Raw genomic sequence first — 922746 nt, 5'->3', positions numbered from 1 at the left:
AACTAGGGGCGGGCGGCGCGTTCCCGTCCGGGCGGCACGTTGCGCCGGTCGACGGCGTCTCGGACCCGGACCGGGTGGTCCTCGAACGCTGGCCGTCGGCAGGCGCGCTGCCGGCCTATCTGATCTTCACGTCCGGCAGCACGGGCGAGCCGAAGGGCGTCGTCGGCACGCGCGCCGGATTGAGCAACCGCATCGCGTGGCAACTGAAGCGTTATCCGCTCGAACCGGGCGATGTCTGCCTGGCGAAGACGGCGGCGAGCTTTGTCGACGTGTTCTGCGAAGTACTCGGTCCCTTGTGCGCGGGCGCGCAGCTGGTCCTGCCTGACGATGCCGAATGCCGCGATGCCGGGCGTATCGCCGATCTGTTGCAGCAGCACCGCGTCACGCATCTGGTCGTGGTGCCGACCCTGCTCGAATCCCTGCTGACGCAGTTCGAACTGCGCCCATCGCGACCCAGGCTGGCGCTGCGCCGCATTGCGGTGAGCGGCGAGCCGCTGACGCGTGGTCTCGCGCGACGCGTCCGCGCGCTGCTGCCCACGGTGCAATGCCTGAACCTGTATGGCAGCGCCGAGGTGGCGGCGGATGTCAGCGCTTTCGCACTGGATGCGTGCGCTGACTCCGACGATCCGGGACCGGGCGTTCCCGTCGGCGCGCCGCTCGACAACCTGTGCCTTCATGTCCTCGATGCGAACCTCGACCCGGTGCTGCCGGGAGGCGAGGGCGAGTTGTATGTGAGCGGCGCGGCGCTGGCGCACGGTTACCTCGGGCAGCCCGCGTTGACCGCCGAGCGCTTCATGCCGAATCCTTGGGCGCGCGAGCGCAGCGACAGCCGGCTGTTCCGCACCGGGGATCTCGCGCGGGTCGGCCCGCACGGCGTGGAGATCGTCGGCCGGCGTGACCGGCAGATCAAGGTGCGCGGCGTGCGCGTCGATCTCGACGGTGTCGAGGCATGTCTCGAACGCCTGCCGCGGGTACGGCGCGCCGCCGTGATCGAGCAGCACGGCGTGCTGATCGCTTTTCTGCAGTGTGCGCCGGAATGCGATCCCGATGCGTGGCGGCAGGCGCTGCGCGCGCAGTTGAGCGCGGAGGCGCGGCCCGCGCAGTTCTGGCGGCTCGAGCAGATGCCGCTTACGCCGACCGGCAAGATCGATCGCACGGCATTGCGCACGACGAACGCGCGCCGTCTCGAAAGCGCCGCCGCGACCTCGCTGGACGACGTGGAGGCGGCGCTGGCCGGCCTGTGGCGCGAACTGTTGCCGGACGCGGACGTCACGCGGGACAGTCGCTTCGACGAAGCCGGCGGTCATTCGCTGTTGCTGCTGCAACTGGGCGGCCTGATCGAGCGCAGGTTCGGTTGCCGGCTGAGCGTTGCGGAACTGCTGGCCGCGCCGACGTTGGCCGACGAGGCGCAACTGGTGCGCGCGCAACGAACCTCGGCGCCCGCCGCGACGCCGCTCGTCGGCAACCCGGCCGCGGAGGCTGTTCCGTTCGCGCCCACCCCGTTGCAGCAGGCGTACTGGATTGCGCGCCATCAGGCGGGATCCGATGGCGGCGGCAGCCATCTGTATCAGGAGTGGGAAATCGCGCGCCTCGACGCCGACCGGCTCACGCATGCGTGGAATCGGCTGATTGCGCGTCACGGCATGCTGCGTGCCCGGTTCGATGGCGACGGCCAGTTGTCGGTGCAGCCCGCGCGGCCGTATCGCATCGCTTGCCGGGACCTGCGCGACCTCGATCCGGCGCGCCAGGCGGCCGTGCTGCTGGAATGGCGCGAGCGGCACGCGTTTGCGCCGCTCCCGCTCGATGGCGGGCCGTTGTTTGATTTGCGCGTGTTCCGGCTCTCGGCCGAGATGGACATTCTCGTCGTCAAGGTGGACTTCCTGATCGCCGATGCGTGGAGCCTCGGCATACTCGCACGCGAATGTGCGACGCTCTATCGTGATCCGGATGCCGCACTGCCGGCGCTCGACATTTCATTCCGCGACGTACTCGAGCACCGGCGCCGGCATGCCGATCCGGCCATACGGGACGCGGCGCGACGATACTGGCGCGAACGGCTCGCGTCGTTGCCGGGAATGCCGGCATTGCCGGTGCGCAACGACGCCGATGCGCGTTTGCCGGTGGTCAGGCGGCGCGCGCTCACGCTCGATGCCGATGCGCAGCGGGCGCTTGCGGCGCTCGCCACCCGCGTCGGCGTGCCGGCGAGCAGCCTGTATCTCGCCGCTTACGTGGCGGTGCTGCAACGCTGGTCGGAGCGAAAGGCGTTTTCCATCACGCTCACCTGGTTCGACCGGCCGCCCGTTCACCCGCACGTCAATCGCGTGGCGGGGGATTTCACGTCGGTCCTGTGGCTCGAAATCGACGGCGCGTCCGCCGCGTCGTTCTTTGCGTTCGCGCGCGCGGTCCACGCGCGCCTGCTTGCGGACCTGGACCATCGCGACTATGGCGGCGTCGAAGTGGCCCGCGAAGCGCGGCACGCGTCGGCGACTCAGGACGCGATGCGCTATGTCTTTACGCATATCCCGGAACTCGACGGCGGCGCGGCGTCCTTCGCGTCGCTGGGCACGGAGCGCCACCGGATCACGCGCACGGCTGGCGTGTGGATCGACAACCAGGTGGTGGGCGAGGGCGGTCTGGTGCGCCTGCACTGGGACAGCGTCGATGAGCGGTTCGCGCCGGGCGTGATCGACGACATGTTCGCGGCCTACCGCGATCTGGTGATCGCGCTGACCGCCGCGCCGGACGAAGCGAACGCGCCGTCCGTCCGGCTGCCCGCCGCGCAACGCGCGCGCCGTCGCGCGACCGAACGCGAGAGCGAACCCGGCGAGGACTATCTGAGCCGGTTCGCGCGCCGATGCCGTGAGGCGCCCGATGCGGCGGCCGTCATTGCGTCGGACCGCACACTGACCTACGGCGCGCTGTGGACGCGCGCGACGCGGCTTGCCGCGCGCCTGACGCGCGAAGCCAACGGCACGACGTGCGTGGCGCTCCATATGGCGCCCGGCTGGCGCTATGCGGTAGCGGCGCTCGCCGTGCAACTGGCCGGTTTCGCGTACGTGCCGCTGTCGTTGCGCTGGCCGCGCGAGCGCGTGGCCAGCGTGATCGATCGGTACGGCATCCGGTATGCGTTCTCGGACGGCGCGGATCTGCCGTCGCGACCGGATCGGCCGGCGGTCCGGACGTTCCACGTTCCCGAGCGCGACGACGAGACCGATCTGGGCGAATTCCAGCCGGTCTTCGATTCCGCCGCGCTCGCGTACGTGATGTTCACGTCAGGTAGCAGCGGGGAGCCGAAGGGCGTCATGATGCGCCGCCACGCCGTGGCGAACACGCTGGACGACCTGCGCGCCCGCCTGCGCCTTGGCGCGGGCGACCGCGTGCTCGGTTTGTCCGATCCTGGCTTCGACCTGTCCGTGTTCGACCTGTTCGGCACGCTGTCGTCTGGCGCCACGCTGGTGATGCCGGATGCGTCGGCGCGCATGGATCCGGGGGCCTGGTGGGCGCTTTGCGTCGAACATCGGGTCACGATCTGGAACACCGCGCCCGCATTGTTCGAACTGCTCGTCGACTATGCGAAAGGCAAGACCGCGCGGATCGGCACGCTGCCGCTGCGCTGGGTGATGCTGAGCGGCGACTGGATCGCACTGCATCTGCCGGACGCGCTGCGCGAACTCGCGCCGGGCGCGCGCTTCCTGTCGCTCGGCGGCGCGACCGAGGCGGGCATCTGGTCGGTATCCTTTCCCGTGGCCACGGTGGCTCCCGACTGGACCCGAATCCCATACGGCATGCCGCTGCGCGGACAGCGCTGCGACATCGTGGACAGCTTTGGCCTGTCCTGTCCGGATGGCGTCGCCGGCGAATTGACGATCGCGGGCGCGAGCCTGAGCGACGGATACTGGCAGCGCGACGATCTGACCGCGCAGGCCTTCGTCGTCGACACGCCGACCGGCGAACGCCGCTACCGGACGGGCGACCTCGCGCGCTATCGGGCCGACGGCGTGATCGAACTGCTCGGACGCATCGATTCACAGGTCAAGATCGCCGGTCATCGGATCGAGTGCGCGGAGATCGAGCATGTGATCGGCGCGTGCGGCGGGGTGTCCCGCGCCGTCGTGGTGCCGGTCGCGGGCCGCGCGGGCGTGGTCGAACTGCACGCGGTATTGCAGGCCGACGACGCACTGTCGACGGAGCGCATCCGGCAGCATTGCGGCGAACGACTGCCGGCGTACATGGTGCCGCGGCATTGGCATCGCGACATGGCAATTCCGCTGAACGACAACGGCAAGCTCGATCGACGCGTCATGCGCGAACGCATCGAAGCGGCACTCATGGAGGCTGAATGACATGGCGCGATTCGCGCACGGGACGATTCATCGAACGCACGGCGCGCTGCGCCGCGCGGTGTACGCGAGCCTGCTCATCTGCGCGTCGCAGCCGGCGGTCGCGGACGATAACCGCTATCACGTGAAAGACTGCATGTCCTGTCACGACACGGCGGGCGGACACGACGGGGCGATGCCAGTCATTCTCGGGCAGAAAAAAGGCTATCTCGTCAGCCGGCTCGACGCGTTTCGCCACCCCGGCGCCGACGGCAGTCTCATGCCGCGTCTGATGCCGGCGTTCACGCCGCAAGAAATCGATCTGCTCGCGACGTATCTGGCGTCGCAGCGCTCCGGTTTGCTGCCGTCGACTGGCGCGGGTGCCGGCACCGCTGGCATCGGCTTTGCGCGTTATCAGCAGCATTGCGCCGTTTGCCATGAGCAGGCGGCCGACAGTCCGCTGCTGCGAGGGCAGGGCCGCGCGTACCTCGTTGGCGCGCTGCGCGATTTCGTCTACGGTCGCCGCGGCATGCCCGACAGGATGCGCGACAGCCTGAATGCGCTGTCGGCCGACGATCTGAATGCCGTGATCGGCTTTCTGACAACTTCTTCGAACAGGAAAAACCAGTGAAACGTCCGTCTGTTGCCTCCCGCTCGCCGCGCGCGCCGCGTCTCCTCGACTGGCTGTCGGCGCAGCGCTACCTGCAGGGTGTCGCGCTGAGCGCCGCGCTGTCCGGCGCGCCGCTTGCCGCGCTCGCCGCCGACAACCCACCGGACGGCCCCAGCCCGGCCTTCATCGGCGCGTCGACCTACGCCAAGATCATGTGCTCCGGTCTCTTCGTTGCCGGACTCGACGAACGGCAGATCCGCACGCAGGATCTGGCCGATCTGCCGCCGATCCCGGTGGAGATCGATCGCGACCGCCGCGTGGTCTCCGCGAGCCTGGGCCCGGTGAAGCGCACCGCCCGCTATCGGGACGGGCTGGGCTGCACGCTCGACAACGCGGTGTCCCCCGCGCTGACGCAGGCGGCGTCGCCGAAACCTTATCCGCAGGTGGACGAAGCCAGCGCGACCCATCCCGCGCCGCTCGCGGCCGCTCCGCTCCCGGCGCTGATCCCCGCGCTGGACCATGCGTTCGACGAGAACGATTCCGCGCTGCTGAAGAATACGCGCGCGGTGCTGGTCATGCATCGCGGCAGGATCGTCGCGGAGCGATATGCGCAGGGCGTCACGATGGATACGCCGCTGCCGGGTTATTCGATGGTGAAGGGCGTCGCCAATCTGCTGACCGGGACGCTCGTGCGGCGCGGGTGGTTGACGCTCGGGCAACAGGACCTTCGGCACGAATGGCGCGACGCGCCCGACGACGCGCGCCGTCAGATTTCCGTCGATCAACTGCTGCGCATGACGTCGGGACTCGCGTGGAGCGAAAGCTATCTCGGCACGCGCTCGGATCTGATGAAGATGCTGACCGCGGCGCACGATCCTGCGGCGTATGCGGCGGCCAAGCCGCTGGCCGCGCGCGAGGACGCCGCCGGTGCGCCGAAGCCGCTCCCGGACGCGCAGCGTTTCGAATCGGTGCTCGGCCCGGCGAAGAGTCTGACGCCCCGCGACGTTGCGCGGACGATGCTGCCCGGCGAGGCATGGCGCTACTCGGGCGGCTCGTATGAAATCCTGTCGGCCGTGCTTGCGGATTCGTTGCGCGCGCACCGGGAAGACCCGCTTGTCTATCCATATCGCGCGCTGCTTGGTCCGCTGGGCATGACGAGCGCGGTGCTGGAAGCGGCGCCGGACGGCAACTACATGCTGTCGTCGTTCATGCTCGCGACCGCCCGCGACTGGGGCCGGCTCGGCCAGTTCCTGCTCGATCAGTCGCGCAACAGCGCGCGCGCCAGCGAACTGCTGCCCGCGAATTGGCTGAAGGACAGCCTGCGCCCGACGCTTGCGCGGAACATGCCGATCGGCACGGAAGTCGGCGCCGGCTACTGGCTCAATTCCCTGGGTCCGGAGGTGCCGCACGGCGCGTTCTATCTCGGCGGCTTCCAGGGCCAGTTCGTGATCGTCGTTCCGGACCGGGATCTTGTCGTGGTGAGGTTGGGCGCGACCTCGGCGGACGGCAACTGGGTGGCCCGCAAAGTGCTGGAGGACATCGTGCCCCGCCTGGACTGATCCGGCGCATCGTCACCGATCGTATTCCGTCACCACTCGACACGTCATGAGAAAACCATGAAGACCCGCTTTGGCAACGCAATTCTGCTGCTGGCCGCGCTCGCCGGCGTTCCGGCCTGCGCACAAACCGTGATGGGCGCAGCCGGCTCAAACGCGCCCGTCGCTTCCATCGCCAGCATTTACGTGACGCCGGGCAAGCGCGCGCAATTCGAGGCACAGTACGAACAGCGCTACGCCGGCGCCATCGGGCGCACGGACGGCCTGCTCGAATCCTATCTCCTGGCGCCGCTCGCCGACGACAACGCAGCGCCCTTCAAGCACTTTACGATTTGGCGCGATCGGGCGTCCTACGACAAGTTCTTCGCGAAGGTGATGAGTGGCGAGCATCCGGTCGGTGCGAAAAGCAGCTATGGCGGCGAAGGCGACCTGTATACGCGGCGTCCGATTTACGAACTGTACGCGGTGCCCGTTCACCGCAACGCGGCGAGCACGGCGACCGCCGCCGGCGCGACGAACTGAGCGATGATGGACGCATTGCTTGCATCGCCGTCGGCCGGTTCGCCCATCGCCAGCGAAGGTTCCGATGGCGCGTCGCCGACCCTCGCGCAGATCCGGCAGATCGTCGAATCGGTGCTGGGCGTGGCCGTGCCCGACCGCGATACGAACATCATCGGCCTCGGCGCCAACTCGATGGAGCTGGTGCGCATCATCAACCGCATCGAGGACAGCACCGGCGTGCGCATCGGCTTCGACGCGCTGAATTTCTCGCCGTCCGTCGCGATGCTGGCGGCAAGCGTCGATGCGGCGCGAGGAGACGCGGTTGCGCCGCCGGCGCCTCCGGATGCGGCCGACATCGGCGGCGCGGACGAGCGGCGCGTCGGGCCGGTGATCGACGCGCTTCGCGACGACGCCGGTTGGCCGGTCGTGCGTCTCGCGGTCGATGCATCGGACAGTCCGTGCGCCGGCAGCGTCCGGACGTTTCGCGAGACGCCGTTGGAACTCGCGCGACTGGCGCGGCTGCTGGGCGTGCTCGCACAAACGGATGCGAACTCGCCGCGCCGCGCCGCCTACGCGTCGGCCGGCGCGCGCTATCCAGTGCAGGCCTATCTGTACGTCAAGGCTGGCGCCGTCGCGGGTCTGTCATGCGGCCTGTATTACTTCCATCCGACGCGCGGAGAGCTGTGGCTGCTGGCGCCCGATCTCGTGGTCGATGGCTCGCTGTACGACCCGTTGCTCAACGCGGAGATTCATCGGCAGGCCGCGTTTTCGATTCATCTGGTGTCGCGGCCGGCCGCCATCGAACCGATGTACGGCGCACGCGCGCGCGACTACAGCCTGCTCGAAGCGGGGGCGATGGCGCAGTTGCTGCGCATGCGCGCCCCGTCCTGCGGCATCGGCCTGTGCGCGATCGGCGATTTCGCGTTCGAGCCGGTGCGCGGCTGGTTCGAACTCGATGAGGGGCAGGCGTGCCTGCACACGCTGCTCGGAGGCTTGGCGCCGTGAATCACGCGCAGACGCGGGACGGCTATCCGCTTTCCGTCAACCAGCAACTGCTGTGGCGCTATCAGTCCATGTTTCCGGACGCGGCGACGTATGCGATGCTGGGCATTGCGCGTGCGCGTACGGTGCCGGACATCGCGTCGCTGCGGCGTGCGTATCGGCGCCTCGTCGAACGTCATGAGATTCTCCGGTGCCGGATCGGCGACGGAGCGAGTGGGCTCGCCGCGTATCCGCTCGACCTCGGGCGGATCGGGGACGACGATTTGTTGCCGCTCGAACCGGCGCAGGACTGGTCCAGCGAGCGCCTGGCGGCCTTCATCGACGCGCGCTTTGCACGCGCGCACGCCGTCGGCGACGTGGCGTTGTTTCGCTGCGTGGCGGTCCTTGCGTCCCGCGCGGCGGCAGACGGCCTGACGCTGAACGGCGCGCGGGTGTGCGCGCCGCTTGGCGATCCGGCGGCCGGGACAGTCGCGCTGCTCGTGTTCACCGCGCATCACGTCGTGGTGGATTTCCTGTCGTTTCCGCTGATTTTGCGAGAGCTGGACACGCACTACGCGGACGAGACCGCGGCTGCGTCGCGGACGCGGCGTGCCTTTCAGGCCGACGCGAATTTCCGGCGGCTCGCGACCTGGGAACGCGACTGGCTCGACAGCGCCGATGCGCGCGCGCGCGCCGACGCGTACGCGGTTCATCTGGTTCAGCCGGCAGAACTGCTGTCGTTCGGCGGCGCGCCCGCGGCGCGGCCCGCAAACCGAACCGAACGCGAATACCGCTTCGACTTGCCGAACACTGTCCGTGATGCGCTGACGGTCTGCGCGCGCACGCACGGCGTGACGCCATATGTGGCGATGCTGTCGGTGTTTCAACTGCTGCTGCACGTCCATTGCGCGTCGGACGACGTCAGCGTGGCCACGCCGGTTCATGGCCGAACCCGCGCATTCAGCCGGACGATCGGCTATTTCGCGAATGCGTTGCCGGTTCGCCAGCGCATCGACGCGCGCGACACCTTTGCCGATCTCCTGCTGCGCAATCGCGATGCGTTGCGCGGCGGACTGCGTGCCGCGCCGGTGCCGTTTCCCGCGCTGTGCGAACGCGCCGGTGTGCGCGAGCTGAGCCCCGGCATGACCGCATTCACGCAGGTCGGGCTGGTGTGGAATGTGATGCCGGAGCCGGATGCCGACGCATGGCTCGACACGCAGCATGTCGAACAGCATGGGACGCCATACGATCTGGCACTGACCGTCTACGTGCGGAGCGACGGGTGGACTTGCGGACTGAAGCACGACGCCGCGATGGTGCCCCGGCATTTCGTCGAACGGTGCGTCGCCGACCTGCCGCGTTTCGCGTTGCTGCTCGCCGGCGCGCCGGCGACGCCATGTGGTGAGCTTGCGTTCGTGCAGCCGCCGGACTGGCATTGCCGGGAACCGGTCGCGCCGGCGCCGCCGGCCGATTTCATCGAAGCCGCGTTGCGCGCGCATGCGCGCCGCGCGCCGGATGCGATCGCGCTGCGCGACGGCAAGCAGCGTCTGTCGCACGACGAATTGATGCGCGTCACGCATCGCATGGCCCTCGCGCTCAGGCAACTCGCGCCGGCGGGCGGTCCCGTCGGCATCCTGATGGAACGCGGCGTCGATGCCGCGCTGGCGGTGATCGCGGGATTCCGGGCCGGGATTGCCGTCGCGCCGCTGCATCCCGATCAATCCGCCGCCTGGCTGGCCCGCGCATGCCGGGATGCCGGCGTGCGCCACCTCGTGTGTTCGGCCGCGCATGCCGGACTGGCTGCGTCGATGCCGGCGCCGACGCTCGCTTATTCACGGTGGCGGACGCTGGCCGAGCAGGTCGGCGACGCCGCGCTGCCCAGCCCCGATCCGCTTGATACCGCGTATGTGATCCATACGTCGGGGTCGTCTGGCCTGCCCAAGGGCGTCGCGGTGAGCCGGAGCAGCCTGCAGCACCTGCTGGCTGCGAGCCGGTTCATGTTCGACGTCGCCGATGCGCACTGGACGCTCGCGCATCATCCGAGCTTCGATTTTTCGATGTGGGAGTTGTGGGGGCCGCTTGCTCACGGCGGCGCGCTGACCGTGCTCGGCGAGCGGGAAGCGGCCTCGCCCGATGCGCTGTACGACGCGCTCGTGCGCGACGGCATCACGCACATGGGACTGACGCCGGCCGCCTGCCGTCTGCTGCTGCCGATGCTGGAGCGGTGCGGCGTGCGGACCCTGAAGGTCGTGTGCGTCGGCGGCGCTGCGCTCGACGGTGCGCTCGTCAACCGGCTCGCGTTGCTCGGCGTCGACGCGTGGACCTTTTACGGCCCGACGGAAGCGACGGTCTGGGCCACGTGCGCGCGGCTGCGCGCCGACGACGAGGACGCGCGGATCGGTTATCCGCTCGCGGGCATGCGCGCCTATGTGCTCGACGAACGACTTCGGTGGGCGCCGGAGCATCAGACCGGCGAGCTCTATCTTGGCGGGCCGCAGCTGACGCGTTACCTGGGCGCGCCCGGCGCGACAGCCGCCGCGTTCGTGCCCGATCCGTGGCGGTCGGGCGAACGCATGTATCGCACCGGCGACCGCGTCCGCTATTCGCGCGACGGTGGATTGGTGTTCGTCGGACGGGCAGACCGGCAGGCCAAGATCAATGGCTATCGCGTCGAACTGGATGCCGTGTCGCATGCACTGTCGGCGTGTCCCGGGATCGCGCAGGTCGGCTGTGCGCATCTTCCGGATGACGGCGTTGGCGCACTGTATACGTCGTCGGATGGCCAACCGATTCCACTCGCGACGCTGGCCGGCTTCGCGCGCGAGACCTTGCCGCGTTATCTGCTGCCGATCCGTTTCGTTCATCGGCCGACGTTTCCGCTGACGCGCAACAGCAAGCCCGATCTCGATGCGATCCAGGCCGAACTGGAGTGCACGGCGGGTGCGTCGGCGTCCGATACCCCATCGCTTGACGAAGCCCGGTTGCGGGCGGATATCGTGCACGCGCTCGAAGAAGATCTGGGCCGCTCGAACGTGACCATCGACGCGAATTTTCACGAACTGGGCGCGACGTCGATCGTGCTGTCGAGGGTGTACGCGCGGCTCGCGCTGCGCGTTGCGACGCGCATCGAACTGGCCGATCTATACGCCTTTCCCACGGCCCGGCGGCTCGCGCACTGGCTCGCATCGGGCGAGCGCGACGCACCCACGCCGCAGGCGCGCGCGCCGTCCCAATGGCACACGCGGCGTTCACGGCTCGCACGGAACCGACCGGAATGATTGAGATGAACAGGAGCGGACACCATGTGCGGATTCGTCGTCGTCTGTCATCGTGAGGCGGCCGTGCCGATCGAGCGGATCGGCCACGCGCTCGACACGCTGCGCCATCGCGGTCCCGACGGTCGCGCGCTATGGTGCGCGGACGACGCGCGCAGCGCGATGGGATTCCACCGTCTCGCGCTGGTCGGGCCCGCTCACGAGATGCAGCCGTTTCACGCCGGCGACGTGCATGTCGTGGTCAACGGCGAACTGTACGGACACGCGGCGTTGCGGCGCGAGTTGACCGCGCGCGGCGCGCGGTTCTCGACGCAATCCGATTGCGAAGTGATGCTGCACGGCTACCGGCGCGACGGCATCGACTTCGTGCGGCGGCTGAACGGCGAATTCGCCGGCGTGATCTGGGACCAGCGCGCGCGGACGTTATACGCAGTGCGCGATCAATGGGGCGTGAAGCCGCTCTATTACCGCATCGACGGCGACGGCATCCGTCTCGCGTCCGAGATCAGGGCGCTGGCCGCGCTCGGCGCGTGCCTGCGCTGGAACCACGGCGCGCTGTTCCAGCATTGTTTCGCGTCGCTCGGACCGGCTCAGACCTTGTTCGACGGCATTCATCAGGTGCCGCCGGGTCATGTGCTCGAATGGGATGCGCAGGGTTGGCGCGTGACGCCCTACGAACCGGCGGCCGACGATGCGTTGCCGCGCGATCCGCGCGACCCCGTGCGCGCGCTGATGCCGGCGTTGCGCACGCGGCTCGACCATGCCGTGCGCGACCGGCTGGAGGGCGACGCACCGATTGCCTGCTATCTGAGCGGCGGCGTCGATTCCGCGACGCTTGCGGCGCTGGCGGTCCGCCACCGGCCCGACGGACTGGCGGCTTTCACCGTGGATTTCGGCACCCATGCCGACGATGCGGCCGGCGCGGCGGCGATCGCGTCGAGTCTCGGCATCCAGCATCAGGTCCTGCCGTTCGACGAACCGCAACTCGTCGCGCATTTCGAGGACGCGGTGCGGCACGCGGAGACCATCGGTTTCAATTTCATCGGGTCCGCGCGCTGGATGCTCGGCCGGGCGGTTGCCGCGAGCGGCTACAAGGCCGTGCTCGCAGGCGACGGCGCCGACGAACTGTTCGGCGGGTATGGTTTCTCCGTGATGGACGGCCTGTTCGGCGGCTCGCCGCGTCAGCGCGACCTGATTACGCACGTACTTGAGAGCGGTCGCGCGGCGCTCGCGGCGGAGCTTGGCCAGGCGCTACCGCTCTTCGGGCTGGACGTCGCGCGCCATGGCGCTATCGCGCCTTACCTCGTGACCAGTTGGAACTATCAGCGCAGCGGCATGCGCCTGCTGCTCGCGCAGCCGTTTCTCGAGCAGTTTCGCGAGTACAACCCATACGACATGCTGCTGGATGCGACGGGCGGCTTCGGCGACCCGTCGAGGTCAACCATGCGCCGGTCGCTGCAACTATGGCGCAAGTCGCTGTTTGTGAATCACATCCTGGTATCGGAGCGGCTGGACATGGCGCATGGACTCGAGACGCGCTATCCGTATCTGGACCATCGCGTCGCCGCCGTCGCGGATGCGTTGCCGGATGCGTGGCTCGCCGACGATGCGCGCGACAAGCGTTTTCTCAGGACCGCGGTCGTGTCGTTGACGCCCGAGTGCGCGCGCCGCGCGCCTAAGCGGCCGTTCGAGGCGCCGCCGATCTCGGCGCGGCGAAGCGGCGCGTTCCAGCGCTACTGGCAGGACGTGCTGCATAGCGACGTGGCGCGGCACTCATCGATCTTCGACCATCGACGGCTGCTGTGGCTGGACAGCCTGCTGCCGTCGCTGTCCAGAAAATCGCAGGAACGGGTCGACAGCTTTTTGATGATGGCGCTCAGCTTCTTCGCGTTGCAGCGCTGTTTCGGCGTGGCCGGCTGAGGGACGGACCGGGGACCGCGCAGCCGCCGCGTCGTTGTGCCATGGCGGACGGCGATCCTGGCGGGGAATACGGGCGGTGGTGCGCATCGCCCGTCGAATTGATTGGATTGGTCGCGCGCGGGCCGGGCGGGTTCGGCGCGGCCTCATTGGGGATCGATCATGAGCAATCTGGATACATTGTTGTTGTCTGCCGACCAGCGCGAACGCTACCGGGCGTTGCTCGCGGAACGACGCCTCGCGGATCCCGGCGGGCAGGGCATCGCCCCGCGCGCGCCGGGCCAGCGCATCCCCCTCACCAGCTATCAGGAACCGCTGTGGTTCATCGACCGGTACGAGGGCGGCGATACCGCGCATAACGTCGTGTATCCGATGGGCCTGCCCGAGGAAGAGATCGACGAACCGGCGCTCCTGCAGGCGATCGGCCGCATGATCGAGCGCCACGAGATCCTGCGCACGACGTTCCGGCAGGACGACGCCGGCGCCGTGCAGATCGTGCATGAAAGCTGGCCGCCCGCGCTCGAGCGCGTCGATCTGCGGCCGCTGCCGGATGCGCTGAAGGAAGCGACGGGATGGAAGCTCGTCGACAAGGAGGCGGCCCACCAGTTCGATCTCGAACAGGGCCCGCTGATCCGCTTCACGCTGCTGATCGTCGCGCCGAACAAGAATGTGCTGATCGTGTCGCTGCATCACATCGTGTGCGACACATGGTCGGTGGCGATCATCGATCGCGAGATCCGCACGCATTACGATGACATCGTGAACGGGCGTCCATGCTCGCTGCCGCCTGTGGCGGCACAGTTCGGCGACTATGCGATCTGGCAGCGCGAGCAGATCGCGCGCGGCGCGCACGCGCAGCATGTCGACTACTGGGTCGAGCGGCTCGCCGAGGCGCCGCCGCTGCAACTCGAGACCGATTTCCCCACGCCGGAGCGGCGTAGTCACCGGGCGGCCAACAGCCTCGTGCTGATCGAGCCGGATCTGCTGGAGAAAGCCAATGCGTGCGCGAGAAGCCATGGCGTCACGCTCTACATGGTCTTGCTGAGCGCGTTCAAGATCATGCTGGCGCGCCATACGGGACAGTCCGATATCGTGGTCGGCACGCCACATGCGAACCGCGAACTGGATGTGATGCGCGACGTGATCGGTTTCACGATCAATTCGCTTGCGCTGCGCACCGAACTCGATGGCAATCCGACCTTCGAGGACGCGGTGCGGCGCGTGAGCACGAGCGCGCTGCAAGCTTACGAGCATCAGGCGGCGCCGTTCCAGTCGGTGGTCGAGGCGTTGGGCGTGCGGGGCAAGGGCGAGCGGCTCAGCCGCTATTCGCTGTTGCGCGTGTTCTTTTCGGTTCAGAACATCAAGTGGGCAGATATCGGCCTGCCTCAGATCAATACCGGGAAGCTGCACGACAAGCCGCGCTTCACCGTGCCGCACCCGACCACGAAATACGACATCTATATGTACCTGCGCGAGCGCGACGGCAAGGTGCTGGGGGGCGTCGAGTACGACACGGAACTGTTCGCGCCGAGCCGTATCGAGCGGATGATCCGGCATTTCCTGCGCATTCTCGAGCAGGGCGTGACAAACCCGGGCACGGCGATTCACGCGCTTGCGATGCTCTCGGAGGACGAGGTTCGCGCGCTGTGTCCGGCGCCGCGCCCCGGTCCGCGCGACGCCGAGCCGCCGGCGGCGATCCACGCGTGGTTCGAGCGGATGGCGACGCGTTGGGCCGATCGTCCCGCACTGATCGACGGCGAGCGGGTCGTGACATACCAGGCGTTGGCGGATGCCAGCGCGAGGCTCGCCGGCGTCGCGCCGCTCGCGGGGCTGGCGCCGGAGCAGCGGGTCGGCTTGCTTGCGGACCGTTCGATCCCGATGGTCGAGACGGTGCTCGCGGTGCTGCGCGCGGGCGGCGTATGCGCGATGCTCGATCACAGCGCGCCGGCGCTCCGGATCGGGGATGCGGTGCGCGCGCACGGCATCGTTACGCTGCTGTGCGACTCGCTTCTGGAAGCCGCCGGAAACCTGCCAGGCGACGTGATCACGCTCGATGCGCTGGCCGCGCGCGCGTGCGCCGCGCCCGCGTCAGGGGCGCGCCACGTATGTGCCGAACAGACGGCCTTCGTCTTCATGACATCGGGTTCGACCGGCGTGCCGAACGCGGTCGAGTTGACGCATGCGGGCGTGTTGAATGGGCAGTTGCCGCAGACGTGCCCGCATCCGATTGGTCCCGGCGACCGGCTGCTGATGACCACGCCGACTAGCTCGGCGCGACTCGTCGGCGAATTGCTGTGGCCGCTCCTCAACGGCGCGACTGTAGTGATGTGTCGCCCGGGCGGGCATCAGGATCCCGTCTATCTGGGCGAGCTTCTGCAACAGCAGCGGATCACCCACTTCAGCGTATTGCCCCAGGTGTTGACGGCTTTGCTGGACGACCGGGTGCTGGCCCGTTGCTCCGATCTCAAGCTGGTGTACTGCGTCGGACAGTCGCTTGAGCAGCAAATGGCGGCGCGGTTTGTCGCGATGTCGGGCGCGACGCTCTACAACAGCTATGCGCAGACGGAAGCGTGCCCGGTGACGTTCCATCCGTGCGACGGCGCGGCCGACGCGGGGCTCGCGCCGGTCGGCCGCGTTGCGCCGCACACCGCGGTCTACGTGCTCGATGCGTACCTGCGGCCGGTGCCGACTGGCGTGACCGGACAGATCGCGATTGCGGGCGACCTGCTGGCGAGGGGCTATATGGGGAATCCGCGTCTCACGGCGGAAAAGTTCGTGCCCAATCCGTTCGGCGCGCCGGGCAGCCGCATGTATCGCAGCGGCGACCTCGGCTCATGGGACGAGCAAGCGCGACTCGCGTTGCGCGGGCGCAGCGACCAGCGCGTGAAAATCCGCGGCTACCGGATCGATCTCGGCGAAATCGAGCATGCGCTGATGTCGATCGACGGCGTCGACGAGGCGGCGGTCGTCGTGTCGTCCGATCTGCGCGGCGAGCCGGCGATTGCCGCTTTCATTCGCGCGCGGCCGCTGCCGGTGGAACAGCGCAAGGGGATCGCGCAACTGCTCAAGGCGCGTTTTCCGGTGCGCCGGAAAGATGTGCAGGCGCCGCTCGCCGATCAACTGCGCGCCATCCTGCAGGCCCGACTGCCGTTCTACATGGTGCCGGCGCGCATCACGCAACTCGATGCGCTGCCGCGCGGTCGGACCGGGAAGGTGGATCGCGTCGCGCTGGCCGCATACGGCGCCGGTCCGGCGGCGCCGACGAGCACGCCCGAAGGGGCGCCGCGCACGGAGCGCGAGCGCGTGCTGGTCGCGATCTGGCGCGACGTGCTCGACCTGCCCGCCGACCGGCCGTTCGGCATTTACGACAGCTTCTTCGAACTGGGCGGCCACTCGCTGAGCGCGGTGAAGATCGTGCGTCGGATCCAGTCGGAACTGAACGTGAAGCTCGACATTCGCAATGTGTTCGAAGCGGTCACGATCGCGGGGCTGGGCGACCTGATCGAGTGGACGATCGGCGCCGACAGCTTCGATGACGTCGAGCTGTGAGCGGGCGGCCGATATGCTGACGAATGTGGATCGCAACCGGACGGCGCGGCGCGTGCCGTACATTCACCGGTTCGAGGAAACGGCGCGGACGCACCCGTCGGCGATCGCTGCTGAAGACGCGGCCCGGCGCGTGACCTACGCCGAGCTGGACGGATTGGCGAATCGCTTCGCGCACGAAATGCGGCGGCTGGGCGCGGGGCGCGGGGCGATCGTCGCGATTTCGCGCGGGCGCGATGTCGTGATGCTTGCCGCGATCCTGGCGACCTTCAAGTGCGGCGCGGCCTATCTGCCGATCGATCCCGGCGCGCCCGCCCAGCGCAAGCGGTACATGCTGGCGCGTTGCGCCTGCCGCCTGATGCTGGCGGATGCGCACGCAGACCACGCGATCGATCCGGATCGCGCCGTCACGGTCGTCGATCCCGCGGCGTGGCTGGCGTCGGGGCCGCAAGCCGGCCACGCGCTGCCCGACGTGACCCTCGACGATCCCGCCTACGTGATCTTCACGTCGGGCTCGACCGGCGAGCCTAAGGGCGCGCTGCTGTCGCAGGCGAACCTGGTCAATCATCTGTGGGCGAAGATCGACGATCTCGGGCTTCATGCGGGCGACCGCATCGCGCAGACCGCACCGTGCGCGTTCGATCTGTCGGTCTGGCAGTTTCTGGCGGCGGGACTGGTCGGCGCGCGCGTGACGGTCGTGGCGCAGGACGCGGTCGCGCATCCGCCGGCGCTGCTGGATGGGCTGGCGCGCGCGAATGTGACCGTGCTGCAGGCGGTGCCGAGCTATCTGGCGACGCTGCTCGATGTCGTGGCGCGGCATCGCGCGCGCGTGCCCGACACACTGCGCATCATGGTGACGGCGGGGGAGCGCCTGCCGATCGCGGTAGCGCGTCGCTGGTTCGACGTCAGCGACGCGCCGCTCGTCAATGCATACGGCCCGACCGAGTGCGGCGTGGACGTCACGCATCACGTGATGACCTGCGCGCCGGACGGCGAAGCCGTGCCGGTCGGCCGCGCGATCCCAGGCGCCGAACTGCATGTCGTGGATGCCGACCTTGCTCCCGTAGCGGACGGCGACGCAGGTGAGCTGCTGATCGGCGGCATGGCGACGGGCGTCGGCTACATCGACGCGCCGGCACAGACGGCCACATCATTCGTCGCGGTGCCGTTCGCGCAGGGGCGCTTCTATCGGACGGGCGACCGGGTCAGGCGACGCGGCGGCGTCTATGAATTCCTGGGTCGGCTCGATCTGCAGATCAAGCTGCGCGGCCATCGGATCGAACCCGAGGAAATCGAAGCGGTGCTGCTGCGGGACCCGCACGTGCGCGCGGCTGTCGTGATGCTTTACCGCGACGGCGAGCGTGCCGAGCTGGCGGCGCTCGTCGAGCGCGCCAGGCCGGATCTGCCCGTCGACGCGCTGCGCGAAGCGTGTCGCGCGCGTCTGGCGGCGGCGCTGCCCGCGTACATGACGCCGCAACTGATTGAAATCGTGTTTGCGATACCGCTCAACGAACGCGGCAAGACGGACCGGGCCGCGGCGACGCGACTTCTGCACGCGTTGAATCCGTTTCAGTGAAAATCCACTCCATGAACCTGTTCGACCGCATCTTCCATCGCCTTGTCGAATGCGATTTCCTGTACCGGAACGTCTTGAATCGCCGTCCGACGCGCGAGTACCGCCATCACCGCGCCGTGCTGTGTGACGAGGGACGCCGGATCCTGAAAGCGTTGAACGACGACGGCGTTGCGATCTCGCACGTGAGCCGCTTCGCCGCAATGCAGCCGCTGTTCGACGCATTGCGCGAGCAGGCGTGTCGGGCCGAGTCGCAACGCCGCAAGCGCGTGCCCGCGAACTCCGATCAGGCGCGGGCCTATGCATTCATGTCGAACGTGCTGGGTTCGTACCCGCGCTTCAATCCCGATAGCGTGTACGCGCGTTTCGCGTGCCAGGCCCCGTTCCTCGAAATCATCAACGCGTACTTCGACATGTTCGTTCAGTTGAGAAAGTACGCGGTATTCCGGCATTCGGGGGGCGGGCTGTCCGAGAACGGCAAGTGGCACCGCGATGGACGGTGCGATACGTCGGTGGTGCGTCTGTTCGCCTACTTCGCCGATGTCGGCGCATGCAATGGCGCGATGCGCTACGCGCGCGGCACGCACCGCAAGGGCGCGCAGGGCAGCCGGATCGAGATTGCGCCGGCGAGCCTCGATCGGCAGGCCGTCTCGTGCGACGGCCCGGCGGGCACGCTGGTTTTCGCCGATACGCGCGGCTATCACCGCGCGGGCGATTTCACGCAGGGCGAACGCTGGGTGTTCAACGGCGTGTTCACGTCGCCCGGCTTCGGGGCCGACTATTTCACGCGTACCGGGAAGCGGCGTCCGGTACGCGGAAACCCTTTATCGTGGGCGCTGTCGAGCCCGCTCACGCTGACCGACAACTTCGCACCAGACCAATCACGATGAACGAGCGAAACAGCCCGTCTTTCGGTTCCCGCCACGCCGACGAAGCGCCCCTGTCCTGGGGGCAAAAGCAGATGTACCGCGCGATGCGGATCGATCGCGACGCGGCCCACTTCCACATGACCGATGTGCTGGCGTTGCAGGGCGACGTCGATCTGCCGCGGCTCGCGCGCAGCCTGGCCGATACGTTTGCCAACCATGCGACGCTACATCTGCGCTTCGTACCGTACGCGGACGACGACGACGGCGTCGCGCAGCGCTTCGACGACATCGCGCCGATCGCGTGCCCGGTGCACGACTGGTCCGGCCTGCCGCCCGACGAGGCGGCGGCGCAACTCGCGGCGCTGCGCGTCCGGTTCCGGGAAACGCCTTTCGATTTGGCCGCCGCTCCGCTGTTCCGCTACGCGTTGGTGCGCCTGTCGTCGCGCGACAGTTGCCTGTTGCTCACGGTGCATCATCTGCTGGCCGACGACTGGTCGATGGGACTGCTGCACCGGGAACTCGCGGCGCGCTATGCCGGACGCGATCCGGCGCGCCCCGCGCGGGACGATGGCGGCGCGCGCTATCTACGCTTCGCCCGGCGCCAGCACGCGTGGTTGCGCTCCGACGAGGGCACGCGCGCGGTCGCGTTTTGGGCCGACCGCCTTGGCGCGCTGCCCGCCCAGCTTGCGCTGCCGGTCGATCGGCAGCGCAGCGTCGCGGGCACGCCGCGCAAGCGGACCCTGACGGGCGTGCTGCCCGTCACGGCGACGCGCCAGTTGCACGCGCTCGCCCGTGCCACGCATGCGACCTTGTTTTCGATCCTGCTGGCCGCCTACGACGTGCTGTTGTGGCGCCTGTCCCGCTGCGAACGCGTGCCGGTCGCGACGCTGGTCGCGAATCGCGGCGACGGCGAATTCGAGGATACGGTCGGCCTTTTCTTCAACACGATCGTCCTCGTCTCGGACGTGCGGCCGGATCAGCCGTTCCGCGACTTCGCCGCGCGAGTGGCCGAGATCACGCTCGAAGGCATGGCGCGGCAGCAGGTTCCGTTCCAGTACCTCGTCGAACGGCTGTGCCCAGTCAGGGATCCCGCGCGGGTGCCGTTTACGCAGGCGCTGTTCGCGTTCATGAATGCGTCGGGGCCGCGTTTGCGGCTCGGCGACGTGGCGCTCGCGCAGTTGGGCGGCATCGACGCGGGATCGACCTACGACCTGAAGCTGACCGCGTATGAAAAAGACGCGGCCGTGGAGGTGGTGTTCGAATACGACGCGAGCGTCGTCGAGCCGTCGACGGCGCAGGCCTGGCTCGACGTGTATCTGCGAATGCTCATGGATGCCGCGCGGGAACCCGATACGCCGCTCACTCATCTCGGCTGGACGCGGCGCGATTCGATCGCGTCCAGGATGGCGGGCGATACGGACGTGCTGGACGACTGGGGCGTCGCGGTGCCCGCTGGTTTTGTCGGGCAGTTGTGCCGGTTCGACGATCCGTCGGCCGCGCCGGTGCGCCTGGGCGTGCCGGCGCGGCGGCTGGCGGACCTCAGTGTGCGCACGCTGGACACGCGACCGGCGCACTACGACGTCGATGGCGGCCGCATCGACATCGACGCGGTCGAACGGTGCGCGCGCGCTGTGACGGGAGTGCGTCGCGCGCTGCTGACGCACGATGTCGAACACGGGCTGGTCATGCATCTCATGGTGGACGAGGCGTCATTCGCGCTCGCCGTGCTGCGTCGCGCGCTGTTCGCGTCGTTGCCGATGCATGGCGTGCCGTCGCGATTTCGCGTCGTGCCGTGGATCGTCGAGCAGGTCGGCGGCGCGCCCGACCTGGATGAATTGTGGCGGGTCGGGCGCGATGCGGACGACGCGTCGCGCAAGCGCCCGCCGAGGGATGCGCACGAGGCGGCGGTGTTGCGCATCTGGGCGGACGCGCTACGCTTTCCCGGGCTTGGCGCGGAGGACGATTTCTTCGCTGTGGGCGGCAACTCGCTGTCCGCTGCGCTGATCGTCGCCGAGGTCAACCGGGAGTTCGGCTGCACGTCGACGCTTCAGCAGTTGTTCGAAGCACGCACGGTCGCGCGCTTTGCCGTCATGGCCGCGCAGCGCCGAGAGGACGCCGCCTGTGGCGCCTGGTACATGCAGCCGGACGCACGCAGTGACGAGTGGACCCGCATCGAAGAGGACGGCAGCCTGTCGTACCCGGTGTCCGAGGCGCAGGCGCGGATGTGGGTGCTCGACCGCCTGCCCGATGTGTCGGACCGTTACGTGATGAAGACCGCCTACCGGATCGACGGCGCGCTCGACGTGAGCGCGCTGCGCGCGTCGTTCGCGGCGCTGGTGCGGCGGCACGAACAGTTGAGGGCGGTATTTCGGGCGGTGGACGGTGAGATCCGGCAATGCCTGCTGCCGACTGGCGCGGTGCATCTTGATGAAGTGCGCTGGGAGGGCGAGACGCCTCCAGGCGATACGCCGCCCGCGCACCTGATCCAGGACCTCGATGCGGCGTTCGATCTGGGCAGCGGGCCGCTGATCCGGGCGCGGCTCGTGCATACCAACGATCCGAAGGTGCATTACCTGTACGTCGCGCTTCATCACATCGTGGCGGATGGCTGGTCGATGGGGGTGATCGTCGACGACTGGCTGCGGCTTTACTCGGGCCGCGACGCGCTTCCCGTCCTGCCCGCAGAGTATCGGGACTATTGCTGCTGGCGGCGCTCGGACGAGGCGCGGCAGGCCGTCGATGCGGACCTGCGTTACTGGCGCGACCGACTGGGCGGCGCGCGCGGCGAACTGGCGTTGCCGGCACGGACGGTGGCGCCGGGTGCCGGCCCGCGCGCCGGTCATCATTCGTTCCGCTTGCCCGCCGTGCTGTGCGAGGCGCTTGGCAGGATCGCCGCCGCGCACGGCGCGTCGATTCACGCCATCCTGCTGACCGGGTTTGCGATCGTGCTGTCGCGATACAGCGGCCAGAGCGATCTGTGCATCGGCGCGCCGGTCGCGAACCGCGATCGGGAAGGGACCGCGCCGATCGTGGGGCTGTTCGTCAATACCGTCGTGCTCCGGATGCGGATCGATGCGGGGCGCTCGCTCGCCGATCTGCTCGCGGCGACCCGGGACACGGTCATCGATGCGCTTGCGCACGCAGGCGCGCCGTTCGAGGAAGTCGTGCAGGCGCTGCAGCCGCAGCGGCATCTCGATGCGTCGCCGCTGTTCGAGGCCCTGTTCGCGTTTCAGGCGTTTGCGCCGTCGGTGTCGGCGCCGGACGGTCTGACGCTGCGAGGTATCGCGCAACGCACGCAGCAGGCGAAGTTCAAGCTGAGCGGCACGGTGACGCTCGGAGCGGGCATCGGTTACGGCGAATTCGAGTTCCGCGAGGATCTGCTTGATCCGGAAATGATCGGGCGCCTGGCGGCCGATTATGTGTCGATGCTCGAGCAATGGGCAGCGCATCCCGACGCTGGAATCCTGGCGCTGACGCCGCACACGGCGCGCGTGTCGCCGGTCGCGCCGGTTTCCGCCGATGCGGCCGGATTGGGCGGCGTGCGTGCGCTGTGCAAGATCGTCAGCCGGCAGGCGCGCCGTGTGCCGGACCAGCCGGCGCTGCGCGATCGCGCGACGACACTCTCTTATGCCGAACTCGATGCTGGTGCGAATCGCGTGGCCGCGCGGTTGCGGGCGCAACGTGTGGGCGCGGGTTCGCGCATCGGCCTGGGTGTACCGCGCTCGGCCGATGCGATCGTCTGTCTGCTCGGCATTTTGCGCGCGGGCGCGGCTTACAGCCCGATGGACATGCAGGCTTGCGCGTCGGACTGGCGTGAGCACGCAAGCGACGCTGGCCTCGACGCGATCGTGCTGGCCGGACCGGCTGGCGCGGGCCTCGACGGCGTGCGCACGATCGCGCTCGACTATCTGGTTGCGCCGATGGCCGATGGACCGGCCGCGGTGATCGCATCGGGAACGGCTCAGGCGAGCGCGGTGGTTTTTCGCACCTCGGGATCGACAGGCCGGCCGAAGTGCGTGACGGTGCCGCATCAGGGCGTGCTCGCGCTGATTGCGTGGGCGTGCGGCGCGTATGCCGCGCGCGAATATCGAAACAGCACGTTCGCGACCGCATTGACGTTCGATGTGTCGCTGTTCGAGATGTTCACGCCCTGGGCGCTGGGCGGCTGCGCAACGATGCTGGAGAGTCTGCAGGTCCTGCCAGAGTCGGACACTCAGCTGACCTGCGTGAGCGGCACGCCATCGCACGTCGCGATGCTGCTCGACCGGGGAGACTTCCCGGCCGGCGCCGTGACGCTGAATGTCGCGGGTGAGCCGCTGCCGCGCAAACTGGTCGAACGGATCTTTGCGCAGACGGACGTACAGCGCGTCGTCAATCTGTATGGTCCCACCGAATGCTCGATCTACGCGAGCGTCGAGGATATCCGGCGCGCCACATTCGACGGCGCGGTGGGCATCGGCCGTCCCCATCCGCACGCCGCGCTGTATCTCGTGGACGACGCTCTGTCGGAAACGCCCGCGGGTGTGCCGGGGGAGATCTGCATAGGCGGGAGCGGGCTCGCCCACGGTTATGCCGGACAACCCGCGCTCACGGCCGAGCACTTCATTCCCGATCCCTTTGCCGGCAAGCCGGGCGCGAGGATGTACCGCACGCGCGATCTGGGCCGGGTCGACGAGCGCGGCCATGTTGCTTATCTGGGGCGCGCCAACGGCGTCCGGAAACTGCGCGGCGTGTGGGTCAATTTCCATGATCTGACCGCGGACGTGCGCGCGTGCGACGGCGTAAGCGACGCGGTGGTGCTGCCAATCGCATCCGGCGACGACGAGGACGACGCGCGCGTGATCGCGTTCTGCGTGCCCGAAGCGGGCGCGATCCTCGATGAAACGACGCTGCAACAGGCGTTCCGGGCGCGCGTGGCGCGCACCCGCCCGCTCGCGTACGGCCGCCTCGTCAATCGCTTCGTCGTGCTCGATGCACTGCCGTTGACGCCGAACGGCAAGGTCGACGTCCACCTGCTCGCACAGTGGGAATGGCGCGCGAGACCCGAGCCACGAGTGCCGTTCGCGCCGTCGGATTCGTTCGGACACCTGCTGCGCGACGCATGGCGAAACGCGCTGAAGCGGGACGATATTGCGCAAACCGATGATTTCTTCGCGTTGGGCGGTCATTCGTTGCTCGCGCTGCGCATGCTGGCGGAACTGGAACGGGCGACGGGGCTCGTGCTGCCGCTCGGGCACGTGTTCGAATTCCCCGTGTTTGCCGAGTTCGCGGCGCAGGCGGACGCGCTCGCGCGAACCGGCGGGACGTCGCAGCCGGGACGGGACGGCATCCGCCCGATCGCGCGCGGCGGACATCTCCCCGTGACGAGCGCACAGCGGCGCATGTGGTTTCTGGATCAGATCGACCCGGGCGCGACGCACTACAACGTGTCGGTCGTCCTGCGCGTGCACGGGGTGACGGACGATGCGCGGTTTCTGTCCGCGATTCGCGCTTGCCTTCAGCGTCACGAGGTGTTCAGGACGTCATTTCATTTCGTCGATGGCGAGGTCGTCGCGCAGATCGACGATACGCATGTTCCCGATCTGGCGTGTGAGGATTGGTCGACGCTGACGGAACTCGAGCAGCGCAAGAACGAAGCCGCATGGCGTGCGATGCAGGCGTCGCATCGTTTCGATTTGCGTCGTCCTGGGCTGTTCCGGCTGCAGGTGGCGCGTCTGTCCGAGCAGACGCGGCTGCTGGCGCTGGTGCTGCATCACGTCATCACGGATGCCGATTCGATCTCGCTGCTGGTCGACGAGATCGGCCAGCAGTATGCGCAACCGGCCAGACTCGCCGCACCCGCCATTCAATACATCGACTACGCGGCATGGGCGCGTGCGCGCGGCCCCGCGCACGAGGCGCATCTGGCGTACTGGCGTGAGCAGTTGCGCGACTGTCCCGAGTTCCTGTCGCTGCCCGCCGATTACCCGCGCGACGCAACGATGCGACACGATGGCGCGACGCATGCGTTCCTGATCGGACGGGACGAGCTGGAGCAGGTGGGCGGCCTGCTGGCCCGGCTGCGCGTCTCGCGCTTTGTCGGCCTGCTCGCGTTGTTCAAGCTGGCGGTGCATCGCTACGCGGGCAGTCGCGACATCTGTATCGGCACACCCGTGACGAATCGTCAGATCGTGTCGACCCGCGCGATGCAGGGCTTCTTTGTCGATACGCTGCCGCTGCGCACGCGCTTTTCGCCGAGTGATACGCTGGCCGGCTTCATCAGGCGCGTGCATGCCGTCTGCGTCGATGCTTTCCGTCACCAGGAGCCGGGCCTCGAGGCGATTGTCACGGACCGGCAGTCCGAGCGCGTGCCGGGATATCACCCGTTGTTCCAGCTCGCGTTCGCGCATACGGATGAGACGCTCGCGACAAACGACGCGCACGGGCTGCACTGGCGTGTGTCGCAGGGCGGCCGTCACGCGACGCCGTTCGACCTCACGTGCCATTGCAACGAAACGCCGGACGGCATGTGGGTGACGCTCGAATACAAGACCGCGCTGTACGCACCGGCAAGCATCGCCGCGTTTGGCGCGCACCTGCGGCACTTGCTGAGCTGTCTGGCGACGCATCTCGACGTGCCGCTCGCCGCGTTGCCGGGCGTCGATGTCGGTGCCTCCGTGGTCGCGCCGGCCGTGCGCGATGCCCGGTTGATCGACGGATTCGCACGCCACGCGAAGGCCAATCCCGATGCGATCGCGGTCAAGACCGTCTCGGGCGAGTTCAGCTATGCGACGCTCGACGCCGAGTCGAATCGACTCGCGCGCCGCTTGCTGGCGGATGGGCTGCAACCGGGCGAGTGCGTCGCGCTCTGCGTGGAGCGCGACTATCCGCTGATCGTCGCGCTGCTGGCCGTCAGCAAGGCGGCGGGCTGCTTCGTGCCGTTCGACAGCGACGTGCCGGCGCTGCGGCTGCGCGGCATCATTGCGCAGCATCGCATCACCCGGCTCGTGTCGACCCACGCGATCGTCGCGCGCTGGTCGCTGGAAGCGACGCAGTCGATGCGCGATGTCTGCCTGTACGACGTCGGGACGCAGCGGGGTACACCCGCGCCGGGCGGCTTCGGGACAGTCGTGACCGCGCGGGACTGGGCCGACTCGCGCCCGTTGCCCGTCTCCGTCGCGCACGATGCGTCGCACGCCGCCTATGTCATTTTCACGAGCGGCTCCACCGGCACGCCGAAGGGCGTGATGATCGGACACGCGGCAGCGTGCGCCACGCTCGACTGGATCAACGAGCGGTTCCAGGTCACCGCCGGCGACCGGCTGATGTGGTGCGCGTCGCCAGGGTTTGATCTGTCCATTTACGACGTGTTCGGCGTGCTGGGGGCGGGCGCCACGGTTTGCGTGGCCGATCGCGGCATGCTGTTCGACCCGACCGTCCTGGCCGCTTATCTGACGCACTGGAACGTGTCGATGTGGGATTCCACGCCGGCCGTGCTGCAGTTCGCGCTCGCCGGCTGCGACGTGCTGGCAGACGCATTCCGCAGTGAGACGATGCGGCTCGTCATGCTGAGCGGCGACCGGATTCCGGTCACGTTGCCGGCCGACGGCAGCCGGCATTTTCCGAACGCGCACTGGTACGCGCTGGGCGGTGCGACCGAAGCGGCGATCTGGTCGAACTTCCATGACATCGGCCGGGCGGAGGCGGCGCGGGCGATGCGCTGGCGGCGCGCGGTTCCCTATGGGCGCGCATTCGGCGCAGCAGCGTATTTCGTGCTGGATGACGATCTGCGGATCTGCCCGGACGGCGTCGAAGGCGAGCTGTATATCGGCGGCGGTTGTCTCGCGGATGGCTACCTCGGTGCCCCCGCGCTGACTGCGGAGCGATTCATTCCGAATCCCTTCGCGGCGTCCGGGCGGCTTTATCGCACCGGCGACCGGGTCAGGCGCGATGCTTCAGGGACGCTATGGATACTGGGCCGGACCGATACGCAGATCAAGTTGCGCGGTTATCGAATCGAACTCGGCGAAGTCGAAAGCGCCATCCAGCGGATGCCGGAGGTGCGCGCCGCGCTGGCGCTGATGGACGCCTACCGGCAGGAGATTCGCGCCTATGTCCAACTCACTGGACCGGGCGCGCTGGACGACGCGCAGGTGCTGAGTTATCTCGGCGCGCGGCTGCCGCACTACATGGTTCCGGCGTCGGTTCATTTCGTCGACGCATGGCCGATGACGGTCAACGGCAAGGTCGACCGCGAGCGGCTTGCATCCGATCACGGCCAAGCGGCCAGCCGCAGTCCGCGAACCGCGTTCAGTACGCTGGCGGGCCGGCTCGCGACGCTATGGGAAGAAGTGCTGGGCACCCCCGTTGAAGACATGGAAAAGAGCTTCTTCCACTACGGCGGAACTTCGTTGATGGCGGTGCGGATAATCGGTCTCGTCAATGAACGGCTCGGCACGGCATTGCAGGTCTTCGACGTCTTCCGCTATCCGACGCCGAGCCGGCTCGCGATGCGGATCGCCGTGCCCGACGCGCAGCCGCCGTCCCGGCCGGCGTCGTCCGCCGACGCGGCGGTGGTCAGCGTCTGGAAGGCCGGAGACGGCCGCATGCCGATGCTGATCTTCATCGCGCCGCCTGGGACCGACGGCGCCTGCTATGCGGCGTTGATGGACGAGTTGCGGGCCTGGCCAGGCGGGCTTGGCACGGTTGCGCTCACGTTGCCGCTGTTGCGGCGGTGGCGCGATGGCGCGGAGCAGTCGGTGCGCTCGCTGTGCCGACTGATAGCGGCCGCGCTCGCGGAGGCCGGAATCGAACGCGCAATACCGTGCGGATGGTCGTTCGGCGGCATGCTGGCGGCGAATCTGCTGAGCCGGGCCGATGCGTCTCGGTTGACGTTGTCGTCGCCCGCACTGCTGATCGATGCGTTCGGCGTAATGGATACGGTCGGCGGCGCAGCCGGGCAGCCCGGCGCGGCGCGCGAGACGTCCGATGCGGTGGCGGGATTGCTGCCCGATGCGATCGACGATGCAGCCCTGGCCGAATTGCGCGAGGCATCCGTCGCACTCCTGCAGGCGGGCGCGACAGGCGGACATGAGGTAACGACGCCCTGCATCGCGCTGCTCGAAAGCGCGGGTCCGGCGCACGTCAGCGCGTCGTCGAGCTGGCCGAGGACGGCTTTATTGCACGTGCATGCGCTTGACGCGCATCACTACGCGCTGCTGCGCCGGCCCTGGGTGCAGGAGGTGGCGTCGTGGATCATGACGTCCCTCGATCACGATGCGGCACATGGGATGCCAGTGACGGAGTCGATCTGAACATGCCAGTCAGGATTCTGTTGTTGCGCCGTGAACGGGCGCTGTTTCTCGCGCTATGCGTGTTCGCCGGGCTGGCGTCGTCGGGTGCCGTCATCGTGGCGATTCGCGAGATCGCCTTTGCGTTGACGGATCGCGTCGCCGGTCAGCATTTCGCGTGGCCCGTATTCATCGCGGCGCTTGTCGTGACCGTGCTGGGCGGCCTGTGTTCGCAGGTTACGCTGAGCCACGTCGGCGCGCGGATCATGCATGATCTGCGAAGCCAGGTTGTGTCGCGCATCATGCATCTGCCGTACGAGACGCATGAGCGGCTCGGGGCGTCCCACCTGCATGCGATCTTGTCGGAGGACGTCGCCAAGGCATCCTCCGCGCTCGGAACACTGCCGTCTTTCGTCGTCTGCGCGGGCCTTGCGGCATTCGGATTCGGGTATCTGCTGCTGCTTTCGCCCGTTCATTTCGTGGGGGTGGCCACGGTTCTGCTCGTTGGGATGAGCGTCGCGCGATACGCGTCCGCGTGCCTTGACCGAACGCTTCGCGAAGCGCGGACCGACGAGGACGAGATGCAGGGGCTGTATCGCGCGCTCATTGAAGGCGCGAAGGAGTTCCGGCTCAGCGCCGGTCGTCGGCAACGCTTCATCGAGTCGACGTTCGCGCCGTTGAGTCTGCGGCTTGCTTCGCGCAAGAGGGCGAGCGGCATCCTCTGGGGGGCGACGGTGCAATGGAACAACTTCGTTTTCTTTATGCTTCTTGCCATGGCGACCGTGTTGCCGAACCAGTTGTCGCTCGGCAACGCCAGCACGTTGACGACGTATGCGCTCGTGTTGCTACTGTTGCGCGGCCCGTTGATGGCGTTGATGGAAATGGTGCCAACCCTCGTCGCGGGTAAAGTTGCCCTTGAGCGCCTCGCCCGGTTTGAACAGCCTCAATTGCCGCGCGAGCGTGCCGACGTGACTGAACCCACAGTCCGAAGTCTCGCGCTGCGGGCCCTGCGTTTTCGCTATCCCGTCGACGCGGATGAACAGCCCGTATCGATTGGCCCGATTGATTTGCAGTTGACCGCCGGAAAAATCGTATTCGTCACAGGCGGCAATGGCTCGGGCAAGACGACGCTGGCGAAATTGCTATCGGGGCTTTATGCGGCGAGCGAAGGATCTGTGCTGTTGAACGATGTCGCGCTCGGCCTGGATTCGGCCTTGATGCTGCGGCGGTGCGTCAGCGCGATCCATAGCGATTTTTTTGTCATGCCCTTTGAGACGGCCCCTTCGGCACGAAGCCCGATGTTGAGCCAATGGATTCATCTGCTTGGGCTCGAAGACAAATTGTCTGCGGCGGGCGGCTGGCAATCGGCTCCGCGCCTTTCCCAGGGGCAGCGAAAGCGGCTGGCGCTGGTCAATCTGCTGGCCGACGATAAGCCGGTTTGTATTTTCGATGAATGGGCGGCGGATCAAGACAAGAGCCGTCGGGAATTGTTCTATCGACGGTTCCTGCCCGAACTGGCGGCGATGAAGAAACTGGTCATCGTTGTGACGCATGACAGTGACTATTTCAATGTGGCCGACACAATCGTGCATATGAAAGATATGCAAATTAGCTTTGTCAAGGAGAATGAAAAATGAGTTGGGACCATGAAGATACCGAATTTAACGTCGTCGTCAATCATGAAGAGCAGTATTCGATCTGGCCGGTTTACAAGGAAGTGCCGGCCGGCTGGAAAACAGTGGGCGTGAGTGGCAAGAAAGCGGTGTGTCTCGATTACATAGAAAAGACGTGGATAGACATGCGTCCGTTGAGCCTGAGGCGCGCGCTTGAGGAAAACGCACGCGAATCGAAGTGAGCGCTGATTTGAGTCGATGCTCATCCCGATTGACCATCGTTCTCACAGGTTTAATTTGAAGCGCTTGTGCTGCGCATGCTGATCTTTGGAAATTCTGCGCGGCCAGCGCTTCATATATTTAAGAAGCCTCAATGCAAATGGAACTATTTTGCAATATAAAGTCAACTCTTTGTCAACATATCAGTCGTAATTTTTTTCCTGGATATCAAGATGGCATCGTGCAATTCATCGTATTCGATGAAGCCGAGGGAAAGTTTTATGCGGAGATTTCGGAAAGCATCAGATTTTTTGACGGTATGTGCGAAGCGCCGGACGCAGTGGTCGAAATGTCCGCCGCAGTATTTCGGATGTTGATCGAGCAGCCATACGCAGCCTTGGAAGATGCTATCAGGGTATCAGGGAATCGCGCCCTGGTTTCTCTCATCGCTCATGCTGCGCAGCCGGAAGCGGATAGCGGCCGAACCCGCTTGCGCAATCTGACTTCGCAGGCGACAAATCTGGCGTTGCCCGAAACTGAGGTGCATCGAATGGCGGCCGTTGATTCAAGACAATTAATGCAGATATTGCATATAGGGACGCCGGTGATTCTAACGACGATGCTCAAGGCCTCCGGCTGGCGGACGACATTCAACGAACTCCGACAAAGGTTTGGTGACCTGCCGCTTGCAGGACTGGATGCCGATATTCTTGGCGTCACACTAGGCCTATCAACCTTGGGGGCGCTGATCGAAGCCACTTTGGATGACGACGCGTCCGACGTCTACAGTGGTGGGTGTGCATTGCCCGGACCCATGCATGAAATATTTGAACTCCCGTTGCTGAGTCGAAAATGTTTTACCCGACCACAGTTGTGGATGGGGCGTCGGGCTTGTAACGCGTACACCCGCTTGCATCGTGATTTCTTACATGCTTTTATTGGTCAGGTAATAGGCTCAAAGAGATTTGTGCTATACCGACCGGACGACGCAGAATACCTATATCCAGGTGCCTGCTTCAATATGTTTCAGATTGCGAGATTCGATCCATTTCGGCCGGATCTGGCGAAATTTCCGCTCGCACAGCAGGCAAAATCGATCGAGTGTGAATTGCATCCCAGTGAGTTGCTCGTTTTGCCAGCGGGATGGTTCCACACGGTGAGAGGCGAGGGCGCGGTAATGTCGGTGAATCGCTTCATGCGTGAGGATGCGTGGGCAGCACTATCATCCCGCCGCGAGTTGGAGGCCCAACAGCGTTGAATTCATATAAGCATGTAGGTCTTCCGCCAAGACTTACCCGCTATGAACGGAAATGCGCGGATCGCTTCGGATGCAATCTGGGCTCAATCAGCCATTTTAGAAAGAGAATGCCTTTCGAGGCCAAGCACCACCGGGGGATGCTTTCATTGTGGCGCGTACTCGGACGCCGACGACTTCTATCAGCCAGTACACACGGAGCATCTTCAGCAAATACTGCCGATCGTCGTCAAGTATCTTCGATTGCCGGCCGGTAGGCGTTTCATCGTCGACGACCAAGAATACGAGGATGTTTAGCAGGAGCCTGCCTGGTCGCGACAGAGCAACACTGACGGCGTGCTCGGTACGCAGCTCAATTAGAGGCCCGGCCGACCCTCTTAACCAACGCAAAATCCGCTCGTGCAGCGCCGAAAGTTGATCCGCGCGCGCCGTCAGGTGATCCAGCAAGTCCCGCTGCTCCGGCGTGGTCGCTTCCGATTGGGTTCTGTCGCATTAGTGGGGGGCCAGTAGAATGGTCGACTTCGAAGAACTGAGCCCTCACCGATGCGCCTTGCTGCGAAGATACCGCGAAAGAACCTGCCCGTAGGAATCGCCAGGGTGCTCAAGCGCCTGCACTATCCGCTGGACGTGATCCTGCTGTGCGTGCGCTGGTACGTGGCCTATTCGCTGAGTCTGCGCAACCTCGAAGAAATGATGGCAGAGCGCGGCCTGGAGGTCGATCACTCCACCGTGCACCGCTGGGTCATCAAGCTGCTGCCGCTGTTCGAGAAGGCATTTCGCCGCCACAGGCGCCCGGTCGGCAAAAGCTGGCGCATGGATGAAACCTACCTCAAGGTGCGAGGCAAATGGACGTACCTCTATCGCGCGGTGGACAAGGCCGGCAACACCGTCGACTTCCTGTTGCGAGCCCGTCGTGACAAGGTTGCTACCTGGCGCTACTTCGAGAAAGCGATCGCCAGCAACGGCGCGCCCGACACCGTGACCGTCGACAAGAGCGGGGCTAACCTGGCAGCCCTGCATGCCGTGAACGCGCAGCGCGAGACGCCGATCAAGATCCGTCAGCGCAAGTATCTGAACAACATGATCGAGCAGGATCACCGGGCGATTAAACGACGAACGAGGTCCATGCTCGGGTTCCAGAGTTTTCGATGCGCACGCATCATCGTGGGTGGCATTGAGACCATGCACATGGTCGCCAAGGGACAGATGAATTTCCCCAAGGGGACTCGTTTGTCCGCAGCACAGCAATTCTATTCCCTGGTTTCATGAGCCGGGTCGGTCCACTCGCCGCCTCCAATTCTCCGTCCTTATTGCGACAGAACCAAGAAAAATGCACCGACCACGCCGATAGCGATTGTGGCTGAAGGTGCGTAGGTGTGGTCATTGGGGCAATCCAGCGAAGCGCGGGATATGCGCTGGCAGGATTGTTCCGATTTGTTTGCGTTTTGCGTAAACTGGATAACGCATTGGTCGCGGCCTGGCGGGCGGTCGCGGCAACCACCGCCCGCCAGCCCGCGGCACAGCGCAAAAATCTGGGCGACGTGACGTCAGGCGTGCCCGTGTGAGCTGGCGTTACGGTTAGAGTGAGACCGAGCGCACGAACAACGCGCGGAATCGTCGCGAAATCTGGGTCGCCGTGCTCATCAAGCGCTTTGTAGAGGCTTTCGCGCCCGCTCCCCGCGTCGCCCGCGATCTGCGTCATACCACGCGCGCGCCATGGTGCAGGTAGCTTCGTGAATGTCGGCGGAATCGCCAGTCTCGAACGAGGCCTGCAGATATTCGGCCTGCGCCTCGGGCGTGTCGAGGTATTCGGTTACATCGACGGGCGTTGTCTTGATACCCATCAATCTTCCAATGGCGCCGAAAGCGCGATGGCGCGCTCCATCGCGCCCATATTAGTTGAAACGATGTCCGCGAATCACCCGCGCTGAAGGAGCGACACCCGCCTCTCGCACTACATTCAGCACTGCGTGCAGCCTTCCAAAATAATGAGCGAGAGGACGTGCCCGGCCTCGGTAATTCGTCGAATCTGACGATCCAAGGCGGAACTGTTCTCTGCGATACTGGGCGACATTCCCAAAGGGGTAACAGGCATGGTGCTGAACGAAACGGATGCCGCTTTCCGCGACGAGGTGCGTCGCTTTTTGGCCAGCGCGCTGACAGACGATCTGCGCTCGGCGGGGCGCCGCTGTTCGGGTATCTTTGCCGACTATCCTGCGGGCATACGCTGGCACCGCATTCTCGCGGGGCGTGGCTGGAGCGTGCCGCAGTGGCCGGTGGAGCACGGCGGCACCGGCTGGACACCGCTACAGCACTACATCTTCGCCAGCGAGCTGGCCGAAGCCGATGCGCCGCCGCTCGCTCCCATGGGCACGAACATGGTCGGGCCGGTAATCATTGCCTATGGCAGCCCGCAGCAGCAGCAAGGCTGGCTGCCCGGCATCCGCTCAGGCGAGGACTATTGGGCGCAGGGCTATTCCGAGCCGCAGTCCGGTTCCGATCTGGCGTCGCTGCATTGCAAGGCGGTGCGCGACGGCGACGAGTACGTCATCAACGGAACCAAGATTTGGACCACTCACGCGCAATATGCCAACCGGATGTTCTGCCTGGTCCGCACAGCGCAGACGAGCAAGCCACAGCAGGGCATCAGCTTCCTGTGCTTCGACCTCCAGCAGCCTGGCATTACAGTGCGGCCGATCATCAGCATCTCAGGCGACCACGAACTGAATCAGGTGTTCTTCGACGATGTGCGTGTGCCGGTTTCGGGCTTAATCGGCGAGGAGAATCAGGGTTGGAGCATCGCCAAGTACTTGCTGCAGCACGAGCGCGGTAGTGCGTGGGCACCGATGCTGCGGGCGCGCTTGCGCCGGCTGCGCCGCTTCGTGGAGCAGGCCTTCGCGCAGCAGCCGTCCGCAAGCGCAGAGCGCCGTGACATCGAACTCAAGTTGGCCGACGTCCAATGCCGCATCGACGCCGTGCAAGCGTTGGAAATGCGCGCGCTGCAAGCGCATACGCGCGGCGAGCCTCCGGGCATCCGCCCTTCGGTGGGGAAGGTGCTGGGCACCGAAACACGTCAGCGCATTACCGAGCTTGGCGTGGAGATCGCAGCGCACTACGCGGGCGCTCGCGTGCCGATGGAGCTATGCGATGCGGGTGGCGCGCTGGCCATCCCTGAGGAGTCGGTGTTCAGCATGTCGGCCTATCTGAACGACCGCGCGGCTTCCATTTATGCTGGGACCAATGAAGTGCAGCGCAACCTGATCGCTGCGCGCCTGCTAGACGACTGAGCACGTTTGAGGACCCGGACGCCATGAACTGCGACAACTCAGCTTTCGAGCTTACCGAGACTCAGGCCATGCTGCGCGACAGTCTCGAGCGCTTCCTGACTGAGCAATACGATATCGAACTGCGGGCCCGCACGCTGGCCGCCGCCGAAGACCAGCCGCCGCTGTGGCGTGCATTTGCACACAAGTTGGGCTTGTTCGGCGCCTCGTTCAGTGAAGCGCAAGGCGGCTTGGGCGGCGACATGCGCGACAACCTCGTCATCATGGAGACGCTGGGCCGCCACTTGGCGGCCGAACCCTATCTTTCCACCGTCGTGATCGGCGGCGGTCTGCTCAGGCGTGTGCCGGGCGCGCAAGCGCATAGCCTGCTGGGCCGCGTAATAGACGGCGACGCAGTGATTGCCTTCGCCGCCACTGAGCCGCAGGGGCGCTACGACCTTGCGGACATCCAGACTCGGCTGAAGCCGGTCGGCGGCGGCTGGTTGCTGAGCGGCCGGAAGGCTGTCGTGCACAGCGCGCCCTGGGCCACCGAGCTGCTGATTACCGCGCGTAGCGCGGGAGCACCTTACGATCCGCTGGGCGTGTCGCTCTTGTGTCTGCCGGCCGACGTGCCCGGCATCAGCCGTCGTGTTTACCGTACACTCGACGGCGGCCGTGCCAGCGAGCTCGTATTCAACGAAGTGCCGGTGCGAGCCGACCAATTGCTGGGCGAGCCGGGCGCAGCGCTGCCTTTGCTCGAACAGGTGCTGGACGAAGCGACGCTCGCCGTGTGCGCCGAAGCGTGCGGCGTGCTGTCCCGGCTGCTCCATGACACGGTGGATTATGCGAAGCAGCGCCGTCAGTTCGGTGTGCCGATCGCAAGTTTTCAGGTGCTGCAGCATCGCATGGCCGACATGTACATGGCGCTGGAACAAGTTCGCGCGCTAACGGCGGCTTCGGTGGCGGCGCTGGACGCGCCGCCCGCCGAGCGCATGAGCGCGGTGTCGTCGGCCAAGGTCTGCGTGAACCGCGCTTGCCGCATCGTCGGACAGGGCGCTGTGCAGATCCACGGCGGCATGGGAATGACCGAGGAGCTGGCGGTAGGGCATTATTTCCGCCGTGCGACGCAGATCGAGCAGTTGTTCGGTTCGCTCGAGCATCATCTGAGGCGTGTGGACCGTGTTGCGCAAGCGTTCGACGCTTGAGTTGAGCTTGAGTTGAAGATGATCTCGACGTCAACGGGAGCAGGCCGGTCACTGAATCACCGCCCGCCGCCTTGCCGCCGCCACCGCTTGTATACGGTTGTGGACATCGAGCTTGAGATTGATGCTGCGCAGATGGGTGCGCACCGTACTGTCGGAAATGTTTAGTTTCTCGGCCATTGCACCGTTCGAATAGCCTTCGGCAAGCAGATGCAGGATACGTACCTCCTGCCGTGTGAGGTTACCGCCGCTCAGGTCGCTGTCGGTATCAGCTGCTTCATGTTGCGACGCGGAGACACCCAGACCATGCAGCAGCCGCAGCAGATAGTCGCCGAAAATCGGATCGCCACGACCCGACTGCTCCTGCAAATCCCTGTACAGACGCTGGAGCAGTGGCACTAACGCTGCTCCTTCGTCGAGCACCAGCCGCACGAAACCGTCGGTGCAGGCCTCGTGCAATACGGCTTGCCCGGTTTGCAATGCACTGGCAATGTCGGTGCAGCGATGCTGTGCCAAGGCTTGCAGCACGCGTAGCTTGAGCGCGCGCCGGCGGCGTGCCGATTGCGTGGCGGCGGCTATCTCGGCGGCCAGTTTGGGCAAAGCGGCGGCGGCGTTGCCGAAGGCGATCTCCCAGCGCAGCTGGCCAATCGCCAGATCGTCGACATCGTGCCAGGGCAGGCACAGCGTGCGCACACGTTCCCACAGGGCAGGACTGTCCGCGCGCTCCAGCGTTTCGCGGGCAGCCAGCCCATGACCTTGCATCAACAAGAGGCGCGCATGCTCCAATCGCGCGGTGATCACCAGGCGCGGCAACTCGCGTTGATGGCCCAGGCACTCGAGTTCGGCGAGCACCTGTTTCGCCCCATCGACATCGCCTTGCTGGAAGGCGATGCGCGAACGCAGCGTGTGACTGATGATGACGTGGTCGGGCAGCGCGATGTCGCGCACCAGCGGGCTGTAGACATTGAGCAGGCGTAGCGCCTGATCGAGCTGGCCGCTCTCATAGACGGTGCTGGCATACAGCACGCCAGCCCAGGCGTTGCCGTGAGCGTGATTGTAGCCCGTGCCATGGGCTTCGCCGGCGGCCATGCGAAAGCGCGCAGCGGCTTGGCGAACGCGGCCCTCGCGCAGATCGAGAATGCCTTGCATCGATTCGGTGAAGCGAGTCGTCAAGCGATCGCCTTGCGAGGCCTGGTGCGCCACATCGAGCAGCCGGTGCGACTGTGCTGGTTCATCGACTAGCGCATGGATGCAGGCCATGGTGTTGGTAAGCAGAATCGTGGCAAAACCGTGCTCATCGGCGCTGTTGCGCGCCTGCCGCAGGCTATGCCGCCCTGCTGCGAGCGCTTCGTCGAAGCGGTCCATCATGGCCAGCAGTAGTGGCCGGAGCGCCGCCGCATGGTCCTGTACAGCCGGCACGGCGCTGCGCTCGCAGGCGCTCGCCTCAAGCCGAGCCAGCGCCTGCGCAGGCCCGTGGGAGAAGCAATCGGCCCAGATGGCGGCCACCAGCAGCAGCGGTTCGTTGGCGATGAGATGGTCGGGCAAGGCGGTCAGCCAGCGGGCGAGCAAGCGTAAGCGTCCCTGCTCGATGAACGATTCGACGTGCCGCACCAGCAGCGACGTGGCGTGTGCTAGGTCGCCGCCATCGATTGCGTGATCGATGGCGTTAACCATCCGGCCTCTGGCTTCGTACCAGCCGGAGGCCGCCAGATGCAGCCTGGCGACCTGCTCCGGTTGTTCATCGGCCAGGCGGGCGCGCAGGAAGTCGTTGAACAGGCTGTGGTAGCGCCAGGCTCGATCCTTGTCTTCCAGACCCGGCAGTGGCGTGACAAACAGATTGTCGGCCTCCAGGCTTTCAAGCATGAGAAGGCTATTGCAGTCCGGCACCAGTTCGTCGCACAACGGAACCTCGAGCTTCCGCAGGATGCTCGTGCGCAGCAGGAAACGGCGCGTGGCATCGTTCTGCTGCCAGAACACGGCTTCGGCGAGATAGGTCGCAATCGGGCAATACGAACCCGAAAAGCGCTCGATGAACTCATCGGTGTGCAATTGCCGTTGCAGAGCCGTTGCTGCCAACGATAGTGCGGCCACCCAGCCTTCGGTCTTGCGATGCAACTGCTGAACTGCTTGCGAGGCAAGCTGCAGTTGCGGGTGCAACGCGAAATAGCGCTCGGTATCGGATAGTGACAGGCGTAGATCCTCGATATCGATGTCCAACAGCTGACCGTGCGCGCGCAGGCGGGAAAGGCTCAGATCAGGTTGACTGCGTGTGCCGATGACGAGGCGTCCTTCGCGGGGCAGCTGCTCGATCAACTCACGTACCAGTCCGAGGACAACCGGTTCCTGGATGCGCTCGAAGTCGTCCAGAAAGATCGCATAGGGCGCGTCGTGCGTCGACAAGCGGCGCAGCAACTCAATAGGGGCGCCATGCGGTACGTGATCGCAGGCGATCTTCGTCATCGCTGCCGCAAGGCGGGCAATGAAGCGCGATGTGTCGTTGTCGGCGGCGTCGAGCGTGAGCCAAGCGGTATCGATGCCGTTGGTTTCGAACTGCTCACGTACCTGGGCCATCGTGCTGGTCTTGCCGTATCCCGCCGGCGCGCACACGAGTATCAGCTTGACCGGCGCGGTGCGGGCGATGCGCTTGCAAATGTCGTCGCGTGCGAGCTGTGCCGCCGTGCTTGGGGGCAGGGAGGGCTTGTTCGATCGTGGCGTTGAATGGGCGTTCATGCCTCGGCATTTTGAAGAGCCCGCCGCGGCGGCGCACCGTCGAAAACGACGAATTCGGCGAATTCGGCGCGCCATCTGGAATCGTCGAAAGTGACGATGTTGTGCGTTGCCCGCGTTTCATTACATTACTGACTATCTGTTGTGGTGGATACGGCCCCAAGAGTCGTGCCGCCATCAGGACAGGTAATAGGTTCTGAGGTGTCCGTTCGGAACAGCGAACAAACAGGAGACAACATGGGCGCGACGAAGACCGCTGTGGCGTCGGCATCATGCCGCGCGGCCGGATTCTTTGTTAGGCGGCTTTCGCTCCTGTCGGCGCAGAGGTATATCACCTGGGGCAGGTTGCATGCCAGGCAGACGGACACCACCGATCTAGGAGGCGATGTCGAGGCCGTGGGCTCGTTCAACATGCTTCGCAACGATGGCCGGCGCACTCGGAACCCCGATCCCGATTCTCCCGCCGGCCGGTATGACGGCTTAACTCGCGCACTGCACTGGATCTTCGCAGCGATCATTCTGTACACGATGATCACCGGGTTCTCGCTACATTTAATCGAGAACCTGGTGATACGGCGCTTCGTCTCAACGCTGAACATGTCGCTCGCGACTTGTCTCGTCCCGCTGTTCCCCGTTCGCTATATCTGGTCGTTCTTTCGCCCGCCAGTCGCGCCAGTCACCACGATTCGACGAACGCAGCAAGCGATCGCGCGTATCGTCCATTCGCTCATTTACGCAATAACGGGTTTTGTGCTCATGAGCGGCATCCTGATGGTGCCCGACGGTTATTGGTTCTTCGGGCTTTTTCATGTTGCAACGCCGTTCTCCAAAGGCTCCGTTACCAACCACTGGTACTTCTTCCACAAGAATGCTTGCTACGGACTGTTCATACTCGTCGTGCTCCATATCGGTGCTGCGCTCAAGCATCACTTCATCGAGCGAGACGGCATTCTCAAAAGGATGCTTTGAATGTTCATGCGCGCACGGGCCGTCGGAAACGACGAATCCGATGCGCCATTTTGCGTCGAATTATCTGGTTTCGAATCGTCGAAAGTGACGATGTTGATTGCCGTATTTATTTGTAAATTATCCAACATCCGTCGGGGCGGATGCGTGTGCCGAAGGGACCGCAAAGCCAGCCACGTAAAAAGGATTTTGAGATGTCGTGCAGAACATCGAAGATACAGGGAGACAACATGAACATGTCGAAGATCGTGACGCCGCCGCTGCGTCGCACCGCGAGATTCCCGGTCGCGCGACTTTCTCGCTTGGCGGCGCTGGTATACCTCGCTTGGGGAGGGATGCATGCCGCGCATGCGGGCACCATCGACTTCGGCAACGGTATCGAGGGCCTGTGGTCGCTCACTGCGTCATACACCAGTGGCTGGCGCATGAAGAACCCCGATCCGGATCTGATCGGCATCGGTAACGGTGGGCGGGCTTCCGCGTCGACGCAATCCACCGACAACAACTTCGGCAAGGGCAACAATTTTACGGATCTGTTGCGGGTGGTGGGCGACATCGACGTGCACAAGGGGAGCACCGGCGTGGTGCTGCGCGCCAAGGTATGGGATGACTTGCGCTACAGCAGGGGGAGCGTATCCTTCGGCGCGCCCAGCAACGGCTTCACGCCCTATACGAAGCTCGACGATAGTCACTTCGACACGAATCTGTCCAAGTTCAAGGGTTTCGAACTGCTGGACGCCTATGCCTACAGCAGCTTCGACCTGGGCCAAACGGCCCAATTGAAGGTACGGGTAGGGCAGCATGCGGTTAACTTCGGCGAGAGCTTGTTTATCCCGGGCGTCAACCAATATCAAGTGTTGGACGTGACCGCGCTGCGTCAGCCCGGCACGCTCCTGAAGGAGGCGATCCTGCCGGTGCCACAGATCTCGGCCAACCTGGGGCTGGGCGGTGGCAAGTCGATCGAGGCGTTCTACCAGTTCCAGTGGCGACGTAGCGCCATCGACGGTTGTGGCACCTACTGGTCCCCGGCCACTGCGCTGAACTGCACGCCAGGTTCCATCCTCGTGGACGGCAACGGCACGTCCCCTTCGCAGCAGGCCTGGGGCGGCATACCGAACTATCAGTTCTCCAGACTGCCCGACAAGACGCCGAGCAATAGCGGCCAGTTCGGTATCGCTTTCAAGGATATGGTCGAGTCGATCGACACTGAGTTTGGCGCCTACTTTGTCAACTACGCTCCCAAAGTGCCGAATTTGTCTGCTGTGCGCCGCGCGGCGGGGCAGCCAGACGCCATCCAGCATCCGGCTGGTTCGGTCTACGGCTTGCCACCGGCGATCACGGGTCTGATGGCGCAGAACGCGTCGATTTACTGGGACTACTCGGCCAACAACATCAAGGTGCTGGGGCTAAGCGCGTCCACCGTGCTGGGCGGCTGGTCGACCAGCGCTGAGCTGTCCTTCACCAAGGGCTTCCCGGTTCAATTGAACCCGGTCGATAGCTTCCTCGGTCTGGCGCTTGACAGTGGGCCGGCGGCCGGCGTGTTTGGCGGTACCGCCGCGAAGGACATGCCCGGCTACGAACGCAAGAACAAATTGCAGATCCAGCTTTCGACGACAAAGGTGTTTTCCCACGTGCTTGGCGCCGCGAGCGCTTCCTTCGTCGCAGAAGCGGCTTACCAGCGTTGGAACGGTATCGGCGATCCCTACACCGGCCTACGCTACGGGCGAGGCTTCGAGTTCGGCGCCGCGCAGCACGCCAGCTTTGGCGGCGCCTGCCCAGCGGCGGCGACCAATGCCGGCAACTGCACGCAGGACGGCTATTTCACCAGCAACGCCTGGGGCGTGCGCGCGATGATCGAACTCGAGTATCCGAACCTGATTCCGAACGTGGTGGTCAAGCCGCGTTTGTTCATCTCGGAAGACGTGAAGGGTTGGTCGGCCGACGGCGTTTTCAGCCAAGGGCGTTATGCCATCACCCCAGGCGTGAAGTTCGAGGTAAACAAAAAATACACACTGGACCTGAGCTACACGCACTTCAATCCCAATGCCCGCTTCGACAGCTTTCATGATCGCGACTTCGTTGCGGCCGTGCTGACGGCCAGCTTCTGAGCGCTCTACACCGGAGACAGAATCCATGTACCGTATCACTACCCCCGTTCGCTTGGCCAGTGTCGCGCTGCTGGCACTGGCGGCGCAGATAGGCGCGGCCAAGACACCGGCCGACCAGATCGCTCGTCTCGGCAAAGAACTTACACCCGTGGGCGCAGAGCGAGCCGGCAACAAGGACGGCACGATTCCCGCCTGGGATGGCGGTATCGCCAAACCCCCTGCGGGGTTCGATCCAGCCAAGGGATTGACCGATCCCTTTGCCGCCGATAAGCCGCTTTACACGATTACTGCCGCGAACGCCGGCCAGTACAAGGACAAGCTCGCCCCCGGCCAGCTCGCGTTGCTCAAGCGCTATCCGAGCTACCAGATCAAGGTTTATCCGACGCGGCGCTCGGCGGCTTATCCGGAAAGTGTCTACAACGCCGTCAAGGCCGAAGCCGGCACGATTGATATCGCCAACGAAGGCAATTCAGTCACCGGCGTGGAAAGCAGCACCGTGCCTTTTCCGGTGCCGACCACTGGCGTGGAGGTGATCTGGAATCACGCCTTTCGCTATCGCGGCCGCACGATGATCCGCTATACGACGGAATTCCCGGTGGATACCAACGGTAGCTTCACGCCGGTCAGACGCCATGAGGAAACCATTTTCGGTAACGGCATGAAGGACGTGCCGAACGTGCTGTTCTACTTCCTCACCACATGGGAGGCTCCGTCGTCGATCGCGGGCGAGGCTTTGCTTGCGCACGACTTCATCGACCAGGTGAAGCAGCCACGCGCCGCATGGCTTTACAACCCTGGCTCGCGTCGCGTGCTGCGGGCGCCGGAGGTGGCCTACGACACGCCGCGTACCGGCGTTGACGGCCTGTCGACAGTGGACGACTACGACGGTTTCAACGGCTCGCCCGATCGCTTCGACTGGAAGCTGGTCGGCAAGCGCGAAATGATCGTCTCGTACAACAACAGCAAGCTTACCGACAAGAGCCTCAAGTACAAGGACATCGTTAAGCCCACCAACATCAATCCGGATCTGCTGCGCTACGAGTTGCACCGGGTATGGGTTGTCGAGGCGACGCTTAAGAAAGGCAAGAGCCATATCTACGGCAAGCGAGTGTACTACGTCGATGAGGATAGCTGGCAGATCGTGCATGCCGACCTCTACGACGGCCGTGGCGAGCTGTGGCGCGTGATGGAAGTGCATGGTGCTCAGTACTACGATGCGCCGGCTTATTTCGTGGCAGGCATCGCGGAGTACGACCTCCAGGCGCGCCGCTACGTCACCAGCAATCTCACCAACGAAGAGAAGCCGATTCAGTTCAATGTGGCACTGAAACCGTCTGCCTTCACGCCCGACGCGCTGCGTCGCGTGGGCAACTGAGGCAACCATGCGGAACTCGGAGTGCACGTTCGTGACCCGCTTTGCAGGCCGCGTAGCACAGACTGCCTTGCTTGTTGTGCTGGCGCTGTCCGGTGGTGCGTGGGCGCTCGGGCAGACGGTCACACCGACGGCGACGCCGCTCGATTTGCTGGACACACCGGCTCCAGCCACCCGCAACGGTGCCCGCAAGCTGCTCGTCGACGTGACCCAGGCCGGCAAGCGGCTGGTGGCCGTTGGTGATATGGGCCTCATTGTGCATTCCGATGACTGGGGCGTCAGTTGGGCGCAGTCGCCGTCGCCGACCTCGGTGATGCTTACCGCTGTTGCGTTTGCGGATGAGCGCAACGGCTGGGCGGTCGGCCATGACGGCGTGATTCTTGCCACGTTGGACGGTGGTGCCACTTGGCAACGCCAGTTCGACGGCAGGCAGGGAGATGCGCAGATGCTGGCCGCCGCGCGCGCGTCGCTTGAGCGGCTGCGTGCTGTACCGAATGTCGACGAGAAACGGCGCGAGCAGGCCGAGGATGCCGTCGCTTCCGCCGAGCAGTCGATTGCGGCGGGGCCGTCGCGCCCTCTGCTGGGTGTGCGGTTTTTCGATGCCGCGAACGGTTTTGCCGTCGGTGCGTTTGGCCAGTTGTTCGAAACCGGGGATGGCGGACGGCATTGGGACTATATCGGTGACCGGCTCGATAACGGCGAGGGCCTGCACCTTAACGGTATTACGCTGACCTCCGACGGCGACGTGCTGATCGCCGCAGAAGCCGGTGTTGTGTTCCGTTCGCGTGACCGGGGTCATACTTGGTCGCGCGGCCATACCGGCTACAACGGCTACCTATACGGTGTGCTTGCGCTGCCCGGCTCCGTGCTGTTGGCCTACGGCTTCAAGGGCCATGCATTCCGCTCGGTCGATGGCGGCCAGCGCTGGACGGCGGTGCGTAGCGGCACCGACAAAACTCTCGTTGCCGGTGTCGTGCGCAGCGACGGCATCCCGTTATTGGTCGACGAGGAGGGGCAACTGCTGACCAGTAGCGACCAAGCTCAAGCGTTCCGTCCTGTCGGCGCGCGCCTGTCGCAGCGTCGTCTTAGCGGCCTCGCCCTGATCGGCGCGAGTGCCAAACTATCAGCCGTGACGGTAGGACTGGGCGGGGTCCGCATCCACCCGCTAGCGTCGCAAGGAAGCCAACAATGACGACGGTGCAGCCCCCCCCAAAAAAACCCGGCTGGACTGCGCGTATCGAGGCTTTCGCGGCGCGGATGTTATTCGATCATCGGCCGTTGTGGCTGATGTTTTTTGCGCTGGCTTCGGCGGTGCTGCTGTGGCAGGCCACGTTGTTGCAGCCTGATGCGAGTTTTCGCAAGATGGTGCCGTCCCACCACCCGTTCATCTTGAACAGCCTGCGCTTCGAGAACGAACTCAGGCCACTGGGCAACACCATTCGCATCGCGGTGGAGGCGACCGACGGCGACATCTACAACTCCCGCTATCTCGAAGTTCTGCGCGAGATTACCGACGAGGTGTTCTACATCCCCGGCATCGATCGCGGCAACTTGCGCTCGCTATGGACACCGAACACGCTTTGGTTCGAGGCTGCGGAGGATGGACTACGTTCGGGTAAGGTCGTTCCGTCCGACTATGGCAGCCTGGGCGCCAAGCGCGATGCGGATATCGTACGCGAGAACGTCGCCAAGGCCGGGCTGGTCGGCAGCCTGGTGGCCAACGATCATCGGTCCAGTGTGATTGTGGCGCCGCTGCTCGAAAACGATCCGGATACTGGACAGAAGCTGGACTATCAGCGTTTCTCGCAGCGGCTCGAAAAGCAACTGCGAGCCAAGTACGAGCGCAAAGGCGTTCGCATCCATATCGTCGGCTTCGCCGAATTGGTTGGTCAACTGATCCAGGGCACCGCCTCGATCGGAATGTTTTTCCTGGTCACCGTGGTACTAACCACGTTGCTACTGTGGGCCTATTCGCGCTGCTGGCGCAGCACGCTGGCGACCATCGCTTGCTGTCTGTTAGCGGTGGTGTGGCATCTGGGTTTGATGCATGCGCTCGGGTTCGGCCTCGATCCGTATTCGATCCTCGTGCCTTTTCTTACTTTCGCGATCGGCGTGTCGCATGCGGTGCAGAACATCAATACCTTCGCGAGCGAAACCGTTCAGGGGGCCGGCAAGATGGCGGCGGCCCGTGCCACCTTCTGCCTGCTGTTCGTGCCGGGCACCGTGGCGCTGCTATGCGACGTGGTGGGTTTTTCCACCTTGCTGACAATCGATATCGGAGTGATCCGGGAACTGGCCATTAGCGCCAGTATCGGTGTGGCGGTGATCATCTTCACCAAGATGTTCCTGCTGCCGGTTGCGATGTCGTATGCCGGCATTTCGCGCGCCGGTCTGCGCGCGGCGCAGCGCCGCGCGCAGGGGCGGCATCGGCTGGCACATGCGATTTCGACGCTCGCGCAACCGCGACGTGCCTGGTTGGTCGTGGGACTGGCCGCCATGATGGCGGCGGGCGGCCTCACGCTGAGTCGTCAACTGCAGGTCGGCGATCTGGACCCCGGGGCCCCCGAGCTTCGGCCAAACTCTGTATATAACCGCGACGTCGCTTTCTTCACCCGACACTACGCTACCAGTGCCGATGTCTTCGTCGTGATGGTCACCACGCCGCCCGATGCGTGCGGCGCCTATCCGAGCGCTGCGGTGGTGTCGAGGTTGCAGTGGGCGCTCGAGGAGACGCCCGGCGTGCAAGGCACGTTGTCGCTTTTCGATTGGATGAAGCAGATCATCGCCGGCACCTATGGCGGTAACCTGAAGTGGGCCACGGTCACGCGCAACCGCTACATCTCGAATGCTGCGCATAAGGGTATTCCGGCCGCGTTCTACAACAACGACTGCTCGATGCTGCCCGTCATCGCGTACCTGGATGACCATAAGGCAACGACGTTGAAGGCGGTGGTGCGCACGGTCGAATCATTCAACGCGCGGCACCCCGACATCCATGCCAAGATCCTGTTGGCTGCAGGCAATGCCGGCATCGAGGCGGCCACCAACTCGGTGGTCGAACAAGCCTGGCGACCCATGTTGTTGCTGGTGTACGGCATCGTCGCAACGTTGTTGCTGTTGGAGTTCCGCTCGGTGCGCGTGATGTTGTGCCTGCTCATACCGCTCGTGATTACGTCGATCCTGTGCGAGGCCGTGATGACTCTGATGGGGCTCGGTGTAAAGGTGGCCACGCTGCCGGTCATCGCGTTGGGCGTGGGCATCGGCGTGGACTACGGTATTTACCTGTACAACCGGCTTGAGCTATTTCTGGCGCAGGGCCTGCCGTTACGAGAGGCCTACTTCGAGACAATGAAGACAACCGGTCTCGCGATCGCTTTTACCGGCGTCACGCTGGCGGTCGGCGTGCTGACGTGGATTTTTTCCGACATCAAGTTCCAGGCTGACATGGGGCTGCTGCTGACCTTCATGTTCTTATGGAACATGGTGGGCGCGGTGGTGCTGATTCCGGCGCTGGCGGCATTGACAGGGTTGGGACGCCGGTCGCATCAGGCAACGGCTGCGGCGCTGGTGATCGATGGCGAGCGCTGAGGCCCGGCGAACGCCTTATTGGGGATTCTTATTGGAACGGACATGAAAGTACTAGTCGCGGTCAAGCGCGTTGTCGACTTCAATGTGAAGGTTCGCGTGAAGTCGGACGGCAGCGGTGTCGATCTTTCCGGCGTCAAAATGAGCATGAACCCATTCGACGAGATCGCCGTGGAGGAGGCGGTCCGCCTTCGAGAAGCAGGCGTGGCGGACGAGGTGATCGCCGTCTCGTGCGGCGTTTCGCAGTGTCAGGAAACGTTGCGTACCGCCATGGCCATCGGCACCGATCGCGGCGTCCTGATCGAGACTGACGAGGATCTGCAACCGCTCGCCGTGGCCAGACTGCTTAGGGCACTGGTCGACAAGGAGCGGCCGCAACTGATCATCGTGGGTAAGCAGTCGATCGACGACGACGCCAATCAAACAGGCCAGATGCTGGCCGCGCTGGCGGGTTTGCCGCAAGCCACGTTTGCCTCCAAGGTGCAGATTGCCGACGGCCGGGCCTCGGTGACGCGGGAAGTGGACGGCGGTCTGGAGACGTTGTCGGTCAAGCTGCCGGCCGTGGTCACGACCGACTTGCGCCTGAACGAGCCGCGTTACGTGACGCTGCCGAACATCATGAGGGCAAAAAAGAAGCCGCTGGAAACGATCAAGCCGGAAGACTTGGGCGTGGACGTGGCGCCGCATCTGAAAACACTCAAGCTTGCCGAGCCGCTCGGGCGCGGCGTTGGCGTGAAGGTGCCGGACGTGGCCACGTTGGTGGCCAAGCTCAAGACGGAAGCCAAGGTGCTATAGGCGGTCATCCACGACACGCATATCCTCCGAAGCACACTGAACAGGCAGATCAAGATGACCGCGCTCGTTATTGCTGAACACACCCATCAAACCATCAAGGCCGGGACGCTGAGCGTCGTGACGGCTGCGCTGCAATGCGGCGGCGACGTCCATGTGCTGGTGGCCGGCGCAGATTGCGGCGCGGCGGCGCAAGCCGCTGCGCGCATCGCGGGCGTGACCAGAGTGTTGGTGGCCGATGCATCCCATTTTGCAGATGGCTTGGCCGAGAACGTTGCCGAACAGACGCTTGCCGTTGTCGGCGGCTACAGCCATATCCTGGCGCCCGCCACCGCCTATGGCAAGAATATCCTACCGCGTGTGGCCGCAAGGTTGAACGTTGCGCAAATCTCCGACATCACCAAGATCTGTAGCCCGGATACCTTCGAGCGTCCGATCTATGCCGGCAACGTGATCGCCACGGTGCAGTCGGATGACAAGGTGAAGGTGATCACCGTGCGTGGCACGGCATTCGATCCGGCCGCCGCCACCGGCGGTTCGGCCGCTATCGAGAGTCTGACGCCGGTGGCCGATGCCGGCATTTCGCAATTCGTCGCTCGTGAAGTGACCAGAAGCGATCGCCCGGAGCTGACCGCTGCAAAGACTGTCGTGTCGGGCGGTCGCGGCCTGGGTTCGGGCGAGAACTACGCCAAGGTGCTGACACCGCTTGCCGATAAGCTGGGGGCGGCGCTCGGCGCTTCGCGTGCCGCCGTGGATGCCGGTTTCGTACCAAACGACTATCAGGTTGGCCAGACCGGCAAGATCGTCGCGCCGCAACTGTACATCGCCGTGGGCATCTCGGGCGCGATCCAGCACTTGGCCGGTATGAAGGATTCCAAGGTGATCGTGGCGATCAACAAAGACCCGGAGGCGCCGATATTCCAAGTGGCGGATTATGGTTTGGTGGGCGACCTGAATATCGTGGTGCCGGAGCTGGCGGCTGCTTTGGACTGATTACAACATGCCCGCCTGATAGCCGGTCACGCATTTGCCGAGGAGTCGACATGAAGAATGAGCCGCATGAGTTCGCAACGCCCGTTTCGCTTTTGCAGGAGCAACGGGCTGCCTACCAACGGGCGCCTTACCCGGAATGGCGCGAGCGTGCCGAGCACTTGCGCCTGTTGCGCGCGATGCTGCTCGACAACCAGGACGCTATCGCCGAAGCCATTCATGCGGACTTTGGCCATCGCGCGAAGCTGGAAATCCAGATGTCAGAGTTCTGGTTGTCGAAGGAGGAGATCAACGATGCGCTCAAGCATGGCAAGCGGTGGATGAAGGCGCGCAAGCGCCCGATGAACAAATGGATGCTCCCGGCCAAGGCGTGGTTGATGCCGCAGCCGCTCGGCGTAATCGGCATCATCGCGCCGTGGAACTATCCGTTGCTGCTCGGCGTGACGCCGCTGATCGGCGCGCTTGCCGCAGGTAACAGGGTGATGCTCAAGTTGTCCGAATTGACACCGCGCTTTTCGGCACTGTTCGAGACGCTGATCGCCAAGACTTTTGCACGCGATCACGTGGCCGTGGTGAATGGCGATGCGGGCATCGGAGCAGTGTTCTCAAGCTTGCCGTTCGATCATTTGGTATTTACCGGGTCAACGAATGTGGGCTGTCATATATTGCATGCGGCGGCCGACAATCTCACGCCGGTCACACTCGAACTCGGCGGCAAGTCGCCAGCGATCATTGGCCCTGGCGCGCGATTCGACGCGGCCGTCGATTCGATCATGAGCGGCAAGCTGCTCAATGCCGGCCAGACGTGCGTTGCGCCCGACTATGTGCTGTTGCCGAATGGGCAGGAACGTGCATTCATCGAGCAAGCGAGTGCCGTCGTTGCCAGGTTGTATCCGGACTTCGCAAACAATCGTGACTTCACTTCGATCATTTCCGATCGCCATTTCGCCCGTCTTCAGCAACTCGCCAACGAGGCGCAGAATGCCGGTGCGCAACTCCATCCGCTGGCAGACGGTACGAAAACCCAGGTGCCGCGTCGCTTCACGCCGACCATCTTGACGAGTGTGCCAGATCACGCAGCCGTGATGCAGGAGGAAATATTCGGGCCGCTGCTGCCGCTCGTTCCCTATGACAGGCTGGAAGATGCGATTGCGTATGTCAATGCGCATCCGCGTCCGCTCGCACTGTACTTGTTCGACGAGTCGCAGCGCATCATTGATCGTGTGATGCGTGAAACTATTTCGGGCGGTGTGTCGGTGAACGAGACGCTGATGCATGCAGCGTGCGGGTCGCTGCCGTTCGGCGGTGTCGGGCAAAGCGGCATGGGCGCTTACCACGGTTACGACGGATTTGTGACCTTTTCAAAGATGAAGCCGATTCTGGTGCAGCCGCGTTTGAACGGCCGCCGTCTGCTTTCGCCGCCATACGGTGCGCGTTCCGCCGCGCTGGTCAAATTCATGCTCAAGGTTTGATTGAATCGGGACGCGCAAGCGTGCCGGCCGTGTTGAACAGGGCAGTGGCGGCCTGATCGGATTTCGTCGCTTTCGACGATGCCGGCGATCCCACGATAGCGCAAGATCAAGGTGCGACGCGGCACCGCGCCGTACAGGGAGAGATAAGCGATGGCAGGTCCGATCGAAGGGCTGAGAGGCGTGGGCGGCAAGATGATGGCGTGCGTGCTTCAGACATTGGAGGTGGTGCGGGGATGAAGCTGCACCTCACCCAGGCCCTTCACCGTGCGTTGCAGCAGCATTCGGACGATGAAGCCACTTGTTTCGCCGCACGGCGCCAGACTTACCGGCAACTGTATGAACGAGTCGCGCATCTGGCCGGTGTACTGCATGCGTTGGGCGTGCGTAGCGGTGAGCGTGTCGGACTGCTGGCTCTCAATAGCGATCGCTACTTCGAGCTCCTGCTCGCGATCTGGTGGGCTGGCGGCGTGGTAAACCCCGTGAACACGCGCTGGAGCGTGGCCGAGATTGTCGACTCACTGGACGATTGCGACACCCGCGTGCTGTTCGTCGACGATGCGTTCGCACCGTCGTGCGCGACGATCCGCGGCACGTCGAGCGCTCTATGCGCGTTGGTGCATTTCGGCGAGCAAAGCGTGCCGGAAGGCGCGCTGCGGCTGGACGATCTCCTGCTTGACGCGCGCCCCATGGCCGACGCGCTGCGCAACGGCGGCGATCTCGCGGGCGTGTTCTACACGGGCGGCACCACCGGGCGGCCCAAAGGCGTGATGTTGAGCCACGAGGCGCTCGTCACGAATTCACTCATCTCGCTACTGGCCGTGCCGTTTACGGGCGGCGAGTCGCTGCTGCACAGCGCGCCGTTGTTCCATCTGGCCGGATTGTCGTTCGCGCTGCGTGGGCTGATGAGCGCCTGCCGCCAGGTGTTCCTGCCCACCTTCACACCCGATGGCGTGTTGCAGGCGGTTAAGACGCAGCGCGTCAGCCATCTGATGCTGGTGCCGACCATGTTGCAAATGCTGGTCGACCATCCGAGCATTCACGCTGCCGATCTGGCCAGCGTGCGCTGGGTCGGCTACGGCGCATCTCCCATTTCGGAAGCATTGCTCGATCGCGCGTTCGCGCTGCTTCCCGAGGCCGAATTCGTGCAGGGATACGGGATGACCGAGCTGTCGGCCGGGGTGAGCTATCTCACCAGCACATATCACACGCCCGAGGGCCGCAAGCTCGGCAAGCTGACTACGGCCGGGCGAGCACTGGCCGGCGTGGACGTGCGCATCGTTGACGCGCACGGCCGCGACGTGCCGCGCGGTCAGGTCGGCGAGGTTGTCGTGCGCAGTCCCTGTGCGATGCAGGGCTACTGGAACCAGGCCGGGCTTACCGCAGAGGTGTTGCGGACGGGCTGGCTGCATACCGGCGATGCGGCGCGCATGGATGAGCAGGGCTTTATCACGATCGTCGACCGCCTCAAGGACATGATCGTCAGCGGCGGCGAGAACGTGTACTGCGCCGAAGTGGAGAATGCGCTGGCAGGGCATTGCGCAGTGGCTGCCGTGGCGGTAATCGGTGTTCCCAGTGTCGAGTGGGGGGAGGCGGTACATGCAGTGGTGGTGAGAAAACAGGATGCATGGGTGGAAGCCGCGGAACTGCAGGCGCACTGTCGTTCGGTCATCGCTGGCTACAAATGTCCGCGCAGCATCGAGTTTGTCGATGCCTTGCCTGTCTCCGGGGCCGGCAAGGTCATGAAGCACACACTACGCGAGCCGTATTGGCGAGACCATGATCGCCGGGTGGTCTGACAGATGATGCGTCGGCGCGGCGCTTTCGGCGTACCGATGGGGCGGTGTCCGGATCGCGCATGGAGGATGGAGGGGAGCCGCTTCGCGGGCGCGAGCAACCGAGTAAAGAAAAAGGGTAGGCAAGACTAGGAGGCAACAAAGATGTATCTCACCCAATCCCTGCACAAGGCGCTGCGAGAGTGCCCGGAGGCGGCCGCCGTGGTTTGCGGCGCGCAGCGCGTCACCTTTCGCCAGTTCACCGAACGTGCGACGCGGCTGGCCGCGGCATTGCGCAATCTCGGCATGCGGCCGGGTGACCGAGTGGGCATGTTGAGCCTTAACTCGGCCCGCTACGTCGAGTACTTGTATGGAGTGTGGTGGGGTGGCGGTGCCGTCAATCCGGTCAACATTCGATGGAGCGCCAAGGAGGTGGCTTACTCGCTGGACGACTGCGATACGCGAATCCTACTGGTCGACAAGTTCTTCTCGGCCCAGGCCGGTGCGTTGCGCGAGCTATCCCAATCGCTACGGACGCTGGTGTACTGCGGCGACGACGAGGTACCCGACGGCATGGTCGGTTACGAACAGATCGTGGCCGAGTCCGAACCCATGGACGACGCATCGCACGGTGGCGATGAGCTCGCGGCGGTGATGTACACCGGCGGCACCACCGGTATGCCCAAGGGCGTGATGCTCTCGCACGCCAACCTCTACATCAATGCGCTGAGTGCAGTGGCGGCGGTGCCGCGGCCAAGCGGCAAAAAGGTGGGGTTGGTGGTCGCGCCGTTCTTCCATGTCGCCGGCTGCGGGCTTTCGCTGCAGATGATGCAGCGCTTGATGACGCAGGTGGTGATACCGATGTTCGACGAGCCGACCATCCTGCAGTCTATCCAGGACGAGCGTGTCACCGAGACCTTCATGGTGCCGACGATGATCAAGCGACTCATCGAGCATGCGCGCTTTGCGGAGTTCGATTTGAGTAGCCTGCAAATGATGCTCTACGGCGCAGCGCCCATCGACGCCGCACTGCTGGCGCAGGCCATGAAGGCACTGCCCCGGGCCGAGTTCTGCCAGGCTTATGGCATGACGGAATTGGCCCCGACCATTTCGGTGCTGCTGCCCGCCGACCACCTGCCTGGTCCTGACCAGGCCAGGCGCCTGCGTTCTGCCGGCCGGCCAGTGCCGATCGCTGAGGTGCGTATCGTGGATACGGAAGGCCGCGTGCTGCCGCCCGGTGAGGTGGGCGAGATCAGCGCACGCGGGCCGATGGTGATGCAAGGTTACTGGAACAAGCCCGAGGAGACCGCGCTCGCGCTGAGGGACGGCTGGATGCATACCGGGGACGGCGGCTACATGGACGCCGAAGGGTATCTCTATGTGGTCGACCGCCTGAAGGACATGATTGTCACCGGCGGTGAGAACGTCTATTCGGCCGAGGTCGAGAATGCAATCGCACAACTGCCGCAGGTTTCGATGTGTGCCGTGATCGGCGTGCCCGACGATCAATGGGGCGAGCGCGTGCATGCGGTGATCGTGCTGCGTCCGGACGCCGAGCTCGACGAACATAGCGTGATCACGCATTGTCGCGGTCTCATTGCCAGCTACAAATGCCCGCGCAGTATCGAGTTCCGCAGCGAGCTGCCGTTGTCGCCGGCCGGCAAGCTGCAGAAGTTCATCCTGCGCGAGTCGTTCTGGGCCGGTCGCGCGAGGCGCATCAACTGAGGACATAACCGTGGATTTCCGTCGTTTGTGGGCCGATGAAGACATCGACCTTTACCGTGATTCGGTCGCTCGATTCATCGAAACCGAGATGATCCCTGCCGACGAGGCTGCGCGTCGCCACGGCAATGTCGGGCACGCGCTGTGGCGCAAGGCTGGCGAGCTGGGTTTTCTGTGCGCTGACATTCCCGAGGAGTGGGGCGGTGCCGGTGGCGATTTCCGTCATGAGGCAGTGTTCTGCGAGGAGATGGCGCGCCGCGGTCTCACGGGCATGGGGAGCTCGGTGCATAGCATCGTTGCGCACTACCTGCTCAACCACGGTACTGACGAACAAAAGCGCCGCCTGCTGCCGCGCATGGCCAGCGGCGAGCTGGTCGGCGCCATCGCGATGACCGAGCCCGGCGCTGGCTCCGACCTGCAAGCTGTGCGCACTCGCGCTGAGAGATGCGGCGACGTCTATGTCATCAACGGCTCCAAGACCTTCATTACTAACGGGTTGCTTGCCGGCGTGGTGCTGGTGGTGGCCAAAACCGATCCGGCTCAGGCCGCGCGCGGCACCTCGATTCTCATCGTCGAGACGCAAGACTGCGAGGGCTACCGTGTAGGCCGCGTGCTCGACAAGCTCGGGCTTAAGGCACAGGACACGTCGGAACTATTCTTCGACGATGTTCGGGTGCCTGTATCCAACCTGCTGGGCAGCCGGGAGGGTCAGGGCTTCTATCAACTCATGAGTGACCTGCCATACGAGCGGCTCACCATCGCGGTGCTTGCGCAGGCCGGTGCCGAAGGCGCTTTCGAGGCCGCGCTGCAGTACACGCGAGAGCGTAAAGCTTTCGGCAAGCCGATCGCCGAATTGCAGAACACGCGTTTCAAGCTCGCGGAGCTTGCAACCCAGCTCAAGGTCGGCCGGACCTTCGTCGATCGCTGTGTCGAACAATTGGTGGCCGGCACGCTGGATACCGCCACCGCTTCGATGGCCAAGCTGTGGGCCTCCGAGATGCAAGGCAGGGTGGTCGACGAATGCCTGCAATTGTTCGGCGGCTATGGCTATATGAACGAATACCTCATCGCCCGCATGTACGCCGACGCGCGGGTACAGCGCATCTACGGGGGCACCAGCGAGATCATGAAGGAAGTGATCTCGCGGGCGCTTTAACCGTTGTCATGCCGGTAGCGTCGAGAGGACCAGGGATGGATGGGGACGCGTTCGATTACATCGTGGTGGGCGGTGGCTCGGCTGGCTGCGTACTGGCGGGCCGCCTGAGTGAAGACGCCACCGTCAATGTGGTGCTGCTGGAGGCAGGCGGCCGCGGCGATGGCTGGATCATCAACACGCCGGCGGCGCTGGTGGCGATGTTGCCGACGCGGCTTTGCAACTACGCATTCAAGACCGTGCCGCAGCCCGGCCTGAACGGACGGCGTGGTTACCAGCCACGGGGCAAGGCGCTGGGCGGCAGTTCAGCCATCAACGGAATGATCTATACGCGTGGCCATCGCTCTGATTACGACCATTGGGCTTCACTGGGCAACCCTGGCTGGTCCTACGACGAGCTGCTGCCATATTTTCGGCGCAGCGAGCACAACGAACAGTTTGACGACGCTTTCCATGGTCAGGGTGGCCCGCTGAACGTAGCTCGGTTGCGTACCGACAACCCCTTTCCCCAGTACTTCCTCGAAGCGGCCGTGCAATGCGGCGTGCCGCTGAATGACGACTTCAACGGCGCTGAGCAGGAAGGGGTTGGCCCGTTTCAGGTGACGCAGAAGAACGGCGAGCGTTGCAGTGCCGCACGCGCGTATTTGCTACCCCATCTCGGCATCCGCGGCAACTTGCATGTGCGCAACGGCGCGCAGGTACTGCGCATCGTGTTCGAGGGTAGGCGAGCGGTGGGCGTGGAATGCCTGCAGAGCGGCCGGCGGTACACCCTGCGGGCGCGCCGCGAAGTGCTCCTCTGCGCGGGTGCCTTTCAGTCGCCGCAGTTGCTGATGTTGTCTGGCGTCGGTCCGGGCGAGCAATTGCGTGCGTGCGGTATTCCGGTGCTGCACGATCTGCCGGGTGTCGGCGAGAACCTGCAGGATCATCCGGATTTCATTTTCAGCTACCGCGCGCGGCGCCATCCCGACCTGATGAGTCTCATGCCCAGCGGCCTGCTGCGCATCGCACGCGGCGTGGCCCGTTATCGCCGCGAGCGGCGCGGCCCCATCACCAGCAACTATGCCGAGGCTGGAGGATTCCTCAAGACCAACCCCGACTTGGCGGCGCCCGATGTGCAATTGCACTTTCTCGTTAGCATCGGCGACGATCATGGCCGCAAGTTGCATGTGTCGCATGGCTACTCCTGCCATGTCTGCCTGCTGCGGCCCGCGAGCCGTGGGCGCGTGGGCTTGTATAGCGGCGATCCTTTGCAACCGCCCCGCATCGATCCCGCGTTTCTGTCGCACCCCGACGATCTGGACACATTGGTTGCCGCTTTCAAGCTGACGCGTCGGCTGATGGACGCACCGGCATTGGCGCAATGGCGCTGTAGCGATCTCTTTACCTCCGGAGTCGAGAGTGACGAGCAGATCCGCGCCGTGCTGCGCGAGCGCGTAGACTCGGTTTATCACCCGGCCGGCACCTGCCGCATGGGAAGCGACAAAGCCGCAGTGGTCGATTCGAGTTTGCGCGTATGTGGCTTGCACGGACTGCGGGTGGTCGATGCGTCGATCATGCCGACGCTGGTGGGTGGCAACACAAACGCACCCGTGATCGCTATTGCGGAGAAGGCGGTGGATCTGATCCGCGCGGCCGAGCGCGGAATCGACAGATAGGGGACACTTTTGCCGTACCATTTCCACTAGGCGGTGCAGCGTGCATTCTCCGGCGCCGAGCGTCGAGGGGAACTCTTCGGTGGCGGTGTCAAGGATCCAGCGGCCCGCCGACGTCAGCCGGATCACCGGATAATCGACAGCTTCCTCGCGATCGCCACCGCCTGCGTCCGGTTCTTCGCGCCAAGCTTCATGTTGATGTTGCGCAGATGTGTACGCACTGTACTGTCACAGACGAACAGCTTCTCGGCCAATGCGCTGTTGGAGTAGCCCTCGGCCAGCAATTGCAGCACACGGGTTTCCTTGTGTGTCAGCGGTTCGGCCAGCACGTCGGCGGGGAGGGCGGTTGCAACGGTTTCGGCTTCGAGAAGCGGCGTTGGGCCGGCGGCGGCAATCAGGCGCTGCAGGTAGTCGTCGAAGAGAGGGTCGCCGCCATGCGGCGCGCCGTCGTTGGCGCGCCGTGCATGCAGCCGGTGTAGCAGCAGACCGATGGCGTCGCCTTCGTCGAGGATGAGCCGCATGAAGCCTTCAGAGCAGGCTTGTCGCAGGACGGCGGCTATGCCCTGCAGCGCGCCGGAGAGATCGCCGCAGCGCTGCAAGGCCATTGCTTGCAGTACCCGCAGCTTGAGTGCACGGCGGCGGCATGCACCGGCCTCGGCCTCGGCCAGCTCATGGGCAATGTGCGGCAAGCACGCCTGCGCATCGCCGAAACGGATGTTCCAGCGCAGGTTGCCGATGGCTATATCGTCGGTCTCGTGCGCAGGCAGGCGCTGATGCGATACGCGCGCCCATAGTTCAGGGTCATTGGCGCGCTCCAATTCTTCACGCGCGTCCTGGGCATTGCCCTGCAGCATGAACATATGTGCGCGCTCGAGCCTAGCGCTGCACACGACGCGAGGCAAATGGCGATGGTGGCCCAGATACTCCAACTCTGTCAGCACACGCACGGCCGCGTCGATGTCGCCTCGAAAGAACGCAATGCGCGCCCGCATCGAGTGGCTGGCGATCATATGGTCGGGCAGACTGACGTCCCGCGCAAGCGGCAGGTAGATGTTGAGCCAGTGCTCGGCCTCCTCGAGCTGATTGGTTTCGTAGATGGCCGACGCATACAGCACACCGGCCCAAGCATTGCCGCTGTAATGCTGATAGCCGTTGCCGTGCGCATCGCTGAGCAGCACCATGCGCAAGCGTGCGGTAGCTTGGCGCAGCCGGCCTTCCTGCAGGTCGAGAAGACCTTCCATCGCCTCGGTGTAGGCGCGCACGAAGTCGCTGGTGCCGCGGCCGGCGCGCGCGGCGTCGAGCAGGCGGTGGGCTTCAGAGCTTTCTCCCATGACCGAGGCCACGCTGGCCATGGTGTTGATGAGAACGCTGTCGGCAAAGGGCTTGCAACTGGGCAGCCGGCGCATGCTGTCACGGCCGATTGCATAGGCATCCTCGTAGCGGTCCAACATGGCCAGCAGTAGCGGTCGCAGCGCGTTGAGGTGGGCATGCACGTCGGCGGAATCGCTGCGCCATTCCTCTGAGCGATCCAACTGTGCCATCGCCTTGCCTGCGCCTTGTGTGAAGCACGTCACCCATACGGCTATGACCTGTAGCAGCGGGTGTGCACGCAATGCAGCTTCCGGGATGGCCGCGAACCAGCGAGCCATCAAGCGCAAGCGGCCCTGCGAAAGAAAATTTTCGGCATGCTGTGCCAGCAGGTTCAACGCATGCGGGAGGTCGCCGCCGTCGATGGCGTGATCGATGGCCGGCACGGGCCGGCCGGCGGCCTCGTACCAGCCGGAGGCCAACAGGTGCAGCCGCGCGAATTCGTCCGGATGCTGCCTATGCAGTTGGGCTTGCAGGAAGTCCGCGAATAGACGGTGGTAACGCCAAGCCGGCTCCGTGTCGCCCGAGAAACTCTGTACCGGCGTGAGAAAGACATTGGCGACCTCCAACTCGCCGAGCACGCGTGCGCAGTTCGCGCTCGGATCGAGCGCTTGGCACAGCGGCGTGGTCAATTGGCGCAGGATGCTGGTGCGCAGCAAGAACTCGCGTACCTCGGCGCTTTGATGCGCGAGCACGTCTTCTGCCAGGTAGTCGGCGATGGCGCGGTGCGATCCGGAAAAGCGAGCGACGAAATCGCTGCTCTCGTCATCCGTCGCGTAACGCTCCAGCGCTATCGACGCTAGCCACAGCGCCGCGACCCAGCCTTCGGTCTTGTCATGCAACTGAGCCAACGCCCGCGGCGCCAGCGGCATGCCGCGACGGCAAAAGAACTCGGCGGTTTCTTCGACGCTGAAGCGCAAGTGTTTAGCATCCACCTCGACGAGTTGGCCGCGTGCGCGAAGCCGGCCCAGTCTCAGGTCGGGCAGCACGCGCGAACCGATCACGAGGAGTCCCAGGCGCGGCAGGTGGTCGATAATCTCGCGCACCAAGTCAAGCACGGCGGGTTCCTGGAGCAGTTCGAAGTCGTCGAGAAACAGCGCGAACGGTGCGGGGTAGTGCTCCAGCGCTTCCATCGCGTGAGCCGTCGCTGTGCCGAAATCATCGTCACCGGCGATACGCGCTACCGCCCGGCTCAGGCCAGCAAGAAAGCGCGGTGCATCGTTGTCGGCCCGGTCCAGCGTGAGCCAGGCAGTGCCGATTCCCTCTGCCTCGAAGCGTGCGCAGCTCTGCAGCATGGCCGTGGTTTTGCCAAATCCGGCGGGCGCATGCACCACCACCAGTTTGGCCATGCCTGCATGGCAAATGCGCTCGCATACCCGTGAGCGCAACATGTGGGTCGGTAAGGCGTTCGGCGGGCTGAGCTTGGCCCACAATGCCGAGCCGAGAGGGCTGGTAGTCGCTGACATCAATAGGCGCTTAGAACGGCCATCGCGAACGACAAAGTGGACATCACGCGGACGCACATCTCGATCGGCGGGCAGACAAAAACTCAATTAAATTGATTTATATCCTGCGACCAACGGTCTGTCTATCGGTGATTTCCGTCGCTTCCGACGATGTGCGCGGCGCCGCACGTTTTTATACTGCATCGCATGAACGACGTATATATCTACGATCATGTCCGCACGCCGCGAGGCAAAGGCCGGCCCGATGGGGCGCTGCACGAGGTAACGCCGGTGCGGCTGGCGGCCGGCGTGCTGGCTGGCCTGCGCGAGCGCAACGGCTTCGATGCAGACGCCATCGACGACGTTGGTTTTGGCATCGTGATGCCGGTGGGCGAACAGGGCGCGGACCTGACACGCTATGCGTTGCTCGCTGCGGGTTATGGCGACAGCGTGGCGGGCTATCAGCTCAACCGCTTCTGCACGTCGGCGCTCGATACGCTGAAATACGGTCATGCACTGATTGCGTCCGGCCAGGCCGAAGCGGTGATCGGTGGCGGCACGGAATCGATGTCACGCGTGGCGCTGGGCAGCGACGGTGGCGCGGCTTACACCGACCCCGAGATCGGGCGGCATCATCCTTACATTCCCAACGGCGTGGCGGCCGATCTGATGGCGGCGCTGGGCGGCCACACACGCGAGGCGCTTGACGCCTACGCAGCGCAGAGTCAGCGTCGCGCGGCCGTGGCGCAGGCGGAGGGCCGTTTCGCGCGCTCGTTGCGGCCAGTGCGCGACATGATCGGCGAACTGCTGCTGGAGCATGACGAGACCATCCGCCCGAACACCACAGCCGCTGACCTGGCGAAGCTTAAGCCGGCTTTCGCGGCAATCGGGGCCGAGGGCTTCGACGCGATCGTGTTGCGGCGCTATGCGCAACTTGCTGGATTCGAGCATGTGCATACCAGTGGTAATTCGAGCGGCATCGTCGACGGCGCTTGCGCCGTGCTGCTTGGCAGCCGCGCGTTCGGCGCTCGTTACGGCATCGCGCCGCGCGCCCGCATCGTTGGTAGTGCGAGCTGTGCTTCCGAGCCGCTACTGAGCTTGGGTGGTCCGATGCCGGCCACCCGGCGAATCCTGCAAACCGCCGGCATGACGGTGCGCGACATCGATCTGTTCGAGGTGAACGAAGCCTTTGCGGTAGTGCCGCTGGCCTACATGCGGCATTTCGATCTGGACCCCGAACAGGTCAATGTCAACGGCGGCGCCATCGCGCTGGGTCATCCGTTGGGCGCGACGGGCGCGATCCTGCTGGGCACCGTGCTTGACGAGCTGGAGCGCCGGAATCTGGCGACCGCGCTGGTGACACTCTGTGCGGCCGCGGGGCAGGCGACAGCCATGGTGATTGAAAGGGTGTGAGGCAGGCATGCAGGGCAACTTGAATTTCGAGACGGGCGCCGATGGCGTGGCCATGGTCGTGCTGTCCGTTGCGGGCCATGAGGCGAACTGCTTTACCGCGGGTCTCGCGGTCGATCTCGCAGCGGCGGTGGAGGAACTGGCCATGCGAGAGGACATCGTCGGCGCCGTGATTACGTCGGGTCGCAGCAATGGCTTCATGACGGGCGCACGCGTCGACGATCTGTTGGCCGGCTGCGATGCCGGCGTCACGGCCGCACAAGTGGCGGCGCTGGTCGCTCCAGTGAATGCCACCTTTCGGCGGATCGAGCGTTGCGGCAAGCCGGTGGCCGCAGCAATCAACGGTTTGGCGCTGGGCGCTGGCTTCGAGCTTTGCTTGGCATGCCACTACCGCGTACTGGCCGACGACGATCGCTGCGTGGTCGGACTGCCGGAGGTACAGGCGGGGCTGATTCCGGGAGGCGGCGGCACGCAGCGGCTGCCGCGCTACATCGGCATCGAGCGTGCGTTGCCGCTCATGCTGACAGGGCGCGCCGTGGTGCCCGGCGAGGCGCTGTCGCTGGGCCTGGTGGATGCGGTGGTGCCGCACGAGCAACTGGTGGAGGCGGCGCGCCGCTGGGTGCTCGCCCATCCCGGTGCGCGGCAGCCCTGGGACGTGAAGGGCTACCGCGTGCCCGGCGGCGCTGGCGCGTTGGCACCGCATGCGGCCGCCAGTTTCGGGATCGGCCTGGCACGCCTGCGCCGCGACACGCAGGACCTGGCGCCTGCGCCGCTGGCGCTGCTGTCGGCCGTGTACGAAGGCACGCAGTTGCCCATTGACAGTGCGTTGGCGCTCGAAGCCAAATTCTTCGGCCGCCTCGTCGCCGAATCCGCCGCGCGCGAGCCAGTGCGCGGTCGACCGCAAGGAAGCCAAGCATGAAGACCCGTGTGACCGAGCTGCTCGGTATCGAGTACCCCATCATCCAAGGCGGCATGATGTGGGTGGGCGTGGCGGAACTGGCTGCGGCCGTGTCCAATGCCGGCGGCCTGGGCATCCTGACAGCGTTGACGCAGCCCACGCCGGGCGACCTGCGCCGCGAGATCGAACGCACACGCTCGCTGACGAACAAGCCTTTCGGCGTCAATCTCACGATCCTGCCTTCGGTGAAGCCGCCCCCTTATGCGGAGTATGTGGACGCCATCATCGACGGCGGCGTCAAGATTGTCGAGACCGCAGGCAACAGCCCCAAGGAATTCATCGGCCGCTTTAAAGCGCACGGTATCCGGATCGTGCATAAATGCACCACGGTACGTCATGCTCAGTCCGCCGAGCGTAATGGTGTGGACATTGTCTCCATCGACGGGTTCGAATGCGCGGGTCATCCAGGCGAGGACGACGTCGGCGGCCTCGTGCTGATCCCGGTGGCGGCGCGTGCATTGAACATCCCTGTCGTCGCTTCAGGCGGCATCGCAGATGGCCGGGGCATGGCTGCCGCGCTGGCGCTGGGAGCCGAGGGAGTGAACATGGGAACGCGCTTCTGCGTGACGCGTGAGGCCCCCATTCACGACAGCATCAAGCAGGCGATGGTGCGCGGCAACGAGCGCGACACCAGGCTCGTCTTCCGCACGCTGAAGAACACCGCACGCGTGTTTCGCAACGCCATCGCTGACGAGGTGTGCGCGATCGAGGGTAGACCCGGCGGCTGTGAGTTCGAGGATATCCGGCCGCTGGTGCTCGGTTCGCGCGGCCGCGCCGCGCTGCAAAGCGGTGAGATCGACGGTGGCGTCATCACTGCGGGCCAATGCATCGGACTGATCGATGACGTGCCCAGTTGCGCCGAACTGCTGCAGCGCATGGTGACGGAGTGCCGCGAGCGGTTGCGCTTGATGTCGCTCATGGCTGGCTAGGTAAGGCTTTCTTATTTCGTCGCTTGCGACGATGGCCGGCCGGCGGTGGCCTTCTTAGACTGGCTAACTATGAAATCAGGCAGGGAGATCCTCTTGTTCCAGGGCGAAAGCATTCAATTGAAGGTGCTCGACGAAGGTTTCGTCGAGCTGTGCTTCGACCGCGACGGCGATGCCATCAATAAACTCGATGGCCGCACGGTCGACGAATTCCGTCAGGCCACCGAGATTTTGGCTGCGGCGCCCGGTGTGCGCGGCGTGCTGGTCACGAGCGCGAAGGATGTGTTCATTGTCGGCGCCGACATCACCGAATTCGGCGAGATGTTCAAGCAAAGCGCTCAAGACATCACTCGTGACGTGCTGGCCAAGAATCAGATCTTCGTCGCTTTCGAGGATCTGCCTTTTCCGAGCGTGGTGGCAATCAACGGCTTCGCATTGGGCGGGGGCCTGGAACTGGCACTCGCCGCTGCATACCGCGTCATGTCCACGACCGCCCAGATTGGCGTTCCCGAGGTCAGGCTCGGCTTATTCCCCGGCTTCGGCGGCACGGTGCGGCTGTCGCGCGTGGCAGGCGCGGCGACGGCGGTTGACTGGGTCGCAGGCGGCAAGCCGTCATCTGCCGCCGCAGCTCAAAAGGCGGGCGTCGTGGACGAAATCTGCGAACCCGAGGCTTTGCGCGACACCGCATTAAGGCTGCTGCGCAGCGCGGCTATTGGTGAGCGGGACTGGCGTGCGCAGCAGGAGCGCAAGCGTGGGCCGTTGCCGCAGCCTGAAGGCGAACTGCGCGCGTGGTTCGAGACGGCGCTTGCCGACGTCGCGCGCCGAAGCCCCAAACATCAGCCGGCCGCCGTGATGGCGGTGCGGATGATGAGTCGCGCGGTGTTATGTACTCGCGCCGATGCATTGAAGCTCGAGGCCGAGGCTTTTGGCGAGGTCGCCAAGACCCAGGCGGCCGGCGCGCTGGTGCAGGCCTTCCTGAGCGATCAGGCGCTAAAGAAGCTGTTCAGAAAGCATGCGAAGAGCGCCCGCCCGATAAAGCAGGCCGCTGTGCTGGGCGCTGGCATCATGGGCGGCGGCATCGCGTACACCAGCGCGTTGCGCGGCATCCCGGTGCGCCTGAGGGATATTGCCCAGACCCAGCTCGAATTGGGCATGAATGAGGCGACCAAGCAATTGGCCAAGCAGGTGAAAGCCGGCCGGCTGACGCAGCAGAGAGCTGACGCGCTGTTCGCCACCATTCACCCGCAGCTCGACGACAGCGGCTTCGAGACGGTGGATGTGGTGATCGAAGCCGTGGTGGAGAACCTGGACGTGAAGCGTCGGGTGTTGGCCACACTCGAAGGCGCGGTGCGTTGCGACACGGTAATCGCCTCCAACACCTCCAGCCTGCGCATCGACGATATTGCGCAGGCGATGGCACGACCCGAGAATTTCGTCGGCATGCATTTCTTCAACCCCGTGCCGGCGATGCCGCTGGTCGAAGTGATCAGAGGCGGCAAAACCAGCGAGGCCGCCGTGTCCACCGCTGTGGGCTATGCGCTGGCGATGGGCAAGACGCCCATCGTCGTGAGGGACTGCCCGGGTTTTCTGGTCAACCGCATCATTACGCCTTACGTCAGCGCGTTCCTGCAACTGGTGGCCGACGGCGCAGACTTTATCGAGGTCGACCGCGTGATGGAGGCTTTCGGCTGGCCGATGGGGCCGGCCTATCTGCAGGATGTGGTGGGCATGGACGTGGGTGCCCACGTCGGCGACGTGATCTGTGCCGGCTACCCGGACCGCATGCTGCCGGTGGCGCGCAATGCCGTCAAGCGGATGGTCGAGCATGGTCGCTACGGCCAGAAGACCAGCCTGGGCTTCTACCGGTATGAGCCCGACGCCGCCGGCAAGCTCAGCAAACGTGTTGCGCCCGATGCGCAAGCGCTGATTGCCGATTTGCAGCCGCCGGGCCCACGTCACGTCGCCGACGAGGAGGTGATCGAGCGCATGATGCTGCCGATGATGGTGGAGGCCGCGCACGCGCTTGAGGAGGCGGTGGTGGCCACGCCGGCCGAACTCGACATGGCGCTGATGCTGGGCATCGGCTTTCCAGCCTACCTGGGCGGCGCGCTCAAATATGCCGATTGGTTGGGCTTGGAGCGCGTGGTGTCACTGTGCGGCAAATACGCGAGCCTCGGCCCTGCCTACACGCCGACGCCGCGCATGCGCGAGATGGCCGCGCAGGGCTTGCGCTACTACGCATGACTGAATGCGGCATTTCACGACCATAAGGATGTTCGGTATGAAAATTGATTCCTCCGTCAGCGCCGTCATCACCGGCGGTGCTTCCGGCCTCGGAGCTGCCACGGCACGTCGTCTCGCGGCGCAAGGCGCGAAGGTTGCGTTGTTCGATCTCAATATCGAGCAGGGCGAAGCGCTTGCGCGCGAGCTCGGCGGCGTGTTCTGCAGGGTCGACGTGACTAGCGACACCGAGGTCGACGCCGCGTTCGCGAGGTCGCGCGCGGCGATCGGCCAGGAGCGCGTGCTGGTCAATTGTGCTGGCACCGGCAACGCCATCAAGACCGCCAGCCGCGACAAGACTAGTGGCGAGATCCGGCACTTCCCGCTGCCGGCCTTTGACAGGCTCATCCAGATCAATCTCGTCGGCACTTTCCGTTGTATTGCCAAGTCGGCGGCCGGCATGCTCGCTCTGGAACCGTTGGCCGATGGCGAGCGCGGCGTGATCGTCAACACGGCGTCGGTGGCAGCCGAGGATGGGCAGATGGGGCAGGCGGCCTACTCGGCCTCGAAGGCCGCCATCGTCGGCATGACGCTGACCATCGCCCGCGACCTGATGGGCGAAGGCGTGCGCGTCAACACCATCCTGCCGGGCATCTTCGACACGCCGCTGCTGCAAGGCGCGGCTGAGAATGTGAAGGCCGCATTGGCCGCCTCGGTGCCATTCCCGAAGCGGCTCGGCGATCCGGCCGAATACGCGGCGCTGGCCGAATTGATGATCACCAACGGCTATTTCAATGGCGAAAGCGTGCGACTCGACGGGGCCATCCGCATGGCGCCGCGATGAATGCCATATCGGATCGCCGATTTCCAGTCTTCGACAAGGAACTGACATGACTGAAGCCTTTATCGTAGCGGCCGTGCGCACGGCGGGTGGCCGCCGTGGCGGCCGCCTCTCCGGCTGGCACCCGGCCGATTTGGCTGCGCAGGTGCTCGACGCATTGATAGCGCGTACCGGCGCCGACCCCGCGTTAATCGACGACGTGATCATGGGCTGTGTTAGCCAGATTGGCGAGCAGGCCTCCAACGTAGCGCGCAGTGCGGTGCTCGCGTCCAGCCTGCCCGAGTCGGTGCCGGCGACCACGATAGACCGGCAGTGCGGCTCGTCCCAGCAGGCCTTGCATTTCGCTGCGCAGGCGGTGATGTCGGGCACGATGGATTGTGTCATTGCCGCTGGCGTGGAAAGCATGTCGCGCGTGCCGATGGGGTTGTCGATCGCGCTGCCGGCCAAGAATGGGTTTGGCTTCTATGTCAGCCCGGCGATGAAGCATCGTTATCCGGACGTGGAGTTCAGTCAGTTCACTGGCGCCGAGGCGATTGCGAGGAACTATGGTTTCTCCCGTGACGATCTCGACGAATACGCATACCAGAGTCACCAGCGCGCCATCGATGCGGTGAAGGCCGGCCGCTTCGAGGAGGAGATCATACCGGTGGCCGCGCGCAGCGCCGAAGCCGGGGATCTGAACGAGCCGCACCTGGTGGATGAGGGCATTCGCTTCGACGTCACGCGCGAGGGCATTGCTGGCGTGAAGCTGATTGCCGAGGGGGGGCGCGTCACTGCGGCGAGCGCCTCGCAGATCTGCGATGGCGCATCCGGCGTGATGGTGGTCAACGAGCGCGGGCTCAAGGCGCTGGGCGTCAAGCCGCTAGCGCGCGTGCATCATATGAGCGTGATGGGTCACGACCCGGTAATCATGCTGGAAGCGCCGTTGCCGGCGACGCAGCGTGCGCTCGGGAGGGCGGGTCTGACTATCGGCGACATCGACCTGTACGAAGTCAACGAGGCGTTCGCGCCGGTGCCACTGGCTTGGCTGAAGGTGCTGGGTGCGGATCCGCGGCGCCTGAACGTCAATGGCGGCGCTATCTCGCTAGGCCACCCGCTGGGCGCCTCGGGTACCAAGCTGATGACGACGTTGATCCATGCGCTGCATCAGCGCGGCGGCCGCTATGGCCTACAGACCATGTGCGAGGGCGGCGGGCTGGCCAACGTGACCATCGTCGAGCGCCTCTGACCGCGTGAATCTGGAGGAGAGTATGACGATGAGTGAGATCCGCCTTGAACGCGACGGCGATGTGGCCATCGTCCGCATCGTCAACGCCGCGCGCATGAATCCGCTGACGGTGACGATGCAGGCCGAGCTTCGCGAAAGCCTGGCCGTGCTGCGTGCTGATCCCAGCGTGCGCGCATTGCTGCTCACCGGCGAGGGCAAGGCATTCTGCGCAGGCGTGGACCTTTCCGGCATGCGCTCCGCCAACGCAAGCGACGCTGGTGACCACGATGGCCATACCTTGGGCCAGCGGACCGCCGACATCATGCATGAGCAGTCGAACCGTCTGGTGCAGGAACTGCGCGAGCTGCCCCTGCCGGTGGTATGCGCGCTCAATGGCGCCGCGGTGGGCGGGGGCATGGGTCTAGCGCTCACGGCCGATGTGGTGATCGCCGCGCGTTCGGCCTATTTTTACTTGCCTTCCCTGCCCAGGCTGGGCATCGTCCCCGATCTGGGTGCCACGTGGTTCATGAGCCGGCTGGTCAGCCGTGCACGCATGACCGGGCTCATGTTGCTGGGTGATCGCCTGTCGGCTGAGCAGGCGGAGCGGTGGGGGCTGGTGTGGGCGTGCGTTGATGACGAAGCACTGTTGACCGAGGCGCTGACGGTGGCGCGGCGCTTGGCGGCACAGCCTGTGCATGCCGTGTTGGAATCGCGCCGCGCGCAGGATGCCGCAGACAGGCACAGCCTCGCCGAGCAGTTGTGCTACGAGGCCGAACGCCAGCGCGAGTTGATTGATCGGCCCGAGTTTGCCGAGGGCGTGCGTGCGTTCATTGAGAGGCGCGAACCGGACTTCAAGGCCAGGCCGGCATGAGCCTGAGTCGCGCCGCAACCGGCCGGATGTCCGCGGTCGACGGGCGCCCATGACGGAGTCGCACCCAGATCAGCGACGTGTGGCGTCGTACCGCTGGGCGCATGCCCAGCCGATTTCCGCTAATGGCGCGCTTTTGGCCGCCGTGTCTATCGCGTCCACGGCGGTCGCATTGCCGAGTACGGCGCGCGCGCCGATGCCATGCAGGATCGCGGCCATCCGAAACAAGTTGTACGCGAGATAGAAATCCCAGTGCTCGCGCGCTTGACGGCCTGTCGCGGCTTCATATTGACCGATGTAATCCGCTTCGGCGGGAATGCCCAGTTCCGCCAGATTCAAACCGGCGATGCCGCGCCAAATACGTGGCGGAATTTGCCAGCTCATCGCGTGGTATGAGAAATCGGCGAGCGGATGGCCGAGCGTCGACAGTTCCCAGTCGAGCACGCCGAGTACGCGCGGTTCAGTTGGATGGAACACGAGATTGTCGAGCCGATAGTCGCCATGCACGAGCGTCGTCTCGTCACCGTCAGGTATTTGCTCGGGCAGCCAATCCATCAGTTTGGTCATGGCGGCGCTTACGGGTAGCGTCGACTCGCGGCACTGTTTCGACCACCGGGCGATCTGCCGCGCGAAATAGTTGCCGGTTTTACCGTAATCCTCCAGACCGACCGCCGCAACGTCAATGTGATGCAGCGCAGCGATGATGCGATTCATTTCTGCGTAAATCGCCCGCCGTTGCGCCGGCATCATGCCCGGCAGCGATTGATCAACCAGAACCCGGCCATCCAGATATTCCATGAGGAAAAAGGGCGTGCCGATAATCGATGTGTCTTCGCAATACACGAGCATCTCGGGCACCGGAACGGCGCTTTCCTGCAGTGCTTTCATCACGCGGTACTCACGGTCGATCGCGTGAGCGGATGCCACCAGGTGGCCCGTCGGCTTTTTACGAAGGACGTAGCGGCCTCGCGCGCAATCGATGCGAAAAGTCGGATTCGATTGACCACCTGATAGCGGCGTGATCACAATCGATCCCGGTCCCGCGAACCCATGATCGCGCAGATAGGCATCCATCGCTGAGAAAAGGTGCGATTGCGTCATTGCGGACTCGTCAGTCGAAGTTGTATGAAACAGCGCTCTGTTTCCTGCGAGCTGGCCTGCGGCATGATGCGACCGATGGCCCGCGATGCTTCGAAGATCGACGATTTCACGATGGCTTCCCCGCTGTGTCGACGATCTTACGCGCCATGCTCCAGCGATGTACCTCGCTCGGACCATCATAGATGCGGAATGCCCGCATATCCATAAAGATGCGCATCACCGCCGTTTCGGTAGTCACGCCCTGGCCGCCGAGAATCTGTACGCAGCGGTCGACCGTTCGCCATTGCGCCTCCGAACACACCACCTTGGCTCGGCTCGACTCGAAACTGCAGCGATGTCCCTGATCGAGCAGCCACGCGGTATGCCAGATATGCAGTCGGGCAGTCTGCAGGTCCATTTCGTTGTCTGCGAGCAGGAAGCCCACGCCTTCATGTTCGCCGAGCAGCCTGCCGAACGCTCGGCGTTTGCGCGCGTATTCCGTGGCGATGTCGTGCGCGCGGCGCGCTTGTCCGAGCCAACGCATGCAATGTGTGAGACGCGCCGGCGCGAGCCGCACCTGTGCATACAAAAAACCTTTGCCAATTTCACCCAGCACATCGGTCGCGGGAATGCGCACGCGATCGAATGTCAACACCCCATGTCCGCCGGTGAAGCAGCGGTCCATCGCCTCCATGCTGCGCTCCAGACGGATACCTTCGCGGTTCATGTCGGCCAGAAACATCGTGGCCGATCCGTCTTCCATGCGAGCCATGATAATGACGTAATCGGCGCCGCTGGCACCGGTGATGAACCACTTGCGCCCGGTGACAAGGTAGCTGTTGCCGTCCCGTATTGCCGTCGTGGTCAGCATCGCAGGATCCGCGCCCGCACCTGGCTGCGGTTCGGTCATCGCGAAACACGAGCGCGTGCGGCCTTGAACTTGCGGCCGCAACCACCGCTCCTTCTGCGCGTCGGACGCCACGGTTTCCATCAGGTGGATGTTGCCTTCGTCGGGGGCGTGAATGTTGAGCGAGGTTGGGCCGAGCCACGAGTATCCGGCTTCCTCGAACACCACGGCCTTGGCCACATGACTCAATCCCAATCCCCCCATCTCGACCGACGCGTGCGGTGTCAACAGACCTGCATGCCGGGCGCGATTGATCAGTTCATCGCGCAATGCCTCGCTTGGCCCGTGCGCGTCTTGCCGCGCATCGTTTTCCAGCGGGATAACCTGTTCGACAATGAACTTGCGCGTTCGATCACGTAGATCGATTAGTTCGGGTGAAAGCTCGAAGTTCATGATGAGGATGGAATGCCTGGGGTTCTGTTCGCACCGTATTACGAGCCTTGCATGTGTGCGGCCGAAAGATGGTTCAAACACATCTTAGGCATGGCACCGGTCGCATCCAGTCTTGCGTGCATGCGTCGACTGATCCGCTGCGGGGGGATGCCAGCGAGTATAGGGAGGAAGCGGGTCTTTTCGAATCGTCGGATTCGACGATGAACGTGATGCGTACCAGCGCATAAGAAAACCGGCTTCGCTGTTACGCAACGTCGTCGCTTCCGGCCGGACGCGGCGATCAGTCAGATGTTGGTGCTGGCGGGAATTCGACTTGGCAGCAAGTACGGATAAGGCGTGGCTCGCGTTAGATTGCGATTGTTAATCGTGGCTTCAGCCTGCTGAAGTGCTTGCTGAAATCGCTGCAGCGGGCCGCCGCTGTACGTGACCCTAGGATCAGTGATGAGCGGTAAGTACGGGAAGACATTGCTCCGATAGTCACCGAGATTGCGGTAATAGATCCCGCCGAGCAACTCATAGATCGCGACGCGTTCGATCGCGGCGATCATTGGCGGCAACATCTTGTTCCAGCTATCCTGGCTTTGTCCGTTCGTGCCGGTTGGTGCCGGTGCGGACAGCAAGGCCGAGAGCGCCGGCGCATACGTACAGAGATCGCGCTGCGGAAAGTTGATTGCTGCATGCTGCGCGCTCGCGTTGAAAATGACGAGCGTCAGCACGTCCACCAACTGCGGCTTCGACGTGATCGGTACAAAACCTTTGACATGTCCGTTGTTGGCGACATCGTTGACCCATGCGGCGAGTTCATAATCGCCGGTGACATCGCTATCGGATTGATAATAAACGTCCACATAATCCGCGGCCCACGCGGCGATCGCATTCCAGATTAGCAGGCCATCGTCCCGATAAGGGTAATCGGGCAGAAAGGCTGGATTGTCCACTTTGCGATTTGCCAGATCGGTCGGGAGCATATGTTGGTAGAAATCGAATGCCAACCGATCTGCCGCCACGCCCTGTTCGATTAGCGGGATGGTCTCGGCAAACAGCGTATTGATGAACCCGAGAGGAGCCGGCGGAAGCAGAATGAGTGACGCGCTTTCGTTGATATAGAGCGTACCTTCGAAATGGGGCGTCAGCAGGAGATAGAGCGGATGGGTATTCGCGAGATTGCGATGGGTTGCCATCGCGAAGACTTCGCTTACGAAGTGCGTGCGTGAAAGATGCACGAACATCTCATGATAATTCTCTTCGGCTCCCTGCACGACACTCTTGGCCTGCTGCCATGCCCAGTATGCCGATGCATTGCCCGGGTCCGCGGGAAGGAAAATCGGATTGACGGACGGGTCCTGATCGCACTGGATGGCGACCGGTACCAACGACGTTTCGCCCTTCGGAATCGCGAATAGTGCGATCGGCGCGTATGAATAGCCGGTCCCGGTCAAGAGTTTGGAAACGGGGCCTGACGTGGCGACCTGTCCGAGCGCGGCGTAATCCAGCAGATACAGTCGATGCTCAAGTGCCGCTGTGCCGAGGTCGTCCGACGGTCCCATGACTTGTTGGTACTGCGTATTGGTCAACGGGAACTTCGACGGAAGGCTGGAGATTCCTTGGATCAACACGGGATTCTGGCCCCCGACGCGCAGATGTGCGAATACGCTGTCTTGGTGAAACGTATTGGCAATGTCCGGTAACGGAATGGTCGCGAACAGCGCTTTATAGTTCGTTTCGTTGCGGTTGCCGTCCTGGGCTGCGTAGAGCAGATTCAACTGCGTAATGATCGATTGGATCAGGGTATGGATCGTTTGCAGCGTCGTCAGCAGTGTCGACTGGAGCGTCGAGATCTTCGCCAACGCAGCCGAATCGCCGGGATTGGCCAGCAGCGCGCTATAGCTCGATTGCACCGAGGCAATGCTGGCACTGATCGAATTCAACTGGTTCTGCCAGAGCGATACGGCGGTGCTGGGAGCCGCCGCCAGGAAGTTGGTCAGAATCTCGACTAGGGTTTCGGCTGCCAGCAGTTGCCACTCGACGGTTGGCAAATCCGCAGCCGTTATGGTTGCCGCCATCGGAATATTCGCCGAGTTGGGGAAATTTTCTGTCCAGACATAGTTCAGTTTTTGAACTTCCGTATAGGTAGCCCGTGCGAGCCGCCCTTGAGGCGTGTCATATTGAGGCAGGGTGGGCACTGAAGTTGATCCTGCCGCCGCAGCCACCGTTTGGCTGGCTACTGGACTCGACGGACTGGACACTTTGCAGGCTGCGGAACAGAGCCAGTTACTCAATCCGGAAAGCACCTCCGCCCGGACCGCAAGCGTCACTGCGGCGCTACCACCTATAACGGCCGTAGCCTTCACCATATCTCTTCGGTTCATATTTGGAATCCCATCCTGAAACTTGCGTTTGCGATTACGCCAGCCTTGTAAATTTGGATGCCTAAGTAATAAAAGCAAATTGTCTGATGCGATCCACCTTTCCCGATTAACGAGAGAATTTTCCGGAAAACAGATTCTCGAATCGATTCGGGGTTTCTAAATCCACTCGTCTGCTCGAGCACACTGCTACCGAGCGAGCGCAAATTCCAGTTGTGCGAACGTGCTGGCAATCCATCCCGATCGAGATCAGCATCAAAATCCACGAGATCATCGCATGCCACCGAACACACCTTACGATGTGGCGGCCCTGCCGGCTATTTGGGACGGGAGGCAACCGGCGCGACGTCCGCGTCCGGCGGCAGTCCGGCCAATTGGCGAACTCGCACGATGGCGCCGCGTATCTTCTGCGAGAGCGGGCTGTCCGCCGGCTCCACTTGCAGCAGCGTGTTCCAGTACTGCAACGTGCTCTTATAGTCGCTGCGGTTGAAGGCCACGGCTCCAGCGAAAGCGAGCACCTTGGGATTCTTCGGATCGATCTCGAGCGCACGGGCAATCAGTTTGGCCGGTTCTCCCTCGAGGCTGCGACCGTTCGCGATTGCGAGTGATTCGGCGTAGTCAACAAGCATTGAGGCATCGTCTGGCCGCAGCTTGGCTGCCCGTTTGTAGGCCTCCACGGCTTGAGCATGCTTGCCCAGGTTCGCGTAAGCGCGTGCAAGCATCCACCAGCCTTCGGCGTCGTTAGGTCGGTTCTTCATGCGCTCGGCCAACTGGTCGACCAGGAGTTGATCTGGCAGCGTCGAGCGGGAAGCGGTGCCATCGCCTTCCGAGGCTCGCGGGGATGAACTATTCGGGCCGAGGGGGAGGCTGGAGGGCGAGCCGATCCAGTAGTAGCCGCCGCCCGCAACGACGCAGAGCAACAGCGCCAGCGCGACGGCCAGGGCAGGCGAAGCCACGGATCGCGTCTCGCGGGCTTGCTTGCCGGACGCATTCCGCTCGGCGCGATCGAAGGGCCACCATGAAAGCCGCGTCAGTAGCGCGGCTGCCAACAGGCACATCGCAATAGCGCTCAAATAGAAGGCGGCCGTCATGACTGAGGTTCCCGCGCGGCGCCGCGCTCGTCGAGTGTGTCGGGCTCAAAGCAGTCGTCGCTCATTCGGGCGCGCCGACGCAGCACCAAGAACAGACTCGCGGCGCCGATCAGCAAAAGCGCGGCGGGGCCGAGCCACAGCAGCAAGGTGGTGGCCTTGAACGGCGGACGGTAGAGCACGAAGTCGCCATAGCGGTCGGTCATGTACTTGACGATCTGTTCGTCGCTTTCGTGCTTGCGCAACATCACGCGTACCTCTTCTCTCAAGTCTTCCGCAAGATCCGCATGCGAATCGGCAATGGTCTGGTTTTGACATACCAGGCAGCGCAGCTCGCCTGTGATGCGCAGCATATGCGCTTCTAGAGTTGGATCGTCAGCGGCCGGTGCGGCATCCTTGGCGCTGGAAACCAGGGATAGCAGGCCCAGAAGCACGGAGGCGAGAAGCCTAGCCATTGAGTTGCCTTAACAAGGGAAGGACACGCTCGTTAATGACCTGAGCCGTGAGTGGGCCAGTCTGCTTGAAGCGGATTACTCCCCGCTTATCAATGATGAAGGTCTCGGGTACCCCGTAGACGCCGAAGTCGATGCCCACGTGTCCGTCCTGGTCGAAGGCCGATGCCTCGTAAGGGTTGCCGAACCGGCTCAGCCAGCCAACGCCGTCGGCGCGCTTGTCCTTGTAATTCAGGCCGATGATGGGGACAGCCCCGGTGCGCGAGAAGGCTACCAGCGTAGGGTGCTCCTCGCGGCAGGCGACGCACCACGAGGCCCACACGTTGAGCATCCAGACTCTGCCCAACATGTCGTCGCGTCGGACGAGGACGGACGGATCATCCAGCCGCGTCAACACGAAGCGCGGCGCTGGCTTGTCGATCAGTGGCGAAGGCACCTCGTGGGGGTCTAGTCGCAGGCCGCGCCACAGGAAGCCCGCGAGGATCGCGAACACGGCGAGCGGTAAGAGGAAGCGCAGGCTCTTCATGCGTCGGCTCCCGAACTTGCGCAGGCAGTCCGACGCTGATCGGCCTTTGAGCGGGCGCGATAGCGGCGGTCGCTGGCAGCCAGGGCGCCGCCGATCGCCATCAGCAGGCAGCCTCCCCAGATCCAGTCGACAAAAGGCTTGACGTAGACGCGCACGATCCAGGTGCCGCCGCCGCGAATCGGTTCGCCCAGCGAGACATAGAGATCGCGTGTCAGACCGGGATCGATCGCCGCCTCGGTCATGGGGGTGCGCTGTACGCGGTAGATACGTTTCTCGGGCCGCAGTTGCACCACCGGACGACCATTGCGCGTGACCTCGATCAGGCCCTGCACGCCATCGTAGTTGGGCCCCTGCATGTCCTTGACGCCACGGAATGCGAAGACGTAACCGGCCAGCTCAGTGGTGTCGCCGACGTCCATCCTCACGTCGCGTTCGACTTCGAAGGTCTTGACCATGCTCACCCCAAAAGCGAAGGCGGCGACCCCGAGATGGGCAATCATCATGCCGATCATGGCGCGTGGCAACAGGCGCAGGCGGGCTGTGAGCTTCGTCTTGACACCGCCGGTGGGCCGCACGCGCTCCCATAGGTCGGTCGCGACGGAAGCCACAATCCAGTAGGCCATCAGGAAGCCCAACGTCGGTCCCAGCGAGAGGCGGCCGGCCAGCCAGCCGGTCGCGGCGGCGGCGATTACCGCCACCGCGGCGGCCCAGCGCAGGCGTTTGGCGAGATCGGGCAACTCGGTTTCTTTCCAGCGCGCCAGCGGGCCGACGCCGAGCAGGAAGACCACCGGCACCATCAACGGTACGAAGACCGTGTCAAAGTAGGGGGGGCCGACTGAAATCTTGCCCATGCCCAGCGCATCGAGCAGCAGCGGGTAGAGCGTGCCCAACAGCACTGACAACATTGCCACGATAAACAGCACGTTGTTGCCGAGCAGCATGGTCTCGCGCGACACGATGCCAAAGCGTGCGCCTAGCCCGACCTTAGGGGCGCGCCAGGCATACAGGGCCAGCGAGCTGCCGATCACGACGGCGAGGAACGTCAGGATGAAAAGGCCGCGGCGGGGATCAGTCGCGAAGGCATGCACGGAGGACAGCACCCCTGAGCGGACGAGGAAGGTGCCAAGCAGCGACAGTGAAAAGGTGATGATCGCCAGCAATACGGTCCAGGACTTGAAGGCACCGCGCTTCTCAGTCACAGCTAGCGAATGAATCAGCGCCGTGCCGGCTAGCCACGGCATGAAGGAGGCATTTTCCACCGGGTCCCAGAACCACCAGCCGCCCCAGCCCAGCACGTAATAGGCCCACATGCTGCCCAGCATGATGCCGATGGTGAGGGAGAGCCAGGCCGCCGTGGTCCAAGGGCGGGTCCAGCGCGCCCAGGTGGCGTCCAGATTGCCGCCCAGCAGCGCCGCTAGCGCAAAGGCGAAGGCTACCGAGAAGCCGACATAGCCCATGTAAAGCATGGGCGGATGAGCCACCATGCCCGGGTCCTGCAGCAGCGGATTCAGATCGTTGCCGTCTGGCGGTACGGGAGACAGGCGCGCGAAGGGGTTGGACGTGGTGAGCATGAACAGCAGAAAGCCCACGCTGATCAATCCCATCACCGCGAGGATGCGCGCCACGAGTGGCTGTGGCAAATGCCGGCTGCGCTGCGCGACGGCCAGCATCCAGATGCTGAGCATCATCAGCCATAGCAGCAACGAGCCCTCGTGTCCTCCCCAGACACCGGCGATGCGGTAGGGCAGCGGCAGGGCGCTGTTGGAATTGGATGCCACGTAGAGCACTGAGAAGTCGTTGCGTGCGAAGCAGCTCGCGAGGCACAGGAAGGCAATACCGACGAGTATGAAATGTGTCTGCGCTGCAGGGCGAGCGAGCGACATCCAGTCGACTCTTGCGCGGGCCGCACCCAGCAGAGGCAGCGTGCCCAGGATCAGGGCAACGGCAAGCGCCAGCAGCAGCGCGATTTGTCCAAGCTCAGGAATCATGGTCTGCCTGCCTCCTTGACCACCGTGGCGGCGATTTTGTCGTTGATCCGATGAGCCTGCTTCAGTGCGTCGGCCGCCTCGGGCGGCATGTAGTTCTCATCGTGCTTGGCCAATATCTCGCGAGCGACGAAGACGCCATCTCCGCTAATCTGCCCCTGGGCCACCACACCCTTGCCCTCCCTGAAGAGGTCTGGGAGGATGCCCTCATAGCGCACCGGTATGGTCCGCACGGTGTCTGTCACTAGGAAGTTCACCGTCAGGCCATCGCGCCGCACGCTGCCGTTTTCCACTAGGCCGCCCAGCCGAAAGGTGCGACCCGCCGGTGCCTCCTTGGCAAACACCTGCGATGGCGAATAGAAGAACACCAGATTGCTGCGGAAGGCATTGAGCACCAGTGTGGCGCCTACGCCCACCGCGGCGGCGATGCCCAGCGCGATAACCAAACGCATGTGGCGAGGCTTCATGGCCGTGACTCCGCTTTCCGGGCGCGCGCCGCATCCAGTAGGGCGCGCCGCCGGCGGTGCGCCGCCGCTCGAGGTTCCAGCAGCATGATCAACGCAGTCACCGAGTAAGCTCCCCAAACATAGAGACCGTAGCCGCCCATGGCCAGGAATTCGGATGCAGTGTGCCAGTTCATGCGGATCGCTTCGTGCCGAGATTCGAGGAGGATGCCGACGCCAACTCGCGCACCCAATCGGCGTGTGATTCACGCTCCAGCACGATTGCCGTGGCTCGGGTGAACACCACCGCAAAGGTGTACGCCCAGAATGCGAAGATCATCAATAACATCGCGACGAGCATGACGGTGGCCATCTTGGGCGCGGCCGTCATGCTGACGGTGGCGCCCTGGTGCAGCGTGTTCCACCAGCGCACCGAGAAATAGATGACCGGTACATTGACGGTGCCGACGATCGCTAGCAACGCACCGGCCTTATCGGCGCGCCGCACGTCGTCGATCGCCCCGGTCAGCGCGATGTAGCCGAAGAAGAGGAAGAGCAGGATCAGCTCCGACGTTAGCCTGGCATCCCACACCCACCAGGTGCCCCAAGCCGGTTTGCCCCAGAACGAGCCGGTCCAGAGTGCGATGAACGTAAACAACGCACCGGTCGGCGCCAGCGCGTGCGCCAGCATCGAGGCCATGCGCGCATTCAATATCCAGCCGACGGCGGCCCAGCCGGCCATCGCCAGATAGATCACCATTGACATCCAGGCCGCCGGCACATGGATGAAGATGATGCGGTAGGCTTCTCCCTGCTGGGCATCCGTGGGTGCGACGAACAAGCCGGTGTACAGCCCGACCAGCGCAAGCAGTACCGCCGTGGCCCATAGCCAGGGGATGAGCAAGCTGGCCAGTCTGTAGAAACGCGAAGGTGCCGAGAAAGTGAACCAGCGGATCATCGTAAGCTCCTCATTCCAGCGAGATACGCAGAGCTGCCGACGTGGCCGGCGGTGCGGTCAGTGCAGCAAAGATCAGCAGGGCGCCGAGGATCGAATAGTGCCCGCTTGGCGATTGCCCCGCTTCGGCTGCGCTGATTGCGCCGGCGCCGAAGATCAGTACCGGAAGGGACAGTGGCAGCACCAGCAGGATGATCAATACGCCGGCGCTGCGCAGACCCAGCGTGAGGGCAGCCCCCACCGAGCCAAGCAGGCTCAATATCGGCGTGCCCAGCAGCAGCGTTGTGCTCAGCACGAGCAAGGACGGCAGGCTCATACCGAGCATCAGGCCAATCACCGGCGCAGTCACGATCAGCGGCAGCCCCGTCAGCGTCCAATGTGCGGCGACCTTGGCGCACGCGATCACAATGCCGCTGTGGCCCGACAGCAGCATCTGCTCCAGCGAGCCATCGGTGAAATCGCCGGCATACAGGCCGCTCACGGACAGCATGGAGGCCAGCGACGCACAGACCCAGACCACGCCAGGCGCCATCTCGCGCAGCATCCGCGGTTCGGGCCCGACGCCTAACGGGAACAAGCTGACCGCGATAATGATGAAGGCCATCGGCAGCAGCGCTTCGATGCGTCGGCGCAAGGCCAGCCGCAGATCGCGTAGATAAAGGGCGAAAAAAGCCGCGTGCATCTCAGCAATACCGGTCCAGGTTGATTTCCTTCGGCCGTAGCATTCCGATATCCACGGCTTGGTGGCTGGTCAGCAGCGTCGTGCCGCCGCAGCTTGCATGCTTGCGCAATGTGTCGCAGAGACGCGCCACGCCATCGGTGTCGAGCGCGTCGAAAGGCTCGTCGAGAATCCATAGCGAAGGTCTATCGTCTGCCGTAAGGCGGGCCAGCGTGACACGGCGCCGCTGGCCTTGCGAGAGCGTGCGCACCATCGCGTGGTGCCGACTTTGCAGATCCCACGCTTCCAGTGCGGCATGCACCGTCAAGTTGTCGCTGGGTCGGTCGTGGATGCGCAGCAAAAACGTGAGCGCTTCACTGACCGTGAGGTCTTCCTTCAACGCGTTGCTGTGGGCAACGTAGATGAGTTGCCGTCGAAAACTGTCAGCTTGCCGCACCGGCACGCCGCCCCAGCTTATCTGCCCGGTCTCGGGGAGCGACAAGCCGGCCGCCAGCTTGAGCAGACTGGTTTTGCCGCTGCCGTTATGCCCGCGCACCCACAAGATTTCTCCTGCCCCCACACTGAGATCGAGATCCTTGAAGAGGAGTTTGTTGTCTCGTCGGCAGGCAAGCCCTACGGCGGTCAAGCGTGGCGAGACCGTTGTGGAGCAAGGACTATCGCAATGCGATTGAATCGACATGTGTTTAAAAAACCGCTTGCCGGAGGGGCCGGCAAGCGGAATTCACCACTGGAGAAGAGAGCACCACCACTACGTCACGCCGTTACAGTGTCTTCAGATACTCGATCAATGCCCAACGCTCTGCATCGGTCAGTGATTGCGTAAAGGTGTGACCGGCGTTGCTGTTGCCGTACAGATTGCTGTTGTAGATCATGCGCGACTGGATCTGCTGATCGGTGATCGGCGGCGGCGACTGGTAAGCCAGATTAAGGTACTTCGCCGCAACATTATTCCAGGCCGAGAACAGTTGATCCGGTGTTGCCTGACCATTACACGGGACATACGGACTTGTCGTCGAAGTGTTATTGCAATTGACGGCAGTGTATTTCCAGCCGAGATTTTGAAAATCATAGGATGCATAACTGTAGTCGAAGCCCTGATTCTTGCCTCCGATACCGGGGGGGCTGTAAGGACGCGTCCAGGCATTCGGGCGGTCGCTTGGCTTCAACACTCCCCAAATCGTGGGTACGCTTCCGTTGTGGAAATAAGGCGCATTCGCCCAAGCGCCATACAACGGAGGGGCGACATAGCCAATAGGCAGTGCCCATTGGTTCGGCCCGATTGGGGAATAGAGCGGGCCGATTCCGTTGTCGTAGGCAGCGCGGGGGACGCGACGCAACTGACTCGCCGTGATGTCCAGGGGATTCAACTGATTATCGCCGTAGTACGTGTACCAGCTGGGGCTGAGTTCGTTATAGGCCCACCATGACGATGCCCATGCACGCCGCTGAAAATCACTCGCCATCAGTTGCATTCTCTGTGGATCGGTTTGAATCGTCTGAATCGGCGTGACGACGCCCGCTACGCCTTTCAGGCGCGGATCGGGGAGATAGTTCGGATCGTTTACATATTTCGGCGAATACACACCATGGCAACTGGCGCAAGAGCCGTTACCCGGCGGTTTGGGAATGCCGGCGTTAGCGCCATTTGCCCACAGATTGCGTTCGTGGAAGATCACTGCGCCCTGATTGGCAAGCGTCGTGTTGATTGGCTGCGGATACGGTGCAGGCGACAACGAGAGTAGAAAATTGTTGATATCGTCAAACTCAGATTCCAAATTCCGTCGTTGTGCGGCGGTACGCGAAACGTTGGCAACGCCGAATGCCATTTCGGAATGCACGTTATCGGAGGTGAGCGCGCCATCCCAGAATTGCCGCGTCTTGAAGACGCGAGTCCACCAGGTCGGCGCCTTGGTCATCCCGGCAGCCGGGCTGTTGGCCTTATACTCGAGCGGGCTGGGGGACAGCATCAGATTGTCCATGTCGAACAGGGCCGGCAGTAGCGTGATGAGACCGATCGCATCACTCGAACCGCGTCCGACGCTCCATGGGATTGGCAGCAATACGCCGGGTGAGGTGAGAATATTCGAACGAAACAAGTCGGAAGCAAGCAGTCCGGCGTCGTTCGCACTGTTGGAATGGCCATAAGTGAATGCGGATTCATTTGTCGAACCCAAACGCGAGTCATGGCAAGCCGAACACGAGGCCGCAATCATGCCGGTCCACCTGCCGCTATCATCCTTTCCCTGAATCAAACCAAGCGGCAACTGGCCACTACCGCCATTCGTCAAATTGGGGTCCTCTCCGGGCAGCGGATACGGATTGCGGAACGGTGCCGGGTAAAAGCCGTATCGCTTGGCGACTTGATCATCGAAATCCGCCGGGCGCTGTGCGTAGCCCCATACCTGCCAGATGTTGTAGTAGCTCGACGCCAACGCCATCGGCTGGAAGTACTGACGCGTTTGCAAGTTATTCTGGCCACGCGCGACGCTTGCCCGCCATGCGCCACACGTTGTCGGCCGCGATGGTAGGCGCTTGACATAGGGTGAGGGCGGATTATGCAAATCAACGAAAAAAGCGTTGAACTGCACCGCGGCATTCGGATTGGTGTTTACTCCAGGCACGACCAAGGTGCGTGGGTCGGTTGGTACAGGTGTCGAATCAGGCTGGCCATTACAACCGGCCGCCAGTGGCGACCTGATTGCGGCCTGATCAAGCAATTGTGCCTCGGCATGGTTGCCCCACGGCAGTACCGTGCTGACGAATGCGCTTGCAATGGCGAATGGCCATTGTTTTGCTATGCTCATCATGTCTCCCCCAAATTGGTCCGGCAACCTATCCTAGCGATTCCGGATCAGCGGCGGCATCGTCTGAAACGATGAAATCCGAACCCTTGGCAACACGCGTGATAACTCGGATAGGTATAAGCCCCTGAGGACGCCTTGCGCCGTATCTGGCGCGCAAGCGCAGATCACTCACCGCGCCATCGTTGCAAATAGAAGTACAGCGGAAACGCATCGCCTTTGCGGTCCATCACCCCTAGCACCGTGTCGTCATCCAGGCGCTTGAAATAATCGATGATGGGGTGCTTGTCGTAGACCATCGCGGCCGTGGGCGCGCTTTCGCCGGGAGCCGAAATCATGCGCAGTCGCGCAGCGCCTATCGCCTCGCTAACGATCCGGTGGCCTTGTTCGTCGCGGCAAACGATAGGAGCGACATCCTCGACGCTGTTGAAGTTTTTTCCGCACCAGCGCATCTGCGCAAGCATCAGCTCGCCGGGATGGCCAGTGTTGAATACGCCGCCAGTCCAATTGCCCTGCATGAAGTCGCAGCCTGTCGGCGGTAGGCCAGCGAACCACGCTGCCAGCTCTTGCAGCGAGATGCGCTCACTGTGCCCGCGCGCCAGCATCCGTTCTAATTGCGCACTCATCGTTTGGTCTCTCCTAGCCCTCGAAGGGATCGAACACCAACACTGGCTTGATAACGCGTCCGGCTTCCATGTCGGCCACCGCCTCGTTGATCGAGTCGAAGGGGTAGGTTTTCACCAGCCGATGTAGCGGCAGCCGCCCTTGACGGAACCAATCCAGCATGCGTGGCACGAAACTGCGCGGATCGGCATCGCCTTCGATCGTGCCGCGCAGCGTGCGGCCGCTGAGCATCAACGCGTTATGGTTGAAGTTGAGCGTGGCCTCCGGGCGGCCAACGCCGGCGCAGACCAGTTGGCCGCGCGAGCGCAGCAGGTGGAGGAAGGCGTGCTCAATCAATGCAGGCTGCCCGGTGGTGTCCAGCGCATGGCTGAGTCCGCCCCAAACTGCCACAGGCTCTACGGCGGCCTCGATGTCGTGCGCCGTGGCGGTAGCGCCAAGTTCACGGGCCAGAACCAACCGCTCCTCCAGCCGATCCACGGCCAAGATGTGGCGACAACCCTGGATACGCGCTGCCATGATGGCGGCCAGGCCTACGCCGCCACAGCCGAACACGGCGACGGCGGAATCCACGTCCGGAGCCAGGATAGTGATCATGGCACTCATGCCGGTTTGCACACCGCAGGCCAGCGGCGCCATTAGTGCGGGAGGCAGATCTGGGTCGAGCGGAACCAAGTTTGCAGCAGCCACAATCGCGTGAGTCGCGAAGCTGGATTGGCCAAAGAAGTGACCGGTCAAGGGGGCGCCGTCCTGGCTGAGTGGCGAACCGCCATCAAGCCGTCGCCCCTGCAGGCAAAATCGTGCTAGATGTTGACAGTATGCTGGCGCTCGAGCCATACAGGAAAAACACTCGCCGCAGGCCCCGAAGCTGGCCAGCACACGTTGTCCGACATGGAGTTCGCTGACTTCGGGGCCGATTGCCTCTATCACGCCAACGCCCTCATGCCCGAGCACCGCTGGCAACGGAGTGCGTAAATGCTGGTCGCGTGCGGCCAGATCGGTATGACAAATGCCGCAAGCAAGCAGCCGCAACCGAACCTCGCGCCGATGTGGTTCGGCTTCGAGCGTACAGTCATCAATCGAGAAGCGATGGGTCCCGCGTCGCGCGATCGCCGCCCGGATCTTCATATGGCCAACGGCTCGAGGGCTTTCCATTGGAGGATGGCACGGTTTGCAGACAAATTACGTAATGGTGGGATTGCGAAGAAGTATCGTGATCCCGCCAGGATACCTTTGAGCCGTAAGCGCCGATCGTGAGCGCAGCAATCGTCGAGTTTCATCATGGTGATGGCAATATCGCAGTACAGCATTGGGGGCGCCATCGTCCAATCCGACGAAACATGCGGATATTCACGACGAGGAGTAGATGACCGACATAACTCATACAGGTTCTGTCGCAATAAGGACGGAGAATTGGAGGCGGCGAGTGGACTGACTGACCCTGAACTGACCCTGAACCAGAATTAGTCCCGGTCGGAAGTGGAGATTTCCGGCTTGGTTGAGTTGTCAGGCGAGGCGGATTCCCTTGCCTGACGGGCGAATTCGGCGGGTGTCATCCACTGCAATGCGGAGTGGGGACGAACCTCGTTATAGTACGTGCGCCAGTCGTCGATTTTGCTCTGCGCGTCAGCCAATGACAAGAACCAATGCGCGTTCAGACATTCCTGACGGAAGCGCCCGTTGAAGCTTTCGACCTTGGCGTTGTCAGTGGGCGTGCCCGGCCGGCTGAAATCCAGTTCAACGCCATGTTCATACGCCCACCGGTCCATTGCCTTCGAGATGAATTCGCTGCCATTGTCGACCTTGATCGTGGCGGGGTGTCCGCGCATAGCGGTGATACGCGTCAGCGCTTCGACCACATGCTCTCCCTTCAGACTTTGCCCGACCTCGATGGCCAGGCATTCCCGGGTGTAGTTGTCGACGACGGTCAGTGTCCGTAGACGTCTCCCGTCGAACAGTGCATCCGCAACGAAATCCATGCTCCAGATTTCGTTGATCGCGGTCACGATATGCTTGGGCTGTCGCAGCCGAGCCGATTTGTTACGTCGTGGCCGCTTATGCCGCAGTGAAAGGCCCTCCGCCCGATACAGCCTGTAGACGCGCTTGCAGTTATCTCGCCAGCCTTCCCGTCGCAGGACCACGTGAACGCGCCGATACCCATAGTGCACGCGCGTGGCGGTGATTTCCTTGATACGCATGAGCAGCGCCGACGAATCACGCGCAACCGACTGATACCGATACAGCGAACGAGACATGCCAAACAACGCGCAAGCGGACATTTCTATGTAGCCAAAAGCGGACATTTCAATCTAGCCACTACAACTTTTAAGTTGGATAATTTGCATTATGTAAAATAAAATAATTCGCCAGCCGAGAGCCTGGAGCAACCCCGGTATTTCTACACATTGCCGCCTTCGAAGCCCACGCGACGTGACCACCGCCATCGAAACATGCAATCAGCATGAATCAGACTTTGCACAAGCAGACATACTGGCTTATAGCACCTTCACGAGACGTACCCTGCTTTTGAAGGCGCTCAATATAAATACACAAAAAAATAGAAATCATCGAAATTTCGCGCCATCAACCCCGGCAGGCGCCCTGCCAGACGAGGTGCGTACACGCGACAAAAACATGGGGCGAATACTTGCTTTCACCAAGCCGTCTTGTTAGGATGCGGTCTCCTTTCAGTCACCAGACTTTAGCCAAAGTGAACAATTAAGCTCTCCCAAAAAAATGTCTTCGCCGCAGCCGTATGCGCATGTGGTGCGAAGGTTTTCACATTTTGGAGATGCTTATGGCTAAGTCATGCCCACCGCAGCGCTTTGTGCGCAGCCATCCGTTTCACTTCGACTCGATAGCGACAACACGTTATCCGATTCGTTCGACGCCACCCTCAAGCTCACGCCGGCCGGCGCGCTCGAACCGCGCAAAAGCGGCGAGCGGCTCACGCGCATCATGCAATCGACGTCCTGCTCTGCGGCGCCGTCACGCACGACGAATCGGCTCATCACCTCGATCCCGAACGGTTGGCACGACGAATCCATGTCATGAAGCCGCCAGCAACGCACATGATTTTCTGGCTCGCCAACATCTGATGCAACGGAACACATCTATCTATGCAAAATCCTCCTTCTAAAACGATATGGCCTCCGTCTCCGCACGCCGTCGATCCGTACATCGGCCTCGAAGCGCTGGATGATCCCATTGTCGATTCCTGGGTGCGTGCGCAGACGAACCGAACATTGAATGCGTATGGACACACGGCAAACGCCGATGCATACACCAAACGCTTCCGCGAAGCGATGACGGCCCAGAATCGTCTTGTCGTTTGTTCGCGTTGCGGCAACTGGGGTTACAACACCTGGACCGACGAAACGCATCCGCTCGGTCTGGTGCGGCGTACACCGTGGCAAGCGTGGATCGACGGCCAGCCTTCCTGGGAAACGGTATTGGACATCGATGCGCTCGATCTGAACAATCGAAGCGACGACGACACGCGCTGGGTTCTGGCCGATTTCTATCCGATTTATCCGACCTACGATCGCGCGTTGGTCCATCTTTCGCCCGGTGGCTCCGACGCCTGCATTGTGCGGGAGTTCGACATAGAGGCACGTATGTTCGTCGCGAACGGATTCGAGTTGGCCGAGCCGGGTCACCATCACGTTGCGTGGATCGACCGAGAGACGATTTATGTGAGTTGGGACGACCGCGCGACAAACCCGAATCCCGCGCTCACCTGGGCCGGCTATCCGAGACAGGTACGCAAATGGAGCCGCGGAGTGCCGGTTGCGCAGGCGCCGATCGTATTCGAATGCGAGCCCGACGACTTGTCTGTCACGCTCACCTACGATCCGATCCATGCCCGCCACACCGCCATCCGCTCCACTGCATTCTTCGTCGCGCAGCAGTTCTGGCTCGATGAGGAAACCGAAGAATGGCGTCGAGTCGACGTGCCATCCGATGCGGGACTGCTCGAGTGGAACGAATGGCTATTCGTCATGCCGCGCACTGACTGGTGTGTCGACGCGGCAACATACCTGGGCGGATCATTGCTGGCTATCCGCCGCGATGCCTTTCTCGGTGGCGCCCGCCGCTTCGCAGTACTTTTCGCGCCTTCGGATGAAGGCATTTTGTCGGGAGTGGATTGGACCCAGCATTGGTTGATCGTTTCTCATAAAAAGGAGAGCGTGACTCGAGTAACACTCTGGCAACCCCCCGTCTCGGCCGACGAAGCGTGGCAAGCACGTGCTTATGCGTTGCCGGACGACGGTGAAGCGTCTGTAACCGCCATCGATCCCACTCGCGACGATACCGTGTTGATTTATGTCGACCACTTTCTGACTCCGCCGTCGCTTTATCTTGCCGATCTCGATACCAATGCGCCGATGCGTTTGCTGGGGCGGCTTCCCGCGCGTTTCGAGGCGACCGGATTGGCCACCGAGCGTCGACATGCCACGGCCCCTGACGGCATGAGAATTCCGTATTGGGTCATTGGCCGTGAAGCCGATCTGCGCGGCAACGCACAGCCTTGCGTGCTCTACGGATACGGCGGATTCGAGGTCTCGGTCGACACGCCCGCCTATCTGGACACGATAGGCTTCTCGTGGCTGGAACAGGGCGGCGTATACGCCATCGCAAGCACTCGTGGCGGCGGCGAATTCGGCCCCGCTTGGCACCGGGCGGCTCAACGCGACAAGCGCCAGGTTGCATTTGACGACTTCATTGCTGTGGCCGAGGCGTTGATCGCCACCGGCGTCACGACGCCCGAACAGCTCGCGATCATGGGCGCAAGCAATGGCGGCTTGCTGAGCGCGGTATGCATGATTCAGCGTCCGGATCTATTCGGCGCCGTGGTATCCGACGTGCCCGTGCTCGACATGTCTCGTTTTCACCTGCTGATGCAAGGAGCCTTATGGATCGACGAGTATGGAGATCCCAACAATGCGGACGACTACCGCACGTTGATGGCCTACTCGCCCTATCACAACGTAAAGCCGGACGTATCGTATCCGCCCGTGCTGTTCACGTCGTCGTCGACGGACGATCGGGTCCATCCCGGCCATGCGCGCAAGATGGTGGCGAAAATGCAGGCGCTTGGACATCGTGAAGTTTGGTACTTGGAGCATCGCGATGGTGGGCACGGGGCCGGCATCGAACCCGAAACGATTGCTCGCGCGCAGGCAACGACACACGAATTTCTACGCTCGAAAATCGGAGCGCAGTTACGACCCATTGCATAACTCGCTTTGGAAATATCCGCCAATTTATGGAATTTCTCTGTATTTATATATGTTGATAATTGTTTTCCCAATTTCACGGCTTCAATCAATTTAGATATTGTCTTGCCAACATTGAAATGGATATCGCAATGACGAGAAAATCTCTGGCTTTGTTTGTTGCGGGCTTGCTCAGCTTGCCGATCTGTATTCCTGTCGTTGCGACATCCAGCACGCTGCCATACCCTGCCTACACGCGCTTCACGCTTCCCAATGGTCTTACCGTGGTGGTGCACGAGGATCACAAAGCGCCGATCGTGACGGTGAGCGTCTGGTATCGCGTCGGTTCCGCCGATGAACCCAAAGGTAAAACCGGTTTCGCGCATCTATTCGAGCATTTAATGTTTTCCGGCTCAGAGAACCACCGAGGCAGCTACTTCAAACCATTCGAATTGGCCGGCGCCACTGATATGAATGGCACGACCTGGTTCGATCGCACCAATTATTATGAAACGGTGCCGGTCACGGCACTGGATATGACCTTATGGATGGAATCGGATCGCATGGGACACCTGCTTGGCGCGATCGGCCAAAAAGAACTCGATACCCAGCGCGGCGTGGTGCAAAATGAAAAACGTCAAGGAGAAAACCGGCCGCATGGCCGCACGTTTCCTCATATTCTGGCCAAGGTCTTTCCACGCAATCATCCGTACCAGCACGACACGATCGGCTCGATGGCCGATCTCAACACGGCGTCGCTGACGGATGTCAAGCAGTGGTTTCACGATTACTACGGTGCCGCCAACACCACCCTGGTTTTAGCGGGCGACATCACCCTGGAAGAAGCCAGAGCCAAGACTGAGCAATATTTCGGCGATATCCCCGCTGGGCCGCCCCTGCCGCGCCAACAACCATGGATCACGCCACTGGCCCAGTCTGCGCGTGGCGTGCAGCACGACCATGTTGCGCAGCCGAGCATTTATCGAACATGGGTTGTCCCGCAATTGGGCACCGACGATGCCGTGCTGCTCGAGCTGGCTGCTTCGATACTTGGCAATGGCCATGCTTCGCGCCTTTACAGGCGTCTCGTTACCCAAGACAACTTGGCAGACAACGTTTCAGTCAGCCTCTCGCCTTTTGCATTGGCCAGTTTGTTTCAGATCCAGGTCGACGTAAAAAAAGGAGCGAATCTCGTCAAGGTCGAAGCAGCAATGCGAGATGAGTTGAAAAAAATTCTCACCGAAGGCCCCGCAGCTGATGAACTCGAGTTAGTCAAGAACGAGAGCCGCGCCAGCTTCGTGCGCGGTATGGAAGTGATCGGCGCCAAGGCGACGATTTTGGCGGAAAGTCAGATTTATCGCGGCGATCCAGGTGCTTACGAGCGGGATTTGGAGCGCGCCGATGCCGCCACTACAGCCGCTGTTAAGAAGGCGCTCAATAAATGGCTCGGCAACGGAGATTATTTGCTTACCGTGCTGCCGGCCAAACCCGGTTTCGATCCGGAAAAAGAAGATGCCAAGATCGTCACACGCGGCCCGATACCGGGCCGCCCTCCGGCCGAAATGCCGGCCAAGCGCACGTATGCCGTCACTAAGACTCAAATTGATCGTAGCAAGGGCGTACCTCAGGTCACTCAGTTTCCGGATTTGAAATTTCCCAAACTGGAGCACGGAAAGCTCAAAAACGGTATCGAGGTGATTCTTGCCCAGCGGCACACTATTCCAGTCACCAATGTGCAACTGATGTTCGATGCGGGCTATGCCGCCGATCCGCAAAGCAAGCCGGGCACAGCGTACTTTACAACTGCCATGATGAATGAAAGTACGAAAAATCTCGATACGGTGGAAATAACCCAACGCCTGCAACGCCAAGGAACGATCGTCCATGTAGGCTGCGAACTAGATTCATGTTCGGCTTCGCTCAATGCGTTGAACAGCCAGCTGCAACCTTCACTGGCGTTGTTTTCCGACATCGTTCGCAATCCGGCATTCCGTCCCGCCGAAATTGAGCGTAAGCGAGTACAAATATTGGCCGGTATCGCGCAAGAAAAAACGCAACCTGACCAGCAGGCATTGCGCATATTGCCACCCATGCTGTATGGCGCCGGTCACGCCTATGGCGCGCCATTCACGGGCCTAGGCACCAGGAAATCCATCCAGAAGATAAAGGCGTCCGACCTCAAGACGTTTTGGCGAAACTGGTTACGGCCTGACAATGCAAAAATTCTGGTTGTCGGCGATACCACGTTACAGGAGATCGTTCCAAGGCTCGACGTAGTATTTGGCGACTGGCAGGCACCCGCGAGGCCTTTGTCAAAGAAAAATATTTTCCTCGCGCCCATCCGGACTAAACCACACGTAATCCTGGTCGACAAACCCGGCGCGCCCCAGTCGTCAATCTATGTTGGCCTGCTGGCGCCGTCGAGCAACGCACGGAACGAAGTGGCCATCGATGTGGCCAATGGTGCCTTAGGCGGCGGTTTTACTTCGCGGTTGAATATGAATTTGCGAGAAGACAAACGCTGGGCTTATGGGGCATCGAGTACCTTGTATGATGCAGTGGGTCAGCGCCTGCTTTTGATGGAAGTGTCGGTGCAAACCGATAAAACGGCAGAATCTATGCTTGAGGTATTCAAGGAGGCCAATGAAGTGATCGGCGCGCGCCCACTCACCGAACAGGAAGTAGGCAAGGTAAAATTTTCCATGATCCGAGGCCTGTCAGGTAACTTCGAAAGTAACGATAGCGTATTAAATGAATTGGGAAGAATCGTAAAATACAACCATTCAGATGATTACACTCAGACACTCAAGACACGTATCGAAGCTGTACAACTACAGGCAGCAGAAAATGCAATCAAGGAAATCATCCATCCGAATGCAATGACATTTTTGGTTATCGGAGATCTGAAAAAAATCAACAAATCAATACACGCCCTCAATCTTGGAAAAATTGAAATAACCAATGATTAGGAAAATCATTTAAACGATTTGACTCGGGTTCACGAGATTTCTCACAACGCCGTGCTCATGCTGATACAGCGTAACGATGTATAACCAATGCAACCATTTCGGCGCATCAAGCATTACGATTTTGTTACGCCATATCTTAAATTCCCTCGTTGCGTACACTACCCTCGCCTATCCAAGCGGTTCGACGCTTGCCGAACCGAGGTTTTTCGACAAAATTCCTCGTGACCTTCCATTATCCTCACCAAATTATCCCGAAAAAATACCATATTTAAAAATCAAGCCGATTTTATTTATTTTCACGTCGAGATTCGTTCGCTGTCGTCGAGTACCGGCATCGCCGCCGACATAGCGCGATGGCCGTCGCGGTCGGTTCGAACTCTGTAACGATCAGCGTGAATTCGAACGACGGCTGCCGACCAAACGTGGTTTCAGTCGGCAGCGCGACACAGCAGCGGCAAATCACGAACATTGCGGCGGTGGCGGTGATGATGGCGATTCCGCATATGGATCGCGATTCGAACTTCGCGATGGGTGTTGGTACGTCAACGTTTCTCGGTTAAAAAGCGATGGCGGTCGGCATGCAGGCGCACATCGCGGAGAACCAGAAGGCGTCAGTGAATGGCGGCTCCAGTGGCAGTTAGAAGGTGATCAGCGCGGGCACGCTGTACCAATGAAATAACACGCGGTAGGCGCGTCCCGCCACCGCACCAGACTGGGGGAACGTCCTGCCCGGCCATCCTGATGCGTATCGCGTCGCCCGCGGCGACGCATTCGGGAAATACACGATCCGCACGAAAACCGCCACGCGCATCTGCGGCGATCGCCTGGCCGACACGCTCGAGACCGCTGGCGCCTACCGCGGCGGCGACCAGCGAGCCGAGCCGTCGAGCCTCACGTTCGAATGCGGCACGGTTGTGCCTGCCCCATCCATGCCGAGTCCATAAACTGTTAAGTCCCGAGTGATAACCGGTCTCAAGCACGACGGCAGGCAAAAATATAATCTGGGGATGAAACGCAAACCGAGACCGGCATGCTGTCAAAAACGGGCTGCGACATGGACGGCGCAGATCCAATAGAAATTCGATCGAAACAATATTTATAAGTGGGCAAGCATGCCAATCGTGTGTGAGCCAGATCCGATTGATCATGGCGAGACTGTTGTCTAAATATCCGTACAATCTGAGCCACAGTACCAGACACTCTTTTTTATCCACGATGCGAAATGCTCCGGCAAGTCGCGCAGTACCGGCGGTTTGACTTCATTTCACCGACGCCGATCTTGCCGTATACGTTATCCATATTCATCCCGAGCTGGCCGACTATCTTGCAATGCAGTACCCTCCTGGCCCGTCTACTTTTCCTCAGGTTACGCCATGGTTTTAAAGCCACTAAACTTTTAAGAAAATTAATAAGGAAAATTAAAATACTAATATATTTCAGTAAATGTTAAAAATGGATAAGTGGGTTGCAACAATCTTCTAATGCCGTATAGTTGTGTTGACTTTTGTTTGGCTTGCAAATCACACAACGAAATCACCTTTTCGGGGCTTATATTTCAACGCAGGAACTGGTTATTGCGTATGAATGATAAAATGTCAGCGAAGTTATTAATTTTCGAGGATGTAAATCCCACGCCTCAAGATTTAATAGACAATTTTGTCAAAAATGGATTCGAATCCAAAATTTATCGAAATGGAATGACGGCGGATCATTCCATCCAACTTCGGTCGTCGGATGCCGTGATCATTAACGTCAGCCATATGAATCGATATGGATTCGTGGAGTGCTTGAGAATTCGTGACATCTACGATGGCCCGATTATCATGCTTGCCTTTCATAAAAATGAAATGGATGAATGCTTCGGTCTATCCATCGGCGCAGACGATTATATTGTGAGCGACGCGGATCATCGTGTAATTGTAGAGCGAGTAAAGTCTTGCGTGAGGCGGGCCAGTCGAATTGGCAATGCCAATATATATCGTGGCATCTATAATTTTGGGAAATTGGTTATTGATAGTCACTCGCGTACGGTTCGCCTACCTAACGGAACGTGCCCACACTTAACCTCATCCGAGTTTGATTTGCTATTGCTGATTGCCCGGCGTGCTGGAAATGTCGTGATGCGAGAAGAAATTTCTCATGAAATATTCAAACGTTCGGCATCCTTCAATGATAGAGCAATCGACGCATTGATTTGTAAAATCCGCTACAAACTGAACGACAGTGATCCATCCAATCGAAAAATTATCGCTATAAGAAACAAGGGGTATATTTTTTCCAGTGTGCCATGGAATTAAACCTCTCTTTTAGTTGTTTATATTCGGATCGTCGGCTTGCGAGGAACCGCGCTTGACTGTGCCAAGACATGAACCAAGTAAACCAAGTTCATGGCCGAAACGACACACGCGTCAGTCGATGGCAACGCCACGCACTCGCGTACGACGAATTCAAAATTTTGCTAAACGGCTTATATGGATTGAATTTTAATCGGACAAATTTGAATGAGCAGTGTCATTCTATCCAATGCATATCGATGACAATATGGAGTCAGCACGCCTGCACCCTGAGTTTCCGTGCTTCTCAGGCTCTGTCAGGCCGGTGTGAGCAGTTACGTCATCCATTGAGTTGTTTATCTTATTCCATAAATAAAATTTATTATAAATTACCTTCGGTATCTTGGTAAATATCATCGGCCGTAATCAGAAATTTTGAGCGATCTTGATTGACAATCCAGGCTGGCGGCCGCCCCCTTCCCGACCATGTTTGCCCTGTTTTGGGGTTAATATACATTGGTAGATGTGCTCTTCTCCGGGAGCGCGTCCCTGACGCAGACGCCAACGCATCCTTCAGCTCGTTAATGGAAATGTTATAAGTCAACATTTCCTTGACTATGTCAGACAACACTTTCTTAACTTCCGATTCTCGTGCCTCAATAATTTTTTTGTGTATTTTTTGTTGCTCCTCAAGCAGTTCAAGATATCGACTCTTCATCCTCTTTCTCGTCCCACCAGGGGCCATTAATAGACATCGGATCGCCTTTCCAGATCCATTTTAACAACGCACACTCTTGCGATTGCCATCCGGCATTGCACCTCAATTTACTCAGACATGCCTCCAATACGTTAGCGATAATTTCATTCTAAAAATATTTCAATCTCAATGATTTTTTCCGGAAATTTACTTAAATAAATAAATAAAAATAAACAAAAACAAGTGGAAATATAAGTGAATTAATTAAACAAATTAAAATTTAATGATCGAATCAAATGAAATAATTGTGTATTTTCTTATCGCGCATCGTATCGATCAATGGGGTTCGCTGGAATCGCGCACGCAATCTCGCAAGGACAAGTTCATTTTTCGGTGACCTGTGAAAGTGCATACCACCATACGATCTGTCATTGCGCGGATTAATTTGCGCTCCACAATGTGTGAGGTAATTTTCGTCGCGTATCAAATTGATGCGCCGCGAAACAAGTAAAACGCAACAAAACAAAAAAATCTCAATTAGTTTTATATGAATGGGCTGCTGAATTTTATGCTTAGATATCTGAGGAGCAAGAATTGTTTTAGGTTGAGTTTCACTTGCAAAAGTGTCTAGAAAAACGTCGTAAATTGTTCACGAGAAAATGTCACCATTAATTTCACTAGCCATGCCCAATACCACTGAGCAGCTCAAAGAACTGACACACGATCACATCACGACCAGCTTGGAATTGCCTGGTTATACGATCATGCATTCACGCGGCATCGTACAGGGAGTCATTGTGCGCTCGCGCTCGGTCATCGGTTCATTTGGAGTATCAATACAAACTCTATTTGGCGGCAATATTTCACTCTATACGTCGTTGGCCGAAAAGACGCGTCGGCAGGCATTCGACAAAATGATCGCCAATGCGCGTCGGCTCGGCGCAAACGCAATTATCGGAGTGCGCTACGATTCGACCGAACTTGGCGCTGGCATAACGGAAGTAATCTGCTATGGCACGGCGGTCTTGATGATACGCTCGCAGTAGAGGCGGCTTCCCCGCCCTTCATCGAGAGGCCGGACGTCAAACGGCTTGACTGAAGACCAATCGACTCGACGACTTGGCAAGCATGACTAATTTTCCCGTGGAAGGTTGCCTGAATGAAGCGCGGCAAGCGAGACAATCTACTGCTGCGCATGGGCGCGTGGAAGAATTTGGTGTCCAGATCGATGCCGGTGAAATGGCCAGCCGCACTCAGCTTCTCGCTGTCGAGCGCCAGTTACGCCAATCAATATGCCAGCGCGAACATTTGAACAGCAGACGGGCTGCGCTTACGCCGCCCGCCACCGGAATCCGCGGTAACGCAAATGGATCGTCACATGCGCCAGCAAGGCCGCGCCGAGTCGTCGTTGCGTTGCTGTATCCCGCCGCTTCCACCTGGTCACGCACGCGCCGGTTCAGATCACCATAAGGATAGCAAAATGATTCGATGCGCCGTCCACTCCACTCCTCGAGCAAGCGTTTCGATTCCAGCACCTGCAAGCGGGCGTCCTGTTCCGATATCCGCGACAGCGCCACGTGATCGAGTGTATGCGAGCCAATCTCATGTCCGTGATCGCGCCACACGGTCATATCGTCACGTGACATCAGCGAAGACAAAGCAGTGTTGCCGTCCGCATCCCAGTCGTTACAGCCGCCGAACCGGCCTGCGACGAAATAGCAGGTCGCAGTAAACCCAAGTTCGTCCAACACGGGCATCGCGTGCGTCAGCACGTTCAGAAAGCCGTCGTCGAACGAGATGCCGAAGACCTTGCCATGCCGCAGCCCGCGAACGTAAGGCTGCAATCCAGCCATGCTCAGCCCGCGATAGCCGAGTCGCTTGAACAGCCTCATCTGGCGGCCAAACGTTGCGGGCTCGACACTCAACCCCCGCAGGCGATCGTCTTGTGGTGGCAACGGGCGGATCTGGTGGTACATAAGGATCGGGTAACGCATGGTAGACAAAGCATGAAGCGCTACGCGGCCTTACGAAAAATCCGCAAGCTCTTGAACCCGCCAACCTCCAGAAAGTCGGACTTGCCGACCCACTGCGCAATGATCAGTTCGGCCTGCCGATAAGCAGACGAACCGGTATAAAACAGGATGTGGCCATTCGGCACGGTATGCTGCGCAAACAGTTCGAGCACCTCTTCATCCGTCTTCGCACCGTAACGGCTGTTCGCTTCGTCGCGAAACTCGCAAAGATGGAAAAGAGTGACGACTTCGAACCGCGGCAGCAATCCTGAATTGCTCGTGTAGATATCACCGAAGTAAACCAGATAGTTCTTGCTCACCTCCGGGTATCGAGTCACCAGGTCGACATACGATTTGTATTCCTTTGGAGACGCAGTGATCCCAAACACCGTATTGTCCAGATGCGGCCGAGCGCATTCTTGGCCGACATAGTGATGGCCGCCCGTGCCGAAGTGATAGATACGCGCACGCTTCAGATGAATAGTTTCCAACCATTCGATGAAATGCACATCACAAGGGCATTCGCGCACGCGCAAATCCCAGTACTTCTTCCAAATATTCATCGCCATTGCATTACCCTCATAGGCATCGCCCGACGATTCCGATTTCGACGAATCGAGTTTTCGTAAACGGATAGCGTCGCGCGAGTGAATTTGTCGACGCAGAACTCCCTGCGGCTTTTCCGCCGCGCGTTGCACCCCATCGTTTCGACAAGCCCGGGATCGCTCGCGATGATGCGCAGAATCGGCTCGATCGCTTCGGGCGAGCGTGGCGGAACGATCCATCCGTCCAATCCATGCTCGACGTTCTCGGGTAAGCCGCCCACGCGCGTCACGATGGTCGGGCAGCCCATCGACATCGCTTCGCGACAGGCGTAAGACAAGCTCTCCTGGTATGACAGCACGAATGACACATCGGCGATCGCGAGCCACTCACGCGCGTTGTCAAGCCGGCCCGTGAAGACGATCCGCGACGCCATGCCATGTTTCTCCACTTGCTCGCGTTGCGCGGTCGACGGCTCCTCGCCGACGAGAAATACGTGAAAGCGCTCGCGCAGCGCATCGGGCAGCCGGCCCAATGCCACGATCAGATCCATCCAACCTTTCTGCGGCGCCGTACCCGCGGTGCTGCCCAATACAATCGCGTCCGTGCCAACCGGTCCAAAAAGCGCGGCCTTGCGGCGGCGGATTTCATCGCGGCCAAGTCGGTCCACTGTCGGCATTCGCACACCATGCTTGACGACGGTGATGTTTCCGTAAGGCGAACATTGTTTGAGCATCGCGTGCACGTAATCGCTAACCGCGATAGTACATGTGGTTGCGAATCGCGCACGCAGAAAGTTGCCGATACTGTTCGCGCGATATGTGTTGTGCTTTGTGAAAACGATTGCGGGGCGGACTTGGCAGCCGATCAACGCAAACATGATTTGTCGATGATCGGCGGCGCCATTGACGTGAATGAGGTCAAAGCGTGCCGTATCGATCAGCTTGCGCAACCGCAATATTTCCCGGAAGAATGACTTCCAGTTCGGCTTGAATTCCATATCGACGATCGAAACCGCCGGAATTGCCCTCAGTAATCTCGACAGGCGGCTTTCGGGTGGAGAAGCGACGGTTACTCGATTATTTCGGCTCATTTCGACGGCTAAATCATGAACATAGGTGTCTTGACCACCACCGAATTCTCCATGAAAATTAGTGTAAAGAATATTCATAAATATCGAAAATATTAATCCTATTATTCAAGTGAAAATTTAAAGATTAATTATTGTTCGGCATGCGACAAACTTCAAAATATGGATCTACTTTATCGGCATGCCGCCGCTCGACAAAGACATGTCAACTCCATTGCCATACTGGTAAACAAGGTTTGCGCATTTAATGCGCTCGATCATATGCTCTCATATTAAATATATGAGACCCACCATTTGTTTGAGTAAAAATGTTTATTTATATGATGATTTTTTTATATTTATGATGCCGCTCTGCATACCGGCCGCCTCCGCCGTGCGCCTCATCGCCCGCCGCAGATCGTGCGACATGGGAATCCCCGGTCGATTAATCGGATTCAGGGATGCTCATCCCGCACGTGAGATGACCGTCTTCGATGCGTATCACTCGGCGACGAAGTTTTCCATTTGCCAGTGACGGCGGCGGTATTGACTTGGTAGTTCGCCGACCTGTTCTTTAAACACCTTGCCGAACGCAGTCTCGGACTGGTAGCCCACCTCTCTGCCGATATCCCCTACGTTTCGACGTGTGTGGCGCAGCAGCTCACAAGCAATTGCCATGCGCACGCGAGTCATGAATTCAAATACTGTCATCCCGGATGCTTGGCGAAAACGCCTCGCATAATTCGCGCGCGACATCGCCGCGAGCTTGCCAAGTGCGTCAATTGTCCAATCGCGCCCAGGCTCCTTCAGAAAGCGCTGTATTGAAATACCAAGCCGGGCGTTCATCAATAGGCCCAGGATATTGGCCTCGATGGCGGGCGATTCGCCGAAGCGCCGCAACGCCATCGCAAGTAAAGTCTGGCTGAGCGCAGTCACGATGGCGAGCGCCCCGGGGCGCCGCTTCGCCGCCTCGTAACGCATCAACGCGACCAATGCCTGCAGTGACGCCGATGATTCGTCGTTCGACAAAGAAACATGCATCGGATCGGGCAACGACTTGAAGAGCAAGTCTCCTGGACCCAGTACATGCTCGAAGCGCCCGCACAGCAAATCCGCCTCCACCTCTCCCTCGCCGATACGACGCATTGGCAACATGCCGTCGTGGCTCATCGATGCAGCAGCGGGATTCGATTGCTCGCCGTCGCCTTGAATGAAATGTGCGCCGCCGCGCGGAAACAGGATGAAATCCCCTGCTTGCGCTATCAGAAGGCCGTTGTCAGTCTCAATTTGACAGCGGCCGGCCAGTACCAAATGAAATGGCGCGGTTCCTGCCGGCGCGGTTACATGCGGAATCTCATATGTGCCAGACAACTGGCAGCGCATATCGAGCTCGGCCTGCGGGCGACTCAAATGAAGAATTCGGGTCAGGGCATCCATGATACGAATTCACTAAAACTGGATACTGATAGACATTCATGCTATCTGAATCCATCCCTTACTATGTTTGTCGCAATACGCAACTGAGTCGTCGAGAGCTAAACATGCTGATGGAGCGAGCCGAATTCACGGCCCGTTGCAGTGAATCGCAGCCGTTCCGTCGATGCGATTGGTGGCCGTCCAACAACACTATCGAGCGTGGTGCGAAGAGCAGGCTTTGGGTTGCGAGTCATCGTCTATTCGGCGCACGTGCAAGATGCGATTGCCGCGCGGTCCCGCCGCAATGAATGGGTTTTTTAGAGAATCAAGAGCAACGTTCCCAGCTGCCCTTCGGAAATTACCTCATGGCGCACTATTTATCGACAGCTTAATAAACCAAAGGGAAGAAATGAGAAGAGAATATCTTGAATTACTCGAGGAACATTATCGAATACATAGAGAAATTGTCGAAACACGAGACTCTGAAGTAAAAAGGGTAATATCCGGCATAGTCAAGGAGATGCTGGCTTATGGCATTTCCCTCAACGAGCTGAAGGATGCGCTCACGGGCGTATCCGGGGTACGCAGCCGGAGACGAGCCCATCTGCCAATGTACATCAACCCTCAAACAGGGCAAACATGGTCAGGAAGAGGTCGACCGCCAACCTGGATTGCTGATCGAGATCGGTCGAAATTTCTGATTACTTCAAACAATATTTGTCGAGATATCGAGGCTCATTTACCCGTTAAAGAACGCACAGGCGAACTTGAAGAAAATGGAACCTTGTCGCAAGCACGGCAACTCGGTAGCGACCGGCTACAACTGAAAGACGAAGTTTGAAGAAACAACGGCCTTGCTCAATGCAAACGCTCTTCATCGACCGGTTGAGCCGCAGTCAATGCGATACCCATGCTTTCGCCATTCCATAGGATATGAAGTGACAAGCATTCATCTACCGCATGATCTCGTGCCTATATTCGCCGACGCGCCACGGCACCGTCTATACTTCCATCATTTCCTGCCTGATGTCAGTCACAAAACAGTCTTATGCCCATCCGCTCATTTAAATGGGCAACCGTGTCCGGTGATTTACGGGACTGCTCCAGCACGACCTTCTCTACTCAAGGCGTTAATCGGTACGCGCCTCGCGCTTCCATCCGAAACGAAACCCGTCCGATCGCACCATATCCAACAACGCGCGTCACTTCATCGACGGTTCAGCACGGCGCCAAGCCACGAAGCAATATCGTAGTGAACGAGATCCTTGTTTCTGTCGTTCAAAATTTCATGCCTATCGCCGGGATAAAATCGATATGCCAATGCAAGATGTCCTTGCTTCATATAACGCGTGATCAAGGATTGAATGGAATGAGTGCTCGCCCCGACCGGATCGCGAGTGCCTGCCACGATCAAGATCGGAAGGTCGATCGGTATTCTCGATTCATTTTGTGTAATCCACAGGTTTCGAAAACCTTCGGCCACCGAATACATCATGCTATTCGAGAACGGCTTCCCGCAAAGTTCGTCGTCGAGAAAGCGCTGGACCTCAGTTTGATCGGCCGTCATCCATTCACAGCCGGTAGGCGGCCGGCCGGCTTGCTCGAATGGCGCATTAAATGCCTTCAGGACGTCTGCCAGGATCGCCGAAGGTTGATTCGCGTCAGCTGAATGCGCCGCGGCCTTAAGCTGGCCAAGCACTTCGTCATCAATGCCCGGCAACGCCCCCATCGTGCCGCACAGCACCGCACCTGCAAGCAAATGCCCGCATGCCTGGATATGAGCCTGCGTGAGTGCAGATCCCATGCTATGACCAAACGCGATCAACGGAAGACCGCCATAGCTTTCCAACGCGAGATTCGACAACTGGGCAATGTCGCCGAGCATATCGGCCCATGCCGTGAGGCCGGCCTGCCCCAACCCGGCCTCGCCCGCCGTGCGGCCATGCCCACGCAGATCGAGTGCGGCGACGGCATAACCCCGCGCGCTCAGATAGCGGGCGAAGCGGTCGTAGCGCCCGCTATGTTCACAGATTCCATGCGTAATCTGTACGACTGCGCGCGGCCCGCTGCCCGCGGGTGGAGTCCATTCACGATAAAAAATCTGCTTTCCGTCTAGATGGGACGTGAACGACGATTCGTTGTATTTAACATCAAGTTCTGCGGTCATTTATAGCCAGCCTGGAAGATGTTTTATCGAATATCGGAACTCAGTCTCAAGAGATTGCTTTTCAAGTGGCTATGCCGGGCCGGATCTGCCGGTGATGGCTATGTTGAACGCTGCCCCTTTTGACTGCTCAACGCGTCGGCCCCTCGTCGCCCACGAACATCCAGTTCTACAGGACGGTTGCAGCCTTCGCCAGATTGATAGCGGACATGCGCAGCGTCATTTTTTGACGGTTGTGCATCACGCCGCTCGCCCTCATGGTAGCCCCGCCGGAACTACCTTGGAATTACCTTGGCCGCCCCCGTCGTCAAGACTGCACCCGCTGCGACTATTTATCACCGCATGGCCGCATCGGCCGCACGTTCGATTCGCTTACAAAGCTCGCCAAGCCACGCCATCTGCTCGGGTTTCATCAGGCAGGCCCGCAGGCACAGCACGCTGTCCTCGTCCCATATCAGGCCGGACACATGCGGTTCGACGAGCGACCTTGGCATATGAGCCAAGGCCAAGTGCAGCTGTATGGCAGCCGCCGCCTCGAACAATGCGCGCGATAGACGCGACGCGGTACTCGCGCGCCCGCTTGCCGGAAACCAAAATACGATGTCCAACTCCGGTGGAAAACACGTGACGAAGCGGCTGTCACGCTGAAGGAAGTCATACAGATGCAGCGCCGCCGCTCTCGCTTGCTCGAGGTCGTGCGCGAAACGCCCGCCTTTTTCCAAAGGCATCAGCTTTTGCGTTGCCCAAAGCGCAGCGGCGCTCGCCCCGGGACGGGAACATTCGAGACTGATTTCCCCGAGATGAAAATCGGCCGACGTGAAATACGTGTACGGCGAATCGTGCACGTATATCGCGCCGACGGCCGGATCCCGAAATATCACGCAGCCGCAACCGTAAGGCTGCAAGCCATGCTTGTGCGGATCGACCACGACCGAATCGGCCGCGCATATGCCCGCGAACGCGGCCTTTCCATGTTCGGTCAGGGTGTCGGCGAGCGCATAGTATCCGCCGTAAGCCGCATCGACATGCACGCGAAAGCCATAGCGCTTCTGCAGCGCGAGAATGCCGTCGAGCGGATCGATCGTGCCGCATGCGGTGGTGCCCAGCGTGGCCACCACGGTGCCGACTGGCCCTTCGTCGGCCAGTATCCTTTCCAGTTCGTCCAGCGACATCCGCCCGTACTCGTCGCAGCGCACCTTTGCAAATTCCACACCGAGCACGCTGCAAATGCGCTCGTGCGTGTAATGCGCGAGCGAGGACGCGACCACTTTTTCCCCGGGCCTGACGCGGCTCGCCACCCACAACGCTTCCATGTTTGCGACGGTGCCGCCGCTGCAAAGATGCCCGAGGTGATGGTCCCAGCCGAACATCCGCGCGATCTGCGCGACGCATTCTTTTTCGAGCGCGGACGTCGCCCGCCCGCCCTCGAGCGCATGATTGTTCGGATTCACATACATGCTGAGCGCATAAGCCGCGCGCGCGATCGGATGCGGCGGCTTGAGCATTTGGCCCGCATACAGCGGATGGAAATACGGATAATTGTCGTGCAGCTTCGCTGCCAGTTGCTCGAGTATCGGCGCCATTTCGTCGGCCGACGCCGAATCGGCATAGGCCGGCAGCCCGGAAAATCCCGATTGCCAGTGTTTTGCCGCGCGCCTGAGCAATTCGACGTCTCTATCGATATCCATCCCGACTCCATTCGAAAATGTTGGGTCTGCGCTGGATCTGCGTTGAAGCCGCGTTCGGCCGGTATCCGCCGGCGCGCCCCCGATCGACCTACCCGATACCAGCGTGGCGAGGCCGGTTCCCGCCGGCCCATTGTCCGCCTCCCAACGGGCAAGTATCACATGGACCACGCAAGATCAGCGTTGCTCAGATCGCATAAAATCGTGGCGGACGTGCCGATCAATCGATAAGCCGCAGCGCGTCGCCGCTACAAGCGATGCGAGGTGAGGCTGTATAGATTGCTGCGCAATCTGCGCTGACGACCGAACTCGCCGGAATCCGCAGGATTCAGCCCGCCTGTCACGGGCCATTACCACTAGAACGCCGCGCGCTCTGCCATGCCGCATCGCCGAGCCAAGGGCGCCGGCAGGTCCGGATTCGGATGTGCAAACCAGCCGCGCCCGCTCACTGCCCAATTCGTAACTGTGTGTGAACCCGCTCAAACACGCTTTCCGGGCCCCGCTCGACCGAGGTTTCAGGCGCAAACACTCCCGGCGGCATCAGGCCGGCACACGTCAAAACCCTGCCCCGCCGGCCACGCATTGACATTCGATTGCACGATCGTCAGCACACAGCCTGGAAAACCGTGGCAATCTACCGCGTATTGCCGGTTGCCCGTTCGTGCAATCGATCTGTAAGGTTTCCCTATGTTCAGGCTTCCGAAATTCGCGCGACCTGTCGCGCTTACCGTCCTTTTGCATTTGCTTTGTGTTGCGCTGCCGGCAGCCGCGGCCGATGCCGATGCCGATACGCGTGTTGCCTCCGTTGCATCCGATGCCGCGTCGCCCGCGCCCGTGCCGCCGATTTCGCTGGAAGCGGCAATGGCCGAACTCAAGCGCTTGCAGGCTGCACTGGATCGCATCAAGCAACAGGCCGCGACTGCGGCAACGAGCAAGCGGCTTAGCGAACTCAGCGCCGATACGCAGCAGCGCTCGGCCGACGTCGACAAGCTGACAGCCGAGTTGCAGCCGGAGCGCGCGCAATTGCAGGCACAGTTGGACGTGCTGGGGCCGCTCCCGCCGCCCGGCTCGCCTCCCGAAACCGCGGCGGTTGCGCAGCAGCGCGCGAGCCTGAATGCGCGCAAGGCGCAGATCGATGCGGCGTTGAAGCAAGCCGTCGACATCAAGGAGACGCTCGCGAATCTTGCGCAGCAACTCGCCAAACTGGACCGCAGCTTGATGCGCGATCAGCTCGCGCTTCGCTCCGGCAGCATTCTCGGCGCGCAGTTTTGGTCCGCGCTCTTCGATACCCCGAGCGAAGACATCCAGCGGCTCGACGACGTCAACGCGCAAATCGGCCAGGTGCTGCATGCGGCATGGGAGCCCGGCAAGCGCCTGGTCACCGCGCTGCTCGTGGCCGTCGCGCTCACGGTGTGGGCCGCGGGCCGTCGGTGGATCGTGCAAGGGCTCGAATGGCTCTGTCTCAATTGGCTACCGGAAACCCGCCTGCGGCGCAGCGCGCTCGCCACGTCGATTGCGTTGTCGAGTGTCGTGACGACGGGTATCGCGGTGCAGTTCGTCTATGCCGCGTTCACTCGCGATTACACGCTGCCCGCCCCGCTCCAGGTCTTCGCCGACCAGCTGGCGAAGCTCGCGATCGGCTGCGCGCTGATCGCCGGGCTCGGCCGTGCGCTGCTTTGCACGAGCCATCCGTCGTGGCGCCTGCCCGCACTCGCGGACGAGGTCGCGCTCGCGCTCAAGCCATTTCCGGTGATTCTCGCCGCGCTTTTGATGCTGGCCGGCACGCTCGAGCTATTGAACAAGCTGGCCGACACCAGCCTGCAGGTCACGCTGTTCGGCCGCGGCCTCGTGTCGCTTGTGGTCGTGCTGACGATCGGCGCTTCGCTGGTGCGCTCGAACCGGGTGCGCAGCGCACTCGCGGCAGCCGGCGAGCCGCCCGAGGCTAGCTCGACACTCGCGGGCCTGATCCATGCAGGCGTGACACTGACCGTGGTCACCGCGTTCGGCTCGCTCTTGATCGGCTATATCTCGTTCGCCCGCTTCCTGACCCACGAACTCGTCTGGTTCGAGATCGTACTTTGCAGCCTGTTCCTGCTGACGCGCCTGACCCAGGACATGTGGGCGAGCCTGTTCTCCGCGAACCTGCCGAGCGGCCGCCTGATCAAGCATCTGTTCGGCCTGAACGACAGCCATCTCGATCAAGCCCGCACGGTGTTTTCCGGCGTCGGCACCAGTGTGCTGCTGCTGCTCGCCGTCATCGCGTTGCTGACGGGCGGCTTCGGCACGACGCCAGGCGACTTGCTGTCGAGCGTGCTGTCGGTGTTTGGCGGCGACAAACTGCGGCGGCTCAACATCGTGCCGAACCACATCCTGAACGCGGCGATCGGGCTTGCGGTCGGCCTCTATCTGCTGCGCTCGGTACGCCGCTGGCTTGACACGGAGCTGCTGCCCGCGCTCGGCATGGACCCTGGCATGCGCGCGTCGCTCGTCACGCTGTTCAGCAATCTCGGCTACGTGCTGGTTGTGCTGGTCACGCTGTCGCTGCTGGGCGTCAAATGGGACAACCTCGCGTGGATCGTCAGCGCGCTGTCGGTCGGGATCGGTTTCGGCTTGCAGGAAATCGTGAAGAACTTCGTGTCCGGGCTGATTCTGCTGACCGAGCGCCCGGTGAAGGTCGGCGACATGATCAGCATTGCCGGCGTCGAAGGCGACATCCGCCGCATCAACGTGCGCGCGACCGAAATCCAGCTTTCCGACCGCTCGACGGTGATCGTGCCGAACTCGCAACTGATTTCGCAGAACCTGCGCAACGTGACGATGGGCAACAGCACGCAAGGCGTCGCCACGCTGATGCTGACGTTTCCGCTGAACACCGATCCCGAACAGGTTCGGGATCTGCTGCTCAGCGCGTATCTCGAACACCCTGCGATTCTCGAGAAGCCCGCGCCGTCCGTCACGTTCAGTCAGCTCACGCCCGACGGCATCACGCTCAGCGTGACGGGCTACGTCGCAAGCCCGCGCATCGCATCGTCGACAAAAAGCGATCTACTGTTCGAAATTCTGAAGCGGCTGCGCGCCGAGCACATTCCTCTGTCGAATCCACAAATGCTGATGGTGCAAAACCTGCCGCCCCCGGCCGACTGACCATGCGCTCGCCGAGCGTGATGCGCATCGCGTTTAAATCCTTTACACGCTCGGCAGGCATCCTATGATTCGGAATACGAACCACGCTCGAGGAGCCCCAGACAATGACGAGACCGATCCTGCTTGCGCTCGCCGTGAGCACGCTTTTGGCCGGGTGTATCGCGTATCCGGCGGACCCGGGCGCCGGCGTGAACGTTAGCGTCGGCTGGCACGGCGATCGTTACTGGGATGGCCGCCGCTACTGGGATCGCGAAGAATGGGAACGCGGCCGCCCACAATACCGCGAGCGCGACGACCCTCGAAATCGACACGACGATGACAACCGCCGCGACTGACGTCGCCGCACAACGCAATTGTCAAGAATCATTCGATGCAGGCAAACAGAAAGCCTCGCATGCCGCCACCGCGTTATGCTCGTCCCTCCATTACGACAGGAGCCTACCCGTGAAGCTTACGATTCTCATCGGTGCCGCGAGCGCCGCTCTTGCATTGACCTCGGCCGCCATCGCCCAAACCCAACCCGCGCAGAACTATCAGTTCGGCGAAGGCCAGGCCGCGCCGGCCGCCGGCGCGCAGCCCGCGCAAGCTGCGCCTGCACCGATGCAAAACGATGCGCCGCCGGCAAAAACGGCGCATCACCGCAAGCACCACAACAAGCATCATAAGCACCACGCGGTCGCCAAGAACCCCGAAGGCACCTATTCGCATCACTAATTTCGTTCGAGCGAATCCATCCGCCGCGCGCGGCACCGGCGCGGCGCCCTCCTTTGCGCTTCTATTGCGCGGGCGGCGTCCCGCTTGCGCCGATTGCGCCGCTGATCCGATCGATCAACGATTTCGCCACCCCAGAAGCAAGCGCGGCGTCGACTTGTGATGTCTGCCACGCGCCGTCGCCGTCCTCGGTGAACGTCAGCGTGGTGCGCAGCGATGACTGCTCGCCGTCTGGCCGCGTGTCGTGCCAAGCAATCTCCACGTTGCACGAGTACGCGCGCTCGGCCACCTTCGTGCAATCACCGACAGGCTTGACCGATGCGATATCGGCCGACACCGGCAACGGCTGTCCAAGCAGCGTGTTGAGCGGGCCGCGGTTCTCCGCGTCGAGCGCGCGGCGCACGGCGGCATCGATTTCGCGCTCGCCGGGGCCGGCGTGAAGCCAGCCGCATGCGGCAAGCATCGCCGACGACAGGCCGACAAATAACACGGTTTTGAGCTTCATCGATTCGAGCGGATTCGTAGGAGTGGACGTTCGGCGAGCCGTCATGGCGACGCTGCCATTCTGGATGACTGGCCGTCGGCGGCGCGATCCACAACGGCGCTGATGCGCGCCAGTCTGACGCCTGTGCGAGCTGCGAGCAGTATCGATTTGTAACCGCGTGTTTGCCGGCGTAGCCATTCGACGGCATCCGGCGATGGCCGCAGGTGCCAGCGGCGCCCCGTCGTGCGACGCGCGCATTGTGTCCGCGCGATCCGCCCACCTGGCCTACGCCGGCGATATACTTTCCGGCCGAGATACCGTAACCGGCCTATTCCGGCACTGCGCGAACCGCGTGGCCCTCCCCGATCATCACTGCCCGACGAGTATTCCCATGTTCTATCTGCTGATCTACGACCTGGTCGACGATTATCTCGAGCGGCGCGGCGCCTACCGCGCCGAGCATCTCGAACTCGCGCGCGCCGCGAGCGGCCGCGGCGAGCTGCTGCTCGCGGGCGCGCTCGCCGAGCCGGCCGATGAAGCGGTGCTCGTGTTCGAGGGCGCGTCCGCCGCCGTCGCCGAGGCGTTCGCGCGAGCCGATCCCTACGTGACGCACGGCCTGGTCCGGCAGTGGCGGGTGCGGCCCTGGACCGTCGTCATCGGCAAGCATGCGCCGCCCGCGTGACGAAACGCCGCCGCTTTACAGCCAACCCGCTTTCCTGAAGCGCCACCACAGGAACAAATCGGCCGCGAGCATCACGCCGATGCAGATGTAAAACCCGTAGCGCCAATGCAGTTCCGGGATGTTATTGAAATTCATCCCGTAGATCCCGGCGATCATCGTCGGGATCGCGAATAGCGCGGCGAACGAGCCGAGCCGCTTCGTCACTTCGTTTTCGGCGAGCGAAATCATGCCGAGATTCACTTGGATCGCCGTAACGAGCATCTCGCGCCGGGCTTCGATCGTTCTCACGATCCGCAGCAGATGGTCGCAGACGTCGCGGAAATAATGCTCCATGCCCGCGCAAATCTGCGGAATCCGACCGCCGACGAGCTTCGACAACGGTTCGACGAGCGGTGCGGTGTGCTGATAGAGCGCCACGAGCCGGCGCTTGAGCGAATACAGATCCTCGATCAGCGCGCGCGCCGCGGCCGTGCCCGATTTCGCGAAAATGCGGTCCTCCAGCGCCTCCAACTCGGCGCCGAGCGTCTCGAGTATTGGGAAATAGCGGTCCACCACCTCGTCCATCAGCGCATAGAGCACGAACGCCGAGCCCTCCCTCAGCAATCCGGGCTCGCGCTCGCAACGGGCGCGTACCGCCCGGAAATCCTGTTCCGAGCCGTTGCGAATCGACAGCACATAATTCGGCCCGACGAACACGTTCAGTTCGCCGAACTGGAGTTCGCCGTCCGAATCGAGTTCGGCCGTATGCAGCACCGCGAACAACGAATCGCCGTATTCCTCGATCTTCGGGCGCTGATGGCCCTTGCGCGCGTCCTCGAGCGCAAGCTCGTGCAGGCCGAACTCGTCGCCCATCCTTTCGAGTTCGGCCGGCTCCGGGTCCTTCAACGCGACCCACACGAAGCATTCCGGCTTCGCGACGTAGTCGCTGATATCGTCGATGTCGATGTCGGCCAGCTTTTGGCCATCCTGATATGCGGCGCAGTTGATCAGCATGCGGTTGCGTGATTGAAACGAATGGGCCGCTTAGTTTAGCGGCTTGCGGCCATCGCGAGCGGCCCGTGCCTTGCGCCGTCCGTCATTATTGGTCATGATCGGTGTCGCGCGCCCGTGCCGGCGTTCAACGCCGCACGCGCGCGAGCGCCGGGCGGCATGCCCCGCCCGCTCATCCATCAAGGAGACCGCAATGTGGTATTACTCATGGATTCTCGGCATAGGGGTCGCACTCGGCTTCGGCATCATCAATGTGATGTGGCTCGAAGCGAACGGCCAATTTCCGCGTGACGATGCCGACGGCGAACGCCGCGGGCGCGCCGCCCAGCAAGGGCCACGCCCGTGACCTATCTGGTGTTCGTCTGCGGCCACGCAGGCACCGGCAAGACCACGCTCGCCAAGCGTCTGATCCGGCCGCTGATGCACGCGACCGGCGACGCATTCTGCCTGCTCGACAAGGATACGCTGTACGGCCGCTATAGCGCGGCCGCAATGGGCGCGCTGACGCAGAACCCGAACGATCGCGACAGCCCGCTTTATCTACAGCACCTGCGCGATCCCGAATATCAGGGGCTGCTCGATACCGCACGCGAGAATCTGGCACTCGGCATCAGTGTGCTCGCGGTCGGGCCGCTGTCGCGCGAAATCCGTGACGCCCGGCTGTTCGATCGCGAATGGCTGGGCATCGGGCCCGATGTCGTGTTGCGCGTCATCTGGGTACACACGTCCGAAGCCATCGCGCATGCGCGAATCGTCGCTCGCGGCAATCCGAACGACGCGTACAAGCTCGCGCATTGGGACGAATACCGGCAGCGCCGCTTCTCGCCGTCCGGTGAGCAATGCGACGATCTGTTGATGTTCGACAACACCGCGCCCACCGATGCCGATTTCGACGCCCTGCTCGCGCGGATCGTGCCGCCGCCGGCGCGCACGATCTCGACGGTTCCGCCGTTACCTGCCTAAACCGGCATGAGAAAGCGCCGGGCGGGCGTCCGGCGACGGATTCGGATGCAGGCCGGCAACCGGAAAGCGGTCAGGCCGATCGGCGGAACCGGCCGCACTGCCCGCCCGTTGCCGCAGCCGGGTCACGCGAGCGCGTGCATCCGCACCAGCGACTCGCCTTCGTACAGCTTGCCGAAGCGATTCTCGAGGAATGCGGCGAGCGGCACCTGCTCCTGGCGCACGAAGCCGCTTTGCGGCAGCTTCTTTTCCCGGAACAAATCGAGCACCGCGCACATCGCGCCGGCCGTCGTGATCTGAATCGCGCTCATCGGCATCCCGCACACTTCCTTCGCGAAGATTTTGCGCGTGAACACATCCTGCACGAGCTGCCCGTGCTTGACGCCCGTCACCGTCACGAATACGAGCACGACGTCCTGCTTCGTCGACGGCACCGCGCGGCGCATGATCGATTTCAGCGTGTCGCGATCGGTCGACAGGCGCAGATCCTCGAGCAGAAATTGGATGAGCGCGCGGTGGCCCGGATAGCGTACCGACTTGTAATCGAGCGTCTCAACCTTGCCTTCGAGCGTTTCGCAAAGCGTGCCGAGGCCCCCCGACGTGTTGAACGCCTCGTACTCGGTGCCGTCGAGCGAGAAATGCTCGAGCCCTTCAAGCGGCTGCACCCACTGCCGGCGCCCTTCGCGAACCGCTTCGCACGGCTGACAGTATTCGTTGATCAGGCCGTCGACGCTCCACGTCAGGTTGTATTTGAGCGCATTCGTCGGATATTCGGGCAGCGCGCCGACACGCATTTTCACGTCACGCACTTCGCTAAAGCCGTTGACGAGTTCATGCGCGGCAATGCCGATGAACCCCGGCGCCAACCCGCATTGCGGCATGAACGCGCGGTCCGATCCCTCGGCCAGCTCGCGGATCGCATGCGTCGCGCGCACGTCCTCGGTCAAATCGAAGTAATGGACGCCCGCCGCCTTCGCCGCCGCCGCGACGTTGACCGCGAGGTAGTACGGCAGTGCGTTGATGAGCGCATCGAAACCCTTCACGGCTTCGCGAATCGCCGACGCGTCGGCCGAATCGACGCGCTGCGTCGCGATGCCCAGGCTCGACAGCTTCGCGAGCACTTCCGCATCGCGATCGAATGCGACGACTTCGTAGTCGCCGGTTTCGCGCAACAGATGCGCAATGGTGTGACCGATAAGACCAGCGCCGACGATGGCGATTTTCATGTTGAGTCTCTCCTGACGAAATGGTTGTTGTAAACGGCGCGTTGCCCTGTCGGAGAGTGTAGGGATGTGCAAAAACAGTTTATAGATTAAATTTGATGCGAAACGACGCATGTTTTCGACGAATCGTCATTCCGTTTTGACGTTTTGTTGTAAACGGCGTATCAATGCGCACGCCGCGAGGCGACGAGACGAGCGGCCTGCTTCAGGACGCGCTCCCGCGTTCGATCTTCAACGCGAGCTTTGCCGTCAACCCGTTCCCATCCCCCATCGCCTCGGGCCTGGGCAATTGCAGAGACGAATACCAGGGTGCCGCGCACGCGTATTGTTCGCAGCGCCAACCGGCGCGTCGCGCGTTGAGCAACAGATACCCAGGCTTGTTCAACGCGCCCGCCGCATGAGACAGCACGGCATGAGATGACGCGCATGGTCGTCGACCGGTCCTTCTTTTCATATTGCAATTGCACAAAAAATCAAACCGACAATTCGTGAAATTTTTTATTGCTTACAATTTCTACCATTTCATCCGGAATACTGCCGAGCATATAAAATATTTCCTCTTCTCGATTAATCGCACTATTTCTGACGGCGGACGCCAAGGTTCCGGCGGTTATTTTCCCTTCCGAAATCAATCGAGGCCCTTCATTTTTTATGATATCTTCGATAGTTCGAAAATTGCGAGGGCTTTTGTCGGCATGTATCATGAATAATTTTCCTGCCTGCCGACTGATCGCAAATTTTTTTGCCACGAATTTGTTCGCACTGAGCGAAAGCACTCTACCCATCGAGCCGCCTACCCTTGCGGAGTGTTTTATACAGTCGACCAGATAATCATCGCGAGATAATTCATCGACATGAGTCCACGGCGTGCCCAAATAATTTTTATCCACCACGGACGATTGCCCCCTAAACAATTTATCTGGAATTTTTCTCGCCGCCCTTTCATCGATCATTTTCTTTATATCAGCAGGCGACATGACGTAATCGAAGCCCCGGGCAATATTTTCATAAATTTTATCGAGCGCGGTGTTTTGAATGACAAGTTTTTTGAATAATTCGTCCATCTTTTGCAATTCGCCACCAATTATTTTAGCCATCCTGCTTTTTGGAATATTGAAGGCCGCGCGAAAAATGCTGCGCGCGGTAAAAACTGGTATCACAAAATCGGTTAATTCCCTTCCCGCTACTAATAGGAAGCTGCTGGTTTTGGAACCTTCGAGCGTAGCTCTAACGATGGCGGATGCCCTTTCGGTGGCACTCGCTAGTTTTGCAGCCCTGGCAGCTCTCACTCCCGCCCGGATAGCTTTAAAGCTGATTGTCGAACTACCGATCGTGGCAAGCGTCAGGCCCAGTTGAACAATATCCAATGCGATATCCTGGATACGAACTTGATAACGCGGATCCAATTGGGCCTTATTTATCGTTTCGTAAAATGGAATGATGAAACTGAACAATGCGTCGGTGGGTGTCTCAGTGTACATACTGTCCTTCCACGCATCTATCAGCCTGATCATGTGACGCTTAACTTTGGCTTCCATGATATCGCGTATTGAAATGGGACGATGCGGCGTGCTGTACAAACTGGAATGCAACCTAAAATCAGAAAGATCGCATAAGTCTTTCTTGTTTATATCACACAGCGTTTCCCGGTCATTGTTGGTTATATTTCGGGAAAACTCCGCTCCCAAAGCAGCTAGCGCCGGGCCTTTTTGAATTTCATCGCCCTGCACAATATCGTTTACATATGAAATTTCACCATTCGGCTTAATTAACAAATAGCGATCCCCGGGTACCGGCAAGACCAGCGCCGGCTCGCTTGTATCTTGGATGATATCCCGCGATTTCGCCACCACCACCCCAATATATCGCTCTCTCATATCATAGATTTTCAGGCTTGCGTCCGATATGACCCAAGCTTTCTCGGGACGATATTCAAGCGTCAGCCTTCCTACCTTTGCTTCATCCGCAAGAGCAAATACTTTCGCCTTAACAGTCGCATCAATATTCTGTTTGATGAATTTATCAAATTGCTTGAAATATTCGATCGAAATTTCTCGATACTGACTGACTCGCCTGACGAGAAAATCGTATTCCACAGCCAACCATTTCTGAAGTCCAGCATGAAAATACTTCGACTCGATATTATTTTCCGCGATGTAGTCCTTGGCCAATTCAGTTCTATTTTTGAATTCCGGGAGCGGTGGCGAATTCAAGGCGATAGACCATGATTCTCGAAATATTCTCATCTTGGCGTATGTATTTATTTTCAGCTCGTTGCCACCATGTGCTGCCGCCCAATACGAACATTCCTCGCCAAGCAGCGCTAGAGAAAGCGCCGCAGCGGTTTGATTGGCAGGGTGACGATATGCGTATTGATGAATGCCATTTGCCAATTCCAACAACTGCTCGTCTTCATGGTTCTTTGCCACATCGCCCAATAATTTGCGCATGCCCAATATCCGTGCGCCGATCAACGAACTGCCATCGATCTGGAGATCGCCTTGTAGCGTCTGGTCTATCGCCGGCATGGGCGGGGGGGATACATCGACGCTTCTTGCATGTCGAACATTGGCTATTCCGGCCGAAGCGACCGGCGCGCTCGATTTCAAATATCTTTGAGAATGATCGGTGACGTTCGATTCACTAGGTTGGGTTAATGGCCCGGTTTTTACGCCATGTTTATCACCAAAACGACTTTCGCTGCCAACTTTGGTTTGGTTACCGCCCACATTGACCGCAAATTGCTTCATTCCGGCACGAGGCATTGTTTCAGCGGCAAAGTGGTCTGATTGAAATAACTGATTTCGGGACGAATCGGCGAGCGGTTCGCCAATTGCTATCGCATGGTCGATAATATTCGCGGCCGGTGTGCCACTATGCCGGGGCAAGGAATATTCTTTTGCGCCAGCCGATGTGTACTGCGCCATATCTGTGCGCATACCTTCTTTCGAATCTGCGGCATGGAAGCGCCGGCGAACCTGCGTATTTCCGGCCGTTCGCATGGCAGCGCATCCGTTGACGACGTAATCGCCCGCCAATAAAAAAGTAAAAAAAAGCGCGGTTTGCGCATGACATGTCGATACCGCGCGTGGCGCGGCTTTATGGCGGCGTGGCGGCAGCAAATGGCATTGCTGCCAGGCATTATGGTCGTCGGCCATCTTCCTGCGAACATCTAACAACGGATTGTGTGTTCTTGAAATATGTCGTCTCATGGAAAATGCTCCTGGCGATCCATCGATGTATGAAATTTAATCGAAATTTTAATAATACTAAAACATACCCAATTCCTGGCGGATGTTCATATATAAATATGGCGCAACGCACGAATCGGTCGATTCTGAAAAATCAGAATATCTGCCAAAGCAGGCATTGGCGCCGCGCAAAGCAACTATTATTAATATTATTCCTACCGATGCCACACCTATGTATTTCGCCAAATTTAATGCGGCGCCCCACGCCGCCCGGAAACACATCAAGGCTTAACTAAGAGCATCCGCGCCTGAACCTGTCATTTTCAATCGATTAAACTCTGTCACCGAGTATATCTTGGCGATTATTAATGCTCGATCGACGAATTTCGCTTTACCGAGACGATTTTCGCAGCGGCCGGGTTTCCGCCGGTCCGGCCGGCCCGCCACGATAGTCCCGTCGACACGCGTTGCACGCGCGGTCCGCGAGCCATCGCGGGTTCGCGGTCTAACCGCCGATCGTTCCGCGATCGATCTTGCGCGCCAGAATGATCGACGTAGTCGTGCGCTCGACGCCCTCGAGCGTGCCGATCTGGTCGAGCAGATCGTTGAGCCGATCGGGCGAATCCGCCCTGAGCCATGCCACGTAGTCGTATTCGCCGCTTACCGCGCATAAAAGCTGGACTTCAGGCATCCGATCGAGGCGCTTCAGCACATCCTTGCCGTACTTCGGCGCGAGAATGATGCCGACGTATGCATAGATGCTCGCATCGAGCACGTCCTGGCCGAGCCGCACGCTGTAGCCTGCAATCACCTGCGTGCGCTCGAGCCGCGCAATGCGGGCCAGGACCGTCGTGCGCGCGACGCCGAGCTGCCGCGCGAGATCCGCGACGCTGGCGCGCGCGTTCGCTTGCAGCAGCGCAACGAGGTTGCGATCGAGTTCGTCGAGTTGATCGAGTCGGGGAGGACGCATGGCGCACGAATGAATGAAAGTGCCGCGATGATAGCGCCGAACGGCCGGCTGCCCAACCCGCCCAATCTCGAAGCGCCGCGAAAACAGATCCGCGCAGATCCGCGCCGTCGATTTCGATTCGTTTCGGTTGTAAGCAGATGTCGCAACGATGTCCGGTACCCCGATACCATGCTACTAATAACGCGGAACGTGCGCCGCTCCTGCCGGCGCGCCCGCGGCCCGTTACCGAACCCTGGCCGCACCACTGCTGGACCATCACTTAGGAGCCACAATGAAAAAGATCCCGCTGACTCTCGCTGCCGCCGCGCTTACGTTGTCGGCGGCGCTCTCGCACGCGCAAACGCCCCCGGCCCCGCCCGCGGCGGCCTCTGGCACGGCGGCCGCGCGCCACGAAGCGCGTGTCGAGGAGCGCATCACGTATCTGCACAATCAGCTCAAGATCACCCCGGCGCAAGAGCCGCAATGGAAAGCGTTCGCCGACACGATTCGCGAGAACAACGAATCGATGGCGCGCCTCTTCCGCGACCGGCTCAACAACAAGAACGCATCGGCGCTTGACGATATCAAGCAGTACGTCGAACTGACGCAGGCAGGTGCCGACGGCGCGAAGAAGCTCGCCGACGCGTTCACGCCGCTGTACACGAGCTTCCCGCCCGAGCAAAAGGCGCTTGCCGACACCACGTTTCGCAACTGGCTGCAGCACCCGGATGCGGGCAAGAGCCGGGCAGGGGCGAAGGAATAAGACCGCCGGTGGACGACGCGCGGCCGCGGTACGCGCCGTCCTGCCCATGTCGGTTGGTCCGGCAGTCCAGCGCAGGTGCCCCGCACCGGCGCGCGGCATTCCCGTGCGCGCCGTTTCACGTTAAAGTGTCGCGCTTTGATTGACTCCAACCGACATGATCGAACTGCAAAACGTCGACCTTCGCCACGATCCCGATGCGACGCGCGTCATCAAGGACGAGACGGTCCAGGTCGAATTCGCCGCCCGGCCCGGCGAGCTGATGAGCCTCGAAGGCCCAAACCGGTATGCGGCGGGCGACGCGCTCGTCACCGGTTCGACGGGGGATCGCTGGGTGGTATCGCGCGCGCGCTTCGACGCGAAGTACGTGCCTGCCGCCGCTCACGCGCACGGCGAACCAGGCGCGTATCGCAACCTTCCCGTCGTCGTGCTCGCGAAGCGGATGGAGGCTCCGTTTTCGATCGCACGCTCGGCAGGTGGCGACACGTTGCGCGGCAACGCGGGCGATTGGGTCATGCAGTATGCGCCCGGTGATTACGGCGTCGTCCAGGCCCAACGCTTCGCGCAGGTATATCGCGCGGCACCTTGAGCGGCCGTCGAGTGGCCCGGGCGCGGCTGCCCTGCGCTCTCAATCAAGCAAACTCGTCGCCGAGTTCGACGAGCGCCTCGCGCGGCACCGCCTCGCCGTTCGCATGCCGTTGCTCGAGCGTGCCGAGCATCGCCTCGACGTAGGCGCGCAGCACCGCATGACTGCGCGCACGCTGCATCGGCTTCAATCCGAGATAGCGCTTGAGCGCGGCCGGTGCAATGCGCACGTCGAGCGTCATCTTGCGCGGTGTCGCACCGAAGCGCATCGCCAGCCACTGGACAGCAAGAAACCGCCCGGCGTTATCGGCGCGCTCGGCAAAACGCGTTTGCTCCGGAAACAGGTCGCAGATCACGCGCGCGAGCGCCTCAAATTCCGCGCTTGCGCAGTCGTACTGATAATCGTCCATCGCGCCCTCTCCTTCAGCGTGCTGCCTGTGCCGCCAGGCGGCGGCACTGCTTGATCAATCCGAGCGCGGAACCTGCGGCCAGCAGCAGATACAGCGCGACCATCGATTCGAACGGGACCGTGCCCGCGCCATACAGAATCGACGGCAAATCGATCAATGGATGCACCACGATCAGCAGCGGCAAAATCCACCACTTGCGCGCCTGCACACCCCGCCACATCGCTATCGACAGCACGACCTGGAACAGGAACGCGGCGACGCGCTCGAGCACCGACACCGAGATCGACGAAGCCGACATCGTCGCCAGCATCACCTGGATGCGCAGCGCGAGATCGGGCGGCATCGTCGACAACTGCTCGTTGAGCGCGCCGCGGTTCGCGAGCCATGCGAGATAGGCCCATTGTGCGAGCACGACGACGCCGGCGAACCACGCCTGCGCGCCGCCGAAACCGAGCCCGTAGCCAAGCCCGCGGCCGCCGCCGGCCGACGGGCCGTAGCGTTTCGCGGCGAAGCGCAGCCCGAGATAGCGGCCGGTTTCCTCGAACAGCGCGGCGATGAGCGCGCCCGACACGGCAAACACGGCAGGCTTGGACAACCATGCCACCGTCGCCGGCTGGCTCAGCAACAGCGCATAGAGCCCGCGTTCGAGCAGCGTCGCGAACAGCGTGTAGGCGGCAATGCCGACGATCGCATCGCGCCTGTCGAGCGCGGCGCTCTTGCGGAGCAATCGATAGAGGCCGATCGGCAACAACGCCACGATCAGCGTGGCGACGACGAGCGCGGCCAACGTGACGGGAGCAACAGTCATGACAATCCTTGTTCAAAACGCGCACCGGCTCAGTGCGTGAGCCGCATGATACTCAGCTTGCGGTCGACGCGCGCACGCGCAGCTCGCCGGGCAGCAGCATCTCGCGAAACGCGCCCGTGCCGCCGTCGATCCGCTCATGCACGAATTCGACCGCACGATAGCCGATCGTGTAGGTCGGCTGGCGGATCGTCGTCACGCCGATCAATTCCGCCCAATCAGGATCGTCGATTGCGATCAGCGCGACGCGCGCCGTCCACGCATTGCCGAATCGCGCGTGCAGATGCCGCGCGAGCGCGAGCCCGACAGGCGCGTTCGCCGCGAAGAATGCCGGCCGCGTGCGATGGCCGGCGGCCGCATCGATCCGTGCGTCGAATTCGCTCAGCGCCTCGCGCATCGCGTTGGCATCTTGTAAGTCGAGCACGAGCGTCGGCGCGGGTTGACGGCCGGACGCCGCAAGCTGCGTGCGGAACGCCGCCTCGCGCAGCCGCCGCGAGCTAACGTGCGAAAACGGCTGCACAACGAAATGAATCGATTCGAAACCCTGATCGAACAGATGCCGCAGGGCCAGCTCGACCGCGGCCGTGTTGTCGAGTCCGATGATGTCGGCGTCGAAACCTTCGATGCTGCGATCGACGAGCACCGTCGGAATGCCGCCGCCGCGCAGCGATTTCAGTGCATTCTCGTCGGCGCCGAGCGCGTTGACGACCATCCCCTCGACGCGATAAGTCGTCAGCAATTGCAGATAGCGGCGTTCCATCTCAAGCTCGTTCGCCGCGTGGCAGATGAGCGGCATGTAGCCGAGTGCGTGACACGCGGCTTCGACGCCGCCCAGCACTTCGACGGTATAGGGGTTCGTCAGGTCGGCGGCGAGCAGCCCGAGCAGGCGGTTGCGGCCGCGCTTCAAGCCGCGCGCCATCTGGTTGGGGCGATAGTTCAGGCGCGCAATCGCATCTTCGATGCGCTTGCGCAAGTCGGCAGACAATACGTTCGTTTCGCCGTTCAAATAGCGTGAGACGCTGGTCTTGCCCGTGCCCGCTTCGCGGGCGACGTCGCTGATCGTCGCGGGACGCAACGAGCGGTTTCGAGAATCAGTCACTGGGTCGCCTCGCGACAAGCAGCCCGCGCCGCTGGCCAAACGAGCGGGTCATTGTTGTTCGACGGACCGGCCAACGCGCGATATCTGACGCCAGCCCGATCCGGCCACGCAAAAACGATAGGAAACGGCGCATCGACACGGCGCCTTACGTGCATCGCCGTGCATCTCGCATGGGCGATGAGCGGCGATCATAACGCAGCCCATCGGACCGTACCAAGATGTCCGACTCTAGCGGCGGCGCAAGCGCGTCGCCTCAGTAAGCGGAATGAAGGTTGCGCGGCGCGCCGGGCACGACGCCGGCCGCCGGCTCATTGACCGCCCGCGGCACGCGTCAGCACGTCGCGATTGACGATGTTGCGCGAGAGCTTGCCGTCGAGCGCGGCGATCAGGTTTTCGGCCGCGCAGCGCGCCATCGCGTGCCGCGTCTCGTGCGTGGCCGAGCCGATGTGCGGCAGCGCGACGACGTTCGGCAGTGCCAACAGCGGCGAATCGGCGGCAAGCGGCTCGCGTTCGAACACGTCGAGTCCGGCTGCGCGGATGGTGCCGGCGGCAAGCGCGGCGGCGAGCGCCGTCTCGTCGACCACGGGCCCGCGCGACGCATTCACGAGGATCGCACTACGCTTCATCATCGCCAGCTCGCGCGCGCCGATCAGGTGGCGCGTCTCGTCGGTCAGCGGCACTTGCACGCATACGAAATCGGCCTGCGCCAACAGCGTGTCGAGTTCGACGCGGCGCGCGCCGTACCGCGCCTGCGCGTCGGGATTCGCGCTGCGGTTCGTATATAACACCGGCATCTGGAAGCCGAGCGCCGCGCGCCGCGCCACCGCCGCGCCGATGCGCCCGAGCCCGATGATTCCGAGCGTCTTGCCGTGCACGTCGGTGCCGTACAGCGCTTCGCCGATGCTCTGCCGCCAATTGCCCGCCTTCACGAATTCGGCGAGTTCGACGACGCGCCGCGCGCTCGCAAGCATCAGGGCGAACACCGTATCGGCGGTCGACTCCGTCAGCACGTCCGGCGTATGCGCGAGCACAATGCCGCGCCGGGTCAGATCGTCGACGTCGAAGTTGTCGAAACCGACCGAGATCGTCGACCACGCGCGCAGGCGCGGCGCGCGCTCGAGCAACGCGGGCGTGATCTTCAGGCTCGCGCCGAGCGCGCCTTCGGCGTCGCCGAGCGCTTGCGCCAGCGCGTCGGCGCCGTCGACGATGTCCACGTGCGCGTGCTCGCGCAGATACGCGAGCACGTCGTCAGGCAGCGGCTTGTAGACGACGATACGATGCTTCATCGATTCATTTTCCTTGCAGCGGATGGGCGAGCGGCGGCGCCGTGTCCGCCTGCCGCACCGACAGCGTCAGCACGACGGCCAGCACGAGCGCGGCGCTCATGAAAGCATAGGAGGCGGCGGGCGAGCCCGTCGCGCCGTTCAGATAACCGACGACATACGAGCCGACGAACGAGCCGAGCGCGCCCATGCTGTTGATCAACGCCATCGCGCCGCCCGCGACGTTCTTCGGCAGCAGCTCCGGCACGATCGCGAAGAACGGCCCGTATGGCGCGTACATCGCCGCGCCGGCGACCACGAGCAGCCCGTAGGATATCCAGAAATGCGCGGCGCCCAGCATATACGACGCGGCGAACGCCAGCGCGCCGACGAGCAGGAACGGCCAGACGAAACGCTTGCGCGAACCGAGCTTGTCGGACGCCCACGACGCCGCGAGCATCGCGATCACCGCCGCCAGATATGGCAGCGCCGACAGCCAGCCGGTCTCGACCATGCCGAGCGACGAGCCGCTTTTCACGATCGACGGCAGCCACAGCACGAAACCATACACGCCGATACTCCAGCAAAAATACTGCGCGCACAGCCGGATCACCGCCGGCGAGCGAAACGCGTCGCGATAGTTGCGCACGGGCTTGAGCACCGCCTGCTCTGCCATGAGCGCGGCATCGAGCGCGCGCTTTTCGTCGGCGCTGAGCCAGGCCGCCTGCGCGGGCTTGTCCTGCACGATGAACCACCAGCACACCGCCCAGACGATTGCCGGCACGCCTTCGGCGACGAACATGTGACGCCAGCCGAATTCGTGCACCAGATAGCCCGAGACGACCGACATCCACAGCACAGTCACCGGGTTGCCGAGAATCAGGAACGTGTTCGCGCGTGAGCGCTCGTGCTTCGTGAACCAGTTGCTGATGAAGATCAGCATCGCGGGCATCACCGCTGCTTCGACGACGCCGAGCAGGAAACGGATCGCCATCAGCGACGGGATGTTCGTGACGATCCCCGTCGCCGTCGCGCACGCGCCCCACAGCACGAGGCTCCAGAACACGAGCTTCTTCACGCTGCGCCGTTGCGCGTAGATCGCGCCCGGAATCTGAAAGAAGAAGTAGCCGAGAAAGAACAGTGCGCCGATCAGCGACGACAGCGCCTTGCTGATGCCGAGATCTTGATTGATGCCGGCCGCGGCGGCAAATCCGTAATTCGCGCGATCGAGATAGGCGAGGCTATACGTGATGAAGACGATCGGCATGATCGTCCACCAGCGGCGAGGCGCAAGTATTGCTGGCATGAAGCGTGTCCCCAGTGTCGATGTCGATGGGAGTTGGCGCTTTAGCGCTTACTCCCATCCCATGCCACGGTTGGATGGAGTGCGTGCTTCAGCACCTGCTCCGTCCCCTTGGCGCTCGATCGGAGTGGGCGCTGAAGCGCCCACTCCGATCCCTTATCACCCGCGCGGCATACGCTGCCGGCGCGCGGCTCGCCGCGATTGCGTCCACCCGGAGCCGGCACGAACGGCCCGCCGCGCGCCCGCCCCCCGTCCGTCAATCGGCCCGGTCGGCCGCGCTTTCGATCCGATCGAGCTGCGCGCGCGTCGGCAAGCCTTCCGAATCGCCGATCACCTGGATCGCGAGCGCACCGATGCGATTGCCGCGCACCACCGCCTCGGTGATCGCGCGGCCTTCGAGCAGCGCGCTGACGACGCCGACCGCAAAGCCGTCGCCCGCACCGACGGTATCGACGACCCGTTCGACACGCTCGGCCGCCACCGTGCCCTCGTCCCCGTCGGCCGTCCGGAAGTACGCGCCTTCGGCGCCGAGCTTGATGACCACGCCGCGCGCGCCGCGCGCCAGATAGAACTCCGCTATATCGGCGGGCGCATCGCGGCCGGTGAGCTGCCGGCCTTCGGCCAGCCCCGGCAGCACCCAGTCGGCGAGCGCCGCGAGCGCGTTCAGCGTGCTCGCCATCGCGTCGGGCGACGGCCATAGCGTGGGCCGCAAATTCGGATCGAACGACACCGTCTTGCCTGCGTCGCGCATCGCGTGCGCGAGATGAAACGCGAGTTCGCGCGACGTATCGGACAATGCGGGCGCAACGCCAGTCAAATGCAGATGCCGGGCGCCCAGCACATATTCGGCGACGTAGTCATCGAGCGACAGACGGCTCGCGGCCGAGCCCTTGCGAAAATATTCGACCACCGGGTCCGCGCCGTGCATCGCACGCGACTTCAACTGAAAGCCGGTCGGATAACGCGCATCGACGCTCACACACGACGCGTCGATGTGCTCGCGCGCGAGCGTGTCGAGCACATAGCGGCCAAACGAGTCCTGGCCGATGCGGCTCACCCAGCCGACCTGGAAACCCAGCCGCGCGAAGCCAATCGCGACGTTCAGTTCGGCGCCCGCGATGCGCTTGGCGAAATGCGTCGCGCTTTCCAGCGGGCCGGGCTCGTCGGCGACGAACATCGCCATCGCTTCGCCATAGGTAATGACGTCGAGCGGGACTTGCATGATATTGAATGGCTCCTTCTTGATCGTGACAGTGGGCATCGTTGTATGCGCCGCTCGCGGCGCGGCGCCGGTGTCAAGCTTAGCCCGTTGGGGACCGGGCGGGCAGCTCCGTCATGCGGCCGCGAGCCACGCCACGCGCGCCGCCGCGTCGTCGGCGAGCCGCGCGGCGTCGAGTGCAAACTCGATGCCGCGCGGCGCGGCAGCCGGCAGCAGCGCGAGCGCGTCGGTGCAAAGCCGGTCGTGCGGCGGCGGCGCGATCGCGAAACGGCGCGCGCCCGCGCCGTCGACGGCCTTGCAATGCACGTATTCGACATGCGGCGCGAGCGCGCGCGCCGCGTCGAGCGGTGCTTCGCCCGCCCACAGCCAATTGCCGATGTCGAACGTCATGCCGACGAGCGCGGGCATTCGCTCGTCGCGCAGCGCGGCAAACAGCGACACGAACTGCGCAAGTGCGCCGCCTTGCCGCAATTGGCCGTTCTCGACGAGCACGCGCATGCGGGCGGGCGCGCGTTCGAGCAAGTCGGCAAGCTGCGCCGCCTGGGTGCGGGATGCGAAAGCGCCGAGCTGGAACTTCACGAAGCGCGCGCCGAGCGCGCCGGCCGCATCGAGCGTCGCGGCAACGGCCTGGCGGTTCAGTGTGCCGTCATCCGCGTAGAGCGTGTCGGGCGTCGAATATACGGACCACAGGCCGGCCGCGGCGATTGCGCCGCCCAGCTGCGCGAGCGCTCGCGGCGACGCGTCGTCGTCAGACGCGAACAACTCGCGCCGCACTTCGAAGCCGGCCGCGCCGGCTTCGGCCGTCGCATCGATAAACGCGCGATGCCCGTCGCGCCGCACCGCGTGCGTTCCGAATGCGCTTGCCACGATCACGATGTCGACCATGCTTCGCCTGCCCCTTTTCCATGTCGATGGATAGCGTATTTGATGGATGGAACCGGTTCCATTCATATTTGCGCTCATGGTGCGCCGAGTGTCCGACATAGACCATAGAGGAAATCCCTAGGCGAACACCCGCCGACCCGGCCGTTGCGGCGCGCCGGCGCCACGCGATCATGCGCGCGCGGCGCACAATATCGGGGATGGCCGTCTGGCGCGCCGGTGTGATCTGTATGCCGGGTTCCATACGCGCCGCGCGAAGGAAACGCGCCGCCCATTCGTCTGCCGCCGCCTCAAAGTCAAAAGGAGCCCGCCGCATGCCCGACCTTCCGCCTACCATGCTGTTTCTGCTTGCCGGCGCGTCGTTCTTCTTGATCGCCGTGCCGCTTGCCGCGCAATGGATCAAGCCCAACCGTTTTTACGGCGTCCGGCTGAGCGCTACGTTGCGCGACGAAGCCGTCTGGTATCGCTGCAACCGGATTTTCGGCGTCGCGCTGATGATCACGAGCGCCGTCTATGTCGCCGCGCTCGAATACTGCACGCTCCGCGGCATCCCCGTGCCCCGCCTTACGCTGCTGACAACGCTGGCCGTCGCCGTCGCGATCCCGACCGGGCTTTGCTTGATCGCACTCAAACCGCCTGGCGGCCGTCAACGCGGCGCGCGCCGCTAAGCGCCGCGCTTCGCACCGGACGCCCGTCAACCGCAACCGGCACACGCGCCATGCACAGCTCGAGAAACCGCGCGGCCGCGCGTGACGGCGTCGCGCCATGCGGCACGAGGATCGAGAAATGCCGTTTGAGCGGTTGCGGCGCGATCGATAGCATCGCGAGCGCCGCATCGTCGTGCCTGAGCGACATCGCCGACACGAAACCGATTCCCATCCCCGCCCGCACCGCCTCCTTCACCGCCTCGACGCCCGCAATCTCGAAGGCGACCGACAGCGGTGCCGCGGCAAGCGCGAACGCACGCTCGACAAGCTGCCGCACGCCCGAGCCCGCCTCGCGCAGCACCAGCGGATAGGCGGCCAGTTCAGTGAGCGTCGCGCCCGGCCGCTTGCCAGCGCGCACGCGCGCGGCGAGCGGATGGGCAGCCGGCACGATCGCGACGATCTCGTCGTCGCACCATTGACGAACCGTCGTGCCCACCGGCAGCGGGTCGCCGGGGGGGCCTTCGATCAGCGCGACGTCGAGCGCCGCGAGCGATGCAACGACCTCGGCCGTATTGCCGCTCATGGTCTGAATCACGACCTCGGGCGCGAGCGGCTGAAATTCGGCGAGCAGATACGGCAGCAGATAGCTGGCGGGCGTCGTGCTCGCGCCGACTCGCAGCGTGCCGCGCTCGAGCCCGCGCACCGCGTCGCGGTACGCGCGCGCTTGGGCGAACGTATCGCGCAACTGCGCGGCATGCCGCGCAAGCGCCTCGCCGACGGGGGTCAATCGCACACCGCGCCCGTCGCGCAGATACAGCGGCTCGCCGAATTCGTCCTGCAACTGGCGCAACTGGCCCGACACGGCCGGCTGCGACAAATGCAGCGCGAGCGCCGCTCGGCTGATGTTCCGATGCTCGGCGACGGCGGCGAATGTTATCAGTTGGTCCGGGGTCATCTCATAAAAATATCAAGTTTTCCGATATTTTACGTCACAAATCACAATTTTTCATATTCATATATTCAAAATAGGATTAGGACCGTTACCATTCCAACCATATTGAAACCACGCCATGTCCACGGTCCCTTCTCCTCATCTGAGCGCCGCGGCGCCGTCGGTGCGCGGCAAGCTCAACGGCATCCTGTTCGTTGCGCTGTTCGCGCTCGCCGTCACGAGCATCGCGCAGACGCCCGCCGTCGCACACTTCGGCCTGAGCCCGTTAATCGTCGGCATTGTCGCGGGCGCGCTGTACGGCAACCTGCTGCGCGACGGCATGCCCGCGAGCTGGGCGGCCGGCGTCGATTTCTCCGCGCGCAAGCTGCTGCGGATCGCCGTCGCGTTTTTCGGGTTGCGCGTGAGCCTGCAGGAGATCGCGCAAGTCGGGCTGCCGGGGCTCGCGGTATCGGCGCTCGTGGTCGTCAGCACGCTCGCCGTCGGCACCTGGGCCGGCATCAAGCTGATGAAGCTGGACCGTGATTCGGCGCTGCTCACCGCCGCGGGCAGCGCGATCTGCGGCGCGGCCGCGGTGCTCGCGTTCGAATCGACGCTGCGCTCGAAACCGCATCAGAGCGCGATGGCGGTCGGCAGCGTCGTGCTGTTCGGCACGCTGTCGATGTTTGCCTACCCGTTCGCGTATCGCGCCGGTTGGCTGCCGCTCGACGCGACGGGCCTCGGCCTTTTCTTCGGCGGCACGATCCACGAGGTTGCGCAAGTGGTCGGCGCGGCCAGCGACGTGAGCCCCGAAGTCGCGCGGGTGGCAACGATCGTCAAGATGACGCGCGTGATGCTGCTCGTGCCGGTGCTGCTCGTGCTCGGCGCTTGGCTCGCCCGCTCGGCCAAGCATACGGCGGCCGGGCACGGAGCGCGCAAGCTCGCGGTGCCGTGGTTCGCGCTCGGCTTTCTCGGCTTCGTCGTCGTGAATTCGCTGCAGATGCTGCCCGCCAACATGACGAGCGCGCTCAACGCACTCGACACGTTCGCGCTGACGATGGCGATGACCGCGCTCGGCATCGAGACCCGGATGTCGCAGATCCGCGCCGCCGGCCCGCGCGCGCTCGTCACCGGTCTGATCCTTTATGTGTGGTTGACGGTCGGCGGCTATGCGATCGTCTGGGCGACGCAGCGCTGGCTTGGTTAAACGCTCGCCGCTCTTTTTCGCCGCCGCGCCGCGTCGGCCGGGTCCACGCAACGGATTCGGCCGGCACGGCGCGGTGCTATTCTTCCGCTCGATTTCATTCGCCGAAGCGCTTCAGCCGTGCTCTCGTTCCTGCTAAAGCTGCGCACCCGCGCGCAAACCCTGTTCCGCCTGTCCGATGCGCACACGATGCTCGTCTGGTCCGTCATCGTCGGTATTGGCGGCGCGCTCGCGACGGTCGCGTTTCGCGAAGGCATCGAGCTGATCCAGCGCCTGCTGAGCGGATCGAGCGGCAGCTTCACCGAGATGGCGCGGCGCGTGCCGCCGCTCGCCCGTATCGCGCTACCCGCCGCAGGCGGCTTCGTCGCCGGGTGCGTGCTGCTGATCGCGCAGCGCGGCGCGCCGCCGGACGGCAAATCCGACTATATGGAGGCCGTCGCGCTCGGCGACGGCGTCGTGCCCGTGCGGCAAAGCCTCTGGCGCAGCGCGTCGTCGCTCCTGACGATCGGCAGCGGCGGCTCGATCGGCCGCGAAGGGCCGATGGTTCAACTGGCCGCGCTGGTCGCGTCGCTCGTCGGCCGCTTTGCGCACTTCGATCCGTCGCGGCTGCGCCTGCTCGTCGCGTGCGGCGCCGCGGCGGGCATCACCGCCGCGTACAACGCGCCGATCGCGGGCGCGTTCTTCGTCTGCGAGATCGTGCTCGGTTCGATCGCGATGGAAAGCTTCGGGCCGATCGTCGTCTCGTCGGTCGTCTCGAACATCGTGATGCGCGAATTCGCCGGCTACCGGCCGCCCTACGAGATGCCCGTGTTCCCGCCCGTCACCGGCTGGGAAGTGCTGCTCTTCGTCGCGCTCGGCCTCATTTGCGGCGCCGCCGCGCCGCAGTTCCTGCATCTTCTCGACGCGTCGAAAGCGCAGTTCCGCCGCCTGCCCGTGCCGCTGCCCGTGCGGCTCGCGGTGGGCGGCCTGGTCGTCGGCGTGATCTCGGTATGGGTGCCCGACGTCTGGGGCAACGGCTACAGCGTGGTCAACGCGATCCTGCATTCGCCGTGGACCTGGCAGGCGCTCGTCACGGTGCTCGTCTGCAAGCTGATCGCGACCGCGGCGACCGCGGGCTCGGGCGCGGTCGGCGGGATCTTCACGCCGACGCTTTTCACGGGCGCCGTGTTCGGCTCGCTGTTCGGCATCGCGCTGCATGCGTTGATGCCCGCGCACGTATCTGCGTGGTACGCGTATGCGATGGTCGGCATGGGCGCATTCCTCGCGGGCGCGACACAGGCGCCGCTGATGGCGATCCTGATGATCTTTGAGATGACGCTCAGCTATCAGGTCGTGCTGCCGCTGATGGTGTCGTGCGTCGTCGCGTATTTTGCCGCGCGCGCGCTCGGCAAGACGTCGATGTACGAAATCACACTGCGCCGCCATCGCGACGACGAGGCGCGCATGCGGCTGCGCGCCGCGCAAATGCGCGATCTGATCCAACCCGCGGCAACCGTCGTGCCGCTGACGGCGAGCGTGGCCGACATGACGCGCGTGTTCCTCGAATACCCGGTCAAATACCTGTACGTGACCGACGAGGCCGGACGCTTTCGCGGCGCGGTCGCGCTCAAGGACATCACGTCGGATCTGCTCGAAAAGCGCGACACCACGCACAAGAGCGCCGCGAACTACCTGCACACGCCGTTTCCGCTGCTCACGCCGGACATGCCGATCGCCACCGCGCTCGAGCATTTCATGCGGTTCCAGGGCGAGCGGCTGCCGGTGATCGAATGCGCCGACAAGCCGACGCTCGCGGGGGTGGTCTACAAGACTGCGCTGCTCGACGCTTACCGGCGGATGAACGCCGATCTCGGGCGCTGAGCGCGCCCGAGCGGCCCCGCCCTCGCGCGCCGCGCCGGCCCGTCAGTCCGGCGCGCGGCCAAGCACCACGCGCGAGAAGAAACCGGCCAACACCGTTTGCGTGGTATCGGCCGTCACGCACCGCGGATCGGCGAGATGGTACGACTGCACGCCGTCGCATAAGCCCATCAGGCCGAGCGCGAGCACGTCGGCCGGCAGCAGCAGCGGCGTGCCCACTCGCTCGCTGAACGTGCGGATGTAGTGCGCCAGGTAATCGAGCTTTTCCTTGACGAATTCGTTGTACTGCGCGCGGAACTTCGCGTCGCGCATCGCCTGTAGCTTCGCCTCGCCCCAGAGCACGAGCGTCGGATCGTCGCGAAAGAGCCGGCTATACAGGCGTAGCGCGTTCGCCTCCATTTGCTCGCGCGTGCCGCCGGCATCGAAAATCTCCTCGAGTTCGCGCTCCGCCCTTTCGTGGTCGCGCTTGAGCAGTTCGATCAACAGTTCCGCCTTGCTGCGGAAATTCGAATAGAACGCGCCGCGCGTAAAGCCTGCCGCCGACGCGATGTCCTCCACGCTGGTCGCGCCGTACCCCTTTTTTGCGAAAGTGGCATGCGCGGCGTTGAGCAGACGCTCGCGCGTCAGATCCTTGCTTTGTTCTCGAGTCAGGCGGGTCGGCTTCATGACGCGCAAGTCTAGCACTTTCCGAACAATCAAAACACCTTTGCATTCAAATACAACCCTGTATTAGAATGCATTCCGGTTTTTCAGTAAGCAAAAAGGTCGCCGATCTTGCGATTACTGCCGCCTTCGACTTACCGGCACGTGCCGCCGGTCTGTCGCGCTCTTTCCGCTTTCCTCCAGCCGAGGAGTTACCGTCGTGAATCGTTCCGGTTTTCGCATTGCGCTGTCGATCGGGGCCGCGCTTGCCGTCACCGCGTGCCATCGCCCTGAAGCGGCACCGCCCGCCCTGCGCCCGGTAGTCGCGGTGCCCGTTCAGGCGGACGGCGCCGCCGCTGCCGCGTCGCTGCCCGGCGAAATCCAGCCGCGCTACGCGACGCCGCTGTCGTTCCGGATCGCCGGCAAGATCGTCGAGCGCAAGGTGCGCCTGGGCGACACCGTGCAAAAGGGGCAAGTCGTCGCGCTGCTCGATACCTCCGACGTCGCGAAAAACGCCGCCAGCGCGCAAGCGCAGCTCGATGCCGCCACGCATGCGCTGACCTACGCGCAACAACAGCTCGAACGAGACCGTGCGCAAGCGCGCGAAAACCTGATCGCGCCCGCGCAGCTCGAGCAGACCGAAAACGCTTATGCATCGGCGCGCGCGCAGCGCGATCAGGCCGCGCAGCAGCTCGCGCTCGCGAAAAACCAGCTCCAGTACGCGACGCTCGTTGCCGATCACGCGGGCTACATCACCGCCGAGCAGGCGGACACCGGGCAAAACGTGTCGGCCGGTCAGGCCGTCTATCAGCTCGCGTGGTCCGGCGACGTCGACGTCGTCACCGACGCGCCGGAAAGCACGCTGTCGCTCGTGAGCGTGGGTCACGCGGCACGCGTGACGCTGCCGTCGCTGCCCGGCCGCGCGTTCGATGCACGCGTGCGCGAAATCGCGCCTGCCGCCGATACGCAAAGCCGCACGTACCGCGTGAAGCTCACGCTCGAAAAGCCCGACCCCGCGGTACGGCTCGGGATGACCGCGAACGTCTCGTTCGCTGCCGCACCGGGCAACGCGCCCGCCGCCGGCGTGCAACGCTTCACGCTGCCGTCGACCGCGCTCTTTCATTCGGGCAACGCGCCGGCAGTGTGGGTGGTGCGCACCCGTGACGATACGCTGGAGCTGCGCCGCGTCGACATCGTGCGCTACAACGACAGCACCGTGACCGTCGCAAACGGCATCGCGCCGGGCGAGCGCGTCGTGCTGCAAGGCGTCCATACGGTCAGCGCCGGCGAAAAAGTGCGCGCCGTGCCGCCGCTCCATTCGGAGGACGTCGCGTCATGACGGCCGGCCGTGAAGAAAGCACCCGCTTCAACCTGTCCGCATGGGCGTTGCGTCATCAGGTGCTCGTCATCTACCTGATCGCGCTCGCGACGGTTGCGGGCATCCTCGCGTACACGCGCCTCGCGCAATCGGAAGATCCGCCATTCACGTTCCGCGTGATGGTGATCAGCACGTTCTGGCCCGGCGCGACCGCACGCCAAGTGCAGGAACAGATCACCGACCGGATCGGCCGCAAGTTGCAGGAAACGCCCGCCATCGACAACCTGCGCAGCTACTCGCGCCCCGGCGAATCGCTGGTCTTCTTCGAGATGAAGGAATCGGCGCCGGTGAAGGACGTGCCGCAAACCTGGTATCAGATACGCAAGAAAGTCGGCGACATTGCCGCGACGCTGCCGCCCGGCGTTCAAGGGCCGTTCTTCAACGACGAATTCGGCGACGTCTACACCAACATCTACACGCTCGAAGGCGACGGCTTCTCGCCCGCGCAACTGCATGATTACGCGGACCAGTTGCGCACCGTGCTGCTGCGCGTGCCGGGCGTGGCGAAGGTCGACTATTTCGGCGACCCCAATCAGCGGATCTTCATCGAACTGGACAATGCACGCGTGACGCGGCTCGGCATTTCGCCGCAGCAGATCGCGCAAGCGATCAACGCGCAAAACGACGTCGCCTCGTCCGGCGTGCTGACGGCGACGCACGACCGCGTGTTCATCCGCCCGACGGGCCAGTACGGCAGCGTGGCCGACATTGCCGATACGCTGATCCGGGTCAACGGCCGCTCGTTCCGGCTCGGCGATCTCGCGACCATCCGGCGCGGCTACGACGATCCGCCCGTCACGCAGATGCGCGCGCTCGGCGCGGGCAAAGGCGCTCCGGGCGCGGGCGATCGCCACGCGGCCGGCCGCGCGGTGCTCGGCATCGGCCTCACGATGCAGCCGGGCGGCGACGTGATCCGGCTCGGCCAGGCGCTCGATGCAAAGGCAAAGGAATTGCAGGCCCAGCTTCCCGCCGGCCTCACGCTGACCGAGGTGTCGAGCATGCCGCACACGGTTTCGCGCTCGGTCGACGATTTTCTCGAGGCGGTCGCCGAGGCGGTGGTGATCGTGCTGCTCGTCAGCCTCGTGTCGCTCGGCCTGCGCACCGGGATGATCGTCGTGATCTCGATTCCCGTCGTGCTTGCCGTCACCGCGCTCGTCATGTATCTGTTCGACATCGGGCTGCACAAGGTTTCGCTCGGTACGCTCGTGCTCGCGCTCGGCCTGCTCGTCGACGACGCGATCATCGCGGTGGAAATGATGGCCGTGAAACTCGAACAGGGCTTCAGCCGCGCGCGCGCCGCCGCGTTCGCGTACACCAGCACCGCGTTTCCGATGTTGACGGGCACGCTCGTCACCGTGTCGGGCTTCCTGCCGATCGCGCTCGCGAAATCGAGCACCGGCGAATACACGCGGTCGATCTTCGAGGTATCGGCGATCGCGCTGATCGCGTCATGGTTTGCCGCCGTCGTGCTGATCCCGCTGCTCGGCTATCACATACTGCCCGAGCGCAAACGCGAACCGAACGCCGCCGGCGCGCAAGGCCGCGAGACGGAGCACGGACATGAGCATGAGCACGATATCTACGACACCCGCTTCTATACGCGGCTGCGCGTCTGGGTTCAGTGGTGCATCAAGCGGCGCTTCGTCGTGCTCGCGATCACGGGCGCGCTTTTCGTCGCCGCGCTCGCGGGCTTCACGCTCGTGCCGCAGCAATTCTTCCCGAACTCCGATCGCCCCGAGCTGCTCGTCGATTTGCGGCTGCCCGAGGGCGCGTCGTTCGATGCAACGCTCAAACAGGCCGAACGCCTCGAAAAGCTGCTCGACAAGCGGCCCGAGATCGACCACGCGGTGAGCTTCGTCGGCTCCGGCGCGCCACGCTTCTACCTGCCGCTCGATCAGCAGCTCCAATTGCCGAACTTCGCGCAATTCGTGATCACCGCGAAATCGGTCGACGCGCGCGAGCAGCTCGCCGCGTGGCTCCAGCCGGCGCTGCACGAGCAGTTTCCCGCCGCGCGCACGCGGATCTCGCGCCTCGAAAACGGGCCGCCCGTCGGTTATCCGGTGCAGTTTCGCGTAAGCGGCGACAGCATCGCGACCGTGCGCGCGATCGCCGAGAAAGTCGCGGCGACGGTGCGCGCCGACGCGCACGCCGTCAACGTCCAGTTCGACTGGGACGAGCCGGCCGAACGCTCGGTGCGCTTCGAGCTTGACCAGCAGAAGGCACGCGAGCTGAACGTGACGTCACAGGACGTCGCGGGCTTTCTCGCGCTGACGCTATCCGGCACGACGGTCACGCAATACCGCGAGCGCGACAAGCTGATCGCGGTGGATTTGCGCGCGCCGCGCACGGAGCGTGTCGATCCGGCGAACCTCGCGAGCCTGGCCATGCCGACGCCAAGCGGGCCGGTGCCCCTCGGCTCGCTCGGGCGCTTCACCGACACGCTCGAATACGGCGTGATCTGGGAGCGCAACCGCCAGCCGACGATCACCGTGCAATCCGACGTGACGGCGGGCGCGCAAGGCATCGACGTCACGCATGCGATCGACGCAAAGCTGAACGCCCTGCGCGCGCAGCTGCCCGTCGGCTATCAGATCGAGATCGGCGGCTCGGTCGAGCAAAGCGAGAAAGGCCAAAGCTCGATCAACGCGCAGATGCCGCTGATGGCGATCGCGGTGTTCACGTTGCTGATGATTCAGTTGCAGAGTTTCTCGCGCGTGCTGATGGTCGTGCTGACCGCGCCGCTCGGGATGATCGGTGTCGTCGGCACGCTGCTGCTGTTCGGCAAGCCGTTCGGCTTCGTCGCGATGCTCGGCGTGATCGCGATGTTCGGCATCATCATGCGCAACTCGGTGATTCTCGTCGATCAGATCGAACAGGATATCGCCGCCGGTCATGGCCGCTTCGATGCGATCATCGGCGCGACCGTGCGGCGCTTCCGGCCGATCACGCTGACGGCGGCCGCCGCCGTGCTCGCGCTGATCCCGCTGCTGCGCTCGAACTTCTTCGGCCCGATGGCGACCGCGTTGATGGGCGGCATCACGAGCGCCACCGTGCTCACGCTGTTCTATCTGCCGGCGCTCTATGCCGCGTGGTTCCGCGTCAAGCCGCACGAGCGCGACGCGCAGCCGCCCGCCACGACCACGGGAGCCTGACCATGGGTCCGACGATTCTGCTTTCGCATCGCTTGGCGGCCGCCGCCCGGCACCGCGCGGCCCGGAACGTGGCAGCCGAGCCCGCGGCGCAAGCCGCCGCAATCCGCTCACACGCCGTGCGCACAGAAACGCACGCGGCGGCGCGCGCTTTCGCGTTGCGCCATGCGCATGAATTCCGCCGCGCCGGCGCCGCCGGGCGCGCACACCCGGCCGCCGTGCGCACCGCCGCCGTGGCCGTCGCGACCGCCTTCGCACTCGCCGGCTGCTCGCTGTTCGCACCCAGCGGCGCACCGCCCGCGATGCCGTCGCCCGCGCATTACGGCGCGTTGCCGCTACCCGAGCAGACGGCCGCCGCGCAGGGCGTCGCGCAGCGCTTCGACGTCGGCGCGCAGCCCGTGCCCGACTGGTGGAAACAATACCGGTCGCCCGCGCTCGAAGCGCTCGTCGACGAAGGCTTGCGCAACAGTCCGACGCTGGCCGCAGTCGACAAGAACCTGAACGCGGCGCGCGAGCAATTGCGCGCCCAGGTCGCCAACTCGATGCTGCCGTCGATCGACGCGGGCGGCCAGGCGACGCGTCAGCGTGCGCTCAGCGTTCCGGCATTCGGCCCGCCAACCGTGCTCTATAACGTGTTCGCCGGCCAGCTCCGCGCCAGCTACACGCTCGACTTATTCGGCGCCGCGCGTTTCGCGAACCGCGCGCTCGGCAAGCGCGTCGACATGAGCGCGTATCAGCTCGAATCCGCTCGGCGCTCGCTCGCCGCGAACATCGTCTCGGCGGCGATCACCGCGTCCGCGCTCGACGAACAAGTGACGACTGCCGAGCGGCTCGTCGCGCTCGCGCGCGAGCAGGCAAACGACACGGCGGCCCGCTACCGGCTTGGCGCGGTGTCGCACGCGGACATGCTGAACGCACAGCAAAACGCGGCGTCGCTCGAAGCCAGCCTGCCCCCGCTGCGCCAGCAAGCGCTGAGCACGCGCCACGCGCTCGCCGTGCTGCTCGGCCGCAGGCCGGATCAGGCGCCCGCCGCGCTGCCGCTTGCCGATTTGCATCTGCCGGAAAACGTGCCGGTCGTCGTGCCGTCGACGCTGCTCAAGGCGCGGCCCGACGTGCGCGTGGCCGAAGCGGCGCTGCAGGCGGCCGCGGCCGAAGTGGGCGTCGCAACCGCGCAGTTGTTTCCGCAGCTGTCACTGTCGGCGTCGATGGGTCAGGCCGGCTTCAATTGGCCCGCGATGCTCTCCGGCGCGGGCGCGATCTGGAGCATCGGCGCGTCGCTCACGCAGCCGCTGTTTCACGGCGGCGCGCTGCTCGCGCAACGCCGCGCGGCGCGCGCGACTTATGAAGCGGCTGTCGAGCAGTACAAATCGACCGTGCTCGGCGCATTCCAGAACGTCGCCGATTCGCTCGCCGCGCTCGAGCACGATGCGAGCGCGCTCGACGCGTCGAATCGCGCGGCCGTCGCCGCACGCGGCGCGTTCGACGACACAGCGGCGCGCGTGCGTCTCGGCGCGCTGCCGCCTGCTGCTGCGCGCGCCAGCGAGCAGCAATGGCGCAACGCGCGGCTCGACGAAATCCGTGCCACCAGCGCGCGGCTCGTCGATACGGCGCGGCTGTTCGATGCGATGGGCACGCCGCCCGCGGACGATGATGCCGGTACGAACGCACACGCGCAGCAAGCCAAGGGATGATGCCGCGCATGGCGAGCGGCAGCGGCAACGGGGCCGTTCCGCTGCGGTTTTAGCACAGGCGGGACGAGCGCAAAAAAGCCCTGCAACCATTCAAAGTAATAAGAAAGTTGCAGGGCTTCGTCCCCAACCATATCGCAGGCCAGGCCTGAATCCGGTATGCACCTGCGCAGAGTATTTTTATAGTTCGTCGTGTGGAATGGTTCCATTACAGCTACTCGAACAGCTGGGCTGCTGGCCGCGATTGACGGCCCGCACTGCCTCCCCTTCCGCCTGGCTAATGGCGACATCGTTGCGCGTCAGCGGCCGAGGGTTGCCTTCGTTGTGACGGACCACCATGAAATTCGCCAATATCTGGTTGTCCACGCGAGCCATGATCTCAGCCTGGACAGGGGCATCGGCGATCCGAATGAAAGGCTCGTTTCTATCAGTCGGGTGTGCAAGGCCCATGACATGGCCCAGTTCGTGTTTCGCCACCATCTTCAGCACATAATCCAGCAAACCGGCGCCGCCTCCCGCCACGAGCGGCATGCCGCTCGGAAGATTGAATGCCGGATTCCTGGTGTACATATTATTCGGGGTATCGAATCTATAGGCCGGGTTATTGAAAAAATTTTGAATCCTGTCATGCAGAAAAGCTATTCTGGTAGGTGAATTCAGGCTTATAGTGCCTCTGCTATATAAAAAGTCATACCTCGTATTGGCAATCGCCAAGGGATCGGTATCATCGGTCGCTACGGAATTCCTCCATTCGAAAATCAGATTCGCCCGACTTATATCCGCAGCCGGCTCTAAAACAATATTTGTTCCCGTTAGCTGTACCCGCCACTCTTGAATGGCCTCCAAAATCACCGGCACCAAATCACGGCTATACGTCACTCCGTCGATGTTAATCGTGGCGATCGTCCCGCCCGGAGCAAAAAACCACCGAATCGTTCTTCCATATGCAATTCCCGGATTAAGCGCCACGTTACCTACGCCCAGCAGCGGAACATTGAAATCCAATTGAGCCCGCGCTTGGCCTAAAAATACGAGTGTGAAAAATAACGCAATGATTGACTTTTTCATGCTTATCTCCGATGAATAGTAGGGCCTCTAGAGGAGAAGCTTAAAAACAGCATTCCTTAAAAAAGAACGTGAACATATCTTTAAAATTATTTATCGATGCATTTAGTTAAATCGTTCGCCACCCGCCAAACGGACTATGATCCGAGCGCAGCCTTCTTTTCAATATGGAAACACCCGAATAAAATAAATCATTCAAACCACATTACTTTCACATCACCCCCATAGATATCGTTTTATACGGCTCACATGGATTTTTCACGGAAAATATCAAATTCATCGCGATAAAACACCATCCTTTCTCAAACCTAAAAATCGTCATGGATTGTGCAATTCCGAACCGTCCCGAGAGTCGTGGAGGCAAGTTGATTTAATTCAACGCCGGGCGCGGCGGCGGCATGACTGAGTTGTCGATCGCGGTTTGATTTTGCATCTGCGGGGTTGGATATCGCCAAGTGGTTCCGTCGGCCGATGAGGGTGGAGCGACGCTCTCCCTTCCATCCAAAGTTGCCAACGCACGGAATTCATCCGTTTTCCATGACGTCGGACGATGAATCAGCTTCACGTTCGTATATAAACCGTTGATCATTTCAGTCAGCGCGTTGCCATAGCCGCTCCCCCGGCCGGCGAACGCCCCGCGCCGGTTCAATGGTATCCGGAACGAAATCCTGGTATTCGGTCTGATAATCAGTCTGGTCATCAGTCACGCCGATCATTGCGCGATTCTTGTTCCACAACGCTTGACCCTCACGCGACGTCAGGCTTCAACCTTCAGTTGCGCACGAAATGGAGGCCCGGATATGCTGCTCAAAATCGGAGAACTGGCAAAACGCAGCGGACTGACCGTCCGCACGCTGCACCACTACGACGCGATCGGCCTATTGAAACCTTCAGCGCGCGCCGACAACGGCTATCGGCTGTACAACCGCGACGACGTCGCCCGGCTCCATCAGATCCAGGCGCTACGCCGTTTCGGCCTGACGCTCGCCGACGTCGGCACTCACCTGTCCCAGCCCGGCACGCCGCTCACATCGATCGTCGAGCGCCAGATCGCGATGCTCGATCGGCAGATCGCGCAAGCGGCGCGGCTGCGCGAACGCCTCGCGCAACTGCATTGCGCGCTCGCCGACGGCCGGCAGCCGGAACTGGCCGATTGGCTCAACACCCTGGAATTGATGACCGTGTACGACAAATACTTTTCTGAAGACGAACTCGCACGCCTGCCGATGTACCAAAACAGCCAGACGCCCGACCCGGAGTGGGTCGCGCTCGTTGCCGACGTGCGCGGGCTAATGGAAAGCGGCGTGCCGCCCGAGGACGAGCGAGCGCGCGTGCTCGCGGATCGCTGGATGACGATGCTCGTGCGCGACACGAACGGCGATCCGCGCCTGCTCGCGAAGCTGAACCTGATGCACGACCAGGAGCCGTCGATGCAGGCGCACATCGGTATCTCGACCGAACTGCGCGACTATGTGCTGCGCGCGTTCTCCGAAACGAAGATGCGGATCTACGAGAAATACCTGTCGCCCCGCGAGATTCGCTTCATGCGCGCGCACTACGGCGAAAGCGCGATGGCATGGCCGCAATTGATGGGCGACGTGCGCGATGCGCTCGACGCCGGCGTGCTGCCTGCGTCGCCGGAAGGCCAAGCGCTCGCGCGGCGCTGGATTGCGCTGTTTAGCAGCTACGCCGGCGACGATCCCGCCACGCAACTCAAGTTCCGCCAGGCGCTCGCGAACGAGCCCGCGCTGATGACGGGTACTTGGGTCAACGATACGCTGCTCGATTTCGTGCGTGACGCCGTCGCGCACCTGACGCCGTCGCGCTGATCTCGCCGGGCGCCGCCGCGCTTGACGAACGCGCGGCGGCGCCCGCAACGCCCGCAGCGGACTGCGATGCGATAATCCCGTCATCCGTTCACGTCATCCGTTCGAAGGAGCCCATTCGTGACCACCGCGTCCGCGATTGCCGTCGAAGGTTTTTTCGATCCGGCGACCAGCACCGTCAGTTACCTGCTGCTCGACACCACCCGCAACGAATGCGCGTTGATCGACAGCGTGCTCGACTTCGACCCGAAGTCCGGCCGCACGCGCACCGCGAGCGCGGACAAGCTGCTCGAGCGCGTGCGGGCGCTCGGCGCGCGCGTGCGCTGGCTGCTCGAGACGCATGTGCATGCCGATCATCTGTCGGCCGCGCCTTATCTGAAGAGGCAAGTGGGCGGCGAGATCGCGATCGGCGCGGCCGTGGTTCGCGTCCAACGGGTGTTCGGCACGCTGTTCAATGCCGATACGAGCTTCGCGCGCGACGGCAGCCAGTTCGACCGTCTGCTCGAGGACGGCGACACGCTGCCGCTCGGCACGCTGACCATCCGCGCGCTGCACACACCGGGCCATACGCCCGCCTGCATGACCTATGTGATCGACGACGGCGGCACCCTCGCCGCGTTCGTCGGCGATACGCTGTTCATGCCGGACTACGGCACCGCCCGCTGCGATTTCCCCGGCGGCGACGCGCGCGTGCTGTACCGGTCGATCCGCAAGGTGCTGAGCCTGCCCGCCGACACGCGCCTTTATCTGTGCCACGACTATCAGCCAGGCGGGCGCGCGGTGCAATACGTCAGCACGGTGGCCGAGCAGTTGCGCGCGAACGTGCACGTGCGCGACGGCGTGTCCGAGGACGAATTCGTCTCGATGCGCACCGCGCGCGACGCGACACTCGATATGCCGATGCTGATGCTGCCGTCGGTGCAGGTCAACATGCGCGCCGGGCACCTGCCCGAACCCGAGGACAACGGGCTGCGCTATCTGAAAATCCCGCTCAATGCGCTTTGACGCACCGGCGCGCCGGCGACGGGCGCGCATTGACACGCCACGACAAGCCCGACGATAAAAAAAGCCCGTGCGGCACACGCACGGGCTTTTTCCCGATACTTCCCTCGTCGGCGGATCAAGCGACAGGCCGCACGGCATCCGGTATCGCCGCACCCGCCGAACGCGCTATCGCCGGCAACCGCGTCAAGCCACCGCCGCCGTCCTTTTCCGCTCCTGACGCTGCATCACGAAATTCGCGCCGATGACGCCGATCGTCACCGCGACGATGAAAAGCGTCGCGAGCGCGTTCATTTCCGGATTCAGGCCCAGCCGCACGCGCGAGAACACCACGAGCGGCAACGTCGTCGAGCCGGGGCCGGACAGGAACGCGGACAGCACGAGATCGTCGATCGACAGCGTAAACGACAGCAGCCACCCCGACACGAGCGCCTGCGAAATCAGCGGCAGCGTGACGGCAAAGAACACCTTGAGCGGCGTCGCGCCGAGATCGAGCGCGGCTTCTTCGAGCGACGGATTCAGTTCGCGCACGCGCGACTGCACGATGATCGCGACATACGAGATGCACAGCATCACGTGGCCGAGCCAGATCGTGAACACTCCGCGGCCCGCCGGCCAGCCGAACCATTTGCCGAGTTCGATAAACAGCAGCAACAGCGAGATCCCCTGAATCACCTCGGGGATCACGAGCGGCGCGTTGATCATCCCGCTGTACAGCGCGAAACCGCGAAAACGGCCCATCCGCGCAAGCACGAAGCCCGCCCACGTGCCGATGGCGACCGATGCGAACGCCGTCATCACGGCGATCTTCAGCGACAGCCACGCAGCGGCGATCAGCTCGTCGTCCTCGATCAGCGCCGCATACCAGCGCGTCGAAAAACCGGACCAGACCGTGACGAGCTTCGATTCGTTGAACGAATAAACGACGAGGCTCACAATCGGGATATACAGGAATCCGAAGCCGATCGCGAGCATCAGCACCTGCAGGAAGCGATTCGGTTTCATCGACGCCGCCCCTCCTGCTCCTTCGCCTGGAAGTGCTGGAACATCGCCATCGGCACGAGCAGCAGCAACACCATCGCGCAAGTCACGGCTGACGCCATCGGCCAGTCGGCATTATTGAAGAACTCATTCCACATCACGCGACCGATCATCAGCGTGTTCGCACCGCCGAGCAGCTCGGGAATCACGTACTCGCCGACGGCCGGGATGAACACCAGCAGGCAGCCGGCGATGATGCCGTTCCGCGACAACGGCAGCGTGATCTGCACGAACGCCTTCCACGGCTTCGCGCCGAGGTCGTATGCGGCTTCCAGCAGGCGCAGGTCCATCTTCACGAGATGCGCGTACAGCGGCATCACGAGGAACGGCAGATATGAGTACACCATCCCGATATAAACGCCGGCATTGGTGCGATACAGCTCGATCGGCGCGCTGATGAGGCCCGTCCACATCAGAAAGTTGTTCAGCAGACCGTTGTTCTTCAGGATGCCGATCCAGGCATACACGCGGATCAGGAACGACGTCCAAAACGGCAGCATCACCGCCATCATCAGCAGGTTGCGCGTGCCCGGATTGGAGCGCGCGATGTAATACGCCATCGGATAGCCGAGCAGCAGGCACAACAGCGTCGTGACCGCCGCGACGACGACCGAGTTCACATAGGTCGCGAAATACAGGCTGTCGCTGAACAGGAATGCGTAGTGCTTCAGGTTCAGCGCGATGTGCAGCACGCCGTCCTGAATCGACGTGAGTTCCGTGTAAGGCGGAATGCCGAGCTGCAATTCGGCAAAGCTGATCTTGACGACCAGCACGAACGGCACGAGGAAAAACAGCACGAGCCAGAAGAACGGGCCCGCGACAACCGCCGTGCGCCCGGTCAGACCGAACCGCTTCACCGGCCATGCGAACAGAGACGAAAGCGCGCTCATGACGTCAGCACCACGCCGGCCGATGCGCTCCAGCGCACGTAGATTTCGTCGCCCCAACCAGGCGAATCGAGTTCGGCGATCGCGAGGCTCGACACGTTCGCGATCACCGTCTTGCCGGATTCGAGCTTCACGTGGTACAGCGAATAGCCGCCCATGTACGCGACATTCGAGATGACGCCGCGCCCCCAGTTATATGCGCCGTCGGCGGGCTTGCGCGTCAACGCGATCCGCTCGGGGCGCACCGACACCGTGACCGGCATCCCGAGCGGCCCCGTGATCCCGTGGTTCACGTACAACTGGCTCGGCAGATCCGCGGATTCGATGAACACGTGATCGGGCTCGTCCTCGACGGTCGTGCCCTCGAACAGGTTCGTCGAACCGATGAATTCGGCCGAGAAGCGGCAGTTCGGATATTCGTAGACTTCGTTCGGCGTGCCGATCTGCACGATCTGGCCTTCGCTCATCACCGCGAGGCGGCTCGCCATCGTCATCGCCTCTTCCTGGTCGTGCGTGACCATGATGCAGGTGACGCCCACCTTGTCGAGAATGTTGACGAGTTCGATTTGCGTGCGCTGGCGGATCTGCTTGTCGAGCGCGGACATCGGCTCGTCGAGCAGCAGCAGCTTCGGCCGCTTGACGAGCGAGCGCGCGAGCGCCACACGCTGCTGCTGGCCGCCCGACAGCTGATGCGGCTTGCGGCTCGCGTAGCGGCTCATTTGCACGAGTTCGAGCGCGGCGTGCACGCGCTCCTTCAGCTCGGCCTTCGGCACGCCTTCCTGCTTCAGGCCGAACGCGACGTTCGCCTCGACCGTCATGTGCGGGAACAGCGCATACGACTGGAACATCATGTTCACCGGCCGCTTGTAAGGCGGCATCTGCGCGAGATCCTCGCCGTCGATCAGGATCTTGCCCGACGTCACCGTCTCGAGGCCGGCAAGCATTCTGAGCAGCGTCGACTTCCCGCACCCGGAACTGCCGAGAAGCGCGAACAGCTCGCCCTTGTGCACGTTCAGGTCGACGTTGCGCACCGCGACGGTCTCGCCGAACTTCTTGACGACGTCGACGATCTGGACAAAATTTTCGGCGCGCGTATCCGCGCCCGCCGCGCCTGCCGCAGGCGCGCCCGACTGACTATTCATGATCTGCTGTTTTGCTCCTACGTTTGACGAACAAAGCCCCCGGGAGCACCAGGGGCTTCAGAAGGCTGTCATGCTGCCGCGCGTGGCGTCAGCGTCCCGATTTCAACTCGGTCCAAAGGCGCGTCTGCAGCCGCTGAATCTCGGGCGGCAGCGGCTTCAGCAGGAACAGCGTCTTCAGCACGTCCGGATGCGGATAGACAGCCGGATCGTTCGCGACGTCCGCACGCACGTACTTGCGCGCCTCGGCGTTCGCACTCGGGTAATAAACCGCGTTCGTGATCGCCGCGTGAACCTTCGGATCCTCGATGTAGTTGATCCATTGCAGCGCGGCATCCTTGTTCTTCGCGTCCTTCGGAATCGCCATCACGTCGAACCAGACCGGCGCGCCGCCCTTCGGAATGTAGTACTCGACCTTATACGGCTTCTTCGCCTCGAGCGTGCGGTGCTTCGCGATCACGACGTCGCCCGACCAGCCGAAAGCAAAGCAGATGTCGCCGCCGACCATGTCGTTGATGTAGCCCGACGAGTTGAACTGCGTGATGTACGGGCGGATCTTCTTGAGCACCTGCATCGCGGCCTGATAGTCAGCCGGGTTCGTGCTTGCCGGGTCCTTGCCGATGTAGTGCAGCGTCGCCGCGAACATCTGGTCCGGCGCATCAAGCACCGACACGCCGCAGCTCTTGAGCTTCGAGATGTTCTCGGGCTTGAACAGGATGTCCCAATTGTCGAGCGGCACGTCGCCGAGCAGCTTCTTCGCCTTGTCGATGTTATAGCCGAGGCCCGTCGTCCCATATGCCCACGGCACCACATATTTATTGCCCGGATCGGCGCCCGCGACGAGCGACATCAGCTGGGGGTCGAGATACTTGAGGTTCGGCAGCTTCGATTTATCGAGCGGCGCGAAAATGCCGGCCGCGATCTGCTTGCCCGCGTAATTGCTGGTCGGCACGACGATGTCGTAGCCCGAATTGCCGGTCAGCAGCTTGGCCTGCAGCGTGTCGTCGCTGTCGTAATTGTCATAGCGGACCTTGACGCCCGTTTGCTTTTCGAAATTCGGGATCGTGTCCTTCGCAATGTAGTCCGACCAGTTATAGACGTTGAGCTGCGTATCCTTCGCCGCCGCCACCGACGCGCCCGCGCACAATACCAGCGCCGCCAACCGGCCCGCCACCTTTGCCTTCATCCCGTTCTCCCAGATCGAACCGATTCGATCGCCATGAGCCTCGTCATCGCGGCGCATTGTTGCGCGCCGCCCCATGAAAACCCCGAAAGCTACCATTAATCCGGGGCCTCCACAAAAATTTCCCACCTTTGTCGCACAAACGGAACACATTCGGTCTGCCAGTTGCGCCAATCCGGTGCAACAACGCGCTGCTATGCAATGGGTGCGCGCAATTTTATCGGGTTCTGACCGTGGGATCATCCGGAAAAACGGTCGGCTGGCGCCCTATCCGGCGGCTGGAATTCGGGATGCCGACGGCTGGCATTCAGTCGGCATTCAATGGTGACGGCGAGATGGGAAGCGGCGGGCATTGGCGGCCTGCGGCTGCCGGTGCGGTGCCTCGGTGTTTTGGTGTTTGACGGAACGCCGCGGCGGCGCGCCGCCCGCCGCTCGTGCGCGCAGCCCTGGCAAGCGCGCGCATCGCGCCCGCCTACGCGGCATGCGTTAACATAACGGCTTGCCGTTCACGCCCGGCTCCGCCGAACTCGATACTCAATGACCTCGAATCTTCACGACAAACCCGACAGCCCATGCATCGGCGTCTGCTCGACGCTCTTCGACGAAATCTGCAAAGGCTGCGGGCGCACGGCGGTCGAAGTCGCGAACTGGGTGTTCATGACCGATGCCGAAAAACAGGCGGTGTGGGCGCGCATCACGCGGGAAGGCACCGCCATGCGCTTCAAATACGACAAGCCATGAGCAGCATGGGCCGCTGCATCCGCGGCGCGCCCGAGTAGACGCAAAAAAAGACGGCACGCGTACAGCCATGCCGCCAACCCCAACACTTGTTCGATGCTGCCAGGCGTCAGAACTTCATCCCAAGACCAACGCCGACGACGAGCGGATCGATGTTCAGCCGGCCGATCGGCTTACCGCCGAGCGTCGCATCGGTGTGCATCCAGATTTTCTTCAGATCGACGTTGACGAACAGCTTTTTCGTCACCTGCACGTCGACGCCGAATTGCAGCGCCGGGCCGAAGCTATGATTGCTGATGCCGACGCCCTCTCCGCCCACGCGCAAACCGTTGTTGTAGAACAGCGTGTAGTTGATGCCCGCGCCGACATACGGGCGCACGCTGCCGGCATGATTGAAGTGGTATTGCAGCAGCAGCGTCGGCGGCAATACGCCGACGCCGCCCAGATTGCCGAGCGACGAAGCGACCTGGTGCCGTGACGTGCCGAGAATCAGCTCGACGCCCAGGTAATCGCGAATCATGTACGTGAAGTCCAGTTCGGGGACGATCGCGTTGTTCACGCCGACATTCAGCGCTCCCAGCGTATCGCTTGCACGGTCCTGCGGCACGATGCTGATCGCGCGAACGCGCGCGATGATGTCGCCTTGATGGATGCCTTCGCCGGGTGAGGCCGCGTGCGACAGCGAAGGAACCATCGCAAGGACAGCCGCGCAGGCGATGGCGTGAATGCGGATATGAGCGGTTTGACAACGCATGATGATTAAGCTCCCTAGGAACAGCCCCCATTTTCCCGGGAGGGGTTCCCGCTTGCCTTGATGCGTATCAAGCTTCAAGCGAGCGAGAACGATGGACGTTTTGCCGCAGGCTCAGGCGCGACGCCCGTCAGCAGCAATTCGAGCAGATCGCGCACGCTGCGGATCGCGTGCCCGAACGGCAGCGCTTCACGGCCGCGGAAGAAAAGTCCGTTCGCGACGTCGCCGCGCAGCGCGGCGGCCAACCGCGTATCGATGCAGAAATGGCCGAAACGCTCGACGCCGTCCCGCCATCCGCACACGCTCAGGCATTCGAGCGCGGATGGACAACGCTGCTTGAGCGCGCCGAGCTTCGCGCGGATACGCGTCTCATGCCGCAGATAGCGCTCGAGCCACGGCGTTTTCACCGCGCGCGCGGGCAGTCCCGTGACGCTGATAAACTCTACGATATCGTCGGGCGTCGCGTTCGCGAGCACATGCTTGAAATTGGGATGCGCGTCGCCTTCCTCGGTGACGGCGAACGGCGTGCCCACCTGCACGCCGTTCGCGCCGGCGGCGAGCGCGTCGCGCACCGCGCGGTGGCTGTTGATGCCGCCCGCGACGATGAGCGCAATGCGCTCGCGTTCGATTCCGAGCGTGGCGAACGTCTGCGCGGTTTCATCGAGCACGCGCGCGAATTCGAAGCGCGGATCGCTGATGTCATCGACGCTCGCCACGCCCAGATGGCCGCCCGCGTGCGCCGGATGTTCGATTACGATCGCATCGGGCAAGCGGCCTTTCTTCATCCATTTCTTCAGCACCAGCGCGATCCCGCGGCTGTCCGACAGAATCGGAATCAGCGCGATGTCGTATCCATCGGTGAGTTCCGGCAGATCGAGCGGCAGCCCCGCGCCCATCACGATCGCGTCCGCGCCGAATTCGCACGCGACGCGCACGTAGTCCGCATGCGAGCGCACCGCTTTCATCACGTTGACGGCAATCATGCCGCGGCCCTCGCTCCAGGTCTTCGCGAGGCTGATCTCGCGCGCGAGCGCTTCGAGGTTCGCCGCCTCCAGCGTCTCGCGAACGGGTTCGCGCCGGCAGCGCTCGAGCAGATCCGCGTGGTGGTGGCGCAAATCGATGCTCGCGATCGTGCCGAGCGCACCTTCGCGCGCCACGCTGCCCGCCAGCCGGTGTGCGGAAATACCCACGCCCATCCCTCCCTGTACGACGGGCAGCAACGCACGGCCGCGAATCATCAACGGCGGAAAAGAAAGGGAAGCGATCATCGAAGCCTCGTCAAAACGGCAGAAAAGATTCGATGATCAGCGATTGCCGCCGCCGCATATTGACCGCCATCAAAGAAAAACGGCATGCCGCGCAAGCAGGCGGCATGCCGTCCAAGACCGGCCGGAACGGACGTGCAGCCGCGTTCAGACCGTTTTTTTGACGCGTAGCTGCATCGATTTGTATTCCAAATATTCGTCGAGCCCGTACACGCCGTTTTCGCGGCCGATTCCCGACTGCTTGAAGCCGCCGAACGGCGCGGCCACGTTCCATCCGCCGCCGTTGATATCGACCTGCCCGGTGCGGATGCGCCGTGCGACGCGCAGCGCGCGTTCGTCGCTGCCCGCCCACACCGCGCCGCCTAGGCCGTATGGCGAATCGTTCGCGATCCGTACCGCGTCGTCTTCGTCGCGATACGTGATGATCGACAGCACCGGGCCGAAGATCTCCTCCTGCGCGATCGTCGCATCCGGCCTCACGCGGCCGAATACCGTCGGTTTCGCGAAAAACCCGCGCGACAGCCCGTCCGGCATGCCGGGGCCGCCCGCGATAAGTTCCGCGCCCTCGTCGAGGCCGCGCCGGATATAGTCCTGCACCCGCTTCTGCTGGGCAGCCGACGCAAGCGCGCCGAGCCGCGTCGCTTCATCGCGCGGATCGCCCGGGACAAAGCTCGCCGCCGCCGCCTTCGCCAGTTCGCGCACCTCGTCGTAGCGCGACTCCGGCACGAGCATGCGCGTGTGCGCCGAACACGTCTGGCCGGCATTCAGATAGCACGAGGACACCGTGCCCTTCACCGCCGCGGCGAAATCCGCATCGTCGAGAATCACCGACGCCGATTTGCCGCCCAGTTCGAGCGCGACGCGCTTCACGCCCGCCGCGGCAAGCTCGGCCACGCGCTTGCCCGCGCGCGTCGAGCCGGTGAACGACACCATGTCGACCTGCGGCGCGCTGGCAAGCGCCTCGCCGACGACCGATCCGTACCCGCACACGAGGTTGAAGACGCCGGCAGGCAATGCGGCGTCATGAATCGCTTCGGCAAGGATGAACGCGTTGAGCGGCGCGATTTCGGAAGGCTTGAGCACGACAGTGCAACCCGCCGCGAGCGCAGCCGCGATCTTCAGCGTGATCTGATGCAACGGGTAGTTCCACGGCGTGATCGCCGCGACGACGCCGACCGGCTCGCGCACGACGAGCGAATTGCCGACTTGCTCCTCGAACGCATGGGTTTCGGCAAGCTTCGCATACGCGCCCCAGTTGTATATCGGCCCGCTCACCTGGATGGCGCGCGACAGCTTGATCGGCATGCCGACCTCGCCCGTGATCGACTGCGCGAGTTCCTCGCTGCGCGCCTTCAGGTTGTCGGCGATCCGGCGCAGGTAACCGGCGCGCTCGGCGGGCGGCGTCGCGGCCCAACCGTCGAACGCGGCGCGCGCCGCCGCGACCGCCGCCAGCGCATCATCGGCGATGCCTTCGGGAATGCGGCCGATCGCCGCCTCGGTGGCGGAATCGATTACGTCGATCGTGCCGACGCCGGCGCTCGGACGCCATGCCCCGCCGATATAGAACTGATCGTAGATTTTCATCGTCTCGCTCCTGGGTCGACGCAAACGAGCATTGTACTCAGCGCAGATGACGTGTGCGCGAGCAGCGCGACGCGTGCGGATACCTTGCGCGCGCGAAAATTCTGATGCTTGCCGCCGAAACCGACGAGTAAGCCACCAGCAAATACGGAAGGCGCTCCGCGCTATTCAATAGCGCAGCCAAGCGGCCAAAGCAAAGTCATTTCCGAAGCGCCGTTGACACTTACGCAATCTCTACTACTATCTTTGTCATTCGCATCAAAAAGCACGTTGCTTTACCGCCGAGCCGCGAGCGGATTAAATATATTATTCCGCGCATAATCGCTTCGATTTTCAATCAACAATATCAGGAGTATTTTATCGATCGATCAATCAACCGCCAACCACCAATTCAAGTCATTCCCGCCACTGAAGGAAATCATCGATGAAACGCGTTACCTCAATACTGACGCCCTCGTTAATCACACTCGCCCTCGCAAGCACCGTTACTTTGGCCCAGCAAACATCCCCGGCATCTGCCGACAAGCCGATCCATCACGATATTTTCATTACGCTTAAAGACAAGAGCCCCGCCGCCGTTCAAAAACAACTCGAACTCGGCAGAAAATACCTTACCAATCACCCCGGCGAACTGTCGTTCTCCGCGACGGTCCTGGCGCAGAATTTAACGCGTCACCAGCAGGTATCCTATCTCTTCAACGAAGACAACTTCGACGTGGCTTTTCATTTAGTATTTTCCGGCCGAAGCGCGCATGACAAATACCAAGTCTCCGATGCGCACGTCAAGCACTTCATCCCGCAGAGCAATCCGAACTGGGTAAAGATCCGCGTCTTCGATTCCGTCGAGCCTTAACACCTGTGACCATTCGGAAGAGGCAGACACGCCTCGGTACGTATCTCACCTTATCGGCTCGACTTTGATACTGCCACTGCGACGCGCCTCGGACACATGCCGGAGACGTTGCGCCTTTTCCGTTCGGCGAGATAATACGTCATATGTGCCGATTTTTATAAATCGTTTTTTTAACGAATATCTTATCTGCAATTTTTCTTAATTTCTTATTGATCCGTGATCCACCAGGGATAAAGCGCCTGCCGCCGAACCCAAAGCGCTTCATCCCCGGTTGAAACAATAATGAATGATCGGATGCTTCTACAGGCAGATTTTCATGCCCTCAAGGACACGATTTACTGAATACCTTTACTTGCCAGAAAATCCTCGTAATTGCCGCCGAAGTCGACCAGCGTGCCGTCCGTGCGCACTTCGATGATCCGGTTCGCGAGGCCGCTGACGAACTCGCGGTCGTGCGACACGAAGATCAGCGTGCCTTCGAATTTCTCGAGCGCGATTTGCAGCGACTCGATCGACTCCATGTCCATATGGTTGGTCGGCTCGTCCATCAGCAGCACGTTGTGGCGGCCGAGCATCAGCTTGCCCCAGATCATCCGGCCCTTCTCGCCGCCCGACAGCACCTTCACCGATTTCTTGATGTCGTCCGCCGAGAACAGCAGGCGGCCGAGCGTGCCGCGCACCATCGTCTCGTCGTCGCCGTCCTTGCGGTACTGGTCGATCCAGTCCATCAGCGTGATGTCGTTCGGGAATTCCTCATAGGTGTCCTGCGGCATATAGCCGACGTTCGCGTTCTCGGCCCACTTCACCGTGCCGTGATCGAGCGTCAGGTTGCCGTACAGCGCGCGCAACAGCGTCGTCTTGCCCGCGCCGTTCTCGCCGATGATCGCGATGCGCTCGCCCGGCTGCACCGACAGATTGAAGTTCTGGAAAATCGTGCGCTCGTACTGCTTCGTGATGCCTTCGGCCACCACCGCGATGTTGTGCAGCTTCTTGTCGAACTCGAAGCGGATGAACGGATTCTGCCGCGACGACGGCTTGAATTCCTCGATCTTGATCTTGTCGATCTGCTTGGCGCGGCTCGTTGCCTGACGCGCCTTCGATTTATTCGCCGAGAAACGGCGCACGAAGTCCTGCAGTTCGGCCACGCGTTCCTTCGCGCGCGCGTTCGCCGCGGCCTGGCGCTCGCGCGCCTGGGCAGACGCGAGCATGTAGTCGTCGTAGTTGCCCGGCCAGACCTTCAGCGTGCCGTAGTCCATATCGGCCATGTGCGTGCACACCGAGTTCAGGAAGTGACGATCATGCGAAATGATGATCATCGTCGAGTTGTAGTTGTTCAGCGTGTCCTCGAGCCAGCGGATCGAGTTGATGTCGAGGTTGTTGGTCGGCTCGTCGAGCAGCAGCACGTCCGGATTCGAGAACAGCGCCTGCGCGAGCAGCACGCGCAGTTTCCAGCCGGGCGCGACTTCGCTCATCGTGCCGTTATGGAATTTCTCGTCGATGCCGATGCCGAGCAACAGCGCGCCCGCGCGTGCCTCGGCATCGTAGCCGCCGTATTCGGCGAATTTGGCTTCGAGTTCGGCGGCGTGCATGTAGTCGTCGTCGGTCGCGTCGGGATTCGCGTAAATCGCGTCGCGCTCGGTCATCGCGGCCCACATTTCGGTGTGGCCCATCATCACGACATCGAGCACGCGCACGTCTTCATACGCGAACTGATCCTGGCGCAGCTTGCCGAGGCGCACATTCGGCTCGAGCGCGACGTTGCCCGCGCTCGGCTCGAGATCGCCGCCGAGGATTTTCATGAAGGTCGACTTGCCGCAGCCGTTCGCCCCGATGAGGCCGTAGCGGTTGCCCTCCCCGAACTTGACCGAGATGTTCTCGAACAAGGGCTTGGGCCCGAATTGCATCGTGATGTTGGCGGTAGAAAGCACAGCGTTGCCCCGTTAAGAGGTATGGATCGACGGAAAACCGGATATTTTAGCAGGAGTCGATGAAGCCCACGCCCTGGATATGCACAGGCGCTCCGGTAATCGGGGATGCATCGGCCTATCGCCCCCGGCCGGCCTGGCCGAATGGGCCGGTGCGACATGGCAGCGTATCGCGCGAATAGCCGGCTCGAGCGAACCGTATCAGCCGGCGCCGTGCGCAACCCGGCGATCCTGGCGATACGGGCGGGCCATGTCGATCCGCGCGGCTATTCGCCCCACCGACTCGACCGCCGGCCGACAGACGGTGCGCGACCCGCTGCGTGCGCGCGGCCCACGCCGCGGGCATCCTGTCCCGGCCGGACTATTTCGCCGCCGCGGCCTTGCCCGGCGCCGCCGCTTTCGGCGGCGTCCTGAGTTGCGTGAACATCTGCGCGCACGGCACGTCCTGATTATTGCTCGGCGCGATCAGCGGAATCAGCGCGGCGAATGGATTCAACAGGCCGAGCCCGACCATCGCGCCCGCCCGTAACGCGAGCGCAGTCACGTTCACGCCGACATCCGGCTTCGAAAACGTGCCCTTCACATAGAACGGCGAGCGTAGCGAAAAGATCCGGAACCCCTTCGTCTGCGGATGGATGACCAAATTCAGCGACTCGTCGCGCAGGCTGACGGTGCCGTCGACGCGAATCACCGCGTCGTCGGTATCGAGCGCGAACACCTTCGAATCGAGAATGCCGTTCGTCGCGACGAAATCGATGGCCGCGCAATTGATCCTGACGTCCCGCGCGCCAAACAATTTCTCGTAAACGACGTTCGCGACGTTGAGCCCGGCGGCCTCCATCAGCAGCCGGCTGATCGCGCCGTTCGTGACGAGCGCCTTCATCTCGCCATTGGAGGTCGCCGCGAGCGCGGCGGGTGAATTGCCGGTCGCGGACAATGCGGCGTCGCCGTTGATCTCGCCCAGCGCCGATTGCATCACCTTTTGCGTCGGAAACAGCTGCTTGAGCTTCAAGTGCCTCGCCGCGATCGTGAACCGGCCCTTGAGCGGCGCGCTGCTGCCGTCGAGCCGCGCATCGGTCGCGAGCGTTCCGCCCGCGACGCCGAACTTGAGCGGCACGAGCGACAGTACGCCATCCTGCATCACGATATGCGTGTACAGATCGGTGATCGGCAAATCGCTGCGCTTGACGAGCTTCTTGCCGGTGAATTTCACGTCGACGTCGAGCGCGCGCCAGCGGTCGGTGCGGAACGTTTCGACCGGCAGCACGCGACCGGCCGGCTGCTTCGTCGTATCGCCGCGCTTCGCTTTGCTCGCGGCGGTATCGGCGCCGATGATCGGCGCGAGATCCGAGAATTGCAGCAGATTCGACACGAGCTCGCCCGACAGCAGCGCCCGTGGCTCGCGCTGCGCATACGTGAGCGTGCCGCGCAGATCGCTGCCCCCGACGCGGCCGTTGAAGTTCTCGTAGCGGAACGTGCTCGCATGGCGTTTGAAATTGCCGACGAGACGCCCTTCGGTCGCGTAAGGCGGCGTGTCTGGCAGCGTGATGCCGGCAAGCGGATACAGATGGGACATACTCGCGCCCTGCAGCCACAAGCGCAGGTCGAGCGCCGCGAGATGCGTGGGATCGGTGAGCGTGCCGACGATCGCCAGGCGCGTATCGCCGGCTTTCACGTCGGCTTGCAGCGGAAACGGCCTCGATGCGTCCTGCAACGCGAGCACGCCGCCGAGCTTGCCGGTGCCGTCGATCGGCACGCCCTTGTAGCGACCCTTGACGCTCAGGCCGAACGCGTAGGTGGGGCCGGCCAGCTTCGCCGGCGCGCCCGCGGAGGCAGCCGAAGCGCCGCTTGCGCCGGAGGCGGCGGCAGCGTTGGCGCCGGCGAGCTTGCCGGCTGCCGCGCCGCTCGCGCCGGACGAAACTGCGCCGGGCGCCGCCGAAGCCGCCGTCAGCGCTGAAACCGGCTGCGAAGACGCCGGCGATGTTCCGGACGGCGTCCCGCCCCCCGCCCGGGCCGACGCGGCCCGAGCGCCGCCATTTGCCGCGCCGGCCGCGGGCGCCACCGCGCTCCCACCGGCGCCCGCGGCGGAAACCGACGCCGGAGAAGCCGACGCCGCCCGCGCGGCCGAAGCCTGCGCCGCCATCTGCGCCTTCGCCTTCGCGCTCAGTTGCGCGGCGCCTTTCTTGCCGACGCGCTGCGCCGACGCCGCACGCGAGGTCTGCTCCTGCTGCGCGAGCACGTCGCCCAGTGCAATGGGCTGGCCGAGCGTATCGATCGCCACGGTCAGATCAGCCTTCGTGATCGCATCGCGATACGTGACCCAGCCTTTCGCAAAGCCGAAATTGTGCAATTGCACCTTCCAACGCGAAGGCTGCGCCGATTTCTTGAACTCGAAGGTCCAGTTGTTCCGGCCATCCGCCAGGCGTTCGATGTCGACGGCGGGATTGACGAGTTCGATCGCCGGGATCACGACCTCGTGCGCTAGCAGCGGCAGCACGGCCACCGTGAAATGCGCGCCGCCGAGCGTTGCAAATTGGGGCGCCTTGGCCCAATCCGGATTGCCGACGACAATGTCCGAGGCCGAGAACGTCGGCCACGGCACCCATGCGCGCCAGCCGGTTTCTGTGTCGGGGCGCCGCCAGCCGACCGAAAGATCGCCCCGGATCTCGAACGGCCGGCCGATCGACTCGCTCACCTGTTCGTTGATCCAAGGCTTCGCGCGGTTCCAGTCGAACGCGACGAGGAACACGCCGAGCGCCGCGGCCAGCACCACGATGACGCCGACGATCCACGCCACCGTTTTGCCGAGGGTTCGGGATAGCGTCATGCCAGATTCCGTCGTTGTTGTTCCTGTCTGATCCGGCAGCGCAAACGACATCGCCACCAGCGGACCAGTATTATGACGCACGGTATCCGGTCACCCGCCCCCATTAACCCTTTTTTGCTTTTTTTGCATTTCCTTATGCCAGCCGACGTCCTGATCGAAACGCAGCAGCTTGCCCGCCGCGACGCGGCAAGTGGCAAGACGCTCCTCGCGCCGACCGATTTCGCGCTCAGACCGGGCGAGCGGATCGCGCTCACCGGTCCGTCCGGCGCCGGCAAAAGCGTGTTCCTGCGCGCACTCGCGCTGCTCGATCCGGTCGACGGCGGCACGCTGCTCTGGCGCGGCCAGCGCGTCGCGCGTGCGGCGATTCCGCGTTACCGGCGCAGCGTCGCCTATGTGCGGCAGCGCCCGGCCACCGCGGACGGCACGGTCGAAGCGCTGCTGCGCTACCCATACTCGCTGGCCGTCTACCGCGATGTGCGCTTCGATCGGGCACGCGCGGCGCGCCTCGCCGCGCAAGCCGGACGCGGCGACGATTTTCTCGACAAGGCGGCAAGCGAGCTGTCCGGCGGCGAAGCGCAGATCGCCGCGCTGCTGCGCGTGCTGCAACTCGATCCCGACGTGCTGCTGCTCGACGAGCCCACGTCCGCACTCGACCCGGACTCGGCGCGCGCGATCGAAGCGCTCGTTGCCGCATGGTACGACGCCGCGCCCGGCGCGCGCGCGTATCTGTGGATCTCGCACGATCCCGCGCAGGCCGGGCGGATCGGCCACCGGCGCCTGGCAATGCGCGCCGGCACGCTCGACGACGCAGCGACGCAGGCCAGCCGATGAACGCACCGCTGCAAAACCTGAGCCTCGTCGACGTCGGCATCGCCGCGCTGCTCGTCGCGGTCAACGGCGCGCTGTCGGCCGCGCTGTCGCTCGGCCTCGGCCGCAAGCTCGCATGGGCCGCCGCGCGCACCGTCGTCCAATTGCTCGCGATCGGCTACGTGCTCGGCTGGGTGTTCGGCCATCCGCATTGGTACGTCGTGCTGCCGCTCGTCGCGCTGATGACGCTCATCGCCGGCCTCGCGGGCGCCGCGCGCGGCAAGCGCACCTACGCCGGCCAGCGCATCGACAGCATCGTGTCGATCTGGGCGAGCTGCTGGCTCGTCGCGGCGGTCGGGCTGTTCGGCGTGATTCGCATCCATCCGTGGTACGCGCCGCAATACGCGATTCCGATCGTCGGCATGATTCTCGGCAACACGCTGACGGGCGTGTCGCTCGGCATCGAGCGGATGATGGAGGAACTGACCGCGCGGCGCGATCGCGTCGAAACCGCGCTCGCGCTCGGCGCGACGCGCTGGGAGGCCGCGCGGGACGCCGCGCGGCAAGCCGTGCGCGCGGGCATGCTGCCGACGCTCAACCAGATGGCCGTGGTCGGCGTCGTGAGCCTGCCGGGCATGATGACGGGCCAGGTGCTCGCCGGGCAATCGCCGCTACAGGCGGTCCGCTATCAAATCGTCATCATGTTTCTGATCGCGGCGGCATCGGCGCTCGGCACCGTCGGCGCGGTACTGTCGACCTATCGGCGGCTTTTTTCCGCCGAGCACCGTTTTCTGGCGCAGCGGCTCGTCGAACGGGGCGCGGCGAACGGCGGCGGCTGACGCCCACGCCAGCCAACGCAGCGCCGGCCGCCGCCGGCTCGGTCGCCTACCGCTTGACCGACACCGTGACCTTCGTGCCGTCGCTCAACGTCATCGACTTCGAGCCGCCCGCGGTCGGAATCGATATCCACTTGACCTGGCTCACGGTTACGACGTTCGGGCATTGCAGCGCCTTGCCGCCGGCCGTGACGGCTTTCGCGCCGCTCGGCGCGCTCGCCTGGAAGCTGATCTGCACGTTCGCGATTCCCTTGTCGTCGACCGACGGCGCAAGCCGCACCTGGGTTTGGCGCACCATCGCGCCGTTCGCGTCGCGCGGCAGCGCAGCCGCGTTCGGACACGCGTCGGGCATCGGCGCCGCGCCCCCAGGCGGCACCGACTTCCAGTTGAAGTCGTCGGTTTCGCCGGAGCGGATCTTGCGCGTTTCCTGCATCGTGCCGAACTGCTTCGATTCGACCTTGACCGTATAGCGAAGCTGGCCGTCGTTGCCGCCGAGTATGCTCGCCTTGATGGGCGGCGCGGCATGCGCGGCGGATATCGACAGCAGCGCGGCCGCGCACGGCGCGACGAGCGCCGCCGAAATGCGTTGACTCATGCTGACCCTCCTTGGACGGCGACGGGCTGCGCGAATCGCCGGTTATCAATGCATGACGCTTCTGCCGGTACGCATCGGCACGCCGGGCCGCACCCAGCGTGCCGGCCGGCAAAGCCCCGCGCGAGCGGCGCCGGCGCGGGCCTTGGAGCTTGTTTCGTATCAGTCTACCGCCTGAGGCTCGCCGCGCATCGGGTGTTACCCCTGCTTGCGCATCGCGGCAAACCGGTGTGCGCGCACGGGCGCCGCGTGCGCCGCCGCCCGTGCGCGGGCCGTCCGGCGCGACCGGCTACAATGCCGGTTCGCCGGATCGAGCATCGCGGCGTTCGTCATTGGCTCCACCGTGTCCCATTCATGACCACGAATCTTGTCATCCAAAGCCCCGCGCCGCTATCCGACGCGCACCACAAACCGCTCACCGCGCTCGCGCGCGGCGCGCGCGCCGTCCCGCTCGATGCTCACGCGCTGCGCATCGAGCATGCGGACCCCGCGCAACGGGCCGACATCGCCGTGTATTGCGGCACGCATGCGCTCGACTACGCGTTCGTCGACGCGAACAAACGGCTCGCCGATTTCGGCCTCGTTGCGATGGATATGGACTCGACGCTGATCACGATCGAATGCATCGACGAAATCGCGGATTTCTGCGGACTGAAGGCGGAAGTCGCCGCGATCACCGAAGCGTCGATGCGCGGCGAGATCGCGGATTTCAACGAAAGCGTGACGCGCCGCGTCGCGCTGCTGGCCGGGCTCGACGCGAGCGCGCTCGAGCGGGTGTACGACGAACGGCTGCGCCTGTCGCCGGGCGCCGAGGCGATGCTCGCCGGCGTGAAGGCCGCCGGCCTGAAGACGCTGCTCGTCTCGGGCGGCTTCACCTATTTCACCGAACGGCTGAAGGCGCGGCTCAACCTCGACTATGCGTATTCGAACACGCTGGAGATCGTCGACGGCAAGCTGACGGGCCGGATCGTCGGCGAGATCGTCAATGCGCACGTGAAGGCGCGCAAGCTGCGCGAAACCTGCGCGGCGCTCGGCATCGAGCCCGAGCGCGCGATCGCGATGGGCGACGGCTCGAACGATCTGGCGATGATGGCGAGCGCGGGCCTGTCGGTCGCGTTTCGCGCGAAGCCCGTCGTGCGCGACGCGGCGAGCGTCGCATTCGATCACGTCGGCCTCGATGGGCTGTTGCGTTTGTTCTGAGTTCTGAGTTCCGACGTCGCGCCGCCGCGGCCGCACGCGGCAGCCGCCGGCGGCGCGACCGGGATCACGCGAGCGTATCGGCGAGCGCGCGCTCGATATCCGCGCGCAGATCAGCCTCGTCCTCGAGGCCGATATAGAAGCGCACCAGCGTGCCGCGATGCGGCCACGGCGTGGTGCGCATCGATTGAATGTCGTAAGGCACCGCAAGGCTGCGCGAGCCGCCCCAGCTCCAGCCGATCGCGAACAGCTCCAGCGCCTCGACGAAGCGATCGATCTGCTCGGCGGAATAACGCGCGTCGAACACCACCGAAAACAGCCCGCCCGCGCCGCTGAAATCGCGAACGAACTCAGCGTGGCCCGGACAGTCGGGAAGCTGCGGATGCAGCACCGCGGCGATCTCCGGGCGCGCCTTCAGCCACCGCGCAAGCGATAGCGCGCTCTTGCCGTGCGCCTCGAAACGCACCCGCATGCTCGGCAGGCTGCGCAGCACGAGCGCGCAATCGTCGGCCGACACGTTGAAGCCGAGCCGCATCCGCGCGAGCTTGAGCTTCGCGTGCAGATTCGCATCGGCGGTGATGGTCGCGCCCATCAACACGTCGCTGCCGCCCGATTGATATTTCGTCAACGCCTGCACCGAGATGTCGACGCCATGCTCGAACGGCTTGAACGCGAGGCCGGCCGAATAGGTGTTGTCGATCGCGGTGACGATGCCGCGCTCGCGCGCGAGCGCGGTGATCGCCGGCACGTCGGGCACTTCCATCGTCACCGAGCCGGGCGCCTCGAGCCATAGCAGCCGCGTGTTCGGCCGGATCAGCCCGGCAACGCCCGCCGCGCCGGCAAGCGGATCGTAAAAGCGCACGGTCACGCCGAAATCCTTCGCGAGCCATTGGCCGAGATCGCCATTCGGGCCATACGCGTTGGCCGGAATCAGCACGTCGTCGCCCGCCTTGACGAGGCCGAAATACACATTCACGATCGACGCGAGCCCCGACGGCTGCAACAGCGCGTGCTCGCCGCCCTCGATCCGCGCGAGCTGCTGCGCAAGCGCGAACGACGTGGGCGTCGCATGCATGCCGTAGCGCCATTGATCGTCGCGACGCCAGTCGATGCTGCGCATCGCCGCGAGATCCGGGAAAACCACCGTCGACGCCCGTTCGAGCGGCGCGACGAACGATTCGAATCCGGCGGGAATACGGTCATCCGGCTGGACGATGCGAGTTTGCAAAGCGCGTTTGGACTGGGATGCGGTCATGACTGAAAAGGCTCGGTGCAACGCGAACCTGGTGATGGCAATCCGGGTAGCTTACCGGATTCCCGCGGCGCGATCTGCACTGCCCGAAGCTGCCCGACGTCGCTCGCAGCCGGCCGAAGCCCGCTGTAAGCCGCCCGTTCATTGCGCACACCGATGATCTATAGTGGAGCCGGCACGCCCACTCGATGTCGATGCCCGGTGCGGCACGGCGGCAGCGCACGAGCCACATGTCGATTACGCCAGCCCGACCTCATGAAACGAACCCCGAACTCCATCCATTACGCGCCATGAATCCAACGGAATGCATCGACCGCCTGATTGCGGAAATCACGGACTGGCGCGGCGAAACGCTCGCCGGCGTTCGCAAGTGCATCCTCGCGGCCGATCCGGCAATCGTCGAGGAATGGAAGTGGATGGGCAGCCCGGTGTGGTCCCGCGACGGCATTATCGCGGTCGCCAACGCGCATAAGAACAAGGTGAAGCTGACCTTCATGTACGGCGCGAGTCTGCCCGACCCCGCCCGGCTCTTCAATGCGGGATTGGAAGGCAACGCGAGGCGGGCAATCGATTTTTTCGAGGGCGACGAGATCGACGGCCGCGCGCTGCAGCAACTCGTGCGCGCCGCCATTGAATACAATCAGACCAAAACGAAAAGGAAAGCGCCTACGGGCACCCGCTCGCGGAGCGCGCCCGGAAACGCCAAAAAGAACGCGTGAAGCCGCCACACTGGCTTTGACTCCACGATATGACCCCGGCCGCCCCGCCTGCGGCGCCCGCGCGGATCAGTCGGCCGTCGTCAGATTGCTCACGCCGCCGACGCTGCGCCCCGCCCCTCGCTCGGCCGAGCCGCTCGCCGCCGACGGCATAGCCGCCGCGCGCGGCTTGGCCGCCGCGCCGCCGCCCGCCGGATGCAACTCGACCGGCACCGGGTCCGATTGGTCCGCCTTCATCCGGTCGGCCGCCAGATTGCCCGACGCATCGAAACGGCCGATCCACACGCCGGTAATGTTCGTGCCGTCGTCCGATTCCTCGATTTCGAGCGTGTCGCCGTCGCGATCGCCCGCGAGCAGGACGACCGCGCCGGTATCGACATACTGGCACTCGCCGTGCACGCCCGGCTCGTCCGTCTTCGGCCCAAGCCGCACGACGATCGGCCGGCCACCCAGCGTTCCTTCGTAGCGAGGCAGGCGCGCATACGCAGGGTTCGGCTTGAGCGGTACGGCAGGCGGCGGCACGTCGGCCGGCGCCGCAGTCGAGGCCGCGTCCGACGCGCCGGCGACAGCCGCCGCCGCGGGTTGAGGTTGAGGCTGCGCGAACGCAAACGCCGCCGCCGTCGCAAGCGCGACGCACGCCGCCCCGCGCATCCCGTCCATCCGCTTCACCCGCATATGCGCTCCCTCGTCACAGACGCTCGAATACTGCCGCAATACCTTGGCCGCCGCCGATGCACATGGTCACGAGCGCATAGCGTCCGCCGATGCGTTGCAGCTCGTACAACGCCTTCACGGTGATCAGCGAGCCGGTAGCGCCGATCGGGTGACCGAGCGAGATGCCCGAACCATTCGGATTGACCTTTGCCGGATCGAAACCCAGCTCGTTCGATACCGCGCAAGCCTGCGCGGCAAACGCCTCGTTCGCTTCGATCACGTCGAGATCCGCGACCGTGATGCCCGCGCGCTCGAGCGCGCGCTTCGTCGCCGGCACCGGACCGATCCCCATATAGGCCGGATCGACGCCCGCGTGGCCATACGATACGAGACGCGCGAGCGGCTTCGCGCCGCGCTTTTCCGCCTCGCCGCGCTCCATCAGCACGAGCGCGGCGGCCGCATCGTTGATGCCCGACGCGTTGCCCGCCGTCACCGTGCCGTTCTCCTTGACGAAGACGGGCTTGAGCTTGGCGAAATCCTCGATGGCCGCGTCGTGACGCACATGCTCGTCGGTATCGAAGACGATCGCGCCCTTCTTCGATGCGATCTCGATCGGCAGAATCTGCTCTTTGAAATAACCCGCCTTCGTCGCCTGCGACGCACGCCGGTGCGATTCGAGCGCGAGCGCATCTTGCGCGTCGCGGCTGATGCCATACTTCGCGGCGACGTTCTCGGCCGTCACGCCCATATGGAACGATTCGAACGGATCGCTGAGCGCGCCGATCATCATATCGACGAGACGCGTATCGCCCATCCGCTGGCCGAAGCGCGCGGCGGGCACCGAAAACGGCGAGCGCGTCATGTTCTCCGCGCCGCCCGCGACCGCGATATCCGCATCGCCGAGCAGCACGCTTTGCGCAGCCGACAGGATCGCCTGAAGGCCCGAGCCGCACAGACGATTGAGCGTCAGCGCGGGCGTATGCTGCGCGATGCCGCCGTTGATCGCCGCGACCCGCGCGAGATACATATCCTTCGGCTCGGTATGCACGACATTGCCGAACACCACATGGCCCACCTCGTCGCCCGACACCTGCGCGCGCGACAGCGCCTCGCGCACGACCCGCGCACCCAACTCGGTCGGCGCGAAATCCTTCAGACTGCCGCCGAAACTGCCGATCGCGGTGCGCACACCGCTTACCACCACCACTTCGCGTTGCATCGTTGCCTCCCTCTCTTCTCTCGATGAAATTCAATCGGGCGCGCGATCTTTGCCGCGCGCGTGATGCATTCGTCGCCTGCCTCGGCAAGCCGCCGAGGGACTTGCGTCAGCCGTCGCCGCCCGCGTTGGCGGCCTGCCTTCGCTGCGTGCCTTGGGTGCCCGCCGCCCGCATTTGCGAATCGTCCCGCTGCCCGCGCGCGGGCGGCTGCCGCCCCGGCGCCCCGCATACAGCGCCGAATGGCGTCAGACTTCGCCCCAGAGATCGTGCCCGTCGGCGCCGATGATCTTTACCGACACGAAATCGCCGACCTTGTAGCGCTTAGACGCCTTCGTCGCCGGCTCGACATAAACGACGCCGTCGATCTCCGGCGCGTCCGCCGCGGTGCGTCCGATCCCGCCTTCGTCGTTGACTTCGTCGATCAACACCTTCAGCGTCTTGCCCACCTTGCGCGCGATGCGCGCGGCCGATACCTCTTCGGCAACCTCCATGAAACGCGCGCGGCGAGCCTCGCGCACCTCGTCGGGCAGCGCGCCGTCGAGATCGTTCGCGGTTGCCCCCTCGACGGGCGAATAAGCGAAGCAGCCGACCCGATCGAGTTCCGCCTCGCGGATGAAATCGAGCAGCGTCTCGAACTGCGCATCGGTCTCGCCCGGGAAACCCGCGATGAACGTGCTGCGGATCGTCAGGTCCGGGCAAATCTCGCGCCACGCCCGCACGCGCTCGAGCACCTTTTCGGCGTTCGCCGGACGCTTCATGCGCTTGAGCACGTCCGGATGCGCGTGCTGGAACGGCACATCGAGATACGGCAGCAGATGTCCCTTGAACGGGCCGTCGGCCATCATCGGAATGATCTCGTCGACGTGCGGATATGGATACACGTAATGCAGCCGCACCCATGCGCCGTACTGTGCGGCAAGCTCGCCGAGCGCGCCGACGAGTTCGGTCATCCGAGTCTTGACCGGCTTGCCGTTCCAGAACCCCATCCGGTATTTGACGTCGACGCCGTATGCGCTCGTGTCTTGCGAAATCACGAGCAGCTCCTTCACGCCAGCCTTGAACAGGTTCTCCGCTTCGAGCATCACGTCGGCGACGGGACGCGACACGAGATCGCCGCGCATCGACGGAATGATGCAGAACGTGCAGCGGTGATTGCAGCCCTCGGAGATCTTCAGGTATGCGTAATGACGCGGCGTGAGCTTGATTCCGGCGGCGGGCACGAGATCGACGAACGGATCGTGCGGCTTCGGCAAGTGGTCATGCACGGCCTGCATCACTTCGCCGAGCGCATGCGGACCGGTGACGGCGAGCACCTTCGGATGCACCTCCTCGATGAGTCCGGAGCCGCTCGCGCTCTTTTTCGCACCGAGGCAGCCCGTGACAATCACCTTGCCGTTCTCGGCAAGCGCCTCGCCGATCGCATCGAGGCTTTCCTGAACGGCTTCGTCGATGAAGCCGCAGGTGTTGACGACGACGAGATCCGCGCCGTCGTAGGTGCCGGAGATCTCATAGCCTTCGGCGCGCAGTTGCGTGATGATCTGCTCGGAATCGACGAGGGCTTTGGGGCAGCCGAGCGACACCATCCCGATTTTGGGCGCAGAACCTGCGTTGACTTTTGATTCCTGATGACTTTTCACCGATGCTTCCGTATTTGTGAGGGACGTAGCGCCCTGCGCCACTAAATCGGTATTTTACCTTGCGCCCCCGCCTTCCCAAGATTTCCCCGGTCCCGATTTCGACCGGATGCGCCGGCCGGACCGGGCCGCCGCGCGCGCTTGCCGCGATCCGCTCGGCGCCGCCGAGCGCGGCAAGCGCCCCAACGGACGACGAACCGCTGCCGGCCATTCGCGTCATGACGACGAAGGCGCAGCAAAACTTCCAGGAATCCGCCGAGCAGAGCCGCGAAAGTCGGCGGGCAACATGAGCGGCGAAGCGCCGGATTCGACCGGCCGCGCGTTATGGAATGTTCGCGCACTGAAATGCGCGTCGCGCAGTGAATGTCCGCGCCGAAGGCCGTCACGCGTCGCAAACCGCTTGCGGCGCATGGGTGAAAACGATGGTTGTGGCGGGCGCCGCGCCAAGCGCGGAGCCCGCTGGCAACGCTGCCCGCTGCCCGCGGCGCGATGCGCCTCAAACACGGAATCACGCGAACGCGGCAGCGCAGCGGGTCATGAGCGCCGTTCCCGCCCTGCCATGCCCCGGCCCCTTAACTGCGTGCGGAAAACGGGCTCCCGAAACCGGCGACGGCCCGCCACGACCGATCGTGCGGGCTCGCCAATGCGTGACTGCTTATTTCTTGTCCGGCTCCGAAGACGTCACCGGCTTGAACGGAAATGAGCTGAACATCGTCTTCGCCTGATTCTGCATTTGCTCCTGCATTTGTACGAACATGTTCTTCGACTGCTCGATGTAGCTCGTCATCATTCCTTGCATCATCGGCGCCTGCATATTCATGAACTGCGACCAGACTTCAGGATTCATCGCATTGTTCTCATACAGGTTCTTCGATTGCTCGGCGAGTTTGCCCTGAATGTCGATGAACGCCTGGATGTTCTTCTCGAGATAGGTGCCCATCATCCCCTGCATCGCATGCCCGTAGAAACGGATGATCTGCGACAGCATCGATGACGAGAACATCGGCACGCCGCCGCTTTCCTCTTCGAGAATGATCTGCAACAGAATGCTGCGCGTCAGATCCTCGTTGCTCTTCGCGTCGATGACCTTGAAGTCCTCCTGCTCCAGCACGAGCTGCTTCACATCGGTCAGCGTAATGTAGGTGCTCGTCTCCGTATCGTACAAACGGCGGTTCGGATACTTCTTGATCAGCCGTTCGCTAGTTTTCTTTGTAGTCGTCATGTAACGCCCTTGAGCGCCTGATGCGCGTAATGACAACGCGGGCGCCGCGCCTGATCGCGCAACGCCCGGCGTCCCCGGAACCCCGATCCATGCGGCCGGCCGGCATACACCGGCCGGCAGCGCACGGCTCAGCCCATATGCAAGCCGCCGTTCAGCGAGAAGTCGGCGCCCGTCGCGAAACCGGATTCCTCTGATGCCAGCCACGCGACGATCGAGCCGATCTCGTCGGGCGAGCCCAACCGGCGCACCGGGATCGTCGCGACGATCTTCTCGAGCACGTCCGGGCGGATCGCCTTCACCATATCGGTGCCGATGTAGCCGGGCGACACCGTATTGACCGTCACGCCCTTCGTCGCGACTTCCTGTGCAAGCGACATCGTGAAGCCGTGAATGCCCGCTTTCGCAGTCGAATAATTGGTTTGGCCGAACTGACCTTTCTGGCCGTTCACCGACGAGATATTGATGATCCGCCCCCAGCCGCGCTCGACCATCCCGTCGATCACCTGCTTCGTCACGTTGAAGAGGCTCGTCAGATTCGTGTCGATCACGGCCGTCCAGTCTTCGCGCGTCATCTTGCGGAACACGACGTCGCGCGTGATGCCCGCATTGTTGACGAGCACATCCACCTCGCCGATCTCGGCCTTCACCTTGTCGAACGCCTGCTTCGTCGAATCCCAATCGCCGACATTGCCTTCGGACGCATAGAAATCGAAGCCGAGCGCCTTCTGATCGTCGAGCCATTTCACGCGGCGCGGCGAATTCGGGCCGCAGCCCGCGATCACCTTGAAGCCGTCCTTGTGCAGGCGCTGGCAGATGCTCGTGCCGATACCACCCATTCCGCCGGTTACGTAAGCAATTCGCTGTGACATAGACATCACTCCCTTATCATTTTGAGAGGCGCCGGGCGGCGGCCTCTCTGCCTCTTTGCCGTCAGTCGGAGCGCGCGCGACGGTGTGGCCCGGCCGGCGCGCGCATGCATCACGTCACGGGCGCTCGAGCGCGAGCGCGACGCCCATTCCGCCGCCGATGCACAGCGACGCCAAGCCCCGCTTCGCATCGCGTTTCTGCATTTCGTGCAGCAGCGTGACGAGGATCCGGCAACCCGATGCGCCAATCGGATGACCGATCGCGATCGCACCGCCGTTCACGTTGATCTTCGACGTGTCCCAGCCCATCTGCTTGTTCACCGCGAGCGCCTGCGCGGCGAACGCTTCGTTGATTTCCATCAGATCGAGATCGCCCACCGACCAGCCGGCGCGCTCGAGACAACGGCGCGACGCCGGCACCGGGCCGATCCCCATCACGCTCGGATCGACGCCCGCGTTCGCGTAAGCCTTGATCCGCGCAAGCGGCTTCAGGCCAAGCGCGTCGGCCTTCTGCGCCGACATCACGAGCACCGCGGCCGCGCCGTCGTTGATGCCGGACGCGTTCGCGGCCGTCACCGTGCCGTCCTTCGCGAACGCGGGCTTCAGGCCCGCGAGCGATTCGGCCGTCACGCCGTGGCGCACGAACTCGTCGGTCGCAAAGCGCAGCGGCTCGCCCTTCTTTTGCGGGATCTCGATCGGCACGATCTCGTCGTCGAAACGCCCGGCCTTCTGCGCCGCTTCCGCCTTGTTCTGCGACAGCGCGGCGAACTTGTCCTGCTCTTCGCGCGTGATGCCGTGCTCCTTCGCGACGTTTTCCGCGGTGATGCCCATGTGGTACTGGTTGTAGACATCCCACAGGCCGTCGACGATCATGGTGTCGACCAGCTTCGCATCGCCCATCCTGAAACCGTCGCGCGAGCCCGGCAGCACATGCGGCGCGGCGCTCATGTTCTCCTGGCCGCCCGCGACGACGATTTCCGCGTCACCCGCCACGATCGCGTTCGCCGCCAGCATCACGGCCTTCAGGCCCGAGCCGCATACCTTGTTGATCGTCATGCCCGGCACCGCGTTCGGCAATCCCGCCGCGATCAGCGCCTGGCGTGCCGGATTCTGGCCCGAGCCCGCGGTCAACACCTGGCCCATGATCACTTCGCTGACCAGCTCGGGTTTCACGCCGGCCCGCTCGAGCACCGCGCGAATCACGGTTGCGCCGAGCTTGGGCGCGGCAATCTTCGCGAGCGAACCACCGAACTTGCCGACCGCGGTGCGCGCGGCCGATACGATCACTACGTCTGTCATCTCACTGTCCTCCGGGCAAACTTGGCGTCGCGCGCCAGGGCCGCCCTGTCAAAAAAACGGTCGCGTCGGAAAGCGTGCGCCGCCTTCCGCCGTTCGTCAATCGCGTTGCATCACATACCGGCCGGGCGCGGGCTCGATCACCGGAAAACTTGCCGAGCCAAGCGCGCGCGGCTTCACCTTGCGACCGCCGTATTGGTCGAGCCACGCGGTCCATTCGGGCCACCAGCTTCCCGGATGCTCGGTCGCCGCATCGAACCAGTCGTCCCCCGATTCGGGCAGCGCCTTGGCCGGAACGTCGTAGGTCCAGTAGCTGCGTTTATTCTTCGCCGGCGGATTGATGACGCCAGCGACGTGACCCGATGCGCCGAGCACGAACGTCAGCGGGCCGGTGAGCAGCGACGTCGACGCATACGCGGTTCGCCACGGCACGATGTGGTCTTCGCGCGAGCCGTAGATGAAGGTCGGCACGTCGATTCTCGACAGATCGACGCTCTCGCCGCATACCGTCAGCGCATCGGGTTCACGCAGCTTGTTCTCGAGATAGGTATGGCGCAGATACCACGCATACATCGGCCCAGGCAGATTCGTCGAATCGCTGTTCCAGTACAGCAGATCGAACGGCGCGGGCGTGCGGCCCTTCAGATAGTTGTCGACGACGTAGTTCCAGAACAGATCGTTGGGCCGCAGGAACGAGAACGTATTGGCGAATTCGATACCGCGCATCAGGCCCGGCTGTCCGCCATTCTTGCCGCCGATCGTCTGCTCGCGCAGTTGCACGTGTGCTTCGTCGACGAACACGTCGAGAATGCCCGTGTCGGAAAAATCGAGCATCGCGGTAAGCAGCGTCATCGACGCGGCCGGATGCTCGCCGCGCGCAGCGAGCACGGCGAGCGCCGTTGCCAGCAGCGTGCCGCCGACGCAAAAGCCGAGCGTGTTGATCTGCTCGCGTCCGCTTACCTGCTGGACCACGTCGATCGCGGCAAGCAGTCCTTCGTCGATGTAATCGTCCCAGGTCTTGTGCGCGATCGACGCATCCGCGTTGCGCCACGAAATCAAATAGACCGGATGGCCGCTCGCGAGCGCATGCTCGACGAGCGAACTCTGCGGCCGCAGATCGAGGATGTAGAACTTGTTGATACACGGCGGCACGATGAGCAGCGGCCGCTCGAACACGGTCGCCGTCAATGGCTTGTACTGGATGAGCTGAATCAGGTCGTTCTCGTAAATCACCGCGCCTGGCGTCACGGCGAGATCCTTGCCGACGACGAACTGCGATTCGTCCGTCTGCGAGACCTTGCCGCGCTGCAGGTCCGAGAACAGGTTCATCATGCCGAGCAGCAGGCTCTCGCCCTGCGTATCGATCACATTCTTCTGAGCATCCGGATTGAGCGCGAGGAAATTGCTCGGCGCCGCGGCCGCCGTCCATTGCTCGACCGCGAAGCGGATGCGCTCGCGCGTTTTCGGATCGGTTTCGAGCGATTCGGCCAGCGCCTGCAGGTAGCGCGCATTCAGCAGATACCACGCAGCAGCGAACGTGTGTGCCGGCGAGCCCTTCCACGCCTCCGAGCTGAAGCGCCGGTCCTTCAGTTCGGGTAGCGCCGGGGTCGCGGCCGTTGCCTGCTGAAGCAGCGCCAGGCAATCGCGCGAATAATCGGCTTGCAACTGTTGCAGCCGCGCGGGCGGCACCGACGCGAGCGGCGCGAGACCGGCAATGGCCGCGGGAAACGGCGCGGCCGCGCCGGACCAGTTCGGCATCGGCGGCATCGCGAACGGCAACGGAAACGGCTGATTCGGCCAGGTCCACGCCGGCTGAGCGCCGCCGGCAGCCGCGCGGGCCGGCTCGGCGAAGCCGCGCCACGCATTCAGCCATGCGTCGACCATCTGTTGCATGGGCCGGGCCGCGTCGAACCACGCGGTATCAGGTCGAGCCGCCGATCCGGTTGACTCGTGGGTTTGCTCAGTATCCGTGTGAGTGGATGTCGACGTTTGTTTCGGTGCTGTCATACCTGCCTTAACGGTGTTTCCTCGATATTCCTGCGAGACCCCGGGAATCCTGCTCGAGCCGCTCGATGTCGACCATCCTATTATCACGTGCCATCGAGTCGGACGATCGTCTCGTGACACATGGCTTCAGATTCTGCCGCAGTGCGGTAGTTTTATCATTATCGTTTTCCCCATGTAACGCGTCACCTCCGATAACGTGCGCGTCAAAATACTTCGCAAACCGGAACAAATCGTTGCAAAAATCGCGCGCGGCCTGTAACGACAAGCAATGACGACCGATCGGAGTTTAAACAAATTCAATGATAATAATCGCGCGAAGCACCGCAGCAATATATCCCATCAAGCATGAAAATATTCTTTCGGCGCTGCGCGGAAATCATCGCGGTATGCCGCGCGCGGCCGTCATTCGGTCAGCCAGATCATCGCGGCCATCCGGCCAGTCACGCGATCGCGCCGGTAAGAGTAGAACCGCTCGCGTTCGCTCAGCGTGCATGCGCCGCCGCCGCTCACGCGCATGACGCCTGCGCGCGCCAGGCGCAGGCGCGCAAGCGCATAGAGATCCGCCCAATACTTGCCGGGAGCCGCCGCTTGCGGGACGAACGCGCGATCGGTTGCCGCATAATCGGCGAGCTGCGCCGCGGCCAGGAAAGCCGCGCGCACATCCGCGCCGACTTCGAACGCCGCCGGCCCGATCGCGGGGCCGAGGTACGCGAGCAATCCGCCGGCATCGCACCCCGCCAACTGCGCGACGCGCTCAGCCGTCTTCTCGACGATCCCCGCCGCGAGCCCGCGCCAGCCCGCATGCGCGGCGCCGACGGCCCGGCCCGCGCCGTCGCATAACAACACCGGCAGACAATCGGCGACCATCACGACGCAAACGGCGCCCGGCATCGCGGTCACGCTCGCGTCGGCCCGCACGACGCGCGCGCTGCCGTCGGCCGCGCCGGCGAGCGCGCCGTCCGCGCGCACGACGTCCGTGCCGTGAACCTGTTCGAGCCACGCGGCGTGCGGCTGGCCGGTCAGCGCGAGCAGGCGCGCGCGGTTCGCGGCGACGTGCGCCGGATCGTCGCCGGTATGAAAGCCTAGGTTCATCCCGCCCGCGACTTCGCGTGCGTCGCGCCAGCCGCCATACGGCGGCGCGCTCACGCCGCCGTTACGGGTCGACACCAGCGCATGCACGCGCGGCGGCGCGCCCCAGTCGGGTTGCACGCAATCGGCGAGAGTCAGCGGGCGCGGCATCGTCATCGGCAATCAATCCTCATCGTCGTCGGCATAGGGCATGCCGTCATCGTAACCGTCGTCATAGACCGCGCCGTCGTCACCGAATTCCCCGTCGTCCGCGCCGAAACCGAGTGCGTCGACGAGCGCCGCGAGATCGTCCGGCAGCGGCGCGCGCCACTGCATCGCGCGGCCCGTTGCCGGATGCACGAGACCGAGCCGCCACGCATGCAGCGCCTGCCGCGCGAAGCCGCCCGGCAATGCCGCGACTGAGCGCTTGCCGCGCGCGCGGCCATATACCGGATCGCCCAGCAGCGGATGCCCGGCGTGCGCGCAATGCACGCGGATCTGATGCGTGCGGCCGGTTTCGAGATCGCAATGGATCGCCGATACCGGCTGATGCTCCCACAGCGTCGTGTCGATGGTCCGGAAGTGCGTGCGCGCGGGCTTGCCCGCCGCGCCCGTCACGACCGCCATGCGCGTGCGCTCACGCGGATCGCGGCCGATCGGCGCATCGATCGTACCCTCGTCGGGCATGCGCCCCCACGCGAGCGCGAAATAGCGGCGCTTTACCGTGCGCGCCTGCAACTGGCGCACCAGATCGGTTTGCGCGGCAAGCGTGCGCGCGACGACCATCAGCCCCGACGTTTCCTTGTCGAGGCGATGCACGATGCCTGCGCGCGGCAGCCCGGCCGCCGCGTCGCCGTAGCGATGCAACAGGCCGTTGAGCAGCGTGCCGCCCCAGTTGCCCGCGGCGGGATGGACGACGAGCCCGGCCGGCTTGTCGATCACGACGAGCGTATCGTCCTCGTAGACGATCGCGAGCGGCACCGGCTCCGGCGCGAACGCGAGCTGCTCGGGCAGCAGCTCCGGGATAAGCTCGATGGTCGCGCCAAGCGGCACCGGCTGACGGATTTTCGCGGGCGCGCCGTCGATGCGCACGCGTGACGATTCGATCCACTGCTGCAGGCGGCTGCGCGAAAACTCGGGAAAAAGCTGGGCGAGCGCTTTGTCGAGCCGTTCGCCGGCGAGCGCGGGCGGCACCTCGACCGTGCGCGGCGCGTTACCGCCCGTGCCGGCGCCGGCGGACGCGCCGAACGCGTCGCTCGCCAAATCGTCGTCGAGCGAATCGCCGGCAGATGCGTCGGCGGGATTGTCGCTTGGGCTATAATCGTCGCCGTTTGACTTGCCCTCATGGGCATGCAACGAACTTGAACGGGTCATTTAGACTGGGTCATTTGAGACTTAAAGCTAGGACAATGCGAGCCCTATTCACCATGATGCATTCGACCAAACGCGTCGCGAAACCCGCGGCCGCCTGGGCCGCGCTGGCCGCCGCCGCCGCGCTCGTCGCGGGCTGCCATGGCCTGCCGCAAAAGAGCGACGAGACGGTAACCTGGTCGAACAACAAATTATACTCAGAGGCTCAGGATGCATTGACGGGCGGCGACTGGGGCAAGTGCTCGAAGTACTTCGAGGCGTTGCAGGGTCGCGACCCGTTCGGCCATTTCGCGCAGCAAGCGCAAATCAACGTCGCATACTGCAACTGGAAGGACAACGAGCAGGCCGCAGCCGACCAGGCTGTCGACCGCTTCATCCAGCTCCATCCGGATCACCCCGATATCGCATACGCGTACTATCTGAAGGGAATGATCCATTTCAACGACGATCTGGGCCTGTTCGGCCGCTTCTCCGGTCAGGACATGAGCGAGCGCGATCCGCAGGCGCTGCGCGAATCGTATGACGCGTTCAAGGTCGTCGTCGACCGCTACCCGAAGAGCAAGTATGCGCCGGACGCGGCCGCGCGGATGCGCTACATCGTCAACGCGCTCGCCTCGCACGAAGTGCACGCGGCGGATTATTACTATCGGCGCGGCGCCTACGTCGCGGCGATCAACCGCGCGCAGCTCGCGTTGAAGGAATACAAGAATGCGCCCGCGATCGAGGATGCGCTGCACATCATGATGCTGTCCTACACGAAGCTGAATCAGCCCCAGCTCGCCGACGACACGAAGCGCGTACTCGCGTCGACATTCCCGGACAGCCCGTACATCACGGGCCATTCGCGCTCGGGCAAGAAAAAGTCGTGGTGGCAGTTCTGAGCCGACACACCCGAGCTGACAGGCAGCCGCCTGCACGGCGCCGCAAAAGAAAACCCGGCCTGCGCGCCGGGTTTTCTTTTGCGCGCGGCAAGCGGCCGGGCGGACAAACTCACGGCCCGCCGCCCGCGCGCGGCCACTCGCCGCGCCTACGCTTGCTCGGCCTCGCGCCGCTCGGCGAAAAACTCGCGCACGACGTCGATTTCACGCGTGCGCTTGAACGGCGGCAGGCTCTGCCAGATGCGCCGACCATATGGCTTGTCGACGAGGCGCGTGTCGCAGATCATCAGCACGCCGCGATCCGTCTCCGCGCGAATCAGCCGCCCCGCGCCCTGCTTCAGCGTAATCACGGCCTGCGGCAATTGATGAACGGCGAACGGGCTCAACCCCTTCTTCGCGAGCGCATCGAGCCGCGCGGCGAGCACCGGATCGTCGGGCGGCGCGAACGGCAGCTTGTCGATCACCACGAGCGACAGCGCGTCGCCGCGCACATCGACGCCTTCCCAGAAACTCTGGCTGCCGACCAGGATCGCATTGCCATACGCACGGAAGCGATCGAGCAGCTCGGTACGGCTCGCGTCGCCCTGCACGAGCAGCGGTGTGCGCCAGCCGTGCGCGTCGATCGTCTCGCGCAGCTTCGCCGCGATCCGGTCGACCGCGCGCAGCGTCGTGCACAGCACGAACACGCCGCCGCCCGAAGCCTCGATCGCCGGCAATGCGGCGTCGAATACCGCATCGGTGAACGTGGGCGACGACGGCTGCGGCAAATTCCGCGGCACATATAAAAGCCCCTGCGCCGGATAGTCGAACGGGCTTGGCAGCGTCATCGAGCGGCGCGCGTCGAGCCCCATCTGCGCCGCATAGTGCGTGAAGTCGCCGCGCACCGACAGCGTCGCCGACGTGAAGATCCACGCACGCGGCACGCCCGCACGTTGTTTCGCGAAAATCGGCGCGACCGACAATGGCGTTTCGTGCAGTTGAACCGTGTTCGAAAACACCTCGATCCAACGTACCTTTTCGTTGCCGCCCGCCTCGTCCGGCACCGGCGGCTCGGCCTGCGGCGCGACCCAACCCGCCAGCAGATCCTGTAGCTCGCGCGCCCGGCGATGGCACGCGCCAATCGATTCAGCACGCTCGGCCTGCGCCGCGAGCGCACTCGACAGCGCGTCAAGCGCCGCGTCGAGCGCATCGAGCGCGCCGAACAGCGGGTGATCGTCGTCGAGTTGCGCGAGCGACACGCGCAGCGTGCCGCCGTCGCCAAACGCAAGGCGCACGTCGCGCGCGGCGCGTTCGAGCGCACCGCCGAGCTTCACCCACTCGACCGCGTCGCGCGCGTGCCCCAGCCCCTCGGCGACGCAATCGCGCGCAAGCTCAAGCAACTGCGTCGTCGACAGCGTCTCGCCGAAGAACAGCGTCGCGGTTTCCGGAAGCTGGTGCGCTTCGTCGAAGATAATCGTGTTCGCGCTCGGCAGCAGTTCGGCCATGCCGGTATCGCGCAGCATGATGTCCGCGAAGAACAGGTGGTGATTGACCACGACGATATCCGCCTGCTGCGCGTCGCGGCGCGCCTGCATCACGAAACATTCCTTGTAATGCGGGCATTCCTGGCCCAGGCAGTTGTCGCGCGTCGACGTCACCATCGGCCATACGGGCGATGTTTCCGGCACGCTCGCAAGCTCGGCCTTGTCGCCGCTTTTCGTGATTTTCGCGAAACGGACGATTTCCTGCAGATGCGCGGTGTCCTGCCGCGACGGCAGCCGGCCGTTGTCTGCGGTGCGCTGCAGATAGTAATGGCACAGGTAGTTCGCGCGCCCCTTGAGCATCGCAACCGTCACGGGCACCGCGAGCGCATCGCGCACGGTCGGAATGTCGCGTAGAAAAAGCTGGTCCTGCAAGTGCTTGGTGCCCGTCGACACGATTACCTTGCCGCCCCACAGCATCGCCGGCACAAGGTAAGCATAGGTCTTGCCGGTACCGGTGCCCGCTTCGACGATCAGCGTATTGTCGGCGCTTGCGGCGGTTTCGTCGGCACTCGCGGTGGCCGCGTCGGTCGCGCTTGCGCCGTCTTGCAAACGCCGCGCCGGGCGCTTGCGCGTGTCGAAAATCTCCGGTTCGGGCATCAGTTTGCCCGACGCCTCCATTGCTGCCGCGACAGCACGCGCCATCTCGATTTGCGACGCGCGCGGGCGATAGCCGTCGAGCGCCCGCGCAAGCAGGCCGCTCGCGCCGAAAATAGCGTCGAGTTCGTTGGCGCGCTTCACGCTGGGCGTGTACGCGCCGGCCTCGGGCGCACGCGGGCCCGCGGCGGACGAAGCGTCGCGCCGCGCATCAGAATGGGCATCAAGCGGTGAATTCAAGGCAAGCGGTTCCCAGGTATCCCGGCTCCGGCGCTTGCCGCGGCGCCGGCGCTTGCCAGGCCGCGCTAAGCGCGCTTATCCGGTTCGAGCTGCGACTGCAGCATAATGATCTTGTCTTTGGCCAGCAGCTTTTCCTTCTTCAGCCGGTGCAGCGTCAGATCGTCGATGTCCGAGCGGCCTTCCTTCTGTTCGATCTCGCGAGCAAGCTGTTTGTGCAGCTCTTGCAGAGATACCAGCCGGTTGTACAGCTCCTGTTGCGTATCCGCCAAACGGGTTTGCATACTCGCCTCCTCACTGAACTGGCATACCGGCCGAACGGCCCGCGTGCCCGAGATTGCCTTGCAAATCGCCCCACCCAACGTACTGCTCGCCGACCCTCTCTTATTTATTGTGGCTACTGCTTTTGCTGCGCCTTCTCGGCAGCCCGCCGCTGACGCTCGTCCACCTCGGCTTTGTGCTGCGCCGCATCACGCTGCTTTTCCTCGTAGCGCTGCGCGTTCTGCGCACGCTGCTGCGCATCCTGTGCGGCCTTCGCGTGCGCTTCGTCTAGCTTGCGCTGAAACGCGGCCTGCTTATCGTCATACGCCTTCTGGCTCGCCGCGCGCTGCGGCGCCTGAGCGTCGCGCTCGGCGCGCTTGAGCGCATTTTGCTGCTGCTTGCTTTCGTATGCGGCGGCATTCGCCGCGTCGCTGGCCGCACGTTGCGGCGCCTGCGCCTGCCGCTGCGCGTCTTTCAGCGCGATCTGACGATCGCGCTCCTGCGCGCGCACTGCCCGTTGTTCGTCATTGAGCGCCTGTTGCTCCTGGTTGATGCTCGCGCGCTCCGCGCGCATCGTTTCCCGCGCGCCGTCCAGGCAATGGTTGACGAAAAACTTGCTGTAGCAATTGTGCTGGGCTACCGCATAACGATAGTCGTTTTCCGCTGTGCGTTGATCGAGCACTTTTTGACGTGCGTCGAAATTGGCTTGCGCGGCAAACGTGGTCACATCGGAGGCGGCGGCATCAGGCGTCGAAGCCGCCGGCGCAAGCGCCTGCGCGAGCGCGCCGGCGCAGCACAACGCCGATGCAAGCGCCACGGCGGGCGTGGCGAACGTGACAACGGAAAATCGGAAGGTAGGCAACGTCGTAGGAAAGCTGCGGATCATGGGCCAAATTCTAGCACCCCGAAGTCGGGTGCTTTCGCATTTATGGCAAAATGCCCCGCTCCATTCACCCGCCAGCCCGGTGCGAGGGCCAGCCGGCCGGCACGGGCGATTTCAGCACGCAGCAGACGCATATCACGACATGACGGAAACCGTAGCACTCAAGATCGTACAGCGCATCGCCGACGAATTGGCGGTCCAGCCCCGGCAGGTCGCCGCGGCCGTGCAACTCCTCGACGAAGGCTCCACCGTTCCGTTTATCGCCCGCTACCGCAAGGAAGTCACGGACAATCTCGACGACACGCAATTGCGCCAACTCGAAGAGCGCCTGCTGTATCTGCGCGAACTGGAAGAACGCCGCGCGACGATCGTCGCGAGCATCGACGAGCAAGGCAAGCTGACGGACGAATTGCGCGCGGCGATCGAAGCGGCCGACAGCAAGCAAACGCTCGAGGATCTGTACCTGCCGTATAAGCCGAAGCGTCGCACGCGCGCTCAGATCGCCCGCGAAGCCGGGCTCGAGCCGCTCGCGCACGCGCTGCTCGCGAATCCGCTTCTCGACCCGCAAACGCAAGCCGCCGCCTACGTGAGCGCGGACAAGGGCGTCGCCGACGTGAAAGCCGCGCTCGACGGCGCGCGCGACATCCTGTCCGAGCAATTCGGCGAGACGGCCGAACTGCTCGGTAAGCTGCGCGACTATTTGTTCGAGCGCGGCGTGGTGTCGTCGGCGGTCGTCGACGGCAAGCAAGGCGACGAGGGCGAAAAATTCCGCGATTACTACGACTATGCCGAGACGCTCAAAACGGTGCCGTCGCACCGCGCGCTCGCGCTCTTTCGCGGCCGCAACGCGGGCGTGCTGAGCGTGAAGCTCGGCCTGGGCGAGGAACTCGACGCGCAGGTGCCGCATCCGGGCGAAGCGATGATCGCCCGCCATTTCGGCATCGCCAATCAAGGCCGGCCGGCCGACAAATGGCTCGCCGACGTGTGCCGCTGGTGCTGGCGCGTGAAGGTGCAACCGCACCTCGAAACCGAATTGCTCACGCAGCTGCGCGAGACGGCCGAGCATGAAGCGATCCGCGTATTCGCGCGCAATCTGAAGGATTTGCTACTCGCCGCGCCCGCCGGCCCGAAGGCCGTGATTGGTCTCGATCCGGGCTTGCGCACCGGCGTGAAGGTCGCCGTCGTCGATCGCACCGGCAAGCTGCTCGCCACCGACACGATTTATCCGCACGAACCGCGCCGCGACTGGGACGGCTCGCTTGCCAAGCTCGCGCGCATCGCGCGCGAAACGCAGGCCGAGCTGATCAGCATCGGCAACGGCACCGCGTCGCGCGAAACCGACAAGCTCGCGGGCGAATTGATCGCAAAGCATCCGGAACTCCGGCTGCAGAAGATCGTTGTGTCCGAAGCAGGCGCGTCCGTCTATTCGGCCTCCGAGCTTGCCGCCAAGGAATTCCCGGATCTGGACGTGTCGTTGCGCGGCGCGGTGTCGATCGCACGCCGGCTGCAGGACCCGCTTGCCGAACTCGTGAAGATCGAGCCGAAGGCGATCGGCGTGGGCCAGTATCAGCATGACGTCAATCAGCGCGAGCTTGCGCGTTCGCTCGACGCGGTCGTCGAGGATTGCGTCAACGCCGTGGGCGTCGACGCGAACACCGCGTCGGCCGCGCTGCTCGCGCGCGTCTCGGGGCTCAACGCGACGCTTGCGCGCAACATCGTCGATTATCGCGACGCGAACGGGCCGTTCCCGTCGCGCGAGCATCTGCGCCGTGTACCGCGCCTGGGCGACAAAACCTTCGAGCAGGCAGCGGGCTTCTTGCGGATCAATGGCGGCGAGAATCCGCTCGACCGCTCGTCGGTGCACCCGGAGGCATATCCCGTCGTCGAGCGGATTCTCGCGAAAATCAGCAAACGGATCGACGACGTGCTCGGCAACCGCGACGCGCTAGCCGGGCTGTCGCCCACCGAATTCGTCGACGAGCGCTTCGGGTTGCCGACGGTGCGCGATATCCTCGGCGAGCTTGAAAAACCGGGCCGCGACCCGCGCCCCGAATTCAAGACCGCGACGTTCCGCGAAGGCGTGGAGAAAGTGTCGGACCTCGCGCCCGGCATGGTGCTCGAGGGCGTCGTGACGAACGTCGCGGCATTCGGCGCGTTTGTCGACATCGGCGTCCATCAGGACGGGCTCGTGCACGTGTCGGCAATGTCGACGAAATTCGTCAAGGACCCGCACGAGGTCGTGAAAGCCGGCCAGGTGGTCAAGGTGAAGGTGCTCGACGTCGACGTGAAGCGTCAGCGCATTTCGCTGACCATGCGTCTGGACGACGACTTCGCGCCGAATGCCGCCGCAGGCGGACGCGGCGGCAGCACCGAGCGCGGCGGGATGCGCGGCGGTGGCGGCAATCGCCCTGCCCGTTCGTCGCGCGAGCCGGAGCCGGCGGGCGCAATGGCCGCGGCGTTTGCCAAACTCAAGCAATCGCGCTGAACCGACGCCAGGCGGCTGCCGAGCGGCCGCCTGGCGTCGATTGATGCGTCGCGCGCCGGCGCCGAGCGGCTTTGGACGCATCCTGACCAGACCATGCGGCCGACAAGCGGGCATCGGACGCGCCGTCACTCACCCTTGAATGCCGGCCTGCGTTTCTCGAGAAATGCCGTCACGCCTTCGCGATAATCCGCGCTGTCGTAAACCTTCTGCCGCATCGCCTCGATTTTCTCGAACGCCTGAGCGGGAACGGCGTGATAGTCGGTCAGCACGCGCAATTGCTCCTTCACCACCGCAATCGCCAATGGCGCTTTCGATGCCATGCCCGTTGCGAGGGCCATCGTCCGCGCCTCCAGTTCGACGCTCGGCATCAGGCGATTGACGATCCCCCATTGCAAGGCCCGCTGCGCATCCAACGGCTCGGCAGTGAAAAACATCTCCCTGACGAGATTCAAAGGCAACCGGCCCAGAAAGTGCAGCAAGCCCGTCGTGTTGTAAGGCAATCCGATGTTGGCCGGCGTGATCGCGAATGTCGCGGACTCGTCGGCGACGATCATGTCGCAGCTCAATACCAGATCAAACGCGCCGCCCCACACCGAGCCTCGCACCATCGCCACCACCGGCACCGGCAGTGCGCGTATCGCACGCAGCGTCCGCTCCAACGGATCGAAATAACCCAGCGGGTCCGTGCCGCCTCGCGGCAGCTCCCGAATATCGTGGCCCGCCGACCATACGCTCATCCCGGGCGCCGCGCGCAGAATCACCACGCGCGCCCCCCGCTCGACGACGCCGTCCAGCGCACTCATCAATGCGCCGAGCAACTGCGCGCTCAACGCATTGCGCTTGGCCGGATGATCGAGCGTGATCACGCCAACGCCGTCACGCACATCCGCGCGGACTAGTTCGCCCCCCGCAACCACGCCGCTCATCGCCCGCTCCCGACAAATTCGGCGACGATCGCCGCACGGTCGGCGTCGAGTTCGGGCGCCGGCCGCATCGTTCGCGGCTCCGGCATACCCGCAACCTTGACAGGATTTCCCGTGACGCTCAGCTCGCCCGCAACCGGATCGGTCACGCGCACGATCATATTGCGCGCGACAATCTGCGGCTCGGCCATCATGTGCGCGATATCGTTGATCGGCGCGCATGGTACGCCTTTCGCGGTCAACGCATCCAGCCAATACGACACGCAGCGGGTCACCGACACGCTTTCGATCTCCGCCTGCAATGCATCCACGTTCCGATGACGCAGTTCATTGGTGACGAAACGGGGATCGCGCGCAAGTTCAGGCCGCCCGAGCACGTCGGCGGCAAGCGAGAACAGATGATCGTTGCCCGCGGCGATGATGATATTGCCGTCGGCGGCGGCATAGGCCTGAAACGGCGCCACCGTCGGATGCCGAGTGCCCAACGGGCCGGGAACTTCACCGGTCTTTGCATACACGGTCACGGCGTCCTCCATGATCGCCGCCTGGCAATCGAGCATCGCGATATCGAGCTTGCATCCCACCCCGGCCAACGAGCGCCGATACAGCGCGGCATTGATGCCCAGCGCCAAATACAACCCAGCCGTGATATCGCCGATCGACACGCCGACGCGTGCGGGCGCGCCGCCCGGATGCCCCGTCACGCTCATGATGCCGCCCATTCCCTGCACGACCATGTCATACGCGGCGAGACTGGAGCGCGGCCCCGTATCGCCGAATCCGGATACCGCGCCGTAGATGAGCTGAGGAAATCGGTCGTGCAGCACGTCCCATCCATAACCGAGCTTCTCCATCGTGCCGGGCCGATAATTTTCGACCAGCACATCCGCTTTCGAGACTAATTTTTCGAATATCGAACGGTCTTCGCCGCGCTTCAAATTGAGGGCGATGCTTTCTTTGTTGCAATTAATAGCCGAGAAATATAATGATTTTCCATTGGCGAACGGACCGAAAGCGCGCGCGTCGTCGCCGACCACCGGCATCTCGACTTTTATCACGCGCGCGCCCAGGTTCGCCAGGGTCATGGTAGCAAAGGGGCCGGCCAGCACGCGGGAAAGATCCACGATTTTTACGTCGGCAAGCAGGGATTTCAACGCATTTTGATGCATGAGAAACCTCTCGAGGTGATCAACCCTGATGGCAGAAAAATCGATTTATTATTGATATTTTATTTTTAATCGTTAATCACCGAATACGTGACGCGAAGCCATACCAATATACCAACACGCGCTTATTCGGAATCGGATGACACGAAAATTGTCGCCGCGATACGAATCGGGCGATTCAGCCGTTATCGGATATCGCCATCGAGCATAGCACAGCGATTATCATGCATTAGAACCCGCGGCTTGCGCTGTTTGACAACGCATGCTTATCGCTCAGGATCCAATGACCATGCAGCCTCTTCTTATCGATCTCGAAGAGCGGCTCGACACCGAACGGCTGATTCTTCGCTGCGTCAAGCCAGGCGACGGCCCCAAGATCAACGAAGCGCTATGCGACTCGCTCCACGCGCTGCGGCAGTTTCCGGCCTCGTTGCCTTGGGCACTCGAGGAACCGTCGCTCGAACGTTCGGAAATCTATTGCCGGGAGGGTTTCGCGAACTTCATCGCCAGACGCGATTTTCGTTTCCTCATCCTGCTGCGCGACACGGAAATGCTCGCGGGATGCTGCGGACTACATCAGCCGAATTGGAGCGTGCCAAGCATCGAGATCGGCTGGTGGGGCAACACGCGTCATCAAGGACACGGCTATATCAGCGAGGCAGTGGCCGCACTCGTACAGTTCGCCTTTGCGCGGCTGGGAATGCGCCGCGTGTCGGCGTTTGTCGATGACCTCAATCTCAAAAGCGCGCGTGTATGCGAACGCGCGGGCTTGACGCTCGAAGGCGTGCTGCGCAATGAGCGCGCCGATCCGGACGGCACGTTGCGTAACACGCGCGTCTATGCGGCGATAAGCGGGTAATAAACGAGCGATAAGCGAATGCAAGCGCCCTAACGAGCGTCGAGTGTCGTGCATCCGGGCGCTGGCCCATTCGACGGGGGCGCGTCCGTCTGGCATGCGCCCAACTCCGGCCGGCGCGCGCAGCTTGCATGATGCATGCCCGGCCGCCCGCATCCGACGCGTTCGCGCCGGACAGCGCGCTCAGATCTCGATCTTGGTTCCCAGCTCGACGACGCGATTGGCCGGAATCGCGAAGAAATCCGTCGGTTTCGCGGCGTTCTGGTGCATCCATGCGAACACCCGCTCACGCCAGATCGACATGCCCGGCAAATGAGTCGGCACAACCGTCTCGCGTGCGATGAAGAACGACGTATCCATCAGCTCGAACGTGGTGCCGCGCTGACGCGCCACCTCTTCGAGCACGGCCTTCACATCCGGCGTCTCGTTGAAACCGTACTCCGCCTTGACGATGTAAAGTCCTTCGCCCGCATCGCGGATCGTCACGCGCTCGTCGTCCTTCACATACGGAATATCACGCGTGACGAACGTGAGGAAAATGGTCCGCTCGTGAAGAACTTTGTTGTGCTTGAGATTGTGCAGCAAACTCACCGGCACGAGCTTGCCGCTGCCGGTCAGATAGATCGCCGTGCCCGATACGCGATGCGGCGGATGCGCGAGCAGCCCTTGGAGGAACGGCTCGAGCGGAATGCCATCGGCCACCGTGCGCTCCTTGACGAGATGGCGCCCCTTGTACCATGTGGTCAGCAAGAAGAACAACAGCGCTCCGATGCCGAGCGGCAGCCAGCCGCCCTGCTCGACCTTCAGCAGATTCGCACCGAAGAACCCGAGATCGATCACGAGGAACACGCCGATGATCAACGCGACGAGCAGCCTGTTCCAGTTCCATACCTTCACCATCACGACCGCGGCTAGGATCGTCGTGATCACCATCGTCGCCGTTACCGCAATGCCGTATGCGGCCGCGAGATTGTCCGAACTCTTGAAGCCGATCACGATGCATAGGATCACGAACAACAGCAGCCAGTTGACGACCGGCACGTAGATCTGCCCGATCGCAAGTTCGGACGTATGCAGAATCTTCATCCGCGGCACATAGCCGAGCTGGATCGCCTGGCTCGTCAGCGAATAGGCGCCCGATATCACGGCCTGCGACGCGATCACCGTCGCGACCGTCGACAGCACGACGAGCGGCAGCGTTCCCCATTGCGGCGCGAGCAGGAAGAACGGGTTCGAGATCGCCTTCGGATTGACGAGCAGCAGCGCGCCCTGGCCGAAATAGTTGAGCACGAGCGACGGCATCACGAGCACGTATGCGGCAAGCCGGATCGGCTTCGCGCCGAAGTGGCCCATGTCCGCATAAAGCGCCTCCGCGCCCGTCAGCACCAGCACGACCGAGCCGAGCACCACATAGGCAAGCAGCACGTGGTCGGCCATGAACGAAAATGCGTAGTACGGATTGATCGCCGAGATGATCTGCGGCGCTTGCGCGATGTGATACACGCCGAGAATCGCCAGCACGATGAACCAGACGACCATGATCGGGCCGAACAGCTTGCCGACCGTTGCCGTGCCGTGCCGCTGAATCCAGAACAGCGCGATCAGGATCGCGATCGTGATCGGCATGACGAGATGGGTGAGTTGCGGCGCCGCGACCTGCAACCCTTCGACCGCCGACATCACCGAAATCGCCGGCGTGATGACCGCATCGCCATAGAACATACACGCGCCGAAGATGCCAAGGCCCATCATCAGCCCCGCCACCCGCGACTTCGGCGTCAATGGCCGCAGCGACAACGCCATCAGCGCAAGCACGCCGCCTTCGCCGTTGTTATCGGCGCGCATCACGAACAAAACGTACTTGACGCCGACCACGAGGATAATCGCCCAGAACAACAGCGAGATCACGCCCAGAATCGAGCTTTGCGTGAGAGGAATGCCGTGCTCCGGGCTGAACGCCTCCTTGAGCGAGTACAACGGGCTCGTGCCGATGTCGCCAAAAACTACGCCGATAGCGGCAATCGCGAGTGACTGCAGCGAATGCTGGCGCGTGGACGAGTGATTCGTGTCGGTCATAAAAGCGGGATAAATCCGTGCTGGGGTCGGAAAAACGAGCGCTATTCTAACTGGCCACGCAAAAATGCCGCCGCGCCGTGTTGTGAGCGCACCACTTGAAGCGGCGCGCCCAGTGTAGCATGGGGTCGTGACGCTTTCGGACGCGGCAACGCGCCGGGAACCGCGCCGCGCGGCGGCATGGCAATCTGAGCCACGTTGCGCGATGCGCTGTAAGGAGAACATAAAAAACGGCGCTTCATAGAGCGCCGTTTCGATGCCGCCGCGCGGAAACCGCATGCGTTGCCTGCAACGGAAGGCCCGCGCAAAGCTCATGCAGCGAGCGGATTACGCGAGTGCCGCGTCGTCGTCGCGCTGCGCGTTACCGCGTTTGATCCACGCGCCGAGATTGTGCGGACGCACCGTGTCCCACTCCTCGAACGGCTGATGAATCCACGGGTTCGTCGGCAAGTATTGGACGTGATAATCAGGCTTCACTTTCGAGCAACCCTTGTACCAAAGCACCGCGGAACGCACTGCCGTCACGGCCGGATAACGCTCCTTCAAATGCTGCTGGACGCGCGCGAGCGTCACGCCCGAATCGACCAGATCGTCGACGAGCAGCACGTTGCCGGATAAATCGCCACGCGTCATCGTGATGTACTGCGCGATGTCGAGTTCGCCCTGCTCGCGGCCCGCCGCCTCGCGATACGAACTCGTCGCGAGAATCGCGAGCGGCAGATCGTAGATTCGCGACAACTGATCGCCGACGCGCAAGCCGCCGCGCGCGAGGCACAGAATCTTGTCGAATTTCCACCCCGATTCGTGCACCGCGAGCGCAAGCAGCTCGATCAGCCGGTGATATTCGTCCCAGCCGACCCACAGGTTCTTTTCGTCGTTGCGCGGATCGGACATTTTGATCGTCATCGTCATGTTTTGCGTCATCGTCGCTTACACCTTGAACGGATGGCGCAACAGGATCGTCTCGTCGCGGTCGGGGCCGGTCGATACCATGTCGATCGGCACGCCCGCCACTTCCTGCACACGCGACAGGTACGCGCGTGCATTCGCCGGCAGCGCGTCCCACGAATCGATGCCGACCGTGCTTTCCTTCCAGCCGCTGAACGTCTCGTAGACAGGCTCGCAGCGCGCGACCTCGGCAGCGCCGCGCGGCAGCAGATCGAAATCCTCGCCGTCGATCTTGTAACCGACGCACAGCTTGACTTCGTCGAGGCCGTCGAGCACGTCGAGCTTCGTCATGCATAGGCCCGACACACCGTTGATCTGGATCGAGCGACGCAGCGCGGCCGCATCAAGCCAGCCGGTGCGGCGCGGACGGCCCGTGACCGAGCCGAATTCCTTGCCGACGTTCGCGAGCGTCAACCCGACCTGGTCCTGGCGGCTCGGGTTGTCCGCGTCGTACAGTTCGCTCGGGAACGGTCCCGCGCCGACGCGCGTGCAATACGCCTTCGTGATGCCGAGGATGTAGTTGAGCTTCTGCGGGCCGACACCCGCGCCCGCCGCCGCCGCGCCCGCCACGCAATTGCTCGACGTGACGAACGGATAGGTGCCGTGATCGATGTCGAGCAGCGTGCCTTGCGCGCCTTCGAACAGCAGGTTGCGGCCCGCGTGATTTTCTTCGTACAGCCGGCGCGACACGTCGGTCACCATCGGCTTCAAGCGATCCGCGTAGCCGAGCATCGTATCGAGCGTCGCCTGGAAATCGACCGCCGCGCCGCCCAAATATTGGGTTAGCACGAAGTTGTGGAAATCGAGATTTTCGCGCAAGCGGTCGGCAAACGTTCTCGCATCGAACAGATCCTGCACGCGCAGCGCGCGGCGGCCAACCTTGTCCTCATAGGCCGGGCCGATGCCGCGGCCCGTCGTGCCGATCTTGTCCGCGCCGCGGCGCGCTTCGCGTGCCTGGTCGATCGCGACGTGGTACGGCAGAATCAGCGTCGTCGCCTCGGAAATGAACAGGCGCTCGCACACGGAAACGCCCGCCTCCTCCAACTCGCCGATTTCCTTGAAGAGCGCCTCGGGCGACAGCACGACGCCGTTGCCGATGTAGCACGCGACGCGTTCACGCATGATGCCCGACGGAATGAGGCGCAAGATCGTCTTCTTGCCGCCGATGATGAGGGTGTGGCCGGCGTTGTGGCCGCCCTGGAAACGCACGACGCCGTGAGCGTGGTCCGTCAGCCAGTCGACTACCTTGCCCTTGCCTTCATCACCCCATTGAGTCCCCACGACGACGACGTTGCGCCCGGGAGTCACGTTCACTGCGCTGACAGACATGTTGATTCGTTGGCTGGTTAAAAACGTATTCTACCTAGGTTCGCCGCCAGCTCCGAATTTTTCCGTTTCACTTCAACGATATGGCACGCTGAAAGCGGCTCGGAAACCGGCCGGCGGAGCCTCGCGCGGGCGGCATCGCGCGGCGATGCGCGCGCCGTCAGCGGCGCTCGACGACCCACGCGCCGTCCCGCTCGACGAGCATGCGGTCGCACGCGAATTCGTCGAGCCCGCCGTCGTGGCCCGGCAACGCCTCGATCACCACCTCGCCCGCATCGCGCAGCGCAGCAACGGTTGCCCGCAGCGCAGCATCCTGGTTCCACGGCGCGAGAATCGCGGCGCCGCGCGCCTCCACCGGCGAAATCCGCGCGATTTCGCGCAGATCGAGCGAGAAACCCGTCGCCGGACGCGCGCGCCCGTATGCCTGGCCGACGTGATCGTAACGTCCGCCGCGCGCCACCGCATTCGGCACGCCGTCGACATACGCGGAAAACATCGCGCCGCTGTGGTACGCGTAACCGCGCAAATCGGCGAGATCGATCGTCACTTCGGCATTCGTCACTCGCGCGGCAAGCTCGCTCAGATCGTCGAGCGCGCGGTCGATTTCGGGCAGCGCGGGCAGCTCGCGCCGCGCCTCGTCGAGCACCGACGGATCGCCGTACAGATGCGGCAACGCACGCAGCGCGGCGCGCGTATCCGGGCCGAGGTCATCGGTCAATTCGTGCAGCAGCGGCACGTCCTTGCCCGCAAGCGCGTCGTACAGCGCCTCGCCGCGGGCGGCCGCGGCCGTGTCGCGTGAGAACAACGCAGCCAGCACGCCGGCATGGCACAAGTCGAGCCGGATTTTCGTCAGACCAGACAGATGCAGCGCATCGAGCATCAGTTGCTGGATCTCCTGATCGGCCTCCAGGCCCGCATGCCCGTAAATTTCCGCGCCGATCTGGATTTGCTCGCGCGTCGCATGCAGACCGCGCGGTCGCGTATGCAGCACGTGGCCGGCATAACAAAGGCGCGTGACGCCTTGGCGGTTCAGCAGATGCGCATCGATGCGCGCGACTTGCGGCGTGATATCCGCGCGTAGGCCGAGCGTGCGGCCCGACAACTGATCGACGAGCTTGAACGTGCGCAGATTCAGATCGTTGCCGCCGCCCGTGAGCAGCGATTCGAGATATTCGAGAAGCGGCGGCATCACCATTTCGTAGCCATACGAGCGAAAACGGTCGAGCAGCCTGCGGCGCAGCTCCTCGATCTTGCGCGCCTCCGACGGCAGTACGTCGGCAATATTCTCGGGAAGTAACCAGGTCGACATCGTGGCGATCCTACGACAGGAAACACGGCGCGCGCACGCGCCTCGGATTGAAATCGGGTGCGACGCCCGGCTTGGGCCGAACGTCTGCGGCATGCGGGCGCCGGCTGGCGCCCACGCGCGGCGACAGGTCAGGTCACGAGCAGCAGCAGCGCGAGCCCGAGCGCCATCACGACGAATCCGCCGATCCGGATATGGTGCGGTGGCCGCTCCGCCATTCTACGGAACGTGTCGCGCCACGCGCTCGGGAACACGAACGGAAACGCGCCCTCGACGATGAGCATCAGCGCGACAGCAAGCAGTAACGAGCCAGCGAGATTCATGTGAGCGGCCAAGCGCGCCGGCGCGTCAACGTTTGTGGGGAGCCGCGCCTGCCGCCGGCGCGCCGCCCGTCGGGCTGCGCATGAAGCGGAAGAACTCGCTGTCGGGATCGACGACGATGATGTCGTTCGGCTTGAAGCTGTTCCGGTACGCCTGCAGGCTCGCGTAGAACTGATAGAACTGCGGGTCGCGGCCGAACGCGTCGGCCGCGATCGACGCCGCCTGCGCGTCGCCGTCGCCCTTGATCGATTGCGCAGTCTTGTACGCATCGGCCAGGACGGCCTGCTGCTGGCGGCTCGCATCCGCGCGGATCTGCTCGGCCTGCGCGGCGCCTTGCGCGCGTTCGCGCTGCGCCTGCTGCTGCAGGTCGGCCGTTATCCGGCGATACGCATCGTCCGCTTGCGCGGCCGGCAGATCGACACGGGTGAGTTGCACGTCGACGATATCGATGCCAAGCGGCGCCGCGGCCGCGCCGAGCGCCTGCTTCACCTCTTGCGCGATCGCGCGTTGCTCGCCGAGTGCCGCATCGCGCGCGCGCTTGGCAAACGCATCGTCAAGCGCGCGCTTGATAGCCGCCGAAAGACGGTCGACCTCGCCGCGCGCCGCGCCGCCCGTCTGCTGGTAATACTTGAGCGCATCGGCAATCCGGTATCTGACGACGGGACTCACGAGCAGATCGCGGCCGTCCTGCGTGGTCAAGCTTTGCGGATCGGCCAGGTCGAACGACTGGATGCGAATGTCGACGAGCGTCGCCGCCTGCAGCGGCTGCGGCAGTTTGAAATGCAGGCCGGGGCCGGCAAGCGTCGGCGCGGCGCCGTCGCGCGACGACAATATGGCCGCATGGCGCGGGTCGACGACGAACACCGTCGACGACGCCGCCAACACGGCGATGGCGATCGCTACGACGAGCGCGATGATTCGATTCATGTTGCAGCCCTCGTTACTGCAGATCGTCGGTGCGCGAACGGCTGCGGAAAGCCTCGCGGGAACGCAGCGAATCGCTGGCGGATGCCGGGCTGGCGGCAGCCGGCGGCGGCACGCCTGCGGCGCTTGCCGCCGCCGCGGGCGCCTGCGACGATGCGGCCGGCGCCTGTGACGATGCAGCGGGCGCTGCCGCCCGCGCTTGCGCATCGCTCGCGGGTGCGGCGCCGCTTGTGCCGCTGGCCGCCGCATCGGCCGCGCGCGCGCGGCCCGCTTCGACGATCTTGTCCAGCGGCAGGTACAGCATGCTGTTGCCCGCCTTGTTGCCGACGTACACCTTCGTCGTGTTCGAGTAGATCTCCTGCATCGTCTCGAGATACATCCGCTCGCGAATCACCGCGGGCGCCTTCGAATACTGCGCATAGACCTCCTTGAAGCGATCGGCATCGCCTTGCGCCTGCGTGACAACGCGCTGTGCGTAAGCCTTCGCATCGTCGATCATTTTCGCGGCGTCCCCCTGCGCGCGCGGCAGCAATTCGCTCGCATACGTTTGAGCAGCGCTCTTCGCGGCCTCGCTGTCCTGCCGCGCTTTCGCAATGTCGTCAACGGCCGCCTGCGCCTGCTCGGGCGGCGCCACGCTCTGCACGGTCACGCCCGTCACGACGAGCCCCGTCTTGTAGTGGTCGAGATCGCGCTGGATCGCCTTCGAAAGCGCATCGCGCAGTGCATCGCGATCGCCGGCGAGCACGTCGTCCGCGGACCGGCTGCCGACCATCTCGCGCACCGCCGACTGCGCGGCCTGCGCGACGCTGCGCTCCGGATCGGCCGTGCGGAACAGATAATCGGTGGCAGACCCGATCCGATATTGAACGACGAACCGCACATCGACGATATCGGCATCGCGCGTGAGCATCGATGCGTCCTTCACGTTCGCGAGCCGCACGACATTATTGCGGCCGATCTCGACGGAGCGCACCTGCGCGGTATCGACGATCTCGTGCGACTCGAACGGGGACGGCAGACGCCAGTGCGCGCCTTCGCCGACCGTGCCCTTGTATTCGCCCAGGCGCAGCACCACGCCCGTCTGCCCGTCCTGCACGACAAAGATGCCGCTGCCGAAATAGATGGCGATCAGCGCGCCCGCGACGATGCCGACGCCTACCCGTGCCGCACGCCCGTTGTCGGGGCGCAAGCCATTGTTGCCGGAGCCCTTGCGGCCGAGCCAGCCGGATAGGCGGCGATTGAAATTCCGCCACATCTCGTCGAGATCCGGGGGGCCTTCGTCGCGCCCGTCCGGGCGCTTCGACCCGTTCGCGCGCGGCGGCTCGCCGTTGCCGCCCCGCCCCCAGCGGGGGTCATTGATCGACGGCAATGCGTGCATCGGCCGCTGGGTACTCCGCTCGTTGTAGTCGTTCACCTGTGTTTGTTCACCAGATTGGAGCAGCATGACCGACCGCAGTCGTCAGTGCCCGTGTTCGGAAACCGGGTGGTCTTCGTGTGGTTGCGCCGGCGCGCCGATAAGCGGCATGGCGCCGGCGAGATGTTCCGCGGTAGCGATCTCGGCGATGGCGGCGCGCAACGCGTCGAGTCCTTGACCTGTTCGCGCGCTTAAAAAGACGCGCGAAATATTACCATACTCGTCCCGCTCGACCGCACCGCCGCGGGCCGCCAGCTCCGGCACCGCATCGATCTTGTTGAACACCAGAATCTGGCGGATCGAATCCGCGCCGATCTCATGCAACACGCCGTTGACCTGCTCGATCTGCTCGAGCCGCACCACGCTCGACGCATCGACGACGTGCAGCAGCAGATCCGCATGAATCGTCTCCTCGAGCGTCGCGCGAAACGCGGCGACGAGCTGGTGCGGCAGCTCGCGAATGAATCCGACCGTGTCGGACACGACGATCTGCCCCACGTCGTCGCCGAGATAGACGCGCCGCGACGTCGTATCGAGCGTCGCGAACAGCTGGTCCGCCGCATACGCCTGCGCTTTCGTCAGCGCATTGAACAGCGTCGACTTGCCCGCGTTCGTATAGCCGACGAGCGACACCGACATCGTCCGGTTGCGCTCGCGCTGGCGGCGCTGCGTGTGGTGCTGACGGCGCAGTTTCTCGAGCCGAGATTTCAGCATTTTGATGCGCTCGCCGATCAATCGCCGGTCGGTTTCGAGCTGGGTTTCGCCGGGACCGCGCAGGCCGATACCGCCCTTTTGCCGTTCGAGGTGGGTCCAGGCACGAATCAGCCGGGTGGCGAGATATTGAAGCTGCGCGAGTTCGACCTGCAATTTGCCTTCGTGGCTGCGCGCGCGCTGCGCGAAGATGTCGAGAATCAGGCTGGTGCGATCGACGACGCGCCGATTGAGCATCCGCTCCAGATTGCGTTGCTGCGCGGGTGCGAGCGCATGGTTGAAGATGACGATTTCGACGTCGTTCGCCTCGCATGCGAGCCGCAATTCTTCGGCTTTACCACTGCCGACGAACATCGCGGCATCGGGGCTCGCGCGGCGGCCCGTCAGCGTGACGGCGGGATGGGCGCCCGCGCTGGCGGCGAGCAGACTGAGTTCTTCGAGACTGGCTTCGAAATCGGTTTTGCCGAAATCGATGCCGACTAACGCTGCGTTGATCAAATTGTCGGATATCAAGATAAGGCGGCTGACATCAATTGCCGACGGCCATGCGAGCCAGCCGCGGCATAGGTTAGGACGCTGCTTCCGCGTCCGGGTGGAAATTCACCGGGCGGGCAGGCACGACCGTCGAAATGGCGTGCTTGTATACCATCTGGGTAACCGTGTTCCGGAGCAACACGACGTACTGGTCGAACGATTCGATGTTCCCTTGAAGCTTGATGCCGTTAACGAGATAGATCGAAACCGGCACATGCTCCTTACGCAGTGCGTTCAAAAACGGGTCTTGTAACAATTGCCCTTTGTTGCTCATGGCGTGCTCCATCTTTTTTGCAGGTTGATCTAGATTGGGGCGAAGAAAAAGAGATCCGCCGCCAATCGCTACACTATAGCCGATTTTGTCTGCGCCCCGCCTCTGCCATCAGGCCAGGCGCGCATGATATTGACCGATTATTCCTTGTCGGCATATGGATTCGTCGACGAACGGAACTCTATGCGCAATGGAGTGCCCGTCAACGAGAAAGTTTCTCGAAAACGATTCTCGAGATAACGTTTATACGTGTCGGTAACGGCGTCGAGCGCGTTGCCGTGAATCACGATGATGGGCGGATTCTGTCCGCCCTGGTGCGCATAGCGCAGTTTCGGCCGCACGGGGCCGCGGCGTCGCGGCTGCTGGAACTCGACCGCCTCGATCAACGCGCGCGTGAGCTTGGGCGTCGGCAGTTTCTTCATCGCGGCCGCATAGGCATCGTCGACCGAGCGCATGAGCGGGCCGATACCCGTTTTCTCCGCGGCCGAAATGAAATGGAATTTCGCGAAATCGAGAAACTTGAGCTTGCGCGCGAGATCGGCCTTGGTGCGCTCGCGCACATGCGGATCGAGTCCGTCCCACTTGTTCACGCCGACGACGAGCGCGCGCCCCTGCTCGACCACGAAGCCCGCGATGTGCGCATCTTGGTCGGAGATGTCCTGACGCGCATCCAGCAGCAGAATCACGACGTTCGCATCGGCGATCGACTGCAGCGTCTTCACCACCGAGAACTTCTCGATCGCCTCGAACACCTTGCCGCGCCGGCGCAACCCCGCGGTATCGATCAGCGTGTACTGCCTGCCGTTGCGCTCGAAATCGACGTAAATCGAATCGCGCGTCGTGCCCGGCATGTCGAACGCGATCACGCGCTCCTCGCCGATCAGCGTGTTCACGAGTGTCGATTTGCCGACGTTCGGCCGCCCGACGATCGCGATCTTGGTGCCGCGCGCGGCAGCGTTCTCGTCGCTCTCCTCCGGCTGGCCCGCATAGGCGACGTCGAGCGCCTCGTTGATCATGTCGGTCACGCCGTCGCCGTGCGCGGCCGAGATCGCGCGCGGATCGCCCAGGCCAAGTTCGTAGAAATCGGCGGCGACCGCCGTGTACTTCATCCCTTCGGCCTTGTTGACGACGAGGAAGATCGGCCGCCCGGTTTTTCTGAGATAGTCGGCGATCGATTTATCCTGCGGCGCGAGGCCGTTGCGGCCGTCGACGATGAACACGACGACGTCGGCCTCCTCGACCGCCTGCCGCGTTTGCCGCGCCATCTCGTGCAGGATGCCGTCCTTCGCGACCGGCTCGAAGCCGCCCGTGTCGACGACGAGATACGGCCGCGCGCCGATCCGCCCCTCGCCATAATGGCGATCGCGCGTGAGGCCGGGCAAATCGGCGACCAGCGCATCGCGCGAACGCGTGAGCCGGTTGAACAGCGTGGATTTCCCCACATTGGGGCGCCCAACAAGGGCAATGACCGGTTTCATCTGATGATGTCGTCTACGTGAAGCGCAAGCGGCGGAAGGCTCGCTGGCCGCGAGCGGCTGCGCTTGATGGAAATTAGCACGAATTCGCGCCGAACCGGCGCGCACGCGGCTGCATCGGCGCCGCGATACTTTTATTGATCAACCTGCCCCTGCGCTGCCGCAAGCCGCGCACGACGCGCGGCAGACCGCCTTCGGCAGACTGCGCAAGACCCGCTACAGCGGGCCGGCGCACAACCCTTCATCCTCTCTTCTATCGCGGCCGGCGTGCGAACCCGCCGCGTGCCGCGCGATGTTCAGCGCGGACGGAAACCGTATACGCCGCCGTCCTGCGTTTGCACGACGAGCGTGTTGCCCGCGAGCACGGGCGCCGCGTTGATCGCGCTGCCGTCCGTCTTCATCCGGGCGACGAATGCGCCGTCGTCACGCGACAGGAAATGCACGAAGCCCTTGTAATCGCCGAGCACCACGGCGCGGCCGAGCAGATACGGCACGCCGACGTCGCGGCTCTTGAGCTTGTCGTTGCGCCAAAGCTCCTTGCCCGTCGCGACGTCATACGCGGCGACGACGGACCAGTCGTCGCCGCCCACGACCACCGTATCGTCCTGCGCGATGCCGCTGCGGCTGGAGAACGGTTTTTCCCACTGTGGGCGGCCGGAATTCGCGTCGAAGCAGCCGAGCTGCCCCTGGAACGTCACCGCGCAGGTTTCGGCGCCGACGAGCGTGGGCGCGCCCGTCACGTCATTGATCCGCTCGACCTCGGTCACGCCCTTCGGGAACGACACCGGCGTTTGCCAGAACGGCTCGCCGGTCTGCAGGTTCAGCGCGATGAGACCGCCGCCCGGAAAGCCCGCGAGCACCGCGGCATCGCCCGCGAACGTCATGCCGGCCGACACGCGCAGGTTGAGCGGCACCGCCCGGTTGCGGTAGCTCCACTTCTGCTCGCCCGTCTGCGCGGAGAATGCGATCACCTGGCCGTCGATCGTGCGCACGATCACAAAACCGTTGCCGACGAGCGGCGGCGAGAAGATCTCGCCTTGCACGGACGTCTTCCACAGCAGTTTGCCATCCGGACCAAGCACGAAGAGGCCGCCCTTCAGCGCGCCGACCGCAGTCAGATTGCCGTCGCTGCCGACGCCGGCGGACAGGTCGGAACCCACCTTCGTGCGCCACACCTCCTGGCCCGTCTTCGCATCGATCTTCTCGACCGAGCCGTTTGCGCCGGCGACATAGACCGCATCGCCCACCGCGACCGGCGAGAACGAATAGCGGCCGCCCTTGCCGACGCTCGCCTTCCACACCTGCTGCACGTCGAGCGCGGGTTTGAACTCGGTGAGCGGCGTCGGCACGCGGCGTGCGTCCTTCGATGACGAACAGGCCGCGAGAACCAGGACGGCCGCCGCACAGGCAACAGGAGCAGCGTAACGTTTCAGCAGATTCATCGATGAGCGAAGCAAAGTTAGGTTGAGAACAAAAGCGCGCGCTTAGCCGCCGAGCGCATCCAGCTTGAATTGCACGAGTTGGCGCGAGGACGAATCATCCTTCGGCAGCGCGTCGAGCGCGAGCTTGTATGCGGCGCGCGCATCGTCGCTCTTGCCTTGCGCGGCAAGCAGGTCGCCACGGCGATCCGCGACGGGCCCCTTGAACGCATCGGGCGGCGTGCCCGCGAGCAGCGCGAGCCCCGCGTCGTACGCCTTTTCGTCGAGCAGCAGCGACGCAAGACGCAACTTCGCGATCTGCTTGTACTCGTCGTCCTTCGCGTGATCGACCGTCCATTGGAGCTGCGCCTTGGCGAGCGCCGCGTCGCCCGCGCCGTAGAGCGCCTTCGCGGCTTCGAGCGCCGTCATCTGCGCATAGGCGGTGCCGCCGAACTTGTCTTCCATGTCAGCGGCGACGCGTGAAATCTTCGTCTTGTCGTTCGACGCGACGGCCTGTTGCACCTGCTCATACAGCACCGCCGCCTGCGCGGCCTGACGCCGCTGCCAGTAATTCCAGCCGTTCCATGCCGCCGCGACCGCGAGCACGGCAATGGCGATCCAGGTCGTCAGATTGCCCCACCGGGTCCACCATGCCTTCAGGTTTTCAATCGATTCTTGTTCGTCGTGGTAGCTCATCGCCTAGCGATTCCTTCCTGTACACGCTTTCTGGTCGAGGACACGCCGCGATCAGTCGTCGCCGTCTTCGGCGGATGCAACCATCGCATTGATTAGAAATTCGGTCAAGTTTTCGACCGGCACCGACTGCTGAGCCTGCTTTTCGCCCGCCACGCCCGCATCGCGCAAAGGTTTCACGCTCGCCGTGCCGTTCGCTACTTCGTCCTCGCCGAAAATCACCGCGAATGCCGCGCCGCTCGCGTCCGCGCGCTTCATTTGCGATTTGAAGCTCGCGCCCGCGCCGTCGGCGCTGCAATGGAAAATCACGTCGAGGCCCGTGTCGCGCAGCCGCTCGGCGACGACGAATGCCTGTTCGCGCGCCGCATCGCCCTGATGGACCACGTAGACATCGACGCCGTCCTGCTCCGGCACGAGATCGTCTTCCTTCAGCAGTTCGAGAATCCGCTCGATACCCATCCCCCAGCCGCACGCGGGCGCGGGCTTGCCGCCCAATTGCTCGATCAGCGCGTCGTAGCGGCCGCCGGCCGCCACCGTGCCCTGCGCGCCGAGCTTGTCGGTCACCCACTCGAACACGGTCAGGTTGTAGTAGTCGAGGCCGCGCACGAGACGCGGATTGATCTTGAACGGCACGTTGTTGGCCTTCAGCAGGCGCTGCAACCCTTCGAAATGCGCGCGCGACTCATCGCCGAGGAAATCGATCAGCTTCGGCGCATTCTCGACGATCGCCTGCAGCGCGGGATTCTTCGTATCCAGCACGCGCAGCGGGTTCGTATATAGACGGCGCTGCGCATCGGCGTCGAGCTGGTCGACGTGCTGCTCGAGATACTTGATCAACTCGACGCGGTGCGCGGCGCGCTCTTCGGCGAGACCGAGCGAATTGATCTCGAGCCGGATGCCCATGAGGCCGAGATCGTCCCACAGCCGCTGGCACATCATGATGATTTCCGCGTCGGCGTCCGGGCCCGCGAAGCCGAGCGCCTCGACGCCGACTTGATGGAACTGCCGATAGCGGCCGCGCTGCGGGCGCTCGTGGCGAAACATCGGGCCGATGTAGAAGAGCCGCTTCGGTCCGTCGTACAGCAGGTTATGTTCGATCGACGCCCGCACGACGGCCGCGGTGCCTTCCGGGCGCAGCGCGAGTTCGTCGCCGTTCAGCGAATCGGTGAAGTTGTACAGTTCCTTCTCGACGATGTCGGTCACTTCGCCGATGCCGCGCGTGAAAAGCTGCGTGTGCTCGACGATCGGCGTGCGGATGCCCTGATAGCCATACGCGCGCAACAGCGATTTCGCGGTCGATTCGAAGAATTCCCACAGCGCGGCATCCTGCGGCAGGATGTCGTTCATGCCCTTCACGCCCGTCAGTTTGTCGAGCTTTCGCTTTTGTTCTGTCATCTGGTTACGGTTGACGAATTAATTCTGGAGCGCTTCGGCACGGCCTTGAGCGGCTGCGCCGTAGGTACGCGCAACGTAGTCGCTCACGATCTGCTGGAATTCCTGCGCGATGTGTTCGCCGCGCAGCGTTTTCACTTTCTGGCCGTCGATGAAGACAGGCGCAGCCGGATTCTCGCCCGAACCCGGCAGGCTGATGCCGATGTTCGCGTGCTTCGACTCGCCCGGGCCATTGACGATGCAGCCCATCACCGCGACGTTCATCTTCTCGACGCCCGGATATTCATTGCGCCACACCGGCATCTGCTCGCGCAGATAGTTCTGGATCTGCAGCGCGAGTTCCTGGAACAGCGTGCTGGTCGTGCGGCCGCAGCCGGGGCACGCGACGACCATCGGCGCGAACGAGCGCAGCCCCATCGTCTGCAAGATCTCCTGACCGACGACCACCTCACCCGTGCGCGACGCGCCCGGCTCCGGCGTCAGCGAAATCCGGATCGTGTCGCCGATCCCTTCCTGCAGCAGCACGCCGAGCGCGGCTGTCGACGCGACGATCCCCTTCGAGCCCATGCCCGCCTCGGTAAGCCCGAGATGCAGCGCGAAGCCGCAGCGGCGCGCCAGCTCCCGGTACACCGCGATCAAGTCCTGCACCCCGCTCACCTTGCACGACAGCACGATCTTGTCGCGCCCAAGGCCGAGTTCGACCGCACGCTCGGCCGAGCCGATCGCCGATTGGATCAGCGCTTCGTACATCACGCTCTGCGCGTCCCACGGCGTCGCGCGCGCGGCGTTCTCGTCCATCATCCGCGCAAGCAGATCCTGATCGAGGCTGCCCCAGTTCACGCCGATTCGCACTGGTTTGTCGTACTTGATCGCGGCTTCGATCATCTGCGCAAACTGCGTATCGCGCTTCGCGCCCTGGCCGACGTTGCCCGGATTGATCCGGTACTTCGACAGTGCCTGCGCGCAGTCCGGATAGTCGCGCAACAGCAGATGTCCGTTGTAATGGAAATCGCCGACGAGCGGCACCGCAATGCCCATCCGATCGAGCTGCTCGCGAATCGCGGGCACCGCGGCGGCCGCCTCGGGCGTATTCACGGTGATGCGAACGATTTCGGAACCCGCATTCGCGAGTTCCTTCACCTGGATCGCCGTGCCGATCGCGTCGGCCGTGTCGGTGTTCGTCATCGACTGCACACGAACCGGCGCATCGCCGCCGATCGTCACGAGATTGCCGCCCCAGCGGACATCGACGCCATGCGACACGCGCCGCGGCGCATGCCCGCCGAACACCGGCTCGGTTGAACAGATTTGGCTGTCTCGAGGAAGTCGAGCGTCGGTAGATCGAGCTTCAGGGGATTGAGCTTCGGATTGCATCGTTGGATCCAAATTTACGCATGGCGCGCCGCCCGTCGGCTGCGCGCGAATGGGAAAAGCGTCGCGGCCGCCTGCGGTCACGACGCTGGCCGTCAGGGCAACGCGAAACGCGCGACGTTACCCCGAGCCGCCGAGTATTTTGCCGGATCGACAGGCTTGCCGTCGAAAGCGATCGACTCGAGCCCGGCCTTGTTGCCGATCGTCACCTTGAGCGGCGCGTCGCCCGCCACCTGCTTGGTCTCGCCCGCCCGCACGAGCGCCGAGAACAGTTCCTTGCCGTGCTTATCGCGCACGCTGAACCAGCAGTCCTGCGCGACCTTCAACGTCACCACCGACTGGCCGGGCGCGACAGTCGCCGCCTCGCTTGCCGATGCCGATGCCGATGGCTGCGGCTGTGCCGCGGCCGCAACCGATGCCGCGGCCGGGCCAGCGGCGGTGGACTGCGCCGATGATGCCGCCGAAGCGGGCGATTCGCCAGCGACGCTCGCGACCAACGCCGGTCCGGCGACCTGCGCCGGCGCGAGCGCCGCGCTGCCCGGCACCGTTTGCGTTGCGGTTTGCTCGGCGGCGCCGGACGCGCCCCGCGCCTGCGTCACCGAACCCGACACTGCCGCGCTCGCCGGCAGCTCGGACGCGGCGCTCTCCGGCTGCTGGTCATGCACCGCTGCCGCGCCGTTATCCGCGCCGCCCGTCTTGAAGCGCGCGAGCCAATTCGTCGATTCGCCGCCCGTGCGCCACATCATCACGGCGACAAGCGCGACGACGGCCGCCGCGATCGCCCATAGCCACGGCCGGCTGCGCGACGAATCGCCGAGATGGATCGACACGCGCCCGCGCGGCAGATCGGCGCCCGACGACGCGGGCAACGACAAGTCCACCGCCGGCACGCCTTTCTCTCGGCGCAGCGCTTGCGCGAACGGTTCCGGATCGACGCCCAGCATCTTTGCGTAGCTGCGCACGACGCCAAGCGCGAACGTCGTGCCTGGGAACTGGCTCGTGTCGCCCGCCTCGAGCGCCTGCAGCTTCGGTGCGGCGATCTTCAGCCGCGCGGACACGTCGTCGACGGACCAGCCTTTCGCACGACGCAACTCCGCGAGCCGCTCGCCGACGGCCGCGACCGATGCAAGCCCGGCCGCCGCCGGGTGCTCGCCTGCGTTCGTCTCTGGGCTCTTTGACGGCTGCGCTTCGCTCATCCTCATCCTCGCGTCGATTCTTCTTTCATGCGCGCCCGCGCCGGCTCCGGCCGCACACGCACCTATCGTTGTCACACAGCACGGCGCGCCGCGCCATCCCCGATCGCTTTCGCGTTTATTGCACTACCCGCCCAGGCACTCCCAACGGCATCCCCGTCAAACCGCCCGGACCTCGATCACCTTCGCCCCCGTGCGCTGCGCGAGACGCGTGCGATCCTTGACCGCGCCCGCGAGCTGGCCGCACGCGGCGTCGATATCGTCGCCGCGCGTCTTACGCACCGTCGTCACTATGCCGGCGTCGATCAGAATCTGCGCGAAGCGCTTGATCTGCTCCGGCTTCGAGCGCACGAGCCCCGATTCCGGAAACGGATTGAACGGAATCAGGTTGAATTTGCACGGCACGTCGCGCGTAAGCGCGAGGAGTTCGCGCGCATGCGCTTCGGAATCGTTGACGCCGTCGAGCATGCAATATTCGAACGTGATGAAGTCGCGCGGCGCGACCTTCAGATAACGCTCGCAAGCCGCCATCAGCTCACGCAGCGGATGTTTCTTGTTGAGCGGCACGAGCATGTCGCGCAGCGCGTCGTTCGGCGCATGCAGCGACACCGCGAGCGCGACCGGCAGCTCGGCGCCGAGCCGGTCCATCATCGGCACGACGCCCGACGTCGACAGCGTGACGCGCCTGCGCGACAAGCCATACGCGTTGTCGTCGAGCATCAGCCGCATCGCGGGCACGACCGCCGCGTAATTGAGAAGCGGCTCGCCCATGCCCATCATCACGACGTTCGTGACGACGCGCTCCGCGCGCCCGTTCGGACCGGGCGCGCGCCCAAGCGACGCCCGCAGCGCGAACTCCGCCATCCGCAACTGGCCGACGATCTCGCCCGTCGACAGATTGCGGGAAAAACCCTGCTTGCCCGTCGAGCAGAACCGGCAATTGACCGCGCACCCCGCCTGCGACGACACGCAAAGCGTGCCGCGCGTCTCCTCGGGGATGAACACCGTTTCGACCGCGTTGCCGTTGCCGACGTTGATGAGCCACTTGCGCGTGCCGTCCGCCGACACGTGATCGCTCAGGATGTCGGGCGCGCCGATCACGGCCCGCCCTTTCAGCTTTTCGCGCAGCGATTTCGCGAGATCGGTCATCCCGTCGAAATCGGTCGCATTGTACTGATGGATCCAGCGCTGCAACTGCTTCGCGCGAAACGCCTTCTCGCCGAGGCTGCCGCAATACGCGACGAGGCCGTCGGCATCGAAATCGAGTAGATCGACGGGAGATTCGTTCGCCATGGTGTCCTGCCTTGCCGCTACGCGCTGGATCTTGCCCGCGTCAACGCGAGTAGACGTTCATTTCCGGGAAGAAGAACGCGATTTCGACGCGCGCCGTTTCCGCCGCGTCCGAGCCGTGCACGGCGTTCGCGTCGATGCTGTCCGCGAAATCCGCGCGGATCGTGCCCTTTTCGGCCTTCTTCGGGTCCGTCGCGCCCATCAGCTCGCGATTCTTCAGAATCGCGTTCTCGCCCTCGAGAACCTGGATCATCACCGGGCCCGAGATCATGAAGTCGACGAGATCCTTGAAGAACGGGCGCTCGGCGTGAACGGCGTAGAACTTCTCCGCATCGGCGCGCGACAGGTGCGCCATGCGCGACGCAACGATCTTCAAACCGGCGTTTTCGAAACGGCTGTAGATCTGGCCGATCACGTTCTTCGCCACCGCATCCGGCTTGATGATCGACAGGGTGCGCTCGATTGCCATAAAAACTCCAAAAAATTAAGAGGTTACAGTTTCAAATGAATCCGCTATTGTAACACGTTCCCGTGTATCATTGCGATTGAACCCTTACACGACCGAAAGGTCGAATCAGCCATGTTTCGCGGGCGGCTCAATGTTGAAACCTCTCGCCTCGAAACCTATCTTAGGGGTAGCGGCGTCATGGCCTGCCGCGGCGCAACAAACATGCCGCCCGCTCGCGATGCCGCCACGTTCCATGTTAGGAGAAACCATGAACGATTATCCGTATAACTTCGGCCGCGGCGGCGCGATCAGTACCGCCGAGACCCGCAACCGCGTGCTGCGCAACACCTACTGGCTCCTCGCCCTGTCGATGGTGCCGACCGTGCTCGGCGCCTGGATCGGCGTCGCGACCGGTTTCTCGCTGTTTGCCGCGACGAGCCCGATGATGAGCTTCCTCGCGTTCCTCGCGATCGCGTTCGGCTTCATGTTCGCGATCGAGCGCACGAAGAACAGCGCGGCCGGCGTGTTCGTGCTGCTCGGCTTCACGTTCTTCATGGGCCTGATGCTGTCGCGCCTGTTGAGCTTCATCCTCGGCTTCTCGAACGGCCCCGCGCTCATCATGCTGGCGTTCGGCGGCACCGGCGTGATCTTTGCCGTGATGGCCACGGTCGCCACCGTCAGCAAGCGCGATTTCTCCGGCCTCGGCAAATGGCTGTTCGTCGGCGTGATCGTACTGCTGCTTGCGTCGTTCGCGAACGTGTTTCTGCACCTGCCGGCGCTGATGCTGACCGTATCGGTGCTTGCGATCGCGATCTTCTCCGCGTATATGCTGTTCGACGTCCAACGCGTCGTCAATGGCGGCGAAACCAACTACATCAGCGCGACGCTCGCGATCTACCTCGATCTGTACAACGTGTTCACGAACCTGCTCGCACTGCTCGGCATCTTCGGCGGCAATCGCAACTGAGCCTGAACCGCATCACCGAAGACCGGCCCGCATGGGCCGGTTTTTTTTTCGCCGCCATCTCGCAGCGAAGGTCCGCCGCGGAGTGCGCGAACGGTCATCGGAGCGGCCGGCGCGAAGCGCCGCGCGGCCGCGTCGCGCCGGCGGCCAACCCTACGCCCGCTCGAACAGCGCAATCGATTCGACGTGCGAAGTATGCGGAAACATATTCACCACGCCCGCGCCCTTGAGCCGGTAGCCGGCTTCGTGAACGAGCAATCCCGCGTCGCGCGCGAGCGTCGACGGATTGCACGACACGTAGACGATTCGCGCCGGCAAAGGCCCGCTGCCGCTCTGCGCGATCTCGGCCAGCGCCTTCGACACCGCGAGCGCGCCCTCGCGAGGCGGATCGATCAGGAATTTGTCGAACGCACCGAGCGCGCGGATATCGTCGGCCGTCACGTCGAACAGATTGCGGCAGGCAAACGACGTATGGCCGTCGACACCATTCGCCTTCGCATTCGCGAGCGCGCGCGTCGTCAGCGCTTCGCTGCCCTCGATGCCGACCACGTCGCGCGCGAGCCGCGCGAGCGGCAGCGTGAAATTGCCGATACCGCAAAACAGATCGAGCACGCGATCGCCGCGCGCCGGCGCGAGCAGCCGCAGCGCGCGCCCCACCAGCACGCGGTTGATCTGATGGTTGACCTGCGTGAAATCGGTCGGCTTGAACGGCATCCGGATGCCGAATTCGGGCAGCGTGTAGTCCAGCTCGACATCGAGCGGATAAAACGGCGCAACCGTATCCGGCCCCTTCGGCTGCAGCCAGAACTGCACGCGATGCGTATCGGCGAATTCGCGCAACAGCGCTTCGTCGGCCACGTTGATCGGCTCGAGCACGCGCAGCACCAGCGCCGTCACGCTCGAGCCGACCGCCAGCTCGATCTGCGGCATCCGGTCACGGATCGACAATCCCTCGACGAGCCGCCTGAGCGGCACGAGCAGCGCCGACACATGCGGCGGCAGAACCTCGCAGCTCGTCATGTCGGCCACGTAGCTGCTCTTGCGCTCGTGAAAACCGACGAGCACGCCGCCTTTTTTCGCGACATGGCGCACCGTGAGCCGCGCGCGATACCGGTAGCCCCACGACGGGCCGTGAATCGGCGAGAACATCGTCTCCGAGCGCAGTTTCGCGAGATGCCACAGGTTGTCCTCGAGCACGCGCTGTTTGATCGCGACTTGTGCGCGCATGTCGAGATGCTGCATCGAGCAGCCGCCGCAAGTACCGAAAAACGCGCATTTCGGCTGCGCACGCATCACGCTCGCGCGCACAATATCGACGACCTGTGCCTGCTCATAGGACGGCTTGCGGCGAAAGCTCGAATACGTGACGCGCTCGCCGGGCAACGCGCCTTCGACGAAGATCACTTTGCCGGGCTCGCCGTTTTCGTCGACGACGCGGCCGACGCCGCGCGCTTCCATGTCGAGCGAATCGATATCGAGAACCGGGGCGCGATCGGGCACGGCAGACGCGCGGCGCGCGGAAAGGGGGGCGGCTTCTGACACCAGCTATTCCTGACGAACGATTGTGAGCAAAGGCGAGATTGTAGACGAACGGCACGCCGAAGGGCGTGCCCGAGCGTCTCCAAACGGCCGGCCCGGCGCCTCGGGCCATCGCTGAACGATAACGGAGCGTCAACGATGCGACTCATTAGTTGGAACATCCAATGGGGACGGGATGCGAGCGGCACGGTCGATCTCGCGCGCACGATCGACGCCGCGCGCCGGCTCGGAGACTTCGACGTGCTATGCCTGCAGGAAGTCACGCGCGGCTTTCCGGCGCTGCCGGGCGGCCCATCCGACGATCAGTATGCCGAATTAGCCGCACTGCTGCCCGGCTACGACGTATTCGAGGCAATCGGCGTCGATCTGCCGCCGCGCGCGCCAGGCGCGCCGCGACGGCAATTCGGCAACGCGCTCGCGACCCGGCTGCCCGCCGAGCGCGTGCTGCGCCATGCGCTGCCGTGGCCCGCGAGTGCCGACGCGCCGTCGATGCCGCGCTGCGCGCTTGAAGTCACGCTGCGCGCGCGGTTTGGCGCGGTGCGCGTCGTCGTCACGCATCTCGAGTATTACTCGTCGGCGCAACGGCTCGCGCAAATCGACGCACTCAGGCGCCTGCATCGCGAAGCCGTCGCGCATGCGCGCGACAGCGCGCCTGCCGAAACGCTCGACGGCCCTTTCGCGGCGTCGGCGCGCGCCGCCGATGCAATCGTTTGCGGCGATTTCAACAGCGCATACGCGAGCGCCGCGTATCGGCGTTTCGTCGCGCCGTTTCCGGACGCGCCGCGTTTTGTCGATGCATGGCTCGCCCGCCATCCGGGAAAAGCGCCGCCGCCGACAGCAGGCGTCTACGACACCGCGCAATGGGCCGACGGGCCGCTCACATGCGATTTCGTATTCGTGACCGAAACGCTCGCTGAACGCATCACGCGCTGCGAAATCGACAGCGCGACACACGCGTCCGATCACCAGCCGATCGTGCTCGAACTGAACGACGCCTGAACGTCAATCGGAGAATGGGAAAACAGAAAAACGCCCTGCACCGGTCAGCGCAAACGGACGCATTGCCCATGCGCGAACCATGGGCGATCACGCGCCGAACGCAGCCAGATATTCGGCCCAGTGCGGCGCCGGCTCTTGCAACAGCGCATTTTTCACGAGCACGACCTCGTCCGCATATTCGGTTGGCGTCAAACCGCCCCGCATCTGCTGAAATCGGCAATACAGCAGGTACGTGTTCACGACGTCGGTTTCACAGTAATTGCGGATTTCGTCGAGCCGCCCTTGCTGGAATGCTGCCCAAACTTGGCTGCCATCCATCCCGAGCTTGCCTGGAAAGCCGCACAGCTTCGCAAGCGCGTCGAGCGGCGCGTTCGCGCGCGGCTGGTAGAGCGCGAGCAGATCCATCAGATCGGTGTGGCGCGTGTGATAACGGGACAGATAGTTGTTCCACTTGAATTCGCGATCGTCCTCGCCCATGTCCCAATAGCGCGGCGCGGCGACGCCGTGCACGAGCGCGCGGTAATGCAGCACCGGCAAATCGAAGCCGCCGCCGTTCCATGACACGAGCTGCGGCGTGTATTTCTCGATCACACGATAAAACGATTGGATCAGCACGGCCTCCGGATCGCCGGGCGCGCCGAGCGAGCGCACGCGAAAGCCCGTGTTGTCGCGAAACACGCACGAGATTGCGGCAATCCTCTGCAGATGGTGCGGCAAGAAATCACTGCCCGTCTTCTCGCGGCGCGCGGTGAACGCATGCTCGGCGACCTCGGCGTCGGTGAGCGCGGCGGGCAAATCCTCAAGACGGCGGATGCCGTCGACATCGGGAATCGTCTCGATGTCAAAAACCAGAATCGGGGTCATCAATCAGTTACAAAACGGCGTCTTTGCGCACGCCATTGGATGCAAAAAACCGCTTGAGCCGCACGAGCGCCTCTTGCTGGATCTGCCGCACGCGCTCGCGCGTCAGGCCCATCTCGTCGGCCAGCTCCTCGAGCGTCGCGGGTTCGATGTGGTTCAGCCCGAAGCGTCGCTCGATCACATGCCGGTGCTTGTCGGACAGGCGCGACAGCCACGCGCGCGTCAGCGTCTCCAATTCGCGGTGCTGAACTTCCGCGTCCGGCGATTGGCTTTGGTCGTCCGGCAGCAGATCGAGCAGGCTGCTCGCCGGATCGAGATCGAGCGGCGCGTCGAGCGACGCGGTGTGCTCGTTCAGCGCGAGGATGTCGGTGACCTCTTCCGCGGTCTTGCCGGTCAGGTACGCGATGTCGTCGATGCTCGCTTCGCGACGCTCGGCCGCTTCGCCGGTCGACAACGAATTTTTTTCCAAATGGCGCTTTGCGCGCAGCACCTGATTCAGTTCGCGGATCACGTGCACGGGCAGGCGCACCGTGCGTGCCTGGTTCATGATCGCGCGTTCGATACTTTGGCGGATCCACCAGGTCGCATAGGTCGAAAAGCGGAAGCCGCGCGTCGGATCGAACTTCTCGATCGCATGCATGAGCCCGAGATTGCCTTCCTCGATCAGATCGAGCAGCGGCACGCCGCGATTCAAATAGCCTTTCGCAATGCTGACGACGAGGCGCAGATTACGCTCGATCATCACCTGCCGCGCATCGAACTCGCCCGCCTTCGCCAGACGCGAGTAGCGCTGCTCCTCCTCGACCGTCAGCAGCGGTTTCACGCTGATCCGATTCAGGTAGTGCTGGATCGTGTCGGCGGTAAGCTCGGCTTGCAACAGCGCGCGGAAATCGTCGATATCGGGCGGGGCGTCGGCGGCTTCCCGCTCGTCGGCCGCGTCATCGGCATCGGCCGCCTCGGCATCGTGAGGCTCGTAATCATGCTCGTTACCGGCGACATCGTCGTCGCCCGTCGAAGCGCCAGTTCGCCCCGCCGAGGATTGCGTGGCACGACTGATCTTCTCAGGTTCGGCATGCAGCGGGTGGCGCTTCGATTTCGGCATGGTCGTCTCGTTTATTGAGGCGGCAAATACTTCAGCGGATCGACAGGTTTACCCTGCCGGCGAACCTCGAAATGCAACATCACGCGGTCGGAATCGCTATTGCCCATTTCTGCAATCTTCTGCCCCTTCGTCACCGCGTCCCCCTCTTTTACCATCAAAGCGCGGTTGTGTGCATACGCAGTGAGATAAGTCGCATCGTGCTTGATGATAATAAGATTGCCGTAGCCGCGCAGCCCGTTGCCGGCATAGACCACCCGGCCCTCCGCAGCAGCTTTCACGGCTTCGCCCGCGGTGCCGCCGATGTTGATTCCCTTGTTCTTCGAATCGTCGAACGTATTCAGGAGCGCGCCGCGCACGGGCCATGCAAACGACACGTTGCTCGCGGCAGGCGCGGCCGCTTCGGTGGATGCCGCAGCCGGCGCCGAACTCGAGCTGGAACCGGAGCCATAGATCGGCGGCACGGCCGGGCCGCTCGACAGCGGCGGCGTCGTCGCCGCGCCGCCCGCGGCAGGCGCGGCGGTAGTCACGCCGCCTGCGGGCGGCGCGACGCGCAGCAACTGGTCGACTTCGATCTGGTTCGGGTTCGTGAGATTGTTCCACGCCGCGATATCGCGATAGTTCTGGCCATTCTCGAGCGCGATCCGATAAAGCGTATCGCCCGGTTTCACCCGGTAGAAGCCAGGGGGCGCAGGCGGCAGCGGCGCTGCGGGCTGGGTGGCGGCCGTCGTGCCGAGCGAACCTGAACGGTCGACGACGGGCGCCTGGTCGAGCCGCGTCGCGCAAGCGGCGAGCAGCATGAAAGCGGCCATGCAAATCGCGCGCTGAGCGAGCGAGAGCGGAACCTTCGAACGATTGTTTTGCATCGCGCGCAACATACTCATCGGTATCAAATCACTCCGGATTTTAAAGGGACAAAGAAAACGCGATCAAGCCGCGATTCGCGCCACTGCGCGGGCGCGACACGCTCGACGAGCGTCAATACCTGCTCGCCTTCCTGCCCGCCGACAGGCGCGACGAGCCGGCCGCCGATCGCCAGTTGTTCCAACAGCGTGCGCGGCACGTCGAGCCCCGCCGCGGCGATCACGATCGCGTCGAACGGCGCGGCGGCGGGCAGCCCGACACATCCGTCGCCGTAATGCAGGCGGATATTCGGCACGCGCAACGGCCGCAAATTCAATTTTGCCCGCTCATAGAGCGGCTTCACGCGTTCGATCGAATAGACGTCGCGTGCGATGCGGCTCAGCACCGCGGCCTGGTAACCGCAGCCGGTGCCGATTTCGAGCACGCGCTCGAGCGCCCGGCCGGCCGCGGCGAGTTCGATCATGCGCGCGACGACGGACGGCTTCGAAATCGTCTGCTGATGCCCGATCGGCAGCGCCGCATCTTCGTATGCCTGCGCAGCCAGCCCGGGATCGACGAACATATGGCGCGGCACAGCGGCCATCGCGGCAAGCACGCGCGAATCGGTCACACCGTTGGCTTGCAGCCTTTCGACCATCCGCTCGCGCACCCGTTCCGAGGTCAATGCGAGCGCGCCCGCCAACGCGACATTCGGCGCGGCGCTCTTGTCGCCGCCACGCCGGGCAGCGCCGCCCTGGCTCGCCGCATGGGCCGCGCCTGCGGCCAGCTTCGTCGCGCGGGCCGCCTTCGGCGCAGGCGCTGCCTTCGGACCGGGCGCCGGTTTCGGCGCGGATGCGCTCGTCAACGGCGACGCGCCGCCGCTCTGCCCCGCGCGCCAATTCTGCGCGGCCGCCGGCGCCCCGGCGGGCGCGATCACCGCCGTCGCGACGCGCTGACGCGCGGCATCGCTCGCGCTGCGTTCGGCCGCGCGCATATCGGCCTTGCGCGGCTCGCGCTTCAGATCTTCGAGCGCGAGCGGAAACCGCTTCGCGCGCTCGCCGCTCATGAAGCGCCGCTCCGCGCGCGCGCCCACTCGCGGGTGGCTGACAGCATCTGGGTATGGGTGAGATCGAGCTGCAACGGCGTGATCGACACGAAACCCTCGGCGACCGCGTGAAAATCCGTGCCGTCGCTCGCATCGCGCGCCTCGCCGGACGGCCCGATCCAGTAGATCGGCTCGCCGCGAGGATTGGTTTGGCGGATCACGGGCTGCGACGGATGCCGCTTGCCGAGCCGCGTCACCCGCCAGCCCTTGAGCGCATCGTAGCTGCGGTTCGGAATGTTCACGTTCAACAGCGGCTGCCCGGCGAGCGGGTGCGCGAGATAGTGGCGCACGATCTCGGCCGCGACGCGCGCCGCATCGGCCAGATGCGCCCAGTCCTTGTCGACGAGCGAGAACGCGATCGCCGGCACGCCGAACATGATGCCTTCCGTCGCGGCGGCGACCGTGCCCGAATACAGCGTGTCGTCGCCCATGTTCTGGCCGTTATTGATCCCCGAGACAACGAGGTCGGGCTTCGCGTCAAACAACCCGGTCAACGCGACGTGCACCGAGTCGGTCGGCGTGCCGTTCACGTAGTAGAAACCCGAGGTCGCCGAGCGCGACACCGACAACGGCCGCGACAACGTCAGCGAGTTCGAGGCTCCGCTGCAATTCTGTTCGGGCGCCATCACCGTGACGTCGGCGAACGGGCACAGCGCTTCATAAAGCGCGGCGATACCGGGCGCGAGATAGCCGTCGTCGTTACTGAGTAGGATTCGCATCCGGCGATTGTAACCGAGGAAAGATTGCGCGAGAGCGACAGCCAGGGTGCCCGACCTGCGCCGACGGCGACGCGGCGCCAGCCGTGGCTCGCGCCCGCGTGCAGGCGGACGAGCGAGCCGGCGGGCGCGCGAAGCGCCGGCGTCCGGGGCCGGCGCGCCGCGCTCAGATCGCCCGCTTGTCGCGCAGCGCGGCGATCGCCGGCGCGTCGTAGCCCAGCTCGCGCAGCACTTCGTCCGTGTGCTCGCCAAGCTCGGGGCCGAGCCAACGCGTCTCGCCCGGCGTGCCGGACAGTTTCGGCGTGATGTTCGGCAACGCAATCTCGTTGTCGCCGGCCCATTTGAAACGCTGGATCATCTCGCGTGCGGCGAACTGCGGATCGGTGAACATGTCGGCCACGCTATAGATCCGCGATGCCGGCACGTCGGCCGCGTTCAGCACCGTGAGCGCGTCATCGATCGGGCGCGGCGCGAGCCACGCGGCGATCGCCGCATCGATTTCGTCGGTGCGCGGCACGCGTCCGTCGTTGCGCGCGAGCGCCGGATCGTCGGCGAGATCGTCACGCCCGATCGCCTTCATCAGGCGCTTGAAAATCGGATCGCTGTTGCCGCCGATCACGATACTGCCGTCGCGGCACGCATAGGTGTTCGACGGCACGATGCCCGGCAGCGACGCGCCCGTGCGCTCGCGCACCAGCCCGTAGACGCCGTACTCCGGCACGACGCTTTCCATCATGTTGAAAACGGCTTCGTAAAGCGCGACGTCGACCACCTGCCCCGCGCCGCCGTTCACGTGACGATGATGAAGCGCCATCAGCGCGCCGATCACGCCGTGCAGCGCGGCGATCGAATCGCCGATCGAAATGCCGATACGCGGCGGCGGACGGTCCGGATAGCCGGTGATATGGCGCAGCCCGCCCATCGATTCGGCAATCGAGCCGAAACCGGGACGGTCGCGGTACGGCCCCGTCTGCCCGTACCCGGACAGGCGCACCATCACGAGACCGGGGTTTTCCGCGGCGAGCACGTCATAGCCGAGACCGAGCTTTTCAAGCAGGCCCGGCCGAAAATTCTCGATCACGACGTCGGCGTCGCGCGCGAGACGGCGCACGATTTCCTTGCCGTCGTCCGACTTGAGGTTGACCGTCACCGATTTCTTGTTACGCGCCTGCACCGCCCACCACAGCGACGTACCGCCCGCCTCCGGATACAGCTTGCGCCACTTGCGCAGCGGGTCGCCGCCGTCCGGGTCCTCGATCTTGATGACCTGCGCGCCGAATTCGGCGAACAGACGCGCAGCGAATGGCCCCGCGATCAGCGTGCCGAGTTCGAGCACCTTGACACCCGCGAGCGGGCCGTGGGTTGCGCTCATATCACTCTTCCTTGGATTGGACTGGGGAATCGCACCGGTTGACCCGGCGCATCGTGCGCAAGCGCGATACGGGCGCTGCGCGCATCCGTCGCGATCGGGCGGCGATGAAGCGGCGCGATCGCGCAAGCGCGCCGCGCGCGCGTAATGCGCAGGCGACGCCGCTAGAGCGTGCGCCTGTCGAGCATCGCGCGCGCGATCGTGCCTGCATCGACATACTCGAGTTCGCCGCCCACCGGCACGCCGCGCGCGAGCCGCGTGACGGCCAGGCCGCGCGCCTTCAGCGTCTGCCCGAGATAATGCGCGGTCGCCTCGCCTTCGTTCGTGAAGTTGGTCGCCAATACGACCTCCTTCACGACGCCGTCCGACGCGCGCCGCACGAGCCGGTCGAAATGAATTTCCTTCGGGCCAATTCCGTCGAGCGGGCTCAGACGCCCCATCAGCACGAAATACAGCCCGCGATAGGTCATCGTCTGCTCGAGCATGATCTGGTCGGCGGGCGTCTCGACGACGCAAAGCAGCGTCGGATCGCGCTCCGAATCGCTGCAAACCTCGCAGATCTGCGCCTCGGTGAACGTATTGCACTTCTCGCAATGCCGCAGGTGCTCGGTCGCGAACAGCAACGAGCGGCCAAGCCGCGCGGCGCCATCCCGGTCATGCTGCATCAGGTGATACGCGATGCGCTGCGCGGATTTCGGCCCGACGCCCGGCAGCGCGCGCAGCGCTTCGACGAGTTCGGACAGCGCGGAAGGCGGCTTGATGCTCATGCGCAATCGATGAAAATCGAACGGCCGCGCATCAGAACGGCAGCTTGAAGCCCGGCGGCAGCGGCAGGCCGGCGGTCATCCCGCTCATCTTTTCCTGCGACGTCGCCTCGGCCTTGCGCACTGCGTCGTTGAACGCGGCGGCGACCAGGTCCTCGAGCATGTCCTTGTCGTCGGCAAGCAGGCTTGGATCGATCGACACGCGGCGCACTTCGTTGCGGCAGGTCATCGTCACCTTGACGAGCCCGGCGCCGGATTGGCCTTCCACCTCGACCAGCGCCAGTTGCTCCTGCATCTTCTTCATGTTTTCCTGCATCTGCTGGGCCTGCTTCATCAGCCCGGCGAGTTGACCCTTCATCATGGACGTGCTCCTTCGTAATCGGTTGTTGCGAACGGGCGCGATCTTAGCGCCCGCTGAGAAATATGGGAATGGCAAACCGGGCGTGCTCCGCGGCGGCGCCCGTGCGGCGTCAATGCAGCGTCGGCGCGGCGCCGTCCGCCGCACCCGCGTCCGGCCCGACAGGACGAATCGAACCCTCGACGATGCTTGCACCGAATTCGCGCAGCAATTGTTGGATGAACGGATCGGCGCGCATCTCCTCTTCGGCTTCGCGCTGCCGCCGCGCACGTTCGGCGGCGGCGAGCGCGGCCGCGGTCCGGCGCGCCGGCCCCACCTCGACCACGACGTCGACCGGCTTACCGAGCGTCTCGGCCAATGCGGCCTTCAGTTTCGCGACCTGCGCGGCATCCGCGTATTGCGGAACAGGCACGGCGAGCTTCAGCACACCGACGTCGACCGATTTCAACTCGCTGCTAAACGCAAGCTGATAGGCAACGCCCGTAAGCGGCAGACTCGCGGCGAGCGCCGGCCACTCGCCGTCGTAGCCGATCGCATCGAGCGGAATCGGCTCAGGCAGCGGCCGCGTGTCGACCGGTTGCGCCGGCGCGCACGCGGCGGACGGCGGCGTCAACCGCGCGTCGGCGGAACCGCTGTCGAATACCGGGACGAAGCCGTCGTCCGGCGGCGCATAACCGTCGTCGATCGACAGCGGCACGTAATCGTCCGGCGGAATGTCCTCCCACGGCGGCGGCATGTCGTGACGCGCGTCGCGAGACGCAGATCTCGCGTCGGCCCGTGATGCGGTGTTCGCCGTGGCGTCGCCTTGCGCCGCGCGCGCGCGCGGCGTCGGCACCGTCACTTGCACCCGCGGCGCGGGCTTTGCGGCTGGCGGGTGCGCCGGCTCGGCAGAGCGCGCGGCGCCCGCTGCGCGGCCGCGATCCGACGATACGCGCATGCCGGCATTGCGCAACACGTCGAGCGCGGCGGCAGCGCCCGTCGCGCGAGACTCGGGCGCCCGGGCGGCGGGCGCCGATGACGCCGTATCGACCACGCCCGCATCCGCATCGCGCGCGGACGATGTCGGCTCGCTCGCGGAAGACGTTTGCGCCTCAGCCAACGAAGCCTTCGCGGCGGCATCGCCGGATGCCGATTCCATCTCGAAGCCGGCAGCCGCGGATGCTTGTGCGGCATCGACAGTCCCATCCGCGCGCGCGCTCGATCCGGCGCTCGGCGCTACTGCCGCCCGGCTCTTTGGCAGATCGGACTGAAGGTTCGACGCTACGGCAGAGGCGAACGCTCGCGGCCCGCCGTCGGTCTGCGCACCGGCTGACGCAACGTCGGTCCACACGTGCGCCTCCTGCGGCTCAGCGCGGAGCGCGACCGATTCGCTTCGCGTGCCGCGCGCGGCGGCACGCTCATCCGCCCTATCCGTATCCGGTGCAACAGCGTCAACCGGCGACCGTACCGGCGCCGTATCGGGGCGCGCGTCACGCGCGGCGGCGCCCCCCGGCGTCGACACGGATGCCACAACGGGCGCTGCGGCAGCCTTCACCGCCAACGCGCGCGCATTCTCGCCCGGCTTCGCCGCCGCGTCGCCCGCCGGCATCGCGCGACCGCCTCCGGGCCCGCCGCCCGCCGCCGCCGGCTCGAACGCGAGCATGCGCAGCAGCGTCATCGTGAAACCGGCATATTCGTCCGGCGCCAAGCCGAGTTCACTGCGCCCGATCGTCGCGATCTGGTAATAAAGCTGCACCTGCTCCGGGCTCAACCCTTGCGCGAAGCGACGCAAATCGGCCGCCTCCGGCCATTCGTCGAGCACCGAGGCCGGCGCGAATTGCGCCCACGCAATCCGGTGCAGAAGGCTCGCAAGATCTTGCAGCGCGGCCGAAAACGACAAACTGCGCAACGCCATCTCGTCGGCGATCGCGAGAATTTGCGGACCGTCGGCCGCAGCCAGCGCATCGAGAAGCCGCACCATGTAGGTCGAGTCGAGCGCGCCGAGCATGCCGGATACGGCCGCCTCGGTCACCTCGTTCGCCGAATATGCGATCGCCTGGTCGGTCAACGACAGTGCGTCGCGCATGCTGCCCTGCGCGGCGCGCGCCAGCAGGCGCAGCGCCTGCGGTTCGAACATGATTTGCTCGTCGCCGAGAATCCGCTCGAGATGCGACACGATATGCCCGGCCGGCATTTGCTTCAGATTGAATTGCAGACAGCGCGACAGCACCGTGACGGGAATTTTCTGCGGGTCGGTGGTCGCGAGAATGAATTTGACGTGCGGCGGCGGCTCCTCAAGCGTCTTCAGCATCGCGTTGAATGCGTGGTTCGTCAGCATGTGCACTTCGTCGATCATATAGACCTTGAAGCGCGCATCGACCGGCGCGTAAACCGCGCGCTCGAGCAGCGCGGCCATTTCGTCGACGCCGCGATTGCTCGCCGCATCCATTTCGACGTAGTCGACGAAACGCCCTTCATCGATTTCGCGGCATGCGCGACATACGCCACATGGTTTGGACGTAACGCCCGTCTCGCAATTGAGCGCTTTGGCAAAAATTCGCGAAAGCGTCGTTTTGCCGACGCCGCGCGTGCCCGTGAAAAGATAGGCGTGATGCAAACGCCCGCCGTCGAGCGCGTGCGTAAGCGCCCTGACGACGTGCTCCTGGCCGACGAGCGAAGCGAAATCCTTCGGACGCCATTTGCGTGCGAGAACTTGATAGGTCATCGGGAAATTGTATCAGCAACGCCGCGCCGCGCCGACAAGCCCGACACCCCGAACGAACGAGACAAAACGCTGCCGGACACGCGCGACGCTGATACGCAGCCGACGTGCAATGCGAAGATCAACAGGAGAGAAAAAGACGAGAAGACGGGGAAGGAAGCGGAAGGTGACGAGCCCGACCCTCGGCACTGGCGGAAAACGGCTGTGGCTGCTTCGTTCCCGACCTGACCAGGTTGACCGCCCCACCATGCGAGGAGGCCCGTCACGGCGCATTCTAACACCGCTTCATGCGCAACGCGACCGTTATTCGCATCGCACCCGCCGGCGCGGCGCCGCTTGCGCCCGCCCCGGCATACTCGGCGCGCGCCGGCCAAAGCATTGACGCCCGGGTTCGACACCTGCCCGCTGCCCCGCGCCTCTTGCAATCCGAACGGCCGCTCCCATATAGCCATCGCACGGACGCCGAAGCCGGGGCATGCAGTACGCCCCTATTCACGTGACGGCTACTATCGCCGTCAACAACGGATAGCAATTTAGGCTAATATGACGCCCGAATGACCCGCGAACCGCGGCATGCAGCGCTCACGCCCTTCTTTTCGCAAGAGCGGAGCCTCCCGCCCCGGCAACCGGCAAAGCCCTCGGGCGGCCGGCGCAGGCGGTCCCCGAAACGAAAGAGGTACTAACACAATGAGCGAACAGATCAAACATATCAGCGACGCATCGTTCGAACAGGACGTCGTCAAGTCCGACAAGCCCGTGCTCCTGGACTTCTGGGCCGAATGGTGCGGCCCGTGCAAGATGATCGCGCCGATCCTCGACGAAGTCGCGAAAGATTACGGCGAAAAGCTGCAAATCGCGAAAATCAACGTCGACGACAACCAAGGCACGCCCGCGAAATTCGGCGTGCGCGGCATTCCGACGCTGATTCTGTTCAAAAACGGCGCCGTGGCCGCGCAGAAGGTCGGCGCACTGTCGAAATCGCAATTGACCGCATTCCTCGACAGCCATCTCTAATCGGCCGAATCGCGCGCACGTGTTGTCAGCCGGCAACACGTGCGCCGAGAAATCCGCCAGCCGGGCGCTCAAGCCCGAATTGGCGTGTGCTAGAATCAAAAGCGTCGTTAAGACGACTATAAATCTCTGAGCGCTTCCGCTCGCCCTCCTCCCTATTTCTTTTCGTCGCATCTCCTCCCTGGCGGGATCTCCGTATGCATTTATCCGAGCTCAAGTCTCTGCACGTGTCCGAATTGATCGAAATGGCCAACGGCCTGGAGATCGAAAACGCGAACCGCCTGCGCAAGCAGGAGCTGATGTTCGCCATTCTTAAAAAGCGCGCCAAGACGGGGGAAACGATCTTCGGCGACGGCACGCTCGAAGTGCTGCCCGACGGCTTCGGCTTTCTGCGTTCGCCGGAAATGTCGTACCTCGCAAGTACGGACGATATCTACATCAGTCCGTCGCAGATCCGCCGCTTCAACCTGCACACCGGCGACACGATCGAAGGCGAAGTCCGCACGCCGAAGGACGGCGAGCGCTATTTCGCGCTGGTGAAGGTCGACAAAGTCAACGGGCAGCCGCCCGAGGCCTCGAAACACAAGATCATGTTCGAGAACCTCACGCCGCTGCACCCGAACAAGCCGCTCTTGCTCGAGCGCGACATGCGCGGCGAAGAAAACGTCACGGGCCGCATCATCGACATGATCGCGCCGATCGGCAAGGGCCAGCGCGGGTTGCTCGTCGCGTCGCCGAAGTCGGGCAAGACCGTGATGCTTCAGCACATCGCGCACGCGATCAAGCAGAACCATCCGGACGTGATCCTGTTCGTGCTGCTGATCGACGAGCGCCCCGAAGAAGTGACCGAAATGCAGCGCTCGGTCGCGGGCGAAGTGATCGCGTCGACGTTCGACGAACCGGCCACGCGTCACGTGCAGGTCGCCGAAATGGTGATCGAGAAGGCCAAGCGCCTCGTCGAGATGAAGCACGACGTCGTGATTCTGCTCGATTCGATCACGCGTCTCGCGCGCGCGTACAACACCGTGATCCCGGCGTCGGGCAAGGTGCTGACAGGCGGCGTGGATGCGAACGCGCTGCAGCGCCCGAAGCGCTTCTTCGGCGCGGCGCGCAACATCGAGGAAGGCGGCTCGCTGACGATCATCGGCACCGCACTGATTGAAACCGGCAGCCGCATGGACGACGTGATCTACGAAGAGTTCAAGGGCACCGGCAATATGGAAGTGCACCTCGAGCGCCGTCTCGCGGAAAAGCGCGTGTATCCGTCGATCAATCTGAACAAGTCCGGCACGCGCCGCGAGGAAATGCTGATCAAGCCGGACATCCTCCAGAAGATTTGGGTACTGCGCAAGTTCATCCACGACATGGACGAAGTCGAGGCGATGGAATTCCTGCTCGACAAGATCCGCCAGACGAAGGGCAACGGCGAATTCTTCGACCTGATGCGCCGCGGCGGCTGACAGACCTTGCGTGGCGCCGCGCATGAAAAACCGCCCGCCGGGGCGGTTTTTTTACGCACGAACCTGTACGTGAACGTACACGTTGATCTATAATCGCCGTCATCTGTCCTTCGTCACCCCCGGAATTCCACACGATGAGCGACTCCCCGCCCACTCTGCTGCTGACCGTGCGCGACGCCGCCGAGCGGCTCGGCGTGACGCCGCGCACACTGAAGTATTACGAGGAGCGCGGGCTCGTCACGCCGTCGCGCAGCGAAGGCCGCTATCGGCTGTACGACGCCGACGATCTCGAGCGCTTTGCGCGCATCCTGCGTCTGCGGGCGCTGGGTTTTTCGCTGCACGGCATCACCGAGATGCTCAAGCGCCCGCTCGAGCCGGCGGCCGACGGACGGCGGCGCTATTCGGACGCGTCGCTGCGCGAGATTCACGCGGATCTCACGCACCAGATCGCGACGCTCGATGCGCGTATCGCCGCCGCGCAGCGCGAGTTGAACGAAGTACGCGCGCTGAAGAAGGAATTGCAGCACGATATCGATTACGTCGAGCGCCGGCTTGCCGGCGAAAGCGCCGACGACTTGATCGCGCGCCGCCAAGCCGCCGCGCAGGGCCGCCGCCGCGCGCGCGCAAGCGTCAAATGAGCGCGCCGCCCAGCCGGCCGCCGCTCTGGAGCGCCGCGAATCTGCGCGGTGATTTCTTTCCTTGGGTGCTCGCGGTCGTCACCGGGCTCGATTACTTCGACAACGCCATCTTCTCGTTTTTCGCGAGCTACATCGCGGGGGGCATCAATGCGTCGCCGGACGAACTCGTGTGGGCGTCGAGCGCCTATGCGGTGACCGCCGTGCTCGGCATCCTGCAGCAGCAATGGTGGATCGACCGGCTCGGACATCGCCGCTACGTCGCCGGATGCATGCTGATGTTCTCGCTGGGCGCGGCCGCCGCGGCGCTCACCGACACATCGATCGAACTCGCATTCGCGCGCGGCTTCCAGGGCTATTTCATCGGCCCGATGATGGGCGCGTGCCGGATTCTGATTCAAATCAGCTTCGCGCCCCAGGCCCGTGCGCGCGCGACGCGCGCGTTCCTCATCATGCTGCTGCTCGGCAGCGCGCTCGCGCCGATTGCGGGCGGCCTCCTCGTCGCGCATTTCACGTGGCGCGCGCTGTTCGCCTGCTCGATACCAGCGGGCATCGGTTTCGCGGCGCTCGCGTTTGCCGCCCTCCCCGACTCCGGCTATGCGCCGCCCGACGAGCGCGACAACGGCCATTTCTGGCCATATGTGATTTTCGCGCTCGCGCAAGGCGCGCTGCAGATCGTCATGCAGCAGGTGCGCTTTCAGCTTTTCACCGGATCGCCGACGCTCGTGCTGCTGGCGGCGGCCGGGCTCGCCGCGCTCGCCTGGTTCGGCTATCACCAATGGCATCACCCGGCGCCGCTCGTGCGGCTGCAGCCGTTTCGCAAACGCACGTTCCAGGTCGGGCTGCTGCTCTACATGTTCTATTACTACGAGACGACGGGCTTCAGCTATTTGATTTCGCGCTTTCTCGAAAGCGGGCTCGGCTATCCGGTCGAAAACGCCGGGCGCCTGGTGGGCGCGACATCGCTGATCTCCGCGACCGCGCTGTTCGTTTATCTGCGCTACGCGAAACTCGTCACGCACAAGAAATGGATCATCGTGCCCGGCTTCGCGATCGCCGCGGCAGCCGCGCTATGGATGTCGCGCATGCCGCCCGACGTCGACGAGGCCGCACTCATCGCGCCGCTGCTGCTGCGCGGGCTACTGCTGCTGTTCATCGTGCTGCCGGTCGCGAATTTGACGTTCCGCGTGTTCGAGATCGACGAGTACACGCACAGCTACCGGCTGAAGAACATCGTGCGCCAATTGACGATCTCGTTTGCGACGGCCTCCGTGATCATCGTCGAACAACATCGGCTCGCGGTACACCAGACGCGGCTCGTCGAGCAGGCAAACGTCTACAACCCGATCTTTCAGCAAACCTTCGCCATGCTGACGCGCAGCTTCGAGGCGGCCGGCCACGCATTGAACGAAGCCCACGCGCTCGCGCTTGCGCAGGTGAGCCGGGCCATTGCGCAGCAGGCGTCGTTTCTGTCCTCGCTCGACGGGTTTCACTTCCTGATCGGCGTCGCCGTGTGCGGCTGCCTGTTCGCCGCCTGGCAAAAAGAGATCGATTGAGGTACGTTTAGCGCCTGTCGCCTCACCCCACCGTTTCGATGCTCACCAAACTCACCCGATGGTTCGATACGCGCCGCCGCGACCGCGCGCTGCGCACCCACCCGATCCCGGAGCCGCTCTGGCAACAAACGCTCGAGCGCCTGCCGTTCGTCACGTACCTGTCGGCAGGCGACTTGCAGCGCCTGCGTGAGATGACGAGCCTGTTTCTCGCGCAAAAATCATTTTCGACCGCGCACGAACTGGAACTCACCGATGCGATCGCGGTGGGTATCGCCGTGCAGGCGTGCCTGCCCGTGCTGAATCTCGGGCTCGAACTGTACCGGGGCTGGATCGGGGTCGTCGTCTATCCCGGCGAGTTCGTGATCCGCAAGACGGTCGAGGACGAGGACGGCGTCGTCCACGAAATCGAGCACGATGCGAGCGGCGAAGCGTGGGAAGGCGGCCCCGTGATCCTGTCGTGGGAGGACGTGCAGATGACGGACGGACGGGACGCGTACAACGTCGTGATCCATGAGTTCGCACATAAGATCGACATGATCAGCGGCGCGGCGGACGGCCATCCGCCCCTGTTCCGGCGCTGGCACGCGCCCGAGCTCGACAGTGCGCGCTGGGCGGACGTCTTCGACCACGCATACGATCGCTTCTGCGACCGCGTCGACGCAGTGCCGGAGCGCGCGTGGCCGCGCTTCGAGCAAGACTCGCTGATCGATCCGTATGCGGCCGACCATCCGTCGGAGTTCTTCGCGATCTGCAGCGAGGCACTGTTTGTCAAGCCGCGGCCGTTCGAGGCCGAATTTCCCGAGCTGTATGCACTGCTCGCCCGCTACTACCGGCAGGACCCCGCGCAAACGGGCATCCTCAAGGGCGCGCCCGCGCATTTGACAAAAAATTCGCCAAGCATCTGATTTTCTGGCATAATCGCGAGCTTTCGACCTCAGGCAAGTGGCTCGCGCCGGGCTTTGGCGGCTGCGTAACGAACTGGTGAGAACTGGCGAACTGGCTGACTCAAACCAGACGGAACACCACCGCGGGCGACGTTAACGGCGTTCGCGGCATCGCAAAAAGCGGCGGGCTGGCTACCGTTTTTACTCAGGAAAAACCATGAAACAAGGCATTCATCCGGATTACCGCGAAGTCGTTTTCCAAGACATGTCGAACGGCTTCAAGTTCGTGACGCGTTCGACGATCCAAACGCGCGAAACGATCGAACTCGACGGCAAGACCTATCCGCTCGCGAAGATCGAAGTGTCGTCGGAATCGCACTCGTTCTACACCGGCCAGCAGAAGATCATGGACACGGCCGGCCGTGTCGAGAAGTTCAAGAACAAGTTCGGCGCACGCGCAAGCGGCAAGGCCGCGAAGTAAGCGTCGCGTGCTTACCGGCCCTCGCGTCGCGCTCGGCCGGTTCCGCAGAAAAAGGCAGCCCAGGCTGCCTTTTTTTGTCTGCGCTCAACCCGTGCCGCCGCCTGCCCGCGCGCGGCCGGACCGGCTTCCGACGCGTGTGGCGCCGTGCGTCTACAATGCCGGATGCTCAAAACGGCCCGCCGCTCACCCGGCGGGCGCTTCGCTCATCCTCTGCCTTCCATCTGCATGAAGCCTGTCGTCCGCCTCACCGCTTCCGCCACTCGCGCGCTACCGCGCTGGCTGCTGCTCACGCTTTGCATCGTCTATGCGGCGTTCGGGCTGTTCGGCCGGGATCCGTGGAAGAACGAGGACGCCGCGGGCTTCGGCGTGATGTGGACGATGGCGCAAGGCGGGCTGCAGGACTGGCTGTTGCCGAACCTTGTCGGCAAATTCGTCACGTCCGACGCGCCGCTCGGCTATTGGCTCGGCAGCCTCGCGATCCGCGCGCTGCCGTGGGTCGATGCGAGCAATGCGTCGCGCGTCTATGCCGGCGTGCTGTTCTGCGTCGCGGCCGCATTTGTTTGGTATGCCGCGTATCTGCTCGGCCGGCGCGCCGAAGTGCAGCCGTTCAAGTACGCGTTCGGCGGCGAGCCCGAGCCGCGCGATTACGGCCGCACGCTCGCCGACGGCGCGCTCCTCGTGCTGCTCGCGTGCTTCGGCCTTGCCGAACGCGGTCATGAAACCACGCCGCAGCTCGCTCAGTTTGCGTGGATCGCGATGCTCGTCTACGGACTGGTGCGCGCGATCGACAAGCCCACGCAAGGCGCGCTGTGGTGGGGCCTCGCGCTCGGCCTCGTCGCGCTGTCGGGCAATCCCGTGGTGGTTACCGCGCTTGCGCTCGGCACGTTCGCGCTGTATCTCGTCACTCCCGAGATCCGCTGCGTGCAGGTGCCGGCGATCGGTCTGCCGCTCGCCGCCGCGATCTTCGCGCTCTGGCCGATCGCCACGCTCGTCGCGTTTGCGGACGACGCGCGCTGGTTTCTCGATCAATGGCTGCACGGCAGCCTGATGCGCTTCTCCGGCCCGCCGACAGCCGTGCTGGCCTACGCGGCAAAGAACCTGCCGCTCTTCACGTGGCCCGCATGGCCGCTCGCGATCTGGGCATGGGTGAGCTGGGCCGGTCTGCGCCGCCGGCCGCATATAGCGATTCCGCTCGCGGTCGTCGTGCCGCTCGTCGCGCTCGTGATCCTGCAAAGTCAGCAGACCAACCGGATGTACATGCTGCTGCTGCCGCCGCTTGCCGTCCTCGCGAGCTTCGCGCTGCCCACGCTCAAGCGCGGCGCGATCAACGCGATCGACTGGTTCGCCGTGTTGAGTTTCACGATCCTCGGCACGTTCGTGTGGCTCGTGTGGCTCGCGTCGATGACCGGCTTCCCGCATCCGCTCGCACGCAACCTCGCACGCCTCGTGCCAGGCTACGAGCCGCACTTCAAGGTGCTGTCGTTCGTCTGCGCGGTCGCGGCGACGGTATGCTGGCTGCTGCTCGTGCGCTGGCGTATCTCGCGCCAGCCCAAGGTGCTGTGGCGCAGCGTCGTGCTCTCGAGCGCCGGCACGACGCTGATGTGGGTGCTGCTGATGACGCTGTGGCTGCCGATCGTCAACTACAGCCGGACCTACCGCGACGTCGCGCAGCAAATCGCCGCGCACCTGCCGTCCGACTACGAATGCATCTCGCCCGTGCGCCTGGGCGACGCGCAGATCGCGACGTTCGCGTACTTCGGCGGCATGCATTTCTCGTTCGACGGCGACTGCGACGTGATCCTGCGCCAGGATCGCTCGGATTTCGGCGAACCCAGCTCGATGTCGCAATACGTATGGCGTCTCGTCTGGGAAGGCCGGCGCGCGGCCGACCGGGACGAACGCTTCCGTCTGTACGAACGGATCGAGCGGCCGAAAACGCCTGTCAAGCGCCGCCCGACACGCCCGGCGCGCCGCTGACCCATGCTTGGGGACATCCGCCGGATCGCCGGGCTCGCGTGGCCCGTGCTGATCGGCCAGCTTGCGATCATCGCGTTCGGCGTGATCGACACCGCCATGGTGGGCCGTTTCTCCGCGCTCGACCTCGCGGCGCTCGGGCTCGGCGCGTCGATCTACGTGTCGATCTATATCGGATTGACCGGTATTCTGTCGGCGCTGCAGCCCATTGCGGGGCAACTGTACGGCGCGCGGCGCTATGCGCAGATCGGCGAGGAGGCGCGCCAGGCGATGTGGCTCGCCGCATTGCTCGCGATCCCGGGCTTTCTGCTGCTGCATTTTCCCGAGCCGCTGCTGCGGATCGCGCATACTCCCGCCGAGCTGCACGCGCGCACGCTCACCTATCTGCGCATCCTGTCATACGGCCTGCCCGCGAGCCTGCTGTTCCGGATTTACAACGCATTGACGAACGCAGCCGGCAAGCCGCGGCTCGCGATGATCCTGCAAGTCGGCGCGCTCGTCGTGAAGGTGCCGCTGAACATCTGGTTCATCTTCGGCGGCCTCGGGCTGCCTGCGCTCGGCGGCCCCGGCTGCGGCCTCGCGAGCACGCTGATCAACTGGATTCTCGCGTGCGTCGGCTTCACGCTGCTCGCGAAGCTCGATGTGTTCGCGCCGCTCGCGATCTTCTCGCGCCTCACGCCGCCGGTCTGGCAGCGCCAAAAGGCGCTGCTCACGCTCGGCCTGCCGATGGGGCTGTCATATCTGATCGAGGTCACGTCATATACGTTCATGGCGCTGTTCATCGCGCAATTCGGCACGACCACGCTCGCCGGCCATCAGATCGCGGGCAATATCGGCGCGGTGCTGTATATGACGCCGCTGTCGATCGGCATTGCCGCGTCGACGCTCGTCGCGCGCGCCATCGGCGCCAACGAGATGAACGACGCGCGCACGCTCGGCCGGCACGCAATCGTGTTCGCCTGCATGATCGCGTGCGCCTATGGCGCCGTCGTGCTCGCACTGCGCGCGGCAATCGTTTCGGCGTACACGCCGAATCCGGCCGTCGCCGCGGCGGCGCTGCCGCTAGTCGCGATCGTCGCGGTCTATCACTTCTTCGACGCGCTCCAGATCACCACCGCCTTCGTGCTGCGCGCGCACAAGATCGCTGTCGTGCCGACCGCAATCTATGCGCTCGCGTTATGGGGCATCGGGCTGGGTGGCGGCTATCTGCTCGGCTTTGACGTGCTCGGCTTCACGCCCGCTTCGCTGACCGGCGCGCGCGGCTTCTGGATCGCCAATGCCGCGAGCCTCGCGCTTGCGGGCGGCGGGCTCGCCGTCTATCTGCGCCGTGTGAGTCGGCGCCGGCCTGGGCCGGACGCCGCGCAGCAGGCGCGGCATGCTCATTGACGCGTCCGCCAAGCGGCATGCGCGCCAGCGGACGGCGTCGCGCTGCGGCAATGCGGGCGGACTATCCGGGCGGACTATCCGGGCGGACTATCCGGGCGGACTATCCGGGCGGACTATCCGGGCGGACTATCCGGGCGGACTATCCGGGCGGACTATCCGGGCGGTGCGGCGGCTCATCAGCCGCCGCACCGCCGATCCCCGTGGCCGTATCGCAACGTCAGTCGATGAACGGGCCGTCCGGATTTTCCGCGCTTCCTGCGCCCGCCCGCTTTTGCGCATCGCGCTGCTCGAACACGTCCCGCGCGGCGAAAAGCGCGTTGAGCGCAGCCGGAAAACCGGCATACACGGCCATCTGCATGAATACCTCGATGATCTCGCTGCGCGTGACGCCGACGTTCAGCGCCGCGCCGATATGCACCTTCAACTGGGGTTGCGCCGTCCCAAGCGTGGCGAGCGACGCGAGCGTGGCGATCTCGCGCGAACGCAGATCGAGCCCGGGCCGGCCGTAGATGTCGCCGAACGCGAATTCGACGAGCAGCCGCCCGAACTCCGGCGCCGTCGCCGCGAGTGATGCGACGACTTGCTCGCCGGCCTCGCCGTCGATCTCCTTCAGGTTGTTCCAGCCCCGCGCGTAGCGGTCTTCGGTGTAGGGTTGCATCGTTCGTCCTGGTCAGCATTTGGATCATGATCCGGTTGGGATCGCTGCGCCTGTCGAATCGCGTCGCGCTCGGCATGCTCGTAGTAAGCGATCTTGTCGGCGATCGCCTCGAGATTGGCCTGCAACGCATCGATCTGCGCACGCACTGCGTCGCGATGCGCGACGAGCAGCGCACGCCGCTGGCCGAGCGTCGCGTCGCCACGCGCGCGCAGCTCCGCGAACGCCTGCATCGCGGCGATCGGCATGCCGGTCGCCCGCAGCCGCATCACGAAACGCAGCCAATCGAGATCGGCCGGCGCGTACAGCCGGTGCCCGGCGTGCGTGCGCGCGATCGATCGCAACAAGCCGGCTTGCTCGTAATAGCGCAAAGTATGCGTGGACACACCGATCAATACGGCAACCTGCCCGATCGTCAATGCACTTGGCGATGTTTGCTTTGAAGCGTTCGACATGGCACGCTCAAGGTTAGGACTTAGAGCGCACTCTAAGTCAAGCGCCGCGCCCTCGCCAGTCCCTGCCGCCGCCCACGGCGCCTATTTCCGTCAAAGATCGTAAAAGCCGGCCGCGCAAGCTGTCACAGCCTTTACAGTGCAACCTGCGATAAGCGACACTGCCGCGCTGTCTTAAAAAGGGCATGCATTTATCCTATGCTTGAACGCAGCACCCGGCTCGCGCCGCGCGCGCGTTCGCTACGACAACCGTTCATCCGTTCCATCACAAGGGAGCCTTTCGCCATGCTGAAAAAGCTGCTGATGCTGGTCGTCGCATTGTCGCTTTCGCTGTCCGCGGCGCTTGCCGCGGCTGTCGAGGTCAACACCGCCGACCAGGCGGCGCTCGAATCCGTGAAAGGCATCGGCCCGGTGAAATCGAAGGCGATTCTCGATGAGCGCGCGAAAAACGGCCCGTTCAAGGATGCCGACGATCTCGCGAGCCGCGTGAAGGGCCTCGGCGCGAAATCGGTCGCGAATCTCGAAGCGGCCGGGCTGACGATCGGCGGCTCATCGGCACCGCCGAGCGGCACGAAGGCCAAGACTCATGCGGCAAAGCCGGCCACCACGGCCCCCGCTGCAACCACGCCGGCCCCCGCGCCTGCCGCGCCCGCCACCGCGTCGCCCGCGCCGGCCGCGAGCGCGCCGACGGCAGCGGCAAGCGCGCCGGCCGCAAAGAAGACACGCGCGTCGAAAAAGAAAGAGAAAGCCGCCGCCGAAGCCAGCGCCGCAACCGACGCGAATGCGCCGGCCGCGGCATCGTCGCCGAAGGCCAAAAGCTCGAAGAAAGGCAAGAAGAGCAAAGCGGCGGCAGCATCCGCCGCATCGGGAGTCTGAATCCGGCGTCGCGCATCGCGCGGCGCTTTCGTTCCACCGGCGCCCTCTAGGCGCCGCATCAACCTAGCAGGTGAATCATGGGTCTACTCGATATCGTTGGCGGTCTGATCGGCGGTCAAGGCGGCAATCAGAACGCGCTCATCAGCGCCGCGCTGGAGCTCATCAATAATCAGCCCGGCGGCCTCAACGGCCTCATCGACAAATTCAAGGCCGGCGGCGCGGGCGACATCATCGGCTCGTGGGTCGGCAACGGCGCGAACCAGCAGATCTCGCCCGACCTGCTGCAAAGCGTGCTCGGCTCCGAAGCGATCGGCTCGCTCGCCAGCAAGGTCGGCATCGATCCGCAGCAGGCGTCCGGCATCCTCGCGCAAGTGCTGCCGCACGTGGTCAACGGTGCGACGCCGAACGGCGAAGTGCCAGCGGGCGGTCAACTCGACGCGTCGAACGTAATCGGCACGCTGTCGCAGCTCGCCGGCCTGTTCGGCGGCAATAAGCAGGCGTAAAACCGGACGCAGGCGCCGCACGGCGCGCGCCTCGCAACCGGCTCGCCAATAAGCAAACACCCCGCTTACGCGGGGTGTTTGCATTTGCCGGCCCAGTGCGCGTGTCGGGCCGGAACCGCGCAGGCGCAGCGCGAGCGACGCTGCCGCTCAATGCACGACGCGATCGAACACGAACTCGCCGTCCTGCACGTCGACCGGAATCACGTCCTTCGGACCGAAGCGGCCCGCAAGGATCAGCTTCGCGACCGGATTCTCGATCTCCTGCTGAATCGCGCGCTTCAACGGACGCGCGCCGAACAGCGGATCGTAACCGACCTTGCCGATCTGCTCGAGCGCGGCCTCCGACACGTCGAGCGCCATATCGAGCTTCGCGAGCCGGTCGTGCAGGCGCGCGAGCTGGATCTTCGCGATCGACTGGATGTTGCTGCGATCGAGCCCGTGGAATACGACGACGTCGTCGATCCGGTTCAGGAATTCCGGGCGGAAGTGCTGCTTCACCTCGACCCAAACGGCATCCTTGATCTCATCCTGCGGCGCGCCCGCCATCGACTGGATCACTTGCGAACCCAGATTGGACGTCATCACGATCACCGTGTTCTTGAAGTCGACGGTGCGCCCCTGCCCGTCGGTCATCCGGCCGTCGTCGAGCACTTGCAGCAGCACGTTGAACACATCCGGATGCGCCTTTTCGATCTCGTCGAGCAGAATCACGCTGTACGGCTTGCGACGCACCGCTTCCGTCAGATAGCCGCCCTCCTCGTAGCCGACATAGCCGGGCGGCGCGCCGATCAGCCGCGCGACGCTGTGCTTCTCCATGAACTCGCTCATGTCGATGCGGATCAGATGCTCTTCCGAATCGAACAGGAACGCCGCGAGCGCCTTGCACAGCTCGGTCTTGCCCACGCCAGTCGGGCCGAGGAACAGGAACGAGCCATACGGACGATTCGGATCGGCAAGCCCCGCGCGCGAGCGGCGGATCGCATCGGCGACCGCGCTGATCGCCTCGTTCTGGCCAACCACGCGCTCGTGCAGCTTTTCCTCGATATGCAGCAGCTTCTCGCGCTCGCCCTGCATCATCCGCGATACCGGAATGCCCGTCGCGCGCGATACGACTTCCGCGATCTCTTCGGCGCCGACCTGCGTGCGCAGCAAACGCGGGCGCGACGGATTATGCTGCTCGCTCTCCTCGGCCTGCGTGACCTGCTTCAGTTGCGCCTCGAGTTGCGGCAGCTTGCCGTACTGCAGCTCGGCGACCTTCTCGAGCTTGCCCTCGCGCTGCAGCCGCGCGATGTCGGCACGCACCTTCTCGATCTCTTCCTTGAGCTGCGCGCTGCCCTGCACGGCGGCCTTCTCGGCAGTCCAAATCTCCTCGAGATCCGCGTATTCACGCCCGAGCCGCTCGATCTCCTCCTCGATCAGCGCCAGGCGCTTTTGCGACGCCTCGTCCTGCTCCTTCTTCACCGCCTCGCGCTCGATCTTCAGTTGAATCAGCCGGCGATCGAGCTTGTCCATCTCTTCGGGCTTCGAATCGATTTCCATCTTGATCTTCGATGCGGCCTCGTCGACCAGGTCGATCGCCTTGTCCGGCAGGAAGCGGTCCGTGATGTAGCGGTGCGACAGCTCGGCCGCGGCGACGATCGCCGGATCGGTGATCTCGACGCCGTGGTGCAATTCGTATTTCTCCTGCAAGCCGCGCAAAATCGCGATCGTCGCCTCGACGCTCGGCTCGTCGACGAGCACCTTCTGGAAGCGGCGCTCGAGCGCGGCATCCTTTTCGATGTACTTACGGTATTCGTCGAGCGTGGTCGCGCCGATGCAATGCAATTCACCGCGCGACAGCGCGGGCTTGAGCATGTTGCCCGCATCCATCGCGCCCTCGGCCTTGCCCGCGCCGACCATCGTATGAATCTCGTCGATGAAGACGATCGTCTGACCTTCGTCCTTCGCGATGTCGTTGAGCACCGCCTTCAGGCGCTCCTCGAACTCGCCGCGATACTTCGCGCCCGCGAGCAGCGCCGCCATGTCGAGCGACAGCACGCGCTTGCCCTTGAGCGTCTCCGGCACCTCGCCGTTGACGATCCGCTGCGCAAGCCCTTCGACGATCGCGGTCTTGCCCACGCCCGGCTCGCCGATCAGCACCGGGTTGTTCTTGGTGCGGCGCTGCAGAATCTGGATCGAGCGGCGGATCTCGTCGTCGCGGCCGATCACCGGATCGAGCTTGCCCGCGCGCGCGCGCTCGGTCAGATCGACGGTGTACTTCTTCAGCGCCTCGCGCTGGCTTTCGGCATCCGCGCTATGGACCTGCGAGCCGCCGCGCACCGCCGCGATCGCCGTTTCGAGCGCCTTCCTCGTCAAACCGTGCTGACGCGCGAGCCGCCCGGCTTCGCCCTTGTCGTCGGCTACGGCGAGCAGGAACATCTCGCTCGCGATAAAGCTGTCGTTGAGCTTCTGCGCTTCCTTGTCGGCCTGATTCAGCAAACCGGCAAGCTCACGGCCGACCTGCACGTCGCCGCCCGTGCCCGTGACTTGCGGCAGGCGTGCGATTGCGTCGTTCAGCGCGCTTTGCAGTGCCTGCACGTGAACGCCTGCGCGCGACAACAGCGAGCGCGCGGAGCCGTCCTGCTGCGCGACGAGCGCCGCGAGCACGTGAACGGGTTCGATGTATTGATTGTCGCGCCCGGCCGCGAGACTTTGCGCGTCCGCGAGCGCTTCCTGGAACTTGGTGGTGAGCTTGTCGATTCTCATGAATGAGACCTCCAATAGACGAATACCATCCAAATGAGGATGGTTATTCGCCTTTCAAGCCGGAATTCACTTGACGTGCGACAAACCAGGTCCGCCGGCGCACGGCAGACGCGCGAGCGCGCGAAACCTGCTCGCGCGCCCCGCGGACGAACGAGCGCGCGTCACGCCCAAGTCAGTGGAAAGTCAATCGGAAACCGGCAACGGCGGCGCATGAGAAACGCTCGCCGCGACAACCGGCACCGGCACCGGCCGCAACCCGAGCAGCGCGGCGAGCTGCGGCGCGGGCGCGGACAACTCGCCGATCGTGTGTTTGTCGAGTTCGGCGAAGAATGCGTCGAGCGCCGACGCGAACATGCCGCGCAGCAGGCACTGCGACTGAATCACGCAACTGCGATGCGACTCGGCCTCGCCCGAGAAGCAACCGACGAGCAGGTAATCGTTTTCGGTGGCCCGCACGACTTCGCCGATCGTCAACGACGACGACTGCGCGTTCAGGCGCAGGCCGCCATTGCGGCCGCGCACCGTCTCGATCCAGCCAAGCTCGCCGAGCTGCTGCACCACTTTCATCAAATGGTTCTTGGAGATACCGTACGCGTCCGAAATTTCCTGAATCGTCGACAAACCTTCGCCTCGGACCGCTAGGAATAGCATGACGCGCAAAGAGTAATCGGTGTAGTCGGTCAGTCTCATTGTGTGAAATGGACGCTGTGTCAGTGCGATCGGCGATTCCACGCGGGATAAAACGCGTGCCTGCCATTGCCGATCCGACGGCCGCATCATAAGATGCGCGACGTCAGCACTTTTTATTGAAGGAGTGGCCGTTTACTATTGTGCGACAAAATTGGCGGCCCGTGCTCCTTCGTTATCCTGCCCTTTTTAATGACCGATTTTTCCGCCGATCCGGCCAATGCTCCGAATGACGCGCCGGCGCGCGTCGCCGAGCCGACGCCGGCCAATATCCGCGCGCTGGTCGACGCATTCTACGAACGCGTGCGGGACGACGCGCTGCTTGGCCCCGTGTTCGAGCACGCACTCGCTGGCCGCTGGGACGAACATTTGCCCAAAATGGCGCAGTTCTGGGCGAGCCTGGTACTGGCCGACAAAAGCTACCGCGGCAACGTGCAGGCCGCGCATCAGCCGCTGAAAGGGATCGAACCCGCGCATTTCAGCCGCTGGCTCGCCTTATTTCTGAAGACTGTCGACGCTCGCTATGCGCCGGCGGCGGCCGTGCGCTTCATCGAACCCGCGCTGCGGATCGCGCAAAGCCTGCAACTGAGCCGATTCGGCTGGGATTACCAAATTCCGCCCGAACAGCAGACGCTCCTCGATCTGATCGCGCAGAAGCGGCGCGACCATGACGACGGGCACGCCCGCGCGCCGCGCGGCGAGCCGTTTCCGGCAAAGATCATCGGCCGGGCGCGCGACGGTACGTAGCCGGTTGCGCGCGGCCCCCGGCGCCCGGCGCACCGCTATGACGACTGCGTCGCGTTGCTCGACGCGATTCCCCAGCGCGCGAGCGCCGCATCGTCCGCGCTGCGCGCGTCGACCCAGCGTTCACCGGCTGGCGTTTTCTCTTTCTTCCAAAACGGCGCCTGCGACTTTAGGTAGTCCATCACGAACTCACAAGACGCAAACGCGTCGCCGCGATGCGCGGCGACCGTCGCGACGAGCACGATCTGATCGAGCGGATAGAGCTTGCCGACCCTGTGGACGATCGCCACGTCGATCCCCGGCCAGCGTGCGAGCGCATCGGCCGCGATCGCGCCGAGTGCTTTTTCCGTCATTCCCGGGTAGTGCTCGAGTTCCATCGCGTCGATTTGATCGCCGTCGTTCAGATCCCGCACCGTGCCGACAAAGCATGCGAGCGCACCGATCTTCGGATTGCGCGCGCGCAATGCCGCAAGTTCGGTGCTTACGTCGAAATCGCTTGTCTGCACTCGCACGATTGCCATTGACGGTTCCTTTTTCCGACTGCAACGTCCAACCCAGATCGGCCAAGCCTAGCCTGTACCCTGGCCTCTCCCAATTCACCCTCCCGTTACCGGCGGAAAAAACGCCACTTCACAGCCGTCGGTAATCCGCGTTCCCGCGTCCGTCATCGTGTGGTTGCACGCCATTCGCAACGCGCGGCCGTCGGCAAGGGTCTGCGCCCACACACCGCCGCGCGTGCGCAGCCATGCGCGCACGTCGCCCACTGTCGCAATGCCGTCCGGCACCGTGACCGTCTCACTCGCGACGCCCAGCGCCTCGCGCACGCTCGCAAAAAATCTCAATTCGATCTTCATCGTCGATGTCTGCGGCCCGCTCAACCGAGCAGTTCGGAAAAAGGAATGAAACGCACCGTCTCGCCCGCGCTGATCGCATGATGCGGCGGATTGTCGATGAGTCCGTCGCCCCAGACCGTCGAGGTCAGCACGGCCGAACTCTGGTTCGCAAACAGATCGAGTCCGCCCGCCGCGTTCACGCGCGCGCGCAGGAACTCGTTGCGGCGGTCTGCCTTGCCTTGCGTGAAATCGGCGCGCAGCGACAGCGCGCGCGGCGCGACCTGCGTTGCGCCCGCCACACGCAGCAAAAACGGCCGCACGAACAGCACAAACGTTACGAAGCTCGACACCGGATTGCCCGGCAGACCGATGAAATAGGCGTCATCCGCCGCACCGGCGGCGTCGCCGCGCCGGACCGAGCCGAACGCGAGCGGCTTGCCCGGCTTCATCGCGATCTGCCACAGCGCAAGCCGCCCTTGTGCTTCGACCGCGGGCTTCACATGATCCTCGTCGCCCACCGAGACGCCGCCGCTCGTCACGATCACGTCATGCTCACGCGCCGCGTCGCGCAACGCCGCGCGGGTCGCGTCGAGTTGGTCCGGAACGATTCCGTAGTCGGTCACGTCGCAGCCGAGCCGCTCGAGCAGCCCGCGCAGCGTAAAACGGTTCGAGTTGTAGATCGCGCCAGGTTTGAGCGGCTCGCCCGGCATCGTCAGCTCGTCGCCCGTGAAGAACACGGCGACTTTCACGCGCCGCGTGACCGTGAGCGTCGCACAGCCGATCGATGCGGCAAGCCCCATTGCTTGCGGCGTGATCCGCGTGCCGGCGGGCAGAATCACCGAGCCGTTTCGGATATCGGCACCTTGCGCGGTGATCCATTCACCCACGGTGGGCGTGTGCAGAATGTCGACATGATCGCCGGCGCTTTCCGTCTGTTCCTGCATCACGATCGCGTCCGCGCCGGCCGGCACGCTCGCGCCCGTAAAAATGCGCGCCGCCGTGCCAGGCTCGAGCGGCGCGGCCGCATGGCCGGCCGCAATCCGCTGCGATACCCGCAGCCGGCGTTCGCCGCGCATCAGGTCCGCGACGCGCACCGCATAGCCGTCCATCGCGCTCGTGTTCATCGGCGGCACATCGAGCGGTGATACGACGTCGGCGGCGAGCACGCGGTTCAGCGCATCGAGGGTCGGGACGGTTTCCGTTTCGGTGAGCGGGCGCGCGGCCGCGAGAAGCGCCGCGAGTGCATCGGCTGTCGACAGCATCGGCGCGCGCGGCGTCTGGGTGTTGGGTTCGGACATCGTCGAATGAAAGTAACCGGATGCCGACATTGTAGCGACGGCACCGATGCTGCGCGTGCGGCGCGCTCGGCCGGACGCTTCGAGCGCATACGTGCCGGTCGAGGCGCGGGCGGAAAAGGCAAGCCCGTCCAGAGGCAAGCGCGTCACGCGTCACACATCACACATCACACATCACACATCACACATCACGCGTCACAAAAATGATAGGCAGCGCCGATCATTCCGTTCCCCCCGGGGTTGCAGCGCAAACCGTCCCGCATTTCATCCGATCAAACCACGACGAACCACGAAGCGATCCCAGCGGCGGCGCCTTTCCGGCGCAGCCGGCGGCGAAAGCAGGCCCGCTCATGGGCCGGCCCCGTGGGCCGCAGGCGCCGCTTCGCCATGCGTGCCGCCCGCTCAGGCTCCCGCCGTATGCGCGGCGATAAACGCCTTCACCTGCTGCGCGTCCGCGTCGACGACCGTGAAGCGCTGCGGCAGCGCCTCGAGCCCCTCGAACGCCGACGGCCGGCCAGGCTTGCGGCCGAGCGCCTCGCGAATCGTTTCGCCGAACTTGATCGGCTGCGCGGTCTCGAGCACGATCATCGGCACGCCCGGCTGTAAATGCTCGCGCGCCACCTTCAGTCCGTCGGCGGTATGCGTGTCGATCATGGTTCGATAACGCTCGAACACGTCGCGAATCGTCGCGATCCGGTCATCATGCGTACTGCGCCCCGACACGAAGCCGAACTCGGCGACACGCGCGAAATCGCCGCTCGCGGCCAAATCGAAACCGCCCTTCTCGTCGACGTCGCGGAACAGCTGGACGACGCGCGCCGGCTCGCGGCCCAGCAAGTCGAACACGAAGCGCTCGAAATTCGACGCCTTCGAGATATCCATGCTCGGGCTGCTCGTGTGATAGGTGTTTTCCGCGCTGCGCACGCGGTACGCGCCCGTGCGGAAGAATTCGTCGAGCACGTCGTTCTCGTTGGTCGCGACGACGAGCCGCTCGATCGGCAAGCCCATCATCCGCGCGATATGGCCCGCGCACACGTTGCCGAAATTGCCGGACGGCACGGTAAACGACACGCGCTCGTCGTTGTCGCGCGTCGCCGCGAAGTAGCCCTTGAAGTAGTAGACGACCTGCGCGACCACGCGCGCCCAGTTGATCGAATTGACCGTGCCGATTTGGTGCGCCGCCTTGAAGGCGTGATCGTTCGACACCGCCTTTACGATGTCCTGGCAGTCGTCGAACACGCCTTCGACCGCGAGGTTGAAAATGTTCGGGTCCTGCAGGCTGTACATCTGCGCGGTCTGGAACGCGCTCATCTTCTTGTGCGGCGACAACATGAACACGCGCACGCCCTGCTTGCCGCGCATCGCGTACTCGGCCGCGCTGCCCGTGTCGCCCGACGTCGCGCCGAGGATGTTGAGCGTCTGCCCGTGCTTGGCGAGCGTGTACTCGAACAGGTTGCCAAGCAACTGCATCGCCATGTCCTTGAACGCGAGCGTCGGGCCGTTCGACAGTTCGAGCAGCGCGAGCCTCGCGCCGTTCTCGACGCCGAGCGTGGTGAGCGGCGTGATATCGGCTGCGTTCGCGCCGTCGCGCACGTGGCGATAGACGTCGGCCGTGTACGTGCGGCGCGCGATCGCGCGCAGATCGTCCGCGGCAATGTCGTCGGAGAACTTCGACAGGATCTCGAACGCGAGATCCGCGTAAGGCAGCGTGCGCCAACGCGCGAGTTCGTCGGCGGAGACTTTCGGGTATTCGGACGGCAGGTAAAGCCCGCCGTCCTTTGCAAGGCCGCCGAGCAGAATGTCGGAAAACGTGTGGCGCTCGCCAATGCCGGCGCCGCGCGTGGAGATGTAATTCATGTCGAGCCTTTAGTTGAGCGCTTCCATCCGCAGCTTCGTCACCTTCGAGACGACCGTCGACAGCGCCTCGATCTGCTTGATCGCCGCGTTGACGTGCTTCTCGAGCGTCTCGTGCGTGATCAGGATGATGTCGGTCTCGCCGTTCGCGTCGTCGACCTGTTCCGACTCCTTTTGCAGCAGCGCATCGATCGAAATGCCCGATGCGGCCAGAATGTGCGTGATATCGGCGAGCACGCCTGTTTGATCGGCGACGCGCAAGCGCAGGTAATAGCCGCTCGTCACTTCGTCGATCGGCAAAATCGGCGTGTTCGACAGACTGTCCGGCTGGAACGCGAGATGCGGGACGCGATGCTCGGGGTCGGCCGTGTGCAGGCGCGTCACGTCGACGAGATCGGCGACGACGGCCGACGCCGTCGGCTCCGCGCCCGCGCCTTTTCCATAATAAAGCGTCGTGCCGACCGCGTCGCCATGCACGACGACCGCGTTCATCGCGCCTTCGACATTCGCGAGCAGGCGCTTTGCCGGAATCAACGTCGGATGCACGCGCAACTCGATGCCGCGCTCGGTGCGGCGCGTGATGCCGAGCAGCTTGATCCGGTAGCCGAGTTCCTCCGCATAGCGGATGTCGGTCGCGGCGAGCTTGCTGATGCCTTCGACGTAGGCGCGCTCGAACTGCACCGGCACGCCGAATGCGATCGCGCTCATGATGGTCGCCTTGTGCGCGGCATCGACGCCTTCGATATCGAACGTCGGATCGGCTTCCGCGTAGCCAAGCTCCTGCGCCGCCTTCAGCGCGGTCGCGAAATCGAGCCCGCGGTCGCGCATTTCCGACAGGATGTAGTTCGTCGTGCCGTTGATGATGCCGGCGATATATTGAATCCGGTTCGCGGTCAGGCCCTCGCGCAGCGCCTTGATGATCGGGATGCCGCCCGCGACGGCCGCCTCGAACGCAACCATCACGCCCCGCGCGCGCGCGGCCTCGAAGATCTCGGAGCCGTGCACCGCGAGCAGCGCCTTGTTCGCGGTCACGACGTGCTTGCCGTTGGCGATCGCGCGCAGCACCAGGTCGCGCGCGATGCCGGTGCCGCCGATCATCTCGGCCACGATCGCGATCGAAGGATCGTCGACGAGCGCGTTGAAATCGTTGCCGATCGACACGCCGGCCGCATCGTCGCCAAGCACGGCGAGCGCCTTGGCCGGATCGCGCACCGCGACCGCCGCGATCTCGATGCCGCGCCCCGCGCGACGCTTGATTTCCTCCTGATTGCGGCGCAGCACCTTGAAGGTGCCGCCGCCGACAGTGCCGAAGCCCAACAGGCCAACTTTGATCGGTTCCATGCTGCGTGTGATCGATTGAATATAGAGAAGAGGGAGCCCGCGGCCTCAGGCCGAATGGCGTTTTCGATAACCGTCGAGAAAGCGCGCGATCCGCTCGATCGAATCGGTCAGATCGTCGACGTTCGGCAAAAAGACGACGCGGAAGTGATCCGGCGCAGGCCAGTTGAAGCCCGTGCCCTGCACGAGCAGCACGCGCTCCTTGAGCAGCAATTCGAGAATGAACTGCTGGTCGTTGTCGATCGGATAAAGTTTCGGATCGAGCCGCGGAAACATATATAGCGCCGCATCCGGCTTCACGCACGATACGCCCGGGATCGACGTCAGCATCTCATATGCCAGCTCGCGCTGCTTGTACAGGCGCCCGCTCGGGACGATCAGCTCGTTGATGCTCTGGTAGCCGCCGAGCGCGGTCTGGATCGCGTATTGGCCGGGCACGTTCGCGCACAGGCGCATCGACGACAGAATGCCGAGCCCCTCGAGATAATCGTTCGCGCGCCGGCGGTTCTCGGCCGTCAGGCCCGCCACCGACATCCAGCCGGCCCGGTAGCCGCACGACCGGTAGCTCTTCGACAGGCTGTTGAACGTGACCGTGATGACGTCCTCGGCGAGCGACGCGAGCGCGGTATGCGTCTTGCCGTCGTAGACGATCTTGTCGTACACCTCGTCGGCGAAGATCACGAGGCCGTGTTCGCGCGCGATCGCGATCAGCTCGAGCAGCAGCGCGTCCGGATAAAGCGCGCCCGTCGGGTTATTCGGATTGATGACGACGAGCGCCTTGGTGTTCGGCGTGATCTTGCGGCGGATGTCGTCGCAATCGGGCAGCCAGCCGTTCGTCTCGTCGCACACGTAGTGCACGGGCGTGCCGCCGGACAGGCTGACGGCGGCCGTCCACAGCGGGTAATCGGGCGCGGGCAGCAGCACTTCGTCGCCGTCGTTCAGCAACGCCTGGGTCGCCATCACGATCAATTCCGACGCGCCGTTGCCGATGTAGATATCGTCCAGCCCGACGCCCTTCACGCCCTTTTGCTGCGTGTAATGCATGATCGATTTGCGCGCGGCGAACACGCCCTTCGAATCCGAGTAGCCGGACGACGCCGGCAGGTTGCGGATCATGTCCTGGATGATCTCGTCCGGCGCTTCGAAGCCGAACGGGGCCAGATTGCCGATGTTCAGCTTGATGATCCGATGGCCCTCGTCTTCGAGACGCTTCGCATGCTCGAGGACGGGGCCCCGGATGTCGTAGCAGACGTTGAGCAATTTGTTCGATTTTTGAATCGGTTTCACGACGGGCACGTTCCTTGGATAATGCGGCGGACTCGAAGAGGACGGGGATCGAAACGGGAGGGCGGCCGGTAGGCCGAAAGTGGCTTCGCACGTGCGCCGGGCGCGGCGCGGCTTGTGACCGGGACGTCGCGAGACACAAACGCCGCCCGGGAGCGGCTAAAAAGTTATAATTTAGCGGATTTTGGCTGACTTTCGCAATGCATCAACCAGGCGGCACGAACTGGGCCGTTGTTGCTGCCCTTTTTTGCGGCCCTTTTCGAAACCGCGCCAGATCGCGGAAAACCGATTTGAAACTGCACCAGGATTCGAGCAATACGCTCAACACCGTCACCGGCTATGGCCCCGATTACGTCGACATCAATCTCGAACGCCACACGCATAGCGTGATCGTGCTGCCGGGCGCGCCCGTGGCCGTCTGGCCCGTCGGCTCGTTCGACGCGCTCGCGCCCGAGCATTTCGCGCTGCTGCTCGAGCCGCAGCCCGAAGTGGTGATCTTCGGCAGCGGCGCGAAGCTGCGCTTTCCGCATCCGCGCCTGACCGCACAGCTCACCGCCCAGCGTATCGGCGTCGAGACGATGGATTTCCAGGCCGCGTGCCGGACATACAACATCCTGATGGCGGAAGGCCGCAAGGTTGCCGCGGCGCTACTGATCGAGCGTTGAGCAATCGTTAAGCGATCGTTAAGCCGCGCTCAGCTATAACTGCGCGGCGGCGCAGGCCGCGTCCCGCGGGCGCGCCGCCCTCCACCCTACCCTTTACGTCAAGACTATGAACGATACGCCGTCGAGGCTACCGCTCAACCGTGCCACCCTGCTTCTGCTCGTCGCGGCGCTCGCCGTGATCTGGTTCGCGCCGCTCGGCCTGCGCCATCTCGTGCCGAGCGACGAGGGCCGCTACGCCGAAATGGCCCGCGAGATGTTCGCGACGGGCGACTGGATCACGCCGCGCTACAACGGCTACAAATACTTCGAGAAGCCGCCGCTGCAAACCTGGATGAACGCGCTGACGTTCGCATGGTTCGGCCTGGGGGAATGGCAGGCGCGCCTCTACACGGCGCTCGCGAGCTTTGCCGGCGTACTGCTGGTCGGCTTTACCGGCGCGCGCGTATTCAACCCGCGCGCGGGCCTGTTCGCCGCGCTCGTGCTCGCAAGCGCGCCGTACTGGAACCTGATGGGCCACTTCAACGCGCTCGACATGGGATTGTCGCTGTGGATGGCGCTCACGCTGTGCTCGCTCCTTCTCGCTCAGCGGCCCGGCATTCCGAAGCGGGCCGAGCGCGGCTGGATGTGGCTGTGCTGGGCGTCGATGGCGCTCGCCGTGCTGTCGAAGGGGCTCGTCGGCCTGATCCTGCCCGGCGCCGTGCTCGTCCTCTATACCGTCATCGCGCGCGACTGGGCGCTCTGGAGACGGCTCTATATCGTGAGCGGGCTCGTGATCTTCTTCGCGATCGTGACACCGTGGTTCGTGCTCGTCCAGCAGCGCAACCCCGAGTTCTTCAATTTCTTCTTCATCGTCCAGCAGTTCCGCCGCTATCTGACGCCGGAGCAAAACCGCCCCGGCCCGCTCTACTACTTCGTGCCGGTGTTGCTCGTCGGCTTTCTGCCGTGGCTGTCCGTCTGCGTCCAAAGCATCCGCCACGCGCTGCGGATTCCGCGCCAGCCCAACGGTTTCGCGCCGATGCTCGTGCTGATCGTCTGGAGCGGGTTCATCTTCGTGTTCTTCAGCATGTCGCACTCGAAGCTGATTTCGTACTTGCTGCCCGTCGCACCCGCGCTCGCGCTCGCGATCGGCGCGTACCTGCCGCTCGTATCGCGCGACCAGTTCCGCCGTCACCTGCTCGGCTATCTGGCGTTCATCGCGGCCGCCGCGATCGGCGCGACGTTCCTGTCGCGCTTCGGCGACGCGCGCACGCCGAACGCGCAATATGTCGACTTCCAGCACTGGGTGTATGCGGCGCTCGCCGTCGCGTTCGCGCTGACGCTCGCGGCGCTGTGGCTCAACCGGCGCCGCCAGGCGGGCATCGCGGCGGCGGCGGCCGCGTTCGCCGCCGGCTGGCTCCTGCTCGGCACGATCGGCGGCACCGGCCACGATGCGTTCGGCCGCTACAGCTCGGGCGCGCTGCTTGCGCCCGCGATCCGCGCGCAGCTCGCCAAGCTGCCGCCCGACACGCCGTTCTACTCGGTCGAGATGCTCGATCACACGCTGCCGTTCTACATGCGCCACACGACGATCATGGTCGCGCGGCAAGACGAACTCGCGTTCGGCATCTCGGTCGAGCCCGACAAATGGATCCCGACCGTCGACGCATGGGAAAAGCGCTGGCGCGCCGAGCGCTACGCGCTCGCGCTGATGTCGCCGAGCCGCTACGCGCAGCTCGAACAGGCGGGCCTGCCGATGCGCGTGATCGCCCGGGACAACCGGCGCGTCGTCGTCGAAAAACCGCAATCCTGAGGAGGACGCGAAGCGATGAATCCCGTCTCGCTCGTCTGCATCGTCACCGGCGTGATGCTGAACGCGTGCGCGCAGCTGCTGCTCAAGGCCGGCGTGCGCGCCGTTGGACACTTCGAATTCACCCGTGCGAACATTGTGCCCGTCGGCCTGAAAATCGCGACCCAATTGCCGATCATCGGCGGGCTTGGCTGCTATGTACTGTCCGTCGTCGTGTGGATCGTCGGGCTGTCGCGGGTCGACGTGTCGGTGGCATACCCGATGCTCTCGCTCGGCTACGTCGTCAACGCGTTCGCCGCGTGGTATCTGTTCGGCGAGGTGCTATCGGTCCAGCGCCTCGTCGGCATCGGCATCATTCTGATCGGCGTGTTCGTGCTTGCCCGCAGCTAGACCGGCGCCCCGAATGCGACAAAAAGTGACGCAACGATTCGGGCAATCCGTGTTCAATGGCGCCTGCCGGACCTTGTCCGATCCTTTCATCCGACCACGAGCGAAGCTTCCATGAACCAGACTTCCGTTCCTTTCCTGCCGTTCGTCAAACCCGAGATCGACGAAGCCACCATCCAAGGCGTGGCCGACGTGCTGCGCTCGGGATGGATCACGACCGGCCCGCATTGCCAGCAATTCGAGGCCGCGCTGTCCGACTATCTGGGCGGGCGCCCGGTGCGCGTGTTCAATTCCGGAACCTGCACCCTCGAGATCGGCCTGAGGATCGCGGGCGTCGGCGCGGGCGACGAGGTGATCACGTCGCCCGCGTCGTGGGTCGCGACGAGCAACGTGATCCTGGAAACGGGCGCCACGCCCGTGTTCGTCGATATCGACCCCGTCACGCGCAATCTCGATCTCGATCTCGTCGAGAAAGCGATCACGCCGCGCACGAAGGCGATCATCCCGGTTTATCTGGCGGGCCTGCCCGTCGACATGGACCGCCTGTATGCGATCGCGCGCGCGCACGGGCTGCGCGTCGTCGAAGACGCCGCGCAGGCGCTCGGCTCGACGTGGAAGGGCCGCCGGATCGGCGCGTTCGGCGATCTCGTGTCGTTCAGCTTTCATCCGAACAAGAACCTGACGACGATCGAAGGCGGCGCGCTCGTACTCAACGACGAGGCCGAAGCGGCGCTCGCGCAAAAATACCGGCTGCAAGGCATCACGCGCACCGGCCTGGACGGCATGGACTGCGACGTGCTCGGCGGCAAGTACAATCTAACCGACGTCGCTGCGCGCGTCGGCCTCGGCCAGCTGCCGCATCTCGAACGCTTCAACGACCGGCGCCGCGCGCTCGCCCGCCGGTATTTCGACGCGTTCGCGCACGGCGCGGCCGCGGCGCTCGGCGTCGGGCTGCCCGTCGCGGAGTTCGAGCACAGCAACTGGCATATGTTTCAGATCACGCTGCCGCTCGACAAGCTCGCGATCTCGCGCGGCGAATTCATGGCGCAGTTGAAGGAGCGCGGAATCGGCTCGGGCGTTCACTATCCGGCGATCCATCTTTTCACGCTGTACCGCGCACGCGGCTTCAAGGAGGGCATGTTCCCCCACGCCGAGCGCTTCGGCGCATCGACCGTCACGCTGCCGCTGTTCACGCAGATGCGTGACGAGGACGTGCTGCGCGTCGTCGACGCCGTCAACCAGATTTGCGAACAACACGGAAAATAAGCGGAATGAATCACGCAGAAACACGCGCGACGAACCCCGAAGTTTCGGTCGTCATCCCCGTGTACAACGAGGAAGCCGGGCTCGGCGCGCTCTTCGCACGGCTCTATCCGGCGCTCGACGCGCTCGGCAGGTCGTACGAAGTGATCCTCGTCAACGACGGCAGCCGCGACCGCTCCGCCGCGATGCTTGCCGACCAGTTCCGCGTGCGCCCGGACACGACGCGCGTGGTGCTGCTCAACGGCAACTACGGCCAGCACATGGCGATCCTCGCGGGCTTCGAGCAGTCGCACGGCGAGATCGTCATCACGCTCGATGCCGACCTGCAAAATCCGCCCGAAGAGATCGGCAAGCTGATCGACAAGATGCACGAGGGCTACGACTACGTTGGCTCGATCCGCAAGCAGCGTCAGGACAGCCTGTGGCGGCGCAAGGCGTCGTCGGCGATGAACCGGCTGCGCGAGCGGATCACGCGGATCAAGATGACCGACCAGGGCTGCATGCTGCGCGCGTACAGCCGCCGGATCATCGACACGATCAACCGCTGCGGCGAGGTCAACACGTTCATCCCCGCGCTCGCGTACACGTTCGCGCAGAATCCGACCGAGATCGAAGTCGCGCACGAGGAGCGTTTCGCGGGCGAATCGAAATATTCGCTGTACAGCCTGATTCGCCTGAATTTCGATCTCGTCACCGGCTTCTCGGTCGTGCCGCTGCAGTGGCTGTCGTTCATCGGCGTGATCCTGTCGCTCGGCTCGGCCGGCCTGTTCGCGCTGCTGGTGATCCGGCGCTTCATCGTCGGCGCGGAAGTGCAAGGCGTGTTCACGCTGTTCGCGATCACGTTCTTCCTGCTCGGCGTGATCATCTTCGCGCTCGGCCTGCTTGGCGAATATATCGGCCGAATCTATCAACAGGTCCGTGCGCGGCCGCGCTACCTGATCCATACCGTGCTCGAAGCGCGCGACGGCAAGCCCAGCGTCACGCTGCCCGTCGAGCGCCGCGAGGCCGTCCGATGAAGCCGCGCGCGGTCGTCTTCGCTTACCACAACGTCGGCGTGCGCTGCCTGCAGGTGCTGATCGCGCGCGGCGTCGACGTCGCGCTCGTCGTCACGCACGAGGACAGCCCGAGCGAGAACATCTGGTTCGGCAGCGTCGCGTCGGTGGCGGCCGAGCACGGCATTCCGGTCGCGACGCCCGCCGATCCGGCAAGTGCCGAATTGCGCGCGGCCGTCGCCGCCGCGCGGCCGGACTTCATCTTCTCGTTCTACTACCGGCACATGCTGCCCGTCGAGCTGCTCGCGCTCGCGCCGCGCGGCGCGTACAACATGCACGGCTCGCTGCTGCCGAAATACCGCGGCCGCGTGCCGACCAACTGGGCGGTGCTCAACGGCGAGACCGAAACCGGCGCAACGCTGCACGAAATGGCCGCAAAACCCGATGCGGGCGCGATCGTCGGCCAGACCGCGGTGCCGATCCTGCCCGACGACACGGCCGCGCAAGTATTCGACAAGGTCACCGTCGCCGCGGAGCAGACGCTTTGGCGCGTGCTGCCTGCGCTCGTCGCGGGCGAAGCGCCGCACCTGCCGAACGATCTGTCGCAGGGCAGCTATTACGGCGCACGCAGGCCCGAGGACGGCCGCATCGACTGGTCGCAGCCGGCCGCGCGCGTCTACAACCTGATCCGAGCGGTCGCGCCGCCCTACCCGGGCGCATTCGCCGATATCGGCGGCGCGCGCTTCGTGATCGCGCGCGCGCGCCTCGCGCGCCCCGGCTCGGCGGCCGCGCGCGCCGCCGCCGATTTGCCGCCGGGCCTGCACGTAAGCGATAATGCGCTGTTCGGCGTTTGCGGCGACAGCCGCGCCGTCTCCATTCTCGAGCTGCGCCGGCAGCACGACGGCGGCGAAACCATCGTGTCCCCGGCTCAATTCGCGCAGTTCATTCATTCTTCCCGTCATTCATGAAAGCTAAAAAAGTCCTGATCCTGGGTGTGAACGGCTTCATCGGCCATCACCTGTCCAAGCGCATTCTTGAAACCACCGATTGGGAAGTGTTCGGCATGGACATGCAGACCGACCGGCTCGGCGATCTCGTCAAGCACGAGCGGATGCATTTCTTCGAAGGCGACATCACGATCAACAAGGAGTGGGTCGAGTATCACGTGAAAAAGTGCGACGTGATCCTGCCGCTCGTCGCGATCGCGACGCCCGCCACCTACGTCCAGCAGCCGCTGCGCGTGTTCGAACTCGACTTCGAGGCGAACCTGCCGATCGTGCGCTCGGCCGTCAAGTACGGCAAGCATCTGGTGTTTCCGTCGACGTCCGAGGTGTATGGGATGTGCGCGGACGAACAGTTCGATCCGGACGCGTCCGCCCTCACCTACGGGCCGATCAACAAGCCGCGCTGGATCTATGCGTGCTCGAAGCAACTGATGGACCGCGTGATCTGGGGCTACGGGATGGAAGGCCTGAACTTCACGCTGTTCCGTCCGTTCAACTGGATCGGGCCCGGCCTCGATTCGATCTACACGCCCAAGGAAGGCAGCTCGCGCGTCGTCACGCAGTTTCTCGGCCATATCGTGCGCGGCGAGAACATCAGCCTCGTCGACGGCGGCTCGCAAAAGCGCGCGTTCACGTATGTCGACGACGGCATCAGCGCGCTGATGAAGATCATCGAGAATCCGAACGGCGTCGCGACGGGCAAGATCTACAACATCGGCAATCCGAAGAATAATTTCTCGGTACGCGAACTCGCGAACAAGATGCTCGAACTCGCGGCCGAATTTCCCGAATACGCGGAATCGGCCAAGCGCGTGCAGCTCGTCGAAACCACGTCGGGCGCGTACTACGGCAACGGCTACCAGGACGTGCAAAACCGCGTGCCGAAGATCGACAACACGATGCAGGAGCTTGGCTGGGCGCCGCAATTCACGTTCGACGATGCGCTGCGCCAGATCTTCGAAGCGTACCGCGGCCACGTCGCCGACGCGCGCGCGCTCGTCGAGCAGCAAGGCTGAAGGCCGTCGCTTGGCTCGCATCGTCCTCAAGATCGACGTCGACACGCTGCGCGGCACGCGCGAAGGCGTGCCGAATCTCGCGCGCATCTTCGATCGTCACGCCGCGCGCGCGACGTTCCTGTTCAGCCTCGGCCCGGATCACACCGGCTGGGCGATGCGCCGCGCGCTGCGGCCGGGCTTTCTGAAGAAGGTATCGCGCACGTCGGTCGTCGAACATTACGGCATCAAGCAATTGCTGTACGGCGTGCTGCTGCCCGGCCCCGACATCGGCCGCCGCGCCATGGCCGACATGCGCGCGATCCACGAAGCCGGCTTCGAATGCGGGATTCATACATGGGATCACGTGTACTGGCAGGACAACGTGCGGCGGCGCGAGCGCGACTGGACCGTGCGCGAAATGCGCAAGAGCCATGAGCGCTTCGTCGAGATCTTCGGCGCGCCGCCCGTCACGCACGGTGCGGCCGGCTGGCAGATGAACGACGCCGCGTTCGAGCAGATCGACGCATGGGGAATGCGTTACGCATCCGACGGCCGCGGCCATTCGCCGTATCTGCCGGTGGTGGGCGGCAAGACTCTCGCGCACGTGCAGATGCCGACCACGCTGCCGACACTCGACGAAGTGCTCGGCACCGGCGGCATCGATTCGTCCAATGTCGCCGCGCATATTCTTCGGCACACCGAACGCAATCCGCATGACCAGGTGTTCACGCTGCATGCGGAGCTCGAAGGCCAGAAGCTCGCGCCGGTGTTCGAGCAGCTGCTTGCCGGCTGGCGCGCGCAAGGCCATACGTTTGCGACGATGGGCGATTATCACGCGACGCTGGACCGCGCGGCGCTGCCATCATACCCTGTTGCGTGGGGCGAAGTTCCGGGCCGCTCCGGCGAGCTGATCGTTCAGCCCGACTGAACAAAAGCTGATCGCCAACGCCCGTTCCGCGCTTTTTCATGCAACAGCGCGTTTCGTCTCCCGCATTCGTTTATAACAACAGGAGAAACACGTGTCCGTCGAAGTCGACCGCCCCGTTCCCGATTTCACCGCGCCCGCCACCGGCGGCGAATTCTCGCTGTCGGGCCTCAAGGGCAAAACGCTCGTGCTGTATTTCTACCCGAAAGACAATACGCCGGGCTGCACGACCGAAGGTCTGCAATTCCGCGATCTTTATCCGAAATTCAAGAAGGCCGGCGCGGAAATCGCCGGCGTGTCGCGCGACAGCTTGCGCTCGCATGAAAATTTCAAGACGAAACTCGAACTGCCGTTCCCGCTGATCTCGGACCCCGACGAAACGCTGTGCACGCTGTTCGGTGTCATGAAACTGAAGAAAATGTATGGCAAGGAAGTACGCGGTATCGAGCGTTCGACGTTCATCATCGACGGCAACCAGGTGCTACGCCACGCGTGGCGCGGCGTCAAGGTGCCGGGCCACGTCGACGAGGTGCTGGGTGCTGTACAAGCGCTTTGAGCCGCGCTATATTGGGCCGCAATGAATGCCTGTCCGCCCCATTTTTCTCGCTGCTGCGCCTGTAGTCGACACGATGCGTGCGTGCATCTGACGCGCAGCGCGACGGTTGAAGCCGAGCCGCTCGCCCCTGTTCGGGGGAAGCGGCTTTTTTCATGGTTTTAGCAGCGCGTGCGATGCTCGACACGCCAAGGAGACGATCGAAATCTAGGCGAACCGGCGATTCGAACCCCATGTTGCGCCACCGCGCGCAAACTGCACGCGCATCAAGCGCGCAGGATGCGAACAGCGGCGCATGCCTGCGACACGATTCATCTCGAGGGACACCATGCCTTTGCCTACTCCCCCCAGCAAGCTCGGCAGCCTGCTGCCGCCCGACGAATACAAGGCGAAAGCACAGCCGGCGAAAGCCGCGAAATCATCTGCAACCGGGGACTCCGATCATGCCGTCGCGGCCGAATACGGCCCGGCGAGCGTAGCCGATCCGATGGCGCCCGCCGCGAACACCGCCGCGTCGTTGCACGCGGTCGCGACCGGCGCGTCCGCGACCGACGGCGCCGCCGCGGCGCGCGCACGTAAAACCAAGCAGACCGCGGCGTTGCTGCAACCCGTGCCCGCGCGCGACGTGATCGAGCCCGTCGCGCGCGCGCCGAAGACCGGCGCTGTGAAGCCGGTCGCCGGCGCAGCCGCCGCAACAGGCACCGGCACGAAAGCGCGCAGCCGCAAACGCACCGAAACCGAAGTGCAAAAGCTCTTCGTGCTCGATACGAACGTGCTGATGCACGATCCGAGCAGCCTGTTCCGATTCGAGGAGCACGACGTCTATCTGCCGATGATGACGCTCGAGGAACTCGACAATCACAAGAAGGGCATGTCGGAAGTCGCGCGCAACGCGCGCCAGGTGAGCCGCACGCTCGATGCGCTCGTCGCCGATGCCGGCCCGATCTCGGCCGGCATTGCGCTCGCGCGCCTCGGCAGCCGCGAGGCGCTCGGCCGTCTGTACTTCCAGACCACGCTCACGCAGATCGAGCCGATCGACGGTCTGCCGCAAGGCAAGGCCGACAACCAAATCCTCGGCGTCGTGCGCGCGTTGCAGCGCGAGCGGCCGGACCGTCAGGTCGTGCTGGTGTCGAAAGACATCAACATGCGGATCAAGGCGCACGCGCTCGGCCTGCCTGCGGAAGATTACTTCAACGACCAGGTCCTCGAAGACAAGGATCTGCTCTACTCCGGCGTGCGCGAGCTGCCGCAGGATTTCTGGACCAAGCATGCGAAAGGCATGGAGAGTTGGCAGGATACCAAGACAGGCACCACGTATTACCGCGTGACTGGCCCGCTCGTCGCGTCGCTGCTCGTCAACGAATTCGTCTATCTCGAGCCGCATAACGGCGAGCCGACGTTCCATGCGATCGTGCGCGAACTGAACGGCAAGACGGCGCTGCTGCAAACGCTGCGCGACTACAGCCATCACAAAAACAACGTGTGGGGCATCACCGCGCGCAATCGTGAGCAGAACTTCGCGCTGAATCTGCTGATGAATCCCGAGATCGACTTCGTCACGCTGCTTGGCCAGGCGGGCACCGGCAAGACGCTCGTCGCGCTCGCCGCGGGCCTCGCGCAAGTGCTCGACGACAAGCGCTACAACGAAATCATCGTCACGCGCGCAACCGTGCCGGTCGGCGAGGACATCGGTTTTCTGCCCGGCACCGAAGAAGAAAAGATGCAGCCGTGGATGGGCGCGTTCGACGACAACCTCGAGGTGCTGCAGAAAACCGACGACGCCGCAGGCGAATGGGGCCGCGCGGCGACGCAGGAACTGATCCGCTCGCGCCTGAAGGTCAAGAGCATGAACTTCATGCGCGGGCGCACGTTCGTCGACAAGTACGTGATCATCGACGAGGCCCAGAACCTGACGCCAAAGCAGATGAAAACCCTCGTGACGCGCGCGGGCCCCGGCACGAAAATCATCTGCCTCGGCAACATCGCGCAGATCGATACGCCTTATCTGACGGAAGGCAGCTCGGGCCTCACGTATGTCGTCGACCGCTTCAAGGGTTGGGGGCACAGCGGCCACGTGACGCTCGCGCGCGGCGAACGCTCGCGGCTCGCGGACTACGCGTCCGACATTCTGTAACGCCCGCGCAAAGCGCCGCTCGATGCGGCCGATGCGCGCAACGGCGTCCGGCATGGCCGGGCGCCGTTTTTATTTGGGGTCGAGTTTCGATCGGGCGAATCGTCCATCGGATACCACGCTTATGCGTGTAACTTAAAGTAATTTCTCAAGAATTCTTGCGAAAGCCCCGTCACACCGACTACCATCGCACTATCCGTTGTCATGCGAAAGGCGAGCGCCGCGCGTTCGCCCGCCTCCGATGCTGCGTCTCACGCTGTCCGTCCTCGTCGTCTCATTGCTTGCCGCCTGCGCGGGCGCGCCGCAGAAAACTTCGCGCCCGTCGTCCTCCGGCATGTCGATCACCACGCCGCGTGCGTATGCGCCGCCGCGCGGCTTCCCCAATTTCGTCGACCATAGCGTCGGCCGCGAGGAAATCTCGATCCAGGCGATGAGCCTCGTCGGCGTTCCGTACCGGTGGGGAGGCAACACGCCCGAAAGCGGCTTCGACTGCAGCGGGCTCGTACGTTATGTCGTCGACCGCGCCGCGAACGTCAGCCTGCCGCGCACGACGGCCGACATGAGCGCGGTCGGCGATTCGATCGAGCCAGACGGCATCGCGCCCGGCGATCTGATCTTTTTCAACACGTCCGGTCGGCCTCATTCGCATGTCGGCATCTATGTCGGCAAGCTCCGGTTCGTGAATGCGCCGTCGACGGGCGGCACCGTGCGGCTGGATTACCTGACGAACCCGTATTGGGCGAAGCGCTTCGACGGAATTCGCCGTGTCGCATCGGCAAAGGCAAAGCCGACTCCGTTCGATGCGCCCACTTATCAAGCCGGCCGGCAACCTGACGTGACGCAGCGCGCGGGCCCGGCCGCCGCGCCGGCTGCCTATGCGGCAAACACGAACGCGCCGGTCCGTTCGCGCAGCGCCGCGGCAAATGAAGCGCCACCTGTGTTCGCGGCGACGAATGCGGCCGCGCCAACCAACGCGCGCGCCGCCGCACCGGCTTATGCGGCAAACGCCGCTGCACCGGCGCGCCCGGCTGTGACCGGCGCGCCTGCCTACGTGGCGAATCAGCCCGATGCAGCCCCACCAGCCCGTCTCGCGGGCGCCGCGACGGCCGCCGCATCCGCCGACCCTTACGAGCCGCCGCCGTCGGCGATGTCCGCTGCGCAGCAGCAAGCCCGGGCGGCAGGGGCGATAGACGCGGCGGCCGCATCAGTCGATCCGGATGACGCTCCATCGCGTGCGTATGCGCCGGCCGCAGGCAGCGCCACGATAACCGCCGTCCGCCCTTCGGCGCCTGCCGATCCGATCGACGCCGCCGCCGATGCATTCGAGCCGCCCCCGCCCACTGCGCGCGCCGCCGCCCGCCAGGCGCGGCTTGCCGCACCGGGTAGCGCGCAGGTGCTACGCGCGTCGACAGCGGCCGGGCCGTCGGGTGCCGCTGCCCCCGGCACGCACGACGATCCGATCGCCCGTTTCGCGAACGGCAGCTACTGATTAGCGCCGGATGCATGGCGCCTCCCCAGGGCGCAGCCATTTAGCGGCACACTGCCGTTCCGGCCAAACGCACGCGATCGTCAACGCCAAAGTTACGACATGCGTCGAAACGGCCGTTCGCCCGCGCCGCCAAGCCCGTAATCGAATCCGCACGCACGCCGGCGGCTTGCGCGGCGCAGGGCCGCTCCCGCGCCATCACGATGCGCGGCTTTGCTTCGCGCCGGCCCAAAAACAATGCGCCGCAGCCAGAGTGGCATGCGGCGCATCGCGTGTGCTCCACGTTCGCTTTATCGCGGCTTCGGACGCCGCGCACCGGGGCTCAAAACACCCGATGCCCAATCCACCAGCCGACAGCCGCAATCAGCGCCGACGCAGGAATAGTCAGCACCCACGCCCACACGATGTTGCCCGCGACGCCCCAGCGCACCGCCGACAGCTTGCGCGTCGCGCCCACGCCCACAATCGCGCCGGTAATCGTATGCGTCGTCGACACCGGAATTCCCAACCACGACGCGATGAACAGCGTCACGGCGCCGCCCGTCTCCGCGCAAAATCCGCCCACCGGCTTGAGCTTGGTGATCTTTTGCCCCATCGTGCGGACGATCCGCCATCCGCCGAACAGCGTGCCGAGCCCCATCGACAGGTAGCACGCGCCGATCACCCAGACCGGCGGCGCGTCAGCGGTGGCCGACGCGTAACCGGACGCGATCAGGAGCATCCAGATAATGCCGATCGTCTTCTGCGCGTCGTTGCCGCCGTGGCCGAGGCTGTACAGGCTTGCCGACAGCAGTTGCAAGCGCCTGAAGCGCCGGTCGACCTTGCTTGGCGCGGTCCTGAAATACAGCCATGAGACGCCGAGCATGAACAACGACCCGAGCACGAAGCCAAGCAGCGGCGAAATGAAGATGAACGCGACCGTCTTCATCAATCCATCGACGTTGAGCGACGCCCAGCCCGACTTCGACACCGCGGCGCCGACGAGCCCGCCGATCAGCGCATGCGACGAACTCGACGGAATGCCGTAGTACCAAGTGATGATGTTCCAGCCGATCGCGCCGAAGAGCGCGCCGAACACGACGTAGTGATCGACGATGCTCGCATCGATCGTGCCCTTGCCGACGGTCTGCGCAACCTTCAGATGGAAGATGAAATAAGCGATGACGTTGAACGCGGCCGCGAATACGACGGCCTGCTGAGGCTTGAGCACCCCGGTCGACACGACAGTCGCGATCGAGTTCGCGGCGTCGTGAAAGCCATTCATGAAATCGAACACGAGTGCGACGAGCACGAGCGCCGCGACAGCCCACAAAGCGAGTTGTATCGAATGCATCGTGATCCGCTCAGGCGTTTTCCAGCACGATGCCTTCGATGATGTTCGCGACATCCTCGCACTTGTCGGTGATCTCTTCGAGCAATTCGTAGATCGCCTTCAGCTTGATCAGCGTCTTGACATCGTCTTCCTCGCGAAAGAGTTTCGACATCGCCGCGCGCAGCACGCGATCTCCTTCGGACTCCCAGCGATCGATTTCCTCGCACGCTTTCAGAATCTGGCTCGACTGCTTCATGTCCGACAACATCGCGACCGCTTCCTGCACGTGCTGCGCAGCCTTCGTGACGATATGCGCAAGCTGGCTGGCCTCCGACGTGACAGCCTGCACGTCGTAAAGCGACACGGCCGTCGCGACGTCCTCCATCAGATCGAGAATGTCGTCCATCGTCGTGATCAGCTTGTGGATTTCGTCGCGATCGAGCGGCGTGATGAACGTCTTGTGCAACAAGTCGATCGCTTCGTGCGTGAGCTTGTCGGCCGCTTTCTCGGCCTTCTGCACGTTTTGCTTGTGAATCTCGGCGTCCGCGAGATTGTCGATCAGGAGTTCGAGCTCGCGTCCGCCGGAGACGATGTAATTCGCGTGCGCGTTGAAGATTTCAAAGAACTTGCCCTCGGTGGGCATGAATCGACCGAACATGGGATTCCTGGAAAATGGTCAAACAGCTGTCACAAAAACCGGCGACATTGTACTGTTTTACCGGTTCCCGCGAAGCGTTCGATCGCACAAGTCCGCCCGGACGACAACGGGATACAACGTTTTGCTCACGAGGGGTTTACATCCGGCGCTACTCGCCGTAGAAATTTTGCGCACCCGCAAAATTGTCAAACTTCGTATATTGCCCCAGGAACGTGAGCCGAACGGGCCCGATCGGGCCGTTACGCTGCTTGCCGATAATGATCTCGGCCGTGCCTTTGTCGGGGCTGTCCGGGTTATAAACCTCGTCGCGATAAATGAACAGGATCACGTCCGCGTCCTGCTCGATGGCGCCCGATTCGCGCAAGTCCGACATCACCGGCCGTTTGTTCGGCCGTTGCTCCAGCCCTCGATTCAACTGCGACAGCGCGATCACCGGCACATCGAGTTCTTTCGCGAGACTCTTCAGCGACCGCGAGATTTCCGAGATTTCGGTCGCGCGATTCTCGCCTTGCGACGAGCCCGTCATCAGTTGCAGATAGTCGACGATGATCAGCCCGAGCTTGCCGCATTGACGCGCGAGCCGGCGCGCCCGCGAGCGCAATTCCATCGGATTCAGGCCGCCCGTCTCGTCGATGAACAGTTGCGCCTCGCTCATTTTTTGCACCGCGTGCGTGAGCTTCGGCCAATCCTCATCGCTCAGGCGGCCAGTACGCATCCGGTGCTGGTCGAGCCGGCCAACCGAGCCGAGCATCCGCATCACGAGTTGCGTGCCCGGCATTTCCATCGAGAACACCGCAACTGGCAGCCCGTATTCGACGGCGACATATTCGCCGATATTCATCGAGAACGCGGTCTTACCCATCGATGGGCGCCCCGCGACGATGATCAGCTCGCCGCCATGCATCCCGGACGTCATACGGTCCAGATCGACGAAGCCCGTCGGCGTGCCGGTCACGTCGCTCGGATTCGCGGTGTGGTAAAGGGTGTCGATCCGCTCGACCACCTGCGTGAGCAGCGGTCCGATCTCGAGGAAGCCTTGCGTGCCGCGCGCGCCGTCCTCGGCAATCGAGAACACCTTCGCCTCGGCTTCGTCGAGCAACTGGCGAACTTCCCGGCCTTGCGGATTGAATGCGTCGGCCGAGATTTCGTCGGCGACAGACACGAGCCGGCGCAGCACCGCGCGATCGCGCACGATTTCCGCATAGCGGCGGATGTTCGCCGCGCTCGGCGTATTCTGCGCCAGCGCGTTCAGGTACGCGAGCCCGCCCACCTCTTCGGCCTTGCCGGACGTCGTCAGCGCCTCGTAGACGGTCACGACGTCGGCCGGGCGAGTCGTCGCGATCAGACGGCCGATGTGTTCGAAGATGACGCGATGGTCGTACCGGTAGAAATCGCTCTGCGACAGGAAATCGGCGATCCGGTCCCATGCGCCGTTGTCGAGCAGCAGTCCGCCCAGCACGGACTGCTCGGCCTCGATCGAGTGCGGCGGGACTTTCAGCGATTCGATTTGGGGATCTTGAGGCGCGTTCATGGGTTGGGATTATCGCGAAATAGTCGCAGCTCCGCCAGCCGGCGCCGTGCCGGCGCCCGTGGAACGAAAAAAGGCAGGAACCGGTTGCCCAGGCCCCTGCCCTTTATGTCGAGCGGCAGGCGCCGCCCGGAGAGGACACGCGTTGTTACGCGTGGTCGCCGATCACGTTGATCGTGACGTCGACGACGACGTCCGTGTGCAGCGCGACTTGCACGCCATGCTCGCCGATCATCTTCAGCGGGCCTTCCGGCATGCGAACCTGCGCCTTCTCGACATCGTAGCCTGCCTTTTTCAGCAGTTCCGCAACGTCAGCGTTCGTGACCGAGCCGAACAGACGGCCGTCGACGCCCGACTTCTGCGTGATTTCGAACGTCTGACCGCCCAGCTTCTCGCCAACTGCTTGCGCGGCCGCCAGCTTTTCGGCAGCGACCTTTTCGAGTTCCGCGCGGCGGACTTCGAATTCGGCGATCGCGTCCTTCGTCGCGCGGCGCGCCTTGCGGTTCGGAATCAGGAAGTTACGCGCGTAACCGTCCTTGACCTTGACGATATCGCCGAGGTTGCCCAGATTGGCGACTTTTTCCAACAGAATGATTTGCATTCGAATTCTCCTTATTGCGTCGCCTGATTACGCCTTGTGCTGATCGGTGTACGGCAAAAGCGCAAGGAAACGCGCGCGCTTGATCGCCGTATCGAGCTGGCGCTGATAGTGGGCCTTCGTACCCGTCAGGCGCGCCGGCGTGATCTTGCCGTTTTCGCCGATGAAGTCCTTCAGCGTTTCGGTGTCCTTGTAGTCGATCTGCTCGACGCCGGCTGCCGTGAAGCGGCAGAACTTCTTGCGCTTGAAGAGCGGGTTTTGCTGCTGACGACGCTTGTCGAATTTTTTACCAGTGGGGCGGGCCATGTTCAGTCCTTTCCAATGTCCTGCAATGCTGTGATGTGAAACACCAAGGTTCTCGCGTTGCGGCTCTTTTTCGCGAGAAAGCCGGTGAAGAGCGTCTCGACGCCCATCTCGCAGCTTTCCAGCTTGCCGCTCGCCTCGCCTGCCGCCACGGCCGGGATCGTCAATTCGACCTGCCGGGCAATGCCTGCTTCGACGACTTCGGTCTTGTGCTGCAACGTGGCGCTGGCGATCGGAACGCCGGCGGGGGTGTACCGCACCGGTTCACGCTCGACGACGCTCGCCGTCAGTTGCAGCCTGTTCACGAAAGCGACGCGCTCCTTGATGGCTTGAGATACGTTAAGCCTGCGCTTCGGTCGGCTGAGCAGCAGCCGCCTTCTTGGCTTCTTCGCGCTGAACTTCCTTCATCATCGGCGACGGGCCGGTTTCGGCCTTCTTCATCTTGACGATGAGGTGACGCAGCACGGCGTCGTTGAACTTGAACGCGTGTTCGAGTTCGTCGAGCGTCGCCTGGTCGCACTCGATGTTCATGCAGACGTAGTGAGCCTTAGCGAGTTTCTCGATCATGTAGGCCAGTTGGCGGCGGCCCCAGTCTTCGACACGGTGGATCTGGCCGCCGTGCGACGTGATCGTGGTCTTGTAACGCTCGATCATCGCGGGCACTTGCTCGCTCTGATCGGGGTGCACGATGAAGACGATTTCGTAATGACGCATTACACACTCCTTGTGGATAGAAGCCACCCGGGCGTCTGAACCGGTGTGGCAAGTGAGAAGCCGGAAAGTGTAACCCGATTGAAGCGGCCGCACAAGACTTACATTGATTTTCCGTCGGTTTCGGCCATGTTTTCAAAGACTTGGCGGCCGCAGGCCGACGTTTGCCGCGCCCGGGCAACCGTCTGTATTGTGTCCCCAGTTAATGCGCTGCGATCCGGCGCCCGCGCGGCCGTTACTGCCCCGTAGCCGGCAGATTCGCCGCCAGGGCCGCGCGGAACGCGGCAAGCGCGCCCGGCTCGGCATCCGTGACAGCCCACCACGTCATGCCGCCCGCGTGCCAGCGCGCCAGCGCATAACCCTGCTCGACGACCGAATCGGCGCTGATGCTCGAGCCGCCCTGCATCGGGAATACATAAGCGTCGACGACATGCCGCCGGTAGCGGTAGACCAGCACCGCCACCCGCCGGCCGCCGACATAATCGAGCCGCCCGCCCGCGAGCGCGAAGCCGCTCGACGCGAGATCCACGACGGGCGGCGCATAGTCGAGGCGGCCGTTGAACCAGGGCTTCACCGTATGCCGATCGGTCGACACAACGTCGATGTCGCGCCCGGACAGCGCCGCGCGAACGTGGCTCGACACTAGCTCCGCGACCAACGCGTCATCCGCGCCGCGGTGCGCGGTGAACGCCACACCAGCGGCTGCGCCCGCGACGAGCGCAGCGGCCGCCAGCCACGCGGCGCCAGGCGCGAAGGCGGCCATCGGCGTGAAATCGCGCGCCGCCCTGCCCGCCGGCGCGCGCCCGCGCAGCCCTTGCCAAACGCGCGACGCAACTCCGGCCGCGGCAGCGAGCCGCGATCGCAACGCCCGTGCATCCCGTGCATCCCGTGCGTCGGCACCCGGCAGCGACGCAACGATCTTCGCGTGCAACGCCGGCGGCGCACGATGGTAATCGGCAAGCCGCACCGCGCGGCCGAGCGCCGCCAGCGCATCGCGCTCGCCACGGCACAACGCGCACCCGTCGAGGTGACGCGCGACGCGCCGCGCATCGAGCAGCGGCAATTCGCGATCGAGATCCGCGCCGAGCAGCGCGCGCGTTTCGTTACAGTCCATCGACAGCCTCCGATGCCCCGCCGCCTGCGCCCGAGGCGCACGAGCCCGCCAATCGCGCCTCATTCGCGCGCACGCCGGCAAGCGCGCCAGCGAGTTTCGCACGGGCCCGCGCAAGCCTCGACATCACGGTGCCGACCGGCACGCCCGCAATTGCCGCGATGGCGCGATAGCTGAGTTCCTCCATCTCGCGCAGCACCAGCACCTCGCGATACGCGGCCGGCAAACGCTCGAGCGCGGCATGTACGAGCCTCGCGTCCTCCGCGCGGATCAGCAGCGTCTGCGGATCGTCGATGCCGACGCCCCAGCCGTCGGGCGCCACCGCGTCGCGCTCGTCGTCGTATGCCGCCACCTCCGGCGCCGACGCGCGCCGGCGCCATTCGTCATACCACGTGTGCCGCACGATCGCGAGCAGCCACGGGCGGGCGCTGTCGCCGCGAAACGAATCGAAAAAGCGCAATGCGCGCATGAACGCCTCCTGCACGATGTCGTCGGCGTCGAGCGAATTGCCGCACAGCCAGCGGGCAAGGTTGTACGCCGCATCCAGATGCGGCAGCGCGAGCTGCTGGAACCGAAGGCTGCGCGCCGCGCTACCCGCGTCGTTGCCGCTGACCTGCCGACCGTCCTCGTCCACGCATCCCCCTTTCCGGCGCACGATCCGCGCAGCACGGCGAATCGCTTGTCGCCGGCCGCCTCATTCGAAACCCATACCGGAGGTGCGTCGAGTTTATTCCCGTCCCGCACGGCCGGACATGAAAAATAAACCGGGAATAAAGCCCGGCCTCTGCCGGTTGGACAGGCATCGCCATCCACCTCGAACGAGCACGCCATGCGACAGCCTCTCAAACCGCCCCGGTCAATCCGCTCGCTACGCCGCCGCGACTTTCTGCGCCTAGCCGCCGCAGGGGGCGGCGCGGCGTTCGCATCCGCGCTGCCCGGCTGGAGCTTCGGCAAGGATGCCGATTTCTTTTTCGTTCAGCTGTCCGATGCGCATTGGGGGTTTGCGAGCCCGGCGATCAATCCCGATCCGAAAGGCACGCTGCCCAAAGCGATTGCCGCCGTCAACGCACTGCCCGTCGCGCCCGATTTCGTAATCTTCACGGGCGACCTCACGCATACCACCGACGATGCGGCCGAGCGCCGTGCACGGATGCGCGAGTTCCGCTCGATCGTCGCACGGCTCGACGCAAAACCGTTGTATCTGATGCCGGGCGAACACGACGCGAGCCTCGACGCCGGCGACGCATATCGCGAGATCTTCGGCGACACGCATTACACGTTCGATCGCCACGGCGTGCACTTCATCGTGCTCGACAACGTGTCCGACCCGGCCGGCCGCGTCGGCGACGCGCAGATCGACTGGCTCGCCCGCGATCTTGCGCGTTTGCCGAAAGACGCGCGCATCGTCGTGTTCACCCACCGGCCGCTGTTCGATCTCGCGCCGCAATGGGACTGGGCCACGCGCGACGGCGCCCAGGTGCTCGAGATGCTGATGCCATATGCGAACGTGACGGTGTTCTACGGGCACATCCATCAGACTCATCACGCGATGACCGGCCATATCGCCCACCACGCCGCGCGCTCGCTGATGTTTGCGCTGCCCGCCGCGGGCTCGCAACCCAAGCGTCTGCCGGTGCCGTGGGACGCGGGCGCGCCCTATCGCGGGCTCGGCTGGCGCGACGTGCGCGCGGACGACGCGCCGGGCGCGTTCACGCTGACCGAGCGGCCGATCGAAGCCGACGGCGCCGGCCACGCCAACGGCATGCGTGACGTGCCGCCCGAACACCAGGCAGATTGAACGAATACGACGAGGTCAACCGCCATGCCCGACATCGCCATGCCCGCTCTCATCGCACGCCCATCGCCCGCGCAGCCGGCGCGCCGCCGCTGGCTCGCCGCAACCGGCGCGGCAATCTGCGCGCTCGCCGCTCTAACCGTGCGCGCGGCCGGCGCGCCGCGCGTCATCAAGGTTCATGCGCGCCGCTTCGTTTTCACGCCGAACCGCATCGCGCTCGCGCCGCACGAAGCGGTAGTGTTCGAGCTGACGGCCGAAGACACCGTGATGGGTTTTTCGATTCCGCAGCTTGGCGTGCGCGCCGATGTGCCGCCGGGCGTCGTCGTGCGGCTTGCCGCGCAAGCGGGCGAGCGTGGCACGATCGATTTTCTGTGCGACATTTTCTGCGGCTCCGGGCATGAGACGATGAACGGCGTGATCGTCGTCGGATGACCGGCGGCGCGCGTCAACCGGCGCCTTCCCAATAGCCCGGCCGCGCATAGACGTCGCGCAGATAGTCGATGAAATAGCGCACTCTCGCCGGCACGTAGCGCTGCTGCGGATAGACGGCGAGGATGTCGTAATCGGGCAGCGCATATTCGTCGAGCACGGTCTCGAGTTCGCCGCGCGCGAGCTGCTGCGCGATTTCCCAAGTCGAGCGCCAGCCCAGCCCCAGCCCTTCGGATACCCAACGATGCAGCAATTCGCCGTCGTTGCAGTCGAGCGTGCCCGATACGCGCATCGTCACGAGCTTGCCGTTGCGGCGAAAATACCAGCCGCGGTTCTGCCCGCCCTGCAAATTGAACGCGAGGCAGTTGTGATGCGCGAGATCGTCGAGCGACTTCGGGCGGCCGTGCCGGCGGAAGTACCCGGGCGTGCCGCAAACGACGCGCCGGTTCGACGCCAGCTTCACCGCGACGAAATTCGGATCGACCGCGCCGCCGATTCTGATCGACAGATCGTAGCCCTCGCGCACCAGATCGACGACGCGGTCGGTCAGGTTGAACGACATCTGCAAATCGGGCTTGTCGGCCATGAACGCCGGCGCGAGCGGCGCGACATGCTTGCGGCCGAACGCGGCCGGCGCGGACACGATCAAATGCCCGCTTACCGCGCGCCGGCCGGCCGCGAGTTCGTTTTCCGCATGCGCCCAGTCGGCAAGCAAGCCCCGGCAGCGCTCGAGAAACGCCGCGCCGTCCTCGCTGACGACCAGCCTTCGCGTCGACCGGTACATCAGCTTCACGCCGATGCGCTTTTCCAGCGCGTCGATCCGCCTGCCGAGCACGACGGGCGACACCCCTTCCTCGAGCGCCGCCGCCGCGAGGCTGCCCGCATCCGCGACCCGCACGAACGTTTCGATTTGCTTGAACCGGTCCATCCGCTGTCTCCCATGCTCTTTTGCCCATCCGGCACAGCCGAGCATTCGATACTTTTAGTTTCGAAATAAGCGACTGGAGCGGATCTTATCAAAGCTTTTACGTATCCCTAAAGTATGTCCAACCCTCGCGATCCGTAGCGAAATCAAGGAGACACCATGGCCAGGATGAGAGCCGTCGACGCCGCCGTGCTCGTGCTCGAGAAGGAAGGCATCCAAACCGCGTTCGGCGTGCCGGGCGCGGCGATCAACCCGCTTTACTCGGCGCTGCGCCGCTCGGGCGCGATCGGCCACGTGCTCGCACGGCACGTCGAGGGCGCCTCGCACATGGCCGAGGGCTACACGCGGGCCGCGCCCGGCAATATCGGCGTGTGCATCGGCACGTCCGGCCCCGCCGGCACCGACATGATCACCGGCCTTTATTCGGCATCGGCGGATTCGATCCCGATTCTCGCGATCACCGGCCAGGCGCCGCGTGCGCGGCTCCACAAGGAGGATTTCCAGGCGGTCGACATCGAGGCGATCGCCAAGCCCGTGACGAAATGGGCGGTCACGGTGCGCGAACCGGCGCTGGTGCCCCGTGTGTTCCAGCAGGCGTTTCATCTGATGCGCTCGGGCCGGCCCGGGCCGGTGCTGATCGACCTGCCGATCGACGTGCAATTGGCCGAGATCGAATTCGACATCTCGACCTACGAACCGCTGCCCGTCTACCGGCCGCATGCGAGCCGCGCGCAGATCGAGGCCGCGCTCGCGATGCTCAACGACGCCGAGCGGCCGCTGATCGTCTCGGGCGGCGGCGTGATCAACGCGGCGGCCGACGCGCTGCTCGTCGAGTTCGCGCAAACCGTCGGGGTGCCGGTGATCCCGACGCTGATGTCGTGGGGCGCGATTGCCGACGACCATCCGCTGATGGCGGGCATGGTCGGCCTGCAAACCGCGCATCGCTACGGCAACGCCACGCTGCTCGCGTCGGATTTCGTGCTCGGCATCGGCAACCGCTGGGCGAACCGCCATACGGGCAGCATCGACGTCTATACGAAAGGCCGCAAGTTCGTCCACGTCGACATCGAGCCGACGCAGATCGGCCGCGTGTTCGGCCCCGATCTCGGCATTGTGTCGGACGCGAAGGCCGCGCTCGCGCTGTTCGTCGAAATCGCGCGCGAATGGCAGGCCGCGGGCCGGCTCAAGGACCGCAGCGCATGGGTGGCCGACTGCCAGGCCCGCAAGCGCACGCTGCAGCGCAAAACCCATTTCGACGACGTGCCGATCAAGCCGCAGCGCGTGTACGAAGAGATGAACAAGGTGTTCGGCCGCGACACGTGCTACGTCAGCACGATCGGGCTGTCGCAGATCGCGGGCGCGCAGTTCCTGCATGTGTACAAGGCGCGCAACTGGATCAACTGCGGCCAGGCGGGCCCGCTCGGCTGGACGATACCCGCCGCGCTCGGCGTGCGCGCGGCCGATCCGAGCCGGCCGATCGTCGCGCTGTCGGGCGACTACGATTTCCAGTTCATGATCGAGGAACTCGCGGTCGGCGCGCAATTCAAGCTGCCTTACGTGCACGTCGTCGTCAACAACTCGTATCTCGGCCTGATCCGCCAGGCGCAGCGCGCGTTCGACATGGACTACTGCGTGCAGCTCGCGTTCGACAACGTCAACGCGCCCGGGCTGAACGGCTATGGCGTCGATCACGTCGCCGTTGTCGAGGGGCTTGGCTGCAAGGCGCTGCGCGTGTTCAAGCCCGACGAGATCGCGCCCGCGCTCGAGCGCGCGCAACAAATGGCGGCGCAATTCAGCGTGCCCGTCGTCGTCGAGGTGATGCTCGAGCGGGTGACCAACATCTCGATGGGCGCCGAGATCGACGCGATCAACGAGTTCGAGGATCTCGCCGACAAGCCCGAGCACGCACCCACCGCGATCTCGCTGCTCGACTGAGCGCGCGCCGGGCGTGCCGCATTGCCTGGAAAGTTCGACCGTTCAGTGTCGAGCGATTTTTCTCTGACCGACCCGCAAGAACCCCGTCATGCCGAAATTTGCCGCCAACCTGACCATGCTGTTCAACGAAGCGCCGTTTCTCGAGCGCTTCAAGGCCGCCGCCGATGCAGGCTTCGACGCCGTCGAATTCCTGTTCCCGTACCCGTATGCGCCGGACGCGCTCGCCGAGCGGCTCGACGCGCACCGCCTGCGGCTCGTGCTGCACAATCTGCCCGCGGGCGACTGGGAGCGCGGCGAGCGCGGAATCGCCTGCCTGCCCGATCGCGTCGGCGAATTCCAGGACGGCGTGGGCCGTGCGATCGACTACGCGCGCACGTTGAACGTGCCGCAGCTCAATTGCCTCGTCGGCATCGCGCCGGCGGATCAGCGCCGTGACACGACACTGGCGACGATCGTCGAAAACCTGCGCTTTGCCGCCGCCGAACTGAAAAAGGCCGGCCTGCGCCTGCTCGTCGAGCCGTGCAACGGATACGACCTCCCCGGCTTCGCGCTGCAACGCTCGGCCGACGCGCTCGACGTGATCCGCGCGGTCGGCGCCGACAATCTGTTCCTGCAATACGACATCTACCACATGCAGCGGATGGAGGGCGAACTGGCGGCGACGCTTCGCCGGCACATCGGTTCGATCGCGCATATCCAGCTTGCGGACAATCCGGGCCGCCACGAGCCCGGCACCGGAGAAATCCATTACCCGTATCTGTTCGCGCTGCTCGACGAGCTTGGCTACGACGGCTATATCGGCTGCGAATACAAGCCGCGCACGACGACGGCCGGCGGCCTCGGCTGGCTCGACGAGGCCCGCCGCGCCGGCGCGGACCGCGCGCACCGCATCGGGTGACCACGCCTGCCCCTCTACGCCCCCTCTTTCAGGAGACAACGCAATGGCAACGATCGGCTTCATCGGCCTCGGCATCATGGGCGCGCACATGGCGCGCAACTTGCTCAATGGCGGCCATCAGCTCGTCGTCAACGGCGCGCACCCCGTGCCGGACGACCTGCGCGCACGCGCGCAGGTCGTCGCGCATTCGACGGCCGTCGCCCAAGCGTCGGACATCGTGATCGTGATGGTCCCCGACACGCCCGACGTACACAACGTGCTGTTCGCCGACGACGGTGTCGCTCACGGCCTCACGGCCGGCAAGCTCGTGATCGACATGAGTTCGATCTCCCCGCTCGATACGCGCGAGTTCGCGAAGCGGATCAACGCGCTCGATTGCGATTATCTCGACGCACCCGTATCCGGCGGTGAAGTGGGCGCGCGCGACGCGACGCTGACGATCATGGTCGGCGGCCCCCAGCGGGCGTTCGAGCATGCGAAGCCGCTGTTCGAGCAGATGGGCAAGAACATCTCGCTCGTCGGCGACAACGGCGCGGGCCAGACCTGCAAGGTCGCGAACCAGATCATCGTCGCGCTGAACCTCGAGGCAGTGGCCGAGGCGCTGTTGTTCGCCGCGCGCTCGGGCGCCGATCCCGAGCGCGTGCGCCGCGCGCTGATGGGCGGCTTCGCGTCATCGCGCATTCTCGAGCTGCACGGCGAGCGGATGACGAAGCGCACGTTCGAGCCGGGCTTCCGGATCGATCTGCATCGCAAGGATCTGAACCTCGCGCTCGACGGCGCACGGCGGCTCGGCATCGCGCTGCCGCACACCGCAAGCGCGCAGCAGTTGTTCAACGTGTGCGCCGCGCACGGCGGCGGCGGGTGGGATCACTCGGCGATCGTGCGCGCGCTCGAAATCATGTCGAACCATGAGATCGCCGAGCCGCGCGCCGAGGTGAAGGCCGCGTGATGCAATGGGTAATCGTGTCCGGCAAAGGGGGGCTCGTGCTGGCTATGGCGGTGGCGCAGGCAGCGTAATGCGCGCCGCAATTCACGGGCTCCGTGCTGCGTGATACGGCGCCCATTCAGGCAGGGGCAGCGCCGGTGCCATTGCAGCATCCGCATTTATCACACAAACAAGTCGCCGGAATGAACCGGCGCGAGTTGCAACGAAAGCGGCACTTCGACGCTTTCGATCGAAGGTGCGCGCCGCCAGCCATGACGGCGGCGCCACCGGCGCCGCTTCCCGCGCGAAGCGGCACGCGGGTCCGTGCAGCGGCGCCCGGCGGCGACGGGCAAGCCTTGGTCGGTCAGACGTCGTCGTCGGGTGTCCGTCTGTCGGATGGCGCGCACCCGCTCTTTTCCATGACCTTGCCTATTACATTTCTTGACGTTCGCCCGCGCGATTTTTCATGCAATTTACAGCGCGAACGCCTACACTTTCGCGACGCCTTCCGAGAGCCGGGCACGCCGGCGCGACGCTTTTCGCGCCACGTATCCCGGCCTGATGGCGCATCTTTTGTCAATCACCTGAAGGAGTGTTGCGATGGGTCTTCTTTCGTTCATCAAAGAGGCAGGCGAAAAGCTGCTCGGCAAGAGCGATGAGCAAGCCGCAACCGATCCGGCCGCGGCAAACCAGACGGCCGCTGACGCAATCAAGAACTACATCTCCGCGCAAGGTCTCGACACGTCGAATCTGACGGTCGAGTTCGACGGCGCATCGCGCACCGTCACGCTGTCGGGCAACGCCGGCGACCTCGACACGAAGGCCAAGGTCAAGGTGGCCGCGGGCAACGTGCAAGGCGTCGCCGGCGTCAACGACGACAACCTGCAGCCGGACGATCCGCAAGTGCAGTACCACGACGTCGTGTCCGGCGACAACCTGTGGAAGATCGCCGAGAAGTACTACGGCAACGGCGCGAAGAACGACGTGATCTTCCAGGCGAACCGCCCGATGCTGTCGAGCCCGGACAAGATCTATCCGGGCCAGAAGCTGGTGATTCCGCCGCAGTCCTGATCGAGGCGGACGTTACCGGCATGATGCGAAAAGCGGACCTGACGGTCCGCTTTTTTTATATCGATCGATCGCAGGCGGCAAACGCGGATAGCACACCATCGGCAGGCCGCCGGCCCGTCACGAGCGGCGCACAGCCGCGCAACGCGCGATCGCGCGGCTGAATCAATACGTATCGAACACTTGCTGCAATGCGCGCGCGTCCGTCACGCCCGCCGCGAGCGCGAGCATCAGCAACACGCGCGCCTTGTAAGGATTGAGCGAGCCTGCGCTGACGAAGCCGAGCGCGTCGTCGTTCGCCGCGCCGTTGCGCATCACGTGCCCCGAACCGACGCGCGACGCCCGCACCACCGCGACGCCGTTGGCCGCCGCATCGGCGAGCGCCGCCTGCAACGTCGCATGAATCGAGCCGTTGCCCGTGCCTGCGACCACAAGCCCGCGCACGCCCGCGGCCATGCATGCATCGACGGCCACGCGCGAGACACCCGCATAGCTCGCGACGATCTCCACCTGCGGCCACGCCGCGCCGATCGAGAAGCGCGAATCGAGCGTATGCGGCCGTGTCGCGCGGCGCGCGAACTCGATGCGTCCGTCCTGCACCCAGCCGAGCGCGCCGAGTTCCGGCGAATGGAACGCGTCGAGCGCATAGGTGCTTGTCTTCACGACGTCGCGCGCGCTGTGAATCCGGTTGTTGAACACGACGAGCACGCCCTGCCCGCGCGCCGCGCCGCTGCCCGCGACGGTCACCGCGTTCAGCAGGTTCAGCGGGCCGTCCGACGACAGCGCGGTCGCGGGCCGCATCGCCGCCGTGAGCACGACGGGCTTCGCGTGCTTGATGGTCAATTGCAACAGGTACGCGGTTTCCTCGAGCGTGTCGGTGCCATGCGTGACGACGACGCCATCGACGTCATCATCGGCGAGCAGCGCGTTGATCCGCTCGGCGAGCGTCGTCCACAGCGCATGCGACAGATCCTTGCTGTCGATGCTCGCCAACTGCTCGGCCCGGATCGTCGCGATTTGGGCAAGCGCCGGCACGGCGTCGAGCAGCCGGTCGACGCCGAGCGCGCCGGCCTGATAGCCGGCAGTCTGCGTGGCGTCGGGGGCAGCGCCCGCGATCGTGCCGCCGGTGGCAAGCACGGCGATGCGCGGCAGCGCGCGTGGCGCCGGATTCGAAGTGTCAGGAGTACGGGAGGTCAGTGCATTCATGGCCGCGATTGTACCGGCTGCGGGGCGCGCGGCGATATCCCCGCCGCCGCGAAACCGGTGCCGGCCGGCCGCCCGCCGCGCGGCCCATGCGCAGCGGGCGGCGCGGCGCCGCGCATCAATCGGCGTTTTCCCGGGTCATTTTGTTGTTTCATCGATGATTTGCCATAATGCAAAGCGCGATGCGCGCTGCCGCGCGATTCGCGGCTTGACGAACAAAATGCAATTCACCCAACGGGAGTGTCCAATGAAGATCCGATCGCTGATGGCCGCGCTGCTCGTCGGCGGCGTGCTGGCAACGCCTGCTTTCGCCGCAAACAGCCAACAAGACAAAATGAAAGCATGCAACGCGCAGGCTGCCGGCAAGACGGGCGACGAGCGCAAGGCATTCATGAAGGGATGCTTGTCTGCGAAGCCGAAGAAGCTGTCGCAGCAGGAAAAGATGAAGGCGTGCAACATGCAAGCCGGCGACAAGAAGGGCGACGAGCGCAAGACCTTCATGAAGAGTTGCCTGTCGAGCCAGCCGGCCGCCTGAGGCTGCCTGCCGATCGGCACGATGCCGCGCACCGTTTCGGCGGGCGCGGCATTTTCTTTTCCGGCGCACGTCCGCGCCGCGGCATTGTGCCGCATCTTCCGCCGTTTTCTTCTATGATGGCTGCAGCGCGGCCCTCGTCACCCCATACAAGAAGCGCCATCGGGCCGCCCTCATGACAGGCGCGCATCGCGCGCGCCAAACGGAGGCACGGATGGCATGGAGACAAAATCGCTGGTTCCGCCGCTGGGTGATCGTCATCGTGTTCTGGGCGGTGCCCGTCGCGATCGTCGCTGTGCGGGAAATCCGCGAGGAAATGGCCTATAACTACGCGGATCTGAAGCTCGCGCTGACCACCTGGGAGCTTACCGACGCGCAGCGCGCGGCAGGCGCCGCCGCCGTTTGCCACGGCGAGCCGGACGAGGCGCGCGCCGCCGGCTGCCCGGCCGACGTGCTGGCCGCCAACGCGCATCGGCAGCAGGAGGCGCGCAACGAATTCGCGCTGCGCCGCCGCACGCTCGCCAGCTACCTGTGGCACGCATTCGTCGGCTACTGGATCGTGCCCGCCGCCTTCCTGTTCGCGTGCGGCGTGCTGATCGCCCTCGTGCGCCGCGCGCTGCGCCGCCCCCCGATCAAGCCGCCGGTTTCCCCTCATTGACCGCGGCGCTCCGCGCAGCAACCGCCACCCGTGCCGCGAGCGCCGCCGGAATCCGGCAATTTGACGTTGCTTCACCTTACGCCGGGCAAACGATACGGCCCTCTGTGTTATAAAGTTCGGCGTGGTACGCCCCGTTCTCGGGAAATACGCTGAACTACATTGATGGAGAAAAAAGCGATGCAAAAACGCAAACTCGTGTTGAAAGCTGCGGCCGCACTCGTCGTCGGCAGTCTCGCGCTCACCGGCTGCACGACCACGCCGAACAAGCCCGACAATGCCACGACCAACGCGTCGAAGCGTCAAGCAATCGATGCGAGCGTTGACGCGACGCTGTCGCGCCTGTATTCGACGGTGAAAGGCTCGCGCGAGCTGGTCGCGAAATCGCGCGGCGTGCTGGTGTTCCCGGACGTGATCCAAGCAGGCCTCATCATCGGCGGCCAGAGCGGCAATGGCGCGCTGCGCGTCGGCGGCGCGACGGTCGGCTACTACAACACGTCGTCGATCTCGGTCGGTTTGCAGGCGGGTGCGCAGTCGAAGGCGATCGTGTTCCTCTTCATGACGCAGGACGCGCTCGACAAATTCCGCAGCTCGGACGGCTGGGCCGCCGGCGCCGATGCCTCGGTCGCGCTCGTGAAGATGGGCGCGAACGGCGCCATCGACACGACGACGGCCACCGCGCCCGTCGAAGTGATCGTGCTGACGAACGCCGGCCTGATGGGCGACGTGTCGATCAGCGGCACCAAGGTCACGAAGCTGAAGATCTGACGCATGCATCGCTTGCCGCTCGCATGGCGGGCGGCAGATGCAAAAACGGCGATGCGCGAACGCGCATCGCCGTTTTTTTATGCGGCACACCCGCGCGCGGCGTAGCCGACGCCGCCCTCGCCGCTCACGATGCCGAATCGATCACCTTGAAGCGCGAGCGCTTTTGCGCGCGAATCAGCGATTGATAGACGTCGACGTATTGCTGCGCCATTCCCCTGGCCGTGAAGCGCTGCTCGAAGCGCTGCCGCACGCGTGCACGCGACAGCGCCGGCAGACGGTTCACCGCCGCGACCGCACCGATCTCGTCTTCGACGATGAAACCGGACACGCCGTCGTCGATCACTTCAGGCACCGCGCCGCGATTGAATGCGATGACGGGCGTGCCGCACGCCATCGCTTCGATCATCACGAGGCCGAACGGCTCGGGCCAGTCGATCGGGAACAGCAATGCGTGCGCGCCGGAAAGAAACGCGGCCTTTTCATGATCGGCGATCTCGCCGATGAATTCGACGTGCGGCAGCGCGAAAAGCGGCTTGATCTCGCGCTCGAAGTACGCTTCGTCGGCGGAATCGATCTTCGCCGCGATCCGGATCCGCATCCCGCAGCGCTGCGCGATCCGGATCGCCGTATCAACGCGCTTTTCCGGCGAAATCCGGCCGAGGAAGGCGAGATACGCCTGCTCGACGGGCTGCGGCGTATAAAGCTGCTCCGGCAAGCCGTGATAGACGGTCGTCAGCCATTTCGCCTGGGGCATCGGCTGGCGTTGCGCATTCGAAATCGAAATGACGGGCGCCGTATCGAACGTGTCGAACACCGGCTGCTGTTCCGGCAGGTCGAGACGGCCATGCAAAGTCGTCACGAACGGCGTCTGCTGACGGTTGAAGACCGAAAACGAGTAGTAGTCCATGTGGAAATGGAGCACGTCGAATTCCTGCGCGCGGCGCGCGACGGTCTCCATCAGCAGCATGTGCGGTGCGATCCGGTCCCGGATCGACGTGTCGAGCCGCAACGCGCGCGGCCAGACTGCGTCGAGCTTCGCGCGCGTGACTGAATCGCCGCTGGCGAACAGCGTGACGTCGTGCCCCAGATCGACGAGGGCTTCGGTGATGTACGAGACGACGCGCTCGGTGCCGCCGTACAACTTCGGCGGCACGGACTCGGTCAACGGGGCGATCTGCGCAATTCTCATCGGTACTGCCTCCCATGACGGCCGGCGCGCCGGCGTCGAACGCCATCGCGATAAGTCATCATTATCGCCACCGGCACGTGGCCCTGCGTGGCCGATTGCATTTTTTCGGTCTTGTTACAGAACGGATACATTCGGAAAACCCGCATGTTTGCAGCCGCGCAGGCCGTTGTCCAGCCGCGCAAAAAGTTTCGTTGGGTTATTGCCTTGCAGCATCGGCAGACAGTTGCGGCGTTGACGGGCCCATGATGACGGGGGCGTTCGGGCGTTCCGTTCGAGCGTGGCGCGCGGGGCGGCGCAGGTGAACGTCGCGTTTGCCCGTCCGCTCGACGTTGATCGCGCTCGGGTCATTCGATGCCCGGCTCGCGCAGTGCGGTCGCCCGAGTTTCCGGGCGACCGTATTCGGCGGCCCGCTGCGCCTGCTGCCCGCCACTTGCCGCCTCGCTCCGCAGCCTCCGCCCGCCGCACCCGCATCGCCGCACGCGTTGTCGGCACCGTTCAGCGCGCCGGCCATTTCCATGGCGGCGGATCGAGTGCGTCCGCGTCGGCGATCCGCGTTGCGCCGAGCACCTTCTCGAGCACGATCGAGCGGCTGCCCGGCTCGCGCTCGAGCGACGCGACGAGACGCGCCGCATGCGACACCACGATCACCTGCGAGCGCTCGGCGGCCTGCGCGATCAGGCGGCCGAGCGCCGGCAGCAGATCGGGATGAAGACTCGTCTCCGGCTCGTTCAACACGAGCAGCGCGGGCGGGCGCGGCGTCAGCAACGCCGCGACGAGCAGCAGATAGCGCAGCGTGCCATCCGATAGCTCGGCCGCGCGCAGCGGCCGCAGCAGGCCCGGCTGATGCATCAGCGTCTCGAAGCGGCCCTGCTTGCCCGGATTGTCGATATCGATCCGCGCGCCCGGAAACGCGTCATCGATCGCCGCTTCCAGTGCCGCACGATCGCCGATCTCGCGGATCGTCTGCAACGCGGCGGCCAGATCGGCGCCGTCGTCGGCCAGCACCGGCGTATGCGTACCCACCTGCGGCAGCCGCGCGGGCGCGAGGGCGTCGGTACGCAAGTGATCGTAGAAGCGCCATGAACGAATCCGTTCGCGCAACGCGATCATCTCCGGCGCGCCGCGCGGATCGGCGAACTCGGTCATCATGCTGTCGAAGCTCGCGACCGGCTGCGGCACGCTCTGCCATGCGCCCGTTGCGTCGCGGGTACGCAACTGCGCGCCGTGCCGGTCGACCAGCAGCGTCGACGGCCGCGGCACCGGCCCGCTCCAGATGCATTCACGCTTGATGATCGGATCGAGCCCGAATTCCGAGCTGCTCGGAATCGGCAGGCCGAGATCGATCGCGTAGCCGAAATCATCGCACGCAAAGCCGAGTTTCAAACTGACCGGTTGATTGCGAACGGTGCCCGTCACTGGCACGTCGCCCGACAGCATGGCGCGCGAGAAACGCTCGGGGCCGGCCCAAAGCGTCGACGGCAAGCCGCCTTCGCGTGCGAGCGACGGAATCACGCGCCCTTGGGCCGTATCCGCGAGCAGACGCAGCGATCGATAAACGCTCGATTTGCCGCTGCCGTTCGGCCCGGTGATCACGTTGAGCGCACCGAGCGGCACGACGAGGTCACGCAGCGATCGGTAGCCGGCAATGGCAACAGCGGTGAGAGACGGCATAGGATAAAGAATCGACGAATCGGATCAGGTTACGGGCGGGCCGAGCGGATAGCGACGCCGGCACGGCGGCCGACTCGGGAGTGACCGCGCGAAGCGGTGCGGGTTTCGTGCCGCGGTTTCAGCGGTTTCAGCGGTTTCAGCGGTTTCAGCGGTTTCAGCAAACCCGGCACGCAAAGTGCGTCCGACATCCCCCGCCGCGGCTCAATGCGGCGCACGCGCGCCGCCCGCCTCGGGCGCGGTCGGATCGGCCGCCGTGAACGCCGCGGTGCTCGCGGCGGGCTCCGCCGTGCCCGCCACGGCGGGCGCTCGAGGCGCGCGTGCCGCGGAATCGGACGGCGTCGACCATTCCGCGCGATCGCGCGGCAGACATTCCGGATAATGCTGCTGAATAAATGCGATGAGCCCCTCGCGCACACGGCAGCGCAAATCCCACGCGAGCGACGAATCGCGCGCGCTGACGAGCGCGCGCAACTGCATCGACCGCTCGGTCGCATCGGTCACCTGCAACACGTGAACGCGGCCGTCCCACTCGGGCGCATCGGCGACGATCCGCGCGAACGCCTCGCGCAGCGGCTCCAGCGGCAGCCGGTAGTCGACATACAGGAATACCGAGCCGATGATCTCGGCGCTGCTGCGCGTCCAGTTCTGGAAGGGATTCTCGATGAACCATTGCAACGGCACGACGAGCCGGCGCTGATCCCACAGACGCACCGATACGTAAGTGCCGGTGATTTCCTCGATGCGCCCCCACTCGCCCTGAATCACGACGACATCGTCGAGCCTGATCGGCTGCGACAGCGCGATCTGCAAGCCGGCGATCATATTGCCGAGCACCGGCCGCGCGGCAATCCCGGCAACGAGCCCCGCGACGCCCGCCGACGCGAGCAGGCTCGCGCCCACCTGCCGCACGTTCGGAAACGTCATCAGCGCGGCGCCGGTGCCGATCACGACGATCATCACCATCACGGTGCGCGCGAGCACGCGCGTCTGCGTATGGATGCGGCGCGCCTGCAAGTTGTCGGGTGCGTCGATCGGGTGCGCGCGCACGATCGCCTCGCCTACCGCCGCGGCAAGCCGCATCAGCAGCCACGTGATCGCGATGATCACGCCGACCGCCGCGATCGTGCGCAATGCGCCCGCGAGCGGCAGCGCATCGGCGGTTTGCAGCCACAGGAATTCGAGCGCGAGAAACAGCAGCACGGCGAGCGACGGCCGATCGAGGTATGGCACGATCACGCCCATGAATGGATACGGCCGCGCGATCCGCGCGACGACGCGCGCGCCGATCCGATGGACGAGCGCCACCGCGAGCAGCACGAGCGCCGACACGACGAGCGTGCCCAGCCAGGTGTGCAGCGGCGCATCGGCGATGCGCCACAGATCGTCGATCGTCATCATGCGCGCCGTGACTCCGTCGAGCGCAACGCACGGATGGCCGCACACGCACGAACGCGTGAGCGCGGCAATCCGCGCCAAAACCAGTCAATAACTTCGGCAGGGAAATGCCTTGCCGAGCCCGAGCGATACCGCCGTGCTCGCGTTGTAGTCGGCGAGCTTCGGATTTTCCGCAATGTACTTGCGCACCGCATCCGTCATCTGCTGCGCCTTGATGTCGGCCGGCAAGCAGAAATATTGGCCGACGCGCGGCCCCGTGGTGCCGCCGATCGCGTCGATCGTGTTGTAGACACCATCGGCCGCGCCTTCGATATATGCCGCGCACGACGCCCGCGACTTGACGTCGGTCTTCGCGCACAGCTTGTCCAGATCGCCCGCCGTGAAGGCCGCGGCCGTCAACGGCGCAGTAAGCATGGCCAGTGCGGCGGCGCAAAACTTAGCCCGCAACATGAATCTTCCTCGTGTCAGAAGGCGTAACCGCCGATACAACGAAAGGCGCGGCCCGAGGCCGCGCCGACGCAGCTTATTTTGCACCCTTTTGCGCATCGGGCGCCGGGGCGTCTCCGAGGCGCGTCGTGCGCTTCGACAGGATCGCGAGCGCATCGGGCGCGTTGTAGTGCTTGGCGAAATCGAGTGCGGTCACGCCGAGTTGGTTCTTGATCGCAGGATCGGCATTCTGATCGAGCAGCAGCGTGACCGTCGAGCCGTGGTTGCCGCGCGCGGCCATCATCAGCGGCGTGGTGCCGTTCGGCGACGCGGCGTCGATATAGGCGGACTTCTCGAGCAGATACTTGACGACTTCGTCATGCCCGTTCGTCGCCGCGTAGTGCAGCGGCGACCAGCCCTTCTTGCTGACTTCCGCGCCCTTGTCGACCAGCAGCTTCACGAGCGGCAGATCGCCGTTCAGCGCGGCGAGCATCAGCGCGTTCTCGCCTGCCTTGTCCTCTTTTTCGAGATCGACGTTCGGTGCCGACGCGAGCGCAGCGGCCACCTGATCCGATTTTTCGCGCGCTGCGATCACAAGCAGCGGGTCTCCGTTCGAGGCGACCGTATTCGGATCGAGGCCGTTCTTGAGCTGCTTGGCGATGTCCTTGATGTCGTCGAACTTGACCGCCTTCACGATCCCGTCGAGCGATTCCGCATGCGCGCCCGCCGCGGCGAGCACGCCAAGCCCGCCCGCGACCAGCAGCGCGCGACATCCGGCGCCAAACCCGCGCTTATTCGACAAGTACTTGATCGACTTCATTTTTTTCAACTCCTACCCCTGGTTGACTAGGCTGGCGCCGCCCGTTTGGGCGATCTTGAACAGCCGGAAAAAATTGCTCGACGTCGCGGCGGCCAGCGCTTCGTCGGTCATTCCACGTTGCGCCGCGATAAAGCGTCCGACATGGCTAACGTATGCAGGTTCATTCGGCTTGCCCCGATACGGCACCGGCGCGAGATACGGAGAATCCGTTTCGATCAGCAAACGCTCGAGCGGCACGCGTCGCGCGACGTCCTGCACGTCGGCCGCGCTCTTGAACGTGACGATCCCCGACAGCGAGATATGGAAGTTCTGCGCAAGCGCCTGCTCGGCAATGGGCCACGGCTCCGTGAAGCAATGCATCACGCCGCCCGGCACGCTCGCGCGCTCCTCGGCCATGATGCGCAGCGTGTCGTCGGCGGCGGCGCGCGTATGGACGATCAGCGGCTTGTTGGTCGCGTGCGCGGCGCGGATGTGCGTGCGAAAGCGCTCACGCTGCCATTCCATGTCGGCGATCGAGCGCCCGTCGAGACGATAGTAGTCAAGCCCCGTCTCGCCGATCGCGACGACTTTCGGATGCGCGGCCAGTTCGATCAGCTCGGCAAGCGTCGGCTCCCGCGCGTGCTCGTGATCCGGATGCACGCCCACCGACGCGAAGACGTTGTCGTGATCGCGCGCGATCGCGAGCACCGAAGGCAGCGTCTCCAGATCGACCGACACGCATAGCGCATGCGTGACGCCGTGCTTGCGCATGTTCGCGAGCACCTGCGGCAGCCGCTCGGCCAGCCCCTCGAAATTGATATGACAGTGAGAATCGACAAACATGATGTATTCCTTGCTACCACGCACACGGCGCGAAACATGCGGACAGCGCGGCGCGCTATGCGTCGCCGACGAGCCGCTTGCCGACGATCAACAGATCGCGCTCGACGCCGTCGAGCACCGCGACGCGCGGCAGCGTTGCCCAGGTCGTAAAGCCGTGGCGCGCGAAGAGGCCAAGGCTCGGCGCATTGTGACCGAAGATGAAGCCCAGCGCGGTGTGCACGCCGAGCGCCGGCGCGCGCGCCAGCGCCGCGTCGAGCAATCGGCTGCCGAGCCCCTTGCCGCGCACGGACTCATCCAGATAGATGCTGATCTCCACCGTATGGCCATACGCCGGCCGGCCGTAGAAATCGGAAAAACTCAACCACGCGACGATCCGGCCCGCCTCCTCGACGACCCACAGCGGCCGCGTGTGCGGCTGATGCGCGTCGAACCACGCGCGCCGGCTGTCGACGCTCACCGGCTCGGTATCGGCCGTCACCTGGCGCGACGCAACCGTCGAATTGTAGATGGCGACGATCGCGGGCAGATCGTCCAGAGTCGCGTCACGGTATGCAAGCTGGCTCATGTCAGGGGATGATGGGCAAAGCGATGAACGGAACGATCGGAACGATGACAAGCCGGCCGCGCACTACGCAAACAGCTCGCGATAGCCGAGAAAGAGTTCCTCGAACACAAGCCGCGCGTTGAGCGGATGATTCTCGGCCGCCCGCTGCCGCGTGACTGTCTTCGTGAAGCGCGCGAACGCGCCCACATCGAGCGTCTGCGCGCAGCGTGCGAGCGCAGTGCGCTGCGCGGGAAAGTAGCGCGGCGCACCCGCCATGCGCTCGGCCAGCAGATCGTACAGCCACCGTTGCAGCCAGCCGAGCACCACGGGCACCGGCAGCTTCTGCAACGTCTCGCCGCATGCGAACGGATCGCACGCGGCGCCGGCCGCGAGCTGCGCGAGCGTCCAGTCGCGCAGCGGCCGGTTCTCGTCGCTCGCGAGCGCGAGCGCCGCGAGCGGCGCGCCGCCCGCCTCGGCAACGAGCGCGGGCGCGTCGGCCACATGCTGCGCGGCGAGCCAGGCCACCGCCGCCTGGGGCGCGGGCATCGTCATCGGCCATTGGCGGCAGCGGCTCACGATCGTCGGCAGCAGCCGGTCGATGCGCGCCGACACGAGCACGAACACGACCCCTGCGGGCGGCTCCTCGAGCGTTTTCAACAATGCGTTCGCCGCCGCGACGTTGAGCGCTTCGGCCGGATACAACACGACGACCCGCGCGCCGCCGCGATGCGACGCAATAGCGCAGAAATCGACAAGCGCGCGCACCTGCTCGATCTTGATTTCCTTGCTCGGCGTCTTGGTTTTCTTGCCGCCGTCATCGGCGTCGGCGGCCTTCGGCTCGTCGGCGGCCGCCGACGCGCCCGCCTCGCCCGCCAGCGCTTCGGGCACGACGATCCGATAATCGGGATGATTGCCCTGCTCGAACCACGTGCACGCGGCGCATGCGCCGCACGGCTCGCCGTTCTCGCCCGGGGTCTCGCACAGCAGCCCCTTGGCCAGATGCCGCGCGAACGCGAGCTTGCCGATACCGGCCTGGCCGTGCAGCAAAAGCGCGTGCGGCCAATGCGCGCGCAATGTCTGCAAGCGGTTCCAGTCGTCGGTCTGCCACGGATAGATCATGATGGTTTGCGTTGTCCGTTCGTTACAGCGCGGCGAGCACGCCTTCGAGCTTCTTGCGGATCTGCGCAACCGATTCGCTCGAATCGACGATCGCAAAGCGGTGCGGCGCTTCCTGCGCGCGGCGCAGATATTCGGCGCGGGTGCGCGCGAAAAACGCATCGGACTCGCTTTCGAACTTGTCCGGCGCGCGCGCCGCTCCGCGCCGCGCGCTCGCCACTTGCGGCGGCAAATCGAACAACACGGTCAGATCCGGCTGGAAGCCGCCCTGCACCCAGCGCTCGAGCGCTTCGAGCTTGTCGCGCGGCAGCCCGCGGCCGCCGCCCTGGTAGGCGAACGTCGCATCGGTGAAGCGGTCGGAGACCACCCAGTTGCCCTGCGCGAGCGCGGGCTCGATCACGAGCGCAAGGTGCTCGCGCCGGCCGGCAAACATCAGAAGCGCCTCGGTTTCGATGTCCATCGGCTGCTTGAGCAGTATCTCGCGCAACGTTTCGCCAAGCTGCGTGCCGCCCGGCTCGCGCGTGACGACGACCTGCCGGCCGCTTGCGGCGAGTTTGTCGCCGAGCCGCTCGCAAAACCATTGCAGATGCGTCGTCTTGCCCGCTCCGTCGATGCCTTCGAACGTGATGAATTTGCCACGCGCCATTACTGACCTCTGATGTATTTGTCTACGGCCTTGTTGTGATCTCCCAGCGTGTCGGAAAACACGCTGGTGCCGTCGCCCTTCGCCACGAAATAGAGCGCCGACGTCACGGCGGGATTGACCGCGGCCCGCAGCGCCGCCTCGCCGGGCAGCGCGATCGGCGTCGGGGGCAGCCCGCGGCGCGTATAGGTATTGTACGGAGTGTCGGTTTGCAGATCGCGTTTGAAAAGCCGCCCCGAATACGCGTCGCCGAGTCCGTAAATCACCGACGGGTCGGTCTGCAACGGCATGCCGCGCCGCAGCCGGTTCGCAAACACCGCGGCGATCAGCGCGCGGTCGGCCGCGTGCCCGGTTTCCTTTTCGACCAGCGACGCGATTGTCAGCGCTTCGTAAGGCGTGCCGAACGGCAGGCCGCTCGCGCGTGCCGCCCATGTTTCGGCCAGACGCGCCTGCATCAGACGATACGCGCGACGATAGACGTCCAGATCCCGCGCGCCGTGATCGAACAAATAAGTGTCGGGAAAGAATAGCCCTTCGCCACTGCCGCGCGCGATTTCGTCGCCGGACGCGCCGATCGCACGCAGCAGCTGCGCATCGGTCATTCCCGCGCTCGCGTGCAGCAGCGCCGGGTTCGCATCGAGTTCCGCGCGCATGCGCTTGAAGGTCCAGCCTTCGATCACCGCGGCGGCGGATTCGCCAGGATCGCTGCGCGACACCTTGCGCACCACCTGGTAAGGCGTCACGCCCGCCTTGAATTCGTAATTGCCCGACTTGAGCTGGCTCGACACGCCCAGCACGCGGGTCAACGCGACGAACCACTTCGGCTCGATCGGAACGCCGCCGCGTGCAAGCTGCTGCGCGACGCTCCTCACGCTGCTGCGTGGCATGATGGTGACGTCGACGACGGGACCGGCAAGCGCCACGGGCCGGGTGGCCCACCAATAAGCGCCGCCCGCGCACGCGACGCCCAGCAAAACAACGGCCAGCACCGCGAACGCGGCGCACTTCTTCAGAACGGACATGCGGAACGTGAATCAGATAGACTTCATATAATAACTTGCTTGTCTCATCCAAAGTCAGGATTGACTGTTTTCCCATTCCAATGACCACACCGATCGCCTCTACGGCCGACGCGCCGCTGCCGCTGCGCCCGTCTGCCGACGATTTCGCCGCCGTGCTCGAGCACGGCGCGTTTTCGGTGCTCGAACAATTCGGCATCGTCGACGTGTCGGGCGCCGACGCGGCGACATTCCTGCACGGCCAGTTGACGAACGACATCGAGCACCTCGACGCCAGCACCGCGCGGCTCGCCGGTTACTGCTCGCCGAAGGGGCGCCTGCTCGCGTCGTTTCTCGCATGGCGTGCGGGCCACGACGTGCGCCTGCTGGTGTCGAAGGACGTGCAGCCCGCCGTGCAAAAACGCCTGTCGATGTTCGTGCTGCGCGCGAAGGCGAAGCTCGCCGACGTCGGCGGCACGCTCGTCGCGGTCGGCTTCGCCGGCGACGTGCGCGCCGCGCTGTCGAGCGTGTTCGACGCGCTGCCCGACGGCGTCCATACAAAAGTCGACGCGCCGGCCGGCGCGCTGATCCGGCTGCCCGACGCCGCCGGCCGCGCGCGCTACCTGTGGATCGGCGCGCGCGCGGACGTCGACGCGCGCGTGGCCGCGCTCGCCGGCAGCCTGCGCCGCGTGCCGCCCGCCGTGTGGGACTGGCTCGACGTGCGCGCGGGCGAAGCGCGCATCACGCAGCCCGTCGTCGAGCAGTTCGTGCCCCAGATGGTCAATTTCGACGTGATCGGCGGCGTCAATTTCCGCAAAGGTTGCTATCCGGGCCAGGAAATCGTCGCGCGCAGCCAGTATCGCGGCACGATCAAGCGCCGCGCCGCGCTCGCGCACGTCGCGGGCGAGCCCGATGCGGTGCGCGCGGGCGTCGAGCTTTATCATTCGGACGACCCTGGGCAGCCGTGCGGGATGATCGTCAACGCGGCGGCGGCGCCCGAAGGCGGCGTCGACGCGCTCGTCGAGATCAAGCTCGCCGCGCTCGACAGCGGATCGGTCCATCTGGCGTCGGCGGATGGCCCGGCGCTCGCGTTCCGGCCCCTGCCCTACGCGCTGCCGGCGGAGGTTTGACGGCCCGCGCGGTCAAACGGAATAACGAGACGAAACGCGCCGCCCCGGCGCGCAACGACGCTCACCGAGGACGCTCACTCAGCGAGGATATCGCCCGATGTGCCTGATCGTATTCGATTGGCAGCCTGAGGCCACCCAAGGCCCGGTGCTGACGCTCGCCGCGAACCGCGACGAATTCTACCGCCGCACGAGCGCGCCGCTGTCCTGGTGGAGCGACGCGCCCGGCGTGCTCGCGGGCCGCGATCTCGAAGGCGGCGGCACCTGGCTCGGGATCGCGCGCGACGGCCGCTTCGCCGCCATCACCAATTACCGTGCGCCGTTCGACATCCGCGCCGGCGCGCCCACGCGCGGCAAGCTGGTATCGGAATTTCTCGGCGGCCCGAACATCGCGCCGCTCGACTATCTCGCGCACGTCGCCGAACGGGCGATGTTCTACAACGGCTTCACGCTGCTCGTCGGCGATTGCGCGCGCGGCCAGCTCGCGTGGTTCTGCAACCGGTCGGCGGACCCCCAGTCCGCGAGCGCGCCGGCCGCGCTCGACGCGCCCGCGCTCATCGAGCCGGGCATGCACGGGCTGTCGAACGCGCGGCTCGACACGCCGTGGCCGAAGCTCGTCACGAAGCGCAGCGAACTCGGCGCCCTGCTCACTCGCGATGCGGCGACGCCCCTCGACGCGCTGATCGAGATGATGCGCGACCCGCGCCAGGCCGCCGACGATGCGTTGCCGCGCACCGGCATTCCGTTCGAGCGCGAGCGCGCGCTGTCCGCCGCGTTTATCGAGACGCCCGAATACGGCACGCGCGGCACGACGGCCCTGCGCGTAGTGCGCGACATCGAAGGAAGGCTGAAAGTCGATGTCAAGGAACGTAACGACGACGACGGCTCGCACCGAATCGTGCGACCGGGCGCATTCGAACGGACCTTCGCGTTCGATGTCGACGCAAGCGGCGGCGCGGCGCTAGGCGCGGCTCGACGCTAGGCGCGGCGTGCGTTTGCCGCGAGCGCGGCGTGCCGGCGCCCCGGCGCGAAAACGACGGCCGACGGCCGCAATGCGTGCGCCCGGTCCATTGAATCGTCGAAATCGGATACGGCACGCCCAGACGCTCGAGCATGTAAAGGACGATGCTGACGAGCGGGCGCCGTAGCGGCCCGACTCCACGCCGATCCGGCACGGCATGTCACCGCCGATTCGTCCAATCCACTGACAACCCTCGCAACCATTTTCGCTGCATTATTTCCGTCATTTCCCGCCTCGGCCTGCGCCGCCGGGCGGCAGCACAATCGACAGCGGCTGCTCAGAGTTCGCGCGCCATTTCGATATGCGCAACGCCGGCCTCGACGAACGGCTCACCGACCACCCTGAAGCCAAGCCGCAAATAAAACGCGGCCACGCGTTGCTGCGCATACAGCCAAACGAGCGCCATGCCGCCCGAGCGCGCTTCGGCGAGCAGTGCGTCGAGAACGCGGGTGCCGACGCCACGCCGGCGTGCGTCGGCCAGCACCGACACCCGGCCGATCGCCCCCGTCGACAGCAGCCGGCCGGTCGCGACCGCACGCCGCGCGCCGCCGCGGCGCTGAACGAGATAGGCGATCGCATGGCGCGCGAGCGGATCGTCGTCGTCGAGATTAAGCTCGGCGGGAATCCGCTGCTCGCGCACGAACACCGTATCGCGAATTCGCGCCGCATCGCTGCCCAGACGCGCCCAGTCGCCAATTTCGACTTCGATGTTGTCCATCCTGCGCCCCTCGTCGATTGCCGATGTTGCGCCCCGCGCAAACGACGCGCGCTTGCGTCCTGGCCGGATAAATGCACGCGACGGCAAGCACTGCACGCAGTTGGCCCGGTGCGCGATGGCGCTCACGCGTCCGAAATATGAAAACATCAGGTGAAGACGGCGGACGTCGAATCGCCAGCGCGCCGAATCGCCGAATCGCGATGCATCCGTCGATCGAATGGCGCGCCGCGATTACGCCCCGCTCAGCAATCGTTTCCGAGCAACCGAGCAAGCCGCCGCCCGCCCGTGCGGATGCGGCACGCCCGGTCGGCCCGCGCTCGCATCAGCCGCGCTCGAAGGCTGTGCGCAGCGCCGCGACGGCATCCGCATGCGCGCCGCGCACCTCCGGCACGAAACCGCCCATCTTGAAAAATTCGTGGATCATGCCCTTATACACGACCAGCGTGACGTCGTTGCCTGCCGCGCGCAGCTTGTCCGCATAAGCATAGCCTTCGTCGGACAACGGATCATACTCCGCAGTCGCGATCCAGGCAGGCGCGACACGCTCGAACGACGGCTCGCCGCGCCTGCCGTCGAGCGGCGCGAAGCGCCAATCGTCGCGATCGGACGCGTCGCGCACGTAATTCGAGAAAAACCACTGTATCGTGTCCGCGGACAGCAGGTAACCGTTCGCAAGCCGCGCGTGCGACGCGCTCTGCTGATGCGCGGTCACGCCAGGATAGATCAGCAGTTGCAGCGCCAGCGCGATGCCGACGTCGCGCGCATGCACCGCGCATACCGTCGCGAGCGTGCCGCCCGCGCTGTCGCCGCCGACGGCGAGCCGCGCCGGATCGATCGCGAAACTCGCCGCGCGCGCATGGAGCCATGCGAGCGCGTCTTGCGCGTCGTGAACCGCGGTCGGAAACTTGTGTTCGGGCGCGAGCCGGTAGTCGACCGACAACACCGCGCACTGTGCGTCGCGTGCGAACATCCGGGCGAGCGAATCGTGCGTGTTCACGCTGCCGACGGTGAAGCCGCCGCCGTGATAGTAAATCAGCGCCGGCAACGGCTCGGCAAGGCTCGGCTCGACGGGCAGATAGAGCCGCGCGCCGAACGACGCGCCATCGCGGGACGGCACGCGCAAATCCTCGACCGAAAACATCGGCGCGGGAGCGATATCGAGGATCGGCGCGCTTTTTTCATACGCGATGCGCGCTTGCGCCGGCGTCTGTTGATGGTACTCGGGACGTTTCGCGCGCTCGATCATCTCGAGCACCTGCGCGATCTTCGGATTCAACGGCATCTTGAAAACGGACGGCGCAAGCACGCCGCCGTGTAGCGAGGGACAAGCAGCGAATGATGCCATGACATGGCATGCGCTCGGCGGTTTGCCGCCCGCGTCGCGCTATCCGGTATCGCCTAGTTGCAACGGGGCAAGCACCGCGGCCGGTGCGCGTCGTCGCGCGAATACGACGACTGGGCAGCCCGGCGCGCATTAAGCTCGACAGCGCCTGTCACGCGGCGCGCGAGCAGTGCCTGAGGAGCGGCTAACACCTAATCACGCCGCACAAGCTCCCACGCTTTCGCCGTCCCCGGCCCGTCACGCATCGCTCGGACCGGGCTGCGCCCCCGGATCGGTGCGCGTGCGCATCCGCGCGATGTCGCGGCCGACCGCGAGCCGCCTCATATACTTGAACGTGCCGAGCGCTTTCGCAACGAAGTTGCCCGTGCTGTCGCGCACCTCGCCTTCGCAATACGCCATCGTCGTCGAACGATGCAGCACGCGGCCATACGCGCGCAATTCGCCGCGCCCCGGCTGCATGAAGTTCACCTTCATCTCCACCGTGACGACGCCGACGCCATCGTCCGTCAGGCTGCGTGCGGCCATCGCAAGCGCGACGTCGGCAAGCGTCATCGTCACGCCACCGTGCGCGATGCTCCAGGTGTTCATATGCTGGTCGGCAAGCGGCAGCGCGATTTCGCTCGCGCCATCTTTTGCGAAGACGAGCTGCACGCCGAGCGAATCGACGAACGGACTCTCGATTGCCGGCTCGCGGCCGGACGCGGACGAAAGAGCGGTGCTCATCGTGCGTCGTCAACGAGATAATCGATGCATTCGCGGCTCTGCCTTACCGCGCTGACGAACTTCTTCACGTCCTCGTGCACCGGATGCACCTGGTATGCGTCGAGCGCCGCCTTGTCGGCGAAATCGGACACGAGCACGACGTCGTAGGTCGCCTCGAGGCCCGGCGTCGCCAAGCCGACCTCGAGATGCAGCAAGCCGGGCACGATGCCTCGGCAGGCTTCGAGCTTGTCCTTGAGCTTCAGCGCGTTTTGCGCACGTGTCGCGCCTTCGGCCGTTTCCTTCAACTTCCACATGACGATATGTCTGATCACTTCGTTCGCTCCAGTTCGTGTTGGTTCGGCGATCTGCCGGAACCCCTTGCCAGTTGGGCATTTCGTGCCCTTCCGCCGTTCGTTGGCGTTCACCGGAAATCGTGTCCAGCCGAGGAAAAAGGGGGGATAAAAGAGGGAATCATTCCGACCATCCAGAGACGATACCCCCTTTTTCACCACGCCACTTACCGACATCAAGATCCGACAAGAAAAGGCAGGCAACAAGCCTACCAAACTTACCGATGGCAATGGACTGTATCTGTTGGTGAAGCCGGCCGGCTCCAAGCTTTGGCGGTATAAGTACCGAATTGGAGGGAAGGAGAATCTCTTCGCGATCGGGGAATATCCGGCTGTCAGCCTCCAAGAAGCCTGCGCGGCGCGCGACGATGCCCGCGAACTCGTTAAGAAAAAGACTGCACCCGTCCCCTGCGCGACAGGAGATCCTATCGGCACGCATCAAGATTGCGGCCATTCAATACTGCAAGCTTGTCGAGTGTTATCTTCGCTCCAACGCCAGCTTGACGCCAAGCGCGAGTAGGACAATCCCGCTGGTCCGGTGCATACGGGTCAGGATGCGCGGATTGCGGCGGATCGATGCCGACAGCAAGCCGGCGAATAGTGCGACCGGCCCTTTAACGAGAAACGTTAACCCGGCAAACGTTGCGCCCAGAATAAACAGGGAAAGCATCGGATGCACCGCATCCGCAGGGACAAATTGCGGTAGGAAAGCAAGGTAAAAGAGCACGATCTTCGGATTCGAGACATTGGACAGCGCTCCTTGCACGAAGATTCGCAGCGTCGATGCCGGAGCCTCCCGACTGCTCGCCGGAGACAGCTCGCCCGACGAACGCAATAGCGTGATACCGAGATACAGCAGATAAAGGGCGCCGGCGAGTTTCAGCACTGTGAAGAGCCATTCCGACGCTTGAAGAAGCGCACCCACACCTAGCGTTGCGAGTGTAGTGTGCACGAGCAGGCCAGTACTGACGCCAGCCGCAGTAACGATGCCGGAACGGGTTCCCCCGGACAGCGTGCGCGACATCACGAGGACCATGTCCTGCCCGGGGGTAAGAATGATCAGAAGTGAGGTGGCGATGAACGATAGCCACGAGAGTTGAAGCATGGGATACCTCCAGAAGGGCCGGCCCGAGGAAACCGCGCCGAGTGACGCGCGCGGGCCAGTCGTCGGATTATGGCGATTTCCCGGTAGCGAATGGATGCGTATTGAGCCATCCACCCTTCAATATTTGAAGTTACTATCTATTTTTAGCCAAATATGTAGCGAAAGATGTCAACCAAGCTCGATGCAATAGACAAGCGCATCTTACGTGCGCTCCAAAGTGATTCGAACCGGACCAATGCCGAACTTGCGCAACACGTCGGACTCTCCCCGACGCCATGCCTACGCCGCGTGCACCTTCTTGAGGAGCAAGGCGTCATCGACGGCTACGTCGCGCTGCTCAATCCCATTGCAGTCGACCTGCGGTTTACCGCCTTCGTGAGAATCACGCTGGAGCGCCAGGATAAAGCGACGGTCGAGCGCTTTGCAAAAGAAATGGAGAAAGCTCCGGAAGTGCTTGAGTGCCATTTGATGGCAGGCAGCTACGACTATCTCCTACGCATCACCGCCAAGGATCTCGACGACTATCAGCGCTTCCAGATGGAAACGCTCACGAAGATTGACGGGATACGCAACGTCGAAACCGAAATCCCGCTCAAACGAATCAAGCAAACAACCCAACTCCCAATCTAGGGTAGTGTTTCGTTCTGTTTGGCACTTAATCGGACATTGGCACGAATGACCTTTCGCAGGATGTCATGCGAGCTCTTGAATGCGTCGCCGGATCCGAACTTGACAAATAGCTTTGCAGGTCGCCATAAGTTTCTTTACTTCAATTACCTATGCCGATTAACCAATCAGGGGAGCCGCTTCCTGAATGCGAGTATCTGCATGTCGGCTCTGCGATCTTCAGCGCTATCTCTGATTGTGCTCAATCTTGGGTAACTTCTGTGCCCGAAATGACTCGGTGATGAAGTCTACGAACGCGCGTGCTTTGGCCGGCAAGAGCTTTGAACCGCCCCGAGTTTTGTGGAGGCTCCAACTCTTTCAAGGCTGACCGACAGAATCAGCTTTGGGTATCGGATTTTACGTATGTCTCGAATGCTACGTTCTTCCGCTCTTCTAAGTACTTTGGCTTTACGCGAACACACCGCCTCTGTAGATCGCCGCTCTTCTCGAATTCGTTACACCACGCCTTGAGAGAATTCTTCGTCGGATAACCCAACCGGCGAATGGTCGCTTTGCTGCGCATCCCGAGTTTCGGGTACAGCTCGACCGCCCGAACGCGTTCTTGGTATAAATACCTGGACGACCTCCAAAGTAGTCCAAGATTTTGGACACTTCCCCCTTGGGTCGGTTTCGGGTGAACATCAATAGTCTAATTCCAGGCCTGCTCCCTCAGCCCGCACCTGATCAGGTCTGAAATTACTTGGACGTGACCTCATCAAGGATCATGACCGACCCTCTACGGACATCCGCTATTCCCGAGAACGGTCATTCCAAGCAGCATAAAAAACGAGCGGCGCGCGAACAGCGTATACGCATTGGCTCGAACACGATACAGTGAACTGAATACCCCATCGAGCCTATCTGCCAGCGCAAGGATTCCTGCTCGGAATAAAGCGTTCACGACTGATGCCGAATCCTCGGGCAAGAGCCGCTTTCCGTTCGCGGGCGGCGGCCTGCTGCTGCGAACCCGCAATCTCGAATCGGAAAGCGATCTCTCACAGTCACGATAGTTGCGATTGCTATGAGTGCCGCTTAGAGTTCCATGCCTTGTGCACGAATTCAATATGGTTACCATCGAAATCGGCAACATTGGCAGCGTAGTAGTCGGGAGCAAAGTAGGTGCGATCCGCCGGCTTCCCTTCGTCGGCCCCCCCGGCTTCGATTGCAGCTGCATAGGCAGCGTCGACCTGTTCGTTCGTATCGCAGACGATCCCGATGTAAAGCCCAGTCTCGCCGTGCTTGCGTTGACGTAGCCAGATGCTCGATCCAACACCCTTTCCGGTGCCGTACACCTCGTCGCCGATGCCGAAAAGACTAGGAATATGCTCGGGCCCTGAAGCAGAGTCGTAGTTGCCGAATATTCTCCAGCCGAGCGGCTTCAGAGCCTCGGTGTAGAAAGCGAGAGACTTATCGATGTTGGTGACGGAGATGTAGACGTGGTCGATCATTTGGCGGCCTTCCATGCGTTGGCATTGCTATGGGCGAAATTGCGGAACGTGCGGGATGGTTTGCCGGTCATCGTCTCGACGACGCCGTTAGGGCGCGAGCCGTTACCGCTCTAGCAATGGTTTCGGGCAGTTGGCGAAGCATCGGCTCATATTCGGAAGGAATTCCGTTTGCAATCGCGCCCGCGATCCAGTCTTCGCGATCGAGATCGACGTGTTCGATCGTCTGGCCGAGCCTGGTTGCGACGCGGGAGACGTCTTGCCGGTCGAACCAAGTACGAGTGTGATCGGGGTTATCTTATTCATAGCTACAATGGGCTATAGATGCGAGGCAAACAACGAGCGTACCAAATCTGACACGGCGCACTGCTTCCCTCTTGGTCTGTCCATGCTGCGCGACGCGCGCGATTCGCGCCTAATCGGCATCAATCTCGGTAAGGATTACCCCCAGAACGAAATGTTACCGTCTGTTTCAAGGATGCCGAAATAGTAGTCCGAAGTACCGCTATTCTTCCGTCATCCGCAAAAACCCCTCGTTGGAGCGACATATGAATCACATTACCAAGCGCGCCCTTGCGCCGCATGCGTGCCGCTCGTTCTCGCCGGCTGTGCTCGGCTCCGGCCGTCGTGAACACGCCCTCGGCAGTTCCGGCATCGACCGCGCCGAACACGCTGCCGGCATCGGCGATGAGCACAGCACGGTCAGCGGCATGATGACTACACGCGCCAATGCATTCGTCTATGCGCTCCACGTGCCCACGGTCGCACCGATCGTCGGCGCTTACTTGGCGCTTTCTGCCTGTCGCGCTTGACTGCTTCGCCCGCCGCAGCGGCACAATATGCAGTCGAGGCAGCCGCAGCGTCGGAAGCAACGCAATCGACGAGCGTCAATGCAACGACCCATCAGTCGGACGTCCATTTCAGTTTCTGACGTGTCGGCAGCCTCATCGAACGGGCCGAACGGCCTCCTCCTCAATAACGGAAAACGGGAGCATGAAGTGAAGAAAGGGATTATCGCGTTGCTCGCCGCGGCGAGCGTGGTCGGCGCGCTCAGCGGGTGCGTCGCTTACGGTCCGGGTGCGCCGGTCGTCGTCGCACCACAGGGAGGCCCGGGGAACGGGTTCTGCCCGCCCGGACAGGCAAAGAAAGGCAATTGCTGATTGCACGAGGCCCGCGTACAGCGGGCCTCTTTTCATGTTTCGCATCGGCAGACAGGCGCTGCTCCACTGGTAAGCGGTGAAAAACAACGCAGCTTGTCCGGTTACATACGCTCCCAATCTGCCTGCGCCCGTCACTCCAATGATGCCGTAACGCCTGCGTCTCATACGCTAAGGACCAACTGGAATGCTATCTGACAACCGACGCCGAAGGCCCTCAGCAATGGTCTTCGAAATCGTCGTGGCATAGTTCGAGATCCTGACTGCTTCGATGTCGGCTTCGAAATGCCGGTGAAACGGGCCCCGCCGACGTTTGCACCGGCCTTGCCGCAAGCGTTCCACCGCGCGCAGGTCAGCAGGGGGTACGCCGCACCCATGCGCGCTGACGCGCGGCAACCGCCTCGGCGGATTCACCGACGAGCTGCCGGTATACGCCGGGCGCGCTCGCCCCTTCCGTGTTGATGACCAGCACGTGCGAATGCACGCCCAACCCGGCTGCACGCGCCAGTTCGCTGTCCCGCATCAGCGTCGCGACGCCCGCGTATCCCGCCGCGCCCGATTCGCCCGCAACGAGCGGCACATCGCGCGCCGAACCCGCTGCCAGCGAGCGCATTGCCGCGATCGCGTCGTCATCGTCGATCGTCATGAAATGGTCGATGCATCGCGCGAGAACCCGCCACGCCAGCGGCGATGCCGCGCCGCACGCGAGGCCGGCCATGATCGAATCGATCGAGCCGGACGCCTTTGCGGCATGCCCGGCGATCGCGCTCTGATAAAGGCAATCGGCCTGCCGCGGCTCGACCACGACGCAATTCGGCCGCGCGGCGCCATAGCGCTCCCACAGATAGCTCGCGACGCCGGCCGCCAGACCGCCCACCCCGCCCTGCAAAAACACATGCGTAAAAGCCGGCCGGCCCGGCTCGCCGCGCAGTTGCGCGACAATTTCGGCCGCAATCACGCCATAGCCTTGCATCACGTCTCGCGCAATGATCTCGTAGCCTTCATACGAAGTATCCGAGATGACTTGCCAGCCGTTCATCGCGGCAAGCCGTGCGGCATGCTCGACGGATTCGTCGTAATTGCCGTCGATCCGGACGATCCTCGCGCCGTAGCCCGCAATGGCCCGTTCGCGCTCGATATCGACATTTGCATGAAGCACGATCACGCATTGGCAACCGATTGCTTGCGCCGCCGCGGCCAACGATCGCCCATGATTTCCGTCGGTCGCGCAGATAACGGTCAGATTCGCGAGCCTTGGCGCATACCGCCCCATGATCAGCGCGCGCGGCTCGATGTCACGCGCTTGCGGCTCACGCATGATGGCGCGCATCAATGCGATCGGTGCGCCCAGCGCCTTGAAGCTCGCGAGCGGCGAACGCTGCGATTCGTCCTTGACGCTTAGCCGCGCGATGCCCAGCCTCGCCGCGGCGTCCGGCAAATCCCGCAACGGCGTGGCGCCGCGGCTGATCTGATCCCAGTGCGACAGCCACGCGCCGCATTCGTGCGCCGACTCGATATTGAGGAGGCGCCGCAACTCCTCCGGGTACGCGATACGGGAAGACTGAGGGTTGGCAAACAACATGTCGAAACGGCTCCTTGCTGTTGCGCGGCCTGGCATTGGGCCGCGAATCGAATGTGTTGGTATGGATCGCTTGCGTGCGGCTCCCGTCGCCCAAGATAACATTGCGGCGCGGTCATCGCTCGGGCGCGGGGCGGCGGCAGCCTGGCGATCCTCACGCCGCGCGAAAATCGCGCGCAGGCAGATCGATTGGCTCGATGCGATGAAACCGTGCTGCCGTGCGATGCCCGACGATTCGTGCGTGCCGCCGCGTCGACGGCGCGTAAAACTGGCGGGGACTTCTGACTGATTCGGACAGTGAAGGATTTGGATCAGTACAACGAACTCACGCTTCGACTGCTTTTTCGAACCGCAACGTCAACCGCTTCAAGACGCCGATCGCCATGATCCGCGCCGGGATTGAGCCGGACGCGCCGGACGCTCTCGGCCATTGACACCGCGCTGCGTGCGCGGCGCGCCCGATATTCTGTTATCCGAACCAAGCGGCCGCCCCGTCCGGCGCGCACCGGCGAATTGATATCGGTCAAATCGCTGCCCGGCCAGCACGTATCTGTCCGATTAGGACAAGATTTCTTCGGAAAAACCGCCGCCAACCCACGTAAGATTGACGACGCAGCGAACTTGCATCCTCCCATCCAATCGCACTAACGCTTCGTTCATCATGCTCAAAATCACTAAGGCGGTATTCCCGGTCGCGGGTCTGGGCACGCGATTCCTGCCCGCCACCAAGGCGAGCCCGAAGGAAATGCTGCCCGTCGTCGACAAGCCGCTGATCCAGTACGCTGTCGAGGAAGCCATCGCCGCCGGCATCACCGAGATGATCTTCGTCACCGGCCGCAGCAAGCGCGCCATCGAAGACCATTTCGACAAATCCTACGAGATCGAGGCCGAACTCGAGGCCCGCGGCAAGGAAAAACTCCTCGAACTCGTGCGCAGCATCAAGCCCAGCCACGTCGACTGCTTCTACGTCCGTCAGCCCGAAGCCCTCGGCCTCGGCCACGCCGTCCTCTGCGCCGAGAAACTCGTCGCCGACAACCCCTTCGCCGTGATCCTCGCCGACGACCTGCTCGACGGCCGCCCGCCCGTCATGAAGCAGATGGTCGACGTCTTCGACCACTATCACAGCTCCGTGATCGGCGTCGAGGAAATCCCCCCAGCCGACACCAAGTCCTACGGCATCGTCGACGGCAAGGAATGGGAAGATTCCATCATCAAAATGTCGGCCATCGTCGAGAAGCCCGCCCCCGAAGTCGCCCCCTCCAATCTCGGCGTCGTCGGCCGCTATATCCTCAAGCCGCGCATCTTCGACCATCTGCGCGCCCTCAAACCCGGCGCCGGCGGCGAGCTTCAGCTCACCGACGCCATCCAGGCACTGCTCAACGACGAGCAGGTCCTCGCCTACAAGTATCGCGGCACCCGCTTCGACTGCGGCAGCAAAATCGGCTATCTCAAGGCCACCATCGAATTCGCCCTGCGACACCCCGAGGTCAAGGACGAGTTCGCCGCTTATCTGCGCGAGCGCGTACCGCTCGCGCCACGAAATGCGCTGGTTGCGCCGGCCGCACCGGAACGCTTGCCCGTCGAATCGGTTTGACGTTTAATCGGCATCAGCCGGAGCGCGGGGCTGCCGTGTCGCGGCCCCGCGCAGTTTATCCGCGCCCGCCGCGAGGCCGGCCGCGACGATCGCCACGCCGACGATCGCGCCGCCCGCAGCAAGACGGCCAAAAAATCGAAACGATCGCGTCAATTTTTCCAACATGATGATTCCATCCGCTTCGATAATGGACCGGTGTCTCACGTCAAGCGCAGCGATCGCGACCCCGGCTCGACAATTCGCCGCTGCGCTGCCTCCCGCCTCCGGTACGGCCGATCCCGCTGCCGGCGCCACGGCAAGCCAATGCCGCCCGCGCAGGCGCTCGTTCGCGGCGTGCGGCAGGCTCGCGGCGCGCGTCGCCTGCATCGCCGCGCCGCTCGTGTTCGCGGCGACGCAGGCCCACGCGCAGCCGCCTGCATTCGCGCCGAACCAGCCGCTGCAAGTCGGCGTGCAGGTCAAGCTCGGCGAATTCAGCCCAACCGATGCGACACGAATTCGCGCGGTCGGCTTCGACTTCGTCCGCCTGGGCATCTGGATCGACCGGCTGAGCGACGTAGCGTACCAGAGCCGGGTGAAAGCGGCATTCGCCAACGCGCGCGCGGCCGGCCTGCCGGTATTGATGACGGTGCGCGCGGTGGACTCCGTCTCGCCGGCCGCCGCCCCCACGCCGGCGGCGCTTGAGCAGGCGGGCGCGAAGTTCGGTGCCGCTGCGGCGGCGCTCGCGCGCAGTTACGCGTCGCAGTTGCTCGCCGTCGAACTATGGAACGAGCCCGATCTCGGCAAGTACTGGCCGACCGGCAACGTCGAACAAAACTTCGTGCCTTACATGCGCGCCGCGTGCCAGCAACTCGGCCCGCGCGGACAAAGACCCGCGCCCGTCATCGGCTTCGGTTTCGCGCACGCACCATCGCCAGGCTCACTTGCCGACGCGCTGCTCGGCCAACTCGCCACGGCCGCACCCGACTGCTTGGATGCGATCTCGTACCACGCCTACGGCATGACCGAGCAAGCGATCCGCGCCACCAGCAAAGACGCCCATGCACGCTATCGCCTGCCCGCCGTGATCACCGAATGGGGCACGCCGTCGCTGATCGTCAACGGCGGCGACGACGCGCAAGCCGATCGGCTCAAGGCGTTTCTCGCCGAGCTTCCATCGGTCGGCACGCCCGTCGTGTCGATCTACGAATGGAAGAACACGGCCAACGGCGGCAACAGCCGTGAACGCAACTTCGGATTGGTAACGTCGAGCGGCACGGACAAGCCCGCGCTGAATGCCGCGCGCGGCGAATTACGGATGCTGCTGCACAATGCCGGCGCGGCTGCGGCCGCCAACGGCAACGGCAACCGCTGACCCGCGGCGAAAGGCGCATGCGCAGCCTGAGGGCGATGCGCGCCATGCGCGCGCCATCCCGCGCGTTTGCGCCAGTGCCGCGCCGATAGCGGCTCGACAGCCGCCTCAATCGCACCGCCGGCACGCCAGCGGCCCGGCCCTGCCGGCACGCCCAACCGGCAATCGATCCGAAAACCGCTCCAACGATCGCTGAGCGGGCTCGCGCCGAGCGCGCGCAAATCGGCTTCACCGCCGTCCTGCATGGACGATGCCCGTGAGCGGCGCAAGCTCGACGGCCAACGGCATCCGCACTGCCGGCGAACGTCGCTCGCGCACGGATAGCCTGAATCGCGCGCATTTCAATAGGCGGCAAGCTATAGATCTTTAATGTTCGACGAAACCGAAATATCAAAACTCTCCGCTCGCCCGTCATTCCTGCTCTGGCGCAGACCGTCAAAAACTTGTCTTTCGCACAGCCATATGCGGTTTCGCATTTAAAGAACCGTGGAAATCGGACTTGAGTATTCTGGCCACACCTATCGATCCTATTATTTTCGGTAACGGTAAAAGTTAACTCGAGGACCAATCGGCATGATTAATTTTCACGGAATCAGCGCACACAATACGGCAGGCCCGCTTCCGGCGGGTTCGGCGCTGATCGATAACTACAATTTCATCGGCTCGTATCTCAACAACAGCGCTTTTGCGGCCGATGTAAAAAACGCGGCCCAATCTCCCTGCGCCACTGAACGCGCAAAAATAATAAATGGCTATGCGAATATCGGCGCCGCGGGTCTGGTCGGCGACGGCACCGGGCTTCACGGCGTGAAGCTGAGTACCGATCATGGATCGATCCAAGCACAAATGGATCGCGACGGCACCCTTTTCAACAAGAAAGGCGTGAGCATCGGCAAAATGAACCCCGATGGCTCGATCGTTCTGAACAAGGCGAACAGCCGGGAAGCCAGCATTCTTTCTGGAACCGAGGATCAGAACACACCGATTCATTCGGTCTTTCAGCTTCTCAGCCCCGCTTGGACGCTCGCCGGGCTGGCAAAATACGCCTTTCACAAACTGTTCGACAAAGAACCGCCTCCCGGACGGCGGATTTTTAATGCCACGGAAATCACGGTGTCGGGCGGCGACCTGCCAGGCACTAGCGCAGACACCCGGGATATCTATGGAACCTTTGCCAATGCGCCGTGGATCGAGCTGGTAGGGAATAACGATGCGTCGCGGGCATTTTAAATTCGCGCGTCGCGGGCAACGATCGGGCGCTTTGCACTGACGTCCGGCCGGCCGGGATACGAACCGCCGAGCGGCATCGCCCACACCGCGCCGCATGCGGGCGCTACCCCGGCGGCCGGAGCCGAACTCGATGCCGACAACAACGCCGGCGCAGCACGCGCCGGCGTCCGATGTGCCCGGTCAGCCAGCACCGGGCACGGCCGCCGCGGCACGCGAGCCGCCCGCCCGCCGGCGCGCCGCGCTCAACGCGGTCATCGAATACAGCGCAACGCTCGACAAGTGGCGCGTATAACTGCCGAGATCCGGTTCGAACAACATCGACACCGCGACATGGCCGATCACGAAGCAGCCGAGCAGCGTCTTCGCGCGCGACGCCTGCGGCTGACCGAGCGCCGGTCCGACGGCCAGCACGATAAAGAGCTGCATTGCCAGTTCCTTGATACCCGGCGAAAACAGCCAAGCGAGATTGAGCCGGCCGAGCGCGTACAGATAGTCTCCGACGAAGCCCGTGAACGACGACGGATCGAGCGGGTTGTAAAAACTCGTGCGCGCACCGTAAGGCGATTGGTAGACGAGATAATCGACCGCCATGTCGCGCGAGTGAAGCAGCGCGACGTAGACGCTGCCCGGCAACAGAAACACGGCGAGCAAAGCTGTCGCGGCCCCGGCCAGCCTCCATTGCAGCGAGCAGTTCCGCCACGCATACGCGCCAAAGCCGATCGCGGCGATCAGCGCGAAATAGCTGCGCACGAGCGCGGCATAGGCGCCGTAGCAGAGGAGCGCCGTCAGCATCGCGCGCCGCGGATTGTCCCGGCGTGCCGCGTGGGCGACGAACAGCGAAATCAGCACGACGAGCGTGTCCTTGCTTGCGACGAACAGATTGAAAAACACGCAAGGCACCGATAGCACCAGCGCCGCCGCCATCAGACCGAGCCGGTTCGCGCGGCACAGCATCGCCCAGATGAAGCAGGCGCCGATCCCGATCACGAGCGCATCGACGAGCGGCCCGAACATCGCATAGAACCTGCCGACCGCGTCGAACGACGTGCCTGCGTAGGTGTCCGCGCCGCCCATCTGCGCCTGGATCTTGTCCGCGTCGCGAAAGATGAATTCCGGCAGCAATGCGCCCGCCTTCGCATACACGAGCGCGTACATCAGCACGTACAGCGCCGCAACCGTGCGCACGACGCCGCGGCTCAATACCGGTCCGCCCATCAGCCATTTACGCAACATGCCGCCCCTCCCGAGCTTCGCCGCGCACGGCATCCAGCGCGGCAGGCCCAGCCTGCGCGTCCCATGCGGCGGCGACGCCGGCGCGCGGTGCCGGCCCGGCCGATCCGGCCGACGCGCAAGGCGCGCGGCGCCGGATCACCCACGCAAGCCAACCCGCTATCGCCACACTCGCGCATAGATGGGCGAGCGCCGCGCCCGTCGCACCGAAACGGCCGATCAGCAACCAGTCGTTCGCAATCGACAGCGCGCCCAGCACCGCCATCCCGGACGCGACCCGCCGCCCTTCGCGCAACGCGACCGCCGCGACCCACGCGATATCAGCGATCGAGCGCACGACGAACGATGCGAGCAAAGCCGCGAGCACGAACGCACCGTCCGGCCCCGGCGTTTCGTGCGCGAGCCGGAAAATCGGCGCGCCGAGCACGGCGATCACCCCGCTCAGCGCGAGCGTCAGCGCGCCGGCGCGGCCGACGAAGCGCATCACGAGCGGCACGAACTTCGCGGGCGCATCCGTTGCCGCGCGGGCCAACACGGGCGCGGCCATCACGACGAGCACCGCATACGATACGGTCTGCACCGAATTGGCGATCGACCAGCCGAACACATAGCGCCCGAGCGCGTCGTGTCCGAGCAGCCGGTCGGCGACGAAACGCTCGCCGTATTGCATCGCCGACAGCAGCACCGCGCCGACGTAAAACGCCGCGCCGTCGCGCCACAGGCGCCCTGCTGCCGCCGCGCCGCGTTTCGCAGGCCCGGCAGGCTCGGCATGCTCGACATGTCCGGCGTGCGGACCGGGCGGTTGCGCCGCGCGTGCAAGCCGCGCGATCGAGGCCCACGCCCAAACGATCACGACGGCGTTCGCGCCAGCCCACATCCACAGCACCGTCTCGATGCGGCCGATCCAGCCGGCGGCGAGCCCCGCGATCGCGAACGCGGGCCAGAGGCCGGTGCGCACGAACATCATCCGGGCGCCGGCGTCGGTGCGGTGCAGCGAGAACACGTAGGAATTCGCTTCAAACGCGTAATGTTCGGCGATCACCACCGCGAGCACGGCCGCGCCCGCCGATGCCGTCGAGGCGCCGAACCACGCATATGCATCGGTACAAAGCGCGCCGGCGGCTGCGACGAGCGCATAAAACGCGGCGTACACGCCGCCGATGCGGCGCGCGTCGCGGATCGCCTCGCGCGGCTCGGCAGCGGCGAGGCGCCGGTTGATCTCGGCGCTGAAGCCGAGCCCGAACAGCTTCGACGCGATCACCGACGCGGCCACCGCGAGCCCATAATCGGCAACCGCGCCGAAACCCAGCACGCGCGCGACGACCAGCGTCAGCGCGAACTTCGCGCCGAGCGCCGACACCCTGAGCAAAAGACGCGTCAACATGCGGCCGCGCGCTCCCGCGTGCGCGGCTGCGACACGCGCGCCGCGTCGCGCAGCGCCGCGACGATGCGCTCGCGTTCAGTGCGGATCGCGCCCACGCGGCGCGCCGCGACCGCCCAGAACCGCTCGATCGCCCCGGCCGCGAAGATGCGCGCGACCACCGGCATCGCCGCAAAATCCGCCGCGTTGACGACCCAGTCGTCGACGCCGAGATCGCCGTATGCGCCGAACCCCTTGCGCTCATAACTCAAATGGAACGCGGGCACGCCGTCGAGAATCGATTCGAGCGCGCCGTGCAGCCGCACCGAAATCACGACGTCCGGCCGGTCGTGCGCGAGCAGATGCCGCAGCGACGGCGGCTGGTCGATGCCGAGCCGCCGGTAATAGGCGGCGTCGTCATTGCCGCGCCCGGTGCTTTGCACGGCGAAGCTCACGCGGCAGCGCGCCTGCAACGCCGCGATCAGCTCGGCGCTGGAGCGCCGGTATCGATCGAGTTGCGCCGCGTTCCAGCTCGGCGCCTCGCGCAGCACCATCGCCACGTGGCCGACCGGCCCCGCCGCCGCGCGCGCGGCCTGCTGCGTCAACGCGCCGCCGCGCGCGCCGAACTCCAGCACCGCGAGATCGGGCGCGCGGCGCGTGTTGGCATTGCCTTTCAAAAACTCGAACGAGCGATCGTCGCGCACGAACACGCTCGAGAATCCGCCGAGCAGGCCGGCCAGATGCTGGCCGAGCGCGCGCGACACGAACTCCGAGCCCGCGTTCGCCGGCCCGATGCTCTGCGGCAGATACACGGCCGGCTTGCCCGAAGCGCGCGCGGCGCGCATTTGCAGGATATGCCCGGCCTCCAGCTTGAGCGCCTCGGTCGCATTGCGCGCACGCAGATAACCGCCGCCCACGCCGACGATCAGATCCACCGAATCGAGCAGCCGTGCAAGCTGCCGCGCGCCGCGCGTGGACGCGCACGCCAGCAGGTTCGCCGACGCGACGACCCGCGTGAAGCCGCGATCGGCAATCACCGGCGCGCCGAGCACGGAGTCGTAATCGGCGAACGAAGCAGGATCGGCCGCGACGATCGTGACGCTGACGTCGTCGCCGAACGCCTCGCGCAGCAGCTTGACGGACAGATCGACGAGCAGGCCGTCGCCCGAATTACGTCTGCTATATGCGTGCAGCAGCGCCACATGCTTGACTCGATTCATCGTGAACCTCCATTGAGAACGTCGTGATACAGCTCGAGAGTGCGCCGCACCATGCCCGAGGCAGAAAAATGCGCGATCGCGCGCGTGCAGTTCGCGGCCATCCGCGCGCGCGCCGCGCCGTCCTCGAACAGCGTGCCGAGCGCGCCCGCCAGCGCGGCCGGATCGTCGACGTTGTCGACGACGATGCCCACGCCGTGGCGGCCGACCACTTCGTCCGCGCCCGCCACCCGCGTCGTGACCACCGGCAAGCGCGCCGCCATTGCTTCGAGATACACGTATGGAAAGCCCTCGTAACGGCTCGGCAGCACGAACGCATCGAACGCCGAGAAGTAGCGCCGCGCATCCTGCACGCGGCCGATCAGCTTGAGATTCGCGCTCAGCGCGGCCGCGCCGCACCCCGCTTGCGCGGCGAAATCGCCGATGCCGATCACCGCGATCTGCAAGCGCGCGCCGTAGCGCTCGTCGAGCCTCGCCGCCGCGGCGACGAGCCGGTCCACGCCCTTCTGAAACGAAAAGCGGCCGACGAAACCCACGGTGAATGCGTCGCCCGCGATGCCGAGCGCCGCGCGCGCGGCCTCGCGGCTCAACAGCGCGAACCCCGGCACGCCATTGTGAATCGTGCGGACCGCGCGCGCCGGAATGCGCAGGCTGCCGGTGGCATGACGCGCCTCGTCGTCGGACACGGCGATCACGCGATCCGTGCGCCACTTTCCGAACAGCGTCTCGATCGAGCCGTACAGCCAGCGCGAGCCCGGCGACAGATACGGATTGAGCGTGTAGAACGCATGCGGCGTATACACGTGCCGCCACGCGCCGATGCATGCGCGCGCCAGCACGCCCGCCTTCGAGCTGTGGCTGTGGACGATATCGGGCTCGATGCGCGCGAGCGCGCGAAACACGTCGACATAGGCGCGCGCGTCGCGCCACGACACCGCGCGCTGCATCGGCACGCGCACGACCGACGTGCAGCGCCGCAAGATGGCGTCATGGAGAATGCTTGTGTCGAAACGTGCGCCCGTCGGGCCAATCAAATGGACCTCGACGCCGGCGGCGGCGAGCCCGTCGATCAAATCGGCGACATGCACGGCCACGCCGCCGCCCGCCGCCTCGACGACGAGCGCCACGCGCAGCCGCCGCCCAGCGCGCCGCGCAATGTGCGCGTGTCCGCGCGCGGGCGCGGCCTGCGCCGCCGCGTCGGCCCGCTCGGCCGCCTCCACATGCAGCCGGCCGCTCATCGCGCGCCTCCGCCCGAGAGCCTGCGTGCGATGCGCCGCAACACGCCCGGCGCCGGCGCGTCGGCGGCGTAGCGATATTCGACATAGCGATAGTGTCCGTAGCGCCCGCCGTAGCGCCCCAACGATGGCGTGAGCCCGTTCATGACGACGCCGTGCGGCCGCAGGCCGCCGTGCGCGAGCCTCTTGAGCGCTTCGCGCAGATCGCCCATCCGGGTCTGCGCCGCGCGCGCGACCAGCAGCACGGCCGACGCATGACGGGCGAGGATCGCCGCATCGGTGGCCGCCAGCATCGGCGGCGCGTCGATCAGCACATAGTCGTAACGCTCGCGCAGCGATGCGATCAATGCGCCGAGCCGCTCGCTGAGCAGCCATTCGCCCGCGTGCGGCAACAGCGCGCCCGTCGCGATGAAATCGACGTTCGGCACGACGCCGCGATGAATGACGTCGTCGCCGTCGAGCCGGCCTTGCAGCACGGTCGACAGGCCGGGTTCGCGGATCACGCCGAAATACTGGTTCAGGTAACCGCGCCGCAAGTCCGCATCGACCACGATCACGCGCTGGCCGCCCGCGCCGAGCACCGCCGCCAGATTGGCTAGCACGAACGACTTGCCCGCGCCCGGCTCGGCGCCCGTCATCACGAGCGCGGTGCGCTCGCCGTTGAGCTTGGAGAAACGCAGCGCGGTACGCAGGCTGCGCAGGCTCTCGATGGTCGGATCGTCGGGCGCTGCGCTCGCAAGCAAATGCGTGCCGGCAAGCTTGGCCTGCGCCGCGCGGAAGATCGAGCGCTGCTCGGCCGATAGCGGCACCGTCGCATAGACGTCCAGCCCGAGCGCGCGCTCGATCTCGTCGGGCGAATTCACGCCGCCGAACAGCAGATCGCGTGCGAACGCCAGCACCACGCCCAGCACGAGCGCGCCAAGCGCCGCGCCCGCGATCACGAGCGGCCGGTTCGGCTTGACCGGCTCCTGCGGCACGATCGGCATATCGACGACCCGCACGCTGCCGACCTTGCCCGCCTTGACGAGCTGAAGCTGCTGCGTGTTGTTCAGCAGCGCCGTGTAGAGATCGGTGTTGACGCGCACGTCGAGCATCAGCCGCGCGGCTTCCTGCTGCAAATCCGGCAGGCGCTTGATTTGCGCGTCGAAGCCGCCCGCCTGTGCGTCGAGCGTCGCGATCTGCCGGTCGATCGCGACGAGGCTCGGGTGCGCGGAATTGAAACGCGTCGCCAGTTCGTCGCGCTTTTGCTGGAGCAGCAGCCGTTGCGTCTGCGCCTGCGCGCTCTGCTGCAGCGCGAGGCGCGCTTCTTCCGGCAGATCGACCGTGCCGTTCGCGTTGCGCATCTTCGTGTAGCGCGCCTCGGAGCGGTCGAGCTGCGCCTTGAGCAGCGGAAGCTGATCGTTCAGGAAGGCGAGCGACTGGGCCGCGTCGGCGGATTTGCGTTCGATGTTCTGCCGCACGTATTGCTCGCCGATCTCGTGCAGCAGCGCACTCACGCGCACCGGGTCGTCGCCCGCGAGCGTCGCGATGACGACGCCGGATTGCTTGATCTTTTCCTGCACGTCCAAACGGGTCTGCACGTCGTCGATCGTCTGCGCGCGCGAGTTGCGAATCAGCGTGAAGCGCGTGCCGGGCTGCGCATCGAAGCGTTCGACCTTCAGCACCGCGGCGCCGTAGCGCGTCGGCACGCTCGTCAGTTCGCCGACGCGGCCGCGCACCGGCTGCGCCAGATCGTCGCCCGTGAGCGTCCACGCGCCGCCCGGCTCCACGCTCAGCGCGAACGTGTCGCCTTCGGCGTCCTTCGGCACGTCGAAGCGCTCGATCGCCGCCTGCTCGCCGCCCCACGCGTAGCCGCCGAGCCCGAACACGCCCGGTGCCGTCACGCCGCTGTTCAGCCGCGACACGAAATCGCCGATCACGGGAAAGCGCTTCGGCTTGACGTCGATGTAAAAGCGCAGCCGGTCCACCGCGCGCGTGACCACGAGCCGCGATCCGACGATCTGCGCCTCGGCCGCCGCCGACGATTTCACGTCGAACAGCGACGACACGTCGCCGAGCAGGCTCTTGGCGGCCGACGTATCGGGGCTGTCCTCGATCTGGATCATCATGTCGGCCTGATACTTGGGATGCGCGAGAAAGGCATAGGCGGTGCCGAGCAGCAGGCCGAGCACGGTGATCACGGCGATCGACCAGCGATGCGCGAGCAGGATGTCGAGCACGCCGACCAGATCGAGTTCGTCGCGCGCGTCGTGACTGTCGTGGCGGGTCTCTGGAATGGATGACATAAGTGGATCGATTAATCGGTTCGTTCGGTTCGTTCGATGCGAAAGCGTGACGATGAAACGCGATGCCAGCGCGCGTCACGTGACGCGCAACGCGCCGGCATCGAGCGCGGCGATGCGCGCGCGCCACGCATCGGCGCAGCGGCCAAGCCGCGCGAGGCAGGTGTCGAAGCCGCTGCGCGGGCCGCCGTGCGGATCGGCGATATCGGGCGGGCCGCCGTCGAACAGCGCGAAGCGAAACGTGCGGCCACGTGCATACGGATGGCGTGATTCGATGAAGCGCTGCTGCCGCGCGTCCATCACCAGGATCAGATCCGCGCGCATGCATTGCAGCGAGCCGAGCTGCGTGGCGCGGTGCGCGGACAGATCGAGCCCGAGCCCGCGCGCGGCCTCGCGCATCTGCGGGTCGGCGCCCGCGCCGGCCAACGCGCGCACGCCCGCCGACGCGATGTCCACGTCCGGCAGCGCGCGTGCGAGCAGCGCGGCCGCGGCCGGGCTGCGGCAAATGTTCGCGTGACAGACGACGAGTACGGCTGCGATCATCATCAGCCTCCCGATGCGCGCTGGATGTTGTACGCGGCCGCCGTGCCGCCGACGAGTTGCGAGATCACGCGGTTCCAGCGCACCACGCCGGCCGCGTCGACGAACACCACGTCGTCGGGCTCAAGCTCGACGCGTTGCGCCAGCGCCATCGCCTGCGGCGAGCGCGCGTCGAAATGGAATACCTGGGCCTGCGCGCTCGGCTGCCCCGCATCGGCATGGCCGCGAGCCGCGTCGGCGCCCGCTCGTGCGGCCACGGCCGCGGCCGCACGAGCCTGACGAACCAGATAAATGCGCGACGGATCGCTCGTCACCTGATTGATCTGCGCCGCGCCGAGCGCCTGCGACAATGTGAGCCGCCCGTCCGAGCGCAACGGCAGCGGCCCCGGCTTGAGCACCTCTCCCATCACGAACACGCTGTAATCGCGTGCGGGCGGCACGCGCAGTTCGTCGCCGTCCTGCAGCACGATGCGCGTCGCGTCAAGGCCGCTTTCGGTCAGGCGCGGCAAGTCGATCCGGTAGCGACGGCCGCCGCGCGTGAGCGCGATATGGCTCGCGTCGCCGCTGTCGAGCACCCCCGACGCCTCGTTGAGCGCGTTCGCGAGCGTCATCGGCACGTCGGTGATCGGTTTCACGCCCGGCGAGCGGACTTCGCCGTTGACGTACACCTTCTTGCTGCGAAAACCGACCACGCGCAGGGAAACCTGCGCATCGCGGATATACGGCTGTAGCGCGCGCGCCAACCGCTGCTGTGCGTCCGCTTCGCTCAGACCCGCGACCTCGAGCCGCTTCACATAGGGAAACTGAATGTAGCCGTCGGCACTGACCAGGTAGCCCGGCACGCTCTGGCCCGCCATCCCCGCGCTCGGCGGCTGCGCACCGGCCGTCGAGCCGACGTCGTAGGTCAAATTCGGCATCACGAGTTCCGGATGGTCCCAGACGATGATCGACAGCACGTCGGCCGGACCGATCCGGTATGCATGGCGCGCACTGGCGCGGGCCAGCGCGGCGACGTCGGCGGCATCGTCATGATCGGCCCGCTCGGCGGCATCGGCGCGCTTGGCGATCGCGCCGCCGGCGCGAGGCTTGCGCGCATCGTTGAGCGCATCGATCTGCCGGCTGTCCAGCTCGATCACCGGCACATCGGCCACGGCGAGCGGCGCGCGCTCGACAAAACTCATGCCCGGCGCAAGCACGCCGCAGCCGGCAAGAAGGAACGCAAGCGACAGCATGCACAACACGAATCGCCCGCGCGGGCGGGCAAGGACGAAAGACTGCATGGGCTCTTTTCAATCGGAGTCGACGAATATCCGCGCGGCCGGCAAACCGCACGGGGCATCAGATGCCGCAGGGCCGATCCGTGCGGATCGGCGCGCAACGGCCAATGGTCCGGCCGGCGCGCTCAATAGGCCGCCGGGCCGGTAAATCCTCGCAACAGCGTGAGAAACACGATCTTCAGGTCGAACCAGAAATTCCAATGGCGGATGTAGTACAGATCGAACTCGACGCGCCGCTCCATCTTGTCGACCCGGTCCGTCTCGCCGCGAAAACCGTTCACCTGCGCCCAGCCGGTAATGCCGGGCTTGATCCGGTAGCGATACATGTAGTTGCGCACCAGGTTCTTGTAGAGCTCGTCGTGCTCGGTCGCATGCGGCCTCGGGCCGACCACCGACATCTCGCCCTTGAGCACGTTGATGAACTGCGGCAGCTCGTCGAGGCTCGTGCGCCGCAGAAACGCGCCGATTTTCGTGATCCGCGGATCGCCCTTCGTCGCCTGCGTGACGCGGCCCGGCTCGTCCGCGTGCAGCCGCATCGAGCGGAACTTGTAGATACGGAAATCCCGGCCGTCGACGCCCATGCGGCGCTGCCGGAAAAACACCGGGCCCGGCGACGACAGCTTCACCGCGCACGCGATCGCTGCGAGCAGCGGCGCGCACGCGATGAGCACGGCGAGCGCGAACAGCCGGTCGAACACCGCCTTGGGCAGCCGCTGCCAGTCGCGCAGCGGCGACGTGACGACGTTGATCACCGGCAGCCCGAGCAGCTCGGTCACGCCGCCGTTGGCAAACGGCAGGCGATCGAGTTCGGGAATGAAGCGGATATCGATGAAGTCGTTGCGCAGCGCATCGACGAACGGCTCGATCAACGGCGTCTCGCCCGGCTGCGCGACGATCCACAGTTCGCGCACGCGCTGGCGGCGCAGCGTATCGAGAAACGGTTCGAGCCGCCCGACTACCGGCACGCCGAACACCTCGGTACGCTCGACGCATTGCGCATCGAACACGATCACCGGGCGAAAACCCGGCTGCGCGCCCAGCGCGATGCGCTTCACGATGTGCCGCCCTTCGGCGCGGCCGGCAGCGATCGCGATCGGCTTGCCATGGCGCCCGGACGCGCGCACGCTCGACAAGCGGCGCACCGCGATGCGGGCCGCCACGAGCGCGAGCGCGGCGAGCACCGACCAGCCGGCGAACCACTGCCGCGGCACCGCCGATGCGCCGCCGAGCGCGGCGACCACCGCGAACGTCAACGTCTGCGCGAGCGTCCACGCGGCCAGCACGCGGACGACGAGCGCCGCGAGCGGCTGCTCGCGCCAAGCGCGATAAACCGAAAACCACGGAAACACGGCGAGCACGAGCGCGGCGTCGAGGCAGACGGCCGCAAACCGCATGTCGCCGGCGGCGGCGAACGCATCGTTGCCGGACGGCGCGCCGAGCGCCGCCGTGACGACGAGCAACACGTCGATCAACTGAAAGAGCGAGGGCATCATCGCGCCCTCCCGTCAGTCGTCGCGACAAACCGCGCGGCAACAGCCGCCCCTGCCCCACTGGCACTGATGATGTCAAACATCGAATCCTCGCTTACGAAAGTGGCGAATGTCGTGGCGTTGGGGAGTGATCAGCCCGCTGTCAGCCAGCGTGCGGCTGCCCGGTATTCGGTCGGCGACATCGACAGGCGCCGCCGGAACACCTTGGCAAGGCGCTCGCCGTTGCCGAGGCCCGCGCGGCGCGCGATCTTGTCGACGGGCAGATCCGACTCGGTCAGCAACGAGCAAGCCCGTTCGATGCGGGCTTGCAGCAGGTATTCAGACGGCGTCACGCCCATTTCGAGCTTGAAACGCCGCAGGAAATTGCGCTCGCTCATCGCGATGTCCTGCGCGACATCGGCGATCGAGATGGTCTGGTCGCACTGCTCGGCGAGCCGCTGCGCGACCTCACGGATCAACTCGCCGGCGCGCTTGATCGCGCGGTCGTGCACGTCGGCGCGCGGTTCGGCCGGCTCGTCGGGCTCGGGACCGCGCGCAAGCGGCTGCAACGCGTCGGAGGAAAAACCGAACGCGCCGGACGCGAGGCTCGCCGACGACAAGCGCCGCAACGGCAAACTGGCGAGCGCGGGCTGCGCGCGCGGCGGCAGCATGCACGCATCCCGCTCGGCTGCGGCGATAATCTCGCCGCCATCGCGGCGCATCGAGTACACCTGCACTTCACCGCTGCGCGCCGCATCGTGCAGCCATAGATGCAGCGCATCGTCGAGCGTCGCGGCCGGCGCGCCCGCGCCACCCGCGACCAGCACCATGTGAAATTCACCGCCGCTATGCAAACCGATGCTTTCGGTCCAGATCTGCACGCCCGACATCGACGTCACGCAGCCGCCGGCACTCGATAGCATCGTGAGCGCATAGCGCTCGACACTTCCGACAAAAGCGGTTCGCCGCCGATTCTCGCAATCGAGCCATTCCGTTATGCCGCTGACTTCAGTCAGCGAAAACTGATCGAACAGCACGATCCCGATTTGCCGGACGGCCGGCCCTGCGCCGACAGGGCGGCATGGGCGGCGTTGCTGATGACGGCGCATATCGTTTAGGCGACTCATGTCGAAAGTCCAATAACCAAGGTTTTCAACTCAAATCAGAGTTTAGTCGCGCACATTATCTCGATTAAACAAAATGAAATGTAAGGACAATTGTAAGAATGTCTGAATTCACCAGGAGATTGGCGGATTCAACCAAAACCGAACGCTTATTATTCATCTCATCAGTCCAATCAATATATCGATCGAATGAATAAGATAAGCTCTCGGTTTATCGATTATTCAGCCATGCACTTGCTTGACCAAGTCGACTTCAGTTTGAATGTATCAGCCGTTATTTCACTTATTTATCATGTACTTTTACGGGATGCGCATTCGAATGCCAATGATCATTTGGCGTGAACGATTCACGGCGCTCGCGGACCGGTTGCCTGCATGCGTTCGCGGGCAGCGCATCACCGCGGGCGATCTGGTCCGCCTGCGCTCCGGCGGCATAGCGATGACGGCGATCTGGGCCGGGCGCGTCGCCTTTGCGCCCGGGCGCTGGGTTTGCGCTCAGTGGTTCGACGCAAACGGCGAATTGAAGCAGGAATTTTTCCCGCAGCGCGCCCTTCGGCGCATGGCGCGCCGAGACGCTACCTAAGCGACGGCCAATGCGCGCCGCTCAGGCTTCCTGAATAGCCGAATTTCGATCATCCCATGATCAATGCCATTCGAATTGATTGAATGGCATGCCGGCATCGGCATTCGCCATTTCTGAAATCACAATCCACTCGTTCATCCGTTGAATGCCCCATTACTGACACACGGACGAACTGCGATCTGATATTTCAGGTGGCCGCCGGAACAGCGGATATATCAAATGAAGATCGAAGGGGCGCCGAGATTGTAACAATTAGTTTCGAGTTTCAATCGGCAAGCCGCATTCGGAAGACTGTATTGATCACGGCAGACTGGAATTCTCGTTACCGTGTATTTTCAGAAGTGCCGCACAGCGGCAGCTATTACCCGAATGCGGTTATTATTCGGCAATAAATACCTTCCGATATTGATCGGCATCACGAACTTTCGGCCCCAAAAAGAAGACGGCCGGATAACGTTCCGGCCGTCTTCTTCTCGCCGCCGAACGCGGGCGACGCCCCCGCATTCGATGCGGCCGGCGCACCGCCCGCCGGCGGCGCGCGAGGTGCGTCTACGCGATTTCGAACAGCCCGGCGGCACCTTGCCCGCCGCCGATGCACATCGTCACGACGACGTATTTCGCGCCGCGCCGCTTGCCTTCGATCAGCGCGTGGCCCGTCATCCGCGCGCCCGAGACGCCATACGGATGGCCCACCGCAATCGCGCCGCCGTTGACGTTGAGACGATCGTCGGGAATGCCGAGCGTGTCGCGGCAATACAGCACCTGCACCGCGAATGCCTCGTTCAACTCCCACAGATCGATGTCGGACACCTTGAGGCCCGCTTGCTTCAACAGCTTGGGCACCGCGAACACCGGGCCGATACCCATCTCGTCGGGCTCACAACCCGCGACCGCGAAACCGCGGAAGATCCCGAGCGGCGCCAGCCCCTCGCGCTCGGCCACCTTCGCGTTCATCACGACGCACGCCGCCGCGCCGTCGGAGAATTGGCTCGCATTGCCCGCGGTGATCACGCCGCCCGGCAGCGCCGAACGGATTTTCGATACGCCTTCGAGCGTCGTATCCGGCCGGATGCCCTCGTCGGCCGCGACCGTCAGCTCCTGGGTGGCCAAACGCCCCGTCGCCTTGTCGGCGACGCCCGCGCGCACCGTGATCGGCACGATCTCGGCGTCGAAGCGGCCCGCGTCGCGGGCGGCGCTCGCGCGCAACTGCGAATTCACGCCGTATTCGTCCTGACGCTCCTTCGCGATGTTGTAGCGCTTCGCGACGTTCTCGGCCGTCTGCAGCATCGTCCAGTAGATCTCCGGCTTATGCTCGGCAAGCCAACCCTCCTGGATCATGTGCCGGTTCATCTCGTTCTGCACGCACGAGATCGATTCGACACCGCCCGCGACGAACACGTCGCCCTCGCCCGCAATCACCCGCTGCGCGGCCAGCGCAATCGTTTGCAATCCGGACGAACAAAAGCGGTTCACGGTCATGCCGGGCACGCTCACCGGCAGCCCCGCGCGCAGCGCGATTTGCCGCGCGATGTTCGCGCCGGTCGCGCCCTCGGGGTTGGCGCAGCCGATCAGCACGTCCTCGACGCGCGCGGGATCGAGCTTCGCGCGCGCCACCGCGGCCGCCACCACGTGGCCGCCGAGCGTCGCGCCATGCGTCATGTTGAATGCGCCGCGCCAGGATTTTGCAAGCCCGGTGCGGGCGGTCGATACGATAACGGCTTCAGTCATCCGAGTCTCCAGTGTCGGCGGCAGCCAGTGCTTCAGCGCTTGGGCCCGCCCCATGCCGTGGCAGGCGACAGCTCGCACCCGCCCGGCTTCCATTAAAAAAGTCTAAACCTGTGCCCACCGGTCCCACGTCGCCGCGCTACGGCCGCACGTCGCCCGAGCGCACCCGCGCGACGCCCGCCGACGCCAACGACGCCCAAGCGCGATCGAGCGAGCCGTCGAGATCGATCGCACGGCACGCGTCCTCGATGACGAATGCATCGAAGCCGGCCGCGCGTGCATCGAGTGCGGACCAGGCGACGCAATAATCGGTCGCGAGCCCGCAACACCAGACCCGCTTCGCGCCCAGCTCGCGCAAGAAGCCTGCCAGCCCCGTGCGCGACTGGCGATCCGCCTCGACGAACGCCGAGTAGCTGTCCACGCGCGCGTCGCCGCCCTTGCGGATCACGAGCCGCGCATGCGGCACGTCCAGATCGCGATGCAAGGCCGCCCCTTCGGTGCCCTGCACGCAGTGCACGGGCCAAAGCGTCTGCTCGCCATACGGCAGCGCGATCGTCGAAAACGGCGCCCGGCCCGGATGGCGCTGCGCGAACGACACATGATCGCGCGGGTGCCAATCCTGCGTCAGCACGACCTGCTCGAAGCGCGCGGCGAGCCGGTTGATCACCGGCACGATTTCATCGCCGTGCGCAACCGCGAGCGGGCCGCCCGGCATGAAATCGTTCTGCACGTCGATCACGAGCAGTACATCGTCGGTGGGTTGCATCGTGGTGCTCCTTCGCGGCGCGGCGCCGGCCGGCGCCGCGTGGCGTCATGCGTTGAAGCCGCGCCCGCTGTTGGCGAGTTCGACGATCGACGGCGCGATCTGCCACGCGCTGCCGTTCGGCCCTTGCGCATAACGGCGTATCGCGCGCTCGACGTTGTAGAGGCCGACCGTGTCGGCGTACAGCATCGGGCCGCCGCGCCACAGCGGAAAGCCGTAGCCGGTCAGATAGACCATATCGATATCGGAGGCCTTCGACGCGATCTTCTCCTCGAGAATCTTCGCCCCTTCGTTGACAAGCGCGTAGACGAGCCGCTCGACGATCTCGTCGTCGCCGATCCGGCGGCGCGCGACGCCCTGCTCGGCCGAGAACGCGACGATCATGTCGTCGACGAGCTTCGACGGCTTGGCCTTGCGCTCGCCCGGCGCGTAGTCGTACCAGCCCGCGCCCGTCTTCTGGCCGAAGCGGCCCTGCTCGCAAAGGCGGTCGGCGATTTTCGAGTAATGCAGATCCGGCTGCTCGACGTAGCGGCGTTTGCGGATCGCCCAGCCGATGTCGTTGCCGGCCAGATCGCTCATCCGGAACGGCCCCATCGCGAAGCCGAACTGCTCGATCGCGCGATCGATCTGCGCGGGCAGCGCGCCTTCCTCGAGCATGAAAAGCGCCTGGCGCACGTATTGCTCGATCATCCGGTTGCCGATGAAGCCGTCGCACACGCCCGCGACCACCGCCGTCTTGCGGATCTTCTTCGCGACCTGCATCACCGTGGCGAGCACGTCGTGCGCGCTCGCGCTGCCGCGCACGACTTCGAGCAGCTTCATCACATTGGCCGGGCTGAAAAAATGCAGCCCGACGACGTCCTGCGGCCGCTTCGTGAAGCCGGCGATCTTGTTGACGTCGAGCGTCGACGTGTTCGACGCGAGAATCGCCCCCGGCTTCGCGACTTCGTCGAGCTTGCGGAACACCTGCTCCTTCACGCCGAGTTCCTCGAACACCGCCTCGATCACGAGATCGGCTTCCTTCAGATCGTCATACGACAGCGTCGGCTTGATGAGCGCCATGCGCGCTTCGAGCTTGTCCTGCGCGAGCTTGCCTTTCTTCACCTGCGCGTCGTAATTCCTGCGGATCGTCGCAAGCCCGCGATCGAGCGCTTCCTGCGTCGTTTCGAGCAGCGTGACGGGCACGCCCGCGTTCAGGAAATTCATCGTGATTCCGCCGCCCATCGTGCCCGCGCCGATCACCGCGACCGTCTTGATCTCGCGCGCCGGCGTATCGGCCGGCACGTCGGGAATCTTGCTCGCCGCGCGCTCGCCGAAGAAAGCGTGCCGCAGCGCGCGGCTCTCGGGCGTCTGCACCAGCGCGATGAAGCATTCGCGCTCGAATGCGAGCCCCTTGTCGAAGCCGTGCAACACGCCCGCCTCGATCGCGTCGATGCATTTGTGCGGCGCCGGGTAGTGCTGCGCGAGCGCCTTCACGCTGTTGCGCGCGAACTGGATGAAGCCTGCCGCGTTCTCGTGCGCGATCGCGCGATCGCGCACGCGCGGATGCGGGCCGCTTGCCGCGCCCACCTTGCGCGCGAACGCGAGCGCCGCGTCGAGCAAATCGCCGTCGGCAAGCTCGTCGAAAAGGCCGCTTTTCGCAAGCTGCTCGGACGGCACGCTCGCGCCCGACACGATCATGTTGAGCGCGGTTTCGAGCCCCACCGCGCGCGGCAGCCGCTGCGTGCCGCCCGCGCCCGGCAACAGCCCGAGCTTCACCTCGGGCAGCGCGATCTGCGCGCCGCTCGACGCAATCCGGTAATGCGCGCCGAGCGCGAGTTCCAGGCCGCCGCCCATCGCGACGCCGTGAATCGCGACGACGACCGGCTTCGCGCTCGATTCCACCGCGTCGATCACGGTATGCAGCGTCGGTTCCTGCAGCGCCTTCGGTGTGTTGAATTCGGTGATGTCCGCGCCGCCGGAGAACGCGCGGCCCGCGCCCGTGAGCACGATCGCCGTCACCGACGGGTCGCGCTGCGCGCGCTCGAGCCCCTCGACGACGCCCAGCCGCGTCGCCAGCCCCAGCCCGTTGACGGGCGGATGGTTGAGCGTGATGACGGCGACGCCGTCACGAGTCGTGTAGTCCACTGCCATCTGCGTGCCTCCAAGGGTATCTATCTGCGCGGCAGGCGCGGTGTCGGCCCGTTGTCCGCCGGCGGCCGGACGGCCGCGTCATCGATGCAAGCGGCGCAACCGGTGCGCCGTTTTCCCGGTTACGGGAATGCGCAAGCAGCATACATCAAAAAAGAACGATCGTTCAATTTAGTGCGGACCCTGCCGCTCCGGCCTGAAACCACAGGCGATGCGCGCGCCGATGGCACATCGATCCGCAGCAACGTGCGGCGCGCGCGGCCGCGTTGCCGCGGGTTTCACGCGACCGTCCGGCGTGGCCGTGGACTGGATTGCCGGCACGATCCGCGCTGTCCGGGCCCGCTGAATCGCCCGAATCGCCGGAATCACCGATGCGGCCGCTCACGCGTCGCGCGCCGTCGGCAAAATGTAATCGCGGAACTGCTCGCGCAGCTTGAGCTTCTGCAGCTTGCCGGTGGCCGTATGCGGCAGCGCGGCGACGAAGGCGACGTCATCGGGAATCCACCATTTCGCGACCTTATCCCGATAAAACGCGAGCAATTCGTCACGCGTGACGTCCATCCCCTCGCGTTTGACGGCGACCAGAAGCGGCCTCTCAGTCCATTTCGGATGCGCGCACGCGATGCACGCGGCCTCGGCGATGGCCGGATGCGCGATCGCGACGTTTTCGATCTCGATCGAGCTGATCCATTCGCCGCCTGACTTGATCACGTCCTTACTGCGATCGGTGATCTGCATGAAGCCGTCGGCGTCGATCGTCGCGACATCGCCCGTCGGAAACCAGCCGTCGACGAGCGGCGACGCATCGCCGCCGAAATAGCGGTCGATCACCCACGGGCCGCGCACCTGCAAGTCGCCGAACGCCACGCCGTCCCACGGCAATTCGCGGCCGTCGTCGCCGACGATGCGCATATCGACCCCGAAAATCGCCCGTCCCTGCTTGGCCAGCAGCCGCCGCTGCTCGTCGGCGCCGCGTCGCGACTGCGCCCAGTTCAGCGCCGCGAGCGTGCCGAGCGGCGACATCTCGGTCATGCCCCACGCATGGATCACCCGCACGCCGTAGTCGTCCTCGAACGCGCGCTGCATCGCCGGCGGGCACGCGGAGCCGCCGATCACCGTGCGTCTGAGCGTCGAGAACCGCGCGTTCGCTTCGCGCACGTGATTGAGCAAGCCCAGCCAGACCGTCGGCACGCCCGCGGAAAACGTCACGTGCTCGGCCTCCATCAGTTCGTACAGCGACTTGCCGTCGAGATCCTTGCCCGGCAGCACCAGCTTCGCGCCGACGAGCGGTGCCGAATACGGCAGGCCCCACGCGTTCACATGGAACATCGGCACGACGGGCAGCACCGCGTCTTGCGCGGACATCGCCATCGAATCCGGCAGCGCCGCGCCATACGCATGCAGCACGGTCGAACGATGCGAATAAAGCGCGCCCTTCGGATGGCCCGTGGTGCCGGACGTATAGCAAAGCGACGACGCCTGCCGCTCGTCGAGCAGCGGCCACGCGTAATCGCCGTCCTCGGCGCCGATCAGCGTTTCGTAGCAGAGATAATGCGTCGCGCCGCGCGGCAGATGCGCTTCGTCGGTCAACGCGATCCAGCCCTTCACGCGCGGGCAGTGCGGCGCGAGCTGATCGACGAGCGGCGCGAAATTCAGGTCGAACAGCACGTACTGGTCGCCGGCGTGATCGATGATGTACGCGATCTGCTCGACGAACAGACGCGGATTGATCATGTGGCAGACCGCGCCCATCCCGCTGATGCCGTAGTACGCCTCGACGTGCCGATAGCCGTTCCACGCGAGCGTGCCGACCCGCTCGCCGCCGCCCACGCCGAGCCGGCCGAGCGCCTGTGCCAGCCGCTTCGCGCGCACCTCGCAGGCGCGGTACGTATAGCGATGGATATCGCCCTCGATGCGCCGCGACACGATCTCGACGTCGCCCGCATGCCGCGCCGCGTGGGCGATCAGCGACGATATCAGCAGCGGCATATCCATCATCCGGCCCGGCAGCGGCGTACTCATCGGGTTGCGTCTCCTGTCGCAGCAAGGGATCGGCGCGCGCGGCAGGCCGCGGCTCAGCCCGCCGCGCACGGGCGGCCAGCGGCCCCGGCGGCGCCGACTTACAATATCGGCTAACTTCCGGATCAGCAATATGTCGTTTTCCACCAGCGAGGCCGCACCGGCCGCCCGCCTGCCCGATCTCGCCGCAACGCTCGCCGCCCCGCGCGACGGCGCGTTCGTCGCGCTCGGCGCCGAATTCCTCACGCGGCTGCCCGCCACGCCGCTGCCCGCGCCTTATGTCGTCGGCTTTTCCGACGATACCGCGCGCCTCGTCGGGCTCGATCCCGCGCTCGCCGGCGCGCCCGGCTTCGCCGAGCTGTTCTGCGGCAACCCGACGCGCGACTGGCCCGCCGCGTCGCAGCCCTACGCGTCCGTCTACTCGGGCCACCAGTTCGGCGTCTGGGCCGGCCAGCTCGGCGACGGGCGCGCGCTTACCATCGGCGAGCTCGCGCACGGCGGCCGCCGCTACGAACTGCAACTGAAAGGCGCGGGCCGCACGCCGTATTCGCGCATGGGCGACGGCCGCGCGGTGCTGCGCTCGTCAATCCGCGAATTCCTGTGCTCGGAGGCGATGCATCACCTCGGCATTCCGACAACGCGCGCCCTCGCCGTGGTCGGTTCCGACGCGCCGGTGGTCCGCGAGGAGATCGAAACGGCGGCGGTCGTCACGCGCGTAGCGGAAAGCTTCGTGCGCTTCGGCCATTTCGAGCACTTTTTCGCGAACGATCGCCCCGATTTGCTGCGCGCGCTGGCCGATCACGTGATCGAGCGCTTCTACCCCGCGTGCCGCGACGCGCAGGATCCTTATCTCGCGCTGCTTGCCGAAGCGACGCGGCGCACGGCCGAGCTGGTCGCGCAATGGCAGGCCGTCGGCTTCTGCCACGGCGTGATGAATACCGACAATCTGTCGATCCTGGGCCTGACGATCGACTACGGTCCGTTCGGCTTCATCGACGGGTTCGACGCGAAGCACGTCTGCAATCATTCCGACACGCACGGCCGCTACGCGTACCGGATGCAGCCGCGCATCGCGCACTGGAACTGCTTTTGCCTCGCGCAGGCGCTGCTGCCGCTCATCGGCCTGCATCGCGACGCGCCGAACGACGATGTGCGCGCCGAGCGCGCGGCCGACGACGCGCACGCGGTGCTCAACCGCTTCCCCGAACAATTCGGCCCGGCGCTGGAGCGCGCGATGCGCGCGAAGCTCGGCCTCGAGCACGCCCACGACGACGATGCCGCGCTCGCCAACCAATTGCTCGAAATCATGGACGCGAACCGTGCCGACTTCACGCTGACGTTCCGCCGCCTCGCGCAGCTCTCGAAGCACGAGCCGCGCGCGACACACGGCGAGCACCCCGACGCGCCGGTACGCGACCTATTCGTCGAGCGCGACGCCTTTGACCGCTGGGCGCGCGTCTACCGCGCGCGCCTGGCCCTCGAGCCGCGCGACGACGCCGCGCGGGCAGCCGCGATGAACCGCGCGAATCCGAAATACGTGCTGCGCAACCATCTCGCGGAAACCGCGATCCGCCGCGCCAAGGAGAAGGATTTTTCCGAAGTCGAACGTCTCGCGGCCATACTGCGCCGCCCGTTCGACGAGCAGCCGGAACACGACGCCTATGCCGCGCTGCCGCCCGACTGGGCGAATACGCTATCGGTGAGCTGCTCGTCGTGACGGCCGCCGCCCGCCGGGCCGCGCGCGATGCCGCGCGCGGGTCCGCATGCATCCATCAGGAGAATCGACCCCATGTCAGGAGATCAAGACGACCGGCCCTTCCCGTACCAAAAGGACGACGCCGAGCTGCGCCGCCGGCTCACGCCGCTGCAATACGAGGTCACGCAGCATGCGGCGACCGAGCGCGCGTTCACCGGCGAATACACCGACACCGAAGACGACGGAATCTACCGCTGCGTCGTCTGCGGCACCGCGCTGTTCGAGTCCGGCGCGAAATACCATTCGGGCTGCGGCTGGCCGAGCTACTTCAAGCCGATCAACGGCGAGGTGATCGACGAGAAGATGGATTACACGCACGGGATGGTGCGTGTCGAAGTGCGCTGCAACCATTGCGGCGCGCATCTTGGCCACGTGTTCGAGGACGGCCCGCGCGACAAAACCGGCCTACGGTACTGCATCAACTCGGCTGCGTTAAACTTCGAGCCTAAACCCGGGCGGAAATGAATCCGCGCGGGCGTCCCTGTAACGGTGGCGGGCGCCGCGCGCCCGCCACGCAGCCGCGAGCGCCATGAAATTTCTGTTCGACCTGTTCCCGATCATCCTGTTCTTCGCCGCCTTCAAGCTATGGGGCATCTTCACGGCAACCGCCGTCGCGATCGTCGCCACGCTCGCGCAAGTGGCATGGGTCGCGTTCCGCCACCGGAAAGTCGACACGATGCTGTGGGTGAGCCTCGGCGTGATCGTCGTGTTCGGCGGCGCGACGCTCGTGCTGCATGACGAGAAATTCATCCAATGGAAGCCGACCGTGCTGTACTGGCTGTTCGCCGTCGGCCTCGTCGTCGCGCGCTATGCGTTCGGCAACAATCTGATCGAGAAGATGATGGGCAAGCAGCTCACGCTGCCCTCGCCGGTCTGGGACAAGCTGAACCTCGCCTGGGCCGCGTTCTTCGCCGCGCTCGGCGTCACCAATTTGTACGTCGTGCACAACTTCACCGAATCGCAATGGGTCAACTTCAAGCTGTTCGGCACGACGGGCGCGATCGTCGTGTTCGTCATCGTGCAAAGCCTGTGGCTGGCCAAATATCTGAAGGACGAGTAACGATGAGCGACGCGTTCCTTCAAGCCGCCCCCGCCGAGCGCATCGCGCTGATCGAGGCGCGCCTCGCCGCGGCGCTCGCGCCCGAATCGATCGACGTGCGCGACGACAGCGCGCAGCACGCCGGCCACGCAGGCGCCGCCGCGGGCGGACACTACACGGTGACGATCGTCGCGGCCGCGTTCGAGGGCCGATCGCGCGTCGCCCGGCACCGGCTGGTGTATGATGCGCTCGCCGACGCGATGCAGCGCGGAATTCATGCGCTCGCGATCGTCGCTTACACGCCAGAAGAATATAGAGAGTCTTCCCGTTCCCGTTAAGTCCGTTCGTTCTTTAGGAATTCCCGATGATCCTGAAATCTTCCCGACTGTGGGTCGCGGCAGCCGCTCTCGCAGCCGCTCCGGCCTTTGCCCAGAACATCGCCGTCGTCAACGGCACGCCGATTCCGAAATCGCGCGCGGACGCGATGATCGCGCAGCTCGTCCACCAAGGCCAGCAGGATTCGCCGCAGCTCGAGCAGGCCGTGCGCCAGGAACTCATCAACCGCGAAATCCTGATGCAAGAGGCGATCAAGCGCGGCATTCCGAATCGCCCCGACGTGAAGGCGCAAGTCGCCGTCGCGCAGCAAACCACGGTGCTGCGCGCGATGATCGAGGATTTCCTCAAGCAGAACCAGCCGAGCGACGCCGAGCTGAAGGCACGCTATGACGAACTCGTGAAGAGCGCGGCAGGCCATGAATATCACCTGCACCACATCCTCGTCGACAACGAACAGCAGGCGAAGGACCTGATCGCGAAGATCAAGGGCGGCGCGAAGTTCGAGGATCTCGCGAAGCAGTATTCGAAGGATCCGGGTTCGGCGAAGAACGGCGGCGATCTCGACTGGTCCGATCCGAAGGCTTACGTGCCGGAATTCGCCGCGGCCGCGCAGCAGTTGCAGAAAGGCCAGATGACGGATGCGCCGGTGAAGACGCAGTTCGGCTGGCACATCATTCGCGTCGACGATATCCGCAATATCGCGCCGCCGCCGTTCGAACAGGTCAAGCCGCAGATCGCTCAGCAAATGGTGCAGCAGAAACTGCAGGCGTTCGAGGAAGGTTTGCGTCAGCAGGCGAAGATTCAGTAACGCGGCGACGGCTCGCCGCGGCAACGCACCGCTTCAAAAAAACGCCGCTCGAATCATCGAGCGGCATTTTTTTCGCCGGCATGCGTGGCCGGATTGTCCGCAACGGTATCGCGAACCTCGCGTCGCCGTACCGTTCCGATTGACTTCGCATCAACCGGCCCGGTTCGCTTTTCTCTATCCCCGCTCCGTTTTACCCGAGCCAGCGCCGCGCATTGCGGAACACGCGCAGCCACGGGCTCGCCTCGCCCCAGCCGTCCGGATGCCAGCTCATCTGCACGGTGCGCTGCACGCGCTCCATGTGCGGCATCAGCACGGTGAACCGGCCGTCGGCCGTCGTCACCGACGTAATCCCGGCCGGCGAGCCGTTCGGATTGAATGGATAGCGCTCGGTCACCTCGCCGCGATGATCGACGTAACGCATCGCCACCGCGACGCGGCTCGCGTCGCCCTGTTGCGAGAAGTCCGCATAGCCTTCGCCGTGCGCGACCGCGACCGGAATCCGCGAGCCTTCCATTCCGGCGAAGAAGATCGACGGCGAGCGCTGCACCTCGACGAGCGAGAAACGCGACTCGAACTGCTCCGATTTGTTGCGCGTGAACTTCGGCCATGCGTCGGCGCCCGGAATCATCGACGCCAAGCTCGACAGCATCTGACAACCGTTGCAGATGCCGAGCGCGAACGTGTCCGGGCGCGCGAAGAACGCGGAGAACATCTCGGCGAGCTGGCCGTTGAAGCGGATCGTTTTCGCCCAGCCTTCGCCCGCGCCGAGCACGTCGCCATACGAAAAGCCGCCGCATGCGACCGCGCCCGCGAAATCGGCGAGCGTCGCGCGGCCCGCGAGCAAATCGCTCATATGAACGTCATATGCGTCGAAGCCCGCGCGATCGAACGCATACGCGGTTTCGAGATGCGAGTTCACGCCCTGCTCACGCAGAATCGCGACGCGCGGCCGCGCGCCCTTCGCGATGAACGGCGCCGCAATGTCGTCGGCGGGATCGAATGTCAGCACCGGCGACAGGCCCGGGTCCTGCGCGTCGAGAATCGCGTCGTATTCGGCGTCCGCGCACGCCGGATTGTCGCGCAGCCGCGCGATCCGCCAGCTTACCTCGCTCCACGCGCGCTGCAACTCGACGCGCGGCGCCTCGTAGATCTTCTTCGCGTCCCGGTACACCTCGATCGCGTCATGCTCGTTGACCGTGCCGATCACGTGCGAGCACGCGGCAAGCCCATGCTCGCGCAGCATGCCGAGCACCGTGTCGCGCTCGGCCGCGCGCACCTGAACCACCGCGCCAAGCTCCTCGCAGAAGAGCGCGCGGATCGTGCGGTCGTCGCGGCGGCCGCTGGTCTGCTTGGCCCAATCCTTCGCGTCGCCGTAGTCGGATTCGTGCTGTGCGTCGAGCGTGAGCATGTCGACGTTCAGCGACACGCCCGCGTGCCCGGCGAACGCCATCTCGCAGACGGTCGCCCACAGGCCGCCGTCCGAGCGGTCGTGATACGCGAGCAGCAGGCCTTGCGCGTTCAGCGCCTGGATTGCCGCGAAAAAGCGCTTCAGGTCTTGCGGATCGTCGACGTCGGGCGTCTCGTCGCCGACTTGCTGCGTGACCTGCGCGAGTATGCTGCCGCCGAGGCGGTTCTTGCCGCGGCCGAGATCGATCGCGATCAGCACGCTCGCGCCGGCGTCGACAACGCGGCGCAATTGCGGCGTCAGATGGCGGCGCACGTCGTCGACGGGCGCGAACGCCGAGATGATCAGCGACACCGGCGCGACGACTTCCTTCGCGACACCGTTGTCGTCCCACTTCGTCTTCATCGACAGCGAATCCTTGCCGACCGGAATGCCGATGCCGAGCGCCGGGCACAGCTCCATGCCGATCGCCTTCACGGTATCGAACAGCTTCGCGTCCTCGCCGTCGGTACCGCACGAGGCCATCCAGTTCGCGGACAGCTTCAGCGTGTCGAGCGACGCGATCGGCGCGGCCGCGATGTTGGTGATCGCCTCGCCGATCGCCATGCGGCCCGACGCGCTCGCGTCGATCACCGCGAGCGGCGTGCGCTCGGCCATCGTCATCGCCTCGCCGGCAAAGCCCGCGTAATCGAGCGCGGTGATCGCGCAATCGGCCACCGGCACCTGCCACGGGCCGACCATCTGGTCGCGCACCGACGTGCCGCCGACCGTGCGGTCGCCGATCGTGATCAGAAACGACTTGCTCGCCACCGTCGGATGCCTGAGCACGTCGACGCCGACGTCGGCAAGCGCCAGGCCCGTCACGTCGACCGGCGCGTGCGCGCTGTCGACGCGCGTCACGTCGCGGTGCATCCGCGGCGGCTTGCCGAGCAGCACGTCCATCGGCATGTCGACCGGATAGGCTTGCTCGCCCGCCGCCTGCGCATCGACGAGTTGCAGTTGCCGCGCATCGGTCGCCACGCCGACGACCGCGAACGGGCAGCGCTCGCGCGCGCAGATCGCCTCGAAGCGCGGCAGATCGGCGGGCGCGATGGCAAGCACGTAGCGCTCCTGCGCTTCGTTCGACCAGATCTCGCGCGGCGACAGCCCGCTTTCCTCGAGAGGCACGCGGCGCAGCTCGAAGCGCGCGCCCTTGTCCGCGCCGTCGACGAGTTCGGGGAACGCGTTCGACAAGCCGCCCGCGCCGACGTCGTGGATGCTGAGAATCGGGTTCGCGTCGCCGAGTTGCCAGCAGCCGTTGATCACTTCCTGCGCGCGCCGCTCGATCTCCGGGTTGCCGCGCTGGACGGAATCGAAATCGAGTTCGGCCGTGTTCGCGCCGGTCGCCATCGAGCTGGCCGCGCCGCCGCCCATCCCGATCCGCATGCCGGGGCCGCCGATCTGGATCAGCAGCGAGCCGGCGGGCAGATCGCGCTTGTGCGTGTGCGCATCGGAAATGTTGCCGATGCCGCCCGCGATCATGATCGGCTTGTGATAGCCGCGCACCTGCCCGCCGACGTTCTGCTCGTAGACGCGGAAATAGCCGCCGAGGTTCGGCCGGCCGAATTCGTTGTTGAACGCCGCGCCGCCGAGCGGGCCGTCGATCATGATCGACAGCGGCGAGGCGATCCGGTCCGGGCGGCCGTAGGGCTCGGCGCTCGCGCCGGCGTCGCGTTGCGCGAGCGGCTGCGCGGCGTCGCGCGCGTTTTCCCATTTCTCGCGCGCGTCCGGCAAATCGAGGTTCGACACCGTGAAGCCCGTCAGGCCCGCCTTCGGCCGCGCGCCGCGGCCCGTCGCCCCCTCGTCGCGGATCTCGCCGCCCGCGCCCGTCGCCGCGCCCGCGAACGGCGAGATCGCGGTCGGGTGGTTGTGCGTCTCGACCTTCATCAGCGTATGCGTGAGTTCGGTATGGCGGCCGTAGCGCTCGGCCGTGCCCGCCGCATCCGCGCCGGCTGCGCCGCGCGGGAACCAGCGCTCGGCCGGCGCGCCCTGCATGATCGCCGAGTTGTCCGAATACGCGACGATCGTGCGCTGCCCATTGAGCTTCTCGGTATTGCGGATCATCTGGAACAGCGACAGATCCTGCGGCTCGCCGTCGATCGTCCATTGCGCGTTGAAGATCTTGTGACGGCAGTGCTCGCTGTTCGCCTGCGCGAACATCATCAGTTCCACGTCGGTCGGGTTGCGCTCCAGCTTGACGAACGCGTCGACCAGGTAGTCGATCTCGTCGGCGGCGAGCGCGAGGCCCAGCTCGGCGTTCGCCGTCACGAGCGCGGCGCGGCCGTGCGCGAGCACGTCGACGGTCGTAAGCGGCTTGGCCGGCAGTTCGTCGAACAGGTGCCGCGCGTCGTCGCGCGACGCGACGACGCTCTCGGTCATCCGGTCATGCAGCGCGGCCGCGACCGCGGCGCGCGCGTCGACCGACAGCGCCTTCTTGCCGCCGACGCCGAGCAGCCCGCTTTTCAGCGTGAGCGTGAACTCGACGCCGCGCTCGATGCGCCGCACGCGGGCCAGGCCGCAGTGCTGCGCGATGTCGGTCGCCTTGCTCGCCCACGGCGACACCGTGCCCAGACGCGGCAGCACCACGAAGGTTTCGGTCGCGCCCTTGTCGGACGAGGGCTCGAACGGCTCGCCATAGTGCATCAGCGCCTCGATGCGCGCGCTGTCGTCCGCGGTGAGCGGCTCGTGCGCGTTGACGAAGTGCAGATACTGGCCGCGCAGCGCGACGATGTCGCCGTCGATTTGCTTGAGCGCGTCGAGCAGGCGGGTTTGACGAAAATCGGAAAGCGCCGAAGCACCGGGAAAACACGAGAAGTGAGCCATGGGCTGGACTGGACGTCGTCGATGAGTCGCGCAAATTGGCGACGGGGGGCGTAAGGAAGGCCGTTATTATATACCCGCAGGCCGCTCGCCGAACGGCCTGCGCGACGGCAATTCGACGCGGCGCGAGCAGCCGGCCGCCGGGCGCCGAGTCGGGCGCCATCCGCCGCCTGGCCATCCGTGCCACGCGAAAGCCGCGCCGGCCAATTCGCCGCATTTGGCGCTATCATGCGCGCTTCGCCGGGCCGACGCGGCCCGCAACGTCATCGCAACCGGGCCGCATCGGCCACCCGTCATCGAATCGAGCATGGATGTCATTGTCATCGGCGGCGGCCTCGCCGGCATCGCCACCGCTTACCAGTTGCGCGCGGCCGGCCATCGCGTGTGCGTCGTCGAGCGCCACGCGACAGTCGCGCAAGGAGCGACCTACGGCCAGGGCGGCGCCCTGCTGCCTACGCCCCTGGACGTCTGGTTCGGTCCGACCTTCATGCGCGAGCGGCGCGCGTCAAAGAGCGGCGTCGTCTACAAGCCGGGCCTCAACGGCGCGCTGCGGCGCTTCGTCGGCCGCCTCGACGCGCTGCGCGAGCCCGACGCGTTTCGCGCGCAGTACGCGGCGCTGCGCCCGCTCGTCGAGCTTTCGCGAGAAGCGATCGCCGATATCGAAACGCGTTTTGCACTCGAATTCGAGCAGAAAAGCGGCGTGCTGCACCTGGTGCGCGAGCGCGCCGAATGGGACGACGTGCGCCCCGCGCTCGAGCTGATGCGCGATCTCGGCATGCCGTTCGAGACGCTCACGCCCGACGCGTGCACGGCGCTCGAGCCGTCGGTGCGCGCCGAATCCGCGTTCGCGGGCGGCGTGCTGTTCGCACACGAGCGCACCGCGAACTGTCCGCTGTTCGTGAAACTCGTCAAGCAGGTGCTCGACACCCACGACGTCCAGTTCCGGCTGGGCCGCGCGGCGGCGGCGATCCGCGTGGACGCGCAACGCGCGGCGGTCGAACTCGCGCCCGACCCCACCGATCCGCGCGCGGCGAAATCGAACCAGGTCGACGTGATCTCGGCCGACGCGCTCGTCATCGCGGCCGGCGTAGACAGCCTGGCGCTCGCGCAGCCGTTCGGCGTGCGCGCGCCGCTGCATCCGGTGCGCGTTCATACGCTGACCGCGCCGCTCGCATACGACGAGCACGCGCCGCATCTGGCGATCGTCGACACGGTCAGGCGGATCACGCTCACGCGCCTCGGTCAACGGCTCAAGATCGGCGGCGGCGCGGTGCTGCAAAGCGCGAAGGACATGGCGCGGCCGCTGCCCGAGCCGCTCGCCGAGGCGGCGCTCGCGCTGCTCGGCCAGGCCGCGCACGACTGGCTGCCCGGCACCGCGAAAATTTCCGCCGCGCGCGCCTGGCAAGGCGCGAAGCTGCTGTCGCCGGACGGCCTGCCGGTGGTCGGGCCGACCGGCCATCCGCGCGTGTTCGTCAACTTCGGCCACGGCCCGGCCGGCTGGGGGCTTGCGCTCGGGTCTGCTAAAGTGGTGGCCGATGCCGTCGGCGGCGCCGCGTGCAGCCTGCCCGCCGATACGCTCGCCGCGCTGCATGCGCAGCGCTTTGCCACCTGAGGCCGCCGCCGGCGGCGCTTGACCGCGAGCCGTCCATGCCCTTGCCCGCCGATTCCGCCGCGCCCCATCCGCGTTCTGCCCAGCCTCATACCCCCGCGTCGCCCGATCCGTTCGCCGAATGGCCCGCGCATACGGGCGAGCCGCTGCTGACCGTCGCCGAGCTGCGCGACATCGAACACCACGCCGCCGCCGCGCTGCCGCCGCACACGCTGATGGGCCGTGCGGGCGCCGCCGCCGCGCAATGGCTCGCCGCGCGGCTCGTCAGCGATCCGCGTCCGGTCTGGTTCGCCGCCGGCCCCGGCAACAACGGCGGCGACGCGCTCGTCGCGGCAACCGAGCTGCATCGGCTCGGCTTCGCGGCCGACGTGTGGATGCCCGTCGGCGTGAAGCCCGACGACGCCCGCTGGGCGCTCGATCGCGCGCGCGCGGCCGGTGTGCCGATCGACACCGAGCCGCCCGCCTCGTTCGACGGCTACGGCTGGCTCGTCGACGGCCTGTTCGGCATCGGCCTCGCGCGGCCGCTCGACGGCGCGTTCGCGGCGCTCGCGGTGCGGCTGTCGGCGCGCGCGCGGCACACCGGCCGCGTGCTCGCGCTCGACGTGCCGAGCGGGCTGGACAGCGACACCGGCCTGCGCGTCGGCGCGGGCCCGGCGGTCGCGGCCACCCACACGCTGTCGTTCATCGCGGCCAAGCCCGGCCTCTACACCGGCGAAGGGCGCGACCTCGCGGGCGAGATTCACGTCGCCGCGCTCGGCCTCGACGAATGCGCCACGCCCGAGATCCGGCTCAACGCGCCCGACCTGTTCGGCGCGCACCTGCCCGCGCGCGCGTTCGCGTCGCACAAGGGCACCTACGGCAGCGTGGCGATCGTCGGCGGCGACACCGGCATGTGCGGCGCGCCGATTCTCGCCGCGCGCGCGGCGCTCTTCGCGGGCGCGGGCAAGGTACATGTCGGCTTCGTCGGCACGGGCGCGCCGCCCTACGATGCGCCGCACCCGGAGCTGATGCTGCACCCGGCCGGCACGCTGCCCACGGCCGGCCTCACCGCGCTCGTGATCGGCTGCGGGCTCGGCGCGAGCGAGGCCGCCGCGCACGCGCTCGCGGCGGCGCTGCCGCTCGATGCGCCGAAACTGATCGACGCCGACGCGCTGAACCTGATCGCCGCGACCCCCGCGCTCGCCGAAGCGCTCGCCGCGCGCGGCCGCGCCGGCGACCCCGCGATCCTCACGCCGCATCCGCTGGAAGCCGCGCGCCTACTCGGCACCGACGCGGCCGGCATCCAGCGCGGGCGCGTCGCGGCCGCGCGCGCACTAAGCGCGCGCTTTTGCGCCGTCGTCGCGCTGAAAGGCTCGGGCACCGTGATTGCGTCGCCCGACGGCCGCGTCGCGATCAACCCGACCGGCAATGCCGCGCTCGCCACGGGCGGCACGGGCGACGTGCTGGGCGGCCTGATCGGCGCGCTGCTTGCGCAACGCATGCCGCGCTTCGAGGCCGCGCTCGCGGGCGTCTATCTGCACGGGCTCGCCGCCGAGCGCCTGTGCGCGGCGGGCGCGGGCCCGGCCGGCCTCACCGCGGGCGAACTCGCGCCGGCCGCGCGTATGCTGCTCAACCGGCTCTTTTACGCGCGCGCCGGCACGCCAGGCCAAGCGCCGCTATACTGAGCGTCCCGCCGCGCGGCGCATCGCTTCGAGCCGTCATGCCACGCGCCGCCGGCGGGCTCATCGTCCGCCCGCGTGCCTCGTGCCGGCAGCGGGCGCGGCCTTCCCGATTCACGCTGCCTCGCCTTAATCGCCATGACGCTGAATTCGCTCCCCGTTTGGCCCGCGCTGCAAGCGCACTATGAAGACATCCGCGACGCGCATCTGCGCGACTGGTTCGCGCCCGCCGCCGATCCCGCGCCGACACGCGCCGAACGCTTCACGTTCGAAGGCGGCGGCCTCGCCGCCGATTTCTCGAAAAACCGCATCACCGATGCAACGCTCGCGCTGCTCGTCCAGTTGGCTCGCGAAGCCGGCGTCGAAGCGCGCCGCGACGCGATGTTCGCAGGCGGGATCGTCAACCCCACCGAAGGCCGCGCGGCGCTGCATACCGCGCTGCGCGCGAGTTCGCCCGACGCGCCGTTCCACGCGCAAATCGCCGCCGAGCGCGCGAAGATGGCGCGCTTTGCCGACGCGGTGCGCAGCGGCGCATGGACCGGCTACACCGGCAAGCGCATCCGCCACGTCGTGAACATCGGCATCGGCGGCTCGGATCTCGGGCCGAAGATGGTCGTCCATGCGCTCCATCACGTCGCGACGCCCGACATCGCGACGCACTTCGTGTCGAACGTCGACGGCGCCGATCTCGCGCGCGTGCTCGAGCAGATCGATCCACAGGAAACGCTCGCGATCATCGTGTCGAAAACCTTTACGACGCTCGAGACGATGACGAACGCGCGCTCGCTGCGAGACTGGTTCGTCGCGAAGGGCTGCCCGGAAAGCGCGCTTGCGAAGCACTTCGTCGGCGTGTCGGCGAACCCGGCCGAAGTCGTCAAATTCGGCATCGCCGAGGCGAACGTGTTCGAGATGTGGGACTGGGTCGGCGGCCGCTATTCGCTGTGGTCGGCGGTCGGGCTGTCGATCATGATCGCGGTCGGCCCCGAGCGCTTCGACGAACTGCTCGCCGGCGCGCACGACATGGACGAGCATTTCCGCCACGCGCCGCTCGAGCGCAACCTGCCGGCGCTGCTTGGCCTGATCGGCATCTGGTATCGGAACTTCTTCGGCGCGCAGAGCTATCTCGTCGCGCCGTATTCGGAGGCGCTGCACTATCTGCCGTCGTATCTGCAACAGCTCGAGATGGAGAGCAACGGCAAGTCCGCGCGCATCGACGGCGCGTTCGTCGATTACCCGACGTCCGCCGTCACGTGGGGCGAGCCCGGCACGAACGGCCAGCATGCGTTCTTCCAGATGCTGCATCAGGGCCCGACGCTCGTGCCGATCGATTTCATCGCGGTACTCACGCCCGAGCATGCGCTCGCGAGCCATCATCCGAAGCTGCTCGCGAACTGCTTCGCGCAAAGCGAGGCGCTGATGCTCGGCCGCACGCTCGAGGAAGCGCGCAAGATCGCCGGGCCGGACCATCCCGAACTCGCGCCGCACCTGAGCTTCCCCGGCAACCGCCCGACCACGACGATTCTCGTCGACGCGCTGACGCCGCGCTCACTCGGCGCGCTGATCGCACTGTACGAGCACAAGGTGCTCGTACAAGCCGCGGTGTGGAACATCAATCCGTTCGATCAGTGGGGCGTCGAGCTGGGCAAGATCCTCGGCAAGGTCGTCGAGGCCGATCTGTCGGCCGCGCAAGCCGATCCGGCCAAGCACGACTCGTCGACGTCGGCGCTGATCGCCCGGGCGCGCCAGGCGCTATCGCGTTGAGTTAAGTTGAGTCGATCGGCCGCGCGCAGGGCCGTCGGGTCGCCCGGCTGTGCGCGGGCGGCAGGCGGCGGCCCGGCGCGCCGCGACGAAAAGCGCCGGCCGGGCGCCCGCGCACCGAACGCGTGCGACCGCTGCGCGCACGGCCGGCCCCGCACACACCGCGAGCGCCGCCCGATCGACGCAGCCCCGCCCGAATCAGCCCGCCATGTGCCGCTCGCGGCTCGCATCGCCATGCAGGCGGCCCGCTTCGAGCACAACCGTCGTTTTGCAACGGCGCGCGAGTTCGGGATCGTGCGTGACGAGCACGAGCGTCGCGCCGTGCGCGCGGTTCAGTTCGAACATCAAATCGATCACCGCATGCCCGGTCGCCGCATCGAGACTGCCCGTCGGCTCGTCGGCAAAAAGCAGCGCGGGACGCGTGACGAACGCTCGGGCAAGTGCGACGCGCTGCTGCTCGCCGCCCGACAACAGCTTCGGATAGTGCCCGGTGCGCGCGCCGAGCCCCACCTGTTCGAGCAGCGCGCGCGAACGCTGCACCGCGTCGCGCGTGCCGACGCCGCCTTGCAGTTCAAGCGGCAGCATCACGTTTTCGAGCGCCGTCAGATGCGGCATGAGCTGGAACGATTGAAAAACGAAGCCGACCGCACCATTTCGGAGCGCCGCGCGCGCATCCTCGTCCAACTGACTCAGATCCTGGCCGAACAGGCGAACCGTGCCGTTCGTCGCACTGTCCAATCCGGCGAGCAAGCCGAGCAACGTCGATTTTCCCGACCCGGACGCGCCGACGATCGCGACGCTCTCGCCCGCGCGCACCACCAGGTCGATGCGCTCGAGAATCGTCAGCTCGCCCGTGGCATCCGCGACACGCTTGCATACATCCCGCACTTCGATAATCGGATCGGTAATCTTGAGCATGAAACGCACTTTCTCCTGGAGAACCGGCGCCGCGCTCGTGGCCGCCGCCACGCTCGCCGGCGCCGCCGATGCAGCCACGCCGGCCGCGGCGCCCGCCGGCATACAGCCCGACAAGCCGACGATCGTCGTGCTCGGCGACAGTCTGTCGGCCGAGTACGGTCTGCCGCGCGACACCGGCTGGGTGGCGCTGATGCGCGCGCGTCTTGCCGCGGAGCGCATCGATTATAGCGTCGCGAATGCCAGCATCAGCGGCGACACGACGAGCGGCGGCCGCGCGCGGTTGCCGGCGCTGCTGACGCGGCTCAAGCCGTCGGTCGTGGTCGTCGAGCTGGGCGCGAACGACGCGCTGCGCGGCGTGCCGCTCGACGCGACCGAGCGCAATCTGCGCGAGATCGTCGCGCAGGCGAAACAGGCGCACGCGCGGGTGTTGCTCGTCGGAATGTACGTGCCGGCCAATTACGGCCCCGACTATACGCAGCGGTTCCACGGCGTCTATACGGCGCTCGCGAAAGAACTGCGCGTGCCGCTCGTGCCGTTCCTGCTCGCGGGCCTGGAAAACAAGCCCGAGATGTTCCAGTCCGACCAAATCCATCCGGCTCAGGCCGCGCAGCGTCAGTTGCTCGACAACGTGTGGCCGACGCTCAAGCCGCTGCTGCGCACGGCATCGCACTGACGCACGGCCGGAACCGCGCAAGCCGAAAAGAAACAGCCCCGCGCAATGGCGGGGCTGCTGCCGGCTGTCGATGTTGCCGCTGCCGCGTATCAGCCAATCAAAAGCACGGCCGTTCCGATCATTCGGACTTATCCTGCGAAGCCGTATCGGCGATCGAGCCATAGAGTTTCACGCTCGAACGCGCGCGCAGCGCGGCAAGGTACGCCTGCGTCTCGCCTTGCGCATAAACTTGCGCGAGCTGCTGCTGGGCGGCCGCAAGACGCTGATTGTCGGCCGGCGGCGCGTCGGCGACCGCATTCACGCGGAAGATGGCATAGCCGTCGTTGCCGAGATCGACGCCGACATACGCGGGCAGCGCCTTCGGATCGGCCTTGTAGATCGCGCTCACCGCCGCGGGCGGCAATCCGTTCGACTGAGTACGCGAGATCTTGACGGCGGCGGCGAAACCCGCCGTCGCTTTCGATTTGCGCAACTCCGCAAGCTTGGCCTCGCCATCCTGCTTCGCGAGCTTCGCGGCCTCCTCGGCCACCACTTTCGCTCGCACCTGGTCCTTGATCGCGGCGAGCGCCGGCACGGTCGACGGCTGGTGGCTCGTCACGCGCGCGGCAATCAGCGTGTTGCCGCCGACGTCGATCGCCTGCGTGTTATTGCCGTTTTTCACCGAATCGGCCGCGAACACGGCCGCGAGGAACTTCGGATTGTTGAGCGGGCTGTCGGGCGGCAGCGCCGGATTCGGCTGCGGCGACACCGTCGCGGTCTGAATCGACAGCTTGTACTTGTCGGCGGCCGGCTGCAGGCTCTTCGCCTTTTCATAGACCGTCGACGAGAAACCTTCCGCATTGTCGGCGAACGCCTTTGCCGCGAACTGCTGCTTCAGATCCGCGACGATCGAATCCTTCACGTCCGCGAGCGGCTTCACGACAGCCGGCTTCACGTCCGTCGCTTTCAGGATGTGAAAGCCGTAATCGCCTTGCACGACGCCGCTGATCTCGTCTTTCTTCAGCGCGAACGCGGCGTCGTCGAACGCGGTGCCACCCGCGGTGGAGCCGCGCGTGATGAAACCGAGGTCGCCGCCCTTCGCCGCCGACGGCGCGTCCTGCGAACTCTTCTCGGCAATCTGCGCGAACTGCTCGGGATGCGCCTTCACTTCGGCGAGCAGTTGTTCCGCCTTCGCTTTCGCCGCGGCCTTGTCGGCCGCGCTCGCATCCTTCGCCGCGGCGACGAAGATGTGGCTCACGCGCACCTGCGCATCGGTGCGATAGCGCGCGATGTTGTCGTCGTAATACTTCTTGATGTCGGCGTCGCTCGGCTGCGCCACCGCAGCGGCAGCCGACGGCGAATAGACGAGATATTGGATCGCCGCCGCCTCGCGCGTGGCGAAGGCTTGCTTATGTGCGTCGTAATAGGCGGTAATCTGCGCGTCGGTCGGTTGAACCTTCGATGCATAGTCCGCCGCCTTCAACATCAGCGGCTGCACTTCCCGCTGCTGTTCGGCAAGACTGGTCAGCCGCTGCGCGACGCTCTTCGGCGTAAACGCGCTCGAAATCAGGCTTTGCGGAATTTGCTGCATCGCGAGGTTGTACCGCACGCGCTCCTGGTATTGATCGGGCGTCATACCCTGCATCGCGAGCAACTGCGTGTAGCGCTCGGCGTCGATCGAGCCGTCCGGCTTCTTCAGCGAGCCGATCACCGGGTCGCTCAACAACGCGTTGCGCACCGCACCATCCGACGCCGTCAGATGCAGGCGCTGCGTCTCGTCGGCCAGCGCGCGCTGCTGGATCAGCCCGTCGAGCAGTTGCTGGCGGCGCTCGGGCGTATCGAACATCTTCGCATCGAACCGCGCGCCGAGCACCTGGCGCGCCTGATCGATCTGCTGGCGCAACATGCCGTCGAACTCGGCGCGCGCGATCTTGTGTCCGTTGACGGACGCGACGTTCGCACTATCGTCGAAGAACCCACGGAAACCCTGAATGCCGACGATTCCCAGCCCCGGCAACACGATCAGGAGCAGCAGGAACATCATCAAGCGCTGGTGATTGCGGAAAAAATCGAGCATGCGTGACGGCGTGATTTGGACAAAACGCCCGATATTACAACAATGAGCCGGAAAAAAGGCGAACCGGGGCTTGTCCGGCGAAATGCGCGCACCCGTGTCCGGCCCGTGGCGGGGACAAGTGCGCGCGGCCGGCGTGCGTCATCGGCAGCACGGCTCGCGTTCCTGCCACGTGTCGTTTCGATTCTTTCATCGGATGCGCGATATGCCGCCCATGCGTGCGTCCCGCGGAAGTGTTTGCGTCATCGATGGATGCCGACATCATTCTTGCAACTTCGAAATTAGGCCCGGACTTCAATTTCCAATCCACACATTCTCCTACTCCGGCGCGATTGGGGGACATGCGGTTCGGCGTTCGGTTGCACGGGTTGAATCAAGCCCAACCCGACTAAAACAGATAATTAAGAAAATACATAATCCCAACCTCTCAATTGAAACTCGTTCACCAATCGAATATCAATCGAAAAATTATTCAAAAATATCTTTTTTATTTTACGCAAATAATTGACCGACCTCAAAAATGCAAAGACAATTAAATCCCCCCACACCTAATTTATCATCATGCCGACTTTTTCCATTCTGACAACGTACAATCAAAAAGTTTATTGCCTCGGCCTTAACAACAACACGGGAGGCGCCCTCGCCTACCCGGTAATCGACGTCAATAATGTCGCGAATCTTTTGAAATGGGAGGTCTATCCCAGTCCGCAAGTAGGCATAAGGGCGACACTTTTCAATACTGGGCAGCGGCTCTATTTGGCTTACGGCCCTAGCAATGAGCTGGGCGTTGCCAGTACGCCATCGGCCGCAACATTATTTTTACTCGCCGGAACAAGCGTCCCCACTCAATACCAAATCGCCACTGCAAGTGAAAGCCCGCCCAGGAAATTAATCGTCAACACTTCCGTTACAACTTCCGGATCTTTAAATATCATATTGTCGTCCGGAAGCGGCACGACCAACTGGAGTTTTCACGGATATTAAACCAATATCGCATCGAAATTCGACGCAGAACCCGCTCCCAACTCAATCACGCTCGCTTACGAAGATGCATCTGCCGAACAGCGCAATCCGCACGGTCGCGGATTGCGCCATTCATTCGCGCAATGCCGTGTGCCGTGCGAGTACAAATGTGCGCGCAGACCGCGGGGGGGCGAACACCCGCCGATATCCCGCACGCGCCGGCCTCAGATCACAGTACCGCCTCTTTCGTGGCTATCCTCCGCGGAATCACCTTGAGTTCATAGAACGTATCGGCGATGCGCTGCTGCTCGTCGAGCACGGCGGCGTCGATCGGCCGGTATTGATGCGCGTAATGCGCGAGCCCCGCCCGGATGGTCGCGGCATCGAGCCCTTGGAGCGGCGCCAGCCGTTCGGCGGCGGCGGCAAGATTCTGCGTCACCCATTGCCCTTCGTTGCCGAGTTCGTCCAGCGTCAGCGCGATGACATCCTTGCGTTTCTGCGCGAATTCGCGTTGGCTGACGAAGAATTGGTGGTGGCTGGCCACGCCCTGCGCATCCGCAACGAGGCGCGCGCCGCTTTGCGTCTGAACTGCTGACAGAAACGGGTCCCAGATCGCCCATGCATCGATCGCGCCGCGTTCGAGTGCCGCGCGGGCGTCGGCGGGCGCGAGAAAAACCGGCTGGATATCGCCGTAATCGAGGCCGTTCTTGCGCAGCAGCGCGATGACGAACCAATGCACGTCCGAGCCGCGATTGAAACCGATCTTCGCCCCTTTGAGTTCGGCGACGCGCCGGATCGGCGATTGCCGCGCGACGACGATACCTTCGGCATGCGGCGTCGGCACTTCATACGCCGTATAGACGAAATCCGCCCCCGCGGCCTGCGCGAACACCGGCGGCGCCTCGCCGACATAGCCGAAATCGATCGCCCCGACGTTGAGTCCCTCGAGCAATTGCGGGCCGGCCGGAAATTCGGCCCACGTCACCTTGACGCCAAGCGGCGCCAGCCGCTTTTCGAGGGTGCCCTTCGCCTTCAACAGCACCAGGGTGCTCGCGGCTTTTTGATAACCGATGCGAAATTGGCCGTTGTCGAATTTCGCCCAAGCCGGCGTTGCAATACCGGCCAGCGCCGCAGTCGCGGTAACGAGGAAAGCTCTGCGGTCTCGCGAGGTCGAGCGATTCATGATCGGATGTCCGTGATGTGTGTCGATGATCCGCGGCGGCCTATCGGGCGCGCGCCGCATGCCGGGTTAGCCATGCCCGGCGGCCCCGCCGACCACGGCCAAACGCACGCACGCAATCGGCCGCGATCGGCCAACGCCCGCGCCGTTTCGAAAAAACACGTCAAAAAAAGACCCGCGCAAGCGGCCGCCCGATCGCAACGCGTGCACGCCCTCCGGCGCTCGCGCACGCGGCAGCCCGCATCGGCCGTCCGTCATGCCGGCGCGCGCGCCGCCGGCAAACCGCGCGCAGCGTAGCCACGCGCCTATCGCACACGGCGGATGCCAGCGTCATGCGAGCCCGCGCGGCACCGCATCGGCGATCTCGACCCGCTTCGGCAGCAGTTTCAACTCGAGAAATGTATCGGCTATACGCTGCTGATCGGCAAGCGCGTCGCGGGAGATCGGCGCGATGCCGTAACGCAAGCGCCCGAGCGCCACGTCGACAACCTCGCGCGGCAAGTTCCAGAGCCGCGCATACTCGCGAGCCGCCTGCGCGCGATTCGATTCGGTCCATTTATCGAGCGCGCTGAGTTCCGCCAATACCGCGCGCAGCACGTCGCCGTTCCGTTCCGCGTAGGCACGCGACGTGAAATAGAACGCCCGGTTGCTCACCACGCCCGTTCCATCGGCGACGATGCGCGCGTTCACAGTCTTCTGAGCGACGGCGAGAAACGGATCCCAGATCGCCCACGCATCGACCGACCGACGCTCGAATGCCGCGCGCGCATCCGATGGCGGCAGCCAGACCGGCGTGACGTCGCGGTAGTCGATGCCGGCGGCCGCGAGCAATTTGACGATCAGAAAATGCGCGCTGGACCCTTTCACGAGCGCGATGCGCTTGCCCTTCAAGCTCGCCACCGACCGAATCGGCGAATCGTCCGGCACGACAAGCGCCTCGCTCGCCGGGCGCTTCGCGGTTTGCCCGTAATAGACGAACGGCGCGCCCGCTGCTTGCGCGAAGATCGGCGGCGCCTCGCCGACGTCGCCAAAATCGATTGCTCCGACGTTGAGCGCCTCGAGCTGCGGCGGCCCGGACGGAAACTCCGTCCATTCGACACGGATGCCGGATGCGCCGAGCCGCTTTTCCAGCGTGCCGCGCGCCTTCAACAGGCTCAACGGCCCCTTCTGATAACCGATGCGCAGCGTGTGCGCGCGCGCAATATGCGCGCCTTGCGCACGAACGCCGGGCGCAGCCGCCGACCATGCCAGCGCCACGCTTGCGCCGATGAAGCCGCGGCGGCTCGTCCGTGGGGAACGCATCATGAATTCTCTCTCGTCGATGAACGGGCGCGCGATGCGCACCTAAAACCCGACGCCGATACTAAGGGAGATCGCGCGGCGACCCAACCAATTCATTTCGAATTGCTTATCTATCGGTTGGCGCGCGTGGCACTCGATCGGGCTCAACCAACAGCAGAGCGATCCAATGCGCGCATCGAACCCGCGGATGGCGCGATGGGCACGGAACACGGAATTCAGCCGGCCCGCTGCGCAACATGCGGCAGCAATGCGCGCAGCCAGCACGCGACGGCAACCGCCCCGCCATCGGGCGAGCCGACGGCGCGCTCGCCCAGATAGCTGGCCCGTCCGGCTCGCGGCGTCATGCTTGCGGTTTCCTGCGCCCCCTGCTGCGCGGCGTCGACTGCCGCCGTCCAAGCGTCGGCGGCGCTCTTGCCTGCCGACAGTTCGCGATCGAAAGCGTCGACGGCGGGCACGAGCGCATCGAGCATGGTGCGGTCCCCCGGCTTCGCGCCGCCCAAATCGCCGATTGCTTCGACACCCCGCCTAAACGCGCTTGCCCAATCGCGCGCGCTCGGCTCGGACACGCCGGCAAGCTGCCGGGCGGCCCGCAACAGCGCCGTCGCATAAAACGGCCCGGAACTGCCGGCGATCGCGCGGCGCAACGCCGCGCCCAGCGCGGCAAGCGCGGTGGCCGGCGCGCCATAAGCCTCGAGCGGCAATTCGAGTATCGCGTTTGCCGCCCGCCGCATGCTGGCGCCCAGGTCGCCGTCGCCGGCCAGGGAATCGAGTTCGGTCAATCTTGGCTCGTTGTCGATCAGCGTTCCGGCAACCGCATGCAACGCAGGGCGAAGCCGGTCGGCCCATGCGCGGCCATCGGCCGTCAACGGCGGCAGCGCGTCGCCGGCGCCCGTCGTGGCGGGGGCGATCCGGATATTCCGGTTCACCACGCCGCCGCCCGGCCATGCGCGCGCTTGCGTCGAAGCATCCAGCCCTTCGAGCATGCCGTCATGCAGCTTGAGCACGGAGACCGAGCAGCCGGGCATGTCGAGCGCCGACAAGAAGGTGCCGGCCCACGCACGCTCGACGATCACGCCGCGCCGGCTCAGGCTGTCGTAAGCGGCGCGCAGCACGATGCTCAGCTCCATGTCCGGCGTCGCGCCGAGGCCGTTTACCAACAACGCCACCCGGTCGCCGCCGCCAATCGACTGATCTTCCGCGATGTTCGCAACGAGCGTGTCGGCCAATGCGTCCGCCGGCATCGGCGACACACGCTTCACCCCTTTCTCGCCGTGAATCCCCAATCCAAGTTCGATTTCATGATCGGCCAGGCTGAAGCCGGATTGCTCGACGCCGGGCATCGTGCAGCCGTCGAGCGCCACGCCCATCGTGCCGAGATTGGATGCCGCTTCGTTTGCGACGGCGGCCACGTCGGCCAGCGCCAGCCCGCGCTCGGCCGCCGCGCCGGCCAGCTTGTGCACGAGCACGGTTCCGGCGATACCGCGGCGCCGTTCGCGCGGCGTGATGCCGCGCAGCGATACATCGTCCGAGACAATCACGACCTCGACTGGAATGCCTTCGGCACGCGCCAGTTCAGCCGCCAGGCCGAAATTGAGGCGATCTCCGGTGTAGTTCTTCACAACCAGCACCGCGCCGTTCGGCCCCGACGTCGCTCGAATCGCGGCCAGAACCGCGTCGGTGGACGGCGACGTGAAGACCTCGCCGCAAACGGCCGCGCTCAACATGCCCGCGCCCACATAACCGCCGTGCGCCGGCTCGTGACCGCTGCCGCCTCCGGAGATGATCGCGACCGGACGCTGTGCCGGCTGCGGCAAATCCCGTCGAATCAGGACATTCTCGTCGCCGAGAATGGCGACATGCGGCGTCTGCCGCGCGATTCCCTCCAGCATTTCGCGCACGACGTCGGCTGGACGATTGATGAGCTTTTTCATCGCAACGATTCCCGGACAATGAGTGAAGGCGGCGCTTCGCGTGGGCATGGCGCGCGCAACCCATCGGTGCTGCGCGCGCCGCATCCCCGCTCCGAACGCAGGATCGATTCGTTGCTCGGATTGTGCCATCCCGGACAAGGCGCCGATAGTGCGCCGCCCGCTTACCGGCGGCGACAGGCTACCGCCGGCCGAGCGCGATGTCTGCGCCGCCGTCGGCGTGACATTGTATTTTCAGGCGCCATCGTCGCGCGGATTCGTGACGTCCCCTTATTCGGTAAGCGCCCATCGCCCCGGCTTCGTTCGGAGCGGCTCAATTGACCGCACGCAGCAGCGACGTCACATAGTCCGCATCCGGATCCGAAACCGGCGATTGAATGACCGCATGCGGGTACCCGAACGCGGCGACGAGCGGATCGGCATAACGAACGAGCCGTTCGCACAACGCTCGCGGCGCGGCGGCCCGGCGAAGCGAACGGACGAATCGGCACTGTCGGCGCCGGGCGCATCATCCGCGGCCGAATTGGCGCGCGCAAGCCGCGCCCGTGCGCTTTATCGCGCGGTCAGCGTCGCCTCGTCCGCGGCGTGCGCGTCCGCCAATTGCGCATCGAGCCGCCGGCTCAAAGCCGCAACCGTCGGCGCGGCAAACAGGTCGCGAATCGTCAGCTCGACGCCAAAAAGCTGGCGCAGCTTGTTGATCGCACGCATCGCGAGCAATGAATCGCCACCGAGTTCGAAGAAGCTGTCGTCGACGCCGAGTGCTTGCGCGTCGAGCAACTCGGCGAACAGCGCGCACACCTGCTGCTCGAGCGGGCCGCCGGGCTGGCGTCGGCTCGCTCCCACGACGACGGGTGCAGGCAGCGCGGCACGGTCCAGCTTACCGTTCGGCGTCAAGGGCATCGCATCGAGCGCGACAATCGCGGCAGGCACCATGTGCTCCGGCATCTCGGCGGCCACGAAACCGCGCAGCGCCGCCGGATCGACCGTCTCGCCGCCGCGTGGCACCACATATGCGATCAGGCGGCCGTCGCCTGCCTCGTCATGCCGCACGAGCACTTCCGCCTGCGCGACCGACGCATGCCGCATCAGCCGCGCAACGATCTCGCCCGGCTCGATCCGAAATCCGCGCACCTTCACTTGATTGTCGGCGCGGCCGATGAAATCCAGCGCGCCGTCGGGCCGCCACCTCGCCACGTCGCCGGTACGATACATGCGAGAGCCTGGCTCCCCGAACGGATCGGCGACGAAACGCTGCGCGCTCAGCGACGCACGCGACAAATAACCGCGCGCCAAGCCCGCCCCGGCAACGTACAGCTCGCCCGGCACGCCCGCCGGCACGGGGCGCAACGCCGCGTCGAGCACATACACGCGCAAGTCCGGTATCGGCCGCCCGATCAGGCTGCTGGCCGGCATGGCCGCCACCGCGCGGTTCAACGCCAGATAGCTGACGTGCACGGTCGTCTCGGTAATGCCGTACATATTGACCAGGCGCGGCGCGGTTTCCGAATGGCGCGCATACCAGCCCGCGAGGCAGCGCGCATCGAGCGCCTCGCCGCCGAACACGACATACCGCAACGCGAGCCGCGCGCTCAGATCCGGACGTGCTTCGTCAGCCTGCATCAACTGCTGGAACGCGGACGGCGTTTGATTGAGCACGGTCACACGCTCGTCGGCCAGCAGCGCCAGGAACTCCACGGGCGAGCGGCTGACCTCATAAGGCACGACGACGAGCCGGCAGCCATTGAGCAGCGCGCCCCAGCACTCCCAGACGGAAAAATCGAAAGCGAACGAATGAAACAACGTCCACGCATCCGCCGCGCCGACGTCGAACCACGCGCGCGTGTTGTCCAGCAAGCGTATGACATTGCGATGCGTAATCACCACGCCCTTGGGCTGACCGGTCGAGCCAGACGTGTAGATCACGTAGGCGGGATTTTCCCGACGCAGCGGCGGACTCAACACGGGATCGCATGCGGGCGCGGCCTGCAGCGCCGATTGCAGCGCCGGATCGTCGAGCAGCATCGTCGGCGTTCGCGCCGGCAATTGCGCCGCGTATGCACGCGTGGTCAGCGACAGCGTCGGACGGGCATCGGCGAGCATGAACGCCAGCCGCGAAGCCGGATAAGCGGGATCGAGCGGGACGTATGCGCCGCCCGCCTTCAGTATCGCGAGCATGCAGACGATCAGTTCGGCCGAGCGCGCCATGTGCAGACCGACCAACGCTTCCGGCCCGACGCCCGAGCCGATCAGCAGATGTGCCAGCCGATTGGCGCGCGCGTTCAACTCGGCATAGCTGATCCGCCGGCCGCCGTCCACCAGCGCGATCGCGGCCGGGCTCGCGGCGGCTTGCGCCGCGAAGCGCTCGACGATGGTATCGGCCGATGCAATCGAGTCCGGCGTATCCCGCGCGCCGGTCAGCGTGTGGTGCTCCGCCGGCGTCAGCAGCTGCGCGTCGGCGATGGGGCGCTGCGCAGCCGTCACGAGCGCGCCGCTCAGCCGCAGGAAGCGCTCGCGATGCGCAGCCAGATCGTCGTTCGTGTACAACGATTCGTTCACGTCGAACGCGATGCGAATGGGCCGGCCCACGCCGCCGTCATAGACGGTGATCGAAAAATCGTCGACAGGTCCGTTCGACAAATTGTGCGTCTGCGCAAGCTGTTCGCCGAACCGAAGCGCAGGCTCGAACGCCATTACGTTCACGTTCTGCGCATGCAGGCGCTCGCCCGGCGCAAACTGCTGCGCATCGCGCAGCATCGCTTCGCCGCGATAGCGCTGGTGCCTCAGCGATGCGCGCATCTCGGCGGCGCATTGCGCGTAAAGTACGGCGAAAGTCGTCGCCGTATCGCACGTGACGCGCAACGGCAACACGTTCGCGACCATGCCCGGCGTGTTGCGCAACAAGCGGCTCTGGCGCGCGGTGACGGGCAAGCCGAGCACGACATCGCGCTGGCCCGTCATTCGATGCAGATAAGCGGCCATCAGCGCGACCAGCAACGGCGGCATACCCTGCGCGCTGTCGCGCGCCATCGCGCGCATCCGGTCGCTCGTCGCGGCGTCGAACTCGTCCCATTGCCGGTGAAACCCGCCTGCCGGCGCGAACTGCCCCGGCAATGCCACCGGCGACAGGCTGTGCGGCTGCGGCCGCTCGATCAACCGCGCGCGCCAATAAGCCTGATCGGCGGCGAACGCGTCCGAATCCCGATAGGCGCGATCGTCTTCGATCAAGTCGTCCAGCGTGCCGAACCACGCCGCCGCCGCGTCCGTGCGCTGCACGCGCGCGCTGTAGATCTGCGCGGTGCGCCGCACGAGCAATGTCATGCCGTAGGCGTCCGTGACAATATGATGCGCACACAGATACCAGAAGAAACGCCGCTCGCCGATCCGCAACAGCGCGCTATTGCACAAGGGGCCCGTTGCGTGGTTCGGCGGCGTGCGCATGTCGCGCATCATCCATGCGAGCGCCGCGTCGGGTGGAGATGCGTCGCCGCTCACGTCGACGAACGCCAGGTCGAATTGCCGTGGGCGGCCCGGCATTTGCCACGTGTCGTCGCCATCGGTCGAAAACGTCACGCGCAGGCTGTCCGCTTCATTCATGGCCCGACTGAACGCTTGCTGCAACAGGCCGTGATCGACCGGGCCGCCGATGTCGGCATAGCCCGCCGTGTTGTAGACGCATGTGTCCGGGCGAAGCTGCTCGGCCAGCCAGATTTCCCGCTGCGCGGGCAGCAACGCGCGAAACGATGGGTGTCGCATGTTCATGGCGAAATCGATATCCTGTGTCGAGAAAAAGCGGGCACGCCGCGCATGCCCGCCAGCCGGTGAAGCACCGCGCTCATGTGCCGTTCGCGGCAACGCCGCGCGGCCGCAGATCGGTCCATCGCGCCTCGACGTAATCGAGGCACGCTTGGCGCGTATCGTCGCCGAACGCCTTGTGCCAGCCCTGGGGTATCGGCAGTTCAGCCGGCCAAAGCGAATGCTGCCCGGCGCCGTTGATCAGCACCTGAAACACACCGTCGGGATCGTCGAGTAAAGAGGTCATGCGCACATCCTCCAAGCGTCAGTCAACAAGAAGCGGATCATTCGCGAACCGTCCGCGCATGGCCGCGCATCGCGCGCCAGACCGCCCGCATGGCGAGCGCATAAAGCAACGCGGCAAAAATGAACGGCACACCCGGAAAAAACAGTGCCGCGCCGGGGCGAGCGAAGTAATCGAACAGCTTGCCGCCCAGCAGCGGCGCAATCGACGACGCCAGCCCCGTCAGGCATACCAGCGCGCCCTGATACTCGCCCTGACGCTGCGCGCCGGCATGCACCGAGATCAGGCTGCGCACGCTCGGATCGCTGATCAACGACAGCGAATGCAGAACCAGCGCCACGACGATCAGCGCGACGGAATCGGCCTGGCTGTAGACGCCGTAAGCCAGCACGAATAAGCCGAAGCCAAGCAATGCGGTGCGGTGCTCGCCCAATCGAGTCACCAGGCGCGGCAGCAGCAACGTCTGCGTCAACGTGATGCCGAGCCCAAGACCCGCCAATGCAAAACCGTTCTCACGCGGCCCCCAGCCCAAGCGCGTTGTGTTGGCGAGCACGAAGCACGACAGATAGATTCCATACGCGATCATCCCGCAGCACACCGCGCAGAGCAGGCTGCGGAACACGCGATCGCGCCGCACGAGACGCAGGCTGCCGACCAGGCTCGCACGCGCCCACGAGAACGGCACGCGCCGTTGTGCCGGCAGGCTTTCGCGTAGAAAGAACGCCGCGCTGACGAAATTCAGCAACGCGACCGCCCCCGCTGCGATGAACGGCACGCGCGGCCCTAATGCGCCCAGCAGCCCGCCAAAGGCCGGCCCGGCGATCAGCCCGAGCCCGAGCACGCTGCTCGCGAGCGCGAAACGGCGCGAGCGCAGCGCGGGCGGCGTTACGTCGGCCAGGTACGCGGTGGCCACGGCGGCGCTCGACGCCGTGATGCCGGCAAGCACATGGCCCGCGAGCAGCCAGCCGTAGCCACGCGCGGTCGCGCCGATCGCATAGCTCGCCGCGCAGCCGCCGAGCGCGAGCAGCAGGACCGGACGGCGGCCCCACGAATCGCTGACCGAGCCGACCAGCGGCCCGAACACGAATTGCATGAAGTAGAAGCATGCGATCAGGCTTGCGAGCATCACGGGCACCTGCGCCGGCCGCGCGCCGACGGCCGCGAGCAGATCCGGCAAGACCGGAATCGCAACGCCGAGCCCGACGGCGTCGACGGCCAGCGTGGCGAGAATGATCCACACGTCCCTCGAAATGCCGGGATGGGCGTGCGCCGTTGCGGCCGCGTCCATGGAAGCGGCACCGATCGTCTGTTCATGGCTATCCATGACCGTCACGCCTCCACGGTGCGCCGCGCCGCAGACAACGCGTGCCGCAGCGCACCGGCGATCTGCCCGACATGCTCGCCCATCAGGCAACTATAGTGATTGCCGTGAACCTCGCACGTCCGCACGGGCAGCCGCGTGAAATTCTCCCAGCCCCACGCCGGCGTCTCGCGGATTTCGGGCAGATTGATGCCGTCGGGCAGGGGCTGCGTCGCCTTGAACAACATCATCGGAATCGGCAGCGGCTCGTGCGGCGGATCGTAAAGCGCGGAGAAATCCGCCGCGGCCCGATACACGTTGAACAGTCCGCGAATCGCGCTCGTATCGCTTTGCGACTGCACCACGCCAAACCGCGCGAGCCGTTCGCTCATGAACGCCAGTAGCCGTTCACGCGACGCGGTGCGCAGCGCGGCTTCGTCGATGCCCGCCATCATTTCCATCTTGCCCGAGTAGTACGCAAAGACGCCGAGAATCATGCTGGCGATCTCGAAGTCGTCCTGATGCGGCACGAACGAATAGGGCGGCGCGGCCGAATCGAACATCGCGACGAGTCCGATCTCGTCGCCCGCCGCCTGCAACTGACGCGCGATCTCGTAAGCGATCTTGCCGCCGAGCGAATGCCCGCCGACGTAGTAAGGCCCTGCGGGCTGCACGCTGCGCATGCAGCGCACATAGTGCGTGGCGATCTGCTCGACCGACGTATGCGGCTCGTGCACGCCGTCGAGGCCGAGATATTGCAGGCCGATCACCGGCCGGTCCGCATCGAGCGCGTTCGCGAGCGGCAGCAACTGCGTGATGTTGCCGCCCATGCCTGGAATGCAGAAGAACGGCGCCTGCGCGCCGGCCTTGTGCATCGGCACCAGGCAATAGCGCACCGTTTCGTCGGCGCGCGCCGTTTGGCCGGTATCGTCGCCGAGCGAGCGCAGGATGCGCGCGATCGTCGGTTCCTCGAGAAACTCGCCAAGCGTTGGGCAACGCGCGTATTGGTCGCGCACGCGGGAAATCAGTTGCGTCGCGAGCAGCGAGTGACCGCCCAGATCGAAGAAATCATCGTCGATTTCAACGTGATCGACGCCCAGCAACTCTTGCCACAACGCAACGAGTGCCTGCCGGACCGAGCCGGGCTCGGGGACGGCCGCCTGCTCGGCGCGCCGCGGCATGCGCGCCGCCGGCCCTGCTGCGAAGCCGGCCTTGCTGACGACGAGTTGCGGCACGTCGTGCGCAAGCGCCAGCTCGAAGATCGCACAGCCCTCGCGATTGCGCAGACCCCGCAGCGCCGGCCCGTGCCCGCTTGGACGGCGGCTGCGCTCGGCGTGTGCGACGGCCATCCCGGTCTGCGCCCAGGTATCCCAATTGACCGCGACGGCCGGCATGCCGCGCTGTCGCCAATATCGCGCGAGCGCGTCCATATAGCTGTTCGCAGCAGCATAGTCCGCCTGACCCAGGCCGCCGACCACCGCGGCAAGCGACGAGCACAGCAGCACGAAGTCGGGCCGCTCGTGTGCGAACTGGTCGAACAGGTGCCGCGCGCCGTCCACTTTCGCGGCCAGCACGCGCCGCCACGCATCGGGCGTGCCGGTCTCGATCAGCCCGCTCGCTTCGACGCCGGCCGCATGGATCACCCCGTCGATGCGTCCGAATCGCGCGCGCGCCGCCTGTACCGCGCCGGCAAGCTGCCCGGCGTCGGCCACGTCGGCGGCAAGCCGCAGCACGCGCGCGCCCGCCGCCTCCAACGCCGCGAACCGCGCGGCATTTTCGTCGTGCGGGGAGCGGCTGAGCAGCGCCAGTCCGACATCGCGCCGCCGGCTCGCGATATGCATCGCCAATTCGAGGCCAACGCCGGTCGCGCCGCCGGTGATCAGATAAACGCCGCCATCGCGCAGCACGTCTTCTCGCGAAGCCGTGGCCAGCGGCACGTGGCTGGCCGCTTCACGCCGTCCGTCGACCAGCGTGATGCTGCTCGGCAAATCGGGCGATGCGTCGGGCAGCATCGCAGGCTCGGACGACAGCTCCCTTTGCAAGGCCGCGAGGGTGGCATCGTGCATGTCGTCGAGATCGATGTGGCGGCAGACGATATGCGGATATTCCCAGCGCACTGCGTTGAGCAATCCGGCCAAAGCCGCGCCCGCGCAAGCGTCGAGCGTGCGCGCCGCGCGCACGCCTTTCGTGACGAGCGACACGCGCCAATCCAGCCGTCGAGCGCCCAGCACCTGGAGCAAGGTGATCAGACCGATGAACGCGCCATCGACATCGGCCGCCGACGCCGCGCACCAGCCGTACACCACGTGCAGCGGGGTGTCCGGACGCGCGGCAAGCTCCGCCACCAGGCGCTCGCAATCAGCCTTGTTGCCCGCGCGCAGGCCGTAGCGGTTGCCGCCGAGCGGGCGAAATGCATCGTCGTGGCGGATCAGCACGCTGTTCGCGGGCGCGAACGCGGCCCATTCGTCGCCGAACAGGAGCCAGCGCGCTGCCGGCAGCGCACGGCCTGCAGGCGCGTCGATCCATTCGACCGTGCGGCACCACTGCGTGACGTCGCGGGTACGGCGCGCCGGCTCGCGACGGCCGAAGCCGCGAATCGTGACGAGGACGTCCGCGCGCGACGCCGCCTCGTCCCAGGCGAACAGCGTGACGTCGAACACGTTCGGCGCAGTCTCCACCGCCAGGCTGTAGCACTCGCCGCACAACGGCCGATGCATCTCGATCGACTCATAACGGAACGGAATCGACTCGTCATGCGGCCGCAAGCAGACGGGCAGGAATGCACTCGCCACATCGAGCAGCGCCGGATGCAGCGCGAAGGCCGGCAAATCGCCGTGGCCCGCGGCCGGCAGCTTCAGCCGCGCGAGCCCCGCGTTGCCGCCAAGCCAAACCGCATCGACACTGCGCCAGCGCGGCCCGTAATCCGCGAACGCCTGCGCGAACCGCGCGCGGGCATCGTCCACCTCGGCCAAGTGCCACTGCTCGCAAAGCGCGGCCGGCGATTCCAGCGCGACCGGTGCGAAGGCGGCGCGGCCGATGCGGCCGCTCGCGTGCGCGGTCCCCTCGCCTGTTTCATCGAGCGATTCGAGCACGAAATCCGCTGCGTCGTCACGCGGCTCGAATCTCACGCGCATGCGGCGCTGCTCGCCGTCCTGCAAGATCAGCGCGGACGGGAAATAGACGTCGCGCATCGCCGTGGCGATATCCGGCCGCTTCAGCGCAAACGCGCGCCGCACGAGTTCGATGCACGCCGTGCCGGGCAGCACGCTCGCGCCGTCGAAGATCCGGTGCTCGTCAACGAACCAGAGCCGCTCATGCAGCGTGAACGATACCGTGATGCGCCCGCCACCGTCGTCTGCTTCACATTGCATCGGCACCTCACCGGTACCGTGCGAAACGCTGCTTGCCGACGCCGACGCCGAGGCCGATACCGATGCGTTCGCCGCTGCGATGGCCGGCCGATCGAGCCAGAAACGCTTGCGCTCGAACGCATAGGTGGGCAGCACGATTCGCCGCGCCGTCCCCGGCGCATGCATTCGCGGCCAATCGACGTCCACGCCTTGCGCCCACAGCGTGCCGACGCCTTGCAGCAGCGCCGCCATGTCGGGGCGCTTGTCGCGCGCGTGCGGCAGCGTCGCGACGATACGCGGCGCGCCGAGCTGGCTCCAGCCGCCGATCAGATTGCCCAATGCGCGGCCCGGCCCCACTTCGACGAATATCGGCTGATCGAGCGCATCGAGCAGCGTGCCGACGCCCGTATGAAACTGCACGGGTTGGCGCAGATGCGCGCCCCAGTAGCCGGGATCTGCCAGATCCTGCTGATTCAGCCAGCGGCCGCTGCGATTCGAGATCACCGGAATGCGTCCGGCGCTGCGCGCGATGCGCGCGCTCGCGCGATTGACTTCGGCCTCGGCGCCGGCCATCAGCGACGAATGGAACGCATGCGACGTCGCCAGGCGCTGACACGCGACTCCCGCTGCGATGCACGCATCCTCGAGCGCAATGATCTGATCGACGGTCCCAGCCAGCACGAATTGCTGCGGCCCGTTGATCGCCGCGATTTCACAGCCGGAACGATTCAGATCCGCCAATTCGTCGGAGCCCGCGAGCACGGCGAGCATCGCGCCCGCCGGCTGGCGCTGCATCGCCGCGGCGCGCGTCGCGACCAGCTTCAACGCATCGGGCAGCGCGATCATGCCGCTCACCGCCGCCGCGACAAGTTCGCCGACGCTGTGGCCGATCATCGCCTGCGGCACGATTGCCCATTCTTGCAATTGCAGCGCGAGCGCATATTCGATCGTGAAAAGGGCCGGTTGCGTGTAGCGCGTTTCCTTCAGCAACGACGCATCACCGTCGAACATCAGCGACCGGATGTCCTGCCCGATAGATTCGCGCAGCATCGACGCACAGCGATCCACTTCGGCCTGGAACACGCCGCCTGCCCGATACAGTGCCGCCCCCATGCCCGGATGCTGACTGCCCTGGCCTGGAAACATGAAGACGACGGGCGGCGCGTGCCGGCGCTCGAACGCCGGCAGCGCGTCGATGCGATTCAACTGCTCGTTCACGTCGCCTGCTTCGTCGAGCACCGCGAAACCACGATGCTCGAAAGCGGTGCGGCCGAGCTGAAGCGTATAGGCCGCATCCCGTATGCGCGTGCCGGGCAGCACGCGGCGCAAACGCCGCCATTGCTCGCGCATTGCGCTTTGCGAGCGCGCGGAAACCGGCAGCAAATGCCAGCGCGGCGGCTCGTGCGCCGGCGCGCGACGCGCGCGCGGCGCTTCTTCGAGCACCACATGGACGTTGGTGCCGCCGACGCCGAACGAGCTGACGCCGGCGCGCCGCGGCGCGCCGGCTCTCGGCCATGCGCGCGCACGCTGAACGACGCTGAACGGCGTCTTGTCGAAACCGATCTGCGCGTTCGGCGTGTGGCAGTTGATGCTGGGCGGAATGACTTCGTGGTGCAGCGCGAGGACCGTCTTGATCAATCCGGCGATGCCCGCCGCGGCATCCAGGTGCCCGATGTTGCCTTTGACCGAACCGATCCCGCATTGCCCGTGCGGCAACGCGCCGGAGGCGGTTTCGTCGGCGAACGCCTGAGCGAGCGCGCGCACCTCGATCGGATCGCCAAGCGGCGTGCCCGTGCCGTGCGCCTCCACATAGCCGATGCTTTCGGCCGGAGTCTTGGCCGCACGCAGCGCCTCGCGAATGACCGCTGCCTGACCGGCGACGCTCGGCGCGGTATAGCTCACTTTCGCCCCGCCATCGTTGTTCGCCGCCGATCCCTTGATCACCGCATACACCGTGTCGCCGTCCCGCCATGCGGCGTCCAGCTTCTTCAACAGCACCACGCCGCCGCCGCTGCCGGCCGCCGTGCCGGCCGCGGCGGCGTCGAACGGACGACAGCGGCCGTCCGGCGACATGATGCCGCCTTCCGAATAGAGATAGCCGACTTGGTCCGGGTCCAGCGCGAGCGCGCCGGCCAACGCCATCTCGGTTTCGCCGTTGCGCAAGCTCGCGCAGGCGAGATGAACCGCCATCAGCCCCGACGAGCACGCGGTGCCGATGCTGAGCGCGGGCCCCTGCAGATTGAGCTTGTACGCGGTGCGGGTGGCGATGAAGTCCTTGTCGTTGCCGATCAGCCACTGGCCCGGTTCGAGCCGCAGCCGTTCGGCATTCGGTATCACGTTTTGTACCAGGTAGTAATTGAATGCCGCGCCCGCGAACACGCCCACTGAACGCACCCGGCCGGAATCGCCGTAGCCGGCCGCCTCCAACACCTGCCACGCGAGTTCGAGAAAGATCCGTTGCTGCGGGTCCATCACCTGCGCCTCGCGCGGCGAATAGCCGAAGAAGCCGGCGTCGAAATCGGCCTTGCCTTCGAGTTCCTTGAAGCGGCGCACGAAATGCGCCTGGCGATACAGTTCGGGCGGCACGCCATGCGCGTCGAGTTCGGCATCGCTCAATGGGCGGCCTGCCTCATAGCCGGCGAGCAGGCGCTGCCAGAAGCTCGCGAGGTCCGGCGCTTCGGGAAAGCGGCCGGCGATGCCGATGATCGCGATCGCATCGGCATCGTCGCCGGGCTCGATGCCCGCATGCGCGTGGGTGGGCGCGGCATCGCCGCGCTGTCTACGCAATGCATCGAGACGCGACGCGAGCGCGGCGATCGTCGGATACTCGAAAACGTCGGTCAGCGCCAAGCCGTCGCCGAACGCTTCCGTCATGCGTTGATGCAAGGCGACCGCACGCAGCGAATGTCCGCCCGCATCGAAAAAATTTTCGTCATCGCCGATATCGTCGCGCTCGAGCAACGTGCACCAGATCTCGCGCACGCGTTGCAGCGTCCGAGCGGGCGAAGCGTCGGGCGGCGCGCTCGGCACCGTCGCTACCGCAAGCGGCGCGCCATTGGCCGCCAGCGCTTTCAGCGCTTTCAAGTCGGTCTTGCCGGTGCTGCCGGTCGGCAGCGCATCCAGGAACACCACGTTCGACGGCACCATCGCCTCAGGCACCTTGCGCCGAAGCGCATCGAGCAGCGCCGTCTTCGTGCAGCGCGCGACCACGTATCCGACCAGCAACGGCTGCCCTTGCCCGTCCGGCTGCGCGAGCGCCTCGGCCGCCTGCACGCCGGGCACTTCCATCAGCGCCGCGCGCACCGCGTCAAGCTCGATGCGAAAGCCGCGGATCTTCACCTGACGGTCCACCCGGCCGATGAACTGGATCGCACCGCCGTCGAGCCGGCGCACCACGTCGCCCGTGCGATACATACGCCCGCCCTGTCCGGCATCGAACGGATTCGCGATAAACGAACCCGCAGTGCGCGCCGGCAGCCCGAGGTAGCCCTGCGCGACGCATTCGCCGCCGATGAAAAGCTCGCCCGCCATGCCAACGTCAGCCGGCTGCAATTCATCGTCGAGCACGTGGAGTTGCGCGACACCCATCGGACGCAGGATCAGACGTTCCCGCTCGGCGTGATAGTCGGTCAACGACACAACGATCGCGGCCTCCGTCGGCCCGTAGCCATTGAGCAGGCGGCGGCCCTTCGCCCAGCGTTGCGCGAGTTCCGGTGGGCACGCCTCCCCCGCCGCGATGATCACGCCAAGCGCCGGCAGCTCGGCCTCAGGCACCATCGCCAACGCGGACGGCACGATCCACCAATGCGAAATGCGCTGCTGCGTCAGCCAATCGATCAACGCCGGTCCGGGCAGAAGCCTGCGGCGCTCGCCGAACACGATCGCCGCTCCGGCGGCAAGCGCCGGAAAGATCTCGCCCAGCACCACATCGAAGACAGGCGACACATACTGCGCGATTCGCGAGCGCGGCGTGACGCCCATGATGTCCGTCATCGCCAGCACGTTACGGCACACGCTCCGGTGCGAAACCGCCACGCCTTTCGGCAAGCCGGTCGAGCCGGACGTGTAGATGACGTATGCGCAATCGTCCGGATACGCATCACGAGACGGCAGCACCCATTGCGCGATCTGGCCGCAAGCGGACAACGCATCGAGATCGACCATCGGCAGACCGAATTCGCGCGCCGCGTCGGCCGTGCCGGCGTGGCTCACGAGTGCCGCGAGCGCGGCATCGTTCGCGATGTGGCGATTCCACTGCGGCTTATGCTCGGGGTCCATCGGCACGAATGCCGCGCCCACGCACGCGATCGCCAGCATCGCCGTCACGTTGTGCGGATGATGACCGGCGAAAATGCCGACGCGATCGCCGCGGCGCACGCCCTGCGCCGTCAGCGCCTCGGCAGCGGCCGCCACCTGCGCCGCCAATTGCCGATAGCTCACGCGCAGCGCCGGAGCGTCGAGCGCGACGTTGTCCGCGAATGGTCCGACGCTGCGCGCGAAGAGCGTGTAGAGATCGTTCGCCGGCCCGGATGGAATTGCCGCGTAACCGGCCGGCAGCGATGGCGACGCATCGAGCGGCGAAGAAAATACGTCCGGCCGCAACGCCGCGCGCACCGCATTCAAAAAGTGGCGCTGCATCGAATTCAATGCATCCGCGTCGAACGATCCGGGGCGCGCCATCCAATGACACAGCACGCGGCCGCCCGTTGCATGAACCGCCATTTCCAGATCCAGCTTCGCCGAATAAATGTCGATCGGCAGCGCTCTCGCGTCGATGTTCGCCAGTTGCAGGCCGGCATCGTCGAATTCGCACGAGAAGAGGGTCTGAAACACTGCGTTGCGCCCCGGCGCGCGCGGCGGGTTCAGCTCCTGCACCAGCCACTCGAACGGAATGCCGCTATTTTCGTAGAGATCCAGACAGTGTTCGCGCACATACCGCAGCACCCGATCGAACGTGGTAAGTCCGTCGAAACGCATGCGCAGCGGCATGGTGTTCGCGAAAAAACCGAGCACGTCGTCGAAGCCATGTTGCGGACGCAACGACACAGGCGTACCGATCGCAAAATCGGAATCTCCCGTCTGCTCACGCAATGCCGCCGCAAAAAGTGCGAAGTACACGATGAACGGCGAGCAGCGCGTGCGCTGCGCAAGCGCCGCGATGCCGGCTGCCAGAGCGGCGGGCAATTCGAATGTGAGCGACTGCGGACTGCCAGCGTGCGCCGCTTGCGCATCGACGGAATGCGCAAGCGTAATGGCGGCAGGCAAATCGCGCAGCCGGTCTCGCCAGTAATGCAATTGCCGCCGCGCCGATTCGCCGCGCAGCTGTTGCCGCTGCAAACTCACAAAGTCCGCATAGCGCCGCACAGGCCGCCCCCACGCGGGCACGTCACCGGCGGCTCTCGCGTTATAAGCGGTTTGCAGATCGCGCCAGAACAAACCAAACGACGGACCATCGATGACGATATGGTGAATCGTCACACTGAACACGTGCCGGTCAGGTCCAATCTCAAACAGCGCCGTGCGCACCAGCGGTCCTGCATGCAGATCGAATGCACGAGCATGCTCGTCTTGCAGCAAGCCCGGCAAATTCGCCGCCTCGGGCGCCGCGACGGCGATTCGCCGCAAACGGATCGGCAATGTCTCGCATAGCGTTTGAACCGGCTCCTGCAACGATTTTCCGTCGGAGCCGACTAGGCTCTCAACATGAGTCGAAAACACCGTGCGCAACGCATCGTGCCGAGCGGCGACATCGTTGACGGCTTGCTCCAACGCGGGTGAATTCAACGGCCCATCGAAGCGCCACACCATGGGAATGTTGTAGCTGAAATCGTCGGGCTGTCTTTTCGCCGCCAACCACAGGCTCTGCTGCGAATACGACAACAAGCGAGCGTCTTCCGCGACTTCCTTCGACGGCATCGCCAACGGCGTATGCGGCGCGTCGCCCGTCGCGATCCGAGACGCTCGCTGCTCGACGAGCCGCGCCTGCTCGGCTACCGTGGGATGATTGAAAATGCTCGAAATGCTCAGATCGAGGCCAAACGCTTGATTGATCCTGGACGCCAAGCGCGCCGCCGCCAGCGAATGTCCGCCGCAGAGAAAAAAGTTCTCGTGCACGCCAGGCACGCGTGTTGCCAGCAGTTCCTGCCACAGCGCCAGCAAGCGGCGCTCGACGTCGGTCGCCGCTTGTTGCTGCTCAGGCACGTCCGACGCGCTCAGCGTCCACGTCTTGAGCCGGTTGCGGTCGATCTTGCCGCTCGGCGTGAGCGGCATGACGTCGAGCGGCTCGATCACGGCGGGCAACATGTGCGCGGGCAGATGGCCTCGCAAATATCCGCGCAACTCGTCAACACCAAGGTGGCTCACCACGAAGGCCGCCAGCATCGGATCGCCCGACGCTTCGTCCCGCACGACGATCGCACACTGACGCACCTGTGGATGCGCGGCAAGCACGCCCTCGATCTCGCCCAGCTCCACGCGAAAACCGCGTATTTTGATCTGGTTGTCTCGACGGCCGAGAAAGTCGATCGTGCCGTCGTCGAGAAACCGGCATATATCGCCGGTGCGATAGAACCGCGTATCGCCTTCGCCGACGATCACGCGTGCGTCGTCACCGATACGGCCGCGCAGAAATTTTTGCGCCGTCAGCGCTTCGTTGCCGAGATAGCCCGTCGCTACCGCCGGACCCGCGACCAGCAGTTCGCCCGGCACGCCGATCGGCGTCATTTGCAGCAGCGGATCGACGATCAGCAGATCGCAGCTAGGCAGCGGCCGCCCCAACGGCACGACGCTGCCCGGCGCCAACTCATGTAGATCGGGATCGAAGTACGAGCTATCGATAGCCGCCTCGGTCACGCCATACGAGCCGAGCACTCGCGCATGCGGGCCGCACAATGCGCGAGCCGCGTGCAGTTCGTGTCCGAACCAGACGTCGGCGCCGCAGACGAGCGTGTCGAGCATGTCGAGACGCACGCCGTTTTCCTGGCAATGGCGAATCAGCTCGCGCAATATCACCGGCGGAAAATCGCCGAACGACACGTGTTCGGCAAGCATCAGCGCGTGCAGCCGCGCAGCGTCGAGCAGCCACTCGCGCGGCGGCATGACGAGCTTGCCCCCGCATGCCAGTGTCCGGCTGACATCGCCGATGAACAAATCGAACGTCATGCCGGCGAGCTGCAGCGTGACAGGATGCCCGGGCTTGCCAAAACGATACGCGCGATGCCAGCCGTGATACGACGCATTCAAGCTGCCGTGCGAAACCTCCACGCCCTTGGGCTTGCCGGTCGATCCCGACGTATAGATCACATAGGCGGGATCGTTCTCGGCAAGCACGGGAAGATCCATGCGCGGAGCGTCGGCGAGCATCGCGCCTTCGAGCACGTCGTCGAGCAACACGGCAACGACGGCGGCCTGCGCGCCGAGGCTCGCATGATCTCGTCTCGTCGAGACGAGCGCGACGGGTGCGGCATCCTCGATTTTTTCCAGACGCCGCGGATCGGCGGGATCGAGCGGCAGATATACCGCGCCGACCTTCAAGATGCCTAAATACGAAACGATCAGCTTGTCGGAATAGGTAAGCAACGATGCGACACGGCTGCCTTTCGTCACGCCACGCAAGCGCAGCGCATTCGCAAGCGCATCGGAACGGCGGTCGAGCATGTCGTAGGTGAGACGGACTTCGTCATGCACCACGGCTTGCGCGTGTGGCGCGCGCTCGACGGCATCGCGAAATCGTTGAGGAATGGGCAAGAACGGAATGTGCTCGAGCGGCTCGTCCGGTCGGGTAAACCGGCGCACCCGCGCCAATTCCGCCGCCGGAAGCAATGCAGCCTCGGCAATCGCCGCGCCGGGTGAAGCAAGCAAGCTCTCGAGCAACCGTTCGAAATGCGTCATCATGCGCGTGATGGTGGACGCATCGAAAAGATCGGTGTCGTATTCGACGATCGCCGCCAGTTCGTCGGGCGTTTCCTCCATCGATACCGTGAGATCGTATTTCGACGTTCCGGTATGAACGAGCGTGCCTTGCACTTCGACATCGTCAAGCGCGAGCATCCCGCCGCTGCCCTTCAGGTAGTCGAACATGACCTGAAACACCGGAGCGTGGCTTGCCGAGCGCATGGGCCGCACCGCTTCGACGATCTGATCAAACGGCAGCGCCGCGTTTTCGAATGCATCCAGCAACGACTCCCGCACCTGAGTCAGCAGGTCGATAAAGTTGACGCGATCGTCGAATCGCACGCGCAGCGGAATCAGGTTGATGAAGAAGCCAATCAGATTTTGCTGCGCTTCGGTCGAGCGATTGGCGAACGGACTGCCAATCACGATCTGATCTTCGCCGCAATAGCGATGCAGCAACGCGGAAAACGCCGCCACGCCAAGCATGTAGGGCGTCACGCCGGCGCTGCGGCAGAGCTTGCGCATCCGCTCGGCAAGCACGCGGCTGAACACGTGCTTGGATACCGCCCCGAGCATGCGCTGCTCGGACGGACGCGGCCGATCGGTCGGCAGTTTGTGGAGCGTCGGCGCATCCGACATCGCCGCTTTCCAGTATTGCCGCGCACGCGCGCACCGGGCATCGTCGACCACTGTCTGCGCCACGGCCGCCGCATAATCGACAGCAGGCAATTCCGGATCGGCGCCCGACAACAGCGCGTGATACACGACGCCGAGTTCACGGAAGAAAATTCTGACTGACCAATCGTCGAACACGATGTGATGCACATTGACGAACAAAACGTGCTCGTTTTCGGCGAGCTTGATCAGAAGGCTGCGAAGCGGAGCCTCATGCGCCAAATCGAAAACGTGGTCTGCCTCGCTCGCGCACAGCCGATCGGCCGCCGCTTGCCGAGCTTCGGGATCGAGTACGCTGATATCTTGACGCGCGAACGCGGCAAGCGTCGACGCAAGCGCGATCCGCAATTCGCCGTCGTGCGTATGGAAGCGCGAACGCAAGGCCGGATGCCGTTGCTGCATGAATGCCAGTGCTTGTTCGAGTACCGCGCCGTCGAGGCGGCCGGTCAGCTTGAACGCCGCGGGCACGTTATAGGTCGCGGCACGCACATCGCCGTTTTCGACGAGCCAGAGCCTGCGTTGAGCAGCGGTCGCGGGCAACACTGGAGACGTAAAGGAACCGTCAGCGTTCGCGTCGAACAGCGGCGTCGGCGCATCGTCAGCCTGAAAATGGGGTAAGCGGTGATTCATGATGTGATTTCCCGATTCGATCAGCAATGAGAATGGCGCTTGGAACGGCTCACGACGCAAGAGGAATCGGCGAAAAATCGATCAGCATGACCGTGCGTGCACCCGATTTCGCACCGGGCGCGCAGACGACCGGGCTGACGTGATGGCAAACGGCGGCATCATCGATGATGTAGCTGTCGAGCGGCTCGGTCAGCATGAAAGTGGTGAGCGCATCGGCGGGCACGTCGGTAATGCGCTCGCCGGCATACCGAGGCGCGGCGATATAGTTGAGCCCACCCGACACGCCGCTACGATTGACCAGATGAACCGCGGTATACGGCTGGCCGTCGCGGTGCAGGCAGTCTGGCGTGCTTCGTGACGGCTTGCCGGGAAGCGCATTGAGCCGAACCAGATGAAAGCCGCATTGCAGCGGCTCATCGCCGCCCGTCCAGCCTGTCAGATCGAAGTCGAACCAGATCAGCCGGTGAATCAACGAAAACTGCAATACGCGATCACTCGTGCGCAGGAAACGGCGGCGCACGCCGCCATATTCCGGTTGAAATTCGGTTGCCTGCTGATATTCGATTTCGACCTTGCCGCCGTCGCCTACGATGCCGGGCTTCCAGCGCAAGGTTCGAGTCGACGGCGTCAATACGGCTTCGGCATAACAGCGATGCCGGCCGTCGCCACCGAAGCCGTCGAGCGGCAAGGTCTGCGCATAACGCGCCAACTGATCCAGTTCCCGCCGCTCAACCTCGCAGAGCATCAGATCCGCGTGGTCGAACGTCGCCCAGCCCATCGTGCGCAGAGCATTGCCGATCTCCGAATCCACACGCGGGTCGGCTGGAAAACTTCCCTCTTCGATCCTTTGCATGCTTTCATCCCGAACTTGGAATTTGGAGAAAAACGACTCACGCACTGAATCGCCCACTCCAATTACTATGTATTTCTAACTAAATAGGCGAGATTCCACGGTCAAAATTGAATCAACTGATTTTGGATTTCCGACTATGCCCACCCGGATTCCATTCGCATCCGGCATCCGATAAGCATCTAGACCGATAGCGTTTGGCCGTGACGCTCGCCAAGACAGGCACGACCTTTACCCATCCTGCGTCCAGACGGACCCATCATTTCTCGCTCGCCATGACGTCTGCGCCATCCGCCATCAGCCGGTTGCAGAGTTCCTGCGCGATTTCGGCAACTGTTGGAAAATCCCATGCGATCGTGGGCTCCACGACACAATGCAGCGTTTCCTCGATCTCGCCGCATAACGCAAGCGCATAGACCGAATCGAGTCCGATCGTGTCCAGCGGCGTGCGAGGTCCGATGTCCTCCGGCGAAATTTGCAGATAACGCGCAATCCGCTCCGTCAGCCATTGCTGGATCGACGAGCTGTCGAGATTCGCGAGATCGGGCGTTTGAGGTTCAATCGTTTTCAGGGACATCGGCACCTCCGTTGAGTACGGCATGATGTAGACAGAACGAGCGATTCGCATCGACGCGTGCGACGATCTCCGACATGACCGCGTCGTGAATATCCGGTGACAAAATCGACTTCGGCCGCCCAAGCCGCGCCTGCAGACGGGATAACGCCGCGACAATCCAGGCAGATTCGCCGACAAACGATTGCTCCGTCGTCGCCCTCTGCGCCTGCCATACCCCCACGCAAGCGGCCGCGGCCGCGAGCCACGCATAGCGCTGAGCGAGTGCGAAGCTATCGGGGTGAGCGCCCGGACCTGTCTCACTGGGCGCCAATGACGCCGACGCAATACGAAGCTCGTCGCAAGCCGTCGCGAGATCGCGAACGAGACGTTCGATAGACGTATTGCGTTCACCGGTTGAAGAAAATGTGTCGCATGCATTGGAGAGCGTATCGAGCAACCGGTCTTCGCCATGTGCCGCGATGGTCAGCGCATCGAAGTCGAACGGCGGCAACGGCACATGCTCGTCGAACAATTCAAGCGCGGCTCCCGCGCGACGTGCGGCCCGACGCCCAAGCGCCGGCAATTGCGAAAGCAGCGTGAGCAGACACGCCGTGCCACCAGCATGCGCGACGCTCACGATCGGCAAATCGCGCATCATCTTGCCGAAAATGGCATACGGCCCGTCACGCAAATACGCGCGCGCACCGAGTATGACCGACAACGTATTCATACTTTCTCGCAACAACAGCGGCACGAGATATTTGACGGTGGCGGCATAGACAGATGCATGCGCAGGGACGAGATGCAAGCTGCGAGCGGCAGCCCGCACCAAACAATCAGCACTCAGAAGATCCACCATGACGTCGCTCAGCGCGCTGCGCACATATGGCAACTCGATGACTCGCGCACCATACAGCCTGCGCTCGCGTGCAAAGCCGACCACTACCCGCAGCGCCGTATCCAGCATGCCGATCGCCATGCCCGGCAACACAATTCGCGTGACCTGGAACGAACGCAGCGAGATCTCGGCCCCCGAACCGCGCGATGCGACGATTCGCCCGACCGGCACTCGACAACGCGAAAACTTCAGGCCCGCGAGATGGCATGCACGCACGCCGGCCGTGCGATAACGCGTCAGTATTTCCAGCTCGCCTGCATCGATGGCAGATTGAAGTTGCTGTCGGTCGAGCAACAGAATCGAATGGCTGCGCCCGCTCGATTTTTCGTCGGTACGCGCGAACACGACCCAAGCGTCCGCGCGATGTGCGTTGTTGATCACTTCTTTGACGCCGTCGAGCAAAAGGTTTCCGTCGTGATCCGGATAAGCCCGGAACGCATTACGCAGGAAATCGTTCCCGTGGCTAAGCTCGTGATATGCCACCGACACTTTGCCGCCGCTCAATAACAGATCGCTTAGTTCACGCTGCTGCCGGGCAGATCCCCCGGCCCAGACGTTGACGGCCGCCACGAACGACGAGACGCCATAGCCGATGCCGAGTGCGGCGTCGCGACGAAACACCGGACGCAAGCGCCTCACCATCTCGTCCGCCGTGTCCCACCGTCCGCCCAGACGCCTCGGCACGAATTCGGCGTTCATGCCCCAGCGCTCGAGCACAGCCTCCGCCTGCTCGCATAGCGTTCCGCGTTCGTCGGCTTCCAGAACCCGCGCATAACCGAGCGGATTGGTGGGATCGAATGGATCGCCAAGCATTCGCTCGATATCGGAACCGCCATCGCGCGCCGCAGCGTCGCCCAAACCTCGCGCCGATGGCGCCGTGATTGGATTGGCGCTCACACCGACCCTCCGTTGCCTTTCGCGAGCCCGCACGGCAATAGCGAGAACAGTCGATCGTTATCGTACTGATACGACAATGCAAGCCAAAGCGCTTCACCGGCAGCTTCGTCAAAATCGACGGTATGGCCAAGCTCGCTTAGCACACGTTGCAATACAACCCGCAGCCACCGCCCTTCGCGCCATATCGATGCGACCTCGCCGGCATCAACGTGATCTGCCATATGCAGCCATAATCCGAGCCCAGCGGCTCCCGCGTAGCAAAGCGCATAGCGCTTCGCAAGCTCGAACTGCTCGACAGGCACGCGCACGCGCACCGGCGCGCTGTCGAGCATCTGCTGATGCACGTCGTCTGCGGCTGCCACGAGCCGTCGAGTCAACACGGTCAGCGAATCCAGCTCCGGCTCGCGCTTGGCGCGCTCGGCCATGCTTTCGAGCAATGCGGGCAAAGCGTTGACGACGCGGCATCCCTCACGCGCAATCAGACTCAGCGCATTGCGGTCAAAGTCGGGTAGCGTCGCAGTCAAATCGAACACGATGGCCGGTGCCGCCTCCGCGCCCCGCCGATACCGTTTCGCGATTGTCTGAAATTCGTTGACGATCGCATTGAGATTGACGAGCGTGTTTCCGTCGAACAACGAAACGATTCGGTTATCGCGATAAACCTTTTGAAACATCCCGTCGGCATAGACGTCCACGAGAAATGCACGCGCGCCCATCAGGTCAGCGAGCGTATCGAGCATCGCTTCGGTGCGCGTCGGCACCAGGTATTTGACCGCGGCCGAAGTCACGCTCATATCGCCGGGTAACGCCTGGATGCTTCGCGTGCCGACGAGTGCGACTGCTTCGGCGAGCAATTGATCGGCATAAGCGTCGATCAGCGTGCGTCGCGCAAGCGGCAATTCGGCGAGCGTGCGGCCGTACAGGCTGCGTTCACGCGCAAAGCGAACTGCGAGCCGCAGTGCATGATCGGCAGCGCCGAGCGAGAGCGACGCGCACAGCGTTCGCGTGAGCTGCAAACCCTTCAGCACGATTTCGAGGCCAGCGCCGCGCGATCCGATTCGCGCATCGTTCGGAACTCGCGCATGATCGAATGCAATGCCGCTGATGTCCGCGCCGCGAATTCCGTGCGTGCGTTCTTTAGGTAAATAACGCAAGCTGCCGTCTTCCAGCGCAGCCTTGTCGATCAGCAGCATGTCGAAACCGCGTGGGCCGCCCTCCGGCAACGTGCGCGCAAGCACACTGATCAACTCGCCGCGCGTGGCGTTGTTGATGAGCCATTTCTCACCGGAGATCCGATAGCCGACGTCGCCTTCGGGGCGGGTTTCGGCACATGTTTCGTTATGCAGCAGATCGCTGCCATGGTCGCGCTCGGTCAACCCCCATGACACGATTGCGCCATCGCACACACGTCCGGCGATTCGCCATGCCTGGTCAGCCGTTGCCCCCACCCAGACGCATACCGCACCGAGAAACGTCTTGCCGTGGCCGATTGCGACGGTCAGATCGCGGCGCGCCAGCATCCGGATCAACTGCAGCGGCTGCTCGAAATCTCGCAACATGCCACCAAACGCCTCGGGCACGTAATAGCGGGGCAGTCCCCATTGATCGAGGCTTGCGCAGATGGCGTCGGGAAAGCGTTCCTGCCCATCCAATGTTGCGCATCGCGCGTAGGAAAAAGCGTTCTGCGGATTGAACGGATCGCCGAGATATCGATCGAATGCGCTTGCCAATGCGAACGGAGCGTAATTCATGCGAGCGCCGTGGATTGACGCGATGCATGCGCGACCTCGCCGCATTCGCTCGAAAGCCGTTGCCGAACCTGCATCTGAATATCTTCCTGCAACACAGGCAGCCGCCCCGTCAGAAAACGCTCGCGCATCAGGCCCCGCTGCACCTTGCCGCTCGTCGTTCGCGCCACGGTGCCGCGCGGCACGAGCACCACGCTCGGAGCCGCAATGTCGAACTCGCGGGCAACAACCGCCTTGATATGAACAGACAGGTCCGCCGCCGATAAGCCCTCCGCTTCCGCTACAAGCGCTTCTTTGATCTCGTGCACAATGACAACGCGCTCGCCATCCGCATCGACCGCAAACACGGCCCCCATCCCCGCACTCAGCGCGGGGTGCAGCTCGCGGATGAAATGTTCGATATCCTGCGGATACAGATTGCGGCCGTTGACGATCAACAGATCCTTGAGGCGACCGGTTACGAAGAGTTCGCCATCGAGCACGAAGCCGAGATCGCCGGTGCGCAAGTACGGCCCTTCTCCAGTGGCAGTCTCGGCCCGGAACGTCGCGCCGCTGATATCAGTGTGCCCCCAGTAGCCGTGCGCGACGCTGTCGCCACGCAACCAGATTTCGCCGATTCGGCCGCACGTCAGCACATCATGCGTTTGCGGATCGACGATGCGCAAATCGAGATCGACGACGCGGCCGCTGCCGACCACCCGCCATGCCGGCTCGTCGGCCCTTGCGGGCGCGGCCTCGTTACGTTCGAGTGATCGGGCGTCGATATCGAGCAACACTGGAGGGGTCGCGACATGATTGACGGTGGCAAGCAACGTGATTTCCGCCATCCCGTAACAAGGCGCAAACGCGCTCGATGCAAAACCGACCGCTGCGAAGCGCGTGGAGAATGCTTCGATCGTTCGCGCACGAACCGGCTCAGCGCCATTGAGCGCCACTTTCAATGTCGACAGATCGAGCCCGGCGAGCTGCTCGTCCCGGACGGCTCGCGTGCATAGGTCGTATGCAAAGTTGGGTGCAACCGTAATCGTGGCGGCGTGATGCGTCACGGCCTCCAGCCATCGGACAGGCCGCCTGAGAAACGTGGACGGTGCCATGAACGCGCAATCGCAGCCCACATATAGTGGATGCAGCAGCATGCCGATCAGCCCCATGTCATGAAAATGGGGCAGCCATCCGGTCACCACGCTGTCGGTGTTACTTGCGACGGCGCGCTGAATCTGCGCTTCGTTATGCAGCAAATTGCGATGCGTGACGGCGACTCCCTTCGGTTCTCCAGTCGAACCGGACGTGTACTGCAAAAACGCAATCGACGACGGACCGATATCCGGCATTTGCCACGCACTTGCACCGGCGTCGTCGACGGCGTCGGTCGCTGCGCAGTGAAACGAAGCTTCGATATTCGGATCGTCGAGGCAGCGCGCCAGCCTCTGCGCTTGCGCGACCGATGCGCTCAGCACAAGCCGAATGTCGGCATCACGCATGATGCGTTTCGTTCGTTCGACGCTGCGCGCATCGCCTGGAAACGGAACCGGCACGGCGATCACCCCAGCGTAAAGGCACGCGACGAATGCTTGCAGGAACGCCAGCCCTTCCGGATAAGCCAACAATACGGGGCACGAATTTGCGCCGCGCGCCGACAGCCATGCCGCGATCGACCGCGCACGACGATCCAGCTCGTGATAGCCGAGCCTTTCTTCTCCAACGGGATCGCCGGGCTTGCCATGCATGAAGACATAATGCTTTCGGCTTCCACACCTAATTACTTGATTACTAATGTGTTCGGCAAAATTAGACGGCACGCTTTACTCCATCGGTCATTTATACAAACACGAACAAGCAAAATCGATTGTTGATGTGACCCCGAAAACAAATCAAGCAATCAACGAGCGAATCAGAATGACAAATAAGAAAGCGGAAAATGAAGTATTTTGCTTGCGAAAAAGCACCGCGGTCTCACGATAAATCCACAATGCTTGGTTAACGCTCGGCTCACCGGGTTTATTCACCAAGCGCAAAAAAAATTTTTCTGATTTTATTGCAGCAAAGTTCACGAATAGAGCATATGATCAACTTCATGCCACTGGTACTGCATACGTTGATTTACATGTAAACAACGCTCGATTGATGAATAAACAAGGTCAATTTACTTGAGTTCAGTGCTGTAAATAATCGCCGTGTCAATTGTCCGGATTTTCATTCAGACGGCCGGCGCATCGCCTTATTAAATGTGAATCGATCAATTTTATTAGGCGCTATTAAGTCGCTATTTTCATTCGCCTTTCGATATTTGAGCGGCCGATAACGCGCCGGAAATAGACGCGTCCGTTGTCATCCGTCCATTCGGATTGTGTGAAAACGGAAAGCTCGATTGACTTGCAAAAGTGAAATGAATCTCATGCTGGAAGATATGTGCGCAGCACCTTCGCCGATGGAGAAAGCCGCATTTATGACCTGTGCAGATCTCGCTTCTACGCTTCCGCGGTTGTTGCCACGCTTGCTGGCATTTGCGCGCCGCCTTTGCGGCGATACGCACGATGCCGATGATCTGGTGCAGCGCGCCTGCTTGAGAGCCCTCGAGCGCCCTCATCAATTACAGCGAGACACCTCGCCGCTGAACTGGATGATGTCGATCGTACATTCGAGTTGGATGAGCGAGCTACGCGCGCGTCGCGTGCGCACTCGATCGCAAATCGATTGGAACGACGATTTCATGGACGCATTGGAAAATCCCGCCGCCGTCGATCCGCAAGTACAGGCGATGAATGCTCAAGTCATCAGGGCAGTCGAATTGCTGCCCGAAACACTGCGCGGAACCATGATGCTGATTGCAATTGAGGGGTTGAGCTATCAGGAAGCGGCCGGCGAGCTCGACGTCCCGATAGGCACTGTGATGAGCCGGTTATGGCGCGCACGTCGCTCCATCGGCGCGCAATTCGAGATGAGCGACTGCTGACCCAACCGACTCGGCATTCGGTTCGATTGAGTTCGGTCTAACATGGAATTTCCGAGGCTGTATATTTCGGTCAATTTACGTTGACCATTTTCATTTCTCTCGCATCGGGCAATCAGCCGTGCTCGAGTCGCATCAGCAAAAACAAAAAACCCGCAAAGCCAGTGACTATGCGGGTTTCAGCATGCTGCAGCGAATGTCTTCTTCGGAACGGATCGATCACCAGAAACTGATGGTGGGTGCTGAGAGGCTCGAACTCCCGACCTACGCCTTGTAAGGGCGCCGCTCTACCAACTGAGCTAAGCACCCGCTCCGAATCGCCACTTTTTCAACTGGCGCATAGCGCTCTCAAGCAGCAAGCGTGAGATTCTAACTGATCTTTTTATAGATTGCCAGCCCGAAACAAGAAAAAACCCACGGTCTTGCAACCGTGGGCTGATTACGACTCACAACGGACATGTGCCCATCAACCGCTCAATGCTTGACGAACTCCGCCGATGCAGCATCCTGCGCCGCGGGTTCAGCAGCGACGGGTGCCGCCTTCGGTTCTTCGTCCTGCAACGGATCAGGCAAACGCTCAAGCGCCAGTTCGAGTACCTTGTCGATCCAACGGACCGGCACGATCTCGATCGCGTTTTTCACGTTGTCCGGAATCTCCGCGAGATCCTTGACGTTCTCTTCCGGAATCAGCACGAGCTTGATGCCGCCACGATGCGCAGCAAGCAGTTTCTCCTTCAGCCCGCCGATCGGCAACACCTCGCCGCGCAACGTGATCTCGCCCGTCATCGCGACGTCGGCGCGCACCGGGATGCCCGTCAGCACGGATACGAGCGCGGTCGTCATTGCTCCGCCGGCAGACGGACCGTCCTTCGGCGTCGCACCTTCCGGCACGTGGATATGGATATCCTGCTTTTCGAACGCCTCATCCTTGATGCCGAGCCGGCGCGAGCGCGAGCGCACCACCGAACGAGCCGCTTCGACCGACTCCTTCATCACGTCGCCCAGCGAACCGGTACGAATCACGTTGCCCTTGCCAGGCATCACAGCCGCTTCGATCGTCAGCAGATCGCCACCGACCTCGGTCCACGCAAGCCCCGTCACCTGGCCTACCTGGTTCTCCTTCGCGGCCAAGCCGAAGTCGTACTTGCGCACGCCGAGGAACGTGTCGAGGTTCTCGCCATCGACCTTGATCGCGCCCTGCGCCTTCTTCAGCAGCAGCATCTTCACGACCTTGCGGCAGATCTTCGATACTTCGCGCTCGAGCGAACGCACCCCCGCCTCCCGCGTGTAATAGCGGATGATGTCGCGGATCGCCTGCTCGGTGACTTCGATCTCGCCGTCCTTCAGGCCGTTGTTCTTCTTCTGCTTCGGCAGCAGATAACGTTGCGCGATGCTGACCTTCTCGTCTTCCGTATAACCGGACAGCCGAATCACTTCCATCCGGTCGAGAAGCGGAGGCGGAATGTTCAGCGAGTTCGACGTCGCGACGAACATCACGTCCGACAGATCGAAGTCGACTTCGACGTAGTGATCGGCAAACGTGTGGTTCTGCTCCGGGTCGAGCACTTCGAGCAACGCCGACGACGGATCGCCGCGGAAATCCATCCCCATCTTGTCGACTTCGTCGAGCAGGAAAAGCGGATTGCGCACGCCGACCTTCGACAAGCTTTGCAGGATCTTGCCCGGCATCGAGCCGATATAAGTCCGGCGGTGGCCACGGATCTCGGCCTCGTCACGCACGCCGCCAAGCGCCATCCGGACGAACTTGCGGTTCGTCGCGCGCGCGATCGACTGGCCGAGCGACGTCTTGCCGACGCCCGGAGGACCGACGAGGCACAGGATCGGCGCCTTCACCTTATCGACGCGCTGCTGCACCGCGAGATACTCGAGAATGCGTTCCTTGACCTTCTCAAGGCCGTAATGATCTTCGTCGAGCACCTTCTCGGCATTCGCGAGATCGTTGTTGACCTTGCTCTTCTTGCGCCACGGCAGCCCGATCAACGTGTCGATGTAGTTACGCACGACGGTCGCCTCGGCCGACATCGGCGACATCAGCTTGAGCTTCTTGAGTTCGGCGTCGGCCTTCTTCTTCGCTTCCTTCGGCATCCGCGCGGCGTTGATGCGCTTCTCGAGTTCCTCGAGATCCGCGCCTTCCTCGCCTTCGCCGAGTTCCTTCTGAATCGCCTTGACCTGCTCGTTCAGGTAGTACTCGCGCTGGCTCTTTTCCATCTGCCGCTTCACGCGCCCGCGAATGCGCTTTTCGACCTGCAGGATGTCGATCTCGGCCTCGAGCTGCGCGAGCAGATGTTCGAGCCGCTCGACGACCGGGAACATCTCGAGGATGTGCTGCTTCTGGTCGAGCTTGAGCGGCAGATGCGCGGCGATCGTGTCCGCGAGCCGGCCCGCTTCGTCGATGCCCGACAGCGAGGTCAGGATTTCCGGCGGAATCTTCTTGTTCAGTTTGACGTACTGATCGAACTGCGACACGATCGCGCGGCGCAGTGCTTCCGTCTCGGCGCTATCGGCGTGATCGGGCTCGAGCGGCAGGACTTCGCACGAGAATTGCGTTTCCTGCTCCTCGATCGACAGCGCCTGCGCCCGCTGCAACCCCTCGACCAGCACCTTCACGGTGCCGTCGGGCAGCTTCAGCATCTGCAAGATATTCGCGATACAGCCGACGTCGTACATGTCCTTTTCGGTCGGCTCATCTTTCGCGGCGGTCTTCTGGGCGACGAGCATGATATGCTTGCCGCCCTCCATGGCCACCTCGAGCGCCTTGATCGACTTCGGCCGGCCGACGAAAAGCGGGATCACCATATGCGGAAAAACGACGACGTCCCGCAGCGGCAGCAGCGGGAGCGTGGTGCGTTCCGACGGGAGAAGTTGGGTGCCTGACATTTCATTCCCCATGAATGGAATCGATTGTTCGGTAAGTAAGGCCGGCACTACGGAATGCAAGCCTTCAGCGCGTGGGAAATTTCAGTTAAAAAAAGTCACCGTCCGGTGCTGCGTCAGAGTTGCCCACAAGATAAACGAAAAAAAGCCGTTCACTACACGATGAACGGCTTTTTTGCTCATATTTAAAAGAATTACAGCCGATCAGTTCGAACCCGCCACTTTCGGCGTGTCCTCATAGATCAATAACGGTTTGCCATCGCCGTCGATGACATTGTCGTCGATGATCACCTTGCTGACCCCTTTAAGAGTCGGCAACTCGTACATCACGTCGAGCAACGCCTGTTCGATGATCGAGCGCAACCCGCGCGCGCCCGTCTTGCGGCGAATCGCCTTGCGCGCGACCGCTTGCAACGCGTCCGGGCGAATTTCGAGCTCGACCCGCTCCATCGCGAACAGCTTTTGATACTGCTTGACGAGCGCATTCTTCGGCTCGACCAGAATCTTCATCAGCGCGGCTTCATCGAGCTTGCCGAGCGTCGCGACGACGGGCAAACGGCCGATCAACTCGGGGATCAACCCGAATTTGATCAAGTCTTCCGGCTCGACCTCGCGCAGCACCTCGCCCGCGTCCCGCTCCTGCTTACTCTTCACGGTCGCGCCGAAACCGATGCCGGTTTTCTCGGTGCGATCGGTGATCACCTTCTCGAGGCCATCGAACGCGCCGCCGCAAATGAACAGGATGTTCGTCGTGTCAACCTGGATGAAATCCTGATTCGGATGCTTGCGGCCGCCTTGCGGGGGCACCGACGCCATCGTACCCTCGACGAGCTTGAGCAGCGCCTGCTGGACGCCCTCGCCCGACACGTCGCGCGTAATCGACGGGTTATCGGATTTGCGGCTGATCTTGTCGATTTCATCGATGTAGACGATGCCGCGCTGCGCCTTGTCGACCTCGTAATTGCAGTTCTGCAGCAGCTTCTGGATGATGTTCTCGACATCCTCGCCGACATAGCCGGCTTCCGTCAGCGTCGTCGCATCTGCGATCACGAACGGCACATTGAGCAACCGCGCGAGCGTTTGCGCGAGCAGCGTCTTGCCGGAGCCAGTCGGGCCGATCAGCAGGATGTTGCTCTTCGACAGCTCGACGTCGTCCTTCTTGTCGAGGTGCTTGAGCCGCTTGTAGTGGTTATAAACGGCGACGGCCAGGATCTTCTTCGCGCGCTCCTGCCCGATCACGTATTGATCGAGGATATCGCGAATCTCCTGCGGGCTCGGCAAGTCGGACTTGGACAGGCTGGCTTCGACCCCCGCCGCGGCCGCTTCGTCGCGGATGATTTCGTTGCACAAGTCGATGCATTCATCACAGATGAATACCGACGGCCCCGCGATGAGTTTCTTTACCTCATGCTGGCTTTTTCCGCAAAACGAGCAATACAACAGCTTTTCGCTGTTCGAACCTTTTTTGTCCGCCATGAATGTAGAGCCTCCGGACACGTGAATTACATGATACGCCGTTTGCCCCGACAGCCGCGTGTGGCTGCCCCCGGGAAACGGCCGCGATATTCTTTTGCCGCGGACGCTCGGGGCACATAACGGGCACCGCCTATTAGGGCGGCACCCTACTAACACTGCTTACGGACGCTTCGTCGACACGTGGTCGATCAGGCCGTAAGCCTTCGCATCTTCGCTCGACATGAAGTTATCACGATCCGTATCGCGCGCGATGCGCTCGACATCCTGGCCGGTATGCTGCGCCAGCAAATGATTCAGGCGCTCCTTCAGATACAGGATCTCGCGTGCCTGAATTTCGATGTCCGACGCCTGGCCGCGCGCGCCGCCGAGCGGCTGGTGAATCATCACGCGCGCATTCGGCAGCGCATAACGCTTGCCCTTCGCGCCCGATGCCAGCAAAAACGCGCCCATGCTGGCCGCGAGGCCCATGCAGAGCGTCGATACATCCGGCTTGATGAACTGCATCGTGTCGTAGATCGCCATTCCCGCCGACACCGAACCGCCCGGGCTATTGATATAGAGGCTGATGTCTTTGTCGGGGTTCTCGCTTTCGAGGAACAGCAGCTGCGCGACGACCAGATTCGCCGTCTGATCGTTGACCTCGCCGACCATGAACACGATGCGCTCCTTCAGGAGCCGCGAATAGATGTCATACGAGCGCTCGCCGCGGCCGCTCGTCTCGACGACGATCGGCACGAGCCCGAGCGCCTGCGCGTCGAGATCCCGCGAGGCCTGCGAAGCCAACGTGTCCACCAATTGAGCGCGATTAATCATTCGATGAGCCTTGTCCGAGAATGAATGTTTATGCAGCGGAAACAAGCCGGGAAACGCCGCGCGCTAACCGCGCCAATATAAAAACGGCGTGCGGGCCGTCGCTCCGACAGCCCGCACGCCGCTAGCGCGACACTTACGCCTGCGCCGTTGCGCTTGCCAGTGCTTCGAAGCTTACTTCCTTGTCCGTCACCTTCGCCTTGCTGAGCACGAAATCGACGACGTTGCTTTCAACGACGAACGCTTCCATCTCGGCGAGACGCTGCTGATTCGAATAATACCAGCGGACCACTTCCTTCGGGTCTTCGTAGCTCTTCGCGAATTCGTCCACTTCCGCACGAATCTGCTCGGGCTTCGCTTCGAGGTTGTTGGCCTTCACGAGCTCGGCGAGCACGAGGCCCAGCTTCACGCGGCGCTCGGCCTGCTCGGCGAACATCTCGGCCGGAATCGGCGCGTCCTTCGCATTCGGCACGCCGCGCTGCACGAGATCCTGACGCGCCATCTCGACGAGGCGTTGCTGATCCTGCTCGACGAGCGCCTTCGGCACGTCCAGCTCGGAGATCTTCAACAGCGCGTCCATCACCTGGTTCTTCACGATCGACTGCGTGCGGCGTTTCGCCTCGCGCTCGAGGTTTTCCTTGATCTCGGCGCGCATCTTCGTCAGATCGCCGTCCTCGATACCGAGCGACTTCGCGAAATCGGCGTCGATCTCGGGCAGGTGCGGCCATTCGACCTTCTTCATCGTGACCGTGAACTGCGCGGTCTTACCGGCCACATCCTTGCCGTGATAATCGTCCGGGAACTTCAGATCGAATGCGCGCGACTCGCCGACCTTCAGGCCGAGCGCCGCGGTTTCGAATTCGGGCAGCATCCGGCCTTCGCCGAGCACAAACACGAAATCCTCTGCCGTGCCGCCCTGGAACGCGACGTCATCGATCTTGCCGACGAAATCGACCGTCACGCGGTCGCCGTTCTGAGCGGCCGTGTCCGCACCGCCGTCGCCGTGCTCGCCGCTTTCACCGCGCGCATGGAAATGCACGCGTTGCTTGCGCAGGATGTCGAGCGTGCGGTCGATCTCGGCGTCGCCGATCGTCGTCGTCGAGCGCTCGACTTCAGCCGTCGCCAGATCGCCGATCTTCACCTCCGGGTAAACCTCGAACGTCGCGTCGAACGCGTAAGCGTCGGCGGCTTCGCCCTCTTTCGGTGCAAAACTCGGCTGGCCGGCCACCCGCAGGTTCTCCGAGCGGCTGATCGTGAAGAATTCCTGACCGATCTTGTCGCTCAGCACTTCCGCCTCGACTTGGCCTGCATATTGCTGCGCGACCATCTTGAGCGGCACCTTGCCCGGGCGGAAGCCCGGCATGCGCACGTTCTTCGCGAGTTTCTGGATGCGGGCGTCGATCTCCTTCTGCACGACTTCCTTCGGCAGGGAAATCGTCACGCGGCGTTCGAGCTTGCCGAGGTTTTCAACAACGTTAGCCATGGCTTCAATCGTCCTAAAATTATTCGAGCGAATCTGTTTTCCTTGCCGTGCCAGCCTGGCGGCGCAAGCGCTCACACCCCGCTTGCACAACTCGTTGAACCCACTCGTTGCGCCACGATCGGCGGCTTGATGCACGGCTTTGGCCGGAAGAATCGATCATTCTAGCAAACTATTTCCTCCGCACCGCGAGTTCCGGCCGTGGCGCGCCGCAACATCGCGCGCCACGCGCCCCGACGCGCGACGACGATCTGCGACATACGCCGGGCGGTATCCGGTAAGCTCCCGTTTCGGTTCCGTCGCGGGCCGCACCCGGCGCTGCCTGACGGCCGCCACCCCGCCGCCGACTATCCGGCGGGCGCGCCCGACGACATTCCCTCATCAAAACGATCCGGAGACACCATGCCGCAGCACTCGTTCGCGCCCGTCGTCGTCATTGCGCCCGACTCGTTCAAGGGGTCGTTATCCGCCAAGCAGGTCGCGAACGCGATCGCCGCCGGCATCGCGCGCGCCAGGCCCGATGCCGTCTTACGCACGCGGCCGATGGCCGACGGTGGCGAAGGCACGCTCGACGCGCTCGTCGCGCACGGCGGCACGCGCCGGATGTTGCGCGTGCCTGGCGCAGCGCTCACGCCGCGCGACGCGGCGATCGGGCTGATCGACGCGCGCACGGCGATCATCGAGACCGCGGAAATCGTCGGCATCACCGACCCCGACGGGATGCGCGTACCGGTGGCCGCGCGCAGCACACGCGGCCTGGGCGATGCGATCCGCGCGCTCGTTGACGAAGGCGTGCGCACTCTCTACGTCGCGCTCGGCGGCAGCAGCACCAACGATGCCGGCGCAGGTCTGCTCGCCGGCCTGGGGTTGCGCGCGTTCGATGCGCAAGGCCGCGAACTCGAGCCGACGCCCGAGCGGCTCGCGCAGATCGCGCGCGTCGACGTATCGGGGATCGATGCGCGGCTCGACGACATAACGCTCGTCGCGATGTCCGACGTCGATAATCCGTTGACGGGCGAACACGGCGCGACGGCCGTGTTCGGTCCGCAAAAGGGCGTGACGCCCGATCAAGTCGCCCCGCTCGACGCGGCGCTCGGCCATTTCGCGTCGCTCGTCGAGGCGGCGTTCGGCGAGCGGCGCGCCGCGGCGGCCGGCAGCCGCGTGCGCGATCTGCCCGGCACCGGCGCTGCGGGCGGGCTCGGCTTCGCGCTCGCGATGCTCGGCGCGCGCTTCGAGCCGGGCGCGGAGGTCGTCGCGCGACAAATCGGACTCGATGCGGCGCTCGAGGGCGCGAACTGGCTGATCACCGGCGAAGGCCGCTCCGATGCGCAGACGTTACGCGGCAAAGCGCCGTTCGTCGCGTGCGGGCACGCGCGCGCCGCAGGCGTGCCGGCCACGCTGCTGTCAGGCGCGGTCGATCCGGACGCGCTTGTCGCGCTGTCCGAGCATTTCGACGGCTGCTTTTCGCCCGCGCCGGGCCCGATAACGCTCGACGTTGCACTGCGCGATGCCGCTCGCCTGCTCGAGCAGGCTGCCGAGCAGCTCACGCGGCTGCGCTACAGGCGCCCGTGAGGCCACGCGCAAACTTCGCCAGACCGCGCGATGCGAAAGCCGCACCGTTGACCGCGCATCGCGATGCAGCAACAATCGACCCTGCCCATTCATTCAGGACTCCAATATGGCAGGCGGCAAAACCGGGCTTGACCAGTTCGTGACCGACCGGATGCACGTGCTGAATAAGCTGTCCGATCGCGGCATCGGCGCGATCTATCAAACGAGGCTCGGCATATCGCTGCCTGAGGCGCGCGCCATTGCATCGGTCGGCGCGTTCGGGCCATGCTCGGTCATGGAACTCGCGCGGCGCGCGAACCTCGACAAAAGTCAGGCGAGCCGCACGGCCGAAACGCTGATCGGGCGCGGGCTCGTCAAGCGCGGCGCAAGCGACGCCGACGCCCGCGTAGTGCTGATCGCGCTGACGCCGGCCGGCGCCGCGCTGAACCGCAAGATCACGGCGCTCGCGCGCAAATGGAACGACGGGTTGCTCGATTGCCTGAACGACAGCGAAAAACTTGCGTTCAGCCGCGCGCTCGACAAGCTCATCGCCAGCGCGCGAGATCGAGCGCAGTGAGCCGCCGGCGCACGCAGCCGATGATTCGCGCAAGCGGCAGGCGCCAGGCGACGGCATGAGCGACGGCTTGCCGCTCGCCGTCCGGAGCGGGTTGCGTTCGCCGCCAGCCATGCGCAGCGATCACGTCGAATCCGCGTATCGAACGTTACCCGATCGACCATGCCACACGCGCGATGCGCATCACCCGCTCGGGTCGCGCTTCGCACCGTCCTCGTCCCGGTCGAGCACGCTCAGCGCGCCGGAGATCTGGCTCTTGTCGTGCATCCCGAGCTTGCGATACGCGCAGCGCAAATAGTGGCGCACGGTGGCCGGCGCGATCTCCATCTGCCGCGCCACTTCCTTATGCGAGCGCCCTTGGCCGTAATAGCGGATCGCTGCAAGCTCGCGCGGACTGAGCCGGTCGAGCAGCGAACGCGGCCGCGCTTCCAATTGAAACAGGCCGGCGACGGGCACGCACCGCACCGTCAATGCATCCGCCGAATACGGCTGCGACGGGCGGCGGCGCAAGTGATCGACGAGCGCGGGCGGCAGACGCGAGCCGCTCCAGTCCCGCCACTCTGCCTTCAGCAGCGCATCAAAACCCGCATCCGCATGATGCAGCACGCCGAAGTTGTCGCAGATCGCACGCACCGTCGACGCGGCCGCCTCGTTGCGCAAGCGGCTTAATTGCGCGGCGCGGTTGATCGTCAATGCGGCGGCCAGATGCGGAATCACGTTTTCGTAGCGGCGCATGTCGCCAGCCGTAAATGGACGATTCAATGCGTGACGGTAGATCGACAGAAATGTCGTGAGTCCGAAACGACGGTCGAGCGTGCACACGCACATGAGCTGCGCGAGCCCGTATTTGACACACCAGCCGCGAAACCGGCCATCGAGCCCCGGATCGACGACCGACAGCGCGACTGCCCGGCCGTATGCCCCATGCAGCGTGCGTCGCGCGAGCGGATCGCAATCGCGCACGCGCTTCCAATCGATGAAGAATTCGCGGGGCAGCCGGTATAGATAGCTGTTGTGCATCACCGGGCCGCTCGGCGTGTGATTCGCCACGCCCGTCCAACCGGCGTCGAACGGCAGATAGCGCGACAGCAGCCGAAAGAAACCGCATTCGAACTCGCCAATCGCTGCGCCGCCCGCCATCGCATACAGATCGAGTAAAAACAGGCTCAGTTCGCGCGACGGCGCGCCGTCGTCGTCGAAATCGCGCCGGCGCGGCGCGCGCGGCGGCCATGCGGTTTCGTCGAGCACGATCGCGGCGGGCACGTCATGCAGCACGTCGAGGCTTCGCTTGATCCCGGCTCCGCTGTCAGCGTCGTCGGCCTTGCCAGTTCTACTCCCACTATTCCCAGCCCTGATCGCCACCACTGACCGCTCCCTCGCCCGCTCGTACAGCCGGCGTCGCGAACTCCGTCGATAAGCGCCCCATTATAGCGGCCGTCTTTTTTTGACGGCCGCGCGCGCACGAACGCGCACCGGCCCAGTGCATTTGAACGGGGCCCAGATTCCGCGCTGCCGCACGCGAGACAACAGCCGTGTGTTCATGCGCGTGCAGGGCGGCAAGCGAAACGCGCCGGCGTGCAACCCAGGGTTTTCCACAACGTTCATCTGGACGGCTTTGCAACGGCATGCGCACTGCCGACACTGCGGATGAACGCGCTGCATGCGCCGCCGGTTTCGCGTCGAATCGTGTCATCGAATGCCGATCATGAAAACATTTCCGCAAGATCCTTCGTTATCCTCTTCACCACCGCCCACCGGTACGCAAGCGTTCACGCATGGCACGCTCGCCGCGCTCGTCGCATTCGCGGCGATCACGCCGCTGCAACTGCTCGTCGCGCCTGCCGTCGCCGGCCAGCTCGGCACGCAGCTTGGGCTCACGGCGTCGCAGATCGGTGCGTATTTCTTCGTCGAGCTTGGTGCGTTCAGCGCCGCGACGCTGCCATCGTACCTGTGGCTCGGCACGATCGATGCGCGCCGTGTCGCACGGTGGGCGTGCGCCATTTTCTGCGCCGGCAATCTCGCCACCGCCGTGCTGATGCCCGGCTTCGTGCCGTTGCTCGCGCTGCGCGCGGCAACTGCACTTGGCGGCGGCACGCTGATGGTGCTGTGCATGACGAGCGCCGCGATGAGCGAGCACAGCGAACGCGTCTACGGATTATGGGTCGTCGGTCAATTGATTGCGGGGGCGGCCGGGCTCTTTGTGCTACCGCATCTGTTCGACGCAGTCGGGCTGCGCGCGCTGTATGGGGTGCTCGCCGCGCTGACGCTATGCGCCGCGCCGCTGGCCGGCCACTTTCCCGCCACGCCCCGCGCGCGCCGGCCGCGCGCCCGGACTGCAGGCCCGCGTGCGGCACGCGCACTGGCCGCGCTCGCTGTCGCCGGCATCCTGACGTTCTATCTCGCGATCGGCGGCGTTTGGACCTTCGCGAGCCGGGCCGCGGCCGCAGCCGGCTTCGATGCGCCGGCAACCGGCAACGTGCTTGCGATTGCGAGCCTGACCGGCATTGCAGGCGCAGCGCTCGCGTCCGGTCTCGGCGGCCGCGCGTCACGGCGTGCAATGCTGTACGCAGGCTACGGAATACTCGCTGTGTCGCTCGCGCTGCTCGCCGCGGCGCCCGGCCCGGCCGGCTACGTCGCGGCGATCTTCGGCTTCAAATTCTCGTGGACGTTCGTTCTACCGTTCATGCTCGCGAGCGTCGCCGCTGTCGACGCGTCGGGCCGCCTGATCGCCACGCTCAATCTCGTGATCGGCTGCGGGCTCGCCGCCGGACCGCTGATCGCGGGCCTGATGCTCGATGGCGGCGGCACGCTGCGCACGCTGTTCGCGCTCGCCGCCGGCGTGTCGATCGTATCGCTCGCGACGCTGCTGCGCGTCGAGCGCGATGCGCGCTGACGCCGCACGCCCCGTTCATTCGTCGTCGCTCGAACTGACCGCTATGAAAAAAACCGCCTTCTTCACCGATGAACGTACCTTCTGGCACACGGGCGGCGCACACGCGCTGTTCTTTCCGGTCGGCGGCTGGGTGCAGCCGCCGTCGAGCGCCGGTTATGCAGAATCGCCCGACTCGAAGCGCCGTTTGCTGTCGCTCGTGCATGCATGCGGCCTTGCCGCGCAAATCGACATGCTGAGCGCGCCAGCCGCGACCGAAGCCGATCTGCGGCGTATCCACCCGGTGCACTATCTGGACGCGTTCAAGCGCGCGAGCAACGCGAACGGCGGCGATCTCGGCGAGCTGGCGCCGTTCGGCAAAGGCAGCTACGAGATTGCCGCCCTCTCGGCGGGTCTCGCACTCGCCGCCGTCGACGCCGTGCTAACCGGGCGCGCGGCGAACGCGTTCTCGCTGTCGCGTCCGCCCGGCCATCATTGCCTGCCCGACAAGCCGATGGGCTTTTGCCTGCTCGCGAACATCCCGATTGCGCTCGAGGCCGCGCGCGCGAAACACCAGATCGAGCGCGTGGCCGTGATCGATTGGGACGTGCACCACGGCAACGGCACTCAGACGATCTACTACGGCGATCCGCACACGCTGACGATCTCATTGCATCAGGACCGCTGTTTTCCGCCCGGCTACAGCGGCGCCGACGAACGCGGCACCGGCGCGGGCATCGGCGCGAACCTGAACGTCCCGCTTCTCGCCGGCGCGGGCGACGACGCTTACCGCTACGCGTTCGAGCGGATCGTCGTGCCGGCGCTCGATGCGTTTCGGCCCGAACTCATCGTCGTCGCAAGCGGGCTCGACGCGAACGCGGTCGACCCGCTCGCGCGGATGCAATTGCACAGCGGCAGCTATCGGTTCATGACGCGCTCGCTGCTGGATGCGGCCGGCCGGCATTGCGACGGGCGGCTCGCGATCGTTCATGAAGGCGGTTATTCGGAGGCCTACGTTCCGTTTTGCGGACTGGCGATAATCGAAACGTTGTCGGGCATTCGCACTGAAGTCGTCGACCCGATGCTCGACCTCGCGACCGCCCAGCAGCCGGGCGAACGCTTCAATGCGTTCCAGCGGCAGCTCATCGACGAACTGGCGCAGAGCTTCGGTTATTGAATCGACGCGCGCCCACGGCACGGCGGCACGGCCCCACCTGCCGGCGCGCGGGCGACCCCGTACCGCCCGCGCGGAAAGAAGCGCGGCCGCGCCTTCGCCGGTTCCTGCGCCGCGCAAAACGAAGGGCAACGTTGCAATCGGAACAAAACCACCGACCATGACCGGCTTCGAGTGGGATCGTCCTGCGCGCCGGTCAGGCAATCAGGGCGACCCCGCCGCTCCGGTTCAGCGCGGTTCTTCGTCCGCGCGTCGTTCCCGGAGCGCCGCCCCGCAGCCCGTGCGCAAACGTCACCGCCCCGGCACGATACGCTCGCGCCGCGGGAACGGGACGTCATCCCGTGCTGCTTTACGAATGGAAATCGCACGCCGGACATGCAGGCGCCAGCGCTGAGATTCAGGGACGTTGCGACGCGATCTGGGGCAGCGTGACCGGCCGCCTGCACGCTGACGGGCCATGCGCCTGGTTTCCCGCCGCGCGCATCACCGCGCGCAGGCCAAGCCGCGCGCGGGCATCGTCCGAAAAAATGAAACGATGCGCGCGCATCGTTCGCCACTCGCGTTACACTCACGGCCTCGTTTGTTTCGACCCACCCGGAATCACATGCAGTTGCCCAAGCGGCTCAAACCGAAGCGGCTCATCGCCGCAGGCCTTTGCGCCACGCTCGTCGCCACCGCGCCGCCCGCCTTCAGCAAGACCGGCCCGGCCGAATCGCTGATCTCCCGCATCGTCGACTATATTGCGAGCGTACTGCCGTCCGCCGCACATGAAGCGCCTGCTGGACAAGTCGTCGAAGCGGCGTTCTCGCCCGACGGCGGCGCCGAAGCGCTGATCCTCAAGGTGATAGGCACAGCGCGCGTATCGCTCAGGCTCGCCGGCTACTCGTTCACGTCGCCGAAGATCGTCCGCGCGCTGCTCGATGCGCATCGGCGCGGCGTCGATATCGCGGTCGTCGTCGATAACGACGGCAACCGGTCGAAAGCGTCGAAGCAAGCGCTCAACCTGCTCGTCAACGCAAAGGTGCGCACGCGCACGATCGACCGCTACGCGATCCATCACGACAAATACATCGTCGTCGACGCCCGGCACGTCGAGACGGGATCGTTCAACTACAGCGCCGCGGCCGCGGCACGCAATTCGGAGAACGTGCTGGTGGTCTGGAACAATCCGGCGCTGGCGTCGCAATACTTGGCGCATTGGCAGAACCGGTTCGATCAGGGCATCGATTACCGATCGAACTATTGAGCGATCAAGCTGGCCGATTCGAATTGGTCCACGCGAGGCGGGCGGCCTCGCGCGGCGCGATGGCCCGCCGCAGCCGGCCATCGCGCCCGCCTCAGACGTCGGCCCCTCGACGAAAGGTCGCGCCGTCGGCATCGGCCGGATTCGAGAGCGTCCCGCTCTCGATCCAGAAACGCCGCCCAAATCATGCGCCCGCGCGAGGTTAGCAGGCCTTTTCGCCCAAATGACGACGGCCCTCGAACGGCGCCTTCGAAGGCTAGCGCCAGCCCGGCACGCCCGTTCGTCGAATCCGATCGCAGTTGACGCGCTAAGTGTGCGGCGCGGGCGGCGGGCCGCGCCTAAAACGCGTCGCTATTTGAGCGGAGAGAGATCATGCCCTGGGAGGATACGCGGGCGCTTTGCGTCCGGCGGCTGAACCCTCTGCAGACGCTCGTCCAGACGCGCCTGGACGTTATCCAGTTCGTTTCTGGCCAGCGGGATATTCCATTGGTTGTGTTGCTCTCTATCCAGGCGAGCCATTCTATCCCGGATGATATCCATCAGCCTTCGCATTTGATCTGTTACTCCATTTTCCTCGGGCTGCGCCTGCAAAACATCGTTCGCGGCCACCAATGCCTGGTGTAGGTTGTGCAGCACCTGCGCTGCTCTATCCGGTAGATTGCCGTCGAACGCATTCACCGCATCCCTGACCCAATGCACCCTTTCTTGAGCCCGCCGCATCGCCCCCTCGTCATCCCGCTGCATTGCCTGGTCGCCATCGCGCATGGCCCGGGCAACCATTAATCCAATGTTGGTGCGCTCAGATCTCAATTGATCGTCGGCCGTCGTTGCCTGCTGAGCCAGCGCCGCGGCTTGCCGAAGCATGACTTCCCGCTCTTGCTCGGCAACCTGGAGACGACCGGAAATCTGGGCGGTGGCATCGCGCTTATTCCTCGGGCTCGGGCTCGGGCTCGGGCTCGGGCTCGGGCTCGACGGCTGCTGAGCGGATTCAAGCTCGCCCGGCTCCGTCGTTTGCACGAGTGGAACTGACGCGAGACTCACCAGGGACGGGTTTCGCCGGGACGTAGCGGCATCCGCCTGAGCCTTACCTGAAGGTCTCTCCGACGAAACCGCTTGCCTCAATTGCGGCGCCATTTCCTGGGCCGTGCCGCGTGCCGCCTGATTCAACTCACCGTCGATCTCGGCCGGCCGAAGTTGAAATTGGCCCGCTAGATTCACCCGTCCTATCGCGGAGCCGGGCTGATTGTTCAAACTTGCTATTGTCGACACTTTCTTTTCCTTTGCATTTTTACATTCAACACCATGATTGGTGAAATCCGGATTTCACACTGTTCATCATCATGAGTTTTTTCTTTTCAACAGGAAGCGGTGGCCGCGCAATATTCGTCGACAATCCGAAAACAACCTTTACGTTTGACATTGTCAACCAATAAGCTCGTCCGATTTTTCGAAAATCATTCAATGTCGATTTAATTTATTTAGCGAAGATAAAATTTATAATTTATTATTCATTTTCATCGAAAATAGCCGTATCCAAAAAATCAATACCCATTCGAATTAGCTGAAAAATCAATGAAGTATGTCATGCTTGCACGACCCTTGAGGATGGGCGGCCGAGCACAGTTGCTGAGCCGTTTTCTCGGATTCAGCAAGCGGAGATGCGGCACCGTTACTCTTCGTTTCGTGGCAAGACGAATCGAGATGGCGGTTGGCCGCCATTCAATCTCATGTTCGAGCGTTCAAGCGATTCGTTCGGCTTTCGTATCGCGAATGGTCAGGCTGCGAACGCCGTTGATCGAGCTTTCGCGCGTCAGCCGCCAATTGAGGCTTTCCGAATGAACCACTCTGAACGACGCCACGCGCCGCCTCTTGCGTTATTTCTGGGTAGCGACGTGTAGCTTCGTGTGCTTTCGCACGGAAAATCGGAAGGCGGCGGCCACCGCAAAAGCGTCACAAGCCATTGAAAATAGCTGATGGCGTCCCTTGACACCGCGCGAAGAAAAGATACCGGATGGTGCGTGAGGCCGGACTCGAACCGGCACACCCTTGCGGGCGTCAGGACCTAAACCTGGTGCGTCTACCAATTTCGCCACTCACGCATGCGAGACATGCTGCGCGGAACGGAACCGCATCCTGGCGGCTGTCCCAAAAAGCGCAAGCGCGAGATTCTAACTGATCTGCCGACGCTTGTCTCTAGCATCGCGGCCTCGTTTCGGCGGCGATGCTAGAATGCCGCATTGTCCGGGTGTGCCGCGTCTGCGTCCCGTCTGCGTCGATAGCGGGCGGCGCGAGAAAAGCCCTCGGCAACGCACCAGGCGCGTGCGCCGCCTTGCCATTCGCCCACGCCCCCACTCGTTCCTGTCCCCGTGAATTTCGACGAATACTGCGAAGAAAAAGCCGCGCCGCCCGGCTCCAGCCTCTATTACGCGCTGCGCCAGGCGCCGCTTGCGCGCCAACCGCTCGTTGCCGCGCTGTTCGCGCTGCGCCGTGAACTCGAGCAAACGGTGAAGGAAATCAGCGATCCGGCCATCGGCCGCGCGAAACTCGCGTGGTGGCAAAAGGAGCTTGCAGCGCTGATCGCCGGCCAGCCGTCGCATCCGGTGTCGCAGGCGCTCGCCGCGCACCACCCCGATCTGCCAAGCAGCGCCGCCGCGCTGCAAACGCTCGTCGCGGGCTACGGAATGGATCTCGATCAGGCACGCTATCTGGACTTCGCAAACCTGAGCCGCTACGCCGATCAGACTGGCGGCGCATTCGCACAGCTCGTCGCGCGCGCGAGCGCTTGTCGACCGGACGATTTCGGCTGGGCGCCGCCGCTCGGGCATGCGCTGACGCTCGCGCAACTCGTGCAGGATCTCGGCGACGACGCGCGCCACGGCCGTATATACGTTCCGATCGACGAGTTGCAACGCTACGGCGTGACGGCGGCCGACCTGCTCAACCGCCGCTATAGCCCTGCGTTCACCGAACTGATGCGCTTCCAGACGTCGCGCGCACGCGACGCGCTTCATGCGTCGCTCGCCGCCATCCCCGCTGATGAGCGCCGCGCGCAACGCACGTTGCGCGCGCTCGGCGCGCTTGCGCTCGCGGTGCTCGACGAGATCGAGCGCGACGGCTTCCAGGTACTGCATCAGCGGATCGCGCTCACGCCGATCCGCAAACTGTGGATCGCATGGCGCGCCGCGCGTCGCCTCTGATCCAGTGCTCGACGAGATCGAGCTTGACAGTCTCCAGGCGCCACCAACGGATCGCGTCCGCGCCGGTTCTCAAGCCAATAGGCCGCATGCCGCGCTGCCGGTCAGGCGCGCAACAGCGGCAACGGCTCGAAACGCTGCTGGAGCACGCGCGTTGCGTCGAGCTCCCACCACGGCCCGAGCACGGTCGCGTAGAGTTGCCGGAAATCGACCGCGACAGGCAGGTTGCCATTGCCGTCCAGCCTGCCTAGCGCGGGCGGCGCGCCATACAACCCGCCGCGCACGCGCCCGCCCATCACGAAATGCGGCGCGGCCGTGCCGTGATCGGTGCCACCGCTCTGATTCTCGCGAACGCGCCGGCCGAATTCCGCATACGTCATGATGAGCGTGTCGTCCCAGCGGCCAAGCTCGGTGAGCGCCGAGCGCATCGCGACCAATCCGTCGGCCAATTGCTTGAGCAACCCCGCCTGCTGGCCGAGCTGGTTCTGGTGCGTGTCGAAGCCGTTGAGCGTGACGCGCAGCACCGCGACGCCCTGCCCCGGCGCGGGCGTGCGCTGCGGCGTGTCGCACGCGGCGAGTACCTGCATCGCGGTCTTCACCGCGGTGCCGAACGGCCCGGCCGGAAACGCGGTCGCGAGCACGGGCGCGCCGGCGGGCGGGCGCAGCCGGTCGGCAGCCTTGACGATGTCGTTCTCCACATCGATCACATGCGCGAGCGCGGGATTCTGCTCGCGCAGCGACACAGGCTGCACGAGCCGCGCCGCGCGAATGAATTGCGCGGGATTGACGAGCGCAATCGCACGCGCGCCGTTCGCAAGCGGCCCCATCTCGGCGCTGCCGAGCACGACGCCGTCCGCGGCGAAACCGGGTGGCACGCTCGCCTGCGCGAACGCGCGCGTGAGCCAGCCTTCGTGCAGATACTGGTCCGAGCGCGACGCGGTATCCCAGATCTCGATCGAGCGGAAATGCGACAAATTCGGCTGCGGATAGCCGACGCCGTCGACGATCGCGAGCCGCCCGTCACGCCAAAGCGGCATCAGCGGCGCGAGCGACGGGTGCAGCGCCGTTCGCTCGTCCAATTGCACGAGCTGCTCGCGTTTGATGCCGAGGGTCGGGCGCAGCGTCCGATACAGCGGGTCCGCATACGGAATCACTGTGTTGAGTCCGTCGTTGCCGCCTTTCAACTCGACCAGAATCAGCAGGTTCGAATAATTCGCGCCATGCGGCGCGCCCGCGCCCGCAAGCGCGCCAGCCGCCGCCGCGAACGCGCGGGGCATCGAAAGCGAGACGCTCGCCGCTCCCGCTACGCCTGCAAGGGTCAGAAAATTGCGTCGTTTCATCCTGCTGTCCTCTTTATGCATTCGCCGCCGCCGGCCTGTCCGGTCGTCGCGCGAATCGCTTTCGATGCGGCGTCGCGATCGCGCCGGCCGCGCTCATTTCCACTCGCTCACTTCAACTGATAGGCCGGGTCCATCAACAGCGCCTGCAAATAGGCCATGCTGGTCGCGCCGGTCTCGGTTGCCGCGACGGGCGACAGCGGCAGCACCGCATGTTGCAATTGCAATTGCGTCGACAGATCCGGCTGCGCCTGCGGCTTTGTCCGATATGCGGCGAGCCACGTATCGATATCGAAGCGCATCCCGCGCCGCATCGCCGGCTTGCCGTCCATCATCGCGCCGGGTGCGGATGCCGGCGCCGGCGCGGCATGTCTGCCTGCCGCCTCGGTGGCCCGCATCATCTGTTCGACGAATTGCTTGCGCGCGAGCAGCGTCGCGCTGTTGATCCACGTCGCGCCGCCCGGCCAGCCTTTCACGTTTGGCGGATAGAACAAATTCTGGCCGAGCGTGCGCAGCGTGTTCACAAACGGCCCGGTATCGCCGTAATCGACGTCGAACAGCCGCACGGTGCCGACCACGAACTCCACCGGCGATTTCACCAGCACGCCGCGATTGCGCTCGGCCCAGAACGCCTCCGACGACAGCAGCCCCGCGAGCGCCGTCCGGATGTCGTAGCCGCTTTGCCGGAAACGCCCGGCCACGTGCTCGACGGTGGACGCATCGGGCGTATCGGAAATAAACTCGCGCCACAATTTCGCAACGATGAAGCGCGCGGTCTCGGGCCGTGCGAGCAGGATGTCGAGCACCGCGTCGCCGTCGAAGCGGCCGGTCTCGCCGAGCACGGTTTTTTCGCCGTCGTCGTGAAGGTTCGACATGAACACGTAGCCGAGCGTATCGGGATCAACGCCCCAGCCGGTATAGGCGCGCGCGGCTTCGGACACGTCGCGCTGCGTGTAATGCCCTTCGCCGAGCGTGAAGAGTTCCATCACCTCGCGCGCGAAATTTTCGTTCGGGCGCCCTTTGCGATTCGACGCGCCATCGAGATATTGCAGCATCGCCGGGTCTTTCGCGACGCTGTGCAGCAGCGTGCCGAAATTGCCGAGCGCGGCGGCGCGCAACAGCGTGTTCTGCGCCGCCATCGTTTGCGGATACGGTACTTTGTCCTGACCGGACGTGAAATGATTGTGCCAAAAAAGCGTCATCCGCTCGGTCAGCGGCGACGGCGTGACGAGCATCTCGCGCACCCACCACGCGCGCAGTTCGTCGTAGCGGCGATTGCGCAACTGCCGCTCGGCCCGCCGCTCGTCGGGCGTATAAGCCGCACGCACCGCGCGCGGCGGCGGCAGCTCGCGCACCCAATCGGGCAGCGGCGTCACGCATTGCGTGCGCGCGCCGTCGAGCAGCCCGGCAAGCGCCTGCGCGCGCGTCATCCCGACCAGCCGCGCGACTTCACGCGGCGGCGGCGAAAAACCGGTGCGCGTCAGCAAAAAACGCGCATCGTCGGCATCGAGCAGTTGCTGCATGTCCGCCGACAACTGGTCCGTTCGATCTACGTGGCCAGCCCGGTCGGTATTCGCCGGGGCCCGTCCTGCCGTGCTCGCATCGCTCATCGCCGATCGCTCCCCTGGTTCGGGCAATCCACGACGATTGCCCATGCGGCGCACGCGCCGCGGTACTGGCGATTCAACGGCCCGTCGCAGTGGACAGTTGACGATCGATTTGATACGGAATTTTTCAACGGCGGCGCGCGCCTGGTGGATAGGCGCAAGCGTGGACGCATCGGACGGCGCGCCCGGCATGTGTGCGATGCGCCGCTCAGCGCTTGTAGAGTTCCCGCACGGCGTCCTCGATATGCTGACGCAACAAATGCCGCTCCTCCGGCGTCATATGGCCGTCGCGGCGACGCTGTTCGAGATCGGGCGGAACGGCCGAGCGGTTCGCCTGCTCGGCATGCTCGGGCGCAACGGCGGGCGGCGGCGCGCCCTTGCCGCGCGGCGATTTATGAGACGCCGGTGCGCGATCGTGCGGCTGCGCACCGGCAAAAGCGGGTGCGAAGAGGCCAGCGCATGCGAGCCCCAGCACGAACGCAATCCTCGTCGGCCGCATCACGGGCCTCGCCTGTTTCGTCGTTTTGTTCCCTTCGTCACGCGGCAAGCAGCTATCTGTGGCACACGAACCAACCCTGCGAAAATCGGCGTGCAAACCATGAAAATGTTTTAAGTGCAGGGAGTATCCACCGAATATCGCCTTCGAGTAAAGGAGTCTGTCGTCACTGTCTTTACTCAGCACAACAGCACGGGTAAATTTTGTAACTGACTGTTACCCGTCAAAAGTCGCTGCCGCGCGACTTTTCCCAATCGCGATAAGATGCCGCTCATGGAAACGAAAAATCCCTCGAAAATCCTCGTCGTCGACGACGATCCGCGCCTGCGCGATTTGCTGCGCCGCTATCTCGGCGAACAGGGCTTCAACGTGTACGTTGCCGAGAACGCGACGGCCATGAACAAACTCTGGGTGCGCGAGCGTTTCGACCTGCTCGTGCTGGATCTGATGCTGCCCGGCGAGGACGGGCTGTCGATCTGCCGCCGCCTGCGCGGCAGCAACGATCGCACGCCGATCATCATGCTCACCGCGAAGGGCGAGGACGTCGACCGGATCGTCGGCCTCGAGATGGGCGCCGACGATTACTTGCCCAAGCCTTTCAATCCGCGCGAGCTGGTCGCACGCATCCATGCGGTGCTGCGCCGCCAGGCGCCCGCCGAGTTGCCCGGCGCACCGTCCGAAACCACCGAGGTGTTCGAATTCGGCGAATTCTCGCTGAATCTTGCCACCCGCACGCTGACGAAGTCCGGCCAGGAAATCCCGCTGACGACGGGCGAGTTCTCGGTGCTCAAGGTATTCGCGCGCCATCCGCGCCAGCCGCTGTCGCGCGAGAAGCTGATGGAACTCGCGCGCGGCCGCGAATACGAAGTGTTCGATCGCAGCCTCGACGTGCAGATTTCGCGGCTGCGCAAGCTGATCGAGCCCGATCCGGGCAGCCCGCGCTTCATCCAGACTGTATGGGGCCTTGGCTACGTGTTCATCCCCGACGGCGCAGCCTGATGGCCGAGCCGTCGCGGCACGCGCGATTGCCCGTTTTTGACGCCAGATAAACAGCCTGTCCTATGCGTATCGACCGGCGCCTTTTGACGCTCGTGTTCGGCGGGCTGTTCTGGCGCACGTTCCTGCTGATCGCGCTGCTGATCGCGGTGAGTCTTGCCGCGTGGTTCCAGAGCTTCAGAGTGATCGAGCGCGAGCCGCGCGCGCAGCGCGTCGCGTTGCAACTGGTCGCGATCGTGAAGCTCACGCGCACGGCCCTGCTCTATTCCGATCCCGATCTGCGTCGCGCGCTGCTGCAGGATCTCGAAAGCAACGAGGGCGTGCGCGTCTATCCACGCGAAAAAACCGATAAGTTCAAGCTGCAGCCCGACGAATCGCTGAACCGGCTGATCGAGCACGACATCCGCAGCCGCCTCGGCGACGACACGGTGATCGCACAATCGGTCAACGACATCCCCGGCGTATGGATCAGCTTCAAGATCGACGACGACGACTACTGGGTGGCGCTCGACCGCGATCAGCTCGACACCGTCACCGGCCTGCAATGGGCCGGCTGGGGGCTGTTCGCGCTGGCGCTGTCGCTGATCGGCTCGGCATTCATCACGAGCCTCGTCAACCAACCGTTCTCGCGGCTCGCGCTCGCCGCGCGCAAGGTGGGCTCGGGGCAAACGCCCGAGCCGCTGCCCGAGCGCGGAATGGGCGTCGCGGCCGAAACCAACCGCAGCTTCAACCAGATGGTGCGCGATCTCGAGCAACTCGAGGCCGACCGCGCGCTGATGCTCGCCGGAATCTCGCACGATCTGCGCACGCCGCTCGCGCGGCTGCGCCTCGAAACCGAGATGAGTCCGTCCGATCAGGCAACGAAGGACGCGATGGTCGACGACATCGAACAGATGGACCGCATCATCGCCGCGTTCATCGATTACGCGCGCCCCGCGCAACGCACGCCCGAGCCCGTCGATCTGTCGGTCGTCGCGCGCGACGTGGCCGCCCGGCTGGCCGGCGAGGACGGCGTGCAAATCGTCACCCGCCTGGCACCCGCCGCAATCATTGCCGCGGATGAAACCGACATGCGCCGCGTCGTCGACAATCTCGTCGAGAACGCACGTAAATATGGGCAGAGCAAGCGCGACGGCATCGCCCGGATCACACTCGAGACCCGCGTCGCGCATGCGCGCGTCGAACTCGTCGTGCTCGACGAGGGGCCGGGTATCCCTGACGACCAGCTTGCGCTCGTGATGCGCCCGTTCTACCGCGTCGACACCGCGCGCACCAAAGCCGAAGGCACCGGCCTGGGGATGGCGATCGTACTGCGCCTCGTCAGCCGCTATCGCGGCACGCTGCGCCTGGCCAACCGCCAGCCCGACGGCGGCCTCGAAGTCACGCTGGAGTTCCCCGGCGCGAAAGCGCGCGCCTCCGCGTGAGCCGCCATGTGCCGTGCCGATACCCGCATGCTATCGCCATCTTTGAAAATTTCTATGGAGTTCGTTAGTTAAAATCTATTGAGAAAAGGAATCAATAGAGTTATAGTCTTACAGATGCTGTCACGGAAACGTTGCAGCGCATAGGTAGCTTGACCGCTTGTTAGCAGTCTTTCCCAACTCACACAGGAGCATCCGCATGAAAACCGTGGGCGATAAACTCGAAGCTTTCACCGTCGTGGCCGCGAAGCCTGGCTTCAACCATCACGAGGAAAACGGTCAGTCGGCATTCGAAACCGTCACCGAAGCGTCGTTCCCAGGCAAGTGGAAAGTGATCTACTTCTATCCGAAGGATTTCACGTTCGTCTGCCCGACGGAAATCGTCGAATTCGGCAAGCTCCAGAAGCAATTCGAAGAGCGTGATGCCGTCCTGCTCGGCGGCAGCTCGGACAACGAATTCGTCAAACTCGCATGGCGCCGTGAGCACAAGGATCTCGACAAGCTGAACCACTACTCGTTCGGCGACGTCAAGGGCGAGCTGATCGACCAGCTCGGCGTGCGCGATCACGAAGCGGGCGTCGCGCTGCGCGCCACCTTCATCGTCGATCCGGACAACACGATCCAGCACGTGTCGGTGAACAACCTGAACGTCGGTCGCAATCCGGAAGAAATCCTGCGCATTCTCGACGGCTTGCAAACGGACGAACTCTGCCCGTGCAACCGCGCGGTCGGCGGCGCAACGCTGTAAGCGTCGATGCACAAAGCCCGCGGCGCGACGCTTTCGCCTGCGGGCTTTTTTAACGGCCCAATCATAGGAGATATCAATGGAATTTATCGATTCGATTAAGGCGCAAATTCCCGACTACGCAAAAGATATCCGTCTGAACCTCGACGGCACGATCGCGCGCTCGTCGCTCGAAGGCAACGATGCGGTGGGCGTCGCGCTCGCCGCGGCGTTCGCGACCAAGAGCACGGCGCTCATCAAGCTGATCCGCGAAGCGGGCGTGCTGTCTGCCGAGGAAACCCAAGCGGCGCTAACGGCTGCCGCGCTAATGGGCATGAACAACACTTGGTATCCGTATGTCGAGATGGCCGACGACGCCGATCTGAAGACCGCGCGCGCCGAGCTGCGGATGGGGGCGTATGCGTCGCACGGCGGCGTCGACAAGCGCAAGTTCGAAATGTACGCGCTCGCCGCGTCGATCGTCGGCAAGTGCCACTTCTGCGTGAAGTCGCACTATGCGCTGCTGAAGAACGAGCAAGGCATGAGCGTCACGCAGTTGCGCGACGTCGGGCGGATCGCGTCAGTGATCAATGCCGCTGCGCAAGTCCTCGCTGCCGAAGGTAAATGAGCGTGACGGCGGGCTGTCGCCGCGTCGCATCGCGGACATGACGGCTCGCCGGCAAGCAGCATGCCCGCGTGAAGAATCGGCGCGCTCCCGCACGAGCGCCGGCATCCTGCCGACACACGCGAGGCCCCCACTCCGCCTCGCCCCGTGCGTTGCCCGCTCCGGAGACAGGCCGCCAACGCTCCCCCCTTTCGATACCCGGCCCCAAACAAATAAAGTCCGACAATTTTCCGTTCTCATCAGAAAACGGAAATTGCACCGCTCATAATCATCACAAAACCCCCATATCACCTCGTTAAAATAATAATAATAATCGACATTCCATCATTCCCGCGCAATGGCAATCATTTCGCAAAACAGAAAAGATTTTCGCATCCACCCATCCAAAAAACAAAAATCAAGTATACTTTAACCATCAATTTCCCGATTCGCCGCCATATCAACCTCATATAAAATGGCTCAACTTAATTTTCGACACGAAAATCCGATATGTCGAAAATAAAAATCCCACACTGCTTGGCGGCAAGGATTTAACCGATCGACTCCGATTCAATCCACCGCACCCGATCATTATCGATCACGATTGAATCGCAATATCTTCAATCAATAAATCATCCAACGGAGACAAAAAGTGCTGATACCACAATCTTCTTCGATATGTTCCAGCATATTGATCAATCAAGTCGCGATCAATATCGAACCGGAAGCCAACACAGGCGCTGCGGACGAATGCGCATCCGCCGCAACCGCCGCCCAACCCGGCTCGCCTCGAGCAATCGGCGCCGTTGCCAAAGCAAGCGCCTCGCAGGCGCACCCGCTGCCCAGCGAGCCGGGCATTCTGCAACGGCTGAAGGACATCGGCCCATGCAATATCGCCAAAGCCGCGGTCGCATCCGGGCTGCGCGACGGCACCAGTTCGTTTGTCGGCAGATATGTCGGGGATCAGGCCAGCAATTTGACCGGGCTCCTGCTTTCCAGCACGAACAGCGCCCCGGTGGCCAATGTGATGGCGGCGGTCGCCGGTGCGGCTTCCGTCGGCACCGGCGCGCTCTACGGTTATTCGATGGGTAAATTGCTGGGCAATTCTTTATCTTCGGCCGTCGATTGGGCAAAACAACTCAATCCGAGCGATTACGGCCGAATTGCGCCGCTTGCCTCGGGAGCCAAGGCCGTGGCGCCTTACATGCAGAAACTCGCGTATTACACCAAAGAAATTGCCCCGTCCCTCTGCGCATTCGCCGGCGCGGGTATCGGCGGCGCCGGCTACGCATTGGCCGGCCCGACCGTCGCAGTGGGCAATCTGGTTTCGGCATGTACCCGGTCTTTCATGCAGCAACGCGTGACTGCACCCTATGGAAGCAATATCCAATGGGAAAACGGCATACCCAAATCGCTCTACGTACTGCCTCCGGCAATCGGCTACGCGGGCATTGCGATCGGCAGCGCATTCGCCAGCCGCGTGGCAACTACGACCGCCTCCAATTCGCAACTCGAACCGGGCATCTGTCAAATCGAACTCGGTGAAAAATTCCATTCGTTCATCAACGCGAATCCGATACCCGCGCCTTGCTCTTATCTCCTTTCCGGGGAATTGAAATCGACGGACAATCCATTCGACGCCAGCACCTGCGCCCAAATTATCGGAAACCGGTTTAAATCCTACGTTTCACCACTATCACCTCAAACATCGACACCGACCGGCTGCGAAGATTATTTTTTGAAGAACGCAGTGTCTTACGTGAATGCGAAGTTCGGAATGGTTTCCAATTTCGTTCGCTGGGCATTCAAACCATTAATCGACGGCAGCATCACCGGGATAGGGGAAGCAGTGGACGGCGCAGTCGGCACGGTCTTTCGCGCCGCAGCGCACGGCAGTAGATTTGAACCGTCGCATCCGATCAGCCATAAATACAGCAACGTCTCTTTCCGTAAAGAAGCCACGTCGCGCATTTGCTCCGCCACCGCCGGGCAATTCATCAACGGGATTTCCAACCAGACGCTGTCATCGCCGGCAGTCGTCGTCGGGCAAGCGGTAACGGGTTTTGTTCAGGAATATCGCAGCGTCGTGACCCGGCCCGTGGTCACGCATACCAACGAGTATTTTCACGGCTGGTTCAGCAAACGCGCACCGATCGACGTCAACACGATGGCGAACACCGACGACCAAACCGAGACCGCCGACGAGCAAACCGATGACGAAGCGTGAATTTGATCGGCGAAGAATGAATGAACCGCGCCGCATGCGGCACGCCCCGGCGCATCGTGGCGCGGCGGGATCGCCGGCGCATGGGCTCAGGGTCTTCATCCGCATCGCGCGAGGTGTGGCGGGCGATCGGCCGCTTATCCCGCAACGGAACGTGCCGGCATTCGGCACGACCGCCCCGCCCCGAACTATCCGGCCCGCGGCGAATCCGGCGACGCGTCGCGCACGACGAGCGCCGCGGCCTGCGCTTCGATTCCCTCGCCGCGGCCGAGATAGCCGAGCTTCTCGTTGGTCTTCGCCTTCACGTTCACGCGATCGAGCGGCAGGCCGAGATCCGCGGCGATGTTCGCGCGCATCGCGTCGATGTGCGGCGCGAGCTTCGGCGCCTGCGCGATCACCGTGCTGTCGACATTGCGGATCGCAAACCCCGCCTGCGCGACGCGTGCCGCGCATTCGCGCAGCAGCGCACGGCTGTCGGCGCCCTTGAAGCGCGGATCGGTATCGGAAAAGTGGCGGCCGATGTCACCGAGCGCCGCCGCGCCGAATAGCGCGTCGGTGATCGCGTGCAGCAGCACGTCCGCGTCCGAGTGGCCGAGCAGCCCGCGCTCGTAGGGGATCGTCACGCCGCCGATGATGAGCGGCCGCCCGGGAACGAGCTGGTGTACGTCGTAGCCTTGTCCGATTCTGAAATCCATGTTGCGTTCGAGTCGAGTGTGGGTTGCGGTTCAATCAGGTTCAGCAGGCGCGCGCCGGGTGCGCGAGAATCGCTTCCGCGAGGTCGAAATCCTCCGGATACGTCACCTTGAAGTTGCGCAGGCTGCCTTGCACGACGCGCGGCGTATGGCCCGCCCATTCGATTGCGCTTGCCTCGTCGGTCAGATCGTGGCCGTCGCGCTGCGCGCGCTCGATCGCGTCGCGCAGCATTCCGATGCGGAACATTTGCGGCGTCTGCGCCTGCCAAAGTCCGTCGCGCGGCTCGGTGCGCGCGATCGCGTCGCCGCCCGCCGGCACGCGCTTGAGCGTATCGGCCACCGGCAGCGCGACAATGCCGCCGACCGGATCGTCCTTCAACGCGCCGATCAGCGCGCGAATCAGCGCGGGCGTGATACCGGGGCGCGCCGCGTCGTGCACGAGCACCCAGTCGGTATCCGTTGCGCCGAATTCGGCGAGCTGAATCAACCCGTTGAGCACCGACGCCTGCCGCGATGCGCCGCCGCAGCGCCGTACCGCGAAGCGCAGGCCGCTGAAGCGGCGCGCGTCGAAGTGGGCATCGTCGGGCGAAATCACGACGAGCGTTTGCGCGAACTCGCTGCATGCGTCGAACGCGGCGAGCGTGTAATGCAGCAGCGCGCGGCCGGCGAGCGTGCGGTATTGCTTGGGCAATGCCGAGCCCGAACGGCTGCCGGTGCCCGCGCACGGTATCAGGGCAAAAAGACGGGAAGTCACGGAAGGGATCGCCGGAAAAGATGAAAACGAAAGACGGATTTTATAATACGTCTTTCGTCGCGACGGGCCGCGCCCGTTCCGGCCGCCGCGATGCCCGCAACCAGCCGCTCGTTATGTCCGACAACGCCTCTTCATCGCCCTCTCCGGTCGCGCTCGTCAAGGCAGGCCAACGCTATACGTTCGACGGCGCGCACGGCTCGGCCGACGCGCTCGCGATCGCCCGTTATTTCACCGCGCATCGCATGCAGGTGCCGCTCGTCGCGGTGATCTGCGCGAACGCGGTGGATGCGCAACGCCTCTCTCAAGAACTCGGCTATTTCGCGCCCGATGCGCGCGTGCGCGTGCTGCCCGACTGGGAGACGCTGCCTTACGACACGTTCTCGCCGCACCAGGATCTCGTCTCCGAGCGGCTCGCGACCCTGCACGACCTGGGCGAAGGCCGCTGCGACATCCTGCTCGTGCCCGCGACGACCGCGCTGTACCGGATGCCGCCCGCATCGTTCCTGGCCGCCTACACATTCGCGTTCGCGCAGGGCGAGCGGCTCGACGAGGCCAAGCTCAAGGCGCAGCTCACGCTGGCCGGCTACGAGCACGTGAGCCAGGTCGTGCGCCCCGGCGAATATTGCGTGCGCGGCTCGCTGATCGACCTGTTTCCGATGGGCTCGCCGCTGCCGTACCGCATCGACCTGTTCGACGACCAGGTCGACTCGATCCGCTCGTTCGATCCGGACACCCAACGCAGCCTCTACCCGGTGCGCGACGTGCGCCTGCTGCCCGGGCGCGAATTTCCGTTCGACGAGCACGCGCGCACCGCATTCAGGAACCGGTGGCGCGAGACGTTCGAGGGCGACCCGAGCCGCGCGCCGATCTACAAGGACATCGGCAACGGCGTGCCGTCGGCGGGCATCGAATATTACTTACCGCTTTTCTTCGACGAAACCGCAACGCTCTTTCACTATCTGCCCGAGCGCGCGCATCTCGTGTTCGCGGGCGATCTCGACGCATCGATCAAGCGTTTCACCGCCGATACCAAGCAGCGCTATGCGTTCCTGTCGCACGACCGGGAGCGGCCGATTCTCGAGCCGAAAAAGCTGTTCCTGTCCGACGACGATTTCTACGCGCTCGCCAAGCCGTTCGCGCGCGTCGCGCTGCCCGCGCAGCCCGAGGGCGGCTGGGCCACGCCGCTGCCGCCGCTCGCGCTCGATCGCCACGCGGACGATCCGCTCGCCGCGCTGCGCCGCTACCTCGACACGACCGCCAACCGCGTGCTCTTCACCGTCGAATCGGCGGGCCGCCGCGAGACGATCGCGCAGCTTCTCGCCGACAACCGTCTGCGCCCGGCCGCCAACGACAGCTTCGCGTCGTGGCTTGCGAGCGACGAGCGCTTCGCGCTTGGCGTCGCGCCGCTCGCAAGCGGCTTCGCAGTACCGGGCGAAGGCTGGGCGATCGTCACCGAAACCGAGCTGTACGGCGCGCTCGGCCGCCGCACCGGCCGCCGCCGGCAGGAGCAGGCAAGCAACGTCGACGCGATGGTGCGCGATCTGTCCGAGCTGAAGCTCGGCGATCCGGTCGTCCACGCGCAGCACGGCATCGGCCGCTATATGGGGCTCGTGTCGATGGATCTCGGCGAAGGCGAGACCGAGTTCCTGCATCTCGAATATGCGAGCGACAGCAAGCTGTATGTGCCCGTCGCGCAACTCCACGTGATCTCGCGCTACAGCGGCGCGGACCCGGACAGCGCGCCGCTGCACTCGCTCGGCTCGGGCCAGTGGGAGCGCGCAAAGCGGCGCGCCGCGCTGCAGATCCGCGATACCGCCGCCGAGCTGCTGAACCTGTACGCGCGCCGCGCCGCCCGGCAGGGCCATGCGTTCGCGCTCGAACCGCGCGACTACGTGAAGTTCGCCGACAGCTTCGGCTTCGACGAAACGCCCGACCAGGCAGCCGCGATCGCGGCCGTGATCGGCGACATGACGAGCGGCAAGCCGATGGACCGGCTCGTGTGCGGCGACGTCGGCTTCGGCAAAACCGAAGTCGCGCTGCGCGCGGCGTTCATCGCGGTGATGGGCGGCAAGCAGGTCGCGCTGCTGTCGCCGACCACGCTGCTCGCCGAACAGCACACGCAAACCTTCATCGACCGCTTCGCCGACTGGCCGGTGAAGATCGTCGAGCTGTCGCGCTTCAAGTCCGCGAAGGAAGTGAGCGCGGCGATCCGGCAGATCAACGAAGGCAGCGTCGACATCGTGATCGGCACGCACAAGCTGCTGTCGTCGGATGTGCAGTTCAAGCGCCTTGGCCTCGTGATCATCGACGAGGAGCACCGCTTCGGCGTGCGCCAGAAGGAAGCGCTCAAGGCGCTGCGCGCGGAGGTGGACGTGCTCACGCTGACCGCCACGCCGATCCCCCGCACGCTCGGCATGGCGCTCGAGGGGCTGCGCGACTTTTCGGTGATCGCGACCGCACCGCAAAAACGCCTGGCGATCAAGACCTTCGTGCGCCGCGAGGAGGAAAGCGTGATCCGCGAGGCGATGCTGCGCGAGTTGAAGCGCGGCGGCCAGGTCTACTTCCTGCACAACGAGGTCGAGACGATCGAGGATCGCAAGACGATGCTCGAGGCGCTGGTGCCCGAGGCGCGGATCGTGATCGCGCACGGGCAAATGCACGAGCGCGAACTCGAGCGGGTGATGCGCGATTTCGTCGCGCAGCGCGCGAACGTGCTGCTTTGCACGACGATCATCGAAACCGGCATCGACGTGCCGAGCGCGAACACGATCATCATGCACCGCGCGGACAAGTTCGGCCTCGCGCAGCTTCATCAGCTGCGCGGCCGGGTCGGCCGCTCGCACCACCAGGCATACGCGTACCTGCTCGTCCACGATCCGCAGGCGCTCACCAAGCAGGCGCAGCGCCGGCTCGAGGCGATCCAGCAGATGGAGGAACTCGGCTCGGGCTTCTATCTCGCGATGCACGACCTGGAGATCCGCGGCACGGGCGAGGTGCTCGGCGACAAGCAGTCGGGCGAGATCCACGAGATCGGCTTCCAACTCTATACCGAGATGCTGAACGACGCGGTCAAGGCGTTGAAGAACGGCAAGGAGCCCGATCTCACCGCGCCGCTCGCCGCCACGACCGAGATCAATCTGCACACGCCCGCGATCCTGCCCGCCGATTACTGCGTCGACGTGCAGGAGCGGCTGTCGCTGTACAAGCGCCTCGCGAACTGCGAGCACGGCGACGCGATCGACGGTATTCAGGAAGAGCTGATCGACCGCTTCGGCAAGCTGCCGCCGCAGGCGCACGCGCTCGTCGAGACGCATCGGCTGCGCCTTGCCGCGAAGCCGCTCGGAATCGTGAAGATCGACGCAAGCGAAGCGGCGATCGGGCTGCAATTCGTGCCGAATCCGCCGATCGATCCGATGCGCATCATCGACATGGTGCAAAAGCACCGGCACGTGAAGCTCGCGGGGCAGGACCGGCTGCGCATCGAGACGCGCACGCCGGATCTCGCGGTGCGCGTGTCGACGATCAAGGAGACGCTGCGCGCGCTCGGCCAGCCGCAGAAGCCGCGCGAGCAGGCGGCGGCGCGCTGACGCGCAATGCCGCTGCGGCAGCGCAGCAGCGGCAGCGCCCCCCGCCCGGCTGCGCCGGCCGTGTGCCCGGCAGGACACCGAAAAACGCGGCATGCGACGCCGCGCGTTCGGCGCGGCGCGGCTGCGGCACCGCGCCGAATCATGCGAACTCGAACGCGAACACCGGCACGCTGCTGCATCGCAATGCGCCGCGCCACAGCGTGCGGGGGCGTTTTTGGATATGATCTTTGCATTCCCCCGCCGGAGTTCCGCCATGTCTTTCGTCGACGCAACGGCACCGTCCGCTGCCGCTTCCCCGTCGCGCGCCGAGCCGATCAGCCTGGATTGGACCCGAAGGCTCGTGTCGATCGACACGACAAGCCGCGTGCCGAATCTCGGCCTCATCGAAATGGTCCGCGACGCGCTCGCCGATGCCGGCGTCACGTCGACGCTCACCCACGACGCCCGCGACGGCTGGGCGAATCTGTTCGCGACGCTGCCCGCGCACGACGGCTCGACCCATGGCGGAATCGTGCTGTCCGGCCACACCGATGTCGTGCCCGTCGACGGCCAGCAGTGGGACAGCGATCCGTTCCGGCCCGAAGTGCGCGACGGCAAGCTGTACGGGCGCGGCACCTGCGATATGAAGGGCTTCATCGGCGCGGCGCTCGCGCTGCTGCCCGAGATGCGCGCCGCGAAGCTCGCGCAGCCGATCCATTTCGCGCTGTCATACGACGAGGAGATCGGCTGCGCCGGCGCGCCGCTGATGCTCGCCGATCTGAAATCGCGCGGCATCGCGCCTGCCGGCTGCATCGTCGGCGAGCCGACCGGCATGCGCCCCGTGATCGCGCACAAGGGCGTCAACGTCTACCGCTGCTGCGTGCGCGGGCACGCCGCGCATTCGTCGCTGACGCCCAAGGGGCTGAACGCGATCGAATACGCGGCGCGCCTCATCTGCCGCATCCGCGACATTGCCGACGAGTTCCGCGCGCAAGGCCCGTTCGACGCGCTGTACGACGTGCCGTTTTCGACCGCGCAGACGAGCCTCATCAAAGGCGGCAACGCGGTCAACACGGTGCCTGCCGAATGCGAGTTTTCGTTCGAATTCCGCAATCTGCCGACGCTCGATCCCGATGCGATCTTCGCGCGCATCGACGCTTACGCGCGCGATACGCTGCTGCCGCTGATGCGCCGCGAGCATCCGAACGCGGCGATCGAGTTCTCGAAGGTGGCCGCTGCGCCCGGCCTCGACGCCGCCGAACAGGAAGCGATCACGCAGCTCGTGCGCTCGCTCACCGCCGACCAGGAAAAACGCAAGGTTGCCTACGGCACCGAGGCCGGCCTGTTCCAGCGTGCGGGCATTCCGAGCGTCGTCTGCGGGCCAGGCTATATCGAGCAGGCGCACAAGCCGAACGAATACGTCGAACTCGATCAACTCGCATCGTGCGAGCGCTTCCTGCGCAAGCTCGTGCACGGACTCACGCTCGCATGATGCGGCGTGCGGCCGCCGCGCGCGAGCCGCGGCCGCACGGACGATCGCCGCCGCTCTTTCGCCTCCGTCGCCGTTGCCGCCCGCTTCGCTTCTTTCGCCCTTCTCGATCCTCGCAAGCCCATGTCGACCTCCACGCACCGCGCCGAGCACCTGACGATCAACGGCGAGCCCGTCCCGACGCTCGACGAAATCGCCGCGCAGCATTTCGCGCTCACACCGTGGGTCACGCGCACGCCGGTTTTCGAGCGCGCCGACCTGCCGACGCTCGAAGGCACCCACGTGAACTTCAAGCTCGAATTGCTGCAAGCGAGCGGCAGCTTCAAGGCGCGCGGTGCGTTCACGAATCTGCTCGCACTCGGCGCGGAGAGAAAAAGCGTCGGCGTGACGTGCGTGTCGGCCGGCAATCACGCGGCGGCCGTCGCTTACGCGGCGATGCGGCTCGGCACCAGCGCGAAGGTCGTGATGTTCAATAGCGCGAACCCGGCACGCGTCGCGCTGTGCCGCCAATACCGCGCGGAAATCGTGATGGCGTCGAGCCCCGCCGATGCGTTCGAGACCGTCCGCCGTATCGAGGCCGACGAAGGCCGTTTCTTCGTCCATCCGTTCAACGGCTATCACACGGTGCTCGGCACCGCGACGCTCGGCTACGAATGGGCGACGCAGACGCCCGATCTCGACGCGGTGATCGTGCCGATCGGCGGCGGCGGGCTGGCCGCGGGCGTGTCGACCGCGCTGCGGCTCGCGAATCCGCATGTCCATGTGTATGGCGTCGAACCCGAAGGCGCGGATGCGATGAGCCGAAGCTTCGCGGCAAATCATCCGGTCGAAATGGGCGCGATGCGCACGATCGCCGATTCGCTGATGGCACCGCACACCGAGGAGTACAGCTACGAGCTGTGCCGCCGTCATGTCGACCGAATCGTCACCGTATCGGACGACGCGCTGCGCAACGCAATGCGCTATCTGTTCGCGCACCTGAAATCGGCCGTCGAGCCGGCCGGCGCCGCGGCGACGGCCGCGCTGCTCGGGCCGCTGCGCGAGGCGCTGCAAGGCAAGCGGGTCGGCGTGTTGCTGTCCGGCACCAACATCGACGCCGCCACGCTCGGCACTCATCTGGAGCAGCAGCCGACGCCGCGCACGTGACGCCGGCCGTCAAGCTATCCCCAGTTCATGTCGAAAAGCTTGTTGATAAGCACCGGACAAACGCGCTAACGCATTGATCGCGCGATACTTTGCGCCCGTGCTGCCTAATGCGGCCCGCGCCGGCGCGGGCTGAGCGCATACCGGCCAGTTATCCCCAGTTTCTGTTGAAAGATCTGTTGACAAGTTTTGGGCAGCATCGCTAAATGCTTGATGCGATTCGGATCGCCCGCCAAGGTGCAATGCGCCGCAGCGCGGCGTATTGCCGGCCGCGCGTGCCGCCAGCAATACGCTTTTCCCCAATTTTTGTTGACAGGCTTGTTGATAACCGCCCGGACAAGCCGCCAAGCCCTTGAGCGCAAGGCGTTTTCCGTTCGCGCCCGCCGGGCTGGCAAGCGCGTTCCGGCAGAGTGAGCAGATAGCACGGCCGCCGGTACGCCCAAGCCTGCGCCGCTTCCCATTTCATCCACGAGGACGCCATGCGTTCGACATCGATTGCCGTCACGTTCAGCCTCACCCTCGCGTTGCTGTCCGGATGCGCCACCGCGCAATCCAACGTGGAACGCGCGCCGGCGAGCAACGGCGACGCGCTCTGCGCGCAGGCCGGCGGCATCCGGCAATTGCAGGCGGACCTGCTGTTCGGCCGCGACATCGCCGGGCACGGCTCCGTCACCGATGCGCAACGTGAGCGCTTCATCGCCGACGTCGTCACGCCGCGCTTCCCCGACGGCCTGACCACATGGGACACGCGCGGCCAATGGCGCGACCGCGCGACGAACCAGGTCGAACGCGAATCAAGCTTCGTGATCCGGATCGTCGCCCCGGACACGCGCGCGACGCTCGACAGCCTCGCGGAAATCCGGCGCGCGTACAGCGAGCAGTTTCACCAACAATCGGTCGGACTGCTGCTCACGCGCTTGTGCGCGTCGTTCTGACTCATCAACTCGCCGGCATCGGCCACGACGGCCCGGCTCAGCCGAACGGCGCTCACGCCGTCCCCGTCGTCGCGCGCGGCATCCGTACGCCGGTCACGGCTTGTTGCTCTCGAACATGTCGATGATCTGCCGCTTCTCCTCGGGCGTGACCGGCGGCGGCGTGAGGCCGGCAGCGCCGGCCGAGCCCAGCGCGTCGTTCGCGTTCACTGTCGGGCTCGCGGCCGGATTGAAGTCGACGCTCGCGATGAAGCCCGCGCCCGGCGTGCGATCGGCGTAATACAGCTCGCCGTCGATCGTCGTCAGCCCGTCCGGCATCGGCATCTGCTGCTCGGGCACGCCGGCGAGCGCCCGGCGCATGTAGTTCACCCAGATCGGCAACGCGAGTTGCGCGCCGAATTCGCGGCTGCCCAGGCTTCTCGGCTGATCGAAGCCCATCCATGCGACCGCGACGAGCGACGCCTGATAGCCTGCGAACCAGCCGTCCTTCGCGTCGTTCGTCGTCCCGGTCTTGCCTTGCAGATCCGCGCGGCCGAGCACATTGGTGCCCGCGCCCGTGCCCGCCGTCGCGACCGTGTGCAGCAGGCTGTTCATCACATACGCGTTGCGTGCGTCGATCGTGCGCGGCGCCGTGCCGCCCGCGGTCACCGGTTGCGCTTTTTGCAGCGCCTGCCCGCGCGCATCGTCCACTTCGGCGATCAGATAGGGATCGACCTTGTAGCCGCCGTTCGCGAACACCGCATAGCCGCTCGCGAGCTGCAGCGGCGTGACGAGGCCCGCGCCGAGCGCCATCGGCAGGTACGGCGGCGTCTTCGCGGGATCGAAGCCGAAGCGCTGCGTGATGTATTGCTGCGCATACGACGTGCCGATCGACGCGAGAATGCGGATCGACACGAGGTTCTTCGAGCGCTGCAGCGCCGTGCGCATCGACATCGGGCCGTCGGGCTGGTCATCGTCCTTCGGCTCCCACGGCTGGCCGCCCGGCACGCTTGGTGGGAAGTACAGCGGCGCGTCGTTGATGATCGTCGCGGGTCCAAGCCCCTTGTCGAGCGACGCCGAATAGACGAACGGCTTGAAGCTCGAGCCCGGCTGCCGCCACGCCTGCGTCACGTGGTTGAACTTGCTCTTGTTGAAATCGAAGCCGCCGACGAGCGAGCGAATCGCGCCGTCCTGCGGCGCGAGCGCGACGAGCGCGCCCTCCACTTGCGGCAACTGCACGATCTGCCACGCGCCCTTCGCATCCCGCATCACGCGCACGATCGAGCCCGGCTTGATGCGTATCGCGTCCGATGCGCGCGCGCCGAGCGCGCCGGCGACGAAACGCAGCCCGGCGCCGCCGATCGTGGTGGTCGCGCCGCCGACGAACTGCACCTCGACAGCGGCGGAAGACGCACCCAGCACGACCGCCGATTGCAGATCACCGTTGTCCGGATGGTCGGCGAGCGCGTCGTCGATTGCCTCGTCGCGCGCGTCGCCCGCGCTCGGCAGCGCGATGAAGCCTTCCGGGCCGCGATAACCGTGGCGGCGCTCGTAATCCATGATCCCGCGGCGCACCGCCTGATACGCCGCCTCCTGATCGGCGGCGTTGATCGTCGTCGTCACCGTGAGGCCTCGCGTGTAGGTCTCGTCCTTGTACTGCGCATACATCATCTGCCGCACCATCTCGGCGACATACTCGCCATGCACCGCGTATTGGTTGCCCGGCGTGCGCGTATGGATCTCTTCCTTCACCGCTTCGTCGTACTGCGGCTGGGTGATGTAGCCGAGTTCGCGCATCCGCTTGAGGATATATTCCTGCCGCACCTTCGCGCGCTTCGGATTGACGACCGGATTGTACGCGGAAGGCGCTTTCGGCAGCCCCGCGAGCATCGCCGCCTCGGCGAGCGTGATGTCCTTCAGATCCTTGCCGAAATAAACGCGCGCGGCGGCAGCAAAGCCATACGCACGCTGCCCCAGATAGATCTGGTTCATGTACAGCTCGAGAATCTGATCCTTGGTCAGCGCCTTTTCGATTTTGTACGCGAGCAGCATTTCATAGATCTTGCGCGTGTACGTCTTTTCGCTCGACAGGAAGAAATTGCGCGCGACCTGCATCGTGATCGTACTCGCGCCCTGCCGCGCGCCGCCGTGCATCAGATCGGCAACGCCCGCGCGCAGGATGCCGAGAAAATCGACGCCGCCGTGCTCGTAGAAGCGATAGTCCTCGATCGCGAGCACCGCCTTTTTCATCACGTCGGGAATGTCCGCAAAGCGCACGAGACTGCGGCGCTCCTCGCCGAACTCGCCGAGCAGGACGTGATCGGCACTGTAGACGCGCAGCGGCACCTTCGGCTGATAGTTGGTCAACGCATCGAGCGAAGGCAGCTGCGGCCCCATCACGACGAGCGCATAGCCGGCGAGCAGCGCGCCCACGACGGCGAGCGTCGCGATCAGCCCGACGAACCACAGCGCGACGCGCGAGCCGAACGTGCGCGCGCCGCCGTCGCGGCTCGTGCGGCGGGAAGCGCGGCGGTCGTCATCGTCGTCATCGTCGGGGTAGTAGGCGCCGGCGGGCGAACGTCGTAGCGAATAATGATGCTCGTTCGTGGCACGGGAGGAAGGCGGTCGTTTGATAATCGGCATGTCGGGAATGGCTGCTCGCGGCGGCGCTCGGCAGCGCGCGGCGAACGCACGCAAAGCGCGTGCGGAGAATCGGCAAGACGTAGCGTCGCGAAAGAGTATCACGCCGGGCCGCCTCGACGAGCGTCGAGCAGACGGCCGGCCGCGCGGCGCGACGGCGTCGCCGCCGCCGGCCGATCCCGCCGGCGCAGCCGCCGGTCGACGCCGCCGGTCGACGCATATGACAGCGCATTTTAATGAAATCGACGCGCGGACTTCGCGATTTTTTGTAAAAAATCTAAGGTTCCGTTGCACACCCCACCGACCGCTCGCCGCGAACGCGCTTATGATAAAAGACGCTGGCGCCCCCGGCCGGCACGCTTTCATTCTGAAAGACGCATCCGCCAAAATGAGACGGCGGGGTCTGGAAACCGCCGCCGTTCGCCCGCATGCCGGGTGGTCGCCGGGCCGCGGCGAAACGGTGCGCGCCGCTCGCGAGCCGCTGTATTTAAGGCGGGGTTAAGCGATCCGGTGGTGTAATATCCGCCGACATCGGCCGCTCGGCGCGGCAATGCACCGCACGCGATGCGCGCACGCGCATCGTCATTTATCTACGGAGGAATTCATGTCGCTTTTCGACTCTATTTCGCGCACGATCAAAGGTCTGCTCAACGATGCGGCGGACTCGGTACAGGATCCGTCGCGCGACGCGCGGCAAATCGTGCGGGAGCTCGACGACAGCATCGGCCGCGCGGAAAACTCGCTGATCGAGATCGAAGCGCAAGTCGCCATGCAACGCAGCAAGCGCGACGCCGCAAGCGAGCGCGCGAAAAAGTATGAGGACGGCGCGAAGCGCGCGCTGCAGTCGGGCGACGAAAGCCTCGCGCGCGAAGCGCTGGCCGCGCAGGCCAACGCCGAAGCCGAGCGCGACGCGCTCGCGCGCGAACTCGAAGTGCTCGAGCCGTCCGTCGACAAGCTGAAGGCACAGATCGCCGACATGCGCACGCGCCGCAACGATCTGAACGCGCGCTCGAACATCCTGCAAGCCAAACAGGAAATCGCGCAGGCGAAGGACGTCGCGGCGACGGCACTCGGCGGGATCGGCGGCAAGAATCTGTCCGAGGATTTCCGCAAGCTCGAGGACAAGGTCGCCTTGTCGAACGCGCGCTCCGACGCACGCCTGAATTCGGCCGACTCGAACAGCGGCCGCGCGCTCGACGACAAGCTCGCCGCGTTGAACAAGGGCCCGTCCGTCGAGGACCGCCTCGAAGCGCTGAAAAAGCAACTGAACACGCCGGCCCAGCAGTAACGCAACGGCGGCATGCCGCCAGCCGGCTCCGCGACGCGGCGGCCCCGCGTGCCAACGCACCGCCGCCGCGTGCGGTACCCGTAAGGAGACGGGCTCAAGCGCCCGAACCGACCATGAAAAAGCTTCTCGCAGCAGTCGGTGTGTCGTTGATCCTCGCATCGGCCGCCGCTTACGCAGCGGTACCGTCGCTATCGCAAATCCAGCAATCGATTGCGCAAGGCAACTGGCAACAAGCCGACGCGCAGCTCTCGCAAGTCATCGACGCCTATCCGGATAACGCGCGCGCGCGTTATCTGTACGCCCAGGTGCTGGACCGCGAAGGACGCGCGGCCGAAGCGCTCGCGCAGATCGAGCGTGCGAAATCGCTCGATCCACAGTTGCGCTTCACCGATGCGTCGCGCTTCGCGCAAACCGAAGCGCGCGTGCGCGCCGACGCCCATCGCGCCGCCACGCTCGGCGAACGGGCGGCGACATCGGGCAGCGTGTTCGGCGGCACGACGCAGGCCGCGCAACCGGGCGCGCCGCAGTTGGCTCCCGCCGCGCCCGCGCATCGCGAGCCGTCGACCGGAATGTGGGTCGGCATCGCGCTCGTGATCGGCGCGATCGCGTTCGTCCTGCGCTGGACACTGCGCCGCGCGCGCTCGAGCGACGACAAGCGCTCGGACGACGAGCGCCGCGCACAATTGAAACGCGCGACCGAGCTTCTCAACGACGTGCGCCCGCTCAAACTCGACGCGCGACTATCGACGGCCCCCACCGCGGCGGCGCTCAACGGCGAGATCGACACGCTCGAAAGCCAACTGCGCGAACTCGTCGAAACATTGTCGAACGACAAGAATCCGGTGCCGCCCTACCGGCTCGACGAACTCGAACGGCAATTCGCGAGCGTGAAAGCACGCGTCGAGGGCCGGCCCGACCCGAGCGCGGCTGCCGCGCCCGCGGGCGGCTCAGGATCGGTTTTCGCGCAGGAGGCCGACCGGATAAGAGGCACGCAGGGCCAGCCGCCCTACTCGCCGTATCCGCCGCAACAGCAGCCGCCCGTCGTGATCCAGCAAGGCGGCGGCTTCGGCGGCGGCATGGGCGGCCTGCTGACCGGCGTGCTGTTCGGCGAGGCGATGTCGGGCGGGCGCGAGCGCGTGATCGAGCGCGACGTGATCGTCGACGACGAAGCCCGCCGCCGCGCCGCCCCGCCCGACCCCGGCTTCGATCTGGGCCAAGGCGCAAGCTGGGACAGCGGTGGCAGCGACGGCGGCGGCGTCGATTTCGGCGGCGACGGCGGCGGCGATTGGAACAATAACGGCTGATATACCGTTTGACCGATACAATGGGCCGGAAACGGCCCGTTTTTTTGGGGCCGCAAGTTTGTCAATCTTTTTAAGATGAACTATCGATAAGGGATCGGGTTCGTTATGATGACGCCCACTTTCGCGGTAACGAACTGCCGCTTTTATTTCATTTCGACAGGAGCAAGCCGCCAATGAGCATCATTCAGGAATTCAAGGAATTTGCCGTCAAGGGCAACGTGATGGATCTCGCCGTCGGCGTGATCATCGGCGGAGCGTTTTCGAAAATCGTCGACTCGGTGGTAAAAGATCTCATCATGCCGATCATCGGCGCAGTGACGGGCGGCCTGGATTTCTCGAACAAATTCGTCCTGCTCGGCCAGATTCCGGCGTCGTTCAAGGGCAATCCCGAATCGTTCAAGGATCTGCAGGCGGCAGGCGTGGCCACGTTCGGCTACGGCTCGTTCATTACCGCGGTGATCAATTTCATCATTCTCGCGTTCATCATTTTCCTGATGGTCAAGTTCATCAACAAGCTGCGCAAGCCGGAACAAGCCGCGCCGGCCGAGACGCCCGAGGACGTGGTGCTGCTGCGCGAAATCCGCGACGCGCTCAAGCAGCGCTGAAGCCGCACGGGCGCTCGCCTGCTGCCGCAAGCCCGCCTCGCGCGGGCTTTTTTTTTGCGCGCGGTGTTTTTATGAGATATGCGCCGCCCATTTCCATCCGCACCATTTTTTACGAAGTCCGGACACACGCGCGGCGCCATAGGGCTATCATGGAGATTCGATGACAGTGCAGGTGCAAAGCGCCGGTTTGGACGATCATAGGCTGCCACCCGGTTCGATCGATACGCGAGAACGGCGTCGGCGAACTTCGTGAAGCCGGCATTTTCGTATGCTATAAAAGATCGACATGCGGCGCGCATAGCCGGGAGTGGGTCGCATGAGGATGCTGCATTTCTTGCAAATGTTCTTGAAGCGAGTGTTTATGTCCTTCCCGAAGAAACGCCGACGCGCGCAACCGGACGGCCAGGAATCGTTCCTCGCGGTGCTGCGCCATGCCAAGCCGTTCGCCCAGCTCGACACCAAGATCGCCCGGGCTCGCGCTCAAGACGAACCGGTGCTCTACGCGCACGTGCTGCCCGGCCTCGATGTCCTGCTTTGCAGCGTGCGTGGCGCGCAGCCGCCATATCCGGCGATCGCCGAATTGCGCAAGCGCTGCATCGAATCGATCGCCAATGCGCTCGAACAGCCGATCGAAGGGCTCGAGAACGGCGGCTATTGGTACGAAGCGAACGGCTTCGGCTTCCTGGTGTTCGCGAGCCGCGCCCGCGCGCGCATCCTCCCCGAATTCGGCGCGGGCGTCAAAGCGGGGCTGCGCAACGGCATCGGGCAACCGAATGCCGGCGACACCACGCCACGCTCGCTATAAGCGCCGCCATGGGCGGCAGCCCGTTTCAAACGGCGCGCCGCTTTATCGAGCCGGCCGCATGAACCCGCTGCCCCGGCTTTTTCCCGCCATGTGCGCCCGCACTCATGCAAGCCGTTGCGCCTGCGGACGCACGATATCGATGAACGCCGCGAAATCGGCGTTCGCCAGCCCCATCGCCGCACCAAGCCGCAGTATTTGCTGCACGGTCGACGCAACCGGCATCACTGCGCCGGTATCACGCGCCGCGTCAGCGATCGCATCGACATCCTTCTGAAACGTTTTCAGCGCCCCGAGCGGCGCGCGGCTGCGATCCGGCTGCGCCATGCGCGGCACGAAGGTTTGCAGCAGCACCGAATCCGCCCAGCCGCCCGCGAGCGCGTCGGCAAGCCGCGCCGCATCGATGCCGCTCGCTTGCGCGAGCCCCACTGCCTCGGCAATCGCCGTCACCGTGGCCGTCACGATTGCCTGATTGCACAGTTTCGCTGTCTGCCCGGCGCCCGTGTCGCCCATGTGCGTGACGCGCGACGCATACGCGTCAATCAGCTCGCGTGCCGCATCGACATCCGCCGGCGGGCCGCCCGCCATCACCGCAAGCGTGCCCGACTGCGCGCCCGGCACGCCGCCCGACACCGGCGCATCGACCCACGCCACGCCGAGCGCCGCCGCGCGCGCCGCATATGCGCGCGTCATCGCGGGCGCAATGCTCGAATGATCGACGATGCGCGTCACCCGGCGCCCGGCCGCCGCCGATGCCGCCGATGCCGCCGATGCCGCCGATGCCGCCGATGCCGATGCCGATGCCGATGCCGATGCCGCCGGCGATGATCCACCCGCCTGCCCGCCCGACAGCACTCCCGACGCGCCGAACACGACATCGCCCACCGCCTGCGCATCGAGCACGCACAGCATGACCGTTTCGGCGCGCGCGGCCAGCTCGCCCGGCGTATCGACGACATGCGCACCGTGCGCCGCGAGCGCATCGGCCTTCTCGCGCGTGCGGTTCCACACGTGCACGCGATGTCCCGCCGCCAGCAAATGCCGAATCATCGGCGCGCCCATCAATCCCGGCCCACAAAATCCGACGTCCACGTCTTCCCCCTTGCCATTCGCCCGAATCCCGATTGAAGTTGCCGCCCATCATACCTATCACTCAAGAAGGCGCGGGCAAACCGCCACGCCGGCCGAACGACGAAACGACGTCGCTTTTCCTGGAGCCCATCATGAACGACCACGTCTACAAGCTGATCGAACTCACCGGCTCGTCGCGCGAATCAAGCGACGACGCAATTCGTAACGCGATCTCGAAAGCCGCGAAAACCGTGCGCAACCTGCATTGGTTCGAGGTGACCGATATGCGCGGGCATATCGAAGGCGACCAGGTCGCCCACTGGCAAGTCACGCTCAAAGTCGGGCTGCGTATCGACGATTGATCGACGCGCGCCGCGTCGCCGCGCTCTTGACGCTCGATTATGTCCATATTAAAAACCATATGATCCCCACTGCACTCGATCAGCCCGGACATATAAAACGGAGAAAGCATGAGCCAGCAACGCGAGGCGATCGACACGTATCTATTGCGCGTCCTGCATACCCTGTTGATGGAGCGCAGCGTGACGCGCGCGGCCGTCAAGCTGAATCAGTCGCAGCCGGCGATCAGCGCCGCGCTGCGCCGCCTGCGCGACATCACCGGCGATCCGCTGCTCGTGCGGGGCAAATCCGGCATGGTGCCGACCGAATACGGGCTGCGCCTGCTCGAGCCCGTGCAAAACGCGCTGCGCGAGATCGAGCGGATCAAGTTCCAACAGCACAACTTCGACCCTGCCACGTCGATCCGCTGCTACCGGATCGGCTGCCCCGATTACCTGAACGTGCTGTTCGTGCCGACCGTGATCGAACGCTTCCGGCTGGCCGCGCCGAACGCCACGCTCGAATTCCATTCGCTCGGGCCGGCGTTCGACTACGAGCTGGCGCTCGAGGACGGCAAGCTCGACGTCGTCATCGGCAACTGGCCGGAGCCGCCCGAACAATTGCATCTGTCGAACCTGTTCGTCGACGAAATCGTCTGTCTGATGAGCAATACTCACCCGTTCGCGAAACGCGGCGGCCTGACGCTCGATCAATATCTGAACGCGCCGCATCTCGCGCCGACGCCCTATTCGGTCGGCCAGCGCGGCGCAATCGACGTGCATCTCGCGCGCGAGCGGCTCAAGCGCCATGTCGTCGTCACGCTGCCGTACTTCAATCTCGCGCCTTACGTGCTCGTCAAGTCGGATCTGATCTTCACGACGACACGGCTTTTTGCGGACCACTACGCAAAATTCCTGCCGCTGTCAGTCGTGCCCGCGCCGCTTGATTTTCCGCCGATGCAGTATTACCAGCTCTGGCACGAACGCGGGCACTATTCCGACGAAGTGCGCTGGCTGCGCGCTCTCGTAGCCGAGGCGACCCGCGCGTTGATCGATACGTGATGCGCGCATGCGCGACACCTGAGCGCGACGGACGAATACGGCGGCGGCACCCTCGGCGTTTTCGCGCGTCTGCGCGTGCTCGCCCGTGTTTTTCGTTATCCCGACTTGAAGCGGTACGTGAAAGTCAACGCACGCATTCGACACCTCACGAGCTGGCCGGCCGCACGCTTTTCGAAGGCCTTGCGTCGAACAAGCGTGCCGGAATCCACGCCGGCTTCGGAAGACGCTCCTCTGCCCGCCGCGCATCGGTCCGAGCCGCTGCTTCGTGCTTCCCGGCAACAACCGGCCGCTCGCCGATACGCAAGCGGGTTTGCGTTTTCCGCATTGCCGTCGAGTTCACGGCGCAAGCTCGTAAAGCGCCTGCGCAAGCGCATTGTGGCGCGCGACGATCGGCGCAAGCTCGACCGTGGTCAACCGCCCTTCGCGCACGATCACCCGCCCGTTGACGACGTTGTAAGCCACTTGCGGCGGCGCGCAGAACACCAGCGCGGCCACCGGATCGGAAAGCGAGCCCGCGAACTGCGGCGTGCGCAGATCGAAAGCGATGAAATCCGCGGCCATCCCCGGTGCGAGTGCGCCGATGTCATCGCGGTTCAGCACCTGCGCGCCGCCGAGCGTCGCGATTTCGATCGCATCGCGCGCCGTCAACGCGTCGGGACCGAAACCAACGCGCTGCAACAGCAGCGCCTGCCTCGCCTCGGCGATCATCTGTGCGCCGTCGTTCGACGCGCTGCCGTCGACACCGAGTCCGACCGGCACGCCCGCGTCGCGCATCCGGCGCACGGGCGCGATGCCCGACGCGAGCCGCATGTTCGAGCATGGACAGTGCGCGACGCCGGTGCCGGTACGCGCGAAAAGCGCGACGCCGTGCGCATCGAGCTTGACGCAGTGCGCATGCCAGACGTCGCGGCCGATCCAGCCGACATCCTCCGCATACTCGGCGGGCGTCATCCCGAATTTCTGCAGGCTGTATGCGACGTCGTTGTCGTTCTCCGCGAGGTGGGTATGCAGCGAGACGCCGTAGTGGCGCGCGAGGGCCGCAGCATCGCGCATCAACTCGCGGCTCACGGAGAACGGCGAGCATGGCGCAACGCCGATGCGCAACATCGCGTACCGGCGGCTGTCGTGATAGGTTTCGATGAGCCGCTGCGCATCGCGCAGGATATCGGCCTCGCGCTCGACGAGCGAATCGGGCGGCAGCCCGCCGTCTTTCTGACCGACGCTCATTGCACCGCGGGTCGCGTGAAAGCGCATGCCGATGCGCTGCGCGGCTTCGATACTGTCGTCGAGCCGGCAGCCGTTTGGATAGATGTACAAATGATCGCTCGACGTCGTACAGCCGGACAGCAGCAGCTCGGCCATCGCGGTCAATGTCGATACCTCGATCATTTCCGGGGTCAGGTTCTCCCAGATCCGATACAGATTCGTGAGCCAGCCGAACAGCTCGGCATTCTGCGCGGCCGGAACCGCCCGCGTCAGACTCTGATACATATGGTGGTGGGTATTGATGAACCCAGGCAATACGAGATGGCCGCGCAAGTCGAGCACCTCGTCGGCGTGTTGAGGCAGCGTATCGCTCGGCCCGACCGCGACGATACGGTTGTCCTCGGCGTAAAGCCCCGCATCGCGCAATTCGCGGCGCGCGCCGTCCATCGTCACAAGCATATCGGCGTGCTTGACGAGCAGCGTTTTCGCACGATGCTGCGCCCGGCCAGATGCACTGGCGGATATGCTTTCCTGTGGTTCCATCATCGTTCGGCCTCCGTATGGTTGCGTTGCTGCATGGTTTCGACCGGCAAGACGGGTTGCGTGCACCGCATGCGCACATCGGTCGGAGCCCCGGCACGTCGGCCGTCTTCGAGGCGACGCGCCAGCGGCCCGGTTATGCCCACATTCACGCACGTCGCCCCGAGGCCACTCGGCGGACTGTCCTGCATGTCCGCACGATTGCACGGAATGTATCCGACCACGTGCCGTTGCCTCATCCCCGGATGCTCGCCAGCTTGACGATGCGCCGACGGGACGTAGCCGCCAGCCGTGCACTGCGTCAGGTCTCGCGCCCCCGAGCATTGCGCAGTGCGCCGCATCACGCAAGCCGGCCCCACGCATACCGTGCTTCACAGCGTCAATATGTTCGGCTACCTTCGCCTTTGACATCCGCGCCGAGCGCCGGATCGACGCGACATCAAGCGCAACCGCGAACGCCCTGCCGTGCGCGACATGCGGCGCACCTTATCTTTGCTATCGGTCGCGTGAACCGGTCGGAACCTTTTTAAAATGGCGGCACGGCGCTCGCACCGATCCGCCGACGGGTATGTAGCCACTGACGTGGAGCCTCGATCCGCCGCAAACCTCATCGGATCGAGCCGCCGCCGATCCTCGCAAACAAACCAGGACCTTGCGAATGGGAAAGCTCACGACCCACGTACTCGACACCGCGCACGGCCGCCCCGGCGCCGCGATCAAGATCGAACTCCACGCACTGGACGCCAACGGCGCCCGCCGCCTCGTCGCGACGGCGCTCACCAATAGCGACGGCCGTTGCGATGCGCCGCTCGTCGAAGGCGACGCGCTCACGGCCGGCACCTACGAACTCGTCTTCCATGCGGGCGACTACTTCGCCGCACTCGGCGTCGCGCTCGCCGAGCCGCGTTTCGTCGACGTTGTCGTGCTGCGCTTCGGCGTTGCCGATCCGGGTGCGCACTATCACGTGCCGCTGCTGGTATCGCCGTGGTCGTACAGCACCTATCGCGGCAGTTGAGCGGCAATCAAGCGTGCCGGCATCCGCTCTAGGGCAACGCAAATACAACGGCCGGATACAACGATCGAGTCTGGAGGAGTTTCATGGAAGGTTTCGTCACCGATTGGCTGAATCTCGCGATCCGCTGGTTGCACGTCGTCGTCGCGATCGCGTGGATCGGCGAATCGTTCTATTTCGTCGCGCTCGACAACAGCCTGAAGCCACCGAAAGACGCGCGTCTGCAGGCGCGCGGCGTGTTCGGCGAGCTATGGCACGTGCACGGCGGCGGGTTCTACAACATGCAGAAGTATCTCGTCGCGCCGCCCGAAATGCCGGAAGACCTGCACTGGTCGAAGTGGCCGTCGTATACGACCTGGATGTCCGGTTTTGCGCTCTTTCTTGTGCTGTATCTGCTCGCGCCGAATACATATCTGATCGACAAGAACGTGCTCGACATGGGGCCGGTCGTCGCCGTATCGTCGGCTCTCGGCTTTCTGCTCGCGGGCTGGATCGTCTACGATGGCGCGTGCCGCCTGCTCGGCGGCCGCGACGTGCTGCTCGGCGTGTTCGTCGGCCTGTATGTGATCGCCGCCGCCTATCTCGCGTGCCACGTGTTCTCGGGCCGCGCCGCGTATTTGATCGTCGGCGCGATGCTCGCGACGATCATGACGGCGAACGTGTTCTTCGTGATCATTCCCGGCCAGCGCAAGATGGTCGACAAGCTGCTGAAGGGCGAGACGCCGGACCCGATTTACGGCAAGCGCGGCAAGCAGCGCTCGGTACACAACACATATTTCACGCTGCCTGTCGTGTTCGCGATGCTGTCGAATCACTATGCGATGACTTATACGAACCGGTACAACTGGATCGTGCTTGTCGTCATCATGTTCGCGGGCGCGCTGATCCGGCAATTCTTCGTGATGCGCCATCGCGGCCGGCAGCTCTGGTATTTGCCGCTCGGCGGCGTCGCGCTGATGCTGGTCGCGCTTGTCACAACGCTGCCCAGGCCGATCGCGCCCGCCGCGCAGGCCGCCGATGCGCCGAAGCTCGCGGTGAAGGATATCGCGCCGATCCTGCAACAGCGCTGCGTCGCGTGCCACTCGGCCAAGCCGACGCTGATGGGCAGCGCACCCGCCGGCGTGATGTTCGACACGCCCGACGAAATCGCACGCAACGCGCCGCGTATTTATCAGCAAGCGGTGCAGTTGAAGGCGATGCCTATCGGCAACGTCACGCACATGACGGACGGCGAGCGCACGCAGATCGCCGCGTGGTTCGAGAGCGGCGCGGCGAAGTAGGCACCGGCGCGCGGCGAACGGCTGCCGCGCGGCAAACCGGCGATAGGCAGGCTTGCGCGAGCCTGCCTATCGCCGGTTTGCCGTGAGCCCCGCCATGCACCGCAGGCCCGTGCGAGCCGCGCGCATTGCCGGAACGGCGGAGGCGATCCGCGCATGAAACGCGGCGGCACAATGCCGCCGCCTTTTGCCGCCGCGCCACATCGGCGCGCACGCAAAACACCCGCGCGGCACTCGCGCCACATATGAATGGCGCGGGTGTGCGCAGGCCGATGTTTTCGCTGTTATCGCGTGTGGACTCAGGCCGTTAGCACGGGCAGCGCGTCGTCGGTGAGCCACAGCGGTTCGGGCAAGTCGCGTTCGTCCAGGTTCACCCCGTCGCCGCCGCGATCGACGACGATGAAATCGCTGAGCCCGCCAAGCGCGATCAGCGGATGATGCCAAACGCCTTTCGCATAATTGACGCCTTGCCAGCCGCGCGTGACGAATGCGCGGATCTTCGCCGGATCGAGATCGCCCGCAGGCGCGACGACCACGAGATAGGGTTTGTCGCTCAGCGGCAGGAAAGCCTGGCTGCCAAGCGGATGCCGCTCGAGCATCGTCACCGCGAACGGCAATGCGCGCGGTTGCCCGCGAAACAGATTCACGAGCGGCCGACCGCCGCCATCGCCGACATCGACGCGCGCGAGATCGTGAAAGCGGGTCGTCGTGCCGCCGTTGATCGGAAAATGCTTCGTACCGTCCGTTTCGATCACGTCGCCGAACGGTGCGAACGCGGCGCGGGTCAACGGCTCAATCGTCAACGTCTTCATTGATCGAGCACGCCCCAGATGCGCAGGCGCGATACGCCGCCGTCGGGAATGATGTTCAAGCGCACGTGCGTGATCGGCCCGAGCGCGGCAAGCTGCGTGTCGAAGATGTGCTGATGGTCCATCTGCAGCTTCTGCTCGCCGAGCAGCACAGGCCAGAACATCGATTGCGTGACGAGCGAGCTGTCGGTGCCGCCCGTCACGTAGGCCGCCTGGATCGAGCATCGGTCCGGATAATTGCCCTTGAAATGCGCGGTATCGACTTCGATCTTGCGAATCACGCCCGGCCGCGCGAGCGCGACGATCGCCCAATCGTTGCCCGGCTCGCGGCGGCGACGCGTTTCCCAGCCATCGCCCATGTTCACGCCGCGCCCCGGCAACAGCATGTTCGACGCCGCGCCGAAATGCTGATTATTCGCTGCGACGACACAGCCGCCGTTCTCCATTGCCGCGAGATCGAACAGATCGGTCTTGCCCGCGCCTGTCCAGTCGAGCTGCGGCCGGCCATATACGCGCAGCCGTGCAATACCGCCGTCCGGATAGATATTCACGCGCAGATGCGTATAGGCGCGCGCATCGCACACTTCGACGTAGTGATGGCTGTTGCCTTGCAGCGTCGTGGACGGCACGATCTCGACCCATTGAGTCGATTCGTTCGGCGCGCCGTCGGCGACGTAGGCCGCGTCGATCGACGCGGCCGGCGGAAAATTACCGGTGAAATGGCTCGTATCGATGTCAAAACCGTGGATGACGCCGCCGCGCGCGAGCTTCACGATGCACCAGTCGTAGCCTGTCGTGCGCTTGCGGCGCGTCTCCCAGCCGTCCATCCATTTGCCGTGATCGTCATACTTGCCCGGAATGAAGACAGCCGGCTGCGGCTCCAGCATGCGTTCTTTCGGCGCGAAGAATTCGTCGCTCGCCTCGAGCGTCTGCGCACCGAGCCGGGGATCGGCGAGATTCACGTAGCGCCGCGTAAACTCGGGTGCATTCGGGTCGGAAAGCGCAACAGCCATCGTATGTCCTTATCGTGATGAGATGAAAATGAAAAAGGCCGGCGCATGCGGCCTATAACGGCCGCGCGATGCGCGGGCAGGCGCGCGCGACACCATCGTGCGCGGACCTCGTTCAGCCCGAGCCCGCATCGCTCGAGCCGCCGTATTCAGCCGTCGATCAGATCGTCGAGCCTGAAGCGTGCGATCCGGTAAATCTGCGCGAGGCTCTCGCGCAACTCCCGATCGCGCGAATGCGCGACGCGCGACGAGAAATTCTCGATGATGCCGCGCCGATCGTAGCCGCGCACCGCGAGAATGAACGGAAAGCCGAACTTCTCGCGATATTCGCGGTTCAGACGTTGCAACGTGTCGAACTCCTGTTGCGTGCAACGATCGAGCCCCGCGCCGCTCTGCTCGCGCGTCGACTCGGCCGTCAGCTCGCCGCTCACCGCCGCCTTGCCGGCCAGTTCCGGGTGCGCACGAATCAGCGCCAGTTGCCGGGCCTCGCCTGCCGCGTCGACTGCCTGCGTCATCGCCCGATGCAGCGCATCGACGCTGTCGAACGGCCGCGCGTGCGCTACGGCAACCGCGACCCACGGCGAATGCTCGAAGATGCCGGACAGCGCGGCGACGAACGCGTCGTGCGGCATCGCATTCAATTGCCCGAGCGTGTAGTGCGTGGCGGTCATCGGGCAACGCTCCCAGGCTGTGCCGGTTGATACGGATGATGCTCGCGCCAGTGCCGCGCGATATCGATGCGGCGCGTCACCCACACGCGATCGTGCTGCTCGATGTGATCAAGGAACCGCTGCAGCGCGCGAAAGCGCCCGGGGCGGCCGAGCAGCCGGCAATGCATGCCGATCGACATCATCTTCGGCGCTTCGTCGCCTTCGTCGTACAACACGTCGAACGCATCGCGCAGATAGTGAAAAAAATGATCGGCGGTGTTGAATCCTTGCGGCGTCGCGAACCGCATGTCGTTCGCGTCGAGCGTATACGGCACGATGAGTTGCGGCACGGTCTCGCCGCTCGACACCTCGACGTCCAGCCAGAACGGCAGATCGTCGCCGTAGTAATCGGAGTCGTACAGAAAGCCGCCGTGCTCGGCCACGAGACGGCGCGTATTCGGACTATCGCGCCCCGTATACCAGCCGAGCGGCCGCACGCCCGTGACGCGCTCGATTGCCGCCATCCCGAGCCGCATATGCTCGGCCTCGCGCTCCGGCGTCATGTCCTGGTAATGAATCCAGCGCCATCCGTGGCACGCGATCTCGTGGCCGAGTTCGACGAACGCGCGCGCGACATCCGGGTGCCGCTCGAGCGCCATGCCGACGCCGAACACGGTGAGCGGCAAGCCGCGCTTGTCGAATTCTCGCAGGATGCGCCACACGCCCGCGCGCGAGCCATATTCGTAGATCGACTCCATGCTCATGTGCCGTGCCGGATACGCAGCCGCGCCGACAATTTCCGACAGAAATTGCTCGGAAGCCGGGTCGCCATGCAGCACGCAGTTTTCGCCGCCTTCCTCGTAATTGAGGACGAACTGCACCGCGACGCGCGCGCGGCCCGGCCAGTTTGCCTGCACCGGATATCGGCCGTAGCCGATCAGATCGCGTGGATAGTTGGGATCGAATGCCATGATTGGACGATGCGAAAAAGTGCGCCGCCGATGACTCGGCGCCGGCCGCGCGAAAGCTCGAAACCGCCGCGGCGCGGCCGGCGCGACGGATGGCCCAGTGTAGCGAAAACCCCCGCCAGCGCCCATACGGGCACGCAGATAGTGCGTGTTACGCCCCGTGTATGTGCGCACGCACGGCATGCACGGCGCAACGCTTGGGCAAGCGCAACCGCGTTGCGCCGGGACGATATCGGCCGGCGTGATCGGCCTGCGTCGGCGGATCGATCGGCCAACCACGCCGGCAAGCATGCCGCATCGGACGCTGCCGCCAGGCTCAACGCCGGCGCACCGGCCAGCCTCGCACCCCGGGCTGGCCGCGCAACGAAACCGGCACGCCGGGCACGCCCTCGCCGGATATCACGCCGTATCGAGCGCCGCCGCGCCGGAGATCGTCCCGGCATTCGCCGCGCACGCATCGCGCTCGCCGGCGGGGGCGGCAACAGGGCTGAAGCGCGCGAACTCGCCGTCGTAGCGTTTCGCGAGCGGGCGCGCATAGTCGCCGCGCTTGGCGGTCGCGAGCTTGAGCGAAACCAGCGCTTCCGCCCATTTGACCGCCGCCGTCACGCCTTCGACGACCGGCGCGCCGATCGCGTGCTCGATTTCGTGCGCGAACTCCGCCATCCCCGCGCAGCCGAGCACGATCGCCTCCGCGCCATCCTCGTCGAGCGCGCGCCTGCATTCGTCGATGATCACCCGCCGCGCGGCCGAGCCGGGCTTGTCGAGATCGAGTACCGCCACGTCGGTCGCACGCACATTGCGGCAAAAGCGCCTCATACCGTAGCGCTCGGCCAGGTGCCATGCGATCGCGCAGGTGCGCGCAAGCGTCGTGACGACCGAGAAGCCCGGCGCGAGCACGCTCGCCGCATGCATTGCCGCCTCCGCGATGCCGATCACCGGCCCGCGTGCGAGTTCGCGCGCCGCATAAAGGCCTGGATCGCCGAAACACGCGATCACGTAGCCATCGAAACCGTCACGCTCGCCCGCCTCCACCTCGGCGAGCAGCCCCGGCACCGCGAGCGCCTCGTCGTAATGGCATTCGATCGAGGGCGGCCCCATCGGCGGGCTCACCGCCACGACCGTCGTGCCCGCCGAGGCGACGTCGCGCGCGCAACGGCCCATCGCATCGGTCATCCGCTGTGTCGTGTTCGGATTGATGAGCTTGATTTTCATGAGGACTCCATTACGTCTTTTTGGCAAGCGTCAGATAAAACGCACCGGCCAGCGTCGCGCCGACGAACCATGAAAAATTCGCGAGCCCCGCGAAGACCGGTTCGACCACGCACGCGACGGCAATCGCGGCAGCGGGAATCAGTGCCGCGATCGCGCGCCGGTTCACCCCGTTGCGATACCAGTACGCACCGTGCGCCGACATCGTGTATAGATCGTCGCGCCGCAGCGCACCGCGCTTGACCAGATAGAAATCCGCGATCAGCACGCCATACAGCGGGCCGATAAAGCCGCCGAGCACGTCGAGCGTGTAATGGATCACGGCCGGATTGTTAAAGAGATTCCACGGCGTGATGAACACCGACGCAACGGCCGCGAGCATCCCCCCCGTGCGCCAGCTGATCAGGCGCGGCGCGACGTTCGAGAAATCGAACGCGGGCGACACGAAGTTCGCGACGATATTGATGCCGATCGTCGCGATCGTAAAGGTCAGCGCGCCAAGTATCACCGCCGTCGGATGATCGATACGGCCCACCGTCTCGACCGGATCGGTAATCAGTTGTCCGAATACCGGCAGCGTCGCGGCCGTCGTGATCACGGTCACGAGCGAGAACGCGATGAAATTGACAGGCAGCCCCCAGAAGTTGCCGCGCTTCACACTGGCATAACTCGCGCAGTAGCGGGAGAAATCGCCGAAATTGAGCATGGGCCCGGAAAAATACGACACGACGAGCGAGATCGCGGTCACCATCACCGGCAGCGCATCGACGCCGCGATACTTGACGCCGCCGAGGTTAAGACCGATGTGGCGCCAGCCCGCGCGCCACACCATGTAGCCGGCGAGGACGAACATCACGACATACACCGCGGGGCCGGCGAAATCGATGAATTTCTTGATCGTCTCCATTCCGTTCCAGAACACCACCGCCTGCAGCCCCCACAGCAGCATGAAGCCAGCCCAGCCGAGCGCCGACAGGCCGAGCCAACCGTAACGGTGTACATCCGCATAGGGCATCCATTGCGGAAAGAATTTGAGCACGACGATCACGAGTGCGCTCGACGCGAGATAAGTTTGGATGCCATACCATGCGACCGCGATCAGCCCGCGAATCACCGCGGGCACGTTCGCTCCGAGCACGCCGAACGTCGCGCGGCAGGCCACCGGATACGGCACGCCGAGTTGCTGGCTCGGCTTCGCGATCAAATTGCACAGCAGATTGACGATGCCGATCCCGACAATCAGCGCAACGAGCACCTGCCAACTCGTCAGGCCGAGTGCGAAAAGGCTGCCGGCAAACACATAACCGCCGACGCTGTGCACGTCGGACATCCAGAACGCGAAGATGTTGTAAGCACCCCAACGCTGGTTCGCGAGCGGCGCGAGATCTTCGTTGTACAGACGATTGCTGTAGCCGGCGGGCAATGCGCCATCATCCGCTTTGCCGGCGCTGCTCTCGTCAGATCCGTCATGCGAACCGGGCGACACGCGCTGCTGCGCAACACTGAACTGAACCATGACATCTCCTTGCCTGCCGCGGCCGGGCCGCGCGGCTGTCGTTGAAATCGCGGCCCGGGCGCAACCGCCCGGCACCGGGCTGACGAGCAGCCGTGCTTGGACGCCCGCCCGGCATTCGGTCAGTTCAGTGAGCGCTTCGGTGTGCGAACGGGCATCAGCCCGCGCCGCCGAACACCTCGCGCAGATCGACGGCGCCTGACGCGGGTCGATCGAGCATCTTCAATTCGACATGCTGCAGATGGCGCGCCATCAGTTCGGTCGCGCGCTTCGCATCGCCCGCCTCGAGCGCGGCGAGAATCTGCGTGTGATCGTCGAACGAACACGGGCTGCGCCCGTGTGATTCGTAGAGCGCCGACATCAGCGTCGAACGCGCCACGAGCCCGTTCAGGCAATCGGCAAGCACGGTGTTGCCCGTCAGCGCGGCAAGCGCGGTATGGAACTCACCGGAGAGCCTGACCCATGCCGGGAAATCGCGCCGCTCGAACGCATCGCGCTCCTGGTCGATCATCGCCGCGACGCCTTTCAGACGCTTCGCGCCGGGTCCGCTCGCAAGCCGCTCCATCACCGCAAGCTCGATGATCCGCCGCATTTCGAACACCTCGTGCACGTCCTGCAACGTCGGGCTCGCGACGAACGCACCGCGATTCGGCTCGAGATCGACGAGCCGGTCGGTGGCCAACAACGCGAGCGCCTGCCGAATCGTGCCGCGCTTCACGCCAAATACTTCGCACAACTGCGCTTCGGTCAGCTTCGCGCCAGGCGCGAGCCGATGCTCGAGGATCGCCGTGCGCACCCGCTCGGCGATCGACTCGGGGCTCGCGCTCGCTTGAGCCGCGTCCTTCTTCGTCATGGTTCGCATCTCGTTCTGGTTAGCATCGTAGGTTGGACATAAATATTGTCAACAATCCAATTGGAAAATTTTGCACAATTTGGGAGATTTCATTTGCCCCTTCAGCGTGCACGTGCACCTTTATTCTCTATTTTTCATGACCGTCCGCGCGCTTTACCTTGATTTTTCAACTACATCCAGCTCGATTTTTTGTTGACAATTCCGCATCGAAACCATGCATAGCCGATTGGTCGATTATCGGAAATAAGACCGTTAGTTGCATTTTCGGCATAGAAAAAAAGCGGTTGCCCGCTTTTTCCGTGTTGCCGTCTCCCATCCGTCACGCGGCCAGACTTGGGTAGTCCGACATCGTCAGCCTGAAACCATGCTCGTTCGCGACGAGTTGCGCATGCGCGCCGAACGGCAATGTCAGCAAATCCGGCACGTGCCCGAACTGTAACCCCGTAACGACCGGAATACCCACCACTTCCCTCACCTGCTCGATCATCGCCTGCATGTCGTAACCATTGTCGTACTCGAACGAGCGCGCACCGGTGAACTGGCCGAGCACGAGCGCCTGCTGACGCGCGAGAATGCCGGACAGATGCAGTTGATAGATCATTCGTTCGATCCGGAACGGCTGTTCGTTGACGTCTTCGATGAACAGAATTCCGCCTTCGATCGAAGGCATGTAAGGCGTGCCGATCAGCGACACCAGGATGGCAAGATTGCCGCCCCAGAGCGTGCCGGTCGCGCTCACACGCTGTACCTGTGGCGCGTCCGACACGATCGTGGTCGACGGCTGCGAAAGCGTTCGCCAGAAATTCGTCATCGTGAATTCGCTCGGCGTTTCCGCGCCGAAATCGGCGGACAGCATCGGGCCGCCAAACGTCTTGATATGCGCTTTCGCATACAGCGCGAGCTGGATCGCGGTGAAGTCGCTATGGCCGACGAGCGCGACCGGCCGATCGCGCAGCCGGCGCTCGAGGCCGCGATAGTCGAGCCCATGCAGGATGCGCACGGCGCCGTAGCCACCGCGCACCGCGAGACCGATATCGGGCAGCGGCGCCGACGGATCGGCGAGGCGGTTCAGATCGCCCGCGCGCTCGCCGTCGGTGCCGCCGAAACGCTGATAACGGCGTTGCGTCGCGTCGAGATTCTCGATGCGGTGCTGTTCGGCGCTCAGGCGTTCGAGTGCGCGGCCGATCGCCGCCGGATCATGCGGGTAACCGGATGGGGCAAGCAGGCGGATCGTGCGCGGCGTGCGGAACGTGGAAGTCATGAAATCGCGGAAAGAATGGATCAGACAGATTTAGAGACACGCCGCGCAGCGGGGTTCAGTCGTCGCGCGGCGGCGCAGCGGGCATACCGCACGCATCGGACACGGCCTGCGCACGGCGCGCCTCGCGCATCGCGTGCCGACGTTCGGCGAAGAAGGATTTGAGCGCCGCGCCGCACTCGCCGGCAAGCACGCCCCCTACGACCGTCGTGTGATGGTTCAGCCGGGTATCGGCAAATGCATCGACGACGCTGCCGCACGCCCCCGTCTTCGGATCGGGCGCGCCATAAACGACGCGTGCGATTCGCGCATGCATGATCGCACCCGCGCACATCAAACACGGCTCGAGCGTCACGTACAGTTCGCAGCCCGGCATCCGGTAATTGCGCAGCGCCTGCGCGCCCGCGCGCAACGCAGCCATCTCGGCATGCGCGGACGGATCGTGACCGCCGATCGGATGATTGAAGCCGCGCGCGATCACGTCGTCGCCGCGCACGAGCACCGCGCCGACCGGCACTTCGCCGGCGGCGCGCGCCTGCGCGGCGGCGTCGAGCGCAAGCCGCATGTAGCGGCGATCGCGCTCGTCGCCAGCCGGCGACGGCGGCATCGGCGCTGGCCGCGCCGTGCAATCGGATAAAGCGGACAAGATATCGGGTGCGGGCGCACCGTCAGATTTCACATCGGCCCCGCTTCGCTAGGCGCTTCGTCCAGCACGCGCTCGGACAGACGCTCGGCGATGCGGCGGCAATATTCGCGCGGCACGACCATCGGGCCGCCGCGCAGCGATTCCAGTGCCATATCGAGGGCAAGCATTTTCGCCTGCAGCCGGCACCGCGTAGCACGGTCGCTGACCGCGCGCAGTTCGTCCTGCAAGTTGCGCAGCGCGCGCAATTGCTCGACCGCGGGCGGCACAAAGCCCGCGTTCTTCAGGATCCGGTTCGCGACACGCACCTCTTCCGGCACGAGCAGATCGTCATCCAGTTCCATGGGCAGGCCGGATCCCGGCAAGCCGTCGAACGCCCCCCGCGCGGCGGCGGCGGCGATACGTTGTTCGACTAGAGCGTCAAGCAGTTTCATCAGGGATTCAAAACAATGCGGCATGCGGATTTTAACAGGCGCCGCGCCAAGGTCCAGCCCGACCGAGCAAATGTTCGACATTTGGACCGCAATGCAAAAAAAGGCGCTGTTCTTGCTACCGCTTGCCGCAGCCGCCAATACCCGCTCTCTCCACTGTCCGAACCGGCGCGGCATATCTGCCGGATTACGCGTCTCACTGCCTCGCTGCCGGAAAGCCGTGATGCTTGGCGGCCCACACGACGACCAGGGTTGCGGCCAGCAGTACAAGCAGTGCCGGAGAAAACGCGGCAACGCCGAGACGATCCAGCAGCACGCCGCCGATGCTGCCGCCTGCCGCGATCGCCAGATTCCAGGTCGTGACCAGCATCGACTGCGCCACATCCGCCCCCTCCCCGGCCGTGATCGCGATGGCGGTCTGAAATAGCGTCGCCGTGCCGCCAAAGGCCAACCCCCAAGCGGCCACCGCCGCGTACACCACGACAGGCGCATTGCCCGCCACGCCGAGCGCCAACGCAGCCAAGCCGAACAAGACCGTGCTGGCGAGCGTCAGCGCACGCAGATGGCGGTCGATCAGCACGCCGATGATCCAGATACCCAGCAGCGACGTGACACCAAACACCAGCAGCACTAAGTCCGTCCGTTCTGCCATGCCTGCCTTCGCGAGAAACGGCGCAATGTAGGTATAGAGAATGTTGTGCGCCAGCACGAAGGCCAACACCACAAACAGCACCGGGCGCACGCCGGCCACGGTGAATACGTGGCTCAGCGACAGCCGCTTGCCCGCCGCCTGCCCCGCGAAGTCCGGCACCTTGGCGCGCACGCCCGCCATGAGCAGCAGCGCCAGCCCGCTCATAATGCCGAAACACACTCGCCAGCCCACCAGCTTGCCGAGAAAGGTCCCTGCCGGCACGCCCAGCGACAGGGCCAATGGCGTGCCCACCATCGCCACGGCGATGGCCCGGCCCTTCTGGTGCTCGGGCACCATGCGCGCGGCATAGCCAGCCAGCAGCGCCCAAAGCAGCCCAGCCGACACACCCGCCACAAAGCGCGCCACCATCGTCACGGCATAGCTGCCGGAAAACGCCGTGACGGTATTGGCGACGACGAAGCCCGCAATAGCCGCCAGCAGCAGCGGGCGCCGCCGCGCGCGCTGCGTCGCGACGGTCAGCGGAATCGCCGCCAGCAGCGAGCCGATGGCATAGAGCGTCACGACCTGCCCGGCCAGCGCGTCGGAAATCCCCAGGCCGGCGCTGATCTGGGGCAGCAGGCCCGCAGGCAACGCTTCGGTCAGGATCGTGACGAAACCGGCCAACGCCAGGACCAGCAGCGATGCGAGCGGAAAACGGGCTTGCTGTGACGCGGTCATCGCACTGTCCCCAACGCGCCATAAACCGCATCGCGCAGTTCAATGACGAAGCGCCCCGACATGCCTTCGTACAGCGTGTTGGTGAGCGCGACGACACTGAGCCCCTGCGCCTGATCCACGAACCACGAATGGCCGTAGGCGCCGCCCCAGCGCCAAGTGCCCTCCGATTCAGGCGAATCGGCCAACGTCTGGTCGCGCAGCACCGAGAACCCCAGTCCGAAACCGAAGCCCGGCGCATCAGGCAGTTCCCGGCCGCCGGTCTGATCTCGCGCCATCTCCGCGATCAGCTCGTCGGGCAGGAGCACACCGGAGCCTTGACGCAACGCTTCCAGCAGCCGCAAGAAATCGTCAGCGGTTCCAGCCATGCCCGCGCCCCCCGAAGGAAACGCGCGCGGGTCGAAAATGCGCGCAGGGCTATAGCGGATGCCGACTGCGCCGTCGAACGGAGAAACGGTCTCCCCCTCCGCCAGACGATGCGGCTGCGGCGCGCCATTCACATAGGCGGCCGCCACGCGCCGCGCATCGGGCACGGCAAAGCCGGTGTCCTTCATACCCAGCGGGCCTGTCACGAGTTGGCGCACCGCCGCATCAAGCGGCTCGCCATGCACCCGCTCAATCAACGCACCCAATACGTCCGTTGCCAGCGAATAGCCCCACGCAGTACCCGGCTCGTACAGCAGCGGGACACTGGCGATCCGGCGCAGGTTTTCCTCCAAGCTGATGCCGGACGCATCCAGGCCGTCCGACACACCGGCCCGCGCATATGGGCCATCCGCACGGGCTTCTAAAAAGCGGTAGCCCAGCCCGGCTGTATGGCTCAGCAGTTGCCGGGCCGTGATTCGCGCAGCTCGGCCATCGGCCAGCCGCGGCCGGAACTCGGGCAGCCAGCGCTCGATGCTGTCATCGAGATCGAGCCGGCCTCGCGCCACGAGTACCAGCGCCGCAGCCGAAACGATCGGCTTGCTCACCGACGCCAAGCGAAAGACCGCATCCACGGGCATCGCCCATGCGTTCTCACGATCCGCCCAGCCAGCGGCGTGGCGATGAATCAATTCGCCGTGGCGGGCTACGAGCACCACGGCGCCGACCAAGCGACGCTCATCCAGTGCTTGTTGGACCGCGTCCTGAATTCGGACCGACAAATTCGCCGGCGGGACGCCTGGGCGCAGAGCAAGTGCAGGAATTGCCATGGAAAATTTCTTTAATCGATGAACATTCCCGCCACGATAAAAGGCCCGCGATTAAAGAAAAAGTAGGGTAAAGTTCCTGTTTGAATGGACATTTATGTCCGTAATCGAGGTGCCAAATGGACAGCCTCAACGGCTTCGTGGTGTTCGTACAAGTGGCCGAAACACGCAGTTTCGTCGCTGCCGGCCGGCTGCTTGGGGTGTCGGCGTCTGCCGTCGGCAAGAGCGTCGCGCGGCTGGAGGAGAAACTGGGCACACGCCTGTTTCACCGCAGTACACGCAGCGTCACGCTGACGGCCGAAGGCGCGCTGTTCCTGGAGCGTAGCCGCCGCATCCTCGCCGAAATCGAAGCGGCGGAATTGGAACTGTCGCAAGCCACCGCAGCGCCACGTGGCCGCCTGCGAGTCAGCCTGCCGTTGGTCAGCTCGCTCGTGCTGCCCGTGCTCGGCGAATTCATGCGCGAGTACCCTGAAATCGAATTGGATTTGGATTTCACCGACCGGCTGGTCGATGTGATCGACGAAGGCTTCGATGCCGTGGTCAGAACCGGCGATCCGACTGACTCGCGCCTGTCCGCCCGTAGGCTCGGCGCCTTCCGCTCGATGCTGGTGGCGTCGCCCGATTATCTGGCGCGGCGCGGTACGCCCCAAGTACCCGCGGATTTGCTCGGACACACTTGCCTGCACTATCGCGTTCCCAACAGCGGCAGGCTGGAGACATGGGCGCTGCGCCGCGCGGCCGGCGAGCCTGAACTGGTACTGCCGACCTCGATGATCTGCAACAACATCGAGACGCGCGTGTGCTTTGCGTTGCTGGGCTTGGGCATCGCCTATCTACCGGAGTTCTCGATCAAGGAACCTTTGGCGGATGGACGGCTGCGTACTGTGCTGGCCGATTACGTGGAACGCACTGGCGTATTCCATGTGCTCTGGCCCGCCAGCAAGCATGCGTCGCCGAAGGTTCGGGCCTTTGTCGATTTCCTGTGCGCCCGGGTATTTCCGGCTTCGTTGGACAAGCCGAAGACAAAACACCGGCGCGCAAGTTAGCCGATAGAGCGGCTGCGTGCTCGCCCGACTTTCCACGACACACCGCTGCGGCATCTGTTCGCGGCGGGCCGCGGCTGCACTCCGCGCGCGGATTGCATCGCTTCATCCGCTCTTTCGGAATCGTCTAAAGCGCCTCCCGTAAAGTTTGTCCTTCGGCTGGAGGTTGCGCAGCTTGGTGTCGGTCGGCATGCCATCGCTCATGCCGCAAGAAAAACGTGCTTGCGGGTGCGGGAAGGCATCCGCCATTACCTGGCAGAAATGCAAAAAAGCCCGCGAAATCGCGGGCCTAGGTGCGTTTTACCGCCAACGGATGCCGGCCGGTGCCGGACGCCGGATCATTCCCACTCAATCGTCGCCGGCGGCTTCCCCGACACATCGTAGACAACGCGATTGATCCCCCGCACCTCGTTGATGACCCGGTTCGACACTCGCCCAAGCAACGCATACGGCAGATGCGCCCAATGCGCGGTCATGAAGTCGGTGGTTTGCACCGCGCGCAGCGCGGCCACGTAATCGTAAGTGCGGCCATCGCCCATTACACCGACCGATTTCACCGGCAAGAACACCGCAAACGCCTGACTCGTCAGGTCATACCAACTCTTGCCGACCTGCTCCGGCGTGCACAGACCCGCGGCGACATCCTGCTCGGTCGCCTTCGTCGCGCGCAGTTCTTCGATGAAAATCGCGTCCGCGCGGCGCAGCAAGTCCGCATACTCGCGCTTGACCTCCCCGAGAATCCGCACGCCCAGGCCCGGCCCCGGGAACGGATGCCGATATACCATCTCGTGCGGCAAGCCGAGCGCAACGCCGAGTTCGCGCACCTCGTCCTTGAACAGGTCGCGCAGCGGCTCGAGCAGCTTGAGGCCGAGCGTCTCGGGCAGGCCGCCGACGTTGTGATGACTCTTGATCGTGGTCGCCTTCTTTGTCTTCGCGCCGCCCGATTCGATCACGTCCGGATAGATCGTTCCTTGCGCGAGCCACTTCGCGTTGGACAGCTTCTTCGCCTCGGCCTGGAACACCTCGACGAACTCGCGGCCGATGATCTTGCGCTTTTGCTCCGGATCGGCGACGCCCGCGAGATGCCCGAGAAACTGCTCGGATGCATCGACGTGCACGACCTTCGCATGCAAGCGCCCTTCGAACATATCGAGCACCATCTTGCCTTCATTCAGGCGCAGCAAGCCGTGATCGACGAACACGCAAGTAAGCTGATCGCCGATCGCGCGATGAATCAGCGCCGCGGCAACGCTCGAATCGACGCCGCCCGACAAGCCGAGAATCACTTCCTCATCGCCGACTTGCTCGCGAATCCGCGCGACCGCTTCGTCGATGTGGTCGCGCATGATCCAGTCGGGCTTCGCGCCTGCGATGTCGAGCACGAAGCGCTCGAGTATCTTGCGGCCCTGCACCGTGTGCGTGACTTCCGGGTGGAATTGCACCGCGTAGTAACCGCGCGCCTCGTCGGCCATGCCGGCGACCGGGCAGCTCGGCGTCGATGCCATCAGCTTGAAGCCCTCGGGCATCCCGGTGACCTTGTCGCCGTGGCTCATCCACACCTTCAGCATCCCGTGGCCCTGCTCCGTGCGGAAATCCTCGATGCCGTCGAGCAGGCGCGTGTGGCCATGCGCGCGCATTTCCGCATAACCGAATTCGCGATGATCGCTCCACTCGACCTTGCCGCCCAATTGCACCGCCATCGTCTGCATGCCGTAGCAAATGCCGAGCACGGGTACGCCCAGTTCCCACACCGCCTGCGGCGCGCGCAGTTGCTGATCCTCATATGTGCTCGCATGGCTGCCCGATAGGATCACGCCCTTCGGCGCGAACTCGCGCACGAATTCGTCGGACACGTCATTCGGATGAATTTCACAGTAGACATGCGCTTCGCGCACGCGCCGCGCGATCAGTTGAGTGACTTGCGAACCGAAGTCGAGAATCAGGATTTTGTCGTGCATGGCAGCGGACTGGAAAAAGAACTAGAAAATATGAAAAGCAGCGCCCGAGGCGCTGCATCAAAACGAATGTCGAAGTCGGACTGCGGCGCGCGGCCAGGCTGGACTAGCCGAAGCCGCCCGCTCACGGTCGAGACGGCGGCTGCGCCGCATCGCCGTCGCCGTTCGCATCGGCACCCGCGCGGGCGGCCTGCGCCGCGCCCGGCGATGCCGGATCGGCTGCGCCCGCGCGTGTCGCCGTCTGCGCTCCGGAAAGCGTCTGGGTTGCAGCGCTCTCGCGCGACAACACACTCGGCTCGCTACGCCCCACGCGCGACGAAACCGGAGCCGGTTCAGCCGGCTGCTTGAGCGCCGCACGCGCATCGGCCGCCTGCGTCTTCTCGCGCCGCCGCACCGCGGCTGCGAGCCGCACGCCGCCGAGCCCGAGCGCGAGCAGCACGACGCCCGCCATCACCGATACGAGCTGTCCGAACGCCGACAACTGCGGCGAACGCAGCGCCAGCAGCCAGACGAGCATGACAACGCCCGTCAGCCAACCGACATGGCCGACCGCGCGCGCCACGCCGGCGGTCAAATCGCCATTGAAGGCCGCATGCGCGGACAGCCACGCCAGCCCGAGCAGCGCGATGCCAAACGCCTGCCCGAGCATCGCGGGATCGACGGTGACCAGTTGCAGCGCGTCGTACAACGCTTTCCACGGCGTCAGCACGAACAGCAGGCCGAACGCGGCGAACAGCAACGCATCGATGACGAGAACAGCGCGCAGCAACGGTTTCATCGGCGATCAGTCCACGTGATAGTTAGGCGCTTCCTTGGTGATCTGCACGTCGTGCACATGCGATTCGCGCATGCCCGCCGCGGTGATCTGAACGAACTCGGCCTTGTCGTGCAACTCGGCAATCGTCTTGCAGCCGCAGTAGCCCATGCTCGCGCGCACGCCGCCGATCAACTGGAAGATGATCGCGTTGACCGAGCCCTTGTACGCGACGCGGCCCTCGATGCCTTCCGGCACAAGCTTGTCGATATTCGCGGAATTGTCCTGGAAGTAGCGGTCGGCCGCGCCGTCCTTCATCGCGCCGACGGAACCCATGCCGCGATACGACTTATACTGGCGGCCCTGGTACAGGAACACGTCGCCCGGCGCCTCCTCGGTGCCGGCGAACATGCTGCCCATCATCACCGCGTTCGCGCCCGCGGCGAGCGCCTTCGACACGTCGCCCGAGAAGCGGATGCCGCCGTCGGCGATGCACGGCACGCCCGAGCCCTTCAGCGCATCGGACACGTTCGCGATCGCGCTGATTTGCGGCACGCCTACGCCCGCGACGATGCGCGTCGTGCAGATCGAGCCGGGGCCGATGCCGACCTTCACCGCGTCCGCGCCATATTCGACGAGCGCCTTCGCGGCCGCCGCGGTGGCGATATTGCCGCCGATCACCTCGACTCCAGGGAAGTTCTGCTTGACCCAGCGCACCCGCTCGAGCACGCCTTTGCTGTGACCATGCGCGGTATCGACGACGATCACGTCGACGCCCGCCTGCACGAGCAGTTCGACGCGCTCTTCATTATCGGGGCCGACGCCGACCGCCGCGCCGACGCGCAGCTTGCCGTGTTCGTCCTTGCACGCGTCCGGGTGCTCGGTCTGCTTCGTGATGTCCTTGACCGTCATCAGGCCGCGCAGTTCGAACGCGTCGTTGACCACCAGCACGCGCTCGAGGCGGTGGCTGTGCATCAGCGCCTTCGCATCGGCGAGCGGCGTGCCCTCCTTGACCGTCACGAGCCGCTCGCGCGGCGTCATGATCGACTTGACCGGCTCATCGAGGCGGGTTTCGAAACGCAGGTCGCGGTTCGTCACGATGCCGACGAGCTTCGTGCCCTCGACGACCGGAAACCCCGAAATGCCGTGCTGGCGCGACAGCGCGATCACGTCGCGCACCTTCATGCCGGGCGGCACCGTGATCGGATCGCGCACGACGCCCGATTCGAAGCGCTTGACCTTCGCGACTTCGCGAGCCTGCTCGAGCGGCGTCAGATTCTTGTGGACGATGCCGACGCCGCCTTGCTGCGCCATCGCGATCGCCAGACGACCTTCGGTGACCGTGTCCATCGCGGCGGACACGAGCGGCATGTTCAGGGAAATGTTGCGGGTCAGCTGAGTCTTGAGGCTGGTGTCGCGCGGCAGAACGTCGGAGAACGCCGGGACGAGGAGCACGTCATCGAACGTGAGTGCTTTTTGGATCAGACGCATGGCAAATCCTATAGGCGCAAAACCGAATTATACGCGATGCCCGGCCGATTTTCACAACACGAACAACGGCTTAGCGTTTTCGCGACGCGTGCCGGCGAGCCGCGTTCGATTCCGGCTTCGAGTCATTTTCGATCCGGTTTCGTTTTCGCAGTCCGCGCGCGAGTCAAACGTCGCGCCGGCGAGCCTCGGTCCGCGAATGCAGAATCGAACAAGACGCACGCATCGCGCATGGATAAGATGCGCGCTCGTCACTTTTTTCGGAGAGCTTGGAATGCGGCGCGGCGTGGCTTATGGCGTATTGGCGGGAGCCTTGTGGGGCACGGTGTTCCTCGTGCCGAGGCTGTTGCCCGATTTCTCGCCGCTCCTGTTGAGCGCCGGACGCTACGCGATGTACGGCCTGGTGTCGCTCGCGGCCGCGCTGCCCGCCGCACGCTCGCTGCTTGCGCGGCTCACGCGCGGCGATATCGCCGCGCTCGCGAAGCTCGCGCTGGTCGGCAACGTCGCGTACTACATGCTGCTGTCGGCCTCAGTGCATCTGATCGGCATCGCGCCGAGTTCGCTGATCGTCGGCGTGCTGCCCGTCACCGTGACGCTCGCGGGCCTGTCCGACGGCGGCGCGATGCCGCTCAAGCGCCTCGCCGCGCCGCTCGCGCTGGTGGTCGCGGGTATCGCGTGCATCAATGTCGATCTCTTCACGTCGCAGGCCGCGCACGCGACGACGCTCGCGCACAAGCTCGCTGGCATCGCTTGCGCGACCGGCGCGCTTGCAAGCTGGACCTGGTACGCGGTTGCGAACACGCGCTACCTGCAGCGTCACCATCGCTTCAACGGCAACGAATGGTCGGTGCTGTGGGGCGTCGTGACGGGGCTGATTGGCATACTGATCTGGCTTGCTGTGGCGGTACTGCCAAACGGCGTCGATGCCGTGCAGGCAGCGCTGCCCGCCGGGCGCTGGCAGCTGTTCTGGCTGCTCAATCTCGGGCTTGCGATTGGCGCGTCGTGGCTGGGCAACGGGCTCTGGAACGCCGCGTCGAAGCGGCTGCCGCTTACGCTGTCCGGCCAGTTGATCGTGTTCGAGACCGTCTTCGCGCTCGCCTACGGTTTCGTCTACGATCACCGGCTGCCGCGCGCGCTCGAAATCGCGGCGCTCGCGCTCCTGCTTGCTGGCGTCTATGGTGCGGTGCGCCGGCACGGCGACGGCCACGGCGGCGCTCGCGCGAACGAGCCGGGCCTGAACGCGAATCTGTCCGCGCATTGAGCAAGCCGCGCCGCCGTGCGGGAAAACCGCGCGCGGCGGCTCCGCTATCGCGCGCCACACACGTTTTGCCGGCGGGCGCGACGGCCATGTGCGCAGCGTGTGTCGCCGCACGCGCCCGCAGAGGCGTCACCGGATCCGGATCACGCTGCCCGAACCAACCTGATTTCCGGAAGGAAACGGCATCCCTTCTTCAGCGCGAATCCTTCGGCAGCCACTTGCGGCCCTCGATCGAGCCTTCCCGCCGCGTCCTGTCGACACGACGCTGACGCGCGAGCTTCGGATCGACGATGAGCGGCCGGTAAATCTCGACGCGATCGCCTTGCGCAACCGGCGCATCGAGCGGCGCGAGCTTGCCGAAGATGCCCGTTTTCAGCTTCGCGAGATCGATTTCCGGGTGCCGCGCGAGCACGCCGCTTGCTTCGATCGTTTCGCGCACACTCGCTCCGGCGGGCACATCGACGGTGACGAGCGTTTGCCGCTCGGGCAACGCATAGCAGACCTGAACCTTCGGCATGCGGATCACCCCTTGCCGTAGCGCTGATCGGCGCGCTTCACGAACGAATCGACGAACGTGTTCGCGATGTGCGTAAACACCGGGCCGATGAGCTTCTCGAGGATGATGCTCGAAAATTCATAGTGCAACACGAACTCGATCTTGCACGCGTCCGCACGCAGCGGTGTGAAGCGCCAGTAACCGGTGAACTTGCGAAACGGGCCGTCGGCGAACTCCATGTCGATGCGGGTGGGCCGCTGCTGCGTATTGCGGGTCGCAAAATGCTGACGGATGCCCTTGAAGTTGATATCGATGCGCGCCTCCATCCCCGTTTCATCCTTCCGGCGAATCTCGACGCCGCCGCACCACGGCAGGAAGTTCGGGTAATCGGCGACATCGGTAACGAGGTCGAACATCTGCTCCACCGAATGGCGGATCAATACGGTTTTCTGAACATCTGCCATAAATCGCGGCGTCGCTAAGGTAAACGCGCAAGCCGGGCCAATGCCGGCTTGCTTTGCTAGAATCGTAATTTTAGACGAGTTGGCCATTTCCCTTCATGAGCATCATCGACAATAGAAAAGCGTTCTTCGATTACCACATCGAAGAACGCTATGAAGCGGGGCTCGTGCTCGAAGGGTGGGAGGTCAAGGCACTGCGCGCGGGGCGCGGACAGATCAAGGAAGGCTACGTGGTCGTGAAGAACGCGGAAATCTTCCTGATCGGCACGCACATCAGCCCGCTGCCCGAAGCCTCGACGCACATCAAGCCCGATCCGGTGCGCACCCGCAAGCTGCTGCTGCACCGCGACGAGATCAAGAAACTGATCGGCAAGGTCGAGCAGCGCGGCTACACGCTCGTGCCGCTGAACTTCCACTACAAGGGCGGCCGCGTGAAGTGCGAGATCGGCCTCGCAAAAGGCAAGAAATTGCACGATAAGCGCGAGGCCGAGAAGAAGCGCGACTGGGAGCGCGAGAAGGCGCGCATCCTGCGCTCCGCAGCTTAAACCGCGGCATTTTGCCGCAGCCGTGGGGTTAAACCGGAAGAAGACGGCGGCGCCCGTTCAGGCCAGGCCGGCTTGCCTGGCTGCATCGGCCGCCAGCAACGCCGCGCCAGCCATGCCTAATCGACCGGCATAAGCCGTCCGCAGCTCGCCGCTCACACGCCAATCCCGCAGGCATACTCGCGCCGGCGGCGCAGCGACGTCCGCCTCAAGCCGTGCCATCCGGGCCGCCCCTGCCGGGCTTCACCGTCCCAGCCGCCGCGCCGGGCGCGCCCGGCGCGCCGCGGCTCACGATCGTCAGCGCCGACGCAATCGCCGAACTCAGATCCGCCAGATTCGACGGCACGATCAGCGCATTGCCCGCCTTCGCGAGATTGCCGAACGCGCCGACATACTGCTCAGCGACTTTCAGATTCACCGCGTCCATCCCGCCCGGCGCCTGGAGCGCCTGCGCGATTTTCTGAATCGCCTGCGCATTCGCGTCGGCCACGGCCAGAATCGCCGCCGCCTGGCCCTGCGCCTGGTTGATCGCCGCCTGCCGCTCGCCCTCGGATTTTTGGATCGCCGCCTCGCGCGCGCCCGACGCAAGATTGATTTGCTCTTGCCGACGCCCCTCCGATGCCGCGACGAGCGCACGCTTCTCGCGCTCCGCCGTGATCTGCGCTTGCATCGCGTGCAAGATTTCCTTCGGCGGCGTCAAATCTTTGATCTCGTAGCGCAGCACCTTGACGCCCCAGTTCGACGCCGCCTCGTCGAGCGCGGACACGATGCTGTGATTGATGAAATCGCGCTCCTCGAACGTTTTGTCGAGTTCGAGCTTGCCGATCACCGAACGCAGCGTGGTCTGCGCGAGCTGCGTGATCGCCAGCACGAAGTTGCTCGAGCCATACGATGCCTTCATCGGATCGGTGACCTGAAAATACAGCACGCCGTCGACCTGCAACTGCGTGTTGTCGCGCGTGATGCAAACCTGGCTCGGCACATCGAGCGGAATTTCCTTGAGCACGTGCCGGTACGCAATCCGGTCGACGAACGGCAGCACGATGTTCAACCCCGGCGACAGCGTCGCGTGATAGCGGCCGAAGCGCTCGAGCACCCATGCATGCTGCTGCGGCACGATCTTCACGGTCTGCGACACGATCACGAATGCGATGACGAGCAGCACCACCCAGACAATCAGCGAATCCATGAAATTGGTCCTCCTGGCTGGAATAGGATTGGGATGGAATGTGAACCGGTGCGGGCGAGCCTGACGGAAATCGCCCGCCGCCGTCAGGCCGGCGCTTTTGCCGCGACGACCAGGCAGTTGCCGCGTACCGCGCGCACCTCGTAGCGGTGCGCGTCGTCGCGCTCGCCGTCGGCGAGCACCACGTCCCATTGCGCGCCGCGATACTGGACGCGCGCGCGCCGATCGCGCCATTGCTCGACGACAAGCGTCGCGCCGATGTCGATATTGACGTCGGGATTCGCGGATGCGTCGCGCCGCTGCCGGCGGCCAAGCCCCGAGCGCCTGAGCGCGAACACGGCGGCGAGCGCGACGAACGCGGCGGCCGCGATCTGCCATTGCACGGGCGCGCCCGCGAGATGCGCGATGGCGCCAGCGAGAAAGCCGAGCGCGATCATCAGCAGGTAGAACGTGCCTGTCAGCAATTCAGCAACGGCGAACACGCCCACACCGATCCACCACCATCCGTGCGCGAACACCATCGCTCCTCCTGCCAGTGCGGCCCATATGAAAACACCCCGGTACATTACCGGGGTGTTTATAGCATGAAACTTACAAACAGCCTTCAAATCGACGGAAATCCGATCGCGCCCACCGAAACGGCGCGATGATTTCGCTCGGCTGTATGCGCGTTACTGTTTCGCCGCCAGCGCCTGCCACGTATCGATAACCGTGTCCGGGTTCAGCGAAATCGACGCGATACCTTCTTCGGCGAGCCATTTCGCGAAATCCGGGTGATCGGACGGCCCCTGTCCGCAAATGCCGACATACTTGCCGAGCTTGCGGCACGTGCTGATTGCCCGCTTCAGCATGAATTTCACGGCCGGATCGCGCTCGTCGAAATCGACGGCGAGCAGCTCCATGCCGGAGTCGCGGTCCAGGCCGAGCGTGAGCTGCGTGAGGTCGTTCGAGCCGATCGAAAAACCGTCGAAATGCTGCAGAAACTCTTCGGCCAGAATCGCGTTCGACGGCACCTCGCACATCATGATCAGGCGCAGGCCGTTTTCGCCCCGCTTCAGGCCGAACTTCGCGAGCAGTTCGACGACGCGCTCGGCCTGCTTCACCGTGCGCACGAACGGCACCATGATTTCGACGTTCGCAAGCCCCATGTCGTCACGCACCCGCTTGAGCGCCAAGCATTCCATCTCGAACGCCTGCGCGAAATCGTCGGCGACGTAGCGCGACGCGCCGCGGAAGCCGAGCATCGGATTTTCCTCGTCCGGCTCATAGCGCGAGCCGCCGATCAGCTTCTTGTACTCGTTCGACTTGAAGTCGGACAGGCGCACGATCACGGGCTTCGGATAGAACGCCGCGGCGATCGTCGCGATGCCTTCCGTCAGCTTGTCGACATAGAACGCGCGCGGCGACGCGTGGCCGCGCGCGACGCTCTCGACCGCCTTTTTCAGATCGGCATCGACGTTCGGATACTCGAGAATCGCCTTCGGATGCACGCCGATGTTGTTGTTGATGATGAACTCGAGGCGCGCAAGGCCCACGCCCGCGTTCGGCAACTGCGAGAAATCGAAGGCGAGCTGCGGGTTGCCGACGTTCATCATGATCTTGACGGGCAGCGCCGGCAGCTCGCCGCGCTGCACCTCGGACACCTCGGTCTCGAGCAGGCCATCGTAAATCTTGCCTTCGTCGCCTTCCGCGCACGATACCGTGACGAGCGCGCCATCCTTCAGCACGTCGGTCGCGTCTCCGCAACCGACGACGGCCGGCACGCCGAGTTCGCGCGCGATGATCGCCGCATGGCAGGTACGCCCGCCGCGGTTCGTGACGATCGCCGACGCGCGCTTCATCACCGGCTCCCAGTTCGGATCGGTCATATCGGCGACGAGCACGTCGCCCGGCTGCACGCGCTCCATCTCGGACGGATCGTGAATCACGCGCACCGGCCCCGCGCCGATCTTCTGGCCGATCGCGCGGCCCGTCGCCAGCACCTGCGACTGGCCCTTCAGCTTGAAGCGCTGCTCGGCCTTGCCGCTCGCCTGGCTCTTCACCGTTTCCGGACGCGCCTGCAGAATGAAGATCTTGCCGTCGCGGCCGTCCTTGCCCCATTCGATGTCCATCGGACGCTGATAGTGCTTCTCGATGATCACCGCGTACTTCGCGAGTTCGATCACGTCTTCGTCGGTGATCGAGTAGCGGTTGCGCTGCTCGTGCGGCACGTCGACCGTTTTCACGCGGCCCGGCTCGCCCGGCTGCGTAAACTCCATCTTGATCAGCTTCGAGCCGATCGAGCGGCGAATAATCGGGTATTTGTCCTGCGCGAGCGTGGTCTTGAACACATAGAACTCGTCCGGGTTCACCGCCCCCTGCACGACCGTCTCGCCCAGGCCGTAGCTCGACGTGATGAACACGGCGTCCTTGAAGCCGGACTCGGTATCGATCGTAAACATCACGCCGGCCGCGCCGACATCCGAGCGCACCATGCGCTGCACCCCGGCGGACAACGCAACCTCGGCATGCGTGAAGCCCTTGTGCACCCGGTACGAGATCGCGCGGTCGTTATAGAGCGACGCGAACACGTGCTTCATGCGATCGAGCACGTCTTCGATACCGACGACGTTCAGATACGATTCCTGCTGCCCGGCGAACGATGCGTCCGGCAAATCCTCGGCCGTCGCGGACGAGCGCACGGCAAACGACAATTCGCCCGGCGAGCTGTTCTTCAGGGTTTCGAAATGCGCACGGATCTCGTCTGCGAGACGCGACTGCAGCGGCGCATCGACGATCCATTGGCGAATTTCCGCGCCCGCTTCGGCGAGCGCCTTCACGTCGTCGACATCGAGCGACTCGAGACGTTGCGCAATGCGTTCGGTCAGGTTGTTGTGCTTGAGGAAATCGCGAAACGCGAGCGCCGTCGTTGCGAAACCGGTGGGCACGCGCACGCCTGCCTCGGCCAATTGGCTGATCATCTCGCCAAGCGACGCATTCTTGCCGCCGACGATCTCGACATCGGTCATTCGCAACTGCTCGAACGGAATTACATACGCCTGATCCTTTGCGACGTTTGCTGCGTTAGTCATACAAGCCCCTAAGTGGAAAAAATGCTCGATCGTGCAAACGGGCTCGGACGCGCCCTGCCTGCAAAAAGCGGGCGCGCATTGCACAACCTGTCGGATAAGCCTTCGCGGCAGCCCGGACGACGCCGGACGAATTTGCAAAAAATCCCGGCAGAAAGGCGAAAAAGCAGACAAATCGCCGAATTTGCCGGGATTTCTCGACAGAACGCGGCATCAAACCGCGCGCCGGACCGCAAGGGCTTATCCAACAGGTTGACGGTATTCTACCGTGCCGTTTGTGCAATGTGGCGCATAGGGCCCGCATTGGTGCTCTAGCGCGCAGTGTCGCCTCCCCGGCCCGCCGGGTTTTCCGCTTGGCCGCGCGCGGCGCCTGCCGCACCGACGCCGGCGGGACCGCGGCACGACGGTCAGCGCACGCCCGGCGCGCCGTCGATCAGCACGTAGCCGCGGCTGCGTCCGCCGTTATCGGAATCGGGCGTATTCATCGCCGAGTACAGATCGGCCGTCTTCACCCAGACGGGCGGATATTTGTAACGGGACACGTCGAGGATCAAAAACCGGTCGGTCCCGGCATCGTAGGCGGCGAGCGGCGAGATATGGCCACCCGTCTGCTGGCCGAGCCGGCTGCGCAGATAGTTGACCAGCACGTAATGCCCCGGCCTGCTGAACGCAGCGACAGCTTCGTCGCGGAACGCGTCGGCCGAGGCGTCCGACGCATGGCGCACCGCGCCGGCAAGCCCCAGCGCATTCGCGATCGCGCCGAGCTGATCGAGCGTCATTCCGCGCTGTTCGATCAGCACGCGCGGGCGGATCTGCTCGGTTGCGTCGTTGAGCACGTTATCCTGCGTGAAATAGTGAAAAGGCGGATATTCGGCCGCCGCGGGCGCCGACACGCGCAGCGCGTTCAATATCATCACGAGCGACGCGACGCCGCAAAAACTCTCGGTCTTCTGCGTGACGAAGTGATTGCCGAGCGGCACATAGGCGCTGCGCGCGGCACTCCTGGCCAGCAAATGCTCGCCGGCCGCGCTGCCGAGATCGATCAGCCCCGGCGGCAATGGCAAGCTTTGCGCATGCGCGATCGCGCCAATCGCGGCCATCGCGCAGACAGCGAACCTGTTTCGCATCGTTCGAATCATCGGCCCTCTCCCGTTATCGGCAATCCGCCTGCGGCACGCGCAAGCGTCAACGTCAGCCGCCCGGCATGGCCGGACCGTCGTAGCATACGTGAAAGCCGGCGCACGCGCCGCCGCGCGCGGGACGGCCATGCACGCCCGACGCTCACGCGCGGCCGGGCCCGCACACCGCCCGGCGCGCGCCCTTGCTAGAATGGCCGCTTCCCGGCCGCGACCGGCCGGCAATACTCGCTCGACGCAACGACCCATGCTACCCACCGTTTTCATCGTCTCCGACGGCACCGGGATCACCGCCGAAACCTTCGCGCATTCGATCCTGTCCCAGTTCGACCAGAAATTCCGGCTCGTCCGCGTGCCGTTCATCGACTCGGTCGAGAAAGCCTATACGGCCGTCGAGAAGATCAACGACGCCGCGCAGCACGACGGACGCCGCCCGATCGTGTTCACGACGCTCGTCGACGGCGAATCGAACGAGACCGTCAAGCGCTCGAACGCGCTCGTGCTCGACATGTTCCAGCGCTTCGTCGAACCGCTCGAGCAGGAATTGCAGCTCAAGTCGAGCCACGCGATGGGGCGCGTCCATCAGAACGCGGACACCGAGGAGTACAAGACGCGCATCGAGGCGATCAATTTCTCGCTCGCGCACGACGACGGCCAGTCGAACCGCAATCTCGCCGACGCCGACGTGATCCTGATCGGCGTTTCGCGCAGCGGCAAAACGCCGACGAGCCTGTATCTCGCGATGCAGTACGGCGTGAAGGCCGCGAACTATCCGCTGATTCCGGAGGATTTCGAGCGCGGCAGGCTGCCGACGCCGCTTCATCCGCATCGCAGCAAGCTATTCGGGCTGTCGATCGATCCGCAGCGGCTGTCCGAGATTCGTAACGAGCGCCGGCCCGGCAGCAAGTATGCGGCGCCCGAGAACTGCCGCTACGAGATCAACGAGGCCGAAGCGATGATGCGGCGCGAAGGAGTCAAGTGGCTGTCGTCGACGCACAAGTCGATCGAGGAAATCGCGACGACGATCCTGCAGGAAATCAAGCTCGAGCGGCAATCATACTGAAGCTGAGCTGCATCGGAGACGCTCCGGCGACGCGAGCCGCGCGGCTTGGCGCCGCGCCGATCCGAGCCGCGTAGAACCCACGCCAAGCGATGCCACGCCGGCCGCGTCACGCGCCACGCACGCGCTGCTGCCGACATTGTTCGAACAGACAAATGGCCGCAGCCGCCGCGACATTCAGCGATTCCATGCCGCCCGGCTGCGGAATCGTCACGCGAAGCGCCTGCGCTTGCCGCCAGCGGGCCGACACGCCCGCGCCTTCGTTGCCGAATACCCATGCAAGCGGCCCCGACAAATCGCAGTCGTCGAGCGCGCGCGCGCCGTGCGAATCGGTCAACGCGATCGGGATCGCGAACCGCCCGATCAGCACGTCGGCGTCGATACCCTCGTGAATATCGAGCAGAAAATGCGCGCCCATCGCCGAACGCAGCACCTTGGGCGACCACGCGTAAGCCGTCCCGGGCGCGCAAAACACCTGCGTCACGCCGGCGGCCGCCGCGCTGCGCAGGATCGAGCCGACATTGCCCGCATCCTGCACGCCGTCGAGTACGACCGATGTGCGCTCGATTCGCTCGGGCAACGCCGGCGTGGGCCGCGCGACGAGCAGCAGCACGCCGATCCCGTTGACGACGTCCGACAGTTGCCCGAACAGCGTGTCGGGCAGCGTGACAAGCCGCGCGGGATCGATCCGCCCGGCGATCGCCCGTGCCTGCGGATGCGCGAGTGCGCCTTCAGTGATGACCGCAAGCTCGGGTTGACCGAGCGCGTCCAGATAGGCGGCGGCCAGATGCAGCCCTTCGAGAAGCGCCTGGCCGCCGCGCCGCAATTGGTGGGCCGAGCCCGCCAGCGTCTTCAGGCGCTTGTACAGCGGGTTGTCGCGCGAAGTGATCGCTTTCATCGGCTGGAATCGAGCGCCGCCGCGCGCACCGGCGCGAACGAGCGGCGATGATGCTCGCACGGCCCGTGCTCGCGCAGCGCGGCGAGATGCTGCGGCGTGCCATAGCCAGCGTGCGCGTTGAAACCGTACATCGGGAAGCGCTCGTGCAAATCGGCGAGCATCCGGTCGCGCGTGACTTTCGCGAGAATCGACGCGGCCGAGATGCTCGGCACGAGCGCATCGCCGCCGACGATCGCGACGCTGCGCACCGCGAGCGTCGGGCACCGATTGCCGTCGATCTTCGCAAGCGTCGGCGTGAGCGCGAGCCCTTCGACCGCGCGCTTCATCGCAAGCATCGTCGCATGCAGGATGTTGAGCGTATCGATCTCGTCGACGCTCGCCGACGCGACGCAATACGCGCGCGCATGCGCGACGATCTCGTGATAAAGCCGCTCGCGCTTTTTCGCGGACAGCGCCTTCGAATCGTCGAGCCCTTCGATCGGGCGCATGGGATCGAGAATCACCGCGGCCGCGACGACCGGACCGGCCAGCGGCCCCCGCCCTGCCTCGTCGACGCCGCAGACGATCTCGTCGGGCGCATCGAAGATGAGCGCCGGTTGATCCGCGCCGGCTCGGGTGCTGCGAGGGTTTCGCGTCGTCGCCATCAGCGCGGCTTCCTGCTGTCGATCACGCGCGCGACCGCCTCGGCCGCGCGCGCGGCGGTGTTCTGCCGCAACGTGTAATGCATGTCGGTGAAGATTTCGGTCAGGGTCCGGCGGTTCGCGTCGTCGCGCAGCTGCGTGAGCGTCGCATCGGCGAGCGCCTGCGGCGTGGCGAAATGCTGGAGCAACTCGGGCACGACGAAGCGGCCCGCGAGAATGTTCGGCAGGCCGACATAGGGCAGATAACCCTGGCGGCGCATGATCTGGCCGGTCAGCCACGGCACCTTGTACGAGATCACCATCGGCTTTTTTAGCAACGCCGCTTCAAGCGTCACCGTGCCGCTTTTCACGAGAAGCGCGTCGGCGGCAGTCATTGCAACCTGCGCGCGGCCCTCCGTCAGCGTGACGGAAAGCTGCGGATGCGCGTCGACGAGCGGTTGCAGCAGCGTGCGCAACATCGGCGTGGCGGCCGGCACGACGAAACGCAAAGCCGGCTCGCGCTGCTGCATCAGTGCCATCGCGTCGAAAAACGTCGGCCCGATCAACTCGATCTCCGAGCGGCGGCTGCCCGGCAGCACCGCGACTATGGGGCCGCTTTCCGGCAGGCCGAGCGCGATTCGCGCGCCGTGCATATCGGGCTCGAGCGGAATTTCGTCGGCGAGCGGATGGCCGACGAACGTCGCCGCGACGCCCGCCTTCTCAAGCAACTCGGGCTCGAACGGAAACAGGCACAGCATATGGTCGACGGCCTTGACGATCTTCTTGATCCGGCCGCCGCGCCAAGCCCAGATCGACGGACAGACGAAATGGATCGTCGGAATGCCCGCGCCGCGCAACGCATGCTCGAGACCGAAATTGAAATCGGGCGCATCGATGCCGATAAACGCGTCGGGCGGCTCGGCGAGCAACTGCCGCTTCAATTCGCCGCGAATGCGCAGAATCTCGGGAATGTGCTTGAGCGCCTCCACGTAACCGCGCACCGCAAGCTTTTCCATCGGCCAATGCGCATCGAACCCGGCCGCCATCATCCGCGGCCCGCCGATTCCGTAATAACGGGACGACGCCGGAAGCCGCGTATGCAGCCCTTCGAGCAGCGACGCGCCGAGCAGATCGCCCGACGGCTCGCCAGCGGCGAGCGCGAGGCGCAGCGACGAGGTGGGTTGGAACGCCATTGCGTCAGCGAATGATGCCGCGCTGCGACGTCTCGACGAAATCGACGAGCGCCTTCACGGCGGCGTCGCCGTCGCCGCCCGCTTGCGAGAGTTCGCGCAACTGGACTTTCGCGTCGTCGAGCGACAGGCCGTTCTTGTACAGCAGCCGATAGGCGCTTCTCAGCGCGGAAATCGCATCCGGCGAGAAGCCGCGGCGACGCAGCCCCTCGACATTGATGCCATGCGGCTCGGCCTTGTTGCCCGCCGCGATCACGAACGGCGGCACATCCTGCACGAGCGCCGATGCGCCGCCCAGCATCGAATGCGCGCCGATCCGCACGAATTGGTGAACGCCCGACATCCCGCCGACGATCGCCCAATCGCCGATCTGCACGTGGCCGGCCATCTGCGCGTTGCTCGACAGGATCACGTGGCTGCCGACCCGGCAGTCGTGCCCGATGTGCACGTAGGCCATGATCCAATTGTCGTCGCCAAGCGTCGTGACGCCGGCATCCTGCACGGTGCCCGTGTGAATCGTCGTGAATTCGCGGATCGTGTTGCGATCGCCGATCACGAGCCGCGTCGGCTCGCCCTGATACTTCATGTCCTGCGGACGACCGCCGACCGACGCGTAATGGCCGATGCGATTGTCCTCGCCAATCGTCGTATGGCCTTCGATCACGCTGTGCGAACCGATCGTGGTCCGCGCGCCGATCGTCACGTTCGGCCCGATGATCGCATACGGGCCGATTTCGACCGTTTCGTCGATCTGCGCGCCCGGCTCGACGATCGCCGTGGGGTGAATCCTGCTCATGCGCCGTTGCCTCTCAATGTGTAAGTCGCGTTGCGTTGCCGTGCGGCATGCGTCGGGCGGCGTTCAGGGGGCGGAGTCGGCCGCCTTGACGGTACACATCAGTTCGGCTTCCGCCGCGACCTTGCCGTCCACTTCCGCGACCGACTTGAACTTCCAGATACCGCGGATGTAGCGTTCGAACGTGACGTTCAAAATCAACTGGTCGCCCGGCTCGACGACCCGCTTGAAGCGTGCGCCGTCGATACCGACGAAGTAGTACAGCGTATTTTCCGCGTTGCGCTGCTCTTCCTCGGCGAACGTCAGGAGCGCCGCCGCCTGCGCGAGCGCTTCGATAATCAGCACGCCCGGCATCACCGGTCGCGACGGAAAATGCCCTTGGAAGAACGGTTCGTTGATCGAAACGTTCTTGATCGCTTTGATGGACTTGTGCGGTTCGAGTTCGAGCACGCGATCGACGAGCAGGATCGGATAGCGATGCGGCAGCAGCGAGAGAATCTTGTGGATGTCGAAATTGATTTTTTCAGTACTCATAGTGGTTCGTCTCACGCAATGCCTGCGCGGTGATGAATGCGGATGCGGGCCGCGTCTGAAGAGGCGGCCCGCGGTTCAGTCGACCGGCCGGGGCGGCACCCTGCGCGCCCGGTCGACGCCGTGCTATGCGCCGGTGTCGTTACCTCGGGCGGCGCTATCCTGTTCAATGTGTTCCCGTGCGGCCAGCGCGGTTTCGAGCGCCTTGATCCGATCGCGCAACTTGTCGAGGTTGCGCACGAGCGCCGCACTCTTGTTCCAGTCGCCGTGCTCGACGGCAGGAAACGCACTTGTGTAGATGCCCGCTTTCGGCAACGATTTCGACACGCCCGATTTCGCGGTGACGATCACGCCATCGCCCAGCGTCACATGCCCGGCAATGCCGACCGCGCCGCCGATCATGCAATGGCGGCCGATCGTCGTGCTGCCCGCGATGCCCGCGCAGCCGGCGATCACCGTGTACGCGCCGATCCGGCAGTTGTGGCCGATCTGCACGAGATTGTCGATCTTCACGCATTCGTCGATGACGGTATCGGCCATCGCGCCGCGGTCGATCGTCGTATTCGCGCCGATCTCGACGTCCGCACCGATGGTCACGCCACCGACTTGCGGAATCTTCACCCACGCCCCGGTGCGCGCGTCGCCGTCGCCGACGAAATCGGGCGCAAAGCCGAAGCCGTCCGAGCCGATCACCGCGCCCGAATGGACGATCGCGCGAGCGCCCAGCACGCAGCCGTGATAGACCGTGACGTTCGGGTACAAATGCGAATCGTCGCCGATCCGTGTGCCGCGTCCGACGAACACGTTTGCGTCGAGCACCACGCGCTCGCCGATCACCGCGCCCGCCTCGACCGTCGCGTGCGGGCCGATCACTGCGCTCGCCGCGACCTGCGCGGCCGGATCGACGCTCGCGCTCGGATGCACGCCCGCTGCACGCTGGGGCGCCGCGAGATCGATGAACATCTGCGCGACACGCGCGAAATAGGCATACGGATTCGCCGTCACGATGAAATTGCGGCCGTTCGCGGCCGCGCCGAGTTTCTCGAGATCGCGCGGCGCGATCAGCACGGCGCCTGCGCCGGTCGCCTCGACCTGCGCCAGATACTTCGGATTGGCAAGAAACGCGAGCTGCTTCGGGCCCGCCTGATCAAGCGGAGCAAGGGAGCCGACCTCCTGTCGGCCGTCGCCGACGATCTTGCCGCCAAATCGCGCGACGAGCGCCTCGAGCGTCAATGCCATGACCCCGCGCTCCTTAATTCGATCCGGCCGATGGCGATGCAAGCGCCTTCAACACCTTGTCGGTGATATCGATGCGCGGACTCACGTAGACCGCTTCCTGCACGATCAGATCGTAGTTCTGCTGCTCGGCGATCTGCTTAATCACCTTGTTCGCGCGATCAAGCACCGCCGCGAGTTCCTCATTGCGGCGCTGGTTCAGATCCTCGCGGAATTCGCGTTGCTTGCGCTGGAAATCGGTGTCGAGCTGTGCGAGATCGCGCTGCTTCTGCGCACGGTCGTTCGCCGACAGCGACGAGCTGTTCTTGTCGAGCGCGTCGGATATCGATTTCAGACGAGCGGCCATGTCCTGCAAATCTTTGTCGCGCTTCGCAAACTCGGCTTCGAGCTTGGTCTGCGCGGCCTTCGCGGGCGCCGACTCGCGCAGGATCCGATCCGAGTTGACAGCAGCAATGCGCGCAACGTCCTGCGCATGCGCAAGCGACACGCCGAGCGCAGCGACGAGCGCCAGCGCGCCCATCAGTCGTTTCGAAAACTTAGCGGTTAGCAAGATTACCCTCTCGATACTTGTAGTCAGTCTGATCCGATCAGAACGCCGTTCCGATCTGGAACTGGAATTTCTGATACTGGTCGCCGGTATGCTTCTGCAGCGGGAAGCCCAAACTCAGCTTGAGCGGGCCGATCGGCGAAATCCACGCCAGGCCCACGCCGTAACCGTAGCGCAACCCGTTCGCCCCCGTGCTCGTGCCCCCCGGCGCATTGCCCCACACGTTACCGCCATCCAGGAACGTGAACACCCGCAGCGTGCGGTCATAGCCCGTCCCCGGCAGCGGGAACGTCAGCTCGATATTGCCCACGATCATCTTCGAGCCGCCGATCGGGTCGTTCGTCTGCTTGTCGCGCGGACCCAGCGAACTCGGCTCATAGCCGCGCACCGAACCGATCCCCCCCGCGTAGTAATTCTTGAAGATCGGATACGCGTTGCCGATACCGTTGCCGTAGCCCCCCTGGAAGTTCAGCCCCAGGATGAAGCCCCGCGCGAACGAATAGTAGTACTGCGCTTGAATGTCCGCCTTGTAATACTGGATCTTGCCCACCGGCACGCCGTATTCCACGTTCGCCTGCGTGAAGTACCCGCGGCTCGGAATCAGCGCGCTGTCGCGCGCATCGCGCGACCATCCGATCGTCAGCGGCACCGTGTTCGACACCCGCCCGAACTGCCGCACATAGTCCTTGTACGACTCCGGCGTGCTCGTGTCGTCCATGTTCACGTCCAGCCGGTTCTGCTCGAAGCCCGCGCCGAAATACACCGTATCCGTCTCCGAGAACGGAATCCCGAACTTCAGATTGCCCCCCGCCGTGATGATCCGGAAACTCGAATTCGTCGAGTAGTACAGCGGCTGGTACGTCCGGTAGAACACGTCCGTGATCCGCTTGATCCCGTCCACCGTGAAGTACGGGTCCACCTGCGTCACCGTCAGCGTCCGGTAGCTCCGGGCCGTGTTCACGTTCACCGCCAGGCTCGTCCCCGAGCCGAACACGTTGTCCTGCGACACCCCCGCCGACAGCACCACCTTGTCCGTCGACGAAAAACCCGCCCCCAGCGTGATCGCCCCCGTCGGCTTCTCCGCCACCTTCACGTTCACGTCAACCTGGTCGTTCGTGCCCTCCACCGGCACTGTCGTCACGTCCACATCCGTGAAGTACCCCAGCCGGTTCACCCGGTCCTTCGACAGCGCCAGCCGGCTCGAATCGAACCACGAACTCTCCAGCTGACGCATCTCCCGGCGCACCACCTCGTCCCGCGTGCGCGTGTTGCCCACAATGTTGATCCGCCGAACGTACACCCGCCGGCTCGGCTCCACCACCAGCGTCAGATTCACCTTGTGATTGCTCTGGTCGATCTCCGGCTGCGCATTCACCGTCGCGAACGCATAACCGTACTCCCCCAGCTTGTCCACGATCGCCTTCGTCGTCTGCTGCAGCTTCTCCGCCGAGAATCGATCCCCCGCCTTCACCTTCACCAGCTTCTTCAGCTCCGCTTCCCGATCCAGCAGATTGCCCGCCAGCTTCACCCCCGACACCGTGTACGGCTCCCCCTCGTGCAGCGTCACCGTCAGGTACATGTCCTTCTTGTCCGGCGAAATCGACACCTGCGTCGACTCAATGTTGAACTCCAGATACCCTCGGTTCAGATAGTACGAGCGCACGTTCTCCAGATCGCCCGTGAGCTTCTCCTTCGAATACAGATCGTTCTTCGTGTACCACGAGAACCAGTTCGGCGTCGACAACTGCATCTCGTCACGCAGCGTGTTCGTGCTGAACGTCTTGTTCCCGATGAAGTTGATCTGACGAATCTTCGCGCTCGGACCTTCCGCCACCGAAAACAGAATCGACACCCGGTTCGCGTCCACCGGCGTCACCGTCGTCGTCACCTCCGCCGCGTAAAACCCTCGCGTCAAATACTGCCGCTTGAGCTCCTGCTCCGCCTTGTCCACCAGCGCCTTGTCGTAGTACCGCCCCTGCGCCAGCCCCACCGCCTTCAGCGCCTTGTTCAAGTTGTCCTTGTCGAACTCCTTGATCCCCGTGAAATCGATCGACGCGATCGCCGGCCTCTCCTGAACCTGGACAATCACCACCCCGCCTTGCGTGGCCACCCGGACATCCGTGAAAAATCCCGTCGCGTACAGCGCTCGGATCGCCTCCGACGCCTTCTCGTCCGTGAACGTCTCGCCTTGCTTGATCGGCAGGTACGCAAACACCGACCCCGCCTCCACGCGCTGCAATCCCTCTATCTTGATGTCCTGCACCACGAACGGTGCCGTCGCGTGAGCCGACATTCCCGGCGCCGCCAGCGCCGCCGCCGCTACCGCCTTCGCTACGAAGCCATGAGGTTTCAACAACATGCATCCCCAGTGTTTAAGCTTGCATCAGGTCAGGCGGCAAACCTTAGCGGCACCGCCCGATGCGTCAAAAATGGATTAACCGAGCCAGATCGTTGAACAGCGCGATCGCCGACAACGCGACGATGCAGATCAATCCCGCTCTTTGCAGAATCAGTTGCCAGCGCTCCGATACGGCCTTACCGGTCGCGGCTTCAACCAGATAATATAACAGATGCCCCCCGTCCAAAACCGGAATCGGCAGCAGGTTCAATACGCCGAGGCTAATGCTGACAAGGCCGAGAAACGATAGAAATGCCGACCATCCGAGGCGCGCGCTCTTACCCGCGTAATCGGCGATCGTCACCGGCCCGGACAAATTTTTCAGCGACGCTTCGCCCGTCACCATCCGGCCGAACATCTTCAGCGAATACAGCGCGATATCCCAAGTGCGCCGCGCGCCGAGTTCGACGCTCTCGAGCACGCCGTAGCGCACGTCGACCATCGGCGTCTTCAGCGCGAGCGCCGCGCCGATGCGGCCAACTTGCCGGCCCGTCTCGTCATCGCGCTGCGCCTGCGGGACGATCGTCAGCGTGCGCTCGGCGCCCGCGCGTTCGATGCGCAGCGCCAGCGGCCGCCCCGCGTGCGCCTTCACGTCGTCGATGAAACGCGACGAGCTGCCGATGCGCGCGCCGTCGAGCGCGACGAGCGTGTCGCCCGGCTGCAATCCCGCTTGCTGCGCGGCGCTGCCCGGCTGCACCGACGTCACCGCGAGCGCGCCGCCGCCCGGATCGAAACCGAGACGTGCCATGAAATCGCCGTCGAGATCGCGATCGTCGAGCCGATGCAGATCGACGCGAAAATCGAACGTGTCGCCGGATGCATGCGCCCCGCCGTTTCGCGCGCCGAGCACGACGTCGCGATGGTCCAACGCGGCGGACAGCAGCTTCCAGCGCAGATCGGACCACGAGCGCACCGGCGTTGCGTCGCCGCCATGCGCATCGCGGATCGACACGACGGTTTCGCCGCCGTCGAATCCGGCGAGCGCGGCGCTCGTGCCCGCGGCCGGCGGCGCGATGACGGCCGCCGGCTCCGTCACGCCGGTCGCGAAAACGAGCGCGAACAGCACGATCGCCAACAAGAAGTTCGCGACCGGACCGGCCGCGACGATCGCGATCCGCTTGCCGACCGATTGCCGATTGAACGCATGCGGCAGCTCGTGCGTGCGAATGCCGTCGCCGGGATCGCGCTCGTCGAGCATCTTCACGTAGCCGCCGAGCGGCAGCGCGGACAGTGTCCATTCGGTGCCGGTCTTCTTGCTGACCCAGCGCGCGACGGGCGCGCCAAACCCGATCGAGAAGCGCAGCACCTTCACACCGCACCAGCGCGCGACGCGGTAGTGCCCATATTCGTGCACGACGACCAGCACGCCAATCGCCACCGCAAACGCGAGCAGTTCGACCAGCACGTTCATGAGCGCAGCCGCTCCATTCACGCAGCCCGCGTCACGTCGGGCGCGGGCTGTTTGTCGATGAACGCGGCGGCAGCGCGGCGCGCGGCGGCATCGGCGTCGATCACGTCGTCGAGACCGCTCGGCGTGCGGTTGTCGAGCCCGTCGAGCACCGCCTCGACCGTCTGCGCGATCGCGGTAAAGCGAATCCGCCGCGACAGGAATGCCTCGACCGCGATTTCGTTCGCCGCGTTGAGCGCCGCGCTGGCGACGCCGCCCGCGTCGAGCGCCTGCAGCGCGAGCGCGAGGCAAGGAAAGCGCGTGAAATCGGGCTTTTCGAACGACAGCGCGGCGATCTGCGCGAGATCGAGCGGTGCGACTCCTGCCTCTACGCGCTCCGGAAACGCCAGCGCATGCGCGATCGGCGTGCGCATATCCGGATTGCCGAGCTGTGCGAGCACCGAACCGTCCTTGTACGACACGAGCGAATGAATCACGCTCTGCGGGTGAATCAGCACGTCGATCCGCTCGCCCGGCAGGCCGAACAGCCAATGCGCCTCGATCACTTCGAGGCCCTTGTTCATCATCGTCGCCGAATCGACCGAAATCTTGCGGCCCATCACCCAGTTGGGATGTTTGCACGCCTCGTCGGGCGTCACGTTGACGAGCGTCGCCGGTTCGCGGGTGCGGAACGGGCCGCCCGACGCGGTCACGATGATCTTGGCGATGCCGCCGTGCTCGGCCGCATCGCGCGGCATGCACTGGAAAATCGCGTTGTGCTCGCTGTCGACGGGCAGCAGGATCGCGTGATGATCGCGCACCGCATCCATGAAAATCGCGCCCGACATCACGAGCGCTTCCTTGTTCGCCAGCAGGATGCGCTTGCCCGCGCGCGCGGCGGCCAAGCTAGGCGCCAACCCCGCCGCACCGACGATCGCCGCGACCACGGTATCGCAGCCGTCGCTCGTCGACACGTCGACGAGCGCCTGTGGGCCATACGCGACCTGCGTTTTGCTGCCCGCCGCGCGAAGTTGCGCATCGACGCGCGCAGCGGTGTCGGCATCGCCGACCACCGCGATATCGGGCGCAAAGCGCAGGCATTGGGCGACGAGCTTGTCGCCGTTGCGGTGCGCGCTCAGCGCATGAATCGCGAAGCGCTCGGGATGGCGCGCGACGACGTCGAGCGTGCTGTCTCCGATCGAGCCCGTCGAGCCGAGCAATGTCAGACGTTTTTGCATGATGTAAGTCGAGTTTTAACCGAGCAGCAGCAGCGCGAGCGGCAACACGGGCAACAGTGCGTCGACGCGGTCGAGCACGCCGCCGTGCCCGGGCAACAAACCGCTCGAATCTTTCACGCCCGCTTGGCGCTTGAGCAACGATTCGAACAAATCGCCGACCACGCTGAACGCGACCAGCACGGACAGCGCGGCAAACGCCCCCGCCACGCCATAGCGTATGCCGAGCGCCGAATACAGGGTCGGGTCGAAAACATGCGAGGCCCAGGCCGCGCCGGCCACGGCCATTACCGCGAGCCAGCCCCCCGCCACGCCTTCCCAGGTTTTGCCCGGACTGACCGACGGCGCGAGCTTATGCTTGCCGAACCGCTTGCCGGCAAAGTATGCGCCGATATCGGCAAGCCACACCACCAGCAATAGCGACAACACGAAGGGTACGCCTATCGCACGCGCGGCAACCAGTGCGTGCCAGCACGCGGCGAACACGACGAGGCCGGCCGCGAGCAGAAACAGCCGCCACGCGCGCGCCGCGAGCACCGGCTTGCGCGCGAGCGCGTATGGGCCGATCAACAGCCAGAAAACCCCGGCCGCCGCGAACAGCGGCCGCGCCGCCTGCGCGCCAATGCCGAGCCGCATACTCGCCGCCAGCGCGAGCGCCGCGAGCGCCGCGTAGCCGATCGAGCCGGCACCGCCGAGCGCGAGCAGCCGCCCCCATTCCCACGCGGCAAACACGAGCGCGAGCGCAATCAGCGCGCCGAATGCGGCAAGCGGCGCGAACAGCGTCACAGGCAGCAATACCGCCAGCAGCACGACCGCCGTGATGACACGGGTCTTCAGCATGAAAGGGAATCGGCGTCCTGGGCTTGGGGCTCGAGCTGCGCGCTCGTGCGGCCGAACCGCCGTTCGCGGTGCGTATACGACGCAAGCGCCTCGGCGAGCGCGTTGCCGTCGAAATCCGGCCAGAATTTGTCGGTAAAATAAAATTCGGCGTAAGCGAGCTGCCACAGCAGGAAATTGCTGACGCGCTGCTCGCCGCCGGTACGGATGAAAAGATCCGGCTCCGGCGCATAGGCCATGGCCAGATGGCTGGCAAACGCATTCTCGTCGATCTCGACCGCGCGCCCCTCGCGCGCCGCCTGTTCAACGAGCCGTTGCGTCGCCTGCAGGATGTCCCAGCGGCCGCCATAGTTCGCGGCGATCGTCAACGTCAGGCGCGTGTTGCGCGCCGTCTTCGTTTCCGCCCGGCGGATCAGCGCCTGAATGCGCGGCTCGAACTTCGATAGATCGCCGACGACGCGCAGCCGGATGCCGTTCGCGTGCAGTTTGCCGACCTCGCGCTCGAGCGCGGTAATGAACAGGCGCATCAGAAACGACACTTCGTCGGTCGGCCGACGCCAGTTCTCGGAACTGAACGCGAACAGCGTCAGGTATTCGACGCCTGCCCGCGCGCACCCCTCGACGACGGCACGCACCGCATCGACGCCGCGCGTGTGCCCTGCGACGCGCGGCAAGCGGCGCTCAGTCGCCCAACGGCCGTTGCCGTCCATGATGATCGCCACGTGACGCGGCACGTTCGTGACGTCAGGTACGTGAACGGTGGAACTGGTATAAGTCATGGCCGCTGAAAGACTGTAGCTGCGGGAAAAAAGTGCGATGCACCCGAAGAGACGACGGCGTCAAACCGTCATGATCTCCGCTTCCTTCGTCTGAACGAGCTTGTCGATTTCCGCCACGTGCTTGTCGGTCAACTTCTGCACGTCGTCACCTGCGCGGCGCTCGTCATCCTCGGAGATTTCTTTGTCCTTCACGAGCTTCTTCAATTGCTCGTTCGCATCGCGGCGCAAATTGCGGATCGCGACCTTCGCCGTCTCGCCCTCGCTCTTGACGACCTTCGTCAATTCGCGGCGACGCTCTTCGGTGAGCGGCGGCATCGGCACGCGGATCAGGTCGCCCGCGGTCGCCGGGTTCAGACCCAGATCGGCCTCGCGAATCGCCTTCTCGACCTTCGCGACCATGTTTTTCTCCCACGGCTGCACGCCGATCGTGCGCGCGTCGACGAGCGTCAAATTCGCGACCTGCGAAATCGGCACCATCGAGCCGTAGTAGTCCACCTGCACGTGGTCGAGCAAACCCGTATGCGCACGGCCCGTGCGGACCTTCGCCAGATCGTTCTTGAACGCCTCGATCGAACGCTGCATCTTCTGCTCGACGCCCTTTTTGATATCAGCGACACTCATTTCTACCTCCGAACCTTCCAGACTTCAAAACGACGCGGACAACGGCACAACGGGCGGTGCATCCGGCACCGCCCAGGTTGCCCGCATCGGCGGGAGTTTACACGTGGACGAGCGTGCCCTCATCCTCACCTTGCACGACGCGCTTGAGCGCGCCCGGCTTATTGATCGAAAACACGCGGATCGGCAGCTTCTGGTCACGGCAGAGCGCGAACGCGGTCGCGTCCATCACCTGCAGGTTGCGGCCGATCGCCTCGTCGAAGCTGATCGACGAATAGCGCGTCGCGGACGGGTCCTTCTTCGGGTCGGCCGAATAGACGCCATCGACCTTCGTTGCCTTCAGCACGACCTCGGCGCCGACTTCCGAGCCGCGCAACGCGGCCGCCGTATCGGTGGTGAAGAACGGGTTGCCCGTGCCCGCCGCGAAGATCACCACTTTGCCTTCCTCCAACTGACGGATCGCGCGCGGACGGATGTAAGGCTCGACGACCTGGTCCATCCGAAGCGCCGATTGCACACGCGCCTCGATACCCGCGTGACGCATCGCGTCTTGCAGCGCGAGCGCGTTCATCATCGTTGCGAGCATCCCCATGTAGTCGGCCGTCGCGCGGTCCATGCCAGCCGCACCACCCGCCACGCCGCGGAAAATATTGCCGCCGCCGATCACGACCGCGAGCTGCGTGCCGAGACGGACGACTTCCGAGATATCGGCGACCATTCGCTCAATCGTCGCGCGATTGATGCCGAAGGCGTCATCGCCCATCAGAGCTTCGCCGGAGAGTTTGAGGAGGACGCGTTTATAGGCATTGGACATAGGATCTTCCGAGCGACGAGAGGATGACAAGCACGAACTGTAGGGGCGAAATGCTGATTCGGGCAAGCGCCGCCGGGCCAAGCGGACCGCAAGGGCCCGGCCCGGCGGCGGCGCCGAGCGCGGCGAAAGACGCTCGCCGCGGGTCATACGTACTGCTACTGCTGGTTACCGCTGTTACGACTGGGTTACCACTCGCGTTACTGTTGCTTCGCAGCAGCGACTTGCGCGGCCACTTCCGCCGCGAAATCGTCTTGGCGCTTCTCGATGCCTTCACCGACGACGAACAGCGCGAACTTCTGCACCGCCGAATTCGCGGCCTTCAGCATCTGCTCGATCGTCTGCTTGTCGTTTTTCACGAACGGCTGGTTCAGCAGCGACACTTCCTTCAGGAACTTCTGGACGCTGCCGTCGACCATCTTCGCGACGATCTCGGCCGGCTTGCCCGACTCGGCCGCCTTCTGCTCGGCCACGCGGCGTTCCTTCTCGATCAGGTCAGCCGGAACCTCTTCGGCCGACAGCGAAACCGGCTTCATCGCCGCGATATGCATCGCGACATCCTTGCCGACCTGCTCTTGCTCGCCGGTGTACTCGACGATCACGCCGATGCGGCTGCCGTGCAGGTACGTCGCGAGCTTGTTGGCGGTTTCGAAACGGACAAAGCGGCGGATCGAGATGTTCTCGCCGATCTTGCCGACGAGCGCGAGGCGCACTTCGTCGACCGTCTTGCCGTCGAGCGGCAGCGCCGACAGCGCGGCGACGTCGGCCGGATTGCGGCTCGCCACGAGTTCCGCGACCTGCTTCGAGAAGGCGAGGAAATCGTCGTTCTTCGCGACAAAGTCGGTTTCGCAGTTCAGCTCGACGAGCGCGCCGGCGTTGCCGCCAACGAACGATGCGACGACGCCTTCGGCCGTCACGCGCGATGCCGCCTTGCTCGCCTTGTTGCCGAGTTTCACGCGCAGCAGCTCTTCGGCCTTGGCCATGTCGCCGTCAGCTTCCGTCAGCGCCTTCTTGCACTCCATCATCGGTGCGTCGGTCTTCGCGCGCAGTTCTGCCACCATGCTTGCGGTAATTGCCGCCATCATTCGCTCCTTGAGTCTGTATTCACAACGCCGCCCGCACTTCGACGCGAACGGCCGGCATTCGTTTCCGGGCAGCCGCGCGAAATCGTTCCGCGCCGCAATCAGCCGTCAGGCCGCCCAAAAAATCGGCTTAAAAAAAGGGGGCTTGTCTAGAGCCCCCTTTTTGCGCCGGCTCGGGGCCGGTTACGCGTTTTCCTCGACGTATTCGTCGTCGCCGCGCACCGCCTGGACCACTTCGTTGACCGCGTTCGCGCGGCCCTCGAGGATCGCATCGGCGACGCCTTGCGCGTACAGCGCGACGGCCTTGCTCGAATCGTCGTTGCCCGGGATCACGTAATCGACGCCTTCCGGCGAGTGGTTCGTATCGACCACCGCGATCACCGGCACACCCAGCTTGTTCGCCTCAGTGACGGCGATCTTGTGGTAGCCGACGTCGACGACGAAGATCGCGTCCGGAATGCCGCCCATGTCCTTCACGCCGCCGATCGACTTTTGCAGCTTCGCGATCTCGCGCTCGAACAGCAGCGCTTCTTTCTTGCTCATCTTCTCGAGTTCGCCCGCCTCGACCGCCGCTTCCATGTCCTTCAGGCGCTTGATCGATACCTTCAGCGTCTTGAAGTTGGTCAGCATGCCGCCGAGCCAACGCGCGTTGACGAACGGCATGCCGGCGCGCTGCGCTTCCTGCGCGATCGTATCGCGCGACTGACGCTTCGTGCCGACGAAGAGGATCGTGCCCCGATTCGCCGCGAGCTGACGCACGTACTTCAGCGCGTCGTTGTACATCGGCAGCGTCTTTTCGAGATTGATGATGTGAATCTTGTTACGGTGACCGAAGATGAACGGCGCCATCTTCGGGTTCCAGAAGCGCGTTTGGTGACCGAAGTGGACACCGGCTTCCAGCATTTGGCGCATCGTGACTGCCATCAGAATTTCTCCACGAGGGTTGGGGTCTTAAGCCGGCGGCCGCATCGGCGACGATCCGGACATCCGATCGTCGCGCGACACCCTGGTTGCCCCGGCTTGCGATTCAGCGCACGCTCCCCGACAATGAACCGCCTGAAACGTAACGCCTGAAGCCTTCGCCGCCACCGCGCTTTCGCCGCCCGCGGTTCGGGCAAGCGGAAAATCGCAATTTCAGCGTCGACTTAGCCAAAAATTATAGCACATGGCGATGACGCCCCTCAAGTCGCATTGCCTTTGCCGGACCGGATCGCATCGCCGGGCCGCGCAGGCGCCCGGCTTACACCGCCCGCGCCATGCCGATCCGGGCGCCCATTGCATCGGCAAAGACGCTGCGGCACCCGGAATAAGGTGCGATAATTGCCTAATTCACCGCACTCCAGGCATCGACCATGGCCATTACGCTCAAAAACGAACACGACATCGCCCAGATGCGCGTCGCCTGCCGGCTCGCGAGCGAAGTGCTCGATTACATCACGCCATTCGTCGTCGCGGGCGTGACGACGGGCGAACTCGACCGCCTCTGCCACGAATACATGACCAACGTGCAGAACACGGTTCCCGCGCCGCTCAACTACCAGCCGCCCGGCTATCCGCCGTATCCGAAGGCGATCTGCACGTCGGTCAACGACGTGATCTGCCACGGCATCCCCGGCGACAAGACACTGAAGAACGGCGACATCGTCAACCTCGACATCACCGTCATCAAAAACGGCTATTTCGGCGACACGAGCCGGATGTTCATCGTCGGCGACGGCTCGATCCTCGCGAAGCGCCTCGTGCAAACCACCTACGAATGCATGTGGCTCGGCATCGAGCAGGTGAAGCCGGGCGCGCATCTCGGCGATATCGGCTATGCGATCCAGAAGCACGCGGAAAGCCAAGGCTACAGCGTCGTGCGCGAATATTGCGGCCACGGGATCGGCACGGTGTTCCACGAAGACCCGCAGGTGGTCCACTACGGACGGCCGGGCACGGGCGTGGAACTCAAGCCCGGTATGATCTTCACGATCGAGCCGATGATCAACGCCGGCAAGCGCGATATCCGCACGATGCCCGACCAGTGGACGGTCAAAACCCGCGACCGCAGCCTGTCCGCGCAATGGGAGCATACGGTGCTCGTCACCGACACCGGCTATGACGTGCTGACCGTGTCGGCCGGCACGCCCGCGCGCCCGGCGCTTGCCGTGCACGCGGCCGCCGCCGTCTGAGCGAAGCGCGCCTGCGCCGCGCCGAGCGCGTCGCAGCATATTGCCCGGCGCCGCCCGACAATCGCTCGGGCGGCGCATTTCTTTCAAATGTCCAACCTTCGCCTGGTCGATCGCTGCCCATGAGCGTTTCCGTCGCGCCGCCGTCGTCCACACCGCCGCGCAAGGCCGAATTCAAGGCGGCCAAGGCCGAGTTGCTCATGCGCTTCAAATCCGCGGCCAACGTCACGCCGCTGATGCACGCGCTGTCGCGCGCGACCGACGACGCGCTGCGCCGCCTATGGAGCGACTGCGGGCTGACCACGGCGCTTACGCTCGTGGCGGTCGGCGGCTACGGCCGGGGCGAACTGGCACCGCATTCGGACGTCGACATCCTGGTGCTGCTGCCCGACTCGCACGCCAACGAACTCGACGAGCGGATCGAGCGCTTCATCGGCATGGCATGGGATCTGGGGCTCGAGATCGGCAGCAGCGTGCGCACCGTCGGCCAGTGTCTCGACGAGGCGGCGCAGGACATCACCGTGCAAACGTCGTTGCTCGAAGCGCGCCGCATCGTCGGCAGCACCGCGCTCTTCGAGCGCTTCATGCTGCGCTACCGGGATGCGCTCGACGCACGCGCGTTCTTCCAGGCCAAGGTGCTCGAACTGCGCCAGCGCCACGCGAAGTTCCAGGACACACCGTATAGCCTCGAGCCGAACATCAAGGAAAGCCCCGGCGGGCTGCGCGATCTGCAAACGATTCTATGGATCGCCCGCGCGGCGGGCTTGGGCAGCAGTTGGCGTGAACTCGACACGCGCGGCCTCATCACCGATCGCGAGGCGCGCGAGCTGCGCCGCAACGAGGGGTTTCTGAAAACGCTGCGCGCGCGGCTGCACGTAATCGCCGGGCGCAGACAGGATCTCCTCGTGTTCGATTTGCAGACGCAAGCGGCCGAGAGCTTCGGGTATCAGCCGACGCCCGCCAAGCGCGCAAGCGAGCAACTGATGCGCCGCTATTACTGGGCCGCGAAGGCCGTCACGCAACTGGCGACGATTCTGATCCAGAACATCGAGGCGCAACTGTTCCCGGCAACGAGCGGCATTACGCGCGTGCTGTCGCCTGGGCGCTTCGTCGAGAAGCAGGGCATGCTGGAAATCGCCGCGGACGATCTGTTCGAGCGCCACCCCGATGCGATCCTCGAAGCGTTCGTGCTTTACGAAACGGTGCGCGGCGTGAAGGGGCTGTCCGCACGCACGCTGCGCGCGCTCTACAATTCGCGCGACGTGATGAACAACGCATGGCGGCGCGATCCGCGCAACCGCCGCACGTTCATGGAAATCCTCCAGCAGCCGGAAGGCATCACGCACGCATTCAGGCTGATGAATCAGACAAGCGTGCTCGGCCGCTATCTGCTGAACTTCCGGCGCATCGTCGGACAGATGCAGCACGACCTCTATCACGTATACACGGTCGATCAGCATATTCTGATGGTGCTGCGCAACATTCGACGCTTCGCGGTGGCCGAGCACGCGCATGAATACCCGTTTTGCAGCCAGCTCATCGTGAATTTCGAGCGGCCGTGGGTGCTGTACGTCGCCGCCCTCTTCCACGATATCGCGAAAGGCCGCGGCGGCGACCATTCGGTGCTGGGGATGGCCGACGCGCGGCGCTTCTGCCGAGACCACGGCATTGCCGGCGACGACGCGGCGCTCATCGTCTGGCTCGTCCAGCATCATTTGACGATGAGCCAGGTCGCGCAAAAGCAGGATACGAGCGACCCCGACGTCATCAGGCGCTTCGCCGATCTCGTCGGCTGCGAGCGGCGGCTGACCGCGCTGTATCTGCTGACGGTCGCCGACATTCGCGGCACGAGCCCGAAGGTCTGGAACACGTGGAAAGGCAAGCTGCTCGAGGATCTGTACCGCACGACGCTCGCCGTGCTCGGCGGCGCGCAACCCGATCCGCATTCGGAACTCAAGACGCGCCAGGAGGAAGCGCTCGCGCTGCTGCGCCTCGAAACCGTGCCGTCCGACGCGCACCGCGCGCTGTGGGACAAGCTCGATGTCGGCTACTTCCTGCGCCACGACGCGGCCGACATCGCATGGCAGACCCGCGTGCTGTACCGGCACGTCGAGGCCGACACCGCCATCGTGCGCGCGCGCCCGTCGCCCGTCGGCGACGCACTGCAGGTGCTCGTCTACGTGAAGGACCGCTCCGACCTGTTCGCGGGCATTTGCGCGTATTTCGACCGCAACGGGCTCTCGGTGCTCGATGCGCGGGTCAGCACCACGCGCCACGGTTACGCGCTCGACAACTTCATCGTTACGCAAACCGAGCGCAACGTGCAATACCGCGACATCGCGAACCTCGTCGAACAGCAGCTCGCGGCGCGCCTGGCCGCTTCGTCGCCGTTGCCCGAGCCGGCCAAGGGGCGGCTGTCGCGGCTGTCGCGAACCTTTCCGATTACGCCGCGCGTCGACCTGCGCGCCGACGAGCGCGGCCAGTACTACATCCTGTCCGTGTCGGCGAACGACCGGCCGGGCCTTCTTTATTCGATCGCGCGCGTGCTCGCCGAGCACCGGGTCGGCGTCCATGCGGCGCGGATCAATACGCTTGGCGAGCGCGTCGAGGACGTTTTCATGCTTGACGGCGGCGGCTTATCCGATAACCGCCTGCAGATCCAAGTCGAAACCGAATTGTTGCGCGCCATTGCAGTGTGAGCAGGTATCAGCGTTTATGCGCACAAAATTGACCGTCAAGAATCCACGGCCGGCCTCGCCGAGCCGCGCCCCCGTGCGGGCGTCGAGCGCCCACGCGCGTAAGACCGCTCGCCCGCTCGACAAAATCGCCGACGCGAAGCCGCAGCCAGCAAAAACAGCCGGCGCGGCAGCGCGCACGGGCGGATCGGCCGTGAAATCAGCCACGAAACCGGCGGCCAAGCCTGTCGCGAAAAAATCGGCGGCGCCGGCATCGTCGGCGTCGAAGTCGGCGGCCCCGCGCGCCGCCGCGTCGGCAACGCCGAAAACGGCCGGAGTGGCAAAAACCGCGGTCGGCAAGCGCGGCAACGCGGCCGGCACGAAATTCGGCGGCTCGGCTCGAACCGGCGAATCGCGCCGGACGGGCGAGCGCGACGTGCGCTCGGGCGACCGGGCTCCGCGCGACAGCGCCCGCGCATTCGCGGACAAGCGTCCCGCCGCCGGCCAACGCGCAACACGCAACGCGAGCGGCCGATACGACAGCTCGGCCAAGCCTACGCCCCCCGGTGCGCAGCCCGGCACGGCCCGCCGCCCCGCATCGCACGCGAGCACCACCGATGCGCGCCGTCCCGCGCCGCGTGCCAGCCTCAAGGGCGCCCAGCCGGTCAAGCGCCGCGCCACGGAACGCGAGGCGGCCCCAGCCGTTCGCGGCGACGAAACGGGCCTTGTGCGGCTGTCGAAGCGGATGTCGGAACTCGGCCTCTGCTCGCGCCGCGAAGCGGACGAATGGATCGAGAAAGGCTGGGTGCTCGTGGATGGCGTGCGCATCGACACGCTCGGCACCAAGGTACGCGCCGATCAGCGTATCGAAATCGATTCGAACGCGCGCGCCGCGCAAGCGGCGCAAGTGACGATTCTGCTGCACAAGCCAGTCGGTTACGTTTCCGGTCAGGCTGAGGACGGCTACGCGCCCGCCGCGACGCTCATCACACGCGACAACCATTGGAGCGGCGACCGCTCGGCGCTACGTTTCTCGCCGCAGCATCTGCGCGCGCTCGCGCCGGCGGGCCGGCTCGACATCGATTCGACAGGCCTGCTCGTGCTGACGCAAAACGGCCGCATCGCCAAGCAGTTGATCGGCGAGCAATCCGACATCGACAAGGAATATCTGGTGCGCGTGCGCTTTGGCGAACGCTTGACCGATATCGACCAGCACTTCCCCGCCGAATCGCTCGCGAAGCTGCGCCACGGCCTCGAACTCGACGGCGTGCCGCTCAAGCCTGCGATGGTGAGCTGGCAGAACGGCGAGCAGCTTCGCTTCGTGCTGCGCGAAGGCAAAAAGCGTCAGATTCGGCGCATGTGCGAACTTGTCGGTCTCGACGTGATCGGTCTGAAGCGGGTGCGCATGGGCCGCGTGATGCTTGGCGCGCTGCCGCAGGGACAGTGGCGTTATTTGTCGCCCGACGAGTCGTTCTAATTGCCCCAGTCGCCCCAGTCGTTTTGATGGCGGATCTTTTCCGGTGCCGCGAATGGCGCGGGCCGCGCCGCGTTCAAGTGTCCGCTCCATCGCCCACCGAAACGCCCGCCATCACCGCGGGCGTTTTTCATGCGCCGGCGAACGGCCCCGTCATCATGTTCGACCGGCGGCTTCGCGACGCAAGCTCGGGCGTTACCGATCCGCGATCGATACGGCCATTCGATTCGACTGCACCGTGGCTCAATCGTCGGCGTTGGGATCGAGCCCCGGAAACAGCACTTCGGTAAAACCGAACTTCGAGAAATCGGTGATCCGCATCGGATAGAGCTTGCCGATCAGATGATCGTATTCGTGCTGGACCACGCGCGCGTGAAAATCCTCCGCGACTCGCTCGAACTTGGCGCCGAACTGGTCGAAGCCGCTGTAGCGCACCCGCCGGTAGCGGCTCACGACACCGCGCATCCCCGGCACCGACAAACATCCCTCCCAGCCATCTTCCATGTCGGGCGGCAGATACTCGAGCGTCGGATTGATCAGCACCGTCTTCGGCACGGGCGGCGCATCGGGGTAACGCTCGCTGCTGCCAAAGCCAAAGATGATCACCTGCAACCCGACACCGATTTGCGGCGCGGCGAGCCCTGCGCCGTTCGCATGCGCCATCGTCTCGAACATATCGTCGATGAGCGCGTGCAACTCGGGCGTATCGAATGCATCGACCGGCTTGGCGACCTCCAGCAGCCGGGGGTCGCCCATTTTCAAAATCTCACGAATCATTCCGCCTGCCCCTCCAACAGTTTCTGCATACCGGCTTCGTCCAGCACCGGCACGCCGAGTTCCTCCGCCTTCGCGAGCTTGCTGCCCGCGTCCGCGCCCGCGACAACATAGTCGGTCTTCTTCGATACCGAGCCCGTGACCTTGGCGCCCGCCGCCTCGAGCAACGCCTTCGCGTCATCGCGGGTCAGCGTCGGCAGCGTGCCCGTCAGCACCACGGTCTTGCCGGCGAGCACGCCTCGCGGCTCGCGCGGTGCAGGCGGCCCTTCGGCCCAACTGACCTTGCCCGGCGCGCGCAATTGCTCGATGACGGTGCGGTTGTGCTCCTCGGCGAAAAACTGACGCAGCGATTCGGCCACGATCGGCCCGACGTCGTTGACCTCGAGCAATTCCTCGAGCGACGCGTCCATGATCCGGTCGAGCGAGCCGAAATGCTTCGCGAGATCCTTCGCGGTCGACTCGCCGACATGGCGGATGCCGAGCGCGTAGATAAAACGCGACAGCGTCGTGTGCTTCGCCTTTTCGAGCGAATCGATCAGATTCTGCGCGGATTTCTCCGCGAAGCGGTCCAACTCGACGAGCGTCGAAAACCCCAGATTGAACAAATCCGCAGGCGTGCGAACGAGATTCTGCTCGACGAGCTGATCGATGATCTTTTCACCCAGTCCGTCGATATCGAGCGCGCGGCGTTGCGCGAAGTGCCAGAGCGCCTGCTTGCGCTGCGCAGGGCAGAACAACCCGCCCGTGCAGCGCGCGATCGCCTCGTCCGGCAGCCGCTCGATCCTCGAGCCGCACTCGGGACAAACATCCGGCATCACGAACTCGCGCGCATCGGCCGGTCGGCGGTCGAGCACGGCCGACACCACTTCCGGAATCACGTCGCCCGCGCGACGCACGATCACCGTGTCGCCGATCCGGATGTCCTTGCGGCGCACCTCGTCCGCGTTGTGCAACGTCGCGTTCGTGACGGTCGCGCCGCCGACGAACACCGGCTCGAGCCGCGCAACCGGCGTGATGGCACCGGTGCGGCCCACCTGCACGTCGATCGACACGAGCTTGGTCAACGCCTCCTGCGCGGGGAATTTGTGCGCAAGCGCGAAACGCGGCGCGCGGGAAACGAAGCCGAGCTTGTCCTGCTCGTCGCGCCGGTTCACCTTGTAGACGACACCGTCGATATCATACGGCAGCGATTCGCGCTTCTCGCCGATCGTCCGAAAAAATGCAAGCAATCCCGCTACGCCGCGCACGACGGCGCGCTCGCGGTTCACCGGCAGGCCGAGCGTCTCATACCAGTCGAGCAGGCCGCTGTGCGTATCGGGCATATCAGCGCCTTCGAGCACGCCGATTCCATAGGCGAAGAACGACAGCGGCCGTTGCGCGGTGATCTTCGGATCGAGCTGCCGCAAGCTGCCCGCCGCCGCGTTGCGCGGATTCGCGAATTCGCGCTGCTCGGCCGCGCGCTGACGTTCGTTCAGACGCGCGAAATCGCGCTTGAACATCAGCACTTCGCCACGCACGTCGAGCACGCGCGGCAGCCGCTCTCCCCTCAAGCGCAGCGGGATAGTGCGGATCGTGCGAATGTTTTCTGTCACGTCCTCGCCGGTCGTGCCGTCGCCGCGCGTCGACGCTTGCGTGAAGCGCCCGTCCTCGTAGCGCAGCGACACCGCGAGACCATCGAACTTCAGCTCGCACGCGTATTCGACAGGTTCCGTCACGGTGCCGGCCAGATCGGCTGGCTTGTCGAGCCCGTCGGCGACGCGCTTGTCGAATGCGGCGACATCGTCGTCGGTAAAGCCGTTATTCAGCGACAGCATCGGCTTGTCGTGGACGACCGGCGTGAAACCGCCCGCGACCTCGCCACTCACGCGCTGCGTCGGCGAATCAGGCGTCGCGAGCTCGGGATGCGCGGCCTCGATCTGCTGCAGCTCGATGAAAAGGCGATCGTATTCGGCGTCGGGCAAATCCGGTTGGTCGAGCACGTAATACGCGTGATTCGCGCGCTCAAGCTCGGCGCGCAGCCATGCGGCGCGCTCGGCCGGCTGGCTGGCTGGCGGTTCTTTGGAGGATCGGGCCATGATGCTGGCGGCATGTATTGCGGAATTGATCAGGCGACGATTATCTCAGTTCGCGCCCTTTTCGGCATCGTCTGAATGGTCTGCCGAATGGCCGGGTTCGGGCCCGCCGGGTGCTCGAATCGCCGTGCTGCCAGCTTCGTCGCGCCCGATCGCACGGGGCCTCGCCGCGCATGCCGCGCGTATCCGCTTGCCGGCCGTCTTCTTTCCATTTCCATGAACCGCGACAGTCCATTTATTTCGCATACGAATCATATATACTTCGCATGCGAATGTTGTCTGTCGCAAGCGGCCGATTGAAAGGCCGTTGTGCGCACGCGCCAGATCAGGCAGCAGCGCCCCGCCCCTCAACTCCGGAGACAAACCGTGCCTACGACGGAAATCAAAACCGAACTAGCCGACGGCATCATGACCGTTACGCTGTCGCGCCCCGACAAAAAGAACGCGCTGACCAACGCGATGTATGGCGCGCTGGCGGACGTCATCGAACGCGCACACGCCGATAACGATGTCCGGGTGCTGCTGATTCAAGCCGATGCGGATACCTTCACGGCCGGCAACGATGTCGCCGAATTCGCCGCGCAAGCGTTGGGAAACGGCCCAAGCGAGCAGCATGTCGTGCGATTCCTGCACCATCTCGCGAATGCGTCGATTCCGGTCGTCGCCGCCGTGCAGGGTAAGGCCGTCGGGATCGGGACAACCCTGCTGCTGCATTGCGATTACGTCATCCTGGCTGACGATGCGCAGTTGATCACTCCCTTCGTGAATCTCGCGCTGATTCCGGAGGCCGCGTCGAGCTATCTGCTGCCGCTGCGCATCGGCCATGTCCGGGCCTTCGAGATGTTCTCGCTCGGCGCGCCGCTGCCCGCCGCGACCGCCCTTGCATGGGGCATCGCCAATCAGGTGGTGCCGCTCGCGCAGTTGCGCGACGCGGCGCAGCAAATTGCCAGGACCTTGTCCGCCAAGCCGCGCGGCTCGTTGGCGGCGATGAAGCGGCTGATGCGCGAAGCCGAGAAACTGGTCGCGCAGATCGATCGGGAAGGCGAGGTGTTCGTCGAACGCTTGGCAAGCGCGGAGGCGAAGGAAGCGTTCGTCGCGTTCGCGCAGAAACGCCCGCCGGACTTCACGAAAATCGCGCAGTGATAGAACCGGCAGCAATGGGCGCACGGCGCGGGCGGCCATCGGATGTCAACCCGGCGTCCGCACGCGCGCCGGGCGACCGAAAACCGGCGCGGGTCATCACGCCAAGCCGTCGTCGGTTGCCGGAAACTTGTCTTGCAGGCTGGCCAGCCAGCGTGCGACCACGTCGATCTCGGACGGCGTGAATCCGTCCGTCAGGCGGGCATTCAATTCGGCCAGCCCGGCCTTCGCCCGCTTGAGCGCCGCGCGCCCGCCGGCGGTCAGCCAAAGCCGCGCCGCGCGCCGGTCGAGTTCGTCGAGGCGGCGCTCGACGAGCCCAGCCCGCTCCATCCGGTCGGCGAGGCCGCTCATGCCCGGCGCGCCGAGGTCCAGCGCGGCGGCCGCTTCGCTCATCAGCGAGCCGTCATGCTTGCCGAGAAAAAACAGCAGCCCGGCCTGGGCCGCGGTCACGCCCCCCGCCGCGGTACGCGCCTGCGTCCATCGATGCAAGCGTCGCTGGCCCACGTTCAACAGATAGACGAGTCGATGATCCATTTTTTTAGCTTGTGCTCACACGCATGCCAGGGAGCGGGCCCGACGGCCCAGCGTGCGCCGGCGCCCGCCCGTTACTGGCTGAACAACCGTCGCGTGACCGGTGAGCCGGCCGGAATTCCCGCCTCCTCGAGCCGCGCGTACAGCTTCAGCAATTGCTGCTCGATGGCAAGCAGCGTCGATTCCGGCAACGGCCGGCGCTGGTCGTCGACCACGCGCGCGCCGATGCGCTCCGACAGCGACTTCGCGTAATCGCACATCAGCCGGAACGGCAGAATGTCCTCGTCGGCGACCGGCACGTCGAGCACCAGCGTGATCAGGTTGCCGCCCTTGTAGGTGAGATCGTCGCGCAGAAAATTCGTGTCGCCAAATTGCAGCATGAACACCGGATTCTGTTTCGCGTCGAGCTTCACGAAGCGGGTGCCGTCGCGCGACAGCAGCAGGCCGTCCTGCGACGCGACCGCCTGCACGTAGTTCGCCGACCACGGCGCTCCGTCCGACATCACATTGATCGACAACTGCGCGTCGCACTGCGCGGCGAAGCCGTCGAGTTCGCGCGCCATCGATACGGTTTCCATCATGTCCGGAAACTCCGGTGCGCCGTCGATCGCATCCGCGAACTGCTGCACGCCCGTGACGAACTCGGAGAATTCGAGTTCGTTGAGCGGGCCGCTGCGGTTCGCGAGTTGCGCGGCCGCGCGTAGTTCCTCGTAACGCACGCCGTTTTGCAGCAACTCCCACGCGCCGCCTTCCGGCTTGCCTTCGATATGCACCGGCTTGCTGCCCGCGCGGCGCAGCCGCTGCGCGGCGGGGAGAATCTTGTCGCCGGCAAGCGGGCCCGCGAGACGAATCGGCACGATGCAGTCGATGCGCTTGTCGACGATCGCGGGCGGCGCGGCCGAAATGGTGGTCGCGGCGGGCAATACCGGCTCGACGGGTTCGGGCGCCGCGTTGACCGTGGCGGCGGCAGGCTGCGCGCTTGGCGCGTCCGCGTCTTGTCGTTGCGCGCCCGGCGTTTGCGCCGGCTCGGCGGGGAGTTCGGCGGTGGGTTCGGCCGCGCCATTCGCGTCATTCGCGCCAGTCGCCTCGGCTTGCAGATCGGCGGGCGTATCGGCCGGCGCCACGGCCGCCGCGCCGCCGAACGTCGGCTCGACGCGCGCGGCGTCGCTCTGCGCGGGCGCCGCGCCCGCGGCGGCGTCACGGCGCGCCGGCTGCCGTACCGGCTCGATGAAAGGCGCATCGTCGTGCTCGTGCCGCGCGGCGGCCTCGGCCGCGTCGGCCGGCATCGGACGCGGCATCCTGCGCCGCACCTTCGCTGCCTGCCACGCGTTGTACACCACGACGCCGCCCACCACGACGGCGCCTGCGCCAATCAACCCGAGTGTCAACTCGTCCATGCATGCTCCATCAGCAATTCTTCGTCATGCGGCGCGTGCGAACGCGATCGATGATTCGCGTTGCGCTTTCGCGCGCCCTGTCATCAACCGTTATTCTGCGCAAACCCGGCAGCCGTTTCCATGTCGACCGCGACAATCCGCGACACGCCCTGCTCCTGCATCGTCACGCCGATCAGCTGCTGCGCCATCTCCATCGCGATCTTGTTGTGCGAGATGAACAGAAACTGCGTCTTGTCCGACATCGCGCGCACCAGGTTCGCGAAGCGCTCGGTGTTCGCGTCGTCGAGCGGCGCGTCGACCTCGTCGAGCAAACAGAACGGCGCGGGATTCAACTGGAACATCGCGAACACCAGCGCGGTCGCGGTCAACGCCTTCTCGCCGCCCGACAGCAGGTGAATCGTCGCGTTTTTCTTGCCGGGCGGCTGCGCCATCACCTGCACGCCGGCGTCGAGGATCTCGTCGCCCGTCATGATCAGCTTCGCCTGGCCGCCGCCGAACAGACGCGGAAACAGATCGCTGAAATGACGGTTCACTTCGTCGAATGTCGCCTGCAGCAGCGTGCGGGTTTCCTGATCGATCTTGCGGATCGCGTCCTCGAGCGTCTCGATCGCGTTCGTCAAGTCGGCCGATTGCGCGTCGAGGAACACCTTGCGCTCGCTCGCCGCCGCCAGCTCTTCGAGCGCGGCCATGTTGACCGGGCCGAGCGCGTTGATCGCGTTGTTGAGCCGCGTGACCTCGCCTTGCAGGTACGACGGCTTCATGTCCGGCGTCAGCTTCTGCGCGAGCGCCGCCTCGTCGACCTCGGCCGCCGCGAGTTGCTCGGCGAACTGCTCGCTCGTCATCCGCGCGGCCTGCTCCTTCAACTGCAATTCGGTGATGCGATCGCGCAACGGCTGCAATGAGCGCTCGGCCACGATGCGCGTCTCGTCGGCCGCGCGCATCTTCGCGCTCAGATCGTCGAGTTCCGCGCGCGCCGCGCCAAGCGCCGCCTCCTTCTGCACACGCAACTCGAGCGCATCCTGCAAACCGGTATGCGCGGTCTGTTCGTCGATCGTCTCGAGTTCCGCGCGCGCATCGTCGAGCGACGCGGCGACGCGCTCGCTCTGGTCGTGCGCGACCTGGATCGTTCGCTTCAATTCGTCGATCCGGTTGGCCGACTGGCGCGCGGCAAAGCGAGCATCGGTCGCTGCGCGCTCGAGATCGCGCGCGTGCTGACGCGCGTTGGTCAATTCGTCGTCGAGCGCTTCGAACGCGAGCTGGTTGTCTTCGAAGCGTGCCTGCAATTCGGCGAGTTCGGCATCGTGGCGTTCGAAATTCGCTTCCGACTCCGCCCGCAGCGCGCGCTGCTCTTCGATCTGCGCGCCGATCTCCTCGAGTTCCTCGCGAATTTGCGTGCTGCGCTGCGTGTAGCGCTCGTGCGCCTGCGCGAGTTTCAGCACGTCGAGTTGCAACGCATGAACGCGCTGCGTCGCGCGCTCGGCCTCGCCGCGCACTTCGGCGAGCGTCTGCGACGCCTGCGTGTGCGCGGCTTCCGCGCGCACCACCGCGGCTTTCGCCTCGTCGGACAGCAGCGCCTGCGCGCGCACCTGGCGCGCCAGATTCTCGATTTCCTGCGCGCGCGCGAGCATCCCGGCCTGCTCGGAATCCGCCGCGTAAAGCTGCACGCCGGCCCGCGTGACGACATGGCCCGCTTTCACGACGAACGCGCCGCCCGGCGGCAGTTGCGTGCGCGTGGCGAGCGCCTGCGCGAGATCGTCGGCGACGAACACCGCGCCGAGCCAGTCGTTGAGCACCGCGCGCAGGCCGGCGTTGTCGATGCGCACGAGCGGCAGCAGCGGACGCAACGCGCCCGGCACGGCGGGCGGCTCGCCCGCGGGCGGCGGCGCATAGAACGCGAGCTTCGCGGGCGGCGCGTCGCTCGCGAACGCCTTGACCCAGTCGAGATTGGACACTTCGAGCGCCGCGAGCCGCTCGCGCAGTACCGCCTCGAGCGCGGTTTCCCAGCCGGCCTCGACATGCAGCTTTTTCCACAGACGCGGCAACGCGCCCAGTTCGTGCTTGTCGAGCCACGGCTGGATCTTGCCTTCTGTCTGCACGTTCTCCTGCAACTGCTTGAGCGCGGCAAGCCGCGCCTCGAGCTGGTGAATCTGCGCGCTTTCGGCCTGCACGCGCTCGTGCGCGGCGCGGCGCTCGGCGTCGAGCGTCGGCAGCGCGTCCTGCGCGTCGGCCAGACGCGCCTGCGCGTCGGCCAGAATTTCCTCGTGCTCGGCGAGCTGCATGCGCAGTTCTTCGAGTTGCGCCTCGTCCGGCGCGTCGAGCCCGCCCGCCTCCGCCTTCAGGCGCTCGTGCCGCTGCTGGAGCTGCTGGAGCTGCTGATCGGCGTTGCGCTGGTGCGCGGCCTCGAGCTTGAGCGATTGCTCGGTCTGCGCGATCCTGCCGCGCTCGTCGTTCAACTGCGCCTGCGCGTCGCGCCAGCGCGTCTCGAGCGCGGGCAGCGCGTCGTGCTTGGCCGCGGCGTCGTCTTCGGCGCGCGCGGCCTTTTCCTCGGCGATCGCGCGCGCCTCCTCCGCTTCCTCCAGATCGTCCTGCGCCTTTTGCGCCTGCGCGCGCCATTGCTCCTGCTGCGCGACGAGCGCCGCGATCTGCGCCTGCACGCGGTTGCGCGATTCGACGATGAACTTGATCTCGGCCTCGAGCCGGCTCACCTCGGCGTTCGCCTCGTACAGCGCGCCCTGCGCGCCCTGCATCGCGTCGCTCGCCGAATAGTGCGCGACGCGCAGCGTCTCGAGCTGCGCCTCGACCTCGCGCAGCTTGGCGGTCTGCGCATCGAGTTCGATCTGCGCTTGTCCGATCGCGTGCCGCTGCTTTTGCTGCTCGGCTACCGCCTCGTTCTTGCGCAGCAGCCACAGCAGACGTTGCTTCTCCTCGCCGTCGGCGACGAGCTCCTTGTACTTCGTCGCCACGACCGCCTGCGCCTCGAGCTTCTCGAGATTGGCGCCCAGCTCGCGGATGATGTCCTCGACGCGCGTCAGGTTCTCGCGCGTGTCGTGCAGCCGGTTCTCGGTCTCGCGGCGGCGCTCCTTGTACTTCGACACGCCCGCCGCCTCTTCGAGAAACACGCGCAGCTCCTCGGGCTTTGCCTCGATGATCCGCGCGATCATCCCCTGCCCGATGATCGCGTAAGCGCGCGGGCCCAGGCCGGTGCCGAGGAAGATGTCCTGGATGTCGCGGCGCCGCGCGGGCAGATTGTTGATGTAGTAGCTCGACGTGCCGTCGCGCGTGAGCACGCGCTTCACGGCGATCTCGCCGTACTGGCCCCACTGGCCGGCCGCCCGGCCGTCGGAGTTGTCGAAGATCAGCTCGACGCTCGCGCGGCTGCCGGGCTTGCGCGTGGTCGAGCCGTTGAAGATCACGTCCTGCATCGATTCGCCGCGCAGCTCGGACGCGCGCGATTCGCCGAGCACCCAGCGCACGGCGTCGATGATGTTGGACTTGCCGCACCCGTTCGGGCCCACCACGCCGACCAATTGGCCTGGGACCTGGAAGTGCGTGGGATCGACAAAAGATTTGAAGCCAGCGAGTTTGATCGAGCTCAGACGCACGGCAGTACCGGTGGTAAAGAGTGTGAAACGGATTGAAACAGGCGCGGCGCGGCGCGACACGCCCAAGATTCGAAAAACGGGGCCGTGCTGTCAAGCATTCGGCCCCGCGTATGGGGCAATCATACCATCGCGCGGGTGCCGTCCCGCGGCTCGCCTGGGTCGTCCCCGGCCGCCCGGGCGCGATGCACGCGGCTCGACAATAGGGTCGCGACGACGATGCAAAGGCCGCCCGCCCATTCGCGCGCGCTCGGCGCCTCGTTGGCAAAAAGCCACGCCGACAGCGCGGTGATCAGAATCTCGAACAGCATGATGATCGCCGCGCGGTTCGCCGGCACCCGTGACAGGCCGTATTGGACCAGCATGTTATTCGCCGCCACCGTCACGCCGATGCCGACGACAAGCAGCGCGGCCGCGCCCAGGTGCTGCGCCGCGGGCAGCGCGGGCACGCCCTCGACGAAAGATGCCGCGATGCCGAGCGCGGCCGCGCCGCCGAACAGCGTCGCCGTGCGCATCTCGGGTTTCATCTGCGGCAGCTCGCGGCTTGCCTTGACGACGAGCACGTTGCTCATCGCGAAACTCAGTCCGGCCGCCAGCCCCGCCCACTCGGCAAGATTCGACGGCAGCGGCATGCCCAGCCGCGGCGACCATAACATCAGCGCCGCACCGGCGAGCGACAGCGCGGCGAGCGCCGCGCCGGCGGCCGTCAGGCGCTCGCGCAAAATGAAATGCGCGTAGATCGCGGTCCACGCCGGCGTCAGGTAAAAGAGCAGCATCACGCGCAGCACTTCGCCATGTATCGTGCCCCAGACGAAGCCCAGATTCGTCACGCCCGCCGCGACGGCAAGCCCGGGCAGCAGCCAATGCCAGCGCACCGTCGCGATCGACTTGCGCCGCACGCATAGCACGAACGCGCACGCGACCAAGCTCGTCGCGGCGCTCGCCGCCGTGCCCGTCACGCCGAGCGACGCCAGCAGCCGCAGCGGATACCAGATCAGGCCCCATACCGACGCGCCGATCAGAATCGCAAGCGCGGGCCACGCGGCCCGCCGTTCATTCATCTGCAAACCCAACCTCTTCATGCTGTTACGACGACGCGCGGCCATGCACGCGCCGCTGTGCCCTTCTTCCGTCCGTCAACCGCCGATCGCCATGCGAAACCGCTGCCCGTCACCCGAAACCGCCGCTCGTCGCAAGATGACGCCACGCTATAATCGGAACGCCGCCGCATCCCCGGCCCGAGATCGGCAAGTTGATCCAGGTCCGATGCACAGGCCCGATCGCCGCCGGCTCGTCCATGCGGTCCGTCAGGCGCGGTACGTCGGCAGCCGCCGCGCCGCGATCCACGCGCGATCGCGCGTGCGCCCGGCGGCCTATGCCGCGCTTGCCGGCGGCACCCTTTGCGCAGCGCGCCACCGCGCCACGCCCGTTTTGCTCAACCCGGCCCATCCGTCGGCCCTACCGGTTTAGTCCGCACAAGCCCGTGAACCCACGTCTCGACACGCTCCAGCCTTATCCGTTCGAAAAGCTCCGCGCGCTCCTCGCCGGCATCACGCCGCCCGCGCATCTGCCACCGATCAGCTTCGGCATCGGCGAGCCGAAACATGCGACGCCCGCGCTGATCCGCGAGGCCGCCGCGGACGCGCTCGACGGGCTCGCCGCGTATCCGGCCACGGCCGGCGCCGACGCGCTGCGCGAGGCGATCGCACGCTGGCTCACGCGCCGCTACGGGCTTGCCGCGATCGACGCCGCCACGCAAGTGCTGGCCGCGTCGGGCTCGCGCGAGGCGCTGTTCTCGCTCGCGCAGGCGGTGATCGATCCGACCCGCGCAGCCGACGGCCGCGAAAAACCGATCGTACTCTGTCCGAATCCGTTCTACCAAATCTACGAAGGCGCGGCGCTCCTCGCGGGCGCCGAGCCGTATTACGTGAACAGCGACCCGGCGCGCAATTACGCGCCCGACTATTCGGCCGTGCCCGACGAGGTCTGGGCGCGCACGCAGCTCGTCTACGTCTGCTCGCCCGGCAATCCGACGGGTGCCGTGCTGACGCTCGACGATTGGCGCGAACTGTTTGCGCTGTCGGAGCGACACGGCTTCGTGATCGCATCCGACGAATGCTATTCGGAGATTTATTTCGACGAAGCGAAGCCGCCGCTCGGCGGCCTGGAGGCCGCGCACCGGCTCGGCCGCGGGTTCGAGCGGCTCGTGATGCTGTCGAGCCTGTCGAAGCGCTCGAACGTGCCGGGGATGCGCTCCGGCTTCATCGCGGGCGACGCGGCGCTGCTCAAGCGCTTTTTGCTGTATCGCACCTACCATGGCGCGGCGCTGTCGCCCGTGTGGCAGCGCGCGAGCCTCGCCGCATGGGGTGACGAGGCGCACGTGCGCGAAAACCGCGCGCTCTATGCTCAAAAATTCGCGACGCTCACGCCGATGCTCGCCGACGTGATCGACGTGCGCGTGCCCGACGCCGCGTTCTACCTGTGGGCCAACGTCGCGCGCACCGGCCTATCGGATACCGAGTTCGCCCGCCGCCTGTTCGCCGACTATAATGTGACGGTTCTGCCCGGCTCGTATCTCGCCCGCGATGCACACGGCGCAAATCCCGGCCGCGACTTCATCCGCATCGCGCTCGTCGCGGGCTCGGCCGAATGCGTCGAAGGCGCGCAGCGCATCGTCGATTTCTGCCGCGGCCTCATGCGTTGAAACCCGGCGGCGCCGAAGCTTTCCCGCACGCCCGGCCCTGATGCATCCCGTTTGATTGACCTCCACGTCCAGCATAGCCACGAACATGTCGCAACAACTTCAGCAAATCATCGATAGCGCGTGGGAAAACCGCGCCGAACTGTCGCCGAAGGCCGCGCCCGCGGAAGTCCGCGAGGCCGTCGCGCACGCGATCGAGCAACTCGACCGCGGCGCGCTGCGCGTCGCCGAAAAAATCGACGGCAACTGGACCGTGCACCAGTGGCTGAAGAAAGCCGTGCTGCTGTCGTTCCGCCTCGAGGACAACACGCCGATGCCGGCGGGCGGCTACTCGCAGTTCTACGACAAAGTGCCGTCGAAATTCGCGAACTACTCGGCCGACGACTTCGCAGCGGGCGGCTTTCGCGTCGTGCCGCCGGCGATCGCGCGCCGCGGCTCGTTCATCGCGAAGAACGTCGTGCTGATGCCGTCGTACACGAATATCGGCGCGTATGTCGACGAAGGCACGATGGTCGATACCTGGGCGACCGTCGGCTCGTGCGCGCAGATCGGCAAGAACGTGCATCTGTCGGGCGGCGTCGGCATCGGCGGCGTGCTCGAGCCGTTGCAGGCCAACCCCGTCATCATCGAGGACAACTGCTTCATCGGCGCGCGCTCGGAAGTCGTCGAGGGCGTGATCGTCGAGGAGAATTCGGTCATTTCGATGGGCGTCTACCTCGGCCAAAGCACGAAGATCTACGATCGCGAAACCGGCGAGATCAGCTACGGCCGCATTCCGGCCGGCTCGGTCGTCGTCGCGGGCAACCTGCCGTCGAAGGACGGCACGCACAGCCTGTACTGCGCGGTGATCGTGAAGAAGGTCGACGCGAAAACACGCGCGAAGGTCGGCCTGAACGAGCTGCTGCGAGGCGACTAATGGCGGGCGCAGCGAACACCGCCGGGATCGTCGTCTACGGGATTCCGAACTGCGACACCGTGAAGAAGGCCCGCACGTGGCTCGAATCGCACGGCGTCGCGTTCGCGTTCCACGATTTCAAGAAAGCCGGCGTCACCGCGCCGCTCATCAAGAGCTGGCTGAAGGACGTGCCGCTCGATGCGCTCGTCAACCGGCGCGGCACGACGTGGCGCGGCCTCACCGATGAGCAGAAAGTCGCGGCCGAATCCGAAGCGGGCGCGATCGCGCTGATGATCGACAAGCCTTCCGTGATCAAGCGGCCCGTCGTCGTCGTCGACGGCCGCGTGAAAACGCTGGGCTTCTCGGCCGACGAGTACGCCGGGCATTTCGCCTGAACGCGCACCGCCGTCTTGCCTGACACGCTGCCGGCCGTCGCGCCGGCATTTTTTATCGAACCGTGGTCCGAATCATGTCCGCCACCCTAGCCCTCACCGAACAGCTCATCGCACGCGCGTCCGTCACGCCCGACGATCAACACTGCCAGCAACTGATGACCGAACGCCTGCTGGCGCTCGGATTCCAGTGCGAGACGATCGCGTCGCACGGCGTCACGAATCTCTGGGCCGTCAAGCGCGGCACGCAAGGCCGCGACGGCAAGCTGCTCGCCTTTGCCGGCCACACCGACGTCGTGCCGACCGGCCCGCTCGAACAATGGAGTTCTCCGCCTTTCACGCCCACGCACCGCGACGGCAAACTGTACGGCCGGGGCGCCGCCGACATGAAGACGTCGCTCGCGGGCTTCGTCGTCGCAGCCGAGGAATTCGTCGCCGCGCATCCGCAACATCGCGGCTCGATCGGCTTTCTGATCACGAGCGACGAGGAAGGCCCCGCGACGGACGGCACCGTGAAAGTCGTCGACGCGCTACAGGCGCGCGGCGAGCGGCTCGACTACTGCATCGTCGGCGAGCCGACGTCGACGGCCACGCTCGGCGACGCCGTCAAGAACGGCCGGCGCGGCTCGATGTCGGGCGAACTCATCGTCAAGGGCGTGCAGGGCCATATCGCTTATCCGCATCTCGCGAAAAATCCGATCCATCTGATCGCGCCCGCGCTCGCCGAGCTTGCGGCCGAGCGCTGGGACGACGGCAACGAATACTTCCCGCCGACCACTTGGCAGGCGTCGAATCTGCACGCCGGCACGGGCGCGACGAACGTGATCCCCGGCCACGCGCAGTTGCTGTTCAACTTCCGTTTCTCGACGGCGAGCACGGTCGACGGGCTGCAACGCCGCGTGCACGACATTCTCGACCGTCACAGGCTCGACTACGAACTGACGTGGTCGGTAAGCGGCCTGCCGTTCCTCACGCCGCGCGGCGAACTGTCGAACGCGCTCGAGCACGCGATTCGCGCGGAAACGGGCGTCACGCCGGAGCTGTCGACCACGGGCGGCACGTCGGACGGCCGGTTCATCGCGCGGATCTGTCCGCAAGTCATCGAGTTCGGGCCGCCGAACGGCAGCATCCACAAGATCGACGAGCACGTCGAAGTGCGCTTCATCGAGCCGCTGAAGAACGTATACCGCCGCGTGCTCGAACAACTGATCGCTTGACCGAGATTGCCTGATGACAAACTCCCCCACTCCATTTGCAACCGTGCGCGACCTGGTGCGCTACGCGGTATCGCGCTTTAGCGCCGCGAAACTCGCATTCGGCCACGGTTGCGACAATGCGTATGACGAAGCGGTCTACCTCGTGCTGCATACGCTGCACCTGCCGCTCGACACGCTCGAGCCGTTCCTCGACGCACGCCTAGCTCCGGACGAAATCGCCGCGGTGCTGGCCGTGATCGAACGCCGCGCGACCGAGCGCGTGCCCGCCGCCTACATCACGAACGAAGCGTGGATGCACGGCCATCGTTTCTACGTCGACGAGCGCGTGATCGTACCGCGCTCGTTTATCGGCGAGCTGCTCGACGACGGTCTGCAGCCCTATGTCGAGGACCCCGAGCTGGTCGGCTCGGTGCTCGAGCTTTGCACGGGCTCCGGGTGCCTCGCGATTCTCGCGGCGCTCGCGTTTGCGAACGCCGAAGTCGATGCGGTCGACCTTTGCGCCGATGCGCTCGATGTGGCCAGAATCAACGTCGGCGACTACGGGCTCGACGAGCGCATTGCGCTGTACCACGGCGATCTATACGCACCGCTGCCGGCATCGCGGCAAGAGCCCGGGCATCGCTACGACGTGATCATCACGAATCCGCCTTACGTGAACGCGCAATCGATGGCGGCATTGCCCGACGAATACCGTCACGAGCCGGAAATGGCACTCGCGGGCGGCACGGACGGCATGGACGTCGTGCGCCGCATCGTCGGCGAGGCGCGCCACTGGTTGACCGACGACGGCGTGCTCGTCGTCGAGATCGGCAACGAACGCGCGAACGTCGAGGCCGCGTTCGGCGGCCTCGAGTTGATCTGGCTGCCGACGAGCGCGGGCGACGACAGCGTGTTCCTGATCCACGCGGCCGACCTGCCCGCCGCCTGACAGTCGACGCAGGTTCGCCGGGCGACGCATCGGCCCGATCCGCCCGGCAGCCGCCATCGACGCGGCTGATTCCCGCCCACGGGGGGTGGCCGCTCGTCCGGACGCTCGGTAAGATGCGCGAAGCGGTGCGCCGAACCCGGCGGGCCGCACGAACTTCCTCGGATATTCCGTGCGCTCATGCAAATCGACTGGCTCAGCCTCGGCACTCTGATCGGCGCGGCTCACGTGCTCGGCGTGATCGCCGCCTGTCATGCGATCCTGAACACCCGGACGTCGCAAGGCGCGATCGCGTGGGCAGTGTCGTTGACGGCGATGCCTTATCTGACGCTGATCCCGTATCTGTTCCTCGGCCGCAGCAAATTTTCCGGCTACGTCGACGCACGCCGTCAGGAAACGGCGGCGCTGCGCACCCTCACGCATCCGATGCCGTGGGGCACCGCACATCCGATGCCCAGTCTGCCTCACGATGCGCTCGGTTCCGCGCGCGTGCGCGCGCTCACCCATCTGGGCGGAATGCCGTTCGTCGCCGGTAACGCGGTGCGCACGCTCGTCAACGGCGAAGCGACGTTTTCCGCGATTCTCGCCGCGATCGAAACCGCGCGCAGCTATGTGCTCGTGCAGTTCTTCATCATCCGCGACGACGCGCTCGGCGCGATGCTGCGCGACGCGCTGCTCGCGCGCGCCCAAGCCGGTGTGCGCTGCTATCTGCTGTACGACAGCATCGGCAGCTTCGACCTGCCGTCGCGCTATGTCGACGCGCTGCGCGACGGCGGCGTGGAAGTCCACCCGTTCGCGACCAACAAACAGTTCGTCAACCGGTTCCAGCTCAATTTCCGCAATCACCGGAAAATCGTCGTCGTCGACGGCGAGTGCGCATTCGTCGGCGGTCACAACGTCGGCACCGAGTATCTCGGCGGCAATCCACGCCTTTCGCCGTGGCGCGATACGCACATTGAAGTGCGCGGCCCCGCCGTTGCGCACATCCAATACGTGTTCGCCGAAGACTGGCACTGGGCGACGCAGTCGCTGCCGCCGCAAGCGCCGCCGCCCGCACCCGAACCCGGCGCGCGGATGCATTGCCTCGTCGTGCCGATGGGCCCCGCCGACAAACAGGAGACGGGCTCGCTGTTCTTTGCGGAGGCGATCAACACGGCGCGCGAACGCATCTGGATCACGACGCCCTATCTCGTGCCCGACGAAGCGGTGATTTCCGCACTCAAGCTCGCGGTGATGCGCGGCGTCGACGTGCGGATCCTGATTCCAAGCCGACGCGACCACTATGTCGTGTTCGAGGCCTCGAAGCTGTACGCGCGCGATCTGATCGACGGCGGCGTGAAAATCTTCCGCTACCGGCCCGGTTTCTTGCACCAGAAGGTTCTGCTGATCGACCACACGGCGGCCGCGGTCGGCAGCGCGAATCTCGACAACCGGTCGTTCCGGCTCAATTTCGAAATCATGGTGCTGGTTCTCGACGACGGTTTCGCGGCCGAAGTCGAAGCGATGCTCGACCGCGACTTCGCGGACGCATTCGAAGTCAGTCTCGACGAATACCGGCGCTCGCCTGCGTGGCGACGCGTCGCGATGCACGTCGCGCGGCTGTTCGCGCCGATTCTGTAGCGACTGAAACACCCGCGCGCGAACCGGCTGCACGAACCGGCGCGCCCGGCCCCCCGATGCGCGGGGCCGGGCGTCACAGGCCGGTGTGTGGCCCGGCGGCCCGCATCACAGTAGCTTCTCGACGTCCGCCGCCAATTCCTCCGGCTTCGTCGACGGCGCATAGCGCTTGACGATCTCGCCGTCGCGGTTCACGAGAAACTTCGTGAAGTTCCACTTGATCGACTTGAGCCCCAGAATGCCGGGCGCTTCGTTGGTCAGGTAGCGATAAAGCGGATGCGCGTTGTCGCCGTTGACGTCGATCTTCGCGAACATCGGGAACGTCACGCCGTAGTTCCTTTCGCAAAACGCACCGATCTGCGCAGCGTCGCCCGGCTCCTGCTTGCCAAACTGATTGCAAGGAAAGCCGAGCACGACGAGCCCGCGCTCGCGAAAGCGCTCGTATAGCTGCTGTAAGCCGGCATATTGCGGCGTGAAGCCGCATTGGCTTGCGGTATTGACGATGAGGAGCACCTTGCCCCGGTATTGCTCCAGTTGCACGTCGCCGCCTTCGAGCGTCTGCGCGCTGAATGAATAGAGTGTCGACATCGACCCATTCCTCCCTGCCCCGATAGGGCGTTACCGTTCGCGAAAGTCTAGGCCAATTCGACGCCGCGCGCGAACCTGGCCTTTCGGACGATCCCGCCCGCGCGACGTGCAGTCTAGAATACGGCTTTCCCGAGCTTTTCGAGCCTGCCCCGCCGTGATCCGTTTCAATCAGTTCAGCCTTGCCCGCGGCACGAAGCCGCTGTTCGACGCGACGTCGTTTGTGCTCAACCCCGGCGAAAAAGCCGGCTTGGTCGGCGCGAACGGCGCGGGCAAATCAACGCTCTTCGCCGTATTGCGCGGCGAGCTGCACGCGGATGCGGGCGATTGCGCGATGCCGCCGTCATGGCGCATCGCACACGTGTCGCAGGAAACGCCGGCCGTCGAACGCACCGCGCTCGACTACACGCTCGACGGCGACGCCGCGCTGCGTGCGATCGAGGCGCGCATCGCCTCGGCCGCCGCCGCGCATGACGGCGCGGCCGAGGCGGAAGCGCACGCGGCATTCGCCGACGCCGACGGCTATACCGCGCCTGCACGCGCCGAAGCACTGCTGCTTGGGCTCGGTTTCACGCTCGCGCAAACGCGCGAGCCGGTCGCCAGCTTCTCGGGCGGTTGGCGCATGCGCCTGAACCTCGCGCAGGCGCTGATGTGCCGCTCGGATCTGCTGCTGCTCGACGAGCCGACGAACCACCTGGATCTCGACGCGATCGTCTGGCTCGAAGATTGGCTTCACCGTTATGCGGGCACCCTCGTCGTCATCTCGCACGACCGCGAGTTTCTCGACGCGGTCTGCAATGTCACACTCCATCTCGACAACCGGCAGGTGAAGCGCTACGGCGGCAATTATTCGCAATTCGAAGTATTGCGCGCGCAACAGCTCGAATTGCAGCAAAGCGCCTACGAAAAGCAGCGCAAGACCATCGCGCACCTGCAAAGCTTCATCGACCGCTTCAAGGCGAAGGCCACCAAGGCGAAACAGGCGCAAAGCCGCATGAAGGCGCTCGAGAAAATGGAGTTGATCGCGCCCGCGCACGTTGCATCGCCCTTTACGTTCGAGTTCCGCACGCCCGATTCCGCACCGAACCCGATGCTGGTGATGGAGGACGTGCGCTGCGGCTACCGCGCGGACGATGGCAGCGAGATTCCGATCGTCGAGCGCGTCGCGCTGTCGATCCAGAACGGCCAGCGCATCGGCCTGCTCGGTGCGAACGGCCAAGGCAAATCGACGCTCATCAAGACGCTGGCCGGCACGCTCGCGCCGCTTGCGGGCGACGTGCGCACCGGCCGCGGACTCACGATCGGCTACTTCGCGCAACACCAGCTCGAAACGCTGCGCCCTGACGACTCCGCGCTCGCGCATCTCGCCCGCCTCGCGCCCGATACGCGCGAGCAGGAACTGCGCGATTTTCTCGGCAGCTTCAACTTCTCCGGCGACATGGCAACCGCGCCGATCGCACCATTCTCGGGCGGCGAGAAGGCGCGGCTCGCGCTGGCACTCATCATCTGGCAAAAGCCGAACCTGCTGCTGCTGGATGAGCCGACGAACCACCTCGACCTCGAGACGCGCCACGCGCTGACGATGGCTCTCGCGCAATTTGAAGGCACGCTGATTCTCGTGTCACACGATCGCCATCTGCTGCGCGCGACGACCGACCAATTCATGCTGGTCGCGAAACACCGGTTGCAGCCGTTCGACGGCGATCTGGACGATTACCGCGATTGGCTGCTGCAACATGCCGCCGACATGCGCGCGGCCGCCAAGGGCGAGGCTTGCGCCGCGGCGGAAGGCAGCACGCCCGCCGTCAACCGCAAAGATCAGAAACGGCAGGAGGCGCAAGCGCGGCAACAGCTCGCGCAACTGAAAAAGCCGCTGCAGGCGCGCATCGCGAAGATCGAAAAGGCCATGGAGCAGCTCCACGCCGAAAAAGTGGCGCTCGACGCTTACGTCGCCGATCCGGCAAGCTACGCGGCTGACCAAAAAGCGCGGCTCACCGAAGCGATCCGCAAGCTCGGCGACGTCAACGCCCGCCTCGAGACGCTCGAAGCCGACTGGCTCGGCGCGCAGGACGAACTCGAGAAGATCGGATAACCCGCGCGCAAAGAAGCGGGGGCGGCAACATGCGCGGGCCGCGCGAACAGTTGCGAGATAACGGGGGCGATTCGCGACGTTGGCGCCAAACGGCCCGATCCCGGATTCGCGGCTCACCGCACGCGTCGATTTCATCGCACGCGTCGGTGCAACGGCAATCCAGCTCGGTCCGGCGTGGGCCGCCGGGAGCATGACTTACGCCGACGTATCGACGGGCGCATTTCGCCATGCGGCGCCGGCATTGCATTTGCGCCCGCATGAGCGGCAGCGCTCGATCGAGCGGCGACGCGCGGATATCAATGCCGCGCATCGCGCCCGCGCGCATCCCGCTCAGCGGCGCGGCAACGTATCGCGCGGCATTTGCTCGTCGTCGCCCATCAAATGACGGCGGCCTTCGAGTGGCCGGCGGATCATCGCCGCGACTTCCGCTTCGGTCACATTCACATGGGCGACGCGGCGCGCGATCCGCCCGTCCGTGCCGACCCACTCGACGATCCGGCAACCTCCTCCCCACGGCGCGCCGATCGGCTCGGATACACGGCAGCCTCGGACCTTGTAGGTGCGCATCGGCGCACTTGCTTGACGAGATCGTTTCAACACAGCCTTCCTTTTCCGCGAGATGCGGCAGACAACCCGCGCAAGCATAGAAAGAAATCGACCGGAAAAAGGTTACGCAAACGTACCAAAACGTTACATCGTTTTACGGTCTCAATCGTGAAACGCGACGGGCATCGGCTAAGCAGCCGGCTGCGGCGCGGCCGGCGCACGCGCTCACTCGAGCGTGCGGATTTGATCGATTGCCTGCTCGATGCGCTCCACCGCCAGCACGCGCAGCCCGTCGATCGGCTGTTTCGGCGCATTCGCCTTCGGAATCAGCGCGGCCGTGAAACCGAGCTTCGCCGCTTCGCGCAAGCGCTCCTGCCCCCGCGGCGACGGCCGGATTTCGCCCGCGAGCCCCACTTCGCCGAATACGACCAGCCCTTTCGGCAACGGTTTGTTACGCATCGACGAATGAATCGCGAGCAGCACCGCGAGATCGGCGGCGGGCTCGGTGATCTTGACGCCGCCCACCGCGTTCAGGAATACGTCCTGATCGAAGCACGCGATGCCCGCATGCCGATGCAGCACCGCAAGCAGCATCGCGAGCCGGTTCTGCTCCAGGCCGACCGCGAGCCGGCGAGGATTCGGCACGTTCGCGGTGTCGACGAGCGCCTGCACCTCGACGAGCAGCGGCCGCGTGCCCTCCTGCGTGACGAGCACGCACGAGCCCGCCACGATCTCCGTATGCTGCGACAGAAAAAGCGCGGACGGATTCGCGACACCGCGCAGGCCGCGCTCGGTCATCGCGAACACGCCAAGCTCGTTGACCGCGCCGAAGCGGTTCTTGAACGCGCGCACCAGCCGGAACGACGAATGCGTGTCGCCCTCGAAGTACAGCACGGTATCGACGATGTGTTCGAGCACGCGGGGGCCCGCGAGATTGCCCTCCTTCGTCACGTGCCCGACCATGATGATCGCGGTGCCGGACTGCTTGGCGATACGCGTCAGTTGCGCCGCGCATTCACGCACTTGCGCGACCGAGCCGGGCGCCGAGGTCAACGCGTCCGAATAGATCGTCTGGATCGAATCGACGACCGCAACCTCGGGCCGCTCGGCGTCGATCGCAGCCTGAATTTTTTCGAGCTGAATTTCGGCAAGCAGCTTCAGATCGGCAACGCCCGCGCCGCCTTCGAGCAACGCAAGCCGCTGCGCGCGCAATGCGATCTGCGCCCCCGATTCCTCGCCGCTGATATACAGCGCGGGCCGCTCGCTCGCGATCTGCGCGAGCGATTGCAGCAGCAGCGTCGACTTGCCGATGCCCGGATCGCCGCCGATCAGCACGACGCCGCCCGCGACGAGCCCGCCGCCCAGCACCCGGTCGAACTCGCCGATGCCGGTCGACAGGCGCGGCACGTCGGCCGCCTCGATCTCGGCAAGCCGCTGCACCGGTGCACGCTTGGCGAGCGACTGGAAACGATGCGCGGACGCCGGCGCGTCCAGCGATTCGACCAGCGTATTCCATGCGTGACACGACGGGCACTGCCCTTGCCACTTCGGCGTCTGCCCGCCGCATTCGGTGCAGACGAAAACCGTTTTCTGTTTTGCCACGCGCTTCTACCCTTTTCCGCTTTTTTATTCCGCGCGCACCGGCACGCGCGGCGCGACCGCGCACATCAGCTCATAGCCGACCGTCTGGCAATGCGCGGCGACGTCGTCGATCGCGAGCGCCTCGCCCCACAGCTCGACGCGCGCGCCGATACCCGCCTGCGGCACCGGCGTCAGGTCGACGGTAAGCATGTCCATCGACACGCGCCCGACGATCGTCGTGAGCACGCCGTCGACGACGACCGGCGTGCCTTCCGGCGCGATCCGCGGATAGCCGTCCGCGTAGCCGCACGCGACGACGCCGATGCGCATCTTGCCCTGCGCGACGAAACGCGATCCGTAGCCCACCGTCTGCCCCTTCGCCAGCGTCTGCACCGCGATCAGCTCGGAGGCAAGCGTCATCGCGGGCTTCAGGCCCTGCGTGGCGATGTCGGCCGCGCGTCCCGACGGCGACGCGCCGTACAGGACGATGCCGGGGCGCACCCAGTCGAAATGCGTCGACGGGTGCCAGAGCACGGCCGCCGAGTTCGCGAAGCTGCGCGCGCCGGCAATCCCTTGCGCGCCGTGCTCGAACGTCGCGACCTGCTCGGCCACGCCCCGCTCGCTATCGGCATCCGAAAAATGGGTCATCAACGTGATCTGCCCGATGCCGGGGCACGCGCGCGCACGTTCCCACGCGGCGCGGAACTTTTCCGGCACGTAGCCGAGCCGGTTCATGCCGCTGTTCATCTTGAGCTGAATATTGACGGGTTTCGACAACCGCGCGGTTTCGAGCATGCGCATCTGGTCGTCGTTGTGCACCGCGGTCGTCAAGCTGTAGCGGTCGATCACGTCGATATCGGTCGAACGGAAAAAGCCCTCCAGCAGCAGGATCGGGCCCGCCCAGCCCAGCTCGCGCAGCTTCACGGCCTCGTCGAGATCGAGCAGGCCGAAGCCGTCGGTGCCGCGCAGCCCGGGAAAGACCCGCGCCAGGCCGTGCCCGTATGCATTTGCCTTGACGATCGCCCAGACCTTGGAGCGAGGCGCGTGGCGACGCACCACCGAAAGATTGTTCGCGAGAGCGGCGGTGTGGATCGTGGCGGAAATCGGTCGCGGCATATGAGGATATTTCGTAAAGACGCTTGCTAATCATCAGCTTATCGTGCTTTTTGGGCGCAATGCCGACAATAAGCGGAACGATCGGGGAATCTTGCTAGTCCGAATTGACGTATTTTCGTGATATAAAGCCGTGCGCACAACCCATTTCGAGGAATCGAATCCGATTGCACGGCCCACGCGCGGCCGAGCCGCCGCGAGGAAAGCATCGCTTCAGATGAAAAAAGGTTTTTACTCCATCATGGCCGCGCAGTTTTTCTCGTCGTTGGCCGACAGCGCTCTTCTCATCGCCGCAATCGCCCTGCTCAAAGATCTGCACGCGCCCAACTGGATGGTGCCGCTCCTCAAGTTGTTCTTTGTGCTGTCCTACGTGGTGCTCGCCGCGTTCGTCGGCGCATTCGCCGATTCGCGGCCCAAAGGGCGCGTGATGTTCATCACCAATTCGATCAAGGTCGGCGGTTGCCTGCTGATGCTGTTCGGCGCCCATCCGCTCGTCGCATACGGAATCGTCGGCTTCGGCGCGGCCGCGTATTCGCCAGCCAAGTACGGCATCCTGACCGAACTGCTGCCGCCCGAGCGGCTCGTGGCCGCGAACGGCTGGATCGAGGGCACGACGGTCAGCTCGATCATCCTCGGCACCGTGCTGGGCGGCGCGCTGATCAGTCCGAAGATCGCGCCGCACGTGATCGCGCATACGCCGCCGTCGATCAGCACGCCCGCCGAAGCCGCGATGCTCGTCATCATGGCGATCTACGTGATGGCCGCGCTCTTCAACCTGCGCATTCCCGACACCGGCGCCCGCTATCCGAAGCAACAGCACGGCCCGATCAAGCTCGTCACGGAATTTGCCGACTGTTTCATGGCGCTCTGGCGCGACAAGCTCGGGCAAATCTCGCTCGCCGTCACGACGCTCTTCTGGGGCGCGGGCGCGACACTGCAATTCATCGTGCTCAAGTGGGCGGAAGTGTCGCTCGGCATGTCGCTGTCGGAAGGCGCGCTGCTGCAGGCCGTCGTGGCGCTCGGCGTCGCGGCGGGCGCCATGATCGCGGCGAGCCGCATTCCGCTGCGCAAATCGCTGTCCGTGCTGCCCGTCGGCATCATCATGGGCATCGCGGTGATGCTGATGGCGTTCTACACGCGCCACCTGATTCCTGCCGACTGGGTGTTGCGCATCGGCCATCACGTGCATCTGCCTGTCTACCTGTTGATCGCCTATGTGTTCCTGGTGTTCGTCGGCGCGCTGTCCGGCTTTTTCGTCGTGCCGATGAATGCGCTGCTGCAGCATCGCGGGCACGTGCTGCTGTCGGCCGGGCATTCGATCGCGGTGCAGAATTTCAACGAGAATCTGTCCGTGCTCGTGATGCTGTGCATTTATGCGGCGCTCGTGTGGCTCGACGTATCGGTGAGCGTCGTGATCGTGCTGTTCGGCACGTTCGTCTGCCTGACGATGTGGCTGGTGATGCGGCTGCACATCGCGAACCAGCGCCGTTTCGACTCGGTTTCGCTGATCGGCGAATCGAAACACTGACGCGCGGCGAGCGGCGCGGGCGGCCGGTTCGCGCCGCTCGCCGCCGGTTCGGATTCGCCGTAGACTGCCCCTGTTGCCCGCTCGAATTTTCCACGCGCCCATGAGCGTACCGATCCCCAACGCGCTGACGATCGCCGGCTCGGACTCCGGCGGCGGCGCCGGCATCCAGGCCGATCTGAAGACCTTCTCCGCGCTCGGCGCATATGGCGCGAGCGTCATCACCGCGCTGACTGCGCAAAACACCCGTGGCGTGACAGGCGTGCATGCGCCCGATGCGGGCTTTGTCGAGGCCCAGCTCGATGCCGTATTCGACGACATCCGCATCGACACGGTGAAGATCGGGATGCTCGCGAATGCATCGATCGTGCGTGCGGTCGCGGCGGCACTCACCCGCTACGCTCCGCCGTATGTCGTGCTCGATACTGTGATGATCTCGAAGAGCGCTCATTCGCTGTTGGCGCCGCAAGCGGTCGATGCGCTGCGTGCGGAGCTGCTGCCGCTTGCCGATCTCGTCACGCCGAACCTGCCAGAAGCCGCGGCGTTGCTGGGCGTCGAGGCCGCGACGACCGAGGACGAGATGGTGCGCCAGGGCGAAGCGCTTGTCGCGCGCGGTGCGAAAGCGGTGCTGATGAAGGGCGGGCACCTCGGCAGCCCGACCGAAAGCCCCGACTGGCTGATCCACGCGAGCGGCGCGCAACGGTTCGCCGGACCGCGGCTGCCAGCCGCCAATACGCACGGCACGGGCTGCACGCTGTCGTCGGCGATCGCCGCGCTGCTGCCGCGGCGCGCGACGCTTGCCGACGCTATCGCCGATGCGAAACGCTATCTGACCGGCGCCATCGACGCAAACGGACGGCTCGATGTCGGCCACGGCGTCGGGCCGGTGCATCATTTCTATCGGTGGTGGTAGGCGGCAAGCGGCGTTAATGATGCCCGTCGGCAGCGCGGCGGTTTGGGAAGCAGCAGACTGGCGGCCCAGCAGGTCAGCGAATCAACAGAAGATGACCCACCGTGCGATATGCACCGCGCCAACGCGCACTAAGCGCGCGGCAGCGCCTGCCGTCTGCGTCATCGAATCAGCGCCCGGCGAACGCCGCCGCGCGCGCCGGCCAGTCGTCGGGCACGATGAAGCCGCGCACCGCCTCGCGCCACACGGCATCGCGGCCACGCACGAGCGCGGCCACGAGCGCCGGGCCCGGCAGTTCGGCGGCTCGCGCCAGCATCGCGTCGGCATCGAGCAGCGCGTTTTGCCCGCGCGCCGCCGAAGCGTCGTCGATCGCGCGCGGCGCGAGCCATGCGAGACGCGGCAGCAGCATCCAGCGCGCATCTGGACATTGCTCGGCGCCCAACGCCGACCATTCATTGCGGGTGATCCAGAATCCGCGCGGATGGCCGGCTTCGACTTCGAGCGGATCGCGAATCGCCGGCCATCCGAAGGCCGTCAACCGATCTGCGGGGGGCAGCGCGGCGTTGCGCGAATCAGTCTGCGAACCGGCCAACGAAGCGGCCTGTGACGAGCGTTGCGAATCGGTTTGCGAATCGGTCTTCGAATCGGCCTTCGAATCGGCCTTCGAATCGGCCTTCAAATCGGCCTTCAAATCGGCCTTCAAATCGGCCTTCAAATCGGCCTGCAAATTGGTTTGCGAATCGCTCTGCAAGTCAATTTGCAATTCGGTTTGCCGATCCCTGCGCGTCTCGTCACCCGCATGCCGGCTGCCTGCTGCTTGCGCGCCGTTGGCCGCCACCGGCTCGCCGGCTGCTCGCTGCGTCACGCTCGACCACGGACTGCGCGGCGACTGCCGCTCGCCGCCCGCCGCCGTCCGGCCACTCTCATCCGGACGCGCGCAAACCGCATCGCCGGCGGCTGCGCCGGACGTCATCGCCGCGCTGCCCGCGAGCCCGCCGCCGCGCACCGGATAGAACAGCCAGCCTTTCACGAGCATCTGCGCGCGCCACGGCCCCGGATGGCCGAGCGACGCAAACTCGTCGCGCGTGGTCAGCCGCAGTTGATGATCGACGAGACGCGCATATTTCAAATCGAATCGATCGGCCAGATTCGGCCCGACGAAATGGGCAAGCGATGCTGCGCCCGAAGTCGCGACGCACAAATAGTATTTGACCGCGAGCTCCCAATGCAGGCGCTCGCCGCTCGCGGTCTCGACCAGAAAATCGCATTCGCCGAGCGTGAGACCGTTACGGCGCAACGGCAGATTCGCGGCGACGAGCGTGAGCGACGGCGCATGCTGCGCGAAATAGCCGAGCAGACATTCGGCATAGCGGCCAAGGCGCACCGGCCGCGCCTGCGCGAGCGCGGCATGCAGCGGTTCCGGATGGGCATCGAGCGCCACCAGCCACGCCGCCGCCGCGGCCGGATCGGCGCCGCTCGCCCACGGCTGCGCGAGCGGCGCGCACGCCGACGGCGCGACGAGACTCACGCTCGACAGCAGCCACGCGAGATCGCGCACGGCCGCATCGCGCAACAGGTTCAGCGGCACCGGCGACGCGGCGGCACTCATTGCGCATCGACGTCGGACGCGGCGCTGCGGTACGTGTCGCGCGCGAGGCACAAATCGGCCCAAGCCTTCGATTTGTCCTGCAAGCTGCGCAGCAAATACGCCGGGTGATACGTGACGATCACCGGCACGCCTTCGTATCGATGCACGCGCCCGCGCAGCGATGCAATGCTCGCATCGCTCTTGAGAAGCGTCTGTGCGGCGAAGCGGCCGAGCGCGACGATCAGCTTCGGCCTCACCAGCGCGACCTGGCGTTGCAGATACGGCTCGCAGCGCGCGACTTCGTCCGGTTCGGGATTGCGGTTACCGGGCGGACGGCATTTGATGACGTTCGCGATATAAACGTTTTCGCCGCGCGCGAGCGACAGCGCGCGCAGCATGTTGTCGAGCAGCTTGCCGGCTTGGCCGACGAACGGCTCGCCCTGTTTGTCCTCGTTCTCGCCGGGTGCTTCGCCAACGAGCATCCAATCGGCGCTTTCGTCGCCAACGCCGAATACCGTGTTGGTGCGCTTCTCGCACAGGCGACAGCGCCGGCAATCGGCCACGCGCGCGCGCAGCGCATCCCAGCCGAGCGCGGCAACGGGCGCCTCCGGCGCCGACGTCCCGGCAGGCGGCGCGCCGACGTCCGGCAACGCCGGCTCGAACACCGGTTCGAGATCGAACCATGACATATCCGTGTCCGGCTCGGCCGGCGTCGCGCGTTCGGTGGCAACCGGATCGCCGGGTCTAGACGCGCTACCCGGATCGCCATCGTCGAATGCTCCACGCGCCACGCGTTGCGACGCATCCGACGATTCGGCGCCGCGATCGGCCGCGCCCGGTTGCACGGCGGCTGCGCCGCGTGGTGCAATCGAAGCCGGCGCGAGCGCCGCGTCGTCGCGTCGAGCCGCACGCGGCGCATCACCATGCGCATCCTGCAACGTCGCATGCCGTGCCGTGTGTGCCGCGTCTGTCTCGGGCAAATGCGCAGCGCCGTCGTGCACGCCCGGCGCATTTTCAAGCCCGCGCGCCGCGTCGCGCCGATCTGCCGATCCGGGCGCGAACTCCTCCACGCGCCCCTGCATCGCAGCGGCCCGCGATCCGGAAATCGATGCCAATCCGCGCGACGGCTCCGCCGCGGACCCGGATTCGGCCGCCCGCCCGGGCGCGGTCCGCGCGACATGCTCGCCGTGCGCGCGCCGCACCCACGCGGGCGCCAAGCCCAGCTCTTCGAGCGCCGCGTCAGCCCATCCCATGTGCGTCTCCTTCATTCGTCAATGCGAGACGCATCACGATTGCGTCCTCCCGGCCGCGATGCTTGGCCGGATAGTAGTTCCTGCGCCGCCCGACCGATTCGAAACCGAAGCGCTCGTACAAATGAATCGCCCGCGGATTCGACGGCCGCACCTCCAGCAACACGCCGCCGAGCCGCTCGGCGCGCGTAATCCGCACCGCTTCGCGCAGCAGTGCGAGCCCCGCGCCGGAGCGCTGCGCAGCGGGCGCGACGCAGAGATTCAGCAGATGCATTTCATCGACGACAGGCATCAGCACGCAATAGCCGACAAGCGCGCCCGTCACATGCCGAATGCAGACGCCGAAATAGCCGTTGCGCAGCGAATCCTCGAAATTGCCGCGCGTCCACGGAAACTCATAGGCGGCCCGTTCGACCTCGACGACTTCATCGAGGTCCGCGTCCGTCATCGGCAACAGATAGCGGTCGGTCATCAGCACGCCGCTCATCCGCCGTCTCCGAGCGCGCGCGGCGCGAGCTTGCCGGCAAGACGCTCCGCCGTGGTCTGCGCAACCTTGTCGCGCACGTATAAGGGCGCCGCGAGATCGGCCGGCACGGTGCGCGCCGCGCGATACGCACGAAGCGCGACATGCGCGAGCGGCACGGCGTGCGGCAGCGCGTGCGCGTCGATCGCGCCGGCTTGCGCGCACGCGGGCAAACGCGCGCCGAACGCGGCCGCCGCGTTGCCCGCCAGCACGAAGGGCGCATCGGGCGCACGGACTTCGGCGGGCGCGTCGAGCGACGGCGGCACGATCTCGCGCCAGTCGCCCGCCGCGTCGTCCCACGCATAATCGGCCCAGTAGACCTCGTCCATGCGCGCATCGAGCGCGGCGAGCACCCGCGTCACGCCGCCGCCCGCTTCGCCCGCGTTCAGCCGCGCGGCTTGCGCACACGCGACGAGCGTGCCGACCGGCACGACGGGCAGCGCGCGAGCGAACGCAAGCCCTTGCGCGATACCCGTCGCGGTGCGCAGCCCGGTAAACGAGCCAGGCCCCGCGCCGAACGCGATCGCATCGCACGCGGCGAGCGGATATCCCGCTTCGTCGAGCACGTCGCGCACGGCCGGCAGCACACGGGTACTGGACACCGCACCCGTGCGCTCGTGGCGGCACCAGGTTCGGATGGAACAGGCGTCGGCGGCGTCGGCCGCGACGAGGAGCGCGACCGAGCAGAACTCGGTCGACGTATCGATAGCGAGAAGCACTGTTTGCGTCATGGCCGACATTGTAATGCGACGCCCCGCCGGCACGGGCGACTCCGGCCAATCAGCCATGCGGTTTCGCGCCGGCAGCGGTTTGGAAGAAACGCTCGAGCCGCCGCCCGCTCCCGCTTGCTAAGATCGCCGGACTGGAAAAACCAGCCTGTAACCTGACGGAGACACACATGAGCGACATCACCGCCCAATTCGAACAAGCGCAGATCGACGTGAAGCAATTGACCGAGCGTCCCGGCAACCTGACGCTGCTGCGCCTGTACGCGCTCTTCAAACAAGCGACCGACGGCGATGTGCATGGCGACAAACCCGGCTTCACCGACATCGTCGGCAAGTACAAGTACGATGCATGGGAAGCCTTGAAAGGCACCTCGCAAGACGAGGCAAAGAAGCAGTACATCGAACTCGTCGAATCGCTGAAGAACGGTACCGCATCCTGATGCCGCCGCCGGCGCGGACCGCGCCGGACCCCGCCGCACGCATGAGCCGTCGCATCGCGCGGCGCACGCGATCACAGGCTGGCGCGGCGCAACAAAAAATTGTACAATGCGTGTTGCGCATCGCGTCGAGCGGATGACCGGCCAGCCCGGGCGCCCTCGCCGCCAGCGTTCCATAGCGTTTCGCTCCAATCCAGTTTAGAACCTGTCCCTTCCTGCGTAGCCCAAACGGGCTGTCAAGTCTCAGGCTGGCGGCATGCGCAGCCGATGCGCGCCGCACCCAAAACAGCTTCTAACGAAATGTTGCCCGCACACGAAAGCGCGCGGGCAATCGCCACGTTTCCCGATTTGCTCGATGAATCCGTCGACTTGGGCATGCGCGATTGGCGCGACGTTCGACCCACCGTGTTTCAAGGATTGACATGACTTCGAGCAACCCCATCAGCCCGCTGACCGCCATCGCGAACGACGTGATCGACGGCCAGACGCCTGCCCAGACTGACGCCGCGCCGCAAGCGCAGGCCGTCGACGGCCCCACCTTCGCTTCGCTCGGGCTGTCGCCGGAAATCGTCTCGGCACTGCAAGCGGCCGGCTACGTGAAGCCGACGCCGGTGCAGGAGCGCGCGATTCCGGCCGGCATCGCGGGCCGCGACCTGCTCGTGTCGAGCCCGACGGGTTCCGGCAAGACCGCCGCGTTCATGCTGCCCGCGATCGAGCGCTTCGCGCAGCTTCAAAAGGCGCAGGCGCAGCAGCCGCGCGCGCCCCGCGAAGATTCGCCGCGCAACGGCGAGCGCCGCCGCCGGCCGATGCCGGTCGCGCGCCCCGGCCTGCTCGTGCTCACGCCGACGCGCGAGCTTGCGATGCAAGTGACGACGGCCGCGTCGACTTACGGCAAGCATTTGCGCCGCCTGCGCACCGTCAGCATTCTCGGCGGCGTCGCATACGGCCAGCAGCTCATGCTGCTCGCGAAGAACCCGGAGATCCTGGTCGCGACGCCGGGCCGCCTGCTCGATCACCTCGAGCGCGGCCGCATCGACCTGTCCGAGCTGAAGATGCTCGTGCTCGACGAGGCCGACCGGATGCTCGACATGGGCTTCATCGACGATATCGAAACGATCGTCGCGGCGACGCCGGCGTCGCGCCAGACGATGCTGTTCTCGGCCACGCTCGACGGCAAGATCGGCTCGCTGACGAACCGCCTGCTGACCGACCCAGAGCGCATCGAGATTACGCAGAAGATCGAATCGCGCACGAACATCGCGCAGAGCGTGCATTACGTCGACGACCGCGACCACAAGAACCGCCTGCTCGACCATCTGCTGCGCGACGTCTCGCTCGACCAGGCGATCATCTTCACCGCGACGAAGCTCGACGCCGACGAACTGGCCGGCCGTCTCGCCGACGCGGGCTTCGAGTCGGCCGCGCTGCACGGCGATCTGCCCCAAGGCGCGCGCAACCGGACGATCCGCGCGCTGCGCGAGCGCCGCGTGCGCGTGCTCGTCGCGACCGATGTCGCGGCGCGCGGGATCGACATTCCCGGCATCACGCACGTATTCAACTACGACCTGCCGAAGTTCGCCGAGGACTACGTGCACCGGATCGGCCGCACCGGCCGCGCCGGCCGTTCGGGCACCGCGGTGAGCCTCGTGCATCACGCCGAGCAAGGCGCGCTCAAGCGCATCGAGCGCTTCGTGCGGACGTCGTTGCCGGTCAATGTCGTCGCGGGCTTCGAGCCGCGCAAGGCGCCGCCGCCGCGCAACGACCGCGGCGGACGCGGCCGGCCGGGCGGCAATGGCAATGGCGCCCGCCGCTTCGGCGGCAAGCCGGGCGGCAGCCGTGACGGCAACGGCGGCTTCGGCGGCAAGCCGGGTGGCAGCCGCGACGGTGGTTACCGTGGCGCACGGCGCAGCGACGGCCCGCGCGGCCCGCGACGCGGCAATTCGGCAGCCTGACCGGCTGCTTGCCGGCCGGTCCGTGAGAACGGACCGGCTTGCCCTCCTCCCGAACCGGCGCTTTTGCGCCGGTTTTTGTTTGCCCCCGGAATTTCACGATACGAAAAAATCTTTTGCGTCGTAAAAAGCCATGCTGCGTGGCACAACCGAAGCCATTGCAGGATAGGAAACCACATTCCTTAATGTGAAATATATAAAATAATATATTGATTTATATAGGATAAAATTTTTTCAAACATGTGAAAAAGCCCCTGTTTCGACGCTGTCGATTTGCCTAGACTCTTATACAAGACTTAACGAAGCGGGGCGCCCGCCGCCCCACCCGTTCACCATCATCACGGCTACGACCAACAAGGAGCATTCATCATGGCAACGCGTCAACAACAGGCTCAGGAACTGCAACAACAATGGGAAACCGATGCGCGCTGGAAAGGCATCAAGCGCGCGTACACGGCCGAAGACGTCGTGCGTCTGCGCGGCTCGATCCAGCCCGAGCATACGCTCGCGCGCCGCGGCGCCGAGAAGCTGTGGAGCCTCATCAACGAAGAGCCGTTCGTCAACGCGCTCGGCGCGCTGACCGGCAACCAGGCAATGCAGCAGGTCAAGGCCGGCCTGAAGGCGATCTATCTGTCGGGCTGGCAAGTCGCGGGCGACGCGAACGTCGCGGGCGAAATGTACCCGGACCAGTCGCTGTACCCGGCGAACTCGGTGCCGCTCGTGGTCAAGCGCATCAACAACACGCTGACGCGCGCCGACCAGATCCAATGGTCGGAAGGCAAAAACCCGGGCGATGAAGGCTATGTCGACTTCTTCGCACCGATCGTCGCGGACGCCGAAGCAGGCTTCGGCGGCGTGCTGAACGCGTTCGAGCTGATGAAGGCGATGATCGAGGCCGGCGCATCGGGCGTTCACTTCGAAGACCAGCTCGCATCGGTGAAAAAGTGCGGTCACATGGGCGGCAAGGTGCTCGTGCCGACCCGCGAAGCCGTGGCCAAGCTCACCGCCGCGCGTCTCGCGGCCGACGTGCTCGGCGTGCCGACCGTGCTGGTCGCGCGCACCGACGCGGAAGCAGCCGACCTCATCACGTCGGACATCGACGACAACGACAAGCCGTTCCTGACGGGCGAGCGCACGGTGGAAGGCTTCTTCCGCACCAAGCCGGGCCTCGAGCAGGCGATTTCGCGCGGTCTCGCGTATGCGCCTTACGCCGACCTGATCTGGTGCGAAACCGGCAAGCCGGATCTCGAATACGCGAAGAAGTTCGCCGAAGCGATCCACAAGCAGTTCCCGGGCAAGCTGCTGTCGTACAACTGCTCGCCGTCGTTCAACTGGAAGAAGAACCTCGACGACGCGACGATCGCGAAGTTCCAGAAGGAACTCGGCGCGATGGGCTACAAGTTCCAGTTCATCACGCTGGCCGGCTTCCACGCACTGAACTACTCGATGTTCAACCTCGCGCACGGCTACGCACGCACGCAGATGAGCGCGTTCGTCGAGTTGCAGCAGGCCGAGTTCGCGGCGGCCGACAAGGGCTTCACGGCGGTCAAGCACCAGCGCGAAGTCGGCACCGGCTATTTCGACGCGGTCACGCAGACGGTCGAGCGCGAAGCGTCGACGACCGCGCTGCACGGCTCGACCGAAGACGAGCAGTTCTTCGACGGTCAAAAGGCCGAAAAGGTCGCCTGAGCCTGACGTTGCCTTGCCCCGGCGGCGGCGCATACCGCGTCACGGACGCGGCGCGCGGCGCCATCGGGTGGCCGCCCGGCAAAGCCATCCATCAGGGGGAGCACTGCCCGCCGCGTCCGCGAGCTGCCGCGCGGACGCCTGGCGGTTCAGTGACCGACACCGGGCACCGCTGGCGGCAAGCGCATCGTGCCCGCCTTCGCGTGTCGGTTCGCGGGCGACGCATGAGGTCAAAGCCCGCGCAACTGAGCCAGCCGCGTCGTACCAACCGGGCTGGGTGCGCAAGCGCCCGGTTTGCCCGGCATGCCGCTGATCCCTGACCCGGGCGACACGCCGCTCATCACCCCGGCGTGACGCCGGCGCGCAAAGCAAAGCACAGCGCAGCCCGCCGCCGCCCACTCATGTGCGCGCGTTCGACGCTGCGTGCCGCAAACGTCATACAAACCCTATCGATAGACGATCACCGGAATCTTCGTATGAGTCAGCACGCGCTGTGTCTCGCTGCCGATCAACAGGCTGCCGAGCCCGCGCCGGCCGTGCGACGCCATGAAGATCACGTCGCAGCCGCCGCGCTGCGCCGCTTCGATGATTCCGAGATATGGCGACGGATGCACGCTCGTACACGATTCGCATACCACGCCCGCGCGCCGCGCGGCGTCCTCCACCTCAGCCAGGTGCGCGCGCGCCTCGCGTTCGCTGCGCTCGCGAAAATCGGCGGGAGGCTCGATCACCATTTCGGAAAACGGCGAATACGGATACTGCGGCAGACACGCATAGGCGGTCACGCGTGCGCCGACCGTCTGTGCAAGATCGATGGCGCCGTCAATCGCCTTTTTCGACAGATCGGAACCGTCCGTCGGAACCAGGATGTGCTTGAACATGGCGGCCTCCGTCGGCAACCGTTGTGCGGCTGGCCGCGCATACGCCCGCAACCCGCCGCCCTTCGACGCGCGCGGCGCGCAGCCGGCCGTGCGAACCCGCCCGCGCCTGCACCAGGTAACTTGATTGTAGTGCGCGAAAACGCCGCGCCGGGCGCCACGTCGGGTTCGCCCTCATATCGCACGCGCGCGCCGCAGCGCGGCGCGCGCGCGTCAGCCCCAGTAACCGGGCTGCTCGTAGGTATGCTTCACGAAATCGAGAAACAGCCGGACCCTCAGCGGCAAATGCCGGCGCTGCGGAAAGACCGCGTGGATGCCAATCGGCGGCGCGGCGAACGCGTCGAGCACGGTCACGAGCCGCCCCGCCGCGATATCCGCGCCGACCTCCCACCACGAGCGCCACGCGAGACCGTGGCCGTCGAGGCACCATTCATGCAGCACCGCGCCGTCGGAGCATTCCATCATGCCGGCCACGCGAATCGACACGATCTTGCCGTCGTCGACGAAAGTCCAGCCGCGCTGCTGGTTCGCATTCGCGGCGAGCGCGAGACAGTTGTGGCGCACGAGATCGGCCAGCGTCTGCGGCACACCAGCACGCGCCAGATACACGGGCGACGCGATGCACACGCGCCGGTTCTCGCCGAGCTTGAGCGACACGAGCGACGAATCGGGCAGCTCACCCAGACGCACCGCGCAATCGAAGCCTTCGTTGACGAGATCGACCATCCGGTCGGACAGATCGAGCGTGACCGACACGTCCGGATGCGCCTCGCAGAATGCCGGCACGAGCGGCGCGACGTGACGCCGGCCGAAGCCCGCGGGCGCCGATACGCGCAAATGCCCGCTCGCCTTCACGCCGCCCGCCGACACGCTCGCCTCGGCGTTGTGCATGTCGTGGATGATCCGCTGGCAGTCCTCGAGAAACGCGGAACCTTCGAACGTCAGCGTGAGCTTGCGGGTCGTGCGCACGAGGAGTTTCACGCCGAGCCGCTCCTCGAGCGCATCGAGCCTGCGCCCGATGATCGCGGGCGCGACCCCTTCGGCGTGCGCCGCCGCCGACAGGCTGCCTTTTGCCGCAACGGCGGCAAACGTCTCGATTTGCTTGAAGCGATCCATGCCGCGCACGAACGGCGCGAGCCGTTCTGTCTATTGATGGGTTGAAAAAGGATGAAAACGATGAAACCGAACCAGATTAGTGACGCAAAAGTAAAAGATCAAGTGATGATTATTGTCTTTTTGAGTGCAAGCGATCACGAATAGAATCGAATCAGTTTCCGATTGCGGAGCACAATCCGATGTCCGACGCCCAGTTCGCTTTCCCGAAAGCCGTCCTGTTCGACGCCTACGGCACGCTGTTCGACGTGCATGCGGTCGTCGCGGCCGCCGAGCAGATGTTTCCCGGCCGAGGCGAGGCGCTGTCGCAACTCTGGCGGCGCAAGCAGCTCGAATATTCGCAACTGCGCACGCTCGCCGATCCGGACGGCGGCCGCTACAAGCCGTTCTGGGACCTGACGCTCGACGCCTTGCGCTTTGCCGCGCGCGCGCTCGGCCTGACGCTGGCCGCTGCCGCGGAAAAGCGGCTGATGGATGAGTACGCATGCCTGTCGACGTATCCGGACACCGTGCCGACATTGCGCGCGCTGCGCGCGCGCACGAGCCCGCCGAAACTGGCGATCCTGTCCAACGGCAACCCGCAGATGCTCGACATCGCGCTCAAGAGCGCCGGCATGAGCAGCCTGTTCGATCGCGTGCTGTCGGTCGACGCGGTGCGCGCGTACAAACCGTCGCCCGCCGCCTACGCGCTCGGCACGGCCGCGTTCGACGCCGCGCCGGCCGATATCGTATTCGTTTCGTCGAACGGCTGGGACGCGGCGGGCGCCGGCTGGTTCGGCTACCGGACGTTCTGGCTCAACCGCGCGGGCGCGCCGGCCGAGGAACTCGGTTCGCCGAGCACCGGCACCGGCGCCGGCATGGCCGATCTGCTCGCGTTCATCGACACGCTGGCCGCGGCCCCGAAGCCTGCAAGCCGCACGCGCGCGGCGCCGGGTGCCGCCGCGTAGCGCGCGTCCGCGCGCCGTGCCTCGTAGCAATGCCCCACTTTTTGACTGACTGACCGACCAAGGAGAAACGGATGACCACGACGCTGAAACTGCCGCAAGGCATGGCGATCACGGGCGAGATTCAGCCCGGCTATGAAGCGATCCTGACGCCCGACGCGCTCGCGCTCGTCGCGCAGTTGCATCGCCAGTTCGAGCCGCGCCGCCGCGAGCTGTTGGCCGCGCGCGCCGCGCGCACCCAACGCCTGGACGCGGGCGAGCGCCCGGACTTCCTCGCCGAGACGAAGGCGATCCGCGAAGGCGACTGGAAGGTCGCCCCGCTGCCGGCCGATCTGCAATGCCGCCGCGTCGAGATCACCGGCCCCGTCGAGCGCAAGATGATCATCAACGCACTGAATTCGGGCGCCGATTCGTACATGACGGACTTCGAGGATTCGAACGCGCCGAGCTGGACGAACCAGATCGACGGCCAGATCAATCTGAAGGACGCGGTACGCCGCACCATCTCGCTCGAGCAGAACGGCAAGTCGTACAAACTGAACGACAAGATCGCGACGCTGATCGTGCGTCCGCGCGGCTGGCACCTCGACGAGAAGCACGTGACGGTCGACGGCCAGCGCGTGTCCGGCGGCATCTTCGACTTCGCGCTGTACCTGTTCCACAACGCGAAGGAGCTGATCGCGCGCGGCTCGGGCCCGTACTTCTATCTGCCGAAGATGGAAAGCCATCTCGAGGCCCGCCTTTGGAACGATATCTTCGTCGCCGCACAGGAAGCCGTCGGCATTCCGCGCGGCACGATCCGCGCGACCGTGCTGATCGAGACGATCCTTGCCGCGTTCGAAATGGACGAAATCCTGTACGAACTGCGCGAACACAGCTCGGGCCTGAACGCCGGCCGCTGGGACTACATCTTCTCGGCGATCAAGAAATTCAAGAACGACCGCGACTTCTGCCTCGCCGATCGCGCGAAGATCACGATGACCGTGCCGTTCATGCGCGCCTACGCGCTGCTGCTGCTGAAGACCTGCCACAAGCGCCAAGCGCCGGCAATCGGCGGAATGAGCGCGCTGATTCCGATCAAGAACGATCCGCAGGCAAACGAGCGCGCGATGGCGGGCGTGCGCGCGGACAAGGCGCGCGACGCGGGCGACGGCTACGACGGCGGCTGGGTCGCGCATCCGGGGCTCGTGCCGCTCGCGATGGAGGAGTTCGTCAAGGTGCTCGGCGACAAGCCGAACCAGATCGACAAGCAGCGCGACGACGTACAGATCGAAGGCAAGAACCTGCTCGACTTCCAGCCGGAAGCGCCGATCACCGAAGCGGGCCTGCGCAACAACATCAACGTTGGCATCCACTATCTGGGCTCATGGCTCGCGGGCAACGGCTGCGTGCCGATCCACAACCTGATGGAAGATGCGGCGACGGCCGAAATCTCGCGCTCGCAGGTGTGGCAATGGATCCGTTCGCCGAAGGGCGTGCTCGACGACGGCCGCAAGGTCACCGCCGAGCTGGTGCGCGAATACGCGAAAGCCGAACTCGACAACGTGAAGAACGTCATCACGGGCGATACGGCGCCGTATGACCGCGCCGCGGCGATCTTCGAGCAAATGTCGACGTCGGAAGACTTCACCGAGTTCCTGACGCTGCCGCTGTACGAAGAAATCTAACGCGTGGAACAGCATCCCGGGCCGGCGGCGAAGCCGGTCCGCCGCAACGCGCGCATCCTCGACGGATGCGCGCTTTTTTCATGCACGCACGATACCGATCGCAAACGCTGACGTTTTTCGCGCGCCACGGCAGCGGTAATGGCATCGACGAACGCGCGCCTACTGCGATCGGGCAACCCGTATATCGAAAGCAGCGCGGTGCATTCGGTATTCCTCCGCGGCATCGATCGAATTACACGGCTGTCGAACCCAACCCTCTCGCGCCGTGCGCTGCTCGCAGCCAAGCGTCTTGCGACAAGCGTGGCGGCCGGCGCGATTTCGCCGCCCGGCAACCGCCCCGCAACCGGCAGGCTCACCGACGGGCATCACTGCCTGGGCCTAGCGAATGCCGCATCCTTCAATCCGCCCGCGCGCGGCGATACTGCACCCAATCGCCGGATTCGATCCGCGGCTTGCCCGCAACCGCATGCGCCACGACCGGGTAATACAGACACTCGTAACGCCGGCCGCCGAGTTCGATCGCCGCGTGCTGCGATACGAACAGCCCGGCGATGCCCGGAAACACGCCTTCGATCTCGTCGAGCACCGGCACGAGCCGCTCGTCGACTGCATAGACGTCCCCCCACACGAGATCGCGGCCCGCCGCTGCGATCATCCCAGGGTAACGGCCGAAATCGTAGAGCCGGCCCGGCATCGCGGCCGCGCCGATCAGCGTCGGCTGCACGATGCCGTGCTTCGCCGCCGCGCGGCCGATATCGTTGATTTCGCCCGCTCTGAGCGTGCCGTAGACGAAAACGTGGCGCATCGTGAAGTCCTCGCAGCGTGATGATTCGCACCGCCCCGGCCGGGACAGGCCGTCGCGTCAGTCGATCAGCGCGGCGTCGCTGACGAGCACGCCGTCGGCATCCGCATAGATCCAGTCGCCCGGCACGATTCGCGTGCCGCGCACGTCGACGCTCAGGTCGCACTGGCCGCTATTGCGTTTGTCGCTCTTGCGCGGATGCGACGCGAGCGCCAGCACGCCGAGCGCGCACTCGGCAAGCTCGTGTGTATCGCGCACGCAGCCGTTCACGATGATGCCGGCCCAGCCGTTGTGTTCGGCGAGTTTGCCGAGATTGCCGCCGACCAGCGCGCAGCGCAGGCTGCCGCCGCCGTCGACGACCAGCACCCGCCCCGCGCCCGGCGCTTCGAGCGCCGTCCGCACGAGCGTATTGTCCTCGAACAGCTTGAGCGTCGCGGCCGGGCCGGCAAAACGCGTCACGCCGCCGAACGAGCGGAACACGGGCTCGAGCACCCGCAGCGTGCCGGCGGCGAGCCGGCTCTCGTTCGCGTCGCAAAGATCGGTGGTGGCAAACGTCATGTCGAAAGCTCCTGGATGATTCGATCGAATTCGATTCGTACCGCGACGATCCGGCATTATCGGCCAAGACCATTGCGCTGCGTCAGGTAGAGCGCTCGCCCTACAATAGCCGGACGCCAATTGCCCCGTCTTCGATCATCGATGAGCCCGTCCGTTCCCCGTTCAACGCAGCCGCCCGCCGGCGCCGGCACGTTCGACGTTCCGTCCGAATTCGCGCCGGACGCCGCGCGTCCGATGCGCGTGCGCGCCCGTCCGGTACCGTCGGGCATGCGCGTGCCCGCGCACTCCCATGCGTGGGCGCAGCTCGCGTATGCGTCGCGCGGCGTGCTGCGGCTTGCCACGGCCGATGTAACCTGGGTCGTGCCGCCGTCGCGCGCGATCTGGGTGCCGCCGCAAATCGAGCATGAAGTGGTGATTGTCGAGGAGGCCTATCTGCGCACGCTGTATGTCGACGCATCGGCGGTGCCGAAGGGGCTCGACGCGTGCCGTGTCGTCGAGGTATCGGGGCTGCTGCGCGAACTGATCATCGCGCTCGACGCCAAGCCGCTCGGCCACGCGCGCGAACGGCTGCTCGGCGCGCTCGTGCTCGACGAACTCGCGCACGCCGAGCCGTTGCCGCTCGCGGTGCCGATGCCGACCGAAAAGCGGCTGCGCGCGCTGTGCGAAGCGGTGCTCGCGAAACCGGCGCAAGGCGAATCGCTTGAATATTGGGCAACGAGCGTCGGCGCGAGCACGAGAACGATCGCGCGTCTTTTCAGGCACGAACTCGGCGTGAGCTTCTCGCAATGGCGGCAACAAGCGCTGCTCGCCCGCGCGATCCCGTTGCTGAACCAGGGGCGGCCGCTGTCGCGCATCGCGAACGAACTCGGTTACCGAAGTCAGAGCGCATTCTCGGCAATGTTCAGGCGCGCGTTCGGCGCGAGCCCGCGCGCGTTCATTCAGCGCGGCGGCGCGGATGCGGCGGCCGATGCCGGCGCGCCGCCGTCGGACGACGGCGACAACAGGCCGCTGCTATAGCGCGAGCGCAGCCCCCGTCCACGCCGCGCCGCCGGCATACGCCGCGCGTCACCGCCGCACCGGCCGCACCATATGCCGAATCGAGCCGAGTTGTGCGAGACGCGGCCCCGCGAGCCGGTAGCCCATGCGCAAATACAGGCGCGCCGCCGGATTGTCGACGAACACGCGCAACTGCGTCTCGTGTAATCCACGCGCCAGCGCGAAGCGGTGGGACATGTCGAGCAAATACGTGCCCGCGCCGCGCTGCCGGTAGCCCGGCGTGATTTGCACGTCCCGAATATGCAGCGAATCGCCCTCTTCGGTAATCCGCAGCAAACCGATCGGCTCGCCATCGAGTTCAAGGATAAAATTTTCCGATTCGCGCCAGCTTGCAAAAAAAAGATCGGCTCGCCACTTGAGGCCGTGGCGTTGATAGTACGCATTCATATTGCCGTGCGTCAGCGCTTCCGCAAAATCGAAGTCGCACGGCTGCGCGGGACGCAATGAATAAACGAGCGGATCAGCGGCGGAATCGGACATGGCGGGTTCGCAAAGCCTGTGTCAACGCCACGATAGCGCAGCCGCCACGGGTTGCAATGCCAATTTGCACGCATAAGCCGCGAGCGCGCCTACGACAACGCAGCCCCGTCGCAGCGCGGATCACCGGCGCGTGCAGATAAGCGGCAGCAATGCAAAACAAAAAGCCCGTTCAGGCATTCCTGAACGGGCTTTGAATTTGGCGGAGCGGACGGGACTCGAACCCGCGACCCCCGGCGTGACAGGCCGGTATTCTAACCGACTGAACTACCGCTCCACTTCCTGCACCGACCGGCAAGCGTCGGTTACGCTCCTGCCGGCTGCGCCGCCTCTTTCGAAACAGCGCCGATGTTTGGCGTCCCCTAGGGGATTCGAACCCCTGTACTCACCGTGAAAGGGTGATGTCCTAGGCCTCTAGACGAAGGGGACAACGTACTGCTTACACCTTTAACGAAAAAGCCCGTTCAAATATGCAGCCTGAACGGGCTTTCGATTTGGCGGAGCGGACGGGACTCGAACCCGCGACCCCCGGCGTGACAGGCCGGTATTCTAACCGACTGAACTACCGCTCCACTTCCTGCACCGACCGGCAAGCGTCGGTTACGCTCCTGCCGGCTGCGCCGCCTCTTTCGAAACGGCGCCGATGTTTGGCGTCCCCTAGGGGATTCGAACCCCTGTACTCACCGTGAAAGGGTGATGTCCTAGGCCTCTAGACGAAGGGGACAAAATCTTTTCAGATCTGTCTTACCGCTTTGTTCTTGCTATTAATTTTCATCAACAGCAGAGAACGAAATTCTAACTTCTTTCATTCCGTTTGTGAAGCATTTTCTGTCACACGATGCTTCACAAACTTTATTTACTCTGCGGTTCAACTGGTGGAGGTAAGCGGGATCGAACCGCTGACCTCTTGCATGCCATGCAAGCGCTCTCCCAGCTGAGCTATACCCCCGTGTCTCGAAGACTGCTGAACAACAGAGAAGCGAGATTGTAGAGTCGGTCTTGGCGTTTGTAAATACCCTATTTGCGATTCAATCGATTTTTTTCGAGCCGCCCCGTGCCGGCACTTGATCGGCACGGGGCGGCACGCCTCCCGCTTACGCGTGCGCCGCCTCGAGACGCGATACGACAACGTCGCGGCCGAACAGCATCAGCACCGCGTCGATCGAAGGCGTGTGCGTCATGCCCGCGACGAGCAGGCGCACCGGCATCGCGAGTTGCGGCATCTTGAGCTTGTGCGCGGCAAGCGTCGCCTTCAACGCGGATGCGATTGCCTCCTTGGTCCATTCGACCTGCTTGAGCGCGGCGGCAAATTCGGCAAGCGCCGGACGCACCGCATCGCTCACGTACTGCGCGAGCGCGTCGGCATCGGGCGCGGGTGTGCGGTAAAACATCGCGGCGTTTTCCGCGATCTCCTTGATCGTCGATGCACGGTCCTTCATCAATCCGATCACGGCGGGAAGATCCGGCCCGCTCGCGAGCGCCGCAGCGTCGATACCGAGCGCCGCGAAAAACGGCTTCGACAACTCCGCGAGGCGCGTGTCGTCCGCTTCCTTGATGTAATGGTTGTTCAACCACATCAGCTTGTTGTGATCGTACTGCGCGGGCGACTTGCCGAGATGTTCGAGATCGAACCATTCGACGAACTGCTCGCGCGAGAAGATCTCCGCGTCGCCGTGCGACCAGCCGAGGCGCGCGAGATAGTTGAGCACCGCCTCGGGCAGAAAGCCCGCATCGCGATAGCCCATCACGCTCATTGCGCCGTGCCGCTTGCTCATCTTCTCGCCCGCCTCGTTCAGCACGGTCGGCAGATGCGCGTAGACCGGCACCTCGGCGCCGAGCGCGCGCAGGATATTGATCTGGCGCGGCGTATTGTTCACGTGATCGTCGCCGCGAATCACGTGTGTGATGCCCATGTCGATATCGTCGACGACGACGCAGAAGTTGTACATCGGCGTGCCGTCCGGCCGCGCGACGATCAGGTCGTCGAGTTCCTCGTTCGAGATCTCGACGCGCCCCTTCACCGCGTCGTCCCACGACACCGTGCCCGTCAGCGGATTCTTGAAGCGCAGCACCGGCTGCACGCCGGCAGGCGGCTCGGGCAGCACCTTGCCCGGCTCGGGGCGCCAGGTGCCGTCATAGCGCGGCTTTTCGCCCGCTGCACGCTGCCGCTCGCGCAGCGCGTCAAGCTCCTCCATCGACATGTAGCACGGGTAGACAAGCCCCTGCTCCTGCATCTTGGCAAGCACCTCGCGATAGCGGTCCATCCGCTGCATCTGGTAATACGGACCTTCATCGTAATCGAGGCCCAGCCATGCCATGCCTTCGAGAATGGCGTCCACCGCTTCCTGGCTCGAACGCTCGACGTCGGTATCCTCGATGCGCAGCACGAACGCGCCTTTCGTCTTACGGGCGAATGCCCACGGATACAACGCGGAACGCAGGTTGCCCAAATGGATGAAGCCCGTGGGGCTCGGGGCGAAACGGGTGCGGACAGGACGGGTCATAAACGATAGCTCGAACGCCTCAAGCGGCGCATCAATTGAAACGACGCGGCCGGCAGCGCCCGCCGCGCGGCGAACGCCCGGGTGCGCATACGGCCGGAACTGAAAGAGCACGAATTATACTCGCCGCGCCGCGGTTTCCGGGGCCGCCCGCCGTCAAGCGCCATGCGACTTTCGCACCGCCCCGGCAGTTGCTTTATGATGTGCGCCGCGTCCGCGTTGGCGGCCGCGCACGGCCGGCCGCGATTGTTCGCGTTTGCCCGCGATCCGCCTGCCATCCGGCGATCGGCGCGGCAAGGCCGCCGAATTTTCGCCGCGCATGCCGTGCATCTGTCACGCACTCAGCGCGGCTTGCCGCCGGAGAATGAAATCGATGCCGCTTCGCAGCCCGTCACGTCGCACCTTCACGCTCACCTGCGCGTCAGCCGCGCTCGCCGCCTGCACGTCGTTCGGCACCAAGCCGACCACGTCGGGCGCCGTCACGCCGCCGACGAATTCGCCGCAGCCGCGCCCGGTGCGCATCGGCATCGCGCTCGGCGGCGGCGCCGCGCGCGGCTTCGCGCACGTCGGCGTGTTGAAGGCGCTCGAAGCGCGCGGCATTGCGGTCGAGATCGTCGCCGGCACGAGCGCGGGCTCGGTCGTCGGCGCGCTGTATGCGTCAGGCATGAATGCGCTCGCCATCAACAAGCTCGCGCTTGCGATGGACGAGGCGTCGATCAGCGACTGGGCCGTGCCGTTCCGCTCGCGCGGCCTGCTGCAAGGCATGGCGCTGCAGAATTTCATCAACAAGACGCTCAACAACCGGCCGATCGAGAAGATGGCCAAGCCGCTCGGCATTGTCGCGACCGATCTGAAAAGCGGCCAGCCGCTGCTGTTCCAGCGCGGCAACACCGGGCTCGCGGTGCGGGCGTCGTGCAGCGTGCCGTCTGTGTTCGAGCCGGTGCGAATTGGTGATCACGAGTATGTCGACGGCGGACTCGTCAGCCCCGTGCCCGCGTCGTTCGCGCGCAGGATGGGAGCCGACTTCGTGATCGCGGTCGACATTTCCGCGCGCCCCGAAGGCGCTGCGACGCAAAACCCGATCGAGATGCTGCTGCAAACGTTCACGATCATGGGGCAGACGATCAAGACCTACGAACTCGACAAGTACGCGGATGTCGTGATCCGGCCGAACCTCGCCGCAATGGGCGGCAGCGACTTCAACCAGCGCAACGCGGCCATCCTGGCGGGCGAGGAAGCGGTTGCGCGGATCATGCCGGAGTTGCAGCGCAAGCTGGCGGCCGTGCGCCCGGCGGCGGCGTAAGCGAGCACATCGCGCCACACGCGGCCGCGCTTCGGCAGCAAGCGCGCGTCCAGCACGCCAAAATGGGGCGCGCTTAAACAAAAAACCCCGTCATCCCAACTGGATGGCGGGGTTTCGACTCGGTCGACTCAGGCGCCGAGCCGGAGCGCGGCCGACTACTCAGTTGCCGCCGCCGTCACCGATCGTCGCGCGCACGCGCTGACGCAGATCGTCGGGTTTCGTCGTGAACTGCGTCTCGATCCGGCGTGCACCGGTGAAGCGCTTTTCCCAATAGCTGCTATCGAGATCGTCCACGCGGATCGTGCTGCCCGTCGACGGCGAATGCACGAATTTGTTGTCACCGATATAAATGCCGACATGCGAGAACGTCCGGCGCATCGTGTTGAAGAACACGAGATCGCCCGGCTTCAGCTCGCTCATCCGCACCTTTTCGCCCACGCGGCTCATCTCCTCGGCGCGGCGCGGCAACGACATGCCGAGGGTGTCCTGGAACACGTAGCGCACGAAGCCGCTGCAATCGAGCCCCGAATCCGGGGTGTTGCCGCCCCAGCGATAACGCACGCCGATCATGTTCAGCGCGCCGACGACGACGTCGCCCGCCTTGCCCGCCATGCCGGAGAGGAACGACTTCGCGCCGCCCTGGCTCTTCGCCGGCGCGGCCGCGCCATTGGGCTGCTGCTGGGCATTCTGCGGAAGGAAACCGATGTCGGACTGAGCCGAATTGACGGCATTTTGATTTGAACTGCTGACTTCGTCGGCGAACGCGCCGGGAGCGGCAGCGATCAAGACGCCTATGAACATCCCGGCGGCGACGCGCGTGCAAGCCTGGGTGAAGGAGCGGTGCTGCATGAGTCGATAGATTTGCGCTGAAAAATCAGTCGATTGGCGGAAAATTTCGGTCGATACTAGCCACGACGGATATGTTTGTCAAAAGGAATTAATGATTTTGAGCCAAATAGGTGCATCGCCTTTCGTTCAACAGACCTAACCAATGGCTTTCAACAGGCGTTGCGTGTAAGGATGAGCCGGCTCGGAGAAGATTCGCTCGACATCACCCGTCTCGACGATTATCCCCCCTTGCATCACCGCGACTCGGTGCGCCATCGCGCCGATTACTTCCAAATCGTGGCTAATGAAGAGATAGCCGAGGTTGTATTTGCGCTGAAGATTGGCCAGCAGTTTCAGCACCTGCTGCTGGATCGACACATCGAGCGCGCTCGTCGGCTCGTCGAGCACGAGCACGCGCGGCTCCAGCACGAGCGCGCGCGCGATCGCAATCCGCTGGCGCTGCCCGCCCGAAAACTCGTGCGCATAGCGATGCAGCACCGTATGGTCGAGCCCGACCTCGCGGAGTACCGCGATCGTCTTGTCGCGGCGCGCGTCGGCGGACAGCTGTGGACGGTGCAGCGCGAGCCCCTCGGACACGATGCGCTCGATGGTCTGCCGCGGCGAAAGTGAACTGAATGGATCTTGAAAGACTACTTGCATATCCGCGCGCAATGCGCGGCGCTCGCGGCCGCGATAGCTCGCAAGCGAACGTCCGTCGAACTGGACGTCGCCGTGCGCGATGCGTTGCAGTCCAAGCAGGGCCATCGCGAGCGTCGATTTGCCTGACCCGGACTCGCCGACGATCCCGAGCGTCTCGCCCTGCCGCACCGATACGCTCGCGTCGGACACCGCCGTGAAACGGGCGTCGCGGAACCAGCCGGCGAAGCCCGGCCGTTTCTGCTTGAACTGCACCGTCACGCCACGCGCGTCGAGCATGACGGGCGCGATCGGCAGCACGGGCGATACCGTGCGCTGCGGCCGGCTGTTCAACAGGCGCCGCGTATACGGATGCTCGGGCGCGCCGAAGATCCGCTCGAGCGGCCCGGATTCGACGAGCCGCCCCTTTTCCATCACCGCGACGCGCTCGGCGAAGCGCCGCACCAGGTTCAGATCGTGCGTGATCAGCAGCACCGCCATTCCGCGCTCGGCCGCCGCGTCGCGTTGCAACTCGAGCAGCAGCTCGACGATCTGCGCGCGGATCGTCACGTCGAGCGCGGTCGTCGGTTCGTCGGCGATCAGCAGGCGCGGCCTGCACGCGAGCGCCATCGCGATCATCACGCGCTGCCGCTGGCCGCCCGACAACTGATGCGGGTAGCTGTCGACGCGCTCGCGCGGCCGGTCGATACCGGTGCGCGCCAGCAGCGCGATCGCCCGCTCGCGCGCGTCGCGCTTCGTCACGCCGTCATGCAGCTCGATCGTCTCGCCGATCTGCTCGCCGACCGTGTAAAGCGGATTGAGCGCCGTCATCGGCTCCTGGAAGATCATCGCGATATCCGCGCCGCGCAGCGCGCGCATCTCGCGCTCGCTCTTGTCGACGAGATTCTCGCCGGCAAAGCGGATCGCGCCGGACACGTCGGCGTCGCGCAACAACCGCAGAATCGACAGCGCGGTCACGCTCTTGCCCGAGCCGGATTCGCCGACGAGCGCGACGCGCTCGCCGCGGCCGATCGCCAACGACACGTCGTCGACGGCGAGCATATCGCCGAAACGCACGCACAGCCGCTCGATCGACAGCAGCGGCCCGCCCAGCGCGTGCCCATCGCGCAGCCGGCTGCCGCCCGGCGCACGCTGCGTATCGCGGCGATTCGCGTCGGCCGCGCTCATCGAACACCTCCCGCCGCCGCGCGCGCCGTATCGGCAACGCGCGTATCGAGCGCGTTGCGCAGCGCATCGCCCATGAAGGTCAGCAGCAGCAGCGTCGCGACGAGCACGCAGAACGTCGCGAGCGAGATCCACCACGCGTCGAGATTGCCCTTGCCCTGGGCGAGCAGCTCGCCCAGGCTCGGCGTCGGCGGCGGCACGCCGAGGCCGAGGAAATCGAGGCTCGTGAGCGCGAGAATCGCGCCGCTCATCCGGAACGGCAAGAACGTGATGACGGGCGTGAGGCTGTTCGGCAACACGTGCCGCCAGATGATCTGCCAGCTCGACAGGCCCATCGCGCGCGCGGCGCGCACGTAGTCCTGCGAGCGGTTGCGCAGGAATTCCGCGCGCACGTAATCGGACAGTCCGATCCAGCCGAACAGCGACAGCAGCACGATCAGCAACACGAAACTCGGCTCGAACACCGACGCGAAAATGATCAGCAGATACAGCTCGGGCATCGCGCTCCAGATCTCGATGAGACGCTGGCCGATGATGTCGATGCGTCCGCCGAAGTAGCCCTGCACCGCGCCCGCGGCAATGCCAAGCACCGTGCCGATGAACGTGAGGATCAGCGCGAATTCGACCGACACCCGGAAGCCGTAGACGAGCCGCGCGAGCAGGTCGCGCCCTTGCGCATCCGTGCCAAGCCAATTCTCGCGCGACGGCGGCGCGGGATTGGGCCGCGTCGAGAAGTAGTTGAGCGTGTCGTAGTGGTAGCGGTTCAGTGGATACAGCGCGAAATTGCCCGGCGCGGCGAGTTTGCCGCGCACGTAGGGGTCGAGATAGTCGGCGGGCGTCGGGAAATCGCCGCCGAACGCCGTCTCCGGATAGTCGCGCAGCAGCGGGAAATAGTAATGACCGTCGTAGCGCACGACGAGCGGCTTATCGTTCGACCACAGCGGCGCGGCAATGCTCACCGCGAACGCGACGGCGAAGATCACGAGACTCCAGTAGCCGAGCCGCTGCGCCTTGAAGCGCCGCCACACGCGCCGCACGGGCGAAGGCGACACGCGCGCGCGCGCGGCGTCGATGCGGGAGGAAACGGCGGATCGACTCAATTCAGCGCTCCAGTTGCTCGAATTGCACGCGCGGGTCGACCCACACGTAGCAGAGATCGGATACGAGCTTCGTCGCGAGCCCGATCAGCGTGAAGATGTACAGCGTGCCGAGCACGACCGGGTAGTCGCGCCGGATCACCGATTCATACGACAGCAAGCCCAACCCGTCGAGCGAGAACAATGTCTCGATCAGCAGGCTGCCGGTGAAGAACGCGCCGATGAACGCCGCCGGAAAGCCAACCACGAGCGGCAGCAGCGCGTTGCGAAACACGTGCTTCCATAGCACGCGGCGCTCGGCGAGCCCCTTTGCACGCGCGGTCAGCACGTATTGCTTGCGGATTTCGTCGAGAAACGCGTTCTTCGTGAGCATCGTGACGACCGCGAAACTGCCGACCACCGACGCGGTGATCGGCAACACGATATGCCACAGATAATCGGCGACCTTACCCGCGACGGACAACTGCGCGAAGTTGTCCGACGTGAGGCCGCGCAGCGGGAAGATCTGCCAGAACGAGCCGCCGCCGAACAGCACGAGCAGCAGCACGCCGAGCACGAAGCCGGGAATCGCGTAGCCGATCAATACGGCGAGGCTCGTCGCGAGATCGAACGTCGAGCCGTTTCGCACCGCCTTCGCGATGCCGAGCGGCACCGAAATCAGGTACGTGAGCAGGAACGTCCATACGCCGATGCTGATCGACACCGGCAGTTTCGACACGATCAGCGACCACACGCTGCGATGATGGAAATAACTGTCGCCGAGATCGAAGCGCGCAAAGCGCGCGAGCATCAGCCCATAGCGCTCGACGGGCGGCTTGTCGAAGCCGTACAGCGCTTTCAGTTGCGCGAGCTGCTGCGCGTCGACGCCGGTATGCGAGCGCATGCCGTACGGCGCCGCGCCATCCTGCGTGGCGCCCTTGCGCAGCTCATACACGGCCTGCTCGACCGGGCCGCCCGGCACGAACTGGATCACGGCGAACGTGATCGTCAACACGCCGACGAGCGTCGGAATCATCAGCAAAAGACGTTTGAGGATGTAGCTCCACATAGGCGCTTGTCGAGAAGGTTCGAACGATTTGGCCGACAGGCGATCGGCCACGCTTATGGCCAGCGGATGACCCGCTTGCCGGCCGTCACGGCGCGGCCGGCGAATCGTGTCCGGGCTTCGCCCACCACATCGACGCGATCCAGCCTTCCGCCGCATAGTACAGCGGCAGCGTCTGCGGATAGCCGAGCGTGCGCTTATACGCGACGCGCCATGTCGTGCTGTACCAATGCGGCACCACGTAGTAGCCGTGGATCAGCACGCGGTCGAGCGCGCGCGCCGCGTCGAACAACTGCTCGCGCGTTTGCGCGCGCACGAGCGCGTTCAGGATCGCGTCGACCGCCGGCGATTTCAGGCCGATCATGTTGTCCGAGCCCGGCTCGTCTGCATAGCGGCTCGCAAAGCGCGTGAGCTGCTCGGTTCCCGGCACTTGAACGCCTCCGTAACGGATCGACGTCATGTCATAGTCGAACGCGTTGAAACGATTCTGCAGCAGCGCGAAGTCGGCCGTCCGAAACTTCACGGCAATCCCGAGCTTTGCCAGATTGCGCGCGTAAGCGGTCACGATGGGTTCCATCCCCGCGCTCGAATCGTCGAGGATCTCGAATGCGAACGGCTCGCCCTTCGCGTTGCGCAGCGCGCCGTCGCGGTATGTCCAGCCCGCCTGCGCAAGCAGCGCACGGGCCTTCAGCAGATTGGCGCGCAGCGAGCCGGGTGCATTCGTGCTCGGCTGCTTGGGCATCGGCCCGAATACGGCCGGGTCCAGCTGCGCGCGCAGCTGATCGAGCAACGCGAGTTCGCCCGGGCCGGGCACGCCGCTCGCCTGCAAGGCGGTATCGGCGAAATAGCTGTCCAACCGTGTATAGGCGCCGTAGAACAGCTGGCGGTTCAGCCATTCGAAATCGAACGCGAGATCGAGCGCTTGCCGCACGCGCACATCCTGGAAGAGCGGGCGCCGCAGGTTCATCAGGAATCCTTGCATCCCGGCGCCGTTGTGCTGACGGAACTCGCGCTTGACAAGCTCGCCGCTGTCGAAGCGTTTGCCGACATCGCGCCGCACCCAGTTGCGGGCTCCGTATTCGACGAGCGCGTCGTACTCGCCTGCCTTGAACGCCTCGAGCTTCGCCACACCATCGCCGTAGAGTTTGTAGACGATGCGTTCGAAGTTGTTCGTGCCCACTCGCACCGGCAGCGCGGCGCCCCAGTACGCGGCATCGCGCCGGTACGTGATCGTGCGGCCGCTGTCATAGCGCTCGATGACATACGGGCCGCTGCCGATCGGCGGCTCGAACGCGAGTTGGTCGAAGCGCACCCGGGTGCCGTCCGGCCTCAAACCCCATTTGCGCGAGAACACCGGCACGCCGGCCGCGATGAGCGGCAGCTCGCGGCTTGGGCGGCGAAAATCGAAACGCACGCTTGCCGGATCGACTGCCACCGCGCGTATGATATCCGCGTAATAGGCCGGGAATTGCGGCGCCGCCTGCGGACTTTTCAGCACGTCGAACGAAAATTTGACGTCCGCCGCGGTCACGGGATCGCCGTTCGAGAAACGCGCGTGCGGATTCAAATGAAACGTGACCGACATCCCGTCCGGCGCGACGGCGATATCGTCGGCGAGCAGCCCGTACATCGACGCGGGCTCGTCGGCGCTGCCCGTCATCAAGCTTTCGAACAGGAAATCGAGCCCGGGCGCCGCGTTGCCGCGCAACGTGAACGGATTGAACTTGTCGAAGGTCGACAGCCGGTTCGGATTCGCCAGCACGAGCGTACCGCCCTTGGGCGCCTGCGGATTCACGTAGTCAAAATGCTTGAAACCGGGCGGATACTTTGGTTCGCCATACTGAGCGATTGCGTAGGCCGCGTGCGCCGACTGTGCCGCGGCGAATACGAATACCACGCCCGCGGCCACCGCCATGCGGGCAATGCACGCGTGGCGCGATGCCCGCGCAAACACGGCGCGCCACGCGCCGCGCGCAGGTGGCAGCACGACCGATCGATCGATCGATGCTTGCGTTGCCGCGTGCCGCGGCGGCCGTGGCCGAAAAACGTGGGGCAAACCGATCGTCATGGATGAATAGATGCGTTGGCAGATCTTCGAGGATGGCGTTGTGAGAGAATTCTACCCACTTGCAACCGATTACAGCCAACCGCTGCCCGCGCCAGCGTGGGCGCGCCCGCTTCATATAGGAGAATTCATGGGCTTTCTCGACGGTAAACGTATTCTGCTGACGGGTCTCTTGTCGAACCGTTCGATCGCCTACGGCATCGCCAAGGCATGTAAGCGCGAAGGCGCCGAACTTGCGTTCACCTACGTCGGCGATCGCTTCAAGGATCGCATCACCGAGTTCGCCGCGGAGTTCGGCAGCGAACTCGTGTTCCCGTGCGATGTAGCCGACGATGCTCAGATCGACGCGCTCTTCACGTCGCTGAAGGAACACTGGGACAGCCTCGACGGCCTCGTCCATTCGATCGGCTTCGCTCCGCGCGAGGCGATCGCCGGCGATTTCCTCGACGGTCTGTCGCGTGAGAGCTTCCGCATCGCGCACGACATCTCCGCATACAGCTTTCCGGCGCTCGCGAAAGCCGCGCAGCCGATGCTCTCGAGCGATGCTTCGATCCTCACGCTCACCTATCTCGGCGCCGAGCGGGCAATTCCGAACTACAACACGATGGGCGTCGCGAAAGCCGCGCTCGAGGCAAGCGTGCGTTATCTCGCGGTGTCGCTCGGCGCGAAGGGCGTGCGCGTGAACGGCATTTCGGCCGGGCCGATCAAGACGCTCGCCGCAAGCGGCATCAAGGGCTTCGGCAAGATTCTGGATTTCGTCGAGCAAAGCGCGCCGCTCAAGCGCAACGTGACGATCGAACAGGTCGGCAATGCGGGCGCGTTCCTGTTGTCAGATCTCGCGAGCGGGATCACGGCCGAAATCATGCACGTCGACTCCGGCTTCAATGCAGTGGTGGGGGGCATGGCGGGCGGCGAAGGCGAGTAAGCGCGCGACGCATGCTGGATTGCGGCCGCCCGCCCGGCCGCCGCATCACACGGCGGCCCTGGTCCGGCCGCCGCGCGTCGCAGGCGGCCGGCTCAGTGCCGCCAGCCGTTATGCCTGCCGTTGTCCCAATGACCTCGATCCCAGCCGGGGCCGCGGCCGTGATGGCGATACCACTCGTCGCGCCCCCAGTAGCGGCGGCCATCCCAGTAACGGTCGCCGTGCCAGCCGATCGTGATCACAGGTGCCGGCGCGTACACGGGAGCCGGCATATAGACCGGCGCAGGCTGGTAGACCACGGGCGGCGGAGGCGGCGCATAAACCGGCGCCGGCGCAACATAAACCGGCGCGGGCACGCCGACATTGATGCCAACGTTCACGCCGGCCAAGACGGTGCCGGACGCGAACAGCGCAGTAAAACCGATGGCTAGCGACGCAGCGCGCAGGATTTTCATGGACTCCTCTTCGGGTTGGTTCGTTTAAATCGACTATAGCCGCAAGCGTCCACCCCGCATATTTCCACTTTGTAAGAACTGATGCGCCGCGTCGCAATGTGAACGAATCGCTAACTATTCGTAACATTCGGGATCGGTGAAGCGCACCGCCGAGCGTCCTCAAACGAGCCGGCACGCCCGCCCGGGCAGCCTGGGGCGCGACGGCAGCGGCTATTCGCGATTGCGCTCGCCGTCGGTATTCCGGCAGGCGATTGGCGGCAACTTCATATCGGCCCATTCGCTCAATTTCCGGGCACCTGCGTCCACCGGCTCTTCAATCGCAAAACCGGCTCCGTTCGCAAGACTTCTGACCGGCAACGCAGCGATCTTCCCGGCGGCGTCTGCCAACCCCGACTGTCCGCCCACCGCCTCGATTCTGCTCTTGACCAGGGCTCTCACGATCGACGCCGCAACCGGGCCAGCCACGCCCAGCGCACTTTCCGCCAATTTTCCGGGCGATATCAGTTTTGCCAGCATGACACGATAAAAACGAATCGAATCCACCGGCAGCATCGCGATTTTCCTTGCAATATCGGCAGTCAGATCACCCGCGCTGACTTGCTTCAATTTGTCATATTCCCCTTCCCAGTCGCTGCGCCCAAGCAACCATAAAGGGCCAAAACGTCTGGCGGAATACTCGATATAGTAGTAAAGAAAATCCTGCAACATACCCAACGGGATGCGCACTCCGTTTGCCACGGATTTTTCGATGATGGACCTAAACGGTATCACCACCAATGCGTTTCTCACGGTTGCAGTTTGCCCCAACATAAATTTTTGCCATGCTTTATTTATTATATTCGGCGACATGGCTTCCATAACCTGCCTCACCGGCTCGACCAGCTTATTTCGATTCGGTGCCAAATAATATCGATCGCCATCGTCGATCGGAACGAGGCCAAGCGACAGAAGCTGTCCGCCGCCCACATCGGAGGCTTGCTCGACGCCGGCAAAAGTCGCGGCCACCTTGGCCGTTTCACTCAGTTCGATCCTGATGCTATCCGTTTTCTTGAAATGCTCGGGAATCGGATTTTTAAATATGTCCGCCACCATGCCCGGAATGGACTTCACCCCGCCGCCCGCCGTGGCGGCCAAATAATCCAATCGCTTGGCTTTCCGAAGCACGGCCCTCATTGTTTCGCACGTTTCTCCTTTTGCCGCAAGCCTGCTGCATACCTGTGCGTAATGTGGCTCGCACCCGCTGAATTTTTCCGCGTCCAGCCTTGTCATCAGCGACCTCAGATACGAGAACATCGCCTCGGATTCCGGTATGTCGACTGCGTATGAAAAAAATGCCGCCGCCGGCGCGGACGCGTCCGCGTGTGGTCTCGGCACGATACCCGCGAGCCCCTCCAACATCGAACCAGGTTGCGGACGGCACACAATCGGCTTGCCGACGGATATCGACAGCACCCCGCTGGTGTGGGATGTATACGGCTCATCCGGAATATGAATTACAGTTGAATTTTTATTTTCGAACGAGTGATCAATCAGTACTGACGTATTTTTTTTCATGAAATTTTATAAATTACAGATCCGGAATCCAGCAGCCCATCCAAAATATGGTCACATGGAATACCGAATGCATCACCGATCAATACTCGATCCGCCGCCTCTCTCGGTAACGGCGAACATGCCATCCGTATCGTCTCGGGAGTTTTATGAAATATATGAATGCGATAAAGAAAAGCGCACCCACCACTTTTCCAACAAAGCCTTGCGGCCTTCATACACTATCTATGCAGGCGAATCCTGTCATTCGCTCCTCACGAAACCGCTTCAATTTCCCCGAAAGCCATGCAGCCGCTCACGAATTATCGGCAATCGCCCTTCATTCACGCTTCGCGCACGCTCTTTTCCGCCTATCTATCGAGTCGATTTCCTTTTCAGTTAAAAGAATCGACTATCCGGCATACCCGGGCCAATAACGGCGATCGCGACGCGCGTTCGATGTCCGATATGGCATGCCGCCGTCCTCATTGGCCCCGTTCGCATACCCGCCAGCCCAAGCTCGTGCGGCTCACTTTTTTATTTCTTTAATGTTTTTGGCTTTTACGTTGAAAAGTAGTGCCGGAATCCGCGCGCGGACTAATTCGGCACCAGGACTGAATCGATCATGAGTCATCGTACCGACGAGTTAACCGGGCTGCGCGGCGCAGCCATCACGTGGGTGATCGTCAGTCACGCGGAACATAAGACGGCGAGCGGTTATCGCGGCTGGTTCGCTGCGCTGCGCAGATTCGCGACGGCCGCCTCGGCATGCTCGCTTTTTTTCGTGCTGAGCGGCTTTCCGATTACCGGCCTGTCACGACGCGAATGGCAACGCGCCGACGAATCGATTGACCGGTTTTTTTTGATGCGTATGCCGCGCATCCGGCTGGCATTGCATGCGTATATCGGCGTCGCGAGCATCCTCGTCGCCATCGGCAACCCGACATCCGTCACCGACAGCTACTCTATGCCGCCGGCCCGACGGATAACGCCGCCGCCCCCCCTGCCCATGAAGCCGCGCGGCCCCTTCCCGTTTCTCGTTATTGCGGCAAACGTTCGAAGAAGCGATGCGCGAGTTCGACGATCCGATCCTTGTCGTTGTCGAGCGTCGCGACGTGATACGAGTTTTCCAGCCATGTCAGCGTTTTGTCGTCGCTGCCGATGCCGTCGACGATCACGTTGCCGTTGTCGGGCGGCACGACATGATCCTCCGTCGATTGCAGCACCAATGCGGGACATTTGATTTCCGGCAACAGATCGCGTGCGACCGACATCAACCCATAGATCTCGGCCAGCGTCGACGTCGGGATCTCGTCGTAGGCGAGTTCGGTCACGCCCTCGGCCTTGATGTCCGCACCGATGCTGTCGAAAAAGCGTGGCGCCGACCGGTCGTAGGCTTTCGCGGCCAGCGAGGGCGCGCCGAAATACACGCATGCATTGATCGGCACGATCGCCGCGATGTCCGGATGGCGCGCAGCCGACAGCAAGGTCAGACACCCGCCCATCGATAGCCCCATCATGAAAATCCGCGCGCACCGTTGCCGCAGCGTACCGAGCGCTTCGTCGATACTGTCGACCCAGTCCTGCGCGCGCGTGCGGTCCATCTCTTGTGGACTCACGCCGTGGCCCGCAAGCCGAGGGCCGAGCACGGTATAACCGCCGATTCGATGCAACTGCTCGGCGACATACCGCACGCTCTGCGTCGAGCCGGTGTAGCCGTGCGAAATCAGAATGCCGGTGGAGCTGCCTTCGAGCAGAAACGGCTCGGCGCCGTCAAGAACGGAGTGGGAAGTCATCAGATCGGCCTCGCGTTGGTTTGATCGAACGAAACCGGCGCCGTTGCATTGGACATCGGATGCCGTCAAGCGCCGCACATTCGAATTGCGTCATGATATTTTCGAATTCGCGCCCATTATTGTTCATACAATTTCGTTTTCGGGCCTATCGTAAACCCTTACTCCAGACAAAGGGCGCGTTGTACCGGCCTCTCCCTGTCCGGCAACCCTCCACTATTTCGTGCCGATGCGATCAAGAGATGCGCCAAGTGCCGGCAGGGTCTTCATCAGATTGCACCACCCCAAACCCAGCATGCGCGCATCTGCGTGCCGCGTGACTCGGACCGAAATATCGGCCGTTTGCTTGCCGCGTCGCAACCAAATTTTTGTGGAGTCGGCGCGCCCCCCCGGCATGCGGTGCGCTAGAAACGCGCCATGAGCGGATGCTTTGTCATCTCGGATTCCAGCGCATCGATGAACGTGCGCTCAGCTTGATTCATCCGGCGCTCAGGATTCCATATCAAAAAAATATCGATATCGGCCACCCCCTCCTCCGGAGGCAGCGGCCAAAGCCTGCGCTGCGCCACGTCGCCCTGCACGACATGCGCCGGCAAACACCCGATCCCGTATCCGGCAACAATCAAACGCCGTATTTCATCCACGCTTGCGGAGCTCGCCACGATTTCGCCTAACCACCCGCGCTCTTCACGAAACGCCGCGAGCGACGACAAGGCTCCGCCGATCCGATCGCTGTGGAAAGCAACAAAGCGCTCGTCGCGCAGATCGTCGATCGTCAGATTCGATTGCCCAAACAATCGATGACTCGGGCCGCAATACATTGTGTAGTGCTGGCGCAGAAAGCAGCGATATTCGAGCTTGCCGGCCGGTTTGCGGCAAAGCGCGAACCCGCATGTGGCGACTTTTTGCTCCAACGCCGCCAAGATGTCCGCCGATGCGGCGACATCGATACTGATCCTCACCTTCGGATAGATTTGATGAAAGTCCCGCAGAAACCGATCGTAGACGGACGACTCCAGCCGGCTCACGCATAGCAGGCGTATCGAACCCGCAATCTCGTCGTCCTGATTTTCGAGTACCGTATCGAGTCTCGACATATGGCCGTAAATCTCGGTTGAGATCTGATAAATCTCTCGCCCCGCTCCAGTCGGCTCGAACCGCGCGCCGCCACGTTGGACCAGCGTGCGCCCGACCGTGTCCTCGAGCCGCTTGAGCGCGGCGCTGACGGCCGACTGCGTCAGATGCAGCCGCGCCGCCGCACGACTGATGCTTTTCTCCTGCATGATGACTTGGTAAGTCCGCAAGAGATTCCAGTCGATGCGATCCATCAGGAAGGGGGCAACATTCGGCACCTGAATTACCTCCGGAGAGATGCTCCTCGGAATCCGCAATCGATTGGAAAAGCGCGCATTTTTAAAAAGATACATCCGCCATTTCAGCGTGCGGCGGCACGTCCGGCCTCGGCTTTCCCGCGCCGTTTTTGACGCCCGGCCCAAGGGCAGGTTATCGCGCCGCCATTGCGATTCGCGCGCGCTTCGAAACCGGGCAGCGTCGCGCATCGTCAAGCCGGTTTCGCAGAATAAAAAGCGCGATCGTGACACCGATCGCGGAAGCCGTTTGCTTGGAGGCAGAGGCAAGCCAACGGCAAAAAATTAAAGGATATCTAATCAAAATCCGTCTCGAGAAAGTGCTGAGCGCCCAATCCTCCGGCATCGATATCGGTGCAAAATCATCGAAAAAAGCCGTGCGCGCCTGCGCACGGCAAACCCATCCGTACTCGACCGACACGATTTGCCGGATGGAACACCAGAGTGGGGCCTGGTGAAAAAAACAGACATGGAATTGCATGTGGCCGAAACCCGATCACCACAGCGTCCATCCCGGCACGGGGAAGGCATCGGGCCTCGCATAATTCGAGCACTCGGAATGCATCCTCGAGACAAAGAGGGAGGACACCCATCCGCGAATTTTTTGAAACCGGAACCGGATCAACTCGGTCATGCTGCTCGTTCGAAACTTCACCACCCGATTCCGACTGATTTCGCCGGCACTGTCACGCAGACGACCGCTGTCCGTGCGCAGCCACATCCATATCCGGCCAGGAGCAAGTCGTTTCATTCGTCGATTGGACACGCAGGTGGCTCGAATTGGCGAGCGAGAATTGGAATAATGGATGAACGGTCAACCGGACCGGAAACAATTACCCTGGCCCGATCATTAAAAATTCAAAGAAATTCAATCAAAACAGGAAACTCGAATCAATCAGATGCAGATTTGTTTTGCATTCGTCACATGGGCGCCAAGCAAATCAAAACATCCTTATATTTATCAACAATGACGCGTAACCGTCAAACAATTAATATTGAATTTAAATATTCACGGCATCGATATTCAAACTGGACGCGCCCTCGATATTTTCCGCCGATAAACTATCACCTTAAACACGAGCCATCATGTACCCGAGCGGCCGGCGGATTGGATCGACGGCAAATATTTCCGGCCCGATTCCGACCGAATGATCATTCAATCAAACATCCACATACCGCTTCGGAGGCTGCGCTCTGCACCCGTCGCGCCAATAAAAACGGTTATTGCGATGCGCGTGTCACCGGCACCGTCTCGAACCCATCGCGGTCACAGTGTCGTCGCGTCTGGCCATGGCTATTCTCGCCGCGCGGTTGAAGCAACAAACCGCTCGGCAATCAATTGCGCCATTGAACCGGATGCAATCATCGGGCATCGGCCGGCATTCGCGAATGTCATATATTTCATGACCGTCACGAACGCCGGCCGACATCCCGCGCACGGCGGGCGGCACCGGCACAGACGCTCATCAACCTACCCCGGCTCCCGATCCCTGCCCTGATCAAGGCTTGCGAGGCGCGAGGCCCATATAAGTCACCCGCTTGGGATCGCTTTTGTCGACGACAACCCGAACCCGTTCGCCCGCACGCGGCATATTCCCGAGATCGACGTATTGCCTGATGGTGACCTCTCTTTGTCCGCCGCGGTCGTCGACGCGCAAGACGATACGCATCAGCGGCACCTGGTTGAGCGTCACGCCGGTCTGCGAAATTTCCACGACTTCGGCATCGGTGGAATATCCGTCCTTGATCGCGGTATCCGCATGCGCGGCCGAGATGATTTTGGGCAATCCGAATGCCATCCCGACGATCAGCGACACCATGACGACCGTGACGATCAAACTCATGGCCGACACCACCGAAAACGCCATCATCCGCTTGCCTCCCGGCAGCGTTCCGACATGCGCGTCACGCTGCGCTTGCATCCGCGCTTCGTTCATCCGGCTCTCCATCTAACGGCACGCGTGCGCGAACGCCGTAATGCGGATAACCCGGACGGCCAGACGAAGGGGCAGAAAATCATTAGGGCTTGGCATCCTGCACCCCCTTCGTTTCGTTGCTATTGCTGGGCGTGCGCACCGAGTCAACGATCTTGTGCGTCTGCGTTTGCGCCGACTGGATCGCGTCGTTCGTCGCCGAATGCACACCCTGGCTCACCTGAGACTGCACCGCGTTCGAGACCTGGCTCTTGACCGATTGAAGGATCTGATCGAACTGCGCATATGCGCTCACCGAAACCAAACCGATCAGGAGTCCAAAAGTTGCTTTCTTCATGATATCAACCTCCAATTCAAAAAATTGAAACCGTGGTGCCGCCGCGCCGAAATCGTGGGAGCACGCCGGCGCGGTTCGCTGCCCGCTTACTTCGTCGTCCTGAAAGGAGCGAAAAAGTTCGACGGCATTTCCTGCGGAAACCCGACTGCAACGGTGGGACGCAGATCGTTCATGTTCACGTTGAAGTCGTAAGTCCGCTGCCGCTGCTGAGCATCCTGGTGCGCAGCGACCTGCCGGTCGACGGCCGACTTGATATTCGACATGTGATCGAGCATCTTGCCGCCGACCTGCTGAACGTGGCCGATCAGGTTGCTCGCATTGCTCGATGACGCCACCGACATATCCGAGATCGAGCTGATAAACGGCTCGGCCATCGAGCTGCTGGCGTTCTGACCATACGCGTGCGAATCGCTGCACGCCGAGAAGATCTCTTTGGGATCAATCATCTGCTGCTCCTTTCAAGTTCGCGCCTTGCGACGCATATCGATGCAACTCGTGCATCACGATGGACACCTGAATGACTGCAGGATGCCCGACCAGATCGGCGAAGGCGCCGTCAACGCCTGCCACTCCAGGCGAACCGTGCCAAGGCTCGTCTCATACAGCCTTTCGCGGCGATCCGCCGTTCCACCCACCGCCTGCCCCGCATCGAAGAAGCGGAACAACGCCCAGGGGCCATTGAACTGAAGCGAAGTCAGTCGTCCATCGACCGATTTCAGTTGCAGCGTAATGGCGAGCTTGCCGCTCTGGCCGTTCCAGTCGACGCGTTGCGGCGTGGTTATGCCGTGCGCATAACGCACGGTCTGTCCACCGATGGTCAATTGGGCTTCCGAGAGCTGCGAGTCCATGTCGATAAAGCGCAGCACCGCCGAGATGCGCAAATGACCGCCCTCGTCGAGCGTCGCGCCGCGAATGCGGTCGGCCATTTCATAGGACCTCAGCACGCTCGGGCTCACCATCCCAATCGTCCCGCCATTGACGGGCAGCGCCCGCCACGGCGTGGCCGACGTATCGACATACGGCGCCAGATGGTCGCGGAAATATGCCGCCATCACGCCCTGCGCACTGAACAGCCGCTCGAAATCGTCGACGCCGGCATCGATCTGCGAGTTGCGGCGAAACGGATAGCGGCCGGTGAAACCCGTGCTGCATACCACCGACGTCGCCCCCGCCGCTCCCCGGCTGAGCAGCGCGCCCGATTCGCGGGTCGACATCGTGCTGCCGCTGCCGATCAGGTCGAGCATGATGTTGCGCACCGGATCAGGTTGACGCGCGGCGGTTTCCTTCAGTCGCGCAAACGCGTCGTATTGCGCGGGCAGCACCTGCCCCGCCTGCAACGCGCCGTTCACGAGCCCCAATTGGCGATACAGCGGCTCGAACAGCCGGCCGAGCGGATTGCTCGAAGCCGTGTTGCGATTGTTGAGCTGGGCGGCCAGTTGCCGGATCGCCTGAAAATGATCCTCGACAACGTGCTCCGGCAACAACAAGGTCCGGTAATGCTGGCCGCTCAACTCTCCGACGATCTGGCGCCGCCCCTTCTCGAACCGATATTTCTGCCGGTCGATCCAACTGTCGATGTTGCCTTCGTCGCTTGCCCCCGTCAGCGTGGTTTCGCGCGCGGCGAAACGCAGCAGGCTCGCCAGCGGCGATTGCGAATCCATCATCGCCGCCGCCAGTTGCGACGCATCGTCCAGGCCCGTGACGTTGCGCACCGTGACGTCGTCAAGGAAATGCTGCCAACTCGCGATGTAGTCCTGCAGGAATTGCGCGCGGGTGGAATCGGCTAGCTTCTGCACCAACCCGTCGATCTGGAAGCTGTTGCCATGCAGCGTCTCGTCGCGCAGCACCCAGCTTTCCTCCTCGAGCATCGCTCTTGCGCTCTTCTCGAGGCGCGGCACGAATACGTCCGTGTAGCCCGCGCGGGTATACCAGCCGGAGACGGCGACGTCGGTCGACGGGATATTGCTGCGCATTCGCAGACTCATCGCGGATTCGAAACCCGCCGCGCGTGACAGCGAAATGTCGTTGACCTGCGGCGGCAACCCTTGCGCGCGGATATGCTGGAGCACCCGCGTCACGAGCGGAAGCTGCGCGGCCATTGCACGCGCGGAGCGCACGAGGTTCGCGTCTTCCGGCGTGCCTTGCAGCTTCGGCAAATTGATCAGCTCGCGCACGTGTGCCATCAGCGCATTGCGATCTTCATCGCTGTATTGCTGGCCGCCCGTCAGACTGTCCCAGCGGCTGTTGAGCCAGCGCACGACATCGTCCGCGTTGCGCCGCGCGGGCCGGCACAGCATCAGATAAACCTTGAGCGTCTGGTAGATGTCGCCGGGTGTGCCGTTCGTCTGCGCGACCAATGTGCGCCGGACTTCGTTGTACAACTCCGGCATCAGCATCTTCTGCAATTGGCGATGATAGGTCTCGAGCGCGGCGTCGGCCACAAGCCCGTGTTCGAAATACGGCGTCGCCATGCCTCGGCCCGCGTCTTCCGCCTGAGCCTGCGCATAACGCATTTGGCCTGCGACGTCTAGCAACGGCGAGCCCCCCTCCGGGCCATAGGCCGCCTGCGTCTGGGCAATGCGCTTCGCTTCGCTGAACTGCGCCCACACGTCGTCGAGATAATTTCGCTCAGCAAAATATCCCCAGCCGAACCACAGCAGCAAGCATGCCGCCAATGCCGGCGCGATGACCCAGCTCGCGATTCGGCCGAGCCGGCCGCGCCACGATTTGACGCCTCCCGGCCGAGCCGCATCGCGCTCGAGTTCGACCTGACGGAACAACGGCGTCCAAAGCGCGCTCAACGGCCGGGTCGGCTCGGGGCCGCCGCCCGCGCCGGCACCCGCGCCACCGCCCGCCGCGGCAAGCTCGGCCATCGAGCCCATCCACACTCCGCGCAACCGCGAAGCCGCATAATGTTCACCGGGCGAGATTGCAATCTGCAACCAAACCAGCAGCGCCTTATGCAGTTGGCTGAGCGTCTCGACAAAGCGCAATTGCGCGTAGTTGGCCGCCACTTCGGTCGCGGCAGGCGCGGAGAACAGCACTTGTTGCTGAACGCGCTCTTGCAGACGCTCCAGCTCGCCTTTCCAGCGCGCGCTCGCCGCCGACGCATTCGCCTCGATCGCGTCGTCCGGCAGGCAGAAACCGACGCCGCCCGCCCAGCGCTCGGCATCCATCAGCGACAGCGTCGAAACGGCGCCGTCGAGCTTGTCGATGCCGTTCAGCGCGACATACACCTGCGCCTGCTGACCGAATACTTCGCGCATTTCCGCAAGCCGGCGGTGCGTGATGTCGGCGAGGCGCTTGCGCGTGTCCTGCGGCAAATCGATCATCGACGCGCTGTCGACGCAGAGCACCACGCCGCTGATCGGCGCGCTGCCGCGCAGTTTGTGCAGCCCGCGCAGCAGCTTCTTCCATGCTTCGAACACCGAATCGTCAATGCCGTCGCGTATGTTCCAGCGTCCGCCGATGTCGAACCACACCGCGCCGTGCGTGATGCGGAAATTGAAATCCTCGCCGCGGCTGCTGAGCGGATCGACCGCGACCGCGCGCTCCTCGTCGGAGCCGGCCGCATGCACGGCCTTCGCGACGAGATTGGTCTTGCCGCTGCCTTCGGCACCGAGCACGAGATACCATGGCAGCATCGTGCGATGCTCGCGGCGCAGCACGCCCAGCCAATGTTTCCAGCGGCTGCGCGGCTCGCGCAGCCAGTGCGCCTTCAACTGGCGGTCCAGATCGCTCAGCCGCTCGTCGACGAAATCGGCACGTGCCGCCTGCTTGGGCGCGCGCACCCGACGCGGACTCATCGCAAGCCGCGCCCAAATGCGGCCGAGCGTCGGCCATAATCCCCAAGCGAGCACGCCGGCGACCAGAATCTCGCGCACCCAAATCGGCCCGAACGGATGATAAATGCCGATCGCGAACAACGGTCCCACCCACCAGATCGCGATGGCGATCAGCACCGCGACGAAAAACCGCAAGCTGGTTCGTATCATGGCTGCTTCTCCTGCGTGGCATACGGCGACTGCCCTTCGGGCGCGATCACCACCCCTTCGGGCATCGCCGGGCGCGCATTCGCGTCCGCGCCCGGCGCGGAGGATGCATCCGTGCGCTTTGCGCCGGCCTGGATGACCTTCCACAGCACGTCGACCCGGCGATTGCGTTCATAAGCGGCCGGCGTATGCGCGGGATCGATCGGTTGCGTATCACCGCGGCCGGAATATTCGATATTGCGCTGCACGGCGTTCTGAGGCGCACGCGCGCCGCCCGGCAATGCGGTCATGCGCAACTCGTCGGCCACGGTGCGCGCGCGCGCCTCGGACAATGCCTGATTGTCCCGATACTGGCTGGTGCGGATCGGCTGCCGATCGGTGTGTCCGATCACTTCCAGATCGCCGGGCCACGGCGCGAACGCGAGACCGAGCCGTTCGATGTTGTGCTCGAAGTCCGGGCGCACCTTCGCCTGTCCGATATCGAACGCGCCGTCGCTGCGGAACACCAGCAACCATCCTTGCGGATGCTTGTACGCCGTCAACCACCCTTCGGTAAGCAGTTGCGGCAACGGCGGCGGCAGCGTTTCCGCAATGTTGATGGTGCGCGTGGGCGGCATCCACGCGGCGAGCGCATCGCGCACCGGCCGACCCTGCGCGCTCAGCACGGCGCTGATGATCGCGTATGCCAACAGCGCCGTGACCAGCGCGGCTATCCCGGCGCGAAACGGCGTCCACCATCTGCGCCGCACGCGCGCGGGCGTGAGCAGGTCCGTGCCGAGCGGCCCCGGCGGCATGTGATGCCAGATCAGCGCGTGCAGTTGCGAGCGCAGATCCTGCAGCAGCACGTCGCCGCGATCCAGTATCCGATAGCGCCCCTGCCAGCCGAGCGACAGGATCAGCTCATAAAACGCGAGCAACTGCACGGGCGGCTCCTCGGCCTTCATCCAGCGCGACAGATCGGAGAAAGCGTCTTCGCCGCCCCATGCATCGTCATGAAACTCCACCAGCAGGCTGCGCTCGCCGTCATACGGCTCCTGCGATGCTGCCCGCGCGGCGTCGTTGACGCGTTCGTCCAGGTACGTACACAACAGATACGACGCATCGCGGATCTGCTCCCACGCGCAACCCGCGCTCGCGAGCCGCTCCCGGTACAGTCTGACTTCGAGCCCGAGCTGCGTGCGCACCGCGGATTGATTCAGAGGCGGGTTCGAGAGATGACGCTGCAGTTGCAGAATCGCAGGCAACGCATGCGAGACGAACGGATTGCTCCAGCTCGCCGATTGCTGTCCGGCCTTCAGGATCGCCGCCTGCCCACCGGGCTGGCTGTACACCACGGGCACGGCTTCCGCGCTGTCCTGCGGCGGGCGCGCGCTGCCCGGCGGCTCCGGAAAGCGCAGCACCGCATGATCCCGGGCCAGCGCGCCATCCTGCGGCGCCGAAGGCGCAAGCTCGGTGACCGTGGTGGCGCTCGAGGCCGATGCCGCGTTGACGAGCGACGACACCGTCGGAACGCGCGTCATCAGATCGGGATTCGCCATCGCCCGATCGACCAGATGGGACGCCGATGACGCCCGCCTGATCGCAGAGGAGAAATTTCTGAGCAGATTCATGATGAATAGCGTCCTTGTCGTAAGCTCACGCCACCTTGCCGTCTCTCAATCCCCATGCTTCGAAACGAAGCTCGGGGAAATCGCCGACGATACGCAGCGCCATCGCAGAGCCGGCGAGCGTCTGTGCCCAGAACGGATCGGTCGACTCGACTTCGAAGTAGATGCTCTGGGCGTAATAGGGAATCTGCCGAGGCGGGTTCGGCAACGGCAGCAAACGCGCGCCCGGCAGTTGCAGATCCACGAGCTTCTGAATCTGCTCGACTGCACCGAGCTTGGTTTGCTGGGGCAGGAGTTGACGCAACTTGTCCGCCGGCATCGCAGCCGACACGGCGAACACCAGCTTCTTCAGATTCCATTGCTTGTCGACGACGCAGATATACACTTGGTCGCCGCGATCCTCGAAACGCAGCGGCAGCACCGGCGTTTCGATTACCCGCGCCAGCGCGCGGCGCAACGTTGCCGCGAGCGGTTCAAAACTGCTTTGCAAATCATCGTGCCGATAGTTGAACTCGCGATCGGCAAGTTCGTCGTCGACGCCCGGCAGCACGCTCAAGCGCCCCAGCAGCCCGACCAGCTCGTGATACAGCATCGCAGGCGGCAGCGGATCGAATGCGTCGAGATTCGCAAGACGCATCCGGTATTCGGCAATCGCCTGGCGCAACATCAGCTCGATCAGATCCGCGATGCCGCCGCCCGCCGAAAGCACGCGCTGCCCGGACGTACTCGCAAGGCGCACGCGCAACGTACTCTGCAGCTCGTCGATCAGCGACTTCAGCACGACATGCGCGCGCGTATCGAGCAATGGCGGCACGAAACGCGGGTCCAGCAACACCGCGCGGCTCGCGCTGCGCCCCGCCACCCGCGCGATCGGCAGCGCGACTTCGTCGGAGCGCAGTTGCGATTTCCAGCACAGGCGCGTGATCAACTGGCCGGTCTCGATCGTCAAATTACGCGGCGTGCCAGGCGCATCGAGGCCCACCGCCAAGTCCGGCACCTCGGTTGCCATCGCGCGATAGCGCGACGCGGACGCCACATCGCCGAACGCCATTTCGGGGCCGCCGCTGCGCGCGGCCTGGACGGCAAAACAGACGATGTCGCCCGCCTGCGCGTGCTCGGTTTCGAGCGGTGCGGGCAACGGATCGTAGGACGGCACCGAGAACGCCGTGCCGTCCTGGAATACGCCGCGCGCGCGGCGCAGCCCGAGCCTGCCGAGGCCGAGTCCGTCCTGATCGACGTCGAGCATCGTGAAACCCCAGCCATGATTCGAGGTTTGACCGAGCCGCAACGCGATCTGATGAGAAAGATGGCGTTCGAGTTGCTGGAAATGCTGCGTTTCGATCAGCATTCCATCGCTCCACGCGACCGGTCCGACCGGCAGGCTGCTCATTGCTTGACTCTCTTTGCGCCCGACGACGCACTGCGTTTATTAAACTTCGTGCCTGCAGCCACGCCGTCCGGCATGACTGGCACATAGGCTGCGACGGGCACAGGGCCAGGCAGCAGCGCGTTATAGATGCCGCCCGCGTCGAACCACACCGCGAGATGAATCACCCCGCTTCCATCGACACGCAAACGCAACGGCGCGTACTGCGCCGGGCGCTGCGCATAGTCCGCATCGGCGACGAGCCAGACCTCGCCCTTGCTCGGCACGTCGATCCAGAACTGCAACACCTGATTGGGCGCGATCACGTGACGCGACGAACTCACCACCGCATCCTGATCACGGCCGGCGCACGACGAATCGCCGGTGCTTGCCATCGGCACCCAGTCAGCCATGCGCACGAGGTACACGCACGTCTCGACCGGGCGCGGCTCGCCGCTTGGACTGAGGTTCAAACGGCTGCCCCCGATCAGCGTGACGTGCAACTGGCGCGGCTCGGTGCTCTTCGACGACGAGAAGAGCCCGCAGCCGGCCAGCGCGCAAAGCGCGAAAGCCACGAAGATCGAGCGAAGCATGTTCATTAGCTGAGGGTCATGGTGATGGTCTGAGACGGAACGATGGTTTGCCCCGCCGTGTTCTGGTTGTTCGGCATGTTGGTATCCGTCAGCCGGGTCTCCGGCGCGCCCTGGATCAACACCTTCCCCGAGCCCGTCACATGGCGCGATTGCGACGCCACCGTGCCCGATGCCACGCCGCCCATCGAACCGCCCTCGTCGCCGTGCGTCACCGGAATGATCGTGTTCATGTTGTGTGCGGGCCCGCCGTTGATCAGCATGTTCGGCACGTTCGGCACCGCCTCGGGCTTGTTCGCGATATTCGAATACGACACCGGAATGCCGAGCGGCGGGGTTTTGCAGACATCCGACCCCGACAGTGCCATTCCGCCCGCAGAGCAATTGGAAAACATCACATCCTCCTGTTTGTGCCGGGCTCAGCCCATATGAATCTGCCCAGCGTCCATCTTGAGCAGCGATTCCGATTTCACGCACGCGCTCTTCGCATGCAGGCTCATGTGCCGGTCCGCGTGAACGAACGAGTTACCGGCGTGCACGGTGTCCGTGCCGCTCACGTTCGCATGCCGCTCCGCGGCTGCCTGCGTCACCACGCTCGCGCGGCTCGCGAGATGCGCGCTTTCCAGATGCAGGCGGTCACGCGCCTGCACTTCGATATCGTGCGCATGCAGCTGCACATGGGCGGAGCCGAAGTCCAGCGCGATATCGCGCGCCTCGACGCGGCGCTCGAGAATCGCCAGCACCCAGCAGCGGCCGGATGCCCGATAGAGTTGAACCAGATCGTCCGGCTGCGGCTTCACGATGCAACTGACCGCGACGCTCGCGAGCACCGGCTCGCCCGATTCCGTGACGATCCACCATGCGCCATCGGCCGGCTCACGCACCCTGCCGATGGTCATCGGTTCGCTGAAGCCGGTTTGCGCCGGACGCCTGAGCAGCGATGCGACTGTCCCAGGAAGTTCATCGTCCTGATTGAGAATCCGTGTCTCACGAACGGGAAGCGAATGAAGAACTGTCATCGTCATACTCCTCTTGCTCCAGGCTGAGTCCGCTGCCGCCACAAGTGGTCGTCCTCGGCGGCAGCCTCATCGAAAATCGCTTGCCGCGTATTCGCGGCGAGCCACGCTTGTTTCGGCTGGCCGATCAGCAGACCGGATCGGCAATCACTGCCTTTCAGATCGACTTCGTCGAGCCGCGCGCCGCGCGCATCGAGCCCTTGCAATTGCGCTCCGGACAACTGAACGCGCGAGAGCTGCGCATGACGGAACGCGATACGCGGCGCATGCAGACGCAGCAGATCGCTGTCCATCACGCTCGCGTGATCGAAGATCGCCTGCGGCAATTCGGTATCGCGCACCATCAGGTTGTTGACCTTCGCGTGATCAAAACTCGCGAGCGGCAACCGGCTTGCGCCGATGCGCCCGCTCGACCAGGTGGAATGCGACCAGGCCGCCTGCTTCAGCTCGCATCCGTGCAGGGTCATGCGTTCGATTTGCGAATCGATCCAGCGCACGTTGATGCCCCGACACTTCGACAGCGTGCATCGGCTGCAGCCGCTCTGCCCGACAATGAAATTCTCAAGCTCCGCCGCCTGGATCTCGATGCCCGCGATTCGCACGTCGATCCACGACGTATCCGACCAGCGCCCGCCGTTCACCGCGATGTCCGTGAACTCGCTGGCGACAAACGACACGTGCGCCGAGCGCACCGCGTCGAACTGCCAGCTCGAGCCGGTCATTTTCGAGAAGATCGCATCGCGCATCAGGCTGTCGGCCCATACCGCATCGGCTATCTCGCCGCCGGTAAACGACACGCCTCGCTGCACGCAGTCTTTCCATCTGGTCGCGCCGACGCGGCAATCCTCGTAGATCAGATTGATCAGCTCGCATCCTTCGAAAAGGTTCGAGTCGAACCGGCAATTGACGAAGCGCAGGTTCGACAGCCGGCATCCGCGCCACGTCAGTTGATCGAAATGGCAATCCTCGTAGATCGTGTCGGACAGATCCAGCTCGCGATGCGACGTCGTGTAATGCCGCCCTTTGATCACTTGCGGCAATGTCGGCGCAAGCATCGGCAATTGAGGCCCGTTCATTTTTCCCTCCCCGGCACATCGAGGCGGCCGACGTTCAAGTTACCCTGCCACGCCCTCGCGCCTGGCAAATGCGCCCACGACGTGCGCGCGCGGATCAGGTTGCAGTCGAACATGCGGGTTTCACGCATGTCGGCGCCGTACAACATCGCCTCCTTCAGAGAACAACGGTCGAACGATGCACCGACGAGCCACGAATGCGTGACGTTCGCGCCGTCGAGCAGCGTACAAGTCCAGTTGGAGCGCTCCGCTTGCAGGTGCTGCGCATTGAGCTGCATGAACGAGCAGTGATCGACCTGCACCGCGTCCGCGCGCAGATCCTGAAAACTCGACGAAGTGAACACGCAGTCGCACAGTTGCGCGTGATCGATCGACGTGCCGTGCGACAGCACCGCAAACGACAGCGTGCTGCGTTGCCACGCGCTCGACGACAGGTCGCTCAGCAGAATGCTCGGCTTGACCATCGTGCACTGGGAAAGGCTCAGCCCCGTCATCTTGCATTCGACGACGCCGAGATCGTCGGCCCGCACCCGGCTCCAGTTCCAATACCGCACGTCGGCGCCGTTCCACGACACGCCGGACCAGACCATGTCACGCACGCTGCCGCGCGCGCCGCCGCAGCCCTGCATCGACACCAGCGACCACGATCCGCCCTCGACCGTCAGTTCGTCGAAGTAACAATCTTCGATGTTGACGCGCTCCAGTACGACATTGCTCCACGCGCTGCGATGCAGTTGACCGCGCACGATCGCGCCATCTCTCCAGACCGTGGCGTCGAGCGTCGCATTGGTGAACGAACAATCAACCACGTGCACGTTGCTCAGCTCACATCTGCGCCATTCGGTGCGATCGAGCCTGCAACGCTCGAAGCGCACTTCGTCCAGGCGCCAGCCTTCGAAGCACAGCTCGGTCAGATCCGCGTCGCGCACCGTCACGCGCGCGAGTTCGCGAGAAGCGGGCTCAGCGAACCGCTGCCGCCAATCATCGCCGTCGGGCGGTGCGGTCGGCAAGGTTTCGCGCTGCATGCGCTCATCGAATGCATCCATCCGTGCTCGGCCTTCACGCGCCTCGAGCAGCCCCAGCCGGTGATGCTCGAGCCGTTCGGCGATCTCGTCGCGGCTGCGCGGCGGCGGCGAAAAGCGCGGATGATCGTCGGCGTCGAGGATCATCTCCCAGACCCAGCCCTTGTCGACGGCGGGCATCAACGCATGGTCCGCCTCCTGCATCGGATCGGTGGAGGTCAGATCCGAGCGCAGCGCGGCAAAGCGCATCAACGCATCGGCGTCGACCCGTTCGTCTGCATCCTTCAGCGCGGCGACCAGCATCTCCAGGCTGTCGTCGAGCAGATAGTCGATACCGACCGAGCCGTTCCACCACAGCACGCCGATATCATGGTCCGGCAGGAACCAGACGGTCTGCTGCCTGAGCACCACTCGCTCAGCGTGCGGCTGCTCGGTGCGCGTCACCAGCGCCACGGCGGTAAGCCGCGGCAGTTCACCGGCGTATCCGTCGCCCTGCGCGCCGAACCGGCTCAGCTCGAAACGCGCGCCGCACGGCCAATCCTCGCGGCGCGACCATTGATCGGGCGCCGCCTGCTGGAAGTAACGCCGATCGACGCTTTCCGGCCAGCCCAAATGCGTGCCGTCATTGGCCATCGCGTCGAGCGAACTGGGACGGTTCGGCATCCATTGCCGGCGCTCGGGCCAGTCGCTCGCGAGCGCGCCCATCGCGGCCAACGGCTCGGGCCCGACGCCGAGCGAGCCCACCCGCAGCAGCGGCGCGGTACCCGACGCGATGCCCAGCGGATTTTCGTTCGCGCTGCCCGCAACAGCCTGAGTCGGATCGATCGCGAGCCGCACAAGCGGCTCGGACCCGGCGCGCCGATCGACCGGCGCGCGGCACGAAACAGTCTTGCGCACGCCGTCCAGCTCGACCCACGCGGCCCAGTCGACCGCGTGGCCGAGCGCACCGGGCGGCACCCGGTGCACCGAATGCCCGACAAGCAGCCATTCCGCGCACTGCTTGGGCATTGCCGCCTCGGCAAGCGGCACCGACGGCGCGGCCGCCTTCAACGCCTCCCAGACGGCGGCCTCGTGAACGAGAATCGCCGGATCGCTGAGCCGGAAGCCAACGCCCAAACTGAGCGCCATCATCGGCTGCGAGCCAATCTGGGTACGCGTCGTCGCGACGAGCACGGACTGAGGTTTGACATGGCGAATTGGCATTAGCTTTTCACCTGCATTCCAAGCTTTTTCAAATCCACGCCGACATCGGAGTAGCTCACGCCGGTATAGGAGTATGCGAATCCCGTGATCGACACGCTGCTGCCTGTCGTCGACACGCTCGAACCGGTGTTGCTCACCGAGCTGCCGGTGGTCGACATGCTCGAGCCGGTGATGCTCGTCGAGCTTCCCGTCACCGACGTCGACGTGCCGGTGATGCTCGTCGACGTGCCGGTATTCGACATCGACGTGCCGGTGATGCTCGTCGAGCTGCCGGTCACCGACGTCGACGTGCCGGTCATGCTGTTGGACGTGCCCGTGTACGACAGCGACACCCCCGTCGTGCTCTGCGACTGGCCCGTCTCCGAGATGCTGGTGTCCGTTCTGGAGTACGAAATGCCCGTCATGCTGTCCGAAACGCCCGTCACCGAATAGCTCTGGCCGGTGATCGACGTCGACACGCCGGTAAACGACGTGCTGATGCCGGTGAAGCCGGTATCGACGCCGGTAAACGACGTGCTGACGCCGGTGAAGCCGGTATCGACGCCGGTGAACGACGTCGATACGCCAGTGAAGCTGGTGCTGATACCCGTGAACGACGTGCTCAGCCCGGTGAAGCTCGCCGACACGCCCGTGAAGCTCACCGCGAGGCCGGTATAGGACACCGAGATCCCCGTGAAGCTGACCGAGATCCCGACGACCGACGTCGCCGTGCCTTTGACGTCCAGATTCAGATCCTGGCCGATCGCCGTCGAGCTGTTGCGCTCGACGGTATGCTGCAAATCCCGCTCCGCATGGACCATCACGCGTTCCGCGCCGCGCTGATCGTCGAACGTGATCTGACTGGCGTTCTGATAAGTGCCCGCGCGCTTGATCGAGCGCGACACCAGCCCTGTGTAGCGAATGTCTTTCGGCAGATCGTATGGCGTCGGATTTTCTCCGTTGTAGACGATCCCGGTTACGAGCGGACGGTCCAGATCGCCGTCGACGTAGGTAATCAGCACTTCCTGGCCAACCCGCGGCATCGCGATCACGCCCCAGCCCTTGCCCGCCCACGCCTGCGACACCCGAATCCAGCAAGACGCATCGGCCTCCGTCGACTTGTAGCGATCCCAGTGAAAATGCACGCGGATGCGCCCGAGCTTGTCGGTATAGACTTCCGACACCTCCGGCCCGACCACCGTCGCGCTCTGGATGCCCGGCACCTCCGGGCGCGGGGTCGTGAGCAGCGGCCGATACGGCCGGTCGTCGGCGAGCGCCTGGAACTTCACCGAGACGTTACGGCCTTGCGACGTGCTGTCCGGCCCGTCCTGGATGAACGTCAGATCGCTGTTGAACACGTAATAGCGGCGATTGCGCGTGGCAGCCGGATGCCCTGCCAACGTGAACGCCCGCCCGGTCGCGAGCCCGCGGGCATTCGCCTCGCCGATCAACACGTGCGAATCCGCCTGGAACGCCTCGAGCCGCAACCGCGCGAGACGCTCACCGGTCTGCTCGTCCTGATAGCCCGTCGCATAGTCGTAATACTGCAACTGGATGCCCGATAGCGCGGGCTCCGGCGGCGTCTGCGCATCGCTGTCGAGCCGGTTGGACGGAATCCAGTAATTGAAGTCGCGCAGCGCGACGTTGTTGGAGCGCACTCGCCGGGTGCGCTGCAGCCGCTGCACCCCTTCGCGCCCCTGAATCGCGCGCTCTTCCTCGCCGTCAGGCAGGTACAGCATCTGCCCATAGGGAAACGGCATGTCTTCGAAGCGCTGAGTGTCGGACAGCACCACGACGTGCCGATCGTCCTCGTGCTCGACCCAGAAATAAATGCCCTCGTCCTCAAGCAAACGCTTGATGAAATTCAGATCGGTTTCCTGAAACTGCACGCAATACTCGCGCTCGTCATACGTGCTTTCGAGCTCGAAGCGATAATCGTCGCGCCGGTGGCCTTGAAAGACCTGCTCGACGATCTGCGGCACCGTCATGTTCTGGAAGATCCGGCTATTGCGGTTCTCCTCGAGAAACGACAGCCAGCTTCTCAGATCCAGCGTGTACGTGTACTGGCCGCTCAGTTGGCCCGTGTCGTAGCCGCCGAAGATCACCGTGTTGAAAGTGCGCACCGCGCCGGCACCCAGATCGATGTCGGCCGACAGCGGCGCGCCGAGCATCGCATCCAGATCCAGCTCCGGGTCGCGGCTGAGCAGGTCGAGCCGATAAGACGGCTCCTGCGAGAATCGCTCATGAACTTTCAGCGCCAACGCAATGCAGCTCGGATCGACCACATCGCTGCGCAATTCGATTAAACGCATGCCGTTTCCCCCTTCGATCCGGCATCGGCCGGAAACTCGCCTTCGCAAACAGCGCCTTCGACGTCGGCCGTCGCCGCAGCGGTTTCAGCGACGGGCGCCGCATCGGCTTCGGCCGCCGCATCGGGCAACGCCACCGCATCGGGCAACGCCACCGCATCGGGCAACGCCGCTGCGTCGTGCAGCACAGCCGCGTCGTCGTCGAACGACAACGACAGCGTGTCGCCCGCCGACAGCCGCACGATCTGCAGCGACCGGTCCTCCGCGCGCGCGGCCAGCACGCCGCGCGCCACGGCCGGCATGACGTGCTGGCGCAGCAGGTCGCGCACCGCGCGTCCGTTCGACGGGTGCCGCGCCACCGCGCGTGCGATCCAGTCCGCCACGCCTTCGTCGACGCGCCATGCCAGCCCGTTCTGCGCAAGACGCTCGCCGATCTCGTCGAGCGCCTGCCGAGCGATGCCCGCCAATGCGTCGTGATCGAGCGGCCGGAACACGACGATCTGAATACGGCCGAGCAGCGCCGCGGAGAAGCGCCCTTGCAGCCGCTCGCGCACCAGCGCCTCGAGCTTGGCCTGCGAGGTTTGCGGATCCGCTTCGCACGCCGCCTCGATATCCGCATCGCCGAGATTGGTGGTCAACAGGATCAGGCTATTGCGGAAACTGATCCGCCGCCCTTCGCCGTCTTCCATCCAGCCCTGGTCGAACACTTGATAGAACACTTCGTGGATATCCGGATGCGCACGGTCGAATTCGTCGAGCAGCAGCACGCTGTACGGTTTCTTGCGGATCGCCTCGGTCAGCCGCCCGCCCTTGCCGTAGCCGACGTAGCCGGGCGGCGCGCCTTTGAGCGTCGACGCGGTGTGCGCTTCCTGAAACTCGTTCATGTTGAATTGCACGAGATTGCGCTCGCCGCCGAATAACAACTCTGCGAGCTTCGCGGCCGCCTGACTCTTGCCGGTGCCGGTCGGCCCCGCGAGCAGCATCACGCCGAGCGGGCGCTCTGGATCACCGAGCCCGGAGTGCGATACCTGCAGCACCTGCGCGATCGAGCGCAGCCCATGCGCCTGCCCGTGTATGCACGCGTTGAGTGAGCGCTCCAGCTCGACGATACGTTGCGCCTCGTCCTGCGCCAGTTGCGTGACCGGCACACCGGTCCATTCGGACAGCACCTCGGCAATCACGTGCTCGTCGACCCACGGCCGCACCCAGCGTTCGGCATCGATGCGCGCCGCCCATGCGCTGCTGTCGGCTTCGTCCCCCTGCTCGGCCGACGGCGGCGCGCTCAGCCGCGCGCGCCATGCGCGAACTTCCTCGCGCTCGCCCTCGACCGCTTTCTCGAGCGTGCGCACCTGCTGCACGAGTTCACCGCGGCGCGCTTGCAGTTCGGCTTCGTCGCCGGGCGTCGGCACGCCCATGTGCCGGTCGTTCGCGCGCCAGTTGAGCGTCTGCTCGATCGCGAACGCCTGCTGCACGAGCCGCTCCAGTTCGGCGGGCGCGCAATTCTGACTCATCGCAACCCGCGCGCACGCGGTATCCAGCAAGCCGATCGCCTTGTCCGGCAATTGCCGCGCCGGCAAATACCGGCGCGACAGCGCAACGGCGCTGCGCAGCGCGGCGTCGATGATATGCACGCCATGATGCTCGGCAAAGCGCGGCGCGATGGTGCGCAACATGTCGACCGCGGCTTCGTCGTCCGGCTCCTCGACGGGAACGGCTTGAAAGCGGCGCACCAGCGCCGCGTCCGGCTCGATGTATTGCTTGTATTCCGACCATGTCGTGGCCGCCACCATCCGCAACTGGCCGCGAGCGAGCATCGGCTTGATGAGATTTGCGGCGTCGCCCGTGCCGGCCGCGCCGCCCGCGCCCACCAGCGTGTGCGTTTCGTCGCAGAACAGGATCACCGGATTGGGCGCCGCGAGCACCGCATCCATCACGGCCTTCAGGCGCTGCTCGAATTCCCCGCGCACGCCCGCGCCCGCTTGCAGCCGCGCCAGATCCAGCGCCCATACCTGCGCGCCAAGCAGGCCGGGCGGCACATCGCCCGCGTGAATCTTCTGCGCGAGTGCCTCGACCACCGCTGTCTTACCCACCCCCGCCTCGCCGACGAGAATCGGATTGTTCTGGCGCCGCCGCGACAGAATGTCGATCACGGTACGCAACTCGGCATCGCGGCCGACGACCGGGTCCAGTTCACCGCGCGCCGCCTGATCGGTCAAGCAGGTTGCCCATTTCGCGAGCGCGTCCGGACTCGCCGCATCGGCTGAAGCATCGTCCGCGAGCGCGTCGTCGCCCGGCGACGCGACGCATTCGCCCACTTCCGGCCAACTCGCCGCCAATGCTTCGTAGCGCTTAACGATTTCGTCCGTCGACGCGTCCGTGATCCCTCCCCGCACTCGCTGCTGGAGCCAGCGCCGCGTGAGGTCATCGTCCAGCCAGGCAAGCAGCAGATGGCCTGAGCGCACCTTGCTTGACGGCGCGGCCACCTGGCTCCAGATCACCGCCGGGCCGACGCTGTGCTCGAGCGCGCCGGAGATGTCGCGCAGCGATTCGCCACTCACGTCGAACGCGTCGAGCGCCTTCTCCAGCCGGCGCTTCACGTCACCGATATCATGCCCCCACTCCGCGAACAGTTTCGCGAAGTCGCTGCGCTCGCGTTGCAGCAGGCACAACGCCCAGTGATCGAGATCGATGAAGGTATGCCGCCGCGATCGGCCCAGCGCCGTCGCATCGACGAGAGCCGCATAAGTCGTGCGGCCAAGACAATTGAAAATGCGTTCGCGATTCACGTCTAGTCCCGAAAAGATTCATAGATGGTCAGGGTGCGCAATGCATGATTCGGCCGAGACCATGCATCGACACCGATGCGCATGCGCCCAACTTTTCCCGCCAACTCAGGACGCGTGCGCACCTGAACCTTGATGACGGGGTCAATCCTTCCGTCGACGAAATCCGCCGTGACTGCATGAACGGCCATGATGGCCGCCGCACGGCGCTGCCAACGGTAAAACTCGTCGGCCTCGATCGGACCGATCACGATCTCCAGCGAATGCTGGACATCCCAGATTCGCGCGCCGAGCCGCCACGCACCGATGCGCAACCCGCCCCCGCGGGACCCCGGCACCGGAATCCAGCGTCCGTAGCGCGGCACGATGCGCAACGGCACGTTGAAATAGCGGGTGAGCATGCGCTGCAGATCGGCAAGCGAGCGGCGCGGCGCGCAGTAGATGCCGGGAAACGCTCGCCTGCATGCGAGCGCATGACGCTCCACGGTTTCACCCGGCGCGAGCCAGCTCGTCTTCGCCCTCGCGTTGGCCAGCGACGTGACGCGCTCGACGAACGGATTGCGCGCGCGCTCGTAGCCCAGCACCGGATGCATCGACGACCACGCGAGGTAATGCAGCCACGCCAAATCGCCGCAAGCCAGGTTGACGAAGCGCTCGAACGCCGCGTTGCGCTCGAAGCGCTTTTCCTGCATCGCATGCTCGGTCACGTGCAACGGCATCGGGCCGTATGGTGCGAACAGACCGAAATGCCGTTGCGTGACCTTGACCTGCGGGTGATCGTCCGCTTCGACGAAGCGCGACAGCTCGACGTCCACGCTCTCCACTTCAGTGCTTGCGAAGTGCATGCCGGCCAACTGCTCGATGCGCAGCCACGCAGGGCTGTGCCGAACGAATCGTGCCGTGCCGCTGCGCTCGCGCTCCAGCACTTCAACGCGGCGCATCAGCTCGAAAAAAGTCCGGCTCGGCCTCAACATGCGCCTGACTCGATGAAATTTCATCGCAGCCTCCCGTCGGCGTATGCCGTGCTCACATGGGTGCTGATCGGCTCGCCGTCGAGCCGTACCACGATCTCGACGCCGTCGTTAAGCGACGCCGCCTCGGCAAGCACCTGCGCCAGCACGCGTGCGAACAGCCAGCCGCCGCGATCCGCATGCGCCGATTCGGCGACATCGATCTCGATGTGCGTTGCCCGCACCAGTGCAATCGGCGTCGCGCGGCCGGATGCAATGAAGCGCGATTCGAGATGCACCGAATGCAGACTCTCGACGCGTTGCCGGTCGAGCGCGTCTTCGCGATTCATCGCCAGTTGCAATTGCTCGATGATGCGCGCGGTGATGTCCTCCCGCCGGCCGGTACGCAATGCGAGCGGGTTGTGGCCGAGATGCGACACGGCTTCCCAGCACGCATCGATCGACGGTATCCCGCGCGGCAGGCTTGCCGGCCACAAACACTCGATACGCTTGACCGCGAGCGGATCGAGCAAGCTCAGCTCGGCATCGAGCAGCGACGACGGCCGCCAATCCCGATCCGCCACCAGCGCCTTGCCGGCAATCGACGCGATGTCGTCCAGTTCGAGCGCGTCACCATACGTCGACACCGAGATCAGGTCATGACTTGCCAGCGGATCGAACCGGTCGCGACGTGCACCGTCGGCCAGCAGTGCGTTTTCCCGCCGCAAGCTGTAACGGATCGAGCCGTCCGTCGCTTCGTATCCCCCAGTCTCCAGTACCGAGCGCGCCGCGTGCGCGTTGCCGTTGCTTTCGTATACGCTGACTTCCGTCAAACCCCACAGGTGATAAGCCGCCGGCGACATACGGTCGACCGGCACCCACTGCTCGGTCAGATTCGGGTCGTAGGGCAACGGGTCGAAACGCTTCGGATACAGATTGATCACGGGCGTTGCGAACAGCCGGAACTGCTGGGCTGACACCTCGCCGATCAATCCGTTAGGCACGTGCCGTAGCGCAAAAAACAATTCGAACGACTGCGCCGAAGGGTCGGCGCTCGCAATCGCTTCGAGCACGTCGAGATAGACGCCCAGAAAACGGGTGGGCTGCGCGAAGTATTCGCGCAGCAACCGCAAACCCGGCAGTCCGCCCAAATCGGCCGGCAGCAGCGCCTCGCTGTCGTCGACACCCGACAGCCTGATACCCGTCATCGGCAACGTCAGCACCTCGTCGCCGCGGCGGGTTGGCACAACCGCGTACCACGCGCTGCTCGACGCGAGCATCACCTGGTGCAGCGCATAAGCACGCGGCAAGTCGCCGGCGAAACTCAAGTGCAGCGGCTCGAGCTTCGCCTCGTCCTTCTTCAAATCGCCCACCGTCGTCAAACCATCCAGCTCGAAACGAAACCGCAGCACGGCCTGTGCGGATGCAAGACGTTGCGCAAGCAACGTAGGCAAGCTGTTCAAACTGCGGCTGCATTCGACCTTCGCGAGCCGGATCGGCAAGAGCGTCACGTCGCGCGCGGTCGCAAACGTCACCGGCAGCTTGCGCCCTGGCAGGCGAGCTGTGACCAACGAACCGCGCGGCAGCGTGTTGCTTCGAAACGCTTCCGGCGAGTCCAGGTCGGGATGAAATGCAAAGGTCGAAATCGCCGGGGTCGCGCCCATGAAGAGCGGACACACGCGTCCCAGTGCCTGCTGCGCGAATTCCGCGCATTCCCGGTCCAGACGCGTTTGCACGCGAGCCGACAAATAGGCCACGCCTTCGAGTAACCGCTCGACGAACGGATCGGTGACCGTATCCGGGTGCAAACCGAGCGCCGATGCAACCTGCGGATGCTCCCTGGAAAAACGGGTGCCCGCATCGCGCAGTTGGCGCAGTTCGTCGTTGTAGTGGTCCAAGAAGTTCATGATCGTTCTCGGCGCTCAAGCATCAGCCAAGCTAAAAAAACCATCCAAATAGTCGAGCGCGAGACTCAACTTGATTTCGGATTTACTTTCTTTCCATATCGTTAGGATATCGAAATACATAACTTGCCTTGCATGCCGATCACGTCCAGGTCTTGGCCGAACACTCGTGCGCGTCATGTCGACACGCGGCTCGAAGCGCCGCATCACCTCGCATATGTGCGAAGCCGCTTGCACGGGATCGATCCGGGTCGAGCCAGGAACCTGCATCGGCGGACAACCATAGTTCAACACCGAATAGGCTGCCGGACTGTTGTCGAGCACACTGATGCGTGCACCGCGCATCGAACAGTTCATCAAATCCACGAGATGATGTCCGACGACATCTTTAAGCGAGTCCCGTTTAAAACGTTTGGACAGCTTGTTATAGAGTTGATCGACCATCGTCTGTTTACTCGTACAACTGATGCGATGCGCGTGTTGCGCCCCGAGACGCAACACGGTCCATGATTGACCCGGACAAATGCTGAGCCCGTTAGACTGCGGCGTTCAGCTTGAGGTCGTAGCCGGCCTTGATCACCGCCCCCATCGTGCCGTCGTTACGCTGCTCGCGATATTCGAACTCGATCTGGGCGAAGTTGATCTTGATTTCGTCGGTCGGCAGCACGTTGTCGACTTGCCCACTGCCATGGCCAAGTTGGGAGAACGGCATGTTGCCGAGCGTTTGAAACGACGACACCAAGCCGCTTGCGAAGGTGATCGTCAGGAACTCCTGCTGCCCCTTGCCCGATTTGCGGCAAATCAGCTTTGCATTCGCGATATGCTCGCCCGTCGCACACATCAGGAACAACTTCGGGGAAGCCTTGTTCGAGACCATGCGGAACTCGAAGTCCTTCATCTCTACCTTGCCTGCACCGCCGCCGCTGCCGAACCCCCAGCGACCCGAGTTCTCTTCCGCCCACCGCCAACTCTGAATCTGAATCAGACCCGGGTACTGCTGATCGGTCGACTCGCCTTCAACGCCATCGATCTGCAGGAAATAATCAACCAACGCATTTGACATTATAAGAACTCCTAAATCACTTTAAGAAATCCAACTAACCCACCGTGACTACGACTTAATCGCTCGGCATCATCCACTGCGATGTTGCGTTGCGACGATTCGAGGTCCGCTCGTCGATCGATGCACGGGACATCTGACTAACCGTTGCCAGTCAGCTTCCCGACTCCTGCTTGATCGACGGCAGCTTCGAAACCAGCCGGAGGGACACGGTCAACCCCTCCAGTTGGAAATGAGGGCGCAAGAAAAATTGCGCACGATAATAACCAGGGTTTTCCGGAATTTCGTCCACGACGACTTCCGCGGCCGACAGCGGACGCTGCGCCTTGGTGACTTCGCTGGAGATCGTCGGATCGCCGTCGACGTAATTCATCAGCCAGTCGTTCAACCATCGCTGCGTGTCTTCCCGCGATTTAAACGAGCCGATCTTGTCGCGAACGATGCACTTCAAGTAGTGCGCAAAGCGGCACGTCGCGAAGATATACGGCAACCGGGACGACAAATTGGCATTGGCGGTCGCATCGTCATCTTCGTATACGGCCGGACGATGCACGGTTTTCGCGCCGATGAACGCGGCCGTGTCGGAATTTTTCCGATACACGAGCGGCATCAACCCCGACTCCGAGAGTTCATGTTCACGCCGATCCGAGATGGCGATCTCCGTTGGGCAGTGCAGTTCGATCTCGTTGTCCTGCGACGGCAGCACGAACTTCGGCAGCACCTCGACTGCGCCACCCGACTCGATGCCGCGAATCTTCGTGCACCAGCCATATGTTTTAAACGCCTGCGTGATATTGGCGCCCATCGCATAGGCGGAATTCGCCCAGCAGAAATCCTCGGCGCGGTTCGGGTCGACCTTTTCTTCGAAACCGAACTCCTCGACGGGCTGGGTCTTCGGCCCGTATGGCACTCGCGCGAGAAAACGCGGCAGGGTCAGTGCCAGGTAGCGGGAGTCATTGCTCTCCCGCAGACGACGCCAGAACGTGTATTCGCTCGAAGTGAAGATCTTGGAGACGTCGCGCGGGTTCGACAGCTCGTCCCAATTGTCCATCTGCAGCAAGCCGGGCGCGGCTGCGGCAATGAACGGCGCGTGCGCGGCAGCAGCGATTTTCGACATCTCGGTCAGAATCGATACGTCCTGTATGCCGTGATCGAACTGATAATCTCCAATCAGACAGCCGAACGGCTCGCCACCGAACTGTCCGTACTCCTGCTCATAAATCATCTTGAAGATCGGGCTCTGGTCCCATACCACGCCCTTGAAGCGGCGCAGCGTCTTGGCGAGATCGGCCTTCGAGATATTCAAGTAGCGGATCTTGAGATTCTCGCTGGTATCCGTATTCGACACCAGGTAGTGCAAACCGCGCCATGCGCCTTCCAACGCCTGGAACCGCTTGTTATGCAGCACCAGCGTCAGTTGTTCGGAGATCTTCTTATCCAACTCCACGATCAGTTGCTCGATCGTTTGCGCGACATCTTCGCGCACGACCACCCTGCCTCGGCGGGCATATTTCAGCAACGTCGCGACCGCAGACTCGACGGCTTCGGCGGCCTCGGTCGTTCTTGGCCTGAACGAACGTCGAAGGATGTCCTTCAGATCGTCATCGACCTGTTCCTGATGTTCTTTGAAGACGACCTGCTCGGCCGCGGATTCCAGTTGGTTGAGCGTGCTCATTTGACCTCCTGATTCGGCGCTCCCTCGCCGGACGGCGCGTTGTCGGGAGCGGCATCGCTGGGCGCCGACGCGACGGCGGCGGTATCGTCATCCGTCACGTTCTGTCTGCGCAATAACTCGTGGATCAGATCCTCGGCGGCGGCTTTGCCGTCCATGTAGGTCAGCAACTCCTTGAGCCGGCTGCGTGCGTCGAGCAGCGTCGAAAGCTCAGGAATGCGCCTGACGACCTCGGCGGGTTCAAACGAATCCATCGACGTGAAGGTCAGATCGATCGGGATCAGCGTGCCGTCGTTGGTCAGCACATTTTTAACGTGATAGCTGAGCGACGGTGCGATCTGGGCCATCCGATCGTCGAAGTTCTCGACATCAATTTCCAAGAACCGGCGCTCTTCCACCGGACCGAGCGGCTCAACGTTGTCGCCGGACAAGTCAGCCATCACGCCCGCCACGAACGGAAGCTCGACTTTCTTTTGCGAGCCGTAGATCTCGACGTCGTATTCGATCTGCACTCTCGGAGCGCGGCTCTCTCCGATAAATTTCTGACCATCTTTTTGACGAACCATTGCTGCCTCCTAAGTAGAACTAAAAAATTTACTTGATAGCCCCGTTGGGTCGGTCGATCTGGGCCGCCAGCGCCGTCCCGTCGGCATAAAGTTCGGCCATCACTTCGCCAAACTGCGCCCCTAGCATCCGTTGAATCCGAGCCAAAAATATCGGCGCCGGATGACTCGGCTCATACACTCGGAAGTACTCGGCAAGGCGTTGCAAGGTGGCTTCGACATCCTTCCTCGATGTCAGCGCGCCGCCGGCAACAAGACGGCCGTCTCGCTCTCGCTCACCAGCGTCGTTCGCCCGCACGGCGGGCTGAATCGAGTTCACCTGCGGATCTTCCGTCGGCTTCAATCTGGATAGCGCCCGATCAATCAAGCCGGACATGCTCGAAACGTCGAACTCTCGTTCCAAAGCCTTGATGCTTTTTTCGATAAGTAATAAGGATTCCTTAGTTTCAGATAGAAACCTTACTGCCGTATCCTTGCGCTCGTTACTCTCCAGTAGCGAGCCAACGTCGCCGCTCGCGAGCGCACTCAACGTCACGCCCTGCTCGGCAACTTGAGCGTTGCCGAACTGATGTAGGAACTGGGGACTCAGGAGCCAGTTGAGATGAAGCAGAAGCGTGTCGCAAGGCAACTCACCCGGCTGTGCCCGCGGGTGGATCTGCTCGATGGGCGAACTCATGATGTCCGCAAGCATTCTGATACTTTCGGCAAGGCCAGGAATCCCTCTCCTCGCCATGCATGCCCGGATGTACCATATCGCTACACGAACATCTCGCTCCTTTTTTAGGAGTGAGTAGCAAGAATTTTCGATTTGTGCCCACTGGAAGGTATATCCCGCTTTCCGGGGTTGTGCCTCTCCAACCGAATCGTATTCACAAATCAAGGCATCGACCTGGATAAACTCCTCATCGAAATCCAACCCATCAGGATCCGATGAGCCGGCCTGTACCGCATCTTCGCCCATCTCAATTCCTTAACGTCAACATTAAATCCACTCTTGACTACCAAACGCCACCCAAACCCCGGATATAAAGATACCCAATGCAATCAGCGCCACCGATCCTAGAATCAAAATCGGTAAATATTATCCAAGCGGACTGAGTCCTTCTTGAAAATTCCACATCACCGGAAGAATTTACATCAATCATTCATCACCACGATTCCCGAACCATCATGAAATTGGGTCATGAAAGAATATTTCCAGAAAATGTTATTTTCACGACATCAAACAGTCCGAAAGATGGCATAATTAAATCCGCCGGCTTCCTGAGCGCTTGTGTATTTTGGGAAACAGATCTCTTCGATACATCGATACGATGGGGGAGAAGTTTGCTGAAGCCGCTTTCAGCAACGAGTCCGGCCGATGGCGGTGCGCAGCACGCCTGCCCAAGCCGCTCGTGGGAGACATCAACTCCGTTATTCCTTTGCGCCACGTAGGTAGGCATGTCAGCCTGCATGCCTGCGGTTATCAATATCACTGAGGCGGCAAACGCCAGGAATACAAGTTCTTTGTCGTGACCCATTTCTACGCTCCCTTCTCAATCTTATGAAATTTATATTAGTTATTTACCTCGATAGGTGTTTTCCCTAACTCGATCGCTGCCCTCACACCACTCATTAACAGCGGAACAAACTTTGCACCGTTGGCCAACATAATAGCCCGTCATTTAATTTTCTGTAAAGAATTTCCTAATTTACGACGGTTTCCCCTAATGTGCGGGAGATTACAGAGCAAATCCCGCACATCAAATCGTCAAAAAGATTATTTACTTGTATTATTTAATAAACGAAGTTAAATTCTTATACAAACAAATAATAAATTATTTATTAAATAAATATTTTTGGTTACCCGGCTGATGCGTTTGCCGTTGGAATTTCCGATGTCGAACCCATACCCCGGCCCGTAATACTTTGGCAACGATGGCATTGCGCATTACAGCACTACATAGTTAGCAAGGACACCAAACCACGGAAAGCGCTAAGTGCACGCGGCGAAGATACGTGACAAGCCAGTGACCGATTTGACCCACTACCCGACATCGCACATGCAGCATTCAGACACAGCGCGCGGACGACTCCAATGACATACCAGTTGAACAAAATCGGCGACGCACACGGCATCCACCATAGGCTGCCCTCGACCAGGACGGCAAGCGTCCGAACAACAACACGCTGCTCAACGACTGCGCCAAGCTTCATGCGTTAGTCGCCAGACTCCAATCTCATTGAGTGACGCCTGTTCACCATCGACCCGCCCCTTCGCGTCGATGCGCTCGCGACTATGGCCGCCCGCGATGCAGGCACGCTAGCCGCCTCATTGCCAGGCCGTGCCATGCCTCGCATCCCATGTCAGCACCCGACGGATTTATATAGGCAAACCGCGAATGCCATTCGTTGTTCACGCAACCATTGCGATGCGATCATCATCGATGTCGCACTGCATCGCGAATCCCACCAATGGTTTGTCGACCCATAGCAGCAAGTGCGAATGCAGGACCTGGATCGAGTGGCTTCGCAATGAGTGCCCCGTCATGAAGGTTGGCACTGGTTTCGTCGGCGCACAGATCGTGCAATGCGATGCATACGTCGGCCACTCCATCGCGCCCAATCTGCCCGAACGCATCCGAAAGAATGCGCTCACGCCACCCTTCGGTACGCCATCATCGTTTCGACGAGCGCCGCCCCTGACGCGGAAAACCTGATCAAGCGCTCTCCCAGTGCTGCGTCATACACTCGCGAGCGGCAGCGTTTGCGAACCGTGCGCTATCGGGCGCTGCGCAGCCTGCCATCGTATGATCGCGCCTGCGCAGCCAACGTGATTCATCGAGCGGATTCCAAAGGACGGCAACGATTGCAGCCGTCGCTTTATCCACACAAGCAACTCGAACAACACGCCTGCCTGGCCAGCGAAGCAGCAAGCTTCGCTCCACGTCATCCGCACGAAGGAAATGAAGCGCAAACGGGATTCACGCTCGTCACAACGAGCATCGTCGGGCCCGCGATCAAGCGTGCTGTCCAGAACAGGAGCGCGAGACCATGCGAACGCACGCGAAAGGCTTCGCTTGCGATATGCCCGCCATGGCCGCGCATGCAAAGCGCAAATGAACGCACACGCACCGGATGCATGGCAGTGAAAAAATGACACGCGGCAACGTGCATCAGAGTCGAGAGAGGAAACCGCTCGTCCGCGCCTCACGGCAAAACTCGTCGCGCCGGAATACGTTGTATCCGCGTTCACGCCGGTCTGCGTCTTGGCCGTGGACTGAGGCCCACCGGAAACCAGGCGCATGCCCTGCCGCACTTCGGATATCGTGACTGCCAGAAACCAATGAAATGGGCTGAAGTGCCGCCGCATGAAAAGGGGCTGTCGAAGCGATGGTCGTTTTGATTACCACCCTTCCTTATTCGTCACCGCAAAACAAAAACCCCGCAGAGCCTAGACTCTGCGGGGTTTCGCCGCCAGATACTGGCGGAGACGGAGGGATTCGAACCCTCGATCCAGGTTTTGGCCCAGATGCTCCCTTAGCAGGGGAGTGCCTTCGACCTCTCGGCCACGTCTCCCAAACCTTCGCTCGCGCCAGGGAGGCAGCGCGACGAAACCAAGATAATATAGGGTTCCGAGCAGAACGTCAAATTTCCGCGACGCATATTCACCGCACGCGTCACGGAAATTTCATCATGCCTGTTCGAGTTCGAACGCCTTATGCAACGCGCGGACGGCGAGTTCCATATATTTCTCGTCGATCAACACCGAGATCTTGATCTCGGACGTCGAAATCATCTGAATGTTGATCCCCTCTTCCGACAGCGTGCGGAACATCGTGCTCGCGACGCCGACGTGCGAACGCATCCCGACTCCGACCACCGATACCTTCGACACTTTCGGGTCGCCCAGCACCTGCTCGGCGCTCACATGCCCCTTCACCTGGTTCGTGAGGATGTCCATCGCCTTCTGATAATCGCCACGGCCGACCGTGAACGTGAAGTCGGTCTTACCTTGCACGCTCTGGTTCTGGATGATCATGTCGATATCGATGTTCGCGTCGGCCACCGGGCCAAGAATCTGATATGCGATGCCCGGCTTGTCGGGCACGCCCATCACCGCGATGCGCGCTTCGTCACGCTGGAACGCAATACCGGAAATGACTGCCTTTTCCATGGTCTCGTCTTCTTCAAAAGTAATCAGGGTGCCCGAGCACATCTCTTCGTCGAGCGGAATCTGCGGATCGGTGAGGCTCGACAGCACACGCGTCTTCACATGGTATTTGCCGGCAAACTCGACCGAGCGGATTTGCAGCACCTTCGAGCCGAGGCTTGCCATTTCCAGCATTTCCTCGAACGTCACGCGATCGAGGCGGCGCGCTTCTTCAACGACGCGCGGATCGGTGGTGTAGACGCCGTCGACGTCGGTGTAGATCAGGCATTCGTCGGCCTTGAGCGCAGCCGCAACCGCGACCGCCGACGTATCCGAGCCGCCGCGGCCGAGCGTCGTGATATGGCCATCCGGATCGACGCCTTGAAAGCCCGTGATGATGACGACCTTGCCCGCGTCGAGATCCTTCGTCACGCGCTCGTCGTCGATCGAGTGAATGCGCGCTTTCGTGTAAGCGCTGTCGGTCTTGACCGGCACCTGCCAGCCGGCGTAGCTCACGGCATCGACGCCGATTTCCTGCAGCGCGATCGACAGCAGGCCAACGCTGACCTGTTCGCCCGTCGACGCAATCATGTCGAGCTCACGCGGATTCGGCTGGCTCGAAATCTCTTTGGCGAGCCCGAGCAAACGGTTCGTTTCGCCAGACATCGCCGACGGCACGACCACCATCCGGTGTCCGGCCTGATGCCATTTTGCGACGCGTTTTGCGACGTTCTTGATGCGCTCGACCGAGCCCATCGAAGTGCCGCCGTATTTATGTACGATGAGTGCCATTGTCGTTCAGAACTGGAGAGAGGCCGCACGGACATGCTGGACAGACCGCGGTGCCGTTCGGTCACGCGGCTTGTGGCTGTGGACGGACGACGGGAAGAACGGCTGGGGCGCAGCACGCAGGGCGTGGCGATTTGCCCGGAAGGCGGCTCAGGCCGCGCAAACCGGGTACGTCACGCGGGAAACCTGCACAAAATGCTCAAAAATCGAGCCGAGCAAACACTTGAGCGTACCCGATCGATCGCTGCTTGACAAGCCGCGCTGCCCAGCATCGCACGGATCGCGACCTCTTTAAGCGGCCCCGCGCGCAAGCAAGCGCCTCACTCGCAACCGGATCAACCAGATCGATGCGGCGGTTGCCGGCACGTCGGGCAAGCCGCGCGCCGAGGCCCGCGCATCAAATCGACGATCCGCTTACGCGGGTCCGAAGCCGCCCGCCGAACCGGGCGGCGAGCGGCGGCGAACACACCGCGTTTGTATCCGAAAGCACGTGCTTTTGCACGCAGACGGGATGGCGGTTCGTCGCGGCAAAAACGGCGCGGCCGATGCGCGGCCTTCGTCGTCGGATTCACAAGCAAGACCGGTTCGCACGTTCACCGTTGCCCTGAACACGCCAGCGCTAGGCAATCAGCCAATCGGGCCGCCACTCGATGCGCCGCCATTCGCCGCGCGCATCCGCGTCCAGGTGGAACGCGCGATTCACACCGACGCGCGGCACGAACAGCAGCCGATCGCCGACGTACAGCAGCGGCACGTCGCGCTGCCACGCCGGCACACCGCGCTCCTGAAACAAATTCTTCAACGTGCGACCCGGCCCGCCCGGCAATGCGCGCATCCGCTCGCCGCCGGTGCGCGCACGCGCATGCAGGTCCGCGCCGGCAAGAAGCGCCTCGGGCACCGCATCGCGATCGCGCGCGTGCGTCGGATGGAACACGAACGTGCCGCGCCACGCCGGCAGATGCCAGACCTCCTGGCCGCGCCAAACGAGCACGCAGTCGATTTGCGCAGCCGCCGCCGCGTGCGCCTGCGACGCCGCCCCACCCCGCGCGCCGGCGGCAACGGCCGCGGCAGCGCCGCCGTCGGTTTGGCGTCGGCTATCGACGTTCGCGCCTGAATGCTGATCCGCGCCCGCATCGCCCGCTTTCGTGCCGCTCGGCCCAGTGCGTTCGTCCGCCTCCCACTGAACGTCGTCGCGATAAAGACGAAGACGCCACCCCGCATGATCGACGCGCAGCGCATGCGCGTCACGCGCCGCGCGCAGCTGTTTCATCATTTCGGCAAGACGCGCGGCCGACGCGCCCGGCAGCCCGAGCGTGCGCATCCAGTAGCGCAGCAGATTCGCGCCGCGCTCGTCGTCGAGCGCGACGAGCGCGGCGCGCGACAGCACGCGTCCATCGTCGCGCGCGAGCGCGCGCAGATCGTTCGCGGCAAGCGCGTCGAGCAGCCGCTGCGCGGCTGCCGCATGCTGCGCGGCACGGCCGAGCGCGTCGCGAAACCCCGGAAAGTGCGGCGCAAGCGCGGGCAGCACGTCGGCGCGCAACGCGTTGCGCGCATAGCGCGTGTTTTCGTTCGATTCGTCGTCGATCCAGCGCAGCGCCTGTTGTCGCGCATAGCGCTCGAGTTGCGCGCGCAGCAGATGCAGCAACGGCCGTGCACGCACGACGCTCGCCGAGGTGGGTCGATACTGCGGCGCCATCGCCGCGAGCCCCGCAATGCCGGCCCCGCGCAGCAATTGCAGCAGCACCGTCTCGGCCTGATCGTCGGCATGCTGCGCCAGCCATAGCACGGGCGCATGGTGCCGCGCGCACATCGCATCGAGCGCCCGATAGCGCGCTTCGCGCGCGCTCGCTTCGATCCCCTGGCCGCTTGCGCGCGGCACGTCGACGCGCATCGCGTCGAAGCGTACACCGAGCGCATGCGCCGCCTGCTCGCAATGCGCGAGCCACGCGTCGGCATTCGGACTCAATCCATGATGAACGTGCAGCGCCACACAACGCGCCGCGCCGACGACCCGCACCGCCGCATGCAGCAGAACAGTCGAATCGAGCCCGCCGCTGTACGCGAGCGCAAACGTCGCGTCGCCCGGCCACGCGGACGACGCGGCGCCGATCGCGTCGAGCACGACGCGATCGGCGGAAAACTCATTGGGGGAAATCACGGCGATGCGGCGTGGCGCGCCGTTCGTCCAAACCGGGCGCCCGGCGCTTACGCGCCCAGCGCCGTTTCCTTGAACTTGCCGTAAGCCATCAGGCGTTCGAAGCGGCGCGCGCGCAGCGCGTCGACGTTCATGCCTTGGAACTGGCGCAGCGTGTCGGCAAGCGCGCGACGCAGCAGCGCGGCCATGCCCTTCGGATCACGGTGCGCGCCGCCGAGCGGCTCGTTGACGATCTTGTCGATCAGCCCGAGCGCCTTCAGCCGGTGCGCGGTCAGGCCCAGCGCCTCGGCCGCCTCGGGCGCCTTCGCCGCGCTCTTCCACAGAATCGACGCACAGCCTTCCGGCGAGATCACCGAATACGTCGCGAATTGCAGCATCAACACGCTGTCGGCAACCGCGATCGCCAGCGCACCGCCCGAACCGCCTTCACCGATCACCGTGGTGATGATCGGCGTCTTCAGTTCGGCCATCACATACAGATTGCGGCCGATCGCCTCGGACTGGCCGCGCTCCTCGGCGCCGACGCCCGGATACGCGCCCGGCGTGTCGACGAACGTGAAAATCGGCAACCCGAATTTCTCGGCAAGACGCATCAGCCGCTCAGCCTTGCGGTAGCCTTCCGGCCGCGGCATTCCGAAGTTGCGCGCGGCACGCTCCTTGGTGTCGCGCCCCTTCTGATGACCAATCACCATGCATGCATGACCGTTGAAACGGGCAAGACCGCCGACGATCGACTGGTCGTCCGCGAATGCGCGATCGCCGTGCAACTCGTGAAAATCGGTAAACAACTCGCTGATGTAGTCGAGCGTGTAGGGCCGCTGCGGATGGCGGGCGATCTGCGAGACCTGCCAAGGCGTCAGGTTCGCGTACAGATCCTTCGTGAGCTGCTGGCTCTTCTTCGACAGCCGCTCGATCTCTTCCGAGATGTCGACAGCCGAGTCGTCCTGCACGAAGCGCAGTTCTTCGATTTTCGCCTCGAGTTCGGCGATAGGCTGCTCGAAATCCAGAAATGTGGTCTTCATGTGTTGGAATCCTTGGGTCTTGCGGCAGCGCGTATTTTACCGCGCGCATCCGGTGCAAGTACGGGTCAAAACTATCGACAGATAATTTGCAATAGCCTCGGTTGGCTATCGGATCAGCTACTGACAGTCAACGGATCGAGACTGCGCCACATGTACCACGTGGCAACGGTGCGCCACGGCTCCCAGTTCGCCGCCACTTCGCGCGCTTCGCTGCGCGTGACGGGCTCTCCACTGAAATAATTGACGCTGATCGCGCGAATCAACGCGAGATCGTCGAGCGGCAACACGTTCGGCCGCGACAGATTGAAGATCAGGAACATCTCGGCGGTCCAGCGGCCGATGCCGCGGATTTGCGTAAGCTCCGCGATCACGTCCTCGTCGTCCATCGTCACCCATTTGTCGACGTGCAGCGCACCCGACACGAAGTGCTGCGCCAAATCGAGGATGTATTCGGATTTGCGCTTGGACAAACCGCATCCGATCAACTTTTCCTGGCCGAGCTTGATGATCTGCTGCGGCGCGAGCTTCGGACACGCGGTCTCGATCTTCAGCCACATCGACTGCGCGGCCGCGACCGAAATCTGCTGGCCGACGACCGAGCGCGCGAGCGTGACGAACGAATCGTCGCGTTTCACGAGATGCGCGGGGCCGAATTTCGGAATCAGCTTCTTCAGGATCCGGTCGCGCTTGACGAGATCGGCGCACGCCTTGTCCCAGTACGGCGGGCGCGCGACCGTCTCCGCGTTGCTCAGTTGCACAGGCACCGCGGCCTCGGACACTTTCGCCTTGCGCGCGGTTTGCGGCTCGGCCGCCGATGCGGCCGCGCCGTCCTGCGGCAGGTCGGCCGCGTATTCGCCGTCGCCCTTCGCGCGCTTCGCGGCGGCGTCGCGCACGCCCGGCTTGTACGCGGCGCCGTTCGCCGCGCCGTTGGGCGCCGCGCGCCCGGCCGCACTTTTCTGCGCGGCCGGCGCACGCGCGCCGGCACGCTTGAGCGCTACTGACGGTTGCGTCGCCGCTCCCTTAGCCGGCGCCTTTCTGGCCGTTACCATCTAGCCTCCTACCTGGCGAATCGATCAATGGGACAGACGATGCGCGCTCATATGCGGCGCCACTCGGTCAATCCGCCCGGTTTGTCTTCAAGCGCGACGCCGGCATCGAGCAATTCCGCCCGGATCCGGTCCGCCTCGGCATAGTTTTTCGCCTGCTTCGCGGCAACGCGCGCGGCGACCCTCGTTTCGATCTCGGCTGCATCGAGCGCGCCCGTGCGCGCCGCGCCCGCCGCATCCTGAAGAAACACGCGCGGTTCGCGGCCGAGCAGGCCGAGCACGCCAGCGAGCCGCCGCAACTGGCGCGCGAGCGCCGGATCGCGCGAGCGGTTCACCTCGGTCGCCAGCTCGAACAGCACCGCGACTGCAACCGGCGTGTTGAAATCGTCGTTCATCGCCGCCGTGAAACGGCGTGCGTAATCGTCGTGCCAATCGAGCGCCGCATCATCGGGCGTCACATCCTTCAGTGCCGTATAAAGGCGCGTCAGCGACGCGCGCGCATCGTCCAGATGCACGTCGCTGTAATTGAGCGGCGAACGGTAATGCGCGCGCAAGATGAAAAAGCGCACGACCTCGGCATCGAATTTCTCGAGCACCTCGCGGATCGTGAAGAAGTTGCCGAGCGATTTCGACATCTTCTCGCTGTCGACCTGCACAAAGCCATTGTGCATCCAGTAATTGACGAACGTCTGCCCGGTCGCGCCCTCGCTTTGCGCGATCTCATTCTCGTGATGCGGAAATTGCAGATCCTGCCCGCCGCCGTGAATGTCGAAGTGCTCGCCAAGCAGCGTGCAGCCCATTGCCGAGCACTCGATATGCCAGCCCGGGCGGCCGCGCCCATATTTCGAATCCCAGCCGGTCTCGGCCGGCTCGTCCGGTTTCGCGCGCTTCCACAGCACGAAGTCGAGCGGGTCTTCCTTCGCATCGTTCGCGGCCACACGCTCGCCCGCGCGCAGATCCTCGAGCGACTTGCCCGACAGCTTGCCGTAACCGTCGAACTTGCGCACCGAGAAATTGACGTCGCCGTCCTTTGCCTGATAGGCGTAGCCGTTCGCCTCGAGCTTCTCGATCATGCCGAGCATCTGCGGGATGAACGCGGTCGCTCGCGGCTCGTGGTCCGGCCGCTCGACGCCGAGCGCGTCGAAATCCGCGTTCATCGCATCGATGAAGCGGCTCGTCAGCGCGCTGATCGACTCGCCGTTCTCGATCGCGCGACGGATGATCTTGTCGTCGACATCGGTGATGTTGCGCACGTAAGTCACCCGGTAGCCGCTCGCGCGCAGCCAGCGCTGGACGACGTCGAACACGACCACCATCCGCGCGTGTCCGATGTGGCAATAGTCGTAGACGGTGATCCCGCAGACATACATCCGCACCTCGCCGGGCTGCCGCGGCACGAAAACTTGCTTGTCACGCGCGAGCGTGTTGTAGATGCGCAGTGATTCCATAGAGACGAAATTGAGCCGAAGGAAACCGCCTGGCGATACTCGCCGTGCATGCGAAACCCGGCGGAACTCTCCCGCCGGCCCGCGTGCCGTGCACTTCCTCGGTGACATGCGGCCGGTCGGTCCGCAGTCGTTGCGGTAACGGCCACAAGAGGCAAAGACTGACCGCGGCTCGCCGGAACGCGCGGACGTTTTGTTAGAATGGGTCGGAGTATAACATTCCGATTTGAGCCTATGAAACCTTCCCGCGGCCTTGCGCCGAGCGCTGCGACCCTTGTTGCGACCGCCGCCGTGAGCGCCGCGCTCGCGTTGTCGGCCGCAGCGGCCCACGCACAAATCTCCCGCGCGCCCACCGATGGCACGCCGGACATCGACGCGTCGATCGCGGGCCGAAACTGGCAGCGCGCGCTCACCCAGCTCGATGCGCGCATCGCATCGAACCCGCGCGACGTGCAGGCGCAGTTCAAGCGCGGCACCGTGCTCGCCCACCTGAATCGCGACGACGACGCGATCAAGCAGTTCGTCGAGCTGACCCAGTCGTACCCGGAGCTGCCCGAACCGTACAACAACCTCGCCGCGCTCTACGCGAAGCACGGCCGCTACGACGATGCGCGCAACGCGCTCGTCACCGCGACGCAGGCGAACCCGAACTACGGCCTCGCCTACGAGAACCTCGGCGATCTGTACCTGCGGCTCGCCGCCGAATCGTACAAGCGCGCGCAAAAGCTCGGCCGCACGAGCGGCGCAACCGCGCAGCGGCTGGCGGATCTGCAAAAGATCGTCTCGCCGCCGAAGGCCGCCAAGGCGGCGGGCGCATCCGCGGCGTCCGTGCGCGATTACGCCGAGCGCGCGAGCGCGAACATGACCACCACCACGCTGCCGTTGTCACCGACGTTCCAGTACGGCGGCCCGAGCGGCTCGCTTGCGACGCCATACGTCGCGCCGTCCCGGTAGCAAGCGGTGCGGCGCGTGCCTTTTCTATCTTCATCCACCCAGAGGATCGTTATGAAACGTCTGTTGCTGGCGCTTGGCAGCGCCGCCCTCGTCGCGAGCGCTCCCGCGTTCGCGCAAACGGCCGCCACGCACCCCGTCGTCCAACTGAAGACCACCCAGGGCGACATCCGTGTCGAGCTGTATCCGGAAAAAGCGCCGAAGACGGTCGCCAACTTCCTCGACTACGTGAAGGCAGGCCAGTACAGCGGCACGATCTTTCATCGCGTGATCAAGGGCTTCATGATCCAAGGCGGCGGCTACAAGGCGAACTTCGACGAGAAGCCGACCCGCGCGCCGATCCCGCTCGAAAGCAAGAACGGGCTGAAGAACCTGGCGGGCACGATCGCGATGGCCCGCACGAGCGATCCGAATTCGGCGACCGCGCAATTCTTCATCAACACCGTCGACAACGCACGCCTCGACTATCCGAACCCGGACGGCAACGGCTACGCCGTGTTCGGCAAGATCGTCTCGGGCATGGACGTCGTGAAGAAGATCGAAGCGACGACGACGACCGTGCGCGGCCCGATGCGCGACGTGCCCGAAAAGCCGATCGTGATCGAATCGGCCACGATCGTCTCGAAATAAGTCGACGCCACCTTTTCGCGCGGCCGTGTCGTTCCGACCGGCCGCGCGCCGTTTAATCCACTCCATCGAAGGAATCATCATGGTCGAACTGCATACGAATCACGGCGTCATCAAGCTCGAACTCGACGCCGCGAAAGCGCCGAAGACAGTCGAGAACTTTCTCAACTACGTCAAGAAGGGCCACTACGACGGCACGGTCTTTCATCGCGTGATCAACGGCTTCATGATCCAGGGCGGCGGCTTCGAGCCGGGCCTGAAGCAAAAACCGACCGACGCGCCGATCACGAACGAGGCGAACAACGGCCTCAAGAACGATGCGTACACGATCGCGATGGCCCGCACCAACGACCCGCACTCGGCGACCGCGCAATTCTTCATCAACGTGAACGACAACGACTTTCTGAACCACTCGTCCCCGACGCCGCAAGGCTGGGGCTACGCGGTGTTCGGCAAGGTCGTCGAAGGTCAGGACGTGGTCGACAAGATCAAGGCCGTCAAGACGGGCAACCAGGGCTTTCATCAGGACGTGCCGACCGACGACGTCATCATCGAAAAGGCCGTGGTGGTCTGACGCGATTCCGCGCATAACGACGCCGGGGGGAAATCTTCGATGCTGCAGGAAACGCCGCCGCGTAGCGTCTTTGCGGGCGTACCGGGCGAACGCGGAGTCTCGCACGCCACACGCCCGTTCCTGTTCATCTCGGACCTGCACCTGAGCGACGCGATTCCGCGCACGGTTGCCGCGTTCGAGCATTTCGTGCGCGTGACGGCCGACAGCGCGGATTCTGTCTTCATTCTCGGCGATCTGTTCGAGTATTGGATCGGCGACGACATCCTCGAAGACGACCCTTTCGCGCAGCGCATTGCCGCGTTGCTGCACACGTTCTCCGAACGCGGCATCGCGCTTTACGTGATGCACGGCAACCGCGACTTCCTGCTCGGCCCACGCTTCATGAAAGCGGCGGGCGCGATGCCGCTGCCCGATCCGTCCGTCGTCATCGCGTTCGGGCGACGGATCGCGCTCGCGCACGGCGACGCACAATGTACCGCCGACCGCGGCTACCAGATGTTCCGGCGCTTTGCGCGCAACCGCGCCGCGCAGTGGCTGTTCCAGCGCTGCCCGTTGCGCTGGCGGCGCGCGCTCGCCCAGCGGATGCGCGCCAACAGCGAAGCGGGCCGGATGCGCCCCGCCTCCGCGCTTTACGACGTCACGCGCCGGGGCGTGGCCGCGCTCTTCGTGCGCAGCGCCGCAAAGGTCATCATCCACGGCCACACGCACAAGCCGGCGCGCCACGTCGAACCGGAAGGCACGCGCTGGGTGCTGCCCGACTGGGAATTCGATCACGGCGTGCCGCGCGGTGGCTATTTGTGCATCGACGCACAAGGAATTCGCGCATTGCCGCTCGATTGAGCGCATCGGCCGCGGCGGATTTCCGGGCCTTCGTCAGCCTGACGAGCGTGCGATACGCGATTGCGCACCGCAATCACTCGCCATCCACGATCCGCACCCCGTGCACTTCGCGCATGACTTCACTTGAGATTTGATTGACGTCGACGCGACGCGTGGCAACGCCGCCTACGGCCGCGCTTGCCCCGCCGTCAACGCTCGAGCGCGCTGCCCTCGAGCACCGCAGACAACCGGCGTAAATCGAGCTGCGCGCCATCCACGCCCCGCAGCGCATTCAAATGCGTGCCAAGCTGCTCGAGCGCGGCGACGATTTCATCGACCCGGCGCGCCTCCTTCGCCGCATGATCGATGAGCCCGTGAATCGCAAGCGACATCGGATCGTCCGCGTTAGGCGTGATGCCGTAGGCGCAAAACGCGGAGCGCTCGGGCGCGCGCTGTTCGGCCGCGACAGGCAATACGATCCGCGCGGGGTTACCAACCGCCGTCCCGCCAGCTGGCACCGGCTTCACGACGACCGCGTTCGAGCCGATCTTCGCGCCCTCGCCGATCGTGAAGCCGCCGAGCACTTTCGCACCGGCGCCGACGATCACGCCGCGCCCGAGCGTCGGGTGACGTTTCGCGCCGCGTGCAAGCGATGTGCCGCCGAGCGTCACGCCCTGATAGATCGTGCAATCGTCGCCAACCACGGCCGTCTCGCCGATCACGACGCCCATCCCATGATCGATGAACACACGCCGGCCGAGCGCGGCGCCCGGATGGATCTCGATGCCCGTCATCCAGCGCCCGATCTGGGACACGAACCGGCCGAGCCAACGCCAATTCGCGCGCCAGCATGCGTGCGCGATGCGATGAAACATCAGCGCGTGCAGCCCCGGATAACACGTGAGCACCTCCCAGGCGCTGCGAGCGGCTGGATCGCGCTCGCGAATCGTGGCAATGTCTTCGCGAAGTCTCGTGAACATGATGATGGCGATGCAAGTAGGAGCCAGGATGCAGCCGCCGGAAAAGGCCGGCTGGCTGCCGCTGCGGCACGGAACCGATATCGTTTTAACCGCTTTGCTTATGACGTCCGCACGATTGTAGAGCGCGCGCCCGGTGCGTGCAGCACATGCGCCGCTTACCCCTGCCGCCATGGCGGATATCGGCACGCCAACCGTTTTTCTTGCGGGACCGCCTGCGGCTCGTGCGTGCGCGCAGCCACCGGTCATGGCTGCCCGCCCTCGCCGCCAGCGCCGCGCTCGCCCGTTTTCAGCAGGATATGCTTCGCGATTCCGCGCACGATGTTGACCTCCTCGCGTTCGAGCCCGGTTCGCGAGAACAGCCGCCGCAGCCGTGACATCAGCTTCTTCGGATGGCGCGGATCGAGGAAATCGAGCGCGATCAACGCATTCTCCAGATGCACGAACATACGCTCGATCTCGTCGCTTTGCGCGAGTTCGCCCGCGCCGGCATCCTGCGGCAACGCCACTGCTTCGTCGTCGAGCAATGCGACGCGCAGCTCGTAGGCGAGCACCTGCACCGCTTGCGCAAGATTGAGCGAGCTGTAGGCGGGGTTGGCCGGAATGTGCGCGATCGCGCTGCAACGCTCGACGTGCTCGTTCGACAAACCGGTACGCTCGTTGCCGAACACGAGCGCGATGTCGCCCCTCTGCACATGGCGGCTCGCGTTCGCGGCAGCCGCACGCGGCGCAAGCCGAGGCGGACCGTATTCGCGCGAGCGCGCGGTGAGCGCGATAGACCAGTGCACACCGTTGAGCGCGTCGGCGAGCGTCGGCACGACATGCGCGCACGCAAGTACGTCGTCGGCGCCGCTCGCCATTGCGATCGCCTCCGGATCGCTCTGCACATGCGGCACACGCGGCGCGACGAGCACCAAACGCGAAAAGCCCATCGTCTTCAGCGCGCGAGCGGCGGCGCCGACGTTACCCGGATGACTCGGCTCGACGAGCACGAAGCGTGTGGACGTAAATCCGCCGCGAGCGGTCCTCGCCACGGAGGATGGCCCGTCGCCGGCGGCCGGCGCGGAAGGTTTTTGCTGAGAGTCCAAGAGATTCTTTAAATTGACAGGAATGCCGGTATGGTATCGCCATCCCGCATGCAAACCCACTCGGCCGAACGGCCAGGCGAATCCGCACGGCGGTTTCGCATCAAAGCGCCGCGAGTCGGGTAAAATTGCGTATTCGAAGGCGGCATCCGCATCGTTCGGGCCGCACTTTTATCGCTCTTTGCCAATTCGTCTTCCGTCGGCGAAACGCCTAGCCTGCCGCAACCGCAAGCCAGGCGACGCATCGCCGGTTCGATCATCATGCGGCGGCCTCGCACCGCCGGCCACTGGATTCAGGATTCAGCCCCATGCATCCCATGCTCAACATTGCCGTCAAGGCCGCGCGCCGCGCCGGGCAAATCATCAACCGCGCATCGCTTGATCTCGATCTGATCGAAATCCGCAAGAAGCAGCACAACGATTTCGTGACGGAGGTCGACAAAGCGTCGGAAGATGCGATCATCGAGACGCTGAAAACCGCCTACCCCGATCACGCGATCCTCGCCGAGGAATCCGGCAAGTCGGACAATGAATCCGAATACCAATGGATCATCGATCCGCTCGACGGCACGACCAACTTCATCCACGGCTTCCCGTACTACTGCATATCGATCGCGCTCGCGCATCGGGGCGTCGTCACGCAGGCGGTCGTCTACGATCCGAACAATAACGATCTGTTCACCGCCACGCGCGGCCGCGGCGCTTTTCTGAACGACCGCCGCATCCGCGTCGGCCGGCGAGACCGTCTGGCCGACGCGCTCATCGGCACGGGCTTTCCGTTCCGCGAGCAGGAAGGGCTCGAAGCGTATGCGCGCCTGTTCACCGAGATGACGCAGGCGTGCACCGGCCTGCGCCGCCCGGGCGCCGCGGCGCTCGATCTGGCGAACGTCGCCGCGGGCCGCCTCGACGGCTTTTTCGAGCAAGGCATCAACGCGTGGGATGTCGCTGCGGGCAGCCTGCTGATCACCGAGGCAGGCGGCCTCGTCGGCAACTACACGGGCGATTCCGATTTTCTGCATCAGCGCGAAATCGTCGCCGCAAACCCGAAAATCTATGCGCAGATGATCCCGATCCTGAACCGCTATACGCATACGCGGCCGGCAGCGGAATAAGCGGCTGTGCTGCGCCACCGCGTCCGCGCGGTGGCGGCGCTCTTCGACGGCCCGCGGCCTTCGAGCTTTGCGCTCGATGTGCCGCGGGCCATTTGCATTTACCACCGCCCGGACGGCTTGCGACGCAGGCTCTCGCCTCTTCCCCTACCCCGTCCTTCCGTATTGCGCAACTCCGTGCCGCCGCCAGCCGAGTACAAATGCCGCACACGCGCCAACGCGTCGATTGCCTGTGCGGCTTGCGCACAATTAATAACCATTAAGAATTAATTCATCAATCAATCGCGGATTGATGCCGAATCGGCTTGCCCCTAACCTTCCAGTCAACGCGCGTTGATAACGCAACCCATTTTCCGTTTCCAACCTCGACCAAACAGGCAAGCCCAATGATCAAACTCGATACCGCCCCGTATGCCGCGCTGCTGCTGCGCGTGAGTCTAGGCGTCCTCTTTCTCGCTCATGTGAGCCTGAAAATCTTCGTCTTCACGATTACGGGATTTGTTGGTTATTTCGCATCGCTCGGTTTGCCCGCGATCGCCGCCTACCTGACGATCGCGCTCGAACTCTTCGGCGGACTCGCGCTGATTTTAGGCGTGTACGCGTCGTGGGTCGCGCTGCCGCTCGCCCTCGAGATGCTCGGCACCGTTTTCATGGTGCACGGTGCGAACGGCTGGCTGTTCACGAACCGGGGCGGCGGCTGGGAATACCCGATGTTCTGGGCGATCGCATTGATGGCACTGTCCCTGATCGGTGATGGCGCGTATGCGCTGTATCCTGGGAAACGGCGCTGAGCGCGGCAATGCGGCGGAATTTGTTCAGGCCGATGAACACGTACGGTGAACCTGCCACGCCCGCCGAATGTGACAGTCATGACGACATCGGTGCCATTCTCATCGGCCCAACCTTTCCGGACCCGATCAGTTGTATGGCCCGACGTCGTCGAGGATATATCCGGCGCAGTTCATTTTCACTACATACCTATATCCGTCGACATAGTAGGGCACCTTCCATTGCGCCAAATCGCTCATATAAGAGAATTCCTCGTTAAAAGCCAAGTCGGCACGAGGGAATTTTCCATGGGCGTAATCTCTGATGTGTACTTCGATTTTCGATTTGTCCATATCCGGGCACACTCCACCGCCACCGTCGTAGGTTCTGACATAAACCAGTAACGCCGCCAAAGCCATTAGAACGATAACAAACAGCAGCAGCAAATATCCCAAACACTTGAGCATTGACCTCACCACGCACCTCATTCCGAACCCGCTGCTGCAAGCGCATCAGGCATCCTTGATCGGCTCACCGCGACAGGCCGGCTAGCCGGCAGCACCCAACCGGCGGGGCGCTCTGCCGCCGAAGGACGGCCTCAGAATCGGCCCGCCGCCGGCCATCGCCTTGATGCTGGCACGCGTTCCGGATTCATCCACCTTTTGCGATCCGTTGAAATAAATCGTGAAGTCGGTATGCCCGGCAATCTCGCCCAATTTGCGCACCAATGTGGTCAACCGCTCTTGAACATCGGGCCGCGATCTCGATACATCAAAGTCGAACCTGTCCGGATTCAGCGTATATTCGCCCAGGAAGGAATAACCGCCGTTGGCGGCCAGTGTGAGTTGCCCGGTGACATGTCCGCTGACACGCCCAAGAGCCGCTCCCACGATCCACTCGTTTTCCGAAATCAAGTTCGTACTGAATACCGCATCGATCGGATAGACACCAGGCCCCATGCCATCGTTGACGACGATATTCTTGATCGCATCTATTTGCTTGACGCCAATCCCCAACCGAAGAGACGGCAAATCCACCGTTCTCGAGGCACCGTTTCCCCTGAACCAGTAATCATAGGCAGCCAGCGTAAAAAACGGCGTGGCGTAGAACCGGAAATCCGAAATCGGCGGCGCCGGTAGCCGGCTAAAGTAATAATCGCTGAATAATCCGAATGCGGCGGTCAGCCCGCTATATGTCGTATTGGACAGACCATATTCATTGGCCCCCACGATATCTCGCCATCCGTTATTCGCCAGCCATTGCGTAAATAACCCGTATGTCGCGATCTGCGCCTGTATCAGCTTATTACTGGACAATTCGATCCCGTAAGCGAATTCGGCCAGTGCGTCGATCGTCCTGCCCTCGCTTGCGGCGGCGAATATTCTTTTTCCATTAACGAGTTTGAATTTTCCGATTTGAAAAATTCCGCCGCGATAATTTTCCAGCCCGGTCGTCCAGCTATATCCGCCGGCGGGGCCGCCGGGCGACGGAAGCGGCAAGCTGGTTTCGGAGGGCGCGGTGACGTGGATGGCGGGAAGCTCGTCGGCCGGGCCATGCCCATTTGCCCAGCCACGAATCGGATGAGCCAATGCGGCTGCGGGCAGCGCCACGGAGGCGCAAAGTAATCGTCGCCTCCCATTACTTATGCCCGTTAAATCTTCCCCGTCCAACGTTGCGTAATCGATGTCGCCATTCATTTCATCATCTATTTAAATATCTTGTGCGAATAGAATCGAGCGATACGGATCAAGCGTATCGATCATTCAGGGCCGCCATCCCTGGTATTTCCGCGATGGCTTACTCGACGCACATTACAACTCAGTAAGATTCAGATGAAAAAGCAGAAGCCGAAAGATGAATGCAAATTACGCAACGCCGATTGAAATTCGGCCGTTATTGCACGTCGCGCGCGCCCGGAACGGCAATTACCGAAATCTTGTCGCCCCGCGCACGGATACGCCGGCGTCATATGAATCCCCGCCTTTATCCAATTCAATCCAGGCTGTTCCGACGGATAATGTTCGGCACGCTCCTTCAGCACCGTCTGCCGCAATGCGTCTGATCCGTCTCGGAAACCGTATGCGCAAATGCGCAGCGTCCGCCGACGCGGCTCAGTTCTCGGCGGCAAAACGCGACGAACGGCCGCTCGCTGCACGCCACGGCCGTAAGCCAGGGCACGCGCACGGCACGGCCGACGTCTGCCATGACCGCAGTGGGAGTCGCATGGACCTGCACGAAGCATCGAGACCTAACGCCGACGGCGCGGACAACGGCCATCGCTTTCCAATACTTGGGCGGCGCTTGATCGGTGGTGTAATCGAAGGCTGCGTCCTGGCCGAAAAGCCAACGTTGCGCATGCACTTCCGGCCCGTCGCGAAACCGCCGGCGCAGCCAAGCAGGGCGATGCGGTCGAGGCCGACACGCCGAATGCCATGCCATTCGACTCCTTCGAGTAATCCATATCGCATCAAGTCTCGGCTGTCGACGTTATCAGCATGTCGATCAAGCGGCGAGAGGCGGCCGACAGGCGGCGATGCGGCGCATAGATGACCGAAAACGGTCGTGTGCGCCCCCGCAGATGGGGCAGCACTTCGACGAGATGTCCGCTCCGGAGCCGATCCTGAACGATGAAGTCATAGGTTTGGCAGATACCGGCACCACTCTGCGCCATTGAAACGACACCCAGTACATCGTCGGACACCGCGACATTCGAAGACGGCAACCAATCGATGTCCCGATCGCCGTCACGAAACACCCAGGGCGCGATACGGCCGCTGCTGGGCAGCATGAACGGCAAACAAAGATGGTGCTCCAGGTCGGCCACGTTTCCGGGCATGCCGGCGTGGGCGACGTACTCGGGCGACGCCACAACGCACAGCGCCGCATCCTCGAGCTTGCGCGCGACCAGACCGCTGTCCGGTAGCTCGCCCAGACGGATCGCCAGGTCGAAGCCTTCGGCCACGAGATCCACGTTCCGGTTCGCGATGTTCAGCTCCACGCGAACGTGCGGGTGTTCCCGCGTGAACCGCCGCAGCAGCGGTGGCAGACGATAGTGTCCATACGTCGTTGGTACGCTCAGCCGGACATGGCCGGTCAAGGTACCGCTGTGCCCCTGAATGGCCCGCTCGGCGTCATCGATCAACAGGAACGCCGCGCGCGATTGTTCGAGATAGTGCCTGCCGTGCTCCGTCAGGCTCAACCGCCGCGTAGACCGACGCAGCAATTGCGTACCCAGCCGGGTTTCCAAACGTGTGATGGCCCGGCTCAATACGGAAGGCGTGCTGCCCAATGCCACCGCGCCGGCAGTCATCGACCCTTTTTCGACCACCGTCACAAACGCTTCCACGTCACCGAGATGGTCGAATTTACGCGCCATCTTGTCCCCCAAAGAACAAAAGCTTTACTTTTGCGTCAGTTTATCTTCGCAAATGAACCAAATAAAGTGCGTGCATCATGACTGCATCGAGTCACCCACCGAAATCCAGGAGCACAGCATGAACGGCGAACATCGCCACCGGCAGGATCTACCGGTCCTATTCGTACTCACGAGCCACGCGGAGAAAGGCTCGAGCGGCGAGCCGACCGGTTTCTATCTCGGCGAAGTGACGCATCCGCTGGCCGAACTCGACGCGGCCGGCATTCCCGTCGAATTCGCATCGATTCAGGGCGGTGAACCGCCAGTTGACGGGCTCGATCTCGACGACGAAATCAATGCGCATTATTGGCGCGATGCCGCTTTCCGGGACGCACTGCGCCAGACGCAGCGGCTGAGCGATGTCGACACGTCGAAATATGCGGCGGTCTTCTTTGCCGGAGGTCACGGCGCAATGTGGGATTTTCCCGGCAATGCCGACGTGGAAAAGGTCACGCGCGCGGTCTATGAAGCGGGCGGCGTGGTCGGCGCGGTATGTCACGGTCCGGCCGCACTGGTCGACGTGAAACTCAGCAACGGTACATACCTCGTCGCCGGCAAGAATCTGAGCGCATTCACGGACGAAGAAGAACGGGTGGTCCAGCTCGATTGCGTCGTCCCTTTCCTGCTCGCGCGCACCTTGAAACAGCGCGGCGCACTTCACCATCCCGCGCCGAACTGGACCGCGAAAGTCGTCGTCGACGGTCGGCTCGTGACTGGCCAGAACCCACAGTCGGCTTCCGGCGTGGGCGCCGCGATGCGTCATCTATTGCTCACCCGTTCACGACAAGCTTGAAACTTCCCAATGAAGAAAACCATGGATTCGATGCGGAGGCTCGCCGTTGCAGCCATCCTCGGCATTGCCGCGTGCGGCGCCCATGCTGCCAACGTGCTGGTGGTGTTGTCGGATTCCGACCACCTCGACCTGAAGGATGACAAGGTCTTCGCGACGGGCTTCTATCTGAACGAGTTGATGCAGCCCGTGAAGGCGCTGCTCGATGCTGGCCATCAAGTGACCTTCGCCACGCCAGAGGGCAAGGCGCCGACGATGGACGTCACGTCGGCCGACAAAATGTACTTCGACGGCGACGACAACGCGATGCGCGACTACCGGGCCTTGCTCGACCGGCTACAAATCACGTCGCGCGCGCATTCGCCGGTGATCAGCCTGTCGCGGGTGGAGCAGATTGGATACGCGCACTTCGATGCCGTCTATGTTCCCGGCGGCCATGCGCCGATGCAGGACCTGTTGACCAGTGCCGCCATGGGCAGATTGCTGGCCGACTTTCACGCGCGCGGCAAGACCACGGCGCTCGTTTGCCACGGCCCGATCGCGCTGCTGTCGACGCTGCCCGATGCACCAGGCTTTACACGAAGGCTTGCGGCGGGGAACGCGGGCGACGGCGGCACGAAATGGATTTACGCCGGTTACCGGATGACGGTGATCAGCAACGCGGAAGAAGAGCAGGCCAAAGGGCTGCTCGGCGGCGGCGCGATGAAGTTCTATCCGCAGACTGCATTGCAACGCGCGGGTGGGATTTACAGCAGCAACAAGGTGCCCTTTACCGCGCACATGGTGACCGATCGTGAATTGATCACCGGACAGAATCCGGCCTCGGCTCGGAATGTGGCCGGCGAAATGCTGAAGCGGCTCAAGTAATGCCGCGCAATAAACCGGCAGTGCCGGTTCCTCGATGAGTAAAGGAGAAGCAAACCGTGGATCTGCAACTTGAAGGAAAAACCGCGATCGTCACCGGCGCCACTGCCGGCATCGGCATGGCGATCGCGCGAACGTTGGCCGCCGAAGGCGTGGCGGTCACGATCACCGGGCGTCAACGTGACAAGCTCGACGCAGCCGTGGCCGAACTCTGCGCTGGCGGGCAACGCGGTAACGTGCGCGGAATCGTCGCCGACGTGAGCGGCGATCGCGGTGCCGCGGAGCTGATCGATGCGCAGCCGGATACGGATATTCTCGTGAACAATCTCGGCTACTACGAAGCCAAGCCGTTCGCCGAGATCACCGATGACGACTGGCTGAGAATGATCGACGTCAACGTGATGTCCGGTGTACGGCTGTCTCGTCATTACTTTCCGCGCATGCTTGCGAAGAACTGGGGACGCGTCATCTTCATGTCCAGCGAAGTCGGTGCATTCACACCTCCGGACATGGTGCACTACGGTGTCAGCAAGTCGGCGCAACTCGCGGTCTCACGCGGAATGGCCGAACTGACGAAGGGAACCGGCGTGACCGTCAATAGCGTACTGCCGTCCGCCACTCGTTCGGAAGGCATCGTGGCATATCTTCGGCAGACTGCGCCGCGACCCGATATGACTGATGCTGAAATCGAGTCGCACTTCTTCGACACGTATCGCCCAAGCTCGCTGATTGCCCGCATGATCGAGGCCGACGAGATTGCCGCGATGGTGGCGTTGCTTGCCAGTCCTTTGGGCGCTGCATCCAATGGCGCCGCCGTGCGCGTCGAGGGCGGCACCTATCGGTCGATCCTCTGAGCAGGCGCCGCAATTCAGACTCGCGGGTGTATTCATTGATCACATACAGCAGCTTCAACGCCCGGCCATCCACCAGTGGTCCTGCACGAAGTCATAGCGCCAGACCGAATCGGGATGTGCTGCACCAGGCAAGCGTATGTCGTTGCCGCAACGACGTCGGCAAGGACGTCGCCGCGCAATGTTGAACTGCCCTCCTTCGATAAACCGTCAATGGAGCCGCAGTCGCGCCGGGGGAGTGTCAGATCCGATGTGAAAGCCGACGTCCTGGCCGGCTGGGCAGGCCCGCCGCACGAAACTCCGTTCGCTGCGTGGCGCCGGCTCAGCAAAACAAGGCCGGGACGGGAACTGATTGCGGTACGGCGCCGTCAGCGCCCAGCTGGCTCTCCCCTGCCACCGGCCGAACGGCGAACTTCGCGCTTGTGCACGGGAGCCACTGGTAAACTCGGGCAACCCAAGCCATAACTTTACGCCGGATCTATGACCACGCTGTCGCCCGAGGCCTTTGCTGGCCACACCCCAATGATGCAGCAATACTTGCGCGTTAAAGCTGAGCATCCCGACACGCTCGTCTTCTATCGAATGGGAGATTTCTACGAGCTGTTCTTCGGTGACGCGGAAAAAGCCTCGCGTCTGCTCGATTTGACGCTCACGCAGCGTGGCGCGTCCGCCGGTACGCCGATCAAGATGGCGGGCGTGCCGCATCATGCGATCGAGCAATATCTCGCGAAGCTCGTGAAATTCGGCGAATCGGCCGCGATTTGCGAACAGATCGGTGATCCGGCGACATCGAAAGGGCCCGTCGAGCGCAAGGTCGTGCGCGTCGTCACGCCCGGCACGCTGACCGACGCCGCGCTGCTGTCCGACAAAAGCGATGTCTTCCTGCTCGCGCTTTGTATCGCGCACAACAAGCGCGGGGTCGCATCGAACGTCGGCCTTGCGTGGCTCAATCTCGCGAGCGGCGCGCTGCGGCTCGCCGAAATCGCACCGGACGAACTCGGCGCGGCGCTCGAGCGCATCCGCCCCGCCGAGATTCTCGCGGCGGACAGCGCGCTCGAAGCCGTGCCCACGGGCATCGGCGCGATCACGCGCGTGCCCGATTGGCACTTCGACATCGCCTCCGGCACGCAACGGCTGTGCGATCAGCTCGAAGTCGCCAGCCTCGACGGCTTCGGCGCGCAGTCGCTTGCGAGCGCCTGCGGCGCGGCGGGCGCGCTCCTCATCTATGCGGCCTCGACGCAGGGCCAGCAATTGCGTCATGTGCGCAGCTTGAAAGTCGAGACCGAATCCGAATACATCGGGCTCGATCCGTCGACGCGGCGCAATCTCGAACTCACCGAAACACTGCGCGGCACCGAATCGCCGACGCTTTACTCGCTGCTCGATACCTGCTGCACCGCGATGGGCAGCCGTCTGCTGCGCCACTGGCTGCATCATCCGCCGCGCGCGTCGGTCGCCGCTCAAGCGCGCCACCTGGCGATCGGCGCGCTCATCGAGGCCCCCGCGCACGCGGGCCTCGACAATCTGCGCTCGGCGCTGCGGCAGATCGCCGACGTCGAGCGGATCACCGGACGCCTCGCGCTGCTGTCCGCGCGCCCGCGCGATCTGTCCAGCCTGCGCGATACGTTCGCCGCATTGCCCGCGCTACGGCAGCAGGTCGCCGCGATCGCGCCGAACGCCCCCGCCCTCGCCCGTATCGAGGCCGCGCTCGAACCGCCTGCCGGCTGCCTCGATCTGCTCACCCGAGCAATCGCGCCAGAGCCGGCCGCAATGGTGCGCGACGGCGGCGTGATTGCGCGCGGCTACGATGCCGAACTCGACGAGCTGCGCGACATCTCCGAGAACTGCGGCCAGTTCCTGATCGATCTCGAAGCGCGCGAACGCGCACGCACCGGCATCGCCAACCTGCGCGTCGAATACAACAAAGTGCATGGCTTTTATATCGAAGTCACGCGCGGCCAGACCGACAAGGTGCCCGACGATTACCGCCGCCGCCAGACGCTCAAGAACGCGGAGCGCTACATCACCCCCGAGCTGAAGACCTTCGAGGATAAGGCGCTGTCCGCGCAGGAGCGCGCGCTCGCTCGCGAACGCGCGCTTTACGACAGCGTGCTGCAAGCGCTGCTGCCGCATATCGAAGGCTGCCAGCGCGTGGCTGGCGGACTGGCCGAGCTGGATCTGCTCGCCGCGTTCGCCGAGCGCGCGCGCACGCTCGACTGGATCGCACCCACGTTCTCCGACGAGCTTGGCATCGAGATCGAACAAGGCCGGCATCCGGTCGTCGAAGCGCAGGTCGAGCGCTTCATCGCGAACGATTGCAAGCTCACTCCCGATCGCAAGCTGCTTCTCATCACCGGCCCGAACATGGGCGGTAAGTCGACCTTCATGCGTCAAACCGCGCTCATCGCGCTGATGGCCTATGTCGGCAGCTACGTGCCCGCGAAAGCGGCGCGCTTCGGCCCGATCGACCGCATCTTCACGCGCATCGGCGCAGCCGACGATCTCGCGGGCGGCCGCTCGACGTTCATGGTCGAAATGACGGAAGCCGCCGCGATCCTGAACGACGCGACGCCGCAAAGCCTCGTGCTGATGGACGAAATCGGCCGCGGCACGTCGACATTCGACGGCCTCGCGCTCGCATGGGCGATCGCGCGCCATCTGCTTGCGCACAACCGCTGCTACACCCTGTTTGCGACCCACTACTTCGAGTTGACGCAACTGCCGGCGGAATTCCCGCACGCGGCGAACGTACATCTGTCGGCGGTCGAGCACGGCCACGGCATCGTGTTCCTGCATGCGGTCGAAGAAGGGCCGGCGAACCAGAGCTACGGGCTCCAGGTCGCGCAACTCGCAGGCGTGCCCGCGCCCGTGATCCGGGCCGCGCGCAAGCATCTCGCGTATCTCGAACAGCAGTCCGCCGCGCAAGCGGCGCCGCAGCTCGATCTCTTCGCCGCGCCGCCGGCAGCCGCCGATGACAGTGACGAAGCGCCCGCCGCCGCGCTGAATCCGGCGCTCGAGCGCCTGCTCGCGCTCGATCCGGATGATCTCAAGCCACGCGATGCGCTCGATCTGCTTTACGAGCTTCATGCACTCGCCCGCTCGAACGCGACCGATGCGCCGCACTGACGCCATCGCTCGACGCGTCTCGCCGCGCTCGCGCGCGGCCGCGTTCGCACTTGCGTGCATACTCGCGTGCGGCGCGCCGCACGCGCTCGCGCGCGGCGGCCGATATGCATTCGCGGTGGTGTCCGGCGTGATCGCGTCGCCAGAAGACGAGCCGCATGCGCGACACCTGATCGATGCGATCGGACGCGACCGCGCCGTGTCGTTCATCGTCTACGAAGGCAATTTGAAGGGGCCGGGCGAAGCTTGCCGCGACCGGCTCTATGACGAGCGCAGCGCAATTCTCGCGACGTCGCGCGTGCCGCTCGTACTGCTGCCCGGCCAATACGACTGGGCCGCGTGCAATACGCGCGACGCCGGCACATACGACCCCGTCGAGCGGCTGGATTTCCTGCGGCAGAACGTGTTCGTCGAGCCCGCATCGCCGGGCACGAATTCGCTCACGCTCACGCGTGAAAGCGAAGTGCCGCGCTTTCACCCATACCGCGAAAATGTCCGCTGGACTCAGGGCGATACGGTGTTCGTCGGTCTGAATGCGCCAAGTCCAAACAATCACTACCTGACGGCGGGCGGGCGCAACGGCGAATTCGAGGATCGCGTGATCGCGAACACGTTCTGGATCGATCATGCGGCCGAGTACGCGAAACGCCGCGACGCGCGCGCACTCGTGATCTTCGTCGAAGGCGATCCGCAATTCGATCGCTATGAACGCACCGAGCGCTTCGGATGGCTGCGTTTCAACCGCCCTCGCACGCGCGACGGCTTTCGCGAATTCAAACGCTCATTGGTTAAAGCCGCGGCGATTTTCCGCGGCTCGATCGTCGTCGTGCATCCGACCGACGAAACGCTCGACAGCGGTTTCATGATCGACCGCCCATTGCGTGACGACAAAGGGAATCCGATCGGCAATTTGACCCGCATCGCGATCGCGCCACGCGCCCGTCTGACGCAATGGGTGAAGATCGGCGTCGATCCCGCGCGGCAACCGATGTTCAGCGTCAGCGTGCAAACCGTGCCGAAGCATCTGCCGCCACCGCCCGCGCTGCCCGTCGCGCCCCGGGACGAGACGCAAATGCCCGACATGCCGGAAATCCAGACGCCGCCCGCGCTGCCCGACTCGGGAGCGAGCAACGCATCGCCTTCCGGCTACGAGCCTCAGCACGACATGCACGACAACAACAGCTATCGCTCATCCGGCATGCCGCCCGTGCAAACGCCGAGCAGCATGCCGGCCGACTCAATGCAGCGTGCGCGCTGAGTCGCGGTCCTCGCCGTCGTCATCGTCGTCGTCGACGATCTCGAGCCCTTGCGCGCCATGCGCGTGCTCATGCTCGATCTCGTCCTCCGTCGCTTCCCGCACATCCTTTACCGTCAGCGCGAAACGCAGCGCCATCCCCGCGAGCGGGTGATTGCCGTCGAGCACTACTTTGTCTTCCGCGATATCGGTCACCGTGTAGATCAGCGAATCGATTTCCTCGTCGCCGTCCTCCGGCGTGCCCTCGAACTGCATGCCGACCTCGAGCGGCTCGGGGAAACGGTCGCGCGGTTCGATCTTCACGAGTTCCGGATCGTAATCGCCGAACGCATCTTGCGGTTCCAACTGAATTTGCGCCTGATAGCCGGGTTCCTGGCCGTCGAGTTGTTCCTCGATCTTGGGGAACGTGCCATCATAGCCGCCGTGCAGATAGACCATCGGCTCATCGCTCTCCTCGATCAGATTGCCTTGCGCATCCGACAGCTTGTAGGCGACCGATACGACAGTGTTTTTTGCGATTTTCATCCAATTCTCCCAAGTACATCAGTCATTATACGATGCCCCAACGGCCACCACCCGAACTGTCCGGCCGTGCACGCGCGCGCAGCCGCGCGCCGCGCACCGATACGCCGACCCCGCTCCTCGGCAATCTCACTGCCGCGCAATTCATGCGCCGATATTGGCAAAAAAAGCCGCTGCTGATCCGCCAGGCCGTGCCCGGCATCGCGCCGCCCGTCTCGCGCGACGCGCTCTTCGAGTTGGCCAGCGATTACGATGTCGAATCGCGGCTCGTCACGCATTTTCGTAACAGTTGGCAACTGAAGCACGGCCCGTTCGAGCAGGGCGATTTGCCGCCCGTGAAACGCCGCGAGTGGACGCTGCTCGTTCAAGGGCTCAATCTGCACGACGATCGCGCCCGCGCGCTTCTCGAACGCTTTCGCTTCATCCCGGACGCGCGCGTCGACGATCTGATGATTTCGTATGCAACGGACGGCGGCGGCGTCGGCCCGCACTTCGACTCGTATGACGTGTTCCTGCTGCAAGTGCATGGCAAGCGCCGCTGGCGCATCGGCGCGCAACGCGATCTGTCGCTGCAGGAAGGATTGCCGCTCAAGATTCTCGAGCACTTCGAGCCCACCGACGAATGGGTGCTCGAGCCCGGCGACATGCTGTATTTGCCGCCGCACATCGCCCACGACGGCGTTGCGATCGGCGAATGCATGACGTGCTCGATCGGCTTCCGGGCGCCGTGCGCCGGCGAATTGCGCGCGCAGTTCCTCTATCACCTCGCCGAGCGCGGCAACCTGCGCACCGGCGCACACGACGACGCGCCATACCGCGATCCCGCGCAGCCCGCCGTCGACACGCCCGCGCAACTGCCGCCGGCGATGATCGAACGCGTCGCCGCGATGCTGTCGAAAATCAAATGGGACGAGCGGGACATCGGCGATTTCCTGGGTTGCTATTTGAGCGAGCCCAAATCGAACGTCGTGTTCGAGCCCCCTGCCCGACGCATCAGCGAAGCCGTGTTCGCGGCGCAGGCGGGCCGCCATGGCGTCCGGCTCGACAGGAAAACGGCGCTGCTGTACAGCCGCCGCTCGTATTTCATCAACGGCGAAGCCTATGCGCTCGCGGACACGGCAAAATGGCTGCCTGAATTGGCCGATACGCGTCAAATCGATGCGAAACGGTTTGTAACACTCTCAAAGGACCCGTCGATGACAGCCTTGCTGCACGAATGGTATTGTGCGGGCTGGATACAGGTGGGCAAGTTGGAGTAAAGTTGCAAGTTGCCTGACTGTACGCCCATGCGAACGCCCGTTTTGTATGGGAAAGACAACGTATTGACCCCGCATTTGTCGACGGTCGATAGGAAAGTGCATATAATTTCCGCCCAAGCCGTAGGGAAGATTCACGCTCTAGAAGTGCATCTCCACCAGCGGCCCAGGTCGGTGTTGGAGCACATTACCGGTATTGTTTCGCGCTGTTGCTTACCTTTAACCATAAAAGGACGTGATCATGAAGAAATCCCTCCTCGTAGCTTCCCTGTTGGCTGCCGTTGCACTGGCTGCGTGCAACAAGAGCTCCGAGCAAGCTGCTTCGTCGGCTGCTAGCGACGCGAGTGCTGCCGCCGCTTCGGCTGCTTCGACGGTTGCCGCTGCTGCTTCGGACGCTGCTGCCGCTGCTGCTTCGAGCGTCGCGGCTGCTGCGAGCGATGCGGCTGCTGCAGTGGCGTCGGCTGCTTCGGCAGCGACGGCTGCTCCGGCTTCGGGCGCGAGCCAGTAAGGCTGTTGCAGGTCAGCACCAGCAAAAAAACCGGCCTTCGGGCCGGTTTTTTTACGTCTGCTGCATGGCGTCCGCTGCCGTTCGAGGCTGGCCGGAATGCCGATATACGCTCAGCCCAGGCCAAGCCAGCCAAAGCCGTTGCGTTGCGACGCGACGAGCACGTCGCCCGCCCCGCCCCCGAGCGCCGCGGCGAGCGCCGCCTGCGCCAGTTCCGGCGTATTGTTTTGCTGACTCAGATGAGCGGCTACCAGATGCTTGAGCCGGCTGCAATCGAGCGCTGCGAGGATCTGCGCCGCCGCGTCGTTGCTCAGATGGCCGTGGGAGCCGCCGATACGCGCCTTCAGCGATGCCGGATAGCGGCTCGCGGCAAGCATCGCGGCATCGTGATTCGCCTCTAGCACGAGAGCGTCGCAGCCGCTCAGCACGGTGCCGATATGCGGCGTCGACATGCCGACGTCGGTCAGCACGCCAAGACGCTTCGCGCCGTCGCCGAACACGAATTGGAGCGGCTCGCGTGCATCGTGCGGCACGGTATAGGGCAGCACGCTCAGATCGCCCAACGCGACCGCGTCGCCCTCCCACAACACGCGCAGATCGATGCCCGCGTCATCGGCACCGATCGCGCGCGCGGTGCCCCAGCTCATATAGAGCGGCAACAACGCGCGGCGCGCTAGCGTCAACGCGCAACCAACATGGTCGCCGTGTTCGTGGGTGACGAAGATTGCGTCGAGCGCGTCGACGCTCAAATCGAGACGCGCGAGACGACGCTCGATTTCCTTGGCCGAGAAACCGCAATCGAGCAGCACGCGCGTCGTCGTCACGCCACTGGACGCTTCGACGACGAGCGCGTTGCCTTCGCTGCCGCTTCCCAAGCTCGCGAATCGCACGCGCGTCAGTTCAGTTGCGCATGCAGCAGCGAGATGATCCGCCGCGCTTCGGACGAATTGTCGACCTGGCCGTTCGCATCGACGACGGCCACCTGCGTCTGCGCATCGCCCTGCCGGCGCACGTTGACGAGGAACTCCTTACCCGGCTTGGCCGCGGTCGGCCCGCCATAGAACAGCTTGCCGAACAGCCCGTCGCGCTTGAGCTCCTCCATCGAATTCGCGTAGCGCACGTAGTAGAGGCCCTTTTCGCGATCACGATTGTCGACGGTGAAATTGGTCCGATCGAGCGCCAGCCCAACGCGCAGCCATGCGCGATCGAACGATTCGGCCAGATCGAGCGTCGCCCCGCCGGCATTGGAGCCGACGACCGTCGAAGGCGCCGACGCGGGACGCGCGTCGGCGATCAACTGCTTCGCCTGCGCTTCGGTCAAACCGAGTTTCTCCATCAGCTTCGCGAGAAATACCGCCTCGAGCACCGGATTGCGCGGCTGCTCCTCCCAACGCGACGACGTGCCGCCCTGCGTACCCGTCATCTTCTCTTCCATCGCGCTGTGCGTGATCGAAATGTCGGTATTGCCGTCTGCCGTGCGCGTGACGAGCGTGCGGAACCGGTCACGCGTGCCCGACGAATAAACAAAATCGATCACCCGGCCAACCGTTCTGCGGAACCAGTCGTCGGGGATGTTCGCGCGGTTTTCCGCCCAATCGGTCACCATGATCCCGGTGGACGGCGCGTCGGTTTTCAGCGAAAAACCGTTGTCCTGCCAGAAATCCTTCAGTTGCGGCCAAAGCTGCTCGGGCGTGCGGCCGTCGACGACGAGCCAGCGGCGGTCGCCGTCACGCTCGACGTGCATCCCGAACGGGTCCTGCGCGGTCGGCTGCCCTTGCGTCGCATTGCCCGCGGCAGTGACCACGCGCGTCGGCGCGGTGCCGAGACCGGAATTCGTCGGCGGCGCGACATAGGCCGGGTTGAGCGGCACGGCGGTCAGATCCTGCGGCACCTGTAGCGGCGGCGCGGAACCAGTCGATTTGTAATTGACGCGATCCGGTGCGAGATAGTCGTTCAGCGTGTCGCAGCCGGCGAGCGCGACGAGCGCCAACGTCAACACCGATGCGTGGATCGCGCGGGAGGAAAAGGCGGAATGTTTCATGAAGTCCTTCGTCTTGCTGAAACGCGTGTCACGCACGACGCCGGAGTGCGCCGGGTCGGGGTTTGGATGAATCGGGCAACAGGCGGCCGCACGCGCCGGCCGTGCCTGTCTTACAGAAGGCCCGCCTCGCGCAGCGCGTCGCGCACGGCTTCATGGCAGCGCGCATCGAGCGGCGTGAGCGGCAAGCGAATGCCGCCCGCGATCTTGCCCATTTGCTGCAGAGCCCATTTCACGGGAATCGGATTGGCCTCGATGAACAGGTTTTTGTGCAGCGACAGGAGTTTCAGGTGAATGCTCCGGGCCGTCTGCGCATCGGCGGCCAGCGCGGCGCGGCACAGGTCGCTCATCGCGCGCGGCGCGACGTTCGCCGTGACCGAAATGTTGCCGTGGCCGCCGAGCAGCATCAGCGCGATCGCAGTGGGATCGTCACCGCTGTAGATCGCGAAATGAGCCGGCGCGGCCTTGATCAGGTGCGCCGCGCGATCGATGTTGCCCGTTGCCTCCTTCACGCCGACGATGCCCGGCACCTGCGCAAGACGCAGGATCGTCTCGTTCGACATGTCCGCGACCGTGCGCCCCGGCACGTTGTACAGGATCATCGGCAGATCGACGGCCTCGGCAATCGCCCTGAAATGCCGGTAGATCCCTTCCTGCGTCGGTTTGTTGTAATACGGCACCACTTGCAGCGTCGCATCGGCGCCGACCGATTTCGCGCGCTTCGACAATTCGATCGCCTCGGCCGTCGAATTGCCGCCCGCGCCCGCGATGATCGGAATCCGCTTGGCCGCCTGGCGAACCGCGGTCTCGATCATCAGCACATGCTCGTCGACCGCGAGCGTGGCCGATTCGCCGCTCGTGCCGACCACCACGAGGGCATCCGTCCCCTCTTCGATATGCCAGTCGATCAGCTTGCGAAAGGCCGCCAGATCGAGGCTGCCGTCATCGAGCATCGGGGTGACGATCGCGGGGATGCTGCCGCGGATTTGAATGCCGTCTTGAGTGCCGTTGGTCATGAAACAAACACGATGAAAAATCGGTAAGCGTCGATTGTAGCGGATTAGACGGCCATTCCGTAACGCGGTAATCCCGACCTTTGCCGCATGGCGCGGCGAGCGCCGCCGCCAACCGCGTCAGTTGTACGACAGGCCCATCGCCTCGCGCACGTCGCGCATCGTCTCCGTCGCATGCTTACGTGCCTTGTCGCAGCCGTCCGCGACGATTGCGCGCAGCAGCGACGGATCGTCCATATATTTCTGCGCGCGTTCGAGCATCGGCTGCTGCTCGCGCAGAATCCCTTCGATCACCGGCTGCTTGCATTCGAGGCAGCCGATGCCCGCCGAGCGGCAGCCCTTTTGCACCCAGTCGTGCGTCGCGTCGTCCGTGTAGACCTGATGGAGCTGCCACACCGGGCACTTGTCCGGATCGCCCGGATCGCTGCGGCGCACGCGCGCCGGATCGGTCGGCATCGTGCGGACCTTCTTGCCGATCGTCTCGGCGTCCTCGCGCAGGCCAATCGTGTTGCCATACGACTTCGACATCTTCTGCCCGTCGAGGCCGGGCATCCGCGACGCTTCGGTCAACAGCGCCTGCGGTTCGACCAGAATGATCTTGCGCGCGCCTTCGAGGTAGCCGAACAGCCGCTCGCGGTCGCTCATCGACAGGCTCTGCGATTCCTGCAACATCGCACGCGCCTGCTCGAGCGCCTCGTCGTCGCCCTCCTGCTGGTAGGCATTGCGCAGCTCGTGATAAAGCTTCGCGCGCTTGCCGCCCAGCTTCTTCGCCGCCTCGTTCGCCTTCTCCTCGAAGCCGGGCTCGCGGCCGTACAGGTAGTTGAAGCGGCGTGCGATCTCGCGCGTCATCTCGACGTGCGGCACCTGATCCTCGCCCACCGGCACGAGCGAGCCGCGGTACAGCAGGATGTCGGCCGCCATCAGCACCGGATAGCCGAGAAAGCCATACGTCGACAGATCCTTGTCCTTGAGCTTCTCGATCTGCTCCTTGTAGGTCGGCACGCGCTCGAGCCAGCCGAGCGGCGTGCTCATGCCGAGCAGCAGCGCAAGCTCGGCGTGCTCGGGCACCTTGCTCTGAATGAAGAGCGTCGCCTGGGTGGGATCGATGCCCGCCGCGAGCCAGTCGATCAGCACATCCCAGACATTCTTCTCGATCACCTCGGGCGTTTCGTAGTGCGTCGTCAGCGCGTGCCAATCGACCACGCAAAAGAAGCACGGATATTCGGATTGCAGCTTCACCCAGTTCTTCAGCACGCCGTGGTAATGGCCGAGGTGGAGCGAGCCCGTGGGTCGCATGCCGGAAAAAATACGGTCTGGGAACATGATTGTCGTTAGAAAAGCGAAGCGAAAGGAGTCAGGATGGCCGTGACGACCGTATAGCCGGCGCCGACGAGCGGACGCAACCAAAACTTCGTCAACAGCCCCGTCGCCACGAGCGCGAGCACGATCAGGAAACCGTAAGGCTCGATCCGCGACAGCGCGATCGATTGCTTCGGCGGCAGCAGCGCGGCCAAAATGCGGCCGCCGTCGAGCGGCGGCAGCGGAAACAGATTGAGCACGGCGAGCACCAGATTCACACCGACGCCCGCTGCCGCCATCCGCGTGAAGAACGGCTCGTCAATCGACAGCGCCGCGAGGCCGATGCTCACGAAACCCCACACGAGCGCCTGCACGAAATTGCAGCCCGGCCCGGCGAGCGATACCCAGAATGTCCCCCAGCGCACGTCGCGCAAATTGCGGAACGTGACGGGCACCGGTTTCGCATAACCGAACAGGAACGCGCCGCTCGTCAGGAAATACAGGGCGAGCGGAATCACGATCGTGCCGATCGGATCGATATGGCGCATCGGATTGAATGACACGCGGCCCATCATGTACGCGGTGTTGTCGCCGAGCAGGCGCGCGGCATAGCCGTGTGCGGCTTCGTGCAGAGTGATTGCGAAGATCACGGGAAGCGCATAGACGGCGATCGTCTGGATCAGGGAAGCATTCATAGCGCGCTATTGTAACAAGCGGAAAATATGCGGATGGTGCGTGGCCAGACAGGTAAGTGCGCGCGGGCGGCCTGGCAGTTGGAGGGGCGGCAGCCGTGCGGCACGCACCGCTCGCGCTCCTGCCCACGCTCACGCGGAAAGGCCGAACGGCTCGAGCGGCCCGCGCCCGGCCCGCACGAGTTGCGGTTCGTCGCTCGTCAGATCGATCACGGTCGACGGCTCGCGCGGGCACGCGCCGCCATCGATCACGAGATCGAGCTGCTTTTCGAGACGCGCGCGAATATCGTCCGGATCGTTGAGCGGATCGGGATCGGGCGGCAGGATCAGCGTCGTGCCAAGGAGCGGCTGGCCAAGTGTCTCGAGCAGCGCGAGCGTGATCGCGTGAGCGGGCACGCGCAACCCGATCGTCTTGCGCGACGGATGTGACAGCCGGCGCGGCACCTCCTTCGTCGCCTGCAGGATGAACACGTAAGGCCCGGGCGTCACCGACTTGATCAGCCGGTATTGGCGATTGTCGACCATCGCGAACGTCGCCAGCTCGGACAAATCGCGCACGAGCAGCGACAAATGCTGCTTCTCGTCGAGCCCGCGAATCCGCCGCACGCGCTCCACCGCATCCTTGTCGTCGAGATGGCATGCGAGCGCATAGCTCGAATCGGTCGGCAGCGCGATCACGCCGCCGCCGCGCACGATCTCGGCTGCCTGCTTGACAAGCCGCGGCTGCGGATTGTCCGGATGAATCCTGAAAAATTGGGACATGGGGACAGAAGGAATCGGTCGACGCGCGCGCCGGCTTCCCGCCGGCCGCGCGGCTGCGCGAACGCCGCTACAGCCAGCGTTCCCAGACGGGTTTGAGATCGGATGGCAGCGGCGGCAAGCCGCCGAGTTCGGTACGGCCCTCGCCGGGCGCATGGAAATCGGAACCGCGCGACGCCTCGAAGCCGAAACGCCGCGCGACATCCGCATATTCGCGGTATTGATCGGGCGTGTGACTGCCCGTCACGACTTCGATCGCGACGCCACCCAGTTCGACGAATTCACCGAAGAACGCGTCGAATTCGACCGGCGTATACGCGTAGCGGCCGGGGTGCGCGACGATCGCCTCGCCGCCCGCTGCCTTGATCCACCCCACCGCGTCGGACAGCTTTGCCCAGCGGTGCGGAACATAACCGGGCTTGCCGTCGCCGAGGATGCGATCGAACACGTCGGCCGTCGACGTGGCGTAACCGTTGTCGACGAGAAAACGCGCGAAGTGCGTGCGCGAGATCAAGTCCGGATTCGATACATACGCGAGCGCGCCTTCGTATGCGCGCTCGATGCCGAGCGCCGCGAGCGCGTTGCCGATCTCGACCGCGCGCGCCGCGCGGCCGTTGCGGGTTTGGTAAAGGCCGTCGATGAGCGTGCGGTTCTCCGGATCGATATTCAAGCCGACGATGTGCACCGTGCGCGATGCCCACGTCACCGAGATCTCGACGCCGCTCAGGTAGCGCATGCCGAGCGCCTCGGCGGCTTCGCGCGCGGCGCGCTGCCCGCCGAGTTCGTCGTGATCGGTCAGCGCCCAGAGCGTGACGCCGCCCGCGTGCGCACGGCGCGCGACGTCGGCGGGACTGAGCTTGCCGTCGGAGACGTTCGAATGGCAGTGAAGGTCGGCGTTCATGGTCGGCATCGAGGATAGACGTCCATTCTACTGCAATGCGCAAACGAACCCATGCGCCGGAAACGGCGGCGCGTTTGGCGTTTGGCCAGTCTCGATGACTCGCGCCGAAGCTAGCGTTGCCGTGGCGGTTTCATGGCGGCGGCGCGCCGAAGGCCGCTTGGGCATGCGGCCCGGCGCGCGCGCCCGGATGCCGCGCGTGCGCCGCTCGCAAGCCCGGCATGCTTCGGCATCCGCCCGGATGCGCATCGGCTCGCAACCCACCCATTGCGCGACGATGCGTCGAACGGGACGCCCCGCCCGATCATGCGCAAAATGCTTCGATCAACGCCGCGACCTGCTCCGGCTGATCGTGGTGGACCATATGTCCCGCATCCTCGATGAGCTTCTCGCGCCAATCGCTGAACGCGGCGAAACGGGCCTTGAATTCGGGAATCGGAATCCCGCGCGCGAGAAACGCGAGCGTGGGTGAATCGACCGCCTCGACGTGCAGCACCTTCGCGCGCACCCTCGACCACACCGCCATCACCTCGTCGAGCCGATACAGCATCGGCCCGCGCATTTTGTGCGCGGGATCGGCAAGAAGCCGGTACTGACCATCCAGATCGGGAGCCGACCAATGTCCGGCGAGAAACGCCGCGCGGCGCGGGTCCAGGCGCGGATTCGTCTTCATGAGGCGCGCGGCGACGGCGTCGAGCGATGCGTAGCGGCTGAGCGTCGGCGGATCGCGCAGATCGTCGAGCCACTGCGCGATCCGGCGCGGCGACTCGTCGGCGCTCGCGGGCGCGAGCCCGAACCCCTCCAGATCGACCACCCGCCGCACCCGTTGCGGCCGCACGCCCGCATACAGGCACACGACGTTCGCGCCCATGCTGTGTCCGACCAAATTGACTTCGCCTTCGGGCGTGTAATGGTCGATCAGCGCTTCGAGATCGCCGAGATATTCGTGGAACCAATAATGGCCGCCCTTGTGCGCCGCGACTGGCCAGTCGGACAGGCCGAAACCGCGCGCATCGGGCGCGATCACCTGCCAGTCGCCCGCGAGCGCGTCGACGACGAACTGAAACGACGCCGCAACGTCCATCCAACCGTGCAGCATGTAGAGCGTCGGCGCTTCGGGCCGCCCCCAGCGCCGCACATGCAGCTTGACGCCGCGGACCGTGACGAAATCAGAGACGGATTCGGTGGAGTGCATTGTCAGCCCAAAAAAGAATGATCGTTCGTTTTATTCTATCGCGCGACGCACCGCCGACGCCGATCCAACGCTGTGTTCGCGTGGGTATCGAGGCACTTCTCTAAAGAAAATCGTAAGCCGCCGGCCGTCCGAAGGCAGTCGCGCCACCGGCAAACGGCACGGCTAGCGTGCGTCGACGGCCTCCCGCGCGGCGAGCGCCGCCAGCTCGACGTCGTCGAATCCCGCCGAGCGGCGTGCATCGAAATTGAACGGTCCGCGCAGCCGCGGCGCGCGATACTGACTGGCGAGCCGCTCATAAGTCGCATGAGGATCGAGTTTCGCATCGTCGCACAGGTGACGGAACCAACGATTGCCGATCCACACGTGCCCGATCTCGTCGCGCAGAATCACGTCGAGAATCGCCGCGGACGCATGATCGCCCGCCCGCTCAAGCCGTGCCCGAATCGGCGGCGACGCGTCGAGCCCGCGCGCCTCCAGCGTGCGCGGCACGAGTGCCATGCGGGCGAGCACGTCGCCCGCCGTGCGCTCGCACATCTCCCAAAGGCCGTTATGCGCGGGAAAATCGCCGTATGCGTAACCCAGTTGCGCAAGACGCGCGGCAAGCAGCGAATAATGGTGCGCCTCCTCGGCCGCGACCTTCAGCCAGTCCGCATAGAACTCCGCCGGCATCCGTGGAAAACGCCACACCGCATCGAGCGCGAGATTGATCGCATTGAATTCGATATGCGCCAGCGCATGCAGCAGCGCCGCGCGCCCCTGCGGCGAGCGCATGCTGCGCCGCTCGAGCCGCGCGGGCTCGACGAGTTCGGGGCGCGCCGGCCGCCCCGGCAAACCGCCTTCGGGAGCGCTCAGCACACGCTGCGGCAGGACAGCCGCGCGCCCGTCCTGCCACGCCGCACGCAATTCGGCAACAAGCGCGGCTTTGCGCTCGGGATCGGGTTCGCCGAGCGCGGCGAGCGCGTCGCTGCGCAGGCAACGCTCGGGCTGGGGCGACGAAGTCGGAACGAATGACATGAAAAGACACACGAATGCGCGTCGGCGGCGCGCACGGACAATCGGAACAACCGGTTTACAATAAACGGTTCGATCGCGCCGCATCCAAGCGCGACGCCACTCGCGCGCCATTGTACCGGCCGCCTGAACGCCCCACATGGAGACAACATGGCCATCTACAAGCTCGGCGAGCACGCGCCGTCCATTCACGAAAGCGTGTTCGTCGCCGACAACGCGACAATCGTCGGCAAGGTCGTGCTCGAAGAAAACGCGAGCATCTGGTTCGGCGTGACGATCCGCGGCGACAACGAGCCGATCACGGTCGGTGCAGGCAGCAACGTGCAGGAAGGCGCGGTGCTGCACACCGACCCCGGCTGCCCGCTCGTGATCGCACCGAACGTGACGATCGGCCATCAAGCAATGCTTCATGGCTGCACGATCGGAGAAGGTTCGCTGATCGGCATCCAGGCGGTGATCTTGAATGGGGCGGTAATCGGCCGCAACTGTCTGGTTGGCGCAGGCGCGGTGGTGACCGAAGGCAAGACGTTCCCCGACAATTCGCTGATTCTCGGGGCGCCGGCGCGGGCCATGCGCACGCTGTCCGACGAAGACATCGCCCGGATGCATATGAACACGCAAGCCTACGCGATGCGGCGCGCGTATTTCAAGGAGCAGCTCGTGCGGATCGGCTGACCGGCCGGTCCGCACGAGCCGTTTGTTTGTCGAGGAAAAAAGTGAGCGACCAGTTACAGAAATTCATGTTCAACACGGCCCCGGTGCGCGGCGAAATCGTTTCGCTGCGCAATACGTGGCGCGAGGTGCTCACGCGCCGCGACTATCCCGCTCCCGTGCGCACCGTGCTCGGCGAGATGATGGCGGCATGCGCGCTGTTGTCGGCCAACCTGAAGTTCGACGGCACGCTCGTCATGCAGATTTTCGGGGACGGACCGGTGAAGATGCTCGTCGTCCAATGCAGCTCCGATCTCGCGATGCGTGCGACCGCGAAGCTGTCGGGCGAGCCGGGCGAATCCGACTGGGACGGCGCGTCGTTCGCCGACCTGATCAACGCGAGCGGCCACGGACGTTGCGTGATCACGCTCGATCCAGCCGACAAGCGCCCCGGCCAGCAGCCCTATCAGGGCATTGTGCCGCTCAACGGTGACGACGGCCCGCTCGCGTCGGTCGCCGACGTGCTCGAGCACTACATGCACCACTCCGAGCAGCTCGACACGCGCCTGTGGCTCGCGGCGAATCATGAGCGCGCGGTCGGCGTGCTGCTGCAGAAACTGCCGGGCGACGGCGGCATCGTGCCGCGCGCGGAGCAAACCGACACGGATACATGGGAACGTGTCTGCACGCTCGGCGGCACGCTGTCGACACAGGAACTGCTCGAAGTGGAACCCGAGACCGTGTTTCGCCGTCTGTTCTGGCAGGAGCATGTTCAGCATTTCGAACCGGCCGCGACGCGCTTTCAATGCACGTGCTCGCGCGAAAAGGTCGGCGCGATGCTGCGGATGCTCGGGCGCACCGAGATCGACAGCGTGATCGAGGAGCGCGGTCACGTCGAGATCCACTGCGAATTCTGCAATCAGCGTTACGAATTCGATCCGGTCGACGTCGCGCAATTGTTCACGTCGCCCGAACTCGGCGCGGGCGTTACACCCGCCGCCGCGCAACGGCATTGACCCGCGCGCGTCGGCTCAAGTTACGAGTCAGCATGGAGGCAAGCCTCATGAAACCGATCATTGTTCGAGCCGCCCCGCTCGCCGCGCCGCTTGCGACATTGCTCGCCGCCGCATCACTCACGGCCTGCGTTGCGCCACCGTCGACGACCGTCTTGAGCCGCCTGCCCGAGCGGACCAGTGCCCCTGCCACGCTCACACCGGAGGAGCGCAAGCGCTACGACGAGATCGACAAGCAGGTGATGCGGGAACAAAACGCGGCCATCGCGGCTGAAGAAGCGGCGCGCGCGATGTCGTATTACGCGCCGCCCGTCACTTATTACGGCGGATATTACGGCGGCTGGGGGCGCGGCTGGGGCACGGGCCTGAGCTACGGCTATCCGGGCTGGTGGTGGTAAGCGAAGATCGGTGTCCGGCCACTGACAGCCAATTCATCACCAGGAAGAAAGAAAAGCGCAGCCCGAACGTTCAGACTGCGCTTTTTATATCGAACGCGTGCAATGACGTCAGCCGTCGTGACGCGCCGGGGGCTTGTGTGTGGCCGTTTTGTCCGTGCCGCGCCGCTTTTCCGGCTTCGCGCGCGACTCGGGATTCGGCACGACGCGCACCGGCGCGGCCGATACGTCGCCGCGCGTCGCCGTCGATGACTGCGCGGTGCCCGACACCGAGGGCATCGGCGAATTCGGCGACACGAACTGCACAAACACCTCGCCGTCCTTCACCATTCCCATTTCGTAGCGCGCGCGTTCCTCGATCGCCGCGGTGCCGTTTTGCAAGTCCTGCACCTCGCCCGCGATGCGCTCGTTGCGCAGCTTGTCGTCGGCGTTCTTCTGCAATTGATTGCTCAACTGCTGACGCAATTCGTGAACCCGCAGCCAGCCGCCATGCCCCCACCATAAGGGGTACTGAATCAATGCCAACAAGGCGATCAGAACGACGGTAACAAGCCGCATGAATAAGCCGCAGATATAAGAAGCGCCGCTTCACGGGGAACGCGAAGCGGCGTCGACAGAATCAAGACCGATAGTAACGCGTCAGCGCAGGTTATAGAAAGCCGATTTGCCCGGATAGCTGGCGATATCGCCGAGATCCTCTTCGATGCGCAACAGTTGGTTGTACTTCGAAATCCGGTCGCTGCGCGACAGCGAGCCCGTCTTGATCTGACCGGCATTCAGGCCGACCGCGATGTCGGCGATCGTCGAATCCTCGGTTTCGCCCGAACGGTGCGAAATCACGGCGGTATAGCCCGCGCGCTTGGCCATTTCGATCGCCGCGAACGTTTCGGTCAACGTACCGATCTGGTTGATCTTGATGAGGATCGAGTTCGCGATGCCCTTCTCGATGCCTTCCTTCAGGATGCGCGTGTTCGTGACGAACAGATCGTCGCCGACCAACTGCACCTTCTTGCCGAGGCGCTCGGTCAGAAGCTTCCAGCCGTCCCAGTCGCCCTCGTGCATGCCGTCCTCGATCGATACGATCGGGAACTTGTCGGCGAGCGTCGCGAGATAGTCGGTGAACTCGGCCGACGACAGCTGCAAGCCTTCGCCCGCGAGCTGGTATTTGCCGTCGTGGTAGAACTCGGATGCCGCGCAGTCGAGCGCGAGCAGCACGTCTTCGCCCGCGCGATAGCCGGCCTTCTCGATCGCCTGCAGGATCGTCGACAGGCATTCGTCGTTGCTGCCGAAGTTCGGCGCGAAACCGCCTTCGTCACCGACAGCCGTGCTCATCCCGCGGTCGCTGAGGATCTTCTTCAGCGCGTGGAACACCTCGGCGCCGCAGCGCAGCGCTTCGCGGAACGTCGGCTGGCTCACCGGCACGATCATGAATTCCTGGATATCCAGGCTGTTGTTCGCATGCGCGCCGCCATTGACGATGTTCATCATCGGCACCGGCAGTTGCATCGCGCCCGAGCCGCCGAAGTAGCGGTACAGCGGCAGGCCGGCTTCCTCGGCGGCCGCCTTCGCGACGGCCATCGATACCGCCAGCAGCGCGTTCGCGCCGAGGCGCGACTTATTGTCGGTGCCGTCGAGTTCGAGCAAGGTCTTGTCGAGGAACGCCTGCTCGGACGCGTCGAGGCCCATGATCGCTTCGGAGATTTCCGTGTTGATATGCTCGACCGCCTTCAACACGCCCTTGCCGCCATAGCGGCCGGCCTCGCCGTCGCGCAGCTCGATCGCCTCGCGCGAGCCGGTCGACGCGCCCGACGGCACCGCTGCGCGGCCCATCGTGCCCGATTCGAGCAGCACGTCGCACTCGACGGTCGGATTGCCGCGCGAATCCAGAATCTCGCGGCCGATGATATCTACGATTGCACTCATGGTTTCCTCTGAAATTGACGATGAATTCTGTCTTCAGCGACGGCGGCTGCCGCCCGCGCGAGAACTGCTTGCGTTACTGACGCGCGCGACGGCTGCCGAGTTCATTAATTAAAATCGTTTTCCAGGAACGGGGCGCGCTTGACCGCCTGATCGAGCGTGACGAGCATCTCGAGCAATGCGGCCATCCGGCCGAGCGGCACCGCGTTCGGGCCGTCGGACTTCGCTTCGGCCGGGCTCGGATGAGTCTCCATGAAGAGCCCCGCGATACCCGTGGCCACCGCCGCGCGCGCCAGCACCGGCACGAATTCGCGCTGGCCGCCCGAACTCGTGCCCTGCCCGCCCGGCAACTGCACCGAATGGGTCGCATCGAACACGACGGGCGCGTTCGTCTCGCGCATGATCGCGAGCGAGCGCATGTCCGACACAAGATTGTTGTAACCGAACGACACGCCGCGCTCGCACGCGAGGAAACGGTCCTCGGACAGCCCCGCTTCGCGCGCGGCGGCGCGCGCCTTGTCGATCACGTTCTTCATGTCATGCGGCGCAAGAAACTGACCCTTCTTGATATTGACGGGCTTGCCCGAGCGCGCACACGCGTGGATGAAATCGGTCTGACGGCACAAAAACGCGGGCGTCTGCAGCACGTCGACGACCGACGCGACGGCCTCGATCTCGTCGATCTCGTGCACGTCGGTCAACACCGGCACGCCGAGCTGACGCTTCACCTCGGCGAGAATACGCAGCCCCTCGTCCATCCCGAGGCCGCGAAACGACTTGCCCGAACTGCGATTGGCCTTGTCATACGACGACTTATAGATGAACGGAATGCCGAGCTTCGCGCTGATTTCCTTCAGCCGGCCCGCCGTATCGATCGTCATTTGCTCTGATTCGACGACGCAGGTGCCCGCGATCAGGAAAAACGGCTTGTCGAGCCCGACTTCGAATCCGGCTAGTTTCATGCTTTCACTCCGGCGCGCGTCTGCTGATACGCAAGCGCGGCTTCGACGAACGACTTGAACAGCGGATGGCCGTCACGCGGCGTCGACGTGAACTCCGGATGGAACTGCACGCCGACGAACCATGGGTGCATCGAGCGCGGCAACTCCATCATCTCCGGCAGATCCTCACTCGGCGTGCGCGCGCTGATCACGAGGCCACCTTCCTCGAGACGCGGCACGAAGCGATTGTTGACCTCGTAACGATGGCGGTGACGCTCGTTCACGTCGCTGCCGTAAATCTCTTCGGCGAGCGTGCCCGCCTTGATCGGGCAACGCTGCGAACCGAGCCGCATCGTGCCGCCGAGATCGGATTCCTCGTTGCGCTTCTCGATCTTGCCGTCACGGTCGTACCACTCGGTGATCAACGCGACGACGCGCTCCGGCGTGTTCGGATCGAACTCGGTGCTGTTCGCGTTCTTCAGCCCGACCACGTCGCGCGCGAACTCGATCACGGCGAGCTGCATGCCGAGGCAAATACCGAGATACGGCACCTTCGCCTCGCGCGCATGGCGGATCGCGGCGATCTTGCCTTCAGTGCCGCGCCGGCCGAAACCGCCCGGCACGAGCACCGCGTCGAGATGCGCAAGGCTCGCGGTGCCGTTCGCCTCGAGTTCTTCCGAATCGATGTACTCGATGTTGACCTTCGTCGACGTATGGATCGACGCATGGCGCAGCGCCTCGATCAGCGATTTGTACGACTCCGTCAAATCGATGTACTTGCCGACCATGCCGATCGTCACCTCATGCTTCGGGTGCTGGATCTTTTCGACGAGTTCCGACCACATCCGCAAATCGGCCGGCTGCGGATCGAGCCGCAGCTCCTCGCAGATCAACCGGTCGAGGCCCTGATCGTGCAGCATCTGCGGAATCTTGTAGATGCTGTCGACGTCCCACACCGAGATCACCGCGTCTTCCGGCACGTTCGAGAACAGCGAGATTTTCTTCGATTCGTCGTCCGGAATCGGACGGTCCGCGCGGCAAAGCAGCACGTGCGGCGAAATGCCGATTTCGCGCAGCTTCTGCACGCTGTGCTGCGTCGGCTTCGTCTTGAGTTCGCCCGCCGTCGCAATGAACGGCACGAGCGTCAGGTGAACGAAGCATGCGCTGTTGCGGCCAAGACGCAAGCTCATCTGGCGCGCCGCCTCGAGGAACGGCAGCGACTCGATGTCGCCCACCGTACCGCCGATCTCGACGATCGCGACATCCGGCTCGCCGCAGGTGGCCGACGCCGCGCCGCGCTCGATGAACGCCTGGATTTCGTTCGTGATGTGCGGGATCACCTGCACGGTCTTGCCGAGGTAATCGCCGCGGCGCTCCTTGCGGATCACCGATTCGTAGATCTGACCGGTCGTGAAATTGTTCGCACGACGCATCTTCGTGCTGATGAAGCGCTCGTAGTGGCCGAGATCGAGATCGGTTTCAGCGCCGTCTTCCGTCACGAACACTTCGCCGTGCTGAAACGGGCTCATCGTGCCGGGATCGACGTTGATGTAGGGATCGAGTTTGAGGAGGGTGACTTTGAGACCGCGCGATTCGAGGATCGCGGCGAGAGAAGCGGCGGCAATACCCTTGCCGAGGGAAGAAACTACGCCGCCGGTGACGAAAACATATTTGGTCATCGCTGGATGCTCGCGGGAAAAACGGATTATACCGTAAAGGCCGCGCATCTCTCAGCAATCGACGCCCGAAAACCTTGCCGCCTCGCCGCCGGCGACGCGCGCGCGCCACGACCTGCGCCGCGCTCGCGCTACCCGGCCGGGGCCGGGCAGTGGCGTCACCCGACCGGCCGCCCCACGCGTCATTCCGAGCCGCGCGCCGCGGCCGCGCCGCCGTCCACACGCAGCGTGTTGAGCATGCGCTGCAGCGCCCGCGCGGTCTCGATCGGCCGCTCCATCGGGAAAAGATGGCTGCCCTCGATCCATTCGATCCGCCCTCGCACCGTGCGGCGCGTCGCGTCGAGCCCCACCTGGCGAATCTCGCGCGAGCGTGTGCCGGCGAGAAAACCGACCGGCACCGGCGCGCCGCGCGACAGACGCCGACCGAGCGTGTGCGGCACCGTCCGGTAAATCATGTACTCGATCTGACGGTCGAACGCGAGCAAGCGCTCGCCTGCGGGACTTGTCTGCGGAATGCCGTAGTCGATGTAATCGGACAACATTCGTTCGTCCCAGCGGGCAAATGCAGGCTTCTGACGGAAATGGCGCCAGACTTCGTCACGGCTCGCCCAACGGGTGCGGCGGTTGCGCGTCGCGGCGGCGGGCGACAAACGCTCGTCGAGTCCCGCCCATTGGCTCACGCGCCACGCGCTGCTGCGCCAGCCGGCGATCACGGGCGAATCGATCATCACGACGCCCCGCACCCATTGAGGACGCTTGAGCGCCGCCATCAACGACAGATAGCCGCCGAGCGAGTGGCCGACCAGCCATACGGGCCGCTCGTACATGCGACCGATATCGTCGAGCAACTGCTCGACGAGGTGCGCCCAGTCCCGCGTGACCGGGAAGCGCTTGTCGTGGCCGATCCGCTCGATATAGCGCAACTCGTATTCGTCCGCCAGCTCGGCGAAGATCGTCCGGTAAGTGGACGCCGGAAAGCCGTTTGCGTGCGAGAAATGGATGATGTCCTTCAAAGCGCCGTTGTCCCTTGCTGTTCTCGAGATTGCTTCCGATTGCCTCACCGGTCCATCCAATAGCGCCGATGCACGTCGCGGTATCGTACCGGCACGATCGGCTCGCCGCTTGCCGTGACGTCGATGCGCACCGCGCCATCCCAATCGGTGCGCGGCAGCTCGATACCGCGCCCGGCGTAGCGCGCCCAGACGCTCGGATGAGGATGTCCGAAACGGCTCCGATAGCCTACCTGAAATACCGCAACACGCGGCTCGACTGAGTCGAGGAAAGGTTCGGTCGACGATGTACGGCTGCCGTGATGCGCAACGACGAGCACATGCGCGGCGAGCGCCGCGCGCGAACCTGCGACGAGCGTGCGCTCGGAGCGTGCGTCGATGTCGCCCGTCAGCAGCGCGGAACGCTCGGGCGGCGGCTCGGTTGCGCCGCGCGCCATCGGCGCAACCGCCGGCCCGCGCGCCGTGATGCGCAACACACATGACTGCGCGTTCGTCGACCCGCGCGCGCGCGGGCCGCCGGCAGGCCAAAGCATCGCGAAATCGACGCCGTCCCAGCGCCAGCGCTGCCCGGCCGCGCAAGGCAGCGCGTCGGTCACACCGGCGTCATGCGCGGCGCGCCATAGCGGATTCGACGGCGGCAGGCCGCCCACGAGTTGCCGAATCGCGAGCGCCGAAAGTATCGCGGGCGCGCCGCCCGCGTGATCGGCATCCGCGTGGCTGACCACGAGCGCGTCGAGCGCGCGCACGCCGTGCGCGCGCAAAAACGGCACGACGACCCGCTCACCCGCGTTCGACGCCTCGGGCCCCGGCCCGGCGTCGAACAGCAGCGTATGCCGCGTGGTTTCGATCACGATCGCGGACCCCTGCCCGACATCCAACGCCGTCAACCGGAATGCGCCCTCGGCGGGCGCGTGCGGCCCCGGCGCGACGAGCGGCAGCCACGTGAGCGGCGCGGCATGCCGCAGCGGCCAGCCGCGCGGCGCGAGCGCCCAGACGATGCCGCAGACCGCCGCCGCAAGCGCGAAGCCGTCCGGCAGCGGCAAGAACCAGACCGTGCGCCCAGCCGCGGCGATCGCTTCGAGCAACCGCATCAGCACACCGACGAGCGCATGCGCGAGCGTCAACACCGTGGCATCGAACGGCGCGGGCAGCACGACGCCAGTAAGCACGAGCGGCGTGACGAGCGAGGCGACCCACGGAATCGCGAACGCGTTGGCAAGCGGCCCGGCAAGCGGAATCTGCGCGAACCATAAAACGGTGAGCGGCGCGAGCGCGACCGTCACCGCATATTGCGTGCGCGACGCCTCTTGCAGACGCCGCATCGCACGCCGCGCGATGCGCACGATCGCGCCTCGCACCTGGACCTGATGCGACGGCACACCGTCAGCGGTTGGGCCTGCGTCTGTCGCATCGGCCAAACCCGGCCGGGCAGCGTCTGCCGCTTCGCGCGCTGCCGCGCCATGGCCGGCCGACGCGAACAAAATCGCCGCAACTGCACCGAACGACAATCCAAATCCCGGCGATGTCACTGCCCACGGATCGACGAGCAGCACGCAAGCGAGCGCCGCCGCGAGCACCGACGACGCCGGCAGCGACCGCCCGCTCAGATACGCGACGCTCGCCGCGGCGAGCATCCACCACGCGCGCTGCGCCGGCACGTTGAAGCCCGCCAGCGCCGCATAGCCGGCGCTGCCGACGAGCGCACCGAGCGCGGCAACTTTCTGCGCCGGCGCGACAAGCGGCCACGCGCGCCCGACATAGCACGAGCGCCGCCAGAACCAGCCTGCGAGCCATCCGCACAAACTGCCCACCATCCCGACATGCAGCCCGGAAATAGCGACCAAATGACTCGTGCCAGTCTCGCGCAGCGTGCGCCAGTCGCCGTCGCCGATGCCGTCCTGCGCGCCGATCGCGAGCGCCGCGACGATGCCGCGATGCGGTGCGGCGCCGAGCGCACTATCGATGCGCTCGCGCAAGCGCGCGCGCATCCGATCGATTGCGTAGCCAGCGCCGGACGCCCCGCTTGCGAGCCGCTGCGCATCACGCGGCGCCGACACGTATCCGAGCGCGCGAATGCCATGCGCGAGCCAGCTCGCCTCGGCGTCGCGCACACCGAAGTTCGCGTTGCCGTGGGGCCGTTTCAAACGCACGCGCAACCGCCATCGATCGCCCGGCACGAGCCGGGGCGACGCGGCCGCGTCGCGGCCCAGCGCATACCATCCGAGCGACAGCGTCGCCGGAAAGCGCGCGATGCCCGCATCGTTTGCATCGACGTCGAACAGAAAGCGCACTCCCTTCGCATCGCGTGACGGCAAGCCGCGCACCGCTCCCGTCACGACAATATCGCGCCCCTCCCACCGCTCGGGCAACGTATCGCCCAAACGCCATTGCGCGCGCGCCGCCGCATAGCCGAAGCCGGCAAGCGCCGCCGCGCAACAGCACGCGCATAAGCCGGCCCGGCGCCTGCGCGGCGGCCCCTCGCGGCAGCCGCGATACGCAACGGCCGCAAGCCACACGCACACCCCGAATGCGAGCACGCCGCCCGCCCATGCCGCCGCGCCCGGCAACGCCGCCTGCTGTTGCAGCGCGACGACGCCGAGCGCGAACGCGCCGACCATCGCCCGCATCGCGCCTCCGCGTCCCGTGCGCCGCCCGCGCGGCGCATCCGCATCACGAATCGATTATGCGGCGGCGGGCGCCAGACGGGGCAGTGCGGCAAGCGCGTTAGCCGAAGTGGATAGCGCAAGCTGCGCCGGATCGATGCCGCGCAGCGCGGCGATTGCGGCGCCGATCGGCGGCACCTGGTCGGGCGTGTTGCGCGCCCTGTAACGCCATTCGGGCGGGATGTCGGGCGCGTCGGTCTCGACGACAAGCGCATCGATCGGCAGTTGCGCCGCGAGCCGCCGGATCTGCAATGCGCGGCCGAACGTCACGTTACCGCCGAAGCCGAGCTTGAGCCCCTGCGCGAGGTAGGCGTTTGCCTGCTGGAAACTGCCGTTGAACGCATGCGCGATCCCGCGGCGCACGCCGAAACGCCGCAACCCGGCCAGCACGCGATCCTGCGATTTGCGCACGTGACAGAGCACGGGCAAATCGAAATCGCGCGCGAGCCGCAACTGAGCTTCGTAGAAAAATGCCTGCCGATTCGCATCGAGCCCCGGCACGAAGTAATCGAGACCGATCTCGCCGATGCCGACGAAGCGCGGATCGTCGAGGCTCACCTCGACTTCCATCCGCAGCCGCTCGAGATCGGCGTCGCGCGCGTGCGGCGTGTAGATCGGATGGATGCCGAGCGCGTAAGCGCCGCCCGCCGTCGCGTGCGCAAGCTCGCGCACCGCCGTGAAGTTGTCGCGGGCCACGCCCGGAATCACGATCCGCGACACGCCCGCCTCGCGTGCCGCATCGGCGACGCGCGCGCGATCGTCGTCGAATTCGGCAGCATCGAGATGGCAGTGCGTATCGATCCACATATCAGTTTGACTCGCCAAGCCGGCCGTAAAGCGCCAGCCGACGTTCCGAAAAGCGGCGGCCGGCGAAAGCGCGGGCGGCCCTGAGCCCGTATCCGTTCGCCGCGCCGAGCGCAGTCGCGGCCCATTTGAACCGCCGGTGAACCGCCCGCGCGGACTTCGCGCGACAGCCGCCGCATGCGAGGGCTCCCTGCGCGCCGCGCCCGTTCACCGCGAGCCGCATAGGAACCCAAACCGGCACCCCAACCTCGCGCGAAACCGGACAACCGCCCGTTCAATATTACGCCGTCACGGCGGGTTCCTCGTGCAGCACGCCATCGCGCAACCTCAGGATGCGGTCACAGCGCGCGGCCAGTTCGATGTCGTGCGTGACGATCACAAAACTCGTGTCGAGCGTTTTCGACAAATCGAGCATCAGATTGAACACGTGATCGGCGGTCGCGCCGTCGAGATTGCCGGTCGGCTCGTCGGCGAGCACGCACGCGGGTTTCGTGACGAGCGCGCGCGCGATCGCCACGCGCTGCCGCTCGCCGCCCGACAGCTCGCCCGGCCGGTGCTTCGCGCGCGCGGCAAGCCCGACCTGATCGAGCATCTCGCGGGCCTCGCGCCGCGCTTGCTCGATCGGCATCCGGCGAATCCTCAGCGGCATCGCGACATTGTCGAGCGCGCTGAATTCGGGCAGCAAATGATGAAACTGATAGACGAAACCGAGCGAGCGGTTGCGCAGATCGTTGCGCTCGCGCTCGGCGAGCTGCGTGAACGGCTTGCCGAGCAGCGACACCTGCCCCGCGCTCGGCTCGTCGAGACCGCCCAGCACATGCAACAGCGTGCTCTTGCCGGAGCCCGACGCGCCGATGATCGCGAGCTTCTCGCCGCGCCGCACCGATACCTCGGCGTTCTTCAACACCTGCACGTCGAGGCCGCCCTGCACGAACGATTTCGTGATCCCGTGCGCCTCGAGCACATAACCGTGCGCGACGCCGCCGCGCGCTGTTTCCTGTTGCCGGTTCATTGCGTGTTCGAAAAGCTGATCATTCATAGCGCAGCGCCTCCGCCGGGCGGACCTTCGCGCCGCGCCAGCTCGGATAGAGCGTCGCGACCGCGGACAGTGCGAACGCAATCGCACCGATCTTGATCACATCGCCCGCGACCAACTCCGAAGGCAGCTCGCTGATGAAATACACCGACGGCGGCAGAAACTGCACGCCGAGCAGATGCTCGATCATCGGCACGAGCCAAGGAATGCTCCACGCGATCAGGCATCCGAGCGCGACACCGGACGCCGTGCCGACAAAGCCGATCGTCACGCCCTGCACGACGAAGATCTTCATGATCGACGACGGCTGCGCGCCCAGCGTGCGCAGAATCGCGATGTCGGCCTGCTTGTTGGTCACCGTCATCACGAGCGACGACACCAGATTGAATGCCGCGACCGCGATGATGAGCGTCAGGATGATGAACATCATCCGTTTCTCGATCTGCACCGCGGAAAACCAGGTCTTGTTCTGCTGGGTCCAGTCGCGAATATACAGCTCGCCCGACAGCGAATGCGCGAGTTCCCGCGCGACCTGCGGCGCCTTCTGCATGTCGGCCAGGCGCAGCCGCACGCCCGTCGGCGCGGGCAGCCGGAAAAGCGCCTGCGCATCCTGGATGTCGATCATCGCGAGCGAGCTGTCGTATTCGTAGTGTCCGGACTCGAACACGCCCACCACGGTGAATTGCTTCAGGCGCGGCATCATCCCGGCTGGCGTGATCGTCCCCTCCGGGGCGACGAGCGTGATCTTGTCGCCGATCGACACGCCCAGATTGGCGGCGAGCGCATTGCCGAGCACGATGCCGAACTGCCCCGGCGCGAGCGCCGACAGCGAGCCGCCCTTCATGTCCTTCGCAACGTCCGACACCTGCGGCTCGAGCGACGGATCGATGCCGCGCAGCATCACCCCGCTCACCGCATCCTGGCGCGTGAGCAGCGCCTGCGCCTCGACATACGGCGCCGCGCCGATCACGGACTTGTTCAGCCGCGCTTCGTTCGCGGTCATATGCCAGTCGGGCATCGAGCCCGTCGGCGAGAAGATCTCGACGTGCGCGAGCACCGACAGCATCCGGTCGCGCACCTCTTTCTGAAAACCGTTCATCACCGACAGCACGACGATGAGCGCCGCGACGCCGAGCGCGATTCCGAGCATCGATGCGAGTGCGATGAAAGAGATGAAGCCGTTGCCGGTCGTGCGTTTGCCGGCGCGCGTATAGCGCCAGCCGATCTGCCATTCATACGGAAGTTTCAAGCGTGTCCTTTCTACGGGTTGGATGCGTCGCGGCCCGCGCAGCGCGCGAACCGGGCGGTCACCGACATGTGCGCGCAGTGTGCCACACAATGCTTAATCGTCCCTGAAAACGCGGCTGCGCGCGCCGCGGGCCGCGGGCGTCGGATCGGGCGCCGCGCCGTCCGGCAATTTTACCAATCGCGCCCTTCGCGACGCGGCCTGCGGCCATCGCGCCGGCCGCGTTGCCCTTATGGCCTACAATGCGCACCATCATGCGCGCCCAACGTCTTCACCTTCTTCTGCCTTTCGCGCTGCCTTCGGCAGCCGACAATCCCGCCAGCCCGCCGCCCGCCCGCCCGGCACTCGACAAGCTCGTCGCCCGCGCACGCATCGTCGAGCGCCTGGCGGGCGAGGCGTTCCAGCGCACGCTGCCGCACGAGCACTGGCTTGCGTGCCGCTTCGGCGCAACCGATGCCGGCACCGACGACGCGCCGCTCGCGCCCTACATGCTCGCCGCCGACGGCGGCGAGCCGGGCAACCATACATGGGCCTGCGTCGAGCCCGTTCATGTACGGATCGCCACCGACCATCTGGTGCTGATCGATCCGTCGTCGCTCGACATCCGCGACGACGAAGCGGCCGCGCTTCTCGCCACGGCCCGCCCGCTGATCGAGGAACTGGGCGTCAAGCTGCAGGCGCCGCGGCCGGCGCGCTGGTACTTGTCGAGCCCGCAGTTCGCGAGCCTCGCGGGCGCCGCGCCGCTGCGCGCGAGCGGACGCAACATCGAAATCTGGCTGCCGCACGAGACGCAGACGGGCGAACGCTCGCGCGCGTGGATGAAACTGCAGAACGAAGTGCAGATGGCGTGGTTCGGCCATCCCGTCAACGAAGCGCGCGAAGCGCGCGGCTATCCGGCCGTCAATTCGATCTGGTTCCATGCGCAAGGGGCGATGAAGCCCGTGACGAGCCCGTTCGCGCGCGTGCTGTCGCACTCGCCGGGCGCGCGCGGGCTCGCGCTCGCGGCGCGCGCGGCAACGGATGCGCCGCCCGCGTCGTTCGACGCGCTGCCGCCTGCCGGCTCCGCCCAGCCTGGCGCGGCAACGCTCGTCGAACTCGACGCGCTGAGCGCGCCGTTCATCGAACAGGACTGGGCGCGCTGGCATGACGCGCTGGGCACGCTCGAACGCGACTGGTTCGCGCCCGCGCTCGCCGCGCTTGGCGACGGCCGGCTCGATGAACTCGCGCTCACGCTCTGCGGCGATACCAGCACCGTCACGCTCGCCGTCACGCGCGGCGAGCTGCGCAAGTTCTGGCGCCGGCGCACGTTCGCCTCCCTGTTCGAAACACCGGTCGAAACACCGATCGCATAACCGATTTTCCGCATGACCCGCATCGTCACCCGCTCCTGTGCTCCCGCCGCGCTCGACGCACTCACCCGCCACGGCCTGCACCCCGTGCTGGCGCGCCTGTACGCCGCGCGCGGGATCGCGTCGCCCGCCGACGTCGAAACCGCGCTCACGCGCCTGCTGCCGCCGACGCAACTGAAAGGCTGCGCGGACGCGGCCGCGCTTCTTGCCGACGCGCTCGCGGCCGGCCGCCGGATGCTCGTCGTCGCCGACTACGACTGCGACGGCGCGACCGCCTGCGCGCTCGCCGTGCGCGGCCTGCGCATGTTCGGCGCACAGATCGATTATCTGGTGCCGAACCGCTTCGAATACGGCTACGGCCTCACGCCGGAAATCGTCGCGCTCGCCGCCGAACGCCGCCGGCCCGATCTGCTGATCACGGTCGACAACGGCATCGCGAGCGTCGATGGCGTCGCGGCCGCGAACGCGCGCGGCATCGACGTGCTCGTCACCGACCATCATCTGCCCGGCGACACGCTGCCCGCCGCGCGCGCGATCGTCAATCCGAACCAGCCGGGCTGCGCGTTTCCGAGCAAGCACATCGCCGGCGTCGGCGTGATGTTCTACGTGCTGCTCGCGCTGCGCGCCGAGCTGCGCACGCGCGGCGCATTCGGCGGCGCGCGCGCCGAGCCGCGGCTCGACGGCTTGCTCGACCTGGTCGCGCTCGGCACGGTCGCCGACGTCGTTCGGCTCGATGCGAACAACCGCGTGCTGGTCGCACAGGGGCTCGCGCGCATCCGCAGCGGCCGGATGCAACCGGGCGTCGCCGCGCTGTTTCGCGCGGCCGCGCGCGACGCGCGCCGCGCCTGCGGCTTCGATCTCGGCTTCGGCCTGGGCCCGCGGCTGAACGCGGCGGGCAGGCTGTCGGACATGTCGCTCGGCATCGAATGCCTGACGACCGACGACGCCGGCCGCGCATGGGAACTCGCGCAGCAGCTCGATGCGATGAATCGCGAACGCCGCGAGATCGAGGCGGGCATGCAACAGCAGGCGCTCGCCGATCTGTCGTCGGTCGACCCCGCCGAAGCCGCGACGATCACGCTGTTCAATCCAGCCTGGCACCAGGGGGTGATCGGAATCGTCGCCGGACGGCTGAAGGAGCGTTTTCACCGGCCGGCGTTCACGTTCGCGCACGCCGACGACAGCGGCGCGCGCGTCAAGGGTTCGGGCCGCTCGATCGCAGGCTTCCATCTGCGCGACGCGCTCGACCTGATCTCGAAGCGCGAGCCGGGCCTCATCGTCACGTTCGGCGGCCATGCGATGGCCGCAGGCGTCACGCTCGACACCGAAAACGTGCCACGCTTTGCCGCCGCGTTCGAATCGGTCGCGCGCGAATCGCTCACCGACGACGCGCTCGCGCGCGTGATCGAAACCGACGGCGAACTCGACGAAGCCTATTTCACGCCGCAACTCGTCGAGCTGCTCGACTCGGCCGTCTGGGGCCAGGGATTCCCTGCGCCGCTGTTCTCGGGCGAATTCGGCGTCGCCTCGCAGGCGCTCGTCAAGGACAAGCATCTGAAGCTGCAGTTGACGCGCGGCCGGCAACGCTTCAACGCCATCTGGTTCAACCGCACCGAGCCGCTGCCCGCGCGCGCGACGCTCGCATACCGGCTCGCGAGCGATACGTGGAACGGCATGACGCGCGTGCAGCTGATCGTCGAGCACGCGGCGTAAAACGGCGGCGAGCGCCTGGCCCGTTGGAACGGGCCAGGCCTGGTCGAGCGCCGCGACCGGCCGGGCGGCCTGCGTCATCGCGCCGGGCGGGGGCATCGCAAGCCATGTCCCAAACGCCCATGCGGCCCGAATCCGCCTGATTCAACCCAAATCTGTCCGAATCGATCCGAGCCGGCCTGAACCCGCCCGCACGAACCCGCATCGCGCCGCGCCGCCGCCGTGCGCCCGACCGCGCCGAGCAACGGGCAGCGGCCGCCGCCGTCATCGGCATCGGGCGCGCGCGAATCCGGCTACGCACCTGAGTGCCCGCGCATAGCGCCGGCGAGCCTGACCGCCCGGCCGGCCGCGCACCGCCATCGGCTATAATTTCCTCTTTTCACGAAGCATCACGAGCGAACGAGATCATGGAAGCGGAACGTCTGAACGCGATCGAAAGCTCCCTTGCGGACCTGCGCCGGCGCGCGGGCGAGCTACGGGGGTATCTTTGACTACGACGTCAAATCGCAACGTCTAGCCGAAGTCAACAAGGCCCTCGAAGACCCGAACGTCTGGAACGATTCGAAGAACGCCCAGGCGCTCGGCCGGGAGAAAAAGCTGCTTGAAGGCGTCGTGACGACGCTCACGCAACTCGATAACGACCTGCGCGACACGCAGGATCTGTTCGACCTCGCGCGCGACGAAGGCGACGAAGACACGCTCGTCGCGACCGAAGGCGACGCCGCGCAGCTCGAGGCGCGCGTGGCCGACATCGAATTCCGCCGGATGTTCTCGAACCCGGCCGATCCGAACAACTGCTTCATCGACATCCAGGCGGGCGCGGGCGGCACCGAGGCGTGCGACTGGGCGTCGATGCTGCTGCGCCAGTATCTGCGCTACTGCGAGCGCAAGGGCTTCAAGGCCGAGGTGCTCGAAGAGTCCGACGGCGACGTCGCCGGCATCAAGAACGCGACGATCAAGGTCACGGGCGAATACGCATACGGCTATCTGCGCACCGAAACCGGCATTCACCGGCTCGTGCGCAAATCGCCGTTCGATTCGTCGGGCGGCCGCCATACGTCGTTCTCGTCGGTGTTCGTCTATCCGGAAATCGACGATTCGATCGAAGTCGAAATCAACCCGGCCGATCTGCGCATCGACACCTATCGCGCGTCCGGCGCGGGCGGCCAGCACATCAACAAGACCGATTCGGCCGTGCGCATCACGCATATGCCGACGGGCATCGTCGTCCAGTGCCAGAACGACCGCTCGCAGCACCGCAACCGCGCGGAGGCGATGGCGATGCTGAAGTCGCGCCTTTACGAGGCCGAGCTGCGCAAGCGCCAGGCCGAGCAGGACAAGCTCGAATCGAGCAAGACCGACGTGGGCTGGGGTCACCAGATCCGCTCTTACGTGCTCGACCAGAGCCGCGTGAAGGATCTGCGCACGAACGTCGAAATGAGCAACACGAAGGCCGTGCTCGACGGCGATCTCGACGACTTCATCAGCGCAAGTCTCAAACAGGGCGTGTAAGCGCCCGCGCGCGGCGCGGCGCGGCCCGAACGGCCGCCATCCGCGCCCGCGCGACGAAGAGGCGCCCGCCCTGGCGGGCCGCCTCGTGCACCGCCCGCACCGCCCCGCTCACGCATCACCACCGAACCGACCATCATGACCGAACCGACCCAACCGCAGGCCGCAGTCGCGGCGGACGAAAACCTGATCATCGCGGAGCGCCGCGACAAGCTGCGCGCGCTGCGCGAGCAAGGTGTCGCGTACCCGAACGACTTCCGGCCAACCCACCACGCAGCCGATCTGCAAGCCGAACACGCCGATGCCGACAAGGAAGCGCTCGAAGCGAAGTCCCTCGAAGTCGCGATCGCCGGCCGGATGATGTTGAAGCGCGTGATGGGCAAGGCGAGCTTCGCGACCGTGCAGGACGGCTCGGGCCAGATCCAGTTCTTCGTGACGCCCGCCGACGTCGGCGCGGACACTTACGAAGCATTCAAGAAGTGGGATCTGGGCGACATCGTCGCCGCGCGCGGTGTGCTGTTCCGCACGAACAAGGGCGAGCTTTCGGTGAAGTGTACGGCGCTGCGGTTGTTGTCGAAGGCGCTGCGCCCGCTGCCCGACAAGTTCCACGGCCTCGCGGACCAGGAAATGCGTTACCGCCAGCGCTACGTCGATCTGATCGTCACGCCGCAGACGCGTGCGACGTTCCGCGCGCGCACGAAGGCGATCGCGTCGATCCGCAAGTTCATGAGCGACGCCGAGTTCATGGAAGTCGAAACGCCGATGCTGCATCCGATCCCGGGCGGCGCGGCGGCCAAGCCGTTCGTCACGCATCACAACGCGCTCGACATGCAGATGTTCCTGCGCATCGCGCCGGAGCTGTATCTGAAGCGCCTGATCGTCGGCGGCTTCGAGCGCGTATTCGAGATCAACCGGAATTTCCGCAACGAGGGCGTGTCGCCGCGCCACAACCCGGAATTCACGATGATGGAGTTCTACGCCGCGTACACCGATTACCGTTGGCTGATGGATTTCACCGAACAGCTGATCCGCCAGACGGCGATCGACGCGCTCGGCACCGCGACGTTCCAGTATCAAGGCCGCGAACTCGATCTGTCGAAGCCGTTCCACCGGCTCACGATCACGCAGGCGATCCAGAAGTACGCGCCGTCCTACACCGACGCCCAGCTTGCCGATTCCGACTATCTGCGCACCGAACTCAAGCGGCTCGGCGTGGACGCGTCGCAGCCGGCGTTTCTGAACGCGGGCATCGGCGCGCTGCAGCTTGCGCTGTTCGAGGAAACCGCCGAGTCGCAGCTCTGGGAGCCGACCTACATCATCGACTACCCGGTCGAGGTGTCGCCGCTCGCGCGCGCCTCGGACACGGTGCCCGGCATCACCGAGCGCTTCGAGCTGTTCGTCACCGGCCGCGAGATCGCGAACGGCTTCTCCGAACTCAACGACCCGGAAGATCAGGCGGCCCGCTTCAAGAAGCAGGTCGAGCAAAAGGACGCGGGCGACGAAGAAGCGATGTATTTCGACGCCGACTATATCCGCGCGCTCGAATACGGCATGCCGCCGACCGGCGGCTGCGGCATCGGCATCGATCGCCTCGTGATGCTGCTCACCGATAGCCCGACGATCCGCGACGTGCTGCTGTTCCCGCATCTGCGCCGCGAGGACTGACGGCGGCGGCATGCAGCGCGGCGCCCGGCCGGGCGATCGTTCAGTTGCCTGATCGTCCGGCCGGGCGGCCCGCCCGCTCGACACCGGCGATTCGGCCGCCTGGCGCAGCCGCTTTTCGCTTCATCTCCGTTGCTTTTCGCTGCACCGCCATCTCGTGGCGCAAAACCGCGCCCCGGCCTTCCGCATGGGCAGAACCTCACCGTAAGCGCCTCAGCGGCGCTCGAATCCCCCAAAAGCGCCCAATCCATCGCCCGCCTGATCGCGTGCTTTGTAACCACTGGTTAAAGCATGGCCGCCGCACGCGTCTTGCGCTCCGTCCCTTTCAGCGCGCCGCCATTGCCGCAGCGGCCCGTGCGCGCATTTGACGGTGTTTGACACCGAAGTTTCCACAGCGAATCGTTACAACTTGAAACGGCGCACCCATAGCGGATGATCGACACTTGACTGCAGAAAATAACGCACGTCCGTGCGCGTCAGGAGAGTCGAAAATGGACAATCAAAACACCGCTACTACGCAGCAACGTCAGCGCCTCCATCCGCTCGTCGCTACCGCCGCCGGCGCAGTCATCATCGCCAGCCTCGCGGCAACGGCCGCCGTCACGGGCCTGTTCCCGAAAGCGAGCAGCACCGCCGAGCAGAATCCGCAAACGCAGGCCGCGCTGATCGCGTCGCAACCGGCCGTCGATACGGCCGCCGCCGCGAGCGCCGCGCTCGCCGCTCAAGCGCAGCAGCAGGCCGCGCAGCAAGCCGCGCAACAACGCCAGACTGTCGCGCAGGCCGCGCCTCAACAGCCGGCGCGCCACACGCCGCGCAAACATCACACGGCCGCGGCACCGCAGCCGCAATATGCGCAGCAGCCGTATTCGCCGCAACCGTCGCAAGCGTCTTACTGCGCGAGTTGCGGCACCGTCGCCGCCATCGTGCCGGTGCGCAGTGCCGGCACCAGTTCGGGGCTCGGCGCGATCGGCGGTGCGGCAGCGGGCGGCTTTGCCGGCAACCAGTTCGGCCACGGAAACGGCCGCGCGGCAATGACGATCCTCGGCGCACTCGGCGGCGGGCTCGCCGGCAACGCAATCGAAAAACAGGTTCGCAGCGAAACCGACTATCAGGTGCAAGTGCAGATGCAAGACGGTTCGACGCGCACCTTTACGTACCGCAACCCGCCGCCGTTCGGGCAGGGGCAGCGCGTGCGGGTCGAGAACGGCACGCTGGTCGGCGCCTGATTGGCGCACCGCGCGGGCGCGCGGCGGCGAAGCCGCCCCGCCGCAGACGGTGCCGGCATGAAAAACGGCTCGTGAAGTGATCGCTTCACGAGCCGTTTTTCTTTACGCATGAGATTCGATTCCGTTGCGGCCCGCCGCCGCAACGCCGTGCAAACAGCGCTCGGCAGCGCTATCCGTTCGCGCGTGCGCCCGAACCGTCCGCTCAAACGTTGCAAGCGCCCGCCCACATGCGCGAATGCATGCACGCAAACATCCGCTCGACAGCGCATCAATACATCAACGCATCAATCGTCGTCGAAATCCGATTCGTCGATCCAATACGTCTGGATCGCTTCGAGAATTTTCTCGCCAGAGCGATTCGGATCGTCATCGAAGCCGTCGAGCGCGAGCACCCACTCGCGCAGTTCGGTAAAGCGAACAGTCTTCGGATCGACGTCCGGATGCCGTTCTGCCAGCGCAATCGCGATCTCGCGCGAATCGGTCCATTTCATCGCCGTCTCTCCTTGCGCGTCAGTCAGTGGTTCTCTTTCGCGTGATTGATCGAGTACTTCGGAATCTCGACCACCAGATCCACATCGTCCTTCACGATCGCCTGGCACGACAAGCGCGACGTAGGCTCGAGCCCCCACGCCTTATCGAGCAGGTCGTCCTCGTCCTCGTCGGACGGCTCGAGTTCGTTGAAGCCCTCGCGGATGATCACGTGGCAGGTCGTGCATGCGCACGATTTCTCACACGCATGCTCGATCTCGACGCCATTGTCGAGCAGATTGTCGCAGATGCTCTTGCCGGGCACGGCGTCGATCACCGCGCCGTCCGGGCACAGTTCGACGTGCGGCAGTACTACGAGTTGAGGCATGTTGGTTCCGTTCGTTGCGCTGGGCGCGGCCGGTTCGGTTCGGCGCGCAGCCGCGCGGGTTCGTCGTCGCGCCGCGCGGCCCGGCGTCAGCCCGGCCGCGCGGCGCAGCGTATATCAAATCTCGTCGAGCTTGCGGCCGGCAAGCGCCCGCTTGATGCTCTTGTTCATCCGACGCGCGGCGAACTCGTCGGTGCCCGCGGCGAGCGCCTTCGTCGCCGCGTCGATCGCGTCCGTATCGTCGCCCGTCGCGAGCGCGCGCAGCGACGCGACGAGGCCGTCGATCGCCGCGCGCTCGCCCGCATCGAGCAAATCGCCGTCGGCGTCGAGCGCGGCCTGCGTCGCGTCGACGAGGCGCTGCGCCTCGACCTGCGCTTCGCGCAGCGCGCGTGCGCGCATGTCGGCTTCGGCCGCGCCGAAGCTGTCCTCGAGCATCCGCGCGATGTCGCTGTCGGCCAGACCATATGACGGTTTCACGACCACCGACGCCTCGACGCCCGAGCCCTGCTCGCGCGCAAACACCGACAAAAGGCCGTCCGCGTCGACCTGATACGTGACGCGAATGCGCGCAGCCCCCGCCGCCATCGGCGGAATGCCGCGCAACTCGAAGCGCGCGAGCGACCGGCAATCGGACACCAGCTCGCGCTCGCCCTGCACGACATGAATCGCCATCGCGGTCTGGCCGTCCTTGAACGTCGTGAAATCCTGCGCGCGCGCGACGGGAATCGTCGAATTGCGCGGAACGATCTTCTCGACGAGACCGCCCATCGTCTCGACACCGAGCGACAGCGGAATCACGTCGAGCAGCAGCCAATCGTCGCCGCCGCCGCGGTTGCCGGCGAGCAGGTCGGCTTGAATCGCCGCACCGAGCGCGACCACCTGGTCCGGATCGAGATTGACGAGCGGCGGTTGGCCGAAAAATTCCGTCACCGCTTGCCGAATCACCGGCATGCGCGTCGCCCCTCCGACGAGCACGACGCCCTTGATGTCGGCCACCGTGACCTGCGCGTCGCGCAGCGCCTTGCGGGTCGGCCCGAGCGTACGCTGCACGAGCGGCTCGGCGACGGTCGCGAACGTCTCGCGCGAGATCGTCTGCGCGAGCGTCGCGCCCGTCGACAGCGTCACGTCCAATTTCACGTCCGGCGCATCCGACAGCGCCTCCTTCGCGATGCGCACGCGGTCGAGCAGCTGGCGCACGTCTTCGGGCGCGAGCGTCTTCGCATCGATATTCGCGCGCGCGAGCACGTGATCGAACAGCGCGTGGTCGAAATCGTCGCCGCCGAGCGCCGAATCGCCGCCCGCGGCCAGCACTTCGAACACGCCCTTCGTAAGCCTCAGAATCGACAGATCGAACGTGCCGCCGCCCAGATCGTAGACCGCGTAAAGCCCCTGCGCGCCGTTGTCGAGCCCGTACGCGATCGCCGCCGCGGTCGGCTCGTTCAGCAGGCGCAGCACGTTCAGCCCCGCGAGCCGCGCCGCATCCTTGGTCGCCTGGCGCTGTGCGTCGTCGAAGTACGCGGGCACGGTGATCACCGCGCCGACCAGTTCGTCGCCGAGCGTATCCTCCGCGCGCTGGCGCAGCGTCGCGAGAATCTCGGCCGACACTTCGACCGGGCTCTTCACGCCGTCGACCGTGCGAATCTGCACCATGCCCGGCGCGTCGACGAATTCGTAAGGCGCATTCGCCGCGCCCTCGACTTCCGCCTTGCCGCGGCCCATGAAACGCTTGACGGACACGATCGTATTGCGCGGATCGCTCGCCGCCTCGGCTTTTGCCGCATGACCGATCCGGCGGCCGCCGTTCTCGAGATAGCGGACGACCGACGGCAGCAGCACCCGTCCCGCTTCGTCCGGCAACGCCTCGGGAATACTGTTGCGCACCGCGGCGACGAGCGAATGAGTCGTGCCGAGGTCGATGCCGACGGCGAGCCGCCGCTGATGCGGCGCAGGCGCCATGCCGGGTTCGGAAATTTGCAGTAAAGCCATCTTCAGTTCGATGAGGGGCGTAGCCCTCGTTGCATCGCGCGCGTGAAGCCGGGGCGCCGCGCGCGGTTAGTATCGCGACCGCGCATCCGCGGCCGTTGTGGCGACTGCGACTGGAGAGCGCAACCGGGCATCGCAGCCGTGCATCAGCGCTCGAGACGCTCGATCTGCGCGCGGATCTCCGCCGTCACACGCTCGACGAACATCAATTGCCGCACCGCCTCGGCTGCCCCCTGGTCGGCGCCGCTGTCGACGAGCGCGGCGAGTGTCGCAAGCCGCGCGCGCCGCTCGTCGCGCAGTTCCGCAAGCAGCGCGTCGAGTTCGCCCACATGGCGCGCGGCGGCCGCATCCTCGATGCGCTCGCGCCACTCCATTTGCTGCATCAGGAACGCCGGCTCCATCGCCGTGTTGTTCTCGGCGCCGACGTCCACGCCGCGCAGCGCAAGCAGATACGCCGCACGCTTGAGCGGATCGCGCAGCGTCTGATATGCCTCGTTCGCGCGCGCCGCCCATTGCATCGCGATGCGTTTTTGCGCGTCGCCCGCCGCCGCGAAGCGGTCCGGATGCACCTGCGACTGCACGGTGCGATATGCAGCATCCAGCGCCTGCTCGTCGAGCGCGAATTGCGCCGGCAGGCCAAACAAATCGAAGTGACTGTCTTTGAGCGAAACCATCGCGTGTCGCAATCGTGCCGGATTCGTTGTCGATCGCGCGGCCCAACGCCCGCCGTCGCGAGCCGTTGCGCCGCCCATTAAAAAGGCGGCCCGCGCCGCCTGTTGCCGCGCCGTATGGGAATCGCCGTCAGACGCGGAACGACTCGCCGCAGCCGCATTCGTCCTTCACGTTCGGGTTGTTGAACTTGAACCCCTCGTTCAACCCTTCGCGCGCGAAGTCCAATTCGGTGCCGTCGATATACGCGAGGCTTTTCGGATCGACGAAGACTTTCACGCCGTGGCTCTCGAACACTTGATCCTCGGTAGCAAGCTCATCGACATATTCGAGCTTGTACGCAAGCCCCGAGCAGCCGGTCGTGCGCACCCCGAGCCTCAGGCCCAGCCCCTTGCCGCGACGCGTCAAATACTTCTGCACGTGTTGCGCCGCTTTTTCGGTCAGTGTGATTGCCATAATGTCCTTCGCCGCGCGCAGCCGAGCCGCGCGCGTATTGCGTTCAAACTCAAAACATCGTCCGTCCGACCCGCCGTGCCGTCAGCGCGCACGGCCTGCCTGCGTCACCGGCTCATCGCGCACGGCCCGCAACGCATAAGCCTTGCCTCACGCAGCGGCCTGGTCGCCTTGCGCCGCGCCCGCATGACGCTGCTTGTAGTCAGCAACGGCCGCCTTGATCGCGTCTTCGGCGAGAATGGAGCAATGGATCTTCACGGGCGGCAGCGCCAGTTCCTCGGCAATCTGCGTGTTCTTGATCGCGAGCGCCTCATCGAGGGTCTTGCCCTTCACCCATTCGGTGACGAGCGAACTCGACGCGATCGCCGAACCGCAGCCATACGTCTTGAACTTCGCATCCTCGATCACGCCATCCGCGCCGACGCGAATCTGCAGCTTCATCACATCGCCGCACGCGGGCGCGCCGACCATGCCGGTGCCCACCGCATCGTCGTCCTTCGCGAACGAGCCGACGTTACGCGGATTTTCATAGTGATCCAGAACCTTGTTGCTGTAAGACATGACTCAAACTCCTTGCATTTCGTCCGTGCGGCGCGCTTTTCGCTCAGCGTCCGCGATAAACCGCTCAACCTCGCGCCGTGCTCAGTGCGCCGCCCATTCGATCGTCGACAGATCGATGCCTTCCTGATGCATTTCCCAAAGCGGCGACAAATCGCGCAGCTTCGCAATCTTGCTCTTCAGCAGTTCGATCACGTAGTCGATTTCCTGCTCCGTCGTGAAGCGGCCGACCGTGAAGCGGATCGAGCTGTGCGCGAGTTCGTCGTTGCGGCCGAGCGCGCGCAGCACGTAGGACGGCTCGAGCGAAGCCGACGTGCACGCCGAGCCCGACGATACCGCGACGTCCTTGATCGCCATGATCAGCGACTCGCCTTCGACGAAATTGAAGCTGATGTTCAGATTGTGCGCGATCCGGTGCTCGAGGTCGCCGTTCACATAGGTTTCCTCGATCTGCGTGAGACCGCGCAACAGCTTGTCGCGCAGCGCGCGAATCCGCTCGTTCTCGGTAGCCATCTCTTCGCGCGCGATCCGGAACGCCTCGCCCATTCCGACGATCTGGTGCGTCGGCAGCGTGCCCGAGCGCATTCCGCGCTCGTGGCCGCCGCCGTGCATCTGCGCTTCGATGCGCACGCGCGGCTTGCGGCGCACGTACAGCGCACCGATGCCCTTGGGGCCGTAAGTCTTGTGCGCGGAGAACGACATCAGGTCGACCTTCAGCTTGGCGAGGTCGATCTCGACCTTGCCCGTCGCCTGCGCGGCGTCGACGTGAAACACGATGCCCTTCTCGCGGCAGATTTCGCCGATCGTCTCGATGTCCTGGATCACGCCGATCTCGTTGTTCACGAACATCACCGACACAAGAACCGTATCCGGGCGCAGCGCGGCCTTGAATGCGTCGAGATCGATCAGGCCGTTTTCCTTCACGTCGAGGTAGGTCACCTCGAAGCCTTCGCGCTCGAGTTCGCGGCACGTGTCGAGCACCGCCTTGTGCTCGGTCTTCACCGTGACGATGTGCTTGCCCTTGCCTTGATAGAAATGCGCGGCGCCCTTGATCGCGAGATTGTCGGACTCGGTCGCGCCGGAAGTCCAGATGATCTCGCGCGGGTCCGCGTTGACGAGCGCGGCCACCTGCTCGCGCGCCTGTTCGACCGCGCGCTCGGCATCCCAGCCGTATGCGTGGCTGCGCGACGCCGGGTTGCCGAACTGTTCGCGCAGATACGGCACCATCTTGTCGACGACGCGCGGATCGACAGGCGTCGTCGCGCTGTAGTCCATGTAGATGGGCAGGTGGGGAATCTCGTTATTCATCTGTCGCTCCGGGTATGCGTGTTCTGTGCGGGACTGTTTGTTGGGCTCGCCGCGGCCTGTCGCGCGCGGCGGCTGCGATCATGAGTTCGCAATGTTGAAAACCGAATTCGGGCCAAGCGGAATCGAGCGGACCGGCTCGACGCCCGCCGGGGAAGGCTCGGGCTTGCGCTTGTCGCGCAGCACCGCCGGCGAGCCTTCGCACGCGCGCTGCTGATCGACGAGATCCTGCAGCGATACCGAATCGAGATACTCGACCATCTTCTGATTCAGCGTCGACCAAAGCTCGTGCGTCATGCAATGGCCATTGCGCTGCTTCGTGCCGTCGCACGCGCCCTTGCCGCCGCATTGCGTTGCATCGAGCGGCTCGTCCACCGCGATGATGATGTCGGCCACCGTCACGTCTTGCGCGCGACGCGCGAGGTTGTAACCGCCGCCCGGCCCGCGGACCGATTCGACGATTTCATGCCGGCGCAGCTTGCCGAACAATTGCTCAAGATAGGAGAGTGAAATCCGCTGGCGCTGGCTGATGCCTGCAAGCGTCACCGGGCCATGCTCCTGGCGCAGCGCCAAGTCGATCATCGCCGTGACGGCGAAACGGCCTTTCGTGGTGAGTCTCATGGTATTGAATGGGCAGCAATCTTGACGATTTTTGTCAAGTATAAATATTCGACAAAATCAGTCAAGTATCCCTATCTCCAAAAGGGTGGAAAGCAACATCGAGAATGCTTCAATGCCGGTGCGGCACGCCGGCGCGAAGGCTGTCGAGCAGACCGCGGCACGCATCCTCGCACTGATCGAGCACCTGCTCGAAACCCTGCGAGCCGCCGAAATAAGGATCGGCGATTTCGCGCGGCGCCCCGTCGCCCGCGTATTCCATCAGCAGCCGAACCTTGCCCCGATACTTTGGCGGGCAACGCTTTTGCAGCTCGGCAAGATTCGCGGCATCCATCGCGAGCACCAGATCGAAGCGCTCGAAATCGGCCGGACCGATTTGCCGCGCACGCAATTTCGACAGATCGTAGCCCCGCAAGCCTGCCGCCTGCTGCGCACGCGCATCGGGAGGCTCACCGACATGCCAGTCGCCGGTGCCGGCCGAATCGACGGTGATCACGCCATCGAGCCCCGCCGCCGCGATTTGATGCCGCATCACCCCTTCGGCCGTGGGCGAACGGCAGATGTTGCCGAGGCAAACGAAACAGATCGCGACGCTTTTCATCACGCAGCCGGAATGGTGCGGCGCACCGCTCGAATGGAGAACGCGGCATTATACAAACGCCCGCCGATTCCCGCTTGCCACGGCCCGCGCATCACAGCGCCTTCGACGCCGCGAGCGCCGCGCCTTGCGACGTGACGGGAAGCGGCTGCGACGCGTCGTCGACGAACCCATACGACACGGTGCGCGCAAGCTCGGCCGACGTATCGCGCACGACAGCGCCCGCGCGCGGCGATCCAGCGTCGGAAAAATGCAGATAAGCGGCGGCGGCAAGCGGCACAACGATCGCAAGCGGCCAGTACATCGATATTGTCTTTTTCATGATGCGACCTCACTCGACTCGCGCATTGGGCGTCGCCCAATGTCGGCATGTCGACATTCTATAAATCGTCTCTATCAAGATAAATCCGCGAATAGCGAACGCAGTGTTGTCGCCAGGTGAACAGTCACGCTCGGGCGCGGTCACGAGCGGTCGGCAGGCATCCGAGCGCACCGGAATTTCGCGCGTCGCGCGCCCGCGCCATGCCCAGCCAGCGCCCTGGCGCTTTCCGCGCATGCCGGCGCTGCCACCGCGCGAACGGTGTGCGCACCAATACGCCGCCGCAGGCGAAGACTTCCTCGAATGCCTTCCGTTCTTTTCACAATACGAGATACAATCGTCGCATTCCTGTATTCTTGATGCGGCAATCGATTCACGACGATGAGCAACCCTAACTCGGACTCCAAAACGTCGATCCAGGTGATCGAGCGGATGATGCGGCTCCTCGATGCGCTCGCCGCGCATAGCGATCCCGTCAGTCTGAAGGAGCTTGCGCAACGCACCGAGCTGCATCCTTCCACCGCGCATCGGATCCTGAACGACATGGTCACCTGCCGTCTCGTGGATCGTTCCGACCCTGGTACGTACCGGCTCGGCATGCGACTGCTCGAACTCGGCAATCTCGTCAAGGCCCGGCTGTCGGTGCGCGATGCGGCGCTGATGCCGATGCGCGAATTGCATCGGCTGACCGGGCAGACGGTCAACCTCTCAGTCCGGCAAGGCGACGAAATTGTCTATATCGAGCGCGCGTATTCGGAGCGCTCCGGCATGCAGGTCGTGCGCGCGATCGGCGGCCGCGCGCCGCTGCACCTGACGTCGGTCGGCAAGCTGTTTCTCGCCGCCGACGAGACCTCGCGGGTGCGCGCGTATGCGACGCGCACGGGGCTCGCCGGTCATACTCAAAACAGCATTACCGATCTGCCGAAACTCGAGCGCGAACTCGCGCTCGTGCGCCAGCAAGCGTGCGCACGCGACAACGAGGAACTGGAACTCGGCGTGCGCTGCATCGCGGCCGGGATCTACGATGACACCGGCAAGCTCGTCGCGGGACTATCGCTGTCCGCTCCAGCCGACCGGCTCCAGGACGCGTGGCTCGGCCAGCTCAGTCGCACCGCGCTGACGATTTCCGAATCGCTCGGATACCACCCCGAAGCGCTGAAGGACGCGGATACGCTCACGCAAAAACAAGCCTAACCAAGCTGATCCGCAGCGAAAGCTGGGCACGCGGCGCCAATTGCAGCGAGCGGCCGCACGCGACACCGGCCCAAACAAAAGCCCCGCATTCGCGGGGCTTTTCATCAAGAGATCACGCGCCGCCGGCTCAGGTGCCCGCCGTCGTGTTCGCCGCGGTGAGGCGCTCGCCGCCGCCGTTGTCGAGCCAATTGCGCACGCGCGACGCATCGGCAAAACGCGAATATTTGCCGAACGAATCGAGCAACACCATCACGATCGGACGGCCGTGAATCGTCGTCTGCATCACCAGGCACTCGCCCGCTTCGTTGATGAAACCCGTCTTCTGCAGCCCGATATCCCATGACGCATTACGCACGAGCGCATTCGTGCTGTTGTACGCGATCGTGCGCTTGCCCGTGTACACCTCATAGCTGCGATCGGTCGAGAACTTGCGGATCAACGGATATTGGTAAGCGGCATTCACCATCTTCACGAGATCGCGCGCGGTCGACACATTCGCACTCGACAGGCCTGTCGAATTCTCGAAGTGCGTGTCGGTCATTCCGAGCGCCTTCGCCTTCGCGTTCATCGCCGCGATGAACGCCGGACGGCCGCCCGGATAGTAGCGCGACAGCGCGGCCGCCGCGCGGTTCTCCGAGGCCATCAGCGCGATGTGCAGCATGTCCTCGCGCGACAGCACCGAGCCGACCGACAAGCGCGAGCCCGTGCCTTTCTCGTAATCGCGATCTTCGTCGGTCACTTCGATTTGATCAGTCAGCGGCGATTTCGAATCGAGGACGACCATCGCGGTCATCAGCTTGGTGATCGACGCGATCGGCACGACCGCGTGCGAGTTCTTATCGAACAGCGGCTCGGACGAATTCTGATCGACGACATACGCGACGCCCGAGCGCAGCGCAAGCGCGTCCGGCGTATCGTGCAGGCCGAACGCCTGGCCGACCGACGGCTGGCGCGGCTGGAACGCAACCCGGCGCACGCCGCCGTGGTGACGGCCGCCGGCCGCGAGCGTCATCCGCTTGCGCGAGCCGCTCGCGCGCGCCGTATCGGCCGACGCAACGCGCTGCGACTTCTTCACCACGCTCTTCTTGCCTTTCGCGCTATGTGAAGTCTTTGTCGCGGCAAACGCGTCCGCGGGAGCGACAGCAGCCGCTGACGCCATCAACGTGATGGCAACCGAAACGGCAGTGCTGAGCGCGACGCTCTGCATCATCCTGAGCGGGGCAAACAATTGGGCTTTCATTAGGGTCCGAACATAACGGCGAGGGAATTTTCGCCAGTGTATTAAAAGCTCAAAAAAGAAGCAATATTAGGCACTTACCGATCTTCGTTAAACCGAAATGTAAGAATTGATTACACCAAGCCAATCGGCCCGCGTTGTCTCATCGAAAAATACGATGACCCACGCATGGCACTCCCTGCCCGCGGCGGCTATGCGCGCTGCCGTAGGCGTTCGGCATATCGGTCTGCGATCGGCAAACTTGAGGCGGGAAAATCGTGAATGCTGCCGGCAAAACAGATGTAACAGCCTGCCGGCAGGCGCGACGGCGAGTGCAAAAAGCCGCCCGCGCGGAAAACGATGAGCGCTTCGACCAATTAAGCCATTAAACGTTCCGCGTCGTCGTTTGGTTTACTTGGCGTACCGCAACGGTGCAGCCTGATTGCAGCGCCCCGTATTGAATCACGGTGCGCAGCAATTGGAATCGATTCCATTCAAACAGTGCAACTCTTTGTTTTGTCTACATATTATCTCTTTTGTGCGACGCACAAAATACTTGACTTTCCATTTTGGCGCTCTACAATACCCTCCATTGTTGCGATGCACAAAGCTGCTTTGAGCATTCGTTCACCAAAGTTGTGCTTGTTGTCTCCACGATCGACTACCCCTTCTTCAGGAGCATGAAAATGTCTTTTCTGACCCCCGAGCAAATCGCCGCCGCACAGAAAGCCAACATCGAAAATCTCTTCGGCCTGACGTCGAAGGCATTCGAAGGTGTCGAGAAGCTGATCGAGCTGAATCTCCAAGTCGTGAAGTCGACGCTCGCGGAAAGCCAGGAAAATGTTCAACGCGCGTTGTCCGTGAAGGACGCGCAGGAACTGCTCGCGCTGCAAGCCAGCCTGACGCAACCGATCGCCGAGAAGGTGCTGTCGTATGGCCGCCATCTGTACGAAATCGCGTCGGCCACGCAAGCCGAGTTCGCGAAGGTCGCCGAAGCGCAATACGAAGAGCAAAACCGCAAGGTCCAGGCACTGGTCGACAACGTCGCGAAGAACGCACCTGCTGGCTCGGAAACCGCCGTCGCCGCGCTGAAATCCGCGATCAACGCCGCGAACACCACTTACGAAACGGTGCAGAAGGCTGCAAAGCAAGCGGTTGAAATCGCGGAAACAAACTTCAACGCCGCCGCCGCTGTCGCCACCAAGGCCGCCAGCAACGCTGCCGCCGCGTCGCGCCGCAGCACCACCGCCACGAACAAGCCGGCGTAAGCGTCTCTGGTTGACGTCTTCTGCTTGAATGGGGAAAAGCCGCGCGAATATGCGCGGCTTTTTTCATTGCACGGCTGCGACGCTCGCGGCGCGCCGTCTCGTGCCCGGTCCGTTCGGCTCGCATGAAAATGGCGCGTTCCGTAGCCGGAACGCGCCATTTCTCCTGCTGCCGCGGTAACGCCGCCTAGCGGCGTTTACTTTTTGCGCTGCGGCGGCAGATCGGTGCAAACGCCTTCATACAATTCGGCAGCCATTCCGATCGATTCGCCGAGCGTCGGATGTGGATGGATCGTCTTGCCGATATCCTCTGCATCCGCACCCATCTCTACCGCGAGGCACACTTCGCTGATCAAGTCGCCCGCATTCAGGCCGACGATCCCGCCGCCGATCACCCGATGCGTTTGCTCGTCGAAGATCAGCTTCGTGAAGCCCTCGTCGCGGCCGTTCGCGATCGCCCGGCCCGAGGCGGCCCACGGGAATACAGCCTTGCCGTACTTGATCCCTTCGGCCTTGCACTGATCCTCGGTCTTGCCGGCCCACGCGACTTCCGGATCGGTATACGCAACGGACGGAATCTGCAGCGCGTCGAAATACGCCTTCTCGCCATGCGCGGCCTCCGCTGCGACATGGCCTTCGTGCACCGCCTTGTGCGCGAGCATCGGCTGGCCGACGATATCGCCGATCGCGAAAATATGCGGGACGTTCGTGCGCATCTGCTTGTCGACCTCGATGAAGCCGCGCTCGGTGACGGCCACGCCCGCATTCTGCGCGCCGATATTCTTGCCGTTCGGACTGCGGCCGACGGCGACGAGCACGAGGTCGTAGCGCTGCGCGTCCGGCGGCGCCTTCTCGCCCTCGAACTGCACGTAGATGCCGTCCTCCTTGGCTTGCGCGCCGACCGTCTTGGTCTTCAGCATCACGTTGCCGAAACGCTTCGCGTTGTATTTTTCCCAGACTTTGACGAGATCGCGGTCCGCGCCCATCATCAGCCCGTCCATCATCTCGACGACGTCGATTTGCGCGCCGAGCGTCGAATAGACGGTCGCCATCTCGAGACCGATGATCCCGCCGCCGATCACGAGCATCCGCTTGGGCAACTGGCGCAGTTCGAGCGCCCCCGTCGAATCGACGACGCGCGGATCGTCCGGCATGAACGGCAGCTTCACCGCCTGCGAGCCCGCCGCGATGATCGCCTGCTTGAAGCGGACGACCTTCTTGCCGCCTTGCGTCTGCACTTCGAGATGATGCGGATCGACGAACGCGCCCACGCCCGTCACCACCTCGACCTTGCGCGCCTTCGCCATGCCGGCCAGCCCCGTCGTCAACTTCTTGACGACCCCCGCCTTGAAACCGCGCAGCTTGTCGAGATCGACTTCCGGCTTGCCGAACGCAATGCCGTGATTGGCAAGCGCAGCGGCCTCCTCGACGACGAGCGCCGTATGCAACAGCGCCTTCGACGGAATGCAGCCGACGTTCAAGCACACGCCGCCCAGCGTCGAATAACGCTCGACGAGCACCGTCTTCATGCCGAGATCGGCCGCGCGGAAAGCGGCCGAATAGCCGCCGGGGCCCGCGCCGAGCACGAGCATGTCGCACTCGATATCGGCGGCGCCGCCGTAGCTGGCCGCTTCGGGCGCCGCGGCGGGGCGCGCTGCCGGCGCGGGCTGCGCGGCAGCGGCGGGCTTCGCCGCTTCGGGCGCCTTCGCGGCCGGCGCGGCCTCGGCCGCCTCCACGAGCGCGATCACCGTGCCCTGCGACACCTTATCGCCCGCCTTGACCTTGATTTCCTTGACCGTGCCGGCCACATCGCTTGGCACTTCCATCGACGCCTTATCGGACTCGAGCGTGATGAGCGTCTGCTCTTTTTCGATCGCGTCGCCGGGCTTGATATTCACTTCGATGACGTCGACGCCGCTGAAATCGCCGATGTCCGGCACCTTGACTTCGATGAGACTCATGAACTGTCCCCTACTTGTATGGGCTTCCTACCGTACCGACAGAGCGAGGGCGCGCGGTGCGCGAGCCGCCGAGCGGCTCATGCACCGCGCACCGTCATGCTCATCAAAGAATCACGCGGCGGAAATCGCCGAGCAGCGACGCGAGATACGCGTTGAAGCGCGCGGCTTCCGCGCCGTCGATCACGCGGTGGTCATACGACAACGACAGCGGCAGCGTGAGGCGCGGCGCAAACTGCTTGCCGTCCCACACCGGCTTCATCGCACTGCGCGACAGGCCGAGGATCGCCACTTCGGGCGCGTTGATGATCGGCGTGAAATGCGTGCCGCCAATTCCGCCGAGCGACGAGATGGAGAAGCAGCCGCCTTGCATCTGATCAGGCTTGAGCTTGCCTTCGCGCGCCGCCTTCGACAGCTCGCTCATTTCCTTCGCGATGTCGACGAGGCCCTTTTTGTCGGCGTCGCGGATCACCGGCACGACGAGGCCGTTCGGCGTGTCGGCAGCAAAACCGATGTGGTAGTACTGCTTGAACACCAGGTTGTCGCCGTCCAGGCTCGCGTTGAACGTCGGGAATTTCTTGAGCGCCGCGACGACGGCCTTGATCACGAACGCGAGCATCGTGAACTTCACGCCCGCCTTCTCGTGCTCCTTGTTCAACTGCACGCGCAACGCTTCCAGCTCGGTGATGTCCGCCTCGTCGTTGTTCGTCACGTGCGGGATCATCACCCAGTTGCGATGCAGGTTCGCACCGGAGATCTTCTTGATCCGCGACAGCGGCTTCGCATCGATCGGACCGAATTTCGTGAAGTCGATCTTCGGCCACGGCAGCAGATTCAGCTCGCCGCCGCCTGGGGCCGCTGCGGCCGCGGCGGTAGGCGCCGCGCGCTGGCCCGTCATCACGCCCTTCACGAACGCGGTGACGTCTTCCTTCGTGATGCGGTTCTTGGGCCCGGTGCCGGTGATGCGCGACACGTCGACGCCCAGCTCGCGCGCGAACTTGCGCACCGAAGGCGACGCGTGGCTGGCGCGATATTCGCCGCTCGGGGCAGGCGCGGCCGCGGGCGCAGCCTGCGGCGCGGGCGCCGCGGCCGGCGCCGCAGACACCGGTGCGGCAGCCGGCGCAGCCTGAGCCGGCGCGCCCGCTTGCGGTGCGCTCGCGGCCGCGCCGCTCGCTGCTTCCAGCACGACGATCAGCGTGCCTTCGGACACCGTATCGCCGACTTTCACGCTGATTGCCTTGACGACACCGGCAGCCGGACTCGGCACATCCATCGTCGCCTTGTCCGATTCGAGCGTGACGAGCGATTGCTCCTTTTCGACCGTATCGCCCACCTTCACCGCGATCTCGATGACCGGAACGTCCTTATAGTCGCCGATGTCGGGCACCTTCACCTCGACCGTGCCGCCCGCGGCCGGCGCGCTCGCGGCGCTCGCCGCAGGCGCGGCCGGCGCCGGCGCCGAAGCCGGCGCAGCGGGCGCGGTCGCGCCGTTCGGCTGGGATGCGCCGGCCGCCGGCGCGCCGTCGAGCAGCACGATCAGCGAACCCTCCGACACTGCGTCGCCCACCTTCACCTTCACTTCCTTGACCGTGCCGCCGACAGGGCTCGGCACGTCCATCGTCGCCTTGTCCGATTCGAGCGTGACGAGCGACTGCTCGGGCTCGACCGCATCGCCGGGCTTCACCAGCACCTCGATGACGGGGACATCCTTGTAATCGCCGATATCCGGCACCTTGACTTCGATCGCTTGACTCATCTGTTCGTGTCTCCAGTCGATCGGCGCCGCCGCTTCAGCGGTCAGCGCCGACCCCGCGCGCAGCGCAGCCGCCCCCCGTGCTCATCGCGCGAACGGGGCGTGCGGCATGCGGCGCACGTGTTAAACCGTCATCGGGTTGGGTTTGGACGGATCGAGCTCGTACTTCGCGATCGCCTCGGCAACGATCTTGCGGTCGATCTTGCCATCGTCGGCGAGCGCGTTCAGCGCGGCGACCGTGACCCAATAGCGGTCGACCTCGAAGAAGTGGCGCAGCGCGCGGCGCGTATCCGAGCGGCCGAAGCCGTCGGTGCCGAGCACGACGTAGCGGCGATCGATCTGGCCGCGAATCTGATCGGCGAGCGCGCGCACGTAATCGGTCGACGCGATGACCGGGCCTTGCGTGTCCTTCAGGCAGCGCTGAACGTGCGTGAGGCGGCGCTCCTCGGACGGATGCAGCAGGTTCCAGCGCTCGACGTCGTGGCCTTCGCGCGCCAACTCGGTAAAGCTCGGCACGCTCCACAGATCGGCCGCGACGCCCCAGTCGTTCTTCAGCAGATCGGCCGCGGCGATCACTTCGTTGAAGATGGTGCCCGCGCCGAGCAGCTGCACGCGCGGCGCCTTCTTGTCGGCCTCGGCCTTGCGGAACGCGTACATGCCCTTGATGATGTCGGCCGCCACGTGCTCGCCCTGCGGGATCGCCGGGTGCTCGTAGTTCTCGTTCATCACCGTGATGTAGTAGTACACGTCCTCCTGCTCCTGCACCATCCGGCGCAGACCGTCCTGCATGATGACGGCAAGCTCGTAGCCGAACGTCGGATCGTAGCTCACGCAGTTCGGCACCGACGCCGCCCACAGCAGCGAATGGCCGTCCTCGTGCTGCAACCCCTCGCCGTTGAGCGTCGTGCGGCCCGCGGTGCCGCCGAGCAGGAAGCCGCGCGAGCGCATGTCGCCCGCCGCCCATGCCAGATCGCCGATCCGCTGAAAGCCGAACATCGAGTAGAAGATATAGAACGGCACCATGATCTCGCCGTGCGTCGAATACGACGTCGCCGCGGCGATCCAGTCGCACATGCCGCCCGCCTCGTTGATCCCTTCCTGCAGGATCTGGCCGGTCTGCGATTCCTTGTAGAACATCAGTTGGTCGGAATCTTCCGGCACGTACTTCTGCCCTTCCTGATTCCAGATGCCGATCTGGCGGAACAGGCCTTCCATGCCGAACGTGCGCGATTCGTCGGGAACGATCGGCACGATACGCTTGCCGAGCGTCTTGTCCTTGAGCAGGATGTTGAGGATCCGCACGAACGCCATCGTCGTCGAGATCTCGCGGCCCTCGCCCGTGCCCTTGAGCAGCGGCTCGAACGCGTCGAGCGCCGGCACCGGCAGCGATTGCGCCTTCTCGCGGCGTTGCGGCAGATAGCCGCCCAGATCCATGCGCTGCTTGCGCATGTACTCGAGTTCCTTCGAGCCTTCGTCGAATTTCACGTAAGGCACGTCGGCGATTTCGTCGTCCGAGATCGGCAGGCGGAACTGATCGCGGAACTTCTTCAGTTGCTCGACGGGCAGCTTCTTCTGCTGGTGCGTGATGTTCATCGCCTGGCCCGACTCGCCCATCCCGTAGCCCTTGATGGTCTTCGCGAGAATGACGGTCGGCGCGCCCTTCGCGTTGCTCGCCTCGTGGTACGCCGCGTAAATCTTGTGCGGATCGTGGCCGCCGCGGTTCAAGTTCCAGATGTCGTCGTCGGACCAGTCGGCAACGAGCGCCTTCAACTCGGGCGTGTTGAAAAAGTGCTCGCGCACGTATGCGCCCGACTCCGATTTGTACGTCTGGTACTCGCCGTCGACGACTTCCATCATCCGGCGCATCAGCGCGCCCGTCTTGTCGCGCGCGAACAGCGCATCCCAGCGGCTGCCCCAGATCACCTTGATCACGTTCCAGCCGGCGCCGCGGAATTCCGATTCGAGCTCCTGGATGATCTTGCCGTTGCCGCGCACCGGGCCGTCGAGACGCTGCAGGTTGCAGTTGATCACGAATACGAGGTTATCGAGCTTCTCGCGGCTCGCCATGCCGATCGCGCCAAGCGATTCCGGCTCGTCGGTTTCGCCGTCGCCAAGGAACGCCCAGACCTTGCGGCCCTCTGTATTCACGATCCCGCGCGACTGCAGATACTTCATGAAGCGCGCCTGGTAGATCGCCATGATCGGGCCCAACCCCATCGACACGGTCGGGAACTGCCAGAAATCCGGCATCAGCCACGGGTGCGGATACGACGAGATGCCGTTGCCGCCAACTTCCTGGCGGAAGTTGTCGAGCTGCGCCTCGCTCAGACGCCCGAGCAGGAAAGCCCGCGAGTAAACGCCGGGCGACGAGTGGCCCTGCACGAATACGAGATCGCCGCCGTGCTTGTCCGACGGCGCGTGCCAGAAATGGTTGTAGCCGACGTCGTACAGCGTGGCGGCCGATGCGAACGACGCGATGTGGCCGCCGACGTTCGTGTCCTTGCCCGCGCGCAGCACCATCGCGATCGCGTTCCAGCGCGTATACGAGCGGATGCGGTGCTCGATGTCCTGGTCGCCCGGAATCTTCGCCTGGGCTTCGACGGGAATCGTGTTGATGTACGGGGTGTTCGCGGAAAACGGCAGGTGCTCGCCGTGTACCCGCGCGAATTCGATCTGCTTCTCGATCAGATAGTGCGCACGGCCTGGGCCGACTGACGAAATCACGCCGTCAAGCGCTTCGAGCCATTCGACGGTTTCCTGCGGATCGTCATCACGTTCGGCCGTGACGTATTTCAGCACTTCGTTGGGTACAGCGGACATGCTCGTCTCCTGGGTGTCCTGGACTTGGCGTCCTGGGATATGAGGATCGCTCTTCATGCAGACGACGTCGATGGCCGGCTGCCGCAAGCTCCCGCGGATTGTAAAGAGCGTCGCGGGCCCCGTGCAACATAATTTTCGAATTATGAGATTATTTTTCTTAATGTGAAATAATGCTGCACCGCACCCGCCGCACGGGCATCGAAAGCGGATCGCGCGCCGCTATTTCCGCTTTCGGTTCAACCTGTCTTTCGTGCCCTTTGGGCGATACGCGCTGAGCTACAATCCAGCCATGTTGACCGATCGGCTTCTCGCACGCTCGGCGCGACCGTCGCGTTCGCCGGCCGAGTCGCAGCCGTCCCGCTGGCACCATGGACCATGGTGGTCCAACTCTTATCTGCTGACGCCGCTGCTGTCGATTCTCGTTTTCCTCGTCGTGATGAGCCTCATCCTATGGAGCCTCAATCGCCGCGAGCAGCAGCAGCAGGAAGACACGCTGTATCGCAACGTCGCGTGGGCGCAGCAGCAGATCCGCCTGTCGATGACGAGCGCGCAGGAACAGTTGCAGGCGTTCGCGCGCGACATCGCCGCGGGCCGTGTCGACGAGCACGCGTTCCAGGCAACGGTCGGCGACGTGCTGCAGGCGCATCCGGAAATCCTCTATCTGAACTGGTACACCGCGCCCGGCGCGAAACGCTGGCCCGCGATGCAGCTCCCGCTGCTCGGCCAGCGGCTCGCGAGGCCGAACGACACGCAGATGGACGAAATCGTGCGCGGCGCGTTCGGCGCGGCGCGCAACACCCGCCGGCAAACGTACTCCGCCCTCGTCTACGACGATTTCGGCTACGGCTACCTGACGCTGCAAACGCCCGTGATCCGCGAGCGTGACTATCTCGGCTCGATTGCCGCGGTGTTCTCGGTCGAAGGCATCCTGAAGCACGACATCCCGCCGGAGCTGTCCGCGAAATACAAGATTTCCATCGTCGATGCGAACAGCCGCGAACTCGCGTCGACGTCGTCGCGCCCGCGCCTGCCGCGCGACGCGCACTACGACCTGCCGCTGGACCCGCCCGGCCAGGGCCTGACGGTGCGCGTCTATGCGTACCCGCAAACGACGAACCTGACCAACAACACGCTCGTCTGGCTGGTTGCCGGCCTGTCCTGCTTCGTGCTCTGGAGCCTATGGAGCCTTTGGAAGCACACGCGCCAGCGCTTCGAGGCGCAGCAGGCGCTGTATGCGGAGGCGTTCTTTCGCCGCGCGATGGAAAATTCGGTGCTGATCGGCATGCGCGTGCTCGACATGCACGGCCGGATCACGCACGTAAACCCCGCGTTCTGCCGGATGACCGGCTGGGACGAGAACGATCTCGTCGGCAAGATCGCACCGTTTCCGTACTGGCCGCGCGACGCGTACCCGGAAATGCAGCGCCAGCTCGACATGACGCTGCGCGGCAAGGCGCCCAGCTCGGGCTTCGAGCTGCGCGTGCGCCGCAAGGACGGCTCGCTGTTCCACGCACGCCTTTACGTATCGCCGCTCATCGACAGTTCGGGCCGGCAAACGGGCTGGATGTCGTCGATGACGGACATCACCGAGCCCAAGCGCGCGCGCGAGGAGTTGGCCGCCGCGCACGAACGCTTCACGACAGTGCTCGAAAGCCTGGATGCGGCCGTGTCGGTGCTCGCCGCCGACGAGGCGGAGCTGCTGTTCGCGAACCGCTATTACCGGCACTTGTTCGGCATCCGCCCGGACGGCCACCTCGAATTGTCGGGCGGCGGTTTCGACAGCGCACAGGCGTCATCGGATTCGATCGACCTGGTCGACACCTATGCGGGCCTGCCCGCCGCCGCGCTGACCGAAAGCGCGGCCGATGCGCAGGAAGTCTACGTCGAGAGCATCCAGAAATGGTTTGAAGTGCGCCGCCAGTACATTCAGTGGGTCGACGGCCATCTTGCGCAAATGCAGATCGCCACCGACATCACGAGCCGCAAGAAAGCGCAGGAACTGGCGCACCAGCAGGAGGAGAAGCTGCAGTTCACCAGCCGGCTGATGACGATGGGCGAAATGGCGTCGTCGATCGCGCATGAGCTGAACCAGCCGCTCGCCGCGATCAACAACTACTGCTCGGGCACGCTCGCGCTCGTGAAAAGCGGCCGCGCGACGCCCGAGACGCTCGCGCCCGCGCTCGAGAAGACCGCGCAGCAGGCGCTGCGCGCGGGGATGATCGTCAAGCGGATCCGCGAGTTCGTCAAACGCAGCGAGCCGAAGCGGCAGCCGTCGCGCGTCGTCGACATCGTTGCCGATGCGGTGGGCCTTGCCGAAATCGAAGCGAGAAAACGCCGGATCCGGATCGTCACCGAAATCCGCGCGAGAATGCCTATTATTTATGTCGATCCGGTGCTGATCGAGCAGGTGCTCGTGAACCTGCTAAAGAACGCGGCCGAAGCGATGCAGGAAGTCAAGCTGGCGAGCGCGGACGGCGTGATCCGCATCGTCGCCGATCTCGAAGCGGGCTTCGTCGACATCCGCGTGATCGACCAGGGCCCAGGCGTCGACGAAGCGTCCGCCGAGCGCCTGTTCGAACCGTTCTACAGCACCAAATCGGACGGCATGGGCATGGGGCTCAATATTTGCCGATCGATCATCGAATCGCACCGCGGACGCCTGTGGGTGGTCAACAACGTCGAGCCGGACGGCAGCATATCCGGCGCCACGTTCCACTGCAGCCTGCCGATTGGAGAACCGGAGGATCCCGGTCACGGGTCCGAGACCTCGCCAACACAAACCGTAACGGGAGAGATATGAATAGCCCTGTCACCACCTCTCAGGAAACCGTCTTTGTCGTCGACGACGACGAGGCCGTGCGGGACTCGCTGCGATGGCTACTGGAGGCAAACGGCTATCGCGTGCAATGCTTCTCGAGTGCCGAGCAGTTTCTCGACGCATACCAGCCCGCGCAACAGGCGGGGCAGATCGCGTGCCTGATCCTCGACGTGCGGATGTCCGGCATGAGCGGCCTGGAGCTGCAGGAGCGGCTGATCGCCGAGAACGCGGCGCTGCCGATCATCTTCGTGACCGGCCACGGCGACGTGCCGATGGCGGTGTCGACGATGAAAAAAGGCGCGATGGACTTTATCGAGAAACCGTTCGACGAGGCCGAACTGCGCAAGCTCGTCGAGCGCATGCTCGACAAGGCGAGAAGCGAAAGCAAGAGCGTGCAGGAGCAGCGCGCGGCGAGCGAACGCCTGTCGAAGCTGACCGCGCGCGAGCAGCAGGTGCTCGAGCGGATCATTGCCGGGCGCCTGAACAAGCAGATCGCGGACGATCTCGGCATCAGCATCAAGACGGTCGAGGCACATCGCGCGAACATCATGGAAAAGCTCAACGTCAACACGGTCGCTGATCTGCTGCGGCTCGCGCTGTCGAAGAAGCAGGCGTAACGCGCATGGCGCCGCGGCCGGCCGGGTTTGCCGGGCGCGCCGCCGCCGGCTGAACGCTCGTTTCGCGTTGCCGGATTCACCCGCGCTGCGCCGTACCGGTCCTGGGCCCTGGATCGCCCAATTGCCTTCGCTGGTCGCGCCGCGCGCCGGTTCCGCCGTTCGGGCCATTTTCATCATTCCATCGCGCCCACTCTTCCGTCACCTTCCTCGTTTGCGCGCCGCTCACGATTGCAAGCCGGCTTGCAGCCGCCGCCCGTCGTTTTCATTATTGTTTTGATAGCGCGCGCCGAGCGCCCGGCGGCAAGCCCAGGCGTCGCGCCCGCTTCGGACGGCGGCGGCCGAGCGGTATAATCCGTCGCTTCTTCGCAGCGCTTGTTCGCGCCGCACCCCGCCTTCCACCTTGCCAAGCGAATTTTCACCATGACAGCCACCCTGATCGACGGCAACGCCCTTTCGAAGACCCTGCGCGCGCAAGCGGCCGAGCGCGCCGCCGCGCTCGCCGCGCGCGGCCATCAGCCGGGCCTTGCGGTGATTCTCGTCGGCGACAACCCGGCGAGCGAGGTCTACGTGCGCAACAAGATCAAGGCGTGCGAAGACAACGGCTTTTTCTCCGTGAAAGACCGCTATCCGGCCACGCTCGCCGAAGCGGACCTGCTAGCTCGCATCGACGAATTGAACCGCGACCCGCGCATCCACGGAATCCTCGTGCAATTGCCGCTGCCGGCCCACATCGACAGCCACAAGGTGATCGAAGCCATCGCGCCGGAGAAGGACGTCGACGGCTTTCACGTCGCGAACGCCGGCGCGCTGATGACAGGCAAGCCGCTCTTTCGCCCGTGCACGCCGTATGGCGTGATGAAGATGCTCGAGGCGCACGGCATCTCGCTCGTCGGCGCGAATGCAGTCGTGATCGGCCGCTCGAACATCGTCGGCAAGCCGATGGCGCTACTGCTGCTCGAAGCCGGCGCGACCGTCACGATCTGCCACAGCAAGACGCGCGAGCTTGCCGCGCACACGCGCAACGCCGACGTGATCGTCGCGGCGGTCGGCAAGCGCAATGTGTTGACGGCCGACATGGTGAAACCCGGCGCGACCGTGATCGACGTCGGGATGAACCGCGATGACGCGGGCAAGCTGTGCGGCGACGTCGATTTCGCGGGGGTCGCGCAGGTGGCGGGCCACATTACGCCAGTGCCGGGCGGCGTCGGCCCGATGACGATCACGATGTTGCTCATCAATACGCTCGAATCGGCCGAGCGCGCGGCGCACGCGGCTTGACGGCCGGACATGGCGGCGGTTCCGTGGTTCCGCGGTCCTGCTGCATGATGGCGCAAACGCATGAATACGCGACAGCGCAACGATGAAGGCGTCGATCCGCGCCGATCGATGCCGCCGTGCCCGCCCATGCACGATGCCGTCGGCGTCCGCCCGCGGAGCGACACGGTTCGATGGACGCCGACAGCCTAATCCGTCCGCTCGGCACGACTGCGCATCGCTCGCGGCAGTCGTCCCGGCTTCGACAAATCGTCATCCAACCCCGGTGCCGCAACGCGCGGCGCCGCATATATATTTTCCGCATCGGCCGAATGCGAGACGCAGGCCGTTCGCCCCACCCTCCGACACTGCGGTGCCCGGCGCGCGCCGCCTTCAGGCGGCCCGTTATCCGGCCGCTGCGCTCCCGCCCCAATCGTTTCATTAGAAACTTCCGATTGGAAACCGCGCGACGCGCCCCAATAATGTCGATATGACGCCGGCGGGCGGCACGCGGTATGCCGCCCGTCTTTCACCTACTTCGCAACCGCCAGGGAACCCTATGTCCGTCAGCGTTCATGCCAACCCGCTTCTCGATTTCTCCGGTCTGCCCCGTTTCGGCGAAATTCGTCCGGAACACGTGACGCCCGCGCTCGACACGCTGCTCGCCAACGCAAACGACGCCGTTGCGCGCGCGGCGCATCCCGACACGCCCGCGACCTGGGCCGACATCATCGACGCGCTCGAGCGCACGACCGAGCCGCTCAGCCGTGCGTGGGGCATCGTCGGCCATCTGACCGCGGTGGCCGATACGCCCGAGCTGCGCGCGGCGCATGCCGAAAATCTGCCGCGCGTGACCGAATTCTGGTCGAGCGTCGGCCAGAATCTCGCGCTCTACGAAAAATACAAGGCGATCGCCGCAAGCGCCGAGTACGCGACGCTGTCGGCCGAACGCAAAAAGATTCTCGACAATGCGCTGCGCGATTTCCGTCTGTCGGGCGCCGAATTGCCCGAAGACCAGAAGCCGCGCTTCGCGCAGTTGCAAGAGCAGCAGGCGGCGCTGTCGAAGGCGTTCTCCGATCACGTGCTCGACGCGACGAACGCCTACGCGTATTACGCGCAAAGCGAGGACGAACTCGCCGGCCTGCCGGCCGATGCGATCGCCGCTGCGCGCGAAGCCGCGCAAAAGGAAAACCACGCGGGCTGGAAATTCACGCTGCACTTTCCGTCGTACTTCCCGGTGCTGCAATACGCGGAAAACCGCGCGCTGCGCGAAACCCTCTATCGCGCCTACGTGACGCGCGCATCCGAACTCGGCCCACAGTACGGCGGCGGCAAGATCGAATGGGACAACACGGCGATCGTCGCGGACCAACTCAAGCTGCGCCGCGAAGAAGCGCAGATGCTCGGTTACCACGATTTCGCCGAAGTATCGCTCGCGCCGAAAATGGCGGAATCGCCGCAGCAAGTGATCGCGTTCCTTGAAGATCTCGCCAAGCGCGCGCGCCCCTATGCGGAAAAAGACTGGGACGAACTGCGCGCGTTCGCCGCAAGCGAGCTGGGTCTGGCCACGCTCGATCCGTGGGACGTTGCGTATGCGGCGGAAAAACTGCGCGAGCAACGCTATGCGTTTTCCGAAAACGAGGTGAAGCAGTACTTCCCCGAGCCGGCGGTGTTGAAGGGGTTGTTCACGGTCGCACAAACGCTGTTCGGCGTGCGGATCGTGCGTGACGAAGCGCCCGTGTGGCACGACGACGTGCGCTTTTTCCGCGTCGAAAATCGCGACGGCTCGCTCGTCGCGCAGTTCTATCTCGACTTGTACGCGCGCGAAGGCAAGCGCGGCGGCGCGTGGATGGACGACGCGCGCTCACGCGCGAAGCGCGGCGACGGCAGCGTGCAGACGCCCGTCGCCTATTTGAACTGCAACTTCTCCGCGCCGATCGGCGACAAGCCCGCATGCTTCACGCACGACGAGGTGATCACGCTGTTCCACGAGTTCGGCCACGGGCTGCATCACATGCTGACGCGCGTCGACGAGATCGGCGTGTCGGGAATCAACGGCGTCGAATGGGATGCGGTCGAGCTGCCGTCGCAGTTCATGGAGAACTTCTGCTGGGAATGGGATGTGCTGAAATCGATGTCGTCGCACGTCGATTCGAACGAGCCGCTGCCGCGCGCGCTGTTCGACAAAATGCTCGCCGCGAAGAATTTCCAAAGCGGCCTCGGCACGCTGCGCCAGATCGTGTTCTCGATGTTCGACATGCTGCTGCATGTCGATTTCGATCCGCAGAGCGGCGGCGCCGCAACGGCGAACGTCAACGATTTCGCGCGCGCCATCAACGAGCGCTTCCACGTGATCCCGCAGGCGTCGTTCTCGCGCTGGCCGAACACGTTCAGCCATATCTTCGCGGGCGGCTACGCGGCGGGTTACTACAGCTACAAGTGGGCGGAGGTGCTGTCCGCCGACGCCTACGCGGCGTTCGAGGAAGCCGCGCGCACGGCGGGCAGCGTGCTCGACGCGGCGACGGGCGCACGCTATCGGCACGAAATCCTCGAAGTGGGCGGCAGTCGCCCGGCGATGGAATCGTTCAAGGCGTTCCGCGGACGCGAGCCGCGCATTGACGCGCTGCTGCGCCACAACGGGATGGCCGACGCCGGCTCGGCGCACCCGTAAGCGCGCGGCATCGCCCGCGTGCGGTGCGCGACGGCGCCCTCGCTTTAAGCCGTTCGCGCGTCAAACAGGCGGCAACCTGCATTCGCGGGTTGCCACTTTTTTTGTTTATCACTCCGGGCTCGCAGTGCCGTTGCCATCGCCGGCGCAGCCGGGCGCCGTGCAATCGGCGATTGCTCCACCGGCGCGCGGATCGTCATCGAACAATGCAATCTGTCCATGCCGCTCGGCCGTGTCCTCGTCGACCCGCACGCCGACGCCAAGCAGCCGCACCGGCTGCCTGCGCCGCGCGAGCCCTTTTTCGAGCAATGCGACCGCGGTGTCCGGATCGGTCGCATCGGCCACGCATTCGACCGTCGTGCGCTGAAAATCCGCGAAACGGATCTTCACATACAGCTTTCTGATCGAACGTGCCGCCCCTGCCCGTTCGATGCGCACATCGAGTTGCGCCGTCAGCCGGCGAATCTCGGCCGCACATTGCTCGAGCGTGGCGAGATCCTGCACGTAGGTCGTCTCGACGCTGACGGATTTGCGCTCCTGATCCGCGCGCACCGGCCGCTCGTCGATGCCGCGCGCAAGCTCGTAAAGCCGGCGGCCGAACGCGCCGAACTCGCGATGCAGATCGAACAGCGACCATGCGCGCAGTTGCCCGCAAGTGCCGATACCGAGCTTGTCGAGCCGCGCGGCCGTCACCTTGCCGACGCCATGCAGCTTGCGCACCGGCAACGCGGCGACGAACGCATCGACTTCATGCGGCCGCACGACGAAAAGGCCGTCGGGCTTGTTCCAGTCGGACGCGATCTTCGCGACGAACTTGTTCGGCGCGACGCCAGCCGACACCGTGACGCCGACCGTCTCGCGCACGCGCTCGCGGATCTCGCGCGCGATCAGCGTCGCGCTGCCGCGACAGCGTGTGGCGCGGCTCACGTCGAGATACGCCTCGTCGAGCGACAGTGGTTCGACATCCGGCGTGTAATCGCGATAGATCGCCATGATGAGCCTTGATGCCGCGCGATACTTGTCCATTGCGGGCGGCAGAATCAACAGGTCGGGGCACTTGCGCATCGCAAGCGCCGACGACATCGCCGAATGCACGCCATAGCGCCGCGCGTCGTAATTGCAGGTGGCAATCACGCCGCGCTGATCGGGCCGGCCGCCGACCGCGAGCGGACGGCCGCGCAACGACGGATCGTCGCGCATCTCGACCGACGCATAAAAGCAGTCGCAATCGCAATGGATGATCTTGCGCACGAACGCACACGCGCCGCTCGATGGCGGTGACGGCACGTCAGGAGGGAGCGGCGGCTTATCCAAGATGCCGATACTGTACAAAAACACAGTGCGCGTTTCAACTGTGCGGCTCGGGACGAAGCATGCGTACCGATGCCGCGCGCCGCGCGACGACTGCGCACGGCGCGCCGAAGAACAGGTTGTTCTGCGATGGATCGATTCGAACGCGCAGCGCGCCATGCGCAAAGCGCGCAGACAAGAACACAGCGCGATGATGCGACGTAAGGGGAGACGCGCCAGAAGAAGAGGATCTCGAAAGGCGAGTGCGGCGCATGTGAATACAAACAAAAAAGCCCGGCATTAGCCGGGCTTTTTGGCGAATCGCGCATCGGTCACATACGCGGGATTTTTTTTTCGCCGTATTTGGTTGCGGGGGTAGGATTTGAACCTACGACCTTCGGGTTATGAGCCCGACGAGCTGCCAGACTGCTCCACCCCGCGTCAGAGAAAAGAGATTATATGGGGTTTATGAGGATGAGTCAAACTTCCATTCAATTTATTTCCATGAGACCGTCGCGCGGCGAGCTGAAACCACCGTAACACAACCGGAACAAGCCGATATCGGCCGCCATCGTCCCTGTGTTAGGATCATCCGGGGACAGGTCACCCCCCTAACCTCTTCGACGACAAGGACGAGGACAACGTGGAGCATTCCGCCAGCCGTGCCAGACTGATTCGGATTCGTGAACTGCTCGATGCGGGAGCAATCAGCTTCAGCTTCGAGGCGCTGCTCGAATATCACTATCGCAAGTGGGTCAAGCAAGGAGACACGGTCATCGACATCGGCGCGCATGTCGGCCGGCATCTCGGGCCGCTCGCCGAATGCATCGGGCCGAACGGCCGCGCGCTCGGCTTCGAGCCGTTGCCGTTCGCATACGAAGCGCTGACCCAACGATTCGCCGCGACGCCCAACGTCCAATTATTCAATCTTGCGTTGAGCAATATCCCCGGCACCGCGTCGTTTTCCTATGCGCAAGGCACGCCGGAGGAAAGCGGCTTGCGCCAGCGCCAGTTCAATCGGCCCGAAGCCGCCAACCCCACGCAAATCGAAGTCACCGTCAGCACACTCGATGCGCACACGTCCGCGCTCGAATCGCTGTCGTTCGTGAAGATCGATATCGAAGGCGGCGAAATCGACTGCCTGCGCGGCGCGCAAGTCACGCTGGGGCGCTTTCGCCCGGTCGTGTCGGTCGAGTACGGCTTGCCGACGTACAGCGCCTACGGCAACACCGCCGAAACGCTGTTCGACTTCGCGCAACAGCACGGCTACACGCTATACAGCATCTTCCTCACGCCGTTCGAAACGCGCGACGATTGGAAGTTCGGCTGCGACTACGTGTGCTGGGATTACTTCATGGTGCCGACCGAAAAGCGCGGCGAATTCGACCATGCGATGGCCGGGAACGCGGCCGCGCTCGCAAGCGTCGGCACGCCGGTCTGATTGAGCGATGCAATGGCAGGCCGGCCGCGGCGCATGCCGGCCTGGCCGCTCCACTGCCGCAGCACGCCGGCGGAGAAACCTTCCCGGCGCTTTTTCGATGGCCGTCGACAAGATGACGGCATGACGCGCACCGCCGCCCTCTGCTGAACGCCGCGCCGGCTGCCACACGCAGCCGGCGCGGCTGCTCGATCGCGCATTACTTCCAGAGCGTGCGGCCCCAGAACGTCAACGAGCGGTCCCACGCCAGTTGCGCCCATACGGGATCGTACTGCGTGATTGCGATCCGGTTCGGCCCGAGCGCCGTCTCGTTCGCGAACGCGTGATGCGCTTGATAGCGATGAAACGTGAAATCGACGTTGGCTTCGCGCAGCTTCGCTTCGAGCGCATCGACGGTTGCGATCGGAAAGGCCGCGTCCTGCGTGGCCCAGTGGCCGAGCACTGGCACGCGGATCTTCGTTGCGTCGATGTAGTCGAGCGGCGGGAAGCCGTACCAGACCACGCCGGCCGATACGTCCGGAATCTGGGACAGCGCGAGCAGGGTCAGCGCGCCGCCCATGCAGTAGCCCGTCACGCCGACGCGCGCCGCATGCTGTTTCAGATAGGACACCGCGCCGCGAATGTCCTGGCTCGTCGCGTCGCCGAAGTCGAGTGCATTCATCAAGTGATGAGCCTCCTCTTCTTCGACTGTCGCCTTGCCGCGATAGAGATCGGGAACGAGCGCGAAATAACCGGCACGTGCGAGCCTGTCCGCGACGCCGCGAATCTGGTCATTCAAGCCCCACCATTCCTGAATGACGACGATCGCGGGCGCGCCTTCGGCCTGCTCCGGCCGAGCGAGATAGCCGTTCACGGTCTGGCCGTCCGGCCGCTGAAAGGTAATCGTGGATCCGAGCGTTTGTGTCATCGTGTGGTCCTCAGCCATATGAGCCGTCTAGCATAGCGCACGCTTCGCGGCGCTGCTCGGTGTTCGAGCCGATGCGACGGCCCGAGCGGCGCATGTGCCAACCGTCGCTTCCCGGCGGCTGCGCGCGAGGCACGCGCACGCTGCACAGAGATGGCCGGCGCCGCTTCGCCACTCTCTGAGTTCGCCCGTTGCCCGATTTCATCCGGCGCGCCGATCAACGCTTGGCCATCGGGAATGTCGGCCGCACGGCGGCCGCGTTGCTGTCTTTCGCGCCCACGGCGTTCGCTCGCTTCCCTATTGCTCGATCGCTTTCAATCGTCAGCTTCCTTTTTTGAATAGAACCTAAGGGCTTTCGAGTAGCGCACTTGTCACTCATCGCTTGACTGAACCGCCATGGGCATTCGGCGGCAGGACAAATTCCGCCCGCGCCCATTCTCCGCGCGCGAGTAGACCGGCGCCCCCCTTCTCGCGCCGCCTGCGGCGGCGCTTCATCGCATTGCCAATGCCGAGCCCATTCGGCTGGCCGTGTACTCGCCATATCCGGCGCCAATCGCAGCCTGCGTTGCCGCCGGACCGCTCAGGTATGCGTCGACGAAGCGCTACCGGCTCGTCCCCGCTGGTAAACTCCCGCTCATCAAGATCGGCCCGCGCGCCAGAGCGGCATCACGGCCGAAAGCCGCGACGCACTTTTGTTGTGCCCCAACCACAGCGGATGAGATGGGTAGCCAGGTGGACAGCCAGACGATTCCTGCAGCCGCCCACCACCCGCAAACACCCGCCACATAAGGCGATGACGAATTAATGAAGATTGCCACCTGGAACGTCAATTCATTGAACGTGCGCAAGCAGCACGTCCTCGACTGGCTCGCGCAGAGCGGCGCCGACGTGCTCTGCCTGCAGGAACTGAAGATTCCCGACGAGAAGTTTCCGGTCGCTGAACTCGAGGCGGCCGGCTACCGAAGCTGGTTCGCCGGCCAAAAGACGTACAACGGCGTCGCGATTCTCGCGCGCACGAGCCTGCCGTTCGATGAAACGAACGTCGTTCGCAACATTCCCGGATTCGACGATCCGCAGCAGCGCCTGATTGCCGCAACGATCGACGGCGTGCGCATCGTCTGCGCCTATTTTCCGAACGGCCAGGCGCTCGACTCCGACAAATTCGTCTACAAGATGCAGTGGCTCGACGCGCTGCAGACGTGGCTCAAAGACGAACTCGTGCGCTACCCGAAGCTCGCGCTGCTGGGCGATTACAACATCGCGCCCGAAGATCGCGACGTGCATGATCCCGCGAAATGGGAAGGCCAAAATCTCGTATCGCCGCAGGAGCGCGCGCATTTCGCGCAGCTCGTCGGGCTCGGCCTCGTCGACGCGTTCCGGCGCTTCGAGCAGCCGGACAAAACCTTTACGTGGTGGGACTACCGGATGCTCGCTTTCCGCCGCAACGCGGGCTTGAGGATCGACCATATCCTGTTGTCGAGCGCGCTCGCCGATACCTGCACGAGCTGCACGGTCGACCGCGAGCCGCGCAAATGGGATCAGCCGTCCGATCACACACCGGTCGTCGCTCAGATCGGGTAGCGCGGCACGATGCGGCCGGGACACGCGGATGCCCCGGCCCGTTTCGGGCCGAATGCGCGAGCGTTCGGAACACGCCCGGATCGCCGGGCGAGCCGCGCGCATCCGTTCAGACGCATGCCATCCCCCGCCGTCGTCGCAACCGGCGCCAACGCCCGGCTCAACCGCATCACGACTCCAGATGCAACTCCTGAATCTTGCGCGTGATCGTATTGCGGCCGATGCCCAGCCGCTCTGCCGCCTCGACCTTGCGACCGCGCGTGAAATCAAGCGCCTCGCGAATCACCGCGGCCTCGAAGCGGCGCGCAAGCGCGTCCATCACATCGGCAGAATTCTCGCGCAACAAGCGGGCGACCTCGGTACGCAGCCCATGTTCCCATAACGGATATGCGGCGACAGGCGGCGCGTTGTTCGCGACGGCGGCAACGCCCGCGACGGCGGCCGGCGGCACGGCAGCCGGGCTGCCGCCGCCGGCGTGCGCGTCGCCGCCCGCGGCGGCTTCGTGCGCGCCCGCGCCGGCCGCCGCGACCTGCGTTGCGACGAGATCGGGCGGCAGATCCTTGATCTCGATCGTCTGCGCGGGCGCCATCACCGTCAGCCAGTTTGCGAGATTCTCGAGCTGCCGCACGTTGCCGGGGAACGGCAGCGAACTCAGATAGGCCAGCGCCTCGTCCGATACCCGCTTGGGCTCGACGCCCAGTTCGCGTGCGCTCTTTTGCAGAAAGTGGCGCGTAAGAAGCGCGATGTCTTCGCTGCGCTCGCGCAGCGCCGGCAACCGCAAACGGATCACGTTGAGCCGGTGATACAGATCCTCGCGGAACAATCCCTGCCGCACGCGCGCCTCGAGATTCTGGTGAGTCGCCGCGATGACCCGCACGTTCGCGCGCAACGGGCTATGACCGCCGACGCGATAGAACTGCCCGTCCGACAGCACGCGCAACAGCCGGGTCTGAAGATCGAACGGCATGTCGCCGATTTCGTCGAGAAAGAGCGTGCCGTTCTCCGCCTGCTCGAAGCGCCCCTGACGCGTGGTCTGCGCGCCGGTGAACGCACCGCGCTCGTGGCCGAACAGCTCGGATTCGAGCAGATCCTTCGGAATCGCAGCCGTGTTGAGCGCGATGAACGGGCCGTTCGCGCGCGGGCTGTGCCGATGCAGCGCACGCGCGACGAGTTCCTTGCCGGTCCCCGATTCACCCGTGATCAGCACCGTCGCCACCGAATGCGACAGCCGGCCGATCGCGCGGAACATATCCTGCATCGCACTCGCCTGGCCGAGCATCTCGGGCGCATCGGCGAGCCGGTCGTCGTCGGGCGCGCCGCCGCGCAGGCTCTCGTCGACTGCACGGCGGATCAGCTCCACCGCCTTGTCGACGTCGAACGGTTTCGCCAGATACTCGAACGCGCCGCCTTGAAACGCGGCAACCGCACTGTCGAGATCCGAGAACGCGGTCATGATGATGACGGGCAGCCCCGGCAGGCGCTCATGCATCGCCTGCAACAGCTCGAGCCCCGAGCCGCCCGGCATCCGGATATCGGATACGAGCACCTGCGGCGTTTCATGATCGAGCGCGGCAAGCGCGTCGCGCACGTTCGCAAAGCTCCTCGTCGCGAAGCTCTCGCGCGCAAGCGCTTTTTCGAGCACCCAGCGGATCGATTGGTCGTCGTCTACTATCCAGATCGGCTTCATAGTCGGTCAGAGGTATGGAGAATCACTGCGCCGCCGCTCACGAATCGAGCGGCAGCAAAATCTGAAATTCGGTGCGGCCCGGCCGGCTGTCCACTTCGATCATCCCGTCGTGCTGCTGGATGAACGTTTGCGCGAGCGTGAGACCGAGCCCGCTGCCCTCCTCGCGCCCCGACACGAGCGGATAGAAGATCCGGTCGCGGATGTCGTCGGGAATGCCCGGGCCGTTGTCGGTCACGCGCAAATCGAGCGCAAGCTTGTACAGACGCTTGGCGATCGTGACCTTGCGCGCGACGCGCGTGCGCAACTCGATCCTCGCGTCGCCCTGCGCGATACGCTCACGCAGCGCCTGCGCCGCATTGCGCACGACGTTCAGGAGCGCCTGGATCAACTGCTCCTTGTCGCCGCGCAGGTCTGGCACGCTGACGTCGTAGTCGCGCTCGATCGTGAGCCCGCGCGGAAACTCCGCGAGCATCACCGCGCGCACCCGCTCGCACACCTCGTGGATGTTCACGTCGCCAACGATGTGCGGATGACGGTGCGGCTCGAGCAGACGGTCGACGAGCGTCTGCAGCCGGTCCGATTCCTTGATGATGACCTGCGTGTACTCGCGCAGCTCGCCGCGCTCGCGCTCGCCAAGCTCGAATTCGAGCAGTTGCGCGGCGCCGCGAATGCCGCCGAGCGGATTTTTGATTTCGTGCGCGAGATTGCGAATCAACTGCTTGTTGACGGCCGTGAGATCGTGAATCCGTTCCTCGCGATCCGTGCGCGACTGCCGCTCGTTTTCGAACAGCTCGACGAGTACGTAGTCCGGCGCCCCCTCGAGAAAGCCGACGATCGCGTGCACATGCAACGGTTCGCGGCCCGGGCGGTCGAGCACGGTGTCGAGATGGGTCGCATGGAAGCGCTCCTCGCCGATCGCGGTGATCGTCGTCGCCAGCTCGTTCGCGTTCGGAAAAATCTCGCCCCACGGCATCTGCGACAGTTGCCGCCGCGAGATGTCGAGCATCGCCTCTGCCGACGGATTCGCAAATGCAATCTTGAGCGTGCGCCGGTCGAGCACGAGCACGACCGTGGGCAACGCTTCGAGCCCGGTCAATAGCCCGGAGCGCGCCAGCCGGTCATCGTCCGACAAGCGCTCCGAGTGGCCAGCCCTGGCCTTGATCAGATTCTTCAGAACCATCTTGCGTGGATGCCGTGTCAAAAACCGCCATGACGGGCGGAACAAAAAGGGGACGGCGTCCCGCCGTCCCCTCAAGGTCCGTAGCCTTCGCGCGCACCTGCCGCGCGAAGGCCGGTCGGCGCCGCGGCGCTTCGCCCGCCGACGAAACGAAGCGCCATCGCCGCTTACAGCGAGTAGTACATCTCGAACTCGATCGGATGCGTCGTCATGCGGAAGCGCTGCAACTCGCCTTCCTTCAGTTCGAGGTACGCATCGATCATGCCGTCGGTGAACACGCCGCCGCGCGTGAGGAACTCACGATCCTTGTCGAGCGCATCGAGCGCCTGGTCGAGACCGGCGCAGACGGTCGGGATCTTCGCGTCTTCTTCAGGCGGCAAATCGTACAGATTCTTGTCGGCGGCTTCGCCCGGATGAATCTTGTTCTGCACGCCGTCGAGGCCCGCCATCATCAGCGCCGAAAACGCGAGGTACGGGTTGGCCATCGGGTCCGGGAAACGCGTTTCGATGCGGCGGCCCTTCGGATTGGACACGTGCGGAATGCGAATCGACGCCGAGCGGTTGCGCGCCGAGTACGCGAGCTTCACGGGCGCCTCGAAGTGCGGCACGAGACGCTTGTACGAATTGGTCGTCGGGTTCGTGATCGCGTTCAGCGCGCGTGCATGCTTGATGATGCCGCCGATATAGAACAGCGCGAATTCGGACAGGCCGGCATAGCCGTTGCCCGCGAACAGGTTCTGGCCGTCCTTCCAGATCGATTGGTGCACGTGCATGCCCGAGCCGTTGTCGCCGACGACGGGCTTCGGCATGAACGTCGCCGTCTTGCCATACGTGTGCGCGACGTTGTGGACGATGTACTTCAGTTGCTGAGTCCAGTCCGCACGCTGCACGAGCGTCGCGAATTTCGTACCGATCTCGTTTTGACCCTGTCCCGCGACCTCATGGTGATGCACTTCGACCGGAATGCCGATCTGCTCGAGCAACAGGCACATTTCCGAGCGCATATCCTGGAACGTGTCGACGGGCGCGACCGGGAAATAGCCGCCCTTGGTGCCCGGACGGTGGCCGGTGTTGCCGCCTTCGAATTCCTTGCCCGACGACCACGGCGCTTCTTCCGAGCCGATCTTGACGAAGCAGCCCGACATGTCCGTGTTCCACTGGACCGAGTCGAAAATGAAGAATTCCGGCTCCGGGCCGAAGAACGCGGTGTCGCCCAGGCCCGTGCTCTTCAGGTACGCTTCGGCGCGCTTGGCGAGCGAGCGCGGATCGCGCTCGTAGCCCTTGCCGTCGGCAGGTTCGACGACATCGCAGGTCAGAACGAGCGTCGACTCTTCATAGAACGGATCGATGAAAGCCGTGTTCGGATCGGGAACGAGCAACATGTCCGACGCCTCGATGCCCTTCCAGCCGGCGATCGACGAGCCGTCGAACGCGTGGCCGCTTTCGAACTTGTCCTCCTCGAAAGCCGACACCGGCACCGAAACGTGTTGTTCCTTGCCGCGCGTGTCCGTGAAGCGGAAATCGACGAACTTGACGTCCTCGTCCTTCACGAGCTGCATGACGTCGGCGACGGTTTTACTCATAACCTCTTCTCCTGATTGAACAAATCCGGCGGACTGGGACCGCCTCGTTAAGCGAGCTGCTTGGGCGCAGCGTTCTTTGCCGCGTACAACCGATCCATCCCGATAAAGCAGCTTTCATGCCATATATGCGCCAGAGCGGCGCGAATTGTGTCTTGCCGCGCGCGGCCTGGGCATCGGCGCGCTTTTTCGGGGCTTGGATGCAGGCCGATGCTCCCGATATCGCACATGAATCGTGCACACCCGCCAACCCCGCCAATTGAAATCACCGTTCAGGTGCAAAAGAGCAATTCTGCACCGAATTGGTGATTTCCGGAGCCGTCAAAGCGGACCGACGAGCCATTCAGATTACGATTTGCTCTCCCATCATCGATTGCCCGGCACGCTAGAATGATTTTTTGATCTGCAGGAGACCTCCCGCCATGAGCACACTAGAACAGCTTTATGCCCAGGCCGACGCGCGCCGCGCGCAAGGCGGCCTGACCTATGCGGGCGCGCTGTCGCCCGCCGAATCCTTCGAATTGCTGCAACTCGATCCGAACGCGCGTCTCGTCGACGTGCGCACCCGCGCGGAACTCGATTGGGTTGGCCGGCCCCTCGTCGGCGACGGCCAGTATGCGCATATCGAATGGACCCGCTATCCGGGCGGCGTGCCCAATCCGGAATTCATCGACCAATTGCGCTCGATCGTGCGCGCCGACCAGCCCGTGCTATTCCTGTGCCGCAGCGCAGCGCGCTCGAAGCTCGCCGCGATTGCCGCCGCGCAGGCCGGCTTCGCGAAGGCCTACGATCTGCTCGAAGGATTCGAAGGCGCGAAGGATTCGCAAGGACATCGCAAGACAGTCGACGGCTGGTGCCACCGCGGCCTACCGTGGATCGGCGCATGATGCGCAGCCGCCATCATCGTCCGGTCAGCCGATGACACGACGATGACGCGCACCGGGCGAGCGGCCCGACAGGGCCGCGCATCCAGGGGTCTCAGGATTCGATATGGGGCTCCACGATATCGCCGCCAAGCAGATGCACCCCTTCGCGCAGCTTGACAAACGCAGCCGCCACCGCCTCCGGCTCGCCCTTCACGCCGAGATCGATATGCCGGCGCGCGTAGATACCGCCGCGCTCCGCGTCGCCGACACTCGGCAGGCTGAACACCCGCACGCCGGGAAAATCGCGTTCGATCTTCTCCATCAGCGGCGTGAGCGTCGATTCCGGCAACTCGAACACGTAAAGCGAGCGCTCCGCGTGGGGCGTTGCATGGTGCAGATGCGCGTACTTCGTATCGAGCACCCACTCGATCATCGGCCATGCCATCACCGGAAAGCCCGGCACGAAATGATGGTCGCCGACCGAAAAGCCCGGAATCTTGTTGTAGCCGTTCGGAATGATCGACGCGCCTTGCGGAAACACGCCCATGTTCAGCCGGTGGAGATTCTCGGGCGACTCGAAATCGACGCTCGTGGCAGGATCGGTGTGCATCTCGCGGATGCGCGCTTGAATCAGCGTCTTGGCATCCGGATGCAACGCGAGCGGCACGCGCAGCGCCGCGGCCGCGCATTGGCGCGTATGGTCGTCGGGCGTCGCGCCGATGCCGCCCGTCGAGAACATGATGTCGCCCGATGCAAACGTGCGCTCGAGCGTCGCGGTGATCCGCGCGGGATCGTCGCCGACATACTCGGCCCAGCCGAGCGTCAGCCCGCGCGCGCGAAGCAGTTCGATCACCTTGGCCAGGTGCTTGTCCTGGCGACGCCCGGACAGGATTTCGTCGCCGATGATAAGGATGCCGATTGTCATGCGCGCCTCGTCAATTCATTCGAAGTCGCCGCCGACGCTGCCGCATTGGCGAGCGCCGCGCGCTGATCCTCGAGCGCGCGCAGGCAATAGAAGCCGAACCACAGCGCCGAGAACACCAGGATGAACGCGTAGACCCAGATCATCGCAGCGGCGACGAACGGAAACAACACCATCATCCAAATCGACGACACCCAGACGAACGTCGGCACCGTGCCGAGCAGTCCGCATGCGATGCCGATGCCAAGCAGCGGCCAGCGGTGCGTGCGCATCAGCGCGCGGCGCTCGTCGCGGCTCGCGTGCGACGCGAGCGCATCGTAACTCATCACGCGATAGGTGAGCCAGCCGAAGATCACGGGCGGCAGCAGCGCGAAAAACGGCGGAATCAGCCAAAGCGGCACCGTGACGACCAACACGACGAGGCTGGCCAGCGCCGCGCCGAGCGAATTGAATACGCTGCCGAACCAGGTGCCGCCGCGCTTCATCTCGAGCGTCGCGAACGCGCGCTTCGACAGGTGATTGACCACGGCGGGCATCGACAGCGTCGCGATCAGCAGCAGCACCGTCAGCGCGATCAGCGGAATCGCGAGCGACACGACGACGAACGGCGCGACGACCGCATGCAACTGCGACGCACCGATCGCGTTGAAGAATTTGTAGAGCAGCGCCGTCAACGCGAAGCCGTCGAGCGCCGTGCGCGCGGTGTCGACGAGCGGCTGCCAGGTGAACCAGAGCACGACGCCCCAGACCACGGCGGCCACGATGAAGGGCACGAAGGTAAGCCAGAGCATGCGCGGGTGCAGCGCACCCGCGAGCGCCCGGCCGAAGGAACGCAGCAGATCGTTCATGCGGAAAGAATCATCGAGCGGGAAATAGGGAAAGCCAGCCAAGGATAAACCACGCGGCTTTCGCGCGGCAAAACGGCGCAAACCTGAACCGCATAGGCTCGATCACGCATGCGGCAAACGGGGCAGCCGCCGGAAGGCTGCGGCGGCAGACCGAGCGGCCCGCCGTCGCCCCGCCGCTTACGCCGACGCCGCGCCCCGCTTCTTGGGCGCGAGCCGCTTCGCGATCCGCACGAACGCGAGCCCGTGCTGCGACCAGAAGCCGTCGCCATACGACACGCCCTCGTACTGCTCGCGGATGCCGGTCGGCTCGACCGTGCGGCTCCACGATGCGGTGCCAAACATCATGTCCCACCACGGAAACAGCACGCCAAAGTTGCAGCCGTACTTCGTGCCTTCGTGCCCATAGCCGACCGCATGATGGCGACGATGGAACATCGGGCTGACGAGCAGCCGCTCGCCGAGCCGGCCGAACGGCAGCCGTGCGTTCGTATGCTGGATGCTTTGCACGAAATTCGTCACCGCCGTCAGCACGACGAACTGCGACGGCGGCACGCCGATCACCAGCGCGATGGCCGCGAAAAAGCCTGCCTGGATCACGTCGTCGAGCAGGTGGTTGCGATCGTCGCACCACAGCGACATCTGCCGCTGGCTGTGATGAACCGCGTGCAGTTCCCACCAGATGCCAAAGCGATGCTGCCAGCGGTGATACCAATAACCGGCGAAATCGAGCACGATCAGATAGATCGCGAATGCGACGATCGGCTGCGACGTCACGCCCGGCCACAGGTAATCCAGATTGACATTGGCGATGCCGAAGAAGCGCAGCCATGCCTGGAAATGGTCGAACAGCGGCTGGAATGCGAAGAAGAAGCCCAGATTGAAGATGCCGAGCTTCGCGATCAACGTGTAGATCACGTCGACGCGCGCCTCCTTGCGGTTCGTCCAGCGCTCGACGGGACGCAACGCCTCGAGCGGGCGCAGCAGCGCATACATCGCGACCACCTCCAGCGCGCCGACGATCACCCAGTAGAGCGCATCGTAGGTGTCCTCGTCGTAGCCCATCAGGTCGAACTTGAACAGCAGCGGCTGCACGACGTCGATATACAGCCAGGTCTGCAGGTTCGACACGAAACCGTCGAGCGCGGCGGCGATCATGTGGAACATCGCAAGCTCCCGCCGCCCGTCACGCGCCGTTCGGCGCCGTCCACGGCGCGCGGTCGTAGAAATAGATCCCATGCGGCGAGCGGCCGACCGAGATCGTCTGGACGAGCTTGCGGGTCGGCAGATCGATGATGCCGACCTTTTTCGCGAAGCGGAACGTGACCCACAGCGTCTTCTTGTCCGCGGCAAGCTCCATGTCGTCCGGGCCCGGCAGCAGGCCGGTGATATCGCCGACGTTGGTCAGCGTGTTCTCGTCGATGATGCTGATCGTGTTCGCGACGCGGTTCGTCACGGCGACGTGCGTGCCGTCGGCGAGCGAGCGGAAATTGTGCGCGCCTTTGCCGGTCGGAATCGTTTTCACGACCTTCTGGTTGCGCCAGTCGACCACCGCGACGTAATCGGCGCCCGTCATTCCGACGAGCGCATATTGGTCGCCGGGCGTGAGCCAAATGCCCGCGGGCACCTTGCCGACCTTCATCTTCCATTTGACGGTCTGCGTCGGCAGATCGATCGCCGCGAGCTCGCCCGACACCTGCAACGACACCAGCACCGTCTTGCTGTCCTTCGTGAACGCGAGGTGACTCGGCATCACCTCGAGCGGCAGGCGCTTGACGAGCTTCAGGTCGCGCCCGTCATAGCCGTAAATATCGACACGATCGAGCCGCAACCCCGCCGCGACGAACCACTTGCGGTCCGGCGAGAAGCCGAGTTGATACGGATCGTCGATATTCTCGACGGTGCGCTGCAGCTTGCCCGTCTTCGGATCGAGGAACATCAGGCTGTTCGACACCGAATTCGCGACGATCAGCGACGAGTTGTCCGGCGTCGCCATCAAGTGGTGCGGCTCCTTGCCGGTCGGCATCGTGCCGATGACCTGACGGCTGTTCTGGTCGATCAGCGACAGCGTCGCCTCGGCCGAATTCAGCACGATGACATTGTTGGCGAAAGCGGCGGCGGGCGCCAGAAAGGCAGCGGCGAGCGCGGCGGCGCGCCCGAGGGACAGGAAAGTGCGCATGAAGACTCACGTCGTGGGACAGCCGTCATTGTAGAACGTTTGGGCAGGCCGACGGTTGACCTGTCACGCCCCTGCGGGGTCCAGCGAACGCAACGCGGGCGGCCATCGCCCCGCCCGCTGCCCGCTCGCGCGAGACGCCGGGGCAGTGGCTTCGGGCGGCAATGGGCGTCATGATCGAGAAAAACCCGCCGGTGCATTCTGCCGCGGCGCGCTGCCGCCTCGGAAAGCGGCTTGTCCGCTTGGCCGCTTGTCCGCTTAGCCGCGCCCGCGCCCCGGGTGACACCGGGCCGCAGCGCATGCCGCGCGGCAAAGCGCCAAGCGATGCGCGTTAGCGCTGCATCGACTCCCACACCTTGTGGAGACGCTTGACCGACACCGGCATCGGCGTGCGCAATTCCTGTGCGAACAGCGAAATGCGCAATTCCTCGAGCAGCCAGCGGAACTCGGCGAGCCGAGCGTCGGCCACGCCGCCGCGCTGCGCGAGCGCGCGCTGGTAATGCTGGGCGAGCGGCACGAGTTCGGCGAGCTGGCGCGCGTCGCGCGCGGGATCGGCCTTCAACTTGTCGATCCGCAATGCGATGCCCTTCAGATAGCGCGGAAAATGCGCGAGCTGCACATAGGGCGTATCGACGGCAAAACGCTTGCCGACCAGTGCGGCGAGCTGCCCCTGCATGTCCGCATGGGCTGCCGCGAACGGCTTGGCCTGCGCGAGCTTCTTCGCGAGCCCCGCGTACTCGGCGAGGATCTGCCCGACGAGCCGCGCGATCTCCTGCGCGAGCAGGCTCAAGCGGCCTCGGCCCTCGTCGCGGCGCGCGTGGAAGCTCGCGTCGTCGTCCGGCAGCGGCTCCTGCAGGCACGCACGATCGAGCGCGAGCGCGATCAACTGGTCACGCAGTTCGTCTTGCGTGCCGAGCGCCATGAACTGCATCGCCATTTCGCGCAGGCCGGGCAGGTTTTTTTCCAGATATTTGATCGGCTCCTTCAATTGGAGCGCAAACAGCCGCCGCAGCCCTGCGCGATGAATCCGCGCCGCCTCGTCCGGGGAATCGAATACCTCGACATCGCAATGCGCACCCCGGTCGACGAGCGCCGGATAACCGAACAGCGTCTCGCCCCGCCGGCGGATTTCGAGCAATTCCGGCAGCTTGCCGAAATTCCAGGTCGTCAGGTTTTCGTAGAGGGCTGTCGCGCCGGCGTCGGCCCCGGCCGCGCCACCCGGCGACGCAACCGCGCCGCGCGCACCGCCGCCTGCCGCGCCCATGTCTGCCGCGCCCTTGCCACGCGCCGCGCGCTCCGCCGCGCCGCCGCCTGCTGCCGTTGCGCCCGGCGTCGGCCGGCCCGGCGCGCCGCCGGCCGGCGCGAGCGTCGCGGCCGCGGCGATCTTCTGAAAATGCTGTTGCGCCTGCGCGCCGAGTTCCGCGCGCAACTGCGCGAGATTGCGGCCCATCGCGAGTTGCCGGCCGTGCTCGTCGATCACCTTGAAATTCATGAACAGATGCGCGGGCAGCGTCTCGAGCTTGAAATCGGAGGTCTTTGCCGCGATCTGCGTTTGCTCGCGGATATCGGCGATCAGCGCATCGACGAGACCGCCCACGGGCGCCGCGGCCGTGCTTGAGCCAGCCATGCCTGGCGCGGCCATGCCGAAACGCGCCGCGCCGTGCCGTTCGACGAAACCCGCCGCATATTCGGGCAGCGGCACGCAGTGCCGGCGCAGCTTCTGCGGCAGCGACTTGAGCAGCAACTGCACCTTCTCCTTCAGCATCCCCGGCACGAGCCACTCGACGCGCCGCGCATCGATCTGGTTCAGCGCGAACAACGGCACCGCAAGCGTCACGCCGTCGCGCGGCGCGCCGGGCTCGAAATGGTACGAAAGCGCCATCTCGACGCCCGCCATCGCCGTCTTCTTCGGGAACAGATCGGTCGTGACGCCCGCGGCCTCGTGGCGCATCAGATCATCGCGCGACAGATACAGCAGGCGCAGTTTGTCTTCCGGCTGGCCGCTCTTTTTCACCTCGTCGCGATACCAGCGCTCGAACGCCGCGCCCGTGTGGATGCCTGCCGGAATCGTCTGATCGTAGAACGCGTAGATCAGCTCGTCGTCGACGAGCACGTCCTGCCGGCGCGACTTGTGCTCGAGTTGCTCGATGTCGGCCAGCAGCTTGCGGTTGTGCGCGAAGAACGCAAGTTTCGTGTCGAACTCGCCGTCGACGAGCGCGCCGCGAATGAACAACTCCCGCGCGCGCGCCGGGTCCTGACGGCCGAACGCGACACGCCGCCGATGGTAGACCGGCAGCCCGTACAGCGTCGCGCGCTCGAACGCGCTCACCTGCGCAGGCCGCTTCTCCCAATGCGGCTCCGACAGCGACTTTCTCAATAGATGCGCGCCGACCTTCTCGATCCATTCGGGCTCGATTTTGGCGATGCACCGCGCGTACAACCGGCTCGTCTCGACCAGCTCGGCCGCCATCACCCAGCGCCCCGCCTTCTTCACGAGCGCCGAGCCCGGCCACAAATGGAACTTGATCCCGCGCGCGCCGAGGTAATGCGGCTCGTCGTCGGCTTTCAGGCCGAGATTGCCGAGCAGGCCCGTCAGGAGCGCGAGATGGATCTGCTCGAACGTCGCGTCGGCTTCGTTCAGCCGCCAGCCGTGCTCGCGCACGACGGTAAGCAATTGCGAATGGACGTCGCGCCACTCGCGCAGCCGCAGGTGCGACAAGAAATTCGCACGGCACGCGTCGGCGAGCTGACGGTTCGATTTCTTGTGCGCGAGCGCGTCGTCGAACCAGGCCCAGATCTTCAGCCACTGAAGGAACTCGGAGCGCTCGTCGGCAAAGCGCCGGTGCGCCTGGTCGGCCTGCTCCTGCGCGTCGATCGGCCGCTCGCGCGGGTCCTGCACCGACAGCGCGCTCGCGATCACGAGCACCTCGCGCAGCGCGTGCTGGTCGCGCGCGCCGAGAATCATGCGGCCGACGCGCGGATCGAGCGGCAGCCGCGCCAGTTCGCGGCCGAGCGGTGTCAGCGCGTTGTCGTCGTCGACCGCGCCCAGCTCGTTGAGCAGTTGATAGCCGTCGGCGATCGCGCGGCCGGGCGGCGGCTCGAGAAACGGAAACGATTCGATCTCCGACAGATGCAGCGACTTCATCCGCAGAATCACCGCCGCGAGCGACGAGCGCAGGATCTCCGGATCGGTGAAGCGCGGCCGCGCCTGATAATCGCTTTCTTCATACAGACGGATGCAAATGCCGTCCGCGACGCGGCCGCAACGCCCCGCGCGCTGGTTCGCGGCCGCCTGCGAGATCGCCTCGACCTGCAACTGCTCGACCTTGTTGCGGTACGAGTAGCGTTTCACGCGCGCGAGGCCCGCATCGACGACATAGCGAATCCCCGGCACCGTCAGCGACGTCTCGGCGACGTTCGTCGCCAGCACGATCCGGCGCGCGTTCGACGGCTTGAACACGCGCTCCTGCTCGGCCGCGGACAGCCGCGCGAAGAGCGGCAGAATCTCGGTGTGCGGCGGATGGTGCTTGCGCAGCGCCTCGGCCGCGTCGCGGATCTCACGCTCGCCGGGCAGGAACACGAGCACGTCGCCCGGGCCTTCGCGGCACAGCTCGTCGATCGCGTCGACGATGCCGTCCATCAGGTCGCGCTCGGCGCTGCGCGCGCCCTTCGCGCGGTCGCGGCCGCCGCCGGTTGCGCCCGCCGGGCCTGTCGCCGAGGCGCCCGGAGCGCCTTGCGTGTGCCGCGCCGCGGCCGGCCGGTCGTCGGCGATCGGCCGATAGCGGATCTCGACCGGATACAGGCGCCCGCTCACCTCGATCACCGGCGCGTTCACGCCGTCGCGGCCGAAATGGTGCGCGAAGCGCTCCGCGTCGATCGTCGCCGACGTGACGATCAACTTCAGATCCGGCCGCCTCGGCAGGATCTGCTTCAGATAGCCGAGCAGGAAATCGATGTTCAGGCTGCGCTCGTGCGCCTCGTCGATGATCAGCGTGTCATACGCGTTGAGCAGCGGATCGGTCTGCGTCTCGGCGAGCAGGATGCCGTCCGTCATCAGCTTGACCGACGCGCCCGGCGCGAGGTTGTCGGTGAAGCGCACTTTGTAGCCGACCACCTCGCCGAACGGCGTGCCAAGCTCGTCGGCAATCCGCCGGCCGGTGGACGACGCCGCGAGCCGCCGCGGCTGCGTGTGGCCGATCAGGCCCGTGCCGCCCGCGCCCAGCCCGCGCCCGAGCGACAGGCAGATCTTCGGAAGCTGCGTGGTCTTGCCCGAGCCGGTTTCGCCGCAAACGATGACGACCTGGTGCGCGGCGATCGCGCGCGCAATCTCGTCGCGCTTGCCCGACACGGGCAGATTTTCGGCAAACGTGATCGGCGGAATGGGATTCGGCGCAACCGGCCTGCGCTCGGCGCGGGCGCGGACGCGCGGCGCGCGGGCAGCCGCTTCACCGCGCGCGGCGCCGGCTGACGACGCGGCCGATGACGGTACGCTATCGCGCGGCACGGCGGCTTGCGGCGCGCCGCCGTGAGAAGCGGCGGCTTGCGGGGCTTCGCCGCGCGATACGCCGGCCTGCGCCAGGCGCCCCGCCTGCTGTTGCGCGCGCGGCGCGCGCGCATCGTTTTCAGGCTGCGGCCCGTGCGGCGCGTCGGCACGATTTCGCACGGGACTTTTAGGTACATTCGACATGGGGGCGCATTATAATCCCGCCCATGAATTCCCAATCCGACCTTCCCGCCGCCCAGCCGGACGCCGCGCCCCCGTATTCCGCCGACCAAGCCGCGCATCACGCGCAGTTCGTCGACTGGATGCGCTCGGTCGCGCCGTACATCCATAAGTTCCGGAACAGTACATTTGTCGTCGGCTTCGGCGGCGAGGTCGTGCATCGCGGATTGCTGAGCGCGCTCGTCTCCGACATCGCGCTGCTACAGGCGATGGGCATTCAAATCGTGCTCGTGCATGGGTCGCGCCCGCAAGTCGAGGAGCAGCTCAGCCTGCACGGCGTCGAATCGTCTTTCTCGCACGGGCTGCGGATCACCGACGCGCGCGCGCTCGAATCGGCGAAGGAAGCCGCGGGCGAAGTGCGGCTCGATATCGAAGCGGCGATCAGCCAGGGTTTGCCGAACACGCCGATGGCGCACGCGCACATCAGCGTCGTGTCGGGCAACTTCGTCACCGCGCGGCCGGTGGGCGTGCTCGACGGCGTCGATTTCGCGCATACGGGTGTCGTGCGCAAAATCGACGCCGAATCGATTCGCCACTCGCTCGCGAGCCGCAAGCTCGTGCTGCTGTCACCGCTCGGCTTCTCGCCGACGGGCGAAGCATTCAATCTGTCGATGGAGGATGTCGCATCGGCCGCCGCGATCGCGCTGCGCGCCGACAAAATCATCTTCCTGACCGATTCGCCCGGCGTTGTCGACGAAGCGGGCGAACTCGTGCGCGAAATGTCGCTCGACGCCGCCGCCGAGCTGCTCGATTCGGGCGACCTGCAAGGCGACGACGCGTTCTACCTGAAGCACGCGATCCGCGCATGCCGAGGCGGCGTCGCGCGTGCGCACCTGATTCCGCAGTCGCTCGACGGCAGCGTGCTGCTCGAGCTGTTCCTGCACGACGGCGTCGGCACGATGATCTCCTACGAGAATCTCGAAAGCCTGCGCGAGGCGACACCCGACGACGTCGGCGGCATTCTCGCGCTGATCGAGCCGCTCGAAGTGGACGGCACGCTGGTGCGGCGCGGCCGCCACCAGATCGAGCGCGATATCGATCATTTCTCGGTGATCGAGCACGACGGCGTGCTGTTCGGCTGCGCGGCGCTCTATCCGTATCCGAGCGAGAAGATCGGCGAGATGGCGTGCCTGACCGTCGCGCCGGAAGCACAAGGCTCGGGCGACGGCGAACGGCTCCTGAAGCGCATCGAGCAGCGCGCCCGCGCGCGCGGTTTGACGCGCATCTTCGTGCTGACGACGCGCACCGAGCACTGGTTCCTCAAGCGCGGCTTCGTCAAGGCAACCGTCGACGATCTCCCCGAGGATCGCCGCAAACTCTATAACTGGCAACGCAAATCGCTCGTGCTGATGAAGCAGCTTTGAGCGGCATGCCCTTCCCCCGATATCGATTGACAGGAGATGTACACGATGGCCCGTATGATTCATTGCGCGAAGCTCGGCAAGGAAGCCGAGGGGCTCGATTTTCCCCCGCTGCCCGGCGAACTCGGCAAGCGTCTTTACGAAAGCGTGTCGAAGGAGGCATGGCAGGGCTGGCTCAAGCAACAGACCATGCTCATCAACGAAAACCGCCTGAACATGGCCGATCCGCGTGCGCGCCAATATCTGATGAAGCAGACCGAGAAGTATTTCTTCGGCGAAGGTGCGGATCAGGCGTCGGGGTACGTGCCGCCGGCGCAAGATTGACACCGCGCGCCTGCCCGCCGGGTGCGCGGCAGGTGCGCAAAAAGGTGATGCCGCGCATTGTCCGTGGCGCCGCGTTGTCCTGCCGGGCTGAAGCGCGGGCGATTCGCACGCACACCGCTTCGACGCGACCGCGATGCCGACCGGCGCCCGTCCCGCCGACGCACGGCACCAGGCGCCACCCTCGTCATCCGCTCATCGTGCTGAGCCACGAAATGGCCGCTAAGGGCCGCCGGCATGCAGGTCTATAAAAATTTTGCAGAAAATGCTTTACGAGCATCGAAAGCTCTGACATAATTCAAGGCTCTTTGGGCGGTTAGCTCAGCGGTAGAGCACTGCCTTCACACGGCAGGGGTCACTGGTTCGATCCCAGTACCGCCCACCAAAGAATTTCCGAAGCGCACCTATCGAGCGCATCGCAGGCTGAATCGCGACAAAAAAGCCCCGCACACGCGGGGCTTTTTCTTTCCATCCGCTGCCCGAAAAAAATCGTAGGACGGGACGGGCACAATCCGCCCTGTCGGCCGAGCGGCCATCATGTCGATCGCTCAATGCCGGTCGATTGTGTCGACATACCCTGCCCGACGCTCCAACCATCGCACCCGTGGTTCATTCCATATCGGGCCACCGATCGATCAACCCTATCTATTTCCAGCCCACAGCTAGTTTTCTATAAAAGCCCATATCGGCATCGACTCTCTGTCGCCTGAAAAACGGAACTCCATATTTATCGAGATATGGAGTTCGTCAACCGACCGAATGCAGCCGTATCTCAAACCCGAGCTTCAGTCTGCGGCAGTGCCGTGTCTGCACCGCGCATCACATTCGCATCGGCCACACCGCGTTCACGGCTGCCAATAGTTTTGGTAATTCTTTTTGACGGAGCGCTCTCCCTTTACCGTGGCCATGCCACCTCCCCTCATGTATTCAGATGCAACGCTGGCTGAAAAACCCCGCTCCATTGCAACGCTTCGACCAGATCTTCCCCTCTGCGTCTCGATCTGCAGGATCGGCACCATGTCAGCCACCTTTTCGCGCAAACCGAAATGAATCTCCTTCTTCGCATCTGAATGAGCCTTATCCACTAAATCTCTCAACGCGCCCGTCAAGTCTGACGCTGCTTCGGGCGTCGCTTGACCGTACAAGGCAATAGCGCAGGGGGACAGGCTGCCATCCGGTTGAATCTGATAGTCATTGGAAAAACTGGATGATCCGATTGAATTCATGAACACCTTATGTCTGTCTTCAGGTTGATCGATATCACATTACCGCCGATGATCGGCGGCATCGCTATTAGATGGGCAGCGTGCGAGACAGGAGATCGAATTAGCGCAAAGGGTTCTATGAGAGCGCAAACATGCCACGCCTAACCAATCTCCGGCATGGAGCGTTCAATGCTGCTTCCAATATATACAGCAGGCAACTTTCCACTATTTTTCCTAGCATCACATCTGAATCAGATGACGAGCATCGGTAAAAATGCGCAATTCCCGCTATCCGGAAATTTTATTTACAAGTAGGGAATTCATTAATCCCGTCACTCACACTAACTATTACTCAACACCCATTCGACCTAAATCCCGCCAAACCGGTGTCGCGATGCACCGTCGATCGAATCGGCAATGCACCTATTCCGGATATTCGACCCGAATCCGAACATCTCGGGATACCGGTCGAACATCCGCGGCCTGTCTATGCATCGCTCACCGGCGGCGAGCGCAAATCCGGCAAGTTCACGCCATGCCCATCTGTCTTGCCGTCGCATCGATCGCCCGCTTCGCCTTCTCGACGAGTTCGTCGATTTCGGGCTTGGAGATGACGAGCGGCGGCGACAGCAGCATCCGGTCGCCGGTTGCGCGCATGATCAGATTGCCGTTGAAGCAGTAATCGCGGCAGATCGTGCCCACCTCGCCGCCGTTCTCGAAGCGTTTGCGCGCGAGCGGATCGCGTGCGAGCTGAAGCCCCGCCACCAATCCCGTGCCGGCGATCTCGCCGACGATCGGATGATTCGCGAACGTCTCGCGCAGCCGCTTCTGGAAGTACGGCCCTGTCTCATGCTTGACGCGCTCGACGATCCTTGCGTCGCGCAGCAGCGTCAGATTCGCGATCGCGACGGCCGCCGCGACCGGATGCCCCGAATACGTCATCCCGTGGTTGAACTCGCCGTGCTCGATCAACGCGCCGGCCACGCGCTGCGACAGCGCGACCGCGCCCATCGGCACGTAGCCGCTCGTCAACCCCTTGGCGAGCGTCATCAGATCGGGCGTGAAGCCGAAGTGCTGATGCGCGAACCATTCGCCGGTGCGCCCGAAGCCGCCGATCACCTCGTCGGCCACGAGCAGCACGTCGTATTGCTTGCAGATGCGCTCGATCTCCGGCCAGTACGTCGACGGCGGGAAGATCACGCCGCCCGCGCCCTGGAACGGCTCGCCGATGAACGCGGCGACGTTTTCGGCGCCGAGTTCGAGAATTTTCGCTTCGAGCTGCCGCGCGCGCTCGAGGCCGAACGCCTCGGGCGTCTGGCCGTCGGCGGCCTCGCCGAAGAAGTACGGCTGGTCGATATGGACGATGTGCTCGACTTTCGACGGCATCTGCTCGTGCATGTAGCCCATGCCGCCGAGCGTGCCGCCGGCGATCGTCGAGCCGTGGTAGCCGTTGGTGCGCGAGATCACGTATTTCTTCTGCGGCCGGTTCTGCGTGCGCCAGTATTGATGAACGACGCGCAGCACGGTGTCGTTGCCTTCGGAGCCGCTGTTGCAATAGAAGAAGTGGTTGAACGACGGCGGCGCGATGTCGGCGAGCAGGGCGGACAGCTCGATGACGGGCGGATGGGTGGTCTTGAAGAACGTGTTGTAGAACGGCAGTTGCTGGAGTTGGCGGTAGGCGGCGTCGGCCAGTTCCTTGCGGCCGTAGCCGACGTTGACGCACCAGAGGCCGGCCATGCCGTCGATGATGCGGTTGCCGTCCGAATCCCACAGATAGACGCCCTCGGCTTTCACGATCACGCGGCTGCCCGCGCGGTTGAGCGCGCCCATGTCCGAGAACGGGTGCAGGTGGTGTGCCGCGTCCAGCGCGCGGTATTCGGCGCTCGTGCGCGGCTGCGCGGCGCTCGCGTGCAGCACTTGGAGATCGTCGATGTCGTCGCTTCGATAGGTCATTTTGCCCTCCTTGGTATGGCGTGTGGCCGCACGCTCAAACGTGCAGCAACAGGTGCTTGCGCTCCCATGAGCTGATCACGCGGAAAAACGCTTCGTATTCCGTTTCCTTCAACGCGAGGTACGCTTTCACGAACTTCTCGCCGAGCATCTCGGCGAGCGGCGTACAGGCGGCCATCAGCGTGAGCCCCTCCTCGAGATTGCGCGGCAGCTGGTATGGCAGGCTGTAGCCGTCGCTCGCGAGCGGCTCGGTCGGCTCAAGCGCTTGCGTGACGCCGAGATAGCCGGCCGCAAGCGTGCCCGCGATCGCCAGATACGGATTGCAGTCGACGCCCGGAATCCGGTTCTCGATCCGTCTTGCGGAAGGCGCCGCGTGCGGAATCCGGAAACCGACGGTGCGGTTGTCATAGCCCCACTGCACGTTGATCGGCGCGGCCATGAAGCGCGACAGCCGCCGGTACGAATTGATGTACGGCGCGAAGATCGGCATCAGCGCGGGCGTGTACTTCTGCAGGCCGGCCAGATAACCGCGGAACATCGGCGTCATGTCGCCGTTCGTATCGATGAAAAGATTGCGGCCTGTTTCGACGTCGATGATGCTCTGGTGAATATGCATCGCTGAGCCCGGCTCGCCTTCCATCGGCTTGGCCATGAACGTCGCATACATGTTGTGGCGCAGCGCCGCCTCGCGCACCGTGCGTTTGAACAGGAACACCTGGTCGGCAAGCGACAGCGCATCGCCGTGCAGGAAGTTGATCTCCATCTGCGCGGCGCCGACTTCGTGAATCAGCGTATCGATATCGAGACCTTGCAGCTCGCAGTATTCGTAGATGTCCTCGAAAAGCGGATCGAATTCGTTGACCGCCTCGATCGAATAGGATTGCCGCCCCGTCTCCGCGCGTCCGGTGCGGCCAACGGGCGGCCGCAACGGCAAATCCGGGTCCTTGTTCATGTCGACCAGATAGAACTCAAGCTCCGGCGCGACCACGGGCTTCCACCCTTTCTCCCGATACAAATCGAGCACGCGCCGCAGCACGTAGCGCGGAGAGATCTGCACCGGCGAGCCGTCGAAATGCACGCAATCGTGAATCACCTGCGCGGTCGGATCGACCGCCCACGGAATCAGGCAGATCGTCGATGCGTCGGGGACGCACACCATGTCGGGATCGGTCACGCCGGTCAGCGTGCCGTCCTCCGGATAGTCGCCGGTGACGGTCTGCACCATCACGGCCTGCGGCAAGCGCATCGATTCGCCGGTTTCGAATTTGTTGCGCGGAATGATCTTGCCGCGCGCGATCCCCGCCATGTCGGGGATGATCGCTTCCACTTCGGTGATTCGGTGTTGCCTCAAAAAATCGTCGATGTCTTGCATGTCAGCCTCTCTTCGATAAGCTTCGACGGCGTCACGCGCCCATTACACGTGCGGCGCGCTCGGCCGTCCTGCGCATTCGGGCGCGGCATGCCGCGCCGAACGCCGCAAAAATTTCCTTCGACAGCAAATGGTGTTCGAATCGCCATTCCGGATGCCATTGCACGCCCAACGCGAATGCGCGCGCATCGCGCACGCCGATCGCCTCGATCAGCCCGTCGGGCGCGCGGGCTTCGACGGTCAATCCCTCGCCGAGCCGCTCGATGCCTTGCGCATGCAACGAGTTGACCTCGACGCTGTCGGCGCCGTGCATCAATCGTTGCAGCAATCCGCCCGGCGCAAGCTGCACGGCATGCGCGGGACCGTACTGAACGTCGAGCGCAGCGTGCGCATCCTCGCGGTGATCGGCATGCCCATCGATCCCGTGCACCTGCTGATGCAGCGTTCCGCCGAACGCGACGTTCAACTCCTGCATGCCGCGGCAGATCGCGAGCACCGGTATGCCCGCATCGATCGCCGCGCGCACGAGCGGCAGCGCCGTCGCATCGCGTGCCGCATCGTGCAGCGTGCCGGGCGCGCTTGCGGGCCCGCCATAACGCGCGGGCTCGACGTTCGAATAGCTGCCCGTCAACAACAAACCGTCGACGAGCGCGAGCAGCTCGTCGATGCGCTGCCGCTCACCAAGCGCGGGCAGTACGATCGCGAGCGCGAGCGCGCCGTCGACGAGCGCGGTCAGATACTTCTCTCCCACGACATGCGCGGGATGCGCTCCCACCATCTTGCGGTCCGCGCAAACGCCCACCACCGGCCGTGCGCGGCCCATCGATCCATTCATTGCATTTCCTCCGATTCGGGTTGGCGGCGAAATAAGTGTGCGTGCGACGCGCGCCACCGGGGCGGTGCGCGTCGCACGCGGTGGAAAACGCAAACAACGCCGCAAGCCGGCGGATGCATGCGCCGCCCCGTTCGATACCGGCAGCCAGGACTACGAAACATCGATGCCGCCGGCTCGCCCGCGGCCGCACGGCATTCACGCGCCGCGCGATGCAAGACGCGCGCAGTTGCGCCGCATCCGCGACGGCACGACGGCGCCCGCGCTGAACGGTAACGACGAATCGACGACCGGCAACAAGAGGCGCTAGGGCAACAACGACGCAATACCGTCGTCGTGAACGGCCATGTAGGCGCGCGCGGCAACCGCGTTATGACGGCGCACCGAGCGCCGGGACAAGGGGGCGAGACTAGGCAGGCTTGGGCTGGCGAGATGCTTGCCGCAGCCGTTGACGGCGGAATCGACGGCATGCGGCCAACCCGCGCGCCTACTTCGACCTCGTCCGGCCAAGGAGCGTTGGACTCTCACGATCACACTCGACTGACTGTTTAAAGTATTGAACGCGGCGAAACGATGCGCAATACGATGCGCGCCGCCGCCCGGCTTGCCGGCACATCGCCGCGAACGTCGCAGTAGAGAGTTTTCGCAGTGCAGCAGCGTTCGAAAATGCTGCCGAAGTGGATATGACGGCTGGCTGACAATCAGCTTATCGTATCCAAAGGCGCCGTCAATTCTGTTTAATCCGTTTTAAGCTAGGGTTTACCCTTAAAAATAGCAGCTCCCCGGTATCCGGCATCGCTGCCAGGCGAGCCGCGGCCGCTCAACGATGTTCGAGCGCGGCCATCACCAGCGCGCGCAGCAGCGGCGTAATGCGCTGCGCCTTCGCGTCATCATACGCATAGGGCCGCGCCTCTTCCATGTAAGTCGCCTGCACAAGTTCGAGTTGCACGGCCTGCACGCCGCTTTCAGGCGCGCCGTACTGGCGGGTGATGTAGCCGCCCTTGAAACGGCCGTTGGCCACCGCCGTGTAGCCGCCGTGCCGTTCGACCAGCCCGGCGAGCGTATCCGCGAGCCCCGGCGCCGCGCTCGCGCCGGCCGCCGTGCCGAAGTTGAAGTCCGGCAAGCGGCCGTCGAAAAAGCGCGGCACATGCCCGCGAATCGAATGTGCCTCCCACAGCAGCGCGCGGCCATGTTCGCGTTTGATTCGCTGCAACTCGCCGGCGAGCGCATCGTGATATGGCACCCAGTACTGCTCGCGACGCCGCGCGATCTCGGCGGCGTCCGGCTCGGCGCCGTCCCGATAAAGCGGCGCCTTGTCGAATGTGTCAATGGGCACGAGGCCCGTCGTGTCCTGGCCCGGATAGAGATTTGCATCGTCGGGCGGACGATTCAGATCGACGACATAGCGCGCGTGCGACGGCACGAGCACCGACGCGCCGAGCGTCTTCGCAAAGCCATACAGGCGTTCGAGATGCCAGTCGCAATCGTCGACGTATTGAGCGACGGGCGTCATCGTCACGGCGATGTCGTCCGGAATATGGGTGCCGGCGTGCGGGATCGACACCAGCAGCGGCAACGTGCCGCGATGCAGCGTGAAGATTGGCGGATGCGATGCAGTGCTCATGATGGTTCGTCCCGTGATTCGTTCCAGTGCGCGGCCGCCTGCTCAGCGCAGCAATTGCGCGAGTGCCGCGCGATAACCGGCGTAGGCGGCCGCTTCGTCGCGATGCCGGCGTTCGCGCACGAGCGCGCGGCCGCCGACATAGACGTCGCGCACCGGCGTCTGGCCATGCTCGGCGAACACCGCGCCCGACAGCCACGCATCGCTGCCGCGCTCGATCAGCGCCGGATGCTCGGGATCGAGCACGATCCAGTCGGCGCGGCAACCGGCCGCGAGCGCGCCGAGCGGCCGCCCGCTCGCGCGCGCGCCGCCCGCGAGCGACGCCGCATACAAGCGGTCCGCCACGTGAGTATGCGCCGAATCCGCGAGCACATTGCGCTCGCGCCGCACGAGACGCTGCCCGTATTCGAGAAGCCGCAGCTCGGCGCGCCAGTCGACCGTGACATGGCTGTCCGAGCCGATGCCGATCGCGCCTCGCGCGGCGAGATAGTCGGCGCCCGGAAATACGCCGTCGCCGAGATTCGCCTCGGTCGTCGGGCACAGCCCGGCAACCGCGCCGCTCGCGGCGAGCGCTGCCGCCTCCGATGCGTCGACGTGCGTCGCATGAACGAGACACCAGCGTGCGTTCACATCGAAGCGCTCGAGCAGCCATTGCACCGGCCGCGCGCCGTATGCGCCGACGCAATCGTCGACCTCGGCCGTCTGCTCGGCGATATGGATGTGGACCGGCGCATCGGGCGCGATCCCGTCGAGCAACGCGCGCAGCCCGCGCTCGGACACCGCGCGCAGCGAATGCGGCGCGATCCCGTAACGCAGCCCGCCGTGCTCCGGCTGCTCGGCGCGCAATGCGCCGACGAGTTCGAGCAGCGCGTCGGGCGTATTGATGAAGCGGCGCTGATCGTCGCGCGGCGCCCGTTCGTTAAAGCCGCTGTACTGATACGCGACGGGCAGCATGGTGATGCCGATGCCGGCCTCGCGCGCCGCGCCGACCACGCGGGACGCCAGCTCGGCCGGCCGCGGATAGCCGGAGCCGTCGGGCGCGTGATGAACGTAATGAAATTCGCACACCGACGTATAGCCGCTCTTCAACATCTCGACATACAGCCAGCGCGCGATGGCCGCAAGCATGTCAGGCGTGATTTTCAGTGCGAAACGGTACATCAGGTCGCGCCAGCTCCAGAACGTGTCGGACGCATTCGCGCGATATTCGGCAAGGCCGGCCATCGCGCGCTGGAACGCGTGCGAATGCAAGTTCGGCATCCCCGGCAACACGGGTCCCGCCGCGCGCTCGACGCCCGCCGGCGCGTCCACGTCCGCACGCACGTCGAGCAGCGCGCCCGCCGCGTCCCAGCGCAGCAGCACGTTGCGCCGCCAGCCGTCGGGCAGGTATGCGTGCTCGGCAAACAGCATTGAATCGGTCATCGTCATGGCGGCTGTGTCTTTATCGAATGCCAGGCGCTTCGAACACGGTCGAGCCGCCCTTCACGACCCGCGCGCACAGCGGCCGGCCGAACCAATAGGCAAGCTCCGCGAGCGTGCCGACCGACCACACCGCAAAATCGGCCCGCCGCCCCGGTGCAAGCGCGCCGTGCCGATCGCTCGCGCCGAGCGCCGCGGCCGCATGGCGCGTGACGCCGAGCAGCACCTCCGGCACCGTCAGCTTGAAAAGCGTGCAACCCATGTTCATCGTCAGCAGCAACGAAGTCAGCGGCGACGTGCCCGGATTGTGATCGGTCGCCAGCGCGATCGGCACGCGATAGCGGCGCAGCAAATCGATCGGCGGCAATTGGGTCTCGCGAATGAAGTAGTACGCGCCCGGCAGCAGCACGGCGACGGTGCCGGCCTCGCGCATCGCAGCCACGCCGGCTTCGTCCAGATATTCGAGATGATCGGCGGACAACGCGCGATAGCGCGCGGCAAGCGCCGCGCCACCGCCGTTCGACAATTGCTCCGCGTGCATCTTGACGGGTAGCCCGCGACGCGCGGCTGCATCGAACACGCGCTCGCTCTGCGCGAGCGTGAAGCCGATCCGCTCGCAGAATACGTCGACCGCATCGACGAGCCCTTCGTCGGCAAGCGCGGGCAACATCCGTTCGCATACCTCATCGATATACGCATCCGCGCGGCCCGCATATTCGGGCGGCAGCGCATGCGCGCCGAGAAACGTCGTATGGACGCTCACCGGAAAGCGCTCACCAAGCCGCCGCGCGACGCGCAGCGTCCGGCGCTCGGCGTCGAGCGCGAGCCCGTAGCCCGATTTGATCTCGATGGCCGTCACGCCCTGCGCGAGCATCGGCCGCAGGCGTCCGGCCGCCTGCTCGAACAGCTCGGCCTCGGTTGCCGCGCGCGTCGCGCGCACCGTCGATACGATTCCGCCGCCCTGTCGCGCGATCTCCTCATAGCTCACGCCGGCAAGGCGCTGTGCGAATTCGTCCGCGCGCTGGCCGCCGTAGACAAGATGCGTATGGCAATCGACGAGGCCCGGCGTCACCCATGCGCCGCGCAAGTCCTCGCGCGGCCAGCCGGTGTAATCGCGCGGCAGGCGATCGCGCGGCCCGAGCCACGCGATCGCGCCGTCGTCGTCCACCGCGATCGCGGCGTCGGCCAGCGTGTCGTCGGGATCGCCGTGCGCGCACAGATTCAAGTGATGCCAAACAGTCCGTTTCATCTGCTTATGCCTCGTCATCCAGAAGCGTCACGCCGGCCGCGAGCAACACGCCGTCGCCGCCTATCGCGCAGCGCAGCTCGCCGCCCGGCGGATCGTCGACGCGCAGCGTATCGAACGGGCCCAGCACGACAGGAGCCGCGTCGCCAACGGCAACGCTCGGCGCACCGAGCGCGCAGAACAGCAGTACGACGTCCGCGCGCAACACATGCGACGCACCGCCGCGCCAGATCTCGACGCTGCCGCGCGCGGCGTCACGGCGCGTCATCAGATTGAAATCGCGCGTCGGGCCGTCGCGCAGTTCGGCTGTAATCGCGAGTTCGCCCGCGAAATCGGCGCGCTCGAGCGGCGAGCGCAGCACCTGCCTCACGCCGCCGGCGCCCACGAGCGTCATGCCCGCGCCGCTCAGCAGCACGAGCGTGCGATCGACGCCGTCGAAGCGCGAGAACGGTCCCGGCTGGCCGACATCGGCAACGCTCACGCGCCAGACGAACGCATCGGACACCCCGCCCGCCGGGCGCACCTGCGAAGCGGTGCGCCGCGCCAAGCCCGCCGCGATCTCGCGCGTCACGCCGCCGCCGTTCTTCCACGCAGACGCGACAAGCGTATCCGCGCCGATCAACGCCATTTTCATCGTTGCCGACGGCATGGCCATTCAGCGCCCGAGCATCGGCAGCTTGAGCCCGGCTTCCTTCGCGGTGCGCTGCGCCAGCTCGTAGCCGGCATCCGCGTGGCGCATCACGCCCGTTGCCGGATCGTTGAACAGCACACGTTCGATGCGGCGGGCTGCCGCGTCGGTGCCGTCGCAGACGATCACGACGCCCGCATGCTGGGAAAATCCCATCCCGACGCCGCCGCCATGATGCAGCGACACCCATGTCGCGCCGCCCGCGGTGTTCAGCAGCGCATTCAGCAGCGGCCAATCGCTGACCGCATCCGAGCCGTCCTTCATCGCTTCGGTTTCGCGGTTCGGGCTCGCGACCGAGCCGGTATCGAGGTGATCGCGGCCGATCACGACAGGCGCCTTCAGCTCGCCCGATTTCACCATCTCGTTGAACGCGAGGCCGATCCGATAACGGTCCTTCACCCCGATCCAGCAGATCCGCGCGGGCAGGCCCTGGAACGCAATCCGCTCGCGCGCCATGTCGAGCCAGTTGTGCAGGTGCGCATCGTCGGGAATCAACTCCTTGACCTTCGCATCGGTCTTGTAGATATCCTCGGGATCGCCCGACAGCGCGACCCAGCGGAAAGGCCCCTTGCCCTCGCAAAAGAGCGGCCGGATATAGGCAGGCACGAAGCCGGGAAAATCGAACGCGTTCTCGACGCCCATCTCCAGTGCCATTTGACGAATGTTGTTGCCGTAATCGAGTGTCGCCGCGCCGCGCTGCTGCAACGTCAGCATCGCGCGCACCTGCGCCGCCATCGATTGCTTGGCCGGCGTGACGATGCTCTTCGGATCGACCTTCTGCGCGTCGCGCCATTGCTCGACATTCCAGCCTTGCGGCAAATAGCCGTTGACCGGATCGTGCGCGCTCGTCTGGTCCGTCACGCAATCGGGCGTGATGCCGCGCGCGACGCACTCGGCAAACACATCGGCCGCGTTGCCGACGAGCCCCACCGACACCGGCTTGCCCGCGCGCTTCGCGTCGTCGACAAGCGCGAGCGCCTCGTCGAGCGTCTTCGCCTTCTTGTCGACATAGCGGGTCTTCAGACGGAAATCGATCCGCGATTCGTCGCATTCGACCGCGATCATCGAGAAGCCCGCCATCGTCGCCGCGAGCGGCTGCGCGCCGCCCATCCCGCCGAGGCCGCCCGTCAAAATCCAGCGGCCGGACGCATTGCCGTTGAAATGCTGGTTCGCGACCGCGAAGAACGTCTCATACGTGCCTTGCACGATCCCCTGGCTGCCGATGTAGATCCAGCTTCCCGCCGTCATCTGGCCGTACATCATCAGGCCCTTGCGGTCGAGTTCGTTGAAGTGGTCCCAGTTCGCCCAGTGCGGCACGAGATTCGAGTTGGCGATCAGCACGCGCGGCGCGTCCGCGTGTGTGCGGAACACGCCGACCGGCTTGCCCGACTGCACGAGCAGCGTCTCGTCGTCGCCCAAATCCTTCAGCGACGCGAGAATCTGGTCGAAGCAATCCCAGTTGCGCGCGGCGCGGCCGATGCCGCCGTACACCACGAGCGCATGCGGATGCTCGGCGACTTCCGGATCGAGATTGTTCTGGATCATCCGGTACGCGGCTTCGGTCAGCCAGCTCTTGCAGGTTTTCTCGGCGCCGCGCGGCGCGCGGATGACGCGGGTCGGATCGAGACGCGGATCGATGTGTTTCGGATGGTTCATGACGACGGCTCCGACAGAGGAAACGGGTAATCGTTAGGATTTAGAAATGACCGGTGAAGCGATAGCGGCTGCCCGGATGCCACAGATTCGCGATCGACGCGACGACGCCTTGCGACCAGGTGCGCCGGTGCAGCACGAGACAGGGTTCGGCATCGCCCATCGCGAGCAGATCGCGCATCGCGCACTCGGGCGCCGCTGCCTCGATCCGGTATTCGACACGCTGCAGCGGCGCGACGCGCATCAGATATTGATTCGGCGTGATCGTCGAGAAATCCTGCGCGACGTAATCGGCGGCAACCGCGGGATTGACCCAGCGCTCCTCGAATTGCACCGGCTCGTCGTTCTCGTAATGCAGCATCGTCGAGCGGAAGATCGTCGCGTGCAACGGCACCTGCATCTCCTCGGCGAGCGCGTCGTCGGCCTTCATCGTGACGAGATCGAGCACGCGCGCATGATGCCGGTGACCGCGCGCGGCGATCTCGTCGGAGATGCTGCGGATCGCCACGAGCGTCGATTCGTACTTGGGCCGCGCAACGAACGTCCCCGCGCCTTGCACGCGCGTGAGCACCTGCTCGGCCGTCAGTTCGCGCAGCGCGCGGTTGACCGTCATCCGGGCAACCTTGAATTCGCGCGCAAGCTCGTTCTCGGACGGCACTTGATCGCCTTCCGCCCATTGACCGGCGTGAATGCGCTCGAGGATGAAGTCCTTGATCTCCTGATACGCGGGCGTGCTCATCGCATCACTGCTCCGATTCGAACGACAGCGGCGCGAGCGCCGCGAACACGCGCTCGCGCACGCGCCGCGCGATCACCGCGATATCCGGCGCGAAGTAATGATCGAGGTCGTAGTGCGCGACGTCGGCGCGCACCGCCTGCATCGCGTGCAGCAGCGCCGGGCTCGTTTGGTGCGGCGCGCGCAGATCGACGCCCTGCGCGGCCGCGAGCAGCTCGATCGCGAGAATGTGCGCGGTGTTGTCCGCGATGTCCGCGAGCCGGCGCGCGGCGAACGTCGCCATCGACACGTGGTCCTCCTGGTTCGCCGAGGTCGGCAGCGAATCGACCGAGGCCGGGTGCGCAAGCGTCTTGTTCTCCGACGCGAGCGCCGCAGCCGTCACGTGCGCGATCATGAAGCCCGAGTTCACGCCGCCGTCCTTCACCAGGAACGGCGGCAGGCCCGACAGCGTCGCATCGATCAGCAGCGCGATCCGGCGCTCGGCGAGCGCGCCGATCTCGGCCGCGGCGAGCGCGAGGTTATCGGCCGCGAACGCAACGGGCTCCGCGTGGAAATTGCCGCCGGACAACACCTCGCCGGTGTCGGGGAAGATCAGCGGATTGTCCGACACCGCGTTGGCCTCGACGAGCAGCACGTTCGCCGCGTGGCGCATCTGGTCGAGGCACGCGCCCATCACCTGCGGCTGGCAGCGCAGGCTGTACGGGTCCTGCACCTTGCCGCAATCGCGATGCGACACGTTGATCTCCGAGCCTTCGAGCAGCGTCCGGTAAGCGGCCGCCGCGTCGATCTGACCGCGATGGCCGCGCAGCTCGTGGATGCGTGCGTCGAACGGCTTCACCGAGCCGGCCGCCGCATCGACTGACAGCGCGCCCGATACGAGCGCGGTGCGATACAGATCCTCGATCACGAACAGATTGTCGAGTGCGAGCGCGGTGGACGCCTGCGTGCCGTTCAGCAGCGCAAGCCCTTCTTTCGCGTCGAGCGCGAGCGGCGCAAGGCCCGCGACGCGCAGTCCGTCCATCGCGCTGGCACGCTCGCCGCGGATGAACACCTCGCCGATACCGAGCAGCACGGCCGACATATGCGCGAGCGGCGCCAGATCGCCCGATGCGCCGACCGAGCCCTTGACCGGAATCAGCGGCAGCACGTCGGCATTGAACAGCGTGACGAGCGCGTCCATCACGACGCGCCGGATGCCCGAGTGGCCGCGCCCGAGGCTCGAGAGTTTCAGCGCGATCAACAAACGCACGACCGGCAGCGCCATCGGCTCGCCCACGCCGACCGCATGCGACAGCACCAGGTTGCGTTGCAGCAGCTCGAGTTGATCGTGCGGAATATGCGTGCTCGCGAGCCGGCCGAAACCCGTGTTGATGCCGTAGGCCGGCTCGCCCTTCGCGGCGATCGCGGCGACGGCCTGCGCGCCCGCGTCGATGGCCGCGTAGCTCGCGGGATCGAGCGTGATGCGCACGTTCTCGCGTGCGATCCGGCGTAGTTGCGCAAGGCTTAGGCGGCCTGGGGTCAGTGTGATCATCAGCGAGTCCTGTCTATACAAGTTTCGATGCGTCGAGTTTAGTGACCCGATCTTGTATAGACAACTCGTTTTTCAAAAATACGACCTGGGGTTTGCCCTAGGCTTGATTGGCACGTTGCTCCTACCGCTGTCGTGCTCGCGCTTGCCCGGCGCACATCGGAACGCCACGGCACTCCGATGCCGGACAGAAGCCGAGCGCGGGAAACCGGGCCGGTCCGGCCCCCGCGATCCGCACGGAAGATTTCAGGCGATCGGTCCGCGCGGGCGAATTCTCGGCCGCCGGAATGCGCGCCGCGCCGGCCGCGTGGCGGCGCAACATGCGGTATTCGTCGATTGACGGGTATCGCGCATTAGCGCTCGCGCGATTCGCGCAAATCGCGCAAATCGCGCCCGCGTATAGAAAAGCAGGCGTCTTGAAGAAAACGGCCGGTAACGCAGGCCGCCGGAGTGCCGTCACGCACGCGAACAGACGCCGGATGCATTACGCACGCTGCCATGCCACGCATGCCGCATAGCCGGCCGGTGCGTCGAGCCAGGTCGCATCGAACGCGGCTACGCCGCAGGCGGCCGACGCCGGATCGACGATGCACACGACCGGCGCAACCGGAAAAGGCACTGCCGGCCCGGCAGCAGTCAACGCTACGCCACCGTGCCCGCGCGCAGCCGACATTGACGTGCGGTGCGTGGCGTCGCGCGATACAGCGCAACCGGGATCGCATGCCGGCTGCGCCGGAGCAGCCGGCCGCCCTTCACCGCCAAGCACGGAGAACGCGGTGAGCCCCGCGCCGATTCCCGTGCCGAGCGCTTTCAGCAACGCCTCCTTGGCCGCCCACACCCGATAGAACGCCGCTTCGCGCTCGGCTTCGGGCAACGCGGCAAGCGCCGCCTCGTCGGCAGGGGCAAACACCGCGCGGCTGAGCGACCACCAATCGATGCCCTCGCGCTGTGCCTCGATATCGACGCCGACGCGCGCCGTGCGGCTCCATCCGATCAGCGCATGTTCGCCCGAATGCGACACGTTGAAATCCAGCGTGGGCGCGAGCTTCGCGTGCTCGGGCGCGAGCCGTGGCCGGCCGTGCGCGTCGACCATGAAGCGCAGCGAAGCGGCTGGGATCTCCAGCGCAGCGCCGATCAGCATGCGCAGCACCGCACGCGTCGCGGCATGGCGCAGCGCGTCTTCCGTTCGCACGAAGCGGCGCGCGCGCTCACGCTCGTCGCCGCTCAACCAATCGAACGCGCGCGTGCCGTCCGCCGCGCTGAAATCGAAATCGAGCCGCACGAGCCGTACACCCGCGGTCTGTGCGGCGGCGGGCGCGGTCAATTCGACGGCACGATAAGCCGCATCGCTGGCGAGCGGCGGGAACACGTCGAGGCGTTGGCTCATTGGCAGCCTGAAATCGGGAATCTGACGGACAGCGTTCGATAATAGCGGAAGCGGGCCATGCGAGGCGCGAGACATGCGTTCATAACGGCACGATACCGAAGTGTCCGGCGCGGCAGCGGTCGACACGCAGCGCGCCGAAAACCATGCGCTTCGCGGCGGCGCATCCGCCCCGTTCACCATCCGCGGCAAATAAGATTTTTCATTCACGGCCGTATCCGCATGCGGCGCGCGAATAGCCGATTCGGTCCGTCGATCCGCGGTTCGATTTTCGGTTCACGCGTATCGTCGAGCGGCCCTGGCACGACCAGGTCAACGCGAAGGCAAGCCGATCACGCGCTGCAGTCGGCGCGATATGGAAAAGGGATCAACTCCGTGCCGCGCCACATTCGAGCAACGCCAGCCGCGCTACCCGTCGATCGATTGTGGACTCAGCAAGCGAGCCGCCCGGAGGAGGCCGCGACACGAAACCGGCTCGGCCATTCGACCAATCGCGCCAGTTGCGTCATGATGTCGACGACTGAACGCTCGACGCTGCGATTCGCCGTGTCGATTGTGATATCCGGTGCGGCCGGCGATTCATACGTATCGGACACGCCCGTAAACCGCACGAGCTGCCCCCGCTCTGCACGCGCATACATCCCTTTCGGGTCTCGCACGCGACACACTTCGACAGGCGTCGACACATAAGTTTCGAAGAATCCTTGACCGACTATCGAGCGAGCCAGATCACGATGCGCCTGCAACGGCGAAATCGTCGAGACGATCACGACATAGCTTTCGTACTGAAACAGCCTCGCAACGTGTGCGAACCGCCGAATGTTCTCTATCCGGTCGGTATCGGAAAATCCGAGATCGGAGCACAAACCGGCGCGCAGCGTATCCCCGTCGAGCACGATCGCCTTCACACCGCCATCGAGCAACCGTTGCAGCAACGCGTTGGCCATCGTCGTCTTTCCCGCCCCTGGCAAACCCGTCATCCACACGACCGGGGAAATCACACCCGGTGGAAAATCGCTTTGCATATCCATGCGCGGCCCTCTATTGAACGCTCTACATTCCGCGTCTAAATTTTAGCGATCCGGAAATCAAAAAAATTCGTTTCTTTCATAGACATTTCAACCGTTCAATTACCAAAAATTAATTGCCCACGGCCGGCACATACGCTTGCCGATGGGCCCTCAACCACCCCGGAATCCATCTTCATTGATTCTGAGAAAAATCGATTTACGGAATAACTTCGGATCCGATGCGCGCACAAGCCCGTTCGTTTCACCAGCCTGCGGCGCTTGAATCAGGCCGCCCGCAAACGGCACAATGATTCCGGCGTTGCCCGCCGTTGTTTGGCGTGCGACGCCTAATCAGGAGATTTGGCCAAACGGCAATTGGACGCGCATCACTCAGCGCAACGAACATGAACCGGCGGCACCGGCAGCAAACGCCGGTGCACGCAACCAGCCGACCGGCAAACAACCGGCGTACCCACACCGACAGGGAGGAGCAATGGCAACTCAACAACCGGCATGCGAGACGTGGACCGATAAAAACCGCTATTGGTGGCCGCTCGGCGCGTTGACGATGACGCTGCCGATCATCTCCGCGCAGCTTGCGCTATCGACGGGCTGGCATCTCTTCTGGTGGTTCGGACCGTTGTTCGTGTTCGGCATCATTCCGATTCTCGACATGCTGATCGGCATGGACAGCAACAATCCGCCCGAATCCGCCGTCGCCGCGCTCGAACAGGACCGCTACTACCGATACGTCGTTTATCTCGCAACGTTCGTCGCGTATGTTTCGTTCGCGTATGCGTTATGGATCGTCAGCACGCAATCCCTCAACGGGTACGACTACGTCGGCTTGGCCATGTCGCTCGGCACCGCGACGGGCATCTCGATCAACACCGCACACGAACTCGGCCATAAAAACAACCGGTTCGAGCGCTGGCTCGCGAAAATCACGCTCGCCCCCGTCGCGTATGGCCATTTCTTCGTCGAACACAATCGCGGCCATCATGTGCGCGTCGCCACGCTGGACGATCCGGCCAGCGCCCGCTATGGCGAATCGTTCTGGGCGTTTCTGCCGAGAACCGTCACGGGCAGCGTCAGATCCGCGTGGCGGCTCGAAAAGGCGCCGCTCGCACGCACCGGCCGTTCATGCTGGTCGTGGCGCAACGAAGTGCTGCATGCGTGGGCGATGACCGCTGCGTTGTGGGGCGCCGCGATCGCGTTGTGCGGCGCGCAAGTGCTGCCGCTGTTGCTGATCCAGGCGGCATACGGCGCGTCGCTGCTCGAAGTCGTCAACTACACCGAGCACTACGGGCTCGGCCGCAAGCAGTTGCCGAGCGGACGCTACGAGCGCTGCACGAGCGCGCACTCGTGGAACAGCAATCACGTCGTGACGAACCTGTTCCTGTATCAACTCCAGCGCCATGCCGATCATCATGCCAATCCGGCGCGCGCTTATCAGGCCCTGCGGCATTTCGACGATTCGCCGCAATTGCCCGCCGGTTATGCGACGATGATCCTGCTCGCCTATGTGCCGCCGCTGTGGTTCAAGGTGATGAACCCGCGCGTCGTCCGGCACTACGGCGCGAACATCGGGCAATCGAACATCAAGCCGTCGATCCGGCAGCGGGTGCTGGCGGAACTGGGCGCGGCACGCGCATGACGGCGGCGGCACACGCGGCACGAGCCACGCCAAAGCAAAACCGGCCGCCCAGGCGGCCGGTCGTCGACAAGACAGCGATTTCTTTCGAAATTCGGCACGCCGCCGAATCCGTTACTTGAGCGTCACGGGTACGCTGAAGTACTTCTTCGCCAAGCCGTCGATCGTGCCGTCGGCCTTCAGTTCCTTCAGCGCCTGATTGACCGCGGCTTTCAACGACTCATCGCCCTTACGCAGCCCGAAGCCCACGCCCGAGCCGAGAATCTCCGCATCGCTCACGTGATCGCCCGCAAACGCGAAACCCGCGCCCTGCTGCTTCGACAGAAAGCCCTTCGCGCCTGCTTCCGAATCCTGGAACGTTGCGTCGAGACGCCCCGATTTCAGGTCTTCGTAGGCCAGATCCTGCGTCTGATACGGCACGACTTCGACGCCCGCCGGGGCCCAGCGCTTCTTCGCGTACGCTTCCTGAATCGTTCCTTGCAGCACGCCAATGCGCTTGCCCTTTAGCGAGGCCGTCGTCGGCAACAGCCCGCTGCCCTTCTTCGCGATCAACTGATTCGGGATCGTGTAGATCGGATCGGTGAAATCGATGGCGCGGCGGCGCTGGTCGGTGATCGTCATGTCGGAGTTGATCGCATCGAATTTGCGCGCTTGCAGCGCCGGAATCAGGCCGTCGAACGCGTTTTCGACCCACACGCACTTCACCTTCAGCTTCGCGCATACGGCATTGCCGATGTCGATATCGAAACCGGCCAGCTTGCCGTCGGGTGTCTTGTATTCGAACGGCGCATACGATGCCTCGACGCCGAAGCGGATTTCCTTCAGATCGGCCGCGACCGCACTGCCTGCTGCCAGCACCACCGCCGTCGCGACCGCGTGCGCGGCCATCTTTCGCCAGTTCAATTTCATTAGTGTTCTCCTCGATACGAACGAACATTGTCAGTCAGCGACCGGAACGCCGCATGATTGCAGCGCAGCCGTTTGCGGACAAACGCGCGGCCCGGTCATGATGCGGCGCAACAGCCGCAAGGTCGCGATTGTACCGTCTCGCGCGCTCCGGCTGGCCGGGCGCGCACGCCAGGGTGGGCGCGGCGGCGATTGCGTCGCGGCATGCGGAATGCGCAAGTAGGCGTCGCAATCGCGCAAGCCGCGCGCCGCGCCAACCGGCGCGCAGCGCGCACGCGGCGGGAACCGTCCCTGGAGGCCAGACGGCGCGGCGCGCGCCTGCCGCTCAGACGAGCGCGGCGTATGTGTCGGCCGTCGTCTCGACGACCAGCAGCCCCGCTCGCAAACCTGGCTTGACCGACGGATTCGGAAACACGATGCGCTCCTCGTCGTGCGTCACCGTATAGCGGTAATCGCCATCGCGCGCGAGCAGCGTGCCTCGCGCGAACGGCGTGAAGTTCGGCACGTCCTTGTCGACGAACAGCTCGAGCGCGTCGCTTTGCTTGGTGATCTGATCAACGACCGTGAACACGCGTGGCAGCGGCGCATGCGCGTCCGGCACGCCGCCGCGATCGGACACGAGATGGCGCACCGCCTGATCGGCATGCGCGAACCGCGCAAGATCGTTCTCGCCAAACGGCATCACCTTGCCCAGCTCCAGCGTGCATGCGAGCGCGTCGCACTGCTGCGCGGTGAAATGCGAAAACGTGTTTCCTTTCGCCGTATGCAGCAGCACCGCCGCGATCCGCGCGAGGCCGAGCCATTCGAACATCGTCCGCGCCGGCGGCATGCCGGTATGCGGCAGCAGTGCGAACTGTTCGAACATCGATGCGCGAATCGCGGTATGCATGTCGATGTGCCAGCGCTCGCCGCCCACGGGCGCCGCCGCGAAAAAACGCGCCGCGGCCGCTTCGAGCTGCCCGGCACGAATCGCCTCGCGGCTCGGCGCAAGCTGCTGAACCTGCTGGTGACGGCCGCCGAACAAGCGATTCAGATCGTCGTCCAGATAACGCCGCCCCGCGCGCATCGCGGCCGGATTGCCGAGCACGACGAGCAGCCTGCACGTCAGCGGCAGCGTGCCGCGCGCGATGTCGCGCACGAGCCGCGACGCCAGCTCGATCGGCGCCGTTTCGTCGCCGTGCACGCCGGCCGATACGAGCACGCTGCGCATGCGCGGCGCGGCGTCGGCCGGCTCGAGCAGCAACAGCGCGTCGCCGAGCCAATGCCAGCGCACCGCGCGTTGCGCACATTCGCCGCTGGCCGAAGGCGCAGCGCCGCCCGCCAGCGTCAACGCGAGAAAATCGTCGAGCCAGCCCGCGCCGCCGCCGTGTTCAGCGCTGAAAATCATAGAGCGAGCCCAAGCCGAGGATCTGCGTCAGCTCATCGAGCGCCGTGCGCGATTCGTCGAGCAACGCCGGATCGGCGAGATCCGCGGGCGACAACCGGTCGCGATAATGCCGGTCGATCCATCCGTCGAGCGACGTGAACAGCGCATCGTCGATCCAGACGTTCGACTTCACCGCGTCGCGCTCCGCATCGGTAAGCACCACACGCAGCCGCAAGCAAGCCGGGCCGCCGCCGTTCTTCATGCTTTCGCGCAGATCGAACACGAGCACGTCGCGAATCGGTCCATTGCCGGCGACGAGTTCGTCCAGGTAGGCGGACACGTTCGGATTCTCTCTGCATTCCTGCGGAACGATCAGCAACTGCGCGCCGTCCGCGCGCGTGAGCAACTGGCTGTTGAACAGATACGAGCCCACCGCGTCCGCGACGCTCACCGCGTGCTGCGGCACCTCGATGATCTTGAGCTGCGCGCCCAACGCGCCGAGCGCGGCGCTCAGCGTGTCGTAGGTCGCCTGCTTGTCGACGAACGCGCGCTCGTGGCAGAACAGCGTGTCGCGATTGCCCACCGCGATCACGTCGTTGTGGAACACGCCGGCGTCGATCACGTCCGGGTCCTGCTGCGCATAGACGGTCGCCTCCTCGCGCAGGCCGTGGCGCTGCGCGACCGCGCGGCTCGCCTCGAACGTCTGGCGCGCGGGAAAGCGTTTCGGCTCGGGCCCGCGCCGGTATTCGGCGCGGCCATACACGAAGAACTCGATGCCGCGCGCGCCGTATTCGGCGCAAAAGCGCGTGTGGTTCGCCGCGCCTTCGTCGCCGAGCGCCGGCGTGCCGGGTAGCGCGTCGTGCACCACGAAGCGCGCGTCATCCGAGAAGATCGCGGCAAGCGTGCGGCGCGTCGCCTCGTGCTCGATCGCCCGGTGCAGCTTGCTGCACAGATTGGCCGGCGTGAAATGGACGCGGCCGTCGGCCGTGTCCGCCGACGGGCTCACCGTCGCCGCATTCGCGGTCCACATCGCGGACGCGGAACTGGCCGCGGCGAGCAGCTCGGGCGCCTGCTTCGCGGCTTTCGCGATCACGTCGGCGTCCTTGCCGGAAAAACCGAGTTCGCGCAGCAGGCGCAGCGACGGGCGTTCCTGCGGCGGCAGCACGCCTTGGGCGAAGCCCAGGTCCGCGAGCCGCTTCATCTTGCGCAGCCCCTGCTTGGCGGCCGCCTTCGGGTTCGCATCGCTCTTTTCGTTGGACAGCGATGCGACATTGCCGAACGACAGCCCCGCATAGTTATGGGTCGGGCCGACGAGCCCGTCGAAATTGGCTTCTTTTGCGTTCATCGTCGCATCCTGCTCAGAAATGAAGGCCCGGCGACAGGCTCGCGGGCATTTGCAATTGCGCGCTCTCGACCGACGCCATCGGGTACGCGCAGTAATCGGCCGCGTAATAGGCGCTCGGCCGGTGGTTGCCCGAGCGGCCCGTGCCGCCGAACGGCGCGGCCGACGACGCGCCGTTGGTCGGCCGGTTCCAGTTCACGATACCGGCGCGGATCGTGCGGCAAAACGTGTCCCACATGCGTTCGTCGTCCGCGAGAAGCCCCGCCGACAAGCCGAATGCGGTGTCGTTCGCGCGCGCGATCGCCTCGTCGAAATCCGCGTAGCGGATGATCTGCGCGAGCGGGCCGAAATGCTCTTCGTCGGGCAGCGCACGCACGTCGGTTACGTCCAGAATCGCTGCGTTCACGAAGCCGAGTTCGCGCTCGGGCTGCTTCATCTCGACGATCGGCTTCGCGCCGAGCGCGACGAGCCGCGCCTGCGCGTCGACGAGCCGCGCGGCCGCGCGCGCGGAGATCACGGCGCCCATGAACGGCTGCGGATCGGCGTCATAGACGTCCGCGCGGATCTTCGCCGTCACGTCGGCAAAACGCGCGATGAAACGATCGCCGAACGCGCCGCGCGGCACGAGGATGCGACGCGCGCACGTGCAGCGTTGCCCTGCCGACAGGAACGCCGACTGGATCGCATGATGCACCGCCGCGTCGATATCGGCGACCTCGGCAACGACGAGCGGATTGTTGCCACCCATCTCGAGCGCGAGCACGATCTCCGGTCTGCCGCCGAACTGCCTGTGCAGCAGCGTGCCGGTGTCGGAGCTGCCGGTGAAGAACAGGCCGTCGATCTGACGATGGTTCGCAAGCGCGATGCCCGTCTCCTTTTCGCCCTGCACGAGATTCAGCACGCCCGCGGGCAGCCCCGCGTCGCGCCAGACCTCGACGGTCGCGCGCGCAACGCCCGGCGCAAGCTCGGACGGCTTGAACACGACCGTGTTGCCCGCGATCAACGCGGGCACGATATGCCCGTTGGGCAAATGGCCGGGAAAATTGTACGGACCGAACACCGCGACGACGCCGTGCGGACGATGCCGCAATACCGCGACGCCGTCGGCCATCGGCGCGCGCTTCTCGCCGGTGCGCTCGTGATACGCGGTGATCGAGATGTCGACCTTCGCCGCCATCGCGGCGACTTCGGTGCGCGCTTCCCACAGCGGCTTGCCGGTCTCGCGGCCGATCGCAGCCGCGATCGCTTCCTTGCGCTCGTTGAGCAACGCGGCAAAGCGCTTGACGATTGCGCAGCGCGCGTCGAATTCGAGCGCCGACCACGCGGCGAACGCGCGGCGCGCGCTCGCCACCGCAAGCTCGACGTCGTGCGCCGACGCGCTCGCGCCTTCCCACACGCGCTCGTTCGTGCCGGGATTGCGCGACGAAAAGACGTGGCCCGCGCCCGCCACCCAGGCGCCGTCGATGAAAAGTTCAGTCATGGTCTATCCCTGTTTCTGTTTGAGCGGCAGCACGCGCACGTGATCGCCGGCCTCGACGCGCAGCGCGGCGGCATCGTCCGCCGACAGCGTGAACGCGCCGGCCTCGACGAGTCCCGGCGCGACGCCAACGCGAAAATCCGTAAGCGACGTGTTCGACACCAGCGAGCGCGGCTCATCGCCGCCCGCGGCGGCGTTGCCGATCGCAACCGGCACGACGGCGCTCTCGCGCACCGTGCGCAGATCCGACACATGGCATTCGAGCACGGGGCCGGCATCGAAGATGTCGACGTGATTCTGATAGCGTAGCCCTTCCGCTTCGAGCATCTTGCGCGCGGGCAGCGTATCGCGATGCGTGAGCCCGATCACGTCCTGCGCGTCCTGCGGCAGCAGATCGACGTAGACCGGAAAGCGCGGCATCAGCTCGGCGAGAAACGATTTGCGGCCGTGCGAACTCAGGTAATCCGCGGCGTTGAAATCGATCTGATAGAAATGCGAACCGACCGCGCGCCAGAACGGCGACGTGCCGTCATCGTCGAAATGGCCGCGCAGCTCCGCGCAGATGCGCTCCGGGAAGCGTTCGCGGAACTGCGCGATGAACATGAATCGCGAGCGCGACAGCAAGCCGCCGACGCCGCCCGTCCGGTAGCGCGGGCTCAAAAACAGCGAGCACACTTCCGCATAACCCGTCAGATCGTGCGAGATGTTCAACAGCGACATCCGCGTCCACACGCCGAGATCCTGGCTCGCATGCACCACCGTGCTCACGCGATAGTTGTAGAACGGCTGCGTCAGGCCCACTTCGGTCTCGATGCCGCACACGCCGGCGATATCGCCCGTGCGCGTGTCCTCCATCACGAAGAAGTAGCCCGCATCGGCCCGGCTGGCTTGGCCGTCGAGCGTGCGGCGCGTGCGCTCGATGCGCGCGGCGAGCGCATCGCGGTCCGGCTTGAACGTGGTGAGGCCCGGCCCGGTTTCCTGCGCGAGCGCGACGAGCGCGTCGACGTCGCCCGTCTGTACGACTCGAACGACGATCATGCTGCATCTCCCTGTGAACGGGCCGGCAGGCTGCCGCGCGCATCGCGGCCACCCTCGGCGTCGCGCTGGTGCAGCGGTACGCAGCGCACCGTATCGCCATCGGCGACGTCGAGCGCCGCGCGCGCGTCGGCGGCAAGCGGCGCGTCGGCGCCGGTTGCGGGCAGATCCGCGAGCACGCAGCGAAACGCGTCGCCGCGGCCGCTCGACAGCAGGCACGCGATCTCGCCGTGCTCCCGCGCGGATTCGCGCACCGTGCGCGCGACGTTGCGCGTCACGCACGCGGTACGGTCGACTTGCGCGGTCAGCACCGGGCCGGCATCGAAAATATCGACATAACGATCCGGCTCGAAGCCTTCTTCGAGATGAATGTCGTAGGCAAGCAGCGCATGCTCGTTCGGCTCGCCCAGCACGCGCTGCGCGGCCTCGGGCAACAGCGGCACGTACAGCGGATAGGTCGGCATCACTTCGGCGATGAACGTGCGGCTTCTGCCGCCCGACTCGATCTCGATCGCCGCGAAATCGCGGCCGAAAAACTTGCGGCCGACCGCTTCCCAGAACGGCGAAACGCCCGAGCCGTCGGTGACGCCGAGCAGCAGCGAGAATACTTCCGGCGTGAAGCGGCTGCGGTTCGCGGCGATATACATCATCCGCGCGCGCGACAGCAGATGCGCGGCCGCATCGCCGCGCAGCGACGGATCGACGTAGAAGCCCGCCAGGCGGCTCTTGCCGGTCAGTTCATGCGACATCGTGAGCGCATGGATCTTGCGATTCACATGCAGCTCGCGCGACGCATGGATCAGCGCATCGTTGCGAAACGCGTAGAACGGCTCCGAGTAGCCGGCCGCGGCGACGATGCTCGACGTGCCGAGCAGCTTGCCCGTCGCGCCGTCCTCGAGCACGAACAAATAGAACTCCTCGCCGGGAAAATCGACTTCCGCGCGAAACGAATCCTCGGAAAGCGCGACGCGCGCCTCGAGCGCCGCGCGGTCGTGCGGCAACGAATGCAGCACGGGTTGCGCGGTGCGCGCCATGTGCGCGAGCGCGTCGAGATCGGCGAGTCTGCCTGGGCGTACGAAGAGCATCGTCGTTCCTGTCTGCTGGTTTATCTACTGCGATATGCCGGGATACGGGCGGCTTCAGCGGGCGGCGCCGGCTTGCGCTGTGGCGAGCACCTGTTCGACCGCCTTTTCGAAGCGCGCCAGGCCCTCGTCGAGCACGTCGAGCCCGATCACGAGCGACGGTGCGAAACGCAGCACATCCGGCCCCGCGATCAACATGATGACGCCGTGCTCGGCCGCGGCCGACACGAAATCCTTCGCGCGGCCGCCGAACGCCGCGACGAGTTCCGCGCCGATCAGCAGCCCCTTGCCGCGAATGTCCTTGAAGAGATTGAAGCGCGCGTTGATCTTCGCGAGCGTGGCCGTCAGCCGCTCGCTGCGCTCGCGCACGCCGGCAAGCAGCGCCGGATCGCTGACGAGCTCGACGACCTTCTCGGCAATTGCCGACGCAAGCGGATTACCGCCGTATGTCGTGCCGTGCACGCCGAGCTTGAAATGCGCGGCAAGCTCGGCCGTCGTCAGCATCGCGCCGATCGGAAAGCCGTTGCCGAGCGCCTTCGCGGTCGTCAGGATATCGGGCGTGACGCCCGTGTCCATGTAAGCGTAGAAATGGCCCGTGCGGCCCACGCCCGTCTGCACTTCGTCGAAGATCAGCAGGGCGCCGTTGGCATCGCACGCTTCGCGCAGCGCCTTCAGGAATGCCGGATCGGCGGGGATCACGCCGCCTTCGCCCTGGATCGGCTCGACGATCACCGCGCAGGTTTGCGGGCCGATCGCGGCCTTGGCCGCGGCGATATCGTTGAACGGCAGATGCTTGATGCCGGCGGGCACCGGGCCGAAGCCGTCCGAATACTTCGGCTGGCCGCCGACGCTGACGGTGAAGAACGTGCGGCCGTGAAACGACTGGGCGAACGACACGATCTCGTATTTGTCCGCGCCGTGCCGCTCGAACGCGACGCGGCGCGCGAGCTTCAGCGCGGCCTCGTTCGCCTCCGCGCCGGAATTCGCGAAGAACGCGCGATCGGCGAAAGTCAGCGCTTCCAGACGCTTGGCCAGACGCAGCACCGGCTCGTTCGTATAGCCGTTGCCGATGTGCCAGAGCTTGCGGCTCTGCTCGTCGAGCACCTTCAGCAGTTCCGGATGGCCGTGGCCGAGCGCGGTGACGGCGATGCCGCCCGCGAAGTCGACGTAATCGCGCCCGGCCGTATCCCATACGCGCGAGCCTTCGCCGCGATCCGGCACGAACGGCGCGGGGGAGAACACCGGCACCATGACTTCGTCGAAAGTCTGGCGGGACACGGTCGGGGTTTTCATGAGCGTTCCTTCCAATTCGTCAGAGATAACAGGTTCAAGTTTAGGAAATCGTTCGCGCCGCGTCTTGCGTGATTGCGACGGGAAATTTTGCGGAGCATGGAAGTGGCTGAAGAGCGTCGACAACGGCCCGTCGCGTGAGCGGCTATTCGGCCCGTCACGGCACGCCCGGGCCGCTGCTTTTGCTCCTGCCCGTCCTTTCGACCAGCGCGCCTGCCTGCGGGGCCTCGAGCCCGCCTCCTTCGACCCAGGCCCGCCGGTCCTCCCGGGGCGTCACGCCGAACCGCTCGCGGTACGCGTTCGAAAAATGCGCGGCCGACGCGAACCCGCAAGCAAGGCTCACCTGCACCACCGACTTGCTGGTGCGCTGCAACTGCGTGCGCGCCTTGAGCAACCGCAAATTCAGGTAATACCGCGACGGCATCGCGCCCAGATACTGCTTGAACAGCCGCTCGAGCTGCCGCCTCGACACCCCGACGAGCCCGGCGATTTCGTCGGTCGTCAGCGGGTCCTCGATATTCGCCTCCATCAGCAGCAGCGCGTCGTTCAATCGCGGATGCCGCTCGCCCGGCGCCGTCACGAACGGAATGCGCTGCCGCTCGTCACCGCTTCTGAGCGTGCCCGTGCCGAGCGCGTCGGCGATCCGTTCGGCGAGTTCGCGGCCATGATCGCGGCCGATCATCGTCAGCATGAAATCGACGCTCGCCTGCCCGCCCGCGCAGGTTGCGCGATCGCGGTCGATTTCGAAAATCTGCTGCGTGACGATCGAGCGCTCGAATTGCTCGGCGAACTGCTGATACGTCTCCCCATTCACGCTGACCCGGTAGCCGGACAACTGCCCGGCCATCGCGAGCCACCACACGCCATGATGGATGCCCGTTACGAGCGGCGTGCGCTGCCCGACCCGCGCGAGGCTCGCGAGAAAGAGCCGGTAGTCGGCAAACTGCTGAAACCGCTCGCTGACGACGATCAGCCAATCGCAGACGATCGCATCGTTGAACGCGGCATGCGCGTGCCATTGCGCGCCGCCCGCGAGCGGCACCGGCCGCCCGTCCCACGAACAGACCTGCCAGCGGTACAAAAGGCGCCCGTCGATCTCGTTGGCGAGATTCAGCGCATCGACGATCGGCCCGACGCCCGACATCGACACCGGCGGCAACGCGACGATCGCCACCTGTATCGTGCGAGCCGGACTCGCCGGCCGGTTCACGGACACCACGGCCTGCTGCCTCGCATGTCGGCCGGCCCGTTACTTGAGGCTGCCGGACAGGAACTGCTTGAGGCGCTCGCTCTTGGTCGCGCCGAATACGTCGGCGGGCGCGCCTTGCTCCTCGACGCGCCCCTGGTGCAGGAACATCACGTGATTCGACACGTTGCGCGCGAAGCCCATCTCGTGCGTGACCACGATCATCGTGCGCCCTTCCTCCGCGAGCTTCTGCATCACCTTCAGCACTTCGCCCACCAATTCCGGATCCAGCGCCGAGGTCGGCTCGTCGAACAGCATTACGTCCGGATGCATCGCCAGCGCGCGCGCGATCGCCACGCGCTGCTGCTGCCCGCCCGACAGATGCGACGGATACTGCTTCTCCACCCGCGGCGCGAGCCCGACCTTCTCCAGATATTCGCGCGCGCGCTCCTGCGCCTCTTTCTTCGGAATCCCGAGCACATGCACCGGCGCTTCCATCACGTTTTCCAGCACGTTCATGTGCGCCCACAGATTGAAGTGCTGGAACACCATCGCGAGCTTCGTGCGGATTCGCTGAAGCTGCTTGTGATCGGCGACTTCGAGATTGCCCGCGCGATCGGTCTTGGTGCGCACTTGCTCGCCGTCGACGACGATCTGCCCCGCGTTCGGCCGCTCGAGAAAATTAATGCAGCGCAAAAACGTGCTCTTGCCCGAGCCGCTCGCGCCGATGATGCTGATCACATCCCCCGCCTTCGCATTCAGCGACACGCCCTTGAGCACTTCGTTGTCGCCGTAGCGCTTGTGGATGTCCCGCGCCTCGAGCTTGCAGGCGGCGGCGTTCGTGTTCGTGGTCTCTGCCAACTGGCTCTCCCGGAAATGAAATCAATGGCGGCCGGCCGCGAGATACGCGAGCCAGTGGCGCTCGGTCCGACGAAAGGCCGCGACGAGTGCGAAAGATACCGCAAGATAGATCAGCGCGGCGATTCCGAACGACTGAAACGCCATATACGTCGCCGAATTCGCGTCACGCGCGACTTTGAGGATGTCGGGCACGGTTGCCGTGAACGCGACGGTCGTCGCGTGCAGCATCAGGATCACCTCGTTGCTGTACAGCGGCAGCGCGCGGCGCAGCGACGAAGGCAGAATCACCCGGCGGTACATCGTGAACGCGCCCATCCCGTAGGCGCGCGCCGCTTCGACCTCGCCGTGCGGAATCGCACGGATCGCGCCGGCGAAAATTTCGGTCGTGTACGCGCAGGTGTTGAGCGCGAACGCCAGGATCGTGCAATTGAAGCCGCTGCGGAAAAACGCGTCGAGCATCGCGTGCTCGCGCACGAACGCGAGGCTGTACATCCCCGTATAGATGAGCAGCAGTTGCACGTACAGCGGCGTGCCGCGAAACACATACGTGTAGAACGACACGGGCGCCGACACCCAGCGGTTCTTCGACACGCGCGCCACCGCGAGCGGCACCGAGCATACGAAGCCGAGCGCGAGCGACGCGACGAGAAGCCAGAGCGTGACCGCGAGCCCCGACATGCGCTGACCGTCCCAATAGAAGAACGCGCGCCCGAATTCCTGGAGGATCTCGATCATAGTTCAGCGTGCCTCACACCAATGGAATAGCGCTTCTCGAGCTGCCTGAGCACGAGGTTCGAGAACGTCGTGATCGCCAAATAGATCAGCGCCGCGACGACGATGAAGAAGAACATGTTGAACGTGCTCTTGCCCGCATCCTGGGCGGCTTTCACGATATCGGCCAGGCCGATGATCGACACCAGCGCCGTCGCCTTCACGAGCACCTGCCAGTTGTTGCCGATGCCGGGCAGCGCAAAGCGCATCATCTGCGGAAACAGGATGCGCGCGAACACGCGCATCCCGCTCATCCCATACGCACTGCCCGCCTCGAGCTGCCCGCGCGGCACCGACAGGAACGCGCCGCGAAACGTTTCGGTGAAGTAAGCGCCGTAGATGAAGCCGAGCACGAGCACGCCTGCCGCGAACGGATCGATGTCGATCTGCCGCCAGTTCATCAAGTCGGTCAGTTCGTTGAGCCAGATCTGAAGACTGTAGAACAGCAGCAGCATCAGCACGAGATCGGGCACCGAGCGGATCAGCGTCGTATAGCCGGTCGCGACGGCGCGCAGCGCCCGATTGCGCGAGAGCTTCGCGACCGCGCCGATCAGGCCGAGCGCGATCGCCGCAGCGAGCGAAAGCACCGACAGCTCGACCGTCTGCACGGTGCCGGCCCAGATGACCGGGCCAAAGCCGTATAGAAACACGCTTGAGTCTCCGTGATCGTGTTGGAAGAGGCGCACGAGCGGCTGCGCCGGTTTGACGCGGATAGTCGCAAGCGAAAAAAATCGGCTCAAATGCATCGGGCGTGCGATGCTGCGCCGCAATATGCGCTTGGCGCGGACTCACGGCGCCCGTGCGGCGCGGGTCTGGCGGCATCGGCACGTGCGGCAAACGCGCTCGGGCGCGCGCCGCATGCCGCAATTTCGCAAGTTTCGGGTCGCTTTTTCGATAGAGCCGGAACGCGTGGCAGCCCTGCGCGAATGCGCTGCGGCGCCGCGGCGTTGCGGCGCGCCACGGCGGGCCGGCCGCACGCGTCCAAGCGCGCGGCGCTCAGCGCCCCTTCAGGATGTCGGAGCGCGACGTCGTATAGACGAGCCCATCGGGGCCGAAATGGACGTTGAAGAATGCGTCCTGATTGACGCCGTCCTCAAGCCAGCGCCAGCTCCAGACCGTCTCGGGCTTGAGCGGATAGCGCGCGATCTCGGTCGGCTTGCCGAGCAGGCGCCGCACCTCGTCCTCGGTCATGCCGGGCCGGATTTTCGCGAAATTCGCCGCTGTCAGCACCTGCGTCGCGGCGATGAAGCGGCCGTTCGCGTCGATGTCGACCATATAGGTCTCGTTGCCCATCGGGCCGCGCGGATATTCGAGCCGCTTCGAGCCGTCGGTGTAGACACGCTCGGTCTCCGGCTTGCCCATCTGGCTGCGAATCTCGGCCTCGGTCGTCACGCCCGGCGTGAGTCCCTTCAGAAACAGGGGCGCGGGCTTGACCGCGTTGAAAAAATCCTTGAGTCGCTGCACGTTCTGCTCGCTCTGGCGCTCGTCGCAACCGGCGAGCGCCAGCGCCGCGCCGAGCATCACGACAGGGAAAATACGGAATCGGAACATCGTCATCGGAGAAACCGCGCGGCCTGCGCATGGCATGGAACACGCGCAAAAGCATACCGTACCCCGGCCATCGCGCGCGAAAATCCGGAGCAAGCCCGAAGCATGCGCAATCAGGAAGAATCGGATGGGGCAATGGCAAGCCGTCATAGGCCAGTATGGCGCGCTTGCGATTCGCGTTCGAGCGTTGCACGCAAACCCGAATCCTGGGCTCGAGTTCCGCGACTTCGCGCTTTGATTGGGTCGTGTGTCCCCAGCCCCGGCGCTCAGAGCATAGTCTCGGCCCGCTGCTCGCGCCGCGCGGCCGCCGCCGCGGTGCGCGCCGCGCGGCGCGCATGGCTGCGAATCCGGCGGCGCGTGCGCGACAACTCGACCAGCTGCCACGACCCGAGCGCGAGCGCGCCGAACACGAGCTCACGCACGCGCTTGACCAGCGCAAGCGAGAGCGCCGTCTCGCGATCGACGCCAAACATCTGCGCGAGCAGCACGACGGTCGCCTCCTGAACGCCGAGCCCGCCCGGCACCATGAACGCCGCATGGCGAACCGCCTGCGTCATTGCCTCGATCGCGACCGCCCCGCCGAGCGACACCGGATGACCGAGCAGCGCGAGCGCCCAATAAATTTCGAGCGCGCCCACCACATAGCCGGCGAGTTGCCAGAAGAATGCGCGAAACAGCAAGCCCGCGCGCGACATCAGCGCATCGATGTCGACGTCGAGACGCTTGCCGTCGACACCTTGCAACAGGCGGTGCGAATCGCCGAGCAGCCGCCCCGCGAAACGCTCGATCGCATGAAAGACGCCGCCGCGGCGCATCAACACGAACGCCAGCACCGGCATCGGCAGCGACAGCACGAGCGCGACGCCGATCGTATGCGCGCCGACGCCGTGCTGCGTGCCGGCGAGCAGCATCACGAGACCGAGCGCGGCGAACGCATACTGCACGGCCACCGTCACGAGCACCTCGACGATCACCGAAGCCGTCACCCGGCTCGCATCGGGCACGCGCCAGCGCGCCAGCCGGATGCCGACGATCTCGCCGCCGACGCCGACAACCGGCAGCAACCGGTTCACCGCCTCGCGCACGGTCGCGATCCACCAGAGGAACGGCAGCGGCGCGCGCTTGTCGAGCAGCAGCCGCCACGCATGCGCATCGAGCAGCAGCGGCAAGCCGTGGAACGGCACCAGCCACAGCAGCGCAAAGCCCGCGCGGCCGATCACGTGCACGACGTCTGCCGCGCCGTCGTGCAGCAGCAGCGCGATCAGGATCGCGATCCCAAGCGGCCAGCCCAGCCATTTGAGCCAACGGATCATGATGCCCGCGCTCCGGTTTCTGCGAGGCGGCCGCCGCCCGCGCGCGCGCCGCGCGCCAGCCCGAACACGTCGGCAAAACCGCCGCGCGCGACGCCCGCCGCCCGCAGCGCGGCCGACACGCGCGGCGACAGCAGCGCGGCAAGCTCGTCGGCCGGCCGGTATTCGCGCATCGACGGCGTGATCGGACCGTCGCCCGCCTCCGCCGGATGGCAATAAATCTCGCCGACGCCGGGCGGCAGCTTCGCGAGCGCGTCGAGCAGCACGGCCTCGTCCATCCCGCCCGTCTGCGCGATGCCGACCACGTAATCGTTGTGCGCGATCCCCGCGCGAACGAGCCGGGCGCGCACGAGCGCGATCCACGGCTTGAGCCAGAACGGCATCGACGGCTCGTAAGGCAGCCGCATTGCGGCAAGCCCGAATTCGCGGCCGATGTCGATGATCATCGACAGCACGCTCGGGTGTAGATGGAAATGCTTGTGCGTGTTCACATGATCGAGCGTGAGCCCGGTGGCCGCGAACGCCTCGAACTGCGCGCGAATCTCGCGGCGCAACTGCGCGCGCACGTGCGGCAGGAAAAAGAACCGGCAGCCGTCCTTCGCCATCGCGTCACCGAACCAGCCGTCGGGGCCGACAAGCGCCGGAATCTCATGCGCGGGCAGCGTCGCGGGGCCGTCGGCAAGCACGATATGCAGGCCGACGGCGAGCGAAGGCAGCCGCTTCGCGCGCTCGACCGCATCGCGCGCGGCGGCGGCGCCCACCATCAAGCTCGCGGCCGCGAGCACGCCGTCGCGATGCGCACGCTCGACGGCCGCGTTGACCCGCTCATGCAGGCCGAAATCGTCCGCCGTGAAAATCAACGCGCGCGGCGCCGCTTCCTGCGCGCTCACGAATCACGCCTCGTGCGCACGCAGGAAGCGGAAAAACTCCACGCCTTCACGCAGCCGGCGCTTCATCATGTCCCAGCTCGTCAGCATCTCGCGAACGATTTCCCAAATCTTCGACGGGCGGAAATAGAACGCGCGATAGAAATGTTCGAGCTCGTGATAGATCTCTTCCTTCGGCAGGTGCGGATAGCCGATCGCGGCAAGCTGCACGCCTTCCTTGCTGACGAGGTTGATCGTCTTGTTCTCTTCCATCCAGCCGTTCTCGACCGCCTGGGCGTACAGGCGCGTGCCCGGATACGGCGCGGCGAGCGACACTTGGATCGTGTGCGGATTGATTTCCTTCGCGTATTCGATCGTCTTCTTGATCGTCTCCTTCGTCTCGCCCGGCAGGCCGAGGATGAAGGTGCCGTGGATCTTGATGCCGAGCTTCTTGCAGTCCTCGTTGAAGCGGCGCGCGATATCGGTGCGCAGGCCCTTCTTGATGTTCAGGAGAATCTGGTCGTCGCCCGACTCGTAGCCGACGAGCAGCAGGCGCAGGCCGTTCTCCTTCATGATCTTCAGCGTCGAATACGGCACGTTCGCCTTTGCGTTGCACGACCACGTGACGCCGAGCTTGCCGAGCCCGCGCGCGATTTCCTCGACGCGCGGCTTGAAGTCGGTGAACGTGTCGTCGTCGAACATGATCTCCTTGACTTCCGGCATGTTGTCGCGAATCCACTTCACCTCGGCCAGCACGCTTTCGACCGAGCGCACGCGATAGCGATGGCCGCCGACCGTCTGCGGCCACAGGCAGAACGTGCACTTCGAGCGGCAGCCGCGGCCCGTGTAGATCGACACGTATGGATAGTTCAGGTAGCCGATGAAGTAATTCTCGATCTTCAGGTCGCGCTTGTAGACGGGCGCGACGAACGGCAGTTCGTCCATGTTCTCGATCATCGGACGCGGGCCGTTGTGCTCGATCGAGCCGTCCTTCGCGCGGTAGCTCATGCCGAGAATCTCGGCGAACGGCAAGCCCGCCGCGATGTCGCGGCACGTATAGTCGAATTCCTCGCGGCAGACGAAATCGATCGCGTCGGTCGCCGTCAGCGAGTTGTGCGGATCGACCGCAACCTTCGCGCCGACCATGCCGATCAGGATCGACGGCTTCATCTTCTTCAAGTCTTCCGCGAACAGCGCATCGGTCGGAAACGACGGCGTGCTCGTATGGATGATCACGAGATCGTAGTCGCTCGCGATTTTCAGCGTCGCGTCGACCGACAGGCCGTCCGCGGGCGCGTCGAGCACGCGGCTGCCCGGCACGAGCGCGGCCGGCTGCGCGAGCCAGGTCGGATACCAGAAGGAGCGGATCTCGCGCTTTGCCTGATAGCGGGAACCCGCGCCGCCGTCGAAGCCGTCATACGACGGGGCCTGCAAGAACAGCGTTTTCATGAATGCTCCGGTAGCCTGCTGCATAGATGTCAATTCGTCTGAGTGCAATGTTCGAAAATCGCGGGCCGCCTGTTGCCGCCCGCGCATCCTTGGGTATTCGCTTGCGCCGCGCACTTGCGTTCGGCCGTCGCGTCGTGCGCTTGCGCTGGATCTGCTCGGTGTTTCGCCTGTTCGCTCCCGCCGCGCGCCTAGCGGCCATCTCCCGCCTCGACGACGGTCGCACGCGCGCCGCCGCCGACGACCTCCATCCGCTCGCCGCGCCACACCACCTGCGTGCCGAACACGGCGGCGAGCCACTCGAGCGCCAGCAGCGCATCGCGCACCGGCACCAGCGGCAAATCGCGCCAGAATGCGCGCATGCCGGCGCTGCCGCGCGCATGCAGCGCAAGCCGCGCGAACGTGCCGAGCGCCACCGCCGCGGCCGCCGCGACGCCCGCGGCCGAACCGTTGAGCCGCACCGCGAGCCACGCGCCCGTGGCGAGCCACGGCGCGGTAAACGTGATGAACAGGAATGCGAAGCCGGCCGGATTCAGCGAGCGGATCGTGCGCAGCCAGCGCGTTTCGCGCAGCCACAGCGGCACGACCTTCGTCTCGGTCACGTCGGTGGCGACGATCACCTCGGACAGCACCGTGCGCAGGCCGAACCGGCGCGGCAGCTCGGCGAGCCAGTAATCGTCCGCCAGTTCGTCCTTCAGCGCATGGAAGCCGCCGATCTTGTCGAGCGTCGCGCGCGTGAGCGCGAGCGTCGCGCCGAACCCGAACCGGCTCGATCCGCCGAAATGCGTGATCCGTACCGACGGCGCGAACCACGCATCGACGAATTGCGCGCCGATCCGCGCCCAGAAGCCGCCGACGCTGCGCGCATGATACAGGCAAGTGACCACGCCGACCGACGGGTCCGCGAGCGGCGCGCTCACACGCGTCAGGTAATCCGGCTCGACCGCGATGTCGCTATCCGCGATCACGATGCGCCCGTAGCGTGCGCGCTCGGCAAGATTGACGAGATTGCTGACCTTCAGGTTCTTGCCGTACACACGCGCGTCGATCACCAGCTCGATGTCGGTTTCCGGATAGGCGGCGATCAGGCGGCGCACCACGGCCACGGCAGGATCGGCCGCCGAGGCGACGCCGAACAGCAATTGATAGCGCGGATGACGCTGCTCGCAGAAGGTCGCGAGATTTTCGTATAGATGCGGCTCGAACCCGCACAACGGCTTGAGCACGCTGACAGGCTCGAAGCCGTCGCGCGCGGCCGTGCGCGGCACGCGCGGCGCGGGCGCGAACGCGGCGAACGCCGCGTAAGCGCAGGCCGCGCAAATCAGCGCGAGCAGCACCCATTCGACGAAAGAAACCGGCTCCGTCATGCCGCGCGCCTCCGAACGGGCGCACGCGGGGCAAAACGGGGCGGCGATGTTTCAGCAGGGACGATTCTGGGCACGATCCCAACTCCTCTTCTTGCACTTTCGACGGCACGCAACGCACCGGAACAGGCCGTGCGGCCAATATCCCGAGGCTCCCGTGCGGCTTTGCGGCGAAGCGCAGGGGGAATGGAACGGAATCCGTGAGCGCGATGGATACAGGCGGCGAATTTTAGCAGTGCCGAGCCCGCCGCGCTCGCGACTTGCGTGGAAAGACTGTTGCCCTACAAGAAAAATCGGCGCAGATGAGCGCTGTTTCCATGCAATAGCCGCGCGTTCGCGTAAGCATTTTGCAGGACGTCCGCCCTGCAAACGTAAGCATATTGCGTGTTTTTTAAGATAACGCGAAATATCCGTATCGAATCGCCCGAAATTTCATCGCATTTCGTTCGATTACCGTGCATTGCAAGAACAATCTCCGGCGCCCGGTTGCGGCACATCGTCACGCCGCTCCACCCCTCATCGCGACAGGGGTATGTTCCCGCCGTCAGCGAAACGCGAATCGCTTTGGCACAATCTGCTGCGTTTGTTGCGCACATGCATCATCCGCGGCGCTCATCGGCCCGTGCCCCGTCCATTCACGCCATCCGCCCCGTTTTCGCCATGATTCCGTTTTCCGTACTCGATCTCGCGCCGATCCCCGCCGGCGCCGACGCCGCGCAGGCGTTGCGCCACAGCGCCGATCTCGCCCGGCATGCCGAACGCTGGGGCTATCGCCGCTACTGGCTGGCCGAACACCACAACATGCCCGGCATCGCGAGCGCGGCGACCGCGGTCGTGATCGGCCATGTCGCGGGCGCGACGCAGACGATCCGCGTCGGCTCCGGCGGCGTGATGCTGCCCAACCATGCGCCGCTCGTGATCGCCGAGCAGTTCGGCACGCTGGCCTCGCTCTACCCGGGGCGCATCGATCTCGGCCTCGGGCGCGCGCCCGGCACCGACCAGACCACCGCCCGCGCGCTCAGGCGCGAGCTGCTCACGAGCGCCGACGCATTTCCGGACGATGTCGTCGAGTTGCAGCGCTACTTCGCCGCGCCCGTGGCCGGCCAGCAGGTGCGCGCGGTGCCCGGCGCGGGCCTCGACGTGCCGATCTGGCTGCTCGGTTCGAGCCTCTTCAGCGCCCAGCTCGCCGCGATGCTCGGGCTGCCGTTCGCCTTCGCGTCGCACTTCGCCCCGGATTACCTGATGCGCGCGCTCGACGTCTATCGCACGCAGTTCCGGCCGTCCGCGGCGCTCGACAAGCCTTATGCGATGGTCGGCGTCAACGTGTTCGCCGCCGATACCGACGATCAGGCGCGGCGTCTGTTCACGTCGGTGCAGCAGCAGTTCCTGAATTTGCGGCGCGGCACGCCGCAGCAGCTGCCGCCGCCCGTCGAATCGATCGACGCGCTCGGCGCGACCGAACTGGAACGCGCGAGCATCGAGCGCGCGCTGTCGTTCGCGGCGGTCGGCTCGCCCGCCACGGTGCGCGAACGGCTCGGCCAACTGATTGCGCAGACAGGCGCGGATGAGCTGATTGTCGCCGCGCAGATCTACGATCATGGCGCGCGGCTTCGTTCGTATGAACTCACCGCGCAGGTGCGCGACGCGTTGAGCGCGGCCTGATCCGGCCGGCGCCGGGCGGGTACTCGCCGCGCGCCGCCCGGCCACCCGATGGGCGAACGGACGAGCACGGGCGACGGCGCGCGTTGCACCGAAAACCTGACCCCGGCGGCCCGGCCGCTTGCGCTTCGCCCTTTCCGTCACTCGTGCTCCTGCGGCAGCGCCCCGGCGCCGGTGCGCGCCGCGCGAACGCCTGCCTACTCTGCGGCCCCGCGCGCGGCAGGCGCCGGCCCCGACGGCTTGACGTGCGCGAGCCCATCGAGCAGCGCCTCGTGGAACGCAGCCGGGTCCTGAATCTGCGGCGCATGGCCAAGCAGCGGGAACTCGCGCAGCACCGCGCCCGGAATCGCCGCCTGCGCGCGCTTGGCGAGCACCGGATAGCGGCCGAGCTTCGCGTACACGTCGGGCGGCGCGGCGTCCTTGCCGATCGCGGTCGTGTCCTTGTCGCCGATCAACAGCAGCGTCGGCGCCTTGATCGCACCGAACTCGTAGACCACCGGCTGCGTGAAGATCATGTCGTAGACGCGCGCCGAATTCCACGCAACCGCGTCCCGCCCCGGTCCGCGATACATGCCGGCGAGCATCTGCACCCAGCGCTCGTAAGCCGGCGACCACTCGCCCGCGTAATACGTATGCTGCTCGTAGCGGCGGATCTCGTCGGCCGTCGTCTTCAGTTCTCGCGCGTACCAGTAATCGACCGACAGCGGCGGCACGCCCAGCGCTTTCCAATCCTCCAGGCCGATCGGATTGACGAGCACGAGCTGCTGCGTGTCTTTCGGGTACATCAACGCATAGCGCACCGCGAGCATGCCGCCGGTGGAATGGCCGACGATCGCCGCCGCCTTCACGCCGATCGATTCGAGCAGCGCGTGCGTGTTGTGGGCAAGCTGCTGGAAGCTGTACTGATAGCGCTCGGGCTTGGTCGACTTGCAAAAGCCGATCTGATCGGGCGCGACGACCCGGTAACCGGCCTTCGTCAGCACGCCGACGGTCTGCTCCCAGGTGCCCGCGCAGAAATTCTTCCCATGCAGCAACACGACGGTACGGCCGTTCGGATGCTCCGGATGCACGTCGAGATAGGCCATTTGCAGCGTTTCCCGCTGCGACGTGAACGCGTAATGCCGCACGGGATACGCATACGCGAAACCTTCGAGCTGCTCGCCGTACACCGGCGCGTCGACTGCCGCCCGGCCCGTGGCCTCGGCAGGCGACAAGCCCGCCGGCCGGCCGCCGGCTGACGCCGCCGCGGGCGGCGAAGCCGCCGTCGGCGGCCCGGACGCCGGCGCCGCGGCCTCACTCGCCGAAGACGCGCCGTGCGCCGGTGCCGCCACGGCGGCCGCCTGCAGCGCCGCCGCGGCGGCGGCACAAGCCCACGCGGCAAGCCGCGCGAACCACCCTATTTTGCGAACCAGAGCCATCATCGAAGCCGAACGAAGCCAATAAAGAAGGTCGAAAGAAACCGGAGCGCGGCGAGCCCGGCCTGCGCGCCCGGCCGCGAACCGCGAGCCATTGTACGTTCACCAGGGCCGCGCGGACGAAACGGGGCGCACCGGATGTTTCCGCGAATCGGGGAAAGTCATGTATCTTGCGGCATAGTCCGACGAGCCTGCCGTATGCCCCACCCATCATGAAAAACGTCCTCAGCATCCAGTCGCACGTCATTTACGGCCATGCGGGCAATAGCGCCGCCGTGTTTCCGATGCAGCGGCTCGGCGTCAACGTTTGGCCGCTCAACACCGTGCAGCTTTCGAATCACATGCAATACGGCCACTGGGCAGGCAGCGCGATCGATGCGGCAAAGATGGAGCAGCTCGTCGACGGCATCGCCGCGATCGGCGCGCTCAAACGCTGCGACGCGGTGCTGTCGGGCTTTCTCGGCTCGCCCGCGCAAGCGCGTGCGGCCATCGATATCGTGCGCACCGTGAAGGCGACCAACCCGAATGCGTGGTATTTCTGCGACCCGGCGATGGGCCAGACGGGCGGCATCCGGCCCGAGCCCGGCGTGGAGGAGTTGATCGTCGCCGAGCTGCCCGAGCTTGCGGACGGCATGGCGCCCAATCATAGCGAGTTGCAAAAGCTTGCCGGGCGGCGCATCGAGACGGTGCCCGAAGCCATCGACGCATGCCGCACGATCATCCGTCGCGGGCCGAAGTTGATCCTGGTCAAGCACCTGCATGACCGCAATAGTCCCGCCGACCGTTTCAATATGCTCGTCGTCACCGAAACCGAGGCGTGGATCGGCCAGCGGCCGTTGTATGCGTTTCCCCGGCATCCGGTCGGCGTCGGCGATCTGACGAGCGCCGTGTTCGTCGCGCGCCGCCTGCGCGGCGACAGCGTGCGCGCCGCATTCGAACATACGCTTGCCGCCGTGCACGCGGTCGTCAAGGCGACCTACGACGCGCGCCGCTACGAGCTTGAACTCGTCGCCGCACAAGACGAGATCGCGCGGCCAAGCGAATGGTTCGGCGCGTGGCTCACCGGCGCGGAATAACGCGCCGCCCGCGCCCGCCCGGCGGCGCGCCAGCCGACGGCGGACGGCGGACGGCGGACGGTGAATGCGCGCCGCTCGCGCGGCAGCGCGCCGCCGCCCTACCCTATCCGCGCATGCGCTCGTCGAGCAAAAGGGGCGGCAGCGCCTCCCGACGCCGCTTTCATATCGGTGTCACCGTTTTCTCACACCATTCGTCACGCTACCCAGAACGGCGCGCCGCCCGACGCAGGGCGCACGCGGCCGACCGCCATCACGCAGACCATCGAAGCTGCCCATCCCCATCCAGGAAGCCACGACATGACCACCCAGAATCGCCGCGATTTTCTGCGGCTCGCCGCCGGCACGGCAGGCGCGGCCGCTCTGCAGCTTTTTCCGCCCGTGATCCGCGAGGCGCTCGCGATCCCCGCCAACTATCGGACCGGCACGATCCGCGACATCGAGCACGTCGTCATCCTGATGCAGGAGAACCGCTCGTTCGACCATTACTTCGGCAAGCTGCGCGGCGTGCGGGGATTCGGCGATCCGCGTGCGCTGATCCTGCAAAACGGCAAATCGGTATTCCATCAGCCGGTGCCCAATCAATTGCTGCCGCTCGCGGAACTGCTGCCGTTCCATCCGGATGCGCAAAATCTTGGCATGCAGTTCATCCAGGATCTGCCGCACGGCTGGCAGGACACGCACGGCGCGCTGAACAAGGGCCGTTGCGACCAGTGGGTCCTGAACAAAGGGACGACCACGATGGCCTACCTCGAGCGCAACGACATCCCGTTCCACTATCAACTCGCCGATGCCTTCACGATCTGCGACGCGTATCACTGCTCGATTCCCAGCTCGACCGACCCGAACCGCTACTACATGTGGACGGGCTACGTCGGCAACGACGGCACGGGCGGCGGCCCCGTGCTCGGCAACGAGGAAGCGGGCTACGGCTGGAGCACGTATCCGGAGGCGCTCGAACAAGCGGGCGTATCGTGGAAGATCTATCAGGACGTCGGCAACGGCCTGAACGCAGCCGGTTCGTGGGGTTGGACGAACAACCCGTACATCGGCAACTATGGCGACAATTCGCTGCTTTACTTCAAGCAATACCAGAACGCGCAGCCGGGCAGCTCCCTGTACGAGAAAGCGCGCACCGGCACCAATGTCAGCGCGGGCGGCACGCTGTTCGACGTGCTCAAGGCCGATGTGGCCAACGGCACGCTGCCGCAGGTGTCGTGGATCTGCGCGCCGGAAGCCTATTCCGAGCATCCGAACTGGCCCGCGAACTATGGCGCGTGGTACATCGAGCAGGTGCTCAAGACGCTGACGTCGAATCCGGAACTGTGGAGCAAGACCGCGCTGTTCATCACCTACGACGAAAACGACGGCTTCTTCGATCACGTCGCGCCGCCGTTCGCGCCGCAATCGCGCGACAACGGCCTGTCGAGCGTCGCGACCACCAACGAGATCTATCCGGGCGACGCCACCCACATGGCCGGCGCTTACGGCCTCGGGCCGCGCGTGCCGATGCTCGTCGTGTCGCCGTGGACGAAGGGCGGCTGGGTCTGCTCGCAGACGTTCGATCACACGTCGCTGCTGCAATTCCTCGAACAGCGCTTCGGCGCGACGGCCGGCAATGTGTCGCCGTGGCGGCGCGCGGTGTGCGGCGATCTGACGTCGGCGTTCAACTTCGCGTCGCCCGACGCGAGCTGGCCGACGCTGCCCGACACGAGCGGCTATGCGCCGCCCGATCGCAACCGCCATTCGAGCTACGTGCCCGTGCCGCCCGTCGCGCAATCGCTGCCGAAACAGGAAGCGGGCCTGCGCGCCGCGCGTGCGCTGCCCTACGAGCTGTTCGTATTCGGCCGCATCGATACCTCGACCGGCAAGTTCAAGCTGACCTTCGCGAACCGCGGCCGCGCCGGCGCGGCGTTCCAGGTCACGGCCGCCAATCGCATCGACGGCCCGTGGGCATACACGGTCGAAGCAGGCAAACGGCTGTCGGACGAATGGAGCACGGCGCTCACGCTGAGCGTCTACGACCTGTCGGTGTACGGCCCGAACGGCTTCCTGTGCCAATTCCGCGGCTCGACGGCGGCCGCGCTCGGCCTCACCGCGAACCCGGAAGTGATCTACGGCTACGACGTCGCGAACGGCAATATCACGCTGCGCCTGACGAACCGCGGACGCAAGACGGTGCGCCTGACGGTGACCAATGCCTACGGCGGCAGCCCGCGCGTGCACGAACTCAGGCCGGGCCAACAGATCGACGATTATTGGGATCTGCGCGGCAGCCATAACTGGTACGACCTGTCGATCACCGATGGCATCCCGAACGGCTTCCTGCGCCGCTTCGCGGGTCACGTCGAGACGGGCCAGCCGAGCACCAGCGATCCGCTGATCGCGACGGCGTAAGCGCCGGCGCGCGATGCTTTGACGGCGGCTTGCGCGGCGGCTTGCGCGGCGGCTTGCGCGGCGGCTTGCGCGGCGGCTTGCGCGGCGGCTTGCGCGGCGGCTTGCGCGGCGGCTTGCGCGGCGGCTTGCGCGGCGGCTTGCGCGGCGGCTTGCGCGGCGGCTTGCGCGGCGGCTTGCGCGGCGGCTTGCGCGGCGGCTTGCGCGGCGGCTTGCGCGGCGGCTTGCGCGGCTCGCACCGCGGGCGCGGGTGCGAGCCGGCGCTCGGCGCGTGTGCGCCGATCCGCGCGCGCGATTTCTCGTCCTAGATCGCGCTAGCCGATCGCCACGCTCGCGGGAGCGCGGCGCTGGCCCTTCCACCGCCATCCGCCCGGCCTAGTCCGGTCAGTCGCGGCGACGCACACTGCCGTATGCGTCGCCGCATTGCGTTTCGGGAGCGCAACCCGTGCGTACCGTCGGCGTGGAACGGCTCGGCCGGGTTTTGCCGCATCGCTCCGCCGGCATCTTGCCATTGCTTGCGGCCGTTGCTTGTTGTCGTTGCTCGCAGTCGATGCAAGCTGCCGTCGCGCGGCGGCGTCGCGATAGATCGCCAAGTCCCGCCATTCGATCGCGCTGCCGCCGCCGGCGCATCGTCCGTCGCGGTGCAGCCCAGGCCGCGCCGCCGCACGCGATCGCAGTTGCGCCGCCCTGCCCCCCTTCCTTCGCGACCGTGCCGTCGCTCACCACACGCCGCGGCTTCCCGTCCACAGCCCGCCTTGTGCGCAAATCCGCATCCGGCGCGTCCCAAACCGACAAGACTCGCTCAATTTGGCTCCCTATAAAGAGATCGCGAGCGCCGCCCGCGTCAACGGCAGGCGGCCCGCAAGCATCGCGCCTGCGTACACGCCGCGCTACCCGTTCATGTATCGCCATCAAGGAAGCCACATGAAACTCCGCTCGTCACCCTCTTGGGCCGCCTGCCGCGTCGCGCTCGTTTGCGGCATGCTCAGCGCATTCGCCGCCGCGCGCGCCGCCGACGAAACGCCGGTGCGAATCGGCTTCGCCGCGCCGCTCACAGGCGTCAATGCCGGCTACGGCAAGGACCTGCAAAACGGCGTGCAGCTCGCACTCGACGATGCCCGCGCGCAACAGATCAAGATCGCCGGCAAGCCCGCGCGCTTCGAGCTCGTCGTCGAGGACGATCAGGCCGATCCCCGCATCGGCGTGCAGGCCGCGCAAAGCCTGGTCGACAAACAAGTGTCGGCGGTGGTCGGCCACTTCAATTCCGGCACGACGATCCCGGCGTCGGTCATTTACGACAAGGCGGGCATTCCCGTCATCGATCCGGCCGCGACCAATCCCGTCATCGCGTCGCGCGGGCTCGCGAACGTGTTCATGGTGATCGCGACCGACGGCCAGAACGCGGGCAACGCGGGCCGCTACGCGGTCGAGGTCACGAAGGCCAAGCGCATCGCGATCGTCGACGACCGCACGGCGTTCGGCCAGGGCGAAGCCGACGAATTCGAGCGCGCGGTGAAAGCCGCGGGCGGCTCGATCGTCGCGCGCGAATACACGAACAATCAGGCGGTCGATTTCCGCGCACAGATCACGAGCCTGAAGAGCAGGAACGTCGACCTGCTGTTCTTCGGCGGCCTCGATTCGCTTGCCGCGAACTTCATCAAGCAGATGCGCCAGTTGGGGCTGAGCGCGCAGTTCGTTGGCGGCGGCGGCGTGCGCGATGCCGAATTCATCAAGATCGCCGGCTCCGCGGCGGAAGGCGCGATGGCGTGGGAATACGGCCGGCCGCTCGATCAACTGCCGCAAGGCAAGGATTTCGAGCGCCGCTACAAGCAACGCTTCGGCGTCGACGTACTATCGTATGCGCAATTCGGCTACGACGCGGCGTGGGCCGCGATCAAGGCGATGCAGGCTGCAAGCTCGACCGAGCCCGCGCGCTGGCGGCCCGTGCTCGCCAAGATCGACTTCGACGGCATCACGGGCCGCATCGCATTCAGCGGCGACGGCTCGCTGAAAAGCGGCATGTCGACGCTGTACCGCGTGAAAAACGGCGTCTGGCAGACCATCGTCACGAAGGGCGGCTGACAGACGCGCCACGCACCCGTCGCGGTGCGCCGTTCGTGTTTTCTTTTTAATGGAGATCCGATGCATTCGAAAGTCGTCATCGTCGGCGGCGGCGTGATCGGCAGCGCAACCGCCTACCATCTGCGCGCGATGGACCCCAGCGTCGCCGTCACCGTCATCGAGCGTGACCCGACCTACGCGCGCGCGTCGTCCGCGTTGTCGGCGGCGTCGATCCGGCAGCAGTTCTCGACGCCGCTGTCGGTGCGGATGTCGCTGTTCGGCATCGAGTTTCTGCGCTCGATCGGCGAACGGCTCGAAGTGGACGGCGAGCGGCCGTCGGTCGACCTGCGCGAAGGCGGCTATCTGTTCGTCGCGACGCCCGACGGCGATGCGACGCTACGCGCCAACCACGCGCTGCAGACCTCGCTCGGCGCGCAGATCCGCTACCTGCCGCGCGACGCGCTGGCCGCCGCGTTCCCGTGGCTTCATACCGGCGATCTCGCGTCGGGCTGCTTCGGCGAGCGCGGCGAAGGCTGGTTCGACGGCTACGGGCTCGTGCAGGCACTGCGCAGGAAGGCGCAGGCGCTCGGCGCGCAATATGTGCGCGCGGACGTGACGCACGCGCGGATCGACGGGCGGCGCGTGCGGCAATTGATGACCGGCGACGGCCGCGCCTACGATTGCGACGTGATGGTCAACGCGGCCGGGCCGTGGGCGCGCGCGCTCGCCGCACTCGTCGGCATCGACCTGCCGGTGCATGCGCGCCGCCGCAGCATCTTCAACGTCACCTCGCCGGCCGAGCTGCCGCATTGCCCGCTCGTCGTCGATCCGAGCGGCGTCTACTTCCGGCCCGAGGGCGCGTCGTTCCTCTGCGGCGCGGCGCCGCCCGCCGAACGCGATTTCGACGATCTGCCGCTCGAAGACGTCGATCACGCGCTGTTCGACGAGCTGATCTGGCCGATCCTCGCGCATCGCGTGCCGCAGTTCGAGGCGCTCAGGGTCGTGCGAAGCTGGTCCGGCTACTACGAATACAACGTGCTCGATCAAAACGCGATCATCGGCCCGCATCCGGACCTCGACAATTGCCTCTTCGCGAACGGCTTCTCCGGACATGGGTTGCAGCAGGGGCCGGCGGCGGGACGCGGCGTCGCGGAATGGATTCTGCACGGGCGGTATGTATCGCTCGACCTGTCGCCGTTCGGCTTCGAGCGCGTACTCGCGGGGCGGCCGATCGTCGAGCGCAACGTCGTCTGACGCGCGGGGCGCGGAGGCGTGGGGGCGTGGGGGCGTGGGGGCGTGGGGGCGTGGGGGCGTGGGGGCGTGGGGGCGTGGGGGCGTGGGGGCGTGGGGGCGCGGGGGCGCGGGGGCGCGGGGGCGTGGGACGCTGAGGCGCCGGTGCAGTGGATATGCGCCACCGCCCGCAACGCATCGCAAATCGGGATGGCGCGCAGCGTCAGAATCCAACACCGCGCGCCATCCCGGCCGCGGCAAACACCATCACGATCATCAGCACCGCCTGCACGTGGCCGATCCGCGCATAGGCGCGCGCGCGGCCCAGATCAGGCATCAACCCGCGCCGCAACGTCAGACGCCAACGGATCAGCCCCACCATCGGAATGAGCTCGAGCACGAGAATCAGCGCGAGCGCGCCCATCTTCAGATGAAAGAGCGGCGCGTGCAGGTAGAAATCGCCACCCTTCTCGAAGCCGCCGAACGCGCGGACGGCGCCTGTCGCGATCAGCACGAGCGCGCAAATGCCCCAAATCGCGTCCGCGCTGAACACGCCGGGCAGATCGGCCCGCTGCGCGGACGCCGCGACACGCCGTAACGCGCGGTTGCGCGCGGCGATCGACGTCAGCGCAAAACCGAACGCAATCAGATGCACGGCAGCCAGCAACCATCGAACGGTCAGCATCGGTCCTCCTGGTGTCGGAAGCGGGCAGCGCGCAAGCGGCGGCGAGCGCGTCGCGCGATACGTTACGCGATCTGCTTGAGCGACGCGTCGAGCGCGCGCGCCGCGATACGATCGCCTTCGGTCGCGAGCGGCGTGCGCAGCACGAGCTGGCGATTGTGGCCGACCGCGGCCGGCGAATCCCAAACGAGTTCGATCTTCGGCCGCGCGAATCCGCGTCTGGCCGGCCTCGCGGCCGACACAGCCGGGGCCTGCGCTGGTTCCGGCGAAACGGGCCGCGGCGCGCTGGCCGGAGGCGGCGCTTCGTTTGGCGCAGGCGTATCGCTCGGCGCGGCGGCCGCGATCGGCACCGCACTGGAAACCGGCGTCTCAACCGAAGGCCGCGCATCGCTCGAAGCCTGCGTGCTGGCCAATCCCGATGCGCCGTCCGACGCCGCCCCCTGTTGCGAAGCCCGCGCATCGCCTGGCGCCGCGCGCTCGATCAAAACCGATGCCGCCGTCGCAACCGGCATCGCCCCCGCAGCGGGCGACGACATTCCTTGGGCGCCGCCCCGCCGCTCGGCGGCGCCGGCCGCCTCCGGCCAGCGAACCGACAGCTCGCGTGCGTCGTACTGGCCGACCTTGCGGCTTTCCATCCAGACGACGACGGTGCGCGTCACCCCATCGAGCGCGATCGCATAGCGGCCGATCGCAAACCGGCGCGCGGCGACATTCGTGCGCCACAGCGCACGCGGCCGGCACATCCAGATGACGGCCGCATAGAGCGCCGGCGCAGCAAGCAGCCAGCCGTTGCTGACAGCCAGCGCATGCAGCGCGCGCCGCCAGCCGGCCGCCCACGCGAACACGCCCACCGACCACGCGGCGAACACGAAGCCGAGCAGCGCGAACAGGCGCAGCGCCTGGCGCAGCCACTGCGGCAGCGGATGGTACGGACGCTCGGCGCGCGCTTGCGCGCCGGGAAGAACGAGCAGCAGGAAAATCAGGACGACGTTGATGCACGCCCACGGCGAGGACGCCATCGCCGACAGCGATGCGCGGTATCCCATCAGCGACATCGAGAAGAGCCACCGGGCGAGGAACACGAGACCGATGGCTCGCAACGCGAAAATGGTCCCCGAGCCGGGAGCCGGTGTCGCGCGCGTGGTTTTCGTTCTCGCCAAAACTTTCTCCTCATGACGGCCCTGCCGGGGCGGGATTTTACGGCACGGCCATTATAGGGACATTGCTTGTCAGGCTGACGCCAGCAGGTGGCAAATCGCAGGTTTGCGGCGATTCCCGCCGTGGCGGCGCGGCGCGGATACAACAGATCGGCGGCAACGCGTGTCAATGCCGGCGGCCCGGCGACGCGGGCCGCCACGGCGGCGCGCAATCGGCACCGCTGGCCTCGCGCGCGAGGCCCGCGCCGCCTCGGGATGCGCCATAGCATCTGGGATGCCCGTCGGCACGCCGAATGGCGGAAAAACCGCCCGCCGAAATGCACGATGCCCCGCCGGACCAAGCCCGGCGGGGCATCCATCGATGTCAGGCGCCACGACGCATGCAAGCGCCGCGCGACGACGCGCGCGTCAGCCTGCGCTGACTTCGCGCAGCACCGTGCGGCGTTTCTGGCGCAGCAGCTCTTCGTAACCCTTCACATAATTACGCGCCATCACCTTCGACGTGAAGCGCGCGTCGAACGCCGCGCGCACGCGCTCGCGCGGCAGCGTCGACAGGCGCTTGACCGCGGCGACCGCCGACAGCTCGTCCTCGACGACAAAGCCGGATACACCGTTTTCGATCACCTCGGGCACCGAGCCGCGCTTGAACGCGATCACGGGCGTGCCGCACGCCATCGCCTCGATCATCACGAGACCGAACGGCTCCGGCCAATCGATCGGAAACAGCAGCGCATGCGCATTGCCGAGGAATTCGGCCTTCTCGGCCTCGCTGATCTCGCCGATATACTCGACGTGCGGCAGCGAGAACAGTGGCTTGATCTTCTCTTCGTAGTACGCACGGTCCGCCTTGTCGAGCTTCGCCGCGATCTTGATCGGCATGCCCGCTTGCTCGGCGATCCGGATCGCCGTATCGACGCGTTTTTCCGGCGAGATGCGGCCGAGGAACGCGAGGTAGCTCGGCTTCACGCCGGGCAGCGGCTTCAGCAGGTTCTCGGGCAGGCCGTGATGGACGGTCGACAGCCAGTTCGCCTGTTGCAGCGGCATGCGCTGGTTGTCAGAGATCGACACCACCGGCACGTTGTCGAACGTATTGAAGATCGGCTGCAGTTCCGGCAGATCCAGGCGGCCGTGCAGCGTCGTCAGATGCGGCACCGGCTGGCGCGAGAACAGCGAGAACGGGTAATAGTCGATATGGAAGTGCAGCACGTCGAATTCGTCCGCGCGGCGGCGCACTTGCTCGAGCAGCAGCATGTGCGGCGCCATCACGTCGCGAATCGTCGGATCGAGGCGCAGCGCCTGCGGCCACACCGCCTCGAGCTTCGCGGAGGTCTGCGAATCGCCGCTCGCGAACAGCGTGACGTCATGTCCCATCTCGACGAGCGCTTCGGTCAGATAGGACACCACCCGTTCGGTACCGCCGTACAGTTTCGGGGGAACCGCTTCGTGCAACGGAGCGATTTGAGCGATTCGCATGCGTACCTCCTAAAAAAATCGGCAAGAAACAGAGCAAAGCTGCCGCGGATCGATTACACCGCGCGTATAACGGTTCAGCGGTCAATCCGTTGACAGGTTTCCGTAAAACAGTGCCGGATAAGGGCAAACCCGGATGGGATTATCGATGATCGCGCGCGGGCCGACGCGCGGCATTTCAAACTCTTTACGTTGTTACAAAGATGCAACATTTTGTCGATCTTCAAACCAACAGACCACTTTAGAGTAATTGTGTCCGGTTCCGCTGCCAAACCGGAGATTTTATCCTAAAACGCATTGCATCCCCGCGCGTGCCACCGGCCAGGCGCAACGCATCCGTCGGCTTGTTTACAATGCCGACTTTCGCCCGCTCGTTCATGCCCGCTTTTTGGACAAATTCCGAACCATTTGCGGCACGGCGGCCAACACGCGACACTCAACCCTCGTTTCTCCACACGCATTGATTTTGGAAGCTCTCACTCCCGCTCAACGCAATGCCCACAACGCGAAGCTCGCGAGCTACGCGCAGCGCCCGCTCGCGTTCCTGATGCGCTACATCCGGATGCATCCGGTCGCGCATATCGTCGTGCTCGCGAGCGTGCTCACGGCGGTCGGCTGCGCGCTCGGCTCGCAGTACGCGATCAAGCACCTGATCGACGTGCTCGCGGCCGGGCGCAATCATCCGGGCCCGCTATGGAGCGCGTTCGCGCTCCTCGTCGGCCTGATCGCTGCGGATAACCTGATGTGGCGCGTCGGCGGCTGGGTGGCCGCGCACACGTTCGTCGCGGTCACCGGCGATCTGCGCCGCGACCTGTTTCAATATCTGAGCGGCCACTCGCAGACTTATTACGCGGAGAAGCAGCCCGGCACGCTCGCGAGCCGGATCACCGCAACGTCGAACGCGATCTATACGGCCGAGAACACGATGGCGTGGAACGTGCTGCCGCCGTGCATCGCCGTGCTCGGCGCGATCCTGATGATCATCGTCGTCAATCCGCAGATGGCGCTCGGCCTGCTGTCGTGCTCGGCCGTGCTCGCCGTCGTGCTGTTCAGGCTCGCCAAGCGCGGCTCGGTGCGCCATCACCGGTTCGCGTCGAAGGCGGCGGCCGTCGACGGCGAACTCGTCGACGTGATCGGCAACATGGGGCTCGTGCGCGCGTTCGGCATGACGCTGCGCGAGCAAAAGCGCTTTGCCGCCACCGTCAAGGCCGAAATGGATGCGCGCCAGCAAAGCCTGCTCTATCTCGAGAAGCTGCGGCTCCTGCATGCGGTGATCACCGCGATGCTGTCGGCGGGCCTGCTCGGCTGGGCGCTGTGGCTGTGGAACCAGGGGCGCGCGACGTCCGGCGACATCGTGCTCGTCAGCTCGCTCGGCTTTACGATCCTGCACGGCACGCGCGATCTCGCCGTCGCGCTCGTCGACGTCACGCAGCATGTCGCACGGCTGGCCGAAGCGGTGCAGACCCTGCTCGAGCCGCACGGCATGCCCGACCGTTCCGACGCGGTCGCGCTCGCGCCGAAGGGCGGGCGCGTCGACTTCGAGCGCGTGACGTTCGCGTACCCGCACCGCCGGCCGATTCTCGACCACTTCGACCTGCACATCGCGGCAGGCCAGCGCGTCGGCCTGATCGGCAAATCGGGCGCGGGCAAATCCACCGTGCTCGCGCTGCTGCAACGCTTTTACGACGTACAGAAAGGAACGATCAAGGTCGACGGCCAGGATCTCGCGTCGATCACGCAGGACAGCCTGCGTCAATCGATCGCGCTCGTGCCGCAGGACATCTCGCTGTTCCACCGCTCGATTTACGACAACATCGCATACGGCCGTCCCGACGCGACGCACGAGGAAGTGCTGGCCGCCGCGCGCGACGCGCGCTGCACCGAGTTTATCGAGGCGCTGCCGGAAGGCTTCGAGACGATCGTCGGCGATCGCGGCGTGAAACTCTCCGGCGGCCAGCGGCAGCGGATCGCGATCGCGCGCGCGATCTTGAAGGACGCGCCGATCCTGTTGCTCGACGAGGCGACCTCGGCGCTCGACAGCGCGTCCGAAGAGGCGATCCAGGCCGCGCTCGACCGGCTGATGACGGGCCGCACGGTCATCGCGATCGCGCACCGGTTGTCGACGCTGCGCAACTTCGACCGGATCATCGTGATGAGTTCGGGCAAGGTGATCGACGACGGCAGCCCCGACGTGCTGCGCAACCGCCCGGGCCTCTATCGCGATCTGCTCGCCAAGCAGCATGGGCGGCATGCGCCCGCCGCCGGGAGCGGCAACGCGCCTTCGGCGGACGGCGAACGGGTCGCGTAAAAGCCGCGCGCCGCGCCGAGTTTCGCGCATTGCGCGGCAGCCATACTGCACGGGCCTGCGATACCCGCGCCGCTTCCGCCGGGCCGGCGGCAGGTTGCGCCAGCGCCGCGCAAACGCCGTCAGGCAGCGCCGTCCGCGCCCGTGCGCGACAGATCGCGCAGAAAATTGTCCCGCCAGACCGACACGTTGTTCTCGCGCAGCCGCGCGAGCATGTCCGCATGACGCGCGCGCCGCTCGGCGAGCGGCATCGACAGCGCGCGCGCGAGCGCATCGGCCATCCCCGCAATATCGATCGGATTGACGACGAGCGCGCCGTCGAGTTCGCACGCCGCGCCGGCAAAACGCGACAGCACGAGCACGCCGGGATCGTCCGGATTCTGCGCGGACACATACTCCTTCGCGACGAGATTCATCCCGTCGCGCAACGGCGTCACGTAGCCGACGCGCGCGAGCCGGTATAGCGCGGCGAGCACCGGCCGCTCGTACTGCCGGTGGATATACAGAATCGGTGCCCAGTCGAGTTCCGCGAAACGCCCGTTGATCCGCCCGGACTCGCCCTCGAGCTGCCGGCGCATGTCTTGATACGCGCGCAAATCGGCGCGCGTCGACGGCGCGATCTGCAAAAACGACACCCGATTGCGGAACGACGCCTCATGCTCGAGCAGCTTCTCGAACGCGCGAAAGCGTTCGACGAGCCCTTTCGAATAGTCGAGCCGGTCGACGCTCATCACGAGCTGGCGCCCGCGCAGCGACGCGGCGAGCGAACGCACCGCGCGGCCGTTCTCGCCCGCCTTTGCGAGCGCGGCGATCTCGTCCGGGTAGACGCCGATCGGATAGGCGTTCGCGCGCAGCGTGCGCCCGAACGCGCGCACAATCGCCGGGCCCGTCGCGCGGCGCTCGACCTCGCCGCCCGCCTCGGATTCGACGTAATCGCAAAACGCCCGCAGGTCGACCCGGGTCTGAAAGCCGAGCAGATCGAACGAGCACAGCGCCTCGACCAGCTCGCGGTGCGGCGGCACGTTGACGAGCACCTGCGCGGCCGGAAACGGAATATGCAGAAAAAAACCGATCCGGTTCGCGACGCCCGCCGCGCGCAGCGCCTGCGCGAACGGAATCAGGTGATAGTCGTGGACCCAGATCACGTCGTCGTCGCGCAGCAGCGGCACGAGTTGCCGCGCGAGCCACACGTTCACGCGCGCGTAGCCGTCGAATTCGTGGCGGTCGTACTGGATCAGATCCGTGCGGTAATGGAACGCGGGCCAGAGCGTCGCGTTCGAGAATCCCCGGTAGTACTGATCGTAATCGCGCCGCGCGAGGCCGATCGTCGCGAACGTCACGGGCCCGTGCTCGTCGATGCGGATCTGCGGCGCGCCCGACGCGACGACCTCGCCGCTCCAGCCGAACCACATCCCGCCCGTTTCCCGCAGCGCGTCGTAGACGCCGATCGCCAGCCCCCCCGCCGCGGGCTCCCCTTCCGAGATCGGCGCGACGCGATTCGACACGATGATCAGACGGCTCATGCCGGCGCGCGCTCCGCGTCGATCCAGCGCTTGAGCTGCGCGCGCAGCGCGGCGACCGAGTCGATCCGCGCGCGCGCCATCGTATCGCCCGCGCCGACCTTGATCGACAGCCCGCCGCATGCGTTGACGACCGCGAAGCCCTGTTCGTCGGTCAGATCGTCGCCCGCGAACACCGGCATGCGGCCGGCGAACGGCGGCTCGTTCAAGAACGCCGCCACCGCGCGCCCTTTGTCGACGCCCTTCGGTTTGATCTCGAACACCATCTTGCCCGGTTGCAGCACGTAGGCGTCCGGATAGTCGTCGACGAACCGTTCGAGCGCCGCGCGCGCGACGCCTTCGCGCTCCGGCGCATTCCGGAAATGCAGCGCGAGCGCCGCGCCCTTGATTTCGAGCAGCATCCCCGGATGGCGGTCGACCAGCGCCGCGAGTTCGCGCTCGATGCGCAGCAGGCGCGGATCGTCGAAGCCGATGCGCTGAGTATCGCCGTTCGCGTCGCGCCGCTCCGCGCCGTGCAGGCCGGCGACGGGCAGATCGGGCAGGTTCAGGAACGCATCGATACTGTCGATTCCGCGTCCCGATACGATCGCGACCGCGCCGTGCGACAGGCGCCGCAGCGTGTCGACAAGCGCGGGCAGATCGGGCGGCACGTGGATCGAGTCGGGCGTGGGCGCAAGATCGACGAGCGTGCCGTCGAAATCGAAGAAGAACGCGGTACGGGTAAAAGGAACGGAAGCCGGAACGGATTGCATCGATTCGCTGATCAGAATGGCCGCCGGCGGGCGCGCCCGCCGTGCGAATGTGCGCATCTTACCGCGCCTTACCCGCGCGATGAAAAAAGCGCGGCGGCAACCGCCGGCCGCCGATGCTCCGGCACACACGCGGCACTGCGACATTTTGCCCCGCTTCGGCGCGCCCCCCGCATTTCGAAAAGACGATCCCGATCAAATTGCGCTACAGTCGCAACCGCCGAGCGCGCTCCGCGCGGGCTTCGCCGGCCCGTCCGCCGCAGACCGTGCCGCATTCGCCGCGGTGGTTTTCGAGATGGCGGCCCAGCCCGCGATACGGCAAAAGCCGCGATTGAGCGCTGCCGTGTGCTCGTGGCAACGCACGGCGCGCCACAGTAGCCCGCGCCGCCGGCCGTCGTCTGAAGCGCTGCCCGCCCACCGCCGTCGCGCACGAAATCGATTCGAACCGGATTTGCCGATGCCGCTTCCGCTGCCGTTTGCATTTTTCACGCCGCGCCGCCGCGTCGCGGCACCCGCCACGACGCGACGCCCGCGTATCGCGGGCATTGCCGGCGCATGCGTGGCGGCGCTCGCGCTCGCCGCCTGCTCGCCGGGCGGCGAGCCGTGGCGCCTGACGAACGTCACCGGCCACCTGCCCGACCTGACGTTCTCACTGACGGGCGAGGACGGCAAGCCTATCGACGCAGCCGCGTTCCGCGGCCGCGCCGCCCTCGTCTACTTCGGCTACACGCATTGCCCGGACGTCTGCCCGGCCACGATGGCACGGCTGATGCAAGTGCTCGCGCTGCTCGGCCCCGGCGCGCGCGACGTGCGCATCCTGTTCGTGTCGGTCGATCCGGCGCGCGACACGCCCGCCGCCATGCGCGACTATGTCGGCGCATTCGACGCCGAGCACGCCTATGGCCTCACCGGCAGCGAGCGGCAGATCGAGCAGCTCGCCAAGCGTTATCGCGTCGCGTACCAGATGGAAAAGCGCGATCCGCGCGGCGGCTACGAAGTCACGCACAGCTCCGCCGTCTATGTATTCGACGCGCAAGGCCGAGCACGCCTGCTCGCGACCGATCAGGATTCCCCCGACGCGATCGCCGCCGATCTGCGCCGGATCATCGACCGCCGTTCCTGAACCGGAACTCACTCACCGTCCCGCCTATGAACTCGAAACTGAAATCCGTCGTCACGCTCGCCGCGCTCTCGCTCAGCCTGCATGCAGCCGCCGCCGGCCCCGCACCGATCGCCGCGCAGAACGCGTGGCTGCGCTGGCTGCCGAACAAGCTGCCGGCCGCCGGCTACGTGACGCTCGTCAACACCGGCGACAAGCCGGTCGATCTGGTCGACGTCGACAGCCCCGACTACGGGATGGTGATGCTGCACCGGACCGTGTCGAACGGCTCGACGCAAAAGATGGAAATGGTCGACAAGCTGACGATCCCCGCGCACGGCAAGGTCGATATCGCGCCGGGCGGCTATCACCTGATGCTCGAGGAGCCCAAGCACGCGATCAAGCCAGGCGATACCGTGCACCTGCGCCTCGAATTCTCGGACGGCGAGAAACTCGATACGCCGTTCGCCGTGAAAGCGCCTGCCACGGCTCAGTAACCACCGGGCGGCGCGCGATGAATCTGCTGTATTGGCTGGAACCGTGGGAGCCCTCTCCGACGGTCGTGATCGCCGTGCTCGCCGCGGCCGTGCTGTTCGCGCGCGGCGCGCGCAAGGCCCGCGTATCGACATCGCGGCGCGTGTCGTTCTGGTTCGGGCTCGCCGCGCTTTACGTCGCGCTGCACACGCGGCTCGACTACTTCTTCGAGCACGAGTTCTTCATGCATCGTGCGCAGCATCTGGTGCTGCATCATCTCGGGCCGTTCTTCATCGCGCTGTCGTATCCGGGCGCGGCGATCCGCGCCGGCATGCCGCTCGCGTGGCGCCGCCGCTTCGTGCGCCCCGCATTCGCGCAGCCGTTCGTGCGCGCGACGCTCGACGTCGTATTTCATCCGGTCGTCGCGGTCGTGCTGTTCGTCGGACTGATCTATTTCTGGCTGCTGTCACCGATCCACTTCGTCGCGATGCTCGACTGGCGGCTCTATCGCGTGATGAACTGGAGCATGGTGATCGACGGGTTGCTGTTCTGGTGGCTCGTCGTCGATCCCCGCCCCGCGCCGCCCGCGCGGCTCGCGCCCGGCCGCCGGATCTTGGTCGTGGTCGCCGCGATCGTGCCGCAGATCGCGCTCGGCGCGCTGATTTTTTTCACGCCGCGCGAGCTGTATCCGATCTATTCGATCTGCGGACGGGCATTCACCTGGTTGAGCCCGCTGCGCGACCAACAGATCGGCGGGCTGCTGCTGTGGATTCCCGGCTCGATGATGAGCGTGATCGGCGCGCTGATCGCGCTGCGTCATTGGCTGCGTCTATCGGCGCGCGGCCGTTTGCGCGACGAACGGCTTGCCCGCGCCGACATGCCGCCACGGCGCTCGCGCACCGCCCGCCCGGCGCCGTGACGCGGCAAGCCGCGCGTCCGTATCGGAACGAACAACCGTTACGCGCCGCGCGGCCGGCGGTCCCCACGGACGATCGGCAAACAGCAAACGAGGGACAAGCAGCCCGCCAGCGCGCGGCCGGCCACCAAAGAAGCTTCGGCGAGGATCGGGCCGCCACCCGCCCCAGCGCGCGCGGCCCGTGTGCCGCCGCTCGTCATGCGGGCAGCCGCATCCACACGTGCGCGATGCCGTCCTCGTCATGCACGTCCGAACTCGGCGCGAAACCGAACGCGCGATAGAACGCCTGCAAATGCGCCTGTGCATGCAGGCTGATCGGTCGATTCGGCCATTGCTCGCGAATGCGCTCGAGCACGGTCCCGAGCATCGCGTTGCCGACGCCCATGCCGCGAAACGGCTGCGTCGTCAGCACGCGGCCGATCAGCACGTCCGGCTCCGGCGCATCGGACAGCCACACCCGCACATAGCATGCGAGACGGCCGGCCTCATCGTATCCGCCGAGATGCCATGCCTTCTGGTCCACGCCGTCGACGTCGCCGTACACGCAGTGCTGCTCGACGATGAACACCGCGTTGCGCGCGGCGAGAATCGCGTAGATTTCATGCGGCGTGAGCGCATCGAACGGCTTCCAGCGCCATTCGAGCAGTGCGGGAGGCTGGGAAGCGGCAGTCGACGAGGAACCGGGGTGCGGAGATAGAGGCATGATCTGACTTCCGAATGTCCGAATGAAACAATGCGTGCGCGGATTCCGATTATGCCCCGGCTCGACGCCGAATTTCCCGTAAACTAGATAAATTGCCGTTTTACCCGGCTCGTTCATGCTGATCCCGATTGACCATGTTCCAACTTTCTGAAGCGCTTCCAACGTCGAAACCCGCGCTGTACGCCACACTCGCGCAACAGGCGCGCGCGTTGATCGAAGCGGAAACCGATATCGTTGCCAACGCGGCGAATTTCTCGTCGCTCGTCTACCACTCGCTCGACGGGCTGAACTGGGCCGGCTTCTATTTTTACGACGGCCGCGAACTGGTCGTCGGGCCATTTCAGGGCAAACCGGCGTGCGTGCGCATTGCGCTCGGCAAAGGCGTATGCGGCACCGCCGCGCAGGCCCGCCGCACGCAAGTCGTGCGCGACGTACATGCGTTTGCCGGCCATATCGCCTGCGATTCGGCGACTCAGTCGGAAATCGTCGTGCCGCTCGTCGCACGCGACGGCACGCTGATCGGAGTATGGGATGTCGATAGCCCGCATGTCGCGCGCTTCGATGACGACGATGCGAACGGCATGGAAGCGCTATGCGAGGTGTTCGTCGAACTCGCGTGGGCGCGGCACGCCGAGCGCCGCTGAACGAGCGCGCCAACGAGCCCACCGATGCATGCCTGGCACGTGGCGGGCATAGCCCGCGCATCGCGTGAGTGCGATTCGTAGCTGCCCGAGCGCAGCGGGCACGACGCAACCGCGCCCGCTGCTCAACGCCTGTCCGGCGCGAGCCGCTGTTTGTCTGCGAACGGCGAACGCACATGGCGGCGCCCCCACCACGCACGCATCGCAACGGCCATCACCGCGAGCACCACGAACACGAGCAAGCTGCCTTCGGGGCCGGCAGCCCCGCCGCTCAACCATGCGTTGCCAACCGGATGCGCGGTGAACAGCACGCCCTCGACGAGCCGGCCGCTGTCCGCCGCGCCGTAAAAATACGATTCGCCCCAATCCCACGCCGCATGGAAGCCGATCGCCCACCACAGCGAGCCCGTATACCAGAGCGACAAGCAAAAAACGACGCCGAACAGCGCCGCCGACACGAGCCCGGCCGCCGTTTCGGCCGAACTCAGCGCATGCATCGCGCCGAACAACGCGGACAGCAATACGGCGCTCCACCAGAACCCGATCCAGCGCGTCAGCGTGTACTGCAAATAACCGCGCAACAGCGTTTCCTCGAAGAGGCCGGTCATCATGAACGACGCCCCCCAGACCCCCGCATAGACCCAAGTACGGCCGCCGTGCAACGACGGCGCATCGAGCCTCAAATAGCCCGCATACGACAGCACGAGAACGAGACACGAAATCGCGACGAAGCCGTAGCCGACGCCGAACAACAGGCGGCGAACACGAGCGCAGCCCTGCAGGCCGAACGAGAACGGCGAGCGCCGCTCGCATTTCGCGAGCACGGCCGTCGCAATGGCGACGGCCGCCAATTGCATGCACTCCATCCCGAAACCGGCGGCAACGGACAATGAGCCGTCGTCATGCGGCATCGGCATCAGCCGGCGCGCGACGAACGCCATCGCGCCGATGCACAGCGCAAAGATCGCTACGAACAGCAACACGCCCCACCCGGCGCGAATGCCGTGCGGGCCAAAGACGATCCGACGCAGCCTGCGCCGCATCGCGCACGGCGACGATACGGGCTGCCGTGATTCGTTGACGGGTGGGTGCATGTGGGCTTTACCGGGCGATGAGATGAACGGACGCGCGCGCGATCGATGCCGCATCGTTCGAACCGCCAATACGGCCCAAAGGCGCACTCGCGCATTCTGCCACGCCGCCGGCATGCGTCAGAATGGAAAGTCGAACGCTGCGCCACGCGCATCGGAACACACGAGGAAGCAAGAGGCTCGGGAACGGCCGTTCTTTTCGCGGACGGCGCGAACCGATGCGCACCTACATCAGCCCTGCTCGCCGAGCATTTGCACCAGTTGGATCAGGTTGCCGCACGTATCATCGAAGACGGCGATGCGCACCGGGCCTGCATCCATCGGCGCCTGTGTGAACTTGACGCCCAGGCTCTCCAGCCGTTTGAACTCGGCGTCGATGTCATCGACCTGGAACGAAGTCGCCGGGATTCCATCCTCGAATAGCGCACGCTTGTAAGGCGCCACGGCGCGGTGAACGCTTGGCTCGAGCAGCAGTTCCGTTCCGTCGCGCTGCGCTTTCGACACCACGGTCAGCCAGCGATACGCCCCGGCCGGGACATCGCGCTTCAGCTCGAACCCGAGCTTGCCGGTATAGAAAGCCAACGCCTTGGCCTGATCATCGACGAAGATGCTCGTCACATAGATTCGCATAGTGTTTCTTTCCGGGAGGCAGTGATGGATCGAAAGCCCTCTGCGAGCAAAGTGGCTCGGAACTGACGCGCCGGCCGACGATACGGCGGGCGGGCGCATCGCTCATCAAAACCCTCTATGCCCGGCAGGGAGCCCCTTTGGGAAGCGGCAGCCCTGCCATGTCGAGGCGCAGATGAAATCCTACACCCGGAAAGAATTGGGTCGATCAGCCTTGATTGCGGGTAACCCAACTCGTCCCGAGATAAATGCGACAGTCGCATGGGCGCTGAAGCGCTTGAGCCGGATGATCCGGAGACGGCGGAAATGTTTAGCCTATCCGCCATCCCCCATTGACAGCGATGACGGTGCCGGTCACGAAGCTCGCAGCCTCCGAAGCGAGCCAAACGACCGCTGCGGCCACGTCGTCCGGCGTGCCTGGCCGGCCCACCGGGGTTTCTGCGACGATCGCGTCAACACGTTCGTCAGACCATGCGCCAGTGAATCCCGTCCCAGCGATAAAACCCGGCGCAATCGCGTTAACCGTACAGCCACGCGGCGCGAGTTCTCTCGCAAGTGCGAAGGTAAGGCCGTGCAAACCAGCCTTCGCCGCCGCATACGCCATGCCCCCGGACCGGCTGCCGCCGGTCTGCGCGCCGATCGAACTGATATTGACAATACGCCCGCCGGTACGGGGCAAGCGTGATGCGACGACGTGCGCCATTAAAAAACTGCCTTTGAGGTTGGCTTCGATGATCGCATCCCAATCGGATTCCGCCTGCTCGAGCGCGGCGCCAAGGCTCACGGGCCGCATGAACCCCGCCGCATTGACCAGCAAATCCACGCGCTCGATATTCACGAGTGCGTGCTCGACTTCCCTGCGCTGGCCTACATTGGCCTGTCTATAAGTGGCTGCAGGCCCTAGCGTCGCGACGGCTTCTCGCAGTCGCTGCTCGTTTCGACCTATGATCGTCACGCGGTAGCCCGCGTCGATGCAGGCTCGCGCAATCCCCAACCCGATACCGCTCGCGCCCCCCGTCACGACTGCATGTTTTTTCTCGGTCATTTTCTGGCTCGATTCGTTTGAAAGAGTACAAATTAAGACCGAAACCACGATACGTCCAATACGATTAAGCGCCGGGTTTGATACTCTCATCGTATGGCTACCCTTACACTTCGCCAACTTGAACAGTTTCTCGCCGTCGCGGAAACCATGAGCTTCCATCGCGCGGCCGAGCGGTTAAACATGGCTCAACCGCCGCTGACGGCTGCAATCCGGCAGTTGGAATCACTGCTGGGCGTGCGCCTGCTGGAACGCGGCAACCGCGTGACGGCTTTGACGACGGCGGGCGCGGTTCTACGCGAAGAGGCGCGCAGAACGCTGGACCAGGCACAGCGCGCAATTGAACTTACCCAGCGTGCGGGTCAGGGGCTGATAGGCGCCCTCAGAATAGGTTTTATTGCGAGCGCCACACGGCATGTCTTACCGCCCTTGATTTCGCGTTTTCGACACACCCATCCCGGCGTGGCGCTCGATCTCACCGAGGCGACCACCAGTCAGCAGCTTGCCGCGCTGGACGAGGACCGGATCGATGCCGGGATTGTTGTATTACCCCTTGAGCCCGAGGTCGGCCTGCATATTGCGCAGCGCAGATTGTTGAAGAGTCGCATGGTTGCCGTTTTGTCTGCAGATCATCCGCTGGCTGTGGCGCCTGGGCGTTCCGTACCGCTCGCGGCACTCGCGCGCGAACCCTGGATTCTGTTTCCACCGACTGAAGGGCCCGGCTTGTACGCAACAATCGTCAACGCATGCGTCGCCGCCGGCTTCGCTCCGCACGTGGTACAGCGTGCAACGCAAATGGACACGATCATCGGACTCGTAGCGGCGAACCTGGGCGTTGGCCTGGTGCCCGAAGCGCTCGCGTCAACCGACATGGCGAGCGTGAAGTTCAGGCGACTCACCGGCCCCGGGACACCGGTGCCATACGAAGTCGCCCTTGTGTGGCGGAGGAAGGACCCCAATCCGACTGTCGCGGCATTAGTCGATTCGTGCACGGGACAAGAGGTGTAATCGACCTTTGTAGCCCGATCACGTTCTTTCACAGCCACTCTAGGCAACTTTCTTGCAAGGATGAAAGCGAGGTCAGAAAAAGAAAAAGCCCTGATTTCTCAGGGCTTTATCTCGTTCTACTTGGAGGCGCGAGCCGGAGTCGAACCGGCCTAAACGGCTTTGCAGGCCGCTGCATAACCGCTTTGCTATCGCGCCGTAAGCGGACTGTCGAATCGTCACGGCGCCAGCGGCACTTGAACGATCCGCAGATTGGATTCAAAAGCTCAGCGAGCCTATCAAACAAAAAGGGAAGCCCGGCTTCCCCTTGTTCTGGAGCGGGAGACGAGTCTCGAACTCGCGACCTCAACCTTGGCAAGGTTGCGCTCTACCAACTGAGCTACTCCCGCATCATCCTGCATTTGCAGACTTTGCCAAACCACATACCAGCAAAATGCCGCACTGAAACCTGGAGCGGGAGACGAGTCTCGAACTCGCGACCTCAACCTTGGCAAGGTTGCGCTCTACCAACTGAGCTACTCCCGCATTTTGCTTCTCTCCGCCGCGCCGCTCAGAGCAGCTCGCAGTGGAGAAACGAGATTATGCGAAAACTAGATTTGTGTGTCAAGCGTTTTTCGCGCCCTTTTTCTTCTGCGGCTACGTCCGGCTCCGGAACGCTCATGCCGCCCCGCCGCGCTCGCGTATCTGTGGCCACGCGAGCTTCATGTAATACAGCATCGACCAGATCGTCAGCACCGCCGCGAGATAGATGAGCCGCAAGCCCAACGTGCGCGTGTCGAGCACGATGCCTCGGCCGAGCGTCAACTGGCCGTAGTACAACAGCATTGGAATCGCGGTCATCTGGCAAGCAGTCTTGAACTTGCCGAGCGAATTCACGGCCACGCTCTTGGATGCGCCGATCTGCGCCATCCATTCCCGCAGCGCCGAAATCGCGATCTCGCGGCCGATGATCACGAGCGCGATCGCCGCGTCGATCCGCGAAAGCTGCACGAGCATCAGCAACGCCGCCGTCACCATCAGCTTGTCGGCGACGGGGTCCAGAAACGCGCCGAACGCCGACGTCTGGTTCCATTTGCGGGCGAAGAAGCCGTCGAACCAATCGGTCAGCGCAGCGAGGATGAAAATCACCGCCGCGGCCAGATTGCGGTGCTCGGCACTCAGCATCACGTCCGGCAAATAGAACACGCCGACGACGAGCGGAATCAGCACGATTCGCACCCACGTCAGAAAGATCGGGAAATTAAACGGCATGGCATGCGATACGGTTGGAGGATGTGCAATTGTGCCGCGCCGGGCGCGCTGCCACAAGCAACACGCCCGGCCTAGCATCCTGCTTGCCGCCCGGCGGGGACGAGCGTGAGCGGCGGCCATCGCGGCAACGCGCATGCCGGCCGGGGGGAAATCGCGGCCACCCGAAGCGGCGAGAATCGCCGTCGCGAAGCGGCTCGAAGCGGCCCGAAGCGGGCCGAAGCGGCGCAAGCGCGAACGAACCGTCGGCGCCGGCACGCCGGCGCCCTCAAGCCCCGGCGCGCGATCGGTCAAGGCGTTCGGTCAATGCAGCTGCCGATAGATCTGCTCGGCGAGCGCGCGCGAAATGCCGTCGACGCTCGCCAATTCGTCGACACTCGCCGCAACGACACCGCGCAATCCGCCGAAGCGCGCGAGCAATCGCTGCCTGCGCTTCGCGCCGACGCCCTCGAGTTCCTCGAGCCTCGAGGTCTGACGCGCCTTCGCACGCTTGGCACGCATGCCGGTGATCGCAAAGCGGTGCGCCTCGTCGCGGATCTGCGCCACGAGCATCAGCGCCGCGCTGTCCTTGCCGAGTTCGAGCGGCGCGCGGCCGTCGGCGAACACGAGCGTTTCGAGCCCGACCTTGCGTCCCTCGCCCTTTGCAACGCCAACCAGCATCGAGCAGTCGAGCCCAAGCTCGGAGAACACCTGACGCGCGATCTCCACCTGTCCGCGTCCCCCGTCGATCAGCACGATGTTCGGCAGCCGCGCGACCGACGCGGCTGCCTGCGCCGCATCCGCGTCGATGCCGACTGCCGCGTCGCTCGCGGTCTCGGCCGCCACTTCCTCGACCATTTTCTCGTAGCGACGCGTGAGCACCTGACGCATTGCCGCGTAGTCGTCGCCGGGCGTGATCCCAGAGATGTTGTAGCGCCGATATTCGGACGACTGCATTTTGTGATGGTGATAGACGACGCACGACGCCTGCGTTGCCTCGCCCATCGTATGGCTGATGTCGAAGCACTCGATGCGCAAATGCGCGAGATCGTCGCTCTCGAAGCCGAGCACGTCGGCGAGCGCGCGGGTACGCGACTGCTGCGAGCCCTGTTCGGACAACAGCCGCGCGAGCGCGAGCCGCGCGTTCTGCTCGGCCATCGTGAGCCATGCGCGCCGTTGCCCCTGCGGCTGCCGAACCAACGATACCTTGTGCCCGGCCTGCTCGGTCAGTAGATCGAACAATTCGCGATTCGCAGGCGCATGGCTCACGACGAGCACCGGCGGCACGCGATTGCCCAAGTAGTGCTGCGCAATGAACGCTTCGAGCACTTCGGTTTCGAGCGGCGCGACTTCGGCTTCGGCGCTATCGGCGGCCTCGTCGGCTTCGGCGGTCTCAGGCGCGCCGGCGGCGGCGGCCGTCTCGGCCTGCGCCGATTCAGCGTCGCGCGCGCGGCCGTCCTGCGGCCCGCGTGGCGCCGCGTGGTCCGTCGTCGTGCCACTCCGGGCAACCGCTGCTTCGGCATCCTGCGGATCGGCGCCGCCCGCACCCGTCTCCGCCGGCGCGCCGCCGACGTCGCGCGCCGCATCCCCCGCCGCCGCGCCGTCCCGCTGCGCGTGCTCCGCGTCGGCCGCCGCCTCCGGGAGCGGCAGCGCGCCGTCGACATGCGCCGGAAAGTACGCCTTGTCGCCGAGATGCCGGCCGCCGCGCACCATCGCGAGATTCACGCACACACGGCCGCCCTGCGCGACGACGGCGAGAATATCGACATCGCTGTCGCTGCCGACCTCGATCGCCTGCTGATGGAGCACCTTCGCAAGCGAACTCATCTGATTGCGCACGGCGGCCGCCTGCTCGAACTTCAGCTCGGCCGCGAACGCATGCATCTTCTGCTCGAGTTCGCCCATCACCTCGCTCTGGCGGCCGAGCAGGAAGCGCGACGCGTTGCCGACGTCGCGCGCATAGTCGTCCTCGCCGATCGCGCCGACGCACGGCGCCGAGCATCGTCCGATTTGATGCAGCAGACAGGGCCGCGTGCGATTGTTGAACACCGAGTCCTCGCAGGTACGAAGCTGAAACACGCGCTGCAGGATCTGAATGCTCTCGCGCACCGCCCATGCGCTCGGAAACGGTCCGAAATACTGGTTCTTCTTGTCGACCGAGCCGCGGTAATACGCCATTCGCGGAAAACGGTGGCCGGTCAGCTTCAGGTACGGGTACGACTTGTCGTCGCGAAACAGGATGTTGTAGCGCGGCGCAAGCGCCTTGATCAGGTTGTTCTCGAGCAGCAGCGCCTCGGCCTCCGAGCGCGTGACGGTGGTCTCGATGCGCGCGATGCGCGTCACCATCATCGCGATACGCGGCGACAACTGAGTCTTCGTGAAGTAGCTCGACACGCGCTTTTTCAGGTCGCGCGCCTTGCCGACGTAAAGCACCGCGCCTTGCGCGTCGTAATAGCGATAAACGCCCGGCAGGTGCGGCAATTGGGCGAGGATCTGCTTGGGTTCGAAAGAGGAATCAGGTGCGTCGGGGGCTGTCATGCGCAATCGGCGCGAGCGGCGCGCGCGAACGAGGTCATTTAAACTTGTCAGTTTAGAGCATTCGCCGCGCGGATTCCGCGGCCCGCGCGCGATAGAGCATCGGATTCGTCCGGCCGTTCCGCGCACCGCTCGTCCGGATCGCCGTGCGCCGTTCGCTCGCCCGCCGCCCGCCTTCGCTTGTGCGTTTTCATTGCCCCTAAAATGAAGTCGTCCGCCTCGCTCACATCCGCCGCCGCCAGCCCTGTCCGCTCGGCGCCCCGCACGCCGGAGCCGATCGCCGCCGATATTTTCTGCGCGGTCGTCGACAATTTCGGCGACATCGGCGTGTGCTGGCGCCTCGCGCGCCAATTGGCCGCCGAGCATCGCTGGCAGGTACGGCTTTTCGTCGACGATCTGTCGACGTTCGCGCGGCTCGAGCCCGCCGCGCGCATCGACGCCGCGCGGCAGATGCTGGACGGCGTCGTCGTCGAGCATTGGCGCGAACCTGCGCATGCGGGCGATACGCTCGAGATTGCCGACGTCGTGATCGAAGCGTTCGCCTGCGAGTTGCCCGGCGCGTATGTCGCTGCGATGGCGCGCCGCGCCCGGGCCCCCGTATGGATCAATCTCGAATACTTGAGTGCCGAGGATTGGGTGCGCGACTTTCATCTGAGGCCGTCGCCGCACCCACGCTACCCGCTGACCAAGACGTTCTTCTTCCCGGGCCTCGGCCCCGGCACGGGCGGCGTGCTCAAGGAACGCGACCTCGACGCGCGGCGGCACGCGTTCGATACCGCGGGCGACGCAAACGCCGCGCGCGACGCCTGGTGGCGCGACGTCGCGGGCCGCCCCGCGCCCGAGAACGGCACGACAGCCGTGTCGCTGTTCGCCTACGAGAATCCGGCCGTCGACGTGCTGCTCGAACAATGGCGCGACGGCGCCGAGCCGGTCGTACTGCTCGTGCCGGAAGGCCGGATCTCGGCGCGCGTCGCACGCTTTTTCGGAGCCGCCGGATTCGGCGCGGGCGCGCGCGCGGCGCGCGGCAACCTGAGCGCGCACGGGCTCGCCTTCGTCGCGCAGCCCGATTACGACAAGCTGCTGTGGGCATCCGACATCAATTTCGTGCGCGGCGAGGATTCGTTCGTGCGCGCGCAATGGGCACGCCGGCCGTTTGTCTGGCAGATCTACCCGCAAACCGACGACGCCCATCTGCCCAAGCTCGACGCCGCACTCGCCCACTATACGGCGGGGCTCGCGCCGGCCGCGCGGGCGGCGGCCGAACGCTTCTGGCATGCATGGAACGGCGCGGGCACGCCCGATTGGGCCGATTTTCAGCGCCATCGCGCCGCGCTGAGCGCGCGCGCGGCGGATTGGGCCGACGAACTCGCCGCCATCGGCGATCTTGCCGGAAATCTGGCGAATTTCACAAAAACTCAGTTAAAATAAACGGTTATCCAACGGCTCACTACGCAAATCCGCCCGAAGCCGCGCATGCAACACGTGTAACATACGCGGCAGATATCGCGAACGTGTCGCCCGCACGCTCCATACACGTGCGGCCCGGTCTTTCCGGACTGTTTGCGCCGTTAGCCGTTGAGCGACGCTCAAGCAATTTCTCCCATTCAGGATAGTTTTAGTCATGAAAACCGCACAGGAACTCCGCGTAGGCAACGTCGTGATGGTCGGCAACGACGCATGGGTCGTCTCGAAGACGGAATACAACAAGTCGGGCCGCAACGCCGCCGTCGTCAAGATGAAGCTGAAGAATCTGCTGACGGGCGCCGGCCAGGAATCGGTCTACAAGGCCGACGACAAGTTCGACGTCGTGGTGCTCGACCGCAAGGAAGTGACGTATTCGTACTTCGCCGACCCGATGTACGTGTTCATGGACGCCGACTACAACCAATACGAAGTCGAAGCCGAGATGATGGGCGACGCGCTCAACTATCTCGAAGACGGGATGGCCTGCGAAGTGGTGTTCTACAACGAAAAAGCGATCTCGGTCGAACTGCCGACGGTCCTCGTGCGCGAGATCACGTACACGGAGCCGGCGGTGAAGGGCGATACGTCGTCGGGCAAGGTGCTGAAGAACGCGAAGATCGCGACCGGCTTCGAACTGCAAGTGCCGCTTTTCTGCAATATCGGCGACAAGATCGAAATCGATACGCGCACGAACGAATACCGCAGCCGCGCCTAAGGCGAGCGGTTTCGCGCCCCGCCGCACGAAGCGCCCTTTGGGGCGCTTTTTGTTTATATGACGCAGCTTGTTGCATAAAGGCGCCACATCATAAACAATGCGTTGAGAATGCTCCGGCGGTATTCGATGCGTCTCACCGGTAACTATTTTGTAGTCGATGGCGAATACCGTCCACTGAACGTGCGACGGACATAAAATGCGTTCCTTATCCCGAAATGGGGCTGTATGACGGCTCGCCGACCCGGCCGGTTCTTGAACTCGCGCACACCATGCCACATGCCCTGATTGTCGAAGACGATCCCAATAGCTTGTCTGGTCTGACCGCACTGCTCGCTGCGGACGGTTTTTCCGTCGACACCGCGACCTCGCTCGCCGAAGCGCGCGGAGCGCTCGCACGTTCGATCCCCGACGTCGTGCTCGTCGATCTGAATCTGCCCGACGGCAGTGGCTTCGATCTGCTGCAAAATCTGCCGCAACAGCAGCCGAACGGCTCGCTGCCCGTGATCGTGCTGACCGGCAACGCCACGGTCGAAAGCGCGATCGAAGGGTTGCGGCACGGGGTCTGGGATTATCTGCTGAAGCCCGTCAACATCCCGCGGCTGCGCAGCCTGCTCGCACGCATCCCACGCCCTTACGAACTGATCGAGGAAGTGCAGTCGCTGCGCACCGCGCTTCGTCAACTCGGCCGGTTCGGCACGCTCGTCGGGCGTAGCGATGCGATCCAGCACGTCTACGACATGATCGAGCACAGCGCGCGGACCGAAACCGCGGTCCTGCTGTGGGGCGAGCCGGGCACCGGCAAGGAAACGGCCGCGCGCACGCTGCACCAGTTGAGCCGCCGCCGCAAAGGCCCGTTCGTTGCATTCGACTGCCGCGCCGCCGCGCAATCGCCGCGCAACATCGAAACCAATGGCCTCGCAATCGAAAGCATGTTGCTTGGCCGCGAGCGCGCCGGCTATGCGGGCGTCGAGCGCCGCGATCCGGGCCTCTTCGAGCAGGCGAGCGGCGGCACCCTGTTCATCGACGAAATCACCGCGCTGCCGTTGTCGTTGCAGGACGCGCTGCTGCGCACGCTCGATTCGCAAAATTTCATGCGCGTCGGCGGCACGGCTGAAATCGCATGCGACTTCCGGCTGATCGCGACGACACGCCGTCCGGCCCGCGAGGCCGTTGCGAACGGCACATTGCGCGAGGATCTGTGGCTGCGCCTGGACGCCGCGTCGATCGGCCTGCCGCCGCTTCGCGAGCGCGACGACGACGTGATCCGGATCGCCGAGGCGTTCGTCGACGAGTTGAACCGCGATGCGCGCGCGGCGGGGCTGAGCATCACCGACAAGCGCCTTGCGCCCGGCTTCATCCGCGAATGCCTCGCTTACGAGTGGCCCGGCAACGTGCGCGAACTGCGCGAGCGCGTGCGGCTTGCATACGATGCGTCGGGCGACTTCATCGAAACGCTGCGCAAGGCCGATGCGTATCTACAGCCGGGCGTGACGTTGAACGGCAGCAGCGTTCAGGTGCGCGTCGGCACGCCGCTCGCGGACGTCGAGGACCTGCTGATCCGCGCAACGCTCGACGCGGTGGGCGGCACCCGCCATCGCGCGGCGACGCTGCTCGGCATCAGCCCGAAAACGCTCTACAACAAGCTGCAACGGATGAAACTGGGTTGAGCGCGGCCACCGCTGGCGGGGCGGCTGCGCGTTGCCCTAGTCGTTACCGCCCGTGCTGCCGCTGCCCCGCTTGACCAATCCGCCTGACCGCCCCGCTCGCCGGGGCCCGTCACCCGCCCTTCGTTCAGGCCATCGTCAATCCGCATGGCCCGCCCCGTTCGCAGGCTATCGATGCCGAACCGGGCGAACGCGAACCGTCCGCATTCAGGCGAACGCCTCACGCAGCAGCGCCTGCGCGCTCAGATATTCCGGACGGCGCATCAGTTTGTCCCAGCTCGGCGCCCTGCCCCGAGGCCGCATCCGCTTGATCCGCCGCTGCGACTCCCGCGACGGCGCCACGCGCAACTCGTTCAACACCTGTTCCGCCGCCTCCGGCTGATTGCAGATCAGCACCATGTCACACCCCGCCGCGAGCGCGGCCTGCGCCGCCTGCGTGAGCGTGCCGCCCTCACGCGCCGCCTCCATCGACAGATCGTCGCTGAACACCGCACCCGTAAAGCGCAACCGGCCGCGCAGCACGTCCTGCAACCAAACGCGCGAAAAACCCGCGGGCTTGCTGTCGACCTGCGTATAGATCACGTGTGCCGGAATCACCGCGGCCAGCGACAGCCCAAGCCAATCGTAGGGCGCGGCGTCGTTGGCGAGAATTTCGTCGAGCGGACGATCGTCGGTCGGCAGCGCGACGTGCGAATCGGCCTCGGCAAAGCCGTGACCCGGAAAATGCTTACCGCAGTTCGCCATCCCGGCGAGCGCGAGCCCATGATTGACGCTCTTCGCGAGCAACGCGACGACGCGTGGATCGCGATGGAACGCGCGATCGCCGATCACCTGCGAGCGGCCGTAATCCAGATCGAGCACCGGCGTGAAGCTCATGTCGATCCCGCACGCACGCAGTTCGGACGCCAGCACGTAGCCGAGCGCCGTCGCCACCTTCGTCGCGGCGAGCACGTCCCGGTCCCACAGTTCGCCCACGCGGCGCATCGCCGGCAGCACGGTAAAGCCATCTGTGCGAAAGCGTTGTACGCGGCCGCCTTCGTGATCGACGGCGATCAGGATGTCGTCGCGTACCGCGCGGATCGAATCGGTCAGCGCGACGAGTTGCCGGCGGCTCTCGAAATGCCGCGCGAACAAGATCACGCCGCCCGTCAGCGGATGCGCGAGACGGCGCGCGTCGTCGCGCGTGAGCGTCTTGCCGGCGACGTCGAGCATCACCGGGCCGGGAGTCGGTTTCATTGAATTGCGTTCCTCCAGGGAAAATCAGAAAGCGGCATCGGCTCGCAGCGCGGCGGTGCCGTCAGCCGTCTCGGCGATCACGAACGACACCGCGTAGTCGCGCTCGTCGCTGACGCTCACGCGCGCGGTGATGCCGCGCTGCGCGAGCCACGTGGCCAATTCGCCCGACGCGACGATATACGGCTCGCCGCTCGGCCGGTTGAGCGTCTGCAATGCGCGCCACGTCATCGGCCAGTGCATGCCGAGGCCGATCGCCTTCGAGAAGGCTTCCTTCGCGGAAAAGCGCGTCGCAAGAAACGCAATGCCGCGCGCCTCCGAGCGCGCGCGCCGCGCGTGAAACACGCGCAGCTCGTCAGGGCCGAGCACCTTGTCCGCGAAGCGTCCGCTCGTGCGCTCGAGCACTGCGGCGATGCGGCTCACCTGAACGATATCGGTGCCGATGCCGTAGATCGCCATATCAACGCCCGCCGGACCATCCCGCGCGGCGCGCACACGGGAGATCTTGATGGAGCAAAGAGACTGACGGCTGCGCCGCGCGCCGCAGACATTCCCTTCCGCACTTATTCCGGGCGCAATCGCACAGGCAAACGCGGCGAAGCAGGCAATGCCTGCTTCGGCAAACACCCCGCTGCGAGCGCTCGCGGGAAGTGCTCCGAAGGCCCCCTTCCCGGCGGCAAGCGCCGCGAACGGAACCCGCGCGCTCGCGCGTCATTTCAGCGGCCGCCGTGCAGCGCGGCGACGCGCGCGGCGACCATGACCGCCTTCATCTCGCGCACCGCGTTGTTCCAGCCGGCGAAAACCGCATGCGCGACGATCGCGTGGCCGATATTCAGCTCGCTGATGCCGGGCAGCGCGGCAATCGCCTGCACGTTTTCATAGTGCAGTCCGTGGCCCGCGTTCACCTTCAATCCGAGCGCAAGCCCGCAATCGACGCCCGATGCGACCCGCTCGAACTCGCGCTGCTGCTCGGCCGCGTCGTGCGCATCCGCATAGCGGCCGGTGTGCAGTTCGATCACGGGCGCGCCCGCCTCGTGCGCGGCGCGGATCTGCTCATCGTGCGGATCGATGAAAAGCGACACGCGCACGCCAATGTCGGCGAGTTGCTTGCATGCCGCACGCACCGCATCGAAATGGCCGGCGACGTCGAGCCCGCCTTCGGTCGTCAATTCCGAGCGTTTTTCCGGCACGAGGCAGGCGTCGTGCGGCCCGATCTCGCATGCGATGTCGAGCATTTCGGACGTCACCGCGCATTCGAGATTCATCCGCGTCTTCAAAAGCGGGCGCAGCGTGCGCACGTCCGCATCGACGATATGGCGACGGTCCTCGCGCAGATGCAACGTGATCGCGTCCGCGCCCGCCTCCTCGGCTTCGAGCGCGGCGCGCACCGGGTCCGGATAACGTGTGCCGCGCGCGTTGCGCAAAGTCGCGACGTGGTCAATATTGACACCCAGGTCAATGGCGCTCGACGAGGTCAGGAAAAAACTCATAGGTTTTGCAGGTCGATCAGAATCTGACGCGTGGCGAGCGGCGTGCCGCCCAAATACGTGTTGAGCAAAAAGCGCATCAGCGTCTTGCTTTGCGCAACGGTCTGCGCCCGATGATAATCGTCCTGTTCCATATCGAGCAACGTCTGGCCGGAAATCACTGGCCAGTGCGACGGCGCATCGCCGAGCGCATCGCGCACGCCGCGCTCGGGATCGAACACATAGAGCCGTTCCGGCTCGACCGCACGCCGCGCGACGGTGCGCACCAGCGACATCGCATAACCCGTCTCGCGCAACAGCACGCGCTCGAACGAGCGCAGCACCTGCACGGGCGGCTCGGCGTGCGCGAGCCGCGTCAGCGTCACGAGATAATGCTTGAAGAGCACCGGATAAGGATCCTCGCGCGCGCAGAACTTGACGAGCAGCTCGTTGGCATAGAACCCGCACAGCAGCGCGTCGCCCGCGAGGGGCAGCATGCCGCCCACCCATTCGGCGCCCGTCAGCGTGCGCAACTCGGCTTTGCCGGACCATGACAGCGCAAGCGGCTGAAACGTCTGCAACACGCCACGCAGCGCGGAATGCGGGCGCTTCGCCCCTTTCGCGACGAGCGCGAGACGCCCGTGATCGCGCGTCAGCACGTCGATGACCAGGCTGGTTTCGCGGTACGGATAGCTGTGCAGCACGAACGCCGGCTGCTCGGCGACCCGGAATTCGGACGTGCGCGCAGCGGCGCGGCGCGGCTTGCGCGGCGGTTTGCCCGCATCGGGCACAGCCGGCGGCAGGCTCGCCGCCGCGGCATCCGGCGCAGCAGATGCGGGACGCCGCGCGAAGCCGGCCTCGTCGGTCATCGCGTCGTCGGAGACGCCTTCATTCGTACCCATAGGCACGCAACCCCGCCTCGTTGTCGGCCCAGCCGCTTCTCACCTTGACGAACGTTTCAAGGTAGACCGGGCCGTCGAACAGCTTCTCCATGTCGAGCCGCGCCTCGGTGCTGATCTGCTTGAGCTTCTCGCCCTTTCTGCCGATCACCATCGCCTTGTGCGCATCGCGCTCGACGAGGATCGTCGCGAACACGCGCGTCAGCCGCCCCTCCTCCTCGAACTTGTCGATGACGACGGTGCTCGTATAAGGCAACTCGTCGCCCGTCCAGCGGAACACCTTCTCACGCAGGATTTCGGCCGCCAGGAACCGCGAGCTGCGATCGGTCAGATCGTCCTCGCCGTAAATCGGCTCGCCTTGCGGCAAGTACGGCTTGAGCGTATCCATCAGACGCCGGATGTCGTCCGGATGCTTCGCGGACAGCGGCACGACCTCGGCGAACTCGCACAAACCGCCCATCTTCTGGAAAAACGGAAACAACGTGTCCTTGTCGGACACGCGATCGAGCTTGTTCGCGATCAGCAGCGTCGGCGTGCCCGGTGGAATCAGGTCGAGCACTTTCTGGTCGTCGGGGCCGAAACGGCCGGCCTCGATCACGAACAGAATCGCGTCAACCGACGTCAGCGTGGACGTCACCGCCCGATTCAGCGAGCGGTTGAGCGCCGTGCTGTGCCGCGTCTGGAAGCCGGGCGTATCGACGAATACATATTGCGCATCGTCGAGCGTGCGGATGCCGGTGATCCGGTGGCGGGTCGTCTGCGCTTTGCGAGACGTGATGCTGATCTTCTGGCCGACGAGCGCATTCATCAGCGTCGACTTGCCGACGTTCGGACGACCGACGATCGCGATCATGCCGCAACGAAAACCGGTGGAAGCGGGAGCGTTCATATCAGGAGCTGCTGGGTTCGGAGCGGCCGCGCTCGCACGCGGCCGCGAGATCGATGGGAACGGCGTCAATGACCGGCATCGGCAACGCGCACCGGTGCGGCCGGATCGTCAATCGCCTGCGGCGCGTGTGCCGGATCGCGAACGCGCGCCGGCCGGTCTGCCGGACGTGCGGCTGCGTCGTTCTTTTCCGTGGCCCGCTCGGATGCCTTATCGGTGACTTTATCGAATGCCTTATCGGCTCCTTTGTCAGCCGGCAATACCTTTTCCGCCGCTTTTGCCGCGCGCGCCTCGGTCTTGTCCTGACCATGCTCGACGTGGGCCGCGCGAATCACCGCGAGAGGCGACCGCAACGCGCCGCCGTCCGCACCGCTGCCCGGCATATCGGCCGGCGCCGCCGCACTGCCGGCATGCGCGCCGGATTGCATCTCGGCCGCTTTCGTATCGGTCTTACCTTTCGCATCGGCCAACGGCTTCGATTCGTCCCGCTTCGGCTCGCCGGATCGGGCATCCGCGGCCTTCGGGTCAGCCAGTTTCGTATCGGCCGCCTTCGTATCGGCCGGTTTCGCTTCGACGGCGGACCTCGCTTCAGCCACTTTCGATTCGAGGGCGTGGGTTTCGGCCGCGGGTTTCGTCTCCGCCACCTTCCCTTCCGCCCCTTTCGCGTCATTGGCCAAGACGCGCCGCTCCTTGCGCTCCGGCGAGCGCAAATCGAGCGCCTCCTGCACGCCTTTCACGCCCGGCACGATCTCCGGCTCCACGTGCTTGGCGCCGCGCGCGCTCTTCGAACGCTTCGGCTTCGCGGCCAGCATCGGTGCAAGCGCCATCACTTCGTCGAGCGCTTTCTTCGCGGCGGCCTGTTCGGCCGCCCGGCGGCTCGCGCCGGAGCCGGACACCTTGACGTCGAGCTTCGGCACCGCGCATTCGACCTCGAATTGCTGATTATGCGCTGCACCATGCGTCGCGACGACGGTATAAGCCGGCAGCGCGATCTTGTGTCCTTGCAGATATTCCTGCAACAGCGTCTTTGCGTCCTTGCCGAGTGTGCGCGGGTCGATGTGATCGAGAATCGGCACATACAAACGCTTGATCACCCCTTGGGCGGCTTCGAAGCCGCCATCAAGAAATACGGCCCCGATGATGGCTTCGAATGCGTCCGCGAGGATCGACGGCCGACGAAACCCGCCGCTGCGCAATTCGCCTTCGCCGAGCCGCAGGCTGTCGGAAATATTGAGGGCCTGAGCAATTTCGTACAGCGACTGCTGTTTGACGAGGTTCGCGCGCACGCGCGACAAGTCTCCCTCGTCGAGCTTGCCGAAGCGCTGAAACAAAAGGGCGGCCACCGCGCAATTCAGAACGGAATCGCCGAGAAACTCGAGCCGTTCGTTATGCGTGGCGCTATGACTGCGATGGGTCAAAGCCTGGCGCAGCAATTCCACATTGCGAAATTCGTAGCGCAGCCGGCTTTCCAACTGGGATGAAGGCATGGACAGGAGTATAACGCGGGCGCCGCGCCGCCCGGAAAGCGACGCTCGACGCGAAAAAGCGCGATTTGGCGGCGCTGCCGCCGGTTCTCAGGATCGGTTTAGGTGTCGAACGTGCATATGAATGGCGGAATCGCCCGCTCAAACGCAACGTACTGCGCCGGCGGCCAACCCGGCAAAAAAGCGCCATCCGCGGGGCCAAACGTTCTCGAAATATTTGCTATGGCATAAGCGACGACCTGCGCCGCCGTGCATGTTCGAACCGCGACTGCCACGAGAATGGCCGCGCGCCGCATTCGCCGGTGGCGGACTGCCCTTCCCGTGGCAACGCAGACGCGTTCCATACGTGAATAGGCTCTCGATGGAAGACGCCGCGCCGCACGGCCCTCGCGCGGCGCAACATGCGGCGTGCTCAGTTGAACGAACCGATGCGCTTCAGGCTGCTGAAGTTCATCCAAATGAAGAACGCGCGGCCAACGATGTTCTTGTCCGGCACGAACCCCCAGTAACGGCTGTCAGCGCTGTTGTCGCGGTTGTCGCCCATCATGAAGTAATGCCCAGGCGGCACCTTGCAGATCACGCCGCGGTTGTCGTAGGTGCAATTGTCGCGATACGGATAGTCGTCCGCGCCCATTACGAACGGCGGCACCGCCGGATTGTTCAGGATCGCGTTCTTGCGCGTGCCGATCGTTTCCTCGAACTGTTTCGCGTAATTCATCCGCTCGTCGTCGAAGTAGTCAGGCAGCGGCGTCTCCGGCACCGGCTGACCATTGATCGTCAACTGCTTGTCCTGGTAGGCGACCGTATCGCCCGGCAGCCCAATCACGCGCTTGATGTAATCGACCGACTCGTCCTTCGGATAACGGAACACGACGACGTCGCCGCGCTCGAGCGGCCGGCCTTCGGTGATCTTCTTGTTCGTGATCGGCAGGCGCAAGCCGTAGTCGAACTTGTTGACGAGGATGAAATCGCCGACGAGCAGCGTCGGCACCATCGAGCCCGACGGAATCTTGAACGGCTCGACGATGAACGAGCGCACGACGAACACGACCAGGATCACCGGAAAGAAACTCGCCGTGTACTCGAGCCACCACGGCTGGCGCAGCTTCTCGTCGCGCAGCTTCGCGCGCGTTTGCTGCGCATTCTCGTCAGCGAAGCGCTCGCCGATGCGAGCCTGCTGACGGTCGAACTCGTCGACCGCCGCCTGCGCCGCCTGCTTGCGCCGCGGCAAAAACACCAGCTTGTCCAGCACCCACGCGACGCCCGTGACGACCACGAGCACAAAAAGAATCAACGCAAAATTCATAAAGGATCAGCCCTGTTATTTGTCTTCGACTCGCAAGATCGCCAGGAACGCTTCCTGCGGGATCTCGACCGAACCCACCTGCTTCATCCGCTTTTTGCCTTCTTTTTGCTTTTCGAGCAGCTTCTTCTTGCGCGTGATGTCGCCGCCGTAGCACTTTGCAAGCACGTTTTTACGCAACGCCTTGATGTTTTCGCGCGCGATGATATGCGCGCCGATCGCCGCCTGAATCGCGACGTCGTACATCTGGCGCGGAATGATCTCGCGCATCTTCGCCGCCACCTCGCGGCCGCGATACTGCGACTGCGACCGGTGCACGATGATCGAGAGGGCATCGACCTTGTCGCCATTGATCAACATATCGACCTTCACGACGTCGGAAGTTCGGTATTCCTTGAACTCGTAGTCCATCGACGCATAGCCGCGCGACACCGACTTCAGCCGGTCGAAGAAATCGAGCACGATCTCGGCCATCGGAATTTCATACGTGAGCTGCACCTGGCGGCCGTGATACTGCATGTTGATCTGCGAGCCGCGCTTTTGCTCGCACAGCGTGATCACCGAGCCGACATAATCCTGCGGCATATACAGGTTGACCGTCACGATCGGCTCGCGAATCTCGGCGATGCGCGCAGGCTCCGGCATCTTTGCCGGATTTTCGACCATGATCGTCGCACCGTCGCTCTGCACGACCTCGTAGACCACGGTTGGCGCGGTCGTGATGAGATCCATGTCGAATTCGCGCTCGAGCCGCTCCTGGACGATCTCCATGTGCAGCAGGCCGAGGAAGCCGCAGCGAAAACCGAAGCCAAGCGCCTGCGATACTTCCGGCTCGTATTGCAACGATGCGTCGTTGAGCTTGAGCTTCTCGAGCGACTCGCGCAACGCGTCGTACTGGTTCGCCTCGACCGGATACAGCCCCGCGAACACCTGCGGCTTCACCTCCTTGAAACCCGGCAGCGGCTCGGGTGCCGGCTTGTTCGCGAGCGTGACGGTATCGCCGACCTTCGCGGCCGTCAGCTCCTTGATGCCGGAGATGATGAAGCCCACCTGCCCGGCCGACAGCGATTCGAGATCGCGCGACTTCGGCGTGAACACGCCGACGTGCTCGACTGGATACTGCGCGCCCGTCGCCATCAGCTTGATCTTGTCCTTCGGACGCAGCGTGCCGTTGACGATCCGCACGAGCATCACGACGCCAACGTAGTTGTCGAACCAGGAATCGATGATGAGCGCCTGCAGCGGGCCATCCGGATCGCCCTTGGGCGGCGGCACCTTCGCGATCAGCGCCTCGAGCACGTCCTCGACGCCCAGGCCCGTCTTAGCGCTGCAATGCGTCGCGTCGGACGCGTCGATGCCGATCACGTCCTCGATTTCGGCAATCGCGTTCTCCGGGTTCGCGGCCGGCAAATCGATCTTGTTGAGCACCGGCACCACCTCGACGCCCAGCTCGATCGCGGTGTAGCAGTTTGCGACCGTCTGCGCCTCGACGCCCTGGCTCGCGTCGACGACGAGGAGCGCGCCCTCGCACGCGGACAGCGAGCGGCTCACCTCGTATGAAAAGTCGACGTGCCCCGGCGTGTCGATCAGGTTCAGGTTGTAGACCTTCCCATCGCGGGCGCGATAGGTGAGCGCAGCCGTCTGCGCCTTGATCGTGATGCCGCGCTCGCGCTCGAGATCCATCGAGTCGAGCACCTGCGCTTCCATTTCGCGATCGGACAACCCGCCGCAAAGCTGGATGATGCGATCCGCGAGCGTCGACTTTCCGTGGTCGATGTGCGCGATGATCGAGAAATTGCGAATATGATCCATTCAGTGCCGATCAAGCGAAAAAGGCGCGCTCGACGACCGCGGAGCGCGCCTTGTAAGTCGGTGAAAAAACGGCCTATTTTAGCCGAAAAGCCTTGCTCGGGGCGGCATTTTGGGTGGCTGCCAGCGGCGTGTCCCGGCCCCCGACGGCTGTGGCGAGTTGCGCGCCGCGAAGCGGGGCAGCAGCGCCGCCGGGCAGCGCAACGCATTCGAGCAACGGGCGCCAACCGCGCCTGAACCGCATATCAACTGCGCGCCGTCGGCAAACGCTCGCACAGCCACAGCCTCTAGCCCGCCCCGCTGCCCTACTGCTCCGGTCGCCGGACGCACCGTGCAAGCGCCGCCTGCGCCTGCACGGCGTCGAACCGGTGGCGGCATACCTGCACCCCGTCGAGCAGCAGCACCGGCACGTCTTCGTCATAGCGTACGACGAGCGCCGGATCGGCGTCGATATCGACGTAATCGACGCTCGCGTCGATCACATCCCGCCGCTCGGCAATGAAGCCCGCCAGGGCGTCGCGCATGTCGTCGCACAAATGGCACCAGCCGCGGCCGTATAGCGTGAAACGCACGGCAGCACGCGTCGCCGGCTTCATTTCTGGCGCGGACGAATCGGGATGAACTGCGTGTTGTCGCCGCGCCGCACGAGCAATGCAATCGTGCGCTGCGCATCGAGCTTCGACGTCACATCGACGAATTGCTTCGCGCTCGTGATATCGATATCGCCGACGCGCAGCACGATGTCGCCGCGCTGCAGGCCCGCGCGCGTGGCCGGGCCGTCGGCCGCGTCGATCTGCACGCCGTTTCTCAACTTCAACGCTTTCAACTGCTCGGGCGACAGATCGCTGACCGTCAGTCCAAGCGCGTTGCTGCGCGGCTTTGCCTGCGGACTCTGGCGGCCGCCCATCTTCGCGACCTTGTCGCCCGGCGTCTCGGCGATCGTGATCGGCAGATCGCGCGACTGCCCTTTGCGCCAGACCGTCACCGTCGCCTTCGCGCCCGGCTTCGTGTCGCCCACCATCCGCGGCAGATCGGACGCGGTATCGACCGGACGGCCGTTGAACTTCAGGATGATGTCGCCCGGTTGCAGGCCGGCCTTGTCGGCCGGGCCGCCCGGCTCGACGCTGCTGACGAGCGCGCCTTCCACCTTCGGCAAGCCGATCGAATCGGCGACATCCTTCGTCACCTCGCCGATCGCGATCGCGATCCGGCCGCGCGTCACCTTGCCCGACGCCTTCAGCTGCTCGGCAACACGCATCGCCTCGTCGATCGGAATCGCGAACGAAATGCCCATGAAGCCGCCCGTTCGGCTGTAGATCTGCGAGTTGATGCCGATCACCTCGCCGTTCATGTTGATGAGCGGGCCGCCCGAGTTGCCGGGATTCACGGCGACGTCGGTCTGGATGAACGGCAGATAATCGCCGGTGTTGCGTCCCTTTGCGCTGACGATGCCCGCCGTGACCGTGTTGTCGAGGCCGAACGGCGAGCCGATCGCGACCACCCATTCGCCGACACGAACCCGATTCGAATCGCCGATCGCAACAGTCGGCAGATTCGTTGCATTGATTTTTACGATCGCGACGTCGGTTCGCTCATCGACACCAATCAGTTTCGCCTTGAATTCGCGCTTGTCGGTAAGCGTCACGTAGATCGTGTCCGCGTCATCGACAACGTGCGCGTTCGTCATCACATAGCCGTCTGACGACAGCACAAAGCCCGAACCGACCCCGCGATTCTGTTCGGTATCCGGCGGTGCATCGGGCTGCGACGGCGCATTTTTAGGCCCGCCCGGCTGCGGCAGCGGAATTCCGAAGAAGCGGCGGAAGAATTCCGACATATCGCCGTTGTCGAATCCGGGCGGCAACCCGCCGCGCGTATCGGTCGGCACGTTCGCCGTGGTCCGGATGTTGACGACCGCCGGACCGACTTTCTCGACGAGGTCGGCGAAATCGGGCAGGCCCGCGCGGGTCGCGGGCGCGGCGCCCGCCGCAGGCGTTGCCGTGACATTGGGGGCGGCCGCCGCAAGCGGCGCGGCGAACGGCACGGCAACGGCCACCGCCGCCGCGACGAGCGAAGTGCGCAGCGAAAAATTCTTCATGTCGAAAGCCGAACGGTTATTTGTAAGCCTTGTATTCTATGGCAGACGCGAACTGCTGCAACGTTGCCGACGGCACTTCGCCGAGCACGGTGATCCAGAAATCGCCGCGGCGCTTGACGAGCACATGCGTCGCGCCGGTACTGCCCGACCCTTCGTTGCGGCTATTCTTTTCGGCGGGTTCGATGAAAACCGATACAGTCGACAGACCATCGGTGAAAACGGCCTGATCGACGGGAATCGGCGGATCGCCCGCATCACGCGCGGCCATCGGGCGGCGCACCTCGCGAATCTTGCGGAAACCGGCAACGCTCGGCGCGATCTGCCAGCCCTGCGCCTCGATGTCGATCGACGATACCGGTGGCCGCACCAGCGTCCAGCCGCCGAGATTGCGCATTCCCGCGGCGATCGCGCTCCGGTCTTTTTCGCTCGCCGCCGCACCGCTCAGTTGCAATTGCGAGAACGCGACCTGTTCTAGCACGTGAGCGTCGGCGTCCAGCGTCTGCGAGCGCAGCAACAGGCCCGTCTTCGCGTCGATCCACAGCTTGTACGCGAAACGGTACGAATCTTTCGGCACCAGTTCGACGACCTGCGCGTCGAGGCCCGCGACGCGGTCGCGCCCGAGCGGCTTCGAATCGTAGACGGACAGCACCTGCTCGCCGCTCGCGCCCAGCAGCGCCGGGAACGAATCCTTGTTCTGCCGGCGCTCGACCACGCAGAGCTTGCGTTCCGGCACGAATGTGTAGAGATCGTCATTATGGCGCAGCAGCTTGCGCGGCTTGCCGTCGAGACTTTCGATCCGTTCGTACTCGCCATCGCCCTTCGTTGCAATATGAACGATCCGCGACGATTGCACGTAAGCGCCGCGCTGATAGACGAACGTCCCCGCGTAACTCTGTTGCTGCGCCGCTTGCTGAATGCGGTCGAGCAACTCGGCGGCCGAGCGGCGGGCTGCGACGGAATCGTCGGGTTGCTGCGCGAGCGCGGTAGACTCGGTCGACACAAGCGTGGCTGCGCACAGCAAAAGCGCAGCCAGCCGCCTCCAACCGAGGATGGCCTGATTCAACTGCAACGTCCGCATTGGGATTATCGGCTCTGCGTAGTGGCAACGGCTGTGCGAATGACCGGCATCGCACCAGTGACGACGGGCTGCTGCGCAAATTGCTGGTGCGCTTCGAGATATTGGTCGAGGCTTGCGTCACGGATGATGTTCACGTCCTGCAGCGCCGGCTGATCGGCCGACACGCGCTGCAACACCGCTTGCGGCGCGACGCCGGCCGATGCCAGCTGGGCGCCGCCCGGCGCACCGATGCGCTGCATCTGCGGCACGACGATCCAGGTGAGCGTCGCGGCCGCGGCCGCGATCGCAAACGCCGGCGCCACCCGGCGGCGCCAGCCGAGCAGCCCGCGAGCCGTGCCGCGCGCGGGCGCGAGCAGATGCGGCTGCGCGGCGAGACTCGCCGACAAGCGAGCCATGAACGCGCTGCTCTCGGCGGGCTCGAGCGTGAGTTCGTCGGAACGCAGCGCGTCGCCGATCACGTGATAATGCGCCCACGCACTGCGTCCGGCGTCGTCCAGCCCCGCCAGAATCTGCGTCAGCGACAGCCCGTCAAGCGCCTCGCCGTCGACCAAAGCGGACACGCGCTCGCGCTGCGAGCTGGCCTGCGACTGCGTAGAGACCGACCCCATGATGCTCCCCATCTTCCATATACCCCGTCGTGACACACGACTTCGAACTAGACCCCACAAGCCGCCCCGATTCGCCGCGCTTACCAGCGCTTGCCTTCCGGCGTATCGAGCAGCGGCCGCAATTTTGCCGCGATCGCCTCGCGGGCCCGAAAGATTCGCGACCGGACCGTGCCGATCGGGCACCCCATCATCTCCGCGATCTCTTCATAACTCAAACCTTCGATCTCGCGCAGCGTAATGGCCGTTCTCAGCTCTTCCGGCAACATCGCCATCGCGGCATTCACCGTCTGGGCGATCTGCTTGCTCATCAACATCGACTCAGGCGTGTTGATATCCCTTAGTTGGTCCGCATCCGAGAAAGTTTCAGCCTCTTCCGCGTCCGCCTCGGTGGAAGTCGGCGCGCGGCGACCTTGAGTCGCAAGGTAGTTCTTCGCCGTATTGACGGCAATCCGGTACAACCACGTGTAGAACGCCGACTCGCCGCGGAACTGCGGCAGCGCGCGATAAGCCTTGATAAACGCGTCCTGAGCCACGTCTTCGACCTCCGCCGGATCCCGCACGAGGCGCGAGATCAGCCGGATGATCTTGCGGTGGTATTTGGAGACCAGGAGTTCGAACGCCGCCTTGTCGCCATTCTGTACGCGTTCGACCAGAACCTGATCGATTTCTTTTTCACTCACCTGACAAATCCGTAAACGAGGGATGCAAAGCGGAGCGCTATTGTAGCGTTCCCGCTCATGCGCAATCGCAGCCCGACAAGCGCCACTGCGGTTACGCCGCGGCTCAGCCGCGCATAGCGCGCCGGCCCAGCACGCAGAGCGCGCGGAACACCGGTGCGGCGAGCGCATCCGCGGGAATCACGAGCCGCGCCGCGCGCCGGCCGCGGCCTTGCACCGTCAGCACGACGAGCAGATCGCTCCATTGCGTGAAACCGGCAACCCGGCCTTGCGCGAGCAGCCGCCCGTTGCGATCGAACGCCGTCAGCAAGCCTGCGCCGGCATCGATCCGCAATGCGGCCGGCTGGCGCCGCGCGCATAGGGCGCGTGCACGCAACGCAATCAGCGCGGCAAGCACTACCGAGAGCATCGCCGCAGGCCATGAACCGATCAGCGGTACCGCACTCGCATGAACCCCAGTCGCGGCGGTCAGCACGAAAATCGCCATTACCGCGCAAAGCCCAGCCGATGCGCGCAGCACGACGTGCTGCGCGTGCGGCGAAGCGGGATCGAACGGCTCCGTCAAGCGCCCCCGCGTCAGATACGCTTGAAGACCAGCGTGCCGTTAGTCCCGCCGAAACCGAACGAGTTCTTCAGTGCGGCGTCGATCTTCATTTCCCGCGCCTCGTTCGCGCAGTAGTCGAGATCGCACTCGGGGTCCTGGTTGAAGATGTTGATCGTCGGCGGCGACACCTGGTTGTGAACGGCAAGCACCGTGAACACCGATTCCAGCCCGCCGGAGCCGCCCAGCAGGTGGCCCGTCATCGACTTCGTCGAGTTGACGACGATCTTCTTCGCATGATCGCCGAACGCACGCTTGATGCCGATAGTTTCCGCGAGATCGCCGAGCGGCGTCGACGTACCGTGCGCATTCAGGTAGCTCACCTGATCGACGTTGATGCCCGCATTGCGCATCGCGGCCAACATGCAGCGGCGTGCGCCGTCGCCGTCCTCGAGCGGCGCCGTCATGTGATATGCGTCGCTGCTCATCCCGTAGCCGCCGATTTCCGCGTAGATCCGCGCGCCACGCGCCTTCGCATGCTCATACTCCTCGAGCACCATCACGCCGGCGCCCTCGCCGAGCACGAAACCATCGCGATCGCGATCCCACGGACGGCTCGCCGTCGCCGGATCGTCGTTGCGCTGAGACAGCGCGCGCGCGGCCGCGAAACCGCCGATGCCGAGCGGCGACACGGTCGCTTCCGCACCGCCGGCGAGCATCACGTCGGCATCGCCGTACTCGATGAGGCGCGCGGCCTCGCCGATGCAATGCAAACCGGTCGTGCAGGCGGTGACGATCGCAAGGTTCGGCCCCTTGATGCCGAACTTCATCGACAGATGGCCGGAAATCATGTTGATGATCGACGCCGGCACGAAGAACGGCGAGATCCGGCGCGGGCCGCGATTCAGGAGTTCGGTCTGCGTGACTTCGATCAGCGGCAGCCCGCCGATGCCCGAGCCGACGATGACGCCCACGCGCTCCGCATTCTCGTCATTTACCTCGAAGCCGCTGTCGCTCATTGCCTGCATGCCGGCGGCGATTCCGTAATGGATGAACGTATCCATGTGACGCGCTTCCTTCGCCGAGATGTACTCATCGACGTTGAAGCCCTTCACCTCACCTGCGAAGCGCGTCGAGAAGTTCGTCGCATCGAACTTCGTGATATTGACGATGCCGGACTTGCCGGCGACGAGATTGGCCCAGCCGTCGGCAACATTGTTGCCAACGGGAGAAATCAACCCGAGGCCAGTAACGACAACACGACGACGGCTCACGGTAACCTCTTTTTCATTAGATGACAAAAACAAAAGCCACAGTGGCCACAGGAGCCACTCCTGCGAACCCTGTGGCTGTTATTCGGCCGGCGGCACCACCGACGCGATTCGCGCATTGCAATGCGTAGCGAGCGTGCAGCGTGTGCGAATAATCGGCAGACGGTGCGTACCCTATCCGGTACGAACCGTTACGCCTTGACGTTCGCGCGAGCGTAGTCGATCGCTTGCTGAACGGTCGTGATCTTCTCGGCTTCTTCGTCCGGAATTTCCATGCCGAACTCATCTTCGAGCGCCATCACGAGTTCGACCGTGTCGAGCGAGTCCGCGCCGAGATCGTTCACGAACGATGCCTCGTTCTTGATTTCGCCTTCGGCGACGCCAAGCTGCTCGGCGACGATCTTCTTGACGCGTTGTTCGATGTTGTCCATTACCCCTCCGAGGGAAAGTTCAAATTTACAAGTGCGCGCATTTTAACAGGTTTGATGCCCGCCAAAACGCATGCTGGCCTTGCGGTCAAACAAGCGCCGGATGCACTTTGACGCATGCACGGCGCGGATGGTAACCGAATTCGGTTACGACATGAACATGCCGCCGTTCACATGCAGCGTCGTACCCGTGATGTAGCCCGCCTGCGGCGACGCGAGGAACGCGACCGCATGTGCGATGTCCTCCGGGCTGCCTAGGCGGCCGAGCGGAATCTGCGTCTTCAGCGCGGCCTGCTGTTCCGGCGGCAGCCCCTTCGTCATGTCGGTATCGATGAAACCCGGCGCGACGCAGTTCACGGTAATCCCGCGGCTGCCGATTTCGCGCGCGAGCGCGCGAGTCATCCCCGCGACGCCGGCCTTCGCCGCCGCATAATTGATCTGCCCGGGATTGCCCGCCGAGCCGACCACCGACGTGATATTGACGATTCGTCCGCCGCGCGCCTTCATCATCGGGCGCAACACCGCGCGCGACAAACGGAACACCGCCTTCAGGTTGGTGTCGATCACGGCGTCCCAATCGTCGTCCTTCATGCGCATCGCAAGTTGATCCTGCGTGATGCCGGCATTGTTGACGAGTATGTTCAGCGCGCCGAATTCGACAAGCGTCGCGTCGATCAGCCCGTCGACCGCCGCCGGGTCATTGACGTTCAGCACGGCGCCCCGGCCCGTGAACCCGGCCTCGCCGAACGCGGCGGAAATACCCGCGGCACCCGCCTCGGTGGTCGCGGTGCCGATCACCGTTGCGCCGCGGCGTGCAAGCTCGAGCGCGATCGCGCGGCCGATCCCGCGCGACGCGCCGGTAACGATCGCCACTTGTTTATCGAGAATCTTGTCCATGCAGAAATTCCGTGTTTCAGGTGAATTCAGCAAGCTTGCGAGCGTGACCCGCGATCAAGCGACGACAAGCTTGAGCGCTTCGTCGAGCGACGCCGGATCGAACACCGACGCGCCGACGAGGTTGCCGTCGATGCGCTTCGTCAAGCCGGTGAGCACCTTGCCCGGGCCGCATTCGATCACGTGGCTCACGCCCGCGCCCGCGATGTGCCGCACGCACTCGACCCAGCGAACCGGGCCCGCGGCCTGGCGCACCAGCGCATCCTTGATCGCCGCGGGATCCGACACCACGGCGACATCGATATTGTTGACGACGGGAATCTGTGGCGCCTTCACATCGACGTTCGCGAGGTAGTCGCGCAACTGGTCCGACGCAGGCTTGAGCAGCGAAGAATGGAACGGCGCCGATACAGCAAGCGGCAGCGCGCGCTTTGCGCCCTTTGCCTTCGCAATCTCGCACGCCTTTTCGATGGCGGCCGCCTCGCCCGCGATCACCACCTGCGCGGGCGCATTGAAGTTCACCGCCTCGACGACGCCCGCCGCCGACGCTTCGCCGCATACCGCGCGCACTGCGTCGTCGTCGAGCCCGAGAATCGCGGCCATCGCGCCGGCGCCGACCGGCACGGCCGTCTGCATAGACTGGGCGCGAAAGCGCACGAGCGGCAACGCGTCGCGAAACGAGATCGCGCCCGCGGCGACGAGCGCCGTATATTCGCCCAGGCTATGCCCCGCGACGATCGACGGCGCAGGACCGCCCGCCTGCCGCCACGCACGGTAGCACGCGTATGCGGCCGTCAGCATCACGGGCTGCGTATTGGCCGTCAGGTTGAGTTCGTCAACCGGGCCCTCGGCAATCAGCTTGCCGATATCCTGTGAGAGCGCGTCGGACGCTTCGTCGAGCGTCTCGCGCACGACGGCGACATCGGCAAATGCATTGAGCATGCCGACCGATTGCGAACCCTGCCCCGGAAAAACGAATGCAAATTTCATAACACCCCTAATTGAATCGATTCGAGCGGCGCGAGAAACGCGCCGGATGGGAGCAGACGGAGCCGGTCAATAACGGAAGACCGACGCGCCCCACGTGAAGCCGCCGCCGACGCCTTCGATCAGCACGTGCTGGCCGCGCTGAATGCGGCCGTCGCGAATCGCCGCGTCGAGCGCGAGCGGAATCGACGCAGCCGACGTATTGCCATGTTCGCCGACGGTCACGATCATCCGCTCTTGCGGCAAGCCGAGCTTGCGGCAGGTACTCGTCATGATACGGATATTGGCCTGATGCGGAATCAGCCAATCGATCTGCTCGGCCGCAAGCCCCGCCTTCGACAGCGCTTCGAGCGCCACCTTCTCGAGCACGTTCACCGCGAGCTTGAACACGGCCTGGCCGTCCATGTGCAGGAAAGCGCTGCCCTCGATGACGCCGCCGTTCACGTTGCCCGGCGTGCAAAGAATGCTGGAGTAGCTGCCGTCCGCATGCAGCGCGCTGCCCAGCATGCCCGGCTCGTCGGACGCGGACATCACGACGGCGCCCGCGCCGTCGCCGAACAGCACGCAGGTCGTGCGGTCCTTGAAATCGAGAATGCGCGAGAACGTTTCCGCGCCGACGACGAGCGCCGTGCGGTGCTGACCCGAACGGATGAAGTTATCGGCCGTTGCAATCGCATACGCGAAGCCCGAGCATACGGCCTGGATGTCGAACGCCGCGCCGTTGTTCTTGATGCCGAGCTTGTGCTGCAACAGACACGCGGTGCTCGGGAAAACGAAATCGGGGGTCGACGTCGCGACGACAATAAGGTCGATCGACTGCGGATCGACATCGGCGGCCTCGATCGCGCGACGCGCGGCAACGAGCGCAAGATCGCTCGTCGTCACGTTGGAATCGGCGAAATGCCGCGCGTGAATGCCGGTGCGCGCGACAATCCACTCATCGCTCGTTTCAATGCCGTCTTTCGCGAGCCGATCGGCGAGATCCTGGTTCGTGACCCGGTTGGGCGGCAGGTAGCTGCCCGTGCCGAGCACGCGGGAATAGAGTGTCGATTGGGCCATCATGTCTTCGAGGAAAGCGCGGCGGAAGGCTCGGCTGACTGGCCAGCGGACGGGCTCGCCGGCCCGGCCCCGTTCGCTTCGCGTTCACTTTCGCCCAATGGCGCGGCATTCTCCGCCATTGCTCGCGAAAGGCGCTCCAGCACGCCATTTTTGACGGCATCATACCCGCGTTTGATCGCCCACTCAAACGCGTGCGCATCCGCGGAGCCGTGACTCTTGATGACGAGACTGCGCAATCCGAGCAGCGCGGCTCCATTGTACTGTCGATGATCGACTCGCCGCTTGAAGCGCATCAGCACCGGCAGCGCGAGAATCGCCATCAGCTTGGTCAGCCACGAGCGGCTGAACTCTTCCTTGATGAAATCGGCAAGCATCTGTGCCAGACCCTCAGAGGTCTTCAACGCGACGTTGCCGACAAAACCGTCGCAAACGATCACGTCGACCGTGCCCTTAAAGATGTCATTGCCTTCGACGTTGCCACGGAAATTCAACGTGCTCGCGCGCAGCAGCTCGCCCGCGCGCTTGATCGTTTCGTTCCCCTTGATGACTTCCTCGCCGATGTTGAGCAGACCGATCGTCGGCCGTTCCTTGCCTTCGAGCGCCGCGACGAGCGCGTGCCCCATTTCGGCGAATTGCAGCAGATGCTGCGGCTCGCAATCGACGTTCGCGCCGAGGTCGAGCATCATCGTGTAGCCCGTGGGATTGGGCAGCGCAAATGCGATCGCGGGCCGCTCGATGCCGGGCAGCGTCTTCAGCACGTAGCGGGACACGGCCATCAGCGCGCCCGTGTTGCCTGCGGACACGCAAGCCTGCGCGGCGCCGTCCTTCACGTGATTGAGCGCCACGCGCATAGAAGAATCCTTCTTCTTGCGCAACGCCACTTCGACGGGATCGTCCATCGCGATCACCTCGGTGGCTGGCACGATGGACAGCGCCGGCTCGTTGAGCGCCTTATGTTTCTTCAGTTGCGCCCGGATCGCGCTTTCAACGCCGACGAGCAGCAATTGCGCGTCGGGATGCGAGCGGACGAATTTGATTGCAGCGGGAACGGTCACGGACGGGCCGTGGTCGCCTCCCATGCAATCGATTGTGAGCTTTACAGTCATGGAATGCGACGAATTTCAGGCACAAAAAAGCGGCAGTTGAATGCCGCCTTTTTGTTGAGCCAGGAAAGTGTCAAGCGAACCGGGTGTCGCGCGAAAAGCCCGAATCATCATCAGGCGCGCGCCACGGAGACGGAAACGCTTAGTCGTTCTTCGTCTTGACGACTTTCTTGCCGCGATAGTAGCCGTTCGGGCTGATGTGGTGACGCAGATGCACTTCACCCGTGCTCGGCTCGACGGCAAGCGGCGCAGCCGTCAGGAAATCATGCGAACGGTGCATGCCGCGCTTGGACGGCGACTTCTTGTTTTGCTGAACTGCCATGACTAACTCCTAAAAATTTTCCGGATTCTAACACAGCCCGATCCGGCGCTTCACTACCCCGGCCCTGCGGCCTCACGCCTTCCCGCGCCCCAACTAATGTGTATTGCCGCCACCCTTTTTCAGCGCCTCGAGCGCCGCAAAAGGGTTCGGCCGGCCGCTTTCGCCCGCAGCGGTTTCGTCGGGCGCATCGTCGCCCGCATCGGCCGCGGGACCGCTCGCGCCCGATGCGAGGCTTTCGTGTACCGCCGGACAGACTTCGTGCTTCGGCACGATCGGCAGTGAAAGCAGCAACTCCTCTTCGATCAAGTCGACGAGATCGAATTGGCGCGAGCCGACGATCACATCCACTTCATCCTCATCAAGCGGAAACTCGTCCGCCTCTTCTTCCGTCTCGACGATCCGGTACACGACGTCGATATCGAATGCCTGCCGGTACGGCGTCAGGCAGCGCTGGCACTCGAGCCACGCGGCGCCGTGCAACGCGAGCCGCAAATAAGGCTGCGGCCCTTCGCTGCCGTCGTCCTGCAGTTCGGGCTGCGTCGAACCTTCCGCCTGCCAGGTGAATGCGGCGTCGCGCTCTGGCGCGTCCGCCGGCACTTCGTTTAACATGCGCGGCAACTGCGAAAGCGGCACCGCGCCTGCGGCCTGCCGAGCGCTACGCGCGAATTCAAACAGATCGATCGCATGCGGATCGAGCGAAACCGCAGGCTTGCCTGAAGATGGATTCATGAGCGCTCCCCTGCCGTATCTATCCGTATCATCATCGGTATCGGCCCGCAGCCGGTAAGCTGAGCAGGCCGGTGCGACGGTTTCCCCGGCAAACGCGCCATGCCCGGAGCAGCGCAGCCGGACATTCTCGCGAGACCGCTGCCGATGAAAAGCGCAAGAGCATACCCGTTTTACCTTTTTGAGTCAAATACTTAAGACCTCGCCGCCCATACTGTCGCATCTCGCCCACGACGGCGCCCTACACCACCCGATCCCTAGAATCGACACCCAGTCAGTCACCACATCATGCCGGATAACGCCTGCCGCCCGCCGCGGCTGATTCTCGCCTCCAGCTCCCGCTACCGGCGAGCGCTCCTTGAACGCCTGCGCGTGCCGTTCGATGTCGTCACGCCCGCCGTCGACGAAACGCCGCACCCGCACGAGACGCCCTCCGCGACCGCGTTGCGGCTCGCCGCCGACAAGGCGCGCGCCGCGGCCGAACGCGTCGCCGCCGACCAAACCGGCTTCGACGGCGTGCTCGTCATCGGCTCCGACCAGGTCGCGACCTTCGACGGACTGCAAATCGGCAAACCCGGCTCGCATGCGCGCGCCCTCGCGCAACTGCAGGCGATGCGCGGCCGCGAAGTCGAATTCCATAGCGCGCTCTGCCTGTACGACAGCCGCCGCGGCACGCTGCAAACCGAAAACATCGTGACGCGCGTGCGCTTCCGGTCGCTATCCGACGTGGAACTCGACGCCTATTTGCACGCCGAGACGCCTTACGACGTAGCAGGCAGCGCGAAATCGGAAGGTCTCGGCATCGCGCTGCTCGACGCGATCGACTCCGACGACCCCACCGCGCTCGTCGGCCTGCCGCTCATCGCGCTCACGCGCATGCTGCTCACGGCCGGCTACCCGCTTTTCGGCGCGCAGGCTCAAGCCGCAACGGGAGACGCCACGCAATGACGGCCGGCACGCTCTATCTGATTCCGAACACGCTCGGCGACGGCGACGCCGCACTGCTCGCGGCCGTGCTGCCCGCCGCGGTGCAAACACGGGCGGCATCGCTTCGCTACTACATCGGCGAAAACGCGAAAACGACCCGCGCCTTCCTGAAGAAAATCGGCACCGAACAGCCGATCCAGGAAATCGAGATTCGCGAGTTGAACGTGAAGACGCCCGCCGGTGCGATCGACGGATTGCTTGCGCCGATCGTCGCCGGAGCCGATGCGGGACTCGTGTCGGAAGCCGGCTGCCCGGCGGTCGCGGACCCCGGCGCGCTGCTGGTGCGGCGCGCCCACGAGCGCGGCGTGAAAGTCGTGCCGATGGTCGGACCCAGCTCGATTCTGCTCGCGCTGATGGCCTCCGGGCTGAACGGGCAAAGTTTCGCGTTTCACGGCTATCTGCCCGTCGATGCCGCCGCGCGCACGAAGCGACTGCGCGAACTCGAACAGCAGTCGCGCAAGGCGAACCAGACGCAGATTTTCATCGAAACGCCATATCGCAATCAGCCGATGCTCGATGCGCTCGTCGAGACCTGCGCGCCGTCGACGCTCGTGTGCGTCGCGGCCGATCTGACACTGCCGACCGAAACGATCGTGAGCCGCCCGGCCGGCGGATGGAAAAAGGCGCCTGTGCCGGATCTGCACAAGCGCCCTGCGATTTTTCTGCTGCTGGCGAATTGAGCGGCCGAGTCGAGCGGCCGAGTCGGAAGGCGCGGCACACCGGCGGCACACCGGCGGCACACGCCGGCGCGCCGCCACGCCTCAGCGCAGCTTCAACTCGCCGCCGATGGCCGCCGCCTTCATCGCCGCCGAGCCGAGCGCCGCGCCGAACCGGCGCGCGACGCGATCGCCCAGGCTTTCCTTGACCGTATAGTCGACGAGATCGGGCGCCTTCAGCAGATCGCGCGCGACGCTGTCGGTCGTGCCGAAACCGTCGGCAAGGCCGAGTTCGATGCTCTTCGCGCCCGTCCAGAAAAGCCCGGAGAAGAGATCGGGCGTCTCGTGCAGACGCGCGCCGCGGCCGTCCTTCACCGCCTTGATGAACTGCGCGTGGATTTCGTCGAGCATCTGCTGCGCATGTGCGTTCATCTTCGGCGTTTCGGGCGAGAACGGGTCGAAGAAGCCCTTGTTCTCACCCGACGTGTGCATCCGCCGCTCGACGCCGAGCTTATCCATCAGCCCGGTAAAGCCGAAGCCCTCCATCAGCACGCCGATCGAGCCGACGACGCTCGCTTTGTCAACGAAGATCTTGTCAGCCGCCGACGCGATGTAATAGCCGCCGGACGCGCAAATATCCGTGACGACGACATAAAGGGGCTTATCGGGATACTTCTTGCGCAGCCGGCGGATCTCGTCATAGACGATGCCCGCCTGCACCGGGCTGCCGCCCGGGCTGTTGATGCGCAGCACGACGCCCGCGGTGCCGCTGTCCTCGAACGCTTGATCGAGCGCTGTGTTGATGTCCTCGGCATTCGCATTCGTGCCGGCCGCGATTTCGCCATCGATCGTCACGAGCGCGGTATGGCGGCCGCTCGCGAGCTTCGCACCCTCGCCGGCGAATTTGACGAGCCCGACGACGAACGCGATGAGCAGAAACAAGAACACGAACCGGAAGAAGATCTTCCAACGGCGCGCGGCGCGCTGCTCGTGGATGGCCGCGAGCGCGATGCGCTCGAGCGCCGCGCGCTCCCAGCCAGGCTCCCGGGCAGCGGCATTCGACGCGGACGGCGTGGGTGAATCGGGTGGAGTAATGTGATCGGCCATGTATCGTTATCTGAAATCAGGAAGAAGCCGGACGCAGGTCGCCGTCGGGCTGCCAGAACACCGCGCGGCCGTCGGGCGTATCCCGTTCGTCGACCTTGACGGAGCGCAACCGCGCGCCGCGGCACGGACCACCGACGCACTGCCCCGTGTCCGGAGCATAAATCGCGCCATGCGTCGCGCACATCAAGTATAAGCCGGACGACTCGAAGAACTGCCCTTCGACCCAGTCCAGCTCCATCGGAACGTGCGCACAGCGGTTTAGATAACCATACGCGCGGCCGTCGTAGCGAACGAAGAATACGACGGCGGGCTCGCCGCGCAACGTGGCGTCGACCCGCACGCCGCGGCCGCCGTCGACGAGCGCGTCGGACGCGCACACGCGCAGCGCAAGCGCGCCGTCTGCCTGATCGCTCATGCGTGCTCCCGCAGCCAGCCGGCGAGCGCGCCGACGTCGGGCGCGATGAAGCGCGGCGACAACGCCGCAAGCGCGTCGGTCGAATGCGCGCCGTATGCGACGCCGACTCCCGCCGCGCCCGCGCTCGCCGCCATTTGCAGATCGTGCGTCGTGTCGCCGATCATCAGCGTGCGCGACAAATCCTGCCCCAATTCACGCGTCAACTCCTGCAGCATCGCCGGATGCGGCTTCGAGAACGTCTCGTCCGCGCAGCGCGTGCCGTCGAACAGGCTCGTGAGCTTGGCGTCGGCGAGCGCGCGGTTCAAGCCGACGCGCCCCTTGCCCGTGGCCACCGCCAACAAATAGCCGGCTTCGCGCAACTCGTCGAGCAACTCCCGCACGCCCGCGAACAGCTCGGTGCGCTGGTCCTGCAGCAAATAATGAAAGCGGTAGCGTTCCGCGAGACGGGGGTAGTCCGCGGGATCGAGGCTCGGCGCGGTCACGGCGAGCGCGTCGCGCAAGCCGAGGCCGATCACGTAGCGGGAGGACTCGTCGGACGGCGTGGGCAAGCCAAGATCGCGGCAGGCCGCCTGGATACAGCGCGCGATGTGCGCGGTCGAATCCATCAGCGTGCCGTCCCAGTCGAAGACGATCAGGTCAAATTGCTGTCGAGCCATGCATGTCGCGCGTATCGCGCAGGTCAGTGAGTTGGCCGAGAAAGCGTCGGCAATCGGCGGGCAGCGGCGCGTCGAATTGCAGCGGCTCGCCCGTCAACGGATGCGCGAGGCGCAACCGGTGCGCATGCAGGAACATCCGCTTGAGCGAGGGCACCGCGCTCGCACGCGCCAGCGCCTTGTTCAGCGCGAAATCGCCATACTTCGCATCGCCGACGATCGGCAAGCCCAGATGAGCGAGATGCACCCGAATCTGATGGGTCCGGCCCGTTTTGAGTTCCGCCTCCAGCAATACGTAATCCGGCCAGCGCTCGACGAGATTGAATATCGTGTGCGACGGCAGCCCGTCGTCCTGGACGCGCACGCGCCGCTCGCCGTCCGGCGTCGAATATTTGAAGAGCGGCGCCTTCACCGCGCGGCGGCGCCCCCAGTCGGGCGCCCAGTGGCCGTGCGCGCACGCGAAATAGCGCTTGTCCATCCGGTTGTCGCGAATCTGCTCGTGCAAGCCGACGAGCGCCGAGCGTTTTTTCGCAAGCATCAGAATGCCCGACGTTTCGCGATCGAGCCGGTGCGCGAGTTCGAGAAACTTCGCGTGCGGCCGTGCGCGGCGCATCTGCTCGATCACGCCGAACGCGACGCCGCTGCCGCCGTGCACGGCGACGCCTGCCGGTTTGTTCAGCGCGATGATCGCATCGTCCTCGAACAGAATGTCGAATTCGGCTGCCGGCACTTCCGCCGCGCGCGCGGGATCGGCCGCCGCGACGCGCACGGGCGGCACGCGCACGACGTCGCCGTAAGCGAGCCGGTACTGCGCGTCGACCCGGCCCTTATTCACGCGGACTTCGCCGCTGCGCAAGATCCGGTAAATATGACTCTTCGGCACGCCCTTGCATACGCGCAGCAGAAAATTGTCGATCCGCTGACCGGCCGTGTTTTCGTCGATTTCGACCAGCGAAACTTGACCGCTTGCTACCGGATTTTGGGAAATTTTGCCTAGCTCATTCATACTGAATATAATTTTGCACAGCTTTCCGCAGCGAAACGACCTGATCGGCCGTTTCGGGCGGGCTGCACGAGGCGCAAGCGCAAACTGCTATTTTACTTGCGCCCGGGGCGCGCTGCTCGCCCTCATGAGTGAAACAAGCAGCAAGTTGCACGCACGGCACCCCGCTCAGGCAGGGATCGCGCCCACAGGCGGATTCGGTCCGAGCCGTGCCGCGGTAACGGAATGTTGGACAAAAAGAATTTGATTGGAAGCTGCGGCGCGGCGCATCGCAGGCACGGCACGGCTTCCTGTTGCGAATAGAACGGCGTGCGCCCGATGTGGTCCTGCAAGAAGCGCGGGACTTGGCGACGTCAAACCAAGGAAGAACACCCCAGACGGGAAAGTCGGGCTGGATTCGATACTCCCCGCTGCGGCCGAACCGCCGCACCTGCCGCCCCCCAGCGCCGCGCGCACCTTGCGCCGCGCCCGCGGCAGTGCCCGGTCGGAGCTCGGCGCGCCGTCAAGGCGTGCGGAGTGTCGACGCCGTGTGCTTTGAAGCCGTGTTCGCAGGTGCCCATTGGCCGAAGCCCGTCGTTCGGGCTCGCGCCTATCCAGGCCATTTTCCCGCCCTCATTCCCGCTCCAGCGTGCTTGTGACAACACAATAATGCGCGGCTTGCCGTCGCCTGCGTCGCTTGGCTCAAGGGCCTGGACGTCGGCGGTCGAGCCGCTGGAGTCGTTCAATGAAACGCATGCTGTTCAATGCAACGCAGCAAGAAGAACTGCGCGTCGCCATCGTCGATGGGCAAAAGCTCATCGACATCGACATCGAAACCGCCGGACGCGAACAGCGTAAAGGCAATATCTACAAAGGCGTCGTCACCCGCATCGAGCCGTCGCTCGAAGCCTGCTTCGTCAACTACGGCGAAGACCGCCACGGCTTCCTGCCGTTCAAGGAAGTCGCCCGCCAGTACTTCAAGGACGGCGTCGACATGCGCTCCGCGCGCATCCAGGACGCGCTGCGCGAGGGCCAGGAGCTGATCGTCCAGGTCGAGAAGGAGGAGCGCGGCAACAAGGGCGCGGCGCTCACCACGTTCATCTCGCTCGCCGGCCGCTATCTCGTGCTGATGCCGAACAACCCGCGCGGCGGCGGCGTATCGCGCCGGATCGAGGGCGACGAACGCCAGGAACTGCGCGAAACGATGGCGCAGCTCGAAATCCCCGACGGCATGAGCATGATCGCCCGCACCGCGGGAATCGGCCGCAGCGCCGAGGAACTGCAATGGGATTTGAACTACCTGTTGCAGCTTTGGCGCGCGATCGAGGCCGCGTCGCAAAGCGGCCGCGCTGGCGAGCCGATGCTGATCTATCTCGAATCGAGCCTCGTGATCCGCGCGATCCGGGACTATTTCCAGCCGGATATCGGCGAGATCCTGATCGACACGACCGACATCTACGATCAGGCCCGCGCGTTCATGGACATCGTGATGCCTGACAATGTCGGCAAAGTGAAGCGCTATCACGACGACGTCCCCCTCTTCTCCCGCTTTCAGATCGAGCACCAGATCGAGACCGCATACTCGCGCACGGTGCCGCTGCCGTCGGGCGGCGCGATCGTGATCGACCACACCGAAGCGCTCGTCGCGATCGACGTGAACTCGGCGCGCGCGACCAAAGGCGCGGATATCGAGGAAACCGCGACCCGCACGAACCTCGAGGCGGCCGACGAAGTCGCGCGCCAGTTGCGGCTGCGCGACCTGGGCGGCCTGATCGTGATCGATTTCATCGACATGGAATCGGCCAAGAGCCAGCGCGAAGTCGAGCAGCGTCTGAAGGACGCGCTGAAGCACGACCGCGCGCGCGTGCAGATGGGCAAGATCTCGCGTTTCGGCCTGATGGAGCTGTCGCGGCAGCGGCTGCGCCCGGCGCTGTCCGAGGGCAGCCACGTCACCTGCCCGCGCTGCAACGGCACGGGCCATATCCGCGATACCGAATCGTCCGCGCTGCAAGTGCTGCGGATCATTCAGGAAGAAGCGATGAAGGAAAACACCGCGGCGATCCACTGCCAGGTGCCCGTCGAGGTGACCGCGTTCCTGCTCAACGAAAAGCGTCAGGAAATCAACAAGATCGAGTCGCGCTTCAAGGTCGGCGTCGTGCTGATCCCGAACAAGCATCTCGATACGCCGCACTACAAGCTCGAGCGCCTGCGCCACGACGATGCGCGCCTGGACGATCCGCGCGCGTCGTGGAAGATGGCCGAGGAAGCGGCCCGCGAACTCGAGGCGGAAACCGGCTACAGCAAGCGCGCCGAAGAGGCGAAACCGCGCCAGGAAGCCGCCGTCAAGGGCATTACGCCCGAGCGGCCGGCGCCGCAACGTCAGCAGCAACCTGTGCAGCAACCCGCGCCTGCGCCCGTGGCAGCCGCGCCGGCGGCCGGCGGCTTCGTCAAATGGCTGAAGAGCCTGTTCGGCGTGCAGCCGCAACCGGCCGCGGCCCCCGCTGCCGCCCCGGCCGCCCAGGAACCGGCGGCGCGTCCGGCGCGCGAGCGCGGCGAACGCGGCGAGAAGGCAGAGCGCGGCGGCGAACGCAACCGCAACCGCCGCGGCAACGGCGCGCAGCAGACGGGCGGCCGCGAGCAGACTTCGGCGGGCACGCGTGGCCAGTCGCCGCGCGCCGAGCGCGAGGGTAAGGACAACCGTGAGCCGCGGGAAAGCCGCGAGGGCCGTGAAAATCGCGACGCGCGCGATCGCGACGCCCGCGAAGGTCGTGACGCACGTGAAGGCCGCGAAAGCCGCGGCAGCCGCGACCAGCGCGAAGGCCGCGAGCCGCGCGAGGCTCGCGAGCCGCGTGAACAGCGCGAGCCGCGCGAGCGAGTCGAAACGCTCGACGGCGAGCCGGCTGCGCGCGGCGAGCGTCGCGAACGGGGTGAACGGGGCGAACGCCGTAAGCCGGTCCAGCACGTCGCCACGCTCGAAACGGTCAATCGCGGCGAAAGCGCGCATGTGGAGCCTGTCGAAAAAGCCGAGCCGTTGCCCGGTGCGGATATCGGCGCCGACGCCGATACGCTCGCGCGCGACGGCGACGAACGCCGCCGCCGCCGCCGCGGCCGCCGTGGCGGCCGCCGCGAGCGCGACGAGGAAACCGCAATCGGCACGGCACAACCGGCCCAAGCGGACGAACACGTGACGGTGCAAGCACAAGCCCCGGCCGCGCAAGCGCCGCAGCAGGCGGCGCCGGATACCGGCCGCGAAGCGCATCACGTTACGCAAGCGGAAGTCGCCGCGAGCGTCACGGCCGTGGCTGCGGCAACGGCCGCCGTCGCGCCCGCCGCTCACGACGTCGGCAATGTGAAGACGGAGCCGCTCGCGGCAGCCGCAGACGTGCCTGCCGCTCATGACGCGCAACCGGCGCTGCCGCCGGCGCAAGCCGTCGAGACCGCAGCCGGTGCCGCGCCCGCTGCACCCGTCGCACCCGTCACATCTGTCGCGCCTGCGGCGCCGGCCGAGGTTGTCGCGGCGCCCGCCGACGCGGGCGTCACGCCGGCTCCGGTCGGCAACGCGGCCGCAGAAACCGTATCGGTTCCGAGCGAAAGCGTCCGGACGGAAGACGCCGCGCCGGCCGTCGCCGCGCAAGCGCACACGCATGCCGCGCCTGCGGCAGAGGCCGCAATTGAACCGGCGATCGAACCCGCGATTGAACCAGCGCGCGCCGTAGCCGAGGCGCCGGCTTCGGCCGCCACGGAACCGCCGCCTGCGAGCATCGCCGCCGCGCCGGTCGATGCGAACGTCGATCAAGTCCCGCAGCACGCTCCGGCGCCCGCCGCCGTGGCAGCCGACATGCCCGCGGCAGCGCCTGCCGCCGCGCAGCCAGTCGATGCGCAAGCCGCGGGCGCATCGGATCTCGGTTCGGTGCTGGCGGCTGCCGGGCTCGTCTGGGTCAACACCGACACGAACAAGCTGCGCGCCGCGCAAGCGGCCGCTGCGCATGTTACGCAGCCGGTCCGTGTGCCGCGCGAGCGCAAGCCGTTGCCGCCAGTCGACACGACGCCGATGCAGCAAATCGAAACGACGCACCGCTGATCCAGCCGCGTCCGCCATCCGGGCCGCCTTTCGAAACGGCTCGGATGGCCGGCCGGCGAACCCCAGCAAACCCCACGTTCCGAAAAACGTGGGGTTTTGTTTTTTCATCCCCGGCCATAAGAACGGCCAAGGCTCAAGCAATCGGATAAGCCGCGCACGAAGGCCGGCAATACCGCGCCGCAGCATGCCGGCCTTGTGGCGGATGCGCCGCCCTTACTTGCGTCTGTGCTGCATTTTCACGGATTTCCCTGTCCGGTTCCGCCCGCCACTTCCGGCTAAAATGGAAGCCCGGCCCTTCCCGCGACGCCCATGCCCCAACGCTTCATTCCCGTGACCCCGATCAGCGCGCCACCCGCCGCATTCGACGCGCCGCTCGAGCCGACCGGCATGCTGCGCGACGCGCTCGCGCGGCCGCTGCGCGACTTGCGCATCTCCGTCACGGATCGCTGCAATTTCCGATGCGTGTACTGCATGCCGCGCGCCGTGTTCGGCAGCGACTATCCGTTCCTGCCGCACGACGCGCTGCTCAGGTTCGAGGAGATCGAACGGCTCGCACGGATTTTCGTCGCGCATGGCGTCGAGAAAATCCGCATCACCGGCGGCGAGCCGTTGTTGCGCAAGAACATCGAATTTCTGATCGAGCGGCTCGCGCGGCTCGAAACCGTGAGCGCCCGTCCGCTCGACCTGACGCTGACGACCAACGGCTCGCTGCTCGCCCGCAAGGCGCAAAGCCTGAAGGAGGCGGGGCTCACGCGCGTGAGCGTGAGTCTCGACGCGCTCGACGAATCGCTTTTCAAACGCATGAACGATGCCGACTTCGCGAGCGCCGACGTCCTCGACGGCATCTTCGCCGCGCAAGCCGCCGGACTGGAGCCGGTCAAGGTCAACATGGTCGTCAAGCGCGGCACGAACGACGCGCAAATCGTGCCGATGGCGCGCCGCTTCAAAGGCACGGGCGTCGTGCTGCGCTTCATCGAATATATGGACGTCGGCACGTCGAACGGCTGGAACCTGGCCGAAGTGCTGCCGTCCGCCGACGTGGTCGCGCGCATCGCCGAGCACTTCCCGGTCGTGCCGCTCGAGCGGCACACGCCGTCCGAAACCGCGCAACGCTGGCGCTATGCGGACGGCGGCGGCGAGATCGGCGTGATCTCGAGCGTCACGCGGGCATTCTGCGGCGATTGCACGCGCGCGCGCCTGTCGACGGAGGGCAAGCTGTATCTGTGCTTGTTCGCGTCGTCCGGTCACGATCTGCGCAACCTCATGCGCGGCGGCGCGAGCGACGGCCAACTCGCCGCCGCGATCTCCCGCATCTGGCACGCGCGCACCGACCGCTACTCGCAATTGCGCGGCAGTGCGCCAGCGAGCGGTCACGACAACGGCGACGCAAAACGCGTCGAAATGTCCTATATCGGCGGCTAGGGCAGCCGCTCATTGCCAGCATGACCGCCGGCCCGCATCCGTCCACCGCCGTCACCGGCCTGCTGCTCGCGGGTGGCCGGGGCATGAGGATGGGCGGTCTCGACAAAGGGCTGCAGCCGCTGCGCGGCGAGCCGCTCGCGCTGCACGTGCTGCGCCGGCTTGCGCCGCAAGTCGATGCGCTCGTCATCAGCGCCAATCGTCATCTCGACGCCTATGCGGCGCTCGGCGCGCCATTTCATGCGCGTATCGTCGCGGATATGCCCATCGCAAGCGAGCTTGCCGCACCAAGCCGCGGCGCGGATGGGCAGCCAGCCGATGCGCGGAGGGCTCATCCTTGCGCGGCGCAACCGGATGTCGGCCATGCCGTTGCGGGATACGCCACCACCGCGGCCGGACATGCGGATGCCGACGCCGCCGATGCGCGCGCGGCCGGCACGGCACGCTCGCCGGCCTCGAACCCGCGCCCGATGACACGCCCGGCACCGGCGAATACGCATCGCGCCGACACCGGCGACGCCCGCCTCCACCCGATGCCCGGCGACGCCGATCTCCCCGCCGCCGGCAGCAGCGGCGAATTCGCCGGCCCGCTCGCGGGCCTCCTCGCCGGGATGCGGATGGCCGGCACGCCGCGCGTGCTGTGCGTGCCATGCGATTCGCCGCTGCTGCCCGCCGACCTTGCCACCCGGCTTGCGGCCGCGCTCGACGCGCAGCGCGCGGACATCGCATTCGCGACGACCCTCGACGCAAGCGGCGGCATAGCGCCTCATCCCGTGTTCGCGCTCATCAACACCGCGCTCGCCGACGATCTGTATGCATGTCTTGCGGCGGGCCAACGCCGAGTACGCGCGTGGTACGCACGCCACAAGACGATCGAAGTGCCATTTGACGACGAGCGAGCGTTTTACAATGCAAATTCTTTGCGGGACTTGGCCGGCCTCGAGCGCGCTTGACGGACAGCGCATCGTTTCCGCCCGGCGCATCCGTCCCGCACGCATCGAAAACGCGGTGCCCGGCGCCCCGGATACGAACCCAATAATTCGCCGTCTGACGGCGCCACGTCACTCATGACCACGCAGACCACACCGCCCTCCGCCACCTCGCCGAAGCTCGCCGCCGTGCTGAGCGTCGACGATGCGCGCGCGCTGGCGCTGCGTTTCGTTTCGCCGGTCGTGCAAACCGAGGCTGTCGCGCTGCGCGATGCGCTGGGCCGCGTACTCGCGGAAGATGTCGTGTCGCCGTTCAACATTCCCGCCTACGACAACGCCGCGATGGACGGCTACGCATTCGACGGCGCGGCGCTCGACGCGCCGGCTGCCGACGGTGTGCTCGCGCTCACGGTCGCCGGCCGCGCGCTCGCCGGCCATCCGTTCGACGGCGCGCGCATCGCGCCCGGCGCGTGCGTGCGGATCATGACCGGCGCGCCGATGCCAGACGGCTGTGACACCGTGATTGCGCAGGAAAAAGTCGAAGCGGCTGGCGACGTGGTGCGCTTTGCCGCATCGGCCGTCATGCGCGGCGCCAATTGCCGGCGCGCGGGCGAGGATCTGGCGCGCGGCGCCAGTGCGCTTGCCGCGGGCCGCATCGTGCGCGCGGCCGACCTCGGCCTGCTCGCGTCGCTCGGCCTCACCGAAATCGCGGTACGCCGCCGGGTGCGCGTGGCGTTCTTTTCAACCGGCGACGAACTCCATCCGCCCGGCGAGCCGCTGCCCGCCGGCGGCCTCTACGACAGCAATCGCGCGACGCTGTTCGGCATGCTGACGCGCATCGGCGCCGATACACTCGATCTCGGCATCGTCCGCGACGATCCCGGCGCGCTCGAAGACACACTGCGCCGGGGCGCCGCGCATGCCGACGCGGTGATCACATCGGGCGGCGTGTCGGTCGGCGATGCGGACTTCACCCGCGCGCTGCTCGGCAAGCTCGGCGACGTCACGTTCGCCCACGTCGCGATGCGCCCCGGCCGCCCGCTGGCATGCGGGCGCATCTGGCCGGCCGAGCGCGGCGCGCGCTCCGCGCTGTTCTTCGGGCTTCCCGGCAATCCGGTCGCGGTCGTCGCGACGTTTCACGCGATCGTGCGCGACGCGCTGCTTGCGATGATGGGCACCGATCCGCGCCCCGAACACCGCTATCCGGCCGTCTGCACGGCGCCACTCGCGAAGCGCGCGGGCCGCACCGAATATCTGCGCGGCCATGCGGTGCGCGACGCGAGCGGCGTCTGGCGCGTCGCGCCCACCGGCTCGCAAAGTTCAGCGTCGCTCAAGAGCCTGAGCGACGCAAACTGCTTCATCGTGCTCGCGGCCGATGCCGCCGATGTCGACGCTGGCGCGACGGTCGACATCCTGCCGTTCGACGGCACTCTCTGAATTCGTTCTCAGCATTTCCACGGGGCAACTCGCATATGAAAAAACAAATCTCATCGATCGCGCCGGGGCAGACCGCGAAAGCACTGATCCTCGTCTATCTGACGTTCAGCGTGCCGATCGTGCTGCTCGGCATTCTCGTTGCATTCGTCCGCTATGGCGCGGTCGAGTTGAGTACGATCTTCAGCGCGCTGCTGCTGAATGCGATTCTCGGCTTCGTGTTGCTGTGGATCGCGTGCCACGCGTACAACTGGGTTGCGTCACGTTTCGGCGGCATCGAGATCGTGCTGTCGGACGCGCCGGAAGAGGCATAAGCACCGTGCGCGCGCCGGCCGAGGCCGATCCCGCGCAAGCGCCGTTCGGCGCACGGCCGTCTGCCGAAGCGCTCGCCGCGCGCGAGCGCCGCGCACTGGCCGGCCATCCGCTGTATTTGCACAACATCTCGTCGTTCGTCGGCCGGCGCGGCCTGTTGCTCGACGATTGGCATGTGCGGCCGGTACAGCGCGGCGCGCGAGCGCATACCGCACGCCGCCGAGCCAGCCACCGGCGGTAAACCGGCCCGGCCACCCAAAAAAAACGGGGCGCACGCAGCGCCCCGTTTTTCATCCGGCCACGCCGGGGCGACGTATCCGCCCCGCGCATCTCCGCTTCAGCTCTCGTCCGCTTCCACGCCGTCGCTGCCCAGCAAACCGCTCGAAACGTCGCCCGGCAACGCCTCGACCTGCTTGAGCTTGCGGTTCATCACACGCGTGCGCTGCTCGGCCGCCTCGATCGAGCGCGTGACCGACTCGAGCTGGGACTTGGTCCGCGCGAGCACGTCGCCAAACTTGCCGAACTCGGTCTTCACCGCGCCGAGCACCTGCCAGACTTCGCTCGAACGCTTCTCGATCGCCAACGTGCGGAAGCCCATTTGCAGGCTGTTGAGCAACGCGGTCAACGTCGTCGGCCCCGCGACAGTCACCCGGTAATCGCGTTGCAGCAGATCGGTGAGCCCAGGACGGCGCAGAATTTCCGCATAGAGCCCTTCGGTCGGCAGGAACAGCAGCGCGAAATCGGTCGTGTGCGGCGGCGCGACGTATTTCTCCGCAATCGTGCGCGCTTCGGTGCGCACCCGTGCTTCGAGCGCGCGCGCGGCTTCGTCGACGGCCGCCGTATCCGCACGCTCCTGCGCGTCGATCAGGCGCTCGTAATCCTCACGCGGAAACTTCGCGTCGATCGGCAGCCATACCGGCTGCGCGTCGCTTCCCGCGCCCGCATCGGAGCGCCCAGGCAGCCGGATCGCGAATTCGACGCGCTCGTTGCTCTTCGGCACCGTCGCGACGTTCTTCGCGTACTGGTCGGGCGTGAGCATCTGCTCGAGCAATGCCTCGAGCTGCACTTCGCCCCAGGTGCCGCGCGTCTTCACGTTCGTCAGCACCTTCTTCAGATCGCCGACGCCCGCGGCGAGCGTTTGCATCTCGCCGAGCCCGCGATGCACCTGCTCGAGCCGGTCGGACACGAGCTTGAACGATTCGCCAAGGCGCTGCTCGAGCGTCGCATGCAGTTTCTCGTCGACCGTGCGGCGCATCTCGTCGAGCTTCGCGGCGTTGTTTGCTTCGATTTCCTTCAAGCGCGTCTCGAGCGTTGCGCGCACCTCGCCGAGACGGCGATCGTTCGCGTCGCTCAGATGCTTCAGTTGCTGATTGAGCGTGTCGCCGAACGCCTTGAGCGCGACGCCCTGCTCTTCGCGCGCGAGCTGCGACTGGCGCGCGAGCGCGTCGCGCATCGCGTCGAACTGCTGCGCGTTGCCGGAGACGAGCTTCGCGAGCTGCTGCGCGAATCCGTCGATCTGATTGTTCTGCACGGTCGCAACGCTCGTGAGCTGCGCGGCAAGCGTCTGCTGCAATTGCGAAAAACTGCCGGACAGCTCGGTGCGCGAGCCGCGCGCGCTGTCGGCGATCTGCGTGCGCAGTTCGCGCTCGACACGCTCGAACGCGTGCGCATGCCGGTCGTTCGCATCGTCGATCTGCTCGACGATGCGGGCGAGATCGTCGCCGCGCGCGGCACCGCGCGACGACGCGAACAGCACGACGAGCGAGACCACGAGCGCCGCCGCCAACACAACGACGACGGCAAGCCACAATGTATCGGTCATAGAAAAAACACCCAGGTCGTCAACAGGAAGATCGGCACGAGAATCGCGCACGACCAGCCGAGATAGGCAAAGAAGCTCGGCATCCGAATCCCGCGCGATTCCGCGATCGCCTTCACCATGAAGTTCGGCGCGTTGCCGATATAGCTGTTCGCGCCCATGAACACCGCGCCCGCCGAGATCGCCGCGAGCGTCGTCGCGCCCGCTGTCATCAGCGTCTGCGCGTCGCCGCCGGCGAGATTGAAGAACACGAGATAGGTCGGCGCGTTATCGAGAAACGACGACAACAGGCCGGTTGCCCAGAAGTACATCGCGTCGACCGGTTTGCCGTCGGCGCCCGTCACGAGATGGACGATCGGCGCGAACACGCCGTCGGCGCCCGCGCGCAGGATCAGGATCACCGGCGCGATCGTCACGAAAATACCGGCGAACAGCTTCGCCACCTCCTCGATCGGCGCCCAATTGAACGCGTTGCCTTCGCGCGCCGAGCGCGGCGTGACGGCGAGCGACACGAGCGCGACGGCGGCGAGCGCGACGTCGCGCACCGCGTTTTGCAGCGCGACGTGCGCGCCAAAGACGTCGAACGTGACACCCGGCTTCCAAAGACCGCTCATCAGCACAAGCGCGATCACCACGCCGAGCAGCACGAAATTCAGCTTGCCTTCGATCGAGATGCCGTGCGAATCCGGCGTCGGATCGAGAAACGGATTGTTTTCCTCGCCGCCCTTGCGGTAGTAGTACGTATCGAGCACGTAGAAAAGCACGAGCAGGATGCCGCAGATGAACAGCATCGGCAGCGCGAGATGCACGGTCGTCCAGAAGAAATCGACACCGTTCAGGAAGCCGAGGAAAAGCGGCGGATCGCCGAGCGGCGACAGCGAGCCGCCCGCGTTCGCGACGAGGAAGATAAAGAACACCACCACATGCACGACGTGCTTGCGGTTGTCGTTCGCACGCAGAAGCGGCCGGATCAGCAGCATCGCGGCGCCCGTCGTCCCCATCACGCTCGCGAGCACGGTGCCGAGCGCGAGCATGCCGGTATTGAGCTTCGGCGTGCCGTGCAAATTGCCGCGCACGCAGATGCCGCCCGCGACCGTATAGAGCGCGCCCAGCAGCACGATGAACGGAATGTATTCGTCGAACAGCGCGTGCACCAGCGTACCGAGCGCGGCGAGCGCGCCGAATGTCGCGGCAAACGGAATCAGAAACGCAATCGCCCAAGCCGCGGCGATCTTGCCGAAATGGTGATGCCAGAACACGGGCGCGATCAGCGGAAACAGCGCGATCGACAGCAGGATGCCGGCGAACGGAATCGCCCAGAACGCGGAAAGCGCGGCTGCGTCGAGCGTGGCGGCCGATGCGGGCGCGGCGGTCGCGCCGAGCATGCCTGCCAGCGTCATGCCTGCCCAGGCGGCATGTCGTTTCATGTCAAGTCCTCTTGAAGTGCGAATGGATAACGCAGCCGTCGCGATACATCGTGCGGCGCTCGCGTGAGCGCGACGGCCTAAGCGTGCCGGCCCCAGTCGGCCGCCCGATGCCGACGGCGCGAGACGGCGGCTCCCTCTGAAGTTCGTCGCACGCGCACCGCGGCAAACGAACGAAATGGACAACCGCGGCACACACGCCGCGCAGCGCCGCAAGGGGTAAGCAGCCGCATCGAGCCGCGACGCTCGATCGACGAAACGGTCGACCGGATCACCGCCGGGAACGGCGCGCGGCGCGGCGGGCCGCACATGCGCAGGCCGCGCGGCACACTGCGCGACGAAGCGTGCAAGGACGACGCAACGGGCAGCCCATGTGCGATGCGATGCGACGCGTAGCGTGACGATGACCTTCGATACCCGCCCGATTATAACGGCCGAATCTGCGCGAACAGGCTTGTGCCCGCGCGCAAAACCACCCGGAATGCTTTCGTGCGGCACGCCTTCGTGCGTCGCGCCGCGCTAATTCCCCCCGCCTTCATCGCTCGGCGGTGCGATCCCGAACACTTGACGCAGATAGGCGAGATACGCTTTGTCGTCGCACATGTTCTTGCCCGGCGAATCGGACAGCTTCGCGACCGGCTGACCATTGCAACGCACCATCTTGATGACGATCTGCAGCGGGTTGTAGCCGAGATCGTTCGTCAGGTTCGTGCCGACGCCGAATGCGAGCTTGCAGCGGCCGCGGAACCGTTCGTACAACTGCATGACTTTCGGAATATCGAGCGCGTCGGAAAACACCAGTACCTTCGTGCGCGGATCGCAGCGGTTCGCCTCGTAGTGCCGGATGAGCCGCTCTCCCCACTCGAACGGATCGCCCGAATCGTGGCGCGCGCCGTCGAAAAGCTTGCAGAAGTACATATCGAAGTCGCGCAGAAACGCGTCCATCCCGTAGACGTCCGACAGCGCGATCCCCAGATCGCCGCGATATTCCTTCGCCCACATCTCGAAGCCGTAGATCTGCGAATCGCGCAGCCGCGGGCCCAGCGCCTGGCACGCCTGCAAATACTCGTGCGCCATCGTGCCGAGCGGCGTGAGCCCGTGCTTCATCGCGTAATAGACGTTGCTCGTGCCGGCGAACTGCGGGCCGAGCCCGTTGCGCAGCGTGAGCGCGACCTCCTCGTGCCAGACCTTCGAGAAGCGCCGGCGCGTGCCGTAGTCGGCGATCTTGCAGTCGGCGAACTCGGGCTTCGCGCCGAGCAGCTTGATCTTCTCGCGCAGCCGCTCGCGCCCTTCGCGGTAATCCGGCTCGCGCTGCGTGTTGCGGAAGTAGACTTCGTTGACGATCGCGAGCACCGGAATCTCGAACAGGATCGTATGCAGCCAGGGCCCGCGAATCTCGATGTCGATCTCGCCGTTGCCCTTTGGCGAGGGCGACACGTCGATGTACTTCTCGTTCAAATGGAAAAGCTCGAGAAAATCGACGAAATCGCTCTTCACGAAACGCAGCCGGCGCAGATAGTCAAGCTCGGGCTGCGTGAAGCGCAATCGGCAGAGCGCGCGGATCTCGTCGCGAATCTCGTCGACATAGGGCACGAGGTCCGCGCCCGGCGTGCGGCATTTGAACCGGTACTCGACAATCGCCGCCGGAAAATGATGCAGGACGACCTGCATCATCGTGAACTTGTACAGATCGGTATCGAGCAGCGAAGTGATGATCATGTGTCGAGGCGGCCAAAATCGAGACGAGGTTCGCACGCGGGCGCGCAGCGCGCCCGTCTTCCCGTTCAATGTTACCCGAATGCGCGCCGCAGCCTCTGCGGCGCGCCCCGATCCGCCATAAACTAATCACGAAACGGTATAAGCCGGAACGGGCGGTGCGCGATGCGGGTTTGACGCATCAGTTACAATGCCGGTTTTGGCGCGCCGCGCCTTCCCCCGTACATACAGATACCCCGCCGCAGGAGCGTTTTGAATGACCCACGTTGTGACCGAAGCGTGCATCAAGTGCAAATACACGGATTGCGTCGATGTGTGCCCCGTGGACTGTTTCCGTGAAGGTCCGAATTTTCTCGCGATCGATCCGGACGAGTGCATCGACTGCGCGGTGTGCGTCGCCGAATGCCCGACCAATGCGATCTATGCGGAAGAGGACGTGCCGGGCGACCAGCAAAAGTTCACTCAGCTGAACGCCGAACTCGCGAAGCTCTGGCCGTCGATCACGAAAACGAAGCCCGCCCCCGCCGACGCCGACGAGTGGAAAGACGTCCAGGATAAGCTGCACCTGCTCGAGCGCTGATCGCACGCGTGCCGATCCGGTACCGGTTTGCGGCGCCGATGTGCAAAAACGATCGTCAAAGTATTGACACGGATGTAGTTAGCCAATAGAATCTCGTTTCTCTGCTGTTTGTTCCCCGATAGCTCAGTCGGTAGAGCGCCGGACTGTTAATCCGTAGGTCCCTGGTTCGAGCCCAGGTCGGGGAGCCAAGAATTGCAAAGGCCCGTGCAAGCGGGCTTTTTCATGGCCGCCTCGTCTTCCTGCTTTTGCTGGCGCGGGTGTCAAACATGCCGAACCGTTTTATTCCCCGATAGCTCAGTCGGTAGAGCGCCGGACTGTTAATCCGTAGGTCCCTGGTTCGAGCCCAGGTCGGGGAGCCAAACATAGAAGGCCCATCGCGCGCGACGGGCCTTTTTGCTTTTCCGCGCTTTTGTCCCACCGCGCACCTTCGCGCCGACGGCAGCATGCTAGAGTCGTGCTCTCTTCTCGACACGTCCCTGGTTCGCCGCCGATGAAAAACCGCTATTTCGCCGCTCTCTGCGCCTGTGCCGCCCTCTTCTCGCTCAACGCGCCGGCCGCGCGCGGCGAGGAAGTCGCAAGCGTCAACACCAACTTCCGCCTGACCGGCTCCGACCGCGTCGTGGTCGAAGCGTACGACGATCCGCTCGTCGCGGGCGTCACGTGCTACGTGTCGCGCGCGCGCACGGGCGGCATCAAGGGCAGCCTCGGCCTTGCCGAAGATCCGACCGAAACGTCGATCGCATGCCGGCAAGTCGGCCCGATCAAGTTCAGCGAGCCGCTCAGACAGCAAACCGACGTGTTCAGCGAGCGGATGTCGCTGATCTTCAAGACGCTGCACGTCGTGCGTGTCGTCGACAAGAAGCGCAACACGCTTGTCTATCTGACCTACAGCGACCGGATCGCCACCGGCAGCCCGAAGAACAGCGTGAGCGCCGTGCCGGTGCCCGCCGACACGCCGATCCCGACCAGGTAAGCGCACGTTTCGCGAAAGTCTCGCCGTGACGCGCGCCGGGCACACGCCGCGCGCCCGCGCGAACAAGTGCGCTATTGGCATACACCGCTGCTGCCGGACGCGGATTTCGTCGCGGCCGCTTACCGCGATCACGCGTTCGCGCCGCATTGGCACGATGCATACACGGCTCCCGTCATCGAGGCGGGTGCCGAGCGTCACCTGAACGTCCGGTTGCGACGCGCCCGCCCGTCGCGCGAAACCTGGCCGGCCTCAAGTTCCCGCGCGCAGCGCCGTTAAAAAGATGCACACCCGTGCCGCGCGCTACCCCGCCAACGCAGCCCGCTAGGCGGGACGGCCGCCCCAATCGTCCCGCCCGTTTCCGCCAAGCCTGAGCGGCCCGTGCGCCGCGGCCGCGCATGAGCACAAGCGCCGTCAGACCGACTGCATCGAGCACCGAGACTACCTATGGGCCAGATCACCCTGTCGCTGAAAGAAGACACCATCGCGTCGCTGCGCAAGGACTACGACGCGTTCGTGCGCGTGTCGCTGAAACTCGACCCGCATTTCGCGACGCCATCGTTCGAGGATTTTCTGCGCGCGAAGCTGCTCGACAGCATGGTGCCGCTCACCGAGCATGCCGTACAGCGGCTGCTGCAAGGCGGTCAGTACGCGTGGGCAAAGCGCACACTCGACAAGGAATTTCCGGATGTCGTCGCCATCCTGATCCGGCAGGCGGGCGAATTCGGTTTCGGTTTCGCGTCGCGCTCGGAATGGACGCCCGACGAACTCGCCCAAGCGTGCCGCAACTGGGCAGCGGCGATCGTCTCCGGCGCGCAAGGCGATGCCGCGCTCGTCGATCCGCTCGCCGCGCAGATCAACGCAGCCGTCACCGACATTCAGATACTCGAGGAGCGGATGCAAACACCCGCGTGGCGGCTCGCCGAATCGCTGCGGCAGCGCGTATACGAGGCCAAGCTCGCCTGCGAGATGAGCGTCGGCAGCGCGGCGCGCGAAAAGCTCGGCGAATTGCGTGCCCTGCTGCGGCTCGGCATTTCGCACGGTTCGTTCCAGAAGCAGGAGGCGCAGCAGATGATGGAGTATCTGCGGCTTTTGAAGCCTGAAATCTTCATGGAAGAACCTCATGACGTCTTTGCGCGGCTCGCCGCGTGGCTGCGCGGCGTATTCACGCCTGCGCAGGCGACGGCACGCGGTGCGCAGCCGCCTGGGCAGCGGCGCCAGTCATAAAAAGAACGCACGGAAAGCGGCCGACGCGAACGCAGCCGGACTGACATCGTCCAGGCAGGTTCGAGCGCCCGAATGCCGATCATCCTGACGGACGATGGCCAGCCCGGCACCTGCGCGGCTGGCTGCGCCACGCAGAAATCGGACTGGCCATCGGTTGGCGGTCCGGCTCGTCTCGAGCGAATCCGGACGCACGGTTGCGAACCGGTGTTCGGCGATCAAGCAGCTCCGGGGCAAGCCGCCCGCACCGCACCGGAACGCAAATTACTCGCCCGCGCCGGCCTTCGCGCTGCCGTTGACGGACAGCGAGCCGTTTGCCGCTCCCGCGGTGCCGTTCGCAACCCCGCTGGTTGCGCCGCCGAGCGTGGCCGTCGCGCCGTTCACCGCGCCGCCGACGGCATTGCCGGTCGCATTCGCCGCACCGTTGACGGCGCCGCCCGCCACGCCCGTTGCCGCCTTCACGGTATCGCCGGTCGCGTTCGTCGCGCCTTCGACCGCGCCGCGCGCCGTCGACTTCGCATCGGCGCCGAGTTCCGCCGCCTCGTCAGCCTTCGCCTTCGCATGGCTCTTCGCATGCGCCACATGCTTCTTCGCGGAGTGCTTCGCGGCATTCGCCGCGGCTTGCGGCGAAGCCGCCGACAGATCGCCGCTCGCGCCAAGCTGTGCGTTCACGCCGGCCTTCTGGCCGAGCACTTCGGCCGACGCGCCTGTCGAACCCTGCGTGGACACGCCTGCCGTCTGTGCGAAAGCGGAGGTCGCCAACGCCGCCGCAGCAGCACCGATCAGCATCATACGAAACTTGGACATTGCCATTCTCCTCAAGATAAGTCGTCGAAGCGACGGACGCGGACGGTCCGTCACAACCGGCTTGCCGCAACATGCGCGGCAAGTGGATGTACAGACCGGACGGTTTCGAGCGCAGTTCGCCGTTCTCGCCAACTGTTACCCACCGTTTCATTTGCTGACGACTTCGATACACTCCTTTACACACGCGCTCCCGCAACTGCCGCGCGCCGTCGGCACACGGCCGCTCACCGCGCACTTCGCTTATGATGCGCAACCGCGCCGCGCCGCGCGCATGCGTTCCTTCCGTCTCATTGCCATGCCCAATCTCGATTTCACGCTGACCGGCGAATTCGTCGAACTCCACAATCTGCTCAAGCTCACCGGACTCGCGGACAGCGGCGGCTCGGCGAAGATGCTCGTCGCGTCGGGCGCCGTCAAAGTCGACGGCGCCATCGAGCTGCGCAAGACCTGCAAGATCCGCGCGGGTCAGGCGGTGCTCGTCGGCGATACGCGCATCGCCGTGCATGGCGCGCCGTAGCCGCGCTTGCCCACGCCGGCCGCATGGCCATCGGCAGCCGTAATCGACAGCGAATGCCGAAACCCGTAAGCTGATCGTTTCCCAAAAATAAGCATTGCGCAGGCAAAACGCCGGCGCAAACGCGTCCCATGCCCTCTTCCGGTTTCACACGAGCGGCCACCGCGCCGCCTAAGCTATCGCACCATGCCGCGGACACGGCGCGCCTCGCCGCGCCGCTCGCGATCGCCCAGCTTGCGCAGATGGCGATGAGCGTCACCGACACCGTGCTGCTCGGCTCGCTCGGCCCCGACGCGCTCGCCGCCGGCGGCCTGGGCGCGAACTTCTTCTTCGTCGTCGTCACGCTGCTGCAAGGCGTGCTGACGTCGGTCAGCGTGAGCGTCGCGCACGCGCGCGGCGCGCAGGCCGAGCACCGCGTGCCGCATATCTACTGGACGGGCTTCGCGCTGTCGCTCGTGCTCACGGTGCCGGCGTTCGCGTTGCTATCGTTCGCCGAGCCGCTGCTGCGCGCGTTCGGCGAGCCGCCCACGCTCGCGCGCAACGTCGGCGAATATGCGGCCGTGCTGCGCTTCGCCGCACCCGGCAGCCTGATCGGCGTCGGGCTGATGCGCTCGTTTCTGCCGGCGATCGGCGCCGCGCGGCGGCTGCTGTGGGTATCGGTCGCGAGCGTCGGCGTCAACGCATTCCTCAACTACGGCCTGATCCACGGCGCATTCGGATTGCCGAAGCTCGGCTTTCTCGGCTCCGCGGCCGCGACGACCATCACGATCTGGCTTAGCGCAATCGCACTCGTCACGCTGCTGCACGGACAGCCGACATTCAAGCATTTCGTCGCCGTGTCGCGGCCGCGGCTGCCGCTGATGGGCGAGCTGTTCGGCATCGGCTGGCCGGTCGCGATCACCTACGGCGTCGAATCGACGCTGTTTCTCGCCACCGGCCTGAGTGTCGGCGTGCTCGGCGAGGCATCACTCGCCGCGCATCAAATCGCGCTCAACGTCGCATCGGTGGCATTCATGGTGCCGCTCGCCATCGGGCAGGCGGCGAACGTTCGCGTCGGCTACTGGGCGGGCGCAGGCGCGGCCGTCGCCGCGCGGCACGCGGGCTTCGTCGCGCTCGGGCTCGGCATTGCGTTCATGTCGCTATCGGGGCTCGTGCTCATCGTCGCACCGCATGCGATCGTCGGTCTTTACTTGAAACTCGACGATCCGGCCAACGCGCACACGGTCGCACTTGCGACGTCGCTGCTCGGCATCGCCGCCGTGTTCCAGATCGTCGACGGGATGCAGACGGTCGGTTCGGGCTGTCTGCGCGGCCTGAAAGACACGCGCGTGCCGATGCTCGCCGCGGCGCTCGGCTATTGGGGCATCGGTTTTCCGACCGGCTACTGGTTCGCGTTCCATGCGGGGCTCGGCGCGCGCGGGCTGTGGTGGGGGCTGGCGGCCGGCCTGGCGAGCGTCGCCGTGCTGATGACCTGGCGCTTCCATCGCAAGAGCGCGGCACTCGGCGCGCACGGATAAGCGTATCGGGCGCTCGGGAGGCCGCCGTCGACGAGGGCCACCCTGGGCGTGCGCGGGTTGGGAAGCACGTTGACACGGAAGCCGTCCCATGCCGCTTGATCGGCTCGCTGGCCGCTTGCCGCGGCGATGCGTTTGGCCTGGCCGCGCGCATTGCGAATCGCGACACCGGTGGCAAGATGTCGTGCCGAAGCGGCGTGGCGCCGCTTCGCACGCGCCAGCCAATCGTTCCTTCGCTGGCAACGCGGCTTGGCGAATTTCCCGCCGTTTTCCGCCCCGCGCTGCCGATTCCCGGCCTCTCCTAATCTATCCGGCGGCTCCCGCCCGCTTTCCACCGTTTGTTCCGCGCATCGCGCCCGCGTCGCTGCTCGCCGGGCAATCCCATCCGCTTCGCATCGCGGCACAAAACCACACACGGCGCTATGCTTGCCGATTGAACCCGCCGTCGCGAGAACGGCGCCCGTCCCCGCCAACCTGTGCCGCGTGCGTCGCGGCGTTCCCGTGACCTAAAGGAGCCATCATGACCGAAGCAGTACGGATCGAACGCGATACGTTCGGAGAAATCGCAGTGCCGGCCACCCGTCTATGGGGGGCGCAAACGCAGCGCTCGCTGCAAAACTTCAAGATCTCGACCGAAAAGCAATCGCCCGAGCTGATCCACGCGCTCGCACTGATCAAGCGCGCGGCGGCGGCCGTCAACCTCGAACTCGGCGTGCTGCCGGACGACAAGGCGCGCGCGATCATCGCCGCCGCCGACGAGATCATCGCGGGCCAGCACCCCGACGAGTTCCCGCTCGCGGTCTGGCAAACGGGCTCGGGCACGCAGACCAACATGAACTTGAACGAAGTGATCGCGAACCGCGCGAGCGAATTGCTCGGCGCGCAGCGCGGCGAAAATCGCAACGTGCATCCGAACGACGACGTCAATCGCGGCCAATCGTCGAACGACGTGTTTCCGACCGCGATGCACGTCGCCGCGGCGCGCGCGATCGTCGCGCATCTGCTGCCCGCGCTGCGCACGCTGCGCGCGACGCTCGACGCGAAAGCGCACGCGTTCGCCGACATCGTGAAGATCGGCCGCACGCACCTGCAGGACGCGACGCCGCTCACGCTCGGCCAGGAGTTCTCAGGCTACGTCGCGCAGCTCGATCAGGGCATTCGCCATGTCGAATCGGCGCTGCCGCACCTGTACCAACTCGCGCAAGGCGGCACCGCGGTCGGCACCGGATTGAACGCGCATCCGCAGTTCGCCGCGCGCGTCGCGGCCGAGATCGGCCGGCTGACCGGGTTGCCGTTCGAAAGCGCGCCGAACAAATTCGAGGTGATGGCGGCGGCCGATGCGCTCGTGTTCGCGCATGGCGCGCTGAAAACCGTTGCGGCGAGCCTGATGAAGATCGCAAACGATGTGCGCTGGCTCGCGAGCGGGCCGCGCTGCGGGTTCGGCGAACTTTCGATCCCGGAAAACGAGCCGGGCAGCTCGATCATGCCGGGCAAGGTCAATCCGACCCAGTCCGAAGCCGTGACGATGCTGTGCTGCCAGGTATTCGGCAACGACGTCGCGGTGAACTTCGGCGGCGCAAGCGGCAATTTCGAGCTGAACGTGTTCCGGCCGATGATCGCGCACAACGTGCTGCAATCGGTGCGGCTGCTCGCGGATGGCGCGCAAAGCTTCAACGATCATTGCGCGATCGGCATCGAGCCGAACCTCGCGCGCATCGGCACGCTGCTGAACGAATCGCTGATGCTCGTGACGGCGCTCAATCCGCATATCGGCTACGACAAGTCGGCGCAGATCGCGAAGAAGGCGCACAAGGACGGCACGACGCTCAAGGCCGCGGCGCTTGCGCTCGGCTTCGTCACCGAAGCGCAGTTCGACGAATGGGTGCGCCCGGAGCAGATGGTCGGCAAGCATTGACGACGCGCACGCACGCCGCGAACAGTTCGATGGGGCGCGGCGATACGGCGGCACACGGCGGCTGGCCGTGTCAGGGGAACGGTCTGAGCGGATCGAACGACGCGATAGCCACCGACGAGATGGCATCGCTCGAAGCCTGAGGCTTGCGCGTCGCCAGCCGCACAGCCCGCCCTGGCGCGCATTCCGCCCCCTGAAGCGCGCCGCATCGCGTGCTCAGCCGCGCGCTTCAGGGGGCGGAGTGCGCGCGCATGATCGACCCACACGGGCAACGCCATCGCGCCACGCCCGCGGGCATCCGCCCGTCACACCGTCCCTTTCGCGACTTCCTCGGGCTTGAGTTCGACGATCTTGTCGAGCGCGTCCTTCACGTCCATCGCGTACTGCGCGAGGCGCTTCTGCTCGTCGGTAGCGGGCACGAACGGCGGCACCGGCACCGGATTGCCGTTCTCGTCGACCGCGACGAACACGACGAGGCAATCAGTGGTCTGGCGCAGCACGCCGCCCTTCGGGTCGCCGGCGTGCACCGACACATGAATGTGCATGCTGGTGCGCCCCGTCGCCACGACGCGCGCCTTCAATTCCACCAGATTGCCGACGAGGATCGGCCGCTGAAACCGGATGTTGCCGACGCTCACCGTCACGCAATAACGGCTCGACCAGATCGCCGCGCATGCATAGGCGGTCTCGTCGATCCATTTCATCAGCGCGCCGCCATGCACCTTGCCGCCGAAATTGACGGACGTCGGCTCGGCAAGAAAGCGGAAAACGGTTTCGGTGCGATCAACAGGCGCGGTGGGGGTAGCTGGCATCTCGGCGGGCTCCAGTATTGCGGCAATGCAAAAAGACGCGTCGATTATACTGCGCCGCGACATAAAGCCGCAGCCGGCGAGCCGCGCCGCCACGGGTCCGCATGGCGTCCATCGGGCGGCGCGCGGCCGCCGGTTGCGCCGCCGACGCAGGGCATGCCGTCGAAACCGCACGGCCGAGCCGCCTCATCGCCCCCGCAGCCTCAATTGCGAATCGTCACGCCACGGTCGATCGTGCCGTACATTTCGATGCTCCCGGTTCCGGCGCCCGTATTGGCGCCCCCTTGCGCGCAGCCCGCGCAGACGGCTGCGATCAGCAGGATCGGCGCAAGAATCTTGATTGAACGAAGCATGGTCGAGCGTGCGGCGCGCAAGGGCCGCGCGCCGTCTAGTCAGCGGATTGTTGCATTTTACGCGCGCCCCGCCCGCGCCGCGCATTCGATATTTCATCCAATCCGGAAACATCGGAGCCGCCAACCGTCTACACTCCCAACCGCCCCCCTTCGCCCGTCAGGATCGCCCATGCCCGCCTCCGACCACCACGCATCCCTCCCCGGCCTGAACCGTATCGGCGCGCTGCTCGCCGACCCCGGACGCACCGCGATGCTGTGGGCGCTGATGGACGGCAGCGCACGCCCGGCGGGCGAGTTGACGTTGATCGCCGGGCTCTCGCCTTCCGCGGCGAGCGCGCACCTCGCGCGGCTCACCGACAGCGGCCTGCTGGCGCTCGACGTGCGCGGCCGGCACCGCTACTACCGGATCGCCTCGCCCGACGTCGCCGCGGCCATCGAGGCGCTGGCGAACGTCGCGCAGGCGGCGGCGCAGCAGCGTCCGGCGCCGCGCGCCGCGCGCACCGTGCCGCTCGACATGCGCTACGCCCGCACCTGCTACGACCACATGGCGGGCGAGCTCGCGGTGCAGGTGTTCGACGCATTGAGCGCGCGCAGTTGGCTGACTGCCGAAAACGGCACGATCGACGTGACGGCAACGGGCGCCGCGCAATTTGCGCAATGGGGTATCGACATCGTCAGCGAGCGCGCGAAGCGCCGCCGTTTCGCATGCACGTGCGCCGACTGGAGCGAGCGGCGCCCTCACCTCGGCGGCGCGCTCGGCGCGGCGCTGCTCGGCTGCTTTCACCAGCACGGCTGGATCGAGCAGACGGGCAAGCCGCGCGTGCTGCGCGTGACACCGGCCGGCCAGCGCGCATTCGATGCATGGCTTACCCGCCGATGACGCGGGCTTTCATCGCTCTGACGAAACGGGCGGCGCGGACAACTCTTGTTACATGCGCATCAAATTGCATAACAAAAGACCGGCATTGAAACATGCGTAGCGAATAGAGTGGACTCATACGGCGCGTGCCACGCCGGACATAACAGAGACCACACGACCATGTCAGCCGCCTGCGCTTTGCCCAATCTGCCCCGCATCGCACGCTACACGATTGCCGCGGCGGCCGCGCTCGCCGCGTGGCAGCCGGCTTTCGCACAAACCTTCGACGCGCGTGCCGCGGCGGCAGCCGCCGCGCAGCAACCGGACGGCGATCCGCCCAGCCGCGTCGCGCGGCTCAATTATTTGTCCGGTGCCGTCACGACAGAGCCCGCGGGCGCGAGCGACTGGTCGTACGCGGCCGTCAACCGTCCGCTGACGACGGGCGACCAGTTGTGGAACGATGCGGGCGCGCGCTCGGAGTTGCACATCGGTTCGAGCGCGGTGCGCCTGGGGCAGTCGACGAGCCTGTCGATCCTCAATCTCGACGATACGAACGCGCAGCTCAAGGTGCCGCTCGGCACGCTGTCGACGCACGTGCGCGACTTGGCGCCCGGCACGTCGTATGAGATCGACACGCCGAATCTCGCGCTCGCCGTCGGCTCGCCCGGCGACTATCGCGTCGATGTCGCGCCCGACGGCGCGAGCACGGCCGTCACCGTGCGACGCGGCAGCGCGACCGTCTATGGCGACAATACGCAGATGCCGGTATCGGCCGGCCAACGCGTCGTCTTCACGGGCACCGCGCTGCAAGTGGCGGACACCGCCGCCGCACCGCCGCCCGACAGCCTCGACGAATGGGCGGCGAGCCGCGATGCGGCCGAGGAGCGCTCGGTGTCGGCACGTTACGTGTCGCGCGACATTCCCGGTTATCAGGATCTGGACGCGAACGGCACGTGGCGCGACACCCCCGACTACGGCGAAGTCTGGGTGCCGAGCGCGGTGCCGGCCGATTGGGCGCCGTACCGGACCGGCCATTGGATCTGGCAAGCGCCGTGGGGCTGGACCTGGATCGACGATCAGCCATGGGGCTTCGCGCCTTACCACTATGGCCGCTGGGCGTATGTCGGCGACGCGTGGGCATGGGTGCCCGGGCCGCTCGTCGTCAGTGCGCCGCCGCCGTGCTATGCGCCGGCGCTCGTCGCCTTCGTCGGCGGCGCGGGCGGCGGGTTCGACTGGAGCGTGAGCCTCGCGATCGGCGGCATCGCCGCGGCGGGCGTCGCGTGGTTCCCGCTCGGCCCGCGCGACCCGTGGCGGCCGAGTTGGGGCGGCTGGAGCCCGCACTACTATCTGCGCGTGAATCAAACCGTGATCGTCAACAACGGCACGATCAACACGGTCAACGTCAACAAAACGGTGAACGTGACGAACATCACGAACATCCATAACACGTATGTCAACTTCCACGCGCCGAACGCGGTGACGGCCGTGCCCGCGACGGCGTTCGTTCACGGCCAGCCAGTCGCGCATTTCGCACAGAAGGTCGATCCGCAGCAATGGCGCAACGCACGCATCGGCTCCGGCGCGCCCGGCCTTGCGCCCGTGCGGCAGAGCTTGGCGGGCGAGTTGCGCAACGCGGCGTACCGGCCGCCCGCAGCCGTCGAACAACGCTCGATCGTCGCGACGCGCAATCCGGTCGTGCCCGCCGCCTATCGCGACCGGCTCGCCGCGCACCTGGTGCAAAGCGGCGCGCTGGTGCCGGGCGCCGGCGTCCCCGTCGTGAAGACCACTGCGCCGCCGAACTACGCGATGCGGCAGATGCCCGCGATCGGCAATACCGGCGAGCCAAGCCACTGGGCGATGCGCAACGTACAGCTCGTCGACACGCACACGCCACTCGCGCCGCCGCTGCGCGGCCCGCAACCCGGCGGCGGTAATCCGGCAGCGGCCGCGCGCGCCATCGAGCGTGCGCAAGCCAGCGCACCACCCGCGAACGCGACACAACCGGAGATGCCGCAAAACAACGCCGCGCGCGGAACCTCCGTCCCGCCGAACGCAATGCGGCCGGTCAATCCCGCTCCATCGGTCAACAACGGCGTGCCGAGGCCGCCCGCGCTCGATGAGCCTTCCGTGCGCAACCATGCCGGCACGCCGGGCGACACGCCGCGCGCGCAGCCGTCATGGTCCGTCCCGCATCCGCCGATCGCGCAGCAGCGCGCAAGCGGCGCGAACGATCGGCCAGCGCCTGCGTCGCCCGCTCAACCGCGCCCGAGCAGCGGCGCGCCGAATCCGTTGCCCGATTACCGGCCACCGGCGCCAAGCGCGCCGCCGCCGATCCGCGCGGCGCGCTCTGCGCCCACACCGCAAATGCCGTCGCCGGTAAGCCCGCAGCAGACATGGCAAGCGCAGCGCAACGATTTCGCCGTCCGGCAGATGCCGCACGGCATCCAGCGCAAAACGCCGCCGCCGAACGCGGCGCCGCGTAACGACTATCGTCCGCCCGCGTCCCTGCCGCCAATGGAAGCGCCACGCGCGCCTCGGCCGACAATGGAAGCGCCCCGGATCGAGCCTCGCCCCGCACCGTCACCGCAACCCGCGCCGCGCGCGCCTTCCCCGCCCGCGCGCCAGGCACCGGCCCATCCGATGCGCCCAGATCAGCCGCACGCGTTCGACGCACACTTCAATGCACGCCGGCACACATGACGCACCCAGTAAAAAAAACCCCGTGAAATTCACGGTTTTTTTTACCCCGCAGACACGGGCCGGAACCCGCAATGCCAACGCGTCGCTCAAACCGCCATCGGCGCGGTCAATGGCTCGTGATGCCGATAGTCGACGAGCGAAAAATCCGACGGCTCGATGCGCTCGAGCCACTCCGGCTCATACTTGCCCGTCTTCGCGAACTCGGGCACCCGCTCGGCGATCTCCAGCCGCGGGCTCGCGAACGGCTCGCGCTGCAACTGCTGGTTCAGCATGTCGAGCTGATTTTCGTAGATATGCGCATCGCCGATGAAATACGTGAACCAGCGCGGCGCATAGCCCGTCAAGCGGCCGACGAGCGACAAAAGCGCCGCGCCTTCGGCGAGATTGAAGGGCGTGCCGAGCCCGACGTCGTTGCTGCGAATGTACAGACACAGCGAGATCTCCCGCCGCTCGACGTTCGGCAAGAACTGGTACAGCAGGTGACACGCGGGCAGCGCGATTTCGTCGAGTACCGCTGGATTCCAGCCGTGGAACAGAATGCGGCGGCTCGACGGATCGCGGACAATCGTATCGAGGCAATCGCGCAACTGGTCGATCGCCTTATGCATCAGCACTTTGCGCGCGTCGCCGTGCTCGAATTGCGCGACCACGCGATAGCCGCGCGACAGCGCGTCGGTGATTTGCGCATCGGCCCGCGCATCGAGCACCTTGTAGCCCGGCCAGCGGCGCCATTGCACGCCGTATACGTCGCCGAGATCGTCGGCGCCGAGCCGATACGGATTCGCGAGCCACTGCGCGTTGTCGTTCGCGTTCGCATCCCACACCTTGCAGCCGAGCGCGCGAAAATCGGCCGCGCTGCGCTTCGCGCGCAGGAAGCCGACCAACTCCCCGATCGCCGACTTGAACGCGAGCTTCTTCGTCGTCACGGCGGGAAAGCCCTGTTGCAGATCGAAGCGCAGCATCGCACCGGGGATGCTGATCGTGCGAATGCCGGTGCGGTTGGTCTGCCAGGTGCCGGTGTCGAGAATGGTGCGAACAAGGTCAAGATACTGTTTCATGCGAATTCCTTTGGCCGCGGCAAGCGGCCGCATCGCGCCCATTTTAGCAAGCCAGCCGAATCGCGGCCCGGCCGTGCCCGCGTCCGGCAATGGCCCCCGCGCGGCCGCGCGAGCGCCGTCATCGCGCTCAGCGCAATCCGGTAGAATCGGGCCTTTGCGTTTTCCGCTTCCTTTTCCGTCATGACGACGCTGACCCTGATCGTCGCGCGCGCCCGCAATGGCGTCATCGGCCGCGACAACCAGCTCCCGTGGAAACTTCCCGAGGATCTCGCGTATTTCAAGCGAACAACGATGGGCGCACCCGTCATCATGGGCCGCAAGACACACGAATCAATCGGCCGGCCGCTGCCCGGCCGCCGCAATATCGTCGTCACGCGCGACGGCGCGCGGCGCTTCGACGGCTGCGACACCGCGACGTCGCTCGACGCGGCGCTCGCGCTCGCCGCGCGCGACGGCGCGGCCGAAGCGTTCCTGATCGGCGGCGCACAACTGTACGCACAAGGCATCCGGCAAGCAGACAAGCTGCTCGTCACCGAGATCGATCAGGATTTCGAGGGAGATGCGTCGTTTCCCGCGCCCGATGCGGCGCAGTGGGAAGAAGTGTCGCGCGATACGCATCGCGCGGCGATGCCGAATGATTTCGCCTACGCATTCGTCGTTTACCGGCGCAGACACCCGGGCTGAACAACACCGGCACGCGTTGACTCGTCATTCGTTCGACGAATCGGCGCCCCGCATTCACCGGCGCATGCGCAACGGGCATGCGTTGCCGATATCGGCGCAATCCGCCGCTCGAGCGCAAACAAAAAGCGCCGCGACAAGCGAAGCGGCGCTTTTTATCGACTGCGGCGCGGCGGCTGGGCTGCCGCTCGCACTTACTGCCCCGCGATCGTCATCTGCTCGATCAGCACCGAGCCGGTTTCCTTCGTGCCTCGCACGATCGTATCCGCGCCGATCGCGACGATATGGCGGAACATCTCCTGCAACGTGCTCGCGACGGTGATTTCCTCGACCGGATACTGAATCACGCCGTTCTCGACCCAGAAGCCCGCCGCGCCGCGCGAATAATCGCCCGTCACATAATTGACGCCCTGCCCCATCAATTCGGTCAGCAACAGGCCCGTGCCGAGCTTTTTCAGCATCGCGTCGAAATCGTCGCCGGGCTGCGTCTGCGCGCTCCTGAGCGCCAGGTTATGCGAGCCGCCCGCGTTGCCGGTCGTCTGCGTGCCGAGCTTGCGCGCGGAATACGTCGACAGAAAATAGCCCTCGACGACGCCGTCGCTCACCACGCTGCGCGCGCGGGTGCGCACGCCTTCCTCGTCGAACGGCGCACTGCCCATCGCGCGCGGCACGTGCGGGTCCTCGACCACCTGCACGTGCGGCGCGAATACTTGCTTACCCAGGCTGTCGACGAGAAACGACGTCTTGCGATACAGCGCACCGCCGCTTACCGCCTGCACGAACGCGCCGAGCAGCCCCGCCGCGAGCGGCGCCTCGAACAGCACCGGCACCTTGCGCGTATCGAGACGGCGCGCGCCGATCCGCGCGAGCGCGCGCTCGGCCGCGTAACGGCCGACCGATTCGGGCGGCGCGAGATCGTCCGCGCGACGCTTGGACGTGTACCAGTCGTCGCGCTGCATCAGCCGCCCGCTGCCCGCGATCGGCGCGCACGCGACGTAGTGCCGCGAGTACGGATAGCCGCCGACGAAGCCGCGCGACGTCGCGAGCACGAATTGCGAGTGCTGGGCGGATACGCTCGCGCCTTCCGAATTGCGGATTTGCGGGCTGACCGCAAACGCGGCGTCCTCCGCGCGGCGCGCGATTTCAACCGCGTCGTCGGCCGACACGTGCCAAGGATGATACAAATCGAGATCGCGCGGCTCGGTCTCGAGCAGCTCGGCCTCGGCAAGCCCCGCCGCATCGTCCTCGGCGGTGAAGCGCGCGATGTTGTATGCCGCCGCGACCGTATCCTTCAGCGCCGCCGGCGAGAAATCCGACGTGCTCGCGTTGCCGCGCTTCTTGCCGATGAAAACCGTCACGCCGACCGTCTTGTCGCGATTGTGCTCGATCGTCTCGATCGCGCCGCGCCGCACCGATACCGACAGCCCATCGCCCTCGGAAATCTCGGTGGCGGCGTCGGTCGCGCCGAGCGCCTTCGCGTGCCGGAGAATGTCGGCCGCGATGTTTTTCAGTTCGTCCTGCGTATGCGGAAAATGACGCGCGGGGGCGTCGGCGAGGTTTGCAGCCATCGTCGTGGTATCCGGTGGCGGGCGAATCGCCCGCATGTTTCGAAATGTGCGTATCCCGCGATCATAGCAAGGTCCGGCGCCGCTGACGCGGTTCGGCGAACGCTGCGCCGCGATACAATGCCGCCCATGACACGCAAAACCCGCATCCAACCGATCGAGCCCGCCGCCGACGATGCCGGCCACGGCTACGACCGCCCGAGCAAATCGCAATTGAAGCGCGACATGCACGCGCTGCAGGAACTGGGCGCCGCCCTCGTCGAGCTGCCGAAGGACGCGCTCAAGCGCATGCCGATGCCGGAGGATCTCGCCGACGCCGTCGCCGAGGCACGCCGGATCACCGATCACGAAGGCAAACGCCGCCAGATCCAGTATGTCGGCCGCGTGATGCGCTCGCTGTCCGACGGCGAGACGGCGGCGCTGCGCGCCGCGCTCGACGCGCAGCGCGGCGTCAACAAAGCCGAAACCGCGCGGCTGCATTGGATCGAGCGCACCCGCGAGCACCTGCTCGCGAACGACGACGCGCTCACCGCGTTCATCCGCGAATATCCGTCTGCCGACGTGCAGGAAGGCCGCACGCTGATTCGCAATGCGCGCAAGGAAACGCAGCAGGGCAAGCCGCCGCGCTACTTCCGCGAACTGTTCCAATGGATCAAGACGGCGAGCACCACGGCAGACGCGCACGATGAAGAGTCCCCCGCCGCCGAGGACGATCATGACGACCCAGCGTAATCATCCCGACGAACTCCTGGTCGGCATCGTGTCGATCAGCGACCGCGCATCGAGCGGCGTCTACGAGGACAAAGGCATTCCGGCGTTGACCGACTGGCTCGCGGGCGCGCTCGCATCGCCGTGGCGCGCCGAGACCCGGCTCATCCGCGACGACGCGCAGACGATCTCGGCCACGCTGATCGAGCTGGTCGACATCGCACGCTGCGATCTGGTGCTGACCACCGGCGGCACCGGCCCGGCTCGCCGCGACGTGACGCCCGAGGCGACACTCGCGGTCGCGACGAAGGAAATGCCCGGCTTCGGCGAGCAGATGCGGCAGATCAGCCTGAATTTCGTGCCGACCGCGATCCTGTCGCGGCAGGTCGCGGTCATCCGCGAAACGCCGGACCACGCGGCATTGATCGTCAACCTGCCCGGCCAGCCGAAATCGATCAAGGAAACGCTGGAAGGGCTGCGCGGCGACGACGGCAAGATTCAGGTGCCCGGTATCTTCGCTGCGGTGCCGTACTGCATCGATCTGATCGGCGGACCTTACGTCGACACGCATGCGCACGTCTGCGCGGCATTCCGGCCCAAGAGCGCGGTACGCGCCCCGAAATCGTGCGGCACGTGACGTTCGTCGCATGACGCATTGCAGCAAGCCGGCAGCGTGCGGCGCGGCGCGCCGCACGCGAGCGCGAACGGGCGCGTTACGCCGCCCCGCCGGCCGCAGCCTGCGCCGCCGGCTGAATCAGGAAATGCTCGCGGTAATACTTGAGTTCGTCGATCGATTCGTGAATATCGGCAAGCGCCGTATGCATCGCACGCTTCTGGAAGCCCTTGTAGACCGCCGGTTGCCAGCGCCGGCACAGCTCCTTGAGGGTGCTGACGTCGAGGTTGCGGTAATGAAAAAAACGCTCGAGTTCCGGCATCCAGCGCGCCATGAACCGCCGGTCCTGGCAAATCGAATTGCCGCACATCGGCGATTTGCCGGGCGGCACATACTGGCCGAGAAACGCTTCGATCTGCGCGGCGGCGGCCGCCTCGGTGACGCTCGACGCGCGCACGCGGTCGATCAGGCCCGAGCGGCCGTGGGTGTTCTTGTTCCAGTCATCCATCTTCGCGAGCGTTTCGTCGCTTTGATGAATCGCAAGCACCGGCCCCTCCACCGCGATATCGAGCGTCGAATTCGTCACGACCACGGCAATTTCGATGATACGGTCGCTGTCCGGATTCAGACCCGTCATTTCCATATCGAGCCAGACGAGGTTCAGTTCATTGCGAACGAGCGCGGGTTGGCCGGCCGCGGCGGAAATATCGGTCATGTCGATCCTGCGAAATTGGCAAATGCGAAAACACACTGCGCACATGGCGGAACGCCCCGCGCGCCGTTCCGGCGGCCGGCCGGCAAAGCTGACCGCCTCGCCGAACCCGCCAACGGACGGTGTGCACAAGAACATATAATTCTCGCATAGATACCTACTCACGCCCTCGATGTCCGCCTATACCTTCACCCTGCTCTTCGCCGCCGCGCTCGTCGCGATGACGGGCACCAAGCTGTGGCTTGCGTCCCGGCAGATCCGCTTCGTCGCCGCACATCGCAACCGCGTGCCCGCGCAATTCAGCACCACCATCCCGCTCGCCGCGCATCAGCGCGCGGCCGACTACACCATCGAGCGCACCCGCTTCGCGATGATCGAGATTGTCGCGGGCGCCGCGGTCCTCGTCGGGCTGACGCTGTTCGGCGGCGTCGGCGCGCTCGACACGCTGCTCACGCGCTGGCTCGGCCACGGCTACGGCCAGCAGGTCGCGCTCGTCGCTGCCGTGCTCGCGATTTCGGGCGCGATCGACTTGCCGTTCGATTACTACCGCCAGTTCGGCATCGAGGAGCGCTTCGGCTTCAACCGGATGACAAAGCGGCTCTTCTTCACCGATCTCGCGAAGAATACGCTGCTCGGCGCCGCGCTCGGCCTGCCGCTTCTGTTCGTCGTGCTGTGGCTGATGAATCAGGCGGGGTCGTTCTGGTGGCTTTGGACATGGGCCGTATGGGGCGGCTTCCAAATGCTCGTGCTGGTGCTCTACCCGACCTTCATCGCGCCGCTGTTCAATAAATTCGAGCCGCTGTCCGACGACGCGCTGCGCACGCGGATCGAAGGCTTGATGAAGCGCTGCGGCTTCGCGGCAAAGGGCCTGTTCGTGATGGACGGCAGCCGCCGGTCCGCGCACGGCAACGCGTATTTCACGGGCTTCGGCGCGGCCAAGCGGATCGTGTTCTTCGATACGCTGCTCGCGCGCCTGTCCGGCAACGAGATCGAGGCCGTGCTCGCGCACGAACTCGGCCATTTCAAACGCCGGCACGTGCTCAAGCGCATGGTCTGGTCGTTCGTGCTGAGCCTCGCGCTGCTCGCGCTCCTCGGCTGGCTTGCGCAGCACGCGTGGTTTTACGCGGGCCTTGGCGTGATGCCGTCGATGTCGGGCAGCAACGCGGGCGTCGCATTGATCCTGTTCTTCCTTGCGATGCCGGTGTTCCTGTTCTTCGTCACGCCGCTGGGCAGCCTGAGTTCGCGCAAGCACGAATTCGAGGCCGACGCGTTCGCCGCGAGCCAGACCGACCCGCGCGATCTCGTCAACGCACTCGTCAAGCTCTACGAGGACAACGCATCGACGCTCACGCCCGACCCCGTCTACACGGCGTTCTACTATTCGCACCCGCCCGCGTCGCAACGCATCGACCGGCTGCTCAAGCATTCATGAAGCGCGCGTCGACCAAGCAGGCGGCAAAGGCCGCCGCGCGCGGCGGCGAGTGCGCCGAAGGCCGCGTGATCGCCGCGCACGGCCGCCACTACATCGTCTCGCCGGCCACGGGCGGCCCGCTGTTGCAATGCTTTCCGCGCGGCAAGAAAAGCGAGATCGCGGTCGGCGACAACGTGCGCTATGAGCAGACGTCGGCCGATCAAGGCGTGATCGTCGCCATCGACGAGCGCCGCAATCTTCTGTACCGCTCCGATCAATTCAAATCGAAGCTTTTCGCCGCGAATCTCGATCAGTTGCTGATCGTGCTCGCGACCGAGCCGCATTTCAGCGAGGATCTGCTCGGCCGCGCGCTGATCGCCGCGGAGGCGAACGAACTCAAGCCGATCGTCGTGCTGAACAAGATCGACGTCGGCGCCGCGCTGCCGGCCGCGCGCGCGCGGCTCGCGCCATACCGCGCCCTCGGCTACGATGTGCTCGAACTGTCGGTCAAGGGCGCGCCCGACGACGCGCGCGCGCAGCTCGCGCCGCGCCTCGCCGGCCATGCGACGATCCTGCTCGGCCAATCCGGGATGGGCAAATCGACCCTCGTCAATTTGCTTGTGCCCGACGCCGAAGCGGCAACGCGGGAGATTTCGGCGGCGCTCAACAGCGGCCGCCATACGACAACATTCACCCGCCTCTATCCGCTGCCGGAGGGCGGCTCGCTGATCGACTCGCCGGGATTTCAGGAATTCGGCCTCTATCATCTGACGGAAGGGCGCCTCGAACGCGCATTCCCCGAGTTCCGGCCGCTGCTGCCGCACTGCCGTTTCTATAATTGCCACCATCTGCACGAGCCGGGATGCGCGATTCTCGACGCGCTCGCCGACGGCCGGATCGCACCGGCCCGTCATGCACTGTATGCGCAGCTCGTACACGAGGCGAGTCAAGTCGTCCGTTGATTGACAGCCGGAAGCGCGGGCCGGCGCGGCCACGCGCACAACCCGTTCGACGCATCCGTCGACGGGCCGCCGGCTCGCTGCTTTTCGAGTTTCGGCCGCACGCAGGAGGACTCCGCAATGCGCTTCAAGGCTCCCGATCTCGCCACTGCCCAGCACTGGGCCAATGTGCTCGATGTCGCCGGCATCGGCTGCGAGCTGCACAACCGCTACGCGGGCGGCGCACTCGGCGGCCTGCCGCTCGATGCGTGCCTGCCCGAGCTATGGCTCGACGATGAGCGCGACGAAGCACTGGCGCGGCGGCTGATCGCGGCGGCCTCGCTCGAACCGGCACCCGGCGCGTCGCCATGGCGCTGCGCGCACTGCGGCGAGATGCTCGATCCGCAATTCACCGCCTGCTGGCACTGCGGCACGGGTCGCGATCCGCGCGACGGCTGACATGCGATAGATGCGATATCGCCCGCAAAATGCCGTCGCCGCCGTCATTGCCATTGCCGCGAGACGAAGGCCGCGATCCGCGAAGATGCCCGAAGCGGCAAAAACGCCGCACCAGACCGGCTCATGAAAAACACCCCAAAAATCGGATGGGCGTCCAATTTTTGGGGTGCGATTCAAGCGAAGCGCGAAGCCAGTTTTTTGCCTATCGGACCAGCCAGGCAGGTTTGCCTCCTACCGCCGTCACGATACCCAGACGGCAATCGTCAGCATCAATAGCAACAGCATCCACAAAATCACCGCGCGCCAAACCAGACCGACGGCCGATTGCAGCGTGCGCGGCGTGCAGTCGTCGCCGACCGTCAGCGGATCGGTATCGCCCGATGCGAGCGCGTCGACACTCGACGGTTCGGCGAGCGGCCCGGCGAGCCGCGCGCCGAGCGCACCGCTGCCAGCCGCCAGCAACACGCCGTCATTCGAATCAGGCCACTGCCGCGTATGATTGCGCCAAGCGTAGATCGCATCCTCAAAATTACCGACGATCGCAAACCCGAGCGCGGTCAGACGCGCCGGTATCCAGTCGATCACGAAGAACGCGCGCTGCGCGAACGTCGAGAACGCCGCAGTACGCTCGTCCGCCGGCGCGCGCCAGCTACGCGACAGATACTCCGCGATCCGGTACAGCACCGCCCCCGCGGGACCGACCGGCAGCACGAACCAAAAAAACACGCCGAATACGTGCCGATGCGAGGCGACCACGGCATGAATCAACGTGTGACGGACGATTTCGCCGACCGGCATATCGACCGTGTCGATACCCGTCCATTCGCGAAGAATGTCTCGCGCGCGCGGCACATCGTCGTTGTTGAGCGCGAGATGGATATCGGTGAAGTAATGGCTGAATTGGCGGAAGCCGAGCGTGAAATACACGACGACGACGTTCCACATGAACGCGAGCACGAAGCTCACTTTGTACAGCAGGAAATAGATCAGGGCGACGGCGAACACCCACGGCAACACGACGACGAGCCACGCGAGCACCCCATGCCGCTCCTTGCCGGCGTCAAAGCCGTGCGCGGCGGTTTCCGCATGAGACTGAAACAGCGCAAAGGCCGGATTGTTCGGCGACAGCGCGCGGATCTGTTCGATGATGAGCGCAAGAAGAACCGAGAAGAAAGTCATGCGAAAAGCCGTGTTTACGGATAATTGATTTTTCGCATAACGATAGCACAGCGCGTGTTCAATGGCTCGCCGCATGCATCCGCCGCGGCGTCCGGTCGATGCACGCCCGGCGTGAACCACTCGCGAACCTGCGGCGGCGGCGCGCAAAACAGGCGCGCGACTGAGCACTAGGCCGCGAGAAAACGGTACAGATTACGGAGCATCCCAGCCGTGACGCCCCAGATGAAATACCGGCCGCCACCCGCATCACGCGGATAAGGCATCGCAAAAAAACGGCGCTCACCGCCCTGCCAATGAAACGTGCGCTCCTCGTGATGCGCCGGATTCATCAGAAAGTCGAGCGGTACTTCGAAGATCTCGGCCACTTCGAACGGGTCCGCCTGGACCGTAAAAGGCGGATGCACGAGCGCGACGACGGGCGACACGCAAAAGCCGGTATTCGTCACATAGTCGGGCAGCACACCCAGCACCTCGACGTGCTCGGACGCAAGCGCGATCTCCTCGCGCGCCTCGCGCAGCGCAGTGGCAATCGCATCGCGGTCGCCCGGCTCGTGGCGCCCGCCCGGAAAACTGATCTGGCCCGCATGGTCGTTCAGATGATCGGTTCGCTGCGTCAGCAACATCGTGAGGCTGCGATTGCGCACGACAATCGGCACCAGCACGGACGCGCTGCGCAGCTCGATATCGATCGAATGCGACTCGTGCGGCTCCTGCCGCCACTCGGGCGGCCGCGCGAACCGCTCGCGCAGACTCGCCGGCGTCAGGCGCTCGGCCGGCACGGGGGGCAAATCCGCGCCAGTCGCGACGATCGGCAACGCTTCGGGGTCGATGATAGGGCGACGGATCAAGGGCAAGCTCTTATTCGATGAATATGGCCACATTGTCGCGCCGAAATAAAAAAAGCACCCTGACGGGTGCTTTTTCCTTACAGCTCTTACTCTTGCGCAGCAGCAGCGGTGCGATCCTTCGACACCAGCTTCTCCTTGATTCGAGCCGACTTGCCCGAACGCTCGCGCAGGTAGTACAGCTTCGCACGGCGCACGTCGCCGCGGCGCTTGACGACGATGCTGGCCAACAACGGCGAGTAAGTCTGGAACGTGCGCTCGACGCCTTCGCCCGACGAAATCTTGCGGACGATGAACGACGAATTCAGACCACGGTTGCGCTTCGCGATCACGACGCCTTCGTAAGCCTGAACGCGCTTGCGGTTACCTTCCACCACGTTCACGTTCACGATCACCGTGTCGCCCGGGGCGAATTCGGGGATCGTCTTGCCTGCGAGCGCGCGCTCGATCTCTTCCTGCTCAAGTTTTGCAATCAGATTCATGACTGACTCCTATAGCCATCTTGTCGGCGTTCGCACCTGCCGGTCTCCCGGCTCGGCCCCGATAGAGGATGGATTTACATCAGGCGCCGCCCACGCATGGACGGCACCGCCTTTTCGCGAACGGCACGAGCGGCGCTCAAGGCGCCTTCGCTTCCTTCGCGAGACTCGCGAGCCATGCCTCGTCGGCACGGCTCAACAGCTTGTCACGACGCGCCCGCTCGATCAGATCGGGACGTTTCGCGAACGTATTCTTCAGCGCTTGCTGCCGGCGCCAACGCTCGATTTCGGCATGATGGCCGCCTAACAGCACGTCCGGCACCCGAGCGCCCTCGTACTCCTCCGGGCGCGTGTAATGCGGACAATCGAGCAGCCCATCGGCAAAACTGTCCTGCACCGCCGATTGCGCATCGTTCAACACGCCCGGCAGCTGACGCACAACGGCATCCATCAGCGCCATCGCCGGCAGTTCGCCGCCGGACAGCACGAAATCGCCGAGACTCAGCTCCTCGTCGACGCAGCGGTCGATGAGCCGCTGATCGATCGCTTCGTAGCGACCGCACAGCAGCACGACGCCCTGCTCGTTCGCCATCCGCATCACTCGCTGGTGCGTGAGCGGCGCGCCCTGCGGCGACATCATCACGACACGCGGCGCCGCGATCCCCTGCGACGACAAAGCTGCCTTCGCCGCGCCGATCGCCGCCTCCAGCGGCTTCGCAAGCATGACCATGCCTGGGCCGCCGCCGTATGGCCGATCGTCGACGGTACGGTAATTGTCGGTCGTGAAATCGCGCGGATTCCATGTGCGCAAACCGAACCGCCCCTGCTTCGCCGCGCGGCTCGTGATGCCCCAGTCGGTCAACGCGCGGAACATCTCGGGAAACAGCGTCACGACATCGAACTGGATCGCGCTTTGCGTGGCTTCGTCCATTTCAGTAATCGGCTTCCCAGTCGACGACAATGCGCCCCGCCGCTTGCTCTACCGCCTTTACATATACGCCGACGAACGGAATCAGCCGCTCGCCGGTTTTCGGCTGAGCATCGTTGCCGATCGCCGGATATTCGACGCGCATGATCGAATGCGCGCCGTTGTCGATCATATCGGCGACCTTGCCAAGTGCGATGCCCGCCTCGTTGACCACATCAAGGCCGATCAGATCGACCCAGTAAAACTCACCGTCGGACAGCGCCGGAAAATCGCCACGGCGCACGAACACGCGAAAGCCGCGCAGCGCGAGCGCGGCATCGCGATCGGCCAAGCCCGCCGGATGCGCGACGATCGCGTCCCCATGCGGCTTCGCCTGGACGATGCGCGCGGACTTGCGCTCACCGCCTTTCTGCAACCACCAGTGGCGGGCCTTCAGCAGCGCGTCGCCGCCACGCCCTGCGCCGGCATGGGCCGCGATTTTGATCCAGCCCTTGAGACCGTATGCATCGACCACCGCGCCGACTTCGACCGCATCATCCGGCCAAGACTGCGCCGACTCGATGCGAACTGCTTCTGAATCTGCCGGGTCGCCACCCGCTCCGTCCGACGGAGCGCGCCCGACCGGCTTGCGGACAAATACGCCGAACGGCGCTGGCTGCCCGCGCTTCGCACCGCCGGAATCGTGACCGGGCATCAGACCACCTCGCAGCCGGCACTTCCGGCAAACCGAGCCATATTAGGCAGCCGGTTGCGCCTTCTGCGCTTGCTTCACGAGACGCTCGACGGTCGGCGACAGCTGTGCGCCCACGCCTTGCCAGTACGTCAGACGGTCTTGAGCGATACGCAGCGCTTCGCCCTTCGTCGCGACCGGGTTGTAGAAACCGACGCGCTCGATGAAACGGCCGTCACGACGGTTACGCGAATCGGTAGCGACGATGTTGTAGAACGGGCGCTTCTTCGAGCCGCCGCGAGCCAGACGGATGATGACCATATGAATTCCTTCGGGAAACCGGGTTCGAAAACTACTGAAACGTGAGATTATAGCCCGAATTTGATGGCGCAACAAACACTTACCAGCCAAAAAACGTTGACGTCATACGCTTTGCCCTTGCCGCTTTCTTATTGCCGACGGCTCGCGCACTTTTTGTGGCGGCACGCTTAGCAAAAAATGTCTCGTTCTCGCCACAGCATTTCGTGACCGCCGCTGGTTTCGCGCGCCGCGACCAGCCGTCTTCAGCACCGTTTGCGCGGGCGGCTGTGAGCTGGGATGCCAGGCCGCACCGGATATCGGATGTCGTCGAACGATGGCGGTGGCGGCAAATCGCCCGGAAACGGCAACGATACGACCGCTCGCCGCCGATACATGACATGGCAAATGGCGAACCTCCCGCCACGAGCGCGACCCGTTGACGCAATCATCACATGACCACGAAGCGCCCCTGAGCGTAGAATGCCAGCCGGCCGCGGCGCTCCGGCAACCCGGATGCGTTCGCATAGAAAGACCCTCAACCGGCAAGTCATGTCAAGCAGCCCGTCCACGCCGCCTCGCTTCCGATCGAAGACCCTCACCGCTCTGCTCGCTTTCCTGTTCGGCTCACTCGGCGCGCACCGCTTCTATCTGTACGGCTGGAAAGATCTCGCAGGCTGGGCACACGTACTTGCAACGATCATCGGCATCCCTGGCTTCCTGCTGCTCGCGGCGACGCAGCGTACTGCAACGCTCGGCTGGGGCCTCGCGTTACCCGGCGCGATTTCGCTGCTCGCGGCGTTTCTCGCTGCACTCGTCTACGGACTGCGCGCCGACGACAAATGGGATTCCCAATTCAATGCCGGCACCGGCCGGCATAGCCGATCGGGCTGGAGCGTCGTGTTCATTGTGATTTTCTCGCTGCTGATCGGCGCATTCCTGCTCATGACGGGGCTCGCACTCGCCTTCCAGACGTATTTCGAGGCCCAGGTCGAAGCCGCGAAGCAGATTTCGCAATAACGGGCGCGCACCCGCGATCGACGCACCAAGATCCGAAGGCAGCGGAAATCGATGCTCAAAACAAGTCCAATTGCGGACTTTCGCCCGCCGGCGCCGCAATGCGCCGCGGCCTCGCGACGACGGATGGACGTGGCGGCGCACGAAACTGCGTGAAATCGAGAATACCGCGCGTCCGCTCGTTGAGCCCGTAACGCTTGACCGCCATCCGAAAGCGCTGCTTGAGCACATCCGCCCACATTCCGTCCCCTTTCATCCGCGTACTGAAATTGGCGTCATAGTCCTTCCCGCCACGCATGTCGCGCACGCGAGCCATCACCCGCTCAGCGCGATCAGGGAAATGGGCAGCTAGCCATTCGGTAAAAAGCGGCGCCACCTCCCATGGCAAGCGCAGCACGATATAACTGGCGTGCGTTGCGCCTGCGTCCGCGCAAGCTTCAAGCACGCGTTCGAGATCGGGCTCCGTAACGAACGGAATCATCGGCGCGACGCTCACACCGACCGGCACGCCCGCTTCGCTCAGCGTCCGGATCGTCCGGAGCCGGCGGGAGGGCGTTGCCGCACGCGGCTCAAGCGCACGCGCAAGCTCGGCATCGAGCGTCGTGATCGTGACCGCCGCCATCACCTGCCCGCGTGCCGCCATCGGCGCAAGCAGATCCAGATCGCGCTCGATCAACGACGACTTCGTGATCGCCGCAAACGGCTGGCCATGATCGTGCATCACCTGAATCACCTGCCGCGTGATCCGCAGATCGCGCTCGACTGGCTGATACGCGTCAGTACTGACGCCAAGCGCAATCGGCTCCGGCACGTAGCGAGGCTTCGCGAGTTCGCGTTCGAGCAACTCGGCCGCGTTCACCTTCGCATAGATCCGGCTTTCGAAATCAAGCCCCGGCGACAGCCCGAGGTAGCTGTGCGTCGGCCTCGCGAAACAATAAATGCAACCATGTTCACAGCCCCGATACGGGTTCAGCGACACGTTGAACGGAATGTCCGGCGACGCGTTGCGCGTGAGGATGGTTCTCGCGCGCTCCTCGAATACCTGCGTGCGCAACACCGGCGGCTCGCCGTCCTCGCCGCGCTGCCAACCGTCGTCGACCATCTCGCGCTCGAGTGTCTCGTAACGCCCTTGCAGATTGCCGACCGCACCGCGCCCTTTGCGCGGCACGGGCGGCGCCACCGGATATTCGACGTCGGATCGATCGCTCATCACACCCCTCGGAAGCAGCCACGGCCGCCACCGAACACGGCCGCCGATACTGTATATTTATACAGCATTCGATCCGCCGCGCCAAGCGCTTCGTATCCGCCGACCTACCCGGGCAATCGCACTCTCATTCTCCGACCGAGATCGTCAGCGTCTCCTTGATCTCCTCCATCACGACATAACTCTTCGACTGCACCGCACCCGGCAATTGCAGCAGAATGTCGCCAAGCAGTTTCCGGTAGTCGGCCATCTCGCCGATCCGCGCCTTGATCAGGTAGTCGAAATCGCCGGACACGAGATGACATTCGAGCACCTCGTCGATCTTCATCACCTCCCGGCGGAACTGCTCGAACATGTTGCCGTTCTTGTGGTCGAGCGTGATCTCGACGAACACCAACAGCGCCGCGCCGAGTTGCGCCGGATCGACATGCGCGTGATAGCCGGTGATCACGCCATCACGCTCCATGCGCCGCACCCGCTCGATACAAGGCGTGACGGTCAGACCGACCCGCTCGGCGAGATCCTTCATCGCCATCCGGCCATCCATTTGCAGAAGCTTCAGAATGCGCCGGTCGAGCTTGTCGAGCGCGCGTACTGGCTGACGTTGAGTTCTCATCGGTTTTTACTGAAAATCAGAAAAATACAATAACAAAACCTAGACACTCAAAAATACCATAGCGAAAAAAACTAGGTCGGATGAAGACTGCAGGATCCATCGGTCAACTCGCGCATCATCCGCCGTTTTCGAACTGGAGCAGCTATGCGTGTGGTTATTTTGGGCAGCGGCGTGGTCGGCGTGGCGAGCGCTTATTATCTGGCACGCGCGGGGCATGAAGTCACCGTGATCGATCGCGAGGCCGGCCCCGCGCTCGAAACGAGCTTTGCGAACGCCGGCCAGATCTCGCCAGGCTACGCGGCGCCATGGGCGGCGCCGGGCGTGCCGCTGAAGGCGCTCAAATGGATGTTCGAAAAGCACGCGCCGCTTGCGATCCGCCTCGACGGCACGCGCTTCCAGCTGCAATGGATGTGGCAGATGTTGCGCAATTGCAGCGCCGAGCGCTACACCTTGAATAAGGGCCGCATGGTCCGTCTCGCCGAATACAGCCGCGACTGCCTGCAGGCGCTGCGCGCCGACACCGGCATCCAATACGAAGGCCGCACGGGCGGCACGCTTCAGGTATTTCGCACGCAGCAGCAGCTCGACGGCGCCGCGAAGGACATCGCCGTACTGCGCGATGCGAACGTGCCGTTCGAGTTGCTGTCGGCAAGCGAGTTGCAAAAGGCCGAGCCGGCGCTTGCCGCCGTCTCGCACAAGCTGACGGGCGGCCTGCGGCTGCCGGGCGACGAAACGGGCGACTGCCAGCTTTTCACGACGCGCCTGGCCGCGCTCGCCGAGCAACTCGGCGTGACATTCCGCTTCAATACGCGCATCGACGCGCTCGCGATCGCGGGCGGCAAGATCGCCGGCGTGCAATGCGGCAGCGAGCATAGCGGCACCGAGATCGTGCGCGCGGACGCATACGTGGTCGCGCTCGGGGCGTATTCGACGAACTTCGTCGCGAATCTCGTGAAGATTCCGGTCTACCCGCTCAAGGGCTATTCGATCACCGCACCGATCGTCGATGCGGCGAAAGCGCCCGTGTCCACCGTGCTCGACGAAACCTACAAGATCGCGATCACCCGTTTCGACGAGCGCATCCGCGTCGGCGGGATGGCGGAAATCGTCGGCTTCGATAAGGGACTGCGCGAAGCGCGCCGCGAGACGCTCGAAATGTGCGTGAACGATCTGTTCCCCGGAGGCGGCGACACGTCGAACGCGACGTTCTGGACCGGGTTGCGGCCCATGACGCCGGATGGCACGCCGATCGTCGGCCGCACGCCCGTATCGAATCTGTTCCTCAACACCGGCCACGGCACGCTCGGCTGGACGATGTCGTGCGGCTCGGGCCAACTGCTCGCGGATCTGATCTCGGGCAAGCAGCCGGCGATCCGCGCGGACGATCTGTCGGTGCACCGGTATTTGCGCGAGACGGACGGCGAGCATCGCCCTGCCTACGCATAACGCATTGCGCCGCGCGCGCGGCGCGATTCGTTCGCGTCGATTCAATCGAGCGAAGGCGCAAAAAACGGGCAATTCAAGAAAAACACCCCAAGGGCTGGATCTATGTCCGCCATTGGGGTGTGGTTCAAAGGGCACCGTTCAAAGGGTGCCCTTTGTTGTCTGGCCGGCCAATTCGTCGCCGCCCGCCGGCCACTCGGTTCGCGCTGCGAATCAGAATTGATCTTCCGCCAACGCAAGCACGCCTTGCCCGCCTTTCGCGCTGGTGATCGCCGCCTCGTAGGCATTCGCCTGCACGAGAATGTGCTCCGCGTAGAACTGCGCGATCGCGATTTTCGCGTCGTAGAACTTCGGATCGTCGTCGCGCTTCGCTTGCGCGACGAGCAGCGCGCGCGCGAACTGCCAGCCGCACAGCACGACGCCCGCGAGCTTCAGATACGGCACGCTGCCCGCGAACACCGCGTTCGGATCGGCCTTGCCGTTCGCCACGACGAAATCGACGGCCGCCGACAACGCCCGCGCCCCGTTCGCAAGCTGCGTCTTCATCACCGCGAACGCCGGGCTGTCATGGCCGCCGAGCGCATCGACCGTCTGCAGAATCTCCGTGACGATCGCCTTGGCGACGGCGCCGCCATCGCGCGCCGTCTTGCGGCCGACGAGATCGTTCGCCTGAATTGCCGTCGTGCCTTCGTAGATCGCGAGAATGCGTGCGTCGCGGTAATACTGCGCGGCGCCCGTCTCCTCGATGAAGCCCATCCCGCCATGCACCTGGATGCCGAGGCTCGCGACGTCGTTGACCATCTCGGTGCTCCAACCCTTCACGATCGGCACCAGATATTCGTAGATCGCCTGATGCTTCGCTCGCACGGCTTCGTCGCCGGCACGGTGCGCGATGTCGCTATGCGCGGCGGCGACATAGGCGAGCGCACGCGCGCCTTCCGTGAGCGCGCGCATCGTCGCGAGCATTCTGCGCACGTCCGGATGATGAATGATCGTCACCGACTGCTTGGCCGAACCGTCGACCGGCCGGCTCTGCACGCGCTCCTTCGCAAACTCGGCCGCCTTCTGGTACGCGCGGTCCGCGACACCGATGCCCTGCATGCCGACGCCGAAGCGCGCCGCGTTCATCATGATGAACATGTATTCGAGGCCGCGATTCTCCTCGCCAACCAGATAGCCGATCGCGCCGCCGTGATCGCCGTATTGCAGCACCGCCGTCGGGCTTGCCTTGATGCCGAGCTTGTGCTCGATCGACACGCAATGCACGTCGTTGCGCGCGCCGAGGCTGCCGTCGTCGTTGACGAGGAACTTCGGCACGATGAACAGCGAAATGCCCTTCACGCCCTCGGGCGCATTCGGCGTGCGCGCCAGCACGAGATGGACGATGTTCGCCGCCATGTCGTGCTCGCCCCACGTAATGAAGATCTTCGTGCCGAACACCTTGTACGAACCGTCGCCCTGCGGCTCGGCGCGCGAGCGCACCAGCGCGAGATCGGAACCCGCCTGCGGCTCCGTCAGGTTCATCGTGCCGGTCCATTCGCCGGAGATCAGCTTCGGCACGTAGCGGGATTTCTGCGCATCGGTGCCCGCCGTGAGCAGCGCTTCGATCGCGCCGTCCGTCAACAATGGACACAGCGCAAACGACAGGTTCGATGCATTCAGCATCTCGATGCACGGCGTCGCGATCAGCTTCGGCAGCCCCTGGCCGTCGTATTCGGTCGGATGCTGCAGCCCCTGCCAGCCACCTTCGACGAATTGCCGGAACGCGTCCTTGAAGCCCGGCGTCGCGGTGACGGCGCCGTCCTTCCAGCTGCTCGGGTTCTTGTCGCCGTCGACGTTGAGCGGCGCGAGCACTTCGCCGCAGAATTTCGCGGCTTCGTCGAGCACGGCGGCTGCCGTATCGAAACCGGCGTCCTCATAGCCGGGCAGCTTCGCGACCTCGTCGATGCCGGCCAACTCCTTCATCACGAACAGCATGTCCTTGACAGGGGCGGTATAGCTCATTTGCTCCTCTCCTTCTCGCTTATGGTGTGAAAAGGGGCGCTCACCGCGCCCCTTCGTTCATGTCCGACCCGCCGATGCAACGCGCGCCGACATCGCGCGCACCACCGAATGCATCAGCCCAGTTCGTTGACAAGTTCCGGCACGAGCGCGAACAGATCGCCAACGAGGCCATAATCGGCGACGCTGAAGATCGGCGCTTCCGGATCCTTGTTGATCGCGACGATCACCTTCGAATCCTTCATCCCGGCCAAGTGCTGGATCGCGCCCGAAATGCCCACCGCGATATAAAGCTGCGGCGCGACGATCTTGCCCGTCTGCCCCACCTGGTAGTCGTTTGGCACATAACCCGCGTCGACCGCCGCGCGCGACGCGCCCAGCGCCGCCTGCAGCTTGTCCGCGAGCGGCTCCAGCACCTTCGTGTAGTTCTCGCCGCTGCCGAGCCCCCGGCCGCCCGACACGATGATGCTCGCGCTCGTGAGTTCCGGACGATCGAGCTTCGTCACTTCGCGGCTCACGAATTGCGACACGCCCGCATCCGCCGCCGCTTCGATCTTCTCGACCGGCGCGCTACCGCCATCGGCTGCGACCGGATCGAAACCCGTCGCGCGCACCGTGACCACCTTGACCGGATCGCTCGACTGCACCGTCGCGATCGCGTTGCCCGCGTAGATCGGGCGCTCGAACGTGTCCGCGCTGTCGACCGCCGTGATGTCGGAGATCTGCGCGACGTCCAGCTTCGCCGCGATCCGCGGCGCGATGTTCTTGCCATATGCCGTCGCCGGCAGCAGGATGTGCGAATAATCCTTCGCGACGTTCAGCGCCGTCGCCTCGACGTTCTCCGCGAGACCGTCGGCCAGTTGCGGCGCATCCGCGAGCAGCACCTTCGCGACGCCCGCGATCTTCGCCGCCGCGTCCGCCGCGCCCTGCGCGTTATGGCCCGCGACCAGCACGTGAATATCGCCGCCGATCTTCTGCGCGGCCGCCACCGTGTTCAGCGTCGCCGCCTTGATCGCTGCGTTGTCGTGTTCGGCAATTACCAGAATCGTCATGTTTATGCGCTCCCCTTACAGCACTTTCGCTTCGGTCTTCAGCTTCTCGACCAGCGTCTTCACGTCCGGCACCTTCACACCTGCCGCGCGCTTGGGCGGCTCGGCCACCTTCAGCGTCTTCAGGCGCGGCGCGACGTCCACGCCGAGGTCTTCCGGCTTCACGGTTTCCAGCGGCTTTTTCTTCGCCTTCATGATGTTCGGCAGCGTCACGTAGCGCGGCTCGTTCAGGCGCAGGTCCGTCGTCACGACGGCAGGCAACGTCAGCGACAGCGTCTCCGCGCCGCCATCGACTTCGCGCGCCACGTTCACCTTCCCGTCCGCCACCGTCACCTTCGACGCGAACGTCGCCTGCGGCAGATTGGCAAGCGCGGCGAGCATCTGGCCGGTCTGGTTCGAATCGTCGTCGATCGCCTGCTTGCCGAGAATCACGAGCTGCGGCTGCTCCTTGTCGACCAGCGCTTTCAGGATCTTCGCGACCGCGAGCGGCTCGACGCCGTCGTTCGACTCGACGAGGATCGCGCGATCCGCGCCGATCGCAAGCGCGGTGCGCAGCGTCTCCTGCGCCTGCGCGACGCCCACCGACACCGCGACCACCTCCGTCGCCACGCCCGCCTCCTTCAGCCGCACCGCCTCCTCGACCGCGATTTCGTCGAACGGATTCATCGACATTTTCACGTTCGCGATGTCGACGCCCGTGCCGTCCGATTTCACCCGGACCTTCACGTTGTAATCGACCACTCTTTTCACTGGCACCAGGATTTTCATGCACACGCTCCAAAGTTACGAATACGACCAGCGGCCATTTTATAGCGCGACTCGCCCGCGCGGCGGCTAAGCCGGCCATTCAATTTACGGCGGCCGACGCTCGGCGCCTGCCGATACTAACGCCACGGCGCGATACGCCGCCAATAGCGAACGATCGTTCTATTTTAAAAGAGAAAAAACCCGGACGCCAAGCCCGGGGGTTCGACCGCCGCCTCTAATCCGCGGCGAGCGCCGCGCCGCGCTCACCACGCGGCGATCACCGCGCCGCCATATTGCCGCTCGATAAAGCGCTTCACGTCGGGCGACCGGTACGCGGCAACGAGTTTCGCGACCCACGGTTTGTCCTGGTCGCCCGCGCGCACCGCGAGCACGTTCGTATAGGGCCCGCCCGGCCCTTCGATCGCGATCGCATCCTGTTTCGGCTTGAGCCCGGCCTCCATCGCATAATTCGTGTTGATCGCGGCGGCGTCGACGTCGACGAGCGAGCGCGGAATCTGCGCGGCGTCCAACTCGACGATCCTCAATTGCTTCGGGTTGCCGACGATGTCGAAACGGGTCGCTTTCAGGCCCGCGCCGGCGCGCAGCTTCAACAGCCCCTGCTTTTGCAGCAGCAACAGCGCGCGCCCGCCATTGGTCGGATCATTCGGGATCGCGATGCGCGCGCCGGAAGGCAATTCGGCAAGCGTCTTCACCCGCTTCGAATAGATGCCCATCGGAAACGTGACCGTCTGCGCGACGTTGACGATCCGGTAGCCGCGATCCTTCACCTGCTGCTCGAGATACGGCGCGTGCTGATAGCTGTTCGCGTCGATGTCGCCCGCCGCGAGCGCGGCATTCGGCTGCACGTAATCGGAGAATTCGACGATCCGGATGTCGAGCCCGCTGCTCGCCGCCACCCGCTTCACCTGCTCCATCACCTGCGCGTGCGGACCGCCCGTCACGCCCACCTTGATCGTCGTCTGCGCCTGCCCGTGCGCGAGCGTCGCGCAAACGGCCGCACCCAGCGCCGCCGCGAGCCTCAGCATCATTCTTCGCCGCATCTTCCGATCTCCGAAACCGAATCGAGCCGTGCCGCCTCGCGAGGCGGCACGCAAGCGCCTTCGCTCATCGATGATTATTTATGACTCAACCGCCGCACGATCCAATCGCCAAACGATTGCACGATCTGCACGAACACGATCAGGATCGCGACGACCATCCACATCACTTCCGGCAAGTAACGCTGATAGCCGTAACGGATGCCGAGATCGCCGAGCCCGCCGCCGCCGATCGCGCCCGCCATCGCCGAATAGCCGACGAGCGACACGAACGTGATCGTGAGCCCCGCGACGATGCCCGGCAGCGATTCCGGCAGCAGCACCTTGAACACGATCTGGCTCGTCGTCGCGCCCATCGCCTGCGCGGCTTCGATCAGGCCGCGATCGACCTCGCGCAGCGCGGTCTCGACGAGCCGCGCGATGAACGGCGCGGCCGCGAGCGTGAGCGGCACGACCGCCGCCGCAGTGCCGATCGACGAGCCGACGACCAGACGCGTAAACGGAATCACCGCGACGAGCAGGATGATGAACGGCGTCGAGCGCACCGCGTTGATGACGCCGCCGAGCACGCGATTGACCGCGAGATTGCGCAGCACGCCCTGACGGTCGGTCAGATAAACGAGCACGCCGAGCGGCAACCCGACGAGCGCGCCGAGCGCCCCGGAGATGCCGACCATGATCAGCGTCTCCCAGAACGACTGCACGAACATATCGAACATTTCACTCAACATGCGACAGCTCCTCGACGACCACTCCCTGCTCGCGCAGATACGCGAGCGCCTGCCCCATCTTGCCCGGCTCGCCCGTCGCGAGCACCGCGAGCGAGCCGAACGCGCGGCCCTGGATCTCGTCGATCTGCCCATGCAGGATGTTGAAGTCCAGCTCGTAGCGGCGAATCGTCTCGGACAGGATCGGCTGATCGACGCCCGAGCCGGTGAACGCCAGCCGCAGCAGATGGCCTGCGCCCGCCTTCAACCGCTCGGCGACACGCACCTTCATCGCCGGCGGCAATTCCTGCGCGATCACGTCGCCGATCAGCGCGCGCGTGACGTCATGATGCGGGCGCATGAACACGTCGATCACGTTACCCTCCTCGACGACGCGCCCCGCATCGAGCACCGCGACGCGGTCGCAGACCTCCTTGATCACTTCCATCTGGTGCGTGATGAGCACCACCGTCAAGCCAAGCTCGCGGTTGATGCGCCGCAACAGATCGAGGATCGCACGCGTCGTCTCGGGGTCGAGCGCCGATGTCGCTTCGTCGGACAGCAATACCTTCGGCTTGCTCGCGAGCGCGCGCGCGATGCCGACACGCTGCTTCTGGCCGCCGCTGATCTGCGACGGATAGCGGTCCTTCTGCGCGGCGAGTCCGACGAGTTCGAGCAACGGCAACACCGTCGCCTCGATCTGCGCGCGCTTCGCACCCGCAAGCTCGAGCGGCAGCGCAACGTTGCCGAACACGGTGCGCGACGACAGCAGGTTGAAGTGCTGAAAGATCATCCCGATGTCGCGCCGCGCCGCGCGCAGCTCGCTCGCGGACAAGCTCGTCAGATCGCGCCCGTCGACGCTCACGCTGCCTTCCGAGGGCCGCGTCAGCAGGTTGATCGTGCGCACGAGCGTGCTCTTGCCCGCGCCGCTGCGGCCGATGATCCCAAACACCTCGCCGCGCGGAATCGTCAGATTGACGTTGTGCAACGCCTCGATCCAGCCGCGCGGCCCCTCGAAACGTTGCGAAAGATTACGAATTTCAATCATGTAAACAGAACGGCGGGCGGCGCGGCCTCTCATGTCGGGCCTCGCCAGTCGACCGCCGCATACGGGAAACGACCCGCGAGTTTACCGCATTCGCAACATATCTCTTAATAATCGATTCCAACCTTTTCATAACGAATCGCAATTAGAGGGCCGCGCCCGAGCGGGCCGTCGCAAACGGCGTCTATGATCGGCGCACCGCCCTGCTCGGCGACGAACGACATATTCCGGAGACCTACCTATGGACGCCACCGCCTCGACCGAAGCCGGCCACCGCACCGCAACCGCCAGCGGCACGGCATTACAGCAGCCGCGCGTGCGCACGGCCGACGGATTCGAACTCGCGGCGCACCGCTGGCCCGTCGCGGCATCGTTCGGCGCGCCGCGCGCGAGCGTGGCGCTCATCCACGGGCTCGCCGAGCACGCGGGCCGCTATCAGGCGCTCGCCGAACGGCTGAATGCGGCGGGCATCGAACTCGTCAGCGCCGATTTGCGCGGGCATGGACGCTCGCCCGGCGAGCGCGCCTGGGTCGAGCGCTTCGACGCGTTTCTCGAAGATGCCGACGCGATCGTCGCCGCCGCCGCGCGCGACGACGGCACGCCGCTTTTCCTCATGGGGCACAGCATGGGCGGCGCGATTGCGGCGCTCTATGCGATCCAATGCGCGCCCGCCCGCCGGCGCGCGCTTGCCGGGCTGATCCTGTCGAGCCCCGCGCTCGCGCCGGGCCGTGACGTGCCGCGCTGGATGCTGGCGGCGAGCCGCCTCGTCAGCCGCATCTGGCCGCGGTTTCCGGCGCTCAAGATCGATGCCGCGCTGCTGTCGCGCGATCCGGCGGTGGTGGCTGCCAATCGCGCGGACCCGCTCGTGCATCACGGCCCGGTGCCGGCGCGCACCGGTGCCGAGATTCTCGCCGCGATGCAGGAAATCGAGCGTGGCCGGGCGGCGCTTCGCCTGCCGGTGCTCGTCTATCACGGCACGGCCGACAAGCTGACCGAACCGGACGGCAGCCGCGATTTCGGCGCGCACGTCGGCTCACCCGACCGGACGCTGACGCTCTATGAAGGCAGCTATCACGAAACGATCAACGATCTGGATCGCGAGCGCGTGATCGGCGCGCTGATCAACTGGATTCTGTCGCGCACGCCCAAGCGCGGCTGACGGGCCTGCCGCGCGCCGCCCCCGAAGCGGATTCGGGCGGATTCGAAGCAACGAAATTTCGGAGGCATGCGCGCGAATGTCCGGCCTTCCCGGCAAACGCCGCGGCATTCCGCAATCCGCACACGCCGGCGCGCGGCGCTCAAACGCCGGCCAGCACGCGCAGATGCGCGACCACGCTGCGCCCGAGCGCGGAAAGGTTATAGCCGCCTTCGAGGCAGCTCACGATGCGGCCTTGCGCGTGCCGCCGCGCGACATCGCAAATCCGCGCGGTCAGCCATTCATAGTCGGCCTCGACGAGCGCCATCCCGCCGATGTCGTCCTCGCGATGCGCATCGAAGCCCGCCGACACGAACAACATCTGCGGCCGGAACGCTTCGAGCCGCGGCAGCCACATCATCTCGACCGCCTCGCGCACCGCCATTCCGTTCGTGCGCGCGGCCATCGGCAGATTGACCATGTTCGGCGCCTGATGATCGACGCCCGAGAACGGGTACAACGGCGATTGGAAGAAACTGCACATCAGCACACGCTCGTCGTTCGCGAACGCGGCTTCGGTGCCATTGCCGTGATGAACGTCGAAATCGACGATCGCCACCCGGTCGAGCCCGTGGATATCGAGTGCGTGCCGCGCGGCGATTGCGATATTGTTGAAGAAGCAAAAGCCCATCGCGCGCGCGGGCTCTGCGTGATGCCCGGGCGGGCGCACGCTGCAAAACGCGTTGTCGTAGCGCCCTTCGAGCACCGCATCCGTCGCGTCGACGGCGGCGCCCGCCGCGCGCATCGCCGCGCGCCACGTGTGGGGATTGGCAAGCGTGTCGGGATCGATCGTCACGTGCCCTTGGTCCGGAATCAGATTGCGGATGTAATCGATGTGCGCCCGCGTATGCACGCGCGCAAGCGCGGTCTCGCTCGCGAAAGGCGCTGTTTCATGGGCAAGCAGTTCGTCGATGCGGCTCGCGATCAACTGATCCTGAATCGCCGACAGCCGCGCCGGCGACTCGGGATGCCACTGCCCCATCTCGTGCAGCATGCAATCGGGGTGGGTATAAAAGGCCGTTGTCATAAGCTGATTCCGCCGGGCGGCCGGATGCGCGGCGGGTCTCCCTCAGTGATGATCGATGTGTGCGATACCGCGTGTCGTGCGCGGCTTCATACTTGATTCGCGCCTAACTTACCATAACCGCGTCATGCCGCGCGCTGCCGGGGCATAGTGGATGCGTCGGTTATACTGCGCCGAGTCCGTTCGCCAGCCTGCTTCGCTTCGACATGAATTTCAATCCGTCAGTATCCTCCGTCTCGTTCACCTTGCGCCTTCGCACGCCGTTGGCCGCATTGTCGCTCGCCGCTTTGCTGTCGGCCGGCATCGCGGCCGCGCAAACCACGCCGGCCGCGGCCACCGTCGCGCAAGCGCAGCCGCAACCGGCCGCGCCGGCCGCTCAGACGTTCGAAGAGGAAATCGTCCCGCAGCGTTACGCGAACAATCCGAAGATCGACGCGTTTATCGCCGACATGGCCGCACGCCACGACTTCGATGCAAACGCGCTGCGCGCACTCTTCTCGCGCGTCAGCTATTCGGCAACCGCCGCGAAGCTCGTGCTGCCCGCGCCGACGCCGTCCGTCAAGAACTGGCGCGTCTATCAGGCGCGCTTTCTCGATCCGGTTCGCATCAACGCGGGCGTGAAGTTCTGGCGCGCGAACCGTGCGACGCTGCAACGCGCGTCGGCGGAATTCGGCGTGCCGCCCGAGATGATCGTCGGCATCATCGGCGTCGAGACGATCTACGGGCGCTACATGGGCAACTTCCGCACGCTCGACGCGTTGACGACGCTCGCGTTCGACTACCCCAACACGCCTAACCGCGAAGACCGCCAGGCGACGTTCCGCAAAAACCTCGAAGACTTCCTCGTGTGGACGCGCGACAGCCAGCTCGACCCGACCTCGGTGCTCGGCTCGTATACGGGAGCGATCGGCATTCCTCAATTTCTGCCGAGCAGCATCCGCGAATACGCGGTTGATTACGACGGCAACGGCCATATCGACCTGCGCGCCAGTTCCGCCGACGCGATCGGCAGCGTCGCGAATTATCTGAAGCAGCACGGCTGGGAAACCGGCCGGCCGGTGATCTGGAACATCGCCCCCGACCAGGGCAGCCGTGGCGTTGCGCAGGCGGCCGCAGACGGCAAGCCCGAGCCGCATTGGACGTTGTCGCAATTCCTGCGCGCGGGGCTCGCGCTCGACGAGCCGGCCGTCGACGCCGCGTCGGAGGGCAGCACGCCCGTGCTGGTGGTCGATCTGCCGACGCCTGGCCGTCCAACCGAATACAAGCTCGGACTGCAAAATTTCTACGTGCTGACTCGCTACAACCGCAGCTTCTTTTATGCGCTCGCGGTGTATCAGCTCGGCGAGCGCGTGAAAGCGCAGATGGCGGCGAACGGCGCATTGTCGACGCCAACCGGCGACGACGCGCCCGCCGGAGCCGCGTCGCCATCGGAGTAAGTCGAGCCGCGCGGCAGCGTAATCGCCGCCGCACGCCGATACGAAAAAGCGCCGCAAGCGGCGCTTTTTTCATGCAAGCCGGCGGCGTGCCGCGCATGCGGCCCATCGCTCACGCGTGTCATGCGGGAAACACCCCGGTCGACAAATATCGGTCACCGCGGTCGCAGACAATGAACACGATCGTCGCGTTCTCGACCTGCCGCGCGACGCGCAGCGCCACTTCGCATGCGCCGCCCGACGAAATACCGGCGAAAATGCCCTCCACGGACGCGAGCTTGCGCGCCATCGCCTCCGATGCGGCCTGACTCACGCCCTCGACGCGATCGACACGGCTCTTATCGAAAATCTTGGGCATATACGCGTCCGGCCATTTGCGGATGCCTGGAATGCGCGAACCTTCCTCCGGCTGCGCACCGACGATTTCGATCGCCGGATTGTTTTCCTTCAGATACTTCGACGTGCCCATGATCGTGCCCGTCGTTCCCATCGCGGACACGAAATGCGTGATGCGGCCTTCGGTTTCGCGCCAGATCTCCGGGCCGGTGCCTTCGTAATGCGCAAGCGGATTGTCGGGGTTTGCGAACTGATCGAGAATCACGCCGCGGCCTTCGCGCTGCATTTGATCGGCGAGATCGCGCGCGAACTCCATGCCGCCCTTCACCGGCGTCAGGATGATTTCCGCGCCATACGCAGCCATACTTTGGCGGCGCTCGACCGACAGATCCTCCGGCATGATGAGCACCATCTTGTAGCCGCGAATTGCCGCGGCCATCGCGAGCGCGATGCCGGTATTGCCGCTCGTCGCCTCGATCAGCGTGTCGCCCGGCTTGATCGTGCCGCGCTCCTCGGCCTTGCGGATCATCGACAGCGCCGGACGATCCTTCACCGAGCCCGCCGGATTGTTGCCTTCGAGCTTCGCGAGCACCACGTTGTTGCGCGCGCGAATTTCGTCGTCCGGCAGCCGGACCAATTGCACCAGCGGCGTATTGCCGATGGTGTCTTCGATAGTTTTGTAAGCCATGAACGTCGCGTATATCCGATGCCGAACAATTGATCGATTGTAAACCAGCGGACAGACGCACGCGCGCCATGCAAAAAGCCCGCGGCAAGCCGCGGGAATCCGCCGCCCGCAGCGGCGGCTGAAGGAGGCATCACACCCGGATAGTCGGCAGACCGGATTATTTCTTGGCCGCCCCCGCTCTTTGCGGCGCGGCCGTTGCCGCCGCCGTGGCGGCCGCGGCGGGCGGGCGCGTGCCTGCCGCGCCGATCGCCAGCCCTTCGGCGGCAAGGCGCTCGAGCGTCTTGCCGCCCATCCCCTTCACCCGCCGCGCGAGGTCGGCGGCGTCCTTGAACGGACCGTGCGCGCTGCGCTCGTCGATGATCGCCTTCGCTTTGGCCGGGCCGATTCCCTTGATACCGCGCAGCGCGTCGTCGGTTGCGACATTGACGTCGACGGCGGCCCATCCGTGCGCGGCCGCTGCAACGAGCGCGAGCGTCGCGAAAATTTTCTTCAGCATCTGGATCTCCGTAGGGTTCGCATCAGAAACGAACGGCCGGCGGCCGCCGACCGTGAGACCCAGTCTAAAGAAGACAGCGTGACGCTTATAGCTGGCCGAACAGCCAACGCACGTAGCGATCGACGCCTTGCTGCACCGTCAAAAACGGCGCGTCGTAGCCGGCCGCGCGCAGCTTGGTCTGATCGGCCTGCGTGAAGCATTGATACTTGCCGCGCAGCGCGTCGGGAAACGGCACGTATTCGATGAGCCCTTGCTCGACCTGCTCGGCAAGCGTCAGCGCGGGCTTGCCGTCAAGCGCGCGCAGCGTGTTGACGACCGTTGTCGCGATGTCGTTGAACGGCTGCGCGCGGCCGGTGCCGAGATTGAAGATGCCCGACTTCTCCGGATGATCGAAGAAGAACAGGTTGACCTTCGCGACGTCCTCGACCGACACGAAATCGCGCGTCTGCTCGCCCGGCCCGTAGCCGTTGTACTCGCCGAACAGCTTGACCTTGCCCTCGGCGCGAAACTGGTTGAAGTTGTGGAACGCAACCGACGCCATGCGCCCCTTGTGCGATTCGCGCGGCCCGTACACGTTGAAGTAGCGAAAGCCTGCGATCTGGCTCTTCGCAGCCGGCAACACGCGGCGGACCACCTGGTCGAACAGGAATTTCGAATAGCCGTAGACGTTGAGCGGCGCCTCGACGTCGCGCGCCTCGACGAAGCGGCTCGAGCCGCCGTAGATCGCGGCGGACGACGCATACAGGAACTGCGCGCCCTGGGCCATGCACGCATCGAGCACCGCGCGGCTGTAGCGGAAGTTGTTGTCCATCATGTAGCGGCCGTCGGTTTCCATCGTGTCCGAGCACGCGCCTTCGTGAAACACCGCCCGGACCTTGCCGAAATCGCCACGCGCGAAGCGCTCGACGAACTCGGTCTTGTCGAGATAATCGTCGATCTCGCAATCGACGAGATTCTTGAACTTGTCCGCGCGCGTCAGATTGTCGACCGCGATGATGCGCGTCTCGCCGCGCTCGTTCAGCGCCTTCACGAGGTTCGCGCCGATGAAGCCGGCCGCGCCGGTAACGATGAGAGTCATGATCGTCCTGCCGATGAGAGTGTGCGCACCGCGGCGCCGCAGCGCGCGCCGGTGCCGTTCGATTCAGTGAAACAGTTCGTCGTACTCGACCGTCGCCGTGCCGAGCTTGCCGACGACGATGCCCGCCGCCCGGTTCGCGAGCGCCACCGCGTCGACGAGCGGCAACCCCGCGCCTAGCATCGTCGCGACGGTCGCGATCACCGTGTCGCCCGCGCCCGACACGTCGTACACCTCGCGTGCGAGCGCCGGAACGTGCAGCTCGCCGTCGGCGGCGAACAGCGTCATCCCCTCTTCCGAGCGCGTGAGCAGCAGCGCGTCGATCGCGAGCGCATCGCGCAGCGTCGCGACGCGCTCGCGCAGATCGTCTTCCGACTTCCATTGCCCGACGACCTCGCGCAGTTCCGCGCGGTTCGGCGTGATCAGCGACGCGCCGCGATAGCGGTCCCAATCGGCGCCCTTCGGATCGACGAGCACCTGCTTGCCCGCCGCGCGCGCGGTCGCGATCATCGTCGTCACATGCGTGAGGCCGCCTTTCGCATAATCCGACATCAGCACGACGTCATACGACGGCAGCAGCGCGTCGAAGCGCGCGAGCCCGGCAAGCAGCACCTCGTGCGTCGGCGCGGCCTCGAAATCGACGCGCAGCAACTGCTGCTGCTGCGCGAGCACGCGCAGCTTGATCGTCGTCGGCAGCGCCGGGTCCCGTTCGAGATACGGCGTCACGCCGCTCTCGCCCAGCAACTCGACGATCCGCTCGCCCGGCTCGTCGCGGCCGACCACGCACAACAGGCCGGCCTGGCCGCCCAGCGTCACCGCGTTGCGCGCGACGTTCGCCGCGCCGCCCAGACGCTCCTCCTGCCGCTGCACGTGCACGACCGGCACCGGCGCTTCGGGCGAGATCCGGTTGACGTTGCCGAACCAGTAGCGATCGAGCATCACGTCGCCGACGACGAGCACGCGCGATTGCGCAAGCTGCGCGCGCGGCACGACGAGCCCAACCGGCACGGCGTCCTGCGCCGTGCGCTTATCCGCGGGCTGACGAATGCGGCTCGACATGGGGGCGTCCAATTCCGTGGTAATCGATGCCGAGTTCGGCCATCGCATCGGGTTCGTATAGATTGCGGCCATCGAAGATCACCGGCATCTTCAGCATCGACTTCAGATGCGAAAAATCCGGGCTCTTGAATTCCTTCCACTCGGTGACGACGACAAGCGCGTCCGCGCCTGCGAGCGCATCGTCGGCGGCATCGACAAACGCGAGCCGCGCGAGCGCGTCGGGCGCGCCGTGCAGATCGAGCGCGAACACGCGCCGCGCCTCGTCGAGCGCGACAGGATCATACGCGCGCACCGCCGCGCCGCGCTCGAGCAGCGCAGCGATCAGGCGCCGGCTCGGCGCTTCGCGCATGTCGTCGGTATTCGGCTTGAACGCGAGCCCCCAAACGGCAAACGTGCGCCCGCTCAAATCCGCGCCGTAGCGCGCCGTGATCTTGCCGAGCAGCACGTTCTTCTGCTCGTGGTTCACCGCCTCGACCGCCTCGAGAATCTTGAGCGGATGACCATGCTCGCTCGCGGTGCGAATCAGCGCCTGCACGTCCTTCGGAAAACACGAGCCGCCGTAGCCGACGCCCGCATACAAAAAGTGATAGCCGATTCGCGGATCGGAGCCGATCCCGCGGCGCACCGCCTCGATATCCGCACCCACGCGATCCGCGAGATTCGACATCTCGTTCATGAACGAGATGCGCGTGGCGAGCATCGCGTTCGCCGCGTATTTCGCGAACTCGGCCGAGCGCACGTCCATGTAGATGGTCCGCTCGTGGTTGCGGTTGAACGGCGCATAGAGTTTTTTCATCTTCTCGCGCGCGATCTCGCCGGCGGCGTCGTCGTCGACGCCGATGATGATCCGGTCCGGCCGCATGAAATCGTCGACGGCCGCGCCCTCTTTCAGAAACTCCGGATTCGACACGACCGAGAACGCGTGCGCACCGCTGCCTGCGAGGCCGCGCGCGGCGAGCGCCTCGGCGATCACGCCGCGCACGCGCTGCGCCGTGCCGACGGGCACGGTCGATTTGTCGACGATCACCTTGTAGCCCGCCATGTGGCGGCCGATATTGCGCGCCGCTTCGAGCACGTATTGCAGATCGGCCGAGCCGTCCTCGTCCGGCGGCGTGCCGACCGCGATGAACTGGATCTCGCCGTGCGCGACGCTCGCCTCGATATCGGTCGAGAACGTGATGCGCCCCGCCGCGCGGGTGCGCGCGATGATTTCCTGCAAACCGGGTTCGTGAATCGGGATGCCGCCGCTGTTCAGGATCTCGATCTTGCGCGGATCGACATCCAGACAGAACACGTCGTGCCCGATCTCGGCAAGACACGCGCCGGTGACGAGGCCCACATAGCCCGTGCCGATGATGGTGATCTTCATAAGTATTCCGATGATTCGTTCCGGCGGCCGATGGCCGCCCGGAGCAGGCGCGCCGCGCCCACCCCCATTATGCGACGGCGGGCTCGACGCGCCGCGGCGCGTAGGTTTCCCAGCCGCTGCATCCCGGGCACTGCCAATAGAACAGGCGTGCGCGGAAACCGCAATTCTGGCACGTATACCGTGGCAGATTTTTAGTGCGCTGCTTGACGAGCGTGCGCATCATCTCGAGTTCCGCGCGGCGCGGCTCGTCGGCCGATGCGATCTGCGCGTCGAGCAGATGCAGCATGCCCGACAGGTTCGGCGCCTTCTGCATCTGCGTGCGCGCGAGCGCATGCGCGGCAGCCGTGCCGCGCATCTGCGACACGTATTGGTATGCGACGTCGAGCAGGTCGTTCGACGGATAACGCTCGGCATAGTCGGTCAGCAGCGCGGCGCCCTCGGCCGCACGGTCGAGCGCGATATACGATTTCATCAGCTTGTCGGCAACGAGCGGCAGATACGCGGCGTTCTGCGCCTCGATCCTGCGCCAGTGTTCGATCGCCGCGGCGTGGTCGCCGGCCGCGGCCGCCGCGTCGCCCGACAGAATCGTCGCGCGCGCGTTCTGCGGGTTCACCGCGAGCGCATCGCGCAGATGCCCGGCCGCACGTTCCGCGTGCTTTTGCTGCAGCGCATCCTGCGCCAGTTCGCAATGGAAATGCGAGATCTCGGTCGACAAGCGCTGCGCGCCCATCGATTCGATCCGCGTCGCGGTCTCGATCGATTTGTTCCAGTCCTTCTCGATCTCGTAGATCGTCAGCAGCGCACGCTGCGCGCCGAGTGCATAGTCGCCGTCGGCAAGCTTGTGGAACGTGTCTTCCGCACGGTCGAGCAGGCCCGCCTTCAGGAAGTCCTGCCCGAGTTCATAAAGGGCATGATCGCGCTCGGTCACGGGCAAATCGGTCCGGCCGAGCAGATTCTGATGCACGCGAATCGCACGATCCGTCTCGCCGCGCCGGCGAAACAGGTTGCCGAGCGCGAAGTGCAGCTCGACCGTCTCCGGGTCGAGCTTCGCCACTTCGATAAACGCGTCGATGGCCTTATCCGGCTGTTCGTTCAACAGGAAATTCAGGCCGCGAAAATATGAGCGCGGCAGATTCGCGCTCTCGGACAACAGCTTGTTGAGGTCGTAGCGCGACGCTATCCAGCCGAGCGCGAATGCGACGGGAATGGCGAGCAGCCACCAGAAATCCAGATCCATGCGACGTGTAGCAAAAGGCCGTGCCGCGACACGCGCGGCAACAGCGAGCGTTAAATGACGGGCGGCATCGGCGGTTGATCGACGATCGCCGGATTTTCGCGCGCGGCGCGCAAATCGCGCTTCAGGCGGCCGTTCTCGAGCCGCATCCGGAACACCGACGGCAACGCGGACAGCAGACCCGCAATCAGCCCGACGCCGAAGAACGCCAGCCCGATCAGGATCAGCGGAGCCTGCCAGTTGTAGCCTGCGATGAAATTCAGCGTCGCGCTATGCGTATTGGCCAGAGCAAGCACGAGCAACAACACGAACACCACCACACGGACCAACCAGACGATGACCTTCATGAGACTCCCTCTCTTTGATTGAGATTATTCGGCGGCGCGTGCGACTCCCCTTCGCCGCGCCGAAGCGCCCCGTATTGTAAAGGATGCCGTTTCACGCATCTTGAGAAACGACTCGGTCCGCGCCGCCACACGGGGCGCGAATCGAGCGCGCAAACAAAAAGCGCCCACGGGGGGCGCTTTCTTTCAGCCTGGTTGGATGGCTCGGCATCGGCATCACTGGCCGTCGTCCGGTTCATCGTTTTTCAACGGTTCTCCGGCACGGCCGTCGACGCGCTCACGCAACTCCTTGCCGGGTTTGAAGTGCGGCACGTGCTTCTCAGGCACCTGCACCTTCTCCCCCGATTTCGGATTGCGCCCGACGCGCGCCGGGCGACGATTCAAACCGAAGCTGCCAAAGCCGCGAATTTCGATCCGATGTCCTTTCGACAACGCATCGGACATCGCATCGAGCATCGTTTTCACCGCGAAATCCGCATCTTTCAGTACAAGCTGCGGAAATCGCGATGCCAACTGGGCGACCAACTCGGATTTGGTCATACTTCAGCAGACCTCGTGAGGCTTACTGGTTCTGGCCGTCAAGCTTCGCCTTCAACAGCGCGCCGAGATTGGTCGTGCCGGTCGCAGCGGAGCTCGAATCTGCTTGCAGGCCACGCATCGCTTCCTGCTGCTCGGCCGAATCCTTCGCCTTGATCGACAGGTTGATGCCGCGCGACTTGCGATCGATGTTGATCACCATCGCATTGACCTTGTCGCCTTCCTTCAGCACGTTGCGCGCGTCCTCGACACGATCCTGCGAGATTTCCGACGCACGCAGGTAGCCTTCGACGTCGCCCGTCAGCGTGATGACCGCGCCCTTCGCGTCGACCGACTTGACCACGCCGTCAACGATCGAGCCCTTGTCGTTCATCGCAACGTAGTTGCTGAACGGGTCGCCTTCGAGCTGCTTGATGCCGAGCGAAATACGCTCCTTCTCGACGTCGATGCCGAGCACGATCGCCTCGACTTCGTCGCCCTTCTTGTACTTGCGAACGGCTTCTTCGCCAGCTTCGCTCCACGACAGGTCCGACAGGTGGACCAGGCCGTCGATGCCGCCCGGCAGACCGATGAACACGCCGAAGTCGGTGATCGACTTGATCGCGCCCGTGATCTTGTCGCCCTTCTTGAAGTTGCGGCTGAAGTCGTCCCACGGATTCGGCTTGCACTGCTTCATGCCGAGGCTGATACGACGACGGTCTTCGTCGATCTCGAGGACCATGACTTCGACTTCGTCGCCGAGCTGAACGACCTTCGACGGCGCAACGTTCTTGTTCGTCCAGTCCATTTCCGACACGTGGACCAGGCCTTCGATGCCCGATTCCACTTCGACGAATGCGCCGTAGTCGGTGATGTTCGTGACCTTGCCGAACAGGCGCGTGCCCGACGGGTAACGGCGCGAGATGCCTTCCCACGGATCGTCGCCCAGCTGCTTGATGCCCAGCGACACGCGGTTCTTCTCTTGGTCGAACTTGAGGATCTTCGCGGTGACTTCCTGGCCGACCGACAGGACTTCGCTCGGGTGACGCACGCGGCGCCATGCGATGTCGGTGATGTGCAGCAGGCCGTCGATGCCGCCGAGGTCGACGAACGCGCCGTAGTCGGTGATGTTCTTGACCACGCCGTTGACGATCGCGCCTTCCTTCAGCGTTTCGAGCAGCTTCGCGCGCTCTTCGCCCTGGGTCGCTTCGATCACGGCACGGCGCGACAGCACGACGTTGTTACGCTTGCGGTCGAGCTTGATCACGCGGAACTCGAGCGTCTTGCCTTCATACGGCGTCGTGTCCTTGACCGGACGCGTGTCGACGAGCGAACCCGGCAGGAACGCGCGGATGCCGTTGACCATCACGGTCATGCCGCCCTTCACCTTGCCGGTGATCGTGCCGGTGACGAGTTCGTTGTTGTCGAGCGCCTTTTCCAGCGACAGCCACGATGCAAGGCGCTTCGCCTTGTCGCGCGACAGGATCGTGTCGCCGTAGCCGTTTTCGAGCGCGTCGATCGCGACGGACACGAAATCGCCCGCCTGCACCTCAACCTCGCCCTGATCGTTCAGGAATTCCTCGATCGGAATGTAAGCCTCGGACTTCAGGCCTGCATTGACGACCACGAAGTTGTGGTCGACGCGCACGACTTCGGCGGAGATCACTTCGCCGGCGCGCATGTCTTGGCGGGTCAGCGACTCTTCGAACAGAGCCGCAAAGGATTCGGTATTCGGGTTGGAGGTTTGCAGGTCGGACATAAAAATCGGTTTGTGCGTGGTCTCGCATTCTCGCCGCGCCCGCTCCAGGCTGCTGCCTTGGCTGACGGCCGGCCCGCGAATCCACACGGGGTTAAGGGTTTAACACACGCTGCGCGCAACGCGCGAAGCACCTACTACGCTTTCGCCCCCTTTTCAGGCGGCTGCCCCAGCTCCTTGTACCACCGCAACACCTGATCGACCGATTGCTCGATCGTCAGCGCCGAAGTGTCGAGGGGCCTGGCGTCCGCTGCGGGCTTGAGCGGCGCGGCCGCGCGATTGCTATCGCGTGCGTCGCGTTCGCGCAAATCCCGGAGCAAGTCATCTATATTAGCAGAAAAACCTTTTTGCATCAATTGCTTATGCCGGCGCGCCGCGCGCGCCTCGACGCTCGCCGTCAGGAACACCTTCAGCACGGCATCCGGGAAGATCACCGTTCCCATGTCGCGGCCGTCCGCGACGAGCCCCGGCGTCTTGCGAAACGCCCGCTGGCGCGCGACCAGCGCGGCGCGTACCGGCGCATGCACGGCGATCGCCGACGCCCGGTTGCCCACCGCTTCCGCACGGATCTCGTCGGACACGTCGATCCCGTCGAGCTGCGCGCAGCCTTCGCGGAACGTAATGTGCAGCCCATCGACCAGTTTCGCCAGCGCCGGCACGTCGTCAGGCTCGACCTGGTAGCGAATGCTCGCGAGCGCGGCGAGCCGGTACAGCGCGCCGCTGTCAAGCAAGTGAAAGCCCAGATGCGCGGCGACCAGCGCCGCCACCGTGCCCTTGCCGGACGCGGTCGGGCCGTCGATCGTGATAACCGGGGTCTGAGAAAAAGGTCGAATCGATTTCATCGGAACAAAGGCGGGCGTCAGGCTTTCGCGAGCGCCAGGAAGCGGTCGAAATAATCGGGGAACGTCTTGCCGACGCACTTCGGATCGTTGATGCGCACGGGCACGCCGCCGAGACTCACGAGCGAGAAGCACATCGCCATCCGGTGATCGTCGTAAGTGTCGATCGACGCGTTCGGCGTCAGTTTCGCGGGCGGCGTCACGACAAGATAATCGGCGCCCTCGCCGACCGTCGCGCCGACCTTGCGCAGCTCGGCCGCCATCGCGGCGATCCGGTCGGTTTCCTTCACGCGCCAGCTGCCGATATTGCGCAGCGTGCTCGTGCCGTCGGCGAACAGCGCGGCCACCGCGATCGTCATCGCGGCGTCCGGAATCAGGTTGAAATCCATGTCGATCGGCTCGAGCTTGCCGTGATCGTGGCCGATTCCGCGCACTTCGATCCAGTCATCGCCCATCGTCACGTTCGCGCCCATTTGCATCAGCGCGCTCGCGAAGCCGACGTCGCCCTGGATGCTCGCGCGGCCGACGCCCTCGACGCGCAGCGGCCCGCCGCCCAGCGCGCCCGCCGCAAGAAAGTACGACGCCGACGACGCATCGCCTTCGACCATGATCGCGCCCGGCGACTGGTAGCGCACGCCCGCCGGCACCGTGAAACGCTGCCAGCCGTCGCGCTCGACGTGCACGCCGAAGCGCGCCATCAGCTTGATCGTGATGTCGATGTACGGCTTCGAGATCAGCTCGCCGTCGATTTCGACGACGCTCGCGCCGTCTTTCGCCTTCACGAGCGGCAGCGTCATCAGCAGCGCGGTGAGGAACTGGCTCGACACGTCGCCGCGCACGCGGATCGGCGCGTCGACGGCGATCGCCGCGGGCTTGATGCGCAGCGGCGGGAAGCCGTCGTTGCCCTCGTAGTCGATCCACGCGCCGATCTGGCGCAGCCCGTCGACGAGATCGCCGATCGGACGCTCGTGCATCCGCGGCACGCCGTGAATCCGATAGTCGCCGCCGTTGACCGCGAGCGCCGCCGTCAGCGGCCGTACCGCGGTGCCCGCGTTGCCGAGAAAAAGGTCGGCCGACTTCGCGGTGAACGCGCCGCGCGTGCCCGTCACGACGCAGGTATCGCCGTCGCGCGCGAGCTTCACGCCGAGCTTGCCGAGCGCGTCGAGCATCACGCGGGTATCGTCGGAATCGAGCAGGTTGGTCACGGTCGTGTCGCCTTCCGCGAGCGCCGCGAGCAACAGCACCCGATTCGAGATGCTCTTCGAGCCGGGCAGGCGCACCGTGCCTTGCGCGCGGGAGAACGGGCCGAGATCGAGATGTTCCATATGAGATCCTGTTCCTGGAGAGGCCAAGCGGGCCGGATGCGCGTCGGATGCGGCGCCGGCCGGCCGGGCGGCAGGCGCGCCGCGCTCGCGCCAGGTCGCGCGCGCGGCGCGCGAGCGCGCGAACACGGCTTCGAGCGCCGCGCCGTCGCGCGTGTCGATCGCCGCGCGCAGCCGTGCGAGCACGCGCGCATAGGCATCGAGTTCGTCGAGCAACGCATCGCGATTCGCGAGACAAACGTCGCGCCACATTTCCGGGCTCGATGCGGCGATCCGCGTGAAATCGCGGAATCCGCCCGCCGCATACGAGAATTTCAATTCCGCGTCGGGCTCGCCGAGAATCTGCTCGACGAGCGCGAACGACAGCACGTGCGGCAGATGGCTCACCGCCGCGAACACGCGATCGTGCTGCGCGGCGCTCATCGCGCGCACGTCGGCGCCCGCCGCGCGCCACATCGACTCGATCCGCGCCAGCGCCGACGGCGCATTCTCCGGCAGCGCGCACAGCACGACGTTGCGGCCGACGTATAGATCGGCGAGCGCCGCGCCGACGCCGCTCGATTCGCGCCCGGCGATCGGATGCCCCGGCACGAACTGGCCGACCCGCGCGCCGAGCACCGCGCGTGCCGCCGCGACGACATCCGATTTCGTACTGCCCGCGTCGGTGACGATCGTCGACGCATCGAGAAACGGCGCGATCCGTGCGAGCAACGGCTGGGTCTGCGCGACGGGCGCGGCGAGCAGCACGACGTCCGCGCCCGCGAGCGCGGCGCGCAGTTGCGCGTCGTCGTCGAGCATGGCCGCGCGATCGATCACGCGCAGCGCGAGCGCGCGCTCGATCGATGCCGCGCCGCGGCCGACGCCTATCACCTCGCGCGCGCCGCCCGCGGCCCGTTCGCGCAGCGCGAGCGCGAGCGAGCCGCCGATCAGCCCGACGCCGAAAATCACCAGTTTGTCGAAAGAGAAGCCTGACACGACGAGAGCCAAAGTAATGCGCGCGCGGGCGGGGCCCGAACGCGACGAAATCAAGACGCGCGCGTCACTGCGCGCGCGGATACGAACCGAGAATCTTCAGGAACGCCGCCTTCTTGCCGAGTTCGGCCAGCGCGGCCTTCACCGCATCGTCGTCGCGATGCCCTTCGATATCGATATAGAAGTAATACGCCCACGTGCCGACCCGCGCGGGCCGCGACTCGAACCGCGTCATCGACACACCGTGCCGCGCAAGCGGCTCGAGCAGCTTGAAAACCGCGCCCGGCTCGTTCTTTACCGACACGATCAGCGACGTCTGATCATGCCCGCTCGGCCCGGCCGGCTCCTTGCCGATCACGACGAAACGCGTGCGGTTGTGCGGATCGTCCTGAATCATCGCGTAGGCAATCTGCAAGCCGTAGTGCGTCGCCGCGCGGTCGCCCGCGATCGCGGCAATCGACGCGTCGTCGGCGGCGAGGCGCGCCGCCTCGGCGTTGCTCGCCACCGCCTGCCGCTCCAGATGCGGCGCGTTCGCCGCGAGCCAGTGCTGGCACTGCGCGAGTGCCTGCGCATGCGCGCACACGCGTTTGACGCCGTCGAGCTTGCCCGTCTGCGTGAGCAAATTGTGATGGATCGGCAGCGACAGCTCGCCGCCGATCAGCAACTGCGTATGCAGCAGCAGATCGAGCGTGCGCGACACCGCGCCCTCCGACGAGTTCTCGACCGGCACCACGCCGAACGCCGCGGCGCCCGCCTCGACCGAGCGGAACGCCTCGTCGATCGACGGGCACGGCAGCCCTTCGACCGATTGCCCGAAATACTCGAACATCGCCTGTTCGCTATAAGTGCCGACCGGCCCCAGGAACGCGACGTGGATGATCTGCTCGAGCGAGCGGCTCGCGGCCATGATCTCACGCCAAATCGCGCTGATATGCTCGCTCGCGAGCGGCCCCGCGCTCATGTCCTGCAGACGCGCGATCACCTGCTGCTCGCGCTCCGGCCTGAACACTGGCGCATTGAAATGCTTCTTGACTTCCCCGACCTCGAGCGCGACCGCCGCGCGCTGGTTCAGCAGCGCGATGAGCTGCGCGTCAATCGCGTCGATACGCTCGCGCAGCGGCTTGAGCCGGGAATTGAGTTCGTCGTCCATGAGAAAACCAAACAAGGGTGCTGATGAGCGGTGCGCGTCACGCGTGCTGCCGCTCGAAATCCTTCATGTATTCGACGAGCGCCTTGACGCCGTCGATCGGCACCGCGTTGTAGATCGACGCCCGCATGCCGCCGACGGACTTGTGGCCCTTGAGCTGCAGCAGCCCGCGCGCTTTCGCGCCGGCGAGGAAGTCTTCGTTGCGCGATTCGTCGGCCAGAAAGAACGGCACGTTCATCCGCGAGCGCGCCGATTTCTCGACCTTGTTCAGATAGAAGCCGCTCGCATCGATCGTGTCGTACAACAGCCTCGATTTCTCGAGATTGCGCTGCTCGATCGCGGCGAGACCGCCCTGCGCCTTCAGCCACTTGAACACGAGGCCCGCGATGTAGATCGCGTAGGTAGGCGGCGTGTTGTACAGCGAATTGTTCAGCGCGACCGTCTTCCATTCGAATGCCGACGGGCAGATCGACAGCGCGCGTTCGAGCAGATCGTCTCGCACGATCACGAGCGTCACGCCCGCCATGCCGATGTTCTTCTGCGCGCCGCCGAAGATCGCGCCATACTTCGCGATCTCGAGCGGACGCGACAGGATGTGCGACGACACGTCCGCGACGAGCGGCACGTCGCCGAGATCGGGAATGTCGAACGTTTCGACACCGTCGATCGTCTCGTTCGTGCACAGATGCACATACGCCGGATCATCCGACAGCCGCCATTCGGAGAACGCCGGCACACGCGTATAACCGCTGTCGGTCTTGCCGGAGGCGGCCAGATGCGGCGTGCAGTATTTCTTCGCCTCGTTGAACGACTTCTGCGACCACGAGCCCGTCACGACGAAATCGGCCGTCGCGCGCGAGCCGAGCAGATTCATCGGCACGATTGCGTTCTCGGCGATGCCGCCGCCCTGCAAGAAAAGAATCCGGTAATTCGCGGGCACGCCGAGCAATTCGCGCAGATCGGCGAGCGCCGCCTCATGGATGGACATGAACTCCTTGCCGCGATGGCTCATCTCCATCACGCTCATGCCGCTGCCATTCCAGTCGAGCATCTCATCGGCTGCCTGGCGCAACACTTCCTCGGGCAGCGCCGCTGGACCGGCGGAGAAATTAAAGACGCGCATCGTGAAAAACCTCGGGAGGAACGCGGCTCGCACAAGCGGACCGGAAACCGGCCAAAAGCCGCGCTGCAAAAGGAATGGCCGTTTGCGCGCTCGCGCAAACGGCCATTATCGCACTGTCACACCGAACCCGCCAACGCCGGACGGTGTTGCGTCCGGTTCGGCCGGCGGGCCGAAAACTGCTTACTTGCCCGGCTTGACGGCTGCAACTTCCTTGTCGGCCTGGTCGCGGGTCGCCTTGATCGCCTGCGGCATGTACTTCTGCATCAGGCCGTTCACGACATCGCGGCCCACCTGGTCCTGCACCTGGATGAACTTGCGGCCCGTCGGGCTCTTGTAGAACGTCGTCAGATCCTTGATTTCCGACGTGCTGTAGTACTTCGCATACGCGTCGTACTGAGCCTGCATCGCATCGGTCGTGAACTGCTGCGTGCCGAACACCTTGCCGGCGTTGTCGACGAGCTTCGGCACCGCGTTCTTCTGCAGCGTCGGGACCGCAGCTTGCTTCTGCTTGTCGTTCAGCGTCTTGTTTTCCGACAGCGCGTCCGACAGGATCGCCGGCACGAGTTGCTTCGATTGCATTTCGGCGCTGTTCGCAATCGCCGACACGAGCTTCGGTGCGTCGATCGCATCGAGCAGATCCTTGATAGCCGCCTTCTTGTCAGCGTCGATCGGAGCAGCGGCCGCCGGCGTCGCAGCTTGGTTCGACAGCGACTGCGCCATCGCGAACGCCGGAACCATCGCTGCCAGCAGGACCAGTTGCTTGAATCGTTTTTGCATCATGACTCCCTTCATGGAAATATGCACAGTTTATACGCCGTCCCTGCCGCGTCACACGCTCTTTTCGCGTGCGCACCGCCCGGGCGGCAACTCGAAGCCACAACCTGACTCAGGCGTCGCCCCCTTCCGCCGCTTCGTCGTCGGTATCGGTATCGGCGTCGGCATCCGCCTCGGCGATCTGCTGCAGGCCCGAAAGCTTGGTGCCTTCATCGAGACTAATGAGTGTAACACCTTGCGTTGCGCGGCCCATCTCGCGGATCTCCGATACGCGCGTGCGAATCAGCACGCCCGCCGTGGTGATCAGCATGATCTGGTCCTCGGCGTCGACGAGCGTCGCGGCCACGACGCGGCCGTTGCGCTCGGACGTCTGGATCGCGATCATCCCCTTCGTGCCGCGGCCGTGGCGCGTGTACTCGGTGATCGGCGTGCGTTTGCCGAAACCGTTCTCGGTTGCCGTCAACACCGACTGCGCCTCGTCCTCCGCAACGAGCATCGCGATCACCTGCTGGCCTTCGTCGAGCTGCATGCCGCGCACGCCGCGCGCCTCGCGCCCCATCGGACGCACGTCGTTCTCGTCGAAACGCACCGCCTTGCCCGCGTCGGAGAACAGCATCACGTCGTGCGCGCCGTCGGTGATCGCCGCGCCGATCAGATAATCGCCATCGTCGAGGCCGACCGCGATGATGCCCTTCTTCAACGGCCGGCTGAACGCCTCGAGCGGCGTCTTCTTGACGGTGCCGAGCGCGGTCGTCATGAACACGTACTTGTCGGCCGAGAACTCCTTGACAGGCAGCACGACGTTGATCTTCTCGCCGTCCTGCAGCGGGAACATGTTGACGATCGGCCGGCCGCGCGAATTGCGCGAGCCCTGCGGCACCTCGTACACCTTGACCCAGTACACGCGCCCGCGGTTCGAGAAGCACAGCATGTAATCGTGCGTGTTCGCGATGAACAGCGTCTCGATCCAGTCGTCTTCCTTCATCTGCGTGGCCTGCTTGCCGCGCCCGCCGCGCTTTTGCGCCCGATACTCGGACAGCGGCTGCGACTTCACGTAGCCCGCGTGCGACATCGTGACGACCATGTCCTGCGGCGTGATCAGATCTTCGGTATTCAGCTCGGTCGCGTTCAGCTCGATTTTCGAGCGGCGCGCATCGCCGAACTCGGCCTTCACCGCGCTCAGCTCGTCGCCGATCATCGTCGTGATCCGCTCCGGCCGCGCGAGGATGTCGAGCAGATCGGCGATCTGCGCCATCACGTCGCGATATTCGCCGATGATCTTGTCCTGCTCGAGCCCCGTGAGCCGTTGCAGACGCATCTGCAGAATTTCCTGGGCCTGCGTATCGGACAGCTTGTACAGGCCGTCGCCCTGCATGCCGAACGCCGGGGACAAGCCGTCGGGGCGGTACGCCGCGCGGCCGCCCGCCGCCGAATTCTCGGCTTCGGCGCGCGTGAGCATCTCGCGCACGAGCGCCGAATCCCACGCGCGCGCCATCAGCTCCTGCTTGGCGATCGGCGGCGTCGGCGCGGCCTTGATGATCGCGATGAACTCGTCGATGTTCGCGAGCGCGACAGCCAGGCCCTCGAGCACATGGCCGCGCTCGCGCGCCTTGCGCAGTTCGTAGACGGTACGCCGCGTCAACACTTCGCGCCGATGCGACAGGAAGTGCTGCAGGATCTCCTTCAGATTCAGCAGCTTCGGCTGATTGTCGACGAGCGCGACCATGTTCATGCCGAACGTGTCCTGCAACTGCGTCGACTTGTACAGGTTGTTCAGCACGACCTCGGGCACTTCGCCGCGCTTCAACTCGATCACGACGCGCATCCCGCTCTTGTCCGACTCGTCGCGGATATCCGAGATCCCTTCGAGCTTCTTCTCGTTGACAAGCTCGGCGATGCGCTCGAGCAGCGAACGCTTGTTGACCTGATACGGCAGCTCGTCGACGATGATCGCCATGCGCTGGCCGCGGTCGATCTCCTCGAAGTGCGTCGCCGCGCGCATCACGACGCGCCCGCGCCCGGTGCGATAACCGTCGCGCACGCCGGCGACGCCGTAGATGATGCCGGCCGTCGGGAAATCCGGTGCGGGCACGATCTCGATCAGCTCGTCGATGCTCGCCTGCGGATTGTTCAGCAGGTATTGGCACGCATCGACGACTTCGTTCAGGTTATGCGGCGGAATGTTCGTCGCCATCCCGACCGCGATCCCGGATGAGCCGTTGATCAACAGGTTCGGAATCCGCGACGGCAGAATGAGCGGCTGCGTCTCGCTGCCGTCGTAGTTCGGGCCGAAATCGACCGTTTCCTTGTCGATGTCGGCAAGCAACTCGTGGCCGATCTTCGCCATCCGGATTTCGGTGTAGCGCATCGCGGCCGCGTTGTCGCCGTCGACCGAGCCGAAGTTGCCCTGACCGTCGACGAGCATGTAGCGCAGCGAGAAATCCTGGGCCATCCGCACGATCGTGTCGTAGACCGCGGTGTCGCCATGCGGATGGTATTTACCGATTACGTCGCCGACGATACGCGCGGACTTCTTGTACGGCCGGTTCCAGTCGTTATTCAACTCGTGCATCGCAAACAACACACGCCGATGCACCGGCTTCAAGCCGTCGCGGACATCCGGCAGGGCGCGTCCGACAATCACGCTCATCGCGTAATTCAGATACGACGTGCGCATTTCCTCCTCGAGGGAGGTGGGCAGGGTCTCTTTGGCGAATTGATCCATGTATCCGTATCGTTTCGGGGCGAAGACGGGACCGCCTATCGCATAAACGCCGCTCGCGCGACGTAACGTTGGATTCTAACATGCGGCCCCACCCGCTCCCTGCTATATAAGAAAGACGGAAATTCCGTTCGCCCGCGGCGGACGTTTTTTTAGCACCCGCACAAAAAAACACAAATCACGCGCCGACAGACCGGCAACATCGATGGCCACCGCTTTGCATCAATGCACTTGACAATTTCTTAAACATACGTCAGCCGGTGTTGCACATGCGCCACATTCGACTAAGCGATGTTAGGGTGGGGAGGATTTTTTTTCGCGGCAAGGGAACCATATGGCAAAATGCCAACGCACTGAAAGTTAGACGCTGCTCGAAGTCTAGACAGAGCGGTGCCGCGTTTTTTGTACCGCACCAATGTTATACTCCGAGCAATGTATGACTTGTCATCGTCTACAGGCTCGCAGTAAACCTGCGGTAATCTCAATTTCGAGAGGAGAAATATGAATAAACTTTCAAAGCTCGCGTTCATTGCAGCTACCGCAGTGATGGCTGCATCGGCGTCGGCGCAGTCGGTGCCGGCTTCACGACAAGCCGTGAACGACAACTGGGTGAATGGCACGGGCGAATGGGTGTGGATGAACGGCACGAACGAGCTTTGCTGGCGCGATGCTTTCTGGACGCCGGCAACCGCCAACGCGAAGTGCGATGGCGCGCTGGTCACCCAAGCTCCGGCACCGGCACCGGTCGCGCCGGCTCCGGTCATCTCGAGCCAGAAGATCACGTATTCGGCTGACGCGCTGTTCGATTTCGACAAGGCGACGCTCAAGCCGCTCGGCAAGCAGAAGCTGGACGAACTGGCCGCAAAGATCCAACAGATGAACGTCGAAGTGGTCGTGGCTACGGGCTACACCGACCGCATCGGCTCGGACAAGTACAACGACCGTCTGTCGCTGCGCCGCGCACAGGCTGTCAAGTCGTACCTCGTCAGCAAGGGTGTCGACTCGAGCAAGGTCTATACGGAAGGCAAGGGCAAGCGCAACCCGGTCACGGGCAACACCTGCCGCCAGAAGAACCGCAAGCAGCTCATCGCCTGCCTCGCACCGGACCGCCGCGTGGAAGTCGAAGTGGTCGGTACGCAGGAAGTGCAGAAGACGACCGTTCCGGCACAATAAGCCCACGGTTGCGACTGCTTCAAAGCCCCGCCTCGGCGGGGCTTTTTTATTCCGGCGCCCGCTTCGCGCAGGCGCGCCAGTGGCAGCCCTCCCCGCCCCCTTATATACTCGGGGCTTGATGGGCTTGGCTGCCCGCCCCCGTACTCTGCTTGCCGATATGACGAACGCCGATCCGCACGAACTCCAGAAATTCAGCGATCTCGCCCATAAATGGTGGGATCCGAACGCCGAATTCAAGCCGCTGCACGACCTCAATCCGGTACGCCTCGCATGGATCGAAGCACATGCGCCTCTTGCCGGCAAGCGCGTGGTCGATATCGGCTGCGGCGGCGGCATCCTATCGGAATCGATGGCGGCAAAAGGCGCGCAGGTGCTCGGCATCGACCTGTCGACCGAAGCACTCGGTGTAGCCGATCTGCATAGCCTCGAGAGCGGCGTGACGCTCGACTATGAAGCGATTTCGGCCGAAGCGCTCGCCGCGCGCGAGCCCGGCGCCTATGACGTCGTCACCTGCATGGAGATGCTCGAACACGTGCCGTCGCCCGCGAACGTCGTGGCTGCGTGCGCGACGCTCGTGAAGCCCGGCGGCTGGGTGTTCTTTTCGACGCTGAACCGCAATCTGAAGGCGTATCTGCTTGCGGTGATCGGCGCCGAATACATTGCGCAAATGCTGCCGAAAGGCACCCACGATTACGCGCGGTTCATCCGCCCGTCGGAGCTTGCGGGCTTCGTGCGCGCGAGCGGCCTGGACCTCGTCGAACTCAAGGGCATCACCTATCATCCGCTGGCCAAACGCTTCTCGCTGTCGAACGACACGGACGTCAACTATCTCGTCGCGTGCCGCCGCAGCGCGTAAGCGCTGCCCGTCACGCGTATTCCATTCCGCATCCGGTTCCCGCCCATGTCCGCATCGCCTCCCTCCTTCGCCACCTCGCTTGACGACGCGCCGCCGCTCGATGCCTGCGAAGCTGTCCTGTTCGATCTCGACGGCACGCTGGCCGACACCGCGCCCGACCTCGCTGCCGCCGTCAACAAGATGCAGCACGCGCGCGGCGCCGCGCAAACGCCGCTCGATGCATTGCGCCCGCTTGCATCGGCGGGCGCGCGCGGCCTGATCGGCGGGGCGTTCGGCATCACGCCTTCCGACGCGGAATTCAACGCGCTACGTGAAGAATTTCTCGCGAATTACGCGGCCGATCTATGTGTACGCACGACGCTCTTTCCCGGCATCGGCGCGCTGCTCGACGATCTGGATGCGCGCGGCGTGCGCTGGGGCATCGTCACCAACAAAGCCGCGCGTCTGACCCATCCGCTCGTCGCGCAACTCGGCCTTGCCGAGCGCGCCGCGTGCATCGTCAGCGGCGACACCGCATCGCATCCGAAACCGCACCCCGCGCCGCTGCTGTACGCGGCGCAGCGGCTCGCACTCGAGCCCGCGTACATCGCATACGTGGGCGACGACTTGCGCGATATCCAAGCGGGCAGCGCGGCCGGCATGCCGACCGTCGCCGCCGCATACGGCTATTGCGGCAACGATATCGCGCCTGCCGATTGGCGCGCGCAACATCTCGTCGAAACGACGGCTGAACTGCATCAGCTTTTGAGCCGGTTACGCTATAATGGATGATCCGTTTGGGGCCGACCTGGTTTCGACAGGGGTTGCGAAGCGGCTAGGGCATGTCGAGGACCCGTCACCTCGTTAATCAATGGGAAAAACGTAACTGCAAACGACGATACGTTCGCACTGGCAGCCTAAGGGCCGCCGTCCTCTGCCTAGTTCACTGACGGGCTAGTGTCGCAAGACCGGTAGCAATACCGCCAGAGGTCATATACGTCAGTTAAGCCCGTGCGGCGTCGCGACGCCCGGGTCGAAAATCTAGCGAATCGCCGTTGCGCAGCGTGTTCGTCCGCGTCGCAGCGGTTAAATCAAAAGACAGAACTAAACATGTAGAACTGGTCGTGGACCGCTTCTGGACGCGGGTTCGATTCCCGCCGGCTCCACCATTTGCCGAAGGCCGGAGAATACTCCGGCCTTTTTCATTTTCACCATCGCTCGACAAACTCAGTTCATCGGCGGCTTTCGCTTATTCAAGCGTGCGCACCGCATACGCGTGGCAGCCCCGCCCGGCGGCTACCGGCAACGCCGAGCACGCGCGACGGCCGCGCCACCCTGCTCCGGACGCCAAGCCATACATGACGCCGCCCAATGCCACGCGGCGCACGATCGATCGCCCTGAATCACACTGTCGAACAATCGGCCATCGGCGCGCGCCGGCTCGCGAACGACAGCGCAAACGCAGCATGAGCGACCGCTGCGTTTGATCGCCCGGGCAAAGCCGCACGCACGGTCAATCCATCGGGCACTTCAGGTTGCATCCGTTCGGATCGCCCAAATCGCCCTTCTTGCGCAATTCCGACTTCTTGCCGGTTTGATACTTCTTCGTCGCGGCCGATGCGGCGAATTGCATCTGCGGATGCTCATTCAAGCGAAACTGATCGTTGAGGATGCCGCCCGGCACGCCGGGGGAGTTCTGCGCGAACGCGACGCTCGCGCCGGTGACGAGCGCGCCCGCCGCAATGGACGCGATGACGAGATGAGACAGGAGTTTCATGGGAATCTCATGCCGGAGCAGTGCCCCGGTTCATACGGTACGAGTGGAAGCGGCAAGCGTAGCGCAAATGCTCGCGGATTGCAGCGTCGCGCGCGAACCACTGCGTTACCGGTCATCACCGCGTAGTGGCGACCGGCAGCGGTCGCGCCCGGTGGTCGCGCATGAGCCACTCGCCGCCGGTCAAGTTCGCAACCGCATCCCCGAAAACCATGTCTCGCAGTGCCGCAACAGCGCGCTCGCGTCGGATGCCGGCCGGCCGCGAGCGGCGACATAGCCGTCCGGCCGCAACAGATAAAACGCCGGGCGTGTGCGCCCATATCCGTCAGCCAGCGATGGCGCGACGTCGCCTTCGGCGTCCGTCACGCGCCAGCAGCGCACCGCAGCGGGCATCGAGCGCCCGAGTTCAACGGCGAGCGCGCGGCCATGCGTATCGGCAGGCGCCGCCGCATCGTCGCCCGGCGCGTGCTGCTCGAGCACGAGCAGCGTGAAATGCGCGGGGTCGTGCAAATCGAACAGCGTTGCGACACCCGGCGCCTGCCCGAGCGGCCCGTCGAGCACGCGCACGACCGCGTCCGGTGCGCGCTCGCCGGCGCGCGGGCCGCCATCGAGCGCGCGTTCGAGCGTCAAGGGGCTCTTTCGGTACTGGAGCGCAAGCTCGCTCAGCGTGCGGCGGGCGGCATCCCGCAGTGGGCCGAACGACGACAGGATCGGGACGACATGCTCGCGCAGCAGCTTGAGCGGCCCGCGATCCGCTTCGACGACATGCGTGACGAAACCCGTTTGCCGCAGCACGTCGCGTTCGATCGGATGACGCTCGGCGTGGTAGGTGTCGAGCAAGCGGTCCGGCGCGTTGCCTATCAGCACTCGTGCGAGCTTCCAGCCAAGATTGAACGCCTCCTGAATGCCCGTGTTCATTCCCTGCGCGCCCGCCGGACTGTGCACATGCGCCGCATCGCCCGCGAAAAACACGCGCCCGTGGCGCAACTGCGCGACCATCCGGCTATGCAGATGAAAATACGACGACCACGCGAGCCCGCCGAGTTCGAGCCCAGGCGTCACGCGCGCGCGCACGACGTCGCGGCACAGCTCGAGAGACGGTCCGCCCTCGTCGTTCAGCGCGCCGTTGCGCGGCGGCCGATCGGCGACGAGCCGGTAGCGGCCGCCACCCATCGGAAACAATCCGGCGATCCCTTCGCTGGTCGTAAACAGATGAATTTCGTCGTCCGGCCAGCCGGTTGCGATGTCGAGATCGGCAAGCATGAAGGTCTGCTCGAACGCATGGCCGGCGAACTCGATATCGAGCAGACGGCGCAGTGTGCTGTGCGCGCCGTCCGCCGCGACGACATACGACGGCTGCATTTGCTCTTGCCGGCCGTCGCCGTGCCGGAGCGTTACTTCGAGCGTGCCGCGCGGATCGGCGCAGTGCACGAGCGCCACGTTGCGCTCGACCTCGACGCCGAAGCTCGCGAGATGCTCGGTCAGCAGCCGCTCGGTGATGCTTTGATCGAGCAACAGCAGATACGGATAACGCGTTTGCAACGGATCGAAATCGAGCTGGGCGATCTGCTGGCCGCCCGAATACAGCGTCGCCACGCGGGCGCGATGCCCGAGCGCGACGAACGGCTCGACGACGCGCTGCTGCTCGAAAAGCTCGAGCGTTCTCGCCTGGATGCCGATTGCACGGGAATGGCGCGCGGGCTGCGCGGCCTGGTCGACAATGCGCACCGGCACGCGCGCACGCGCCAGACAGACGGCGGCGGCAAGCCCGGTCGGCCCGGCGCCGACAATCAGGACAGGAGCAATAGCGAGCGGAACGACTGCCATGAAGACCTCGTCGATACGCGGCACCCGTCAGTCTACGCCCGCTGCCCGGCCACATCCACTGTGCAGCGACATGACGGCGAATCCGCGGAGGTGAATCGATGTATGGGAAAATACGCGGTTTATTGCCCGTCTCGCGTCATGGAATCCGCTTTCGACCGCGCTTTTGCTGCCCACCGCGCCGGCCGGCTCGGCGACGCCGAACACGGCTATCGCACCGCGCTCGCGTCCAACCCCGACGATGCCGACGCGCTGCATCTGTTCGGCGTGCTGCGGCATCAGCAAGGCCGGCACGGCGAGGCGGCCGATCTCGTGGGCCGCGCGGTCGCGCTGCGCCCGCACGACGCTGCGTTGCAACTCAATCTCGGCAACGCGTTCAAGGCGCTCGGCCGGCTCGACGACGCGATCGAGCGCTTTCGCAACGCGCTCACGCTCGCGCCGGATTTCCCGCTCGCGCACTACAACCTCGGCAACGCCTATGCGGCGCAACAGCGGCACGACGACGCCGTCGCCGCCTTCGAGCGCGCGCTCGAACTCACGCCCGACGATGCGTCGATCCACAACAACCTCGGCAACGCGCTCAACGCACTCGGCCGGCACAGCGACGCGCTCGCGGCGTTTCGCCGCGCGCTCGCGCTGCGCCCCGGTCACGCGGGCGCCCACAACAATCTCGGCATGGCGCTCGCCGCGCTCGGCGAGTCGGACGCCGCGATCGCGCACTTTCGGGCCGCGCTCGACGCCGAGCCGCGCTTCGTCGCCGCGCATTTCAATCTCGGCAACACGCTCGATGCGATCGGCCGGCACGCGGATGCGCTGCCCGCCTTCGAAGCCGCCCTCGCGCTGCAGCCGCAGCTTGTGCTTGCCCGCTTCGGGCTCGCCAACGCGCTCGCCGCGCTCGGCCGCCATCATGACGCGCTGCCGCACTACGAGCGCGTGGTCGGGCTCGATCCGTCGTTCGTGCTCGGATGGCTCAATCTCGGTACCGCGCACCACGCGCTCGGCGCATACGAGATGGCACTGCGCGCATTCGATCAGGCGCTGCGGCTCGATCCCGCGCACGCGCTCGCGCAAATGCATCGCGCGGTCACGCTGCTTACGCTGCGCGACTTCGCACGCGGCCTGCCCGCCTACGAAGCGCGCCACGCGCTGCCGGGCGCGGCGCCCCTCGGGCCGCTGCCGCGCTGGCAAGGCGAGCCGATCCCGGACCGCACGCTGCTCGTGTGCGCCGAGCAAGGCTTTGGCGATACGCTGCAGTTCGTGCGGCTCGTGCCGCTCGCGCGCGAGCGTTGCGCGCGCCTGATCCTGCAAGTGCAGCCGGAGCTGCTGCCGCTGATCGAGCCGATGGCGACGCGCTGGCGCGTGAACGTGATCGCGAGCAGCATCGACAGCGTTGCGGCCAAACAGGCGAGCGGCGCCGATCTGGTCTGCCCGCTGCTGAGCCTGCCGTTCGCGCTCGGCCTCGAATATGACGCGATTCCGTCGAACACGCCGTATCTCGACATCCCCGAGGCCGCGCGCCGCCGCTTTCGCGGCTCGCTCGGCGGGCACGCGAAACGCAAGTTCGGCATCGCATGGTCGGGCAGCCGGCAGACGCAGGAAAATCGCGCGTTGCCGCCCGCGATGCTCGCGCCGCTGTTCGCACTGGCCGACATCGACTGGATCGTGCTGCAGCCGGCGCTGCCCGATGCCGATCGCGCGTGGCTCGACGCGGCGCCTGCCGCGCGCGTCCACCGGCTCGACGGCCTGACCGACTTCGCGGCAACCGCCGCGCTGATCGACAAGCTCGACGGCGTCGTGTCGATCGACACGGCGGTCGCGCACCTCGCGGGTGCACTCGGCAAACCGCTTTGGCTGATGCTGCCGTTCGCGGCAGACTGGCGGTGGAGCACGGCAGACGACTGTCCTTGGTATCCGGGCGCGCGGCTCGTGCGGCAACCGGCTCCGGGGCGCTGGCAGGAAGTCGTCGCCACGATCGCCGCAGAGATCGGCCAACGCGCGGCCGCGCCCGGCAACGCGCCATCGCTCGCCGCGGCGCGGCGCGGGCGGCAAGCGGCCGAATGACGTTCGCGGCCGGCGTGCCGCTGTTTATTCACGCGTATCCCGGCGGCGCAGGCATCGGCGCCGGCCAAGCCGCCCGAGATTGCCGCACGCCATGCCGTCACGCATCGCCCCTTCGGCCCAGCGGCGTTCGCCGTCACATACGACGCCCGTTGCACGGCCCATGGCCATGCCGCCCATAAAAAAACGGGGCGCTCACGCGCCCCGCCCTTCGTTGCCGCGAATGACGGCGACCCTATCGATGCCCCGGCCGCCCGTTCGGTCATCCCGTCGTCTTGTATTGATTGCGCGCGTGCGGCGAGCGGTACAGCACCAGCGTCGCGATCAGCCCGCAGATCGCCGCGAGACCGAGCCACAGGCCCGGCGCGGCCTTGTTGCCGGTATCGTGGATCAGCAGCGTCGAGATGGCCGGCGTGAAGCCGCCGATCGTCGTCGCGAGACTGTACGCGAGCGAGAAGCCCGCCGTGCGCACGTCGGCCGGCATTACTTCGGTCAGCGCGACGACCATCGCACCGTTGTACGACGCGTAAAGGAACGACAGCCAAAGCTCGACCGCCAGCAGCCGCGCGAACGACGGCGCTCCGACGAGCCACTGCATCGCCGGATACGCGGTGAGGATCGTCAGCGCGGTGAACGTGATCAGCACCGGCCGGCGGCCGATCCGGTCGGACAGCGCGCCGGACAGCGGCAGCCAGATCAGGTTGGAAATGCCGATGCACACGGTGACGACGAGCGCGTCGATCGCCGACAGATGCAGCACTTCCTTGCCGAACGTCGGCGTATAGGCGGTGATCATGTAGAACGACACCGTGGTCATGATCACCATCCCCATGCCGGCGAGCACGGTGCCCCAATTCGCGACCATCGACTTCATGATCTCGCCCATGCTCGGCCGGTGGCGCTTCGCGAGAAACTCGTCGGTCTCCTTCAGCGAGCGGCGGATCAGGAACAGGAACGGCACGATCAGGCAGCCCACAAAAAACGGAATGCGCCAGCCCCACGCCGTCATCTGCTCGGCAGGCAGCGCGCGGTTCAGCATCACGCCGATCAGCGCGGCGAATACGACGGCCACCTGCTGGCTGCCTGACTGCCACGACGTATAGAAGCCTTTGTGGCCCTTCGTCGCGATCTCCGACAGATACACCGACACGCCACCCAGTTCGACGCCCGCCGAGAAGCCTTGCAGCAGCCGCCCGAGCAGCACGAGCACCGGCGCGAGCATGCCGATCGACGCGTAGCCCGGCGTCATCGCGACAGTCAGCGTGCCGAGCGCCATCAGGCCGAGCGTCAAAATCAGGCCCTTGCGGCGACCGTGGTGGTCGATGTACGCACCGAGCACGATCGCGCCCACCGGGCGCATCAGAAAGCCCGCGCCGAATACCGATAGCGACAGCATCAGCGACGCGAACGCATCGCCGTTCGGAAAATAGGTTTTGGCGATCGCGGACGCGTAATAGCCATAAACCATGAAATCGTACATTTCCAGGAAGTTGCCGCTGACAACGCGGAACACGGTCCTGGCCTTGGATTCCTGCTGGAGGGCGGGGGACGCGGAAGTCATGTCTCTCTCGATAAGGCGGCGCCGCTCACCCGACGAGCGGCGAACGGCGCGATTACATTGTGTTTCTTGCCCGGCACTTGCCGGGACGGTGCAGGCGCGAGAACGCGCTGCACCGTACCCGTCATCTTACTGCGAACCGTCGACGGATGTGTCAAAACGACGCACATCGATGCACGAAATACGCTAGAAAAGCGATGAAAACGACAGAAGCGTGCAGATTGATACGGGTTTTCCCGGAGCTTGTTGCATGGTAGATGCTTTCACGCAGCCGTAGGCAAACGTGAAATAACAAATAGCCGACGAATATCTTTCACGTTTACGACGAACGGCAGACTCACGCTCAAAAAGAAAACGGCGGATCGCGTCACGATGCGATCCGCCGTCCACGCGCTCATCGGAGCGCGCCATATTCATCGCGAACCCGCAAGATACGGGCACGTTTGCCGAATACCGATTCCGCCCGATTACAGCCGCGTATCGCGCGCGGCCCGCAGGAACGTATCGAGAAGCGGCGTGCAATCGAGCAGTTCCGGGCCGCCCGCGCGATGGAATTCCGGATGCCATTGAACCCCGACCACGAACGGCGCGCGGCGATACCGGATGCCTTCGATGATGCCGTCCCCCGCGGACACAGCCTCGATGTTCAAATCGCGGCCGAGATCGCGGATCGCCTGGTGATGGATCGAATTGACGATCGCCTCCTGCCGGCCAGGGAACATGTTGACGAGCGTCGAGCCTTTCGGAAAACGGATCGCGTGCCGATGCTGGTCGTAGCGCTCGCTGACATGCGCGCCCGCCGTCGGCACGTCGCTCGCGATGTCCTGATAGAGCGTGCCGCCGAACGCGACGTTGATGAGCTGGCAGCCGCGGCACACGCCGAGCACCGGCTTGCCCGACTCGACGAACTCGTGCAGCAGCTCCAGCTCGTACATGTCGCGGACGCGATCGCCCGGCCATTCGGGGCGCGCGTCGGCGGCCGCGTAGGTTTGCGGCGACACGTCCGCGCCGCCTTGCAGCAAGAGGCCGTCGAGATGCTTCGCGTAATCGCGCAGCCGGATGTTGCTCGGATGCAGCATGCCCTGATGGCCGACGGTGGGAATCATGAACACCAGCACGTCGCGCGACATCACCCAGTGCGCGATCGACTCCTCCAGATATTGCAACGTCTTGCCGCGCAACCCGGGCGCGCCCGGCTCCGGATGAAAGATCCGCGCCGACACGCCGATGCGCAGCGTGCGCTGCGTGATCCGCTGGCCCGCCCGGTCGAACAGCCGGCGCGCACGCGCGGCGACGATCCGGCCGAATACCGACCAGGGCGTGTCGCTTTGCTTCAGATAGGCCGGAGGCGCAGGCGATGCGGCGTTGGCCGGTGGCGGGCGCGACGTCTCGAAATCGGGCTGCGCGCCGAAGCCGGGGGGCGGCGAGCCGGGCTTCGCGCCCGACGCGGGCGTAGCCGGGCCGGATACGGCGGCGTTCGATGCCGGCGATGCGGACGCCGCGCCTCCGGATGAAGCCGCGCCACTGGATGAAGCCGCGCCGGATGCGCTGGCCGCAGCCGGGTCAGCCGCCGCCGGGCGAACCGCCGGCGAGGCGGCTTGCGCGGCATCCGCTGCCGTTGGATTGGCCGCCGGCGAACCCGCCGTTGGCGCGGGGGATGCCGACGAACGCTGCGCCGCGCCGTCTGCCGCAGTCGCAGCCGAGCCGGCGGGCCCGGAAGCCTCGGCGGCAACCGGCCGTTGCGCGTCGGCGGCCGAGCCCGGCGCGCCCGGCTCGGCGCCGACGCTCGCCGGCGCGCTGCCGGGCGCGCCGATGTCCTGCGCCGCGGCGATCTGCGCGGCGAAGGCGCCGACATGAACGCTCGCGGCCGGATGCGGCGGGCTGCCGGACAAATCGGGAGAATCGGAAGATCGTGGAGCCGTCGGTCCGGACGCGCCGGAGGAAGAGGACGATACGTTGGAAGAAACGCCGGGCTGGCCGGCCGGTGCGGGCGTGTTTTCGCTCATGACGTGGGGCGGATGCGTCGGTCACGCGGAGAATCAACGAGCGTTCATTATCCGTCAACGAGCCGCCGACGCGCGGCAAACCGGCCGACTTTCGTCCGCGCTGTTGCAAGTTCGCGTCGAAATCGAGCCGGCCCGCGCGACGTTCTACAATGCGCGAGCCGCGCCGCATTCCCGGACCTCCGGCCGCGCCGAACGCGTCGGGCCGCGCGCCATCCGCGGTTGATCCGCCGTCTTGTCCGTACTCTGTCCGTAATCTTGTGCGTATTTCGTCCACGCTTCGAGCCGATACCGCCATGACCACTTTCGCCCCCTTTGCGCCACTTGCCCGCCTCGGCGCGGATCTCGCCTGCGGCGCGACGACGAGCCGCGCGCTCGTCGAAACCGCGCTCGAGCGAATCGCCGATCCGGCCGGGCAAGGCGCGATCGCGTTCGTCGAAGTCGACGCGCAGCGCGCCCGCGCGGCCGCCGACGCGCACGACCGGTTGCGCGCGGCGGGTGTCGAGCTGTCGCCGCTTGCCGGCATTCCGGTATCGGTGAAGGATTTGTTCGACGTCGCCGGGCAGGTGACGCGCGCGGGCTCGCGCGTGCTCGACGGCGCGCCGCCCGCGGCGGCCGATGCGATCGCCGTCGCACGGCTCAAGCAGGCAGGCGCCGTGATCGTCGGGCGCACCAACATGAGCGAGTTCGCGTTCACGGGCGTCGGCCTCAATCCGCACTACGGCACGCCGCGCTCGCCGTACCGGCGCGGCGTGCCGGGCGACGAGCGGATCGCGGGCGGCTCGTCGTCGGGCGCGGCGGCGTCGGTGGCCGACGGGATGGCGGCCGTCGCGCTCGGCACCGATACGGGCGGCTCGCTGCGGATTCCCGCCGCGCTCTGCGGGCTGACAGGCTTCAAGCCGACCGCGAGCCGGATCCCGAAGCAAGGCGGCGTGCCGCTGTCGACGACGCTCGACTCGTTCGGGCCGATCGGCGTATCGGTCGCGTGCTGCGCGCTCGTCGACCGGGTTCTCGCCGGCCTCCCGCCGCAAGTGCCCGCCGTGCGCGCGCTCGAAGGCGTGCGGCTCGGCGTGCTGACGAACTACGTGACGGACGGCGTCGACGCGCACGTCGCGGCGTCGCTCGATGCGGCGCTCAAGCATCTCGAAGCCGCGGGCGCGATCGTCGAGGACACGCGCTTCGCGCCGCTCGACCGGCTGCCCGACATCAACCGCTTCGGCTTCGCGCCGATCGAAGCATACGCGTGGCACCGGCGGCTGCTCGCGCAGCATCGCGACGCCTACGATCCGCGCGTACTCGCGCGCATCCTGAAAGGCGAGCCTGCGAGCGCCGCCGATTACCTCGACCTGATAGCCGAGCGCACGGCGCTGATCGACGACGCGGCCCGCACGGTATGGCGGCATTTCGACGCACTCGTCGCGCCAACCGTCGCGATCGAGCCGCCGCGAATCGACGCGCTCGAACACGACGACGACGCATTCGCCCGCGTGAACGCGCTGGTGTTGCGCAACACCAGCGCGTTCAACTTTCTCGACGCGTGCGCGTTATCGCTGCCGTGCCATCCGCGCGACACCGCGCCCGTCGGCTTGATGCTTGCCGCCGCGCCGCACCGCGATGAAGCGTTGCTCGCGATCGGCCAGGCGGTCGAAGCGGTGCTTGCGACGATCCGGTGACAAGCGCCATGCGCGCCGCCGCACGATGTTGCCGGGAGCCGCACCGCGCCGCGCACGACAGCGCAGTGCGGCCGCCGGCCGGGCCCATCTTCCGCTCGCCCGGCTGCGCGCCGGCCCCCAGGCACGGCGCGCGGCCGCGGTGCTGAGCTAAAATCCATTCCTTCATTTTCCCGACCGCTCAAAGGCTCCCTTTCCCCGATGAACGATCTAGCGCTCCCGCTACGCCGCGAACGAAAGCGGCTCGTCCTGCTTGGCTTGGTCTGCATCGCGCTGCTCGCCGGCGCGTTGTACCTGCAATATGTGAAGCACGAGGACCCGTGCCCGCTTTGCATCGTCCAGCGCTATTTCTTCGTGCTGATCGCGGTGTTCGCGTTTCTCGGCGCGGCAATGAAAAGCGGCACCGGCGTCGCGGCGCTCGAACTGCTGATCGTGCTGTCGGCCGCCGCGGGCGTCGGCACGGCGGCGCGCCATCTATACGTGCAATTGAATCCGGGCTTCAGTTGCGGCTTCGACGCGTTGCAGCCGATCGTCGACAGCCTGCCGCCCGCGCACTGGCTGCCTGGCGTGTTCAAGGTCGCCGGATTATGCGAGACCGTCTATCCGCCGATTTTCGGCATCCTGCTGCCGGGCTGGGCGTTGATCGGGTTTGCGCTGATCCTCGTGCTCGTTGCCGCCAGCTTGCTGCGCCATCGCGCACGGCTGCGCTGACACGGCGTGGCGCGCCGGAGGAGCGGTTGAGCCGCTGCCGTGCCGCCCGCGCGAACGCTCGGCGGCGGCGCGTGGGTTTGGACAACCGGTATCGGGCTTGCGCCGCCGCGCCTCTTCGGCTTCGCTATGCCCGCCGGCTTGCCGCCGCCGACGGGCGGATGCTTCGTCGATACACTGCCACGGCGCACGATCGCGTGACGCATCCGCCGGGCGGCTCGCCGATGCGTACCGCCCGACCTGCCGAGCCAAGATGCCGCCCGACGTGCCGCCGCAGCGCCCGAGCGCCGGCCCGCCGCCACACGCGCGCCCCGCTTTGCACGCCGCCCGGAAACCTTGGCTCGGCGCGCGGATCGTAACGGCATCATGATCGCCGCCGAATAGCCCGCATCATCGCTGCGCGATACCACCGCCTTTTTGCGGTGCTATCTTGGTTCTCCGGATGGCGATCCACGTGCGCGCCGCGGGCCGGTTCCCGCTGCCGCGTAACGCGCGCCTGATCTGCATGCCATGTCCCGTGGATTCGCCATGACAACGCTACCCATCCCGACCGAACGCCACCCCGTGCGCCCGCTGCCGCGCCTTCACGCACGCGCCCACCGCCCGGCCATCACGCCCTGATTCTGGAGAAACGCCGGATGGAACCCTGGCTCGCCGATTTACAACACCTGCTCGCGCACGGCGACGCAGCCGTCCTCGTGACGGTCGCGCGCGTGGACGGCTCCGCGCCGCGCGACGCCGGCGCCAAGATGCTCGTCACGCGCGATGCCGCGCGCCACACGATCGGCGGCGGACATCTCGAATGGAAGGCGATCGAGCTTGCTCGGCAGCTGCTGAAGGAAGGCGCGCGCACGCCGCACGCGCGCCGCCTCGAGCGGCTCGCGCTGGGCCCGAGTCTTGGCCAGTGCTGCGGCGGCGCGGTCGTGCTCGCGTTCGAGCGGCTCGACATCGCCGATCTCGGCTGGGTCACGTCGCTCGCAAAACGCACCGCGGCGGGCGCGGCCACCGTGCGCAGCGTATCGTTCGGCCCCGAGCCGGATACCGTGATGCTGAGCGAGCCCGCGCCGGGCGCGGCGCACGCCGACTGCCTGCTGTGGGATACCGGCAGCGCGCCGCTGCTGACGGAGACGATCGCCCCGCAGGAGTTCCCGGTCGTGCTGTTCGGCGCGGGGCACGTCGGCGCGGCGCTCGTGCGCGTGCTCGCGACGCTGCGCTGCAGCGTGCGCTGGGTAGACGAGCGGGACGCGCCGTTCCCGCCGCCCGATTCACTCGCGGGCATCGGCAACCTGACCCTCGATGCGAACGACGCGCCCGATTCGGCAATCGACGACGCGCCCGGCGGTGCGTACTTCGTCGTGATGACGCACAATCACGCCCGCGATTTGGAACTCGCGCATCGGATCCTGCTGCGCGGCGACTACGCATACTTCGGCATGATCGGCTCGAAGACGAAGCGCATGCAGTTCGAGCACCGGCTCGCCGCGCGCGGGATCGATCCGGCGCAGATCGCGCGGATGCAGTGCCCGATCGGCGTGCCCGGCATCGTCGACAAGGCGCCGGAGGCGATCGCGGTCGCGGTCGCCGCGCAACTGCTGCAAACCGTGGACGCGCGCCGCGCCGGCCCGCGGCCGGCATCGGCCGCGCCTTTCACCCCGTTCGCCGCGGGCGAAAGTCCCCCGCCGCGCTCGAGCCCGACCGACGCCGGCATGGACTGAGCCGCGCCAAGCGCAGCCCCCGACGAACCCTCACCCCAACGATACCGTGATGACCACCCTACTCAAGAACAAAATCGCCCGCGCGCCGAAAGCGGAGCTGCACATCCACATCGAGGGCTCGCTCGAGCCGGAACTGATCTTCAAGCTCGCGCAACGCAACCAGGTGAAGCTCGCCTACGATTCGATCGACGCGCTGCGCGCCGCGTATGCGTTCACCGATCTGCAATCGTTCCTCGATATCTACTACGCAGGCGCGAGCGTGCTGCTGACCGAGCAGGATTTCCACGACATGACGGCTGCCTACGTCGAGCGCGCGCTCGCCGACCATGTCGCGCACACGGAAATTTTCTTCGACCCGCAGACGCACACCGCCCGCGGCGTGCCGATCGAGACCGCGGTGGCCGGCATCGAGCGCGCGCTCGCCGACGCCGAGCAACGCGGCCTGTCGAGCAAGCTGATTCTCTGCTTCCTGCGCCATCTGCCGGAAGAGGACGCCCTCGCGACGTTCGACGCGGCGCTGCCGCTGTTCGAGCGCTACGCGCACCGGCTGATCGGCGTCGGCCTCGATTCGTCCGAGCGCGGCAATCCGCCGTCGAAATTCGCGCGCGTGTTCGCGAAAGCGCGCGAGCGCGGGTTGAAGCTCGTCGCGCATGCAGGCGAGGAAGGCCCGCCCGAGTACGTGACCGAGGCGCTCGATCTGCTGAAAGTCGACCGCGTCGATCACGGCGTGCGCAGCAGCGAGGACGCGGCGCTCGTCGCGCGGCTCGCGAGCGAGAAAATCGCGCTCACCGTCTGCCCGCTGTCGAACCTGAAGCTGCGCGTGTTCGACGACCTGACCCGGCACACGCTGAAGGATCTGCTCGGCCGCGGCGTCGCGGTAACGATCAATTCCGACGATCCCGCGTACTTCGGAGGCTATGTGAACGACAACTACTTCGCGAGCGTCGACGCGCTGCAGCTCGGCGACGCCGACGTCTACACGATCATCCGCAACAGCTTCGACGCGTCGTTCGTCACCGCCGACGAACGCGCGGCGCTGATCGCCAAGCTCGACGCGCACTGGCACGCGGCCTGACGGCAGAACCACGCGCGCGCAGCGCCGGCAACGAACGCGCTGCCGGCGGCGACGACGCACGACGCGGGCGCGGCGGCCGGGCGCGAAACGCCCTGCGCCCGGCCCCGGCATCCGCATCACGACACATGAAGGAGAACGTGCCGATGGACACCTATCGAGGCGCCGCCGCGCCCGCGAAACGCTCGGCGCTCGAACGCCGCTTCGGCATCCGCGAATCCGGCTCGCGGCTGCGCACCGAGATCGTCGCCGGCATCACGACGTTCCTGACCGCGATGTACATCATCGTCGTCAATCCCGGCATCTTGTCGCAGGCCGGCGTGCCGTTCGCGGCGGCGCTCACCGCGACGGTGCTCGTCAGCTTTGCCGGCAGTTGCGCGATGGGGCTCTACGCGCGCAATCCAGTGCTCGTCGCGCCGGGAATGGGCATGAACGCGCTCTTCACGTTCGTCATGGTCCATGCGGGCAAGATGCCGTGGCAGACCGCGCTCGGCTGCGTGTTCTGGGCGGGCGTGCTGTTCGCCGTGCTGGCCGCGTTCAACGCGCGCCAGCTCGTCGTCGACGCGATTGCGCCGAACCTGCGGCATGCAATATCGTGCGGCATCGGGCTTTTCATCAGCCTGATCGGGCTGGTGAACGCGAAATTCATCGTCGGCGATCCGGTGACGATCGTGCATGCGGCATCGCTCAACCCGGTCACCGTCACGTTCCTCGCCGGCCTCGCGATCACGACCGTGCTCGTCGTGCGCCGCGTGACGGGCGCGCTGATGCTCGGCATCGTCGCGACGACGCTGCTCGCGATCCCGATCGGCCGCCTGTGGGGCGACGGCAGCGCATATTGGCCCGCCGCGCACGCGACGAAAACGCTCGTCAACTGGAACGGCCTCGTCGCCGCGCCGGATTTCTCGGCGATCGGCCAGCTCGATCTGCTTGGCGCGCTCAGGTTCGCGTACTGGCCGTTCATTTTCGTGATGCTGTTCACCGCGTTCTTCGACGCGCTGTCCACCTTCATGGCGATCTCCGAAGCGGGCAACCTGCGCGATCGCGACGGCAATCCGCGTAACATCCGTCAATCGATGATCGTCGATGCGTTCTCGGCCGTCGTATCCGCGCCGCTCGGCACGAGCCCCGCGAACGCGTATATCGAATCGGCGGCGGGCATCTCGGCGGGCGGGCGCACGGGCCTCGTCGCGGTGGTCGCGGGCGTCTGCTTCGTGCCGTTCCTGTTTCTGTCGCCGCTGTTGTCGCTGGTGCCCGCGATCGCGACGGCACCCGCGCTCGTGCTGGTCGGCGTGTTCATGATGGAGTCGATCACGAAGATCGAATGGCACCGCCTCGACGAGGCGATTCCCGCCTTCGTCGCGATGATCCTGATTCCGCTCACGTATTCGATCACCGAGGGCATCGCCTACGGCTTTCTGTCGTTCGTCGTGCTCAAGCTGTTCACCGGCCGCCGCCGCGACGTGAAGCCGGCGATGTGGATCGTCGCCGCGCTGTCCGTGCTGCTCGTCGCGCAACTCTGATTTCAATCGCTATTGGATTTCCAACGATGACCCAAACCGCTTTCCGCGCCCGCCTGCTGACCTTCGACGGCGAGCCCGCGCTGCTCGACGACGCGGCCCGCTTCGAAGAGGACGGCCTGCTGATCGTCGGCGACGACGGGCGCGTCGTCGCGGCCGGCTCGTATGCGGCGCTCGCGCCGCGCCTCGCGCCCGGCGCGACGCTCGTCACGCTGCGCGACAAGCTGATCGTGCCGGGCTTCATCGACGCGCACGTCCACTATCCGCAAACCGAGATGATCGCGTCGCCCGCGCCGGGTCTGCTGCCCTGGCTCGATCGCTACACGTTCCCGACCGAGCGGCGCTTCGCCGATCCCGTGCATGCGCGCGAAGTCGCCGAGTTTTTCCTCGATACGCTGCTCGCTTGCGGCACGACCACCGCGCTCGTCTACTGCACGGTGCACCGGCAATCGGCCGACGCGTTTTTCGAGGCGAGCGACGCGCGCAATCTGCGAATGATCGCGGGCAAGGTGCTGATGGATCGCCACTGCCCGGACTTTCTGCGCGATACCGCGCAATCCGGCCATGACGACAGCGCCGCGCTGATCCGCCGCTGGCACGGCCACGGGCGGCAGATGTACGCGCTGACGCCGCGCTTTGCGCCGACCTCGACGCACGAGCAGCTCGACGCGTGCGGCGCGCTCGCGCGGCAGCATCCGGACGTGTTCGTCCAGAGCCACGTCGCGGAGAATCTCGACGAAGTGCGCTGGGCGGCCGAGCTGTTCCCCGAGCGCCGCAGCTATCTCGACATCTACGATCACTACGGGCTGCTGCGCCGGCGCGCGGTGTACGGCCACTGCATCCACCTCGACGACGGCGATCGCCGCCGCTTTGCCGAAACCGGCGCGCTCGCCGCGCATTGCCCGACATCGAACCTGTTTCTCGGCAGCGGGCTGTTCGATTTCGGGCGCGCGAGCGCGCAGCGCATGGCGTTCGCGCTCGCGACGGACGTGGGCGGGGGCACGTCGTTCTCGATGCTGCAGACGATGAACGAGGCGCACAAGATCGCGCGGATGACGGGCCATCATCTGAGCGCGACGCAGATGTTCTGGCTCGCGACGGCAGGCGCGGCGCACGCGCTCGATCTCGCGGATACGGTCGGCACGCTTGCGCCGCGCAGCGAGGCCGATTTCGTCGTGCTCGATCCGGCCGCGACGCCGCTCGTCGCGCGCCGCGCCGCGCGCGCGGAATCGCTCGAGGAGCTGCTGTTCGCGCTCGCGCTGCTCGGCGACGACCGCGCGGTTTATCGGACATATGCGGCAGGGCGCTGCGTGCACCGGCGCGACGCAGCGGACGCGGACTAGGCGCCGGGCGCGACGCGCGGCCGCTGCGTCGCGGGGCGGCAAACCCCATGACCGTCGCGCCAGTAACACGGATAAACCGAAACGCACCGCGCTATTTTTTCGCTTTTCGCACTGCATGCTAGAATGCGCCGTTCATTGGGGAGTAGCCGCTTCGCTCGATGCCACGCCGCCCGGCGCATTCGTGACGAAGGCGTCCGTCAACAGACTTGGCCTCGCGGCCATGGCGGACGCAGCCCGCAAGGCCTGGCGAGACCGATGGTTCATCGCGCGCCGCAATTGGGCCCGGCGCGCGGTGGATCGTCGCTCGCATTCAACCAGGCCCTGGGATATTCGTGCCGTGACCCAAGCTTTCCTGATCTCGACGGGCGCCGTCGCCCTCGCCGAAATCGGCGATAAAACCCAACTGCTTTCCCTCGTCCTCGCCGCACGCTATCGCAAGCCGATGCCGATCATCGTGGGCGTGCTCGCCGCGACGCTGATCAATCACGGCTTGGCCGGCGCGCTCGGCGAATGGCTCGGCGAATATCTGACACCGTCCGTGATGCGCTGGGCGCTCGCAATCTCGTTCATCGCAATGGGCCTGTGGATTCTCGTGCCCGACAAGCTCGACGCCGACGAAGCCAACGCGGCGCGCTCGCGGCTCGGCGTGTTCGGCGCGACGTTCGTCGCGTTCTTCCTTGCGGAAATGGGCGACAAGACGCAAATCGCGACCGTCGCGCTCGCCGCGCGCTTCCAGGACTACATCGGCGTGGTTGCCGGCACGACCTTCGGAATGATGCTCGCGAACGTGCCGGCGATCCTGCTCGGCGAGCGCTTCGCGCACCGGCTGCCGACCCGTGTCGTGCACGTCATCGCCGCCGTGCTGTTCATCGTGCTCGGTGCGCTCGCGTTTATTCGCGGCGGCGCGTGACGGCGCACGGCGCTGCTTCGGCATGCGTGTCGATCGATCGGGCCGCAAGGCGGACAGTCGGTCGACACGCCATTGCATGCTGCCGCACCGCATCGTGCCACCGCGCGGCGCAACGGGCGGCAGGTGACGAACCGCGCCGGCGCGGCGCGCTGCCGGTTCGCCGGCCTTGGTTCGCCGTTCGCCGTTCGCCGTTCGTCTTTCGCCTTTCGCCTTTCGCCTTTCGCCTTTCGCCTTTCGCCTTTCGCCTTTCGCCTTTCGCCTTTCGCCTTTCGCCGCCAGCGTGCTGACTTACCGCACTGCCGCAGCCGCCCCCGACGCGGAAGCGGGAGCCGGCACGGCCCGCTCGTTCGACGGCATCGCAGCCGGGCCGCGCGCGTCGACGGGCAGCCGCACCGTGCGCACCGTCCCGTTGCCGAGCGGAAAGTCGGCAAGCGCCGCGCGGGCCAGGTACGGCATCGCCTGCAGCAGCGACGCCCCGTCGCCCGCATTGCGCGCGGAGACGTTATAGACCTCCTTGCCCGTCGCACGCTCGGAGATCCGGATGTCGAGCGTGCGCTCGAAGATCTGGTAGGTCTGGTTCACATAGCCCGCCGGAAACGGCCCCCACGGACCATACGGCCCCCAGGGTCCGCCGCGCCAATACGGGCCGGGGCCGAACCACGGATCGTAATAGACCGGTTGCGGCACGCTCACCCAGTTGCTTTTGATCCCATACGAAAGCCCGACGAGGTAGCGCGCGTCCTTCGCCGGCACCCGGTTGAACGCATAGGCCGACAGTTCGTTGCCGACGAGCTGCTCGTAAGTCGCCTGCTCCAGGCTGTTCTGCTGCTCGGCGCTCCGGCTGAACGCGTAGGTGCGCGACGCATCGTTGCCGTTCCAGCTCGAGAACGCGGTGACCTGTGTCGTCACATAAGACGTGCAGCCGGACAGCAGCACGAGCGTCGCGCCCGCGAACCCGATGGCGCCGCGGGCGGTTGAGTAGCGTTTCATGTTCGTCCTCTTGATCGATGGTCGCACGCCGGCGGCAGCGCAGCCCGGCAATGATGGAAATGATCGGATCATAGCCGCCGCGCGGGCGTCGCGCCGATAATACGCAGACTGTCCGCGCGGGCGAAAAGTTCGGCCGCCCAGCGTGGACGAAGGCTTTGTACAATGAGCGTTTCATCGCCGCCGCGCCCGTGCGCGCAAGCGCCCGCCCTTCTCTTACCACCCATGATCGCCATGTCCGAAACCGCCGCTCCTTCCGCCGTGATCCGCCGTAGCGACTATACGCGCCCCGCGTTCCTGATCGACACCGTCGCGCTCGAATTCGACCTCGCGCCCGCCCGCACGCGCGTGCGCAACACGATGCGCGTGCGCCGCAATCCGGACGCCGCCCGCGCACCGCACCTCGAACTGATGGGCGAGGCGCTTGAATTCGCCGGCGCATGGATCGACGGCGCGCCGCATGCCGCCGCGCGCGCGCACGAGCATGGCCTGACGGTGGAAAACGTGCCCGACGCGTTCGAGCTGACCATCGACAGCGTGTGCGCGCCCGAGTCGAACACGACGCTGTCCGGCCTTTATGTCTCGAGCGGCAATTTCTTCACGCAGTGCGAGGCGGAAGGCTTCCGGCGGATCACCTACTTCATCGACCGCCCCGACGTGATGGCGACGTATACGGTTACGCTGCGCGCGGACAAAACCGGGTATCCGGTGCTGCTGTCGAACGGCAATCTCGTCGATTCGGGCGACCTGCCCGACGGCCGCCACTACGCGAAATGGGAAGATCCGTTCAGAAAGCCGAGCTATCTGTTCGCGCTCGTCGCGGGCAAGCTGGTCGCGCTCGAGGAGAAAATCACGACCGGCTCCGGCAAGGAAAAGCTGCTGCAGGTCTGGGTCGAGCCGCAGGATCTCGACAAGACCCGCCATGCGATGGATTCGCTGATCCATTCGATCCGCTGGGACGAAAAGCGCTTTGGCCTCGAACTCGATCTCGACCGCTTCATGATCGTCGCCGTCGGCGACTTCAACATGGGCGCGATGGAAAACAAGGGGCTCAATATCTTCAACACGAAGTACGTGCTCGCGAATCCGCAAACGGCAACGGACGTCGATTTCGCGAACATCGAATCGGTGGTCGGCCACGAGTATTTCCATAACTGGACGGGCAACCGCGTGACCTGCCGCGACTGGTTCCAGTTGAGCCTGAAGGAAGGGCTGACCGTATTCCGCGACCAGGAATTCTCCGCCGACATGGCCGCGGGCGACGACCTCGACGCCGCCGCGCGCGCGGTCAAACGCATCGAGGACGTGCGCGTGCTGCGCCAGCTCCAGTTCGCCGAGGACGCGGGCCCGATGGCACACCCGGTGCGGCCCGAGAGCTACGTCGAGATCAACAACTTCTACACGATGACCGTCTACGAGAAAGGCGCGGAAGTCGTGCGGATGTACCAAACGTTGTTCGGCCGCGACGGGTTCCGCAAGGGAATGGACCTGTACTTCAAGCGCCACGACGGCCAAGCCGTCACCTGCGACGACTTCCGCCACGCGATGGCCGACGCGAACGGCCGCGATCTCGCGCAATTCGAGCGCTGGTACAGCCAGGCCGGCACGCCACGCGTAACAGTCAGCGCCGAATACGACGCCGCCGCGAAACGCTATTCGGTCACGCTCACGCAAGGCTACAGCGATGCCGCGCGCGATGCTCGGAAGGGGCCGCTGCTGATTCCGTTCGCGATCGGCCTGATCGATGCCGACGGCCGCGATCTGCCGCTGCGGCTCGAAGGCGAAGCGGCCGCGTCCGGCACGACACGCGTGCTCGAGCTGACCGAAACCGCGCAGACGTTTACGTTCGTCGATGTCGCCGCCGCGCCGCTGCCGTCGCTGCTGCGCAACTTCTCGGCGCCGGTGATCGTCGAATACGACTATCGCGACGACGAACTTGCATTCCTGCTCGCCCACGACAGCGATCCTTTCAACCGCTGGGAAGCGGGCCAGCGGCTCGCGACGCGCACGCTGCTGGCGCTCGCCGCGCGCGCAGCCGTCCAGCAGCCGCTCGCGCTCGACGACACGTTCGTCGCCGCATTCAAGCGCGTGCTGAACGACGACGCGCTGTCGCCCGCATTTCGCGAGCTGGCGCTGACGCTGCCGTCCGAGGCGTATCTCGCCGACCAGATGAACGAAGCCGATCCGGCCGCCGTTCACCGCGCGCGCCAGTTCGTGCGCCGCGAGCTGGCGGCCGCGCTGCGCGCCGACTGGCTCGCTGCCTACGAACGCCACGCGACGCCGGGCGATTACGCGCCGACGCCCGACGCCGCCGGCCGTCGCGCATTGAAGAATCTCGCGCTTGCGTATCTCGCCGAGCTTGACGATCCGGCCGACGCAGTCCGGCTCGCGCACGCGCAATACGACGCCGCGAACAACATGACGGACCGCGCGGCCGCGCTCGGCGCGCTGCTGTCCGCCGCCGCGGGTTCGTCGGCCGCCCAGCCGGCCGAGCGCGCGCTCGACGATTTCTATCGCCGCTTCGAGCACGAGGCACTCGTGATCGACAAGTGGTTCTCGATGCAGGCAACGCGTCGCGGCACGCCCGAGCATCCGACGCTCGATACCGTGCGCAAGCTGCTCGAACATCCCGCGTTCAACCTGAAGAATCCGAACCGCGCACGCGCGCTGATCTTCGGCTTCTGCTCGGCGAACCCGGCGCAGTTCCACGCGCCCGACGGCTCCGGCTATGCATTCTGGGCTGATCAGGTGCTCGCGCTCGATGCGTTGAATCCGCAAGTCGCCGCGCGGCTCGCGCGCGCGCTCGAGCTGTGGCGCCGCTACATACCCGCGCTGCGCGAGCCGATGCGCGACGCGCTCGAGCGCGTCGCCGCCGGCGCGCAGTCGCGCGACGTGCGCGAGGTTGTCGAAAAAGCGCTCGCGTAGCGCAGGCTTGACGCAGCGGGCCCGGACCGGGCCCGGCTGCGGCAAGCGCGCCGGGTAGCCCGAATCGGAACCCATCCGGGCCCGTCAGCACAACGACGGCCCGAAGCGAAACCTGCCGGAGCGCAGGCACCGTGCAATCCCGCGGCACGGGGCGGCGGGCACGCCCTGCAGGCCGCCGTCTCGCACGCTGCGGCACCTCGCCCGCCAACGGCGCGCATTCGCCCGCGCGGCGCGATGTCCGATACCGCACCCAACGCCCGCGACGCCGCTGGCAGTCCCGACGCCGCATCCCACGCATCCGGCAAACGGCGCCCCCCAGCCGCCCCCATGACCCGCCAACGCGCGCCAGCCCGCAGCCTGCGCCACTGCGCCGTTCCTGGCGCGGCGATCCGCCCAAGCCCCCGCTCCGGCCATGCGCGCCGGAATCGCCGGGCGGCCGTCCGAACCACCGCGGCAGACAGCGCGCGTTACGCCACATTCGGCGCGCTGCGCGACGAAAAACCGCCGATCGGCATGGCGCGGCGAGTAAAATCGAGCCAATTATTCCTATCCCAACATCTTCAGCATTTTTCAGCCTCTCGGAGCCCCTCGATGTCCATTACCCGACGCACCACGCTGTCCAAGTTCCTGATCGAGCAGCAGCGTGAAACCCATAACCTCCCCGCCGATCTGCGCCTGTTGATCGAAGTGGTCGCGCGCGCGTGCAAGGCAATCAGCTACAACGTGAGCAAGGGCGCACTGGGCGACGCGCTCGGCACGGCCGGCAGCGAGAACGTCCAGGGCGAAGTTCAGAAGAAACTCGACATCCTGTCGAACGAAATCCTGCTCGATGCGAACGAATGGGGCGGCAATCTCGCCGCGATGGCATCCGAGGAGATGGAGACGTTCTTCCCGATCCCAGCGAACTACCCGCGCGGCGAATACCTGCTCGTGTTCGACCCGCTCGACGGCTCGTCGAATATCGATGTCAACGTATCGATCGGCACGATCTTCTCAGTGCTGCGCTGCCCGGACGGCCAGCAAGCGACCGAGCAGTCGTTCCTGCAACCCGGCACGCAACAGGTCGCGGCCGGCTACGCGGTATACGGCCCGCAAACCGTATTCGTGCTGACGACAGGCAATGGCGTGAACTGCTTCACGCTCGATCGCGAGGTCGGCTCGTGGGTGCTGACGCAAAGCAACCTGCAAATTCCGGCCGATACGCGCGAATATGCGATCAACGCGTCGAACGCGCGCCACTGGTACGACCCGGTGAAGCGCTATATCGACGAACTGAACGCGGGCGCGGACGGCCCGCGCGGCGAGAATTTCAACATGCGCTGGATCGCGTCGATGGTCGCTGACGTGCACCGGATCCTGAACCGCGGCGGCGTCTTCCTGTACCCGGCCGATAAGCGCACGCCCGATCGCCCGGGCAAGCTGCGGCTGATGTACGAAGCGAATCCGATGTCGTTCATCGTCGAGCAGGCGGGTGGCGCGGCCACCACGGGCACCGAGCGCATCCTCGACGTTCGGCCGACGGGGCTGCATCAACGCGTGCCGGTGATCCTCGGCTCAAAGAACGAAGTCGAGCGCATCGCGCGATATCACCAGGAAGCGAAGTAAGGCGGCGCACGGACAGCGCGACGCGGGTCATCGGAAAACGCCGCGCTGCCCGCGCGCGCGAAATTCGGGGAAGCCGGGCGGCGGAGATTCGATGAAAACGCTGTTCCGCCCAGCCGACGAAAAAATTTTCGCCTACCCTCTTGTCAGTCCCGTGTAGGCACCCTATAATCTCATTTCTCTGTTGCCGGTGTAGCTCAGTTGGTAGAGCAGCGCATTCGTAATGCGAAGGTCGTAGGTTCGACTCCTATCTCCGGCACCATACAGAATCGAGGGGTTACAGCGCTTTGCCTGTAGCCCCTTTTTCTTTTCCGGGACCGCTCGATCAGTCGCGCGCGGGAACAAATCTCCATAAAACAGACCGGAACTTCGACGCGACGCCCATCACAAACCATAGCCATTACATTCTTGATGGGAACATACAGTCATGCGAATCAAAATGCTGTCCGCCGCCGCGCTCGTCGCGTCGCTCGCCGCCCCGGCCGCATGGGCCGACGCGCCCGCCAAGACCGATGCGTGGTCGCTGAGCGCGATCTTGCACGACCGCGCGGCGAAATCCGCTTTCGACGCGATGAAAAAAGGCCAGCGACTGCCGGCATGGGTGACGAAAGGCGCGACCGAAACTCCAGCGCATGCCGTGTCGTTCGACGGACACGACGCTTATGTGATGAGCGGCTGCAAGCCGCATGATTGCGGCTCGGAGCGTATCGCGATCCTTTACGATCCGCAGAAGAAAGTCATGTACGGCGTGCTTTCCGTCGTTGCCCCGAAAAACGATACCGAGCACTTGACTTGGCTCAACATCGGCGGCGGCAGCGAATCGATCGACGGCAAAACGATTCTCTATGCGCAGCTGACGGGCAGCGTCGAAAATCACCCCGGCGCATTCAACTACAAATGACTCGCGCCGCCGGCGCCGGCGCGCGATCCGCGCGACGCCGTCGCGGCGGCCCGGCCAAGCCGGCAAGCGATAGCCGGTCGCGCATTTTCTTGCGGCGGGCGAATCGTATCGCCGCGCGTGCGAGCACCGGCATGCGGACGCAAGCCCGCCTCCATGCCGGAGCCGCCTGTTCCCCATCGGGCGCATCGCCCGCGCTGTCCGCGCCACGCCTCTTCCCGCCTCTTCCCGCCTCTTCCCGCCTCTTCCCGCCGATGCGCGCCGTTGTCGCCGCTACTGCGGCGCGCCGATCGTCCCGGTCGCGAGCGCCAGCGCCGCGGCCGCCGACAACGCGCCGCTATAGCTGTCGACATACGCATTTGTCGCGACGAGCAACTGGCTTTGTGCGAGCGTGGCGTCGGTAATCGAGCCGACGCCGTTGCGATACGCGGTGAGCGCCGCGTCGTAGCTGGTGCGCGCCGCGTCGACGAGCGCCTTCGCGGCCTCGTGCGAGGCCAGGCTCGTCTGCAACGCGTTTTGCGCGGCGACGATCTGGCGCACCGCCTCTTCCTTCGTGCGCTCGAGCCGCGCCTGCGCACTCTGCGCGTCGTTGCGCGCCTGCATCAGCACGGCCGAGCGCAACCCGCCGTCGTACAGCGGAATCGACACGCCGACGAACACGCTGCCGCCGTAGCGGCTGCCGTTCAGATTGACGGTCGGCGCCTGCTGACCGATTGCAGGCAGCGCGGTGATCGCCGAGCGGCTCGCGTTGTACGACGCCGATGCCGACATGAACACCTTCGGCATGAATTCGGCTTGCGCCGCCCGAATCTTCGCGTCGCTCGCCTTCTCGGCCGCGTAGGCGCTCAACACGTCGGGGCGGCGCGCGATCGCGGAGGCCACGATCTCGTCGACCGACGTGCGCAACGCAGGCGACAGCGGCTGCACCGGAAGCTCCGCGAGCATAGGCTTCGACAGCGGCGAAATACCGAGCGCGGACACGACGCTCAGATAAGCATCGCTATCGGCACCCTGCGCCTCGACGAACGCGAGATTTGCCTGTGCGCGGTTTTGCGTCGCCTGCGCCACTTCGACCACCGTGCCGGTGCCCTGCTTGAATCGCGCGCGCGCGGCCGCGACGATCGCATCGGCATTGTCGAGCGCCTGCCGCGCGGTGCGCACGCGCGCGTGCGCGGCCTGATACCGGTAGTACGCCACGGTGACATCGTGTATCACCTGCTGATGAAGCCCGGTGAACGCGATATTCGCGACGATCGAGCCTTGCTTGGCGGCCTCGACGCGCGCCGCGCGCCCGCCGAAGTCGAACAACAGCCATTGCAACGACAGCGCCGACACCGCGCTGCGCGACGTCGCGTCGACGCCAGAATCGCCCAGCTCGGTCGACGACGAGCTATGGCCGCTCAGATAACGCCCCATCGCGGCCACCGACAACTGCGGCAAATACGCGCTCTTCGCGATCCCCACCGCGAGCGCCGCATTGCGTGCGTCGTTCCACGCGATGCGGGTCAGCGGATTTGCCGATTCGGCGAGATCGATCAGATCGGGCAACGTGTAGGTGCGCGCCGGATCGAACTCGCCCGCCGAGGCGACGCTGCCGAGCGCGTGGTTCGCAGGCAGCGTGTAGTCGTGGCGCCCGGTATCCGGCACGGCTTTTTGCGGCGCCGGCACGATCTGGCCGGCGGGCGTCGTCTGCGGCAGCCACGGGCGATCGGCCGCCTGCGGCGCGAGATCGATTGACGACGTCGCGCAACCGGCCAATCCGGCAGCGGCCGCGACAACAGCCGCGACGAACGACAAGGTTGGCGCTTCAGGCAGGCGCATGGGCGATGGACTCCTTCGGTGCGGCTTGACCCGCGTCTGCGGCAATGGCCGCAAGCCGCGCGTCGATCAGATTCAGCAATGCATCGCGCGACGCATCGGCCATGGCGGGTTCGCGCACCGGATGCGCCGGATGCGCCGTGGATGGCGCCGGCACGGCGTCCGGCGGCTGGATCGGGCGTCCTGCCGCATCGGCGTCGCGCTGGCCGCCGGCTGCACCCGCAGCGTCTTTCGTAGGTTGCGCGATGGCGCGCGGCGGCATGGCAGCGGCGGCGCGCGTGCCGTCGCCGTCGCCATCGGATTGCGCAATGGTCTGCGGCGGCATGTGGCCGGCCCCAGGCGCGCCGCGTTCCGGCGACGAGCCGAGCATTGCATCAGGCAACGGCGCGCCGTCGAGCGTGCGCGCGTCGCTGCCCGCGCGCGCATCCGCCTGCTGCCGCGCCACCTTCCGCGACAGGCCCAGCAGCCGTGCCTCGAGCGCGGCGTCGCCCCGCGAGCGCTCGGCCAGCAGGAATACCGGCCCCTCGAGCGCCGCCAGTTCCATGAGCCTGCGCCGGCGCTCGGCGATCCATCCGGGCGCGGGCCGCACCCACGCCGGCTCGTAGTGCATCAAACCGAGATTCTGCGCGAGCGCGCCGCCACGCGCGAGCGCGTCGGCCGCCAGTATGCGCCGCTGCGCGGGTTCGGCGACGCGCGCGAGCTGCCGCCACTGCTCGACGAGTGCCGCAAGTGCCGCATCCACTTGCTTGGCAATGCTAACCGGCCATACACGCGTGAACACCAGATAAACCACCACGTTGCCGAGCAGAATCCCGATCGTGCGGTCACGCGCGAGCGTCAGATCGAAGCCCGGCCCCGCTCCCTGGATCACGCAAAGGAAAAACGCGAACGCGATCTGAAAACCCGCATATCCGATACGCGGCGAGCCGAACGCCACCCACGCGGACAGCCACGCGCCCGCGAACACGAGCGCCATCAGCTCACCGATCGAAGTGAGCGACGGCACGACGAACACGAGTGCGGCAGTGCCGAGCAGCGCACCGACCATACAGCCCGCGATTCGCAGCGTCAGCTTCTCGACCGTCTCGGCCGTCGTGCCGAGCGACACCATGTAGCACGTGATGAAGCACGTATGAATGCCCGGCCAGTCGAGCTGCGAATACAGCAGATAGCAAAACATCGCCGCGGCGGTGGTCTTCAGCGCATAGCGGATGTGATCGGGGTTGGTACGCGCATCGGGCAGGAAGAAGCCGCCTTGGCGGGCAGCGGGTGCCGGTTTCGACTGCGGTTCCAACTCCGTCTGCCCGTTTGGCTCCGGCGCCGATTCGGGCAGAGCGCCGCCCGCCGGCCCGCCCTGCGCGCTCGGCTGAGCATCAGCAACGGCAAAGCCGGTGATCGCCGCATGCAGATCCGTCGCAACGATGCGCGCAAGCGGCGGCAACCCGTCGACATCGGGCAAAGCCAGTTGAATGTCGACGGGATAGCCGCCTTGCTCGAGCATCGCGGCCATCTCGTCGAGCGTCGCCGCCAGCGGCGCGACGAACGGCTCCGGCAACCTCGCTTGCGGTTCGCGATCCGTAAGATCGACAGCGATCAGAATCGCCGTGCTGGCCGCGACCGCATGCTGCAACGCCGCGACATCGGCAAGCGTCGACGAGCCTTCGAGCTTCGACAGCTTGAGCCACGTCGTCAGTTGCTGGTCGCCGCCGCGCAAGCAAGCGTCGAATTCGGCGCGGGCCGCCCCGGCATCGTCGCCGCGCAACCGCCCGCCGGCAAGCCTCAGCCGCCGCGCGAGCTGCACGGATGCCAGGCGCCGAGGCGAAGGCGCGAGCAGCAGATTGACGACGAGCGACATGCCGGCCGCAATCGCGACCATCAACCATGCATACAACAGCGCGCGCGTCGCGACCTCGCCGAACGGAACCATGCCCAACTTGTCGAGCCCGTAACCTACGACCATCGCGAGAATCGCGCCGATCGGACGCAGCTTGCTAGCCGAGGTCAAATAGAGGAATCCGATCGAAAGCGCGACCATGCACGCCACGCGCAGCACCGGCGAGTCGACGCAAAAAATCGCAACGGCGATCACGAGCCCGATCACGATCGTGATGAGCAGCACCATCGCCACCGTCGTCAATACGCTCGACACGCGGTCCGGCTTGTTCATGAAGAACACCACGTAGGCCGAGATCGCCGCCTCGGGCGTGCCGTACAGGCTCGTGACGAGCACCGTCAGCGCGCAGATCAGCGCGACGCGCGCCGCCATGGCCGAGCGCCCCGCAAACGGTGCGAGCAGCCGCAAAATCTCGCGCGGGCGAGGCGCCGCGACGTCAGCGGCAAGCTGAACCATGCCGGATCTCGATGATTGCGCTCGCCCCCACGCGCACCAGCTTTTCGTCGGGTTCATCGAGCTTCACGCGAACCGGAAAACGCTGTTCGACACGCACCCAGTTCACCGAGCGCTCGACGATCGGCAATGTACGCGGCAAATCCACGCGGCCGGGATCCGAGACGCCCGCGCCGATCCCCACCACGTGGCCGCGAATGGCGCGGCTGCGGTCGATCATCGAATAAACCGTCGCGCAATCGCCCGGCGCGATCCGCGACAACGCGGTCTCGCGGAAATTGCCGACGGCAAACCATTCACTCGCATCGACCAGCGTGAAAATAGACTGGTTCGGCCCGACCGTCTCGCCCGCCAGGATCGACAATCCGGTCACGAAGCCGTCGTGCGGCGCGCGCACCACCGTATCATCGAGCGCATGCTTCGCTCGCGCGAGCGCGGCTTCGCGCGCGTGCAGCGTCGCGACCGCGTCGGCGTCGTCGCCGATCGTGCGCGACGACGCACGCTGCTGCTCTTGCGCCTGCTTCAGCGATACCGCCGCATCGCGCTGCGACACCTGCGCCTGATCGAATTGCTGCGCCGGCACGTACCCTTGCGCGGCCAGAGGCGCGAGTCGCTCGACGGTGCGCGTGGAGAGTTCGTAATGGTGCGCCGCGCGCTTGACCTGCTCGGCCGCGACCGCCGCATTCGAGGTCTCGCCGATGATCGCCTTGCGCCGCGAATCGAGCGACGCGCGCGCAAGCTCGACATCGGCCTGCGCCTGCGCGACCGAAAGTCGGTACGGCACTGGATCGATCTCGAACAACAGATCGCCTTTCGAAACCCGCTGGTTCTCGTGCACGGCGAGTCGGACGATCCGCCCGCTCACCGGCGTCGCGACGTGCACGACATCTGCGTCGATCGTCGCGGCATCGGTCGACGGATAGCGCACGCTGCGCTCGTATGCATACCAGATGGCGGCAATGCCGAGCGCGACGATCGCAAGCGCGATCAGACGGCCTTTCGGCGCGCTTTTGCGAACCCCTGCAAGCTTCATGACAGTTGCCCCGAGCCAATCAACCAGACAAACACGGCGATCACGAATCCGATCGCGGTGCACACGGAAAGTTGGAAAGGCACCGTCTGAGCCCAGCCGGTCGAGACGAACACCCGGTGCGCGACGATCGCGCCCGCGACCCCGATGAGCGCGCTGACCAGCCAAAGCGGAAAATACGCGCCGAACAGTGCAAATGACGGCGCGCCGCGCGTCGCGCAGCCTTCGAGCGGAACAACCAGCACGCAGGCGGACCCGATACGGACAAACGGATTCAGCATTGTTTTTTTCATGTGGATTGTTGAATTCGACGGATCGGACAAGCGCCGCAAACCGGCCGGATCTGCGATGATCACTCCGGCCGGCTGGCCGGCTGTGGTCATACCCCAGATTCGCAGCGGGCGTCTCGTGATAATTTAGCCGCCTGCCGGCCGCCACTTCTGCCGTCTTTACCATCCGCCGCCTGCCGGCAACAAGTTTCGCACTGCTTGCAAAGGATGATAAATATAAACTTTCAATTATTTACAAAAAGAAATACGTTCGCTTGCCCACAAAACCCCCTGGCAAATCGGACTCGGGCCGCATAACATTACTTAACGATCCTGACCCGCCTATTGAAGTACATTGCGGGGCAGCGCGGCGCGCCCACGCCGAGTCGTCCAGCGGGGTGCCCGTATCGTTTCACTTGGAGTACTCACCAAAGGAGAGGACCACTATGGCAGCACATGGCTTGATTGCGTGGCTCATCATCGGCGCGATTGCCGGCTGGCTCGCCGGATTGCTCGTCAAGGGCGGCGGCTTTGGCCTGATCGTCGATATCATCGTCGGTATCGTCGGCGCCGTCATCGGCGGCTGGCTGGCGGGTCTGCTCGGCATCAGCTTGGGCGGCGGCCTTATCGGTTCGATCATCGTCGCCGTCATCGGCGCCGTGATCCTGCTGTTCGTCATCCGGCTGTTCAAACGAGGCGCCTGATCCTCCCTTCGCTGTAATCCGGCCCGCGTCCGCGCGGGCCGGCCTTTTCCAGCGTTGTCCTCGCCGCTGCGACAGCGGCACGCTGCGCAGGCGCTCATCACCCGCGCCGTTTGCCGGCGTCGGCCGAGCGGCCCGCGCGGTGCGCAACGCGGCAAATCAATGCGCATCCCGCAACCAGCCGTCGAGCACCGCTGGCGCGAGCAGCCCGCTCTTCCCCCTTCGCATGCCGTTCGCATCGATCCATAGCGTTCGCGGCAATTCGCCCCGCCATTCAGGATCGAGCGCCGCGCGCAGACGCTCCGGCATCGGTTCCGCATTTCCGTATTGCAACACGTCGGCCGGCAATTGCATCTGCGCCAGTGCCCGTTCCAACTGCGACGCCGCCTCTTCGAGCGGATCGAGTGCGACGAGCGCGATCCGCACGTGCGGATGCGCGCGCCGCCATTCGACGAGATGCGCGACGTTTTCCCGGCAATATCCGCAATCGAGCGACCACACCTCGACGACGAGCGGCGCACCGCGCCCGCTTGCATAAAGCGGCCCGACGTCCGGCACCCGCAGCGGCAGCAGCCGAGACAACGAGGCCGGGCGCGGCGGCGGTTCGGCGGCCACGCCCGCATATGCAACACACCCTGCGATGAACGCCATCGATACGGCAATCGCGCGCCTCATCATTGCCCCTCCACATCGATCACCCGATAGCCGTCATTGCGCGTGCGCCACGACAAATAGACACGCTCGCGATCGACCAGGAGCTGCGGGTTGTCGCTTGCGCCGGCGGTTTGCGCGAGCGTGCGCGGCTCGCTCCAATGCGCGCCGCCGTCGTCGGAGCGGCGTAGCTTGATACGCATCGTGTCGCCGTCGAGCGCCTTCCATGCAAGCCAAAGCTTGTCGCGCCGCGCGACGAGCGCCGCATGCGAAGCCTGTTCGCCCGGCGCCGCAGGATCGTCTGCGAATGCGAAAGACGAGCCGATCGGCACGCCTTTCGCATCGAGCCGCGAATAAAACACGTCGGCGCGGCCGTCGACGACGCTGAACCACGCCAGATGCCGCACGCCGTCCGGCGTAACCGCAAGCGCGGGCCCATGCTCCGGACACGCCTCGACATGCCAATTCGAGAACGTCGCGCGTACCGGCTCGACGGCGCGATCCGCGTGCGCAGGCAACACCGCCAGCGCATGATCACGGATCTGGCCAGGAAACACGCCGCGCCAGACGGCCTGCACCCGCCCATGCGAATCGACCGTCATCGCGATTCGGCAGCATTCGCACGTGTGATCCATCACCTTGCGCTCCGGCTCGAATGTCGCGCCGCCGTCGCTCGATACCGCGTAGTAGACGGCCGCGCCGTCATATGGCAGCCCCGCCCGCTGCGCCGCCACCCGGTCGCGCTTGTCGATCCACGCAACGAAAATGCGCCCTTGCGGATCGACCATCAGCATATCGAAACGATGCGTGATCGCCTGCCGATCGCGGTGGACGGTGAGCGGCACCGACCAGGTCGCGCCGCCGTCGAGCGAGCGCGAAAAACGCACCATGCCGGTATAAGGCGCATCGAGCGGCATCGACCACGTCACGTAAATCGCGCGGCCGTCCGGGCTTGCGGCGAGTTTCGGCCGGTTCTCGGCACTCGTGTAGATCGGCTCCGGCAGCGCGTTGACGGTCGCGGGCGCGGACAGCGTGCGCCCAGCGTCGTCCGAATGCGCGACCTGAACATGCTCGCCGTCGACCCATGCCACCCACAGCCGATGACGCGCATCGAACGCGGCACCGGTCGCGAGCGGCGTTTTTTGCGTGACGTCCGCGCTCGCGGCATGCATCGCCATATGCGTCGACTGCGCCGCACGCGGCGCGGGCGCCTGCTCGGCCGCCGATGCCGCCATCGGCATCTCGTGCGCGTGCGCGCCGAACGCGAGCGCAAATGCCGCGCCGAACCTCCCCCATCGTTTCAGATCGCCCATTTCAGCTCTCCATAAAACGTCCGCCCCGGATAGGGGTGAAACACGTAGTAGCGGCGGCCCGTCACGTTATCGACGCCGAACGATGCAAGCCAGTGCCGATCGAACCGGTATTGCGCCTTCAGATCGACGAGCGCATACGAACTCGCGCCGCCGTACACGTTCGGGTTCACGTCCCGGTTGTCGAGCGTGTTGAACTGACGCCCCGAATAGCGAACGCCGAGACTTGTCATCCAGTGCTCGTCGAAGCGATACGACGCGAGCAGATTCGCGCGCATGCGCGGAATCCGCGGCCAGCGCGCACCGACATACACGGCATTGGCCGCATCGGCGAGGATCTGCGCATTGGTCGCCGACACGTTTGCATCGACATCGAGCCCCCTGAGCCCGACGTTCTGTCCGGAAAACGCCAGCTCGACGCCGCGCACGCGCACGCGGTCCACGTTCGAGATGTTCGTGTACGTCGCCGCGCCGGCAAGCGTCGTCTGACTATAGATGGCGTTGCGCTGATCGCTCTGGAACACGCTCGCGCGCACGACGCCCACGCCGACGTCACGCTCCGCGGTGAAATCCCAATCGATCGCTTTTTCCGGCCGCAGGTTCGGGTTGTTATTGACGATCGCGTTATTCGAGATCGTCCCCTGGAACAGTTCGGCGACGGTCGGAAAACGCGTGCCCGTCGCGAACGACAGCCTGAAACGCCACGCATCGGCAGGCTCCCATTGCAACGCAAGCTTCGGCGACAGCGCATTCGCGCTGCGCCCGGCATAGCCGAGCGTCGAGTTCGCATCGCCAAGCACGCCGCCATATGCGTCCCAGCGCTCGTAACGCAACCCGAGCGTGGCCAGCCAGCCGGGTGCGAAACGCCACGCATCCTGCGCGTACAGCGCCTGCGTGCGCGTGTTGCCGCGATAGCGGCTGGCGAGCGACGTCGGCACCGCGCTTTGCCAATCCGGCGTGTTGTAGGTCTCGTTGTTCAGGAAATAGGTGTCGAAGTGATAGCCGAACGACAGCCGGTGCCCGCGCACGTCGGCCGATTCCGCGCGCAGATCGACCGTGCGCCAGCCCGTGCCGTCGCCGTGGAACACCGTGCCGGCGCCGGCCGGCGATACGCCCGACGACGCCCGCAGCACGTCGCGCGACACGTCGTATGCGGATGCGACCATCGACAGCCTCCATCCCGACGCAAGCCGCGCGTCGAGCCCGAGCCCATATAGCCAGTTCTCCTGATCGCCGCTTTGCGCAGCGAATGCCGCGGGCGACACCGTATAGTTGCGCCCGCCGAACGACACGTTGCCGCCGTACACCGGATTGCCCGCCGTGTCGCGCAGGAACGTGTCGCCGTGCTGCCGGAAGTGATTCTCCCAATGGCCGAGCGTAAGCGTCGCGTCGACATGATCGGTGAATGCATAGCCCAGGCGCAGCGATTCGTTGATCTGCTCGGTGCGCTCGATCGTCTGCGCGCCGACGATGGTGCGCGGCCGGCCGTTCGGATCGACGTCGGTGCGAGCGCCCGTCACCGGCACGCTCGCGCCGAGCTTCGGGTTGTACGCGGCGTTCGGGCTCGCGTACTGCATCGGCTGACTGTCGTTCTCGAGCCGGTCGAGCGACAGCGCATACCAAAAACGCCCGGCCCGATCCGCGACGCGCGCGGTCTGATGGTTGCCGCCGAAGCTGCCGGCATATCCGTAATCGTCGCGATAGCGCTGCGTGAAGAACTGCGTCGACACCGACGCCTCCAGCCGCTCGGGCTTGCGCGTCGTGATCTGCACGGTCGAGCCGACCGAGTTGCCCGGATACAGCGCGGAAAACGGGCCATAGAGCACGTCGACGCGCGCGATATCGTCCGGTTGGATCAGCGACCAGCGCGGCGGATACGAATAGCTCGAACCGAGCAGATTCGACAGCAGCAGACCGTCCGCGTAGACAAGCCCGCGCGCGCTCTGCAACTCGTTGAAATCGCGGCCGGCGAACACCGAATTGCGATCGCCGATATAGCGCCTGCGCACCATCAGATTCGGCGCATATTTCAGCGCATCCTCGGTTGTCACGTTGACGTGCGAATCGATCCGCTCGCGCGTAAGCGATTCGACGACGCCCGGCGTGTCAATGGCAAACGCCGGCCGCCGCGCGGTGACGGTGACGACGTCGAGGGTGCGCGTGGGCACGGCCGCCGGGGTTGCAACAGCACCTGGCGGACGCGGCGAAACGGGCGGAAGGCCGGATGCGGAGGCGGCCGGCGCAGTGGCTGGCGAAGCGGCTGGCGAATTCACGACGGCGGCGTCATTGGCCGCCGCGTGAACGGTAGGCCACGCGAGCGATGCCGCGCACGCGGCCGCGAGTTGCCTGCGCGCGCAGCGTGCGGCAAGAACATTGAGCATGATGAAACGAATCCTGAAAGCGAGGTCGACGACGCGCTGCATGCGCGAGCAAGTGCCACGCTCAGCCTCGACAAACGAGGCCAAACGGCGGCACCAGGCGCCGCGCGCGCAATAAAGCGCTTACGCGGACGCGGCACACGAGCGGGCAAAGGTCAGGTCAACGAGGATTCAGGCGGCGCGCGCGGCTGCGCGATGCGCATGCCGCGGCGCAAAAAAACGGTGGGTTGCTCGCTACGGCGCTCGCAAACGAACCGGCGCACGAAGCTCGGCAATGCGGGCGCACTCGCGCCAAGCGCCACGTTCGCGGCAAAGCCTGGGCAATAGACGCAATGCGCGACGCCGCCATGCGCTTGCGACGTATCCCGGCCGCCTTCGTCGGCGATCGTGATGCGCTTCACCCCTGCCGCGCTGCACAATTCGAGCGTAAACGGCGCATTCGCGACAGCCATGGCTGCGTCGCGCGCATAGCCGATGACGGGCGACAGTACGTTGAGTACCAGCGCCAGCCAAACGAGGCTCATCCATCGCGTCGACCGTTTCATTCGCAGTCCAGGGCAAAGAGGCGCGCAGTATAACAAGCCGATCCGCGCACGCGTCCGGCATCCATTCCTCACGCGCGCCCCGGCGTGTAACGTTTAAGCAACAAAGACAAAATCTAACGATTGATTACTGGCAAGAACCGGAGCTTGAGATCGATAATTGTTTTATCCCAAGGAGAAAATCATGGACGAGAGACCGACCCGCATTCCCCCGCCCGAGAAAGTGATGAGCCCGGACCCGGAGCCTGTGGCTGTCGAATTTCTCGCCGAGTTGCCCGATCATGTGCGCGCGTTTTTTGACGAACAGCACAAGATGTGCGCGCCGAAGTAAGCGCGTTGTTCATCTCACGTTCGCACCGGCAAGCGATCGCAGCCGTCACGCGCCGATGAGCGATCTCGTGTGCGCCTTGCGTCGCCGCTTCGGCACTCCACTCTGAACCCGGCCCCCTCCAACGGTCCGGGTTTTTGCCGTCCCCCTTTCCGCTTCGCCCACTGATCTCCCGCTTGCGCCGCATCGCTGCGCGGCATCTTCGCTTATTCTTCTGAATTTCCCGTCACCGGCCCGACTGGCTGGCCTCGTCATTTGTCGCCATGAAACAATCGCTTCGCTCAAGTCTTGCTGCCGCCGCGCTCAGTCTCGCCATGATGGCCGCTCCCCGCATCGCCGTCGCGGACGCAGGCGATACGCCGCTCACCAATCTCGTCGCGCTCGTATCGCAGCGCCTCGCGCTCGCCGAGCCGGTCGCGCAATGGAAATGGATCAATAAGAAACCGATCTCGGACCCGCCGCGCGAAGCAGCGCTCCTCGCCGACGTCGAAAAACGAGCACGGCGCAGCGGCGTCGATCCCGCCTACGCCCGCACGTTCTTCGAAGACCAAATCTCGGCGAGCAAAGCCGCGCAGCATGCGCTGTTCGCGAACTGGCGCGCCACACAGGGCCCAACCGGGCCCGCCCCCGATCTGGCCACCAGCACGCGGCCGCAACTGGACCGGCTGACGCAGTCTATGCTGAGCGCCCTTGCGCGCGTCGCGCCGCTGCGCGATGCACCGGATTGTCCGTCACGCCTCGCGCGCAGCGTCGCGAATTGGAAAGCGCTGACGCGCTACGACTCCAACCAAAAGAATGCATTCGATATTGCGCTATCTCACGTCTGCGCAGCAGGCAGCGCCAGCGCTGTCGGCTGAGCGCAGCCGGTGGAGCCCGCCAGTGGAATCAGTTGCAGACCGCGCGCGAGATGCGTCTGCAGAATACGGCGAACGGCAGGCGCCCCGCCCGCGTCGGATTCCAAACGGCTTGCCTGCGCTGCGAGCGCCGCGGCCTGATCGATCGTGGGCGCCGCGCCGACATAGCGCCAGCGATCGATCACATGGAAAAACCGCACCGCACCACGCTCCTCGAACGCGACCGGACCGTCAAACGGCCACTGCACGCCCGCGCCGGGGTTGCGCGCGCCGCGCTCGGGCCGCCGGTTGAAAGCCGGCTGGAGCGCCGCAATCCATTCGGCTTCGGCGAGCAGCGCGCCAAGCTCGCCGCCCGTTTCACGCCACTCGATCCGCCTGACCTGCTGCGCGATCCGCATTTCCTTCGACGAGCGGCGCTCGCCCGTCAACAGCGCGCGCAACCGCTGCCGTAGCCTGACGCTGCGTCCCACATAGAGCGGCGCGTCTTCGTCGCCGAACAGCGCGTAGACCCCGCAGCCCGCAGGCACATCTTCCAGACGCTGATCCGTCAACCCAGTCGCGAGCTGGAAATGGCGCGTCGCCAGCGCAACCTGCTCCCGCAAACGCTCGAGCGGCACGACGTTGTGCAGTTCCTGCCAGAACTGCCAGACGAGATCCGCATCCGCGAGCGCGCGATGCCGCCCCATCGGCGTGAGCGCATGGCGCTCGATCAACGCGTCGAGCCCGTGCCGGGGCTCGCGCGGAAAAAGCGCGCGCGACAGCCGCACCGTACAAAGCACGTCAGGATCGAACGCAAAACCCGCGCGCTCGAATTCGGCACGCAAAAAGCTCCGGTCGAAGCTTGCGTTGTGCGCAATGAACAGCCTGCCCCGAAGCCGCTCGAACAACGCAGGCGCGATATCGGCAAAGGCTGGCGCATCGCGCACCATATCGTCGCTGATTCCGGTGAGTTGCTGAATGAATGGAGGAATGGGTTGCCGAGGATTGACGAGCGTCGTCCACGTCGACACGCGTTGCGCACTTACCTCGACGATGCCGATTTCGGTGATGCGATGCTCGGCGGCCGAGCCACCAGTTGTTTCGAGATCGACGAATGCAAGTGGCATGTCGATCACAGGGGTGTGCAACGGCAAGGCAGTCATAGGGGGCGGGCTGATCGCGCTTTCTGTTTTTAGGGTACGCGCCGGCGAAGATCCGGCGCTTACAGCGCTATTCTACTCGCCATAAAAATCAAAACCCCCGCCTCGGCGGGGGCTTGCACGGCCCTCGGTTTTTAGGCGTTCAAAGCGCCTGAATATTCGCAGCCTGCTTACCTTTCGGACCAGTCTTCACATCGAAAGATACACGCTGATTTTCTTTAAGCGTTTTGAAGCCCTCCATCTTGATTTCGGAAAAATGGGCAAACAAATCTTCGCCGCCATTGTCCGACGTAATAAAGCCGAAGCCCTTAGCATCGTTAAACTATTTCACGATACCGGTATCCATATTCCTAGTTCCCCACTAAATTTAAATAACACACGGGCTACGCCCTTATACGGTCACACAAGGCTCCGATACCCCCCAATCTCCTTACGGACATGGCGGAAGCAACGCGAGCCCGCGTGCTGCTTTTATAAATTGGAAAATCCAATGCAGTCAAGAAAATTTTTAGTGACGTCTTATGCCGCTTGATGGAAACACAACTGGAATCGGTACACTCGCGCTGGAAAATTAATAAGCCGCAACAACACCTGTCACAATTACCGGGATTAGCAGGCATATTTAATTTCAAAAAAGAAAAATCTACCGTGAACGAGATAATCGGCACTGGATCGGTATTTTTCCGGGTTGCGGCAGCCCTAAACTTTTGCAAGGCTGGGCAGTGCATTGAAGCAGCAGGAGATCGTCATGCTGAACGGCATCAAACGCTTCGCCCATCGGCTGGGAATTGTGCGTCGCAGCAATCTATCGGGGCGCACTTCCGCTGCGTCCGCGACGCTCGCCAGCGAATTCGACGCAACCTGGCACGGCGATCATTGGCAAAATTTGCTGTCTTCACCCCTCGATGCACGTCATTACGTGATGGAAGACTGGACGCAACCGCCGATGCCGCTGCCTCACGAAGCCGCGGGCCCTCAACCAGTCAAGCGCCGCCGGCGCCGCCGCGAGCAATAATCGCGCACAAAAAAAAGCGCGACTAGAAGTCGCGCCGACAAAGGTTTGGAGATCTTTTCCGTCAACGAAAAAGTCTGCTTAAGTAAGCAGAGTCTGCAGTATAACGACTTGACTCTCTTTTATTAGTCATAGTCCTGACAAACCTCTATTGTCGAAGCGACAATAATGAGCCGTTGCCGGCGATGCCGGCGCGCATATCGCAGCGCATTGTCGCCATCACGCAACGCCGCGATACATTTCATTGTAGTCAGATTTTTCCCACCTCCCCGCAAAGCCTTATAGGAAAAGGGTCACCGGCCTTTTATCAATTATTTCAGAAACATAAACATAATATTTCTTAAATTGATTCCATCGGATTTAAGCAACATTCTCTTACACTCCGCATTGATTGATAACGAGCGCCAAGCACGCTCGAAACATGCCCTCCCCGGCTTTGTTTCTCGTCTCAATCGCCGGGAGCTTCGAAAAGCAGGTTGGACTGCCATCAGCCCTGTTTTACACGGAGATAAACCCAATGAAAAAGACTCTCATCGTTGCAGCTCTTTCCGGCGCCTTCGCCACTGCCGCCCACGCGCAAAGCAGCGTGACGCTGTATGGCCTGATCGATGCCGGCATCACGTACACGAACAATCAAGGCGGCCATAGCTCCTGGTCGGAAACGTCGGGCTCCGTCAACGGCAGCCGCTGGGGCCTGCGCGGAACCGAGGATCTCGGCGGCGGTTTGAAGGCGATCTTCGTATTGGAAAACGGCTTCGGCATCAATAACGGCGCGCTGAAGCAAAATGGCCGGGAATTCGGCCGTCAAGCATTCGTCGGCCTGTCGCAGACGCAATACGGCGCGCTTACGCTCGGCCGCCAGTACGATAGCGTGGTCGACTACGTCGGCCCTCTGTCGCTGACGGGCACGCAATTCGGCGGCACCGAGTTTGCCCACCCGTTCGACAATGACAACCTGAACAATTCGTTCCGGATCAATAATTCGATCAAATACACGAGCGCCGATTGGTACGGCCTGCACTTCGGCGGCCTGTACGGCTTCTCGAACAGCAATCAGTTCGCGAACAACCGCGCATTCAGTGCGGGCGTGTCGTACAGCTACGCCGGCCTCAACGTCGGCGCCGGCTACCTGCAAATCAACAACGACACGACGCCGACGATCAATAACCAGGCGGGCGCCGTAACCGGCGACTACACGTTTGTCGGCAAGCGTCAGCGCGTGTGGGGCGGCGGCCTGAACTATACGTATGGCCCGGCGACGGCCGGCTTCGTGTTCACGCAATCGCGGATCAACAAGGCGCTTTTCATCAGCCCGGGCCAGTCGGGCGTGGCGAACGGCATTGCGCTCAACGGCACGTTCCTGCGCTTCAACAACTATGAAGTGAATGCCCGTTACGCGATTACGCCGGCCTGGACAGTCGCCGGCGCATACACTTATACGGCCGGCTATATCGACGGCCGTCACCCGGGCTGGAACCAGTTCAACCTGCAAACGGCGTATGCGCTGTCGAAGCGTACCGATGTGTATCTGCAAGGCGTCTACCAGCGCATCACCCAGGATGGCTTGAACATCGGCTCCTATGTCCTGGGCGCGGGCGGCGCATCGTCGACCAACAAGCAGGTCGTCGTTACCGCCGGGCTGCGTCATCGCTTCTAAGCCACGCGTTTCGGCACAAACGAAAGCGCCCCGGCCGGGGCGCTTTTTTATCGCCTGCGAATGCAATACCGCCGAGCGGGTTACGCGGCACCCGGCGCGGGATAATGAACGTCGAGCACCTCGATAGGCCGAGGACCGAGCGGCGTCATCAGCGTCACCGTATCGCCGATCCGCGCCTTGAGCAGCGCACGCGCGACAGGCGAAATCCAGCTCACGTGCCCACGGTCCAAATCGACTTCGTCGATGCCGACGATCGTCACGGTATGCTCGGCGCCGTCCTCGGTCGCGTAATCGACGGTCGCGCCAAAGAACACCTGATCCGTACTTTCCTGCCGGCTCGCATCGACGACTTCGGCCAGATCGAGGCGCTTGGTCAGGAAACGGATCCGCCGATCGATCTCGCGCAAGCGCCGCTTGCCGTATATGTAATCGCCGTTTTCCGAACGATCTCCGTTCGACGCAGCCCACGACACGAGTCTCACCACTTCGGGCCGTTCGTCGTCGATCAAATGCAGCAGTTCGTCACGCAAGCGCTTGTGCCCGGCTGGCGTGATGTAGTTCTTCGCACCGGGCGGGATCGCCGCCTGTGCGTGTTCGAGATCCTCGTCGTCTCCGTCCGACTCCTTCACAAACGCCTTATTCATGATGCTCTCAACGGCTATCCACCAGAATTCGACAAGGTTACACGATCGGCAAAGCGGCGACGCGAACCGGCACGCGCATCGCGCTATCCAATAATTTGTGTTCAGGCACTTCCCTTTTTAAAGAAGTTTGCTATAATTTCGCTTCTGCGTGCGGCTGTAGCTCAGTTGGATAGAGTACTTGGCTACGAACCAAGGGGTCGTGGGTTCGAATCCTGCCAGCCGCGCCACTTTTTCAGGGCCTTCTCCCGGGAAGGCCCTTTCAATTCGAAGTAGTTGTACCGCTTTGCGTGCGGCTGTAGCTCAGTTGGATAGAGTACTTGGCTACGAACCAAGGGGTCGTGGGTTCGAATCCTGCCAGCCGCGCCATTTTTGAAGGGCCTTCCTCCGGGAAGGCCCTTTGTTTTTATGCGTCACACAAGAACCTGCCCGCCGTTGATTTCAACAGGAGCGCGGCGGCCTGCCTCGGATATTTATAACACCACCCCTGCCCCGCCATCGGGCGGGCGCCGCGCCAGATCACGCTCAATAGTCCTGCCGCTCGCGATCGATTCGCATCCCGCCATCATGGCGCGCATGCACCGCGTCGTCATTCGAACGCTCGCGCATCATCCTCATCACGTCGGGATTGGTGCGCACACGGCGCATCACGTTGGCGAGATGCATACGATCACTCACCTGAATGACGAAGCGCAGCACCGTCGATTCATGGGTCTGATCGTCATCCATCGCGATATGGACGATGTTCGCATCAGCCGAAGTGATGTCCGCCGCGACACGCGCGAAAATCCCCTTCGCGTTCTTTACGAGCACCTTCACCGCGACATCGAACAGACGTCCGGGCTGCGGCGCCCATGCAACGTCGATCCAACGTCCCGGATCGCGCCGGTGAATCCGGCGCGCGACCCGGCAGGCAGTCGTATGAATCGCCATCCCGAGCCCGATGCCGATATAGCCCATGATGTCGTCGCCCGGTATCGGCCGGCAGCACGCCGACAACTGCACCGACATTCCTTCGGTGCCGGTGATGACCACGGGAGGCGCATGATTCGTCGCCTGGCGCTCGGCTCGTGAGCCGTCGTCGTCGGCGTCGCGGCCGCTCATCAGCACCTCGATGCGCTTGGCCATCACCGCTGCAACGCGCCGGCCCAGGCCGATATCCGCGAAAATTTCCTGCCGGCTCTTGTTGCCGGTCCACTGAACGAGTTTCTCCCACACCTCGGGCGTCACGTCGGCCAGCGTGAAGCCGTAGCCCTTGAGGCTCTGATCGACCAGGCGCTCGCCCAATTGCACCGACTCGTTCAGGCGCATCGTCTTCAGATAGTGACGGATCGCCGAGCGCGCCTTGCCGGTACGCACGAAGCCGAGCCATGCGGGGTTCGGCTTCGAATAAGGGGCGGTGATGACTTCAACGATGTCGCCGCTCTTCAGCTCGGTACGCAACGGCAGCAATTCGTTATTGATCTTCACGGCAACGCACTGGTTGCCGAGATCGCTATGGATCGAATACGCGAAATCGAGCGCAGTTGCGCCACGCGGCAACGCCATGATCTTCGACTTCGGCGTGAACACGTAGACCGCATCCGGGAACAGATCGATCTTCACGTGCTCGAGGAACTCGCTCGAATCGCCCGCTTCGCTCTGGATATCGAGCAGCGACTTCAGCCACTGATGCGCGCGCTTTTGCACGTCGTTCAGATCCGCGCCGCCGTTCTTGTACAGCCAATGCGCGGCAACCCCCGCCTCGGCAATCTCGTGCATCTTGCGCGTGCGCACCTGGAATTCGATCGGCGCGCCGAACGGGCCGACAAGCGTCGTATGCAGCGATTGATAGCCGTTGACCTTCGGGATCGCGATGTAATCCTTGAACTTGCCCGGCACGGGTTTATAAAGCGAATGCAGCACGCCGATGCACGTGTAGCAATCGAGCGGATGCTCGACGACGATCCGAAAGCCATACACATCGAGCACCTGCGAGAACGACAGTTGCTTGTCGCGCATCTTCCGGTAGATGCTGTAGATCGTCTTTTCCCGGCCGTTGATTTCGGCTTCGATCTTGCCTTCGGCCATCGCGCGCTGCGCGGATTCGAGAATCTTGCCGATCACCTCGCGGCGGTTGCCCCGCGCGGCCTTCACGGCTTTCTCGAGCGTCGCGTAGCGATGCGGATTGAAATTCGCGAAGCTCATGTCCTGCAGCTCGCGATAGGTGTTGTTCAGGCCAAGGCGGTGCGCGATCGGTGCGTAGATATCGAGCGTCTCGCGCGCGACGCGGCGACGTTTCTCCATCGGCACCGCGCCGAGCGTGCGCATGTTGTGCAGGCGATCGGCAAGCTTCACGAGAATCACGCGCACGTCGCGCGCCATCGCGAGCAGCATCTTGCGGAAGTTTTCCGCCTGCGCCTCCTCGCGGCTTCTGAACTCCATCTTGTCGAGCTTCGACAGCCCGTCGACCAATTCGGCGACCTTGGGCCCGAAACGCTCGGCGAGTTCGCTCTTGGTAACGCCCTGATCCTCCATCACGTCGTGCAGCAGCGCGGCCATGATCGCCTGCGCGTCGAGCTTCCAGCCGGCGCAGATTTCCGCGACGGCGACAGGATGGGTGATGTAGGGCTCGCCGCTCTGGCGATATTGACCGAGGTGGGCTTCGTCGCTGAAGTGGAACGCCGCCTTGACCTCTTTGATTTCGTCCGGACCGAGATAGTCGGCAAGCGCGGCGGTCAGTTTCGCGATCGAAACGACGCCGTGCTTGCGCGGCTGCTCCGGTGTCGCGGTCGGCCCGAACAGATGACGAAACGACTGCTCGAGAACCGCGTCGATATATTGACGTGCAGGCGACGGCGCAACGGCTTTGGAAGTGGCCTCGGTGGAGGCGGACGATGGTGCGGTGCTCATTTTCGCCTCCTGGGTTCGCGCGTCGCTGGGGATTACATGGTTGACGAAATCCGGCCGTGCCTTAAACGGGCACTTTCTTCAGCATTTCGACGCCGACCTGGCCGGCCGCGATCTCGCGCAACGCGACCACCGTGGGTTTGTCGCGGCTTTCGATCTTCGGCGTATGACCTTGCGCGAGCTGCCGCGCGCGATAAGTGGCGGCAAGCGCCAGTTCGAAGCGGTTCGGAATCTGCTTCAGGCAGTCTTCAACGGTAATGCGAGCCATGTTGGGTCGTTCCTTCAGAATATGGTGCTTATTCTACCTTATGCGCGCCGTTCGATCCGTCACTCGGCATGCGGCAGATGAATGCCGAGTTCGACGAATAGTTCGGTGTGCCGTGCATATTGCGACGCGAAGCGCAGGCGCGTCGCGGCGACGATGCATTCGAGCTCGGCAAGCGCGTGCTCGAAGGTCTCGTTGATCACGACGTACTCGGCCTCGGCCGCGTGCGCGATCTCGCTGCCCGCGGCAAGCAGGCGCCGCGTGATCACGTTCGGTTCGTCCTGCCCGCGCTTCTTGAGCCGCTCTTCGAGCGCGGCAAGCGACGGCGGCAGAATGAAAATGCCGACCGCGTTGCGGAACTGCTTCTTCACCTGCTGCGCGCCTTGCCAATCGATTTCGAGCAGCACGTCGTGACCGCTTTTCATTTGCTCTTCGATCCACACGCGCGATGTGCCGTAGTAATTGCCGTGCACCTCCGCGCTTTCGAGAAACTCGTGCCGCGCGTGGCGCTCGCGGAAATCCTCGACCGTCGTGAAATGATAGTGCTGGCCGTCCTGCTCGCCGGGGCGGGGCTTGCGCGTCGTGTACGAGATCGACAGGCAGATCGCCGGATCTTTCGACAGCAGCGCGTTGACGAGCGTCGATTTGCCCGCGCCCGACGGCGCGACCACCATGAACAGATTGCCGGGATAAACCCCGGCATGCAGCGTATGCGCGGGCGCGTGTGCGCCTGCGCCGTCGCGATGAGAATCGGTCATGTCACGTTACTCCAGGTTTTGCACTTGCTCGCGCATCTGCTCGATCAAAAGCTTGAGCGCCATCGACGCATCGGCAAGCTCCTTGGCCGCCGCCTTCGAGCCGAGCGTGTTCGCCTCGCGATTGAGTTCCTGCATCATGAAGTCGAGCCGCTTGCCGACACGCCCGCCCTTGTCGATCACATGGCGCGTCTCGGACAGGTGCGCGGTGAGCCGCGACAGCTCTTCGGCGATATCGATCCGGATGCCGTACATCGTCACTTCCTGGCGAATGCGCTCGGCCGCCTCGTCGCGCGACACGGCGGGCGCGCTGCCGTCCGGCGCCGCGACGCCCAGCGCCTCCTGCAGCCGCTCGACGATTTTCTGCTGATGTTTGGCGATCAATTCCGGCACGAGCGGCGCGATGCGCGCGACGATCGCCTCCATTTCCGTCACGTTCGCGAGCAGCATCGCGGCAAGCTGCGCGCCTTCGCGCGAGCGCACGACGACGAGTTCGGCGAGCGCTTCCTTGCCGCACGCGAGCACCGCGTCGCGCAGCGCGTCGGCGCTCACGCCGCTTTCGGCAAGCACGCCGGGCCAGCGCAGCACCTCGCCCGTGCGCAGGCGCTCCGCGTCCGGAAACGCGTCGAGCACCGCACGCTCGAGCTCGGCAAGCTGATCGAGCGCCGCGCGGTTCAGCGCGCCCGCGCTCACGCTCTGATCGCCGCGCTGCAGGTTGACCCGGATGTCGACCTTGCCGCGCGACAGCTTGTTCATCAGCATTTCGCGCAGTTGCGGCTCGCACACGCGCACGTCATCCGGCATCCGGAAGTTCAGGTCGAGAAACCGCGAATTCACGGTCCGCAATTCGACCGATACGCTCGTGCCGCCATTGCCCGCGGCCGTCGCAAGCTCACGCGTCGCGCTCGCGTATCCCGTCATGCTGTAGATCATCATTCGTCCCGTCGTTGGAAGGGCCATGCGGCCCTGAAGGATTCGAGGCGCCCGGCGCTTGGCACGGCGCGGGGCGCTAAACGCGCATTATCCCATTTTTGCCCGCATCGGCCGCGGGTCGGCACGGCGCGCGCGCGGTAAAATCGGGGTTTCCCTCACGCGTATGGCTCCGATGACCCATTCCCCCTCACGCCCGAGCGAGCGCCGCGCCGACCAACTGCGCGACGTGCGTATCACGCGCCACTACACCAAGCATGCGGAAGGCTCGGTGCTCGTCGAATTCGGCGACACCAAGGTGATTTGCACCGCGAGCATCGCCGAGCGCGTGCCCGAATTCCTGCGCGATCGCGGCCAGGGCTGGCTCACCGCCGAATACGGCATGCTGCCGCGCGCAACCCACACGCGCAGCGACCGCGAGGCGGCGCGCGGCAAGCAAACGGGCCGCACGCAGGAAATCCAGCGCCTGATCGGCCGCGCGCTGCGCGCGGTGTTCGATCTCGAAGCGCTCGGCGCGCGGACGCTGCATCTCGACTGCGACGTGATTCAGGCCGATGGCGGCACGCGCACGGCGAGCATCACGGGCGCGTTCGTCGCCGCGCACGACGCGGTGACCAAGCTGGTCACGGCCGGCAAGCTCGCGCGCTCGCCGATCACCGATTACGTCGCGGCGATCTCGGTCGGCATGTACGAAGGCGCGCCGGTGCTCGATCTCGATTACGCGGAAGATTCCCAGTGCGATACCGACATGAACGTCGTGATGACCGGGGCGGGCGGCCTCGTCGAGGTGCAGGGCACGGCCGAAGGCGCGCCGTTCTCGCGCGCCGAGATGAACGCGCTGCTCGATCTCGCGCAGGCCGGCATCGGCGAACTCGTGCGCCTGCAGCGCCAGGCGCTGGGAGTCTGACGTGAAGCAGCCTTCGCCTCCAACGAACGCCAGGGAAAACAGCCCGGCGCATGCCGGCGCGCCGGGCAAAGCGACGCACGCAACGCTGTCGCGGATCGTCCTCGCATCGAACAATCCGGGCAAACTGCGCGAGTTCGCCGCGCTGTTCGCGCCGCTAGACATCGAACTGGTGCCGCAAGGTGAACTCGGCGTGACCGAAGCCGACGAGCCGCACGTGACGTTCATCGAAAACGCGCTGGAAAAGGCGCGTCATGCGGCGCGCGCGACGGGCCTGCCGGCCGTCGCCGACGATTCCGGCCTGTGCGTGCCCGCGCTCGGCGGCGCGCCTGGCGTCTACTCGGCGCGCTACGCGCAGCGCGCGGGCCGCGACAAGAGCGACGCGGCAAACAACGCGTACCTCGTCGAGCAGCTGCGCGGCGTGGCCGACCGGCGCGCGTATTACTGCTGCGTGCTCGCGCTCGTGCGCCATGCCGACGATCCCGAGCCGATCGTCGCCGAAGGGCGCTGGACGGGCGAAATCGTCGACACGCCGCGCGGCGCGCACGGCTTTGGCTACGATCCGCACTTCTTCGTGCCAGCGCTCAACGCGACGGCGGCCGAACTCGAACCCGCCGCGAAAAACGCGATCAGCCATCGCGCGCTCGCGCTGCAAGCGCTCGCCGGCAGACTCGAACAAGCGATGCGCGAGGCGGCGCAATGAGCGAGGCTGCCGCCAACGGCGCGCGCATCGTCGCGACGTTCGCCGCGCCCGGCAAGGTCCGGCTCGCGTCGCTGCCTCCGCTTGCGCTGTACGTGCATTTCCCGTGGTGCGTGCGTAAGTGTCCGTATTGCGACTTCAATTCGCACGAATGGAAAGACGGCGGCGCATTGCCCGAGCAAGATTATCTCGATGCGTTGCGCGCCGATCTCGAAGCGGCGCTGCCGCTCGTCTGGGGCCGCCACGTGCACACGGTATTCATCGGCGGCGGAACGCCCAGCCTGCTTTCCGCGGCGGGACTGGACCGGCTGTTGTCCGACGTGCGCGCGCTGCTGCCGCTCGACGCCGACGCGGAAATCACGCTCGAGGCCAACCCCGGCACGTTCGAGGCCGCGAAGTTCGCGCAATTCCGCGCAAGCGGCGTGAACCGCCTGTCGATCGGAATTCAAAGCTTCAACGAAGCGCATCTGAAGGCGCTCGGCCGCATCCACGACGCCGCGCAGGCGCGCGCGGCAGTCGAGATCGCCGCGAAGACGTTCGACAACTTCAATCTCGACCTGATGTTCGCGTTGCCGAACCAGACGCTCGACGAGTGCCGCGTGGATCTCGAAACGGCGCTGTCGTTCGCGCCGCCGCATCTGTCGCTGTACCACCTGACGCTCGAGCCGAACACGTACTTCGCAAAATTTCCGCCCGCGGTGCCGGACGACGACGCCTCCGCCGACATGCAGGACTGGCTGCACGAGCGCACGGCGCAGGCGGGCTATGGGCGCTACGAGGTCTCCGCCTATGCGAAGCCTCACCGGCAATGCAAGCACAACCTCAACTACTGGCGTTTCGGCGACTATCTCGGGATCGGCGCGGGCGCGCACACGAAGCTGTCGTTTCCGAACCGGATCCTGCGCCAGGCGCGCTACAAGCACCCGGCGACGTTCATCGAACGCGCGAAGGCCGGCGCCAGCGTGCAGGAAGAGCGCGAGGTCGGCCCACGCGAGCTGCCGTTCGAATTCATGCTGAATGCGCTGCGGCTCGTCGAAGGCGTGCCGATTGCCAGCTTCGCCGAGTGCACCGGCATGTCGGTCACGGCAATCGAGCCCGCGCTCGCCGAGGCCGAACGGCGCGGCCTCCTCGCGCGGAACCATCTGCGCATCGCCCCCACGCCGCTCGGCCAGCGCTTTCTCAACGATTTACAAGCGCTGTTTCTGCGCGACGAATAAGCGCGGCAATACGCATTGCGTGCGGCGCACGCGAAAACGCCGTTGCTTCACGTTCGCCGCACGCGCTGTTTCGGTTACAATGCACGCCCGTGGAAGCGTGGCCGAGTGGTTTAAGGCACTGGTCTTGAAAACCAGCGACGGGCAACCGTCCGTGAGTTCGAATCTCACCGCTTCCGCCAGAACGATCCCGCCCGCGCTGTCTCGGCCTGGCGGGATTTTTCGTTTCGGCACGGATATTTCGCGCGCCGCCCGTGCGGGCGGCGCGCCGAAGCCGCATACGCGAACCGCGCGCCCGAGCCACGCGCCCGGCCGAACGCCGGGCCGCCGGAACTATGCCGCCGCACGCTTGTCCCGATGCATGCGCGCCTGCGTGCGCCTATCATGAAATCGACGGTCTTTCGCTCATCGAGGAGGCGATCATGACGCCACACTCCCCCCGCCTCTTCGCCGCCTGGCGACATGCCGCCGCGGCAGCCTGCGCGGCCGCGCTCACCGCCTGCACCATCACGCCTCCGAACGCCGGCGCGCCCGCGCCGGGCGTGCCCACGGCAGGCACGGCGGAGTACCGCATGAGCATCGCGCGGCGCATCGCCGAGCGCAATCCGGAACACGTGCTGCACGGCACGCCGCAAGCGATGCTGCGCTCGCTCGTCGTCGTTTCGTTCACCGTCGATCGCAACGGGCGGCTCGTCAACTCGTCGGTTTATCGCAGCAACGGCGACGACGAAGCCGAGGGCATCGCGCTCGCGTCGCTGCGCCATGCCGCGCCGCTGCCGCCGCCACCCGCGAGAATCCTCGACGCCCATGGCGAAGTCGAGCTGATGGAAAGCTGGCTCTTCAACGACGACGGCGAATTCCAATTGCGCACGATCGCGTCGCCGCAAGCGCAGACGCTCAACTGAACGCGAAACGCGTAAGGCCGCGGCGGCGATATGACACATGCATGAGATGCGCGGGCGGCGTGCCTGGACACCCGCCGCGATTTTTTGCGTGAGGCCGAACTTGCGGCTCGCAACGCCTGGGCACGGTGACGTTGATGAGCACGCGCGAGGCCGCCAAGCGGCACCCGCGCCCCAAAGCGATCCGCCAAACGGCCCCGACAAGCTCGCTATAATTGCCCGCACCGCGTTTTAGCCGCCAGGCCGCGCGCAAGCGGCAGGCCCGATCGGCCCGCCGCGCGATGCGCATCGAAGCGCCGCGAGCGAATCGCTCGCGCGGCGCTTCGCTCGGACCGCCGCGCCGTACCGCGCGCGATGCGGCCCCCTCGATTCCGGGATCTGAGCCGCCACCCGGCTGCCGGCTTGCAAGCGATTCGCCGCCGCCCGTCACGCACCATAAACGATACGTAAAAACCATCCAAGGAGACATCGATGTCGCAAATCCGCTCGTCAACAGCTCAGGCACCGGCCCCCGGCCGAGCCGAGCCCGCCGCTGCCGCCGCGCCACGCATGGCCGATAGACGCGAGCAGCGGCGCATCGTGTTCGCGAGCTTCATCGGCACGGCGATCGAGTTTTACGATTTCTATGTGTACGCGACCGCCGCCGCGCTTGTGATCGGCCCCGTGTTCTTTCCGCACGGCTCGTCGACCGCGCAGGCGCTATCCGCCTTCGTCACGTTCGGCATCGCCTTCGTCGCGCGGCCGATCGGCTCGTTCCTGTTCGGCCATTTCGGCGACCGGATCGGCCGCAAATCGACGCTCGTCGCGTCGCTGCTGGTGATGGGCATCTCGACGACCGCGATCGGCCTCGTGCCCGGCTACGACACGATCGGCACGCTTGCGCCCGTGCTGTTGTGCGTGCTGCGCTTCGGCCAAGGCATCGGCCTCGGCGGCGAATGGGGCGGCGCCGCGCTGCTGGCGACCGAGTACGCGCCGCCGGGCAAACGCGGCTGGTTCGGCATGTTTCCGCAGTTGGGCCCGTCGATCGGTTTTCTCGCGTCGAACGGCCTGTTTTTCGCGCTCGCGCTGTCGCTATCGGACGCGCAATTCCGCGCGTGGGGCTGGCGCATTCCGTTTCTCGTCAGCGCGGTGCTCGTCGCGCTTGGCCTGTACGTGCGCCTGAAGATCGCGGAGACCCCCGCTTTCCAGGCGACGCTCGATCGCCACGAGCGCGTGCGCGTGCCGATCGCGGTGCTCGTCGCGCACCACTGGCGGCCGACGCTGCTCGGCGCGCTCGCGATGATCGTCTGCTACACGCTGTTCTATATCTCGACGGTGTTCTCGCTATCGTATGGCGTGAGCACGCTGCACATGCCGCGCGAGCGCTTCCTCGGCCTGCTGTGCTTCGCGGTGCTGTTCATGGCGCTCGCGACGCCGCTGGCCGCCGCCGCTGCCGACCGCTTCGGCCGCAGGCCGGTGCTGATCGCCGGGTCGGCCGCCGCGCTGCTGTCCGGTTTCGCGATGGCGCCGCTGCTCGGCAGCGGCTCGACGCCGCTCGTCGCGCTGTTCCTGACGATCGAGCTGTTCCTGATGGGCGTGACGTTCGCACCGATGGGCGCGCTTTTGCCCGAACTCTTTCCGACACCGGTCCGCTATACCGGCGCGGGCGTCGCCTACAACCTCGGCGGCATTCTCGGCGCATCGATCGCGCCGTACATCGCGCAACTGCTCGCGGCGCGCGGCGGGCTGGCGTGGGTCGGCGCCTATGTGTCGATCGCGGCGGCGCTCAGTTTGGTCGGCGTATTGCTGATGCGCGAGACGCGCGATACGTCGCTTGCCTGAGCGCAATGGGCGCGCGGCGCGCGCATGACGAAACGGATTCGCGTGGCGCGAAATCAACCGTATCGTTCGCCGGCCGACCGCTTCACGTCAGCCGCGTTGTCACGCCCGTATCGGTCCGCGTTTGCGCCGCGCACCGGCGCGCCTGTACTCGATCAGGCGCCCGCCGGCCCTGCCGCAACCGGCGGGCGGCCGTTGTGTTCCGGCCGTAACGGGATTGTCGCGATGCATTTCATCCATCTGCAAAATTCCGATCTCGTACTGATCGTCGCGTTGGCCCTCGGCCGCGCGCTGCTGCTGGCGGCGCGCTTTAAACCCCGAGCTTGGCTCGGCGTCGCAGGCCAAGCGCTCGCGGCCAATCTCACGGCGATCGCGGCTGTCATCGCGCTCGAACTGCTGCTTGCATAGCTCGGCAGCGCTCGCGCTTTGCGCGGCGCAAGCGCACCGACCGTTCCGCCGCGAAGCGTGCAGCCCGCGACACGCGATTAGCCGTGGCGGCTGGTCTCAGCTCATATTTCAACTTGATTACACCCCCCTCTCACGCAAAATCCTGCGTGCGACGCTCTCTATAATTGCAATTTTGTCAGCGCCGCCGCCCATGCCACGCCACCGCCTCTTCCCGTCCCTCGCGCGCCGCACCCAACGTATCTGGCGCCAATATGGCGTGTTCTGGCTCGGCGCAATCGCCGTGGGCCTGACCGCCGTGCTCTATGCGCGGCTTATCGATCGGGGCTACGACGCGTTCCGCGCTCTCCAGCATCGCTACGTATGGCTGCCTTTCGTGCTCACCCCCGCGATTGCGGCGCTATCGGTCTGGCTCACGCGCCGCTTCTTTCGCGGCGCGGAAGGCAGCGGCATTCCCCAGGTGATTGCGACGCTGCACGCGCAGCCGGGCGCGTTCGGCTCCCGGCTGCTGACGCTGCGCATTCTGTTCGGCAAGGTTCTGGTGTCGTTGCTCGGCATCCTCGGCGGCTTCACCATCGGCCGCGAGGGGCCGACCGTGCAAATCGGCGCGTCGCTGATGTTCAATCTGCGCCGCTTCTACCCACGCTCGAATGCGCTGATCGAGCGGCAGCTCGTGCTCGCGGGCGCGGCGGCCGGCCTGTCGGCCGCGTTCAATACGCCGCTTGCCGGTATCGTGTTCGCGATCGAGGAGTTGAGCCGCAGCTTCTCCGCGCGCGCAAGCGGCGTGCTGATCACGGCCATCATCATCGCCGGCGTGATCGCGCTCGGCTTGAACGGCAATTACACGTATTTCGGCACAATCGAAATCGGCGCGCATTTCCCCAAAGCGCTCGCCGCCGCCGTGCTGCTGACGGCGCTCGTCACCGGCATCGCGGGCGGCCTGTTCGGCTGGCTGCTGCTAAATACCGCCCGATGGCTGCCGGCAAGGCTGCTGTCGCTATATCGTGAGCGTCCGATCGTATTCGCGGCCGGATGCGGTTTGGCGATCGCATTCGCCGGCCTCGTCTCGGGCGGCACGACGTTCGGCAGCGGCTACGCGGAAGCGCGCGGCCTGCTCGACGGCCATGAGCAATTGCCCGCGCTGTATCCGTTCCTGAAGATGATCTCGATGGTCGCGTCGTACCTGCCAGGCATCCCCGGCGGGATTTTCGCGCCATCGCTGTCGATCGGCGCCGGATTCGGCAACCTGCTGCATTTCGTGTTCAGCGACATGCACCTGCCGATGCTGATCGCGCTTGCGATGGTTGGCTACCTCGCTGCCGTCACGCAATCGCCTATCACGTCGTTCGTGATCGTGATGGAGATGATCAACGGTCACGCGCTGGTGATTTCATTGATGGCGACCGCATTGATTGCCAGCCGCGTATCGCGCTTTTTCGTGCCGCCGCTCTATGAAGCGCTCGCCGAGCGCTATCTGAAGCCGCCTCAGCCGGCGCACGCCGCGGCGGCCCGCGACGCCGCGCCTGCCGGCATAACGGCGGTCAGGATGCCGGTGGATGCCGCCTCGGCGCCCGCCGATCCGCTCGATACGTTGCGCGACGAAACCGAGGCGGATGCGCGAACCGAAGCCGAAGCCGGCTGTCATGCTGACGCTGACGCTGACGCTGACGCTGACGCTGACGCTGACGCTGACGCTGACGCTGACGCTGACGCTGACGCTGACGCTGACGCCCGCCGCCATGCCGACGGTAACGCAAGCACCGCCCCCCAAACCGACACCGCCGCCTGCGCCGTCGATACGAACACGCCGCGCGCCGCAACCGCGCCAGCCGCGAGCGCCCCGCCGCCCGCCCGCGACGGCACGCCGGCCTCGGCCGAACCGCCGCAACGACCCCGTCAATAGATCACGACGGGCGCAGGCCGGTAATACACCGGCCGCGCGGGCACCACGACGCAGCCGGCCAGCGTCAACGCGACAAGCGCGAGCACCAACAACGTCCGTTTCATCGCACGCTCCCGCTCATGCCCAATGACCGCCAACCCAGACCCAGTTCGGCCCGCGCGGCACCCAGCGCCCCGGCACCCAATGCATGCCGACGCGCTCGGCCTGCCAATGCCCTGCTATCCACACGTAGCGGCCATGATCCCAATGCCAGTGGCCTCGATCCCATACATAGCCGACGCGCGGCGCCGGCGTGATCTCATAGCGCACGGGCGGCGGCGCGCTCGGCGCGATCACGACCACTTCAGGGGACGCCGGCTCGACAATCGCGCCGGGCGCGACCTGCGCGACAACGATTTCCCCAGCGCTCGCGGCAAGCGGCGCGAGCGCGCAAACGGCCGCACCGGCGACGGCAAGCGGCCACGCAACACGACGAATAGAGAACGACATCACAGCCTCCGAGAGTGAATGAGCGCGCGATGCGCGCGCATTCATTCAATGCTCGGAAGAGCTGAAAAGCAGACCGGGGCTGTATTACAGAGCACTCGAGAGTGCAACCGGAAGTAAGGCACGCGCGGCGCCGTGGCACCGCGCGCTTGGCGGACAACGAAGAGCGGCAGCGCGGCCTCAGGCCTGGGGAATCTCGATCTTCACCTCGAGCACTTCCAGGTCGTCCTGGCGCTCGAGGCTCACGCGGATGTCATCGTTCGAAATCTTCACATATTTCGAAATGACGGCGACGAGCTCCTTTTGCAGCGCCGGCAGGTAATCGGCAGGCGGACGGCCGCCCACCCGCTCGTGCGCGATGATGAGCTGCAGCCGCTCTTTCGCGACGGCCGCGGACTTCTTCTTCTCGCCGAGCAGAAACGACAGTATCGACATGGCGCGCCTCCGTTACTTGTTGCCAAAGAGGCGCTGCAGCAGGCCCGGCTTTTGGTAGTCGATGAAGCGCAGCGGCTTGTCCTCGCCGAGAAAGCGCGCGACGATGTCCTTGTACGCTTCGGCGACGTCGGTGCCGTCCAGATGCACCGCGGGCAACCCCTGGTTCGACGCGTGCAGCACCGCCTCGGATTCCGGCACGACGCCGATCAGCTTGATGCGCAGGATCTCGCTGATGTCGTCGAGCGACAGCATCTCGCCCTCGCTCACGCGCTTCGGGTTGTAGCGGGTGATGAGCAGGTGCTCCTTGATCGGTTCCTTGCCTTCCGTCGCGCGTTTCGTCTTCGACGACAAAATGCCGAGAATGCGATCGGAATCGCGTACCGACGACACTTCCGGATTGGTCACGATCAGCGCCTCGTCTGCGAAATACATCGCATGCAGCGCGCCCGCCTCGATGCCTGCCGGCGAATCGCAGACGATGTACTCGAAATCCATCGCCACCAGATCGTTGATGACCTTCTCGACGCCCTCACGCGTGAGCGCGTCCTTGTCGCGCGTCTGCGACGCGGGCAGGATGTACAGGTTCTCGCACTTCTTGTCCTTGATGAGCGCCTGATTCAGGTTCGCTTCGCCCTGGATCACGTTGACGAGGTCATACACGACGCGGCGCTCGCAGCCCATGATGAGATCGAGATTGCGCAGGCCGACGTCGAAGTCGATCACGGCCGTTTTGTGGCCGCGCAGCGCGAGGCCGGAGGCAAAGCTTGCGCTCGTCGTCGTTTTGCCCACGCCGCCCTTGCCCGATGTCACCACGATGATTTTTGCCATTTACCTACCCTGTGTTCGTCAATGAGGACCGACCGATCCGTTTGCCGCGCCCGCGCATCACGTCAGGCGCAGCGGCTCGATCATCAGTTTTTCCTGTTCGAGCCGGATCTGCACCGATTTGCCGAGCACGTCGGCAGGCAGCGGATTCTCCGTCGTCCGATAGATACCCGCGATCGAAATCAGTTCCGGTTCGAGACACGTGCAAAAGATGCGCGCGTCGTGATTGCCATGCACGCCCGCGAGAGCGCGGCCGCGCAGCGGCGCGTAGATGTGGATGTTGCCTTGCGCGATGACTTCGGCGCCGTGACTGACCGGGCCGAGCACCACGAGGTCTCCCTTCGCGTATATCTGTTGTCCTGAACGCAGCGGACGGTCGATCACGAGCGTCGCCGCGTATGGCGTGACGGCGGATGCCGCGGATACCGCATCCGCCCCCGGCATGTCCGCGCCGGCGGGCAAGCCCGCTTCGGCCGCGCGCGCGGCCTCCCCCGCCGCTTGCATCCCGTTCGACTGGGCCGGCTCGCCCAGCGTGCCTGCCGCGGCCTCGCTGAGCGCGTCCGCGCCGGTCTTGTGCGCCGCGCCGCGCCGATCGCGCGCCTCGAGCAGCGGCAAGCCAGCGTCGGCAGCCCATGCGTGCTGCGCATGCTGCGCAACCACGCCGACCGCGCGCATCCTCACGTCGTTCAGCATCTGGCGGATCGCGTCGAGCGGCACGCGTTCGCCGTCCGCAAGCCGGCGCACGTCGATCGCAACGACGTCATCCGCAAAAAATTCGGGAGTCGCTTCGAAACGTTTGACCAACTCGGCGCGCAGCGCATCGAGATCGGTGGTTTTCACGATGAACAGCAACGTGTCGACCGAACCGCTGCGCAGTTCGAAGAATGGCGATTTTTTTAGCGACATGGACGTTCTGCAAAAAAATTTTGCGTATTTTACAGGGGTCCACGCAGACGGCCATATTTTCGGGCGCGCGCGGCCCGGCGCCGCCGTTGGCGCCCCGCCGGGATACGGCGCCGCAAGGCTCGGGAATCGCGCGCACGAGAGGTACTTTCTTACACGCGCCGGCGGCAGACAAACAGCGATTTCAGCGCGCCAGGCACGCGCGCGATCGGCGCGCGCTCGCCGGTATCGGCAAAACCGACATGCTCATAGAAGCGGATTGCAACACGGTTCTGATCGGCAATCCACGCATAAACCTCGACGGCGCCGCGCTCGGCGAGCCAATTGCGTGCCGTATCGACGAGCAGCACGCCGCCGCGCAGGTGACGCACCGCGTGCGCGACCCACAACTCGCTCACGAACGCGCGCCGCTCGGGCGTGGCGTCAAAATAAGCGCCGATCATGCCGGCCGGATGGCCTTCGGTATACAGCACGAACGTCGTCGATTCGTCAGACGACGCGCGACGCTCTGCGATCGCTGCCGCAGCGGCCGCATCGACTCTCAACTCGGCTTCGGGCGTCTCACCGCTCGCAAAGGGCTCGCGCAGCGAAGCCGCACGCAGTTCGCGATACACACCGCCCTGATCCGCGGCAATACGACGAACAGTCAAAATCGAACTCATGCAGATACAGCCCCCTTCGGACAGCAAGCCGTTAGCTTCAACCGAAAGCAGGGCATGAGTCAAATCGTAATTTTCGAACACCTGTATAAATTTCGGAGGGACATAGGATGTGCCGAGGTCGGATGTTGCGACGCAACGTATCCGCGCGAGCGATGCCCCTCGAGTGCAGCGAGTCCCAGGCTTCGCCGCTTGGTTGGCGGGCTCTCCAGCATCCGGGCGACGACACTCCGGTAGACGTCCGAGCAGCCAAGCCCGAACGGAACCAACCGTTGCACGTAAAAGCGGTTCGCCGCGCAACTACGAGTTGACTTATGCCGCGATGTCGATCGACCGATTAATTCATTTCACCTGGTTTCGAATTAGAAAACATTCAAAATCAGCCTTGCAACGTCCGGCCCGATCAAATTTCACATCAAATAGCGACATACCCACCCAACCCGACCAAAACTAAAGCAACCAATCAAAACATTGCCACAATACACCGCAATCCACCTAAAATACCCGCATATAAATATCATTATAATGACAGTCATTATCATAAAAAATAAACGTCAACCATTGACAACCTGATTGACAATAGCGCGGACAATTGCGTACAGTGGCACGAGAAACGAATTGCAACACGAGCTTTCGCAAAGACCCTGTCATTCAGAAAATTTGATGCGGCTTGCATGAGTTTGAATCGGGCGATACCAATATTCTTGTCATGCTCGATCCGTTCGTATCCGGCAGCGCTCATGCCATGCCCGATCGGAGTCGAGCCTCCTGGAATCAAACCACTTACCTCTGGCAGACAATAAATTTCATATTAATTTTTAAAACGGCACACTTCAGCGCACACCATTCTCCATCACATATGATAATTAAGTGAAAATAAGGATATCAATCAGACATGCATCACGGCACCATTGAATCCAAACATTTTCCCTCACGGCACGATACTTTTCAATCAATCGGCCAATACGCCGAAAAATGCACCAAGTACTCACGGCATTCGTTCAAGCCGATCAAGGAGCACGCAAAACACGTCGAAACTCATAACCACTCCCAATCGGCGCCCACTACGCATCGGCATCGCCCTTATTGATTCATCGTCGCACAGAAATCAAGCATCGATCGGAATCAAAATTTCCGTTAAAGTGTTATTGTTTTGGTTTATTATGGCAAAGATTGCATATTTAGATTTCGACTCACATGACATAAAAAAAATTCAGTCGACATTGCTCGCCCACGGATACAACTGCCTTCCCTTCGAAGACGGGGAAAGGTTAATATCAAAGCTAAAGAAAAATAAATTCGACCTGCTGCTACTCAACTGGGACGCCCCGTTTGTAACCGGCTACGACGTTCTGATGTGGGCAAAAAGCAATTTAAGCTCACATGTTCCGGTGATTTTTTTATTACACCAAAATCAGGAAAATTACGTCAGCAAAATATTGGCTGCCGGAGCCGATGACTATATTATTCAACCATTCGGCGAAACCGAACTCATTGCGAGAATCAACGTTCAGTTGAGTCGATCCCGGCAAAGGAGAAAATCAGCGGATCAATCGATAATGATCGGCGATTATCTGATTGATCTGGCCAATAGACTTTGCTACTATCGCGGCGCCCCCATTTTACTCACGCCGAAGGAATTCAAAGTCGCTGCATTATTCTTTCGGCATGCCGGCGAAATTCTCACTCGAGAGCATTTGATGGCAGTGATCTGGGGGTATGGTGGTAGCGTTGTTTCCCGATCTCTCGATACACACGTCGCCAAAATCCGCCTCAAGATGAAATTACGCCCGGAAAATGGAGTCCGGCTCGTTTCCGTGTACGGACACGGCTACCGAATGGATGTCATGGGAACGCAAAGCTGATATTTTCGAAGACATAGCATCTCCTGAAATATTTGCGCAACTTCAACATCACCATGACCAATCCATACGTTCGAACAGCATATAAATCAGTGATAACGGACGTCGCCGATACCGGAATAAATTCAATGCCGGCTTCGATCGAACAATCGACGTCTTTGAATCTCTCCATCTCGACTTTGGCCATCGAAAATGCACCACAAACGCCATTGCCGCGAGCGCGCATTCAGTTTAGCTGCAAGAAAAATTCTAAAATTTCAAGACGAAACTCTCGACCACCAACAATCAATTCCAATGATTCACAAAGCGACGATCGCCACACTTAGAATGACAAAACTTTCGGAGTAATCAAAAATATCCGTTCCATTCGAGAATTTTCATTATCCCGGCTACGGAATAACGCACCCAGAAGCGGAATTTTAGACAATACCGGAACGCCATACTCAGCAGTCGATTGCTTTTCCACCTTATAACCAGCAATCAGCAAACTTTCATTCTCCCCGACAAAAGCCTGCGTATTAATTTCACTTGTTTTGATAATTGGAATTTCCTTGACCGCCCCCTTGGTAATACTTCCTTCCTCAATATGCACATTGAGCTTGATTTTAGTCTCGCCGCCGCTTTCCACAACCATAGGCAAAACGCGCAGCGAAGTACCAACCGATACGTTATACAAGGCTCCACCCGTATAACCCGCCACGGGTATAAAGAATCGCGTCTTACTATCCATGACGGCTTCGACATTGTCCAACGTGGCCACCTTCGGCGTCGCATCTATCTTTGCCTTTGAGGTTTGCTGAAGCGCATTGATCCTCGCGAGCAGATAACGGCCTGCATTGCCCAATACCGCCGAGATCGAAGCCCCTACCGGAGTGGCATCCAGAAGAGTAATATTATCGGCCGCCGTTCGGCCAAAACTCGGGTTGAGATTTCCATCATAACTGTTTTGCTGCCGAGTGCCTGTTCCTGTCTGCACATCGACATGGCTATTATGCGCTCTCCAATCCACACCAATTTGCTTGAGCGCATCATCGTCTATTTCAATAATGTGTGCCTCTATTTCTACCAGTTTAGGCTGAACATCCAGCTTTTCGATTATCGAAGAATATTGCTCGATACGCTGAGGCGTATCGCGAATAAGTACCGAGTTGGTCATCGGATTCGCTTCGATTACCGGGAGCATCTTCTCGTTGGCGCTTTCGACTTCACGGCCGCCACTCACAATAATTTTCCCGTCGGCCGCATCGACATCCGGGCTGCCAGCGGCAGGAGACTTACCGCTGAATAAGTTTGCCAATGAGCCGTCCGGCGAATCCGGAAGCGTCGGTATCGGTGGTGGATACCCATTGCCACTGGAACTTCCATTTACGTCACTCAGTTGGCGCAGACGCCGTACATTCGATGTCACAACATTCGGAAGCGCCCCATCGCCGGAATTGTGCAACGTCGAACTGGATGCATAAAGTTGGGACAATATGTTTGCCACTCCGGGTATGACAACGGCTTCGCCGTCAATTTGAACTTTATGATCCGCCGCCCATGCATGATTCAACTTGAACACACGTACAACCGAACCGGCTTGATTCGCTATGCTCTGATCGAGTTGTCGAGCGACATCGTTCACAAGCTGCACATATTGCGCCGGCCCCGTAACGATTGCAGTCCGGGCATCTTCAGCATAAGTCACCGGAAACCTCGAGTTGGACAACTTCATCTTTTTCAAGGTCGCGGCCAACTGACGAGTGTTCGCATAGTTCATCTTGATAACTTGGCGAGTCATTTCGTTCGCGTTGCTGATCGATAATACCGCGCCGTCGTAAAACCAGACGAAGCCAAAGCTTGCAGCAAGCGTGTCGAAAAACCGTTGAGGCGACATATCGAATCGGCCAGTGACGGTCCCTTGTACGTTTGGAGCAATCTGCGCGGGAATTTTTTGACTGGCCGCGAAATCGCGCAGCACATCCTTCAAATCCTTGCCTTCAACAGAAATATGCACTGTCTTACTAGGCCACTGGATCGGCCTTGCATTCGATTCACAAATCACACCGGCGAGCAAGAATATTGCCACTGCGATGGCTCGCAACAATGCCATGAGATTTCCCCGAAAATTTTTGGTATATCTATTAAAATATTTAATGAATGGTCACGGTGCAAGCGTTTGAGAAGGAGCTTCATGAAATTGCTTTCGATAGCCATTCAATAGCGTCGTGCAATTGCGCACCCCCCAACGCCTTGCCACCTCTAATACATTGCGCGTCGGCTCACTCAGCAATTCTTCCCGAATACGCTCCATTCTCATATCGCGAATCAACTCTGTCGGGGACAAGCCGAGATATTTTCGAAACGCCCATTGAAGAGCCCGCTCCGTCAGATTGATTTCCGCAGCAATCTCACAGATCGACAAATCACTTCGATTCAAATTATCAATTATGAAATGATATGCACGGCGATAGCGAACGGGCAGCCGGGCGTCGATATCGTCTGCGGGAGTTCTCAATTTCGTCGCCCGATTTGGCAGCGGAGCCAATCGAGAATTCTCGCGAAGGCACTGCATGGCAGTCAAAGTGTAGCGGCTGTACCACTGCCACGCCTTTTCTATATGGCCGCGGGCCTGTTCAGTCTTCGCGGTGCAGTACAAATAATCCAGCCTGGCATGGGCCGTCAGCTCTCTTTGCCCATCTCGATGCAACGGTTCAAGCACCGCTTCCGCAATCTGCGGAACGCTACCAATCAAGCCAGCCATCGCAATTTCAAGACGCACGGTTCTTTGATAATTTTGCATTCCTAATTTACATGCCCAACACAAATGAACATTTGCCGAACTCGCTGCGCTATACACGCCGCTCATCATTTCCCTTAGTTTCTGCACGTATTCGATCCGGGCGCGCAACACATTTGGCGATACGCTTGGTACTTTTCTTTGCATCCACTGGCCGTCCACTGAATCGAGCCCGGAGCGCCAGTAAGCATGGTCGCTCAGCGCATTTGAACAGTGCATTTCTATTTGAACGGTGATATCGAATCTCATCGCCTCTATCAAAGCCCTCCAGAGTTCATCCACCTCCGGACTTTCGTGAATTCGCTCTTCGAGCACGCCCAGCGCCTCAGCGACTTCATCGACGCGCCCCATAGCGTATAGTGCGCAGATCATGCCGAACCTGGCTTCCAACTCCTGCTCCAACCCTATGTCCTCAGTCCAAGCGATGATGCGCGCGAAACACGATAGCGCCGTACTTGGCCGATAACGATACAGCGCCTGCCATGCGGCATTGCGACAGGACGTGACTCGCAATTCCCGTTTTGACGAACGAATCATGTGTTGGGATCGTTGATAATTCTCTTCGGCCTCCACTTCCATACCGAGGCAAACTTGTAAATCCGCAACCAGTTGCAGCACGCGCGACGCATGCGTACCACTCCCTCCCTCTTCGCTACAACGGTGTAATACTCTGCTGGCCGTAAGAATTTGGCCGTCGAGCAACATGTCGACAATGTGATCGGTTGGAATAGACCAGGACCGTATTGATTGAATATTAAGTAGTGGAAAATATAAGATAGAAAACATCGCTCATCACCTGTAACTACAACTCAAACATGCGGACTTCGAAGAGATCGACACTATACCTATTCAAAGTAGCCACAATTGCCAACCAGTTTGTGAAAGATTGTGAATATTTCGCGAGCAAACAGAATTTCGTACTGCTAGATTTTTTTTCGCTCAACGATCAAATGTAATTTTCAATGATTGCTAGAGTTCAGGCGAAGTCGGCTTTTCCATTCCGCGCCGGCGCTTGATCGGCGTGTTTCACCAAGAGGTCTTTCGCCATGACGGCTGTACAAGAACCCGAATATATGGATTGCCCCGCGGGCGTCGTGGGCGGATTGGTCGAAACGATATCCACCGCGTTGCTCGACAATTTTCCAAAATTGTCTGCTGATGAAAGCGATATCGAGCTGGTACTCGACGCATTGCACGTGCTGCGTCCTCACGTCGCAGAAATCAACGCGCTGGATGGCGTTTTACAGATGACGCGCAGCAACTGGGATAGCGCGATTCACATACTTCGTGACGTTTGCAATGCGGCTCCTCAATTCGGTCAGGCCAGAGCCCTTCTCGCATATTGTCTGTCGATGAAAAACGATCCTGAATGGAAACGTTTTGCGGAAGAAGCATTGGAAATCTCTCCGAGCACCGACACCCGGTATCTCGTGCAAGCGCTCCAGGCAAGAGACGATTTGACGCGAGCAGTGGAAGCCGCACAGAACGGAGCGGAGTTTGTCGTACCAGACTCCGTCGCGCGGCTCACTGCGCTCGCCAATACCGACGGCGTGACAAGAGAACAGCCCGATACGGCGCAGGCGCAAACGCAACTCGCGCCGGATGCGTCAATGTATTCATTCCGGCGAGCCTGAAGCCAGTGGAGTCACACAAATGAACGGATCTATAACAGATCAGCTGCTGCAAGCGGCAGTCGAAAATATAGGGAAAGATGTCCAAACGCCGATCGACACGCCCGCTGCACACCTTGTCGAGCGCTTTCGGACGCTGATGCAGCAAGCTCCGATGGTTGCGCCAGAACCGACCGAATCCAATGGAACCATTGTGCTGAAATTGGCAAAGCTGCACGATGGTCAGCTTCAACAAGCTGTTAATCATATTAACCAATTATCGCATTCCATTCCTTATCTCACGACGAAAGAGGTCATAGCAAATTCGGCCTACATGATGAAAGAAATCGCCACCGTGCAAGCCAACATGTCGGTAAAGATCGCGGTAGTGCACTCTTCGAAATCGGCGCTCGACACGCTGATGCGCAACCAGTAATAAAACAAATTTATAGCTTCGCTTCCGCGAGCAGATTGTAACCATGCGAAATGCATTTTTTAAATATAGTAATCGCATTTTGCCAATTATTATATTTTCAACACTTATTTTTATATCTGGGTGCAAGAAAGAGCTATATACGGGCCTTTCGGAGCAAGACGCCAACGAAATTCTGGCTGTCCTGCTCGAATCGAAAATCGAGTCATCGAAATACCCGTCCTCGGACGGCAAGACCTGGTCGCTGGACGTCGAGGATTCCAACTTGGTGCGTGCGGTGCAGGTACTGCGCGAACATGGCTTGCCACGCAACAAATTCAATAACCTCGGTGATCTATTCCGTAAGGATGGCTTGATATCCACACCCACCGAGGAACGGATCAGATTTATTTACGGTACGTCTCAGGAGCTGTCGGATACCTTGTCGAAAATCGACGGCGTACTTGTCGCCCGCGTGCAGATCGTCTTGCCGAATAACGATCCGCTTGCGCAATCCATCAAGCCATCGTCGGCGGCGGTGTTCATCAAATATCGCCCGGGAGCCGATGTCCGCGCGTGGATCCCACAGATCAAAACACTCGTCATGCACAGCGTCGAAGGGCTGACATACGACCAGGTGAGCGTCATTGCGATGCCTGCGGATCTTGTCGACACCTCAACCAATGCTGTATCCGCTCCGGCAGCCGATCACAATGTCTGGCTACATCGCACCTTGATCGCGATATTGGTCATCGGTTTGATCGTCGCGCTCGTCGTCATCCAACGAAGCTTGACAGCCAACTTAAGACAAACGGCCGGTAGTGATGCACGAATGCCGTTCAGCATGCCCGGCCGTAGCCAAGAACCAGCCTCGGGCACTGTTTCCAAGAAATGGTGGAACGACGGATTCTCGTCGCTAGTCGAGCGCATCCGAAAAATACGATCACGCTAATTCGATGAGACCGGGCCGCACAGTGTGCCCGCCTCTTCCACTCATATGAAGACCCAACCGACCCGCCCGCCATCCGAACGCGCAGCCGCGCTGCGCGAAACGTATGAGGCCAATCTGTCGCACGCTGCGCTATGGGCACATCCCTCCTGGTACATGGCCATACTGGGCGTCGATGAATCGATCGTCGAACAATGGCTTCACACGCTCGCCCATACGAGCAAAGACGCACTTCATGTCTGTTCCCGCGCGCTCGCCGAAGCCGCACATGTCATCCATCCCGATCCCGATGCATATCAACGGCCCGCGCTCGAAACGTCGGCAAACTCGCCGGCTCGATTGAATCTCGCACTTCTGAGCATGTTGCCGACCGCCGTCGGGTTGCAGGTATTGTGCATGCGCGCACTTCTTTTCCGTCGCATCGAACTACGCCGAACGATCGATAAACGCGTATGGGCCAGATTGTCGGAATGGGCAGGCGTCCATATCGAAACGCTCATCGCCGACGCGCCGCCGATGGACACACTCGAGACCGATCGCGGCCTCCATTTGCCGATCGATGCGTTGGATGCCCAAGCGCTCGCCAACGAAGGGTTCGTATTGTTCATGCGTGACGGCTGCCACGACGGTCTGTCATATCGCCATCTGCTGCAACTGGCGCTCAAGCACGGCGGCCATGACGGCAGCGCGCCGGCGTTCATGCCCGGAAAGACCGACGCGAACGGCAGTGCATGGCTGTATTCACAGTTGCCCAACTGGCTTGGAACATGGTCATGGTTATTTGGCTAAGACGCAATGGGTCGGCAACGGCTCAGATCGGCGCTGATACAATCAATACCGACCTCGGCGTAACCGGTGACGTCATTGCGCGTGACACGTTTGGCAAACTGGTCGAACTCGAGCAGGCGTATGCCATACTCGCCGACCAGCGTGAAGCGCTTCTCGCAGACGCGCATGCGCAAGCGGCATCGATCGTCGCAGCGGCCGAGGACAAAGCCCAGCAATTACTCGATGCGGCCCGCAGGGATTGCGAAAGTGCGATAGCTCAAGGCTATGCCGACGGATATGACCAAGCACGCACCGAATGGATGGAGCAAGTCGCGGCATCTGCCGACATGCAAACCAAAATGCAGAAGCGCATGTGTGCGCGGCTGGCCGAAATCGTCACGTCGGCAGTCGAACAGATCGTGCATGTTCAAAATCACGATGCGCTATTCGAGCGTGCGTTATCCACGGTCGAACGGATGGTCGACGGCGCAACCTATCTGCATGTCGCCGTCAATCCTCAGGATTTCGAACAAGCACGAACGACATTCAATCGCCTCGCCTCGCGTTGGCGGGAGCTGGGCTATCCGATATCGCTATCGGTCAATATCGACAAACGGCTTGCGCCGGGCAGTTGCGTCTGCGACTCCGACTGCGGCACCGTCGACGCCAGTCTCGACACGCAGTTACGCGCCATGCGCAACGCGGTATCGCGCGCGCTGAAACGGGCGGTCGATCGCACTGCCTCCGCCACGATGGCAGACGAGACGTCCGATCCGGGCCTCCATGTCCGGCAATCTGCCGACGCGTTCATCTCCGCAACCGATATTTCCGGCAGCCAGATGATCGAGCAGCCGCATGCGGATGACGGAGCGTTCGCATGAAGCCCGCATGGTCCGTGGAGGAGTTCGATCTCGAGAGATTCGCGGCGGAAATCGAACAGGAACTCGGCGTTCAATCAACCGTCACCCGCACCGGCAAAGTCATCGAAGTAATCGGAACGTTACTCAAGGTCATCGGCGTGGATTTGTCATTAGGTGAACTATGCGAATTACGCGACCCCAAGGGCTCGGTGCTGCAACGTGCCGAAGTCGTCGGCTTCACGCGCGAATATGCGTTGCTCTCGCCATTCGCATCCCTGGAGCATATTTCACGTTCGACACAGGTCGTCGGGCTTGGGCGCCCGCTGTCCGTGAAAGTGGGCGATGCGCTGCTCGGGCGCGTAATCGACAGCCTGGGTGAACCCGTCGACGAAGGACCACCGATCGAAGCCGCGACGCTGCGTCCGATCCTGACCTCACCGCCTCCACCGATGAGCCGGCGCATGATCGAAATGCCGATGCCCACCGGCGTGCGCGCCGTGGACGCGCTTCTGACGCTGGCCGAAGGACAACGGATGGGAATCTTTGCTCCTGCCGGAGTCGGGAAAAGCACGCTGCTCGGCATGTTTGCCAGAGGAACCGCCTGCGACGTCAACGTGATCGCGTTGATTGGCGAGCGTGGTCGGGAAGTGCGCGAGTTTGTCGAATTGATTCTCGGCCCGCAAGGCATGCAGCGTTCGGTCGTCGTCTGCGCAACGTCGGATCGCTCGCCGACCGAGCGAGCGAAGGCCGCATACGTGGCAACGTCGATCGCCGAGTATTTTCGTGATCGCGGCCAACGCGTGCTGCTGATGATGGATTCATTGACGCGATTTGCCCGCGCCGTTCGGGAAATTGGTCTTGCCGCCGGAGAACCTCCCGCACGGCGCGGCTTCCCGCCTTCGGTCTTCGCCGAATTGCCGCGGTTGCTGGAACGCACCGGCATGGGCGAAGTCGGATCGATCACCGCCCTCTATACCGTTCTAGCCGAGGACGAAACCGGAAACGATCCCATTGCGGAAGAAGTGCGCGGCATCCTCGACGGGCACATGATTCTTTCTCGCGAAATCGCCGCGAAGAATTTTTATCCGGCCATCGACGTGCTCAAGAGCCTGTCCCGCGTTATGCCTCAAGTCGTGCCACCGCACTATATGCAGGCATCGGGCCGCCTGCGCGAACTCATCGCCAAGTATCAGGATGTCGAAATGTTGCTGCAAATCGGCGAATACAAACCGGGCACCGATGCACTTGCAGATGAAGCCATCGAGAAACACGAAGCCATCCGCGCGTTCCTCTGTCAGGCCACGACACACTACGCACACGCATCCGATACGGAAAAGCTGCTCTTCGCACTCGCGGGCAACTGATGGCGCCGGCCCTCCTCATTCGGGCGCTGAAACGTTCGATCGAGCGCGGGCAACGATACGACGGGCAATTGCGCCAGCAGCTTGCAACGCAGCGCGATGAGTATGCAACGCGTGCCGCGCATTGCGACGCCCAGCGCGAACGCTTGGAGAACGAACGGAACACGTTGGATAGATACATCCGCAAGATAGACGCGCTAACTAGCGGCGGCCAGGCGTTTCACCCTGAATTGTTCAATGATTACCATACCTATGTGAATATTCTGACGGAGCGCGTCGATATGCAATGCGAAGAATTTCGGCGGCTGGAAGCGCTCCTGTCCGAGGCCGCCGAGACCATTACTCAAACGCTTCGCGAAATTGCACGAAACACTGGCCGCATCGATCGCTGCCGCGATCGTCTACAGACGATTGAACGCGCGCTCGAAATGGCGTCCAACGATGCGCTTGATGAGGAAGCCGAAGAGCTTTCCGTTGCCCGATCACTCCGCAGAAAGGCCCTCCGATGAACGATACGCTGACCATTTTCCCCTATGGCCCGCTACTGGTTCAGTACGCGACAGTCATCGGCCTTTGCTCGCTCCGGTTCGCGGTGCCGGCACTCATGTTCCCGCCCATTGCCAATGGTTTGAGCGGCTCCGTCCGCACTGGCGTCGTCATGTTGTTCGGATCATTCGTCGCTTATGGGCAACCTTTGTCGCTGGGTCAAAAAATCCAAGGTATGTCGGCGCTTCTGATGACGGGCCGCGAAGTATTGATCGGACTTCTGATCGGATTCGTCGCGTCGAGTATATTCTGGGCCGTGGAAAATGCCGGCATCTATATCGACAATCTAACAGGCTACAACAACGCACAAGTTAGCAATCCTTTGCGTCAGGAGCAGTCGACGCCGACCTCTACATTACTATCGCAAATCGCGACCGTCGCGTTCTGGTCGCTCGGCGGGATGACGTTTCTGCTCGGTGCGATATACGAATCGTATCGATGGTGGCCGATCGCGGCGATCAAACCGATTCCACTCAATATTCTCGAATCGTTCGTTTTGACACAAAGCGATTCGCTGATGCAACTGACGGCCAAGCTGTCGTTACCGATCGTGTTCATTCTGCTGTTGGTGGACTTTGCCTTCGGGTTCATCGGAAAGTCGGCGGAAAAACTGGATCTGGGAACGTTCAGTCAGCCAATCAAGGGCGCTCTCACCGTACTGATTCTCGCCCTGTTCGCCGGGCTGGTGATCGACCAAACGCGCAGCCAACTGACGCTGCAGGCGCTCGGCGCGCAGCTCGAGCACTGGATCGGGCATTAGCCGCCAAACCAGCCGGCGTGCGGCTCTTGCGTTCATTTATCCGATATCGGCCACAAGCTCCGCGAGCCGCCTGTGTCATACGGTTTCGCCTCGCCTATGAAGAATTCGCATCGTGCCGACGATATGATGTATCTATCACGTAACCTTGAGACAAGTTCAAATTAAGCATTATTGATTTCATGCGACTTGTCAAAACTTGGTACGGGCGATGAAGCTGTTACGCGTATTGACCGGCTTTCATGCCGGCGCACAACTCAGTATCGAACCTGGTGTCTATCGCATCGGCGCGCATGCCGATGCCGATATCCAGTTAATTGACTGGCAAGGAAACGACGTGGTCTTACGCGTCGACACCAACGGCGTCGTGACCGTGTCGCCGAAGCGCGACGAAACGGACGCTGACGTTGCGACCGCCGAGCCGGGCCTGCCCATCCGAAGCCTGACCGATCTCGAGCCGGTTCAGTTCGGAGAAACGGTGCTATGCGTGGGAAACGAAACCCCTAAATGGCCGTCCGACGTTGAACTGCTTTCCACTTTGCTTGCGCAGCCGCACGAATTGCGTGCTCATGGCACGCGCTTCTATCGTCATGCGATCGCCGCAGCCGTCACATGTGCGTTGTTTGTATCCGCGACGATCGGCCTGTCGCTCGATACCGCGGAGGCCAGCCATGCATCGACGCTCAATTTCACCAGCGAAAATGCGCAGCAAATCCGCCGTGCGCTCGCGGCAGCGCACCTCGACGGACTGTATGCGCGGGCAATCGGCAACACCATCGCCGTATCCGGCATCGTATTGAATGACACGGATGATCGCGCGGCACGCAGGATTCTCGATCGATTCAGCTCGACCAATACGATCGAGCGCAACTACGATATCGCACAGGACGTAACCCGCAGCATCGGCGACATGCTCGGTGTCAATGGCGCGTATGTCACGTATCTCGGTGACGCCCGTTTCGCAGTCAATGGGCCGGCTCTCGAGAAAGCCGCGCTCGAGACCGCCATCGCTCGCGTTCGGGACGATCTCGGCCCCAACATCACGGACGTTGTGTTACGAACCAGCGGCCCGGATGCCACAACTCGCCCGATCCCGTCTTATTCGGAAATGCTGGCTTCCAACGACGTGCGCTTTGCCCAAACCCCCGATGGCGTCAAACATCTCTTCAGCAGCAGTGATCCGATGGAAAGTGAAAATGCGATACCCAGATAGCCATATCGGATCGGCACGTCTGCCCGCGGTTCGAACGGCGCAGTACGCGTTGCGATTCGGCATCGACTGTCGAACAAGATTGGTTCGCTGCGCCAATCGCACCGAACCGCATCGGCGGCACTCAACTTGATTTGAACGAAAATGTACAAATTGCTTGAATCACACTCATCGGAAATTGAAAACATTTCCAAAATCCTGAATCAAGACGGCAACTCGCAGCGCATCGGCGAGATATGCCAAGCACTCGAAGAAACCGCTCAACGCATAGGCGAAACTAAAAGCACGACAGAGCTTGATCGCAGCAACCTCATCAAGCTGTACCGTGGATTTTTTGCCGCGTCACGCGTACTCCAGCAATTGCAACATCGAGAGAAATAGGATGAAACGGCCAAGGCCCGGGCATACCGACAGGCGGACATGAATGATCCGCCCCGGCAAAATACCAGCCACCGGAAACTCGCGGTGGCCAGGTTGTAGTGGAGCGTCATGCTCATTTATTTTTAAGGAGATTAAAATGGTACGCAATACTAACTCTGTCAATACGAATCGCGATCTCAACCCCCAAAGCAACACGTTCAACGTGAACGACATTCAATCGCTGCAACAAAGCATGGCCAAGTCGACGGAATTCCAAATGCAGACGATGGCTATGCAAACTGCATTCCAGAAGCAACTGGCAGCCGCACAAGCGGAAGCCGATATGTACAAAATGGAAGCGGAAGTGACGAAGAAGTCGTTCTCCGATACGGAGCGGGTCGGCGGTCAATAACGGCCTAATCGTATTTCGTGGATATTCGAATGGATATCCACGAAATACCTCCTCATATGCGTCCGGCACAAAATACGTGCCGGCGCGTTGCACCCTTGGCACTACCGAATATATTTTTCGCACGAGTGCCATATCGGATAGAAAGTGAGCAGCGAGCGTTATGTCACGTTGATCTCGGAATTATGCGAGACGGTTGGATTGACCGATGTCGATCATGTCCTCAGGACACGCACCATCGAGGTCGACGGATTTGATGTGCGGCTCGAATATTTCGAGCACGATCTCGATGCGATGTATATCAACTTCAGCTTCGGCACGATGACTTCGGGCCGCACGCTGGTGGTATTCAGGCTGATGCTGGAAGCCAATCTTCTGATCTACGCGCAAGACCAAGCGCACTTGGGGCTCGACGCGGATACCGGCGGAATCATTCTGGCGTTGCGCTTCCCATTCGACATGGGCATTACCGGGCAAGCCATCGCCGAACTGCTTGCACACTATGCAGGCCACGGCCGCTACTGGCGGCAGAATATTTTGGAATCGAGCGACGAGATGTTCGAAGGCATCGCATCCGGGGTGTTTTCCTGGCTGCGCGCATGACACTTTACCCTCGAGCACCACTGCGCTGCCGATCGATTCAGCACGCTTCCACGAGATCGTCATGGCTCCGCTTGCTCACCGCACGAGCTTCCGCAAACCTCGCGCCGAGCTTCGAGATCGAGCCGCGCCCTCTGTTGCAGAGATTCCCTAATTCGGCTTGCACAACACGCGGGTGAACGGCGCGCATTCGGTCATTACGGCCTGCCGCGGCCGAAGGCTGCCCTTTCAGCCAGACATGACACGTCGGACCATGTCAGCCGCCGCGTAACGGATAGCTCGTTACTTCCGGCAAGCGCTTCATCCGGCCTAACCAACGAACGCTGCGGGGACTGGCTTCGGATTACCGCAATTCATTTCGCGAGCATCTCTTTCATCACGATTCTTCGCCCTATGATCAATTACGTGGAATCCGGCTCGGTAACCACATCATTCAATTCAACCGGAGAAATCGATATGTGTAACTGCTCCAAGGCTTCTCAAGCAAACGGCGTTCAGTCTCCCGCACAGGATGCGGCGTCTTCGCCGGCCATACAGCAACTCGTGCAGGCCGTCATGCAAGCCGTGCAATCGGCGGTTCAAAGCCTCGGGACCAACAACGGCGCCACAGGCGCCCAAACTCCAGTGGCGGGCTGAGTTTCCCGTCTAGCGAGACTCGATCCGGTGGAACTGGCTTTTGGCAACCCAGTTGTTTCAATTTTGGAGATTCGATAATGGGTAAAGGTAGATGCAATGGCGTTCGCTCATCCTGCCAGGCCAGTTCTACTCGCTGCTCAGGCGCGGCTGGTCCGCAGATGAAACAGTGCAATCGTCAGTGTCAGACGGCTTGCCGCAACGTGTGCAAAGGGGCGAAGCCCCAGATTTGCGCGGCACCAAACAATCCGGCTCGAACCGCCCCGGCTATCGCCGCGCCTCGGCCTGGAGCCACCGCGCCGACGGCTGCTCCGCCATCGTACAAGCCCAGTGTCACGCCCGGCGCCGGTCCGTCCGCGTCGCTCGTTCCCGGCACAGGTATCGGGCCGGGTGCTGGAGCTTCCGCTTCGCAGGTTCCGGCGGTGGGTATCGGCAGTTCGGCATCGCGAGCCTATGCGGCCGGTATCGGGGCAGGCGGCTCCGCGTCGCAAGCGCCCGGAACAGGTATCAGTCCATCCGCTTCACAAGCTGGCCAAACCAGCATCGGCGCCGGCGGCTCCGCTTCGCAAATTTCCGGCACCGGCATCGGAACTAGTCTATCCACGTCTCAAGCATATGGTTCCGATATCGGCGCCACCAATCCCGCAGCCGTGGACGACCTCATCAGTCTTCTGGTGAACCTGTCCGATTCGATGGCTTCCTGAACCACGCGTACCGCGTCCGCCGGCATGCAGCCAGCGGACGTTATCGGCAAATTTGAAAGGACGAGTGAGCGGTTTCTATCCTGATTCAAATCCATGCCTGATATTGACCGTTTTCAATTTCAGCACTGCGAATCTATCTCGAGGACCTTATCATGGATAATCTATCAACGGCATCGACAAACTATTTTCCAAATATCAATTCGGCGAATTTCGGCAATGCATCGCAGATCTCGCCGAGCCAGATGATGATGCTGGGTGTACTGGCCTATTTCATCGGCCGCTACATGTCGCAAATGCAGCAGAACGGATTCAAGCCCAACACGGCCGGTGACGCTCAGGGTTCACCGGCGAACGGTGCTGGCTACGGGCAACCCCCGTCGACGAATCCGGTTGGCGCTCAAGCGAACTCTCCGGCCAATAATCCCGCAGACGGTGCGACTTCGCTGCCGTCTCTGTTTGGTGGCCAGCAAGGCTCGCCGGCAAACGGCGCAACCAACGGGCAAAACCTGCCGGCTTCGCCGTTTGGCGCTCAACAAGGCTCATTGTCGACCAGCGCTTATAACGGAAACGGTCGGGGCAATTGTGACTGTGGCGCGAACCGCCCGGCGAACCCGGCATGCCCTGGTCAATCGCCCGCTCCGATTGGCTGCGCTCCGGATCGCCGCACGCCGGAAATTCAATCGTCGCTCTCGCTGAAACCGTCAAAGAACGGCTACAGCGGCTCGGCCTCGATGACGACGCATGGCGGCTATCGCATCGAAGCCAATCAGCCGGCAAACGCAAACGGCGACTCCTACATCAATATCTACGGCCCCGACGGCAAAAAAATGCCATACGTCTGGGGCGATCCTCATATTACCTATGCGAATGGCAAAGGGAATACGTTCAAGGGCTCCGGAGGAATTCAACTGCCGGACGGCTCGCACATACTGATGAATACCGTACCGGACCCGACCCATCCGGGCCAATATCGCGTCAAGGATTTCGACGTAGTCGATCAGAATGCGTCTGCGCGCGTGAGCAACCTCCAGGGCGGCGGTGATCTGAGCGTCACATTCTCGCGTGGCAACGGCAAGCAAATCGCACAGAATTTCTATGCCAATACCTCGCGCAATAACCTGCAAATGACCGCCGACGGCCGCATCATCGATCTCGTCACCATGCAGGACATCAGCAATGGCGAACAGATGGACAATGCCAAGCCGCTCGCGGCGGCCGCATGACCCTTCTTTTCCGGCAATGTTGCCGAACTAAAAAAAACGGGAGGATGGAGCTCGATATCGGCACATGATCGCGAATACGCCCAAGCGCGACGCTCAAGCCGATTCGGCGCTCCATGACTGGCGCGCGGCGTGGATTTCATCCACGCCGCCTGCCTGTCGTTAGTCCGTCGAGATGCGAATGCGTCGCTCGAAATCGGCAAATGCATCTGCGACCTCCCAACACCGGCGACGAACACGCTCTCGCGAATGCGCGAAACGAACATGACGAAATGGATAAGCAAGCCTTGGACAGGTAGTCGATGAGTGACGAAAAAACCGAGGAACCAACCGACAAAAAACTCCGCGACAGCCGCAAGGAAGGTAAGGTCTCGAATAGCCGCGACTTCACCGAGGCGGTCACGCTATCGGCAACGATCGTGCTCCTGATCGTGATGACGGATCATCTGGGCGATACGTTTCGGAGCATCGTGAAAATACCGATCGGCTTCATCGACGGCGATCACTCGTTGGCGAACATTCTCGCGCAGACCTATAAATTGGCCGGACTCATGCTCATCGCCACCGTGCCTTGCGTCGCCGTCGCCGTTCTTGCTTCGATCGGCGTCTCGGCCGCCCAGGTCGGCCTGCAGATATCCATGAAACCGGTCACGCCCAACCCCGCAGCCGTCAATCCCGCCAGCGGGCTCAAGCGGATCTTCTCGATGCGCACGCTGCTCGATTTCGTGAAGATGGTCATCAAGGCCGCCATTATCGGCATCGTGATGTGGAAAAGTATCGAAGGGCTGTTTCCGTTGATCGCCGGCTTCCTGTACCAGCCGCTGTCCGAACTTCCCTCGTTGCTTTGGCATATCTCGCTCAGGCTGTTCATGATCGCTGCCGCCGTCTTCGTCCTGGTGGGCGTGGTCGACATCAAATTGCAGCGCGCGATGTTCATCAAAGAAATGAAGATGAGCAAGGACGAGGTCAAGCGCGAGTTCAAGAATGAGGAAGGCGACCCGCTGATCAAAGGGGAACGCCGCCGCCTCGCGCGCGCGCTGGTTTCCTCGCCTCCGCCGTCCAAGCGAGTCGAAACCGCGAACATGCTGGTGGTCAATCCCACCCATTACGCGGTGGCCGTGCGTTACCGGCCACCAGAGGATCTATTGCCGCGCGTGGTGGCCAAGGGCGTCGACGAAAGCGCCGCGCAACTGCGGCGTGTGGCAATGGAAGCCGGCGTGCCCATCATCGGCAATCCGCCAGTGGCACGGGAGCTATATAAAGTCGGCATAGACGAACCCATTCCGGAATCGCTGTTCCAGGCCGTGGCCACCATCCTGCACTGGCTCGAAACGGTCGGCCCGGATGCCGGCATCGCGCATAACGGCGGTTGATTCCGCAGGAAAACCGAACACCTATGTTCAAATCACTCAAGCTTCCGGCCGGTGGCGAAGTCGGCGTCGCACTGCTGATCGTCGCGATCATCTCGCTGATGATTCTGCCGCTGCCGCCCGCGATCATCGACATTTTGCTCGGCATCAATATCACGCTCAGCGTCACGCTTCTGATGGTCACGTTGTATGTGACCAATATCGTGTCGCTATCGGCCTTTCCCGCGCTGCTGCTGTTCACCACGCTGTACCGCCTGTCGCTCAACATCGCGTCGACCAAATCCATTCTGCTCAAGGCGGACGCCGGACATATCATCGAAAGTTTCGGCAGGCTGGTGGTCGGCGGCAACTTGGTCGTCGGGCTGGTGGTGTTCGTGATTATCGCGACGGTTCAATTCATCGTGATTGCGAAAGGTTCAGAGCGCGTGGCGGAAGTCGGTGCGCGCTTCACGCTCGACGCGTTGCCCGGCAAGCAGATGAGTATCGACGCGGACCTGCGCGCCAATCTGCTGACCGCCGACGAAGCGCGTCGCAAACGCGCGCTGCTCGCCATCGAAAGCCAACTGCATGGCGGAATGGATGGCGCGATGAAATTCGTCAAAGGTGACGCGATCGCAGGGCTCGTCATCACGCTGATCAATATCGTTGCCGGCATTGCCGTCGGCGTCGTTTATCACGGCATGACGACGGGCGAAGCGGCAAATCGCTTCTCTGTCCTATCGATCGGCGATGCGATGGTCTCGCAAATTCCGTCGCTGCTTCTGTCGGTGGCCGCAGGCGTCATGACCACGCGCGTCGTGGACGAAAGCCAGCCGCGTGCCGGCTCGCTCGGCGACGATATTGGCCGGCAGCTCACGTCGAATTCGCGCGCGCTGTACTTCACCGCGGTGCTGCTGCTCGGCTTCGCCGCGGTGCCCGGATTCCCGTCCCTGCTCTTCGTGATGCTCGCCGCCATTCTCGCAATCGCCGCCTATCATCTCAATGCGAAACATCCGCACAGCGCGCCGGGAACCGAATCCGACGCGTTGCAATCGATGCAACGCCTAGGCGCGAAGAGCGAAATGCCTGCCATCCTGACCAGCGCTCCGCCCTTCGCGTGCCCGATCGGCATTCGCCTTTCGCCGGACGTGGCCCCCCGGCTGGCGATGCCCGCACTCGAGCGTGCGTTCGCACTTGAGCGCGCGCATCTGCAACAGGAACTGGGGCTGCCGTTTCCCGGCATTGCGATGTGGCCTCACGCCGCACTGCCCGAAGCCACTGGCGAAATTCTCGTACACGATGTGCCCAAGCTGAAGATCGATCTTCCGTCAGGCAAGGTCATGCTGCCCGAACCCGAACGATGCGCGCCGTATCACCCGTTGAGTGCGACGAATGACGCAACGCCGCCGGCGCCGAACGCGGAAACGTTCGGGCCGATCGACGCAACAGGCGCGCCAACGCGCTGGGCAGACGAACGCGCCGCGCCACCCAAGGCGGAAGTGTGGCGCATCGAACGCGTGATCGCCCATGCAGCCATTGCGATGATTCGACATCATGCACCGCAGTTTCTAGGCGTTCAGGAGACGCAATGGATACTGGATCAAGCTGCGGTCGACTATCCCGGCTTGGTAGCCGAAGTTCAAAAGGTGCTTGCGCCGCAACGTATCGCGGAAGTGTTCCGCCGGCTGCTCGAAGAGCAGGTTCCGATCCGCAACGTCCGATCGATCATGGAGAGCCTCATTCAATGGGGCCCCAAGGAGAAGGATCTCCTGATGCTCACCGAGTACGTGCGCGGCGACATGTCTCACTTGCTGGCGCATCAAGCGGCTAATGGAGAGCCTGCGCTTTGCGCGGTACTTTTCGATTTGCCTGTCGAACAACATATTCGGCAATCGATCAAGCAAACCCCGACCGGCAATTATCTTGCGCTGCCGCCCGACGAAATCAACATCCTGGTCAACAAGGTCGAATCGCTGATTCATGATTCGCCTCGCAACCGGATTGCCGTGGTTACCTCGATGGATATCCGGCGCTATGTGCGAAGAATGATCGAAACGAGGCTGCCGTGGCTGTCGGTTTATTCGTACCAGGAGCTTGGAGAGCAGATCGAGCTCAAGCCGCTCGGCCGGGTCACCATTTAAGGCGGAACGTAGGATGGCAAACCATATCGCGGAGCGCATCGGCGCACCGCACGCTCGGCGTAAATCCGATGCGGCCCAGGAGCCTGGCAGTCTCTTAGCCGGCTCCGGGCCGCGAAAACCCGCGTCCGCGGAGAATCGTCTTACCCTGGTTGCCTGGGAGCGCTCACGGCGCCGTTGCACTTCGAACGCGGGTCAGGCATCCGGCCCGATTCAGTTGCGACCGCAACAGGCCGCCGCCCATGACGGAACGTTGGCCGCCGACTCGTTGCCGCCTGCCGACGGCAACGACGATACCGACGATTATCGTGCCGATACCGATTCCGGCCCCGATGCCTGCGCCAGTGCCGGTTCTTCTGATCGGCGGGCAAAAAAAACCGACATCGCCCAACGGCGCATCATTCCTGCAGCCGCCGTCGCGAAACTCGGTCAGCATATCGCATCGCTTTACAACGGCCTCGCCACGCTAGATTTCGGCGAATGGCAAATTCATTTTCCGCTGGATGAAGATTATTTCGGACCGACCCGGCTGACGCTGTCGTTTTCGCCAATCCTCGTGCAACTTCGCTTCGATACTTCGGTATCGCAAATAAAACAGTTACTGTTGGACCATAGCGGCGCACTTCAACGTGAGCTTGATCAGACGCTACGCGCTTGCGGTGAAACGCGCCAAATCGAGATTTTCGTATGGTAACCAACTTGCATTGGCCTGGTTCGACGCTTCGAAAGCAAAAACCGGAAGCCTTGAGGCCGTGGCGGACGAAATGAGGTCATCGCCAATGCCCATCGAATCGCCCATCGAAACGGCACAGTCCGCTGAATTCGAATCGCTGCCGCGCTTCTCGAGGATCGCCGGCGTCGAACACCGTCCGTTGAACCTGCCCGCCATCGATTCGTCGATGGCAAACATCACGCGCATACTCTGCAACCAGCGACTGATTGCGTATATAGAGGCGCGCGGCGAGATCGCGCATCTGAGCATCGAACCGCTCGATCGGTTGCCCGAATGGCAACACCCGGCGCTCGCACGGCTTTCGTTCAGCGTGCAATCAAGCGAGTTGACGGTATCCGTCGGCTTCGATCTGGACGCATATCTGGTGTTGGCTGCGGCCGTGGGAACCGACGAGCCGCCATATGAAACGGCTGCGACGCCACGCGCCGGCACCGCAGGCACCCCGCAACAGGCGATGCCGAACGCGCAATCGGCTCGATCGGATTTAAGGCAAGCGCTCGCGCGCGCGTTGCTCGAGCCCATGCTGACACTGCTGGCGCCATGCGGCTTGAACCATCCGCGCGTGCATGCGATACGCCGGCAAGCGCCGGCCGGCGAGCATGACCGCCGCTCTTTGCTGAGACTGTCATGCCGGGCGCTTGGGCGCAGCCACGAATTCGTGCTGCATACCGACAAAACGATACAGGCGCTCGAACGGCTGGCCCCCCCGCTATCTGCCGCCCGGCTCGGTTCGTTGCGTCTGCCGGGGCGGCTCATCATCGGCGTCAAGCCGCTTGCATACGATACGTTGCGTGCGCTCGCACCGGGCGATGTGATCCTGCGCGCGCTGCATCCGTCGTTGAATGCCAAATTACTTGATGCGTCCGGCGCCCCCCGTGCGAGCGTTTTCGCAACGGCCGCTTGGGGAGCGCCGGGGTGCGTCCGCTTATGTGCCGCCGTCGAGTTCGATCGACAATCTCTCGTGCTTATCAAGGAGCCCGTCATGTCCGACGCATCCGAATCCGATCTCACCGGCTCGGCCGACGAGTTGATCCATATTGGAGAGCTGGAGGTGCCGGTTCAATTCGAAGTCGATATCGTCAAACTCTCGCTTACTCAACTTGCTTCATTGAGAAGCGGTTATGTGATCGAGCTGGAAACCTCGGTCGACAAGGCCCAATTGCGTCTTGTCGCACATGGGCAAACGATCGGCTATGGAGAAATGGTGACCGTTGGAGAACATCTCGGTGTTCGAATCCTGCGGATGGCATCCGAATATGTTTCAACTGACTGATGTTACAGGGCTGCTGCTCGTCGTCATCGCGCTCAGCCTGCTGCCGTTCATTGCGATGATCGTCACCTCGTATGCGAAGATCGTGGTCGTGCTCGGGCTGCTGCGCAACGCGCTCGGCGTGCAGCAGGTGCCGCCCAATATGGTGATCAACAGCATCGCCATCCTCGTGTCGGTCTACGTGATGGCGCCGATCGGCATGACTGCGGCAAAAACGCTGGAAAACCGGCAAACCGGCATGCCGACGACACAGGTGGTCATACAAGCGTTCGATGCCGCGCGCGAGCCGTTTCGCAACTTTCTGAAAAAGCACGCGCATGAGCGCGAAAAGCGTTTTCTGTTGCGATCGGCGTCGGCGATATGGCCCAAGGAACAAGCCGACAAGCTGCGCGAAGACGATCTGATCGTTCTCGCTCCGGCATTCGCGCTGACGGAACTGGCAGACGCCTTCAAGATCGGCTTCCTGTTGTATATCGCCTTTATCGTGGTGGACCTGACCATCGCCAACATCTTGCTCGCGATGGGACTCAACCAAGTCACGCCCACCAATGTCGCGATTCCGTTCAAGCTGCTGTTGTTCGTCGTGATGGACGGCTGGTCGACGCTCGTTCATGGCCTGATATTGACCTATCGATAGCATTCGTCGGCAGCCCCACGCTGAAGGGTCCGATATGGATATTCATACACTCACGCGCTTCACCACCGAAGGCATGCTCCTGTGCCTGGCTATTTCGCTGCCGCCCGTCATCGTTGCGGCGCTGGTCGGCTTGACCGTTTCTTTCCTGCAGGCCATCACGTCCATGCAAGATCAGACCTTGTCACATGCGGCAAAACTGATTGCGGTCATGCTCGCGATCGTCATCACTGCACCCTTGGCATGCGCGGCCATCCTGCGCTTGGCCAATGAAATCATGCGCACCGCGATTCCGTCATGACTCGTATCCAGACAAGCCGCCCGGCGTACTGCGAACATGCCGGACGAACCGACTACAAACGCGACGTCGGCGGCGTGCCCAATCACGCTCAATTCTTCACGTTGTACCGAAACAGCATCCGGTTCTCATATGGGCGCGAACCTTTGCGCAGATCGTCGACGAGCGCCGCGCGCGCTGGAAAAGCGGTCAACAAATTGACTCGCCGGCGCACTAGACAGGCGGCCGACAATTTCGACGAGCAATGTTGGAACGAATTCGAACTCGAGTGGCGCGACGGCCTCGATGCGCCGTCGCCAAGCGACGGCGCCGGCGGCAATCCGAATCAACAGGAGCAAGGTCAGGAGCAACGCAGGCCGCTCAAACTGCTCTCGATATTTCGGAATGCGGACGATGCCCCGGAAAAATCGTCGTCGTCGACGGCGCTGCTCCAAGATATCGGCGCGCTGGATGATCGCTCGTTCACCGATGCGTGCCGTGACGTATTGCTGAACCACGGAGCGCACGCCTGCCTGAATCTGGTCCGACTCAGGGGCCTGTTGAAAGGAACGGATCATGCGCCGACGTTGGAATGTCTGTGGAGTCTATGCAAAGAACTGACGCCGCACGCATCTAGCGCGTACTTCCTGATGCCCCTGTTGTTCAAGGCGATGGACGCGCCTCGCACCCCAACGCAGCACGAACGCGCAGTCTGCGTCACGTTGCTGAATTTGCCGCAGGGCGTCATTCGGCCGCTCGAATGATTCAATAAAAAAACGGGCCGAATAAATTCGTCGTTCATCGAATTAAATTGTCGAATTCGACATCCTCGCCGCAAACCCGTGCATTCCTGTCGATTCGTCATGATTCGAAGCCGCCGGTGATCGTGAGTCGGCAATTCCATTCCCCGTACAAAGCGATAACGCGCACATTCGCCGGCGGTGACGGCCCATGTCGAGAGTGAACCGTTTCGCATGTTCAAGAACCTGACGGGTTGGCATCGTCGCCTCCGCATACTCTCCAACCCGTCGTCCATATGGCGGCGCTCCAGCTTGGCACACCGGTTCCGCCGGTGCCGCGGCCGCGGCATCCGCTTGCGCGGTTTGTCGGGTCAAAGGCGATCCGAATGCGGCAACGAAATGCTTGCCGATATCGGAACGCCATTGCGCCGGGCTCTCAGCCCGCGCCTCCCCGCCTGCCGATGCTCGCCAGCGTTTGTTCGGTGACATTCGCGACGAACGCGCCCGCCAGGCGGACAGGCGACGCGAACGAAACCAGCATCGCGGCATTTCCGAGGACAGTGATCCCGTTTTCCAGCCAATCGGCGGTGCGCCCGCGAGCCATATCGGTCACGCTCCGGAACATACCCCGTGCCACGCCGCCGCCGGCCTCGTAGATATCGCTTACGGTTTTCTCGATGCCGCTCTCGATACCTCGCTGGCATTTCTTCACGAGGCGCGCAGCCTCCGGGCTCACCGCATCGAGCACCGCATTGGGGACGGCCGTAACCAACGCGCTGGCGGTGCGCACCACTGCGCCGGCCGCGCGTTCCGCATTGCGCACCCCGTTTTGCACGGTCGCGCCGAGATCGGCGAATGCACGTCTGAAATCGCCGTGCAGCAGGCCATTGAGCACGTCGAACATTCCTTCGACGTTATGTTCGATACCGCTGATCGTTGAAATTGCGATTTCCTCGATACCGCGATAAACGTCTTTCCCGCCTTGCGCGATTCCATCGGAAAATTTTTTAAATGAATTCATGTCTCATTTCTTTTGTAAATTAAAAGTCATGCCGGCACGGCTGCATCCGGCCGGAAAATTGATATCGTCCGGTGTTCCCGTCACCGGACATGCCGCAGGCACAGCGCGGCTCACGCGAGCCGGTATCGTCACGCCGTCGGCGCGTGCCGGCTCCATCGCTGCCGGTCTTACGGACTGCACGGCGGCTTGGCGCGACTGCACGCGCGCCTGCGATCGTCGTTGAATTGCTCCGCACTCGTTTTCGGAGGAACCGATCGCGGCACCTCGCCCGGCTCGAAATCGCGATTTATCCTTTTATTTATTTCGTCGAATGAACGGTCGACAGCGCCGCGTGCCTCTTTCTCAGTAGGGTCATCGGCATGCACGCAATCAAAAACCAAAAAACCCAAAATCGTCAGATATTTTAAGTAATTCTTTTTCATGAAATCTCCATCGCACTGCCTTCCTACGAGTACGTTCCGTCGCATCGGATTCCGACCTGCAAACACCCTGGCGTCCGCTCGAACATACCGTTGAATCAAAGAAATTCCCGCGTTGAATCACACCTCTTCCGTTATGTCGATGCAGCAATGTAAGTGCTCCATTCATCACAGGAAAGCCGCCACGCGAAAGCCCCTGCACTGCGGCGAAAGTCACGTGCGCCGCCGCGGGCGGCCGGGCGCGGCCATCAGCGCATCGAGCAGCGTATCGTATTCGGCGACGAGCGCGGGGTTCTCGGCCGTATACCGGCGCAGCAGCGCGCGCTGCCGCGCGGCATACGCATCCCACCGCGCATCGTGCTCGCCGAGCGCGCGTTCGAGCGCCGCCGCGCCCTCGCGCACGTCATTGCCCGGATAGTAGTACCCCAAATCCGGCGCCAGCGCCGCGTTGTGCACCAGCGGATACCCCTGCCAGCATACGTCGAAGTAAAAGTAATTCAGCGGGTTCTCCCATTGATGCGAGACCACCACGTCGGTATGCCGCGCCAGAAACGTCGGCGTGTCGTAACGCCCCACGAAGCTCGCGCGCTGCGCGCGCACCAGTTCCAGATATCCCATCAGCATCACGAACTCCGGGCTGCCCGTGGCGAGATGCTCGGCGTTCGTCACGTGCGTGAAGGCAATCGCATCGGGGTCGCGCCGGAATACCTCGTCGACGATCAACAACGGATACACGCAGCATTTGACGACGTCGTGGTTCGGCTCCATGATCGTCAGCCGCTTCGCGCGCGCGCCGCTCGGCCGATACTCACCTGCGTGCGGCAACGCGCGGGCGCGCTCGGTCACGCACAGCGGGTCCCACACGAACGGCACGACGCGTGCCGGGCAGCGCCGCAGCGATTGCAGGAACGGCAGCGACGACGGCGCGATCTGCGGGATCGCCCAGACCTCGTCGTAATCGCGGTTGATCCAGAGCCCGTCCCACAAGCGCCGGCCGAACAGAATCGATTCGATCGCGTTGATATATTCGACGCCGCAGCAATAGCTGACGAGCTTCACGCCGCGCGCCTTCAGATACGCGGTCTGCGCGCCGCCGATCTGCCCGCCGAGTTCGATCAGCACGTCGAGCGCGTCTTGGGCGTCGGACCACGGCCGCGTGTCGAATACCCGGCGGTCCCACGGCAGCGCGTCGGTGATGGGCACTTCGGTGGTGTTGACGAGCGTGACCCGATGGCCGCGCGGCGATGCCATCAACAGCTTGGCCAGATAGAGCGCGTTTTGCTTGATGCCGTTGATCCACAGGCTCTCGTCCGGCGCACGCAAGCCGATCGTGATGCCGATGCGCCAACCGGAGAACCGTGCCGCGCTCATCGGGACGTCTGCCGCGACGGCGCGGCCACGGCCCGCAGGCATGCAAAGCGCCGGGCGAGCGCGGCACGCCAGCGCCGGATCACCTGCCGCGCCGAAGCGGCCTCGGCCGCGCGCAGTCGCGCGCGCAGCACGGCCAGCGCGGCGCCCTGCTCGGCCATGCGGACCTGCATGCGCCGCTGCCGGTCCTCGGCGGCGTCCAGCGCGCGATGGGCGTCGTCCAGCGCCGTCTCATAGGTCTGCTGGATCTGCTGCGACTGCACCTCCAACTGCCGCAGCCGCGCGCGCGTCGCGCCCAGCTCGGCGAGCGCCTCGCTCTGGCTGGCGAGTTGCGCATGCAGCCGCGCGCGCTCATGCGCAGCCTGCTCGCGTTCCGCGCCCCATGCGCTCAGCCGCGCGTCCCGCTCGGCCAACCGCGCCCGCAAATCCGCCCCCTGCTGGGCCTGCTCGGCCAAGTGCCGCACGAGTTGCTCACGCAGCGCGGCCACGTCCAAATTGCGGCGATGCAGTTCGCGCTCGGCCTGGCTCACCAGCCGATGCGCGGTGCCGGCGTCGTGGCGCAGCCGCTCGAATTCGTCCTGGCGCGACGCGAGTTCGAGGTCCAGCGCATCGATGACGATCCGTTGACTGACGGCGCTGCCCAGGCGCGCATAGATCGTATGCAGCGCGGTGCGAGTGCCCGCGTCGGCGGCAAACAGCTCGGCGAGCGCCGGCAGCGGCTGCGTGCCGACGCCGAGCACGCCCAGGCCGTCGTTGTGCGCCAGCGCGAACGACGGATAGCACGCGCCGAGTTCCTGCCAGAGCCGCCACGTGCCGAAACCGGGCTGGCGCCGGTGGATGTCGTGAAGCACCACCACGGCGCGGGCCGACAGCTTGGGCAGCCACGCGCGAAAGTCGTGCAGCGCGGCGTCGTAGTCGGGCCGGCCGTCCAGATGCAGCAGGTCGACTTCGCCGTCGGCGAAATACGGCAACGCGTCGTCCGCGCCCATCGGCAGCCGGCGCGAGATCGCCGCATAGTGCGTGTCGTGGAACGCGGCAAGCAGCGCGCGGGCCTGCTCGGTGTGAAGGGGCTGGGCGCACGCGTCGTCGTCGCGGTCGCATGGCCCGCTTCCCACGGCATAGCAGCGCGTCGCGAGATTCAGGCGGACGACGGCCTGGCAGAAGGTCAGATAGGTCAGGCCCTGACGCGCGCCGAGCGCGACGAGGGTGCGCGGCGCCATCGCCTCGGTCAGCCAGAAGACGAACGGCGCGTACTCGTGCGCGGTGCCGACGCCGTCATGCTCGGGCAGCCAGAACGATGCGGCGCTCAGGCCGGGCCAGCGCCACGTGGCCGGCGCGCCACACCCCTCGCTTTCATCGCCGCGCGGCGCGGCGCCCGGCACGATCGGAAACGCGGCCATCAAGCACGCTCCCCCGAGACGGTGCGCGCCCGGCGGCGGGACACGAGACGGCTCAGCACGTTGGTCATATGGCTCAGATGGTGGGCGTTCAGCGGCGCGGTGAACACCGAGCGCTTGAGCAGCGGAAAGCCGCATTCGAGCATCACATCCCACAGGGCATGGAACGGATCGGTGTCGCCGTGGCGCTCGAGCCGCGCGCGGCGCCACGTGTGAGCCCGGGCCGGATCGGCGGCTTCGAGGATCTGCTCGTAGGTCCAGACGGCCTGCATCGGTACGCCGCGCGCGCGCATGAAACGCGAGAAACCGTGCTCGCAGCCGTTGAGCGCGCCGGCGCGCTCCTGCAGCGGCCGCCAGGCGGCCCAAAAGTCGCGCCACGCGGCGCACTGCACGAGTTGCGGCGAACAGTATAGAAAGAACGACGGCAAATGCCCGTCGTACAACCACCCGTCGATTGCGCCGGTGAGCACGGCGTGGCTCTCGCGGGCCCGCGCGAAGAGCGGCGTGAGGCTGTTCACGGTGTCGACCACGCTGTCGTTGGTGAGCACGAGCGGATGATGCGGCGTGAAGCCGTCGCGCTCGAGCAGCCGCAGGCCGACGTGATACAGGCCCCAGTCGTGCGCGCGGTTGCGGGTCTGTACGATGCGCCACACGCGGCGTGCAAGCTGCGCGTGCGCCGCCGGCGCGAGCGGGGCGCTTTGCGTGACGAACAGCAGGCAGGTGTCCTGCCCGGCCAGCGCGTCGAGATAATCGTAGACATAAGGGGCGATGTCGCCGTGGGTATCGTGATGGGCGAACAGCACGATCGCCTGACCGGCCTCGGGCGGCGGGCCGACGCGCTGATCGTGCAGCACGATCTGCCCGGCCTTGAAGCGCGCCAGCTCGTCGCGCGCGAAGCGGGCTTCGCGGCCCAGCAGCCCGAACAGCTCGGCGCGCCAGCGGGCGGGCGCCAGCGCGTGGCCATGCGCGTCGTGCCATTGCCTCACCGAGAACAGCGCATTGGGATCGCGGGGCGCATCGCGCGTCTGCCCGCAGAAATGCTCGACGCAATGCATGCCGTCGGGCATCGACGCGCCATACGCATGCCGATAGAAGTCCGGATCGAACAGCGCATTGGGGCCGACGGCGTCCTGCTCGAGCAGGCACTCGCGCGCGGACAGCTCGGGGCGGCCGCTCGCGTCGCGGATCCAGTCGAGGTCGATCAGCGGATGGGGCGGATAAGTATCGCGGCTCATGGTGGGCGCCTGGGTAGCCGTCACGCGCGCGCGCAAAAGGCCAGCGCGGTGCGGATGACCTGATGCATCCGGTAGTCGCGGTACTCGGCCAGGCGCCCGCCAAAGTGCACATGGCCGGCGAGCGACTCGGCCGCCTGCCGGTAACGCTGCGACAGCAGCGTGTTCCATGCGTCGTTGACCGGATAGTCCGGCGCTTGGCCCGGCTCACGGGCCTGCAGATAGACGCGGGTAATCAGCGTGCGCCCGGTGGCGGGCGCGGCGGCCGGGGCGCCTGACCATCCGGCGGGCACCACCTCGGGCAACACGGTTGACGCCGCGCCGGCCCCCGCTCCCTCGGCGTCGAAGTGCTTGTGCTCGATGATGCGGGTGTACGGCACGGTGGATTCGGCGTAGTGGACGACGGGCGCGCCCTGGAAATCGGCCACCGGCAGCACCTCGCGCTCGAGGCGCAGCGTGCGGTACGCGAGCGGGCCGAAACGCTCGTCGAAAAACGCATCGATGGGGCCCGTGTAGATCACGCGCGGGTAGCGCTTGAGCCAGTCGTCGCGCCGGTAGAGGAAATCGATGCCCAGGTGCACGTCGCTGCCGGCGAGCATCCGCGCGATCATCGGCGTGTAGCCGTCGAGCGGCAGGCCCTGATAGCGGTCGCTGACATAGCGGTCGTCGAAGCTCAGCCGCACGGGCAGGCGCGCGGTGAACGCGGCGGGCAGCTGGGCCGGATGACGGCCCCACTGCTTGACGGTATAGCCTTCGATAAAGAGCCGGTACAGCGTCGGGCCGAGCGTGGCCAGACAGGCCTGCTCGAGCGTCTCGGGCGCCGCGCACGGAATGCGTTCGGCCGCGAGGCGCGCGTGCGCGTCGCGCGGCGTGCTGGTGCCGAACACCTGTTGCAGCGTCATCAGGTTGATCGGGAAGCTGTAACGATGCGCGCCATGCGCGACCTTGACGCGATGCTCGTATGGCCGGAACTCGGCGAAGCGGTTCACGTAGTCCCAAATCGGCTTGGCATCGGTATGAAACACAGGGGCGCCATATACATACTCGTGACATCGCACATCGGCGTGATAGCGGGTGTACGCATGGCCGCCGATGTGCTCGCGCTTGTCGAGCACCGTGCAGCGATGGCCGCGCCGCGTCAGCTCGTGCGCGCAGACCGCGCCGTACAGCCCCGCGCCGACGATCAGCACCTTCATCGGCTGCCTCCGGCCGGATCGGGCGCGACGGGCGCACCGCACACGACGGCCCGGCGCCCGCCGCCGCGCGGGCTGCCGGGCGACGCATCGGTCGACGGCATCGCGTCCGTATGCGGGAAGGACATGGCGGCCCCGGCTCAAGAACGCGGCTGACTGGCGGGCGAGCTGGCGGGCTGCGCCGCGGCTGCGGGCGCGGGCCGGCGCGGCACGTAGCCCGTCAGGCGCCACTGGCCGTCGGGCTCGAGCCGGAAGCTCAATTGCTCGAAGACGACCTGCCCGCTCGCGAGCGTCGTCACGTAATCGACGTTCGCGTACATCCCTTCGGGCGCGCCCTGCGAGCCGGACAACGCGATGCGCGCGACGTTCGACCAGCCGCGCTGCGCCACGGGCCCCATCGCCTGGCGCGCCTGCTTGATCGGCTTGACGAATTGCGCCTGCTTCATCTGCGTATGCACGAACGGCGCCATGCCGCGCCAGACCGCGTCGTATTGCGCGGCGTCGAGCTGCTTGACGATCGCGTCGGCGTCGCGGATCAGCGCATCGGCGGACGTGCCGGGCGGGGTCTGCGCGTGCGCGGGCGGCATGCTCCAGGCCGAGGCCAGTGCAACGCACGCAGCGGCGGCCCAACGGGCGAAGCAAAAAAAACGACGCGAAGCCAAAGCGAGTGAACGGGTGTGTTTCACAGTCATCTCCTGAGCTTGAGGTCATGCCATCCATCGACGAACGCCCTGCGGCCTCGCCCGAGGCCGCAGGCGGGGTTTCATTCGCGCTCGCCCATTGCGCACGCGCCATCCGGGTCGATGACGGCCAGGATTTCGATGCGCGCGTCGCGCACGCGGTAATCGAGCAGGCAGCCGGGCACCGGCTCGGCACGGCGCACGCCGGCGGCAGGGGCAGGCGGATAGAACGCGGGCCAGCGGGCGATCAGGGCCAGCACCGCATCCAGTTGGCGCAAGCACCAAACGGAATCGCGCTCGGCCGGGCAAGCGGTCAGCCAGCGCTCGAGTTCGCGCAGCGCGCCGCGGCGCCAGACGACCGGCGCGGCGCCCGGCGCGGGCGGACGCGGCACCGGGCGCGCCAGACCGATTCGGCGCGCGAGTGCCGCGAGCGCGCTCGGCGCATCGATCAGCTCGGCCTCGACCGGCTCGGCATCGAGGGCCGGCCGCGCGTCGCCGCCGCCAGCCGTCGCGTTCAGTTGCACACGCAATTGCGCGCCTCGCGCGACTTGCCGCGCGAGGCTGTCCTTGTGCCGAATTTCGACCGCCCATCCCGTTGCCATCGCGACTCCCCCGTCGAGCATGCGGCGTCGCGTGACGCCGCGGGTTGTGTGCTGTCTGCGTGCTGCTTATTTCATTCGTGCTGCCTGCCGCCGCGCGTTCATCGCGGGTAATACAACGCGGCGATCGCTGCGCGATACGCGGCGATATTCGCGTCATACTCCGGTGCCAGCGTGCGTAAAAACGCCTGCGCGGTGCGGCGATAGGCGTCCAAATTCAAGTCATGCTCCGCGTGCGCACGCAGCAGCGCACTGCCGAGCGCTTCGACGTCGAACTCCGGATACCGATAGCCGCACGCGCCGATCATCGGCGAGTTGTGAATCAACGGATAAGCGCCGTGCAGCGCTTCGTAATACAGATAGTTCTGCGCGTTCTCCCACTGGTGGCTGACCACCGCGTCGATACGCGAAGCCGCGACCTGATAGAACGGATAGCGCGGCTCGAACGACGCCAGGCCGTGCCGCACCAGCTCGAGGCTCGCGGCGAACTCGGCGAAGCCCGGGCGCGCGCCCAGATGCGCGGCGTTGAAGACGTGCACGCTGTCGAGCCGCTCGGGCGCGAGCCGGTGCGCGGCATCGCAGCCGAGCACCGGCACGAAACTCGTCTTGACCATGCAAAGGTTCGGCTCGAAGATCCCCGCTCGCCAGCGCGCGCGTCCAGGCCGATAGCCGAACGGCGTATCGGCGGGCAGCGCGGCGGCGGCACGCTCGAGCACCACGGGGCTCCACAAATGCGGGACGATCGTCACGGGCGCGCGGAACGTATGCGCGAAATACGGCGCGCAGCTCACCTCGTATTCCGGCAGGGTCCAGACGGCGTGATACGGCGCGCCGGTAATCAGCAAGCCGGGCTCGAGCTGAAACATCATGCGCTCGATGTCGATCACGTAGTCGTTGCCGACCCGCATCGAGACGATCTTGCCGCCCGCGTCTCGAAACGCGGCCACCCAATGGCGATCGAGCTGCGCGCTCATCTCGATCATCAAGTCCAGATGGTGCGCGGCGTCGGCCATACCGATGACGGGCACGGGGGCGTCGGCGAGAAAGCGCCGCGCGTCGTCGAGCGTGCCGTCGCCGCCGCCCGCGACGAGACACACCTGTTCGATGCCGGGAATGCGCTTGAGCAGCATCGCGAGGAACAGGCAATTCTGGAAGATGCCGTTTTCCCACAGCGATTGCTGCCCCTGGCGCACGAAGATCGACACGCCGACGCGGCGTGGCAGCACGGCCGCGCTCATGCCGAGCCTCCCGGCGCCGGGGTGGCCCGGGCGCCGCGCGCAGCGGGCGATGCGGGCGCAGGGCCGGCCGTGTTTGCCGTGTTTGCCGTGTTTGCCGTGTTTGCCGTGTTTGCCGTGTTTGCCGTGTTTGCCGTGTTTGCCGTGTTTGCCGTGTTTGCCGTGTTTGCCGTGTTTGCCGTGTTTGCCGTGTTTGCCGTGTTCGCCGTGTTCGCCGCGCCGGCGTGCGGCGGCTCGTCCGCCGCGCCCGCCGCACGCGCTCCTCCCGCCCGCTGCGGCGCGAGCCGCCACAACGCCCGCGCATAGGCATCCTGATTGGCGCGCGCGAGCGGGTCCACCTGCCGGAACACGTCGCGCGCGCGCGCCCGGTACGTCTGAAGCCCGCGCGCGTGCGTGTGCACCGCGCTCAACAGCGCCTGCGCGCCCGCGTCAATCTCGAAGTCCGGGTAGTAATACCCCGCATCGCGCAGCCACGCCGCGTTGTGGATCAGCGGATAGTCGCCGTACAGCACATCCAGGTGGTTGTAGTTCTGCGCGTTGGTCCACTGATGCGAGACCACTGCGTCGGCATGTTGCGCCAGGAAGCCGACCACGTCGTGACGCCCATGAAAAACCGCGCATTGCTGCTTGACGAGATCCAGCGAGTGCGCCAGGTGCAGCAGCGTCGGATGCTCCGTCATGTGCAGCGTGTTCAGCACGTGCATCGCTTCGACGGCGTCGGGCTCGGCGCGATACGCGGCGTCGCAGATCAGCATCGGCACGCACGCGGCCTTGACCACCGACACGTTCGGCTCGAAGATCGCCACCCGCAGCCCCCGCCGCACGGGCTCGTAGCCATAACGCAGGCCGAGCGCGCCGATCTCGGCCGCGCGGGCCGCGACGAAGCGCGCGTCCCACAGATACGGCACCTGCTCGGCATCGCAGCGATACAGCGTGCGCAACAGCGGCGCATGCCGCGCATCCTTCGGCAGATACCACACCGCATCGCAACGGTCGTAGCGCGCCGCATAGTTCGGCCGCTCGAATACGATCGGCTCGACCAGGTTCACATAAGGCTGGCCGCAGCAGTGGAACACGACCCGCTTGCCGCGCGCGCGCATCAGATCGAGCCACGCGACGTCCAGGCCGCCGCCCATCTCGATGATCACGTCGAGCGCGTCGCCCGCCTCGCGCGGCGCGACGAGCGGCAGTGCGCGCGCGCGCGCGTCGGCTTGCGCGGCGAGCGTGGGCTGGTCGCCACAATTGAGCAGCAGCACGGCCTCGACGAACGGGATCTGCTGGAGCAGATCGGCCAGAAACAGGATGTTCTGGCCGATGCCGTTCTCCCAGAGATTCTGACCGGCGTGCGTGAGCACGGAAAGTCCGATACGCATGGTCTCAAGCCCCGATCCGCACGCGCCGGCCCGCCGCCGTGCGCCGGCCGCCGCTCACGAGCGCATCGAGCGCGGCCGCGAGCACCGCGCCCGCGCCCGGCGCGCACCAGAACAGCCATAACTGTTTGAGCGCGTCGCCGCCGACGATCAGCGCGGGCCCGCTCGAGCGCGCCGGATTGATCGACGCGTTCGTGACAGGCATCGCGATCAGATACGCGAGCGCCAACGCCAAGCCCGCCGCCACCGGCGCGCTGCGTGCGCTCGCGCGCAGCACGACCAGCACGAAGCCGGCCGTGCACACCGTCTCGGTAAAAAACGCGGCGGCCATCGAATACTGTCCCGGCGAGCGCGCGTCGTAACCGTTGGCCGCCAGCCCGCTGGCGAGCACGTCGACGCCGGGCTTGCCTGCGGCGATCAGATAGACCGCGCCCGCGCCGAGCAAGGCGCCGGCCAGCTGCGCGATCAGATACGGCACGAGATCGCGCAGCGCAAGGCGCCCGGCGAGCGCGAGCGCCAAGCTCACGGCCGGATTCAGGTGCGCCCCCGACACCGGGCCGAGCGCGCAGGCCATCGTCAGCATCGCGAAGCCGAACGCAAGCGACACGCCGATAAAGCCGATGCCGGTCTCCGGATAGACGCTCGCCAGCACGGCGCTGCCGCAGCCGCCGAACACCAGCCAGAAAGTGCCGATCACCTCGGCACTGCAGCGTTGAATCATCGCGCTCGGCATCGTTCAATGCTCCTGTTCAGGCGTGGAGTCGTGCGGCCCGTCGGCCGCATCGGCATCAGCATCGGCATCGCCGAGCCCCCCGGCGTCGCCAGCCTGCTGCGCGAGCGTCTTTAAGCGGAATTCCTCGGGATCGTGGCCGGCCATCCACCGCGGCCGCTTGCCGCGCCCGGACCAGGTGGCCCCTGTCTTCGGGTCCCAGTAGCGCGGCTCGACGCGGCGCCGGCGGCGGTCCCCGCTCTCCTCGGCGGCCAGCCAGTCGTCCAGGTCCTGCACGCTGATCTCGTACTCGCGCATCAGCTTGAGAATCTGTTCGGTGATATCGCGCCGCCGGGTGGCGCGCACCGCGGCGATCTCTGCATCGAGCTGCGCGCGCTTGGCGAGCAGCTCCTCATACGGGTCTATCATCATCGTTGGCTCCTTCTTGCATGCGCATCCGTCCGCGCATGGGCGGCCGGACACTCCCCATCTAAAAACGCGTGCCGAGCTGACAGCCGCCCGCCGCGGCGCCGTTCGTCGCGCTCGCCCCGCAACCCAGCACGCCGCAGCCGGCGAGCGTGGCGAGCCAGAGGGCGGCGATGACCGCGCGAACGAACCGGGCGCGCCGCCGCGCGGGCCTACGACACCAGCCAATGCAGCAGTGCATACAAACCCAAGGCGATCAGCAGTGCGACCGCAAACGGCGCAAGCGTGCGGCACACCGTGGCCCAGATGTCGGGGGAACCGCCGGCGCCCACGCCTACGTGCGCGTCGTCCGCCACGCGCGCGCGTGGCCGGCACGGCGCCCGCCCGCGCGCCTCGCCGCCCTCGCATGCGCGTTGATGAAGCTCTCCCTGCTGCTGGACAGCGTTGCCGTCCGCTGTGCGATCCGCCTTCATGCACTCCACTCCCCAGCGCGTCGCGCGCCGTGTCCCCATGCACTGTCTGTCATCGACCCCGTGCCGCTCGCCCTATCGGCGGCTGCTCGCCACGCCCTTTGCGTCACCGTCATTCCTTCCATTACCGCTGCCTTTTACGTCACGACCGCTATCTGCGTCGGCACTGCCTGCGCCGCACCGCTGCCGCCTGCCTCAGCGCGGCTTTGACGTCACGGCTACCCGTTGGCTTTCTGCCGTTTGTTGCTCGACTACCAGCTCCTGCACATGTGCCGCCGCTCGCATCACGACGGCTTGCGCGCCGCTGCCGGCTGCTGCCTCACTGCCACCGCCATGCTTCTACCCGCTGCCTTCCACCTTCCGGCCACCGCTTGCTCCAACACCACGCTTTGCCTGCCGCCGCTCATGCCACGGCAACTCCCGCGCCACCGCGCGCGCTCGCGCCGCACCATCCTTGCCGTCGTGCCGCACGGCGCGTGACCGCCGCCGCGCGTCACTGCAACGCATGCAAGCCCACGTACAACGCCAGCACGACCAGCGACGCGATCACCCACGGCGCCGCCCAGCGGCAGGCCGTCGCCAGTTCCGCGCGCCAGTCGAGCCCGGCAAGCGGGCGTGCCACGCGGCGCGGCACGCCCACGTCCTTCATGTCCGTCAAGCCCCGTTGCTGCTGCGCGTCGTCATGGCCCGGCTTGCGCGGCGCGGGCGTCATGTCGTGCCTGCCGCGTCCGGCGCCGTCTCGCATGCCGCCGCCCGCGCGCGCAGATCCCGTCCGAGCCGCTGCAGCACCGGCTGCCACGCGCCGAACGCCGGCTGCCGGTACAGCCGCATCGACGGATACCACGGGCTGTCGTCGCGATCCGTCAGCCACACCCAATGCGGATTCACATCCAGCAGCACCCAGGTCGGCACGTTCAGCGCGCCCGCCAGATGCGCGATCGACGTGCACACGGTGATCACCAGATCGAGTTGACTGACGAACGCCGCGGTCTCGTCGAAGGTCTTGAACGCCTTGGTGTGATCGATCAGCGCGAGCCCGCCGCGTCCGATCGCCTCCAGCTCCGCGCGCGTGGCCTCCACCTGCAGGTTGTAGGCCTGCACCTGCTCGATGCCCGCCAGCGCGCGCGCCAGCGCCGACGGCGGCACCGACCGGTGCGCATTACGCTGATGCGTGCGGCTGCCGCTCCAAACCAGCCCGACCTTGAGCCGCGCGCCCGCCGACGCGCAGCGGTTGCGCCAGCGCGCCGTCTGCGCCGCATCGGCCTTCAGATAGGGCGGCGCATAGCCGGACAGTGCGTCGAGCGACACGTCCAGCGCAAGCGGCAGACTGCCGAGCGGAAGCTGGTAATCGTGCGGCGGAATCGCCTGCGGCAGCGATGGCGCGATCTGCTCCACCCGGCCCGCGAGACTGCGCGAGACGAGCGGCAGCAGATTCGGAAACGTGCAATACGCCACCTCGCCGCCCGCCTCGCGCACGCGTTGCGCGAACGCCGGCACGAAGCGGGCGAATTGCAGCACGTCGCCGTAACCCTGCTCGCTCCACACCAGCACCGTTTTGCCCGCCACATCCTGATCGGCCAGGCGCGGCGCGCTCCAGTTCAACTGCACCGTGCGCAATTCCGGCGAGCCCTGCCAGCGCGCTTCGTGGTGCGTCCAGCCGTTCGCATAGTCGCCGCGCACGAGCTGCAGCATCGCGAGCGACCACCGGTATGACGCGTGCTGCGGCTCCAGCGCGCACGCACGCTCGATCGCTTCGGTCGCCGCCGTCCAGTCCTGCAGTTCCTTGAGTGCGTTCGAATAGCCTTGCCATGCAATCGCGTGACGCGGATTCAGCGCGAGCGCACGCTCGGCCGCGATGCGCGCGGCCGCCGGATCGCCGCGCTTGAGCCACAGCACCGACAGGTTCGCCCACGCGAGCGCGTTGCCGGGATCGGCCTTCAGCGCCAGGTCGAGCTGGGTCTTGGCCGCCGCGTAATCGCGCTGGTCCAGGTACAGCGCGGCCAGGTTGCTGCGCAACATCGGCCGGTTCGGCGCGAGCCCCGCGCAGCGGTGATAGGCGTTGAGCGCCGCCGCATGCTGCTGATTCAGTTGCTGCACGTAGCCGAGCCAGAACCACGCGTCGGCGTCGTCCTGCGCGCGCCCGGCGTGCGTCTGCGCGACGGCGAGCGCCGTCTCGTGGCGGCCAGACTGAATCAGCAGGTCGAGCCACTCGGGCGCCCACGCCGCGAACTCGCCGGTCTGCGCCCAAGCCCGCTCGAACCAGTCGAGCGCGTCCTGCGCATCGCGCTGCGCGCAGGCGAGCCGGGCCCGCTCCACCAGCAAGCCGGCATGGTCCGGATGCCGTTCGAGCGCGCGCTCGAGCGCCGTGCGCGCGTCCGGATAATGGCCGCGCAGCCGCAGCACGCGGCTTGCCAGCAACACCACGTCCGGCTGCGCCGCGTGGGCGGCGTCGTGCGAGTCGAGCAGCAGCGCGGCCGTTACCAGGTCGCCTTGCGCGAGCGCCGCTTCGGCGAACGCAGACCACGCCTCGGGCGCGGCAGAGGAAATCGATTCAATCACGGTTGCCATGGTTCAGTTGGAAACACGAAACAGCAGGCTCAACACCACGCCAAGCGCGACGCCCAGCAGCCGGCCGCGCGCGAGCGATGCCGTGCTCACTCCCCCTTCGAACGGCCAGCGCGGCCGCACGCGCGCGGCGAGCATCGGCAACGCGAGCACCGCCAGCGCGCCGAGCCCGCCGACGAGCGCGGCGTGCGCCGCCGGCGTCAACTGCGCGAGCCACGGCTGCCGGCAAGCCGCGTGCGTGAGCGCCAGATCGATCCAGCAAGTCGCGAGACTGCTGCCGAGCAGGTGGATCTTCCAGCGGTCGGGGTACGCCATCGCGCTCAGACGCCCGCGGATCATGGCCGCAACTCGACGTCCGCACGCCGGTTCTGCGCTCGGCCGGACCGGGTGCGGTTGTCCGCCACCGGATCATGCGGACCATGGCCGCGCACCTGCAGCGTGCGCACGCCACGCTCGCGCAGATACCGCGCCGCGGCCTGCGCACGCGCGGTCGACAGCGACTGGTTGATGCGCAACGGTCCGGTTGAATCCGTATAGCCGTCGATGCGCGCGCCGCTCACCGGCGCGCTGCGCACCTGCTCCAGCAGCGCATCCAGCCGCGAGCGGGCCTCGTCGGACAACGTCGCCTGATTGGTCGCGAAGTGCACGGTCGCCGTGAGCGGCGCGGCCTGCGGCGCGGGTGTCTGCTGCGGCTCGACCAAGACGGCGGCCGCCGCTATCGGCGCGGGTGCGGGCGCCGCGCCGCACTGGAACGTGAGAATGCGGGCATCGGCCTCGCCGCCGCGCGTCTGGCCAAGCCCCGCGATCGCCTCGACCACGCGCACCGCTTGATCGCCGCAGATCTGCTGCGCCTGCTGCTCGCAGACCGAGCGGCCTTCGAGCAGGCCGTGACAGGTCACCTGGTAAGTCGGCGCGCCGTCGGCGCCCGTGAGCGTATAAGCATTGAACGTCGGCCCCGACGCACTGGTACAGGCCGTAAGCGCGGCAAGCGACGCGACGATCAGCCACATCGGATGGATAAGTCGTTTCATAAAAAAAAGCGTCCTCAATGAAGGGGCAACAACCGGCTGCGCCGGCAGCCGGCCGGATCGGGCCAGCCCGGCCGCCGGGCGGGAACGGCGCAAAGCGCCGTCCTCGCGGATCACGCGCGCGGACCTCACCACTGGTACGACACCCCGCCGCCGTAAGCCTGTCCCGCCGCACTGATCCCCACTCCGGCCTTCATCTTGATGTTCTCGGTCAGCCGCACGTTGACGCCCAGCGCGCTCGCGCCGTAGCCCTGATAGCCGCCGCCGGCGATGCCCACCGCGATCTTCTTGCCCGGATCGACCTCGGGAATCATCGTCAGCGCGGTGGCCGCCGCAATGCCCGAGTACGCGCGGCGCGCCACGTCGGTGATGCTCGACTGCACCGCGTTGAGCTGGTTCATGTTGACCGCGTCGGTGCCGTTGATGCCCGGCGCGACGTTGGTCAAGCGCCGCTCGTGGCCCGGCGAGCCGAGCGACACGGTGTTGTCCTGATCCGCGATCGAGCCCGCGCCCAACGCGACGGCGTTCGCCCCGCTCGCCGTCGCGTTCGCACCCAACGCCGTGCTGTTGTTGCCCGAGGCCGTCGCGAGATAACCGTCGGCCTTGCCGTGAACGCCCGAGGCCACCGCCCCGGCGCCGACGGCCGTGCTGCCGTCGCCCGACGCCGTCGAATGACTGCCGATCGCCGTGCCGTTCGTGCCCGACGCGGTGGAGCCCGAGCCGTATGACGAGCTGCCGTCGCCCGACGCCGTCGAGTTGTTGCCATACGACGAGCCGCCATTGCCCGACGCGCTCGAACCGCCGCCTTGCGACGTACCCGTGTTGCCGTTGCCGCCGACACCGCCGTTGTTGTTACCACCGCCGTTGTTGCCGCCACCGCCGCCACCGCCGCCGCCAACGCCGGTCGAGATCGACGCGAGCGTCACGTTGGTATTGGCCAATGTCGTCGACAGCGTCGCCACTTCATTCGCCACCGCATACAACTGGCTGCCGTTGATCGCATCCGTGCTCGTCTGCGCAACCTGACCGGCCGCCACGTTGACGATCTGCCGCGTCACCACCTGCCCGCCCACCGTGCCGCCTCCCACGCTCACCACGCCGCCCGGCGACGCGCCCGCGAAACCGCTATACGTGATCCCGCCCACCTGCGCGCTCGCCGTCGGCACCGCCGCGCGCGTCACCGCGTTCGCGCCCAGCGCCACCGCATTCGCATCGCCCGCCGACGCGCCATAACCGAGCGCCACCGCGCCCGACGCGCTCGCGCTCACCACCGCGTTCGGTCCGATCGCGACCGAGTTCGCTGCTTGCGCGCCGACGTTGTCGTAGTTGCCCACGTGCGTGCCGCCGTCGTTCACGCTCACGTAATGCCGCGAGCCCGACAGCGACGTCGAGATCGCCGCGACATTGCTGTTGGTCGTCGTCAGCCCCGTCGACAACGAGCCGATCCGGCTGTCGACCGTCGTGAGCTGCGACGACAGCGCGCCGATACTCGTCGACGTCGACGTCGACAACGAACCGATACTGCTGTTGAGCCCGACGATTCCCGTCGACAGCGAGCCGACACCGCTCAGCGCAGTCGCAATGCCCGTGGACGCCGACGTCGACAGCGTGCCCACCGCACTCGCAACCTGATAGAGCTGGCTGCCGTTGACCGCGTCGGTGCTCGCCGCGTTGAGCTGGCCGGCCGCCACGTTGGTGATCTGCCGCGTCACCGCCTGGCCGCCCACCACGCCGCCGCCCACGCTCACCACCTGCGTCGCGTTGTTGCCCGCGAAGCTGCCGTAACTGATGCCGGCGATCGTGATCGGCGCGTTGCCCGTCGGCCTGGCCGCCGCCGTCACCGCGTTCGAGCCGAGCGCCACCGAGCCCGCGTGGCCCGCCGTCGCGTTGTAGCCCAGCGCCACGCCGCCCGCCGCGCTCGCATCGACCACCGCGTTCGCGCCGATCGCCACCGAGTTCGGCGCGCGCGCGCCGTCGTTCGCATAGTTGCCCTGGGTCGTCGTGCCATCGCCGGTCACGCTCACGTAGTGCGGCACCGAACTCGAAATCGCCGCGAGGCCGTTGTTGAGATTCGCCAAGCCCGTGGACAGCGAATTGACGCCCGATTGCGCGCCCGTCACGCTCGTGGTCAGCGCGCCCACGCTGGTCGAGGTCGAGGTCGACAGCGAACCGAGCGTGCTATTGGCGCCCACCAGCGTGGTCGACAACGTGCTGATGCCGGTGCTGACGCTGGCAAAGCCCGTGGACAGCGAGTTGACGCGCGATTGCACGGTGAAGATGCCCGTCGACGCCGAAGTCGACAGCGAACCGAACTGGCCGAAGTTGACCGCGTCCGTCGCGTTGACGCCCGGCGCGACGTTGGTGAGCTTGACCGGCGCCGTCGCGCTCGCGCCGCCGAGCGTCACGCGCGTGCGGTTCGAGTTCGGATCGTATTGCACCGCGTTCGACAGGCCCGTCGACAGCGAGCCGATGCTCGTTTGCGCACCGGCGAGCCCCGTCGACAGCGAGTTGATGCCGTTACCCACCGAAGTCGATAGCGACGCCAGGTTGCTGTTCGTCGCCACCAGCCCCGTCGACAGCGAATTCACCCCGCTTTGCGCGGTCGACAGGCTCGTCGACAAGGAGTTCAGCAGGCCGGTCGAGATCGAGGCCAGGCTGCCGGTGATCTTGAACAATTGACCGCCGTTGATCGCGTCCATCGAGTTCGCGCCGATGAGGCCGTCTTGGACACCGGTGATCTTGTGTTTATTAAGGTCTGTCGTGCCGTTCAGCGTGATGCCGCCCGGGCTGTACAGCGTGATCGAACCAGCTGCATTGCTCCCGATCTGACCGATTTGTAAATATTGATTCCCGCTCGCGATGCCAACGCCCGTGCCGCCATTACATCCGGTGGCCACCCCGTTACCGGCAGTGGATACCCACTGGCCGCCATTCATACTACCGGTTCCAGTGTTACCTGAGCAGTTGACGATGTCGCCCGCCCACGCGCCCGCGCTTGCCATGCTCAACCCGGTCGCCGCCGCGACGCTCACCGCCAGATGCTTGAGCCGCGGCGCACGCCGTCCGTCGCCCGCATCCACCGTCTGCGCCGCGGCGCACCCGCCGCGCGTGGCCTTGCCCTTCGTGCGCTCGAGCTCCGACACCGCCACCCAGCCGCCCAGCGCTTCATTCCATACCGTCTTGTATGCCTTGTTCATTGCGTTTTCCTCTTCGTCCCAGCGGGACCATTCCTCATGCTTTCGATTCGCTTCGTTCCGCTTCCGGTCCCGTCACCACTGGTACGTCACACTGCCGCCATAGGTCTGGCTCGACGAACTGATCCCCACCCCGGCCTTCATGCCGAGCTGCTTCGAGAAGCGCACGTTCACGCCCACCGCGCCTGCCAGGTAGCCTTGGTATGAGCCCACCCCCGCGCCGATCGACACCCGCTTGCCTGCGTCCACCCCGGGGATCATCGCCAGCGCCGTCGCCGCCGCCACGCCCGAGTACGCGCGACGCGCCACGTCGTTGACGCTGCCCTGCACCGCCCATAGCTGGTTCATGTTGACCGCGTCCGTGCCGTCGAGCCCCGGCGCCACGTTCGTCACCCGGCGCTCATGACCGGGCGAACCCACCGACACTGTGTTCGCCTCCGACGCCACCGACCCCGCGCCCAGCGCCACCGAATTGGCCCCCGACGCCCGCGCGTTCGCGCCCAGCGCCGTGCTGTCGTCGCCCGACGCATTTGCCAGGTAACCGTCCGCATTGCCGTTCACGCCCGATGCCACCGCGCCCGCCCCGGTCGCCACGCCGTTCGCGCCCGACGCCGTGGCGTTCGTGCCGATCGCCGCGCTGTTCGTGCCCGAGGCCGTCGCGCTCGAGCCATACGCCGCGCTGCCGGCGCCCGACGCGCTCGCATTGCTGCCATACGCCGTGCTGCCGCCGCCCGTCGCAGACGAGCCTCGCCCCGTCGCGGTGTTCGTCGGATCGCCGGCCGTGTAGCCCTGCTGCCGTCCGATGGCGGTCGACAGCGACGCCACCCGGCTCGCCGCCGCCGACACGCCCGTCGACAGCGACGCCACCGCATTGGCCACCGCATACAACTGGCTGCCGTTGATCGCATCCGTGCTCGTCTGCGCAACCTGACCGGCCGCCACGTTGACGATCTGCCGCGTCACCACCTGCCCGCCCACCGTGCCGCCTCCCACGCTCACCACGCCGCCCGGCGACGCGCCCGCGAAACCGCTATACGTGATCCCGCCCACCTGCGCGCTCGCCGTCGGCACCGCCGCGCGCGTCACCGCGTTCGCGCCCAGCGCCACCGAATCCGGGTCCGACGCGAGCGCGTTCTGGCCCAGCGCGATCGCGCGCGCGCCGCTCGCCGCCGCGCCCGGCCCGATCGCGACCGTGTTGGCCGCCGACGCGCCGTCGTTCCAGTAGTTGCGCTGCCGCACGCCGCCGTCGTTGGTGCCGGTGTAATGATTCGGGAACGGTTGCAGCGCGGCCGTCGACAACGACGCGATCGTGCTGTTGGTCTGAATCAGGCCCGTCGACAACGTGTTGGCCGTGTTGTCCGCGTTGACCACCCCCGTCGACAGCGAGCCCAGATTGGTCGAGATCGACGTCGACAGCGACGTGAAACCGGCCTGCGCGTTCGTCAGTCCGGTCGACACCGAGCCGAGCCGGCTGGACACGGTGGACAAACCCGTCGACAGCGTGGTGGACACATTGCCGGTGGCCACGGCCACGCCGAAGAGCTGGCTGCCGTTGATGGCATCCGTGCTCGTCTGCGTCAGTTGGCCGGCCGCGACGTTGGTCAATTGCCGTTGCTCGCTGGCATTGCCGACGCTGACGAGCCCCGCGGGGTTGCTGCCGGCGAAGCCGCCGTAGGCGATGCCGCCCGCCGGCGCGCCGGGCACCGGCACGGCGGAGCCGGCCGCGAGCGCGTTGTCGCCGAGCGCGACCGAATTCGCGGTCCTCGCCCGCGCGTTGTGGCCAAACGCCACCTGGCCGGTCTGGCCCGCCACCGCGCCCGGCCCGATCGCAATCGCATTGCTCGCCGAGGCCGCGCCCGTGTTTGCGTTGTTGCTCTGCACCGTGCCGCCGTCGTTGACGCCGACGAAGTGCTGCTTGTCGATCGACGACGACACCGAACTCGACAGCGACGCAAGATTGCTGCCGGCCGCGATCAAGCCCGTCGACAACGAACCGATGCCGCTGTGAATGGTGACGAGCCCGGTCGACAACGAACCGAGGCTCGTCGAGGTGCTGGTCGACAGCGAATTGACGCCGACCACCAGCGTCGAGACGCCCGTCGACACCGTCGCGAAGCCCGCAGCAAGGCCGCCGAACGTATTCGCCGCCGAATCGACGCTGCCCTGCAACGGCTGAATGCCCGTCGACAGCGTGGTCGACAACGCCGAGAGCTGCTTCACGTTGATGGCGTCCGTCGCGCTGCCGCCGTCCGCGACGTTGGCGAGCGTCACGCTCGCGCCCGCGTGGCCGAGCGTGACGGAGCGATGAGTGTCGTCGTCGTACTGAGCCGTGTTCAACAGCGTGGTCGACAGCGAGCCGATGCCGACGTTGACCGCGCCCAACTGTGTCGACAATGAGCCGAACGTGGCCGGCAGCGTGCTGAACGCACTCGACAGCGACGCGACGTTGCTGTCCGTGGTGGACAGGCCCGTCGACAACGTGCCTACGCTCGACGAAACCGTGCTGATGCCAGTGGACAGCGATGCGATATCCGTGAGCGCGGTACTGACGGCCGAGCTGATCGCCGTCGACAGAGAAAACAGTTGGCTCCCGTTTACCGCATCGGATGAATTGCTGGCGATATATCCTGGGGAAAGATTGATAATCTTTTTTCCGGACAGGGATGTTTCCCCATCCAATTTAATAGTCCCACGAGCATTTACATAAATTGCATGAAAATTACCGAGATTACCATTGACATTGGCAATTTCTATATATGCATATGCATTGTTAAGCCCGGAAATCAATCCCTTATTGTAATCATCGACCGTCCCTGCCCCCAATCCCTCCGTTAAATTTACACTGTAATTACCATAATAATAAGAATACCCTCCTACCGGAGCGCCAGGAAATTGCCTGCAATTAAACATGCAATGAGTCGTAGAATCGTATTGCCACGCTCCCGGTTGCGACGCCCATCCAGTCCAATAATAAATTCCGCCATACGAACCATTAGTCGGCGGTGAAGCTACAACATTATTTTTCCCGTCGTGATTAAAAATCGTCCCTGCCCAAGCTGCGGAACATGCGACTCCCATGCCAATTGCCATGGCCACACACCATGCCATCTGAGTCAGTTTGGGATGCCACGCACCAATGACGCTCGTGCCCACCACTCCCGGCGACACTCTTTTCCCTCTTGCCCGAGCCAACTCGGACACTGCCACCCAGCATCCCAGCGCCTCGTTCCAAACCGTTCGATATGCTCTATTCATGCATTCCTCACCTATCCAATCAGGACGACGTCCTGCTCGTTTCCCATCGAGCCGCCTGATTGGGCAGGCGCGTTTGCCCAACGCCCCGCCATCAAGACCGCTTTCACCCCGTCCGCTCGACTTGCTTCGTTGTTTGACTACCTTGCGTATTCATTCACTGGCTTCTGGCTACCCTCCCTCCCTGCTTTCCTTGCCCCATTCATTTTTATGGATACCTAATCAATTACATGAGCGCCCCGCTGTTGCGTGATCGATCCCTACCCTCTCACCACTCGTACCCGAGCTGCGCCCGCACGCCCCGGTCTCCCGAGTTCGTCGTCGCGAACCCCGCATTCACGAGCCACCGGCTGTTCTCCGAGCGGTACGTCGCGCTCACCGCCGCCGCATTGCCGCTCTTGTAATTCGCCATCCCCACCGCCACCACCGTGCGGCCCGGCCCCGACGGCGTCAGGTTCGGCATCGCCAACGCCGCCGCGATCCCTCCGTATGCTCCCCTCGCCAAGTCATGCAGCGACTGGCTCACCGCGTCGATACGCTGATCCGTGTAGCGGTTCGCCTGGCTCACGCCTTGCCTCATGCCCTGGTTCAACTGATCCACGTTCACCGCATCGGTCGGCTCCGTGCCCGCCGCCACGTTCGTGATCTGCCGCTGCTGCGTCGCATTGCCCACCGACACCACGTTGCTGCGTCCGTCATCGTTGGATCTGGCGCCGATCGCCGCCGAGTTCGAGCCTGGCGTCACCGCCGGTTTGTCCGAACCGTCGCCGCGCATGTCCGCCACCGCCGCCGTCGTGTTGCCCAGTTTCTGCACCGTCGTCGATAGCGTCGCCACGTTGTTGTTGGTCGTCGACAGGCTCGACGACAGCGTGCTGACATTGCCATTGGTCACGCTCAGTCCCGTCGACAGCGAGCCCACTTGATTCGTCAGGTTGACGATCGACGTTTGAGTCGATGTCGACAGCGTGTTGATGGCCCGCATCGCCGCGTACAACTGGCTGCCGTTGACCGCGTCCGTGCTGTTGCCGCTCAATCGGCCCGCCGCCACGTTCGTGATCTGCCGCTCGGCCCCCGGTGCGCCGACGCTCACCACGCTCGCGGGATTGCCGCCGGCAAAGCCATATGTCATGCCGCCCAGCACGATGCTCGCAAACGGGTTCGGCGCGCTGGTGACGGAACCGGCGCCCAGCGCCACGTCGTTCGCACGTGCTGCCCGCGCGTTCACGCCCAGCGCGATGCCGCCCGCCTGCATCGCCATCGCCGTGTCGCCCACCGCGATCGCGCCGGCAGCCGTCGCCATGTTGGCGTGACCGATCGCCACCGCCCCCTGGCCTTGCGCGGTGTTGCCCTGCCCCAGCGCCACGATCCCGCCGCCGGAGAACGGATCGCTATTGAGCGTGCGCGCCGTGTTCTGCTGGCCGATCGCCACCAGGCCGCCGCCCTGCTTCGGATCGGCGGGCTTCACGCCGCCATCCGTCGTGTTGCTCGCGCCGATCGCCACGCCTTGGTTGAATCCGCTCGCCGACGCCGCGCGGCCGATCGCCACCGACGCCTCGTTGCCCGCGTTCGCCCCATCGCCCAGCGCCACTGCCTGCTTGCCGCCCGCCAGCGCGTTCGGCCCGATCGCGATCGCGTGATACCCGCTCGCACCGTTGCTCCCGTAATTGCCCTGCTGCGCGTCGCCGTCGATACTGACGAAGTGCGTCTGGCTCGACGACAGCGACGCCGCCAGCGCAGCCACGTTCTGGTTGGTCTGGTAGAGCTGTGCACCGTTGACCGCATCCATGCTCGACGCGCTCAGCACGCCCTGTTGCAGCTTCGTGATCTTGTTGCCGTTCAGGGACGTCGTGCCTTGCAGATTGATGCCGCTGGGACCATAAAGCGTCACCGAGCCGGCTGCGTTGTAGCCGGTCTGCCCGACCCAGACATACGCCTGGCCCGCGCCGACGCCGCCGGTGCCGTTGTTTTCCTGAATCGTGATGCCCGTGCCGCCATTGCAACTATCCGCGCCGCCGCCCGAGACGCCGTTCGTCCAAGCGCCATTGCCCGAACCGGCGATCGCGCTGAACCAGCCCGACTGCCCCGCGCCCGCGCAATTAAAGACATTGCCCGCCCGTGCCGCCGGCATCGTCAGGCCCACGCCCAGCGCCGCCGCCATGCTCAGCGCCATGCGCGACAGCCGCAGCGGATCGCGCCGCCCGGACATGCCGGACAGCCCGGCTTGCAACGCGTGCGCCGCCACCAGGCTGCGTCCGGCCGAAGCCGGGCGTTTGCCCCACGGCTGCGGCTCCCAGCGTTGATCGATTGCATGCTTCATCGTCGTCACCTCGTTATCGCGTATCCCGGACCCGGAGCGCGCTTGGCGCCGCGCAGCAAACGCGGCTCGCATCACCATTGATAACCGCCGCCAATCACCGCGCCGTAAGTTCCGCGCGTGTTCACAGACATCGCCGCCTTGACCACCCACCGGTTGTTCGCCGTCACATGCGACACGCCGATCGCCTGCCCTGACTGCCCCCGGTACACGCTTCCCGCCACCGACACCATGCTCATCCCCGGCTGCGTCGGCTGCGGCAAACCCGCGATTGCCATCGCCGCCGCCACGCCGCCGTCCGCATCCCGGCCCAGCGAGTCGAGCCGGTTGTTCACATCGCGAATCCGCCCTTCCGTATACGCATTCGCCTGGCTCACGCCCTGGCTGATGCCCTGGTTCAGTTGCTCCACGTTCACCGCATCCGTCGGCGCCTCACCTGCGGCCACATGCGTGATCTGGCGCGCGTGAGCCTCGCTGCCCACCGATACCACGTCACCGCGCCCGTCATCCGTCGAACCCGAACCCAGCGCCACCGAGTGGCGTCCGCTCGCCGTCGCATGCGCGCCCAGCGCCGTCGCGCCGTCCCCTGACGCCGTCGCGCCATACCCATCCGCCTTGCCATTCGCCCCGGACGCCACCGCGTGCGCCCCATATGCCGCGCTGTTCTCTCCCGACGCTATCGCCTGATCACCGCTCGCGATCCCGTTCACGCCCGAGGCCGTCGCGCCCGCGCCATACGCCGCGCTGTTGTTTCCCGACGCGCTCGCCTGATAGCCGCTCGCGATCCCGTTCGCACCCGAGGCCGTCGCGCCCGCGCCATACGCCGCGCTGTTGTTCCCGGACGCGCTCGCCTGATAGCCGCTCGCGATCCCGTTCACGCCCGAGGCCGTCGCGCCCGTACCGATCGCGGTGCTGTGCGCGCCCGAAGCCGACGACTGCGCGCCCACCGCCACCGCCGAATCGCCCGACGCGCTCGCGCCCGTGCCGAACGCCGTGCTGCCCGCACCGGTCGCGCCCGACGTCGTGGAGCCAAGCGTCGCCGACAGCGCGTTCACCGTGTTGTCGAGCCTCGACAGCCCCGTCGACAACGACGCCACCTTCCCGTCGGTCACGCTCAGGCCGCTCGACAGCGTGCTCAGCCCCGTCGACAGCGCGCTCACATTCCCGTCCATCGCGCTCAGCCCGCTCGACAATGCCGTCGACAGCGACGTCACACGGGAATCGGTCACGTTCAGCCGGCCCGACAACGTGCTCAAGCCCGCCGACGTCGACGTCGATAACGTATCGACCGCCTGGTTCGTCGCATACAGCTGGCTGCCATTCACCGCATCCGTGCTCGCCGCACTGAGCCGGCCCGCCGCCACATTGACGATTTGCCGCTCGCTGTTCACGCCGCCCACGCTTACGACGCCCACCGGCTGCCCGCCCGTGAACGCGTAAGTCCGGTTGCCCACCACCGCGCTCGCCACCGGCACGGCAGCGGCAGCGGCCACCGAATTCAATCCCAGCGCCACCGAGTTGCCGGTCGAAACCTTCGCGCCTGCGCCCAGCGCCGTCGCGTTATCCGCGCTCGCGCTCGCGCCCCAGCCCAACGCCGTGCCCAGCCCGCTCGCCGAAGCCTGCGTGCCGATCGCCAGCGCGTTCTGTTGCGCCGACGCCTGCAAGCCCACCGCAATCGCGCCCGTATAGCCTGGCGTCCCCGCGCTCGCCGACGGCCCCACCGCGATCGCGCCGAATCCACCGCCGCTGGTGTCCGCCTTGCTGTTCTGGCCGATCGCCACGTTGCCCGCGCCGTCCGTGCCCGTCGCGCTCACCGCGCCGGCGCCGATCGACACGGAGCCCGAACCGCCCGCCGTACTCGCCGCCCCCAGCGCCGTCGACGACATTCCCGATGCCGTCGACCACATCCCCAGCGCCGTCGCCATAGACGCGCCGGCATTCGAATGCAGCCCGAGCGCCGTCGACGATTCGCCGCTCGCCACGCTCTGATTGCCGATGGCCAGCGCATTGGTCGCACTGGCGATCGACGACGGCCCCAGCGCGATCGCGTGCTCGCCGTTCGCCACCGCCGCGTTGCCCAGCGCCACCGCCAGCCCCGCGCCCGCCGTCGCCGTCGATCCCACCGCGACCGTTCCGTCGGCGCCTGCGGTGCTCTGCGCGCCCAACGCCGTCGCGTCGGTCCCGTTCGCATACGACGCGCCACCGTATGCCACCGCGTTCTGGCCTCTGGCTACCGATGCCCCACCCACCGCCGTCGCCTTCTCACCGTTCGCATTCGCGCCATCGCCGATCGACAGCGCAAAGCCGCCGCTCGCCGTCGTGTTCAAACCGAACGCCTCGTTGTAGTTCGTTCCGTCCACGCCGGACGTCGCCGGGAACGCGCCTCCCGACGACGCGCTGGAGCTGTACGACGAGTTGTCGGTGCCGCCCACCCCGCCCGACGCATAGTTGTACGCATGCGCCCGCGTCGCCGGCAGCAGCAGTAACGCCGCCATCACCGTCAAAGCCGTTTTCGCGCCCGCGGGCTCCCCCGTGCACAGCACTTGCCCTGCCTTGCGCTGCACCGCTGCCTGCGTCCGCGCGACAGGAATCAGCGAGTTCAGCCGACGGCTCCAAACCAATCGATAGCGTTTTTTGTTCATCTCGTTTGTATCCTCTTGCGTTTTTCTCAATGGCACTTGATCAAACTCCGTTCCATCTAAGGCAATCCTCATTTATTTTGGATTACTTAATTTATTGCATCGCCACCGGCGCATCGCTCGACCCTTGGGTCAGTCACTCAGCTAATCACCCGGTCAGCCGTACACCCATGACAGCAACCGCCCATACCAGCCGCTCGATAACGACAGCCACGCCAGCCACACCGACCACGCCCGCGCATCCTCTGTCGCGCCATGCTCTGGCTCGCCCGCCGCCTGCCCGCCCATGCCTCGCGCGACACCCCGCGCGTATACCCGGCACAGCTCAGCCTTCACGCTTCGGCGCAGCCGGCACCAATCCCGGCCACGCTGCCACCCGCTTGCCGTCCGGCAAGCATGACGCGCCCACCACACGGCGGTCATGCGCCACCAGTACGCCTGCGCGAGCGCTACGCACAGCCACATCACCGCCCTCAAGCTCCACGGTCCCATCGCCCCACCCCCGTTTCTTGGAAGAAGACAACTTCTGCTCAGCTTTCATGCGCAACACGGCCCATCCCGCCCACCCGGACAGAACGCGTCATGTGTCAAACAAGGAGAAACCCAGAGATCGAAGACCGATTCGGACTCGCCGCGATATCAATTCGCGCCGTCAAAGTGCGCCGCGTATTGCATCCGGCTGATTTGACGCGCAGCATGACGCGCCAGCCCTCACTTCATTCCATATTCGTTGCCGCCCTCTCAGCATTCGGCCGCCCGCGCTTTCGCCCTGGTCCAAGGCGGTCTTCACGCGTATCTTTCCGTGCATGGCAAAGCCCCGCTCAACGCGCTCGGCACGGAAAAAAACGACCGTTTGTATCACAGTAGGATTCGAGCGCTGACGGGTTCGCTATCCAATTGATTTATCGAGAGGTCGCAGCGAGTTTTATTGAACCGACAAAAACGGTCCTTTTTGTCCAGCGGATTTTTACTTCTCATCCCCCGACTTATCTTTCTTTAACAATCCATCCGATATTGCCCGGCAACGCGCGCCTCGCTGCGATGCGCCATTTCCGTGAGCCGCCCGTCTCCCGCCGGCACTGCGCCGGCTCGATTTTCCAATTCCCGTGCGCGGCGTCCGATACCGCCGGCTATTGCCCCATGCATTGACGCACCAGGCCCGCCAGTCCATCCGGCCATGCGTCCCGCATGCTTGAAAGCCGTGCCGCGCGCGTTGCCGAACGCTCGTTTGGAATTACTGCCAAGCCGCTAAAACCGGCTAAGCCCGCGTTCCCGCAAAGAACAAAATGTTCCGTTGCAAATCGACGCGCTGTCATGCTGCACCTGCGAACGCGCGCTGGCCGATCGCGGCATTCACACCAGCCGCCTCGTGCTCGCCCCCGGTGGTACATCCGGCGGGCCTCGACCGGACGATCAACGCATCGTGCCCGATAGCCGGGATCGCATCGGCCGCCCACGCGCCGGACTCGCCTGCGTCACCGCCCGCTAAAGGCGGTACGGCATCGAGTCGACCGATACTGCCCGCTCTTGCGGTAACCGTGCACTGCGTTGAACGGCTGGGCGCGACAGACTTCGGCGCGGCCCGCGAGCACGCGCCAGCCTCGCCGCAGCCCGATATGATCGGCACCGGCCTTTGTTCTCCTTGCAACGCGCCCGGATTTCACGATTCATGCAAACGCCTCCGATTCATGCCATCACTGCGCCATTCGACGTCGATCCCCGCCGTGTCCGCCAATTAATCGGCATCGCCATTCCATTCAATTCCCTTACCAATCGCAATCTATTTCCCGACATCGCATCACGCTTATCCGTCTATTCGAAAAGAATGCTTCATTCGCAACACTGGCTGAAACTGTTTTTCCGCCGCATTCTCGTTGTCAAAAAAATCCGCTTCAATGAAGAAAACCATGATTTTGAGAATGGCAATATTTTTTTGTATTTCAATTTCCCATGAATCGGCATCAGGATATTTACGCGTATCGTCGTGCAGAATATTTTTCTTATATGCACGCCTGCCGCAGCCGCCAATTTCATGACTCCCCTGATCGGCCAAGCCGTTTGATTCGCGAGCATTCATTCTCATTTCATCGCACGAACCGTTTTCACGCGCGAATCAAATCGAAATTAAAATCATCGACCAAACCAGCTGGAACTCGCTTCAAAAATCGGCCATCGGCTCGGGGCTGTTCCGTTGCTGCGCAACCGTCCGGTGCCGGTAGGCCCGCCAATCCGCTCGACACCGTCGCTCACGCGCCGCATGCATGACTGGCGCCGCTGCCCGCCCATATGCGGCGATCGTCATGCCGATATGCGTTGCGACGGCCGCGCTTACATCGACCCGCGACTCAGCACGAACGCGGGCGCGGCAACCATGCGCCCCGGAACACAGACACAACGGGATCGCGTATCGGCGGTCGGTACGCGTTTGCCGCGCAAACACGCGCGTGCCGCCATCGCGCGTCACGCGCGAGAGGCACACCGGCTGTTGGCTGCGATTTGCCCTGATTGGATGCGGGACGCAACCATTTTCGGATGCGCGACTGCGCTACGCCAAGCGAACATCCTCGGGCTCGAATGGAGTCGGGTGGATCTCGTCCAGCACCGGGCGTGGATTCATCCCGATCAGGCGAAAGCGCAGCGGCCGATCGCGTTCCACTGTGAAGGCCGAGGCTCTTGACACGATTCGACGCCGGATTGGGAAGCATCAAACGCATGTCTTCATGAGAAGTGGTGAAATTCTGACGGCGTGGGCTTCGGTTCAATGGCGTGCCACATGCAAGCGCGCCGGCATCACGAACTTCCGTTTCCACGGACGAAGACATACCTGGGCGAGTTGGCACGTCCAAAACGGCACGCCGCTGAATCGGCTGATGGAGCTTGGCGGATGGCCGAGCGATGAGATGGTGCTGCGGTACGCCCATCTTGCCGAGCCCCGATGCGGTCACAATTCGGGCACGCCATGTACACCGGAAATGGCGTGCTCAGAAAAGAAAAAAGCCGGCTAGGCCGGCTTTTTTCCTTGCTGCATGCATTCTGGCGGAAAGGGTGGGATTCGAACCCACGATACGGTATAACCGTATACCGGATTTCGAGTCCGGCGCATTCGACCTCTCTGCCACCTTTCCTTTTCAGCTTCACCGGTAGGTCGCCCCGGCGAAGCGAAGATTATAGAACAACTTGCAGCAGCTTTCCAAGCCTTTCCTCAAAAAATTTCAAGGCCGCGACTCCTTCTCCGTTTAACCCGCGCTTGCGCCCGCGGCCGGCGCGGCAATCAACTCGAGCCCGCCCATGTAAGGGCGCAGCGCGACCGGCACCGTCACCGAGCCGTCGGCGTTCTGGTAATTCTCCAGCACCGCGACAAGCGCGCGGCCGACCGCGAGGCCCGAGCCGTTCAACGTATGCACGAGTTCCGGCTTGCCCTGCGCATTCCGGAACCGCGCCTGCATCCGGCGCGCCTGGAACGACTCCGTGTTCGAGCAGCTCGAGATCTCGCGATACGTGTTCTGCGCCGGCAGCCACACTTCGAGATCGAACGTCTTTGCCGCCGAAAATCCCATATCCCCCGTGCAAAGCGCCATCACGCGATACGGCAGCTCGAGCTTCTGCAGGATCGCTTCCGCGTGGCCGACCATCTCGTCGAGCGCGGCATACGATGTCTCCGGCGCGACGATCTGCACCATCTCGACTTTGTCGAACTGATGCTGGCGGATCATCCCGCGCGTATCGCGCCCATACGAGCCGGCCTCCGAGCGAAAGCACGGCGAATGTGCGGTCAGCTTGAGCGGCAGCGCCGCCGCGTCGATGATCGAGTCGCGCACGGTGTTCGTCAGCGAAATCTCGGACGTCGAGATCAGGTATTGCGATGCCGCGTTCTCGTCGCCCCCCCGCTCGACGCGGAACATGTCGTCGGCGAACTTCGGCAGCTGGCCGGTGCCGTACAGCACGTCGGCGTTGACGATGTAAGGCGTGTAGGTCTCGCTGTAGCCGTGCTGCTGCGTGTGTGTGTCGATCATGAACTGCGCGAGCGCGCGATGCAGCCGCGCAATGGGCCCGCGCAGCACCGAGAAGCGCGCGCCCGACAGTTTCGCGCCCGTGTCGAAATCGAGACCGAGCGGCGTGCCGACGTCGACGTGATCCTTCACGTCGAAATCGAACTGGCGGGGCGCGCCCCAGCGGCGCACCTCGACATTCTGGGTCTCGTCCTGGCCGACGGGCACGCTCTCGTGCGCAAGATTCGGCATCGCGAGCATCAACTCCGATACGCGCGCCTGGATTTCGTCGAGCTTCGCCGCCGAAGCCTTCATCTCGTCGCCGATGCCGCTCACTTCGGCCATCACCGCCGACGTATCCTCGCCCCGCCCCTTCATCGCGCCGATCTGCTTCGACAGACTGTTGCGGCGCGCCTGCAGCTCCTCGGTGCGGGTCTGGATCGCGCGGCGCTGCGCTTCGAGCGCGGAAAACGCGGCGACGTCGAGGGTATAGCCGCGATCGGCGAGGCGCTTGGCGACGCCATCGAGGTCTTTACGCAGCAACTGGATGTCGAGCATGGGGGGACGAAGATTCGTTGAGTGAAACCGGGATTTTAACGCACAGCGCCCGCGCGCCGGTGACCGGACGGCGCGGGCGGCCCGTCGCGGCCGCGCCCTGCATCGCGGCCCGGCCGTTGCCGGCCGAGGGCCGAGGGCCGAGGGCCGCGGACCGGTTCGTTGCCGCATGGCCCGCGGCATGGCTGCGCGCTAGTCCTGCTTGCCCGCTTCGTGATCCAGCTCGCGCAGCCACGCGAGCTTGTCGGCGATCTTCGCTTCGAGACCGCGCGGCGTCGGCTTGTACCAGCGCGGCTCGCGCATGCCGTCCGGCAAATAGGTCTCGCCCGCCGCATACGCATTCGGCTCGTCGTGCGCATAGCGGTACGCGTGGCCATAGCCCAGCTCCTTCATCAGCTTGGTCGGCGCATTGCGCAGATGCACCGGCACCTCGCGCGATTTGTCCTGCCTGACGAACGCCATCGCTTCGTTGAACGCGTTGTAGCCGGCGTTGCTCTTCGCCGCGCATGCGAGATACAGCACCGCCTGCGCAAGCGCCAGCTCGCCTTCCGGCGAGCCGAGCCGCTCGTAGGTCTCGGCCGCGTCGTTGGCGATCTGCATCGCGCGCGGATCGGCAAGGCCGATGTCTTCCCACGCCATGCGCACGATGCGCCGCGCGAGATACTTCGGATCGGCGCCGCCGTCGAACATCCGGCACAGCCAATACAGCGCGCCGTCCGGACTCGAACCGCGCACCGATTTATGCAGCGCCGATATCTGATCGTAGAAATTGTCGCCGCCCTTGTCGAAGCGGCGTGCGTTCATCGTCATCGCGCTGTCGACGAACGCCGCGTCGATCGTCGTCACGCCCGCGGACGAAGCCGCCGTCTGCGCCTGTTCGAGCAGGTTCAAAAACCGCCGCGCGTCGCCGTCCGCATAGCCGACGAGCGTGTCGACCGCGCGCTCGTCGAACGTCAGGCCCGCGAGCGCGGTGTCTTGCGCGCGCTTGAGCAGCTGACGCAGTTCGTCGTCGGTCAGTGATTTCAGCACGTACACCTGCGCGCGCGACAGCAGCGCCGAATTCACCTCGAAGCTCGGATTCTCGGTCGTCGCGCCGATGAACGTGACGAGCCCCGATTCGACGAACGGCAACAGCGCATCCTGCTGCGCCTTGTTGAAGCGATGGATTTCGTCGACGAACAGAATCGTGTGGCGGCCGGTGCGGTTGAGCGTGTCGCGCGCCGCGTCCATCGATTCGCGGATATCCTTCACGCCGCCCAGCACCGCGGACAGCGCGATGAACTCGCAATCGAACGCGAGCGCGGTAAGACGCGCGAGCGTCGTCTTGCCGACACCGGGCGGCCCCCAGAGGATCATCGAATGCGGTTTGCCCGATTCGAACGCAAGCCGCAACGGCTTGCCCTCTCCGAGCAGATGGGTCTGCCCGATCACGTCGCCGAGCGTTTTCGGGCGCAGCGCCTCGGCGAGCGGCCGGCGCGGTTCGACTGCAAACAGGTCCGACATGACCTTCGCTCCCACGAAAAACGGTGGCGGCGCGCATGCGCCGCCCGATCGAACATTATGACAGCCGCATGCAAGATGCGCGGCGCGGCTGCTTCGGCGCGCCGCCCGAAACGAACCGGGCCCGCCATTGCTGGCGGGCCCGGCGGGCATCGGCGCGAGCGCAAGAGCGCTTAGCCGCTGACGACGTCCGCCCCCTTCGGCACGACGAACTTGAACTCGTCGGCCTTGAACGGCGGATTCGTTTGGATATTCGTGAACGTGAGTAGCGTCACGTTGCCGAACACGTCGTGCAGCTCCATCGCGGCGAGCACGCCGTTCTTGAAGCCGATGCCGATGCGCTGAAACTGCGTGTCCTGCGCCTTCGGCAACATTTCGAGCCAGTCGATTCCGCCCTTCTCGCCCGCGTCGCGCAGCGTGTAGTTTTTCTCGAGATCGTTGCTGCCGAACAGGATCGCGGCCGGGCTCGCGCCGAGCGCGCCCGCGAGCTTGCGCTCGGTGACCTGGTTCAGATCCTTGTCGTACACGTAAAGCTTGTCGCCGTCGGCTTGCAGCACCTGCTGATACGGCTTCTGATACGACCAGATGAATTTGCCCGGCCGAGAAAACTCGAAGCTGCCGCTCGAATTGTCGGTGGGCTTGACGCTCGGCGCCGCGCCGCTCGCGGCCTTCGACGGCATCTTGACGATCTGCTGCATGAATTCGCCCTTCGCGCCGCGCACCTTCGACACGAACGCCTTCAATTGCTCGGTGCCGCTCGCGAACGCGTGCGACGCGGCAAGCGCGAGCGCCGCGCCCGCGAGCGCGGCGCGCACCGTGCGCGCGAACGCGCGCCGCGCCGCGCGCGGCGAGCCGGTGTAGCCGGTGTAGCCGGAATGAATTGCCAACGACTGATCCTGCATGCTGTGGTTTTCTCCGTAGAAGGCCGAAGCGCCCGGGCGGCAGCCTCGGCGCGAACTCACTCGGCGTCGCGCGCGGGCACGAGGATTTCGCGGTTGCCGCTCGAC

772 protein-coding genes, 20 tRNA genes, 2 other RNA genes, 17 pseudogenes and 1 riboswitch (2 of these 812 only partly in view) are annotated in these 922746 nt (G+C 64.7%); of the genes and pseudogenes, 308 read left to right on the top strand and 503 right to left on the bottom strand.

What is annotated here, in order from left to right; all coding sequences use genetic code 11:
- The 16 genes from AQ611_RS10090 to AQ611_RS10015 form a co-directional block, all read left to right on the top strand.
- Positions 1–4343 carry the end of a non-ribosomal peptide synthetase gene (locus AQ611_RS10090; RefSeq protein WP_069234418.1) on the top strand. Its footprint begins 6769 nt before the window's first position, so only the last 4343 of its 11112 coding nucleotides appear in the window; its start codon lies off the left edge, out of view; its stop codon occupies positions 4341–4343.
- A gap of 1 nt (position 4344) precedes the next feature.
- On the top strand, positions 4345–4950 hold the full coding sequence (locus AQ611_RS10085) for a c-type cytochrome (protein WP_069234417.1): 606 nt from the start codon (positions 4345–4347) through the stop codon (positions 4948–4950).
- Positions 4947–6488 carry a serine hydrolase domain-containing protein gene (locus tag AQ611_RS10080; RefSeq protein ID WP_069234416.1) on the top strand — a complete coding sequence of 514 codons (1542 nt, stop codon included), beginning with the start codon at positions 4947–4949 and terminating at the stop codon, positions 6486–6488. The genes AQ611_RS10085 and AQ611_RS10080 overlap by 4 nt, the downstream gene beginning before the upstream one ends.
- Before the next feature lie 57 nt (positions 6489–6545).
- A complete protein-coding gene (locus AQ611_RS10075; protein WP_069234415.1) occupies positions 6546–7007 on the top strand; it encodes an antibiotic biosynthesis monooxygenase family protein in 462 nt (153 codons plus the stop codon).
- 3 nt (positions 7008–7010) lie between these two features.
- Positions 7011–7991, top strand: coding sequence for a nitroreductase family protein (locus AQ611_RS10070; RefSeq protein WP_231935807.1), 981 nt, complete (start codon positions 7011–7013; stop codon positions 7989–7991).
- Positions 7988–11245: a non-ribosomal peptide synthetase gene (locus AQ611_RS10065; protein ID WP_069234413.1), complete on the top strand. Its 3258-nt coding sequence runs from the start codon at positions 7988–7990 to the stop codon at positions 11243–11245. Before AQ611_RS10070 ends, AQ611_RS10065 begins: the two co-directional genes overlap by 4 nt.
- A 24-nt stretch (positions 11246–11269) precedes the next feature.
- Positions 11270–13162: an asparagine synthase (glutamine-hydrolyzing) gene (gene asnB / locus AQ611_RS10060; RefSeq protein WP_069234412.1), complete on the top strand. Its 1893-nt coding sequence runs from the start codon at positions 11270–11272 to the stop codon at positions 13160–13162.
- Between the two features lie 159 nt (positions 13163–13321).
- Positions 13322–16708 carry a non-ribosomal peptide synthetase gene (locus AQ611_RS10055; RefSeq protein WP_069234411.1) on the top strand — a complete coding sequence of 1129 codons (3387 nt, stop codon included), beginning with the start codon at positions 13322–13324 and terminating at the stop codon, positions 16706–16708.
- Positions 16692–18281: an amino acid adenylation domain-containing protein gene (locus tag AQ611_RS10050; RefSeq protein ID WP_231935804.1), complete on the top strand. Its 1590-nt coding sequence runs from the start codon at positions 16692–16694 to the stop codon at positions 18279–18281. Before AQ611_RS10055 ends, AQ611_RS10050 begins: the two co-directional genes overlap by 17 nt.
- The gene (locus tag AQ611_RS10045) at positions 18278–19168 is read left to right on the top strand and encodes a phytanoyl-CoA dioxygenase family protein (RefSeq protein WP_231935802.1); all 891 of its coding nucleotides are present in this window, start codon (positions 18278–18280) and stop codon (positions 19166–19168) included. The genes AQ611_RS10050 and AQ611_RS10045 overlap by 4 nt, the downstream gene beginning before the upstream one ends.
- A complete protein-coding gene (locus tag AQ611_RS10040) occupies positions 19165–28440 on the top strand; it encodes a non-ribosomal peptide synthetase (protein ID WP_083237284.1) in 9276 nt (3091 codons plus the stop codon). Before AQ611_RS10045 ends, AQ611_RS10040 begins: the two co-directional genes overlap by 4 nt.
- A gap of 2 nt (positions 28441–28442) precedes the next feature.
- Entirely contained in the window at positions 28443–30053 is a 1611-nt protein-coding gene (locus AQ611_RS10035; protein WP_069234408.1) for a cyclic peptide export ABC transporter, read from the top strand.
- The gene (locus AQ611_RS10030; protein ID WP_006029593.1) at positions 30050–30271 is read left to right on the top strand and encodes an MbtH family protein; all 222 of its coding nucleotides are present in this window, start codon (positions 30050–30052) and stop codon (positions 30269–30271) included. The genes AQ611_RS10035 and AQ611_RS10030 overlap by 4 nt, the downstream gene beginning before the upstream one ends.
- A gap of 131 nt (positions 30272–30402) precedes the next feature.
- Positions 30403–31506: a cupin-like domain-containing protein gene (locus AQ611_RS10025; RefSeq protein WP_231935801.1), complete on the top strand. Its 1104-nt coding sequence runs from the start codon at positions 30403–30405 to the stop codon at positions 31504–31506.
- A 42-nt stretch (positions 31507–31548) separates the two neighbouring features.
- Positions 31549–31800, top strand: a complete 252-nt coding sequence (locus AQ611_RS26725) for an immunity protein Imm33 domain-containing protein (protein WP_425248301.1) — start codon at positions 31549–31551, stop codon at positions 31798–31800.
- Positions 31801–32046: 246 nt separating this feature from the next.
- Positions 32047–32772 carry an IS6 family transposase gene (locus tag AQ611_RS10015; RefSeq protein ID WP_069234406.1) on the top strand — a complete coding sequence of 242 codons (726 nt, stop codon included), beginning with the start codon at positions 32047–32049 and terminating at the stop codon, positions 32770–32772.
- Here the strand turns inward: AQ611_RS10015 and AQ611_RS26645 are convergent.
- Both AQ611_RS26645 and AQ611_RS10010 read right to left on the bottom strand, forming a co-directional pair.
- Positions 32663–33205 (bottom strand): helix-turn-helix domain-containing protein, encoded by a 543-nt coding sequence (locus AQ611_RS26645; RefSeq protein WP_308410712.1) that lies wholly within the window; start codon positions 33203–33205, stop codon positions 32663–32665. The genes AQ611_RS10015 and AQ611_RS26645 overlap by 110 nt on opposite strands.
- A complete protein-coding gene (locus AQ611_RS10010; protein WP_308410715.1) occupies positions 33147–33347 on the bottom strand; it encodes a helix-turn-helix domain-containing transcriptional regulator in 201 nt (66 codons plus the stop codon). Before AQ611_RS10010 ends, AQ611_RS26645 begins: the two co-directional genes overlap by 59 nt.
- A 249-nt stretch (positions 33348–33596) precedes the next feature.
- Here AQ611_RS10010 and AQ611_RS10005 point away from each other — a divergent pair, with 249 nt between their 5' ends.
- Together AQ611_RS10005 and AQ611_RS10000 are read left to right on the top strand one after the other, a co-directional pair.
- Positions 33597–34790 carry an acyl-CoA dehydrogenase family protein gene (locus AQ611_RS10005; RefSeq protein ID WP_069234405.1) on the top strand — a complete coding sequence of 398 codons (1194 nt, stop codon included), beginning with the start codon at positions 33597–33599 and terminating at the stop codon, positions 34788–34790.
- 23 nt (positions 34791–34813) lie between these two features.
- Positions 34814–35971 carry an acyl-CoA dehydrogenase family protein gene (locus AQ611_RS10000; RefSeq protein ID WP_069234404.1) on the top strand — a complete coding sequence of 386 codons (1158 nt, stop codon included), beginning with the start codon at positions 34814–34816 and terminating at the stop codon, positions 35969–35971.
- 48 nt (positions 35972–36019) lie between these two features.
- On the opposite strand, the gene AQ611_RS09995 is transcribed toward AQ611_RS10000, so the two are convergent.
- Positions 36020–38698, bottom strand: a complete 2679-nt coding sequence (locus tag AQ611_RS09995) for a winged helix-turn-helix domain-containing protein (RefSeq protein WP_069234403.1) — start codon at positions 38696–38698, stop codon at positions 36020–36022.
- A 234-nt stretch (positions 38699–38932) separates the two neighbouring features.
- Here AQ611_RS09995 and AQ611_RS09990 point away from each other — a divergent pair, with 234 nt between their 5' ends.
- The 12 genes from AQ611_RS09990 (at position 38933) to AQ611_RS09935 (ending at position 56282) form a co-directional block, all read left to right on the top strand.
- Positions 38933–39664 carry a cytochrome b gene (locus AQ611_RS09990; RefSeq protein ID WP_231935799.1) on the top strand — a complete coding sequence of 244 codons (732 nt, stop codon included), beginning with the start codon at positions 38933–38935 and terminating at the stop codon, positions 39662–39664.
- Between the two features lie 227 nt (positions 39665–39891).
- Positions 39892–41769 carry a DUF1302 domain-containing protein gene (locus AQ611_RS09985; RefSeq protein ID WP_069234402.1) on the top strand — a complete coding sequence of 626 codons (1878 nt, stop codon included), beginning with the start codon at positions 39892–39894 and terminating at the stop codon, positions 41767–41769.
- Between the two features lie 25 nt (positions 41770–41794).
- Positions 41795–43144, top strand: a complete 1350-nt coding sequence (locus AQ611_RS09980) for a DUF1329 domain-containing protein (RefSeq protein ID WP_069234401.1) — start codon at positions 41795–41797, stop codon at positions 43142–43144.
- 31 nt (positions 43145–43175) lie between these two features.
- Positions 43176–44333, top strand: coding sequence for a WD40/YVTN/BNR-like repeat-containing protein (locus tag AQ611_RS09975; protein ID WP_197517113.1), 1158 nt, complete (start codon positions 43176–43178; stop codon positions 44331–44333).
- A complete protein-coding gene (locus tag AQ611_RS09970; protein WP_069234399.1) occupies positions 44330–46729 on the top strand; it encodes an efflux RND transporter permease subunit in 2400 nt (799 codons plus the stop codon). Before AQ611_RS09975 ends, AQ611_RS09970 begins: the two co-directional genes overlap by 4 nt.
- A 42-nt stretch (positions 46730–46771) precedes the next feature.
- The gene (locus AQ611_RS09965; protein WP_069234398.1) at positions 46772–47521 is read left to right on the top strand and encodes an electron transfer flavoprotein subunit beta/FixA family protein; all 750 of its coding nucleotides are present in this window, start codon (positions 46772–46774) and stop codon (positions 47519–47521) included.
- Positions 47522–47575: 54 nt separating this feature from the next.
- The gene (locus tag AQ611_RS09960) at positions 47576–48511 is read left to right on the top strand and encodes an electron transfer flavoprotein subunit alpha/FixB family protein (RefSeq protein ID WP_069234397.1); all 936 of its coding nucleotides are present in this window, start codon (positions 47576–47578) and stop codon (positions 48509–48511) included.
- Positions 48512–48561: 50 nt separating this feature from the next.
- Positions 48562–49980, top strand: a complete 1419-nt coding sequence (locus tag AQ611_RS09955; RefSeq protein WP_069234396.1) for a coniferyl aldehyde dehydrogenase — start codon at positions 48562–48564, stop codon at positions 49978–49980.
- A gap of 233 nt (positions 49981–50213) precedes the next feature.
- A complete protein-coding gene (locus AQ611_RS09950; protein WP_308410713.1) occupies positions 50214–51776 on the top strand; it encodes a class I adenylate-forming enzyme family protein in 1563 nt (520 codons plus the stop codon).
- A 141-nt stretch (positions 51777–51917) separates the two neighbouring features.
- Positions 51918–53477, top strand: coding sequence for a long-chain-fatty-acid--CoA ligase (locus AQ611_RS09945; RefSeq protein ID WP_069234395.1), 1560 nt, complete (start codon positions 51918–51920; stop codon positions 53475–53477).
- Positions 53478–53487: 10 nt separating this feature from the next.
- Positions 53488–54630 carry an acyl-CoA dehydrogenase family protein gene (locus AQ611_RS09940; RefSeq protein ID WP_374755086.1) on the top strand — a complete coding sequence of 381 codons (1143 nt, stop codon included), beginning with the start codon at positions 53488–53490 and terminating at the stop codon, positions 54628–54630.
- A 35-nt stretch (positions 54631–54665) separates the two neighbouring features.
- Positions 54666–56282, top strand: a complete 1617-nt coding sequence (locus AQ611_RS09935; RefSeq protein WP_069234394.1) for a GMC family oxidoreductase — start codon at positions 54666–54668, stop codon at positions 56280–56282.
- 122 nt (positions 56283–56404) lie between these two features.
- On the opposite strand, the gene AQ611_RS09930 is transcribed toward AQ611_RS09935, so the two are convergent.
- On the bottom strand, positions 56405–58996 hold the full coding sequence (locus AQ611_RS09930) for a winged helix-turn-helix domain-containing protein (protein WP_231935797.1): 2592 nt from the start codon (positions 58994–58996) through the stop codon (positions 56405–56407).
- Between the two features lie 303 nt (positions 58997–59299).
- Here AQ611_RS09930 and AQ611_RS09925 point away from each other — a divergent pair, with 303 nt between their 5' ends.
- The 7 genes from AQ611_RS09925 to AQ611_RS09895 all read left to right on the top strand — a co-directional run bounded on the left by AQ611_RS09925 (position 59300) and on the right by AQ611_RS09895 (position 67525).
- Positions 59300–60505, top strand: a complete 1206-nt coding sequence (locus tag AQ611_RS09925) for an acetyl-CoA C-acetyltransferase (protein ID WP_069235232.1) — start codon at positions 59300–59302, stop codon at positions 60503–60505.
- Between the two features lie 7 nt (positions 60506–60512).
- The gene (locus AQ611_RS09920) at positions 60513–61421 is read left to right on the top strand and encodes an enoyl-CoA hydratase-related protein (protein WP_069234392.1); all 909 of its coding nucleotides are present in this window, start codon (positions 60513–60515) and stop codon (positions 61419–61421) included.
- Complete coding sequence (locus AQ611_RS09915; protein WP_069234391.1) at positions 61418–62389, top strand: NAD(P)H-dependent flavin oxidoreductase; 972 nt, start codon at positions 61418–61420, stop codon at positions 62387–62389. Before AQ611_RS09920 ends, AQ611_RS09915 begins: the two co-directional genes overlap by 4 nt.
- A gap of 93 nt (positions 62390–62482) precedes the next feature.
- Positions 62483–64630: a fatty acid oxidation complex subunit alpha FadB gene (fadB, locus tag AQ611_RS09910; RefSeq protein ID WP_069234390.1), complete on the top strand. Its 2148-nt coding sequence runs from the start codon at positions 62483–62485 to the stop codon at positions 64628–64630.
- A 37-nt stretch (positions 64631–64667) separates the two neighbouring features.
- Positions 64668–65450, top strand: a complete 783-nt coding sequence (locus AQ611_RS09905; protein ID WP_069235231.1) for an SDR family NAD(P)-dependent oxidoreductase — start codon at positions 64668–64670, stop codon at positions 65448–65450.
- Between the two features lie 46 nt (positions 65451–65496).
- The gene (locus tag AQ611_RS09900; protein WP_069234389.1) at positions 65497–66675 is read left to right on the top strand and encodes an acetyl-CoA C-acetyltransferase; all 1179 of its coding nucleotides are present in this window, start codon (positions 65497–65499) and stop codon (positions 66673–66675) included.
- Positions 66676–66703: 28 nt separating this feature from the next.
- Complete coding sequence (locus tag AQ611_RS09895; RefSeq protein ID WP_308410714.1) at positions 66704–67525, top strand: enoyl-CoA hydratase-related protein; 822 nt, start codon at positions 66704–66706, stop codon at positions 67523–67525.
- Positions 67526–67594: 69 nt separating this feature from the next.
- Here AQ611_RS09895 and AQ611_RS09890 read toward each other — a convergent pair whose 3' ends face one another.
- From AQ611_RS09890 to AQ611_RS09815, 17 genes and pseudogenes are all read right to left on the bottom strand, one after another.
- Positions 67595–68596 carry a phosphotransferase gene (locus tag AQ611_RS09890; protein WP_231935795.1) on the bottom strand — a complete coding sequence of 334 codons (1002 nt, stop codon included), beginning with the start codon at positions 68594–68596 and terminating at the stop codon, positions 67595–67597.
- Positions 68597–68729: 133 nt separating this feature from the next.
- On the bottom strand, positions 68730–69902 hold the full coding sequence (locus tag AQ611_RS09885; protein ID WP_069234387.1) for an acyl-CoA dehydrogenase family protein: 1173 nt from the start codon (positions 69900–69902) through the stop codon (positions 68730–68732).
- A gap of 284 nt (positions 69903–70186) precedes the next feature.
- Complete coding sequence (locus AQ611_RS09880) at positions 70187–72085, bottom strand: lipoxygenase family protein (protein ID WP_069234386.1); 1899 nt, start codon at positions 72083–72085, stop codon at positions 70187–70189.
- Positions 72086–72585: 500 nt separating this feature from the next.
- Positions 72586–73359 (bottom strand): tetratricopeptide repeat protein, encoded by a 774-nt coding sequence (locus AQ611_RS09875; RefSeq protein ID WP_069234385.1) that lies wholly within the window; start codon positions 73357–73359, stop codon positions 72586–72588.
- Complete coding sequence (locus AQ611_RS09870) at positions 73356–73811, bottom strand: cytochrome c-type biogenesis protein (protein WP_069234384.1); 456 nt, start codon at positions 73809–73811, stop codon at positions 73356–73358. The genes AQ611_RS09875 and AQ611_RS09870 overlap by 4 nt, the downstream gene beginning before the upstream one ends.
- A complete protein-coding gene (locus tag AQ611_RS09865; protein ID WP_069234383.1) occupies positions 73804–74334 on the bottom strand; it encodes a DsbE family thiol:disulfide interchange protein in 531 nt (176 codons plus the stop codon). Before AQ611_RS09865 ends, AQ611_RS09870 begins: the two co-directional genes overlap by 8 nt.
- Positions 74331–76322, bottom strand: coding sequence for a heme lyase CcmF/NrfE family subunit (locus tag AQ611_RS09860; protein ID WP_069234382.1), 1992 nt, complete (start codon positions 76320–76322; stop codon positions 74331–74333). The genes AQ611_RS09865 and AQ611_RS09860 overlap by 4 nt, the downstream gene beginning before the upstream one ends.
- On the bottom strand, positions 76319–76786 hold the full coding sequence (ccmE, locus tag AQ611_RS09855; protein WP_069234381.1) for a cytochrome c maturation protein CcmE: 468 nt from the start codon (positions 76784–76786) through the stop codon (positions 76319–76321). The genes AQ611_RS09860 and ccmE overlap by 4 nt, the downstream gene beginning before the upstream one ends.
- Complete coding sequence (gene ccmD, locus AQ611_RS24645; protein WP_231935957.1) at positions 76783–76926, bottom strand: heme exporter protein CcmD; 144 nt, start codon at positions 76924–76926, stop codon at positions 76783–76785. Before ccmD ends, ccmE begins: the two co-directional genes overlap by 4 nt.
- A gap of 29 nt (positions 76927–76955) precedes the next feature.
- Positions 76956–77720, bottom strand: a complete 765-nt coding sequence (gene ccmC, locus AQ611_RS09850; RefSeq protein ID WP_069234380.1) for a heme ABC transporter permease CcmC — start codon at positions 77718–77720, stop codon at positions 76956–76958.
- Positions 77721–77730: 10 nt separating this feature from the next.
- The gene (ccmB, locus tag AQ611_RS09845) at positions 77731–78399 is read right to left on the bottom strand and encodes a heme exporter protein CcmB (protein WP_069234379.1); all 669 of its coding nucleotides are present in this window, start codon (positions 78397–78399) and stop codon (positions 77731–77733) included.
- Position 78400: 1 nt separating this feature from the next.
- Complete coding sequence (gene ccmA / locus AQ611_RS09840) at positions 78401–79021, bottom strand: cytochrome c biogenesis heme-transporting ATPase CcmA (RefSeq protein ID WP_231935793.1); 621 nt, start codon at positions 79019–79021, stop codon at positions 78401–78403.
- A 136-nt stretch (positions 79022–79157) separates the two neighbouring features.
- Positions 79158–81203 (bottom strand): rubber dioxygenase RoxA, encoded by a 2046-nt coding sequence (gene roxA, locus AQ611_RS09835; protein WP_197517112.1) that lies wholly within the window; start codon positions 81201–81203, stop codon positions 79158–79160.
- 161 nt (positions 81204–81364) lie between these two features.
- Complete coding sequence (locus AQ611_RS09830) at positions 81365–81823, bottom strand: DUF4334 domain-containing protein (protein ID WP_069234377.1); 459 nt, start codon at positions 81821–81823, stop codon at positions 81365–81367.
- A 13-nt stretch (positions 81824–81836) separates the two neighbouring features.
- Positions 81837–82946, bottom strand: coding sequence for an NAD(P)-dependent alcohol dehydrogenase (locus tag AQ611_RS09825; protein ID WP_069235228.1), 1110 nt, complete (start codon positions 82944–82946; stop codon positions 81837–81839).
- Positions 82947–83281: 335 nt separating this feature from the next.
- Positions 83282–84121 (bottom strand): annotated as a pseudogene (locus tag AQ611_RS09820) (IS3 family transposase); the annotation flags it as partial.
- A gap of 498 nt (positions 84122–84619) precedes the next feature.
- Positions 84620–84865 carry a hypothetical protein gene (locus tag AQ611_RS09815; RefSeq protein ID WP_069234375.1) on the bottom strand — a complete coding sequence of 82 codons (246 nt, stop codon included), beginning with the start codon at positions 84863–84865 and terminating at the stop codon, positions 84620–84622.
- A 72-nt stretch (positions 84866–84937) separates the two neighbouring features.
- Here AQ611_RS09815 and AQ611_RS09810 point away from each other — a divergent pair, with 72 nt between their 5' ends.
- From AQ611_RS09810 to AQ611_RS24640, 5 genes and pseudogenes are all read left to right on the top strand, one after another.
- Positions 84938–87061, top strand: a complete 2124-nt coding sequence (locus AQ611_RS09810; protein ID WP_069234374.1) for a prolyl oligopeptidase family serine peptidase — start codon at positions 84938–84940, stop codon at positions 87059–87061.
- 128 nt (positions 87062–87189) lie between these two features.
- Entirely contained in the window at positions 87190–90006 is a 2817-nt protein-coding gene (locus AQ611_RS09805; protein ID WP_069235227.1) for a M16 family metallopeptidase, read from the top strand.
- A 353-nt stretch (positions 90007–90359) separates the two neighbouring features.
- A complete protein-coding gene (locus AQ611_RS26100) occupies positions 90360–90566 on the top strand; it encodes a hypothetical protein (RefSeq protein ID WP_069234373.1) in 207 nt (68 codons plus the stop codon).
- Between the two features lie 165 nt (positions 90567–90731).
- Positions 90732–90950: pseudogene (locus AQ611_RS26640) on the top strand (hypothetical protein); the annotation flags it as partial.
- Between the two features lie 636 nt (positions 90951–91586).
- The gene (locus AQ611_RS24640; protein WP_180978146.1) at positions 91587–92303 is read left to right on the top strand and encodes a response regulator transcription factor; all 717 of its coding nucleotides are present in this window, start codon (positions 91587–91589) and stop codon (positions 92301–92303) included.
- Positions 92304–92661: 358 nt separating this feature from the next.
- On the opposite strand, the gene AQ611_RS24635 is transcribed toward AQ611_RS24640, so the two are convergent.
- Positions 92662–92997, bottom strand: coding sequence for an H-NS histone family protein (locus AQ611_RS24635; protein WP_180978147.1), 336 nt, complete (start codon positions 92995–92997; stop codon positions 92662–92664).
- Between the two features lie 662 nt (positions 92998–93659).
- On the opposite strand from AQ611_RS24635, the gene AQ611_RS09795 reads away from it, so the two are divergent.
- Positions 93660–94022, top strand: coding sequence for a YbjQ family protein (locus tag AQ611_RS09795; RefSeq protein WP_069234372.1), 363 nt, complete (start codon positions 93660–93662; stop codon positions 94020–94022).
- A 207-nt stretch (positions 94023–94229) separates the two neighbouring features.
- Here the strand turns inward: AQ611_RS09795 and AQ611_RS09790 are convergent, their stop codons facing one another.
- From AQ611_RS09790 to AQ611_RS09775, 4 genes are all read right to left on the bottom strand, one after another.
- Positions 94230–94952 carry a polysaccharide deacetylase family protein gene (locus tag AQ611_RS09790; RefSeq protein WP_231935791.1) on the bottom strand — a complete coding sequence of 241 codons (723 nt, stop codon included), beginning with the start codon at positions 94950–94952 and terminating at the stop codon, positions 94230–94232.
- Positions 94953–94990: 38 nt separating this feature from the next.
- On the bottom strand, positions 94991–95557 hold the full coding sequence (locus AQ611_RS09785) for a hypothetical protein (protein WP_231935790.1): 567 nt from the start codon (positions 95555–95557) through the stop codon (positions 94991–94993).
- On the bottom strand, positions 95548–96702 hold the full coding sequence (locus AQ611_RS09780; protein ID WP_069234370.1) for a glycosyltransferase: 1155 nt from the start codon (positions 96700–96702) through the stop codon (positions 95548–95550). The genes AQ611_RS09785 and AQ611_RS09780 overlap by 10 nt, the downstream gene beginning before the upstream one ends.
- Before the next feature lie 399 nt (positions 96703–97101).
- A complete protein-coding gene (locus AQ611_RS09775) occupies positions 97102–98037 on the bottom strand; it encodes an AraC family transcriptional regulator (RefSeq protein ID WP_069234369.1) in 936 nt (311 codons plus the stop codon).
- 283 nt (positions 98038–98320) lie between these two features.
- Here AQ611_RS09775 and AQ611_RS24630 point away from each other — a divergent pair, with 283 nt between their 5' ends.
- Positions 98321–98857: an H-NS histone family protein gene (locus AQ611_RS24630; RefSeq protein ID WP_180978148.1), complete on the top strand. Its 537-nt coding sequence runs from the start codon at positions 98321–98323 to the stop codon at positions 98855–98857.
- Positions 98858–99223: 366 nt separating this feature from the next.
- Here AQ611_RS24630 and AQ611_RS09770 read toward each other — a convergent pair whose 3' ends face one another.
- The gene (locus tag AQ611_RS09770; RefSeq protein WP_069234368.1) at positions 99224–100183 is read right to left on the bottom strand and encodes an alpha/beta fold hydrolase; all 960 of its coding nucleotides are present in this window, start codon (positions 100181–100183) and stop codon (positions 99224–99226) included.
- A 332-nt stretch (positions 100184–100515) separates the two neighbouring features.
- The gene (locus AQ611_RS09765) at positions 100516–101868 is read right to left on the bottom strand and encodes a pyridoxal phosphate-dependent decarboxylase family protein (protein WP_069234367.1); all 1353 of its coding nucleotides are present in this window, start codon (positions 101866–101868) and stop codon (positions 100516–100518) included.
- Positions 101869–102552: 684 nt separating this feature from the next.
- On the opposite strand from AQ611_RS09765, the gene AQ611_RS09760 reads away from it, so the two are divergent.
- From AQ611_RS09760 to AQ611_RS09750, 3 genes are all read left to right on the top strand, one after another.
- Entirely contained in the window at positions 102553–105009 is a 2457-nt protein-coding gene (locus tag AQ611_RS09760) for a DUF3772 domain-containing protein (RefSeq protein WP_069234366.1), read from the top strand.
- A 104-nt stretch (positions 105010–105113) separates the two neighbouring features.
- On the top strand, positions 105114–105344 hold the full coding sequence (locus tag AQ611_RS09755; protein ID WP_069234365.1) for a hypothetical protein: 231 nt from the start codon (positions 105114–105116) through the stop codon (positions 105342–105344).
- Positions 105325–105723, top strand: a complete 399-nt coding sequence (locus AQ611_RS09750; protein WP_425248300.1) for a hypothetical protein — start codon at positions 105325–105327, stop codon at positions 105721–105723. The genes AQ611_RS09755 and AQ611_RS09750 overlap by 20 nt, the downstream gene beginning before the upstream one ends.
- 61 nt (positions 105724–105784) lie before the next feature.
- On the opposite strand, the gene AQ611_RS09745 is transcribed toward AQ611_RS09750, so the two are convergent.
- Entirely contained in the window at positions 105785–106225 is a 441-nt protein-coding gene (locus tag AQ611_RS09745) for a hypothetical protein (protein WP_069234364.1), read from the bottom strand.
- A 370-nt stretch (positions 106226–106595) separates the two neighbouring features.
- Between AQ611_RS09745 and AQ611_RS09740 the strand changes: the two genes are divergently transcribed.
- The gene (locus tag AQ611_RS09740) at positions 106596–106886 is read left to right on the top strand and encodes a YciI-like protein (protein ID WP_059570210.1); all 291 of its coding nucleotides are present in this window, start codon (positions 106596–106598) and stop codon (positions 106884–106886) included.
- A 15-nt stretch (positions 106887–106901) separates the two neighbouring features.
- Here AQ611_RS09740 and corA read toward each other — a convergent pair whose 3' ends face one another.
- Positions 106902–107879 (bottom strand): magnesium/cobalt transporter CorA, encoded by a 978-nt coding sequence (gene corA, locus AQ611_RS09735; protein ID WP_069234363.1) that lies wholly within the window; start codon positions 107877–107879, stop codon positions 106902–106904.
- 190 nt (positions 107880–108069) lie between these two features.
- Between corA and cydX the strand changes: the two genes are divergently transcribed.
- Positions 108070–108222: a cytochrome bd-I oxidase subunit CydX gene (gene cydX, locus AQ611_RS26720; RefSeq protein WP_069234362.1), complete on the top strand. Its 153-nt coding sequence runs from the start codon at positions 108070–108072 to the stop codon at positions 108220–108222.
- On the top strand, positions 108219–108839 hold the full coding sequence (locus tag AQ611_RS09725; RefSeq protein WP_069234361.1) for a P-loop nucleotide/nucleoside kinase family protein: 621 nt from the start codon (positions 108219–108221) through the stop codon (positions 108837–108839). Before cydX ends, AQ611_RS09725 begins: the two co-directional genes overlap by 4 nt.
- Positions 108840–108961: 122 nt before the next feature.
- On the opposite strand, the gene AQ611_RS09720 is transcribed toward AQ611_RS09725, so the two are convergent.
- The 3 genes from AQ611_RS09720 to AQ611_RS09705 form a co-directional block, all read right to left on the bottom strand.
- Positions 108962–110062 (bottom strand): saccharopine dehydrogenase family protein, encoded by a 1101-nt coding sequence (locus AQ611_RS09720; RefSeq protein WP_069234360.1) that lies wholly within the window; start codon positions 110060–110062, stop codon positions 108962–108964.
- 470 nt (positions 110063–110532) lie between these two features.
- The gene (locus AQ611_RS09710; protein ID WP_146011799.1) at positions 110533–113271 is read right to left on the bottom strand and encodes a hypothetical protein; all 2739 of its coding nucleotides are present in this window, start codon (positions 113269–113271) and stop codon (positions 110533–110535) included.
- A 484-nt stretch (positions 113272–113755) separates the two neighbouring features.
- A complete protein-coding gene (locus AQ611_RS09705) occupies positions 113756–114220 on the bottom strand; it encodes an Lrp/AsnC family transcriptional regulator (RefSeq protein ID WP_069234357.1) in 465 nt (154 codons plus the stop codon).
- A 271-nt stretch (positions 114221–114491) separates the two neighbouring features.
- Between AQ611_RS09705 and AQ611_RS09700 the strand changes: the two genes are divergently transcribed.
- Positions 114492–114962 (top strand): Spy/CpxP family protein refolding chaperone, encoded by a 471-nt coding sequence (locus AQ611_RS09700; protein WP_069234356.1) that lies wholly within the window; start codon positions 114492–114494, stop codon positions 114960–114962.
- Positions 114963–115116: 154 nt separating this feature from the next.
- Positions 115117–115548: a PGDYG domain-containing protein gene (locus AQ611_RS09695; RefSeq protein WP_069234355.1), complete on the top strand. Its 432-nt coding sequence runs from the start codon at positions 115117–115119 to the stop codon at positions 115546–115548.
- A 43-nt stretch (positions 115549–115591) separates the two neighbouring features.
- Here AQ611_RS09695 and AQ611_RS09690 read toward each other — a convergent pair whose 3' ends face one another.
- From AQ611_RS09690 to AQ611_RS09660, 7 genes are all read right to left on the bottom strand, one after another.
- Complete coding sequence (locus AQ611_RS09690) at positions 115592–115954, bottom strand: DUF3022 domain-containing protein (RefSeq protein WP_069234354.1); 363 nt, start codon at positions 115952–115954, stop codon at positions 115592–115594.
- Positions 115955–115967: 13 nt separating this feature from the next.
- Positions 115968–116762, bottom strand: coding sequence for a YhfC family glutamic-type intramembrane protease (locus AQ611_RS09685; protein ID WP_069234353.1), 795 nt, complete (start codon positions 116760–116762; stop codon positions 115968–115970).
- Between the two features lie 52 nt (positions 116763–116814).
- On the bottom strand, positions 116815–117858 hold the full coding sequence (locus AQ611_RS09680; protein ID WP_069234352.1) for a LacI family DNA-binding transcriptional regulator: 1044 nt from the start codon (positions 117856–117858) through the stop codon (positions 116815–116817).
- Between the two features lie 308 nt (positions 117859–118166).
- Positions 118167–119144, bottom strand: coding sequence for an NAD(P)-dependent oxidoreductase (locus tag AQ611_RS09675; RefSeq protein WP_069234351.1), 978 nt, complete (start codon positions 119142–119144; stop codon positions 118167–118169).
- A gap of 4 nt (positions 119145–119148) precedes the next feature.
- On the bottom strand, positions 119149–120426 hold the full coding sequence (locus AQ611_RS09670; protein ID WP_069234350.1) for an MFS transporter: 1278 nt from the start codon (positions 120424–120426) through the stop codon (positions 119149–119151).
- A gap of 253 nt (positions 120427–120679) precedes the next feature.
- A complete protein-coding gene (locus AQ611_RS09665; RefSeq protein WP_069234349.1) occupies positions 120680–121645 on the bottom strand; it encodes a sugar kinase in 966 nt (321 codons plus the stop codon).
- A gap of 111 nt (positions 121646–121756) precedes the next feature.
- On the bottom strand, positions 121757–122527 hold the full coding sequence (locus AQ611_RS09660; protein WP_069234348.1) for a sugar phosphate isomerase/epimerase family protein: 771 nt from the start codon (positions 122525–122527) through the stop codon (positions 121757–121759).
- 311 nt (positions 122528–122838) lie between these two features.
- Between AQ611_RS09660 and AQ611_RS09655 the strand changes: the two genes are divergently transcribed.
- On the top strand, positions 122839–123192 hold the full coding sequence (locus AQ611_RS09655; RefSeq protein ID WP_069234347.1) for an SdpI family protein: 354 nt from the start codon (positions 122839–122841) through the stop codon (positions 123190–123192).
- Between the two features lie 31 nt (positions 123193–123223).
- On the opposite strand, the pseudogene AQ611_RS09650 reads toward AQ611_RS09655, so the two are convergent.
- A pseudogene (locus AQ611_RS09650) lies at positions 123224–124126 on the bottom strand (LysR family transcriptional regulator); the annotation flags it as partial.
- A 115-nt stretch (positions 124127–124241) separates the two neighbouring features.
- Between AQ611_RS09650 and AQ611_RS09645 the strand changes: the two are divergent.
- Together AQ611_RS09645 and AQ611_RS09640 are read left to right on the top strand one after the other, a co-directional pair.
- Positions 124242–125306 carry a YeiH family protein gene (locus tag AQ611_RS09645; protein ID WP_069234346.1) on the top strand — a complete coding sequence of 355 codons (1065 nt, stop codon included), beginning with the start codon at positions 124242–124244 and terminating at the stop codon, positions 125304–125306.
- A 117-nt stretch (positions 125307–125423) separates the two neighbouring features.
- Complete coding sequence (locus tag AQ611_RS09640) at positions 125424–127163, top strand: ClcB-like voltage-gated chloride channel protein (protein ID WP_069234345.1); 1740 nt, start codon at positions 125424–125426, stop codon at positions 127161–127163.
- Positions 127164–127205: 42 nt separating this feature from the next.
- On the opposite strand, the gene AQ611_RS09635 is transcribed toward AQ611_RS09640, so the two are convergent.
- Positions 127206–127826 (bottom strand): TetR/AcrR family transcriptional regulator, encoded by a 621-nt coding sequence (locus tag AQ611_RS09635; RefSeq protein ID WP_069234344.1) that lies wholly within the window; start codon positions 127824–127826, stop codon positions 127206–127208.
- Positions 127827–128022: 196 nt separating this feature from the next.
- Here AQ611_RS09635 and AQ611_RS09630 point away from each other — a divergent pair, with 196 nt between their 5' ends.
- The 3 genes from AQ611_RS09630 to AQ611_RS09620 are packed head-to-tail and all read left to right on the top strand — an operon-like array spanning position 128023 to position 134020.
- The gene (locus tag AQ611_RS09630) at positions 128023–129141 is read left to right on the top strand and encodes an efflux RND transporter periplasmic adaptor subunit (protein WP_069234343.1); all 1119 of its coding nucleotides are present in this window, start codon (positions 128023–128025) and stop codon (positions 129139–129141) included.
- Positions 129138–132332 carry an efflux RND transporter permease subunit gene (locus AQ611_RS09625; RefSeq protein WP_069234342.1) on the top strand — a complete coding sequence of 1065 codons (3195 nt, stop codon included), beginning with the start codon at positions 129138–129140 and terminating at the stop codon, positions 132330–132332. Before AQ611_RS09630 ends, AQ611_RS09625 begins: the two co-directional genes overlap by 4 nt.
- Before the next feature lie 2 nt (positions 132333–132334).
- Positions 132335–134020 (top strand): efflux transporter outer membrane subunit, encoded by a 1686-nt coding sequence (locus AQ611_RS09620; RefSeq protein ID WP_335645230.1) that lies wholly within the window; start codon positions 132335–132337, stop codon positions 134018–134020.
- Positions 134021–134197: 177 nt separating this feature from the next.
- Here AQ611_RS09620 and AQ611_RS09615 read toward each other — a convergent pair whose 3' ends face one another.
- Positions 134198–135085, bottom strand: a complete 888-nt coding sequence (locus AQ611_RS09615; RefSeq protein ID WP_069234341.1) for a zinc metalloprotease — start codon at positions 135083–135085, stop codon at positions 134198–134200.
- A 367-nt stretch (positions 135086–135452) separates the two neighbouring features.
- Positions 135453–135782, bottom strand: a complete 330-nt coding sequence (locus tag AQ611_RS25495; RefSeq protein ID WP_146011800.1) for a hypothetical protein — start codon at positions 135780–135782, stop codon at positions 135453–135455.
- A 100-nt stretch (positions 135783–135882) separates the two neighbouring features.
- On the opposite strand from AQ611_RS25495, the gene AQ611_RS09610 reads away from it, so the two are divergent.
- Both AQ611_RS09610 and AQ611_RS09605 read left to right on the top strand, forming a co-directional pair.
- Positions 135883–136911, top strand: a complete 1029-nt coding sequence (locus AQ611_RS09610) for a MerR family transcriptional regulator (protein ID WP_069234340.1) — start codon at positions 135883–135885, stop codon at positions 136909–136911.
- Between the two features lie 117 nt (positions 136912–137028).
- Entirely contained in the window at positions 137029–137913 is an 885-nt protein-coding gene (locus AQ611_RS09605) for an MBL fold metallo-hydrolase (RefSeq protein ID WP_069234339.1), read from the top strand.
- Positions 137914–138096: 183 nt separating this feature from the next.
- On the opposite strand, the gene AQ611_RS09600 is transcribed toward AQ611_RS09605, so the two are convergent.
- The 4 genes from AQ611_RS09600 to AQ611_RS09585 form a co-directional block, all read right to left on the bottom strand.
- Positions 138097–138915 (bottom strand): ABC transporter permease subunit, encoded by an 819-nt coding sequence (locus AQ611_RS09600; protein ID WP_059519397.1) that lies wholly within the window; start codon positions 138913–138915, stop codon positions 138097–138099.
- Positions 138912–139841 carry an ABC transporter permease subunit gene (locus AQ611_RS09595; protein WP_059519395.1) on the bottom strand — a complete coding sequence of 310 codons (930 nt, stop codon included), beginning with the start codon at positions 139839–139841 and terminating at the stop codon, positions 138912–138914. The genes AQ611_RS09600 and AQ611_RS09595 overlap by 4 nt, the downstream gene beginning before the upstream one ends.
- Positions 139838–140980, bottom strand: a complete 1143-nt coding sequence (locus AQ611_RS09590; protein ID WP_069234338.1) for an ABC transporter ATP-binding protein — start codon at positions 140978–140980, stop codon at positions 139838–139840. The genes AQ611_RS09595 and AQ611_RS09590 overlap by 4 nt, the downstream gene beginning before the upstream one ends.
- A gap of 88 nt (positions 140981–141068) precedes the next feature.
- Positions 141069–142163 carry a polyamine ABC transporter substrate-binding protein gene (locus AQ611_RS09585; protein WP_059519406.1) on the bottom strand — a complete coding sequence of 365 codons (1095 nt, stop codon included), beginning with the start codon at positions 142161–142163 and terminating at the stop codon, positions 141069–141071.
- A 73-nt stretch (positions 142164–142236) separates the two neighbouring features.
- On the opposite strand from AQ611_RS09585, the gene AQ611_RS25490 reads away from it, so the two are divergent.
- A complete protein-coding gene (locus AQ611_RS25490) occupies positions 142237–142488 on the top strand; it encodes a hypothetical protein (protein WP_146011801.1) in 252 nt (83 codons plus the stop codon).
- Positions 142489–142697: 209 nt separating this feature from the next.
- Complete coding sequence (locus tag AQ611_RS09580; protein WP_059519392.1) at positions 142698–142901, top strand: DUF1289 domain-containing protein; 204 nt, start codon at positions 142698–142700, stop codon at positions 142899–142901.
- 106 nt (positions 142902–143007) lie between these two features.
- Here the strand turns inward: AQ611_RS09580 and AQ611_RS09575 are convergent, their stop codons facing one another.
- The 3 genes from AQ611_RS09575 to AQ611_RS09565 form a co-directional block, all read right to left on the bottom strand.
- Positions 143008–143652, bottom strand: a complete 645-nt coding sequence (locus tag AQ611_RS09575; protein ID WP_059519390.1) for an OmpW/AlkL family protein — start codon at positions 143650–143652, stop codon at positions 143008–143010.
- Positions 143653–143726: 74 nt separating this feature from the next.
- The gene (locus AQ611_RS09570; protein WP_069234337.1) at positions 143727–144917 is read right to left on the bottom strand and encodes an NAD(P)H-dependent flavin oxidoreductase; all 1191 of its coding nucleotides are present in this window, start codon (positions 144915–144917) and stop codon (positions 143727–143729) included.
- 144 nt (positions 144918–145061) lie between these two features.
- A complete protein-coding gene (locus AQ611_RS09565) occupies positions 145062–146498 on the bottom strand; it encodes an aldehyde dehydrogenase family protein (protein WP_069234336.1) in 1437 nt (478 codons plus the stop codon).
- Between the two features lie 421 nt (positions 146499–146919).
- Between AQ611_RS09565 and AQ611_RS09560 the strand changes: the two genes are divergently transcribed.
- On the top strand, positions 146920–147348 hold the full coding sequence (locus tag AQ611_RS09560) for an antibiotic biosynthesis monooxygenase family protein (protein ID WP_083237274.1): 429 nt from the start codon (positions 146920–146922) through the stop codon (positions 147346–147348).
- A 335-nt stretch (positions 147349–147683) separates the two neighbouring features.
- Here AQ611_RS09560 and AQ611_RS09555 read toward each other — a convergent pair whose 3' ends face one another.
- Positions 147684–149276, bottom strand: coding sequence for an ABC-F family ATPase (locus AQ611_RS09555; protein WP_059519380.1), 1593 nt, complete (start codon positions 149274–149276; stop codon positions 147684–147686).
- A 358-nt stretch (positions 149277–149634) separates the two neighbouring features.
- On the bottom strand, positions 149635–152100 hold the full coding sequence (locus AQ611_RS09550) for an AsmA family protein (RefSeq protein WP_069234335.1): 2466 nt from the start codon (positions 152098–152100) through the stop codon (positions 149635–149637).
- Between the two features lie 135 nt (positions 152101–152235).
- On the opposite strand from AQ611_RS09550, the gene AQ611_RS09545 reads away from it, so the two are divergent.
- Positions 152236–152931, top strand: a complete 696-nt coding sequence (locus tag AQ611_RS09545) for an ABC transporter ATP-binding protein (protein WP_069234334.1) — start codon at positions 152236–152238, stop codon at positions 152929–152931.
- Positions 152928–153746: an ABC transporter permease gene (locus tag AQ611_RS09540; RefSeq protein ID WP_059519375.1), complete on the top strand. Its 819-nt coding sequence runs from the start codon at positions 152928–152930 to the stop codon at positions 153744–153746. The genes AQ611_RS09545 and AQ611_RS09540 overlap by 4 nt, the downstream gene beginning before the upstream one ends.
- Positions 153747–153792: 46 nt before the next feature.
- Here AQ611_RS09540 and AQ611_RS09535 read toward each other — a convergent pair whose 3' ends face one another.
- Positions 153793–154338, bottom strand: coding sequence for a DUF6013 family protein (locus tag AQ611_RS09535; protein WP_069234333.1), 546 nt, complete (start codon positions 154336–154338; stop codon positions 153793–153795).
- Positions 154339–154689: 351 nt separating this feature from the next.
- Here AQ611_RS09535 and serB point away from each other — a divergent pair, with 351 nt between their 5' ends.
- Positions 154690–155535: a phosphoserine phosphatase SerB gene (gene serB, locus AQ611_RS09530; RefSeq protein WP_059519371.1), complete on the top strand. Its 846-nt coding sequence runs from the start codon at positions 154690–154692 to the stop codon at positions 155533–155535.
- A 64-nt stretch (positions 155536–155599) separates the two neighbouring features.
- On the opposite strand, the gene AQ611_RS09525 is transcribed toward serB, so the two are convergent.
- Positions 155600–156787 (bottom strand): cystathionine beta-lyase, encoded by a 1188-nt coding sequence (locus AQ611_RS09525; RefSeq protein WP_069234332.1) that lies wholly within the window; start codon positions 156785–156787, stop codon positions 155600–155602.
- 287 nt (positions 156788–157074) lie between these two features.
- On the opposite strand from AQ611_RS09525, the gene AQ611_RS09520 reads away from it, so the two are divergent.
- Entirely contained in the window at positions 157075–157503 is a 429-nt protein-coding gene (locus AQ611_RS09520; protein WP_069234331.1) for a DUF1801 domain-containing protein, read from the top strand.
- A gap of 66 nt (positions 157504–157569) precedes the next feature.
- Here AQ611_RS09520 and AQ611_RS09515 read toward each other — a convergent pair whose 3' ends face one another.
- The 9 genes from AQ611_RS09515 to AQ611_RS09470 form a co-directional block, all read right to left on the bottom strand.
- Complete coding sequence (locus tag AQ611_RS09515; RefSeq protein WP_069235222.1) at positions 157570–158169, bottom strand: hypothetical protein; 600 nt, start codon at positions 158167–158169, stop codon at positions 157570–157572.
- 19 nt (positions 158170–158188) lie between these two features.
- On the bottom strand, positions 158189–159373 hold the full coding sequence (gene bktB / locus AQ611_RS09510) for a beta-ketothiolase BktB (RefSeq protein WP_069234330.1): 1185 nt from the start codon (positions 159371–159373) through the stop codon (positions 158189–158191).
- A 243-nt stretch (positions 159374–159616) separates the two neighbouring features.
- On the bottom strand, positions 159617–160954 hold the full coding sequence (gene rimO / locus AQ611_RS09505; RefSeq protein ID WP_197517134.1) for a 30S ribosomal protein S12 methylthiotransferase RimO: 1338 nt from the start codon (positions 160952–160954) through the stop codon (positions 159617–159619).
- Between the two features lie 706 nt (positions 160955–161660).
- A complete protein-coding gene (gene phaR, locus AQ611_RS09495) occupies positions 161661–162227 on the bottom strand; it encodes a polyhydroxyalkanoate synthesis repressor PhaR (RefSeq protein ID WP_059518063.1) in 567 nt (188 codons plus the stop codon).
- Positions 162228–162355: 128 nt separating this feature from the next.
- Positions 162356–163096 carry a 3-ketoacyl-ACP reductase gene (locus tag AQ611_RS09490; RefSeq protein ID WP_059518065.1) on the bottom strand — a complete coding sequence of 247 codons (741 nt, stop codon included), beginning with the start codon at positions 163094–163096 and terminating at the stop codon, positions 162356–162358.
- Positions 163097–163210: 114 nt separating this feature from the next.
- Positions 163211–164392 carry an acetyl-CoA C-acetyltransferase gene (locus tag AQ611_RS09485; RefSeq protein WP_059518067.1) on the bottom strand — a complete coding sequence of 394 codons (1182 nt, stop codon included), beginning with the start codon at positions 164390–164392 and terminating at the stop codon, positions 163211–163213.
- Between the two features lie 96 nt (positions 164393–164488).
- Complete coding sequence (gene phaC, locus AQ611_RS09480) at positions 164489–166282, bottom strand: class I poly(R)-hydroxyalkanoic acid synthase (RefSeq protein WP_069234328.1); 1794 nt, start codon at positions 166280–166282, stop codon at positions 164489–164491.
- Between the two features lie 516 nt (positions 166283–166798).
- The gene (gene pgeF, locus AQ611_RS09475) at positions 166799–167641 is read right to left on the bottom strand and encodes a peptidoglycan editing factor PgeF (protein WP_069235220.1); all 843 of its coding nucleotides are present in this window, start codon (positions 167639–167641) and stop codon (positions 166799–166801) included.
- Positions 167642–167647: 6 nt separating this feature from the next.
- Positions 167648–168838, bottom strand: a complete 1191-nt coding sequence (locus AQ611_RS09470; protein ID WP_069234327.1) for an RluA family pseudouridine synthase — start codon at positions 168836–168838, stop codon at positions 167648–167650.
- 53 nt (positions 168839–168891) lie between these two features.
- On the opposite strand from AQ611_RS09470, the gene AQ611_RS09465 reads away from it, so the two are divergent.
- On the top strand, positions 168892–169716 hold the full coding sequence (locus AQ611_RS09465) for an outer membrane protein assembly factor BamD (RefSeq protein ID WP_069234326.1): 825 nt from the start codon (positions 168892–168894) through the stop codon (positions 169714–169716).
- A 146-nt stretch (positions 169717–169862) separates the two neighbouring features.
- Here the strand turns inward: AQ611_RS09465 and yoaA are convergent, their stop codons facing one another.
- From yoaA to AQ611_RS09450, 3 genes are all read right to left on the bottom strand, one after another.
- Positions 169863–172070 (bottom strand): DNA repair helicase YoaA, encoded by a 2208-nt coding sequence (yoaA, locus tag AQ611_RS09460; protein WP_069234325.1) that lies wholly within the window; start codon positions 172068–172070, stop codon positions 169863–169865.
- 65 nt (positions 172071–172135) lie between these two features.
- Positions 172136–172351, bottom strand: a complete 216-nt coding sequence (locus tag AQ611_RS09455; RefSeq protein WP_059518078.1) for an HP1242/YdcH family protein — start codon at positions 172349–172351, stop codon at positions 172136–172138.
- A 113-nt stretch (positions 172352–172464) separates the two neighbouring features.
- Positions 172465–173214: a hypothetical protein gene (locus tag AQ611_RS09450; RefSeq protein WP_059518080.1), complete on the bottom strand. Its 750-nt coding sequence runs from the start codon at positions 173212–173214 to the stop codon at positions 172465–172467.
- A 139-nt stretch (positions 173215–173353) separates the two neighbouring features.
- Between AQ611_RS09450 and AQ611_RS09445 the strand changes: the two genes are divergently transcribed.
- Positions 173354–175696 carry a Tex family protein gene (locus AQ611_RS09445; RefSeq protein ID WP_069234324.1) on the top strand — a complete coding sequence of 781 codons (2343 nt, stop codon included), beginning with the start codon at positions 173354–173356 and terminating at the stop codon, positions 175694–175696.
- Between the two features lie 125 nt (positions 175697–175821).
- Here AQ611_RS09445 and scpB read toward each other — a convergent pair whose 3' ends face one another.
- Together scpB and AQ611_RS09435 are read right to left on the bottom strand one after the other, a co-directional pair.
- Positions 175822–176622, bottom strand: a complete 801-nt coding sequence (scpB, locus tag AQ611_RS09440) for a methylmalonyl-CoA decarboxylase (RefSeq protein ID WP_069234323.1) — start codon at positions 176620–176622, stop codon at positions 175822–175824.
- Positions 176619–177704: a CaiB/BaiF CoA transferase family protein gene (locus AQ611_RS09435; protein ID WP_335645251.1), complete on the bottom strand. Its 1086-nt coding sequence runs from the start codon at positions 177702–177704 to the stop codon at positions 176619–176621. Before AQ611_RS09435 ends, scpB begins: the two co-directional genes overlap by 4 nt.
- Before the next feature lie 370 nt (positions 177705–178074).
- On the opposite strand from AQ611_RS09435, the gene AQ611_RS09430 reads away from it, so the two are divergent.
- Entirely contained in the window at positions 178075–178644 is a 570-nt protein-coding gene (locus AQ611_RS09430) for a GNAT family N-acetyltransferase (RefSeq protein WP_180978150.1), read from the top strand.
- A 180-nt stretch (positions 178645–178824) separates the two neighbouring features.
- Here the strand turns inward: AQ611_RS09430 and AQ611_RS09425 are convergent, their stop codons facing one another.
- The 17 genes from AQ611_RS09425 to ndk all read right to left on the bottom strand — a co-directional run bounded on the left by AQ611_RS09425 (position 178825) and on the right by ndk (position 197770).
- Entirely contained in the window at positions 178825–180717 is a 1893-nt protein-coding gene (locus AQ611_RS09425) for a potassium transporter Kup (RefSeq protein ID WP_059518089.1), read from the bottom strand.
- 324 nt (positions 180718–181041) lie between these two features.
- A complete protein-coding gene (locus AQ611_RS09420) occupies positions 181042–181638 on the bottom strand; it encodes a phosphoribosyltransferase (protein ID WP_059518091.1) in 597 nt (198 codons plus the stop codon).
- A 6-nt stretch (positions 181639–181644) separates the two neighbouring features.
- Positions 181645–182991 (bottom strand): adenylosuccinate synthase, encoded by a 1347-nt coding sequence (locus AQ611_RS09415; protein ID WP_059518093.1) that lies wholly within the window; start codon positions 182989–182991, stop codon positions 181645–181647.
- Between the two features lie 157 nt (positions 182992–183148).
- Positions 183149–184297, bottom strand: a complete 1149-nt coding sequence (locus tag AQ611_RS09410; RefSeq protein ID WP_059518095.1) for an ATP phosphoribosyltransferase regulatory subunit — start codon at positions 184295–184297, stop codon at positions 183149–183151.
- 128 nt (positions 184298–184425) lie between these two features.
- The gene (locus tag AQ611_RS09405; protein ID WP_059518097.1) at positions 184426–184617 is read right to left on the bottom strand and encodes a DUF2065 domain-containing protein; all 192 of its coding nucleotides are present in this window, start codon (positions 184615–184617) and stop codon (positions 184426–184428) included.
- Between the two features lie 25 nt (positions 184618–184642).
- Positions 184643–185542, bottom strand: coding sequence for a protease modulator HflC (hflC, locus tag AQ611_RS09400; RefSeq protein ID WP_069234320.1), 900 nt, complete (start codon positions 185540–185542; stop codon positions 184643–184645).
- 13 nt (positions 185543–185555) lie between these two features.
- Positions 185556–186917 (bottom strand): FtsH protease activity modulator HflK, encoded by a 1362-nt coding sequence (hflK, locus tag AQ611_RS09395; RefSeq protein ID WP_069235219.1) that lies wholly within the window; start codon positions 186915–186917, stop codon positions 185556–185558.
- A gap of 81 nt (positions 186918–186998) precedes the next feature.
- Positions 186999–188162: a GTPase HflX gene (gene hflX, locus AQ611_RS09390; RefSeq protein ID WP_059518271.1), complete on the bottom strand. Its 1164-nt coding sequence runs from the start codon at positions 188160–188162 to the stop codon at positions 186999–187001.
- A 70-nt stretch (positions 188163–188232) separates the two neighbouring features.
- Positions 188233–188472, bottom strand: a complete 240-nt coding sequence (hfq, locus tag AQ611_RS09385) for an RNA chaperone Hfq (protein ID WP_004192796.1) — start codon at positions 188470–188472, stop codon at positions 188233–188235.
- Positions 188473–188609: 137 nt separating this feature from the next.
- Complete coding sequence (gene der, locus AQ611_RS09380) at positions 188610–189947, bottom strand: ribosome biogenesis GTPase Der (protein ID WP_059518101.1); 1338 nt, start codon at positions 189945–189947, stop codon at positions 188610–188612.
- Between the two features lie 293 nt (positions 189948–190240).
- Positions 190241–191386, bottom strand: a complete 1146-nt coding sequence (gene bamB, locus AQ611_RS09375) for an outer membrane protein assembly factor BamB (RefSeq protein WP_069234319.1) — start codon at positions 191384–191386, stop codon at positions 190241–190243.
- Positions 191387–191428: 42 nt separating this feature from the next.
- The gene (locus tag AQ611_RS09370; RefSeq protein ID WP_069234318.1) at positions 191429–192058 is read right to left on the bottom strand and encodes a tetratricopeptide repeat protein; all 630 of its coding nucleotides are present in this window, start codon (positions 192056–192058) and stop codon (positions 191429–191431) included.
- A gap of 51 nt (positions 192059–192109) precedes the next feature.
- Positions 192110–193450, bottom strand: a complete 1341-nt coding sequence (gene hisS / locus AQ611_RS09365) for a histidine--tRNA ligase (protein WP_069234317.1) — start codon at positions 193448–193450, stop codon at positions 192110–192112.
- Positions 193451–193468: 18 nt separating this feature from the next.
- On the bottom strand, positions 193469–194821 hold the full coding sequence (gene ispG / locus AQ611_RS09360) for a flavodoxin-dependent (E)-4-hydroxy-3-methylbut-2-enyl-diphosphate synthase (protein ID WP_069235218.1): 1353 nt from the start codon (positions 194819–194821) through the stop codon (positions 193469–193471).
- Positions 194822–194913: 92 nt separating this feature from the next.
- Positions 194914–196014 carry a helix-turn-helix domain-containing protein gene (locus AQ611_RS09355; protein WP_069234316.1) on the bottom strand — a complete coding sequence of 367 codons (1101 nt, stop codon included), beginning with the start codon at positions 196012–196014 and terminating at the stop codon, positions 194914–194916.
- Between the two features lie 156 nt (positions 196015–196170).
- On the bottom strand, positions 196171–197304 hold the full coding sequence (rlmN, locus tag AQ611_RS09350; RefSeq protein ID WP_069234315.1) for a dual-specificity RNA methyltransferase RlmN: 1134 nt from the start codon (positions 197302–197304) through the stop codon (positions 196171–196173).
- 40 nt (positions 197305–197344) lie between these two features.
- Positions 197345–197770 carry a nucleoside-diphosphate kinase gene (gene ndk, locus AQ611_RS09345; RefSeq protein ID WP_059518113.1) on the bottom strand — a complete coding sequence of 142 codons (426 nt, stop codon included), beginning with the start codon at positions 197768–197770 and terminating at the stop codon, positions 197345–197347.
- Between the two features lie 247 nt (positions 197771–198017).
- Between ndk and AQ611_RS09340 the strand changes: the two genes are divergently transcribed.
- On the top strand, positions 198018–198716 hold the full coding sequence (locus AQ611_RS09340; protein WP_069234314.1) for a Bax inhibitor-1/YccA family protein: 699 nt from the start codon (positions 198018–198020) through the stop codon (positions 198714–198716).
- 150 nt (positions 198717–198866) lie between these two features.
- Here AQ611_RS09340 and rlmD read toward each other — a convergent pair whose 3' ends face one another.
- Positions 198867–200255, bottom strand: coding sequence for a 23S rRNA (uracil(1939)-C(5))-methyltransferase RlmD (rlmD, locus tag AQ611_RS09335; protein WP_069234313.1), 1389 nt, complete (start codon positions 200253–200255; stop codon positions 198867–198869).
- 135 nt (positions 200256–200390) lie between these two features.
- On the opposite strand from rlmD, the gene AQ611_RS09330 reads away from it, so the two are divergent.
- Positions 200391–201251, top strand: a complete 861-nt coding sequence (locus AQ611_RS09330) for an endonuclease/exonuclease/phosphatase family protein (protein ID WP_069234312.1) — start codon at positions 200391–200393, stop codon at positions 201249–201251.
- Between the two features lie 87 nt (positions 201252–201338).
- On the opposite strand, the gene AQ611_RS09325 is transcribed toward AQ611_RS09330, so the two are convergent.
- The 10 genes from AQ611_RS09325 to ffs all read right to left on the bottom strand — a co-directional run bounded on the left by AQ611_RS09325 (position 201339) and on the right by ffs (position 211331).
- Positions 201339–202115 carry a 3'-5' exonuclease gene (locus AQ611_RS09325; protein ID WP_069234311.1) on the bottom strand — a complete coding sequence of 259 codons (777 nt, stop codon included), beginning with the start codon at positions 202113–202115 and terminating at the stop codon, positions 201339–201341.
- A 7-nt stretch (positions 202116–202122) separates the two neighbouring features.
- The gene (gene rpoS, locus AQ611_RS09320) at positions 202123–203214 is read right to left on the bottom strand and encodes an RNA polymerase sigma factor RpoS (RefSeq protein WP_059518123.1); all 1092 of its coding nucleotides are present in this window, start codon (positions 203212–203214) and stop codon (positions 202123–202125) included.
- 11 nt (positions 203215–203225) lie between these two features.
- Positions 203226–204089 carry a peptidoglycan DD-metalloendopeptidase family protein gene (locus AQ611_RS09315; protein WP_180978156.1) on the bottom strand — a complete coding sequence of 288 codons (864 nt, stop codon included), beginning with the start codon at positions 204087–204089 and terminating at the stop codon, positions 203226–203228.
- 11 nt (positions 204090–204100) lie between these two features.
- A complete protein-coding gene (locus tag AQ611_RS09310) occupies positions 204101–205120 on the bottom strand; it encodes a protein-L-isoaspartate(D-aspartate) O-methyltransferase (protein WP_069235217.1) in 1020 nt (339 codons plus the stop codon).
- Positions 205117–205878: a 5'/3'-nucleotidase SurE gene (gene surE, locus AQ611_RS09305; RefSeq protein WP_069234309.1), complete on the bottom strand. Its 762-nt coding sequence runs from the start codon at positions 205876–205878 to the stop codon at positions 205117–205119. The genes AQ611_RS09310 and surE overlap by 4 nt, the downstream gene beginning before the upstream one ends.
- A gap of 163 nt (positions 205879–206041) precedes the next feature.
- A complete protein-coding gene (locus AQ611_RS09300) occupies positions 206042–207247 on the bottom strand; it encodes a CaiB/BaiF CoA transferase family protein (protein WP_069234308.1) in 1206 nt (401 codons plus the stop codon).
- 161 nt (positions 207248–207408) lie between these two features.
- A complete protein-coding gene (gene recR / locus AQ611_RS09295; protein WP_082710200.1) occupies positions 207409–208011 on the bottom strand; it encodes a recombination mediator RecR in 603 nt (200 codons plus the stop codon).
- A 31-nt stretch (positions 208012–208042) separates the two neighbouring features.
- Positions 208043–208369, bottom strand: a complete 327-nt coding sequence (locus AQ611_RS09290; protein WP_059469738.1) for a YbaB/EbfC family nucleoid-associated protein — start codon at positions 208367–208369, stop codon at positions 208043–208045.
- Between the two features lie 109 nt (positions 208370–208478).
- Positions 208479–211070, bottom strand: a complete 2592-nt coding sequence (locus tag AQ611_RS09285) for a DNA polymerase III subunit gamma/tau (RefSeq protein WP_069234307.1) — start codon at positions 211068–211070, stop codon at positions 208479–208481.
- Positions 211071–211232: 162 nt separating this feature from the next.
- Positions 211233–211331, bottom strand: an RNA gene (gene ffs, locus AQ611_RS09280) — signal recognition particle sRNA small type.
- Positions 211332–211754: 423 nt separating this feature from the next.
- Here ffs and trxA point away from each other — a divergent pair.
- From trxA to AQ611_RS09235, 8 genes are all read left to right on the top strand, one after another.
- Positions 211755–212081 (top strand): thioredoxin TrxA, encoded by a 327-nt coding sequence (gene trxA, locus AQ611_RS09275; RefSeq protein WP_059518132.1) that lies wholly within the window; start codon positions 211755–211757, stop codon positions 212079–212081.
- Between the two features lie 194 nt (positions 212082–212275).
- Positions 212276–213538, top strand: coding sequence for a transcription termination factor Rho (gene rho / locus AQ611_RS09265; protein ID WP_059518134.1), 1263 nt, complete (start codon positions 212276–212278; stop codon positions 213536–213538).
- 134 nt (positions 213539–213672) lie between these two features.
- Positions 213673–214176 (top strand): MerR family transcriptional regulator, encoded by a 504-nt coding sequence (locus tag AQ611_RS09260; protein ID WP_059518136.1) that lies wholly within the window; start codon positions 213673–213675, stop codon positions 214174–214176.
- A complete protein-coding gene (locus AQ611_RS09255; protein ID WP_069234305.1) occupies positions 214173–215729 on the top strand; it encodes an MFS transporter in 1557 nt (518 codons plus the stop codon). The genes AQ611_RS09260 and AQ611_RS09255 overlap by 4 nt, the downstream gene beginning before the upstream one ends.
- Before the next feature lie 38 nt (positions 215730–215767).
- Positions 215768–216634: a M90 family metallopeptidase gene (locus AQ611_RS09250; RefSeq protein ID WP_069234304.1), complete on the top strand. Its 867-nt coding sequence runs from the start codon at positions 215768–215770 to the stop codon at positions 216632–216634.
- A 196-nt stretch (positions 216635–216830) separates the two neighbouring features.
- On the top strand, positions 216831–217094 hold the full coding sequence (locus tag AQ611_RS09245; RefSeq protein WP_059518141.1) for a type B 50S ribosomal protein L31: 264 nt from the start codon (positions 216831–216833) through the stop codon (positions 217092–217094).
- Positions 217095–217319: 225 nt separating this feature from the next.
- Positions 217320–219071, top strand: coding sequence for an ArnT family glycosyltransferase (locus tag AQ611_RS09240; RefSeq protein WP_069234303.1), 1752 nt, complete (start codon positions 217320–217322; stop codon positions 219069–219071).
- A gap of 3 nt (positions 219072–219074) precedes the next feature.
- Positions 219075–220454 (top strand): MATE family efflux transporter, encoded by a 1380-nt coding sequence (locus AQ611_RS09235; RefSeq protein WP_069234302.1) that lies wholly within the window; start codon positions 219075–219077, stop codon positions 220452–220454.
- Between the two features lie 217 nt (positions 220455–220671).
- Here the strand turns inward: AQ611_RS09235 and AQ611_RS09230 are convergent, their stop codons facing one another.
- Positions 220672–221112: a carboxymuconolactone decarboxylase family protein gene (locus AQ611_RS09230; RefSeq protein ID WP_069234301.1), complete on the bottom strand. Its 441-nt coding sequence runs from the start codon at positions 221110–221112 to the stop codon at positions 220672–220674.
- Positions 221064–221564, bottom strand: a complete 501-nt coding sequence (locus tag AQ611_RS09225; protein ID WP_069234300.1) for a MerR family transcriptional regulator — start codon at positions 221562–221564, stop codon at positions 221064–221066. The genes AQ611_RS09230 and AQ611_RS09225 overlap by 49 nt, the downstream gene beginning before the upstream one ends.
- A gap of 282 nt (positions 221565–221846) precedes the next feature.
- Between AQ611_RS09225 and AQ611_RS09220 the strand changes: the two genes are divergently transcribed.
- Positions 221847–222437, top strand: a complete 591-nt coding sequence (locus tag AQ611_RS09220; RefSeq protein WP_069234299.1) for a ComEA family DNA-binding protein — start codon at positions 221847–221849, stop codon at positions 222435–222437.
- Between the two features lie 77 nt (positions 222438–222514).
- The gene (locus AQ611_RS09215) at positions 222515–222940 is read left to right on the top strand and encodes a YidB family protein (protein ID WP_069234298.1); all 426 of its coding nucleotides are present in this window, start codon (positions 222515–222517) and stop codon (positions 222938–222940) included.
- Between the two features lie 147 nt (positions 222941–223087).
- Here the strand turns inward: AQ611_RS09215 and clpB are convergent, their stop codons facing one another.
- On the bottom strand, positions 223088–225685 hold the full coding sequence (gene clpB / locus AQ611_RS09210) for an ATP-dependent chaperone ClpB (protein WP_069234297.1): 2598 nt from the start codon (positions 225683–225685) through the stop codon (positions 223088–223090).
- 183 nt (positions 225686–225868) lie between these two features.
- A complete protein-coding gene (locus AQ611_RS09205; protein WP_059518157.1) occupies positions 225869–226375 on the bottom strand; it encodes an RrF2 family transcriptional regulator in 507 nt (168 codons plus the stop codon).
- A 189-nt stretch (positions 226376–226564) separates the two neighbouring features.
- Between AQ611_RS09205 and AQ611_RS09200 the strand changes: the two genes are divergently transcribed.
- On the top strand, positions 226565–227119 hold the full coding sequence (locus AQ611_RS09200; protein WP_069234296.1) for a group III truncated hemoglobin: 555 nt from the start codon (positions 226565–226567) through the stop codon (positions 227117–227119).
- Between the two features lie 35 nt (positions 227120–227154).
- Here AQ611_RS09200 and AQ611_RS09195 read toward each other — a convergent pair whose 3' ends face one another.
- From AQ611_RS09195 to AQ611_RS09170, 6 genes are all read right to left on the bottom strand, one after another.
- A complete protein-coding gene (locus AQ611_RS09195; protein WP_059518161.1) occupies positions 227155–227637 on the bottom strand; it encodes a molybdenum cofactor biosynthesis protein MoaE in 483 nt (160 codons plus the stop codon).
- 75 nt (positions 227638–227712) lie between these two features.
- Positions 227713–227970, bottom strand: coding sequence for a molybdopterin converting factor subunit 1 (moaD, locus tag AQ611_RS09190; protein WP_059518280.1), 258 nt, complete (start codon positions 227968–227970; stop codon positions 227713–227715).
- Between the two features lie 20 nt (positions 227971–227990).
- On the bottom strand, positions 227991–229247 hold the full coding sequence (locus AQ611_RS09185) for a molybdopterin molybdotransferase MoeA (protein ID WP_083237389.1): 1257 nt from the start codon (positions 229245–229247) through the stop codon (positions 227991–227993).
- A 399-nt stretch (positions 229248–229646) separates the two neighbouring features.
- Positions 229647–231101, bottom strand: a complete 1455-nt coding sequence (gene thrC / locus AQ611_RS09180) for a threonine synthase (RefSeq protein WP_069234295.1) — start codon at positions 231099–231101, stop codon at positions 229647–229649.
- Between the two features lie 9 nt (positions 231102–231110).
- Positions 231111–232439: a homoserine dehydrogenase gene (locus AQ611_RS09175; protein ID WP_069234294.1), complete on the bottom strand. Its 1329-nt coding sequence runs from the start codon at positions 232437–232439 to the stop codon at positions 231111–231113.
- Positions 232440–232484: 45 nt separating this feature from the next.
- Complete coding sequence (locus tag AQ611_RS09170; RefSeq protein WP_069235215.1) at positions 232485–233723, bottom strand: pyridoxal phosphate-dependent aminotransferase; 1239 nt, start codon at positions 233721–233723, stop codon at positions 232485–232487.
- A gap of 287 nt (positions 233724–234010) precedes the next feature.
- On the opposite strand from AQ611_RS09170, the gene AQ611_RS09165 reads away from it, so the two are divergent.
- From AQ611_RS09165 to AQ611_RS09125, 9 genes are all read left to right on the top strand, one after another.
- Positions 234011–234385, top strand: a complete 375-nt coding sequence (locus tag AQ611_RS09165; protein WP_069234293.1) for an Mth938-like domain-containing protein — start codon at positions 234011–234013, stop codon at positions 234383–234385.
- A gap of 106 nt (positions 234386–234491) precedes the next feature.
- Complete coding sequence (locus AQ611_RS09160; RefSeq protein WP_069234292.1) at positions 234492–236174, top strand: glycosyltransferase family 39 protein; 1683 nt, start codon at positions 234492–234494, stop codon at positions 236172–236174.
- 15 nt (positions 236175–236189) lie between these two features.
- Positions 236190–236561: an SMR family transporter gene (locus AQ611_RS09155; RefSeq protein WP_059572646.1), complete on the top strand. Its 372-nt coding sequence runs from the start codon at positions 236190–236192 to the stop codon at positions 236559–236561.
- A 111-nt stretch (positions 236562–236672) separates the two neighbouring features.
- Complete coding sequence (locus tag AQ611_RS09150) at positions 236673–237824, top strand: DegT/DnrJ/EryC1/StrS family aminotransferase (protein WP_069234291.1); 1152 nt, start codon at positions 236673–236675, stop codon at positions 237822–237824.
- Positions 237825–237829: 5 nt separating this feature from the next.
- Positions 237830–238837, top strand: coding sequence for a glycosyltransferase (locus AQ611_RS09145; protein ID WP_059518175.1), 1008 nt, complete (start codon positions 237830–237832; stop codon positions 238835–238837).
- Positions 238834–239781, top strand: a complete 948-nt coding sequence (locus AQ611_RS09140) for a formyltransferase (protein ID WP_069234290.1) — start codon at positions 238834–238836, stop codon at positions 239779–239781. Before AQ611_RS09145 ends, AQ611_RS09140 begins: the two co-directional genes overlap by 4 nt.
- Entirely contained in the window at positions 239778–240833 is a 1056-nt protein-coding gene (locus tag AQ611_RS09135; RefSeq protein WP_059518179.1) for a bifunctional UDP-4-keto-pentose/UDP-xylose synthase, read from the top strand. Before AQ611_RS09140 ends, AQ611_RS09135 begins: the two co-directional genes overlap by 4 nt.
- Before the next feature lie 10 nt (positions 240834–240843).
- Positions 240844–241740, top strand: a complete 897-nt coding sequence (locus AQ611_RS09130) for a polysaccharide deacetylase family protein (RefSeq protein WP_069235214.1) — start codon at positions 240844–240846, stop codon at positions 241738–241740.
- A gap of 91 nt (positions 241741–241831) precedes the next feature.
- Positions 241832–242293 carry a peroxiredoxin gene (locus tag AQ611_RS09125; protein ID WP_059518184.1) on the top strand — a complete coding sequence of 154 codons (462 nt, stop codon included), beginning with the start codon at positions 241832–241834 and terminating at the stop codon, positions 242291–242293.
- A gap of 158 nt (positions 242294–242451) precedes the next feature.
- Here AQ611_RS09125 and AQ611_RS26300 read toward each other — a convergent pair.
- Positions 242452–242690 (bottom strand): annotated as a pseudogene (locus AQ611_RS26300) (hypothetical protein).
- Here AQ611_RS26300 and AQ611_RS09120 point away from each other — a divergent pair.
- Positions 242619–244424, top strand: a complete 1806-nt coding sequence (locus AQ611_RS09120) for a PhoH family protein (protein WP_069234289.1) — start codon at positions 242619–242621, stop codon at positions 244422–244424. The pseudogene AQ611_RS26300 and the gene AQ611_RS09120 overlap by 72 nt on opposite strands.
- 238 nt (positions 244425–244662) lie before the next feature.
- A complete protein-coding gene (locus tag AQ611_RS09115; protein WP_069234288.1) occupies positions 244663–245910 on the top strand; it encodes a C40 family peptidase in 1248 nt (415 codons plus the stop codon).
- A gap of 319 nt (positions 245911–246229) precedes the next feature.
- Here the strand turns inward: AQ611_RS09115 and AQ611_RS09105 are convergent, their stop codons facing one another.
- From AQ611_RS09105 to AQ611_RS09065, 9 genes are all read right to left on the bottom strand, one after another.
- A complete protein-coding gene (locus tag AQ611_RS09105) occupies positions 246230–247240 on the bottom strand; it encodes an inorganic phosphate transporter (RefSeq protein ID WP_059518192.1) in 1011 nt (336 codons plus the stop codon).
- Positions 247241–247250: 10 nt separating this feature from the next.
- Entirely contained in the window at positions 247251–247877 is a 627-nt protein-coding gene (locus AQ611_RS09100) for a DUF47 domain-containing protein (RefSeq protein WP_059518194.1), read from the bottom strand.
- 148 nt (positions 247878–248025) lie between these two features.
- On the bottom strand, positions 248026–249408 hold the full coding sequence (locus AQ611_RS09095; protein ID WP_059518196.1) for a replicative DNA helicase: 1383 nt from the start codon (positions 249406–249408) through the stop codon (positions 248026–248028).
- Positions 249409–249553: 145 nt separating this feature from the next.
- Entirely contained in the window at positions 249554–250006 is a 453-nt protein-coding gene (rplI, locus tag AQ611_RS09090; protein WP_059518198.1) for a 50S ribosomal protein L9, read from the bottom strand.
- Positions 250007–250033: 27 nt separating this feature from the next.
- Positions 250034–250309 carry a 30S ribosomal protein S18 gene (gene rpsR / locus AQ611_RS09085; RefSeq protein WP_004193360.1) on the bottom strand — a complete coding sequence of 92 codons (276 nt, stop codon included), beginning with the start codon at positions 250307–250309 and terminating at the stop codon, positions 250034–250036.
- A gap of 2 nt (positions 250310–250311) precedes the next feature.
- Positions 250312–250611: a primosomal replication protein N gene (priB, locus tag AQ611_RS09080; protein ID WP_059518201.1), complete on the bottom strand. Its 300-nt coding sequence runs from the start codon at positions 250609–250611 to the stop codon at positions 250312–250314.
- A gap of 34 nt (positions 250612–250645) precedes the next feature.
- Positions 250646–251020, bottom strand: a complete 375-nt coding sequence (gene rpsF, locus AQ611_RS09075) for a 30S ribosomal protein S6 (RefSeq protein ID WP_039221416.1) — start codon at positions 251018–251020, stop codon at positions 250646–250648.
- Between the two features lie 232 nt (positions 251021–251252).
- Positions 251253–252131, bottom strand: coding sequence for an anti-sigma factor family protein (locus AQ611_RS09070; RefSeq protein ID WP_069234286.1), 879 nt, complete (start codon positions 252129–252131; stop codon positions 251253–251255).
- Positions 252121–252783, bottom strand: a complete 663-nt coding sequence (locus tag AQ611_RS09065) for an RNA polymerase sigma factor (RefSeq protein WP_374755087.1) — start codon at positions 252781–252783, stop codon at positions 252121–252123. The genes AQ611_RS09070 and AQ611_RS09065 overlap by 11 nt, the downstream gene beginning before the upstream one ends.
- Positions 252784–252957: 174 nt before the next feature.
- Here AQ611_RS09065 and AQ611_RS09060 point away from each other — a divergent pair, with 174 nt between their 5' ends.
- Both AQ611_RS09060 and AQ611_RS09055 read left to right on the top strand, forming a co-directional pair.
- Entirely contained in the window at positions 252958–253926 is a 969-nt protein-coding gene (locus AQ611_RS09060; RefSeq protein WP_069234284.1) for a metallophosphoesterase family protein, read from the top strand.
- Between the two features lie 24 nt (positions 253927–253950).
- Positions 253951–254355 carry a cupredoxin domain-containing protein gene (locus AQ611_RS09055; RefSeq protein ID WP_083237269.1) on the top strand — a complete coding sequence of 135 codons (405 nt, stop codon included), beginning with the start codon at positions 253951–253953 and terminating at the stop codon, positions 254353–254355.
- A gap of 13 nt (positions 254356–254368) precedes the next feature.
- Here the strand turns inward: AQ611_RS09055 and AQ611_RS09050 are convergent, their stop codons facing one another.
- On the bottom strand, positions 254369–255280 hold the full coding sequence (locus AQ611_RS09050; RefSeq protein ID WP_059518203.1) for a substrate binding domain-containing protein: 912 nt from the start codon (positions 255278–255280) through the stop codon (positions 254369–254371).
- Between the two features lie 156 nt (positions 255281–255436).
- Between AQ611_RS09050 and gcl the strand changes: the two genes are divergently transcribed.
- From gcl to lysM, 4 genes are all read left to right on the top strand, one after another.
- Entirely contained in the window at positions 255437–257212 is a 1776-nt protein-coding gene (gene gcl, locus AQ611_RS09045) for a glyoxylate carboligase (protein WP_069234283.1), read from the top strand.
- Between the two features lie 88 nt (positions 257213–257300).
- Positions 257301–258110: a hydroxypyruvate isomerase gene (gene hyi, locus AQ611_RS09040; RefSeq protein WP_069234282.1), complete on the top strand. Its 810-nt coding sequence runs from the start codon at positions 257301–257303 to the stop codon at positions 258108–258110.
- Between the two features lie 43 nt (positions 258111–258153).
- Entirely contained in the window at positions 258154–259059 is a 906-nt protein-coding gene (locus AQ611_RS09035; protein WP_069234281.1) for a 2-hydroxy-3-oxopropionate reductase, read from the top strand.
- 576 nt (positions 259060–259635) lie between these two features.
- The gene (gene lysM / locus AQ611_RS09030) at positions 259636–260106 is read left to right on the top strand and encodes a peptidoglycan-binding protein LysM (protein WP_059518211.1); all 471 of its coding nucleotides are present in this window, start codon (positions 259636–259638) and stop codon (positions 260104–260106) included.
- Positions 260107–260268: 162 nt separating this feature from the next.
- On the opposite strand, the gene AQ611_RS09025 is transcribed toward lysM, so the two are convergent.
- Positions 260269–261309, bottom strand: a complete 1041-nt coding sequence (locus tag AQ611_RS09025) for an asparaginase (protein WP_069234280.1) — start codon at positions 261307–261309, stop codon at positions 260269–260271.
- Positions 261310–261553: 244 nt separating this feature from the next.
- On the opposite strand from AQ611_RS09025, the gene AQ611_RS09020 reads away from it, so the two are divergent.
- The 3 genes from AQ611_RS09020 to AQ611_RS09010 all read left to right on the top strand — a co-directional run bounded on the left by AQ611_RS09020 (position 261554) and on the right by AQ611_RS09010 (position 263261).
- Complete coding sequence (locus AQ611_RS09020) at positions 261554–261841, top strand: PsiF family protein (protein ID WP_059518286.1); 288 nt, start codon at positions 261554–261556, stop codon at positions 261839–261841.
- A 211-nt stretch (positions 261842–262052) separates the two neighbouring features.
- The gene (locus AQ611_RS09015; protein ID WP_059518288.1) at positions 262053–262496 is read left to right on the top strand and encodes a hypothetical protein; all 444 of its coding nucleotides are present in this window, start codon (positions 262053–262055) and stop codon (positions 262494–262496) included.
- Between the two features lie 177 nt (positions 262497–262673).
- Positions 262674–263261, top strand: coding sequence for a BPSL1445 family SYLF domain-containing lipoprotein (locus AQ611_RS09010; protein ID WP_059572689.1), 588 nt, complete (start codon positions 262674–262676; stop codon positions 263259–263261).
- A gap of 124 nt (positions 263262–263385) precedes the next feature.
- Here AQ611_RS09010 and AQ611_RS09005 read toward each other — a convergent pair whose 3' ends face one another.
- The 10 genes from AQ611_RS09005 to mltG form a co-directional block, all read right to left on the bottom strand.
- Positions 263386–264450 carry a glycosyltransferase family 4 protein gene (locus AQ611_RS09005; RefSeq protein WP_059518215.1) on the bottom strand — a complete coding sequence of 355 codons (1065 nt, stop codon included), beginning with the start codon at positions 264448–264450 and terminating at the stop codon, positions 263386–263388.
- Between the two features lie 495 nt (positions 264451–264945).
- Positions 264946–266121, bottom strand: a complete 1176-nt coding sequence (locus tag AQ611_RS08995; RefSeq protein WP_069234278.1) for an AAA family ATPase — start codon at positions 266119–266121, stop codon at positions 264946–264948.
- Positions 266122–266322: 201 nt separating this feature from the next.
- Complete coding sequence (locus AQ611_RS08990) at positions 266323–267519, bottom strand: mechanosensitive ion channel family protein (RefSeq protein WP_059518292.1); 1197 nt, start codon at positions 267517–267519, stop codon at positions 266323–266325.
- An 84-nt stretch (positions 267520–267603) separates the two neighbouring features.
- The gene (locus AQ611_RS08985) at positions 267604–267966 is read right to left on the bottom strand and encodes a Rap1a/Tai family immunity protein (RefSeq protein WP_059518224.1); all 363 of its coding nucleotides are present in this window, start codon (positions 267964–267966) and stop codon (positions 267604–267606) included.
- Between the two features lie 73 nt (positions 267967–268039).
- On the bottom strand, positions 268040–268762 hold the full coding sequence (locus tag AQ611_RS08980) for an ankyrin repeat domain-containing protein (protein ID WP_059518226.1): 723 nt from the start codon (positions 268760–268762) through the stop codon (positions 268040–268042).
- A 12-nt stretch (positions 268763–268774) separates the two neighbouring features.
- Positions 268775–269584, bottom strand: coding sequence for a TatD family hydrolase (locus tag AQ611_RS08975; protein ID WP_069234277.1), 810 nt, complete (start codon positions 269582–269584; stop codon positions 268775–268777).
- A gap of 55 nt (positions 269585–269639) precedes the next feature.
- Positions 269640–270149 (bottom strand): GNAT family N-acetyltransferase, encoded by a 510-nt coding sequence (locus AQ611_RS08970; protein WP_069234276.1) that lies wholly within the window; start codon positions 270147–270149, stop codon positions 269640–269642.
- 63 nt (positions 270150–270212) lie between these two features.
- Positions 270213–271247: a DNA polymerase III subunit delta' gene (locus tag AQ611_RS08965; RefSeq protein WP_069234275.1), complete on the bottom strand. Its 1035-nt coding sequence runs from the start codon at positions 271245–271247 to the stop codon at positions 270213–270215.
- A gap of 22 nt (positions 271248–271269) precedes the next feature.
- Positions 271270–271890, bottom strand: coding sequence for a dTMP kinase (gene tmk / locus AQ611_RS08960; RefSeq protein ID WP_059518234.1), 621 nt, complete (start codon positions 271888–271890; stop codon positions 271270–271272).
- Positions 271890–272909 (bottom strand): endolytic transglycosylase MltG, encoded by a 1020-nt coding sequence (gene mltG / locus AQ611_RS08955; RefSeq protein WP_059518236.1) that lies wholly within the window; start codon positions 272907–272909, stop codon positions 271890–271892. The genes tmk and mltG overlap by 1 nt, the downstream gene beginning before the upstream one ends.
- 80 nt (positions 272910–272989) lie before the next feature.
- Between mltG and ygfZ the strand changes: the two genes are divergently transcribed.
- Complete coding sequence (gene ygfZ / locus AQ611_RS08950; protein ID WP_069234274.1) at positions 272990–274015, top strand: CAF17-like 4Fe-4S cluster assembly/insertion protein YgfZ; 1026 nt, start codon at positions 272990–272992, stop codon at positions 274013–274015.
- Between the two features lie 97 nt (positions 274016–274112).
- Positions 274113–274994 carry an NRDE family protein gene (locus tag AQ611_RS08945; protein WP_069234273.1) on the top strand — a complete coding sequence of 294 codons (882 nt, stop codon included), beginning with the start codon at positions 274113–274115 and terminating at the stop codon, positions 274992–274994.
- 316 nt (positions 274995–275310) lie between these two features.
- On the opposite strand, the gene AQ611_RS08940 is transcribed toward AQ611_RS08945, so the two are convergent.
- From AQ611_RS08940 to AQ611_RS08925, 4 genes are all read right to left on the bottom strand, one after another.
- Complete coding sequence (locus AQ611_RS08940; protein WP_059518294.1) at positions 275311–275751, bottom strand: GNAT family N-acetyltransferase; 441 nt, start codon at positions 275749–275751, stop codon at positions 275311–275313.
- 322 nt (positions 275752–276073) lie between these two features.
- On the bottom strand, positions 276074–277033 hold the full coding sequence (locus AQ611_RS08935; protein WP_069235212.1) for an alpha/beta hydrolase: 960 nt from the start codon (positions 277031–277033) through the stop codon (positions 276074–276076).
- Between the two features lie 297 nt (positions 277034–277330).
- Complete coding sequence (locus tag AQ611_RS08930) at positions 277331–277816, bottom strand: PaaI family thioesterase (RefSeq protein WP_059518243.1); 486 nt, start codon at positions 277814–277816, stop codon at positions 277331–277333.
- Positions 277813–278127 (bottom strand): Dabb family protein, encoded by a 315-nt coding sequence (locus AQ611_RS08925; RefSeq protein ID WP_059518245.1) that lies wholly within the window; start codon positions 278125–278127, stop codon positions 277813–277815. The genes AQ611_RS08930 and AQ611_RS08925 overlap by 4 nt, the downstream gene beginning before the upstream one ends.
- Before the next feature lie 193 nt (positions 278128–278320).
- On the opposite strand from AQ611_RS08925, the gene AQ611_RS24605 reads away from it, so the two are divergent.
- Positions 278321–278665, top strand: a complete 345-nt coding sequence (locus AQ611_RS24605; RefSeq protein WP_197517133.1) for an Arm DNA-binding domain-containing protein — start codon at positions 278321–278323, stop codon at positions 278663–278665.
- On the opposite strand, the gene AQ611_RS08915 is transcribed toward AQ611_RS24605, so the two are convergent.
- Positions 278624–279250, bottom strand: a complete 627-nt coding sequence (locus AQ611_RS08915; protein ID WP_069234271.1) for a LysE family translocator — start codon at positions 279248–279250, stop codon at positions 278624–278626. The two genes, AQ611_RS24605 and AQ611_RS08915, sit on opposite strands and share 42 nt — an antisense overlap.
- Positions 279251–279415: 165 nt before the next feature.
- Between AQ611_RS08915 and AQ611_RS08910 the strand changes: the two genes are divergently transcribed.
- Entirely contained in the window at positions 279416–279880 is a 465-nt protein-coding gene (locus AQ611_RS08910) for an Lrp/AsnC family transcriptional regulator (protein ID WP_069234270.1), read from the top strand.
- A gap of 394 nt (positions 279881–280274) precedes the next feature.
- Here AQ611_RS08910 and AQ611_RS24600 read toward each other — a convergent pair.
- A pseudogene (locus AQ611_RS24600) lies at positions 280275–280439 on the bottom strand (IS3 family transposase); the annotation flags it as partial.
- Positions 280440–280935: 496 nt separating this feature from the next.
- The gene (locus AQ611_RS08905) at positions 280936–281364 is read right to left on the bottom strand and encodes a VOC family protein (RefSeq protein ID WP_069235211.1); all 429 of its coding nucleotides are present in this window, start codon (positions 281362–281364) and stop codon (positions 280936–280938) included.
- Positions 281365–281909: 545 nt separating this feature from the next.
- Here AQ611_RS08905 and AQ611_RS25480 point away from each other — a divergent pair.
- Both AQ611_RS25480 and AQ611_RS26095 read left to right on the top strand, forming a co-directional pair.
- Positions 281910–282173, top strand: coding sequence for a hypothetical protein (locus AQ611_RS25480; protein WP_059518255.1), 264 nt, complete (start codon positions 281910–281912; stop codon positions 282171–282173).
- Positions 282174–282251: 78 nt separating this feature from the next.
- On the top strand, positions 282252–282521 hold the full coding sequence (locus tag AQ611_RS26095) for a hypothetical protein (protein WP_176704094.1): 270 nt from the start codon (positions 282252–282254) through the stop codon (positions 282519–282521).
- A gap of 349 nt (positions 282522–282870) precedes the next feature.
- Here AQ611_RS26095 and AQ611_RS08885 read toward each other — a convergent pair whose 3' ends face one another.
- Positions 282871–284100 (bottom strand): diaminopropionate ammonia-lyase, encoded by a 1230-nt coding sequence (locus tag AQ611_RS08885; protein WP_069234268.1) that lies wholly within the window; start codon positions 284098–284100, stop codon positions 282871–282873.
- A gap of 658 nt (positions 284101–284758) precedes the next feature.
- On the opposite strand from AQ611_RS08885, the gene galU reads away from it, so the two are divergent.
- A complete protein-coding gene (gene galU / locus AQ611_RS08875; protein WP_069234266.1) occupies positions 284759–285691 on the top strand; it encodes a UTP--glucose-1-phosphate uridylyltransferase GalU in 933 nt (310 codons plus the stop codon).
- Positions 285692–285694: 3 nt separating this feature from the next.
- On the opposite strand, the gene AQ611_RS26090 is transcribed toward galU, so the two are convergent.
- Positions 285695–286057: a hypothetical protein gene (locus AQ611_RS26090; protein ID WP_180978174.1), complete on the bottom strand. Its 363-nt coding sequence runs from the start codon at positions 286055–286057 to the stop codon at positions 285695–285697.
- A gap of 13 nt (positions 286058–286070) precedes the next feature.
- Between AQ611_RS26090 and AQ611_RS08870 the strand changes: the two genes are divergently transcribed.
- Together AQ611_RS08870 and AQ611_RS08865 are read left to right on the top strand one after the other, a co-directional pair.
- Positions 286071–287042, top strand: coding sequence for a glycoside hydrolase family protein (locus AQ611_RS08870; RefSeq protein ID WP_231935787.1), 972 nt, complete (start codon positions 286071–286073; stop codon positions 287040–287042).
- 570 nt (positions 287043–287612) lie between these two features.
- Positions 287613–288269, top strand: coding sequence for a hypothetical protein (locus AQ611_RS08865; RefSeq protein ID WP_059513329.1), 657 nt, complete (start codon positions 287613–287615; stop codon positions 288267–288269).
- 180 nt (positions 288270–288449) lie between these two features.
- Here AQ611_RS08865 and AQ611_RS08860 read toward each other — a convergent pair whose 3' ends face one another.
- The 9 genes from AQ611_RS08860 to AQ611_RS08820 form a co-directional block, all read right to left on the bottom strand.
- On the bottom strand, positions 288450–289502 hold the full coding sequence (locus AQ611_RS08860) for a hypothetical protein (protein WP_069235208.1): 1053 nt from the start codon (positions 289500–289502) through the stop codon (positions 288450–288452).
- Positions 289492–290883 carry a lipopolysaccharide biosynthesis protein gene (locus tag AQ611_RS08855; RefSeq protein WP_231935785.1) on the bottom strand — a complete coding sequence of 464 codons (1392 nt, stop codon included), beginning with the start codon at positions 290881–290883 and terminating at the stop codon, positions 289492–289494. Before AQ611_RS08855 ends, AQ611_RS08860 begins: the two co-directional genes overlap by 11 nt.
- The gene (locus AQ611_RS08850) at positions 290877–292079 is read right to left on the bottom strand and encodes a polysaccharide pyruvyl transferase family protein (RefSeq protein ID WP_069234264.1); all 1203 of its coding nucleotides are present in this window, start codon (positions 292077–292079) and stop codon (positions 290877–290879) included. Before AQ611_RS08850 ends, AQ611_RS08855 begins: the two co-directional genes overlap by 7 nt.
- Positions 292076–293314, bottom strand: coding sequence for a glycosyltransferase (locus AQ611_RS08845; RefSeq protein WP_069234263.1), 1239 nt, complete (start codon positions 293312–293314; stop codon positions 292076–292078). The genes AQ611_RS08850 and AQ611_RS08845 overlap by 4 nt, the downstream gene beginning before the upstream one ends.
- Positions 293311–295596, bottom strand: a complete 2286-nt coding sequence (locus tag AQ611_RS08840) for a polysaccharide biosynthesis tyrosine autokinase (RefSeq protein ID WP_069234262.1) — start codon at positions 295594–295596, stop codon at positions 293311–293313. The genes AQ611_RS08845 and AQ611_RS08840 overlap by 4 nt, the downstream gene beginning before the upstream one ends.
- Before the next feature lie 75 nt (positions 295597–295671).
- Complete coding sequence (locus AQ611_RS08835) at positions 295672–296139, bottom strand: arsenate reductase/protein-tyrosine-phosphatase family protein (RefSeq protein WP_231935783.1); 468 nt, start codon at positions 296137–296139, stop codon at positions 295672–295674.
- Positions 296139–297413 carry a polysaccharide biosynthesis/export family protein gene (locus AQ611_RS08830; protein ID WP_069234261.1) on the bottom strand — a complete coding sequence of 425 codons (1275 nt, stop codon included), beginning with the start codon at positions 297411–297413 and terminating at the stop codon, positions 296139–296141. Before AQ611_RS08830 ends, AQ611_RS08835 begins: the two co-directional genes overlap by 1 nt.
- Positions 297414–297535: 122 nt before the next feature.
- The gene (locus AQ611_RS08825; RefSeq protein ID WP_069234260.1) at positions 297536–298903 is read right to left on the bottom strand and encodes an undecaprenyl-phosphate glucose phosphotransferase; all 1368 of its coding nucleotides are present in this window, start codon (positions 298901–298903) and stop codon (positions 297536–297538) included.
- A gap of 128 nt (positions 298904–299031) precedes the next feature.
- Positions 299032–299988 (bottom strand): helix-turn-helix domain-containing protein, encoded by a 957-nt coding sequence (locus AQ611_RS08820; protein ID WP_059513341.1) that lies wholly within the window; start codon positions 299986–299988, stop codon positions 299032–299034.
- 277 nt (positions 299989–300265) lie between these two features.
- On the opposite strand from AQ611_RS08820, the gene AQ611_RS08815 reads away from it, so the two are divergent.
- A complete protein-coding gene (locus AQ611_RS08815; protein ID WP_231935779.1) occupies positions 300266–300586 on the top strand; it encodes a YodC family protein in 321 nt (106 codons plus the stop codon).
- A 549-nt stretch (positions 300587–301135) separates the two neighbouring features.
- Here AQ611_RS08815 and AQ611_RS08810 read toward each other — a convergent pair.
- From AQ611_RS08810 to AQ611_RS08795, 4 genes are all read right to left on the bottom strand, one after another.
- On the bottom strand, positions 301136–302314 hold the full coding sequence (locus AQ611_RS08810) for an acetyl-CoA C-acyltransferase (RefSeq protein ID WP_069234259.1): 1179 nt from the start codon (positions 302312–302314) through the stop codon (positions 301136–301138).
- Between the two features lie 136 nt (positions 302315–302450).
- Positions 302451–303077, bottom strand: coding sequence for a bifunctional nicotinamidase/pyrazinamidase (gene pncA, locus AQ611_RS08805; protein ID WP_059513550.1), 627 nt, complete (start codon positions 303075–303077; stop codon positions 302451–302453).
- A gap of 45 nt (positions 303078–303122) precedes the next feature.
- On the bottom strand, positions 303123–305207 hold the full coding sequence (locus AQ611_RS08800; protein WP_069234258.1) for a 3-hydroxyacyl-CoA dehydrogenase NAD-binding domain-containing protein: 2085 nt from the start codon (positions 305205–305207) through the stop codon (positions 303123–303125).
- Between the two features lie 378 nt (positions 305208–305585).
- Complete coding sequence (locus tag AQ611_RS08795) at positions 305586–307226, bottom strand: 3-(methylthio)propionyl-CoA ligase (RefSeq protein ID WP_069234257.1); 1641 nt, start codon at positions 307224–307226, stop codon at positions 305586–305588.
- 130 nt (positions 307227–307356) lie between these two features.
- Here AQ611_RS08795 and AQ611_RS08790 point away from each other — a divergent pair, with 130 nt between their 5' ends.
- The 5 genes from AQ611_RS08790 (at position 307357) to AQ611_RS08770 (ending at position 311162) form a co-directional block, all read left to right on the top strand.
- Positions 307357–308940: a protein adenylyltransferase SelO gene (locus tag AQ611_RS08790; protein WP_069234256.1), complete on the top strand. Its 1584-nt coding sequence runs from the start codon at positions 307357–307359 to the stop codon at positions 308938–308940.
- Between the two features lie 72 nt (positions 308941–309012).
- The gene (gene msrB / locus AQ611_RS08785) at positions 309013–309444 is read left to right on the top strand and encodes a peptide-methionine (R)-S-oxide reductase MsrB (RefSeq protein ID WP_059513351.1); all 432 of its coding nucleotides are present in this window, start codon (positions 309013–309015) and stop codon (positions 309442–309444) included.
- A gap of 64 nt (positions 309445–309508) precedes the next feature.
- The gene (locus AQ611_RS08780) at positions 309509–310039 is read left to right on the top strand and encodes a septation protein A (RefSeq protein WP_059513353.1); all 531 of its coding nucleotides are present in this window, start codon (positions 309509–309511) and stop codon (positions 310037–310039) included.
- 2 nt (positions 310040–310041) lie between these two features.
- The gene (locus tag AQ611_RS08775; protein ID WP_059513355.1) at positions 310042–310356 is read left to right on the top strand and encodes a BolA family protein; all 315 of its coding nucleotides are present in this window, start codon (positions 310042–310044) and stop codon (positions 310354–310356) included.
- A 26-nt stretch (positions 310357–310382) separates the two neighbouring features.
- On the top strand, positions 310383–311162 hold the full coding sequence (locus AQ611_RS08770) for a peptidylprolyl isomerase (protein ID WP_069234255.1): 780 nt from the start codon (positions 310383–310385) through the stop codon (positions 311160–311162).
- A 190-nt stretch (positions 311163–311352) separates the two neighbouring features.
- Here AQ611_RS08770 and purL read toward each other — a convergent pair whose 3' ends face one another.
- Positions 311353–315429, bottom strand: coding sequence for a phosphoribosylformylglycinamidine synthase (gene purL / locus AQ611_RS08765; protein ID WP_069234254.1), 4077 nt, complete (start codon positions 315427–315429; stop codon positions 311353–311355).
- Between the two features lie 304 nt (positions 315430–315733).
- Here purL and AQ611_RS08755 point away from each other — a divergent pair, with 304 nt between their 5' ends.
- The 3 genes from AQ611_RS08755 (at position 315734) to pgi (ending at position 320454) form a co-directional block, all read left to right on the top strand.
- Positions 315734–317038, top strand: coding sequence for an FAD-dependent oxidoreductase (locus AQ611_RS08755; RefSeq protein WP_059513363.1), 1305 nt, complete (start codon positions 315734–315736; stop codon positions 317036–317038).
- Between the two features lie 35 nt (positions 317039–317073).
- A complete protein-coding gene (locus AQ611_RS08750; protein WP_069234252.1) occupies positions 317074–318699 on the top strand; it encodes an NAD(P)H-hydrate dehydratase in 1626 nt (541 codons plus the stop codon).
- 132 nt (positions 318700–318831) lie between these two features.
- Positions 318832–320454, top strand: a complete 1623-nt coding sequence (gene pgi / locus AQ611_RS08745; RefSeq protein ID WP_069234251.1) for a glucose-6-phosphate isomerase — start codon at positions 318832–318834, stop codon at positions 320452–320454.
- Positions 320455–320649: 195 nt separating this feature from the next.
- Here pgi and AQ611_RS08740 read toward each other — a convergent pair whose 3' ends face one another.
- A complete protein-coding gene (locus AQ611_RS08740) occupies positions 320650–321369 on the bottom strand; it encodes an ABC transporter ATP-binding protein (protein ID WP_059513369.1) in 720 nt (239 codons plus the stop codon).
- Here AQ611_RS08740 and AQ611_RS08735 point away from each other — a divergent pair.
- Positions 321368–322042, top strand: a complete 675-nt coding sequence (locus AQ611_RS08735; protein WP_069234250.1) for an arylesterase — start codon at positions 321368–321370, stop codon at positions 322040–322042. The two genes, AQ611_RS08740 and AQ611_RS08735, sit on opposite strands and share 2 nt — an antisense overlap.
- 118 nt (positions 322043–322160) lie before the next feature.
- Here the strand turns inward: AQ611_RS08735 and AQ611_RS08730 are convergent, their stop codons facing one another.
- A complete protein-coding gene (locus AQ611_RS08730; protein WP_069234249.1) occupies positions 322161–324098 on the bottom strand; it encodes a SurA N-terminal domain-containing protein in 1938 nt (645 codons plus the stop codon).
- 558 nt (positions 324099–324656) lie between these two features.
- On the opposite strand from AQ611_RS08730, the gene AQ611_RS25475 reads away from it, so the two are divergent.
- A complete protein-coding gene (locus AQ611_RS25475; RefSeq protein ID WP_146011824.1) occupies positions 324657–325079 on the top strand; it encodes a hypothetical protein in 423 nt (140 codons plus the stop codon).
- 208 nt (positions 325080–325287) lie between these two features.
- Here AQ611_RS25475 and AQ611_RS08725 read toward each other — a convergent pair whose 3' ends face one another.
- The 12 genes from AQ611_RS08725 to AQ611_RS08665 form a co-directional block, all read right to left on the bottom strand.
- Complete coding sequence (locus AQ611_RS08725) at positions 325288–326241, bottom strand: sulfonate ABC transporter substrate-binding protein (protein ID WP_059513375.1); 954 nt, start codon at positions 326239–326241, stop codon at positions 325288–325290.
- Positions 326242–326568: 327 nt separating this feature from the next.
- A complete protein-coding gene (locus AQ611_RS08715; protein ID WP_083237388.1) occupies positions 326569–327543 on the bottom strand; it encodes a sulfonate ABC transporter substrate-binding protein in 975 nt (324 codons plus the stop codon).
- A gap of 212 nt (positions 327544–327755) precedes the next feature.
- Positions 327756–329471: a dihydroxyacetone kinase family protein gene (locus tag AQ611_RS08710; RefSeq protein ID WP_069234247.1), complete on the bottom strand. Its 1716-nt coding sequence runs from the start codon at positions 329469–329471 to the stop codon at positions 327756–327758.
- A gap of 549 nt (positions 329472–330020) precedes the next feature.
- Positions 330021–333227: a non-ribosomal peptide synthetase gene (locus AQ611_RS08705; RefSeq protein ID WP_069234246.1), complete on the bottom strand. Its 3207-nt coding sequence runs from the start codon at positions 333225–333227 to the stop codon at positions 330021–330023.
- Positions 333228–333300: 73 nt separating this feature from the next.
- Positions 333301–333507: an MbtH family protein gene (locus AQ611_RS08700; RefSeq protein WP_059513554.1), complete on the bottom strand. Its 207-nt coding sequence runs from the start codon at positions 333505–333507 to the stop codon at positions 333301–333303.
- Between the two features lie 37 nt (positions 333508–333544).
- Entirely contained in the window at positions 333545–334828 is a 1284-nt protein-coding gene (locus AQ611_RS08695) for an MFS transporter (RefSeq protein WP_069234245.1), read from the bottom strand.
- A gap of 5 nt (positions 334829–334833) precedes the next feature.
- Positions 334834–347352: a hybrid non-ribosomal peptide synthetase/type I polyketide synthase gene (locus tag AQ611_RS08690; RefSeq protein ID WP_069235204.1), complete on the bottom strand. Its 12519-nt coding sequence runs from the start codon at positions 347350–347352 to the stop codon at positions 334834–334836.
- A 49-nt stretch (positions 347353–347401) separates the two neighbouring features.
- Positions 347402–348205 (bottom strand): 2OG-Fe dioxygenase family protein, encoded by an 804-nt coding sequence (locus tag AQ611_RS08685; RefSeq protein WP_069234244.1) that lies wholly within the window; start codon positions 348203–348205, stop codon positions 347402–347404.
- 256 nt (positions 348206–348461) lie between these two features.
- Positions 348462–348779 carry an acyl carrier protein gene (locus AQ611_RS08680; RefSeq protein ID WP_069235203.1) on the bottom strand — a complete coding sequence of 106 codons (318 nt, stop codon included), beginning with the start codon at positions 348777–348779 and terminating at the stop codon, positions 348462–348464.
- Entirely contained in the window at positions 348760–350553 is a 1794-nt protein-coding gene (locus AQ611_RS08675; protein WP_231935777.1) for an acyl-CoA dehydrogenase family protein, read from the bottom strand. The genes AQ611_RS08680 and AQ611_RS08675 overlap by 20 nt, the downstream gene beginning before the upstream one ends.
- Positions 350550–352304, bottom strand: a complete 1755-nt coding sequence (locus AQ611_RS08670) for an acyl-CoA dehydrogenase family protein (RefSeq protein ID WP_069234242.1) — start codon at positions 352302–352304, stop codon at positions 350550–350552. The genes AQ611_RS08675 and AQ611_RS08670 overlap by 4 nt, the downstream gene beginning before the upstream one ends.
- The gene (locus AQ611_RS08665) at positions 352301–354061 is read right to left on the bottom strand and encodes a fatty acyl-AMP ligase (protein WP_180978173.1); all 1761 of its coding nucleotides are present in this window, start codon (positions 354059–354061) and stop codon (positions 352301–352303) included. The genes AQ611_RS08670 and AQ611_RS08665 overlap by 4 nt, the downstream gene beginning before the upstream one ends.
- Before the next feature lie 686 nt (positions 354062–354747).
- On the opposite strand from AQ611_RS08665, the gene AQ611_RS08660 reads away from it, so the two are divergent.
- Positions 354748–355254 carry a sigma-70 family RNA polymerase sigma factor gene (locus AQ611_RS08660; protein ID WP_069235202.1) on the top strand — a complete coding sequence of 169 codons (507 nt, stop codon included), beginning with the start codon at positions 354748–354750 and terminating at the stop codon, positions 355252–355254.
- A gap of 230 nt (positions 355255–355484) precedes the next feature.
- On the opposite strand, the gene AQ611_RS08655 is transcribed toward AQ611_RS08660, so the two are convergent.
- The 5 genes from AQ611_RS08655 to tig form a co-directional block, all read right to left on the bottom strand.
- Positions 355485–355560: transfer RNA gene (locus AQ611_RS08655), tRNA-Val, on the bottom strand.
- Positions 355561–355725: 165 nt separating this feature from the next.
- Positions 355726–358149: an endopeptidase La gene (gene lon / locus AQ611_RS08650; RefSeq protein ID WP_059513407.1), complete on the bottom strand. Its 2424-nt coding sequence runs from the start codon at positions 358147–358149 to the stop codon at positions 355726–355728.
- A gap of 201 nt (positions 358150–358350) precedes the next feature.
- Complete coding sequence (gene clpX, locus AQ611_RS08645) at positions 358351–359622, bottom strand: ATP-dependent Clp protease ATP-binding subunit ClpX (protein ID WP_059513409.1); 1272 nt, start codon at positions 359620–359622, stop codon at positions 358351–358353.
- Between the two features lie 159 nt (positions 359623–359781).
- Positions 359782–360435 (bottom strand): ATP-dependent Clp endopeptidase proteolytic subunit ClpP, encoded by a 654-nt coding sequence (gene clpP / locus AQ611_RS08640; RefSeq protein ID WP_059573326.1) that lies wholly within the window; start codon positions 360433–360435, stop codon positions 359782–359784.
- Between the two features lie 133 nt (positions 360436–360568).
- Positions 360569–361915, bottom strand: a complete 1347-nt coding sequence (tig, locus tag AQ611_RS08635) for a trigger factor (protein ID WP_069234240.1) — start codon at positions 361913–361915, stop codon at positions 360569–360571.
- A 399-nt stretch (positions 361916–362314) separates the two neighbouring features.
- On the opposite strand from tig, the gene AQ611_RS08630 reads away from it, so the two are divergent.
- Together AQ611_RS08630 and AQ611_RS08625 are read left to right on the top strand one after the other, a co-directional pair.
- On the top strand, positions 362315–363484 hold the full coding sequence (locus AQ611_RS08630; protein ID WP_069234239.1) for a glycerate kinase: 1170 nt from the start codon (positions 362315–362317) through the stop codon (positions 363482–363484).
- Positions 363485–363590: 106 nt separating this feature from the next.
- Positions 363591–364040 (top strand): MarR family winged helix-turn-helix transcriptional regulator, encoded by a 450-nt coding sequence (locus AQ611_RS08625; RefSeq protein WP_069234238.1) that lies wholly within the window; start codon positions 363591–363593, stop codon positions 364038–364040.
- Positions 364041–364220: 180 nt separating this feature from the next.
- Here AQ611_RS08625 and AQ611_RS08620 read toward each other — a convergent pair whose 3' ends face one another.
- The gene (locus tag AQ611_RS08620) at positions 364221–365330 is read right to left on the bottom strand and encodes a helix-turn-helix transcriptional regulator (RefSeq protein WP_069235201.1); all 1110 of its coding nucleotides are present in this window, start codon (positions 365328–365330) and stop codon (positions 364221–364223) included.
- Positions 365331–365742: 412 nt separating this feature from the next.
- Here AQ611_RS08620 and AQ611_RS08615 point away from each other — a divergent pair, with 412 nt between their 5' ends.
- From AQ611_RS08615 to AQ611_RS08605, 3 genes are all read left to right on the top strand, one after another.
- Entirely contained in the window at positions 365743–366930 is a 1188-nt protein-coding gene (locus AQ611_RS08615; RefSeq protein ID WP_069235200.1) for an MFS transporter, read from the top strand.
- A gap of 43 nt (positions 366931–366973) precedes the next feature.
- On the top strand, positions 366974–368083 hold the full coding sequence (locus AQ611_RS08610) for a class II histone deacetylase (RefSeq protein ID WP_059513566.1): 1110 nt from the start codon (positions 366974–366976) through the stop codon (positions 368081–368083).
- 601 nt (positions 368084–368684) lie between these two features.
- Complete coding sequence (locus AQ611_RS08605; RefSeq protein WP_069234237.1) at positions 368685–369326, top strand: phospholipase D family nuclease; 642 nt, start codon at positions 368685–368687, stop codon at positions 369324–369326.
- A 348-nt stretch (positions 369327–369674) separates the two neighbouring features.
- Here AQ611_RS08605 and AQ611_RS25465 read toward each other — a convergent pair whose 3' ends face one another.
- Positions 369675–370187, bottom strand: coding sequence for a hypothetical protein (locus AQ611_RS25465; RefSeq protein ID WP_146011823.1), 513 nt, complete (start codon positions 370185–370187; stop codon positions 369675–369677).
- Positions 370188–371335: 1148 nt separating this feature from the next.
- Positions 371336–371422: transfer RNA gene (locus tag AQ611_RS08595), tRNA-Leu, on the bottom strand.
- Between the two features lie 267 nt (positions 371423–371689).
- On the opposite strand from AQ611_RS08595, the gene hpnD reads away from it, so the two are divergent.
- Complete coding sequence (gene hpnD / locus AQ611_RS08590; protein ID WP_069234235.1) at positions 371690–372520, top strand: presqualene diphosphate synthase HpnD; 831 nt, start codon at positions 371690–371692, stop codon at positions 372518–372520.
- A 101-nt stretch (positions 372521–372621) separates the two neighbouring features.
- Here the strand turns inward: hpnD and AQ611_RS08585 are convergent, their stop codons facing one another.
- The 4 genes and pseudogenes from AQ611_RS08585 to AQ611_RS26295 all read right to left on the bottom strand — a co-directional run bounded on the left by AQ611_RS08585 (position 372622) and on the right by AQ611_RS26295 (position 376143).
- Entirely contained in the window at positions 372622–373857 is a 1236-nt protein-coding gene (locus AQ611_RS08585) for a DUF1501 domain-containing protein (protein WP_069235199.1), read from the bottom strand.
- Positions 373858–373964: 107 nt separating this feature from the next.
- A complete protein-coding gene (locus AQ611_RS08580; protein WP_231935775.1) occupies positions 373965–375389 on the bottom strand; it encodes a DUF1800 domain-containing protein in 1425 nt (474 codons plus the stop codon).
- A gap of 280 nt (positions 375390–375669) precedes the next feature.
- A complete protein-coding gene (locus tag AQ611_RS08575) occupies positions 375670–375960 on the bottom strand; it encodes a hypothetical protein (RefSeq protein ID WP_059513569.1) in 291 nt (96 codons plus the stop codon).
- Positions 375960–376143 (bottom strand): annotated as a pseudogene (locus AQ611_RS26295) (hypothetical protein). The gene AQ611_RS08575 and the pseudogene AQ611_RS26295 overlap by 1 nt, the downstream one beginning before the upstream one ends.
- A gap of 78 nt (positions 376144–376221) precedes the next feature.
- Here AQ611_RS26295 and ompR point away from each other — a divergent pair.
- From ompR to AQ611_RS08550, 5 genes are all read left to right on the top strand, one after another.
- Complete coding sequence (gene ompR, locus AQ611_RS08570; protein WP_004192636.1) at positions 376222–376956, top strand: osmolarity response regulator transcription factor OmpR; 735 nt, start codon at positions 376222–376224, stop codon at positions 376954–376956.
- Positions 376957–377018: 62 nt separating this feature from the next.
- A complete protein-coding gene (locus tag AQ611_RS08565) occupies positions 377019–378377 on the top strand; it encodes an ATP-binding protein (RefSeq protein WP_069234233.1) in 1359 nt (452 codons plus the stop codon).
- A gap of 196 nt (positions 378378–378573) precedes the next feature.
- Positions 378574–379122: a peroxiredoxin gene (locus AQ611_RS08560; RefSeq protein WP_059513440.1), complete on the top strand. Its 549-nt coding sequence runs from the start codon at positions 378574–378576 to the stop codon at positions 379120–379122.
- Positions 379123–379198: 76 nt separating this feature from the next.
- Positions 379199–379726 (top strand): carboxymuconolactone decarboxylase family protein, encoded by a 528-nt coding sequence (locus AQ611_RS08555; RefSeq protein WP_069234232.1) that lies wholly within the window; start codon positions 379199–379201, stop codon positions 379724–379726.
- A gap of 628 nt (positions 379727–380354) precedes the next feature.
- On the top strand, positions 380355–381929 hold the full coding sequence (locus AQ611_RS08550; RefSeq protein ID WP_146011822.1) for a hypothetical protein: 1575 nt from the start codon (positions 380355–380357) through the stop codon (positions 381927–381929).
- Positions 381930–382114: 185 nt separating this feature from the next.
- Here the strand turns inward: AQ611_RS08550 and ispF are convergent, their stop codons facing one another.
- The gene (gene ispF, locus AQ611_RS08545) at positions 382115–382621 is read right to left on the bottom strand and encodes a 2-C-methyl-D-erythritol 2,4-cyclodiphosphate synthase (protein ID WP_059513445.1); all 507 of its coding nucleotides are present in this window, start codon (positions 382619–382621) and stop codon (positions 382115–382117) included.
- Positions 382622–382661: 40 nt separating this feature from the next.
- Positions 382662–383372 carry a 2-C-methyl-D-erythritol 4-phosphate cytidylyltransferase gene (ispD, locus tag AQ611_RS08540; RefSeq protein ID WP_069234230.1) on the bottom strand — a complete coding sequence of 237 codons (711 nt, stop codon included), beginning with the start codon at positions 383370–383372 and terminating at the stop codon, positions 382662–382664.
- Positions 383373–383392: 20 nt separating this feature from the next.
- Here ispD and mfd point away from each other — a divergent pair, with 20 nt between their 5' ends.
- The 4 genes from mfd (at position 383393) to AQ611_RS08520 (ending at position 390505) form a co-directional block, all read left to right on the top strand.
- Positions 383393–386959, top strand: coding sequence for a transcription-repair coupling factor (mfd, locus tag AQ611_RS08535; protein ID WP_102720206.1), 3567 nt, complete (start codon positions 383393–383395; stop codon positions 386957–386959).
- Between the two features lie 253 nt (positions 386960–387212).
- Complete coding sequence (gene argE, locus AQ611_RS08530) at positions 387213–388430, top strand: acetylornithine deacetylase (RefSeq protein WP_069234229.1); 1218 nt, start codon at positions 387213–387215, stop codon at positions 388428–388430.
- A 120-nt stretch (positions 388431–388550) separates the two neighbouring features.
- Complete coding sequence (locus AQ611_RS08525) at positions 388551–389573, top strand: threonine/serine dehydratase family protein (protein WP_069234228.1); 1023 nt, start codon at positions 388551–388553, stop codon at positions 389571–389573.
- Positions 389574–390049: 476 nt separating this feature from the next.
- Positions 390050–390505, top strand: a complete 456-nt coding sequence (locus AQ611_RS08520; protein ID WP_069234227.1) for a DUF3574 domain-containing protein — start codon at positions 390050–390052, stop codon at positions 390503–390505.
- 93 nt (positions 390506–390598) lie between these two features.
- Here the strand turns inward: AQ611_RS08520 and AQ611_RS08515 are convergent, their stop codons facing one another.
- Complete coding sequence (locus AQ611_RS08515; protein WP_069235197.1) at positions 390599–393124, bottom strand: penicillin-binding protein 1A; 2526 nt, start codon at positions 393122–393124, stop codon at positions 390599–390601.
- A 601-nt stretch (positions 393125–393725) separates the two neighbouring features.
- Here AQ611_RS08515 and AQ611_RS08510 point away from each other — a divergent pair.
- The 4 genes from AQ611_RS08510 to AQ611_RS08495 all read left to right on the top strand — a co-directional run bounded on the left by AQ611_RS08510 (position 393726) and on the right by AQ611_RS08495 (position 397123).
- Positions 393726–394409: a PspA/IM30 family protein gene (locus AQ611_RS08510; protein WP_059513462.1), complete on the top strand. Its 684-nt coding sequence runs from the start codon at positions 393726–393728 to the stop codon at positions 394407–394409.
- Positions 394410–394522: 113 nt separating this feature from the next.
- Positions 394523–395713: a tetratricopeptide repeat protein gene (locus tag AQ611_RS08505; protein ID WP_069234226.1), complete on the top strand. Its 1191-nt coding sequence runs from the start codon at positions 394523–394525 to the stop codon at positions 395711–395713.
- Positions 395714–395886: 173 nt separating this feature from the next.
- On the top strand, positions 395887–396318 hold the full coding sequence (gene mscL / locus AQ611_RS08500) for a large conductance mechanosensitive channel protein MscL (RefSeq protein ID WP_069234225.1): 432 nt from the start codon (positions 395887–395889) through the stop codon (positions 396316–396318).
- Positions 396319–396679: 361 nt separating this feature from the next.
- Positions 396680–397123, top strand: a complete 444-nt coding sequence (locus AQ611_RS08495) for a hypothetical protein (protein WP_173678608.1) — start codon at positions 396680–396682, stop codon at positions 397121–397123.
- Positions 397124–397225: 102 nt separating this feature from the next.
- On the opposite strand, the gene AQ611_RS08490 is transcribed toward AQ611_RS08495, so the two are convergent.
- Complete coding sequence (locus AQ611_RS08490) at positions 397226–398182, bottom strand: NAD(P)-dependent oxidoreductase (protein ID WP_374755094.1); 957 nt, start codon at positions 398180–398182, stop codon at positions 397226–397228.
- Positions 398183–398343: 161 nt separating this feature from the next.
- On the opposite strand from AQ611_RS08490, the gene AQ611_RS08485 reads away from it, so the two are divergent.
- Together AQ611_RS08485 and AQ611_RS08480 are read left to right on the top strand one after the other, a co-directional pair.
- Positions 398344–398553, top strand: coding sequence for a dodecin (locus tag AQ611_RS08485; RefSeq protein WP_059513575.1), 210 nt, complete (start codon positions 398344–398346; stop codon positions 398551–398553).
- Positions 398554–398661: 108 nt separating this feature from the next.
- A complete protein-coding gene (locus AQ611_RS08480) occupies positions 398662–399591 on the top strand; it encodes a LysR substrate-binding domain-containing protein (RefSeq protein WP_059513472.1) in 930 nt (309 codons plus the stop codon).
- Between the two features lie 336 nt (positions 399592–399927).
- On the opposite strand, the gene AQ611_RS08475 is transcribed toward AQ611_RS08480, so the two are convergent.
- Positions 399928–401340 (bottom strand): 8-oxoguanine deaminase, encoded by a 1413-nt coding sequence (locus AQ611_RS08475; protein ID WP_069234223.1) that lies wholly within the window; start codon positions 401338–401340, stop codon positions 399928–399930.
- A gap of 655 nt (positions 401341–401995) precedes the next feature.
- On the opposite strand from AQ611_RS08475, the gene uraH reads away from it, so the two are divergent.
- Together uraH and AQ611_RS08465 are read left to right on the top strand one after the other, a co-directional pair.
- Positions 401996–402352 (top strand): hydroxyisourate hydrolase, encoded by a 357-nt coding sequence (gene uraH, locus AQ611_RS08470; RefSeq protein ID WP_059513478.1) that lies wholly within the window; start codon positions 401996–401998, stop codon positions 402350–402352.
- Between the two features lie 83 nt (positions 402353–402435).
- Complete coding sequence (locus AQ611_RS08465) at positions 402436–403629, top strand: urate hydroxylase PuuD (RefSeq protein WP_069234222.1); 1194 nt, start codon at positions 402436–402438, stop codon at positions 403627–403629.
- 296 nt (positions 403630–403925) lie between these two features.
- On the opposite strand, the gene AQ611_RS08460 is transcribed toward AQ611_RS08465, so the two are convergent.
- The 12 genes from AQ611_RS08460 to AQ611_RS08405 all read right to left on the bottom strand — a co-directional run bounded on the left by AQ611_RS08460 (position 403926) and on the right by AQ611_RS08405 (position 415529).
- Complete coding sequence (locus AQ611_RS08460; RefSeq protein WP_069234221.1) at positions 403926–404438, bottom strand: ureidoglycolate lyase; 513 nt, start codon at positions 404436–404438, stop codon at positions 403926–403928.
- Positions 404435–405448 (bottom strand): allantoicase, encoded by a 1014-nt coding sequence (alc, locus tag AQ611_RS08455; RefSeq protein ID WP_069234220.1) that lies wholly within the window; start codon positions 405446–405448, stop codon positions 404435–404437. The genes AQ611_RS08460 and alc overlap by 4 nt, the downstream gene beginning before the upstream one ends.
- A gap of 146 nt (positions 405449–405594) precedes the next feature.
- Positions 405595–406116, bottom strand: a complete 522-nt coding sequence (gene uraD, locus AQ611_RS08450) for a 2-oxo-4-hydroxy-4-carboxy-5-ureidoimidazoline decarboxylase (RefSeq protein ID WP_069234219.1) — start codon at positions 406114–406116, stop codon at positions 405595–405597.
- Complete coding sequence (gene puuE / locus AQ611_RS08445; RefSeq protein WP_059513487.1) at positions 406113–407066, bottom strand: allantoinase PuuE; 954 nt, start codon at positions 407064–407066, stop codon at positions 406113–406115. The genes uraD and puuE overlap by 4 nt, the downstream gene beginning before the upstream one ends.
- Before the next feature lie 396 nt (positions 407067–407462).
- Positions 407463–408275: an aspartate/glutamate racemase family protein gene (locus tag AQ611_RS08440; RefSeq protein ID WP_069234218.1), complete on the bottom strand. Its 813-nt coding sequence runs from the start codon at positions 408273–408275 to the stop codon at positions 407463–407465.
- 10 nt (positions 408276–408285) lie between these two features.
- The gene (locus AQ611_RS08435; protein WP_069234217.1) at positions 408286–409788 is read right to left on the bottom strand and encodes an NCS1 family nucleobase:cation symporter-1; all 1503 of its coding nucleotides are present in this window, start codon (positions 409786–409788) and stop codon (positions 408286–408288) included.
- A gap of 154 nt (positions 409789–409942) precedes the next feature.
- A complete protein-coding gene (locus AQ611_RS08430; protein ID WP_069235196.1) occupies positions 409943–410638 on the bottom strand; it encodes a GntR family transcriptional regulator in 696 nt (231 codons plus the stop codon).
- Between the two features lie 319 nt (positions 410639–410957).
- The gene (gene ldcA / locus AQ611_RS08425) at positions 410958–411899 is read right to left on the bottom strand and encodes a muramoyltetrapeptide carboxypeptidase (RefSeq protein ID WP_059513493.1); all 942 of its coding nucleotides are present in this window, start codon (positions 411897–411899) and stop codon (positions 410958–410960) included.
- A 55-nt stretch (positions 411900–411954) separates the two neighbouring features.
- The gene (tadA, locus tag AQ611_RS08420; RefSeq protein ID WP_374755093.1) at positions 411955–412575 is read right to left on the bottom strand and encodes a tRNA adenosine(34) deaminase TadA; all 621 of its coding nucleotides are present in this window, start codon (positions 412573–412575) and stop codon (positions 411955–411957) included.
- Entirely contained in the window at positions 412572–412973 is a 402-nt protein-coding gene (locus tag AQ611_RS08415) for a DnaJ family domain-containing protein (protein ID WP_059513497.1), read from the bottom strand. Before AQ611_RS08415 ends, tadA begins: the two co-directional genes overlap by 4 nt.
- Before the next feature lie 193 nt (positions 412974–413166).
- Complete coding sequence (locus tag AQ611_RS08410) at positions 413167–414339, bottom strand: MFS transporter (protein ID WP_059513499.1); 1173 nt, start codon at positions 414337–414339, stop codon at positions 413167–413169.
- On the bottom strand, positions 414336–415529 hold the full coding sequence (locus AQ611_RS08405; protein ID WP_069234215.1) for a serine hydrolase domain-containing protein: 1194 nt from the start codon (positions 415527–415529) through the stop codon (positions 414336–414338). The genes AQ611_RS08410 and AQ611_RS08405 overlap by 4 nt, the downstream gene beginning before the upstream one ends.
- 116 nt (positions 415530–415645) lie before the next feature.
- On the opposite strand from AQ611_RS08405, the gene AQ611_RS08400 reads away from it, so the two are divergent.
- Positions 415646–416572 carry a LysR family transcriptional regulator gene (locus AQ611_RS08400; RefSeq protein ID WP_069234214.1) on the top strand — a complete coding sequence of 309 codons (927 nt, stop codon included), beginning with the start codon at positions 415646–415648 and terminating at the stop codon, positions 416570–416572.
- Positions 416573–416907: 335 nt separating this feature from the next.
- Here the strand turns inward: AQ611_RS08400 and guaA are convergent, their stop codons facing one another.
- The 3 genes from guaA to guaB all read right to left on the bottom strand — a co-directional run bounded on the left by guaA (position 416908) and on the right by guaB (position 420769).
- Positions 416908–418527 (bottom strand): glutamine-hydrolyzing GMP synthase, encoded by a 1620-nt coding sequence (guaA, locus tag AQ611_RS08395; RefSeq protein ID WP_069234213.1) that lies wholly within the window; start codon positions 418525–418527, stop codon positions 416908–416910.
- A gap of 121 nt (positions 418528–418648) precedes the next feature.
- Positions 418649–419302: a hypothetical protein gene (locus AQ611_RS08390; RefSeq protein WP_069234212.1), complete on the bottom strand. Its 654-nt coding sequence runs from the start codon at positions 419300–419302 to the stop codon at positions 418649–418651.
- Between the two features lie 6 nt (positions 419303–419308).
- Positions 419309–420769: an IMP dehydrogenase gene (gene guaB, locus AQ611_RS08385; protein ID WP_059513509.1), complete on the bottom strand. Its 1461-nt coding sequence runs from the start codon at positions 420767–420769 to the stop codon at positions 419309–419311.
- A 271-nt stretch (positions 420770–421040) separates the two neighbouring features.
- On the opposite strand from guaB, the gene AQ611_RS08380 reads away from it, so the two are divergent.
- Complete coding sequence (locus AQ611_RS08380) at positions 421041–422027, top strand: DMT family transporter (RefSeq protein ID WP_059513511.1); 987 nt, start codon at positions 421041–421043, stop codon at positions 422025–422027.
- Positions 422028–422217: 190 nt separating this feature from the next.
- On the opposite strand, the gene AQ611_RS08375 is transcribed toward AQ611_RS08380, so the two are convergent.
- Both AQ611_RS08375 and AQ611_RS08370 read right to left on the bottom strand, forming a co-directional pair.
- Positions 422218–422541 (bottom strand): RnfH family protein, encoded by a 324-nt coding sequence (locus AQ611_RS08375; protein ID WP_069235195.1) that lies wholly within the window; start codon positions 422539–422541, stop codon positions 422218–422220.
- Between the two features lie 5 nt (positions 422542–422546).
- Entirely contained in the window at positions 422547–422984 is a 438-nt protein-coding gene (locus AQ611_RS08370; RefSeq protein ID WP_059513513.1) for a type II toxin-antitoxin system RatA family toxin, read from the bottom strand.
- A gap of 95 nt (positions 422985–423079) precedes the next feature.
- Between AQ611_RS08370 and smpB the strand changes: the two genes are divergently transcribed.
- Positions 423080–423526, top strand: a complete 447-nt coding sequence (gene smpB, locus AQ611_RS08365) for an SsrA-binding protein SmpB (protein WP_059513515.1) — start codon at positions 423080–423082, stop codon at positions 423524–423526.
- Between the two features lie 205 nt (positions 423527–423731).
- On the opposite strand, the gene AQ611_RS08360 is transcribed toward smpB, so the two are convergent.
- The 3 genes from AQ611_RS08360 to ppsA all read right to left on the bottom strand — a co-directional run bounded on the left by AQ611_RS08360 (position 423732) and on the right by ppsA (position 427780).
- Positions 423732–424712 (bottom strand): SPFH domain-containing protein, encoded by a 981-nt coding sequence (locus tag AQ611_RS08360; protein WP_069234211.1) that lies wholly within the window; start codon positions 424710–424712, stop codon positions 423732–423734.
- Positions 424713–424795: 83 nt separating this feature from the next.
- Positions 424796–425230: an NfeD family protein gene (locus AQ611_RS08355; protein ID WP_059513518.1), complete on the bottom strand. Its 435-nt coding sequence runs from the start codon at positions 425228–425230 to the stop codon at positions 424796–424798.
- Between the two features lie 150 nt (positions 425231–425380).
- Positions 425381–427780 (bottom strand): phosphoenolpyruvate synthase, encoded by a 2400-nt coding sequence (ppsA, locus tag AQ611_RS08350; protein WP_059513520.1) that lies wholly within the window; start codon positions 427778–427780, stop codon positions 425381–425383.
- A gap of 12 nt (positions 427781–427792) precedes the next feature.
- Here ppsA and AQ611_RS25460 point away from each other — a divergent pair, with 12 nt between their 5' ends.
- Positions 427793–428092 carry a hypothetical protein gene (locus AQ611_RS25460; protein ID WP_156789217.1) on the top strand — a complete coding sequence of 100 codons (300 nt, stop codon included), beginning with the start codon at positions 427793–427795 and terminating at the stop codon, positions 428090–428092.
- A gap of 92 nt (positions 428093–428184) precedes the next feature.
- On the opposite strand, the pseudogene AQ611_RS08345 reads toward AQ611_RS25460, so the two are convergent.
- Positions 428185–428880 (bottom strand): annotated as a pseudogene (locus AQ611_RS08345) (phytochelatin synthase family protein); the annotation flags it as partial.
- A 280-nt stretch (positions 428881–429160) separates the two neighbouring features.
- Between AQ611_RS08345 and ppsR the strand changes: the two are divergent.
- On the top strand, positions 429161–429976 hold the full coding sequence (ppsR, locus tag AQ611_RS08340; protein WP_059513524.1) for a posphoenolpyruvate synthetase regulatory kinase/phosphorylase PpsR: 816 nt from the start codon (positions 429161–429163) through the stop codon (positions 429974–429976).
- Positions 429977–430082: 106 nt separating this feature from the next.
- On the opposite strand, the gene AQ611_RS08335 is transcribed toward ppsR, so the two are convergent.
- The 16 genes from AQ611_RS08335 to rpsB form a co-directional block, all read right to left on the bottom strand.
- The gene (locus AQ611_RS08335) at positions 430083–430871 is read right to left on the bottom strand and encodes a TrmH family RNA methyltransferase (protein WP_069234209.1); all 789 of its coding nucleotides are present in this window, start codon (positions 430869–430871) and stop codon (positions 430083–430085) included.
- Positions 430868–431515, bottom strand: coding sequence for a ribonuclease HII (gene rnhB / locus AQ611_RS08330; protein WP_059513528.1), 648 nt, complete (start codon positions 431513–431515; stop codon positions 430868–430870). The genes AQ611_RS08335 and rnhB overlap by 4 nt, the downstream gene beginning before the upstream one ends.
- Positions 431515–432684 (bottom strand): lipid-A-disaccharide synthase, encoded by a 1170-nt coding sequence (gene lpxB / locus AQ611_RS08325; RefSeq protein ID WP_059513529.1) that lies wholly within the window; start codon positions 432682–432684, stop codon positions 431515–431517. Before lpxB ends, rnhB begins: the two co-directional genes overlap by 1 nt.
- Before the next feature lie 4 nt (positions 432685–432688).
- A complete protein-coding gene (gene lpxA, locus AQ611_RS08320) occupies positions 432689–433477 on the bottom strand; it encodes an acyl-ACP--UDP-N-acetylglucosamine O-acyltransferase (RefSeq protein WP_059513531.1) in 789 nt (262 codons plus the stop codon).
- Between the two features lie 63 nt (positions 433478–433540).
- Positions 433541–434008: a 3-hydroxyacyl-ACP dehydratase FabZ gene (gene fabZ / locus AQ611_RS08315; protein WP_059513534.1), complete on the bottom strand. Its 468-nt coding sequence runs from the start codon at positions 434006–434008 to the stop codon at positions 433541–433543.
- Between the two features lie 123 nt (positions 434009–434131).
- A complete protein-coding gene (lpxD, locus tag AQ611_RS08310; protein WP_069234208.1) occupies positions 434132–435244 on the bottom strand; it encodes a UDP-3-O-(3-hydroxymyristoyl)glucosamine N-acyltransferase in 1113 nt (370 codons plus the stop codon).
- 13 nt (positions 435245–435257) lie between these two features.
- The gene (locus AQ611_RS08305; protein ID WP_059513538.1) at positions 435258–435761 is read right to left on the bottom strand and encodes an OmpH/Skp family outer membrane protein; all 504 of its coding nucleotides are present in this window, start codon (positions 435759–435761) and stop codon (positions 435258–435260) included.
- 67 nt (positions 435762–435828) lie between these two features.
- Complete coding sequence (bamA, locus tag AQ611_RS08300) at positions 435829–438147, bottom strand: outer membrane protein assembly factor BamA (protein ID WP_059520624.1); 2319 nt, start codon at positions 438145–438147, stop codon at positions 435829–435831.
- Between the two features lie 64 nt (positions 438148–438211).
- On the bottom strand, positions 438212–439597 hold the full coding sequence (gene rseP / locus AQ611_RS08295; RefSeq protein WP_069235194.1) for an RIP metalloprotease RseP: 1386 nt from the start codon (positions 439595–439597) through the stop codon (positions 438212–438214).
- Between the two features lie 17 nt (positions 439598–439614).
- Complete coding sequence (locus AQ611_RS08290) at positions 439615–440811, bottom strand: 1-deoxy-D-xylulose-5-phosphate reductoisomerase (protein WP_059516856.1); 1197 nt, start codon at positions 440809–440811, stop codon at positions 439615–439617.
- A 15-nt stretch (positions 440812–440826) separates the two neighbouring features.
- On the bottom strand, positions 440827–441648 hold the full coding sequence (locus AQ611_RS08285) for a phosphatidate cytidylyltransferase (RefSeq protein ID WP_069234207.1): 822 nt from the start codon (positions 441646–441648) through the stop codon (positions 440827–440829).
- On the bottom strand, positions 441642–442424 hold the full coding sequence (gene uppS, locus AQ611_RS08280; RefSeq protein WP_069234206.1) for a polyprenyl diphosphate synthase: 783 nt from the start codon (positions 442422–442424) through the stop codon (positions 441642–441644). The genes AQ611_RS08285 and uppS overlap by 7 nt, the downstream gene beginning before the upstream one ends.
- Positions 442425–442484: 60 nt before the next feature.
- A complete protein-coding gene (gene frr, locus AQ611_RS08275; RefSeq protein ID WP_059516850.1) occupies positions 442485–443045 on the bottom strand; it encodes a ribosome recycling factor in 561 nt (186 codons plus the stop codon).
- 97 nt (positions 443046–443142) lie between these two features.
- Positions 443143–443856: a UMP kinase gene (gene pyrH / locus AQ611_RS08270; protein ID WP_059516848.1), complete on the bottom strand. Its 714-nt coding sequence runs from the start codon at positions 443854–443856 to the stop codon at positions 443143–443145.
- 197 nt (positions 443857–444053) lie between these two features.
- On the bottom strand, positions 444054–444935 hold the full coding sequence (gene tsf / locus AQ611_RS08265; RefSeq protein ID WP_059516910.1) for a translation elongation factor Ts: 882 nt from the start codon (positions 444933–444935) through the stop codon (positions 444054–444056).
- Between the two features lie 183 nt (positions 444936–445118).
- Positions 445119–445859 carry a 30S ribosomal protein S2 gene (rpsB, locus tag AQ611_RS08260; RefSeq protein WP_006402646.1) on the bottom strand — a complete coding sequence of 247 codons (741 nt, stop codon included), beginning with the start codon at positions 445857–445859 and terminating at the stop codon, positions 445119–445121.
- Positions 445860–446287: 428 nt separating this feature from the next.
- Between rpsB and map the strand changes: the two genes are divergently transcribed.
- The 3 genes from map to AQ611_RS25455 all read left to right on the top strand — a co-directional run bounded on the left by map (position 446288) and on the right by AQ611_RS25455 (position 451255).
- Positions 446288–447106, top strand: a complete 819-nt coding sequence (gene map, locus AQ611_RS08255; RefSeq protein ID WP_059516846.1) for a type I methionyl aminopeptidase — start codon at positions 446288–446290, stop codon at positions 447104–447106.
- 119 nt (positions 447107–447225) lie between these two features.
- The gene (locus AQ611_RS08250) at positions 447226–449802 is read left to right on the top strand and encodes a [protein-PII] uridylyltransferase (protein WP_069234205.1); all 2577 of its coding nucleotides are present in this window, start codon (positions 447226–447228) and stop codon (positions 449800–449802) included.
- A 16-nt stretch (positions 449803–449818) separates the two neighbouring features.
- The gene (locus tag AQ611_RS25455) at positions 449819–451255 is read left to right on the top strand and encodes a pseudouridine synthase (RefSeq protein WP_102720249.1); all 1437 of its coding nucleotides are present in this window, start codon (positions 449819–449821) and stop codon (positions 451253–451255) included.
- Positions 451256–451495: 240 nt separating this feature from the next.
- Here the strand turns inward: AQ611_RS25455 and def are convergent, their stop codons facing one another.
- Positions 451496–452029 (bottom strand): peptide deformylase, encoded by a 534-nt coding sequence (def, locus tag AQ611_RS08240; RefSeq protein ID WP_059516842.1) that lies wholly within the window; start codon positions 452027–452029, stop codon positions 451496–451498.
- Positions 452026–454101 carry an NAD-dependent DNA ligase LigA gene (ligA, locus tag AQ611_RS08235; protein ID WP_069234204.1) on the bottom strand — a complete coding sequence of 692 codons (2076 nt, stop codon included), beginning with the start codon at positions 454099–454101 and terminating at the stop codon, positions 452026–452028. Before ligA ends, def begins: the two co-directional genes overlap by 4 nt.
- 405 nt (positions 454102–454506) lie before the next feature.
- Here ligA and AQ611_RS08230 point away from each other — a divergent pair, with 405 nt between their 5' ends.
- Complete coding sequence (locus AQ611_RS08230) at positions 454507–455241, top strand: enoyl-CoA hydratase-related protein (protein ID WP_069234203.1); 735 nt, start codon at positions 454507–454509, stop codon at positions 455239–455241.
- Between the two features lie 96 nt (positions 455242–455337).
- On the opposite strand, the gene AQ611_RS08225 is transcribed toward AQ611_RS08230, so the two are convergent.
- The 4 genes from AQ611_RS08225 to AQ611_RS08210 all read right to left on the bottom strand — a co-directional run bounded on the left by AQ611_RS08225 (position 455338) and on the right by AQ611_RS08210 (position 461832).
- Positions 455338–455772 carry a MarR family winged helix-turn-helix transcriptional regulator gene (locus tag AQ611_RS08225; RefSeq protein ID WP_059572203.1) on the bottom strand — a complete coding sequence of 145 codons (435 nt, stop codon included), beginning with the start codon at positions 455770–455772 and terminating at the stop codon, positions 455338–455340.
- Positions 455773–455843: 71 nt separating this feature from the next.
- Entirely contained in the window at positions 455844–457166 is a 1323-nt protein-coding gene (locus tag AQ611_RS08220) for a cell division protein ZipA C-terminal FtsZ-binding domain-containing protein (RefSeq protein ID WP_059516832.1), read from the bottom strand.
- 83 nt (positions 457167–457249) lie between these two features.
- The gene (gene smc, locus AQ611_RS08215) at positions 457250–460768 is read right to left on the bottom strand and encodes a chromosome segregation protein SMC (protein ID WP_069234202.1); all 3519 of its coding nucleotides are present in this window, start codon (positions 460766–460768) and stop codon (positions 457250–457252) included.
- A 119-nt stretch (positions 460769–460887) separates the two neighbouring features.
- On the bottom strand, positions 460888–461832 hold the full coding sequence (locus tag AQ611_RS08210; protein WP_069234201.1) for a DMT family transporter: 945 nt from the start codon (positions 461830–461832) through the stop codon (positions 460888–460890).
- A gap of 416 nt (positions 461833–462248) precedes the next feature.
- Here AQ611_RS08210 and dapC point away from each other — a divergent pair, with 416 nt between their 5' ends.
- The 6 genes from dapC (at position 462249) to cls (ending at position 468515) form a co-directional block, all read left to right on the top strand.
- A complete protein-coding gene (dapC, locus tag AQ611_RS08200; protein ID WP_069234199.1) occupies positions 462249–463469 on the top strand; it encodes a succinyldiaminopimelate transaminase in 1221 nt (406 codons plus the stop codon).
- An 85-nt stretch (positions 463470–463554) separates the two neighbouring features.
- Complete coding sequence (gene dapD / locus AQ611_RS08195) at positions 463555–464382, top strand: 2,3,4,5-tetrahydropyridine-2,6-dicarboxylate N-succinyltransferase (RefSeq protein WP_059516822.1); 828 nt, start codon at positions 463555–463557, stop codon at positions 464380–464382.
- Positions 464382–464756 (top strand): ArsC family reductase, encoded by a 375-nt coding sequence (locus AQ611_RS08190; protein ID WP_059516821.1) that lies wholly within the window; start codon positions 464382–464384, stop codon positions 464754–464756. Before dapD ends, AQ611_RS08190 begins: the two co-directional genes overlap by 1 nt.
- Before the next feature lie 74 nt (positions 464757–464830).
- The gene (gene dapE, locus AQ611_RS08185; protein WP_069234198.1) at positions 464831–465970 is read left to right on the top strand and encodes a succinyl-diaminopimelate desuccinylase; all 1140 of its coding nucleotides are present in this window, start codon (positions 464831–464833) and stop codon (positions 465968–465970) included.
- A 13-nt stretch (positions 465971–465983) separates the two neighbouring features.
- Positions 465984–466898 carry a 50S ribosomal protein L3 N(5)-glutamine methyltransferase gene (gene prmB / locus AQ611_RS08180; RefSeq protein ID WP_069234197.1) on the top strand — a complete coding sequence of 305 codons (915 nt, stop codon included), beginning with the start codon at positions 465984–465986 and terminating at the stop codon, positions 466896–466898.
- A gap of 177 nt (positions 466899–467075) precedes the next feature.
- The gene (gene cls / locus AQ611_RS08175; protein ID WP_069234196.1) at positions 467076–468515 is read left to right on the top strand and encodes a cardiolipin synthase; all 1440 of its coding nucleotides are present in this window, start codon (positions 467076–467078) and stop codon (positions 468513–468515) included.
- A gap of 105 nt (positions 468516–468620) precedes the next feature.
- On the opposite strand, the gene AQ611_RS08170 is transcribed toward cls, so the two are convergent.
- Positions 468621–469100 carry a glutathione peroxidase gene (locus tag AQ611_RS08170; protein ID WP_069234195.1) on the bottom strand — a complete coding sequence of 160 codons (480 nt, stop codon included), beginning with the start codon at positions 469098–469100 and terminating at the stop codon, positions 468621–468623.
- Between the two features lie 154 nt (positions 469101–469254).
- On the opposite strand from AQ611_RS08170, the gene AQ611_RS08165 reads away from it, so the two are divergent.
- Positions 469255–471189, top strand: coding sequence for an ATP-binding cassette domain-containing protein (locus AQ611_RS08165; RefSeq protein WP_069234194.1), 1935 nt, complete (start codon positions 469255–469257; stop codon positions 471187–471189).
- A gap of 330 nt (positions 471190–471519) precedes the next feature.
- Here the strand turns inward: AQ611_RS08165 and AQ611_RS08155 are convergent, their stop codons facing one another.
- The 3 genes from AQ611_RS08155 to alr form a co-directional block, all read right to left on the bottom strand.
- Entirely contained in the window at positions 471520–471786 is a 267-nt protein-coding gene (locus AQ611_RS08155) for a DUF2866 domain-containing protein (RefSeq protein WP_231753063.1), read from the bottom strand.
- 174 nt (positions 471787–471960) lie between these two features.
- Complete coding sequence (gene radA / locus AQ611_RS08150; protein ID WP_059516807.1) at positions 471961–473337, bottom strand: DNA repair protein RadA; 1377 nt, start codon at positions 473335–473337, stop codon at positions 471961–471963.
- A gap of 24 nt (positions 473338–473361) precedes the next feature.
- Entirely contained in the window at positions 473362–474432 is a 1071-nt protein-coding gene (alr, locus tag AQ611_RS08145; RefSeq protein WP_059516804.1) for an alanine racemase, read from the bottom strand.
- Between the two features lie 214 nt (positions 474433–474646).
- On the opposite strand from alr, the gene lplT reads away from it, so the two are divergent.
- Together lplT and thiD are read left to right on the top strand one after the other, a co-directional pair.
- Positions 474647–475957, top strand: a complete 1311-nt coding sequence (gene lplT, locus AQ611_RS08140; RefSeq protein WP_059516902.1) for a lysophospholipid transporter LplT — start codon at positions 474647–474649, stop codon at positions 475955–475957.
- 100 nt (positions 475958–476057) lie between these two features.
- Positions 476058–476867 carry a bifunctional hydroxymethylpyrimidine kinase/phosphomethylpyrimidine kinase gene (thiD, locus tag AQ611_RS08135; protein WP_069234192.1) on the top strand — a complete coding sequence of 270 codons (810 nt, stop codon included), beginning with the start codon at positions 476058–476060 and terminating at the stop codon, positions 476865–476867.
- Between the two features lie 166 nt (positions 476868–477033).
- Here the strand turns inward: thiD and AQ611_RS24580 are convergent, their stop codons facing one another.
- The 5 genes and pseudogenes from AQ611_RS24580 to tsaB all read right to left on the bottom strand — a co-directional run bounded on the left by AQ611_RS24580 (position 477034) and on the right by tsaB (position 480956).
- A complete protein-coding gene (locus tag AQ611_RS24580) occupies positions 477034–477837 on the bottom strand; it encodes a DUF1853 family protein (RefSeq protein WP_425248306.1) in 804 nt (267 codons plus the stop codon).
- 3 nt (positions 477838–477840) lie between these two features.
- Positions 477841–478473 (bottom strand): annotated as a pseudogene (locus AQ611_RS08130) (DUF1853 family protein); the annotation flags it as partial.
- A complete protein-coding gene (locus tag AQ611_RS25450) occupies positions 478470–479705 on the bottom strand; it encodes a uracil-DNA glycosylase family protein (RefSeq protein ID WP_069234191.1) in 1236 nt (411 codons plus the stop codon). The gene AQ611_RS25450 and the pseudogene AQ611_RS08130, both read right to left, overlap by 4 nt.
- The gene (gene rimI / locus AQ611_RS08120) at positions 479692–480189 is read right to left on the bottom strand and encodes a ribosomal protein S18-alanine N-acetyltransferase (protein WP_069234190.1); all 498 of its coding nucleotides are present in this window, start codon (positions 480187–480189) and stop codon (positions 479692–479694) included. Before rimI ends, AQ611_RS25450 begins: the two co-directional genes overlap by 14 nt.
- Positions 480186–480956, bottom strand: coding sequence for a tRNA (adenosine(37)-N6)-threonylcarbamoyltransferase complex dimerization subunit type 1 TsaB (gene tsaB / locus AQ611_RS08115; RefSeq protein WP_231935927.1), 771 nt, complete (start codon positions 480954–480956; stop codon positions 480186–480188). Before tsaB ends, rimI begins: the two co-directional genes overlap by 4 nt.
- Before the next feature lie 167 nt (positions 480957–481123).
- Between tsaB and AQ611_RS08110 the strand changes: the two genes are divergently transcribed.
- The 3 genes from AQ611_RS08110 to aceA all read left to right on the top strand — a co-directional run bounded on the left by AQ611_RS08110 (position 481124) and on the right by aceA (position 485028).
- The gene (locus tag AQ611_RS08110; RefSeq protein WP_059516798.1) at positions 481124–481393 is read left to right on the top strand and encodes an acyl-CoA-binding protein; all 270 of its coding nucleotides are present in this window, start codon (positions 481124–481126) and stop codon (positions 481391–481393) included.
- 419 nt (positions 481394–481812) lie between these two features.
- Complete coding sequence (locus AQ611_RS08105; RefSeq protein WP_059516787.1) at positions 481813–483342, top strand: DEAD/DEAH box helicase; 1530 nt, start codon at positions 481813–481815, stop codon at positions 483340–483342.
- Between the two features lie 366 nt (positions 483343–483708).
- Entirely contained in the window at positions 483709–485028 is a 1320-nt protein-coding gene (aceA, locus tag AQ611_RS08100; RefSeq protein ID WP_059516785.1) for an isocitrate lyase, read from the top strand.
- Between the two features lie 443 nt (positions 485029–485471).
- Here aceA and AQ611_RS08095 read toward each other — a convergent pair whose 3' ends face one another.
- The gene (locus AQ611_RS08095; protein ID WP_059516783.1) at positions 485472–485906 is read right to left on the bottom strand and encodes a universal stress protein; all 435 of its coding nucleotides are present in this window, start codon (positions 485904–485906) and stop codon (positions 485472–485474) included.
- A gap of 210 nt (positions 485907–486116) precedes the next feature.
- Positions 486117–487019: a LysR family transcriptional regulator gene (locus AQ611_RS08090; protein ID WP_069234189.1), complete on the bottom strand. Its 903-nt coding sequence runs from the start codon at positions 487017–487019 to the stop codon at positions 486117–486119.
- Positions 487020–487198: 179 nt separating this feature from the next.
- Here AQ611_RS08090 and AQ611_RS08085 point away from each other — a divergent pair, with 179 nt between their 5' ends.
- Positions 487199–487963 (top strand): haloacid dehalogenase type II, encoded by a 765-nt coding sequence (locus AQ611_RS08085; RefSeq protein ID WP_069234188.1) that lies wholly within the window; start codon positions 487199–487201, stop codon positions 487961–487963.
- A 71-nt stretch (positions 487964–488034) separates the two neighbouring features.
- Complete coding sequence (gene aceB, locus AQ611_RS08080) at positions 488035–489627, top strand: malate synthase A (protein ID WP_059516777.1); 1593 nt, start codon at positions 488035–488037, stop codon at positions 489625–489627.
- A 397-nt stretch (positions 489628–490024) separates the two neighbouring features.
- Here the strand turns inward: aceB and AQ611_RS08070 are convergent, their stop codons facing one another.
- Both AQ611_RS08070 and rraA read right to left on the bottom strand, forming a co-directional pair.
- Positions 490025–490432 carry a gamma-glutamylcyclotransferase family protein gene (locus AQ611_RS08070; RefSeq protein WP_059516775.1) on the bottom strand — a complete coding sequence of 136 codons (408 nt, stop codon included), beginning with the start codon at positions 490430–490432 and terminating at the stop codon, positions 490025–490027.
- 57 nt (positions 490433–490489) lie between these two features.
- Positions 490490–490987 (bottom strand): ribonuclease E activity regulator RraA, encoded by a 498-nt coding sequence (gene rraA, locus AQ611_RS08065; protein WP_059516773.1) that lies wholly within the window; start codon positions 490985–490987, stop codon positions 490490–490492.
- Between the two features lie 141 nt (positions 490988–491128).
- On the opposite strand from rraA, the gene AQ611_RS08060 reads away from it, so the two are divergent.
- Positions 491129–492004, top strand: coding sequence for an AraC family transcriptional regulator (locus tag AQ611_RS08060; protein ID WP_069234186.1), 876 nt, complete (start codon positions 491129–491131; stop codon positions 492002–492004).
- Between the two features lie 48 nt (positions 492005–492052).
- Here the strand turns inward: AQ611_RS08060 and AQ611_RS08055 are convergent, their stop codons facing one another.
- The 7 genes from AQ611_RS08055 to gltX form a co-directional block, all read right to left on the bottom strand.
- A complete protein-coding gene (locus AQ611_RS08055; RefSeq protein ID WP_069234185.1) occupies positions 492053–492523 on the bottom strand; it encodes a GNAT family N-acetyltransferase in 471 nt (156 codons plus the stop codon).
- Positions 492524–492720: 197 nt separating this feature from the next.
- Positions 492721–492797, bottom strand: a tRNA-Asp gene (locus AQ611_RS08050).
- 76 nt (positions 492798–492873) lie between these two features.
- Positions 492874–492949 (bottom strand) — tRNA-Glu (locus tag AQ611_RS08045).
- A 66-nt stretch (positions 492950–493015) separates the two neighbouring features.
- Positions 493016–493092, bottom strand: a tRNA-Asp gene (locus AQ611_RS08040).
- Positions 493093–493168: 76 nt separating this feature from the next.
- Positions 493169–493244 (bottom strand) — tRNA-Glu (locus AQ611_RS08035).
- 149 nt (positions 493245–493393) lie between these two features.
- Positions 493394–493469, bottom strand: a tRNA-Ala gene (locus tag AQ611_RS08030).
- A gap of 145 nt (positions 493470–493614) precedes the next feature.
- Complete coding sequence (gene gltX, locus AQ611_RS08025; RefSeq protein ID WP_069234184.1) at positions 493615–495024, bottom strand: glutamate--tRNA ligase; 1410 nt, start codon at positions 495022–495024, stop codon at positions 493615–493617.
- A 243-nt stretch (positions 495025–495267) separates the two neighbouring features.
- On the opposite strand from gltX, the pseudogene AQ611_RS08020 reads away from it, so the two are divergent.
- Positions 495268–496324 (top strand): annotated as a pseudogene (locus AQ611_RS08020) (patatin-like phospholipase family protein).
- A 159-nt stretch (positions 496325–496483) separates the two neighbouring features.
- Here AQ611_RS08020 and AQ611_RS08015 read toward each other — a convergent pair.
- The 5 genes from AQ611_RS08015 to AQ611_RS07995 form a co-directional block, all read right to left on the bottom strand.
- A complete protein-coding gene (locus AQ611_RS08015; RefSeq protein ID WP_059516767.1) occupies positions 496484–497173 on the bottom strand; it encodes a C40 family peptidase in 690 nt (229 codons plus the stop codon).
- A 135-nt stretch (positions 497174–497308) separates the two neighbouring features.
- On the bottom strand, positions 497309–498976 hold the full coding sequence (locus tag AQ611_RS08010) for an ABC transporter ATP-binding protein (RefSeq protein ID WP_231935925.1): 1668 nt from the start codon (positions 498974–498976) through the stop codon (positions 497309–497311).
- A complete protein-coding gene (locus tag AQ611_RS08005) occupies positions 498973–500073 on the bottom strand; it encodes an ABC transporter permease (RefSeq protein ID WP_069234183.1) in 1101 nt (366 codons plus the stop codon). Before AQ611_RS08005 ends, AQ611_RS08010 begins: the two co-directional genes overlap by 4 nt.
- Before the next feature lies 1 nt (position 500074).
- Positions 500075–501118, bottom strand: coding sequence for a microcin C ABC transporter permease YejB (locus AQ611_RS08000; RefSeq protein ID WP_059516764.1), 1044 nt, complete (start codon positions 501116–501118; stop codon positions 500075–500077).
- A gap of 85 nt (positions 501119–501203) precedes the next feature.
- Positions 501204–503183 (bottom strand): extracellular solute-binding protein, encoded by a 1980-nt coding sequence (locus tag AQ611_RS07995; RefSeq protein WP_069234182.1) that lies wholly within the window; start codon positions 503181–503183, stop codon positions 501204–501206.
- A 127-nt stretch (positions 503184–503310) separates the two neighbouring features.
- On the opposite strand from AQ611_RS07995, the gene fabI reads away from it, so the two are divergent.
- Positions 503311–504105 carry an enoyl-ACP reductase FabI gene (gene fabI, locus AQ611_RS07990; RefSeq protein WP_059516760.1) on the top strand — a complete coding sequence of 265 codons (795 nt, stop codon included), beginning with the start codon at positions 503311–503313 and terminating at the stop codon, positions 504103–504105.
- A gap of 92 nt (positions 504106–504197) precedes the next feature.
- Here fabI and AQ611_RS07985 read toward each other — a convergent pair whose 3' ends face one another.
- From AQ611_RS07985 to AQ611_RS07965, 4 genes are all read right to left on the bottom strand, one after another.
- Positions 504198–504557, bottom strand: coding sequence for a hypothetical protein (locus AQ611_RS07985; protein ID WP_059516757.1), 360 nt, complete (start codon positions 504555–504557; stop codon positions 504198–504200).
- Between the two features lie 210 nt (positions 504558–504767).
- Positions 504768–506111, bottom strand: coding sequence for a hypothetical protein (locus tag AQ611_RS07980; RefSeq protein ID WP_146011849.1), 1344 nt, complete (start codon positions 506109–506111; stop codon positions 504768–504770).
- 1016 nt (positions 506112–507127) lie between these two features.
- Positions 507128–507883 carry an alpha/beta hydrolase gene (locus AQ611_RS07970; protein ID WP_069235190.1) on the bottom strand — a complete coding sequence of 252 codons (756 nt, stop codon included), beginning with the start codon at positions 507881–507883 and terminating at the stop codon, positions 507128–507130.
- Between the two features lie 401 nt (positions 507884–508284).
- Positions 508285–509208 (bottom strand): LysR family transcriptional regulator, encoded by a 924-nt coding sequence (locus AQ611_RS07965; RefSeq protein WP_059516751.1) that lies wholly within the window; start codon positions 509206–509208, stop codon positions 508285–508287.
- Between the two features lie 266 nt (positions 509209–509474).
- On the opposite strand from AQ611_RS07965, the gene AQ611_RS25445 reads away from it, so the two are divergent.
- Positions 509475–509705, top strand: coding sequence for a hypothetical protein (locus AQ611_RS25445; RefSeq protein ID WP_146011848.1), 231 nt, complete (start codon positions 509475–509477; stop codon positions 509703–509705).
- Between the two features lie 1041 nt (positions 509706–510746).
- Here AQ611_RS25445 and AQ611_RS07955 read toward each other — a convergent pair.
- The 23 genes from AQ611_RS07955 to AQ611_RS07840 form a co-directional block, all read right to left on the bottom strand.
- Positions 510747–511118, bottom strand: coding sequence for a hypothetical protein (locus tag AQ611_RS07955; RefSeq protein ID WP_231935923.1), 372 nt, complete (start codon positions 511116–511118; stop codon positions 510747–510749).
- A gap of 148 nt (positions 511119–511266) precedes the next feature.
- Positions 511267–511518 carry a hypothetical protein gene (locus AQ611_RS07950; RefSeq protein WP_059516747.1) on the bottom strand — a complete coding sequence of 84 codons (252 nt, stop codon included), beginning with the start codon at positions 511516–511518 and terminating at the stop codon, positions 511267–511269.
- A gap of 86 nt (positions 511519–511604) precedes the next feature.
- Positions 511605–511964, bottom strand: coding sequence for a DUF6277 family protein (locus AQ611_RS07945; protein WP_059516745.1), 360 nt, complete (start codon positions 511962–511964; stop codon positions 511605–511607).
- Between the two features lie 54 nt (positions 511965–512018).
- Positions 512019–515513 (bottom strand): type VI secretion system membrane subunit TssM, encoded by a 3495-nt coding sequence (gene tssM / locus AQ611_RS07940; RefSeq protein WP_059516744.1) that lies wholly within the window; start codon positions 515511–515513, stop codon positions 512019–512021.
- Positions 515510–517063: a type IVB secretion system protein IcmH/DotU gene (icmH, locus tag AQ611_RS07935; protein WP_059516889.1), complete on the bottom strand. Its 1554-nt coding sequence runs from the start codon at positions 517061–517063 to the stop codon at positions 515510–515512. Before icmH ends, tssM begins: the two co-directional genes overlap by 4 nt.
- 82 nt (positions 517064–517145) lie before the next feature.
- Complete coding sequence (tssK, locus tag AQ611_RS07930) at positions 517146–518507, bottom strand: type VI secretion system baseplate subunit TssK (protein WP_059516742.1); 1362 nt, start codon at positions 518505–518507, stop codon at positions 517146–517148.
- Positions 518504–519082: a type VI secretion lipoprotein TssJ gene (locus AQ611_RS07925; RefSeq protein WP_083237264.1), complete on the bottom strand. Its 579-nt coding sequence runs from the start codon at positions 519080–519082 to the stop codon at positions 518504–518506. The genes tssK and AQ611_RS07925 overlap by 4 nt, the downstream gene beginning before the upstream one ends.
- Positions 519082–519468: a DUF4150 domain-containing protein gene (locus AQ611_RS07920; protein WP_069234178.1), complete on the bottom strand. Its 387-nt coding sequence runs from the start codon at positions 519466–519468 to the stop codon at positions 519082–519084. Before AQ611_RS07920 ends, AQ611_RS07925 begins: the two co-directional genes overlap by 1 nt.
- Before the next feature lie 24 nt (positions 519469–519492).
- Positions 519493–520092 carry a DUF3540 domain-containing protein gene (locus tag AQ611_RS07915; protein ID WP_231935922.1) on the bottom strand — a complete coding sequence of 200 codons (600 nt, stop codon included), beginning with the start codon at positions 520090–520092 and terminating at the stop codon, positions 519493–519495.
- 2 nt (positions 520093–520094) lie between these two features.
- Entirely contained in the window at positions 520095–521165 is a 1071-nt protein-coding gene (locus AQ611_RS07910) for a pentapeptide repeat-containing protein (RefSeq protein ID WP_069234176.1), read from the bottom strand.
- Entirely contained in the window at positions 521162–523381 is a 2220-nt protein-coding gene (locus AQ611_RS07905) for a DUF2169 family type VI secretion system accessory protein (protein WP_069235189.1), read from the bottom strand. The genes AQ611_RS07910 and AQ611_RS07905 overlap by 4 nt, the downstream gene beginning before the upstream one ends.
- 5 nt (positions 523382–523386) lie before the next feature.
- Positions 523387–525678, bottom strand: coding sequence for a type VI secretion system Vgr family protein (locus AQ611_RS07900; protein WP_069234175.1), 2292 nt, complete (start codon positions 525676–525678; stop codon positions 523387–523389).
- Positions 525669–528461, bottom strand: coding sequence for a type VI secretion system ATPase TssH (tssH, locus tag AQ611_RS07895; RefSeq protein ID WP_069234174.1), 2793 nt, complete (start codon positions 528459–528461; stop codon positions 525669–525671). Before tssH ends, AQ611_RS07900 begins: the two co-directional genes overlap by 10 nt.
- Before the next feature lie 2 nt (positions 528462–528463).
- Positions 528464–529456 (bottom strand): type VI secretion system baseplate subunit TssG, encoded by a 993-nt coding sequence (locus AQ611_RS07890; protein ID WP_069234173.1) that lies wholly within the window; start codon positions 529454–529456, stop codon positions 528464–528466.
- Positions 529453–531315, bottom strand: coding sequence for a type VI secretion system baseplate subunit TssF (gene tssF, locus AQ611_RS07885; RefSeq protein WP_069234172.1), 1863 nt, complete (start codon positions 531313–531315; stop codon positions 529453–529455). Before tssF ends, AQ611_RS07890 begins: the two co-directional genes overlap by 4 nt.
- Before the next feature lie 15 nt (positions 531316–531330).
- Positions 531331–531756 (bottom strand): GPW/gp25 family protein, encoded by a 426-nt coding sequence (locus tag AQ611_RS07880; RefSeq protein WP_059516730.1) that lies wholly within the window; start codon positions 531754–531756, stop codon positions 531331–531333.
- 91 nt (positions 531757–531847) lie between these two features.
- Positions 531848–532375 (bottom strand): Hcp family type VI secretion system effector, encoded by a 528-nt coding sequence (locus AQ611_RS07875; protein ID WP_059516728.1) that lies wholly within the window; start codon positions 532373–532375, stop codon positions 531848–531850.
- A 151-nt stretch (positions 532376–532526) separates the two neighbouring features.
- Positions 532527–534047 carry a type VI secretion system contractile sheath large subunit gene (gene tssC, locus AQ611_RS07870; protein WP_069234171.1) on the bottom strand — a complete coding sequence of 507 codons (1521 nt, stop codon included), beginning with the start codon at positions 534045–534047 and terminating at the stop codon, positions 532527–532529.
- A complete protein-coding gene (gene tssB, locus AQ611_RS07865; protein ID WP_059516725.1) occupies positions 534044–534610 on the bottom strand; it encodes a type VI secretion system contractile sheath small subunit in 567 nt (188 codons plus the stop codon). The genes tssC and tssB overlap by 4 nt, the downstream gene beginning before the upstream one ends.
- 28 nt (positions 534611–534638) lie before the next feature.
- Entirely contained in the window at positions 534639–535568 is a 930-nt protein-coding gene (locus AQ611_RS07860) for a type VI secretion system protein TssA (RefSeq protein ID WP_069234170.1), read from the bottom strand.
- Between the two features lie 220 nt (positions 535569–535788).
- Positions 535789–536127, bottom strand: coding sequence for a hypothetical protein (locus AQ611_RS25440; RefSeq protein ID WP_146011847.1), 339 nt, complete (start codon positions 536125–536127; stop codon positions 535789–535791).
- 1944 nt (positions 536128–538071) lie between these two features.
- A tRNA-Ser gene (locus AQ611_RS07845) sits at positions 538072–538165 on the bottom strand.
- Between the two features lie 115 nt (positions 538166–538280).
- Positions 538281–539531, bottom strand: coding sequence for an aspartate kinase (locus AQ611_RS07840; protein WP_059516717.1), 1251 nt, complete (start codon positions 539529–539531; stop codon positions 538281–538283).
- On the opposite strand from AQ611_RS07840, the pseudogene AQ611_RS24570 reads away from it, so the two are divergent.
- Positions 539514–539755: pseudogene (locus AQ611_RS24570) on the top strand (hypothetical protein). The gene AQ611_RS07840 and the pseudogene AQ611_RS24570 sit on opposite strands and share 18 nt — an antisense overlap.
- Positions 539756–540147: 392 nt before the next feature.
- Here the strand turns inward: AQ611_RS24570 and tilS are convergent.
- From tilS to cysS, 4 genes are all read right to left on the bottom strand, one after another.
- Positions 540148–541686 carry a tRNA lysidine(34) synthetase TilS gene (gene tilS, locus AQ611_RS07830; protein ID WP_069234166.1) on the bottom strand — a complete coding sequence of 513 codons (1539 nt, stop codon included), beginning with the start codon at positions 541684–541686 and terminating at the stop codon, positions 540148–540150.
- 47 nt (positions 541687–541733) lie between these two features.
- Positions 541734–542705, bottom strand: a complete 972-nt coding sequence (locus AQ611_RS07825; protein ID WP_059516711.1) for an acetyl-CoA carboxylase carboxyltransferase subunit alpha — start codon at positions 542703–542705, stop codon at positions 541734–541736.
- 113 nt (positions 542706–542818) lie between these two features.
- Positions 542819–543754, bottom strand: a complete 936-nt coding sequence (locus tag AQ611_RS07820; protein ID WP_069234165.1) for a DNA-3-methyladenine glycosylase family protein — start codon at positions 543752–543754, stop codon at positions 542819–542821.
- 47 nt (positions 543755–543801) lie between these two features.
- Entirely contained in the window at positions 543802–545199 is a 1398-nt protein-coding gene (gene cysS / locus AQ611_RS07815) for a cysteine--tRNA ligase (RefSeq protein WP_059516706.1), read from the bottom strand.
- A 231-nt stretch (positions 545200–545430) separates the two neighbouring features.
- On the opposite strand from cysS, the gene AQ611_RS07810 reads away from it, so the two are divergent.
- The 4 genes from AQ611_RS07810 to AQ611_RS07795 all read left to right on the top strand — a co-directional run bounded on the left by AQ611_RS07810 (position 545431) and on the right by AQ611_RS07795 (position 548188).
- The gene (locus tag AQ611_RS07810; protein ID WP_069234164.1) at positions 545431–546150 is read left to right on the top strand and encodes a tetratricopeptide repeat protein; all 720 of its coding nucleotides are present in this window, start codon (positions 545431–545433) and stop codon (positions 546148–546150) included.
- 51 nt (positions 546151–546201) lie between these two features.
- A complete protein-coding gene (locus AQ611_RS07805) occupies positions 546202–546777 on the top strand; it encodes a peptidylprolyl isomerase (protein ID WP_069234163.1) in 576 nt (191 codons plus the stop codon).
- Between the two features lie 79 nt (positions 546778–546856).
- Entirely contained in the window at positions 546857–547348 is a 492-nt protein-coding gene (locus AQ611_RS07800) for a peptidylprolyl isomerase (protein ID WP_069234162.1), read from the top strand.
- Between the two features lie 39 nt (positions 547349–547387).
- Complete coding sequence (locus AQ611_RS07795; RefSeq protein WP_069234161.1) at positions 547388–548188, top strand: UDP-2,3-diacylglucosamine diphosphatase; 801 nt, start codon at positions 547388–547390, stop codon at positions 548186–548188.
- Positions 548189–548376: 188 nt separating this feature from the next.
- Here the strand turns inward: AQ611_RS07795 and cysE are convergent, their stop codons facing one another.
- Complete coding sequence (gene cysE / locus AQ611_RS07790) at positions 548377–549147, bottom strand: serine O-acetyltransferase (protein ID WP_069234160.1); 771 nt, start codon at positions 549145–549147, stop codon at positions 548377–548379.
- Between the two features lie 242 nt (positions 549148–549389).
- Positions 549390–550232: an RNA methyltransferase gene (locus tag AQ611_RS07785; RefSeq protein WP_069234159.1), complete on the bottom strand. Its 843-nt coding sequence runs from the start codon at positions 550230–550232 to the stop codon at positions 549390–549392.
- Between the two features lie 305 nt (positions 550233–550537).
- Here AQ611_RS07785 and AQ611_RS07780 point away from each other — a divergent pair, with 305 nt between their 5' ends.
- Together AQ611_RS07780 and AQ611_RS07775 are read left to right on the top strand one after the other, a co-directional pair.
- The gene (locus AQ611_RS07780; RefSeq protein WP_059572142.1) at positions 550538–551341 is read left to right on the top strand and encodes an inositol monophosphatase family protein; all 804 of its coding nucleotides are present in this window, start codon (positions 550538–550540) and stop codon (positions 551339–551341) included.
- A gap of 383 nt (positions 551342–551724) precedes the next feature.
- Positions 551725–552129, top strand: coding sequence for a DoxX family protein (locus AQ611_RS07775; protein ID WP_069234158.1), 405 nt, complete (start codon positions 551725–551727; stop codon positions 552127–552129).
- A 126-nt stretch (positions 552130–552255) separates the two neighbouring features.
- Here the strand turns inward: AQ611_RS07775 and AQ611_RS24565 are convergent, their stop codons facing one another.
- The 3 genes from AQ611_RS24565 to AQ611_RS07755 all read right to left on the bottom strand — a co-directional run bounded on the left by AQ611_RS24565 (position 552256) and on the right by AQ611_RS07755 (position 555482).
- Complete coding sequence (locus AQ611_RS24565) at positions 552256–552573, bottom strand: hypothetical protein (protein WP_082711909.1); 318 nt, start codon at positions 552571–552573, stop codon at positions 552256–552258.
- Positions 552574–552654: 81 nt separating this feature from the next.
- Positions 552655–553803, bottom strand: coding sequence for a lipid II-degrading bacteriocin (locus AQ611_RS07765; protein ID WP_082711899.1), 1149 nt, complete (start codon positions 553801–553803; stop codon positions 552655–552657).
- A gap of 770 nt (positions 553804–554573) precedes the next feature.
- Positions 554574–555482, bottom strand: coding sequence for a LysR family transcriptional regulator (locus AQ611_RS07755; protein WP_069234156.1), 909 nt, complete (start codon positions 555480–555482; stop codon positions 554574–554576).
- A 118-nt stretch (positions 555483–555600) separates the two neighbouring features.
- Here AQ611_RS07755 and AQ611_RS07750 point away from each other — a divergent pair, with 118 nt between their 5' ends.
- From AQ611_RS07750 to AQ611_RS07740, 3 genes are read left to right on the top strand one after another with little or no spacing between them, the layout of a single operon-like run.
- Entirely contained in the window at positions 555601–556314 is a 714-nt protein-coding gene (locus AQ611_RS07750) for a type 1 glutamine amidotransferase domain-containing protein (protein WP_069234155.1), read from the top strand.
- Between the two features lie 9 nt (positions 556315–556323).
- Complete coding sequence (locus tag AQ611_RS07745; protein ID WP_231935920.1) at positions 556324–557178, top strand: type 1 glutamine amidotransferase domain-containing protein; 855 nt, start codon at positions 556324–556326, stop codon at positions 557176–557178.
- Positions 557179–557234: 56 nt separating this feature from the next.
- Positions 557235–558029, top strand: coding sequence for an SDR family NAD(P)-dependent oxidoreductase (locus tag AQ611_RS07740; protein WP_059516684.1), 795 nt, complete (start codon positions 557235–557237; stop codon positions 558027–558029).
- A 19-nt stretch (positions 558030–558048) separates the two neighbouring features.
- Here AQ611_RS07740 and AQ611_RS25430 read toward each other — a convergent pair.
- A pseudogene (locus AQ611_RS25430) lies at positions 558049–558218 on the bottom strand (IS3-like element ISBcen23 family transposase); the annotation flags it as partial.
- A 288-nt stretch (positions 558219–558506) separates the two neighbouring features.
- Here AQ611_RS25430 and mutS point away from each other — a divergent pair.
- Complete coding sequence (mutS, locus tag AQ611_RS07735) at positions 558507–561152, top strand: DNA mismatch repair protein MutS (protein WP_069234154.1); 2646 nt, start codon at positions 558507–558509, stop codon at positions 561150–561152.
- Positions 561139–562407, top strand: a complete 1269-nt coding sequence (locus AQ611_RS07730; protein WP_083237262.1) for a hypothetical protein — start codon at positions 561139–561141, stop codon at positions 562405–562407. Before mutS ends, AQ611_RS07730 begins: the two co-directional genes overlap by 14 nt.
- Here AQ611_RS07730 and AQ611_RS07725 read toward each other — a convergent pair.
- Complete coding sequence (locus AQ611_RS07725) at positions 562387–562929, bottom strand: FKBP-type peptidyl-prolyl cis-trans isomerase (RefSeq protein WP_059516678.1); 543 nt, start codon at positions 562927–562929, stop codon at positions 562387–562389. The genes AQ611_RS07730 and AQ611_RS07725 overlap by 21 nt on opposite strands.
- Positions 562930–562961: 32 nt before the next feature.
- Between AQ611_RS07725 and AQ611_RS07720 the strand changes: the two genes are divergently transcribed.
- Both AQ611_RS07720 and AQ611_RS26630 read left to right on the top strand, forming a co-directional pair.
- Positions 562962–564185, top strand: a complete 1224-nt coding sequence (locus AQ611_RS07720) for a ribosomal protein uL16 3-hydroxylase (protein ID WP_069234153.1) — start codon at positions 562962–562964, stop codon at positions 564183–564185.
- 63 nt (positions 564186–564248) lie between these two features.
- Complete coding sequence (locus tag AQ611_RS26630) at positions 564249–564518, top strand: hypothetical protein (RefSeq protein WP_009904701.1); 270 nt, start codon at positions 564249–564251, stop codon at positions 564516–564518.
- Here AQ611_RS26630 and AQ611_RS26085 read toward each other — a convergent pair.
- From AQ611_RS26085 to AQ611_RS07665, 10 genes are all read right to left on the bottom strand, one after another.
- Complete coding sequence (locus AQ611_RS26085; RefSeq protein WP_059516879.1) at positions 564515–564706, bottom strand: hypothetical protein; 192 nt, start codon at positions 564704–564706, stop codon at positions 564515–564517. The genes AQ611_RS26630 and AQ611_RS26085 overlap by 4 nt on opposite strands.
- 94 nt (positions 564707–564800) lie before the next feature.
- Positions 564801–565577: an MBL fold metallo-hydrolase gene (locus AQ611_RS07710; RefSeq protein ID WP_069234152.1), complete on the bottom strand. Its 777-nt coding sequence runs from the start codon at positions 565575–565577 to the stop codon at positions 564801–564803.
- Between the two features lie 5 nt (positions 565578–565582).
- The gene (gene bamC / locus AQ611_RS07705; RefSeq protein ID WP_059516877.1) at positions 565583–566728 is read right to left on the bottom strand and encodes an outer membrane protein assembly factor BamC; all 1146 of its coding nucleotides are present in this window, start codon (positions 566726–566728) and stop codon (positions 565583–565585) included.
- A gap of 110 nt (positions 566729–566838) precedes the next feature.
- A complete protein-coding gene (gene dapA / locus AQ611_RS07700) occupies positions 566839–567741 on the bottom strand; it encodes a 4-hydroxy-tetrahydrodipicolinate synthase (RefSeq protein ID WP_069234151.1) in 903 nt (300 codons plus the stop codon).
- Between the two features lie 117 nt (positions 567742–567858).
- Positions 567859–569061 (bottom strand): tryptophan--tRNA ligase, encoded by a 1203-nt coding sequence (locus tag AQ611_RS07695; RefSeq protein WP_059516669.1) that lies wholly within the window; start codon positions 569059–569061, stop codon positions 567859–567861.
- Positions 569062–569069: 8 nt separating this feature from the next.
- Positions 569070–569732 (bottom strand): site-2 protease family protein, encoded by a 663-nt coding sequence (locus AQ611_RS07690; RefSeq protein ID WP_059516667.1) that lies wholly within the window; start codon positions 569730–569732, stop codon positions 569070–569072.
- A 129-nt stretch (positions 569733–569861) separates the two neighbouring features.
- Positions 569862–570491 (bottom strand): L-threonylcarbamoyladenylate synthase, encoded by a 630-nt coding sequence (locus AQ611_RS07685; protein ID WP_059516665.1) that lies wholly within the window; start codon positions 570489–570491, stop codon positions 569862–569864.
- Between the two features lie 67 nt (positions 570492–570558).
- Positions 570559–571389, bottom strand: a complete 831-nt coding sequence (locus tag AQ611_RS07680; protein WP_069235186.1) for a 3',5'-nucleoside bisphosphate phosphatase — start codon at positions 571387–571389, stop codon at positions 570559–570561.
- 301 nt (positions 571390–571690) lie between these two features.
- Positions 571691–572581: an alpha/beta fold hydrolase gene (locus AQ611_RS07670; RefSeq protein ID WP_069234149.1), complete on the bottom strand. Its 891-nt coding sequence runs from the start codon at positions 572579–572581 to the stop codon at positions 571691–571693.
- Positions 572582–572743: 162 nt separating this feature from the next.
- Positions 572744–573595 carry a ferritin-like domain-containing protein gene (locus AQ611_RS07665; RefSeq protein WP_069234148.1) on the bottom strand — a complete coding sequence of 284 codons (852 nt, stop codon included), beginning with the start codon at positions 573593–573595 and terminating at the stop codon, positions 572744–572746.
- 147 nt (positions 573596–573742) lie between these two features.
- On the opposite strand from AQ611_RS07665, the gene AQ611_RS07660 reads away from it, so the two are divergent.
- Genes AQ611_RS07660 through AQ611_RS07650 form a run of 3 tightly spaced genes read left to right on the top strand, consistent with a single transcriptional unit; the run spans position 573743 to position 575654 of the window.
- On the top strand, positions 573743–574267 hold the full coding sequence (locus AQ611_RS07660) for a gamma carbonic anhydrase family protein (RefSeq protein WP_069234147.1): 525 nt from the start codon (positions 573743–573745) through the stop codon (positions 574265–574267).
- Between the two features lie 41 nt (positions 574268–574308).
- Positions 574309–575259: an Hsp33 family molecular chaperone HslO gene (gene hslO / locus AQ611_RS07655; RefSeq protein ID WP_059516654.1), complete on the top strand. Its 951-nt coding sequence runs from the start codon at positions 574309–574311 to the stop codon at positions 575257–575259.
- Positions 575260–575306: 47 nt separating this feature from the next.
- Complete coding sequence (locus tag AQ611_RS07650; protein WP_059516873.1) at positions 575307–575654, top strand: hypothetical protein; 348 nt, start codon at positions 575307–575309, stop codon at positions 575652–575654.
- Positions 575655–575762: 108 nt separating this feature from the next.
- Here the strand turns inward: AQ611_RS07650 and ftsB are convergent, their stop codons facing one another.
- The 9 genes from ftsB to AQ611_RS07600 all read right to left on the bottom strand — a co-directional run bounded on the left by ftsB (position 575763) and on the right by AQ611_RS07600 (position 586950).
- On the bottom strand, positions 575763–576209 hold the full coding sequence (gene ftsB / locus AQ611_RS07645; protein ID WP_059516652.1) for a cell division protein FtsB: 447 nt from the start codon (positions 576207–576209) through the stop codon (positions 575763–575765).
- A gap of 81 nt (positions 576210–576290) precedes the next feature.
- Complete coding sequence (gene eno, locus AQ611_RS07640; protein WP_059516650.1) at positions 576291–577574, bottom strand: phosphopyruvate hydratase; 1284 nt, start codon at positions 577572–577574, stop codon at positions 576291–576293.
- A 104-nt stretch (positions 577575–577678) separates the two neighbouring features.
- Complete coding sequence (gene kdsA, locus AQ611_RS07635) at positions 577679–578533, bottom strand: 3-deoxy-8-phosphooctulonate synthase (protein WP_069234146.1); 855 nt, start codon at positions 578531–578533, stop codon at positions 577679–577681.
- Positions 578530–580191 carry a CTP synthase gene (locus tag AQ611_RS07630; protein ID WP_059516646.1) on the bottom strand — a complete coding sequence of 554 codons (1662 nt, stop codon included), beginning with the start codon at positions 580189–580191 and terminating at the stop codon, positions 578530–578532. Before AQ611_RS07630 ends, kdsA begins: the two co-directional genes overlap by 4 nt.
- A gap of 179 nt (positions 580192–580370) precedes the next feature.
- A complete protein-coding gene (locus AQ611_RS07625; protein WP_059516644.1) occupies positions 580371–581201 on the bottom strand; it encodes an alpha/beta fold hydrolase in 831 nt (276 codons plus the stop codon).
- A gap of 44 nt (positions 581202–581245) precedes the next feature.
- Positions 581246–583825, bottom strand: coding sequence for a ComEC/Rec2 family competence protein (locus AQ611_RS07620; RefSeq protein ID WP_069234145.1), 2580 nt, complete (start codon positions 583823–583825; stop codon positions 581246–581248).
- A gap of 54 nt (positions 583826–583879) precedes the next feature.
- Positions 583880–584668 carry a TatD family hydrolase gene (locus AQ611_RS07615; protein WP_069234144.1) on the bottom strand — a complete coding sequence of 263 codons (789 nt, stop codon included), beginning with the start codon at positions 584666–584668 and terminating at the stop codon, positions 583880–583882.
- 277 nt (positions 584669–584945) lie between these two features.
- Positions 584946–585704: a lipoprotein-releasing ABC transporter ATP-binding protein LolD gene (gene lolD / locus AQ611_RS07605; RefSeq protein WP_059516551.1), complete on the bottom strand. Its 759-nt coding sequence runs from the start codon at positions 585702–585704 to the stop codon at positions 584946–584948.
- Positions 585697–586950: a lipoprotein-releasing ABC transporter permease subunit gene (locus AQ611_RS07600; RefSeq protein WP_069234142.1), complete on the bottom strand. Its 1254-nt coding sequence runs from the start codon at positions 586948–586950 to the stop codon at positions 585697–585699. The genes lolD and AQ611_RS07600 overlap by 8 nt, the downstream gene beginning before the upstream one ends.
- A 251-nt stretch (positions 586951–587201) precedes the next feature.
- On the opposite strand from AQ611_RS07600, the gene AQ611_RS07595 reads away from it, so the two are divergent.
- The 5 genes from AQ611_RS07595 (at position 587202) to AQ611_RS07575 (ending at position 594403) form a co-directional block, all read left to right on the top strand.
- A complete protein-coding gene (locus AQ611_RS07595; RefSeq protein ID WP_083237380.1) occupies positions 587202–588299 on the top strand; it encodes a regulator in 1098 nt (365 codons plus the stop codon).
- Between the two features lie 12 nt (positions 588300–588311).
- On the top strand, positions 588312–590009 hold the full coding sequence (recJ, locus tag AQ611_RS07590; RefSeq protein ID WP_069234140.1) for a single-stranded-DNA-specific exonuclease RecJ: 1698 nt from the start codon (positions 588312–588314) through the stop codon (positions 590007–590009).
- 404 nt (positions 590010–590413) lie between these two features.
- Positions 590414–591518 (top strand): peptide chain release factor 2 gene (gene prfB, locus AQ611_RS07585; RefSeq protein WP_096030771.1). Its coding sequence is split into 2 segments (ribosomal slippage): positions 590414–590494 and positions 590496–591518, totalling 1104 coding nucleotides; the frame shifts between segments, so codons are not numbered across the junction.
- Between the two features lie 135 nt (positions 591519–591653).
- Positions 591654–593180, top strand: coding sequence for a lysine--tRNA ligase (lysS, locus tag AQ611_RS07580; protein ID WP_069234139.1), 1527 nt, complete (start codon positions 591654–591656; stop codon positions 593178–593180).
- Positions 593181–593668: 488 nt separating this feature from the next.
- Positions 593669–594403: a glycine zipper 2TM domain-containing protein gene (locus tag AQ611_RS07575; protein ID WP_059516541.1), complete on the top strand. Its 735-nt coding sequence runs from the start codon at positions 593669–593671 to the stop codon at positions 594401–594403.
- A 284-nt stretch (positions 594404–594687) separates the two neighbouring features.
- On the opposite strand, the gene iscX is transcribed toward AQ611_RS07575, so the two are convergent.
- The 10 genes from iscX to AQ611_RS07525 all read right to left on the bottom strand — a co-directional run bounded on the left by iscX (position 594688) and on the right by AQ611_RS07525 (position 601744).
- A complete protein-coding gene (gene iscX / locus AQ611_RS07570; RefSeq protein ID WP_059516539.1) occupies positions 594688–594894 on the bottom strand; it encodes a Fe-S cluster assembly protein IscX in 207 nt (68 codons plus the stop codon).
- Positions 594895–594917: 23 nt separating this feature from the next.
- Positions 594918–595259 carry an ISC system 2Fe-2S type ferredoxin gene (fdx, locus tag AQ611_RS07565; protein ID WP_059516537.1) on the bottom strand — a complete coding sequence of 114 codons (342 nt, stop codon included), beginning with the start codon at positions 595257–595259 and terminating at the stop codon, positions 594918–594920.
- Between the two features lie 114 nt (positions 595260–595373).
- The gene (gene hscA / locus AQ611_RS07560; protein ID WP_059516535.1) at positions 595374–597242 is read right to left on the bottom strand and encodes a Fe-S protein assembly chaperone HscA; all 1869 of its coding nucleotides are present in this window, start codon (positions 597240–597242) and stop codon (positions 595374–595376) included.
- 143 nt (positions 597243–597385) lie between these two features.
- The gene (hscB, locus tag AQ611_RS07555) at positions 597386–597913 is read right to left on the bottom strand and encodes a Fe-S protein assembly co-chaperone HscB (protein ID WP_059516533.1); all 528 of its coding nucleotides are present in this window, start codon (positions 597911–597913) and stop codon (positions 597386–597388) included.
- A 127-nt stretch (positions 597914–598040) separates the two neighbouring features.
- Positions 598041–598364 (bottom strand): iron-sulfur cluster assembly protein IscA, encoded by a 324-nt coding sequence (gene iscA, locus AQ611_RS07550; protein ID WP_059516532.1) that lies wholly within the window; start codon positions 598362–598364, stop codon positions 598041–598043.
- Between the two features lie 147 nt (positions 598365–598511).
- Positions 598512–598922, bottom strand: coding sequence for a Fe-S cluster assembly scaffold IscU (gene iscU / locus AQ611_RS07545; RefSeq protein ID WP_059516530.1), 411 nt, complete (start codon positions 598920–598922; stop codon positions 598512–598514).
- An 81-nt stretch (positions 598923–599003) separates the two neighbouring features.
- Positions 599004–600227 (bottom strand): IscS subfamily cysteine desulfurase, encoded by a 1224-nt coding sequence (locus AQ611_RS07540; RefSeq protein ID WP_059516528.1) that lies wholly within the window; start codon positions 600225–600227, stop codon positions 599004–599006.
- Between the two features lie 78 nt (positions 600228–600305).
- The gene (gene iscR / locus AQ611_RS07535; RefSeq protein WP_059516526.1) at positions 600306–600845 is read right to left on the bottom strand and encodes a Fe-S cluster assembly transcriptional regulator IscR; all 540 of its coding nucleotides are present in this window, start codon (positions 600843–600845) and stop codon (positions 600306–600308) included.
- A gap of 109 nt (positions 600846–600954) precedes the next feature.
- Positions 600955–601443, bottom strand: a complete 489-nt coding sequence (locus AQ611_RS07530; protein WP_069234138.1) for a low molecular weight protein-tyrosine-phosphatase — start codon at positions 601441–601443, stop codon at positions 600955–600957.
- Positions 601444–601534: 91 nt separating this feature from the next.
- The gene (locus AQ611_RS07525) at positions 601535–601744 is read right to left on the bottom strand and encodes a hypothetical protein (RefSeq protein WP_173678685.1); all 210 of its coding nucleotides are present in this window, start codon (positions 601742–601744) and stop codon (positions 601535–601537) included.
- 396 nt (positions 601745–602140) lie between these two features.
- On the opposite strand from AQ611_RS07525, the gene AQ611_RS07520 reads away from it, so the two are divergent.
- On the top strand, positions 602141–602953 hold the full coding sequence (locus tag AQ611_RS07520; RefSeq protein ID WP_059516518.1) for an IclR family transcriptional regulator: 813 nt from the start codon (positions 602141–602143) through the stop codon (positions 602951–602953).
- 127 nt (positions 602954–603080) lie between these two features.
- On the opposite strand, the gene pbpG is transcribed toward AQ611_RS07520, so the two are convergent.
- Positions 603081–604193: a D-alanyl-D-alanine endopeptidase gene (gene pbpG / locus AQ611_RS07515; RefSeq protein ID WP_069234137.1), complete on the bottom strand. Its 1113-nt coding sequence runs from the start codon at positions 604191–604193 to the stop codon at positions 603081–603083.
- A gap of 662 nt (positions 604194–604855) precedes the next feature.
- Between pbpG and AQ611_RS07510 the strand changes: the two genes are divergently transcribed.
- A complete protein-coding gene (locus AQ611_RS07510) occupies positions 604856–605437 on the top strand; it encodes a phasin family protein (RefSeq protein WP_059516865.1) in 582 nt (193 codons plus the stop codon).
- Between the two features lie 194 nt (positions 605438–605631).
- Here AQ611_RS07510 and lpdA read toward each other — a convergent pair whose 3' ends face one another.
- From lpdA to AQ611_RS26625, 4 genes are all read right to left on the bottom strand, one after another.
- Positions 605632–607395, bottom strand: a complete 1764-nt coding sequence (gene lpdA / locus AQ611_RS07505) for a dihydrolipoyl dehydrogenase (RefSeq protein ID WP_069234136.1) — start codon at positions 607393–607395, stop codon at positions 605632–605634.
- Between the two features lie 103 nt (positions 607396–607498).
- Positions 607499–609148, bottom strand: coding sequence for a dihydrolipoyllysine-residue acetyltransferase (aceF, locus tag AQ611_RS07500; protein WP_069234135.1), 1650 nt, complete (start codon positions 609146–609148; stop codon positions 607499–607501).
- Positions 609149–609268: 120 nt separating this feature from the next.
- Complete coding sequence (gene aceE / locus AQ611_RS07495; RefSeq protein ID WP_059516510.1) at positions 609269–611965, bottom strand: pyruvate dehydrogenase (acetyl-transferring), homodimeric type; 2697 nt, start codon at positions 611963–611965, stop codon at positions 609269–609271.
- 157 nt (positions 611966–612122) lie between these two features.
- The gene (locus AQ611_RS26625; RefSeq protein WP_082711906.1) at positions 612123–612335 is read right to left on the bottom strand and encodes a hypothetical protein; all 213 of its coding nucleotides are present in this window, start codon (positions 612333–612335) and stop codon (positions 612123–612125) included.
- Between AQ611_RS26625 and fixL the strand changes: the two genes are divergently transcribed.
- The 4 genes from fixL (at position 612255) to AQ611_RS07475 (ending at position 619325) form a co-directional block, all read left to right on the top strand.
- Complete coding sequence (gene fixL, locus AQ611_RS07490) at positions 612255–614765, top strand: oxygen sensor histidine kinase FixL (protein WP_059516508.1); 2511 nt, start codon at positions 612255–612257, stop codon at positions 614763–614765. The two genes, AQ611_RS26625 and fixL, sit on opposite strands and share 81 nt — an antisense overlap.
- Positions 614762–615400, top strand: coding sequence for an oxygen response regulator transcription factor FixJ (gene fixJ, locus AQ611_RS07485; protein WP_006025940.1), 639 nt, complete (start codon positions 614762–614764; stop codon positions 615398–615400). The genes fixL and fixJ overlap by 4 nt, the downstream gene beginning before the upstream one ends.
- A gap of 420 nt (positions 615401–615820) precedes the next feature.
- Positions 615821–616678 (top strand): bifunctional methylenetetrahydrofolate dehydrogenase/methenyltetrahydrofolate cyclohydrolase FolD, encoded by an 858-nt coding sequence (gene folD / locus AQ611_RS07480; RefSeq protein ID WP_059516506.1) that lies wholly within the window; start codon positions 615821–615823, stop codon positions 616676–616678.
- A 535-nt stretch (positions 616679–617213) separates the two neighbouring features.
- Positions 617214–619325 (top strand): M3 family metallopeptidase, encoded by a 2112-nt coding sequence (locus AQ611_RS07475; protein ID WP_069234134.1) that lies wholly within the window; start codon positions 617214–617216, stop codon positions 619323–619325.
- A 108-nt stretch (positions 619326–619433) separates the two neighbouring features.
- Here AQ611_RS07475 and dinB read toward each other — a convergent pair whose 3' ends face one another.
- Both dinB and AQ611_RS07465 read right to left on the bottom strand, forming a co-directional pair.
- The gene (dinB, locus tag AQ611_RS07470; RefSeq protein WP_083237379.1) at positions 619434–620636 is read right to left on the bottom strand and encodes a DNA polymerase IV; all 1203 of its coding nucleotides are present in this window, start codon (positions 620634–620636) and stop codon (positions 619434–619436) included.
- A 340-nt stretch (positions 620637–620976) separates the two neighbouring features.
- Positions 620977–621053: transfer RNA gene (locus tag AQ611_RS07465), tRNA-Met, on the bottom strand.
- A gap of 202 nt (positions 621054–621255) precedes the next feature.
- On the opposite strand from AQ611_RS07465, the gene AQ611_RS07460 reads away from it, so the two are divergent.
- A complete protein-coding gene (locus AQ611_RS07460) occupies positions 621256–622053 on the top strand; it encodes an FkbM family methyltransferase (RefSeq protein ID WP_231935918.1) in 798 nt (265 codons plus the stop codon).
- Positions 622054–622249: 196 nt separating this feature from the next.
- Here AQ611_RS07460 and AQ611_RS07455 read toward each other — a convergent pair whose 3' ends face one another.
- Positions 622250–622957 carry a dienelactone hydrolase family protein gene (locus tag AQ611_RS07455; protein ID WP_069235183.1) on the bottom strand — a complete coding sequence of 236 codons (708 nt, stop codon included), beginning with the start codon at positions 622955–622957 and terminating at the stop codon, positions 622250–622252.
- Positions 622958–623445: 488 nt separating this feature from the next.
- The gene (locus tag AQ611_RS26710) at positions 623446–623538 is read right to left on the bottom strand and encodes a hypothetical protein (protein WP_146011816.1); all 93 of its coding nucleotides are present in this window, start codon (positions 623536–623538) and stop codon (positions 623446–623448) included.
- Positions 623539–623758: 220 nt separating this feature from the next.
- On the opposite strand from AQ611_RS26710, the gene xth reads away from it, so the two are divergent.
- Complete coding sequence (gene xth / locus AQ611_RS07450) at positions 623759–624535, top strand: exodeoxyribonuclease III (protein ID WP_059516502.1); 777 nt, start codon at positions 623759–623761, stop codon at positions 624533–624535.
- 166 nt (positions 624536–624701) lie between these two features.
- On the opposite strand, the gene ntrC is transcribed toward xth, so the two are convergent.
- The 3 genes from ntrC to glnA form a co-directional block, all read right to left on the bottom strand.
- Complete coding sequence (ntrC, locus tag AQ611_RS07445) at positions 624702–626219, bottom strand: nitrogen regulation protein NR(I) (RefSeq protein ID WP_069234133.1); 1518 nt, start codon at positions 626217–626219, stop codon at positions 624702–624704.
- A 37-nt stretch (positions 626220–626256) separates the two neighbouring features.
- A complete protein-coding gene (glnL, locus tag AQ611_RS07440; RefSeq protein ID WP_069234132.1) occupies positions 626257–627399 on the bottom strand; it encodes a nitrogen regulation protein NR(II) in 1143 nt (380 codons plus the stop codon).
- A 164-nt stretch (positions 627400–627563) separates the two neighbouring features.
- Positions 627564–628979 carry a type I glutamate--ammonia ligase gene (glnA, locus tag AQ611_RS07435; protein WP_059516496.1) on the bottom strand — a complete coding sequence of 472 codons (1416 nt, stop codon included), beginning with the start codon at positions 628977–628979 and terminating at the stop codon, positions 627564–627566.
- A gap of 419 nt (positions 628980–629398) precedes the next feature.
- Here glnA and AQ611_RS07430 point away from each other — a divergent pair, with 419 nt between their 5' ends.
- Positions 629399–629863: a rhodanese-like domain-containing protein gene (locus AQ611_RS07430; RefSeq protein WP_059516494.1), complete on the top strand. Its 465-nt coding sequence runs from the start codon at positions 629399–629401 to the stop codon at positions 629861–629863.
- A gap of 91 nt (positions 629864–629954) precedes the next feature.
- Here AQ611_RS07430 and AQ611_RS07425 read toward each other — a convergent pair whose 3' ends face one another.
- From AQ611_RS07425 to hrpA, 5 genes are all read right to left on the bottom strand, one after another.
- The gene (locus AQ611_RS07425; RefSeq protein WP_069234131.1) at positions 629955–630767 is read right to left on the bottom strand and encodes a competence/damage-inducible protein A; all 813 of its coding nucleotides are present in this window, start codon (positions 630765–630767) and stop codon (positions 629955–629957) included.
- On the bottom strand, positions 630764–631612 hold the full coding sequence (locus AQ611_RS07420) for an EI24 domain-containing protein (RefSeq protein WP_069234130.1): 849 nt from the start codon (positions 631610–631612) through the stop codon (positions 630764–630766). Before AQ611_RS07420 ends, AQ611_RS07425 begins: the two co-directional genes overlap by 4 nt.
- Before the next feature lie 177 nt (positions 631613–631789).
- Entirely contained in the window at positions 631790–632776 is a 987-nt protein-coding gene (locus tag AQ611_RS07415; RefSeq protein ID WP_069234129.1) for a sterol desaturase family protein, read from the bottom strand.
- 19 nt (positions 632777–632795) lie between these two features.
- Positions 632796–633788 (bottom strand): YVTN family beta-propeller repeat protein, encoded by a 993-nt coding sequence (locus tag AQ611_RS07410; protein ID WP_059516485.1) that lies wholly within the window; start codon positions 633786–633788, stop codon positions 632796–632798.
- Between the two features lie 328 nt (positions 633789–634116).
- Positions 634117–638472, bottom strand: coding sequence for an ATP-dependent RNA helicase HrpA (hrpA, locus tag AQ611_RS07405; protein ID WP_069234128.1), 4356 nt, complete (start codon positions 638470–638472; stop codon positions 634117–634119).
- Between the two features lie 23 nt (positions 638473–638495).
- Here hrpA and argA point away from each other — a divergent pair, with 23 nt between their 5' ends.
- The 3 genes from argA to AQ611_RS07390 all read left to right on the top strand — a co-directional run bounded on the left by argA (position 638496) and on the right by AQ611_RS07390 (position 640575).
- The gene (gene argA, locus AQ611_RS07400; RefSeq protein WP_059516481.1) at positions 638496–639872 is read left to right on the top strand and encodes an amino-acid N-acetyltransferase; all 1377 of its coding nucleotides are present in this window, start codon (positions 638496–638498) and stop codon (positions 639870–639872) included.
- Positions 639873–639917: 45 nt separating this feature from the next.
- Positions 639918–640193: an oxidative damage protection protein gene (locus AQ611_RS07395; RefSeq protein WP_009890128.1), complete on the top strand. Its 276-nt coding sequence runs from the start codon at positions 639918–639920 to the stop codon at positions 640191–640193.
- 307 nt (positions 640194–640500) lie between these two features.
- Positions 640501–640575 (top strand) — tRNA-Val (locus AQ611_RS07390).
- Between the two features lie 460 nt (positions 640576–641035).
- On the opposite strand, the gene AQ611_RS07385 is transcribed toward AQ611_RS07390, so the two are convergent.
- The 4 genes from AQ611_RS07385 to AQ611_RS07370 form a co-directional block, all read right to left on the bottom strand.
- Positions 641036–641416 (bottom strand): hypothetical protein, encoded by a 381-nt coding sequence (locus AQ611_RS07385; RefSeq protein ID WP_146011815.1) that lies wholly within the window; start codon positions 641414–641416, stop codon positions 641036–641038.
- 507 nt (positions 641417–641923) lie between these two features.
- On the bottom strand, positions 641924–643348 hold the full coding sequence (locus AQ611_RS07380) for an aspartate aminotransferase family protein (protein ID WP_069234126.1): 1425 nt from the start codon (positions 643346–643348) through the stop codon (positions 641924–641926).
- A 34-nt stretch (positions 643349–643382) separates the two neighbouring features.
- Entirely contained in the window at positions 643383–644717 is a 1335-nt protein-coding gene (locus tag AQ611_RS07375) for a glutamine synthetase family protein (protein WP_059519304.1), read from the bottom strand.
- 31 nt (positions 644718–644748) lie between these two features.
- A complete protein-coding gene (locus AQ611_RS07370; RefSeq protein ID WP_069234125.1) occupies positions 644749–645549 on the bottom strand; it encodes a gamma-glutamyl-gamma-aminobutyrate hydrolase family protein in 801 nt (266 codons plus the stop codon).
- Between the two features lie 163 nt (positions 645550–645712).
- Here AQ611_RS07370 and AQ611_RS26080 point away from each other — a divergent pair, with 163 nt between their 5' ends.
- The gene (locus tag AQ611_RS26080) at positions 645713–645856 is read left to right on the top strand and encodes a hypothetical protein (protein ID WP_197517131.1); all 144 of its coding nucleotides are present in this window, start codon (positions 645713–645715) and stop codon (positions 645854–645856) included.
- On the opposite strand, the gene AQ611_RS26290 is transcribed toward AQ611_RS26080, so the two are convergent.
- From AQ611_RS26290 to cysC, 10 genes are all read right to left on the bottom strand, one after another.
- Entirely contained in the window at positions 645853–646056 is a 204-nt protein-coding gene (locus AQ611_RS26290) for a hypothetical protein (protein WP_231935949.1), read from the bottom strand. The two genes, AQ611_RS26080 and AQ611_RS26290, sit on opposite strands and share 4 nt — an antisense overlap.
- 310 nt (positions 646057–646366) lie before the next feature.
- Entirely contained in the window at positions 646367–647170 is an 804-nt protein-coding gene (gene hutG, locus AQ611_RS07360) for an N-formylglutamate deformylase (protein ID WP_059519299.1), read from the bottom strand.
- A gap of 42 nt (positions 647171–647212) precedes the next feature.
- On the bottom strand, positions 647213–648595 hold the full coding sequence (locus tag AQ611_RS07355; protein ID WP_069234123.1) for a formimidoylglutamate deiminase: 1383 nt from the start codon (positions 648593–648595) through the stop codon (positions 647213–647215).
- Positions 648596–648608: 13 nt separating this feature from the next.
- Positions 648609–649835, bottom strand: a complete 1227-nt coding sequence (hutI, locus tag AQ611_RS07350) for an imidazolonepropionase (RefSeq protein ID WP_069234122.1) — start codon at positions 649833–649835, stop codon at positions 648609–648611.
- Between the two features lie 4 nt (positions 649836–649839).
- Positions 649840–650487 (bottom strand): HutD/Ves family protein, encoded by a 648-nt coding sequence (locus AQ611_RS07345; protein ID WP_069234121.1) that lies wholly within the window; start codon positions 650485–650487, stop codon positions 649840–649842.
- The gene (hutU, locus tag AQ611_RS07340; protein WP_069234120.1) at positions 650488–652176 is read right to left on the bottom strand and encodes a urocanate hydratase; all 1689 of its coding nucleotides are present in this window, start codon (positions 652174–652176) and stop codon (positions 650488–650490) included.
- 40 nt (positions 652177–652216) lie between these two features.
- Positions 652217–652912, bottom strand: coding sequence for a histidine utilization repressor (gene hutC / locus AQ611_RS07335; protein WP_059519289.1), 696 nt, complete (start codon positions 652910–652912; stop codon positions 652217–652219).
- A 4-nt stretch (positions 652913–652916) separates the two neighbouring features.
- On the bottom strand, positions 652917–654440 hold the full coding sequence (hutH, locus tag AQ611_RS07330; RefSeq protein WP_069234119.1) for a histidine ammonia-lyase: 1524 nt from the start codon (positions 654438–654440) through the stop codon (positions 652917–652919).
- Positions 654441–654921: 481 nt separating this feature from the next.
- Positions 654922–655824, bottom strand: coding sequence for a 4'-phosphopantetheinyl transferase superfamily protein (locus AQ611_RS07320; protein WP_069235182.1), 903 nt, complete (start codon positions 655822–655824; stop codon positions 654922–654924).
- A 428-nt stretch (positions 655825–656252) separates the two neighbouring features.
- Positions 656253–656852, bottom strand: coding sequence for an adenylyl-sulfate kinase (gene cysC / locus AQ611_RS07315; protein ID WP_069234117.1), 600 nt, complete (start codon positions 656850–656852; stop codon positions 656253–656255).
- 472 nt (positions 656853–657324) lie between these two features.
- Between cysC and AQ611_RS07310 the strand changes: the two genes are divergently transcribed.
- Positions 657325–658488 carry an alkane 1-monooxygenase gene (locus AQ611_RS07310; protein ID WP_069234116.1) on the top strand — a complete coding sequence of 388 codons (1164 nt, stop codon included), beginning with the start codon at positions 657325–657327 and terminating at the stop codon, positions 658486–658488.
- A gap of 111 nt (positions 658489–658599) precedes the next feature.
- Here the strand turns inward: AQ611_RS07310 and AQ611_RS07305 are convergent, their stop codons facing one another.
- The 16 genes from AQ611_RS07305 to hpnI all read right to left on the bottom strand — a co-directional run bounded on the left by AQ611_RS07305 (position 658600) and on the right by hpnI (position 676338).
- Positions 658600–659394: an ABC transporter substrate-binding protein gene (locus tag AQ611_RS07305; protein WP_069234115.1), complete on the bottom strand. Its 795-nt coding sequence runs from the start codon at positions 659392–659394 to the stop codon at positions 658600–658602.
- Between the two features lie 322 nt (positions 659395–659716).
- Complete coding sequence (gene astE, locus AQ611_RS07300) at positions 659717–660778, bottom strand: succinylglutamate desuccinylase (RefSeq protein ID WP_069234114.1); 1062 nt, start codon at positions 660776–660778, stop codon at positions 659717–659719.
- Positions 660762–662102, bottom strand: a complete 1341-nt coding sequence (gene astB / locus AQ611_RS07295) for an N-succinylarginine dihydrolase (RefSeq protein WP_069234113.1) — start codon at positions 662100–662102, stop codon at positions 660762–660764. The genes astE and astB overlap by 17 nt, the downstream gene beginning before the upstream one ends.
- A 13-nt stretch (positions 662103–662115) precedes the next feature.
- Complete coding sequence (gene astD, locus AQ611_RS07290) at positions 662116–663579, bottom strand: succinylglutamate-semialdehyde dehydrogenase (protein ID WP_069234112.1); 1464 nt, start codon at positions 663577–663579, stop codon at positions 662116–662118.
- 3 nt (positions 663580–663582) lie between these two features.
- Complete coding sequence (gene astA / locus AQ611_RS07285; RefSeq protein WP_069234111.1) at positions 663583–664614, bottom strand: arginine N-succinyltransferase; 1032 nt, start codon at positions 664612–664614, stop codon at positions 663583–663585.
- Entirely contained in the window at positions 664611–665696 is a 1086-nt protein-coding gene (gene aruF / locus AQ611_RS07280; RefSeq protein WP_069234110.1) for an arginine/ornithine succinyltransferase subunit alpha, read from the bottom strand. The genes astA and aruF overlap by 4 nt, the downstream gene beginning before the upstream one ends.
- 54 nt (positions 665697–665750) lie before the next feature.
- Positions 665751–666986, bottom strand: a complete 1236-nt coding sequence (locus tag AQ611_RS07275; RefSeq protein WP_069234109.1) for an aspartate aminotransferase family protein — start codon at positions 666984–666986, stop codon at positions 665751–665753.
- 154 nt (positions 666987–667140) lie between these two features.
- Positions 667141–668202: a GlxA family transcriptional regulator gene (locus tag AQ611_RS07270; protein ID WP_069234108.1), complete on the bottom strand. Its 1062-nt coding sequence runs from the start codon at positions 668200–668202 to the stop codon at positions 667141–667143.
- Between the two features lie 30 nt (positions 668203–668232).
- Positions 668233–669030 carry an ABC transporter ATP-binding protein gene (locus tag AQ611_RS07265; RefSeq protein ID WP_069234107.1) on the bottom strand — a complete coding sequence of 266 codons (798 nt, stop codon included), beginning with the start codon at positions 669028–669030 and terminating at the stop codon, positions 668233–668235.
- Positions 669031–669051: 21 nt separating this feature from the next.
- Complete coding sequence (locus AQ611_RS07260; RefSeq protein WP_069234106.1) at positions 669052–669765, bottom strand: ABC transporter permease; 714 nt, start codon at positions 669763–669765, stop codon at positions 669052–669054.
- Entirely contained in the window at positions 669762–670451 is a 690-nt protein-coding gene (locus AQ611_RS07255; protein WP_059519343.1) for an ABC transporter permease, read from the bottom strand. Before AQ611_RS07255 ends, AQ611_RS07260 begins: the two co-directional genes overlap by 4 nt.
- A 346-nt stretch (positions 670452–670797) precedes the next feature.
- Entirely contained in the window at positions 670798–671358 is a 561-nt protein-coding gene (gene bamE / locus AQ611_RS07250) for an outer membrane protein assembly factor BamE domain-containing protein (RefSeq protein ID WP_082710106.1), read from the bottom strand.
- Between the two features lie 257 nt (positions 671359–671615).
- Positions 671616–672662 carry a lysylphosphatidylglycerol synthase domain-containing protein gene (locus tag AQ611_RS07240; RefSeq protein WP_069234104.1) on the bottom strand — a complete coding sequence of 349 codons (1047 nt, stop codon included), beginning with the start codon at positions 672660–672662 and terminating at the stop codon, positions 671616–671618.
- Positions 672659–673549 carry a hopanoid biosynthesis-associated protein HpnK gene (gene hpnK, locus AQ611_RS07235; RefSeq protein ID WP_069234103.1) on the bottom strand — a complete coding sequence of 297 codons (891 nt, stop codon included), beginning with the start codon at positions 673547–673549 and terminating at the stop codon, positions 672659–672661. The genes AQ611_RS07240 and hpnK overlap by 4 nt, the downstream gene beginning before the upstream one ends.
- Before the next feature lie 3 nt (positions 673550–673552).
- Positions 673553–674974: a hopanoid biosynthesis associated radical SAM protein HpnJ gene (gene hpnJ, locus AQ611_RS07230; RefSeq protein ID WP_059519253.1), complete on the bottom strand. Its 1422-nt coding sequence runs from the start codon at positions 674972–674974 to the stop codon at positions 673553–673555.
- 188 nt (positions 674975–675162) lie between these two features.
- On the bottom strand, positions 675163–676338 hold the full coding sequence (gene hpnI, locus AQ611_RS07225; RefSeq protein WP_069234102.1) for a bacteriohopanetetrol glucosamine biosynthesis glycosyltransferase HpnI: 1176 nt from the start codon (positions 676336–676338) through the stop codon (positions 675163–675165).
- Between the two features lie 657 nt (positions 676339–676995).
- On the opposite strand from hpnI, the gene AQ611_RS07220 reads away from it, so the two are divergent.
- Positions 676996–677997, top strand: coding sequence for an LLM class flavin-dependent oxidoreductase (locus AQ611_RS07220; RefSeq protein ID WP_069234101.1), 1002 nt, complete (start codon positions 676996–676998; stop codon positions 677995–677997).
- Positions 677998–678191: 194 nt separating this feature from the next.
- Here AQ611_RS07220 and AQ611_RS07215 read toward each other — a convergent pair whose 3' ends face one another.
- Positions 678192–679415 carry an alpha/beta fold hydrolase gene (locus tag AQ611_RS07215; protein ID WP_374755081.1) on the bottom strand — a complete coding sequence of 408 codons (1224 nt, stop codon included), beginning with the start codon at positions 679413–679415 and terminating at the stop codon, positions 678192–678194.
- Between the two features lie 206 nt (positions 679416–679621).
- On the opposite strand from AQ611_RS07215, the gene pdxY reads away from it, so the two are divergent.
- Together pdxY and AQ611_RS07205 are read left to right on the top strand one after the other, a co-directional pair.
- A complete protein-coding gene (gene pdxY, locus AQ611_RS07210) occupies positions 679622–680485 on the top strand; it encodes a pyridoxal kinase PdxY (RefSeq protein WP_059519246.1) in 864 nt (287 codons plus the stop codon).
- 297 nt (positions 680486–680782) lie between these two features.
- Positions 680783–682879 carry a phosphocholine-specific phospholipase C gene (locus tag AQ611_RS07205; protein ID WP_069234100.1) on the top strand — a complete coding sequence of 699 codons (2097 nt, stop codon included), beginning with the start codon at positions 680783–680785 and terminating at the stop codon, positions 682877–682879.
- Here AQ611_RS07205 and AQ611_RS24540 read toward each other — a convergent pair.
- The gene (locus AQ611_RS24540; protein ID WP_156789215.1) at positions 682825–683115 is read right to left on the bottom strand and encodes a hypothetical protein; all 291 of its coding nucleotides are present in this window, start codon (positions 683113–683115) and stop codon (positions 682825–682827) included. The two genes, AQ611_RS07205 and AQ611_RS24540, sit on opposite strands and share 55 nt — an antisense overlap.
- 685 nt (positions 683116–683800) lie before the next feature.
- On the opposite strand from AQ611_RS24540, the gene AQ611_RS07190 reads away from it, so the two are divergent.
- Positions 683801–684958, top strand: coding sequence for a branched-chain amino acid ABC transporter substrate-binding protein (locus tag AQ611_RS07190; RefSeq protein WP_069234097.1), 1158 nt, complete (start codon positions 683801–683803; stop codon positions 684956–684958).
- Between the two features lie 60 nt (positions 684959–685018).
- Positions 685019–686191, top strand: a complete 1173-nt coding sequence (locus AQ611_RS07185; protein WP_069234096.1) for an NAD(P)/FAD-dependent oxidoreductase — start codon at positions 685019–685021, stop codon at positions 686189–686191.
- Between the two features lie 199 nt (positions 686192–686390).
- Here the strand turns inward: AQ611_RS07185 and AQ611_RS07180 are convergent, their stop codons facing one another.
- The 3 genes from AQ611_RS07180 to AQ611_RS07170 form a co-directional block, all read right to left on the bottom strand.
- Positions 686391–686852 (bottom strand): DUF2214 family protein, encoded by a 462-nt coding sequence (locus tag AQ611_RS07180; protein WP_083237260.1) that lies wholly within the window; start codon positions 686850–686852, stop codon positions 686391–686393.
- A 62-nt stretch (positions 686853–686914) separates the two neighbouring features.
- Positions 686915–688009: a hypothetical protein gene (locus AQ611_RS07175; protein WP_069234095.1), complete on the bottom strand. Its 1095-nt coding sequence runs from the start codon at positions 688007–688009 to the stop codon at positions 686915–686917.
- A gap of 405 nt (positions 688010–688414) precedes the next feature.
- Positions 688415–689479, bottom strand: a complete 1065-nt coding sequence (locus AQ611_RS07170; RefSeq protein ID WP_069234094.1) for a glycosyltransferase family 4 protein — start codon at positions 689477–689479, stop codon at positions 688415–688417.
- A 463-nt stretch (positions 689480–689942) separates the two neighbouring features.
- Between AQ611_RS07170 and AQ611_RS07165 the strand changes: the two genes are divergently transcribed.
- On the top strand, positions 689943–691784 hold the full coding sequence (locus tag AQ611_RS07165; protein WP_059519233.1) for an ABC transporter ATP-binding protein: 1842 nt from the start codon (positions 689943–689945) through the stop codon (positions 691782–691784).
- A 119-nt stretch (positions 691785–691903) separates the two neighbouring features.
- Here AQ611_RS07165 and otsA read toward each other — a convergent pair whose 3' ends face one another.
- Positions 691904–693304, bottom strand: coding sequence for an alpha,alpha-trehalose-phosphate synthase (UDP-forming) (gene otsA / locus AQ611_RS07160; protein ID WP_059519231.1), 1401 nt, complete (start codon positions 693302–693304; stop codon positions 691904–691906).
- Positions 693301–694110 (bottom strand): trehalose-phosphatase, encoded by an 810-nt coding sequence (otsB, locus tag AQ611_RS07155; RefSeq protein WP_082712029.1) that lies wholly within the window; start codon positions 694108–694110, stop codon positions 693301–693303. Before otsB ends, otsA begins: the two co-directional genes overlap by 4 nt.
- A 397-nt stretch (positions 694111–694507) precedes the next feature.
- On the opposite strand from otsB, the gene AQ611_RS07150 reads away from it, so the two are divergent.
- Genes AQ611_RS07150 through AQ611_RS07140 form a run of 3 tightly spaced genes read left to right on the top strand, consistent with a single transcriptional unit; the run spans position 694508 to position 696542 of the window.
- The gene (locus tag AQ611_RS07150; RefSeq protein ID WP_069235179.1) at positions 694508–695173 is read left to right on the top strand and encodes an SCO family protein; all 666 of its coding nucleotides are present in this window, start codon (positions 694508–694510) and stop codon (positions 695171–695173) included.
- A gap of 26 nt (positions 695174–695199) precedes the next feature.
- Positions 695200–695646, top strand: coding sequence for a copper chaperone PCu(A)C (locus AQ611_RS07145; RefSeq protein ID WP_059519229.1), 447 nt, complete (start codon positions 695200–695202; stop codon positions 695644–695646).
- Between the two features lie 17 nt (positions 695647–695663).
- On the top strand, positions 695664–696542 hold the full coding sequence (locus tag AQ611_RS07140) for a cytochrome c oxidase assembly protein (protein WP_059519227.1): 879 nt from the start codon (positions 695664–695666) through the stop codon (positions 696540–696542).
- 193 nt (positions 696543–696735) lie between these two features.
- Here AQ611_RS07140 and AQ611_RS07135 read toward each other — a convergent pair whose 3' ends face one another.
- Positions 696736–697242, bottom strand: a complete 507-nt coding sequence (locus tag AQ611_RS07135) for a GNAT family N-acetyltransferase (RefSeq protein ID WP_069235178.1) — start codon at positions 697240–697242, stop codon at positions 696736–696738.
- A 134-nt stretch (positions 697243–697376) separates the two neighbouring features.
- On the opposite strand from AQ611_RS07135, the gene AQ611_RS07130 reads away from it, so the two are divergent.
- The gene (locus tag AQ611_RS07130; RefSeq protein WP_059519223.1) at positions 697377–697886 is read left to right on the top strand and encodes a GAF domain-containing protein; all 510 of its coding nucleotides are present in this window, start codon (positions 697377–697379) and stop codon (positions 697884–697886) included.
- A gap of 122 nt (positions 697887–698008) precedes the next feature.
- On the opposite strand, the gene AQ611_RS07125 is transcribed toward AQ611_RS07130, so the two are convergent.
- From AQ611_RS07125 to AQ611_RS07115, 3 genes are all read right to left on the bottom strand, one after another.
- Positions 698009–698866, bottom strand: a complete 858-nt coding sequence (locus tag AQ611_RS07125) for a CPBP family intramembrane glutamic endopeptidase (RefSeq protein WP_231935915.1) — start codon at positions 698864–698866, stop codon at positions 698009–698011.
- Between the two features lie 339 nt (positions 698867–699205).
- Positions 699206–699604, bottom strand: a complete 399-nt coding sequence (locus tag AQ611_RS07120) for a VOC family protein (RefSeq protein ID WP_069234092.1) — start codon at positions 699602–699604, stop codon at positions 699206–699208.
- A gap of 307 nt (positions 699605–699911) precedes the next feature.
- Complete coding sequence (locus AQ611_RS07115) at positions 699912–700646, bottom strand: SDR family NAD(P)-dependent oxidoreductase (RefSeq protein ID WP_069234091.1); 735 nt, start codon at positions 700644–700646, stop codon at positions 699912–699914.
- A 93-nt stretch (positions 700647–700739) separates the two neighbouring features.
- Here AQ611_RS07115 and AQ611_RS07110 point away from each other — a divergent pair, with 93 nt between their 5' ends.
- Positions 700740–701651, top strand: coding sequence for a LysR family transcriptional regulator (locus AQ611_RS07110; protein WP_069234090.1), 912 nt, complete (start codon positions 700740–700742; stop codon positions 701649–701651).
- Positions 701652–701772: 121 nt separating this feature from the next.
- Here the strand turns inward: AQ611_RS07110 and AQ611_RS07105 are convergent.
- The 5 genes from AQ611_RS07105 to uvrC form a co-directional block, all read right to left on the bottom strand.
- Positions 701773–701846: transfer RNA gene (locus AQ611_RS07105), tRNA-Cys, on the bottom strand.
- A gap of 115 nt (positions 701847–701961) precedes the next feature.
- A tRNA-Gly gene (locus AQ611_RS07100) sits at positions 701962–702037 on the bottom strand.
- 60 nt (positions 702038–702097) lie between these two features.
- Positions 702098–702173 (bottom strand) — tRNA-Gly (locus AQ611_RS07095).
- Between the two features lie 132 nt (positions 702174–702305).
- Positions 702306–702899: a CDP-diacylglycerol--glycerol-3-phosphate 3-phosphatidyltransferase gene (pgsA, locus tag AQ611_RS07090; protein WP_069234089.1), complete on the bottom strand. Its 594-nt coding sequence runs from the start codon at positions 702897–702899 to the stop codon at positions 702306–702308.
- A gap of 300 nt (positions 702900–703199) precedes the next feature.
- Positions 703200–705413 (bottom strand): excinuclease ABC subunit UvrC, encoded by a 2214-nt coding sequence (uvrC, locus tag AQ611_RS07080; RefSeq protein WP_069234087.1) that lies wholly within the window; start codon positions 705411–705413, stop codon positions 703200–703202.
- A gap of 201 nt (positions 705414–705614) precedes the next feature.
- On the opposite strand from uvrC, the gene earP reads away from it, so the two are divergent.
- The 3 genes from earP (at position 705615) to AQ611_RS07065 (ending at position 709256) form a co-directional block, all read left to right on the top strand.
- Positions 705615–706838 (top strand): elongation factor P maturation arginine rhamnosyltransferase EarP, encoded by a 1224-nt coding sequence (gene earP, locus AQ611_RS07075; protein ID WP_069234086.1) that lies wholly within the window; start codon positions 705615–705617, stop codon positions 706836–706838.
- 193 nt (positions 706839–707031) lie between these two features.
- Positions 707032–707589 (top strand): elongation factor P, encoded by a 558-nt coding sequence (gene efp / locus AQ611_RS07070; protein ID WP_059519207.1) that lies wholly within the window; start codon positions 707032–707034, stop codon positions 707587–707589.
- A 269-nt stretch (positions 707590–707858) separates the two neighbouring features.
- Positions 707859–709256 (top strand): sigma-54-dependent transcriptional regulator, encoded by a 1398-nt coding sequence (locus tag AQ611_RS07065; protein WP_059519334.1) that lies wholly within the window; start codon positions 707859–707861, stop codon positions 709254–709256.
- Positions 709257–709460: 204 nt separating this feature from the next.
- Here the strand turns inward: AQ611_RS07065 and nagZ are convergent, their stop codons facing one another.
- The 22 genes from nagZ to AQ611_RS06955 form a co-directional block, all read right to left on the bottom strand.
- Positions 709461–710489 carry a beta-N-acetylhexosaminidase gene (nagZ, locus tag AQ611_RS07060; RefSeq protein WP_069234085.1) on the bottom strand — a complete coding sequence of 343 codons (1029 nt, stop codon included), beginning with the start codon at positions 710487–710489 and terminating at the stop codon, positions 709461–709463.
- 24 nt (positions 710490–710513) lie between these two features.
- Positions 710514–710945: a holo-ACP synthase gene (gene acpS / locus AQ611_RS07055; RefSeq protein ID WP_059519332.1), complete on the bottom strand. Its 432-nt coding sequence runs from the start codon at positions 710943–710945 to the stop codon at positions 710514–710516.
- A 257-nt stretch (positions 710946–711202) separates the two neighbouring features.
- Positions 711203–711976, bottom strand: coding sequence for a pyridoxine 5'-phosphate synthase (gene pdxJ, locus AQ611_RS07050; RefSeq protein WP_059519203.1), 774 nt, complete (start codon positions 711974–711976; stop codon positions 711203–711205).
- On the bottom strand, positions 711973–712854 hold the full coding sequence (gene recO / locus AQ611_RS07045; protein ID WP_069234084.1) for a DNA repair protein RecO: 882 nt from the start codon (positions 712852–712854) through the stop codon (positions 711973–711975). The genes pdxJ and recO overlap by 4 nt, the downstream gene beginning before the upstream one ends.
- Positions 712841–713740 carry a GTPase Era gene (gene era, locus AQ611_RS07040; RefSeq protein WP_069234083.1) on the bottom strand — a complete coding sequence of 300 codons (900 nt, stop codon included), beginning with the start codon at positions 713738–713740 and terminating at the stop codon, positions 712841–712843. The genes recO and era overlap by 14 nt, the downstream gene beginning before the upstream one ends.
- Before the next feature lie 65 nt (positions 713741–713805).
- Entirely contained in the window at positions 713806–715224 is a 1419-nt protein-coding gene (gene rnc / locus AQ611_RS07035) for a ribonuclease III (RefSeq protein WP_069234082.1), read from the bottom strand.
- Positions 715225–715633: 409 nt separating this feature from the next.
- On the bottom strand, positions 715634–716527 hold the full coding sequence (gene lepB / locus AQ611_RS07030; RefSeq protein ID WP_059519196.1) for a signal peptidase I: 894 nt from the start codon (positions 716525–716527) through the stop codon (positions 715634–715636).
- 15 nt (positions 716528–716542) lie between these two features.
- A complete protein-coding gene (gene lepA, locus AQ611_RS07025; RefSeq protein ID WP_059519194.1) occupies positions 716543–718336 on the bottom strand; it encodes a translation elongation factor 4 in 1794 nt (597 codons plus the stop codon).
- A 302-nt stretch (positions 718337–718638) separates the two neighbouring features.
- Positions 718639–718929, bottom strand: coding sequence for a glutaredoxin family protein (locus AQ611_RS07020; protein ID WP_069234081.1), 291 nt, complete (start codon positions 718927–718929; stop codon positions 718639–718641).
- On the bottom strand, positions 718926–720431 hold the full coding sequence (locus AQ611_RS07015; RefSeq protein ID WP_069234080.1) for a DegQ family serine endoprotease: 1506 nt from the start codon (positions 720429–720431) through the stop codon (positions 718926–718928). Before AQ611_RS07015 ends, AQ611_RS07020 begins: the two co-directional genes overlap by 4 nt.
- Positions 720432–720447: 16 nt before the next feature.
- Positions 720448–721509 (bottom strand): MucB/RseB C-terminal domain-containing protein, encoded by a 1062-nt coding sequence (locus AQ611_RS07010; protein ID WP_069234079.1) that lies wholly within the window; start codon positions 721507–721509, stop codon positions 720448–720450.
- Positions 721510–721514: 5 nt separating this feature from the next.
- Positions 721515–722117, bottom strand: a complete 603-nt coding sequence (locus AQ611_RS07005; protein WP_069235177.1) for a sigma-E factor negative regulatory protein — start codon at positions 722115–722117, stop codon at positions 721515–721517.
- Between the two features lie 80 nt (positions 722118–722197).
- Entirely contained in the window at positions 722198–722797 is a 600-nt protein-coding gene (gene rpoE / locus AQ611_RS07000) for an RNA polymerase sigma factor RpoE (protein WP_059519185.1), read from the bottom strand.
- Between the two features lie 103 nt (positions 722798–722900).
- Entirely contained in the window at positions 722901–723359 is a 459-nt protein-coding gene (locus AQ611_RS06995) for a protein YgfX (protein WP_069234078.1), read from the bottom strand.
- Positions 723360–723370: 11 nt separating this feature from the next.
- Positions 723371–724609: a beta-ketoacyl-ACP synthase II gene (gene fabF, locus AQ611_RS06990; protein ID WP_059519181.1), complete on the bottom strand. Its 1239-nt coding sequence runs from the start codon at positions 724607–724609 to the stop codon at positions 723371–723373.
- A gap of 188 nt (positions 724610–724797) precedes the next feature.
- Positions 724798–725037 (bottom strand): acyl carrier protein, encoded by a 240-nt coding sequence (gene acpP / locus AQ611_RS06985; RefSeq protein ID WP_012735022.1) that lies wholly within the window; start codon positions 725035–725037, stop codon positions 724798–724800.
- Positions 725038–725181: 144 nt separating this feature from the next.
- The gene (fabG, locus tag AQ611_RS06980) at positions 725182–725931 is read right to left on the bottom strand and encodes a 3-oxoacyl-ACP reductase FabG (RefSeq protein ID WP_069234077.1); all 750 of its coding nucleotides are present in this window, start codon (positions 725929–725931) and stop codon (positions 725182–725184) included.
- 54 nt (positions 725932–725985) lie between these two features.
- Positions 725986–726918 (bottom strand): ACP S-malonyltransferase, encoded by a 933-nt coding sequence (gene fabD, locus AQ611_RS06975; protein WP_069234076.1) that lies wholly within the window; start codon positions 726916–726918, stop codon positions 725986–725988.
- Positions 726919–726984: 66 nt separating this feature from the next.
- On the bottom strand, positions 726985–727974 hold the full coding sequence (locus tag AQ611_RS06970; RefSeq protein ID WP_069234075.1) for a beta-ketoacyl-ACP synthase III: 990 nt from the start codon (positions 727972–727974) through the stop codon (positions 726985–726987).
- Positions 727974–729080: a phosphate acyltransferase PlsX gene (gene plsX / locus AQ611_RS06965; RefSeq protein WP_069234074.1), complete on the bottom strand. Its 1107-nt coding sequence runs from the start codon at positions 729078–729080 to the stop codon at positions 727974–727976. The genes AQ611_RS06970 and plsX overlap by 1 nt, the downstream gene beginning before the upstream one ends.
- 139 nt (positions 729081–729219) lie before the next feature.
- On the bottom strand, positions 729220–729399 hold the full coding sequence (gene rpmF / locus AQ611_RS06960; RefSeq protein WP_006401275.1) for a 50S ribosomal protein L32: 180 nt from the start codon (positions 729397–729399) through the stop codon (positions 729220–729222).
- Positions 729400–729492: 93 nt separating this feature from the next.
- On the bottom strand, positions 729493–730128 hold the full coding sequence (locus AQ611_RS06955; RefSeq protein WP_059519171.1) for a DUF177 domain-containing protein: 636 nt from the start codon (positions 730126–730128) through the stop codon (positions 729493–729495).
- A gap of 285 nt (positions 730129–730413) precedes the next feature.
- Here AQ611_RS06955 and AQ611_RS06950 point away from each other — a divergent pair, with 285 nt between their 5' ends.
- Together AQ611_RS06950 and AQ611_RS06945 are read left to right on the top strand one after the other, a co-directional pair.
- Positions 730414–731073, top strand: a complete 660-nt coding sequence (locus tag AQ611_RS06950) for a Maf-like protein (RefSeq protein ID WP_069234073.1) — start codon at positions 730414–730416, stop codon at positions 731071–731073.
- A complete protein-coding gene (locus AQ611_RS06945; protein ID WP_069234072.1) occupies positions 731070–731792 on the top strand; it encodes an SAM-dependent methyltransferase in 723 nt (240 codons plus the stop codon). Before AQ611_RS06950 ends, AQ611_RS06945 begins: the two co-directional genes overlap by 4 nt.
- Before the next feature lie 81 nt (positions 731793–731873).
- Here AQ611_RS06945 and AQ611_RS06940 read toward each other — a convergent pair whose 3' ends face one another.
- The 4 genes from AQ611_RS06940 to AQ611_RS06925 are packed head-to-tail and all read right to left on the bottom strand — an operon-like array spanning position 731874 to position 734949.
- Positions 731874–732875, bottom strand: coding sequence for a S49 family peptidase (locus tag AQ611_RS06940; RefSeq protein WP_059519165.1), 1002 nt, complete (start codon positions 732873–732875; stop codon positions 731874–731876).
- Positions 732876–732891: 16 nt separating this feature from the next.
- Positions 732892–733290, bottom strand: coding sequence for a Rieske (2Fe-2S) protein (locus tag AQ611_RS06935; protein WP_069234071.1), 399 nt, complete (start codon positions 733288–733290; stop codon positions 732892–732894).
- Positions 733287–733946 (bottom strand): HAD-IA family hydrolase, encoded by a 660-nt coding sequence (locus tag AQ611_RS06930; RefSeq protein ID WP_059519161.1) that lies wholly within the window; start codon positions 733944–733946, stop codon positions 733287–733289. The genes AQ611_RS06935 and AQ611_RS06930 overlap by 4 nt, the downstream gene beginning before the upstream one ends.
- On the bottom strand, positions 733927–734949 hold the full coding sequence (locus tag AQ611_RS06925) for an RluA family pseudouridine synthase (protein WP_059519159.1): 1023 nt from the start codon (positions 734947–734949) through the stop codon (positions 733927–733929). The genes AQ611_RS06930 and AQ611_RS06925 overlap by 20 nt, the downstream gene beginning before the upstream one ends.
- Positions 734950–735670: 721 nt before the next feature.
- Here AQ611_RS06925 and AQ611_RS06920 point away from each other — a divergent pair.
- The 7 genes and pseudogenes from AQ611_RS06920 to AQ611_RS06890 all read left to right on the top strand — a co-directional run bounded on the left by AQ611_RS06920 (position 735671) and on the right by AQ611_RS06890 (position 743341).
- Complete coding sequence (locus AQ611_RS06920) at positions 735671–739006, top strand: Rne/Rng family ribonuclease (protein ID WP_069234070.1); 3336 nt, start codon at positions 735671–735673, stop codon at positions 739004–739006.
- A 309-nt stretch (positions 739007–739315) separates the two neighbouring features.
- Positions 739316–740428, top strand: a complete 1113-nt coding sequence (gene moaA / locus AQ611_RS06915; RefSeq protein WP_059519155.1) for a GTP 3',8-cyclase MoaA — start codon at positions 739316–739318, stop codon at positions 740426–740428.
- A gap of 20 nt (positions 740429–740448) precedes the next feature.
- Positions 740449–740685, top strand: a pseudogene (locus tag AQ611_RS26620) (NTP transferase domain-containing protein); the annotation flags it as partial.
- Between the two features lie 315 nt (positions 740686–741000).
- Positions 741001–741378: pseudogene (locus AQ611_RS06905) on the top strand (NTP transferase domain-containing protein); the annotation flags it as partial.
- A gap of 114 nt (positions 741379–741492) precedes the next feature.
- Positions 741493–742791: a molybdopterin molybdotransferase MoeA gene (gene moeA, locus AQ611_RS06900; protein WP_059519153.1), complete on the top strand. Its 1299-nt coding sequence runs from the start codon at positions 741493–741495 to the stop codon at positions 742789–742791.
- Positions 742792–742826: 35 nt separating this feature from the next.
- Positions 742827–743102, top strand: a complete 276-nt coding sequence (locus AQ611_RS06895) for a hypothetical protein (protein WP_059519152.1) — start codon at positions 742827–742829, stop codon at positions 743100–743102.
- A gap of 5 nt (positions 743103–743107) precedes the next feature.
- Positions 743108–743341: a hypothetical protein gene (locus tag AQ611_RS06890; protein ID WP_069234069.1), complete on the top strand. Its 234-nt coding sequence runs from the start codon at positions 743108–743110 to the stop codon at positions 743339–743341.
- A 96-nt stretch (positions 743342–743437) separates the two neighbouring features.
- Here the strand turns inward: AQ611_RS06890 and AQ611_RS06885 are convergent, their stop codons facing one another.
- The 3 genes from AQ611_RS06885 to pncB all read right to left on the bottom strand — a co-directional run bounded on the left by AQ611_RS06885 (position 743438) and on the right by pncB (position 748062).
- Complete coding sequence (locus AQ611_RS06885; protein ID WP_069234068.1) at positions 743438–744922, bottom strand: DNA recombination protein RmuC; 1485 nt, start codon at positions 744920–744922, stop codon at positions 743438–743440.
- Positions 744919–746346, bottom strand: coding sequence for a sodium:proton antiporter (locus tag AQ611_RS06880; RefSeq protein WP_059519144.1), 1428 nt, complete (start codon positions 746344–746346; stop codon positions 744919–744921). Before AQ611_RS06880 ends, AQ611_RS06885 begins: the two co-directional genes overlap by 4 nt.
- A gap of 516 nt (positions 746347–746862) precedes the next feature.
- Positions 746863–748062 (bottom strand): nicotinate phosphoribosyltransferase, encoded by a 1200-nt coding sequence (pncB, locus tag AQ611_RS06875; protein ID WP_059519140.1) that lies wholly within the window; start codon positions 748060–748062, stop codon positions 746863–746865.
- A 253-nt stretch (positions 748063–748315) separates the two neighbouring features.
- Between pncB and fdxA the strand changes: the two genes are divergently transcribed.
- The 6 genes and pseudogenes from fdxA to AQ611_RS06845 all read left to right on the top strand — a co-directional run bounded on the left by fdxA (position 748316) and on the right by AQ611_RS06845 (position 750836).
- Positions 748316–748639, top strand: coding sequence for a ferredoxin FdxA (gene fdxA / locus AQ611_RS06870; protein WP_059519138.1), 324 nt, complete (start codon positions 748316–748318; stop codon positions 748637–748639).
- Between the two features lie 112 nt (positions 748640–748751).
- A tRNA-Asn gene (locus tag AQ611_RS06865) sits at positions 748752–748827 on the top strand.
- Positions 748828–748922: 95 nt separating this feature from the next.
- Positions 748923–748998: transfer RNA gene (locus AQ611_RS06860), tRNA-Asn, on the top strand.
- A 131-nt stretch (positions 748999–749129) separates the two neighbouring features.
- The gene (locus tag AQ611_RS06855; RefSeq protein WP_059519136.1) at positions 749130–749612 is read left to right on the top strand and encodes a CreA family protein; all 483 of its coding nucleotides are present in this window, start codon (positions 749130–749132) and stop codon (positions 749610–749612) included.
- A 66-nt stretch (positions 749613–749678) separates the two neighbouring features.
- Positions 749679–749807: pseudogene (locus AQ611_RS26280) on the top strand (AraC family transcriptional regulator); the annotation flags it as partial.
- A gap of 249 nt (positions 749808–750056) precedes the next feature.
- On the top strand, positions 750057–750836 hold the full coding sequence (locus AQ611_RS06845; protein ID WP_069234066.1) for a DUF4088 family protein: 780 nt from the start codon (positions 750057–750059) through the stop codon (positions 750834–750836).
- A gap of 261 nt (positions 750837–751097) precedes the next feature.
- Here AQ611_RS06845 and AQ611_RS06840 read toward each other — a convergent pair whose 3' ends face one another.
- Positions 751098–751640, bottom strand: coding sequence for a hypothetical protein (locus tag AQ611_RS06840; protein ID WP_069234065.1), 543 nt, complete (start codon positions 751638–751640; stop codon positions 751098–751100).
- 295 nt (positions 751641–751935) lie between these two features.
- On the opposite strand from AQ611_RS06840, the gene AQ611_RS06835 reads away from it, so the two are divergent.
- The 3 genes from AQ611_RS06835 to fumC all read left to right on the top strand — a co-directional run bounded on the left by AQ611_RS06835 (position 751936) and on the right by fumC (position 755583).
- Positions 751936–752157: an RNA-binding S4 domain-containing protein gene (locus AQ611_RS06835; protein ID WP_059519328.1), complete on the top strand. Its 222-nt coding sequence runs from the start codon at positions 751936–751938 to the stop codon at positions 752155–752157.
- Positions 752158–752285: 128 nt separating this feature from the next.
- Positions 752286–753671 (top strand): MATE family efflux transporter, encoded by a 1386-nt coding sequence (locus tag AQ611_RS06830; RefSeq protein ID WP_069234064.1) that lies wholly within the window; start codon positions 752286–752288, stop codon positions 753669–753671.
- 517 nt (positions 753672–754188) lie between these two features.
- Positions 754189–755583, top strand: coding sequence for a class II fumarate hydratase (gene fumC / locus AQ611_RS06820; RefSeq protein WP_069234062.1), 1395 nt, complete (start codon positions 754189–754191; stop codon positions 755581–755583).
- A 302-nt stretch (positions 755584–755885) separates the two neighbouring features.
- On the opposite strand, the gene AQ611_RS06815 is transcribed toward fumC, so the two are convergent.
- Positions 755886–756392, bottom strand: coding sequence for an acyl-CoA thioesterase (locus AQ611_RS06815; RefSeq protein ID WP_059519123.1), 507 nt, complete (start codon positions 756390–756392; stop codon positions 755886–755888).
- Positions 756393–756592: 200 nt separating this feature from the next.
- Positions 756593–756742, bottom strand: a complete 150-nt coding sequence (locus AQ611_RS26075) for a hypothetical protein (RefSeq protein WP_180978189.1) — start codon at positions 756740–756742, stop codon at positions 756593–756595.
- A gap of 169 nt (positions 756743–756911) precedes the next feature.
- Here AQ611_RS26075 and AQ611_RS06810 point away from each other — a divergent pair, with 169 nt between their 5' ends.
- Both AQ611_RS06810 and AQ611_RS06805 read left to right on the top strand, forming a co-directional pair.
- Positions 756912–757622 carry an ArsR/SmtB family transcription factor gene (locus AQ611_RS06810; protein WP_069234061.1) on the top strand — a complete coding sequence of 237 codons (711 nt, stop codon included), beginning with the start codon at positions 756912–756914 and terminating at the stop codon, positions 757620–757622.
- A 159-nt stretch (positions 757623–757781) separates the two neighbouring features.
- On the top strand, positions 757782–760301 hold the full coding sequence (locus AQ611_RS06805) for a DUF6600 domain-containing protein (RefSeq protein ID WP_069234060.1): 2520 nt from the start codon (positions 757782–757784) through the stop codon (positions 760299–760301).
- An 86-nt stretch (positions 760302–760387) separates the two neighbouring features.
- On the opposite strand, the gene AQ611_RS06800 is transcribed toward AQ611_RS06805, so the two are convergent.
- Positions 760388–761359 carry a thymidylate synthase gene (locus tag AQ611_RS06800; protein ID WP_059519326.1) on the bottom strand — a complete coding sequence of 324 codons (972 nt, stop codon included), beginning with the start codon at positions 761357–761359 and terminating at the stop codon, positions 760388–760390.
- 180 nt (positions 761360–761539) lie between these two features.
- Between AQ611_RS06800 and AQ611_RS06790 the strand changes: the two genes are divergently transcribed.
- Entirely contained in the window at positions 761540–762043 is a 504-nt protein-coding gene (locus tag AQ611_RS06790) for a dihydrofolate reductase (protein ID WP_069234058.1), read from the top strand.
- A gap of 191 nt (positions 762044–762234) precedes the next feature.
- Here the strand turns inward: AQ611_RS06790 and pmbA are convergent, their stop codons facing one another.
- Positions 762235–763608 (bottom strand): metalloprotease PmbA, encoded by a 1374-nt coding sequence (gene pmbA / locus AQ611_RS06785; protein WP_059519325.1) that lies wholly within the window; start codon positions 763606–763608, stop codon positions 762235–762237.
- A 126-nt stretch (positions 763609–763734) separates the two neighbouring features.
- Here pmbA and yjgA point away from each other — a divergent pair, with 126 nt between their 5' ends.
- Positions 763735–764337 carry a ribosome biogenesis factor YjgA gene (gene yjgA, locus AQ611_RS06780; protein WP_272481885.1) on the top strand — a complete coding sequence of 201 codons (603 nt, stop codon included), beginning with the start codon at positions 763735–763737 and terminating at the stop codon, positions 764335–764337.
- Entirely contained in the window at positions 764321–764950 is a 630-nt protein-coding gene (mog, locus tag AQ611_RS06775; protein ID WP_069234056.1) for a molybdopterin adenylyltransferase, read from the top strand. Before yjgA ends, mog begins: the two co-directional genes overlap by 17 nt.
- 76 nt (positions 764951–765026) lie before the next feature.
- Here mog and orn read toward each other — a convergent pair whose 3' ends face one another.
- Positions 765027–765641, bottom strand: a complete 615-nt coding sequence (gene orn, locus AQ611_RS06770; protein ID WP_069234055.1) for an oligoribonuclease — start codon at positions 765639–765641, stop codon at positions 765027–765029.
- 169 nt (positions 765642–765810) lie between these two features.
- Here orn and AQ611_RS06765 point away from each other — a divergent pair, with 169 nt between their 5' ends.
- The 3 genes from AQ611_RS06765 to AQ611_RS06755 all read left to right on the top strand — a co-directional run bounded on the left by AQ611_RS06765 (position 765811) and on the right by AQ611_RS06755 (position 768446).
- On the top strand, positions 765811–767070 hold the full coding sequence (locus tag AQ611_RS06765) for a M48 family metallopeptidase (RefSeq protein ID WP_069234054.1): 1260 nt from the start codon (positions 765811–765813) through the stop codon (positions 767068–767070).
- Positions 767067–768011 carry a ribosome small subunit-dependent GTPase A gene (rsgA, locus tag AQ611_RS06760; protein ID WP_069234053.1) on the top strand — a complete coding sequence of 315 codons (945 nt, stop codon included), beginning with the start codon at positions 767067–767069 and terminating at the stop codon, positions 768009–768011. Before AQ611_RS06765 ends, rsgA begins: the two co-directional genes overlap by 4 nt.
- Before the next feature lie 117 nt (positions 768012–768128).
- Positions 768129–768446 carry a putative signal transducing protein gene (locus tag AQ611_RS06755; RefSeq protein ID WP_069235176.1) on the top strand — a complete coding sequence of 106 codons (318 nt, stop codon included), beginning with the start codon at positions 768129–768131 and terminating at the stop codon, positions 768444–768446.
- 240 nt (positions 768447–768686) lie between these two features.
- Here AQ611_RS06755 and AQ611_RS06750 read toward each other — a convergent pair whose 3' ends face one another.
- The 6 genes from AQ611_RS06750 to rpsP form a co-directional block, all read right to left on the bottom strand.
- Complete coding sequence (locus tag AQ611_RS06750) at positions 768687–769625, bottom strand: CobD/CbiB family protein (RefSeq protein WP_069234052.1); 939 nt, start codon at positions 769623–769625, stop codon at positions 768687–768689.
- Between the two features lie 167 nt (positions 769626–769792).
- Positions 769793–770473, bottom strand: coding sequence for a CoA pyrophosphatase (locus AQ611_RS06745; protein ID WP_069234051.1), 681 nt, complete (start codon positions 770471–770473; stop codon positions 769793–769795).
- A gap of 86 nt (positions 770474–770559) precedes the next feature.
- Positions 770560–770952: a 50S ribosomal protein L19 gene (gene rplS, locus AQ611_RS06740; protein ID WP_059519105.1), complete on the bottom strand. Its 393-nt coding sequence runs from the start codon at positions 770950–770952 to the stop codon at positions 770560–770562.
- A gap of 136 nt (positions 770953–771088) precedes the next feature.
- Positions 771089–771880 carry a tRNA (guanosine(37)-N1)-methyltransferase TrmD gene (gene trmD, locus AQ611_RS06735; RefSeq protein WP_069234050.1) on the bottom strand — a complete coding sequence of 264 codons (792 nt, stop codon included), beginning with the start codon at positions 771878–771880 and terminating at the stop codon, positions 771089–771091.
- A 1-nt stretch (position 771881) separates the two neighbouring features.
- Positions 771882–772571, bottom strand: a complete 690-nt coding sequence (gene rimM, locus AQ611_RS06730; protein ID WP_069234049.1) for a ribosome maturation factor RimM — start codon at positions 772569–772571, stop codon at positions 771882–771884.
- Positions 772572–772613: 42 nt separating this feature from the next.
- A complete protein-coding gene (rpsP, locus tag AQ611_RS06725; RefSeq protein WP_004189402.1) occupies positions 772614–772868 on the bottom strand; it encodes a 30S ribosomal protein S16 in 255 nt (84 codons plus the stop codon).
- A 528-nt stretch (positions 772869–773396) separates the two neighbouring features.
- Between rpsP and AQ611_RS06720 the strand changes: the two genes are divergently transcribed.
- On the top strand, positions 773397–773864 hold the full coding sequence (locus AQ611_RS06720; protein WP_069234048.1) for an NINE protein: 468 nt from the start codon (positions 773397–773399) through the stop codon (positions 773862–773864).
- Positions 773865–773919: 55 nt separating this feature from the next.
- Here AQ611_RS06720 and AQ611_RS06715 read toward each other — a convergent pair whose 3' ends face one another.
- Complete coding sequence (locus AQ611_RS06715) at positions 773920–775071, bottom strand: PA0069 family radical SAM protein (protein WP_069234047.1); 1152 nt, start codon at positions 775069–775071, stop codon at positions 773920–773922.
- Between the two features lie 124 nt (positions 775072–775195).
- Complete coding sequence (locus AQ611_RS06710; protein WP_059519091.1) at positions 775196–775684, bottom strand: Lrp/AsnC ligand binding domain-containing protein; 489 nt, start codon at positions 775682–775684, stop codon at positions 775196–775198.
- Positions 775685–775828: 144 nt separating this feature from the next.
- Between AQ611_RS06710 and AQ611_RS06705 the strand changes: the two genes are divergently transcribed.
- Complete coding sequence (locus AQ611_RS06705) at positions 775829–777130, top strand: D-amino acid dehydrogenase (protein ID WP_059519089.1); 1302 nt, start codon at positions 775829–775831, stop codon at positions 777128–777130.
- Positions 777131–777340: 210 nt separating this feature from the next.
- Here the strand turns inward: AQ611_RS06705 and AQ611_RS06700 are convergent, their stop codons facing one another.
- The 6 genes from AQ611_RS06700 to AQ611_RS06675 form a co-directional block, all read right to left on the bottom strand.
- Positions 777341–779131 carry an acyl-CoA dehydrogenase gene (locus AQ611_RS06700; protein ID WP_069234046.1) on the bottom strand — a complete coding sequence of 597 codons (1791 nt, stop codon included), beginning with the start codon at positions 779129–779131 and terminating at the stop codon, positions 777341–777343.
- A 113-nt stretch (positions 779132–779244) separates the two neighbouring features.
- Positions 779245–780180: an electron transfer flavoprotein subunit alpha/FixB family protein gene (locus tag AQ611_RS06695; RefSeq protein WP_059519085.1), complete on the bottom strand. Its 936-nt coding sequence runs from the start codon at positions 780178–780180 to the stop codon at positions 779245–779247.
- A 15-nt stretch (positions 780181–780195) separates the two neighbouring features.
- The gene (locus AQ611_RS06690; RefSeq protein WP_069234045.1) at positions 780196–780945 is read right to left on the bottom strand and encodes an electron transfer flavoprotein subunit beta/FixA family protein; all 750 of its coding nucleotides are present in this window, start codon (positions 780943–780945) and stop codon (positions 780196–780198) included.
- A 242-nt stretch (positions 780946–781187) separates the two neighbouring features.
- Complete coding sequence (locus tag AQ611_RS06685; RefSeq protein ID WP_083237256.1) at positions 781188–781985, bottom strand: MetQ/NlpA family ABC transporter substrate-binding protein; 798 nt, start codon at positions 781983–781985, stop codon at positions 781188–781190.
- A 74-nt stretch (positions 781986–782059) separates the two neighbouring features.
- Positions 782060–782713: a methionine ABC transporter permease gene (locus AQ611_RS06680; RefSeq protein ID WP_059519081.1), complete on the bottom strand. Its 654-nt coding sequence runs from the start codon at positions 782711–782713 to the stop codon at positions 782060–782062.
- On the bottom strand, positions 782703–783737 hold the full coding sequence (locus tag AQ611_RS06675) for a methionine ABC transporter ATP-binding protein (protein ID WP_069234044.1): 1035 nt from the start codon (positions 783735–783737) through the stop codon (positions 782703–782705). Before AQ611_RS06675 ends, AQ611_RS06680 begins: the two co-directional genes overlap by 11 nt.
- Positions 783738–784050: 313 nt before the next feature.
- Between AQ611_RS06675 and AQ611_RS06670 the strand changes: the two genes are divergently transcribed.
- On the top strand, positions 784051–784893 hold the full coding sequence (locus tag AQ611_RS06670; protein ID WP_231935947.1) for an alpha/beta hydrolase: 843 nt from the start codon (positions 784051–784053) through the stop codon (positions 784891–784893).
- Positions 784894–785032: 139 nt separating this feature from the next.
- On the opposite strand, the gene AQ611_RS06665 is transcribed toward AQ611_RS06670, so the two are convergent.
- Positions 785033–785956, bottom strand: coding sequence for a histone deacetylase family protein (locus tag AQ611_RS06665; RefSeq protein ID WP_059519075.1), 924 nt, complete (start codon positions 785954–785956; stop codon positions 785033–785035).
- 203 nt (positions 785957–786159) lie between these two features.
- Between AQ611_RS06665 and mltB the strand changes: the two genes are divergently transcribed.
- Positions 786160–787389, top strand: coding sequence for a lytic murein transglycosylase B (gene mltB / locus AQ611_RS06660; RefSeq protein WP_069234042.1), 1230 nt, complete (start codon positions 786160–786162; stop codon positions 787387–787389).
- 118 nt (positions 787390–787507) lie between these two features.
- Here the strand turns inward: mltB and cysM are convergent, their stop codons facing one another.
- The 16 genes and pseudogenes from cysM to gyrA form a co-directional block, all read right to left on the bottom strand.
- On the bottom strand, positions 787508–788410 hold the full coding sequence (gene cysM, locus AQ611_RS06655; protein WP_069234041.1) for a cysteine synthase CysM: 903 nt from the start codon (positions 788408–788410) through the stop codon (positions 787508–787510).
- A 157-nt stretch (positions 788411–788567) separates the two neighbouring features.
- Complete coding sequence (locus AQ611_RS06650) at positions 788568–788906, bottom strand: ComEA family DNA-binding protein (protein ID WP_069234040.1); 339 nt, start codon at positions 788904–788906, stop codon at positions 788568–788570.
- A gap of 85 nt (positions 788907–788991) precedes the next feature.
- Positions 788992–789984 (bottom strand): ADP-glyceromanno-heptose 6-epimerase, encoded by a 993-nt coding sequence (rfaD, locus tag AQ611_RS06645; RefSeq protein WP_059519071.1) that lies wholly within the window; start codon positions 789982–789984, stop codon positions 788992–788994.
- 63 nt (positions 789985–790047) lie between these two features.
- Complete coding sequence (gene rfaE1, locus AQ611_RS06640) at positions 790048–791040, bottom strand: D-glycero-beta-D-manno-heptose-7-phosphate kinase (RefSeq protein WP_059519070.1); 993 nt, start codon at positions 791038–791040, stop codon at positions 790048–790050.
- A complete protein-coding gene (locus tag AQ611_RS06635) occupies positions 791009–792409 on the bottom strand; it encodes a UDP-glucose dehydrogenase family protein (protein ID WP_069234039.1) in 1401 nt (466 codons plus the stop codon). Before AQ611_RS06635 ends, rfaE1 begins: the two co-directional genes overlap by 32 nt.
- A gap of 67 nt (positions 792410–792476) precedes the next feature.
- Positions 792477–793646: a lipopolysaccharide assembly protein LapB gene (lapB, locus tag AQ611_RS06630; RefSeq protein ID WP_059519066.1), complete on the bottom strand. Its 1170-nt coding sequence runs from the start codon at positions 793644–793646 to the stop codon at positions 792477–792479.
- A gap of 50 nt (positions 793647–793696) precedes the next feature.
- Positions 793697–793990: a LapA family protein gene (locus AQ611_RS06625; protein WP_059519064.1), complete on the bottom strand. Its 294-nt coding sequence runs from the start codon at positions 793988–793990 to the stop codon at positions 793697–793699.
- A gap of 213 nt (positions 793991–794203) precedes the next feature.
- Positions 794204–794527: an integration host factor subunit beta gene (locus AQ611_RS06620; RefSeq protein ID WP_059519062.1), complete on the bottom strand. Its 324-nt coding sequence runs from the start codon at positions 794525–794527 to the stop codon at positions 794204–794206.
- Between the two features lie 22 nt (positions 794528–794549).
- Entirely contained in the window at positions 794550–796262 is a 1713-nt protein-coding gene (rpsA, locus tag AQ611_RS06615; RefSeq protein ID WP_059519059.1) for a 30S ribosomal protein S1, read from the bottom strand.
- Positions 796263–796396: 134 nt separating this feature from the next.
- Entirely contained in the window at positions 796397–797101 is a 705-nt protein-coding gene (cmk, locus tag AQ611_RS06610; protein WP_059519057.1) for a (d)CMP kinase, read from the bottom strand.
- 17 nt (positions 797102–797118) lie between these two features.
- Positions 797119–798423 (bottom strand): 3-phosphoshikimate 1-carboxyvinyltransferase, encoded by a 1305-nt coding sequence (aroA, locus tag AQ611_RS26615; protein ID WP_069235174.1) that lies wholly within the window; start codon positions 798421–798423, stop codon positions 797119–797121.
- A 180-nt stretch (positions 798424–798603) separates the two neighbouring features.
- Positions 798604–799290: pseudogene (locus AQ611_RS26610) on the bottom strand (prephenate dehydrogenase/arogenate dehydrogenase family protein); the annotation flags it as partial.
- Between the two features lie 169 nt (positions 799291–799459).
- Entirely contained in the window at positions 799460–800542 is a 1083-nt protein-coding gene (gene pheA, locus AQ611_RS06600; RefSeq protein WP_069234038.1) for a prephenate dehydratase, read from the bottom strand.
- Positions 800543–800579: 37 nt separating this feature from the next.
- A complete protein-coding gene (gene serC, locus AQ611_RS06595; protein WP_059519048.1) occupies positions 800580–801662 on the bottom strand; it encodes a 3-phosphoserine/phosphohydroxythreonine transaminase in 1083 nt (360 codons plus the stop codon).
- Positions 801663–801842: 180 nt separating this feature from the next.
- Positions 801843–802439, bottom strand: coding sequence for a DUF2059 domain-containing protein (locus AQ611_RS06590; protein ID WP_059519315.1), 597 nt, complete (start codon positions 802437–802439; stop codon positions 801843–801845).
- Between the two features lie 109 nt (positions 802440–802548).
- Positions 802549–805161, bottom strand: a complete 2613-nt coding sequence (gene gyrA, locus AQ611_RS06585) for a DNA gyrase subunit A (protein ID WP_059519046.1) — start codon at positions 805159–805161, stop codon at positions 802549–802551.
- Between the two features lie 498 nt (positions 805162–805659).
- On the opposite strand from gyrA, the gene ompA reads away from it, so the two are divergent.
- The 4 genes from ompA to ssrA all read left to right on the top strand — a co-directional run bounded on the left by ompA (position 805660) and on the right by ssrA (position 808335).
- Positions 805660–806331 (top strand): outer membrane protein OmpA, encoded by a 672-nt coding sequence (ompA, locus tag AQ611_RS06580; protein ID WP_059519044.1) that lies wholly within the window; start codon positions 805660–805662, stop codon positions 806329–806331.
- Positions 806332–806488: 157 nt separating this feature from the next.
- Entirely contained in the window at positions 806489–807187 is a 699-nt protein-coding gene (ubiG, locus tag AQ611_RS06575; protein WP_059519042.1) for a bifunctional 2-polyprenyl-6-hydroxyphenol methylase/3-demethylubiquinol 3-O-methyltransferase UbiG, read from the top strand.
- Between the two features lie 45 nt (positions 807188–807232).
- A complete protein-coding gene (gene gph, locus AQ611_RS06570; protein WP_069234037.1) occupies positions 807233–807958 on the top strand; it encodes a phosphoglycolate phosphatase in 726 nt (241 codons plus the stop codon).
- Positions 807959–807965: 7 nt separating this feature from the next.
- Positions 807966–808335, top strand: a transfer-messenger RNA (tmRNA) gene (ssrA, locus tag AQ611_RS06565).
- A 344-nt stretch (positions 808336–808679) separates the two neighbouring features.
- On the opposite strand, the gene AQ611_RS06560 is transcribed toward ssrA, so the two are convergent.
- Positions 808680–808943 (bottom strand): hypothetical protein, encoded by a 264-nt coding sequence (locus AQ611_RS06560; protein WP_059519037.1) that lies wholly within the window; start codon positions 808941–808943, stop codon positions 808680–808682.
- A 180-nt stretch (positions 808944–809123) separates the two neighbouring features.
- On the bottom strand, positions 809124–810767 hold the full coding sequence (locus AQ611_RS06555; protein ID WP_069234036.1) for an FAD-dependent monooxygenase: 1644 nt from the start codon (positions 810765–810767) through the stop codon (positions 809124–809126).
- Positions 810768–810905: 138 nt separating this feature from the next.
- Between AQ611_RS06555 and AQ611_RS06550 the strand changes: the two genes are divergently transcribed.
- Positions 810906–812825, top strand: coding sequence for a tetratricopeptide repeat protein (locus AQ611_RS06550; protein WP_180978186.1), 1920 nt, complete (start codon positions 810906–810908; stop codon positions 812823–812825).
- A 259-nt stretch (positions 812826–813084) separates the two neighbouring features.
- Here AQ611_RS06550 and tcuC read toward each other — a convergent pair whose 3' ends face one another.
- Both tcuC and AQ611_RS06540 read right to left on the bottom strand, forming a co-directional pair.
- Positions 813085–814383, bottom strand: coding sequence for an MFS transporter (gene tcuC, locus AQ611_RS06545; protein WP_059519031.1), 1299 nt, complete (start codon positions 814381–814383; stop codon positions 813085–813087).
- Positions 814384–814847: 464 nt separating this feature from the next.
- The gene (locus tag AQ611_RS06540) at positions 814848–816386 is read right to left on the bottom strand and encodes a gamma-glutamyl-gamma-aminobutyrate hydrolase family protein (RefSeq protein WP_083237254.1); all 1539 of its coding nucleotides are present in this window, start codon (positions 816384–816386) and stop codon (positions 814848–814850) included.
- 293 nt (positions 816387–816679) lie between these two features.
- Between AQ611_RS06540 and AQ611_RS06530 the strand changes: the two genes are divergently transcribed.
- The 7 genes from AQ611_RS06530 (at position 816680) to AQ611_RS06500 (ending at position 825321) form a co-directional block, all read left to right on the top strand.
- Positions 816680–818056, top strand: coding sequence for an amidase (locus AQ611_RS06530; RefSeq protein ID WP_069234034.1), 1377 nt, complete (start codon positions 816680–816682; stop codon positions 818054–818056).
- A 198-nt stretch (positions 818057–818254) separates the two neighbouring features.
- A complete protein-coding gene (locus tag AQ611_RS06525) occupies positions 818255–818764 on the top strand; it encodes a disulfide bond formation protein B (protein ID WP_069234033.1) in 510 nt (169 codons plus the stop codon).
- Between the two features lie 635 nt (positions 818765–819399).
- Positions 819400–820476: a xanthine dehydrogenase accessory protein XdhC gene (gene xdhC / locus AQ611_RS06520; RefSeq protein WP_069234032.1), complete on the top strand. Its 1077-nt coding sequence runs from the start codon at positions 819400–819402 to the stop codon at positions 820474–820476.
- 49 nt (positions 820477–820525) lie between these two features.
- Positions 820526–821551, top strand: coding sequence for an adenosine deaminase (locus AQ611_RS06515; protein ID WP_069235173.1), 1026 nt, complete (start codon positions 820526–820528; stop codon positions 821549–821551).
- A 143-nt stretch (positions 821552–821694) separates the two neighbouring features.
- Entirely contained in the window at positions 821695–823071 is a 1377-nt protein-coding gene (locus AQ611_RS06510; protein ID WP_059519310.1) for an NCS2 family permease, read from the top strand.
- Positions 823072–823097: 26 nt separating this feature from the next.
- Positions 823098–824411 (top strand): guanine deaminase, encoded by a 1314-nt coding sequence (guaD, locus tag AQ611_RS06505; RefSeq protein ID WP_069234031.1) that lies wholly within the window; start codon positions 823098–823100, stop codon positions 824409–824411.
- 118 nt (positions 824412–824529) lie between these two features.
- Positions 824530–824731: riboswitch (yybP-ykoY riboswitch) on the top strand.
- A gap of 17 nt (positions 824732–824748) precedes the next feature.
- Positions 824749–825321 (top strand): TMEM165/GDT1 family protein, encoded by a 573-nt coding sequence (locus tag AQ611_RS06500; RefSeq protein WP_059519015.1) that lies wholly within the window; start codon positions 824749–824751, stop codon positions 825319–825321.
- Positions 825322–825609: 288 nt separating this feature from the next.
- Here AQ611_RS06500 and AQ611_RS06495 read toward each other — a convergent pair whose 3' ends face one another.
- Positions 825610–826311, bottom strand: a complete 702-nt coding sequence (locus tag AQ611_RS06495; RefSeq protein ID WP_069234030.1) for a DUF4136 domain-containing protein — start codon at positions 826309–826311, stop codon at positions 825610–825612.
- 231 nt (positions 826312–826542) lie between these two features.
- Between AQ611_RS06495 and pepN the strand changes: the two genes are divergently transcribed.
- From pepN to AQ611_RS06475, 4 genes are all read left to right on the top strand, one after another.
- Positions 826543–829233, top strand: coding sequence for an aminopeptidase N (pepN, locus tag AQ611_RS06490; RefSeq protein ID WP_069235172.1), 2691 nt, complete (start codon positions 826543–826545; stop codon positions 829231–829233).
- Between the two features lie 591 nt (positions 829234–829824).
- Positions 829825–830838, top strand: a complete 1014-nt coding sequence (locus AQ611_RS06485; RefSeq protein WP_069234029.1) for a class 1 fructose-bisphosphatase — start codon at positions 829825–829827, stop codon at positions 830836–830838.
- Positions 830839–831021: 183 nt separating this feature from the next.
- Positions 831022–831097 (top strand) — tRNA-Thr (locus tag AQ611_RS06480).
- Between the two features lie 165 nt (positions 831098–831262).
- Positions 831263–831736: an Ivy family c-type lysozyme inhibitor gene (locus tag AQ611_RS06475; protein ID WP_059519841.1), complete on the top strand. Its 474-nt coding sequence runs from the start codon at positions 831263–831265 to the stop codon at positions 831734–831736.
- Positions 831737–832006: 270 nt separating this feature from the next.
- On the opposite strand, the gene AQ611_RS06470 is transcribed toward AQ611_RS06475, so the two are convergent.
- From AQ611_RS06470 to AQ611_RS06455, 4 genes are read right to left on the bottom strand one after another with little or no spacing between them, the layout of a single operon-like run.
- Positions 832007–833554 carry a TolC family protein gene (locus AQ611_RS06470; RefSeq protein WP_069234027.1) on the bottom strand — a complete coding sequence of 516 codons (1548 nt, stop codon included), beginning with the start codon at positions 833552–833554 and terminating at the stop codon, positions 832007–832009.
- Positions 833541–835901, bottom strand: a complete 2361-nt coding sequence (locus AQ611_RS06465) for an FUSC family protein (protein WP_083237253.1) — start codon at positions 835899–835901, stop codon at positions 833541–833543. The genes AQ611_RS06470 and AQ611_RS06465 overlap by 14 nt, the downstream gene beginning before the upstream one ends.
- On the bottom strand, positions 835882–836931 hold the full coding sequence (gene mdtN / locus AQ611_RS06460) for a multidrug transporter subunit MdtN (RefSeq protein WP_059519844.1): 1050 nt from the start codon (positions 836929–836931) through the stop codon (positions 835882–835884). The genes AQ611_RS06465 and mdtN overlap by 20 nt, the downstream gene beginning before the upstream one ends.
- Complete coding sequence (locus tag AQ611_RS06455) at positions 836928–837221, bottom strand: YtcA family lipoprotein (protein WP_059520059.1); 294 nt, start codon at positions 837219–837221, stop codon at positions 836928–836930. Before AQ611_RS06455 ends, mdtN begins: the two co-directional genes overlap by 4 nt.
- A gap of 422 nt (positions 837222–837643) precedes the next feature.
- On the opposite strand from AQ611_RS06455, the gene AQ611_RS06450 reads away from it, so the two are divergent.
- Positions 837644–837901 carry a GlsB/YeaQ/YmgE family stress response membrane protein gene (locus AQ611_RS06450; RefSeq protein ID WP_059519845.1) on the top strand — a complete coding sequence of 86 codons (258 nt, stop codon included), beginning with the start codon at positions 837644–837646 and terminating at the stop codon, positions 837899–837901.
- Positions 837902–838057: 156 nt separating this feature from the next.
- Here AQ611_RS06450 and AQ611_RS06445 read toward each other — a convergent pair whose 3' ends face one another.
- The 4 genes from AQ611_RS06445 to AQ611_RS06430 all read right to left on the bottom strand — a co-directional run bounded on the left by AQ611_RS06445 (position 838058) and on the right by AQ611_RS06430 (position 842782).
- The gene (locus AQ611_RS06445) at positions 838058–838573 is read right to left on the bottom strand and encodes a TlpA disulfide reductase family protein (RefSeq protein ID WP_083237374.1); all 516 of its coding nucleotides are present in this window, start codon (positions 838571–838573) and stop codon (positions 838058–838060) included.
- The gene (locus AQ611_RS06440) at positions 838573–839862 is read right to left on the bottom strand and encodes a sialidase family protein (protein ID WP_069234026.1); all 1290 of its coding nucleotides are present in this window, start codon (positions 839860–839862) and stop codon (positions 838573–838575) included. The genes AQ611_RS06445 and AQ611_RS06440 overlap by 1 nt, the downstream gene beginning before the upstream one ends.
- On the bottom strand, positions 839850–842240 hold the full coding sequence (locus AQ611_RS06435; protein WP_069235170.1) for a TonB-dependent receptor: 2391 nt from the start codon (positions 842238–842240) through the stop codon (positions 839850–839852). Before AQ611_RS06435 ends, AQ611_RS06440 begins: the two co-directional genes overlap by 13 nt.
- Before the next feature lie 152 nt (positions 842241–842392).
- The gene (locus tag AQ611_RS06430; RefSeq protein ID WP_059519847.1) at positions 842393–842782 is read right to left on the bottom strand and encodes a DUF2946 domain-containing protein; all 390 of its coding nucleotides are present in this window, start codon (positions 842780–842782) and stop codon (positions 842393–842395) included.
- A 181-nt stretch (positions 842783–842963) separates the two neighbouring features.
- On the opposite strand from AQ611_RS06430, the gene AQ611_RS26070 reads away from it, so the two are divergent.
- Both AQ611_RS26070 and AQ611_RS06425 read left to right on the top strand, forming a co-directional pair.
- Positions 842964–843110 carry a hypothetical protein gene (locus tag AQ611_RS26070; RefSeq protein ID WP_173678657.1) on the top strand — a complete coding sequence of 49 codons (147 nt, stop codon included), beginning with the start codon at positions 842964–842966 and terminating at the stop codon, positions 843108–843110.
- Positions 843111–843370: 260 nt separating this feature from the next.
- On the top strand, positions 843371–843964 hold the full coding sequence (locus tag AQ611_RS06425; RefSeq protein ID WP_069234025.1) for a chorismate mutase: 594 nt from the start codon (positions 843371–843373) through the stop codon (positions 843962–843964).
- Here the strand turns inward: AQ611_RS06425 and AQ611_RS06420 are convergent.
- Together AQ611_RS06420 and AQ611_RS06415 are read right to left on the bottom strand one after the other, a co-directional pair.
- Complete coding sequence (locus AQ611_RS06420) at positions 843925–845103, bottom strand: exonuclease domain-containing protein (protein WP_069234024.1); 1179 nt, start codon at positions 845101–845103, stop codon at positions 843925–843927. The two genes, AQ611_RS06425 and AQ611_RS06420, sit on opposite strands and share 40 nt — an antisense overlap.
- A 139-nt stretch (positions 845104–845242) precedes the next feature.
- Positions 845243–845446, bottom strand: a pseudogene (locus AQ611_RS06415) (cold-shock protein).
- Between the two features lie 402 nt (positions 845447–845848).
- Here AQ611_RS06415 and AQ611_RS06410 point away from each other — a divergent pair.
- Both AQ611_RS06410 and AQ611_RS06405 read left to right on the top strand, forming a co-directional pair.
- The gene (locus AQ611_RS06410; RefSeq protein ID WP_059520062.1) at positions 845849–846115 is read left to right on the top strand and encodes a hypothetical protein; all 267 of its coding nucleotides are present in this window, start codon (positions 845849–845851) and stop codon (positions 846113–846115) included.
- Between the two features lie 514 nt (positions 846116–846629).
- The gene (locus AQ611_RS06405; RefSeq protein ID WP_059519851.1) at positions 846630–847769 is read left to right on the top strand and encodes a porin; all 1140 of its coding nucleotides are present in this window, start codon (positions 846630–846632) and stop codon (positions 847767–847769) included.
- 80 nt (positions 847770–847849) lie between these two features.
- Here the strand turns inward: AQ611_RS06405 and greB are convergent, their stop codons facing one another.
- Positions 847850–848413, bottom strand: a complete 564-nt coding sequence (gene greB / locus AQ611_RS06400) for a transcription elongation factor GreB (protein WP_069234023.1) — start codon at positions 848411–848413, stop codon at positions 847850–847852.
- A gap of 150 nt (positions 848414–848563) precedes the next feature.
- On the opposite strand from greB, the gene AQ611_RS06395 reads away from it, so the two are divergent.
- Positions 848564–848640, top strand: a tRNA-Arg gene (locus tag AQ611_RS06395).
- A 62-nt stretch (positions 848641–848702) separates the two neighbouring features.
- A tRNA-Arg gene (locus tag AQ611_RS06390) sits at positions 848703–848779 on the top strand.
- Positions 848780–848935: 156 nt separating this feature from the next.
- Here AQ611_RS06390 and AQ611_RS06385 read toward each other — a convergent pair.
- From AQ611_RS06385 to AQ611_RS06370, 4 genes are all read right to left on the bottom strand, one after another.
- A complete protein-coding gene (locus tag AQ611_RS06385; protein WP_069234022.1) occupies positions 848936–851302 on the bottom strand; it encodes a RelA/SpoT family protein in 2367 nt (788 codons plus the stop codon).
- Positions 851303–851363: 61 nt separating this feature from the next.
- Positions 851364–851567, bottom strand: coding sequence for a DNA-directed RNA polymerase subunit omega (rpoZ, locus tag AQ611_RS06380; protein ID WP_006025620.1), 204 nt, complete (start codon positions 851565–851567; stop codon positions 851364–851366).
- Between the two features lie 59 nt (positions 851568–851626).
- Entirely contained in the window at positions 851627–852322 is a 696-nt protein-coding gene (gene gmk / locus AQ611_RS06375) for a guanylate kinase (RefSeq protein ID WP_059519854.1), read from the bottom strand.
- A 6-nt stretch (positions 852323–852328) separates the two neighbouring features.
- A complete protein-coding gene (locus tag AQ611_RS06370) occupies positions 852329–853252 on the bottom strand; it encodes a YicC/YloC family endoribonuclease (protein WP_059520063.1) in 924 nt (307 codons plus the stop codon).
- A 172-nt stretch (positions 853253–853424) separates the two neighbouring features.
- Here AQ611_RS06370 and rph point away from each other — a divergent pair, with 172 nt between their 5' ends.
- The 8 genes from rph to AQ611_RS06325 all read left to right on the top strand — a co-directional run bounded on the left by rph (position 853425) and on the right by AQ611_RS06325 (position 861095).
- Entirely contained in the window at positions 853425–854156 is a 732-nt protein-coding gene (rph, locus tag AQ611_RS06365; RefSeq protein ID WP_059519855.1) for a ribonuclease PH, read from the top strand.
- 85 nt (positions 854157–854241) lie between these two features.
- Positions 854242–854856 (top strand): RdgB/HAM1 family non-canonical purine NTP pyrophosphatase, encoded by a 615-nt coding sequence (rdgB, locus tag AQ611_RS06360; protein ID WP_069235169.1) that lies wholly within the window; start codon positions 854242–854244, stop codon positions 854854–854856.
- Positions 854853–856070 carry a radical SAM family heme chaperone HemW gene (gene hemW / locus AQ611_RS06355; protein WP_069234021.1) on the top strand — a complete coding sequence of 406 codons (1218 nt, stop codon included), beginning with the start codon at positions 854853–854855 and terminating at the stop codon, positions 856068–856070. The genes rdgB and hemW overlap by 4 nt, the downstream gene beginning before the upstream one ends.
- 91 nt (positions 856071–856161) lie before the next feature.
- A tRNA-Ser gene (locus AQ611_RS06350) sits at positions 856162–856249 on the top strand.
- 240 nt (positions 856250–856489) lie between these two features.
- Positions 856490–856972, top strand: coding sequence for an energy transducer TonB family protein (locus AQ611_RS06345; protein ID WP_069235168.1), 483 nt, complete (start codon positions 856490–856492; stop codon positions 856970–856972).
- Positions 856973–857518: 546 nt separating this feature from the next.
- The gene (locus AQ611_RS06335) at positions 857519–858790 is read left to right on the top strand and encodes an MFS transporter (protein WP_069234019.1); all 1272 of its coding nucleotides are present in this window, start codon (positions 857519–857521) and stop codon (positions 858788–858790) included.
- 222 nt (positions 858791–859012) lie between these two features.
- Positions 859013–859195, top strand: a complete 183-nt coding sequence (locus AQ611_RS06330; protein WP_069235167.1) for a hypothetical protein — start codon at positions 859013–859015, stop codon at positions 859193–859195.
- A 190-nt stretch (positions 859196–859385) separates the two neighbouring features.
- On the top strand, positions 859386–861095 hold the full coding sequence (locus tag AQ611_RS06325) for a chloride channel protein (RefSeq protein ID WP_069234018.1): 1710 nt from the start codon (positions 859386–859388) through the stop codon (positions 861093–861095).
- A 117-nt stretch (positions 861096–861212) separates the two neighbouring features.
- Here AQ611_RS06325 and AQ611_RS06320 read toward each other — a convergent pair whose 3' ends face one another.
- The 5 genes from AQ611_RS06320 to AQ611_RS06300 all read right to left on the bottom strand — a co-directional run bounded on the left by AQ611_RS06320 (position 861213) and on the right by AQ611_RS06300 (position 864493).
- Positions 861213–861629 (bottom strand): YXWGXW repeat-containing protein, encoded by a 417-nt coding sequence (locus tag AQ611_RS06320; RefSeq protein ID WP_059519861.1) that lies wholly within the window; start codon positions 861627–861629, stop codon positions 861213–861215.
- 132 nt (positions 861630–861761) lie between these two features.
- Positions 861762–862016, bottom strand: a complete 255-nt coding sequence (minE, locus tag AQ611_RS06315; protein ID WP_004186076.1) for a cell division topological specificity factor MinE — start codon at positions 862014–862016, stop codon at positions 861762–861764.
- A gap of 12 nt (positions 862017–862028) precedes the next feature.
- Positions 862029–862844 (bottom strand): septum site-determining protein MinD, encoded by an 816-nt coding sequence (gene minD, locus AQ611_RS06310; RefSeq protein ID WP_059519862.1) that lies wholly within the window; start codon positions 862842–862844, stop codon positions 862029–862031.
- 57 nt (positions 862845–862901) lie between these two features.
- On the bottom strand, positions 862902–863747 hold the full coding sequence (gene minC / locus AQ611_RS06305; RefSeq protein ID WP_059519863.1) for a septum site-determining protein MinC: 846 nt from the start codon (positions 863745–863747) through the stop codon (positions 862902–862904).
- 149 nt (positions 863748–863896) lie between these two features.
- A complete protein-coding gene (locus AQ611_RS06300) occupies positions 863897–864493 on the bottom strand; it encodes a GNAT family N-acetyltransferase (protein WP_231935939.1) in 597 nt (198 codons plus the stop codon).
- An 821-nt stretch (positions 864494–865314) separates the two neighbouring features.
- On the opposite strand from AQ611_RS06300, the gene AQ611_RS06295 reads away from it, so the two are divergent.
- Complete coding sequence (locus AQ611_RS06295; RefSeq protein WP_125910512.1) at positions 865315–866268, top strand: response regulator transcription factor; 954 nt, start codon at positions 865315–865317, stop codon at positions 866266–866268.
- A gap of 319 nt (positions 866269–866587) precedes the next feature.
- Here the strand turns inward: AQ611_RS06295 and sctC are convergent, their stop codons facing one another.
- Together sctC and AQ611_RS06280 are read right to left on the bottom strand one after the other, a co-directional pair.
- On the bottom strand, positions 866588–868357 hold the full coding sequence (gene sctC, locus AQ611_RS06285) for a type III secretion system outer membrane ring subunit SctC (RefSeq protein WP_059519867.1): 1770 nt from the start codon (positions 868355–868357) through the stop codon (positions 866588–866590).
- A gap of 51 nt (positions 868358–868408) precedes the next feature.
- On the bottom strand, positions 868409–869830 hold the full coding sequence (locus tag AQ611_RS06280; protein WP_069234016.1) for a helix-turn-helix domain-containing protein: 1422 nt from the start codon (positions 869828–869830) through the stop codon (positions 868409–868411).
- 260 nt (positions 869831–870090) lie between these two features.
- On the opposite strand from AQ611_RS06280, the gene AQ611_RS06275 reads away from it, so the two are divergent.
- From AQ611_RS06275 to AQ611_RS26065, 21 genes are all read left to right on the top strand, one after another.
- Positions 870091–870678, top strand: a complete 588-nt coding sequence (locus AQ611_RS06275) for an HrpB1 family type III secretion system apparatus protein (RefSeq protein WP_059519869.1) — start codon at positions 870091–870093, stop codon at positions 870676–870678.
- 19 nt (positions 870679–870697) lie between these two features.
- The gene (locus AQ611_RS06270; protein ID WP_069234014.1) at positions 870698–871090 is read left to right on the top strand and encodes a hypothetical protein; all 393 of its coding nucleotides are present in this window, start codon (positions 870698–870700) and stop codon (positions 871088–871090) included.
- A 43-nt stretch (positions 871091–871133) separates the two neighbouring features.
- Positions 871134–872018: a type III secretion system inner membrane ring lipoprotein SctJ gene (sctJ, locus tag AQ611_RS06265; protein ID WP_083237252.1), complete on the top strand. Its 885-nt coding sequence runs from the start codon at positions 871134–871136 to the stop codon at positions 872016–872018.
- Positions 872019–872063: 45 nt separating this feature from the next.
- The gene (locus AQ611_RS06260) at positions 872064–872804 is read left to right on the top strand and encodes a type III secretion protein HrpB4 (RefSeq protein ID WP_069234013.1); all 741 of its coding nucleotides are present in this window, start codon (positions 872064–872066) and stop codon (positions 872802–872804) included.
- The gene (sctL, locus tag AQ611_RS06255; RefSeq protein ID WP_069234012.1) at positions 872789–873664 is read left to right on the top strand and encodes a type III secretion system stator protein SctL; all 876 of its coding nucleotides are present in this window, start codon (positions 872789–872791) and stop codon (positions 873662–873664) included. Before AQ611_RS06260 ends, sctL begins: the two co-directional genes overlap by 16 nt.
- Positions 873661–875007 carry a type III secretion system ATPase SctN gene (sctN, locus tag AQ611_RS06250; protein ID WP_069234011.1) on the top strand — a complete coding sequence of 449 codons (1347 nt, stop codon included), beginning with the start codon at positions 873661–873663 and terminating at the stop codon, positions 875005–875007. The genes sctL and sctN overlap by 4 nt, the downstream gene beginning before the upstream one ends.
- A complete protein-coding gene (locus AQ611_RS06245; protein ID WP_069234010.1) occupies positions 875007–875513 on the top strand; it encodes a hypothetical protein in 507 nt (168 codons plus the stop codon). Before sctN ends, AQ611_RS06245 begins: the two co-directional genes overlap by 1 nt.
- On the top strand, positions 875510–876310 hold the full coding sequence (gene sctT / locus AQ611_RS06240) for a type III secretion system export apparatus subunit SctT (protein WP_069234009.1): 801 nt from the start codon (positions 875510–875512) through the stop codon (positions 876308–876310). The genes AQ611_RS06245 and sctT overlap by 4 nt, the downstream gene beginning before the upstream one ends.
- Positions 876311–876518: 208 nt before the next feature.
- Positions 876519–877520, top strand: a complete 1002-nt coding sequence (locus AQ611_RS06235) for a hypothetical protein (RefSeq protein WP_059519876.1) — start codon at positions 876519–876521, stop codon at positions 877518–877520.
- Between the two features lie 141 nt (positions 877521–877661).
- On the top strand, positions 877662–877898 hold the full coding sequence (locus AQ611_RS06230) for a hypothetical protein (RefSeq protein ID WP_059519877.1): 237 nt from the start codon (positions 877662–877664) through the stop codon (positions 877896–877898).
- Between the two features lie 136 nt (positions 877899–878034).
- Positions 878035–878289 (top strand): hypothetical protein, encoded by a 255-nt coding sequence (locus tag AQ611_RS06225; RefSeq protein WP_059519878.1) that lies wholly within the window; start codon positions 878035–878037, stop codon positions 878287–878289.
- Positions 878290–878433: 144 nt separating this feature from the next.
- Positions 878434–878889, top strand: a complete 456-nt coding sequence (locus AQ611_RS06220; RefSeq protein ID WP_059519879.1) for a CesT family type III secretion system chaperone — start codon at positions 878434–878436, stop codon at positions 878887–878889.
- 390 nt (positions 878890–879279) lie between these two features.
- Positions 879280–879522 carry a hypothetical protein gene (locus tag AQ611_RS25410; RefSeq protein WP_125910514.1) on the top strand — a complete coding sequence of 81 codons (243 nt, stop codon included), beginning with the start codon at positions 879280–879282 and terminating at the stop codon, positions 879520–879522.
- A gap of 853 nt (positions 879523–880375) precedes the next feature.
- On the top strand, positions 880376–881446 hold the full coding sequence (locus AQ611_RS06215; protein ID WP_069234008.1) for a hypothetical protein: 1071 nt from the start codon (positions 880376–880378) through the stop codon (positions 881444–881446).
- Between the two features lie 299 nt (positions 881447–881745).
- A complete protein-coding gene (sctU, locus tag AQ611_RS06210; RefSeq protein WP_069234007.1) occupies positions 881746–882816 on the top strand; it encodes a type III secretion system export apparatus subunit SctU in 1071 nt (356 codons plus the stop codon).
- 23 nt (positions 882817–882839) lie between these two features.
- On the top strand, positions 882840–884933 hold the full coding sequence (sctV, locus tag AQ611_RS06205) for a type III secretion system export apparatus subunit SctV (protein WP_069234006.1): 2094 nt from the start codon (positions 882840–882842) through the stop codon (positions 884931–884933).
- A gap of 13 nt (positions 884934–884946) precedes the next feature.
- Complete coding sequence (gene sctP, locus AQ611_RS06200) at positions 884947–885624, top strand: type III secretion system protein SctP (RefSeq protein WP_083237251.1); 678 nt, start codon at positions 884947–884949, stop codon at positions 885622–885624.
- A gap of 85 nt (positions 885625–885709) precedes the next feature.
- Positions 885710–886936, top strand: a complete 1227-nt coding sequence (gene sctQ / locus AQ611_RS06195; protein WP_069234005.1) for a type III secretion system cytoplasmic ring protein SctQ — start codon at positions 885710–885712, stop codon at positions 886934–886936.
- Positions 886920–887570 (top strand): type III secretion system export apparatus subunit SctR, encoded by a 651-nt coding sequence (gene sctR, locus AQ611_RS06190; protein ID WP_069234004.1) that lies wholly within the window; start codon positions 886920–886922, stop codon positions 887568–887570. Before sctQ ends, sctR begins: the two co-directional genes overlap by 17 nt.
- Before the next feature lie 34 nt (positions 887571–887604).
- On the top strand, positions 887605–887868 hold the full coding sequence (sctS, locus tag AQ611_RS06185) for a type III secretion system export apparatus subunit SctS (RefSeq protein WP_059519885.1): 264 nt from the start codon (positions 887605–887607) through the stop codon (positions 887866–887868).
- A 194-nt stretch (positions 887869–888062) separates the two neighbouring features.
- The gene (locus tag AQ611_RS26065) at positions 888063–888608 is read left to right on the top strand and encodes a hypothetical protein (RefSeq protein WP_197517130.1); all 546 of its coding nucleotides are present in this window, start codon (positions 888063–888065) and stop codon (positions 888606–888608) included.
- A gap of 412 nt (positions 888609–889020) precedes the next feature.
- Here AQ611_RS26065 and AQ611_RS06175 read toward each other — a convergent pair whose 3' ends face one another.
- The 24 genes and pseudogenes from AQ611_RS06175 to AQ611_RS25395 all read right to left on the bottom strand — a co-directional run bounded on the left by AQ611_RS06175 (position 889021) and on the right by AQ611_RS25395 (position 917772).
- On the bottom strand, positions 889021–889605 hold the full coding sequence (locus tag AQ611_RS06175) for a hypothetical protein (protein WP_069234002.1): 585 nt from the start codon (positions 889603–889605) through the stop codon (positions 889021–889023).
- Between the two features lie 167 nt (positions 889606–889772).
- Positions 889773–890027 (bottom strand): hypothetical protein, encoded by a 255-nt coding sequence (locus AQ611_RS25400; protein ID WP_146011836.1) that lies wholly within the window; start codon positions 890025–890027, stop codon positions 889773–889775.
- Between the two features lie 210 nt (positions 890028–890237).
- Positions 890238–891395, bottom strand: a complete 1158-nt coding sequence (locus AQ611_RS06165; RefSeq protein WP_069235165.1) for a DUF2827 domain-containing protein — start codon at positions 891393–891395, stop codon at positions 890238–890240.
- The gene (locus AQ611_RS26060; protein WP_069234001.1) at positions 891392–892792 is read right to left on the bottom strand and encodes a class I SAM-dependent methyltransferase; all 1401 of its coding nucleotides are present in this window, start codon (positions 892790–892792) and stop codon (positions 891392–891394) included. Before AQ611_RS26060 ends, AQ611_RS06165 begins: the two co-directional genes overlap by 4 nt.
- On the bottom strand, positions 892792–894024 hold the full coding sequence (locus AQ611_RS26055) for a hypothetical protein (protein WP_069234000.1): 1233 nt from the start codon (positions 894022–894024) through the stop codon (positions 892792–892794). Before AQ611_RS26055 ends, AQ611_RS26060 begins: the two co-directional genes overlap by 1 nt.
- Positions 894025–894044: 20 nt before the next feature.
- Positions 894045–895217 carry a UDP-galactopyranose/dTDP-fucopyranose mutase family protein gene (locus AQ611_RS06150; RefSeq protein WP_069233999.1) on the bottom strand — a complete coding sequence of 391 codons (1173 nt, stop codon included), beginning with the start codon at positions 895215–895217 and terminating at the stop codon, positions 894045–894047.
- A gap of 137 nt (positions 895218–895354) precedes the next feature.
- On the bottom strand, positions 895355–895801 hold the full coding sequence (locus AQ611_RS06145) for a DUF4019 domain-containing protein (RefSeq protein ID WP_180978185.1): 447 nt from the start codon (positions 895799–895801) through the stop codon (positions 895355–895357).
- Positions 895802–895977: 176 nt separating this feature from the next.
- Positions 895978–896496, bottom strand: coding sequence for a hypothetical protein (locus AQ611_RS06140; RefSeq protein ID WP_069233997.1), 519 nt, complete (start codon positions 896494–896496; stop codon positions 895978–895980).
- 98 nt (positions 896497–896594) lie between these two features.
- A complete protein-coding gene (locus tag AQ611_RS06135) occupies positions 896595–897731 on the bottom strand; it encodes a DUF2827 domain-containing protein (RefSeq protein WP_069233996.1) in 1137 nt (378 codons plus the stop codon).
- Entirely contained in the window at positions 897728–899101 is a 1374-nt protein-coding gene (locus tag AQ611_RS06130; protein WP_069233995.1) for a DUF2827 domain-containing protein, read from the bottom strand. Before AQ611_RS06130 ends, AQ611_RS06135 begins: the two co-directional genes overlap by 4 nt.
- 4 nt (positions 899102–899105) lie before the next feature.
- Positions 899106–899831, bottom strand: a complete 726-nt coding sequence (gene aqpZ / locus AQ611_RS06125) for an aquaporin Z (RefSeq protein WP_197517128.1) — start codon at positions 899829–899831, stop codon at positions 899106–899108.
- Between the two features lie 3 nt (positions 899832–899834).
- A complete protein-coding gene (locus tag AQ611_RS06120) occupies positions 899835–900239 on the bottom strand; it encodes an H-NS histone family protein (RefSeq protein ID WP_069233994.1) in 405 nt (134 codons plus the stop codon).
- Between the two features lie 206 nt (positions 900240–900445).
- Entirely contained in the window at positions 900446–900706 is a 261-nt protein-coding gene (locus AQ611_RS06115; RefSeq protein ID WP_069233993.1) for a hypothetical protein, read from the bottom strand.
- Positions 900707–901196: 490 nt separating this feature from the next.
- A complete protein-coding gene (locus AQ611_RS06105) occupies positions 901197–901415 on the bottom strand; it encodes a hypothetical protein (RefSeq protein ID WP_059519897.1) in 219 nt (72 codons plus the stop codon).
- Positions 901412–903271 carry a tetratricopeptide repeat protein gene (locus AQ611_RS06100; protein WP_069233991.1) on the bottom strand — a complete coding sequence of 620 codons (1860 nt, stop codon included), beginning with the start codon at positions 903269–903271 and terminating at the stop codon, positions 901412–901414. Before AQ611_RS06100 ends, AQ611_RS06105 begins: the two co-directional genes overlap by 4 nt.
- Positions 903272–903274: 3 nt before the next feature.
- Complete coding sequence (locus AQ611_RS06095; protein WP_059519898.1) at positions 903275–903607, bottom strand: hypothetical protein; 333 nt, start codon at positions 903605–903607, stop codon at positions 903275–903277.
- Positions 903604–904299: an OmpA family protein gene (locus AQ611_RS06090; protein WP_069233990.1), complete on the bottom strand. Its 696-nt coding sequence runs from the start codon at positions 904297–904299 to the stop codon at positions 903604–903606. Before AQ611_RS06090 ends, AQ611_RS06095 begins: the two co-directional genes overlap by 4 nt.
- Positions 904300–904424: 125 nt before the next feature.
- Positions 904425–907493, bottom strand: coding sequence for a YadA-like family protein (locus tag AQ611_RS06085; RefSeq protein WP_069233989.1), 3069 nt, complete (start codon positions 907491–907493; stop codon positions 904425–904427).
- 72 nt (positions 907494–907565) lie between these two features.
- Complete coding sequence (locus AQ611_RS06080; protein WP_069233988.1) at positions 907566–910169, bottom strand: YadA family autotransporter adhesin; 2604 nt, start codon at positions 910167–910169, stop codon at positions 907566–907568.
- Positions 910170–910682: 513 nt separating this feature from the next.
- Positions 910683–910745: pseudogene (locus AQ611_RS26705) on the bottom strand (ESPR domain-containing protein); the annotation flags it as partial.
- 265 nt (positions 910746–911010) lie between these two features.
- Complete coding sequence (locus AQ611_RS06075; protein ID WP_146011819.1) at positions 911011–913059, bottom strand: YadA family autotransporter adhesin; 2049 nt, start codon at positions 913057–913059, stop codon at positions 911011–911013.
- Positions 913060–913130: 71 nt separating this feature from the next.
- A complete protein-coding gene (locus AQ611_RS06070; RefSeq protein WP_069233986.1) occupies positions 913131–915698 on the bottom strand; it encodes a YadA family autotransporter adhesin in 2568 nt (855 codons plus the stop codon).
- Between the two features lie 153 nt (positions 915699–915851).
- On the bottom strand, positions 915852–916160 hold the full coding sequence (locus AQ611_RS06065; RefSeq protein WP_125910518.1) for a hypothetical protein: 309 nt from the start codon (positions 916158–916160) through the stop codon (positions 915852–915854).
- 1339 nt (positions 916161–917499) lie between these two features.
- Complete coding sequence (locus tag AQ611_RS25395; RefSeq protein WP_146011818.1) at positions 917500–917772, bottom strand: hypothetical protein; 273 nt, start codon at positions 917770–917772, stop codon at positions 917500–917502.
- Positions 917773–917956: 184 nt separating this feature from the next.
- On the opposite strand from AQ611_RS25395, the gene AQ611_RS24505 reads away from it, so the two are divergent.
- Positions 917957–918700 carry a tyrosine-type recombinase/integrase gene (locus AQ611_RS24505; RefSeq protein WP_083237246.1) on the top strand — a complete coding sequence of 248 codons (744 nt, stop codon included), beginning with the start codon at positions 917957–917959 and terminating at the stop codon, positions 918698–918700.
- 29 nt (positions 918701–918729) lie between these two features.
- On the opposite strand, the gene AQ611_RS06050 is transcribed toward AQ611_RS24505, so the two are convergent.
- From AQ611_RS06050 to AQ611_RS06030, 5 genes are all read right to left on the bottom strand, one after another.
- A tRNA-Ser gene (locus tag AQ611_RS06050) sits at positions 918730–918820 on the bottom strand.
- Positions 918821–918931: 111 nt separating this feature from the next.
- The gene (gene serS, locus AQ611_RS06045; protein ID WP_069233982.1) at positions 918932–920242 is read right to left on the bottom strand and encodes a serine--tRNA ligase; all 1311 of its coding nucleotides are present in this window, start codon (positions 920240–920242) and stop codon (positions 918932–918934) included.
- A gap of 189 nt (positions 920243–920431) precedes the next feature.
- A complete protein-coding gene (locus AQ611_RS06040; RefSeq protein ID WP_059519906.1) occupies positions 920432–921742 on the bottom strand; it encodes a replication-associated recombination protein A in 1311 nt (436 codons plus the stop codon).
- Positions 921743–921912: 170 nt separating this feature from the next.
- Positions 921913–922641, bottom strand: coding sequence for an outer membrane lipoprotein chaperone LolA (gene lolA / locus AQ611_RS06035; protein WP_069233981.1), 729 nt, complete (start codon positions 922639–922641; stop codon positions 921913–921915).
- Positions 922642–922697: 56 nt separating this feature from the next.
- Positions 922698–922746, bottom strand: the final stretch of a protein-coding gene (locus AQ611_RS06030) for a DNA translocase FtsK (RefSeq protein ID WP_069233980.1). 2267 nt of this gene lie beyond the right edge of the window; only the last 49 of its 2316 coding nucleotides appear in the window; its start codon lies beyond the right edge, outside the window — the gene reads right to left on this strand; the stop codon is at positions 922698–922700.

Source organism: Burkholderia singularis, assembly GCF_001718875.1.
GTDB classification, from domain to species: Bacteria; Pseudomonadota; Gammaproteobacteria; order Burkholderiales; family Burkholderiaceae; genus Burkholderia; species Burkholderia singularis.
The sequence above is the reverse complement of the archived record's forward strand: the minus strand, read 5'-3'. Positions and strand labels throughout refer to the sequence as shown.

What these genes read in the sequence shown, in the direction of transcription:
- AQ611_RS10085 (WP_069234417.1), top strand. Translation starts at nt 4,345, where the DNA reads ATGGCGCGATTCGCGCACGGGACGATTCATCGAACGCACGGCGCGCTG.
- AQ611_RS10075 (WP_069234415.1), top strand. Translation starts at nt 6,546, where the DNA reads ATGAAGACCCGCTTTGGCAACGCAATTCTGCTGCTGGCCGCGCTCGCC.
- AQ611_RS10070 (WP_231935807.1), top strand. Translation starts at nt 7,011, where the DNA reads ATGATGGACGCATTGCTTGCATCGCCGTCGGCCGGTTCGCCCATCGCC.
- asnB (WP_069234412.1), top strand. Translation starts at nt 11,270, where the DNA reads ATGTGCGGATTCGTCGTCGTCTGTCATCGTGAGGCGGCCGTGCCGATC.
- AQ611_RS10055 (WP_069234411.1), top strand. Translation starts at nt 13,322, where the DNA reads ATGAGCAATCTGGATACATTGTTGTTGTCTGCCGACCAGCGCGAACGC.
- AQ611_RS10050 (WP_231935804.1), top strand. Translation starts at nt 16,692, where the DNA reads ATGACGTCGAGCTGTGAGCGGGCGGCCGATATGCTGACGAATGTGGAT.
- AQ611_RS10040 (WP_083237284.1), top strand. Translation starts at nt 19,165, where the DNA reads ATGAACGAGCGAAACAGCCCGTCTTTCGGTTCCCGCCACGCCGACGAA.
- AQ611_RS10035 (WP_069234408.1), top strand. Translation starts at nt 28,443, where the DNA reads ATGCCAGTCAGGATTCTGTTGTTGCGCCGTGAACGGGCGCTGTTTCTC.
- AQ611_RS10030 (WP_006029593.1), top strand. Translation starts at nt 30,050, where the DNA reads ATGAGTTGGGACCATGAAGATACCGAATTTAACGTCGTCGTCAATCAT.
- AQ611_RS10025 (WP_231935801.1), top strand. Translation starts at nt 30,403, where the DNA reads ATGCAAATGGAACTATTTTGCAATATAAAGTCAACTCTTTGTCAACAT.
- AQ611_RS26725 (WP_425248301.1), top strand. Translation starts at nt 31,549, where the DNA reads ATGAACGGAAATGCGCGGATCGCTTCGGATGCAATCTGGGCTCAATCA.
- AQ611_RS10015 (WP_069234406.1), top strand. Translation starts at nt 32,047, where the DNA reads ATGCGCCTTGCTGCGAAGATACCGCGAAAGAACCTGCCCGTAGGAATC.
- AQ611_RS26645 (WP_308410712.1), bottom strand. Translation starts at nt 33,205, where the DNA reads ATGACGCAGATCGCGGGCGACGCGGGGAGCGGGCGCGAAAGCCTCTAC.
- AQ611_RS10010 (WP_308410715.1), bottom strand. Translation starts at nt 33,347, where the DNA reads ATGGGTATCAAGACAACGCCCGTCGATGTAACCGAATACCTCGACACG.
- AQ611_RS10005 (WP_069234405.1), top strand. Translation starts at nt 33,597, where the DNA reads ATGGTGCTGAACGAAACGGATGCCGCTTTCCGCGACGAGGTGCGTCGC.
- AQ611_RS10000 (WP_069234404.1), top strand. Translation starts at nt 34,814, where the DNA reads ATGAACTGCGACAACTCAGCTTTCGAGCTTACCGAGACTCAGGCCATG.
- AQ611_RS09995 (WP_069234403.1), bottom strand. Translation starts at nt 38,698, where the DNA reads ATGAACGCCCATTCAACGCCACGATCGAACAAGCCCTCCCTGCCCCCA.
- AQ611_RS09990 (WP_231935799.1), top strand. Translation starts at nt 38,933, where the DNA reads ATGGGCGCGACGAAGACCGCTGTGGCGTCGGCATCATGCCGCGCGGCC.
- AQ611_RS09985 (WP_069234402.1), top strand. Translation starts at nt 39,892, where the DNA reads ATGAACATGTCGAAGATCGTGACGCCGCCGCTGCGTCGCACCGCGAGA.
- AQ611_RS09980 (WP_069234401.1), top strand. Translation starts at nt 41,795, where the DNA reads ATGTACCGTATCACTACCCCCGTTCGCTTGGCCAGTGTCGCGCTGCTG.
- AQ611_RS09970 (WP_069234399.1), top strand. Translation starts at nt 44,330, where the DNA reads ATGACGACGGTGCAGCCCCCCCCAAAAAAACCCGGCTGGACTGCGCGT.
- AQ611_RS09965 (WP_069234398.1), top strand. Translation starts at nt 46,772, where the DNA reads ATGAAAGTACTAGTCGCGGTCAAGCGCGTTGTCGACTTCAATGTGAAG.
- AQ611_RS09960 (WP_069234397.1), top strand. Translation starts at nt 47,576, where the DNA reads ATGACCGCGCTCGTTATTGCTGAACACACCCATCAAACCATCAAGGCC.
- AQ611_RS09955 (WP_069234396.1), top strand. Translation starts at nt 48,562, where the DNA reads ATGAAGAATGAGCCGCATGAGTTCGCAACGCCCGTTTCGCTTTTGCAG.
- AQ611_RS09950 (WP_308410713.1), top strand. Translation starts at nt 50,214, where the DNA reads ATGAAGCTGCACCTCACCCAGGCCCTTCACCGTGCGTTGCAGCAGCAT.
- AQ611_RS09945 (WP_069234395.1), top strand. Translation starts at nt 51,918, where the DNA reads ATGTATCTCACCCAATCCCTGCACAAGGCGCTGCGAGAGTGCCCGGAG.
- AQ611_RS09935 (WP_069234394.1), top strand. Translation starts at nt 54,666, where the DNA reads ATGGATGGGGACGCGTTCGATTACATCGTGGTGGGCGGTGGCTCGGCT.
- AQ611_RS09930 (WP_231935797.1), bottom strand. Translation starts at nt 58,996, where the DNA reads ATGGCCAAACTGGTGGTGGTGCATGCGCCCGCCGGATTTGGCAAAACC.
- AQ611_RS09925 (WP_069235232.1), top strand. Translation starts at nt 59,300, where the DNA reads ATGAACGACGTATATATCTACGATCATGTCCGCACGCCGCGAGGCAAA.
- AQ611_RS09920 (WP_069234392.1), top strand. Translation starts at nt 60,513, where the DNA reads ATGCAGGGCAACTTGAATTTCGAGACGGGCGCCGATGGCGTGGCCATG.
- AQ611_RS09915 (WP_069234391.1), top strand. Translation starts at nt 61,418, where the DNA reads ATGAAGACCCGTGTGACCGAGCTGCTCGGTATCGAGTACCCCATCATC.
- AQ611_RS09905 (WP_069235231.1), top strand. Translation starts at nt 64,668, where the DNA reads ATGAAAATTGATTCCTCCGTCAGCGCCGTCATCACCGGCGGTGCTTCC.
- AQ611_RS09900 (WP_069234389.1), top strand. Translation starts at nt 65,497, where the DNA reads ATGACTGAAGCCTTTATCGTAGCGGCCGTGCGCACGGCGGGTGGCCGC.
- AQ611_RS09895 (WP_308410714.1), top strand. Translation starts at nt 66,704, where the DNA reads ATGAGTGAGATCCGCCTTGAACGCGACGGCGATGTGGCCATCGTCCGC.
- AQ611_RS09890 (WP_231935795.1), bottom strand. Translation starts at nt 68,596, where the DNA reads ATGGATGCCTATCTGCGCGATCATGGGTTCGCGGGACCGGGATCGATT.
- AQ611_RS09885 (WP_069234387.1), bottom strand. Translation starts at nt 69,902, where the DNA reads ATGAACTTCGAGCTTTCACCCGAACTAATCGATCTACGTGATCGAACG.
- AQ611_RS09875 (WP_069234385.1), bottom strand. Translation starts at nt 73,359, where the DNA reads ATGACGGCCGCCTTCTATTTGAGCGCTATTGCGATGTGCCTGTTGGCA.
- AQ611_RS09870 (WP_069234384.1), bottom strand. Translation starts at nt 73,811, where the DNA reads ATGGCTAGGCTTCTCGCCTCCGTGCTTCTGGGCCTGCTATCCCTGGTT.
- AQ611_RS09865 (WP_069234383.1), bottom strand. Translation starts at nt 74,334, where the DNA reads ATGAAGAGCCTGCGCTTCCTCTTACCGCTCGCCGTGTTCGCGATCCTC.
- AQ611_RS09860 (WP_069234382.1), bottom strand. Translation starts at nt 76,322, where the DNA reads ATGATTCCTGAGCTTGGACAAATCGCGCTGCTGCTGGCGCTTGCCGTT.
- ccmE (WP_069234381.1), bottom strand. Translation starts at nt 76,786, where the DNA reads ATGAAGCCTCGCCACATGCGTTTGGTTATCGCGCTGGGCATCGCCGCC.
- ccmD (WP_231935957.1), bottom strand. Translation starts at nt 76,926, where the DNA reads ATGGGCGGCTACGGTCTCTATGTTTGGGGAGCTTACTCGGTGACTGCG.
- ccmC (WP_069234380.1), bottom strand. Translation starts at nt 77,720, where the DNA reads ATGATCCGCTGGTTCACTTTCTCGGCACCTTCGCGTTTCTACAGACTG.
- ccmB (WP_069234379.1), bottom strand. Translation starts at nt 78,399, where the DNA reads ATGCACGCGGCTTTTTTCGCCCTTTATCTACGCGATCTGCGGCTGGCC.
- roxA (WP_197517112.1), bottom strand. Translation starts at nt 81,203, where the DNA reads ATGATGAGCATAGCAAAACAATGGCCATTCGCCATTGCAAGCGCATTC.
- AQ611_RS09830 (WP_069234377.1), bottom strand. Translation starts at nt 81,823, where the DNA reads ATGAGTGCGCAATTAGAACGGATGCTGGCGCGCGGGCACAGTGAGCGC.
- AQ611_RS09825 (WP_069235228.1), bottom strand. Translation starts at nt 82,946, where the DNA reads ATGAAGATCCGGGCGGCGATCGCGCGACGCGGGACCCATCGCTTCTCG.
- AQ611_RS09815 (WP_069234375.1), bottom strand. Translation starts at nt 84,865, where the DNA reads ATGGATTCGTCGTGCCAACCGTTCGGGATCGAGGTGATGAGCCGATTC.
- AQ611_RS09810 (WP_069234374.1), top strand. Translation starts at nt 84,938, where the DNA reads ATGCAAAATCCTCCTTCTAAAACGATATGGCCTCCGTCTCCGCACGCC.
- AQ611_RS09805 (WP_069235227.1), top strand. Translation starts at nt 87,190, where the DNA reads ATGACGAGAAAATCTCTGGCTTTGTTTGTTGCGGGCTTGCTCAGCTTG.
- AQ611_RS26100 (WP_069234373.1), top strand. Translation starts at nt 90,360, where the DNA reads ATGGCCGTCGCGGTCGGTTCGAACTCTGTAACGATCAGCGTGAATTCG.
- AQ611_RS24640 (WP_180978146.1), top strand. Translation starts at nt 91,587, where the DNA reads ATGAATGATAAAATGTCAGCGAAGTTATTAATTTTCGAGGATGTAAAT.
- AQ611_RS24635 (WP_180978147.1), bottom strand. Translation starts at nt 92,997, where the DNA reads ATGAAGAGTCGATATCTTGAACTGCTTGAGGAGCAACAAAAAATACAC.
- AQ611_RS09795 (WP_069234372.1), top strand. Translation starts at nt 93,660, where the DNA reads ATGCCCAATACCACTGAGCAGCTCAAAGAACTGACACACGATCACATC.
- AQ611_RS09790 (WP_231935791.1), bottom strand. Translation starts at nt 94,952, where the DNA reads ATGTACCACCAGATCCGCCCGTTGCCACCACAAGACGATCGCCTGCGG.
- AQ611_RS09785 (WP_231935790.1), bottom strand. Translation starts at nt 95,557, where the DNA reads ATGGCGATGAATATTTGGAAGAAGTACTGGGATTTGCGCGTGCGCGAA.
- AQ611_RS09780 (WP_069234370.1), bottom strand. Translation starts at nt 96,702, where the DNA reads ATGAATATTCTTTACACTAATTTTCATGGAGAATTCGGTGGTGGTCAA.
- AQ611_RS09775 (WP_069234369.1), bottom strand. Translation starts at nt 98,037, where the DNA reads ATGGATGCCCTGACCCGAATTCTTCATTTGAGTCGCCCGCAGGCCGAG.
- AQ611_RS24630 (WP_180978148.1), top strand. Translation starts at nt 98,321, where the DNA reads ATGAATGGGTTTTTTAGAGAATCAAGAGCAACGTTCCCAGCTGCCCTT.
- AQ611_RS09770 (WP_069234368.1), bottom strand. Translation starts at nt 100,183, where the DNA reads ATGACCGCAGAACTTGATGTTAAATACAACGAATCGTCGTTCACGTCC.
- AQ611_RS09765 (WP_069234367.1), bottom strand. Translation starts at nt 101,868, where the DNA reads ATGGATATCGATAGAGACGTCGAATTGCTCAGGCGCGCGGCAAAACAC.
- AQ611_RS09760 (WP_069234366.1), top strand. Translation starts at nt 102,553, where the DNA reads ATGTTCAGGCTTCCGAAATTCGCGCGACCTGTCGCGCTTACCGTCCTT.
- AQ611_RS09755 (WP_069234365.1), top strand. Translation starts at nt 105,114, where the DNA reads ATGACGAGACCGATCCTGCTTGCGCTCGCCGTGAGCACGCTTTTGGCC.
- AQ611_RS09750 (WP_425248300.1), top strand. Translation starts at nt 105,325, where the DNA reads ATGACAACCGCCGCGACTGACGTCGCCGCACAACGCAATTGTCAAGAA.
- AQ611_RS09745 (WP_069234364.1), bottom strand. Translation starts at nt 106,225, where the DNA reads ATGAAGCTCAAAACCGTGTTATTTGTCGGCCTGTCGTCGGCGATGCTT.
- AQ611_RS09740 (WP_059570210.1), top strand. Translation starts at nt 106,596, where the DNA reads ATGTTCTATCTGCTGATCTACGACCTGGTCGACGATTATCTCGAGCGG.
- corA (WP_069234363.1), bottom strand. Translation starts at nt 107,879, where the DNA reads ATGCTGATCAACTGCGCCGCATATCAGGATGGCCAAAAGCTGGCCGAC.
- cydX (WP_069234362.1), top strand. Translation starts at nt 108,070, where the DNA reads ATGTGGTATTACTCATGGATTCTCGGCATAGGGGTCGCACTCGGCTTC.
- AQ611_RS09720 (WP_069234360.1), bottom strand. Translation starts at nt 110,062, where the DNA reads ATGAAAATCGCCATCGTCGGCGCTGGTCTTATCGGTCACACCATTGCG.
- AQ611_RS09710 (WP_146011799.1), bottom strand. Translation starts at nt 113,271, where the DNA reads ATGAGACGACATATTTCAAGAACACACAATCCGTTGTTAGATGTTCGC.
- AQ611_RS09705 (WP_069234357.1), bottom strand. Translation starts at nt 114,220, where the DNA reads ATGCGTCCTCCCCGACTCGATCAACTCGACGAACTCGATCGCAACCTC.
- AQ611_RS09700 (WP_069234356.1), top strand. Translation starts at nt 114,492, where the DNA reads ATGAAAAAGATCCCGCTGACTCTCGCTGCCGCCGCGCTTACGTTGTCG.
- AQ611_RS09695 (WP_069234355.1), top strand. Translation starts at nt 115,117, where the DNA reads ATGATCGAACTGCAAAACGTCGACCTTCGCCACGATCCCGATGCGACG.
- AQ611_RS09690 (WP_069234354.1), bottom strand. Translation starts at nt 115,954, where the DNA reads ATGGACGATTATCAGTACGACTGCGCAAGCGCGGAATTTGAGGCGCTC.
- AQ611_RS09685 (WP_069234353.1), bottom strand. Translation starts at nt 116,762, where the DNA reads ATGACTGTTGCTCCCGTCACGTTGGCCGCGCTCGTCGTCGCCACGCTG.
- AQ611_RS09675 (WP_069234351.1), bottom strand. Translation starts at nt 119,144, where the DNA reads ATGAAGCATCGTATCGTCGTCTACAAGCCGCTGCCTGACGACGTGCTC.
- AQ611_RS09670 (WP_069234350.1), bottom strand. Translation starts at nt 120,426, where the DNA reads ATGCCAGCAATACTTGCGCCTCGCCGCTGGTGGACGATCATGCCGATC.
- AQ611_RS09665 (WP_069234349.1), bottom strand. Translation starts at nt 121,645, where the DNA reads ATGCAAGTCCCGCTCGACGTCATTACCTATGGCGAAGCGATGGCGATG.
- AQ611_RS09660 (WP_069234348.1), bottom strand. Translation starts at nt 122,527, where the DNA reads ATGGTCGACATCGTGATCGTGGCAAGCGCATTCGGAACGCACGCGGTG.
- AQ611_RS09655 (WP_069234347.1), top strand. Translation starts at nt 122,839, where the DNA reads ATGCCCGACCTTCCGCCTACCATGCTGTTTCTGCTTGCCGGCGCGTCG.
- AQ611_RS09645 (WP_069234346.1), top strand. Translation starts at nt 124,242, where the DNA reads ATGTCCACGGTCCCTTCTCCTCATCTGAGCGCCGCGGCGCCGTCGGTG.
- AQ611_RS09635 (WP_069234344.1), bottom strand. Translation starts at nt 127,826, where the DNA reads ATGAAGCCGACCCGCCTGACTCGAGAACAAAGCAAGGATCTGACGCGC.
- AQ611_RS09625 (WP_069234342.1), top strand. Translation starts at nt 129,138, where the DNA reads ATGACGGCCGGCCGTGAAGAAAGCACCCGCTTCAACCTGTCCGCATGG.
- AQ611_RS09620 (WP_335645230.1), top strand. Translation starts at nt 132,335, where the DNA reads ATGGGTCCGACGATTCTGCTTTCGCATCGCTTGGCGGCCGCCGCCCGG.
- AQ611_RS09615 (WP_069234341.1), bottom strand. Translation starts at nt 135,085, where the DNA reads ATGAAAAAGTCAATCATTGCGTTATTTTTCACACTCGTATTTTTAGGC.
- AQ611_RS25495 (WP_146011800.1), bottom strand. Translation starts at nt 135,782, where the DNA reads ATGACCAGACTGATTATCAGACCGAATACCAGGATTTCGTTCCGGATA.
- AQ611_RS09610 (WP_069234340.1), top strand. Translation starts at nt 135,883, where the DNA reads ATGCTGCTCAAAATCGGAGAACTGGCAAAACGCAGCGGACTGACCGTC.
- AQ611_RS09600 (WP_059519397.1), bottom strand. Translation starts at nt 138,915, where the DNA reads ATGAAACCGAATCGCTTCCTGCAGGTGCTGATGCTCGCGATCGGCTTC.
- AQ611_RS09595 (WP_059519395.1), bottom strand. Translation starts at nt 139,841, where the DNA reads ATGAGCGCGCTTTCGTCTCTGTTCGCATGGCCGGTGAAGCGGTTCGGT.
- AQ611_RS09590 (WP_069234338.1), bottom strand. Translation starts at nt 140,980, where the DNA reads ATGAATAGTCAGTCGGGCGCGCCTGCGGCAGGCGCGGCGGGCGCGGAT.
- AQ611_RS09585 (WP_059519406.1), bottom strand. Translation starts at nt 142,163, where the DNA reads ATGAAGGCAAAGGTGGCGGGCCGGTTGGCGGCGCTGGTATTGTGCGCG.
- AQ611_RS25490 (WP_146011801.1), top strand. Translation starts at nt 142,237, where the DNA reads ATGAAAACCCCGAAAGCTACCATTAATCCGGGGCCTCCACAAAAATTT.
- AQ611_RS09580 (WP_059519392.1), top strand. Translation starts at nt 142,698, where the DNA reads ATGACCTCGAATCTTCACGACAAACCCGACAGCCCATGCATCGGCGTC.
- AQ611_RS09575 (WP_059519390.1), bottom strand. Translation starts at nt 143,652, where the DNA reads ATGCGTTGTCAAACCGCTCATATCCGCATTCACGCCATCGCCTGCGCG.
- AQ611_RS09570 (WP_069234337.1), bottom strand. Translation starts at nt 144,917, where the DNA reads ATGATCGCTTCCCTTTCTTTTCCGCCGTTGATGATTCGCGGCCGTGCG.
- AQ611_RS09565 (WP_069234336.1), bottom strand. Translation starts at nt 146,498, where the DNA reads ATGAAAATCTACGATCAGTTCTATATCGGCGGGGCATGGCGTCCGAGC.
- AQ611_RS09560 (WP_083237274.1), top strand. Translation starts at nt 146,920, where the DNA reads ATGAAACGCGTTACCTCAATACTGACGCCCTCGTTAATCACACTCGCC.
- AQ611_RS09550 (WP_069234335.1), bottom strand. Translation starts at nt 152,100, where the DNA reads ATGACGCTATCCCGAACCCTCGGCAAAACGGTGGCGTGGATCGTCGGC.
- AQ611_RS09545 (WP_069234334.1), top strand. Translation starts at nt 152,236, where the DNA reads ATGCCAGCCGACGTCCTGATCGAAACGCAGCAGCTTGCCCGCCGCGAC.
- AQ611_RS09540 (WP_059519375.1), top strand. Translation starts at nt 152,928, where the DNA reads ATGAACGCACCGCTGCAAAACCTGAGCCTCGTCGACGTCGGCATCGCC.
- AQ611_RS09535 (WP_069234333.1), bottom strand. Translation starts at nt 154,338, where the DNA reads ATGAGTCAACGCATTTCGGCGGCGCTCGTCGCGCCGTGCGCGGCCGCG.
- serB (WP_059519371.1), top strand. Translation starts at nt 154,690, where the DNA reads ATGACCACGAATCTTGTCATCCAAAGCCCCGCGCCGCTATCCGACGCG.
- AQ611_RS09525 (WP_069234332.1), bottom strand. Translation starts at nt 156,787, where the DNA reads ATGACCGCATCCCAGTCCAAACGCGCTTTGCAAACTCGCATCGTCCAG.
- AQ611_RS09520 (WP_069234331.1), top strand. Translation starts at nt 157,075, where the DNA reads ATGAATCCAACGGAATGCATCGACCGCCTGATTGCGGAAATCACGGAC.
- bktB (WP_069234330.1), bottom strand. Translation starts at nt 159,373, where the DNA reads ATGCAACGCGAAGTGGTGGTGGTAAGCGGTGTGCGCACCGCGATCGGC.
- rimO (WP_197517134.1), bottom strand. Translation starts at nt 160,954, where the DNA reads ATGGTGTCGCTCGGCTGCCCCAAAGCCCTCGTCGATTCCGAGCAGATC.
- phaR (WP_059518063.1), bottom strand. Translation starts at nt 162,227, where the DNA reads ATGACGACTACAAAGAAAACTAGCGAACGGCTGATCAAGAAGTATCCG.
- AQ611_RS09490 (WP_059518065.1), bottom strand. Translation starts at nt 163,096, where the DNA reads ATGTCACAGCGAATTGCTTACGTAACCGGCGGAATGGGTGGTATCGGC.
- AQ611_RS09485 (WP_059518067.1), bottom strand. Translation starts at nt 164,392, where the DNA reads ATGACAGACGTAGTGATCGTATCGGCCGCGCGCACCGCGGTCGGCAAG.
- phaC (WP_069234328.1), bottom strand. Translation starts at nt 166,282, where the DNA reads ATGCAACAGATGGTCGACGCATGGCTGAATGCGTGGCGCGGCTTCGCC.
- pgeF (WP_069235220.1), bottom strand. Translation starts at nt 167,641, where the DNA reads ATGACGATGCCGCGCCCGCTGACTCTCGCCGATTGCGTGCAACCCGAC.
- AQ611_RS09470 (WP_069234327.1), bottom strand. Translation starts at nt 168,838, where the DNA reads ATGACCCGTTCAAGTTCGTTGCATGCCCATGAGGGCAAGTCAAACGGC.
- AQ611_RS09465 (WP_069234326.1), top strand. Translation starts at nt 168,892, where the DNA reads ATGATGCATTCGACCAAACGCGTCGCGAAACCCGCGGCCGCCTGGGCC.
- AQ611_RS09455 (WP_059518078.1), bottom strand. Translation starts at nt 172,351, where the DNA reads ATGCAAACCCGTTTGGCGGATACGCAACAGGAGCTGTACAACCGGCTG.
- AQ611_RS09450 (WP_059518080.1), bottom strand. Translation starts at nt 173,214, where the DNA reads ATGATCCGCAGCTTTCCTACGACGTTGCCTACCTTCCGATTTTCCGTT.
- AQ611_RS09445 (WP_069234324.1), top strand. Translation starts at nt 173,354, where the DNA reads ATGACGGAAACCGTAGCACTCAAGATCGTACAGCGCATCGCCGACGAA.
- scpB (WP_069234323.1), bottom strand. Translation starts at nt 176,622, where the DNA reads ATGAGCGGCGTGGTTGCGGGGGGCGAACTAGTCCGCGCGGATGTGCGT.
- AQ611_RS09435 (WP_335645251.1), bottom strand. Translation starts at nt 177,704, where the DNA reads ATGACCCTGGCGAACCTGGGCGCGCGCGTGATAAAAGTCGAGATGCCG.
- AQ611_RS09430 (WP_180978150.1), top strand. Translation starts at nt 178,075, where the DNA reads ATGCAGCCTCTTCTTATCGATCTCGAAGAGCGGCTCGACACCGAACGG.
- AQ611_RS09425 (WP_059518089.1), bottom strand. Translation starts at nt 180,717, where the DNA reads ATGACCGACACGAATCACTCGTCCACGCGCCAGCATTCGCTGCAGTCA.
- AQ611_RS09420 (WP_059518091.1), bottom strand. Translation starts at nt 181,638, where the DNA reads ATGACGCAAAACATGACGATGACGATCAAAATGTCCGATCCGCGCAAC.
- AQ611_RS09415 (WP_059518093.1), bottom strand. Translation starts at nt 182,991, where the DNA reads ATGTCTGTCAGCGCAGTGAACGTGACTCCCGGGCGCAACGTCGTCGTC.
- AQ611_RS09410 (WP_059518095.1), bottom strand. Translation starts at nt 184,297, where the DNA reads ATGTCGACCTGGTTACTTCCCGAGAATATTGCCGACGTACTGCCGTCG.
- AQ611_RS09405 (WP_059518097.1), bottom strand. Translation starts at nt 184,617, where the DNA reads ATGAATCTCGCTGGCTCGTTACTGCTTGCTGTCGCGCTGATGCTCATC.
- hflC (WP_069234320.1), bottom strand. Translation starts at nt 185,542, where the DNA reads ATGAATCGAATCATCGCGCTCGTCGTAGCGATCGCCATCGCCGTGTTG.
- hflK (WP_069235219.1), bottom strand. Translation starts at nt 186,917, where the DNA reads ATGCACGCATTGCCGTCGATCAATGACCCCCGCTGGGGGCGGGGCGGC.
- hfq (WP_004192796.1), bottom strand. Translation starts at nt 188,472, where the DNA reads ATGAGCAACAAAGGGCAATTGTTACAAGACCCGTTTTTGAACGCACTG.
- der (WP_059518101.1), bottom strand. Translation starts at nt 189,947, where the DNA reads ATGAAACCGGTCATTGCCCTTGTTGGGCGCCCCAATGTGGGGAAATCC.
- bamB (WP_069234319.1), bottom strand. Translation starts at nt 191,386, where the DNA reads ATGAATCTGCTGAAACGTTACGCTGCTCCTGTTGCCTGTGCGGCGGCC.
- AQ611_RS09370 (WP_069234318.1), bottom strand. Translation starts at nt 192,058, where the DNA reads ATGAGCTACCACGACGAACAAGAATCGATTGAAAACCTGAAGGCATGG.
- hisS (WP_069234317.1), bottom strand. Translation starts at nt 193,450, where the DNA reads ATGACAGAACAAAAGCGAAAGCTCGACAAACTGACGGGCGTGAAGGGC.
- ispG (WP_069235218.1), bottom strand. Translation starts at nt 194,821, where the DNA reads ATGCAATCCGAAGCTCAATCCCCTGAAGCTCGATCTACCGACGCTCGA.
- AQ611_RS09355 (WP_069234316.1), bottom strand. Translation starts at nt 196,014, where the DNA reads ATGAGCGAAGCGCAGCCGTCAAAGAGCCCAGAGACGAACGCAGGCGAG.
- rlmN (WP_069234315.1), bottom strand. Translation starts at nt 197,304, where the DNA reads ATGGCGAACGAATCTCCCGTCGATCTACTCGATTTCGATGCCGACGGC.
- ndk (WP_059518113.1), bottom strand. Translation starts at nt 197,770, where the DNA reads ATGGCAATCGAGCGCACCCTGTCGATCATCAAGCCGGATGCGGTGGCG.
- AQ611_RS09340 (WP_069234314.1), top strand. Translation starts at nt 198,018, where the DNA reads ATGAACGATTATCCGTATAACTTCGGCCGCGGCGGCGCGATCAGTACC.
- AQ611_RS09330 (WP_069234312.1), top strand. Translation starts at nt 200,391, where the DNA reads ATGCGACTCATTAGTTGGAACATCCAATGGGGACGGGATGCGAGCGGC.
- AQ611_RS09325 (WP_069234311.1), bottom strand. Translation starts at nt 202,115, where the DNA reads ATGACCCCGATTCTGGTTTTTGACATCGAGACGATTCCCGATGTCGAC.
- rpoS (WP_059518123.1), bottom strand. Translation starts at nt 203,214, where the DNA reads ATGCCGAAATCGAAGCGCCACCCGCTGCATGCCGAACCTGAGAAGATC.
- AQ611_RS09315 (WP_180978156.1), bottom strand. Translation starts at nt 204,089, where the DNA reads ATGTTGCGCGCGATGCAAAACAATCGTTCGAAGGTTCCGCTCTCGCTC.
- AQ611_RS09310 (WP_069235217.1), bottom strand. Translation starts at nt 205,120, where the DNA reads ATGAGCGGCGAGCGCGCGAAGCGGTTTCCGCTCGCGCTCGAAGATCTG.
- surE (WP_069234309.1), bottom strand. Translation starts at nt 205,878, where the DNA reads ATGCGAATCCTACTCAGTAACGACGACGGCTATCTCGCGCCCGGTATC.
- AQ611_RS09300 (WP_069234308.1), bottom strand. Translation starts at nt 207,247, where the DNA reads ATGAGCGCAACCCACGGCCCGCTCGCGGGTGTCAAGGTGCTCGAACTC.
- recR (WP_082710200.1), bottom strand. Translation starts at nt 208,011, where the DNA reads ATGAGCATCAAGCCGCCTTCCGCGCTGTCCGAACTCGTCGAAGCGCTG.
- AQ611_RS09290 (WP_059469738.1), bottom strand. Translation starts at nt 208,369, where the DNA reads ATGATGAAGGGTCAACTCGCCGGGCTGATGAAGCAGGCCCAGCAGATG.
- AQ611_RS09285 (WP_069234307.1), bottom strand. Translation starts at nt 211,070, where the DNA reads ATGACCTATCAAGTTCTCGCACGCAAATGGCGTCCGAAGGATTTCGCT.
- trxA (WP_059518132.1), top strand. Translation starts at nt 211,755, where the DNA reads ATGAGCGAACAGATCAAACATATCAGCGACGCATCGTTCGAACAGGAC.
- rho (WP_059518134.1), top strand. Translation starts at nt 212,276, where the DNA reads ATGCATTTATCCGAGCTCAAGTCTCTGCACGTGTCCGAATTGATCGAA.
- AQ611_RS09260 (WP_059518136.1), top strand. Translation starts at nt 213,673, where the DNA reads ATGAGCGACTCCCCGCCCACTCTGCTGCTGACCGTGCGCGACGCCGCC.
- AQ611_RS09255 (WP_069234305.1), top strand. Translation starts at nt 214,173, where the DNA reads ATGAGCGCGCCGCCCAGCCGGCCGCCGCTCTGGAGCGCCGCGAATCTG.
- AQ611_RS09250 (WP_069234304.1), top strand. Translation starts at nt 215,768, where the DNA reads ATGCTCACCAAACTCACCCGATGGTTCGATACGCGCCGCCGCGACCGC.
- AQ611_RS09245 (WP_059518141.1), top strand. Translation starts at nt 216,831, where the DNA reads ATGAAACAAGGCATTCATCCGGATTACCGCGAAGTCGTTTTCCAAGAC.
- AQ611_RS09240 (WP_069234303.1), top strand. Translation starts at nt 217,320, where the DNA reads ATGAAGCCTGTCGTCCGCCTCACCGCTTCCGCCACTCGCGCGCTACCG.
- AQ611_RS09235 (WP_069234302.1), top strand. Translation starts at nt 219,075, where the DNA reads ATGCTTGGGGACATCCGCCGGATCGCCGGGCTCGCGTGGCCCGTGCTG.
- AQ611_RS09230 (WP_069234301.1), bottom strand. Translation starts at nt 221,112, where the DNA reads ATGCAACCCTACACCGAAGACCGCTACGCGCGGGGCTGGAACAACCTG.
- AQ611_RS09225 (WP_069234300.1), bottom strand. Translation starts at nt 221,564, where the DNA reads ATGTCGAACGCTTCAAAGCAAACATCGCCAAGTGCATTGACGATCGGG.
- AQ611_RS09220 (WP_069234299.1), top strand. Translation starts at nt 221,847, where the DNA reads ATGCTGAAAAAGCTGCTGATGCTGGTCGTCGCATTGTCGCTTTCGCTG.
- AQ611_RS09215 (WP_069234298.1), top strand. Translation starts at nt 222,515, where the DNA reads ATGGGTCTACTCGATATCGTTGGCGGTCTGATCGGCGGTCAAGGCGGC.
- clpB (WP_069234297.1), bottom strand. Translation starts at nt 225,685, where the DNA reads ATGAGAATCGACAAGCTCACCACCAAGTTCCAGGAAGCGCTCGCGGAC.
- AQ611_RS09205 (WP_059518157.1), bottom strand. Translation starts at nt 226,375, where the DNA reads ATGAGACTGACCGACTACACCGATTACTCTTTGCGCGTCATGCTATTC.
- AQ611_RS09200 (WP_069234296.1), top strand. Translation starts at nt 226,565, where the DNA reads ATGACCGATTTTTCCGCCGATCCGGCCAATGCTCCGAATGACGCGCCG.
- AQ611_RS09195 (WP_059518161.1), bottom strand. Translation starts at nt 227,637, where the DNA reads ATGGCAATCGTGCGAGTGCAGACAAGCGATTTCGACGTAAGCACCGAA.
- moaD (WP_059518280.1), bottom strand. Translation starts at nt 227,970, where the DNA reads ATGAAGATCGAATTGAGATTTTTTGCGAGCGTGCGCGAGGCGCTGGGC.
- AQ611_RS09185 (WP_083237389.1), bottom strand. Translation starts at nt 229,247, where the DNA reads ATGTCCGAACCCAACACCCAGACGCCGCGCGCGCCGATGCTGTCGACA.
- thrC (WP_069234295.1), bottom strand. Translation starts at nt 231,101, where the DNA reads ATGAATTACATCTCCACGCGCGGCGCCGGCATTGGCGAGCGCCACACG.
- AQ611_RS09175 (WP_069234294.1), bottom strand. Translation starts at nt 232,439, where the DNA reads ATGGAACCGATCAAAGTTGGCCTGTTGGGCTTCGGCACTGTCGGCGGC.
- AQ611_RS09160 (WP_069234292.1), top strand. Translation starts at nt 234,492, where the DNA reads ATGAACGATACGCCGTCGAGGCTACCGCTCAACCGTGCCACCCTGCTT.
- AQ611_RS09155 (WP_059572646.1), top strand. Translation starts at nt 236,190, where the DNA reads ATGAATCCCGTCTCGCTCGTCTGCATCGTCACCGGCGTGATGCTGAAC.
- AQ611_RS09150 (WP_069234291.1), top strand. Translation starts at nt 236,673, where the DNA reads ATGAACCAGACTTCCGTTCCTTTCCTGCCGTTCGTCAAACCCGAGATC.
- AQ611_RS09145 (WP_059518175.1), top strand. Translation starts at nt 237,830, where the DNA reads ATGAATCACGCAGAAACACGCGCGACGAACCCCGAAGTTTCGGTCGTC.
- AQ611_RS09140 (WP_069234290.1), top strand. Translation starts at nt 238,834, where the DNA reads ATGAAGCCGCGCGCGGTCGTCTTCGCTTACCACAACGTCGGCGTGCGC.
- AQ611_RS09135 (WP_059518179.1), top strand. Translation starts at nt 239,778, where the DNA reads ATGAAAGCTAAAAAAGTCCTGATCCTGGGTGTGAACGGCTTCATCGGC.
- AQ611_RS09120 (WP_069234289.1), top strand. Translation starts at nt 242,619, where the DNA reads ATGCCTTTGCCTACTCCCCCCAGCAAGCTCGGCAGCCTGCTGCCGCCC.
- AQ611_RS09115 (WP_069234288.1), top strand. Translation starts at nt 244,663, where the DNA reads ATGCTGCGTCTCACGCTGTCCGTCCTCGTCGTCTCATTGCTTGCCGCC.
- AQ611_RS09105 (WP_059518192.1), bottom strand. Translation starts at nt 247,240, where the DNA reads ATGCATTCGATACAACTCGCTTTGTGGGCTGTCGCGGCGCTCGTGCTC.
- AQ611_RS09100 (WP_059518194.1), bottom strand. Translation starts at nt 247,877, where the DNA reads ATGTTCGGTCGATTCATGCCCACCGAGGGCAAGTTCTTTGAAATCTTC.
- AQ611_RS09095 (WP_059518196.1), bottom strand. Translation starts at nt 249,408, where the DNA reads ATGAACGCGCCTCAAGATCCCCAAATCGAATCGCTGAAAGTCCCGCCG.
- rplI (WP_059518198.1), bottom strand. Translation starts at nt 250,006, where the DNA reads ATGCAAATCATTCTGTTGGAAAAAGTCGCCAATCTGGGCAACCTCGGC.
- rpsR (WP_004193360.1), bottom strand. Translation starts at nt 250,309, where the DNA reads ATGGCCCGCCCCACTGGTAAAAAATTCGACAAGCGTCGTCAGCAGCAA.
- rpsF (WP_039221416.1), bottom strand. Translation starts at nt 251,020, where the DNA reads ATGCGTCATTACGAAATCGTCTTCATCGTGCACCCCGATCAGAGCGAG.
- AQ611_RS09070 (WP_069234286.1), bottom strand. Translation starts at nt 252,131, where the DNA reads ATGGACTGTAACGAAACGCGCGCGCTGCTCGGCGCGGATCTCGATCGC.
- AQ611_RS09060 (WP_069234284.1), top strand. Translation starts at nt 252,958, where the DNA reads ATGCGACAGCCTCTCAAACCGCCCCGGTCAATCCGCTCGCTACGCCGC.
- AQ611_RS09055 (WP_083237269.1), top strand. Translation starts at nt 253,951, where the DNA reads ATGCCCGACATCGCCATGCCCGCTCTCATCGCACGCCCATCGCCCGCG.
- AQ611_RS09050 (WP_059518203.1), bottom strand. Translation starts at nt 255,280, where the DNA reads ATGGACCGGTTCAAGCAAATCGAAACGTTCGTGCGGGTCGCGGATGCG.
- gcl (WP_069234283.1), top strand. Translation starts at nt 255,437, where the DNA reads ATGGCCAGGATGAGAGCCGTCGACGCCGCCGTGCTCGTGCTCGAGAAG.
- hyi (WP_069234282.1), top strand. Translation starts at nt 257,301, where the DNA reads ATGCCGAAATTTGCCGCCAACCTGACCATGCTGTTCAACGAAGCGCCG.
- AQ611_RS09035 (WP_069234281.1), top strand. Translation starts at nt 258,154, where the DNA reads ATGGCAACGATCGGCTTCATCGGCCTCGGCATCATGGGCGCGCACATG.
- lysM (WP_059518211.1), top strand. Translation starts at nt 259,636, where the DNA reads ATGGGTCTTCTTTCGTTCATCAAAGAGGCAGGCGAAAAGCTGCTCGGC.
- AQ611_RS09025 (WP_069234280.1), bottom strand. Translation starts at nt 261,309, where the DNA reads ATGAATGCACTGACCTCCCGTACTCCTGACACTTCGAATCCGGCGCCA.
- AQ611_RS09020 (WP_059518286.1), top strand. Translation starts at nt 261,554, where the DNA reads ATGAAGATCCGATCGCTGATGGCCGCGCTGCTCGTCGGCGGCGTGCTG.
- AQ611_RS09015 (WP_059518288.1), top strand. Translation starts at nt 262,053, where the DNA reads ATGGCATGGAGACAAAATCGCTGGTTCCGCCGCTGGGTGATCGTCATC.
- AQ611_RS09010 (WP_059572689.1), top strand. Translation starts at nt 262,674, where the DNA reads ATGCAAAAACGCAAACTCGTGTTGAAAGCTGCGGCCGCACTCGTCGTC.
- AQ611_RS09005 (WP_059518215.1), bottom strand. Translation starts at nt 264,450, where the DNA reads ATGAGAATTGCGCAGATCGCCCCGTTGACCGAGTCCGTGCCGCCGAAG.
- AQ611_RS08995 (WP_069234278.1), bottom strand. Translation starts at nt 266,121, where the DNA reads ATGCCGTCTCTCACCGCTGTTGCCATTGCCGGCTACCGATCGCTGCGT.
- AQ611_RS08990 (WP_059518292.1), bottom strand. Translation starts at nt 267,519, where the DNA reads ATGATGACGATCGACGATCTGTGGCGCATCGCCGATGCGCCGCTGCAC.
- AQ611_RS08985 (WP_059518224.1), bottom strand. Translation starts at nt 267,966, where the DNA reads ATGTTGCGGGCTAAGTTTTGCGCCGCCGCACTGGCCATGCTTACTGCG.
- AQ611_RS08980 (WP_059518226.1), bottom strand. Translation starts at nt 268,762, where the DNA reads ATGAAGTCGATCAAGTACTTGTCGAATAAGCGCGGGTTTGGCGCCGGA.
- AQ611_RS08975 (WP_069234277.1), bottom strand. Translation starts at nt 269,584, where the DNA reads ATGTTTGTCGATTCTCACTGTCATATCAATTTCGAGGGGCTGGCCGAG.
- AQ611_RS08970 (WP_069234276.1), bottom strand. Translation starts at nt 270,149, where the DNA reads ATGAGCCAGCTTGCATACCGTGACGCGACTCTGGACGATCTGCCCGCG.
- AQ611_RS08965 (WP_069234275.1), bottom strand. Translation starts at nt 271,247, where the DNA reads ATGATCTATCCGTGGCAGACCGACGACTGGAACCGCTTGCAGACATTG.
- tmk (WP_059518234.1), bottom strand. Translation starts at nt 271,890, where the DNA reads ATGGCGCGTGGCAAATTCATCACGTTCGAAGGCATCGACGGAGCGGGC.
- mltG (WP_059518236.1), bottom strand. Translation starts at nt 272,909, where the DNA reads ATGTCCGTTCTGAAGAAGTGCGCCGCGTTCGCGGTGCTGGCCGTTGTT.
- ygfZ (WP_069234274.1), top strand. Translation starts at nt 272,990, where the DNA reads ATGACCACACCGATCGCCTCTACGGCCGACGCGCCGCTGCCGCTGCGC.
- AQ611_RS08945 (WP_069234273.1), top strand. Translation starts at nt 274,113, where the DNA reads ATGTGCCTGATCGTATTCGATTGGCAGCCTGAGGCCACCCAAGGCCCG.
- AQ611_RS08940 (WP_059518294.1), bottom strand. Translation starts at nt 275,751, where the DNA reads ATGGACAACATCGAAGTCGAAATTGGCGACTGGGCGCGTCTGGGCAGC.
- AQ611_RS08935 (WP_069235212.1), bottom strand. Translation starts at nt 277,033, where the DNA reads ATGCCGTTGAATCCGAAGATCGCGCAGGTGCTCGAGATGATCGAGCGC.
- AQ611_RS08930 (WP_059518243.1), bottom strand. Translation starts at nt 277,816, where the DNA reads ATGAGCACCGCTCTTTCGTCCGCGTCCGGCCGCGAGCCGGCAATCGAG.
- AQ611_RS08915 (WP_069234271.1), bottom strand. Translation starts at nt 279,250, where the DNA reads ATGCTTCAACTCTCGTGGCTATCGTTCATCGCCACCTCACTTCTGATC.
- AQ611_RS08910 (WP_069234270.1), top strand. Translation starts at nt 279,416, where the DNA reads ATGTCAACCAAGCTCGATGCAATAGACAAGCGCATCTTACGTGCGCTC.
- AQ611_RS08905 (WP_069235211.1), bottom strand. Translation starts at nt 281,364, where the DNA reads ATGATCGACCACGTCTACATCTCCGTCACCAACATCGATAAGTCTCTC.
- AQ611_RS25480 (WP_059518255.1), top strand. Translation starts at nt 281,910, where the DNA reads ATGAATCACATTACCAAGCGCGCCCTTGCGCCGCATGCGTGCCGCTCG.
- AQ611_RS26095 (WP_176704094.1), top strand. Translation starts at nt 282,252, where the DNA reads ATGCAACGACCCATCAGTCGGACGTCCATTTCAGTTTCTGACGTGTCG.
- AQ611_RS08885 (WP_069234268.1), bottom strand. Translation starts at nt 284,100, where the DNA reads ATGTTGTTTGCCAACCCTCAGTCTTCCCGTATCGCGTACCCGGAGGAG.
- galU (WP_069234266.1), top strand. Translation starts at nt 284,759, where the DNA reads ATGCTCAAAATCACTAAGGCGGTATTCCCGGTCGCGGGTCTGGGCACG.
- AQ611_RS26090 (WP_180978174.1), bottom strand. Translation starts at nt 286,057, where the DNA reads ATGCAGGCGACGCGCGCCGCGAGCCTGCCGCACGCCGCGAACGAGCGC.
- AQ611_RS08865 (WP_059513329.1), top strand. Translation starts at nt 287,613, where the DNA reads ATGATTAATTTTCACGGAATCAGCGCACACAATACGGCAGGCCCGCTT.
- AQ611_RS08860 (WP_069235208.1), bottom strand. Translation starts at nt 289,502, where the DNA reads ATGTTGCGTAAATGGCTGATGGGCGGACCGGTATTGAGCCGCGGCGTC.
- AQ611_RS08855 (WP_231935785.1), bottom strand. Translation starts at nt 290,883, where the DNA reads ATGTTGACGCGTCTTTTGCTCAGGGTGTCGGCGCTCGGCGCGAAGTTC.
- AQ611_RS08850 (WP_069234264.1), bottom strand. Translation starts at nt 292,079, where the DNA reads ATGAATCGAGTCAAGCATGTGGCGCTGCTGCACGCATATAGCAGACGT.
- AQ611_RS08845 (WP_069234263.1), bottom strand. Translation starts at nt 293,314, where the DNA reads ATGAGCGGCCGGCTGCATGTGGAGGCGGCCGAGCGGGCCGACGCGGCG.
- AQ611_RS08840 (WP_069234262.1), bottom strand. Translation starts at nt 295,596, where the DNA reads ATGTCATCCATTCCAGAGACCCGCCACGACAGTCACGACGCGCGCGAC.
- AQ611_RS08835 (WP_231935783.1), bottom strand. Translation starts at nt 296,139, where the DNA reads ATGATGATCGCAGCCGTACTCGTCGTCTGTCACGCGAACATTTGCCGC.
- AQ611_RS08830 (WP_069234261.1), bottom strand. Translation starts at nt 297,413, where the DNA reads ATGCAGTCTTTCGTCCTTGCCCGCCCGCGCGGGCGATTCGTGTTGTGC.
- AQ611_RS08825 (WP_069234260.1), bottom strand. Translation starts at nt 298,903, where the DNA reads ATGATGCCCTCGCTCTTTCAGTTGATCGACGTGTTGCTCGTCGTCACG.
- AQ611_RS08820 (WP_059513341.1), bottom strand. Translation starts at nt 299,988, where the DNA reads ATGCGCCGTCATCAGCAACGCCGCCCATGCCGCCCTGTCGGCGCAGGG.
- AQ611_RS08815 (WP_231935779.1), top strand. Translation starts at nt 300,266, where the DNA reads ATGTATCAGCCGTTATTTCACTTATTTATCATGTACTTTTACGGGATG.
- AQ611_RS08810 (WP_069234259.1), bottom strand. Translation starts at nt 302,314, where the DNA reads ATGACTGAAGCCGTTATCGTATCGACCGCCCGCACCGGGCTTGCAAAA.
- pncA (WP_059513550.1), bottom strand. Translation starts at nt 303,077, where the DNA reads ATGCAACCCACCGACGATGTACTGCTCGTGATCGACGTGCAGAACGAT.
- AQ611_RS08800 (WP_069234258.1), bottom strand. Translation starts at nt 305,207, where the DNA reads ATGGCAGTGGACTACACGACTCGTGACGGCGTCGCCGTCATCACGCTC.
- AQ611_RS08795 (WP_069234257.1), bottom strand. Translation starts at nt 307,226, where the DNA reads ATGAGTACGCCGCTGCCGGGCCGGATGATGGATATGCCGCTGCTGATA.
- AQ611_RS08790 (WP_069234256.1), top strand. Translation starts at nt 307,357, where the DNA reads ATGTCGTTTTCCACCAGCGAGGCCGCACCGGCCGCCCGCCTGCCCGAT.
- msrB (WP_059513351.1), top strand. Translation starts at nt 309,013, where the DNA reads ATGTCAGGAGATCAAGACGACCGGCCCTTCCCGTACCAAAAGGACGAC.
- AQ611_RS08780 (WP_059513353.1), top strand. Translation starts at nt 309,509, where the DNA reads ATGAAATTTCTGTTCGACCTGTTCCCGATCATCCTGTTCTTCGCCGCC.
- AQ611_RS08775 (WP_059513355.1), top strand. Translation starts at nt 310,042, where the DNA reads ATGAGCGACGCGTTCCTTCAAGCCGCCCCCGCCGAGCGCATCGCGCTG.
- AQ611_RS08770 (WP_069234255.1), top strand. Translation starts at nt 310,383, where the DNA reads ATGATCCTGAAATCTTCCCGACTGTGGGTCGCGGCAGCCGCTCTCGCA.
- purL (WP_069234254.1), bottom strand. Translation starts at nt 315,429, where the DNA reads ATGGCTCACTTCTCGTGTTTTCCCGGTGCTTCGGCGCTTTCCGATTTT.
- AQ611_RS08755 (WP_059513363.1), top strand. Translation starts at nt 315,734, where the DNA reads ATGGATGTCATTGTCATCGGCGGCGGCCTCGCCGGCATCGCCACCGCT.
- AQ611_RS08750 (WP_069234252.1), top strand. Translation starts at nt 317,074, where the DNA reads ATGCCCTTGCCCGCCGATTCCGCCGCGCCCCATCCGCGTTCTGCCCAG.
- pgi (WP_069234251.1), top strand. Translation starts at nt 318,832, where the DNA reads ATGACGCTGAATTCGCTCCCCGTTTGGCCCGCGCTGCAAGCGCACTAT.
- AQ611_RS08735 (WP_069234250.1), top strand. Translation starts at nt 321,368, where the DNA reads ATGAAACGCACTTTCTCCTGGAGAACCGGCGCCGCGCTCGTGGCCGCC.
- AQ611_RS08740 (WP_059513369.1), bottom strand. Translation starts at nt 321,369, where the DNA reads ATGCTCAAGATTACCGATCCGATTATCGAAGTGCGGGATGTATGCAAG.
- AQ611_RS08730 (WP_069234249.1), bottom strand. Translation starts at nt 324,098, where the DNA reads ATGCTCGATTTTTTCCGCAATCACCAGCGCTTGATGATGTTCCTGCTG.
- AQ611_RS25475 (WP_146011824.1), top strand. Translation starts at nt 324,657, where the DNA reads ATGCCGACTTTTTCCATTCTGACAACGTACAATCAAAAAGTTTATTGC.
- AQ611_RS08725 (WP_059513375.1), bottom strand. Translation starts at nt 326,241, where the DNA reads ATGAATCGCTCGACCTCGCGAGACCGCAGAGCTTTCCTCGTTACCGCG.
- AQ611_RS08715 (WP_083237388.1), bottom strand. Translation starts at nt 327,543, where the DNA reads ATGATGCGTTCCCCACGGACGAGCCGCCGCGGCTTCATCGGCGCAAGC.
- AQ611_RS08710 (WP_069234247.1), bottom strand. Translation starts at nt 329,471, where the DNA reads ATGAAAAAGCTCATCAATCGTCCAGCCGACGTCGTGCGCGAAATGCTG.
- AQ611_RS08705 (WP_069234246.1), bottom strand. Translation starts at nt 333,227, where the DNA reads ATGAACATGCGACACCCATCGTTTCGCGCGTTGCTGCCCGCGCAGCGG.
- AQ611_RS08700 (WP_059513554.1), bottom strand. Translation starts at nt 333,507, where the DNA reads ATGACCTCTTTACTCGACGATCCCGACGGTGTGTTTCAGGTGCTGATC.
- AQ611_RS08695 (WP_069234245.1), bottom strand. Translation starts at nt 334,828, where the DNA reads ATGGATAGCCATGAACAGACGATCGGTGCCGCTTCCATGGACGCGGCC.
- AQ611_RS08690 (WP_069235204.1), bottom strand. Translation starts at nt 347,352, where the DNA reads ATGAATCACCGCTTACCCCATTTTCAGGCTGACGATGCGCCGACGCCG.
- AQ611_RS08685 (WP_069234244.1), bottom strand. Translation starts at nt 348,205, where the DNA reads ATGCAAAGGATCGAAGAGGGAAGTTTTCCAGCCGACCCGCGTGTGGAT.
- AQ611_RS08680 (WP_069235203.1), bottom strand. Translation starts at nt 348,779, where the DNA reads ATGTCCCTGAAAACGATTGAACCTCAAACGCCCGATCTCGCGAATCTC.
- AQ611_RS08670 (WP_069234242.1), bottom strand. Translation starts at nt 352,304, where the DNA reads ATGAATTACGCTCCGTTCGCATTGGCAAGCGCATTCGATCGATATCTC.
- AQ611_RS08660 (WP_069235202.1), top strand. Translation starts at nt 354,748, where the DNA reads ATGACCTGTGCAGATCTCGCTTCTACGCTTCCGCGGTTGTTGCCACGC.
- lon (WP_059513407.1), bottom strand. Translation starts at nt 358,149, where the DNA reads ATGTCAGGCACCCAACTTCTCCCGTCGGAACGCACCACGCTCCCGCTG.
- clpX (WP_059513409.1), bottom strand. Translation starts at nt 359,622, where the DNA reads ATGGCGGACAAAAAAGGTTCGAACAGCGAAAAGCTGTTGTATTGCTCG.
- clpP (WP_059573326.1), bottom strand. Translation starts at nt 360,435, where the DNA reads ATGATTAATCGCGCTCAATTGGTGGACACGTTGGCTTCGCAGGCCTCG.
- tig (WP_069234240.1), bottom strand. Translation starts at nt 361,915, where the DNA reads ATGGCTAACGTTGTTGAAAACCTCGGCAAGCTCGAACGCCGCGTGACG.
- AQ611_RS08630 (WP_069234239.1), top strand. Translation starts at nt 362,315, where the DNA reads ATGCCGCAGCACTCGTTCGCGCCCGTCGTCGTCATTGCGCCCGACTCG.
- AQ611_RS08625 (WP_069234238.1), top strand. Translation starts at nt 363,591, where the DNA reads ATGGCAGGCGGCAAAACCGGGCTTGACCAGTTCGTGACCGACCGGATG.
- AQ611_RS08615 (WP_069235200.1), top strand. Translation starts at nt 365,743, where the DNA reads ATGAAAACATTTCCGCAAGATCCTTCGTTATCCTCTTCACCACCGCCC.
- AQ611_RS08610 (WP_059513566.1), top strand. Translation starts at nt 366,974, where the DNA reads ATGAAAAAAACCGCCTTCTTCACCGATGAACGTACCTTCTGGCACACG.
- AQ611_RS08605 (WP_069234237.1), top strand. Translation starts at nt 368,685, where the DNA reads ATGCAGTTGCCCAAGCGGCTCAAACCGAAGCGGCTCATCGCCGCAGGC.
- AQ611_RS25465 (WP_146011823.1), bottom strand. Translation starts at nt 370,187, where the DNA reads ATGCTTCGGCAAGCCGCGGCGCTGGCTCAGCAGGCAACGACGGCCGAC.
- AQ611_RS08585 (WP_069235199.1), bottom strand. Translation starts at nt 373,857, where the DNA reads ATGAAACGACGCAATTTTCTGACCCTTGCAGGCGTAGCGGGAGCGGCG.
- AQ611_RS08575 (WP_059513569.1), bottom strand. Translation starts at nt 375,960, where the DNA reads ATGCGGCCGACGAGGATTGCGTTCGTGCTGGGGCTCGCATGCGCTGGC.
- ompR (WP_004192636.1), top strand. Translation starts at nt 376,222, where the DNA reads ATGCCGCTCATGGAAACGAAAAATCCCTCGAAAATCCTCGTCGTCGAC.
- AQ611_RS08565 (WP_069234233.1), top strand. Translation starts at nt 377,019, where the DNA reads ATGCGTATCGACCGGCGCCTTTTGACGCTCGTGTTCGGCGGGCTGTTC.
- AQ611_RS08560 (WP_059513440.1), top strand. Translation starts at nt 378,574, where the DNA reads ATGAAAACCGTGGGCGATAAACTCGAAGCTTTCACCGTCGTGGCCGCG.
- AQ611_RS08555 (WP_069234232.1), top strand. Translation starts at nt 379,199, where the DNA reads ATGGAATTTATCGATTCGATTAAGGCGCAAATTCCCGACTACGCAAAA.
- ispF (WP_059513445.1), bottom strand. Translation starts at nt 382,621, where the DNA reads ATGGATTTCAGAATCGGACAAGGCTACGACGTACACCAGCTCGTTCCC.
- mfd (WP_102720206.1), top strand. Translation starts at nt 383,393, where the DNA reads ATGAAAACGAAAGACGGATTTTATAATACGTCTTTCGTCGCGACGGGC.
- argE (WP_069234229.1), top strand. Translation starts at nt 387,213, where the DNA reads ATGTCTTTCGTCGACGCAACGGCACCGTCCGCTGCCGCTTCCCCGTCG.
- AQ611_RS08525 (WP_069234228.1), top strand. Translation starts at nt 388,551, where the DNA reads ATGTCGACCTCCACGCACCGCGCCGAGCACCTGACGATCAACGGCGAG.
- AQ611_RS08520 (WP_069234227.1), top strand. Translation starts at nt 390,050, where the DNA reads ATGCGTTCGACATCGATTGCCGTCACGTTCAGCCTCACCCTCGCGTTG.
- AQ611_RS08515 (WP_069235197.1), bottom strand. Translation starts at nt 393,124, where the DNA reads ATGCCGATTATCAAACGACCGCCTTCCTCCCGTGCCACGAACGAGCAT.
- AQ611_RS08510 (WP_059513462.1), top strand. Translation starts at nt 393,726, where the DNA reads ATGTCGCTTTTCGACTCTATTTCGCGCACGATCAAAGGTCTGCTCAAC.
- AQ611_RS08505 (WP_069234226.1), top strand. Translation starts at nt 394,523, where the DNA reads ATGAAAAAGCTTCTCGCAGCAGTCGGTGTGTCGTTGATCCTCGCATCG.
- mscL (WP_069234225.1), top strand. Translation starts at nt 395,887, where the DNA reads ATGAGCATCATTCAGGAATTCAAGGAATTTGCCGTCAAGGGCAACGTG.
- AQ611_RS08495 (WP_173678608.1), top strand. Translation starts at nt 396,680, where the DNA reads ATGTCCTTCCCGAAGAAACGCCGACGCGCGCAACCGGACGGCCAGGAA.
- AQ611_RS08490 (WP_374755094.1), bottom strand. Translation starts at nt 398,182, where the DNA reads ATGGGCGCGCCGATGATTCGGCATTTGCTGGCGGCGGGACATCGCGTG.
- AQ611_RS08485 (WP_059513575.1), top strand. Translation starts at nt 398,344, where the DNA reads ATGAACGACCACGTCTACAAGCTGATCGAACTCACCGGCTCGTCGCGC.
- AQ611_RS08480 (WP_059513472.1), top strand. Translation starts at nt 398,662, where the DNA reads ATGAGCCAGCAACGCGAGGCGATCGACACGTATCTATTGCGCGTCCTG.
- AQ611_RS08475 (WP_069234223.1), bottom strand. Translation starts at nt 401,340, where the DNA reads ATGGAACCACAGGAAAGCATATCCGCCAGTGCATCTGGCCGGGCGCAG.
- uraH (WP_059513478.1), top strand. Translation starts at nt 401,996, where the DNA reads ATGGGAAAGCTCACGACCCACGTACTCGACACCGCGCACGGCCGCCCC.
- AQ611_RS08465 (WP_069234222.1), top strand. Translation starts at nt 402,436, where the DNA reads ATGGAAGGTTTCGTCACCGATTGGCTGAATCTCGCGATCCGCTGGTTG.
- AQ611_RS08460 (WP_069234221.1), bottom strand. Translation starts at nt 404,438, where the DNA reads ATGAAGACGTTGACGATTGAGCCGTTGACCCGCGCCGCGTTCGCACCG.
- alc (WP_069234220.1), bottom strand. Translation starts at nt 405,448, where the DNA reads ATGGCTGTTGCGCTTTCCGACCCGAATGCACCCGAGTTTACGCGGCGC.
- uraD (WP_069234219.1), bottom strand. Translation starts at nt 406,116, where the DNA reads ATGACCGCCACGCACTACACGCTCGGGCAATTGAATGCGATGCCGCAC.
- puuE (WP_059513487.1), bottom strand. Translation starts at nt 407,066, where the DNA reads ATGGCATTCGATCCCAACTATCCACGCGATCTGATCGGCTACGGCCGA.
- AQ611_RS08440 (WP_069234218.1), bottom strand. Translation starts at nt 408,275, where the DNA reads ATGAAAATCAAGCTCATCAATCCGAACACGACACAGCGGATGACCGAT.
- AQ611_RS08435 (WP_069234217.1), bottom strand. Translation starts at nt 409,788, where the DNA reads ATGGTTCAGTTCAGTGTTGCGCAGCAGCGCGTGTCGCCCGGTTCGCAT.
- AQ611_RS08430 (WP_069235196.1), bottom strand. Translation starts at nt 410,638, where the DNA reads ATGACGAAGAAGGACGCGGCTCAAGCGAGCGCGAGCCCCGAGTCGATC.
- ldcA (WP_059513493.1), bottom strand. Translation starts at nt 411,899, where the DNA reads ATGACTTCCACGTTCCGCACGCCGCGCACGATCCGCCTGCTTGCCCCA.
- AQ611_RS08415 (WP_059513497.1), bottom strand. Translation starts at nt 412,973, where the DNA reads ATGAAACTGCTTGACGCTCTAGTCGAACAACGTATCGCCGCCGCCGCC.
- AQ611_RS08410 (WP_059513499.1), bottom strand. Translation starts at nt 414,339, where the DNA reads ATGACCGCGTCACAGCAAGCCCGTTTTCCGCTCGCATCGCTGCTGGTC.
- AQ611_RS08405 (WP_069234215.1), bottom strand. Translation starts at nt 415,529, where the DNA reads ATGGCAATTCCTGCACTTGCTCTGCGCCCAGGCGTCCCGCCGGCGAAT.
- AQ611_RS08400 (WP_069234214.1), top strand. Translation starts at nt 415,646, where the DNA reads ATGGACAGCCTCAACGGCTTCGTGGTGTTCGTACAAGTGGCCGAAACA.
- guaA (WP_069234213.1), bottom strand. Translation starts at nt 418,527, where the DNA reads ATGCACGACAAAATCCTGATTCTCGACTTCGGTTCGCAAGTCACTCAA.
- AQ611_RS08390 (WP_069234212.1), bottom strand. Translation starts at nt 419,302, where the DNA reads ATGAAACCGTTGCTGCGCGCTGTTCTCGTCATCGATGCGTTGCTGTTC.
- guaB (WP_059513509.1), bottom strand. Translation starts at nt 420,769, where the DNA reads ATGCGTCTGATCCAAAAAGCACTCACGTTCGATGACGTGCTCCTCGTC.
- AQ611_RS08380 (WP_059513511.1), top strand. Translation starts at nt 421,041, where the DNA reads ATGCGGCGCGGCGTGGCTTATGGCGTATTGGCGGGAGCCTTGTGGGGC.
- AQ611_RS08375 (WP_069235195.1), bottom strand. Translation starts at nt 422,541, where the DNA reads ATGCCGAAGGTTCAGGTCTGCTATGCGTTGCCCGAGCGGCAAACGCTC.
- AQ611_RS08370 (WP_059513513.1), bottom strand. Translation starts at nt 422,984, where the DNA reads ATGGCAGATGTTCAGAAAACCGTATTGATCCGCCATTCGGTGGAGCAG.
- smpB (WP_059513515.1), top strand. Translation starts at nt 423,080, where the DNA reads ATGAGCATCATCGACAATAGAAAAGCGTTCTTCGATTACCACATCGAA.
- AQ611_RS08360 (WP_069234211.1), bottom strand. Translation starts at nt 424,712, where the DNA reads ATGGATTCGCTGATTGTCTGGGTGGTGCTGCTCGTCATCGCATTCGTG.
- AQ611_RS08355 (WP_059513518.1), bottom strand. Translation starts at nt 425,230, where the DNA reads ATGGTGTTCGCGCACGGATGGTGGTGGATCGGTGTGGGCGTGTTCGCC.
- ppsA (WP_059513520.1), bottom strand. Translation starts at nt 427,780, where the DNA reads ATGACTAACGCAGCAAACGTCGCAAAGGATCAGGCGTATGTAATTCCG.
- ppsR (WP_059513524.1), top strand. Translation starts at nt 429,161, where the DNA reads ATGCTACCCACCGTTTTCATCGTCTCCGACGGCACCGGGATCACCGCC.
- AQ611_RS08335 (WP_069234209.1), bottom strand. Translation starts at nt 430,871, where the DNA reads ATGAAAGCGATCACTTCGCGCGACAACCCGCTGTACAAGCGCCTGAAG.
- rnhB (WP_059513528.1), bottom strand. Translation starts at nt 431,515, where the DNA reads ATGGCGACGACGCGAAACCCTCGCAGCACCCGAGCCGGCGCGGATCAA.
- lpxB (WP_059513529.1), bottom strand. Translation starts at nt 432,684, where the DNA reads ATGGCGTTCCAACCCACCTCGTCGCTGCGCCTCGCGCTCGCCGCTGGC.
- lpxA (WP_059513531.1), bottom strand. Translation starts at nt 433,477, where the DNA reads ATGAGCAGGATTCACCCCACGGCGATCGTCGAGCCGGGCGCGCAGATC.
- fabZ (WP_059513534.1), bottom strand. Translation starts at nt 434,008, where the DNA reads ATGAGTACTGAAAAAATCAATTTCGACATCCACAAGATTCTCTCGCTG.
- lpxD (WP_069234208.1), bottom strand. Translation starts at nt 435,244, where the DNA reads ATGGCATTGACGCTCGAGGCGCTCGTCGCGCGATTTGGCGGCAAGATC.
- AQ611_RS08305 (WP_059513538.1), bottom strand. Translation starts at nt 435,761, where the DNA reads ATGGGCGCGCTGGCGCTCGTCGCTGCGCTCGGCGTGTCGCTTGCGCAT.
- bamA (WP_059520624.1), bottom strand. Translation starts at nt 438,147, where the DNA reads ATGTTGTTGAAACCTCATGGCTTCGTAGCGAAGGCGGTAGCGGCGGCG.
- rseP (WP_069235194.1), bottom strand. Translation starts at nt 439,597, where the DNA reads ATGAACGTGCTGGTCGAACTGCTCGCGTTTGCGGTGGCGATTGGCGTG.
- AQ611_RS08290 (WP_059516856.1), bottom strand. Translation starts at nt 440,811, where the DNA reads ATGCAAAAACGTCTGACATTGCTCGGCTCGACGGGCTCGATCGGAGAC.
- AQ611_RS08285 (WP_069234207.1), bottom strand. Translation starts at nt 441,648, where the DNA reads ATGCTGAAGACCCGTGTCATCACGGCGGTCGTGCTGCTGGCGGTATTG.
- uppS (WP_069234206.1), bottom strand. Translation starts at nt 442,424, where the DNA reads ATGACTTATACCAGTTCCACCGTTCACGTACCTGACGTCACGAACGTG.
- frr (WP_059516850.1), bottom strand. Translation starts at nt 443,045, where the DNA reads ATGAGTGTCGCTGATATCAAAAAGGGCGTCGAGCAGAAGATGCAGCGT.
- pyrH (WP_059516848.1), bottom strand. Translation starts at nt 443,856, where the DNA reads ATGTCCAATGCCTATAAACGCGTCCTCCTCAAACTCTCCGGCGAAGCT.
- tsf (WP_059516910.1), bottom strand. Translation starts at nt 444,935, where the DNA reads ATGGCGGCAATTACCGCAAGCATGGTGGCAGAACTGCGCGCGAAGACC.
- rpsB (WP_006402646.1), bottom strand. Translation starts at nt 445,859, where the DNA reads ATGGCAGTCACGATGCGCCAAATGCTGGAAGCCGGTGTCCACTTCGGT.
- map (WP_059516846.1), top strand. Translation starts at nt 446,288, where the DNA reads ATGGCCATTACGCTCAAAAACGAACACGACATCGCCCAGATGCGCGTC.
- AQ611_RS08250 (WP_069234205.1), top strand. Translation starts at nt 447,226, where the DNA reads ATGAGCGTTTCCGTCGCGCCGCCGTCGTCCACACCGCCGCGCAAGGCC.
- AQ611_RS25455 (WP_102720249.1), top strand. Translation starts at nt 449,819, where the DNA reads ATGCGCACAAAATTGACCGTCAAGAATCCACGGCCGGCCTCGCCGAGC.
- def (WP_059516842.1), bottom strand. Translation starts at nt 452,029, where the DNA reads ATGATTCGTGAGATTTTGAAAATGGGCGACCCCCGGCTGCTGGAGGTC.
- ligA (WP_069234204.1), bottom strand. Translation starts at nt 454,101, where the DNA reads ATGGCCCGATCCTCCAAAGAACCGCCAGCCAGCCAGCCGGCCGAGCGC.
- AQ611_RS08230 (WP_069234203.1), top strand. Translation starts at nt 454,507, where the DNA reads ATGACCGTTACGCTGTCGCGCCCCGACAAAAAGAACGCGCTGACCAAC.
- AQ611_RS08225 (WP_059572203.1), bottom strand. Translation starts at nt 455,772, where the DNA reads ATGGATCATCGACTCGTCTATCTGTTGAACGTGGGCCAGCGACGCTTG.
- AQ611_RS08220 (WP_059516832.1), bottom strand. Translation starts at nt 457,166, where the DNA reads ATGGACGAGTTGACACTCGGGTTGATTGGCGCAGGCGCCGTCGTGGTG.
- dapD (WP_059516822.1), top strand. Translation starts at nt 463,555, where the DNA reads ATGTCGCAACAACTTCAGCAAATCATCGATAGCGCGTGGGAAAACCGC.
- AQ611_RS08190 (WP_059516821.1), top strand. Translation starts at nt 464,382, where the DNA reads ATGGCGGGCGCAGCGAACACCGCCGGGATCGTCGTCTACGGGATTCCG.
- dapE (WP_069234198.1), top strand. Translation starts at nt 464,831, where the DNA reads ATGTCCGCCACCCTAGCCCTCACCGAACAGCTCATCGCACGCGCGTCC.
- prmB (WP_069234197.1), top strand. Translation starts at nt 465,984, where the DNA reads ATGACAAACTCCCCCACTCCATTTGCAACCGTGCGCGACCTGGTGCGC.
- cls (WP_069234196.1), top strand. Translation starts at nt 467,076, where the DNA reads ATGCAAATCGACTGGCTCAGCCTCGGCACTCTGATCGGCGCGGCTCAC.
- AQ611_RS08170 (WP_069234195.1), bottom strand. Translation starts at nt 469,100, where the DNA reads ATGTCGACACTCTATTCATTCAGCGCGCAGACGCTCGAAGGCGGCGAC.
- alr (WP_059516804.1), bottom strand. Translation starts at nt 474,432, where the DNA reads ATGCCGCGACCGATTTCCGCCACGATCCACACCGCCGCTCTCGCGAAC.
- lplT (WP_059516902.1), top strand. Translation starts at nt 474,647, where the DNA reads ATGAAAAAAGGTTTTTACTCCATCATGGCCGCGCAGTTTTTCTCGTCG.
- thiD (WP_069234192.1), top strand. Translation starts at nt 476,058, where the DNA reads ATGAGCGTACCGATCCCCAACGCGCTGACGATCGCCGGCTCGGACTCC.
- AQ611_RS24580 (WP_425248306.1), bottom strand. Translation starts at nt 477,837, where the DNA reads ATGACGTCCGGCGCAGCCGCCGGCGATGCGGTTTGCGCGCGTCCGGAT.
- AQ611_RS25450 (WP_069234191.1), bottom strand. Translation starts at nt 479,705, where the DNA reads ATGGGATGGGCTGACGCGGCGCTCGAAGAGCTGGGCTTGGCGCCCGCG.
- rimI (WP_069234190.1), bottom strand. Translation starts at nt 480,189, where the DNA reads ATGAGCGGCGTGCTGATGACCGACCGCTATCTGTTGCCGATGACGGAC.
- tsaB (WP_231935927.1), bottom strand. Translation starts at nt 480,956, where the DNA reads ATGACGCAAACAGTGCTTCTCGCTATCGATACGTCGACCGAGTTCTGC.
- AQ611_RS08110 (WP_059516798.1), top strand. Translation starts at nt 481,124, where the DNA reads ATGAGCGACATCACCGCCCAATTCGAACAAGCGCAGATCGACGTGAAG.
- AQ611_RS08105 (WP_059516787.1), top strand. Translation starts at nt 481,813, where the DNA reads ATGACTTCGAGCAACCCCATCAGCCCGCTGACCGCCATCGCGAACGAC.
- aceA (WP_059516785.1), top strand. Translation starts at nt 483,709, where the DNA reads ATGGCAACGCGTCAACAACAGGCTCAGGAACTGCAACAACAATGGGAA.
- AQ611_RS08095 (WP_059516783.1), bottom strand. Translation starts at nt 485,906, where the DNA reads ATGTTCAAGCACATCCTGGTTCCGACGGACGGTTCCGATCTGTCGAAA.
- AQ611_RS08090 (WP_069234189.1), bottom strand. Translation starts at nt 487,019, where the DNA reads ATGGATCGCTTCAAGCAAATCGAGACGTTTGCCGCCGTTGCGGCAAAA.
- AQ611_RS08085 (WP_069234188.1), top strand. Translation starts at nt 487,199, where the DNA reads ATGTCCGACGCCCAGTTCGCTTTCCCGAAAGCCGTCCTGTTCGACGCC.
- aceB (WP_059516777.1), top strand. Translation starts at nt 488,035, where the DNA reads ATGACCACGACGCTGAAACTGCCGCAAGGCATGGCGATCACGGGCGAG.
- AQ611_RS08070 (WP_059516775.1), bottom strand. Translation starts at nt 490,432, where the DNA reads ATGCGCCACGTTTTCGTCTACGGCACGCTCAGAGCGGGCGAAATCAAC.
- rraA (WP_059516773.1), bottom strand. Translation starts at nt 490,987, where the DNA reads ATGACGTTTGCCACCACCGATCTTTGCGACGCGAACGAGAGCCGGCTC.
- AQ611_RS08060 (WP_069234186.1), top strand. Translation starts at nt 491,129, where the DNA reads ATGAGCCCGTCCGTTCCCCGTTCAACGCAGCCGCCCGCCGGCGCCGGC.
- AQ611_RS08055 (WP_069234185.1), bottom strand. Translation starts at nt 492,523, where the DNA reads ATGTCCGATTCCGCCGCTGATCCGCTCGTTTATTCATTGCGTCCCGCG.
- gltX (WP_069234184.1), bottom strand. Translation starts at nt 495,024, where the DNA reads ATGACCCGTCCTGTCCGCACCCGTTTCGCCCCGAGCCCCACGGGCTTC.
- AQ611_RS08015 (WP_059516767.1), bottom strand. Translation starts at nt 497,173, where the DNA reads ATGCAGCACCGCTCCTTCACCCAGGCTTGCACGCGCGTCGCCGCCGGG.
- AQ611_RS08010 (WP_231935925.1), bottom strand. Translation starts at nt 498,976, where the DNA reads ATGAGCGCGGCCGACGCGAATCGCCGCGATACGCAGCGTGCGCCGGGC.
- AQ611_RS08000 (WP_059516764.1), bottom strand. Translation starts at nt 501,118, where the DNA reads ATGTGGAGCTACATCCTCAAACGTCTTTTGCTGATGATTCCGACGCTC.
- AQ611_RS07995 (WP_069234182.1), bottom strand. Translation starts at nt 503,183, where the DNA reads ATGACGATCGGTTTGCCCCACGTTTTTCGGCCACGGCCGCCGCGGCAC.
- fabI (WP_059516760.1), top strand. Translation starts at nt 503,311, where the DNA reads ATGGGCTTTCTCGACGGTAAACGTATTCTGCTGACGGGTCTCTTGTCG.
- AQ611_RS07985 (WP_059516757.1), bottom strand. Translation starts at nt 504,557, where the DNA reads ATGAAAATCCTGCGCGCTGCGTCGCTAGCCATCGGTTTTACTGCGCTG.
- AQ611_RS07980 (WP_146011849.1), bottom strand. Translation starts at nt 506,111, where the DNA reads ATGAAAAAAAATACGTCAGTACTGATTGATCACTCGTTCGAAAATAAA.
- AQ611_RS07970 (WP_069235190.1), bottom strand. Translation starts at nt 507,883, where the DNA reads ATGACTTCCCACTCCGTTCTTGACGGCGCCGAGCCGTTTCTGCTCGAA.
- AQ611_RS07965 (WP_059516751.1), bottom strand. Translation starts at nt 509,208, where the DNA reads ATGGATCGCATCGACTGGAATCTCTTGCGGACTTACCAAGTCATCATG.
- AQ611_RS07955 (WP_231935923.1), bottom strand. Translation starts at nt 511,118, where the DNA reads ATGATGGCGTTTTCGGTGGTGTCGGCCATGAGTTTGATCGTCACGGTC.
- AQ611_RS07950 (WP_059516747.1), bottom strand. Translation starts at nt 511,518, where the DNA reads ATGAAGAAAGCAACTTTTGGACTCCTGATCGGTTTGGTTTCGGTGAGC.
- AQ611_RS07945 (WP_059516745.1), bottom strand. Translation starts at nt 511,964, where the DNA reads ATGATTGATCCCAAAGAGATCTTCTCGGCGTGCAGCGATTCGCACGCG.
- tssM (WP_059516744.1), bottom strand. Translation starts at nt 515,513, where the DNA reads ATGATACGAACCAGCTTGCGGTTTTTCGTCGCGGTGCTGATCGCCATC.
- tssK (WP_059516742.1), bottom strand. Translation starts at nt 518,507, where the DNA reads ATGAGCAGCCTGCCGGTCGGACCGGTCGCGTGGAGCGATGGAATGCTG.
- AQ611_RS07925 (WP_083237264.1), bottom strand. Translation starts at nt 519,082, where the DNA reads ATGAACATGCTTCGCTCGATCTTCGTGGCTTTCGCGCTTTGCGCGCTG.
- AQ611_RS07920 (WP_069234178.1), bottom strand. Translation starts at nt 519,468, where the DNA reads ATGTTTTCCAATTGCTCTGCGGGCGGAATGGCACTGTCGGGGTCGGAT.
- AQ611_RS07915 (WP_231935922.1), bottom strand. Translation starts at nt 520,092, where the DNA reads ATGACAGTTCTTCATTCGCTTCCCGTTCGTGAGACACGGATTCTCAAT.
- AQ611_RS07910 (WP_069234176.1), bottom strand. Translation starts at nt 521,165, where the DNA reads ATGAACGGGCCTCAATTGCCGATGCTTGCGCCGACATTGCCGCAAGTG.
- AQ611_RS07900 (WP_069234175.1), bottom strand. Translation starts at nt 525,678, where the DNA reads ATGCGTTTAATCGAATTGCGCAGCGATGTGGTCGATCCGAGCTGCATT.
- AQ611_RS07890 (WP_069234173.1), bottom strand. Translation starts at nt 529,456, where the DNA reads ATGAAATTTCATCGAGTCAGGCGCATGTTGAGGCCGAGCCGGACTTTT.
- tssF (WP_069234172.1), bottom strand. Translation starts at nt 531,315, where the DNA reads ATGAACTTCTTGGACCACTACAACGACGAACTGCGCCAACTGCGCGAT.
- AQ611_RS07880 (WP_059516730.1), bottom strand. Translation starts at nt 531,756, where the DNA reads ATGGTCGATCAACTCTATAACAAGCTGTCCAAACGTTTTAAACGGGAC.
- AQ611_RS07875 (WP_059516728.1), bottom strand. Translation starts at nt 532,375, where the DNA reads ATGTCAAATGCGTTGGTTGATTATTTCCTGCAGATCGATGGCGTTGAA.
- tssC (WP_069234171.1), bottom strand. Translation starts at nt 534,047, where the DNA reads ATGAGCACGCTCAACCAACTGGAATCCGCGGCCGAGCAGGTCGTCTTC.
- tssB (WP_059516725.1), bottom strand. Translation starts at nt 534,610, where the DNA reads ATGGTTCGTCAAAAAGATGGTCAGAAATTTATCGGAGAGAGCCGCGCT.
- AQ611_RS07860 (WP_069234170.1), bottom strand. Translation starts at nt 535,568, where the DNA reads ATGGGCGAAGATGCGGTACAGGCCGGCTCATCGGATCCTGATGGGTTG.
- AQ611_RS25440 (WP_146011847.1), bottom strand. Translation starts at nt 536,127, where the DNA reads ATGGGTCACGACAAAGAACTTGTATTCCTGGCGTTTGCCGCCTCAGTG.
- AQ611_RS07840 (WP_059516717.1), bottom strand. Translation starts at nt 539,531, where the DNA reads ATGGCACTCATCGTACATAAATACGGCGGCACTTCGATGGGCTCGGTC.
- AQ611_RS07825 (WP_059516711.1), bottom strand. Translation starts at nt 542,705, where the DNA reads ATGAAGACCACATTTCTGGATTTCGAGCAGCCTATCGCCGAACTCGAG.
- AQ611_RS07820 (WP_069234165.1), bottom strand. Translation starts at nt 543,754, where the DNA reads ATGGTAACGGCCAGAAAGGCGCCGGCTAAGGGAGCGGCGACGCAACCG.
- cysS (WP_059516706.1), bottom strand. Translation starts at nt 545,199, where the DNA reads ATGGAATCACTGCGCATCTACAACACGCTCGCGCGTGACAAGCAAGTT.
- AQ611_RS07810 (WP_069234164.1), top strand. Translation starts at nt 545,431, where the DNA reads ATGAAACCTTCCCGCGGCCTTGCGCCGAGCGCTGCGACCCTTGTTGCG.
- AQ611_RS07805 (WP_069234163.1), top strand. Translation starts at nt 546,202, where the DNA reads ATGAAACGTCTGTTGCTGGCGCTTGGCAGCGCCGCCCTCGTCGCGAGC.
- AQ611_RS07800 (WP_069234162.1), top strand. Translation starts at nt 546,857, where the DNA reads ATGGTCGAACTGCATACGAATCACGGCGTCATCAAGCTCGAACTCGAC.
- AQ611_RS07795 (WP_069234161.1), top strand. Translation starts at nt 547,388, where the DNA reads ATGCTGCAGGAAACGCCGCCGCGTAGCGTCTTTGCGGGCGTACCGGGC.
- cysE (WP_069234160.1), bottom strand. Translation starts at nt 549,147, where the DNA reads ATGTTCACGAGACTTCGCGAAGACATTGCCACGATTCGCGAGCGCGAT.
- AQ611_RS07780 (WP_059572142.1), top strand. Translation starts at nt 550,538, where the DNA reads ATGCATCCCATGCTCAACATTGCCGTCAAGGCCGCGCGCCGCGCCGGG.
- AQ611_RS07775 (WP_069234158.1), top strand. Translation starts at nt 551,725, where the DNA reads ATGATCAAACTCGATACCGCCCCGTATGCCGCGCTGCTGCTGCGCGTG.
- AQ611_RS24565 (WP_082711909.1), bottom strand. Translation starts at nt 552,573, where the DNA reads ATGCTCAAGTGTTTGGGATATTTGCTGCTGCTGTTTGTTATCGTTCTA.
- AQ611_RS07765 (WP_082711899.1), bottom strand. Translation starts at nt 553,803, where the DNA reads ATGAATGGCGACATCGATTACGCAACGTTGGACGGGGAAGATTTAACG.
- AQ611_RS07755 (WP_069234156.1), bottom strand. Translation starts at nt 555,482, where the DNA reads ATGGCGCGTAAATTCGACCATCTCGGTGACGTGGAAGCGTTTGTGACG.
- AQ611_RS07750 (WP_069234155.1), top strand. Translation starts at nt 555,601, where the DNA reads ATGAACGGCGAACATCGCCACCGGCAGGATCTACCGGTCCTATTCGTA.
- AQ611_RS07745 (WP_231935920.1), top strand. Translation starts at nt 556,324, where the DNA reads ATGAAGAAAACCATGGATTCGATGCGGAGGCTCGCCGTTGCAGCCATC.
- mutS (WP_069234154.1), top strand. Translation starts at nt 558,507, where the DNA reads ATGACCACGCTGTCGCCCGAGGCCTTTGCTGGCCACACCCCAATGATG.
- AQ611_RS07730 (WP_083237262.1), top strand. Translation starts at nt 561,139, where the DNA reads ATGCGCCGCACTGACGCCATCGCTCGACGCGTCTCGCCGCGCTCGCGC.
- AQ611_RS07725 (WP_059516678.1), bottom strand. Translation starts at nt 562,929, where the DNA reads ATGAAAATCGCAAAAAACACTGTCGTATCGGTCGCCTACAAGCTGTCG.
- AQ611_RS07720 (WP_069234153.1), top strand. Translation starts at nt 562,962, where the DNA reads ATGCCCCAACGGCCACCACCCGAACTGTCCGGCCGTGCACGCGCGCGC.
- bamC (WP_059516877.1), bottom strand. Translation starts at nt 566,728, where the DNA reads ATGAAACATTCCGCCTTTTCCTCCCGCGCGATCCACGCATCGGTGTTG.
- dapA (WP_069234151.1), bottom strand. Translation starts at nt 567,741, where the DNA reads ATGACCAACGGCACTCAAGACGGCATTCAAATCCGCGGCAGCATCCCC.
- AQ611_RS07695 (WP_059516669.1), bottom strand. Translation starts at nt 569,061, where the DNA reads ATGTTCCCAGACCGTATTTTTTCCGGCATGCGACCCACGGGCTCGCTC.
- AQ611_RS07690 (WP_059516667.1), bottom strand. Translation starts at nt 569,732, where the DNA reads ATGAATGCTTCCCTGATCCAGACGATCGCCGTCTATGCGCTTCCCGTG.
- AQ611_RS07685 (WP_059516665.1), bottom strand. Translation starts at nt 570,491, where the DNA reads ATGTCCCAATTTTTCAGGATTCATCCGGACAATCCGCAGCCGCGGCTT.
- AQ611_RS07680 (WP_069235186.1), bottom strand. Translation starts at nt 571,389, where the DNA reads ATGAACGCCGACCTTCACTGCCATTCGAACGTCTCCGACGGCAAGCTC.
- AQ611_RS07670 (WP_069234149.1), bottom strand. Translation starts at nt 572,581, where the DNA reads ATGCACTCCACCGAATCCGTCTCTGATTTCGTCACGGTCCGCGGCGTC.
- AQ611_RS07665 (WP_069234148.1), bottom strand. Translation starts at nt 573,595, where the DNA reads ATGTCATTCGTTCCGACTTCGTCGCCCCAGCCCGAGCGTTGCCTGCGC.
- AQ611_RS07660 (WP_069234147.1), top strand. Translation starts at nt 573,743, where the DNA reads ATGGCCATCTACAAGCTCGGCGAGCACGCGCCGTCCATTCACGAAAGC.
- AQ611_RS07650 (WP_059516873.1), top strand. Translation starts at nt 575,307, where the DNA reads ATGAAACCGATCATTGTTCGAGCCGCCCCGCTCGCCGCGCCGCTTGCG.
- ftsB (WP_059516652.1), bottom strand. Translation starts at nt 576,209, where the DNA reads ATGCGGCTTGTTACCGTCGTTCTGATCGCCTTGTTGGCATTGATTCAG.
- eno (WP_059516650.1), bottom strand. Translation starts at nt 577,574, where the DNA reads ATGAGTGCAATCGTAGATATCATCGGCCGCGAGATTCTGGATTCGCGC.
- kdsA (WP_069234146.1), bottom strand. Translation starts at nt 578,533, where the DNA reads ATGAAACTAGCCGGATTCGAAGTCGGGCTCGACAAGCCGTTTTTCCTG.
- AQ611_RS07630 (WP_059516646.1), bottom strand. Translation starts at nt 580,191, where the DNA reads ATGACCAAATATGTTTTCGTCACCGGCGGCGTAGTTTCTTCCCTCGGC.
- AQ611_RS07620 (WP_069234145.1), bottom strand. Translation starts at nt 583,825, where the DNA reads ATGCGGGCGATGGTCGGCGCGTTCGCGCTCGGCGTCGTCGCGCTGCAA.
- AQ611_RS07615 (WP_069234144.1), bottom strand. Translation starts at nt 584,668, where the DNA reads ATGTGGATCGATACGCACTGCCATCTCGATGCTGCCGAATTCGACGAC.
- lolD (WP_059516551.1), bottom strand. Translation starts at nt 585,704, where the DNA reads ATGAATGATCAGCTTTTCGAACACGCAATGAACCGGCAACAGGAAACA.
- AQ611_RS07595 (WP_083237380.1), top strand. Translation starts at nt 587,202, where the DNA reads ATGCGCGCCCAACGTCTTCACCTTCTTCTGCCTTTCGCGCTGCCTTCG.
- recJ (WP_069234140.1), top strand. Translation starts at nt 588,312, where the DNA reads ATGACCCGCATCGTCACCCGCTCCTGTGCTCCCGCCGCGCTCGACGCA.
- lysS (WP_069234139.1), top strand. Translation starts at nt 591,654, where the DNA reads ATGACCGAACCGACCCAACCGCAGGCCGCAGTCGCGGCGGACGAAAAC.
- AQ611_RS07575 (WP_059516541.1), top strand. Translation starts at nt 593,669, where the DNA reads ATGGACAATCAAAACACCGCTACTACGCAGCAACGTCAGCGCCTCCAT.
- iscX (WP_059516539.1), bottom strand. Translation starts at nt 594,894, where the DNA reads ATGAAATGGACCGATTCGCGCGAGATCGCGATTGCGCTGGCAGAACGG.
- fdx (WP_059516537.1), bottom strand. Translation starts at nt 595,259, where the DNA reads ATGCCTCAACTCGTAGTACTGCCGCACGTCGAACTGTGCCCGGACGGC.
- hscA (WP_059516535.1), bottom strand. Translation starts at nt 597,242, where the DNA reads ATGGCTTTACTGCAAATTTCCGAACCCGGCATGGCGCCTGCGCCGCAT.
- hscB (WP_059516533.1), bottom strand. Translation starts at nt 597,913, where the DNA reads ATGGTTTCGCTCAAAGACAGTCACTTCGATTTGTTTGGCCTGCCGGCG.
- iscA (WP_059516532.1), bottom strand. Translation starts at nt 598,364, where the DNA reads ATGGCAATCACACTGACCGAAAAAGCGGCGCAACACGTGCAGAAGTAT.
- iscU (WP_059516530.1), bottom strand. Translation starts at nt 598,922, where the DNA reads ATGTCTTACAGCAACAAGGTTCTGGATCACTATGAAAATCCGCGTAAC.
- AQ611_RS07540 (WP_059516528.1), bottom strand. Translation starts at nt 600,227, where the DNA reads ATGAATAACGAGATTCCCCACCTGCCCATCTACATGGACTACAGCGCG.
- iscR (WP_059516526.1), bottom strand. Translation starts at nt 600,845, where the DNA reads ATGAGACTCACCACGAAAGGCCGTTTCGCCGTCACGGCGATGATCGAC.
- AQ611_RS07530 (WP_069234138.1), bottom strand. Translation starts at nt 601,443, where the DNA reads ATGAAAAGCGTCGCGATCTGTTTCGTTTGCCTCGGCAACATCTGCCGT.
- AQ611_RS07525 (WP_173678685.1), bottom strand. Translation starts at nt 601,744, where the DNA reads ATGTACTGGCCGCTTGCGATCGTTGTGCCGCTTGCCGCCGCCGCTTAT.
- AQ611_RS07520 (WP_059516518.1), top strand. Translation starts at nt 602,141, where the DNA reads ATGAGCAACCCTAACTCGGACTCCAAAACGTCGATCCAGGTGATCGAG.
- pbpG (WP_069234137.1), bottom strand. Translation starts at nt 604,193, where the DNA reads ATGAAAGCCCAATTGTTTGCCCCGCTCAGGATGATGCAGAGCGTCGCG.
- AQ611_RS07510 (WP_059516865.1), top strand. Translation starts at nt 604,856, where the DNA reads ATGTCTTTTCTGACCCCCGAGCAAATCGCCGCCGCACAGAAAGCCAAC.
- lpdA (WP_069234136.1), bottom strand. Translation starts at nt 607,395, where the DNA reads ATGAGTCTCATCGAAGTCAAGGTGCCGGACATCGGCGATTTCAGCGGC.
- aceF (WP_069234135.1), bottom strand. Translation starts at nt 609,148, where the DNA reads ATGAGTCAAGCGATCGAAGTCAAGGTGCCGGATATCGGCGATTACAAG.
- aceE (WP_059516510.1), bottom strand. Translation starts at nt 611,965, where the DNA reads ATGTCCGCTGTACCCAACGAAGTGCTGAAATACGTCACGGCCGAACGT.
- fixL (WP_059516508.1), top strand. Translation starts at nt 612,255, where the DNA reads ATGTTGACCGATCGGCTTCTCGCACGCTCGGCGCGACCGTCGCGTTCG.
- AQ611_RS26625 (WP_082711906.1), bottom strand. Translation starts at nt 612,335, where the DNA reads ATGGTGCCAGCGGGACGGCTGCGACTCGGCCGGCGAACGCGACGGTCG.
- fixJ (WP_006025940.1), top strand. Translation starts at nt 614,762, where the DNA reads ATGAATAGCCCTGTCACCACCTCTCAGGAAACCGTCTTTGTCGTCGAC.
- folD (WP_059516506.1), top strand. Translation starts at nt 615,821, where the DNA reads ATGACAGCCACCCTGATCGACGGCAACGCCCTTTCGAAGACCCTGCGC.
- AQ611_RS07475 (WP_069234134.1), top strand. Translation starts at nt 617,214, where the DNA reads ATGTCCGTCAGCGTTCATGCCAACCCGCTTCTCGATTTCTCCGGTCTG.
- AQ611_RS07455 (WP_069235183.1), bottom strand. Translation starts at nt 622,957, where the DNA reads ATGACACAAACGCTCGGATCCACGATTACCTTTCAGCGGCCGGACGGC.
- xth (WP_059516502.1), top strand. Translation starts at nt 623,759, where the DNA reads ATGAAGATTGCCACCTGGAACGTCAATTCATTGAACGTGCGCAAGCAG.
- ntrC (WP_069234133.1), bottom strand. Translation starts at nt 626,219, where the DNA reads ATGAAGCCGATCTGGATAGTAGACGACGACCAATCGATCCGCTGGGTG.
- glnL (WP_069234132.1), bottom strand. Translation starts at nt 627,399, where the DNA reads ATGGTTCTGAAGAATCTGATCAAGGCCAGGGCTGGCCACTCGGAGCGC.
- glnA (WP_059516496.1), bottom strand. Translation starts at nt 628,979, where the DNA reads ATGAGTAAAACCGTCGCCGACGTCATGCAGCTCGTGAAGGACGAGGAC.
- AQ611_RS07430 (WP_059516494.1), top strand. Translation starts at nt 629,399, where the DNA reads ATGAGCACACTAGAACAGCTTTATGCCCAGGCCGACGCGCGCCGCGCG.
- AQ611_RS07425 (WP_069234131.1), bottom strand. Translation starts at nt 630,767, where the DNA reads ATGACAATCGGCATCCTTATCATCGGCGACGAAATCCTGTCCGGGCGT.
- AQ611_RS07420 (WP_069234130.1), bottom strand. Translation starts at nt 631,612, where the DNA reads ATGAACGATCTGCTGCGTTCCTTCGGCCGGGCGCTCGCGGGTGCGCTG.
- AQ611_RS07415 (WP_069234129.1), bottom strand. Translation starts at nt 632,776, where the DNA reads ATGTTCCACATGATCGCCGCCGCGCTCGACGGTTTCGTGTCGAACCTG.
- AQ611_RS07410 (WP_059516485.1), bottom strand. Translation starts at nt 633,788, where the DNA reads ATGCGCACTTTCCTGTCCCTCGGGCGCGCCGCCGCGCTCGCCGCTGCC.
- hrpA (WP_069234128.1), bottom strand. Translation starts at nt 638,472, where the DNA reads ATGTCGAATGTACCTAAAAGTCCCGTGCGAAATCGTGCCGACGCGCCG.
- argA (WP_059516481.1), top strand. Translation starts at nt 638,496, where the DNA reads ATGAATTCCCAATCCGACCTTCCCGCCGCCCAGCCGGACGCCGCGCCC.
- AQ611_RS07395 (WP_009890128.1), top strand. Translation starts at nt 639,918, where the DNA reads ATGGCCCGTATGATTCATTGCGCGAAGCTCGGCAAGGAAGCCGAGGGG.
- AQ611_RS07385 (WP_146011815.1), bottom strand. Translation starts at nt 641,416, where the DNA reads ATGAATTCAATCGGATCATCCAGTTTTTCCAATGACTATCAGATTCAA.
- AQ611_RS07380 (WP_069234126.1), bottom strand. Translation starts at nt 643,348, where the DNA reads ATGACCTATCGAAGCGACGACATCGACGATCTCCAAGTGCTGCACGCG.
- AQ611_RS07375 (WP_059519304.1), bottom strand. Translation starts at nt 644,717, where the DNA reads ATGCAAGACATCGACGATTTTTTGAGGCAACACCGAATCACCGAAGTG.
- AQ611_RS07370 (WP_069234125.1), bottom strand. Translation starts at nt 645,549, where the DNA reads ATGAATGGATCGATGGGCCGCGCACGGCCGGTGGTGGGCGTTTGCGCG.
- AQ611_RS26080 (WP_197517131.1), top strand. Translation starts at nt 645,713, where the DNA reads ATGCCGCCGGCTCGCCCGCGGCCGCACGGCATTCACGCGCCGCGCGAT.
- hutG (WP_059519299.1), bottom strand. Translation starts at nt 647,170, where the DNA reads ATGAGCACTGCATCGCATCCGCCAATCTTCACGCTGCATCGCGGCACG.
- AQ611_RS07355 (WP_069234123.1), bottom strand. Translation starts at nt 648,595, where the DNA reads ATGACGATGACCGATTCAATGCTGTTTGCCGAGCACGCATACCTGCCC.
- hutI (WP_069234122.1), bottom strand. Translation starts at nt 649,835, where the DNA reads ATGAAACGGACTGTTTGGCATCACTTGAATCTGTGCGCGCACGGCGAT.
- AQ611_RS07345 (WP_069234121.1), bottom strand. Translation starts at nt 650,487, where the DNA reads ATGGCCATGCCGTCGGCAACGATGAAAATGGCGTTGATCGGCGCGGAT.
- hutU (WP_069234120.1), bottom strand. Translation starts at nt 652,176, where the DNA reads ATGAACCATCCGAAACACATCGATCCGCGTCTCGATCCGACCCGCGTC.
- hutC (WP_059519289.1), bottom strand. Translation starts at nt 652,912, where the DNA reads ATGAGCACGCCCGCGTATCAGGAGATCAAGGACTTCATCCTCGAGCGC.
- hutH (WP_069234119.1), bottom strand. Translation starts at nt 654,440, where the DNA reads ATGATCACACTGACCCCAGGCCGCCTAAGCCTTGCGCAACTACGCCGG.
- AQ611_RS07320 (WP_069235182.1), bottom strand. Translation starts at nt 655,824, where the DNA reads ATGAGCCAACGCCTCGACGTGTTCCCGCCGCTCGCCAGCGATGCGGCT.
- cysC (WP_069234117.1), bottom strand. Translation starts at nt 656,852, where the DNA reads ATGGATATGCAAAGCGATTTTCCACCGGGTGTGATTTCCCCGGTCGTG.
- AQ611_RS07310 (WP_069234116.1), top strand. Translation starts at nt 657,325, where the DNA reads ATGGCAACTCAACAACCGGCATGCGAGACGTGGACCGATAAAAACCGC.
- AQ611_RS07305 (WP_069234115.1), bottom strand. Translation starts at nt 659,394, where the DNA reads ATGAAATTGAACTGGCGAAAGATGGCCGCGCACGCGGTCGCGACGGCG.
- astE (WP_069234114.1), bottom strand. Translation starts at nt 660,778, where the DNA reads ATGATTTTCAGCGCTGAACACGGCGGCGGCGCGGGCTGGCTCGACGAT.
- astB (WP_069234113.1), bottom strand. Translation starts at nt 662,102, where the DNA reads ATGAACGCAAAAGAAGCCAATTTCGACGGGCTCGTCGGCCCGACCCAT.
- astD (WP_069234112.1), bottom strand. Translation starts at nt 663,579, where the DNA reads ATGACTGAACTTTTCATCGACGGCGCCTGGGTGGCGGGCGCGGGCCAC.
- astA (WP_069234111.1), bottom strand. Translation starts at nt 664,614, where the DNA reads ATGATCGTCGTTCGAGTCGTACAGACGGGCGACGTCGACGCGCTCGTC.
- aruF (WP_069234110.1), bottom strand. Translation starts at nt 665,696, where the DNA reads ATGCTCTTCGTACGCCCAGGCAGACTCGCCGATCTCGACGCGCTCGCG.
- AQ611_RS07275 (WP_069234109.1), bottom strand. Translation starts at nt 666,986, where the DNA reads ATGAAAACCCCGACCGTGTCCCGCCAGACTTTCGACGAAGTCATGGTG.
- AQ611_RS07260 (WP_069234106.1), bottom strand. Translation starts at nt 669,765, where the DNA reads ATGATCGAGATCCTCCAGGAATTCGGGCGCGCGTTCTTCTATTGGGAC.
- bamE (WP_082710106.1), bottom strand. Translation starts at nt 671,358, where the DNA reads ATGACGATGTTCCGATTCCGTATTTTCCCTGTCGTGATGCTCGGCGCG.
- AQ611_RS07240 (WP_069234104.1), bottom strand. Translation starts at nt 672,662, where the DNA reads ATGATCCGTTGGCTCAAATGGCTGGGCTGGCCGCTTGGGATCGCGATC.
- hpnJ (WP_059519253.1), bottom strand. Translation starts at nt 674,974, where the DNA reads ATGAAAACGCTGTTCTTGCAGGCCCCGTCGTATGACGGCTTCGACGGC.
- hpnI (WP_069234102.1), bottom strand. Translation starts at nt 676,338, where the DNA reads ATGACGGAGCCGGTTTCTTTCGTCGAATGGGTGCTGCTCGCGCTGATT.
- AQ611_RS07220 (WP_069234101.1), top strand. Translation starts at nt 676,996, where the DNA reads ATGATTCCGTTTTCCGTACTCGATCTCGCGCCGATCCCCGCCGGCGCC.
- AQ611_RS07215 (WP_374755081.1), bottom strand. Translation starts at nt 679,415, where the DNA reads ATGATGGCTCTGGTTCGCAAAATAGGGTGGTTCGCGCGGCTTGCCGCG.
- pdxY (WP_059519246.1), top strand. Translation starts at nt 679,622, where the DNA reads ATGAAAAACGTCCTCAGCATCCAGTCGCACGTCATTTACGGCCATGCG.
- AQ611_RS07205 (WP_069234100.1), top strand. Translation starts at nt 680,783, where the DNA reads ATGACCACCCAGAATCGCCGCGATTTTCTGCGGCTCGCCGCCGGCACG.
- AQ611_RS07190 (WP_069234097.1), top strand. Translation starts at nt 683,801, where the DNA reads ATGAAACTCCGCTCGTCACCCTCTTGGGCCGCCTGCCGCGTCGCGCTC.
- AQ611_RS07185 (WP_069234096.1), top strand. Translation starts at nt 685,019, where the DNA reads ATGCATTCGAAAGTCGTCATCGTCGGCGGCGGCGTGATCGGCAGCGCA.
- AQ611_RS07180 (WP_083237260.1), bottom strand. Translation starts at nt 686,852, where the DNA reads ATGCTGACCGTTCGATGGTTGCTGGCTGCCGTGCATCTGATTGCGTTC.
- AQ611_RS07170 (WP_069234094.1), bottom strand. Translation starts at nt 689,479, where the DNA reads ATGCGAATCGCTCAAATCGCTCCGTTGCACGAAGCGGTTCCCCCGAAA.
- otsA (WP_059519231.1), bottom strand. Translation starts at nt 693,304, where the DNA reads ATGAGCCGTCTGATCATCGTGTCGAATCGCGTCGCGCCGATCTCGGAA.
- otsB (WP_082712029.1), bottom strand. Translation starts at nt 694,110, where the DNA reads ATGCGCACATTCGCACGGCGGGCGCGCCCGCCGGCGGCCATTCTGATC.
- AQ611_RS07150 (WP_069235179.1), top strand. Translation starts at nt 694,508, where the DNA reads ATGCCGCTTCCGCTGCCGTTTGCATTTTTCACGCCGCGCCGCCGCGTC.
- AQ611_RS07145 (WP_059519229.1), top strand. Translation starts at nt 695,200, where the DNA reads ATGAACTCGAAACTGAAATCCGTCGTCACGCTCGCCGCGCTCTCGCTC.
- AQ611_RS07140 (WP_059519227.1), top strand. Translation starts at nt 695,664, where the DNA reads ATGAATCTGCTGTATTGGCTGGAACCGTGGGAGCCCTCTCCGACGGTC.
- AQ611_RS07135 (WP_069235178.1), bottom strand. Translation starts at nt 697,242, where the DNA reads ATGCCTCTATCTCCGCACCCCGGTTCCTCGTCGACTGCCGCTTCCCAG.
- AQ611_RS07130 (WP_059519223.1), top strand. Translation starts at nt 697,377, where the DNA reads ATGTTCCAACTTTCTGAAGCGCTTCCAACGTCGAAACCCGCGCTGTAC.
- AQ611_RS07120 (WP_069234092.1), bottom strand. Translation starts at nt 699,604, where the DNA reads ATGCGAATCTATGTGACGAGCATCTTCGTCGATGATCAGGCCAAGGCG.
- AQ611_RS07115 (WP_069234091.1), bottom strand. Translation starts at nt 700,646, where the DNA reads ATGACCGAGAAAAAACATGCAGTCGTGACGGGGGGCGCGAGCGGTATC.
- AQ611_RS07110 (WP_069234090.1), top strand. Translation starts at nt 700,740, where the DNA reads ATGGCTACCCTTACACTTCGCCAACTTGAACAGTTTCTCGCCGTCGCG.
- pgsA (WP_069234089.1), bottom strand. Translation starts at nt 702,899, where the DNA reads ATGCCGTTTAATTTCCCGATCTTTCTGACGTGGGTGCGAATCGTGCTG.
- uvrC (WP_069234087.1), bottom strand. Translation starts at nt 705,413, where the DNA reads ATGACAGCCCCCGACGCACCTGATTCCTCTTTCGAACCCAAGCAGATC.
- earP (WP_069234086.1), top strand. Translation starts at nt 705,615, where the DNA reads ATGAAGTCGTCCGCCTCGCTCACATCCGCCGCCGCCAGCCCTGTCCGC.
- efp (WP_059519207.1), top strand. Translation starts at nt 707,032, where the DNA reads ATGAAAACCGCACAGGAACTCCGCGTAGGCAACGTCGTGATGGTCGGC.
- AQ611_RS07065 (WP_059519334.1), top strand. Translation starts at nt 707,859, where the DNA reads ATGCCACATGCCCTGATTGTCGAAGACGATCCCAATAGCTTGTCTGGT.
- nagZ (WP_069234085.1), bottom strand. Translation starts at nt 710,489, where the DNA reads ATGAAACCGACTCCCGGCCCGGTGATGCTCGACGTCGCCGGCAAGACG.
- acpS (WP_059519332.1), bottom strand. Translation starts at nt 710,945, where the DNA reads ATGGCGATCTACGGCATCGGCACCGATATCGTTCAGGTGAGCCGCATC.
- pdxJ (WP_059519203.1), bottom strand. Translation starts at nt 711,976, where the DNA reads ATGAGTTTTTTCCTGACCTCGTCGAGCGCCATTGACCTGGGTGTCAAT.
- recO (WP_069234084.1), bottom strand. Translation starts at nt 712,854, where the DNA reads ATGGGTACGAATGAAGGCGTCTCCGACGACGCGATGACCGACGAGGCC.
- era (WP_069234083.1), bottom strand. Translation starts at nt 713,740, where the DNA reads ATGAACGCTCCCGCTTCCACCGGTTTTCGTTGCGGCATGATCGCGATC.
- rnc (WP_069234082.1), bottom strand. Translation starts at nt 715,224, where the DNA reads ATGCCTTCATCCCAGTTGGAAAGCCGGCTGCGCTACGAATTTCGCAAT.
- lepB (WP_059519196.1), bottom strand. Translation starts at nt 716,527, where the DNA reads ATGAATTTTGCGTTGATTCTTTTTGTGCTCGTGGTCGTCACGGGCGTC.
- lepA (WP_059519194.1), bottom strand. Translation starts at nt 718,336, where the DNA reads ATGGATCATATTCGCAATTTCTCGATCATCGCGCACATCGACCACGGA.
- AQ611_RS07020 (WP_069234081.1), bottom strand. Translation starts at nt 718,929, where the DNA reads ATGAAGCCGGCGACGCGTGCTGCCGTGCGTTTCACGCTATACGGCCGC.
- AQ611_RS07015 (WP_069234080.1), bottom strand. Translation starts at nt 720,431, where the DNA reads ATGAAGAATTTTTCGCTGCGCACTTCGCTCGTCGCGGCGGCGGTGGCC.
- AQ611_RS07010 (WP_069234079.1), bottom strand. Translation starts at nt 721,509, where the DNA reads ATGCGGACGTTGCAGTTGAATCAGGCCATCCTCGGTTGGAGGCGGCTG.
- AQ611_RS07005 (WP_069235177.1), bottom strand. Translation starts at nt 722,117, where the DNA reads ATGGGGTCGGTCTCTACGCAGTCGCAGGCCAGCTCGCAGCGCGAGCGC.
- acpP (WP_012735022.1), bottom strand. Translation starts at nt 725,037, where the DNA reads ATGGACAACATCGAACAACGCGTCAAGAAGATCGTCGCCGAGCAGCTT.
- fabG (WP_069234077.1), bottom strand. Translation starts at nt 725,931, where the DNA reads ATGGACAAGATTCTCGATAAACAAGTGGCGATCGTTACCGGCGCGTCG.
- fabD (WP_069234076.1), bottom strand. Translation starts at nt 726,918, where the DNA reads ATGAAATTTGCATTCGTTTTTCCGGGGCAGGGTTCGCAATCGGTCGGC.
- AQ611_RS06970 (WP_069234075.1), bottom strand. Translation starts at nt 727,974, where the DNA reads ATGGCCCAATCGACACTCTATTCCCGCGTGCTCGGCACGGGCAGCTAC.
- plsX (WP_069234074.1), bottom strand. Translation starts at nt 729,080, where the DNA reads ATGACTGTAAAGCTCACAATCGATTGCATGGGAGGCGACCACGGCCCG.
- rpmF (WP_006401275.1), bottom strand. Translation starts at nt 729,399, where the DNA reads ATGGCAGTTCAGCAAAACAAGAAGTCGCCGTCCAAGCGCGGCATGCAC.
- AQ611_RS06955 (WP_059519171.1), bottom strand. Translation starts at nt 730,128, where the DNA reads ATGAATCCATCTTCAGGCAAGCCTGCGGTTTCGCTCGATCCGCATGCG.
- AQ611_RS06950 (WP_069234073.1), top strand. Translation starts at nt 730,414, where the DNA reads ATGCCGGATAACGCCTGCCGCCCGCCGCGGCTGATTCTCGCCTCCAGC.
- AQ611_RS06945 (WP_069234072.1), top strand. Translation starts at nt 731,070, where the DNA reads ATGACGGCCGGCACGCTCTATCTGATTCCGAACACGCTCGGCGACGGC.
- AQ611_RS06940 (WP_059519165.1), bottom strand. Translation starts at nt 732,875, where the DNA reads ATGGCCGATCACATTACTCCACCCGATTCACCCACGCCGTCCGCGTCG.
- AQ611_RS06935 (WP_069234071.1), bottom strand. Translation starts at nt 733,290, where the DNA reads ATGAGCGATCAGGCAGACGGCGCGCTTGCGCTGCGCGTGTGCGCGTCC.
- AQ611_RS06930 (WP_059519161.1), bottom strand. Translation starts at nt 733,946, where the DNA reads ATGGCTCGACAGCAATTTGACCTGATCGTCTTCGACTGGGACGGCACG.
- AQ611_RS06925 (WP_059519159.1), bottom strand. Translation starts at nt 734,949, where the DNA reads ATGAATGAGCTAGGCAAAATTTCCCAAAATCCGGTAGCAAGCGGTCAA.
- AQ611_RS06920 (WP_069234070.1), top strand. Translation starts at nt 735,671, where the DNA reads ATGAAACGCATGCTGTTCAATGCAACGCAGCAAGAAGAACTGCGCGTC.
- moaA (WP_059519155.1), top strand. Translation starts at nt 739,316, where the DNA reads ATGCCCCAACGCTTCATTCCCGTGACCCCGATCAGCGCGCCACCCGCC.
- moeA (WP_059519153.1), top strand. Translation starts at nt 741,493, where the DNA reads ATGACCACGCAGACCACACCGCCCTCCGCCACCTCGCCGAAGCTCGCC.
- AQ611_RS06895 (WP_059519152.1), top strand. Translation starts at nt 742,827, where the DNA reads ATGAAAAAACAAATCTCATCGATCGCGCCGGGGCAGACCGCGAAAGCA.
- AQ611_RS06885 (WP_069234068.1), bottom strand. Translation starts at nt 744,922, where the DNA reads ATGACCGATACATTGTGGCTTGCCGTCGTCGTTGTGTTGGCGGCGGCG.
- AQ611_RS06880 (WP_059519144.1), bottom strand. Translation starts at nt 746,346, where the DNA reads ATGAAACGACATGCCGCCTGGGCAGGCATGACGCTGGCAGGCATGCTC.
- pncB (WP_059519140.1), bottom strand. Translation starts at nt 748,062, where the DNA reads ATGATCATCACTTCGCTGCTCGATACCGATCTGTACAAGTTCACGATG.
- fdxA (WP_059519138.1), top strand. Translation starts at nt 748,316, where the DNA reads ATGACCCACGTTGTGACCGAAGCGTGCATCAAGTGCAAATACACGGAT.
- AQ611_RS06855 (WP_059519136.1), top strand. Translation starts at nt 749,130, where the DNA reads ATGAAAAACCGCTATTTCGCCGCTCTCTGCGCCTGTGCCGCCCTCTTC.
- AQ611_RS06845 (WP_069234066.1), top strand. Translation starts at nt 750,057, where the DNA reads ATGGGCCAGATCACCCTGTCGCTGAAAGAAGACACCATCGCGTCGCTG.
- AQ611_RS06840 (WP_069234065.1), bottom strand. Translation starts at nt 751,640, where the DNA reads ATGTCCAAGTTTCGTATGATGCTGATCGGTGCTGCTGCGGCGGCGTTG.
- AQ611_RS06835 (WP_059519328.1), top strand. Translation starts at nt 751,936, where the DNA reads ATGCCCAATCTCGATTTCACGCTGACCGGCGAATTCGTCGAACTCCAC.
- AQ611_RS06830 (WP_069234064.1), top strand. Translation starts at nt 752,286, where the DNA reads ATGCCCTCTTCCGGTTTCACACGAGCGGCCACCGCGCCGCCTAAGCTA.
- fumC (WP_069234062.1), top strand. Translation starts at nt 754,189, where the DNA reads ATGACCGAAGCAGTACGGATCGAACGCGATACGTTCGGAGAAATCGCA.
- AQ611_RS06815 (WP_059519123.1), bottom strand. Translation starts at nt 756,392, where the DNA reads ATGCCAGCTACCCCCACCGCGCCTGTTGATCGCACCGAAACCGTTTTC.
- AQ611_RS26075 (WP_180978189.1), bottom strand. Translation starts at nt 756,742, where the DNA reads ATGCTTCGTTCAATCAAGATTCTTGCGCCGATCCTGCTGATCGCAGCC.
- AQ611_RS06810 (WP_069234061.1), top strand. Translation starts at nt 756,912, where the DNA reads ATGCCCGCCTCCGACCACCACGCATCCCTCCCCGGCCTGAACCGTATC.
- AQ611_RS06805 (WP_069234060.1), top strand. Translation starts at nt 757,782, where the DNA reads ATGTCAGCCGCCTGCGCTTTGCCCAATCTGCCCCGCATCGCACGCTAC.
- AQ611_RS06800 (WP_059519326.1), bottom strand. Translation starts at nt 761,359, where the DNA reads ATGAAACAGTATCTTGACCTTGTTCGCACCATTCTCGACACCGGCACC.
- AQ611_RS06790 (WP_069234058.1), top strand. Translation starts at nt 761,540, where the DNA reads ATGACGACGCTGACCCTGATCGTCGCGCGCGCCCGCAATGGCGTCATC.
- pmbA (WP_059519325.1), bottom strand. Translation starts at nt 763,608, where the DNA reads ATGGCTGCAAACCTCGCCGACGCCCCCGCGCGTCATTTTCCGCATACG.
- yjgA (WP_272481885.1), top strand. Translation starts at nt 763,735, where the DNA reads ATGACACGCAAAACCCGCATCCAACCGATCGAGCCCGCCGCCGACGAT.
- mog (WP_069234056.1), top strand. Translation starts at nt 764,321, where the DNA reads ATGACGACCCAGCGTAATCATCCCGACGAACTCCTGGTCGGCATCGTG.
- orn (WP_069234055.1), bottom strand. Translation starts at nt 765,641, where the DNA reads ATGACCGATATTTCCGCCGCGGCCGGCCAACCCGCGCTCGTTCGCAAT.
- AQ611_RS06765 (WP_069234054.1), top strand. Translation starts at nt 765,811, where the DNA reads ATGTCCGCCTATACCTTCACCCTGCTCTTCGCCGCCGCGCTCGTCGCG.
- rsgA (WP_069234053.1), top strand. Translation starts at nt 767,067, where the DNA reads ATGAAGCGCGCGTCGACCAAGCAGGCGGCAAAGGCCGCCGCGCGCGGC.
- AQ611_RS06755 (WP_069235176.1), top strand. Translation starts at nt 768,129, where the DNA reads ATGCGCTTCAAGGCTCCCGATCTCGCCACTGCCCAGCACTGGGCCAAT.
- AQ611_RS06750 (WP_069234052.1), bottom strand. Translation starts at nt 769,625, where the DNA reads ATGACTTTCTTCTCGGTTCTTCTTGCGCTCATCATCGAACAGATCCGC.
- rplS (WP_059519105.1), bottom strand. Translation starts at nt 770,952, where the DNA reads ATGAATCTGATTGCAAAACTTGAGCAGGAAGAGATCGAGCGCGCGCTC.
- trmD (WP_069234050.1), bottom strand. Translation starts at nt 771,880, where the DNA reads ATGGACGAAGCCACGCAAAGCGCGATCCAGTTCGATGTCGTGACGCTG.
- rimM (WP_069234049.1), bottom strand. Translation starts at nt 772,571, where the DNA reads ATGCCCGGTCACGATTCCGGCGGTGCGAAGCGCGGGCAGCCAGCGCCG.
- rpsP (WP_004189402.1), bottom strand. Translation starts at nt 772,868, where the DNA reads ATGGTCATCATCCGTCTGGCTCGCGGCGGCTCGAAGAAGCGCCCGTTC.
- AQ611_RS06720 (WP_069234048.1), top strand. Translation starts at nt 773,397, where the DNA reads ATGTCAAGCAGCCCGTCCACGCCGCCTCGCTTCCGATCGAAGACCCTC.
- AQ611_RS06715 (WP_069234047.1), bottom strand. Translation starts at nt 775,071, where the DNA reads ATGAGCGATCGATCCGACGTCGAATATCCGGTGGCGCCGCCCGTGCCG.
- AQ611_RS06710 (WP_059519091.1), bottom strand. Translation starts at nt 775,684, where the DNA reads ATGAGAACTCAACGTCAGCCAGTACGCGCGCTCGACAAGCTCGACCGG.
- AQ611_RS06705 (WP_059519089.1), top strand. Translation starts at nt 775,829, where the DNA reads ATGCGTGTGGTTATTTTGGGCAGCGGCGTGGTCGGCGTGGCGAGCGCT.
- AQ611_RS06700 (WP_069234046.1), bottom strand. Translation starts at nt 779,131, where the DNA reads ATGAGCTATACCGCCCCTGTCAAGGACATGCTGTTCGTGATGAAGGAG.
- AQ611_RS06695 (WP_059519085.1), bottom strand. Translation starts at nt 780,180, where the DNA reads ATGACGATTCTGGTAATTGCCGAACACGACAACGCAGCGATCAAGGCG.
- AQ611_RS06690 (WP_069234045.1), bottom strand. Translation starts at nt 780,945, where the DNA reads ATGAAAATCCTGGTGCCAGTGAAAAGAGTGGTCGATTACAACGTGAAG.
- AQ611_RS06685 (WP_083237256.1), bottom strand. Translation starts at nt 781,985, where the DNA reads ATGCGGCGAAGAATGATGCTGAGGCTCGCGGCGGCGCTGGGTGCGGCC.
- AQ611_RS06680 (WP_059519081.1), bottom strand. Translation starts at nt 782,713, where the DNA reads ATGTTGAGTGAAATGTTCGATATGTTCGTGCAGTCGTTCTGGGAGACG.
- AQ611_RS06675 (WP_069234044.1), bottom strand. Translation starts at nt 783,737, where the DNA reads ATGATTGAAATTCGTAATCTTTCGCAACGTTTCGAGGGGCCGCGCGGC.
- AQ611_RS06665 (WP_059519075.1), bottom strand. Translation starts at nt 785,956, where the DNA reads ATGACAACGGCCTTTTATACCCACCCCGATTGCATGCTGCACGAGATG.
- mltB (WP_069234042.1), top strand. Translation starts at nt 786,160, where the DNA reads ATGAATTTCAATCCGTCAGTATCCTCCGTCTCGTTCACCTTGCGCCTT.
- cysM (WP_069234041.1), bottom strand. Translation starts at nt 788,410, where the DNA reads ATGGCTTACAAAACTATCGAAGACACCATCGGCAATACGCCGCTGGTG.
- AQ611_RS06650 (WP_069234040.1), bottom strand. Translation starts at nt 788,906, where the DNA reads ATGCTGAAGAAAATTTTCGCGACGCTCGCGCTCGTTGCAGCGGCCGCG.
- rfaD (WP_059519071.1), bottom strand. Translation starts at nt 789,984, where the DNA reads ATGACTCTCATCGTTACCGGCGCGGCCGGCTTCATCGGCGCGAACCTC.
- rfaE1 (WP_059519070.1), bottom strand. Translation starts at nt 791,040, where the DNA reads ATGTCGAGCCGCATTCGTCAGCCCGCGGATAAGCGCACGGCGCAGGAC.
- AQ611_RS06635 (WP_069234039.1), bottom strand. Translation starts at nt 792,409, where the DNA reads ATGAAGATCACCATCATCGGCACGGGCTATGTGGGCCTCGTCACCGGC.
- lapB (WP_059519066.1), bottom strand. Translation starts at nt 793,646, where the DNA reads ATGGATCTGGATTTCTGGTGGCTGCTCGCCATTCCCGTCGCATTCGCG.
- AQ611_RS06625 (WP_059519064.1), bottom strand. Translation starts at nt 793,990, where the DNA reads ATGAAGGTCATCGTCTGGTTGGTCCGTGTGGTGGTGTTCGTGTTGTTG.
- AQ611_RS06620 (WP_059519062.1), bottom strand. Translation starts at nt 794,527, where the DNA reads ATGACCAAATCCGAGTTGGTCGCCCAGTTGGCATCGCGATTTCCGCAG.
- rpsA (WP_059519059.1), bottom strand. Translation starts at nt 796,262, where the DNA reads ATGTCCGACCTGCAAACCTCCAACCCGAATACCGAATCCTTTGCGGCT.
- cmk (WP_059519057.1), bottom strand. Translation starts at nt 797,101, where the DNA reads ATGAAATCGATTCGACCTTTTTCTCAGACCCCGGTTATCACGATCGAC.
- aroA (WP_069235174.1), bottom strand. Translation starts at nt 798,423, where the DNA reads ATGGAACATCTCGATCTCGGCCCGTTCTCCCGCGCGCAAGGCACGGTG.
- pheA (WP_069234038.1), bottom strand. Translation starts at nt 800,542, where the DNA reads ATGGACGACGAACTCAATTCCCGGCTCAAGCCGCTGCGCGAGCGTATC.
- serC (WP_059519048.1), bottom strand. Translation starts at nt 801,662, where the DNA reads ATGCGCGTCTTTAATTTCTCCGCCGGTCCAGCGGCGCTGCCCGAGGAA.
- AQ611_RS06590 (WP_059519315.1), bottom strand. Translation starts at nt 802,439, where the DNA reads ATGCAAAAACGATTCAAGCAACTGGTCCTGCTGGCAGCGATGGTTCCG.
- gyrA (WP_059519046.1), bottom strand. Translation starts at nt 805,161, where the DNA reads ATGGATCAATTCGCCAAAGAGACCCTGCCCACCTCCCTCGAGGAGGAA.
- ompA (WP_059519044.1), top strand. Translation starts at nt 805,660, where the DNA reads ATGAATAAACTTTCAAAGCTCGCGTTCATTGCAGCTACCGCAGTGATG.
- ubiG (WP_059519042.1), top strand. Translation starts at nt 806,489, where the DNA reads ATGACGAACGCCGATCCGCACGAACTCCAGAAATTCAGCGATCTCGCC.
- gph (WP_069234037.1), top strand. Translation starts at nt 807,233, where the DNA reads ATGTCCGCATCGCCTCCCTCCTTCGCCACCTCGCTTGACGACGCGCCG.
- AQ611_RS06560 (WP_059519037.1), bottom strand. Translation starts at nt 808,943, where the DNA reads ATGAAACTCCTGTCTCATCTCGTCATCGCGTCCATTGCGGCGGGCGCG.
- AQ611_RS06555 (WP_069234036.1), bottom strand. Translation starts at nt 810,767, where the DNA reads ATGGCAGTCGTTCCGCTCGCTATTGCTCCTGTCCTGATTGTCGGCGCC.
- AQ611_RS06550 (WP_180978186.1), top strand. Translation starts at nt 810,906, where the DNA reads ATGGAATCCGCTTTCGACCGCGCTTTTGCTGCCCACCGCGCCGGCCGG.
- tcuC (WP_059519031.1), bottom strand. Translation starts at nt 814,383, where the DNA reads ATGACTTCCGCGTCCCCCGCCCTCCAGCAGGAATCCAAGGCCAGGACC.
- AQ611_RS06540 (WP_083237254.1), bottom strand. Translation starts at nt 816,386, where the DNA reads ATGAGCGAAAACACGCCCGCACCGGCCGGCCAGCCCGGCGTTTCTTCC.
- AQ611_RS06530 (WP_069234034.1), top strand. Translation starts at nt 816,680, where the DNA reads ATGACCACTTTCGCCCCCTTTGCGCCACTTGCCCGCCTCGGCGCGGAT.
- AQ611_RS06525 (WP_069234033.1), top strand. Translation starts at nt 818,255, where the DNA reads ATGAACGATCTAGCGCTCCCGCTACGCCGCGAACGAAAGCGGCTCGTC.
- xdhC (WP_069234032.1), top strand. Translation starts at nt 819,400, where the DNA reads ATGGAACCCTGGCTCGCCGATTTACAACACCTGCTCGCGCACGGCGAC.
- AQ611_RS06515 (WP_069235173.1), top strand. Translation starts at nt 820,526, where the DNA reads ATGACCACCCTACTCAAGAACAAAATCGCCCGCGCGCCGAAAGCGGAG.
- AQ611_RS06510 (WP_059519310.1), top strand. Translation starts at nt 821,695, where the DNA reads ATGGACACCTATCGAGGCGCCGCCGCGCCCGCGAAACGCTCGGCGCTC.
- guaD (WP_069234031.1), top strand. Translation starts at nt 823,098, where the DNA reads ATGACCCAAACCGCTTTCCGCGCCCGCCTGCTGACCTTCGACGGCGAG.
- AQ611_RS06495 (WP_069234030.1), bottom strand. Translation starts at nt 826,311, where the DNA reads ATGAAACGCTACTCAACCGCCCGCGGCGCCATCGGGTTCGCGGGCGCG.
- pepN (WP_069235172.1), top strand. Translation starts at nt 826,543, where the DNA reads ATGTCCGAAACCGCCGCTCCTTCCGCCGTGATCCGCCGTAGCGACTAT.
- AQ611_RS06485 (WP_069234029.1), top strand. Translation starts at nt 829,825, where the DNA reads ATGTCCATTACCCGACGCACCACGCTGTCCAAGTTCCTGATCGAGCAG.
- AQ611_RS06475 (WP_059519841.1), top strand. Translation starts at nt 831,263, where the DNA reads ATGCGAATCAAAATGCTGTCCGCCGCCGCGCTCGTCGCGTCGCTCGCC.
- AQ611_RS06470 (WP_069234027.1), bottom strand. Translation starts at nt 833,554, where the DNA reads ATGCGCCTGCCTGAAGCGCCAACCTTGTCGTTCGTCGCGGCTGTTGTC.
- AQ611_RS06465 (WP_083237253.1), bottom strand. Translation starts at nt 835,901, where the DNA reads ATGGTTCAGCTTGCCGCTGACGTCGCGGCGCCTCGCCCGCGCGAGATT.
- mdtN (WP_059519844.1), bottom strand. Translation starts at nt 836,931, where the DNA reads ATGAAGCTTGCAGGGGTTCGCAAAAGCGCGCCGAAAGGCCGTCTGATC.
- AQ611_RS06455 (WP_059520059.1), bottom strand. Translation starts at nt 837,221, where the DNA reads ATGAAAAAAACAATGCTGAATCCGTTTGTCCGTATCGGGTCCGCCTGC.
- AQ611_RS06450 (WP_059519845.1), top strand. Translation starts at nt 837,644, where the DNA reads ATGGCAGCACATGGCTTGATTGCGTGGCTCATCATCGGCGCGATTGCC.
- AQ611_RS06445 (WP_083237374.1), bottom strand. Translation starts at nt 838,573, where the DNA reads ATGAGGCGCGCGATTGCCGTATCGATGGCGTTCATCGCAGGGTGTGTT.
- AQ611_RS06440 (WP_069234026.1), bottom strand. Translation starts at nt 839,862, where the DNA reads ATGGGCGATCTGAAACGATGGGGGAGGTTCGGCGCGGCATTTGCGCTC.
- AQ611_RS06435 (WP_069235170.1), bottom strand. Translation starts at nt 842,240, where the DNA reads ATGCTCAATGTTCTTGCCGCACGCTGCGCGCGCAGGCAACTCGCGGCC.
- AQ611_RS06430 (WP_059519847.1), bottom strand. Translation starts at nt 842,782, where the DNA reads ATGAAACGGTCGACGCGATGGATGAGCCTCGTTTGGCTGGCGCTGGTA.
- AQ611_RS26070 (WP_173678657.1), top strand. Translation starts at nt 842,964, where the DNA reads ATGGACGAGAGACCGACCCGCATTCCCCCGCCCGAGAAAGTGATGAGC.
- AQ611_RS06425 (WP_069234025.1), top strand. Translation starts at nt 843,371, where the DNA reads ATGAAACAATCGCTTCGCTCAAGTCTTGCTGCCGCCGCGCTCAGTCTC.
- AQ611_RS06420 (WP_069234024.1), bottom strand. Translation starts at nt 845,103, where the DNA reads ATGACTGCCTTGCCGTTGCACACCCCTGTGATCGACATGCCACTTGCA.
- AQ611_RS06410 (WP_059520062.1), top strand. Translation starts at nt 845,849, where the DNA reads ATGCTGAACGGCATCAAACGCTTCGCCCATCGGCTGGGAATTGTGCGT.
- AQ611_RS06405 (WP_059519851.1), top strand. Translation starts at nt 846,630, where the DNA reads ATGAAAAAGACTCTCATCGTTGCAGCTCTTTCCGGCGCCTTCGCCACT.
- greB (WP_069234023.1), bottom strand. Translation starts at nt 848,413, where the DNA reads ATGAATAAGGCGTTTGTGAAGGAGTCGGACGGAGACGACGAGGATCTC.
- AQ611_RS06385 (WP_069234022.1), bottom strand. Translation starts at nt 851,302, where the DNA reads ATGAGCACCGCACCATCGTCCGCCTCCACCGAGGCCACTTCCAAAGCC.
- rpoZ (WP_006025620.1), bottom strand. Translation starts at nt 851,567, where the DNA reads ATGGCTCGCATTACCGTTGAAGACTGCCTGAAGCAGATTCCGAACCGC.
- gmk (WP_059519854.1), bottom strand. Translation starts at nt 852,322, where the DNA reads ATGACCGATTCTCATCGCGACGGCGCAGGCGCACACGCGCCCGCGCAT.
- AQ611_RS06370 (WP_059520063.1), bottom strand. Translation starts at nt 853,252, where the DNA reads ATGATCTACAGCATGACGGGATACGCGAGCGCGACGCGTGAGCTTGCG.
- rph (WP_059519855.1), top strand. Translation starts at nt 853,425, where the DNA reads ATGACCCATTCCCCCTCACGCCCGAGCGAGCGCCGCGCCGACCAACTG.
- hemW (WP_069234021.1), top strand. Translation starts at nt 854,853, where the DNA reads ATGAGCGAGGCTGCCGCCAACGGCGCGCGCATCGTCGCGACGTTCGCC.
- AQ611_RS06345 (WP_069235168.1), top strand. Translation starts at nt 856,490, where the DNA reads ATGACGCCACACTCCCCCCGCCTCTTCGCCGCCTGGCGACATGCCGCC.
- AQ611_RS06335 (WP_069234019.1), top strand. Translation starts at nt 857,519, where the DNA reads ATGGCCGATAGACGCGAGCAGCGGCGCATCGTGTTCGCGAGCTTCATC.
- AQ611_RS06330 (WP_069235167.1), top strand. Translation starts at nt 859,013, where the DNA reads ATGCATTTCATCCATCTGCAAAATTCCGATCTCGTACTGATCGTCGCG.
- AQ611_RS06325 (WP_069234018.1), top strand. Translation starts at nt 859,386, where the DNA reads ATGCCACGCCACCGCCTCTTCCCGTCCCTCGCGCGCCGCACCCAACGT.
- AQ611_RS06320 (WP_059519861.1), bottom strand. Translation starts at nt 861,629, where the DNA reads ATGAATGCGCGCGCATCGCGCGCTCATTCACTCTCGGAGGCTGTGATG.
- minE (WP_004186076.1), bottom strand. Translation starts at nt 862,016, where the DNA reads ATGTCGATACTGTCGTTTCTGCTCGGCGAGAAGAAGAAGTCCGCGGCC.
- minD (WP_059519862.1), bottom strand. Translation starts at nt 862,844, where the DNA reads ATGGCAAAAATCATCGTGGTGACATCGGGCAAGGGCGGCGTGGGCAAA.
- minC (WP_059519863.1), bottom strand. Translation starts at nt 863,747, where the DNA reads ATGTCGCTAAAAAAATCGCCATTCTTCGAACTGCGCAGCGGTTCGGTC.
- sctC (WP_059519867.1), bottom strand. Translation starts at nt 868,357, where the DNA reads ATGGCATTGTTGCGAGCCATCGCAGTGGCAATATTCTTGCTCGCCGGT.
- AQ611_RS06280 (WP_069234016.1), bottom strand. Translation starts at nt 869,830, where the DNA reads ATGTTTTCTATCTTATATTTTCCACTACTTAATATTCAATCAATACGG.
- AQ611_RS06275 (WP_059519869.1), top strand. Translation starts at nt 870,091, where the DNA reads ATGACGGCTGTACAAGAACCCGAATATATGGATTGCCCCGCGGGCGTC.
- AQ611_RS06270 (WP_069234014.1), top strand. Translation starts at nt 870,698, where the DNA reads ATGAACGGATCTATAACAGATCAGCTGCTGCAAGCGGCAGTCGAAAAT.
- sctJ (WP_083237252.1), top strand. Translation starts at nt 871,134, where the DNA reads ATGCGAAATGCATTTTTTAAATATAGTAATCGCATTTTGCCAATTATT.
- AQ611_RS06260 (WP_069234013.1), top strand. Translation starts at nt 872,064, where the DNA reads ATGAAGACCCAACCGACCCGCCCGCCATCCGAACGCGCAGCCGCGCTG.
- sctL (WP_069234012.1), top strand. Translation starts at nt 872,789, where the DNA reads ATGGTTATTTGGCTAAGACGCAATGGGTCGGCAACGGCTCAGATCGGC.
- sctN (WP_069234011.1), top strand. Translation starts at nt 873,661, where the DNA reads ATGAAGCCCGCATGGTCCGTGGAGGAGTTCGATCTCGAGAGATTCGCG.
- AQ611_RS06245 (WP_069234010.1), top strand. Translation starts at nt 875,007, where the DNA reads ATGGCGCCGGCCCTCCTCATTCGGGCGCTGAAACGTTCGATCGAGCGC.
- sctT (WP_069234009.1), top strand. Translation starts at nt 875,510, where the DNA reads ATGAACGATACGCTGACCATTTTCCCCTATGGCCCGCTACTGGTTCAG.
- AQ611_RS06235 (WP_059519876.1), top strand. Translation starts at nt 876,519, where the DNA reads ATGAAGCTGTTACGCGTATTGACCGGCTTTCATGCCGGCGCACAACTC.
- AQ611_RS06230 (WP_059519877.1), top strand. Translation starts at nt 877,662, where the DNA reads ATGTACAAATTGCTTGAATCACACTCATCGGAAATTGAAAACATTTCC.
- AQ611_RS06225 (WP_059519878.1), top strand. Translation starts at nt 878,035, where the DNA reads ATGGTACGCAATACTAACTCTGTCAATACGAATCGCGATCTCAACCCC.
- AQ611_RS25410 (WP_125910514.1), top strand. Translation starts at nt 879,280, where the DNA reads ATGATCAATTACGTGGAATCCGGCTCGGTAACCACATCATTCAATTCA.
- AQ611_RS06215 (WP_069234008.1), top strand. Translation starts at nt 880,376, where the DNA reads ATGGATAATCTATCAACGGCATCGACAAACTATTTTCCAAATATCAAT.
- sctU (WP_069234007.1), top strand. Translation starts at nt 881,746, where the DNA reads ATGAGTGACGAAAAAACCGAGGAACCAACCGACAAAAAACTCCGCGAC.
- sctV (WP_069234006.1), top strand. Translation starts at nt 882,840, where the DNA reads ATGTTCAAATCACTCAAGCTTCCGGCCGGTGGCGAAGTCGGCGTCGCA.
- sctP (WP_083237251.1), top strand. Translation starts at nt 884,947, where the DNA reads ATGGCAAACCATATCGCGGAGCGCATCGGCGCACCGCACGCTCGGCGT.
- sctQ (WP_069234005.1), top strand. Translation starts at nt 885,710, where the DNA reads ATGCCCATCGAATCGCCCATCGAAACGGCACAGTCCGCTGAATTCGAA.
- sctR (WP_069234004.1), top strand. Translation starts at nt 886,920, where the DNA reads ATGTTTCAACTGACTGATGTTACAGGGCTGCTGCTCGTCGTCATCGCG.
- sctS (WP_059519885.1), top strand. Translation starts at nt 887,605, where the DNA reads ATGGATATTCATACACTCACGCGCTTCACCACCGAAGGCATGCTCCTG.
- AQ611_RS06175 (WP_069234002.1), bottom strand. Translation starts at nt 889,605, where the DNA reads ATGAATTCATTTAAAAAATTTTCCGATGGAATCGCGCAAGGCGGGAAA.
- AQ611_RS25400 (WP_146011836.1), bottom strand. Translation starts at nt 890,027, where the DNA reads ATGAAAAAGAATTACTTAAAATATCTGACGATTTTGGGTTTTTTGGTT.
- AQ611_RS06165 (WP_069235165.1), bottom strand. Translation starts at nt 891,395, where the DNA reads ATGAGCGCGGCACGGTTCTCCGGTTGGCGCATCGGCATCACGATCGGC.
- AQ611_RS26060 (WP_069234001.1), bottom strand. Translation starts at nt 892,792, where the DNA reads ATGGCCGCGTTTCCGATCGTGCCGGGCGCCGCGCCGCGCGGCGATGAA.
- AQ611_RS26055 (WP_069234000.1), bottom strand. Translation starts at nt 894,024, where the DNA reads ATGAGCCGCGATACTTATCCGCCCCATCCGCTGATCGACCTCGACTGG.
- AQ611_RS06150 (WP_069233999.1), bottom strand. Translation starts at nt 895,217, where the DNA reads ATGAAGGTGCTGATCGTCGGCGCGGGGCTGTACGGCGCGGTCTGCGCG.
- AQ611_RS06145 (WP_180978185.1), bottom strand. Translation starts at nt 895,801, where the DNA reads ATGCCGCCCGCGCACGCGCAGACCCCGCCCGGCACGTCCGCCGATGCG.
- AQ611_RS06140 (WP_069233997.1), bottom strand. Translation starts at nt 896,496, where the DNA reads ATGGCAACGGGATGGGCGGTCGAAATTCGGCACAAGGACAGCCTCGCG.
- AQ611_RS06135 (WP_069233996.1), bottom strand. Translation starts at nt 897,731, where the DNA reads ATGAGCGCGGCCGTGCTGCCACGCCGCGTCGGCGTGTCGATCTTCGTG.
- AQ611_RS06130 (WP_069233995.1), bottom strand. Translation starts at nt 899,101, where the DNA reads ATGCGTATCGGACTTTCCGTGCTCACGCACGCCGGTCAGAATCTCTGG.
- aqpZ (WP_197517128.1), bottom strand. Translation starts at nt 899,831, where the DNA reads ATGCCGAGCGCGATGATTCAACGCTGCAGTGCCGAGGTGATCGGCACT.
- AQ611_RS06120 (WP_069233994.1), bottom strand. Translation starts at nt 900,239, where the DNA reads ATGATGATAGACCCGTATGAGGAGCTGCTCGCCAAGCGCGCGCAGCTC.
- AQ611_RS06115 (WP_069233993.1), bottom strand. Translation starts at nt 900,706, where the DNA reads ATGAAGGCGGATCGCACAGCGGACGGCAACGCTGTCCAGCAGCAGGGA.
- AQ611_RS06105 (WP_059519897.1), bottom strand. Translation starts at nt 901,415, where the DNA reads ATGACGCCCGCGCCGCGCAAGCCGGGCCATGACGACGCGCAGCAGCAA.
- AQ611_RS06100 (WP_069233991.1), bottom strand. Translation starts at nt 903,271, where the DNA reads ATGGCAACCGTGATTGAATCGATTTCCTCTGCCGCGCCCGAGGCGTGG.
- AQ611_RS06095 (WP_059519898.1), bottom strand. Translation starts at nt 903,607, where the DNA reads ATGATCCGCGGGCGTCTGAGCGCGATGGCGTACCCCGACCGCTGGAAG.
- AQ611_RS06090 (WP_069233990.1), bottom strand. Translation starts at nt 904,299, where the DNA reads ATGAAACGACTTATCCATCCGATGTGGCTGATCGTCGCGTCGCTTGCC.
- AQ611_RS06085 (WP_069233989.1), bottom strand. Translation starts at nt 907,493, where the DNA reads ATGAACAAGGCATACAAGACGGTATGGAATGAAGCGCTGGGCGGCTGG.
- AQ611_RS06075 (WP_146011819.1), bottom strand. Translation starts at nt 913,059, where the DNA reads ATGAAGCATGCAATCGATCAACGCTGGGAGCCGCAGCCGTGGGGCAAA.
- AQ611_RS06070 (WP_069233986.1), bottom strand. Translation starts at nt 915,698, where the DNA reads ATGAACAAAAAACGCTATCGATTGGTTTGGAGCCGTCGGCTGAACTCG.
- AQ611_RS06065 (WP_125910518.1), bottom strand. Translation starts at nt 916,160, where the DNA reads ATGTGGCTGTGCGTAGCGCTCGCGCAGGCGTACTGGTGGCGCATGACC.
- AQ611_RS25395 (WP_146011818.1), bottom strand. Translation starts at nt 917,772, where the DNA reads ATGAATGCTCGCGAATCAAACGGCTTGGCCGATCAGGGGAGTCATGAA.
- AQ611_RS24505 (WP_083237246.1), top strand. Translation starts at nt 917,957, where the DNA reads ATGACTGGCGCCGCTGCCCGCCCATATGCGGCGATCGTCATGCCGATA.
- serS (WP_069233982.1), bottom strand. Translation starts at nt 920,242, where the DNA reads ATGCTCGACATCCAGTTGCTGCGTAAAGACCTCGATGGCGTCGCCAAG.
- AQ611_RS06040 (WP_059519906.1), bottom strand. Translation starts at nt 921,742, where the DNA reads ATGTCGGACCTGTTTGCAGTCGAACCGCGCCGGCCGCTCGCCGAGGCG.
- lolA (WP_069233981.1), bottom strand. Translation starts at nt 922,641, where the DNA reads ATGCAGGATCAGTCGTTGGCAATTCATTCCGGCTACACCGGCTACACC.